This window comes from Martinezella sp. CNPSo 3959 (assembly GCF_057784355.1).
In genome coordinates this window covers 675,302-1,583,437 of sequence record NZ_JBXSOV010000001.1, presented here as the reverse complement: position 1 = coordinate 1,583,437, position 908,136 = coordinate 675,302, and the positions used below count along the sequence as shown (strand labels likewise).

Annotated in this window: 862 protein-coding genes, 5 tRNA genes, 3 other RNA genes, 7 pseudogenes and 2 riboswitches (2 of these 879 only partly in view); of the genes and pseudogenes, 467 read left to right on the top strand and 410 right to left on the bottom strand. The window is 59.5% G+C overall.

All coding sequences use genetic code 11. The features are described from left to right. A protein-coding gene (locus AC13RE_RS07830) for a dihydrofolate reductase family protein (protein ID WP_488562502.1) crosses the window boundary here: on the top strand, positions 1–416 show its 3' portion. 226 nt of this gene lie to the left of the window's left edge; 416 of the gene's 642 nt are visible here — the last part of the coding sequence; the start codon falls outside the window, past its left edge; its stop codon occupies positions 414–416. Positions 417–575: 159 nt separating this feature from the next. On the opposite strand, the pseudogene AC13RE_RS07825 reads toward AC13RE_RS07830, so the two are convergent. Together AC13RE_RS07825 and AC13RE_RS07820 are read right to left on the bottom strand one after the other, a co-directional pair. Further along, positions 576–1,184 (bottom strand): annotated as a pseudogene (locus AC13RE_RS07825) (3'-5' exonuclease); the annotation flags it as partial. Positions 1,185–1,225: 41 nt separating this feature from the next. Continuing rightward, the gene (locus AC13RE_RS07820; protein WP_015341184.1) at positions 1,226–2,134 is read right to left on the bottom strand and encodes a LysR family transcriptional regulator; all 909 of its coding nucleotides are present in this window, start codon (positions 2,132–2,134) and stop codon (positions 1,226–1,228) included. Positions 2,135–2,329: 195 nt separating this feature from the next. Here AC13RE_RS07820 and AC13RE_RS07815 point away from each other — a divergent pair, with 195 nt between their 5' ends. Next, a complete protein-coding gene (locus tag AC13RE_RS07815; protein ID WP_488562501.1) occupies positions 2,330–3,166 on the top strand; it encodes a hypothetical protein in 837 nt (278 codons plus the stop codon). 41 nt (positions 3,167–3,207) lie between these two features. Here the strand turns inward: AC13RE_RS07815 and AC13RE_RS07810 are convergent, their stop codons facing one another. The 3 genes from AC13RE_RS07810 to gltX are packed head-to-tail and all read right to left on the bottom strand — an operon-like array spanning position 3,208 to position 6,497. Continuing rightward, positions 3,208–3,474, bottom strand: coding sequence for a hypothetical protein (locus AC13RE_RS07810; protein ID WP_015341182.1), 267 nt, complete (start codon positions 3,472–3,474; stop codon positions 3,208–3,210). 52 nt (positions 3,475–3,526) lie between these two features. Next, positions 3,527–5,023, bottom strand: coding sequence for a lysine--tRNA ligase (gene lysS, locus AC13RE_RS07805; RefSeq protein WP_488562500.1), 1,497 nt, complete (start codon positions 5,021–5,023; stop codon positions 3,527–3,529). A gap of 16 nt (positions 5,024–5,039) precedes the next feature. Further along, a complete protein-coding gene (gene gltX / locus AC13RE_RS07800; protein WP_112400720.1) occupies positions 5,040–6,497 on the bottom strand; it encodes a glutamate--tRNA ligase in 1,458 nt (485 codons plus the stop codon). Positions 6,498–6,857: 360 nt separating this feature from the next. On the opposite strand from gltX, the gene AC13RE_RS07795 reads away from it, so the two are divergent. Beyond that, positions 6,858–7,268, top strand: a complete 411-nt coding sequence (locus tag AC13RE_RS07795; RefSeq protein WP_488562499.1) for a hypothetical protein — start codon at positions 6,858–6,860, stop codon at positions 7,266–7,268. A 45-nt stretch (positions 7,269–7,313) separates the two neighbouring features. Here the strand turns inward: AC13RE_RS07795 and AC13RE_RS07790 are convergent, their stop codons facing one another. The 3 genes from AC13RE_RS07790 to AC13RE_RS07780 form a co-directional block, all read right to left on the bottom strand. Next, positions 7,314–8,057, bottom strand: coding sequence for a TerC family protein (locus tag AC13RE_RS07790; RefSeq protein ID WP_488562498.1), 744 nt, complete (start codon positions 8,055–8,057; stop codon positions 7,314–7,316). A 157-nt stretch (positions 8,058–8,214) separates the two neighbouring features. Continuing rightward, complete coding sequence (locus tag AC13RE_RS07785; protein WP_488562497.1) at positions 8,215–9,054, bottom strand: GyrI-like domain-containing protein; 840 nt, start codon at positions 9,052–9,054, stop codon at positions 8,215–8,217. 116 nt (positions 9,055–9,170) lie between these two features. Continuing rightward, positions 9,171–9,851 (bottom strand): TetR/AcrR family transcriptional regulator, encoded by a 681-nt coding sequence (locus AC13RE_RS07780; RefSeq protein ID WP_132717603.1) that lies wholly within the window; start codon positions 9,849–9,851, stop codon positions 9,171–9,173. Positions 9,852–10,031: 180 nt separating this feature from the next. Here AC13RE_RS07780 and AC13RE_RS07775 point away from each other — a divergent pair, with 180 nt between their 5' ends. From AC13RE_RS07775 to xylA, 5 genes are all read left to right on the top strand, one after another. After that, positions 10,032–11,252, top strand: a complete 1,221-nt coding sequence (locus AC13RE_RS07775; RefSeq protein WP_488485464.1) for an HlyD family secretion protein — start codon at positions 10,032–10,034, stop codon at positions 11,250–11,252. A gap of 26 nt (positions 11,253–11,278) precedes the next feature. Further along, positions 11,279–12,883 carry a DHA2 family efflux MFS transporter permease subunit gene (locus tag AC13RE_RS07770; protein ID WP_488562496.1) on the top strand — a complete coding sequence of 535 codons (1,605 nt, stop codon included), beginning with the start codon at positions 11,279–11,281 and terminating at the stop codon, positions 12,881–12,883. A 148-nt stretch (positions 12,884–13,031) separates the two neighbouring features. Continuing rightward, the gene (locus AC13RE_RS07765; RefSeq protein WP_112413493.1) at positions 13,032–14,057 is read left to right on the top strand and encodes a LacI family DNA-binding transcriptional regulator; all 1,026 of its coding nucleotides are present in this window, start codon (positions 13,032–13,034) and stop codon (positions 14,055–14,057) included. A 37-nt stretch (positions 14,058–14,094) separates the two neighbouring features. Next, complete coding sequence (xylB, locus tag AC13RE_RS07760) at positions 14,095–15,552, top strand: xylulokinase (RefSeq protein ID WP_488562495.1); 1,458 nt, start codon at positions 14,095–14,097, stop codon at positions 15,550–15,552. A 235-nt stretch (positions 15,553–15,787) separates the two neighbouring features. Next, positions 15,788–17,098, top strand: a complete 1,311-nt coding sequence (xylA, locus tag AC13RE_RS07755; protein WP_015341171.1) for a xylose isomerase — start codon at positions 15,788–15,790, stop codon at positions 17,096–17,098. 38 nt (positions 17,099–17,136) lie between these two features. On the opposite strand, the gene AC13RE_RS07750 is transcribed toward xylA, so the two are convergent. Both AC13RE_RS07750 and AC13RE_RS07745 read right to left on the bottom strand, forming a co-directional pair. Next, positions 17,137–17,493 carry a VOC family protein gene (locus tag AC13RE_RS07750; RefSeq protein ID WP_488562494.1) on the bottom strand — a complete coding sequence of 119 codons (357 nt, stop codon included), beginning with the start codon at positions 17,491–17,493 and terminating at the stop codon, positions 17,137–17,139. 12 nt (positions 17,494–17,505) lie between these two features. Continuing rightward, positions 17,506–18,531, bottom strand: a complete 1,026-nt coding sequence (locus AC13RE_RS07745) for a LacI family DNA-binding transcriptional regulator (protein WP_132717597.1) — start codon at positions 18,529–18,531, stop codon at positions 17,506–17,508. A 166-nt stretch (positions 18,532–18,697) separates the two neighbouring features. Here AC13RE_RS07745 and AC13RE_RS07740 point away from each other — a divergent pair, with 166 nt between their 5' ends. The 5 genes from AC13RE_RS07740 to AC13RE_RS07720 all read left to right on the top strand — a co-directional run bounded on the left by AC13RE_RS07740 (position 18,698) and on the right by AC13RE_RS07720 (position 25,039). Beyond that, positions 18,698–20,221: a sugar ABC transporter ATP-binding protein gene (locus AC13RE_RS07740; RefSeq protein WP_488562493.1), complete on the top strand. Its 1,524-nt coding sequence runs from the start codon at positions 18,698–18,700 to the stop codon at positions 20,219–20,221. A gap of 61 nt (positions 20,222–20,282) precedes the next feature. Then, positions 20,283–21,293: an ABC transporter permease gene (locus tag AC13RE_RS07735; RefSeq protein WP_488562492.1), complete on the top strand. Its 1,011-nt coding sequence runs from the start codon at positions 20,283–20,285 to the stop codon at positions 21,291–21,293. A 68-nt stretch (positions 21,294–21,361) separates the two neighbouring features. Continuing rightward, positions 21,362–22,309: a substrate-binding domain-containing protein gene (locus tag AC13RE_RS07730; protein WP_113230822.1), complete on the top strand. Its 948-nt coding sequence runs from the start codon at positions 21,362–21,364 to the stop codon at positions 22,307–22,309. A 267-nt stretch (positions 22,310–22,576) separates the two neighbouring features. Continuing rightward, positions 22,577–23,629: a sugar phosphate isomerase/epimerase family protein gene (locus tag AC13RE_RS07725; protein ID WP_112343252.1), complete on the top strand. Its 1,053-nt coding sequence runs from the start codon at positions 22,577–22,579 to the stop codon at positions 23,627–23,629. A 222-nt stretch (positions 23,630–23,851) separates the two neighbouring features. Further along, positions 23,852–25,039: a Gfo/Idh/MocA family protein gene (locus AC13RE_RS07720; protein WP_132717593.1), complete on the top strand. Its 1,188-nt coding sequence runs from the start codon at positions 23,852–23,854 to the stop codon at positions 25,037–25,039. A 47-nt stretch (positions 25,040–25,086) separates the two neighbouring features. Here AC13RE_RS07720 and AC13RE_RS07715 read toward each other — a convergent pair whose 3' ends face one another. Continuing rightward, a complete protein-coding gene (locus AC13RE_RS07715; RefSeq protein ID WP_132717592.1) occupies positions 25,087–25,491 on the bottom strand; it encodes a DoxX family protein in 405 nt (134 codons plus the stop codon). A gap of 257 nt (positions 25,492–25,748) precedes the next feature. Here AC13RE_RS07715 and AC13RE_RS07710 point away from each other — a divergent pair, with 257 nt between their 5' ends. The 3 genes from AC13RE_RS07710 to AC13RE_RS07700 all read left to right on the top strand — a co-directional run bounded on the left by AC13RE_RS07710 (position 25,749) and on the right by AC13RE_RS07700 (position 30,057). Beyond that, positions 25,749–27,122: a GH1 family beta-glucosidase gene (locus tag AC13RE_RS07710; protein ID WP_488562491.1), complete on the top strand. Its 1,374-nt coding sequence runs from the start codon at positions 25,749–25,751 to the stop codon at positions 27,120–27,122. Between the two features lie 65 nt (positions 27,123–27,187). Next, a complete protein-coding gene (locus tag AC13RE_RS07705) occupies positions 27,188–27,736 on the top strand; it encodes an NADPH-dependent FMN reductase (RefSeq protein WP_488562490.1) in 549 nt (182 codons plus the stop codon). A gap of 110 nt (positions 27,737–27,846) precedes the next feature. Next, positions 27,847–30,057 carry a putative bifunctional diguanylate cyclase/phosphodiesterase gene (locus tag AC13RE_RS07700; protein WP_488562489.1) on the top strand — a complete coding sequence of 737 codons (2,211 nt, stop codon included), beginning with the start codon at positions 27,847–27,849 and terminating at the stop codon, positions 30,055–30,057. Positions 30,058–30,119: 62 nt separating this feature from the next. On the opposite strand, the gene trhO is transcribed toward AC13RE_RS07700, so the two are convergent. Next, complete coding sequence (gene trhO, locus AC13RE_RS07695) at positions 30,120–31,061, bottom strand: oxygen-dependent tRNA uridine(34) hydroxylase TrhO (protein ID WP_488562488.1); 942 nt, start codon at positions 31,059–31,061, stop codon at positions 30,120–30,122. Positions 31,062–31,183: 122 nt separating this feature from the next. Next, complete coding sequence (locus AC13RE_RS07690; RefSeq protein ID WP_488562487.1) at positions 31,184–31,669, bottom strand: MarR family winged helix-turn-helix transcriptional regulator; 486 nt, start codon at positions 31,667–31,669, stop codon at positions 31,184–31,186. A 49-nt stretch (positions 31,670–31,718) separates the two neighbouring features. Here AC13RE_RS07690 and AC13RE_RS07685 point away from each other — a divergent pair, with 49 nt between their 5' ends. Then, positions 31,719–33,233, top strand: a complete 1,515-nt coding sequence (locus AC13RE_RS07685; RefSeq protein ID WP_488562486.1) for an FAD-dependent oxidoreductase — start codon at positions 31,719–31,721, stop codon at positions 33,231–33,233. 155 nt (positions 33,234–33,388) lie between these two features. Here AC13RE_RS07685 and AC13RE_RS07680 read toward each other — a convergent pair whose 3' ends face one another. Beyond that, on the bottom strand, positions 33,389–34,222 hold the full coding sequence (locus tag AC13RE_RS07680) for a CHAD domain-containing protein (protein ID WP_488562485.1): 834 nt from the start codon (positions 34,220–34,222) through the stop codon (positions 33,389–33,391). A gap of 55 nt (positions 34,223–34,277) precedes the next feature. Next, the gene (locus AC13RE_RS07675) at positions 34,278–34,763 is read right to left on the bottom strand and encodes a CYTH domain-containing protein (protein ID WP_015341155.1); all 486 of its coding nucleotides are present in this window, start codon (positions 34,761–34,763) and stop codon (positions 34,278–34,280) included. Between the two features lie 160 nt (positions 34,764–34,923). Here AC13RE_RS07675 and AC13RE_RS07670 point away from each other — a divergent pair, with 160 nt between their 5' ends. The 3 genes from AC13RE_RS07670 (at position 34,924) to AC13RE_RS07660 (ending at position 36,705) form a co-directional block, all read left to right on the top strand. Next, complete coding sequence (locus AC13RE_RS07670) at positions 34,924–35,562, top strand: 2-dehydro-3-deoxy-phosphogluconate aldolase (protein ID WP_488562484.1); 639 nt, start codon at positions 34,924–34,926, stop codon at positions 35,560–35,562. Between the two features lie 133 nt (positions 35,563–35,695). Further along, on the top strand, positions 35,696–36,409 hold the full coding sequence (locus AC13RE_RS07665; RefSeq protein ID WP_132717584.1) for a tellurite resistance TerB family protein: 714 nt from the start codon (positions 35,696–35,698) through the stop codon (positions 36,407–36,409). A gap of 80 nt (positions 36,410–36,489) precedes the next feature. Further along, positions 36,490–36,705, top strand: a complete 216-nt coding sequence (locus AC13RE_RS07660) for a hypothetical protein (protein WP_488562483.1) — start codon at positions 36,490–36,492, stop codon at positions 36,703–36,705. Between the two features lie 39 nt (positions 36,706–36,744). Here the strand turns inward: AC13RE_RS07660 and AC13RE_RS07655 are convergent, their stop codons facing one another. From AC13RE_RS07655 to AC13RE_RS07645, 3 genes are all read right to left on the bottom strand, one after another. Next, complete coding sequence (locus AC13RE_RS07655) at positions 36,745–37,857, bottom strand: nickel/cobalt transporter (RefSeq protein ID WP_488562482.1); 1,113 nt, start codon at positions 37,855–37,857, stop codon at positions 36,745–36,747. Beyond that, entirely contained in the window at positions 37,851–38,510 is a 660-nt protein-coding gene (locus tag AC13RE_RS07650; protein ID WP_165915217.1) for a DUF1007 family protein, read from the bottom strand. Before AC13RE_RS07650 ends, AC13RE_RS07655 begins: the two co-directional genes overlap by 7 nt. Positions 38,511–38,601: 91 nt before the next feature. Further along, positions 38,602–39,495 (bottom strand): LysR family transcriptional regulator, encoded by an 894-nt coding sequence (locus AC13RE_RS07645; RefSeq protein WP_132717580.1) that lies wholly within the window; start codon positions 39,493–39,495, stop codon positions 38,602–38,604. A gap of 528 nt (positions 39,496–40,023) precedes the next feature. Between AC13RE_RS07645 and odc2 the strand changes: the two genes are divergently transcribed. Both odc2 and AC13RE_RS07635 read left to right on the top strand, forming a co-directional pair. Then, positions 40,024–41,157 (top strand): ornithine/lysine decarboxylase, encoded by a 1,134-nt coding sequence (odc2, locus tag AC13RE_RS07640; protein WP_112335175.1) that lies wholly within the window; start codon positions 40,024–40,026, stop codon positions 41,155–41,157. A gap of 112 nt (positions 41,158–41,269) precedes the next feature. After that, the gene (locus AC13RE_RS07635; protein WP_488562481.1) at positions 41,270–41,860 is read left to right on the top strand and encodes a GNAT family N-acetyltransferase; all 591 of its coding nucleotides are present in this window, start codon (positions 41,270–41,272) and stop codon (positions 41,858–41,860) included. Between the two features lie 57 nt (positions 41,861–41,917). Here AC13RE_RS07635 and AC13RE_RS07630 read toward each other — a convergent pair whose 3' ends face one another. From AC13RE_RS07630 to AC13RE_RS07605, 6 genes are all read right to left on the bottom strand, one after another. After that, complete coding sequence (locus AC13RE_RS07630) at positions 41,918–43,294, bottom strand: cytochrome-c peroxidase (RefSeq protein WP_488562480.1); 1,377 nt, start codon at positions 43,292–43,294, stop codon at positions 41,918–41,920. Positions 43,295–43,313: 19 nt separating this feature from the next. Then, positions 43,314–44,939, bottom strand: a complete 1,626-nt coding sequence (locus AC13RE_RS07625; protein ID WP_488562479.1) for a phospholipase C — start codon at positions 44,937–44,939, stop codon at positions 43,314–43,316. 424 nt (positions 44,940–45,363) lie between these two features. Then, positions 45,364–46,179 (bottom strand): serine O-acetyltransferase, encoded by an 816-nt coding sequence (cysE, locus tag AC13RE_RS07620; protein WP_488562478.1) that lies wholly within the window; start codon positions 46,177–46,179, stop codon positions 45,364–45,366. A 77-nt stretch (positions 46,180–46,256) separates the two neighbouring features. Beyond that, positions 46,257–47,246: a WD40 repeat domain-containing protein gene (locus AC13RE_RS07615; RefSeq protein WP_488562477.1), complete on the bottom strand. Its 990-nt coding sequence runs from the start codon at positions 47,244–47,246 to the stop codon at positions 46,257–46,259. Then, positions 47,246–48,340: a CobW family GTP-binding protein gene (locus AC13RE_RS07610; RefSeq protein ID WP_488562476.1), complete on the bottom strand. Its 1,095-nt coding sequence runs from the start codon at positions 48,338–48,340 to the stop codon at positions 47,246–47,248. The genes AC13RE_RS07615 and AC13RE_RS07610 overlap by 1 nt, the downstream gene beginning before the upstream one ends. 140 nt (positions 48,341–48,480) lie before the next feature. After that, a complete protein-coding gene (locus AC13RE_RS07605) occupies positions 48,481–49,272 on the bottom strand; it encodes a creatininase family protein (RefSeq protein WP_488562475.1) in 792 nt (263 codons plus the stop codon). Between the two features lie 86 nt (positions 49,273–49,358). Here AC13RE_RS07605 and AC13RE_RS07600 point away from each other — a divergent pair, with 86 nt between their 5' ends. The 3 genes from AC13RE_RS07600 to AC13RE_RS07590 all read left to right on the top strand — a co-directional run bounded on the left by AC13RE_RS07600 (position 49,359) and on the right by AC13RE_RS07590 (position 52,019). After that, positions 49,359–49,871, top strand: a complete 513-nt coding sequence (locus AC13RE_RS07600) for a MarR family winged helix-turn-helix transcriptional regulator (RefSeq protein WP_488562474.1) — start codon at positions 49,359–49,361, stop codon at positions 49,869–49,871. A 118-nt stretch (positions 49,872–49,989) separates the two neighbouring features. Next, entirely contained in the window at positions 49,990–51,009 is a 1,020-nt protein-coding gene (locus AC13RE_RS07595) for a LacI family DNA-binding transcriptional regulator (protein ID WP_112335169.1), read from the top strand. A 41-nt stretch (positions 51,010–51,050) separates the two neighbouring features. Further along, positions 51,051–52,019 (top strand): 2-hydroxyacid dehydrogenase, encoded by a 969-nt coding sequence (locus AC13RE_RS07590; RefSeq protein ID WP_488562473.1) that lies wholly within the window; start codon positions 51,051–51,053, stop codon positions 52,017–52,019. On the opposite strand, the gene AC13RE_RS07585 is transcribed toward AC13RE_RS07590, so the two are convergent. Next, positions 52,020–52,808, bottom strand: coding sequence for a gamma-glutamyl-gamma-aminobutyrate hydrolase family protein (locus AC13RE_RS07585; protein ID WP_488562472.1), 789 nt, complete (start codon positions 52,806–52,808; stop codon positions 52,020–52,022). A gap of 294 nt (positions 52,809–53,102) precedes the next feature. On the opposite strand from AC13RE_RS07585, the gene AC13RE_RS07580 reads away from it, so the two are divergent. From AC13RE_RS07580 to AC13RE_RS07555, 6 genes are all read left to right on the top strand, one after another. Then, positions 53,103–54,209 (top strand): TRAP transporter substrate-binding protein, encoded by a 1,107-nt coding sequence (locus tag AC13RE_RS07580; RefSeq protein ID WP_488562471.1) that lies wholly within the window; start codon positions 53,103–53,105, stop codon positions 54,207–54,209. 229 nt (positions 54,210–54,438) lie between these two features. Beyond that, positions 54,439–56,754 (top strand): putative bifunctional diguanylate cyclase/phosphodiesterase, encoded by a 2,316-nt coding sequence (locus AC13RE_RS07575; RefSeq protein ID WP_488562470.1) that lies wholly within the window; start codon positions 54,439–54,441, stop codon positions 56,752–56,754. 231 nt (positions 56,755–56,985) lie between these two features. Next, positions 56,986–57,210 carry an aa3-type cytochrome c oxidase subunit IV gene (locus AC13RE_RS07570; RefSeq protein ID WP_041677669.1) on the top strand — a complete coding sequence of 75 codons (225 nt, stop codon included), beginning with the start codon at positions 56,986–56,988 and terminating at the stop codon, positions 57,208–57,210. A gap of 110 nt (positions 57,211–57,320) precedes the next feature. Next, positions 57,321–58,484, top strand: coding sequence for a Re/Si-specific NAD(P)(+) transhydrogenase subunit alpha (locus AC13RE_RS07565; protein WP_488562469.1), 1,164 nt, complete (start codon positions 57,321–57,323; stop codon positions 58,482–58,484). 1 nt (position 58,485) lies between these two features. Further along, positions 58,486–58,884, top strand: a complete 399-nt coding sequence (locus AC13RE_RS07560; protein WP_488562468.1) for an NAD(P) transhydrogenase subunit alpha part 2 — start codon at positions 58,486–58,488, stop codon at positions 58,882–58,884. Between the two features lie 10 nt (positions 58,885–58,894). After that, complete coding sequence (locus tag AC13RE_RS07555; RefSeq protein WP_132717729.1) at positions 58,895–60,289, top strand: NAD(P)(+) transhydrogenase (Re/Si-specific) subunit beta; 1,395 nt, start codon at positions 58,895–58,897, stop codon at positions 60,287–60,289. A gap of 138 nt (positions 60,290–60,427) precedes the next feature. Here AC13RE_RS07555 and AC13RE_RS07550 read toward each other — a convergent pair whose 3' ends face one another. The 4 genes from AC13RE_RS07550 to rpsU all read right to left on the bottom strand — a co-directional run bounded on the left by AC13RE_RS07550 (position 60,428) and on the right by rpsU (position 64,798). Then, on the bottom strand, positions 60,428–62,083 hold the full coding sequence (locus AC13RE_RS07550; protein WP_132717565.1) for a sensor histidine kinase: 1,656 nt from the start codon (positions 62,081–62,083) through the stop codon (positions 60,428–60,430). Positions 62,084–62,334: 251 nt separating this feature from the next. Next, complete coding sequence (locus AC13RE_RS07545) at positions 62,335–63,405, bottom strand: NAD(P)/FAD-dependent oxidoreductase (RefSeq protein WP_488562467.1); 1,071 nt, start codon at positions 63,403–63,405, stop codon at positions 62,335–62,337. 166 nt (positions 63,406–63,571) lie between these two features. Next, positions 63,572–64,447, bottom strand: coding sequence for a tetratricopeptide repeat protein (locus tag AC13RE_RS07540; RefSeq protein ID WP_488562466.1), 876 nt, complete (start codon positions 64,445–64,447; stop codon positions 63,572–63,574). Positions 64,448–64,585: 138 nt separating this feature from the next. Then, positions 64,586–64,798 (bottom strand): 30S ribosomal protein S21, encoded by a 213-nt coding sequence (rpsU, locus tag AC13RE_RS07535; protein ID WP_004117638.1) that lies wholly within the window; start codon positions 64,796–64,798, stop codon positions 64,586–64,588. Positions 64,799–64,961: 163 nt separating this feature from the next. Here rpsU and AC13RE_RS07530 point away from each other — a divergent pair, with 163 nt between their 5' ends. The 6 genes from AC13RE_RS07530 to AC13RE_RS07505 all read left to right on the top strand — a co-directional run bounded on the left by AC13RE_RS07530 (position 64,962) and on the right by AC13RE_RS07505 (position 71,170). After that, entirely contained in the window at positions 64,962–65,420 is a 459-nt protein-coding gene (locus AC13RE_RS07530) for a hypothetical protein (protein ID WP_488562465.1), read from the top strand. Positions 65,421–65,582: 162 nt separating this feature from the next. Next, positions 65,583–66,836: a sarcosine oxidase subunit beta family protein gene (locus tag AC13RE_RS07525; protein ID WP_113230790.1), complete on the top strand. Its 1,254-nt coding sequence runs from the start codon at positions 65,583–65,585 to the stop codon at positions 66,834–66,836. Beyond that, positions 66,836–67,255, top strand: a complete 420-nt coding sequence (locus AC13RE_RS07520; protein ID WP_488562464.1) for a hypothetical protein — start codon at positions 66,836–66,838, stop codon at positions 67,253–67,255. Before AC13RE_RS07525 ends, AC13RE_RS07520 begins: the two co-directional genes overlap by 1 nt. A 15-nt stretch (positions 67,256–67,270) precedes the next feature. After that, positions 67,271–67,636, top strand: coding sequence for a sarcosine oxidase subunit delta (locus tag AC13RE_RS07515; RefSeq protein ID WP_015341124.1), 366 nt, complete (start codon positions 67,271–67,273; stop codon positions 67,634–67,636). Continuing rightward, a complete protein-coding gene (locus AC13RE_RS07510) occupies positions 67,633–70,629 on the top strand; it encodes a sarcosine oxidase subunit alpha (protein ID WP_488562463.1) in 2,997 nt (998 codons plus the stop codon). The genes AC13RE_RS07515 and AC13RE_RS07510 overlap by 4 nt, the downstream gene beginning before the upstream one ends. Beyond that, positions 70,622–71,170 carry a sarcosine oxidase subunit gamma gene (locus AC13RE_RS07505; protein WP_488562462.1) on the top strand — a complete coding sequence of 183 codons (549 nt, stop codon included), beginning with the start codon at positions 70,622–70,624 and terminating at the stop codon, positions 71,168–71,170. Before AC13RE_RS07510 ends, AC13RE_RS07505 begins: the two co-directional genes overlap by 8 nt. Here AC13RE_RS07505 and AC13RE_RS07500 read toward each other — a convergent pair. The 13 genes from AC13RE_RS07500 to AC13RE_RS07440 form a co-directional block, all read right to left on the bottom strand. Further along, the gene (locus AC13RE_RS07500; RefSeq protein WP_488562557.1) at positions 71,167–71,655 is read right to left on the bottom strand and encodes a MaoC family dehydratase; all 489 of its coding nucleotides are present in this window, start codon (positions 71,653–71,655) and stop codon (positions 71,167–71,169) included. The two genes, AC13RE_RS07505 and AC13RE_RS07500, sit on opposite strands and share 4 nt — an antisense overlap. Positions 71,656–71,722: 67 nt before the next feature. Beyond that, a complete protein-coding gene (glgX, locus tag AC13RE_RS07495) occupies positions 71,723–73,693 on the bottom strand; it encodes a glycogen debranching protein GlgX (RefSeq protein WP_488562461.1) in 1,971 nt (656 codons plus the stop codon). A 212-nt stretch (positions 73,694–73,905) separates the two neighbouring features. Beyond that, a complete protein-coding gene (locus AC13RE_RS07490) occupies positions 73,906–75,534 on the bottom strand; it encodes an alpha-D-glucose phosphate-specific phosphoglucomutase (RefSeq protein ID WP_488562460.1) in 1,629 nt (542 codons plus the stop codon). A 4-nt stretch (positions 75,535–75,538) separates the two neighbouring features. Further along, complete coding sequence (gene glgA, locus AC13RE_RS07485) at positions 75,539–76,981, bottom strand: glycogen synthase GlgA (protein ID WP_488562459.1); 1,443 nt, start codon at positions 76,979–76,981, stop codon at positions 75,539–75,541. A 3-nt stretch (positions 76,982–76,984) separates the two neighbouring features. Then, positions 76,985–78,247, bottom strand: coding sequence for a glucose-1-phosphate adenylyltransferase (gene glgC, locus AC13RE_RS07480; RefSeq protein WP_132717553.1), 1,263 nt, complete (start codon positions 78,245–78,247; stop codon positions 76,985–76,987). A 26-nt stretch (positions 78,248–78,273) separates the two neighbouring features. Then, the gene (glgB, locus tag AC13RE_RS07475; RefSeq protein ID WP_488562458.1) at positions 78,274–80,481 is read right to left on the bottom strand and encodes a 1,4-alpha-glucan branching protein GlgB; all 2,208 of its coding nucleotides are present in this window, start codon (positions 80,479–80,481) and stop codon (positions 78,274–78,276) included. Continuing rightward, entirely contained in the window at positions 80,478–82,940 is a 2,463-nt protein-coding gene (locus AC13RE_RS07470; RefSeq protein WP_488485504.1) for a glycogen/starch/alpha-glucan phosphorylase, read from the bottom strand. Before AC13RE_RS07470 ends, glgB begins: the two co-directional genes overlap by 4 nt. A 297-nt stretch (positions 82,941–83,237) precedes the next feature. Then, complete coding sequence (locus AC13RE_RS07465) at positions 83,238–84,446, bottom strand: vWA domain-containing protein (RefSeq protein WP_488562457.1); 1,209 nt, start codon at positions 84,444–84,446, stop codon at positions 83,238–83,240. Positions 84,447–84,594: 148 nt separating this feature from the next. Continuing rightward, on the bottom strand, positions 84,595–85,473 hold the full coding sequence (locus AC13RE_RS07460; protein ID WP_132717550.1) for a transglutaminase-like domain-containing protein: 879 nt from the start codon (positions 85,471–85,473) through the stop codon (positions 84,595–84,597). 4 nt (positions 85,474–85,477) lie between these two features. Continuing rightward, entirely contained in the window at positions 85,478–87,895 is a 2,418-nt protein-coding gene (locus AC13RE_RS07455; RefSeq protein ID WP_488485506.1) for a circularly permuted type 2 ATP-grasp protein, read from the bottom strand. A gap of 13 nt (positions 87,896–87,908) precedes the next feature. Further along, on the bottom strand, positions 87,909–91,229 hold the full coding sequence (locus tag AC13RE_RS07450) for a transglutaminase family protein (RefSeq protein WP_488562456.1): 3,321 nt from the start codon (positions 91,227–91,229) through the stop codon (positions 87,909–87,911). A 178-nt stretch (positions 91,230–91,407) separates the two neighbouring features. Continuing rightward, positions 91,408–92,835: a mannose-1-phosphate guanylyltransferase/mannose-6-phosphate isomerase gene (locus tag AC13RE_RS07445; RefSeq protein WP_488562455.1), complete on the bottom strand. Its 1,428-nt coding sequence runs from the start codon at positions 92,833–92,835 to the stop codon at positions 91,408–91,410. Positions 92,836–93,123: 288 nt separating this feature from the next. After that, positions 93,124–94,224, bottom strand: coding sequence for a DUF475 domain-containing protein (locus AC13RE_RS07440; RefSeq protein WP_488562454.1), 1,101 nt, complete (start codon positions 94,222–94,224; stop codon positions 93,124–93,126). Positions 94,225–94,638: 414 nt separating this feature from the next. Here AC13RE_RS07440 and AC13RE_RS07435 point away from each other — a divergent pair, with 414 nt between their 5' ends. Next, positions 94,639–94,890, top strand: coding sequence for a hypothetical protein (locus tag AC13RE_RS07435; protein WP_132717545.1), 252 nt, complete (start codon positions 94,639–94,641; stop codon positions 94,888–94,890). A gap of 30 nt (positions 94,891–94,920) precedes the next feature. Here the strand turns inward: AC13RE_RS07435 and AC13RE_RS07430 are convergent, their stop codons facing one another. Both AC13RE_RS07430 and AC13RE_RS07425 read right to left on the bottom strand, forming a co-directional pair. Continuing rightward, entirely contained in the window at positions 94,921–95,397 is a 477-nt protein-coding gene (locus AC13RE_RS07430) for a hypothetical protein (protein WP_488562453.1), read from the bottom strand. A gap of 177 nt (positions 95,398–95,574) precedes the next feature. Then, entirely contained in the window at positions 95,575–95,820 is a 246-nt protein-coding gene (locus AC13RE_RS07425) for a hypothetical protein (protein WP_041677665.1), read from the bottom strand. 214 nt (positions 95,821–96,034) lie between these two features. Here AC13RE_RS07425 and AC13RE_RS07420 point away from each other — a divergent pair, with 214 nt between their 5' ends. Further along, the gene (locus AC13RE_RS07420; RefSeq protein WP_041677664.1) at positions 96,035–96,346 is read left to right on the top strand and encodes a hypothetical protein; all 312 of its coding nucleotides are present in this window, start codon (positions 96,035–96,037) and stop codon (positions 96,344–96,346) included. A 138-nt stretch (positions 96,347–96,484) separates the two neighbouring features. Here the strand turns inward: AC13RE_RS07420 and AC13RE_RS07415 are convergent. Beyond that, a tRNA-Val gene (locus AC13RE_RS07415) sits at positions 96,485–96,559 on the bottom strand. Positions 96,560–96,643: 84 nt separating this feature from the next. Next, on the bottom strand, positions 96,644–97,006 hold the full coding sequence (gene cpdR1, locus AC13RE_RS07410) for a response regulator CpdR1 (protein ID WP_004117561.1): 363 nt from the start codon (positions 97,004–97,006) through the stop codon (positions 96,644–96,646). A gap of 272 nt (positions 97,007–97,278) precedes the next feature. Here cpdR1 and AC13RE_RS07405 point away from each other — a divergent pair, with 272 nt between their 5' ends. The 3 genes from AC13RE_RS07405 to hisN all read left to right on the top strand — a co-directional run bounded on the left by AC13RE_RS07405 (position 97,279) and on the right by hisN (position 99,847). Further along, the gene (locus AC13RE_RS07405; protein ID WP_488562452.1) at positions 97,279–98,178 is read left to right on the top strand and encodes an N-formylglutamate amidohydrolase; all 900 of its coding nucleotides are present in this window, start codon (positions 97,279–97,281) and stop codon (positions 98,176–98,178) included. Between the two features lie 147 nt (positions 98,179–98,325). Next, complete coding sequence (locus AC13RE_RS07400) at positions 98,326–98,781, top strand: YcxB family protein (RefSeq protein ID WP_488562451.1); 456 nt, start codon at positions 98,326–98,328, stop codon at positions 98,779–98,781. Positions 98,782–99,073: 292 nt separating this feature from the next. Beyond that, on the top strand, positions 99,074–99,847 hold the full coding sequence (gene hisN / locus AC13RE_RS07395; protein ID WP_488562450.1) for a histidinol-phosphatase: 774 nt from the start codon (positions 99,074–99,076) through the stop codon (positions 99,845–99,847). 5 nt (positions 99,848–99,852) lie between these two features. Here hisN and AC13RE_RS07390 read toward each other — a convergent pair whose 3' ends face one another. After that, positions 99,853–100,827: an alpha/beta fold hydrolase gene (locus AC13RE_RS07390; protein WP_488562449.1), complete on the bottom strand. Its 975-nt coding sequence runs from the start codon at positions 100,825–100,827 to the stop codon at positions 99,853–99,855. Positions 100,828–101,052: 225 nt separating this feature from the next. Here AC13RE_RS07390 and AC13RE_RS07385 point away from each other — a divergent pair, with 225 nt between their 5' ends. Continuing rightward, positions 101,053–101,787, top strand: coding sequence for an SDR family oxidoreductase (locus AC13RE_RS07385; RefSeq protein WP_488562448.1), 735 nt, complete (start codon positions 101,053–101,055; stop codon positions 101,785–101,787). Here the strand turns inward: AC13RE_RS07385 and AC13RE_RS07380 are convergent. The 3 genes from AC13RE_RS07380 to AC13RE_RS07370 form a co-directional block, all read right to left on the bottom strand. After that, complete coding sequence (locus AC13RE_RS07380; RefSeq protein ID WP_488562447.1) at positions 101,738–102,676, bottom strand: LysR family transcriptional regulator; 939 nt, start codon at positions 102,674–102,676, stop codon at positions 101,738–101,740. The genes AC13RE_RS07385 and AC13RE_RS07380 overlap by 50 nt on opposite strands. A 167-nt stretch (positions 102,677–102,843) precedes the next feature. Next, positions 102,844–103,911, bottom strand: a complete 1,068-nt coding sequence (locus AC13RE_RS07375; protein WP_488562446.1) for a cyclic nucleotide-gated ion channel — start codon at positions 103,909–103,911, stop codon at positions 102,844–102,846. 132 nt (positions 103,912–104,043) lie between these two features. Continuing rightward, complete coding sequence (locus AC13RE_RS07370; protein WP_488562445.1) at positions 104,044–104,523, bottom strand: Lrp/AsnC family transcriptional regulator; 480 nt, start codon at positions 104,521–104,523, stop codon at positions 104,044–104,046. A 130-nt stretch (positions 104,524–104,653) separates the two neighbouring features. Between AC13RE_RS07370 and AC13RE_RS07365 the strand changes: the two genes are divergently transcribed. Then, entirely contained in the window at positions 104,654–105,070 is a 417-nt protein-coding gene (locus AC13RE_RS07365) for a DUF2000 domain-containing protein (protein WP_488562444.1), read from the top strand. A 355-nt stretch (positions 105,071–105,425) separates the two neighbouring features. Further along, positions 105,426–105,890, top strand: a complete 465-nt coding sequence (locus AC13RE_RS07360) for an Hsp20 family protein (protein WP_015341097.1) — start codon at positions 105,426–105,428, stop codon at positions 105,888–105,890. Positions 105,891–105,993: 103 nt separating this feature from the next. On the opposite strand, the gene AC13RE_RS07355 is transcribed toward AC13RE_RS07360, so the two are convergent. After that, a complete protein-coding gene (locus tag AC13RE_RS07355) occupies positions 105,994–107,019 on the bottom strand; it encodes a bile acid:sodium symporter family protein (protein ID WP_488562443.1) in 1,026 nt (341 codons plus the stop codon). A 106-nt stretch (positions 107,020–107,125) separates the two neighbouring features. Here AC13RE_RS07355 and AC13RE_RS07350 point away from each other — a divergent pair, with 106 nt between their 5' ends. Continuing rightward, a complete protein-coding gene (locus AC13RE_RS07350) occupies positions 107,126–107,983 on the top strand; it encodes a LysR substrate-binding domain-containing protein (protein WP_488562442.1) in 858 nt (285 codons plus the stop codon). A 367-nt stretch (positions 107,984–108,350) separates the two neighbouring features. Here the strand turns inward: AC13RE_RS07350 and AC13RE_RS07345 are convergent, their stop codons facing one another. After that, a complete protein-coding gene (locus AC13RE_RS07345) occupies positions 108,351–109,397 on the bottom strand; it encodes a threonine aldolase family protein (protein WP_488562441.1) in 1,047 nt (348 codons plus the stop codon). Between the two features lie 568 nt (positions 109,398–109,965). On the opposite strand from AC13RE_RS07345, the gene gltB reads away from it, so the two are divergent. Continuing rightward, a complete protein-coding gene (gltB, locus tag AC13RE_RS07340) occupies positions 109,966–114,690 on the top strand; it encodes a glutamate synthase large subunit (RefSeq protein ID WP_488562440.1) in 4,725 nt (1,574 codons plus the stop codon). A 177-nt stretch (positions 114,691–114,867) separates the two neighbouring features. Beyond that, positions 114,868–116,322, top strand: a complete 1,455-nt coding sequence (locus AC13RE_RS07335; protein WP_488562439.1) for a glutamate synthase subunit beta — start codon at positions 114,868–114,870, stop codon at positions 116,320–116,322. Between the two features lie 64 nt (positions 116,323–116,386). On the opposite strand, the gene AC13RE_RS07330 is transcribed toward AC13RE_RS07335, so the two are convergent. The 3 genes from AC13RE_RS07330 to AC13RE_RS07320 all read right to left on the bottom strand — a co-directional run bounded on the left by AC13RE_RS07330 (position 116,387) and on the right by AC13RE_RS07320 (position 119,869). Continuing rightward, positions 116,387–117,136 carry an aminoacyl--tRNA ligase-related protein gene (locus AC13RE_RS07330; RefSeq protein ID WP_488562438.1) on the bottom strand — a complete coding sequence of 250 codons (750 nt, stop codon included), beginning with the start codon at positions 117,134–117,136 and terminating at the stop codon, positions 116,387–116,389. A 239-nt stretch (positions 117,137–117,375) separates the two neighbouring features. Beyond that, entirely contained in the window at positions 117,376–118,566 is a 1,191-nt protein-coding gene (locus AC13RE_RS07325) for an SGNH/GDSL hydrolase family protein (RefSeq protein WP_488562437.1), read from the bottom strand. Between the two features lie 79 nt (positions 118,567–118,645). Continuing rightward, positions 118,646–119,869, bottom strand: a complete 1,224-nt coding sequence (locus AC13RE_RS07320) for a lytic murein transglycosylase (protein WP_488562436.1) — start codon at positions 119,867–119,869, stop codon at positions 118,646–118,648. A gap of 203 nt (positions 119,870–120,072) precedes the next feature. On the opposite strand from AC13RE_RS07320, the gene galU reads away from it, so the two are divergent. Continuing rightward, positions 120,073–120,960 carry a UTP--glucose-1-phosphate uridylyltransferase GalU gene (gene galU, locus AC13RE_RS07315; RefSeq protein WP_132717526.1) on the top strand — a complete coding sequence of 296 codons (888 nt, stop codon included), beginning with the start codon at positions 120,073–120,075 and terminating at the stop codon, positions 120,958–120,960. A 196-nt stretch (positions 120,961–121,156) separates the two neighbouring features. Here galU and AC13RE_RS07310 read toward each other — a convergent pair whose 3' ends face one another. Continuing rightward, positions 121,157–122,674, bottom strand: coding sequence for an outer membrane beta-barrel protein (locus AC13RE_RS07310; RefSeq protein WP_488562435.1), 1,518 nt, complete (start codon positions 122,672–122,674; stop codon positions 121,157–121,159). Positions 122,675–122,871: 197 nt separating this feature from the next. Here AC13RE_RS07310 and AC13RE_RS07305 point away from each other — a divergent pair, with 197 nt between their 5' ends. Then, a complete protein-coding gene (locus tag AC13RE_RS07305; RefSeq protein WP_132717524.1) occupies positions 122,872–123,867 on the top strand; it encodes a KpsF/GutQ family sugar-phosphate isomerase in 996 nt (331 codons plus the stop codon). On the opposite strand, the gene AC13RE_RS07300 is transcribed toward AC13RE_RS07305, so the two are convergent. Next, on the bottom strand, positions 123,868–124,326 hold the full coding sequence (locus AC13RE_RS07300) for an NfeD family protein (RefSeq protein WP_015341082.1): 459 nt from the start codon (positions 124,324–124,326) through the stop codon (positions 123,868–123,870). It abuts the gene before it with no gap. A gap of 1 nt (position 124,327) precedes the next feature. Next, entirely contained in the window at positions 124,328–125,344 is a 1,017-nt protein-coding gene (locus tag AC13RE_RS07295) for an SPFH domain-containing protein (RefSeq protein ID WP_132717523.1), read from the bottom strand. 299 nt (positions 125,345–125,643) lie between these two features. On the opposite strand from AC13RE_RS07295, the gene AC13RE_RS07290 reads away from it, so the two are divergent. Then, a complete protein-coding gene (locus tag AC13RE_RS07290) occupies positions 125,644–126,552 on the top strand; it encodes a S1C family serine protease (protein ID WP_132717522.1) in 909 nt (302 codons plus the stop codon). Positions 126,553–126,586: 34 nt separating this feature from the next. Here the strand turns inward: AC13RE_RS07290 and hemH are convergent, their stop codons facing one another. The 9 genes from hemH to AC13RE_RS07245 all read right to left on the bottom strand — a co-directional run bounded on the left by hemH (position 126,587) and on the right by AC13RE_RS07245 (position 136,796). Beyond that, positions 126,587–127,621: a ferrochelatase gene (gene hemH / locus AC13RE_RS07285; RefSeq protein ID WP_488562434.1), complete on the bottom strand. Its 1,035-nt coding sequence runs from the start codon at positions 127,619–127,621 to the stop codon at positions 126,587–126,589. Between the two features lie 96 nt (positions 127,622–127,717). Beyond that, positions 127,718–129,814 carry a 5'-nucleotidase C-terminal domain-containing protein gene (locus AC13RE_RS07280; RefSeq protein WP_488562433.1) on the bottom strand — a complete coding sequence of 699 codons (2,097 nt, stop codon included), beginning with the start codon at positions 129,812–129,814 and terminating at the stop codon, positions 127,718–127,720. A 146-nt stretch (positions 129,815–129,960) separates the two neighbouring features. After that, a complete protein-coding gene (locus tag AC13RE_RS07275; RefSeq protein WP_488562432.1) occupies positions 129,961–130,284 on the bottom strand; it encodes a hypothetical protein in 324 nt (107 codons plus the stop codon). A 28-nt stretch (positions 130,285–130,312) separates the two neighbouring features. Then, a complete protein-coding gene (gene omp10 / locus AC13RE_RS07270) occupies positions 130,313–130,702 on the bottom strand; it encodes an outer membrane lipoprotein Omp10 (protein WP_015341076.1) in 390 nt (129 codons plus the stop codon). Positions 130,703–130,882: 180 nt separating this feature from the next. After that, the gene (locus AC13RE_RS07265; protein WP_488562431.1) at positions 130,883–132,334 is read right to left on the bottom strand and encodes a homospermidine synthase; all 1,452 of its coding nucleotides are present in this window, start codon (positions 132,332–132,334) and stop codon (positions 130,883–130,885) included. A 266-nt stretch (positions 132,335–132,600) separates the two neighbouring features. Continuing rightward, on the bottom strand, positions 132,601–132,885 hold the full coding sequence (locus tag AC13RE_RS07260) for a YciI family protein (RefSeq protein WP_488562430.1): 285 nt from the start codon (positions 132,883–132,885) through the stop codon (positions 132,601–132,603). Between the two features lie 4 nt (positions 132,886–132,889). Then, positions 132,890–133,531 (bottom strand): aminotransferase class IV family protein, encoded by a 642-nt coding sequence (locus tag AC13RE_RS07255; protein WP_488562429.1) that lies wholly within the window; start codon positions 133,529–133,531, stop codon positions 132,890–132,892. Further along, positions 133,516–134,676 carry an aminodeoxychorismate synthase component I gene (locus tag AC13RE_RS07250; protein ID WP_488562428.1) on the bottom strand — a complete coding sequence of 387 codons (1,161 nt, stop codon included), beginning with the start codon at positions 134,674–134,676 and terminating at the stop codon, positions 133,516–133,518. The genes AC13RE_RS07255 and AC13RE_RS07250 overlap by 16 nt, the downstream gene beginning before the upstream one ends. Before the next feature lie 275 nt (positions 134,677–134,951). Continuing rightward, positions 134,952–136,796, bottom strand: a complete 1,845-nt coding sequence (locus AC13RE_RS07245) for a M3 family oligoendopeptidase (RefSeq protein ID WP_488562427.1) — start codon at positions 136,794–136,796, stop codon at positions 134,952–134,954. A 220-nt stretch (positions 136,797–137,016) separates the two neighbouring features. Between AC13RE_RS07245 and AC13RE_RS07240 the strand changes: the two are divergent. The 6 genes and pseudogenes from AC13RE_RS07240 to AC13RE_RS07215 form a co-directional block, all read left to right on the top strand. Further along, a pseudogene (locus AC13RE_RS07240) lies at positions 137,017–138,268 on the top strand (sigma-54-dependent transcriptional regulator); the annotation flags it as partial. A gap of 104 nt (positions 138,269–138,372) precedes the next feature. Beyond that, positions 138,373–138,585 (top strand): annotated as a pseudogene (locus tag AC13RE_RS07235) (helix-turn-helix domain-containing protein); the annotation flags it as partial. Positions 138,586–138,760: 175 nt separating this feature from the next. Continuing rightward, positions 138,761–140,713, top strand: coding sequence for a peptidoglycan L,D-endopeptidase MepK (locus AC13RE_RS07230; protein WP_488562426.1), 1,953 nt, complete (start codon positions 138,761–138,763; stop codon positions 140,711–140,713). 279 nt (positions 140,714–140,992) lie between these two features. Continuing rightward, complete coding sequence (locus tag AC13RE_RS07225) at positions 140,993–141,610, top strand: hypothetical protein (RefSeq protein ID WP_488562425.1); 618 nt, start codon at positions 140,993–140,995, stop codon at positions 141,608–141,610. 124 nt (positions 141,611–141,734) lie between these two features. Continuing rightward, a complete protein-coding gene (locus tag AC13RE_RS07220) occupies positions 141,735–142,577 on the top strand; it encodes a glycosyltransferase family 25 protein (RefSeq protein ID WP_488562424.1) in 843 nt (280 codons plus the stop codon). Positions 142,578–142,588: 11 nt separating this feature from the next. Beyond that, positions 142,589–143,290, top strand: coding sequence for a polysaccharide deacetylase family protein (locus tag AC13RE_RS07215; RefSeq protein ID WP_488562423.1), 702 nt, complete (start codon positions 142,589–142,591; stop codon positions 143,288–143,290). A gap of 124 nt (positions 143,291–143,414) precedes the next feature. Here AC13RE_RS07215 and AC13RE_RS07210 read toward each other — a convergent pair whose 3' ends face one another. Then, positions 143,415–143,609, bottom strand: a complete 195-nt coding sequence (locus AC13RE_RS07210; RefSeq protein WP_488562422.1) for a hypothetical protein — start codon at positions 143,607–143,609, stop codon at positions 143,415–143,417. A gap of 347 nt (positions 143,610–143,956) precedes the next feature. On the opposite strand from AC13RE_RS07210, the gene AC13RE_RS07205 reads away from it, so the two are divergent. The 4 genes from AC13RE_RS07205 to AC13RE_RS07190 all read left to right on the top strand — a co-directional run bounded on the left by AC13RE_RS07205 (position 143,957) and on the right by AC13RE_RS07190 (position 148,787). Beyond that, positions 143,957–145,219 (top strand): flavin monoamine oxidase family protein, encoded by a 1,263-nt coding sequence (locus AC13RE_RS07205; RefSeq protein WP_488562421.1) that lies wholly within the window; start codon positions 143,957–143,959, stop codon positions 145,217–145,219. A 191-nt stretch (positions 145,220–145,410) separates the two neighbouring features. Continuing rightward, entirely contained in the window at positions 145,411–146,508 is a 1,098-nt protein-coding gene (locus tag AC13RE_RS07200) for a branched-chain amino acid aminotransferase (RefSeq protein WP_488562420.1), read from the top strand. 201 nt (positions 146,509–146,709) lie between these two features. Further along, positions 146,710–147,636: an NAD(P)-dependent oxidoreductase gene (locus AC13RE_RS07195; RefSeq protein ID WP_488562419.1), complete on the top strand. Its 927-nt coding sequence runs from the start codon at positions 146,710–146,712 to the stop codon at positions 147,634–147,636. A gap of 98 nt (positions 147,637–147,734) precedes the next feature. Beyond that, the gene (locus AC13RE_RS07190) at positions 147,735–148,787 is read left to right on the top strand and encodes an NAD(P)H-dependent flavin oxidoreductase (RefSeq protein WP_488562418.1); all 1,053 of its coding nucleotides are present in this window, start codon (positions 147,735–147,737) and stop codon (positions 148,785–148,787) included. 67 nt (positions 148,788–148,854) lie between these two features. On the opposite strand, the gene AC13RE_RS07185 is transcribed toward AC13RE_RS07190, so the two are convergent. The 3 genes from AC13RE_RS07185 to AC13RE_RS07175 all read right to left on the bottom strand — a co-directional run bounded on the left by AC13RE_RS07185 (position 148,855) and on the right by AC13RE_RS07175 (position 150,406). After that, entirely contained in the window at positions 148,855–149,106 is a 252-nt protein-coding gene (locus AC13RE_RS07185) for a DUF2312 domain-containing protein (protein WP_015341059.1), read from the bottom strand. 172 nt (positions 149,107–149,278) lie between these two features. Continuing rightward, positions 149,279–149,584 (bottom strand): DUF1244 domain-containing protein, encoded by a 306-nt coding sequence (locus AC13RE_RS07180; RefSeq protein ID WP_488562417.1) that lies wholly within the window; start codon positions 149,582–149,584, stop codon positions 149,279–149,281. Positions 149,585–149,611: 27 nt separating this feature from the next. After that, entirely contained in the window at positions 149,612–150,406 is a 795-nt protein-coding gene (locus AC13RE_RS07175; protein WP_488562416.1) for an N-formylglutamate amidohydrolase, read from the bottom strand. Between the two features lie 203 nt (positions 150,407–150,609). Between AC13RE_RS07175 and AC13RE_RS07170 the strand changes: the two genes are divergently transcribed. From AC13RE_RS07170 to AC13RE_RS07155, 4 genes are all read left to right on the top strand, one after another. Beyond that, a complete protein-coding gene (locus AC13RE_RS07170) occupies positions 150,610–151,098 on the top strand; it encodes a DUF1036 domain-containing protein (protein WP_041677973.1) in 489 nt (162 codons plus the stop codon). After that, the gene (gene pyk, locus AC13RE_RS07165) at positions 151,098–152,537 is read left to right on the top strand and encodes a pyruvate kinase (protein ID WP_015341054.1); all 1,440 of its coding nucleotides are present in this window, start codon (positions 151,098–151,100) and stop codon (positions 152,535–152,537) included. The genes AC13RE_RS07170 and pyk overlap by 1 nt, the downstream gene beginning before the upstream one ends. A gap of 126 nt (positions 152,538–152,663) precedes the next feature. Continuing rightward, the gene (locus AC13RE_RS07160; RefSeq protein WP_488562415.1) at positions 152,664–153,545 is read left to right on the top strand and encodes an NAD(P)-dependent oxidoreductase; all 882 of its coding nucleotides are present in this window, start codon (positions 152,664–152,666) and stop codon (positions 153,543–153,545) included. Positions 153,546–153,880: 335 nt separating this feature from the next. Continuing rightward, positions 153,881–154,516: a LysE family translocator gene (locus tag AC13RE_RS07155; RefSeq protein WP_488562414.1), complete on the top strand. Its 636-nt coding sequence runs from the start codon at positions 153,881–153,883 to the stop codon at positions 154,514–154,516. 4 nt (positions 154,517–154,520) lie between these two features. Here AC13RE_RS07155 and AC13RE_RS07150 read toward each other — a convergent pair whose 3' ends face one another. From AC13RE_RS07150 to AC13RE_RS07135, 4 genes are all read right to left on the bottom strand, one after another. After that, a complete protein-coding gene (locus AC13RE_RS07150; RefSeq protein WP_488562413.1) occupies positions 154,521–155,492 on the bottom strand; it encodes a threonine ammonia-lyase in 972 nt (323 codons plus the stop codon). An 89-nt stretch (positions 155,493–155,581) separates the two neighbouring features. Next, the gene (locus AC13RE_RS07145; protein WP_488562412.1) at positions 155,582–156,154 is read right to left on the bottom strand and encodes a DUF4865 family protein; all 573 of its coding nucleotides are present in this window, start codon (positions 156,152–156,154) and stop codon (positions 155,582–155,584) included. 3 nt (positions 156,155–156,157) lie between these two features. Further along, positions 156,158–156,553 carry a cupin domain-containing protein gene (locus AC13RE_RS07140; protein WP_488562411.1) on the bottom strand — a complete coding sequence of 132 codons (396 nt, stop codon included), beginning with the start codon at positions 156,551–156,553 and terminating at the stop codon, positions 156,158–156,160. Between the two features lie 5 nt (positions 156,554–156,558). Continuing rightward, a complete protein-coding gene (locus AC13RE_RS07135) occupies positions 156,559–156,951 on the bottom strand; it encodes a tautomerase family protein (protein ID WP_488562410.1) in 393 nt (130 codons plus the stop codon). A gap of 111 nt (positions 156,952–157,062) precedes the next feature. Between AC13RE_RS07135 and AC13RE_RS07130 the strand changes: the two genes are divergently transcribed. Then, positions 157,063–158,004, top strand: coding sequence for a LysR substrate-binding domain-containing protein (locus tag AC13RE_RS07130; RefSeq protein ID WP_488562409.1), 942 nt, complete (start codon positions 157,063–157,065; stop codon positions 158,002–158,004). Here AC13RE_RS07130 and AC13RE_RS07125 read toward each other — a convergent pair. The 6 genes from AC13RE_RS07125 to AC13RE_RS07100 all read right to left on the bottom strand — a co-directional run bounded on the left by AC13RE_RS07125 (position 157,983) and on the right by AC13RE_RS07100 (position 161,901). Next, on the bottom strand, positions 157,983–159,032 hold the full coding sequence (locus AC13RE_RS07125; protein WP_488562408.1) for an alpha/beta fold hydrolase: 1,050 nt from the start codon (positions 159,030–159,032) through the stop codon (positions 157,983–157,985). The genes AC13RE_RS07130 and AC13RE_RS07125 overlap by 22 nt on opposite strands. 99 nt (positions 159,033–159,131) lie before the next feature. Further along, positions 159,132–159,761, bottom strand: coding sequence for a tetratricopeptide repeat protein (locus AC13RE_RS07120; protein WP_132717496.1), 630 nt, complete (start codon positions 159,759–159,761; stop codon positions 159,132–159,134). Between the two features lie 90 nt (positions 159,762–159,851). Beyond that, positions 159,852–159,977, bottom strand: coding sequence for a type B 50S ribosomal protein L36 (ykgO, locus tag AC13RE_RS07115; protein WP_003566454.1), 126 nt, complete (start codon positions 159,975–159,977; stop codon positions 159,852–159,854). 151 nt (positions 159,978–160,128) lie between these two features. After that, positions 160,129–161,187 (bottom strand): 5-(carboxyamino)imidazole ribonucleotide synthase, encoded by a 1,059-nt coding sequence (locus AC13RE_RS07110; RefSeq protein ID WP_488562407.1) that lies wholly within the window; start codon positions 161,185–161,187, stop codon positions 160,129–160,131. After that, positions 161,184–161,681 (bottom strand): 5-(carboxyamino)imidazole ribonucleotide mutase, encoded by a 498-nt coding sequence (gene purE / locus AC13RE_RS07105; protein WP_015341043.1) that lies wholly within the window; start codon positions 161,679–161,681, stop codon positions 161,184–161,186. Before purE ends, AC13RE_RS07110 begins: the two co-directional genes overlap by 4 nt. Before the next feature lie 16 nt (positions 161,682–161,697). Further along, entirely contained in the window at positions 161,698–161,901 is a 204-nt protein-coding gene (locus tag AC13RE_RS07100; RefSeq protein WP_015341042.1) for a YdcH family protein, read from the bottom strand. 230 nt (positions 161,902–162,131) lie between these two features. On the opposite strand from AC13RE_RS07100, the gene AC13RE_RS07095 reads away from it, so the two are divergent. Then, complete coding sequence (locus AC13RE_RS07095; protein ID WP_015341041.1) at positions 162,132–162,305, top strand: YdcH family protein; 174 nt, start codon at positions 162,132–162,134, stop codon at positions 162,303–162,305. Between the two features lie 357 nt (positions 162,306–162,662). Here AC13RE_RS07095 and AC13RE_RS07090 read toward each other — a convergent pair whose 3' ends face one another. Then, entirely contained in the window at positions 162,663–162,923 is a 261-nt protein-coding gene (locus AC13RE_RS07090; RefSeq protein WP_015341040.1) for an ArsR/SmtB family transcription factor, read from the bottom strand. A 222-nt stretch (positions 162,924–163,145) separates the two neighbouring features. On the opposite strand from AC13RE_RS07090, the gene AC13RE_RS07085 reads away from it, so the two are divergent. The 5 genes from AC13RE_RS07085 to AC13RE_RS07065 all read left to right on the top strand — a co-directional run bounded on the left by AC13RE_RS07085 (position 163,146) and on the right by AC13RE_RS07065 (position 168,235). Beyond that, positions 163,146–163,799, top strand: a complete 654-nt coding sequence (locus tag AC13RE_RS07085) for a thiamine phosphate synthase (RefSeq protein ID WP_488562406.1) — start codon at positions 163,146–163,148, stop codon at positions 163,797–163,799. 9 nt (positions 163,800–163,808) lie between these two features. After that, positions 163,809–165,029: a tetratricopeptide repeat protein gene (locus tag AC13RE_RS07080; protein ID WP_488562405.1), complete on the top strand. Its 1,221-nt coding sequence runs from the start codon at positions 163,809–163,811 to the stop codon at positions 165,027–165,029. Between the two features lie 191 nt (positions 165,030–165,220). Then, positions 165,221–166,021 carry an inositol monophosphatase family protein gene (locus AC13RE_RS07075; RefSeq protein ID WP_015341037.1) on the top strand — a complete coding sequence of 267 codons (801 nt, stop codon included), beginning with the start codon at positions 165,221–165,223 and terminating at the stop codon, positions 166,019–166,021. A gap of 135 nt (positions 166,022–166,156) precedes the next feature. Next, complete coding sequence (locus AC13RE_RS07070) at positions 166,157–167,200, top strand: hypothetical protein (protein ID WP_041677656.1); 1,044 nt, start codon at positions 166,157–166,159, stop codon at positions 167,198–167,200. A 3-nt stretch (positions 167,201–167,203) separates the two neighbouring features. Continuing rightward, entirely contained in the window at positions 167,204–168,235 is a 1,032-nt protein-coding gene (locus tag AC13RE_RS07065) for a peptidoglycan -binding protein (RefSeq protein WP_488485051.1), read from the top strand. A gap of 4 nt (positions 168,236–168,239) precedes the next feature. On the opposite strand, the gene AC13RE_RS07060 is transcribed toward AC13RE_RS07065, so the two are convergent. From AC13RE_RS07060 to AC13RE_RS07045, 4 genes are all read right to left on the bottom strand, one after another. Then, positions 168,240–169,487 carry an RNA polymerase sigma factor gene (locus AC13RE_RS07060; protein ID WP_488562404.1) on the bottom strand — a complete coding sequence of 416 codons (1,248 nt, stop codon included), beginning with the start codon at positions 169,485–169,487 and terminating at the stop codon, positions 168,240–168,242. A 5-nt stretch (positions 169,488–169,492) separates the two neighbouring features. Beyond that, positions 169,493–169,831 carry a YciI family protein gene (locus AC13RE_RS07055; RefSeq protein WP_095435751.1) on the bottom strand — a complete coding sequence of 113 codons (339 nt, stop codon included), beginning with the start codon at positions 169,829–169,831 and terminating at the stop codon, positions 169,493–169,495. 247 nt (positions 169,832–170,078) lie between these two features. Continuing rightward, complete coding sequence (locus AC13RE_RS07050; protein WP_015341032.1) at positions 170,079–170,267, bottom strand: YegP family protein; 189 nt, start codon at positions 170,265–170,267, stop codon at positions 170,079–170,081. Between the two features lie 101 nt (positions 170,268–170,368). Then, positions 170,369–172,189: an ABC transporter transmembrane domain-containing protein gene (locus tag AC13RE_RS07045; protein ID WP_488562403.1), complete on the bottom strand. Its 1,821-nt coding sequence runs from the start codon at positions 172,187–172,189 to the stop codon at positions 170,369–170,371. Between the two features lie 174 nt (positions 172,190–172,363). On the opposite strand from AC13RE_RS07045, the gene rpmE reads away from it, so the two are divergent. After that, entirely contained in the window at positions 172,364–172,585 is a 222-nt protein-coding gene (gene rpmE / locus AC13RE_RS07040) for a 50S ribosomal protein L31 (RefSeq protein ID WP_015341030.1), read from the top strand. Between the two features lie 74 nt (positions 172,586–172,659). Here the strand turns inward: rpmE and AC13RE_RS07035 are convergent, their stop codons facing one another. From AC13RE_RS07035 to AC13RE_RS07020, 4 genes are all read right to left on the bottom strand, one after another. After that, entirely contained in the window at positions 172,660–174,597 is a 1,938-nt protein-coding gene (locus tag AC13RE_RS07035; RefSeq protein WP_488562402.1) for a GTP-binding protein, read from the bottom strand. Positions 174,598–174,872: 275 nt separating this feature from the next. Then, positions 174,873–175,388: a protease adaptor protein RcdA gene (rcdA, locus tag AC13RE_RS07030; RefSeq protein ID WP_069611865.1), complete on the bottom strand. Its 516-nt coding sequence runs from the start codon at positions 175,386–175,388 to the stop codon at positions 174,873–174,875. Positions 175,389–175,772: 384 nt separating this feature from the next. Continuing rightward, positions 175,773–175,964 carry a DUF1192 domain-containing protein gene (locus AC13RE_RS07025; protein ID WP_015341027.1) on the bottom strand — a complete coding sequence of 64 codons (192 nt, stop codon included), beginning with the start codon at positions 175,962–175,964 and terminating at the stop codon, positions 175,773–175,775. Positions 175,965–175,992: 28 nt separating this feature from the next. Continuing rightward, positions 175,993–177,267 carry an MFS transporter gene (locus AC13RE_RS07020; protein WP_041677654.1) on the bottom strand — a complete coding sequence of 425 codons (1,275 nt, stop codon included), beginning with the start codon at positions 177,265–177,267 and terminating at the stop codon, positions 175,993–175,995. A gap of 224 nt (positions 177,268–177,491) precedes the next feature. Between AC13RE_RS07020 and AC13RE_RS07015 the strand changes: the two genes are divergently transcribed. Beyond that, positions 177,492–177,653 carry a hypothetical protein gene (locus tag AC13RE_RS07015; RefSeq protein WP_015341025.1) on the top strand — a complete coding sequence of 54 codons (162 nt, stop codon included), beginning with the start codon at positions 177,492–177,494 and terminating at the stop codon, positions 177,651–177,653. Between the two features lie 48 nt (positions 177,654–177,701). On the opposite strand, the gene AC13RE_RS07010 is transcribed toward AC13RE_RS07015, so the two are convergent. The 7 genes and pseudogenes from AC13RE_RS07010 to tkt all read right to left on the bottom strand — a co-directional run bounded on the left by AC13RE_RS07010 (position 177,702) and on the right by tkt (position 187,504). After that, complete coding sequence (locus AC13RE_RS07010) at positions 177,702–178,619, bottom strand: PhzF family phenazine biosynthesis protein (protein ID WP_488562401.1); 918 nt, start codon at positions 178,617–178,619, stop codon at positions 177,702–177,704. A 158-nt stretch (positions 178,620–178,777) separates the two neighbouring features. Further along, positions 178,778–180,040, bottom strand: a complete 1,263-nt coding sequence (locus AC13RE_RS07005) for a serine hydrolase domain-containing protein (protein WP_488562400.1) — start codon at positions 180,038–180,040, stop codon at positions 178,778–178,780. Between the two features lie 227 nt (positions 180,041–180,267). Continuing rightward, positions 180,268–181,526 (bottom strand): annotated as a pseudogene (locus AC13RE_RS07000) (phosphoglycerate kinase). A 118-nt stretch (positions 181,527–181,644) separates the two neighbouring features. Further along, complete coding sequence (locus AC13RE_RS06995) at positions 181,645–183,495, bottom strand: potassium/proton antiporter (RefSeq protein WP_488562399.1); 1,851 nt, start codon at positions 183,493–183,495, stop codon at positions 181,645–181,647. 365 nt (positions 183,496–183,860) lie between these two features. After that, positions 183,861–184,445, bottom strand: coding sequence for a putative glycolipid-binding domain-containing protein (locus tag AC13RE_RS06990; RefSeq protein WP_488562398.1), 585 nt, complete (start codon positions 184,443–184,445; stop codon positions 183,861–183,863). Positions 184,446–184,447: 2 nt separating this feature from the next. Next, entirely contained in the window at positions 184,448–185,458 is a 1,011-nt protein-coding gene (gene gap / locus AC13RE_RS06985; RefSeq protein ID WP_041677653.1) for a type I glyceraldehyde-3-phosphate dehydrogenase, read from the bottom strand. Positions 185,459–185,521: 63 nt separating this feature from the next. Then, positions 185,522–187,504 carry a transketolase gene (gene tkt / locus AC13RE_RS06980; RefSeq protein WP_488562397.1) on the bottom strand — a complete coding sequence of 661 codons (1,983 nt, stop codon included), beginning with the start codon at positions 187,502–187,504 and terminating at the stop codon, positions 185,522–185,524. Between the two features lie 399 nt (positions 187,505–187,903). On the opposite strand from tkt, the gene AC13RE_RS06975 reads away from it, so the two are divergent. The 3 genes from AC13RE_RS06975 (at position 187,904) to ssrS (ending at position 188,926) form a co-directional block, all read left to right on the top strand. After that, complete coding sequence (locus tag AC13RE_RS06975; RefSeq protein WP_015341018.1) at positions 187,904–188,179, top strand: DUF4164 domain-containing protein; 276 nt, start codon at positions 187,904–187,906, stop codon at positions 188,177–188,179. Positions 188,180–188,226: 47 nt separating this feature from the next. Continuing rightward, positions 188,227–188,604 (top strand): cell division protein ZapA, encoded by a 378-nt coding sequence (locus AC13RE_RS06970; protein ID WP_015341017.1) that lies wholly within the window; start codon positions 188,227–188,229, stop codon positions 188,602–188,604. A 163-nt stretch (positions 188,605–188,767) separates the two neighbouring features. After that, positions 188,768–188,926, top strand: a non-coding RNA gene (ssrS, locus tag AC13RE_RS06965) — 6S RNA. Between the two features lie 307 nt (positions 188,927–189,233). Here ssrS and AC13RE_RS06960 read toward each other — a convergent pair. Both AC13RE_RS06960 and AC13RE_RS06955 read right to left on the bottom strand, forming a co-directional pair. Beyond that, positions 189,234–189,950 (bottom strand): SDR family oxidoreductase, encoded by a 717-nt coding sequence (locus AC13RE_RS06960; RefSeq protein ID WP_488562396.1) that lies wholly within the window; start codon positions 189,948–189,950, stop codon positions 189,234–189,236. A gap of 46 nt (positions 189,951–189,996) precedes the next feature. Beyond that, positions 189,997–190,815: an SDR family NAD(P)-dependent oxidoreductase gene (locus AC13RE_RS06955; RefSeq protein ID WP_488562395.1), complete on the bottom strand. Its 819-nt coding sequence runs from the start codon at positions 190,813–190,815 to the stop codon at positions 189,997–189,999. Positions 190,816–190,916: 101 nt separating this feature from the next. Here AC13RE_RS06955 and AC13RE_RS06950 point away from each other — a divergent pair, with 101 nt between their 5' ends. Continuing rightward, positions 190,917–191,780: a helix-turn-helix transcriptional regulator gene (locus tag AC13RE_RS06950; RefSeq protein ID WP_488562394.1), complete on the top strand. Its 864-nt coding sequence runs from the start codon at positions 190,917–190,919 to the stop codon at positions 191,778–191,780. 31 nt (positions 191,781–191,811) lie between these two features. Here AC13RE_RS06950 and AC13RE_RS06945 read toward each other — a convergent pair whose 3' ends face one another. Beyond that, the gene (locus AC13RE_RS06945; RefSeq protein WP_488562393.1) at positions 191,812–192,135 is read right to left on the bottom strand and encodes an ArsR/SmtB family transcription factor; all 324 of its coding nucleotides are present in this window, start codon (positions 192,133–192,135) and stop codon (positions 191,812–191,814) included. Between the two features lie 73 nt (positions 192,136–192,208). Here AC13RE_RS06945 and AC13RE_RS06940 point away from each other — a divergent pair, with 73 nt between their 5' ends. The 8 genes from AC13RE_RS06940 to AC13RE_RS06905 all read left to right on the top strand — a co-directional run bounded on the left by AC13RE_RS06940 (position 192,209) and on the right by AC13RE_RS06905 (position 201,513). After that, complete coding sequence (locus AC13RE_RS06940; RefSeq protein ID WP_488562392.1) at positions 192,209–192,691, top strand: SRPBCC domain-containing protein; 483 nt, start codon at positions 192,209–192,211, stop codon at positions 192,689–192,691. A gap of 468 nt (positions 192,692–193,159) precedes the next feature. Then, on the top strand, positions 193,160–195,769 hold the full coding sequence (gene mprF, locus AC13RE_RS06935; RefSeq protein ID WP_132717476.1) for a bifunctional lysylphosphatidylglycerol flippase/synthetase MprF: 2,610 nt from the start codon (positions 193,160–193,162) through the stop codon (positions 195,767–195,769). Further along, positions 195,766–197,163 carry a virulence factor gene (locus AC13RE_RS06930; protein ID WP_488562391.1) on the top strand — a complete coding sequence of 466 codons (1,398 nt, stop codon included), beginning with the start codon at positions 195,766–195,768 and terminating at the stop codon, positions 197,161–197,163. Before mprF ends, AC13RE_RS06930 begins: the two co-directional genes overlap by 4 nt. Positions 197,164–197,304: 141 nt before the next feature. Beyond that, positions 197,305–198,033: an HAD family hydrolase gene (locus AC13RE_RS06925; RefSeq protein ID WP_488562390.1), complete on the top strand. Its 729-nt coding sequence runs from the start codon at positions 197,305–197,307 to the stop codon at positions 198,031–198,033. A gap of 105 nt (positions 198,034–198,138) precedes the next feature. Further along, positions 198,139–198,723, top strand: coding sequence for a 5-formyltetrahydrofolate cyclo-ligase (locus AC13RE_RS06920; protein ID WP_488562389.1), 585 nt, complete (start codon positions 198,139–198,141; stop codon positions 198,721–198,723). A 3-nt stretch (positions 198,724–198,726) separates the two neighbouring features. Next, positions 198,727–199,551: a TIGR00282 family metallophosphoesterase gene (locus AC13RE_RS06915; RefSeq protein ID WP_112335069.1), complete on the top strand. Its 825-nt coding sequence runs from the start codon at positions 198,727–198,729 to the stop codon at positions 199,549–199,551. A 238-nt stretch (positions 199,552–199,789) separates the two neighbouring features. Next, positions 199,790–200,632: an MBL fold metallo-hydrolase gene (locus tag AC13RE_RS06910; protein WP_488562388.1), complete on the top strand. Its 843-nt coding sequence runs from the start codon at positions 199,790–199,792 to the stop codon at positions 200,630–200,632. Between the two features lie 134 nt (positions 200,633–200,766). Continuing rightward, positions 200,767–201,513 carry a YebC/PmpR family DNA-binding transcriptional regulator gene (locus AC13RE_RS06905; protein ID WP_041677652.1) on the top strand — a complete coding sequence of 249 codons (747 nt, stop codon included), beginning with the start codon at positions 200,767–200,769 and terminating at the stop codon, positions 201,511–201,513. Positions 201,514–201,672: 159 nt separating this feature from the next. On the opposite strand, the gene AC13RE_RS06900 is transcribed toward AC13RE_RS06905, so the two are convergent. After that, positions 201,673–202,476 carry an anti-sigma factor family protein gene (locus AC13RE_RS06900; RefSeq protein ID WP_488562387.1) on the bottom strand — a complete coding sequence of 268 codons (804 nt, stop codon included), beginning with the start codon at positions 202,474–202,476 and terminating at the stop codon, positions 201,673–201,675. Next, positions 202,473–203,246 carry a sigma-70 family RNA polymerase sigma factor gene (locus AC13RE_RS06895; protein WP_488562386.1) on the bottom strand — a complete coding sequence of 258 codons (774 nt, stop codon included), beginning with the start codon at positions 203,244–203,246 and terminating at the stop codon, positions 202,473–202,475. Before AC13RE_RS06895 ends, AC13RE_RS06900 begins: the two co-directional genes overlap by 4 nt. Before the next feature lie 325 nt (positions 203,247–203,571). Here AC13RE_RS06895 and AC13RE_RS06890 point away from each other — a divergent pair, with 325 nt between their 5' ends. The 3 genes from AC13RE_RS06890 to AC13RE_RS06880 all read left to right on the top strand — a co-directional run bounded on the left by AC13RE_RS06890 (position 203,572) and on the right by AC13RE_RS06880 (position 205,575). After that, the gene (locus AC13RE_RS06890) at positions 203,572–204,546 is read left to right on the top strand and encodes an MBL fold metallo-hydrolase (RefSeq protein WP_488562385.1); all 975 of its coding nucleotides are present in this window, start codon (positions 203,572–203,574) and stop codon (positions 204,544–204,546) included. Positions 204,547–204,571: 25 nt separating this feature from the next. Further along, positions 204,572–205,033, top strand: coding sequence for a tetratricopeptide repeat protein (locus AC13RE_RS06885; RefSeq protein WP_132717469.1), 462 nt, complete (start codon positions 204,572–204,574; stop codon positions 205,031–205,033). A 104-nt stretch (positions 205,034–205,137) separates the two neighbouring features. Then, complete coding sequence (locus AC13RE_RS06880) at positions 205,138–205,575, top strand: DoxX family protein (protein WP_132717468.1); 438 nt, start codon at positions 205,138–205,140, stop codon at positions 205,573–205,575. A 70-nt stretch (positions 205,576–205,645) separates the two neighbouring features. Here the strand turns inward: AC13RE_RS06880 and AC13RE_RS06875 are convergent, their stop codons facing one another. Continuing rightward, a complete protein-coding gene (locus AC13RE_RS06875) occupies positions 205,646–206,644 on the bottom strand; it encodes an LLM class flavin-dependent oxidoreductase (RefSeq protein ID WP_488562384.1) in 999 nt (332 codons plus the stop codon). Between the two features lie 189 nt (positions 206,645–206,833). On the opposite strand from AC13RE_RS06875, the gene ruvC reads away from it, so the two are divergent. The 8 genes from ruvC to AC13RE_RS06835 all read left to right on the top strand — a co-directional run bounded on the left by ruvC (position 206,834) and on the right by AC13RE_RS06835 (position 211,875). Beyond that, positions 206,834–207,346: a crossover junction endodeoxyribonuclease RuvC gene (gene ruvC, locus AC13RE_RS06870; protein WP_488562383.1), complete on the top strand. Its 513-nt coding sequence runs from the start codon at positions 206,834–206,836 to the stop codon at positions 207,344–207,346. Between the two features lie 55 nt (positions 207,347–207,401). Beyond that, entirely contained in the window at positions 207,402–207,665 is a 264-nt protein-coding gene (locus tag AC13RE_RS06865; RefSeq protein WP_488562382.1) for an AbrB/MazE/SpoVT family DNA-binding domain-containing protein, read from the top strand. Further along, positions 207,643–208,062 (top strand): type II toxin-antitoxin system VapC family toxin, encoded by a 420-nt coding sequence (locus AC13RE_RS06860; RefSeq protein WP_459455032.1) that lies wholly within the window; start codon positions 207,643–207,645, stop codon positions 208,060–208,062. Before AC13RE_RS06865 ends, AC13RE_RS06860 begins: the two co-directional genes overlap by 23 nt. A gap of 12 nt (positions 208,063–208,074) precedes the next feature. Beyond that, positions 208,075–208,689 carry a Holliday junction branch migration protein RuvA gene (gene ruvA / locus AC13RE_RS06855; protein WP_488562381.1) on the top strand — a complete coding sequence of 205 codons (615 nt, stop codon included), beginning with the start codon at positions 208,075–208,077 and terminating at the stop codon, positions 208,687–208,689. Positions 208,690–208,842: 153 nt separating this feature from the next. Then, complete coding sequence (ruvB, locus tag AC13RE_RS06850; RefSeq protein ID WP_112335057.1) at positions 208,843–209,883, top strand: Holliday junction branch migration DNA helicase RuvB; 1,041 nt, start codon at positions 208,843–208,845, stop codon at positions 209,881–209,883. Then, complete coding sequence (locus AC13RE_RS06845; protein ID WP_488562380.1) at positions 209,884–210,786, top strand: metallophosphoesterase; 903 nt, start codon at positions 209,884–209,886, stop codon at positions 210,784–210,786. 6 nt (positions 210,787–210,792) lie between these two features. Then, entirely contained in the window at positions 210,793–211,302 is a 510-nt protein-coding gene (locus AC13RE_RS06840) for an NUDIX hydrolase (RefSeq protein ID WP_207899613.1), read from the top strand. A 9-nt stretch (positions 211,303–211,311) separates the two neighbouring features. Continuing rightward, on the top strand, positions 211,312–211,875 hold the full coding sequence (locus AC13RE_RS06835; protein ID WP_488562379.1) for a DinB family protein: 564 nt from the start codon (positions 211,312–211,314) through the stop codon (positions 211,873–211,875). On the opposite strand, the gene AC13RE_RS06830 is transcribed toward AC13RE_RS06835, so the two are convergent. Genes AC13RE_RS06830 through AC13RE_RS06820 form a run of 3 tightly spaced genes read right to left on the bottom strand, consistent with a single transcriptional unit; the run spans position 211,820 to position 214,853 of the window. Then, positions 211,820–212,773: an NAD-dependent epimerase/dehydratase family protein gene (locus tag AC13RE_RS06830; RefSeq protein WP_488562378.1), complete on the bottom strand. Its 954-nt coding sequence runs from the start codon at positions 212,771–212,773 to the stop codon at positions 211,820–211,822. The two genes, AC13RE_RS06835 and AC13RE_RS06830, sit on opposite strands and share 56 nt — an antisense overlap. After that, entirely contained in the window at positions 212,770–213,618 is an 849-nt protein-coding gene (locus AC13RE_RS06825; RefSeq protein WP_488562377.1) for a glycosyltransferase, read from the bottom strand. Before AC13RE_RS06825 ends, AC13RE_RS06830 begins: the two co-directional genes overlap by 4 nt. A gap of 14 nt (positions 213,619–213,632) precedes the next feature. After that, a complete protein-coding gene (locus tag AC13RE_RS06820; protein ID WP_488562376.1) occupies positions 213,633–214,853 on the bottom strand; it encodes an NAD-dependent epimerase/dehydratase family protein in 1,221 nt (406 codons plus the stop codon). 135 nt (positions 214,854–214,988) lie between these two features. On the opposite strand from AC13RE_RS06820, the gene ybgC reads away from it, so the two are divergent. From ybgC to glmM, 11 genes are all read left to right on the top strand, one after another. Next, on the top strand, positions 214,989–215,444 hold the full coding sequence (gene ybgC / locus AC13RE_RS06815) for a tol-pal system-associated acyl-CoA thioesterase (protein WP_488562375.1): 456 nt from the start codon (positions 214,989–214,991) through the stop codon (positions 215,442–215,444). 419 nt (positions 215,445–215,863) lie between these two features. Further along, positions 215,864–216,586: a protein TolQ gene (gene tolQ / locus AC13RE_RS06810; RefSeq protein WP_041677650.1), complete on the top strand. Its 723-nt coding sequence runs from the start codon at positions 215,864–215,866 to the stop codon at positions 216,584–216,586. A gap of 26 nt (positions 216,587–216,612) precedes the next feature. Beyond that, on the top strand, positions 216,613–217,074 hold the full coding sequence (gene tolR / locus AC13RE_RS06805) for a protein TolR (protein ID WP_112399315.1): 462 nt from the start codon (positions 216,613–216,615) through the stop codon (positions 217,072–217,074). A gap of 9 nt (positions 217,075–217,083) precedes the next feature. After that, positions 217,084–218,307 carry a hypothetical protein gene (locus AC13RE_RS06800; RefSeq protein ID WP_488562374.1) on the top strand — a complete coding sequence of 408 codons (1,224 nt, stop codon included), beginning with the start codon at positions 217,084–217,086 and terminating at the stop codon, positions 218,305–218,307. Positions 218,308–218,375: 68 nt separating this feature from the next. After that, the gene (locus AC13RE_RS06795; RefSeq protein WP_488562373.1) at positions 218,376–218,732 is read left to right on the top strand and encodes a hypothetical protein; all 357 of its coding nucleotides are present in this window, start codon (positions 218,376–218,378) and stop codon (positions 218,730–218,732) included. Further along, on the top strand, positions 218,732–220,057 hold the full coding sequence (tolB, locus tag AC13RE_RS06790) for a Tol-Pal system beta propeller repeat protein TolB (protein ID WP_488562372.1): 1,326 nt from the start codon (positions 218,732–218,734) through the stop codon (positions 220,055–220,057). Before AC13RE_RS06795 ends, tolB begins: the two co-directional genes overlap by 1 nt. A 153-nt stretch (positions 220,058–220,210) precedes the next feature. Further along, entirely contained in the window at positions 220,211–220,744 is a 534-nt protein-coding gene (pal, locus tag AC13RE_RS06785) for a peptidoglycan-associated lipoprotein Pal (protein ID WP_015340980.1), read from the top strand. Between the two features lie 156 nt (positions 220,745–220,900). Next, positions 220,901–221,917, top strand: coding sequence for a tol-pal system protein YbgF (ybgF, locus tag AC13RE_RS06780; RefSeq protein WP_488562371.1), 1,017 nt, complete (start codon positions 220,901–220,903; stop codon positions 221,915–221,917). A gap of 5 nt (positions 221,918–221,922) precedes the next feature. After that, positions 221,923–223,248 carry a tRNA lysidine(34) synthetase TilS gene (gene tilS / locus AC13RE_RS06775; RefSeq protein ID WP_488562370.1) on the top strand — a complete coding sequence of 442 codons (1,326 nt, stop codon included), beginning with the start codon at positions 221,923–221,925 and terminating at the stop codon, positions 223,246–223,248. 115 nt (positions 223,249–223,363) lie between these two features. Beyond that, positions 223,364–225,307, top strand: a complete 1,944-nt coding sequence (ftsH, locus tag AC13RE_RS06770; protein WP_041677649.1) for an ATP-dependent zinc metalloprotease FtsH — start codon at positions 223,364–223,366, stop codon at positions 225,305–225,307. 368 nt (positions 225,308–225,675) lie between these two features. Further along, positions 225,676–227,028 (top strand): phosphoglucosamine mutase, encoded by a 1,353-nt coding sequence (gene glmM, locus AC13RE_RS06765; protein ID WP_488562369.1) that lies wholly within the window; start codon positions 225,676–225,678, stop codon positions 227,026–227,028. Between the two features lie 87 nt (positions 227,029–227,115). Here the strand turns inward: glmM and AC13RE_RS06760 are convergent, their stop codons facing one another. After that, on the bottom strand, positions 227,116–227,676 hold the full coding sequence (locus tag AC13RE_RS06760; RefSeq protein ID WP_488562368.1) for an SH3 domain-containing protein: 561 nt from the start codon (positions 227,674–227,676) through the stop codon (positions 227,116–227,118). Between the two features lie 322 nt (positions 227,677–227,998). On the opposite strand from AC13RE_RS06760, the gene AC13RE_RS06755 reads away from it, so the two are divergent. Further along, entirely contained in the window at positions 227,999–228,850 is an 852-nt protein-coding gene (locus AC13RE_RS06755) for an outer membrane protein (RefSeq protein WP_015340974.1), read from the top strand. Positions 228,851–229,087: 237 nt separating this feature from the next. Continuing rightward, entirely contained in the window at positions 229,088–229,921 is an 834-nt protein-coding gene (locus AC13RE_RS06750; protein ID WP_488562367.1) for an outer membrane protein, read from the top strand. Positions 229,922–229,931: 10 nt separating this feature from the next. Here the strand turns inward: AC13RE_RS06750 and AC13RE_RS06745 are convergent, their stop codons facing one another. Beyond that, positions 229,932–230,669 (bottom strand): glycosyltransferase family 25 protein, encoded by a 738-nt coding sequence (locus tag AC13RE_RS06745; protein WP_488562556.1) that lies wholly within the window; start codon positions 230,667–230,669, stop codon positions 229,932–229,934. 314 nt (positions 230,670–230,983) lie between these two features. Between AC13RE_RS06745 and AC13RE_RS06740 the strand changes: the two genes are divergently transcribed. The 8 genes from AC13RE_RS06740 to AC13RE_RS06705 all read left to right on the top strand — a co-directional run bounded on the left by AC13RE_RS06740 (position 230,984) and on the right by AC13RE_RS06705 (position 238,483). Then, a complete protein-coding gene (locus tag AC13RE_RS06740; RefSeq protein ID WP_488562366.1) occupies positions 230,984–232,162 on the top strand; it encodes a phosphoserine transaminase in 1,179 nt (392 codons plus the stop codon). A 144-nt stretch (positions 232,163–232,306) separates the two neighbouring features. After that, a complete protein-coding gene (serA, locus tag AC13RE_RS06735; protein WP_132717448.1) occupies positions 232,307–233,902 on the top strand; it encodes a phosphoglycerate dehydrogenase in 1,596 nt (531 codons plus the stop codon). A 209-nt stretch (positions 233,903–234,111) separates the two neighbouring features. Then, positions 234,112–234,759, top strand: a complete 648-nt coding sequence (locus AC13RE_RS06730; protein WP_112335291.1) for a lysophospholipid acyltransferase family protein — start codon at positions 234,112–234,114, stop codon at positions 234,757–234,759. Between the two features lie 2 nt (positions 234,760–234,761). Beyond that, complete coding sequence (locus AC13RE_RS06725; protein ID WP_488562365.1) at positions 234,762–235,712, top strand: phosphatidate cytidylyltransferase; 951 nt, start codon at positions 234,762–234,764, stop codon at positions 235,710–235,712. After that, positions 235,709–236,110 carry a hypothetical protein gene (locus tag AC13RE_RS06720; protein WP_132717446.1) on the top strand — a complete coding sequence of 134 codons (402 nt, stop codon included), beginning with the start codon at positions 235,709–235,711 and terminating at the stop codon, positions 236,108–236,110. Before AC13RE_RS06725 ends, AC13RE_RS06720 begins: the two co-directional genes overlap by 4 nt. A gap of 6 nt (positions 236,111–236,116) precedes the next feature. Further along, a complete protein-coding gene (locus AC13RE_RS06715; RefSeq protein WP_488562364.1) occupies positions 236,117–236,770 on the top strand; it encodes a CDP-alcohol phosphatidyltransferase family protein in 654 nt (217 codons plus the stop codon). A gap of 273 nt (positions 236,771–237,043) precedes the next feature. Continuing rightward, positions 237,044–238,243: a tRNA 2-thiouridine(34) synthase MnmA gene (mnmA, locus tag AC13RE_RS06710; RefSeq protein WP_488562363.1), complete on the top strand. Its 1,200-nt coding sequence runs from the start codon at positions 237,044–237,046 to the stop codon at positions 238,241–238,243. Positions 238,244–238,406: 163 nt separating this feature from the next. Continuing rightward, positions 238,407–238,483, top strand: a tRNA-Met gene (locus AC13RE_RS06705). Between the two features lie 114 nt (positions 238,484–238,597). Here the strand turns inward: AC13RE_RS06705 and AC13RE_RS06700 are convergent. From AC13RE_RS06700 to AC13RE_RS06670, 7 genes are all read right to left on the bottom strand, one after another. Continuing rightward, positions 238,598–238,807 carry a hypothetical protein gene (locus tag AC13RE_RS06700; RefSeq protein ID WP_488562362.1) on the bottom strand — a complete coding sequence of 70 codons (210 nt, stop codon included), beginning with the start codon at positions 238,805–238,807 and terminating at the stop codon, positions 238,598–238,600. Between the two features lie 183 nt (positions 238,808–238,990). Next, positions 238,991–239,245, bottom strand: a complete 255-nt coding sequence (locus AC13RE_RS06695) for a PilZ domain-containing protein (RefSeq protein WP_132717441.1) — start codon at positions 239,243–239,245, stop codon at positions 238,991–238,993. 280 nt (positions 239,246–239,525) lie between these two features. Then, positions 239,526–239,945, bottom strand: a complete 420-nt coding sequence (locus AC13RE_RS06690; protein WP_488562361.1) for a hypothetical protein — start codon at positions 239,943–239,945, stop codon at positions 239,526–239,528. 96 nt (positions 239,946–240,041) lie between these two features. Then, positions 240,042–240,293 carry a DUF6074 family protein gene (locus AC13RE_RS06685; protein ID WP_015340954.1) on the bottom strand — a complete coding sequence of 84 codons (252 nt, stop codon included), beginning with the start codon at positions 240,291–240,293 and terminating at the stop codon, positions 240,042–240,044. A 121-nt stretch (positions 240,294–240,414) separates the two neighbouring features. Beyond that, a complete protein-coding gene (locus AC13RE_RS06680; RefSeq protein ID WP_132717439.1) occupies positions 240,415–240,669 on the bottom strand; it encodes a DUF982 domain-containing protein in 255 nt (84 codons plus the stop codon). A gap of 325 nt (positions 240,670–240,994) precedes the next feature. Continuing rightward, complete coding sequence (locus AC13RE_RS06675) at positions 240,995–241,360, bottom strand: DUF982 domain-containing protein (protein WP_488562360.1); 366 nt, start codon at positions 241,358–241,360, stop codon at positions 240,995–240,997. A gap of 141 nt (positions 241,361–241,501) precedes the next feature. Next, positions 241,502–241,762 carry a DUF982 domain-containing protein gene (locus AC13RE_RS06670; RefSeq protein WP_132717437.1) on the bottom strand — a complete coding sequence of 87 codons (261 nt, stop codon included), beginning with the start codon at positions 241,760–241,762 and terminating at the stop codon, positions 241,502–241,504. Between the two features lie 255 nt (positions 241,763–242,017). On the opposite strand from AC13RE_RS06670, the gene AC13RE_RS06665 reads away from it, so the two are divergent. The 3 genes from AC13RE_RS06665 (at position 242,018) to AC13RE_RS06655 (ending at position 244,882) form a co-directional block, all read left to right on the top strand. Next, positions 242,018–242,713 carry a DNA-3-methyladenine glycosylase I gene (locus AC13RE_RS06665; RefSeq protein WP_488562555.1) on the top strand — a complete coding sequence of 232 codons (696 nt, stop codon included), beginning with the start codon at positions 242,018–242,020 and terminating at the stop codon, positions 242,711–242,713. Positions 242,714–242,767: 54 nt separating this feature from the next. Further along, the gene (locus AC13RE_RS06660) at positions 242,768–243,799 is read left to right on the top strand and encodes a hydroxyacid dehydrogenase (RefSeq protein ID WP_488562359.1); all 1,032 of its coding nucleotides are present in this window, start codon (positions 242,768–242,770) and stop codon (positions 243,797–243,799) included. Positions 243,800–243,886: 87 nt separating this feature from the next. Next, a complete protein-coding gene (locus AC13RE_RS06655) occupies positions 243,887–244,882 on the top strand; it encodes a prohibitin family protein (RefSeq protein WP_488562358.1) in 996 nt (331 codons plus the stop codon). A 118-nt stretch (positions 244,883–245,000) separates the two neighbouring features. Here AC13RE_RS06655 and AC13RE_RS06650 read toward each other — a convergent pair whose 3' ends face one another. The 4 genes from AC13RE_RS06650 to AC13RE_RS06635 all read right to left on the bottom strand — a co-directional run bounded on the left by AC13RE_RS06650 (position 245,001) and on the right by AC13RE_RS06635 (position 248,648). Further along, positions 245,001–245,657, bottom strand: coding sequence for a methionine ABC transporter permease (locus tag AC13RE_RS06650; RefSeq protein WP_015340947.1), 657 nt, complete (start codon positions 245,655–245,657; stop codon positions 245,001–245,003). Further along, positions 245,647–246,732 (bottom strand): methionine ABC transporter ATP-binding protein, encoded by a 1,086-nt coding sequence (locus AC13RE_RS06645; protein WP_488562357.1) that lies wholly within the window; start codon positions 246,730–246,732, stop codon positions 245,647–245,649. Before AC13RE_RS06645 ends, AC13RE_RS06650 begins: the two co-directional genes overlap by 11 nt. A 353-nt stretch (positions 246,733–247,085) precedes the next feature. Next, on the bottom strand, positions 247,086–247,934 hold the full coding sequence (locus AC13RE_RS06640) for a MetQ/NlpA family ABC transporter substrate-binding protein (RefSeq protein WP_488562356.1): 849 nt from the start codon (positions 247,932–247,934) through the stop codon (positions 247,086–247,088). A gap of 210 nt (positions 247,935–248,144) precedes the next feature. Beyond that, entirely contained in the window at positions 248,145–248,648 is a 504-nt protein-coding gene (locus tag AC13RE_RS06635; protein ID WP_488562355.1) for a cupin domain-containing protein, read from the bottom strand. A gap of 329 nt (positions 248,649–248,977) precedes the next feature. Here AC13RE_RS06635 and AC13RE_RS06630 point away from each other — a divergent pair, with 329 nt between their 5' ends. Beyond that, entirely contained in the window at positions 248,978–249,367 is a 390-nt protein-coding gene (locus AC13RE_RS06630; protein ID WP_488562354.1) for a BRA0787 family protein, read from the top strand. A 57-nt stretch (positions 249,368–249,424) separates the two neighbouring features. Here AC13RE_RS06630 and AC13RE_RS06625 read toward each other — a convergent pair whose 3' ends face one another. Continuing rightward, a complete protein-coding gene (locus tag AC13RE_RS06625) occupies positions 249,425–249,838 on the bottom strand; it encodes a carboxymuconolactone decarboxylase family protein (protein ID WP_488562353.1) in 414 nt (137 codons plus the stop codon). A gap of 343 nt (positions 249,839–250,181) precedes the next feature. On the opposite strand from AC13RE_RS06625, the gene AC13RE_RS06620 reads away from it, so the two are divergent. Then, positions 250,182–251,459, top strand: a complete 1,278-nt coding sequence (locus AC13RE_RS06620) for an L-fuconate dehydratase (RefSeq protein WP_488562352.1) — start codon at positions 250,182–250,184, stop codon at positions 251,457–251,459. A gap of 93 nt (positions 251,460–251,552) precedes the next feature. Beyond that, positions 251,553–252,302: a dienelactone hydrolase family protein gene (locus AC13RE_RS06615; protein WP_488562351.1), complete on the top strand. Its 750-nt coding sequence runs from the start codon at positions 251,553–251,555 to the stop codon at positions 252,300–252,302. 35 nt (positions 252,303–252,337) lie between these two features. Here the strand turns inward: AC13RE_RS06615 and AC13RE_RS06610 are convergent, their stop codons facing one another. The 3 genes from AC13RE_RS06610 to ggt all read right to left on the bottom strand — a co-directional run bounded on the left by AC13RE_RS06610 (position 252,338) and on the right by ggt (position 257,581). Then, positions 252,338–253,900 carry a VOC family protein gene (locus tag AC13RE_RS06610; RefSeq protein WP_488562350.1) on the bottom strand — a complete coding sequence of 521 codons (1,563 nt, stop codon included), beginning with the start codon at positions 253,898–253,900 and terminating at the stop codon, positions 252,338–252,340. Between the two features lie 128 nt (positions 253,901–254,028). Beyond that, positions 254,029–255,483 carry an MFS transporter gene (locus AC13RE_RS06605; protein WP_132717426.1) on the bottom strand — a complete coding sequence of 485 codons (1,455 nt, stop codon included), beginning with the start codon at positions 255,481–255,483 and terminating at the stop codon, positions 254,029–254,031. 355 nt (positions 255,484–255,838) lie between these two features. After that, positions 255,839–257,581, bottom strand: a complete 1,743-nt coding sequence (ggt, locus tag AC13RE_RS06600) for a gamma-glutamyltransferase (RefSeq protein ID WP_488562349.1) — start codon at positions 257,579–257,581, stop codon at positions 255,839–255,841. Between the two features lie 275 nt (positions 257,582–257,856). On the opposite strand from ggt, the gene AC13RE_RS06595 reads away from it, so the two are divergent. Beyond that, positions 257,857–258,039 (top strand): hypothetical protein, encoded by a 183-nt coding sequence (locus tag AC13RE_RS06595; protein ID WP_488562348.1) that lies wholly within the window; start codon positions 257,857–257,859, stop codon positions 258,037–258,039. 13 nt (positions 258,040–258,052) lie between these two features. Here the strand turns inward: AC13RE_RS06595 and AC13RE_RS06590 are convergent, their stop codons facing one another. Beyond that, positions 258,053–259,318: a glycerate kinase type-2 family protein gene (locus AC13RE_RS06590; RefSeq protein ID WP_488562347.1), complete on the bottom strand. Its 1,266-nt coding sequence runs from the start codon at positions 259,316–259,318 to the stop codon at positions 258,053–258,055. 211 nt (positions 259,319–259,529) lie between these two features. On the opposite strand from AC13RE_RS06590, the gene AC13RE_RS06585 reads away from it, so the two are divergent. Further along, positions 259,530–259,958: an OsmC family protein gene (locus tag AC13RE_RS06585; protein WP_132717423.1), complete on the top strand. Its 429-nt coding sequence runs from the start codon at positions 259,530–259,532 to the stop codon at positions 259,956–259,958. A 172-nt stretch (positions 259,959–260,130) separates the two neighbouring features. On the opposite strand, the gene AC13RE_RS06580 is transcribed toward AC13RE_RS06585, so the two are convergent. The 3 genes from AC13RE_RS06580 to AC13RE_RS06570 all read right to left on the bottom strand — a co-directional run bounded on the left by AC13RE_RS06580 (position 260,131) and on the right by AC13RE_RS06570 (position 263,093). Continuing rightward, a complete protein-coding gene (locus tag AC13RE_RS06580) occupies positions 260,131–260,673 on the bottom strand; it encodes a carboxymuconolactone decarboxylase family protein (RefSeq protein ID WP_488562346.1) in 543 nt (180 codons plus the stop codon). Positions 260,674–260,697: 24 nt separating this feature from the next. Next, complete coding sequence (locus AC13RE_RS06575) at positions 260,698–262,044, bottom strand: LLM class flavin-dependent oxidoreductase (protein ID WP_488562345.1); 1,347 nt, start codon at positions 262,042–262,044, stop codon at positions 260,698–260,700. 164 nt (positions 262,045–262,208) lie between these two features. Further along, positions 262,209–263,093, bottom strand: a complete 885-nt coding sequence (locus tag AC13RE_RS06570; protein ID WP_488562344.1) for a LysR family transcriptional regulator — start codon at positions 263,091–263,093, stop codon at positions 262,209–262,211. Positions 263,094–263,215: 122 nt separating this feature from the next. On the opposite strand from AC13RE_RS06570, the gene AC13RE_RS06565 reads away from it, so the two are divergent. The 3 genes from AC13RE_RS06565 (at position 263,216) to AC13RE_RS06555 (ending at position 266,303) form a co-directional block, all read left to right on the top strand. After that, positions 263,216–263,956, top strand: a complete 741-nt coding sequence (locus tag AC13RE_RS06565; protein ID WP_488562343.1) for an SDR family oxidoreductase — start codon at positions 263,216–263,218, stop codon at positions 263,954–263,956. Positions 263,957–264,035: 79 nt separating this feature from the next. Next, a complete protein-coding gene (locus AC13RE_RS06560) occupies positions 264,036–264,938 on the top strand; it encodes an SDR family oxidoreductase (RefSeq protein ID WP_488562342.1) in 903 nt (300 codons plus the stop codon). Between the two features lie 153 nt (positions 264,939–265,091). Next, positions 265,092–266,303: an adenylate/guanylate cyclase domain-containing protein gene (locus AC13RE_RS06555; RefSeq protein ID WP_132717417.1), complete on the top strand. Its 1,212-nt coding sequence runs from the start codon at positions 265,092–265,094 to the stop codon at positions 266,301–266,303. 20 nt (positions 266,304–266,323) lie between these two features. On the opposite strand, the gene AC13RE_RS06550 is transcribed toward AC13RE_RS06555, so the two are convergent. The 8 genes from AC13RE_RS06550 to AC13RE_RS06515 all read right to left on the bottom strand — a co-directional run bounded on the left by AC13RE_RS06550 (position 266,324) and on the right by AC13RE_RS06515 (position 275,565). After that, positions 266,324–268,291, bottom strand: coding sequence for a 3-hydroxyacyl-CoA dehydrogenase NAD-binding domain-containing protein (locus AC13RE_RS06550; RefSeq protein ID WP_488562341.1), 1,968 nt, complete (start codon positions 268,289–268,291; stop codon positions 266,324–266,326). A 22-nt stretch (positions 268,292–268,313) separates the two neighbouring features. After that, positions 268,314–268,709 (bottom strand): RidA family protein, encoded by a 396-nt coding sequence (locus AC13RE_RS06545; RefSeq protein ID WP_488562340.1) that lies wholly within the window; start codon positions 268,707–268,709, stop codon positions 268,314–268,316. Continuing rightward, entirely contained in the window at positions 268,687–269,118 is a 432-nt protein-coding gene (locus tag AC13RE_RS06540) for an acyl-CoA thioesterase (protein WP_488562339.1), read from the bottom strand. The genes AC13RE_RS06545 and AC13RE_RS06540 overlap by 23 nt, the downstream gene beginning before the upstream one ends. Positions 269,119–269,126: 8 nt before the next feature. Then, the gene (locus AC13RE_RS06535) at positions 269,127–270,308 is read right to left on the bottom strand and encodes an acyl-CoA dehydrogenase (protein ID WP_488562338.1); all 1,182 of its coding nucleotides are present in this window, start codon (positions 270,306–270,308) and stop codon (positions 269,127–269,129) included. Positions 270,309–270,422: 114 nt separating this feature from the next. Continuing rightward, positions 270,423–271,601: an acyl-CoA dehydrogenase family protein gene (locus AC13RE_RS06530; RefSeq protein WP_488562337.1), complete on the bottom strand. Its 1,179-nt coding sequence runs from the start codon at positions 271,599–271,601 to the stop codon at positions 270,423–270,425. 3 nt (positions 271,602–271,604) lie between these two features. Further along, entirely contained in the window at positions 271,605–272,456 is an 852-nt protein-coding gene (locus AC13RE_RS06525; protein WP_488562336.1) for an enoyl-CoA hydratase family protein, read from the bottom strand. A gap of 3 nt (positions 272,457–272,459) precedes the next feature. Next, positions 272,460–273,239 (bottom strand): SDR family NAD(P)-dependent oxidoreductase, encoded by a 780-nt coding sequence (locus AC13RE_RS06520; RefSeq protein WP_488562335.1) that lies wholly within the window; start codon positions 273,237–273,239, stop codon positions 272,460–272,462. A 7-nt stretch (positions 273,240–273,246) separates the two neighbouring features. After that, entirely contained in the window at positions 273,247–275,565 is a 2,319-nt protein-coding gene (locus tag AC13RE_RS06515) for a bifunctional salicylyl-CoA 5-hydroxylase/oxidoreductase (protein ID WP_488562334.1), read from the bottom strand. A 297-nt stretch (positions 275,566–275,862) separates the two neighbouring features. Between AC13RE_RS06515 and AC13RE_RS06510 the strand changes: the two genes are divergently transcribed. Beyond that, on the top strand, positions 275,863–277,476 hold the full coding sequence (locus AC13RE_RS06510; protein WP_488562333.1) for an AMP-binding protein: 1,614 nt from the start codon (positions 275,863–275,865) through the stop codon (positions 277,474–277,476). A gap of 25 nt (positions 277,477–277,501) precedes the next feature. Here AC13RE_RS06510 and AC13RE_RS06505 read toward each other — a convergent pair whose 3' ends face one another. From AC13RE_RS06505 to AC13RE_RS06480, 6 genes are all read right to left on the bottom strand, one after another. Beyond that, the gene (locus tag AC13RE_RS06505; RefSeq protein ID WP_488562332.1) at positions 277,502–278,065 is read right to left on the bottom strand and encodes a VOC family protein; all 564 of its coding nucleotides are present in this window, start codon (positions 278,063–278,065) and stop codon (positions 277,502–277,504) included. 171 nt (positions 278,066–278,236) lie between these two features. Next, positions 278,237–279,091 (bottom strand): ATP-binding cassette domain-containing protein, encoded by an 855-nt coding sequence (locus AC13RE_RS06500; RefSeq protein WP_488562331.1) that lies wholly within the window; start codon positions 279,089–279,091, stop codon positions 278,237–278,239. Beyond that, a complete protein-coding gene (locus tag AC13RE_RS06495) occupies positions 279,088–279,960 on the bottom strand; it encodes an ABC transporter ATP-binding protein (RefSeq protein WP_488562330.1) in 873 nt (290 codons plus the stop codon). Before AC13RE_RS06495 ends, AC13RE_RS06500 begins: the two co-directional genes overlap by 4 nt. Then, positions 279,957–280,850: an ABC transporter permease gene (locus tag AC13RE_RS06490; protein WP_488562329.1), complete on the bottom strand. Its 894-nt coding sequence runs from the start codon at positions 280,848–280,850 to the stop codon at positions 279,957–279,959. Before AC13RE_RS06490 ends, AC13RE_RS06495 begins: the two co-directional genes overlap by 4 nt. Further along, on the bottom strand, positions 280,843–281,850 hold the full coding sequence (locus AC13RE_RS06485) for an ABC transporter permease (RefSeq protein ID WP_488562328.1): 1,008 nt from the start codon (positions 281,848–281,850) through the stop codon (positions 280,843–280,845). The genes AC13RE_RS06490 and AC13RE_RS06485 overlap by 8 nt, the downstream gene beginning before the upstream one ends. Before the next feature lie 230 nt (positions 281,851–282,080). After that, a complete protein-coding gene (locus AC13RE_RS06480) occupies positions 282,081–283,616 on the bottom strand; it encodes an ABC transporter substrate-binding protein (RefSeq protein ID WP_488562327.1) in 1,536 nt (511 codons plus the stop codon). A gap of 357 nt (positions 283,617–283,973) precedes the next feature. Between AC13RE_RS06480 and AC13RE_RS06475 the strand changes: the two genes are divergently transcribed. Both AC13RE_RS06475 and AC13RE_RS06470 read left to right on the top strand, forming a co-directional pair. After that, the gene (locus AC13RE_RS06475) at positions 283,974–286,127 is read left to right on the top strand and encodes a thiamine pyrophosphate-dependent enzyme (protein WP_488562326.1); all 2,154 of its coding nucleotides are present in this window, start codon (positions 283,974–283,976) and stop codon (positions 286,125–286,127) included. Positions 286,128–286,136: 9 nt separating this feature from the next. Beyond that, complete coding sequence (locus AC13RE_RS06470; protein WP_488562325.1) at positions 286,137–287,696, top strand: indolepyruvate oxidoreductase subunit beta family protein; 1,560 nt, start codon at positions 286,137–286,139, stop codon at positions 287,694–287,696. 52 nt (positions 287,697–287,748) lie between these two features. On the opposite strand, the gene AC13RE_RS06465 is transcribed toward AC13RE_RS06470, so the two are convergent. From AC13RE_RS06465 to AC13RE_RS06455, 3 genes are all read right to left on the bottom strand, one after another. Next, positions 287,749–288,255, bottom strand: a complete 507-nt coding sequence (locus AC13RE_RS06465) for a MarR family winged helix-turn-helix transcriptional regulator (protein ID WP_015340911.1) — start codon at positions 288,253–288,255, stop codon at positions 287,749–287,751. Between the two features lie 24 nt (positions 288,256–288,279). After that, the gene (locus AC13RE_RS06460) at positions 288,280–289,869 is read right to left on the bottom strand and encodes a phytoene desaturase family protein (RefSeq protein WP_488562324.1); all 1,590 of its coding nucleotides are present in this window, start codon (positions 289,867–289,869) and stop codon (positions 288,280–288,282) included. Between the two features lie 72 nt (positions 289,870–289,941). Beyond that, complete coding sequence (locus AC13RE_RS06455; protein WP_488562323.1) at positions 289,942–290,724, bottom strand: cyclase family protein; 783 nt, start codon at positions 290,722–290,724, stop codon at positions 289,942–289,944. A 392-nt stretch (positions 290,725–291,116) separates the two neighbouring features. On the opposite strand from AC13RE_RS06455, the gene AC13RE_RS06450 reads away from it, so the two are divergent. Together AC13RE_RS06450 and AC13RE_RS06445 are read left to right on the top strand one after the other, a co-directional pair. Continuing rightward, entirely contained in the window at positions 291,117–292,688 is a 1,572-nt protein-coding gene (locus AC13RE_RS06450; RefSeq protein ID WP_488562322.1) for a phytoene desaturase family protein, read from the top strand. Positions 292,689–292,785: 97 nt separating this feature from the next. Next, a complete protein-coding gene (locus AC13RE_RS06445) occupies positions 292,786–293,301 on the top strand; it encodes a MarR family transcriptional regulator (protein WP_132717395.1) in 516 nt (171 codons plus the stop codon). 64 nt (positions 293,302–293,365) lie between these two features. On the opposite strand, the gene AC13RE_RS06440 is transcribed toward AC13RE_RS06445, so the two are convergent. From AC13RE_RS06440 to AC13RE_RS06410, 7 genes are all read right to left on the bottom strand, one after another. Next, on the bottom strand, positions 293,366–294,040 hold the full coding sequence (locus AC13RE_RS06440; RefSeq protein WP_112334969.1) for an amino acid ABC transporter permease: 675 nt from the start codon (positions 294,038–294,040) through the stop codon (positions 293,366–293,368). 93 nt (positions 294,041–294,133) lie between these two features. Beyond that, complete coding sequence (locus tag AC13RE_RS06435; protein ID WP_488562321.1) at positions 294,134–294,931, bottom strand: ABC transporter substrate-binding protein; 798 nt, start codon at positions 294,929–294,931, stop codon at positions 294,134–294,136. An 82-nt stretch (positions 294,932–295,013) separates the two neighbouring features. After that, complete coding sequence (locus AC13RE_RS06430) at positions 295,014–296,222, bottom strand: pyridoxal phosphate-dependent aminotransferase (RefSeq protein ID WP_488562320.1); 1,209 nt, start codon at positions 296,220–296,222, stop codon at positions 295,014–295,016. A gap of 188 nt (positions 296,223–296,410) precedes the next feature. Then, positions 296,411–297,193 carry an HpcH/HpaI aldolase family protein gene (locus AC13RE_RS06425; RefSeq protein ID WP_488562319.1) on the bottom strand — a complete coding sequence of 261 codons (783 nt, stop codon included), beginning with the start codon at positions 297,191–297,193 and terminating at the stop codon, positions 296,411–296,413. Positions 297,194–297,362: 169 nt separating this feature from the next. Continuing rightward, positions 297,363–298,643, bottom strand: coding sequence for a cysteine desulfurase-like protein (locus AC13RE_RS06420; protein ID WP_488562318.1), 1,281 nt, complete (start codon positions 298,641–298,643; stop codon positions 297,363–297,365). Between the two features lie 99 nt (positions 298,644–298,742). Then, positions 298,743–299,465 carry a GntR family transcriptional regulator gene (locus AC13RE_RS06415; protein WP_488562317.1) on the bottom strand — a complete coding sequence of 241 codons (723 nt, stop codon included), beginning with the start codon at positions 299,463–299,465 and terminating at the stop codon, positions 298,743–298,745. Between the two features lie 79 nt (positions 299,466–299,544). Beyond that, entirely contained in the window at positions 299,545–300,492 is a 948-nt protein-coding gene (locus tag AC13RE_RS06410) for a DMT family transporter (RefSeq protein WP_488562316.1), read from the bottom strand. A 139-nt stretch (positions 300,493–300,631) separates the two neighbouring features. On the opposite strand from AC13RE_RS06410, the gene AC13RE_RS06405 reads away from it, so the two are divergent. After that, the gene (locus AC13RE_RS06405; RefSeq protein WP_488562315.1) at positions 300,632–301,393 is read left to right on the top strand and encodes an AraC family transcriptional regulator; all 762 of its coding nucleotides are present in this window, start codon (positions 300,632–300,634) and stop codon (positions 301,391–301,393) included. A gap of 2 nt (positions 301,394–301,395) precedes the next feature. Here AC13RE_RS06405 and AC13RE_RS06400 read toward each other — a convergent pair whose 3' ends face one another. Beyond that, entirely contained in the window at positions 301,396–302,280 is an 885-nt protein-coding gene (locus AC13RE_RS06400) for a sigma-70 family RNA polymerase sigma factor (RefSeq protein WP_488562314.1), read from the bottom strand. Positions 302,281–302,414: 134 nt separating this feature from the next. Between AC13RE_RS06400 and AC13RE_RS06395 the strand changes: the two genes are divergently transcribed. Beyond that, a complete protein-coding gene (locus AC13RE_RS06395; protein ID WP_488562313.1) occupies positions 302,415–302,873 on the top strand; it encodes a carboxymuconolactone decarboxylase family protein in 459 nt (152 codons plus the stop codon). Positions 302,874–302,932: 59 nt separating this feature from the next. On the opposite strand, the gene AC13RE_RS06390 is transcribed toward AC13RE_RS06395, so the two are convergent. After that, positions 302,933–303,844: a LysR family transcriptional regulator gene (locus tag AC13RE_RS06390; RefSeq protein ID WP_488485150.1), complete on the bottom strand. Its 912-nt coding sequence runs from the start codon at positions 303,842–303,844 to the stop codon at positions 302,933–302,935. Positions 303,845–304,077: 233 nt separating this feature from the next. On the opposite strand from AC13RE_RS06390, the gene AC13RE_RS06385 reads away from it, so the two are divergent. From AC13RE_RS06385 to AC13RE_RS06360, 6 genes are all read left to right on the top strand, one after another. Continuing rightward, positions 304,078–304,890 (top strand): alpha/beta hydrolase fold domain-containing protein, encoded by an 813-nt coding sequence (locus AC13RE_RS06385; RefSeq protein WP_106998673.1) that lies wholly within the window; start codon positions 304,078–304,080, stop codon positions 304,888–304,890. A gap of 170 nt (positions 304,891–305,060) precedes the next feature. Next, positions 305,061–306,251, top strand: coding sequence for an efflux RND transporter periplasmic adaptor subunit (locus AC13RE_RS06380; protein WP_132717384.1), 1,191 nt, complete (start codon positions 305,061–305,063; stop codon positions 306,249–306,251). Positions 306,252–306,371: 120 nt separating this feature from the next. After that, positions 306,372–309,569: an efflux RND transporter permease subunit gene (locus tag AC13RE_RS06375; protein ID WP_488562312.1), complete on the top strand. Its 3,198-nt coding sequence runs from the start codon at positions 306,372–306,374 to the stop codon at positions 309,567–309,569. 326 nt (positions 309,570–309,895) lie between these two features. Next, positions 309,896–310,780 carry an NAD(P)-dependent oxidoreductase gene (locus AC13RE_RS06370; protein ID WP_488562311.1) on the top strand — a complete coding sequence of 295 codons (885 nt, stop codon included), beginning with the start codon at positions 309,896–309,898 and terminating at the stop codon, positions 310,778–310,780. 7 nt (positions 310,781–310,787) lie between these two features. Next, entirely contained in the window at positions 310,788–312,572 is a 1,785-nt protein-coding gene (locus tag AC13RE_RS06365; protein ID WP_488562554.1) for an IlvD/Edd family dehydratase, read from the top strand. Between the two features lie 145 nt (positions 312,573–312,717). Then, entirely contained in the window at positions 312,718–314,487 is a 1,770-nt protein-coding gene (locus tag AC13RE_RS06360; RefSeq protein WP_488562310.1) for a bifunctional diguanylate cyclase/phosphodiesterase, read from the top strand. A 25-nt stretch (positions 314,488–314,512) separates the two neighbouring features. Here the strand turns inward: AC13RE_RS06360 and AC13RE_RS06355 are convergent, their stop codons facing one another. After that, positions 314,513–315,532: a YeiH family protein gene (locus tag AC13RE_RS06355; protein WP_488562309.1), complete on the bottom strand. Its 1,020-nt coding sequence runs from the start codon at positions 315,530–315,532 to the stop codon at positions 314,513–314,515. A gap of 115 nt (positions 315,533–315,647) precedes the next feature. On the opposite strand from AC13RE_RS06355, the gene AC13RE_RS06350 reads away from it, so the two are divergent. Together AC13RE_RS06350 and AC13RE_RS06345 are read left to right on the top strand one after the other, a co-directional pair. Next, on the top strand, positions 315,648–316,529 hold the full coding sequence (locus tag AC13RE_RS06350) for a LysR substrate-binding domain-containing protein (RefSeq protein WP_488562308.1): 882 nt from the start codon (positions 315,648–315,650) through the stop codon (positions 316,527–316,529). A 119-nt stretch (positions 316,530–316,648) separates the two neighbouring features. Then, positions 316,649–318,277, top strand: coding sequence for a Hint domain-containing protein (locus AC13RE_RS06345; protein ID WP_488562307.1), 1,629 nt, complete (start codon positions 316,649–316,651; stop codon positions 318,275–318,277). A 103-nt stretch (positions 318,278–318,380) separates the two neighbouring features. Here the strand turns inward: AC13RE_RS06345 and AC13RE_RS06340 are convergent, their stop codons facing one another. Beyond that, complete coding sequence (locus tag AC13RE_RS06340; protein WP_488562306.1) at positions 318,381–319,190, bottom strand: DeoR/GlpR family DNA-binding transcription regulator; 810 nt, start codon at positions 319,188–319,190, stop codon at positions 318,381–318,383. Between the two features lie 309 nt (positions 319,191–319,499). On the opposite strand from AC13RE_RS06340, the gene AC13RE_RS06335 reads away from it, so the two are divergent. Then, complete coding sequence (locus tag AC13RE_RS06335) at positions 319,500–320,378, top strand: phosphotransferase (RefSeq protein ID WP_488562305.1); 879 nt, start codon at positions 319,500–319,502, stop codon at positions 320,376–320,378. A 9-nt stretch (positions 320,379–320,387) separates the two neighbouring features. Further along, positions 320,388–322,835 carry a GcvT family protein gene (locus tag AC13RE_RS06330; RefSeq protein ID WP_488562304.1) on the top strand — a complete coding sequence of 816 codons (2,448 nt, stop codon included), beginning with the start codon at positions 320,388–320,390 and terminating at the stop codon, positions 322,833–322,835. 48 nt (positions 322,836–322,883) lie between these two features. Here the strand turns inward: AC13RE_RS06330 and AC13RE_RS06325 are convergent, their stop codons facing one another. Further along, a complete protein-coding gene (locus AC13RE_RS06325) occupies positions 322,884–323,423 on the bottom strand; it encodes a P-loop NTPase family protein (RefSeq protein ID WP_488562303.1) in 540 nt (179 codons plus the stop codon). 229 nt (positions 323,424–323,652) lie between these two features. Between AC13RE_RS06325 and ung the strand changes: the two genes are divergently transcribed. Further along, on the top strand, positions 323,653–324,354 hold the full coding sequence (gene ung, locus AC13RE_RS06320; protein ID WP_488562302.1) for a uracil-DNA glycosylase: 702 nt from the start codon (positions 323,653–323,655) through the stop codon (positions 324,352–324,354). Here the strand turns inward: ung and AC13RE_RS06315 are convergent. Together AC13RE_RS06315 and AC13RE_RS06310 are read right to left on the bottom strand one after the other, a co-directional pair. Continuing rightward, a complete protein-coding gene (locus AC13RE_RS06315; protein ID WP_488562301.1) occupies positions 324,348–324,758 on the bottom strand; it encodes a PIN domain-containing protein in 411 nt (136 codons plus the stop codon). The two genes, ung and AC13RE_RS06315, sit on opposite strands and share 7 nt — an antisense overlap. Beyond that, positions 324,758–325,012 (bottom strand): type II toxin-antitoxin system Phd/YefM family antitoxin, encoded by a 255-nt coding sequence (locus tag AC13RE_RS06310; RefSeq protein ID WP_488562300.1) that lies wholly within the window; start codon positions 325,010–325,012, stop codon positions 324,758–324,760. Before AC13RE_RS06310 ends, AC13RE_RS06315 begins: the two co-directional genes overlap by 1 nt. Positions 325,013–325,234: 222 nt before the next feature. On the opposite strand from AC13RE_RS06310, the gene AC13RE_RS06305 reads away from it, so the two are divergent. Then, on the top strand, positions 325,235–326,167 hold the full coding sequence (locus AC13RE_RS06305) for a VOC family protein (protein WP_488562299.1): 933 nt from the start codon (positions 325,235–325,237) through the stop codon (positions 326,165–326,167). Positions 326,168–326,181: 14 nt separating this feature from the next. Further along, positions 326,182–326,793: an alpha/beta hydrolase gene (locus AC13RE_RS06300; RefSeq protein WP_488562298.1), complete on the top strand. Its 612-nt coding sequence runs from the start codon at positions 326,182–326,184 to the stop codon at positions 326,791–326,793. A gap of 51 nt (positions 326,794–326,844) precedes the next feature. Here AC13RE_RS06300 and AC13RE_RS06295 read toward each other — a convergent pair whose 3' ends face one another. Further along, entirely contained in the window at positions 326,845–327,270 is a 426-nt protein-coding gene (locus tag AC13RE_RS06295) for a hypothetical protein (RefSeq protein ID WP_488562297.1), read from the bottom strand. A 245-nt stretch (positions 327,271–327,515) separates the two neighbouring features. Here AC13RE_RS06295 and AC13RE_RS06290 point away from each other — a divergent pair, with 245 nt between their 5' ends. The 5 genes from AC13RE_RS06290 to rutF all read left to right on the top strand — a co-directional run bounded on the left by AC13RE_RS06290 (position 327,516) and on the right by rutF (position 330,940). Further along, on the top strand, positions 327,516–328,412 hold the full coding sequence (locus AC13RE_RS06290; RefSeq protein ID WP_488562296.1) for a DMT family transporter: 897 nt from the start codon (positions 327,516–327,518) through the stop codon (positions 328,410–328,412). Between the two features lie 61 nt (positions 328,413–328,473). After that, positions 328,474–328,863, top strand: a complete 390-nt coding sequence (locus AC13RE_RS06285; RefSeq protein ID WP_488562295.1) for a RidA family protein — start codon at positions 328,474–328,476, stop codon at positions 328,861–328,863. Continuing rightward, positions 328,863–329,369 carry a VOC family protein gene (locus tag AC13RE_RS06280; RefSeq protein ID WP_488562294.1) on the top strand — a complete coding sequence of 169 codons (507 nt, stop codon included), beginning with the start codon at positions 328,863–328,865 and terminating at the stop codon, positions 329,367–329,369. Before AC13RE_RS06285 ends, AC13RE_RS06280 begins: the two co-directional genes overlap by 1 nt. 122 nt (positions 329,370–329,491) lie before the next feature. Continuing rightward, positions 329,492–330,220, top strand: coding sequence for a class I SAM-dependent methyltransferase (locus tag AC13RE_RS06275; RefSeq protein ID WP_488562293.1), 729 nt, complete (start codon positions 329,492–329,494; stop codon positions 330,218–330,220). A gap of 180 nt (positions 330,221–330,400) precedes the next feature. Next, positions 330,401–330,940, top strand: coding sequence for an NADH-dependent FMN reductase RutF (rutF, locus tag AC13RE_RS06270; RefSeq protein WP_488562292.1), 540 nt, complete (start codon positions 330,401–330,403; stop codon positions 330,938–330,940). Between the two features lie 17 nt (positions 330,941–330,957). Here rutF and AC13RE_RS06265 read toward each other — a convergent pair whose 3' ends face one another. The 3 genes from AC13RE_RS06265 to AC13RE_RS06255 all read right to left on the bottom strand — a co-directional run bounded on the left by AC13RE_RS06265 (position 330,958) and on the right by AC13RE_RS06255 (position 334,135). Beyond that, a complete protein-coding gene (locus AC13RE_RS06265) occupies positions 330,958–331,731 on the bottom strand; it encodes an alpha/beta fold hydrolase (RefSeq protein WP_488562553.1) in 774 nt (257 codons plus the stop codon). A gap of 5 nt (positions 331,732–331,736) precedes the next feature. After that, the gene (locus AC13RE_RS06260; RefSeq protein ID WP_132717363.1) at positions 331,737–332,741 is read right to left on the bottom strand and encodes an NAD-dependent epimerase; all 1,005 of its coding nucleotides are present in this window, start codon (positions 332,739–332,741) and stop codon (positions 331,737–331,739) included. A 71-nt stretch (positions 332,742–332,812) separates the two neighbouring features. Further along, positions 332,813–334,135: a UDP-glucose dehydrogenase family protein gene (locus AC13RE_RS06255; protein WP_132717362.1), complete on the bottom strand. Its 1,323-nt coding sequence runs from the start codon at positions 334,133–334,135 to the stop codon at positions 332,813–332,815. A gap of 322 nt (positions 334,136–334,457) precedes the next feature. On the opposite strand from AC13RE_RS06255, the gene AC13RE_RS06250 reads away from it, so the two are divergent. The 3 genes from AC13RE_RS06250 to AC13RE_RS06240 all read left to right on the top strand — a co-directional run bounded on the left by AC13RE_RS06250 (position 334,458) and on the right by AC13RE_RS06240 (position 339,352). Further along, positions 334,458–335,315, top strand: coding sequence for a GNAT family N-acetyltransferase (locus tag AC13RE_RS06250; RefSeq protein ID WP_488562291.1), 858 nt, complete (start codon positions 334,458–334,460; stop codon positions 335,313–335,315). Between the two features lie 271 nt (positions 335,316–335,586). Continuing rightward, complete coding sequence (locus AC13RE_RS06245; protein ID WP_015340867.1) at positions 335,587–336,882, top strand: adenylosuccinate synthase; 1,296 nt, start codon at positions 335,587–335,589, stop codon at positions 336,880–336,882. Between the two features lie 61 nt (positions 336,883–336,943). Further along, a complete protein-coding gene (locus AC13RE_RS06240) occupies positions 336,944–339,352 on the top strand; it encodes a hypothetical protein (RefSeq protein WP_488562290.1) in 2,409 nt (802 codons plus the stop codon). Positions 339,353–339,436: 84 nt separating this feature from the next. On the opposite strand, the gene rpoH is transcribed toward AC13RE_RS06240, so the two are convergent. Both rpoH and AC13RE_RS06230 read right to left on the bottom strand, forming a co-directional pair. Beyond that, positions 339,437–340,345, bottom strand: coding sequence for an RNA polymerase sigma factor RpoH (rpoH, locus tag AC13RE_RS06235; protein WP_015340865.1), 909 nt, complete (start codon positions 340,343–340,345; stop codon positions 339,437–339,439). Between the two features lie 366 nt (positions 340,346–340,711). Continuing rightward, positions 340,712–341,737 carry an RluA family pseudouridine synthase gene (locus AC13RE_RS06230; protein ID WP_488562289.1) on the bottom strand — a complete coding sequence of 342 codons (1,026 nt, stop codon included), beginning with the start codon at positions 341,735–341,737 and terminating at the stop codon, positions 340,712–340,714. Positions 341,738–341,786: 49 nt separating this feature from the next. Between AC13RE_RS06230 and AC13RE_RS06225 the strand changes: the two genes are divergently transcribed. Together AC13RE_RS06225 and AC13RE_RS06220 are read left to right on the top strand one after the other, a co-directional pair. Further along, a complete protein-coding gene (locus AC13RE_RS06225; protein ID WP_488562288.1) occupies positions 341,787–342,164 on the top strand; it encodes a hypothetical protein in 378 nt (125 codons plus the stop codon). Positions 342,165–342,174: 10 nt separating this feature from the next. Next, positions 342,175–343,005 (top strand): TrmH family RNA methyltransferase, encoded by an 831-nt coding sequence (locus AC13RE_RS06220; RefSeq protein ID WP_488562552.1) that lies wholly within the window; start codon positions 342,175–342,177, stop codon positions 343,003–343,005. A 19-nt stretch (positions 343,006–343,024) separates the two neighbouring features. On the opposite strand, the gene AC13RE_RS06215 is transcribed toward AC13RE_RS06220, so the two are convergent. Together AC13RE_RS06215 and AC13RE_RS06210 are read right to left on the bottom strand one after the other, a co-directional pair. Next, positions 343,025–344,236 carry a hypothetical protein gene (locus tag AC13RE_RS06215; protein ID WP_488562287.1) on the bottom strand — a complete coding sequence of 404 codons (1,212 nt, stop codon included), beginning with the start codon at positions 344,234–344,236 and terminating at the stop codon, positions 343,025–343,027. Positions 344,237–344,422: 186 nt separating this feature from the next. Continuing rightward, on the bottom strand, positions 344,423–345,034 hold the full coding sequence (locus tag AC13RE_RS06210; RefSeq protein WP_112334931.1) for a DUF1134 domain-containing protein: 612 nt from the start codon (positions 345,032–345,034) through the stop codon (positions 344,423–344,425). Between the two features lie 300 nt (positions 345,035–345,334). Here AC13RE_RS06210 and chpT point away from each other — a divergent pair, with 300 nt between their 5' ends. Both chpT and AC13RE_RS06200 read left to right on the top strand, forming a co-directional pair. Further along, on the top strand, positions 345,335–345,991 hold the full coding sequence (gene chpT / locus AC13RE_RS06205) for a histidine phosphotransferase ChpT (protein WP_132717356.1): 657 nt from the start codon (positions 345,335–345,337) through the stop codon (positions 345,989–345,991). 202 nt (positions 345,992–346,193) lie between these two features. Beyond that, positions 346,194–346,556 (top strand): response regulator, encoded by a 363-nt coding sequence (locus AC13RE_RS06200; RefSeq protein ID WP_015340858.1) that lies wholly within the window; start codon positions 346,194–346,196, stop codon positions 346,554–346,556. 135 nt (positions 346,557–346,691) lie between these two features. Here AC13RE_RS06200 and ctrA read toward each other — a convergent pair whose 3' ends face one another. After that, entirely contained in the window at positions 346,692–347,393 is a 702-nt protein-coding gene (gene ctrA, locus AC13RE_RS06195; protein WP_004116994.1) for a response regulator transcription factor CtrA, read from the bottom strand. 441 nt (positions 347,394–347,834) lie between these two features. Between ctrA and AC13RE_RS06190 the strand changes: the two genes are divergently transcribed. After that, positions 347,835–348,185, top strand: a complete 351-nt coding sequence (locus AC13RE_RS06190) for a flagellar export protein FliJ (protein WP_488562286.1) — start codon at positions 347,835–347,837, stop codon at positions 348,183–348,185. Positions 348,186–348,373: 188 nt separating this feature from the next. Here the strand turns inward: AC13RE_RS06190 and AC13RE_RS06185 are convergent, their stop codons facing one another. The 3 genes from AC13RE_RS06185 to cysQ all read right to left on the bottom strand — a co-directional run bounded on the left by AC13RE_RS06185 (position 348,374) and on the right by cysQ (position 350,266). Continuing rightward, positions 348,374–348,655 (bottom strand): GNAT family N-acetyltransferase, encoded by a 282-nt coding sequence (locus AC13RE_RS06185; RefSeq protein ID WP_132717355.1) that lies wholly within the window; start codon positions 348,653–348,655, stop codon positions 348,374–348,376. Positions 348,656–348,894: 239 nt separating this feature from the next. Further along, positions 348,895–349,170 carry a CtrA inhibitor SciP gene (gene sciP / locus AC13RE_RS06180; RefSeq protein WP_004107124.1) on the bottom strand — a complete coding sequence of 92 codons (276 nt, stop codon included), beginning with the start codon at positions 349,168–349,170 and terminating at the stop codon, positions 348,895–348,897. Positions 349,171–349,471: 301 nt separating this feature from the next. Then, positions 349,472–350,266, bottom strand: a complete 795-nt coding sequence (gene cysQ, locus AC13RE_RS06175) for a 3'(2'),5'-bisphosphate nucleotidase CysQ (RefSeq protein WP_488485173.1) — start codon at positions 350,264–350,266, stop codon at positions 349,472–349,474. Positions 350,267–350,594: 328 nt separating this feature from the next. Here cysQ and AC13RE_RS06170 point away from each other — a divergent pair, with 328 nt between their 5' ends. The 23 genes from AC13RE_RS06170 (at position 350,595) to ureG (ending at position 373,306) form a co-directional block, all read left to right on the top strand. Then, positions 350,595–351,845 (top strand): sarcosine oxidase subunit beta family protein, encoded by a 1,251-nt coding sequence (locus AC13RE_RS06170; RefSeq protein ID WP_488562285.1) that lies wholly within the window; start codon positions 350,595–350,597, stop codon positions 351,843–351,845. Positions 351,846–351,858: 13 nt separating this feature from the next. Continuing rightward, complete coding sequence (locus AC13RE_RS06165; protein ID WP_488562284.1) at positions 351,859–352,134, top strand: sarcosine oxidase subunit delta; 276 nt, start codon at positions 351,859–351,861, stop codon at positions 352,132–352,134. Further along, positions 352,131–355,088, top strand: coding sequence for a sarcosine oxidase subunit alpha family protein (locus tag AC13RE_RS06160; RefSeq protein ID WP_488562283.1), 2,958 nt, complete (start codon positions 352,131–352,133; stop codon positions 355,086–355,088). Before AC13RE_RS06165 ends, AC13RE_RS06160 begins: the two co-directional genes overlap by 4 nt. A 7-nt stretch (positions 355,089–355,095) precedes the next feature. Beyond that, the gene (locus AC13RE_RS06155) at positions 355,096–355,650 is read left to right on the top strand and encodes a sarcosine oxidase subunit gamma (protein ID WP_488562282.1); all 555 of its coding nucleotides are present in this window, start codon (positions 355,096–355,098) and stop codon (positions 355,648–355,650) included. A gap of 218 nt (positions 355,651–355,868) precedes the next feature. Continuing rightward, positions 355,869–358,295: a GcvT family protein gene (locus AC13RE_RS06150; protein ID WP_488562281.1), complete on the top strand. Its 2,427-nt coding sequence runs from the start codon at positions 355,869–355,871 to the stop codon at positions 358,293–358,295. A gap of 303 nt (positions 358,296–358,598) precedes the next feature. Further along, positions 358,599–359,501: a branched-chain amino acid ABC transporter permease gene (locus AC13RE_RS06145; protein WP_488562280.1), complete on the top strand. Its 903-nt coding sequence runs from the start codon at positions 358,599–358,601 to the stop codon at positions 359,499–359,501. A 4-nt stretch (positions 359,502–359,505) separates the two neighbouring features. Next, positions 359,506–360,930, top strand: a complete 1,425-nt coding sequence (livM, locus tag AC13RE_RS06140; RefSeq protein WP_488562279.1) for a high-affinity branched-chain amino acid ABC transporter permease LivM — start codon at positions 359,506–359,508, stop codon at positions 360,928–360,930. Beyond that, positions 360,930–361,802 carry an ABC transporter ATP-binding protein gene (locus AC13RE_RS06135; RefSeq protein ID WP_488562278.1) on the top strand — a complete coding sequence of 291 codons (873 nt, stop codon included), beginning with the start codon at positions 360,930–360,932 and terminating at the stop codon, positions 361,800–361,802. The genes livM and AC13RE_RS06135 overlap by 1 nt, the downstream gene beginning before the upstream one ends. Continuing rightward, on the top strand, positions 361,802–362,530 hold the full coding sequence (locus AC13RE_RS06130; RefSeq protein ID WP_132717346.1) for an ABC transporter ATP-binding protein: 729 nt from the start codon (positions 361,802–361,804) through the stop codon (positions 362,528–362,530). Before AC13RE_RS06135 ends, AC13RE_RS06130 begins: the two co-directional genes overlap by 1 nt. A 24-nt stretch (positions 362,531–362,554) precedes the next feature. Continuing rightward, a complete protein-coding gene (locus tag AC13RE_RS06125; RefSeq protein WP_132717345.1) occupies positions 362,555–362,908 on the top strand; it encodes a DUF6867 family protein in 354 nt (117 codons plus the stop codon). A 184-nt stretch (positions 362,909–363,092) separates the two neighbouring features. Further along, positions 363,093–364,214, top strand: coding sequence for a branched-chain amino acid ABC transporter substrate-binding protein (locus AC13RE_RS06120; RefSeq protein ID WP_015340842.1), 1,122 nt, complete (start codon positions 363,093–363,095; stop codon positions 364,212–364,214). Positions 364,215–364,361: 147 nt separating this feature from the next. Beyond that, entirely contained in the window at positions 364,362–365,333 is a 972-nt protein-coding gene (locus tag AC13RE_RS06115) for a 2-hydroxyacid dehydrogenase (RefSeq protein ID WP_488562277.1), read from the top strand. Positions 365,334–365,642: 309 nt separating this feature from the next. After that, on the top strand, positions 365,643–366,464 hold the full coding sequence (locus AC13RE_RS06110) for an urease accessory protein UreD (protein ID WP_488562276.1): 822 nt from the start codon (positions 365,643–365,645) through the stop codon (positions 366,462–366,464). 31 nt (positions 366,465–366,495) lie between these two features. Continuing rightward, positions 366,496–366,798 carry an urease subunit gamma gene (locus AC13RE_RS06105; protein ID WP_015340839.1) on the top strand — a complete coding sequence of 101 codons (303 nt, stop codon included), beginning with the start codon at positions 366,496–366,498 and terminating at the stop codon, positions 366,796–366,798. Between the two features lie 7 nt (positions 366,799–366,805). Further along, positions 366,806–367,060, top strand: a complete 255-nt coding sequence (locus tag AC13RE_RS06100) for a DUF1272 domain-containing protein (protein WP_132717342.1) — start codon at positions 366,806–366,808, stop codon at positions 367,058–367,060. A 10-nt stretch (positions 367,061–367,070) separates the two neighbouring features. Continuing rightward, positions 367,071–367,376, top strand: coding sequence for an urease subunit beta (locus AC13RE_RS06095; RefSeq protein WP_112334914.1), 306 nt, complete (start codon positions 367,071–367,073; stop codon positions 367,374–367,376). Between the two features lie 15 nt (positions 367,377–367,391). After that, complete coding sequence (locus AC13RE_RS06090) at positions 367,392–367,826, top strand: lysozyme inhibitor LprI family protein (RefSeq protein WP_488562275.1); 435 nt, start codon at positions 367,392–367,394, stop codon at positions 367,824–367,826. Positions 367,827–367,843: 17 nt separating this feature from the next. Then, on the top strand, positions 367,844–368,467 hold the full coding sequence (locus AC13RE_RS06085; RefSeq protein ID WP_488562551.1) for a Urease operon accessory protein: 624 nt from the start codon (positions 367,844–367,846) through the stop codon (positions 368,465–368,467). A 3-nt stretch (positions 368,468–368,470) separates the two neighbouring features. Then, a complete protein-coding gene (gene ureC, locus AC13RE_RS06080) occupies positions 368,471–370,183 on the top strand; it encodes an urease subunit alpha (protein ID WP_488562274.1) in 1,713 nt (570 codons plus the stop codon). A gap of 273 nt (positions 370,184–370,456) precedes the next feature. Further along, the gene (locus tag AC13RE_RS06075; protein WP_488562273.1) at positions 370,457–371,317 is read left to right on the top strand and encodes a GGDEF domain-containing protein; all 861 of its coding nucleotides are present in this window, start codon (positions 370,457–370,459) and stop codon (positions 371,315–371,317) included. Positions 371,318–371,394: 77 nt separating this feature from the next. Continuing rightward, the gene (gene ureE / locus AC13RE_RS06070; protein WP_488562272.1) at positions 371,395–371,895 is read left to right on the top strand and encodes an urease accessory protein UreE; all 501 of its coding nucleotides are present in this window, start codon (positions 371,395–371,397) and stop codon (positions 371,893–371,895) included. A gap of 6 nt (positions 371,896–371,901) precedes the next feature. Continuing rightward, positions 371,902–372,588 carry an urease accessory protein UreF gene (locus AC13RE_RS06065; protein WP_488562550.1) on the top strand — a complete coding sequence of 229 codons (687 nt, stop codon included), beginning with the start codon at positions 371,902–371,904 and terminating at the stop codon, positions 372,586–372,588. 106 nt (positions 372,589–372,694) lie between these two features. After that, complete coding sequence (gene ureG / locus AC13RE_RS06060; protein WP_132717337.1) at positions 372,695–373,306, top strand: urease accessory protein UreG; 612 nt, start codon at positions 372,695–372,697, stop codon at positions 373,304–373,306. A 38-nt stretch (positions 373,307–373,344) separates the two neighbouring features. Here ureG and AC13RE_RS06055 read toward each other — a convergent pair whose 3' ends face one another. From AC13RE_RS06055 to AC13RE_RS06030, 6 genes are all read right to left on the bottom strand, one after another. Continuing rightward, positions 373,345–376,665, bottom strand: a complete 3,321-nt coding sequence (locus tag AC13RE_RS06055) for an efflux RND transporter permease subunit (RefSeq protein ID WP_488562271.1) — start codon at positions 376,663–376,665, stop codon at positions 373,345–373,347. Positions 376,666–376,679: 14 nt separating this feature from the next. Further along, positions 376,680–377,870: an efflux RND transporter periplasmic adaptor subunit gene (locus AC13RE_RS06050; protein WP_488562270.1), complete on the bottom strand. Its 1,191-nt coding sequence runs from the start codon at positions 377,868–377,870 to the stop codon at positions 376,680–376,682. Positions 377,871–378,363: 493 nt separating this feature from the next. After that, on the bottom strand, positions 378,364–379,332 hold the full coding sequence (locus AC13RE_RS06045; protein WP_488485187.1) for an ABC transporter substrate-binding protein: 969 nt from the start codon (positions 379,330–379,332) through the stop codon (positions 378,364–378,366). Between the two features lie 55 nt (positions 379,333–379,387). Further along, a complete protein-coding gene (locus AC13RE_RS06040; RefSeq protein WP_488562269.1) occupies positions 379,388–380,521 on the bottom strand; it encodes an ABC transporter permease in 1,134 nt (377 codons plus the stop codon). Then, positions 380,518–381,405, bottom strand: coding sequence for an ABC transporter permease (locus tag AC13RE_RS06035; protein WP_132717332.1), 888 nt, complete (start codon positions 381,403–381,405; stop codon positions 380,518–380,520). The genes AC13RE_RS06040 and AC13RE_RS06035 overlap by 4 nt, the downstream gene beginning before the upstream one ends. Before the next feature lie 72 nt (positions 381,406–381,477). Beyond that, positions 381,478–382,269, bottom strand: a complete 792-nt coding sequence (locus tag AC13RE_RS06030; protein ID WP_132717331.1) for an ABC transporter ATP-binding protein — start codon at positions 382,267–382,269, stop codon at positions 381,478–381,480. Positions 382,270–382,393: 124 nt separating this feature from the next. Here AC13RE_RS06030 and AC13RE_RS06025 point away from each other — a divergent pair, with 124 nt between their 5' ends. Then, the gene (locus tag AC13RE_RS06025) at positions 382,394–382,807 is read left to right on the top strand and encodes a cupin domain-containing protein (RefSeq protein WP_132717330.1); all 414 of its coding nucleotides are present in this window, start codon (positions 382,394–382,396) and stop codon (positions 382,805–382,807) included. 135 nt (positions 382,808–382,942) lie between these two features. Here AC13RE_RS06025 and hydA read toward each other — a convergent pair whose 3' ends face one another. Together hydA and AC13RE_RS06015 are read right to left on the bottom strand one after the other, a co-directional pair. Further along, positions 382,943–384,397 carry a dihydropyrimidinase gene (gene hydA / locus AC13RE_RS06020; protein WP_488562268.1) on the bottom strand — a complete coding sequence of 485 codons (1,455 nt, stop codon included), beginning with the start codon at positions 384,395–384,397 and terminating at the stop codon, positions 382,943–382,945. Between the two features lie 48 nt (positions 384,398–384,445). Beyond that, complete coding sequence (locus AC13RE_RS06015) at positions 384,446–385,699, bottom strand: Zn-dependent hydrolase (protein WP_488562267.1); 1,254 nt, start codon at positions 385,697–385,699, stop codon at positions 384,446–384,448. Between the two features lie 308 nt (positions 385,700–386,007). Here AC13RE_RS06015 and AC13RE_RS06010 point away from each other — a divergent pair, with 308 nt between their 5' ends. Continuing rightward, positions 386,008–386,652 carry a TetR family transcriptional regulator C-terminal domain-containing protein gene (locus tag AC13RE_RS06010; protein ID WP_015340820.1) on the top strand — a complete coding sequence of 215 codons (645 nt, stop codon included), beginning with the start codon at positions 386,008–386,010 and terminating at the stop codon, positions 386,650–386,652. Positions 386,653–386,800: 148 nt separating this feature from the next. Here the strand turns inward: AC13RE_RS06010 and preA are convergent, their stop codons facing one another. The 4 genes from preA to AC13RE_RS05990 all read right to left on the bottom strand — a co-directional run bounded on the left by preA (position 386,801) and on the right by AC13RE_RS05990 (position 391,941). Then, entirely contained in the window at positions 386,801–388,114 is a 1,314-nt protein-coding gene (gene preA / locus AC13RE_RS06005) for an NAD-dependent dihydropyrimidine dehydrogenase subunit PreA (protein WP_488562266.1), read from the bottom strand. A gap of 13 nt (positions 388,115–388,127) precedes the next feature. Continuing rightward, positions 388,128–389,486, bottom strand: a complete 1,359-nt coding sequence (locus AC13RE_RS06000; protein ID WP_488562265.1) for an NAD(P)-dependent oxidoreductase — start codon at positions 389,484–389,486, stop codon at positions 388,128–388,130. A gap of 481 nt (positions 389,487–389,967) precedes the next feature. After that, on the bottom strand, positions 389,968–390,999 hold the full coding sequence (locus AC13RE_RS05995) for a sensor histidine kinase (protein ID WP_132717325.1): 1,032 nt from the start codon (positions 390,997–390,999) through the stop codon (positions 389,968–389,970). 147 nt (positions 391,000–391,146) lie between these two features. Beyond that, positions 391,147–391,941 carry a response regulator gene (locus AC13RE_RS05990; protein WP_015340816.1) on the bottom strand — a complete coding sequence of 265 codons (795 nt, stop codon included), beginning with the start codon at positions 391,939–391,941 and terminating at the stop codon, positions 391,147–391,149. Positions 391,942–392,200: 259 nt separating this feature from the next. On the opposite strand from AC13RE_RS05990, the gene AC13RE_RS05985 reads away from it, so the two are divergent. Together AC13RE_RS05985 and AC13RE_RS05980 are read left to right on the top strand one after the other, a co-directional pair. After that, positions 392,201–392,407, top strand: a complete 207-nt coding sequence (locus AC13RE_RS05985) for a NepR family anti-sigma factor (RefSeq protein WP_112334893.1) — start codon at positions 392,201–392,203, stop codon at positions 392,405–392,407. 11 nt (positions 392,408–392,418) lie between these two features. Next, positions 392,419–392,970, top strand: coding sequence for an RNA polymerase sigma factor (locus AC13RE_RS05980; RefSeq protein ID WP_112334892.1), 552 nt, complete (start codon positions 392,419–392,421; stop codon positions 392,968–392,970). Positions 392,971–393,202: 232 nt separating this feature from the next. Here the strand turns inward: AC13RE_RS05980 and AC13RE_RS05975 are convergent, their stop codons facing one another. The 7 genes from AC13RE_RS05975 to hemP form a co-directional block, all read right to left on the bottom strand. Continuing rightward, complete coding sequence (locus tag AC13RE_RS05975) at positions 393,203–393,607, bottom strand: hypothetical protein (protein WP_132717324.1); 405 nt, start codon at positions 393,605–393,607, stop codon at positions 393,203–393,205. Positions 393,608–393,616: 9 nt separating this feature from the next. Beyond that, on the bottom strand, positions 393,617–393,967 hold the full coding sequence (locus tag AC13RE_RS05970; protein WP_015340813.1) for a glycine zipper domain-containing protein: 351 nt from the start codon (positions 393,965–393,967) through the stop codon (positions 393,617–393,619). Positions 393,968–394,131: 164 nt separating this feature from the next. After that, positions 394,132–394,923 carry a heme ABC transporter ATP-binding protein gene (locus AC13RE_RS05965; RefSeq protein ID WP_488562264.1) on the bottom strand — a complete coding sequence of 264 codons (792 nt, stop codon included), beginning with the start codon at positions 394,921–394,923 and terminating at the stop codon, positions 394,132–394,134. Positions 394,924–394,930: 7 nt separating this feature from the next. After that, positions 394,931–396,022, bottom strand: a complete 1,092-nt coding sequence (locus tag AC13RE_RS05960) for a FecCD family ABC transporter permease (protein WP_488562549.1) — start codon at positions 396,020–396,022, stop codon at positions 394,931–394,933. Between the two features lie 19 nt (positions 396,023–396,041). After that, on the bottom strand, positions 396,042–396,977 hold the full coding sequence (locus AC13RE_RS05955; protein ID WP_488562263.1) for a heme/hemin ABC transporter substrate-binding protein: 936 nt from the start codon (positions 396,975–396,977) through the stop codon (positions 396,042–396,044). A 9-nt stretch (positions 396,978–396,986) separates the two neighbouring features. Next, positions 396,987–398,042 (bottom strand): hemin-degrading factor, encoded by a 1,056-nt coding sequence (locus AC13RE_RS05950; RefSeq protein ID WP_488562262.1) that lies wholly within the window; start codon positions 398,040–398,042, stop codon positions 396,987–396,989. A 9-nt stretch (positions 398,043–398,051) separates the two neighbouring features. Continuing rightward, on the bottom strand, positions 398,052–398,225 hold the full coding sequence (gene hemP / locus AC13RE_RS05945; protein ID WP_015340808.1) for a hemin uptake protein HemP: 174 nt from the start codon (positions 398,223–398,225) through the stop codon (positions 398,052–398,054). Positions 398,226–398,417: 192 nt separating this feature from the next. Between hemP and AC13RE_RS05940 the strand changes: the two genes are divergently transcribed. The 5 genes from AC13RE_RS05940 to hmuQ all read left to right on the top strand — a co-directional run bounded on the left by AC13RE_RS05940 (position 398,418) and on the right by hmuQ (position 401,321). Beyond that, complete coding sequence (locus AC13RE_RS05940; protein WP_488485197.1) at positions 398,418–398,870, top strand: hypothetical protein; 453 nt, start codon at positions 398,418–398,420, stop codon at positions 398,868–398,870. A 4-nt stretch (positions 398,871–398,874) separates the two neighbouring features. Next, entirely contained in the window at positions 398,875–400,116 is a 1,242-nt protein-coding gene (gene tolA, locus AC13RE_RS05935; RefSeq protein ID WP_488562261.1) for a cell envelope integrity protein TolA, read from the top strand. Between the two features lie 198 nt (positions 400,117–400,314). Then, complete coding sequence (locus AC13RE_RS05930) at positions 400,315–400,713, top strand: DUF2325 domain-containing protein (protein WP_488562260.1); 399 nt, start codon at positions 400,315–400,317, stop codon at positions 400,711–400,713. Next, complete coding sequence (locus AC13RE_RS05925; RefSeq protein ID WP_112334884.1) at positions 400,710–400,988, top strand: hypothetical protein; 279 nt, start codon at positions 400,710–400,712, stop codon at positions 400,986–400,988. The genes AC13RE_RS05930 and AC13RE_RS05925 overlap by 4 nt, the downstream gene beginning before the upstream one ends. An 18-nt stretch (positions 400,989–401,006) precedes the next feature. Next, entirely contained in the window at positions 401,007–401,321 is a 315-nt protein-coding gene (gene hmuQ / locus AC13RE_RS05920; protein ID WP_132717316.1) for a heme-degrading protein HmuQ, read from the top strand. Positions 401,322–401,356: 35 nt separating this feature from the next. Here hmuQ and AC13RE_RS05915 read toward each other — a convergent pair whose 3' ends face one another. From AC13RE_RS05915 to AC13RE_RS05905, 3 genes are all read right to left on the bottom strand, one after another. Beyond that, positions 401,357–401,734, bottom strand: coding sequence for a DUF423 domain-containing protein (locus tag AC13RE_RS05915; RefSeq protein WP_488562259.1), 378 nt, complete (start codon positions 401,732–401,734; stop codon positions 401,357–401,359). A gap of 7 nt (positions 401,735–401,741) precedes the next feature. Then, entirely contained in the window at positions 401,742–402,131 is a 390-nt protein-coding gene (locus AC13RE_RS05910) for a group II truncated hemoglobin (protein WP_112334881.1), read from the bottom strand. Positions 402,132–402,219: 88 nt separating this feature from the next. Continuing rightward, the gene (locus AC13RE_RS05905) at positions 402,220–403,263 is read right to left on the bottom strand and encodes a substrate-binding domain-containing protein (RefSeq protein ID WP_488562258.1); all 1,044 of its coding nucleotides are present in this window, start codon (positions 403,261–403,263) and stop codon (positions 402,220–402,222) included. Positions 403,264–403,398: 135 nt separating this feature from the next. Between AC13RE_RS05905 and AC13RE_RS05900 the strand changes: the two genes are divergently transcribed. The 13 genes from AC13RE_RS05900 to olsC all read left to right on the top strand — a co-directional run bounded on the left by AC13RE_RS05900 (position 403,399) and on the right by olsC (position 416,685). Continuing rightward, the gene (locus AC13RE_RS05900) at positions 403,399–404,442 is read left to right on the top strand and encodes a Gfo/Idh/MocA family protein (protein WP_488562257.1); all 1,044 of its coding nucleotides are present in this window, start codon (positions 403,399–403,401) and stop codon (positions 404,440–404,442) included. 4 nt (positions 404,443–404,446) lie between these two features. Then, positions 404,447–405,340, top strand: coding sequence for a sugar phosphate isomerase/epimerase family protein (locus AC13RE_RS05895; protein ID WP_488562256.1), 894 nt, complete (start codon positions 404,447–404,449; stop codon positions 405,338–405,340). Between the two features lie 234 nt (positions 405,341–405,574). Further along, positions 405,575–406,843: an extracellular solute-binding protein gene (locus AC13RE_RS05890; RefSeq protein ID WP_132717311.1), complete on the top strand. Its 1,269-nt coding sequence runs from the start codon at positions 405,575–405,577 to the stop codon at positions 406,841–406,843. Between the two features lie 71 nt (positions 406,844–406,914). Next, a complete protein-coding gene (locus AC13RE_RS05885; protein WP_488562255.1) occupies positions 406,915–407,820 on the top strand; it encodes a carbohydrate ABC transporter permease in 906 nt (301 codons plus the stop codon). Between the two features lies 1 nt (position 407,821). Next, positions 407,822–408,697, top strand: coding sequence for a carbohydrate ABC transporter permease (locus AC13RE_RS05880; protein ID WP_488562254.1), 876 nt, complete (start codon positions 407,822–407,824; stop codon positions 408,695–408,697). A 92-nt stretch (positions 408,698–408,789) separates the two neighbouring features. After that, the gene (locus AC13RE_RS05875) at positions 408,790–409,878 is read left to right on the top strand and encodes an ABC transporter ATP-binding protein (RefSeq protein ID WP_488485205.1); all 1,089 of its coding nucleotides are present in this window, start codon (positions 408,790–408,792) and stop codon (positions 409,876–409,878) included. A gap of 95 nt (positions 409,879–409,973) precedes the next feature. Next, the gene (locus AC13RE_RS05870; protein WP_112411521.1) at positions 409,974–410,537 is read left to right on the top strand and encodes a TetR/AcrR family transcriptional regulator; all 564 of its coding nucleotides are present in this window, start codon (positions 409,974–409,976) and stop codon (positions 410,535–410,537) included. An 18-nt stretch (positions 410,538–410,555) separates the two neighbouring features. Then, positions 410,556–410,897 (top strand): SMR family transporter, encoded by a 342-nt coding sequence (locus AC13RE_RS05865; protein WP_112334874.1) that lies wholly within the window; start codon positions 410,556–410,558, stop codon positions 410,895–410,897. Positions 410,898–411,061: 164 nt separating this feature from the next. After that, positions 411,062–411,847: a ThuA domain-containing protein gene (locus AC13RE_RS05860; protein ID WP_488562253.1), complete on the top strand. Its 786-nt coding sequence runs from the start codon at positions 411,062–411,064 to the stop codon at positions 411,845–411,847. 8 nt (positions 411,848–411,855) lie between these two features. Further along, the gene (locus tag AC13RE_RS05855; protein WP_488562252.1) at positions 411,856–412,899 is read left to right on the top strand and encodes a Gfo/Idh/MocA family protein; all 1,044 of its coding nucleotides are present in this window, start codon (positions 411,856–411,858) and stop codon (positions 412,897–412,899) included. 41 nt (positions 412,900–412,940) lie between these two features. Next, entirely contained in the window at positions 412,941–413,771 is an 831-nt protein-coding gene (locus AC13RE_RS05850) for a class I SAM-dependent methyltransferase (protein WP_488562251.1), read from the top strand. 43 nt (positions 413,772–413,814) lie between these two features. Next, positions 413,815–413,903, top strand: a riboswitch (Fluoride riboswitch). Positions 413,904–414,015: 112 nt separating this feature from the next. After that, positions 414,016–415,383: a voltage-gated chloride channel family protein gene (locus tag AC13RE_RS05845; protein ID WP_132717304.1), complete on the top strand. Its 1,368-nt coding sequence runs from the start codon at positions 414,016–414,018 to the stop codon at positions 415,381–415,383. 456 nt (positions 415,384–415,839) lie between these two features. Beyond that, complete coding sequence (olsC, locus tag AC13RE_RS05840; protein ID WP_488562250.1) at positions 415,840–416,685, top strand: ornithine lipid ester-linked acyl 2-hydroxylase OlsC; 846 nt, start codon at positions 415,840–415,842, stop codon at positions 416,683–416,685. A 111-nt stretch (positions 416,686–416,796) separates the two neighbouring features. On the opposite strand, the gene AC13RE_RS05835 is transcribed toward olsC, so the two are convergent. After that, positions 416,797–420,120 carry a thiamine pyrophosphate-dependent enzyme gene (locus AC13RE_RS05835; protein ID WP_488562249.1) on the bottom strand — a complete coding sequence of 1,108 codons (3,324 nt, stop codon included), beginning with the start codon at positions 420,118–420,120 and terminating at the stop codon, positions 416,797–416,799. Between the two features lie 226 nt (positions 420,121–420,346). Then, the gene (olsE, locus tag AC13RE_RS05830) at positions 420,347–421,342 is read right to left on the bottom strand and encodes an ornithine lipid hydroxylase OlsE (RefSeq protein ID WP_488562248.1); all 996 of its coding nucleotides are present in this window, start codon (positions 421,340–421,342) and stop codon (positions 420,347–420,349) included. Positions 421,343–421,472: 130 nt separating this feature from the next. On the opposite strand from olsE, the gene aac(6') reads away from it, so the two are divergent. After that, positions 421,473–421,913 carry an aminoglycoside 6'-N-acetyltransferase gene (aac(6'), locus tag AC13RE_RS05825; RefSeq protein WP_488562247.1) on the top strand — a complete coding sequence of 147 codons (441 nt, stop codon included), beginning with the start codon at positions 421,473–421,475 and terminating at the stop codon, positions 421,911–421,913. A gap of 21 nt (positions 421,914–421,934) precedes the next feature. Here aac(6') and AC13RE_RS05820 read toward each other — a convergent pair whose 3' ends face one another. Both AC13RE_RS05820 and AC13RE_RS05815 read right to left on the bottom strand, forming a co-directional pair. Next, on the bottom strand, positions 421,935–422,597 hold the full coding sequence (locus AC13RE_RS05820) for a GNAT family N-acetyltransferase (RefSeq protein WP_488562246.1): 663 nt from the start codon (positions 422,595–422,597) through the stop codon (positions 421,935–421,937). Between the two features lie 29 nt (positions 422,598–422,626). Next, positions 422,627–423,310 (bottom strand): pyridoxamine 5'-phosphate oxidase family protein, encoded by a 684-nt coding sequence (locus AC13RE_RS05815; RefSeq protein ID WP_488562245.1) that lies wholly within the window; start codon positions 423,308–423,310, stop codon positions 422,627–422,629. A 94-nt stretch (positions 423,311–423,404) separates the two neighbouring features. Here AC13RE_RS05815 and pdxR point away from each other — a divergent pair, with 94 nt between their 5' ends. Continuing rightward, positions 423,405–424,829: a MocR-like pyridoxine biosynthesis transcription factor PdxR gene (gene pdxR / locus AC13RE_RS05810; RefSeq protein WP_488562244.1), complete on the top strand. Its 1,425-nt coding sequence runs from the start codon at positions 423,405–423,407 to the stop codon at positions 424,827–424,829. Here the strand turns inward: pdxR and AC13RE_RS05805 are convergent. Next, positions 424,819–425,682: a helix-turn-helix domain-containing protein gene (locus AC13RE_RS05805; protein ID WP_488562243.1), complete on the bottom strand. Its 864-nt coding sequence runs from the start codon at positions 425,680–425,682 to the stop codon at positions 424,819–424,821. The two genes, pdxR and AC13RE_RS05805, sit on opposite strands and share 11 nt — an antisense overlap. A gap of 133 nt (positions 425,683–425,815) precedes the next feature. On the opposite strand from AC13RE_RS05805, the gene AC13RE_RS05800 reads away from it, so the two are divergent. After that, positions 425,816–426,751 carry a phytanoyl-CoA dioxygenase family protein gene (locus AC13RE_RS05800; protein ID WP_488562242.1) on the top strand — a complete coding sequence of 312 codons (936 nt, stop codon included), beginning with the start codon at positions 425,816–425,818 and terminating at the stop codon, positions 426,749–426,751. An 86-nt stretch (positions 426,752–426,837) separates the two neighbouring features. Here the strand turns inward: AC13RE_RS05800 and AC13RE_RS05795 are convergent, their stop codons facing one another. The 5 genes from AC13RE_RS05795 to AC13RE_RS05775 form a co-directional block, all read right to left on the bottom strand. Continuing rightward, on the bottom strand, positions 426,838–427,419 hold the full coding sequence (locus AC13RE_RS05795) for a histidine phosphatase family protein (RefSeq protein WP_488562241.1): 582 nt from the start codon (positions 427,417–427,419) through the stop codon (positions 426,838–426,840). Between the two features lie 229 nt (positions 427,420–427,648). Then, the gene (locus AC13RE_RS05790; RefSeq protein WP_488562240.1) at positions 427,649–427,855 is read right to left on the bottom strand and encodes a hypothetical protein; all 207 of its coding nucleotides are present in this window, start codon (positions 427,853–427,855) and stop codon (positions 427,649–427,651) included. Then, the gene (locus tag AC13RE_RS05785; RefSeq protein ID WP_488562239.1) at positions 427,852–428,598 is read right to left on the bottom strand and encodes a COG4280 domain-containing protein; all 747 of its coding nucleotides are present in this window, start codon (positions 428,596–428,598) and stop codon (positions 427,852–427,854) included. Before AC13RE_RS05785 ends, AC13RE_RS05790 begins: the two co-directional genes overlap by 4 nt. 131 nt (positions 428,599–428,729) lie before the next feature. Continuing rightward, entirely contained in the window at positions 428,730–429,629 is a 900-nt protein-coding gene (locus tag AC13RE_RS05780; RefSeq protein WP_488562238.1) for a MurR/RpiR family transcriptional regulator, read from the bottom strand. A 148-nt stretch (positions 429,630–429,777) separates the two neighbouring features. Continuing rightward, entirely contained in the window at positions 429,778–430,815 is a 1,038-nt protein-coding gene (locus tag AC13RE_RS05775; RefSeq protein WP_488562237.1) for an LLM class flavin-dependent oxidoreductase, read from the bottom strand. Positions 430,816–431,029: 214 nt separating this feature from the next. On the opposite strand from AC13RE_RS05775, the gene AC13RE_RS05770 reads away from it, so the two are divergent. Further along, positions 431,030–431,407: a cupin domain-containing protein gene (locus AC13RE_RS05770; RefSeq protein WP_132717290.1), complete on the top strand. Its 378-nt coding sequence runs from the start codon at positions 431,030–431,032 to the stop codon at positions 431,405–431,407. Between the two features lie 59 nt (positions 431,408–431,466). Here AC13RE_RS05770 and AC13RE_RS05765 read toward each other — a convergent pair whose 3' ends face one another. Continuing rightward, on the bottom strand, positions 431,467–433,146 hold the full coding sequence (locus AC13RE_RS05765) for a phosphoethanolamine transferase (RefSeq protein ID WP_488486261.1): 1,680 nt from the start codon (positions 433,144–433,146) through the stop codon (positions 431,467–431,469). A 228-nt stretch (positions 433,147–433,374) separates the two neighbouring features. Between AC13RE_RS05765 and AC13RE_RS05760 the strand changes: the two genes are divergently transcribed. Continuing rightward, positions 433,375–433,761 (top strand): response regulator, encoded by a 387-nt coding sequence (locus AC13RE_RS05760; protein WP_015340771.1) that lies wholly within the window; start codon positions 433,375–433,377, stop codon positions 433,759–433,761. An 18-nt stretch (positions 433,762–433,779) separates the two neighbouring features. Here AC13RE_RS05760 and AC13RE_RS05755 read toward each other — a convergent pair whose 3' ends face one another. Both AC13RE_RS05755 and AC13RE_RS05750 read right to left on the bottom strand, forming a co-directional pair. Further along, a complete protein-coding gene (locus tag AC13RE_RS05755) occupies positions 433,780–434,481 on the bottom strand; it encodes a phosphatase PAP2 family protein (RefSeq protein ID WP_488562236.1) in 702 nt (233 codons plus the stop codon). Positions 434,482–434,747: 266 nt separating this feature from the next. Beyond that, the gene (locus tag AC13RE_RS05750) at positions 434,748–435,125 is read right to left on the bottom strand and encodes a VOC family protein (RefSeq protein ID WP_015340769.1); all 378 of its coding nucleotides are present in this window, start codon (positions 435,123–435,125) and stop codon (positions 434,748–434,750) included. A 353-nt stretch (positions 435,126–435,478) separates the two neighbouring features. Here AC13RE_RS05750 and AC13RE_RS05745 point away from each other — a divergent pair, with 353 nt between their 5' ends. Next, complete coding sequence (locus AC13RE_RS05745) at positions 435,479–435,871, top strand: YciI family protein (protein ID WP_488562235.1); 393 nt, start codon at positions 435,479–435,481, stop codon at positions 435,869–435,871. 31 nt (positions 435,872–435,902) lie between these two features. Further along, entirely contained in the window at positions 435,903–437,174 is a 1,272-nt protein-coding gene (locus tag AC13RE_RS05740; protein ID WP_488562548.1) for an RNA polymerase sigma factor, read from the top strand. Positions 437,175–437,206: 32 nt separating this feature from the next. On the opposite strand, the gene AC13RE_RS05735 is transcribed toward AC13RE_RS05740, so the two are convergent. Next, the gene (locus AC13RE_RS05735) at positions 437,207–438,607 is read right to left on the bottom strand and encodes an MFS transporter (RefSeq protein WP_488486258.1); all 1,401 of its coding nucleotides are present in this window, start codon (positions 438,605–438,607) and stop codon (positions 437,207–437,209) included. Positions 438,608–438,727: 120 nt separating this feature from the next. Here AC13RE_RS05735 and AC13RE_RS05730 point away from each other — a divergent pair, with 120 nt between their 5' ends. Further along, a complete protein-coding gene (locus tag AC13RE_RS05730) occupies positions 438,728–439,723 on the top strand; it encodes a LysR family transcriptional regulator (protein ID WP_488562234.1) in 996 nt (331 codons plus the stop codon). 19 nt (positions 439,724–439,742) lie between these two features. Further along, positions 439,743–440,261: a GNAT family N-acetyltransferase gene (locus AC13RE_RS05725; RefSeq protein ID WP_488562233.1), complete on the top strand. Its 519-nt coding sequence runs from the start codon at positions 439,743–439,745 to the stop codon at positions 440,259–440,261. Here AC13RE_RS05725 and AC13RE_RS05720 read toward each other — a convergent pair. Beyond that, positions 440,258–440,719, bottom strand: coding sequence for a cupin domain-containing protein (locus tag AC13RE_RS05720; protein WP_488562232.1), 462 nt, complete (start codon positions 440,717–440,719; stop codon positions 440,258–440,260). The genes AC13RE_RS05725 and AC13RE_RS05720 overlap by 4 nt on opposite strands. A 374-nt stretch (positions 440,720–441,093) precedes the next feature. Between AC13RE_RS05720 and AC13RE_RS05715 the strand changes: the two genes are divergently transcribed. The 3 genes from AC13RE_RS05715 (at position 441,094) to AC13RE_RS05705 (ending at position 443,957) form a co-directional block, all read left to right on the top strand. Continuing rightward, positions 441,094–442,194 (top strand): porin, encoded by a 1,101-nt coding sequence (locus AC13RE_RS05715; RefSeq protein WP_488562231.1) that lies wholly within the window; start codon positions 441,094–441,096, stop codon positions 442,192–442,194. A gap of 289 nt (positions 442,195–442,483) precedes the next feature. Continuing rightward, on the top strand, positions 442,484–442,795 hold the full coding sequence (locus AC13RE_RS05710) for a hypothetical protein (RefSeq protein WP_488562230.1): 312 nt from the start codon (positions 442,484–442,486) through the stop codon (positions 442,793–442,795). Positions 442,796–443,054: 259 nt separating this feature from the next. Further along, on the top strand, positions 443,055–443,957 hold the full coding sequence (locus tag AC13RE_RS05705; RefSeq protein WP_488562229.1) for a GNAT family N-acetyltransferase: 903 nt from the start codon (positions 443,055–443,057) through the stop codon (positions 443,955–443,957). A gap of 116 nt (positions 443,958–444,073) precedes the next feature. On the opposite strand, the gene AC13RE_RS05700 is transcribed toward AC13RE_RS05705, so the two are convergent. From AC13RE_RS05700 to xylF, 4 genes are all read right to left on the bottom strand, one after another. Next, positions 444,074–444,150 (bottom strand) — tRNA-Arg (locus AC13RE_RS05700). Between the two features lie 161 nt (positions 444,151–444,311). Next, complete coding sequence (locus AC13RE_RS05695; protein WP_015340760.1) at positions 444,312–445,094, bottom strand: ATP-binding cassette domain-containing protein; 783 nt, start codon at positions 445,092–445,094, stop codon at positions 444,312–444,314. Between the two features lie 15 nt (positions 445,095–445,109). Then, positions 445,110–446,438, bottom strand: a complete 1,329-nt coding sequence (locus AC13RE_RS05690; RefSeq protein ID WP_015340759.1) for a sugar ABC transporter permease — start codon at positions 446,436–446,438, stop codon at positions 445,110–445,112. Positions 446,439–446,725: 287 nt separating this feature from the next. After that, positions 446,726–447,766, bottom strand: a complete 1,041-nt coding sequence (gene xylF / locus AC13RE_RS05685) for a D-xylose ABC transporter substrate-binding protein (RefSeq protein ID WP_015340758.1) — start codon at positions 447,764–447,766, stop codon at positions 446,726–446,728. A gap of 222 nt (positions 447,767–447,988) precedes the next feature. Between xylF and AC13RE_RS05680 the strand changes: the two genes are divergently transcribed. Further along, on the top strand, positions 447,989–449,230 hold the full coding sequence (locus AC13RE_RS05680) for an ROK family protein (protein WP_488562228.1): 1,242 nt from the start codon (positions 447,989–447,991) through the stop codon (positions 449,228–449,230). A gap of 57 nt (positions 449,231–449,287) precedes the next feature. Here AC13RE_RS05680 and AC13RE_RS05675 read toward each other — a convergent pair whose 3' ends face one another. From AC13RE_RS05675 to iolG, 4 genes are all read right to left on the bottom strand, one after another. Further along, positions 449,288–449,911: an ATP-dependent Clp protease proteolytic subunit gene (locus tag AC13RE_RS05675; RefSeq protein WP_015340756.1), complete on the bottom strand. Its 624-nt coding sequence runs from the start codon at positions 449,909–449,911 to the stop codon at positions 449,288–449,290. A gap of 44 nt (positions 449,912–449,955) precedes the next feature. Beyond that, a complete protein-coding gene (locus AC13RE_RS05670) occupies positions 449,956–450,315 on the bottom strand; it encodes an SRPBCC family protein (RefSeq protein WP_488562227.1) in 360 nt (119 codons plus the stop codon). Then, complete coding sequence (locus AC13RE_RS05665; RefSeq protein ID WP_488486249.1) at positions 450,312–450,626, bottom strand: ArsR/SmtB family transcription factor; 315 nt, start codon at positions 450,624–450,626, stop codon at positions 450,312–450,314. The genes AC13RE_RS05670 and AC13RE_RS05665 overlap by 4 nt, the downstream gene beginning before the upstream one ends. Before the next feature lie 153 nt (positions 450,627–450,779). Continuing rightward, the gene (iolG, locus tag AC13RE_RS05660; protein WP_488486248.1) at positions 450,780–451,772 is read right to left on the bottom strand and encodes an inositol 2-dehydrogenase; all 993 of its coding nucleotides are present in this window, start codon (positions 451,770–451,772) and stop codon (positions 450,780–450,782) included. Positions 451,773–451,999: 227 nt separating this feature from the next. Between iolG and AC13RE_RS05655 the strand changes: the two genes are divergently transcribed. Then, positions 452,000–452,263: a hypothetical protein gene (locus AC13RE_RS05655; protein WP_132717250.1), complete on the top strand. Its 264-nt coding sequence runs from the start codon at positions 452,000–452,002 to the stop codon at positions 452,261–452,263. Here the strand turns inward: AC13RE_RS05655 and AC13RE_RS05650 are convergent, their stop codons facing one another. Continuing rightward, positions 452,264–452,725: a hypothetical protein gene (locus AC13RE_RS05650; RefSeq protein ID WP_488486247.1), complete on the bottom strand. Its 462-nt coding sequence runs from the start codon at positions 452,723–452,725 to the stop codon at positions 452,264–452,266. A 71-nt stretch (positions 452,726–452,796) separates the two neighbouring features. After that, positions 452,797–453,804 (bottom strand): LysR family transcriptional regulator, encoded by a 1,008-nt coding sequence (locus AC13RE_RS05645; protein WP_488486246.1) that lies wholly within the window; start codon positions 453,802–453,804, stop codon positions 452,797–452,799. Between the two features lie 274 nt (positions 453,805–454,078). Here AC13RE_RS05645 and chvE point away from each other — a divergent pair, with 274 nt between their 5' ends. The 6 genes from chvE to araD all read left to right on the top strand — a co-directional run bounded on the left by chvE (position 454,079) and on the right by araD (position 462,414). After that, positions 454,079–455,143: a multiple monosaccharide ABC transporter substrate-binding protein gene (chvE, locus tag AC13RE_RS05640; RefSeq protein WP_112334212.1), complete on the top strand. Its 1,065-nt coding sequence runs from the start codon at positions 454,079–454,081 to the stop codon at positions 455,141–455,143. A gap of 104 nt (positions 455,144–455,247) precedes the next feature. Then, on the top strand, positions 455,248–456,786 hold the full coding sequence (gene mmsA / locus AC13RE_RS05635; protein ID WP_488562226.1) for a multiple monosaccharide ABC transporter ATP-binding protein: 1,539 nt from the start codon (positions 455,248–455,250) through the stop codon (positions 456,784–456,786). Next, positions 456,783–457,991, top strand: a complete 1,209-nt coding sequence (gene mmsB, locus AC13RE_RS05630) for a multiple monosaccharide ABC transporter permease (RefSeq protein ID WP_488562225.1) — start codon at positions 456,783–456,785, stop codon at positions 457,989–457,991. The genes mmsA and mmsB overlap by 4 nt, the downstream gene beginning before the upstream one ends. A 116-nt stretch (positions 457,992–458,107) precedes the next feature. Further along, positions 458,108–459,106 carry an AraD1 family protein gene (gene araD1, locus AC13RE_RS05625; RefSeq protein WP_132717710.1) on the top strand — a complete coding sequence of 333 codons (999 nt, stop codon included), beginning with the start codon at positions 458,108–458,110 and terminating at the stop codon, positions 459,104–459,106. A 66-nt stretch (positions 459,107–459,172) separates the two neighbouring features. Beyond that, a complete protein-coding gene (locus tag AC13RE_RS05620; protein ID WP_132717245.1) occupies positions 459,173–460,606 on the top strand; it encodes an aldehyde dehydrogenase family protein in 1,434 nt (477 codons plus the stop codon). Positions 460,607–460,668: 62 nt separating this feature from the next. Then, on the top strand, positions 460,669–462,414 hold the full coding sequence (araD, locus tag AC13RE_RS05615; protein WP_015340744.1) for an L-arabinonate dehydratase: 1,746 nt from the start codon (positions 460,669–460,671) through the stop codon (positions 462,412–462,414). A gap of 67 nt (positions 462,415–462,481) precedes the next feature. On the opposite strand, the gene AC13RE_RS05610 is transcribed toward araD, so the two are convergent. Then, entirely contained in the window at positions 462,482–463,231 is a 750-nt protein-coding gene (locus AC13RE_RS05610; RefSeq protein ID WP_488562547.1) for an SDR family oxidoreductase, read from the bottom strand. A 108-nt stretch (positions 463,232–463,339) separates the two neighbouring features. Between AC13RE_RS05610 and AC13RE_RS05605 the strand changes: the two genes are divergently transcribed. Continuing rightward, positions 463,340–463,972, top strand: a complete 633-nt coding sequence (locus AC13RE_RS05605; RefSeq protein WP_488562224.1) for a TetR/AcrR family transcriptional regulator — start codon at positions 463,340–463,342, stop codon at positions 463,970–463,972. Between the two features lie 81 nt (positions 463,973–464,053). Here AC13RE_RS05605 and AC13RE_RS05600 read toward each other — a convergent pair whose 3' ends face one another. Genes AC13RE_RS05600 through AC13RE_RS05590 form a run of 3 tightly spaced genes read right to left on the bottom strand, consistent with a single transcriptional unit; the run spans position 464,054 to position 467,242 of the window. Beyond that, positions 464,054–464,872 carry a transglutaminase family protein gene (locus tag AC13RE_RS05600; protein ID WP_488562223.1) on the bottom strand — a complete coding sequence of 273 codons (819 nt, stop codon included), beginning with the start codon at positions 464,870–464,872 and terminating at the stop codon, positions 464,054–464,056. 12 nt (positions 464,873–464,884) lie between these two features. After that, positions 464,885–465,826, bottom strand: a complete 942-nt coding sequence (locus AC13RE_RS05595) for an alpha-E domain-containing protein (protein ID WP_488486242.1) — start codon at positions 465,824–465,826, stop codon at positions 464,885–464,887. A 6-nt stretch (positions 465,827–465,832) separates the two neighbouring features. Continuing rightward, complete coding sequence (locus tag AC13RE_RS05590; RefSeq protein ID WP_132717242.1) at positions 465,833–467,242, bottom strand: circularly permuted type 2 ATP-grasp protein; 1,410 nt, start codon at positions 467,240–467,242, stop codon at positions 465,833–465,835. Positions 467,243–467,639: 397 nt separating this feature from the next. On the opposite strand from AC13RE_RS05590, the gene AC13RE_RS05585 reads away from it, so the two are divergent. Continuing rightward, a complete protein-coding gene (locus AC13RE_RS05585) occupies positions 467,640–468,533 on the top strand; it encodes a DMT family transporter (RefSeq protein ID WP_488562222.1) in 894 nt (297 codons plus the stop codon). A gap of 3 nt (positions 468,534–468,536) precedes the next feature. On the opposite strand, the gene AC13RE_RS05580 is transcribed toward AC13RE_RS05585, so the two are convergent. The 4 genes from AC13RE_RS05580 to AC13RE_RS05565 form a co-directional block, all read right to left on the bottom strand. Beyond that, positions 468,537–469,445, bottom strand: coding sequence for a DMT family transporter (locus tag AC13RE_RS05580; protein WP_488562546.1), 909 nt, complete (start codon positions 469,443–469,445; stop codon positions 468,537–468,539). A 234-nt stretch (positions 469,446–469,679) separates the two neighbouring features. Continuing rightward, entirely contained in the window at positions 469,680–471,320 is a 1,641-nt protein-coding gene (locus tag AC13RE_RS05575; RefSeq protein ID WP_488562221.1) for a DEAD/DEAH box helicase, read from the bottom strand. A 478-nt stretch (positions 471,321–471,798) separates the two neighbouring features. Next, entirely contained in the window at positions 471,799–472,113 is a 315-nt protein-coding gene (locus AC13RE_RS05570) for a hypothetical protein (protein ID WP_488562220.1), read from the bottom strand. Between the two features lie 148 nt (positions 472,114–472,261). Continuing rightward, positions 472,262–473,848, bottom strand: a complete 1,587-nt coding sequence (locus AC13RE_RS05565) for a trimethylamine methyltransferase family protein (RefSeq protein WP_488562219.1) — start codon at positions 473,846–473,848, stop codon at positions 472,262–472,264. A 217-nt stretch (positions 473,849–474,065) separates the two neighbouring features. Here AC13RE_RS05565 and AC13RE_RS05560 point away from each other — a divergent pair, with 217 nt between their 5' ends. Beyond that, positions 474,066–476,879 carry a response regulator gene (locus tag AC13RE_RS05560; protein WP_488562218.1) on the top strand — a complete coding sequence of 938 codons (2,814 nt, stop codon included), beginning with the start codon at positions 474,066–474,068 and terminating at the stop codon, positions 476,877–476,879. A gap of 65 nt (positions 476,880–476,944) precedes the next feature. Here AC13RE_RS05560 and AC13RE_RS05555 read toward each other — a convergent pair whose 3' ends face one another. Further along, positions 476,945–477,772 carry an oxidoreductase gene (locus tag AC13RE_RS05555; protein ID WP_488562217.1) on the bottom strand — a complete coding sequence of 276 codons (828 nt, stop codon included), beginning with the start codon at positions 477,770–477,772 and terminating at the stop codon, positions 476,945–476,947. 82 nt (positions 477,773–477,854) lie between these two features. Here AC13RE_RS05555 and AC13RE_RS05550 point away from each other — a divergent pair, with 82 nt between their 5' ends. Next, a complete protein-coding gene (locus tag AC13RE_RS05550) occupies positions 477,855–478,784 on the top strand; it encodes an AraC family transcriptional regulator (protein WP_488562545.1) in 930 nt (309 codons plus the stop codon). A gap of 44 nt (positions 478,785–478,828) precedes the next feature. Here AC13RE_RS05550 and mnmC2 read toward each other — a convergent pair whose 3' ends face one another. Beyond that, on the bottom strand, positions 478,829–479,563 hold the full coding sequence (gene mnmC2 / locus AC13RE_RS05545; protein ID WP_488562216.1) for a tRNA (5-methylaminomethyl-2-thiouridine)(34)-methyltransferase MnmC2: 735 nt from the start codon (positions 479,561–479,563) through the stop codon (positions 478,829–478,831). On the opposite strand from mnmC2, the gene AC13RE_RS05540 reads away from it, so the two are divergent. The 8 genes from AC13RE_RS05540 to AC13RE_RS05505 all read left to right on the top strand — a co-directional run bounded on the left by AC13RE_RS05540 (position 479,562) and on the right by AC13RE_RS05505 (position 485,295). Beyond that, the gene (locus AC13RE_RS05540) at positions 479,562–480,746 is read left to right on the top strand and encodes an NAD(P)/FAD-dependent oxidoreductase (protein WP_488562215.1); all 1,185 of its coding nucleotides are present in this window, start codon (positions 479,562–479,564) and stop codon (positions 480,744–480,746) included. The two genes, mnmC2 and AC13RE_RS05540, sit on opposite strands and share 2 nt — an antisense overlap. Before the next feature lie 103 nt (positions 480,747–480,849). Further along, on the top strand, positions 480,850–481,557 hold the full coding sequence (locus AC13RE_RS05535; protein WP_112334229.1) for a DUF1045 domain-containing protein: 708 nt from the start codon (positions 480,850–480,852) through the stop codon (positions 481,555–481,557). A 118-nt stretch (positions 481,558–481,675) separates the two neighbouring features. After that, positions 481,676–482,599 carry an allantoinase PuuE gene (gene puuE, locus AC13RE_RS05530; protein WP_112411554.1) on the top strand — a complete coding sequence of 308 codons (924 nt, stop codon included), beginning with the start codon at positions 481,676–481,678 and terminating at the stop codon, positions 482,597–482,599. 1 nt (position 482,600) lies between these two features. Further along, a complete protein-coding gene (uraD, locus tag AC13RE_RS05525; protein ID WP_488562214.1) occupies positions 482,601–483,098 on the top strand; it encodes a 2-oxo-4-hydroxy-4-carboxy-5-ureidoimidazoline decarboxylase in 498 nt (165 codons plus the stop codon). A 229-nt stretch (positions 483,099–483,327) separates the two neighbouring features. Continuing rightward, positions 483,328–483,690 carry a HepT-like ribonuclease domain-containing protein gene (locus AC13RE_RS05520; protein ID WP_488562213.1) on the top strand — a complete coding sequence of 121 codons (363 nt, stop codon included), beginning with the start codon at positions 483,328–483,330 and terminating at the stop codon, positions 483,688–483,690. Between the two features lie 7 nt (positions 483,691–483,697). After that, positions 483,698–484,198, top strand: coding sequence for an ureidoglycolate lyase (locus AC13RE_RS05515; RefSeq protein WP_488562212.1), 501 nt, complete (start codon positions 483,698–483,700; stop codon positions 484,196–484,198). Beyond that, positions 484,195–484,551 (top strand): hydroxyisourate hydrolase, encoded by a 357-nt coding sequence (gene uraH, locus AC13RE_RS05510; RefSeq protein WP_488486230.1) that lies wholly within the window; start codon positions 484,195–484,197, stop codon positions 484,549–484,551. Before AC13RE_RS05515 ends, uraH begins: the two co-directional genes overlap by 4 nt. A gap of 3 nt (positions 484,552–484,554) precedes the next feature. Further along, complete coding sequence (locus AC13RE_RS05505; protein ID WP_488562211.1) at positions 484,555–485,295, top strand: metallophosphoesterase family protein; 741 nt, start codon at positions 484,555–484,557, stop codon at positions 485,293–485,295. Here the strand turns inward: AC13RE_RS05505 and AC13RE_RS05500 are convergent. The 3 genes from AC13RE_RS05500 to puuD are packed head-to-tail and all read right to left on the bottom strand — an operon-like array spanning position 485,292 to position 489,021. Then, positions 485,292–486,431: an alpha-hydroxy acid oxidase gene (locus AC13RE_RS05500; RefSeq protein ID WP_488562210.1), complete on the bottom strand. Its 1,140-nt coding sequence runs from the start codon at positions 486,429–486,431 to the stop codon at positions 485,292–485,294. The two genes, AC13RE_RS05505 and AC13RE_RS05500, sit on opposite strands and share 4 nt — an antisense overlap. 47 nt (positions 486,432–486,478) lie before the next feature. Then, positions 486,479–487,786 carry a guanine deaminase gene (gene guaD, locus AC13RE_RS05495; protein WP_488562209.1) on the bottom strand — a complete coding sequence of 436 codons (1,308 nt, stop codon included), beginning with the start codon at positions 487,784–487,786 and terminating at the stop codon, positions 486,479–486,481. Then, positions 487,783–489,021, bottom strand: a complete 1,239-nt coding sequence (puuD, locus tag AC13RE_RS05490) for a urate hydroxylase PuuD (protein ID WP_488562208.1) — start codon at positions 489,019–489,021, stop codon at positions 487,783–487,785. Before puuD ends, guaD begins: the two co-directional genes overlap by 4 nt. A 216-nt stretch (positions 489,022–489,237) precedes the next feature. Here puuD and AC13RE_RS05485 point away from each other — a divergent pair, with 216 nt between their 5' ends. Further along, positions 489,238–489,573: a hypothetical protein gene (locus AC13RE_RS05485; protein WP_132717222.1), complete on the top strand. Its 336-nt coding sequence runs from the start codon at positions 489,238–489,240 to the stop codon at positions 489,571–489,573. 3 nt (positions 489,574–489,576) lie between these two features. Here AC13RE_RS05485 and AC13RE_RS05480 read toward each other — a convergent pair whose 3' ends face one another. Beyond that, positions 489,577–490,494, bottom strand: coding sequence for a LysR substrate-binding domain-containing protein (locus AC13RE_RS05480; protein ID WP_488486225.1), 918 nt, complete (start codon positions 490,492–490,494; stop codon positions 489,577–489,579). An 81-nt stretch (positions 490,495–490,575) separates the two neighbouring features. Here AC13RE_RS05480 and AC13RE_RS05475 point away from each other — a divergent pair, with 81 nt between their 5' ends. Then, positions 490,576–490,800: a hypothetical protein gene (locus AC13RE_RS05475; RefSeq protein ID WP_488562207.1), complete on the top strand. Its 225-nt coding sequence runs from the start codon at positions 490,576–490,578 to the stop codon at positions 490,798–490,800. Between the two features lie 18 nt (positions 490,801–490,818). Here the strand turns inward: AC13RE_RS05475 and xdhB are convergent, their stop codons facing one another. The 3 genes from xdhB to AC13RE_RS05460 form a co-directional block, all read right to left on the bottom strand. Continuing rightward, entirely contained in the window at positions 490,819–493,155 is a 2,337-nt protein-coding gene (xdhB, locus tag AC13RE_RS05470; protein WP_488562206.1) for a xanthine dehydrogenase molybdopterin binding subunit, read from the bottom strand. A 3-nt stretch (positions 493,156–493,158) separates the two neighbouring features. Further along, complete coding sequence (gene xdhA / locus AC13RE_RS05465) at positions 493,159–494,628, bottom strand: xanthine dehydrogenase small subunit (RefSeq protein ID WP_488562205.1); 1,470 nt, start codon at positions 494,626–494,628, stop codon at positions 493,159–493,161. 66 nt (positions 494,629–494,694) lie between these two features. After that, positions 494,695–495,471, bottom strand: a complete 777-nt coding sequence (locus AC13RE_RS05460) for a 3-hydroxybutyrate dehydrogenase (RefSeq protein WP_112334243.1) — start codon at positions 495,469–495,471, stop codon at positions 494,695–494,697. A 221-nt stretch (positions 495,472–495,692) separates the two neighbouring features. Here AC13RE_RS05460 and glpK point away from each other — a divergent pair, with 221 nt between their 5' ends. The 9 genes from glpK (at position 495,693) to map (ending at position 503,380) form a co-directional block, all read left to right on the top strand. Then, the gene (gene glpK / locus AC13RE_RS05455) at positions 495,693–497,195 is read left to right on the top strand and encodes a glycerol kinase GlpK (protein WP_488562204.1); all 1,503 of its coding nucleotides are present in this window, start codon (positions 495,693–495,695) and stop codon (positions 497,193–497,195) included. Between the two features lie 174 nt (positions 497,196–497,369). Further along, positions 497,370–498,173, top strand: a complete 804-nt coding sequence (locus tag AC13RE_RS05450; protein WP_488562203.1) for a membrane-anchored protein — start codon at positions 497,370–497,372, stop codon at positions 498,171–498,173. 99 nt (positions 498,174–498,272) lie between these two features. Beyond that, positions 498,273–499,187 (top strand): S66 peptidase family protein, encoded by a 915-nt coding sequence (locus AC13RE_RS05445; protein WP_488562202.1) that lies wholly within the window; start codon positions 498,273–498,275, stop codon positions 499,185–499,187. Positions 499,188–499,267: 80 nt separating this feature from the next. Further along, positions 499,268–499,642 (top strand): YciI family protein, encoded by a 375-nt coding sequence (locus tag AC13RE_RS05440; protein WP_113388986.1) that lies wholly within the window; start codon positions 499,268–499,270, stop codon positions 499,640–499,642. Further along, complete coding sequence (locus AC13RE_RS05435; RefSeq protein WP_488562201.1) at positions 499,639–500,895, top strand: RNA polymerase sigma factor; 1,257 nt, start codon at positions 499,639–499,641, stop codon at positions 500,893–500,895. Before AC13RE_RS05440 ends, AC13RE_RS05435 begins: the two co-directional genes overlap by 4 nt. A gap of 99 nt (positions 500,896–500,994) precedes the next feature. Next, complete coding sequence (locus AC13RE_RS05430; protein WP_488562200.1) at positions 500,995–501,465, top strand: SRPBCC family protein; 471 nt, start codon at positions 500,995–500,997, stop codon at positions 501,463–501,465. Positions 501,466–501,495: 30 nt separating this feature from the next. After that, positions 501,496–501,924, top strand: coding sequence for a DoxX family protein (locus AC13RE_RS05425; RefSeq protein WP_132717212.1), 429 nt, complete (start codon positions 501,496–501,498; stop codon positions 501,922–501,924). A gap of 51 nt (positions 501,925–501,975) precedes the next feature. Further along, positions 501,976–502,488: a GNAT family N-acetyltransferase gene (locus tag AC13RE_RS05420; RefSeq protein WP_112334250.1), complete on the top strand. Its 513-nt coding sequence runs from the start codon at positions 501,976–501,978 to the stop codon at positions 502,486–502,488. A gap of 139 nt (positions 502,489–502,627) precedes the next feature. Continuing rightward, positions 502,628–503,380, top strand: a complete 753-nt coding sequence (map, locus tag AC13RE_RS05415) for a type I methionyl aminopeptidase (protein WP_112334251.1) — start codon at positions 502,628–502,630, stop codon at positions 503,378–503,380. Between the two features lie 113 nt (positions 503,381–503,493). Here the strand turns inward: map and AC13RE_RS05410 are convergent, their stop codons facing one another. Then, positions 503,494–504,078, bottom strand: a complete 585-nt coding sequence (locus AC13RE_RS05410) for a PadR family transcriptional regulator (RefSeq protein WP_488562199.1) — start codon at positions 504,076–504,078, stop codon at positions 503,494–503,496. A 424-nt stretch (positions 504,079–504,502) separates the two neighbouring features. Here AC13RE_RS05410 and sbmA point away from each other — a divergent pair, with 424 nt between their 5' ends. After that, the gene (gene sbmA, locus AC13RE_RS05405; RefSeq protein ID WP_095435474.1) at positions 504,503–505,768 is read left to right on the top strand and encodes a peptide antibiotic transporter SbmA; all 1,266 of its coding nucleotides are present in this window, start codon (positions 504,503–504,505) and stop codon (positions 505,766–505,768) included. Between the two features lie 139 nt (positions 505,769–505,907). Here the strand turns inward: sbmA and AC13RE_RS05400 are convergent, their stop codons facing one another. Further along, positions 505,908–506,888 carry a polysaccharide deacetylase family protein gene (locus AC13RE_RS05400; RefSeq protein ID WP_488562198.1) on the bottom strand — a complete coding sequence of 327 codons (981 nt, stop codon included), beginning with the start codon at positions 506,886–506,888 and terminating at the stop codon, positions 505,908–505,910. Positions 506,889–507,067: 179 nt separating this feature from the next. Here AC13RE_RS05400 and AC13RE_RS05395 point away from each other — a divergent pair, with 179 nt between their 5' ends. The 3 genes from AC13RE_RS05395 to der all read left to right on the top strand — a co-directional run bounded on the left by AC13RE_RS05395 (position 507,068) and on the right by der (position 509,987). Then, positions 507,068–507,649, top strand: a complete 582-nt coding sequence (locus AC13RE_RS05395; RefSeq protein WP_488562197.1) for an NnrU family protein — start codon at positions 507,068–507,070, stop codon at positions 507,647–507,649. Between the two features lie 212 nt (positions 507,650–507,861). Beyond that, complete coding sequence (locus AC13RE_RS05390; protein WP_488562196.1) at positions 507,862–508,545, top strand: tetratricopeptide repeat protein; 684 nt, start codon at positions 507,862–507,864, stop codon at positions 508,543–508,545. A gap of 11 nt (positions 508,546–508,556) precedes the next feature. Then, positions 508,557–509,987: a ribosome biogenesis GTPase Der gene (gene der / locus AC13RE_RS05385; protein WP_015340696.1), complete on the top strand. Its 1,431-nt coding sequence runs from the start codon at positions 508,557–508,559 to the stop codon at positions 509,985–509,987. Between the two features lie 41 nt (positions 509,988–510,028). Here der and AC13RE_RS05380 read toward each other — a convergent pair whose 3' ends face one another. After that, entirely contained in the window at positions 510,029–510,469 is a 441-nt protein-coding gene (locus AC13RE_RS05380) for a MarR family winged helix-turn-helix transcriptional regulator (protein WP_488562195.1), read from the bottom strand. Positions 510,470–510,941: 472 nt separating this feature from the next. Here AC13RE_RS05380 and AC13RE_RS05375 point away from each other — a divergent pair, with 472 nt between their 5' ends. Next, positions 510,942–512,138 (top strand): FkbM family methyltransferase, encoded by a 1,197-nt coding sequence (locus AC13RE_RS05375; protein WP_488562194.1) that lies wholly within the window; start codon positions 510,942–510,944, stop codon positions 512,136–512,138. 63 nt (positions 512,139–512,201) lie between these two features. Here AC13RE_RS05375 and AC13RE_RS05370 read toward each other — a convergent pair whose 3' ends face one another. The 7 genes from AC13RE_RS05370 to AC13RE_RS05340 all read right to left on the bottom strand — a co-directional run bounded on the left by AC13RE_RS05370 (position 512,202) and on the right by AC13RE_RS05340 (position 519,891). Further along, a complete protein-coding gene (locus AC13RE_RS05370; protein WP_488562193.1) occupies positions 512,202–513,308 on the bottom strand; it encodes a glycosyltransferase family 4 protein in 1,107 nt (368 codons plus the stop codon). Positions 513,309–513,429: 121 nt separating this feature from the next. Then, positions 513,430–514,347 (bottom strand): sugar kinase, encoded by a 918-nt coding sequence (locus AC13RE_RS05365; RefSeq protein WP_488562192.1) that lies wholly within the window; start codon positions 514,345–514,347, stop codon positions 513,430–513,432. A gap of 98 nt (positions 514,348–514,445) precedes the next feature. Next, the gene (locus AC13RE_RS05360) at positions 514,446–515,432 is read right to left on the bottom strand and encodes an ABC transporter ATP-binding protein (protein WP_488562191.1); all 987 of its coding nucleotides are present in this window, start codon (positions 515,430–515,432) and stop codon (positions 514,446–514,448) included. Beyond that, complete coding sequence (locus tag AC13RE_RS05355; RefSeq protein ID WP_488486206.1) at positions 515,425–516,420, bottom strand: ABC transporter ATP-binding protein; 996 nt, start codon at positions 516,418–516,420, stop codon at positions 515,425–515,427. The genes AC13RE_RS05360 and AC13RE_RS05355 overlap by 8 nt, the downstream gene beginning before the upstream one ends. Before the next feature lies 1 nt (position 516,421). After that, complete coding sequence (locus AC13RE_RS05350) at positions 516,422–517,339, bottom strand: ABC transporter permease subunit (RefSeq protein ID WP_132717200.1); 918 nt, start codon at positions 517,337–517,339, stop codon at positions 516,422–516,424. After that, positions 517,336–518,259: an ABC transporter permease subunit gene (locus AC13RE_RS05345; protein ID WP_132717199.1), complete on the bottom strand. Its 924-nt coding sequence runs from the start codon at positions 518,257–518,259 to the stop codon at positions 517,336–517,338. The genes AC13RE_RS05350 and AC13RE_RS05345 overlap by 4 nt, the downstream gene beginning before the upstream one ends. Positions 518,260–518,310: 51 nt before the next feature. Continuing rightward, on the bottom strand, positions 518,311–519,891 hold the full coding sequence (locus AC13RE_RS05340; protein ID WP_488562190.1) for a peptide ABC transporter substrate-binding protein: 1,581 nt from the start codon (positions 519,889–519,891) through the stop codon (positions 518,311–518,313). 291 nt (positions 519,892–520,182) lie between these two features. On the opposite strand from AC13RE_RS05340, the gene bglA reads away from it, so the two are divergent. Further along, positions 520,183–521,829, top strand: a complete 1,647-nt coding sequence (gene bglA / locus AC13RE_RS05335) for a beta-galactosidase BglA (RefSeq protein ID WP_488562189.1) — start codon at positions 520,183–520,185, stop codon at positions 521,827–521,829. 18 nt (positions 521,830–521,847) lie between these two features. Here bglA and AC13RE_RS05330 read toward each other — a convergent pair whose 3' ends face one another. The 9 genes and pseudogenes from AC13RE_RS05330 to AC13RE_RS05290 all read right to left on the bottom strand — a co-directional run bounded on the left by AC13RE_RS05330 (position 521,848) and on the right by AC13RE_RS05290 (position 531,049). Further along, positions 521,848–522,666 (bottom strand): DUF2066 domain-containing protein, encoded by an 819-nt coding sequence (locus AC13RE_RS05330; RefSeq protein WP_488562188.1) that lies wholly within the window; start codon positions 522,664–522,666, stop codon positions 521,848–521,850. An 83-nt stretch (positions 522,667–522,749) separates the two neighbouring features. Then, positions 522,750–524,447 (bottom strand): adenine deaminase, encoded by a 1,698-nt coding sequence (gene ade, locus AC13RE_RS05325; RefSeq protein WP_488562187.1) that lies wholly within the window; start codon positions 524,445–524,447, stop codon positions 522,750–522,752. 172 nt (positions 524,448–524,619) lie between these two features. Continuing rightward, positions 524,620–525,023 (bottom strand): annotated as a pseudogene (locus tag AC13RE_RS05320) (endonuclease domain-containing protein). Between the two features lie 121 nt (positions 525,024–525,144). Continuing rightward, positions 525,145–526,473, bottom strand: a complete 1,329-nt coding sequence (gene aptA / locus AC13RE_RS05315) for an omega-aminotransferase AptA (RefSeq protein ID WP_112399126.1) — start codon at positions 526,471–526,473, stop codon at positions 525,145–525,147. Between the two features lie 341 nt (positions 526,474–526,814). Continuing rightward, the gene (locus AC13RE_RS05310) at positions 526,815–527,132 is read right to left on the bottom strand and encodes an ArsR/SmtB family transcription factor (protein WP_015340680.1); all 318 of its coding nucleotides are present in this window, start codon (positions 527,130–527,132) and stop codon (positions 526,815–526,817) included. Between the two features lie 365 nt (positions 527,133–527,497). Continuing rightward, on the bottom strand, positions 527,498–527,989 hold the full coding sequence (locus AC13RE_RS05305) for a HugZ family pyridoxamine 5'-phosphate oxidase (RefSeq protein ID WP_488562186.1): 492 nt from the start codon (positions 527,987–527,989) through the stop codon (positions 527,498–527,500). A 36-nt stretch (positions 527,990–528,025) separates the two neighbouring features. Further along, positions 528,026–529,075, bottom strand: a complete 1,050-nt coding sequence (gene choV, locus AC13RE_RS05300; protein WP_132717194.1) for a choline ABC transporter ATP-binding protein — start codon at positions 529,073–529,075, stop codon at positions 528,026–528,028. Continuing rightward, the gene (choW, locus tag AC13RE_RS05295) at positions 529,072–529,917 is read right to left on the bottom strand and encodes a choline ABC transporter permease subunit (RefSeq protein ID WP_488562185.1); all 846 of its coding nucleotides are present in this window, start codon (positions 529,915–529,917) and stop codon (positions 529,072–529,074) included. Before choW ends, choV begins: the two co-directional genes overlap by 4 nt. Before the next feature lie 184 nt (positions 529,918–530,101). After that, complete coding sequence (locus tag AC13RE_RS05290; RefSeq protein ID WP_488562544.1) at positions 530,102–531,049, bottom strand: choline ABC transporter substrate-binding protein; 948 nt, start codon at positions 531,047–531,049, stop codon at positions 530,102–530,104. Positions 531,050–531,292: 243 nt separating this feature from the next. On the opposite strand from AC13RE_RS05290, the gene AC13RE_RS05285 reads away from it, so the two are divergent. The 4 genes from AC13RE_RS05285 to AC13RE_RS05270 all read left to right on the top strand — a co-directional run bounded on the left by AC13RE_RS05285 (position 531,293) and on the right by AC13RE_RS05270 (position 534,779). Then, on the top strand, positions 531,293–531,874 hold the full coding sequence (locus AC13RE_RS05285; protein WP_112399123.1) for a thymidine kinase: 582 nt from the start codon (positions 531,293–531,295) through the stop codon (positions 531,872–531,874). A gap of 89 nt (positions 531,875–531,963) precedes the next feature. After that, positions 531,964–532,350 (top strand): c-type cytochrome, encoded by a 387-nt coding sequence (locus AC13RE_RS05280; RefSeq protein WP_488562184.1) that lies wholly within the window; start codon positions 531,964–531,966, stop codon positions 532,348–532,350. 69 nt (positions 532,351–532,419) lie between these two features. Then, complete coding sequence (locus AC13RE_RS05275) at positions 532,420–533,442, top strand: hypothetical protein (protein ID WP_488562183.1); 1,023 nt, start codon at positions 532,420–532,422, stop codon at positions 533,440–533,442. Between the two features lie 197 nt (positions 533,443–533,639). Then, positions 533,640–534,779: a DUF2333 family protein gene (locus tag AC13RE_RS05270; RefSeq protein ID WP_488562182.1), complete on the top strand. Its 1,140-nt coding sequence runs from the start codon at positions 533,640–533,642 to the stop codon at positions 534,777–534,779. A gap of 143 nt (positions 534,780–534,922) precedes the next feature. Here the strand turns inward: AC13RE_RS05270 and AC13RE_RS05265 are convergent, their stop codons facing one another. Beyond that, positions 534,923–535,654 carry a helix-turn-helix transcriptional regulator gene (locus tag AC13RE_RS05265; RefSeq protein ID WP_488486196.1) on the bottom strand — a complete coding sequence of 244 codons (732 nt, stop codon included), beginning with the start codon at positions 535,652–535,654 and terminating at the stop codon, positions 534,923–534,925. Between the two features lie 565 nt (positions 535,655–536,219). On the opposite strand from AC13RE_RS05265, the gene AC13RE_RS05260 reads away from it, so the two are divergent. Beyond that, positions 536,220–537,185 (top strand): COG3904 family protein, encoded by a 966-nt coding sequence (locus AC13RE_RS05260; RefSeq protein WP_488562181.1) that lies wholly within the window; start codon positions 536,220–536,222, stop codon positions 537,183–537,185. A gap of 14 nt (positions 537,186–537,199) precedes the next feature. Here AC13RE_RS05260 and AC13RE_RS05255 read toward each other — a convergent pair whose 3' ends face one another. Further along, positions 537,200–537,715, bottom strand: coding sequence for a TIGR00645 family protein (locus tag AC13RE_RS05255; protein ID WP_015340669.1), 516 nt, complete (start codon positions 537,713–537,715; stop codon positions 537,200–537,202). Positions 537,716–537,883: 168 nt separating this feature from the next. Here AC13RE_RS05255 and AC13RE_RS05250 point away from each other — a divergent pair, with 168 nt between their 5' ends. Next, positions 537,884–539,566, top strand: coding sequence for a formate--tetrahydrofolate ligase (locus tag AC13RE_RS05250; protein WP_488562180.1), 1,683 nt, complete (start codon positions 537,884–537,886; stop codon positions 539,564–539,566). A 160-nt stretch (positions 539,567–539,726) separates the two neighbouring features. Then, positions 539,727–540,566 carry a protein-L-isoaspartate O-methyltransferase family protein gene (locus AC13RE_RS05245; protein ID WP_488562179.1) on the top strand — a complete coding sequence of 280 codons (840 nt, stop codon included), beginning with the start codon at positions 539,727–539,729 and terminating at the stop codon, positions 540,564–540,566. Between the two features lie 49 nt (positions 540,567–540,615). Here the strand turns inward: AC13RE_RS05245 and AC13RE_RS05240 are convergent, their stop codons facing one another. Further along, entirely contained in the window at positions 540,616–541,416 is an 801-nt protein-coding gene (locus AC13RE_RS05240; RefSeq protein WP_488562178.1) for an extensin-like domain-containing protein, read from the bottom strand. A gap of 319 nt (positions 541,417–541,735) precedes the next feature. Between AC13RE_RS05240 and AC13RE_RS05235 the strand changes: the two genes are divergently transcribed. The 5 genes from AC13RE_RS05235 to AC13RE_RS05215 all read left to right on the top strand — a co-directional run bounded on the left by AC13RE_RS05235 (position 541,736) and on the right by AC13RE_RS05215 (position 549,975). Further along, on the top strand, positions 541,736–543,991 hold the full coding sequence (locus tag AC13RE_RS05235; protein WP_488562177.1) for a TonB-dependent hemoglobin/transferrin/lactoferrin family receptor: 2,256 nt from the start codon (positions 541,736–541,738) through the stop codon (positions 543,989–543,991). 422 nt (positions 543,992–544,413) lie between these two features. Further along, entirely contained in the window at positions 544,414–545,937 is a 1,524-nt protein-coding gene (locus AC13RE_RS05230; protein ID WP_488562176.1) for an ABC-F family ATP-binding cassette domain-containing protein, read from the top strand. Positions 545,938–546,192: 255 nt separating this feature from the next. Further along, complete coding sequence (locus tag AC13RE_RS05225) at positions 546,193–548,382, top strand: anthranilate synthase (protein ID WP_132717181.1); 2,190 nt, start codon at positions 546,193–546,195, stop codon at positions 548,380–548,382. 128 nt (positions 548,383–548,510) lie between these two features. Further along, positions 548,511–549,221: a TIGR02117 family protein gene (locus AC13RE_RS05220; protein WP_488562175.1), complete on the top strand. Its 711-nt coding sequence runs from the start codon at positions 548,511–548,513 to the stop codon at positions 549,219–549,221. A 118-nt stretch (positions 549,222–549,339) separates the two neighbouring features. Then, complete coding sequence (locus tag AC13RE_RS05215) at positions 549,340–549,975, top strand: glyoxalase superfamily protein (RefSeq protein ID WP_488562174.1); 636 nt, start codon at positions 549,340–549,342, stop codon at positions 549,973–549,975. Between the two features lie 39 nt (positions 549,976–550,014). Here AC13RE_RS05215 and bluB read toward each other — a convergent pair whose 3' ends face one another. Further along, positions 550,015–550,755, bottom strand: a complete 741-nt coding sequence (bluB, locus tag AC13RE_RS05210) for a 5,6-dimethylbenzimidazole synthase (protein WP_488562543.1) — start codon at positions 550,753–550,755, stop codon at positions 550,015–550,017. Positions 550,756–551,158: 403 nt separating this feature from the next. Here bluB and AC13RE_RS05205 point away from each other — a divergent pair, with 403 nt between their 5' ends. After that, complete coding sequence (locus AC13RE_RS05205; protein ID WP_488562173.1) at positions 551,159–552,073, top strand: cation diffusion facilitator family transporter; 915 nt, start codon at positions 551,159–551,161, stop codon at positions 552,071–552,073. Between the two features lies 1 nt (position 552,074). Beyond that, entirely contained in the window at positions 552,075–552,539 is a 465-nt protein-coding gene (gene queF, locus AC13RE_RS05200) for a preQ(1) synthase (RefSeq protein ID WP_015340658.1), read from the top strand. Positions 552,540–552,598: 59 nt separating this feature from the next. Here queF and AC13RE_RS05195 read toward each other — a convergent pair whose 3' ends face one another. Continuing rightward, the gene (locus tag AC13RE_RS05195) at positions 552,599–553,402 is read right to left on the bottom strand and encodes a DUF2076 domain-containing protein (protein ID WP_132717177.1); all 804 of its coding nucleotides are present in this window, start codon (positions 553,400–553,402) and stop codon (positions 552,599–552,601) included. A gap of 231 nt (positions 553,403–553,633) precedes the next feature. Between AC13RE_RS05195 and AC13RE_RS05190 the strand changes: the two genes are divergently transcribed. Then, complete coding sequence (locus AC13RE_RS05190; RefSeq protein WP_112340662.1) at positions 553,634–554,221, top strand: ATP-dependent Clp protease proteolytic subunit; 588 nt, start codon at positions 553,634–553,636, stop codon at positions 554,219–554,221. Positions 554,222–554,420: 199 nt separating this feature from the next. Here the strand turns inward: AC13RE_RS05190 and AC13RE_RS05185 are convergent, their stop codons facing one another. From AC13RE_RS05185 to AC13RE_RS05175, 3 genes are read right to left on the bottom strand one after another with little or no spacing between them, the layout of a single operon-like run. Continuing rightward, on the bottom strand, positions 554,421–554,804 hold the full coding sequence (locus AC13RE_RS05185; RefSeq protein ID WP_488562172.1) for a VOC family protein: 384 nt from the start codon (positions 554,802–554,804) through the stop codon (positions 554,421–554,423). Further along, entirely contained in the window at positions 554,770–555,960 is a 1,191-nt protein-coding gene (locus AC13RE_RS05180; RefSeq protein WP_488562171.1) for an MFS transporter, read from the bottom strand. The genes AC13RE_RS05185 and AC13RE_RS05180 overlap by 35 nt, the downstream gene beginning before the upstream one ends. A 22-nt stretch (positions 555,961–555,982) precedes the next feature. Beyond that, complete coding sequence (locus AC13RE_RS05175; RefSeq protein WP_488562170.1) at positions 555,983–556,768, bottom strand: DeoR/GlpR family DNA-binding transcription regulator; 786 nt, start codon at positions 556,766–556,768, stop codon at positions 555,983–555,985. Positions 556,769–556,959: 191 nt separating this feature from the next. Here AC13RE_RS05175 and AC13RE_RS05170 point away from each other — a divergent pair, with 191 nt between their 5' ends. Both AC13RE_RS05170 and leuA read left to right on the top strand, forming a co-directional pair. Next, positions 556,960–558,144, top strand: coding sequence for a benzoate/H(+) symporter BenE family transporter (locus AC13RE_RS05170; protein ID WP_488562169.1), 1,185 nt, complete (start codon positions 556,960–556,962; stop codon positions 558,142–558,144). A 328-nt stretch (positions 558,145–558,472) separates the two neighbouring features. Then, complete coding sequence (leuA, locus tag AC13RE_RS05165) at positions 558,473–560,179, top strand: 2-isopropylmalate synthase (RefSeq protein ID WP_488562168.1); 1,707 nt, start codon at positions 558,473–558,475, stop codon at positions 560,177–560,179. Between the two features lie 68 nt (positions 560,180–560,247). Here the strand turns inward: leuA and AC13RE_RS05160 are convergent, their stop codons facing one another. From AC13RE_RS05160 to AC13RE_RS05140, 5 genes are all read right to left on the bottom strand, one after another. Then, positions 560,248–562,092, bottom strand: a complete 1,845-nt coding sequence (locus AC13RE_RS05160; RefSeq protein ID WP_488562167.1) for an ABC transporter ATP-binding protein — start codon at positions 562,090–562,092, stop codon at positions 560,248–560,250. A gap of 272 nt (positions 562,093–562,364) precedes the next feature. Next, positions 562,365–562,568 (bottom strand): hypothetical protein, encoded by a 204-nt coding sequence (locus tag AC13RE_RS05155; protein WP_015340649.1) that lies wholly within the window; start codon positions 562,566–562,568, stop codon positions 562,365–562,367. A 101-nt stretch (positions 562,569–562,669) separates the two neighbouring features. After that, the gene (locus AC13RE_RS05150; RefSeq protein WP_488562166.1) at positions 562,670–563,509 is read right to left on the bottom strand and encodes an anti-sigma factor family protein; all 840 of its coding nucleotides are present in this window, start codon (positions 563,507–563,509) and stop codon (positions 562,670–562,672) included. A gap of 3 nt (positions 563,510–563,512) precedes the next feature. Beyond that, positions 563,513–564,025 carry an RNA polymerase sigma factor gene (locus tag AC13RE_RS05145; protein WP_112334292.1) on the bottom strand — a complete coding sequence of 171 codons (513 nt, stop codon included), beginning with the start codon at positions 564,023–564,025 and terminating at the stop codon, positions 563,513–563,515. Positions 564,026–564,412: 387 nt separating this feature from the next. After that, on the bottom strand, positions 564,413–565,351 hold the full coding sequence (locus tag AC13RE_RS05140; protein ID WP_488562165.1) for a metallophosphoesterase family protein: 939 nt from the start codon (positions 565,349–565,351) through the stop codon (positions 564,413–564,415). Positions 565,352–565,401: 50 nt separating this feature from the next. On the opposite strand from AC13RE_RS05140, the gene AC13RE_RS05135 reads away from it, so the two are divergent. Beyond that, complete coding sequence (locus tag AC13RE_RS05135) at positions 565,402–565,893, top strand: NUDIX domain-containing protein (protein WP_488562164.1); 492 nt, start codon at positions 565,402–565,404, stop codon at positions 565,891–565,893. 15 nt (positions 565,894–565,908) lie between these two features. Here AC13RE_RS05135 and AC13RE_RS05130 read toward each other — a convergent pair whose 3' ends face one another. Continuing rightward, positions 565,909–566,898, bottom strand: coding sequence for a glutathione S-transferase family protein (locus AC13RE_RS05130; RefSeq protein WP_488562163.1), 990 nt, complete (start codon positions 566,896–566,898; stop codon positions 565,909–565,911). A gap of 347 nt (positions 566,899–567,245) precedes the next feature. Between AC13RE_RS05130 and AC13RE_RS05125 the strand changes: the two genes are divergently transcribed. After that, positions 567,246–567,821 (top strand): GNAT family N-acetyltransferase, encoded by a 576-nt coding sequence (locus AC13RE_RS05125; RefSeq protein ID WP_132717165.1) that lies wholly within the window; start codon positions 567,246–567,248, stop codon positions 567,819–567,821. A 135-nt stretch (positions 567,822–567,956) separates the two neighbouring features. Here AC13RE_RS05125 and AC13RE_RS05120 read toward each other — a convergent pair whose 3' ends face one another. From AC13RE_RS05120 to AC13RE_RS05100, 5 genes are read right to left on the bottom strand one after another with little or no spacing between them, the layout of a single operon-like run. Further along, the gene (locus AC13RE_RS05120; RefSeq protein WP_132717706.1) at positions 567,957–568,379 is read right to left on the bottom strand and encodes a GNAT family N-acetyltransferase; all 423 of its coding nucleotides are present in this window, start codon (positions 568,377–568,379) and stop codon (positions 567,957–567,959) included. Positions 568,380–568,381: 2 nt separating this feature from the next. After that, positions 568,382–570,454, bottom strand: a complete 2,073-nt coding sequence (locus AC13RE_RS05115) for a hypothetical protein (RefSeq protein ID WP_488562162.1) — start codon at positions 570,452–570,454, stop codon at positions 568,382–568,384. Between the two features lies 1 nt (position 570,455). Next, the gene (locus AC13RE_RS05110) at positions 570,456–573,278 is read right to left on the bottom strand and encodes a DUF4159 domain-containing protein (RefSeq protein ID WP_488562161.1); all 2,823 of its coding nucleotides are present in this window, start codon (positions 573,276–573,278) and stop codon (positions 570,456–570,458) included. Continuing rightward, positions 573,275–574,195, bottom strand: a complete 921-nt coding sequence (locus AC13RE_RS05105; RefSeq protein WP_112411599.1) for a DUF58 domain-containing protein — start codon at positions 574,193–574,195, stop codon at positions 573,275–573,277. The genes AC13RE_RS05110 and AC13RE_RS05105 overlap by 4 nt, the downstream gene beginning before the upstream one ends. Positions 574,196–574,221: 26 nt before the next feature. Beyond that, on the bottom strand, positions 574,222–575,235 hold the full coding sequence (locus AC13RE_RS05100) for an AAA family ATPase (RefSeq protein WP_488562160.1): 1,014 nt from the start codon (positions 575,233–575,235) through the stop codon (positions 574,222–574,224). 167 nt (positions 575,236–575,402) lie between these two features. Between AC13RE_RS05100 and AC13RE_RS05095 the strand changes: the two genes are divergently transcribed. Genes AC13RE_RS05095 through AC13RE_RS05085 form a run of 3 tightly spaced genes read left to right on the top strand, consistent with a single transcriptional unit; the run spans position 575,403 to position 577,911 of the window. Then, a complete protein-coding gene (locus AC13RE_RS05095; protein WP_112334301.1) occupies positions 575,403–576,026 on the top strand; it encodes a DUF1285 domain-containing protein in 624 nt (207 codons plus the stop codon). Continuing rightward, positions 576,023–576,658, top strand: a complete 636-nt coding sequence (locus AC13RE_RS05090; RefSeq protein WP_488562159.1) for a CoA pyrophosphatase — start codon at positions 576,023–576,025, stop codon at positions 576,656–576,658. Before AC13RE_RS05095 ends, AC13RE_RS05090 begins: the two co-directional genes overlap by 4 nt. Next, a complete protein-coding gene (locus AC13RE_RS05085; protein WP_488562158.1) occupies positions 576,655–577,911 on the top strand; it encodes a CCA tRNA nucleotidyltransferase in 1,257 nt (418 codons plus the stop codon). The genes AC13RE_RS05090 and AC13RE_RS05085 overlap by 4 nt, the downstream gene beginning before the upstream one ends. Positions 577,912–577,940: 29 nt before the next feature. Here AC13RE_RS05085 and AC13RE_RS05080 read toward each other — a convergent pair whose 3' ends face one another. The 3 genes from AC13RE_RS05080 to hemF all read right to left on the bottom strand — a co-directional run bounded on the left by AC13RE_RS05080 (position 577,941) and on the right by hemF (position 579,624). After that, entirely contained in the window at positions 577,941–578,126 is a 186-nt protein-coding gene (locus tag AC13RE_RS05080; protein WP_075851104.1) for a DUF1059 domain-containing protein, read from the bottom strand. Between the two features lie 123 nt (positions 578,127–578,249). Beyond that, positions 578,250–578,528 (bottom strand): hypothetical protein, encoded by a 279-nt coding sequence (locus AC13RE_RS05075; RefSeq protein ID WP_132717158.1) that lies wholly within the window; start codon positions 578,526–578,528, stop codon positions 578,250–578,252. 184 nt (positions 578,529–578,712) lie between these two features. Continuing rightward, positions 578,713–579,624 (bottom strand): oxygen-dependent coproporphyrinogen oxidase, encoded by a 912-nt coding sequence (hemF, locus tag AC13RE_RS05070; RefSeq protein WP_132717157.1) that lies wholly within the window; start codon positions 579,622–579,624, stop codon positions 578,713–578,715. Positions 579,625–579,795: 171 nt separating this feature from the next. Here hemF and AC13RE_RS05065 point away from each other — a divergent pair, with 171 nt between their 5' ends. Next, positions 579,796–580,056, top strand: coding sequence for a hypothetical protein (locus AC13RE_RS05065; RefSeq protein ID WP_041677939.1), 261 nt, complete (start codon positions 579,796–579,798; stop codon positions 580,054–580,056). Positions 580,057–580,160: 104 nt separating this feature from the next. Here AC13RE_RS05065 and AC13RE_RS05060 read toward each other — a convergent pair whose 3' ends face one another. Continuing rightward, on the bottom strand, positions 580,161–581,258 hold the full coding sequence (locus AC13RE_RS05060; protein WP_488562157.1) for a hypothetical protein: 1,098 nt from the start codon (positions 581,256–581,258) through the stop codon (positions 580,161–580,163). Between the two features lie 77 nt (positions 581,259–581,335). Then, complete coding sequence (locus tag AC13RE_RS05055) at positions 581,336–581,824, bottom strand: tRNA (cytidine(34)-2'-O)-methyltransferase (protein WP_488562156.1); 489 nt, start codon at positions 581,822–581,824, stop codon at positions 581,336–581,338. A 395-nt stretch (positions 581,825–582,219) separates the two neighbouring features. Here AC13RE_RS05055 and AC13RE_RS05050 point away from each other — a divergent pair, with 395 nt between their 5' ends. After that, positions 582,220–584,073, top strand: coding sequence for an ABC transporter ATP-binding protein (locus AC13RE_RS05050; RefSeq protein WP_488562155.1), 1,854 nt, complete (start codon positions 582,220–582,222; stop codon positions 584,071–584,073). Between the two features lie 106 nt (positions 584,074–584,179). Here AC13RE_RS05050 and AC13RE_RS05045 read toward each other — a convergent pair whose 3' ends face one another. Beyond that, a complete protein-coding gene (locus AC13RE_RS05045) occupies positions 584,180–584,791 on the bottom strand; it encodes a LysE family translocator (RefSeq protein WP_488562542.1) in 612 nt (203 codons plus the stop codon). Positions 584,792–585,625: 834 nt separating this feature from the next. Between AC13RE_RS05045 and petA the strand changes: the two genes are divergently transcribed. From petA to AC13RE_RS05025, 4 genes are all read left to right on the top strand, one after another. After that, positions 585,626–586,204 (top strand): ubiquinol-cytochrome c reductase iron-sulfur subunit, encoded by a 579-nt coding sequence (gene petA / locus AC13RE_RS05040; protein ID WP_132717153.1) that lies wholly within the window; start codon positions 585,626–585,628, stop codon positions 586,202–586,204. Positions 586,205–586,218: 14 nt separating this feature from the next. Continuing rightward, entirely contained in the window at positions 586,219–587,499 is a 1,281-nt protein-coding gene (locus tag AC13RE_RS05035) for a cytochrome b (RefSeq protein ID WP_488562154.1), read from the top strand. A gap of 21 nt (positions 587,500–587,520) precedes the next feature. Continuing rightward, positions 587,521–588,387 (top strand): cytochrome c1, encoded by an 867-nt coding sequence (locus tag AC13RE_RS05030; RefSeq protein WP_015340624.1) that lies wholly within the window; start codon positions 587,521–587,523, stop codon positions 588,385–588,387. Positions 588,388–588,604: 217 nt separating this feature from the next. Beyond that, complete coding sequence (locus AC13RE_RS05025; protein WP_075851091.1) at positions 588,605–589,147, top strand: adenine phosphoribosyltransferase; 543 nt, start codon at positions 588,605–588,607, stop codon at positions 589,145–589,147. A 47-nt stretch (positions 589,148–589,194) separates the two neighbouring features. Here AC13RE_RS05025 and AC13RE_RS05020 read toward each other — a convergent pair whose 3' ends face one another. Both AC13RE_RS05020 and AC13RE_RS05015 read right to left on the bottom strand, forming a co-directional pair. Continuing rightward, the gene (locus tag AC13RE_RS05020; protein ID WP_488562153.1) at positions 589,195–589,662 is read right to left on the bottom strand and encodes a MaoC family dehydratase; all 468 of its coding nucleotides are present in this window, start codon (positions 589,660–589,662) and stop codon (positions 589,195–589,197) included. Continuing rightward, positions 589,659–590,123: a MaoC family dehydratase gene (locus AC13RE_RS05015; protein WP_132717150.1), complete on the bottom strand. Its 465-nt coding sequence runs from the start codon at positions 590,121–590,123 to the stop codon at positions 589,659–589,661. The genes AC13RE_RS05020 and AC13RE_RS05015 overlap by 4 nt, the downstream gene beginning before the upstream one ends. A 177-nt stretch (positions 590,124–590,300) precedes the next feature. Here AC13RE_RS05015 and AC13RE_RS05010 point away from each other — a divergent pair, with 177 nt between their 5' ends. Further along, positions 590,301–591,425, top strand: coding sequence for a hypothetical protein (locus tag AC13RE_RS05010; protein ID WP_488562152.1), 1,125 nt, complete (start codon positions 590,301–590,303; stop codon positions 591,423–591,425). 172 nt (positions 591,426–591,597) lie between these two features. On the opposite strand, the gene ychF is transcribed toward AC13RE_RS05010, so the two are convergent. Continuing rightward, entirely contained in the window at positions 591,598–592,701 is a 1,104-nt protein-coding gene (gene ychF / locus AC13RE_RS05005) for a redox-regulated ATPase YchF (protein WP_488482910.1), read from the bottom strand. A 235-nt stretch (positions 592,702–592,936) separates the two neighbouring features. Here ychF and clpS point away from each other — a divergent pair, with 235 nt between their 5' ends. Further along, positions 592,937–593,248, top strand: coding sequence for an ATP-dependent Clp protease adapter ClpS (gene clpS / locus AC13RE_RS05000; protein ID WP_488482911.1), 312 nt, complete (start codon positions 592,937–592,939; stop codon positions 593,246–593,248). Between the two features lie 15 nt (positions 593,249–593,263). Here clpS and AC13RE_RS04995 read toward each other — a convergent pair whose 3' ends face one another. The 5 genes from AC13RE_RS04995 to AC13RE_RS04975 all read right to left on the bottom strand — a co-directional run bounded on the left by AC13RE_RS04995 (position 593,264) and on the right by AC13RE_RS04975 (position 598,504). Continuing rightward, on the bottom strand, positions 593,264–593,683 hold the full coding sequence (locus AC13RE_RS04995; RefSeq protein WP_488562541.1) for a GNAT family N-acetyltransferase: 420 nt from the start codon (positions 593,681–593,683) through the stop codon (positions 593,264–593,266). A 55-nt stretch (positions 593,684–593,738) separates the two neighbouring features. Further along, entirely contained in the window at positions 593,739–594,455 is a 717-nt protein-coding gene (pth, locus tag AC13RE_RS04990; RefSeq protein ID WP_488562151.1) for an aminoacyl-tRNA hydrolase, read from the bottom strand. Between the two features lie 73 nt (positions 594,456–594,528). Next, on the bottom strand, positions 594,529–595,260 hold the full coding sequence (locus tag AC13RE_RS04985; protein WP_488562150.1) for a substrate-binding periplasmic protein: 732 nt from the start codon (positions 595,258–595,260) through the stop codon (positions 594,529–594,531). 14 nt (positions 595,261–595,274) lie between these two features. Next, positions 595,275–597,641, bottom strand: coding sequence for an EAL domain-containing protein (locus tag AC13RE_RS04980; RefSeq protein WP_488562149.1), 2,367 nt, complete (start codon positions 597,639–597,641; stop codon positions 595,275–595,277). Between the two features lie 245 nt (positions 597,642–597,886). Next, the gene (locus AC13RE_RS04975; RefSeq protein WP_015340613.1) at positions 597,887–598,504 is read right to left on the bottom strand and encodes a 50S ribosomal protein L25/general stress protein Ctc; all 618 of its coding nucleotides are present in this window, start codon (positions 598,502–598,504) and stop codon (positions 597,887–597,889) included. A gap of 299 nt (positions 598,505–598,803) precedes the next feature. On the opposite strand from AC13RE_RS04975, the gene AC13RE_RS04970 reads away from it, so the two are divergent. From AC13RE_RS04970 to AC13RE_RS04960, 3 genes are all read left to right on the top strand, one after another. Further along, positions 598,804–600,246 (top strand): hypothetical protein, encoded by a 1,443-nt coding sequence (locus tag AC13RE_RS04970; RefSeq protein WP_488562148.1) that lies wholly within the window; start codon positions 598,804–598,806, stop codon positions 600,244–600,246. A gap of 110 nt (positions 600,247–600,356) precedes the next feature. Then, entirely contained in the window at positions 600,357–601,817 is a 1,461-nt protein-coding gene (locus AC13RE_RS04965; RefSeq protein ID WP_488562147.1) for a hypothetical protein, read from the top strand. A gap of 25 nt (positions 601,818–601,842) precedes the next feature. Beyond that, entirely contained in the window at positions 601,843–603,078 is a 1,236-nt protein-coding gene (locus AC13RE_RS04960) for an MFS transporter (protein WP_488562146.1), read from the top strand. A gap of 127 nt (positions 603,079–603,205) precedes the next feature. On the opposite strand, the gene AC13RE_RS04955 is transcribed toward AC13RE_RS04960, so the two are convergent. The 6 genes from AC13RE_RS04955 to lgt all read right to left on the bottom strand — a co-directional run bounded on the left by AC13RE_RS04955 (position 603,206) and on the right by lgt (position 609,307). Further along, positions 603,206–604,138, bottom strand: a complete 933-nt coding sequence (locus AC13RE_RS04955; RefSeq protein WP_015340609.1) for a ribose-phosphate pyrophosphokinase — start codon at positions 604,136–604,138, stop codon at positions 603,206–603,208. 104 nt (positions 604,139–604,242) lie between these two features. After that, positions 604,243–605,121, bottom strand: coding sequence for a hypothetical protein (locus AC13RE_RS04950; protein ID WP_488562145.1), 879 nt, complete (start codon positions 605,119–605,121; stop codon positions 604,243–604,245). 55 nt (positions 605,122–605,176) lie between these two features. Continuing rightward, positions 605,177–606,328 carry a M24 family metallopeptidase gene (locus AC13RE_RS04945; RefSeq protein WP_488562144.1) on the bottom strand — a complete coding sequence of 384 codons (1,152 nt, stop codon included), beginning with the start codon at positions 606,326–606,328 and terminating at the stop codon, positions 605,177–605,179. 1 nt (position 606,329) lies between these two features. Continuing rightward, positions 606,330–607,112, bottom strand: coding sequence for a peptidoglycan editing factor PgeF (gene pgeF, locus AC13RE_RS04940; protein WP_488562143.1), 783 nt, complete (start codon positions 607,110–607,112; stop codon positions 606,330–606,332). 133 nt (positions 607,113–607,245) lie between these two features. Continuing rightward, positions 607,246–608,343, bottom strand: a complete 1,098-nt coding sequence (locus AC13RE_RS04935) for a class I SAM-dependent methyltransferase (protein ID WP_488562142.1) — start codon at positions 608,341–608,343, stop codon at positions 607,246–607,248. A gap of 76 nt (positions 608,344–608,419) precedes the next feature. Then, positions 608,420–609,307: a prolipoprotein diacylglyceryl transferase gene (lgt, locus tag AC13RE_RS04930; protein WP_165915224.1), complete on the bottom strand. Its 888-nt coding sequence runs from the start codon at positions 609,305–609,307 to the stop codon at positions 608,420–608,422. A 263-nt stretch (positions 609,308–609,570) separates the two neighbouring features. Here lgt and AC13RE_RS04925 point away from each other — a divergent pair, with 263 nt between their 5' ends. The 4 genes from AC13RE_RS04925 to AC13RE_RS04910 all read left to right on the top strand — a co-directional run bounded on the left by AC13RE_RS04925 (position 609,571) and on the right by AC13RE_RS04910 (position 611,925). Then, positions 609,571–609,831, top strand: a complete 261-nt coding sequence (locus tag AC13RE_RS04925) for an accessory factor UbiK family protein (RefSeq protein WP_015340603.1) — start codon at positions 609,571–609,573, stop codon at positions 609,829–609,831. Between the two features lie 390 nt (positions 609,832–610,221). Further along, complete coding sequence (locus tag AC13RE_RS04920; RefSeq protein WP_041677603.1) at positions 610,222–610,722, top strand: type III secretion system chaperone family protein; 501 nt, start codon at positions 610,222–610,224, stop codon at positions 610,720–610,722. A 1-nt stretch (position 610,723) separates the two neighbouring features. Continuing rightward, positions 610,724–611,563: a pyrroline-5-carboxylate reductase gene (gene proC, locus AC13RE_RS04915; RefSeq protein ID WP_132717135.1), complete on the top strand. Its 840-nt coding sequence runs from the start codon at positions 610,724–610,726 to the stop codon at positions 611,561–611,563. Between the two features lie 20 nt (positions 611,564–611,583). Then, complete coding sequence (locus tag AC13RE_RS04910; RefSeq protein WP_132717134.1) at positions 611,584–611,925, top strand: tRNA-binding protein; 342 nt, start codon at positions 611,584–611,586, stop codon at positions 611,923–611,925. Between the two features lie 33 nt (positions 611,926–611,958). Here the strand turns inward: AC13RE_RS04910 and AC13RE_RS04905 are convergent, their stop codons facing one another. The 6 genes from AC13RE_RS04905 to AC13RE_RS04880 all read right to left on the bottom strand — a co-directional run bounded on the left by AC13RE_RS04905 (position 611,959) and on the right by AC13RE_RS04880 (position 616,813). Further along, the gene (locus AC13RE_RS04905) at positions 611,959–612,540 is read right to left on the bottom strand and encodes a DUF1349 domain-containing protein (protein ID WP_488562141.1); all 582 of its coding nucleotides are present in this window, start codon (positions 612,538–612,540) and stop codon (positions 611,959–611,961) included. 12 nt (positions 612,541–612,552) lie between these two features. Then, positions 612,553–613,935, bottom strand: coding sequence for an ATP-binding protein (locus AC13RE_RS04900; RefSeq protein ID WP_132717132.1), 1,383 nt, complete (start codon positions 613,933–613,935; stop codon positions 612,553–612,555). Between the two features lie 22 nt (positions 613,936–613,957). Then, positions 613,958–614,659 carry a response regulator gene (locus AC13RE_RS04895; protein WP_015340597.1) on the bottom strand — a complete coding sequence of 234 codons (702 nt, stop codon included), beginning with the start codon at positions 614,657–614,659 and terminating at the stop codon, positions 613,958–613,960. A 75-nt stretch (positions 614,660–614,734) separates the two neighbouring features. Continuing rightward, positions 614,735–615,205 (bottom strand): MarR family winged helix-turn-helix transcriptional regulator, encoded by a 471-nt coding sequence (locus AC13RE_RS04890; protein ID WP_181476084.1) that lies wholly within the window; start codon positions 615,203–615,205, stop codon positions 614,735–614,737. 460 nt (positions 615,206–615,665) lie between these two features. Continuing rightward, positions 615,666–615,929 carry a hypothetical protein gene (locus tag AC13RE_RS04885; RefSeq protein ID WP_015340595.1) on the bottom strand — a complete coding sequence of 88 codons (264 nt, stop codon included), beginning with the start codon at positions 615,927–615,929 and terminating at the stop codon, positions 615,666–615,668. A gap of 245 nt (positions 615,930–616,174) precedes the next feature. After that, positions 616,175–616,813 (bottom strand): DUF1236 domain-containing protein, encoded by a 639-nt coding sequence (locus tag AC13RE_RS04880; RefSeq protein WP_488562140.1) that lies wholly within the window; start codon positions 616,811–616,813, stop codon positions 616,175–616,177. Positions 616,814–617,061: 248 nt separating this feature from the next. Between AC13RE_RS04880 and AC13RE_RS04875 the strand changes: the two genes are divergently transcribed. Continuing rightward, complete coding sequence (locus AC13RE_RS04875; protein ID WP_488562139.1) at positions 617,062–617,706, top strand: MBL fold metallo-hydrolase; 645 nt, start codon at positions 617,062–617,064, stop codon at positions 617,704–617,706. 42 nt (positions 617,707–617,748) lie between these two features. On the opposite strand, the gene AC13RE_RS04870 is transcribed toward AC13RE_RS04875, so the two are convergent. The 5 genes from AC13RE_RS04870 to AC13RE_RS04850 all read right to left on the bottom strand — a co-directional run bounded on the left by AC13RE_RS04870 (position 617,749) and on the right by AC13RE_RS04850 (position 621,769). Further along, the gene (locus AC13RE_RS04870) at positions 617,749–618,267 is read right to left on the bottom strand and encodes a P-loop nucleotide/nucleoside kinase family protein (protein WP_488562138.1); all 519 of its coding nucleotides are present in this window, start codon (positions 618,265–618,267) and stop codon (positions 617,749–617,751) included. A 51-nt stretch (positions 618,268–618,318) separates the two neighbouring features. After that, positions 618,319–618,756 carry a BA14K family protein gene (locus AC13RE_RS04865; RefSeq protein WP_488562137.1) on the bottom strand — a complete coding sequence of 146 codons (438 nt, stop codon included), beginning with the start codon at positions 618,754–618,756 and terminating at the stop codon, positions 618,319–618,321. 148 nt (positions 618,757–618,904) lie between these two features. Then, positions 618,905–619,120, bottom strand: coding sequence for a cold-shock protein (locus AC13RE_RS04860; protein ID WP_004116423.1), 216 nt, complete (start codon positions 619,118–619,120; stop codon positions 618,905–618,907). 498 nt (positions 619,121–619,618) lie between these two features. Continuing rightward, positions 619,619–620,509 (bottom strand): DMT family transporter, encoded by an 891-nt coding sequence (locus AC13RE_RS04855; RefSeq protein ID WP_132717128.1) that lies wholly within the window; start codon positions 620,507–620,509, stop codon positions 619,619–619,621. A gap of 99 nt (positions 620,510–620,608) precedes the next feature. Further along, positions 620,609–621,769, bottom strand: coding sequence for a PQQ-dependent sugar dehydrogenase (locus AC13RE_RS04850; protein ID WP_488562136.1), 1,161 nt, complete (start codon positions 621,767–621,769; stop codon positions 620,609–620,611). Between the two features lie 514 nt (positions 621,770–622,283). Here AC13RE_RS04850 and AC13RE_RS04845 point away from each other — a divergent pair. Further along, on the top strand, positions 622,284–623,486 hold the full coding sequence (locus AC13RE_RS04845) for a pyridoxal phosphate-dependent aminotransferase (protein ID WP_488562135.1): 1,203 nt from the start codon (positions 622,284–622,286) through the stop codon (positions 623,484–623,486). Between the two features lie 142 nt (positions 623,487–623,628). Here the strand turns inward: AC13RE_RS04845 and AC13RE_RS04840 are convergent, their stop codons facing one another. Beyond that, the gene (locus tag AC13RE_RS04840) at positions 623,629–624,690 is read right to left on the bottom strand and encodes a calcium:cation antiporter (protein WP_488562134.1); all 1,062 of its coding nucleotides are present in this window, start codon (positions 624,688–624,690) and stop codon (positions 623,629–623,631) included. Between the two features lie 269 nt (positions 624,691–624,959). Between AC13RE_RS04840 and AC13RE_RS04835 the strand changes: the two genes are divergently transcribed. Then, positions 624,960–625,241, top strand: a complete 282-nt coding sequence (locus tag AC13RE_RS04835) for a DUF2188 domain-containing protein (protein WP_015340586.1) — start codon at positions 624,960–624,962, stop codon at positions 625,239–625,241. Between the two features lie 25 nt (positions 625,242–625,266). Here AC13RE_RS04835 and AC13RE_RS04830 read toward each other — a convergent pair whose 3' ends face one another. Then, a complete protein-coding gene (locus tag AC13RE_RS04830) occupies positions 625,267–625,416 on the bottom strand; it encodes a hypothetical protein (protein WP_488562133.1) in 150 nt (49 codons plus the stop codon). Positions 625,417–625,418: 2 nt separating this feature from the next. After that, a complete protein-coding gene (locus AC13RE_RS04825) occupies positions 625,419–626,333 on the bottom strand; it encodes a LysR family transcriptional regulator (protein WP_488562132.1) in 915 nt (304 codons plus the stop codon). Positions 626,334–626,425: 92 nt separating this feature from the next. Between AC13RE_RS04825 and AC13RE_RS04820 the strand changes: the two genes are divergently transcribed. After that, entirely contained in the window at positions 626,426–627,409 is a 984-nt protein-coding gene (locus AC13RE_RS04820; protein WP_488562131.1) for an NAD-dependent epimerase/dehydratase family protein, read from the top strand. Between the two features lie 2 nt (positions 627,410–627,411). Here the strand turns inward: AC13RE_RS04820 and AC13RE_RS04815 are convergent, their stop codons facing one another. The 5 genes from AC13RE_RS04815 to trxB form a co-directional block, all read right to left on the bottom strand. After that, complete coding sequence (locus AC13RE_RS04815; protein ID WP_488562130.1) at positions 627,412–628,215, bottom strand: aminoglycoside phosphotransferase family protein; 804 nt, start codon at positions 628,213–628,215, stop codon at positions 627,412–627,414. Positions 628,216–628,413: 198 nt separating this feature from the next. Next, the gene (locus AC13RE_RS04810; RefSeq protein WP_488562129.1) at positions 628,414–629,526 is read right to left on the bottom strand and encodes an alkene reductase; all 1,113 of its coding nucleotides are present in this window, start codon (positions 629,524–629,526) and stop codon (positions 628,414–628,416) included. A gap of 149 nt (positions 629,527–629,675) precedes the next feature. After that, positions 629,676–629,969, bottom strand: a complete 294-nt coding sequence (locus AC13RE_RS04805) for an ArsR/SmtB family transcription factor (protein WP_488562128.1) — start codon at positions 629,967–629,969, stop codon at positions 629,676–629,678. Positions 629,970–630,531: 562 nt separating this feature from the next. After that, positions 630,532–631,428: a LysR family transcriptional regulator VtlR gene (locus tag AC13RE_RS04800; RefSeq protein WP_015340580.1), complete on the bottom strand. Its 897-nt coding sequence runs from the start codon at positions 631,426–631,428 to the stop codon at positions 630,532–630,534. A 23-nt stretch (positions 631,429–631,451) separates the two neighbouring features. Next, positions 631,452–632,426, bottom strand: a complete 975-nt coding sequence (trxB, locus tag AC13RE_RS04795) for a thioredoxin-disulfide reductase (protein ID WP_132717118.1) — start codon at positions 632,424–632,426, stop codon at positions 631,452–631,454. Positions 632,427–632,662: 236 nt separating this feature from the next. Between trxB and AC13RE_RS04790 the strand changes: the two genes are divergently transcribed. The 3 genes from AC13RE_RS04790 to AC13RE_RS04780 are packed head-to-tail and all read left to right on the top strand — an operon-like array spanning position 632,663 to position 635,013. Continuing rightward, positions 632,663–633,130, top strand: a complete 468-nt coding sequence (locus AC13RE_RS04790) for an Lrp/AsnC family transcriptional regulator (RefSeq protein ID WP_015340578.1) — start codon at positions 632,663–632,665, stop codon at positions 633,128–633,130. Positions 633,131–633,134: 4 nt separating this feature from the next. Continuing rightward, entirely contained in the window at positions 633,135–634,043 is a 909-nt protein-coding gene (locus tag AC13RE_RS04785; RefSeq protein ID WP_488562127.1) for a glycosyl transferase, read from the top strand. Positions 634,044–634,098: 55 nt separating this feature from the next. After that, the gene (locus tag AC13RE_RS04780) at positions 634,099–635,013 is read left to right on the top strand and encodes a glycosyltransferase family 92 protein (RefSeq protein ID WP_488562540.1); all 915 of its coding nucleotides are present in this window, start codon (positions 634,099–634,101) and stop codon (positions 635,011–635,013) included. A gap of 9 nt (positions 635,014–635,022) precedes the next feature. Here AC13RE_RS04780 and AC13RE_RS04775 read toward each other — a convergent pair whose 3' ends face one another. From AC13RE_RS04775 to AC13RE_RS04760, 4 genes are all read right to left on the bottom strand, one after another. After that, positions 635,023–636,102: a glycosyltransferase family 4 protein gene (locus AC13RE_RS04775; protein WP_488562126.1), complete on the bottom strand. Its 1,080-nt coding sequence runs from the start codon at positions 636,100–636,102 to the stop codon at positions 635,023–635,025. A gap of 6 nt (positions 636,103–636,108) precedes the next feature. Beyond that, the gene (gene greA, locus AC13RE_RS04770) at positions 636,109–636,585 is read right to left on the bottom strand and encodes a transcription elongation factor GreA (RefSeq protein WP_015340574.1); all 477 of its coding nucleotides are present in this window, start codon (positions 636,583–636,585) and stop codon (positions 636,109–636,111) included. A gap of 253 nt (positions 636,586–636,838) precedes the next feature. Continuing rightward, a complete protein-coding gene (carB, locus tag AC13RE_RS04765; RefSeq protein WP_488562125.1) occupies positions 636,839–640,324 on the bottom strand; it encodes a carbamoyl-phosphate synthase large subunit in 3,486 nt (1,161 codons plus the stop codon). Between the two features lie 168 nt (positions 640,325–640,492). Then, positions 640,493–641,317, bottom strand: coding sequence for a LytTR family DNA-binding domain-containing protein (locus AC13RE_RS04760; protein WP_488562124.1), 825 nt, complete (start codon positions 641,315–641,317; stop codon positions 640,493–640,495). 86 nt (positions 641,318–641,403) lie between these two features. Between AC13RE_RS04760 and AC13RE_RS04755 the strand changes: the two genes are divergently transcribed. Both AC13RE_RS04755 and ypfJ read left to right on the top strand, forming a co-directional pair. Then, positions 641,404–641,895, top strand: coding sequence for a DUF2306 domain-containing protein (locus AC13RE_RS04755; protein ID WP_488562123.1), 492 nt, complete (start codon positions 641,404–641,406; stop codon positions 641,893–641,895). A 93-nt stretch (positions 641,896–641,988) separates the two neighbouring features. Continuing rightward, positions 641,989–642,909 carry a KPN_02809 family neutral zinc metallopeptidase gene (gene ypfJ / locus AC13RE_RS04750; RefSeq protein ID WP_488562122.1) on the top strand — a complete coding sequence of 307 codons (921 nt, stop codon included), beginning with the start codon at positions 641,989–641,991 and terminating at the stop codon, positions 642,907–642,909. A gap of 49 nt (positions 642,910–642,958) precedes the next feature. Here the strand turns inward: ypfJ and AC13RE_RS04745 are convergent, their stop codons facing one another. Continuing rightward, positions 642,959–643,951, bottom strand: a complete 993-nt coding sequence (locus AC13RE_RS04745; protein ID WP_488562121.1) for an aldo/keto reductase — start codon at positions 643,949–643,951, stop codon at positions 642,959–642,961. A 123-nt stretch (positions 643,952–644,074) separates the two neighbouring features. Here AC13RE_RS04745 and AC13RE_RS04740 point away from each other — a divergent pair, with 123 nt between their 5' ends. The 4 genes from AC13RE_RS04740 to AC13RE_RS04725 all read left to right on the top strand — a co-directional run bounded on the left by AC13RE_RS04740 (position 644,075) and on the right by AC13RE_RS04725 (position 648,616). Next, positions 644,075–644,986 (top strand): LysR family transcriptional regulator, encoded by a 912-nt coding sequence (locus tag AC13RE_RS04740; RefSeq protein ID WP_488562120.1) that lies wholly within the window; start codon positions 644,075–644,077, stop codon positions 644,984–644,986. Between the two features lie 160 nt (positions 644,987–645,146). Further along, entirely contained in the window at positions 645,147–646,403 is a 1,257-nt protein-coding gene (locus tag AC13RE_RS04735) for a TCR/Tet family MFS transporter (protein ID WP_488562119.1), read from the top strand. A gap of 147 nt (positions 646,404–646,550) precedes the next feature. Further along, entirely contained in the window at positions 646,551–647,951 is a 1,401-nt protein-coding gene (locus AC13RE_RS04730; RefSeq protein WP_488482945.1) for an MATE family efflux transporter, read from the top strand. A 92-nt stretch (positions 647,952–648,043) separates the two neighbouring features. Beyond that, positions 648,044–648,616, top strand: coding sequence for an EVE domain-containing protein (locus AC13RE_RS04725; protein WP_488562118.1), 573 nt, complete (start codon positions 648,044–648,046; stop codon positions 648,614–648,616). A 219-nt stretch (positions 648,617–648,835) separates the two neighbouring features. Here the strand turns inward: AC13RE_RS04725 and carA are convergent, their stop codons facing one another. Next, entirely contained in the window at positions 648,836–650,044 is a 1,209-nt protein-coding gene (gene carA, locus AC13RE_RS04720) for a glutamine-hydrolyzing carbamoyl-phosphate synthase small subunit (RefSeq protein ID WP_488562539.1), read from the bottom strand. A gap of 300 nt (positions 650,045–650,344) precedes the next feature. Here carA and AC13RE_RS04715 point away from each other — a divergent pair, with 300 nt between their 5' ends. Further along, a complete protein-coding gene (locus tag AC13RE_RS04715) occupies positions 650,345–650,797 on the top strand; it encodes a GatB/YqeY domain-containing protein (RefSeq protein WP_488562117.1) in 453 nt (150 codons plus the stop codon). On the opposite strand, the gene AC13RE_RS04710 is transcribed toward AC13RE_RS04715, so the two are convergent. Both AC13RE_RS04710 and AC13RE_RS04705 read right to left on the bottom strand, forming a co-directional pair. Beyond that, positions 650,772–651,680: a hypothetical protein gene (locus AC13RE_RS04710; protein ID WP_488562116.1), complete on the bottom strand. Its 909-nt coding sequence runs from the start codon at positions 651,678–651,680 to the stop codon at positions 650,772–650,774. The genes AC13RE_RS04715 and AC13RE_RS04710 overlap by 26 nt on opposite strands. A gap of 349 nt (positions 651,681–652,029) precedes the next feature. Next, on the bottom strand, positions 652,030–652,263 hold the full coding sequence (locus tag AC13RE_RS04705) for a hypothetical protein (RefSeq protein WP_015340561.1): 234 nt from the start codon (positions 652,261–652,263) through the stop codon (positions 652,030–652,032). Between the two features lie 568 nt (positions 652,264–652,831). Here AC13RE_RS04705 and dnaG point away from each other — a divergent pair. Further along, positions 652,832–654,817 (top strand): DNA primase, encoded by a 1,986-nt coding sequence (dnaG, locus tag AC13RE_RS04700; protein ID WP_488562115.1) that lies wholly within the window; start codon positions 652,832–652,834, stop codon positions 654,815–654,817. A gap of 7 nt (positions 654,818–654,824) precedes the next feature. Further along, positions 654,825–656,705: a DNA helicase RecQ gene (recQ, locus tag AC13RE_RS04695; RefSeq protein ID WP_488562114.1), complete on the top strand. Its 1,881-nt coding sequence runs from the start codon at positions 654,825–654,827 to the stop codon at positions 656,703–656,705. 38 nt (positions 656,706–656,743) lie between these two features. On the opposite strand, the gene AC13RE_RS04690 is transcribed toward recQ, so the two are convergent. Continuing rightward, the gene (locus AC13RE_RS04690; protein ID WP_488562113.1) at positions 656,744–657,514 is read right to left on the bottom strand and encodes an SDR family oxidoreductase; all 771 of its coding nucleotides are present in this window, start codon (positions 657,512–657,514) and stop codon (positions 656,744–656,746) included. A gap of 262 nt (positions 657,515–657,776) precedes the next feature. Here AC13RE_RS04690 and AC13RE_RS04685 point away from each other — a divergent pair, with 262 nt between their 5' ends. From AC13RE_RS04685 to AC13RE_RS04640, 10 genes are all read left to right on the top strand, one after another. Then, positions 657,777–658,964 carry a glycine C-acetyltransferase gene (locus AC13RE_RS04685; protein ID WP_285171267.1) on the top strand — a complete coding sequence of 396 codons (1,188 nt, stop codon included), beginning with the start codon at positions 657,777–657,779 and terminating at the stop codon, positions 658,962–658,964. A gap of 21 nt (positions 658,965–658,985) precedes the next feature. Further along, positions 658,986–660,023 carry an L-threonine 3-dehydrogenase gene (tdh, locus tag AC13RE_RS04680; protein WP_132717100.1) on the top strand — a complete coding sequence of 346 codons (1,038 nt, stop codon included), beginning with the start codon at positions 658,986–658,988 and terminating at the stop codon, positions 660,021–660,023. Positions 660,024–660,472: 449 nt separating this feature from the next. Beyond that, the gene (gene rpoD, locus AC13RE_RS04675) at positions 660,473–662,533 is read left to right on the top strand and encodes an RNA polymerase sigma factor RpoD (protein WP_015340553.1); all 2,061 of its coding nucleotides are present in this window, start codon (positions 660,473–660,475) and stop codon (positions 662,531–662,533) included. 100 nt (positions 662,534–662,633) lie between these two features. Next, on the top strand, positions 662,634–663,434 hold the full coding sequence (locus AC13RE_RS04670; protein ID WP_488562112.1) for an APH(3')-II family aminoglycoside O-phosphotransferase: 801 nt from the start codon (positions 662,634–662,636) through the stop codon (positions 663,432–663,434). Between the two features lie 235 nt (positions 663,435–663,669). Beyond that, on the top strand, positions 663,670–665,067 hold the full coding sequence (locus tag AC13RE_RS04665) for a DUF930 domain-containing protein (protein WP_488562111.1): 1,398 nt from the start codon (positions 663,670–663,672) through the stop codon (positions 665,065–665,067). 135 nt (positions 665,068–665,202) lie between these two features. Next, on the top strand, positions 665,203–666,180 hold the full coding sequence (locus AC13RE_RS04660) for a DMT family transporter (protein WP_488562110.1): 978 nt from the start codon (positions 665,203–665,205) through the stop codon (positions 666,178–666,180). A 91-nt stretch (positions 666,181–666,271) separates the two neighbouring features. Beyond that, the gene (locus AC13RE_RS04655) at positions 666,272–667,078 is read left to right on the top strand and encodes a helix-turn-helix domain-containing protein (protein WP_488562538.1); all 807 of its coding nucleotides are present in this window, start codon (positions 666,272–666,274) and stop codon (positions 667,076–667,078) included. Between the two features lie 81 nt (positions 667,079–667,159). Continuing rightward, the gene (locus AC13RE_RS04650) at positions 667,160–667,891 is read left to right on the top strand and encodes a B3/B4 domain-containing protein (protein WP_488562109.1); all 732 of its coding nucleotides are present in this window, start codon (positions 667,160–667,162) and stop codon (positions 667,889–667,891) included. A gap of 93 nt (positions 667,892–667,984) precedes the next feature. Continuing rightward, positions 667,985–669,214: an MFS transporter gene (locus AC13RE_RS04645; protein WP_488562108.1), complete on the top strand. Its 1,230-nt coding sequence runs from the start codon at positions 667,985–667,987 to the stop codon at positions 669,212–669,214. 288 nt (positions 669,215–669,502) lie between these two features. Then, entirely contained in the window at positions 669,503–670,429 is a 927-nt protein-coding gene (locus AC13RE_RS04640) for a LysR substrate-binding domain-containing protein (RefSeq protein WP_488562107.1), read from the top strand. Between the two features lie 14 nt (positions 670,430–670,443). Here AC13RE_RS04640 and AC13RE_RS04635 read toward each other — a convergent pair whose 3' ends face one another. After that, complete coding sequence (locus tag AC13RE_RS04635; RefSeq protein ID WP_488562106.1) at positions 670,444–670,836, bottom strand: GNAT family N-acetyltransferase; 393 nt, start codon at positions 670,834–670,836, stop codon at positions 670,444–670,446. A 135-nt stretch (positions 670,837–670,971) separates the two neighbouring features. Between AC13RE_RS04635 and AC13RE_RS04630 the strand changes: the two genes are divergently transcribed. The 4 genes from AC13RE_RS04630 (at position 670,972) to AC13RE_RS04615 (ending at position 672,897) form a co-directional block, all read left to right on the top strand. After that, positions 670,972–671,325 carry a DUF1428 domain-containing protein gene (locus tag AC13RE_RS04630; RefSeq protein ID WP_488562105.1) on the top strand — a complete coding sequence of 118 codons (354 nt, stop codon included), beginning with the start codon at positions 670,972–670,974 and terminating at the stop codon, positions 671,323–671,325. Positions 671,326–671,404: 79 nt separating this feature from the next. Then, positions 671,405–671,830: a secondary thiamine-phosphate synthase enzyme YjbQ gene (locus AC13RE_RS04625; RefSeq protein WP_488562104.1), complete on the top strand. Its 426-nt coding sequence runs from the start codon at positions 671,405–671,407 to the stop codon at positions 671,828–671,830. Between the two features lie 179 nt (positions 671,831–672,009). Then, a complete protein-coding gene (locus tag AC13RE_RS04620) occupies positions 672,010–672,315 on the top strand; it encodes a hypothetical protein (protein ID WP_112411637.1) in 306 nt (101 codons plus the stop codon). A gap of 243 nt (positions 672,316–672,558) precedes the next feature. Continuing rightward, positions 672,559–672,897 carry a hypothetical protein gene (locus AC13RE_RS04615; protein ID WP_488482962.1) on the top strand — a complete coding sequence of 113 codons (339 nt, stop codon included), beginning with the start codon at positions 672,559–672,561 and terminating at the stop codon, positions 672,895–672,897. Between the two features lie 124 nt (positions 672,898–673,021). On the opposite strand, the gene AC13RE_RS04610 is transcribed toward AC13RE_RS04615, so the two are convergent. Continuing rightward, complete coding sequence (locus AC13RE_RS04610; protein WP_132717089.1) at positions 673,022–673,765, bottom strand: SIMPL domain-containing protein; 744 nt, start codon at positions 673,763–673,765, stop codon at positions 673,022–673,024. A 162-nt stretch (positions 673,766–673,927) separates the two neighbouring features. Here AC13RE_RS04610 and AC13RE_RS04605 point away from each other — a divergent pair. Together AC13RE_RS04605 and AC13RE_RS04600 are read left to right on the top strand one after the other, a co-directional pair. Beyond that, positions 673,928–674,003, top strand: a tRNA-Ile gene (locus AC13RE_RS04605). Between the two features lie 23 nt (positions 674,004–674,026). Continuing rightward, positions 674,027–675,808, top strand: coding sequence for a DUF6538 domain-containing protein (locus AC13RE_RS04600; protein WP_488562103.1), 1,782 nt, complete (start codon positions 674,027–674,029; stop codon positions 675,806–675,808). A gap of 114 nt (positions 675,809–675,922) precedes the next feature. On the opposite strand, the gene AC13RE_RS04595 is transcribed toward AC13RE_RS04600, so the two are convergent. Next, the gene (locus tag AC13RE_RS04595) at positions 675,923–676,432 is read right to left on the bottom strand and encodes a hypothetical protein (RefSeq protein WP_488562102.1); all 510 of its coding nucleotides are present in this window, start codon (positions 676,430–676,432) and stop codon (positions 675,923–675,925) included. Position 676,433: 1 nt separating this feature from the next. Further along, complete coding sequence (locus AC13RE_RS04590; RefSeq protein ID WP_488562101.1) at positions 676,434–676,829, bottom strand: hypothetical protein; 396 nt, start codon at positions 676,827–676,829, stop codon at positions 676,434–676,436. A 112-nt stretch (positions 676,830–676,941) separates the two neighbouring features. Here AC13RE_RS04590 and AC13RE_RS04585 point away from each other — a divergent pair, with 112 nt between their 5' ends. After that, a complete protein-coding gene (locus AC13RE_RS04585) occupies positions 676,942–677,202 on the top strand; it encodes a helix-turn-helix domain-containing protein (RefSeq protein ID WP_488562100.1) in 261 nt (86 codons plus the stop codon). 105 nt (positions 677,203–677,307) lie between these two features. On the opposite strand, the gene AC13RE_RS04580 is transcribed toward AC13RE_RS04585, so the two are convergent. Both AC13RE_RS04580 and AC13RE_RS04575 read right to left on the bottom strand, forming a co-directional pair. Then, positions 677,308–678,552 (bottom strand): hypothetical protein, encoded by a 1,245-nt coding sequence (locus tag AC13RE_RS04580; RefSeq protein ID WP_488562099.1) that lies wholly within the window; start codon positions 678,550–678,552, stop codon positions 677,308–677,310. Positions 678,553–679,468: 916 nt separating this feature from the next. Further along, positions 679,469–680,095, bottom strand: coding sequence for a recombinase family protein (locus AC13RE_RS04575; RefSeq protein ID WP_488562098.1), 627 nt, complete (start codon positions 680,093–680,095; stop codon positions 679,469–679,471). Between the two features lie 416 nt (positions 680,096–680,511). Here AC13RE_RS04575 and AC13RE_RS04570 point away from each other — a divergent pair, with 416 nt between their 5' ends. From AC13RE_RS04570 to AC13RE_RS04555, 4 genes are all read left to right on the top strand, one after another. Beyond that, on the top strand, positions 680,512–681,015 hold the full coding sequence (locus AC13RE_RS04570) for a hypothetical protein (protein ID WP_488562097.1): 504 nt from the start codon (positions 680,512–680,514) through the stop codon (positions 681,013–681,015). Continuing rightward, entirely contained in the window at positions 681,012–682,010 is a 999-nt protein-coding gene (locus AC13RE_RS04565; RefSeq protein ID WP_488562096.1) for a radical SAM protein, read from the top strand. Before AC13RE_RS04570 ends, AC13RE_RS04565 begins: the two co-directional genes overlap by 4 nt. 460 nt (positions 682,011–682,470) lie before the next feature. Next, positions 682,471–683,565 carry an MrcB family domain-containing protein gene (locus AC13RE_RS04560; RefSeq protein WP_488562095.1) on the top strand — a complete coding sequence of 365 codons (1,095 nt, stop codon included), beginning with the start codon at positions 682,471–682,473 and terminating at the stop codon, positions 683,563–683,565. A gap of 295 nt (positions 683,566–683,860) precedes the next feature. After that, on the top strand, positions 683,861–685,036 hold the full coding sequence (locus AC13RE_RS04555; RefSeq protein ID WP_488562094.1) for a hypothetical protein: 1,176 nt from the start codon (positions 683,861–683,863) through the stop codon (positions 685,034–685,036). Here the strand turns inward: AC13RE_RS04555 and AC13RE_RS04550 are convergent. Both AC13RE_RS04550 and AC13RE_RS04545 read right to left on the bottom strand, forming a co-directional pair. After that, the gene (locus tag AC13RE_RS04550) at positions 685,021–685,482 is read right to left on the bottom strand and encodes a hypothetical protein (protein ID WP_488562093.1); all 462 of its coding nucleotides are present in this window, start codon (positions 685,480–685,482) and stop codon (positions 685,021–685,023) included. The two genes, AC13RE_RS04555 and AC13RE_RS04550, sit on opposite strands and share 16 nt — an antisense overlap. After that, on the bottom strand, positions 685,472–687,319 hold the full coding sequence (locus tag AC13RE_RS04545; protein WP_488562092.1) for a Z1 domain-containing protein: 1,848 nt from the start codon (positions 687,317–687,319) through the stop codon (positions 685,472–685,474). Before AC13RE_RS04545 ends, AC13RE_RS04550 begins: the two co-directional genes overlap by 11 nt. Before the next feature lie 543 nt (positions 687,320–687,862). Between AC13RE_RS04545 and AC13RE_RS04540 the strand changes: the two genes are divergently transcribed. Further along, positions 687,863–688,036, top strand: coding sequence for a hypothetical protein (locus tag AC13RE_RS04540; protein WP_488562091.1), 174 nt, complete (start codon positions 687,863–687,865; stop codon positions 688,034–688,036). A 144-nt stretch (positions 688,037–688,180) separates the two neighbouring features. Continuing rightward, the gene (locus tag AC13RE_RS04535; RefSeq protein ID WP_488483018.1) at positions 688,181–688,681 is read left to right on the top strand and encodes a YciE/YciF ferroxidase family protein; all 501 of its coding nucleotides are present in this window, start codon (positions 688,181–688,183) and stop codon (positions 688,679–688,681) included. Between the two features lie 319 nt (positions 688,682–689,000). On the opposite strand, the gene AC13RE_RS04530 is transcribed toward AC13RE_RS04535, so the two are convergent. Continuing rightward, positions 689,001–689,234, bottom strand: coding sequence for a DUF6894 family protein (locus AC13RE_RS04530; protein ID WP_132717087.1), 234 nt, complete (start codon positions 689,232–689,234; stop codon positions 689,001–689,003). Positions 689,235–689,359: 125 nt separating this feature from the next. On the opposite strand from AC13RE_RS04530, the pseudogene treS reads away from it, so the two are divergent. From treS to AC13RE_RS04475, 11 genes and pseudogenes are all read left to right on the top strand, one after another. After that, positions 689,360–691,054, top strand: a pseudogene (treS, locus tag AC13RE_RS04525) (maltose alpha-D-glucosyltransferase); the annotation flags it as partial. Between the two features lie 50 nt (positions 691,055–691,104). Next, entirely contained in the window at positions 691,105–691,314 is a 210-nt protein-coding gene (locus AC13RE_RS04520) for a hypothetical protein (protein ID WP_488562090.1), read from the top strand. Positions 691,315–691,408: 94 nt separating this feature from the next. Further along, positions 691,409–693,193, top strand: a complete 1,785-nt coding sequence (locus AC13RE_RS04515) for a thiamine pyrophosphate-requiring protein (RefSeq protein ID WP_488562089.1) — start codon at positions 691,409–691,411, stop codon at positions 693,191–693,193. Positions 693,194–693,388: 195 nt separating this feature from the next. Continuing rightward, positions 693,389–694,462 (top strand): DNA topoisomerase IB, encoded by a 1,074-nt coding sequence (locus tag AC13RE_RS04510; RefSeq protein WP_488562088.1) that lies wholly within the window; start codon positions 693,389–693,391, stop codon positions 694,460–694,462. Positions 694,463–694,540: 78 nt separating this feature from the next. Next, a complete protein-coding gene (locus AC13RE_RS04505; RefSeq protein WP_488562087.1) occupies positions 694,541–695,398 on the top strand; it encodes an SDR family oxidoreductase in 858 nt (285 codons plus the stop codon). Positions 695,399–695,447: 49 nt separating this feature from the next. After that, positions 695,448–695,690, top strand: coding sequence for a hypothetical protein (locus AC13RE_RS04500; protein WP_488562086.1), 243 nt, complete (start codon positions 695,448–695,450; stop codon positions 695,688–695,690). 12 nt (positions 695,691–695,702) lie between these two features. Beyond that, entirely contained in the window at positions 695,703–695,885 is a 183-nt protein-coding gene (locus tag AC13RE_RS04495) for a hypothetical protein (RefSeq protein ID WP_488562085.1), read from the top strand. Between the two features lie 10 nt (positions 695,886–695,895). Then, on the top strand, positions 695,896–696,093 hold the full coding sequence (locus tag AC13RE_RS04490; protein WP_488562084.1) for a hypothetical protein: 198 nt from the start codon (positions 695,896–695,898) through the stop codon (positions 696,091–696,093). Positions 696,094–696,173: 80 nt separating this feature from the next. Beyond that, positions 696,174–696,596, top strand: coding sequence for an HD domain-containing protein (locus AC13RE_RS04485; protein WP_488562083.1), 423 nt, complete (start codon positions 696,174–696,176; stop codon positions 696,594–696,596). A gap of 187 nt (positions 696,597–696,783) precedes the next feature. After that, positions 696,784–697,467 (top strand): Crp/Fnr family transcriptional regulator, encoded by a 684-nt coding sequence (locus AC13RE_RS04480; protein WP_488562082.1) that lies wholly within the window; start codon positions 696,784–696,786, stop codon positions 697,465–697,467. Positions 697,468–697,743: 276 nt separating this feature from the next. Continuing rightward, positions 697,744–698,136: a response regulator gene (locus tag AC13RE_RS04475; protein ID WP_488562081.1), complete on the top strand. Its 393-nt coding sequence runs from the start codon at positions 697,744–697,746 to the stop codon at positions 698,134–698,136. A gap of 10 nt (positions 698,137–698,146) precedes the next feature. Here AC13RE_RS04475 and AC13RE_RS04470 read toward each other — a convergent pair whose 3' ends face one another. Then, positions 698,147–698,641: an RNA polymerase sigma factor gene (locus tag AC13RE_RS04470; RefSeq protein WP_132717077.1), complete on the bottom strand. Its 495-nt coding sequence runs from the start codon at positions 698,639–698,641 to the stop codon at positions 698,147–698,149. Positions 698,642–698,794: 153 nt separating this feature from the next. Further along, positions 698,795–700,576, bottom strand: coding sequence for a hypothetical protein (locus tag AC13RE_RS04465; protein ID WP_488562080.1), 1,782 nt, complete (start codon positions 700,574–700,576; stop codon positions 698,795–698,797). Between the two features lie 843 nt (positions 700,577–701,419). Between AC13RE_RS04465 and AC13RE_RS04460 the strand changes: the two genes are divergently transcribed. The 5 genes from AC13RE_RS04460 to AC13RE_RS04440 all read left to right on the top strand — a co-directional run bounded on the left by AC13RE_RS04460 (position 701,420) and on the right by AC13RE_RS04440 (position 706,802). Beyond that, positions 701,420–701,650 carry a hypothetical protein gene (locus AC13RE_RS04460; protein WP_488562079.1) on the top strand — a complete coding sequence of 77 codons (231 nt, stop codon included), beginning with the start codon at positions 701,420–701,422 and terminating at the stop codon, positions 701,648–701,650. 92 nt (positions 701,651–701,742) lie between these two features. Next, the gene (locus AC13RE_RS04455) at positions 701,743–703,503 is read left to right on the top strand and encodes an ABC transporter permease (RefSeq protein WP_488562078.1); all 1,761 of its coding nucleotides are present in this window, start codon (positions 701,743–701,745) and stop codon (positions 703,501–703,503) included. A 21-nt stretch (positions 703,504–703,524) separates the two neighbouring features. Further along, positions 703,525–704,856, top strand: a complete 1,332-nt coding sequence (locus tag AC13RE_RS04450; protein ID WP_488562077.1) for an ABC transporter ATP-binding protein — start codon at positions 703,525–703,527, stop codon at positions 704,854–704,856. A gap of 227 nt (positions 704,857–705,083) precedes the next feature. Further along, entirely contained in the window at positions 705,084–706,148 is a 1,065-nt protein-coding gene (locus AC13RE_RS04445; RefSeq protein ID WP_488562076.1) for a sensor histidine kinase, read from the top strand. Between the two features lie 3 nt (positions 706,149–706,151). Then, on the top strand, positions 706,152–706,802 hold the full coding sequence (locus AC13RE_RS04440; protein WP_488562075.1) for a response regulator transcription factor: 651 nt from the start codon (positions 706,152–706,154) through the stop codon (positions 706,800–706,802). Between the two features lie 70 nt (positions 706,803–706,872). On the opposite strand, the gene AC13RE_RS04435 is transcribed toward AC13RE_RS04440, so the two are convergent. From AC13RE_RS04435 to AC13RE_RS04425, 3 genes are all read right to left on the bottom strand, one after another. Continuing rightward, positions 706,873–707,268: a nuclear transport factor 2 family protein gene (locus AC13RE_RS04435; protein ID WP_488562074.1), complete on the bottom strand. Its 396-nt coding sequence runs from the start codon at positions 707,266–707,268 to the stop codon at positions 706,873–706,875. A gap of 47 nt (positions 707,269–707,315) precedes the next feature. Beyond that, positions 707,316–707,705 carry a hypothetical protein gene (locus AC13RE_RS04430; RefSeq protein WP_488562073.1) on the bottom strand — a complete coding sequence of 130 codons (390 nt, stop codon included), beginning with the start codon at positions 707,703–707,705 and terminating at the stop codon, positions 707,316–707,318. Between the two features lie 303 nt (positions 707,706–708,008). Beyond that, positions 708,009–708,797 carry an XRE family transcriptional regulator gene (locus AC13RE_RS04425; RefSeq protein ID WP_488562072.1) on the bottom strand — a complete coding sequence of 263 codons (789 nt, stop codon included), beginning with the start codon at positions 708,795–708,797 and terminating at the stop codon, positions 708,009–708,011. A 361-nt stretch (positions 708,798–709,158) separates the two neighbouring features. On the opposite strand from AC13RE_RS04425, the gene AC13RE_RS04420 reads away from it, so the two are divergent. The 4 genes from AC13RE_RS04420 (at position 709,159) to AC13RE_RS04405 (ending at position 710,853) form a co-directional block, all read left to right on the top strand. Beyond that, complete coding sequence (locus tag AC13RE_RS04420) at positions 709,159–709,383, top strand: hypothetical protein (protein ID WP_488562071.1); 225 nt, start codon at positions 709,159–709,161, stop codon at positions 709,381–709,383. A 74-nt stretch (positions 709,384–709,457) separates the two neighbouring features. Beyond that, entirely contained in the window at positions 709,458–709,742 is a 285-nt protein-coding gene (locus tag AC13RE_RS04415; protein WP_488562070.1) for a hypothetical protein, read from the top strand. 54 nt (positions 709,743–709,796) lie between these two features. Next, complete coding sequence (locus AC13RE_RS04410; protein ID WP_488562069.1) at positions 709,797–710,213, top strand: hypothetical protein; 417 nt, start codon at positions 709,797–709,799, stop codon at positions 710,211–710,213. Next, complete coding sequence (locus tag AC13RE_RS04405; protein ID WP_488562537.1) at positions 710,188–710,853, top strand: DUF6362 family protein; 666 nt, start codon at positions 710,188–710,190, stop codon at positions 710,851–710,853. The genes AC13RE_RS04410 and AC13RE_RS04405 overlap by 26 nt, the downstream gene beginning before the upstream one ends. Before the next feature lie 70 nt (positions 710,854–710,923). Here the strand turns inward: AC13RE_RS04405 and AC13RE_RS04400 are convergent, their stop codons facing one another. Next, a complete protein-coding gene (locus AC13RE_RS04400; RefSeq protein WP_488562068.1) occupies positions 710,924–711,562 on the bottom strand; it encodes a class I SAM-dependent methyltransferase in 639 nt (212 codons plus the stop codon). A gap of 331 nt (positions 711,563–711,893) precedes the next feature. Between AC13RE_RS04400 and AC13RE_RS04395 the strand changes: the two genes are divergently transcribed. The 4 genes and pseudogenes from AC13RE_RS04395 to AC13RE_RS04380 all read left to right on the top strand — a co-directional run bounded on the left by AC13RE_RS04395 (position 711,894) and on the right by AC13RE_RS04380 (position 713,605). After that, positions 711,894–712,241: a hypothetical protein gene (locus tag AC13RE_RS04395; protein ID WP_488562067.1), complete on the top strand. Its 348-nt coding sequence runs from the start codon at positions 711,894–711,896 to the stop codon at positions 712,239–712,241. Beyond that, positions 712,198–712,881 (top strand): annotated as a pseudogene (locus AC13RE_RS04390) (phage terminase large subunit); the annotation flags it as partial. The gene AC13RE_RS04395 and the pseudogene AC13RE_RS04390, both read left to right, overlap by 44 nt. 83 nt (positions 712,882–712,964) lie before the next feature. Continuing rightward, positions 712,965–713,276, top strand: coding sequence for a hypothetical protein (locus AC13RE_RS04385; RefSeq protein WP_488562066.1), 312 nt, complete (start codon positions 712,965–712,967; stop codon positions 713,274–713,276). A gap of 23 nt (positions 713,277–713,299) precedes the next feature. Continuing rightward, on the top strand, positions 713,300–713,605 hold the full coding sequence (locus AC13RE_RS04380) for a phage tail assembly chaperone (protein ID WP_132717055.1): 306 nt from the start codon (positions 713,300–713,302) through the stop codon (positions 713,603–713,605). A 25-nt stretch (positions 713,606–713,630) separates the two neighbouring features. On the opposite strand, the gene AC13RE_RS04375 is transcribed toward AC13RE_RS04380, so the two are convergent. The 4 genes from AC13RE_RS04375 to AC13RE_RS04360 all read right to left on the bottom strand — a co-directional run bounded on the left by AC13RE_RS04375 (position 713,631) and on the right by AC13RE_RS04360 (position 715,672). Further along, positions 713,631–714,173: a hypothetical protein gene (locus tag AC13RE_RS04375; protein WP_132717054.1), complete on the bottom strand. Its 543-nt coding sequence runs from the start codon at positions 714,171–714,173 to the stop codon at positions 713,631–713,633. Between the two features lie 126 nt (positions 714,174–714,299). Further along, a complete protein-coding gene (locus AC13RE_RS04370) occupies positions 714,300–714,716 on the bottom strand; it encodes a hypothetical protein (protein ID WP_132717053.1) in 417 nt (138 codons plus the stop codon). Continuing rightward, positions 714,713–715,129, bottom strand: a complete 417-nt coding sequence (locus AC13RE_RS04365; RefSeq protein WP_132717052.1) for a hypothetical protein — start codon at positions 715,127–715,129, stop codon at positions 714,713–714,715. Before AC13RE_RS04365 ends, AC13RE_RS04370 begins: the two co-directional genes overlap by 4 nt. A 132-nt stretch (positions 715,130–715,261) precedes the next feature. Further along, positions 715,262–715,672 (bottom strand): hypothetical protein, encoded by a 411-nt coding sequence (locus AC13RE_RS04360; RefSeq protein ID WP_132717051.1) that lies wholly within the window; start codon positions 715,670–715,672, stop codon positions 715,262–715,264. Positions 715,673–715,735: 63 nt separating this feature from the next. Here AC13RE_RS04360 and AC13RE_RS04355 point away from each other — a divergent pair, with 63 nt between their 5' ends. The 7 genes from AC13RE_RS04355 (at position 715,736) to AC13RE_RS04325 (ending at position 722,037) form a co-directional block, all read left to right on the top strand. Then, positions 715,736–718,138 (top strand): phage tail length tape measure family protein, encoded by a 2,403-nt coding sequence (locus tag AC13RE_RS04355; RefSeq protein ID WP_132717050.1) that lies wholly within the window; start codon positions 715,736–715,738, stop codon positions 718,136–718,138. Further along, positions 718,138–718,782: a hypothetical protein gene (locus tag AC13RE_RS04350; RefSeq protein ID WP_488562065.1), complete on the top strand. Its 645-nt coding sequence runs from the start codon at positions 718,138–718,140 to the stop codon at positions 718,780–718,782. Before AC13RE_RS04355 ends, AC13RE_RS04350 begins: the two co-directional genes overlap by 1 nt. A gap of 3 nt (positions 718,783–718,785) precedes the next feature. Further along, positions 718,786–719,334: a hypothetical protein gene (locus AC13RE_RS04345; RefSeq protein WP_488562064.1), complete on the top strand. Its 549-nt coding sequence runs from the start codon at positions 718,786–718,788 to the stop codon at positions 719,332–719,334. A 298-nt stretch (positions 719,335–719,632) separates the two neighbouring features. Continuing rightward, positions 719,633–720,265 carry a hypothetical protein gene (locus AC13RE_RS04340; RefSeq protein ID WP_488562063.1) on the top strand — a complete coding sequence of 211 codons (633 nt, stop codon included), beginning with the start codon at positions 719,633–719,635 and terminating at the stop codon, positions 720,263–720,265. A gap of 147 nt (positions 720,266–720,412) precedes the next feature. Continuing rightward, complete coding sequence (locus tag AC13RE_RS04335; RefSeq protein WP_112419939.1) at positions 720,413–720,664, top strand: hypothetical protein; 252 nt, start codon at positions 720,413–720,415, stop codon at positions 720,662–720,664. Positions 720,665–720,738: 74 nt separating this feature from the next. Next, positions 720,739–721,068: a hypothetical protein gene (locus tag AC13RE_RS04330; RefSeq protein ID WP_112334396.1), complete on the top strand. Its 330-nt coding sequence runs from the start codon at positions 720,739–720,741 to the stop codon at positions 721,066–721,068. A gap of 123 nt (positions 721,069–721,191) precedes the next feature. Then, on the top strand, positions 721,192–722,037 hold the full coding sequence (locus AC13RE_RS04325) for a sugar phosphate isomerase/epimerase family protein (protein WP_488562062.1): 846 nt from the start codon (positions 721,192–721,194) through the stop codon (positions 722,035–722,037). Positions 722,038–722,128: 91 nt separating this feature from the next. Here the strand turns inward: AC13RE_RS04325 and AC13RE_RS04320 are convergent, their stop codons facing one another. The 3 genes from AC13RE_RS04320 to AC13RE_RS04310 form a co-directional block, all read right to left on the bottom strand. Then, the gene (locus tag AC13RE_RS04320) at positions 722,129–722,335 is read right to left on the bottom strand and encodes a hypothetical protein (RefSeq protein ID WP_132717042.1); all 207 of its coding nucleotides are present in this window, start codon (positions 722,333–722,335) and stop codon (positions 722,129–722,131) included. A 305-nt stretch (positions 722,336–722,640) separates the two neighbouring features. After that, on the bottom strand, positions 722,641–722,937 hold the full coding sequence (locus AC13RE_RS04315) for a hypothetical protein (protein ID WP_488562061.1): 297 nt from the start codon (positions 722,935–722,937) through the stop codon (positions 722,641–722,643). Between the two features lie 131 nt (positions 722,938–723,068). After that, positions 723,069–724,037 (bottom strand): polysaccharide lyase family 20 protein, encoded by a 969-nt coding sequence (locus tag AC13RE_RS04310; RefSeq protein WP_488562060.1) that lies wholly within the window; start codon positions 724,035–724,037, stop codon positions 723,069–723,071. Between the two features lie 190 nt (positions 724,038–724,227). Here AC13RE_RS04310 and AC13RE_RS04305 point away from each other — a divergent pair, with 190 nt between their 5' ends. Then, positions 724,228–724,716, top strand: a complete 489-nt coding sequence (locus AC13RE_RS04305) for a heme-degrading domain-containing protein (RefSeq protein ID WP_112334401.1) — start codon at positions 724,228–724,230, stop codon at positions 724,714–724,716. A gap of 45 nt (positions 724,717–724,761) precedes the next feature. Here the strand turns inward: AC13RE_RS04305 and AC13RE_RS04300 are convergent, their stop codons facing one another. Then, positions 724,762–726,018, bottom strand: coding sequence for an AGE family epimerase/isomerase (locus AC13RE_RS04300; protein WP_132717038.1), 1,257 nt, complete (start codon positions 726,016–726,018; stop codon positions 724,762–724,764). A gap of 262 nt (positions 726,019–726,280) precedes the next feature. Between AC13RE_RS04300 and metH the strand changes: the two genes are divergently transcribed. Next, positions 726,281–730,057 (top strand): methionine synthase, encoded by a 3,777-nt coding sequence (gene metH, locus AC13RE_RS04295; RefSeq protein ID WP_488562059.1) that lies wholly within the window; start codon positions 726,281–726,283, stop codon positions 730,055–730,057. Between the two features lie 130 nt (positions 730,058–730,187). Here metH and AC13RE_RS04290 read toward each other — a convergent pair whose 3' ends face one another. Next, a complete protein-coding gene (locus tag AC13RE_RS04290; RefSeq protein ID WP_488562058.1) occupies positions 730,188–730,952 on the bottom strand; it encodes a GntR family transcriptional regulator in 765 nt (254 codons plus the stop codon). Continuing rightward, a complete protein-coding gene (locus AC13RE_RS04285) occupies positions 730,949–731,833 on the bottom strand; it encodes a glucosamine kinase nucleotide-binding domain-containing protein (RefSeq protein ID WP_488562536.1) in 885 nt (294 codons plus the stop codon). The genes AC13RE_RS04290 and AC13RE_RS04285 overlap by 4 nt, the downstream gene beginning before the upstream one ends. Positions 731,834–732,376: 543 nt before the next feature. On the opposite strand from AC13RE_RS04285, the gene AC13RE_RS04280 reads away from it, so the two are divergent. From AC13RE_RS04280 to AC13RE_RS04260, 5 genes are all read left to right on the top strand, one after another. Continuing rightward, positions 732,377–733,636, top strand: coding sequence for an ABC transporter substrate-binding protein (locus tag AC13RE_RS04280; protein ID WP_488483066.1), 1,260 nt, complete (start codon positions 732,377–732,379; stop codon positions 733,634–733,636). A 198-nt stretch (positions 733,637–733,834) separates the two neighbouring features. Beyond that, on the top strand, positions 733,835–734,788 hold the full coding sequence (locus AC13RE_RS04275; RefSeq protein WP_112334409.1) for a carbohydrate ABC transporter permease: 954 nt from the start codon (positions 733,835–733,837) through the stop codon (positions 734,786–734,788). Positions 734,789–734,800: 12 nt separating this feature from the next. Beyond that, a complete protein-coding gene (locus AC13RE_RS04270; RefSeq protein WP_488562057.1) occupies positions 734,801–735,640 on the top strand; it encodes a carbohydrate ABC transporter permease in 840 nt (279 codons plus the stop codon). After that, on the top strand, positions 735,637–736,701 hold the full coding sequence (locus tag AC13RE_RS04265) for a Gfo/Idh/MocA family protein (RefSeq protein ID WP_488562056.1): 1,065 nt from the start codon (positions 735,637–735,639) through the stop codon (positions 736,699–736,701). Before AC13RE_RS04270 ends, AC13RE_RS04265 begins: the two co-directional genes overlap by 4 nt. A 12-nt stretch (positions 736,702–736,713) precedes the next feature. Next, a complete protein-coding gene (locus tag AC13RE_RS04260) occupies positions 736,714–737,718 on the top strand; it encodes an ABC transporter ATP-binding protein (protein WP_488562055.1) in 1,005 nt (334 codons plus the stop codon). Between the two features lie 66 nt (positions 737,719–737,784). Here AC13RE_RS04260 and AC13RE_RS04255 read toward each other — a convergent pair whose 3' ends face one another. Continuing rightward, on the bottom strand, positions 737,785–738,390 hold the full coding sequence (locus AC13RE_RS04255; protein WP_488562054.1) for a TetR/AcrR family transcriptional regulator: 606 nt from the start codon (positions 738,388–738,390) through the stop codon (positions 737,785–737,787). 121 nt (positions 738,391–738,511) lie between these two features. Here AC13RE_RS04255 and AC13RE_RS04250 point away from each other — a divergent pair, with 121 nt between their 5' ends. From AC13RE_RS04250 to phnF, 4 genes are all read left to right on the top strand, one after another. Next, positions 738,512–738,958, top strand: coding sequence for a tautomerase family protein (locus tag AC13RE_RS04250; RefSeq protein ID WP_488562053.1), 447 nt, complete (start codon positions 738,512–738,514; stop codon positions 738,956–738,958). Between the two features lie 69 nt (positions 738,959–739,027). Next, a complete protein-coding gene (locus AC13RE_RS04245; protein WP_488562052.1) occupies positions 739,028–739,423 on the top strand; it encodes a VOC family protein in 396 nt (131 codons plus the stop codon). Positions 739,424–739,541: 118 nt separating this feature from the next. Further along, a complete protein-coding gene (locus AC13RE_RS04240) occupies positions 739,542–740,228 on the top strand; it encodes a class I SAM-dependent methyltransferase (protein WP_488562051.1) in 687 nt (228 codons plus the stop codon). 1 nt (position 740,229) lies between these two features. Continuing rightward, entirely contained in the window at positions 740,230–740,958 is a 729-nt protein-coding gene (phnF, locus tag AC13RE_RS04235; protein WP_488562050.1) for a phosphonate metabolism transcriptional regulator PhnF, read from the top strand. Positions 740,959–740,996: 38 nt separating this feature from the next. Here phnF and AC13RE_RS04230 read toward each other — a convergent pair whose 3' ends face one another. The 7 genes from AC13RE_RS04230 to AC13RE_RS04200 all read right to left on the bottom strand — a co-directional run bounded on the left by AC13RE_RS04230 (position 740,997) and on the right by AC13RE_RS04200 (position 747,210). Beyond that, positions 740,997–741,347 (bottom strand): VOC family protein, encoded by a 351-nt coding sequence (locus tag AC13RE_RS04230; RefSeq protein ID WP_488562049.1) that lies wholly within the window; start codon positions 741,345–741,347, stop codon positions 740,997–740,999. 59 nt (positions 741,348–741,406) lie between these two features. Then, a complete protein-coding gene (locus tag AC13RE_RS04225; RefSeq protein ID WP_132717028.1) occupies positions 741,407–741,883 on the bottom strand; it encodes a 6,7-dimethyl-8-ribityllumazine synthase in 477 nt (158 codons plus the stop codon). 89 nt (positions 741,884–741,972) lie between these two features. Next, positions 741,973–742,118: riboswitch (FMN riboswitch) on the bottom strand. 106 nt (positions 742,119–742,224) lie between these two features. Then, positions 742,225–743,286: an ABC transporter ATP-binding protein gene (locus AC13RE_RS04220; protein ID WP_015340398.1), complete on the bottom strand. Its 1,062-nt coding sequence runs from the start codon at positions 743,284–743,286 to the stop codon at positions 742,225–742,227. A gap of 11 nt (positions 743,287–743,297) precedes the next feature. Further along, complete coding sequence (locus AC13RE_RS04215; RefSeq protein WP_488562048.1) at positions 743,298–744,086, bottom strand: ABC transporter permease; 789 nt, start codon at positions 744,084–744,086, stop codon at positions 743,298–743,300. Then, positions 744,083–744,973: an ABC transporter permease gene (locus AC13RE_RS04210; RefSeq protein WP_015340396.1), complete on the bottom strand. Its 891-nt coding sequence runs from the start codon at positions 744,971–744,973 to the stop codon at positions 744,083–744,085. Before AC13RE_RS04210 ends, AC13RE_RS04215 begins: the two co-directional genes overlap by 4 nt. A 72-nt stretch (positions 744,974–745,045) precedes the next feature. Further along, the gene (locus tag AC13RE_RS04205) at positions 745,046–746,149 is read right to left on the bottom strand and encodes an ABC transporter substrate-binding protein (protein ID WP_488562047.1); all 1,104 of its coding nucleotides are present in this window, start codon (positions 746,147–746,149) and stop codon (positions 745,046–745,048) included. 188 nt (positions 746,150–746,337) lie between these two features. Further along, positions 746,338–747,210: a MurR/RpiR family transcriptional regulator gene (locus AC13RE_RS04200; protein WP_015340394.1), complete on the bottom strand. Its 873-nt coding sequence runs from the start codon at positions 747,208–747,210 to the stop codon at positions 746,338–746,340. Between the two features lie 179 nt (positions 747,211–747,389). On the opposite strand from AC13RE_RS04200, the gene AC13RE_RS04195 reads away from it, so the two are divergent. From AC13RE_RS04195 to AC13RE_RS04175, 5 genes are all read left to right on the top strand, one after another. Beyond that, the gene (locus AC13RE_RS04195) at positions 747,390–748,157 is read left to right on the top strand and encodes an N-formylglutamate amidohydrolase (protein WP_488562046.1); all 768 of its coding nucleotides are present in this window, start codon (positions 747,390–747,392) and stop codon (positions 748,155–748,157) included. 126 nt (positions 748,158–748,283) lie between these two features. Further along, positions 748,284–749,855 (top strand): amino acid permease, encoded by a 1,572-nt coding sequence (locus AC13RE_RS04190; protein ID WP_488562045.1) that lies wholly within the window; start codon positions 748,284–748,286, stop codon positions 749,853–749,855. Positions 749,856–750,002: 147 nt separating this feature from the next. After that, positions 750,003–751,373: a glutamine synthetase family protein gene (locus tag AC13RE_RS04185; protein WP_488562044.1), complete on the top strand. Its 1,371-nt coding sequence runs from the start codon at positions 750,003–750,005 to the stop codon at positions 751,371–751,373. Between the two features lie 153 nt (positions 751,374–751,526). Next, the gene (locus AC13RE_RS04180; RefSeq protein WP_488562043.1) at positions 751,527–752,912 is read left to right on the top strand and encodes an aldehyde dehydrogenase family protein; all 1,386 of its coding nucleotides are present in this window, start codon (positions 751,527–751,529) and stop codon (positions 752,910–752,912) included. Then, a complete protein-coding gene (locus AC13RE_RS04175) occupies positions 752,909–754,057 on the top strand; it encodes an iron-containing alcohol dehydrogenase (RefSeq protein ID WP_488562042.1) in 1,149 nt (382 codons plus the stop codon). The genes AC13RE_RS04180 and AC13RE_RS04175 overlap by 4 nt, the downstream gene beginning before the upstream one ends. 114 nt (positions 754,058–754,171) lie before the next feature. On the opposite strand, the gene AC13RE_RS04170 is transcribed toward AC13RE_RS04175, so the two are convergent. Then, positions 754,172–755,632, bottom strand: a complete 1,461-nt coding sequence (locus AC13RE_RS04170; RefSeq protein ID WP_488562041.1) for a L,D-transpeptidase — start codon at positions 755,630–755,632, stop codon at positions 754,172–754,174. A gap of 216 nt (positions 755,633–755,848) precedes the next feature. Between AC13RE_RS04170 and AC13RE_RS04165 the strand changes: the two genes are divergently transcribed. The 3 genes from AC13RE_RS04165 (at position 755,849) to AC13RE_RS04155 (ending at position 757,530) form a co-directional block, all read left to right on the top strand. Beyond that, positions 755,849–756,688 carry a DUF4432 family protein gene (locus AC13RE_RS04165; protein WP_488483073.1) on the top strand — a complete coding sequence of 280 codons (840 nt, stop codon included), beginning with the start codon at positions 755,849–755,851 and terminating at the stop codon, positions 756,686–756,688. 72 nt (positions 756,689–756,760) lie between these two features. Continuing rightward, positions 756,761–757,099: a protein tyrosine phosphatase family protein gene (locus tag AC13RE_RS04160; RefSeq protein ID WP_112334441.1), complete on the top strand. Its 339-nt coding sequence runs from the start codon at positions 756,761–756,763 to the stop codon at positions 757,097–757,099. Positions 757,100–757,188: 89 nt separating this feature from the next. Further along, positions 757,189–757,530, top strand: coding sequence for a RidA family protein (locus tag AC13RE_RS04155; protein WP_132717021.1), 342 nt, complete (start codon positions 757,189–757,191; stop codon positions 757,528–757,530). 40 nt (positions 757,531–757,570) lie between these two features. On the opposite strand, the gene AC13RE_RS04150 is transcribed toward AC13RE_RS04155, so the two are convergent. The 4 genes from AC13RE_RS04150 to AC13RE_RS04135 are packed head-to-tail and all read right to left on the bottom strand — an operon-like array spanning position 757,571 to position 762,354. Beyond that, a complete protein-coding gene (locus AC13RE_RS04150; protein ID WP_488562040.1) occupies positions 757,571–759,229 on the bottom strand; it encodes a thiamine pyrophosphate-binding protein in 1,659 nt (552 codons plus the stop codon). Next, positions 759,226–760,428 (bottom strand): succinate--glutarate CoA-transferase, encoded by a 1,203-nt coding sequence (gene caiB, locus AC13RE_RS04145; protein ID WP_488562039.1) that lies wholly within the window; start codon positions 760,426–760,428, stop codon positions 759,226–759,228. The genes AC13RE_RS04150 and caiB overlap by 4 nt, the downstream gene beginning before the upstream one ends. Positions 760,429–760,442: 14 nt before the next feature. Continuing rightward, positions 760,443–761,402, bottom strand: coding sequence for a DMT family transporter (locus tag AC13RE_RS04140; protein WP_488562038.1), 960 nt, complete (start codon positions 761,400–761,402; stop codon positions 760,443–760,445). Between the two features lie 19 nt (positions 761,403–761,421). Beyond that, positions 761,422–762,354 (bottom strand): alpha/beta hydrolase, encoded by a 933-nt coding sequence (locus AC13RE_RS04135; protein WP_488562037.1) that lies wholly within the window; start codon positions 762,352–762,354, stop codon positions 761,422–761,424. A 165-nt stretch (positions 762,355–762,519) separates the two neighbouring features. Here AC13RE_RS04135 and AC13RE_RS04130 point away from each other — a divergent pair, with 165 nt between their 5' ends. The 4 genes from AC13RE_RS04130 to metF all read left to right on the top strand — a co-directional run bounded on the left by AC13RE_RS04130 (position 762,520) and on the right by metF (position 767,163). Next, positions 762,520–763,266, top strand: coding sequence for a ribonuclease T2 family protein (locus AC13RE_RS04130; protein WP_488562036.1), 747 nt, complete (start codon positions 762,520–762,522; stop codon positions 763,264–763,266). 125 nt (positions 763,267–763,391) lie between these two features. Next, positions 763,392–765,041, top strand: coding sequence for an energy-dependent translational throttle protein EttA (gene ettA / locus AC13RE_RS04125; protein WP_132717015.1), 1,650 nt, complete (start codon positions 763,392–763,394; stop codon positions 765,039–765,041). A 192-nt stretch (positions 765,042–765,233) separates the two neighbouring features. Next, on the top strand, positions 765,234–766,259 hold the full coding sequence (locus AC13RE_RS04120) for an ArsR/SmtB family transcription factor (RefSeq protein ID WP_488483078.1): 1,026 nt from the start codon (positions 765,234–765,236) through the stop codon (positions 766,257–766,259). A gap of 1 nt (position 766,260) precedes the next feature. Continuing rightward, positions 766,261–767,163, top strand: coding sequence for a methylenetetrahydrofolate reductase [NAD(P)H] (gene metF / locus AC13RE_RS04115; protein WP_488483079.1), 903 nt, complete (start codon positions 766,261–766,263; stop codon positions 767,161–767,163). A gap of 415 nt (positions 767,164–767,578) precedes the next feature. Here the strand turns inward: metF and AC13RE_RS04110 are convergent, their stop codons facing one another. The 5 genes from AC13RE_RS04110 to AC13RE_RS04090 form a co-directional block, all read right to left on the bottom strand. After that, a complete protein-coding gene (locus tag AC13RE_RS04110; protein ID WP_488562035.1) occupies positions 767,579–768,505 on the bottom strand; it encodes a DMT family transporter in 927 nt (308 codons plus the stop codon). Positions 768,506–768,650: 145 nt separating this feature from the next. Next, on the bottom strand, positions 768,651–769,898 hold the full coding sequence (locus AC13RE_RS04105; RefSeq protein WP_488562034.1) for a lytic murein transglycosylase: 1,248 nt from the start codon (positions 769,896–769,898) through the stop codon (positions 768,651–768,653). 79 nt (positions 769,899–769,977) lie between these two features. Next, entirely contained in the window at positions 769,978–770,769 is a 792-nt protein-coding gene (locus AC13RE_RS04100; RefSeq protein ID WP_015340373.1) for a glycoside hydrolase family 25 protein, read from the bottom strand. A 213-nt stretch (positions 770,770–770,982) separates the two neighbouring features. After that, entirely contained in the window at positions 770,983–771,603 is a 621-nt protein-coding gene (locus AC13RE_RS04095) for a class I SAM-dependent methyltransferase (protein ID WP_165915223.1), read from the bottom strand. 50 nt (positions 771,604–771,653) lie between these two features. After that, entirely contained in the window at positions 771,654–772,901 is a 1,248-nt protein-coding gene (locus AC13RE_RS04090; protein WP_488562033.1) for a BtaA family protein, read from the bottom strand. Between the two features lie 192 nt (positions 772,902–773,093). Between AC13RE_RS04090 and AC13RE_RS04085 the strand changes: the two genes are divergently transcribed. Next, the gene (locus tag AC13RE_RS04085; protein WP_488483085.1) at positions 773,094–774,482 is read left to right on the top strand and encodes a serine hydrolase domain-containing protein; all 1,389 of its coding nucleotides are present in this window, start codon (positions 773,094–773,096) and stop codon (positions 774,480–774,482) included. 29 nt (positions 774,483–774,511) lie between these two features. Here AC13RE_RS04085 and AC13RE_RS04080 read toward each other — a convergent pair whose 3' ends face one another. The 3 genes from AC13RE_RS04080 to AC13RE_RS04070 form a co-directional block, all read right to left on the bottom strand. Next, the gene (locus tag AC13RE_RS04080) at positions 774,512–775,666 is read right to left on the bottom strand and encodes a transglycosylase SLT domain-containing protein (protein WP_488562032.1); all 1,155 of its coding nucleotides are present in this window, start codon (positions 775,664–775,666) and stop codon (positions 774,512–774,514) included. Positions 775,667–775,800: 134 nt separating this feature from the next. After that, entirely contained in the window at positions 775,801–776,436 is a 636-nt protein-coding gene (locus AC13RE_RS04075) for a LysE family translocator (protein WP_132717005.1), read from the bottom strand. Between the two features lie 119 nt (positions 776,437–776,555). After that, positions 776,556–777,767, bottom strand: a complete 1,212-nt coding sequence (locus AC13RE_RS04070; protein WP_488562031.1) for a pyrophosphate--fructose-6-phosphate 1-phosphotransferase — start codon at positions 777,765–777,767, stop codon at positions 776,556–776,558. A gap of 273 nt (positions 777,768–778,040) precedes the next feature. Between AC13RE_RS04070 and AC13RE_RS04065 the strand changes: the two genes are divergently transcribed. The 17 genes from AC13RE_RS04065 (at position 778,041) to murB (ending at position 796,641) form a co-directional block, all read left to right on the top strand. Further along, positions 778,041–778,751 (top strand): J domain-containing protein, encoded by a 711-nt coding sequence (locus tag AC13RE_RS04065; protein ID WP_112334471.1) that lies wholly within the window; start codon positions 778,041–778,043, stop codon positions 778,749–778,751. Then, the gene (locus tag AC13RE_RS04060; protein WP_488562030.1) at positions 778,748–779,509 is read left to right on the top strand and encodes an N-acetylmuramoyl-L-alanine amidase; all 762 of its coding nucleotides are present in this window, start codon (positions 778,748–778,750) and stop codon (positions 779,507–779,509) included. The genes AC13RE_RS04065 and AC13RE_RS04060 overlap by 4 nt, the downstream gene beginning before the upstream one ends. A gap of 267 nt (positions 779,510–779,776) precedes the next feature. Beyond that, complete coding sequence (locus AC13RE_RS04055; RefSeq protein ID WP_488562029.1) at positions 779,777–780,334, top strand: lytic transglycosylase domain-containing protein; 558 nt, start codon at positions 779,777–779,779, stop codon at positions 780,332–780,334. 77 nt (positions 780,335–780,411) lie between these two features. Further along, positions 780,412–781,605, top strand: a complete 1,194-nt coding sequence (locus tag AC13RE_RS04050) for an NAD(P)/FAD-dependent oxidoreductase (RefSeq protein WP_488562028.1) — start codon at positions 780,412–780,414, stop codon at positions 781,603–781,605. Positions 781,606–781,672: 67 nt separating this feature from the next. Continuing rightward, positions 781,673–782,072: RNase P RNA component class A (gene rnpB / locus AC13RE_RS04045), an RNA gene on the top strand. Between the two features lie 429 nt (positions 782,073–782,501). After that, the gene (mraZ, locus tag AC13RE_RS04040; protein WP_132717001.1) at positions 782,502–782,942 is read left to right on the top strand and encodes a division/cell wall cluster transcriptional repressor MraZ; all 441 of its coding nucleotides are present in this window, start codon (positions 782,502–782,504) and stop codon (positions 782,940–782,942) included. A 14-nt stretch (positions 782,943–782,956) separates the two neighbouring features. Next, a complete protein-coding gene (gene rsmH, locus AC13RE_RS04035; protein WP_488562027.1) occupies positions 782,957–783,982 on the top strand; it encodes a 16S rRNA (cytosine(1402)-N(4))-methyltransferase RsmH in 1,026 nt (341 codons plus the stop codon). A 1-nt stretch (position 783,983) separates the two neighbouring features. After that, positions 783,984–784,505, top strand: coding sequence for a cell division protein FtsL (gene ftsL / locus AC13RE_RS04030; RefSeq protein ID WP_488562026.1), 522 nt, complete (start codon positions 783,984–783,986; stop codon positions 784,503–784,505). Further along, the gene (locus AC13RE_RS04025; RefSeq protein ID WP_488562025.1) at positions 784,505–786,259 is read left to right on the top strand and encodes a peptidoglycan D,D-transpeptidase FtsI family protein; all 1,755 of its coding nucleotides are present in this window, start codon (positions 784,505–784,507) and stop codon (positions 786,257–786,259) included. The genes ftsL and AC13RE_RS04025 overlap by 1 nt, the downstream gene beginning before the upstream one ends. A 66-nt stretch (positions 786,260–786,325) precedes the next feature. Continuing rightward, the gene (locus AC13RE_RS04020; RefSeq protein WP_488562024.1) at positions 786,326–787,789 is read left to right on the top strand and encodes a UDP-N-acetylmuramoyl-L-alanyl-D-glutamate--2,6-diaminopimelate ligase; all 1,464 of its coding nucleotides are present in this window, start codon (positions 786,326–786,328) and stop codon (positions 787,787–787,789) included. Next, complete coding sequence (locus tag AC13RE_RS04015; protein ID WP_488483096.1) at positions 787,786–789,246, top strand: UDP-N-acetylmuramoylalanyl-D-glutamyl-2,6-diaminopimelate--D-alanyl-D-alanine ligase; 1,461 nt, start codon at positions 787,786–787,788, stop codon at positions 789,244–789,246. Before AC13RE_RS04020 ends, AC13RE_RS04015 begins: the two co-directional genes overlap by 4 nt. 11 nt (positions 789,247–789,257) lie before the next feature. Further along, complete coding sequence (gene mraY / locus AC13RE_RS04010) at positions 789,258–790,379, top strand: phospho-N-acetylmuramoyl-pentapeptide-transferase (protein ID WP_488562023.1); 1,122 nt, start codon at positions 789,258–789,260, stop codon at positions 790,377–790,379. A 7-nt stretch (positions 790,380–790,386) separates the two neighbouring features. Next, positions 790,387–791,799: a UDP-N-acetylmuramoyl-L-alanine--D-glutamate ligase gene (gene murD / locus AC13RE_RS04005; protein WP_488562022.1), complete on the top strand. Its 1,413-nt coding sequence runs from the start codon at positions 790,387–790,389 to the stop codon at positions 791,797–791,799. Between the two features lies 1 nt (position 791,800). Continuing rightward, positions 791,801–792,955, top strand: a complete 1,155-nt coding sequence (gene ftsW, locus AC13RE_RS04000; RefSeq protein ID WP_015340353.1) for a putative lipid II flippase FtsW — start codon at positions 791,801–791,803, stop codon at positions 792,953–792,955. 181 nt (positions 792,956–793,136) lie between these two features. Continuing rightward, positions 793,137–794,258 carry an undecaprenyldiphospho-muramoylpentapeptide beta-N-acetylglucosaminyltransferase gene (gene murG, locus AC13RE_RS03995; protein ID WP_132716994.1) on the top strand — a complete coding sequence of 374 codons (1,122 nt, stop codon included), beginning with the start codon at positions 793,137–793,139 and terminating at the stop codon, positions 794,256–794,258. After that, positions 794,255–795,670 carry a UDP-N-acetylmuramate--L-alanine ligase gene (gene murC / locus AC13RE_RS03990; RefSeq protein WP_112334491.1) on the top strand — a complete coding sequence of 472 codons (1,416 nt, stop codon included), beginning with the start codon at positions 794,255–794,257 and terminating at the stop codon, positions 795,668–795,670. The genes murG and murC overlap by 4 nt, the downstream gene beginning before the upstream one ends. After that, a complete protein-coding gene (gene murB / locus AC13RE_RS03985) occupies positions 795,667–796,641 on the top strand; it encodes a UDP-N-acetylmuramate dehydrogenase (protein ID WP_112334493.1) in 975 nt (324 codons plus the stop codon). Before murC ends, murB begins: the two co-directional genes overlap by 4 nt. 92 nt (positions 796,642–796,733) lie before the next feature. Here murB and AC13RE_RS03980 read toward each other — a convergent pair whose 3' ends face one another. Further along, positions 796,734–798,065, bottom strand: a complete 1,332-nt coding sequence (locus AC13RE_RS03980; RefSeq protein ID WP_132716993.1) for an MFS transporter — start codon at positions 798,063–798,065, stop codon at positions 796,734–796,736. 255 nt (positions 798,066–798,320) lie between these two features. Here AC13RE_RS03980 and aqpZ point away from each other — a divergent pair, with 255 nt between their 5' ends. The 9 genes from aqpZ to AC13RE_RS03935 all read left to right on the top strand — a co-directional run bounded on the left by aqpZ (position 798,321) and on the right by AC13RE_RS03935 (position 809,214). After that, on the top strand, positions 798,321–799,007 hold the full coding sequence (aqpZ, locus tag AC13RE_RS03975) for an aquaporin Z (RefSeq protein ID WP_488483100.1): 687 nt from the start codon (positions 798,321–798,323) through the stop codon (positions 799,005–799,007). Positions 799,008–799,308: 301 nt separating this feature from the next. Continuing rightward, complete coding sequence (locus AC13RE_RS03970; RefSeq protein ID WP_488562021.1) at positions 799,309–800,235, top strand: D-alanine--D-alanine ligase; 927 nt, start codon at positions 799,309–799,311, stop codon at positions 800,233–800,235. Beyond that, positions 800,223–801,155: a cell division protein FtsQ/DivIB gene (locus tag AC13RE_RS03965; RefSeq protein ID WP_132716990.1), complete on the top strand. Its 933-nt coding sequence runs from the start codon at positions 800,223–800,225 to the stop codon at positions 801,153–801,155. The genes AC13RE_RS03970 and AC13RE_RS03965 overlap by 13 nt, the downstream gene beginning before the upstream one ends. Continuing rightward, positions 801,152–802,483, top strand: coding sequence for a cell division protein FtsA (gene ftsA, locus AC13RE_RS03960; protein WP_075850914.1), 1,332 nt, complete (start codon positions 801,152–801,154; stop codon positions 802,481–802,483). The genes AC13RE_RS03965 and ftsA overlap by 4 nt, the downstream gene beginning before the upstream one ends. A gap of 102 nt (positions 802,484–802,585) precedes the next feature. Beyond that, on the top strand, positions 802,586–804,322 hold the full coding sequence (gene ftsZ / locus AC13RE_RS03955) for a cell division protein FtsZ (protein WP_488483102.1): 1,737 nt from the start codon (positions 802,586–802,588) through the stop codon (positions 804,320–804,322). 329 nt (positions 804,323–804,651) lie between these two features. Continuing rightward, on the top strand, positions 804,652–805,608 hold the full coding sequence (lpxC, locus tag AC13RE_RS03950; protein ID WP_488562020.1) for a UDP-3-O-acyl-N-acetylglucosamine deacetylase: 957 nt from the start codon (positions 804,652–804,654) through the stop codon (positions 805,606–805,608). 287 nt (positions 805,609–805,895) lie between these two features. Further along, positions 805,896–806,765 carry an outer membrane protein assembly factor BamD gene (locus AC13RE_RS03945; RefSeq protein ID WP_181476096.1) on the top strand — a complete coding sequence of 290 codons (870 nt, stop codon included), beginning with the start codon at positions 805,896–805,898 and terminating at the stop codon, positions 806,763–806,765. Between the two features lie 12 nt (positions 806,766–806,777). Next, entirely contained in the window at positions 806,778–808,451 is a 1,674-nt protein-coding gene (gene recN / locus AC13RE_RS03940; protein ID WP_488562019.1) for a DNA repair protein RecN, read from the top strand. Between the two features lie 130 nt (positions 808,452–808,581). Continuing rightward, complete coding sequence (locus tag AC13RE_RS03935; RefSeq protein WP_488562018.1) at positions 808,582–809,214, top strand: DapH/DapD/GlmU-related protein; 633 nt, start codon at positions 808,582–808,584, stop codon at positions 809,212–809,214. Positions 809,215–809,235: 21 nt separating this feature from the next. On the opposite strand, the gene AC13RE_RS03930 is transcribed toward AC13RE_RS03935, so the two are convergent. Further along, complete coding sequence (locus AC13RE_RS03930; RefSeq protein WP_132716985.1) at positions 809,236–809,976, bottom strand: CDP-diacylglycerol diphosphatase; 741 nt, start codon at positions 809,974–809,976, stop codon at positions 809,236–809,238. Positions 809,977–810,321: 345 nt separating this feature from the next. Between AC13RE_RS03930 and ligA the strand changes: the two genes are divergently transcribed. Next, positions 810,322–812,472 (top strand): NAD-dependent DNA ligase LigA, encoded by a 2,151-nt coding sequence (gene ligA / locus AC13RE_RS03925; RefSeq protein WP_132716984.1) that lies wholly within the window; start codon positions 810,322–810,324, stop codon positions 812,470–812,472. Positions 812,473–812,514: 42 nt separating this feature from the next. On the opposite strand, the gene AC13RE_RS03920 is transcribed toward ligA, so the two are convergent. Further along, on the bottom strand, positions 812,515–813,051 hold the full coding sequence (locus AC13RE_RS03920; RefSeq protein ID WP_488562017.1) for a GNAT family N-acetyltransferase: 537 nt from the start codon (positions 813,049–813,051) through the stop codon (positions 812,515–812,517). Between the two features lie 331 nt (positions 813,052–813,382). On the opposite strand from AC13RE_RS03920, the gene AC13RE_RS03915 reads away from it, so the two are divergent. From AC13RE_RS03915 to AC13RE_RS03905, 3 genes are all read left to right on the top strand, one after another. After that, a complete protein-coding gene (locus AC13RE_RS03915; RefSeq protein WP_132716982.1) occupies positions 813,383–813,706 on the top strand; it encodes a winged helix-turn-helix domain-containing protein in 324 nt (107 codons plus the stop codon). Between the two features lie 37 nt (positions 813,707–813,743). After that, the gene (locus tag AC13RE_RS03910) at positions 813,744–814,187 is read left to right on the top strand and encodes an SRPBCC family protein (RefSeq protein WP_132716981.1); all 444 of its coding nucleotides are present in this window, start codon (positions 813,744–813,746) and stop codon (positions 814,185–814,187) included. 186 nt (positions 814,188–814,373) lie between these two features. Further along, on the top strand, positions 814,374–814,868 hold the full coding sequence (locus AC13RE_RS03905) for a CreA family protein (RefSeq protein ID WP_015340334.1): 495 nt from the start codon (positions 814,374–814,376) through the stop codon (positions 814,866–814,868). A gap of 265 nt (positions 814,869–815,133) precedes the next feature. On the opposite strand, the gene AC13RE_RS03900 is transcribed toward AC13RE_RS03905, so the two are convergent. Next, positions 815,134–815,598: a chemotaxis protein CheW gene (locus tag AC13RE_RS03900; protein WP_015340333.1), complete on the bottom strand. Its 465-nt coding sequence runs from the start codon at positions 815,596–815,598 to the stop codon at positions 815,134–815,136. A gap of 450 nt (positions 815,599–816,048) precedes the next feature. On the opposite strand from AC13RE_RS03900, the gene AC13RE_RS03895 reads away from it, so the two are divergent. Genes AC13RE_RS03895 through AC13RE_RS03885 form a run of 3 tightly spaced genes read left to right on the top strand, consistent with a single transcriptional unit; the run spans position 816,049 to position 818,706 of the window. After that, a complete protein-coding gene (locus AC13RE_RS03895; RefSeq protein ID WP_132716979.1) occupies positions 816,049–816,651 on the top strand; it encodes an SCO family protein in 603 nt (200 codons plus the stop codon). Positions 816,652–816,658: 7 nt separating this feature from the next. Beyond that, entirely contained in the window at positions 816,659–817,807 is a 1,149-nt protein-coding gene (locus tag AC13RE_RS03890) for an FAD-dependent oxidoreductase (protein ID WP_488562016.1), read from the top strand. A gap of 20 nt (positions 817,808–817,827) precedes the next feature. Beyond that, positions 817,828–818,706, top strand: a complete 879-nt coding sequence (locus tag AC13RE_RS03885) for a 50S ribosomal protein L11 methyltransferase (protein ID WP_488562015.1) — start codon at positions 817,828–817,830, stop codon at positions 818,704–818,706. A 200-nt stretch (positions 818,707–818,906) separates the two neighbouring features. Here the strand turns inward: AC13RE_RS03885 and AC13RE_RS03880 are convergent, their stop codons facing one another. Continuing rightward, complete coding sequence (locus tag AC13RE_RS03880; RefSeq protein WP_162711788.1) at positions 818,907–819,047, bottom strand: hypothetical protein; 141 nt, start codon at positions 819,045–819,047, stop codon at positions 818,907–818,909. 344 nt (positions 819,048–819,391) lie between these two features. Here AC13RE_RS03880 and AC13RE_RS03875 point away from each other — a divergent pair, with 344 nt between their 5' ends. Further along, the gene (locus AC13RE_RS03875; protein ID WP_488562014.1) at positions 819,392–821,227 is read left to right on the top strand and encodes an aminopeptidase P family protein; all 1,836 of its coding nucleotides are present in this window, start codon (positions 819,392–819,394) and stop codon (positions 821,225–821,227) included. 46 nt (positions 821,228–821,273) lie between these two features. On the opposite strand, the gene AC13RE_RS03870 is transcribed toward AC13RE_RS03875, so the two are convergent. Together AC13RE_RS03870 and AC13RE_RS03865 are read right to left on the bottom strand one after the other, a co-directional pair. Next, on the bottom strand, positions 821,274–821,585 hold the full coding sequence (locus AC13RE_RS03870) for an AzlD family protein (protein WP_488562013.1): 312 nt from the start codon (positions 821,583–821,585) through the stop codon (positions 821,274–821,276). A 2-nt stretch (positions 821,586–821,587) separates the two neighbouring features. Next, positions 821,588–822,310 carry an AzlC family ABC transporter permease gene (locus AC13RE_RS03865; protein ID WP_488562012.1) on the bottom strand — a complete coding sequence of 241 codons (723 nt, stop codon included), beginning with the start codon at positions 822,308–822,310 and terminating at the stop codon, positions 821,588–821,590. Positions 822,311–822,544: 234 nt separating this feature from the next. On the opposite strand from AC13RE_RS03865, the gene AC13RE_RS03860 reads away from it, so the two are divergent. Next, positions 822,545–822,796, top strand: a complete 252-nt coding sequence (locus AC13RE_RS03860) for a DUF2164 domain-containing protein (RefSeq protein ID WP_488562011.1) — start codon at positions 822,545–822,547, stop codon at positions 822,794–822,796. A 7-nt stretch (positions 822,797–822,803) separates the two neighbouring features. On the opposite strand, the gene panB is transcribed toward AC13RE_RS03860, so the two are convergent. From panB to AC13RE_RS03845, 3 genes are all read right to left on the bottom strand, one after another. Beyond that, on the bottom strand, positions 822,804–823,625 hold the full coding sequence (gene panB / locus AC13RE_RS03855) for a 3-methyl-2-oxobutanoate hydroxymethyltransferase (RefSeq protein WP_488562010.1): 822 nt from the start codon (positions 823,623–823,625) through the stop codon (positions 822,804–822,806). Between the two features lies 1 nt (position 823,626). Continuing rightward, complete coding sequence (gene panC, locus AC13RE_RS03850) at positions 823,627–824,499, bottom strand: pantoate--beta-alanine ligase (protein WP_488562009.1); 873 nt, start codon at positions 824,497–824,499, stop codon at positions 823,627–823,629. A gap of 251 nt (positions 824,500–824,750) precedes the next feature. Beyond that, positions 824,751–825,455 (bottom strand): SDR family oxidoreductase, encoded by a 705-nt coding sequence (locus AC13RE_RS03845; protein ID WP_488562008.1) that lies wholly within the window; start codon positions 825,453–825,455, stop codon positions 824,751–824,753. A gap of 124 nt (positions 825,456–825,579) precedes the next feature. Here AC13RE_RS03845 and gcvA point away from each other — a divergent pair, with 124 nt between their 5' ends. Next, the gene (gcvA, locus tag AC13RE_RS03840) at positions 825,580–826,470 is read left to right on the top strand and encodes a transcriptional regulator GcvA (RefSeq protein ID WP_488562007.1); all 891 of its coding nucleotides are present in this window, start codon (positions 825,580–825,582) and stop codon (positions 826,468–826,470) included. Positions 826,471–826,638: 168 nt separating this feature from the next. Next, positions 826,639–828,024 (top strand): hypothetical protein, encoded by a 1,386-nt coding sequence (locus tag AC13RE_RS03835; protein ID WP_488562006.1) that lies wholly within the window; start codon positions 826,639–826,641, stop codon positions 828,022–828,024. 6 nt (positions 828,025–828,030) lie between these two features. Here the strand turns inward: AC13RE_RS03835 and AC13RE_RS03830 are convergent, their stop codons facing one another. The 4 genes from AC13RE_RS03830 to AC13RE_RS03815 all read right to left on the bottom strand — a co-directional run bounded on the left by AC13RE_RS03830 (position 828,031) and on the right by AC13RE_RS03815 (position 832,111). Further along, positions 828,031–829,116 carry a glycosyltransferase family 4 protein gene (locus AC13RE_RS03830; protein ID WP_488562005.1) on the bottom strand — a complete coding sequence of 362 codons (1,086 nt, stop codon included), beginning with the start codon at positions 829,114–829,116 and terminating at the stop codon, positions 828,031–828,033. Positions 829,117–829,196: 80 nt separating this feature from the next. Then, positions 829,197–829,820 carry a bifunctional nicotinamidase/pyrazinamidase gene (pncA, locus tag AC13RE_RS03825; RefSeq protein ID WP_488562004.1) on the bottom strand — a complete coding sequence of 208 codons (624 nt, stop codon included), beginning with the start codon at positions 829,818–829,820 and terminating at the stop codon, positions 829,197–829,199. Between the two features lie 111 nt (positions 829,821–829,931). Continuing rightward, a complete protein-coding gene (locus AC13RE_RS03820) occupies positions 829,932–831,215 on the bottom strand; it encodes a sugar MFS transporter (protein ID WP_488562003.1) in 1,284 nt (427 codons plus the stop codon). 281 nt (positions 831,216–831,496) lie between these two features. After that, positions 831,497–832,111, bottom strand: a complete 615-nt coding sequence (locus tag AC13RE_RS03815) for a TetR/AcrR family transcriptional regulator (protein ID WP_488562002.1) — start codon at positions 832,109–832,111, stop codon at positions 831,497–831,499. Positions 832,112–832,257: 146 nt separating this feature from the next. On the opposite strand from AC13RE_RS03815, the gene AC13RE_RS03810 reads away from it, so the two are divergent. Then, on the top strand, positions 832,258–832,995 hold the full coding sequence (locus AC13RE_RS03810; RefSeq protein ID WP_132716964.1) for an SDR family oxidoreductase: 738 nt from the start codon (positions 832,258–832,260) through the stop codon (positions 832,993–832,995). 322 nt (positions 832,996–833,317) lie between these two features. Here AC13RE_RS03810 and AC13RE_RS03805 read toward each other — a convergent pair whose 3' ends face one another. Then, positions 833,318–835,783, bottom strand: a complete 2,466-nt coding sequence (locus AC13RE_RS03805) for an ATP-dependent helicase (protein ID WP_488562001.1) — start codon at positions 835,781–835,783, stop codon at positions 833,318–833,320. Positions 835,784–836,320: 537 nt separating this feature from the next. On the opposite strand from AC13RE_RS03805, the gene AC13RE_RS03800 reads away from it, so the two are divergent. Then, positions 836,321–837,295, top strand: a complete 975-nt coding sequence (locus tag AC13RE_RS03800) for a flagellin N-terminal helical domain-containing protein (protein WP_488562535.1) — start codon at positions 836,321–836,323, stop codon at positions 837,293–837,295. 247 nt (positions 837,296–837,542) lie between these two features. Beyond that, positions 837,543–838,211: a YiaD family glycine zipper/OmpA-like lipoprotein gene (locus AC13RE_RS03795; RefSeq protein WP_015340308.1), complete on the top strand. Its 669-nt coding sequence runs from the start codon at positions 837,543–837,545 to the stop codon at positions 838,209–838,211. 56 nt (positions 838,212–838,267) lie between these two features. Here AC13RE_RS03795 and AC13RE_RS03790 read toward each other — a convergent pair whose 3' ends face one another. Then, positions 838,268–838,675, bottom strand: coding sequence for a DUF2000 family protein (locus AC13RE_RS03790; protein WP_112334527.1), 408 nt, complete (start codon positions 838,673–838,675; stop codon positions 838,268–838,270). 14 nt (positions 838,676–838,689) lie between these two features. Here AC13RE_RS03790 and AC13RE_RS03785 point away from each other — a divergent pair, with 14 nt between their 5' ends. Then, on the top strand, positions 838,690–839,577 hold the full coding sequence (locus AC13RE_RS03785) for an AraC family transcriptional regulator (protein WP_488562000.1): 888 nt from the start codon (positions 838,690–838,692) through the stop codon (positions 839,575–839,577). 16 nt (positions 839,578–839,593) lie between these two features. Here AC13RE_RS03785 and AC13RE_RS03780 read toward each other — a convergent pair whose 3' ends face one another. From AC13RE_RS03780 to AC13RE_RS03765, 4 genes are all read right to left on the bottom strand, one after another. After that, complete coding sequence (locus AC13RE_RS03780; protein ID WP_015340305.1) at positions 839,594–840,319, bottom strand: amino acid ABC transporter ATP-binding protein; 726 nt, start codon at positions 840,317–840,319, stop codon at positions 839,594–839,596. Beyond that, positions 840,297–840,956 (bottom strand): amino acid ABC transporter permease, encoded by a 660-nt coding sequence (locus AC13RE_RS03775; RefSeq protein ID WP_112605307.1) that lies wholly within the window; start codon positions 840,954–840,956, stop codon positions 840,297–840,299. Before AC13RE_RS03775 ends, AC13RE_RS03780 begins: the two co-directional genes overlap by 23 nt. Beyond that, positions 840,953–841,624, bottom strand: a complete 672-nt coding sequence (locus AC13RE_RS03770) for an amino acid ABC transporter permease (protein ID WP_488561999.1) — start codon at positions 841,622–841,624, stop codon at positions 840,953–840,955. The genes AC13RE_RS03775 and AC13RE_RS03770 overlap by 4 nt, the downstream gene beginning before the upstream one ends. A gap of 63 nt (positions 841,625–841,687) precedes the next feature. Further along, positions 841,688–842,467 carry a transporter substrate-binding domain-containing protein gene (locus AC13RE_RS03765; protein WP_132717694.1) on the bottom strand — a complete coding sequence of 260 codons (780 nt, stop codon included), beginning with the start codon at positions 842,465–842,467 and terminating at the stop codon, positions 841,688–841,690. 345 nt (positions 842,468–842,812) lie between these two features. Here AC13RE_RS03765 and AC13RE_RS03760 point away from each other — a divergent pair, with 345 nt between their 5' ends. Together AC13RE_RS03760 and AC13RE_RS03755 are read left to right on the top strand one after the other, a co-directional pair. Next, positions 842,813–844,225, top strand: a complete 1,413-nt coding sequence (locus AC13RE_RS03760; protein ID WP_113230546.1) for an FAD-linked oxidase C-terminal domain-containing protein — start codon at positions 842,813–842,815, stop codon at positions 844,223–844,225. 245 nt (positions 844,226–844,470) lie between these two features. Further along, complete coding sequence (locus AC13RE_RS03755) at positions 844,471–848,178, top strand: AsmA family protein (protein WP_488561998.1); 3,708 nt, start codon at positions 844,471–844,473, stop codon at positions 848,176–848,178. A gap of 77 nt (positions 848,179–848,255) precedes the next feature. Here the strand turns inward: AC13RE_RS03755 and AC13RE_RS03750 are convergent, their stop codons facing one another. From AC13RE_RS03750 to ssrA, 4 genes are all read right to left on the bottom strand, one after another. Beyond that, positions 848,256–848,468, bottom strand: a complete 213-nt coding sequence (locus AC13RE_RS03750; protein ID WP_041677915.1) for a ribbon-helix-helix domain-containing protein — start codon at positions 848,466–848,468, stop codon at positions 848,256–848,258. Between the two features lie 104 nt (positions 848,469–848,572). Continuing rightward, positions 848,573–848,767 carry a DUF4169 family protein gene (locus AC13RE_RS03745; protein WP_015340298.1) on the bottom strand — a complete coding sequence of 65 codons (195 nt, stop codon included), beginning with the start codon at positions 848,765–848,767 and terminating at the stop codon, positions 848,573–848,575. A 55-nt stretch (positions 848,768–848,822) separates the two neighbouring features. Then, positions 848,823–849,335 carry an SspB family protein gene (locus AC13RE_RS03740; protein ID WP_041677914.1) on the bottom strand — a complete coding sequence of 171 codons (513 nt, stop codon included), beginning with the start codon at positions 849,333–849,335 and terminating at the stop codon, positions 848,823–848,825. 118 nt (positions 849,336–849,453) lie between these two features. Beyond that, positions 849,454–849,824, bottom strand: a transfer-messenger RNA (tmRNA) gene (gene ssrA, locus AC13RE_RS03735). 183 nt (positions 849,825–850,007) lie between these two features. On the opposite strand from ssrA, the gene AC13RE_RS03730 reads away from it, so the two are divergent. Continuing rightward, positions 850,008–850,928 carry a thymidylate synthase gene (locus AC13RE_RS03730; protein ID WP_488561997.1) on the top strand — a complete coding sequence of 307 codons (921 nt, stop codon included), beginning with the start codon at positions 850,008–850,010 and terminating at the stop codon, positions 850,926–850,928. Here AC13RE_RS03730 and AC13RE_RS03725 read toward each other — a convergent pair. Beyond that, positions 850,925–851,452: a GNAT family N-acetyltransferase gene (locus tag AC13RE_RS03725; protein WP_488561996.1), complete on the bottom strand. Its 528-nt coding sequence runs from the start codon at positions 851,450–851,452 to the stop codon at positions 850,925–850,927. The two genes, AC13RE_RS03730 and AC13RE_RS03725, sit on opposite strands and share 4 nt — an antisense overlap. A gap of 200 nt (positions 851,453–851,652) precedes the next feature. Between AC13RE_RS03725 and AC13RE_RS03720 the strand changes: the two genes are divergently transcribed. The 6 genes from AC13RE_RS03720 (at position 851,653) to AC13RE_RS03695 (ending at position 857,914) form a co-directional block, all read left to right on the top strand. Next, positions 851,653–852,219 carry a helix-turn-helix domain-containing protein gene (locus AC13RE_RS03720; protein ID WP_488561995.1) on the top strand — a complete coding sequence of 189 codons (567 nt, stop codon included), beginning with the start codon at positions 851,653–851,655 and terminating at the stop codon, positions 852,217–852,219. A 102-nt stretch (positions 852,220–852,321) separates the two neighbouring features. Next, positions 852,322–853,158 (top strand): NAD(P)-dependent oxidoreductase, encoded by an 837-nt coding sequence (locus AC13RE_RS03715; RefSeq protein ID WP_488561994.1) that lies wholly within the window; start codon positions 852,322–852,324, stop codon positions 853,156–853,158. A 105-nt stretch (positions 853,159–853,263) separates the two neighbouring features. Further along, on the top strand, positions 853,264–853,782 hold the full coding sequence (locus AC13RE_RS03710; protein ID WP_488561993.1) for a dihydrofolate reductase: 519 nt from the start codon (positions 853,264–853,266) through the stop codon (positions 853,780–853,782). Between the two features lie 163 nt (positions 853,783–853,945). Continuing rightward, the gene (hflK, locus tag AC13RE_RS03705; RefSeq protein ID WP_015340291.1) at positions 853,946–855,070 is read left to right on the top strand and encodes an FtsH protease activity modulator HflK; all 1,125 of its coding nucleotides are present in this window, start codon (positions 853,946–853,948) and stop codon (positions 855,068–855,070) included. Beyond that, entirely contained in the window at positions 855,070–856,008 is a 939-nt protein-coding gene (hflC, locus tag AC13RE_RS03700; protein WP_132716953.1) for a protease modulator HflC, read from the top strand. Before hflK ends, hflC begins: the two co-directional genes overlap by 1 nt. A 193-nt stretch (positions 856,009–856,201) precedes the next feature. Further along, complete coding sequence (locus AC13RE_RS03695; RefSeq protein WP_488561992.1) at positions 856,202–857,914, top strand: Do family serine endopeptidase; 1,713 nt, start codon at positions 856,202–856,204, stop codon at positions 857,912–857,914. A 3-nt stretch (positions 857,915–857,917) separates the two neighbouring features. On the opposite strand, the gene AC13RE_RS03690 is transcribed toward AC13RE_RS03695, so the two are convergent. Both AC13RE_RS03690 and serB read right to left on the bottom strand, forming a co-directional pair. Next, the gene (locus AC13RE_RS03690; protein ID WP_488561991.1) at positions 857,918–858,499 is read right to left on the bottom strand and encodes a GNAT family N-acetyltransferase; all 582 of its coding nucleotides are present in this window, start codon (positions 858,497–858,499) and stop codon (positions 857,918–857,920) included. Positions 858,500–858,532: 33 nt separating this feature from the next. Beyond that, positions 858,533–859,423, bottom strand: coding sequence for a phosphoserine phosphatase SerB (serB, locus tag AC13RE_RS03685; RefSeq protein ID WP_488561990.1), 891 nt, complete (start codon positions 859,421–859,423; stop codon positions 858,533–858,535). Between serB and miaA the strand changes: the two genes are divergently transcribed. Then, positions 859,422–860,318 carry a tRNA (adenosine(37)-N6)-dimethylallyltransferase MiaA gene (gene miaA / locus AC13RE_RS03680; protein WP_488483136.1) on the top strand — a complete coding sequence of 299 codons (897 nt, stop codon included), beginning with the start codon at positions 859,422–859,424 and terminating at the stop codon, positions 860,316–860,318. The genes serB and miaA overlap by 2 nt on opposite strands. A 7-nt stretch (positions 860,319–860,325) precedes the next feature. On the opposite strand, the gene AC13RE_RS03675 is transcribed toward miaA, so the two are convergent. Further along, entirely contained in the window at positions 860,326–862,350 is a 2,025-nt protein-coding gene (locus tag AC13RE_RS03675; RefSeq protein WP_488561989.1) for an ATP-binding protein, read from the bottom strand. 327 nt (positions 862,351–862,677) lie between these two features. On the opposite strand from AC13RE_RS03675, the gene AC13RE_RS03670 reads away from it, so the two are divergent. The 3 genes from AC13RE_RS03670 (at position 862,678) to AC13RE_RS03660 (ending at position 866,252) form a co-directional block, all read left to right on the top strand. Next, positions 862,678–864,471, top strand: coding sequence for an acetolactate synthase 3 large subunit (locus AC13RE_RS03670; RefSeq protein ID WP_015340284.1), 1,794 nt, complete (start codon positions 862,678–862,680; stop codon positions 864,469–864,471). 84 nt (positions 864,472–864,555) lie between these two features. Next, entirely contained in the window at positions 864,556–865,128 is a 573-nt protein-coding gene (ilvN, locus tag AC13RE_RS03665; RefSeq protein WP_132716946.1) for an acetolactate synthase small subunit, read from the top strand. Between the two features lie 92 nt (positions 865,129–865,220). Next, complete coding sequence (locus AC13RE_RS03660; RefSeq protein WP_488561988.1) at positions 865,221–866,252, top strand: capsular polysaccharide export protein, LipB/KpsS family; 1,032 nt, start codon at positions 865,221–865,223, stop codon at positions 866,250–866,252. A 2-nt stretch (positions 866,253–866,254) separates the two neighbouring features. Here AC13RE_RS03660 and AC13RE_RS03655 read toward each other — a convergent pair whose 3' ends face one another. Next, on the bottom strand, positions 866,255–867,100 hold the full coding sequence (locus AC13RE_RS03655) for an aldo/keto reductase (RefSeq protein WP_488561987.1): 846 nt from the start codon (positions 867,098–867,100) through the stop codon (positions 866,255–866,257). Positions 867,101–867,305: 205 nt separating this feature from the next. Here AC13RE_RS03655 and AC13RE_RS03650 point away from each other — a divergent pair, with 205 nt between their 5' ends. The 4 genes from AC13RE_RS03650 to AC13RE_RS03635 are packed head-to-tail and all read left to right on the top strand — an operon-like array spanning position 867,306 to position 869,581. Further along, entirely contained in the window at positions 867,306–867,899 is a 594-nt protein-coding gene (locus AC13RE_RS03650) for a LysE family translocator (protein WP_132716943.1), read from the top strand. Positions 867,900–867,922: 23 nt separating this feature from the next. Next, on the top strand, positions 867,923–868,567 hold the full coding sequence (nthA, locus tag AC13RE_RS03645; RefSeq protein WP_488561986.1) for a nitrile hydratase subunit alpha: 645 nt from the start codon (positions 867,923–867,925) through the stop codon (positions 868,565–868,567). Continuing rightward, complete coding sequence (gene nthB, locus AC13RE_RS03640) at positions 868,564–869,223, top strand: nitrile hydratase subunit beta (RefSeq protein ID WP_488561985.1); 660 nt, start codon at positions 868,564–868,566, stop codon at positions 869,221–869,223. Before nthA ends, nthB begins: the two co-directional genes overlap by 4 nt. Beyond that, positions 869,210–869,581 (top strand): nitrile hydratase accessory protein, encoded by a 372-nt coding sequence (locus AC13RE_RS03635; RefSeq protein WP_132716940.1) that lies wholly within the window; start codon positions 869,210–869,212, stop codon positions 869,579–869,581. The genes nthB and AC13RE_RS03635 overlap by 14 nt, the downstream gene beginning before the upstream one ends. 224 nt (positions 869,582–869,805) lie before the next feature. Here AC13RE_RS03635 and AC13RE_RS03630 read toward each other — a convergent pair whose 3' ends face one another. From AC13RE_RS03630 to AC13RE_RS03620, 3 genes are read right to left on the bottom strand one after another with little or no spacing between them, the layout of a single operon-like run. Then, on the bottom strand, positions 869,806–870,609 hold the full coding sequence (locus AC13RE_RS03630; protein WP_488561984.1) for an anti-sigma factor family protein: 804 nt from the start codon (positions 870,607–870,609) through the stop codon (positions 869,806–869,808). Continuing rightward, a complete protein-coding gene (locus AC13RE_RS03625) occupies positions 870,606–871,160 on the bottom strand; it encodes an RNA polymerase sigma factor (RefSeq protein WP_488561983.1) in 555 nt (184 codons plus the stop codon). Before AC13RE_RS03625 ends, AC13RE_RS03630 begins: the two co-directional genes overlap by 4 nt. Then, positions 871,144–871,524, bottom strand: a complete 381-nt coding sequence (locus AC13RE_RS03620; protein WP_488561982.1) for a COG4315 family predicted lipoprotein — start codon at positions 871,522–871,524, stop codon at positions 871,144–871,146. Before AC13RE_RS03620 ends, AC13RE_RS03625 begins: the two co-directional genes overlap by 17 nt. A gap of 152 nt (positions 871,525–871,676) precedes the next feature. Here AC13RE_RS03620 and AC13RE_RS03615 point away from each other — a divergent pair, with 152 nt between their 5' ends. Together AC13RE_RS03615 and AC13RE_RS03610 are read left to right on the top strand one after the other, a co-directional pair. Continuing rightward, positions 871,677–872,804 carry an ATP-dependent DNA helicase gene (locus tag AC13RE_RS03615; RefSeq protein WP_112398953.1) on the top strand — a complete coding sequence of 376 codons (1,128 nt, stop codon included), beginning with the start codon at positions 871,677–871,679 and terminating at the stop codon, positions 872,802–872,804. A gap of 160 nt (positions 872,805–872,964) precedes the next feature. Beyond that, entirely contained in the window at positions 872,965–873,717 is a 753-nt protein-coding gene (locus AC13RE_RS03610) for a pyridoxine 5'-phosphate synthase (protein WP_488561981.1), read from the top strand. A 235-nt stretch (positions 873,718–873,952) separates the two neighbouring features. Here AC13RE_RS03610 and AC13RE_RS03605 read toward each other — a convergent pair whose 3' ends face one another. Then, positions 873,953–874,840, bottom strand: coding sequence for an SDR family oxidoreductase (locus AC13RE_RS03605; protein WP_132716935.1), 888 nt, complete (start codon positions 874,838–874,840; stop codon positions 873,953–873,955). Between the two features lie 137 nt (positions 874,841–874,977). On the opposite strand from AC13RE_RS03605, the gene AC13RE_RS03600 reads away from it, so the two are divergent. Next, the gene (locus AC13RE_RS03600) at positions 874,978–875,397 is read left to right on the top strand and encodes a winged helix-turn-helix transcriptional regulator (RefSeq protein WP_488561980.1); all 420 of its coding nucleotides are present in this window, start codon (positions 874,978–874,980) and stop codon (positions 875,395–875,397) included. Between the two features lie 10 nt (positions 875,398–875,407). Then, complete coding sequence (locus AC13RE_RS03595; RefSeq protein WP_488561979.1) at positions 875,408–876,655, top strand: FAD-dependent oxidoreductase; 1,248 nt, start codon at positions 875,408–875,410, stop codon at positions 876,653–876,655. Here AC13RE_RS03595 and AC13RE_RS03590 read toward each other — a convergent pair whose 3' ends face one another. The 5 genes from AC13RE_RS03590 to AC13RE_RS03570 form a co-directional block, all read right to left on the bottom strand. After that, positions 876,656–877,870, bottom strand: a complete 1,215-nt coding sequence (locus AC13RE_RS03590; RefSeq protein ID WP_488483149.1) for an MFS transporter — start codon at positions 877,868–877,870, stop codon at positions 876,656–876,658. A gap of 52 nt (positions 877,871–877,922) precedes the next feature. Further along, a complete protein-coding gene (locus AC13RE_RS03585) occupies positions 877,923–878,540 on the bottom strand; it encodes a TetR/AcrR family transcriptional regulator (protein WP_488561978.1) in 618 nt (205 codons plus the stop codon). Between the two features lie 90 nt (positions 878,541–878,630). Next, entirely contained in the window at positions 878,631–879,137 is a 507-nt protein-coding gene (locus tag AC13RE_RS03580) for a GNAT family N-acetyltransferase (RefSeq protein ID WP_488561977.1), read from the bottom strand. An 84-nt stretch (positions 879,138–879,221) separates the two neighbouring features. Further along, a complete protein-coding gene (locus AC13RE_RS03575; RefSeq protein ID WP_488561976.1) occupies positions 879,222–880,151 on the bottom strand; it encodes a bifunctional helix-turn-helix transcriptional regulator/GNAT family N-acetyltransferase in 930 nt (309 codons plus the stop codon). A gap of 70 nt (positions 880,152–880,221) precedes the next feature. After that, the gene (locus AC13RE_RS03570) at positions 880,222–880,941 is read right to left on the bottom strand and encodes an aspartate/glutamate racemase family protein (protein ID WP_488561975.1); all 720 of its coding nucleotides are present in this window, start codon (positions 880,939–880,941) and stop codon (positions 880,222–880,224) included. 162 nt (positions 880,942–881,103) lie between these two features. Here AC13RE_RS03570 and AC13RE_RS03565 point away from each other — a divergent pair, with 162 nt between their 5' ends. After that, positions 881,104–881,568 (top strand): Lrp/AsnC family transcriptional regulator, encoded by a 465-nt coding sequence (locus tag AC13RE_RS03565; RefSeq protein ID WP_488561974.1) that lies wholly within the window; start codon positions 881,104–881,106, stop codon positions 881,566–881,568. A 109-nt stretch (positions 881,569–881,677) separates the two neighbouring features. Then, positions 881,678–882,940, top strand: a complete 1,263-nt coding sequence (locus tag AC13RE_RS03560) for an NAD(P)/FAD-dependent oxidoreductase (RefSeq protein WP_488483155.1) — start codon at positions 881,678–881,680, stop codon at positions 882,938–882,940. Positions 882,941–882,994: 54 nt separating this feature from the next. Here AC13RE_RS03560 and AC13RE_RS03555 read toward each other — a convergent pair whose 3' ends face one another. Next, complete coding sequence (locus AC13RE_RS03555) at positions 882,995–884,038, bottom strand: NAD(P)-dependent alcohol dehydrogenase (RefSeq protein WP_132716927.1); 1,044 nt, start codon at positions 884,036–884,038, stop codon at positions 882,995–882,997. Between the two features lie 201 nt (positions 884,039–884,239). On the opposite strand from AC13RE_RS03555, the gene AC13RE_RS03550 reads away from it, so the two are divergent. Beyond that, positions 884,240–885,148 (top strand): AraC family transcriptional regulator, encoded by a 909-nt coding sequence (locus AC13RE_RS03550; protein ID WP_488561973.1) that lies wholly within the window; start codon positions 884,240–884,242, stop codon positions 885,146–885,148. A gap of 18 nt (positions 885,149–885,166) precedes the next feature. Here the strand turns inward: AC13RE_RS03550 and AC13RE_RS03545 are convergent, their stop codons facing one another. Further along, positions 885,167–885,601 (bottom strand): hypothetical protein, encoded by a 435-nt coding sequence (locus AC13RE_RS03545; protein ID WP_488561972.1) that lies wholly within the window; start codon positions 885,599–885,601, stop codon positions 885,167–885,169. A 234-nt stretch (positions 885,602–885,835) separates the two neighbouring features. Here AC13RE_RS03545 and AC13RE_RS03540 point away from each other — a divergent pair, with 234 nt between their 5' ends. Both AC13RE_RS03540 and ilvC read left to right on the top strand, forming a co-directional pair. Next, complete coding sequence (locus AC13RE_RS03540; protein WP_132716924.1) at positions 885,836–886,486, top strand: TetR/AcrR family transcriptional regulator; 651 nt, start codon at positions 885,836–885,838, stop codon at positions 886,484–886,486. A gap of 44 nt (positions 886,487–886,530) precedes the next feature. Further along, a complete protein-coding gene (gene ilvC / locus AC13RE_RS03535) occupies positions 886,531–887,550 on the top strand; it encodes a ketol-acid reductoisomerase (protein ID WP_015340257.1) in 1,020 nt (339 codons plus the stop codon). Between the two features lie 50 nt (positions 887,551–887,600). Here ilvC and AC13RE_RS03530 read toward each other — a convergent pair whose 3' ends face one another. After that, positions 887,601–888,188, bottom strand: coding sequence for a class I SAM-dependent methyltransferase (locus AC13RE_RS03530; RefSeq protein ID WP_488561971.1), 588 nt, complete (start codon positions 888,186–888,188; stop codon positions 887,601–887,603). 158 nt (positions 888,189–888,346) lie between these two features. Here AC13RE_RS03530 and AC13RE_RS03525 point away from each other — a divergent pair, with 158 nt between their 5' ends. Continuing rightward, entirely contained in the window at positions 888,347–889,576 is a 1,230-nt protein-coding gene (locus tag AC13RE_RS03525; RefSeq protein ID WP_488561970.1) for an aminotransferase-like domain-containing protein, read from the top strand. An 18-nt stretch (positions 889,577–889,594) separates the two neighbouring features. Here AC13RE_RS03525 and AC13RE_RS03520 read toward each other — a convergent pair whose 3' ends face one another. Continuing rightward, a complete protein-coding gene (locus AC13RE_RS03520; RefSeq protein ID WP_488561969.1) occupies positions 889,595–890,653 on the bottom strand; it encodes an aldo/keto reductase in 1,059 nt (352 codons plus the stop codon). A 172-nt stretch (positions 890,654–890,825) separates the two neighbouring features. Here AC13RE_RS03520 and AC13RE_RS03515 point away from each other — a divergent pair, with 172 nt between their 5' ends. The 8 genes from AC13RE_RS03515 to AC13RE_RS03480 all read left to right on the top strand — a co-directional run bounded on the left by AC13RE_RS03515 (position 890,826) and on the right by AC13RE_RS03480 (position 898,699). Beyond that, a complete protein-coding gene (locus AC13RE_RS03515; protein WP_488561968.1) occupies positions 890,826–891,806 on the top strand; it encodes an ABC transporter substrate-binding protein in 981 nt (326 codons plus the stop codon). A gap of 17 nt (positions 891,807–891,823) precedes the next feature. Continuing rightward, complete coding sequence (locus AC13RE_RS03510; protein ID WP_488561967.1) at positions 891,824–893,518, top strand: ABC transporter permease; 1,695 nt, start codon at positions 891,824–891,826, stop codon at positions 893,516–893,518. Continuing rightward, the gene (locus AC13RE_RS03505; RefSeq protein ID WP_488561966.1) at positions 893,506–894,537 is read left to right on the top strand and encodes an ABC transporter ATP-binding protein; all 1,032 of its coding nucleotides are present in this window, start codon (positions 893,506–893,508) and stop codon (positions 894,535–894,537) included. The genes AC13RE_RS03510 and AC13RE_RS03505 overlap by 13 nt, the downstream gene beginning before the upstream one ends. Before the next feature lie 76 nt (positions 894,538–894,613). Then, positions 894,614–895,609, top strand: coding sequence for an isopenicillin N synthase family dioxygenase (locus AC13RE_RS03500; RefSeq protein WP_488561965.1), 996 nt, complete (start codon positions 894,614–894,616; stop codon positions 895,607–895,609). Positions 895,610–895,657: 48 nt separating this feature from the next. Next, complete coding sequence (locus AC13RE_RS03495) at positions 895,658–896,773, top strand: endonuclease/exonuclease/phosphatase family protein (RefSeq protein ID WP_488483166.1); 1,116 nt, start codon at positions 895,658–895,660, stop codon at positions 896,771–896,773. After that, positions 896,770–897,513: an NUDIX hydrolase gene (locus AC13RE_RS03490; RefSeq protein ID WP_488561964.1), complete on the top strand. Its 744-nt coding sequence runs from the start codon at positions 896,770–896,772 to the stop codon at positions 897,511–897,513. The genes AC13RE_RS03495 and AC13RE_RS03490 overlap by 4 nt, the downstream gene beginning before the upstream one ends. A gap of 68 nt (positions 897,514–897,581) precedes the next feature. Then, positions 897,582–898,499, top strand: a complete 918-nt coding sequence (locus tag AC13RE_RS03485; protein WP_488483337.1) for a PhzF family phenazine biosynthesis protein — start codon at positions 897,582–897,584, stop codon at positions 898,497–898,499. A gap of 124 nt (positions 898,500–898,623) precedes the next feature. After that, positions 898,624–898,699: transfer RNA gene (locus AC13RE_RS03480), tRNA-Lys, on the top strand. A 275-nt stretch (positions 898,700–898,974) separates the two neighbouring features. On the opposite strand, the gene AC13RE_RS03475 is transcribed toward AC13RE_RS03480, so the two are convergent. Next, entirely contained in the window at positions 898,975–899,271 is a 297-nt protein-coding gene (locus AC13RE_RS03475; protein ID WP_488483168.1) for a hypothetical protein, read from the bottom strand. A 1,100-nt stretch (positions 899,272–900,371) separates the two neighbouring features. Here AC13RE_RS03475 and AC13RE_RS03470 point away from each other — a divergent pair. Both AC13RE_RS03470 and AC13RE_RS03465 read left to right on the top strand, forming a co-directional pair. Further along, complete coding sequence (locus AC13RE_RS03470; protein WP_488561963.1) at positions 900,372–901,835, top strand: FAD/NAD(P)-binding protein; 1,464 nt, start codon at positions 900,372–900,374, stop codon at positions 901,833–901,835. Positions 901,836–902,043: 208 nt separating this feature from the next. After that, on the top strand, positions 902,044–902,511 hold the full coding sequence (locus AC13RE_RS03465; RefSeq protein ID WP_132716910.1) for an RrF2 family transcriptional regulator: 468 nt from the start codon (positions 902,044–902,046) through the stop codon (positions 902,509–902,511). 20 nt (positions 902,512–902,531) lie between these two features. Here the strand turns inward: AC13RE_RS03465 and AC13RE_RS03460 are convergent, their stop codons facing one another. Beyond that, positions 902,532–903,749, bottom strand: coding sequence for an SfnB family sulfur acquisition oxidoreductase (locus AC13RE_RS03460; protein ID WP_488561962.1), 1,218 nt, complete (start codon positions 903,747–903,749; stop codon positions 902,532–902,534). A 642-nt stretch (positions 903,750–904,391) separates the two neighbouring features. On the opposite strand from AC13RE_RS03460, the gene AC13RE_RS03455 reads away from it, so the two are divergent. After that, the gene (locus AC13RE_RS03455; RefSeq protein ID WP_488561961.1) at positions 904,392–905,807 is read left to right on the top strand and encodes an FAD/NAD(P)-binding protein; all 1,416 of its coding nucleotides are present in this window, start codon (positions 904,392–904,394) and stop codon (positions 905,805–905,807) included. 396 nt (positions 905,808–906,203) lie between these two features. After that, positions 906,204–908,136: the 5' portion of a mechanosensitive ion channel family protein gene (locus AC13RE_RS03450; protein ID WP_488561960.1), read on the top strand. Its footprint extends 683 nt past the window's final position; 1,933 of the gene's 2,616 nt are visible here — the first part of the coding sequence; its start codon is at positions 906,204–906,206; its stop codon lies off the right edge, out of view.

Below are 908,136 nucleotides of genomic sequence, written 5' to 3'. Positions count from 1 at the left end.
GCCGCAACATGTTCGGGCCTATTCGCGGGGAATGGCCGGACGATCAGTGGAAAGGCTGGTGGGGTGACAATCCGCCTTATCACGCGCCGACGTTCATCCTGACACACTACCCCAGACCACCAATCGAGATGCTCGGCGGAACGACATTTCATTTTATCACCGGCGGCATCGAGGAGGCGCTGCAAAAGGCGCGCGAAGCGGCTGGCGCAAAGGACATCAAGATCGGCGGCGGTGCTGAGACCGTGAGGCAATATATACAGGCCGGCCACGTCGATGAAATTCATCTCGCTTTTGTGCCGACGGCTCTCGGCCAGGGAGAACCGCTCTTCGCCGGCATCGACCTTCATGCACTAGCATACCGGACAATCGAGCATGTTCCGACGGAGCGTGCCACGCATATCGTTCTGGCGAAGTAGAGTTGGCGATTGACAGGCCGCGGCGCTCTCGAGCCGCCTGTCTGTCGCCGCCAGTTCTTCACTGCCACGCACAAATGGCTGCCATCGAGCGGGAGGCGGAAGCCTGCCGCTTGATTGGTTGAGCCTGTCACCGACGCCTTTTCGAGGAAAGTGCTGCGGGCGATCGAATGTTTCCGGCCGCAATTTCCCAGCCTTCATAAGATGTTGCAGGGCGTAGGATAAGGAAAGAGCATCGTCGAGTGCGTCATGCCCCTGCAGGGGAGGATGGTCGACGCCATAATAATCGGCGAGCTTGTTGCTTGGAGTTTTCGCCAGATCCTCGATGGGCATTCCGGCGGCCAGCAGCAATTTGACGGCGTTGTCGAAGCGGTGAGCGGGAATTGGCGGCTGGATGCCGGCGATATAGCAACTGATCGCCACCATGTTCAGCTCATCCTTGCCCCATGACCAGAAGCGAGCGCCGTCCGAGAAGCCGTCGACGCCGGAAAGCGCATCCTGCAGGGATACTCCTTCGGCGCTGATATTCTCTTCGGTGATGCCGGTCAGCGCGGTGAAGAATGGGTCGAGTGCATATTGGTTACCGAACCGATCGATAGGGCGGACATAGGCCTTATAGGTGCCCAGGATGGGGAAGTCGTCTTCCAATCCCAGCTTCACTGCTCCGATCTCTGCGATTACCGGATCGGGATCATGGGCCGCACACCAGAATCGGCGTTGCGAGCCTTCGAGACAAAGAAATTCGCAGTCGAATATGATCGCGGTCTTCATGTCGGATCCTCCAATCCTCCTGGTGTCGGCAGAACTCGATGCTACCTTTGCCGCCCCGAGCGCATGCTTTCGGCCACGCCGACGAAATCGCGGGCCGCTTGCGGCAGGCTCGATCCCTTGCGCCAGACCATGCCGACCTGGACCACAGGCAGCGAGCCGGAGACGTCGCGGCTTTCGATGCGATCGCCTTCCAGCGACCAGGGACGGTAAACAAGATCCGGCAGCAGCGCGACACCCGCGCCGGTCGCGACCAGACTGCGCACCGCCTCGACCGAGCGTGTGCGGAAGGCGACATGCGGGCGGGCGCCGAGCGCGGTCAAAAGCTTCCCGGTGTTTTCCTCGATTTCGTCGATGGTCAGCATGATCAGCGGCTCGCGAGTGATGTCGGCGACACTGATGATATCGGCCGAGACGAGGGGATGGCCCATCGGCAGCCAGAGCCGATAGGGGGAAGTTTCGAGGATCTCCGCCTGCAGGGCCATGCGGTCACGCAGGTTGGAAATGACCATGACGGCGACGTCGAGTTCGCCACCCACCAGAAGATGTTCCAGATAGCCGCCATTGTCCTCGATGGCGCTGACCTCGACGCCGGGGCAGGCACGGCGATAGCGTGCCAGAAGATCTGACAGAACATAGCCGGCGACAAGCGACGTCACGCCGATATTCAGCGTGCCGCCGGCTTCGTTGCGCTTGCCGGAAAAGCTGGTGCGCGCGTCGGAAACGGTTGCAAGGATCTTCGTTGCGTGACGCAGGAATTGGTGGCCGTTGTGGGTGATCGACAGACCGCGTGGATGGCGCTCGAACAGCTCGACGCCGAGATCGCTTTCCAGCTCCTTGAGGGCTTCGGTCACAGAGGATTGCGAGATCGACAGGTTCTGTGCGGCCCGCGTCACGGAGCCCTGTTCCGCCACGGCGACGAAGTATTGCAGCTGTCTCAGCGTGAAGGCCATGCTCCGGTTAGAGCATGTTCGCGCAGAGAAAGGCAAGTGCTCGTCATAGCTGTGAAAGTTTGGACCTTTTTTGGTAACGATGTTGAAGACGATGCAAGTTTTACCTCGGTTTTAAGTATTCCGAAACGCCAGTTCCCTAACGTGAGGGTTGATCATTTTTGTCGCCTTGGAGTGGTCTATGAGGGAGCAGTTGGCGTGAGCGCCTTACTGCACATTTTCCGGGTACCCCGGAAACTTGTCGTACTGATCGGCGGAGTGGCCCTTCTCGTGGGGTCCTCCGGCGTTTTTGCGCTTTATGTTGGCAAGGACAGGCTGCTCGGTCTTGTATCTGCTTCCCCCGACGGGCTCCAGTGCACCGACGTCAATCTCATCACGATCCGCAAGGACAACCGTTTCTGGGTTCGCAAATATATTCGCACCGAGCCGACCGACGGGTTGACGCGGGTCAGAACCGCGCTCCGTGTTGCCAAGGCCGTCTATCAGGAACAGAAGCCGGATCTCGTACAGGTTGTGGTTCTCGACCGGAACGGACCGACGTTGCGCTCCGACCTGCGCGGCCGGGCCCTTGGCGCCGATGTCGTCTATGTGGCCCATCCCGACCGGCTGGTCGATGGCAGCTCCGAAGCACCGCTGACGGCGCGCTATTACGATGGTGGCGCCAGCAATGCTGGCCTGTTTTACGGCGAGCAGATTACCATGCTGCCGCAGGATATCGATGCGGCGATCGCTGGATTGAAGGATCTGTCCGACTGTGGCAATGCGCTGGCAGCGGACAATGGCGGCGACGCCAAGAAGGACAAGATGAAGGCGGCGATCGCTGCTGAAGAGAAAACGGCCGCAAAACAGGGCGAGAGCCGCGATGCCAAGCCGCCGCTGCCGGAGCCGAAATCGACCGGCAATGTGCAGCCGGGCTATGATGAGAACGGCGAGTTCATCGGGGCTGATGCCGGTTCCAAAGACAAGAGCCCATCACCGGGATTGGACCCGACCATGACGGGTGCAGCCGACCGCCGCTCGCCCGTCACCAATTGATCAAAACTGGCTTCGCGCCATCCGGCGGACAAGTAACAGTCTTATTCCGCCAGATGTTTTTCGCCGATAGCTTGGTAGAGCGCGAAAAGCGCCTCGTGAACCTCACCTGCCAGACGATAGAAGTCCGGATTCGCCAGGATGGCGGGGTGCTGAAGCAGCAGGTCGTCGGTCATGTCGAGCATGATCGACACCGTGTGCATCGCCTCGTGGCAACCGAACGTTCCCGGTGCGTATTGCGAGAGATCGATGTCGCCGATCTCAGCGAGATCGGCCAGCCGCTGATGCTCGCTATCGTCCGCTGCTGGCATCTCTTTATCCGTCATAATACGCACCTTTGATGTTCGAAGGACCGAACCGGTCTCAATCGGCCTTGTTGCGACGGGCCGGGAAAAGAATGATGTCGCGGATCGATGGCGAGTTGGTCAACAGCATGATGAGGCGGTCCACACCAATGCCGAGACCGCCTGCCGGAGGCATGCCCTGGTCGATGGCATCGAGGAATTCCTCGTCCAGCTGCTTTTCCTTCTCGCCGCGTGCATGCGCCTGCTGGAGCTGCTCGACCATGCGGGCGCGCTGCTCTTCCGGATCGTTGAGTTCCGAGAAGGCGTTGCCGAGTTCCCAGGCGTTGCAATAGGTCTCGAAACGCTCGACAAGGCGCGGCTCGCCCGGCACTTCCTTGGCGAAGGGCGAGATGTCCTTCGGGAAATGCGTGACGTGCGCCGGCTGAATCAGCGTGCCCTCGACCTTCTCTTCGAAGATGAAGGCAAGGCATTCACCCCAGGTCGCGTCCTTCTCGACGGCGAAGCCGGCAGCCTTGGAGGCGGCGCGGGCTTCTTCGTCGGTCTTGATCGCCAGGAAGTCGATACCGGTCGCTTCCTTGACGGCATCGGGCATCGGCACGCGGCGGAACGGGCCCTTGAAGGAGATCTGCTTGTCGCCGAACGCGAATTCGGTGCTGCCATGGATCGACATGGCGAGCGTCGAGAACAGACGCTCGACGAGGTCCATGATGTCCTCGTAGTCGGCATAGGCCCAATAGCACTCCATCATGGTGAATTCAGGATTGTGCCGGGTGGAGACGCCTTCGTTGCGGAAGTTGCGGTTGATCTCGAAGACCTTGTCGGTGAGGCCGGAAACCAGCGTGCGCTTCAGGAACAGTTCCGGCGCAATGCGCAAGTACATGTCGAGCTTCAGCGTGTTGTGATGCGTCTTGAACGGCTCGGCCGTCGCGCCGCCATAGACCGAATGCAGCATTGGCGTCTCGACTTCCATGAAGCCGTCATTTTCCATGAAACGGCGGATGCCGGAAACAATGCGGCTGCGCTGTTGGAAGCGGAGCTTCGATTCCTCGTTGGTCATGATATCGAGGTGGCGCTTGCGATAGCGCAGCTCGATATCGGAGAGGCCGTGCCACTTTTCCGGCATCGGCAACAACGACTTTGTCAGCATGGTGATCTGCTGGGCATTGATGGTCAGCTCACCGCGCTTGGTACGGCGCACGACGCCGGTGACGCCGATGATGTCGCCGATATCGATCATCGGCAGCAACACCCGGGCTTCTTCCGAGGTCACGTCCTTATGGCTGAAGATCTGGATCTTGGCCGAGGCGTCGTGGATGTCCATGAACATGCCGGAGTTGCGCGAGGAATAGACGCGGCCGGCAACGGTGACGACATCGCCGGTTTCGGTATCCGGCTCCAGGCCTTCGTATTTCGCGGCCAGCTCGGCATTGGTCATGGTCCGGTGGAAATGCGCCGGATAGACGTCGCCGATCTGCTCGCGCAGCAGCTTCAGCTTCTGCGCGCGAACTTCCGTTGCGTCGGAGGAGAGGGCGGAGGCTTCGGTCTTGTCGTTCATGGTTTTAAAGTCCGGTTCAGTTCTTCGGGCCGACGAGGGTCGCAACGGTCTGCGCGGCAAGTTTCAGTCGCTGGCGGACGACGGAGCGGCCGAGGATCGCCATGCTATCGAAAAGCGGGAGGGAGCGCGAGGAGCCCGATACGGCGACGAAAAGCGGCGCGACGATGACCTTCAGCTTCTTGCCCATGCGGTCCGCAATGGCGCGCAGCTCGGCTTCGATCGTCTCGACATTCCATTCGAGGATCTTTTCCAGATCCGGCTGCACAGTGTTCAGGATCTCAAGCAGTTCTTCCGGCGTCGACTTGATCTTCGCGAAGGCGGAAGGATCGAGGTTGAGGTCGGACTTGAACAGGAAGCCGGTGAGATCGGGCAGTTCGCCAAGCTTGGTGATGCGCGACTGCGACAGCTTCAGGCCTTCCTTCAGGCGATCATTTTCCATCGCCCAGGTCAGCACCCGATGCTGAAACTCTTCTTCCGAGAGCTTCTCGCGGATCCAACGGCCGTTCAGCCAATCGAGCTTCTGGATGTCGAAGATCGCGCCGGCCTTGGAGAGGTTTTCCGGATCGAACTTTGCGGCAAGCTCGTCCATGCTCAAGAGCTCTTCACCTTCGGCGATCTGGATGAAGAACAGGCCGAGGAAGTTCATCAGCGCCTCGGGGATATAGCCGAGGGCCGTATAATAGGAGATCGAGGTCGGGTTCTTGCGCTTCGACAGTTTCGACTTGTCTGCATTGCGCATTAGCGACAGGTGCATGAACACCGGCGGCTCCCAGCCGAGATACTGGTAGATCAGGATGTGCTTCGGCACCGAGGCGAGCCATTCCTCGCCGCGCGCGACATGGGTGATCTTCATCAGATGGTCGTCGACGACGTTGGCCATGTGATAGGTGGGCATGCCGTCGGCCTTGAGCAGGACCTGCATGTCGACGGCATCCCACGGGATTTCCACATCGCCGTAGACACCGTCATGGAACTTGCACGAGCCTTCGGTCGGGATCTTCATGCGCACGACATGCGGTTCACCGGCAGCAACGCGCGAGGTCACTTCCTCGGCTGAGAGGTTCAGACAGTGGCCGTCATACTTCGGCGGCAGGCCGGCGGCGCGCTGCGCCTCGCGCATCTTTTCCAGGCGCTCCGGCGTGCAGAAGCAGCGAAAGCCGTGACCGGCCGTGACGATCTGCTCGACGTAGGGCTTGTAGAGGTCCTTTCGGTCGCTCTGGCGGTAGGGGCCGTAAGGGCCGCCGATATCCGGACCTTCGGACCATTTCAGGCCGCACCATTTCAGCGCGTCGAGCACCTTCGTCTCGAATTCCGGGGTGGAGCGGGTCGCGTCGGTATCCTCGATGCGCAGGATGAACTCGCCGCCGTGTTTCTTGGCGAAGAGATAGTTGAACAGCGCGATGTAAGCGGTGCCGACATGCGGCTCGCCGGTGGGGGAGGGTGCGATGCGGACGCGAACGCCTGAAGTGGTCATCTTGTTTGCCCGTCATAAAAGGCCGGGCCGCGCTTGGGACAAGCGCCGTCCAGCCGAAAATGTCTATCTGGATCAGGAAACCGGCCGGAAAAGGGCGTCTTGCCGCTTCTATCAGCGTTTTCCGTATGGCTGGCCTTAGGCCATATTCAAGGGGTGACGTCAAGGGAAACTGCGCCGCGAGGGCAGGCAGAGGCACCGAGGGCGCCGTGATGCATCGAAAAGGGCCTGCCTTCTAATTTCACGAAGCGTCTTTACACTTCGTAAGTGTTTCAGGAGAAAAGCCTTACGCTTGCCCAATTTGATTTGCAATTTTCGCGGCAGTGGCGAAATAGGTTTTCAATCGTTCATTCCGGGGATCCCATGAAGAAACTAATTTTGAGCTTGCTGTTGGCGGTCTCGATAGCCGACGCCGCCGCTGCCCAATCGACTATTACGCGCGATGGCTCGGCTAAGCTGATCGAATCCTATCGCGCCTATATTGGCAACGACGATCTCTATAATTCCAAGGGCGAGCGCCTGACGGCACCCTGGCAGATCATCCGCCAGGACCGTGCCAACTATCACGCCTATCGCCGCCGTGACCGTGGCGACGAGGGCGACAGCTTCTTCTCACTGCCCTCCAATCGCCAGAAGCTGGAAGCCATGCTGGCAAACGGCAATATCGCCGACGATGCCGGGAATTATATCGTTCGCGGCAACGTCTGGATCAAGGTCGACATTTATGGCCGCGGCGATATCGGCGAATGGGTCGACGTGCACGTCCAGGATTGATCGATGTGATGAAGCCGCACCTCATCATCGGTGCGGCTTTCCCGATTAGTGACTGCCTGAGGTCTTTTTCCGACGGTTCCGCGCCATCATGTTCAGCACTTCGACCAGAGCGGAGAAGGCCATGGCGGCGTAGATGTAGCCCTTGGGAACATGTACGCCCATGCCTTCGGCGATCAGCGTCGTGCCGATCATCAGCAGGAAGGCGAGCGCCAGCATGACGATGCTCGGGTTTTTCTCGATGAAATTGGCGAGCGGGTTGGCGGCGACCAGCATGACCGTAACAGCGGCGATGACCGCGACGAACATGATCGGCAGGTGCGGCGTCATGCCGACGGCGGTGATGATGCTGTCGATCGAGAAAACCAGATCGAGCAGCAGGATCTGGCCGATCGCCGCGGCGAAGGTCGAGGTGGTGGATTTGGCGATGAAATCCTCACCCTGTTCCTGCGGATCGACATTGTGATGGATCTCCTTCGTCGCCTTCCAGACAAGGAAGAGGCCGCCGCCGATGAGGATCATATCCTTCCAGGAGAAGCCTTGCCCGAAGATTTCGAAGACCGGCTGGGTGAGCTGAACGATCCAGGCGACGGTTCCGAGCAGCGCAAGGCGCATGATAAGGGCGAGGCCGATACCGATCTTGCGGGCTCTGTCGCGATGTTCGGCGGGCAGCTTGTTGGTCAGGATCGAGATGAAGATGAGGTTGTCGATGCCGAGGACCACTTCCATGACGACGAGCGTGACAAGTGCCACCCACGCCCCCGGGTCCTGTATCAGCCCCACAATATCCATTGACGATGCCCCCTTTGATCAGCATTCGCCGATGCTGACCCCCAGCCCGGCCTCTCCAGAATGGCCGTAATGTAAGGAGTGTCATGGTTCGTACAAGCGGCGCCGCCATTTTCATGGCGGCGGCCTTGTTTCCGGGTCTTGTTCCCAGGCTTGGTTTCTAGTCTTTGAGGGGGATCCATATCTCCGTAACGCCCGTGCCCGTGCGTGGGTCGAAGCGGTCGTCATAGCGTTCCATCATGTCAGGGGTGCCGGCATGCTGTTGACCCGATTGCGGCAGCCATTCTCCGAAGATTTGATGCACGGTGGCGGAAATGCCGGAGATATGGCCGCGATGCGTGAAGATCGCGTAGCGCTGTTGCGGCAGTTTCGTCGTCACGAAGCCTTCGGGCAGGCCGTCCGCGGCGGAAACTTCGGCTGCCGACATGTAACGGAAGCTCTCGCTACCTTCTTCCGCCTGGGTGCAGACGCCATAGGCGACATTGCCGATCTGGCCGGGAATATGGCCGAAATACTGGTTGAATTTCTGCCAGAGCGAGGGGATGGCCTGTGTCGCCTCATAGCCATAGGTTTCCGCAAGACCGGCAAGCAGCATTGCGGGATGGGTCTCGAAGCGCGGTACCTCGAGCTTGGGAAGGCGGGTGTCGTCCATTCTGATCGGCTCCTGTAGAGCGAGGTTGCGAACGTGCCCCTGCTTGCGCAGATTTTCCGGCGTCATGCCGAATTGCTCGCGGAAGGCACGGGTGAAAGCCTCGTGCGAGCCGTAGCCGGCATCGAGGGCAACCTGGAGAATGGAGGAGGAGCCGTCGGTCAGTGCGAGAGCCGCTTCGGTGAGGCGGCGGCTCCGGATATAGCTGCTGATCGAGCGGCCGGTCGTCATGCCGAAGACGCGCGAGAGATGAAAGCGCGACAGCCCGGCCGTCTCGGCGATCTCGTCGAGCGAGATGTCGGATTTAAAATGGCTTTCGATAAACCATATCGCTCTGCCGATCGCGCTCATTTTCAACTCCCCTGGTTGCCGGGCCACTCATAGGCCTGTGGCGGTGGCGATGCTTGATCGCCATTGCGGAGTTGAATTACTACACGCCCGCGGACAGCAGGAGAGGCCTGATCATCCTAATCCCGGCGATCCGGACCGTAGCCCGCCAGGAAGACACGGACGGCGCCGCGCACGACATAGTCGATCTCTTCCTTAGACGGCGGCTCTTCCATGTCGCCGAAGAGCCGCAGCTTGAAATAGCCGCCGCTGGCCATTTCCAGGAAGTGGCGGGCAGCCATGTCGAAGTCGTCGATCTTGAGATGGCCTATGGCAGCCTGCCGCTCGAGGAAGCCGCGCAGCACCGTGCGCAGATTTTCCGGACCAGTGAAAAAGCGTTGACAGAGCGAGGGCATGCGTTCGCGCACGCCGATGACCGTGCGCATGGCGCTAATGGTCTTTTCCGACGTGACGTGCGTGACGAAGACGATACCGAAATCATACAGCGAGGTGGTGACATCCGCTTCGTCTGAAAGGGCATTGCGCACAAGGTTGACGAAATGGGTGCGCTCGCTCTCCATCATGGCGGCGAACAGATCTTCCTTGTTGGCGAAATAGACGTAGAGAGTGCCCTTGGAAACGCCCGCCTCGCGGGTGACATCGTTCATGCTCGCCGCATCGAAGCCCATTTTCATAAAGACACGCTTGGCGCCTTCGAGAATCTGATGGCGCTTGGCAGGGTCTTCGCCGGCTGCCCAACGTCCACCGGAGCCCGGTGCGGGCGCGTTCAACACTGCGGCATTTTGGGATTCGTGTTTCATCGGCTCTTTCAATGTCTCCTTTACGCGATACTCGATCATTTTTTCTGAATCTTAAACAGATTCGCGAAATAAATCGAACCGCTCAGTTCGATGTCTCTTGATATGGAGTGAAAAAGGCTTTATGTCAATTGAACCGAACCGTTCGGTTCGATTAATTTGCCAGATTTTCGGTGGTAGGAAATGTCGTCAAGTCATGGAAACAATGTAGCGCGTATCGTGAACGAGCCCGCGGATGCGGAAGTGGAAGCCCGGGAAACCGGTGCGCCTGCCGAGGCTCCAGCGGCCGAAACGCGCAGCAATCCTGCCCCCGCCCAGGCTGCGCCTGCCGCTCCGGCCCCTGCGGCCCCACCGCCATCGGAGAAGAAGCGGCGCAGCCTGGTTTTCCCCATCGTCATCGTCGCGGCACTCGCAGCCGGTGGCTGGTATGGCTATGACTGGTGGACGAACGGCCGCTTCATGGTCTCCACCGACGATGCCTATATTGGCGGCGATATCGCCACGATCTCGCCGAAGGTGACGGGCTATGTCGCCAAGGTAAACGTTGTGGCCAACCAGCAGGTCAAGGCCGGCGACGTGCTCGCAACGCTTGATGACGGCGACTACAAGCTGGCGCTTGGCCAGGCTCAGGCCTCGCTCGATACCGAACAGCTTTCGCTCCATACCATCGATGCACAAATCGCTGCCGGCCAGGCAGCCCTTGCCCAGTCGCAGGCACAGAAGGTTGCCCTGGAAGCCACGGTCCGCGGCGCCCAGATCACCCAGACGCGCGCTGCCGAACTGCAATCGAAGTCGGTCGGCACCACGGCCGCTTTGGACAGCGCCAATATCGCGCTTGATCAGGCCAAGGCCAATCTGGTCGGCGGCGACGCCGCTATCGCATCCGCGCAGGCCAATATCAACCTGCTGCAGGCTCAGCGCCGTCAGGCCGAGAGCACGATCAAGGGCCTGGAAGCCGCTCGTGACAAAGCCGCTCGCGACCTGTCCTTTACCGTACTGAAGGCGCCTTATGACGGTATCGTCGGCAATCGCTCGGTGCAGGAAGGCGATCTCGTCTCTCCCGGCCAGAAGCTGATGGCGATCGTACCGACCAAGCAGCTCTATATCGACGCGAATTTCAAGGAAACGCAGATCCAGCATCTGGTTCCCGGCTCCAAGGTCAATGTTCACGTTGATGCTTTCAGCGATCATCCGATCGTCGGCACCGTCGAGTCGATCTCGCCGGCTTCCGGCTCGGTCTTCTCGCTGCTGCCGCCGGAAAACGCGACGGGTAACTTCACCAAGATCATCCAGCGCGTGCCTGTCCGCATTGCATTGCCGCAGGATGCGCTCAATACCGGCCGTCTGCGCGCAGGCCTCAGCGTCGTCGTCGACGTCGATACCCGCACGGCACCGGACAAGTAAACGATCGAGCTCGGGAGAGACGCGCCATGTCGTCCGCCAGCACTACAGCCGGGTCGCCCCCACGCGCGGCTGGCCCCGCCGCGCCTGCGGCTGATCATATCGACACGAGAAAGCTTATCGCCTTTCTGGCGATGGTGCTCGGCATGTTCATGTCGATCCTCGACATTCAGATCGTCTCGGCATCGCTCAGCGAAATCCAGGCAGGCCTCAGCGCCGGCTCGGATGAAATCGGCTGGGTCCAGACGGCCTATCTGATCGCCGAAGTCATCATGATCCCGCTGTCTGGAACGCTGGCACGCATTATTTCGACGCGCTACCTGTTTGCGATTTCAGCTGCCGGCTTCACAGCAGCGAGCGCGCTTGCCGCGACCGCAACCAACATCGATCAGATGATCATCTACCGCGCCCTGCAGGGCTTCATCGGTGGCGGCATGATCCCCTCGGTCTTTGCGGCGGCCTTCACGATCTTCCCGCCGTCCAAGCGCAACGTCGTTTCGCCGATCATCGGCCTGATCGCCACGCTCGCGCCGACGATCGGCCCGACGGTCGGCGGCTATCTGTCCAACGCGTTTTCCTGGCATTGGCTGTTCCTGGTCAACATTCCACCCGGTATCATCGTTGCCATCGTCACCTGGAATTTCATCGATTTCGACAAGCCCGAGCTGGCGCTTTTCAAGAAGTTCGACTGGTGGGGCCTGATTTCGATGGGTGTTTTCCTCGGCGCGCTCGAATATGTGCTTGAGGAAGGTAATACGAACGACTGGTTCAACGATAATTATATCGTTGCGGGTGCCATCGCCTCCGCCATCGGTGCTGTGATCTTCTTCTACCGCGCCTTCACAGTCGATTTCCCCGTCGTCGATCTCAGAGCCTTCACGAACAAGAACTTCTCCTTCGGGTCCGTGTTCTCCTTCGTCATGGGCATCGGCCTCTACGGCCTCACCTATATCTACCCGCTCTATCTCGCGCGTATTCGTGGCTACGATTCGCTGCAGATCGGCGAGACGATGTTCGTCTCCGGCCTCACCATGTTCTTCACCGCGCCGCTGGCGGGCTTCCTGTCGAGCAAGGTCGATCTGCGCATCCTGATGATCATCGGCTTCACCAGCTTCTCGGCCGGCACCTACATCATGATGCACCTGACGGTGGACTGGGACTTCTGGGAGCTGCTCATCCCGCAGATCCTGCGCGGTTTCGGTCTGATGCTGTGCATGGTGCCGATCAACAATATCGCGCTCGGAACCATGCCGCCCGCCCGCATGCGCGGCGCGTCCGGCCTGTTCAATCTGACGCGCAATCTCGGCGGTGCCGTCGGTCTCGCGATCATCAACACGCTTTTGACGAACAGGCAGGACCAGCATTATTTCAACCTGCGCGACCATGTTCATTGGGGCAGCCATGCCGCCGTTACCCAATTGAACAACATGGCCGCCAGCTTCAATGCAGCGGGTTTGGACGGTGACCAGGCCGCCCTGAAGCAAATGGTCAACATGGCGACGCGGCAGGCGGTCGTTATGTCCTTCGGGGATATTTTCCTGATGCTGACCGTGCTGTTCCTCGCGATGATCCTCGGCGTTCTGATGATCAGCAAGCCGAATGCCGCAGGCGGCGGTGGCGGCGGAGGCCACTAATCCGGCTCTTATAATGCTCCCAAGGCATGGCCCCTCCTCGCGAGGGGCCTTTTTTTGTTTGTGGTATCTATCGGAAAAATTCGACTGTCCGAAATTTTTGATTTACGTACATCAAAAATCGCAGTAAGGGTTTCCGCAGGAGGAACCCATGAGACCGACTGTGCATGACATCGCCGCCGCTGCGGGCGTCAGCCTCGCCACGGTGGACCGAGTCCTGAACCAGCGTCCGGGTGTGCGGCTGGTAACGCGGGAGAAGGTGGAAGCCGCTATCCGGCAAATCGGCTATATCCGCGATGTCGCAGCTGCCAATCTGGCCAAGAGCCGGGTCTATCCTCTCGTTTTCATCGTGCCGACGGGGGATAATTCCTTCATGCACGGGCTGCGATTCGAAGTGCATCAGGCAACCTTGCGGGCCAGCATAGAGCGCACGGACATCCGCATCGTCGAGGTGCCACCATTCGATGTGCCGGCGCTGGTCGCGGCGCTGGACGCCTTGCAGGAGCAGGATATCGCCGGCGTCGCTCTCGTGGCAACCGACGCGCCGGAAGTCAGGGCCGCCGTCGACCGTCTCGTGTCGGAGCGTATTCCCGTCATAACGCTGGTCTCGGATCTCACCGATTCCACCCGCCATCACTATGCGGGTATCGACAATATTGCCGCCGGACGGACTGCCGCGCGGCTGCTCGGGCGCTTCCTTGGCGGTCGTGAAGGCGATCTTACCGTTCTCGCCGGCTCGATGCTGGTGCGCGACCATCGCGAACGCCTGCAGGGCTTTTCCGCCGTTATGGCAGAAGAGTTTCCCAAGCTCCGGCTGCTGCCCGTGCTGGAAGGACGTGACGATCCCGAGCGGGCCAAATCGCTAGTCTCCAAGGCGCTATCCGAAAACAAGGACATTATCGGCATCTACAGCCTCGGCGCCGGCAACCGCGGTCTGATAGCAGCGCTGAAGGCCGTACGGCCCGAGCGCGAGTTGACCGTGGTCGTGCACGAGCTGACGCGGCATACGCGGGCGGCGCTGTTGGACGGCACGATCGACGCCGTCCTCAATCAGGATGCCGGCCATGAGGTCCGCAGCGCCATCCGCGTCATGAAGGCGACGGCCGACGGCCAGGCCGTGATTGCCGATCAGGAGCGCATACGCCTCGACATTTTCTTGAAAGATAATCTGCCCTGAACATTCGAACGCGGCAGAGCATAGGGAGTAATATCTGATGTATTTGGGTCTCGATCTCGGAACGTCCGGCGTCAAAGCGATGCTGATCGACGGCAATCAGAAGATCATCGGCTCCGCCAATGGCGGGCTCGACGTGTCGCGTCCCCATCCCGGCTGGTCCGAGCAGGATCCGTCCCACTGGATCCGCGCGACCGAGGAGGCTGTGGCCGGATTGAAGGCTGCGCATCCGAAGGAACTCGCGGCTGTGCGCGGCATCGGCCTTTCCGGCCAGATGCATGGCGCGACGCTGCTTGATGCCGATGACAAGGTGCTGCGTCCCTGCATTCTCTGGAACGACACGCGCAGCTATCATGAGGCTGCCGCGCTCGACGCAGATCCGCGCTTCCGGGCGCTGACCGGCAATATCGTTTTCCCTGGATTCACGGCACCGAAGCTCGCTTGGGTCGCCAAGCATGAGCCGGAAATTTTCGCTAGAGTGCGTTGGGTGCTGCTGCCGAAGGATTATCTGCGACTTTGGCTCACTGGCGAACACATGTCGGAAATGTCCGACTCGGCCGGCACGTCCTGGCTCGATACCGGCAAGCGCAAATGGTCCTCAGAGCTGCTGGCCGCGACCAATCTTGATGAGAAGCAGATGCCGACGCTGGTGGAAGGCACCGAAGTTGCCGGCAAGCTGCGTGGCGAGTTGGCCTCGAAATGGGGTATCGGCGGCGACGTCGTCGTTGCCGGCGGGGCAGGGGATAACGCAGCTTCGGCCTGCGGCATGGGCACGGTCAGCCATGGTGCGGCCTTCGTTTCGCTCGGCACGTCTGGCGTCCTCTTCGCGGCCAACGGCTCCTATCTGCCGAAGCCGGAAAGCGCCGTTCACGCCTTCTGCCACGCGCTGCCCAACACTTGGCATCAGATGGGCGTCATTCTCTCGGCAACCGATGCGCTCAACTGGCATTCGCATGTGACGGGCAAGTCCGCCGCCGAACTCACCACCGAGCTTGGCGAGACGCTGAAGGCGCCGACCAGCGTCACCTTCCTTCCTTATCTCTCGGGCGAGCGCACGCCGCACAACGACGCGACGATCCGCGGCGCCTTCATCGGTCTCGGCCATGAAAGCGGCCGCGCCGTGTTGACCCAGGCCGTGCTCGAAGGCGTGTCCTTCGCCATTCGCGACAATCTGGAAGCGCTGCGCTCCGCCGGCACGGATATTGCGCGCGTAACCGCTATCGGTGGCGGCTCGCGTTCGCGCTACTGGCTGGCCTCGATCGCTACCGCCCTCGGCGTGCCCGTCGATCTGCCAGCGGATGGCGATTTCGGTGCTGCTTTCGGTGCCGCCCGTCTTGGCCTGATTGCCGCGACGGGCGCCGATCCGGTCGCGGTCTGCACGCCGCCGCAGACGGCCGGCACGATCGATCCGGTCGCGTCGCTGACGGATGCTTATGCGGATGCCTACAAGCGCTACCGCGCGGTTTATCCGGCGATCAAGCCGCTGTCGGCGCACTGAAGCAGCGTGGAGGGCTAGCCCCTCATCCGCCCTCCTGAGCTTGTCGAAGGGCGGGCACCTTCTCCCCGACGGGGAGAAGGGGATGGCAGCAATCGTTGCCCATCCCTAACGTTTTGCTCGGCGAGGATACAGAGGTCATCCCCTCTCCCCGCGAGCGGGGAGAGGGCTAGGGTGAGGGGCAGCACCGCATGAAAAGAACAAACGATACCGAAACACCAACCCAAGGAGATGAGACATGAGCACCGGATTTTTTGGTGATATCAGCAAGGTAAAATACGAAGGCCCGGACAGCACCAATCCGCTGGCCTTCCGATATTACAACAAGGACGAAGTCGTTGCCGGCAAGCGGATGGAAGACCATCTGCGTTTCGCCGTCGCCTACTGGCACACCTTCACCTGGCCGGGCGGCGATCCCTTTGGCGGCCAGACTTTCCTTCGCCCCTGGTTCAACGAGACGATGGAAGCCGCCAAGCTGAAGGCTGACGTTGCCTTCGAATTCTTCACCCTGCTCGGCGCTCCCTATTACTGCTTCCACGATGCCGACGTGCGTCCGGAAGGCAAGAATTTTGCCGAGAACACCAAGAACCTCAACGAGATCGTCGACTACTTCGCCAAGAAGCAGGCCGATACTGGCGTAAAGCTGCTCTGGGGCACGGCAAACCTCTTCTCCAACCGCCGTTTCATGTCGGGCGCCGCGACCAATCCTGATCCGGATGTCTTTGCCTTCTCGGCTGCGACCGTGAAGACCTGCCTCGACGCTACCCATAAGCTCGGCGGCGAAAACTACGTTCTCTGGGGCGGCCGCGAAGGCTACGAGACGCTGCTCAACACTGACCTGAAGCGTGAGCTGGATCAGTTGGGCCGCTTCCTCAATCTCGTCGTCGAATACAAGCACAAGATCGGCTTCAAGGGCACGATCCTCATCGAGCCGAAGCCGCAGGAGCCGACCAAGCACCAGTATGACTACGACGTCGCCACGGTTTACGGCTTCCTCAAGAAGTACGGCCTCGAAAACGAAGTGAAGGTCAATATCGAGCAGGGCCATGCGATCCTCGCCGGCCATTCCTTCGAGCATGAACTGGCGCTTGCCAATGCGCTCGGCATCTTCGGCTCGATCGACATGAACCGCAACGACTACCAGTCCGGCTGGGATACCGACCAGTTCCCGAACAACGTTCCGGAAATGACGCTGGCCTATTACCAGGTGCTGGCAGGCGGCGGCTTCAAGTCCGGCGGCACGAACTTCGACGCCAAGCTGCGCCGCCAGTCGCTCGATCCGGAAGATCTGCTCATCGGCCATATCGGTGGCATGGATTGCTGCGCCCGCGGCCTGAAGGCTGCTGCCAAGATGATCGAGGACAAGGCGCTCTCCAAGCCGCTCGCCGACCGCTACGCCGGCTGGGATTCGGCCGAAGGCCAGAAGCTGCTGCGCGGTGAATATTCGCTCGATCAGATCGCTCAGTGGGTCGAAACCAAGGACGTCAACCCGCAGCCGAAGTCCGGTAAGCAGGAACTGCTGGAAAACATTGTCAATCGCTACGTTTGATCGATGCATCCGGGAGGCGATAAAGATCGCCTCCCGGATTATCGCCGGAAGGCACGGCTGGAAATGGCTATAGGGTTTCCCGAGGGGTCCTTGGCATTGGCGAAGACATAGCCGTCGGCCCGATGCAAGGGGCCGAACTCCAGTCCCTCCTCCGCACACTTAGTGCGGAAAGCTTCGACATGCTCGACGTCGAAGACCAGCTTTACCAGCACCTGGCCCATTTTCTGCGCCTTGCCCGCGGGATGGATCAGCAGGTCGGCGCCGCCATCCTGCGCGAGCAGCTCAACAATCCGATCGCCCTCCAGATGGAGCGGCTTGAACCCGAAATGCTTCTCGTAAAAGCTGACCGTCGCTCCGACATTCCGGACATAGAGGGTGATTCTGCCGAGCGGCATCGTTGTGTCCACCTATCGCCGGAGGCGCGGCGGTGGGGAAACCGAATTTCGCACCACGAGATCCGGCCGCAACAGGATCTCCGTTTCGGCCGGCTCTCCATCCGAAAGCAGTTCCAGCAAAAGCGCCATCGCATGCTTGCCGATGGCGGTGCGCGGCTGCCGGATCGTCGTCAGCGACGGCGTCATGAAGACGGCTTGCGGGACGTCGTCGAAGCCGGTCACCGAGAAATCCTCGGGGATATCGTAGCCGCGCGTCTTCAGGCCGATCATCACGCCGATCGCGGTCTGGTCGTTGACGCACATGAAAGCTGTCGGCAGCGTGTCGCGCATGAAGAGCTGCTCGACCGCGAGCCGACCGCTCTCGATGGTGCCATCGCCTTCAAGCACGATGCGCAGGTCGTGGCCGATGCCGGCCGCATCCAGCCCGGCCTCGTAGCCCATGCGCCGCCTGCTGTAGGCGAGGCGGGTGCGGGAATCGCCGATGAAGGCGATCTTGCGGTGGCCCTCGGCAATCAGCAGGTCGATGGCCTTGCGGGCGCCGGCAATATCGTCGACGCCGACATAGGGAATGCCGCCGTTGAAGACCGGCTCGAAAACGCCGACGCTCGGCGGCAGCCGCGCCGTCATCGTCTGATGGCCGAAAGGCAGGATGCCGGTGAAGAGGATCAGACCCGCCGCCTGGTTTGAATTGAGGAACTTGAGATATTCCAGGCCACGCTGCGCGTCGTTCTGCGTGTGTCCGATCAGGATGCCGTAACCGTGCGAGCGCGCCTCGTTTTCCAGGCCGATCAGGATATTCGAGAAATTGGGATCGCCGATATCGGGCGCCACGACTAGAATCATGTTCGAGCGGCCGAGTCTGAGGCTGCGCGCCATGGCATTGGTGGTATAACCGGTGACGGCGATAGCCTGGTTGACTTTCAGCCGCGTCGAATTGGCGACTTTCTCCGGTGTATGGATGGCCCGCGAAACCGTTGCTATCGAAACATTGGCAATTCGGGCGACGTCTTCGATAGTTGCGGGCGTGGAATTCGACACTGCGCTCTGCCTTGGGTCTCGTCTCGGGCTGGAGACTACACAGACTTACGTGGAGGTCAAAGGTAACCGCGAAATTTTGTACGATATCCAATGATGTAAACCTTTACACGGTGTATGTAAAGGTTTACATACCGTGGAAAGCGGGTGGGACCGCAGGGAGGATGCAATGGGTTCGGAAACCGTCGACGGTGCGGTCGTGCTGTCTGCGAGAGGGATTTCCAAGGCCTTCAGTGGCGTACAAGTGCTGTTCAGCGTCAACTTCGATCTTCGGGCGGGCGAAATCCATGCGCTCATGGGCGAAAACGGCGCCGGAAAGTCGACGCTCGTCAAGGTCCTGTCCGGCTTCGAGCAGCCGACCTCCGGTGAGATTTTTCTCGATGGCAAGCCGGTAAAGCTGCCGCCGAACGGTGCAGCGGAAGCGCTCGGCATCGTCATCATCCACCAGGAATTCAATCTTGCTGAGCATCTGACTGTCGCCGAGAGCCTGTTTCTCGGCCGCGAAGTCACACGCTTCGGTGTGCTCGATCGCAAGCTCATGCGCGCTGAAACGCGGCGCGTGCTCGATCTCCTCGGCTCGCATGTCGACGAGAATGCCGTGATCAGCTCGCTTTCCATTGCCGACAAGCAGATGGTGGAAATCGCCAAGGCGATCAGCCGCGATGCGCGCATCGTCTTCATGGACGAGCCGACCGCCGTCCTGTCGCGGGAAGAAACCAATTTCCTGTTCAAGCAGGTGCGCAAGCTGCGCGACCAGGGAACAAGCTTCGTCTTCGTGTCCCATAAGCTCGATGAGGTCATGGAGCTGACGGATCGGGTCACGGTCTTGCGCGACGGCCAATGGGTGAAGACCTCGCCGACCTCGCTGCTCGATGGCGAATCGATCGCCCAGCTGATGGTCGGGCGCGAGCTTTCCAGCCTCTATCCGGCCAAGAACGAGCCTGATGTCGACGAGAAGGTCGTGCTCAACGTTGCCTCGGTTTCCACCGGCTACGTCCACGATGCGAGCTTTGAGCTGCGCAAGGGCGAAATACTGGGCTTTTCCGGCATGATCGGCTCGGGACGCACGGAGCTGATGGAAGCGATCGTCGGCCTGCGCGCTCGTGCGTCTGGCGAGGTCGTTGCCAATGGTCAAACGGTGCCGCCGCATGACGTACATGCGGCCATCGATGCCGGGCTTGCCTATATGACCAAGGATCGGAAATCGAAGGGCCTGCTTCTGAATTCGGGCATGGTCGTCAATCTGACCCTGCAGTCGCTCGACCGGCACGGCAAGTTCGGCTATCTGAGCGCCTCCAGCGAGGCGGATGCGCTGACGCGGGCGCGCCGCCGTTTCGATATACGTGTGCGTGACGGAAACATCGTTGCCGGCCGCATGTCCGGCGGCAACCAGCAGAAGCTGCTTCTGGCGAAGATCATGGAGACCGAGCCGCAGATCATCATTATCGACGAGCCGACGCGCGGCATCGATGTGGGGACGAAGCAGCAGATCTATCATTTCATTTCCGCGCTGGCGCGCGACGGCCATTCGATCATCGTGATTTCTTCGGAAATGCCCGAGGTCATCGGGCTCTGCACGCGGGTTGCCGTGATGCGCGAGGGCCGGATCGTCGGCGTGCTCGAAGGCGAAGAGATCACCGAGCAGGAAATCATGCGTTATGCGGCGGGCCTGAAGAAAAAGACGGCTGCCTGAAAGGGCGGCGGAGAGCAGGGCAAATTCCCAGCAATCATGGGACGGGAGGTTGGTTTTGGTTATGAGCGTGGGTGAAGACAGCAGCGGCAAGACAGGCCGGCGCGGACGTTCCTGGCGGGATGTCGATCTTAGGGCGGTTGCGCCGTTTGCGGCGCTGGTGCTGCTTCTGATCGTGGGCGCACTGGTCAACCCGAACTTCATCGGCATCACCAATCTCACCAATGTCGCGACGAGATGCGCCTTCATTGCCATCATCGCGGTCGGTGCCACTTTCGTCATTTCGTCCGGCGATCTCGATCTGTCCGTCGGCGCGATGGTCGCCTTCGTCGCCAGCCTGATGATCCTCTTCATGAATTCGGGCGTCATTGCCGATCCCTCTATGATGCTGGCGGCGGCGGTGTTGTTTTCGATCGTTGCCGGCCTGCTATGCGGCCTTGCCAACGGGTTGATTACAACCATGGGCAAGATCGAGCCGTTCATCGCGACGCTCGGCACCATGGGCGTCTATCGCGGCCTGACGACGTGGCTGTCGCAGGGCGGTGCCATCACCTTGCGACCGGCGGATATTCAGGCGCTCTACAAGCCTGCCTATTATGGCGCCGTGCTCGGTGTGCCGGTGCCGATCGTGGTCATCCTCGTCGTCACCGGCATTGCGGCTTTCATTCTCTACCGCACCCGTTATGGGCGGCATGTGATTGCGGTCGGCTCCAACCGTGATGTTGCCCGCTATTCGGGCGTGGCGGTCAATCGCGTGCGAACCATCGCCTTCATCATCCAGGGCTTTTGTGTTGCCATCGCCGTGCTTCTCTATGTGCCGCGGCTCGGTTCGACATCGGCGACGACGGGCAGCCTGTGGGAATTGCAGGCGATCACAGCCGTGGTCGTCGGTGGCACGGCGCTGAAAGGCGGCGCGGGCAGGGTGTGGGGCACGATCTGCGGCGCGTTCATCCTCGAACTCGTCGGCAATATCATGCTGCTTTCCAATTTCATCAGCGAGTACCTGCTGAGCGCCATCCAGGGTGCGATCATCATCATCGCCATGCTGGTTCAGCGTTCGCTTGCCCGCAAATAGGGAATAACCGGGTCAGGGGGCGCCCGGTCGTCATGCTAAGGCCCTGTCTCTATCTGGGAGGAAGAAACATGCGAAAAAGACTCATAGGCTTGGCTGTCGTGATGGCGGCTCTGGCCGGCACCGTACATGCCGCCGACAAGAAGGTGACGATCGGCGTCTCCATTCCGGCCGCCGACCACGGCTGGACCTCGGGCGTGGTCTTCCATGCCGAGCGCGTCGCCAAGCTCTTGATGGCGGAACATCCGGGGCTCAACGTCATCGTCAAGACCTCACCTGACGCGGCGAGCCAGGCCAATGCGGTACAGGATCTTGAAACACAGGGCATCGACGCACTCGTAATCCTGCCGTCGGATCCGGATCCGCTTGTCAATGCCATCAAGGAAGTCAAGGACAAGGGCAAGTTCGTGGCGCTCGTCGACCGTGCGCCGAGCAACAACGACAATTCCGTCCGTGACCTCTATGTCGCCGGCAACAATCCGGCGCTTGGCCAGGTCGCGGGCGAATACATCAAGAAGAACACGCCGGATGCACAGGTCGTCGTCATCCGCGGCCTGCCGATCCCGATCGATCAGCAGCGCCAGGACGGCTTCGACAAGGGTATCGCCGGCTCGAACGTCAAGGTTCTCGACCGCCAGTATGGCAACTGGAATCGCGACGACGCCTTCAAGGTCATGCAGGATTACCTGACCAAATTCCCGAAGATCGATGTCGTCTGGTGCCAGGATGACGACATGGCAGTCGGCGTTCTGCAGGCGATCGAGCAGGCCAAGCGCACCGATATCAAGTATATCGTCGCCGGCGCCGGTTCGAAGGACATGATCAAGAAGGTCATGGATGGCGACAAGCTGATCCCGGTCGACGTGCTCTATCCGCCGGCAATGGTCGGCACCGCCATGGAGCTGACGGCTGCTAATTTCTATGACCAGGTTCCGGTTCGCGGCAACTACATCCTGGATGCGACGCTTGTCACCAAGGATAATGCCAAGGACTTCTACTTCCCCGATTCACCGTTCTGATCGGTTCTTCGGTTCATCTTCAAGGGCGCCCGCCGGTTTCGGCGGGCGTTTTTTAAGTGTTCCGTCAACCCTCGTTTTGTGGCGGATGGAAATTTTGCGGCACGTACCTCTTGCCGTCTGCACCATGCCATGATTAGGTCACGGGGCATTCGACTTTCAGCCCGACGACCCTATAGTTTTGGGAGGCTACGGCATCAAAGCCGCCTCGGATATGGGTCCGAAAGGCATCGGAAACGTTTACAGAACGCGATTAGGGAGGAATTATAGATGAAGACGATCAAGGGACCAGGCCTGTTTCTCGGTCAGTTCGCCGGCGATGCGGCACCGTTCAACTCGTGGGATTCGATCACGAAATGGGCTGCCGATGCCGGCTATATCGGCGTGCAGGTTCCGACCTGGGCAAGCCAGCTCATCGACCTGAAGAAGGCGGCCTCCTCGAAGGATTATTGCGATGAATTCGCCGGTGTCGCCCGCGCCAACGGCGTCGAAGTCACCGAGCTTTCCACTCACCTCCAGGGCCAGCTCGTCGCCGTGCATCCGGCCTATGACGAAGCCTTCGACGGTTTCGCGGCGCCGGAAGTGCGTGGCAATCCGAAGGCTCGGCAGGAATGGGCCGTCGAGCAGGTGAAGATGGCGCTGACGGCGTCGAAGCATCTCGGCATCAAGGCGCATGCGACCTTCTCCGGCGCGCTCGCCTGGCCCTTCATCTATCCTTGGCCGCAGCGCCCGGCGGGCCTCGTCGAAACCGCCTTCGAAGAACTTGCCCGCCGCTGGACGCCGATCCTCAACCATGCCGATGAAAACGGCGTCGACGTCTGCTACGAGATCCATCCGGGCGAAGACCTGCACGACGGCATCACCTTCGAGATGTTCCTGGAGCGCGTGAAGAACCATCCGCGCGCCAACATGCTCTACGATCCCTCGCATTACGTCCTGCAGTGCCTCGACTATCTCGAGAACATCGATATCTACAAGGACCGCATCAAGATGTTCCACGTCAAGGATGCGGAGTTCAATCCGACCGGACGTCAGGGTGTCTATGGCGGCTACCAGGGCTGGGTCGAGCGTGCCGGCCGCTTCCGTTCGCTCGGCGACGGCCAGGTCGATTTCGGCGCCGTCTTCTCGAAGATGACCGCCAATAATTTCGACGGCTGGGCCGTGGTCGAATGGGAATGCGCGCTGAAGCATCCCGAAGACGGCGCCCGCGAAGGCTCCGAATTCGTCAAGGCGCACATCATCCGCGTCACGGAAAAGGCCTTCGACGATTTCGCCGGTAGCGGCACTGACCAGGCGGCAAACCGGCGCATGCTGGGGCTTTGATCAAGCCCCTTCGCCCCGCAGATGCGAGGAGAAGGTGGACTCAAACGATTGAGCGGAGCGAAATCGTTTGAGGACGGATGAGGGGCCCTTTCGCTATTTTCACCAATTCGGAGCTTGCAGAAGGCTCGGCCCCACACCCTAGCCCTCTCCCCACAGGCGGGGGAGAGGGGACGATTGCGGCAGGCAATCGCGTTCAAACAATTCCATTCTCAGGAGGACAAAATGGCAATCGAAGGATCATCGGAACAGACGCGGGAGCCGCGCATCCGGCTCGGCATGGTGGGCGGCGGCGCTGGCGCATTCATCGGCGCTGTGCATCGCATTGCGGCACGTATTGACGACCAGTTCGATCTTGTCGCCGGCGCGCTCTCGTCTTCGCCGGAAAAGGCTCAAGCTTCCGGCCGCGATCTCGGTCTCGATCCCTCGCGCACCTATTCCAGCTATCGTGACATGGCAATCCGCGAAGCCAAGCTGAAGAATGGCATCGAGGCCGTTTCGATCGTTACGCCGAACCATGTCCACTATGACGCGGCCAAGGAATTCCTGCGCCGCGGCATCCATGTCATCTGCGACAAGCCACTGACCTCGAACCTTGCCGACGCCAAGAAGCTGAAGAAGGTGGCCGACGAGAGCGGCGCGCTGTTCATCCTCACGCATAATTACACCGGCTATCCGATGATCCGCCAGGCGCGCGAGATGATCGCCAATGGTGAGCTCGGCGATATCCGTATCGTGCAGGCGGAATATCCGCAGGATTGGCTGACGGAAAATATCGAGCAGTCCGGCCAGAAGCAGGCCGCGTGGCGCACCGATCCCTCGCAGTCCGGCGCCGGCGGCTCGACGGGTGATATCGGCACCCATGCCTATAACCTCGCTTCCTTCGTCACCGGCCTCGAGCTCGACAGTCTTGCCGCCGATCTCGACAGCTTCGTCGAAGGACGTCGTCTCGACGACAACGGCCATGTGCTGCTGCGCTTCAAGGCGAAGGGCAAGGAAAAGCCGGCCAAGGGCATGCTCTGGTGTAGCCAGGTGGCGCCCGGCCATGAGAACGGGTTGAAGCTTCGCGTCTATGGCACCAAGGGCGGCATCGAGTGGACGCAGGCCGATCCGAACTATCTCTGGTACACGCCGTTCGGCGATCAGAAGCGGCTGATCACCCGCAATGGTGCCGGTTCTGGTGCTGCGGCAGCCCGCGTCTCGCGCATCCCTTCGGGGCATCCGGAAGGCTATCTGGAAGCCTTTGCCACGATCTATACCGAGGCTGCGCGTGCCATCAATGCCCGCAAGAAGGGCGTCGCTGTCGATCCGGCTGTGATCTATCCGACCGTCGATGATGGCGTGAAGGGTGTGGCTTTCGTCGAGGCTTGTGTCGCCTCGTCCAAGCGCAACGGCGCCTGGGTCAAGCTCTAAGCTTCACGCGAGGTCCGAGGCGGTGAACCCGCCTCGGACCTGCTTGTTTAAGCGGCAGCTTCCTGCTTGCGCTTCGTCAGCGCGTCGACGCTCAGCGGGCCGCCGCCGGCGCTGGCGAGAAACAGGAAGATGAAGCAGAAGAGGATGGCTGAGACGCCGCCATTCTGCGCGGGATAAAAGCTCTTCGGCGCGTGAGCCAGGAAATAAGCGAAGGCCATCAGGCCTGACAGGATGAACGAAGCAATACGCGTCTGAAAGCCGATCAGGACGAGGAAGCCGAGGGTCAGTTCCAGAAGGCCGGCGATCCAGGACAGCGATCCAACGGCGGGCACATTTTCGGCCGCCGGGAAATGCAGCACTTTCTGCGTTCCGTAGCTGAAGAGCACAAGCGAGGCGACGATGCGCAGGAGGCTCAGCAGATGAGGGTGGAGGGCGTGGATCGCAGGGAGCATTTGTGTCCTTTCGTTATCAAGTTTGGATACTACCCTCAATTGATCCCAAGCCGAAAGACAAGTCACGACTGTTGACATTGCTGTTATCCAGCCGTGCGAAGAGTGTTGCCGCCGCCGGCGAAAATTCTGAGAAACCCTTAGCCGGCTCGGTTTACAGGTACCTGCAACGTTGCAGTTTTCCACTGTGGCCCCTGTACTTTGAGGGGCGGGTTGGCTAAACCGCAGCCAACGAAGCCAAAACAGACGGGATTTTCATCATGATCGATCCGAAGCTTCTTGCCGATCGCTTCCCCGGCGATTTCACATTCGGCGTTGCCACCGCCGCCTTCCAGATCGAAGGCGCCACCAAGGCCGACGGCCGCAAGCCGTCCATATGGGATGCTTTCGCCAACATGCCCGGCCGCGTCTATCAGCGCGATAATGGCGACGTTGCCTGCGATCACTATAACCGGCTGGAACAGGATCTCGATCTGATCAAGGAGATGGGCGTCGAGGCCTATCGCTTCTCGATCGCCTGGCCGCGCATCATTCCCGATGGCACCGGCCCGGTAAACGAAGCCGGCCTCGATTTCTATGATCGTCTGGTCGATGGCTGCAAGGCGCGGGGGATCAAGACCTTTGCGACGCTCTACCATTGGGATCTGCCGCTGGCGCTTGCCGGTGATGGCGGCTGGACGGCGCGCTCGACGGCGCATGCCTTCCAGCGCTATGCCAAGACCGTCATGGCCCGTCTCGGCGACCGTCTGGATTCTGTCGCCACCTTCAACGAGCCCTGGTGCATCGTCTGGCTGAGCCATCTTTATGGCATCCATGCGCCGGGCGAGCGCAATATGCAGGCTGCCCTTTACGCCATGCACTATATGAACCTTGCGCATGGTCTCGGCGTCGAGGCGATCCGCTCCGTCGCGCCGAAGGTGCCTGTCGGCATCGTGCTCAATGCCGCTTCGATCCTGCCGGGCTCCGATCGTCCGGAAGATCTGGCCGCGGTCGAGCGTGCGCATCAGTTCCACAACGGTGCCTTCTTCGATCCAATCTTCAAGGGCGAATATCCGAAGGAGTTCGTCGAGGCGCTTGGCGATCGCATGCCCGTCATCGAGGACGGCGATCTCAAGACCATTAACCAGAAGCTCGATTGGTGGGGTTTGAACTATTATATGCCGATGCGCGTCTCCGATGACGCCTCCAAGACCGGCGATTTTCCCTGGACGAAGGAAGCACCGCCGGTCAGTGACGTAAGGACGGATATCGGTTGGGAGGTTTATTCGCCCGGCCTGAAGCATGTCGTCGAGGACCTCAACAAGCGCTACGAGCTGCCGGAGTGCTACATCACCGAGAACGGCGCCTGCTACAACATGGGCGTCGTCAATGGCGAGATCGATGACCAGCTGCGTCTCGACTACTATATCGAGCATCTCGGCGTCGTCGCCGATCTCATCAAGGACGGCTATCCGATGCGCGGCTATTTCGCCTGGAGCCTGATGGACAATTTCGAATGGGCGGAGGGCTACCGCATGCGTTTCGGCCTCGTCCATGTCGATTACGAGACACAGGTGCGCACGATCAAGAAGAGCGGCAAGTGGTACAGGGAGCTTGCCTCGCAGTTTCCAAGGGGCAATCACAAAGCGGTTTGATGCGCTTCGGCCCTTGAGGGGAGGTATCTGTCGCCCGAATCGGCGAGGCCTGATAGACATCGCGCATGACCCAGCGGCCGATTTCCCTTTATGCGCTTTGCGGCAGCCAGCGGCGCGCTTCGACCAGCCGCAGGCTGCTGGAGGCGCTGCAGCTCGCCTGCCCCGAAGGCATCACCATTGCGATTTGCGATCTGATCGGCGACCTGCCGGTCTTCAATCCGGATAATGAGGGTGAGCGAACTCCAGTTATCGTTGAGAGATTTGCGGCCGAGATCCGCAAGGCAGACGGTTTGATCGTCGCTTGTCCGGAATATGCCCATGGCATACCCGGCGGCTTCAAGAACGCGCTGGACTGGCTGGTGTCGCGTGACGAGGTGCCGTTCAAGCCGCTGATGTTTGCTCACGCGTCGCATCGCGGCAATCTCGTATTGGCACAGCTCACCGATGTCTTGCAGACCATGTCGCTGCATATCGTGGAGGACGCTTTCTTGCGTCTGCCGGTTGCGGGCAAGAGCGATGAGGCACAGTCGGCAATGCTGCTGGAAGCGCGCGAAAGCGGCCTTTTCTCCGCAACTCTCAGCCGCTTCGCGCAAGCGATAGCCACCAAGGCATGAATTCTTCCGGTTTCGGCAGATCTACAACTCTTTCCTGTAGGAATCTCCAATTCGCCTTAACCGTTTATTGAAGACCTGACGGCAGACTTCTTCGCCAAGGAGAAAAGGCGTTGGGAGCAGCTTTCAGGTCATTGCGCGAAAATACACAGATCGGTCGTCATTCCATCGTGACGGCCGTTTTGGTTTGCTTTGCATTGATCGTTGCCGTCGTGACCTTGATGGTTCTTACCGCGATCGGCCGCGTCGCCGATTATTCCAACAAGCTGGATGACGAGCGCTCCTGGGAGACGACCGTCGGTGCACTGAAGACTTTTCAGGGGCAACTGGAAGCGACGCTGCACGACCACTCCGCCCGCAATGACGCGGTGCGAAGCATTTACGGAACGGACACTCAAGGCTGGATCGCCGGCAATTACGGCGACATTTCCTCCAATGGTGCGCTGTTCGATACTGCCGTCATCGTCGACGACAACAACAAGCCGATCGTTGCTTATCATGACGGTGAACCATTGACTGGCAACATCGAGGAGGTCCTTGGAACCGCGGTCTGGGCGCTCGTCGATCAGGCGCGCGCGACACGTGTGACCGGGGTGCCGGAAGCCTCGAGCTATATCATGACCAGGGATGGTATCGCGGTGGCCGGTGCTGCGACGATCCGCGAAAGATCCGGTCGCATTCCGGTGCCAGAAGGTCATCGGCGCTATCTGATCCTCGTCCGTTATCTTGATGCCGGCCGGATCAAGATGCTCTCCAATACTTATGTCATCAGCGGCTTGAGGCTGGTGCCGCCGGAAACCGTGGCCCGCTATGCCGTCTCCATCGTCGATCCGCTCGGAAAGTCGCTGGGCCGGCTGGTGTGGAGCTCGCGCCAGCCGGGGGACATGAGCTATCAGCAGGTCCGCCCGCTGGTTCTCGGAGCGCTCGGTCTGGTGGGTCTGTTCTTCGTTGTGCTTTTGATCCTAGGATTGATGGCGGGGCGCCGGCTGCGGGCGGAAGAGGTCCAGGCACGTCAGGTTTCTCTTCGAGACCGACTGAGCGGGCTCCTCAACCGCGAGGGATTGCGGCTTGATGTGGATCGCCTGGTCGAGCGGGCGCGCTCCGATGGCACCAATGTCCTGCTTCTCTACCTCGATCTCGATGGCTTCAAGGAAATCAACGACGCCTATGGGCATGGCACCGGCGACCAGCTGATCCGCGCGGTAGCCGCCGGGCTCAAAGTACTCGTGCCGCCGCAGGCGGCCTTAGCGCGCCTTGGTGGCGACGAGTTCGCCATCGCCTTCCCGACGAAGGAGCTCAATGACGCTCCGGCTTTGCGGTTGGCCGAGCAGATCCTGGATTTCCTTGCCGAACCGCTGGAAATCGGCCGTCGCGTGGTGGTCGTCGGTGCCAGTATCGGCATCGCCAGCTCGCCCGAGGGCCGCATTGATCGTGAGGAACTGGTGCGCCGTGCCGATCTTGCCATGTACAAGGCCAAGGAAGCCGGCCGTGCTCGCATGACCTGCTACGAGACAGCCATGGATGCGCATCGCGAGGAGCGTAATGCGCTGGAACTCGATCTGCGTCGCGCGATCGAGTTGGAGGAACTGACGCTCGCCTATCAGCCGCTGGTCGATGCATCGAGCTGCGAGATGATCGGCGTCGAGGCGCTGGTGCGGTGGAACCGTCCCGGCCACGGGCCGATTTCGCCGGAGGCCTTCATTCCGATCGCCGAAACCAGCGGCCTGATCGAGGCATTGGGCCTGCTCATCCTGCGCAAGGCCTGCGAGGCGGCAAGACACTGGCCGGATCTGCGTGTCGCCGTCAACGTTTCGCCGGGCCAGTTCCGCAATCCCGCCTTCGCCGATTATGTCCGCAACGTGCTTAACAGTACCGAAATCGAAGCCGAGCGTGTGACGCTGGAAATCACCGAAGGCTACATCATTCAAAATCCCGAGCGTACCCGTCAGTCGATCGAGCGGTTGAAGAGGCTCGGCGTCAAGGTGGCGCTCGACGATTTCGGCTCCGGTTTCTCCTCTATCGGCTATCTGCGTCAGTTCGGTTTCGATCGCATCAAGATCGATCGCTCGCTGACGATGAATGTGCTGGAAGACAACCGCGCCCGCGAAATGGTGAAGGCGACCGTGGCGCTGGCGCGTTCGCTCGATATTCCCGTTACAGCCGAAGGCATCGAATCCGAGGCGCAGGGAAGGGCACTGGAAGACTTTGGTTGCGACGAGCTACAGGGCTACTTCTACGGCAAGCCCATGCCGGACGCCGAGATCAGCAAGCGGCTTGCGGTGCAGATGGCAACCGCGCTGGACGAAGAGCACGCCGCCGCCTGATACGCGTGGAGCATTGGCGCATTCCCCAGGGAAGGCCGCAGCACAGTTCCTCCGAAAACGCTTTAGCCGATATGCTCGTGGCCGCGCTTGCGAGCGAGCGCGATCTGGCGCTGCCTTTCGCGGTAACGCTCGCGATCCTCTTCGCTGCGTTCATGATAGCAATGGCTGCAGGAGACACCGGCCTCGTAAAAGGGTGAGGTCACTTCTTCCGATGTAATGGGGTTGCGGCAGGCGTGGCAGAGCTTGTGATTGCCCTCCTTCAAGCCGTGTTCGACCGAGACGCGCTCGTCGAAGACGAAACAGGCGCCTTCCCATAGGCTCTCTTCTGCCGGCACTTCCTCGAGATATTTCAGAATGCCGCCCTTGAGGTGATAGACCTCGTCGAAGCCCTGCTGTTTCATGAAGGCGGTTGCCTTCTCGCAACGGATGCCGCCGGTGCAGTACATGGCGATTTTCGGCTTGTTGTGCAGGCCGGTATTGTCGCGCACCCATTCCGGAAACTCACGGAAGGTCTTGGTCTTCGGGTCGACCGCGCCCTTGAAGACGCCGATGGCGGTCTCGTAGTCGTTGCGCGTATCGATGACGATGGTGTCGGGGTCGGAGATCAACGCGTTCCAATCCTTCGGCGCGACATAGGTGCCGACGACCTTGGTGGGATCGATATCCTCGACGCCCATGGTGACGATCTCTTTCTTCAGCTTCACCTTCATGCGCACGAACGGCATTTTCGACGCCCGGCTTTCCTTGTGTTCGAGCCCGGCAAATTCCGGCTGGGCACGCAGGAAGGCGAGCACGGCGCCGATAGCAGCATCCGTGCCGGCAATGGTGCCGTTGATCCCTTCATGCGCCAGCAGCAGCGTGCCCTTGACGCCCTTTTCCTCGCAGAGCGCAAACAGAGGCTCGCGCAGGCTTTCGAAGCGCGGGAAGGAAACGAAATGATAGAGCGCGGCAACGAGGAATGCGCCGGTCGCGTCGCGCCGTGGATCTGGAAGCATGTCGGTCATGCCGGTGAAATACAATTTTGTGAGCTTTCAGGCAATCGGGATTTGCGCCGCAGCCCGCGCCTTCGCCATTCTGCCCGATCGGTGTCACCTACGACGTCAAAGGAAGGCATTCCAAGATGAGCTTATCGTGCAATTGGCGCATCATCCTTGATGTCGTCGGCAAACCTGCGCATGAGCCGCACAAGGTCCTCGATATCCTGCTCATCCCATTTGGCGAAAATGGACCGGGCGATCCTCTCGCGCGCCTCATCGATGCGGTCGGTCATCACCTTTCCCTGTTCGGTGATGACGGCCTCGCGAAGGCGGCGATCGATCGCGTTCTCCTGCCGGCTGATAAGCCCAAGCCCCTCCATCTTCGCAACCTGACGGCTGACGGTGGTGTAGTCGCGCCCGACGCGATCGGCCAACTCGACGACGCCGATGGGGCCGAGCCGTTCCACCAAAACCAATAGGGAAAACAGTGCGCGGTCGAGGGAGATGCCCGCCTCCTTGATCATCGCCTCATCGCGCTGTGGCCGGTTCATGACGCCAACGATTTCGACCAGCGCGCTATGGAGTTCGCGTAGCTGACCGCTGATATGTGTATTTTGCAAGCTTTTTGTTGACACCGCATCGCCCCTCTTTTAATATGTGCATATTACACATATGGAGATGGAAATGACAGAGCAATTTGCAGCAGATGTGCTGATTTGCGGTGCGGGCGCGGCCGGCCTGGCGCTGGCCATCGATTTGGCGAGGAGAGGAATTTCCTTCCGTCTGATCGAAAAGATGGAAGGGCCTTTCCGTGGTTCACGCGGCAAGGGTATCCAGCCGCGAACCCAGGAAATCTTCGAGGATCTCGGCATTCTCGACCGGGTCGTCGCGGCCGGCGGCCTCTATCCGCCCGAGCGGCGATATCGCGACGACGGCAGTTTTACCGAGTCCGACATCGCCGAGCATGAGGACCCGACACCGGCAGAACCGTATCATCTGCCGCTGATGATACCGCAATTCCTGACCGAAAAGGTGATGCGCGAGAGGTTGCTTGAGCTTGGCCATAGGCCGCAATTCGGCTGCGAACTGGTTGGTTTCGAGCAGGATCCGAGCGGCGTGACGGCGCGTCTTTCGGGCATGGCTGGAGAGGAAACTCTCCGCGTGCGCTGGCTCGTCGGCGCCGATGGCGGCCGCAGTTTCGTTCGCCATGCCCTCGATATCGACTTTCCGGGTAAGACCCTCGGCGTTCGCGCCATCGTGGCCGATGTCATTTTGACCGGTCTCACGCGCGATGCCTGGCATCGCTTCAATGACGGCGACATGTCGCGGCAGATCATGTTCTGCCCGCTCGCCGGGACCGAGATGTTCCAGATACAGGGGCCGGTCCCTCTTGACGGTGATATCGACCTCTCTGCCGAAGGGCTCGAAGCCATGGTGGCGGAGCGCACCAAGCGCGATGATATCCATATCCAATCGGTGTCGTGGTCGTCGGCCTACACCATGAATGCGCGTCTGGCCGATCGATACCGTGTCGGCCGCGTGTTTCTCATCGGTGATGCCGCCCATATTCATCCACCGACCGGCGGCCAGGGTCTCAATACCAGCGTGCAGGATGCCTATAATCTCGGATGGAAGCTGGCTGCAGCCGCCAATGGAGCCGACGATAAGCTGCTCGACAGCTATGAAGAGGAGCGTCAGCCCATCGCGGCAGCGATGCTCGGTCTGTCGACAAGGCTTCTCGATGCCCAGAAACAGGGCAATATGCGGCGCGGTCGCGAGGTGCGTCAGCTCGATATAGGTTATCCTTCGTCCTCGCTCGCACTCGAAACGCTCGGGCGCAGCGGTTGCCTGTCCGCCGGCGACCGAGCCCCGGACGCGCCGATCCGCGGCGTTGCCGGCCAGCCGAAACGGCTGTTCGATCTGTTCCGAGGCGCGCATTGGACATTGCTCGGCTATGGGGTGCAGCGGGGATCGGTGCCGCCGCGCGCGGGCCTGCATATTCATACTTTCGGCGCGTCAGGCGACATGGTCGACACCGAGGGCTATCTTCGCGACATCTACGCTCTCTCCTCCGGAGAATGGGTGCTCGTGCGGCCGGACGGATATATCGGCGCGATCGCTGCGGCCGACGACATCGCGATGCTGGAAAGCTATTTCGCGCAAGTGGGACTCGGTTCGGCGGATGCGTGGCGTGCCTAAAGCGCGTCGCGATCTTTCGGATTCGCTTCTTGCGCTTAGGTCTTTGATTGGGGCATGTCGTTATCGCAAAACCGCTGCACACTTTTGCGCGACATGCTTCAAAGCAACGCCCGGGTCATGCCGATTGAGCTGTCTGAGCCGGGCGCGTGGCCCCGTCAGTCCGCCGCCTCCAGCCAAAGGTGCTTGATAGTCCGCGCCTCGCTCTTCGACTTGTCGGCGAAGACCCAGCGAGCTCGCTCCAACGCTTCCTTGCGCCCCGTCTGTTGTCGGGAAATGATTGCTTCCAGCAGGCGGGCGTGATCATCGTTTCTTTCGAAGAGATGCGGCTCGCGGTCGGCGACATCGGCCAATATCGACATGTCGAGATAGCGGCCGAGCACGTCGACCAAGGCCTTGGCCTCCAGCTGCTTGGCATGCATGGCGGCCGGCCAGACATCGCGCAGCAGCATGTGATGCATCCAGTAATCCTGGCCGCGCTTGCGCAGATCGTGAAAGCTCTCGACGTGGGCCGCTTCCGCATGGCATGCGGACAGCGCCTGCATCGCCTTGCGGACATTCTTGCTCCAGCTTTTCTGAAAAAGACGCGCCGTGTCACGCCGGCTGCAGTCGAAGGATATTTCCTTCAACGCCTCACGTGCCTCCGCACATGCGGCGACTGCTGCCCGTGCCTTGTCTTCGAGATCTGTTTCGGCTTCCGCCATACGGTCGCGTCTCGCGGTCAGCAGATCGCTTACGCGGGCCAGCGCATGCAGTTCCTCCGCCGATGCAGCGGTTGCCTGCAGATAATGGCTGATCTCGATCAACGCGGTTGCGTCGCGCACCCCGGAAAGCGTGAGTGCTACATTCCGAAGCCGGTCATTTTCCCGCTGCTGAAATTGGTGCGCGATGGGAGCTATCAACCGGTAGAGCGCCCGCACGCGCTTGATATTCTTGCGGGCGGCGTGAACTGCTTCGTGCAGGCCCTGCGGCCTATCAGTCAGTACGGCCATTGCCTTGCCAAGTTGATGCGCCGCGGCCTTATGTACCTCGTCATCAAGAGCCCGGTCAGGCCGTATGCGATAGCTCATCATATTCCTGTTCGAACTGCGTCGCGAGAGCCTGGTTGGAATAGCGGTATTCGCCCGTCACCTCACGTCCGATCCAGTCCGGCAGTTCCGGATTGTCGCTTTCGTCGTCCATTTCCACTTCGGCAATGACGAGGCCGCGATGGGCGCCGCGGAAGACATCCACTTCCCAGGTAAAGCCCTTGAACTGCACCTTGTGGCGCGTCTTCTCGATGACGAGGCCGATCGCCGTTTCCAGCAGTTCCTCCGCCTCGTCGACGGGGATCTCATATTCGAATTCATCCCTGGTCATTGCCTTGCCGATCTTGATCGTCAAGGTTGCCTTGGTGTCGTTCGTCAGCCGTATGCGCACAGACCGGTCTGCCATGGAGGCAATATATCCCTGTCGCAGGATCAGCCGCTCCGAAACGGAATCACGCCAATGATCGCCGCGCACCAGAAACTTTCGCTCGATCTCTTTTGCCATGCGTTTGACATGCTCCACTGGCACAGACTGGAATAGCCTATAGCAAGTTGCCGGGATTTCCTACCCGTCGTATTTAAAGCGAGCTTTTGTCTCGACAAGCACCTTCGAGAAGGCTATTCGAAAGCCGGATTTCAATCGTTTTAAAGGGAGTGCACCGACCATGGGCGAGAAAACCGAGAAGCTTCTTTCCATCCTGAAACTGCAGCCCGTCGTTCCCGTGCTGGTCGTCGACGATGCGAAATCGGCCGTGCCGCTCGCCCGGGCGCTCGTCGCCGGAGGCCTGAAGGCCATCGAGATCACGCTTCGCACCGCCGGCGCGCTCGACGCGATCCGCGCTGTTGCCGAAGAAGTCGAAGGTGCTGAAGTCGGCGCCGGTACGATCCTCAATGTCAGCCAGTGGGATGCCGCCGTCGAAGCCGGTTCCAAGTTTATCGTTAGCCCCGGCACAACGCAGGAATTGCTCGATGCTGCGCGCGGCTCGCATGTGCCGCTGCTGCCGGGTGCCGCAACGGCCAGCGAAGTCATGGCGCTGCGCGAAGAGGGCTATACGGTGCTCAAGTTCTTCCCGGCCGAGCAGGCCGGCGGTGCTTCCTATCTCAAGGCTCTGTCGTCGCCGCTCGCTGGCACGGTCTTCTGCCCGACCGGCGGTATTTCGCTGAAGAACGCCCATGACTACCTGTCGCTGCCAAACGTGATCTGTGTCGGCGGCTCCTGGGTTGCGCCGAAGGAGCTGGTGGCATCAGGTGACTGGGCCGGGATCACCAAGCTCGCCGCAGAGGCCGCAGCGCTCAAGGGCTGAGACCCGAGCCTATCGAATTCGATTTCAAAGGCGCGTGGAGTTTTCCGCGCGCCTTTTTGCATGATGTGGATTGGTATTTGTGGTTGCGCTTCCTATCTCCCCTTCACCATCACAAGGACGGAGGACCATCCATATGATCGACGCCCGCAAGCTTCTTGACCAATTTCTGGGATCGCAGGTTCCAGGCGTGCAAGGAACTGTGAAAGACAGGGCCACCCAGGCCATCAATCTCGCCAGAGACAATCCCATGGCGACCAGTGCGATTGCCGGGGTGCTGTTGGGAACGAAGACTGGGCGTCAGATCGCGGGAAATGCGCTGACGCTTGGCGGACTCGCCGCCATCGCAGGCCTTGGCTATCAGGCCTACAAGAATTATCGCGACGGCAATCAGCCGCAGCCGGCGCCGCAATCGGCCCCGCAGGCCGAGCCGCAGTTCCTGCCGCCGCCGACAGATTCAGGTTTCAGCACGTCGCCGGCGATTGCCAGCAATGATTTTGCGCTTTCCCTGGTACGGGCCATGATCGCCGCCGCCCGCGCCGACGGCCATATCGACGATTCCGAACGCCAGCGTATCCTCGGCAAAGTGCAGGAGGCCGGAGTCGGGTCTGAGGCGGAAGCCTTCTTCCAGCGCGAACTTGCCAATCCCGTCGATCTCGACGCCATCGTCGCCTCCGCGAAGACGGAAGAGCAGCGCGTGCAGGTCTATACCGCGTCGCGACTGGCGATCGAGCCGGATTCGCGGGCCGAGCGCGGCTATCTCGATCTGCTGGCTGGAAGGCTCGGCCTAGCCGATGCTCTGGTCGATCATATCGAAGCGACGGTTGCGGGTGCCAAAGTTCAGCTCTGACTGATAGGGCCGGTTGCCTTTGCTCGGCAGCTGGCCTAAGCCTTGCCGGAACTCATGTCAGGGCGTCAAGGATGGCTACATTGACGGACAAGAAAAGCGAAACCCGCTCGGCGGCAATTGCAGCCGGCGTTATTCTGTTGGTCGCGACAGCCGTGCTTTACCTGATGCCGAATGTCATCCTCTGGCTCGGCTCGATCTCGCCATGGCTCGGCACGGGTTTCGGCGTGCTCGTCATCCTGGCGTTTTTCTTCGTGTTCTGGCTTCGGGCGCGCTATCAGCGACGCAATCAACCATAAACTCCAAAGCAAGCTTTCCCGAATTCTTCCGGAAATCGCTCAGTTCTGCAGCGAGGCGCCGAGCAGGATGATGCCCGTGCAAATGACGAGCAGTGCGCCGAGGATCTCGATACCGTTGCTCACCCAAACCGAAAGTCTCGAGCCCTTGCCGGTGAAGCGGACGGCGGTGCCTTTCGCGAAGACGGCGACGATGGCGAGCAGCGAGACGGTGAGCGCCGTACCGATGGACATGGCGAGGACCGATAGCAGACCGCCCAGATAGAGCCCGTTCAGCATCGAAAAGGTCATGACCAGCAGTGCGCCCGAGCACGGGCGCAGGCCGACTGCGGCGATCGCGGACCAGGCTTCGCGAGCGCTGAACTTTTCGTTCGACAACATCTTCGGATCGGGAAGATGGGCGTGGCCGCAGGTCTCGCAGTAAGCGCCGTTGCCGGTCGTATGGGCGGGATCATAGCATTGATAACCGCTGGCAGCGGGCATAGCGGCGCTGCTGCGCGCAAAACCTCTTGCTGAATCCGTGCCCGTTGCGGCTCCCTCGAACAGCGAGAGGCTGATTGGACCCGCCGATGTCGCAAGCTGCATTTCCTGACGCTGCGCCCGGCTCTGCATCATCGCCCGCAGCTTTCGGAACAAGAGCCAGCTGCCGAACAGGATGACCATGATGAAGCTGGTGATCTCCATGGCATTGGTCGCCATCGTCATGGTGATGCCGGAACCGCGCAGGACGAAATAGGCGGCGCCAACGACCAGGACGGCAACGAGCCCCTGAATGAGCGCGGAGACGAAGGAGATGCCGATGCCGCGTTTCAGCTCGATCTCGTTGGCGACCATGTAGGAGGAAATCACCGCCTTGCCGTGGCCGGGGCCGGCGGCATGGAAGATGCCATAGGCGAAGGAGAGGCCGATCAGCGTCCAGAGCTGCCATGGGTCCTGGCGCATGGCTTCGATGGACTTGGTGAGCGCACGATAGAAAGCCTGCTGCTCGTAGTTCACATAGAGGAAGATCGGCGCAAGCGGCCCGCCCATCGGCTGGAAACTTGGCTCGGCCGTGCCAATGCCGAGCGGCGAGCCAGCGGCATGGGCAAAACTGGCTGCCGCCAGAAGGGCGACAGCTGCGGCCGGCACAAACTTCCCTAACCTCGAAATCAGCATTGCACATCTATCCGCGTTGCGAAGAGCTTCGACATGGTCGTTCCCGTCGGATCGTTGAAGAAGGCATCCGTCAAGGTGGACTTGTTCTCGGCGATGACTTCATCCGGATTGGGTCGGACGACCTTATGCGTGCAGCTTTTGAAGGCGTCGCCCTCCGTTACCAATTCATTGTCGCTCGGGAAATCGATCGAGGTATAGAGCGTCGGGTCGTAGATGCCGAAACTCAGCGTGTTGCCCTTGGCGAGCGGCATCGGCTCGGCCGGCTTGACGGCGAAGAACATCAGGAGCTGGCCGTCGCGGAAGTCGACATTGATGACATCGGGCTTGTTCACCTTGATCACTTTGCCGTTGAGCGTCAGGTTCGCATAATAATCGTAGTCCGCCAGAGACTCGCGCACCGTCTTGCCAACCTCTTTCAGTTCGTCGGGATCGAGTTTCAGATTGGTGTTCTTGTCGAAATCCATGAGGACGGAGGAGGAGAACACTTCGTCGAACCGCCAGACGTTGCGCAGTTCGTGCACATTGCCATCCGCGCCGGCGAGCACTTCCAGACGGGCTTCCACGAAAATATGCGGATGCGCCGACGCTGCGGCCGGCGCAAGCAACAGGCCGCCGGTGAGGGCAACAGCGTAGGCGGTCGTGGATTTTCTCATGCGTCCGATAGATTTCGCGAGCATTGATTCACTTCGTTTTCTGGTCAGGAAATGAGACGGAATTGGGACCGGCCAAGCAACCTTGGCCCGTTCAGCCGTTCTTGCGGAACCAATTGTGCAGGTAGTCCACAAAGATGCGCACCTTTGCCGGGAGGTAGCGGCGATGCGGATAGACGGCATAAATGCCGCGATCGGTCGGAAGGTAATCGTTGAACAGTGTCAGCAACTCTCCGCTTTCGATCGCCTTGCGTCCGATGAAATCCGGGACGATGGCGACGCCGAGATCGGCGAGCGCCGCACGCAGCGTCGCATGCGGGCTGTTGACCTCGAGCGTGCCGTTGATCGCGACGTTGAAGGTCGTGCTGTCGGCATCCACGAAGCGGATGTTGCCCTGCGAGCGGGTGTTGGTATCGATGATGAAGGGAATGCGCGCAAGATCGGTCGGATGTTCGAGCGTCGGATAGCGATCGAGGAACGCTTGCGTTGCGCAGAGATGGACGCGGAAATCGGAAATCTTGCGGGCAATCATGCCGGAGTCTTCGAGCTTGGTAATGCGGACGGCGACATCGAAGCCTTCCTCGATGAGATCGACGAAACGGTCGTCGGCGGCGATTTCCAGCGAGAGATCGGGATTCTCCTTGGCAAAGTCGATCAGCGACTGTCCGACATCGGCGTCGACGAAGGTGCGCGGCACGGAAACACGCAGCCGACCTTTGAGCTGCTGATTATTCTCGCGCACGAGATCGGCAAGATTGTCGATCTCCTTCAGGATATCGGAGGCGGTGCGATAATAGGTATGGCCTGCCTCTGTCATGGAGAACTGACGCGTGGTGCGGTTCAAGAGCAGCGCGCCCAGCTCGTCTTCCAGTTCGCGGACATATTTCGACAAGAGCGCCTTGGAGCGGCCGGTCTTGCGGGCAGCTGCCGAAAATCCCTCGGCTTCGACCACGTCGATAAAGGCGCGAATCCGGGTCAAAGTGTCCATGGTGAAGCCTCCCGCTAACTGTTTCCGGATGTTGAACAAAATGCTTTGATTTGTTCAATTATTTTTTTCGAGCATGGCTGAAAAAAATTCTTGATTATTACGGCGAATATTCCTATTTCCCGATCAGCCCAAAGTCGCACGTGCCCGTGGGTGTCCGCCGATCCTCGATGTGGTGAGAAAATCGGTAAGGTACCTGGAACTAACCCCTCCAGTCGCTATTTCGGCCAACCGAAAAATGCGAGGACATCTGAAGCAACGACGGTGCGGGCCTTTTTGTTCTCTCCCGGCTTTCCATCAGCCGGGGATACTGAAGAGGCACACCTTCATTGCCGGAAGTGCGGTTGGGATATTCCCTCCAATCCATGGCAGACAAAGCGAATTAGCGCCGCTTGCGGCACTCGTTCATCATCCGCGCTTCGCGCATTTGCACGGTACCGGGGTCTCCACCGGCTGGTTCCTGAGCGAGTGAGCGTCGCCCTTTGTCCTCTGGGTTTTCCCCGGAGCCTTTGGAATTGAAAGGGAATTGACATGACCACGCAACGTATTCGCGATTTCCTCGCTACCCGACGTCCGGACGGTCCTTGCCTGGTGGTCGATCTCGATGTCGTCCGCGACAATTTTCACGCCTTCCGTCATGCCATGCCGGACAGTGCCATCTATTATGCCGTCAAGGCCAACCCGGCTCCGGAAGTGCTGCGCCTTCTCGCAAGCCTCGGCTCGAACTTCGATTGCGCGTCCGTCGCCGAAATCGAAATGGCGCTCGATGCCGGCGCGACCGCGGCTCGTATTTCCTTCGGTAACACCATCAAGAAGGAGCGCGATATCGCCCGTGCGCATGCGCTCGGTATCAACCTCTTTGCCGTCGACAGCCATGAGGAAGTCGAGAAGATTTCCCGTGCCGCGCCCGGCGCCCGCGTGTTCTGCCGCGTCCTGACCGATGGCGAAGGTGCGGAATGGCCGCTGTCGCGCAAGTTCGGCTGCGTTCCGCAGATGGCCGTCGATGTTCTCGTCTATGCCCATCAGCTGGGTCTGGAATCCTATGGCGTGTCTTTCCACGTCGGCTCGCAGATGACCAAGGTCGATGCCTGGGACGATGCTCTGGCCGATGCCAAGCGCGTCTTCGTTTCGCTCGCCAAGCAGGGCATTCACCTGCAGATGGTCAACATGGGCGGTGGTTTCCCGACCAAGTACCTGCGCGACGTTCCGTCTGCGGAGGCCTATGGTAAGGCGATCTTTGCGTCTCTGCGCGCTCACTTCGGCAACCAGATCCCGCACACGATCATCGAGCCGGGCCGCGGCATGGTCGGCAATGCCGGCGTGATCAAGGCTGAAGTCGTCCTGATTTCGAAGAAGTCGGATAATGACGCCGCTCGCTGGGTTTTCCTCGACATCGGCAAGTTCGGCGGTCTCGCTGAAACCATGGATGAGGCGATCCGCTACCCGATCCGCACCACGCGCGACGGCGACGAAATGGAGCCTTGCGTCATTGCCGGTCCGACCTGCGATTCGGCCGACGTGCTCTATGAGAAGAACCTCTATCCGCTGCCGGTGTCGCTCACCATCGGCGACGAGGTCCTGATCGAAGGCACCGGCGCCTACACCACGACCTACTCGGCTGTGGCGTTCAACGGTTTCGATCCGCTGAAGGCCTACATTATCTAAGGTCCCTAAGGGTCTAAAGTTCGATAAAGCCGCTCCCGTAGCCAGCCGGGGCGGCACTCTCACAATAGTCTGTCACCGCCGCTGATAACGGTATTGGGCACGGGAGGCCAAGATGGCCGCTGTTCTTGATTCTGTCCGCGCATTTTTTGCGCCGTCCACATTCACTCTCGACCTGGAAAATGCAGGCGATGTCGTTGCGCGCGAAAACTTGCTGGATCGCGCCATGGGTCCCGGCCGCCGCAAGAAGTCGTCGGAAAAGCTGCGCCAGGGCCGCGTGCCGACCGAAGGCCTGGCACTGGTCTCGCGCGATCGTGCCGGTCATGTCGTTGGCACGGTCCGTTTGTGGAACGTCGAAGCCGGCGTCGATCGCGAGACCCGTCCCGTCGATGCGCTGCTGCTCGGCCCGCTGGCGGTCGATCCTGCCTATGAAGGCAAGGGCATGGGCTCGGCGCTGATGCGCGCAGCCATCATGGAAGCCAAGAAGCGCGGTCACGGCGCGATCCTGCTCGTCGGCGATGCGCCTTACTACGAGCGTTTCGGCTTCTTTGCCGCAAAGACCCGCCATCTCGTCATGCCTGGCCCATTCCAGCGCGAGCGCTTCCTTGCTCTCGAGCTCAAGGAAGGCTGGCTCGATAGTGCCGCGGGCATGATCGTCGCCAGCGGCCGCAAGCTCGCACAGCCGCCGATATCAAAGGCTGCGTAAACGCACGAACAGCTTTGAGGTTTTCATACGTCTTCGCCCATCCGGGCGGAGGCGTTCCTAATTGGCGGCCTTTATGCCATCCTTCGCCGGGTCGTAGCCATCCGTCAGCGTCTTCAGAAAGGCAACGACATCGGCGATCTCGGCATCGTTCAGGGCAGGGGCATCGCCGAGCTTGCGGTTCATCGGCGCGTCGATGACATCGATATTGGCCTGATACCGCGCCGGCAGATCATCATATTTCAGCACCTTGCCGCTTGCATCCTTCGGATAGATTTCCTCCGGATTGGTATCGCGCTTGACGTAGAAGCGGGTGACATCCTCCAGTGTGCGGTAGACGCCATTGTGGAAGAAAACGTGGCGGGCAGCGACATTGCGCAGCGTCGGTGTTTTGAACAGCCCGCAATTCTGTTGCTGGGCGGAATAGGTGTCGTTGCGCAACGGGCCGCAAATCCCGGTGTCGTAGTAGCGCGCATCGGTATTGGCCGGAATCGTCGGATTGCGCGGTGCGCCGAGCGCCTCGAATTCGAAATCGGTCAAGTTGGGCATCTGCCCATCGCCGGTCATCTTGTCGAGATGGCAGGAGGCGCAGTTGCCCTTGCTCGCGTCGTCGAAGAGCTTCAGACCCCGCGCCTCAGCATCCGTCAGGACCGCCTTGCCGCGCAGATAATAGTCATACTTGCTCGTATATGGGTGGAAGGAGCGATCCTCGATCTGGTAGCGGGCGAGCGCGAAGCCGATCTCGGAGATCGTCATGTCCTGATCGTTGAGGATATTGTCGCCGAAGAGCGCCGAAATATCCTTGCCGTATCCCCTCTTCAGCTTGGTATAGACGGTGGCCGCATCGGCATTCGCCATTTCGAAGGGCGAGATCATCGGCTGCAAGGCCTGCTCTTCGAGCGAATCGACCCGCCCATCCCAGAACATGCCGCCCTGCGGTACGAGATTGGCCGCTGCCGCATCGGCTTTGACGACGGCCTGTGCCGTCAGCGGACTGGTGACGGCGGGGGCATTGGCCAGAGCCACGCCCGATGCTTCGGTCATCGGCGAGGCTTCCGCGGCCTCGTCGGTGGCACTTTCCTCGCCGATCGAGAAGGATGGGGTCGAGATCTTGTAGGCGAGGCTGGGCACGGCGCGGATGCCGGGCTGGTCAAGGTGCAAGCCGCCGAGCTGCACGGCAAGACCGTTGGCCGGCGCATAGTGGTTAGCCGGATCGTGGCACGTGGCGCAAGACATCTGGCCGCCGCCCGAGAGCGAGGGATCGAAGAACAGCTTTTTGCCGAGCTGCGCCACCGCGCTGAGCGGTGCCTGATCGTCATAGTCGTCGGTTGCCGAAGCACTGGCCGCCGGTTCGCTTGCCATGCCGATAGCCGCACCCGCGAGCGAGAGGCCCGCAAGTGCGAGGAGCGGCAGGAGACGGCGGTTGATCGAGGGCATTTCCGTCTCCCTGATAGTCTTAAGATGCCTGGTTGCCGGTCTTCGGATCGAGGATCAGCTTCGGCGCGTCACCCTTGGACCAGTCGAACATGGTGTTCAGCGAGCCCGAGAGCACATCGAAGGAGCCACCGCCGAGGCGGGCGCCGGCCATCCAGTTATCCTCGATGAAGCGCATGACGGAGGTCTGATCCGTCAGCGTGTGATCCACGAAGTTGACCTTGGCATAGGGCGAGATGACGAGCAGCGGCTGGCGGGTGCCATAGCCGCAGCGCCCCTGCGCCGGCTGGCCGCTGACGCCGGGCAGGGCAGTGCCGGTGGAGCAGCCATCGCCGCTCAGCACGTCATAGCCCTTGACCGGGATTTTCGACGGATTGACGACAGCATGGGCATGGTCATACCAGCCGTCGGAATCGTCGTAGAGGAGGATGATGGCGGTGTCCTTCCAATCCGGCGAATTCTGCACGGTGTTGACCACCTGCGTGACGAATTCCTGCTCGTCCAGCGGATCGGAATAGCCGGCATGGCCATCCTGATAGGCAGGTGCCTTCAGGAAGCTGATCGTGGGCATATTGCCATTCTTCAGGGCCGCATAGAAGTCGTTCATGTCGTACTGATGGTTTGCCGCATCCGTCGTGCCGATCGCCGTCACAGAAGAGGGGCGCGCATGCGTCGGGTTGGCAGTCGAGGCATAATATTGGAACGGCTGGTGATGCGGAATGTAGTCGGTGTAACTGACCTTGGTGACGGGCGACGTGGTCGCGCGCTTGCAACCCGTCGTGCCGTCCGGGTTGGTTAGCGAGAGGTCGAAGCCGCCTTCGAAGAAGCCCCAGGTGATCTTGTGCTCGTTCAGCATGTCGCCAATGTTCTTGCCATACATCAGTGCCGTCTGGCCGACCGAGCAGACATCGCCGGTGGGATCGAAGTCGCTGATCGCGGTCCAGCCGCCGTTGCCGTCAGGCACGATGCGGCCCTTGGAATAGGTACCATCGCTTTCCAGCGTGTAACCGGGCGGCAGGATGGCGCCGTTGGTCTGGCCGGAGATGAGGTTCAGCGCGCCGGGGGTCGAGGGGCCGAAATTGGTGGAGAAGGAATTGTCGTTCAGCGCGTAATGTTGGGCGTAGTTCCAAAGGGCCGTGACGGTGTTGCCGTCATAATAGCCCATGACCTGCCCCTTGGTGCCGAATGCGCCGGCAGCCCCCTTGGTGCCACGGCCGGTATTGGCCGGGAAAAGGTCCATGGCGAAGTTGTTGTAGGCGGCCTGTTCGGCGGTATAGCCATGGTTCTGCGACTGGGTTGCCGCCTGCGTGCGGTCGAGCCGGAAAGGGGCTGCGGCATCGGCACCGTTTGCCGTGTTGGTCTTGTTCGGATTGTTGTCGAGAAGACCGGCATTGGCGAGCGTGTTGATATCCGTCGGCGTGTTGTCCGCTGCCTTGAACGCCGGTTCGCCATCGACATTCGCGGCCTTGGGGTAGGTCGCGAAATAATGGTCGAAGGAGACGTTTTCCTGGAAGATCACGACAAGATGCTTGATGGGGGTCGCGGTATTCGGCGCCGGCGCCACGTCAGCGGCACCGGCCGTGGAACAGAGCAAAACAAGGCCAAGCGCGCTGCCGGTTGTAAGCGCGCGCCGTGAAAGACTGGTCATCGTCATATCCTCTTCGGGTGGGGGCATTGCTCCGGCGCATTTGCGCCACGCCGGGCATAGAGAACCCTTCCGAGCTATCAACGGAGGATGACAATTCCATGAAGGGTGCGGGCAAGCGATTCCGCCGCTGATATGGCATCTCCGGTAAGCACTTGATTCTGCTATACTGGGTGCAGAACGGTACGAGACGCCTGTGCGGAGCGTTTACGGTGCTACCTTATGTCACGGACTGCCAGCGGGTGTTTCCTCACCCGCCCTCGTGCTTCGAGACGGCCCTTCGGGGCCTCCTCGGCATGAGGGCTGATTTTGCGTGCCTCCCCCTTGGAACCACTTCACCGCATGGTGAGGTGCAGCGCCGTTAAGCGCCGCGAAAACGGCGATGCCTCGAACCACGAGGTGGCCACGGTCCTTCATTCAGGTGAAATCAGATATTCTGATCCATCGTCTCGGCAGGGATCTCGTCGGCGCGATGGATGCGCACGACCACCGCCGGGACGCCGGCGACAGTGCAATGGGGCGGCACGGGTTTGACCACGACGCTGCCCGCGGCAACCTTGCTGAAGGCACCGACTTCGATGTTGCCGAGGATCTTGGCGCCGGCGCCGATCATCACGCCGTGGCGGATTTTCGGGTGACGGTCGCCGCTCTCCTTGCCGGTGCCGCCAAGCGTGACGTTTTGCAGGATCGACACCTCATCCTCGATGACGGCGGTCTCACCGATGACGATGCCGGAGCCGTGGTCGAGCATGATCGAGGTGCCGATCTTCGCGGCCGGATGGATATCCGGGCCGAAGACGAGCGAGACGAGATTGGCGAGCCAGCTTGCGATTTCCCTGCGGCCCTCCGTCCAGAGCGCATGGGCGATTCGGTGTGTCTGCAGGGCATGGAAGCCCTTCAGGTTCAGAAGCGCATGCAGATAGGTGGTGCAGGCGGGGTCGCGGGTCCGCACGGCAACGAGATCCGCTTCCGTTGCCTGCAGGATGGCGGGATATCGCCTCAGTACGTCGGACAGCAGCGAGAGCATGTCGCCATGCTCGATCCTAACAACGCAGAGGCGTGCCGCCAGTACGTTGGCAAGGCTTTCAGCATCAGAGATTCCGCCAAGCAATTGCGCCTGCAGCAGAGGAGCGAGCGTCGGCTCGCGCGCAGTAAGCTCGGCGGCTTCGCAGCGGATCACGTCCCAGACGTTTTCGGCTAGGGCAGGAGAATTTTCGGCGATTGCCGTTCCTGGCTGGGGCATGGTCCTGTCTTTCTGCATCTCATTGTTTTCACGCAATTCCGGACGGAAAACCGCTGCGCACTTTCCCTGGAATTGCTTTAACCGGAGATGTCCACAACGCCGCAGTCGCCAGCTTCGGAGGCGAAGGCGAGCAGCTTGCCAGACTTGCTCCAACTCATCGATGTGATCGCACCCTTGCCGGGTCGGCGCAAGAGCGCTTCCTTGGCGTCGCCGATGCGGACCGCCAGGATCATGCCGTCGATGAAGCCGATGGCGAGAATATCCTCGACGGGATGAAACTTTACCGAGGTCGCCATGATGTTGGCGCGCGTGCCGAGCTCCAGCGGCGCCTTGCCCATCGGGCCATCCTTGCCCTGGAAGGGCCAGACGATCGCGGCCGGTGCGCCCGACGAGGCGAGCCACTTGCCCTTGTTTGACCAGGAGAGCGACTTCACCTTGGCGGGATAGCCGGTCATGCGCATGTGCCGGGCTTCGGCACCCGGCTTCGCATCCATCTTCCAGCCGTGCAGGGCATTTTCCTGCATGGTGGTGACGATGAACTGACCATCCGGCGAGAAGGTGACGCTGGTATGGGCGCCTTTCCATTCGAGATTGACCGGCGGCGCGCTCATGCCCACCCAATGCAGCGACACGCCGTTGTAGCGGGCGACGGCGATCCGCATACCCTTGGGCGCGAAGGCGATGCCTTCGACGGTGCGCTCTTCCGGGAACTCTTTCGTCGTCCCGTCGGAGAGCCGTACGAAAGTGCTCTTGCCATAGGAATAGGCGACAGCGCCTTGCGGGCCTGCTGCAAGCTGGCTGATCCATTTGCGCGGCGCTTCGGCCAGTACCGTCGTGCTGCCGTCCGCGGCAATCCGGAGAACCTTGCCGTCCTCGCCGCCCGAAATCAGGCTCTCGCCATGGGGGTCGCGGATGCAGGTCAGCATCCCATGATGAGCTTCGGTGATCTTCTCCCCGCCTTCTAGGCGATGGATCGCGCCGGCGGCGCTGGCGAAGAAGGGGGTATCACCTAAAAATTCGACGGCCAGAACGTGGCCGTCGATATCAAGCGGAGCAACAGTCGGCATCACGCAGACGCCTCGCACGCCTTGAAGCTGGCTTCCAGCTTTTCGCGGTCGAGCTCGCGGCCGATGAACACCAGGCGGCTTTCATGCTTCTCGCCGTCTTTCCAGGGGCGCTGATGATCGCCTTCGATGATCATGTGCACGCCCTGGACGACGTAGCGTTCCGGATCGTCCTTGAAGGCGATGATGCCCTTGAGGCGAAGGATATTCGGGCCTTGCGTCTGCGTGACCTTCTGGATCCAGGGGAAGAAGCGTTCGGCATTCATCTCGCCGCCGCGCAACGAAACCGACTGCACGGTGACGTCGTGGATCGGCGAAGGCGCGTGGTGGTGGTGATGGTCGTGATCGTGATCATGGTGGTGATGATCGTGGTGATGATCGTGGTCATGATCATGATCATGAGCGCAATCCGGGCCGCAGACATGATCCTCATGGCCGTGCTCGAGGAAATGCGGGTCGTTCTCGAGCGCGCGTTCCAGGTTGAAGGCGCCCTGGTTCAGCACGCGGGCAAGATCGACGCCGGAGCGGGTCGTCTTGTAGACGCGGGCGGCCGGGTTGATCGCGTGGACGATATCCTCGATCTGGGCCAGCTCTTCCGGCGTTACGAGATCCGACTTGTTGATGACGACGACGTCGGCAAAGGCGATCTGGTCTTCGGCTTCGCGGCTGTCCTTCAGTCGCAGCGGCAGGTGCTTGGCGTCGACGAGCGCGACGACGGCGTCGAGTTCGGTCTTGGCGCGAACATCGTCGTCCATGAAGAAGGTCTGGGCGACCGGAACCGGATCGGCAAGGCCGGTGGTTTCGACGATGATGCCGTCAAAGCGGCCGGGACGGCGCATCAGGCCTTCGACGACGCGGATCAGGTCGCCGCGAACGGTGCAGCAGACGCAGCCGTTGTTCATTTCGTAGATTTCTTCGTCCGACTCGACGATCAGGTCGTTGTCGATGCCGATCTCGCCGAACTCGTTGACGATGACGGCGTATTTCTTGCCGTGGTTTTCGGAGAGGATGCGGTTCAACAGCGTCGTCTTGCCGGCGCCGAGATAGCCGGTGAGAACGGTGACGGGAACGGGCTTTTGCGTGGCTGTTTCGATCATGGGAGCCTCGAAATATGGAAGGTTGCCCCGGGGAGCAGACATTGGTCGGGTTCCATATAAGGAGTTGGAGACGTCAGTTCAAAGGCTTTTGTATGTTATAAGATCACATTGGATTGCGGAGAGGCGATTTGGCCGCATAGTCACGACAGCGTCGACATATCGAAGCGGTCGACATCTTCAAGCACTTCGACGAGACCTTTGACAGCGTGCGAGATCAGCCGTTCACCCTTCTCCGCCATTGCGACGCCGGCATTGCCGGCGACGCCTTGTGCGCTCAGATCGGACATTTTCCAGCCGAAAGCGTGAGGGCCGTAGGCGCGCAGATGTTTGAAGCCCTTGATAAACTCGGATTGGCGCGATGGGAAATTCGCCGCCTTCGACATGTCCACCTTCTCCGGATGCAGGGCGAGCATGACCGATGTCTCAATATCGCCGCCGTGAATGTCGATGGCTTTGTCGTCCGGCGAGATCAGCCCCTCCGGCACGCCGAAACGCGTCCAGCTGGTGGCGACCGCCAGCATGTCGAAGCGCACGCGCGCTTCCGTCGCCACGATGGTCATCAGCGGCGAGTTTCCGCCATGGGCGTTCAGCATGACGAATTTACGAATGCCGAGATTGTTCATCTGCTCGGCAATGCCGAGCCACCGCCGAACAGCTTCGTCAAAAGCCAGCGTCCGCGTACCGACGACATCCATATGCTCGATGGAATAGCCAACCGGCTCGACGGCGAGAAAGGTGGCCGGCAGGTTTGCCGGCAAGGCAACCTTGAGACGCGACACGATTCCTTCCGCGATGAGCGCGTCGGTTTCGAACGGCAAATGTGGGCCGTGTTGCTCATAGGCGCCAAGTGGCAGTACGGCGATCCATTTTCTTCGCTCTTCGGGCGTCAATGTTTCATCATTGTCATCGAAACATGGCAAAGGATGCGCCATCTGAGGGTGTACCTCTTGTTTATGTCAGTAACCTGCGCAATGTCATAGCGTGATGACTTAGCGGCGAAAAGGTCAATGGAATCACGATGGGCAAAAAGAACAAGGTCGGGAAGAAAAGTAAGTCAGGTAAGAAGAAGGATCACCGGGACTACACGCTTGCCGATCTGTCGCCGGCCTTGACGCAGGCGGCGCGGTCCATGCGCACGGTGATGACGCGCAGCCTGACGGCGAGCGGCCTCTATGCCGGACAGGACGGTGTCATTCTTGCGCTCGCGGCAAGCGATGGTCTTCCGGCCGGTACGCTGGCCCATAAGCTCGGCGTCAAGGCGCCGACGATGACGCGCACGATCGGCCGCATGGAGGCGCAAGGCTTTGTCGAACGGCGGCCGGATGCCGACGATGCCCGCCTGACCAAGGTCTATCTGACGGAAGCGGGGCGAAACAGCGTCAGCGAGATCGAAAGTTCGGCGGCGAGCTGCGATGAGCTTGCGACCCGTGGCTTCTCGGAAAAAGACATCCGCTCGCTTGTGCGCCTGCTCAAGACGATCGAGCATAATCTCCAGGCCGGAGATGACGATGAGGCTGAAGACGAATTCTGAGAATCCTTGAGAATTCGTGTTGCGCGGCGTGATTAAAGCTTTTAATTAAAGATTTTAAATTCCGAAATCGTAAAACGATCGGAATATGTTACGGCTGCGTTTCACGGGGAGGGCGCGCGTGGCGCAAAAGATAAAGCTTTCTACAATTGCGGAAACGCTGGGCATTTCAACGGCAACGGTATCTCTGGCCTTACGCGACAGCCCATTGGTTGCGGTCAATACCCGCGAGAAGATCAAAGACCAGGCCCGCGCGCTGGGCTATATCTACAATCGCCGCGCGGCGAGCCTGAGGACATCCCGATCGGGCATCATCGGTGTCGTCGTACATGACATCATGAACCCCTTCTATGGGGAAATCCTGAAGGCGATCGAAAGTGAGCTCGATCGCAGCCGCCACACCTTCATCCTTTCCAATCACTATGATTCTGTCGAAAAGCAGCGGACCTTCATCGAGACGCTGCTGCAGCTCGGCGGTGACGGCGTCATCATGTCGCCGGCGATCGGGACGCCGCCGGAAGATTTCGAGCTGGCGGAAGAAAACGGCATGCCGGCCATCCTCGTCGCGCGACAGATCGAAGCGCTGGATCTGCCGACCTTTCGCGGCGACGACAGCTACGGGATCTCGCTTGCGACCAATCACCTGATCAGCCTTGGCCACCGCTCCATAGCGATGATCGGCGGCACCGATCAGACTTCGACGGGGCGCGACCGCTATCAGGGCTATGTGAATGCGCTGCGCAAGGCTGCTATCGAGGTCGATCCCAATCTGCGCATTCCCGGCGCACGTTCCAAGCAGGGCGGCTTCGAGGCGGCGGTGCATTTCCTGTCGCTGCCGCAGAAGCCGACGGCGGCCGTCTGCTGGAACGACCTGGTCGCCATCGGTCTCATGAACGGCATTTCGCGCGCCGGCCTCGTTCCCGGGCGAGACATTTCGGTCACCGGCTATGACGATCTGGAGGAGGCGGCGATCGCAACGCCGGCGCTGACCACCGTCTGGAACGGTCAGGCCGAGGTCGGAAGGCTTGCAGCGCGCGCGCTTTTGGATAGGCTGGCGGGAAGCCATGAACCGGACGGTATTCATCTGATCAAGCCGGAAATGCGCATCCGCCAATCGACGGCGCCTTATAAAGCTCGCTAGCAGCGGTTCGGCGCCGAACTGTCTCTCAAGAGGAAAGATCCATGTCCGATAGTCGCATCGCCGTCCTCGTTCCGGGGAAGATACACCCGCGTGTCCTCGAAAGGCTCGGAAAACAGTTCGATATCGTTTCCGTCGAACGCGATGGCGGTCCGAAGGTTGATGCGGAAACCGCATCCCGCATCCGCGGCGTTGCCGTTGCAGGCAGCTTCGATGCCGGCTGGATCGATGCCTTTCCCAATCTCGAAGTCATCGCCAATTTCGGGGTCGGCTATGATGGGATCGACGTCAAGCACGCCGCCTCGAAGGGGATCGTCGTCACCAATACGCCTGACGTCCTAAACGACGAGGTCGCCGATACCGCGATCGCCTTGCTCTTGAACACGCTGCGGCAGTTTCCGAAGGCGGAGACCTGGCTGCGTGAGGGGCGCTGGGCAAAGGAGGGAGCCTTCCCGCTCTCGCCCTTTTCCATGAAGGGACGCCGCATCGGCATCAACGGTCTCGGCCGTATCGGCCTGGAGATCGCGAGAAGGCTGGAGCCGTTCAAGGTGAAGATCGGCTATCACACCCGCACGCCGCGCGATTCGCTGCCTTACGATTACTATCCGACGCTGCTTGAGATGGCGCAATCGGTGGATACGCTGATTTCCATCGTGCCGAAGACGCCCGAGACGCACAAGGTCATCAATGCCGAGATCCTGTCGGCGCTCGGGCCGCAGGGCGTGTTCATCAACGTCGGCCGCGGCTGGTCCGTGGATGACGACGCGCTGATAACAGCCCTCGGCAACGGCACGCTGGGAGCTGCCGGTCTCGACGTCTTCTACGACGAACCGAATGTCCCCACAGGCTATCTCTCGCTGCCGAATGTTTCCCTGCTGCCGCATGTGGCCTCGGCCTCGGTGCCGACGCGCGATGCCATGGCCGATCTTGTTGCCGACAACGTCATCGAATGGTTCGCTAGGGGCGAGCCTGTGACGCCGGTGCCGGAAACGCCGGTCAAGGCGCGAGGCTAATCAGACGGCTTTTTGCTGATAGGGAGCGGCCGCAGGTCGCTCTTTGCCAGCTGCGTAATCGCGCACCGCATCGCCGAAGGCGGTGAAGAGCTTCAATGATGGGGAATCCGTCTCCGCCCAATATTCCGGGTGCCATTGCACGCCGACGGCAAAGGCCTTGGCGCCAATGACGGAGACGGCCTCGATCGTGCCGTCTTCCGCGAGTGCCTCCACCTGCAGTCTCGGCGCCGTATCGGCAATCGCCTGGCGATGCAGCGAATTGACACGCACTTCACCCGGTCCGACGACACGGGCGATACACGAGCCTTCGTTGACGAAGACGCTCTGGCGGATCGAATACATCGTATCGCGATCGACATTCGGCGGCTTGCGGTGATCCCAGATGCCCGGCTGGTCCTGGATTTCGCTGGCAAGCGTGCCGCCAAGCGCAACATTCAGCTCCTGAATGCCGCGGCAGATGGCGAGCATCGGGATGGCGCGGTCGATCGCGCGGCGGATGAGTGGCAGCGATGTCGCGTCGCGCGCCGGGTCGAAAGGACCGTCGCTATCCTTTGCCTCTTTTCCATAGAGGGATGGATGCACGTTGGTCGCCGAACCGGAAACGAGCAGCCCGTCCACCCGGTCGAGAATGGCGTCGGCATCATTGTCGTCCTCAAGTGCGGGAACGATGAGTGCCATCAATCCCGCCGCTTTGACCGCCGCGCGGACATATTGCAGCTGCACCGCATGCCAGCTGGTGCCATCGAACTCGCGGATATCGGCGGGAATGGCGATGATCGGTCTGGACATTCGAGGCTCCGGCAAGGGCGAAACGGTTGTATGGTAGGACCTCTGGACGATCATGATGTCAATCCAAAGGCTGTTATCCACGTCACGAATCTACGCGAAGACGGCGCAGGCAGCAACGTGCAGCGGCATCCATAAGGCTTTGTTTCTCTTCGTCATGCGGATGTACAGGAATCGCCATAATGCGGTGCAAGAGAGCTAACTTGAAAGACTGGCTGCGGCGTGGTTAGTTCCATCGCTTGCGCCGTGACGGGAGCGTGCCGCTCCTCAGCAATGCCGTCCGTATGGGAGAATTCGATGGATCGCCGTTCCTTCATCAGGCGGGCAGGAGCCGTTGGCGCAGGTGCCGCCGCTTCTGCGCTTGCGACCCCGGCCCTTGCCCAGGAATATCCGAAGATCACCTGGAAGATGACCTCCTCCTTCCCCAAGAGCCTGGACACGATCTATGGCGGCGCGGAGGATATTGCCGCGCATGTTTCAGACGCGACCAACGGCAATTTCCTCATCCAGACCTATGAGGCCGGTGAGATCATTCCCGGCGCACAGGCGGCCGATGCGGTCAGCGCCGGCGCCGTCGATGCCGCGCACACCTGCTCCTATTATTTCTGGCAAAAGGATCCAACCTATGCCATCGGCACGGCGCTGCCCTTCGGCCTCAATGCCCGGCTGACCAACGCATGGTTCTACCAGGGCAACGGCAACAAGCTGATGAACGAATTCTATGCCACACAGGGCATCTTGGGGCTTCCCGCAGGCAACACCGGCGCGCAGATGGGCGGCTGGTTTCGCAAGGAAATCAATACGCTCGACGATCTCAAGGGTCTGAAAATGCGCATTGCCGGTCTGGCCGGCAAGGTGATCGAGAAGATCGGAGTCGTGCCGCAGCAGGATATCGCGGTCAACGGCGTCTACGACGCGCTGAGCAAGGGCACCGTCGATGCGGCCGAATGGGTCGGACCCTATGACGACCTGAAGCTGGGGCTGCAAAAGATCGCGAAGTATTATTATTATCCTGGCTGGTGGGAGGGCGGCGCCGTGGTGCATGCCTTTTTCAACCTGGAAAAATGGAATGCCCTGCCGAAGCCTTATCAGGCAATTCTCGGCGATGCATGCGCCTTCGCCAACACCAACATGCTGGCGAAATACGACGTCAAAAATCCGCAGGCGCTGAAGGAAATCGTGACACAAGGTGTGACGCTCAGGCCCTTCAGCCAGGAGATCATGGAGGCCTGTTTCCAGGCAGCCGGCGCGCTCTATGCCGATCTCTCGAAATCCAATGATTATTTCAAGCGCATTTACGAGGACCAGGTCGCCTATAAGAAGGATGCCTATCTGTGGATGCAGCTTTCCGAGTATACCTTCGATACCTTCATGATGATCCAACAGCGGGCAGGCAAGCTATAATTGTATTTCATAAGTCTTCGGCGATATATCGTTTCCTTTATTAGTGGTCTAACATCATATCAACGTGAGCGTGTACCGAGAATCATTATCCCAGTGTGATGCTGGACACAGTCGAGCTTCCATTTAAACTGCCGCTTTGAGTGAAAAATCTTTCCGGACGGGCTCAGTTCGGGCAAGTAAATTTTAAAGGGTTTCCACTACGGTGTCCGCCGCATCAGGGGAAGTCTGAATGAAGCCTCCAAGCCCGGACACCGTGCCGACGGATATTTATCTGTCGTTTGTCAGTTCGCTTTTCGGAAACCGGAAAACGCTCGTTACAGGCGTATTCGTTCATATCCTCATATATGTCCTCGTTTTTCTGAGCACAGATGCCGGCATCTATCTGGCCTTTTGCGTGGCGTTTGCCGTCGTCTTCGGCTTACGGATCAATTTTTTCCGGCAGTTCGACGCAGCCGACAAGAATGGCTTTACGCGCGCCGATATAGCCAGCTGGGAAACGCGCTATGTTGTCGGCGCCGCGGCCACCGCCGCCATTCTTGGCATCGGAAGCGGCTATGCCATCCTCATCCTGCGCGATCCGCTGGCGGAATTCATCTGCGTCGCCGTCACCATGGCGTCCATGGTGTCGATCGTCGGCCGTAACTACGGCTCACCTCGTGCGGTCGATCTTCAGATTCTGGCCTGCTGCGTGCCGATTGTCATCGCCTGCCTGTTGTCGCAGGAACTCTACAAGGGAATCGCCTCCCTCATGCTCATCCCGTTCGGGCTGACGACGCGTGCGATGGCAAATGGCATGCGCGAATTCCTCTACAGGAACATTGTCGCCTCCCGCGAGATATCGTTGATGGCCGACAGGTTCGACACCGCGCTCAACAACATGCCCCACGGGCTGTTCATGCTGGACGCCCAAAACCGGATTCTGGTCGTCAATCGCAAAGCCTGCGAGCTCCTAAATTTCGCCGATCCGCAGCGGCTCAAGGATTGCGAATTCGACGTCGTTCTACGTTATGGCGCCCGTCACGCCTTCATCGACGGATCACTTCCCGGGCTCATTCAGCGGCAGTTGGCCCAACTCGTCAGCGGCACGCTTTCCCGAACCCTCATTCAATTCAATGAGGATCAGTTCCTGGAATTTTCGGCCAGCCGGCGTGCCGATGGAATCGTCATCCTGATCTTTGAAGACGTGACGGTGCGTATTCGCGCTGAACGCAAGATCCTACATATGGTGCGGTACGACCCTTTGACCGGGCTACCGAACCGTGAATATTTCGTGGACCAGATCAAGGAAAGGCTGGCTGCGCGCAACCGGGAAAGCCGCATCGGCATCCTTGTTCTGGATATCGACGATTTCAAACACGTCAACGATATCAAGGGGCATGTTGCCGGGGACCGTCTGCTGGTTGCGGTAGCCGAGCGTTTGAAGGCGCTTGCCGGCACGACAGCGCTTGTCGCTCGTCTCGTCGGCGATCAATTCGTGCTGTTCTTTCCGAATGAGGACGATGTTCCGGATATCGATGGCCGCATCCGCGCCCTGCATGCGGCAATGGCCGGCACCTATGATGCGGAGGACAGCAGCTTTCGGGTTTCCGTCAGTGGCGGGTATATGACCATGCCCGGCCGGGAATTTCGCCCAGAGGAGTGGCAGATCAAGGTCGATCTCGCTCTCTTCGAGGCAAAATCACGGATGAAGGGCGGCTGCAGCGCCTTCGAGCAGGAGATGGACGCACGCTATGTCGAGCGGCAGACGCTGAAGGACGACCTGCGCGAGGCGGTCGAGGCCGGCAGGCTTCAAGCCGTCTACCAACCGATGTACACGCCGGATGGCTCGCGCATCGAATGCTGCGAGGCGCTCGCGCGCTGGATTCACCCGGAAAAGGGCTCAATTCCGCCTGATCTTTTCGTGCAGCTTGCCGAGGAGATGGGCATCGTTGCCGGCATCACTCGCTTCATGGTCGATCGTGCTTGCCGCGATTGCGTTTCATGGCCTGCGCCACTCGCCGTTTCAGTCAATCTCTCGGCGCAGGATCTGCGCAATGACGAGATTGTCAAAATCGTGATCGCGGCGCTCGAGACGTCGGGACTTGAGCCCTCCCGCCTGCATCTCGAAGTTACCGAAAGCTGCCTGATGGACGAGGTAGCAACCGTCCGCTCCATTCTCGCGGATTTCCGGGCTAGGGGTATCACGATTGCGATCGACGATTTCGGAACGGGATTTTCCAGCCTCAGTTACCTCGATACGCTGCCGGTGGATGTCGTGAAGATCGACCGGTCTTTCGTTCGCGACATCACGACGGACAGCCGCCGTTTCAAGCTGCTATGCGGCATCGTCGATCTTTCCCGCGCCCTCAGCCTGCATGTCGTGATCGAAGGTGTCGAGACGCTGGAGCAACTGGCATTGGTCGTCGAGCGGAACTTGGCGGATATCATCCAGGGCTATGTATTTTCCCCTCCGATAGCCCCAGAGCAAGTCGCCGAGAAGGTCGCCAGCCTCGATAGACGGCAGCTGGGAGCCGGCAGGCTCTTCTCGCCCGAGACCGTCCGATAGTTGGCGGCGGCGCTGCAGTCCCCTGGCATTTGGAATCCTCCGGCAATTCGATCGGCCCGCACCACCTGCGACCTTCTCGTGCATTGCATTTTTCCTCGCTTTGTGTAACGCCTCGGTAGAGGAAAATTGGTTGCGGTATCTCTCTTATAAGATATTGCACCTTTTGAGGATGAACTCCGGCCGGCAGTCTAGATCGTCTGTCTGGGGAGAGGATTGAGGGGAGATTTCTGAATGGCCGAACATCACACTGGACCTGCTGAAGTGGGTGCTCCCATGGACTACAAGGAGCACGAGAAGACCTACAATCTTTTCATCTCGGGCGCCAAAGTTGGGTCTGCGATCGTTGCGGCCCTGTTGATCGCCATGGCGGCCGGTTTCTTCGGTCATGCCGGCTTTCTCGGCGGCGTCCTGATATTCATCGTTCTGACCATCGCCAGCGTCGTCCTGTTGCGCTGATATAACAGCGCTGACAGATGGCGGGCCGATCTCCCGCGCTTTCCCATGATTCTGCAGGCTACAGCGCCGCCGCATGCAGGAGCGGCGCCGTCTGATGCGAGGTGTCGTCGTTGAGCAATCTGGTTTTCGTGGCCAAGGAAAGCGTGGCGGAGGAGACGCGTGTTGCGGCGTCCGTCGAGACGGTAAAGAAGATGAGGAGCCTCGGTTTCGATGTCGTGATCGAGGCTGGTGCGGGTGTTTTGTCGCGCATCCCGGATGCCGAATATGAAGCTGCCGGAGCCCGCATCGGCTCCGTCAAGGATGCCAAGGCGGCGGATGTCGTGCTCAAGGTCCGGCGGCCGACGACCAGAGAAATCGCCGGCTACAAGAGCGGCGCGATCATTATCGCTATCATGGATCCCTATGGCAATGAGGCAGCGCTTGCCGCGATGGCGCGCGCGGGGTTGACGGGTTTCGCTATGGAGTTGATGCCGCGCATCACCCGTGCGCAGTCGATGGACGTCCTGTCGTCGCAGGCAAACCTCGCCGGCTATCAAGCCGTCATCGAGGCCGCAGCCGTCTATGATCGGGCGCTGCCGATGATGATGACGGCGGCGGGGACGGTGCCGGCGGCGAAAGTGTTCATCATGGGGGCAGGGGTTGCCGGCCTGCAGGCGATCGCGACCGCGCGGCGTCTCGGCGCACAGGTCTCGGCGACCGATGTTCGTCCGGCTGCGAAGGAACAGGTCGCCTCGCTCGGAGCAAAATTCATTGCCGTCGAGGACGAGGAATTCAAGGCGGCGGAGACCGCCGGCGGCTATGCCAAGGAAATGTCGAAGGAGTATCAAGCCAAGCAGGCTGCTCTCGTTGCCGATCATATCGCCAAACAGGACATTATCATCACCACGGCGCTGATCCCCGGCCGGCCGGCGCCGCGCCTCATCAGCCGCGACATGCTGAAGGCGATGCGCCCAGGTGCGGTTGCCGTCGATCTCGCGGTCGAGCGCGGTGGCAATATCGAGGGCGCCGAGTATGGCAAGGTCGCCGAGGTCGAAGGCGTCCGGGTGGTCGGCTATCCCAACATGGCCGGCCGGATCGCGGCCAGCGCATCGGCTCTCTATGCGAAGAACCTCGTGACTTTTCTGGAGACGATGGTCGACAAGGATACGAAGAGCCTCGCCGTCAACCGGACCGATGAACTGATCAAGGCGACGATGCTGACCGATGGCGGCGAGGTCGTGAACCCGAACTTCGTCGACCCCGACCAGCCGACGATCAAGAAGGGAGATCTCTGAGATGGCCAGTCAAGCGATGGACCAGGCACTGCAGCAACTGCATGATGCCGTTAACGCCGTCACTTCAGCCGCAGCGCAGGCCCCGGAGACTGTGAGCGCGGCAACAGGTGGGGCAATCGATCCCTTCGTCTTCCAGTTCGCGATTTTCGTGCTGGCGATCTTCGTCGGCTACTATGTCGTATGGTCGGTGACGCCGGCCCTGCATACGCCGCTGATGGCGGTGACGAACGCCATCTCCTCGGTCATCGTCGTCGGTGCGCTGCTGGCCGTGGGCATCTCCGCGAGCGGTCTCGCCACCGGCTTCGGTTTCGTGGCGCTGGTTCTCGTTTCGGTCAATATCGTCGGCGGCTTCCTTGTCACCCAGCGCATGCTGGCGATGTACAAGAAGAAGGACAAGTGAGAGCGGCATGCTGAGCAATATCGCGGCTTTCCTCTATCTCGTCTCCGGTGTGCTCTTCATCCTGGCGCTGCGCGGCCTGTCGCATCCGGCCACCAGCCGGCGCGGCAATCTCTACGGCATGATCGGCATGGGCATTGCCATCGCCACCACGCTAGTGCTGGCGACGCCATCCTTCGGCGGCTTCGTGCTGATCATCCTTGGCCTTGCCATCGGCGGCGGAGCGGGTGCCTATATCGCGCGCGTCATTCCGATGACCTCGATGCCGCAGCTCGTGGCAGGTTTCCATTCGCTGGTCGGTCTTGCGGCTGTCCTCGTCGCCGCTTCGGCGCTCTATACGCCATCCTCTTTCGGTATCGGCGAGATCGGGTACATTCACACCGAGGCTCGCATCGAGATGGCGATCGGTGTCGCGATCGGCGCGCTCACATTCACCGGTTCGATCATCGCCTTCCTGAAACTCGACGGGCGCATGTCCGGCAAGCCGATCCTGCTGCCGAACCGGCATGTCATCAATGCTGCTCTGCTCGTACTCATCGTGTTCTTCATCATCAGCCTGGCGGCGAGCGAGAGCCATTTCGCTTTCTGGGCTGTCGTGCTGCTGTCGCTGGCGCTCGGCGTACTTTTGATCGTGCCGATCGGCGGCGCCGATATGCCCGTTGTCGTGTCGATGCTGAACTCCTATTCCGGCTGGGCCGCCGCCGGCATCGGCTTCACGCTCGGCAATCTCGCGCTCATCATCACCGGCGCGCTTGTGGGATCCTCGGGTGCGATCTTGTCCTACATCATGTGCAAGGGCATGAACCGCTCCTTCATCTCAGTCATTCTCGGTGGTTTTGGCGGCGAGACGGCCTCGGGCGGAGCTGATAATTCCGACAAGACCGTGAAGCTCGGCTCGGCCGAGGATGCCGCCTACCTGATGGCGAATGCCTCCAAGGTCATCATCGTGCCCGGCTACGGCATGGCGGTGGCGCAGGCCCAGCATGCGCTGCGCGAAATGGCTGACAGGCTGAAGGCACATGGCGTCGAGGTCAAATATGCCATTCATCCCGTTGCCGGCCGCATGCCGGGCCATATGAACGTGCTGCTCGCCGAAGCCAACGTACCCTATGATGAAGTCTTCGAGCTCGAGGACATCAATTCGGAATTCGCTCAGGCCGATGTCGCCTACGTCATCGGCGCCAACGACGTCACCAATCCGGCGGCGCGCGACGACAAGACCTCGCCGATCTACGGCATGCCGATCCTCGATGTCGACAAGGCGAAGACCTGCCTTTTCGTCAAGCGTTCGCTGGGCTCCGGCTATGCCGGCATCGACAACACGCTGTTCTATAAGGATGGCACGATGATGCTTCTGGGCGACGCCAAGAAGGTGACCGAGGACATCGTCAAGGCAATGAACGAGTAAGCTGCCGCTGCACCCGCAAGGGCGGTGTTTCCTCTCTTAGAGCAACTCTGCTTTTCTTCGAATCGCGAAAACGCTCTATCTTCTTGTTTTACGCCGTTCCGGACGCAAAATCGCTTCGCACTTTTGCTGGAACTGCTCTTAGGTCCTTTGACGCTCCATCATGTTGCGCGGTGCAGTCAGTATCCAGACAAGTCCGGCCGGACGGAAATCGACCTCGACATGACCGCTGAAGGATGCCGCGGCATGCGTTTTCGTGACGGTCGTGCCGAAGCCGGTCACGCTGGGCGGTTTGACTTTGGGACCGCCGGTTTCGCTCCAGGCGAAGCGGATCATGGTGCCGGTTTCAGCAACTTCGTTCGTCCATTCGATGGTGATCTTGCCGTCTGGTGCGGAAAGCGCGCCATATTTGACCGAATTGGTGGCAAGCTCGTGCAGGATCAGGCCGAGATTCTGCACCGCTTCCGGCTTCAAGAGGAAGTCGTTGCCGAGGACGTCGAGCTGCTGAGGTCCCTGCAGGAAGGTCGCTAGATGAATGTCGATCACGCGGCGCAGCGACACGCCGGACCATTGTTCGCTGGTCAGGACCTCGATCGAGCGTGCCAGGCCTTCCAGGCGGTCGGCGACCGCCCGCTGGAAGGTATCGACGCTATCCGTCTGCCGTGCGAGCTGGCGTGTCATCGCCTGGGCGAGTGCCAACAGATTCTTGGTGCGGTGGACAAGCTCGTGCATGACGAAATGCAGCCGATCCTCCGTGACGCTGCGGTCGAAGGATGCGTTGGAAAGCGCAATGGCCACCTGGTTTGCCTCGATAACGCTGGTGTCAACTGGCGACACGATTTCGCCTCGACCCATGCGGTCTGCCATGTCGGCTATGCTCTGGATGGTCGTGCGCACCTGGCGCGCCAGCGCATAGACGGCGATCAGCGCGATCAGCAGCAGCGTCACCCCGCCATAGATCAGGAATCGCCAGGTGCTCATCAGCGACTGCTGTGCGGACGCGATCGGTCCCCAAACGACGGCTTTCCATGACCAGCCGGAGATTTGCGCATAGCCGAGCACCGCATTCGGGAGGGTCTTTTCATCCTGGTAGACACCGCTGGATGCGATCAGTTTCGGCAGAATATCCTTGTTGAACGTGTCTCCCGGAGCAAGGGTCGTCGGGCCGCCAGCGGCAACGACATGGCCGGATTTATCCACAACCGCTGCGGACCAGCCGGGCGGCAGGGCTTGCGTCGTCACGAGCTTGGCGAGCTCGTCGGCATCCTGGGTGACAGCCAAAGCGGCGCCGGCTGGCGAATGTTCGAGGGGCAGGGTGACGTTATAGACCCAGCGGCGGGCGTTGGTCCCCATGAAGACGTCGGATGCCTCGATGCGGCCGGAGTTCAGCGCCGATTGCAGCGCTGCAATGTTACCGGTCTTGCCGAGCGGTTTTCCAAACGGCCAGCGGGTATTCAGCCGAAGCTGGCCATCCTTTTCCATGAGCAGCACGAAGAGCGAATCGGTGCGCAGGACCGTTTCCGTGCGGGCGAAGAAGGTGGCAATGTCGTTGCGTTCGAGTTCCGGCGAGGAAGACAGGAGACGCAATGTCGTCGCCATGTCCTGCAATTGGCGATCGATGACGCGCGAAAGCGCCTGCGCATCCTGAACGGTGTCCCCCTTCAGCACATCGCGCTCATTATTTTCGAGCTGAACCAGAAGCAGCGCGACGAAGGCGAGAATGGGCAAGGCAATCGCCAGAGCGATGGCGATCAGATAGGCACCAATCGACGCTTTCGGAAAATGCGGCTTTCTCATGAAGCGATCAACCGATCGTGCCTCGATGAGGATATGACGCGCCGGCAAACGCAAATAGAATGGTATTGGTCATCATGCCAAGCGCCCCCGTGCCCCGATCCGAGCTACATGCTCCAGAAGCGCCATGTTAGGGCTCGGTAATTTTCCTTGCAACATCTGAAAAGTCATTATTGCGAAATCGTAAGCGATCTCGGGTATTTACGACTGTGGCAACGCATCCCTGCAGTTGCGCTGACCGCCTCATTCTCAAGCTAGGAAAAGCGAGAGAGCCGGAACGGCGCAAGCTCGTGCGCTTCGCTGCCATCGACGATTTCCTGCGCCGCGAGCTGGCCGACGAGCGGTGCGAGCGTAACGCCGGAGTGCAGAACTGCGAAGTAGAGGCCGGGTGCCCCACCGATATTGCCGAGGACCGGCAGGCCGTCCTTCGGCGTCGGGCGGTAGCCGAGGGTGTGGAAGTCGAGCTCCAGCGCCTCGCCGCCTTTCAATGTTGCTCTGACCTTGGCGAAGAGCGCATCGGCAGCCGCTTGAGGATTATCGCCGGGATCGGTGCCGCCGAAGTCGCCGCCGGCTATGATTCGTCCTTCCGCCGTTTGGCGCAGATGCAGTTCCGGTGCCATCACCAAGCCGTTCAACATTTTCCCTACGGGTTGGGAATGGACGATGAGCCCCGGAGGTGTTTCAAGCGGCACAAGAATATCCGCCGAGGCGGCAAGCGCTGCCGTGCCTGCACCGGCAGCCAGAACGACATGATCGGCGTGCATCGGCCCTTCGCTCGTTTCGATGCCGACGACCCGCTCGCCCTGCCTCAGCAGACCTTTGACTTCGACACTGGATGACAGGATCGCCCCCCGACGGCGGGCATCTTCCAGCAGCAGTTTGGCGGCGGCAACGGGTTCGACCGCGCCTTCTTCCGCGACGTGCAGAGCATAGTCGGGTGGATTGGCCAGATTCGGTTCGAGCATCGCACTCGTCGCCCGGTTGACCGGCTGTATGCCATAGCCCCAGCCATGGTGCTGCGCCGCATAGGCATCCAGCTCCGGCTCGGGAAGATCCCAGCTGAGGCCACCGCACCAAGATAGAGGGATGTCAGGCAGATCAGCCTTCAGTCTCGACCACTCTGTCATCGAGCGATGACGGACACGGAAGTAGAATTCCGGATTGCCCCAGCTGGCATTGATCCAGGCGAAGGAGTTCGGGGTGGCAACGCCGCCGATCTGCTGTGCGACCACCGTTACCGACGCGCCCCTGCGGCTCAGATGCCAGGCGATGGAAGCGCCGATGATGCCGGCGCCGATGACGATGATTTTCTGCGGGGAGGGCATGTCTTTGTCTCGCTTGAACGGATGAGCCCGAGACTACAGCACGTCGCGCAAAAGTGTGCAGTGGTTTTGCAATAACGACATGCGCAAAATCGAAGACCAGGGCAAAGAAAAGCCGCCGGGCAGGGATTGCCGGCGGCTGGATATCTTTACTGCGATATGCCCCGTCTCAGGCGCCGGCGCCGACACGTGCCAGACCGTCTCTGGCCGGCTGATAGTTGGGATCGAGGTTAACCGCATGCTGATAGGAGCGGCGGGCCTTCGCCTTGTCGCCTTTTCGCTCATAGACGAATGCCTGGTTTGCCCAGGATTCGGCGAGCTTGTTGTTCAGCTCGATCGCATGGTTGAAATCGGCAAACGCGTTGTCGTCGTCGTTCTGCGCAAGATAGGAGATGCCGCGGCTGTTGTAAGGCTCCGGCGAGTTCGGCGACAGCGAGATCGCCTTGGAGAAATCGTCGATCGCCTTATCCTGCTGATTGCGCTTCTGGTAGATCACACCTCGGCCGTTATAGGCGCGGCCATCCGTCGTCCCGAGGCTGATGGCCTTCGAATAATCGTTGAAGGCGTCGTTGTCGCGGCCGGACTGACGGTAGAGGTTGCCGCGGCCGATATAGGCGACGTCGTAGTTCGAGTTGATCTGCAGCGCCGCATTATAGTCCGCGACCGCTTCCGGCAGCTTGCCCATGTTGCGATAGATGAGCGCGCGGTTGGCATAGGCCTGGTAGAATTTCGGATTGAGCTGGAGCGCCTGATTGAAATCGGCAAGAGCGCGATTGAAATCGCCGCCGCGGCCATAGGCTGTGCCGCGCACATTGTAGCCTTCCGGATCCTGCGGATTGGCATTGATGACTGACGTCAGCGAGGCGATATTTTCGGACGAGCCCTGAGCCTTGTCGATCTGGATCACATTATCGGTCGTAGCCGTCTGGCAGCCGGAAAGGCTGATCGCGGCAAGTATCGCCAAAGCAGGCAGCACCGCGGCGCGCTTCGAAACGGGTAAAGAGAGGTTCGAAGTGCGGAACTTTACGGAAGTCGTCATTGCCATTATCGGGTTCGCTTTCTCCATGCGTCATATCAGGCTGTTCTGATTTAATCCGATTTGCGTAGAGAATAAATCAAAAAGGCGGCGGCGAACGACTCGCCCCCGCCACACATGCATCTGAAAACGTCGAAAAAACGGCGATTACTTGGCAACAAGGCCTTCGCGCTGAGCGCGCTTGCGAGCAAGCTTGCGAACGCGACGAACAGCTTCAGCCTTCTCGCGAGCACGCTTCTGCGACGGCTTTTCATAGTAGTCGCGCATCTTCATTTCGCGGAAAATACCTTCGCGCTGCATCTTCTTCTTGAGAGCGCGGAGAGCCTGGTCGACATTGTTATCGCGGACAAGTACCTGCACGAGAATCACGTTCCTTTGGTTTGGTTGATGCCAGCGGCGACGGCAGCGCCAGGAGGCAAAAATATAACGTTCGCGCGGCCACGGCCTTGCGATTGGGAGGCGGGATAGCAGATCGGTTTGTCAAAGTCTAGCCAGATCGTGAGTTTGCAGAGGAAAAAGCTAGTTGTCGAGGGCTGAATTGAGCCGGCGATACCTGCTGCGCTTTCACGAAGGCGCTTGGAAGAGGGATTGGCAGATCCCGATCTTTGCGGCACTGACATGCTTGTGTGAGCATTTCGGATCAGAATCATTCGCGAGCTGCGCGGGATTCGAGCAGTCGTCCGAAACGAGAGGGAATCACTTTATGCAATCGCATCGCTTTGTCGCTGTTGGGAAAGCGCTTGCTGCGCTCGCGCTCAACCTTGTAGTACTGACTGCGGTGTTTGCGCCTGCCACAGCCGGCGAAGTGCGTTTTGGTAAGAATGTGCGCATCGGTGGCCATGATTTTTCCAATCAGACCTACGACAGCAAACATCGTGCGAGAATTTATCTCTACAATGGAAAGCCGCGAAAAGAGGGATGCGTCTGGCGCAAGGACGGTCATGGCGGGCGCGTGAAGGTCTGCCATCTGCAGCGCAAATAATCGGCTAAGAGGTCGTAAGCGGGGCAGGCGGGAAGGCGGCAATTTTAACCGTGTCGAAAGACGGTGCTGAATGCGTCGCAAAAGAGCCGTTGTGTCGGTTTTGGATTTGCGATTTGTATGCCCCATAAAGATGGGCGTCCTGCCTGAAGGAGTTGAGGGCGAATGCGTAAATACTCGGTTTTTGCCGTGGCACGGGAAGCGATGCGGGCTCACAAGGGCTGGGAGGCTCAATGGACCTCGCCGGAGCCGCGCAAGGAGTATGACGTCATCATCGTCGGCGCCGGCGGTCATGGCCTGGGTGCGGCCTACTATCTCGCCAAGGAGCACGGCATCACCAATGTCGCGGTGATCGAAAAGGGCTGGCTCGGCGGCGGCAATACCGGCCGTAACACGACCATCATCCGCTCGAACTATCTCTATGAAGAGAGCATGCACATCTACGAGCATTCGATGAAGCTCTGGGAAGGGCTGTCTCAGGATCTCAATTACAATGTCATGTATTCGCCGCGCGGCGTGATGATGCTGTCGCACAATGTGCATGATCAGCAGTCCTTCAAGCGGCATATCCATGCCAACCGTCTCTATGGCATCGACAATGAATGGCTGACGCCCGAGCAGGCTAAGGCTTATTGCCCGCCGCTCGATATTTCGAAGACGGCGCGCTATCCGATCAACGGCGCTGCCCTGCAGCGTCGCGGCGGCACGGCGCGTCACGATGCGGTCGCCTGGGGCTTTGCGCGCGCCGCTTCCGATCGCGGCGTCCACATCATCCAGAATTGCGAAGTGACCGGCATTCGCCGCGGGCCTGATGGCCGTGTGACCGGCGTCGATACGAGCAAGGGCTTCATCGGCGCCAAGAAGGTCGGCGTTTCCGCAGCCGGGCATACCACCGTCGTCATGCAGATGGCCGGCGTGCGCGTGCCTTTGCAATCGAGCCCGCTGCAGGCGCTCGTCTCCGAACCGCTGAAGCCGATCTTCCCCTGCGTCGTCATGTCGAACACGGTGCACGCCTATATCTCGCAGTCCGACAAGGGCGAGCTCGTCATCGGCGCCGGCACGGATCAATATAATTCATACAGTCAGACGGGCGGCCTGCAGATCATCACCCATACGCTGGATGCGATTTGCGAACTGTTCCCGATGTTCCGTCGCGTGAAGATGATGCGCTCCTGGGGTGGCATCGTCGACAATACGCCGGATCGTTCGGCAATCCAGTCGAAGACGCCGGTACCCGGGCTCTATGTGAATTGCGGCTGGGGCACCGGTGGTTTCAAGGCGACGCCGGGTTCGGCCAATCTTTTTGCCCATCTGATTGCCCGCGACGAGCCGCATAAGTTCAATGCCGGCCTGACGCTGGATCGCTTCCGCACTGGCCGTCTGATCGATGAGGCGGCGGCAGCCGCCGTGGCACACTGATGTCGGCCGCGGTCGGGATCGTTCTTGCCGCAGGGCTTTCCCTGCCGGTCGGAGCGGTCACGACCGAAGTCAGCGATCTTATTCCGGGGGTCAAGGATTTTCGCATGCAGGTGATCCACAAGGCAAAGGATGAGGCCGACTGGCCCTTCGTGGCCGAAAGCGGTGTGATTGCCTGCGCCAAGGTCTTGAACACGCCGGCGGTCTATTTCGTGCCGGACCAGACGCCCGAAGCGACCAGGGCGTTTGCGATCGACACCGATCTGCTGGGCATGAGCCTGGTCAATCTGGGGATGACCAATGTGCTGAAGCCCTATGGATCGCTGGAGGCGCTGCTGAAGCGCATAACACCTTTCGTCATCATGGGGCGGCAGCTTTGCGCGCAGCCTCCCGGCACAAGCCTTACAGGCTCCGAGCTTTAACACAGGTAGAAAACAATGCTGCTGATTTACTGCCCCTATTGCGAGGAAGAGCGTTCGGAACTCGAATTCCGCAACGCCGGCGACGCGCATATCGTGCGGCCGGCCAATATTGCCGGGATCTCGGACGAGGAATTCGAGGAATATTTCTTCCTGCGCGACAACCCGAAGGGGCTAATCTTCGAGCGCTGGCGGCACATCCATGGCTGCGGCCGCTTCTTCAATGCGGCGCGCGATACGGTGAGCGATCACTTCTACCGAACCTACAAGGCCGGCGAACCGAAGCCGGATCCGGCGACGCTCAAGCCCGGCGCGGCCGAACCGGTGACGCAGCAACAGAACGAACAAGAAAAGACGGCACCAACAGAGGGATTTGCTGAATGAGCGGCGCCAATCGTATCGCGGGCAAGGGACGTCTGACGCCTGCCAGAACCGCTCGCTTCACTTTTGACGGCAAGACCTATACCGCGCTCGAAGGCGATACTGTCGCCTCGGCGCTGCTTGCCAACGGCGTTCATCTCGTCGGCCGGTCCTTCAAGTATCACCGCCCGCGCGGTATCCTCTCGGCTGGAGCCGAAGAGCCGAACGCACTGCTCGACATCTCGCGCGATGCGGCGCGGCGACAGCCGAACGTACGTGCCAGCGTGCAGGAAGTTTTCGACGGCATGAAGGCTCAGTCGCAGAACCGCTGGCCGTCGCTCGCCTTCGATATCGGTGGCGTCAACAATCTGATGTCGCCCTTCTTTGCCGCCGGCTTCTACTACAAGACCTTCATGTGGCCGAAGTCGGCCTGGAAGCATATTTACGAGCCCTTCATCCGCCGTGCTGCCGGCCTCGGCGTTGCGCCGACGGAAGAGGATCCGGATCACTATGCCGGCCGTTACGCCCATTGCGACGTTCTGGTCGTCGGTGCCGGCGTCGCCGGTCTTTCCGCGGCGCTCGCGGCGGCTGAAACCGGCGCCAAGGTCATCCTCTGTGACGAACAGCCGGAGGTTGGCGGCGCGCTCCGCTTCGATACCGGCATCAAGATCGATGGCGCCGAAGGGTACGAGTGGGCGCAGGCTACCGTCGCCAAGCTCAAGGCGATGCCGAATGTCCAGGTGCTGACCCGCACGACCGCCTTCGGCTATTACAACCATAATTTCTTCGGCCTTGCCGAACGCGTGACCGACCATCTGGCCAAACCCGGCCGCGACTTGCCGCGCGAGCGCCTATGGCAGGTCCGCGCCAAGCGCGCCATCCTGGCGACAGGCGCGATCGAACGCCACATGGTGTTTCCGAACAACGATCGTCCGGGCATCATGCTCGCTTCGGCGGCGCGTGCCTATCTCAACCACTATGGCGTCGCCGTCGGAGCGAAGATCGGCATCTACACGGCGCATGATTCGGCCTATGAGGCCGCCTTCGATCTGAAGCGCGCCGGCGTTTCCATCGCTGTCATCGTCGACAGCCGTGCGCGTCCGGGCGAGGCGGTTCTCGCCGAAGCAAAGCGGCTCGGCATCGAGGTGCTGACCGACTATGCCGTCGTCGATACATCAGGCAAGCTGCGCGTCGCCTCCATGACCGTCTCGCGCAACGGCAGCTCCGCAACCCGCAAGATCCCGGTGGATGCCCTGCTGGTTTCGGCGGGCTGGACGCCCTCCGTTCATCTCTTTTCGCAATCGCGCGGCAAGCTGAAATTCGATACCGAGAAGCAGCGCTTCCTGCCGGGTACCTATGTTCAGGATTGCCTTTCGGTCGGCGCCTGCAACGGCACGGATGGGCTGCAAGCCGCGATCGAGGAATCGCTTGCCGCCGGTGAGCTGATGGCACGTGCCACGGGCAGCACCAATGGTGGTGAGAAGATTCAGCTCCAGGCCGAGCAGGCATTCGAATGGACAGGCGGCATGATCGGTGCTGCCGAAGGTGCGGGACCGGATACGAATGCCAAGGCTTTCGTCGATTTCCAGCACGATGTCTGCGCCAAGGATATTCGTCTTGCCGTGCGCGAGGGCATGCATTCCATCGAGCATATCAAGCGCTTCACCACCAACGGCATGGCGTCCGACCAGGGCAAACTATCCAACATGCATGGCCTGGCAATTGCCGCCGAAATGCTCGGCAAGGATATTCCGCAGGTCGGTCTCACCACCTTCCGTGCGCCCTATACGCCCGTTACCTACGGCACGCTGATCAGCCATTCGCGCGGCGCACTCTTCGATCCCGCCCGCAAGACGCCGATGCATGCCTGGGAAGAGGCGCATGGCGCGATCTTCGAGGATGTCGGCAATTGGAAGCGCGCCTGGTTCTATCCGCGTGCCGGCGAGACCATGCATCAGGCCGTCAATCGCGAATGCCGTACGGCGCGCGAAGTGGCCGGCGTGTTCGATGCCTCCACCCTCGGCAAGATCGAAGTGGTCGGGCCGGATGCGGCGGAATTCCTGAACCTCCTCTACACCAACGCCTGGGATACGCTGAAGCCCGGCCGCTGCCGCTACGGCATCATGACCCGCGAGGACGGCTTCGTCTATGACGATGGCGTCGTCGGGCGCCTTGCCGAGGATCGCTTCCATGTGACGACCACGACGGGCGGTGCGCCGCGCGTGCTGCATCATATGGAAGACTATCTGCAGACCGAGTTCCCGCACCTGAAGGTGTGGCTGACCTCGACCACCGAGCAATGGGCTGTTATCGCCGTGCAGGGTCCGAAGGCACGCGAGATCATCGAGCCGCTCGTCGAGGGTCAGGATCTTTCCAACGAGGCCTTCCCGCATATGAGCGTGGCCGAGTGCAAGGTCTGCGGCGTGCCGGCCCGGCTGTTCCGCGTCTCCTTCACCGGTGAAGTCGGCTACGAAATCAACGTGCCGGCCGACTATGGCCAGTCGGTCTGGGAAGCCGTCTGGGCTCGTGCTGAGCCGCTGGGCGCCTGCGCCTACGGAACAGAGACCATGCACGTGCTGCGCGCCGAGAAGGGCTATATCATCGTCGGCCAGGATACCGACGGTACGGTGACACCTGACGATGCCGGCCTTGCCTGGGCCGTTTCCAAGAAGAAGACCGATTTCGTCGGTATTCGCGGCCTGAAACGGCAGGATCTGGTCAAGGAAGGCCGCAAGCAGCTCGTCGGTCTCGTCACCCGCGATCCGAAGGTGGTGCTGGAGGAGGGCGCACAGATCGTTGCCGATCCGAATGAGCCGAAACCGATGACCATGCTCGGCCATGTCACCTCTTCCTATTGGTCCGAAAATCTCGGCCGCTCCATCGCCTTCGCGCTGGTTGCCGGCGGGCGCGAGCGCATGGGCAAGACGCTCTATGTGCCGATGCCCGACAAGACGATTGCCGTCGAGGTGACGGATCTGGTGTTCTTTGACAAGGAAGGAGGCCGGATCAATGGCTGATCTCGCTACCCGCAAACTGCCGCTCGCCGGCCGCCACGGCGGTTCCTCGACCGTCCGGCTGACGCCAGCTGCTCCTGCAAGCCGCATTTCGCTGCGCGCGCCTGCGGATTTAGTCCATGGTCTTTCGCAGGCACTCGGCCTTCAGCTACCGATCCGCCCGAAGACCTCGGCCAGTGCCAATGGCCGTCATGCCCTGTGGCTCGGCCCGGACGAATGGCTCGTTATCGATGAAAACGGTGCCGAACTGGTCGGCGTGGCTGCGTCGTCCGGCGTGCTGCATTCGGCGACCGATGTCTCACATCGCAATACCGCGGTCATCATCTCCGGTCCCGGCGCGGAAGCAACGCTTGCCGCCGGCTGCCCGCAGGATGTTTCGCTGAGCGCATTCCCCGTCGGCGCTTGCTCGCGCACGCTGCTCGGCAAGGCGGAAGTGGTGATCTTGCGGCTCGACGAGGAGACATTCCGCGTCGAGGTCTGGCGCTCCTTCTCCGATTATGCCTTCGGTCTTCTGGCCGAAGGTGCGGAGGATGCGGGCCTTTAAGCCTCTTCGGGCCGATCCTTCGGGTCGAACTGCGATATGGTCGTCCATGTCGCAGTCAGCGCCGGTTTGCGCTCGTTTTCGATCTCGACAGTCACATCATAGGTCAGCATCAGCATATTGGCGCCGCGCAGCCGGGTTTCGGCGAGCGTAAAACGGCCGCGCACCCGCGCTCCGCACTTGACCGGCGACATGAAGCGGATCTTCTCGAAGCCGTAGTTGATGCCCAAGATCTGTTCGCGGATCTTCGGCAATGCGCTGTAGTTCATCGCCGAGAGCAGCGAGAGTGTCAGGAAGCCGTGGGCAATCGTGCCGCCATAGGGCGTTTCCGCCTTGGCGCGCTCGGGATCGACGTGGATGAATTGGTGATCGAGCGTCGCATCGGCAAAGGTGTCGATCATCGTCTGGTCGACGGCAATCCAGTCGGAGACGCCGATCTCCGTTCCCACCAATTTCATGATCTCAACAAGCGAAATTTCGCCGGGCATGCCATCCTCGTCAGTCTGTGTCGTCAAAACCCTTTCTGGCGAATCGAGACTGAAAGTGCAACCGCGATCAGTTTTCCAGAAGGAATGCGACAGAGCGGGCGGGTATGGTGATTTGCCCGCCGGCTAGGGTTTTGCCTGCCGTCGTCAGCTGGGACCAGCCGCCGCTTTCGGAAACCGGCAATGCAACGGCGCGTTCGTCTGCGGCGCGATTGAAGACCAGGGCGAGCCGCGTCGAGCGGTCCGTCGCACGATCCTCTGTCTGTAGCGCCATGCCGAGCACGGCCGCTCCCGGCGCCTCCCAATCCGGTACCGTCATCGGCGTCCCTGCGCTTGAGAACCAAAGCACGTCGCCATCGCCGCGGAAGAAATTCATGTCGCCAAAGGCCGTGAAGCGGCGGCGGAGGCCGGCAAGCCAGGCGGTATGGCCGATCAGTTCCTCGTCCAGCAGCTTCCAGTCCACCCAGGTGATGGCGTTGTCCTGGCAATAGGCATTGTTGTTGCCCTGCTGGCTGCGTCCGCCTTCATCGCCCGCGGTCAGCATGATCGTGCCGCGTGTGGCAAAAAGCGTCGACAGCATGGCCTCGATATCGGCGCGGCGCTTGGATTGGATCGCCTGATCGTCCGTTTTCCCCTCGATGCCGTTGTTCCAGGAGAAGTTTTCGTTGTGGCCGTCGCGATTGTTCTCGCCATTGGCCTCATTGTGCTTGTTCTCGTAGGAAACGAGATCCATCAGCGTGAAGCCGTCATGGGCGGCGAGGAAGTTGACGCTGCGCGTCTGCGTGCGCCCATCACGACCGAAGATGGAGGAGGAGCCGGCAAGGATCGTTGCCAGAGCGCCGATGCCGGCATCGCCGCGCCAGAAGCGGCGAAGGTCGTCGCGGGCGCGGTCGTTCCATTCGAGGAAAGGTGCTGGGAAATTCCCGAGCTGATAGCCGCCGGGGCCGATGTCCCAGGGTTCGGCGATCATGATGCGATCCTGCAGCACTTCGTCCGCCAGCATGGTGCGGAGCGTCATGCTTTCCGGATCGAAGCCCTTGCCGTTGCGTCCCAGCACGGTGGCGAGATCGAAGCGGAAGCCGTCGATGCCGGCATTGCGGACAAAATGGGTGAGGCTGTCGATAATGAGCTTTCGCGTTGCCGGTTGATCGCAGGCGACGGTGTTTCCCGTGCCGGTATCGTTGACCAGCGTTCCAGGCTGGTCCGGCAGGTGGCGGAAATAAGTGGGGTTGTCGAGGCCCCGCAAGGATAGCGTCGGGCCCTGGCGGTCGCTCTCGCCGGTATGATTGAAGACGAGATCGACGATGACCGCGATGCCTTCGGCGTGAAGGGCAGCGACCGTCTCACGCAATTCCTTCATGCCGCCGGGCACAAGACGCGGGTCGAGCGCCATGAAGGCGACCGGATTGTAGCCCCAGCCATTGGTGAGGCCGAGCGGCGGCAGATGTCGTTCGTCGATCCATGCGGTGATCGGCATCAACTCGACGGCGTTCACCTGCAGGCGCTTGAGATGCGCGATGATGGAGGGATGGGCGAGGGCGCCGAGCGTGCCGCGCTGCTTCGCCGGCACGTCGGGATGCAGCATGGTGAAGGGCTTTACCGCGATTTCGTAGATCAGGCCACCCGGCTGAAACAAAGGCTTGGTTCGCTTTACCGCGATATCGCGCGAGACGATCGCCTTGGGCATCAGATCCTGCGTGTCCGTGCCGAAGATGCCGAGGCGCGGATCATAGCGAAACGGCCGGTCTATTTCCTTAGCGTAGGAGTCGACCAGCAGTTTGGAGGGGTCGAACCACAGGCCTTGGTCGGGATAGTATGAACCATGGGCTCGCAGGCCGTAGCGCGTGCCTTCCCCGGCATCTCTAACAAAGAGTCGATGCTCATCGCCGTCGCGTGCGAGCGGAAGCCGCGCGATTTCCTTGTGGCCCTCACCGTCGAACAGACAGAGGTCTATTTGCTCGGCATGCCTGGAATAGACGGCAAATTCAACACCCGAGTCGGTGAGGGTCGCGCCAAGGCTGCGGGTTGTCGGTTCTGACATGTCTCGCGGGCTTTCCGGATCGCTGGAGATTGTTCCCTCTCCCCGCCTGCCGGGAGAAGGCTAGGGTGAGGGGCAGAGCGTTCGGCATATTATGCAGTCGCGGTGAATTTCGAGAAGGCCCCTCATCCGACCAGTCGCTGCTTCACTTCGTTCAGCTGCTCCTGGCCACCTTCTCCCCGCATTGCGGGGAGAAGGAGCTTAAAACCTAAAACTCAGGTAATCACAGTCGGCGCGTCACGGCCGGTGCGGCCCTTGATGTCGGCGATTTCCTGGGCAGCCGTGATGAGATCGGCCAGCGCTTCCTGGGTCTCGATATTGTGACGGGTCGGATCGGGCTCGTAACGCTCGATATAGACGCGCAGCGTGGCGCCGGTGGTGCCGGTGCCGGAGAGGCGGAAGACCACGCGGGAGCCGCCTTCGAAGAGGATGCGGATGCCCTGATGCTGGCTGACCGACTTGTCGACCGGGTCGTGGTACGCGAAGTCGTCGGCGGCGGAAACGGTGAGATCGCCGATTTTCGTGCCCGGCAGGGTCGGCAGCTTTTCGCGCAGCGCTGCAATCAGGCCGTTGGCAGCGTCTGTGTCGACACCTTCATAATCGTGGCGGGAATAATAGTTGCGGCCATAGGTGGCCCAATGCTGCGTCACGATATCGATGACGCTCTCGCCGCGTACGGCCAGGATGTTCAGCCAGAGCAGCACGGCCCAGAGGCCATCCTTTTCGCGAACGTGGTTCGAGCCGGTGCCGGAGCTTTCCTCGCCACAGATCGTTGCCATGCCCGCGTCGAGCAGATTGCCGAAGAACTTCCAGCCGGTCGGCGTTTCGTAGATGCCGACGCCGCGTTTTTCGGCAACGCGATCGGCCGCGCCGCTTGTTGGCATCGAACGGGCGATACCGGCAATGCCATGCGAATAGCCGGGAGCGAGGTTGGCGTTGGCCGCCAGGATCGCCAGGCTGTCGGACGGGGTGACGTAGATGCCCTTGCCGATGATGAGATTGCGGTCGCCGTCGCCGTCCGATGCTGCGCCGAAATCGGGCGCATCGTCGCTCATCATGTCGTCGTAGAGCTCCTTGCAGTAGACAAGGTTCGGGTCCGGGTGATGACCGCCGAAATCCGGCAGCGGCAGGAAGTTGCGCACCGATCCGTCCGGGGCGCCGAGGCGTATCTCGAAGATTTCCTTGGCATAAGGGCCGGTGACGGCACTCATCGCGTCGAAGCTCAGGCGGAAGCCGAGGCTGATCAGGTTGCGGATCGCGCCGAAATCAAACAGCTCCTCCATGAGAGCCGCATAGTCTTCGACGGGGTCGATGACCGAGACGATCATGCCGCCGACATCCTCGCGGGCAATGCGGTCGAGGTTGATGTCCGGGAAGTCGGCGATCTTGTAGCTGTCGATCACCCTGGAGCGCTCATAGATGGCGTCGGTGATCTTTTCGGGCGCTGGGCCGCCATTGCTGATGTTGTATTTGATGCCGAAGTCTTCGGTCGGACCACCGGGATTGTGGCTGGCCGACAGGATAATGCCGCCGAACGCCTTGTATTTGCGGATGATATTGGAAGCTGCGGGCGTCGAGAGGATGCCGCCCTTGCCGACCATCACCTTGCCGAAACCGTTCGCAGCGGCCATTTTGATGGCCTTCTGGATGACTTCGCGATTGTAGTAGCGGCCGTCGCCGCCGATGACCAGGCACTTGCCCTGATAGCCTTCGAGCGAATCGAAAATCGACTGGATGAAGTTTTCCGCGTAGTTCGGCTGCTGGAATACGGGAACCTTCTTTCGCAAGCCCGAAGTGCCGGGTTTCTGATCCGTGTAGGGGGTGGTCGGTACGGTTTTAATCATCGGGTTAAGCGCCTCTCGAGACTAGACTGGAGTAGAGAGCGACATAGCGTTCTGCGCTCCTGCCCCAGGATACGTCGGATTTCATGCCCTGCTTTTGCATCTGCGTCCAGACCTTTCGATCCTGGAAGAGGTGCATTGCGCGGCGCATGGCCTGCAACAGCCCCTCCGCGGTGACGGGTGAAAATTGAATGCCGGTCGCGACTTTTGCCTGCAGCGCGGCGTGGTTGGCGTCGATAATCGTATCGTTCAGCCCGCCCGTTCGCGCAACGATCGGCAGGCAGCCATAGCGTAAGCCATAAAGCTGCGTGAGACCACAGGGTTCGAAACGCGAGGGGATGATAATCGCGTCACAGCCGGCCTGCATCAGATGCGACATGGGCTCGTTGTAGCCGGCCGAAACGCCGACACGGCCGCGATGACGACCGGCTGCGGCAAAGAGCGCCCCCTCCAGCGCCGCGTCGCCTGCGCCGAGAATTGCGAGCTTGCCGCCCATGTGAACGATCTCGCTCGCAACCTCTGCCAGAATATCCATGCCCTTCTGCCAGGTGAGGCGGCTGACGACGCAGAAGATCGGACCATCATCCTCGTCGAGGCCGAAATGCTCGACGACCCGATGGCGGTTGATGGCGCGATCCTTCAGCGTCGCCGCGCTATAGGTTTGCGCGATCATCGGATCGGTCGCCGGATTCCAGATGTCGTCGTCGATGCCGTTGACGATGCCGTAGAGATTGTAGGCCTTGCTGGCGATGACACCTTCGAGGCCCATGCCGAATTCCGGGGTCAGGATTTCCTCGGCATAGGAAGGGCTGACGGTGGTCAGGGCATGTGCCGTCTGCAGCCCGCCTTTCAGGAAGCCGACATCGCCGTAATATTCAATGCCTTCCACCGAGAAAGCATGTGCCGGCAGACGAAGGCCGGGGAAGATATCGGCGCCGAACTGGCCCTGGAATGCGATGTTATGGATGGTGAGAACGCTCGGTAATTCCGGCGTCGGATAATAGCGCATATAGACCGGCACCAGCGCCGACTGCCAATCATGCGCATGAACGAGATCCGGCCGCCAGCCGGGCAGGAGACCAGCTGCAATTTCCGCGCCGGCCAGCGACAGCGCGGCGAAACGCCGCCAATTGTCGGGATAGTCCTTGCCTGTCGCATCGACATAGGGGCCGCCGGTGCGGCTATAATAGGCCGGTGCGTCGAGCACGAGGAAGGAAATGTCCGCGTGCTCGACTTCTAGAATGGTGGCTGCCTCGCCAAGAAGATCCGGAAGCTCCAGACGGGTAACCGGATCGCGAATGGCTTTCATGACCGCAGGATAGCCTGGGATGAGGGTCTTGGTTTCGACGCCATAGGGCTTCAGTGCAATAGGCAGGGCGCCGACCACATCGGCCAGACCCCCTGTCTTGATCAAGGGGAAGACTTCGGACGAAACCGAGAGAACCTTCATAGGTTACAGATCCAGCTTGTCGATCATCGATTGGGTAATGAGGCAGATGCCGCTTTCCGTGCGGCGCCAGCGTTTGGCATCCAGTTCCGGATCTTCACCGACCACCAGACCTTCGGGAATGGTCACGCCATGGTCGATGACAACATTCTTGAGTTGTGCCCGGCGGCCAACCTTGACGCTCGGCAACACGACCGCACCTTCCAGCTTGGAGTAGGAATTGGCGCGCACGCCGGTAAAGAGCAGGCTGTTGTAGAGGCTGGCACCGGAAATGATGCAATCGCCGGCAACGACGGAGGAAACTGCCGAACCGCGGCGGTCTTCATCGTCATGGACGAATTTGGCCGGTGGGCTGATTTCCGCATAAGTCCAGATCGGCCAGGACTTGTCGTAGATGTCGAGTTCCGGCACCACGGCGGTCAGGTCGATATTGGCCTGCCAATAAGCATCGATCGTGCCGACATCGCGCCAGTATGCTTCGCGCTCGAAATCGGAGCGGACGCAGGATTGGGCGAAGCGGTGGGCCACGGCTTTGCCGTTCTTGACGATGTAGGGGATGATGTCTTTGCCGAAGTCGCGGCTGGAATTAGGGTCGGCCGCATCGCGCTTCAGGCATTCGATCAGGAATTTCGTGTGGAAGACGTAGATGCCCATCGAGGCAAGTGCAAAATCGGGATTGCCGGGGATGCCCGGCGGATCGGCCGGCTTCTCGACGAAATCTATGATCCGGTCCTTGTCATCGACATGCATGACGCCGAAGCCGACAGCCTCCATGCGCGGCACTTCCAGGCAGCCGATGGTGACGTCTGCACCGGAATCGACGTGCTGCTGCAGCATCCATTCGTAGTCCATCTTGTAAATATGGTCGCCTGCGAGGATGACCATATATTCCGGACCGTAAGGCTCGATGATGTCGATGTTCTGGTAGACGGCGTCCGCGGTGCCTTCATACCATTGCGTTTCCGAGACGCGCTGCGAGGCCGGCAGGATATCGAAGCTTTCGTTTCGCTCTGGGCGGAAGAAGTTCCAGCCGCGCTGCATGTGGCGGATCAGCGAGTGCGCTTTATACTGCGTCGCGACGCCGATGCGGCGGATGCCGGAATTGAGCGCGTTTGACAGCGCAAAATCGATGATCCGGGTCTTGCCGCCGAAATAGACGGCTGGCTTGGCACGACGGTCGGTCAGTTCTTTCAGGCGGCTGCCTCGTCCGCCGGCAAGAACGTAGGCCATGGCATCGCGCGCCAGCGGCTGGAAACGTTTTTCTACCATTTTATTCCTCCCTGTCCGTAGTGATCTCAGAATTCCGGTTCGAGCATGATGGTCGCCAGCGGAGGCAGCGTTATCACCGCCTGTACGCCTCCGCCTGCATTCACGGCCTGGACGCGCCCGCCATTCCCTTTGCCGCTGCCGCCATAGATATCGGCATCGGTATTCAATATCTCGCGCCACCGCCCCTCCGCTGGCAGACGCAAGGTGTAGTTCTCACGATAGACTGGCGTGAAATTGGTGATGACGGCAACCGGCTTTTCGCCCGGCGCCTTACGCAGCCAAGCGAAGACCGAGTTTTCGAAATCATCGACCACAAGCCATTCGAAACCATCGCCTTCGCAGTCGCGGGCATGAAGCGCCGGCTTGCTGCGATAGGTGAAATTGAGGTCGCGAACGAGGCGCCGCATGCCCTCGTGCATGCGGTACTGCAGCAGATTCCAGTCCAGCGCGCGTTCTTCGCTCCACTCGCTCCACTGGGCGAATTCCTGGCCCATGAAGAGCAGCTTCTTGCCGGGATAGCCCCACATGAAGGCATAATAAGCACGCAGGTTGGCGAATTTCTGCCAGTCGTCACCGGCCATCTTGGCGATCAGCGATCCCTTACCGTGAACCACCTCGTCATGGGAGAGCGGCAGCACGAAGTTTTCCGAGAAGGCGTAGATCAGGCCGAAAGTGAGCTCGTTGTGGTGATATTTGCGGTGCACGGGCTCGCGGGCGAGGTAGCTCAGCGTGTCGTGCATGAAGCCCATATTCCACTTGAAGCCGAAGCCGAGACCGCCTTCATGGACAGGCTGCGACACTTTTGGCCAGGAGGTCGATTCCTCGGCGATGGTCATGACGCCGGGGTGAGCGCCATAGAGCCGGGTGTTCATGGACTGCAGAAAACGGACGGCTTCCAGGTTTTCGTTGCCGCCATATTCGTTCGGAATCCATTCGCCATGCTTGCGGGAATAGTCGAGGTAGAGCATGGAAGCGACGGCATCGACGCGCAAACCGTCCAGGTGGTATTTTTCCGCCCAGTAGAGCGCGTTGTTCAGCAGATAGGCGAGGACTTCGGTTCGGCCGAAATTGTAGATCGCCGTATTCCAGTCAGGATGAAAGCCCTTGCGCGGGTCTTCATGTTCGTAGAGCGCTGTACCATCGAACCAGCGCAGGCCATGCTCGTCGGTCGGGAAATGCGCCGGTACCCAATCGAGGATGACGCCAATCCCGACCTTGTGGCAGCCGTTGACGAAACGGGCAAAGCCTTCCGGCTCACCGAAGCGGGCGGTCGGGGCGTAAAGACCCGTGGTCTGATAGCCCCAGGACGGATCGTAGGGGTGTTCGGTGATCGGCAGAAATTCGATATGGGTGAAGCCCATGTCGACGCAATAGGGGATGAGGCGCGAGGCGAGTTCATCCCATGACAGCATCGAACCGTCGTCCCGGCGCTGCCAGGAAGCGGCATGGACTTCGTAAATGGAAATCGGCTGGCGGCGCTGGTCGACGCTTGCCCAATGTTCGCGGTGAGCGGCATCGTCCCATACCTGGAGCAGTTCGATGGCGGTGACCGACGCCGTCTTCGGGCGGAGTTCGCTGCGCCGGGCGAAGGGATCCGCCTTCAGCGGCAGCAACACGCCATCCTGGCCGCGGATCTCGAACTTATAGGCGACACCCGCGGGTACATCCGGGGCGAAGATCTCCCAGATGCCGCTATCGGAGCGGAAGCGCATGACATGCCGGCGGCCATCCCAATTGTTGAAATCGCCGACGACGGAAACGCGTTGTGCATTCGGTGCCCAGACGGCGAAATGAAAGCCCTGGACGCCCTCGTGCTTCAGCGGATGGGCGCCCATCTTGTCGAAGAGGCGCAAATGCGTGCCTTGCCGCGCAAAGTAATCGTCCATCGGTCCAAGGACGGGGCCGAAGCTGTAGGGGTCGGTCACAGCCCATTCGACATCGCCGCGCCTGGCGCGATAGCGGACCGGCTGCTGCTTGGCGAGTTTGACGTCGCCGGAAAAGAAGCCTGCCGGATCGAGACATTCGAGCTCGCCGATGACAGAACCGTCGAGCGCCGTGGCGGTGACAGCTTCCGCGCCAAGGATGAAACAGCGGGCCACATAGCCTTCCTCCGTCTTGTGCACGCCGAGAACGGCGAACGGATTGGAATGCGTGCCTGCGAGAATTGCAGCAATATCCCCTGCCGAAATATCCCTCAAGCTTGTGCTATCAGCGGGTTTTTTCGGCTTTTTCATCCGGCTCTCCAGATTTCCTTGGCATACTGACGGATCGTCCGATCGGAGGAGAACCAGCCCATGCGAGCGGTATTGTTGATCGTCTTTGCGTACCACTCTGACGGGTTCGCCCAGAGAATATCGACCTCGCGCTGTGCCGAGGCATAGGCATCGAAATCGGCGGCGACCATGAACCAATCGTGGCTATAGATGCCGTCGATCAGGCTGGCATAGCGGTTGCGATCGTCGGGGGAGAAGACGCCGGAGGCGATGGCCGACAGCGCCTGCGCCAGTTCGCGCGAACGCTCGATGATGGCGCGGGGGTTATGGCCCTCGGTGCGCAGGTTTGCGACCTCATCGGCCCGCAATCCGAAGATGACGATATTGTCCTCGCCGACATTGTCGCGCATTTCGACATTGGCGCCATCAAGCGTGCCGATAGTCAGCGCGCCGTTGAGGCCGAACTTCATGTTGCCGGTGCCTGAGGCTTCCATGCCGGCGGTCGAAATCTGCTCGGAAAGATCGGCGGCCGGAACCATGACTTCCGCCAGCGAGACGTTGTAGTTCGGCACGAAGACGACCTTCAGCAAGCCGCGCACCGATGGATCGTTGTTGATGACGCGGGCGACGTCGTTGATCAGCTTGATGATGAGCTTCGCGTTATGATAGCTCGGCGCCGCCTTGCCGGCAAAGAGCTTGACGCGCGGTTGCCAATCGAGCTCGGGATGCGAGCGGATCTGGTCGTAAAGCGCCACGGCCTCGATGACGTTCAAAAGCTGGCGCTTGTACTCGTGGATGCGCTTGATCTGGATATCGAACATCGCGTTCGGATCGAGCTTGATGCCCATGCGGCTGGCGACGAGATTGGAGAGCTGCACCTTGTTGGCGCGCTTGACGGCGGCGAACTTCTCCTGGAAGGCGCTGTCGTGTGCAAACTGATCCAGCGGCTTCAGTTGCTCGGCATCGTCGAGGAAGGCGTCGCCGATGGTTTCGCGTACGAGATTGGTCAGGCCGGGATTGCACTGCATCAGCCAGCGCCGCGGTGTGATACCGTTCGTCTTGTTGTTGATGCGGTCCGGATAGAGTTTGTGCAGGTCGGCAAAGACCGTGACCTTCATCAGGTCGGTATGAAGCGCGGAAACGCCGTTGATCGAATGCGAGCCGACAAAGGCGAGATTGCCCATGCGCACGCGCCGATCGCCGTTTTCGTCGATGAGCGAGATCGAGCGGATTTCGGTGTCGCTGAAATTACGCAGCTTGCGCGCTTCCACCAGAACCTTGGCGTTGATGGCATAGACGATCTGCATGTGGCGCGGCAAAAGCCGCTCGAGCAGCGGCACCGGCCAGCTTTCCAAAGCTTCCGGCAGCAGGGTGTGATTGGTGTATCCGAAGGTATTTCTGGTGATGTCCCAGGCCTTGTCGAAATCGAAGCCATGGACATCGACCAGCAGGCGCATCATTTCCGTAACGGAGACGGCCGGATGCGTGTCGTTCAGCTGGATCGCGACCTTGTCGGCGAGATTGGTCAGATCGTCATATTGCTGCAGGTGACGGCGCAGGATGTCCTGCAGCGAGGCGGACGAGAAGAAGAATTCCTGGCGCAGGCGCAGCTCCTGGCCGGCGGGCGTCGCATCTGCGGGATAGAGAACGCGCGTCAGGCTTTCGGCCTTGTTGCTTTCACGCAGCGCGCCGATGTGGTCGCCGGCATTGAAGGCATCGAGCAGGATCGGGTCGATCGGCTGCGCCGACCAGAGGCGCAGCGTGTTGACGCGCTTGCCGCGCCAGCCGACGACGGGCGTATCGAATGCCGTGGCGATGACGCGTTCCGCGGGTTTCCAGACGTAACGCGGCTGATCGTCGTGGCTGCTGATGGTCTCGACGGCGCCACCGAAACCGATTTCATAGGAGCTTTCCTGGCGTTCGAATTCCCACGGGTTGCCGTGGGCCAGCCAGGTTTCCGGCAATTCCACCTGCCAGCCATCGGCCATCTGCTGGCGGAAGAGGCCGTGGACGTAGCGAATGCCATAGCCATAGGCCGGCACGTCGACGGTTGCCATGGATTCCATGAAACAGGCGGCAAGGCGGCCAAGACCGCCATTGCCGAGCGCTGCATCGGGCTCGAGACCCGCGATGACACGAATATCGACGCCCAGCGAAGCGAGAGCATTGGTGATCTGCTCCATTAGACCGAGATTGGAGATGGCGTCGCGCATCAGGCGGCCGATCAGGAATTCGAGCGATAGATAGTAGACGCGCTTGGCGTTCGTCTCGTAGGTCTTGCGGGTCGATTCGATCCATTTGTCGATGACGCGGTCGCGAATGACGAGGATCGTTGCCGTCAGCCAATCATGCGGCTTGGCGACCTTCGCGTCCTTGCCGATGCGGTATGTCAGGCGCTCGATGATTTCTTCGGCAAGGATTTCGGGGCGGGAACTGCGCGGGGCTGGAACGGGGAGATCGGCCTTCGTCAAGTTATTCATACTATCAACTCTCGCCATTTGTGATTTATATTCAGCGTGTTACGCCCAATTAAATCGATTTGCCTTTCCGTTTCACTATCAGTTTACGCACCGATGTAAAGCAGTTGCAACAAGCGAGTTGCGCGGATGCGAAAATTGCGGCGAAAGGTTTCCGGTGAATGCGAAAGAACTTGATTCTGATGATATTTGGGGTTCTTATTCGCGCATCGATCAAAACAAAAGCCGCGCAATACTCGTATTGCGCGGCTTTTTCTTTGTCGTCTATCGGTGGTTGCTCGGTGCGGATGCCGGGCGCGATCACTTGGTCAGGAGCGTCATTTGCTTCGATGTTTCCGTGGCGATTGTCGTGAACGCCTTGAAAAGATCCGCCGCGCTTTGGGGTGTGAAGTAGTCTGAGGCTGAAGTAGCGCAGTACTTCAGCAAGGCCTGGCCATTTTCCGGTGCCATGAAGGCGATCGTGTACACATGGATGCTATTGCTGCGTGCCTTGTCGCACTGTGCTTTGGTATCCGCGTCAGCATTTGTCACGTTGTTTTCGCCGTCGGTCATGAAAACAATGTACATGGTCGGATTTTTGACGCCGCTCTTATTCTTGTGCTGAAGTTGCTCGTTCGTCAGCCCACCTGTGGCAGACGGTTTCGTCAACGCGTCGACTGCCGCCGTAAAAGCAGGCGCCGAATTCGTGGAACCCTTGGACGTCAAGTTGTTGACATATGTTGTGATGCCGCTCGTACCCCAGGCCAAAGCTGTCGCCGTTTGGGCGACGTTGTTATAGGAAACTGCCCCGGTGCGAACATACATCATGTTCGGGTCGGCCTTGTTCAATTGCGCGGAGAGATTGGACGTCGCGATCTTCAGCGACTCCATCTTCGAGTAATAGTTGGTCTGCGTTGTGCAATAGGTTCCCCAGCAGGTTTTTTTGGTCGGCTGCTCGGCATTAACCGTGTCCGTGGCCTCGTCCATTGATCCAGAACGATCCAGAACGAAATACATCGACAGCGCATTCTTCTGGGTTTCGGTAGTCTTTCCGCTGGTTGACGTGCTGGACGCAGAAATGTTCAGGGAACTCTGCCCGGCCAGGCGGGTCATGCTATTCACGGGCATTGAATAGGATGCATTTACAACAACCGTGTAACCCGAATTCCCGGAGGAATCGGTCGTTTTTGTTACCGTTGTGCCGGTGCCCGCTTTCAGTGAATTCGTAGCATCCGTATCACCGGCGAGATAATTCGACATCTGGCCGAGGACGAAATTGTTGGCCATATCCTTGGCGGTCGTCGTGGTTGCACTGCCGTCCGCAAGCGCCGCTGCCGCAGCGAGCGCGGCGGCATCCGTGGATTCCTGGAGCTGACTGTGTGTCAGCGACATGTTCGTGACATCGACCGCCACACCACCCGCTACGGCCAGCACCGGAACTGCAATCGCCGTCAGGATGCCAAAATTTCCGGCTCTATCGCGTAAAAGTTGTTTCAATGCGCAAAGTAAATTGGAGCCGGCAATCATCATGTCCGCCTATTGGAAAGAGTTGGATTCTGAAGAACGGCGGGACTATCGATTACAAATATTAGTTGAACGTTTAAGCGGCCAGTAGATTTTTAACAAACTACTTCATCTGGCGCGATTTGCTTCAACTTTTTACTACTTTAAGTATATTCTATTTTAGTGGAATTACATCTACGGCCTGAACGGCTTCCTGATTGCCGTAGCTCTTCAGTACGCCGATAACGGGCGCGACGTCCGAATAATCGCGGCCGTAGGCGACGACGATGTGATCGGTGCCGGCGGGAATATTGTTGGTCGGATCGAGCTCGATCCAGCCTGCCGTTTCGCCGCACCAGACGCGCACCCAGGCATGCATGGCGTCGGCACCCTCCAGCCTTTCCTTGCCGGGCGGCGGGATGGTGCGCAGAAAGCCGCTGACATAGCCGGCGGGAATGCCGAGGCTGCGAAGCGCGATGATCATGACATGCGAGAAATCCTGGCAGACGCCGCGCTTGAGGCGGAAGGCTTCCCTCGGCGTGGTGTCCACTGTCGTCGCCTCGGTATCATAGACGAAGTCCTTGTGTACCTGCGCGCAGACCGCATGAGCGATCTGCAGGGTCGTCAGATTGGCTGATTTCCATTGTCTGCTGTAATCCGCGATTTCCCTCGTGTCCGGTAGACGCGGGCTGCTGCCGAGAAAATGGTGGGGCGAAGACGGATCGATCGACCAGCAATCATTGATCTCCTCTGGCAGCTTGGCGAGCAGCGGCGAGAAGTCCGCCCCGACGGGCTGGCTCTCCACCTGAACACGCGCCTGCATGCGGATATCGAGCCTTTCATGGGGCTCGCGCACGAGGATCGAAGTCGCCGGATGCTGGAAGAAATCCGTAAAGTGGGATTGCTCGTCCGGTCCCGGCGTTATCTTCACCGAGCCGGCTATCAGCCTCTGCCGATTGGGCAGGGAGAGCGGCATGACGCGCAATATATGCCGCGCGCCGCTCGCCGGCACGTCATAGATATAGCCCATGTGAAGCGAGAGGTCGTAGAGCATTACGTCATCCGAGATAGGTGCGTGCCAGCAGATCGGACAGCCGCTCCAGTTCGCGCGCCAGCTGCTGGTAGACTTCGACCGTCATTGCTTCGGGCGTCATCACTGCCAACCCCGAATGCAGACGCATGGCTTCGCGGAAGAAGGGTGACATCTGGCCGTTGACGTAGGCATTCGGCAATTGCTCGACCTCGCGGTGGATTTCGTTCATCTGGAAAAGGATCGAGCGCGGATTAAGCGGATCGAGTGCGAGCAGATCCGTCACTGTCAGCCGAGCGGTATTGACGTTGTAGCGGCGGCGATGGGTCATGACGCTGTCGCCGATTTCAAGCAACATGTCGAGCGCGCCGTCGGGCGCATCGGGGCCGGACATGTGGCCGAGCAGGCGCGTCATATGCAGGCCGCGCTCGATATAGCGGCCGAGCGACAGGAAGCGCCAGCCGGTGAAGCGGTACATGTTTTCATGCACGAGACCGGCGAAGCCCGCGAGCTTGCGCAGCAGGATTGTCATGGCATGGCTGGCGTCATCGCCAGGCTTCACGCCTTCCTTGAAGCGGCGTGCCGTCTTGGCGAGATCGTTCAGCGCAAGCCAGCCATCGGGAGAGAAGCGATCGCGAATGTTGCTGGCCGAATAGACGGCGCTATCGATGTTGCGCAGCAGGTTTTCCGGCACCGCTTGCTTGGTATCGATGTCGATGGCGGCAAGATAGGCGCTGACATCGGCAAGTAGCGGCTGGTTCGGATCGGCGGCTTCGGCAAAACGTCCGTGCCAGGCGCGCAGGATGCGCAGAGCGCCTTCGGCGCGCTCGATATAGCGGCCGAGCCAGAAGAGGTTGTCGGCCGCCCGGCTGGGCAGGCTGCCCGGCATGTTGCGGGTGAAAGTTTCTTCTGCCGGCAGAAGCGTGTGCGCCTCGACTGGCTTGTCGGAGACGATCCAGACATCGGCAGCCGAGCCACCAGCCTGCATGGCAATCGCGGCGACATCGTCACCGCTGCCGATGCGAGCAAAGCCGCCGGGCATGATCTGCCAGCCGTTTTCCGTGCGAGCAGCGAAGACGCGCAAGCTCATCGGCCGCGGCGTGAGCTTGCCATTGACCCAGGCCGGCGTCGTCGAAAGTGTCACGACCTCCTGGCCCACCAGCTTGTTACCCTCGGTCGCCAGCCAATCTGCGATCGAATCGCGGGCGGTGCTGCGCAGCGTTGAGCCCAGCACGGATTGGCCGTTATCATCAAAGAAGGGCATGCAGGAATAGGCCGGGCCAATGACCATCTTTTCGATATTGGCGGCGACATGTTCACGCTCGCTCTTCTGGCCGCACCACCAGGTTGCGATCGAGGGCAGCTTCAATTCCTCGGAACGCAGATGCCGGCAGATGGTCGGCATGAAGGCGAGCAGTGCTCGGGTCTCGAGAATGCCGGAACCGAGCGCATTGACGATGGTCACCGTCTGCGCCCGCAGGGCTTCGACGAGGCCGGGCGTGCCGATATGGGAGCGCTGGTTGAGCTCCAGCGGATCGGCGTAGGAAGCATCGAGGCGGCGCCAGAGCACGCTGATCGGTCGCAAGCCTGCGACAGTGCGCACCATCAGCTGATCGTTGACGACAGTGATGTCCTCGCCTTCGAGCAGCATGAAGCCGAGGTAGCGGGCGATATAGGCGTGTTCGTAATAGGTTTCGTTGGCAGGCCCCGGCGTCAGGACGGCGACGCGGCCTTCGGCGCCGCGCTTGCCGCCGAGCAGGGCATCGCGGAACGCGCCGAAGAAGGAGGCGAGGCGATGGACCTTGGTTTCGGCGTAGATATCGGAGAAGGCGCGGGTTGTGGCGACGCGGGTTTCCAGCGCGAAGCCGGCACCGGACGGCGCCTGCGCGCGGTCGGCCAGCACCCACCAATTACCGTCAGGACCGCGGCCGACCTCGAAAGCCAGGAAATGCAGGTAATGGCCGCTCGCGGGCTTGACGCCGACAAGCGGGCGCAAGAACTCCGGATTGGCGGCAATCAAGGCCGGCGGCAGCAGCCCTTCGTTCACCAGCCGGCTGTCGCCATAGATATCGGCGATGACCGATTCCAACAGATCGGCGCGCTGCTGCAGGCCTTCGGAGAGCGCCTGCCATTCGCGTTCGTCGATGAGCACAGGGATATGGGAGATCGGCCAGTTACGTTCGCTGACACCCGCTGTCCCATAGGCGCGATAGAAGACGCCTGCATCGCGCAAATAGCGGTCGGCGCGGGCGAAGCGCTCGGTCAATCCCTCCTCCGTCATACGCGTCAGCGCCGAGAGGAAGTTTTGCCAGACCGGGCGCACGGCGCCGGTATTGTCGACCATTTCGTCGGCGACGCCGGGCAGGGGACGATAGGCAAAGACCGGTGCCTTGGCAGTGCCGGTCTTTACCTCGTCCCGTCGTTCCGTCGCCCGTTTTCTACCCATGCACAGTCTCGTTTCAAATTCCCGCCGGACGCCTGAGGTCGAGCGTCAGCGGGAATTCCACCGATGCAGTCTCCGGTCTTACGGCATAACCACCTGCTGTATGCCCCCAAGGCTCGAAACGCGCAAGACGTCGCGCTTCCGCCTCGTTGCCATTGACGGGGAAGGTGTCGTAGTTGCGGCCGCCCGGATGGGCAACATGGTAGATGCAGCCGCCGATCGAGCGACGCGACCAGGTATCATAGATATCGAAGGTCAGCGGCGTATCGATGGGGAGCACAGGATGCAGACCGGAAGCCGGATGCCATGCCTTGTAGCGCACGCCAGCGACCGAGACGCCCGCCATTCCCGTCGGCGTCAGTGGTACGGGACGGCTGTTGCACGTCACCGTATAACGCGACGGATTGGAGGTTTCGAACTGCACCTGCAGGCGCTCGACCGACGAATCGACGTAGCGTACGGTGCCGCCGATCGCACCTTCTTCGCCCATGACATGCCATGGTTCCAGCGCCTGGCGCAGCTCCAGCTTGCTGCCCTCGTATTCGACTTCTCCGCAGAAAGGGAAGCGGAATTCGAGCTGCGCCTGGAACCATTCCGGTCTGAGGTCGAAACCGTTTTCGCGAAGATCGCCGAGAACGTCGAGGAAATCCTGCCAGATATAATGCGGCAGCATGAAACGATCATGCAGCGTCGTGCCCCAGCGCACGAACTTGCCATCGATCGGGTTGCGCCAGAAGCGGGCGATCAGTGCGCGCACCAGCAATTGCTGGGCAAGGCTCATGCGGGCATTCGGCGGCATTTCGAAACCGCGGAATTCGACGAGGCCGAGGCGTCCAGTCGGTCCATCCGGCGAAAACAGCTTGTCGATGCAGATTTCCGAGCGATGCGTGTTGCCGGTGACATCGGTTAGAAGATTGCGGAAGAGCCGGTCCACCAGCCAGGGGAGCGGCTGGATGCCGCGACCTGGCGCCGGCACCTGGGCCAGCGCGATTTCCAACTCGTAGAGGCTGTCGTGACGGGCTTCATCGATGCGCGGCGCCTGGCTTGTCGGCCCGACGAACAGGCCGGAGAAGAGGTAAGAGAGTGAGGGATGGCGCTGCCAGTGCAGCACCAGGCTCTTCAACAGGTCGGGACGACGAAGAAACGGGCTGTCGTTCGGATTGGCGCCGCCAACGACGACATGATTGCCGCCACCGGTGCCGGCATGACGCCCGTCGATCAGGAATTTGTCCGTGCCGAGGCGTGTCTGTCGCGCCTCCTCGTAAACCGCCGTCGTGATGTCAACGCAGTCCTGCCAGTTCGACGCGGGATGGATATTGACCTCGATCACGCCCGGGTCAGGCGCGACGCGAATGACGTTGATGCGTTCGTCCTGTGGCGGCGAATAGCCTTCGATGTGAATCGGCAGCGCAAGTTCAGCCGCGGCATTCTCGGCGGCTGCCAGCAGTTCGAGATAATGTTCGATCTTTTCGACCGGGGGCATGAAGACACACAGCCGACCGTCGCGCGGTTCGACAGAGATCGCGGTGCGGACGGCGCCGCCGATTTCGCCGAGCGTCTGTTCGACCCGCGATTGCGAGCTTTCATCCACCTGGAACGAGGCTTCCGGCATGGTGCGGCCAGCTGGCACGATGACGTCAGGCAGAGGCATGCGCGGAATGGAGGGATCGGCCGTGTGGATATAGGGATAGCGTGACGGCGGCACATAAGGGAGCGTGCCGAGAGGCAGGCGATAACCGACCGGAGAATCGCCGGGCACAAGGAAAATCTTACCGCGGCGTGTGCGCCATTTTTCGCTGACCCAGCGCGTACCGCCAGCGCGCGCGTTCCATGCCTGTATGGGCAATATGTAGCCGGTTGGAGTCGTCAGACCACGCTCGAAAACACGAGCTATACGGCTGCGCTCCTCGGGATCCTTGAGCTTCGAATTGGAAGGATCAACGTTCTCAGGCAGGCTCCCTTCCTTGACGATCCATTCAGCCGGGTCCTCGTAAGCCGGTTGCACCATGTCAGGCTCGATTGCCAGTTCCTTGGCAATCGCATTCAGAAGCTTGCTGGCGCTCTCCGAGTCCGCACCGGTCTGTGCCGTTTCTTCGGCGATCAGAGCGGGGTTCTGCCAGATCGGCCGTCCGTCCTTGCGCCAGTAAAGCGAGAAGGTCCAGCGGGGTAGGCTTTCGCCGGGATACCATTTGCCCTGGCCATAATGCAGGAAGCCGCCGGGCGCGAAGCGCTCGCGCAGGCGCCTGATCAACTGATCGGCAAGGTCGCGTTTGGTCGGGCCGACGGCGGCGGTGTTCCATTCCTCGGACTGGAAATCGTCGATCGAGACGAAGGTCGGCTCGCCGCCCATGGTCAGGCGCACGTCATCTTCCTTGAGGATCGCGTCAACCTTTTCGCCGAGTTCGTTCAATGCATCCCAGCTTTCATCGGAAAAGGGCTTGGTGATGCGCGGATGCTCGGCGACGCGGGCGACCTTCATGTCGAAATCGAATTCGGTATTGGCTTCGCCGAAATATCCACCCGAGATCGGTGCGGCGTTGCGGTAGTGCGGCGTAGCGGCGAGCGGGATATGGCTCTCGCCCGTCAGAAGGCCGGAGGTCGGATCGAGGCCGACCCAGCCGGCGCCGGGAAGATAGACTTCTGCCCAGGCATGCAGATCGGTGAAGTCGACCTCGGTGCCGGAGGGGCCGTCGAGCGCCTTCAGGTCGGGTGTCAGCTGGATGAGGTAGCCGGAGACGAAGCGGGTGGCGAGGCCGAGATGGCGCAGCACCTGAACGAGCAGCCAGCTCGTGTCACGGCAGGAGCCTTTCGCTTTTTCCAAGGTCTCCTCAGGCGCCTGGACGCCGGCTTCCATGCGGATGACATAGCCGATCTCCTGCTGCAGCCGTGCATTGAGGCCGACGATCATGTCGACGGTTTTTTGTTCCGAGCGGTCGAGCGTGGCGAGGAAGTCTTTCAGCCGGGGACCAGGCTCCTCAGGCTTCATATAGATCGACAAATCCTCACGGATCGTCTCGGGATACTCGAAAGGCCATTTCGTCGCTTCCTCTTCGACGAAGAAGTCGAAGGGATTGTAGACCGTCATATCGGCGACGAGGTCGACCTCGATCTTCAGTTCGGTCACCGGATCGGGAAAGACGAAGCGGGCGAGATAGTTGCCGTAGGGGTCTTGCTGGAGGTTCACGAAATGGTTTGCCGGGGTGACCTTGAGCGCGTGGCTCAGCACGCGCGTTTTGGAATGCGAGGCGGGTTTCAGACGGATGATCTGGGGACCGAGGCGAACCGGCTTGTCGTATTTATAATGGGTGAGATGATAGATGCTTGCCTTGATCGCCATATGTCTCTTTGCCTAGCCCGCATCATTGTGCGGTGATTGCTGTTCCCATAGGCAGTGTGTGCAATGCAGCGAAAGAAAGCAAGGTGTCTCCAGGCACTTCGGAAAGTCCTGCTGTGGCATGCCAAACAAAAGCGGCGAGCTTTCGCCCACCGCTTCGTAATCGATACCGTCAAAGATCTCAGCTTCTGCCGAACTCGTCGACGAGGCGGATGATGTCGTCTTCGCCGAGATAGGAGCCGGTTTGTACTTCGATGAGCTCCAGCAGGATCTTGCCTGGGTTGGCAAGGCGATGCACTTCGCCGAGCGGGATATAGATCGATTCGTTTTCGCGCAGCATCTGTACGTTTTCGCCGACAGTCACTTCGGCCGTACCCTTGACGACGATCCAATGCTCGGAGCGGTGGTGATGCTTCTGTAGCGACAGCTTCTTGCCCGGCAGCACGAAGATGCGCTTCACCTGGAAGCGCTCGCCATTCAGCACCGAGGTATAGCCGCCCCAGGGGCGGTAGGACGTCGGATGCGTTTCGGTGAGCTTGGCGGTCTTCTTCTCGCTTGCGAGCAGCTTCACGAGCTTGCCGACTTCCTGGCTGTCCTTGAGATGGCCGACATAGACGGCGTCTTCGCTGGCGATGACGGCGACGTCCTCAAGGCCCTGCACGGCGACGTGCAGGCTGTGTGACATGACGAGCGAATTCTTCGTGTTGACCAGCGTCGTGGCACCCGTCGACACGTTGCCGCTTTCGTCACGGCTGCCGACTTTCCACACCGCATCCCAGCTGCCGAGATCGGACCAGGTGAAGGGCGAGGGAACGACTGCGGCATTGGCCGTCTTTTCCATCAGCGCGTAGTCGATGGAGATGTCCGGGCTTTTTGCGAAATTATCGGCGTCCAGGCGGGTGAAATCGAGGTCGCGCGTCGATTTGGAGACCGCCTTGCTGGCAGCCTTTTCTACATCAGGCGCAAACTCCTTCATTTCGGCGAGAAGCTGGGCGGCCGAGAACATGAACATGCCGGAGTTCCAGTAGAAGCTGCCGCTTGCCACCATCTCCTTTGCCTTTTCCAGGACGGGCTTCTCAACGAAACGCTTGACAGCATGGGCGCCGGTCGCGAGCGCCTTGCCGGTTTCGATATAGCCGTAGCCGGTGGCGGGCTCGGTCGGCTTGATGCCGAAAGTAACAAGCTTACCCTGCAGCGTGGTATCGCGTGCCAGGCGTACGCAATCATAGTAGGTCGCGTTGGCGTCGATCTCGTAATCGGAGCCGAGGACGTGCATGATAGCGTCCTTGCCGAAAAGCTCGGTGACGAGGGCGGCGGCGGCGGCAACGGCAGCAGCCGTGTTGCGGGCCACCGGCTCCAGTAGCACCGCTGCCAGTTTCAGGTCGAGTTCGCGGGCCTGTTCTGCGACCAGGAAGCGGAATTCCTCATTGGTGAGAACGATCGGCGCTTCATAGAGCTCGGGGTCGGCCACCCGCTCCAAAGTGTTCTGAAACAGCGTCCTGTCGCCGATGAACTGGATGAATTGTTTCGGGGCGGAAGCGCGCGATAGCGGCCATAGCCGTGTACCCTTGCCGCCTGCCATGATCACCGGGACGATTTTTGCCGCCATGCTCTGCCTCTCCTGGCCATCTCAATTGAAGCCGTCTGACGACGCACAACCATTGTGCGCCGACCATGCTCCTTCGACAATTTCCATCGCCATTGCGATGTTTTTTCTTAAAGCGCTAGCTCTAATACGTCGAGATCCTAAACATTCGACGACTTTAGTCCACAAGATCCACTGAAAGTGTGTCGGAGGCACCACTCTGCTTAAAAAAAGCATAAGTCATGCAAAGACTGCTTTCGCTACAGATTAAAATAGCATTGCTTGTGAGTAATAATTTCAATGCTACATGGATCAAGCTTCCGCCCGGTCTTGCCGCTCATCCTGCGCTGGCGCGTGGTCGGGGCCGTTGCGCCTGTTGTACCGTATCGACGACCAAAGCGAGATGCCGATTAGGGCCGCGCCGCCAAGGCCGGTGATGACTTCGGGGATATGCATCAGCGTCTGCACGTACATGATCACCGAGAGGATCAATATGGCGTAGAAAGCACCATGTTCGAGGTAGCGGTAGTGGGCGAGCGTGCCCTTTTCGACCAGCATGATCGTCATGGAGCGGACATACATGGCGCCGATGCCGAGGCCGATGGCGATGATGAATAGGTTTTGGGTGAGGGCGAAGGCGCCGATGACCCCGTCAAAGGAGAAGCTGGCATCGAGGATCTCCAGATAGAGGAAAGCGCCGAAGCCGCCCTTCGCCGCAGCGCTCATTGTTCGCTGCGAGGCGTCCAGAAAGCCGGCCAGAACCTCGACGAGCAGGAAGGTCAGGAGGCCGTAGATCGCGGCGTGCAGGAAGGTTGTCGCGTCATCACCGTCGAGCACCGAGGTGAAGATGAGAACCAGGACCAGCACAAAGGCGATTTCGACGCCCTTGACGGTGGCAAAATGCGCCATCCGCTTCTCGAGGAAGCCTATCCAGTGCACGTCCTTTTCATGGTTGAAGAAATAGGTGAGGCCCACCATCATCAGGAAGGTGCCGCCGAAGGCGGCGATCGGCAGATGCGCTGCCTGCATGATCTCGGCATATTGCTCGGGCTTCGCGGCGGCGAGTTTTAGCGCTTCCCATGGGTTGATCCAGGCGGCGATAGCGACGATCACCAGCGGAAAGACGATCCGCATGCCGAAGACGGCGATGATGATGCCCCAGGTCAGAAAGCGATGCTGCCAGACCGGTGTCATCTCCTTCAGCTTGTTGGCATTGACGATGGCATTGTCGAAGGAAAGCGAGATTTCCAGCACCGCCAGGACGGCACAGATAAAGAAGGCTGTGGCAAGGCCGCTGAAGGTGCCGGTGGTGTTCCAGCCTAACAGCGCACCGAGCGTAAGGCCGCCGACGGTTACGGCAAGGGCCCAGCCGAAATAACCGAGCACGGATTTTGAGGCGGCGGGCGATTTCATGGATGCGCCTCGCTGGAAACGGAGTGGATATACCCGGATTGCGCGCATAGCCGCATACCGAAGACGGCATGCGGGTCAGGCATGGTCAAGCTCATCATGAAAAGAAATCCGCCGGCTCATCTGCAGGCGGTACCGACATCGCGAGAGCGCCGTGAAAACTCTCGCCAGAGGGGCCCGGCACCAAAGTTCAATCCGCTGCCGATGTCAGGAAGGCGCGGAGATGCTCCATAGTTAGTGAAGTTAGGAGGCAGGTCAAGAGTTGAAATGATGATGGGTGTCCTTGCCCTCGATAATTGAGAAATTCGGGGAACCAAACGGAAAAACTTGCGTTTGGCCTTTAGGTGTCCTTGTGGCCATCCGCCGCCGAGGCGGGGTCATTACCCTTAACCACAGCGCTCACTAGGAGGAACCCCAATGAGTCCCGCACCCATTCACCGCGCGCCGCAGGCGCCAAAACCGGAACTGACGGAACGGCAGAAAAAGGCAAGGCCGAATACGCTTCGCCAAGCCCAGGTTCTGCCGCCGCATCAGGTGGATCTGACACTGCATCCTGTAACCCATGAGGACGTGCACGTTCCCGCCCACGTCAACGGTTCGGACCTGTCCCGGGAAGCGCCGGCCGACGCAAATCATGGCAGAAAACAGAAAAATGCGCTGCCGCACTAACAAAAGATGGCGGCGGCGCGATGGTGAGGGCTACTTGTGGCGAGGCGCCTTGCCGTCGGATGTAAAGCTACCGTTGAAGCTCATTTCCGGCGATTTGGCCGAGCACTCGATGGCGACCGGCTTGCCAGCGTAAGGATTTGCGAAGGTGCAGGCGCCTTTTGCTGGGACTTGATTCGACATATCGTTGCCGGCACCCGTCGCGATAACGTCGATCGGCAATTGCGCGGTGCCCTTCTGGCTGCCCGGCTTGATGCCCTTCCCATTGCCACGGAAACCGAGCATTTTGCCGCCGGATGTGAAAATGAAAGTCACGGAGCCGTCAGGTGCGGTGACGCTGGCGAGTTCTGCCTTGCATCCCTTGGAGGCATCGAGTTTGCCGACCAGGAGCTTGGAACATTTTCCGCTGACCACGGTGGCGCCCTGTGCCGGAAAATTCTCGACGGTAGCAGCTGCGGCCTGTGTGGCGACCAGCGCCGTCAATCCAAAAGCAATGCCTGCGAATCGCATAAGAGAGGCTCCTTTCAAGCCCATGCAGATTCGCCGATCAAAATGTGGCAGTCAACCCGAAGCGGTGCAGAAGTCCAAAGCCAACAGACGGCGCCCGGATCCAAGGCCGGGCACGTCAGAGTCCGATGGCAGGAGTGCCACTGTCGCAAAGTCATCGCGGCCGTTAGGCGACGCGTTTCAGTGTTGTTGTGCGGATTCCGGAACAAGCTCGCCGATCAACTGCAGCAGGGCATTCTGCCGATTGCCGCCCCCGGCCAGGAATTCATAGAGAGTCATGGTTTTCTCGCTGCCGCCATCGACGACATAATCCGCCTGACGGATGACGTAGACCTCACCGCTCTCGGTGTCGCGGGCGAGATGGAACATGTACTCATCGCCATTGGGCTTGTGGTTCTTGTAGAACTGCCGCTTCATCACCGTCATCTCATCCTCCCGTATGATCGATGCGCTGATATGACAGTAGGATGACGGCGCGGCCGGAAGTCAAGCGACTTGTAGCGGGAACTTGTGTCGCAGGCTCCATTCGTCCCCGCAATCACCGCGAACATCAGCATGTGATTGGCTATCTTCCAAAAGACTACTATTCTCGACCTGCGCTCGAATTTTTCGGGACGCGGCTAGTTGGAGATCGAAGCACATGAGAATGATGTTAGCGTTGGGAGCGATTTTGAGCTTGGCATGCGTCTCTGCCGGCGAGGCGCCTTCGAATTATCAGACCTATCATGGCGGCATTCGTGCCGATAGTGATCCGGTGGTGCTGGCGACATACGAGAGGGTTCTCGATCGCTGCGAGCCTGAGGCTTATTCCTGGCGCCGCGGCTCTCCGGATCCCAACAGTACCCCTTACTGGCTGGCTCTGCGAAATTGCCTCTATCGTCACGGCTTTGTCGATCGTGGCGTCTACGCCTATCCGACGACGGCGGTTTTGCGGCATTTCCTGGATCGCTGACCGGGCTGCAATTCGCTTCAGGTCGAGGGGTATTCTTCGGCCCGATCCGCTTTGGGGATATTTGGACTCTGTCAACCGATAAGAAATGAAAAAGGCCTTTCGATTTCTCGAAAGGCCTTGCTTTTCAGCGAATTAGGATGGTGGGCGTGACAGGGATTGAACCTGTGACCCCTACGATGTCAACGTAGTGCTCTCCCGCTGAGCTACACGCCCATCCGATGGCGGCGCATAGATCACAAAACCTTGGTGGCCGTCAATAGGCTTTTTTTCGGTTTTGTGACGTTGCCGCCGAAAGCCTTACGCGGCAAGGAGTTTGTTGACTTCATCGACGAGTTCGCGGAGGTGGAAAGGCTTGGAAAGGACCTTGGCATCCTTCGGCGCCTTCGAATCGGGGTTCAGCGCGACGGCGGCAAAGCCGGTGATGAACATCACCTTCAGGTCCGGATCGAGTTCGGTGGCGCGCCGCGCCAGCTCGATACCGTCCATCTCAGGCATGACGATGTCAGTCAAAAGCAGCGAGAACGGCTCTTCGCGCAGCCGGTCGTAAGCGCTGGCTCCATTGTCAAAGGACAAGACCTTGTAGCCGGCTTTTTCGAGTGCCTTCACGAGAAAGCGACGCATGTCGTTGTCGTCTTCGGCAAGAAGTATCTTCTGGGTCATCATCTCTATCGCTAATCAACTTTGTCTTGTTGGACTCGTCCAGCGTTTAGGGTACCGCGGCGCCGTAAACAAGCCGTGAATGGTCAGTCAAAACGCGCCGTTCCAGCATTTGTTCGAAGCATAGGTGCATTCCACGAAAACGTCCTGCGTTTTCGCTGACCAGGCATCCGAGATTCCGAACACGGTGTTTTGGATTAAGGCCATTTCGCTCAAGTTACTATGGACTTGCGGTCATGCAACTGGCAACATGATTACTGCGACAAGTTGTTGACATGGTAAAGACGTTGATGTCCGCGGAAATGCGTAGTTTCGAGATTTTCGAGGTATTGGAACCCGCTTCCCAGACGATACCGTTTGTCTACAGTTCACCGCACAGCGGTCGCATCTATCCTCCCGATTTCATCGCCCAGTCCCGCCTGCAGGGCATCGCTATCCGCCGCTCGGAAGATCACTATGTTGACGAGCTCTTCTGTGCGGCGAGCGCGCTTGGGGCGCCGTTGCTGCTCGCCAATTTCCCGCGCGCCTATATCGACGTGAATCGCGAGCCCTATGAGCTCGATCCGCGCATGTTCGATGGCGCGTTACCCTCCTATGCCAACATCAATTCGCTGCGGGTCGCCGGCGGCCTTGGCACGATTCCGCGAATCGTCGCCGAAAACATGGAGATCTATGCGCGCCGCGTGCCGGTGGAGGATGCGCTGAAGCGCATCGACACCATCTACAAGCCCTATCATGCCACGCTACGCCGGCTGATCGCGCGCACCCATGTCAAGTTCGGCTTCGGTGTGCTGGTCGATTGCCATTCGATGCCGGGCAATATCCGCATCGCCGGCAGCAATGCGCGGCCCGATTTCATCCTTGGCGATCGCTACGGCACCAGCGCCTCGGCCGAACTTTCGCGCGCGGCCATGCAGATTCTCGAGGAGATGGGCTTCAACGCCGTGCGCAACAAGCCCTATGCCGGCGGTTTCATCACCGAGCATTACGGCCGTCCGTCCCGCGGGCTGCATGCCCTGCAGATCGAGGTCAACCGTTCGCTCTATGTCGACGAGACGACGCTCGAGAAGCGCCCGGATTTCGACAAGGTCGCCGCCGCCATCACGCTGTTCATGAAGCGCATGGCAGAGCATGTGGAATCCTATACGGGCGATCCGGCGCTGGCGGCGGAGTGACCGTTTCGTCGTTGTTGAGCTCGCCGAAGGGATGCGCGGCGAGGCAAAATCTGCTTATGGGTGACGTGGCAATTCGAAGCTTGGCGATAGGCTGAGCGTAGTGGATGGGCGATGCGTCGGACTATCACTGTCACCTACACGGAAGAAATGGTGCGCGATGCCGTGACGGTCTTTGTCTGGCGGCGGCTGATCGTCAATCGGCGCCTCTGGGTCGCGGAAATCGCAATAATCTTGCTGTTTCTTTGGCAGCTTTGGTGTGATGGCACCGGATGGCTGACCGGCGTTTTCGGTGGCCTCGTTCTTCTCTGTCCGGCTATGATTATCATCGTATGGGCTGCGCATTACCGCAACACGGTCGGAAAGTTCCGCAAGATGTCGACCCGACAGGCGACGTTTGCTTTTCACGATGAGGGGTTTGACGTGGCGTCCGAGTTGGGGTCGGTCAAAGTTTCCTGGTCCACCGCTACCGAAATCTGGCAGCGGCCAACCTATTGGATGATATTTATAGCCATCAACCAATTCATGACGCTGCCCACTCAGACGGCAGGCATCAATGATCTCAATCTTGTGAAATCGAAAGCGCCCTCCACGATGCCGCAATGAATGTGGATTCCCTTGCAAATAGCTAGGTCAGGCAAAAAAGAACCGCGCTCGTGGCGCGGCTAAGTCTAGGGAGGAAACACCCAAGGAGGGTATTTACAGTCGAAAGACTGCATGAGGATATTGCTGCTGCATTGCACAAATGTCAAGCACTTTATTGCGGTGCAAAATATTTGGGCAAATTCAAAAATCCTGCCTGATCCGCAGGCATTGCGCCCAGCGCGTCATCAGCCGGTTTGCTTCACGGCTTATATGCGTTATGACATCGCCATCCCGTCATCTATCCGGATTCACCATGCTTCCCGATCGCTCGTTCTTCTATCGTCTGGCCGAAGCGGCCAAGGCGGAAACCTTGCCGCGTTTTCGTGCCGGCATCGATGTGGTCAACAAGGAAGCCACGGGCTTTGATCCCGTGACGGAAGGGGACCGTGCCGCTGAAGAGGCGATTCGCGTCCTGATCGAGGCCGAGTTCCCCGAACATGGCATTCTGGGCGAGGAGCATGGCAATGTCGGGCTCGACCGCGAGCATGTCTGGGTCATCGATCCGATCGACGGCACGCGCGCCTTCATCTCGGGCGTCCCGGTCTGGGGAACGCTGATCGGCCTGCAGAAGAACGGCCGCGCCGTCATGGGGATGATCGACCAGCCCTTTACCGGCGAGCGCTATTTTGCCGATGGCAATGGCGCTACCTATTCCGGTCCTGATGGTGAGAGGCGGCTGCAGGTCCGCGATTGCGGCAGCCTCTCCAATGCCATCCTCTTCACCACCTCGCCGCATCTCTTCGTCGGTGAGGAGCTCGCAAAATATCGCGAGATCGAAAGTCAAGTGCGGCTCTTCCGCTACGGCTGCGATTGCTATGCCTATGCGCTGCTGGCGGCCGGTCATATCGATCTCGTTATCGAGAATTCGCTGAAACCCTATGATGTCGGCGGCATCATTCCGGTCATCGAGCAGGCCGGCGGCATCATGACCACCTGGGATGGCGGCCGTCCGGAAATGGGCGGAACGATCATCGCAGCCGGCAGCCGCGCCGTTTATGAGCAGGCCCTGGCAGTTTTATCCCGCTAAGTTCTTTAGGCTTCTGCCTCAATTTCATAGGCATTGCTCTCGGCATCGCTGCCGGGGATGAAGGCGTGGATCGCGGCAAGTGCCTGGTTGCGATAGACATCCCGTTCCTGCAGGATTTCATGCTTGGCGCCGTGAATCGGCACCAGCTGTGCGGCGCGGAAATAGCGCGACAGCCGCTCTTGGTCGGCATAGGGCACGACGCCGTCGCGCGTCGGCGCAATCAAGACGGTGGGGACTTGAATTGAAAACAGGTGTTCGGACCTGTTGACCCGTTCGATTGCCCGCAAGGCCTGCGACAGCCAGCGTGCGGTCGGCGGTCCCAGGGAAAGTTGCGGATAGGCGGTGCCGATGCCGATGTTGCGCCGGTAGCGCTGCTCGTCCGTCGTCAGCGGGTTTTCAGCAAATGGCCTTTCCTTGAACTTCTTGCTGAACTGCATGCGGCCCAGGCCGATGCTGCTGACCGCGCCGGAGAGGAAGCGGATAAAGCCGGGGGAGGCGCCGTGGCCGGTCAAGCCGATGAAGGGGGCAGACAGCACCATGCGCTCAATTCGGCTTGCAAGTCTCGGCGCGGCAGACAGGGCAATCAGCCCGCCCGTCGAATGGGCAAGCAGAAAGAAGGGCAGGCGCGTATCCGGCAGGACAATCTTGTCGAGGAAGGCGGTCAGATCCCGCTCATAATCGGAAAAATGGCGGATATGGCCGCGCAGCGGGTCTTTCAGCAGCCGCTCGGATCCGCCCTGGCCGCGGAGATCGAAGGTTGCGACCCACAGGCCCTTGGCTGTGAGGTCGCGGATCGTCTCGAAATATTTCTCGATGAATTCGTTACGGCCCTGCAGCAGCACAACGGTTCCCTTGGCGACCGGCTGCTCGCAGCGGAAGACGGCATAGCGCAACTTGCGGCCGTCGAAACTTTCGAAGAATCCTTCGGTGCGGTTTTCCGGCACCGGATTGTCTGATGTGGAATAGAGGATCGAATCCATGACGGTGTCGCGCCTCGCTGACCAATGTCTCACCTCAAGGGGATAGCGCAGCCTCATGGAATTGCAACAGGTTTGTTGGCGGTTCCGGCAATCGAATCCGGTGTGCCTTAAAACGATAATCCACCATCGGGGATTCCGATGGTGCCATCGTTTTTCTCCGTTTCATCTTCTTGCGCAGCTTTGCGAATGTTCGGGCATGGTCATCACCTGCTGGAATGAAAAGACATGCCAATCACTGAAATTGCGAATTCGAGAATTCTTATTGTCGGCGGCAGCTCCGGAATGGGACTGGCGCTGGCGCAACGCGCGCTTGCCGCCGGAGCCGAGGTCATCATCGCTGGGCGGGATCAGGATAGGCTGAAGCGGGCTCGCGCAGAACTCCAAAGCCCATTGGTTTCCATTGAGACAGTCGATATCACGCAAGAAAGCCAAGTCGCCGGTCTGTTTGAGCGCATCGGCCGGCTCGACCATATCGTAAGCACCGCCGCCGATATTGAGGGCGCTTACGAGCTGCTGCCTTCGCTGGATCTCAGGGCTGCGCAGAGGGTCGTGGAAAGTAAATTCTACGGTCCGCTGCTCCTTGCGAAATATGGGTCGCCCTTACTCTCTGCAACGGGCTCCATCACGTTCACGTCAGGCATTGCCGCTTATCGTCCGGCCGCACGAGGGTCGGTGGTTGCAGCCGTCAATGCCGGTCTGGAAGGGTTGGTTCGCGCACTCGCCGTTGAGTTGGCGCCCATTCGCGTGAACGCCGTTTCACCTGGCTGGGTCGATACGCCCATCTGGACGTTCGTTGCCGGTGATCGGAAAGAAGAAACATTGGGCGCCATGGCAAAACGGCTGTTGGTTGGACGAGTGGGACAACCGGAAGATATCGCCGACGCTATCAGCTTCCTGATGGGCAACGCCTTCACAACGGGGACGATACTGCATGTCGAGGGCGGACATCGGCTGATTTAGCGGCTGCAAAGCCAGTGTTTGCGAATGCCAGGAGCAGCTTCAAAGCTGGCGGCTGAACACGCCTGCGCCGCCAGATCATTACAAGCGAGGCTATCCGCATCGGCCCCGGCCAGGGCATTTCGTCGATTTCGCCACGATGGACTGCGTCCGCAACGGCAAACCGCGGAACCAAGCTCGAGCCCGTGCCGGCCGCCACGAGCCGCGTAATGGTGCCGATGCTTCCGACTTCGGCGGCGAGCTTTGGTACCGCCGTCCCGGCGGCCTCGAATGCCTTGTCGAAGAGGTGCCGATAGACGCAGCCGACTTCGGTTGCCACGAAGTTCATCGAAGCGAGCGTTGCCAGATCGCTTGTCTTCAAAGATGGCTCCTGTGCAGGAGGGGTAATGAGGATCAACGGCTCCGTCGATATCACCCGCTTTGCGAGGCGTTCGTCGATCCCGCCCCTGTCAAAGCAGAAGGCCACATCGATCTCACCGGTTTCGAGTTTGCGCAACAGATCGCCGCTGCCGGCAATCTTCATCCGCAGATCGATATCGGAATGATCGCGCTGAAAGGCCGGCAACCATTGCGGAAGCTTCATGGAAGCAATGGTTTCGAGCGCGCCGATCGTCACCGTCCCAGCCGCCGCTGCCGAGACTGCTTCAACGGCCATGCGCGCCTCGCTGGCGATTGCCAATATTTCTTCGGCATAGGGTCGCAATGCCTCGCCAGCTGCCGTCAGCTCCAGGCCCGATCGCGACCGGATAAAAAGTGCTGTGCCCAATTCGGCTTCGAGCGACTGGATCTGATCACTCACGCTCGATTGCGCGAGATGGACGTCTTCAGCTGCGCGGGTGAAGTTCCGGTTCCGCGCGACCGCCAGGAATGTCTTGAGTAATCGCGGGTGCATCGAGCCGTGCCGAACGAGTGTGACAAGCGTCATCTAATGCGGGACGACGCCGATACCGGTCAGGCTGCCACATCCCTTGTATCGACGTCAATGCACCACGGGATAGTCGCCGGTATCCGCAATTTATTGTGCCCTCAGAGGCTCCTGCTGCATGATGTCCAGTCGCTTCAAGCCTTCGGCGCCGCACCGCGCCGCTCCAGTGCGGTCTGGCGAATGATCTCGGCGATCTCGGGGCTGCTGCTCGAGAGCATCTGGAAATCCGATGAGTAGAGCGACAGCAGCGAGACCTCCGTCGCAGCGCTGACGGTTGCCGAGCGGGGCTCGCCGGTGATCAACGCCATCTCGCCGAAGAAGCTGCCGGAGCCGAGTTCGACCGGGTTCGGTGTGGCGACGCTGACGCGGCCCTCGACGATGAAATACATCTGATCGCCGGCCTCGCCCTTGCGGCAGATGATACCGCCCGCCGGCACGACGCGAGGTCTCAGCGCCCGTACGATCTCGATGAGCGCTCCCGAACCGAGCTTCTGGAACAACGGCACTCCCGCAACCAGCTGCCAGTTGCGCACGAAGTCCTGGCGGCGAACCTCTTCGTAGAAGCCGGTAGCAAGAATGCCGGCCCACAAGGCAAAGATGCCGATACCACACATCATGACCAGCCCGGCAAGGGTGCGGCCGGCGAGACTTTGCGGGATCTCGTCACCATAGCCCGTGGTCGACAGCGTCGTCACGGCCCACCACATTGCGAGGGGAATGCTGCCGAACTTGTCGGGCTGGACGTCGCGTTCGATGATGTAGGCGGCAAGCGCTGCGGCGAACAGAACGATGCCGAAAATCGAGGTGACGCCGATCAGGTTGCGTGCCTCCTTGGTCAGGACCCTGCCCAACAGCCGGAAGAAGGTCGAACCGCGCAACGGCTTCAAAAGCCAGATGGCACAATAGAGGCTTTGATCGCGCCCGCGGATGAGAAGGAAAGCGGCCAAAGGGACCAGAACAGCCAGTATGTCGACGGCGATTTCCGGTATCCTGCCGCGAACGTCCCTTGCGCGGTGCATGACCAGCGTCTCGATCAATTGCAGGACATAGATGGCCCAGACGCCCGCAAGGAGGAGTTCCAGGATGAGCCTGGTCTGTCCGACGATATCAGGCGTCGTAAGCGCCGCTACCGTCAGCAGACCGATGGCAGCTAGAAGCGTATTCAGCGATGAGGAAATCTTCGAGAAAGAGAGCGCCGACATTTTATACCCCGGGCAATACCCTAGGGTGGGCAGCCACTTGCCCGAGAATAGGATGGCTTCGATCCAAACGTAAAGAGGCACATGGGCGCGCTATCTCCTCCATAGTGCACCTGGCATCCTTGCCTTGGGCTGCTATCGCTGGCCAATCCCAAGCGGAAAGCCCTTGAAAGGCTTGATTTCCTTCAGCACGAAGGTGGTCTCCATCTCTTTGATGCGCGGCAGGCGGCGTACGACCGCCATGGCGAAATCGGCATAGCTGTCGAGATCGGCCGCGACCACCTGCAGCAGGAAATCCGCGTTCCCGGCGATGCTGTAGCAGGCCACGACCTCACTGAGTTTCAGCACATCGCGGGAAAACTCCTCAGCTTCCGCCTCGCTGTGGCTGTCGATCTTGACCCTGATGAAGGCAAGAACGCCGAGGCCGATCTGGCGCCTGTCGAGCGCGGCCGTATAACCCTGGATCACGCCGGTTTCTTCCAGCTGACGCACGCGCCGCCAGCACGGAGATGTCGAGAGCCCGACTTCGGATGAAAGCGCCTGGTTCGTCAGGCGCCCATCCTTCTGAAGGGCGCCGAGAATCTTCAAATCGATGGGCTCAAGGGTGTGGGGCATATCCAACCTTTTATCTGCAAATATGAGGTATATCCTACCACATTATTCGAATATGCGGCAATGAAAGGCAAGATTATCCTTGGTGAGAGAGATATCCTGCGATCCTACATGTCAACAGCAGCAGGTCTCCATGCTTCCCGATATCCGTCTTGCCATCGTCATCAATCCGGCATTGCCGCTTGGGCTGATCGCCAACACCGCCGGCGCCATCTCGATCGGGTTGGGCGCAAAGTTTCCCTCGCTCGCGGCAAGGCAATTGACCGACAGGGAGGCTCGTACCATCGACATCAGTTCGAACATGCCCGTCCCGATACTGCAGGCGGATGCGGAAACCATACGATCTTTGTTGCTGAAGACCTTGCCGGTGGAAAACGACCGCGCGATCGTTCCATTTCCTGCCTTTGCCCGCTCGCTGCACGATTACAGGGAATATGAGGCGACGTTTCCGGATCGCGATCTCGCCGCCGAGGCGATCGATGGCCTCGGGCTGGCGGGGCCTTCGAGATGGGTGAAGTCGCTTACTGGGTCGCTGAAGTTGCTGCGGTAGTGTCCGCAAAGAAAAAAGGCCGGCTTGCGGAGATAGAGAGATCCGCTTCGCCGGCCGAGCAAGGACTGAAGAAGAAGGGACGATACACTTCAGTCATCGGACGATGGTTGTTCCGATGGTCAAACGATAGGTCAGCCAGCCTGAACGGGTTCCGAACTATCCGTTCATCTGCGGTTCACGCGGTGATTTTCTGCAAAATGAGGGTTGCGGCACTGGGGGCTTGAACTCCGGAAAAGTGATCCCCATCTCTTTTTTGCGGGTGCCAAACGGGCTCGCAGAACCGTCCCGAGGCCGCCCCGAGTGGGGTCATCGGACAAGAATTGAAATCGCAATTGTCGCTCACAGGAGGACTTCCATGCGTCACGTAGACTTCTCTCCCCTTTACCGTTCCACCGTCGGTTTCGACCGTCTGTTCACCATGCTCGACAGCCTTGGTCAGCCGGATCAGGCCCAGACCTATCCGCCCTACAATATCGAGCGAACGGGTGAAAACACCTATCGCATCACCATGGCCGTTGCCGGTTTCGATGAAAAGGAACTGAGCATCGAGGCCCACGCCCATGTCCTTCAGGTCAAGGGCGAAAAGAGCGAAGAGCCGGCTGAAACCAGCGAATATCTCTATCGCGGTATCGCCAAGCGTGCCTTCGAGCGTCGTTTCCAGCTTGCCGACCATGTCGAGGTTCAGGCTGCTTCACTGAAGAACGGTTTGCTGCACATCGATCTGCTGCGCAACATTCCCGAAGCCATGAAGCCCCGCCGTATCTCCATCGCGGCCGAGCCCGTGGAAACCCCGAAGGCCATCGAGGCTCACATCAACTAAGTATGGCTGACGGTCTTGGACCGTCATGCTCCTGATCCTCCCAAGATCAAAGAAGCGGCGCTCCATCGGGGCGCCGCTTTCGTTTTGTGTGTTATCGGAGAACTCAGGCTGCGTTTGTTGCTTCGCCCGTTTTCGTTCCCGCCTGAGCCTTCGCAGCCTCGCGCCGCTTGGCGGCATCGGCATATTTCTGGGCGAGCACGGCGCAGGTCATCAGCTGGATCTGATGGAACAGCATGAGTGGCAGCACGATGGCGCCGATACTCTGGCCGGCGAAGATGACATTGGCCATCGGCACACCGCTTGCCAGCGACTTCTTCGAACCGCAGAAGGTGATGGTGATCTCGTCGGCCTTTTCAAAACCGAGGGCGCGGCTGCCGAACATGGTGATGCAGATTACCATCGCCAGAAGCACCATATTCGCGATGATGACTGTGACGATATCGAGGACGGAGAAGGTATGCCACAATCCTTCCACCACGGCCTCGCTGAAGGCTGAATAGACGACCATGAGGATCGAGCCGCGATCGACCGGCATCAGGATCTTCTTCTTCGAACGGATCCAGTCGCCGATCCATGGCTGCAGCAGCTGACCGGCGATGAATGGGGCGAGCAGCTGCAGCATGATCTGCCACAAAACATCCCAGGAAAAGCCACCGCCCTGGCCGCCGACCGAAAACAGGATGCCGACGAGCAGCGGCGTCAGGAACATGCCGAAGATGTTGGAGGCCGACGCCGAGCAGATCGCGGCCGGCACATTGCCGCCGGCGATGGAGGTGAAGGCGATCGAGGACTGCACGGTTGACGGCAGAACGCTCAAAAACAGCATGCCTGTATAAAGCGATACGGGCAGGATGCTGTTAGGAACGATTTGACCCATGGCCAGCACCAGCAGCGGAAAGATGCCGAAGGTCGTCAGCAGGATGACGAGATGCAGCCGCCAGTGCAGCATGCCGGCGATGACGACATCGCGCGACAGGCGCGCGCCATGCAGGAAGAACAAGAGGCCGATGGCGACGTTGGTGGCAATGCTGAAATAGTGAGCGCTAGCCCCCTGCACCGGAAAGAAGGATGCCGTCAGGACGGTGAGCACCAGCAGTATGGTGAAGGTGTCTGGAAGAAAGCGGCGCATCGTGCCTACCCCAATCGCATTGCAAGTCTTGATGATACTCCTTGCAGATAGACCTATTGTGATCCACGATGCAAGGAATAACAGTTATCGCGATGCAGGATAAGCCATGCTTGATCTCATACAGTTGCGCAGCTTCGTCGCCGTCGAGCAGATGGGTAGTTTCACCCTTGCCGCGGAGCGGCTGGGGCTTGGGCAATCGACCGTCAGCCAGCATATACAACGGCTGGAAGCAGAGCTCGGGCGAAAGCTCTTGGCGCGCGATACGCATCGTGTCGTCCTGACTGGTGATGGCGAGGCGCTACTCGGCCATGCGCGCCAGATGCTGTCGATCGAAGCGGAGGTGCAGCGGCTTTTTGCCGGCAACAGCCTGCGCGGCAATCTCCGGCTCGGGGTTTCCGAGGATTTCGTCACCAGCCAGCTCCCGGACGTGCTTGAGGAATTCGTGCGTTCGCATCCCTCAGTCGATCTCGAGCTGACGGTCGCGCTCAGTGGCGTGCTTTATGAAATGCAGGATAATGGCGATCTCGATCTAGTGCTTGCCAAGCGCCGGCTCGGCGATGCGAGAGGCAAGCTCGTCTACCGGGAGCCGCTGGTCTGGCTGGCGCGCGACCCGGATCGCATCCGCAAACTTGCGGGACCATTGCCACTGATTGCCTTTCCAACCCCAAGCGTTACGCGTGCGGTGGCGCTGGAGGCGCTGCGCCGGCAGCAGATGCCCTGGCGCATCGTCTGCACCTGCGGCAGCCTGAGCGGCCTGACCGCGGCGGCGCGCGCAGGCATGGGCGTTCTCGTCCAGCCGAAAAGCATGGCCCCCGCCGGATTGCTGGAGATCGCGCCGGGCTGGCTGCCGACGCTCGAAGATGTCGAATTCGTCCTCGTGCCGCGCAAGGGGGCGGACCAACTTCTGGTTAACGCGCTCTCTGACGATATCCTCTCCAAGGTCCGGGGTCCACGATCAAACTAACGACGAAATTGTCAGCGAGCTGTCGTTAAAAGCCTTTCCAATCATGTGGATGAGATCCGGATTTATTTCGCCGGCTGATTTATTGCTGCGCCCGTTTTCAGGCGGAAGTCAGCTTCTTCTGCTATCTCAGGTGGCGGTGGGGGAATTGCGGAGGAATAGTCGCCCGATGATATATGGTGCCATCTTCATTTCCGGGCTTGTTGCCTGCGTCGTGGCAATGACGATGATTATACACAACGCACCAGCATCCGATCGCGACGATCTATCGAACTTCGCAATGATCGCCCATCGGAATCAAAACTGACCCCTTCTGGCATTGTGAGCGCCGTTCGGCCGTAAAGTCGGCTCCGGCGCTCTTTTCATGCGGTCAACCCAGGCAAGCGAGGAAATTCCCCACATCGGCCTCGGTGGTGGCGAAGCTGGTCACGAGGCGGATCAGCGTTTCATCCCTGCCGACGAGATCCGGCTGCGATTCCGGGATCGGCCATTCGTAGAACTTCGCTCCCTTGTCTTCGGCCGCCTTGGCGGCGGATTTTGGGATGATCGCAAAAACCTCATTCGAGGCAGTCGGCCACGCGAGACGGGCGCCGCGGGTCTTTTCGAGGCCGGCGCGCAGCCGATCGGCCATGCCATTGGAATGGCGGGCGAGATCAAGCCAGAGGCCGTCCTGGAAATAGCCGTCGAACTGGGCGGCGATGAAGCGCGACTTGGAGAAAAGCTGGGCGGCGCGTTTGCGGATGAAATGCATCTCCTTTGCCTTCTCCGGATCGAAGATGACGATCGCCTCGGCGCACCAGCAGCCGTTTTTGGTGCCGCCGAAGGAGAGGATATCGACGCCGCGCCTCCATGTCATCTCGGCTGGTGTCGTGCCGAGCGCGACGAGGGCGTTGGCGAAACGCGCGCCATCCATATGCAGCGGCAGGCTGTTCGCCTTGGCGATGGCGGCGATGGCGTCGATCTCGGCAAGTGAATAGACCGTGCCGATTTCCGTCGCTTGCGTGATCGTCACGGCGGCGGCGCGGCCGTGATGCACGGCATCCTGCGGGAAGCGTGCAATTTTTGCAGCAAGGGCCTCGGGGTCGATCTTGCCCGCGTCACCCTTGACGGTTGCCAGCCGCGCGCTGCTGAAGAAGTCCGGTGAACCGCATTCGTCCTCGGCTACATGCGCCTCGCTGTGGCAAAAGGTGATGCCACCCGGCTTCTGGACGCTGGCGAGCGACAGCGAGTTGGCGGCAGAGCCCGTGGCGACGAAGAATACGGAGACTTCGCGCTCGAATATCTCTGAAAACTTTGCCTCGACCTTCTGATCCAGTTCACTCAAGCCATATGCTGTTGCAAAACCTCCCGCCTCTGCGAGAAGACGTTCAGCGATCTTGGAGTGGGCACCGGCCCAATTATCGGAGGCAAAAAACATCGAAGTGCACCAATTATAAGGAGTGAATTGAAGGTGAGTTAGATAGGATCGAGCGGACATTACGCCAATGCAAAAACCTATCAAGAGCATGAGTTTGAAGAATGCATCACAGAAATTGATCTACGCAATCAACAAATAAAATGATGCGCTGCAGCGAAACTTTATTGCTTGATTTATGCAACAAAGGCAATCTTACGTCTTCGGTTGACGAAATTTTGCCGTTTTGCTCTTGCGAAGGCAGAAGCTTTCTGGCATAGAGCTGATGAATTAGGACAGGGTTGCTGTCCTATTTTGGCCGCCAAGGCCGAAGATGCGCTAGAGGGTCCTGACGATGTCGGGATTTCGAGCTATAGTTACCGGGAGCGTGTCCCTTTCAGCCCTTCGGGCAGGGGGGCAATGCGGCGGTGGAATAGCAGGACGCGAAACGCTGACGACGGGCTCCATATAAGGAGCCGCGGTTCGCAGCCGGATCTTCACAATGCAACAGCGCAGTCGCGCGTCGGCCTCGGAAACGGACCGCGCGGGACGAAGAAGCGCCCGCGACGCGGGCCTTATCGGAGGGAAGACCATGACGAACAGGACGACGTTGACGAGTTTTGACCAGACCGCTGCAGTGAATGCTGCCGTGACGGCCAAGACGTCGAAACGCGCTGTCGGCATCCCGCCGAAACAGGGCCTTTATGATCCCCGCAACGAGCATGACGCCTGTGGCGTCGGCTTCGTCGCGCATATGAAGGGTCAGAAGTCGCACCAGATCGTGCGCGACGGCCTGTTCATTCTCGAAAACCTGACGCATCGCGGTGCTGTCGGCGCCGATCCGCTGATGGGCGACGGCGCGGGCATTCTCGTACAGATTCCCGACCGCTTCTTCCGTGAGGAAATGGCGAAACAGGGCGTGATCCTGCCGAAGGCGGGCGAATATGGCGTCGGCCATTTCTTCCTGCCGCGCGACGAAGCGCTGATCGAGCACTTCAAGACCGCGATCAAGCAGGTCGTGGCCGAAGAGGGGCAGGTGTTGCTCGGCTTCCGCGACGTGCCCGTCGATAACTCTTCGCTGTCGAAGGCACCTGACATTGCCGCCACCGAGCCGCACCACGTGCAGGTCTTCATCGGCGCCGGCAGTGACGCCGGCACGAACGAGGAATTTGAGCGCCGCCTCTTTACCCTGCGCAAGGTGATCTCCAACCGCATCTATGCGGAATACGAGGGCGAGGAGAGCAGCTTCTACCCGGTCTCGCTGTCGAGCTCGACCATCGTCTACAAGGGCATGTTCCTCGCCTATCAGGTGGGCGCCTATTATAAGGACTTGTCCGACCCACGTTTCGAGACGGCGGTTGCCCTCGTGCACCAGCGTTTCTCGACCAACACCTTCCCGTCGTGGAAGCTCGCGCATCCCTACCGCATGGTCGCGCATAACGGCGAAATCAACACGCTGCGCGGCAACGTCAACTGGATGGCCGCTCGCCAGGCTTCGGTATCCTCGCCGCTGTTCGGCGACGATATCTCCAAGCTCTGGCCGATCTCCTATGAGGGACAGTCGGACACGGCCTGTTTCGACAACGCGCTCGAATTTCTCGTGCGCGGTGGATACTCCCTGGCGCATGCCATGATGATGCTCATTCCCGAGGCCTGGGCCGGCAACCAGCTGATGGCGCCGGAACGCAAGGCATTTTACGAGTATCATGCCGCCCTGATGGAGCCATGGGATGGCCCTGCCGCCGTCGCCTTCACCGATGGCAAGCAAATCGGCGCGACGCTCGACCGTAACGGCCTGCGTCCGGCCCGCTATCTCGTCACCAGCGATGACCGCATCATCATGGCGTCCGAAGCCGGCGTTCTGCCTGTCGAGGAAGAGAAGATCATCCAGAAGTGGCGCCTGCAGCCGGGCAAGATGCTGCTGATCGATATGGAAAAGGGCCGTATCATCTCCGACGACGAGGTGAAGTCGGAACTGTCGACCAAGCATCCCTATCGCAGCTGGCTGAACCGCACGCAGCTGATCCTGGAAGACCTGAAGCCGGTGGAGCCGCGGGCGCTGCGTCGCGACGTGTCGTTGCTCGATCGCCAGCAGGCCTTCGGCTATACGACCGAGGACACCAAGCTCTTGATGTCGCCGATGGCGACGACCGGTCAGGAAGCCGTCGGCTCCATGGGCACGGATACGCCGATCTCGGCCATGTCCGACAAGCCGAAGCTGCTCTACACCTACTTCAAGCAGAACTTCGCGCAGGTGACGAACCCGCCGATCGATCCGATCCGCGAGGAACTCGTCATGAGCCTCGTGTCGTTCATCGGCCCGCGCCCGAACCTGCTCGATCATACCGGCATGGCCAACGCCAAGCGTCTGGAAGTGCGCCAGCCGATCCTGACCAACGGCGATCTCGAAAAGATCCGCTCGATCGGTCACACAGAGGATCGCTTCGACACTAAGACGCTCGACTTCACCTATGATGTCGAACGCGGCGCCGAAGGCATGCCCGAGATGCTCGACCGTCTCTGCGAGCGGGCGGAAGCGGCCGTTCGCGGCGGTTACAACATCATCGTGCTTTCCGACCGCCAGATCGGACCGGACCGCATCGCGATCCCGGCGCTGCTGGCGACGGCAGCCGTGCACCATCACCTGATCCGCAAGGGCCTGCGCACCTCGGTCGGCATCGTTGTCGAAACCGGCGAGCCGCGTGAAGTGCATCACTTCTGCCTGCTGGCCGGTTACGGCGCCGAGGCGATCAACCCCTATATGGCGTTCGACACGCTGCTTGACATGCATCAGCGCGGCGAATTCCCGAAGGAAGTGGATGCGACCGAAGTCGTCTACCGCTACATCAAGGCGGTCGGCAAGGGCATCCTCAAGGTCATGTCGAAGATGGGCATTTCGACCTATCAGTCCTATTGCGGCGCGCAGATCTTCGATGCCGTGGGCTTGCAGCAGGAGCTGGTCGACAAGTACTTCTTCGGCACGGCAACCATGATCGAAGGCATCGGCCTCGAAACGATCGCCGAGGAAACCGTCTCCCGTCACAGGGCTGCTTTCGGCCGCGATCCGCTGCTCGCAAGCACGCTCGACATCGGTGGCGAATATGCCTACCGCATGCGTGGCGAAAGCCACGCCTGGACGCCCGATGCTGTGGCTGCCCTGCAGCATGCCGTGCGCGGGAATGCCGAGGACCGCTATCGCGAATTCTCCGAAATGGTCAACGAGTCGGCGCTCCGGATGAACACCATCCGCGGCCTCTTCAAGATCAAAGGTGCGGAAGCGCTCGGCCGCAAGCCGATCTCGATCGACGAGGTCGAGCCGGCTGCCGACATCGTCAAGCGCTTCTCGACGGGCGCCATGTCCTTCGGCTCCATCAGCCGCGAGGCACATACGACGCTGGCAATCGCCATGAACCGCATCGGCGGCAAGTCGAACACCGGTGAAGGCGGCGAAGAATCCGACCGCTACATGCCGCTCTTCGACGGTTCGCCGAACCCGGAACGTTCCGCCATCAAGCAGATCGCCTCTGGCCGTTTTGGCGTGACGACCGAATATCTGGTCAATGCCGACGTGCTGCAGATCAAGGTGGCGCAGGGCGCCAAGCCCGGTGAAGGCGGCCAGCTGCCCGGCCACAAGGTCGATGCTACGGTTGCCAAGACTCGGCACTCGACGCCGGGCGTCGGCCTGATCTCGCCGCCACCGCATCATGACATCTATTCGATCGAAGATCTGGCGCAGCTGATCTATGACCTGAAGAACGTCAACCCGACCTCGGATGTCTCGGTCAAGCTCGTTTCGGAAGTCGGCGTCGGCACGGTTGCCGCCGGCGTTGCCAAGGCGCGCGCCGACCACATCACCGTCTCGGGCTATGATGGCGGCACCGGCGCTTCGCCGCTGACCTCGCTGAAGCATGCCGGCTCGCCCTGGGAAATCGGCCTTGCCGAGACCCAGCAGACGCTGGTGCTGAACGGGCTGCGCTCGCGCATCGCCCTGCAGGTCGACGGCGGCCTGAAGACCGGCCGCGACGTCATCATCGGCGCGCTGCTCGGTGCCGACGAATTCGGCTTCGCCACCGCGCCGCTGATAGCGGCCGGCTGCATCATGATGCGCAAGTGCCACCTCAACACCTGTCCGGTTGGCGTCGCCACCCAGGACCCGGTTCTGCGCAAGCGCTTCAAGGGCGCGCCGGAGCATGTCATCAACTACTTCTTCTTCGTGGCCGAAGAAGTACGCGAGATCCTCGCCTCGCTTGGCGTTACCAAGCTGGACGAGATCATCGGCGCTTCCGAGCTTCTGGAAAAGGACGACATGCTCGCTCACTGGAAGGCGAGGGGCCTCGACTTCAGCCGCATCTTCCACAAGGTCGATGCGCCGAAGGAAGAGACCTACTGGACGACGGTGCAGAAGCACCCGATCGACGACATTCTCGACCGCAAGCTGATCGAGAAGGCGGAGCCGGCGCTTTCTTCGAAGACGCCTGTCGCCTTTGAAGTCGACATCAGGAATGTCGATCGTTCGGCCGGCGCCATGCTGTCGGGCGCGGTAGCCAAGCGCTATGGTCATCGCGGCCTGAAGGACGACACGATCAACGTCACCCTGAAGGGAACGGCGGGCCAATCCTTCGCAGCCTTCCTGGCACGGGGCGTCACCTTCAATCTGATCGGCGACGGCAACGATTATGTCGGCAAGGGCCTTTCGGGCGGTCGTATCATCATCCGTCCGCCGGAGAACTCGAAGATCGTCGCTGAGAACTCGATCATCGTCGGCAACACCGTGCTTTACGGTGCGACCGAGGGCGAGTGCTACTTCCGCGGTGTCGCGGGCGAGCGCTTTGCGGTCAGAAACTCGGGCGCGATCGCCGTCGTCGAAGGCGTAGGCGATCACGGCTGCGAGTATATGACCGGCGGCGTCGTCGTCGTGCTCGGCGAAACCGGGCGCAACTTCGCGGCCGGCATGTCGGGCGGCGTGGCCTATGTTCTCGACGAGAAGGGCGATTTCGCCCGTCGCTGCAACATGGCGATGGTCGAGCTGGAGCCGGTTCCCGAGGAAGACGAGCTGCTGGAGAAGCTGCATCATCACGGTGGCGATATCATGCACAAGGGACGCGTCGACGTCTCCGATGATATGACGCGCCATGACGAAGAGCGTCTCTTCCAGCTGATTTCGAACCACTTCCACTATACGGGCTCGACGCGAGCCAAGGAGATCCTCGATCACTGGGCCGATTACCGCCCGAAATTCCGCAAGGTCATGCCGGTCGAATACCGCCGCGCCCTTGAGGAAATGGAGCGCAGCCGGATGAGCGTGGCGGCGGAGTAATCCGCCCCGGTTCTGAAACCAGTCGAGGGTTTCGCCTCGCATTGCGATCGCCGTCATGGCGATCGCGACTGTCGAACAGCGGAATCGGATTTGAATTAAAGTGCCGGACAGGGAAACCGAGATGACCCTCAGGCACGGGAGCCGTGAGCTCCTCTTTTTGAGTGAGGAAACGAAAGCATGGGCAAGGTAACAGGCTTCTTGGAAATCGACCGGCAAGTGGCGAAGTATCAGCCCGCGTCGGATCGCATCCGGCATTTCCGTGAATTCACGATCCCCATGTCGGACCAGGAAGTGCAGAAACAGGCAGCCCGCTGCATGGACTGTGGCATTCCCTATTGCCACGGCCCGACCGGCTGCCCGGTGCACAACCAGATCCCCGATTGGAACGACCTCGTTTACAACAACAATTGGGAACAGGCGATCCACAACCTGCATTCGACCAACAACTTCCCGGAGTTCACCGGCCGCGTCTGCCCCGCACCCTGCGAGGAAGCCTGCACGCTGAACCTGGAAGACGCGCCCGTCGCGATCAAGACCGTCGAGCAGGCGATTGCCGACAAGGCCTATGAGCTCGGCTTCATCCGGCCGCAGCCGGCAACGGTTCACACCGGCAAGAAGGTCGCGATCATTGGCTCTGGCCCTGCCGGCATGGCTGCCGCTCAGCAGCTCGGCCGCGCAGGTCACGACGTCCACGTCTACGAGCGCGAAAGCAAGCCGGGCGGCCTGCTGCGCTATGGTATCCCGGACTTCAAGATGGAGAAGAACTTCATCGATCGCCGCGTCGAGCAGATGAAGGGCGAAGGCGTCACCTTCCATTGCGGCGTCAATATCGGCGTCGATGTCAAGGTCGAGCAGCTTCTGGCGGACCATGATGCCGTGCTCTATTGCGGCGGCTCGGAAACCCCGCGCGAAGCTGGCATTCCCGGCACGACGCTCGCAGGCGTCCACGACGCCATGCCCTATCTGGTGCAGCAGAACCGCCGCGTCGGCCGCGAAAACATCGACAGCGTCGGCTGGTCTGCCGATCCGATCCTGGCAGGCGGCAAGCATATCGTCGTCGTCGGTGGTGGTGATACGGCATCCGACTGCGTCGGCACGGCATTCCGTCAGGGTGCGGTGAAGGTGACCCAGCTCGACATTCGTCCGCAGCCGCCGGAGAAGGAAGACAAGCTCGCCGTATGGCCCTTCTGGGCAACGAAGATGCGCACCTCTTCCTCGCAGGCCGAAGGTGCGGTTCGCGAATTCCAGGTGGCAACGCTCGAGTTCATCGGCGAAGACGGCGTGCTGACGGGCGTGAAGTGCTGCGAAGTCGATGATCGCCGCAAGCCGATCGCCGGCACGGAATTCGTCATCCGCGCCGATCTCGCCTTCATCGCCATCGGCTTCCGTGGCCCGTTCACCGACAGCGTGCTCAAGGAAATGGACGGCAAGCTGACTGTGAATACCGACCGCCGCGGCTCGACCAACGTCGTTGCCAACGACAAGGACTACAAGACGTCTGTCGACAAGCTCTGGACGGCCGGGGACATTCGCCGCGGCCAGTCGCTGGTCGTCTGGGCGATCCGCGAGGGCCGTCAGGCCGCGCGCGCGATCGACGAGGCCTTGATGGGTTCGACGGTCCTGCCGGCCTAAGTTTCGCTGTCCTCTCGCGCAAAGTTATTGAAGGCCGGGTTCGTTACAAACCCGGCCTTTGTCGTTACCGGCTTGCGGCGATGTTCCAGTTGTAGAGGCAGCGGTCGAGGCCTATCGCGATTTCGAGCACCGCGACGTCATGGTCTATCGCCAGCCCCTTCTTCGGCTGGCTGCGGTAGCGCTGAGGAAAGTCCGCTCGTCTCGAAATCGAGCAGACCTCCATCCATTTGTCGCCATTATCGACCTCGATATCCATGGTGACCTCGGAATAGGCCGGCAAGCGATCGGACGGCACGATCCGCGTCGGCAGATGGATCACTGAGGCGATCATCTGGCGAACAGGTTCCAGCGAGGCCGCGTGATAATCGTTGCCGCTGTCGGCGGTGAAGGCGCATTGGAATTCGAGCTGCCAGAACTCCTTGAGCCGCACATGCTTGCTTGGCTGGTCCTGTTCCCGGCGGTAGGATTTCCCGGCCTGCCAGACGCACAAGGGGAGCCGTGTTCTGGAATGATTTCTGAGAATATGTTGCATGTAGGCGTAGGTTGACGGCGTCGTTTCGGGCCGGAGCACAAGTTCGGCTTCGGTGTTCGACATTCGCTCCTGCACCCATATGTCGGCGTTTGAGTAGGCGGCCGAGACAAGATTTCGCGGCATCAGGGTCGGAGCCTCGACCCTTCGTATATCCCAAGCGGGGTTTGCGGATCGCAGGAAGCTTGCCACTTCATCGGAAAAGAAGCGGACTAGATCGTCGCGCAATTTAACGTCCCGTTCTTCCCAATGAACGAGCGAATTGATGTTATAGATATTGAGCACGTGCCATTCTCCATGGGCAACGTTGATGTCTAGAGGTTGAGGGCTTTACGTCCAGCAGCCGCCGGACGCATCAACGCCTCCGGCCGTCACGACTGGACGCGGAGACCTCGGCCGGAGAAAGCGCGCAAAACCGCCGCCTGCAGGCAGGTGCGGTAACGATCGATCTGATCTGCGCTTTTGGTGCTCATGCAGTTCTTCTATTGGCGAGGCGCGGCGTTGTCAAACCACCTCCGCGACGCTTACCGCGCGACCGATCCAGGTAATCTGTAGTCGTCCACGCGGCCGACCGGCGCCGGCTCCATCAGGCCCTTCTCGACCAGAAGATCGCGGGGTGATGAAGTGGTTATGGCGGGGGCAGGGCTGCTGCCGAGAAGCTGCGAGCCGCCGTCAAGATCGGGATCGGAGAGGCTCATCGGCTGAGTGCGGGTGATCTTTTCCGGCTCCGCGCCCGGAAGATTGGCCTGTTGCGCCGGCAGCGGATTGCTGGTGTCCAGGCGCGTAATGTCGGGGCTTGCCTGATCACCCAGGATCCGGCGTGCGGATTTCTCCAGATAGAAGGCGACCTTGCGCTTGCCGGCTGCCGTCAGATTGACGCCGTCGGCCGTTCTCAGTCGAACCTGCTGGCCGTTGATATCGGAACCGGTCACGACGAATTCGCCATTCTGGTCGGTAAATCCATCCCATATGTCGATGAACTCGCCGCCGACGCTGGTGGTCTGGCTTTGGTAGATCTGGTTGAGCTTGACCGCGCTGGCGGTCAACTGATCTGAGCCGAAAGAAGGTAGGCCAACCCAGAGCAGCGGAATATGGCGACTCGTTACCAGTTTGGCGAATTGCTGCACGCGTTCTTCATAGGCGAGGAACCACGGGTCGGTTCCGTATTTTTCGTTCAGCCCGTCGCCGATCATCTGCTGGCGATCGTTGGCGCCGATCATGACGACGACCATGGCCGGTTTCAGCTGGTCGATCATTCCGGGCAATTGCTGCGGCCAATTGTAATAATCCTGCCGCACGAGACCGGACGCGACGTTGCCGCGGGACTGGATGACGACGCCGGGGGAGGTCGCGAAGGCATCTTCCAGCCCGGTTGCCAGGCCGCTCGCCAGAAAATCGCCGACGACGAGGATGGTTTTGGCGTCAGAAAGCTTTTCGGCGGGCGGCGGCGTTTCCGGCTGCGCGACCGGCTGGCGCGGCGGTGGGGTCGGACGCTTTTTCGGCTGCACCTTGCGCCGTGGCGGCGGCTGCTCCATGGGTTGGTCCGGATAATCGGGCTCGCGGGTGCCGAACAGCATGTCGAACAGGTTCCGCCGCGGCCGCTCCTGCGCTTCGGTCATGTTCGGCAGGCAGCCAAGCGCGATGACGGCGGCGAGGAATGCCGTCAGAACAATCCTTAGAGTTGCCTTGGTCGCGCGCGCAGGGTGTTTCATCATCGCTTCTTTTCCGCTGACGAGTCCGGGTCGCACAAGGACGATTTCATCGTCCGGCGGTCCCGGATTCGCTCGAGGCGGCCTACTTACGCAATGCTTTCAGCAGGTTCATTGACGGCTCACCGTCCGCATCCATGCCCATGCGCTGCTGGACGGCTGATATGGCGGCCTTCGAGCCCGAGCCGAAATTGCCGTCGACCACGCCGTCATAATAGCCGAGTTCTTTCAGACGCGTCTGCAGCTCGAATTTCTGCTTGACGTCGAGCGTGCCGCTCGGACGGGGCCAGGATTGCTGCATGCCGCCATAGCCGGCAATCTGATCCGCGAGCAGGCCGACTGCCAAGGCGTAGCTGTCGGAGGCATTGTAGCGCTTGATGGTGAAGAAGTTTCCAGTCATCAGGAAGCCGGGGCCGTTCGATCCGCCGGGCATCTTCAGCTGCGCGCGGTCGGAGGTGCTGCGGAAACCCTTGCCGTTGGGACGCACGAAGCCGAGAGCCGCCCATTGTGCGATCGTGTGCGTCTTGCCGGCCTGGGCATTGCCGCCGGGTGGTACGACCACCTCGTAACCCCAGGTCCGGCCGGTATCCCAACCGTTCTTGGCGAGAAGATTGGCCGTCGTCGCCAGGGCGTCCGGAACGGAATTCCAGATATCGGCATGGCCGCTGCCATCGGCATCGACCGCATAGAGCAGATAGCTCGTCGGGATGAACTGCGTGTGGCCCATGGCGCCGGCCCAGGATCCGTTCAGGTCCTTGCGCGAGATGTCGCCCTTCTGCAGGATTTTCAGGGCGGCGATGAGCTGTTTCTTGGCATAATTCGCCCGCTTCGGATCGGCATAGGCAAGGGTCGCCAGCGCGCGGGGCACATAATGCAGCCGATCGTTCTTGGCGAGAACCTCGCCGTAATTCGACTCCATCGACCAGATGGCCAGTATGATATTGCGATCGACGCCGAAATGCTGTTCGAGCGTGCGCAGTGTGGATCCGTACTTGACCGCCATCTTGCGGCCAATATCGACCGTATAGGGATTGACACGGGAGTCGAGGTAATCCCAGATTTGGGACTTGAATTCCGGCTGGTACTGCGCCTTTTCAAGCACCGTGGGGTCCGGGTCGGTTACGCCGGAAAATGCATTGCGATAGGTCGATTGCGTGATGCCGCTCTTTGCGGCGGTAGCGTAGAAGCCCGCGATCCATTTCTGGAACCCAGGGTCAGCGCTGGCGTTAACGGGAAGGAATCCCGCGAAGGCGCCGAGCGCGAGCGCCAGAGCGAGACCACGAAGGGAGTGTTTGCGGTTTACGGTCATCTACAGCCTTGTCCATCAATCGTTGGATTTCGGTGCGGCGATGCACGTAGCATCGGCCCATGCGTGACGCTAAACGAACGAAGTCAACAAATTCTTTACCATGGAAGCTTGCGTCAGTCATTATTTGCAAAACGGTAGCAAATCTAATCTACTGACCTTTAGAATGGCTTTGTGCCAACTGATTTAATGCCCAGGAGGTATGCGTGGGACAGCATAAGAAAGTTCGTAAGGCAGTATTTCCGGTCGCCGGACTAGGGACGCGGTTCTTGCCGGCGACCAAGGCGGTGCCGAAGGAAATGCTGACCGTCGTTGATAAGCCGGTGATCCAGTATGTCGTTGACGAGGCGATGGAAGCCGGCATCGAGCATTTCGTATTCGTCACCGGCCGCAGCAAGCACGTCATCGAAGATTATTTCGATATTCAGTTTGAGCTCGAGCAGACGCTGCGCCAGCGTAACAAGAATGCCGAACTGTCGCTGCTGAGCGGCCTGCTGCCGAAGGCCGGTACGGCAAGCTTCACGCGCCAGCAGGAGCCGCTCGGTCTCGGCCACGCCGTCTGGTGCGCCCGTGAGATCGTCGGCGACGAACCCTTTGCGCTGCTGCTGCCCGACATGGTCATGCGCGCCGAAAAGGGCTGTATGAAGGGCATGATCGAGCTTTACGAGCAGAGCGGCGGCAATGTCATCGCAGTCGAGGAATGCGCGCCCGATCAGGCTCATAAATACGGCATCGTCGGCGTCGGCGAGACGATCGGCAGCGGCTTCCGCATCACGGAAATGGTCGAGAAGCCGGCCAAGGGTACGGCTCCTTCCAACTTCTTCATCAACGGCCGCTACATCCTGCAGCCGGAAATTTTCCATATTCTGGAAAGCCAGGAGCGCGGCGCTGGCAACGAGATCCAGCTGACGGACGGCATGCTGAAGCTTGCCAAGACGCAGGATTTCGCCGGCTATCACTTCCGCGGCCAGACGTTCGACTGCGGTGCAAAGGACGGCTTCATCCTCGCGAACGTCGCCTTTGCCTTGGCGCGTGACGACATCCGCCCGACTATCGAGGATGAGTTCAAGGCGCTGATCGCGGCCCTGAAATAGAGCATGTCGCGCAAAAGTGTGCAGCGGTTTTGCGACAATGACATGCGCAAAATCAAACCTAAAGCGTTGGAAGCGAATCTGAAAGATCGCGACGCGCCTTAGGCGCTCTAACTTTCGGGAAATATGGTGAGGCCTGGCATATGCCGGGCCTCAATTCGTTTGAACGAAAGAATTATTCAAAGCGACGTGCGGGTTATCAACGCTTCGCGGTCAAACCGATGCCGGCCTGGAACTGACGGGTGCTGTCGCCAACATCCCTGGTCGTCAGCTGATAGCCGACATTGCCGGTGAGATCGAGGTAACGGTTGATTCCCCAGGTCAGGCCGAAGGCGGCGTCATATTCGGTTTCATCGGCGGCGCTGCCATTGGAGGGGTAGTCGCGCCAGATCGTTCCGCCCGTCAGCTTAGCGGTGAGATCGTCGCGCAGCTGATGGGCCACGGTGCTCGTCAGTTGGTAAGCGGTGTAGCCGCTGAGACCGGCCGTGGTTGAAGGCTGGACCGTCGTCGAAAGGCCGACACTGATATCGGTGCCGCGCTGTGGCGACCAGGCGAGGCTGCCGTCGATCGTCGGCGAGTCGACCGAACTCAGGCGCGAATCGTCGAATTCCGTGTGCTGGTAGCCGAAGCCCAGCTCGCCCTTGAATTTTTCACCGAGGTCGACTTCGACACCGCCCTTGCCGCCATAGCTCTGGTTCGAGCGGGCATAACCGTTGCTGTCGCGCGTCTGGTCGTAGATGGCGCGCCCGAGATCCACTTCCACGAAGGGAATGATGGCGGGTGACAGCTCGTAACCGATGCGGCCGCGCCAGGTTCCGGCCGTCTGGTTACGGTCGCTGAGGGTAACCGTCGTCCCATCCGAAAGCACGGCGTTGGAATATACGCTACGTGTCAGCGCCACGGCCGTCGTGCCGCGCAGCAGGCCGAAATCGCGCTCCAGTGAGAGGCCAGCGGTATATTGGTTGACAGCGGACTGTTTCGAGGCGCCGGCGATCGCATTCGGATCGCTCGTGTCTTCGCGGTAGAATTGATAGCCCGCGGTGACATGTGCCGTCGTGTCGGCGGGAAGATCCAGGCGCAGGTCGGCATTAAGATTGACTGTCGGTTTCTCTTCGCCCGTGCCGCCGACGTTCCTCTGCCAGACGCCTTCGCCGGTGATGGTCAGCGCGTGGCGATCCCAATCCGATGTCAGGGTACTGCGCAGGTCGGTCTGCAGGAAAGTGCGGTTGTTCTTGACGTCGCCGGTGCGATCCCGCTCGATATTGACCGACTGATTGATCGAGGGGCGCAGGGTAAAGGTGCCGAGCGGTATACCCTGGACGTCTGCGCGATCCGGATATTGGCGAGCCTTCAGACCGTCGACGGCAGATTCCCGCTGGTTCACGCGGCGCAGGTCGTTATCCAGCGTCGAGCCGGTGGTCGTGGGGTCGATACCGGTGAGGCGCAGCGGCGCGTTCAATGGCGCATCACTGGAGCTCGATGTCTGGTTTGCCAGTGCGGTTGCCTGGCTGTCGGCGGTGGGTGCGGCGCTCGGATCCGTCGAGGAAGCCGATGTCGGGGCAGGCAAGGTATCGTCGAGGTTCTGATCTGGCGGCAATGATTGCGCATGGATCGGCAGTGGAAGGGCAAATGCGATACCCCAGCCGAGCAGGGCGGAACTCGCCCATGCCGTCAGCCGGAGGGCACCATGACCCGCCTTGTCCTTGCCGATGCCCATGTTGTTTATATCTGACCCTGCTGGAAATGACCTAAATTCTTACCCAAGTGTAAAGGCGCGTGGTTAACGGTTGGTTGCCAAGCGATGGCAACAAGAATGGGTTCGATAATATTTGTTGGGAAGACGTTGCAGGCTGTCGCATCGCCATAAGTCGATCTTTGGTGGACAGATTTGCCGAAAAGCGTTAGGCCTCGCTCATGAACAAGAGAGCTGTAAGACTCATCGAGAATGGTGCGATCGAATCCGCGATGCGAACGATCGAGACCGAGAGACGGGGCATGGAGGCGCTGGAACGCGCACTGACCAACGGTCTGGCCGAGCCTTTCAGCCGCGCGGTGGAGATCATAGGTGATATTTCCGGCCGTGTGGTGATCACCGGCGTCGGCAAGAGCGGCCATATCGGCAACAAGCTCGCCGCAAGCCTGGCGTCCACGGGTACGCCGGCATTCTTCGTGCACCCGGTCGAAGCCAATCACGGCGATCTCGGCATGATCACGCAGCATGATGTCATCATCGCCATATCGTGGGGCGGAGAGAGCGCCGAGCTGCGTGGCATCATCAGCTACTCACGCCGTTTCTCGATCCCCATGATTGCGATCACCGCCGGCGAGACTTCTACACTTGCGCGCGAATCGGATGTGGTGCTGCTGCTGCCCAAGGAGCAGGAGGCCTGCCCGCATGGGCTGGCGCCGACGACATCGACGCTGTTGCAGCTTGCCATCGGCGATGCGCTGACTGTCGCCTTGCTGGAGGCGCGCGGTTTTACGGCCGAAGATTTCCGTACTTTCCACCCGGGCGGCAAGCTCGGTGCCAGCCTCTCGCATGTGGCTGACATTATGCATAAAGGCGACAGTGTGCCGCTCGTCAAGCTTGGAACCGGCATGCCGGAAGCGGCGATGACGCTATCGAAGATGCGGTTCGGCTGCGTCGGCGTGGTCGATGATGACGGTTGCCTCTGCGGCATCGTCACCGATGGCGATATCGCCCGCAATCTCGGCACGAGCCTCGCCGAGATGCGGGTGGACGAGGTGATGACCCGCAATCCGAAGACGGTCAAGGAAACGACGCTGGCGACGAGCGCCATGGCCGTGCTCAATCGCCACAATATCTCGGCTCTGATCGTCGTAGACGATGCACGCCGGCCGATCGGCGTCGTACACTTCCACGATCTGCTGCGGATCGGCGTCGCCTGATCAGACCGGTTCGACTGTGAGCTCGCGGCCGTTGCTGGCGACCACCTTGACGCGGGTGCCGACAGGCAGGTCCGGTCCGCTGACGGTCCAATAGGTATCGTTCAAGCGAATGCGCCCGCGGCCTTCGGCGATCGGTTGGTCGAGGGTTGCCGTGCGCCCGACCAGGCTGGCTCCGCGCTGGTTCAGGAATGGTTCGTCGGTCACCTGGTTGTTGTTATAGAGATAGCGGCGGCCGATGAGAGTGACGATCACCGCCGTGGCGGCGAAGACCAGCCCTTGAACCTGCCAGACCCAGAAGCTGCTTTCCCAAAACAGAAGCGACAAGGCGCCGACGATGATCGCGGCGAGCCCGATCCATACCAGGAAAAAGCCGGGCAGGACGAGTTCGGCGGCGAGCAGCGCCAAGCCGGCGAGCCACCAGCTCCAGGGGCCGAGTTCGACGATGAGATTGTCGAACATGTCAGGTCTCCTTCGGCGGCAGCGGATTGATCGACGGCGTGGTGCGCGCGGGACCAGCACGCGGACGGGACGGTTGCGGTACGCCGCTGCCATCGCCATTGTCGCCGAAGACTTCGCGGGCGATGGCGCCGATGCCGCCGAGCGAGCCGATAATGGAGCTCGCTTCCACTGGCATCAGCACGATCTTCGAATTGCTGGCGGAGCCGATCGCAGTCAGGGCTTCGGTGTATTTCTGGGCAACGAAGTAGTTGATCGCCTGCACATTGCCCTCGGCAATCGCTTCGGATACCACGCGGGTCGCCTTGGCTTCGGCCTCGGCCAGGCGCTCGCGCGCCTCGGCATTGCGAAATGCTGCTTCGCGCTGACCTTCGGCTTGTAGGACGGCCGCCTGCTTCGCGCCCTCGGCGCGGAGAATTTGCGCGTTGCGCAGACCTTCCGCCTCCAGAACCTGAGCACGCTTTTCGCGTTCGGCCTTCATCTGCCGGCCCATGGCGTCAACCAGGTCTTTCGGCGGTTGAATGTCCTTGATTTCGACGCGTGTCACCTTGATGCCCCAGGGCTCTACCGCCTCATCGACCACGCGCAACAACCGTTCGTTGATGGCATCGCGATTGGACAAGAGCTCGTCCAGATCCATAGAGCCCATGACGGAGCGGATATTGGTCTTGGTGAGGTTGAGGATCGCGCTTTCGAGATTGGTGATCTGATAGGCGGCCTGCGCCGCATTCAGCACCTGGAAGAAAGCGACTGCATCGGCGGAGATACTGGCATTGTCCTTGGTGATGACCTCCTGGGTTGGAACGGCCAACACCTGCTCCATCACGTTCATCCGCATGCCGATCGTTTCGATGAAGGGCACGATCAGGTTGAGCCCCGGTTCCAGCGTCCGGATATAGCGACCGAAGCGCTGAACTGTATACCGATAGCCCTGAGGTACGGTCTTGATGCCTGCAAATAGCACCAGAATGACAAAGACCACTAAGGCAATCACAACGATGCTGAAACCACCCACTACCATCGAACTCCTCCATGGACGCGCCGCCTCAACAGGCTCGCGTCGCTTAAACCGCTGCGGTTCGGCGTCCCCCACTCGGGCGAGCTCATGAGACGGCAGCTCAATCAGATGTGGTGGGTTAGCATGTTCTCGGCAAGTGAGGAATGGGGATGGTCTCGGGCCTTTTGCTGCGGCATCGCTCAAGCAATCGTCGCACGGGTCTTGCGCCCGGCGATTGATATTCATACCTTATATGGAATTTCCGGCTCCGCTGCCTCGCAGCCTTTTCGGGCCAAGCCATCGCGCATCATCAGGGTGAAGCTATGAACTTAGATAGGACCTTGCGGTCGGTTGTGGCCGTGCACGCCTCAATTCCGGAAGACGCCTTTACGGCGGCAACGCTCGGCATTCGCAGGGAAGGCAGTGGTGTTGTCATCCGCGGTAACGGTCTGGTGCTGACGATCGGCTATCTGATTACCGAAGCGGAAGAGGTCTGGCTCACGACCAATAGCGGCCGGGTCGTTCCCGGCCATGCGCTCGCTTACGATCAGGAAACCGGATTCGGTCTCGTGCAGGCGCTCGGGCCTCTCGATGTGCCCGCACTGGAATTCGGCGATACCGACAAGGCAGAGATCGGCGATGAAGTCATCGTCGCCGATGGGATCGGCCAGTTCGTCGAGGCGAAGATCGTCGCCAAGCAGGAATTCGCCGGTTATTGGGAATATCTGCTCGACGAGGCGATCTTCACGGCACCCGCCCATCCCTCCTGGGGCGGCGCGGCCGTTGTCGACGAGGACGGCAAGCTTCTCGGCATCGGCTCGCTGCATTTGCAGATGGCGACGGAGAAGGGCGACAGCGCCGATATCAACATGATCGTGCCAATCAACCTGCTTATGCCGATCCTGGACGATCTGGTCAAACGCGGTCGGGTCAACAAGCCGCCACGGCCCTGGCTCGGGGCCTTCTCGGCCGAAAGCAATGGCGAAGTCGTCGTCATGAGCGTTACCGAGGGCGGCCCGGCAGCCAAGGCTGGCTTGCGTCGCGGCGACGTCATTTCCGAAATCCGCGATGGCGAGGTCGATGGACTCGCCGATTTCTATCGCAAGGTCTGGGAGAGCGGCCCGGCTGGATCCGAGATCCCCATGCGCGTACTGCGCGACGGCCGTGAGGCCTGGCTGCGCGTCAAATCCGCCGACCGCGGCAGCTTCCTCAGAAAGCCGCAGCTCCAGTAGGATTGCGTCGCCGGGATCAATCCCGGCGATCTCGTCATGCCCAACCGAGCAGCTCCCGCCGCACCACCTTCTCCAGCACGTTCATGCCGTCTTCGCTGTCGTTGAGACAGGGAATGTGGGTGAATTTCTCGCCACCATTGTGGTGGAAGGATTCAGCCGCCTGCTCGGCGATCTCTTCCAGCGTCTCCAGGCAGTCGGAGACGAAACCCGGATTGAGGACGGCGATCCGCTTGGTGCCGTTTTTTGCAAGCTCTTCCACAGTCTTGTCCGTATAGGGCTGCAGCCATTCCTCAGGGCCGAAGCGGGACTGGAACGTAACCATGAGCTGATCTTCGGATAGGCCGAGCCTCTCGCGCAGCAGCCTGCCGGTCTTCTGACAGAAACAGTAATAGGGATCGCCGAGCTTGAAGTAGGATATTGGTATGCCGTGGAACGACGCGATGATCTTTTCGGGCTGCCAGTCCAGCGTCGAGAGGTGCCGGGTGACCGAATTGGCGAGTGCCTCGATATAGGTCTCGTCGTCGTGATATTGAGGTACGGTGCGGATTGCCGGCTGCCAGCGCATCTTTTGAAGCTTCTCGAAGGCCTTGTCGTTGACCGTCGCCGTCGTTGCAGCCGCATATTGCGGATAGAGCGGAAAGAGCACGATGCGCTCGCAGCCATCGTCCTTCAGCGCCTGAATGCGATCGGCGATCGAGGGTTGGCCATAGCGCATGGCCCAATCGACCTTGACGTTGGGCAGATCGCGCAAGCGCTCGGCCATCAGGTCTGACTGGTTGCGGGTATAAGTGCGCAGATAGCTCTCGTTCTTGTCCTTGTTCCAGATCGTCTCATAGGCCTTGCCGACCTTCTGCGGCCGGGTGTTGAGCACGATGCCGAATAGGATCGGGTACCATTTCCAGCGCGACCATTCGATGACGCGGCGGTCGGTCAGGAATTCGCGCAGGTAGCGGCGCATCGAGGAATAGTCTGTGCCGTCGGGGGTGCCAAGATTGATGAGCAGCACGCCGACCTTGCCGTATTTCACGCTGGGGTGACCGGGTGAAAGTGTGGTCAGGTCTGCTGTCATCGATTGAATTCCTCTCAAGATACGAAGCACTCCACATAAGAATAAAAGCCGGTCCGGGAAAGCCCGGACCGGCTGGAGTAAGCGAGACAAATCGTCTTACTTGGCCGGAATTTTCAACTTTTCACCGACCGACAGGTGGTGCGGCTTGATGTTGCGATTGGCCGCCACGAGTTTGTGCCACTGGCTGGCGCTGCCATAATAGGTTTTGGCGAGATCCCAGAGCGTGTCGCCGGCGACGACGACGTGGGTTGTCGGTGTCTTTGGCGGTTCGTTGCCCTTGGCTTCCGGCGTCGCTGTTGCCGGAGCTGTGGCCGCGGGTGCGGAGGCGGCCGGGGTTTCCGCCGCTGGAGCTGAGGTGGCGGGTGTCGAGGCTGCCGGATCCGATTTTGCCGGAGCGGACGGTGTCGTACTCGGGTTTGCCGGCATGGTGGTGCTTGGCGTTGTCACCGTGGGAGGTGAGGAGGCTGGTGGTGTTGCCGTGGATGAGGCGCCGCCACCTGTAGCGGCCGCTGCCGGCTTCTGCGCCGGTGCTGTCTGCGTGGTATCGGCGGGCTTTGCGGGTTCCGGCTGCGCAGCCGGCGCTGCCGCGGCTATCTGGGTTATGCGGCCGTCCGTGTAGGGCTTGTAGGGATTGTGCGCGCCGAGATAGTCGGCGACCACCGATTCCAGGTTGGGGCCGAAGTCATAAGCATTCTTGCCATTCTTGGCGAAGACCGTATAGCCGTCGCCGCCGGCGCGCATGTAGTTGTTGCTGACGACGCCATAGGTCTTTTCTGGGTCGATCGGCTTGAATTCCGTGCCTTCCTGAACGTCGACGGACACCAGGCGGCTGCCTGCCGGCTTCGACTTGTCAAAGCTGTATTTGAGGCCGGCAACCTGCGGGAAGCGGCCCGCGCCGTCGTCGATCTGGCTGAGGCCGTTTTCGAGCGCCGCTTTCACGTCGGCTCCCGTGAGCTGGAAGGTCGCAACCGTGTTCTGGAAAGGCAGTACGGTCAGCACGTCGCCCATGCTGACGTCGCCGGCGCCGATCGAGGCGCGCAAGCCACCGCCGTTCTGGATGGCAATGGAGATCCCTTGCGCCTTGGTGCGGTCGAGCATCGCATCGGCGACGAGATTGCCCATCGAGCATTCCCGAACGCGGCAGACTTCACGCGCGCCTTCGATCGGCTCCTGCGAATTGCCGATGATCTTCTTGCGCAGTTCCTGGATCGGTTTTGCCATCTCCTGCACGCGTGCAAGGATCGTTGGATCGGGCTTGATGGAGGAATCGAGCAGGATCGGATCACCTTTGGCGTCCTTAACGGCGCCATTGTCGTCGAAGGTGACGACGATGTCACCGAGATATTTGCTGTAGGATGCGGCCTGTACGACAGGCACCTTATAGCCGGCCGGATTGTCGACCATGGTCGGATAGGGGCCTGCTGCCTTCGGATCGGTATTCGACAGGAGCGTATGCGAGTGGCCGCCGACGACGACGCTGACGCCGGCGATCTTGGCGATCTTCTCGACATCGCGCGGATAGCCGACATGAGTGAGCGCGATGATCTTGTTGACGCCCTGCGATTTCAGGGCATCGACTTCGGCGCTAATGGCGGCGGCATCGTCGGTGATCTTCACATGTGGGCCGGGAGAGGCAAGTTCCGGTGTTTCGGTCGTCACCGCACCAACGATGCCGATCTTCTGGCCGCCGATATCGAGCACGATGGACTTCTTGATGCGTTCGCCGAGCTTCGACTGGTCGTCGACCACCAGATTGGCCGTCACGACGGGGAACTGCGCCTTGTCGAGAAAAGCGGCAAGCGGGCCTTCGCCATCGTCGAACTCATGATTGCCGACCGTCATGGCATCGATCTTCATGTCATTGAGGAATTCGACTTCGGCAGCGCCCTTGTAGGTCGTGTAGAACAGCGAGCCCTGGAAGTTGTCGCCGGCATCGAGGACGAGGACGTTCTGGCCGGCAAGCGCGGCGCGGCGCTGGTCGATGATGGTCTTCAGCCGGGCTGCGCCGCCGAAGCACTCATTCTTGGCTTCTTCTTCTGCGGAGCACGTCGCGTCGAACTTGTTGATCGACTCCACGCGCGAATGGAAATCGTTGAAGTGCAGGATGTTGAGCTGATAGTCCGCGAAGGCGGCGCTGGTGCTCAGCGCCAGCAGCGTGGCGGCCAAAAGACCCACTCCGAGGGGCTGCTTCATCTGTCTCTCCTGTTGGTCATTGCAATCCGGCCCGCCAATGCCCGAGGCGGTCCCCCATGCCGATGTTTCCATCCCGGCGGAGAGAGCGCAAGTAAAAGCTGTTGCCTTCATTCGGATTTTACAAAGAAGCGAAATAGCCCGCCGGATCAGGCGCAGGCTTCGACGGAGGCTGCACCATAGGATTCGCGCAGCGCCACAGCGGCATTCCAGCCGGCAGCGCAGAAGACGAGCGCACAACAAAGGAAGGCGACAAGATGCAGGCGCCGATTCCGCCTCCGGTAAAGCAGGATAGCGCCGGCACCGTAGACGAGCAAAGCCGGTATGGCGAAGAGGAGGACGCTCGCTGGGCCGTCGCAATCAAGGGCGTCGATGCCCTGAGCCCGATAGCTGTTTACAGGGAGGACCGTCGCCATAATGGCGACGGGCAATGCCGCGACAAGTGCCAGATAAAGGATCAGCATGCCGCGCATGATGCCTTATCCGCCCATCGGGTCTCTATCAGCCCTGCCGATTGAGCGAGAAGTGCCCACCGGTTTCGGAGGTGCAATTGAGCTGGCTGGGATTGGCCAGGAAGCAATTCACCTTTGATGATGTGCGTTTGATGTTCGAATAGAGGTTGATCTGGATCACGCCGGATGGATCGGTCGTATAGGTTCCCGAGGCCATCTGCTGGTTCGTGCCATCAGTGGTATGCGTTTCGAATCGGCCGCCGTTGAAGGTCGAATTCAGGCCGTTCGAATCGGCCCAGCTTCCTTCCACCGAATTCATGCGCGGTTGGGAGCCACCCGGGTTCATCCCCATCGGCGGTGGTCTGGAGCCGCCGAAATCGACGCAGGCAGAGAGGGCCGCGGCGGCAGCAACGAGGGCAAGAACGGTTCTCATCTTCATAAATATCTCCCGCGAATGAAGGCGGTCTAAAGGCGTATCGGTTGCAAGGAAGATGCCGCGACCATCGGGCTAAAGCAAGATGCCCCAGGCGATCTGCTTGATTTATCTGGCTTGCGTAACAAAAATGCCCGCACGACCTGTGCGGGCATTCGGGTCTGGCATCAAGCTGACACTATACCCTCAGCGAACCAGAATGTTCCGGAACTGCCAGGGGTCCTTGGTGTCGATGTCTTCAGGGAAGAGGCCCGGACGGCCGTCGAGCGGGGTCCAGTCGGTGTAGTGACCTTCGACCGGGCCGAGATAGGGCAGCTGTACTTCGAGGCAGCGCTTGTAATCGATTTCGTCGGCTTCCACGATGCCGGCCTTCGGGTTTTCCAACGCCCAAACCATGCCGGCGAGCACGGCTGATGTCACCTGCAGACCGGTGGCGTTCTGGTAGGGAGCGATGCGGCGGGTCTCTTCGAGAGACAGGCGCGAGCCGTACCAGTAGGCATTCTTGGCATGGCCGTAAAGCAGCACGCCGAGTTCGTCGATGCCGTCTTCCAGCTCGTCCTCGTCGAGAACGTGATGGACCGGCTGCGGCGTGCCGCCATTGCCGAACATCTCGTGCAGCGAGAGCACGGCGTCATTGGCTGGATGATAGGCGTAATGGCAGGTCGGGCGGAAAGTGACTTCGCCGTCCTTGTCGCGGACGGTGAAATAGTCGGCGATCGAGATCGACTCGTTATGGGTGACGAGGAAGCCGTATTGCGGGCCGGGGGTCGGGCACCACGTGCGCACACGGGTATTGGCGCCCGGCTGCTCCAGATAGATGGCAGCCTTGCAGCCCTTCTTGTGCTTCTTGGCGTTCTTCGGCATCCATTCTTCGTGGGTGCCCCAGCCGAGTTCGGCCGGCTGCAGACCTTCGGAAATGAAGCCTTCTACGGACCAGGTGTTCCAGAAGACGTTGAGCGGCTTCGGATGCTTGGTGCGCTGCGTGTCGCGCTCGGCGATGTGAACGCCCTTGACGCCGACCTTCTTCATCAGCTTTGCCCAGCCTTCGCGATCGTGCTGATCCGGCTCTTCGAACTTCAGGCCGATATCCTTGGCGAGATTGACGAGCGCCTGCTTGACGAACCAGGAGACCATGCCCGGATTGGCGCCGCAGGTGGAAACGGCCGTCGCGCCGCCCGGGTTCTTTTCCTTCTCCTTGCGCATGGTTTCGCGCAGCGCATAGTTGGTGCGGTCGGCGTTCTTCAGGCCCTTGTCGAAGTAGAAGCCAAGCCAGGGCTCGACGACGGTATCGATATAGAGCACATCGAGCTTGCGGCACAGCTTGACCAGGTCGAGCGAGCCGGTATCGACCGAGAGGTTGACGCAGAAGCCCTGACCGCCGCCTTCCGTGAGAAGCGGCTTCAGGAGGTCCTTGTAATTGTCCTTGGTGACATATTCCTGGATATGGCGGACGCCATGCTTTTCCAGGATCGCCAGGTGCTCGGCATCCATCTGCGGGTCAATGACGACCATCCGGCTCTTGTCGAATTTGAAATGGCGCTCGATCAGGGGCAGGGTGCCACGGCCAATGGAGCCAAAGCCGATCATTACGATCGGACCGGTAATTTCGGCATATACCGGATAGTTGTGTTTCGTCATTCTTTTCTCCTTCGAAGGGCGGGACGCCGTTCGGTTCACGAAATTCAATTAGAGTTTGCGCGAAAGCGCTGGCAGAGTTTGCGCGAAAACGCGAGGTGAGCGGCTCTAATCATAATTTGATGTCACAATAAAGAGCTGTTGAGGGTTAGCCGGGCAAAGTCAAGTGAAGGGCAACATACACGCCATATGCGACGAGTTTGTTGCCCTCAAGGTTGGTTTTCGCTGACATAAGCGGAATGGGGCGGCAGGCAAGCGCTTTCAGCCGCTTAGGCCTTCAGGCCTTCCAACCCGTCGATGACGGTGGTGAGGGCGATTTCCTGGACTTCGTAAATGGCGACACCGTGGATCGTGAAGGGGTCGGCTGCGACATAGGCTTCAAGTTCCGTCCGCTCGCCACGGGCGAAGATGACGCCGCCTGTGCGCGGCACCTTGCGGCCGGAAGCGAGGAACCAGCCCTTGGCATAGCCCTCTTGCACCCAGGCCATATGCGGCTGCATGTGCTTGTCGGCTTCGTCATTGCCCTTGAGGTAGGTGAGCGAGAGAATGAACATGCAATCAATTCCACAGGAGTTGTGCGCGGATCAGGCCGCGCAGGGAGTTTCCGACATAAAGGGGGCGATCGTTCAGGTCGTCGAGCCGGATGCGGCCGACGCGGGCCTTGCGCTGGCAGATGAGTTCGGTGCGCAGGACGCCGGCAAGCAGACCGGCTGATATCGGCGGGGTGCGGAGCAAGTCCGCGCTATCTTCGAGGAAGATCGAGGTGATCGTCCCTTCGCAAACCTCATCCCTCTCATTGAGGAGCAGCACTTCGTCTGCCTCGTCTGGCCGATACTCCGCGCGCGCTGCTTCATAAACAGCGCGGCGAGTGGTCTTGACGCGCAGCAGCTTGTCGGCGGAATCGAGCCGGGTTGTGGCGATGCGCACGCGCCAGACGGTGTCGGGCAGCAGCGGGACAAATGGTGCCGTTGTCACTTCGGTCTGCCCTTCGCGGTCCAGCGTCAGCCGCACTCGCAATGGTGCGGCAGCGCCGGCAACCGCCTGTTCCAGTTTTCCAAGCACGTTCTTCGGGGCTGCAAAGCCTAAACGGCGGGCGGAACGCTGCAGCCGCGCAAGATGCAGGCGCAGGCGCACGAAACCGGTTTCCGGCTCAAAGCGCAGCGTCTCGATGAGGGAAAAATTCTCTACCGGTCGATCCATCTATCCCCCACGGCGAAGCGCGCCTTGAGGAGGCATTCTTCATATTCCGCTTCCGCCGTCGAATCGAAGACGATGCCCCCGCCGACATTGAACACCGCGCGGCCGTCTTCGAAAAGCGTGATCGTGCGGATCGCCACCGAAAAGCGCATGGCGCCACCAGGCGAGATCATGCCGATCGCGCCGCAATAGGCGTCGCGCGGGCCGTCTTCCAGTTCATGCAGGATTTCCATCGCCCGCATTTTCGGCGCACCGGTGATCGAGCCGCAGGGAAAAAGTGCGGTAAGGATATCGCGGATCGATATGCCCGGACGCAGCTTCGCCTGGACATGGCTGACCATCTGATGGAGCGTCGGATAGGTCTCGATTTCGAAGAGCTTCGGCACGTCAAGCGTGCCGACCTCGGTGATGCGCGAGATATCGTTGCGCAGGAGATCGACGATCATACGGTTTTCGGCCTGCGTCTTTTCGTCGGCAAGCATGGCGGCGATGATGCGCTCGTCCTCGGCGGCATTCGCGCCGCGCTTGGCCGTGCCTTTCATCGGATGCGTCTCGATCCAGCCATTTTCGTCCGTACGGAAGAAAAGCTCCGGCGAGCGCGATAGGATGATCGGGCCGCCGAGATCGACCAACGCGCCGTATTTCACCGGCTGCCGTTCGATCAGCGACCAGAAGGCGGCGCGGGGATCACCGTTCCATCGCGCATGGATCGGCATGGTAAGGTTTGCCTGATAGCAGTCGCCAAGGCGCAAATGCTGATGCAGCCTGTCGAAGCGCTCCTGATAGGTGTCGAAATTCCAGGCCGCTTTGGGCTCCGTGAGAAACTCCCGGTTTTCCAGGTGCTGCATCGGTTGGCCGAGCGGATGGCCATCAGCGGCAGGACCGTCGAAAACGCCAAAGCAGAGCAGGGGCGTTTCCCTGTTCTCCTCGGCGAAGGATGTGAGCTTTTCCTCGAAGAGATGGCCGGCTTCATAGGAAATGTATCCCGCCAGCCATTGTCCCTGCCGCTTGGCTTCCTCCATCCGATCGAGGGCATCGAAAAATTGCGCGCGCGTATGGGCGACGATGATCTCTGCCGGTTCGGCAAAGATCAACACCTGTCCTGTGCTGTCGTCCCTGAAGAGGACGTAGGGTATGGCGTCGGCCATGTGCGGGTGTCTATCGGGTCGTTGTTATTTCGATTGTCAGGCTGGGCTACCGTGCGCAGCAACTTGCACCTAGCCCCTCACCCTAGCCCTCTCCCCGCAGGCGGGGAGAGGGGACCGACCCGGCATTTGCCGCACCATTTTGCCCAAATGACGCAAAGGTGCTGCCGCAGCTCCCTCTCCCCGCCGATGCGGGGAGAGGGTCGGGTGAGGGGCCATGCACGAGGTTACGGGCAATGGCAGACGTGCCTGACCTGCTCCTGCGAGCAGACGGAATTTCAGTTCTTATCTAACGCTTCCAACTCATCGATCAGCCCTTCGATCATCGACAGGCCCTTGCTCCAGAACGACGGATCGGTCGCGTCGAGACCAAAAGGCTTCAGAAGCTCAGAATGATGCTTGGTGCCGCCGGCCTTCAGGAGCTCGAAATACTTGTCCTGGAATCCCTTTTCGGCGTTGCGGTAGACGGCATAGAGCGAGTTCACCAGGCAGTCACCGAAGGCATAGGCATAGACGTAGAAGGGCGAATGGATGAAATGAGGGATATAGGCCCAGTAGGTCTCATAGCCTTCGGAAATCTTGATCGCTGGGCCTAGGCTCTCTTCCTGCACGGAGAGCCACAGTTCGCCGATATTGTCCGATGTCAGTTCGCCATTCTTGCGGGCGGTGTGCACCTTGCGCTCGAATTCGTAGAAGGCGATCTGGCGCACGACCGTATTGATCATGTCCTCGACCTTCTGGGCGAGCATGGCCTTGCGTTCGCGCTTGTCGGTAGTCTTGTCGAGGAGCGCGCGGAAGGTCAGCATCTCGCCGAAGACGGATGCGGTTTCCGCCAATGTCAGCGGCGTCTGGCACATCAGCGCCCCCTGGCCGCCGGCCAGCACCTGATGCACGCCGTGGCCGAGCTCATGCGCCAGCGTCATGACATCGCGCGGCTTGCCCATATAGTTGACGAGGACATAGGGATGGGCCGACGGCACAGTCGGATGCGCGAACGCACCAGGCGCCTTGCCCGGACGCACCGGCGCGTCGATCCATTCCTCATCGAAAAAGCGCTTGGCGATCGCAGCCATTTCGGGCGCGAAATTGCCATAGGCGGAAAGAACCGTGTCCTTCGCATCGGTCCAGGGGATCAGCGCATTTGGCGTTTCCGGCAGCGGCGCATTGCGGTCCCAGAAGTTCATCTGCTCCATGCCGAGCCATTTGGCTTTCATCTTGTAATAACGATGCGACAGGCGCGGATAGGCGTCGCGCACGGCGGCTGCCAAGGCATCGACGACCTCGCGCTCGACGCGGTTGGCGAGATGCCTGCCATCGGCAATATCCTCGAAACCGCGCCAGCGGTCGGAAATTTCCTTATCCTTGGCGAGCGTATTGGTGATCAGCGTGAAGATGCGCAGGTTCGCCTTGAAGGTTTCGGCAAGCGCCATGGCCGCCTTGCGGCGCACTTCGGGGTCCTGCTCCTGCAGCATGTTCAAGGCCACTTCCAACGGCTGCTTCTCGCCGTCGATCTCGAAGCGCAGTTCTGCCATCGTCTCGTCGAATAGTCGGTTGAAGGCGGCAGCGCTCGTCATCGACTTTTCCAGGAACAACTGTTCGAGCTTGTCGTCGAGCTGATGCGGCTTATCCTTGCGCAGATCGACGATCCATGGACGGTAGTGACCGGCGGTGGTGTCGTTCGCCATGCAGGCATCCATGACTGCGTCGTCGATGCGGTTCAATTCCAGCGGAAAGAACAGCAGGTGTGCGGCGTAGTCCGTCAGCTTTGCCTGGACGTCGCCATAGAGCTTGCCGTTGGCCGGATCGGTGGTGTTGGAGAAATAGGTGAGCCCGGCATAGGAGCCGAGGCGGCCCATGATATCGTCAAGCGCCTCATACTCCTTGATGGCGGCGCCGATGCCGGCATCACCCGATTTGGCGGCGGCTTCGGTCAGCTTGCCTTTCCACTTTTCCTCGAAGGCAATGGCCATCTTGCCGGCCTTTTCTATGTCTCCAAGAAATTCCGGCGAGGTCGCGGACGGATAGAGATCGCTGAGCTTCCAGGCAGGCAGCTCGCCAAGCGCCTGGCCGGCGGCCGAGCTTGCGGAGAAGTTAAGAGAGTGGCGGAGCGAGGTCGGGCTCATGGGCGAAATTTCCTCTGCTTTTATCTTTCGGATCGTCCGATCCATTCGTGTCTAGTGGGCTGGAAAGGCCACCGCAAGGCCTGATTTTCCAGCGCCGGCCGTTGATTCATAAGCGATTTTATATTCGTCATAATGATTAAAATGCGATGGTTTGGCAAAACTTCATGTTCAAGCCTTTCTGCGAATGTCCGCGTCAGGTTTCGCATGAAGTGAGGCACCAATGACCGTTTACAATAGCGCCAAGGGAGGCGCGCAGATTCTCGTTGTTGAGGATGATCCGATTCAACGCCGTCTGCTGAAGAATGCCATCGAGCGGCACGGACACGTTGCCCATTTGGCAGAAAATGGCCGTCTCGGCCTGGAGTTTCTGAAGCGTGGCCACGATCAGATTAATGTGATCGTGCTCGATCTCATGATGCCGGAAATGAACGGCATCGAGTTCCTGGGCGCTCTGAACGATATGGGCATCGACCTGCCCGTCATCGTGCAGACCGGGCAGGGCGGAATCGATACCGTGGTGCAGGCCATGCGCGCCGGCGCCTTCGATTTCGTCGTCAAGCCTGTGTCGCCGGAGCGTATCGCTGCGTCGATCGCCAACGCCCTGAAGCTCGACCAGCGCGAGGCGAAGGCCCGTGCCGGGCGCAAGTCGCGCTCGAGCAGCATCTCCTTCGACGACATCGTCTCGGCAAGTCCGGCGATGATGCGCGTGATCGATCTCGCTCATCGGGCGGCGCAATCGAGCATTCCGGTGGTGCTGGAAGGCGAATCGGGCGTCGGCAAGGAACTGGTGGCTCGCGCCATCCAGGCCGCCAGCGATCGTGCCGGCAAGCCGTTCGTGATCGTCAATTGCGGTGCGATCCCGCACAATCTCGTCGAAAGTATCCTTTTCGGACACGAGAAGGGCGCATTCACCGGTGCGACCGAACGCCATGTCGGCAAGTTCATGGAAGCCGATGGCGGCACGCTGTTCCTCGACGAAATCGGCGATCTGCCGCTGGAAGTCCAGGTCAAGCTTTTGCGCGCCGTGCAGCAGGGCGAAATCGAGACCGTCGGCGCGCGTGTCGCGCAGAAGGTCAATGTCCGGCTGATCTCGGCCACCAACAAGGATCTGATCGAAGAGGTCAAGGCAGGACGATTCCGCGAGGATCTTTACTATCGCCTCAATGTCTTCCCGATTACGATGCCGGCCCTGCGCCGCCGCAAGGAGGACATCCCGCATCTGGCGCGCGCTTTTGCCGACCGGTTTGCACTGGAACAGAAGCTCGATCGCCCGCTTGGTATCAGCAATGATGCTCTAGCCTTGCTGACGGCCTATGACTGGCCGGGTAATATCCGCCAGCTCGAAAACGCGATCTTCCGCGCGGTCGTTCTGTCCGAAGGACCGGAATTGCTCGATACGGATTTTCCGCAGATCGCCGCGCAGCTGCCGGGTTATTTCGCCGTCGAGCATCCGACTTTGGTTGTGGATAATTCGCATGCCTCGTCGGCTGAACTTCTGGCGGCTGAAAGAAGCGAACGGATCCCTTACGGGGTTTCACAGGCATCGCCTGCAACTCCTCCGCTTGCTTCCGCCGATGCTTCCGACAACGTCATCGTCAGCACTAACACCTTGGGCGACGTAAGAAAACTGGCGGACGTAGAGGAAGAATTGATCCGATTCGCCCTTAAATTCTATCGCGGGCAGATGAGTCAGGTGGCGAGAAAGCTCGGGATCGGGCGCTCAACTCTCTACCGTAAGTTGAAAGACTATGGCATCGATCCGGATGATCCGCAAAAAAGCGCGGCATGAGAAAAAGCTTAACGTTTAGGCAAGCATATTTTGTTACCCGTCGTAAAGCACTTGTTAGTGCATCGTTCACCATGTATGAAGGGGGCGACCATGTGTGGCATTTTTGCCATCGTGTCACCGCAATTGACAGCCATTTGGAACACGATGCGACATTGTCTGTCGGACGGGGATCGAATTGCCGAATTTGAGTGCAAATACCAAGCCTAATAGCTTGAGCTGGCATTCTGCGTGCTCTAACCTATTTAGCAAGGTGGCCAAGGTAGCAGCCGTTGGCCTCCTTGCTTTGGCCGTTTCTACTCCTGTTTTCGTCGGTACTCCCTCGCAGGCTGGTGGTGAAACCCGCAGCTTGAAGATCTATTATGTCCACACCGGCGAAAAGGCCGTCATTACCTACAAGCGTAATGGCAGGTTCGATCCGGACGGCTTGGAGAAGCTGAACCGCATCCTGCGCGATTGGCGCAAGAATCAGCCCACCAAGATGAACCCGCGCCTGTTCGATCTGATCTGGGAGGCCTACCGCGAAAGCGGTTCACACGAATTCATCTATGTGATCTGCGGGTTCCGTTCGCCTGGCACCAACGAGATGCTGCGCACGCGCTCGGCCCACACCGGCGTTGCCAAGAAGAGCCAGCACATGCTCGGCAACGCGATGGATTTCTATCTTCCGGACGTTAAGCTTTCCAAGCTGCGCGAAATCGGCATGAAGCTGCAGGTCGGTGGCGTCGGCTATTATCCGACTTCGGGTTCGCCTTTCGTCCATATGGACGTCGGCGGCGTGCGTGCATGGCCGCGCATGGATCGCCAGGATCTCGTCCGCCTCTTCCCGGATGGCAAGACGATGCATATTCCGGCCGACGGCCGGCCGCTGCCGGGCTACCAGCAGGCAGTCGCCGATTACAAGCGCCGCATGTCGTCCGACGATATCCAGATCGCCAGCTCCTCTTCGTCGCGCCGCGGCTTCTTTGCCCGTCTGTTCGGGGGCGGTGGTGCGGATGAGGAAGAGGATAATGCGGATACCGGCACAGCGGCTGCACCGGTGGCTGTCGCTTCGGCTGCTCGCAAAGGCCAGCCCGCTCCAGCCGCCAGCGATGATGGTGACGATGGCGCCGCTCCAGCTCCGGCCCAGGTTCAGGTCGCCAGCGTAAACGCACCCGTTCCGCAGGTTCGCCCGGCATTCGGCAATCAGCCTGCCGGCAGCGATGTTGCTTCCGCTCTCGTTTCGCCGTCTCGCAACGCTGCTCAGGATGCGCTTGCCGCCGCCATGCCGGATACGGGAGATCAGCCGCAATATGCCGATCTTCGCTCCTATCATGTGCCGGTGCCGTCCTTGCTTGACCGCCGCTCACCCGGCGATGCCGAAGTGGCATCGGCCGAGGCTGACATGAAAGGCCAGTTGGCTGCCGTTCCGGTGCCGGCGCAGCGTCCGGAATTGGCCGAAAGCCTGCTGGCATCAGCCGATGCGGATCAGGAGGCTGCCGACGACCAAGCCGATGCAGGCGCACTTTCGCCTTCGGTCATTGCGGCTCTGGAGCAGAGCCGTCCAGATCGATCGGATGGCAACAATGCGGTTGCGATGACCCAACCGTCGAACAACGTCGCGTCTAAGGATCAGCTGCCCGCGGCAGACAATGGTCTGGCTGCGGGTAACGATGCAGCGCAGGCAATTGCCTCCGTCCTGCCGCAGCAGAGACCGACCCAGCAAATGCCGATGCAGGTGGCCGCACTCGCGCCGGTTCGCGGTGAGGTGAAGGCCAGCAGCCGTCGCTTCAACGACGGGTTCGAGCCGACAACGCCGCAGGAACGGCCGATTGCCGCTGGCATTGCGACCAAGGGCGGCCGGCCGAACAAGCAGGATGCCGTCGTGGCCGATTCGGGCCGTGCAACTGTGACAACTGCGCCGACGCTGACGGATAAGATGATCTCGCAATGGGCGATTGCAAAGGCCCGGGTCGAGATCGTGAACCGCCCGGTCAAGGCGCCGCGCTTCGTGAGCCCGACGCTTCGTGCCCAGCCGACTGCCGTTTACACGGATGGCTTCAAGGTGCAGACCGCGTCGATCGATCCCGAACGCTTCAGCGGAAGTGCAGTGAATTTCCTTCAGGTGAAGAAGTTCAACTCGGTCGAATAGACCAGACAAACCGTCATCACTTCGGGAGCCCGTTTGGGCTCCCTTTTGATTCAGCAGGATACTAAGCCTTTGCGCTCAAGATCGGATTTGCGTGTTCGTAGGGCACATGCAAATCTAAGCTGAAGTATGGTATTCGGGCGCTGCTGTTGCGTGCGGGTGACATCGCGATGGCTTTCAGGTTCGTGTCAGCATTTATGCATCCTTCCCCTCATCCGTCTTCAGTTTGGCTTCATTTGGCTTCGTTAGGTCGGCGATTTCAGACCTGATGGATACTCATATTTGACCCGTAAGACGGCAATCATCATCGGCAATGGCAAGCTGCATCGCGACCTTTCCGAGGTCGTGGACAATGCGGAATTCGCAATGCGCTTCAACGAGCCGAAAGCCTCGATCGGGATGAGCGGCTCACGCACTGATATTCTCATGCTTGCAGCTTCCAGCAAGCCGATGCAGCGCCGATTGACGGACCCGGCCTTTCTGACAAGCCCGACTTTTACGGCCGCCAGAGAGGTCGTGCTGGCCTATCATCCCGATATCATCCGCAAATATCACCCCAAGCCCAATCTTCTCTCGCGCCTCAAAGGCAGGAGAAGCGATTGGACGATGCGGACGATCGAATTGGTCGGCGCCGCCGGCAAGGAAATCCGCATCATGCCGCCGCAGTTCTACATCGAGGGCTGCGAGGAACTCGGCGTGAGCCAATGCCGCATGCACCAGCTCTTTCCGAGCACCGGCTTCTTCGGCATCCGATATGTGCTGTCGCGATTGCCTGCCGACGAGTGGGAGGTGAAGCTGTGCGGTTTCAGCTGGGAAGGGTGGAAACGCCATGCCTGGCTGGATGAACGCCGTTGGGTTGAAGACAAAATGGCGAGCGGCCGCATCAGCATGCTCGTTTAGCCTTCTTTCAGTTGTTCAGACCAGTTGAAAACAACCGTTTTCAGTTTGGCCTCAGGTTTGCCTAAGCTCGCTTTCATTCAGGGTTGCTAGAGCCTCGCGAAATATGACCTCGAGGTATCCATTCATGCAAGCCCACGAATTCAACCCGTCTTCGGCGATGCCGCTCGAAAGATCTCACACGGGATTCGAGTTCGCTCCTGCGTCCAATTCGGTCGGTACCGTTCTGGACGCGCCCGGCCAACCCGTCATTCGTGGCTTCATCATCCATCTCGCTCGCGCCCGCGATCGCATGCCGCAGGTCGAAAGGCTTGCTGCAAAGCTTCCGGTGCAAAGCGAGATCATCGAGGCAGTCGATGGCCGCGCTCTGGGTGTCGCTGAGATCGACAATGTCTACCGTCCTCGGCTGCAGAAGCCATATTATCCGTTTGCCATGAGCACCGGCGAGATCGCCTGCTTTCTGTCGCACCGTAAGGCTTGGGCCGCCATCGTCGAGCAGGGCATCGATGCCGGCCTTGTTTTCGAGGACGATGTCGAGATCGACGATGCGTTCCATGCCGCTTTTGCCGCCGCCAAGGCCTGCCTGAAGCCAGGTTCTTTCATTCGCTTCCCGTTTCGCATGGGCAAGGAGCATGGCAGATGTGTTCTCTCCCAGGGGGAGGCCGATGTCATTCAGCCGACGCGGATCGGGCTTGGCATGGTGGCGCAGCTTGTCAGCCGCGATGCTGCCATCCGCCTGCTGGAGGCGACCTCCGTCTTCGATCGACCCGTCGATACCACCATGCAGATGAGCTGGTTTACTCGCGTGTCGCCGCTTTCGGTCTTGCCCGGCGGCGTGCGTGAAATCTCTCCCCAGCTCGGCGGCAGCACGATCAAAAGCCGCAAGACAGTAATGGAAACGCTCTCCAGAGAGGTGTTGCGGCCACTCTATCGTGCCAAGATCGCGCTTCGCTCGCGCCGCATCATCTGAGATCATCCATCGTGGCCGTTCCGATCCTCGCATATCATCAGATTGCGGTGCCGCCGTCGCGCAAGGCGCCGTTCAGAAGCATGGTCGTCCATCCAGAAGCCTTCCGCCGTCAGATGGAATGGCTGAAAAGGCTTGGAATTCAGGGTATGTCGCTGCGGGAGGCAATGCCTTACATCCGTGGCGAGAAGACCGGCAAAATCGCTGCCATCACCTTCGATGACAGCTATGCCAATGTCTATGAGAACGCCTTGCCCGTGCTGCGGGAGTTCGGCTTTACCGCCACGAATTTCGTCGTGGCGAACCAGATCGGCGGCAGTAATATCTGGGATGCGCCCCTTGGCGTGGCGCAGGCGCCTTGCATGTCGGTCGAACAGCTGAAGCACTGGCACAGTCTGGGGCATGAGGTGGGATCGCACACGCTCGATCACGTTCACCTGCCGCAATTGCCCATGGAAGAAGCACGCCGTCAGATCACGCATTCGCGCGAACTGCTCGAAGATTTGCTGGATGAGGGGATTTCGTCCTTCTGTTTTCCCTATGGCGACGAAACGCCGCTGGATCGTGTGCTTGCCTATGAAGCCGGTTACAGCGCCGCAACGACGACACGCCGCGGTCGGGCGCGCTCAAGCGACGATCCCTTCGGCTTGCCGCGCGCCACTATCCGGCGCAACGACAGCTGGCTGCATTTCGTCAAGAAATGTGCCCTCGGATAACGAGTCCCTGTAATCAGGGTGCTGCCGTAAAGCTGTAGCTGCCGTCGGTCTTATGGCCGGCGGCAGAAAATACGGCGCCCACGCATCTTAGTCTTCATTTCTGCCTTATCGGCCGTGGCGTCTGCTACTTCTGTTTTTGGGGCGCGAAATTGGCCGCCGGATGAGCACTGCTGTCGCTGAGTATGGCAGCTCCGCCGACATGGTTCTGTGCTGTCGCCGCCGGCGGCAGGAGGGTCCAGGTGAAATAGGCAATCAGACCGCAGACGCCGAGCAGGAAGACGGTGAGGATCGCGGGGATGGACCACTCCTTCGTGAACATCGATGTTTCCTGACGCGACTTGAAAGAAGCCCGACGTCCGGCTGCCGTCTTATTGAGTTGTGTTGGCACAAGCGCCTCCAATATTATGCGTCGCGGTCGAAAGTGTTGTTGTGAAGGTCGGTTTCCGCACGATCTTCCTCATTATCTGCCTCGATGAAGCACGTACGACATTCGTCATTTCGGCTCAATGCGGCAATTTGGTATGCCCACCATTGTGACCGTTTACAGGCCGCGCCGAGGTCGGCTACAGATGATTGACAGGGTTCGCGCCGGCGGATTGGCGAGCCTCATATCATCAAGTCGCGAGGCTCGGTCACGCTCCGATGCCTGCGCGAAAAGGAATCGGAATGCCCATCGAATCCTGGAGAGGCGGCGAGGTCGACGTTGCCGTGATCGGCGCCGGCGCAGCCGGTGTAGCTGCAGCCCGGCAGCTGCAATTGCTTCGGCCGGATCTCTCGATCGTCTTGCTCGAAGCCTCCGATCGCGTCGGCGGCCGCGCCCGCTCGATCCATCCGTTCGGCACTGACGCCGCCGCGCTCGATCTTGGCTGCGGCTGGCTGCACGGCGCGCGCACCAATGCCTGGACTGATATTGCCGAGGAAGTAGGCCTGACCGTTGATCGCACGCCTGCGCCCTGGAGCAATGGCGGCCATCGGTTGGAACAGAACGATCCCGATGCAAAAGCCGCGGCTGCCGCCGTCAACGACTTCTTCGGGCGGGTCTATGAGTATGAGGGCGATGCCGACGCCGATCTCTCGATCATGTTGTCTCCTGATGATCCGTGGAATGAAAGAATTTACGCCGTTGGCGCCTTCATGACCGGTGGAGAGCTCGACAAGTCCTCGGTGATCGATCTTGGCCGCTACGATCCCGGCCCCGGTCCCGATTGGCGCGTGCGGCAAGGCTACGGTACCTTGGTCGCCACCTACGGCTTGCCGGTACCGACCGTTGTCGGCGCCGAGGTCCGCCGCATCGACCACGGCGGCGCCGGCCATATCGTGCTTTCGACAGGCAAGGGTGAGCTGCGGGCGAAGGCCGTCATCGTCACAGTTTCAACCAATGTGCTTGCGGCCGAACGCATCGCCTTCTGGCCGCCCTTGCCGGAAAAGATCGAGGCGGCGTCCCGCCTGCCGCTCGGCCTGGCAAACAAGCTTTTCCTCCGCGTCGCCGAGCCGGCGATGTTTCCGAAGGATACGCATGTGACGGGATCGCAGCATAGCCGCCGGACGGGCGCCTATCAGCTGAAGCCATTCGGTGCGCCGGTCATCGAGGCCTATTTTGCCGCCGATCTCGCGCTCGATCTGGAGAGGCAGGGCGTCGATGCGATGTTTGGTTTTTCGGTGGAGCAGCTGAAGCGCGTCTTCGGCGCCGATGTCGGCAAGACGCTGTCGCCGCTGGCTGCGTCAGCCTGGGCGGGAGAGCCTTTCTTCGGTGGTTCTTATTCCTATGCGACGCCCGGTGCTTCCGACCTACGCAGCGTCCTTGCCGCTCCTCACAACGAGCGTTTGTTCTTCGCCGGAGAAGCCTGTTCGAAGACGCGTTATTCTACCGCGCACGGCGCCTATGAAACCGGCGTGGCTGCCGCCGAAGCCATCGCGAAAACGCTGTGATGGAAGCCACATGAGACCGATAGCCAGCTTCCCGGCGAGAAATAGCGATTCGCCTCGTAATTTTATGCAAATCGCTCTTAAACTTGCGTGAGAACAGGCGTAAACGCAATCAAATACCACCCGATTTGATTTACACCATCCTTCGGGAGATGGGCGGCGAAAGCCGCGGCAAAAGAAGCATTGGAGGAGCCATGAGCACCGGCGAAACATTAACCTTCGACATCCAGAAAAACCCCAATCCCGCGACGGCGAGCGAGCGGGAAGCGCTGTTGCAGAACCCGGGCTTCGGCCGCATCTTCACCGACCACATGGTAACGATCCGCTACTCGCAGGATCGTGGCTGGCACAGCGCCAAGATCGAGCCGCGCAAGGCGCTTGCTCTCGATCCGGCAACCGTGGTGCTTCATTATGCCCAGGAAATCTTCGAAGGCATGAAGGCCTATCACCTGCCGGATGGCGGGGCCGCCCTTTTCCGCCCGAGCGCCAATGCGCTCCGTTTCCAGAATTCGGCCGAACGGCTGGCGATGCCGCGCTTGCCGGAAGGGCTTTTTGTCGAGTCCGTACGCGAGCTGGTCAAGATCGAGCGCGAATGGATCCCGACCGCGGAAGGGGCATCGCTCTATCTCCGGCCGTTCTTGATCGGCACCGAAGTCGCTCTCGGCACAAAACCGTCGGCAGAATATATCTATTGCGTCATTGCTTCCCCGGTCGCCTCCTTTTTCAAGGGCGGCGGATCGGCCGTTACGCTCTGGGTGTCCGAGAACTTCACCCGCGCCGCGCCTGGCGGCACGGGTGCTGCCAAGTGTGGCGGCAACTACGCCGCAAGCCTTGCCGCATTGGCTGAGGGCCAGCGCGAAGGCTGCGATCAGGTCGTCTTCCTCGATGCCGTCGAAAAGCGCTGGATCGAGGAGCTTGGCGGCATGAACGTCTTCTTCGTCTTCGATGACGGATCGCTGCAGACGCCGCCGCTCACCGGCACGATCCTGCCGGGCATCACCCGCGATTCGCTGATCAAGCTTGGGCGCGACATGGGCCTGACAGTGCGTGAGGAGCCCTATTCGATCGAGCAGTGGCAGGCGGATGCCGAGAGCGGGCGCCTGCGCGAATCCTTCGCCTGCGGCACGGCGGCTGTCGTGACGCCGATCGGCAAGGTGAAGGGCCGCAAGCACAGCTTCACCATCGGCGACGGCAATGCCGGTGCAACGACGCAGCGCCTGAAGGCGGCGCTGACCGACATCCAGTTCGGCCGCGCGCCGGACAAGAACGAGTGGCTGGACCGCCTGTTCTAAGCGAACCATGAACCCATATCCGGCGGGAAAAGGCATGTGAGCTCTCCCGCCGGCTTCTGACTCAAAAGCGGTTCAGTTTTTCGTGAAATATCTGAACCGCTCAATCTCTTTGTTTCACGCAACTCCGGATGGAAAACCGCTGCGCATTTTTCCTGGAATTGCTCTAAAGTTCGCATAGTCACCCGAAACATCGGAGTTGTCATGATGACCAGCGTCAGCGAACGTCCCGGCATCGAGCCGGGCGAGGAGATCGGCTTTGTCGGTCTCGGCGTCATGGGCCAGCCGATGGCCCTCAATCTCGCAAAGGCAGGCACCAGGCTTGTCGTGTGGAATAGATCGCCGGCAGCGGCCGATCCGTTGCGTGAGGCGGGTGCGACGGTCACCGTAAGCGTAGAAGAGGTGTTCGAACGCACGCGCATCGTCATCCTGATGCTGGTCAACGAAACTGTGCTGGACGAGATGCTGCGGCGCGGGACACCGGACTTCGAAAAGCTGGTATCCGGGCATATCGTGGTTTCGATGGGAAGCAATTCGCCCGGCTATTCACGCAGATTGGCCGCCGATATTCTCGCAGCCGGTGGGCGCTATGTCGAAGCCCCGGTTTCGGGCTCGCGGAAGCCTGCCGAGACAGCGCAGCTGGTCGCGCTGCTCGGCGGCGATGCGGACACGGTTGCCGAGGTGCGGCCGCTGCTTGCGCCGATGTGCCGCGAAACGATCCTGTGCGGTCCGGTCGGCAATGCGCTGCTGATGAAGCTGGCTGTCAATCTCTATCTCTGCACGACGCTGGCGGGTCTCGCAGAAGCCTCGCATTTCGCCGAGCGGAACGGCCTCGATCTCGAAACTTTTCAGGCTGCGATCGATTCCGGCCCGATGGCCAGCGATCTGACGCGCGTGAAAATTCCGAAGCTTGTTGCGCGGGATTTTTCAGTGCAGGCGGCGACAGCCGATGCGTTCAACAGCACGAAACTGATTGCCGAGGCGGCTCGTGCCGTCGGCATGGCATCGCCGGTCCTTGATGTCTGCCGTACTCTTTATGGCGAGAGCGTCGAACTCGGCAACGGCCGGCTCGACATGGTGTCGGTGGTTGCGGCCATCGAGGCCCGCACCGAAGCGCTCCGGCGGAACTGAGGGACGCGTAATTTCATCAAGCTTACGCTTGGGAAGCCGCGTTGCGGCTCCTATGTTGCATGGAGACCTGAACAGACATTTCTGAAAGGACGCCGGACATGTCTGCACCTATGGACAGCAATCTTTTTCAACAACTTGGCTTGAAGCATCCGTTGATCGTCGCGCCGATGGCGGGCGGTCCTTCGTCGGTGGAGCTGGTGGCGGTGGCTTCTGCCGCAGGCGCGCTCGGCGCCATGGGCGGCGCCTATTTAAATGCCGTGGCCATCGAAGCCTTTGCCGCCCAGGTACGTCAACGAACCGACAAGCCGTTTTCGATCAATCTCTTCATCCCGCACTCAATCCCGGAAGTTGCCACTGATCGGTTTGAGCGCGCGGCGGCGGCGACCGCACGATATCGCCAGGAGTTGGAACTGCCGTCGCCGCAGCTTTCGCCTCCCTACGAAGAGGATTTCGATGCGCAGTTCGAAGCTGTCTTGCGTATCAAACCCGCATGCTTCAGCTTCGTCTTCGGCCTGTTGCCGGCCGGCTATGTACCGGAAGCGAAGAAAGCTGGTATTCCGCTGATCGGCACGGCGACGACACTCGACGAGGCGAGGGCGCTGGAAGAGAGCGGCGTGGATGCGATCGTGTTGCAAGGGTTTGAAGCGGGCGGTCATCGCGGCATTTTCGATGCGCGGGCAGCGGATCCGGAAATCGGCATGCGGGATCTCCTGGCGCAATGCGTCGGCACCATTCGTTTGCCGCTGATCGCAGCCGGCGGCATCATGACCCCAAGCGATATCCAGGCGGCGCTGCTGGCGGGAGCGCAGGCCGTGCAGATGGGCACGGCCTTCCTTGCCTGCACGGAAGCCGGAACATCGGCACCCTATCGCAGGAAGCTGCTGGAAACGCCGGAGCGAAAGACGCGAACGACACGCGCCTTTTCGGGCCGCTTTGCGCGCGGCATCGAGAACCGCTTCATGAACGAGATGGATGGGAAGCCGGACGCTACCCTTCCCTTTCCGGCGCAAAACAAGTTCACGCGGGACATACGCGGTGCGTCGACGGCGAAGGGATCACCGGATTTCCTGTCTCTATGGTCAGGAACCGGCAAGGGTGAGCTTTGGCAGGGTAGTGCGGCCGAATTGATCGGTCGTCTTTTCGCCGAGTGATGCGCTCAAAAAGAAAGGAGCCGGCAAGCCGGCTCCAGATCATCTCGCAAGGCTCATAAAGCCTTGATTATTCCATGCCGAGTGCGGCCATGTAGGTCTGCAGGATGGATTCTTCTTCCAGGCGTTCGTTCGCGTCCTTCTTGCGAAGGCGGATGATGGTGCGGATCGCCTTGGTGTCGTAGCCGCGGCCCTTGGCCTCGCCCATGACGTCCTTGATATCGCTTCCAATCGCGGCTTTTTCTTCTTCGAGGCGCTCGATGCGCTCGATGAATTGACGCAGTTCCGCCGCGGCCACGTTCTCGACGCTGTTCTCTTCCATGCACTTCTCCTAAAGGGTCTCAAAGGGTCGCTTGCAGCCCGTCGCAGATGAGATCGGTCAGTCACCGATAGGGGCACATCGCTTCAGGGCTTGCGCGGGATTTCGAATTCGATCGGGCAGTTGACGTGCCGCGAATGGCGCGCAAGGTCAAGCCGAATTGGTGAAGGGAGCGTTAATCTTTCGGCTTGTTCTGCTCGAAAGCGGCTTTTTGCACAGGCGAGGCTTCTTTCTGGTGCAGGTTCTTCCAATCCTCGTAGGGCATGCCATAGATCACTTCGCGCGACTCGTCCTTGCTGACGGGCAGGCCCACCTCTTCGGCCGCTTCGCGATACCAGTTGGAGAGGCAGTTGCGGCAGAAGCCGGCGAGGTTCATCAGGTCGATGTTCTGAACGTCGCTGCGTTCGCGCAAATGCGCAACGAGGCGGCGGAAGGCTGCGGCCTCGAGCTCGGTCTGCTGTTGCTTGGTGACTTCGGTCATCTCTTTCTCCTCAATTCGCTTGCCGGCTCACGCCTCGTAAGGACCGGTGCGCGAAGGATAGCGCTTATATTCATGGAGCGCCGGATCGGCATTGATCTCTGAGAAGATCGGCGCCAGGCGATCGGCCCATTCGACAATACCGATCTCGTCGCCGATCAGATCCTGCCGGACTTCCAGCAGCGCATGCGCAATGCCCTTTGTCATGCAATGGCGGAACATGGTGTCGTTGCGCAGCGCGCCGTCATACGGCTCATTATCTCCGATAACGAGATCGGTATCGGCGCCGAGCTTTGCAAGGAGCGGCACGACAGCACGCTCGTCGCTATCCCAGAGCACGCTGGCATGCCAGGGGCGCGGCACACCCTTCCACGCCGGCGTGAAAGAGTGCATCGAGAAAACCAGGGGCGCCTTGCCGGTAGCTTTCGCCACCGCAGAAATCGTCTCATCCACCGCCTTGTGATAGGGCCGGTGGAAGGCCTCTATACGGTAGTTCCATTCCTCATCCGTGATCGGATGATTGCCCGGGATGATCGCGCCGTCCGAGATCTTCATGACGAGCGTCGGGTCGTCCTCGCCGCGGTTCGGATCGATCAGCAGACGGGAAAAGCCGCCAAGCACGCCTGGCACGTCCAGCCGCGCGCAGAGATGACGGCAGAGGCCTTCGATGCCGATGTCGTAGGCGATGTGGCGGGAGAAGGCGGTCTCCGGCAGGCCGAGGCTGCCGTAGCGCTCGGGCAGGCGCCGCATGGCGTGGTCGCCGAGAATGACCATGCCTTTGTCACGATTGCCGGGTATGAATTCAAACGGTCTGAAATCGGTCATGCGGATTGTCGATTATTGAAATTTTCAACTCTTTGTTTGATTGCATGTGCGGATGGAAGGTGCAAGGTTTGCAGCTTCGATCGGATGAGGGGCGGCGCATGGTGCCGTCACCATCCCGTGAAGAAAATATAATCGATTAGAGTTGCGTTGACATTCATGGGATGGCAGCGCAAGAAGACGCAACAACGAATAACCGGGAGCCAATTGGAGCCGTGTCCAGCCAAGTCGCGCCACGTTTCGTTAAGCGGTCAGGCCCGCTCGCCCGAATCGCCTTCCTCATTCTCGCCGCGGCAGCGCCGTTCTTCTTCATGCCGAATGCGGCCCATGCCGATTTCCGAACATGCAACGGTACGCAGAACCTTGTCGGCGTTGCGATCGGCTATCGCGCCAAGGACGGCTGGGTGACGGAGGGCTGGTGGCAAATTCCGGCCAATACCTGCGCGACTTTGATCGAGGGGCCGCTTCAATCCCGCTATTATTATCTCTACGCAGAAGATGCGGCCCGCGGCGGCCGCTGGACGGGTGACGTCGAAATGTGCGTGGCGGAAAATGAATTCAAAATCCCAGGCGTCAAGGATTGCTACGCGCGTGGCTATCAGAAGATGGGATTCAAGGAATACGACACCGGGCGCCAGGCGAGCTGGATGGTTCAGCTTTCCGAGCCCTCGGGCAGCCAAGAAAGCCAGAATTGATGAGACGAAACCGAAAAGTCAAAATCCTCGCAACGCTCGGTCCGGCCTCCTCTTCGGAGGAGATGATCCAGAAGCTTCACGAGGCCGGGGCGGACCTGTTCCGCATCAACATGAGCCATGCCAGCCATGATGTGATGCGGACGCTGATCCAGCGCATTCGCGCCGTCGAAGCTCGCTGTGGCCGGCCGATCGGCATTCTCGCTGACTTGCAGGGTCCCAAGCTGCGCGTTGGCAAGTTTGCTGACACCAAGGTCGATCTCAAGCCCGGTCAGACTTTCACGCTCGACAATCAGGATATCCCCGGCGACAACACGCGTGTCTACCTGCCGCATCCGGAAATCCTGGAATCGGTTCAGCCCGGCCACCGCCTGCTGATCGATGACGGCAAGCTGGCGCTGCGTGCCGAAAAGTGCGACGGCAAGAGCATCGTCACGACTGTCATTTCGGGCACCAAGATTTCCGACCGCAAGGGCGTCAGCCTGCCCGATACGCTGCTCGGCGTCGGCGCGCTGACCGACAAGGACCGCGCCGACCTCGACGCCGTTCTCGCGACCAATGAAGTCGACTGGGTCGCGCTCTCCTTCATCCAGCGCCCGGAAGACCTGACGGAAGTTCGCAAGATCTCGCATGGCCGCGTTGGCCTGATGTCGAAGATCGAGAAGCCGCAGGCTGTCGAGCGCATCGAGGAAATCATCGAGCTTTCCGACGCGCTGATGGTGGCCCGCGGCGACCTCGGCGTGGAAATGCCGCTGGAAGCCGTTCCGGGTATCCAGAAGCAGCTGATCCGCGCCTGCCGCCGCTCCGGCAAGCCCGTGGTCGTCGCTACGCAGATGCTGGAATCGATGATCTCCGCGCCGGTCCCGACCCGCGCCGAAGTCTCCGACGTCGCCACCGCCGTCTTCGAAGGCGCCGATGCCGTTATGCTCTCGGCCGAATCCGCCTCCGGCGACTATCCGGTCGAAGCCGTTTCCATGATGGCGTCGATTGCCGGCACCATCGAGCGCGAGCCGCATTATCCCGGTATCATCTATGCCCAGCGCGCTCTTCCGGAAGCGACCGGCGCCGACGCGATCTCGCTCGCTGCCCGCCAGATCGCCGAGACACTGAAGCTCGCCGCTATTGTTTGCTACACGTCCTCCGGCACGACAGGCCTGCGTGCCTCGCGCGAGCGTCCGCAGGTTCCGATCCTGGCGCTGTCGCCGATCATCCAGACGGCGCGTCGCCTGTCCGTCGTCTGGGGCATGCATTGTGTGGTCACCCACGATGCGACCGACCTCGATGACATGGTCAACAATGCCTGCCGCATCGTTGCCGAGGAAGGCTTCGGCAAGCCGGGCGACCGCATCATCATTTCGGCCGGCGTTCCGCTCGGCACGCCGGGCGCCACCAACATGCTGCGCATCGCCTATATCGGTTCGGACGGCCAGTCCGGCGTGTGATTGCCGACATCTAATTGCGGCAGCACCTCAAATATCCGAAACCCGCTGTCGAAAGACGGCGGGTTTTTTCTTGAAGCCGAAGCGCCTGCAATCCCCAAGCAGGCGGATTGAGAAGGAGATATGCCAATGAAAGTCGGATTTATCGGATTGGGCCAGATGGGCAGCGCCATGGCCGCCAATCTCATCAAGGCTGGGCATGACGTGACCGTCTACAATCGTTCGCGCGACAAGGCCGAGGCTCTGGCCGGCGAGGGCGCCAAGGTTGCTGCGACCGTGGCGGAAGCGTGCGGCGGCGAGGCTGTCTTCACCATGCTCGCGCATGACGATGCGCTGTCGGCCGTCGTCCATGGCGATGGCGGCGTTCTGGCAAGCCTTGGCAAGGGTGCAGTTCATATTTCCGCCAGCACGATCAGCGTTGCCATGTCGGAAAGGCTGACGAGGGAACATGCCGCAGCAGGTCAGCACTTCGTGGCAGCGCCCGTCTTCGGCCGTCCGGAAGCGGCGGCTGCGGCAAAGCTCTTCGTTGCCGCAGCGGGTGCGCCTGATGCGATCCGAACGGTCACACCGCTTTTCGACGCCATCGGTCAGCGCACCTTCGTCCTCGGCGAGGAGCCGAAGGCGGCCAATCTCGTCAAGCTCAGCGGCAATTTCCTCATCGCTTCGGTCATCGAGTCGCTGGGGGAGGCCATGGCGTTGGTCGAAAAGGGTGGTGTCGACCGGCATGCCTATCTCGATCTCTTGACCTCGACGCTTTTCAACGCGCCTGTCTACAAGACCTATGGCGGGCTGATCGCGGACCGCAAGTTCCAGCCGGCGGGCTTCACTGCTCCACTCGGTCAGAAGGATATTCGGTTGGCTTTGGCGGCCGGCGAGGCGCTGAACGTGCCGCTGCCATTGGCGAGCCTGCTGCGTGATCGTTTCCTCAACCTGCTGGCGCATGGCGGCGAGGAACTGGACTGGTCGGCGATTGGCGCGCTGGCGGCGAAGGATGCGGGGTTGGTGGGGTAGTTCGGGGGCTGTGATGTAATTATCGCCGATCAAGCTAGTGGAGAGTACGCACCCCCCTCTGTCGCTGTCGCGACATCTCCCCCACAAGGGGGGAGATTGGTAACTCGCGGCGTCGATGCTCCTCAAACGACCAATGAGTGTGCAGAAACTGCAGTTTATCGATTTAAGGAGACGGGCAGCAAACTCCCGACGATCTCCCCCCTTGTGGGGGAGATGTCACGAAGTGACAGAGGGGGGTATCAGAAGTGCGGCATACTCAAAGCCTCCATCAAGCAACCCCTTGCTAAGTACCCCACCACATGCAACCTTCCTATCTTCCAGAGGAGGGATCCCCGATGCATCTGACCACGCTGCTCGCCTTCGCCGCCGTTTCCTTCATCGGTATCGCGACGCCGGGGCCGACTGTGCTTCTGGCGTTGACCAATGGCTCGCGCTTCGGCATCAGGCGCGCCTTGCCCGGCATGGTGGGAGCCGTTCTTTCCGACGCGGTGCTGATCAGCGCCGTTGCCATCGGTCTTGGCGCCTTGCTGGCTGCCTCCGAATTCTGGTTTTCGGCTCTGAAATGGGTGGGTGCGGCCTATCTTGCCTTTCTCGGCATCATGATGCTGCGTTCCAAGGGAAGCATCGACGGCGCCTTGCAGGCGAGCGCGAGCCAATCGAAGGGAACCGCTTTCTCCATTGGGCTGAAGAGCTTCATGGTCGCCGTGACCAATCCGAAGGGCTATCTCTTCTTCTCGGCGTTCCTGCCGCAGTTCATCGATCCTTCGGCGCCGCAGATGCAGCAATATATCGTACTTGGCGCGATCTTCGCCGCGCTCGATTTCATGATCATGTTCGGCTATGCGGTGTTCGGCTCACAGGCCGTGCGTGTGCTGAAGTCAGAAGGAGCGAAATGGCTTGAGCGCGCCTGCGGCGGCGCGCTGCTGGCTCTTGCCGGATCGCTGGCGCTCTATCGCCGCGCCGTGAACTAGGGGTTTAGTGGCGGCTCAGCGCCGCCTCGAAAACATCCTGATCGACATTGCCGCCAGAGGTAACGGCGATCACCGCATCACCCTCGATTTGCCTGCCGTGGAAAAGTGCGGCAGCAAGCGCGACTGCGCCGCCCGGTTCAACCACGATCTTCAGCCGAGTGAAGGCGAGTGCCATGGCCTTCTGCGCTTCCTCGTCTGTCACGACGAGGCCGGGGCCGCAGAGGCGTTTCATGATCGGAAAGGTAATGTTGCCCGGCTGCGGCGTGATGATGGCGTCGCAAATCGAGCCCTGCAGCGCGACATTGCGCTCGATCTTGCCCGAGGCCAGCGAGCGGGTGGTGTCATCGAAGTTTTCCGGCTCGCACGGGCGCGCCTTAAGGCCCGGTGCGCGGGATTCGAGCGCCAAAGCGATCCCTGAAGTCAGGCCGCCACCGCCGCAGGGCACGAGCACGCTGGCTGTCTCGATGCCTTCCTCCGCCGCCTGCTCTGCGATCTCCAGCCCGGTTGTTCCCTGGCCGGCGATCACCTGCGGTTCGTCGAAGGGTTTGATGAGCGTCAGGCCGCGCTCCCCGGAAATGCGTGCGCCGATCTCGTCGCGATCTTCTTTAATACGATCATAGAGCACGACCTCGGCGCCGAAGGCGCGGGTATTGGCGATCTTCAGCTTCGGCGCATCCGTCGGCATGATGATGACCGAGGGGACGCCGTGCAGCTTTGCCGCCAGCGCCACGCCTTGGGCGTGGTTGCCGGAGGAAAACGCGATGACACCTCTGGCGCGCACGGACGGTTCCAGCGCTGAAACCGCCGACCAGCCGCCGCGAAACTTGAAGGAGCCGGAATGCTGCAGGCACTCGGCCTTCACGAAGAGGCGGCGCCCGGCGATCTCGTCGAGAAAGGGCGAGGAGAGAAGCGGCGTGCGTCGCGCCCTGCCGCCGAGGCGAGTGCGGGCGGCTTCGATCATTGCGATATCGACCATGGAGGGATCACTCTTCGGATTCAGAAAGACTTTCCATCCATAAAGCTCCCGCCTTTCCTTTAAAACAAGGAGATTGTCTCCATGACACTTCAGGCGATGGCTGGCAGCGAGAGGTGCCCGACATCATAGGTCTGCGGACCGGATTTAGCCGGATTTTCGGGCGGCTCTGCCAAGAGGCGGAAGCGCACCAGCGTCCAGTGGGTCGGTTCGAAGGCGGCGACCGAAGCGAGGGCTTCACCGTTCGATATGGCCTGCGCTGCTGCCTCGATCTCCTTCGCGCGGAGTTCGGCAAGCGATGTTTCGGCGTCGATCGCGACCACCTCGCGCGTGGCGAACTTGGCGCTGCGAATATCCGCAGATGTCTCGACGTGCCAGGCGATCCAGGTATTGACCTGAGGACGACCGAAATTCTCGGTCAGGGCCGCGAAGCCTGGGCCAGAGACGAAGTCGCTCAGGCCCTGTTCTTCATGCCAGACGTAAAAGGGGGAATAAAGGTTCTGCCGGCTCCCCGTGACGACATCGCCCTTTCTTGCCGTTAGGTAGGCCTTGAACTTCAGGCCCGGGAGATTGTCGAGCAGGGGACCTTTTTCACGGATACGGCGATCGATGATCGCCATGTCGTAATCCGCGGGTAGGGGGAAGTTATATTGCATGGCGATCATCGGTCATTCCTCCAGCCAGGTCACGGCGCTTCCATTTTGCGCCGCCTGGATGCTGATATAGGAAAAGGCATTCTCCGGTGCCGCACCGTGTCGATGGCGTTCGTTCGGTGCGAAGCTGATGCAGTCGCCGGCGCGCAGTTCCTCGGCCGGGCCGCCGAAGCGTTCGGCAAGTCCGACGCCGGACAGAACATAGAGGATCTGCCCATGCGGATGCGTATGCCAGCGCGTCATGACGCCAGGTTCGAGTTCACAGCGCATGGCCGTGAGACCGCCGTTTTCAGCGTTCTCCACGAGCGACTCCACCAGGAAAGAGGCGGTAGCGATGCCCTCGGGCGATGGGCGCATATTCGTGCCGGCGCGATGTATGGCCGGCGTTTGGGTCGATGTGGTCTGAGGCATGGCTCTCAGACCTGTTCGCTCATCTGCGCGCGACCGTCGGAGAAGGACCAATCCTCGCGCGTTGCCGTGGTGATGGTGATCATGATGTCTTCGGGACGAACGCCAGGGGCGTCTGCAAGAAGCTCGACAACACGGCGATAGAAGGCTTGCTTGACCTCGGTGCTGCGCGGCTTGCCGATGGTGACGTCGAAAAAAACGTAATCGTCCGAACGCGGCTTGCTGGCGAAATAGGTGCGATCGAAGATGAGTTCATGCGGCTCCAGCTGATGAATGGACTGGAAGCGATCGGTCGGCGGCACGTCGAAGGCCTCGACCAGGGCGCGGTGGAAATTATCCGACAGTGCCTTGAGATATTCCGGCGACTTGCCGCGCAGAAGGGTGATGCGGGTGAATGGCATGCGATTGCTCCTGTTTCCGTGTCACTTGACGAGTATAGAATGCCAGTGGATAATCATCCTGAAAACCAGATAATTCTGGATACATAGTCCCAAAAATATGGATGGTTATCCGTGCGAAAGATCATCTTCGATCTCGATGTGCTACGCAGCTTCGTCACCGGCATGGATCTTGGCAGCTATGCCAAGGCGGCAGACCGGCTGGGGCGTTCAACCTCGGCCATCAGCGCCCAACTCAAGAAGCTGGAGGAGCAGGCGGGCACGCCTATCTTCCGCAAGGCGGGCCGGGGACTGGCGTTGACGGAGGCCGGCGAGACGATGCTTGGCTATGCACGGCGACTGTTGGACCTCAACGACGAGGCGGCCACGGCGCTCCATGGGACCGAGCTTGAAGGCTGGGTGCGCCTGGGGCTGCAAGAGGATTTCGGCGAGACGCTGCTGCCGGACGTATTGGGCCGCTTCGCCCGTGCACATCCCAAGGTGCGTATCGAGGCGCGTGTCGTGCGCAACGCGGAACTTGTGGAACGGGTGACGTCAGGCAAGCTCGATCTGGCGCTTGCCTGGAGCGATGGTTTCCGCACGGCTTATACGGACCGCATAGCCGAAGTATCGCTCTGCTGGGTCGGCCCGGCGAGTGGCGGCATGCAATGGCACGCCGATGGTGGCGAGGCCATGCCGCTCGCCTCGCTCGAAGCGCCTTGTTTGCTGCGGAATATCGCCACGAAGACGCTCGATCGCGCCGGCATCGGCTGGCGAATATCTTTCGTCAGCCCGAGTCTCGGGGGGCTTTGGGCAGCAACGGCGGCAGGTCTCGGCCTGACACTGCGCACGCCGCTCGGTCTGCCGCCAAAGGTACGGCAATTGATGCCGGGAGAGGCGGGCTTGCCGGCTTTGCCGACGCTCGATCTCGTGCTGCATCGTACCGAGGCGGAGGGGAGCCCGGCGACGGAGCGGCTGGCATCTATCATGGTGCAGGCGGTACGGCAGACCGTCGAGACCGTGCCGCAAAGCCGCATCTTTGAGGATGCGTCTGGTCAGGATGTCGTCATGGCCTGAGAAACGGTGGCAGCTTCAACGGATCCTTCCGTCAGGCTGGCGATGCGGATTTCCGCCTGTGCAGCCAGCTCATACAGGTCACGCGGCTGGCCTGCCAGCCGTTCCATGGCAGCGATCGCTACATCCGTCGTTACATAATCCGGCTTATGGCCAAGATTGCGGATGGTGACGAGTTCGGCGCCAGGGATATCCCGGGCAAGGCCGCGCGAATGCAATTCCTCGAGCACGATATCGTCACTGTCGCCGGTGATGATGACCGTGGGCGCCTTGATCTCGCTATAGCGCGGCGCATGGGCCGAGACATAGGCAAAGAGATTAACCACGTCGATCGCATTGTTGCGAAAGGTTTGCGGACGCAGCACCAGTTCCGGTGCCGTCTTCATTATATAATCCGCCGGCCGTTCGTTGGGGCGGAAGATGCTGAGCGTGCCGCTTTCCACGCGACGTAAGCCGAGTGGAATGACGAGGAGTTGAGTAAAAAGCCAGCCAAGAACGGGCAGGGCGGCAAGCGTATAATACCAGTCGATGCCACCGGGCCAAGGATGGGTGGCAGGTGCCAGAAACAGTAGTCCTTTCGTCTTTTCAGGGTGTCGCATGCCGAAGGCGGCTGCGATCGCACCACCGAAGGAGTGACCGACGATGATGGCGCTCTTGATGCCGCGCTTGTCCATCAGCTTGGCGATCGCATCGGCCTGGCCGGAGGGCACCGCGTTTTCGGCCGGCCCGCGCTCGGAATAGCCGTGACCGGGGCGGTCGACGAACAGCATTTCGGCGCGGCCAGATAAAGGTGCTGCAAAGGCCTCGAACTGGTCGCGCAGATTGCCGCTGGCCCCATGGATAAAGACCAGGGCTGGCAGATCAGCCGTTGCCGGGCGTGGCAAATGGACCGCGTTGAGGCGGTAGCCGCCAATATCGGTAAGTTCGCCAATATTGGGATAGGCCTGCTCGATGGCGCGGGTCTTGTAGGCGGAAAAGCCCGCGGCGGCGATAAGAAGCAAGACAATGGCGACGAGGAAAGAATCGATCATTGCGGCACGGATCAAATATCTTAAGACGCTAATCTAGCGCGATATGGCGGCTTTTCATCCCTTCAAATGCGATTTTCGCCGGGAAACCGCGGCGGAAAATCAGGTGCGGCTGCCGGCGATCTTTTCCGACAGCTTGTCCGCTTCCTCCTGGGCCGATCGATTCGCAGGATAGACTTCGAGAAAGCGCTGCCAGGCCTTGAGCGCGAGAGTATCGTTGCCGCGTTCGGTCAGCATTGCCGCCATGCCGGCCAGCGCTCCGAAATGGCGCGGCTCGATGCGCAGCACCTGATTGATGTCTTCCATCGACTTGCGATAGTCGCCGATCGCGAAATTGAGTGTGGCGCGTCGGTTCCAGCCTTCGACATAGTCGGGCTTCAGCGAGATCACCTGATCGAGATAATCCATCGCGGCGGCATTGCGCTTGTCCTGAATGGCCTTGTCAGCCCATTGCATCAGGAGATTGATGGTAGCGCTGCCGGAATCGGCGAACTGGGCATTGATCTGGTCCGCAATGAGGCTTGCCTGGTCGGGATCGCGCTGCCGCTTCAGCGTCGTGAACAAATTGTCGAGCTGCCGCTTGGGCGACAGGGTGCCGGAGGAATTGCCCTGATTCTGCTTTTCCACAGGGTTTGGTTCATCAGCCGGCGCCGCATGGGGTGCAGAGGCAGTCAGAGCAAACAGAATCGGCAGGGCTAGATATGACAAAGCAAAAACGCGCATGGCGGGCATAGTAGCCCGCCAATGTCGAAGATCAAAACAAATTTGATGCGATCAACTAAAACTGAGGCTCGATCCGTGGGATCGGAGCCGCGCGCTGTATCAGCCTTGGCGAGCCTTGAAGCGCGGGTTCAGCTTGTTGATGATGTAGATACGGCCCTTACGGCGGACGAGACGGTTGTCACGGTGGCGCGCCTTGAGCGACTTGAGCGAATTCTTGATCTTCATTTTTCTGATCCGCGATCTCTGAGGGGGAATGTCACATTCGCCCGGGTCTTTAACAATCAAAAGCGCGCTCAGGGCGCGCTCTTTAGGGTGGGGAGCAAATACCCTGTCGGCCGTGCGCTGTCAACCATGTCAGGGCTTTTTCCCGCTGATCTCAGCGCAGAAGCTGTGTAACATGCCCCATCTTGCGGCCCGGCCGGGCTTCGGTCTTGCCATAGAGATGCACCAGCGTGTCGTCAAGGCGCAGCCAATCCGGCAGCGCCAGGATGTCGTCACCGATCAGATTCGTCATGACGCAGTCCGAATGACGATCGGGATTTCCGAGCGGCAGGCCGCCGACGGCGCGGATATGCTGCTCGAATTGCGAGATGACGCAGGCGGCTTCCGTCCAATGGCCGGAATTGTGGACGCGCGGCGCCATTTCGTTGGCGATCAGACTGCCATCGGCAAGCACGAAGAACTCGATGCCGATGACACCGACATAGCCGAGCGCCGTCAATATCTTTTCCGCAGCATCGCGAGCGGCGTTCGCCGTCTCTTGCGAAATGCTCGCCGGCAGCGTGGAGGTGTGGAGAATGCCGTTGCGATGGACGTTCTCTGCCGGATCGTAGCAGGCGACCTTTCCGTCGCTGTCCCGGGCGGCGATGATGGAGACCTCGCGCTCGAAGGATACGAAGCTTTCCAGAATCAACGGAACGCTGCCCAAGGCCGCGTAGCCGCCTTCGGGGCTGTCGGCGGCGGAGCGATAGACGCGCTGTCCCTTGCCGTCATAGCCGAGGCGGCGCGTCTTCAGCACGCCTTGGCCGCCGAAATCGGCTAGCGCCTTTTCGAGGTCCTCCTGGCTGTCGACGGCATGGAAGCGGGCCGTCGGAATGCCGCAGCCGTTGATGAAGCTCTTTTCGGTCAGCCGGTCCTGCGCCATTTCAAGCGCCTTGGGCGGCGGATAGACCGTTACCTGCGAGGCAAGATCCTCAGCGGCGGTCACGGGCACGTTCTCGAACTCATAGGTCACGACATCGCAGCGCTTCGCCAGCTCGGCAAGGGCGGCCGCATCGTCATAGGCGGCTGTGATCTGTTCGTTGGCAACATGGGCCGCCGGGCAATCGGCCTGGGGCTCGAGGATGATGGTGCGAAAATTTAGGCGTGCGGCCGCCATGGCCAGCATGCGGCCGAGCTGGCCGCCGCCGATGATACCGATCGTCTTCGCGTTCATAGGTCGTCCATCGGATATTCGGCAACGGCGGCGCTCTGGCGCGCGCGCCATTCGTCGAGCCGGTCGGCAATCTCTTCGTCGCCGAGCGCCAGGACAGCGGCAGCAAGAAGGGCGGCATTGACCGCGCCGGCCTTGCCGATCGCAAGCGTGCCGACGGGAATGCCGGCCGGCATCTGCACGATCGAAAGAAGGCTGTCCTGACCGGAGAGCGCACGTGACTGAACCGGCACGCCAAAGACCGGAAGAGGCGTCATGGACGCCGCCATGCCCGGCAGATGTGCCGCGCCGCCGGCGCCCGCGATGATGACCTTGAAACCCTCGTCCCTCGCGCCCTTGGCGAAGCTCACCAGCCTGTCCGGCGTACGATGCGCGGAAATGATGCGCGCATCATAAGTGATCTCAAGCGCTTCCAGGGTGTCCGCAGCATTCTTCATGGTTTCCCAGTCGGACTGGCTTCCCATGATGATGGCGACAGGCGGTCTTTCGGTCAGCATCGTTGCGTTGTGCTCCTCAGGCGATGATGTCGGGAATGATCTGGTCTTCCAGCTTGGTCAGCTTGTCCTTGATGACGAGCTTCTTCTTTTTCATGCGCTGGATACGAAGGGCATCGCAGCCCGTCTCGATCATGGCATTGATTGCGGCATCATAATCCTCGTGTTCCTGGCGCAGCCGCGCCACGATCAGCCTGATTTCCGCCTGTTCCTGATCGGCCATGTTCATTTCCCCAGCATATCGCGGAATCGCATTCGTTCCGCCTCCTGATTTCCGCAAGCTCCTATCACCAAATGACGATAACGGGAAGTTATCCTTCTTCACGAATTTGCCGCCTATAGGCCACGTTTTCGCCTTCGACAAAGGCTCCATCTTATGGCACAGTGAGAAGGTTGACACCTAGAGCCTTGGCGAATGGATGGTCAGGGCTCTTCAGAGGAAGGAAGGGTCATATGACTGTTCAAGCACATCTTGAATCGCTCGAAAAGAAACATGTCGCGCTCGAGGAGGCGCTGCATGCGGCAATCTCATCTCCCTCTAGCAATGATACGGAAATAGCCGACATCAAACGCAGGAAACTGCGCGTCAAGGACGAAATCCAGCGTCTGCGTTCCTCCGTTCACTGAGGTAACGTTCCAAAGTTCAAAAAGCCATCGATCTTGGGGCAAGAGAGGCAGATCGAAAGGTCTTGAGGCAAATTCCCATCCAGGATCGATGAGCATTTCCGTCAAAAACGGATGCGCCAGCTTCGTAGTGTCGAAGGTAGGGGTTGGCGCAATTTCCCCATCTTATGCAACAAATGCCGTCGTTGGCGACTCTCGGCTCGTTGTGGTCGCGGCACTCGCTCATTCGGAGGTCACGTCGTTTCGATCGCGGACTTAACTCGAAGAGCCGCTTTTCGCGCCGTCATGGCTGACGCTATCAGCTACCAAATTCCGCAAATTTCCAAGTATTCCAAGTACAATGAAGGTGGAAAAGCCGTTTCAGGACCAGAATTGATCCAGCCATAGATTCAGCTTGTCGAAACCGCGGCTGTTCACCGCATAAATGCGCTTCGTGCCTTCATTGGTGACGGAAACGAGGTTGCTGTCGAGCAAAGCCTTGAGATGCTGCGAAACGGCTGGGCGGCTGATCGGCAGGCCCTGCGCCAGTTCGTTGACCGTCTTGGGTGCGCGGCGCAACTCTTCCAGCAGATGACGCCGGTTCGGGTCCGCGATGGCTGCGAAAGGATCCATGGTCGACATGGCGGAAAGCTACGTCAAACACCAAAGGGCGGCAAGTTAATTGTGCGCTGCATGATATATTGTGCGAATGGCCGCTCGCGGAGGTGGCGTGTCCGATGTCCTTCATCGCGAACTGCCCGTTTCGGCCGCTGCCCCTTGTCAGAGAGAGCTAACGGATTTACTCACGGTTATCGAACCGGTGCGCCATCGCTGACGATGGAGGCCGAAACCATGGAAGCTCGCATGACCGTGCCCGAAGATCGTTGCCGCCTTGTACTCATCGTTCCCGACATTGCCGATATCGAGCAGCGGGCGACGGCGGTGGCCGATGCCCTGATGGGTGGGGACGTCGCTTCGGTGATCATTCCTCAATATGATCTCGATGACGGTACCTTTCAGAAACATGCGGAAAAGCTCGTGCCGATCATTCAGGCCGCAGGTGCGGCAGCGCTTATCGCTGGTGACAGCCGCGTGGCGGGCCGTGCCAAGGCCGACGGGCTGCACATTGCCGGCAATATTACCGAGCTTACGGAAGCCGTCGAAAAATTCGTGCCGAAGCTGATCGTCGGCGGGGGCAGCGCGGCCGACAGGCACAGCGCATTGGAGGTCGGCGAGCTCAGGCCGGACTATATCTTCTTTGGTAAGCTCGATGGCGATATCAAGCCCGAGGCGCATCCGAAAAATCTGGCGCTCGGCGAATGGTGGGCTTCAATGATCGAAATTCCCTGCATCGTCATGGGCGGCACCGATCCGAAGTCGGCGCTGGAGGTGGCGCTTACCGGCGCCGAGTTCGTGGCACTGCATAAGGCGGTCTTTGCCGATCCCGCCGCCGCCCCCTCGATCGTTGCGGAAGTGAATGCGCTTCTGGACGAAAAAGCGCCACGGTTTGAGGATTGATAGCGGTCCATGTCGTCAGCGCCTCGATTCCGCCATCGATCCTTCCTTGCCGTGCTTGCAGCCGGGCTTGCGGCCTTCCCGCTGCTGGCTGAGGCGCAATCCGGCAATGACAATACATCGCTGCCTGGCGTTTCTCAGCCAGCGGACAAGGGGCCGCGGCCAGAAGACAATGCGCAATCCGATGACGATACCGCGGTGCCGGATGCGCCGCAGCACAACGACAATGTCATGACGCGGCCTTTGGGCGCCGATGCCGGCACCTTCAAGACTGAAAAGATTCAGCCGGGTGCAGAGCCGAAAGCCGATAGCGACATCAAGCCATCCCAGGGTGTTGGCGTTTTCGAGCGCATGGGGGCAAATTTGCCTGACCTGCCGCCGGAAAAGCCTTTCACCGACAAGGTGGATGATGCCTATGGTGCCTTCCAACGCGGTTATTATCTGACCGCCTTTCAGAAAGCATTGCCGCGGGCGCAGCTCGGCGATCCGGCCGCACAGACCTTGATCGCGGAGCTGATGGCACAGGGCCTGGGCGTCAAGCGCGATACGAAGGACGCCGCCTTCTGGTACAGCAAGGCGGCCGAGGGCGGTGATCCCACGGCGATGTTTAAATACGCGCTGATCCTGATGGAGGGCCGCGAAATGCCCCGCGATCAGAAGAAGGCCGATGAATGGATGAAGAAGGCGGCCGATGCGGGTCAGCCTTCGGCGGAATTCAATGTCGCCCAGATGCTGACGGCCGAAAATCCAGGCCCGAAGGGTCTGCAGATGGCGCTTCCCTATTATGAAAAGTCTGCGCAGCAGGGCATTGCCGACGCACAGTATGCCGTTTCGCAGCTGTATCTGAACCTTCCCGATCTGCCGCCGGAAAAGAAGGCGCGCGCACGCGAGTGGCTGTCGCGTGCCGCCAATGCCGGCTTCGATACTGCACAGCTCGACATGGGCATCTGGCTGATCAACGGCACCGGCGGCGCGCAGGATCTCGAAAACGGCTTCAACTGGATGCGGGTCGCAGCCTATCGCGGCAACGTCGTTGCGCAAAACAAGCTGGCGCATCTTTATATCAACGCCATCGGCACGAAGCAGGATCCGGTGGCTGCCGCCACCTGGTATGTCATTTCGCGTCGTGCCGGCCTGAAAGACCCCGAGCTTGAGGATTTCTATCAAGGGATCGAGGACTACCAGCAGAAGGCGGCCATCGACGCAGCCAACAAATATCGGCGCGCGCGATAATAAAGGTGTTGGATTGAGCCTCGGCGGAGCTGATTTGATACCAGTTTGCGCCTGCCACAGCCTCACCACTTGAAATTCCCGCGATTTTATGGTCTTGAGGCCGCCAATCTTTATTTCCGCTGACGCTTCTGCTCCGTCGGTGCCTGCTTTCGGGCCCGGTCAGCGCTTTCTGCATTATCCAAGGAACCCCGATGGCCCGTTCTGCTCTTCTCAATGTCATGGTTCAGGCTGCCCTCAAGGCAGGCAAGTCGCTCAGCCGCGATTTCGGCGAAGTGCAGAACCTGCAGGTGTCGGTGAAGGGACCGGGTGATTTCGTCAGCCAGGCGGACCTGAAGGCGCAGAAGATCATCCGCGACGAGCTGTTGAAGGCCCGCCCCACCTACGGTTTCCTCGGTGAAGAAGGCGAAGAGGTCAAGGGTACGGATGGCGCCCATCGCTGGATCGTCGATCCGCTCGACGGCACCACCAATTTCCTGCACGGCATTCCGCTGTTTGCGGTCTCGATCGCGCTTGAGCGCAACGACGAGATCGTTGCCGGCGTCATCTTCAATCCGGCCACCGACGAACTCTATACGACCGAGCGCGGTGGTGGCGCATTTCTCAATGACCGCCGCCTGCGCGTGGCTTCGCGCCGCGTACTGTCGGACAGCGTCATCGGCTGCGGCGTTCCGCATCTCGGCCGCGGCAATCATGGCAAGTTCCTCGTCGAGCTGCGTCATGTCATGGGCGAGGTTGCCGGTGTCCGTCGTCTCGGTTCCGCATCGCTCGATCTTGCCTATGTGGCAGCGGGCCGCTTCGACGGCTTCTGGGAAACCGGCCTGTCTTCCTGGGATATCGCAGCCGGCATTCTGCTGATCCGCGAAGCCGGCGGCTTCGTATCGGATTTCCATGGCGGTACCGAGATGTTCGCAACGAAATCGATCATTTGCGGCAACGAGCATATCCAGAAGGCGCTTGCCGAAGTCGTCAAGCGCCCGGTCCCGACGAAGTAAGCCATTTCTCCATTCGCGTTTTAGAGTGACAAAACAGTCTGTTTCCAGCGGGCTGTTTTATGCTTTCCATCTCTTCAATTCGGCACAATGTTGCTCTAGTCTCCGCCTGCGGAAAATGCGGTGGCGGAGCGTGCAATGGAAAATGTGAAATTGGCGGATCTGGGATCGACCGACAATGTGTCGGGCAGCTACGCCTATAAGCTCTCGAGCCCGATGGCCTTTTTCTGGACGATGGTGCTTTTCCTCGTCATCGTCGGCTTTATCGTGGCTATCCTTTTCCGTCAGGCCCAGGTCGCGTTCCTGCACAATCCCGGCCTCAACGGCCTGATCGTCGGTGTGCTGGTCGTCGGCATCCTGCTGGTCTTCAACCATGTGCTGATGCTGAGACCCGAGGTTCGCTGGTTCAATCACTTCCGCGCAGTCGGCAATGCGGACAAGGTCGGTCGCAACCCGCGGCTGCTGGCGCCGATGCGGGCGCTGCTCGGCAATCGCCGTGCGATGCAGCTTTCCACGGCGACGCTGCGCTCGATCCTCGACTCGATCGCCACGCGCCTCGACGAATCGCGCGACACCTCACGCTATCTTATCGGCCTCCTCGTCTTTCTCGGCCTGCTCGGCACATTCTGGGGTCTGATCGGCACGATCGGCTCGATCAATGACGTCATCCAGGGCCTCGACGCGGGCACCGGCGACTCAGGTGACATTCTGAGCGCCTTGAAATCAGGTCTTTCCGGCCCGCTTGTGGGTATGGGCACGGCCTTCTCCTCCTCGCTGCTCGGCCTTTCCGGCTCGCTGATCCTCGGCTTCCTCGATCTCCAGGCCGGCCGTGCTCAGAACCGTTTCTACACCGAGCTCGAGAACTGGCTTTCCTCGGTCACGGATGTCGGTTCCGATATCACGCCCGTCATCGAAAATGCCGCCGGCGCCTCCTCGGAGGATGTACGTGCGCTTTCCGACTATCTGCGCAAGATCGCCGAGGAGGGCGGTGGTCAACGCTCGGTGACCGCGATGGCGAACCTTGCCGAAGGCATTCAGGGCCTGGTCAAGAACATGCGCAATGAGCAGCAGATGCTGCGCGACTGGATCGAGGCCCAGCAGGAGGAGGCGAAATCGATGCGCCGCACGCTCGACCGCCTCGCCGACCGGATCAGCCATACCGAGAAGACCGGGAGCAAGTAAGCCATGGCGCTCGCCCGCAACCGACGCCACCAGAGAAGCGTCGACTATTGGCCCGGCTTCGTCGATGCGCTGTCCACGCTGCTCATGGCGATCATGTTCCTGCTGACGGTGTTCGTCGTCGGCCAATTCATTCTCAGCCGCGAAATTTCCGGGCGCGACGAAGTGCTCAATCGCCTCAACAGCCGCATCAACGATCTGGTGCAGCAGCTGGCGCTGGAAAAAAGCGGCAAACAGGACCTGGAGGATGCTGTCGCCAATCTTCAGGCATCGCTGTCCTCGGCGGAGACTGAGCGCTCGCGGCTGCAAGACCTTCTCGCAGCGGGCTCCGGCAGCAGCCAGGCTGCGGAAAAGCGGGCTGGATCGCTTTCGCAGGAGCTTGACGATCAGAAGCAGGTGAGCGCACGGGCGATGAGCCAGGTCGATCTCCTCAATCAGCAGATTGCCGCCCTGCGCAGCCAGATCGCCGCTATCGAAGCTGCCCTTCAGGCATCGGAAGCCAAGGATCAGTCATCGCAGGTGAAGATTGCCGATCTCGGCCGGCGGCTGAATGTGGCGCTGGCACAGCGCGTGCAGGAACTGAACCGCTATCGTTCCGACTTCTTCGGCCGCTTGCGCGAAATCCTTTCGGATCGGGATAATATCCGCATCGTCGGCGACCGCTTCGTGTTTCAGTCCGAGGTGCTTTTCCCGTCCGGCGCTGCCGATCTCAATCCGGCGGGCCAGGCGGAGATGACCAAGCTTGCCGCAGCTCTCATCGATCTTTCCAAGGAAATTCCGCCCGAGATCAATTGGGTGCTGCGCGTCGATGGCCACACCGACAATGTGCCGCTTTCGGGCAATGGCCGCTATCCGGACAACTGGGCGCTGTCATCGGCGCGCGCTATCGCAGTCGTCAAGTTTCTGATTTCGCAGGGTGTGCCCGCCGACAGGCTCGTCGCTGCCGGCTTCGGCGAATTCCAGCCGATTGCCCCCGGCGATACGCCGGATGCTCGCGCCACCAACCGCCGCATCGAGCTGAAGCTGACGGAGAAGTAATCGGTCATCGCTCCGGCGCTGCGATACCATCGAGGCGTGCCTGCAGGAATTGCCGCACGGCTTCGCTATCACTGAGGCCGATCGCGGTGCGGTATGCGTGGGAAGCGCTTTCCTCATCTCCGGCTTCGGTCAGCAGGTGGGCGCGCACGGCCCAATAGGGCTGATAGTTGACGATTTCTCGCTCGGCTATCCGGTCAAGGAGAGCCAACCCCGCAGCAGGACCTTCCACTTTGCCCGTCACCGCGGCATAGCTGACGCGGGCGCCGACGGTCGGTTTCATCATAACGAGCGCCTGATAAAGCTTGGCAAGGGCCGTCCAGTCAGTGATGCCCGAGCGTCGCCGGTCGGCATGCACGGACTGGATCGCGGCCTGGCACTGGAACGGGCCGAAACGCCCAAATGTGCCAGCCTTTCGTAATAGATTATCGGCTTCCGCGATCATTTCGACGTCCCAAAGGGCCATGTCCTGCTCGTCGAGAGGGACATATCGTCCATTCGCGTCGCGCCGCGCTTTATGACGGGATTGGCTGTAGAGCATCAGCGACAACAAGCCGGCGGCTTCCGGTTCCCCGGGCAGGGTCGCAAGCAGCGTGCGGCCGAGCCAGATGGCCTCGTCCGCTAAAGATCTTTGCTTGCCGATCTCTCCGTCGACACCGTCCCAGCCGAGGCCATAGGCGGCATATATCGCCGAGAGCACGCTTTCCAATCGGTCTGGCAGTGCGGACCGCTCCGGAACGATGAAGGGAATATGTGCGTCGCGGATCTTGATTTTTGCCCGTACCAGCCGCTGGCTCATGGCTTGCGGCGAAACGAGGAAGGCTTTGGCTATGGTTGCGGCATCGATGGCCAGCACGGATTGCAGCATCAGCGGGGTGTGAGCCGAGCGATCCAGAGCCGGATGGGCGCAGACGAAGAGGAGCTTCAGGCGCTCATCCGGAAAGGTGGAATTGTCGGCATTCATGCGTTCCTCCGCTTCTTCGAAGGCCATCATGATCCTGTCGCGCGCCCCGGCCCTGACGTTCTCGTGCCTGACACGGCGAAGGAGGTTACGCTTGGCTGCAACCAGCAGCCAGGCTTCCGGATTGTCGGGGATGCCGCGTTCCGGCCAGGTACTCAACGCTGCCGCGATCGCATCCGACAAAGCATCCTCGGCCGCCGGCACGTCGCGGAAGCGTGCGGCGAGGAAGGCGATCAGCTTGCCGTAGGATTGACGCGCCGTTTGCTCGGCGGCGCGTCCGGCATCCAACGCCATGATGGCTACATCTGCAATCGCGGCCGTATCTCGACCGAACCTTGCTGGGAGATTGGGACGCGTAGCGCCCATTCCAGCGCGGCATCGAGATCCGGCACATCGATCAGGTAGAAGCCGCCAAGCTGCTCCTTACCGTCAGGGAAGGGACCGTCCTTTACTTCATGGTCCTCGCCCTGGCGACGGACAACCGTTGCCGTCTCCGGCGCCGTCAATCCCGCGCCGCCCGTCATGATGCCGGCCTGGATAAGCGCCTGCGTGTAGGCGATCCAGCCGTTCTTATAGGTCGGATCGGCGCGACGCCCAAAATCCTCGACTGATTCACGGATGATCAAAGCATATTGCATGAGATGGGTCTCCCATTTGCAGTTTTGACGATGGCCGGACGGCGTATCCCGAAAGCTGAATGCCGGAATATACAACACCGCTGGCAAAACGGCTTCCTGCCGCTTCGACATAATGAGCCGCGGGCCTGAGTGAATTCGACACTCGCGAAAAGATTTCTTGAAATTCGCCGCAGAAAATCAAAACGACCGGCATGCCCAAAGGGCAGCCGGCCGTTAATGGCTTTGCAGCGAGTGCGTGACGCGAGAATTATGCGGTGGCGGTGGTCTGGTCGTCGATGACGGCGCCGCCAACGTGAGCCTTGATCGATTCGATGGCATGCAGGGCCGAGGCCTTCGCCTTATAGCCTTCCGAACCGAACATGGTTTCGCCGTTCGAGGCCTTGAAGCGGAAGCGAAACTCGCCGGCTTTGTCCTTGTAGACTTCAAATTTATACATGGTGCACGTCTCCTAGAATCGCGTCAGCGCGGGATAACGCCGAAAATCTAGCTCAACTTTGAAACTATTTCCACAAGGTTGTATTTGAGACGACTTGCGCGCTATTTCGCGACGAGCATGTGGTCCTCGATGCCGGCATCGAATTGCAGGCGCGCGAGCTTGGCGTAGATGCCGCCATGGCGGATCAGGCTCTGGTGCGTACCTTCCTCGACGATGCGGCCCTGATCCAGCACCAGAATGCGGTCGGCCTTGAGCACGGTCGCCAGGCGATGGGCGATGACGAGGGTCGTGCGTGCTTCCATCAAGCCCTCCAGCGCCTTTTGAACGAGCGTCTCGCTTTCGGCATCGAGCGCGGAGGTCGCTTCATCGAGCAGCAGGATAGGCGCGTTCTTCAAGATGGCACGGGCGATGGCGACACGTTGGCGCTGGCCGCCGGAAAGGGTGACGCCGCGCTCGCCGACCTGCGTATCATAGCCCATTTCGAGGCGCGAAATGAACTCGTCCGCCTGCGCGGCAATCGCGGCGGCGCGCACTTCGTCGCGCGAGGCGCCCGGGCGGCCGAAGGCGATGTTGTCATGGATGGAGGCGGCGAAGATCGTGGTGTCCTGAGGAACGATGGCGATGCGCTCACGCAAGGCATCCGGCAGCACATCGCGCGCATCGACACCATCCAGGGCAACGCGGCCCTTCTGCGGATCGTAGAAGCGCAGCAGCAGCGAAAAGATGGTGCTCTTGCCTGCACCCGATGCGCCGACGATTGCGACCGTCTCTCCCGGCTTCACGGAGAAGGAGAGCCCATGCAGTGCCGATCTGTTCGGTCGTGACGGGTAAGAGAAATGGACGTCGGAAAATTCCACGCGGCCCTGCGGCGGCTGCGGCAACGGCAGGGGATTGGCCGGGGCGGCGATGGGTGAGACTTCTGCAAGGAGCTCGCCCAGGCGATCGGCAGCACCTGCGGCCTGGGAGAGCTCGCCCCAGACTTCCGACAGCGAGCCCAGCGAGGAGCCGGCGATGACGGAATAGAGCAGGAATTGGCCGAGCGTGCCGGCCGACATCGTGCCGGCGAGAACATTCTGCGCACCGACCCAAAGGACGGCGACGATGCTGCCGAAGACCATGGCAATGGCGAAGCCCGTCAGCAGCGAGCGGGATTTGATCGCGGCGCGTGCCGCCTGATAGGCATCCTCGACGGCGCTGCCATAGCGCAGAGCGGCGGCGTTCTCGCCATTATAGGCCTGGATGGTGCGGTTGGCCGCGATGGTCTCGTTGGCATAGGCCGATGCCTGCGCCAGCGTTTCCTGTGCGGCCCGCGAGCGCTTGCGCACGGAACGGCCGAAACTGACCAGCGGCAGCACGATGATCGGAATGGCGATCAGCACGATACTCGAGAGCTTCGGGCTGGTGACGATCATCATGATCACGGCGCCAAGACAGAGGATCAGGTTGCGCAGCGCGACGGAGGCCGTGGCGCCGACTGCGGACTTGATCTGCGTGGTATCGGCCGTCAGCCGCGAGACAATCTCGCCCGATTGATTGACATCGAAGAAAGAGGGCGACAGCCGTGTCACGTGGTCAAAGACCTCGCGGCGCATGTCGGAGACGATGCGCTCGCCGATGGAGATGACGAAGTAATAGCGCAGCGCGCTCGCAGCCGCGAGCAGCAGCGCCATGATCATGATCGCTACGAAATAACTGTCGATCAGACCGCGGTCGGCTTGATCGAAGCCGTGATCGATCATGCGGCGGACGGCGACTGGCAAAGCAAGCGAGGTAACGGCAGCGATGACGAGCGATATGATTGCCCCGGCCACCATGCCTCGATATCGCCTGAGGTATGGCGCCAGTCGTCCGAGAGGACGGATTGAACGGTTTTTCTTTTCCTCAGCCTGGCCAGTTTCTGACAAGTCGTCTCCAATCCCCATATCAGCAAGGGACTCGGCGTTTCGCCCCTTGTTATCGCCGCTGCCTTCATGTATAGGCACGCCATCTTAATTGGAAGCCGTGGCCTTTAACGGACTGCGGCTTCATTTATTCAATCGGTTCGGTTGCCGCAATGCCTTGCGACAAATGGACCCTGGCATGACAGGAAGATTGTTATGAAGGCCAACATTCATCCCGACTACCACACGATCAAGGTAGTCATGACCGACGGTACCGAATATGAAACCCGCTCGACCTGGGGTTCTGAAGGCGCTGTCATGAACCTCGAAATCGACTCCAAGTCCCATCCGGCTTGGACCGGCGGCAACCAGCAGCTGATGGACCGTGCCGGCCGTGTTTCGAAGTTCAACAAGCGCTTCGGCGGTCTCGGCATCTAATCGCATTGCGATTTGCCGCTTGAAAAGAGCCCGGTTTTGCCGGGCTTTTTTGCGTTGATACTGAGCCTCGTCCCTCATCGCACACGCCGCAGGTAATCGGCACGGTCGAACGGATTTACGGCTGCGCGCTCCCGTACACGGTGCGGACCCGATAGTGGCGCATAGTGATCGAAGGCGTGATCCAGGACGCCGGCTCCGCCCGACAATCCTGGTAATTGCCTTTGGAGCGTCTGGATCATCGATGATGCCACCGTGCCTTTCAGACGGGCCAGTCCCTCGTCGATCAGCGATTTTCTCATCGAGGCGCCGGATTTTGCGAGCAGGCTGTGCACACCAGCCAAAGCCGTTGCCGGTATCTCGACGTGAAAATGCTCGATAGGTTCGCAGAGGATCGTTTGTGCCGATGAGAGCGCGGATGCCAGCACCAGCGGCGTCAGCTTGCGGAAATCCACCGCAGTGCTCGCCGGCGAACTTTGCCGCGCTGCCGTCATGGCGACATGGCAGTCGATGATCTGCCAGCCGAAAAGACCTTCCTTCAGCGTTTCGAACGTGGCTTCCTCGACCGCCCGGTAGAAGCTTGCGGGCATCTGGCCGATATCCACTTCCAGGGCAAAGCTGTTTCCGCTGCCTTCCGGCCGCGGCTCGACCCGCAAGCCGACTGTTGCGAGAAACGGATTGGGCTCCTTGAATATGTGCTCAACCGCGCTCCCCGTTCCTGCCAGCCTTTCGACATAGATGACGGTGCTTTCCTCGAAAGCTATATCCAGGCCGAATTCTGTGGAGAGCGTTGCCTGGATGACTTCCTTCTGCACTTCGCCATAGAGTGAGACGTATATCTCGCCGGTTTCCTCGTTGCAGCGCAGGTTGATGAGCGGATCCTGTTCTGCAAGTTGCCCCAGAGCTAGCCAGAGTGCCGCATTTTCTGAAGGGCGCCTCGGGCGGATGCGAGTCTCCAAAGTGGGCGGCGCGAAGTGGCGAAGCGTGCCTGGCCGGCTTTCGGTGCCGATCCAATCGCCGATGCGGGCGTTCGGAAGACCGCCGACCTTGGCGATCTGTCCGGCGCTGATCTGCGCGACCTTGTCCGCCTTGCCATCCCGGAAGAGTTGGAGGCTGCTGATCTTTGCCGGGCCGTTCGCGGTTTCGATATCGTCGCGAAGGCCGACCGTGCCAGACGCCAGATAGAGATAGGCGAGCTTTTCGCCACCCCATCCGCGTTCGATCTTGAAGATCGTCCCGGAAACCGGACCGTCATGGTTCGGCTGACGGCTGGGCAGCAAAGTCTGGACCGCCGAAATCAGGGTAGGGATGCCGAGGCCCCGCGTCGCCGCGCCGGCGAATGCCGGATGAACCAAAGACTTCCCCACCTGATCGACAAGGGCTTGCTCCAGCCTCTGCCGTGTCAGGCGCTCGGGAGCTAGAACATAATCTTCCAGGAAGAGCTTGTCGTTGACGGAAAGGGCTTCGCAGACGCGCGAGAAATGCGGATCGCTTCCGAGATCGGCGGTTTCCACCGTGGCGAGCCTGCTACCGGCATCATGGGCGATCGACATCGGAATGGAGCGAACCGCCAGCTGCGTCGCAATATCCTCAAGCACTTCATCATAGCGCGCGCCGGGGCGGTCAACCTTGTTGATGAAGAAGATGAAAGGGATGCTGAGGCGGCGCAATGCCCTGACGAGCACGCGGGTCTGCGATTGCACGCCCTCGACAGCCGATACGACGACCACGGCCGCATCGAGCAGCTGCAGCACCCGTTCGATCTCGGCAATGAAGTCCGGATGTCCCGGCGTATCGATGAGGTTCACCGTGACGTCACCGACGGTGAACGAGACCACCGCGGCGGCAATGGTGATACCGCGTTGCCTTTCGAGTTCGAGGCTATCTGTCTGCGTGCTGCCGGCGTCTACGCTGCCGAGCTTGTCGATTATGCCGGTATCAAAAAGGAGTCGCTCCGTGAGGCTAGTCTTGCCCGCGTCTACATGGGCGAGGATGCCCAGATTCAATGTGCGCATGGTTCATCATCTTCTCAGAATTTCGGATTTGATTTTCGTGAGAAGTGAGTCGGCGCATTGGGCCCTCCACGCGGATTCGTTTTCGGCTCGCCACCCCTTGAGAGAGGCAGGCGCCCTCTTTTTACTGAGGTTTCGCTGAGATCGTCAAGCTTTGCCCGCTTGCTACTTGGGGTTTATCTCCACGGACACGGCTTTTCGGAGAGATGAATAACTGCTCAAAACAAAAGCGGCCGCGCACTGCGCGACCGGTTCGAATTCATAGTCGATGGTTGGGCTTAGTTGCCGCCGAAGGCGGTCTGCAGTAGGGTCAGCTGTGCCTTGACGCTATTCTGGTTGTCCGGAACGATGGCCGCTTCCGTAGGACGATAGATTTCGCGATCGAGGATGGCGACGCGGTTCTGCAGGCGCAGCGAACGCTCGACGAGATCGCGGAAGGATTCTGGCAGGTCATTCCAGCCGGGTGCCGTGCGGTCGACGTTGAAGCCGTCGAGGCGAACCTTGTTCTTTTCGGCCAGCACCTGATCGCGCGACATTTCGCCATTGTTGACGGCGCGCTGCAGCAGCAGCCAGGAGGCCATCTGCATGAGACGGGTCGTCAGCCGCATGGATTCGGCGGCGTAGAGTACGGAGGCCATGCGCGGCAGAACTTTGGAAGCGGCGCGGCCTTGGCCGTCGAGATAGCCGGCAGTTTCTTCGACCAGCGACATGCCTTCAGAATAGAGCGCCCTGAACTGCGCCGACGATGCGGCGTGGCCAGCAAAGCTGATCGTGTTCAATCCAAGTTCCGACATCGAATAAATCCCTGCTTCACGCAACACTTTTGTTCAGGAAAGGCCGGTCAAGTCCCTAAGAGCTTTCGGCATCCGCTTTTATGACTTTAAGATGGTTGTTTTAACTGAAATTCGCAAGGCGATTCTTAAGAAAGGGTTAATCTCCACAGTTTCGGCAAGGTCCGTGATACAGGACAAAAAAGAAGAGCCGCAAAAGCGGCTCTCAAGGTAAAACAGGGAGAAAAATCAGACCAATTCGCCAAGTGGAGGAACTGTCTGAGTCCAGAGCGAATCTGGATGGTCCTAGTAATATGTCGTAAAGCTTAATATTCGGTTGACCATGTCTTGATCCAGGGCTGCGCCGCCCAAATTTTGTGCTGCGGCGATGCACCTTGGGACGATGCCTCAGAAGCGGAAAAGGCTATCCGCCGCCTTGCGGCCGGAGGTCTTGGTGGCGATTTCCTCTTCCAGCCGGGCGATCTCGCCCTGAAGCAATGCAACACGGCTTTTCAGCTCGTCGACCGATAGTAACGACAGGTCGCTGCCGATCTCGTGGGCGGACGGCTGCGTGGGACGATCATCATCGAATAGGCTCATTTCGGCTCCTCCTTCCCTTCAAGAGGGATCAGGTGCCGTAATCTACAGTTATATCGTCCTTTTTTGAAGTCTCGCTGCGCGCCAGCGCCATGCTCTCCGGTGTGATCATCTGCGCGTTGGCCGATGGCATAGTCGTGTAGGCGTCGCGATCGCCCGCGGGCTTGGCGGCGCGCATGCGGCTGCGGAAGATCGAGTAGGAGGTAATCAGCACATGGGCGATGGCGGTGACGAAGAACAGCGAGTAGGGGCCGATGGAGGACATGACCGGTCCGCTCAACGTCGGGCCGATGATCGTGCCGATGCCATAGAGCAGCAGGAGGCCGCCCGAAACCTTGACGAAATCCTCCGGCGCAGCGAAGTCGTTGGCATGGGCGACGGCGATCGGATAGAGCGTGTTGGCGACGGCGCCATAGATGACGACCATGCTGATGAGGAAAGCCGGGCTGCCCGGCTTCAACAGGAAGAGGAGCAGGCCGTCGAGAGCTGCGATCGCAGCCATGCCCGCGAGCACATAGCGGCGGTCGATGCGATCGGAAAGGCGGCCGGCCGGCAGCTGCATGACGGCGCCTGCAAAAATCGTCGAGCTCATCATCAGCGCGATATCGCTTTGGGAAAGGCCGGCCTTGGCGCCGAAGACGGCGCCGAGCGTGCCGTATGCGCCATTGGCGATACCGACGAGCAGGATGCCGATCGAGGCGACCGGCGAATTGCGGTAGAGCGCCTTCAGGTCGAGGCTGACGGCCTTCAGCGGCTGCGGCGAGGCGGCGGTCGACAGCGTGGTCGGCAGCATGGCGATACAATAGCAGATGCCGCACACCATGAAGAGGATGGGCGTATGGACATCGGCAAAGGGCACCATCATCTGGCCGGCGACGGCGCCGATGAGGGTGATGCCGATATAGAGCGAGAAGATCGCGCCACGGCTTTCATTGGTGGCGCGTTCGTTGAGCCAGCTCTCGATGATCATCGAGGTGCCGGCCGTGCAGAAACCGGTCACGGCACGCAGCGCCACCCACCAGATGGGGTCGACGATGATGCCCGTCAGAAGCGCGATGATGGCGATGACGGAGATGAAGCCCGAAAAGGCGCGCACATGACCTATGCGTCGGACCAGTTTCGGCGCCGTCAGGCAGCCGAGCACGAAGCCCGTCGCCCACGTCGTGCCCAGCAGGCCGAGCGTCGTCGTCGCATAGCCTTCGGCCGTGCCGCGCACAGGCAGCAGCAGGCTGTGCAGACCATTGCCCGTAAACAGGAACAGCGTGCCGAACAGCAGAGCGAGTACCGGCAATATGTTTCTTTTCATGCTCCCCACCTTCACGCGGCTCCGTTTGGCAGCCGAAAGACAGGATCGCGCCCTGCCTGTATTCGCTATTGATTGTGTCCCGGATTGCCGCTATCGGCGTGTAGAAACAGTCTGTTGGCGCGGAAAAATGTCCGTCGTATGACGATTAGAGCATGATCGCGAAAGGCGTGCAGCGGTTTTTGGTCGCGGCTGCTCTCACTCTTGCATAAATGGGGAAAAATAGCGTGACAAAAGCCATAGCGGTGCTGCTCCTGCTCGCCATGGCGGTGCACATCATTAAGCCTTTGGGACTGCCCGGCCTGAGGCGCAGGGCTGATTTCTGGAAGATCGCCCTCTTCGCCTTTGCCATCTGGACGGTGGCGCTCGTTATCAACGAGGTGTTTTAAGGCATTCCAGACCGGTTTCGGGGCTTCAGCTCCGGCGTGCGTCGCATCCTATACCCGGATCTCTCCGCGCATGACGAAGACGCTGCTGCCGGACAGCAAGACTTCATTTACCGTACCGGCGGATTTTTTGACGTCGACGCCGATGACGCTGCGTCTTCCCATTTCTACGCCCTGCTCGATGGTGATTTTTACCTCTGCATCCTGTGCCGGTAGTAGGGACGTTAGATAGGCGCCAATTGCGGCGGAGGCGCTGCCGGTCGCCGGGTCTTCCGTGACATTGTCGAGCGGCGCAAACATGCGGGCGCGGATAGCCCATGGATTTTCGGCGGAGCGTACGTAGAGAAAGAGCGAGAAGCCGGTCTTGTCCTCTTTGTGCCGCGTAGCTGCTTCGGCAAAAACGGCGGCATTCGGCCGTGCTTTGCCAAGCGTTTCCAGGCTGTCCAGCTCGGCAAAGGCGAAAGGCAGGCCGACGGATGCGAAGGTTGGAGTATGGGTCGTATGGCGGATCGATTGCGGGTCGATCTGCACGCAGCGTGCGATGAGTTCGTCGGCGATCGTCTCGCCGACCGAAAGTCCGCCCGGCGCGCGGATGCTTGCGCCCGAGACCACGCCGTCGTTGCGCAACAACGTCACTTCCACAAGGCCGGCATCCTCTTCGAAAATCAGTCTGTCGCCTGTAGGCCTTCCGAAGATCGCCCGCTGCTGGCCGAGAACGAAGGCGGTGCCTACATTCGGGTGGCCGGCGAATGGAATTTCTGATGTCGGCGTGAAGATGCGGACGCGGGCTGTATGCTCTGGGTTTTCGGGCGGCAGCGCGAAGGTCGTTTCCGAATAACCGAACTCGGCCGCGATCTTCTGCATGGCGTCGCTACTGACGCCACGCGCATCGGGGATGATCGCCAGCGGATTGCCGACAAAGCGTTCGGACGTGAAGACATCGACGGTGACATAGGCGATGGTGTTCATGGCGGCCCCAGAGCTTCGGTAGATCTGCGAGGATTTAGCCGTTGCTCAGCTGATGCTGGAAGCGGGAACTTGTGCCGGTGACAACTTCACCAGCGGTCTCCTTTGGAGGCCGGGCTTCGCGTATCAACTTGAAAGCCGGTCACGCGATGGCGATCGCGTCAATTGTTCTGAAACTGCTTGAGCACGCTGGACCAGAGCTCGACAAGCTCCGCACTGCCTGCATCGCCGGGCTTGGCCCGGACCGCAGTGTGCACCAGGACCAGATGTGTTGCCGGATCGACGAGAATGCGCTGGCCGGCTCGTCCGTCCAGAAAGAACGTTCGGCGCGGGCCGGGCATCAGCCAGGTCTGATAGCCGTAGCCCCAGGGGTTCGTCTCGTGATTGACGGCGAGGAACGAGCCTTGCTTGACCGGCTCCGTCGCATCCAGCAGCCATTGGCGCGGGATGATCTGCCGCCCGTTCAAGGCACCGTCATGGGCGAGCAGCATGCCGAAGCGGGCATAGTCGCGAAGCGTCGCGCTGAAGCAGCAGTAGCCGACTTCCTGACCTGTTTTGTCGACCTGCCAGTTCGCGCTGGCTTCGGCGCCCATCGGCTGCCATATCCGCGTCTGTAGATAGTCCGCCATGCTCATATGGGTGGCATGCGTCAGAACGAGGCTCAGGCCCTCCGTATCGAGATTGCTGTAGTGCCAGACCGTATCGGCAGGCGCGACCCGCTTGTTGAAGCGGGATATGGCTGTGATGGGATCAAGCTTTTCGGGGCCAAGCAGTGAATTGCTGAGATGAATGTTGTCGTCGGGGTTGCCGAAGTTTTCGGTAAAGGCAATGCCGGAGGCCATATGCAGCAATGCGCGGATCGGCGTAACGCCCATCTCCGTGCCTTTCAGCTCCGGCACATAGGTCGCAACTGTATCGTCGATCGAATGAATGGCGCCTTCGGAAATTGCAATCCCGATCATCATGCCGGTCAATGTCTTTGCCAGGGATTGTGAGACGAAGTGGTCGTGATCGGTGCGGCCGTATTGATAATGTTCGAACAGGATCGTGTCGTTGCGGGCAATCAGCAATCCCGTGGTGGGATTGGTGTCGAGATATTTCGACAGGGAGGCGGTTTCGGTACCGAACGTGAATTTCACCGAAATCTCGGATGGGGCGCGTAACAGCTGTAACGGATGCTCGGCGGGGGCGATCGTGTGCGTTGGCGCAAGCTGATCAGCGTGGGTGAAGTTGCCGATCATGTTGCGTTGTTCGCTGAGCGGCAGACCGACGGGATAGCCGAGCTTCTCACCGTAAGCTTCCGCATCCGGTCCAGTCGGAGAAAAGACAGGAACAGCTGCACGCACCTGTTGGGCTTGAGAAATATCTGTTTGAGCGACCAGGACTACAGCAAGAACGGCGATAAAACTGCGCCAGGCCAGCATATGGCAACCCCTCTATTCGGCCCTTCATTATAATTGGACCTAGTGCCGCGCTTTTGTAACATCCGTTTGACACGGTTTGCTTTCCGATATCACAGCAAAGCTGATCTTACCATTGTGGCAGATGTAGCTTGCTCTGTTCTGAACGTTCGTACGTTATCACCATAAAGAAAAAAGCCCCGGCCGCATTCACGACCGGGGCTTTTCATTCATTCGAAGTACTGGCCGATTTACTTGCCTGCCTGCAGAACGGCGACGCCGGGAAGGACCTTGCCTTCCATCCATTCGAGGAACGCGCCGCCCGCCGTCGAGACATAGGTGAAGTCGTCGGCAACGCCGGCGTGGTTCAGCGCCGAAACCGTGTCGCCGCCGCCGGCGACCGAGGTCAGCTTGCCGGCCTTGGTGCATTCGGCGGCATATTTGGCTGCCGCGACCGTTGCTGCATCGAAAGGCGTGATTTCGAAGGCGCCGAGCGGGCCGTTCCAGACGAGCGTGGTGGCGCGGCCGATCCAGTTGTTGATCGCTTCGACCGATTTCGGGCCGACATCGAGTACCATGGCATCGGCGGGGATCGCTTCGATCGCGACGACTTGGTTTTCTGCGCCGGCCTTGAATTCGCGAGCGATGACGCCGTCCTCAGGCAGCACGATCGCGCAGCCGGCCGTGGCGGCTTCGATCATGATCTGCTTTGCGGTATCGGCGAGATCGTGTTCGCAGAGTGATTTGCCGACATTGGTACCGCGCGCGGCGAGGAAGGTGTTGGCCATGCCGCCGCCGATGACAAGCGCATCGACCTTCTTCACCAGGTTCATCAGAAGGTCGATCTTGGTGGAAACCTTGGCGCCGCCGACGATGGCGACGACCGGGCGGACCGGATTGCCGAGGCCCTTTTCCAGGGCTTCAAGCTCTGCCTGCATCGTGCGGCCTGCATAGGCCGGCAGCAGGTGGGCGAGGCCCTCTGTCGAGGAATGGGCGCGGTGCGCGGCGGAGAATGCGTCGTTGACGTAGATATCGCCATTGGCGGCGAGCGCCTTGGTGAAGGCTGTGTCGTTCTTTTCCTCTTCCTTGTGGAAGCGGGTGTTTTCCAGCAGCAGGATGTCGCCGTTGTTCATCTTGGCAACGGCATCGGCAGCAGGGGCGCCGATGCAATCGGAGGCGAAGAGAACGGCATGATCCAGAACTTCCTCGACCGCCGGCACGATGAGGCCGAGCGAAAGGTCCGGAGAGGGGCCATCCTTCGGACGGCCGAAATGAGCAAGCAGAATGACCTTGGCGCCCTTTTCGGACAGTTCGAGAATCGTCGGGGCGACACGCTCGATGCGGGTCGCATCGGTGACCTTGCCATCCTTGACCGGCACGTTGAGGTCAACGCGTACGAGTACGCGCTTGCCGGAGATGTCGGTGAGATCGTCGAGAGTTTTGAAGGCTGCCATGGGAAGGATCCGATATTGTTGGTGGCGAAAAGCGCGCCGACCATACTACGGATGATCGGAGACGCAAGAACCGTTCGGCGTTTCATGGGATCGCCGAACGGTTCTATTTTCCTGGTTTTCGGCAATTCCGGACGGAAAGCCGGCATGCATTTTTCCGGGAATTGCTCAAGGCACTCAGGCGTCGTTTTTACCCGGTGTTGATTCGTCGGAAATAGCTTCATTCACGCGCTCGCGGCGCTTTTGCAGATAAGCCCGGATGCTCTTCAAAATATCATGGAGATTGATGAAGATCGGCATGATGACAGGCGGTTCCACCGCCTCGAGCGACATTCCGACGGATTGGATATGATCGTTCTCGTCGAGATCGCGGACGATGAGGATGATTTCGCCGAGGCGTACGCGATCCGCATAGTCGGCCTTGCCACCGAGGCGATGGCGCATGAGCTCCGCTATGGTGAGCCCCTTCTCCTGTTCGCTCAGCAGTCCCGGCCCATAGGCGGCATCGAGATCGGCGGCGGGGCGCAGCGGCGATATCGAGAAGGCACCGAAGAATTCAGCATCCTCGGGATCGACCGGCGCGCGGCTGGCGAAGATGCGGTCGAGAAGGCGCGAATAATTGGGGGAGACGAAAAGATAGACGATATCGCTTTCGCGCAGGCGGCCGGCATATTGATAGCGCATGGACTTACCGTCGCGAACGATGAGCGACGGCGTCGCCCAACGCGGAATGCGTTCGCCGCGCAGGACAGGGCTGTCCTTGACGACGCGATAGGAGAGGAGTTCGTGGTTGACCGTGCCCGGCAGGTCGACCTCGACCTTGTCGATCGCCCCCATGCGCGGGGGAACGATGAGGCCAAGCCGGCGCGCCATGGGTTTGATGGTCCAGCCCTGTACGAGCAGCGACACCAGCACGACGATGAAGGCGACGTTGAAATAGGTCTGGCCCGCCTGCAGGCCGCCGAGGATCGGCATGATCGCCAGAAGAATGGAGACTGCGCCACGCAGTCCGACCCAGGCGACAAAGCCTGTTTCCCGCTGCGTGTAGTCGAAGGGCAGCACGCAGAGCCACACGGCGATCGGCCGAGCAACGAAGATTAGGAACAGCGCTAGCGCCACGGCCGGGATGGCGATTGCCGGAAATTCCGATGGGGTGGCGAGCAGGCCGAGCACGAGGAACATGATGATCTGCGCCAGCCAGGTCATGCCATCCTGGAAACGCTTGATCGAGGCGGAGGCTGGCAGCTTGCGATTGCCGGCATAGATGCCTGCGACATAGACGGCCAGGAAGCCGCTGCCGCCGACGGCGCCGGTAAACGAGAAGACGAGGAGCGCCAGCGCCAGTACGAAGATGGGCGTCAGGCCACGATCCGTCTCCAGACGGCCGACGATAAGGACGATCATCATGCCGCCGAGCAGGCCGAGTATGACACCCAGCCCCATCTGCTGGACGAAGGTGGCAAGCATGGCGAGATTGATGCCGGCATAGCCTTCGCCGCTTGCCAGGAGCTCGACCAGGGCGAGTGTTAGGAAGATCGCCATCGGATCGTTGGTGCCGGATTCGACTTCCAGCGTCGAGCGCACCTTGTCACGGATATTGATGCCGCCGATGCGCAGAAGGAAGAAGACGGCCGCCGCATCCGTCGAGGCGACGATCGAGCCCAGCAGAAGACCCTGCAGCCAGGTGAAGCCGAGCAGCCAGGTGGCCGCGAGGCCGAACAATGCGGCCGTCACGATGACGCCGACGGAAGCGATCGTCAGCGCGGGTGCCGCAGCAAGCTTGAACGCCTGGATCGGCGTGCCATAGCCGGAATCGAACAGAATGATAGCAAGCGCCAGGGAGCCGAGGATATAGGCGAGGTAATTGTTGGAGAATTCGATGCCGAGCCCGTCCGTTCCGGCGGCAAGGCCGATCATCAGGAAGAGCAGCAGCAAGGGTGCGCCGAAACGGAAGGCGAGGAGGCTGGAGAAGGCTGCAATGAGTATGAGAACCGTGCTGATCAGCACGATAATGTAAAATGCCTCCACCTTTTTTCCCTTTCCGTGCGCCGCCAGCGGGCCAAAAGCCGCGAATGCCGGAGGTCTCCCCAGTTTCCATCATGTTGCCGTGCCTGGCAAATTGGCAAACACGGAAATCGTTCGGAGGAGAGTTCATGGATCGAAACTCTTTCCAACGACTGCATCGTCATGGTGTGATGCGCTTTTGCCAGAACGGCGAAGCGGCTTGGAATGTCTGGGAGACTTCCTGCTTCAAAATTTACTGGTAAATCTGGACGATAGCAGGGCAGGGCGAACAAAGATTGAGGCGTTTTGAAGGGCAATTGCGATTGCTACTAGAGGCACAAGCTCGTTGCTTGCCGAATGAGCAAGGGTATCGATACTGAGGCCCTCGCTCAGACATCCACGCGCCTGAAATAGCTGGGATAGTCGATCACCAGCCCATCCTCGTCGACCGGAAGATCGACGGTGAAATTCCTGTCTTCGGCCGCATAGCGATAAAGTTTCTCCGGCACGATGCAGGTATAGTGCTGACCGTCGCGCACCGGTTCGAAGGTGTCGAATGGGATATAGAGCATCGAAAGCTTAGCGGTTCCGCTTTCGGGCGTCATGCCAAGCCGGCGGATCGGCAGACTGTTGGTGAAGGGCGAGCCATAGAGATCGATATCGATGCAGCCGTCGAATTGCGGCAACGTCACGCCATGCTCGGTGCGCCAATGTCCCTTGCGGTCCGAAATCAGCGCCAAGCGACGGCCATCGGTGGTTTCGACCGAGAAGGAGAGAGCGGCCCAATCAGCGTCGCAGTCGATACGGTAGGAGACGCCATAGGGCGTGCCGCCGCGGGCACCAATGACAATGCCGGCGGCACGGATGGCCGCGCTGCCGGCATTGTCGATAGGAGAGATCGTCAGGTGCTCCAGCCCGTCTCCTTCCAAGGGACGCCAGCGGACTGTCGTCGGAAGGAGCGGGCGGAAGGTCATGATCAGATCAGCTTTGCGAAGGCAACGGCCGTGTCCGACATGCGGCTGGAGAAGCCCCACTCGTTGTCGTACCAGGACAGGACGCGCACGAAGTTCCCTTCCATGACCTTGGTCTGGTCGGTCGCGAAGATCGACGAGTGGCTGTCATGGTTGAAGTCGCGGGAAACCAGCGGCTCGTCGGTGTAGCCCAGGATGCCCTTCAGCTTGCCGTTCGATGCAGCCTTGATGGCTTCGTTGATTTCGCCGACCGTCGTTGCCTTCTTGGACACGAACTTGAAGTCGACGACCGAGACGTTCGGCGTGGGAACGCGGATCGACGTGCCGTCGAGCTTGCCCTTGAGGTGCGGCAGAACGAGACCGACAGCCTTTGCGGCGCCCGTCGACGTCGGGATCATGGACAGGGCTGCGGCGCGGGCGCGGTACAGGTCCTTGTGCATGGTGTCGAGCGTCGGCTGGTCACCGGTGTAGGAGTGGATTGTGGTCATGAAGCCGTGATCGATGCCGACGGCATCGTCGAGAACCTTGACCACCGGTACCAGGCAGTTCGTGGTGCAGGATGCGTTGGAGATGACCAGGTGTTCCTTGGTGAGCTGGTCATGGTTGACGCCGAAAACCACGGTCAGGTCGGCACCGTCGGCAGGAGCCGAAACGATGACGCGCTTGGCGCCGGCCGTCAGGTGAGCGGCAGCCTTGTCGCGGGCGGTGAAGATGCCCGTGCATTCCATGGCGATGTCGACGCCGAGATCGCGGTGCGGCAGGGTTGCCGGATCCTTGATCGCCGTGACCTTGATCGGCTTGCCGCCGCCCACGATGATCGAGTCGCCTTCGACCTTCACTTCGGCGGGGAACCTGCCGTGGATGGAATCGTAACGCAGCAGGTGAGCATTGGTCTCGACCGGGCCGAGGTCGTTGATGGCAACGACTTCGATGTCGGTACGGCCGGATTCGACGATTGCACGCAGGACGTTACGGCCGATGCGGCCAAAACCGTTGATGGCTACTTTTACAGTCATGAATGTCACTCCCTTTCATTCAGGGTGTTTATCTATTGGATTTGAGAGCGCTTGTCAGCGCCCTCAGGAAAGCTTTGCCTCAGCGGCGGCGACAACAGCCTCGGTGGTGATGCCGAAGTGCTTGTAGACGTCCTTGTACGGAGCCGACGCGCCGAAGCTTTTCATGCCGATAAAGGCGCCTTCCGGCCCGATGAAGGCATCCCAGCCTTCGCGAACGCCGGCTTCGACGGCAACCTTGACCGGCGAGTTGCCGATGACTTCCTTGCGGTAGGCGTCCGGCTGCTCGAAGAAGAGCTCGGTGCAGGGAACCGAAACGACGCGCGTGGAGACGCCCTTGCCTTCAAGAACGCTGCGGGCGGCAACGGCGAGTTCGACTTCGGAGCCCGAAGCGAAGATCGTCACCTTGGCATCGGCATTGCCGGCCAGAGTGTAGGCGCCGAGTTCGCAGAGGTTCTTTTCGCTGTACTCTGTACGGGCGGCCAGCAGGTTCTGACGGGTCAGAGCAAGGCCGGACGGACGGTTGGTCGTCTTGATGGCGATCTGCCAGCATTCGGCCGTTTCCGTTGCGTCCGCCGGGCGGAAGAGCTGGAAGTTCGGGATAGCGCGCAGGCTGGCGACCTGCTCGACCGGCTGGTGGGTCGGGCCGTCTTCGCCGACGCCGATGGAATCATGCGTCAGGACGTGGATGGCGCGGATGCCCATCAGAGCGGCGAGGCGGAGCGGCGGACGGCAATAATCCGAGAAGATCAGGAAGCCGCCGCTATAGGGGATGAGGCCGCCGTGGAGCGCGATGCCGTTCATGGCAGCAGCCATGCCGTGTTCGCGGATGCCCCAGTGCATGTAGCGGCCGGAGAAATCGGTCGGGGTGATCGACTTCATCTGGCTGGTCTTGGTGTTGTTCGACGGCGTCAGGTCGGCGGAGCCGCCGAGCGTTTCCGGAATGAAACCGTTGATGATTTCCAGCGCATCTTCCGATGCCTTGCGGGTTGCGAGTGTCGGCTTGGTTTCCGCGAGCTTCTTCTTGTAGTCGCTGATGGCGGCGTCGAAGCCGGCAGGCAGCTTATGATCGAAGCGGCGGGTGAACTCTGCCTTCTTGGCCGGATCGGCGGCAGCGAGGCGACCTTCCCAGGCTTCGCGGGTGCCGACGGAGCGTTCGCCGGCAGCGCGCCATTCGCCGAGGATGTCGTTCGGAATGACGAAGGGCTCGTAAGGCCAGTTGAGCGCAACGCGGGTCGCAGCGATTTCCTCGGCGCCGAGCGGCGAGCCGTGGACCTTGTGGGTGCCCTGCTTGTTCGGAGCGCCGAAGCCGATGATCGTCTTGCAGGCGATCAGCGTCGGGCGGTCGGACTTGTGAGCGGCTTCGATGGCGGCGCTGATGGCGGCCTGGTCGTGGCCGTCGACTTCGATCGTATTCCAGTGAACGGCCTTGAAGCGCATGACCTGGTCGGTCGAGTCCGACAGCGAGACGGCGCCGTCGATGGTGATGGAGTTATTGTCCCAGAACAGGATCAGCTTGTTGAGCTTGAGGTGGCCGGCCAGCGCGATCGCTTCATGGCTGATACCTTCCATCAGGCAGCCGTCGCCGCACATGGCGTAGGTGTAGTGATCCTGAAGTTCGGAGCCGAACTCTTCGCGCAGCTTGCGCTCGGCGATCGCCATGCCGACGGCATTGGCAATGCCCTGGCCGAGCGGGCCGGTGGTGGTTTCGATGCCGGTGGCGTGACCATATTCCGGATGGCCGGCGGTCTTGGAGCCGAGCTGGCGGAAGCGTCTAAGCTCATCGACCGTCATGTCCGGATAGCCGGTGAGGTAGAGAACCGAATAAAGCAGCATCGAGCCGTGGCCAGCCGACAGAACGAAACGGTCACGATCCGGCCAAAGCGGGTTCTTCGGGTCGAAGCGCAGATATTTGCTAAAGAGAACGGTGGCGACATCAGCCATCCCCATCGGCAAACCGGGGTGACCGGAATTGGCCTTCTCGACAGCATCCATGGCAAGGAAACGGATCGCATTTGCCATCCGGTCGTGTTGTTCGCGAGAGTTCATGGGTTTTTCCGCAGTGTTCCGGGTTCGGGGGATGGCCGCACGCTTGGGAGGGAGGCCATCGGTTAAAGGCGGGTGAAGTGAGGCGCTCTTCCGAACGCCATTTCCAACGTCGCCTCAGGCGGTCGAGACATAGCAGTTAGGGCGAGCAAGTCAACAAATCGAGGGCTCAATCCGGCTTCCTCGCGGCAATTTTTTAACATTTGCCCGTTCACTTTTACAAAAGACGACAATCATGCGACAAGGCCTGTGCAGACGGCAAAGGCGGCATTCATCCACAGAATAGGGGGCCTGCCACATGACAGCCTTTATTGACGTGCTGTTGCCGAGTTGAATATTGTTGCGAAATCAGACAAGTGGCCGGATGTTTTGATTCGGGCCTTGCGCGGAGAAGCGAAGGGTATGACACCTTCAGGCAAAACGGTGGACGCGGCGCTCGCCCAGTTGCGCCAGGCGCTTTCGACTTTGGAGAGTGCCGTCGACGGACGGTTCGAGCGGGAACGGGCGCAGAGCGATATAGAAGGCGAGGTCCGCAGGGTTCACGCCGACCGGTCGCGTCTTGCCCAGGAATTGGATCAGGCCGAGTTCCGGGCGAACCGGCTCGAAGAAGTCAATCGTGAAGTGTCGCGCCGGCTGGTTACGGCGATGGAAACCATAAGAGCCGTGCTGGACCGCTGATCCCTCGGGAGGCAGCCGTGCCGGAGCGGCAGTGATCGGAAAGTCGAATGGCGCAAGTAACGGTAACGATCGACGGCAAAGCCTACCGGATGGCCTGCGAAGAGGGGCAGGAAGACCATCTGACGGATCTTGCCAATCGTTTCGACCGCTATGTCCTGCATTTGAAGAGCCAGTTCGGCGAAATCGGCGATCTCAGGCTGACCGTCATGGCAGGGATCATGATCATGGACGAGGTATCGGAATTGACGCGACGGGTCTCCGCGCTGGAAGCCGAACTGGAGTCCCTCACCAGCAATCGTGATACGACGCTCGCTGCCAATGCCCGCGCCGAGGAAACGCTCGCCAGTGTGATCGACGAGGTGACGACGCGCATCCACGGCATCACCGAGAAGCTCCTGGAGCGGCCGGGCATCGAGCAGGTCTAAAGCGCATCGCGAGCTTTCAGCCTCGCTTCTCTCGCTTTAGATTCGATTTTACGCATGTCGCGCAAAACCGCTGCTCACTTTTGCGCGACATGCTTTGAGTTATTTCTGCGGATGCCCGATGCGGCCCTCTGGTGCAGCGGCACAATCCGCTCTATATAGTTCGGGCGGTCTGCGCTTCCCGACAGGAACCACAATCCCTGGGGCCATACTCGATCCAAAGGGAGCTGTCCCTGACCAGGCCCGTGGGCCTGGACACACGGTGCCCACCTACGTTTGTAGGCACCCAGGATCGTAAACATCCATCGGTCGTCGTGGATCGCTCTTCAATTTTTCGGATGATTGCCAAGGAAAGCGCCGCGCAGTTCTATCGCTGCGCTGGCAACTTTCGTCCGCAGATAGGCACCGCGTTCAAGTTCGGTGCGAGTGCTCGCGCTGCGCAGCAGTGGCAGATCTGAGTAGGCAATCAAGCCCACCAGGCGTGCGACCGCCCTTCAGCCGCTTTCCGCTTCGAAGGTTCTTCAGCGGCTCAGCTCGATCCATCTGATCGAAATCCTCACGCATCTGCAGGCGGGTGACCAAAACAGCCGAGGACGCCATCGCCGCTGTGCCGGCTGGCGATGGCACAGGGATCATTGACCGAGGCGGATGCCGCCGTCACAAATCAGCGTGTGGCCGCTGGTAAAGCCGTTGCCGATCAGGAAGGCGATGGCTTCGGCTATTTCCTTGGGCTGGCCGACACGACCGACGGGTGTGCGCGCTGCGAAGCCGGCAAATGTCGGCTCTTTCTGATCTGCGCTCAGGAAGTCCCACCAGGGCGTGTCGACAACTCCTGGTGAAACGCAGTTCACGCGGATCGGCTTGAGCTCGACGGCGAGAATCGGCGCCAAGGCGGCTATGGCGGCATTGATGGCTCCGAGTCCTGCGGTTCCGGGCATCGCCGCCTGTGCCGATACGGCGGAGACGAAGGTGATGCTGCCTTGTTTCGACAGATAGGGCAAGCAGGCCTGGGTACAGGCGAAATGTGCCATCGTCTTCTGCTCGAAACCTTTCCTGACGTCGGCAAGATCGACCGTGGCGAAAGGTCCGGCGCCGTTGCCGCCACCCAATGCCAGGACGAGATGATCGAGAGGGCCGATTGCCTCAAAGGCGGCGGGAATACCGGCGAAGTCGGCTGCATCCATGGTGATTGGCGTAAGATCGCCATTCAGGCCTTGTGCGGCGGCCTGGAGTTTCGAGTTATCGCGGCCAGTGATCGTGACGCGATAGCCTTTTTCGAGAAGATGGGCGGCAGTCGCAAGACCGATACCGGAGGAGCCGCCGACAATAGCGACGTGTTGAGACGACATGGTTGTCTCCTTTCTGGAGGCTGGGGAGGGGGCAAGGAATAAGGTCTCAGGCCAGGCCGGTAAGGCTTTGGCTGAGTGTTCGCAGATTGCTGCGCGCAGTTGCGTCATAGGCTTGGGCAGAGGCGCGGGATGGGCGCAGTCCGTCGTAATAGAGGCCGGTGTGTCCTTCCAGAGCGGTGCCGGCGGCCAGATTGAGGATGGCATCGGCTCCTTGCTCGACCGTGCTTAGCGGCGCAACGCCTGCCTGGCGCACCATGGTCGTGTCCATATAGGTCGCCGGGTGCAGGCAGTTGGCGGTGACGCCGGAGCTGGCAAGCTCTTCGGCGAGATCGAAGGTGAACATGATCTGCGCCAGCTTGCTCTGGCAATAGGCGCGCACGCCGCTATAGCCGCGCGTCAACATGACATCGGAGAAGTCGATGGCCTGTTGACCGACGGAAGATACATTGACGATGCGGGCGGGAGTGCTTGCCTTCAACAGAGGCAGAAGCCGGCGCGTCAGTAGGAAGCCGGCAAGATAATTCACCGCGAGGCGCAGCTCGTATCCGTCTCGGCTTACCTGGCGCCCGGTGCCGCCGCCACTGGTGCCGATGCCGGCATTGTTGATCAGAACATCGAGGCGATCGTAGTCGCGCTCGATGGCGTCGGCCAGAGTGCGGACCTCTTTCAGTGAGGAAAGGTCGGCGAGGTAATAGGCCGCTTTGCCGCCCTTGTCCTGAATGCGGGAGACCAATTCTTCCGCGCGGGTCTTGTCACGGCCGTGAACGATGAGCCTAGCACCTGCCGCTGCCAGTCGTTCTGCAACCCTGCGCCCGACACCATCCGTCGAGCCTGTGATCAGAACTGTCTTGCCGCTCATATCCATAGCAACCGCCTTCTCGTTGTCTGCATGATGATATTTGGCAGCTTGCGGACGCGGCAAACAGTTCTGACTTTATCCTAGTATTGATCCTGCTATGATAGGTCATGACCATCAACCAGAGCCAGATCATCATCGAAGCCAGGCGTCGCGAGTTCGGCGCCTTTCTGCGCTCCCGCCGGGAAAAGCTGACGCCCGCCAAGGTCGGGCTTCCGGAAGGGTTCCGGCGGCGCACGCCAGGGCTCAGGCGCGAGGAAGTGGCGCTGCTCGCCGGTGTCGGTACCACCTGGTACACTTGGCTGGAACAGGGGCGGGACGTTCGTCCCTCCACAGAGGTTCTATCGGCGCTGGCCGACGCACTGCGGCTCGATCCGGTCGAGCGGCGGCATCTCTTTACGCTGAGTGATCGGCCATCTGTTGACACCCCGTCGCGCGGGCCTGAGGAAGTGCCGGATGCGCTAGCGCGCATGCTTGCAAGCCTTGCTGGCCAGCCGGCCTATGTTCTCGGCCGCCGCTGGGATGTGCTGGCCTGGAATGCCGCGGCTGTTGCAGTTTTCGGTGATTATGCCCTGCTGCAGGGGGATGCGCGCAACAGCGTCCATCGAGTGTTTACCGACCCTGCCCACCGGCAGCTTCTTGTCGATTGGGAGATCGTGGCGGCGAATTCGCTGGCGATGTTTCGCGTCGACAGTGCCCGTTACGCCGGCGATCCTGATTTCGAGCGGTTGATCGCTACCTTGATGCAGGCGAGCCCCGAATTTCGCGCCTGGTGGCCGAGGCAGGATGTGCTGCGGCCGCTGACGGGTCACAAGCGTCTGCGCCATCCGGAGGGCGGCTTGATGACATTCGAATATACCGCACTTGCCGTCATGGACCGTGCCGACATGAAGCTGGTCGTTTATACACCGCTCGAAGAAGACGGGACGAGCGAGAGGCTAAAACGTCTGTTGGGCCGCGCCAGCGCAGCGTAATCCGGCTTTCTCCGAACCCAACCGTCTTTTTTTAGCTCTCCAGATCGTTCTTCAGCTGATTGAGGATGGAGAGGGCATGGCCGGCATAGGCGCTGATCCAGCGATCATGGATCTGCTTGATCGGCAGGCTGTTCAGATGGTTCCAGCGCTCTCGACCATCCTTCTTGGCAATGACGAGATCAGCTTCTTCCAGCACTCTCAGATGCTGCATCACGGTGCAGCGGTCCATATCCGTGAAAGCTTCGCAGAGCGAGCCCGTCGTGCGCGGTGCATCCTTGAGCATGTCCAGGATTTCGCGCCGCCGCCGATGCGCAAGGGCCTTGAAAATGAGGTCGCTATCCGATTCGTTTGACATGTTATATTTTTATAACATAATGGGGCCAGTCGCAATGGAGCGATAACGACAGACAAATAATGGAGGAGATGCCATGACATTGAATGTTCGGATTTCAGGACGGATCGGCCGCAAGGTGGATGAAGTCTTCGATGCTGTCGTCAACCCGAAGAAGCTTTCGAGCTACTTCACCACCGTCGGCGGGGCGAGCGCGCCCCTGGTGGCGGGAACGACCGTCATCTGGTGGAAGAACGCCCCCGTCGAGGTCAACGAGGTGGAGGCCAACAAGCGCATCGTCTTTCACTGGGACGGCGGCACCGGCGAGGACGGCGTCCGTTACACAACCAAAGTGGAGATGACCTTCGATGCGCTGGAGGATGGCGGCACGCTTGTCGTCATCGAAGAAAGCGGCTGGCGCGAGGACGAGGCCGGCCGTCGCGGCACCTATCTGAACTGCGAGGGCTGGACGCAGATGCTCTGCTGTATGAAAGCCTTCGTCGAATACGGGATCAATCTGCGCGAAGGGTTCTTCCTCAGCGAGATGCGCGGCGAGCCGGCGGAGGCGCCGGATCGCTGAGTTCCGGCAAACCCGTATCACCAGTTACTATCGTCTCGATCCCTTTCCTGGCTATCGGTCAGTGGCCCGGTGCCGATTTCGGCGCCTGGCCTATCTGTTTGCGGATTCTACTACTGGGGAGGGCGGTTGATGCCGTGAGATGGATATCCATCTCACGTTGTAGTAGGCTTCGGACAATCGGAAGAAGGGCGGTATTGGCGGTGAGGGCGCTCAGGATGAGATGGGAATATCACTTTTGTGTGTGGATAAGCCCAAAAGCCGGATGAATGACAAAATCCTTTAAATAATAAGAGATTCATTGTTGGCGGGACGGGGCCTGCGCCAAAATTGCCTAAATTCAGAACGATGGAGCGCGCGTCACAACGGGCTTGTCGAAAGAAGTGTATACGGCAACTCGAAGACGCGTCGTCGATGTTACTGAATATCCGGACATCGGAACCGGCGAAGATCACTATAAACAGGTAGAGCATGTCGAGCCCAATCGATCTGGAAAATGCCGATGAGGAATTGGAAGAGCGTGGCGGCATCGTCGGTCTGTTGAACCGCTATCGCGCGCTGATTGTCGCCGTTCTTACAGTCGCCGTCTTCTGCATCGCCGCCTATGCGATCTACGACCTGACGACCGAGGTGCGCTATGATGACGTCGTCCATGCCCTGACGACGACGAAGATCTCCTCTGTACTGCTGGCGCTGCTGTTTACTGGCCTGAGTTTCGCCTCCTTGATCTTCTATGACCAGAATGCGCTCGAATATATCGGCAAGCGGCTGCCGTTTCCGCATGTCGCGCTGACCTCCTTCAGCGCCTATGCGGTCGGCAATACCGCCGGCTTCGGTGCGCTCAGCGCCGGCGCGATCCGCTACCGCGCATATACCCGGCTCGGGCTGTCGCCCGACGACATCACTCGCGTCATCGCTTTCGTTACGCTCGCCTTCGGTCTGGGTCTGGCGTCTGTCGGCGCCATGGCGCTTCTGGTCATCGCCGACGAGATCGGCCCGCTGATCAGCGTCGATGGCTTGTGGCTGCGGCTGATCGCTATCGCCATTCTCGCGGCGCTTGCTTTCGTAGTCTATGCCGGCCGCAATGGCCGCGAAGTGCGTATCGGCCCGGTCGCCGTGCGTCTGCCGGATTCGCGCACCTGGTCGCGGCAGTTTCTGGTCACTGCATTCGATATCGCAGCCTCGGCCTCCGTGCTCTATGTGCTGTTGCCGGAAACCTCCATCGGATGGCCGGGCTTCTTCGCGATTTACGCGATCGCCGTCGGGCTTGGCGTGCTCAGCCATGTTCCGGCCGGCTTCGGCGTGTTCGAGACGATCATCATCGCCTGGCTCGGTAGTTCCGTGAATGAAGATGCCGTTCTGAGCTCTCTGGTCCTCTATCGCGTCATCTACAACGTCATTCCGCTCGTCATCGCCATCGCCGCGATCTCGGTCGCGGAGCTGCGCCGTTTCGTCGATCATCCGGTGGCTTCGAGCATGCGCCGCATCGGCGCACGCCTGATGCCGCAGCTATTGTCGGCCTTTGCGCTGCTGCTTGGCATGATGCTGGTCTTTTCGAGCGTGACACCGACGCCGGACCATAATCTGATCGTGCTATCAGACTATCTGCCGCTGTCTTTGGTCGAAAGCGCTCACTTTCTGTCGAGCCTTCTCGGGCTGGCAATCATCGTGGCCGCCCGTGGCCTCAGCCAGCGTCTCGACGGGGCGTGGTGGGTTTCGACCTTCTCGGCGTTGTTCGCCCTGTTCTTCTCGCTGCTGAAGGCCATCGCCATCGTCGAAGCCGGTTTGCTTGCCTTCTTCGTCTTTAGCCTCGTCGTCAGCCGTCGCCTGTTCAAGCGGCCGGCTTCGCTGCTTAACCAGACGTTGACGGCCGGTTGGCTCACGGCCATCGCGGTCGTCTGCATCGGCGCTATCGTCGTGCTGTTCTTCGTCTATCGCGATGTCGGATACAGCAACGAGCTTTGGTGGCAGTTCGAATTTGCCGATGAGGCGCCGCGCGGGCTTCGTGCAGCGCTCGGCATTTCCATCGTGTCCTCGGCGATCGCGATCTTCAGCCTGTTGCGTCCGGCAACGAAGCGGCCGGAGCCCGTCAGCGACGATGCGGTGGCGCGGGCCGTGGAAATCGTGCGCAAGCAGGGCGTTGCCGACGCCAATCTGGTGCGCATGGGCGACAAGAGCATCATGTTCTCGGAAAAAGGCGATGCCTTCATCATGTACGGCAAGCAGGGCCGCTCATGGATCGCCCTGTTCGATCCGGTCGGTCCGCGCCAGGCGCTGCCCGATCTGATTTGGCGCTTCGTCGAGACGGCGCGTGCTGCGGGCTGCCGCTCTGTCTTCTACCAGATCTCGCCGGCGCTTCTCTCCTACTGCGCCGATGCGGGCCTGCGGGCGTTCAAGCTCGGCGAGCTTGCCGTAGTCAATCTTGCCAATTTCGAGCTCAAGGGTGGCAAATGGGCCAATCTCAGGCAGACGGCGAGCCGCGCAGTGCGCGATGGACTAGAATTTGCCGTTATCGAACCTCAAGATATACCCGATGTGCTGGATCAGCTCGCGCATGTTTCCGATACATGGCTTGCCGATCACAATGCCAAGGAAAAGAGTTTCTCGCTCGGCGCGTTCGATCAGGATTACGTGTGCTCTCAGCCGGTCGGCGTGTTGAAAAAGGATGGTAAGATCGTCGCTTTTGCGAATATTCTGATGACGGAGACCAAGGAGGAGGGATCCGTCGACCTGATGCGTTTTTCCCCTGATGCCCCGAAGGGTTCGATGGATTTTCTGTTCGTGCAGATCCTCGAATACCTCAAGGGTGAGGGATTTCAGCGTTTCAACCTTGGCATGGCGCCGCTGTCGGGCATGTCGAGACGGGAATCGGCGCCGGTTTGGGACAGGGTCGGGGGAACTGTCTTCGAGCACGGCGAGCGCTTCTACAATTTCAAAGGGCTTCGTGCCTTCAAATCAAAATTCCATCCCGAATGGCAGCCGCGCTACCTGGCTGTTTCGGGAGGGGTTAGTCCAATGATCGCGTTGATGGATGCCACATTCCTCATCGGGGGCGGACTTAAGGGGGTCGTGAGGAAATGATCTTGAAATACGCAATGTCATTGGCTTTCGCATGCGTGCTGTCGACGGGGCTGCTGATGTCGGGCCAAGCACGGGCTGAAGCCGACGATACAAAATATGATCTGGGCATGATCCCGGCGCCGCACATCATGCGACCGCACGGCAAGGTTTCGAACGAAGTCGTTCTGATTTCCGATCTCGCCGGCTGGGGCGACAAGGAGAAGGCTGTTGCCGACAAGCTCGTCGCCAATGGCTCGCTCGTCATCGGCATCGACTATCCGTCCTTTCTGGCCGCGCTCAACAATTATGACGTCAGCAAGAACGACGGCTGCATCTATATCGTCTCGGATCTGGAATCGCTCAGCCAGCAGGTGCAGCGCTCCTTCGCCGACAGCACCTATCAGTTGCCTGTTATCGCCGGTGTCGGCGCCGGTGGCGCTATGGCGCTGACGATCGCGGCCCAGACGCCGGATGCGACCGTTGCCGGCACGCTGGCCGTCGACCCGACTGCCGGCATCGGCCTGAAGCAGGAACTCTGCACGCCGGCCGAGAAGAAGACGGATGGCGATATGGTGTCCTTCGGTCTGCAGGAAGGCGCTCTGCCCAATCCGATTCTCGTGGCCTATACGGCAAACGCCCCGAAGGATGGCCGCGACCACGTCGCAGACATCCAGAAGGACCATCCCGAAGTCCAGACCACGGATTCCGACAACGCCGACACCTATGCGGCGCTTGAAGCCTCGCTTGCCGATCTGATGAAGACGATCGACAGCTCGAAGTCGCCGCTTGGATTGCCCCTTGATATCATGGAGACGACGCCAACCGAGGACACGCTCGCCATCGTCTATTCGGGCGATGGCGGCTGGCGCGACATCGACAAGGAAGTCGGCAGCTACCTGCAGGACCAGGGCATCCCGGTCGTGGGCGTCGATACACTGCATTATTTCTGGACCGAGAAGGATCCACAGCAGACGGCCAACGATCTCGGCCGGATCATCGACTTCTACACCAAACGCTTCAAGGTCAAGCATGTGGTACTGGTCGGCTATTCCTTTGGCGCCGATGTGCTGCCGGCGAGCTACAATCGCCTGCCTCAGCCCGAAAAGGACAAGATCGTCCAGATGTCGCTGCTGTCTTTGTCGCAGAAGGTCGACTATGTGATTTCGGTCATGGGCTGGCTCGGGGCTTCGAGTGCGGGCAAGGGCGGCGATCCCGTCAACGACCTCAAATCGATCAATCCAAAGATGGTGCAATGCGTCTACGGCAAGGATGATGACGAGGATGTCGCCTGCCCGCTGCTGAAGGGCACGGGTGCGGAAGTCATCGCCATGGATGGCGGCCACCATTTCGATGATGATTACGAAGCCCTGGCGAACCACATCATCAATGGGCTGAAGAGCCGCCTCGGCGAATAATGCTCATGGCGCGCGGCGTGTCTGGCTGTCGCGCGCCCTTTCTCGCCTTTCCCCACGGTCTCCTGCCGACTTTTCCGGCGCGTTCGGCGCAGCATTTATTTGCTTCTTTCGACGGCTGCCGTTAGTCGGGAAGGGCATATCATGAGCGCTACGTTTGCCACAGGTGCTCGCCGTCTTATCCAGAAAGGTCCGCCCTTGTCCGCCGCAACCAATTCCGCCTTCGCCAAGACCTATTCCGGCTTCCTGTTCGATATGGACGGCACGATCATCAATTCGATTGCTGCTGCAGAACGTGTCTGGGGCAATTGGGCACGCGCCCAGGGTCTCGATGTCGAGAAGTTCATGCCGACCATGCATGGCAAGCGCGGTGTCGATACGATCGGTCAGTTGAATCTGCCTGGCGTCGATCCGGTCGCGGAGGCGCTGAAGATCACCGAAGCCGAAATTGCCGATGTCGAGGGTGTGATCGCGCTGCCGGGCGCCGTCGATTTCCTTGCATCGCTGCCACCGGAGCGCTGGGCGATCGTCACCTCGTCGCCCTATCGGCTGGCGCTGGCGCGGCTTGACGCTGCCGGGATCCCCGTTCCGCGCTTCATGGTTACCGCCGAGGACGTGAAGGTCGGCAAGCCTGATCCGCAGTGCTATATCCTGGGCGCGCAGCGCCTCGGCCTCAGCCCATCGGAATGCCTGGTGTTCGAAGACGTCCTGGCCGGCGTCAAGGCAGGCGAGGCGGCTGGTGCGGATGTGGTGGTTATCACCGCGACGCATTCGCATCCGATCGAGACCAATCACACCACGCTGCCGAATTATGAAAATGTTCGCGCGCATGTGGATGGCGACGGAAAATTGTCGATCATCCGTAAAGGCTGATGGAGCCCACTCCTTTCCGCGACCACGGCATGTCGCTTTCGTGCTTTGCAACGGGCTGCCGGCTCATTATGTTTTCCTGATATCATAGATATTTGCGAAGATCAGATGAGCAAAGAGCTGAAAGCCCAATACCGCAACGAGCGCCTTGCCGAGCGGGACGCCATTCCGGCAGAAGATCGTATTGAAAAGGGCCTGGCCATGGTCGTGCATGGCGGCGACGCCATCGATATCAGGCCGGGAGATATCGTCTCCGGCTTCCTGCCGATCCGTTCGGAAGTGGATATAAGGCCATTGATGGCGCGTCTGCGGGAGCGTGGGGCGCGGCTCTGCGTGCCTGTTATTCTTGATCGCAGCACGATCGTCTTCCGGGAGCTTGTCGCCGGGGTGCCATTGGTTCCGGTCGGATTCGGGACTTCCGGTCCGGGACCTGAAGCGGCGGTGCTGGATCCGGATATCATGCTCGTGCCGCTTTCGGCCTTTGACAAGAGCGGCCATCGCATCGGCTATGGTGCCGGTCATTACGACCGTGCGATCGAACGCCTGCATCAAAAAGGGTTGAATCCGCGGCTGATCGGCATTGCATTCGATTGCCAAGAAGTGCCATCAGTGCCGGCTGAGCCGCATGATGTCCGTCTTGACGCGATTTTGACCGAGAGCGGACTCAATTTCGTTTCGGAAGTGATTGGATAGCGAATGCGGCTGCTTTTTCTGGGAGATATGGTCGGCAAGACGGGGCGGACCGCGGTGTGGGACCGCCTGCCGGGTCTCGTGTCCGACCTGAAGCTCGATTTCGTCATCGTCAATGGCGAGAATGCCGCCGGCGGCTTCGGCATCACCGAGGACATCTTCCTCGAGACGATCAATGCCGGCGCAGACGTCGTGACGACGGGCAACCATGTCTGGGATCAGAAGGAAGCCGTTGTTTTCTGCGAACGCCACGACCAGTTTCTGCGCCCCGCCAACTATCCGGCCGGCACGCCCGGCCGCGGTTCCGGCCTCTATTACGCGCGCAATGGCGCCCGCGTGCTCGTTGCCAACATCATGGGCCGCGTCTTCATGCATCCGGAGCTCGACGATCCCTTCAAGTCGGCAGAGGCCATCCTCGATGCTTGCCCGCTGAAGGAGCAGGCGGATGCCATCGTCTTCGACTTCCATGCGGAGGCGACGAGCGAAAAGCAGTGTTTCGGTCACTTCGTCGATGGCCGCGCGAGCTTCGTCATTGGCACGCATACGCATGTGCCGACTGCGGACGCACAGATCCTGAATGGTGGCACCGCCTATATGTCGGATGCCGGTATGTGCGGCGATTACGATTCCTCGCTCGGCATGGAAAAGGAAGAGCCGCTCAACCGCTTCATCTCGAAGATGCCGAAGGGACGTTTCGAGGCGGCGTCAGGGCCAGCCACCATCTGCGGCGTCGGCGTCGAGATTTCCGACGCGACGGGATTGGCTGAGAAGATCGCACCGCTCCGGCTTGGACCGCGGCTTGCGGAGACCATTCCGGATTTCTGGCGCTGACCGCTGCACTAGAGTCGGATGATTTTAGGTCGAATCGGCCTAAAATCTGAATCTGCTCTAGACTCAAAGAAGTAGAGCGTGATGTCGTCCGAAAACCGCCGACACTTTTCGGGATCACGCTCTATAATTCATCATCGGCATATGATGACGCGATTGTGAGCAATCGTGCCTGAATGTTTCTGGACCTGTTTTGGGTCGTGCCGCATCCTTCGGCCATTATCTGGCTTGAGGGGATGGCATGTTACAGCGATTTCCTGTCTTTGCCGTGTTTTTCCTGGTGATCATCCTCAGCTGGAGTGTGGCCGACGCCCAGCAGAGTCCGGTTCGTCCGCAACCCAGCCAATGTCAGGCGATCGCGCAGTCCCTGCCCAAGGCGACATTCGCCAGTTTTTCTCCTCCCGGCCCGACGCTTGCCAATGACCCGGTCAATGGCGACGTGAAGATCACCTTCCTCGGCCATGCCACGCTTTTCATCGAAACGCCGGGTGGCGTTTCCATCGCCACGGATTATAGCGGCGCTTATCCGCCGCCCTATACGCCCAAGGTCGTCACGATGAACAAGGCGCATCCGAGCCACTACACGCTGACGCCGGACCCTGCGATCAAATATGTGCTGCATGGATGGAGCGATGTGCCCGGAGAGCCGGCAAAGATCCGCATGACCGTCGGTGACACCTTGATCCGCAATGTCGTCACCGATATTCGCTCCTGGGGTGGCGGCATCGAAGCCAACGGCAATTCGATCTTCATCTTCGAGGTGGCGGGTCTTTGCATCGGACATCTGGGGCATTTGCATTTCGAGCTCACCGACCAGCAATATGCGGAGATCGGCCGGCTCGATGTGGTGATGGTGCCGGTCGACGGTGGCCTCACCATGGGAGCCGACAGCATGAGCCGCGTGGTCAAAAGGCTGCGCTCGTCGCTCATCCTGCCCATGCACCGTTGGGGTCCGCCGGTCGATCAGTTTCTCGCCCTGTTCGGTCCCGACTTCGACGTCGCCTATGCGCCGACACCAAGCGTCACGGTGTCGGTGAAGACCTTGCCGCGCAAGCCGCTGATCTATGTGCTCAAGGGGCTGTGACCATCGCGATCACCTTTGAGACCTTCTCGATCGCGACCGCTCTCCATCCCCATTATCCGGCTTTTTACTTGAATGAAGGTCGCTTCGCTCTTATAAGGCGGCCATTCCCAACAAAAGACGTGAACAGGGGTGCCATGGCTGGCCATTCACAGTTTAAAAACATCATGCACCGCAAGGGTCGTCAGGACTCGGTGCGTTCGAAAATGTTCTCGAAGCTGGCGCGCGAAATCACCGTCGCTGCCAAATCGGGCCTGCCCGACCCGACGATGAACGCGAGCCTACGTCTGGCGATCCAGAACGCCAAGGCCCAGTCGATGCCGAAGGACAATATCGACCGCGCCATCAAGAAGGCGTCCGGTGCAGACACTGAGAATTACGATGCGATCCGTTACGAGGGCTACGGTCCGGGCGGCACGGCGATCATCGTCGAAGCGCTGACCGACAACCGCAACCGCACGGCATCCAACGTTCGCTCGATCTTCACGAAGGCCGGCGGTGCGCTTGGCGAAACCGGTTCGGTGTCCTTCTCCTTCGATCACGTCGGCGAAATCACCTACAAGCCTTCCGCCGGCGATGCCGACAAGGTCATGGAAGCGGCGATCGAAGCAGGTGCCGATGACGTCGAAAGCGATGAAGAAGGCCATGTGATCATCTGCGCCTTCGAATCTCTCGGCGAAGTCGCCAAGGCGCTCGAAGCGACGCTCGGCGAAGCCGAAACCGTAAAGGCGATTTGGCGCGCGCAGAACAACGTGCCGGTCGACGAAGAAAAGGCCCAGTCGCTGATGAAGCTCATCGAAAACCTTGAAGACGATGACGACGTCCAGAACGTCTACTCGAACTTCGAAGTTTCGGACGAAGTTATGGCGAAGCTCTCGGCCTGATCTTTTGCAGTTATTCAAGAAAGCTGGCTGCAGCGATGCGGCCGGCTTTTTTGCTTGAGAGCATTCCCACTTTTCTGCGAAATGCGAAAACACTCTATCGCGTTGTTTCTTTGCGCAATTCCGGACGGAAAACCGCTACGCACTTTTCCTGGAATTGCTTTATGGCGCCGTCGCGCGGATAAAATCATCGCGGAAGGTGGCGAGATCCGGTGCGGCGACATCGGAGACAGCCCAAAAAACCAGCCCGTCGGCATGCCATTCGACGAAATTATAGCCCTCCTTCTCGGCATTGGTTTTGGCTCCCGCAGCGCCGGGCCAGATGAAAAGATTGATGACATGGCCGTGCCGGCGATAGATTAGCGCCGCCACCACCCGGCCATCGAGATAATCCACCCTGCCGCCGACGAGAGGGAAGCCCTGTGCTGCCAGATCGACTACGGGCGGGGAGAAATCGATCTTGCCGTTGAACCATGGTTTGACCGTGTGCTGGTCGGAGGTCAGCACGTCGGTCAGATGGTCGGCGAGCAGCGAGCGCACATGGCTTGCGAGAAGCTGATCCTCGATCGTCTGGCTCTGCTGCGGCACGTTCAGCACGAGCATGAGGCTTGCCGCAAGGACGGCAAGCGACGGTACGAAGCTCCATTCGCGAACCAATCGCCACACGTGCTGCCACGGGCTCTCCGTTTGGCTCGCGGCCGTGGTTGCGCGCCTCATCATGGATTGCTCCAGCGTCAGTGCCGCCTGCACGCGGGCATGGACGGTATCAGGCGCCTGCCATTTGACGCCCTCGCGTGCGGAAAGACGCTTGACCATCAGGGCATTCTCCATCTCGCCGGCGCAGTCCCGGCAAGTCGCCAGATGCGCCTCGAAGCGCGCCGCATTGGCTGCGTCCAGTTCGCCGTCGATGAAGCCGTGCAACAGGTCGTTCCATTCACCGTGATCATTCTCTTCAGCGCCGCTCATCGTGCCGCCTCTTTTCCTTCGAGGCTGCGCCAGACTTCGCCAAAATCGCGGCGGGCGCGGGCGAGGCGCGACATGACGGTGCCGATCGGCGCATCGATGATCTCGGCGATTTCCTTGTAGGAGAGATCCTCGAGTTCGCGCAGGACCAGGACCTCGCGCATGGCATCGGGCAATCGGTTGATGACTTCGCGCACCCGTTGCGTTTCCGATTTGCGGATGAAGGCTGCCTCGGGCGTATCCTCCTCGGAGGCGGGATCGGGGGAGGGCGAGCCTTCCTCCAAATCCCTTTCGTCGGTCATCGGCTGCTCGTAACGCGTCTTACGCCGGCCCTCCTGCAGCCAGGCATGGTAGCAGTTGCGGACGATGGTGAAGGTCCAGGCGCGGGCATCGCCGTCGCGAAAGCCGCCGAAGCCGCGATAGGCGCGCAGATAGGCTTCCTGCACGATATCCTGCGCGGCATCGGCATCACGGCTCAGGAAACGCGCGAAATTATAGGCGGCATCCAGATGCGGGATGATCGTTTGCTGGAAGCGGCGCATAGTCTCGTCGGGCAGGGCGGTCGCGCGTTTTAATGGCTCTGTGCCGGCTGCGGATTGAGCGACCGCCATCTGGACGAGGTGATTACCAGGCTTCAGCCCGGCAATGAAACTACGCAGGCGAACCAGAAATCGCACAAATCTGCTGATCGCGGTGTTTTGCGGCGAACGCCATATCCATGGGCGGAGCTGGCCGCCAAGTATCATCGAACTCATAGGTCGGGCGTCTGTCATCGTGATCCCCGCAAAACGCCTCTGCTGACTGTAAGCTTCAGCTAAGGCGCTTGCAATGTTGCCTGAAAGCTAGATCGCGCTCGCGCGGGTTTTATTCCCGGTCGGACGAAAAAATCAAAGGCGAGGGGCTGTGAAATGTCCGCCATTCCATCCGTTCAATCTCTTGTCGCTAAAATAATCCTCTGCATTTCAATAGCTTGTAAGAAATCCTCGGTCGACGGGGAATAAGCACCCATGAGCGTCGATCTTCTTCCTCAGTGGATGGCTGCAATCGCTTGCGACCTCCGCCTGGCCCGAAAAGCCATAACCCTGAGGAGATATTGCGATGTTTGATATGACCCGCCGCGCCGTGCTCGGCACGGCCGCAGCTGCGGCAGCCTTCGGGCTGTCGTCGAAGCTCGAATTCATCCCGCGAGCCTTTGCCGCCACCCCGCTGGAGCCGACGGTCGGCTTCTACAAATACAAGGTCGGTTCGATCGAGGTCACGGCCATTTATGACGGCATCTGGCGCAAACCGCACGATCCGGCCTTCATCAAGAACGCTTCCGTCGATGACACGAAGGAAGCACTCTCCAAGGCCGGCCTGACGACGGATTTCATGCCCATTCCGCTGACGGTCGTCGTTCTCGACATCGGCGGACGCAAGATCATGATGGATGCCGGATCGGGTGTCGGGCAATGGCAGACCAATGCCACCCACCTGCCGGCCAACATGGCTGCCGCCGGCATCGACTACAAGAAGATCGATACGATTATGATCTCGCATTTCCATCCGGACCACGTCTGGGGCCTGATGGAAAAGGGAACGAACGCGGCGGTCTTTCCGAATGCCGAGCTGATCGTCAATGCGGCTGAATACAACTGGTGGACCGACCCCGGCCGTGTCGACAAGCTGGCGGAGGGCCGCAAGGAAGCCGGCCGGCGCATCGCCTCCGTCTTCCCGACATGGAAGAACTGGAAGCTGGTCGACGATAATGCCGAAGTGGCGCCCGGCGTGCACATGCTGGCCGCATACGGTCACACCCCCGGTCATTCCGTCTTCCTCATTGACGGCGGCAGCGAGCAGCTGATGGTCTCGGCCGACATCATGTATGTGCCGGCGCTGCTCGCTCCCCATCCGGAATGGCAAGGCGCCTACGACCAGGATGGCCCGATGGCCGTCGCCACCCGCCGCAGGCTGATCGATCGCGTCATTGCCGACAAGATCAGGATCTGCGGTTCGCATTTCCCATTCCCGGGCTCCGGCACCTTCGTCAAGGACGGTAACGCCTACGGATTCACCCCCACCATCCAGGCCTGAGCGGCCGAAAACAGGAACAACTACCATGTTCAGACATGCCATTTTCGGGATCGCCGGCCTCTGCGCTGTCGCCATCCTGCCCGTTGCCACAGCAGGCCTCGCCTTCGCCGTCGACAATATGGAATCGACCGACGCGCCGGACCTAACCTCCGTGCGTACCAAGATCGATGCGAAGGACTATACCGGCGCACTCGCCGAGCTTCGCGATATTGCCGAGGAGCACCAGCAGGCCGATGTCTACAATCTGATGGGCTTCACCCTGCGCAAGACCGGCGACTTCAAGACGTCGCTCACCTACTACACCAAGGCGCTGGAACTGCAGCCCGATCACAAGGGCGCGCATGAATATCTCGGCGAACTCTATGTCGAGACCGGCGATATGCCCAAGGCCCGCGAGCAGCTGGCAGCACTCACCAAGCTCTGCCCGGCGGGATGCGAGGAGCTTGAGGACCTGACCAAGGCAATCGCCGCTAAGGGAACCAACTAAAGCTCGGCCGCAATCGATCCGGCAGCATTCCATCCGATCAGGTTGTGGGATGCCGCCGGGCAGGATCGGAAACCGCGCGGATCTCGACGGGAAGGAGAAAGGCCATGGAATTCGAAGAGGAGAGTGCCGTTCTTGTGAATATGGCCGACATGGCATTGCTGTTCGGCCGCCTGCTGCTATCGCTGCTCTTTCTCGAGGAAGGCATCGAACTTGCCAGCAACCTCGACATTGCGTTGGAGGCCATGGCCAAGCTTGGCGTCACTGCCCCAATCGCTATTGCAACCATCGTACTGCAGCTCGCCGCCGGCTTTGCCATTGCGCTCGGGCTGATGACTCGCCTAGCGGCATTTGGTCTAGGCCTGTTCTGCCTGTTGACCGCGCTGCTCTTTCACACCAACTTCGCCAGCCACAATGAGCTGCTGCATTTCGAAAAGGACCTGGCGATCGCAGGCGGCATGTTCGCGCTGATCGTTGCAGGCGCCGGCAAGTTGTCGCTCGACATGCTCATCCGGCGTCATTGGAAGACGAGGCTCGTGGCTTGAGCCTGCCGGTCGCCCGGTGAGCCGTATATGCTGGATTGGCTCACCGGATTAGACTGTTCGCTTTCGAAGGTCAGGAGACCTTCTTGAAGCTTGGAAGCGTCGCGAAGAGTTCCACGGACTTCAGGCGCGCTTCGATATCGTGGATTGGCATCGATATGATGACTTCATCGGCTTCCGTATCCTTGATGAATTGCGAAAGCTTCGCCTCCGCTGTTGCGGGCGAACCGACCACAGCATAGCGCAGCGTATTTTCCACATTCAGCTTTTCCATCGGTGTCCAGAAATCATCCATGTCGCGACGCGGGCGCGGGAAGGGACCGCGCACGTTACGGCGGAGATTGACGAATTGCTGCTGTGCTGAGGTGAAGTGATACTGCGCTTCTTCATCCGTCTCCGCCACCGCTCCCATGGCGCCGACCATGACATAGGGCTTGTCGAGCGTGGCCGAAGGCGTGAAGCGCTCGCGATAGATGGCGATGGCATCCATCAAGGCTTCCGGGGCGAAATGCGAAGCGAAAGCATAGGGCAAGCCCAGCATAGCGGCTAGGTGGGCGCTGTAGAGGCTGGAGCCGAGCAGCCAGATAGGAATATTGGCGCCATGGCCGGGAACAGCGAGGATGATCTGATTGTCGTCCGCGGGGCTGAAGAGGTGCTGCAGTTCGACGATATCCTGAGGAAAGCTCTGCGCGCCGGCATCTATATTGCGCCGCAGGGCCTGCGCCGTGCGCATGTCGGTGCCCGGGGCGCGGCCGAGGCCGAGATCGACGCGGCCGGGAAACAGCGCTTCCAACGTGCCGAACTGCTCGGCAATGACCAGGGGCGAGTGGTTCGGCAGCATGACGCCGCCCGAACCGATGCGGATGCGCGAGGTTGCCGCGCCGACATGGCCGATGACGACCGATGTCGCGGCGCTGGCGACACCCGGCATGCCGTGATGCTCTGCGAGCCAGAATCGGTTGTAGCCCAGTTCTTCCGCCTTCTGCGCCATGCGCTTCGAACTCTCGAAGGATTGGCTGATGGTGCTGCCTTCGGCAACGGGCGAAAGATCAAGGATGGAAAAGGGGACCATGGCAAGAAACCTGCGTGGTGGAAGGGAGGGTTGCTTGCACATGTAGGAGCGCTGTCCGCCTATTCCAAACCCATCGCGGCAATTTCGTCACGATGTTTTCAGCGCGGCCTTAGCGCTCCAATCCGGATCTTGTTTTTGTTTTGTTCACATTTTGCTGGCAGATGTCGTGCCTGAAAGATAGGTTGGCTTATGCAGAATACGATTCGCATCATCGGCATCGATCCGGGCCTGCGCCGCACCGGCTGGGGTATCATCGACACCCTTGGCAATTCGCTGCGCTTCGTCGCGTCGGGAACCGTGACGTCGGACGGCGACATGGATTTGGCATCCCGTCTTTGCCAGCTTCATGACGGTCTTGCCGAGATCGTTCACAGCTACAAGCCGGATGAGGCCGCCGTCGAGCAGACCTTTGTCAACAAGGATGCCGTGGCAACGCTGAAGCTTGGCCAGGCGCGCGGTGTCGTTATGCTCGTGCCGGCACGTGCTGGCCTGCCTGTCTCGGAATATGCGCCGAATGCGGTCAAAAAGGCCGTCATCGGCGTCGGCCACGGCGAGAAGCAGCAGATTCACATGATGCTGAAGATCCTGATGCCCAAAGTCGAATTCAAGGGCAACGACGCCGCCGACGCGCTCGCCATCGCCATATGTCATGCCCATAACCGAGGCGCCAGCCGGCTGCGGAAGGCGGCGCTGGCGGGATAGTTTGTTCTTGACTTGTTCCCGGTGGATCGCTAGGTATTACTGAAGAGGTATTACTATGCGCGTAACGGAAAAAGGTCAGGTGACCATCCCGAAGGAAATTCGAGACAGGCTGGGCATCGTTCCAGGTTCAGAGGTTGATTTCATTGCTTCCGGCGGCGGCGCGATGCTCGTTAAAATCGGGGAGGCGTCGGATACAGCTATTCGCGATTTCGACGATTGGCTCGAGAGCGTCAGGGGCACGATTGATCTCGGCGGCATGACAACGGACGAATTTATGGAGTTTCTGAGAGGGCCGCGTGACGACATCGACCCTCATTGATACCAACATTTTCATCGATATCCTCGGTCCGGCTTCAGTCCAACGGCAATGGTCGGCCAAACTCTTGAAACGATGTGTCGGTGAAGGCGATCTCGTCATCAGTCCGGTGGTGTGGTCGGAACTCGCTGCCTCGCCTTTGAGTGAAGAGGAATTGACGATTGCTTTGTCCTGGCTCGATATGAAGCGCGAGGCCATACCTTTCGAGGCGGCGTTTCGAGCAGGAAAAGCGCATCGCCTCTATCGGCTTGCCGGAGGACAACGGGAAAGAACACTTCCGGATTTCCTAATCGGTGCCCATGCCGAATGGCGAAGGCATAGGCTGCTGACGCGCGATGCCTCGCGCTATCGCTCCTACTTTCCTTCACTTGACCTCATCTCTCCCGAAACCCATCCCTGACGGACATCATCCATGATCGGCAAGCTGAAAGGCACAATCGAAGAGATCGGCGAAGACTATGTGCTCGTGGATGTGCACGGCGTTTGCTACGTCGCCTATTGTTCGGCTCGGACGCTGTCGAAGCTCGGTTCGATTGGCGAGGCCTGCGTTCTTTTCATCGAGACCTATGTTCGTGAAGACCAGATCCGGCTCTTCGGCTTCATGACGGCGCTGGAGCGCGAATGGTTCAACATCGTGCAGACGGTTCAGGGTGTCGGCGCGAAGGTGGCGCTGGCGCTGCTCTCGACGCTGACGCCTGCCGAGCTTGCCAACGCGATCGCCTTGCAGGATCGCGCCGCCGTCTCGCGGGCGCCGGGTGTCGGCCCCAAGGTCGCCATGCGCATCGTGACGGAACTGAAGAACAAGGCGCCGGCCTTTGCTGGCGACGCGGCCAATATCGCGCTCAAGCAGGAGCTGGGCGAAGGCGTTGCCGCAGCACCCGTGGCCGATGCCGTTTCGGCGCTCACCAATCTCGGCTATTCCCGCGATCAGGCGGCCAACGCCGTTTCGGCGGCGATAAAGGCGGCCGGCGAGGGCGCCGATAGCGCCAAGCTGATCCGGCTCGGCCTCAAGGAACTCGCGCGGTGAGGCTTTGCACCTTTCGCAATCCTGACTATTGTCGCAAAGCTGAGAGATCGGGCCTCGGCACTCCTTCGTCAAAGAGTATTCTTGATGCGGCGGATGTGATAACGCCTTCGGCGCGGGAGCCGCAAAACGCATACCGGGAATGGAACCTCTGACATGAGTGAAGCCGCACGTCTGATATCGCCGGAAAAGCGGGGCGAAGACATCGATGCGACGCTCAGGCCGCAATCGCTGGACGAGTTTACCGGCCAGGCGGAAGCGCGTGCCAATCTGAAGGTCTTCATTGAAGCGGCCAAGGGGCGCGGTGAAGCGCTGGACCATGTGCTGTTTGTCGGTCCGCCCGGCCTCGGCAAGACGACGCTAGCGCAGATCATGGCGAAGGAACTCGGCGTCAATTTTCGCTCGACCTCCGGCCCGGTCATCGCCAAGGCGGGCGATCTTGCGGCACTGCTCACCAATCTCGAAGAGCGCGACGTGCTCTTCATCGACGAGATCCATCGTCTCAATCCGGCTGTCGAGGAAATCCTCTATCCGGCTATGGAGGATTTCCAGCTCGATCTCATCATCGGCGAAGGCCCGGCGGCGCGTTCGGTGAAGATCGATCTCGCCAAGTTCACGCTGGTTGCGGCCACGACCCGCCTCGGCCTGCTGACGACGCCGCTGCGCGATCGTTTCGGCATTCCGGTGCGTCTGAGTTTCTATACCGTCGAGGAACTGGAGTTGATCGTCCGGCGTGGTGCGAGGCTGATGGGTCTCGGCATGACCGACGAGGGCGCGCGGGAAATCGCGCGCCGCGCCCGCGGCACCCCCCGTATTGCCGGCCGGCTGCTGCGGCGTGTGCGCGATTTCGCTGAGGTCGCCAAGGTCGAAGCGGTGACGCGCGAGATTGCCGACGAGGCGCTGACGCGGCTTCTGGTCGACAATGTCGGCTTCGACCAGCTCGACAAGCGCTATCTGAACATGATCGCGGTCAATTTCGGCGGCGGCCCTGTCGGTATCGAGACCATCGCCGCTGGCCTTTCCGAGCCGCGCGACGCGATCGAGGATATTATCGAGCCCTATATGATCCAGCAGGGCTTCATTCAGCGTACGCCGCGCGGCCGTGTTTTGACCGCGATCGCCTGGAAACATCTCGGCATGCAGCCGCCCAAGGATCTGGAGGCCGCGCAGTTCGGGTTGTTCCGGGAGGACGATTGAATGCTTGGCCGTCGTGCCTTCCTGAAGCTTTTCGGCGGCAGCATATTCGGTTTGATGGCACTCGGGGGATATGCTCTCGGCTACGAGCCGGTCGTTCGGCTGAATGTTACCCGCTACGCGCTGACCCCGCCAGGATGGACGCCTGGGCTGAAGCTCAGGATCGTCGCCCTTGCCGATTTCCATGCCTGTGAGCCGTGGATGAATGCCGAGCGCATCGCATCGATCTGTGCCCATGCCAATGAGCTTGGCGGCGACATCATCGTGCTGCTCGGCGATTACACGTCCGGAACCGATCTCATTACCAACCGTGTCGATCATCGCATCTGGGCGGCTGAATTGGCAAAGCTGAGGGCGCCGCTTGGCGTCCACGCCATCATCGGCAATCACGACTGGTGGCATGATGCGACGGCCCAGAGAACCGGTCGCGGCCCGACGTTCAGCCATAGGGCATTGGAAGCTGTCGGCATCGAAGTCTATTCCAACCGCGCGGCGCGCCTAGAGAAGAATGGACAAAGCTTCTGGCTTGCCGGCGTCGAGGATCAGTTGGCCTTGCGACGCAGCATGCGGTGGAAGAGGCCGCTTACCAGGGGCCTTGACGATCTCGGCGGCACGCTGGCGCAGATCGGCGACGACGCACCAGTCATCCTCATGGCCCATGAGCCCGATATCTTTCCTGCCGTTCCCCAGCGCGTGTCGCTCACCTTGTCGGGGCATACGCATGGCGGACAGGTGAGGATTTTAGGCTGGTCGCCCTATTCACCTTCGCGTTATGGCGACCGATATGTCTACGGTCATATCGTTGAGGAGGAGCGCCATATCATTGTGTCGGGCGGCCTCGGCTGCTCTATCGCGCCAGTACGCTTCGGCGTTCCGCCGGAGATCCTGGTGATCGACCTGGGATAGAGGATCATGCCGAAGCGCAAACTCATCAGATTGAATGCCGGCCGAACGCGCTTCCAGATGCGCGTCGCAGGCCTTGGCTTTCGCGACGGTCATGTCCTGGTGCATCGAGCCGTACATGAGCACTTCTGGACTTTTCCCGGCGGTCGCGCGGAGATCGGCGAGACCTCGGAAGAGACATTGCGGCGGGAGATGATGGAGGAGATCGGCGTTAACGTTACGGTCGGGCGCCTTCTGTGGTCGGTCGAGAATTTCTTCCATTACGAGCAGCTCGACTGGCACGAGCTCGGCCTCTACTATCTGATGGATATTCCTGCCGACTTTCCCTTCGACCCCGCGAAGATCGTGCATCGAATCCAGGATGGCGACAACGATCTGGAGTTCAAATGGGTGCGGGCGACGCGCGAGGCGCTGGTTGCGCTCGATATCCCGCCCTATTTCATCGCCGAGGAAATCGAGAATCTGCCGCTGACGTCTCGTCATCTCGTCTGGCGGGATGGGGATCTCGACAAGGCTTAGGGGGAGCTTATGTCTGTTTTCGATCCGGTTCGCAGCTTTCGCAAGCTCGCCTATAACAATGCCTTGGCGAATGTCCGGCTCCATCGGGCTTGTGCGGCTCTGCTGCCCGGCGAATTCGAGGCCAAGCGTGTCAGCTTCTTTCCGTCGATCAAAGCAACCCTCAATCATATCCTGACGGTCGATTGGTTCTATGTCGATGCGTTGGAAGGCGGCACGCTGGGCCTCAAAGCTTTTGACATCGAGGAGCCTTATGACCGGCTGGACGGGTTGAGCCAGGAGCAGGCCGACGTCGATCGCAGGCTGGTCGCTTTTTGTGAGGGGCTGACGCCGGAAACCGTGATGCGGATCATCGATATCCAACGCGATGGACGCATCCAGCGAGAGCGGGCGGACGATGTGCTGAACCATATATTTCAGCATCAGACGCATCATCGCGGGCAGGTGCATGCCATGCTGGCCGGAACCAGCGTCGCGCCGCCGCAGCTCGACGAATTCATCGTTTCCGACGATGCGCGTTTCAGAGGCGAGGAATTGGCAGCGCTTGATTGGGACGAAACGAAGCTGATGCGCTGATATCCGCCTTTGGGTATCCCGATTTAGCCAGTGTCTCTATCGTTTGCTTGAGCAGGAGTTTTCCGCCAGCTTGCCAGCCAAGCGCACGGATTTTCGCCGTATCCATGACAGAGACCGCGCCGAGCTCCGCAGGCTGCGGCAGCGCGTGCGGACAGCCTGTCGCGCTCTGGAGGTGGCTAAGGATCTCGTGTGTGTCGGTCAGAATATCCGACAGGTTGAAAGCTTCACCGTCTATCCGGCCGGCTTCCGTTTCTAGCAGAAGACGAACTGCACGACCGAGGTCGCGGCCGTGAACTTCGGTTCCGGCGCGCGACGGAACTGGCTTGCCGCTTAGATAGTCGTCGAACAGGTCATCCCATTTATTGGGGCGAAGGTCGCCATAAACGCCGGTTGCCCTGAGGCTCGCGGTGGCAAAGCCCGGCGTGGAAAGAGCGAACAGTGCGTGCTCGGCATCACGCTTAATTTCGCCATAGAGCGTGCTCGGCTTCAGTGTGGTCGCCTCGGTCAGTTCCTGTCCGACGATGCCATTGCCATAGACGGCGCGCGAGGACAGAAAGATGCAGCGACGGATGCCGGCCTTTTTCGCCGTCTCGAACAGCTTGACAGTCCCATCGAGATTGAGGCGGCGAAAGCTTTCCGGATCATCGCCTTCACCGCCGCGATATTTGCCAGCGACGTGGTTGAAGGCCGCGTGCACGAAGAGATAGGCGTCGTCGAAAGCGCGGCTTTGATTTTCCGCCGGATCGAGGCTCAAAGGAACGAAGGAGACCGGATGCGAAAAAAAACCAGGTGGCGGCGGGCTCCGTCCGCCGATTGCAACCTTGTACCCGGCCGACAGCAACTCCTCGGCGATATATCGGCCGACTAGACCCGCTCCGCCTGAAATCAGGACTTTCATGCCGCTGCTTTCGGATTTGCGAGCGTGGCAATATCGGGCATGTTCCGACCGGAATGGAAGCTATGCCATAGCTCGATCAATGGCTTCAGTTGTTCGGCCTTTGGGTGATTTTCCTCCCAGGGCTTCTCATACTGGTAATGCAGGATCGAGACGCTGTTCCAGTTCCAGAGCTCGGGCATGCTGAACCAGACATATTGCAGCATGTTCATGAAGATCGGCAGCCCGTGCCAATCCGGGAAAAAGGCCTCGAGAAAGGTCTGGTCGGTGCGCCGCCAGAAGACGTCGGGGCGATCGAGGTGCTCCAGCATGTGCCGAAAGGTCGCAAGCGACGGCTTGGCGACGAAGACGCCGGAATTCAGCCGATGGAAATCGGCAAGGTTTTCATAGACGTTCGGTGCGGCGGAAAATTCCGGGTAATCGAAGAGCCGGTCGACGTTGCGCAGCACCAGCGCATCCGCATCGATGAAGACGCAGGTGTCGTATTCGATCAGCTGCCAGAGCCTGAGCTTGCAGAAATTGTCGAGCGGCGTGTGGAAGGAGGGCTTACGGCCCTTGGTGAAGGGAGCCGCCGTATGAAGATTGCCGCGCGCATGCCGCTCATTGAAGGCATCCGAAAGCGGAAGATGCTCAACTTCCACCAGCCGGCAGTCGAGCGCTGCCAATGGGGCAAGGTCGTTTTCACCAACCCCTTCCGTATGCAGCACGACGATATCGGCTTTGGTGCCACTGTGGACGATCGAACGCGCCAGCGCCAGGGCCCCCATGGCGTAATCGGCATTCGTGACGAGCGTCACGAATGCCTGCCCGGCACGCGGTCGCGTTTGTGCACGCAATCCCTGCAGCATTTCGCTTCCCGGCATCATGACACGGACTTTAGCCTCTTGCCCTCGGGATCATGGTTGACTGTCGCGGCGAGATCCTTTGTCCAGGCCGAGACGGCCGGGACACGCGATCGATCGACGCGATAGGCATATTTCCTGGCGACATCGACGATTTCGCCAAGCAGGCCGGCTTCGAGGGTGATCGGCGCCAGCCCGAGATCGAGGAACTTGTCGTTCTTGACGATCAGCTCGTTTTCGGGCGCTTCCTTCCGCGGGTTCGGCAGACGGACGACTTCTGCGCCACTCATCCCGGCGATCATGTCGGCGAGATCGCGCACGCGATGCGTTTCCGTCATCTGGTTGAAGATTTCGACGCGGGCGCCGCGGGCCGGCGGATTCTTCAGCGCCAGCTCGATGCAGCGCACGGAATCCTGGATATGGATGAAGGCGCGGGTCTGGCCGCCGGTGCCGTGCACGGTCAGCGGATAGCCGATCGCCGCCTGGATGAGGAAGCGGTTGAGTACCGTGCCATAGTCGCCGTCATAATCGAAACGGTTGATCAGCTGCTCATGCCGGCGCGTCTGCTCCGTATGCGTGCCCCAGACGATGCCCTGATGCAGGTCGGTGATCCTCAGCCCGTCATTCTTGGCATAGAATTGAAAGAGCAGCTGATCGAGGCACTTCGTCATGTGATAGATCGAGCCGGGATTGGCGGGGTAAAGAATCTCCTGGCTGGCCGTGCGGCCATCGGTCGTCTCAATGCCGACGGGCAGATAGCCCTCGGGGATGGCAGCGCCGATCGTCGAATAGCCATAGACGCCCATCGTGCCGAGATGCACGAGATGCGCGTCGAGATTGAGGTCTACCAGCGCGTTCAGGAGATTATGCGTGGCGTTGACGTTGTTGTTGACCGTGTAGTTCTTGTGGCGGTCGCTCTTCATCGAATAGGGGGCGGCGCGCTGCTCGGCGAAATGGACGATGGCGTCAGGGCGATGCTCGGCCAGCCACTTTTTCAGGAGCTCATAGTCCCTGGCGAGATCGATCAGGTGGAAATGGATGCGACGGCCGGTTTCGGCGTGCCATATGCGGGTGCGTTCCTGGATCGAATCCATCGGCGTCAGCGACTGGACACCCAGCTCGGTATCGATCCAGCGGCGGGAGAGATTGTCGAGGATATGGATCTCATGACCGGCGTCGGAGAGGTGAAGCGAGGTTGGCCAACCAATGAATCCGTCACCGCCCATAACCGCAATTTTCATAGGATCTTCCTTCTATGCCGATCCGCTAACCGGCACGATTCCGGATAGTCGGAGTTTATGACAATTGTTCAAAGCTTGCTTGATGGCAGAACTTCGGCCAAAGAGATGCCGGACATTCAAGGAGATGCGGCAACGATGAACAGCCCCTTTCTGATAGCTGGGGAACTGGAAGCCGGAAGCCACCGGCTGGTGCAGCGAGTCTACTATGAGGATACGGATTTTTCCGGGCTCGTCTATCACGCGCGCTACCTGCATTTCCTCGAGCGGGGACGCACCGACTATCTGCGTTGTCTCGGAGTGGAACAGCGCGAACTTCTGAATGCCGATGAAGAGGGGCTGGTTTTCGTCGTCCATCGCATGGAGATCGATTTCAAGGGACCGGCTCGCATGGATGACCTGCTGACAATCCGCACAGTCACCGAAAAGGCTGGTGGCGCCAAGATGGTGCTGTCTCAGGAAATCCGGCTCGACGAGACACTGCTGATTGCCGCGAAGGTCATCATTGCCGTGATCAATGCAAAGGGCCGTCCGCGCCGCCTGCCGGAGAAGCTTGCCGCGCAAATGCTCACGGCGTCGGAAAGTGCTGGGTAATCAGTAGCCTGGCATGCTCATCGCATCAGGGCTGCCTTGCATAAGGATAGCATGATCGACAAGAGGCGGCTTGCAATAACTTGAGTTTTATGTGAAGGAATTCGCCGCGTAAGCTTTGTCTGCGTTTGTCGCCGGTTTCGTCCGGTCAGTTCTTCCCTGGAGCGAGAATAACCTTCGCCGCCGTTAAATTCTTTATGTTTCGACGCTAACATTCTTTTAACCATAATAGTGTCTTACTGATTATGTCGGAGTTTGTGCGGTGCACGCCTTCCTTTGACCAAATTTGACGGCAAGAAGGCAGTTGTAAGCTTGGAAGGCTTGACCAGGGCGTTCAGCGGCGGCTGCCAAACAATTCTTGTGAGATCACTTTTAGCCGCCCGGTCTAGCACCGGGCGTTTGGATTCGGGGATTTTGGATCAATGGAACAAGTAGCATTGGCAGCGGCCACCACACCGGACATCACCCTCTGGTCGCTCTTCATGCAGGCAGGCCTGGTGGTCAAGCTCGTCATGATCGGCCTGCTGGCAGCGTCCGTATGGACCTGGGCGATCGTCATCGACAAATATCTGAGCTACGCGCGAGCGCGGCGGCAGTTCGATCACTTCGAGCAGGTTTTCTGGTCGGGCCAGTCGCTCGAAGAGCTCTACCGCACGCTTTCGGAGCGCAACAATACAGGCCTTGGCGCCATTTTCGTCGCAGCGATGCGCGAATGGAAGAAATCGTTCGAGCGCGGCGCTCGCTCGCCGATCGGTCTGCAGATGCGTATCGACCGCGCGATGGACGTGACCCTCGCGCGTGAATCGGAACATCTGACGGCCCGCCTCGGATCGCTTGCGACCATCGGCTCCGCCGGTCCGTTCATTGGTCTCTTCGGTACGGTCGTCGGCATCATGACTTCGTTTCAGGCGATCGCCGGTTCGAAGTCGACCAACCTTGCGGTCGTCGCGCCGGGTATCGCCGAAGCGCTTCTGGCAACTGCGATCGGTCTCGTAGCCGCTATTCCGGCCGTTATCGCCTACAACAAGTTCTCGGCCGATGCCGGCAAGCTTTCGGGCCGTATGGAAGGCTTCGCGGATGAATTCTCCGCCATCCTTTCGCGCCAGATCGATGAAAAGCTGCAGCCGCGCCAGGCTGCGCAGTAAGTCGCGGACAGAACCGGAGTATTCACATGGGAATGTCTGTTGGAGGTAGTGGTGGCGGGGGTGGCCGCCGTGGCAGTCGTCGCGGCGGAGGCCGTGGTGGCCCGATTTCCGAGATCAACGTGACGCCGCTGGTCGACGTCATGCTCGTGCTGCTGATCATCTTCATGGTGGCGGCGCCGATGATGACGTCGGGTGTGCCGATCGATCTGCCGCAGACGCAGGCCGGCGCACTGAATGCCCAGACGCAGCCGATTACGATTTCGATCAAGGCCGATGGCCAAGTCTTCCTGCAGGAGACGCAGATTAACGTGACCGAGATCGCCGACAAGCTGAAGGCGATCGCGACGACCGGCTATAACGAGCGCATTTTCGTGCGCGGCGACGGCAAGGCGCCTTACGGAGTGATCGCCGACGTCATGTCCCGCATTCAGGAAGCCGGTTACAAGAACATCGGCCTGGTTACGCAGCAGCAGACAACGGATCACTGACGAACCGACATGAAGCGCAGTATTGCCACATCTGCTGTCATTCACATCCTGGTGCTGATCGGCGCCATGGTGTCGCTGAGTGCGCCGGCGCCGCTTGAGACGCCGGAAAGCACGGCGATGGATGTCGATATCGTGACGGCGGATCAGTTGCAGCAGGGCGAGAAGAAGGCGCCGGTCACAGATCACGCCGCGCGCAAGCCGACGACCAAGCAGGACCAGGTCGCCAACGCCCAGAATACCGGCGAGAACAAGGTGGATATCAAGAACCCGGTCGTGCCGACGCAGCGGCCGGAGAGCGAGACTGCGGCCTTGGCGCCGAAGAAGGTGGATGCGCCCGTTCCGCAGGACGATCCGAGGCCGAACGACGTCAAGACGATCGAGCAGAAGGAAACGGAAGCCGCCCCCAAGGAAGTGGCCGCCATTCCGCAGCAGAAGCCGGACGTGACGCCGACCCCGAAGCCGGATGTCACCCCACCGACCCCCAAGGCCGATGCAACGCCGACGCCGCCAACGCCGCAGCCGACGGAACAAGCCGAAATTCAGCTGCCAAACAACGTCCCCGTGCCGGATGTGAAGCCGCAGCCGACGCCGCCGAAGGCTGCCGAGCAGAAGCCGGAGGTCAAGCCGACGCCGAAGCCGGACGTGAAGGTCGCCGACGCAAAGCCGACGGACAAAACGACGACGCAAAGCACGAGCAAGAATACCTCGGCTGACGACGGAAAGAAGGACGCCGACAAGAAGCGTCAGACCCCGAAGGCCTCCAACAAGGGCCTGGACGATGGTCTCGCCGATCAGATCAACGATCTTCTCAACAACACTTCGTCGAAGGGCGGTGCGAAGCGCTCGTCGCAGCAGGCTTCCGCCGGCGCCGATACCCAGGTCGCTTCGCTTGGCGGCAAGAAGTCGCTTGGTGCCGGCAAGCTCAGCCAGAGCCAACAGGACGGCCTGCGTGATCTGATCCAGAAATACTGGAACCTCCCGCCTGGTCTTGAAGGCGCCGGCGACGTGCGAATCAAGGTGCACTTCAAGCTCGACAAATCCGGGCAGATCGTTGGTCAGCCGGAAGCGACGACCAACGGGGGGCCGGCTTCGACACAAGGTGCCATGCAATCCGCCGCTGTACGCGCGGTCCTTCGGGCGCAATCGGAGTTCATGTCGATTCTTCCGGCGGACAAATATGAGGACTGGCAGGAAGTCGTCGTCAATTTCAGTGCAGCGGATCTGGGGATGTGATGCGGGGAGCGCGGCTTTCGACAAATCACTGTCCCAGTATCGGCATGAGCTTGCTTGTGGCCCTCGGGATGATGCTGGCTGGTTCCGTGTCGGTGCAGGCTTCAAGCGCTACGCAGCAGCCCGGAAATTCGACGGGGGACCGCATCCGCGAGGACGTCGCGAAGAATTGGAATATCGTGCCTGGCATGGTAGGGGCGAAGCATGTTCACGTCCGGGTGCATCTCAAGCTCAGCCGAAGCGGAGAGATCGTGGGCGAACCGAAGGTTACCGCCGCCGGTGGACCCAAGGCGACGCAACAAGCCATGGAGGCCGCCGCTGTGCGAGCCGTGCTCCGGGCCGCTCCGTTCAAAAACCTACCAATAGATCAATATGACGACTGGAAAGAAGTGACGCTTCGCTTCGATGCCAGCGATCCGGCGAATTAATGCTGAAAGGCTTGATACATATGATCAGACAATCCTTCGTCCGCCTCCTGGTGGTGCTAGCAGGCCTGATGGCTGTGGCATCCACTCCGGCCTATGCCGTGGTCGAGCTCAATATCAACAAGGGCAACGTCCAGCCCATGCCGATCGCTATCACCGACCTTCTGTCGAATGATACGCTCGGCCCGCAGATCTCGAGCGTCATCGCCGCCGACCTACAGCGCTCGGGATTGTTCGCTCCGATCAACAAGCAGGCTTTCATCGAGAAGATCACCAATCCGGATTCGACCCCGCGCTTCCAGGACTGGACCTCGATCAATGCGCAGGCTCTGGTGACTGGCCGCGTGACGCAGGAAGGCGGCCGCCTTCGCGCCGAATTCCGCCTTTGGGATACGTTCGGCAACAGCCAGATGATCGGTCAGCAGTTCTTTGCCCAGCCGGATAACTGGCGCCGTGTCGCGCACATCATCGCCGATGCGATCTATCAGAAGATCACCGGCGAAAAGGGCTACTTCGATACCCGCGTCGTTTTCGTCGCCGAAAGCGGCCCGAAGACAGCCCGCAAGACGCAGCTCGGCATCATGGACCAGGACGGCGCCAACGCGCGCATGCTGACCGACGGCAGCGACCTGGTATTGACGCCACGCTTCTCGCCTAATCGCCAGGAAGTGACCTATATGTCCTTCGCCAATCAACAGCCGCGCGTCTATCTGCTGCAGCTGCAGACGGGCCAACGCGAACTGGTGGGCAACTTTCCGGGCATGACCTTCTCGCCGCGCTTCTCGCCGGACGGGCAGCGCGTCATCATGAGTCTTCAGCAGGAAGGCAATGCCAATATCTACACGATGGATCTGCGCTCGCGCACCACGACCCGTCTGACGTCTACGGCCGCGATCGATACCTCGCCGTCCTATTCGCCCGATGGCACGCAGGTTGCCTTCGAAAGCGACCGCGGCGGACAGCCGCAGATCTATGTCATGAATGCCGACGGCTCCAATCAGCGCCGCATCTCCTTCGGTAATGGCTCCTATTCCACGCCGGTCTGGTCGCCGCGCGGCGATCTGATCGCCTTCACCAAACGGGCTGGCGGCAACTTTTCCATCGGCGTCATGAAGCCGGACGGTTCCGGCGAGCGAATCCTGACCTCCGGCTCCTACAGCGAAGGACCGACCTGGGCGCCGAACGGCCGCGTCATCATGTTCTTCCGCGCGCCGTCGGGTGCGAGCGGACCGCAAATTTATTCGATCGATCTCACCGGTTATAACGAGCAGAAGATCCCGACCCCTGGCTTCGCTTCCGACCCAGCATGGTCGCCGTTGCTCGAGTAGCGGGAAGGGCTGCCACGTTATCGCCGCAAAGTCCTGTGAGTGGACCGTTTGGCGACAATTTTAAGACATCATTAACCATACTTGTTGGAATCCGATTAACCGAACCCGGTTACAGTCTGGCAACCCTGATAGAGACTTAAGGAGAGACCGGCCATGAGCCGCACCGCAACCCAGGCCGTTGGCCATATGCAGAACCTCGCCCGCAACCCGATCATGATCGCGCTTTTCGTTGGCCTTTCTCTGGCCGGCTGCGCTTCCAAGAAGGGTCTGCCGAACGATGCCAACGGTCTTGGCCTGAACGGTGCCGGCAATGCCACTCCGGGCTCGCCGCAGGACTTCACGGTCAATGTCGGCGACCGCATCTTCTTCGTTGTCGACAGCTCCTCCATCAGCTCCGAAGCGGCTCAGACGCTCGACCGTCAGGCTCAGTGGCTCGCCCGTTATCCGAACTATTCCATCACGGTCGAAGGCCATGCCGACGAGACCGGCACCCGCGAGTACAACCTTGCTCTCGGCGCGCGCCGCGCTGCCGCCGCCAAAAGCTATCTCGCTTCGCGTGGTGTCCCGGCGAACCGCATGAAGACGATTTCTTATGGCAAGGAGCGCCCGGTCGCTACCTGCGATAACGAGTCCTGCTGGTCGCAGAACCGCCGCGCGGTCACCGTGCTCAACGGCGCCGGCTCCTGATCGTCAAAGACCAATCGAAATGCAAAAGGCGGCCTCGTGCCGCCTTTACTTTTTTGACCACACTTTGGCCGAACTCCGTTGCTTTTTGAGAGCAATTGTAAAAATCTCCTGTTCGAGCCCTCCGGCCCGAAGAATCAATAGGACAGGACGATCCATATGAGAAAACTTGTCGTGGCGAGCATGCTTTGTCTCGCTGCCATCGTGGGTAGCGAGCGCGATGCTTCTGCCTTGTCGTTGTTTGGAATGCATCTCGGAGGCCGCGATGCCTCCGCGCAGGCGGCTCCCGGCAATGCAAATCAAAGACAAGCGCAACACGGCCAGGCACCTGTCATCAACGTTCAAAACAGCGATGCGGAAATGCGCCTTCAGCAGCTCGAAGACCAGATGCGCCAGCTGAACGGCCGCGTCGAGGAGATGAGCTACCAGCTTCTGCAGATGCAAGAGCAGATCCGCAAGGCGCAGGAGGACAACGAATTCCGCTTCCAGCAGCTGGAAAAGCGCGGCGGCGGTGGCAGCGCGCCCGCATCGGGCGGCACGATGAAGAAGAGCGAGGCCGACGCGCCTGCGCAAGGCGGCGTCAAGCAAGACGATATTGCCGGCGTCATCAGCAATTCGCAGAATGGAAACACCACCGGTACACGCGGCGCCGGCGCTGGCAAGCCGCCGAGCGAGCTTGGCTCTATCCAGTTCGACCAGGGCGGTGACCAGATCGGCTCCTCGATTACGGGGGCCAACAACGGTTCGGGTGCGCCGCCAAGTGCAGGCTCCGGCTCGCAGACGGCATCGCTCGGCAGCGAGAACGATCAATACAAGGCTGCCTACGGCCACGTCCTGTCCGGCGACTATAGCGTCGCCGAACAGGAATTCCGCCAATATCTTGACAGTTATCCCAGCAGCTCGCGGGCCGCGGATGCGAATTTCTGGCTCGGCGAAGCGCTTTATTCGCAGGGCAAGTACAATGATGCTGCCAAGACTTTCCTGAATGCTCATCAGAAATATAGCACTTCGGAAAAGGCGCCGGAAATGCTTCTGAAGCTCGGCATGTCCCTGGCCGCTCTCGACAACAAGGATACCGCCTGCGCCACGCTTCGCGAGGTCACCAAGCGTTATCCGAAGGCCTCCAAGGCTGTGACCGGCAAGGTTGCCAGCGAACAGAAGCGGCTTGCCTGCTGACCGCCGTGTCCATTGATGCTGTGACCGGCGATGCCACAGCCATTACGCCTGAAGCCGCAACCAGCGAATTTCTGCATTCTCTCTCGAAGCCTGCTCATATTCTCGTCGCCGTTTCGGGCGGCAGCGATTCCACCGGGCTTCTGATTGCCCTTGCCGAGCGGCTGAAATCCCATCCTCACGACGATATTACCCTTACCGCAGCAACGATCGACCATGGGCTGCGTGCCGCATCGGCGGACGAAGCGCGAGAAGTCGCGGCACTCTGCGCCTCGCGCGGTATTTCCCATTTTATCCGTCGCTGGGAGGGGGAAAAGCCGGGAACCGGCATCATGGCTGCAGCACGTGAAGCGCGTTATGCGCTGCTTGCGGAGCTCGCCTCCGAGATTTCGGCCGATGCGATCGTAACCGCCCACACGTTGGACGATCAGCGCGAGACGATTGCCATGCGCGGCGCGCGGCGGGGGCAGGGCGGTTATGGCACGGGCATCGCCGATGCGGTTCTGTTCGATCGGCGTATCTGGATTGTCAGGCCGTTTCTCGCCTGCCGGCGGGCTGAAATCAGGACCTATCTCGAGACGCGCGATGTATCCTGGCTCGACGACCCCAGCAACGAGGATACACGGTACGAGCGCGTACGCACCCGCATGGACCTTGCAAGGGAGCCGGTGGCCGAAATGCCGGCTGATGGTGGCGCCGATCGCGCCGCGCTTTCCGAGCGGGCTGCAGGGTGGCTGGACGAGCATGTCGCAATCCATGCGGGTGCGCTCTGCGCCGTTGCGCGACCCGGTCTTTCCGCTGATGCAGCGGTCGTTACCTATGCCCTGTCTTATCTTACCGCCATCTTCGGTGGCAGTTCCTATCCGCCGGGGCGTACGCAAATGGAGCGTGTTCTCGAATTTGTGAACGGTGCGAACCTCGGTCGGCGTACGGCGGGAGGCGTGATCTTCGATTTGCGTCGCGATGCGCTTTATCTTATGCGGGAGAGCCGCAATATCGCTCCGGTTTCGGTCCTGCCTGGCGAAAAAGTCAATTGGGATGGCCGCTTTGAAATCGAGAATTTCGGCCCGACCGTAGTCCGCATCAGTGCTCCGGGAGCGGGAAATGCGACGATTTTTCCGGCAAATCTGCCGGGAGGCGTGGTGAAACGCGCCCAGGCTGCGATGCCGTCGATCGCGCCGGAAGGAGGGGACAAGGCGGCGAGCGTCGCGCTTCTACCCCGTCTCGCGCCCTTCGACCGCTTTTTGACACGATTTGATCTCACATTTGCCAATAGCCTCTTGGTCGCTTTCGGGCGTGAAGCCTATAGGCGGCTGCCGATTTCGGCCCTATAGACGGAAAAAACATGCGGCGATGCGGTTTGCCTTGGCAAGGGCTTGGCGCAACCCTATGTTAGGGATCAAGTAATACCGCCGCTTGACGGCGGGAGTTTCAGTGCTGGGGAGTTCGATGAACCCTAATTTTCGTAATTTCGCTCTGTGGGCAATCATAGCCTTGCTGTTGATTGCCCTGTTCAGCATGTTTCAGAACGCGCCGGCACAAACAGGCTCCAGGGAAATACCGTATTCGCAGTTCCTTCGGGAAGTTGATTCCGGCCGCGTTCGTGACGTCACCGTCACCGGCAACCGCGTCGTCGGCAGCTATGTCGAAAACGGCACGCCCTTCCAGACCTATGCTCCGGTCGTGGATGACAGCCTGCTTGAGCGCCTGCAAAGCAAGAACGTCAACATCGTCGGTCGTCCGGAATCGGATGGCTCCTCGAGCTTCCTGAGCTATCTCGGCACGCTGTTGCCGATGCTCCTGATCCTCGGCGTCTGGCTGTTCTTCATGCGTCAGATGCAGGGCGGCTCGCGCGGTGCCATGGGCTTCGGCAAATCGAAGGCAAAGCTTTTGACGGAGGCGCATGGTCGCGTCACTTTCGATGACGTCGCTGGTGTCGACGAAGCCAAGCAGGATCTGGAAGAAATCGTTGAATTCCTGCGCGATCCGCAGAAATTCCAGCGTCTCGGTGGCCGTATTCCGCGCGGCGTTCTGCTCGTCGGCCCTCCCGGTACTGGTAAGACGCTTCTGGCGCGCGCCATTGCCGGCGAAGCCAATGTGCCGTTCTTTACCATCTCCGGTTCCGACTTCGTCGAAATGTTCGTCGGCGTCGGCGCAAGCCGTGTCCGCGACATGTTCGAGCAGGCCAAAAAGAATGCACCTTGCATTATCTTCATCGACGAAATCGACGCCGTCGGCCGCCATCGTGGCGCCGGTCTTGGCGGCGGTAACGACGAACGTGAGCAGACGCTCAACCAGCTGCTGGTCGAGATGGACGGCTTCGAGGCCAATGAAGGCATCATCCTGATCGCCGCGACCAACCGTCCCGACGTTCTCGACCCTGCGCTGCTGCGTCCGGGCCGCTTCGACCGTCAGGTCGTGGTGCCGAACCCGGATATCGTCGGCCGCGAGCGTATCCTCAAGGTGCATGCCCGCAACGTGCCGCTGGCGCCGAACGTCGATCTGAAGACGCTCGCTCGCGGTACGCCCGGTTTCTCCGGTGCCGATCTCATGAACCTCGTCAACGAAGCTGCCCTCATGGCCGCCCGCCGCAACAAGCGCCTGGTCACCATGCAGGAATTCGAAGACGCCAAGGACAAGATCATGATGGGCGCCGAGCGCCGCTCTTCGGCCATGACCGAAGCGGAAAAGAAGCTCACCGCCTATCACGAAGCCGGTCACGCCATCACGGCACTCAAGGTTGCCGTCGCCGACCCGCTGCACAAGGCGACGATCATCCCACGCGGCCGTGCGCTTGGCATGGTCATGCAGTTGCCGGAAGGCGACCGCTACTCCATGAGCTATACGTGGATGGTGTCGCGGCTCTGCATCATGATGGGTGGCCGCGTTGCTGAAGAACTGACTTTCGGCAAGGAAAACATCACCTCCGGTGCATCCTCGGATATCGAGCAGGCGACCAAGCTTGCCCGTGCCATGGTCACGCAATGGGGTTTTTCCGATCAGCTTGGTCAGGTTGCCTATGGCGAGAACCAGCAGGAAGTATTCCTCGGCCACTCGGTTTCGCAGTCGAAGAACGTGTCTGAGGCGACCGCGCAGACGATCGATAATGAGGTCCGCCGCCTGATCGATCAGGCTTATCAGCAGGCCAAGGATATCCTGACGGAGCATCACGATGGCTTCGTGGCGATTGCCGAGGGCTTGCTCGAATATGAGACGTTGAGTGGCGACGAAATCAAAGCTCTGCTTCGTGGCGAAAAGCCGGCGCGCGATCTCGGTGACGATACGCCGCCGAGCCGTGGCTCGGCCGTGCCGAAGACCGGCGCGAAAAAGGACGGCTCGCTCGGTGCCAAGGGTGACGAGCCTGAAGGCGGTTTCGAACCGCAGCCGCGTTAAGGCGTGAGAGGTTCAAACCTCGAAATTGAAAGGCCAGCCCATGAAAATGCGGCTGGCCTTTTTGCTGAAAGGTCGAGGGAGAGGCAATGGGCCGAGCTGCAGACCCTTTGGCTATTGTCATATCAGTCTGAAGTAACGGAAACGCGGCAGGCTGTGGATCGGACTATGTCCGTCATGATCCGATGCAGTTTTTTAGTGCTTATTAATGGTAACGCGGTGTAATAGGCGTTCTCGGTAATTTAAGTGCCGAATTTTACAATCTATGGCATGAGCCAGAAGCATCGATGTTTGCAGTGCCGCGGGTTTCCAAGCGGCGATATCGATGCCGCCGTATTCCTCGCGAGGACGCGGCAACGACAGGAGTGCATATGAAACGCCGTTATTTCGGAACTGACGGAATTCGCGGTCAATCCAACATCTATCCGATGACGCCAGATCTTGCCATGCGCGTGGGTATCGCTGCCGGCACGATCTTCCATCGAGGTAGCCATCGCCATCGGGTCGTCATCGGCAAGGATACGCGCCTTTCCGGCTATATGCTGGAAAATGCCATAGTGGCAGGCTTTACCGCAGCCGGCGTCGATGCCTTCGTTCTCGGGCCTATCCCCACGCCGGCGGTCGCGATGCTGACGCGCTCGCTGCGCGCCGATATCGGCGTCATGATCTCGGCTTCGCACAATCCCTATCAGGACAATGGCATCAAGCTTTTCGGCCCTGATGGCTATAAGCTCTCCGACGATCTCGAAATGAAGATCGAGGACATGCTCGACAAGGACATGTCGGAGCATCTGGCCAAATCGGAGAATATTGGCCGCGCCAAGCGTATCGACGGTGTCCATGATCGCTACATCGAGCATGCTAAGCGCACGCTGCCGCGCGATGTGACGCTGCAGGGGCTGCGGATCGCCATCGATTGCGCCAATGGTGCGGCATACAAGGTTGCCCCGGCCGCCCTTTGGGAGCTTGGCGCCGATGTCGTGACCATCGGTAACGAGCCGAATGGCACGAATATCAATCTGAATTGCGGCTCCACCAGCCCTGTCGCCCTGCAGAAGAAGGTGGACGAAGTGCGTGCCGATATCGGTCTTGCGCTGGATGGCGATGCCGATCGCGTTATCATTGTCGATGAAACCGGCACCATCATCGATGGCGACCAGCTGATGGCCGTCATTGCCGAAAGCTGGGCTGAGAGTCAGACGTTGCGCGGCAATGGCATTGTCGCAACCGTCATGTCCAATCTCGGACTGGAGCGGTTCCTTGACGATCGTGGCATGTCGCTTGCGCGCACGGCTGTCGGCGACCGCTATGTCGTCGAGCATATGCGCCAGCACGATTACAATGTCGGCGGCGAGCAGTCGGGTCATATCGTGCTCTCCGACTACGGCACCACGGGTGACGGTCTGGTGGCTGCACTGCAGATCCTTGCCGCAGTGAAGCGCACGGGCAAGCCGGTCAGCGAAGTCTGTCGCCGTTTCGAGCCGGTGCCGCAGCTGCTGCGCAATGTCCGTATTTCCGGCGGCAAGCCGCTGGAGGATATTCATGTGCGCCAGGCGATCGCCGATGCAGAAAGCGAGCTGTCCCGCAACGGCCGACTGGTGATCCGCCCCTCCGGCACGGAGCCCTTGATCCGCGTCATGGCGGAAGGGGATGATCGCGGTCAGATCGAGCGCATCGTCGGCGGATTGATCGACGTGATCTCGAGCGTGCGCTCGGCTGCCTGAGCAAGCAAAAGACGTAATTGCGGATAAAATAGCATGGCCGTCCTATCGGGCGGCCATTATGTTTTCAGTTTCGGAATGACGGCAGTTCTACTGGAACATTTCTCCGGGATAAGCGCCCCAGAGCTTGTCCTGTCGGATATAACCCCTGGTGGCGTGGTCGCGGACGGAGACGCGGCACCACGTTCCGGTGCAGAACTGCAGTGAAACCAGCACGCGGGGCTGCAGCTCAGCGATCGTCGTGGCGGCGGGATTCGGATCGGCGCGCAGCGTGGCATTCTTCGCCAGCCAGGGGGCGATCAGAGCCGTACGCGCTCCGGAAAGCAGGACGCTGTGCATCCAGCCGGTAACGCCCGTATCGTCGCGGACCTGCCGCCAATGGCCGTATTCGTCGATGATCTCCAGGGGAAGACCCGGCTTCATATAGATCCATTTCGTGGCATAGATCGTCGACGGGCCGACGCGCATGCGCGCCTTCTGGGCGCGAAGGGAAACATAGCGTGGGATCGGCAAGCCGGTTTCACGCCCCTTGTTCCATGCGGTGGCCGTGGCGGCTATCGGCTTTACCGGCATTGCGCCTGCCAGGACGGCGGAACTCAGAAAGATGAGAGCAAGGCCCAGGCCGGCCGATATTGTGCGATGGTAAGTCAATGACTCCCTCCTGAGTTATCTCTCCGGCGACAACACTGTAATGGTTCGATTCTTGCCAAACGGTTTAGGAACTGCCGCCTCTGGGTCCGTCCGCAGATCCGGTGCCTGAGTTAAAAAAGGAGGTGGGCGTCGCTTCTTATCTCGTTCTCTTCATTTAAGTATCAATTTTCTCTAATATATGAGCAAAGTATAATTCGTAAATAAACACGGTAAATATTCGTAGTTAATCAGGTTTTAACTCCTTTTCATCATTATTCCCGCCATGTCATTTCAATTGGCAAGCTTTTGCTGTGCCAAGGGCAAGAAATTTGGAGCCAAAGCCATGATGAAAACCCTGATTGGGGCACTTGCCACTTTGCTTGTCGGCACGTCGGCCTTTTCTGCTGATCTTTATACGCCCGAACCGGTACAGCCGGCGCCGGAAGTGACGGTCGCTCAATCCAGCGGCTGGTATCTGCGCGGCGATGTCGGCTATGCCTTCACGAACCTGCGCGGCGCGAACTACTTCCAGGGCTCCAATGCCAGCCTGGTCGATTTCGATCGCGCCAAACTGGACGGCAATGTCACGCTCGGTGGCGGTGTCGGTTACCAGATCAACAACTACCTTCGCACGGACTTGACGCTCGACTATCTCTTCAAGTCCGACTTCAAGGGCTCCACGAAGGGCGATTGCGGTGCCTGCGGCCCAGGCTTTACTCCGACTGCGGCAACCTCGCGCGATCTTGCCTCCCTGACGGCCTATAGCTTGCTTGCCAACGCTTATGTCGATCTCGGCACCTACGGCATCTTCACTCCCTATGTCGGCGGCGGTCTCGGCGGCACTTACGTCAAGTGGAGCAATCTGAAGAACACGTCCTGCTCCGACGCCAACCCGGATTCCTGCGACGGAACGGTCTCGCATAACGGCCGGGGCAGCTGGCGCTTTACCTATGCTCTGATGGCTGGTACCTCCATCGATCTGACCTGCAACCTCAAGGCGGATGTCGGCTATCGTTATCGCCACGTTCAGGGCGGCGACATGTTCGGCTACAACGAGAATGGCGGCCCCGGCTACGACAAGGGCCTGAACCTGCACGAAGCCCGCATCGGTGCCCGCTATACGTTCGGAGGCTGCCAGACGGCAAGCTACATGCCGCCGGCCGATATCCCGGTCCAGGCGCCGGTCTACAAGTAAGACATATCCATTCAAGTTATTGAAAAGCCGTCCGGTTTCTCGCCGGGCGGCTTTTGTTTTTCCTCTATTCCGTTAAGCAATTCTTCGTCGCCTTAAAGCTTCATTAACCATGAATTCCTTATGGTTAATGAAATGAGAATGGCAGCTTTCCCGCTCAGACCCAGACATATGAGATATCAAGGGGAGCTAGCCGGTTCGACATTCGGGCGCGAGCCCGAGGATGGAAGGCGAGGGGTAATGATCCGTTTTGACGCTTTGGCGCTGGCCGCAGCGATGGCAGGCGCATCGACGGGTATTGCGTTTGCGGCCGATGCGACACCGCCGGAAATCAAGATGTCTGAGGTGAGCGTCAAGGATGCCAAGGGATGGTATGTGCGCGGCGATGTCGGTTATGCCGTCAATGCCAGCCGCGCCGACACGAAATTTCGCGCCTATGATCCTGCGGGTGGCGATTACAGTTCGAGCAGCTTTGATTCGACGCGGTTCGGCGGGGATTTTTCCGGCGGTCTCGGTGTCGGCTATCAGTTCAACGATCTGTTCCGCGCGGATGTGACGGGCGATTTCTTCAGCGGTGATTTTAATGGCCGCATTTCGAGCGATTCGCCGTGTTCCGGCGGTGCTGGCGGCACGGGATGCTCCACGAAGGCCCGGTCCTCGTTCCGGGCCGGCAGCCTGATGGTTAATGGCTATGTCGATCTCGGGACGCTCGCCGGCTTCACGCCCTATGTCGGTGCCGGCCTCGGCGCCACGCGGGTTTCCTGGAGCAGCGTCAACGCCATCGGCTCCTGTGTCGATGGTACGTCGGGCTGCGGCGGCGCTGCCTCGGTCAGCGCACGCTATCCTGGTGACAGTGACTGGCGCCTGACCTACGCCTTGATGGCGGGTGTGGCTTATGAGGTCGCGCCGAATATCAAGGTCGATCTTGGCTACCGCTTCTCCCATATCGCGGGTGGTGACATGTTCGGCTATTCCGCCGCAGATACGGCTGCAGGCGCCGGCGGCACGGCGGGCCGCGACGGCGCGTTGTCGCGCCATGAGATTCGCGTGGGCTTGCGGATCACTACTTGGTAAAACCCGAGGCTTACGGCGTCGTCAGTACGTAGGCGATACGCCGAAAGAAATCCACGGTTCGGAAGATGTGTGCGGGTATGCGCTGCCAGGCCGGTGCCTTGGCCGCGCGGTAGTCGCGACGCCAGCCGATCATCGTCGTTCGCTGCAGTCGGCTAAAACCGGCAATATTCGCGCGCGTACTGACGATGGAGATATTCATGTCCCAGCCGCGCTCCACGGCCACATCCCAGGGCAGCGACATGATGGCCAGCGATTTCACGATCTTTTCGGCGCCTTTGCGCGTGACAAGATAGCAGGCCGTCGAGCCTTGTGGACCAAAGAGGCAGCGTCCGACGATATCTCCCTTGCTGCTCCGGCCCATGGCACGAAAGCCGTTCCAGCGGTGATTGACGAGCTTGATCAGGTCGGCATTCGGCGCAGCATTCTTCGCGGCCACTGTGCGTGCGAGGAAATCGATATCCAGCGCAACATCATCTTCGATGACCACGGCCATTTGGTCGCCGCTCGCCAAAAACTGTTGCAGCGCCAACAGGTGACTCCGGTAGCAGCCATACTCACCGGGCAGGATGGTGCGGCCATGCCGGCGCTGGAAGCGATCGTGATCTACATCGATCCATTCATCGCGCGGGATGAGGGCACCGTCGACGCCATGAATACGCTCGAATCGAAAACCGAACTCATCGCTCTGCCGCTGAATCTCCGCCAGCCGTTCGGCTGCCCGGTCGATATTGATAAGATAGACCGGCATGGTTTGTGACGGCGTAAAAGAAGTTTCGGCGAGCGCAGTTAGGGACATCGAGCACACTTGATAATTTCCATCGGCGCAAAACGGCGAGCGCCTAGCCATATATGATTGTGCATCAGCATAGAAACTAGCTCTTGTGGCACTAAATTTGGCTTATTTCCATTGCGCGTGCCTTGCCTGGCATCAAAATCTCGCACGAAATCGTGAGGGAGCGCCATGAGCAATTTTTATTGTTGCGCTAACGGGCTGCTTCCAATATATCCGGCGGCGGGACACTCCTCCCCAACGAGGAGCTTTCTATCTGAGAGGATAGCATCATGACTAAGCTCGCCAAGCCGGACATCCGTCCGAATAATACTCATTTCTCTTCTGGTCCATGCTCGAAGCGCCCCGGTTGGACGCTTAACGCTCTTTCCGATGCGGCTCTTGGCCGTTCGCACCGCGCGAAAGTCGGCAAGGCAAAGCTGAAGCAGGCCATTGATCTTACCCGCGAAATTCTGGAAGTGCCGGCGGATTATCGCATTGGCATCGTTCCGGCTTCCGACACCGGTGCCGTCGAAATGGCGCTCTGGTCGCTCCTCGGCGAACGCGGCGTCGACATGCTCGCCTGGGAAAGCTTCGGCGCGGGCTGGGTTACCGACGTCGTCAAGCAGCTGAAGCTCAAGGACGTCCGCAAGCTCGAAGCCGGCTACGGCGAGCTGCCCGATCTTTCCGCTGTCGATTTCGACCGCGACGTGGTCTTCACCTGGAACGGCACCACGTCGGGCGTCCGGGTTCCGAACGCCGATTTCATCCCGGCCGACCGCAAGGGCTTGACGATCTGCGACGCCACTTCGGCCGCCTTCGCTCAGAACCTCGATTTTGCCAAGCTCGACGTCGTCACCTTCTCCTGGCAGAAGGTTCTGGGCGGCGAGGGCGCCCATGGCGTCATCATTCTGTCGCCGCGCGCCGTCGAACGCTTGACGACCTATCAGCCTGCTTGGCCGCTTCCGAAGATCTTCCGCATGACCAGCGGCGGCAAGCTGATCGAAGGCATCTTCACGGGTGAGACGATCAACACGCCTTCGATGCTCTGTGTCGAAGATTATATCGATGCTCTCCTCTGGGCGAAGGATCTCGGCGGCCTGAAGGCGCTGATCGGCCGTGCCGATGCCAATGCCAAGGTCATCCACGACTTTGTCGCCGCCAACGACTGGATCGCCAATCTTGCCCTCAAGGCGGAGACGGAATCCAACACCTCCGTCTGCCTGAAGATCGTCGACAAGGATGTCGTCGCTCTCGATGCCGATGGTCAGGCGAATTTCGCCAAGGGTCTGGTTGCGCTCCTTGAGAAGGAAGGCGTCGCCTATGACGTCGGCCATTACCGCGACGCGCCGTCGGGCCTGCGCATCTGGGCCGGTGCGACGATCGAAGCTTCCGACATGCAGAAGCTGATGCCCTGGCTCGCCTGGGCTTTCGAAACGCAGAAGGCGACGCTCTCCCAGGCTGCTGCCTGAGGTTTGAAGCGTTTATGGCTCCGCCGGTAAGGTGGAGCCCAGCATCCCGAAATTCTCGTTGTTTTCATGCAATTCCACGCGGAAAGCCGTTTTCATACCTTTCCCGGATTGCTCGTCTTAGCTGACCCTTTTCAGGAGGCCTCCATGGCACCTCGCGTTCTCGTATCCGACGAACTGTCGGAAACCGCTGTCCAGATCTTCCGCGATCGCGGCGTCGAAGTCGATTTCCAGCCGCAACTTGGCAAGGACAAGGACAAGCTGTTCGAAATCATTGGCAATTACGATGGTCTTGCCATCCGTTCCGCCACCAAGGTGACGGAAAAGATCATCGAAGCGGCCAAGAACCTCAAGGTCGTCGGCCGCGCCGGTATCGGCGTCGACAATGTCGATATCCCCGCCGCTTCGCGCCGCGGTATCATCGTCATGAACACGCCGTTCGGCAACTCGATCACGACGGCCGAACACGCCATCGCGCTGATGTTTGCCGTTGCCCGTCAGCTTCCGGCGGCCGATGCCTCGACGCAGGCCGGCAAGTGGGAAAAGTCGAAGTTCATGGGTGTCGAAATCACCGGCAAGACGCTCGGCATCATCGGCGCCGGCAATATCGGCTCCATCGTCATTGCCCGCGCCCTTGGCCTGAAGATGCATGTTCTTGCCTATGACCCGTTCCTGTCCAAGGAGCGCGCCGAGGAAATGGGCGTCACCAAGGTCGAGCTCGACGAGCTCTTCGCCGGCGCCGACTTCATCACGCTGCATGTGCCGCTGACCGACAAGACCCGCAACATCATCGATGCCTCTGCGATCGCCAAGATGAAGCAGGGCGTGCGTATCATCAACTGCGCCCGCGGTGGCCTCGTCGATGAAGCGGCCCTTGCTGCCGCCATCAAATCAGGCCATGTCGCCGGCGCCGCCTTCGACGTCTTCGAAGTCGAGCCGGCCAAGGAAAGCCCGCTCTTCGGCCTGCCGAACGTCGTCTGCACGCCGCATCTCGGTGCCTCCACGACAGAAGCGCAGGAAAACGTCGCCCTGCAGGTCGCCGAGCAGATGGCTGATTACCTCGTCAAGGGCGCTGTCTCGAACGCCATCAACATGCCTTCGATCACGGCTGAAGAAGCGCCGATCCTGAAGCCGTTCATCAAGCTTGCTGACGTTCTCGGCGCCTTCGTGGGCCAAGTCACGGACGATCCGATCAAGGAAATCGAGATCCTCTATGACGGCGTCACCGCCAACATGAACACGAAGGCGCTGACGAGCGCGCTGCTTGCCGGCCTGATCCGCAATCAGGTTGCCGACGTCAACATGGTTTCGGCGCCGATCATGATCAAGGAAAAGGGTATCGTCCTTGCCGAAGTCAAGCGCGACAAGACCGGCGTCTATGACGGCTACATCAAGCTGACTGTCACGACAGACAGCATGAGCCGCTCCGTCGCCGGTACCGTCTTCTCGGACGGCAAGCCGCGATTCATCCAGATCAAGGGCATCAACCTCGATGCGGATGTCGGCAACCACATGGTCTATATCGCCAATACCGACGTTCCCGGCATGATCGGCTTCATCGGCACGACGCTCGGCTCTGCCGGCGTCAATATCGCCAACTTCCAGCTCGGCCGTGACAAGCAGGGTGGTGATGCCATCGCGCTTCTCTATGTCGACGGTCCGATCAGTGATGAGGTGCTCGGCAAGCTGACGGCGCATCAGGCGATCCGTCAGGCAAAGCCGCTGGTGTTCAACGTCGATTGAGCCTGCCCGCCCTGAAGAAGGGCGGCAGCTATAGAACTCCGCTCCTCCCAAGAGCCCATGCGAAAGCCTGGCGCGACATAAGTTGCGCCGGGCTTTCTTCATGGTTGTGAGGGTTGTGGATAAGCCCGGTCCACAGGCTATCGGGGGCGATGAAACGCGCCTATCTCTATGTCATGGAGGCTTTGCGGAAGAACATCCTCGGGGAAGGAATGGGCACGCCGATCGAATGGCTGGCGAAACCCGTTTCCGTGGCGATCGTGCTCTTTGCGCGAGCCATTACCGCCGTTCGGGCGATCTGGCCCGAAAGCGGCATGCAAACCCGCCGCTGCGTCTATTTCGCCAATCACTCCAGCCATGGCGATTTCATCCTGATCTGGACTGTCCTGCCGCCACGATTGCGCCGCCGCGTACGCCCGGTAGCGGGCGCCGATTATTGGCTGAAATCGCCGCTGAACAGCTTCATCGGCCGGGACGTCTTCAACGCCGTGCTGATCGAACGGGATCGTGAAGCGCGCAAGGAAGATCCGGTCACTCAGATGACGCAGGCGCTCGATGCCGGCTCCTCGCTGATCCTGTTTCCAGAAGGCACCCGTAATCTCACCGAGCAGCCGTTGCAGCCCTTCAAGAGCGGGCTTTTCCATCTTGCGCAGGCTCGCCCTGATATCGATCTGGTGCCCGTCTGGATCGACAACCTCAATCGCGTCATGCCCAAGGGCGAGTTCGTGCCCATTCCGCTGATCTGCACCGTCACCTTCGGCGAGGCGCTGCATATCGGCGAGACCGAAGAGAAGGCGGAGTTTCTGGCGCGGGCCGAAGCGGCGCTGCTGGCGCTGGCGCCCAAGCGGGCGGGAGACTGAGCATGGAAGCGGCAAGCGCCGATCTGATCCACCTGGTCCTTGGCATTTTCGGCGTTCTGATCGTCGCCTCCGTCATCGGCTACGTGCTGGAGCGGCGACTGTCGCCGGACGGATCGAATGCCGCGATTGAAAATCTGAATGCGCGCATCAAAGCCTGGTGGGTGATGGTGGTGCTGATCGGCATCGCCTTCATTGCCGGGCGCGCCGGCGTCATCCTGCTCTTCGCCTTCTGCTCCTTTGCGGCGCTGCGCGAATTCATGACGTTGATCAACACGAAGCGGGCGGATCACTGGGCACTTGCCGCCGCCTTCTTCGTGGCCTTGCCGGTGCAATATTACCTGCTCTGGGCCGAACAATATGGCATCTATTCGATCTTCATCCCCGTTTACGCCTTCCTCTTCATGCCGATCATCGCGGTACTGCGCGGCGACACGGAGCGGTTTCTCGTGCGCATCGCCGAGGTGCAATGGGCGCTGATGATCTGCGTCTTCTGCGCCTCGCATGTGCCGGCGCTGCTGACGCTGCACATTCCGGGCTATGAAGGCCGCAATGTACTGCTGATCGCTTTTCTGGTGATCGTCGTGCAGCTCAGTGACGTCCTGCAATATGTCTGGGGCAAGCTATTCGGGAAAACGAAGATCGCGCCGCGTCTGTCGCCATCGAAGACGGTGGAGGGTTTCGTCGGCGGCGTCATCAGCGCCTCGCTGATCGGGGCGGCGCTCTGGTGGGTGACGCCGTTCACGCCGCTGCAGGCCGGGCTTCTCGCCTTCGTCATCACGATCATGGGTTTCTTCGGCGGGCTTGTCATGTCGGCGATCAAGCGGGATCGCGGCGTCAAGGATTGGGGCCATCTCATCGAGGGCCATGGCGGGCTGATCGACCGGCTGGATTCGGTCGTCTTCTCCGCGCCGATCTTCTTCCATCTCGTGCGCTACTGGTGGTCGCTGTCATGAACGGAAAGCTGAAAGCGCTTGCCGGCAGCAGCATCGTGCATGTGCTTTTCGCCTTCCTCGCCATGGGCGGCTGGGCTTTCTTCGCCAATCGCATGCACCCGATGCCGAGGCCACTGATCGCGGGCTTCGTGCAGGGCGTGCTTTCGGGCTGCCTGACACTGTTCCTGAAATCCGTGGTCGAAGCTTTGTCGCGCCGGTTCGGCGGCTTTACGCGCCTTTGGGCGCCGCCGCTGATCGCCTGCCTGGGTTCGGCAACGATCCTGGTCGTCATCCACGCGCTGAGCGGCACGCCGGAGATCCTGAAAACCATCGCCGTACCGCTGCTGGTCTCTTCCAGCTATGCGGCGATCTACAATTATTCGATATCGGGCGGAAGGCCGCGAAATCATGAGGGATAAGGGCATATGACCGGCGAGGGAACAGGCGACAGGCGGCCGCTGGCGAGCCGCAACACGCGGTGGGCACAGGCACTGGCGCGGCGCATGACTAGGCTTTCAGTGACGCCGAACCAGATCTCGCAGGCAAGCATGGTCATGGCGGCACTGGCGGCCGCCTCGTTCTGGCTCTCCGGCGTCGTTGGCAGCGTGGGGGCGCGGGTGATCTTACTGATCCTTGCCGCCTTGTTCTGCCAGCTGCGTCTGCTCTGCAACCTGCTCGACGGTATGGTGGCGGTCGAGGGCGGGAAAGGTGAGGCCGATGGACCATTCTGGAACGAATTTCCGGATCGCATTGCTGATATCCTCATCTTTGCCGGTATCGGCTATGGCATTGCGATGCCGGGCCTTGGTTGGGCCGCCGCCGCCTTTGCTGTGCTGACGGCCTATGTCCGCGAGCTTGGCCGTGCCACAGGCAATTCCAGCGATTTCGGCGGTCCGATGGCCAAGCAGCATCGCATGGCGGTTGCGACGGCAGGGGCTTTGCTTTCGATTATAGAGGCGTTATGGAGCGGCGGCAGCTGGGTCTTGATCATCGCGCTTTGGGTCGTTGCCGTCGGATCGGCGGTGACAGTCCTGCGGCGTAGCCGCAATCTGATTCGGCATTTGAAGGCAAAGGGATGATTCGCGATTTCGCCCACCCCTTGCATGGGTTGGCAATCCTTTCTATATCCGTCCACAATTGAGGCTGGCTGCAAAGAGCGGCTAAAGGCCCTGTGCAATGAAAATTCGCCGCTTTTGCATGGCATGCGGCGGCAACAAGCATGATCCCGAAAAGTGTGCAGCGGTTTTTGGATCAGATCATGCGAAATGAAATCGTGAGAGCGTGACGACGTTTCGAAGAAACGTCTCCCGCTCGGCAGCATCGAAGATCGTTCAAGACTGGCGGCAACGACCGTGAATACACTGGATTTTGACAAGAGGCCGGAAGATACCCGTGTCGTCGTCGCCATGTCGGGCGGTGTCGACAGTTCCGTCGTCGCCGGCATTTTGAAGCGGCAGGGCTATGATGTGCTCGGGATCACGCTGCAGCTCTATGACCATGGCGCGGCCGTGCATCGCGCCGGCTCCTGCTGCGCCGGCCAGGATATCGACGATGCACGCCGTGTCTGCGAAACGCTCGGCATCCCGCATTATGTGCTCGACTATGAAAAGCGCTTCCGCGAGACGGTGATCAATCCCTTCGCCGAGAGTTATGTCGCCGGCGAAACACCGATCCCCTGTGTTGCCTGCAACCAGACAGTCAAGTTCGCCGATCTTCTGCTGACTGCCAAGGAACTCGGCGCCGATGCGCTGGCGACCGGCCATTATATCCGCTCGCGCCCGAATCCATCTGTGGAGCACCCAAATCGCCGCGCCCTCTATCGCCCGGCCGATGCCGATCGCGACCAGAGCTATTTCCTCTTTGCCACGACGCAGGAGCAGATCGACTATCTGCGTTTTCCACTCGGCGGCATGCCGAAGGCCGAGACGCGCGCGCTTGCCGAAGAGATGGGCCTCGTCGTCGCCAAGAAGGCCGACAGCCAGGACATCTGTTTCGTGCCGCAGGGCAAATATTCCGATGTCATCGCCAAGCTGAAGCCGAATGCGGCGCTTGCCGGCGAGATCGTGCACCTTGACGGCCGCGTGCTCGGCCAGCACGAGGGTATCCTGCATTACACGATCGGCCAGCGCCGGGGTATCGGTGTTGCCACAGGCGAGCCGCTTTACGTCGTCTATCTCGACGCCCGCTCGCGCCGCGTCATAGTCGGCCCGAAGGAAGCACTGGAAACGCACCGCGTCTATCTGCGCGACGTGAACTGGCTGGGCGACGAGTCGCTCCTGCAGGCCGCTTCCGGTGAAGGCTATGCCTGTTTCGCCAAGGTGCGGTCCACCCGCGCACCGTCCCCGGCTGTGCTGCATGCCGATGCCAGCGGCATCTATGTCGACCTCACCGTCGGCGAGGCCGGTGTGGCTCCCGGGCAGGCCTGCGCGCTCTATTCGGCACCCGGTGATGACGCCCGCGTCTACGGCGGCGGCTTCATCGAACGTTCGGAACGTGAGCCGATGGCGGAGGCGTCTTTGAAGGCGCTGCTGGCAGGCCCGGTGGCTGCCTGAGGGCAGGCGGCGTCGGCGTCAAGAGAAAGCACTGATTTTTCCAAATCATCCGCTTGACACCAAGCCGAACCGCATCTTATAAGCCGCTCAACCGACGAGCTAGCGCTTTCGAGCGACAGTTTGTTTGACCTTTGCATTTGATGTTCAACATCAATTGCGGCGTGGCGGAGTAGCTCAGTAGGTCAGAGCAGAGGAATCATAATCCTTGTGTCGGGGGTTCAAATCCCTCCTCCGCTACCAAAATTTCCACAGTGTTGAAAGTTCTCGTAATCGAAAGCTCTTAGCGACCTGCTAGGCGTGCTTGTCCCTATGGGCACGCAAGCTAAACCACTTCGACACTTGCGAGGATCTGATTCAGGAGCCCGCTGCTCCGATCCCTTTGGGGCCGTCGAGCCGGGTTACGTTGTCATCCAAGGTTCGCACCGCTGTTGCCAGGGTCGCCAGTGCTGACATCATGAGGGCATGGTCCTGGCCTTCTTGGGATTGCGATTGGGACAGAGCAAGAGCGCGATCGTGCAGCTGTTGGCCGATTGTGTCGAGCCGATCAATGATTTCCTGGTTCATAGCCATCTCCTTCACAGGCCAATTCGGCAGAGGTGCCATATGGCAATGCATGGTGGGGCTTATTTGTTCCGGGCGAACCTTATCGACGCGCGGTAACTGTGACCGGTATACCGCCCCAGCTTTGACGGGGAGCTATTTCGGATATTCATCCGAACGCCATAGATGTTGTGGGCGAGAGTGCCCTCACACAAACTCGACGCCCATGCTGTTGATTTTGCGCCAGCGTACTGCACATGCCATCAATCTCTCGTCCGAAAGTTGCAGATCGAAGGTGTTGGGTGCTGCGAGAGGATTTTCGATTTGGATCAGGGCGCCGGTATCGGACAGGTTTCGCACGAGGCAATCGAAGACCGAATGTCCATCGTTGAAGATGATTTTTGCGCCGAGAAGCGTTCGCTTTCGGGGCGCTACCCGGCCTTCGGGTGAGAATGCCGTCATGGGATTGGCTCCTTGACTTTTGTCTTTGCTAATGTGGCATGTTCTAATATCGAAGATATTAATGAGAATCCGCAAATTGAACGGTTTCCACTTATTGGCGGGGAGGCAACCTAAGCGTCGGATAAATGCAGGCCGGTCGAAGCTTGGGGCAGCCGGAATACATTGACACTTCCCCATTCCCGAGAGGCCATCCCCGGCACGCTTTCCGTTGAAAATATCTCGGCAGAGCCGGATGGACGACGTCGCCGGCGAACAACCCGCCGTCATTTGCGTTGTATTTTCAAATGGCCCATGGAAATCCACGCAACATATCTTGCAAGACGAAACCTGCTCTGGCACCGTGCTGCCGTAGGGGATCGGGGTTTTCAATGAAACTGTTTTTGGCGGTGGCCACCATGCTGGTGGGCGCCAGTTCCGTAATGGCGGCAGATGATACCGTGAACAATGCGTTCCGGGTCTGCAAGATGATCGACAATACCGGCTTGTTTACAGCGCCGTGCCAGGTGTCCAGCCGCAGGTACGCCGTCATGGCGACAATAGATCTGCCGAGCGCCGATGCCAGAAAGGCCTGCGCGCAGATTACCGGCGTGGCTTCGTCAAAGGGGTTCCATTTCCCTGGAGGAGAATGGACCGTGCAAATCAAGTCACCGACAAGCGGCGACAAGTCCATCGCATCTTGCAGATTGCCGAAATAAAGCACCCTGGGAAAGGTGCGCAGCGGTTTTCCGTCCGGAATTGCGTAAAAGCACGGGGATGAGCGTTTCGCGATCGGAAAAATCGGAAAGGTTCCAGCGCCTCAGGCCGAGGCGTTCAGTTCCTCTTCGGCATAGGTAAGCTGCAGTTCCATCTGCACCGCATGCATGAAGAGGCCTGCTTGCCGCGAGATTTCGCCGTCTTCCATTCCCTGTTCGCGCAAGGCGTTGGCAAAGATTGCCATTTCCGAACGCCAGAAGCGGTTTGCCGCTTCGCCATTTAGCTGCTGAAGGGCTGCGGCACACCGCCTGACATCACTGGTACGCCTGTCGGCCGGGAATGGTAGAAGCGACATATTCTCTCCGTCATTGGCAGGGCGAATCGCCTGCCTCTGTTGGCAAGATCGCCGGCACTCGTTCACAAAAAGTGAATAATGTCAGAGAGATCCCGCATGCCGCGGGAAGGGCGGGATGATTTCACTGCATGACGGATATGCCGGCCTCCCGTGCAGCCTTGATCAAGGCCTCCCTAACGGCTTCGGTGGGGACGGCACCAAGCATCGCTTCGAGGCAGATCCGCACTGCCGCGACATATTCCTCGCCATTTTCCACCGGCCAATACTCCAGCAGCAACTCCGCCGCCTGATGCACTGAATTGATACGGCGGGTTCCGCCGTTCTCTCCCATGACAAGCGTGATAGCCGGAAATGGGCGTAAAGTGTTTCGTTTCAAAACGTATTACCTCCGAAACATTCATGCTTCGGTAAGACTGCAAGAAGCGTTCCGGACCGTAAGTCTTGCCCGATGCCATCGTAGCTGAGGTCGTTTCTTGCCGACAGACGGCCACATTGCGCTCCTGTACTGCGGCCGAGATCGCTTCCGTGTCGCATCTGAATGACGGCGCCATTCTCGTAAAGCAAGACAAGGCCGGGACCGCTTCCCGGATATGCAGCCGCCCCGCTCTCCAATGCCTTCGCCTTTGGGCTGCTATCAAAGCCCCGCGAAAACCGCGAGGATCTGACAGCGGTTTGAGAATGGTTTGAGCCTCGCGAGAGCTCTAATCCAATACGTTTGCTTCCACGCAGGCTGCGATGAACATCTTCCTGGCTTTATCGCTCAACAGGGGATCGATATCGGCTTGGAGGCAGAGGCTTCGGGCGGAATCATATTTTTCGCCTCTGATGGTCGGCCAACGGAAAAGAAGGTGATTATGGGCTTCCTTGGGGCTTCGGACGGCCTCCGGCATTCCGTAGCCGATGCGCAAATAGACTGGCTCGTGCCAGCGGCCATCGCCGGCACTAAAAATACTGGTCATTTCGATGATGCTCCGACATTGCCTCCCGAAACTCCTGCAAGAGCAAAAAGTTTCGCAATATCCGGAAAATTGATCTTCAGATTGTAAGCGGGAAAGCGGCTCCAGCATGCGGCGATCTTGGAAAAAAAACGAGCATCCGGGACAGTCCCTCGATTGCTCACATCCAGTCCCGCCGGCTGACTTGGTGAACTATTCCACGACGAGATATGCAGCGTGTCCGCGCACGAAGAATGAGAACGCACTATGCTTTTATTGAACGACCGGCATCTCAAGAGGGACGCCAGCCTCGGATGCCGCGGCGACAAAGCTGTTGCGGGCCTCCACTGGTTGTCCCTGACCTCTTTCGACGTCGGCACAGACTTGCAGTGCCATCATGAACGCCTTGCCCTCTGCGACGGGCCATGCGTTCAGCAGCATGTCCAGCGCTTCTTTCGTGTTCGCGACCGTATAGACTTTTCCGGTACGCTTGCAGATGACCATGATGGGATTATTCCAGTCTTTATTATTCATGGCACGGGGCTCCGATCCGACGCGGCCGCAATTAACGCTACGGTGCGTGAAATCTCAAGTTAATTTCAAGACCATATCTGGAGCAGTCCGGAATTGTTTCAATCGTCGGAAATCAATTCGAGTGCCGGCGTGATCAACTTTCGAACCGCAACTTTCGATAGGGTGTTTTTCACAGAAAATCATCGTACGGAGATTACATGCACGGGGCAATGCGGTCATAAAAGACTTGTCGCGCGGCATGACCGGGAGAAGATGATGGGAAGCTTTGCGGAGATCAGGGAGCGCGCCGAGAAGCGCAAGGGCGGCGCCGATGGACTGAGGGCGCTGATGCCCAGAATGCCGAACCATGACGTGCTGCGGACGCAGCCCGACGATCGGATATTGTCGGAAATGACACGCTACATCTTCTATGCGGGTTTCGTGCGCAACGTCATCGATTCGAAATGGACGGGCTTCGAAGCCGCTTTCTCCGGCTTCGATCCCGCCTTCCTCAATCTCGCACCGGACGACTACTGGCATGATCTGACCTCCGATGTCCGGGTCATCCGCAATGGCGCCAAAATCATGTCGGTAAGGGCCAATGCGGAGTTCGTCCGCCGGCTTGCCGACGAGCATGGCAGCGCCGGCCGCTTCTTTGCCGATTGGCCGCTGGACGATCAGATCGGCCTGCTGGCTCTTCTGGACAAGCAGGGCAACCGGCTCGGTGGCATGACCGGACAATATCTGCTGCGCGCAATCGGTCGCGACAGCTTCGTCATGAGCCATGACGTTCTCGTCTGTCTGCGGCTTGCGGGCGTGCCCATTTCGGAAAGCAAGCCTACCAAGAAGGATTTGCGGCTGATCCAGGATCAGTTCAATGCCTGGCACGCGGAGACGGGTCTGCCGCTCACCTATCTCTCGCGTATTTGCGCCTTCTCTGTCGGTATGCCAGGGGAGGAGGACGAGGCCTGATTGATCTCATCCATCGAATGATATTGGATCGCCTCGGGATACAGGAGGAGCAGAATGACGACCGACAGCAGACCCTTGGCCATCAGTGCGCCGGAGCCGCGCTCGCTCGAGCTTATCTTCACCAAGGATGCCCTGACGCTCCTTCACTCGAAATATCGCATCGTAGAAGCCGATCCTGACGATGTCGCGGGATTAGGGGATGATGTGCTCGGCGAGGCGCGCTATATCATTGGCCAGCCGCCCTTGTCGAAGGAGACGCTCGACCGCATACCGCAGCTGCGCTGCATTCTGAATGTCGAGAGCAACCTCATCAACAATATGCCCTATGAGGTGCTCTTTGAACGCGGCATCCACGTCGTCACCACAGGTCTCGTCTTTGCCGAACCGGTCGCCGAAATCGGTCTTGGGTTTGCGCTAAGCCTGGCGCGCGGCATCGCCGATGCCGATCTTGATTTCCGTGAGGGCAGGGAGCTTTGGGGCGGCGATGGCAATGCCAGCGCCCGGCTGCTTTCGGGCAGCGATATCGGTATCGTCGGCTTCGGCGATCTCGGCAAGGCGCTGAACCGGGTTCTGTCCGGCTTCCGTGCCAATATCAGGGTGTTCGATCCATGGATGCCGCCATCGATCCTGAGAGAGCATGGCGTGCAGCCCACCGGGCTGGACGAGGTGCTGTCCGCCAGCGATTTCGTCTTCGTTGTTGCCTCCGTCACAAGCGAGAACAAGGGCTTTCTCGGCGCTGAGGCTTTTGCGAGGATGCGCAAGGGTGCAGCCTTCATTCTGCTTAGCCGGGCCGATGTCGTCGATTTCGATGCGCTCATGGCAGCGGTAGCCTCCGGCCATATCGTGGCGGCGAGCGACGTCTATCCTGAGGAGCCGCTCGCCCTCGATCACCCCGTGCGCAAGCTCAAGGGCTTTCTGCGCTCGGCGCACCGGGCCGGGGCGCTCGACAGCGCCTTCAAGAAAATGGGCGACATGGTGCTGGAGGATATGGATCTGATGGATCGCGGCCTGCCGCCGATGCGCTGCAAGCGTGCTGAGCGGGAAACGGTGTCGCGCATGCGTTCGAAGCCGGTGACGCGCAACTGACGGTGGTCGCACGAGGCACGAAACCGCAGGTGCATTTCCGAGTCGACTCATCTATCTCTCCCTCATAGCGTGCAGATGGGGATATCGATGGCAAACCGGGAAATTGACATAGCATCCGTGGCGAACAAGGGTCGCGTTACGGCATTCATCGGCATCATCGCCGTGATAGCCGTGCTGATGCTCGTCTTCAGTTCGTGGTACACGATTGATCAGGGCGAGCGCGGCGTCATCCTGCGCACCGGCGCAATGGTCGGCACGGCGGAACCGGGCTTGCATTTCAAGTTGCCCTGGATCGAGACCGTCGTCAAAATCCCGGTGACCCAGCAGGTCACCTATTGGACCTGCCAGAACGGCTCGAACTGTCAGGCCAACGAGCATCAACAGATGCAGGCCTATTCGCAGGATCAGCAGCCAGCGGATATGCGCGTCACCATCTCCTGGCATGTGCCGGCAGATGCCGTGGAACATGTCTATTCGGAGTTCGGTTCGCTCGGCAATCTGGAATCGCGCCTGATCGCACGGCGAGCTCCCCAGGATGTAAAGACCGTATTCGGCAAATTCACCGCCGCCTCCGTCATCCAGAACCGGGCACAATTCAACACCGACGTCCAGGCGGCGATCGAGGCGGGCATTCAGGGTCCGGTGCAGATCGACAGCGTGCAAGTCGAGAATATCGATTTTTCGGATGCCTATGAAAACAGCATCGAGCAGCGCATGCTAGCGGAAGTCGAGGTGCAGAAGCTGCGGCAGAATGCGGAGCGCGAGAAGGTGCAAGCGCAGATCACCGTTACGCAGGCCCAGGCCGCAGCGGACGCCCGTCGCGCCGATGCGCAGGCCCAGGCCGATGCCGTGAAGCTGCAGGCAGAAGCCGAGGCCGAAGCGATCCAGCTCCGCGGCGACGCCGAAGCGAAGGCCATCAAGGCCCGAGGCGATGCATTGCGCGACAATCCGAACCTGATCTTCCTGACCCAGGCGGAAAAGTGGAATGGTCAATTGCCAACCACCATGCTGCCGAACGCTTCGGTGCCGATGCTTAATCTCGATCAGCGCCAGAGCCCCGCCGCGTCGGCGGAGCATGAATAGCATCGATTGAGCCGAGCTAGAGCAGTTCCAGCAAAAGTGCGAAGCGGTTTTGCGTCCGGAACTGCGTAAAAACAAGAAGATAGAGCGTTTTCGCGATTCGAAGAAAAGCGGAAATGCTCTAGCGGCGGTCGAGCCGGTTGGCTAGGCGATCGCCCAGCCATTGCATGCCGCAGACCAGAATGATCAGCACGATGACGACGGCGATCATGACGCCGGTTTCGAAGCGCTGGTAGCCGTAGCGGATCGCAAGGTCGCCGAGGCCGCCGCCGCCGATCGTGCCCGCCATCGCGGAAGCCCCGATCAGAGTCACCAGCGTCACCGTGAAGCCGGCGACGATGCCGGGCATGGCCTCGGGCACCAGCACTTCGCGGATGATCGTCCAGCGATTGCCGCCCATGGCGCGCACCGCATCGATCAAGCCGCGATCGACTTCACGCAGCGAGACCTCGGCGATACGGGCATAGTAAGGGATCGCGGCGATGGTCAGCGGCACGATCGCCGCTGTCGTGCCGAGCGCCGTGCCGACGATCAGCCGTGTCAGCGGGATGAGGGCAATCAGCAGGATGACGAAAGGCACGGCGCGGAAGCCATTGACGAGCGCGGCAAGGACGCTGTTGATCGCAGGCTGCTCGGCAATGCCGCCGCGACCGGTGACGACGAGGGCGAGGCCCAGCGGCAGGCCGATGACCAGGGAGAGGAGGCCGGACGCAGCCGTCATCCAAATCGTCTCCCAGAAGGAGCGCCAAAGCAGGCCGAGTATCACATCAGTTGTCATAGCCTAAAACCTCCACCCGGGCGGAGCGGGCTTTCAGAAAATCGCTGACCTGCGCCAGCAGATCCGGATCGCGCGTCGGGACGGCGACGAAGAAACGGGCAACGGGTTGGTTCTGGATGTGGTCGATGCCGCCGTGAACCAGGCGAAAAGAGCGCGGCAGGGCAGCCGAGAGTTCTGCAAACAGTGCCCCTTGCGCGGCCGGACCGGCAAGATCGACGCTGAGGATCGCTTCGACGCCTGACGTCGGCGACAGGCGGGCGGCGATGTGCTCGGGAAGCTGCGGGCGGATGCCGCCGAGCAGGCTTGCCGTAATCTCCGTTTCGGGGTTGGCGAAGACCGTCCACACGGAACCTTCCTCGACGATCCGTCCGGCATCGATGACCGCGACGCGGTCTGCGATCGAGCGCACCACTTCCATCTCGTGGGTGATGAGCAGGATCGTCAGGCCGAGCTTGCGATTGATATCCTTCAGCAGTGCGAGGATCGACCGCGTCGTTTCCGGATCGAGCGCCGATGTTGCTTCGTCCGAAAGCAGCAGCGCCGGGCGGGCGGCAAGGGCGCGGGCGATGCCGACGCGCTGTTTCTGGCCGCCGGAGAGGGCGGCGGGATAGGCTTTTGCCTTATCGGCAAGGCCGACAAGATCAAGCAGCTCGCGCGCCCGCTGCAGCCGTTCGGCCTTGGCCACTCCCTCGATCTTCAGTGGCAGGGCGATATTCTCTTCGACGGTCTTTGCGGACAACAGATTGAAATGCTGGAAGACCATGCCGATGCGGCGGCGCAGTGGCTGCAGTTCCTTTTCCGAAAGGCGTGCGATGTCGCGGCCTTCGATATGGATCTCGCCGCTATCGGCGCGCTCTAGCCCGTTCAGGCAACGGATCAGTGTCGATTTGCCGGCGCCGCTGCGGCCGATGATGCCGACGATCTCGCCACGGCGCGCGGTCAGCGAAATACCGTCCAGTGCCGGCGTGCTGCCGAAGCGGCGGCGGACGTCAATCAGGCGGACAATTTCGTCGCCCGCCGCACGCTCGGGCGGCGCGTGTCCGTCGATTGATGTGGCCGGGATGAAGGAATTCATAGTGCTTCTCTTTGTAAAGGCGTCTTCCAGGTTGCCGAGGCTATATACCCCCCTCTGTCACTGTCGTGACATCTCCCCCACAAGGGGGGAGATTGTTGAGAGTATGCCGCGCACTCTGTGAAACAAATCAGCCAGGTGTCAGCAGATGCGATGTTCGTTTCTGGCGATGGCTTGCGACGAATTTCCGATCTCCCCCCCTTGTGGGGGAGATGTCACGACAGTGACAGAGGGGGGATGTACCCTCCGCGAACTCCATAACCAACTATAAATTTCATCGCATCCTGATGCGAAAACATCAAAGGCGGCCCGGGCAAGATACCCCGGCCGCCTCGCCGCTCAGCGCGGTCCTGACATCAATAGGCGCTGATGCCCGTTCCCTTGTAAACCTTGTCGAACTCTGCCTTGACGGCGTCATTCTGGTAAGCAGCAACCAGCGTCTTAACCCAAGCCTCGTTCTCGCTGCCCTGCTTGACGGCGATGAAGTTGCGATAAGGATTGCCGTCGATCGGCTCCTGTGCAATGCGTTGCTTCGGCGTCAGGCCGCTCTTCAGCGCCCAGTCGGTGTTGACGACGGCTGCGTCCAGGTCGTCGATCGAGCGGCCGACGATGCCGGCGTCCAGTTCCTTGATCTCGACGTTCTTGGGGTTTTCAACGATGTCGGCGGTCGTGGCGAGAATGCCGGTGCCATCCTTGAGCTTGATCACGCCTTCGTTCTGCAGCACGCGCAGTGCACGGCCCTCGTTGGACGGATCGTTCGGTACGCCGATGATCGCACCCTTCGGAAGCTCTGCCACGGTCTTGTATTTCTTGGTGTAGAGGCCGATCGGCCAGACGCCGGTATAGCCGACGCTGACGATATGGTAGCCGTGCTGCTTGATCTGATTGTCGAGGTACGGCTTGTGCTGGAAAGCGTTGGCATCGATTTCGCCGCGCTCGAGGGCTTCGTTCGGCTGGGTATAGTCGTTGAAGACGACCGTCTCGATCTTCAATCCTTTCTTGGCGGCTTCAGCAGTCACGACACGCCAGACATCTTCGTCTTCACCGCTGATGATGCCGACCTTGATTGTCTTGTCTGCCGCGAAAGATGGCGTGGAAGTCGCCGTCCAGCCGAAAACGGCGACAGCGGAGGCGAGGATGGCAGCAAGGCCGGCGCGGCGGGAAAGGCGCAGCGCGTCAAAACCTCTAGAAAGCTTTTCAGTCATGGGAAATCCTGTTCCTGATGATCGAGATCAATATCTCGTTGACGGCTTAATCATCTCAGGCGCGTGTTCGTATAGCCAAGCAGGATCATGCGTTGCGCGCCGCACTTCTGAAAAACTCTTTTCAGTGCGGCGCAAAGCGCAAACTAATTTTCTATAAATATTGTAGATTATTTATGCGGCAAATGAGATTTTGCCTGATAAATGTGCAGATTAACGATGGATCGGGTCCTTCCAGAGGACTTCTTCCGGTTTTTCCACTGGTTCGATGTCGAGATTGACAACGACTGGTTCCTGCCCGGAGCGAACGAGAACACATTCCAGCGTTTCGTCACGGCTGGCATTGATCTCCTGATGCGGCACATAGGGCGGCACGAAGATGAAGTCGCCGGGGCCGGCTTCGGCGACGAATTCGAGGTTGTCACCCCAGCGCATGCGCGCCTTGCCCTTTACGACATAGATGATGCTTTCGAGGTCGCCGTGATGGTGAGCGCCAGTCTTGGCATTGGCGTGGATTGTCACGGTTCCCGCCCAGATCTTTTCAGCGCCGGCGCGCGCATGATTGATCGCGGTCGCGCGGTTCATGCCGGGCGTTTGTGCGGTATTCGGATCCAGCGCATTGCCGGGAATGATCTTGATGCCCTGTTCGCGCCAATCGATGGGCTGAGGATCGTGATCGTGCCCGTCGTGATGCTGATGTTCATGATCGCCGCACATGGGGTTCCCTTTGCTCTTGGGAGAGAGATTCGCGCGCCTTTCGTCGGCACGCGGCAATTTCATACTACGCGAAGTCATTCAAAAATAAAGAGAATTACAGAAAATTCTTAAAGAGGCTTTTCAAGTCGAGATTAATCTATAGACTTGATCAAGTTAAATGACCGGTGGGAACATTTCGTGTGTCCCGCGTTGCGCCGGTCACGAGATGGTTTGCCGCGCCACGCCCCGTTCTTTCGGCGCGCCAAGCCGACGAAGCAGCGCTTGGGTCTCGGAGGAGAGACCATCCATTTTCATACATGCGCCGGACTTCCAATTGAAAGGAGACAGACATGTCGAATGCCTTGCCGCCCCTTCATGAGGGTCATGCACCCATCACCCTGCAGCAGCTCTTCCGCGAAGCGCTCTATGCCTTCGAGGAATGGGACAGCGAAGTAACCGAACCGATCGTGACGTTCGAAGGACGCATCCATCCCATCAGCGTCGTGTTCGAAGCCATGCGCGAGTGCACAGACATCGTGCCCAACAATATCGTTTCGGCTGTGACCGAGCGGCTGACCAAGCCCTGGGAGGGCGAAGGTCCGCTTGACACGATGACCTTTTCGACGGCTGCCCGCGTGATGGGCGTTCTGGTTCGTAAAAGGCTGCTCGCCGTGAACAACGGCCTCAACGTTGCCGCCCTCGCTGCAGACGCTCAGGCGACGGAAAAATCTGACCGCTGAAAAGCGAAAGACCGTTTAAGGAAGGCCCGCCGGCACGCCCGCGGGCCTTCCGCATTTTCAGCGGCCGCCGACATCGAATTCCGGATCGACAGGGATCTGCATCGCCGTGACCAGATGGTTCGTCTGTCCGGCAAGGCCGATGACCGCCAGTAGTTCGGCGTGCTGGGCATCGGTCATCCCTTTCGCCTTCGCGGCGGCGGTGTGGGAATGGATGCAATAGCTGCAGCCATTGGCGGTGGAGACGGCAATGTAGATCATCTCGCGCACCAGCGGATCGAGCGCGCCGTCCGTCATCATCACCGCTTTCAGCCCTTCCCAGGTGCGCTTCAGCAGTGCCGGGTCGTTTGCCAGGCCGCGCCAGAAATTATTGACGAAATCGGATTTTCTCACTGCGCGAATATCGTCGAACACCGCCTTCACGGCCGGGATCGCCTCTGCCTCCGCATCATCGAGCAATTTAACCGTTGCCATTCCCTACATCTCCTTCAGCAAATCCATTTGGGTCGGACAATAGCGCATTTTATGGCGCTGGCGGCAGCGTAGAGCGCGAATTCATGCTGTCTTTTCGATTGCAAAAATCATGCATATGTGAAAAAACTATTCACATAAGAAAAGTAGAGCTCTCTGCAGAAACGTCGGCAGGGTTAGGAGGAGAGGCGCTTTGAGGACGCATCCGACTATCCGCATCGGCAGGCGATTGCTGAAATTCGAACGTGCAGCTCGCATATTGGCGAGCATAATGCGGCGCTCTGGGAGGAGTTCGACTTCGGGTTAGAGGTCGAGAGGTCGCGATGGATTTAGAAGGAGTTTTCCAATGACGCGCATCACCAATCTTCGCGTTTTCGATTTGCGCTTCCCGACGTCGCAGAGCCTCGACGGTTCGGATGCGATGAATCCGGATCCGGATTATTCGGCAGCCTATGTCATCCTCGACACCGACAAGCCGGGCCTTACCGGCCACGGCCTGACCTTCACCATCGGCCGCGGCAACGACATCTGCTGCATGGCGATCGAGGCGATGCGGCATCTGGTGGTCGGCACGGAGCTTGCGGCGGTTCTGGAAAACCCCGGCAAATACTGGCGGCATCTGACCAGCGACAGCCAGCTGCGCTGGATCGGCCCTGAGAAGGGCGCGATGCATCTGGCAACCGGCGCTGTCGTCAACGCCGTCTGGGATCTGCTCGCGAAGGAAGCCGGCAAGCCGGTTTGGCGGCTGGTGGCTGAGATGGATGCCGAGCGGATCGCCGATATCGTCGACTATCGTTACCTGACCGATGTGCTCACCCGCGATGAGGCCGTCGCCATCTTGAAGAAGGCGGAAGCCGGCAAGGCCGACCGTATCGCCACGCTCGAGCGCGAAGGCTATGCCTGCTACACGACATCGGCCGGCTGGCTCGGCTATGACGACGCCAAGCTGCGCCGCCTGTGCCAGGAGGCGATCGATGCCGGCTTCAACCATGTGAAGATGAAGGTCGGCCGCGATCTCGAAGACGATATCCGCCGTCTCACCATTGCCCGCGAGGTGATTGGCCCCGATCGTTACCTCATGATCGACGCCAATCAGGTCTGGGAGGTCAATCAGGCGATCGACTGGGTGAAAAAGCTTGCCTTCGCCAAGCCTTTCTTCATCGAAGAACCCACAAGCCCGGACGATGTTGCCGGACACCGCAAGATCCGCCAGGCCATCGGCCCGGTGAAGGTCGCCACCGGCGAGATGTGCCAGAACCGCATCATGTTCAAGCAGTTCATCGCGGAGGGCGCGATCGACATCGTGCAGATCGATTCCTGCCGCATGGGCGGTCTCAACGAAGTGCTGGCGGTTTTGCTGATCGCCGCCAAATATGGGTTGCCGGTCTGGCCGCATGCCGGCGGTGTCGGCCTCTGCGAATATGTGCAGCACCTGTCGATGATCGACTATATCGCCGTATCCGGCACCAAGGATGGTCGCGTGATCGAGTATGTCGATCACCTGCACGAGCATTTCATCGACCCCTGCATCATCCGCGACGCGGCTTACATGCCGCCGAGCCTGCCGGGCTTCTCGATCGAGATGAAGCCGGAATCGATTAAGGAATATACATTCAAGGGCTGAGGTTTAGCGTAGGTCGGCATTGTCGATGTGCGGGTACTTTATCAAGGGCAGAAGCTGTGCGATAGCTGCGCACTTCTGTCGGAGTATCGATGCATGCGAGTGATTTTTGCTGTTGTCCTGACACTTTTGTCCTCGCTCGCATTCGGAAACGCTGTAGCCGCCAGTGGTCGACAGTTCAGCGTCGCGACACCGGGCGGCAATGTTCTGGTCGAGAGCTTTACGAATAGCTCAGGCCCATCACGTCCGGCGGTAATCGTCCTGAGCGGCAGTCATGGTTTTGCTTCGCCCAGCTATGGCGAGCTTGGGCAGAGCTTGAATGCAGCAGGTCTGGACGCATATCTCGTTTACCTGCTCACACCCGCCGATCAGGCTGCTATCGCCCGTGCTGGCAGTTCACCCGCTCGTATCGCCTATTATGCGACGCGGTGGCAGGACTGGATCGCAACGGTTCACGGTATGGTTTCCTATATCAAGGGCCAGCCCCACCATACCGGCAAGGTCGGCCTGTTTGGCTTATCCCTCGGTGCACAGGCCGCCGCTGCCGCCTCGGCTGACAATAGCGATATCGCTGCGCTCGTGCTTGTGGACGGCGCATTTCCGGACGGTTATTCGAAGCCGGTGCGCTCCCTGCCGCCGCTTTACATCGTCTGGGGCGGTGCCGATCGGACCTTCCCCGTCTCGACCGCGCAGAACCTGCGCCAGATGGCTCTAGGTCTGGGCGGGTCTGTCGGCTTCAATGTCTACAAGGACGGGCCACATAACTTTTTTCTGAAATCTGGTGAGCAGGCTAAGGCTGCTCACCAGAGCGTCGTCGATTTCTTCGCATCGCGGTTATCGAGATAGAGCTTTACGGATTTGGTGAAGCAAATCCCGAGACGCTAGGACGATTTAGTTGTGCGCTTGAGCCAAGCCTGAACGACGGATGCATCGGCATCGTCAAACTCGTGGCCGCCCGGCACTGTTGCCAGTTCGACCTTTGCGCCGCCTTCGCGCAAGCGGTCCGTCAGCGGTTGGGCATATGGCCCGTACAGATCCTTTTCCCCGGCGACCACCAGCACATCGGCATCCGACATATCAGCCGCCGGCGGATTTTCGAGCACGGCCATGGAGCGCAGCAGCACAGCCCGGCGGATGAGATGCGGGTGCAGCGAGAGCATGGCGTTCAGCAAGTTGGCGCCGTTCGAATAGCCGATATAGACGATGCAATCGGGATCCAGCCCGTAGGCGTGGATCGCGCCGTCGATAAAGGCGGCGAAGGCTTCGGCCTCGCTGGCGATATCCGCCTGATCGAAGGACATCGGTCCATTGCGACGGAACCAGCGCGGCACTCCTTCCTCTAGCGCACGGCCACGCACGCTGAGCAAGGTCGCATTGGGATCGATCTCGTGACCAAGCGGCAACATCGTCGTTTCGTTGGCGCCGGAACCGTGCAGCAGAATGAAGACATTGTCGTTCGGCTCATCGGGCGTGAAGAAGCGATGGATGAAGGGCAGATCGCGATAGATGACGCGCGGCTCTCCGGGCATGGAGAACTGCGGCAGGATCACGTTCAGCTCGGCCAAAAGCTTCGGACTGTCGCCGGGAGCGAAGAGGCGCGTGCCAAGTGTTGCTTCATCCTCGTCGATCAACATGCCAGGCGCATCCGTGGCGAGTTCGAGCAGGATCTGGCCAGGTTCGCGGACATAGAGCGAGCGGAAATATTTGCGGTCATGCATCGTCGTCGGCCCGGAATCGATCGCCTGCAGGGCGGTGTGGACCGACTGCAATTCCGCATCGTCGGCGGCGCGAAAGGCGACATGATCGACCGTACCCGTACCCGGGGCGCTCGCCCAGAAGCCGCGGGCATCGCGGATGTCGAGGATATCGCCAGGCTCCGAGACGAGTCGGCTGATCGCCCCGCTGGTAGTAAGCGGCCGGTAGTCGAAATGGTCGACCAAAATGGCCTGTGTCTCCTCGGGCGTTTCGCTGAACAGCGTCGCGCCGCGGATGCGGCGGACCGCGTGCTCCTGCGGAATGGCATCGCTCACCCACGGCGCCGTTGCCTGGAGGGCATTGGTCCCGACAAGCTTGACGATGACGCCGTCCGGATCCTTCAATCGAAGCACCGGCTCACCGAATTCGTCGGAGGGGCCTTCGGGCTTGAGGCCGGCGCTCAGTGCACGCGTCAGCCAGAAACCGATGCTTGCCGGATCGATGGCGAGAGAGATTTCGCCGATCTGGCCGACGCCGGCGCGGCCGGGCGAACCATCCTCCCAGACAAGGAAAGTAATCAGCGAGCCGGGCGAACCCTTGGCGTCGCCATAGAGGAGATGAAGCTGGGTGGCGTCTTCAAAGCCGCCGGTGCGCTTGACGAGGCGCAGGCCGAGGAAGCCGACGTAGAAATCGACATTCGCCTGGACCTTGCGGGTGATCAGCGTGATGTGATGGATGCCGGCGACCATGGGATGCTCCAGACTGTTACTTCGTTCTGGTCGCTATTTAGGTCGAGGTCATTGTTCAATGCAATGCGCCGCCCGTGAAGGCACTGTTCACAAAAGCCGCTATTGCCGGAGTGGGCGGGAGGCGAGCATCAGTGCTCGCCAAGGCTGTCTTCCGGCGATCTGCGGCGGTGGCCGCTGATCTCGGAGCCGGCAGTGCGCGAGAAGCTGGCGTTCCAGATGACCGCGAGAAGCGCAATGGCCGTCACAACGATGAAGGCGACGGAAAAGTCGACCATTTCGGGCTTGCCATGGCCGAGGAACTGCGTCGAGCCATGGAGAGCAAGGGCTGCGACGCAGATGCCGAGGGAGAGCATCAGCTGTTGGAAGGTCGAGTAGAAGCTCGTCGCAATACTCATGCGGTCGCGCTCGATCTCGTCATAGGCGATCGTGTTGTAGGCCGTGAACTGGAACGACATGAAGAAGCCGCAGAAGAACAGGATCACGAAGATGACGGGCAACGGCCAATCCGGCTTGAAGATAGCGCACATGCCATAGCCGAGCGTGCCGATCAGGCCGAAGATGATGAGGGCGGTGCGGAAGCCGAGCGTGCGCAGGATGCGGACCTGCAGTGGCTTCATGGCCATCGAGCCGAGTGCCGTCGCAATGGCGATCTGGCCGGCGGCAGCGGCCGAAAGACCAAAGCCGAGCTGCAGCATCAGCGGGATCAGGAAGGGATGGGCGCCCTGGCTGATGCGCGTCAGCGAGCCGGCGATCACTGATGTGCGGAACGTCGGCACCTTCATCAAGGAGAAATCCATGATCGGCGAGGGGTGCTTGCGCGCATGGCGCAGATAGGCGATGCCGAACAAGAGGCCGATGGAGATCAGGAAGACCGCCATATAGCCCTCGCCCTCGCGGCTCGACATTTCGAAGCCGAAGAGCAGCGATCCCAGCGAAATGCCCGAGAGGATGAAGCCGGAGAGATCGAAGCGGCCGGTGCGCGGGCCCTTTACCTCCTCGATGAACATGGTCACGAGGATGAAGCCGATGATGCCGATCGGCACGTTGATGTAGAAGATCCAGCGCCAGTCGAGGTAGGTCACGAACAAACCGCCGACCGGCGGGCCGAGGATAGGGCCAACGAGCGCCGGGATCAGCAACCAGGACATGGCGTTGACCATGTCCTTGCGGGCAACGCTGCGCATCAGCACGAGGCGACCGACGGGCAGCATCATGGCGCCGCCGAGACCCTGTAGTAGCCGCGCGATCACGAGGAAGAACAGGTTCGGCGCCTGCGCGCAGAGAAGCGAGCCGACAACGAAGACCGCGATGGCGGATCGGAAGACGGTGCGCGACCCGAAGCGATCGGCTATGGCGCCGCTGGCGGGAATGAAGATTGCGAGGCTGAGAAGGTATGAAGTCAGCGAGATACTCATAGCCGGTGCACTGACGCCGAAGTCTCTCGCCATGGTCGGAAGGGCTGTTGCGAGCACGGTCGCGTCGAGCTGTTCCATGAACATCGCGCTTGCTACGATAAGCGCTACTACACGAAAATTCGGTGCGGCCCGCCGGGTCGGGGCGGCCTGGAATATCTGATCCGACATTGTCGGGGATCGCTCTCGATGGTGCGGTGGGGTCGTAAGACAGAACCGCAAGTCTGGTCATGGCGCGGAGGCCTATTTGAACGGCGGTTTGTATACTCCTGCTTGCACGCGATTGCTATATCAGAAATCGCAAATCCCATTCATGGGATGAAAAAATGACGCACATGCAGGGGCAAACGGCATCAAATAAACGTGAGGTGAATGAATAGGCGCGATATCGCGCCGAAATGCTCACGCTTGGTTTTTTCGCGTAAGATAATGTGCTCGTTTGAGCCGGATGCCAAAGGCGAAAAGACCGGTGCCAATTGGTGGTGGCACCGGTCCGAGGCGTCGTTTTCAGCAGGCACCGAGGCGATCAGTAGCCTTCGGCAAGCCCTGAGCCGGCACGGCTGTCCACGGCGCCGTTATAGCGGGCGCCACCGCCCTTGGCGATGTCGCTGAGGCTCTTGCCCCCGACAAGGATGCCGGCCGCCTGGCCCCAGATCGGCCAGCTGTTGTCCACCTGAACCGTGTAGCCCATGCCGGTCAGAAGCTTGATCGTATCGGGCGAGAGCGCGCGCGGCTCCATGTAGACCTTATCCGGCAGCCATTGGTGATGGATGCGCGGCGCGTCGATCGCCTCCTGAATGTTCATGCCGAAATCGATGACGTTGATGATCGCTTCCAGCGTGATGGTGATGATGCGCGAGCCGCCGGGGCTGCCGATTACCATGAAGGGCTTGCCATCCTTGGTGACGATCGTCGGGCTCATGGAGGAGAGCGGCGTCTTCTTCGGCTGGATGGCATTGGCCTCGCCCTGCACCAGGCCGTAAAGGTTGGGCACGCCGGGCTTGGAGGTGAAATCATCCATCTCGTTGTTCAAGAGGATGCCAGTGCCAGGCGCAACGACGCCGGCACCGAAGGAGCCGTTCAGCGTATAGGTAACGGCGACGGCATTGCCGTCATTGTCGATGATCGAATAATGCGTGGTCTCGTGGCTTTCACCGAGGCCTTTCGGCATCAGGTCCTTGGAAACGCCGGCCTTGTACGGAGAGATGCCGTCGCGGATCTTCTGGGCATAGGCCTTATCCAGCAGCTTGCTGACGGGGTTGTCGACGAAGTCGGGATCGCCGAGTGCCGAGTTGCGGTCGACATAGGCATAGCGCATGGCTTCGACCATGTAGTGGACCGTGTCGGCCGAGGCATAACCTGTATAGGAGAGCGGATAGCCTTCCAGCACATTGAGGATTTCGCAGATGATGACGCCGCCGGAGGAGGGCGGCGGCGAGGAGATGATCTCATAGCCGCGATAATTGCACTTCACGGGCTCGAGCTCGCGGACTTTGTATTGTTCGAAATCCTGGTTTGCGAGAATGCCGCCCTTGTCCTGGCTTGCCTTGACGATAGCGTTGGCGACCGGCCCCTTGTAGAAGCCATCCGGTCCCTGATCGGAAATGCCGGATAGGGCGTTGGCGAGATCCGGCTGCACCAGCTTGTCGCCCGTGGCAAAGGGCTTGCCGTCTGACTTGGTGAAGATTGCGGCGGTGGCCGGATCGCGAGAAAGCCACTTCTTGCCCTCGTTCAGTTCGGCGGCATCGGCCTGGTTCAGCGTGAAGCCTTCCTTGGCATAGCGAATGGCCGGCGCGATTAGATCCTGGCGGGACTTGGTGCCGTATTTCTCGCGGGCCGTCTCGAAGCCCATGACTGAGCCCGGAACGCCGACGGCGAGATAGCCGTCCGTACTGGCGCCTTTGACGATATTGCCCTTGTCGTCGAGATACATGCCTTTGGTCGCCGCCAGGGGCGCGCGCTCGCGGAAGTCGAGGAAGGTCGTCTTGCCGTCGCGCATGCGGATGGTCATGAAGCCGCCGCCGCCGATATTGCCGGCGGTCGGGTAGACCACGGCCAGCGCATAGCCGACCGCAACGGCTGCATCGACGGCATTGCCGCCATTCTTCAGCACTTCGACGCCGACATCGGTGGCGAGATGTTGAGCAGTGACCACCATGCCATGCTCTGCCTCGACCGGTGGCGGCGCGGCAGCTCTGGCGGTGACGGAAAAGAGAGCAAATGTGACCAGGGTTACCGACGAAATCGCCCGCTGGCGGAAGTGGCGCATGATGAATATGCCTCCCATTGTTATCTTGATGGAAAATCGCCAACGAATGACATGGCGTCGTGCGCGAAAATGGCGATATCCGCCGTCACAATTTTTTAATGGAGCGATCCCGCCGCGGCCGAAAGCCGGCGCACTATGTCTTCCATGCACTACTACGGATAATTTCGGTCCGCCTGCCGCGCGGAAAATCGCTTCGCACTTGCAATATTTCTTTTATTAGTTGAATCTATTTTAGATTGTTGCTTGTCGAGGCGAGTATTGCGTGGAGGGTGATCATGGCCGTGACGAAGCTCGAGCAATGGAAGAGCGAGCGCAGGATCAAGACCAGGCCATTCATCGTTGGCGAAAGGACGCATGTCGTGGAAATCGAATGCGACCATTGCAGCCGACGTTTTCTTCGATGGGCATCGACGGCAGCCGCCTATTGGCGCTGTGACGATTGCACCACAATTATTTAAGCTACCCGTTCCGTTACGCGATCAGGATGGCGCGGAAGTCGTTGACGTTCGTTCCCGTGGGGCCTGGGACGAAGAGATCTCCGATCGCGTTGAAGGCCGTCCACGCATCGTTGTTTGCCAGCATCTCAGCCGGAACCATTCCAGCCTTGCGCAGCCGTGCCACGGTGCTCGCATCTGTAAAAGCGCCGGCATTGTCCTCGCTGCCGTCGATGCCATCTGTGTCGGCGGCCATGGCGTGAATGCCGGCATGGCCGTCGATATCGATGGCCAGCGACAGCAGGAACTCCGAGTTTCGCCCGCCCTTGCCGTTGCCTTTCAAGGTCACCGTGGTTTCGCCGCCTGACAGTAGCACGATCGGCTTGGCGAAGGGCCGGTTGCGATGAAGCACCTCGCGGGCAATCGCGGCGTGGACATGCGCAGCTTCGCGGGCCTCGCCCTCGATGGCATCGGAGAGGATGGCCGCCTCGATGCCGGCGGAACGCGCCACCTCGGCGGCAGCTTCCAGCGAGACGCCGGCAGAGGCGATGACATGCACTTCATTGCCGGCAAAACGAGGATCATCCGGGCGCGGCGCATCCGCCTCAACTTTCTCGATATGGGCGAGAACGGCCGGCGGCAGTTCGATGTGGTAGAGGCGGATGAGATCGAGCGCTTCGGCGCGCGTCCCGAGGCCGGGTACGGTCGGGCCGGAGGCCACCAGGGCAGGGTCGTCGCCGGGAATGTCCGAGACGACGAGCGAGAGGACCTTGGCCGGATAGGCCGCGGCAGCCAACCTGCCACCCTTGATGGTCGACAGGTGTTTGCGAATGACATTCATCGCCGAGATCGGCGCGCCGGAGGCGAGCAGCGCCTTGTTGACCGCGATTTCGTCCGCAAGGCTCAGGCCGTCCGCCGGCGAGGGAAGCAGCGCCGAGCCGCCGCCTGATATCAGTGCGATCACCAGATCGTCCTCAGTCAGGCCCCCGACGAGTTTCAACAATCGACGGGAGGCAACGAGGCCCGCTTCATCCGGCACAGGATGGGCAGCTTCGATGATCTCGATCCGGCGGCAGGGGGCGGAAAATCCGTATCGCGTCACGACAAGGCCTTCCAGTGGGCCATCCCAGCATTGCTCCAGCGCGGCCGCCATCTGTGCAGATCCTTTGCCGGCGCCGATAACGATCGTGCGACCCTTCGGTTTGGCAGGCAGATGCGCGCGAATGCCGGTCAGCGGATCGGCTGCGCGAACCGCGGCATCGAACAGCGAGGTCAGGAAGGCGCGGGGATCGGTAACGGTCATATCGAATTGCCTGTCTGCTAGAGCGTTTATACGCAATTCCGGACGGAAAACCGCCACGCACTTTTCCTGAAATTGCTTCTCAGAGCCTGTAACCATTTGGTGGCTTAACTGGCTGGAAGACGCAAGGGCCACGAACTGCAATTGTGTCCTGCGCGATGAATCCCTATGTAGAAGGAAAGGGTTTCCCGCTTTTATTTCAAGGATTTTCGACATGGCCGAACTGAAAGTGAAGACGAGGCAGACGGGCGCGACCGCTACGGTCGGCCGCACCGGCTTTCCGCATGTGACGTCGGTGACCGGCGGTGAGATCGACATCGTCACTTCGCCGTCGCAGCCGGGTTTCAATCCGCTTGATCTGCTCTATTCGTCGCTCTCGGCCTGCCTGGTCTTGAGCGCCCGCATGGCGGCCAGCAGCCTCGGCGTGCTCGACAAGCTCACGGAAGTGACTGCTGTCGTGACAGGGGAAAAGGCAACCGAAGGCCTTTCGCGCGTGGAGAAATTCAACATCGCTTTCACCATCAAAGGCGATTTCGGCGACGAGATCCGGAATGCCATCGCGCATGCCGCCGAGGATGAGATCTGCACCGTGAGCAACACGATCCGCGGCAATCCGCAGTTCGAGACGACGATTTCGGGGTAGGGCCCAAAAGCCCCTCATCCGCCCTGTCGGGCACCTTCTCCCCGTTTTGACAGGGAGAAGGGGATGGCCGCACCGTCACAGTTCCCTCTCGGGATGCTAAGTTGGGTGAGGTTACCGAGGTCATTCCCTCTCCCCGCGTGCGAGGAGAGGGTTAGGGTGAGGGGCAATTTCGTCACTCCGACGGAAACTCAAATCCCTCAAGATAAGGCCCAAGCTCCGGATCGATATCAACCTTCACGGCATTGCTGTAGATCGCCGTTGCGATCATGATGCCGGCGAAAGCGACGAGGTTAGCAAGCGTCGGCTCATCGTAGCGGGCCTTCAATCGATCCCAAATCCCCTCCGGAATGGCGTTGGAATCCCTGACGATCGCCTTGCCGAATTCGATCAAGAGAGCCTCGTCTTCGCTCGGCACGATCGTTTCCGGCGTCAGGCCGGCATTGATCAGCGCACGCCGGAAGAAGCCGACCGGGATGATCGAGCGGCATTCGATCGCAATGGCATGGCAGAGCAGCCAGACGGCGCGATCGTCCAGCGCCGGGCGCAGTTCTTCGCGCAGGGGAAACCATTCGGCATAGATGCGATGCGCCACCGGTGAGTGCAGCAATGTCCGCTTCATATTCGTCATGCGGCCGCGCAATTGTATTTCGCGATCGTGTTCGGCTCGCACGGCCTCGGAAGCAGTCTCGTAATCGATCGGCGTGATATGGCTCATATCAGTCTCTTATCGCGGGCTCTGTTACTGCGCTGCCGCAGCCGATTTCGTGAAGAAGCGGTTTTCCGGGCGCGGCAGGCCGAGGTGTTCGCGCAATGTCGTGCCTTCATAGTCGCGGCGGAAGATGCCGCGGCGCTGCAGCTCTGGAACGACGCGGGTGGTCACGTCAAGCAGGCCTTGCGGCAGGAAGGGGAAGACGACATTGAAACCGTCAGAGCCTTCCTCATGCAGCCATTGCTCCATCTCGTCAGCGATACTCTCAGGCGTGCCGACAAAGGCGAGGCCGGCATAGCCGCCGAGGCGCTGGGCAAGCTGGCGCACGGTCAGCTTCTCCGATTCGGCAAGCGCGATGACGCGTTCGCGGCCGCTCTTGCTGGCATTGGTCTCCGGAATCTCCGGCAGCGGGCCATCGGGATCAAACTTGGAAGCGTCATGCCCTAACGCGATCGAGAGCGATGCAATAGCGCTGTCATAATGAACGAGGCTATCGAGCTTTGCCCGCTTGGCCTTTGCTTCCTCAATCGTGTCGCCGACGACGATGAAGGCGGCGGGCAGGATCTTCAGATGATCCGGATTGCGACCGATCGCCTTCATCCGCCCCTTGATATCGGCAAAGATCGACTTGCCGTCTGCGAGGTTGCGCGGAGCTGCGAAGACGGCCTCGGCCGTTTCTGCGGCAAGCTGGCGGCCGGCATCCGATTGCCCGGCTTGGACGATGACGGGCCAGCCTTGCGGCGGTCGCGCGATGTTAAGGGGTCCGCGGACGCTCAGTTCCTCGCCCTTGTGCCCGAGAACATGCATCCGCTCGGGATCGAAGAAGATGCCGCTTTCGGGATCGCGGAGAAAGGCATCGTCGGCGAAGCTGTCCCAGAGGCCAGTGACGACATCATAGAATTCGCGGGCGCGATGATAGCGCTCGCCATGTTCCATATGTTCTTCGAGGCCGAAATTAAGCGCGGCATCGGGATTGGACGTAGTGACGATGTTCCAGCCGGCACGACCGCCGCTGATGTGATCGAGGGAGGCGAAGCGACGGGCGATGTGATAGGGCAGATCAAAGGTAGTGGAAGCGGTGGCGACGAGGCCGATCCTGTCAGTCACGGCGGCGAGCGCCGAAAGTAGGGTGAAGGGCTCGAAGGAGGTCACAGTGTGGCTGCGCTTCAAAGCTTCGATCGGCATGTTGAGAACCGCCAGGTGATCGGCCATGAAGAAGGCGTCGAACTTCGCCTTTTCCAGTTCCTGCGCGAAGCTCTTGATATGCTGGAAATTGAAGTTGGCGTCCGGATAGGCGCCGGGATAACGCCAGGCGCCGGTATGCAGGCTGACGGGACGCATGAAGGCCCCGAGCTTCAATTGCTTCTGTTCGGTCATGGGCTCTCTCTCGAAAATCGCCAGGCTGTCGTGAAGTAGCAACGGCATTGCCCGTAAGGCAATGCACTACGACGTAGGCGTGCCGGTCGCGCATTCAAAGAGCCGATTTCATTTATTTGATCGCTTTCGCGGAATATTCATCCGGCCGGGCTTTCAGCCACGTTCTATCCGGCAAAAACCTTCACAAGCCAATCTATGAAGACGCGGACCCGCGGCGAAAGCTGGCGGCTGCGCGGATAGAGCATCGAGACGGGTGTTCGGGTCGGTGGATAATCCTCAAGGACATGCAGCAGCTCGCCCGATCGTAAGGCTTCCTCTGCGTGGTAGCGCGGGACCTGGATCAGGCCGAGACCGAGCTTGGCCGCCGCGAAGTAACTCTCAGCCGCGTTGACGGAGATGGTGGCCGGCAGGGTGATTTCGCGCGCGGCGCCATCGATCTGGAATTCCAGCGGCAGCAATCCGCCCGTTGCGGAAGAGCGGAAGCCGATCATCCGATGCCCGTCGAGCTTCTCCGGATGGGCGGGCATGCCGAACCGTTCGACATAGGCGGGCGCCGCAAGCGTCACCTCTTCCAGCATCGTGACGCGGCGGCCGATCATGTCGCTATCCTGCAGCGTGCCGACGCGCAGCACGCAGTCGATGCCCTCGCGGATCAGATCGACGAACCGGTCGCCCTCGGTGATCTGCAGTTCGATATCGGGATAGGTTTCGAGGAAGGAAGGAAGATTCGGCAGGACGAAGTGCCGCGCAAGCGTGCCGTGCACATCAACTCGTAGCACGCCCTTTGGCTTTGCCCCGGCAAAGGCGCCTTCGGCATCCTCAACATCGGAGAGGATGCGCAGGCAGCGCTGGTAATAGGCTTCGCCGTCGAGTGTCGGGCTCACATGCCGCGTCGTGCGCTGCAGCAGGCGCACGCCAAGGCGGGTCTCGAGCTGCTTGATTGCGTCCGTCACCGTCGAGCGGGGCAGGCCGGTGTCTTCGGACGCCAGCGTGAAGCTGCGCCGTTCCACGACCCGGCAAAACACCCGCATGGCATCGAATCTGTCCATATTATTTGTTCGCTGATTTCGGATAGTGATGCCGATTAATGGTCGATTATCCGCCTCATGAAAAGAGGCATCTTCTCCTCATCGAAAGGCGCTACGGCGCAAAGCAACGAAGGATGAGGAAAATGAGCAGCAATTCCAACAAAATAGCAATCGTTACCGGCGCATCCCGCGGCATCGGCGCCGCGATCGCCGAGCGTCTGGCCGAAGACGGCTTCACCGTTGTCATCAACTATTCCGGCAGCGAAGCAGCCGCCGAGGAACTCGCTCGCAAGATCGAGGAAAAGGGCGGCAAGGCGCTGACCGCGAAAGCTGATGTCTCTGATGTGGATGCCGTGCGCCGCATGTTCGATGCGGCAGAAACTGCCTTCGGCGGTGTCGATGTCCTCGTCAACAATGCCGGCATTATGCAACTGGCCAGGATTGCCGATGCCGACGACGCGCATTTCGACCGCCATATCGCCATCAACCTCAAGGGCACGTTCAATACGCTGCGCGAAGCCGGCAGGCGCCTGCGTGACGGCGGGCGTATCGTCAATTTCTCGACCAGCATCGTCGGCCTCAAGCTCGAAACCTACGGCGTCTATGCCGCAACGAAGGCGGCGGTCGAGCTTCTGACCGGCATCATGGCGAAGGAGCTGCGCGGCCGCTCGATAACGGTCAATGCCGTCGCACCCGGCCCGACGGCCACCGATCTCTTTTTGAACGGCAAGAGCGACGAACTCATCGATCGTATGGCCAAGATGAACCCGCTGGAGCGCCTGGGCACGCCGCAGGATATCGCCGCCGCCGTCTCCTTCCTCGTCGGCCCGGACGGCGGCTGGATCAACGGCCAGACGCTACGCGCCAATGGCGGCATGATCTGAGCCAACTTGGCGGCAGGGCTATTCCTGCCGCTCTCCAATTCATCGTCAATAACAGCCAATCCTCTGAAGGAACAAGATCATGAGCAAGCAAGTCATCGTCATCACTGGCGCATCGAGCGGCTTCGGGGCTCTGACGGCACGCGCGCTCGCCAAGGCAGGCCATACGGTCTATGCCGGCATCCGCGAAACCAATGGGCGTAATGCGGCGCAGGTCGAGGCAGCGGCGGCTTTCGCCAAGGAGAACGGCGTCGATCTCAGAACCGTCGAACTCGATGTCGCCTCGGATGCTTCCGTCGAAGCCGGCATTGCCGCCGTCATCGCCGAGCAGAGCCGCATCGACACCATCATCCACAATGCCGGCCACATGTCCTTCGGCCCGGCAGAAGCCTTCACGCCCGAACAGTTCGCCGAACTCTACGACATCAACGTGCTCAGCACCCAGCGCGTCAATCGAGCCGTGCTGCCTCATATGCGCAAAGAAGGGAAGGGGCTGGTGGTCTGGGTCTCCTCGTCCAGCACGCGGGGCGGCACGCCGCCCTATCTCTCGCCTTACTTCGCTGCCAAGGCGGCCATGGACTCGCTTGCCGTGTCCTATGCGTCTGAATTGACACGCTGGGGCATCGAGACCGCCATCATCGTTCCCGGCGCCTTTACGAAAGGCACCAACCATTTTGCCCATTCCGGCTCGCCGGCCGACAAGGCTCGTGCCGCCGAATACGACAATGGTCCTTATGCAGGTGTTCCCGATCAGGCACTGAAGGGGCTCGCCTCGCTGGAGCCGGCCGACGCAGATGCAGCCTCGGTTGCGACCGCGATCGTCGATGTGATCGACATGCCGTTTGGCACACGCCCGTTCCGCACCCATATAGACCCCTCGGAAGATGGTGCGGAAATCGTCAATGGCGTTGCCGATCGGGTGAGGGCAGAACTCTTCCGGCGCATCGGCTTGGAGGATTTGCTGAGACCTGTCGTCAAAGGCTGAGACCGCATTGCTATCTCCCAGCGTCAAATCGCCGCTTCTGTGCCACAGGAGCGGCGATGACTGACGTGCATCGAAACTATTTTGTGCAGGACGGCATTCCAAGCCTTAGAGTTTCGTACTAAAGCGAATCCTTCAGAGGGTCGGGAGATATCCATGGACGCGAAGGACATTGGCGAAATTGCCAGCTGGCTCATGCAGGCCGGCCTTAAGGGAATGACGGAAGTCGATATCCTCTCTGGTTTCTGCGAGCAGTGCCGTCAGCATGGTCTCAACATCGATCGGGCCATGGCGCTGATGGATACGCTGCATCCGGTCTATGAAGGACGCGCCTTCCGCTGGGACGGCAATCAGATCATCGAGCGCGAGTTCGAATATGGCCCGACGCAACAGGGGATCGCCTCTGAAAACTGGCAGCGTTCCGCCTTCTATCACATGCTGACAACGGGCGGAGACGAGGTGCGCCGGCGTATCGGCTTTGGCGACCCGACCGATTTTTACGGGCTCGATACGCTACTGGCCGATGGTCACACGGACTACATCGCCATGATCCACCGTTTCGAAGAGGGCGGCACGATCGGCGAGATGGATTGCTTCTATTCCAACTTTGCCACCGCGCACGAGGTCGGTTTTCCGGAGGAAGATCTGCGCGTGCTGCGCAAGCTGACGCCCGCGCTGGCTTTGGCGATCAAATGTACCGGCATGAGCCGCATCGCCCGCACCATCGCCGAAGTCTATCTCGGCGAGGATGCCGCCCGGCATGTGCTTGAGGGCAAGATTACCCGCGGCAAGACCGAGCGGATTTCGGCCGCACTCTGGTTTTCCGATCTCGCCAATTACACGCGCATTTCCGATACGGCCGAGCCGGATGAAATCATCCCTATGCTGAATGCCTATGCCGACGCGGTCATCTCCTCGATCCATGAGGCGGGCGGCAACGTGCTGAAGCTGATCGGCGATGGCACGCTGGCGATCTTCAAGGCTCGTAATTCCGCCGATGCCTGCGCTGCCGCCCTGATGGCGGAATCGCTGCTGCGTCAGCGGCTGCGCGACCTCAACGCGCAGCGGCAGATCGAAGGCCGGCCCGTGACGGACGTCTATCTCGGCCTGCATATCGGCGATGTCTTCTACGGGAATATCGGCAGTATGGACCGGCTGGATTTCACGGTGATCGGCCCGGCCGTCAATGAGGTCAGCCGCATCGCTTCGATGTGCCGGTCGGCCGACCGCAACGTCCTGATGTCGTCGAATTTCGTCGAGGCGCTGTCAGGCCAGCAGAGCAACGATCTCGTTTCCGTCGGCCGCTATGCGCTGCGTGGCGTCAACCGGCCGCAGGAATTGTTCACGCTGCTCTCCTCGGCGGCCTGACCCGTTGGCAGTGACCGCTTTCAGCGACGGCCGGCCGCAAACATCGGGCCGCCTTTGCTTGCCGGAAAGCCATAGCCATTGATCATGACAAGATCGATATCGCTGGCGCGATCGGCGATGCCTTCCGAAAGTAGGGCATCGCCTTCGTCCATCATGGCTTTCAGTAAGCGGCTGACGATCTCTTCCGCGGTGAAGCTCTTCGGGACGATGCCTTTTTCGGCGCGCGCGGCTTCGATCATGGCCGTTACCTCGGGATCAACAGTCCGTTTGCCGTCGGGGTAGGCATACCAGCCGCGGCCGGTCTTCTGGCCGAAGCGACCGGCTTCGCAGAGCTGGTCGGCGATGACGACGTATCGTTCCGCCGGATCGCGCGTCGCGGCCTGCCGCTTGCGGCGTGCCCAGGCGATTTCCAGACCCGCCATGTCGAACACCGCAAAGGGCCCCATCGGAAAGCCGTAGGCCTCCAGTGCTGCGTCGATTTCCTGCGGCGAAGCGCCATCCTCGACCATGTATTCCGCTTCGCGGCGATAGGCGGAAAAGATGCGGTTGCCGATGAAGCCTTCGGTGACGCCAGACACCACAGGCAGCTTGCCGAGCCGCTTTGCCAAGGCAATGGCTGTCGCCAGCACATCCGGCGCCGTCTGCTTGCAATTCACCACCTCCAGGAGCCGCATGATATTGGCGGGCGAGAAGAAGTGCAGCCCGACGACACGCTCTGGCCGTTGTGTTGCGGCAGCGATCACGTCGGGGTCGAGATAGCTCGTATTGGTGGCAAGAATCGCGTCGGCACGAACGATCGTATCGAGGCGCTGGAACAGCTCGGTCTTGACGGTGAGATCGTCGAAGACAGCTTCGATGACGAGATCGGCCCGCAGCAGCTGCTGCATGTCGGCGGTGACGGTCAGCCGGCCCAAGCGATCTTCTCGCTCCGCCGCATCGAGGCGGCCGGATTGCACGGCCTTGTCGAGGAGGCCGGTGATGCGCTCGCGTCCCTTTTCCGCGACCTCGGCACTCTGCTCGACGCCGATGACCCGGTAGCCGCCATTGAGGGCGGAGACGGCAATGCCCGATCCCATCAGGCCGGTGCCGACGATGCCGATGGTTTCGATCTTGCGCGGAGCGACGGTCTCCAGCCCGTCGACCTTGCCCGCGGCGCGTTCCGCGAAAAAGACATGACGCAGGGCTGCGGCCTCTTCGCTGTCGCGGAGGGCAATAAATGTGCGGCGTTCCTCGGCCAATCCTTCTGATAAAGAGACGGTCGCCGCTAGGCGCACGAGGCGGATGGCTTCGGCCGGTGCACGTTGGCCGCGTGCCTTGCGCAATGCGTCCGATGCCGCCTTGTCGATCGCATCTGTAGCTTCCGGAGGAACCGTCAGCGATCCCGTGCGGCGCAACGATGCGGCGTTGGTCATCTTGGCGTCGGTGATAGCTTCAGCGATCAATTCGCCTTTGGCGACGCCATCGACGATGCCGAGCTTGAGAGTTTCGGCGGCGGATACGATGCGTGCATTGGCGATCATGTCGATGGCGGCGGCGCTGCCTGTCAGACGCGGCAGGCGCTGTGTGCCGCCGGCACCCGGCACGATGCCGAGCTTGACTTCAGGAAGGCCGAGCTTCGCGGTCGGCGCGGCAAGGCGACGATGGCAGGCGAGCGCCACTTCCAGGCCGCCGCCAAGCGCAACACCGTTGATCGCGGCGACAACGGGTTTCGGAGAGGATTCGATGCGGGAGATGATATCAGGTAGATGCGGCTGGACCGGCGGCTTGCCGAATTCCTTGATATCGGCGCCGCCGATGAAGCTGTTGCCCGCACCGGTGAGCACGACGCCCTTAACCGCGCCGTCTTTTTCAGCGTGATCAAGCGCCGCCATGAGGCCGGCCCGGACATCGGCGGAGAGCGCGTTGACCGGTGCGTTGTCTATGGTGACGACGAGGATCCCATCGGCCAGCGCCGCCGAGATGGTGTCCGAAAAGCGCAATGCCGACATGATGTTCCCTGCCTGTCTGGTGTTATTCCGGGATCACGGCCGTGGCCTGGATCTCGATCTTGGCACGATCCTCGACTAGGGCGACGACTTGTACGGCGGCCATGGCGGGGAAGTGCCGGCCAATGATCTCACGGTAGGCCTGGCCTATGCCTTTAAGGTTGCCGAGATACTCGGTCTTATCGGTGAAATACCAGGTCATCGATGTGATGTGCTTCGGCTCGGCGCCACCCTCGGCAAGAATGGCGACGACATTCTTCAATGTCTGGCGCACCTGCTCGACGAAATCGTCGCTTTCGAATTCGCATGCGGCATTCCAGCCGACCTGGCCGCCGACGAACACCATACGGCCCGTCGCCGCCATGCCATTGGCATAGCCGATCGGCTTGGCCCAGCCCTCAGGTTGCAGGATGGTGTGCATCGGTCGTCTCCAGATGAGAGGTCAGTGCGGCGCGGAGGTCATCCGGCCATTCAATGGATCTATGCGTATCGAGCGAGGTGGCGACGACGCGGTGTTTGGCCGTCCACAGCACATGGCCGTTTGTCGAAACCTGATGTTCGAGATCGAGCGAGGAGCGGCCGACACCATGGACCGAAAGCGCGAATTCGAGATCGTCACCCTGCAGGCCCGGCTTCATGAAGGTCAGATCGAGCCGCACGGTGGGGACACCGATGCGGCGGTCGTCGATCAATTTTCGCCAGGAAAAGCCGATCGAGGCGAAATAGTCTTCCAGCACCCCGACGAGGATGTTCAGATAGGACGGGAAATAGGCGATCCCGGAGGGATCGCAATCTCCGAAGCGCAGGGGTCTGGTGGTCTTGAATGCCAAGGTAAGCCTCAGTTCGAAAAGGCGGCGATGCCTGTTATGGCGCGGCCGAGGATGAGGGCGTGGATGTCGTGCGTGCCCTCATAGGTGTTGACCACCTCAAGGTTGACGAGATGACGCGCGACGCCGAACTCGTCCGAGATGCCGTTACCACCAAGCATGTCGCGGGCAGCGCGGGCGATATCCAGCGCCTTGCCGCAGCTGTTGCGCTTGAGGATGGAGGTGAGCTCGACTGGCGGATGGCCCTCTTCCTTCATGCGGCCGAGGCGCAGGCAACCCTGCAGGCCGAGCGTGATCTCGGTCACCATGTCGGCAAGCTTCTTCTGGATCAGCTGATTGGCGGCAAGGGGACGGCCAAACTGCTTGCGGTCGAGCACATACTGGCGTGCCCTGGCATAGCAATCCTCCGCCGCGCCGAGCGCACCCCAGGCGATGCCGAAGCGTGCGGAGTTGAGGCAGGTGAAGGGGCCCTTGAGGCCGGATACGTTCGGCATCAGGTTTTCTTCCGGCACGAAGACATTCTCCATCACGACTTCGCCGGTGATGGAAGCACGCAGGCCTACTTTGCCGTGGATGGCGGGTGCCGATAGGCCCTTCCAACCTTTTTCAAGGATGAAGCCACGGATGAGGCCATCCTCGGTCTTTGCCCAGACGACGAAGACATCGGCGATCGGCGCGTTCGAAATCCAGGTCTTGGCGCCAGTCAGGCTGTAGCCGCCATCGACTTTCTTTGCGCGGGTCACCATCGAGCCGGGATCCGAGCCATGGTTCGGCTCGGTGAGGCCGAAGCAGCCGATCCATTCGCCAGTCGCAAGCTTCGGAAGATATTTCTGCTTCTGAGCGTTCGAGCCGAAGGTCTCTATCGGCACCATGACGAGGGAAGACTGAACGCTCATCATCGAGCGATAGCCGCTGTCGACGCGCTCGACTTCGCGGGCGATGAGACCATAGGCGACGTAGCTGAGGCCGGCGCCGCCATATTCCGGGGAGATCGTCGGGCCTAGTAGGCCGAGTTCACCCATTTCGCGGAAGATCGCCGGATCGGTCTTTTCGTGGCGGAAGGCTTCGAGGACGCGGGGCGCGAGCTTTTCCTGCGCATAGGAATGGGCGGTATCCAGCACCATTCGTTCGTCGTCGCTCAGCTGCTCCGTCAGCCGGAACGGGTCGGCCCAGTCGAAAATCTCGCGGCTCATGCTGGTATCTCCCATTAGAGCGTTTCAGTGTTTCCAGTTAGCACTGAACCGCTCAAGTTTTTTGTTCACGCAATTCCGGGCGGAAAACCGCTTCGCACTTTTCCTGGAATTGCTCTAGGTCTTCAAAAGTTCGCGCGCGACGATGAGTTTCTGAACTTCCGTCGCACCTTCATAGATGCGAAGCGCGCGGATCTCCCGATAGAGTTTTTCCGTTATCTCGCCCGATTTCACGCCGCGCCCGCCAAAGAGCTGGACGGCGCGGTCGATGACACTCTGCGCGGTTTCCGTCGCCGTCATCTTCGCCATGGCCGCCTCGCGCGTCGTCGGCAATCGCTGCACGTCGCGACGCCAGGCTGCCCGGTAGGTGAGCAATGCCGCCGCGTCGATGCCGGTCGCCATATCGCCGAGGGCGGCCTGCGTCAACTGAAGGTCGGCCAGCGCCGCGCCGAACATCGGACGTGACCGCGCATGGGCAAGCGATTCATCAAGCGCGCGGCGGGCGAAACCCAGGCCGGCAGCGGCGACCGAGGCGCGGAAGATATCGAGCGTGCGCATGGCGATCTTGAAGCCTTCGCCGGGCGCGCCGAGGCGGCGGGAAGCGGGAATGCGGCAGTTCTCAAAACAGATCGTTGCCAGTGGATGCGGTGCGATCACCTCGATGCGCTCAGCAATCGAAAAACCGGGATCATCGGCAAAGACGATGAAGGCAGAGATGCCGCGGGTGCCCGGCGCTTCGCCGGTGCGAGCAAACACGGTGTAGACGTCTGCAATACCGCCATTGGAAATCCATGTCTTCTCACCGTCGAGAACATAGTGATCGTCGTCGAGACGCGCGGCACAGCTCATTGCCGCCACATCGGAGCCGGCATCCTTTTCCGACAGCGCGAAGGCGGCAAGCCAGTTGCCCGAGCGAACTTTGGGCAGAACGGCCGAGCGCAACGCGGGCGAGCCGGAGAGGCCGATTGCACCGGTGCCAAGCCCCTGCATGGCAAAGGCGAAATCGGCCAGGCCGTCATGCCAGGCGAGCGTTTCGCGGGCGAGGCAGACCATGCGGGAATCGATCAGCGGCTCGCTGTCGGAAGACCCAGTGGCGGCGGTTAACAGCCCGGCTTCGCCCAGCGCCTTGACCAGCTTCCGGCACGCACCATCGACATCGGTGTGATCGATCGAAGCCATGATGCCCGACCTTGCGAAGGCATCGACCTCGGCGGCAAACCGGTGGTGGCGCTCTTCGAAGAAGGGCCAATCCAGATGATCGCGTGTCGGGCCGGGGAGGCTGCTTGCCGTGGACATCCCTCAATCCCCCTGGAATTCCGGCCGGCGCTTGGCCGCGAAGGCTTCAAAGGCGCGGCGGAAATCCTGCGTCGCCATGCAGATCGCCTGCGCCTGCGCTTCGGATTCGATCATTTCGTCGATGCCCATCGCCCATTCCTGGTTCAGCATGGTCTTGGTCATGCCATGGGCGAACCATGGGCCGTCGGCCAGCGAGCGGGCGAGCTTGACCGCTTCCTGCTCCAGATCGGCGCTTGCGTGAAGACCGTTATAGAAGCCCCAGGCCTGTCCTTCCGCTGCCGTCATCGATCGGCCGGTGAAGAGGAGTTCGGCGGCGCGGCCCTGGCCGATGATGCGGGGAAGGATGCCGCAGGCGCCCATATCGGCACCGGCAAGGCCGACACGGGTGAAGAGGAAGGCTGTCTTTGCCTCTGGCGTCGCGAGCCGCAGATCGGAGGCCATGGCGAGGATAGCGCCGGCGCCGGCGCAGATGCCGTCGACTGCCGCAATGATCGGCTGCGGACATTTGCGTATTGCCTTGACGAGATCGCCGGTCATGCGGGTGAAGGCCAGAAGCTCGGGCATTGCCATGCGGGTCAGCGGCTCGATGATCTCGAAAACATCGCCGCCGGAGGAGAAATTGCCGCCGGCGCCGGTCAGCACGATGGCGCGGATATCGGATGCATAGACGAGATCGCGGAAGAGATCGCGCAGTTCGGCATAGCTATCGAAGGTCAGTGGATTCTTACGTTCGGGACGGTTGAGGCGGATGGTGGCGACACGGCCGTCTTCGCTGACGTCCCAAAGGAAGTGCTCCGGCTTGTAGTCCTTGAAGGGCTTCAGATGCCCCTTCATCGTCATATCCCGATCGCTCATCCCTCAAATCTCCCCACCGGCAACCGCGATTGCCTGTCCATTGATCGATGCCGCGGCTGGCGAGGCCAGCCAGAGCACGGTATCGGCGACCTCTTCCGGCTTGACGAGACGTCCCTGCGGATTGGATCTCGTGAACTCGGCAAGGGCCTGCTCGGCCGTCCGACCGGTCTTGGCGACGATCGTCTCGATCGAGCGCTGGATGATCGGCGTATCGGTGAAGCCGGGGCAGACGGCGTTGACGGTGATACCGGTTTTCGCCAATTCGAACGCCAGCGAGCGAGTGAGGCCGACGACGCCATGCTTGGCGGCCACGTAAGCCGAGACGTAAGCGTAACCCTTCAGGCCGGCTGTCGAGGCGATGTTGATGATGCGTGCGCCGTAGCCACGAGCCTTTAGGTCGGGAAGGACCGCCTGCGTCACCACGAAAACACCCGTCAGGTCGACCGAGAGGACGTGGTTCCAAGCCTCCAAGGTCGTCTTCTCGAAGGGCGCGCTTGGCGCTTCGCCGGCATTGTTGATGAGGATATCGACAGGACCGAATTTTTCGCGTGCCTTGCCAAGGCCTTGGGCAACGGCATCGGGGCTGGTGACATCGAAGCCATCGACGACAAAAGCGTGCACGCCGATTTCGGCGGCAACCGATTCCAGCGGCTCGCGGCGGCGACCGGCGAGACTGACGCGCGCACCCTCAACGGCAAGCGCCTTGGCGATCGCCGCACCTATGCCGCTGCCGGCCCCGGTGACGAGGGCGTGACGGCCGGCGAGTTTGCCCGAAGTCGTCATATCATCCTCATTTCGCCGGTGCTGTCGTGGTCGCACGGGCGAGGTTGGTTTCATATTGCGTCTTGCCGGAAAGATATTGCTTCGGCCAGGGAATGGAAGTCAGGCCGATCTTGGCGGCTTCATGCAGTGACCAGGCCGGATCGGCCAGATGCGGACGGGCGATGGCACAGAGATCAGCACGGCCGGCGGCGATGATCGAATTGGCGTGATCGGCCTCGGAAATCGCGCCGACGGCGATCGTCGGGATGCCGATCTCGTTGCGGATCTTGTCGGAGAAGGGCGTCTGGAACAGGCGGCCGTAAACCGGCTTTTCCTGTTTCGATACCTGGCCTGAGGAGCAGTCGATCAGGTCGGCGCCGGCTTCCTTGAACATGCGCGCGAAGATCGCCGCATCTTCCGGTGTGTTGCCGCCGTCAGTCCAGTCATGGCAGGAGAGGCGGATCGAGATCGGCTTGCCCGCCGGCCAGATCGCGCGCATTGCCCTGAAGATCTCCAGGGGATAGCGGGCGCGGTTTTCATGGCTGCCGCCATATTCGTCGTCGCGCAGATTTGTGAGCGGCGACAGGAAGCTCGACAGCAGATAGCCGTGGGCGCAATGCAGTTCCAGCCAGTCGGCGCCGGCCTCGATCGCCAGTTCCGTCGAGCGGATGAAGTCGGCCTTGACGCGGTCCATATCGGCGCGATCCATGGCCTTTGGCACCTGGCTATTCTGGAGATAGGGAACAGCCGAAGCGGAGATCAACGGCCAGTCGCCTTCGGGGAGTGGCTGGTCGATGCCTTCCCAGGCAAGTTTCGTCGCACCCTTGCGGCCGGCATGGCCGAGCTGGATGCCGACTTTGGCGGCGCTGTTCGTGTGAACGAAATCGACAAGGCGTTTCCATTGCGCCGCCTGCTCCTCATTCCAGAGGCCGAGGCAGCCGGGCGTGATGCGGGCATCGGGCGTGACGCAGGTCATTTCCGCGAAGATCAGCCCCGCGCCGCCAAGCGCGCGCGAACCGAGATGGACGATATGGAAATCGTTCATCACGCCATTCTCAGCCGAATACATGGCCATCGGCGACACGACGATACGGTTGACGAGCTGGACCTCGCGCAGACGATAGGGCGTGAACATCGGCGGCAGGCAGCGGTCGTTACCGACGGCGAGGCCGGATTTTTCGGCGAACCAGCGCTCATAGCCTTCAAGCCAGGTCTTGTCGCGAAGCCGCAGATTTTCGTGGCTGATGCGCTGAGAGCGGGTCAGCATCGAATACATGAATTGCGGCGGCTCGAGCGTGTCGGCGTAGCGACGGCCGACGACCTCGAACCATTCCATCGCGTTACGGGCGGCGTTCTGGATACGGGCGACGTCGACGCGGCGGATTTCTTCATAGGTCTCGAGGACTGCCGGGATTTTGTCCTTCTCGTGCCCGTGGATCTGGAACTGGTGGGTGAGCTCGATGGCGTCGTCGATGGCAAGCTTCGTGCCGGAGCCGATGGCGAAATGCGCGGTGTGGGCGGCGTCACCCATCAGCACGACATGCGAATTGCCGTTGAAATGGCTCCACTTGCCGCAGATCAGGCGGTTGAAGTTCAGCCAGGCCGAGCCGCGGATGTGGCGGGCATTGGTCATCAGCGAAGCGCCTTCGAGCACTTCGGAAAACAGGTTTTCGCAGAAGGCGATGGAGCCGTCCTGGTCCATCCTGTCTAGGCCATGGGCAAGATAGGCCTCTTCCGTCGTCTCGACGATGAAGGTCGAGGTCTTGTCATCGAACTTGTAGATATGCGCCTGGAACCAGCCGTGATCGGTGCGGCGGAAATCGAAGGTGAAGGCGTCGAAAAGCTTGTTGGTGCCGAGCCAGATATAGCGGTTCGGCCGGGTGATCATATCCGGCTGGAAGACCTCCGGATAACGGTTGCGAATGCGCGAATTGAGGCCGTCCGATCCGATGACCAGATCGGCATCGGGATAGTCGAGATCGGAATTGACGTCCGTTTCGAAGATAAGCTCCACGCCGAGCGCCTCGCAGCGGCGCTGCAGGATGTTCAAAAGCTTCTTGCGGCCGATACCGACGAAACCGTGGCCCGATGTGCGCTGGCGCGTGCCCTTGAAGAGGACTTCGATATCGTCCCAATGGTTGAAGGCGTCCTCGATTTCGGCGGCACTTTCCGGGTCCCATTCCCGCATCGAAACCATGGTTGCATCGGAGAAGACGACGCCCCAGCCGAAAGTATCATAGGGGCGATTGCGCTCGACGACGCGGATGGAGTGCTCCGGATGGAGCTTCTTCATCAGAAGCGCGAAGTAAAGCCCTGCGGGGCCGCCGCCGATACAGACGATGCGCATCGCTTTTCCCCCCTCGTTCGACTGGAACCGACCTCAAAATAATTTAAGTTTAAAATATCTTGTTGGAGCCATTCGTCAAGGCTTTTCCTACTCCGATATGCGGTCTGTGGGCACTCATAATCGCGGGAAAATAGAAAATAGGTCTTTTGAATCAATCAGAAATCAAAAATAGTTTAGGCTTAAAATTTCTTACTTGAACATTGCGGGCTTCGGTGCGATCTTTTTTAGCAATGCCACATGCGCCGCGGGGAAACGGCTGTCGTGGCGATTGGTCGATAAGAATGCGGGAGCAAGGCGATGCTGGGACCGACTGGCCATACCGATACATTCACGCGAGACAATCTGCCGCCTTTCGACGAATGGCCCGAGCTGCGGATGGAGGGTTTCGACTATCCGGAATGGCTGAATGCCAGCTTCGAGCTGAGTGACCGAATGGTGGAGAAGGGTTTCGCCGATCACGTTGCCCTGATCGGCAACGGCCGCCGCCGCACCTACAAGGAGCTGGCGGACTGGACCAACCGCATCGCACACGCGCTGATCGAGGATTTCGGCGTGAAGCCGGGCAACCGCGTTCTTATCCGCTCCGGCAACAACCCCGCCATGATCGCCTGCTGGCTGGCGGTGACGAAGGTCGGCGCCGTTGCAGTCAATACCATGCCGATGCTCAGGGCAGGCGAGCTTTCGAAGATTATCGACAAGGCGGAAATCTCGTTTGCGCTTTGCGATACGAGACTGCTCGAAGAACTCGTCACTGCAGCCAAGGATAGCCGCTTCCTGAAGCAGGTGGTGGGCTTCGACGGCACCGCCAACCATGATGCCGAGCTTGACCGCATCGCGCTCAACAAGCCGGTGCGCTTTGAAGCGGTCAAAACCGGGCGGGATGACGTGGCGCTGCTCGGCTTCACCTCTGGTTCGACGGGTGTGCCGAAGGCGACGATGCATTTCCATCGCGATATTCTGATCATCGCCGACGGCTATGCCAAGGAAGTCCTGCAGGTGACGCCGGATGACGTCTTTATCGGTTCGCCGCCGATTGCCTTCACCTTCGGGCTCGGCGGTTTGGTCGTCTTCCCCTTGCGCTTCGGCGCGTCGACGGCGCTGTTGGAAAACGCGTCGCCGAAGAACATGGTCGAGATTATCCAGGAGTATGGCGCGACCATCAGCTTCACCGCACCGACGGCCTATCGCGCCATGCTGGCGGCGATGGAGGAGGGGGCGGATCTTTCCTCGCTTCGCATCGCGGTTTCTGCCGGCGAGACGTTGCCGGGGCCGATCTTCGAGGAGTGGACACGCAAGACCGGCAAGCCGATCCTCGACGGCATCGGCTCGACCGAGATGCTGCATATCTTCATCTCCAACCATCTCTCCGATGCCAGGCCGAACTGCACGGGCAGGCCGCTGAAGGGCTATGAGGCCCGTGTCGTCGATGAAGAAATGAACGAGGTTCCGCGCGGCACCATCGGCAAACTCGTCGTTCGCGGGCCGATCGGCTGCCGTTATCTCGCCGATCGCAGGCAAGCCGATTATGTACGAGATGGCTGGAATGTGACCGGCGACAGCTTCATTCAGGACGAGGAGGGCTATTTCCACTTCGCCGCCCGCTCCGACGACATCATTCTTTCGGCCGGTTACAATATTGCCGGGCCGGAAGTCGAGGCTGCTCTACTTTCGCATGCCGATGTGCTTGAATGCGCTGTGATCGGCAAGCCGGACGAGGAACGGGGCCATATCGTGCAGGCCCATGTCGTGCTGGCGCCCGGAGTCACGGGATCGGATCTGTTGGTCAAGGCGCTGCAGGATCATGTGAAGGCCGTCATCGCGCCTTATAAATATCCGCGTTCCATCGTCTTCACCGAAGCCTTGCCGAAGACGGAATCCGGCAAGATACAGCGCTTTCGCCTGCGTAACTGAGGATACCGTCAGGCGACATCTCGCTTCACTTACCCGGATCTTTCGGGCTCCACAGCACGGTTTCGGCGTCCTTTTCGTACGCCATACCCTTGGGATAGCTGATAGCCTCGAACTGCAGGCCCCAGGGTGCCTGGAAATAGAGGATCGACTGGCCGGCCGCCGGACCGTCTGTAATTGGCAGCGGTCCTAACCGCGTCGCGACGTTCCTGCTGTCCAGATAAGCCTTTGCTGCGTCGATGTCGTCCACATAGAGCGAGATGTGAAACGCACCGATATCGCTATTCTTCTGCTTGAGGTCCCGCTGGTCGGGCGCTGAATATTCGAACAGTTCGATGTTCGATCCGAAACCACACCGCACCTGGGTTATCTGTTTTATTTGAGCCTTGGGATCGACACCGAGCAGATCGGCCATGAAGGTGCCCTTGTCGTCGGCAAACGGGCCGAACGACATGATGACCTCGCAGCCGAGCACGTTTTCGAAGAAATCGACCGCCTGCTTCATATCCGGCACCGTCAGTCCCGTATGGTCGTGACCGCGAAGACCGGGCAAGCCCGTTGTCTTTGTTGCTGCTGAAACAGGATCCTTCATAGGGTCTTCCCTTTCCATATGCCGATGTTGTTGCAGTCTCGCTAACACCTGCTGCACAATAGAGCGGTTCAGCTTTTCATAGAATCTCTGAACCGCTCTATCTCTTTGTTTTCACGCAATTCCGGACGGAAAACCGCTACGCACTTTTCCTTGAATTGCTCTAGATAACCATCACGCAACGGGCGCTTCTTCCATCAGGTTTTCGCGACCGAGCCAATGCGGGTCGACTTCCGGCAGGGGAATGGCGTCGAGCAGCATGCGGGTGTAGGCGGAGGCGGGTGCGGTGAAGACGCGCTCGCAATCGCCTTCCTCCTCGACGCGGCCGTGGCGCATGACATAGACCCGGTCGCAGACGGCGCGGATGACCGAGAGGTCGTGGCTGATGAAGGCCATGGAGAGGCCGAGATCGCGCGAAAGCTCCTTCAGCAGATTCAAAACCTGCGCCTGCGTCGACACGTCGAGGCCGGAGACGATCTCGTCGGCGAGCACGAAGTCCGGCTTGAGCAACGCAGCGCGGGCGATGCCGATGCGCTGGCGCTGGCCGCCGGAAAGCTCGTGCGGATTGCGCTCGAGGCATGCCTGAGGGAGCGTCACCCGTTCAAGGATTTCGGCAACCTGCCGCTCGGCCTCTTTCCTGTCCGAAGCAAGTTTGTGCAGAAGCAACGGTTCGACGAGGATGCGGCGGATCGTGTGGCGTGGGTTGAGTGAGGCCATCGGGTCCTGAAAGATCATCTGCATGCGCCGACGCAGCGGCCGCATGTCTGTAGCCGGCAGGCGCGTGATATCTCGGCCATCGAAATGGATGCTGCCTGCCGTCACATCGACCAGCCGCAGCAGGGCGCGGCCGAGGGTCGTCTTGCCCGAGCCGCTTTCGCCGACGATGCCGACGGTTTCGCCGCGGCGGATATCGATATCGACGCCGTGCAGCACCTTAATGCCGTGGCCCGGCGGCCCGAAAAGATGTCGCTTGGCACCATAGATGACTTCGATGCCCTTAGCGGACAGCAGATGATCGGAAACGCTCATCGGCCGCCCTCCGAAATGCCGATTTCGCGGCGCAATTGCTCGAAGACAGCCTGCGGGACCGGCGTCAGCCCGGCATCCGGCCGGTCGTAGCGGGGGCCAGCGGCAAGGAGCGATTTCGTGTAGACGTGCCGTGGATGCGCAAGCACGTCGCTTGTACGCCCCTCTTCGATCACCTTGCCGGCGTAAAGCAAGGTTACGCTGTCGCAGATCTGCGCGACGACGCCGAGATCGTGGGTGACGAAGATGACGGCGGTGCCGTGCGCTTCCTGCAGGCCGCGGATGAGCCGCAGGATCTGCTTCTGCACGGTGACGTCGAGCGCGGTAGTGGGCTCGTCGGCGACGACCAATTTCGGCTCCAGCGCGAAGGCGGCGGCAATCAAGATGCGCTGGCGCATGCCGCCGGACAGTTCATGGGGATAGGCGCGCAGCACGCGTTCGGGATCGCGGATATGCACTTCTTCCAGCAGCTTCAGCGCGCGCCGCCGTGCATCGCCCGATGACATGCCCCGCTTCAACCGCAGGCCATCGGTCAGCTGCGCCTCAATGCGTCGACCTGGATTGAGTGCGGTTTGCGGGTCCTGCGGGATCAGCGAGATTTCGCTGCCCATGATGTCTCGCAATTCCCTGGCGGAGAGGGTGAGGAGGTTGCGGTTGTCGAACAATATCGAGCCGCTCGTGATGCGCACGCTGCGCGGCAAGATGCCGAGCAGAGCCTTGGCGATGGTCGATTTTCCGGCGCCACTTTCGCCGACCAGCCCGCGCACTTCGCCGCGTTCCAATGTCAGGGAAACATCTCGCAGGATCGGTGTGCCGCCGTCGCGGTCGGATACGGCGTTGAGGCCGGTAATGGAGAGGAGTGGAGATGTCATCGGCGCATAACCGGATCGAGGGCGCGGCGCAAGCCATCGCCGAGTTGATTGAAGGCAAGCACCGTTGCGAACAACGCGATCAGCGGCACGACCAGCACCCACCAGCCCTGATAGATCATCTGCCGTCCCTCCGCGATCATGCCGCCCCAGGTCGGCGTGTCGGAGGCGACCGACAGGCCGACGAAGGACAGAATGGCTTCGACGATGACGGCGATGCCCATTTCCAGGCTGACAAGGGCGATCAGCACCGGCGTCACGTTGGGCAGGATTTCGCTGAAAAGGATTCGCACCCGCGAAAAGCCGATCGTGTGGGCGGCGGTCACATAATCCATCCGCGCCTGCGCCTGTGTTTCCGAGCGCACGACGCGACAGAAGCGTGTCCAGTCGATGATGACGATGGCCGCGATGACCGAATGCACGCCGGAGCCGAAGACGGCGACGAGCAGGATCGACAGCAATACGGGCGGGAAGGCCATCCAGATATCGACAAGGCGGGAGATCACCTTGTCGATCCAACCGCCGTACCAGCCAGCGAGAAGGCCGAGCAGCGTGCCGATCAAGGCTGCGAGGCCGGCGGCGACGAAGGCGACAGTAAGCGCGATGCGTGTGCCGAAGATGGCGCGGGAGAGCACGTCGCGGCCGAGATCGTCCGTGCCGAGCAGGAAGCCCGGATCGGAGCCTTCGATCCATGCCGGCGGCAGGGTGCCGGACATCAGATCCTGCTCCAGCGGGTCCTTCGGCGCGATGTAAGGCGCAAAGATTGCGAGGATGATGAGGATGAGAATGAAACCGCCGCCGAAGATCACCTTCGGCTCGGAAAGCAGTACCCGGACGCGCTTCGCCATTCTGGAGGATGGTCGCGGCACGGCAGACGAGGTGACGTTAGCCATGGGCGAGCCTCGGATTGAAGGCTGCGACCAGGAGATCGACCGCCAGATTGACGAGAATGAAGATGGCGCCGAAGACCAGGACAAGCCCCTGGATCAGCGGCAGGTCGCGGTTGATGACCGCATCGATCGCCATGTTGCCAATGCCGGGATAGGCGAAGATGCGCTCGACGATGACGGTGCCGCCGATCAGGAAGGTAAATTGTACGCCGGTCAGCGCGATCGTCGGGCCGACGGCATTGCGTAGCGCTTCCTGCAATACCAGTCGCAGCTCGGACATTCCTTTCAATTTGGCGAGCAGGATATAGTCCTGCACCATGGCCTCGGAGAGTGCGGCTTTCAGCACGCGGGCGATGATGGCGGCGAGCGGCAGACCGAGCGCCAGGACCGGCATGACCATATGGGCGCAGATATCGGCGAAGATCGCAAAGCGAAGCGTCAGCAGGCTTTCGAGGAGATAGAAGGGGGTCGCGAATTGTGCGTCGATGCTGGGATCGATACGGCCGGAGAGCGGAAAAAGCGGAAAGAGGACGCCGAGGACGAGGACCAGCGCAAGCGCCCAGACGAAATCCGGAACGGCAAGAAAAAGGCCATTGAAGCTGTCGATCACAGGCTCGAAAATCGTGCGGCGGGCAAGCGTGCCGACGATGGCGACTGCGCCGCCGAGAAGAACCGCGAGTATCAGCGCGGCGAAAGCGAGTTCCAGCGTTGCGGGGAGGCGCTCTCCAAGCAGGGACAATACATCGCGCTTCAAGGAAATCGATGTGCCGAAATCGCCTATCAGAACCGATTTCAGCCAGAGCCAGAATTGCGTGGTCAGGCTCGCATCGAGCCCGTAATGGGCGCGCAGTGCTGCGATATCGGCAGGGCTAGCGCCCGGCGAGATCATCATCGCGATCGGATCGCCCGGCACGACGCGCAGCAGGACGAAGACGATCACCGCCACGCCGAAGAGGGTGATTGCGGCCATGATGAGGCGGTTCAATATGGAGACTGCTATCATGCGTTATGAGTTCCGATCGCATGCGCTGACTGTAACATAGAGAGTACAGGCCCCTCATCCGGCCTATCGGCCACCTTCTCCCCGTGTTGACTGGGAGAAGGGGATAGAAGCACCCACAGCCTTCCTTCCGAGCGTCTTTCCAGACGAGGGTACAGAGGTCGTCCCCTCTCCCCGTCAAAACGGGGAGAGGGCAAGGGTGAGGGGCAGCCACATACTCAAAGCCTGACGCATCAAGCCTTCGACACCAGCGTCGGCTGCAGGGCGCCGGAGACGTTTGGCGTGACCTTGAGGCTCGATTTGTAGACGATCGGCTGGGCATATTGCAGCAGCGGGATCACATAGCCCTGTTCGGCGATGTATTTGATCGCCGCCTTCCAGCCGGCAATGCGCTTTGCCTCGTCCTTTTCGCCCCAGAGCGGCCCCAGCATGTCGTCGACATCCTTGGTCTTCCAGGCAGAGTGCGGCGAGGGGCCGAACATGGCAAAGCCGGTCGAGGTCGTCGGATCGCCGATGGCGTTGCCCCAGTTGTAGAAGGCAGCCGGTCCGAGTTGGTGGGCGGCGCGCAGCTCGTAGTGCTTGGCGATTTCGTAGACTTCGATTTCAGCCTCAATGCCGACCTTGCGCCACATGCCGACGATCGCCTGGATCATCTCGTAATCCTTCGGCTTGAAACCGCGGGTCGTCTTGATGGTGAATTTCACCGGCTTTTCCGGCGAATAGCCGCTGGCCGCCAGGAGCTTCTTGGCCTGTTCCGGATCGTAAGGGGTTTTGACTGACGCGTCGTAGGCCTCATATTCCGGCGCTTCCAGCGTCGACAGGGCGTTGCCGTAGCCGCGCAGGAGCCGCTTGATGATCGCTTCCTTGTCGATCGCCATGTTGGCGGCGAGACGGACATTCTTGTCGAGCATCGGATCGACATTGCTGATGAAGATCATGCCGATGTCGGAGATCGGCGTGGCGACGCCGGCAAGACCGGACTTCTTCTTCAGCCGGTCGAAATCCTCATAGGGTATTTCCAGCGTCACGTCGGAAGAACCGGACTCGATTTCGGCCACGCGGCTCGTCGTATCCGGCACGAACTTGAAGATGACCGTGTCGAAGGCGGGCTTGCCGCCGAAATAGTTCGGGTTTGCCTTCAGGCGCAGATAGGAATTGCCCTCATAGGCGTCGACCATATAGGGGCCGGTGCCGATCGGCTTCTTTTCGAAGCCCTGCGCGCCTACCTTGGTATAATAGTCTTTCGGCAGGACATAGCCGGTGAGGAAGGCCATCCATTTGAAGAAAGTCGGCTCGAAGCGGACGACATCGCCGGTGATGCGGTTGCCTTCCACTTTGTAATTATTGGCGGTCGACCAGATGAACTGGATCGGGTTGCCAGTGTCCTGCTTGGCGGCGCGCTCCAGCGACCAGACGACGTCATCAGGCGTGAACTTGGAGCCGTCATGCCAGGTCACACCTTCGCGGACGTCCATCCAGACCTTAGTCTTGTCGTCGTTCCAACCCCAGGCCGTCAGCAGGCCCGGCTGGAATTTCAGGTCCGGTCCCTGGCCGATGAACTGGTCGAAGACGGAGCGATAGATTGCCTGGATCGTCGGGTTGACGGCGGATGGGCCGGTCGTCGGATCGAAAGAGGGCAAATTGACGTTGAAGGCGATGGTCAGCGTGCCGGCTTCGGCAGCTTCCACCGGCGTTCTGCCGGCTAGAATCCCAGTCATGAATGCTGCTGCGCCGAGGCTCAGGGCCTCGCGCCGAGTAAGCGTTGTCATGGTCACTCCGTTCCCCTGTTAAGCGACAGAAAAGCATGACGCCCAACTGCCGCTGGCGATTTATTGTCGGAATGTTTTAATCTTAAAATACATATTTTGGAGCGGCAAGCGCTTTCTCTGGTGCTTGTAAAGAATCCGATGCTTTTTTGGCATCCATATTAAATGCGTACGCATATATCTGCGCTGCAACCCAGGGAGCGAAGATTCCGATGCGGAAGAAGGAAGGCAATGGCTTACCGCTTCGAGCTTACTCCATCCAGCTGGATTTCATATTTGTTCGTTGACAGCTTAAGGAAGTTCAAAATATGATTTTGCAAATGATTTAAAACAAGCCCACAAGGGCAAAGGGGTAACGTCATGGCCGAGCGATCGTTTGCGCGCGAGGTCGAGGATCTGAAGCTCGGGGAAGGCGACATCTTCCGCGGCGAGGGTATTCTCGCGATCACCAAGGCACTTCTGCAATCCGGCGTCTCCTACGTCGGCGGCTATCAGGGTTCGCCGATTTCCCATCTCATGGATGTATTGGCCGACGCCAAGGATGTGATGCAGGATCTGGGTGTCCACTTCGAAACATCGGCTTCGGAGGCGGCGGCCGCCGCCATGCTGTCTGCCTCCGTCATGTATCCGGTGCGCGGCGCCGTCACCTGGAAATCGACGGCTGGTACCAATGTAGCCTCCGATGCGCTTTCCAACCTGTCTTCCGGCGGTGTCACCGGCGGCGCACTCATCATCATCGGTGAGGATTACGGCGAGGGCTCCTCGATCATGCAGGAGCGCAGCCATGCCTATGCGATGAAATCGCAGATGTGGCTCCTCAATCCGCGCCCGAACCTGCCGTCGATCGTGCAGGCGGTGGAAGAGGGATTCGAGCTTTCGGAAGTGTCGAACACGCCGGTCATGCTGCAGGTGGGGATCCGCAGCTGTCATGTGCATGGCCAGTTCGTCGCCAAGGACAATAAGCGGCCGGCCTATACGCTGAAGCAGGCGCTTGAAAATCCTGTCCGCGATGTCAACCGCATCGTGCTGCCGCCAGCATCCTTCCTGCACGAGAAGGAGAAGCTGGAGAAGCGCTGGCCCGCTGCCGTCGATTTCATCAGGAAGCGCCAGCTCAACGAGTATTTCGGACCCTCCGAGGGCGATGTCGGCATCATCCTGCTCGGCGGCATGTATAATGGCGTGCTGCGCGCGCTGCAGCAGCTTGGGCTTGCCGATGTCTACGGCAATTCCGCCGTGCCGCTTTACGTCCTCAACGTCGCCTATCCGCTTGTGGATGACCAGATCGCCGAATTCTGCGCCGGCAAGAAGGCCGTGCTGATGGTGGAGGAGGGGGCGCCTGAGTATATCGAGCAGTCCCTCAATACCATCCTGCGCCGCCGCGATATCCAGACCAAGGTCGCGGGCAAAGACGTGCTGCCGATGGGCGGCGAATATACAGCACCTGTGCTGATGAAGGGCATCAAGAATTTTCTGGAGATCCATCAGCGCGTGCTGCTCGGCAACCAGCCACCGCTGCCGGATCCGACGCCGATCCTCAACGATCCCAAGATCAAGGCGTTGGCCGAAGTGGTGCCGCCGCGGCCGCCCGGCTTCTGCATCGGCTGCCCCGAGCGGCCGATCTTCGCCGCCATGAAGATGGTGGAGAGCGAGCTCGGCCAGCATCACATATCAGGCGATATTGGTTGTCACCTCTTCTCGATCCTGCCGCCCTTCAATATCGGCAGCACGACCATGGGCTACGGGCTCGGGCCGGCAGCGGCCTCGGCCTTCAATGTCGCGGCTGACAAGCGCGTGATTTCGGTCATGGGCGATGGCGGCTTCTGGCACAATGGCCTTGCGACCTCTGTCGGCAATGCCGTCTTCAACAAGCAGGATGGCGTCATCCTCGTCGTCGACAACTATTATTCGGCCGCGACCGGCGGGCAGGATATACCGTCCTCGCGTGCCCTCAACCCACGCCGCAAGACCAACAATTCGATCGTCAATGCCGTCAAGGGCATCGGCGCGACCTGGGTGCGCCAGATCGACCGGACTTATGACGTCGCCAAGATGCGCGACACGCTGCGCGAGGCTCTGACCTCGAAGGAGCCGGGGCCGAAGATCATCGTCGCTTCCTCGGAATGCATGCTCAACAAGCAGCGTCGCGTGAAGCCGCAATTCGCCAAGGCGGTGAAGGACGGCAAGCGCATGGTCAAGGAGCGTTTCGGCGTGGATGAGGACGTCTGCACCGGCGATCACGCCTGCATCCGCCTTTCCGGCTGTCCTTCGCTGTCGGTCAAGCATACCGACGATCCGCTGAAGGACGATCCGGTGGCGGCGATCGATAATAACTGCGTCGGCTGCGGCAATTGCGGTGAGGTCTCGGAGGCGGCGGTGCTCTGTCCCTCCTTCTACCGGGCCGATATCATCCATAACCCGACGGGCTGGGATCGCTTTGTCGCTCGCATGCGTTCCGGCGTCATCGGTTGGCTGCAGGCACGCCGCCGCGCCGGCCGCATCGTCTTTTCAGATTGAGAGGGCGAGATGAACGAGCATGTGAGCATGAGTGATCTCGGCGCTGCCAGGCTTTCGACGGACAAGCCGCTGTCGCTTGCCATCCTCGCCATGGGCGGGCAGGGCGGCGGCGTCCTGGCCGACTGGATCGTCGGACTTGCGGAAGCCGAAGGCTGGATGGCGCAGACGACGTCTGTGCCGGGCGTTGCCCAGCGCACGGGCGCGACAATCTACTATATCGAGATGCTGCCGGCGAAGGATGCTCACGAGCCGATCTTCTCTCTGATGCCGACGCCGGGTGATGTCGATGTCGTCATGGCGGCAGAGCTGATGGAGGCTGGCCGCTCTGTGCTGCGCGGCCTCGTCACCCCGGACAAGACGCTGCTGATCGCCTCGACGCACCGTTCCTTTGCGGTTGCGGAAAAGGAAAAGCCGGGTGATGGCATCGGCAATGCCGAGGTGGTGGTCGATGCTACGGATTTCGCCGCCAAGCGCACCATCGCTTTCGACATGGAAACGATGGCCGTCAGGAACGGCAGCGTGATTTCGGCCTCCATGTTCGGCGCGCTGGCCGGCTCCGGTGCGCTGCCGTTCGGCAAGCAGGCTTTCGAAGCGATGATCCGCGCCGGCGGCAAGGGCATCGAGCCTAGCCTGAAGGCGTTCAATGCCGCCTTCGACCGCGTCAAGGAGAAGCCGCGCGATGCGGTTTCCGCAACGCCGCCGAAGCATTTCGACGCGCTGCCAGAGACGGCCGGTCATCCGGCACTCGACCGACTGGTCAATCGTCTTCGCGCCGAATTTCCGGAAGTTGCCTGGCCGTTGCTGTTTGCGGGCGTCAAGAAGCTGACCGATTATCAGGACCCGGCCTATGCAGACGAATATCTGAGCCGTGTCGCGGCACTTCATGCGCTGGATCGCAAGGCTGGCGGCGCAAGCAAGGATTTTGCCTTCACCGTGCAGGCGGCGAAGTATGTCGCAGTCGCCATGGCCTATGACGACGTCATTCGCGTTGCCGATCTGAAGGTGCGTGGCTCGCGCTTCGAGCGCGTTCGCAAGGAGGTCGGCGCCAAGGACGATCAGATCGTCTACATGACCGAATATATGCATCCGCGCATGGAGGAGATCTGTGGCACGCTGCCGAAAGGCATGGGTCTCTGGATCGAAAACCGGCCGCGCCTGTTTGCCCGGCTCGACCGCTTCGTCAACAAGGGGCGTCGCGTTCAGACGGGTACGCTGTTCTGGTTCCTCGGCCTCTATATGGTCTCGGCGCTACGCCGCATCCGTCGCGGCACATTGCGGCATGCCCGCGAAGTCGAGCATCGCGAGGCCTGGCTTGCGGCGGCCTCCAATCTGCTGGCCGTGAATTACGATCTCGCTGTCGAGGTGTTGGGCAATCGCCGCCTCGTCAAAGGTTATTCCGATACGCATGCGCGCGGGCTATCCAAGTTCGATCGCGTCATGTCGGCGCTGCCGCTTCTTCGCGACCGCGAGGATGGAGCTGCGTGGATGAAGCGGCTGCGCCAGGCGGCGTTGCTGGATGAGCAGGGTACGGCGCTTGATGGCGCATTGAAGACTGTAGCGACGCTTTGAGGTTCCCGCGAGCGCGGAATCTCATCTCGCCCTTGGCGGGATAAGCGTTGCCTCAGATCTCGTGCTTCCTGATATTCTGCAGCACCTTATGCAGGGTCGAGATGAAGGTGCGATATTCGGCCTCGTCGACGCCATCGAACATCTGCAGGAAGAGGTCGTACATGGTCGGCCACACCTTCTCGAAGGCGGCTCGGCCTTCCTCGGTGATCGAGACGTCGCGGATGCGCATGTCTTCGGCGCGGGGTTGGCGGCGGATGTAGCCCTGCTGTTCGAGCGAGTCCAAGGTGCGGCTCATGGTCGACTGCTCGGTCACGGCGAAGACGGAGAGCTCGTTGATCGTAAGGCTGGAAGAGACGCTGAGAACGGCGAGCGTCCGCATCTTCGCAGTCGTCATATCGTATTCGCGCAGCTCCTCCAGCAGATTGGCGTTCCAGCGCGCCATCAGCCGGTTCATCAGATAGGGCGCGAAGTGATTGAGGCCGATTTCGCCCATGGTTGGACGTTTTGCGTTCTCATCTCGATTGCGCCGCAAAACGGTGCCTGAAAACCGCTCCTCCATCGACGATGTTCCTCCGGAAACTTGTTATTTCAGCGATGCAGCGAGCAGGAAGCCGGAGCCCCCACCAAGGCCTGGACCGGGATGCGCGGAAGCGCCGATGTGGTAAAGGCCGGATATGTGGGTGCGGTGGTTAACAGATGACTTGAAGGGACGCCAGATGAAAAACTGGTCGAGGCCGCAATAGCCCCCGTAGGGGTCGCCACCGACGAGGTTCATGTTCATCGCTTCTAGGTCCGCCGGAGAATAGGCGCGGCGCGCGAGCTTGATGCTTGCAAAATCCTCGATATGGCTCGCAAGCAGAGCTTCGATGCGGTCGGCGTAGCGCTCGCGCACCTCTTCCGTCCAGCGGCCGTCTTCAGGCGTTTCGATTTCGCCCGCGGCATCGCCCTTGATGCGGCGTGGTGCTTCGGGAAGTTGCAGCCAGAGGATCGATTTACCTTGCGGGGCGCGGGTGGGATCGAGTGCGACGGGCTGGCCCACACAGATGGTGGGTTCGGCGGGCAGAAGCCCGCGTTCGCATTCATTGGCGGCGCGCGAGACGCCGTCGAGACCTGGGGTCAGGTGCAGCAGCGCCACTTTGCCGAGTTCGGCATTGGCTTTCCAGCGCGGCGGCTCGGAAAGCGCGTAGTGTATCTGCATGTCGCCCTTGCCGTAGCGATAGCTGGCAACGCCCGATTTGACCTCCGGCGGCAGCGGATCCGGCCAATCCTTCATCAGCCGTTCGTAAAGCTGGTTGGGCGTTGTTGAGCAGATTACCCCCGCCTTCGCCTTCAATGTTTCGCCATTCGCAAGACGCACGCCATCGGCGCTGCGATTGTGGTCCGGAATGATGGCCGCGACATCCGCGTTCACACGAATTTCACCGCCATGATCGGTAATCAACCGTTCGAAGGCCGTGAGCAGTTTGTCGGCGCCGCCCTTGACGATCGGCGCGCCGCCGAGTTCCAGCGCGAAACCGATCACCTTCAGCATCTCGGCGGAATAGGCGCTTTCCGGGCCGAGGCCGCAGTGGAGCACCCAAGGCGCCCAGAGGGCATGAATATCATCTGACTTGTAACTGGTTTCGAGATAGCCGCGCGCTGGCGTCAGGGCCTCGCCAAACCACGCCGCTAGCTTCCGGAGCCTGCGGTTCCAGCCTTGCTTTGCAACGGTCTTCAGGGTCGATCCCGACCATAGCGCACCGCCAAGCAGGGAAAACAGGAATGGCGCGTCGGCCGCAAGGGCTTCCATCTCACGGGAAAAGGTTTGCCCGTCACCAGGCGACAATTTGTCGAAAGCGGCGATATTGCGCTGCCTGTTCTTGGAAAAGATCACATGCGAACCGTCGGGACGGAGCACGCCCGTGGGAAGGTCGGCATGGGCGAATTCCAGGCCTCGCGCCTCAAGATCCTTGCCGATGGCGCCATAGGCCGGCGAGGTGAGGAACAGCACCATGGTCGTTGCCATGAGATCATGGATGAATCCGGGCTCGGTGATCTCCTCGGTGCGCAGGCAACCGCCGATGCGGTCGTTGCGCTCGAGGATGAGTACCTTGTAGCCCTTCTTGCCAAGCATTGCTGCTGCGACAAGTGCATTTATGCCACTGCCGACAATGATGTAATCATGTTCGCCCATTGCTGCCGCCCCTCGCTGACAAGATGAACGGAAAGGTGGAGCCTGCCCTCAAGGCCCCACCTTTCCAGCCAATCATGCAATCAATGCCAGTGCGCGAACCGGCGAGCCGGTGCCCTTGACGAACTTCAGTGGGGCAGCGATCAGCACGGCGCCCTTGGCAGGAAGCTGATCAAGGTTCGAGAGGCTAGCGAGGCCGTACCGGTTGGCCTTGTGCATGAGGTTGTGTGCCGGGAAAGGCGGGCTCATGCCGCCGGCAGATCCGGCATCGGTGCCGATCGTTTCGGAACCCCAGCCGATGATGCCCTTGGTGAGCAGATATTCGATCGCCTCGGCCGTCGGGCCGGGAGAATGCGGGCCGTTTTCATCGGCATTCAGGAAGGTTTCGGTCGAGCCGTTGCGCTTGTACCAGTCGGTACGCAGTAGCACCCAGCTGCCTGGCTCGATTGCGCCGTGCTGTGATTCCCATTCCTTGATGCTCTCGACCGTCAGCAAATAATCGGGATTCGCGGCGGCTTCCTTGGAGCGGTCGATGACATTGACCGGCGCCACGAAGTTCTGCGGGGGGATGGTGTCCGTCGTGTTGTTCGGATTATCCTTGCCGGTGATCCAGTGGCAGGGCGCATCGAAATGTGTGCCGGTGTGCTCGCCGAGCTCCAGCCAGTTCCAGGCCCAGAACGGGCCGTCCTGGTTGTATTCGGAGATCGTATGGACCTTGACGTTGGGTGTGTTCTTACCGAACTGTGGCGGCAGGTAGAGCACCGGTGTGTCGGGTCCGAGCGGCGCGGTGAGATCGACGACCTTGACGGAGCCCGAAAGCAGAGCCGAGGCGAGGCTGGCGAGTGTGGTAGCGGTCATTTTTTGAGTTCCCCTGTTGTTGCAGGATCCCGTGCGAAGAGCCTTTCTGCAGGTCTTTTGTTCAGGATCAGGCATGAAATCGACATCGCCAGACGCGGGTGCCTTTCCTCCTGGCGCCGGGTCCGCGCGGCGGCGGAATGAAGGGAGCCTATGTCACAATATATGATATTGCAAGCATTCGGCTGGGGTTCGCGGCGCCATTTTTGACATAAAATCGGCGGCCCTCATGAGTTTGTAAGCTACTGAAGTAAAACGGCATTCATCGACGTAATTCGGTGAAATGCCATCAATGGTTGCTTGTGTATCTTGTGATTCGCGCCGACATATACTTGAAGCTTAAAACTCAAAATGTATGCATGTGATAATAATAATCACAAATCAAAAAGGGGCAGATGATGAGCTATGATGCGATCATAGTGGGGGCCGGTCACAATGGCTTGGCGGCGGCGGTGCATCTGTCTGCCAAGGGCTGGAAGGTTGCCGTCATCGAGGGAAATGCGGAGCCCGGCGGTGCGGTCAAGACGCGTGAGGTGACGCTGCCCGGCTTCCGGCATGACCTCTGTGCCATGAACCTCTCCATGTTTGCCGGCTCGGCCTTCTTCGCGCAGTATAAGAACGAGCTATCGGCGGAAGGGCTAGGCTTCGTGCCTGCAGTGGATTGTTTCGCCAGCGTCTTTCGTGACAACACCTATCTCGGCGTCAATACCGATCTGGAAAAGACAGCAGGCGCTATCGACGAGATGTCGCCGCAGGATGCTGCCGCCTGGCGCAATATGCTCTCGCAGTTCGGTGCGGATGCCCCGCATATTTTCGGCCTGCTCGGTTCGCCCATGCCTTCGATGGCTACCGCCAAGGTTGTCTGGAAAGCCTGGCGCGAGAAGGGGATGGGTTGGGTCTACGATACCGCGCGCATGCTCTTTGCCTCGCCGCGCGATTTTCTCGACGCCCGCTTTCAGAATGCGAAGCTCAAGACGATGATGGCCGCCTGGGGGCTGCATCTCGACTTCGCGCCCGATGTCGCCGGCGGTGCGCTGTTTCCCTATCTCGAATCCATGGCCAATCAGGCATTCGGCATGGTGATTGGCAAGGGCGGTGCCGATACGATCATCAAGGCGATGGCGGCCGTGCTGAAAAACAAGGGCGGCGAGCTGATGCTTGGCACGCGCGTGGACAAGATCACGACCTCGGGCGGCGAAGCGACGGGCGTTGTGCTGGCCGATGGAAGACGTTACGAAGCGAAGCGTGCGGTCATCGCCAATGTCCATCCGCAGATCCTGTTCGGCAAGCTTCTGGATCAAGATCCGGCGCGCCAGGAGTTTGACGGCAAGATCAAGCGCTTCCGCGCCGGACCGGGTACGATGATGATCCATCTGGCGCTGTCGGGCCTTCCGGATTGGACGGCGGGCAGGGCGCTCCAGAATTTTGCCTATGTGCATATCGCGCCGGATCTCGAAATGATGTCGCGTGTCTATGCCGAGGCCATGGGCGGGCTGCTGCCGGCTGAACCTGCCCTGGTGGTAGGCCAGCCGACAGCCATCGATCCGTCGCGCGCGCCCGCCGGGCAGCATGTGCTTTGGATACAGGTGCGTGTCCTGCCGGCAGAATTCCATGGGGATGCCGCCGGTCAAATCAGCGGCGCGGGCTGGGATGAGATCAAGGATAGTTATGCCGAGCGCGTTCTCGATATCGTCGAACGTTATGCGCCCGGCTTGCGCAGCAAGATATTGGGGCGCTCGGTCTTTTCGCCCGTCGACCTGGAGCGCGAGAACCCGAATCTCATCGGCGGCGACAATCTCTCCGGCAGCCATCATCTCGACCAGAATTTCCTGTTCCGCCCGGTTGCCGGCTATTCGCGATATAAGACGCCCGTGGCATCGCTCTACATGTGTGGGGCCTCGACATGGCCTGGTGCAGGAACGGGCGCAGGTTCCGGTTTCATGCTGGGGAAAATGCTGGCCAAGTGAACGCCATATGACTTGACGTTCAAACCTTTGACATTTCAAATATCGTCCCCTAGATCGCTGGGATTAGCGATGCGGAACGATAGGCCGAGGCGACGTTATGACAGAGTCCGAGAGTGCAAGCGTTGATCTGGAGATCATCGTTCAGGGCGCGCAAGAAGGCAAGAAGCTCGAACTGCGGCTCTGGCTGCGCATGCTGTCGACGACCAAGTTGATCTCGCAGGAAATCCGTCGCCGGCTGCGTAACGAGTTCGGGGCGACCTTGCCGCAGTTCGACCTGATGGCGCAGCTTTATCGCGAGCGGGAGGGCTTGCGCCTCGGAGAGCTCTCGAAGCGCACCATGGTCACCAATGGCAACGTCACCGGTCTTGTCGAGCGGTTGGAGGCGGATGGTCTTGTGCTGCGCGTAACACCCGATGGCGACCGGCGCGTCACGGTCGCGAAGCTGACGGAAAAGGGCGAGACCCAGTTCAGCGCCATGGCCGCCGCCCATGAAGGCTGGCTGCGCGACATGATGGCGGATGTAGAACCCGCGATCGTCAGCGAGCTGTGGCGGGATATCGGCGCGGTGAAGTCATCGGTAAGCAATCATCTTTCAGGCACCGATTTCGATTGATGGTAAAGCATGTCGCGCAAAAGTGTGTAGCGGTTTTGCGGTAACGACATGCGTCAACGAGGAACTATCTCGCCCGCTCGTCCTTGAACTTCTTTTCGAGCACGCTGACGAGGCGGACCATTGGCCAGAGCAGGATGATGTAGATCAACGCGGCCATGATGAGCGGCGAGGGGTTGGCGTAGAAGCCTTGAGCGTTCTGTCCTTCCTTGAGCAATTCGGGAAGGGCGACGGTCGAAGCGAGCGACGTATCCTTGAACATCGACACGCAGTTGCTCGTCGTCGGCGGAATGACGATACGCACCGCCTGCGGCAGCACAACCTTGTAGAGGGTGATCAGGAAGGGGATGCCGAGGGCTGCGGCCGCCTCGAATTGCCCGCGCGGCACACTTTCGATCCCTGAGCGAAAGACTTCGGCCGAATAGGCGGCAAGCACGATCGAGAAGCCGAGGATCGCCGACCACCACGCGGAAAAGCTGATGCCGACGAAGGGTAATGCGTAATAAATCAGGATCAGCACGACCAGCATGGGCATGGCGCGCATGATGTCGATATAGGCGATCGTCAGGAGCTGCAAAGGTTTGGGAGCATAGAGGCGGATCAGGCTGATGACGAGGCCGCCGGTCACGCCGATCAGGATGCTTACCACGCCGAGCGCGATGGTCATCCAAAGCCCGCGTAGCAGCTGCGGAAAGGCCGAGATCATGACGTCGGAGTTAAGGAAGGTGTCGACGAAAGACATTGGCACTCCCGCGTGCGAAACGAAGACGAGGTTTCTTGCATCCACGCCGGTCGTTGCGACCGGCGTGGTTTTATTTCGATAATGATCTTTTGATCACGCTTTGGGGATAGGCAGTTCGGTGACGGTGGAGGAGCCTGCCGGCGCCTCGCCGCCGAACCACTTCTCGTGGATCTTTTCCAGCGTGCCGTCCTTCTTCATCGCGGTGATCGCATCGTTGATCTTGGCGATGAGCGGCGAATCCTTGGTCATCATCAGGCCGTATTGTTCGCCTGTCTTGATGCGATCCTTGATGGCAAAGCCCTTGGTCTTGACGAAGAGATACTGCATGCCCGGAATATCGCTGACGACGGCATCGATACGGCCGGCGCCGAGATCGAGGAACATATCCTGCTGCGAGTTGTAGCCCTTGACGTCGGCAAAGCCCTGAGCGGCCTTGTTGTCGTTGGCCCATTTTTCACCCGTCGAACCCGAAAGCACGCCAATAGTTTTGCCTTTGAGATCGGCAAGCGCCTTGATCGAGCTGCCGTCCTTGGCGGCGACGCCCATATCGGAATCGTAATAGGGCTGGGTGAAAGACTGCGATTTCAGGCGTTCCGGCGTAATCGTGATGGACGAGATCGCCACATCGATGCGCTTGGAACTGGTTGCCGCAAACAGGGCCTGAAAGCCGTAGTCTGCGATATTGGTCGTCATGCCCGCGCGCTTGGCCGCTTCGTTGACGATATCGACCTCGAAGCCTTCGAAGCCGCCATTCGCGGTCTTATATTCGAAGGGCGGGTTGTTGGGATAGGAACCGACATTCAGCACATCGGCGGCATAGGCAAAATGGCTTCCGCCGGCGAAGCCGACGGCGGTCGCCAGGATCAGCAGACTGCGACGAGTAATGGGCATTTTCTTGGTCTCCCTCTGGTTATGACTGCGGGCTTTTCCTCTCACCCGCGGGGGTATTCCGTCCGCCCGACCGGCGGCCGTCTCATGTCATCGCGTTGACCATGCGATCGAGTGCAATGCGCATCTGTTCGGTTTCGTGGAAGGTGCACATGCGCAGGAAGGCGCGTGATGCCTCGCCGAAGTGATATCCTGGCGCCAGGCCGACGCGGGCTGTCTCCAGGATGCGCTCGCAGAGTGCCGTCGCATCGGGCTCGCCCTGCAGCGCGAAGAAGGCATACATGCCGCCGCGCGGCTTTTCCGGCAGGATGATGCCCGGTATCTTCGGCAGCTTCTCATAGGCCAGATCGAGGCCGGCCTTGATACGTTCGCGGATTTCTGAAACCAGCGGCTCGCCTTCGCGCAGAGCGGCAGCGGCACCCGCCTGAACCATGGCCGAGGTGCCGCTGTTGATATATTGCGTCATGGCGCCGAGCTGGTCGGCGACGGCCGATGGGTGCGTCAGCCAGCCAACGCGCCAGCCGGTCATGGCCCAGGCTTTCGAGAAGCTGTTGATCGCGATCACGCGATCGCCGTCTTCGGCCACCTGCAGGATCGACGGGGCGATGTCGCCATCGAAATAGAGGCGGGCATAGACCTCGTCGGAGATGATCCAGATGCCGGTGCGGCGGCTGAAATCGAGCAGCGCCTGCATCTCTTCGCGCGAGGCGGTCCAGCCCGTCGGGTTGGAGGGTGTCGACAGGAAGATGGCTCGGGTGCGGGCATCGCAGCGGGCGAAAAGCTTGTCGAGGTCGAGGCGCCAGTCGGTATCGAAATCGAGTGACACGGCGCGCGGCTCGCCGCCGATCAGGTGGATGGCGTTATGGATATTCGGCCATTGCGGGGCGAGGTAGACAACATTGGTGCCGACATCGACGAGCAATTCAAGCGCCATATAGAGTGCCTGCATGCCGCCGGGGGCAACCGTGGTGCGCTCGATCGGAATGGGGCGCTTATGCCAGTGCGTCTGATAGTCGGACAGCGCTTCGTTCAGCGTCGCCAATCCGCGCATATTCGGAACGTAGAAGGTTGCGCCATCGTCGAGCGCCTTCTTCGCAGCATCCCGGATGAACTCGGGGGTCACGATATCCCCTTCGCCGAACCAGAGCGGAATGACGCCGCCGAGTTCGCGGGCGCGCTTGGCAAGCACGGCGATATTGTCGGTGCGCATGTCGCGGATCTGGGCGCGAATGCCTTCGAGAGCATCGCGGCCCGTCATCGCGTTCGGCAGGTTATGCTGCGGTAGAAGAGACAAGAAATTTCCCCTGGGAATTCTGCATTGGAGGGTTCAAACGGCTGCGGCAACTTTCGCTTTTGCAACCCCTCAATTTCGAATGGTTATCCAAAAACAACGGCATTTCAAGGACAAATTTTAAGCTTAAAAAGTCTACCTTCCTGCTCAATTTCGCTTTGCCCTTTGAAATGGTAACACACTGATAGACATCAGCTTTCCTTGTTCCCTGGCGCATGCTTGCCTTGCTTTGCGGCATCGACGCCGGCAGCCAGGCTGGCGCCCAGAAACATCGTATCGCTTGCCAGTATGAAGAAGCTGATGCCGGCTTCCGACCATGCTCCGACATCGTCTGCCGAAGGTCGAAAGATACCGACCGCGCGACCGGCGGACAGAGCGGCTTGCGTGATGGTTCTGATCGCCGCATCGAGCTTGTCCTTGCCTGCAGGACCCATGGCGTCGATCGAAACCGAGAGGTCGCCAGGACCGATGAAAATGAGGTCGACGCCATCGACGGCCGCGATCTCGGCGATATTGGCAAGCCCTTCGGCTGTCTCGACCTGGATGGCGAGTACCAACTCCTTGTTGGCCTTAGCCAGATAGTCCGGAATGCGGTAGCCATAGGCGGCCGCACGACCCGGACCGACGCCGCGGGCGCCGAGCGGGGGATAGCGGGTGGCCGTGACGACTGAGCGCGCCTGCTCCGCCGTCGAAACACGGGGCACGAGAACGCCTGCCGCACCTGCATCCAGAACGGCTGCAATATCCTCCGCCGCATGGCCGGGGACGCGGACCATGGCCGGAACGCAATGGATATCGGCGGCCCGGATCAGATCCTCGATGCGCTCGCGGCTGATCTGCGAATGCTCCCAGTCGATGCAGAGGAAATCGACGCCTGAGGCTGCCGCGACTTCGATGGCGACGGGATGCGGAATGGCCGCAAATGTACCGACGAGCAGCTTCTGCTCGATACAATTCCGGCGGAAATCGCTCATCGTCTTCCTCATTCTGGCGGTCTCTCAACGAGGGGTAGGTGGAAAGATACAACTGCGAAACGGCTATCTGCTCCGTGCTCAGAACAGTTTTCCGTACCGATCCGGCACCGGCACGGGGACATTGCGGTGGCGGAGTTGTTCGGGCGCCGCCACCGCTCAGAGGCACGGCTTACTTGCGCCGCGCCATGATCTCGGTCAGGACCGCGTCAAACCGGGCGATCTCCTCGACCTTGTTATAATGCACCAGCGACACGCGGATGGCACCCGTTTCCATGGACAAGCCAAGGCGCTTCATCAGGCGCGGCGCGAACATGTGGCCGTCACGCAGGCCGATGCGCCGCTTGCCCATCTCGTCGGCAAATTCCTGCGGCGTGATATCAGGCATGTTGAAGCAGATCGTGGGCACACGCTGCTCCAGGCGGTTTTCGTCGGAGATGCCGTAGATGGTGGCGCCATGGCGCTTTAGAATCGCGATCATCTCGCGCGAGAGCATAAGTTCGTACTGACGGATCGCGCCCATGGCGGCGGCAAGCGCCTCACGGCGACTATGGTCACCGGTCGGCAGGAAACGGCGGCCAAGGCCTTCGAGGTATTTGACCGCCGCGTTCATGCCGGCGACGTTCTCATAGGTGAAGGTGCCGACCTCGATCTTGTAGGGCGGTACGTCCGGAATGAAGTCTTCCTTGAAGGTGGGAAGCTTGACCAGTGCGTCGTAGCGGCCCCAGAGGAAGCCCATATGCGGCGAGAAGTTCTTGTAGCCGGAGCAGACAAGGTAGTCGCAGCCCCAGGCCTGCACGTCGATCAGGCCATGCGGGCCGTAATGAACGCAATCAAGGAAGGTTTCAGCACCGGCGGCCTGCGCCAGTTTGCAGACGGCGGCGACATCGACGATCGTGCCGATCGAATGCGCCGTGACGGTGCAGGCGACGAGGCGAGTCCTGTCGTTCAGCAGCGGCTTCAGGTCTTCCACATGCAGCGTGCCGTCCTCGCGCATGCGCCACCAGACGATCTTGGCGCCATCGGCTTCCAGTGCCATCCAGGTGGCGATGTTGGCATCGTGATCCATGTCGGTGACGACGATCTCGTTGCGCTCGCCGAGCAGCTTAGCGATGCCGAGGCTGACAAGGCGGATGAAAGAGGTGGCGTTCTGGCCGAAGGAGATTTCTTCCGGGCGATAGGCGTTCACCAGCATGGCGACGCTTTCACGCGCTTCTTCCAGATTGCGGTCGACGCCCTGGCTGTGCTGGTATTTCGCCATGCGCTGGACGTTGAAATCGATGAGGTGATTGGCAACCGCATCGACGACCGCCTGCGGCACCTGCGCGCCGCCCGCATTATCGAGAAAGACGAAATCGCCAGCCTTCCGGATGGCCGGGAACATGGCGCGGATCTCGTCAACCGGGAAGCTGTTGTGGCCGGCGAATTGCGATACGGAAGCGGCGGAGCTCATGGGATCTCGCTCTGAATATTGGGATTGAAATCTTATTTTGATCATTTGATCACAAAATACTTTAAGGTTCAACCAAATTCCTCCGTCTCTTTCTGACGGCTAACGGCGGCTAGAGCTTGAGCCCTTGCGGTGCTCGTCCTGCGTGGCCGGACAATAATCCTGCAGGATTTCGTGGGTGCGGCTGATATCGGCGACAATACCGTCGCGGGCGGCGGCGAAGTCCCCCGCCTTCAAAGCATCGACAATGGCAACATGCTCGCCGGCGGGATCGAGTTCGCCGCTGCGCATCAAAGGTTCTGCCGAGGCGGAGAGCATGCGCATATAGGGACCGAAGCGCAGCCACAGGGTCTCGATCAACTGCAGCAGCACCTCGGAGCCCGAGGCGCGATAGATGGTGAAGTGGAACTGCTGGTTCTTGGCCATGAGATCATAGACATTAGCGCCGCGGCCGATCACATACTGCTCCCCGGCGATGCGATCGAGCGTCGCTATGTCGCTGACAGTGAGGTTGGGAAAACCGAGCTCTGCGGCCAGACCTTCGACGGCGATGCGGGCGCGGCAAAGATCGTTCAGCCGGGCAAGAGTAACGATCGGGATGCGGGCAGAGCCGTTGGCTGCGACCTCTAAAGCATTTTCAGCCGCCAGACGGCGCAGAGCCTCGCGCACTGGCATATTGCTGGTTCCGAAGGTTTCAGCGAGCGAGGCGATGGTCAGGGTCTGGCCAGGATCGAAATTGCCTACCATGAGCGCGTTCCGCAGCTGCTGATAGACGCTCTCCTGGATCGTCGTTCTGGAGGACACCGGTTCCAGGGCTATGCGCACGCTTGTTTCCTCTCCGCTCTCGGGACTCGTTCATGGTAGAACGAAGGGTGGGCGAAAGGAAAGGGCCCCGGAGCCGCGGTCAGGCTTCTTCGGTTTCCCAGCTTTCATCAGCGGCCGGATCATTCTTCTCCCGAGGCTTGTGTAAGCCGAGCCCAACGCCGATGAGGGCAAGCGCACCGCCGATAGCATGATAGGAATGCAGCTGTTCTCCAAGCAGCGCCCAGGCCAGCGCTGCAACGACGATTGGCAGGAGATTGATCAGCAGCGAGGTGCGGCTCGCGCCGAGCCTCTGGATGCCGATCATCCAGCAGAGCGGCGCGAGGAGGGAGGTCGGGATTGCAGCATAAAGGATCAGCGGCAGGTTGGCCGTGGTGAGCGGCGAGATATCGCCCATCAGGAAAATCGGGATCAGCAACAGGGTTGAAAAGCCGATCTGCCAGAAAAGCTGCTGCCACATTGGAATCGGCATCGCCCAGCGTCTCAGCATGACCCCATAGAGCGCATTTGAGAGAACAGCGATGATCATCAGGCCGTCGCCAATGTGGAAGCCGCCATTCACAAGGCGCATCGGATCACCCTGCGAGGTCAAATAGACGAGCCCAATCAGCGAGATGGCTCCGCCTGCCAGGCTCGCCACGGTGAGCTTTTCGCCCGCCAGCAGGCCGGCTAGCACCGTCGAGAGAAGCGGCATTAGGGCGATCGTCACACCCATATTGACGGCCGATGTCGTCTTGGCCGCCTCGTAGGCGAGGCTCTGATAGATCACCATGCCGAGGGCGCCGAGGATGGCGAGCTTCAGCCAGTGCTGCCGCAGCAGGGAACGATTGCGCCATGCCGCGCGGCCGACAAAGGGTAGGAGCACGAGAAAGGCCAGCAGCCAGCGATAGAAGGAAATCGAGCCTGGCGAAATCACGCCCGCGGATGCCTTGGTGACGACGGTGTTGCCGGACCAGATCAGCACCGTCAGCAAGGGCGCAAAGCCGGCCGTGCTGACGATGGATGCGGAAGCATTCTGCTCGGTGCTCATGTGAATGGTCTCTCGTCGTCTTGTGGCTTGGGGCGAAACGGAGGAGGGCGCATTGAGTTCGCCATCCCAAAGACTTTGTACTGCCTGTCCGAATTCTGGTATATAGCGAGAATAAGACAGTCAGTAGCGAAATGAAGACATGTCCAGCAGGCCTCCACGCATCGAGGGTGATCCGCCCAACCCGGTTTCCTTCCGAACCGAGAATTACAGAGCGGGTACGGTTTTCCCCAAAAAGAGCCAGCCATGGGGCGAGCTTAATTATGCGATTACCGGCATCTGCGAGTTCGATATCGAAGGCATGCGCTATCTCTCGCCGCCACATTATGCCATCTGGCTGCCGCCGCAGACGATGCACGGCGCCGCGATCCAGCACGATCTGCGCTATGCGACCGTCTATGTCGAACGCGCTCTTTGCGCGAACCTGCCTGACAAGCCGTCGACGCTCAGCATCAGTCCGCTGCTGAAGGCAATTCTGGCGGATTTTGCTGCGCGTGATGTCACCATACCTGAAACAGCCGAAGATTTGCGGCTTGCACAGGTTCTGGTCGATCAGATTCGACTGGCGCCGCGGTGCGAGAGCTACTTGCCGCTTTCCGACGATCCGCTGCTCGGCCCGCTACTGAGCGCCTTGCAAGCCGATCCCGGCGACCGGCATTCCCTTGCGGAATGGGCGCACCGGATGGGGACGACCGAGCGCACGCTGTCGCGCCGGTGCCAGGATGATCTCGGTCTTTCCTTCAACGCGTGGCGGCAGAGACTGAAACTCGTTGCTGCACTGTCGATGATCGAGGCCGGAGAGCCCGTGCACCGGATTGCAACGGAGCTGGGTTACAGCAACGCGTCGGCCTTCATTGCCATGTTCCGCCGGCTGACAGGCACGAGCCCGACACAGATGCGCTAATTTCAGGTTTCAATCAAAACGATCTCCAGCTTGCGCAGTTCTTCCGGATCGGCCATCGCGTCGATGACGGTAATCATGCCATCTGCATTGAGGGTGCAACGAAGCGCGATGCGTAGCTGTCCGCCGATGACGACGATGGCACCGACCGCGCCGTTGATGACTGCCAACCGGGCTCCCCGCGCACGGCCCTGGAAGGTCTTGGCGACATCCATGCGCCCGCGGATTTCGCCAGCGGCCCCCATGCGTGCGGCAACCGCATCCGGACGGAAGACGGCTTCGGGATCGAGGACAGCGAGCAGCGCCTGCAGGTCGCCGTCACGCGAGGCTGTGAAGAAGGCGTCGACGACATGGCGCTGATGGGTGAGATCGGCCTCTGTCGTTGATGGCGTGTCCTGCACGCGACGGCGGGCGCGGCTCGCAAGCTGGCGTGTCGCGACCGCCGTGCGTCCCAGAATCGGGGCAATGTCATCGAAAGGGACGTCGAACATATCGTGCAGGACGAAGGCAAGCCGCTCGGCCGGGTTCAGCTTTTCCAACACGACCAGAAGAGCGAGGCCGACGGAGTCCGCGAGCAAGGCATCCTGCTCAGGGTCGGTGCCGTTACCAGCCTCATGCACCACGATCGGCTCTGGAACATGGACGGTCAGCGGCTCCTCGCGACGGGATTTGCGCGACCGCAGCAGATCAAGACAGATGCGCGCGGTGACAGTCGTTAGCCAGCCGCTGAGATTTTCAATCTCCGATGTGTCGCTCCGGACAAGGCGCAGCCACGTTTCCTGCACCGCATCTTCGGCCTCAGCGCGCGAGCCGAGCATGCGGTAGGCGACGGCGCGCAGATGCGGCCGGTTCGCCTCGAATTTCTCTGCCTGCCACTTTTTTTCGTCCATCGGTCACATCTCCTCATCCTCATCCGTCAAACCCATGACGAACGAAATCCGGCCGGTGTGACATCGGATCGGCAGGAAAGTGCATCGTCGGGAGATGAGCCGCAACAGGGCTCTCACAACCAGAGGAAAGAAACATGCAAGCTCGTATGAAGAACCCAGTCCTCGTTCTGCCCGAAACGCTGCAGGTGCTCTTGGCCGTCAGCAATTCGATTAAAGATCGCGGCCTGTCGGAAAATACCATGGACCTCGTCCATCTGCGGGTCAGCCAGATCAACGGCTGCAGCGTCTGCACCGATATGGGCTTTCGCAAGCTGCAGAAGGCAGGTGAGACGATGGAGCGCATCGTCGGCGTCTCCGCCTGGCGGGAGATGCCCTATTTTTCCGATGCCGAACGCGCCGCTCTGGCACTCGGGGAAGCCGTTACCCGGCTCGCCGACCGGCCGGATGCCGTCACAGACGAAATCTGGAACGAGGCCGAAAGACACTACGACGAAAAGGCACTCTCTGCCCTCATCGTTGCCATTGCGATCGACAATGTCTGGAACCGGCTGAACTCGACGGTTCGTCAGCAGGCCGGTGCGTCCTGGAACTGATCATCCGCAGTGAGCGCCACCTTCTTCTCACAGTATGGGGAAGAAGGTGGCCCGCATTCTTAAGCCTCGCCTACTCGCGAGGTCACCAGCAGTTTCGCCATCCAGTCCACGAAGACACGCACCTTGTTGCTGAGGTGTCGGTTGGGCGGATAGACGATATGAAGGGGCAGCGATGGCCGGGTCCAGCCGGAAAGAATGGGAACGAGCTCGCCGCTTGCGAGCGCGTCCCGAGCCATGAAGCTCGGAACTTGCGCGATGCCGAGGCCCATCAACGCCGCCTGGAGATAGCTGCGGCTGTCATTCACCGAAAGGATATAGCGCGGGCTGATTTCCAACGCCTCGTTGCCGTGTTCGAACAGGAACGGAATCGTGCGACCGGTTTGCGCGCGAAAATAGCTGACCGCATAATGGCTGGTTTCCAGATCCTCCGGCCGTTCCGGGAAGCCGTGCTTCTCGATGTAAAGCGGAGCCGCACAGGTGATGAGGTGGATCTCGCCGACGCGGCGGGCGATCAGCGACTGGTCGCTCGGCATGCCGGCGCGCAGCGCGCAATCGACATTTTCGGCGAGATAGTCGACGAGCCGGTCGCCGACACCGAGATCGATATGGATATCGGGATAGCGCTGGTGGAAATCGCAAAGCGCCGGCATGACGATTTTTTCGGCAAAGGCGCCGGCCATTTCCACGCGCAGGCGGCCGCTTGGCAGGCTCTGCGAATTGCTGATGCTGCCGTCCAGCTCTTCTATCTCGGAGAGGATCTGAATGGCGCGCTCGTAATAGAGAGCGCCATCGGTCGTCACCATGACGCGCCGTGTGGTACGATTGAGAAGCTTGGCGTGCAGATGCGCCTCAAGCGACTGGATGAGCGTCGTCACCGTCGCCTTCGGCATGGAAAGGGCTGCCGCGGCGCGGGTAAAGTTACCCGTCTCCACCACACGCGCGAATGCCCGCATTGCTGACAACTGGTCCATTCCATGATGCCCCTCGGCCGAAAATGAAGAGGCCGATTGTTTGTTATTCTGAATAGTCTGATCGAATGTAGGCTACTTATTCTCAGAGCGGAATAACAATATGTTGTTTCGTAAGTTGTTGCAATGCGGCATGGGGGCGCCAAAGACCGCATTTCGAGAATATGGTCACAAAGCGTAGTAAACCGCTTTTTGGATTGGGACATATTCGCTCGAGCAGACAGGGATTTGGGTCGATGAGTGCGCCGTGGAAAGATGTTGTGCTGGAAAACGTGCCTACGGGGCCGGTGGCAGCTCGGATCTACAACGGTGATGGTTTGAAGAAGGCTGCGCCGCTGGTGCTTTACCTGCATGGGGGGGCCTTTCTTGATACCGACCACGCGACCAACAGACCGGTGGCGGCAAGCCTCGCTGAGGCCGGCGCCATCGTGGTTGCAGCGGATTATACGAGCTGCAATCAGAATGCTTTTCCGAAGGTGCTGGAATGCGCCTACGGACTTCTCGCCTATCTCAGCAACAAGCGGAACATGCTTGCGCTGGGCGGGGCGAAAAAATCGCTGCTGTTTGTCGCCGGAGAGGAATCGGGTGGCAATGTCGCAGCGGGCGTTGCTTTAAAGGCGCGCGATCAGATACCCGGTTCGTTGGACGGACAGGTTTTGATATCGCCTTTGCTTGATCCCTTCATGGGGTCGAAATCTTTCCTCCAGGCGGAGGAAAGCGGCATGCGCGAGCGCTGGACGGAGGGTTGGAACCGTTACCTGGGTTTCCTGGGCGGTGTCTGTCACCCCTATGCAGCGCCTCGATACTGTTCGCGGCTTTCGGGCCTCGCGCCGGCATTGGTGCTCACGGCCGAGGACGACCCGCTCCGCGACGAGAGCATGGAATACGGCAGTCGGCTGAAAGCGGCTGGCGTCCGTGTTCGCCAGCAAGTCCTTCCCGCCGGGACAGGCTGGCCCACCCTCTATGGCGGGCAGTCGAAGGACAGGCCTTCATGGCAGCAGGATATCTGTTGTTGTTTCAAGGGTTTTGTCGAAGACGTGCAGGCTTGATCGACTAGAGTATCCCGTTTGCGAGGAATGAGCGCGGATTGGACTGATGTCGAAGGCATGAGACCGGAGCGATGGTCACGCGAATGCGCGGTGCTTCGGCCCCTGATTTTGTTGAGACGATAGGAATTTGCGGTCCCGTATCCCAAGACGGGGCCAAAGGAGAGACTGACATGAAGTCCAACGATAAGCGCTGGGCCCTGTGGGGCGCCGGCATGGGTGTTGCTGCGGCTGTTGCAGGCGCGGCCTTCTATCTGGATCTGCCGCGCGGCGCCCAGGCGACCGAGGCGGCAAGCCAGGCTGCGAAGCCGGCTATCCCTGTTACGGTCGCGGCTGTCGAGCCGCGTGACGTCACATCCTGGCAGGAATTTTCCGGCCGTCTGGAGGCTATCGACCGTGTCGAGATCCGTCCGCGTGTCGCCGGGGCGATTCAATCAGTGCATTTCCGCGAAGGCGCGCTGGTCAAGCAAGGCGATCTGCTTGTGACGATCGATCCGGCGCCCTATGAGGCGGTGGTTGCCCAAGCTCAGGCGCAGGTGGGGGCGGCAAAAGCCAAGCTCGATCTCGCCAAAGTCGAAATCGATCGCGGCCGGAAGCTCTTCGACAACAAGACGATTTCGCAGAGCGACATGGATACACGCACCAGCAACTCTGCCGAGGCAGAAGCCAATCTGAAGGCAGCGCAAGCGGCCCTTCAGACCGCGCAGCTGAACCTCGACTATACGCAGGTCCGCGCCCCGATCGCCGGCCGCGTCGGCAAGATCGCCGTTACTGTCGGCAATCTTGTGGCGGCCGGCTCGACGTCGCCGGCATTGACGACGCTGGTTTCGGTCGATCCGATCTATGCGAGCTTCAGCGCCAACGAGCAGACCGTCACCCAGGCTCTGGCCGAACTGCCGGCAACCGGAGGCGCTTTTCCGCCGGTCGAGCAGATCCCGGTTCAGATCGGTACGGCAAGCGACAATGGCACGCCGATCAAGGGCAAATTGCAGTTGATCGACAACGAGGTCGATGCGGCGAGCGGCACCGTCAGCGTTCGCGCCGTCTTTGATAATCCAGGCGGCCGTCTTATCCCCGGTCAGTTCGTACGGGTCCGTATGGGTCAGCCGAAGGCTGAGAATAAGATCGTCATCGACGATCGTGCAGTCGGCACCGACCAGGACAAGAAGTTCGTCTTCGTCGTGGATGGTGAGAACAAGGTCAATTACCGGCAGGTCCAGCTCGGATCGCTGGTCGATGGCCAGCGGGTGATCGAGAACGGCTTGAAAGCCGGCGAAAAGATCGTCGTCAACGGGTTGCAGCGCATCCGTCCCGGTGCAGTCGTCGCGCCGCAGTTGGCCGAGAAGGTCGCGACCGCTCAGTAAAACTTCGCCTTCTGCCCGTGGGCAGAAGGCCGACATTCCGAAATCACATGATCCGCCGGCGGCTCTCAAATCGTCGGACAGGAATTTTGCATCCGTTCTCACCCCAGAGGGGGCTTTGATATGAACATCTCCAGATTCTTTGTCGACCGTCCGGTCTTTGCCGGTGTTCTTTCGGTCCTCATCGTGGTCGCCGGCCTGATCGGCCTCAGAGCGCTGCCGATCTCCGAATATCCAGAGGTCGTGCCTCCCTCGATTGTCGTGCACGCCACCTATCCCGGCGCCAACCCGACCGTCATCGCCGAAACGGTGGCGACGCCGCTCGAAGAGCAGATCAACGGCGTCGAGGGCATGCTCTACATGTCCAGCCAGGCGACATCAGACGGCGCTCTCAACGTGACGGTCACTTTCAAGCTCGGCACCGATCCGGACAAGGCGCAGCAGCTCGTACAGAACCGCGTTTCGCAGGCCGAGCCGCGCCTGCCCGCGGAAGTCCGTGCTCTCGGCATCACGACCATCAAAAGCTCGCCCAACTTCATCGTGGTCGTCAACCTCGTCTCGGACGGAGCCGACCACGACATCACCTATCTGCGAAACTATGCGACCCTGAACATCAAGGATCGACTTGCCCGGATCGAAGGCGTCGGGCAGGTGCAGGTCTTCGGCGCCGGCGACTATTCCATGCGCGTATGGATCGATCCGCAGAAGGCCGCCGAGCATAATCTTGCGGCCAGCGACATCAGCAATGCGATCAGCTCCCAGAACGTCCAGGCTGCGGCCGGCATCATTGGTGCCTCACCCAGCCGGCCGGGCGTGGATCTGCAGCTTAACGTCAACGCCCAGGGCCGACTGCGCACACCTGAGGAGTTCGGCAACATCATCGTCAAGACGGGCGCCAATGGCGAAATCACCCGTCTTCGCGACGTCGCCCGCGTCGAGCTCGGCGCGGAAGACTATACGCTGCGTTCGCTGCTCGACGGCAAGCCGGCCGTCGCCGTCGCCGTTCTCCAGGCGCCCGGTTCGAACGCGATCGAGATCGCGAACAATGTGCGCTCGACCATGGACGTGCTGCAGCAGGCCATGCCTGCGGGCGTTAAGTACGAGATCGTCTACGACACGACGAAATTCGTCCGCGCCTCGATCGAGAAGGTGATCGACACACTGCTCGAAGCCATCGCGCTCGTCGTCCTCGTCGTCATCCTGTTCCTGCAGACATGGCGTGCCTCGATCATCCCGCTGATCGCCGTTCCGGTGTCGATCATCGGCACCTTTGCGGTGATGTATGTCTTCGGCTTCTCGATCAACGCGCTTAGTCTGTTCGGCCTGGTGCTGGCGATCGGCATCGTCGTGGACGACGCGATCGTGGTGGTCGAGAACGTCGAACGCAATATCGAGAACGGACTCAGTCCGCGAGACGCCACCTACAAGGCCATGAAGGAAGTCTCCGGTCCGATCATCGCGATCGCGCTGGTTCTCGTCGCGGTCTTTGTGCCTCTCGCCTTCATCTCCGGCCTGTCCGGCCAGTTCTACCGCCAGTTCGCGCTGACGATCGCCATCTCGACCGTCATCTCGGCCTTCAACTCGCTCACCCTGTCTCCGGCACTGGCATCCCTGCTCCTGAAGGGTCATCATGCGCCGAAGGATGGGTTGACGCGGATCATGGACGCGATCTTCGGCTGGTTCTTCCGCGGCTTCAACCGAGCGTTCGGAGCCGGTTCGAAATACTATGGCAAGGGCGTCGGCGGCCTGCTGTCACGCAAGAGCATCGTCATGGTGGTCTATCTCGCGCTGGTGGGAGCGACCTATAGCCTGTTCACAACGGTTCCAGGCGGTTTCGTGCCGTCGCAGGACAAGCAGTATCTGATCGGCTTCGCACAGTTGCCGGATGCCGCAAGCCTCGACCGTACGGAAGACGTGATTAAGCGCATGACGGACATCGCGCTGAAGCAGCCGGGCGTCGCCAATGCGATCGCCTTCCCGGGCCTGTCGATCAACGGCTTCACCAATTCGTCGAATGCCGGCATCGTTTTCGTGACGCTGAAGGACTTCGACGAGCGCAAGACGCCGGACCTTTCGGGCGGGGCGATCGCCATGGCACTGAACCAGAAGTTCGGCGCCATCCAGGATGCCTTCATCGCCATGTTCCCGCCGCCGCCGGTCAACGGTCTCGGTACGACAGGCGGCTTCAAGCTGCAGATCGAAGATCGCGCCGGCCTCGGCAACCATGCGCTCGACCAGGCGGCCAAGGCGGTGATCGGCAAGGCCTACCAGACACCGGAACTCACCGGGATCTTTTCGAGCTTCCAGATCAACGTGCCGCAGCTCTTTGCCGATCTTGACCGCGCCAAGGCCGAGCAGCTCGGAGTCTCCGTCACCGACGTCTTCCAGACGCTGCAGATCTATCTCGGTTCGTTCTATGTGAACGACTTCAACGCCTTCGGCCGCACCTACAGCGTCCGCGTGCAGGCCGATGCCAAGTTCCGCGCTCAGCCGGAAGATATCGGCCAGTTGAAGGTTCGTTCGGCATCGGGTCAGATGATCCCGCTTTCAGCCCTGCTGAAGGTGGATGCCACGACAGGTCCAGAACGCACCAACCGCTATAACGGCTTCCTGGCGGCTGACATCAACGGCGGCCCGGCGCCCGGTTTCTCGTCCGGCCAGGCACAGGCAGCGATCGAGAAGATTCTGCATGAGACGTTGCCCCCCGGTATAGACTTCGAATGGACTGATTTGACCTACCAGCAGATCCTGGCCGGTAATTCTAGCGTCGTTGTCTTCCCGCTGGCGCTGCTCCTGGTCTTCCTCGTGCTGGCCGCCCAATACGAGAGCCTGACCTTGCCGCTCGCCATTGTCATGATCGTGCCGATGGGCGTCTTGGCGGCGCTGACCGGCGTCTGGCTCACGGGTGGAGACAACAACATCTTCACTCAGATCGGCCTGGTGGTGCTCGTCGGTCTATCAGCCAAGAACGCGATCCTGATCGTGGAATTCGCCCGCGAGCTGGAATTCGAGGGTCGCACGCCGGTTCAGGCTGCGATCGAAGCCAGCCGCCTGCGTCTGCGCCCGATCCTGATGACCTCCATGGCCTTCATCATGGGTGTCGTGCCGCTGGTCACCTCGACCGGTGCCGGTTCCGAAATGCGTGCTGCCATGGGTATCGCGGTGTTCTCGGGCATGATTGGTGTCACCTTCTTCGGCATCTTCATGACGCCGGTCTTCTACGTGCTGATTCGCAGGCTGACAGGCAACCGTCCGCTCAAGCAGCATCACCACAACGACAACGAACATTCGGCGGAGGTACTCCCGATCGCCGCCGAATAGGGGCCGTGCCGAGACTTAACTTCAGTACTCGACATGCCAGGCGGGGCCGAAAGGTCCCGCCTTTTCTATGTTCATATTTTCGCCTTAGCTAATTTACCCTTATTTCGAAGAATTTGCTGGGTGGTCGCTGATTTCCTTTGCATGATGGCACCAGAGGTTTATCAAGCTTTGGGAACAGTTGATTGACGTACATCGGGCGTGGAGGCGCCCGTGGAATATGGGAGTTGAGGCCACCGCAGCCGGAAGACCGTCGCCGCATTCGCACGGCGAAAATGCTCCGTTGTTCTGTTTCGGTGTCCGATGCGGTCCTATTCGGAGGATAGTTTATGCAGGGCAGGAAGATCGCTTTTCTCGGAACGGGATTGATGGGCGCACCGATGGCACGGCGGCTGCTTGCTGCTGGTTTTGCGGTGACGGTCTGGAATCGCGACCGGAGCAAGGCCGAGCCTCTGGCGGCAGATGGTGCGACGGTCGCCGATACTGCCGTAGAGGCTGCTCGAGGAGCGTCTGTTCTTTTCACCATGCTGACAAACGGCGGCGCCGTTGGTGAAGTCCTGTTCGGCAGCGGTGTCGCCGATGTGCTGGAGGCTGGGACGATCGTAATCGACCATAGCTCGATATCGCCGGCCGCCGCCCGCGAACACGCCTTCAAACTTGCAGAGCGTGGCATCCGGCACATCGATGCGCCGGTCTCCGGCGGTGTGGTCGGGGCGGCTGCCGGGACGCTCGCAATCATGGCCGGCGGCGATGCCACGATCATCGACAGCGTCCGCGATATCATGGCGCCGCTCGGGCGTGTAACTCGCGTTGGTCCGAGCGGAACAGGCCAGCTCGCAAAGCTCGGCAATCAGCAGATCGTCGCAGTAACCATCGGGGCCGTTGCGGAAGCGATGCTGCTGGTCGAGGCCGGTGGCGGTTCGCGTGAGGCGTTTCGGGATGCCATTCGCGGCGGCTTTGCGGAAAGCCGGATTCTGGAGCTGCATGGTCAGCGTATGATTGAGCGCAACTTCGAGCCGGGCGGCACTGCTCGCAATCAATTGAAGGATCTCGATACGGTCCTGGCGGCGGCACAGAACCTGTCGCTTCATCTGCCGCTGACCGAAGCCGTCCGTGCCGAGTTTGCCGAATTCGTCGAGAATGGCGGCGGTGAGCAGGATCACAGCGGTTTGCTGCAACATCTGGAAGACAAGAATGCCCGAGGAAAGGCTTGAGGAAGAGATGAGCGATAAGGGTGCATCCAAGCGTCGTCTGCGTTCGCAGGACTGGTTCGACAATCCCGATCATATCGATATGACGGCGCTTTATCTCGAACGCTTCATGAATTACGGGATCACGCCGGAGGAGCTGCGGTCGGGCAAGCCGATCATTGGCATTGCCCAGAGCGGTAGCGATCTTACGCCCTGTAACCGCCATCACCTCGATCTTGCAAAGCGCGTGCGCGACGGCATCCGCGATGCGGGCGGCATTCCGATTGAATTTCCGACCCATCCGATCTTCGAGAACTGCAAGCGCCCGACGGCCGCGCTCGATCGCAATCTCGCCTATCTCGGCCTGGTGGAAGTGCTCTATGGCTATCCGCTCGATGGCGTCGTGCTGACCACCGGCTGCGACAAGACCACACCCTCGGCGCTGATGGCGGCTTCGACCGTCAATATTCCGGCGATTGTTCTGTCCGGCGGCCCGATGCTCGATGGCTGGCATGAGGGCGAGCTTGCCGGCTCCGGCACGGTGATCTGGCGTTCGCGCCGCAAGCTGGCGGCAGGCGAGATCGATGAGGAGGAGTTCATGGGGGCCTCGCTTGCCTCGGCGCCCTCCATCGGTCATTGCAATACGATGGGGACGGCCTCGACGATGAACGCCATGGCCGAAGCGCTCGGCATGTCGCTCACCGGCTGCGCCGCCATTCCCGGTGCCTATCGTGAGCGCGGCCAGATGGCCTACCGCACCGGACGGCGGGCCGTGGAACTGGTGCTGGAGGATATCAAGCCTTCGGATGTGCTGACGCGCGAGGCCTTCCTCAATGCCATCAGGGTCAATTCCGCCATCGGCGGCTCGACCAATGCACAGCCGCATCTGGCCGCCATGGCCAAGCATGCCGGCGTCGAGCTTTTTCCGGACGACTGGCAGGTGCACGGCTTCGACATTCCGCTGCTTGCCAATGTGCAGCCGGCAGGCGCCTATCTCGGCGAGCGTTTCCATCGCGCCGGTGGCGTTCCGGCTATCATGTGGGAGCTGCTGCAGGCCGGCAAGCTCGATGGCAGCTGTCCGACGGTCACAGGGCGGACGATGGCGGAGAATTTGAAGGGCAAGGAAGCGACCGATCGCGAGGTGATCCGCCCCTTTGCCGATCCGCTGAAGGAGCGCGCCGGCTTCCTGGTGCTCAAAGGCAATCTCTTTGACTTCGCCATCATGAAGATGAGCGTCGTCTCGGAAGACTTCCGCAGCCGCTACCTGCAGGAGCCGGGGCACGAGGGCGTGTTCGAGGGCAGGGCGGTCGTCTTCGACGGATCGGAGGATTATCACAAGCGCATCAACGATCCCGATCTCGGTATCGACGAAAAGACCATTCTCGTCATTCGTGGCGCGGGGCCGATCGGCTGGCCGGGATCGGCGGAAGTCGTGAACATGCAGCCGCCCGATGCGCTCCTGAAGCGCGGCATCCGCAGCCTGCCAACGATCGGCGACGGACGTCAATCGGGTACGGCCGACAGCCCTTCGATCCTCAACGCCTCGCCGGAAAGCGCGGCCGGTGGCGGCCTTGCCTGGCTCAGGACCGGCGACATCATCCGCATCGACTTCAATCAAGGGCGGTGCGACATGCTAGTGGAAGAGGCAGAGATTGCCCGCCGCAAGGGCGATGGAATTCCGCCGGTGCCGCCGGACGCGACGCCATGGCAGCGAATCTATCGTCGTTCGGTCACGCAGCTTTCCGATGGAGCCGTGCTCGATGGGGCCGCCGATTTCCGCGACATCGCCGCCAATCCGCCGCGGCATAATCATTGACGGGGCATGGCCGGCGGCAGGGATTGCGGCGTTGCTGTTAATTTGGGTAGCTTGCGCAGCCATTAAAGTTCGCGAAAGGGAGTAGTGCAACTATCATTGGCTGCGGTTAGCTAGTCTCTTCAGTTTCCGAAGGGGGTGGAGCTCTTTGGCAGAGACGATATCAGGGCGAAGCGAAGAAGAGTTCCAGGACCTTTTGAGGAGGCTGGAGCTGGCGCTGGAGGCGTCTCAAATCGGCGTGTGGCAGCATAACGTCAATGAGCAGCAACTGCTCTGGGACCAGCAGATGCATAAGCTCTACGAAACCGGGCTCCAAGAGCGCAAGGTTTCCTCCGACGTCTGGATGAATGCGTTGCATCCGGAGGATGTCGAAGGGGCCATCCAAGACTTCGATGCCGCGCTGGCCACGAAGGGTTTCTATAATTCCCAATTCCGCATCATCCTGCCAGGAGGCGAGGTGCGTCATCTGCGTTCGCGCGCGCATTACTATGAGGACGCCGAGGGGGCACCTTCCTTCATCGGCGCGGAATGGGACGTCACTGCCGACGTCCTGCTCAATCGCGAATTGTCCGGCCAAAAGGCTATCGCCGAAGCACGCGCCGTCGCCTTGGAGCATAGCCGCGCGCGAATAGAGCATGCCGCCGATCACGATTATCTTACGGGTCTTCCGAACCGCCGCTATTTCGACCGGCGTCTGGCCGAGCTGCGCAAAGACGCCTCTATCGAAACTTTGGCGATACTCCATATCGATCTCGATGGATTCAAGGAGATCAACGACAAATGGGGCCATGCAGCCGGTGATGCTACGCTGCAAAGCGCTGCCGCCCGCATTTCCGGAGCGATCACCGCCAACGATGTCGTTGCCCGCATCGGGGGCGACGAGTTCGTCGCCGTGCTGGTCAATATCGGCAGTATCGAACGGATTCAGGTGATCGCTGACGATATTTTATCGCGCTTACGCCGAGAAGTGCGTTTCGGCAACGAGATGTTGCGGATCCGCGCATCCATCGGCGTGGCGGTAGGTAAGACGAGCGGCACCGGCAATCTTTTGGCAGAATCCGATGTCGCTCTTTTCCAGGCCAAGAAACTCGGCCGCAACCGGGTGGAGTTTTTCACGCCGCAGCTCCAGTCCGATCTGCATGCGGAACGCCGTCTGGCCGACGAGCTGCGATTGGCGCCTATGCTGCGGCAGATCGAACCTTTCTATCAGATCCAAGTGAATGCGCAGACCCGGCACATCGTCGGACTGGAGGCGCTGGCACGCTGGCGCCACCCGGTGAGGGGATTGCTCAGTCCCGTCGCCTTCCTCAAGGTCGCAGACGAATATGGGGTTACAGCAGAAATCGATGCGGCCGTGTTGAAACGGGCGCTGGCAGATCGGGCAGCTTGGGTTTCGCGGGGGCTTTCGCCGCCGCGCATTGCCGTCAATATCTCCGGCCGCCGGCTTGCTGACCCCGATCTGATCGATGGATTGCGTGCGCTCAGAATACCGCGCGGCGCCATAGCCTTCGAGCTGGTGGAGACCATCTTTCTGGATGAGCCGGACGAGGTGGTGCTTGCCAATATCGCTGCTATCAAGGCGATGGGGATCGATATCGAGATCGACGACTTCGGCTCGGGTCACGCGTCGTTGATCGGGCTCGTCAAGCTGAAGCCGAAGCGGCTGAAGATAGATCGGCAGCTGGTGACCGCCGTAACGGTATCCGAAGAGCAGCGGCGTCTCGTCGGCTCCATCGTTGAAATCGCACGCGCATTGAATGTCGAGGTGGTCGCCGAGGGGGTCGAGACCGAGGACCACGCGCGTGTTCTGGCCGAGGTCGGATGCGATGAACTTCAGGGCTATGCCATCGGCTATCCGTCTTGCGAAAGCGAGACCGCTGCTTTGCTGAAATCAGCCGAAGCATTGAGCCCAAGCTGATCCTCTGTCAGGAATGCGTCCTATGCTACTGGATCTGCAGGGCGACGATCAGACCATAACTGATGGCGCCGAGAGCCAAAAGCGATAGCGTCGCCGCAGCGATCACCTTGCCGCCGGCATGGGCGACCGAGCGAATGTTCACCGACAGGCCTAGAGCCGCCATCGCAACGACAGTGAGAACGCCGGAAGCCGTTTGCATCGAGGCCACCAGCGAATCGGGAATGAGCCCGAAGGAGCGAAGTGCCATCAGCCCGAGAAAGCCGCAGATGAACCAGGGAACCAGCGAATGATGTCCGCTGCGTCCATCCGGCGCTGTCGTCTCGGTCTTGGTGAGGATGCCGAGCAGAAAGATGACCGGGCCTAGCATCAGAACGCGGACGAGTTTGACGAGCGTGCCGGTTTGGACGGCGAGCATCCCGACAGGGGCTGTCGCCGCCAGCACCTGCGGTACAGCATAGACCGTCAGTCCGGCGAGGGTCCCATATTGCGGTACGCTCATGCCGAAGTGAAAATAGAAAAGCGGCAGGAGAAATACGGCGGCAATGCCAAGCACAGCGGTGAAGGCCAGTGCGGCGGCGATCTCCTGCGAGTCAGCCTCGATCACCGGCGCAACGGCGACGATGGCGGAATTGCCACAGATCGAGTTACCGCAGGCGATCAAGGTCGCGAGCTTCGGCGGCAGGCCGAGCGCCCGGCCGATGAGATAGGTGGTGGCGATCGACAGCACGACGACAATGGCAATGCCGGCGATCAGCCAGACGCCGGCGCCGCGGATGGCCGAAAGGCTGATGGAGGCGCCGAGAAGGACGATAGCGATTTCCAGAAGGAACTTGGCGCTGAAATCGATGCCTGGCTTCATGGCCGGTTTTAGCGGCTTGATCGTACAAACCGCAATGCCGAGGGCAATGGCAAGCACGAGGCTTTCGATCCAGCGCGCACCGAGAAGACCGGTTTCCACATGCTCTGCAACAAAGGCCAGAAGAGCAACGGCCGAGCTAAGCGCGAGGCCGGGGAGAATTTTGTTTGCGCGTTGAGCGAGAGACATCGCGTGCCGTCATTCGTTTCTGATGATTGCTGACGGCTGGAAAGTCTCATCTGTCGATGTCGACATCCATCGAATATTATCCTATGTTTTGTTCGATAAATTAGAATGATTTCCCATGACGTTCGAACAGCTCGCAATCTTCGTCGCCGTCGCCGAGCGAGAGCATCTGACCAATGCCGCTGAAGCCATCAACCTGACGCCTTCCGCCGTCAGCTCTGCGATCAAGAATCTTGAAGCCTATTACGGCGTGGAGCTGTTTCACCGCGTCGGTCGGCGGATCGAGCTGACGGAGACGGGACGATCCTTCCTCGGAGAAGCCAAGGCGACTCTCGCACGCGTACGTGCGGCGGAACTCATGCTTTCGGAATTGGGCGGGCTGCAGCGCGGCCGCCTTGGCCTCTATGCCAGCCAGACCATCGCCAGTTATTGGTTGCCCCCCTTGCTGATGCAGTTTCGTCGCGAATATCCCGGCATCGACCTGGACCTTACGATCGGCAATACCAGAACCGTCACCGAAGCGGTTATCGACGGTGCGGCCGAGCTGGGTTTCATCGAGGGCGAGGTGGATGCGCCGGCATTGTCGATGAAGATCGTTGCACAGGATGCGCTCGTCATCGTCGTGCCACCGCAACATCCCTGGGCGGACGGCCGGCAATTGACGGCCGCCGATCTTATCAGCGGCACGTCCTGGGTGATGCGGGAGGAGGGGTCGGGCACGCGCTCGGAATTCGAGAATGCAGTTGCCAAGCTTGGTGCTTCACCGCGTGATCTCGATGTGGCGCTGGTCCTTCCCTCGAATGAGGCAGTGCTCTCCGCAGTCTGCGCCGGGCAAAGTGCTGCGGCCGTTTCCAGTGCTGCGGCGAGCGCCTATCTCGGGCAGGGGCTGCTGGTTCAGGCAAAATTCGATCTGCCCGCCCGGAGCTTCCGGCTGCTTCGCCACAAGGAGCGCCATGCAAGCAAAGCCGCGCAGACGCTTGAGACGATGTGTAAACGTTAGAGTTAAGAATCCGTATATTTTACTCGACTAATAAGCGAGTGGGCGTTACCGTAATGCTCGGTAACCGATAGGCGCCTCTACGGCTTATTCAGACGGCGTCATGATCCGAGGGGATATCGATGACAACGTTCACCTGGACAAACCACGACGGCAACGGTCTTTGGATTGATCCCGCCAATTGGTCACCGAACGCTCTTCCCGATTTTGGAGATTCCATTGTCGTTGATAATGGCGGCACGATTACCCCTCCCTATGGACATCAGCCTGACATCGGTAGCCTCTTTCTTTCGCCCACAAGCACCCTGAGCCTTTATGCCGGCTTCCGCCAAACCTGGATAAAGATAGACGGACCGATCACCGGTGGCGGCGGTATCTCCGTTAGCTCCCTATCCCACCTCGAAGCGGGCAGCGGGGTTACCTCTGCCGTCGGCTGGGTCTTCGTTGCGGGGAGCTATCAATGGGGCGGGTCGGGCTCCTCTCAGGTGGTAACGCTGGGCAATGGCGGCCAGTTCAATTTTTCCACTCAATTCGGGGGGACTATCGAGAAGTACAGCCAAACCAATTCAGCAACCATAACCTATAATGGGCCGGGAGTGGTCTCGAACATTTCGGTCGACGGCCAGACGGCGACATTCGTGACGTCCGCGGGCAACTATACGCTCAACTTCGCTAATGATCTCGACCCGTCGACGTTTGTACTTGATGCCGCCACCGGAACGATCGTCGTTTGTCTCGTTACAGGCACGCTCGTACGCACCACACGAGGAGATATCCCGGTCGAGGATTTGCGGATTGGCGATGTTGCGGTTACGGCATCGTCGCAACTCCGCCTGATCCGATGGATCGGAAGTACGGAGCTTGATTGCGGCAAAGCGGCCGATCCCCGGGCTTGTTGGCCGATCCGGATTGCCGCCGGGGCTCTGGGGCCGAATAAACCTTCACATGCCCTCTTCGTCTCTCCGGCCCACGGAATTTGCGTTACCGTCTTAACCGATGTTCTGATACCCGCCTCAGCGCTCGTGAATGGAGCAACAATCGATCATATCGAATGCGAAAAGGTTACATATTGGCATGTCGAGCTGGATGAGCACGACATTCTCGTGACGAATGGGTTGTCGACTGAAAGCTACGTTGATCACGGCAATCGGAGCTTTTTTTCTCGGACGATGGGCGCTTCGATCCGGCTGGTGAATGACGACGAACAAAGATGCCTGACCTATGTCTCGGGTGGGCCGCTGATCGAGGCCGTACGAATGCAAGTCCGTGCACGCGCTCTCGACATGGGGTGGACCTTGAGTGACGATCCCTTTGCCGACATACATCTCCTTGCCAATGGGCAACGCATCGATCCCGTTATCGATAATGGCAAGGCAGAGTTCCGTGTCCCGCCGTCGGTATCGGAACTATGGCTTGTCTCGGAATGGGGTGCGCCAGATCTCGTTAGCTCTTCCGGTGATAGTCGCCGGCTCGGCGTCTGCTTTTCGAAATTGGTCATTGAGGATGGCGTAGCGGAGCCTAGGCATATTTTCGCTGACGATAATCGGCTGAATGATGGTTTCCACCATGTCGAAGACGGTCGTCGGCGCTGGACCACCGGACGCGCGCGTCTGCCTTCCTCGCTTTGGGAAGGTTACAGTGGAACCCTTCGGCTAGCCGTCGAATTTGCAGGTCCGGCGGTGCCGCATTGGATTCCGCCAGAGTCTTCTGGAGAACCCGCAATCGAGCGAGACCAAGATCAAGCTGCCTGATAGCTCCTACCAGGATCGATTGGGAGGCTTCTTCCTCTTGCCTGACAGAAGCTTATCGGTGCTGTCGCGTCACGATAATCCCATGAAACTGACGCATCTTAGTTTAACGCCGTTCGTTCCGTTGCCGGTTGGCGATGATGAGCTCGATCTCGTTGCGCTCCAGCATGGCGCGAATGTCTGCCGGCGGTTGTTCGTCCGTGACCAGAACGTTGAAGTTTTCCGGTTCATTCAAAACGATCGGCGCGCTGCGGCCGAACTTGGCGCTGTCGGCAACGATGATGCAGTTTTCGGCGCGGCTGGCCGCTTCCCGCGAATATTCCGCTTCTTCCAGATCATGCAGCATGAAGCCCGAGGCGGCGTTGATGGCGCCGACCGAGAGGATCGCGTGGCGTACATTGAATCGGCGCAGGAAATTGGCGGCTTCCATGCCGAAGGTGCCGCCATCATGGCCCCGCAGTTCGCCGCCCGCAAAGAAGACCCGATTGCCGTTGCGGGTGGCAAGCGCATGGGCAACCGCGACGGCGTTGGTGACGACGAAGAGGTTCTGATGCTTCTGCAGCGCGACGGCGATGAAGGCAGTGGTCGAGCCGACATCGAGGAAGAGGGCATCGCCATCCTCGATCATCGCGGCGACCGAGGCGGCGATCATCCGCTTGGCCTCGGCATTCTCGTTCATCCGCAGATGCAGCGGCGGCTCGATCATCGAGTCCTTGATATGGACCCCGCCATGCACCTTGGTCACGAGGCCATTGGCCTCAAGGCTGCGGATGTTGCGTCGGATGGTTTCTTCGGAAACGCCGAGCCGTTCGGCCAGGAATTGTATGCGGCTGGCGCCGCCGGCTAACCGCAATTCCTCGAGAATCTCGCGTTCGCGATGGTTGGAGTGCTGCGGTGGCTGGGATGTGCCCGGCATGGTTCCTGATCCTGTTGTGGGTATTGATCCCAAACTTCTGTGGCTCCAACTGGCTGTCCTACTGCCGCCGGGGCCATAATGCGTACAGCCTTTATCCGGCTGCTTCGCGCCTGAGTTTTTAAGACAAATCTCACCTACGGTGAAGCGTAGTCTTCAGAATATCCATAGCTCATCCTATTGGGGATGGCTGATCAATTCCAACAAAAAACCAAATATTCGTTTCATTTTGTGGGCCGGTTCTTGACAGCCTTACGTTTGTGGGGAACCTTTCACATCCGAAGGATGCTCAGCAGCAGGACCGGAGGGGGAATGACTGCGACAGCGGAAGACAGGATACATTCTCTCAGCATCTGGCGCGGGCCGATCGACATCGAACCGCTTGTCGGCGGCATTACCAATCGCAACTATCTGGTCGGCAATGATGGTCGCCGCTTCGTGGTGCGGCTTGGATCGGACATTCCCGTTCATCATATCAGCCGCGCAAACGAGGTGGCTGCGAGCAGGGCTGCGCATGCCGCCGGTCTTTCGCCTGCCGTCATACATCACGAGCCCGGCATATTGGTGCTCGACTATATCGATGCAAAACCGCTATCGGCCGATGATATAAGAAAGCCGGCAATGATGAGCCGCGTCGTGCCGCTCGTCCGGTCCTGTCACCGGGACGTCGCCCGGCACTTTCGCGGACCGGCGGCGATCTTCTGGGTCTTTCATGTAGTCCGGGATTATGCGGCTCTCCTGGAGGCCGGCGATAGTCGCCACAAGCGGTTGCTGCCTTCCTTTCTGGAGATTGCCGAGCGGCTCGAACGCGAAGCCGGTCCTTTCGAAATCGCCTTCGGACACAACGATCTGCTGGCGGCGAATTTCCTCGATGACGGCAAGCGGCTATGGCTGATCGATTGGGATTATGCCGGCTTCAACACGCCGCTTTTCGATCTTGGCGGCCTTGCCTCCAACAATGAATTCTCCGAGGCGCAGGAAGAGGCGATGCTGGAGGCCTATTTCGAGGCTCCCGTCGGTGACGATCTGCGCCGGCGCTATCAGGCGATGAAATGCGCCTCGCTCCTGCGCGAGACGATGTGGAGCATGGTTTCGGAAATCCATTCCGACATCGATTTCGATTATTCTTCCTATACAGCTGAAAATCTGCGGCGGTTCGAGAGCGCCTGGCAGGATTTTCGCAATTCTTGAGGTGACACGATGAAGGAATTGCCCGCTACAGCAAAGACCGTCGTCATCGGCGGCGGCATCATCGGTTGCTCGACCGCCTATCATCTCGGCAAGCTCGGCTTCACTGATACCGTGCTTCTGGAGCGCAAGAAGCTAACCTCGGGCACGACCTTCCATGCCGCCGGTCTCGTCGGCCAGCTGCGGACAAGCGCCAACATCACGCAGATGCTCGGCTATTCCGTCGATCTCTACAAGAAGCTCGAGGCAGAGACGGGGCTTGCCACTGGCTGGAAGATGAATGGCGGTTTGCGTCTCGCCTGCAATGAGGAGCGCTGGACGGAGGTGAAGCGGCAGGCGACGACGGCACAGTCCTTTGGCTTGCAAATGCATCTGCTGACGCCCAAGGAGGCTTTCGATCTCTGGCCGCTGATGGATATCGACGACCTCGTCGGCGCGGCCTTCCTGCCGACGGATGGACAGGCCAATCCTTCCGATATCACCCAGGCGCTGGCAAAGGGCGCCCGCATGAGCGGTGTGTCGATCTTCGAGGATACGGAAGTTCTCGATCTGGAGATCGACAAGGGCCGAATCCGCGCCGTCATCACCGAGAAGGGCCGCATCGAATGCGAGCGCGTCGTTGTCTGCGCCGGGCAATGGACGCGGACCTTTGCCGGCCGCTTCGGTGTCAATGTCCCGCTTGTCTCCGTCGAGCATCAATATCTCATCACCGAATCCTTCGGCGTCCCCTCCAATCTGCCGACGCTGCGCGATCCCGATCGGCTGACCTATTACAAGGAGGAGGTCGGCGGGCTTGTCATGGGCGGCTATGAGCCCAATCCCATTCCCTGGGCGCTCGATGGCATTCCGAAGGATTTTCACTACACGCTGCTCGACAGCAATTTCGATCATTTCGAGCAGATCATGGAGCAGGCGCTGGTGCGCGTGCCGGCGCTGCAGACGGCCGGCGTCAAGCAGCTGCTATGCGGGCCGGAGAGCTTTACCCCTGATGGCAATTTCATTCTCGGCGAGGCGCCGGAGCTGAAGAGTTTCTTCATTGGCGCTGGCTTCAATGCTTTCGGCATCGCCTCCGCCGGCGGGGCCGGCATGGCGCTCGCCGAATGGGTCGCCAAGGGCGAACCGCCCTACGATCTCTGGCCGGTCGATATCAGGCGTTTCGGTCGTCCGCATTTCGACACCGACTGGGTGCACACCCGCACGCTGGAGGCCTATGGCAAGCACTACACCATGGCGTGGCCCTTTGAAGAGCATTCCAGCGGTCGGCCTTGCCGCAAGTCGCCGCTTTACGATCGCCTGAAGGCGCAGGGTGCATGCTTCGGCGAAAAGCTCGGCTGGGAGCGGCCGAACTGGTTTGCCGATCTCTTTGCCGGCGAGGAACCGAAGGATGAGTACACGTATGGACGGCAGAACTGGTTCGGCGCCGTCGGCCGGGAGCATAAGGCTGTGCGCGAAGCGGCCGTCATTTTCGACCAGACATCCTTCGCCAAATTCGTGCTAAAGGGCAGGGACGCCGAGGCGGCGATATCTTGGATCGCTTCCAACGACGTCGCCAAGCCAGTTGGCGCCCTGACCTATACCCAGATGCTCAACGACCGCGGCGGCATCGAATGCGATGTCACCGTCGCCCGCATCGCCGAGAACGAATTCTACATCACCACCGGTACCGGCTTCGCCACCCATGATTTCGACTGGATCGCCCGGAATATTCCATCCGAGATGCATGCGGAGTTGGTGGATGTAACCTCGGCCTATTCCGTGCTGTCGCTGATGGGGCCGAAGTCGCGTTCGATCTTGCAGGCCGTGACCTCGGCCGACGTTTCGAACGCCGCATTCCCGTTCGGCAAGGTGAAGACCGTCGGTATCGCCGGCTGCCCTGTACGGGCGCTACGCATCACCTATGTCGGCGAACTCGGCTATGAGCTGCATGTGCCGGTGGAATATGCCGCTACCGTCTACGACGTGCTGATGGCGGCCGGCCGCGAGCATAGCCTCGTCAATGCCGGCTATCGCGCCATCGAAAGCTGCCGGCTGGAGAAGGGTTATCGCGCCTGGGGCTCGGACATCGGGCCGGATCATACGCCGGTCGAAGCCGGGCTTGCGTGGGCGGTGAAGACGAGGAAGGATGTCGCATTCCGCGGCAGGGAGGCTGTAGAGCGGCAGCTGGCCTCCGGCGTCAAGAAGATGCTCGCCTGCTTCGTGCCCGATGATCCCGAGATCGTGCTTCTGGGCCGCGAGACGATCTATCGTGACGGCAAGCGCGTCGGCTGGCTGTCGAGCGGCGGCTATGGCTACACGATCGGCAAGGCCATCGGCTACGGTTATATCCGCAATCCCGAGGGTGTCACGGAGGATTTCGTGCTTTCGGGGCGCTATGAGCTCGATGTCGCGCAGCAACGTGTCCCATGTCAGGTGTCGCTGAAGCCGCTTTATGATCCGCAGATGGAGCGGATCAAGGGGTGATTGGGGGCGCACGTGCGTTAACTCAACGCGAGCATTTCGGTATGAAGCCTATCGTCTGCTTGGCAGATCCCATGCACGATAAAGGTTATTGAGAGCCTCGGCCGTGTGGCATTCCACCATCGGCAATTCTGCTTCCCGTAGGATATTTGCGTATTTGGCGCCGCTGTTGCGGGTCTTCACGAGTATCCAGTGAATCATCTCCCATTTGATGCTGTCCTTGGCGCCTTCGAGATGGCCTGCTCGATCTGAGCGGTTGATCAGGGTCCGCTTGAGGTAGCGGGAAAAGCGCAGCCAATGATTGGAGGTGATGAGGATGGCACCGGTAGCACGAGCCAAACGCTGCGGCATCAGGCGCGTATAATTGCCTTCCATGATCCACTGCTCGCCAAGAATGGCCGCATCATGAAGTGCTGCGAATTCTGCTTCCGGGCGCTGTTGCCAATCGGTATGGGGCAGATGATGAAGCTGATCGAGATGGATCGTTGGAAAGCCAAGTTTTTTGGAAAGTGCAACCGCCAGGGTTGACTTACCGGCATTGGAAGGGCCGAGCACGACAATGCGCTCGCCAAGGGAATGCAAGGGAAGCATGGGGCACCGGTCGGAAAATTGGGATGGTTTTCCAATGGCCGAAGCGAACCACCTTGTCAACGCTTGCGTGTCGTATTTTCATCATTGCGCCATTTACGTGAAGATTGGAACCAAGCCGCGCCATCTGCCGAAAACTGTGATCTGTCCCCTGTTGTCCCAGCCATTTTCTTGACACGCCGGCGCTTTCATCCTCAATCGACAGGCTGACAACTGACGGAGGCGAAGGGCGATGGCTGAGGCGAACATCAAGCTGGAGGAGAGCTGGAAAGAGGCGCTGTCTTCGGAGTTCGAAAGCCCCTACATGCAGCAGCTCAAGGCTTTTCTCGTTGAGGAAAAGCAGCGCGGCAAGGTGATATTTCCCCGTGGCAGCGAGTATTTCCGGGCTCTGGATCTGACCCCCCTCGACGAGGTGCAGGTCGTCATTCTTGGTCAGGATCCGTATCACGGCTTCGGGCAGGCGCATGGGCTCTGCTTCAGCGTACGCCCCGGCGTGCGCATTCCGCCATCTCTGGTCAATATCTACAAGGAACTGGAAACCGATCTCGGCATCCCGCCGGCGCGCCACGGTTTTCTGGAAAGCTGGGCGAAGCAGGGCGTGCTCCTGCTTAACAGCGTGCTGACCGTCGAGGAGTCGCAGGCTGCCTCACATCAAGGCAAGGGTTGGGAGCGTTTCACCGACGCCGTCATCCGCCAAGTCAACGACGAATGCGACGGCGTCGTCTTCATGCTCTGGGGTTCCTATGCGCAGAAGAAGGCTGCCTTCGTCGATACCGAACGCCATCTGGTGCTGAAGGCGGCGCACCCGTCGCCGCTATCGGCACATAACGGCTTCCTCGGCTGCCGGCATTTCTCCAAGGCCAATACCTATCTCGCCGAGCATGGCCGGGATCCGATCGACTGGGCGCTGCCGAGCAATCCTGAGGTTCAGTAAGGTGCCTGATCCCACGGGTTGCTGATTGAAGCGCCGGTGTCGTCGAAATCTCCGACGTTGCGGGTGACGACGATAAGGTCATGAACGATCGCCGTTGCCGCGATCAAACCATCGGCGTCGCCGCGCGGGCGCTGTGCCGCGATGCGGCCCCATTCGACGGCAATCTGATCGGTAATGGGAAGGATGCGATTGCGATGATCGTGCCGCAGCTTACGCAACCATTCCTCCAGATGTGTTGCGGTACGCGGATCCGATTTTCGCTTGAGCGCAATCCCGCGCATGATCTCTCCAAGTGTGATGACGCTCAGATAGATGGTGGAGGGATCGACCGAGCGCATCCATGCAATCGCTTGGGAATTACCGCGCCTAATTTCCGAGATGACATTGGTATCGACGAGGTACATCAGAAGAGGATATTCCGGCTTGGCGTTTTATCTCGTTTAGATACGGCCTCGGCCATTTCATCGTCCCAAGCCGGCCCAGACAGCAGATCGTCGGCGAGGCTTGGTTTGCCGGCTGAGAGGGCATCATAATCTTCGGCAGATAGGACGACAGCCGCACGTTCGCCGCGCAAGGTGACGATTTGCGGACCCTCGCTACGCGCTTTCTGCACGACTTTTGAAAACTGGTTCTTTGCATCCTGCAACGGCCAATCCATCGAAAATCCTTTCTGGCTAGACTGTCTAGATTGATTTAATGCCGCTGGTATTTGGAAACAACCCCATCGAATGATTTTCTCCCTGATGTGAACGATTTGATTTTATCGTTCACTGATTGAAGACAATCCGTTTGGCTATTGAGGGCTATCGGAATACCGCCCACAAGACCATTTTCTGCCCATGAGAAACGCCTGTCGGTGCAGGCGAGAAAGGGGTTTAAGATGCTTAACCAGATCAAAGGTCTTCACCACGTTACCTCGATGGCGGAAGACGCCCGGACCAACAACAAGTTCTTCACGGATACGCTCGGCCTGCGCCGCGTCAAGAAGACGGTCAATTTCGACGCTCCCGATGTCTATCACCTCTACTATGGTGACGAGGTCGGCACTCCCGGCACGATCATGACCTACTTCCCGTTCCCGAAGATGGCGCGCGGCCGCCCGGGTACTGGTGAAGTCGGCAATACGGTCTACTCAGTTCCGGAAGGGGCCATCGGCTACTGGACCGAACGGCTCGGCCAACATGGTGTCGAGGGCTTGAAGGCCGACGAATCCTTTGGCCAGAAGCGCCTGCATTTTGCCGGTCCGGATGGCGATGGTTTCGCGCTCGTCGAGGTCAAGGATGACAAGCGTCAGCCCTGGACGCATAACGGGGTCGATGCCGAGCATGCCATCAGGGGCTTCCATTCCGTTGCCATGCGGCTCAGGGATGAAGGCGCTACTGCCGAGCTTTTGAAGTATATGGGCTACGAAGTTGTCGATACCCATGATGGCATCAAGCGGCTTGCCATTCCCGGCGGCAACGGTGCCGACTATGTCGACCTTGAGACGATGCCGAACATCAACCGCGCGCTTCCGGGTGCGGGCTCCGTCCACCATGTCGCCTTTGCCGTCGAAAACCGCGCAAAACAGCTCGAAGTGCGCAAGGCGCTGATGGATACGGGCTATCAGGTGACCCCGGTCATCGACCGTGATTACTTCTGGGCGATCTACTTCCGTACGCCGGGCGGCGTGCTGTTCGAAGTCGCCACCAACGAACCCGGTTTCAACCGCGACGAGGATACGGCTCATCTCGGCGAGGCGCTGAAACTGCCTGAACAGCATGCGCATCTGCGCGGCCTGATCGAGCAGCATCTCGAACCGCTGGAAGGTTAATCGAGGAGAAAACGATGACGGACAAGACTTATGTGCACCGGCTGAAGGCCGGTGCATCCGGGAAGCCGATTTTCTTTACCTTCCATGGCACCGGCGGCGACGAGAACCAGTTCTTCGATTTCGCCACCCGCCTGTTGCCGGACGCCACCATTATCTCGCCGCGCGGCGATGTCTCGGAATATGGCGCGGCGCGCTTCTTCCGTCGCACGGGCGAGGGTGTCTATGACATGGCCGATCTTGCCCGCGCCACGGCGAAGATGGCGGCCTATGTCTCGGAGCTAGCGGCCGAATATGGCGCATCGCAGGTGGTGGGCCTCGGCTTTTCCAATGGCGCCAACATCCTTGCCAACGTGCTTATCGAGCATGGCGATCTGTTCGATGCGGCCGTGTTGATGCATCCGCTGATCCCCTTCCAGCCGAAGGACAATGCCAGGTTGGCTGGAAAGCGCGTGCTGATCACCGCGGGTGAGCGCGATCCGATTGCGCCGGCGCCGGTCACCAAGGCGCTCGCCGATTATTTTGCGCGGCAGGATGCGGAGGTTACGCTCGAATGGCATCCGGGCGGCCACGATATTCGTCCCAACGAGATCGAGGCTATTGGCAAATTCCTCGTCCCGTACGCGTAAGCTCGAAAAATGACCAAGCCACGCGGCAGACAGCTCCTGCCGCGTGGCCTACTATTTGCCGATGAGGCGCAGCATCGCCTTTGCTTGCGAGGCGGCTGCGAGTTTTCCGTTCTCATCGAGATAGCCTGTTCCGCAAAAGCGGTTGAGATTGGCGAAATCCATACTGTCCGGCAGCGCATGCCTTGTTTCAATAATGACCATGCGCCAGGCGCAACCGAGCATTTTGTCAGGCTGGATTGCCTGATCGCAGCCTGTGCTCAGGCATAGGGCGACATGCTTCTGCGCGCGATACCCGCCTGCGATCGCTTCCTCATAATCGGCCTTCCAGCTGTCGCGTGTGTGTTCGCAGCGGGCGGGATTGCCGCTTTGGCTGCATTGCACCGTCTTGTCGACATAGGTTTGCGCTGGCGGCCATAGCGGACCGTCGATCAGGCTGACGCAGCCGCACGCAAACAAGGTGGCCGACAGTAAGCGCAATTGATTCTCCTTCGATGAAGCCGCCAGAACCGTAGAGCGATCGCAAAGATGTGCAAGATCAAAGCGATCCTGCCAATAATAACGGTGAGACGGCGCCCTTTGCTTGCTCACGGCAGGGTCTGGCGTGGCGTTCCTGCAACCATCGTCATCTTCCCGCGTCAGCGACACGCTGCGACGCAAGCTTAGCTTGTAGGCATCATGGCCACCCGCTAATGATCTGCCTCGATGGGGCAGGGGATTTTATCGTGACGCTGGCGGAACAGCAGCAATACAGGCTGGGCGTTGTCTATGTGGCGCTTTCGGCGCTCGCCTGGTCGACTTCCGGTCTCTTCGTGCGGGCGATCCATGCCGATCTCATGACCATTCTGTTCTGCCGCGGCATCGTCTCCGGCCTCGGCGTTTTCGCGCTGTTCTTCTATATCGAGCGCCGCAACGCCTTTCGCATCCTGCGCTCCATGCGTGGTCCTTCGCTGGCGGCGACGATCTTTTCCACCGCGTCGATGATCAGCGGCATCGGCTCGATCTATTATACGTCGGTCGCCGATGCCATGGTCATCTATGCGACCGTGCCCTTTGTCACCGCGGGCGTTGCTTTTCTCTTCATCCGCGAACGTCCCAACATGACGACGCTGATTGCCAGTGGCGTTGCCTTCATCGGCGTGCTCGTCATGCTTTCCGGCCATGCAAGCGATGGCGGCAGCTGGCTCGGCAAGGGGCTTGCCGCCGTCATGACGCTGACCGTCGCCTGCCTTGCCGTCGTCATGCGCCAGCATCGCAATGTGCCGATGCTGCCGGCCATGGCGCTTTCCGCCTGGTTGTGTTCCTCCATCACCTTCTGGTTCGCCTCGCCGCTTTCGATCTCCGGGCGGGATCTCGGGCTGATCATCGCCTTCGGCATTATCCAGAACGCCATGGGCCTCAGCCTCTATACCTTCGGCTCGCGGCTGGTTCCGGCGTCGGATGCCGCCTTGCTGACAGCGCTCGAAGTGCCGCTGACGCCGCTCTGGGTCTGGATGATCTTTGCCGAGCACCCTTCGACGGCGACACTCATCGGCGGGCCGATCGTGCTTGCAGCACTTTTCGGACATATCCTGTTGGAAGTGCGGCGGAATCGAGCGGTGACATCGGCTCAGGCCCACTGACCGCCTTGCCCCTTTCATCACAAAATGCTGATATCGGCATGGTCATCAGGAGTCGGAATCGATGAAAAAGGTCTTCAATCCCGCATCTGTCCGCCGCCCTTTCGGCAATTACAATCACGGCCTGCTGGTGCCGCCGGGCGCCAGCCTGCTGGTCACGTCGGGGCAGCTCGGCATCGGTATCGACGATCGCATTCCGCCTGATGTTACCGGCCAGGCCGAACTGTGTTTCAAGGCGATCGGCGCCATCCTCGAAGAGGCCGGCATGGGGTTTGCCGACGTCATCCGCATCGGCGGTTTCGTCACCACGCGCGAGGATTTTCCCGCCTATATGGCCGTGCGCGATCGCTATGTCCAAAATCCCGCACCGGTCTCCACCTTGCTGATCGTCGGCGGGTTTACGCGGTCCGAGTTTCTGGTCGAGGTCGAGGTTATGGCGGCAAAGGTGATGTGATGACGATCGGTTATGCCGAGCGTTTGGCCGATCCGTCGATGCCGCGTATTCTAGGACTCTACGAGACGCATCTGACGGTTGCCAATCTCCAACGCTCCTTGAGCTTCTATCGCGACGTCCTGAAGCTCGAAGTCGGGACGGTCATCGAGAGCAGGAATGTTGCTTTCCTCTGGATCGACGATAAACGGATGGGCATGCTCGGCCTCTGGGAAACGGGCAGCTCCCCTCTCAAGATGCGTCTCCATATTGCCTTCAGAACCTCTCTCGCCGATGTAGTCGGCTCCGCCGCTGCATTGAAGGCTCATGGTGTTCAGCCGAAAGGTTTCAATGGCGAGCCGCTGGATGAACCCGTCGTCCTCGGTTGGATGCCGGCCGTCTCGCAATATTTTTCGGATCCTGACGGGCATTCGATCGAATTCATCCATGTGCTTGAGGAGGCGGTCGATCCGGATTTCGGTGTAAAGCCGTATTCGGAATGGTTGTCGCGGCCGAAACCGTTAGCATGATAGGCACTGGTCGAGGCTTCCTGGTGATCGACCTTTCGCCTGCCTCTGTATTGTCTATGTGAAGAGATGCCACCGATATTGCCGATCCAATTGCAGGTTGCGGAGAGGCATGGAAGACAAATATGACGCAGAACATCTACGACGATCCGGGCTTCTTCGAGGGCTATAGCCGGCTACAGCGTTCCATCAACGGGTTGGCGGGTGCCGCAGAGTGGCCGGCGATCCGTGCCTTGATGCCGGGCATTGAGAACCTCGACGTCGTGGATCTCGGCTGCGGTTTCGGATGGTTCTGCCGCTGGGCGGCAGAGCAGGGCGCAACCAGCGTGCTTGGGCTGGATGTCTCCGAGAACATGCTGGAACGTGCCCGGGCGGAGACGGCGGATGAGCGGGTTCGCTACGATCGGGCGGACCTCGAGAAGCTTCAGCTTCCAAAAGCGAGCTTCGATCTCGTCTACAGTTCGCTCGCCTTCCATTATATCGAAGGCTTTGCCGGACTGCTGACGACGATCCGCCAGGCGCTGAAGCCGGGTGGGCGCCTGATCTTTTCAATCGAGCATCCGATCTATATGGCGCCCCGGCGACCGGAATGGCTCGATGACGCCGACGGCGGTAAAATCTGGCCGCTCAGTGCCTATCAAATCGAGGGGCCACGCGTGACGAACTGGCTCGCCGAGGGCGTCGTCAAGCAGCATCGCACTATGGGTACGACGCTCAACCTGTTGATCGAGTCCGGCTTCATCATTGCCCATGTCGAAGAATGGTCGCCGAGCGATGAGGATCTTGCAGCCCATCCGGAATGGGCAATCGAGCGCGAGCGGCCGATGTTTCTTCTGATTTCCACTCGGCCCTGAGGCATCCCCAGCATGTCGTCGCAGCGTAGAAGCCCGAGGCGATCTGTTTTTCTTTTTGTTGATAGATTTTATAGAAAATTAATTGCTCGCGAAGGGCTACTTCCGCAAAATGTCGTTTCTTGAGGCGCATGCTCCCCATCGATAATGTGAGGCTGTCTGCGCGAGTTAAGGAAGAGTGCGATGAACATGAAAACTTCCGTGGCAATCGAGAAGGCGGTGCCTGTCGCCGATCCCGACATTGCGCGCACCGAGTTTCGCAATGCTATGGCGCGAATGGCAGCGGCAGTGAACATTGTCACGACCAATGGCCCTGCGGGGATCGCCGGCTTTGCCGCGACCGCCGTCTGCAGCGTTACCGATAACCCGCCGACCCTGCTCGTTTGCCTCAATCGTGGCGCTTCGGTTCATCCCGCCGTCACGCAAAACGGCGTGCTCTGCGTCAATGTGCTGTCGGAAGCGCATCAGGACCTGTCGCGGCTTTTCGGCGGCAAGACCCCGGTTGCCGAACGCTTCGCCGGTGCCTCCTGGTCGGAACTATCGACAGGCTCGCCGGTACTTGAGGATGCTCTTGTCTCCTTCGATTGCCGCATCGTCCGCCAGGCCGACGGCGGGACGCATGATATCCTGCTCTGTGAAGTCGATGCTATCCGTCAACGTGATGAGGGGCAGGGGCTTATCTACTTCGACCGGACCTATCATTCTGCGGGTCCAGCCGAGTAACCGACTTTCTCGCCGCTTCACATCAGAAAGTTTTCGATCGCCTGCAGAACCTGGGCAGGGCGCTCGCGATGCGGCACATGTCCGGTATCCGGCATGATATAGGCCGATCCGCGTCCGGCCGCGATCCGGTGGGGATGAGCCTCGGAGCCATACTCGTCACGTTCGCCGTGAATGGCAAGCACCGGGCAGCGGAGTTTTTCGAGGGCCGGATCGAGCGACCAGCCGGCGCGTTCGGGAGCAAGCCACGTATCGATCCATGCATGCAGCACCCAATCGGTCTTACTGCCGTGATATTTTTCAAGCCGGGCGAAGGTCTCGGCCGATCTGAAATCCTGCTGTGCGATCCTGATGCCTTGCAGGGTTCTCTCTTCCACGAAAGCCTGCGCTGCGATGGTGATGACGGCCTGGCAGCGGTCGCCAAAGCGGGCTCCTGCTTCCACCGCCATGCCGCCGCCGACGCTGTGCCCGCAGGCGACGAACTCTTGAACGGAAAACTGCTCGCATAGCAACGGAACGGCCTGCTCGGCCTCCAGGGCCACGAAATTCTGCTGCAAAATGTCGATGCGGGCGTCGGAGCGACCGAAGCCCAGTCGATCATAGGCGATCACCTGACGGCCGAGGGAATGAGCGAGCTGTCGCGGGAAATCCCTCCAGAGCGCGATGCATCCAAGGGAATCATGAAACAGGATGATCGGCGGCAGGAAGGTCTCGGCATGCGGTTTCCATGATTTGGCATAGAGGCGCCCGCCGGGGCTTTCGATCCAATGTTCCGTTTCGACGATGCCTGCCATTTCGCTCAATAGTTTTCCTGATACCACTCGACGAAGCGCTTCACGCCTTCATCGACTTCGATCTGCGGCCTGAAGCCGGTCAGCGCCACCAGCAGATCCGGTACGGCATAGGTGTTGTGCACGTCTCCGGGCTGCATGGGCAGCATCTTGCGGATCGCCTGCTTGCCAAGCATGGCCTCGATGGTTTCGACGAAACTCATCAGTCCCACTGGCTGGCCGCCGCCGATATTGACGACGCGGAAGGGAGCGTTCTTCGATAGGGTGTCGATGACCGTATCCGACACCACGCGGTTTTCCTCCGATGGTACAACGCCGATGAGACGCACGATGCCTTCGACGAGATCGTCGATATAGGTGAAATCACGGCTCATCTTGCCTTCGCCGTAGATTTCGATCGGCCTGTCGTTGCGGATGGCATCGACGAATTTGAACAGCGCCATGTCCGGACGGCCCCAAGGGCCATAGACCGTGAAGAAACGGAAAGCGGTCGTTGGTATGTTGAAGAGATGGGCGTAGCTGTGCGCCATCAGCTCCATGCTCTTCTTGGTCGCCGCATAGATCGTCATCTGCTCGTCGGCCTTGTCGCTTTCGGCAAAGGGAATCTTTTCGTTGGCGCCATAGACCGACGAGGTGGAGGCAAGCAGCAGGTGCTTCGGCTGCAGGTTTCTCGCCAATTCCAGGATGTTGAACGAACCGACAAGATTGGAATCGACATAGGAACGCGGATTTTCAAGGCTGTAGCGGACGCCGGCCTGTGCGGCGAGATGGACGATCACATCAGGTTCGGCGAGTTCGGCGGCGCGATCCAGCGCCGCCTTGTCTTCCAGCATGCCAGTGACGGCCTTGAAGCCGTTGGAGCGGGCGAGAATGGCTGTACGCTTTTCTTTGAGCTTGACGTCGTAATAGGGCGTCATGCCGTCGAAACCGACGACGAAATGTCCCTCGTCAAGCAGGCGCCTGGCAAGGTGGAATCCGATAAAGCCGGCGGTGCCGGTGATGAGATAACGCATTGATCGGCCTTTGTTTAAAGCATTTCGAGGAAAGGTGCGTAGGGGGTTTCCGTTCGGAATGCGTAGACGCTCTAAAGTGTGTCGTCGCTCGAGGGTCTGCCGACACTTGTATAGGCAAAGCCGTGCTTTGCGACCTCGTCATGGCGGTAGATGTTTCTGAGGTCGACGAGGACCGGAGCCTTCATGATGGATTTGAGCCGGACAAAATCGAGCGCGCGGAACTGGTTCCATTCCGTCACGATGACGAGCGCATCGGCGCCGCGTGCGGCGCTATAGGCATCCTCGGCATAGGCGATGTTGTCGATCACCTGGCGGGCATTCTCCATGCCTTCGGGATCGTAGCCGGTCACCGTGGCGCCGGCGTCCTGCAGCGTCTGGATGATCGAGATGGCCGGGCTGTCACGCATGTCGTCGGTATTCGGCTTGAAGGTCAGACCGAGGACGGCTACCGACTTGCCTCTGATATCGCCGCCCATGGCCGTGACGACCTTGCGCCCCATGGCGCGCTTGCGGTTGTCGTTGATCGATACGGTCGTTTCGATCAGGCGCACGGGGCTGTCGTAATCCTGAGCCGTCTTGGCGAGGGCCAGCGTATCTTTCGGGAAGCAGGAGCCGCCGTAGCCCGGGCCGGCATGCAGGAATTTTGAGCCGATGCGGCCGTCGAGACCGATGCCGCGCGAGACTTCCTGCACATTGGCGCCGACCTTCTCGCAGAGATCGGCCATCTCGTTGATGAAGGTGATCTTCATGGCGAGGAAGGCGTTGGCGGCGTATTTGATCAGCTCCGACGTGCGGCGGGAGGTAAAGAGCAGCGGCGCCTGGTTGAGATAGAGGGGGCGATAGACTTCGGTCATGACGCCACGGGCACGCTCGTCATTGAGCCCGATGACGATGCGGTCGGGACGCTTGAAATCCTCGATGGCCGCACCTTCTCGCAGGAATTCCGGATTGGAGACGACGGCGACATCGGCTTGCGGATTGGTTTCGCGGACGATGCGCTCCACTTCATCGCCGGTGCCGACCGGTACGGTCGACTTGGTGACGATGACGGTGAAGTCCTTGACGTGCTCGGCAATTTCGCGAGCAGCGGCATAGACATAGGAGAGATCGGCATGGCCATCGCCGCGCCGGGAAGGGGTGCCGACGGCAATGAAGACGACATCGCTTGCGGCAACGCTCGTCTCTACATCAGTTGTGAAGGAGAGGCGGCCGGCGCGCACATTGTCGGCAACGAGCTGTTCGAGGCCCGGCTCGAAGATCGGTATCTCGCCACGTTGCAGCGCGTCGATCTTGTTGGCGTCCTTGTCGACGCAAATGACATCGTGTCCAAAATCGGCAAAGCAGACACCCGATACAAGCCCCACATAACCTGAGCCGATCATCGTGATGCGCATGAAACTTCAATCCTTTTGCTGGCGCCGGGCGTCGCGTTGAAATGCAACGGCGGCATGGGCGATCATCTGCGTATATACACAGGATCGTGAGCGGCGCCTATATGCGATGCCGGCTTTAAGAGGATTGCAACAGAAGTATCACGGAAGCTTCGTCGACCTCCTGCATGGGCGATCATCTTGTTTTTCAAGTGAAACGAAGCCTTTGCACTTTAAATCTATGATAGCCTATTGCTTGTGATTGGCAGCATGTTGCCACATGATGAATTGGGTGCGGTCGTGCGGCAGGGCGGCGGCGATACAATGGGCGGTTCGGGACTTTTGCATGAAATCGACTTTTGCCGTGCGGACAATGCGGGCTGGCGAGCTGGAGCTTGCTCTGGAATGGGCTCGGCAAGAAGGCTGGAATCCCGGCATTGACGACGCACAGGCCTTCTGGGAGGCGGACCCGGCCGGCTTTCTGATCGGCGCCATCGGCGAGATCCCCGTCGGCTGCATATCCGTCGTCCGCTATGGCGAGGCTTTCGCTTTCCTCGGTCTTTATATGCTTCATCCCGAGTTTCGCGGGCGGGGATATGGCAAGCAGCTCTGGAACAAGGGCATGACGCTTGCCGGCAATCGCGTCGTTGGGCTGGATGGGGTCGTCGCACAACAGGAAAATTACAGGCGGCACGGTTTCGAGATGGCCTATCGGACGCTCCGCTATGGCGGTATCCCCAAAGTACCTGAGGTGGATGAAGCGCAGGCAAGGCAGGTGATGCCCGTCGCGGACGGCAAGCTCGAGGCGCTAGTGCACTATGACGCGGAAATTTTCCCCGGCTTGCGTCACTCCTTCATCCGGGCCTGGTGCGGCGCTCCCCAAAGACGGGCATCATTCATCGTCGGGGGTGGTAGCAGGGTTCGCGGTTACGGCACGATCCGCCGCTGTTTCGAGGGTTACAAGATCGGTCCGCTGTTTGCCAACAAGCCGGAGGTCGCGCTTGCATTGATGAGCAAGCTGCTTGCCAAGACCAATGGGCAGCCGGTCTATCTTGATGTGCCTGTTGATAATGCCCAGGCGATCAGGCTTGCGGAAGATTGCGGTCTGGCTCCGGTATTTGAGACGGCGCGCATGTATCGCGGCAAGGCGCCGGGAATCCCGCTTGATCGTGTCTTCGGTGTCACCACGCTCGAGCTTGGTTAGCTGCTCTTGATCCAGTTCCGAACGGGGCCCGAACGATGGCGTTGCCCTAACAGTCAAGCCGAGTTTTGATGGGCAGGTATCGCCTTCGGAGAGGGCCGTTGAAAGGCCATCGGAACCGCGACAGGGGAAAAATCCTGTTGGAGGCGCTGATTCGTCATGCAAAAAGCCGAATCTCCTGAGACAACAGGGTCGCTTTCCCAAAAACAAAGCTTTATAGATGCGCGGGTTTGAGCAAGGCGCGCCGCCGCGCGCAGGAAGCGGGATTGGATAAATGACGAATGTTGTAGTGATCGGCTCGCAATGGGGTGACGAAGGCAAGGGCAAGATTGTCGACTGGCTTTCGGAACGCGCCGATGTGATTGTACGCTTTCAGGGCGGTCATAATGCCGGTCATACGCTTGTTGTCGACGGTGTCAGCTACAAGCTTGCGCTACTGCCCTCCGGGCTCGTGCGCGGCAAGCTCAGCGTCATCGGCAACGGCGTGGTCGTCGATCCCCATCACTTCGTCGCCGAAGTGGAAAAGCTGCGCGCCCAGGGCGTTGCCGTTACCCCCGACGTGCTGCGTATTGCCGAAAACGCGCCGCTGATCCTGTCGCTGCACCGCGATCTCGATGCCATGCGCGAAGACGCTGCTTCCAATAGCGGTACGAAGATCGGCACGACGCGCCGCGGCATTGGCCCGGCCTATGAGGACAAGGTCGGCCGCCGCGCCATTCGCGTCATCGACCTTGCCGAACCGGAAACGCTGCCTGCCAAGATCGACCGGCTGCTGACGCATCACAACGCGCTGCGCCGCGGCATGGGCGTCGATGAAATCTCCTTTGACGCCCTGCACGAGGAACTGAGCTCCGTTACTGAGCATATTCTTCCCTATATCGATCAGGTCTGGCGCTTGCTCGACGAGCAGCGCAAGGCTGGTGCCCGCATCCTTTTCGAAGGAGCGCAGGGCGCGCTCCTGGACAATGATCACGGCACCTATCCGTTCGTGACCTCGTCCAACACGGTCGCCGGTCAGGCCGCTGCCGGCTCGGGTCTCGGCCCGACAGCGCTCGGCTATGTGCTTGGCATTACCAAGGCCTATACGACCCGCGTCGGCGAGGGGCCTTTCCCTTGCGAATTGCATGACGAGATTGGCAAGCATTTGTCGACCGTCGGCCGCGAAGTGGGCGTTAATACCGGCCGTCCGCGCCGCTGCGGTTGGTTCGATGCCGTACTGGTGCGCCAGACCGTGAAGACTTCTGGCATTACCGGCATTGCGCTTACCAAGCTCGACGTGCTCGACGGTCTGGACGAGCTGAAGATCTGCGTCGGTTACAAGCTGGACGGCAAGGAAATCGATTATCTGCCGGCAAGCCAGGCAGCGCAGGCCCGCGTCGAGCCGGTCTACATCACGCTCGAGGGCTGGAAGGAATCGACTGTCGGCGCCCGCAAGTGGGCTGATCTGCCGGCGCAGGCGATCAAATATGTCCGCCAGGTGGAAGAGCTGATCGGCGCGCCTGTGGCGCTGCTTTCGACCAGTCCGGAGCGCGAGGACACCATACTTGTGACCGACCCCTTTGAGGGCTAGAGTTGCGTATCTATGACGAATCCCGGCCCGGCTGCACACCGGGCATCATGAGAAAGTACTGATGGCGGATTTTGTAGCAGTTATTCGACGGGCCGTTGACGGCCTGACGGACAATACTCCCGAAATGCGGGTCAAGGTTTACGATCGAGCTCGTGGTGCCGTGCAACGGCAGCTCGAGAGCATGAAGCCGCGCCCGCCCGAGGAAATGCTGCGTCGCCAGCTCGATAAGCTTGAGGCAGCCATCGTCGAGGTCGAGGCCGAACATGCCGAGGCTTTGCCGGGCAGCGAGGAGCCGCCGGTTGCGGAAGCGCCCGCGCCGCATGAAGAAGTCGCTTCCGAGCCCGCTCACGACCATCATGAGCCTGAGGAAGTCCATGCCGAGCCGCATGAGGAAGAGCCTGCGCCGGCACCGGCCGAGGTTCATGCCCATGAGGAGCCGGACGCTGTTGCTCCGGTCGAAGAAGAGCCAGCTTATGATGCGCCGGCCGCGCACGTCGAAGAGGGGCATGCGCAGGAACACCAGCCCGTCGAGGAATGGAGCGAGCCGCAGCCATCAGACGAGCCTTTTGCTCCGGCTGCCGAGCATGCCGGCGCGGAACATCATGCCGAGACTCACGAGGAACCGGCCCCTGAGCCGGTTTACCATGAGGAGCCGCAGAGACACTGGGAAGAGCCGCAACAGCATGCGGAGCCGCACCATGTGGAAGAAGCGCCGGCAGTCGCTACAGCAACCGCGCCGCATGTGCCGCCAAAGCCGGTTGACGATGTCATAAGCCAGGTCGAGCAGATCTGGGCGGAAGTGGATGCGCCTGCCTCCCACACCGCGCCCGAACTGGAGACGGCCCGTCATACCGACCCGGTCATGCCGGCCGCAGCTTTTACGGAAGCGCCCTTTGGCCAACCGGTCGAAGGTCCGGTCAATTCCAAGGCACCCGCCGTCAACACGGGCTTTACCTGGGACGCGGATGTTTTCGAGGAAATGCAGCCGGCATCGGCGGTTTCCAAGCCCGCGCAGCAGCCAGCTCGGCAAATGCCCGAAAATGCCTTCGATGACGTCGATCTCTTTGCGGATGTGCATCCGTCCAGGAAAGCGGCGTCCGAAGCCGATGCAACCAATGACGGCTGGCGCGAACTCAAGGAGCTTGCCGGCTTCGACAAACGCGCTGAAGACGACCGTGGCGATGGCCCCGCCGTTCCGCCCGATCTCGATCAGGCGATGGCGGCGAAGCTGCAGGGCCGCAGCTTCCGCATGGAGCCGAAGCGTCGCCGGATCAATGTTACCGGTATCATCGTCACGCTCGTCGGTCTTGCCGTTGTTGGAGGCGGTGGCTACGCAGCTTGGCTGAACCGCGACGCACTCAACAATATGGTGACGAAGCTCGTCAGTTCCGCACCGAAGAATGCGACGGCACCCTCGACCTCGGATACGGCCAGCAGCAATACGCCGAACAACGGCAATGCTGCAGCCCCTGCCCAGCCGGCGACCGCGCCCCAGCACCCCAATACCGCCGTTCAGCAGCCGGGTGCCGCTGCCGGCAAAACGGATACCGCAGCATTGGCCAGCGATCCGAATACGGTCAATACGAAGTTCACGCAGCGTCTCCTGGCGAATGGTACCGAAGAGGATAAAGGCCCCGCTCCAACCGGGCAGCCCGGCGTCGTTGAAGGCAAGTCCGTAGCTGAACAGAATGTTGCCTCTGCGGCACCTGCCGCTATGGCAACGCCGCCGGCCGGCAACCCGGCCGCCAACAATGCCGGCGCGGCTGCTCCACAGACCCAGGCGCCCGCAACCGCTGCACCGAATACGCCATCCGCCTCGACGGATCAGCAGGCGCCTGCCGCCAACCAGCAGCAGGCAGCCGCCAACCAGCCGCCGCCCGTGACGCAGCAGACGGCTCCGGCAACAGACGGACAGAAGGTTTTCCTCTATGAGGAGCGCCTCGGCCAGACGTCGCCCACGGCCTTCCAGGGTACGGTCAGCTGGTCGCTGCAGGAAGGCAAGGGGGCCGACGGCCGGCCGGAGCCTTCGGTGCAGGGTCTCATTACCGTTCCGGATCGCGGCCTGACAGCGACGATCACAGTTTCGCGGAACTCGGATTCCTCGCTGCCGGCCAGCCATCTGATCGAGCTTGCCTTCCAGGTGCCGCCGAATTTCGAAGGTGGGGCGATCGACAACGTCCAGCGCGTCGCATTGAAGGCGACCGAGCAGGATCGCGGCGATGCGCTGATCGCGGTTCCGGCCAAGGTCACTGACGATGTCTACATGGTGGCGCTCAACGATTTCCCGGATGCGCGCAAGACCAATCTCGACCTTTTGAAGAGCCGCAACTGGATCGATATTCCGGTGGTCTATCGTAACGGTCGCCGGGCGCTGTTGACCATGGAAAAAGGCCCGACCGGAACGGATGCCTTCAACAAGGCGATTTCGGAGTGGCAGGCGCTTGGCGGCGTTGCCTCGAGCGGCCAGTAAGCCAGCGGACATCTATGGATATGGAAAAGGCGGGCTTTTGGCCCGCCTTTCTTTTATCGGTCAAAATCTTCTGTGAAGGAAACGTTACGCTGTTGCTTCGACGACGCGCAGGGCCTTGGCACGTTCCAGCGCATCCTTCTGGACGGCTTCCTGCACCTTTTCGAAGGCGCGAACCTCGATCTGGCGCACGCGTTCGCGGCTGATGTCGAACTCGGACGACAGGTCCTCCAGCGTTACCGGTTCCTCGGCGAGGCGGCGTGCCTCGAAGATCCGGCGTTCACGGTCGTTCAGCACGCCCATGGCGCGCGCCAGCATGCGGCGGCGCGTATCGAGCTCGTCCTGTTCGATCAGCACGTCTTCCTGGCTGTCGTGATCATCGACGAGCCAATCCTGCCACTGGCCGGAATCACCTTCGGAGGCCTTGATCGGCGCGTTCAGCGAAGCGTCGCCGGACAGGCGGCGGTTCATCGAAACGACCTCTTCCTCCGAGACGTTCAGCTTGGTGGCGATCTCAGTGACATGCTCCGGCTTCAAATCGCCGTCATCGATGGCCTGGATGCGGCCCTTCAGGCGGCGCAGGTTGAAGAACAGGCGTTTCTGGTTGGCCGTCGTGCCCATCTTCACCAGCGACCACGAGCGCAGGATATACTCCTGGATCGAGGCCTTGATCCACCACATGGCATAGGTTGCTAAACGGAAACCGCGTTCCGGGTCGAACTTCTTGACGGCCTGCATCAGGCCAACATTGCCTTCAGACACGACTTCGCCAATCGGCAGGCCATAGCCGCGATAGCCCATAGCAATCTTCGCCACGAGGCGCAGATGGCTGGTGACGAGCTTATGCGCAGCCTGACGGTCGGCATGTTCCGCGTAGCGCTTGGCGAGCATATACTCTTCCTGCGGCTCCAGCATCGGGAACTTGCGGATCTCGTCGAGATAACGATTGAGGCCGGCTTCTCCGGCAGCGATGGACGGTAAGGTATTACGGGCCATGATCTTGCACCCTCCTATTCGAGATTTGGTTCCTTCTGGGGGCGTATTTTGAGCGCCTTCTGCGAAGCGGACCAAGGCGTACGGGTCCTGGGACCCCGCACTTAACCAATGTAAAGATAAGTACGGCGAAACGGTGATTCAAGGATATGGTCACACAAGTGTTATCTCGGCGTGACCGCAGGTCTCGCCGGAACATCGCCCTTGGGATTATCCTCCCGAACAATCCAGCGCCACGCGGCATGACCATGTCGACCTCCCAAACGCAGTCGCGTTTTCGGTCAGCACAGGCGCTCGGACATCGGTCCTTCATACGCGATATTATAGGGCGGAAGGGGGCGGGCGTCCAGTCATTGTGATGTTCGGCACCTATCCCCTGAGCGCCTCGACCAGCTCTTCCATATCCTCAGGCAGCGGCGCTTCGAAACGCATGACCTCGCCGGTGCGGGGATGCTCGAATTGCAGCATATAGGCGTGCAGTGCCTGGCGCGTGAAGCGATGGACGGCCTGTTTTGCGGCTTCTGGCAGGAGATTGGCCTTGGTCTTGAAGCCACCACCGTAAACGGCGTCGCCGAGCAGCGGGTGGCCGATATGCGCCATATGCACGCGGATCTGGTGCGTTCGGCCGGTTTCCAGATGGCACTCGATCAGTGAGGCAAGCGCCGTGGCATCCGGTGTCTCGTGAAAGCGCTCCAGCACCTCGTAATGCGTGATCGCCTCGTCGGCATCCTGCGAATCCGGACGCTTGACGGCGCGGCGCGTGCGGTCGCTGCTTGACCGGCCGAGAGGGGCATCGATGGTGCCGACGAGTTGGCGAGGGCGTCCCCAGACGATCGCCTGATAGGCACGCTCGAGCGAAGTCGTGCGGCCGTGATCGGCAAATTGTAAAGAGAGATGCCGGTGAGCCACGTCATTCTTGGCGACGACCATGACACCGGTGGTATCCTTGTCCAGCCTATGAACGATGCCCGGGCGGCGGACGCCGCCGATGCCGGAAAGGCTGTCGCCGCAATGATGGATCAGCGCGTTGACCAATGTTCCGGTCCAATTGCCTGCGCCGGGATGAACAACCAGCCCGGCGGGCTTGGAGATGACGATGACATCCTCATCCTCGTAGAGCACGTCGAGCGGGATATCTTCGCCCTGCGGTGTCGGGTCTTCCGGCTCGGGCAGGGTGATCTCGTAGATGTCACCGGGGCGCACCTTGCGCTTGGCGTCCGTCACCGGGGCGCCATTGAGCAAAACGGCACCGTCCTTGATCAGCGCCTGCACGCGGCTGCGGGAAAATTCCTCGCCGATCTCGGCCGTCAACCAGGAATCCAGCCGTCCTTCGGCATTTTCATCGGCGGTTAGGACTTTTCTATTGTCCGCGGCTTCTTTAAAGGGGTCGCTCAAACATATTCTCCGGCGCACAAAGCGCTCTACTGGAAGCAAGGACGCATCGATGACGAATCTCGAGCCAGACGATCAAGAGGAAAAGCCCCTCGATCCGGCCCTGGAGAAAGTCCGACGCAAGATGATCCGCCTGCAGATCGTCTCTGCGGCCGTCATGGTGGTGAGCCTTATGGCCGTCTTCGGCGCCGTTGTCTACAAGACGATGAAACCGGCGGCCAAGCCTGCGGGCCAGGCGGCGTCCAGCATCCCGTCCGATGCCCCGGTTGCCGTGACGGCTCTATTGCCGGCGGGCTTTACGGTGCAGTCTACGGCGCTGTCGGGCAATCAGGTGCTGTTCTACGGCACGCTTGCCAGCGGCCAGCGCCAGGCCATCGTCTTCGACTACGGTATCGGCCGCATCGTGGCGACCATATCGCTATCGAACTGACGGCTTCGTGATGACGGGCGAGCGGCTGATCGAGATTACGCATCCCGACGATCCGCGTATCGCCGAATTCCGCAATATCCGCGAACGCGATCTGACGGGTCGAGAGAACCGCTTCATAGCAGAAGGGACCGTCGTGCTGCGGCTTCTCGCCGGCGTGCATGCGGCGGCCGGAGATTTCCTCGCTGAGAAAGTGCTGTTGCTCAAAAACCGCGTAGCTGGCTTGAGCGATATCATCGACACCTTCCCATCGGACGTCCCGATCTATGTCGCCGAAGCTGAGGTACTCGACGGTATTGTCGGCTTCCATCTCCATCGCGGTGTTCTGGCGCTGGGGCGTAGAACAGCGGAAGATGGGATGAGCGGTCTATTCGATCGCCTTCCAAAGCAATCGCTCGTGCTCGTCGGCTGCGGCATTTCCAATCATGACAATATGGGCTCGATGTTTCGCAATGCCGCCGCCTTCGGCGCCGCTGCCGTGCTGCTGGACGAAAGCTGTTGCGATCCGCTCTATCGCAAGGCTTTGCGGGTTTCGGTCGGCTCGATCCTCACCGTGCCCTATCGGCGGCAATCAGGCAGCGTTCAGTTGCTTGCGGGGCTTGCCGAGCGCGGTTTTGCGATCTGGAGCCTGTCGCCGCGAGGTGCGGTCGATATTCGCGATGTCCCGGCTTCGGAGCGCATGGCGCTCGTGGTCGGCACGGAAGGGGATGGCTTGCCCGAAAGCATTCTCTCCGCTTTCGGCAGCGTGCGGATTCCGCAGGCGCCGGGATTGGATAGCCTCAATGTCGCAACGGCGAGTGGTATAGCCCTTTTCGAGATGGCCGCGAAGAACGGGCGCATCTGAGCAGGTTGCTCCCCATAGCTCAGGGGTGCTTCGGCAGTATGGCGGCGACGCGGTCGGCGAGGCTGATGCGGGCGCCGGATTCCGCGGGCTCCCGATCCTTGGGCAGCAGATTGAAGATCGGCGAGCCATCGCCTTCCTTGAGCGCCGTCAGGGCGACCATGTTGGCGGCGATCTTGGCGATTTCCTCGCGCATGGCATCGTCATGGGCCGGCGTGCGGGCTTTCAGCAGGCGGTCCGACAAGGCGGCGGCTCGATTGCGAACCTCTTCTGTCATCTGAGCGATTTCGTCTTCCACTGTTCGTTCCGGTTCCATTGCCTGCGGCGGCTCGGTTATGGCACGCTGTTCATCTGCTTTACTCTCGACTATCGATGCGGCAGCGAGTTTCGGTGTTTTTGCCGTCTTCTTCGGCGGCGTGAGGCCGGCGGAACGCAGCGCCTTGCCGGCTTCCTTCGATTCCTTGATGGCTGCTTCCAATCGCTCCCTGAGGCGGACGACGTCCTGCGCGTGGCGCTCGATCGCGGTTTCCTTGTCGGCATTGCCGGCGATCTCGCGGTTGAGTCGTTCTTCGAGACGCTTGTTCTTGTCGCTTTCCTGACGCAGCGATTGTTCGGCATCCGTAGCGCGCAGTTTTGCCGCATTCAGATCCTGGCGCAGCGTATCGCGCTCGTCGCGCAATGTGTTGATGCGCAGCTTCAGGCTCTCGATTTCGGTTTCGCGGGCTGCCAGATCGATCCTGAGATTATCGGCATCGGCACCCATTTTCGTCATCCGTTTGCGCAAGCTGTCGATATCTGCTTCCTTCTCCGCGTTGGCCTGCTCGGCGGCGTGGATGCTCGATTTCAGCTGGCTGATATAGCTCTCTTCATGGCGCAGGCGCGAGCGCAGTTCGCCTGCCTGCACTTCCAGATCGTCGATGCGTGTCTGTAATTCCGAGCTTGCGGCGGAAAGACGGCTTGCTTCCTGCTGAAGCTTGCCGTTCTGAATCTGCAGCGCAACGGTCTTATCGCGTTCCTGCGTCAGAGCATGTTCTGTCCGCGCGTTTTCGGCCGCGAAGAGCGCGCGTGCCATGTCCTTCTGCGCGCGCACTTCCTGCGGGCTCAAGGGCATGGTCGCCTTCAGACGTTTCTCGGTGAACCAGACGATGCGACGATGGATTGCCGGCGCTATGAGAAAGACCAGTAGAGCGGCCGTCAGAAAGCCCAATCCGAACAAGAGAGCAAATTGAATCACGACGCAGCCAGTATCCTGGAGTTATGTTCGATCTTGGTAAAATGATTAATCATGGGTTAGCCATGCGGGCAAGCATTTAACGCGGATATGGTTTATCGGCGCGGGGACGAATTTACGGAAAGAAAAGGCCCGCAACTGAAGCGGGCCAAGGCGTGCGCTGCTTGGGAGATCGTATCAGAGATCGGTTCAGAAAGGATTCCAGGTCGGGTTCGGCGTGACCTTCAGATAACCCATGTTGATGCCGAGGCGTGCGCCAAGGCCGGTGCGGATCGGAACGAGCACGATATTGTTGTTCTTGAGGACCGTCATGCCAAAGCCGGCAACCACGAAGGCCTGGCCGCTGACGCCGCCGAAGCGCGTATAAACGCTGTTGATGCTCGGCAGATCGTAGACCAGCATCATGACGCGAGTGCCCTGGCCGCCATAGTCGAAGCCGAGCGAAGGTCCCTGCCAGTAGAGCGGATGCTCGCCGGCATTTTTCGTGTTCAACTGGCCTTCGCCGTAGGTGAGGCCCGCCAGGAAGGCGCCTGAGCCTTCTTGGCCGAGGATGTAGCCGTTTGGCAGGCCATATTGCTGGAAGGCACGTTCGACCACCTTGGCAAGGCCGCCGCTGGTGGAGCCGAAGAAGGAGTGGCCGGCATCGACGATTTCCTGGGCCGAATACTGATTGGTGGGCGCGGCCGCAGCCTGACGGACCGGCAACGCGAAACTCACGAATGCGACAATGGCCAGAATCAGGCCGAGGCCGAGCGTTCTGGTGCCGGGGCTTGGCATTCTCTTCAGGATTTCATAGCGCATGGAAGTCTTCCGTTCATCATGGTCGGTAGTCGGGGCAGGTAAGCACGACGCATTCGAAAAATTGCGCCAAGCACTGCGCACCCCTTATCTCAGACTTTCCACCCCTCCATCGCCGGACGATTCGCGTGCGAAAAAGTCTGATGGTGATGAATGCATTTTGCGTCGATGGTCTTAACAATCGGTTTACCAAATATGGTGTCATTATGGCGCGCGGTACACTGGCTGCGAAACCCTCGAGCAACCTTACCGTGGCAAGGTGGACCTATTCGCTTTGCCCTGTCAGCATTCAGGAGACAATGAATGTCGAAAAATCCCAATCTCGCTCTGACCGGACCGGATCTGGCCGCGCTGCTGTGCAGCCGCGTCTGCCATGATGTGATCTCGCCGGTCGGGGCGATCAACAATGGCCTGGAGCTGCTCGACGAGGGTGGTGCCGACGCCGACGCGATGGATCTAATCCGCACCAGTGCGCTCAACGCGTCCGTCCGCCTCAAATTCGCCCGTCTGGCCTTCGGTGCGTCCGGTTCGGTCGGCGCCTCGATCGACACCGGCGAAGCGGAGCGGGCCGCCAAGGATTTCGCCGCGGCCGAGAAGAAGACCGAGGTCACCTGGATCGGCCCGCGTGCGATCATCGCCAAGAACCGCGTGAAGCTGCTGCTCAATCTCTTCCTGGTTGCCTATGGCGCCATTCCGCGCGGCGGCAATATCGAGGTGACACTCGAAAATCCTGAGTTCGACGCCAAGTTCACGATCGCCGTCAAGGGCCGGCTGATGCGCGTGCCGCCGAAATTCGCCGAGATCTGCTCAGGCACGCTGGAGGAGGCGATCGACGCACATTCGATCCAGCCCTATTACACGGTGCTTCTTGCCGAGGAGAGCGGCATGGAACTTTCCTACAATGCGACGCCGGAGGAACTGACCTTCGTTGCGACCATGGCTGCTCAAGCCGCGCAATAAGCGGGTCGATCCATCGACGTTTTCGCCCGCAGTCGGTCATCGGCTGCGGGTTTATTATTTCGTGTATCGAAAATTCTGTGCAATCTTGAGGTTGTTCGCGCAATTGATAATGTAACGGTAACGAATCCTTAGCTTGCTGCTCCTATCGTTTCAATTTGAAGCCGACATCGATGATGGCGGCTGGTGCCAGGGGAGCTCACACATGCAGCGGTTCATGATAACGGACACGTCGGATGTCGTACGCAAGGTCGGCAAACGAATCCTGTCCGAGCTGGATTTTCTCGTGAGCGAAGCCGGAGATTCGCGTGAAGCGCTGATGCGCTGCCAGGCCGAAATGCCTGACTATCTGATCGTCGATGCCGGCATGGAAGGGGCGCTTGAGCTCATCGCAAGCATCCGCGCCATGCCTGATGGCAAGGACGTGAAGATCTATTACTGCGTAATCGAGGCCGATCTTCGCAAGCTGATGGCCGGAAAGCGCGCGGGCGCGACGGATTTTCTGCTGAAGCCCTTCGATCGCAAGATCCTGACGGCCATCTTCGGCAATCGCGCCGCCGCCGCCTGATTTCAACGAGACACATCGAGACAAGGATAGCCGCCCTTCGAGACGGCTATTATTTTGCGCTCCATTGAAGCCAATAAAAATCCCGCCTGAAGAGGCGGGATTTCTGTGTGTCGGCGGTAAAGGCGGGGAGGCGGCTCAGGCGCTTTCGGCGAAATCGTTGCTGTCGGGCTCGCGCAGCACATAGCCGCGGCCCCAAACGGTTTCGATGTAGTTGGCGCCGCCGGCGGCGTTTGCGAGCTTCTTGCGGAGCTTGCAGATGAAGACGTCGATGATCTTCAGCTCCGGCTCGTCCATGCCGCCATAAAGGTGGTTGAGGAACATTTCCTTGGTGAGCGTCGTGCCCTTGCGCAGCGAGAGCAGCTCCAGCATCTGATATTCCTTGCCGGTCAGATGCACGCGCTGGCCGCCGACTTCGACGGTCTTGGCGTCGAGGTTGACGATGAGTTCGCCAGTCATGATCACCGACTGGGCATGGCCCTTGGAGCGGCGGACGATGGCGTGAATGCGGGCGACCAGTTCATCCTTGTGGAATGGCTTGGTCATGTAGTCGTCGGCGCCGAAGCCGAGGCCGCGAACCTTGTCCTCGATGCCGGCCATACCGGAGAGGATGAGGATCGGCGTCTTGACCTTCGAGAGGCGCAGCGTGCGCAGCACTTCGTAGCCAGACATATCGGGAAGATTGAGATCGAGAAGAATGATGTCGTAGTCGTAGAGCTTTCCGAGATCCACGCCTTCCTCACCGAGATCGGTGGTATAGACGTTGAAACTTTCGGATTTCAGCATCAGCTCGATGCTCTGCGCTGTCGCGCTATCGTCTTCAATGAGTAGAACCCGCATAATTGTCCCCTTTACCGCCGCCGAAAGGTCGTCAGCCCCTTAACGCGATACCGATCAAATCACTGCTTGATTTGGAAGCTGCCATGTAATGGTTAACAAATTCTGATTCACTCTGGCAAGTCGTATCGAATTTATTAAATAATTTTTCCATTGCACTGTTTTCCAACGACAATCAGTAAAATCGACTCCTAAAGTATCGCATTAACAACCAACGCCAAGTGATTCATCCGACTCACCAATGCCGATATGCCGAATTCCGACCACGACATTTACCGAGCCTTAAATCATTGCGCCTATCATTAACGATGCCCGTAAACGAAAGGTTACCAGCGGTAGGCTTTTATTAAGATCGCTGGAAATTTTTTTAACCAAGCCGTCCCAAAGCGGTTCGGCAAACGGGAATATCGAGAGCCGGGGTCTCGCATCACGGGAGTAATGCGTATGAAGTCACGTGAGAGCCTTGTTCGCCTGAAAGAGTTTCAGGTGAACGAAAAACGCCGTCAGCTGCAGCAACTGCAGATGATGATGGCGGAATTTGACCGCATGACGAAGGAGCTGGAAAGCCAGATCGTCGTGGAGGAGAAGAAGTCCGGCATTTCCGATCCGAGCCACTTCGCCTATCCGACCTTTGCCAAGGCTGCTCGCCAGCGTGCGGACAATCTGCAGGTGTCGATCCGAGAGCTGCAGGTTCAGGAAGAAGCGCTGGAAAATTCGCTTGAGGAAATACAGGCCGAATATGCCAAGGCTGCAGCTCTCGAAGAGCGGGATGGTCCAGCACGGGCACGCGCCTGAGATCGCAATTCCGTCGCTCCTTCGGATCATGCATCCAGATGTTGCGGTGCAGGGTCCATCTTCGGAGTGTGAAAGGTATAGCGGCGGTACTGAAAGCTGCGCATGACTGGCCGTGACGGGGCCGGCCATGCGCAGCTTTTGCATTTTCGGCAATAATCCGGCCGATTGGACGGATTATTGCCCGTGCGTCAGAGATTGACGACGTCGCGCCAATCTTCATGGCGTTGTGCCTGAGCCTTGAAGAAGGGGCAGAGCGGGATGATCTTCCAGCCGCCGCGCCGCGCTTCCTCGACGGCGTGAAGCGATAGCGCCTGGCCCACCCCCTTGCCACGCAGCGCGTCCGGTACACCGGTGTGATCGATAATGATCAGCTTGGGGGACGTGCGGGAAAAGGTCATCTCCGCCTCGTGGCCTTCGACGGTTGCGACATAACGGCCGCCGGATGCATTATTTTCGTTGCGGATATCCATGATTTTCTCCCTTGTTGCGTCTTATGCAATAAGGATTGCATGTGCTCCGACATCTGCCAACCTTCGAGATTGTTAACGGATCGTCTTCGTTTAAGTCGATGTCGGAAATACGGATCCGGCAAGTCCTTAGCGCTAGGCAGCTGGACGCTAGGGGCGGCACTTCAACAAATAATTCGGGCCTCTTTTTCAGAAAAGAGGCCCGAACACAAAATAGAATAAAGGTGGTACTGTCGCTGCTGTCAGTGGCGATACTGCTGTATGCGGGTCGTCCGGAGGCCAGCGAGGCCATGGGTATTGATGGACGACTGCCAGGAGAGGAACTCTTCGACGGTCAACGTATAACGTTCGCAGGCTTCTTCCAAGCTCAGCAAACCACCACGCACGGCGGCGACAACCTCTGCCTTACGACGAATGACCCAGCGGCGCGTATTCGGCGGCGGAAGGTCTGCTATCGTCAGCGGGCTGCCATCGGGGCCGATGACATACTTCACTCGGGGACGTATCATTTCGGTCATTGGACTCTCTACACACACTCAAGACCACGTGTGGCACTCTAGCTTGCCACATTTAAAAATTGCCTAAGCACATGGTAAGACTTTGCTAATAATTTTAATCAATGTGGCGAAGTGCTGATTTGCGTATGTTGCGCCTGAGCAAAACGGGCAAAAGCCCCTGTTATTTCAGGGGAAATTGCATTCATTCTATGATTTTTCGTCAGTGAAAACTTACGCTTTGGGGCCGAAATCTCGGCACGCGCTCTACTGTTCTCCGGCTCGGAAGCGAGGCCCAGAACTGTTTTTACTTGCAAAAATAAACTTACGCCGAGACGCTGTGCTTCTGTCCGCCCCAGCAGATGAAGTGCGGATTGGCGAAATCGGCATCCTCGCTCTGGTCAGTCTTGCCGTAGGTCAAAAGGCGGCCCTCGATCGTGACCGTCTTGCCGCCGGCTGCCCGCAACACGGCATCGCCGGCTGCGGTATCCCATTCCATGGTCCGGCCGAAGCGCGGATAGACATCGGCCTTGCCCTCGGCGAGCAGGCAGAATTTTAGCGACGAACCGATCGATGTGCAGCCGGAAACCGCATTGTCGGTGAGGAAGCCTTCGGTCTTGGCGTTGCTGTTGCAGCGGCTGGCGAGCGCGGTCAGCTTGGCCGGAGGTTCGCGCACGGCGATGGTCAGGCGGTCGGCAATGGAAAATTGCTCATCGACGATCAGTTTGCGGGCTCGGCCGGGCTCGCCGGTAAAAGCGACACCGAGCGCCGGTGCGTAGACGATGCCAATGATGGGAATACCGTTCTCGACATAGGCGATATTGACGGTGAACTCGTCACGATGTTCGATGAATTCCCGGGTGCCGTCGAGCGGGTCCACCAGAAAGAAGGCGCGGCCGCGTACGTCCGGAATCTTGCCGGCTGAAACCTGCTCCTCGGCAATGGCGGGGATATGGGGAAAATCGCGTTCGAGGTGCCTGAGGATGATGTTTTCGGCGCGTTCGTCGGCCAGAGTGACGGGGCTCATGTCCTGCTTCAAGGCAACAGCATAGCCGGCACGATAGACCTCCAGAATGGCCTTTCCTGCTTCGAGCGCTGCCTTTTCAAATGTTGCAAGCATGTGCTTCTTCGTCTTCCGCGCGCGATCCGCGCCTGAATTCTCCGGACATTATATATAGGAAGTTGCGATTGCGAAGTTTAGATTTCCGATGCGCCGACTTGTTTGCCTTAGCGCTTGCGCGAGGGCTTAGCAACAGTGCTCCATGTGGCGGGTTTCACATGCAGGCTTTTTCGCGGGTTGGCAGTGCATTCCTCTCAGAGCAGACACCGTCCATCACTGCGCATTCGGAAAAGAACATGTTCTGTTTGCGAAGCTTTTTCGCTCTTTCGGGTCTTGTCGTTTTTATTGCATATGCGAATGTGCCGCCGGGTAGTATCGGGATGAATGCATGCGTTATTCGGCTTATCAGCTTCTAAAACAGGCGTTTTCAGGCAATCGCCATTGGCAGCCGGTGTGGCGGACGCCGGAGCCGAAACCACATTATGACGTGATCATCGTCGGTGGCGGCGGGCATGGGCTGGCAACGGCCTATTACCTCGCCAAGGAATTCGGCATTACCAATGTCGCCGTGCTGGAAAAGAGCTACATCGGCTCCGGCAATGTCGGCCGCAACACGACGATCATCCGTTCCAACTATCTGCTGCCCGGCAACGAACCCTTCTACGAGTTTTCGATGAAGCTCTGGGAAGGGCTGGAGCAGGACTTCAATTATAACGCCATGGTGTCCCAGCGCGGTATCGTCAACCTGTTCCATTCCGATGGCCAGCGCGATGCCTATGCCCGGCGCGGCAATGCCATGCGCATGCACGGCGTCGATGCGGAACTGCTCAACCGCGAGCAGGTCCGCCGGATGATGCCTTACCTCAACTTCGACCATGCGCGCTTCCCGATCCTCGGAGGTCTCCTGCAGCGGCGCGGCGGCACGGCGCGGCACGATGCCGTCGCCTGGGGTTATGCGCGCGGCGCCGACAGGCGCGGTGTCGATCTCATCCAGCAATGCGAGGTGATCGGTATCCGCCGTGAAAACGGCATCGTCACCGGCGTCGAGACCAATCGTGGCTTCATCGGCTGCAACAAGCTGGCGCTTGCGGCCGCCGGCCATACGTCGATCCTCGGCAATATGGCCGATCTGGAACTGCCGATCGAAACGCATGTGCTGCAGGCTTTCGTTTCTGAGGGGCTGAAGCCTGTCATCGACAACGTCATCACCTACGGTGCCGGCCACTTCTATATCTCACAGTCGGACAAGGGCGGTTTGGTCTTCGGCGCCGATATCGATTACTACAGCTCCTATGCGCAGCGCGGCAATCTTGCGACCGTCGAGCACACGATGGAGGAGGGGGTGGCGCTTATCCCCGGTCTGTCGCGCGTGCGCGTGCTGCGTACCTGGGGCGGCGTCATGGATATGAGCATGGACGGTTCGCCGATCATCGATCGCACGCCCATCGAAAATCTTTATCTGAACTGCGGCTGGAATTATGGCGGCTTCAAAGCGACGCCGGCCTCGGGCTTCTGCTTCGCGCATCTGATTGCCAAGGGCGAAAGCCACGATGTCAGCCGCCTTCTGCGTCTTGACCGCTTCGAGCGCGGCTTTGCGATTGACGAAGGCGGCAAGGGTCCGCAGCCGAACCTGCATTGAGGGCACAATACCAATGGCAAGCTTGATCAACTGCCCGCATTGCGGCGTGCGACCCAAGGAAGAATTCTCCATTCGCGGCGCCTCCGTCGTCCGTCCCGCGCCGACGGCGCCGGATGAGGACTGGAATCGCTATGTCTTCATCCGCGACAACGAGCGCGGCCGGATTGAGGAATATTGGCATCATAGTGCCGGATGTCGCCGCTGGCTCGTCGTCGAGCGCAGCAATGTCACCCATGAGGTCTTTTCCGTTATCGACGCCGAAGACAAGGCGAAGGAGGCGGTGCGATGACGGCGTATCGTCTATCGACCGGTGGTCTCGTCAATCGCAGTCGCCCGCTTTCCTTCCAGTTCGATGGCAAGGAAATGAAGGGGCTGGAAGGCGACACACTCGCCGCGGCTCTGCTTGCCAATGACCAGATGCTGGTCGGGCGCAGTTTCAAATATCACCGGCCGCGCGGCATTTTGACGGCGGGTTCGGCCGAGCCGAACGCGCTCGTCACCATCGGCAAGGACGGGCGTACAGAGCCGAATACGCGCGCCACTGTCGCCGAGCTTTATCAGGGCATGAGTGCGGTGAGTCAGAACCGCTGGCCGTCGCTGAAGTATGATTTTGGCTCGGTCAACAGTTTGCTCTCGCCCTTCCTGGGGGCCGGCTTCTACTACAAGACTTTCATGTGGCCGGCTGCCTTCTGGGAGAAGGTCTATGAGCCGATCATCCGTCGCGCTGCCGGCCTCGGCAAGGCGGTCATGCAGGCGGATCCGGACCGTTACGAGAAGGCCTGGGCGCATTGCGATCTGCTTGTGATCGGCTCCGGTCCGGCGGGGCTCATGGCGGCTCTGACCGCTGCCCGCGCCGGCCTGCGTATCGTATTGGCCGACGAGGGTTTTAGACTTGGCGGCTCGCTATTGTCGGAAAAACTGACGATCGGCGGCGCTTCCGCCGACGTTTTCGTGCAGGCGACCCTTGAGGAGCTGCAGACCTTCGAGAACGTCACCCTGATGCCGCGTACCACCGTGTTCGGCTGGTATGACGACAATGTTTTCGGTGCTGTCGAGAAGGTGCAGAAACATGTGGCGATGCCATCACGCGACTTACCGGCCGAGCGTCTGTGGCGCATTGCCGCCAAGCGCGCCATCCTCGCCTCCGGCGCCGAAGAGCGGCCGCTGGTGTTCGGCGGTAACGATCGTCCCGGCGTGATGATGGCGGGCGCCATGCGCAGCTATCTCAACCGCTATGGCGTGGTTGCTGGGCAGAAGGTGGCGGTCTTTACCAATGGCGGCTCGGGCTACCGCACCGCGGCTGACCTCGCCGCTGTGGGCGTCGAGATTTCGGCAATCCTCGACACGCGCGCCGCGTCGGCCGATGCCGCCCCTCGAGGCGTGCGCGTGGTTCATGCGGCAAGCGTCCACGCGACCAAAGGCAAATATCGCATCAGCGGCGTCATTGCAGACCGCGGCGGCCTGGATGAGTTGATCGCCTGCGATGCGCTGGCCATGTCGGGCGGCTGGTCGCCGATTATCCATCTTGCCTGCCAGCGAGGCGCCAAGCCAGTCTGGTCGGACGAGAATCAGGCCTTCATGGCGCCGATCGTCTCCGGCGAGCTGGAGATTGCCGGCTCGGCTGCGGGCATCGAGAGCGTTTCCGGCTGTCTTGCCGACGGGGCGGAAAAGGCGCGAAAAATCGTTGAAGGCTTCGGCCGCAAGGTGCATGGGGCCGAACTGCCCGAAGTGGAGGGCGAATATGCCCCGTCTTTCGCGGCGATCTGGCATGTGCCGGGCGCGAAGGACAAGGCATTCGTCGACTTCCAGAACGATGTCCACACCAAGGATCTTGGCCTCGCTTTGCGCGAAGGCTTCGGCCATGTGGAACATGCCAAGCGCTATACGACGAGCGGCATGGCCACGGACCAGGGCAAGCTCGGCAATGTCAACGCCGCTGGCATTATCGCCGGCATGCGCGGCGTCAGCCCGGCGGCCGTCGGCACGACGACATTCAGACCGTTCTATACGCCGGTATCCTTTGGTGCACTGGCGGGAACCGCACGCGACAAGCATGCGCAGCCGGTTCGGGAATCGCCGCTGCATGGATGGGCGAAGAAAAACGGCGCAAGTTTTGTCGAAGCCGGCCTCTGGTATCGCTCGTCCTGGTTTGCCCGGCCGGGCGAGAAGGGCTGGCGCGACAGCGTCGACCGCGAAGTTCTGACCGTCCGCAACAATGTCGGGATCTGCGACGTGTCGACGCTCGGCAAGATCGAGATTTTCGGCAAGGATGCGGCGGAGTTTCTCAATCGCCTCTATTCCAACGCCTTTCTGAAACTGCCGATCGGCAAGGCGCGTTACGGCTTGATGCTGCGCGAAGACGGCATGGTCTTCGACGACGGCACGACGAGCCGGCTGACGCCTGATCATTTCTTCATGACAACCACGACGGCGATGGCCGGCGAGGTGATGACGCATATGGAATTCGCAGCGCAGACGCTCTGGCCGCAGCTCGACGTTCGCTTCGTATCCTCGTCCGATCAGTGGGCGCAGATGGCGATTGCCGGTCCGAAGGCGCGGTTGGTGCTGGAGCGGATCGTCGAGGACGATATTTCCGACGCGTTTTTCCCGTTTCTTGCCGCAGCCGAGGTCATGCTGAAGGGTGGGCTCAGGGCGCGCCTGTTCCGCATTTCCTTCTCGGGTGAGCTCGCCTATGAACTGGCGGTGCCGGCCGGCTATGGAGAGGCGGTCGCCGATGCCATCATGGAAGCCGGCAAGGCGCATGGTATCTGCCCCTATGGCGTCGAGGCGCTCAACGTGCTGCGTATCGAGAAGGGGCACGTCACGCATAACGAGCTCGATGGCCGCACCACGCCTGATGATGTCGGGCTTGGCCGCATGATGTCGACGCAGAAGCCGGATTTCATCGGCAAGCGGCTGTCCACCCGTTTTGGTCTGACTGCCGCCGACCGCGGCCAGCTCGTCGGTCTGAAGCCGTTGGATACAACGAAGGAAATTCAGGCGGGCGCACATATTTTGAAGGAGGGTGCGAGACCTTCGACCGTGAACGACCAGGGGCACGTCTCTTCGGCCTGCTTCTCGCCCGTCCTTGGCCATTCCATTGCGCTGGCTTTCCTGAAATCCGGCCGGGAGCGCATCGGCGAGCATGTGGTCGTCTGGGACGGATTGCGGGGTGACGAAGTGGCGGCAGAGGTCTGCAGCCCCATCTTCGTCGATCCCGACAACAAGAAGCTTTTGGGGTGAGGGATCGATGAGCGTCGCGTTTCAGAACAGGCATGTGCTGGAAGATCATATTTCCGGCTTCGAGGCTGCCGCAAATCCGAACCATCTCGCCGTCGTGCGTCGTCCGGCTATCTTCTCCGTGCTCGCGAAGGCCGGCGATCAGAATGGTGTTCTGACGAGCCTGAAGGTGCTGAAGGATGTATCGGTTCGCAATGTCGGGCCGAGGGAATGGTTCGTTGTGTCGGACACGCTCGGCGCCGATAGCGTTGCGCGGGATCTCTTTACGCTCGATCCGGCTAGCGCCTCCTTCCTCGAGCAGAGTGATGGCCGCGTGCTGCTTCGCATCTCCGGCCCCAACGTTCGTCGCATCCTTGCCAAATGCGTGGCCGTTGATCTGCATCCGCAGCTCTTTGCCGAGGGGCAGTCTGCCAACATGCTGTGCTGCCATGTCAGCGTCAATGTTGCCCGCACCGGCCCCGATCGTTTCGAAATCATCGTGCCGCGCTCCTATGCCGGCAGCGTCTTCGAAGAGATCATGGAGATGGGACGGGAGTTCGCGCTCACGGCCGGTTTCGCCGATTGAAAATCCTTATATCGTCTGATGTCGGATGGCGTGTCAGCCGGCTTGCGCTGCCCATAGCCGATGGCGCGATCCGAACAATTGCGATGGCGCAAACAGACATATCGGTTTCGCAGTTCGGGCTATTTGGGCTATCGGATAGCCTCTAGGGTTCCTCTCAAATACGGTCGGTCGCGCGGGAAGACACCCCGCGGCTTCGTGCCGAAAACAGGGGATCCCCAATGAAAAGCCATGCCAAGGTCGTCGTCATCGGTGGCGGTGTCGTCGGATGTTCGGTGCTCTATCACCTGACGAAATTCGGCTGGACGGATGTGGTGCTACTCGAGCGTTCCGAGCTGACATCCGGATCGACCTGGCATGCCGCCGGCGGCATGCATACGATCAACGGCGATCCGAACGTCGCCAAGCTGCAGAAATATACGGTCGAGCTCTATAAGGAGATCGAGGAATATTCCGGCCAGGATATCGGCCTGCACCTCACCTCCGGCCTGATGCTGGCGGCAACCCCGCAGCGCTTCGACTGGCTGAAATCCATTCTCGCCAAGGGTCGCTACAACGGCCTGGAAGCGACGCTGCTGACGCCGAAGGAAGCGCACGAGATGATGCCGCTCCTTGATCCCGATCAGTTCGTCGGCGCGCTTTACGATCCCGTCGAAGGCCATCTCGACCCCTATGGTACGACGCATGCCTATGCCCGCTCCGCCAAGAAGAATGGCGCGGAAATCTACCTTCACACCAAGGTGGAAGAGCTGGTGCAGCGCGAAGACGGCTCCTGGCTAGTTATCACCAATCAGGGCGAGATCATCGCCGAGCATGTGGTCAACGCCGCCGGTCTTTGGGCGCGCGAAGTCGGCCGTATGGTGGGGCTGGAGCTGCCGGTGCTCGCCATGGAGCATATGTACCTCATTACCGAGGACATGCCTGAGGTCATCGACTTCAACAAGACTACGGGCAAGGAACTGATGCACTGCGTGGATTTCGATGGCGAGATCTATCTGCGCCAGGAGCGGCAGGGCATGTTGATGGGCACCTATGAAAAGGCCTGCCGTCCATGGTCGCCGCTAACGACCCCTTGGGATTTCGGTCACGAGCTGCTGGCCGAGGATATCGAGCGCATCACGCCGGAACTGGAGGTCGGCTTCCGCCACTTCCCGGCCTTCAACAATGCCGGCATCAAGAAGATCATCAACGGTCCGTTTACTTTCTCGCCCGACGGCAACCCGCTTGTCGGCCCTGTCCGTGGGTTGAGGAACTATTGGTCGGCCTGTGCCGTCATGGCCGGCTTCAGCCAGGGCGGCGGCGTCGGATTGGCGCTGGCCAACTGGATGATCTATGGCGATCCGGGCTTCGACGTCTTCGCCATGGACGTCTCCCGCTACGGCGACTATGCGACGCTCGCCTATACCAATGCCAAGGTGCGCGAGAACTATACCCGCCGCTTCTCGATCCGCTATCCGAACGAGGAACTTCCGGCTGCACGTCCGCTGCTGACGACGCCGATCTACGACAAGCTGAAGCAAGCCGGGGGCGTCTTCGGCGCTTACTATGGCCTTGAGCAGGCGCTATGGTTTGCTCCGCAGGGCGAAGTGGATCAATTCTCGTGGCGGCGTTCCAACGATTTCGACGTCGTTGGCGCGGAAGCCAAGGCGGTGCGCGAAAGCGTCGGCCTGATGGAAACGTCGGGTTTTGCCAAATATTCAGTCAAGGGGCCGGGAGCGGAAGCTTTCCTCGACACGCTGCTGACCTGCCGCATTCCGGCCGTGGGCCGAATGACACTGGCGCCGATGCTGAAGCATGACGGCAAGCTGATCGGCGATTTCACGCTTGCCAAGCTCGGTGAGGAAGATTTCCTTCTCATCGGTTCCGGCATTGCCGAAGCCTATCACATGCGCTGGTTCGAAAGCCTCCTGCCCAAGGACGGTTCGGTCGAACTGAATGCACTCGGTCTTTCGCTTCTCGGCCTTTCGATCGCCGGCCCGAATGCCCGCAAACTGCTGCAGAAGCTGACCCATGAGGATCTTTCCACGGCCGCCTTCCCCTTCATGTCGATCCGCCGCATGGATATCGGCATGGCGCCTGCCATCGTCGGCCGCGTCTCCTATACGGGCGACCTCGGCTATGAGATCTGGATGAAGCCGGAATACCAGCGCTATATTTTCGATCTTCTGATGCAGGAGGGCGCCGAGTTCGACATCCGGCTCTTTGGGTTGAGAGCGCTCAATGCACTGCGTCTCGACAAATCCTACGGCAGTTGGGCGCGCGAATACCGGCCGCTATATGGTCCGTTCGAGGCCGGGCTCAACCGGTTCGTCGCGCTGTCCAAGGAAGCCGATTTCATTGGCAAGGCTGCGGCTGCCAAGGAGAAGGCGGAAGGCGGAACCTTGCGGCTGTGCACGTTCATTCTGAGCGCAAGGGATGCCGACGTCATCGGCGACGAGCCCATTTATCACAAGGGCGCGGTTTGCGGCTGGGTCACCTCGGGCGGCTATGCGCACGCTTCCGGTCTTTCCGTTGCAGTCGGCTATGTTCCGAAGGAAATTGCCGACGAGACGCAGGGCTGGGCGATCGAATTGCTCGGCGAGCTTCTGCCGGCAAGGCTTCAGGTCGAACCGCTGTTCGACGCAGACGGCGCCCGCATGCGCGCCTGAAGAGCGCCTTCACAAGGCGGCGGTGGATCACGATGACCTGCCGCTGACGAGAGCTTTTCAATTTGGGAGCGACAGGAGGCGGCTTTGGCTAATTTTGAGCCACGGACTGCCGCTTTCGTGTCATTTTTGGTCGAATTCGCATCAGCGCACCGCGATTTGAAAAGAATTTGTCAATTTCTTGCCTTTTTGGCTTCACATTTCTTTCGAAACCAGTATGGAATCGCGGCCATAGGCCTCCAGAAGGAACCTAAAAAAGTAATAAGAGATGCGATCGTATGACGCCGCATCCAGGGGAAATGATATATGGATTATTTTATCCAGCAGCTCTTAAACGGGCTGACTCTCGGGTCGATCTACGGCCTGATCGCCATTGGTTACACCATGGTCTACGGCATCATCGGCATGATCAATTTTGCCCACGGTGACGTGTTTATGCTTGGCGGTTTTGCCGCTCTTATCGCCTATCTCGTTCTCATTTCGCTGTTTGCCGGCCTGCCGGTCGCCATCTTGCTTTTGGTGATGCTGATTGTCGCCATGCTGATGACGAGCCTCTGGAACTGGGTGATCGAGCGCGTCGCCTATCGGCCCTTGCGCGGATCGTTCCGCCTCGCGCCGCTGATCACGGCAATCGGCATGTCGATCGTTCTGTCGAACTTCATCCAGGTCGCACAGGGTCCGCGCAACAAGCCGATCCCGACACTGGTGGGTGATGTCTACAATTTCGGCGGCGTCTCGCTGTCGCTGAAGCAGATCATCATCTTCATCATCACCGTCGTGCTGCTGGCCGCCTTCTGGTACATCGTCAACAAGACGGCGCTTGGGCGTGCGCAGCGTGCCACCGAGCAAGACCGCAAGATGGCGGCGCTGCTCGGCATCAACGTCGACCGGACCATCTCCATCACCTTCATCATGGGGGCGGCGCTCGCTGCCGTCGCCGGCACGATGTATCTGATGTATTATGGCGTCGCGAACTTCACGGATGGCTTCGTGCCTGGTGTCAAGGCGTTCACCGCCGCGGTTCTGGGGGGCATCGGCTCGCTGCCGGGCGCTGTTCTCGGTGGTCTGATGATCGGCTTCATCGAGTCGTTCTGGTCGGGCAATTTTCCCATCGCGTATAAGGATGTCGCGACATACGGTATCCTGGCCTACGTGCTGATCTTCAAGCCGACGGGTATTCTCGGCCGGCCGGAAGTCGAAAAGGTATAACGCCATGGCAAATTCAAACTTCGTTGCAGGCAAGACCGCACCCGGCCTTGTCCAGAAAGGGATTACGGACGCCCTCTGGACCGCTGTCATATCCTTTGGCATGTTCGTCCTCTATATCGGTCTCAAGACCGATCAGAATATGGACAACAAGCTGATCATCGTGCAGCGCTGGGGCCTTCTGGCGACCATCGTTGCGATCGCTACCGTCGGCCGCTTCATCATGACGGTCTTCGTCCAGCCTTATCTGGCGGCGCGAAAGGCAGCCAAGGCCAAGGTCGTGCAGGTAGAGGGCGAACAAAGCTTCGTCTCCAAGTATTTCAACAAGATCGCCCTTGTGTTTCTGCTGATTTATCCGCTGGCGGCGGTGACAATCCTCGGGCCGCAAGGGGCGCTGACCTATGTCGACAATTTCGGCATCCAGATCCTCATCTATGTGATGCTTGCCTGGGGTCTGAACATCGTCGTCGGCCTCGCCGGTCTGCTCGACTTGGGATATGTCGCCTTCTATGCGGTCGGTGCCTATTCCTATGCACTTTTGTCGATGCATTTCGGCCTATCCTTCTGGCTGCTTCTGCCGATTTCGGGCCTTCTGGCAGCGCTTTGGGGGATGGTCCTCGGCTTTCCGGTGCTGCGCCTCAGGGGTGATTATCTGGCGATCGTCACGCTTGCCTTCGGTGAAATCATCCGCATCGTGCTGACCAACTGGACCGATGTGACGCAGGGAAGCTTCGGTATCTCCAACATCACCAAGGCATCGCTCTTTGGCCTCTATACTTTCGATATGAAGGACCCGCACAATTTCGTGCGTAGTTTCGGTCTGCCGATCTCGTCTGCCTGGTATAAGATTTTCCTGTTCTATGTGATCCTGCTGCTCTGCATGCTGACGGCCTATGTCACCATCAGGCTGCGCCGCATGCCGATCGGACGTGCGTGGGAAGCGTTGCGCGAGGATGAAATCGCCTGCCGTTCGCTCGGAATCAATACGGTAACGACGAAGCTCACGGCTTTTGCCACCGGCGCGATGTTTGGCGGCTTTGCCGGCTCCTTCTTCGCGGCGCGCCAGGGCTTCGTCTCGCCGGAATCCTTCGTCTTCCTCGAATCCGCAATCATTTTGGCGATCGTGGTCCTGGGCGGCATGGGGTCGTTGAAGGGTATCGCTATCGCGGCGATCGCCATGATCGGCGGCACGGAAGCGCTGCGTAATATGAGCTTCCTGAAGACTGGCCTGGTTTGGGGCGACACGACAATTATTCCCGGCTTCGGCCCGGATTTCACTCCGGAACTCTACCGCATGCTGATCTTCGGTCTCGCCATGGTGGTCGTCATGATCTTCAAGCCGCGCGGCTTTGTCGGCACGCGTGAGCCGACCGCCTTCCTCAAGGAGCGAAAAGCGGTCTCCGGCAGCTTTACCAAGGAGGGCCACGGCTGATGAACGCTGTGACCGCAAACCCCAATGACGTTCTGTTGAAGGTCGATCATCTGTCGATGAAATTCGGCGGCCTGATGGCGATCAACGATTTCTCCTTCGAGGCGAAGCGCGGCGACATTACCGCCCTCATCGGCCCGAACGGCGCCGGCAAGACGACAGTGTTCAATTGCATCACCGGCTTCTACAAGCCGACGATGGGTATGATCAGCCTGCATCAGAAGACCGGTAAGGAATATCTCCTGGAACGGCTTCCGGATTTCCGGATCACGCGTGAAGCCAAGGTGGCGCGCACCTTCCAGAATATCCGTCTGTTTTCGGGCCTCACCGTGCTGGAAAACCTGCTGGTGGCGCAGCACAACAAGCTGATGCGCGCCTCCGGCTATACGATCCTCGGTCTGCTCGGCATCGGGCCGTATCGTTCCGAAGCCAAGAATGCGATCGAACTTGCGCGCTTCTGGCTCGAGAAAGCCGATCTCATCGATCGCGCCGACGATCCGGCCGGCGATCTTCCCTACGGCGCGCAACGTCGCCTGGAAATCGCTCGCGCAATGTGCACGGGGCCGGAGCTGCTTTGCCTGGACGAGCCGGCTGCCGGTCTCAATCCTCGCGAATCCCTGGTTCTCAACGAATTCCTGCGCAGTATCCGCAAGGATACCGGCACGTCTATCCTGCTGATCGAGCACGATATGTCGGTGGTCATGGAGATTTCCGACCATGTCATCGTCCTCGAATATGGGCAGAAGATTGCCGATGGCACGCCGGATGAGGTGAAGAACGATCCTCGCGTGATCGCTGCCTATCTAGGCGTTGAGGATGAGGAAGTGGAAGAGGTGATTGCCGAAGTCGAACACCTCCAGGAAGGTGAACATTGATGACGGGGCAGCCACTTCTCAAAGTTGCGGGCGTGGAAACCTATTACGGCAATATCCGCGCCCTTGCCGGGGTCGACATCGAAGTCAACCGTGGCGAGATCGTCAGCCTGATCGGTGCCAACGGCGCCGGCAAGTCGACGCTGATGATGACGATCTGCGGCAGCCCTCAGGCTCGTACCGGATCGGTCACTTTCGACGGCCAGGATATTACGCGCATGCCGACGCACGAGATCGCGCGGCTTCGCATCGCGCAATCGCCGGAGGGGCGGCGCATCTTTCCGCGCATGACCGTCTACGAAAACCTGCAGATGGGTGCGAGCCTCGATAAGCTCAAATACTTCAACGAGGACGTCGAGAAGATCTTCACGCTCTTCCCGCGCCTGAAGGAGCGTCAGTCGCAGCGCGGCGGCACGCTTTCCGGCGGCGAGCAGCAGATGCTGTCGATCGGCCGTGCATTGATGGCGCGCCCGAAGCTGCTGCTGCTGGACGAGCCCTCGCTTGGCCTGGCACCCCTGATCGTCAAGGGCATTTTCGAAGCGATCAAGGTTCTGAACCAGAGCCAGGGGCTGACCGTCTTCCTCGTCGAGCAGAATGCCTTTGCGGCGCTGAAGCTTTCGGACCGCGCCTATGTGATGGTCAACGGCCGGGTGACGATGAGTGGTTCCGGCAAGGAACTGCTCGCCAATCCGGAAGTGCGCGCCGCCTATCTCGAAGGCGGACATCATTGATTTTCGTTTCGCGGGGAATTTGAGATGCAGGGACTTTTCTTCGACAGCGATACCGGCGGCCGCATGGTCATCCGTGCCGTTATCGTCATCCTGGGTTTCTGGACCGCGTGGCGCGCAGGCCGCGCCGTCGCTTCCAGCTGGGAAAACTATCCGATTGTCGTCGTCTACAGCTTTCTGATCGGCCTTGGGCTGCAGTTTCTGCACCATGCGCTGTTCAACGGCCCGGTATTCGACCTCACCATCTACATCATCGACGTCGTGCTTCTGCTTGTTTTTGCGACGGCGGGATACCGGTATCGTCGTACCGATCAGATGGTGAATAATTACTATTGGCTCTACGAAAAGACCTCGGCCTTTTCTTGGAAGAAGAAGAATTGACACTGGGCCTAAACTAGGCACAGTCTGCGTACAACCAAGAGCGTCATCCAGCCCATAAAAACAGACGGGAACGGGCCGGGTCATGCTTCCAGAGTTCGGAATGCAAGCGTTACCGGCGTGATGATTGGTGGGTATCGCGCAGGGCAGATTAAACGGAACCCGCTTAAAAATTGGGAGTAATAATATGAAGAAGTATCTTCTGTCGGCGGTGGCTTTGTCGGCGATGATCGCTTTCGGCGGCGCTGCGAAGGCCGATATCATTGTTGGCGTTGGCGGTCCGTTGACGGGCCCGAATGCTGCGTTTGGCGCGCAGCTTCAGAAGGGTGCGGAACAGGCAGCAGCCGACATCAATGCTGCAGGCGGCATCAATGGGGAAAAGATCAAGATCGAACTCGGCGACGACGTCTCCGACGCCAAGCAGGGCGTTTCGGTCGCCAACAAGTTTGTTGCTGACGGTGTGAAGTTCGTCGTTGGTCACTTCAACTCGGGCGTTTCCATTCCGGCTTCGGAAGTCTACGCTGAAAACGGCATCCTGCAGATCACTCCCGCTTCGACGAACCCGAAGTTCACCGAACGCGGCCTGTGGAACACGTTCCGTACTTGCGGCCGTGACGACCAGCAGGGCGAAGTTGCCGGCAAGTACATCGCCGACAATTTCAAGGGCGCCAAGGTTGCCGTCGTTCACGACAAGACCCCTTATGGTCAGGGTCTGGCCGATGAAACCAAGAAGAACCTCAACGCCGCCGGCGTGACGGAAGTCGTTTATGAGGGCATCACCCCCGGCGATAAGGACTACTCGGCCCTGATCGCCAAGATGAAGCAGGCTGGCGTCGATTTCGTCTACTACGGTGGTCTGCACACGGAAGCTGGCCTCATCATGCGCCAGATGGCCGACCAGGGCGTGAAGGCTCACTTCATGTCGGGTGACGGTATCGTCTCGAACGAGCTGGCATCGATCGCCGGCGACGCCGTCGACGGCACGTTGATGACCTTCGCACCGGATCCGCGCAAGAACCCGGCTTCCGCCGACCTCGTCGCCAAGTTCCGCGCTGCCGGCTACGAGCCGGAAGGCTACACGCTCTACTCCTACTCGGCTCTGCAGGTTATCGCTGCCGCCGCCAAGGCTGCCGGTTCCAACGATCCGATGGCTGTTGCCGATGCGCTGAAGGCAAAGGGTCCGTTCAAGACCGCTATCGGCGATCTGGGCTTCAACGCCAAGGGCGACATCACCCGTCCGGACTACGTCATGTACAAGTGGTCCAAGGGTTCCGACGGCAAGTACAACTACGACGAAATCTCGAAGTAAGCTTTGTGATGCCGGTTTTCCGGCATGAGCAAGACCTGAGAAGCCCGGCCACCGGCCGGGCTTTTTCATATTCGCGATATCGGTTCGCCATTTTCTTCAAGCCAAGGCTGCTTTAAATCTGCCTGATATCGGCAGGAGGATGACCGCATGAGCAAACCCCGTATTCTTGTGACCCGACGCTGGCCGGCCGCGGTCGAATCCGTGCTTTCCGAGCGTTTCGACACGACGTTGAACAAGGATGACATCGCGCTCGACGCAGGGCAGCTGCGCGAGGCGCTGCTCGCCTATGATGCAGTCCTGCCGACCGTTTCCGACAAGCTTCCTGCAGCGCTTTTCGAAGGTCAGGCGATCAGGACGAAGATTCTTGGCAATTTCGGCGTCGGGTTCAACCATATCGATATTGCCGCGGCAAAACAGAAGGGCGTGGTCGTCACCAACACGCCCGGTGTGCTGACTGATTGCACGGCCGATATTGCCATGCTGCTCCTTCTTTCCGTTGCGCGCCGCGGCGGCGAAGGCGAGCGTGAAGTCAGGGCCGGCGCCTGGAGCGGCTGGCGGCCAACACATCTGGTCGGCACCAAGGTCACCGGCAAGACCGTCGGCATTATCGGCTTCGGCCGCATTGGCCGCGCCTTCGCGCAGCGCTGCCATTTTGGCTTCGGTATGGATGTCGTCTTCTACAATCGCTCCGCCATCGATCCCATGGAGGCGGCTCGCTATGGCGCCGTCCAGTTGCAGACCGTAGAAGATGTTCTGGAAGTCTCCGATTTTGTCTCGCTGCATTGTCCAGGCGGTGCCGAGAACCGGCACCTGATGAATGCGGGCCGTTTCGTGGCCATGAAACCGGAGGCCTTCCTGATCAATACCGCAAGGGGCGATGTCGTCGACGAAGCGGCGCTGATTTCGGCACTGGAGCAGGGGACGATCCGCGGCGCCGGCCTCGACGTTTATGAGGCTGAACCGCATGTTCCCGAGCGGTTAAGGGCGATGGACAATGTCGTGCTTCTGCCGCATCTCGGCAGCGCCACGGAAGAAACGCGCACCGCCATGGGGATGAAGGTGGTGGACAATGTCACCGCCTTCTTTGCCGGGCGCGAGCCACCGGATCGTGTGATCTAGAGCATTTCCGCTTTTCTTGGAATCGCGGAAACGCTCTATCTTCTTGCTTCATGTAGTTCTGGGCGCAAAACCGCTTCGCACCTTGCTGGAACTGCTCCAGACTGACGCGCATTGTCTCCGCGCCAAGGATCAAACAGATCCGTTGCAGAGGCTTGCCTTTCTTTTGAGCGTTTGACGAAAAATGCAGCTGATGCGGCTGATATAGGGCCAATATTGCACGGTGTCGAATAAGGCACAGGAATTGCTTGCGTTTATTGCTCGCCGGGCTTCAATGGCCGGGCTTGGCATGTGCGATGCGTGGAGAGGCTGATGGCAATGACGGTGGCAGGGACAAGACCGCAGAGGGCGCGGGGTCGCGGCCATCTTGCGGCGAAGTCGCTTGGCGGCCGCACGCGCCTTTCCGAGCTCTTTCAGGAGGGCGCGGCCAAGATCAGGCTGCCGGAAACTTTCGATCATTCCATGGAGGCCGTCATTATCAACACGGCCGGCGGCTTGACGGGCGGCGACCGCATGGATTGGAGTATTTCCGCCGCGCCGGGCACACGCATCGATGTGACCACGCAAGCCTGCGAGAAGATCTACAAGGCTTCGGCCGGTACGGCAGAGGTCGAAACGTCCATCAAGGTTGGCCACGGCGCCCGTGTCGATTGGCTGCCGCAGGAGACCATCCTCTTCGACCGCGCCTCGCTTTCTCGTATGTTGAATGCCGAACTTGACGATGCGGCCGAATTCCTTGCCGTCGAGGCGATCCTGCTTGGGCGCAAAGCCATGGGCGAGACGATGGAGCAGGGACTGTTTCGCGATCGCTGGCGCATCCGCCGCGGCGGACGGCTGGTTCATGCCGAGGAGCTGCGGCTGGACGGTGATGTGGCTGCATTGACGGCGAAGATGGCTGTGCTGGATGGTCAGGTCGCCTTTGCGACCTTGCTTTATGTCGGGCCGCTGGCCGAGACTTATCTCGGCCGGATCAGGCCGCTCCTCGAAACCCATATGGGGGGCGCCAGCCACTGGGGTGAGAAGCTTGTCGTGCGGCTTGTTGCCGCCGATGGCTTCGCGCTCAGAAAAATCCTCATCCCGATCATTTCCGCCTTGCGCGACGGAGCGCCTGTGCCGAAAGTCTGGAATCTGTAAATTGAGCAAACAGCAATCACATAGGTAGGCGATGAACCTCACTCCGAGAGAAAAAGACAAGCTGCTGATTTCGATGGCGGCGATGGTGGCGCGGCGGCGGCTTGAGCGCGGCGTGAAGCTCAATCATCCCGAAGCCATTGCGCTGATTACCGATTTCGTGGTCGAAGGAGCACGCGATGGCCGCCCGGTCGCTGAGTTGATGGAGACCGGCGCCCATGTCATCACGCGCGATCAGGTGATGGAGGGCGTCGCCGAGATGATCCATGACGTTCAGGTCGAGGCGACATTTCCCGACGGCACCAAGCTCGTCACGGTCCACGAACCCATCCGATGAGGTTGCCATGCTGGAGCTGAGGCCAAATTGCGAATGCTGCGACAGGGATCTGCCGCCGGAAAGCCAAGACGCTATGATCTGCACCTTCGAGTGCACCTTCTGTGCTGAGTGCGTCGATACCGTATTAGGTGGCGTCTGCCCGAACTGCGGCGGTGACTTCGCGCAGCGTCCAATCCGCCCGGCGGCCTTGCTCGCCAAATATCCCGCTTCGACAAAACGTGTTCTGAAAGCTGAGGGATGTGCGCCCGTCCAGGCCGCATGAGGAGAGAACCATGATTCCAGGTGAAATTATTGCCGCAAGCGGCGACATCGAACTCAACGTCGGAGCGCCGACCACAACGCTTGAGGTTTCCAATACGGGCGATCGGCCGGTTCAGGTCGGCAGCCACTATCATTTCGCCGAGACCAATGCCGGGCTGTCTTTCGACCGCGATAAGGCAAGGGGCATGCGGCTCGACATTCCCGCCGGCACCGCCGTGCGCTTCGAACCGGGGCAGACACGCTCGGTCACCTTGATTCCGCTGTCGGGCAAGCGTGAAGTCTATGGCTTCCGCCAGCAGGTCATGGGCAAGCTCTAGCTTCTGGGGGTGTCGATGAAATTGCTTGCGCCCGCTGCCGTCGCTCTTGCTGCAGCCCTGATCTGCGGCCCTACCTTTGCGCAGAACAATCCGGATGAGCCGAAGATCGATTGCGCCAAAGCCGAGGCGCAGACGGACCTCAACATCTGCGCCGCTCTCGAGTTCGACACGGCCGACAAGGCGTTGAACGCGCAATATAAGAAAACGCGCGCTGCGATGGTCGCCATCGATGCGGATCTCGATAACGATATGAAGGGCGCTGAAAAGGCACTGGTTAAAGCGCAGCGCGCCTGGGTGGATTATCGCGACGGCGAGTGTGAGGCACAAGGCTTTCAGGCCCGCGGCGGCTCGATGGAGCCCATGCTCGTCTCCGGCTGCAAGGCGGAGCTGACCAAGACGCGGACCAAGGAATTGAAGGATCTCGCTGATGGGTCGGAGGGTGGTCAGTGAATTCCAGGCGCCACGTGATGATCGTCGGCAATGGTGAGATTGCGGCCGGTGCAGCCGCTGTCATTGATGCCGCCGATCTCGTGATCCGTTTCAACGATTGCCGATCGATGGGAGCCGGCGGCAGCCGAACCGATGTCATCGCTGTCTGCAACACAGGCCGGCCGGCCCGTGCCATGCTCGGCTCGGCGGAGTGGCGCAAGAGCCCTGCTGTCGCTGCCGCATCGGAAATCTGGAGCGTGCGTGATTCAGACAAATTCTCTGAGCTGCGCGCATCTTTGGCGATCTCGCATCCCGAGCTCGACGATTTCTGCGACGATTATACAGATCAGTTCACCGCGTTCTGCCAGGCCACAGGTAAACAGCATATGGTGATCGACCGAGCCATTCACGAAGGCGTCGATACGGCGCTGGCGGATTACGATCCCGGCTCCTACATCGTGCCGAGCAGCGGCATGATCGTGATCGCCGATGTGATGTCACGCCATCCTGACGACGATATTGCCATTACCGGTTTCAGCCACACAGGCTGGGAGGAACATCCGTTTGCCGCCGAGAAACAGCTGGTGGATGCCTATGTTTCCCTCGGTCGCCTCAGGCGCCTTGCCGCCACGAACCTCATCTCTGCCTCCGAAGGAGACTGAATCATGCCCTACAAGATTTCTCGTCCCGCCTATGCCAACATGTTCGGACCGACTGTTGGCGACAAGGTTCGTCTGGCAGACACCGAATTGTTCATCGAAGTGGAGAAGGATTTCACCACCTATGGCGAGGAGGTGAAGTTCGGCGGCGGCAAAGTCATCCGTGACGGCATGGGACAGAGCCAGGTGACGCGCGCCGGCGGCGCTGTCGATACAGTCATTACGAATGCGCTCATCCTTGATCATTGGGGAATCGTCAAGGCGGATATCGGCCTAAAGGACGGCCGCATTGTTGCAATCGGCAAGGCCGGAAATCCGGATATGCAGCCCAATGTCAATATTATCGTCGGACCCGGCACGGAGGCGATTGCGGGCGAGGGGAAGATCGTCACCGCCGGCGGCATGGACAGCCATATTCATTTCATCTGCCCGCAGCAGATCGAGGAGGCGCTGATGTCGGGCGTCACCACCATGCTTGGCGGAGGCACGGGGCCGGCGCACGGCACGCTGGCAACGACCTGCACGCCTGGGCCGTGGCATCTGGCGCGCATGATCGAATCCTTTGACGCCTTTCCGATGAATATCGGCCTTTCCGCCAAGGGCAATGCCTCCGTTCCCGCCGCACTGGAGGAAATGGTGCTTGGCGGAGCCTGCGCGCTCAAGCTGCATGAGGATTGGGGCACGACGCCGGCGGCGATCGACTGCTGCCTCAGCGTTGCGGACGAATATGATGTACAAGTAATGATCCACACGGATACATTGAATGAAAGTGGCTTCGTGGAGGATACGATCGGTGCCATCAAGGGTCGCACCATTCACGCCTTCCACACGGAAGGCGCGGGCGGCGGCCATGCGCCTGATATCATCAAGATCTGCGGGCAGTCGAACGTCATCCCGTCTTCGACCAACCCGACGCGGCCTTATACGGTTAATACGATCGCCGAGCATCTGGATATGCTGATGGTCTGCCATCACCTGTCGCCGTCGATCCCGGAGGATATCGCCTTTGCCGAAAGCCGCATCCGCAAGGAGACGATCGCCGCTGAGGATATTCTGCACGACATCGGCGCCTTTTCGATCATTTCCTCCGACAGCCAGGCGATGGGCCGTGTCGGCGAAGTGGCGATCCGTACCTGGCAGACTGCCGATAAGATGAAGCGCCAGCGCGGCCGCCTGGCACAGGAGGTAGGCGACAACGATAATTTCCGCGCGAAGCGCTACATCGCCAAATATACGATCAACCCGGCGATCGCGCATGGCGTCAGCCATGAGGTCGGTTCGATCGAGGTCGGCAAGCGCGCCGATCTGGTGCTCTGGAACCCGGCTTTCTTCGGCGTGAAGCCAGAGATGGTGCTGATCGGCGGCTCGATCGCCGCAGCACCGATGGGCGACCCGAATGCCTCGATTCCGACGCCGCAGCCGATGCACTACCGGCCGATGTTCGGTGCCTATGGCAAGAATCGCACGAATTCGTCGGTGACCTTCGTTTCCCAGGCGGCTTTCGATGCGGGGCTTGCCGGCAAGCTTGGCGTCGCCAAGACGCTGCTGCCCGTTCGGAACACGCGCGGCGGCATTTCCAAGGCATCGATGATTCATAACAGCCTGACGCCGCATATCGAGGTGGACCCGGAAACCTATGAAGTGCGTGCCGATGGCGAGCTTTTGACCTGCGAACCGGCAACCGTGCTGCCGATGGCGCAGCGATATTTTCTTTTCTGAGGATATTTCGGACGCCGATCATCAGGCAGAGATGAAAGCCCCGGTTTTCCGGGGTTTTCATATGCTGCGTACTAGGCGCAGCAATATCAATGACATGACGTGGTGGTGGTGCCATCGCGCATTTTTCTCGGCAAGTTGGATCTTACGGATGTAGTCTCCGGCTGTTCACAACTTGGGAAATATACCGCTTTTTAATCATTCCATTAAAGACCTGGAAGCGCCTTCACCCCTATCTCACATGATGGAAATAGTGGGCTGAGGAAGGTGAATCGCATGAAGCAATGGATTTCGCTGCAGGCCGAACTCGGTAACTTTCAGCAGCGACGTGCGATTTTTATTTTCGCGCTTAGGATGAGTTTCGTCGCGGTCATCATGTCGCTTGCCATCATCCTGGTGCTGCTTTTTGTGATGCAATGGCTTGATCTTCTGCCGGTGCCGATTTTCGAGGCGATGCGCTTTGGTGTCCTGCTGGCATGGATCATCGGCGGCCCCGTGTCCGGGGCGCTCGCGGTGCTGGCAGGCTTTTCCATCCATAGGCTCGCGGTCTCCCGTGCCGAATTCGAGCGGTTGAGCCGCACCGATATGCTGTCCGGTCTGCTCAATCGCCGTGCTTTCACCGAGGCGTTGAATATGGCCGGAGATGGCGCCTCGCTGGCGATTTTCGATCTGGATCGGTTCAAGGCGATCAACGATCGTTTCGGGCATTCATCCGGTGATGCGGTGATCGTTGCGGTGTCGCGGCTATTTTCGGGTGCCTTCACCGGAGAAGACGTGATTGCGCGACTTGGCGGTGAGGAGTTCGGCGTCATCATCCATGGCGGCGATACGGCCGAGCGTATCGCGCGCGTTGAGGAGATCAAGGAGCAGATCGCCGAACAGTCGATCGCCATTGAAGGCGGGTCGGTGAAGATCACCATTTCTGCCGGGATTGCCGACATCGGCGGGGATCGTAAGGCGGAGGCCGTCTATGCCGCCGCCGATAAGGCGCTTTATCTTGCCAAGACGCTTGGCCGCAACCGTGTCATGCACGAGCGCGAGCGTCTGTCGCAGGTCTGGAATCGTTGCGCCTCCGAGCAGGAGCAGGTGGCAACGACGGATGTCAGGGAACTACAACGCTATGTGCAGCGGATGTGAGGCTTCCACACGTCATTGATGCTTGCGCGGGCGGCGACAATTTTGCATGGTCTGCCAAAGTATAAATTGGAACAGCCATGCTACGCGTCACTTCCTATCTGCCGGCCGGCACCCCTTCCTCCAATCCGATCGATCGTGTCGTCCTGCCGCATGATCTCAGGCATCTGCGCCGCAAGCTCCTGCATCTTGAAAATGGCGAGATGGTCATGCTCGACCTCAAGGAGCCGGTGCTTTTTGCGAGCGGCGATCTGCTGGTGCGCGAGGATGGCGAGTTGATCGAGATCGTCGCCGCGGACGAAAAGCTTTTCGAAATCCGCCCACGCAACCGCCTGCATCTGATCGAACTTGCCTGGCATCTCGGCAACCGGCATCTTTCCGCTCAGATCGAGGAAGAGCGTATCCTGATCCTGCGCGATCATGTGATCCGCGCTATGCTCGAAGGGTTGGGTGCAACTGTGACGGAAGTCAGCGAGCCTTTCCAGCCGGCACGCGGCGCCTATCACTCCCATGGCAACCATTCGCATGGCCACGACCACCATCATCCTGGCCAGGATCATCACCACCATTCGCACGATTGAACCGTGATGACCAACACTGCGGTTTCGGACGATGGCGACCTGCAGGCGCTGCTGCGGCTGATGGCATGGCTATCGCCGGCGTTTCCCGTAGGATCGTTCGCCTATTCCGGCGGCCTGGAGCGTGCGGTACATGACGGCCTGGTGCGCGACAGCTCCGGCCTCAGCGAGTGGATTGCTGCGCTCATTGAGCATGGCTCCGCTTGGAATGATGCGGTGCTGCTAGTCGAGGCGCATCGGGCTGACGCGGATGGGCCGCGGCTTGCGGCCGTTGCGGGGCTTGCCGAGGCACTGGCCGGTTCGAAGGAGCGCCATAACGAGACCATGCTGCTCGGAGATGCCTTTCTTTCGGCCGCCGCTGCTTGGCCGCATGCGATCTTTTCCATGCTCCCGGCAAAGACGGCCTATCCGGTTGCTGTTGGTGCCATCGCAGGTGCGCATGGCATCGCCGCCGAGAAGGCGGTTGCCGCCTTCCTGCATGCGCTGGCCTCGCAGATGGTATCCGCCGGCATTCGCCTCGGCGTCAGCGGCCAGAAAGACGGCGTTGCCATTCTGGCGCGACGTGAAGGTCTCTTTGCGGATGTCGCGCGACGTGCCGCCCAATCCAGCCTTGACGATCTCGGAGCTGCGACCGTGCAAGCGGATATTGCGAGCCTGCGGCACGAAACCCAGAGCACGCGGCTTTTCCGGTCATGAGGGGCGTCATCAGGAAAATATTGAAATCGAAACATCGCCTACGTCATTCGCCGCTGTGCGACGGCGGGACGCTTGGCTATGCTATCACTTTATCGGAGTTGCGAGCATGAAATCGAGACATGGACCCTTGCGCGTTGGGATCGGCGGGCCCGTCGGTTCCGGCAAGACGGCGCTGACGGAGAAGTTGTGCAAGGCGATGCGTGAGGACTATTCCGTCGCCGTCGTTACCAACGACATCTATACGACCGAGGATGCGGAAGCGTTAGTGCGGATGCAGGCGCTGCCATCGGATCGTATCGTCGGCGTCGAAACCGGTGGCTGCCCGCACACGGCCATCCGCGAGGATGCGACGATTAATCTGCAGGCTATCGCCAGCCTCAACGAGCGTCTCCCTGACCTCGACGTCGTCTTCATCGAATCCGGCGGTGACAATCTGGCGGCAACCTTTTCGCCCGATCTCGCCGATATCACCATCTATGTGATCTCGGTGTGTCAGGGTGAGGAAATCCCGCGCAAGGGCGGTCCCGGCATCACCAAATCCGACCTTCTGGTCATCAACAAGAAGGATCTGGCGCCCTTCGTCGATGTCGATCTCGAGGTGATGGACCGTGATGCGACCCGGATGCGCCAAGCTCGCCCCTTCGTGTTTTCAGACATGAAGCGCGGCGACGGCGTCAGCAAGATCGTCGATTTCCTAAAGGAACAGGGCGGCCTTTGAGCCGCCCCGTCCTTATTTCCATATCCGCTGAGACTGATTTATTCTGCCGCGAAGGGCGGCAGCTTTAGCACATTCGTGCCCACGGACCTGCTTCTGCCATCCTTGTTCTCGATGGTTTCAAGCCGCTCTTCCAGATTGGCGAGCGACCGGCGGTTTTCGTTGACGGCGACGGCCAAGCCTTCCTTGGTGATGACCTCGTCATCCACATCCTTCCTGCCGACAAGTCTGCCGAAGAGATAGCCGAGCAGGCGCGACAGGTCGTTCATAATGAGGAAGAAGGACGGCACGACCACCAGGCTGAGCACCGTGGAAACGATGATGCCACCAATCACGGCAATCGCCATCGGTGCGCGGAAGGAGCCGCCTTCGCCGACGCCGAGGGCAGATGGCAACATGCCGGCCGACATGGCGATCGAGGTCATGATAATCGGACGGGCGCGCTTGCGGCCGGCTTCGACCACCGCTTCCAGCCTCGGCATGCCCTGATGCATCATCTCGATGGCGAAATCGACCAGCAGAATAGCGTTCTTCGTCACAATGCCCATCAGCATCAGAATGCCGATCATGACGGGCATGGACAGCGCGTTGCCGGTTATGATCAAGGCCAGTGCCACGCCGCCGATCGCTAGTGGCAGCGAGAGCAGAATGGTGAAGGGCTGGATCACATCCTTGAACAGCAGGATCAGCACGGTCAGAACAAGCATGAGGCCGAGCAGCATGGCGTTGCCGAAGCTCTGCTGCATTTCCTTCTGGACTTTTGTATCGCCGCTTTCCGCCAGATGCACGGTTGCCGGGATCTTGGCGTTGTTGACGATTTCGAGGAAATGCTCGGATGCCGTATCCAATGCCACACCTTGCGGCAGGTCGGCGCCGATGGCGACCACGCGGAAGCGATTGTTGCGCTTGATGGACGACAGGCCTTCGGAATAGTCGATGTCGGCCACGCTCGACAGAGGTACGGTATTGCCGGTAGCAGTCTTGATACGCAAGGCGCGGATCGCCGCCAGGTCTCGGCGCATGCCGAGCGAGGCCTGAACGCGGATCGGAATCTGACGGTCGTCGAGCGAGATCTTCGCGAGCGAAGCGTCGATGTCGCCGATGGTGGCAACGCGGATCGTGTCGGAAATCATCTGCGGCGTGATGCCGAGGCGCGCGGCCTCGTCCTTGCGCGGATAGATCTGCAGTTCCGGCCGCGGCAGGGCGCCGTCGGCGCTGACATTGGCGAGCGCCGGGTCGGTACGCAGCTTGGCTTCCAGGATGCCGACGGCCTGGTTGAGATCCTTCTCGCTGCGCGAGAGGAAGTTATAGGTCAGGTCGCGGTCGCCACGATCGTTCAGCTTGGTGATGCGGACGTCGGGAATGGAGCTCAGCTTTGCAAAGACTTCCTTCTCGATGTCCCATTGCGGGCGTACGCGCCCGTGGACGGTGACCTTCGGCAGGTGAGGGCCGATGACAGGGAGCGAGCCGAGGACGTCGTTCACCAGCTTCTTCACCAGCGACTGATCGAGCTTGCCGAGCGTCAGCGTCACAGTGGCGCGGCGCAGTTCCAGATCGCCCTTCGGCGAGGCGCCGCCGAGCACGAAGACGCTTTCGACACCATCTATGCTTTTCACGCGCCGATAGATTTCGTTGGTTGCCTGTTCGGTATCATCGAGCCGGGCGTTCGGCGGCAGTTCCGCCGACAGAACGATGCGCGAGGCGTCTTCCGGCGGGATGAAGCTGCCGGGAACGAACATGATGAGAGCGAAGACCGAGGCGATCGAGAAGGCGAAGGCGGCAAGCAGCGTCGGATAACGTGTGTACCACTTCTTCGTCGTCAGCCGCACCAGCCAGCTATAGCCACGCATGAAGCGGCCGTCATTGTCGTGATGATCGTCGACGCCATCTTCGGCGCGCATCAGATAGGCGGCCATCATCGGCGTGATCAGACGCGCTACGAGCAGCGAGAAGAACACCGAGAAGGCGACCGTCAGACCGAATTGAATGAAGTACTGGCCCGGAATGCCCGGCATGAAGGAGACCGGCACAAAGACCGCGATGATGGTGAAGGTCGTTGCAATAACGGCGAGACCGATTTCGTCTGCAGCATCGATGGCGGCGCGATAGGGCGTCTTGCCCATCTTGATGTGGCGGGCGATGTTCTCGATTTCGACGATGGCGTCGTCGACGAGAATACCGGTCGCCAGCGTCAATGCCAGGAAGCTGACGAGGTTCAGCGAGAAGCCGATCTGGTTCATGATCCAGAATGTCGGGATCGCGGAGAGGGGCAGAGCAACCGCCGATATCAGCGTTGCGCGCCAGTTCCGCAGGAACAGGAAGACGACGATGACGGCCAGTATGGCGCCTTCGATCAGCGTGTGCATCGCCGATTCGTAGTTACCATAGGTGTAGTAGACGGAGTCGTCGATCATCTCGATCGAGACGTTCGGGTTCTCGGCACGCACTTTGTCGAGCGTGTCGGCCACTGTCTTTGCGACCGTCACCTCGCTGGCGCCCTTGGCGCGGAATACGCCGAAGGTGACAACGGGGGCGCTGTTGAAGCGCGAAAAGGACTTCGGTTCCTGATAGGTGTCCTTGATGGCGCCGAGATCGGAGAGCTTGACGAAGCGGCCGTTGGTCAGAGCGATCGTCGTATCGGCGAGCTGGGCGACATTGCGGGCGTCGCCGAGCACGCGGATTGCCTGCTCACTGCCGGCAACCTGGCCGCGGCCGGAGCCGAGATCGATATTGGTGCCGCGAAGCTGCTGGCTCACCGAAAGCGCTGTTATGCCATAGGCGTTCAGCTTGTTCGGATCGAGCTCGATGCGCACTTCACGGTCGGCGCCGCCATAGCGGTCGACGCGGCCGATGCCTGCCTTGCCCTGCAGCGCGCGCTTGACCGTATCGTCCACGTACCAGGACAGCTCCTCAAGCGTCATGTTCGGCGAGGATACGGCAAAGCTCTGAATCGCTTGGCCGACGACATCGACCTTGGAGACGATCGGCTCGTCGATGGTCGACGGCAGATTGCCGCGGATGCGGTCGATCGCATCCTTGGTATCCTGAACGGCCTGTTCGGTCGGCACTTCCAGGCGGAAGACGACGACGGTCTGCGATTGGCCGTCCGTGACGGTGGATTGGATTTCATCGATGCCGTTGATGCTGGCGACGGCGTCTTCGATCTCCTTCGTCACCTGCATTTCGAGCTCGGCGGGCGAGGCGCCGCTCTGCGTCACGGTGACATTGACGATCGGCACGTCGATGTTCGGGAAGCGGGTGATGGGCAGATTGAAGAAGGCGTGCGCGCCCACCACCATCAGCAGAAAGAAGCCGAGGAGCGGGGCGACCGGATTTCGAATGGACCAGGCGGAGAAGTTCATCTTGCCGTTCTCGCTCAGTTGGAGGCTTGCGACGCGTCGCGCACAGGCGTGATATGGTCGCCGTCGCGAACATAGGCACCGGCCTTGGCGACGACGTCATCGCCCGCTTTCAGGCCTTTGAGGATCTCGACATAGCCAGCGTCCTGAATGCCTGTCTCGACAGTCACGAACTTGACCACGCCATTCTCGACCTTGCGGACGGACGAGCCGTTTTCCTCGCTATTGACGGCCGTCAGTGGCAGGGCGACGCCATCTTCCTGGCGAATGATGATCTCGGCGCTGCCATACATGCCGGCGCGCGCCTTCTCGCCATCGTCGATCGTGATATGCACCGCGCCGAGGCGGGTGACGGGGTCAACGATCGGCGCGACGAGACGGACAGTTCCGGCAAGCTTCTCGCGGCTGCCGGAGAGCGCGATGGCCGCCTTCTGGCCGATCGTGATCTTGGTGATATCACTCTCGGAGACATCGACCACCAGTTCGAGTTGGCTGTCGCGGATGATGGTGAATAGCGGATCGCCATTGCCGTTCGCGATAGCCCCGACACGGGCATTGCGCGATGCGACGGTGCCTGCCACCGGGGTTTTGATGCCGGTGCGGGCAAGTTTCAGATCCGTATCGGCGATCTGGCTATCCGTGACCTTGAGATCGGCCTCCGCAACGGCGATCGCCTGTTCGGCGGAGACCACGCGCGCCTTGTTGGCGGCAGCCGAAGCATTGGCCTGTTCCACCGAGGAGGTCGACATGGTGCCTTTGGCGCCCATGGCAACGGCGCGCACGCGCTGCAATTCGGCCTCTTCGGCGTTGGCGCGGGCTTCGGCGAGCTGTGCGTGCAATTGTGCCAGGCTTGCCTCGCCCTTGGCCCGCGTCGCCTGCATTTGGCTCTTCTGCAGGACCAGCGCGTCGTCGTTCAGCGTGGCAAGCGTGCTGTTCGCCGTCACCTTGTCGCCTACATCTGCGTTGAGAGAGCGGATCGAGAGACCGTCCACCTGCGGCTGCATGTAGACCTCCTCAACGGCCTTCACCGTGCCGGTCGCGACGACCTTGTCGGTTAGGTGGCGCATTGCGGCTGTGGTGATGACGATTGCGGGCAGATTTTGCTTCGGCGTGGTAACGGCAGCCTGCTCTGCCATGGCAGCGGGAGCGGCCAGCAGGGAAAGCAGAATGGCAGTCGTGCTCAGAAGTCTAAACGGCGTGAAGGCCATGCGTCCGGTTCCAGTTCGGCATTGGTCAAAGGGATTTCGCTGTTTTCCGTCGCGAGCACGGGAGATCACTGCATGCGAGCCGGCTTCCCCGGCGGATGACTGCATAATTCCTTAAATCGAATCGATCTAAGGATAAAATTATGCAGCAGATTTAAAGTGTTACAGCGACCTTTGCGCGTCATATTTGACGCGCGGCGCTGTAATATCCGTCTGTCATGCCTTACAGGTCCTCATCCTAAAATCGCCCTTGTAGATGGGAGCGGTTTTCAATTCTCGCAAGATCACGAGAAAATGATTTCGCGGGCATTTCTATCGTCTACAACCATGCGAAGCAATCACGGCATTGTGATGTCAGCATTCGAATAATTGATAGGCGAAGGCTTTTCAGGCAATTCCTGCGAGAAAGCCAGCCTTTTGTGGCTGCTGTTACAAAATGAAAAAAACGCGCGAGGCCGGCAACCTCGCGCGTTCGATGGTTTGAGATGATCTAATATTATTTCAAAGCAGCGTCCGTGATCTCATGCGTATAGGCGCCGGATGGCTTCTTGCTGATGATCTTCTGATTGAGCAAGGCTTCGACCGTACGATCGTAAGTCTTCATGTCGAGCTTACCGTTGCCGATGAGCTTGGCGACTTCGCCTGCCATGCGCTTCTGATGGTTTTCATCCTGGCCGCCATTGTCCATGACGATTTCGGCGGCTTCGTCCGGATGCTCGACGGCATATTTCCAGCCCTTCAGCGAAGCGCGGACGAACTTCACCATATCGGCCTTGAATTTCGCATCCTTCAGCTTGTCTTCCTTGACGTAGAGGCCATCTTCCAGAAGGTCGTTGCCGAGCTTGGTATAGTTGAAGACGGTCAGGTCTTCAGCCTTGAAGCCGGCATCGATCGCCTGCCAGTACTCGTTATAGGTCATGACGGAGATGCAGTCGGCCTGCTTCTGGACGAGCGGCTGCACATCGAAGCTCTGCTTCAGAACGTTGACGCCATCCTTGCCGCCGTCGGTCTTCAGGCCGAGTTTGTGCATCCAGGCGAAGAAGGGATATTCGTTGCCGTAGAACCAGACGCCGAGGGTATGCCCCTTGAAATCCTTCTCCGTCTTGACCGGGCCATCCTTCGGGCAGATCAGCTCCAGACCGGATTTTTCGAAGGGCTGCGCGATGTTGATGAGCGGCACGCCTTTTTCGCGGGCAACCAGCGCACCGCCCATCCAGTCGACGATGACATCGGCGCCGCCGCCGGCGATCACCTGTTCTGGAGCGATATCAGGGCCGCCCGCCTTGATATCAACATCGAGACCTTCTTCCTTGTAGAAGCCCTTGTCCTTGGCGACGAAATAGCCGCCGAACTGAGCCTGGGCTACCCATTTCAGCTGCAGCGTCAATTTATCCGCCGCCATCGCGCCCTGGGTGGCGGCAAGCGTCATGGCACTTGCCATCAATGCAAACATTATTTTTTTCATGTCTTCACCCTTTCCCTCTGAAGTTATGCCTTGATCCCTTTGAAGAGATCCTGGATTACGCCTGCCCACCACGGATAGACGGATGCCAGAACGTCACCATTCGTTCGATGATGGCGACGATACCGTAAAAGACCGAGCCGGAGATCGCGGCCACTGCGATCTCAGCCCAGACCATATCGAGGTTCAACCGGCCATTTTCGGTTGAAATGCGAAAGCCCATGCCCGACATGGGTGTGCCGAAGAACTCCGCCACGATGGCACCAATCAGAGCCAGGGTCGAGTTGATCTTCAGCGCGTTGAAAATAAAGGGCGCGGCAGCCGGAAGCCGCAGCTTGAAGAGTGTCTGCCAGTAGCCCGATGCGTAGGTGCGCATCAGGTCGCGTTCCATGTTACCGGCGGCAGCAAGGCCAGTCACCGTATTCACCAGCATTGGGAAGAAGGTCATGACGACGACGACGGCTGCCTTGGACTGCCAGTCGAAGCCGAACCACATGACCATGATCGGTGCGATGCCGATGATCGGCAGGGCCGAGACCAGGTTGCCAATCGGCAGCAAGCCCCGGCGCAGGAAGGCGAAGCGGTCTGCGAGAATGGCGACGATGAAGCCGCTGGCGCAGCCGATGGTGTAGCCTATCAGGACCGATCGAAAGATCGTCTGCTGCACATCGATCCACAGCGTCGAGACGGAACCGGCAATGCGGGCGCCGATTGCGCTTGGCGGTGGCAGAAGGATGAAAGGTATGCCGGCGCCGCGCGTCACCGCCTCCCAGACAATGATGATCCAGGCGCCGAAAATCGCAGGGATCAGCAATCGCAGCATATAGCTGCCGGCTGACGAATGCGCGGGAATGCCGGAGAGGATGGAGACGCAACGCCAGGCGAGCAGCCAGGCAGCCGCGAGCAGAATGAAAAACGCTGCCTCCGCATTGCCTTCGTTGCCCGATAGTCCGGCAAGCAGCAGCCATGCGGCGGCGTGAGCGGCAAAGAAGAGAATCGCGGCACCGAGGTCCGCCGACAAATTCGTCAATGAAATAGTGGCTGCACCGGCGATGAGAATGAAAACGACGAAGGTCGTGCCGCTGCTGACAGGGGCCGCGGTATCGGCTGAAAACAATGGTAGCGTCGCGATTGCCGCAAGACAGAGGAGCAATGCGAGGGTGCATTGCCAGGAAAAATGGAAGGTCTTCATGCTGGCCGGCCCCCCATTGCACGATCGACGATCCGCGCGATAATGCTGACCATGGCGATAAGCACTGCGGCGAGGATCGAGCCGGCCACGAGTGCCGCCCAGATTTCGATTGTAAGGCTCTGATAGGAGCCGGCGAGCAATTTCGCACCGATGCCGGCGACCGCGCCCGTCGGCAGCTCGCCGACGATCGTTCCGGTCAGGCTGGCCGCAATCGCAACCTTCATCGAGGTGAAGAGGAATGGGACGGATGCGGGGATGCGCAGCTTCCAGAAAGTCTGCATCGCGCTGGCATTATAGGTGCGCATCAGATCGAGATGCATGACCTCTGGCGAGCGCAATCCCTTCACCATGCCGACGGCGACGGGAAAGAAGGATAGGTAAGTCGAGACCAGCGCCTTCGGGATAAGGCCGGTCACACCGATGGAGCCCAATACGACAACGACCATAGGCGCGATGGCAAGGATCGGGATCGTCTGTGACGCGATGATCCACGGCATGAGGCTGCGATCGAGGGCGACGACATGGACGATGCCGACGGCAATGAGGATGCCCAGGATCGTCCCGAATGCGAAGCCGACAGCCGTGGAGGACAGGGTCACCCAGGCATTGTAAACGAGACTTCGATTGCTGGTCAGGGCGCGAAGAAAAGTGTTTTCGAAGACATTCTGCGCCACTTGATGCGGTGCCGGCAGGATGGGCTTGGGCTGGGCGAGGGTTTTGCCGATGAATTCCACCATCGTCGGCGTCACGTTTCCGCGCCGATCCATATCGCGCTGGAACGGTGCGTTGAGAGCGACGGCGAAGACATACCAGAGCAGGATGATCGCCAGGACGATCGTTGTGACCGGCAGGAACTTGTGCTTGAAGAACTGTTCCTTTTCCATGTTCATGCCCTCCCCGTGCACGGGGACAGGTTTAGGGTGAGGGGCCGTCGCGCGACGGAGCTATCCATCATCCTATTCCTCATAGCTGTGCCCCGCTCTCAGTCCTTCCCGGACGCGGTGAGCGATTTCCAGGAATTCCGGCGTTTCGCGAATATCGAGTGGCCGCTCTGCCGGAAGCGTCGATTCGATGACATCGGTGACGCGGCCCGGGCGAGGCGACATGACCACGATCTTCGTCGAGAGATAAACCGCTTCCGGAATGGAGTGGGTGACGAAGCAGATGGTCTTGTTCGTCTGCTTCCAGAGTTTCAAAAGCTGTTCGTTCAGGTGATCGCGGACGATTTCGTCCAGCGCGCCGAAGGGCTCATCCATCAATAGCAGGTCGGCATCGAAGGCCAGCGCGCGGGCGATCGAGGCACGCTGTTGCATACCGCCTGAAAGCTGCCAGGGGAACTTGTGCTCGAAGCCGTTGAGATTGACCAGTTCCAGCGTCCGCGCGATGCGCTTGGCCTGCTCTTGCTTGTCATAACCCATGATCTCAAGCGGCAAAGCGATGTTCTTCTCGATCGTGCGCCAAGGATAGAGGGCTGCGGCCTGAAAGACATAACCGTAGGCGCGGGCCTTGCGGGCGTCTTCCGGCGACATGCCGTTGACGCTGATATCGCCTGAGGTCTTTCGCTCGAGATCGGCAATCACCCGCAGAAAGGTGGTCTTGCCGCAGCCGGAGGGGCCGATGAAGGAGACGAAATCGCCCTTGCGAACATCGAGATCGACATTGCTTAACGCATGCACCGGCCCGTCATTCGTATCGTAGGTGAGACAGAGATTCCGCGCGGAGACGACGGAGGAAGCGGATGACGTCATTAACACCTACCAGTCCTGTTTTCGCCGCATGTTTGAGGCGGATTGCGTGTTATCCTGTCTGGCATTGCCGCAGTCCGGAGAGGCGAGGGCGCCTTGTGGCTGCTGGACCGAGGGGAGCAATGCCATGAATGTCTCATCGAAGCCCACCTGCCATGTCGTGCGGCCCGGCAACACCTATGCCGGAAAGCAGGGCTTCAGCTATTTCGAAGGGATTGCCGCCGAGACAGTGGGCTCGACGGGGATCTGCATGCATCTCCTGACGATTCCGCCCGGCGCCCGCGCCAAGGCGCATCTCCACGCCTCGCATGAGACGGCGATCTACGCGATTTCCGGGGAGACGCATTGCTGGTTCGGCGAACGGCTGGAAGAGCACGTCATCGTGCGAGAGGGTGAGATGTTTTATATTCCGGCCGGCGTTCCGCATCTTCCGGCCAATCTCAGCGACCGGCCCGCGACGGCGGTTATCGCCCGCACCGACCCGAACGAGCAGGAAAGCGTCGTCCTGCTGCCGGATCTGGAGCTGTACGTGCCGCGCTAGAGCCGTTTCGCTTTTCTTCGAATCGCGAAAATGCTCTATCTCTTTGTTTTTACGAAATTCCGGACGGAAAACCGCTACGCACTTTTCCTGGAATTGCTCTAGGCGGCCGATGAGCCGAAGCGCCGTACCCAAGCGTCATACCCCGCTGGCGGGGATGCCGCTGCGCTGCACCTTGCGCGGCGCAGTGACTTCTTTCCAGGTCGAAAGCGCGCGGTTGACGGCGGTGAAAGGATCGCGCCTGACGAACTCGCCATGGCCCTCCTTCGTCTTCACCGTACCTTCCTCGATGGCAACCACGCCCCGCGTCAGCGTATAACGCGGCAGGCCGGTTACTTCCTTGCCCTCGAAGACGTTGTAGTCGATCGCCGACTGCTGCGTCTTGGCGGCAATGGTCTTCGAGCGCTTCGGATCCCAGACGACGATATCGGCATCGGCGCCGACAAGGATCGCGCCCTTCTTCGGATAGACGTTGAGGATCTTGGCGATGTTGGTCGATGTGACGGCGACGAATTCGTTCATCGTCAGGCGGCCGGTGTTGACGCCGTAGGTCCAGAGCATCGGCAGGCGATCCTCGAGGCCTCCGGTGCCGTTCGGGATCTTGGTGAAGTCGTTGAGGCCGAAGCGCTTCTGCTCGGTGGTAAAGGCGCAGTGGTCGGTCGCGACCACCTGCAGCGAGCCGGAGGCAAGGCCGGCCCAGAGGCTGTCCTGATGCTGCTTGTTACGGAAGGGCGGCGACATGACACGGCGGGCGGCATGGTCCCAATCCGGATTGGCATATTCGCTTTCGTCGAGCGTCAGGTGCTGGATTAGCGGCTCGCCATAGACGCGCATGCCCTTCTGACGGGCGCGGCGGATGGCTTCGTGCGCCTGTTCGCAGGAGGTATGGACGATGTAGACGGGCGAGCCGGCCATATCGGCGATCATGATGGCGCGGTTCGTTGCCTCACCTTCGACCTCGGCCGGGCGGGAATAGGCATGCGCCTCTGGACCGTTATTGCCTTCGGCCAGCAGCTTTGCCTGCATCTGCGCGACCACATCGCCATTTTCGGCGTGGACGAGCGGCAGGGCACCAAGTTCGGCGCAGCGCTGGAAGGAAGAGAACATCTCGTCGTCATCCACCATCAGCGCGCCCTTATAGGCCATGAAATGCTTGAAGGTGTTGATGCCCTTGTCGCGGACGATGGCTTCCATCTCGTTGAAGACCTGCTCGCCCCACCAGGTGATCGCCATGTGGAAGGAATAGTCGCAGGTGGCGCGGGTGGACTTGTTGTCCCACATGGTCAGCGCCTCGAGCAGCGACTGGCCGGGTGAGGGGAGCGCGAAGTCGACGACCATGGTCGTGCCGCCGGCAAGGGCAGCGCGGGTGCCGCTCTCGAAGTCGTCGGAGGAATAGGTTCCCATGAACGGCATTTCGAGATGCGTGTGCGGATCGATGCCGCCGGGCATCACATAACAGCCGGAGGCATCGAGCACTTCGCTGCCCGAGAGATTCTGCCCGATTTCCACGATCTTGCCGCCTTCGACCTTCACGTCCGCCTTATAGGTCAGGTCGGCCGTGACGATGGTTCCACCCTTGATGACTGTGCTCATGGCGCATGCTCCAGATGTGTTAGGTTCCGATGCTGGGAATCGTGGCCGTCAAGCCACGATCTCCGCCGTCTCGACGACTGCGTGGAACAGCACATCCGCGCCGGCGGTCGCCCATTCCTTGGATATTTCTTCCGCCTCGTTGTGGGAGAGGCCGCCGACGCAGGGGCACATGACCATGGTGGCGGGGGCGACCTTGGCAGCCCAGCAGGCATCGTGACCGGCACCGGAGATGATGTTCATGTGGCTGTAGCCGAGTTTCTCGGCCGCGTTGCGCACGGAAGTGACGAGCTTCGGATCGAAGGTTACCGGTTCGAAATGGCCGATGGCTTCGACCGAGCAGCCGACGCCGAGGGCATCGGCGATCTTCTTGCCTTCGGCTTCGATCTTGGCACGCATGCGATCGAGCTTTTCCTTATCGGGCGTGCGGATGTCGACGGTGAAGACCACCTTACCCGGCAGGACGTTGCGCGAATTCGGCGAGAAGAAGACCTGGCCGACGCCGCCGACGGCACCCGGCTGGTTTTCCATCGCGACGCTCTGCACCATCTCGATGATCCGCGACATGGCAAGGCCGGCGTTGACGCGGAGGTTCATCGGCGTCGAACCGGTATGGGCTTCCTTGCCGGTCAGCGTGAATTCCAGCCACCACAGGCCCTGACAGTGCGTGACGACGCCGATGGTCTTCTCTTCGGCTTCGAGGATCGGGCCCTGCTCGATATGATATTCGAAATAGGCATGCATCTTGCGGGCGCCGACCTCTTCGTCGCCAAGCCAGCCGATGCGCTTCAGCTCTTCGCCGTAGGTCTTGCCGTCCGGATCCTTGCGGCCATAGGCATAGTCCAATGTGTGCACGCCGGCAAAGACGCCGGAGGCGAGCATCGCGGGTGCAAAGCGCGCCCCTTCCTCGTTGGCCCAGTTGGTGACGACGATCGGGTGCTTGGTCTTGATGCCGAGGTCGTTCATCGTGCGGACGACTTCGAGCGCTGCGAGCACGCCAAGTACACCGTCATACTTGCCGCCTGTCGGCTGGGTGTCGAGATGCGAACCGACATAGACGGGGAGCGCAGCCGGGTCGGTGCCGGCGCGGGTGGCGAACATCGTACCCATCTTGTCGACGCCGACCGTCAGGCCGGCCTTGTCGCACCAGGTCTTGAAAAGGCTGCGTCCTTCGGCATCGGCATCGGTCAGCGTTTGGCGATTGTTGCCGCCGGCAATGCCGGGGCCGATTTTCGCCATGTCCATCAGCGTATCCCAAAGGCGATCGCCATTGATACGCATGTTTTCTCCTGGCGCTGCCACCATGATGCAATCCTCACCTGTTTGTCCTGGGGCACGCAAGGTGCATGCCCGAAATTGTTCCCGTTGGTCTTATTTCAAATTCCGGAGCGTCGTCTTGTTTTTCTTGCCCGGAAATCGCCAGTTGCCTTTAGAAGACATCTGACAGATAATTTGACCGATTGGTAAACATTACAACTTCCGTGGCGCGGCTCAAGACGAAAAGCACGAAAAATTCCGATAAAATTTCAGGCAATTGCCGAAATCCGATGCATCGACAGGGTGAATGAGGGAACGGCCGAAAGGCTTGGATTTCAAGGAGAAACAGAGCAGATATGGCCATCCCCAGAGCCGCCAGGACGCAGCGCCGCACCCGTATTCAGGAAGAGAAAGAGGAAATCATACTGGAAGCCGCGCTCGACGTATTTTCCGTCAGCGGTTTTCGTGGCTCGACCATCGACCAGATCGCCGAGGTCGCCGGCATGTCGAAGCCCAATCTCCTTTATTATTTCCGTACCAAGGAGGCGATGCATCGGGCCTTGATCGACCGGGTGCTGTTTACCTGGCTGGAGCCGCTGCGCGCTTTCGATGCCAACGGCAACCCCGAAAGCGAGATCCGCTCCTATATCCGCCGCAAGCTCGAAATGGCCCGGGATTTTCCGCGCGAAAGCCGGCTTTTTGCCAATGAAATGCTGCAGGGCGCGCCGCATGTGGAGGACGAGCTGCGCGGACCTCTGAAGGCCCTCGTCGACGAGAAGGTGGAAGTTATCCGTGCCTGGGCGAAGGCCGGCAAGATCGCCAAATGCGATCCCTATCACCTGATCTTTTCGATCTGGTCGACCACGCAGCATTACGCGGATTTCGACGTGCAGGTGCGCGCCGTGCTTGGTGACGAGCACTCAGGCGAGGGGCGCTTCGAGGATGCCGCCCGCTATCTGGAGCAGCTTTTCGTCGATGGGCTTCGGATTCGTCATAGCTAAGCGGCAGCGCGATCCCGGAAGCATAGCGCTGCATATCGCAGGTGAACAAGTTAAAGTTCCCTAATTCGACCCGACGGACCTTGGTTACGAAAAAGGCGGCCGCTGCAAGCCGCGACCGCCTTTTGAATGCTTGCGGACTTTACCGTTATTATTCCGCCGCCTGGCGAGCCATCGGATTGTTCGGATGGGTCGTCCAGTTGGCGTAGTTCGGGTCAACGAGCTTGCCGGTGCGCTTGTCGAGGCTGCCTGCCGGCAGTTCTTCCATGGTGATGCAGTTCTCGACGGGGCAGACGTTGACGCAGAGATTGCAGCCGACGCATTCCTCTTCCATCACCTCGAAGCGCCTGACGCCATCGACGAAGTTGGTGATCGCCTGGTGCGAGGTGTCCTCGCAGGCAATGTGACAGCGGCCGCACTTGATGCAGGCGTCCTGGTCGATCTTCGCTTTGGCGATGTAGTTGAGGTTCAGATATTGCCAGTCGGAGACATTCGGTACGGCGCGAGCGATAACATCGTCCAGGGTGCGATGCCCCTTCTCGTCCATCCAGTCGGAGAGGCCCGTGATCATCTCCTCGACGATCTTGAAGCCGTAGGTCATAGCCGCCGTGCACACCTGCACGTTGCCGGCGCCGAGCACCAGGAATTCCGCCGCATCGCGCCAGGTGGTGATGCCGCCGATTCCCGATATCGGCAGGCCGTAGGTTTCCGGATCGCGGGCGATTTCGGCCACCATGTTGAGCGCGATTGGCTTGACGGCCGGGCCGCAATAGCCGCCATGGCTGCCCTTGCCGCCGACAGTCGGGTTCGGAGCGAAATTGTCGAGATCGACGGAGACGATCGAGTTGATCGTGTTGATCAGCGACACCGCATCGGTACCGCCGGCCTTGGCGGCGCGTGCGGGCTTGCGGATATCGGTGATATTCGGCGTCAGCTTGGTGATGACCGGCATGCGGGTGTATTGCTTGCACCAGCGCACGACCATTTCGATATATTCCGGCACCTGTCCGACTGCGGAACCCATGCCGCGTTCGGACATGCCGTGGGGACAGCCGAAATTGAGCTCGATGCCGTCGGCGCCGGTTTCCTCGACCAGCGGCAGGATCGCCTTCCAAGCCTGTTCCTCACAGGGCACCATGATCGAGGCGATGAGCGCGCGATCCGGCCAGTTCATCTTCACCTGCTTCATTTCGCGCAGGTTGGTGTAGAGGTCGCGGTCGGTGATCAGCTCGATGTTATTGAGGCCGAGCAGACGGCGGTCGGCGCCCCAGATCGCGCCGTAGCGCGGGCCGTTGACGTTGACGACAGGCGGGCCTTCTTCGCCGAGCGTCTTCCAGACTACGCCGCCCCAGCCCGCCTTGAAAGCGCGCTCGACGTTATAGGCCTTGTCGGTCGGCGGCGCGGAAGCCAGCCAGAACGGGTTCGGGGATTTGATGCCAACGAAATTATTGCGGAGATCTGCCATGTCGGTTCTCCTTTCAGGCGACTGCAGCGGCCGCCTTGGCGGCAGCGAGCGCACGGTTGATGGATTCGGCCGCGTCGCGACCCTGTGCCACGGCCGAGACCGTCAGGTCATCGCCACCAAGCACGCAGTCGCCGCCGGCCCATACGCCTTCGATCGAGGTTCGGCCTTCGCCATCAATGGCGATGCGGCCGGATTCCATGCGCAGTGCGCCGAGGCCTGAGGCTTCGAACGTCTGGCCGATCGCCTTGAAAATCTGGTCGGCGGCGATGACGCCGACATCGCCGGTACCAACGAGCTTGCCGTCACGCAGCTCGGTATATTCGACCTCGATACCGGCGACTTTGCCGTCCTTGTCGAGGATGCGCTTAGGCGCGAGCCAATGACGGATGATGACGCCCTTGGAAGCGGCCAAGTTCTGCTCGAATTCCGAGGCGTTCATGTGTTCCTTGCCGCGGCGATAGCAGATCGTTACTTCTTCGGCGCCAAGCAGTTTTGCCTGCACAGCCGCGTCGATTGCGGTCATGCCGCCGCCGAGAACGACGACGCGGCGGCCGATGGCAATATCGGCTTTGTTGCCGGCCTGACGAAGGTCGGCGATATAGGCAACCGCATCGGCAACACCATCGAGATCCTCGCCTTCGGCACGCAGCGCGTTGACGCCGGCAAGGCCGAGGCCGAGGAAGACGGCGTCATATTGCTGAGAGAGGTCGGAAAGGCTGAAATCGCGGCCGAGCGCCTGGCCGTTCTTCACCTCGATGCCGCCGATCGCAAGCACGTAATCGACTTCCTTCTGAGCGAAATCGTCGACCGCCTTATAGGTGGCGATGCCGTATTCGTTGAGGCCGCCGGCCTTTTCTCGGGCGTCGAAAATGGTGACGTCATGGCCGTTGACCGCGAGGCGGTGGGCGCAGGCGAGGCCTGCCGGGCCGGCGCCGATGACGGCGATCTTCTTGCCGGTTGAAGCGGCGCGCGAATAGAACTGCTTGTTCTCAGCCATCGCCGTGTCGGTTGCGTAGCGCTGCAGCCGGCCGATCTCGACCGGGCGCTCTTCGGCAGTGTTGCGCACGCAAGCCTGCTCGCAGAGCTGTTCGGTGGGACAGACGCGGGCGCACATGCCGCCGAGGATGTTCTGATCGAAGATCGTTTTGGCAGAGCCGATCGGATTACCCGTCGAGATCTGGCGGATGAACATCGGAATGTCGATGGAGGTGGGACAGGCCGTCATGCACGGCGCGTCGTAGCAGAAATAACAGCGGTCGGATGCGACCAGCGCCTCATGCTTGGTGAGGCGCGGATGAAGATCGGAAAAGTTTGCATCATATTCAGCGGGCGTGAGCCTGCCTTTATGAATCCCAGTTTCCAGTCGTCCCATTGAAGTTCCCTCTTATAGTAAACGGCTAGTACTGGAACGGTAACTCAGCTTAAAAAATTTATCAAATGGTAAAATTTTGGAGGCAAAGCGTGCCGCTGGGTATTCTTCAGCCTGGAAGGGCTAATTCAGGAGGGCGCCCGATCATTGCTTTAAGCATGTGATTTAAATAGGTTTTTTACTTTCTTGGAGCAGGCGCCCAAAGAGATCGGGGTGCAATGAGGATGACGAGCACCCGCCTATGGGCCGATAAGCGTCATCTCTGCGGTCGCGCTGAAATGTGAAAGACCGATGAATTTTTTTGGGTCTGCATGGAACCAAGGCCGTGCAGCATCGTTATGTCGATGTCCTGACGATGATCGCATCTCCCGATGCACGCCCAATACGTCTCAGGACTTTTACTCACGGTCCCCTCCCGATGAGTGCAAAGCAGCCAGTGCGTCGCCCTCGCACTGGCTGTTTTATTTTGTCGCTGTTATCAGCCTTAGCGGCGTCTCAGGATTTCATATTCAGTTTCGGGAATGGTGATCCGATAGCCGATGCTTCCGTCGTCAATGGCGAAGTCGGCGCGGCCGTTCATGGATGTCGGTACGACGCGCTCAAGCACCGTTCGGCTAAAGCTGTTGTCTTCGAACTCGTGATCGGAGGGTGTGTAGAACCGTTCCGACCATGCCACTTCGATCGCCTTCTTGCCGTCGAGTTCGGCTTCCCTGCAGTTCAGCGTGATGCTGGTTGCACCGGTCGAGATGGCGCCGTGAGATGCGGAATTGACGATGAGCTCATGCAGAGCGAGGCCCAGATGCACGGCCGCATTGGGCGTCAGATGAGCGTTGATGCCATAGATCGGCATGGGAACGCCGGCATCGGGCCAATAGGGTGCGAACTGCTTTTCCGCCAGTTCGAAAAGATAGGCGCCCCGCCAGCTGGAATCGGTGATGAGATCCTGCGAATTCGACAGGGATTGCAGGCGGCCGCGGAACTTGATCAGGAAATTATCGACGGAAAGCGTGTGGCGGGCGGTCTGCGTGGCGATGCCCTGAATGATGGCGAGCAGGTTCTTGGAGCGGTGCGACAGTTCGCGCAGCAGCGACTTCAGCACTTTCTCGCGGTGGCGGCTTTCGGTGATCTCCGAGATGACCGACAGCACGCCTTGCGGCTTGCGCCCGCCGACTCGCTCCATTTTCAGTTCATAGATGCGTATGCCGTCGCCGCTGGCGATCTCGACCTCGGCGGTTGCCGGCCTGCCGCTGTCGAGCACGCCGCGCTTCAATCGGGAAAGATGCTCGCCGTCCTTTTCGCCGAAGAGATGTGAATCATTCCCGCCTATGACGACAGACGGCTGTAGGTGATCCGGCAGATTGTCGGCATAACGGATCGAGAGATTTACATCCTGAAACAGGACGGACACACTGGCGCTCGCAAGCGCCCGCTCCATCAGAGCGGCCTTGCCTTCCAAACTCAAAGGCGCGCCGGGTAATGGTTCAGACGTATTCACCGGCTTGCCTTTCACACGCATTTCGGGAACCCCGCCGATAGGGCGTTCCCACTCGTAACAACCTGAACCGACCTATAGAATCATCCCGGATAATAGTCGGTAAACCGGCCGCTTCGCACACAAACGCCCGGTCAGGGTCTTTGTTCCGCCGTAGGGGTTTCACTTGAATCAGGCAGCCACCTTTGTGGTTTCGTTAAAGAACAGTGCCTGGCTGATGAGGGCCTTCACCATGTCTGGATTGAAAGGCTTGGTCACAAGGAAGGTCGGCTCCGGCCGTTCGCCCGTGAGCAGCCGCTCCGGGAAGGCGGTGATAAAGATCACCGGGATGCTGGCAGTCTTGAGGATGTCGTTGACGGCATCGATGCCGGAGCTGCCGTCGGCAAGTTGGATGTCGGCAAGCACCATGCTCGGTTTCGTTGCATTGTAGAGCGCGACCGCTTCCGCGTGTGTACGGGCGATGCCGGTGACGCGATGGCCGAGGCTTTCCACCATCTGCTCGATATCCATCGCGATCAGCGGTTCGTCCTCGATGATCATGATATCAGTCGCCACCTGGCGGGAGATTTCCTGGGAGGCAGTGTCAAGCAGGTGCATCGCGTCGCTTTCCGAAACGTCGAGGATATCGGCGATCTCGCCGAGGCGGAAACTTTCAACGGAGGCAAGCAGGAATGCCTGTCGTGCGAGCGGCGAAACCTTGGAGAGGTTCACGGTGGCGCGCTGTTCCCAGGCAAAGGGAGAGGCCGGTTCAGTAATCTGAAGTGTTACGGAACCGAACAGCTTGGTGAACAGTTTATAGAGTGCGACACGATCGCTGTCCGTGTCCGGAAAGATGGATATGTCGGCGATGATGGCTTCCAAAACCGCAGCAACATAGGCGTCCCCCGACGTCTGCGTTCCGGTCAAGGCACGTGAATAGCGCCGCAAGTAAGGAAGATGCGGCGCAATGCGTGTGGAAAGTGTCATCAATGGCTCCCGCCTTTTATAACATTCTAATTAAATACAGCCTAAAGGCCGCAACAACTAAGAAAACGTCAGTTGAGTAAAAAAGTTCCTCTTTGTCGGAACTTTTTTTAGGCAGTCGCATTACAATGCTTACAATCAGTGGACTTCAACCTTTACGATTCGTTAGGCATTGTTTTGATTGGGGTCGATCGGTCTTCCGGACGGGAGATTAGGGCGTCTTATCCATGAACGCGAGAAAAGTGAAAAGCGAGCAGGTTAAATGACTATCCAGAATCACGAGGACGCAGACAAGAAGACATCGGACCTGCGCGCGGTGGATATCCTCGATCCCAATAACCAGATCGGCAACCGATTGCGCTCGTTTTATGCCGCCGTGCAGGATGAGGCTATTCCCGATCGCTTTCTCGACCTCTTAGAGAAGCTCGATCGGGCGGAAAGCATGGCCTCGGCAAAGGTCTCCGAATAGGAGGGCGCGCCATGGAAACGCAAACGAGCTTCAAGCGCGAACTTCTCGCAGCCCTTCCGAGCCTCCGGGCCTTCGCCATTTCGCTGACCGGCCGTCACGACCGGGCGGACGATCTTGTTCAGGATACGATCATGAAGGCGTGGGCCAAGCAGGATCATTTCGAAATGGGCACCAACATGAAGGCCTGGCTCTTCACCATCTTGCGCAACGAGCTTTACAGCCAGATGCGCAAGAGCGGCCGTGAGGTGCAGGACAGCGACGGCGTGTTCACGGAATCGATGGCGACGCACCCGCCGCAATATGGCGCTGTCGACCTGCAGGACTTCCGCAAGGCCCTGGATCAGCTGCCCCCGGATCAGCGCGAAGCCATCATCCTTGTGGGGGCGTCGGGATTTTCCTATGAGGAAGCTGCCGAGATCTGCGGTTGCGCGGTCGGCACCATCAAGAGCCGCGTCAATCGCGCGCGCCAGCGCCTGCAGGAATTGCTGGATATTTCCGGCGAGGCAGATTTCGGTCCGGACGCCACCTCGGCACCGCTGACATCAAAGGCATTCGCTTTCTAGAGCAGTTCCAGCAAAAGTGCGAAGCGGTTTTGCGTCCGGAACTGCGTAAAAACAAGAAGATAGAGCGTTTTCGTGATTCGAAGAAAAGCGGAAATGCTCTAAGAAAAGGCCCGGCGCTATCGACCGGGCCTTTTATCGTTACAACTTATTTATGGCTTCACGAGCTTCGCGCCAATTTCTCGGCAAGGCGACGATTTCGCTTTGCGGCGTTTGTCGATTTGGAAATGCCGGATCAATCGTCTTCGTCGCGCGCGCCGAACAGATTTCCGAAAAGAAGAGCGGCGGCGATGGCCGCAGTCATTAGCGGTTGCTTGCGCACGAGGCCGAGCGCTGCTGCCGCCATCGATTCCATCGCCAGCAAACGTTCTCGGGCCTGCCGTTTCTCCTGCTGATTGATGATGGCCATAACGACGAGGACGATCAGCCCTAGCAACAGGGCACCTGCGGCAATCAGCAGAGCAGAAACCGCCCCGCCATAGATCGTTGCCAGCCAGATGGCTGCCGCTATAAGCGCGAAGGCATAGGCCGTCAGCAGGAGGAGAGCCGCGATCACGATGAAAATGCCGTTGCGCTTGGTTCGCGCAACGGTGCGGTTGAATGTGCCTGACAGGAGCAGGCCGAGAATCGGGGCGATCATCCCGCCACCCTAGCGGCGAGACAGAAGCAGAGCGACGGCCAGGCCGAATGCAGCCGCCGCGCCGATGGTGGCGACGGGATGCTGACGCACGGTCCTGCGCACTTCGCGCGAACCTCTCGTATAGCCGCGCTGCAGATCGCGCAGCAGCTCCTCGCCGCGAACCGTCAGATCGTCCAAATTGGATTCGGCGGTCGCGCGCAATTTCTTACCATGCCTCGCGCCGCTTTCACCAATCAGCTTGGCAAAGGCTGCAACTTCTTCGCGTAGCGACTCGATTTGATCTTCGATGCTTGCCTCGACATCGTGCAGGCTGCTGCCATTACGCTTGCCGCGCGCCGAATGAAGGATGGATGTAGCCATGTTCAGCTCCCTTTCGCTTTGCTTCGGCGCCCGAAGGCACCTCTTATTCGCGATAATCGGAGGTCTTTTGACACACCGATAGTGTTCGGAATATCATTTCCGATCACTCGCTCTCAACGCGCGGATGCAACAAAAGGTTCCAGAAGCCGCCGGGTCGGGAGTTCTCAGCCGCCGAGCGCGCTATGGGCAAGGACGAATGGAGCACCATCGGCGGGAACGCGATTGACCTGCAAGTTGCAGCCGAATACGTCCTGAAGATGCCGGTCGGTCAGCACGTCCTTGACCGAACCCTCGGCCTGTAGCCGGCCGGTCTTCAGCAGAACCATCCGGTCGGCAAAAAGTGCAGTGAGATTGAGGTCATGCATGACGGCAATGACCCCGCCGCCGCGTCGGCAGAATTGCCGGGCAAGCGTCATGATGGTGAGCTGATGGCTGATGTCGAGGCTGGAGACCGGCTCATCGAGAAGCAGCCAGCACGGCCTGCCGTCTATGATGGGCTCGGAAATCTGACAGAGCACCCGGGCGAGCTGCACGCGTTGCTGTTCGCCGCCGGAAAGCTCCTGATAGAAGCGCCCTTCGAAGCCGTCGAGATCGACGGCGGCGAGCGCCTCTGTCGCGGTGCGGTCAGCCTGCTCCGGATGACGGTTGCGGCCGCTTGTCAGGCCCATGCGGACAATCTCGCGGACCGTAAAGGGGAAGGAGATCGAGCTTGCCTGCGGCAGCACGCCCCGCATTTCGGCAAGTTGCCAGGCCTTGAGGCCGGCAATCTCAGTGCCGTTCATTCGGGCGCTGCCGCGATAGGCGAGTTCGCCGGAAATGGCTTTCATGGTCGTGGTCTTGCCGGAACCGTTCGGCCCGCAGATCGCCGTCAGCGCTCCGGCCTCGGCCGTGAAGGATATGTCCTCAACGACCGGTTTGCCGGCAAGCCATACGCTCAGATTGGAAACGTCGATCATCGCAGGCTCACAGGCTGAGGCGCGAGCGCTGCCTGAGCAGCATCCACAGGAAGAACGGACCGCCGACGCCGGCCGTCAGAATGCCGATCGGCAGCTCGGCCGGAGAAACGAGGATGCGGGCGACGACATCGGCAATGACAAGCAGCGAGCCACCGAGCAAGGCTGAAGCCGGAAGCAGGAAACGATGGTCCGGGCCAATGATCATGCGCAGAATGTGCGGGACGACGATGCCGACAAAGCCGATGCCGCCACTAACGGCGACGGAGGCGCCGACCGCCGCAGCGACGCTGACGATGGCGATATTCTTCAGCCGCTGCACTGATATCCCCATGTGGAAAGCGGCCGCCTCGCCGAGTGTCAGTGCGTTCAGTCCGCGCGCCATGAAGGGAAGGGGAAGAACTGAAAGGAGGATGATCGGGCCGGCACCTGCGACCTTGCTCCAAGTCGAGCCCGCCAGCGATCCCATGCTCCAGAAGGTGAGGTCCCGCAGCTGCCGGTCGTCGGCCATGTAGATGAGGATTCCGGTTGCCGCCAGCGCAAGCGAACCGAGCGCAATGCCGGCCAGCAGCATGGTTGCGATCGATGTCTGTCCGTACCGGGTCGCGACCTTATAAAGCAATATCGTCGTTGCCAGACCGCCGATGAAGGCGGCGATCGGCAGGGAAAAGATCCCGAAGAGATGTGCGAGAGGGGCGAGCACGCCGCCTCCGAGGACGATCATGGCGACCGCACCGAGGCTCGAACCAGCGGAGACGCCGATCAGGCCGGGATCGGCGAGCGGATTGCGGAAGAGGCCCTGCATGACCGCACCCGAAACCGCCAGCCCACCGCCGATCAGGAAGCCGAGGACGGCGCGGGGCAGGCGGATATCGAAAATGACGATGCGGTCGCGGATGCTGAGAGTGCTGTCCGCGCTGCCGCTCAGCATGCCCGTTATCACGTCGATGACCGAAGCGTTCGACGCGCCTGTCGTGATCGAAAAGAGAAAGGCAACGGCCGAAACCAAGACCAAACCGGCGATGACGAGGATCGCAAGTGCGGTGCGATCCCCTTGGTGGCGGTGTGCCGTGGCTTGCGACATTTGCTTCAGCCCTGCCATGGCATCGTTGAATGCCACGTCAGCCTCCGTAGATCGCCGCGTTCAGCTCGCGGATGGCGCTGGCCGTGCGTGGTCCGAAACCGAGCAAATGCAGGCCGTCCATGCGCACGACTGCCTTGTGGCTCGCGGCCGGCGTCAGCGAAATGGCGGATTGCTTGAGAAGATCTTCGTTCGACATCGACAGCGGGCCCTCGCGATCCATGATCAGGATGACGTCAGGCTTGGCTTCGATGATCGCTTCGTCCGTCACCGACTTGTAGCCGGAGAAGCCGTTGATCGCATTGGTGGCGCCGGTCAGCTTGATGATGCCGTCGGCGGCCGTGGCGCTGCCCGAAGCCATGATCTTGCCGTTCTGGTTGCTGAGCACGAAGAGTACGCGCTTGCGCTCGGCCTCCGGGCGCTTGGCGGAATCGCTGATCGCGGCATCGAGATCGGCGGCGACCTTGTCTTCCAGGGCCTTTGCCTTGTCCGGCACGCCAAGCAGCGCGCCAACGACTTCGATCTTCTTCAGGATGCCGTCGCGATCGTAGGTCTGCGGTACGGTCTCGAAGGGCAAGCTGGCATTGCGCAGCACGGCCAAGGCTTCCGGCGGGCCGGAACCTTCCACCGCGATGATGGCTGTGGGATTGACGGCCAGGATGCCTTCCGGCGACAAAGCGCGCATATAGCCGACATCGGGAAGTTTGGTCGCTTCCTTTGGATAAAGGCTGGTGGAGTCACGGGCGATGAGCCGCTTTTCTTCACCGAGCGCATAGACGATTTCCGTGACATCGCCGCCGATGGAGACGAGGCGTGACGCATCGATCTTCGGTGCCGCCTCGGCAGCGTGTGCGTGCCGCACGAAGCTGCCGAGCCCGGCGATCGGATTGGCAGGCACGAGCGGCAGGGCCATCACCACCATGGTCAGGGCGATTTCCCACGGCCTGATGTGCTTCAAGTTCTTAAACATCGTCATGAGCATCTCTTATGCGGCGACGCTGGCGCCCGATCTCGTCAGGTTTTCCAGGATAGCGCGCCAATCGCGGCGCTCATCGAAGCCTTCCTTCCGCTTGCCGAAGAACTGGATGATCATCTCGCCCTTGGCATTATAGGCCTCAAGCGAGGTGACGTGGCCGTCCTTGGTCGGCTTGCGCACAACCCATGCCTCGGCGATGTGGTCCTGGCGCAGATGCAGGTGGAAGGTCGGGTCCATGACGTTGATCCAGGGACCCATGGTCTGCACGTTGTAGATCGGGCCGGAATGGATCTGCACGGTGCCTTCGTTGGCGACGAAGCACATGATCGGCAGGCCCCCGCGCACGCAGGCATGCATCATTTCAGTGACGGCACCGGCATCCAGTTTCCATGCGTAATCATCGCCGACGGTGCGGATCGCGTCCTGGCGGCCGATCTTCAGCTTTTTCAGCATGCCGAAGAATTCGTGCGTATCGGTCATGCGGCTCCAATGGTCGCGCAGCTCGTCGCGGCTGACATCGCCGTCCGTCGCGCCATTGTCGTAACCTGAACGATCCTCGGCGAATTCCTGCGACTGGTCTTCAATGCGCAGCTCGGCGACCATGGCGTGATAGGCCTCGACATTCGAATCGGGGCGCAGATGCACCTTGTGGACGGCATCGCCGGCCTTGTCGAAGAACTGCAGGCTCAGCCTCTTCTGGTCGCCATCTGTCTTGGTGACGGCAAAGCCATGAACCCAGCGCTTCGGGAAGATGCGCAGGTCGATATTCTCGCCGAGCACGATCGCCGCCTGCGCGCCGAATTTCATGTTCTCATAGACGCCAATTTTCTCATGCACCGCGCTTTCGTTGCGCGACAGCGCCATGATCTCGCCGAGCGAGGCGATCCGCTTCAGGAAGCGATCGACGCTGGCATCGATGCGGGTGGCCGAAATGCCGACTTCGGCCGCGACGAGCGCCGCTTCGGAAATATTCAGGCGGGCCGCGATGTCGCGCTCGCGCATCTTCGGGTTATCGGCGCGGAAGGCGCGGATTTCGGCGGGGGTCGGGCGGCTCATCTTATTCATCTGTCATGCCTATTTGTTGAGTATGAGTTTGCCTTGGCGCGTAATCTTCATGCGGTAGATGACGCCCTCATGCTTGATCATGATTTCGGTCTGGCCCCGGAAAATATCCGTGCTCTCGACAATTCGTATCTGTGGTGCGGCCATGCATTGCACCGGCGGCGTAGGGGTCTTCTCAGCAATCATCCTGTTTAGCTTTGCCTGAAATTCATCTGGGGTCGAACTGTTGTACGGCCAAATTTATCTTGACTCTCTTACTCATGGTTTCATAAACACACAATAGGATACCTATAGAGTCAAGTTTAAAATTTTCGACGATACACGCCAAGGCCGCGCTGGTCGGGCGAGCGGCGTCAAGCACATACAGGAGACATGCCGATGCTGACGAAAACGATCTTGGCGCTCGCCGCCTCGGGGCTGTTTGCTGCGGCATCTTCTGTTTCTGCTTTCGCTCAGGATGCGAATTCCGCGGCACTCGCATCGGCTGCGCACAAGCTCACCGTCGAACTCAATGCATTGGCTCCCTCGCAGAAGGGATGCCTGATGACCTTCGTTGCCGAAAACGATATGGCAGCGCCGATCAACAAGATCTCGTTCGAGCTTGCCTTCTTCAACGACAAGAATGCCGTCGACCGCGTTACGGTGCTTGATTTCCGCGACCTGCCGCTCGGCAAGAAGCGGGTGCGGCAATTCGATATGCCGGGCGTCAAATGCGAAACGGTCTCGCGCATCATCATCAACGACACGCCGGTCTGTGACGGCCCGGCCGCCGGCGAATGCAAGGCCGCATTGACGACCCGCTCGCAGACCGCAGTTCCCTTCGAGGGCTGAAGCCATGGCAATACGCTCGGCGAAAGTTTCCATGGAGCGCCGCGCCAATGGCGGCTTGAATGACAACTATCCGAGTGTGTTGCCCGGCCACGAACTGACCGGCCTCGAGGGTGTGCCGCGACCGCCGGCCGGCGAGGCTGTGGTGCATTACAGCCGCTTTACGCAAATCAGCTCCTATCCAGACCATCCGAGCGATGCCGCCCCAGATGAGGCGGCGGAGCATCTGCCGATGGACGCGCTGCCTGAGAGGGCGCGAGAAACGGCTTCTGGGCGCAAGACGTCGCTGCTTTTCTCCGGCGTGGGATCCTGCCTGTTCCATGCCGCTATCGTTATTGCGCTGTTGTTTACCTTTCTTGCCACGCCGGAAGAAGCGCAGGAGGAGGCGGGCGATACCATCAGTGTCATCATGATCGGCAATTCCGATGCCGATCAGATGGCTACGGGCGAGGAAAACCCGCAGACGGAGCCGGAGCAGGTGACCGCCGAGGCCGTGCAGCCGCAGACGGTGCGGCCGACTGAAGTCACGCCCGAACAGGCGCAACCGCCCCAACCGGATGTCGTTCAACCGCAGACAGTAGAGACGCAGCAGCTTCAAACGGTTGAGCCCGTGGAGCGGACCCAGCCCACCGCAGTCGCGCCTGAGCAGCCGCAGATTTTGGCGACGCAGGCGCCGGCCGAGATGACGGTCATCCAGCCCGCCGAACCGGTGCAGTCTGTTGATAGTGAGGTTGCCGAAGCTCAGCCGGCAGAGCCTCCGCCTGAGGTTGTGACACCGGTGGAGAAGCCGAAGCCAGTTGAACGGCCGAAGGAAGTGAAGAAGCCGGTCGCAAAAGTCGCCAAGGCAAAGTCAGGTTCACGCGGCGAAAATCAGGACAATTCGAAGAGGGGGTCTGTCGACGGCACCGAAACGGCACAGTCCGATACCAATTCACAGGCAAATGCTCGTCGGACCGGTGCGGGTAGTGCTGCCGTCGCGAATTATCCGGGCAAGGTGCAATCGCGCATCCGGCGAGCTGTGCGCCTCTCATCGAAGTACGAGCCTGGCATTACTGTGCGTGTCCGCCTCACGATTGGTTCGAGCGGTGATCTGACCTCCCTGTCGATCGCGCGGAGCTCGGGCTTCCCGGAGTTGGACGAAGCAGTTACCAGCGGTATCCGCAGGGCGGCACCGTTCCCGCCATTGCCCTCGGAATGGGGCAAGCCGAATTGGTCTTTCACGCAAGAAGTGCAAGTGACGGGCCGATAGGTCCTAAGGACAGTCGGTTAGGTGCAACCAGATGCCGTTTGCCGGTTCTGGAAGGGCAAATGCCGGACATCTGCCAAGCGCTTTAAAATATGATGAAAACTCTCAACTTTATACTTTACTACAAAAATCATGTTTATTAAGGTCGTCTCACGCTCGGTGGAATCGAGCGTGGAAGAGCAACCAGCAAACGGGTGATGTATGGCGCGTAAGGGGAAGAGGGGTTCGGGTCGCGAGAGCCGCGAAGTGCAGGCAACGGCGCAGGCTTCCGGGAAATCCACTCTCGATGGACGCAGCTTCCTCTATGTCGGCGGCCGCGATTGCCAGGTGGCGCATCTGCGGCAGATCGCCAGCAATTTCGGCGCCGAACTCATCCATCATGATGGCGGCCTGCGCGAGGCGGTTTCGCGCATCGACACCGTGCTGCCATCGGTCGACTGTGTGTTCTGCCCGATCGATTGCATCAGCCATGACGCCTGCCTGCGCGTGAAGACGGGCTGCAAGAAGTTTGGCAAGGCGTTCATTCCCTTGCGCAATGGCAGCAAATCCAGCCTCGAGCGGGCGCTGCAGACCATGAAAGAACGAGACGCTTCAAGATGATCGATAATGGCCCTGACGGGTTTGCGCTGATCGGCCTGCACAAGCTGGCCGCACAGAATGGTGATGGGCTTGTGCCCGAACTCTATGAATTGCTGATGCGCCGCGCCAATGACCAACGGCGGGCCGCCAATGTCGCGACATTTCCCGCCTGGAAGACGCGGCAGCCGGGAGAGGCGCCGGAGCAACCGCTCGACGCAGCGAGCCGCAATGGCGCAAATGTCGTTGCCTTTGCGCCCGACGCGGATAAGACTGTCGCCCGTCGCAAGAAGGTCTGATCGTCGAACGAGGTTGCCATGTATATCGCCATGAACCGCTTCAAGGTCGTCATCGGTTTGGAGGGCGAATTCGAAGAGGTTTGGAGAGGGCGCGATTCCCGCCTATCGGACGTGCCGGGTTTTCTCGAATTCCGCCTTCTGCGCGGAAAATCGAGCGTGGAGGAGGGCTATACGCTGTTTTCCTCGCACACGACCTGGCACAGCGAAGATGATTTCATCAACTGGACGAAATCCGAGCATTTTCGCATGGCGCATCGCAATGCCGGCGAGAACAAGCGGCTCTATTGGGGGCCGCCGCAATTCGAAGGCTTCGCTGTCGTTCCGGGGATTTGAAGCAGCGTCCCTTACCCTGGTAAAATAGTTTTCTCTCAGGCCTTGGCCGTATCGGTTCTGAAAAAGGCGCCGAGCGCTATCGCCGCCCAGCCGGCAATCATGCCCATTCCGCCCGTCGGAGCGGCCATCGGGAAGAGCGAGCTGCCGCCGAAATGCCTGTTGATGAGATCGCCGGCAAAGATCAGCGTTCCCAATCCGAGCAAGATTGCAGCAATAGGCGCTGTGCGGATACGGTCATAGCCGGCATAGAGTGCCAGGAGAGCAGGGGCGTGGGCGAGACTCATAGTGGAGGCTGCGCCGAGGAAATGCGTGTCGCCGCCATGAGTTGCGGCTGCGGCCAGCGCAACACCGCCGCCCCCGAGGATGCCGGCGATAAACAGGGTGGCCGGACGGATTATGGCGCCGATGCTCATGTTTTCCTCATTCCCTGTTCTGCATATGAAAGGCCAGACGCTCGACCGGCTCCCAGATGACGGCCCGCAGCTTTTCGTTTTCGATGGTCTCGTCCATGGCGCGGCGGAAGCACAGCAGCCATTCGTCGCGCTCCTTTGGACCAATGGCGGCGACGAAATGCCGGCTGCGCAGGCGCGGGTGGCCGCGCTTTTCGATGTAGAGTTGCGGCCCGCCGAGATAGCCGGTCAGATATTCGTAGAATTTCTCCTGTGAGCCTTCGAGACTCGGCGGGTGCACGGCGCGGCAATTTGCGGCCTCCGGCAGCGTATCCATCAATTCGTAAAAGCGTGATGTCAGCGCCCGCACAGTTCGGTCGCCGCCGATCGCTTCGTAGAGTGTGATGGTTTCTTCGCTCAAGCCCAGGCCCCTGTTTGCGATGTCCTAGATGGCAACTCAGGAGCGCTGTCGCAACTGTCCAAGCGGCCGGTGCGGCGTTTCGGCGCTACTATTTTTTGGCAGTCAGCTGGAAAGCATCGCTTTCCCCAGGGATGAGCTCGAGCGGCCAAACGGTCTGACGTGCCTTTCTTGGATACTCGTGGCTGTAGGCGGGCATGCTGGAAAGCAGGATTTCCGCCAATTCGACGCCAAGATCGTGTACGGACGTGCGGAAGCAGGTCAGCGCCGGCTGCAGGAATTTGGCGCGCGGCGCCTCGCGGAAGCTGACGACCGCTATATCGCGCCCAGGGATGATGCCGGCTTCCATCACGCGCCGATAGAAGCCGATCGCCATCAATTCGTAGATCAGGATCACAGCCGTCGGCCCGCTTTCGAGGCCCAGTAACTCGTCGGCAACCTGATAGCCGCCTTGTTCGCTCGATTTGGCACGAATGACGAGGGCGGGATCATAGGCGATGCCATGCCGCTCCAGCGCCCGGCGATAGCCGTCAACGAAGATGAAGCCGAGATTGATGTCGCTTGAGGGTGCGCTGACCGCGATGCGGCGATGTCCATGCGCAACGAGCCGGTCGACGGCGGCATTGGCGACGCCGTCAAAATCGAGGTCGGCCCAGGGGTGCTGCGTGCCTGACAGGCTGCGGCCAAGCGCTGCGAAAGGGATTTTGGCCTTGGCAAGCAGGTCGAAGCGCTTGTCGACGCGCTGCGTCTCCGAGATGATGAGCGCATCCACGATCCGTCTCGCCACCATGCGCTTCAGATATTCATAAGGGTCCTCGTCATGCGGGCAGGGCAGCATGATGAGATCGAGCTTGTAGCGGGAGAACACGCTCTGCAGCCCGCCCGTTACCGTCAGGAAGAAATTGTCGCTGTTTTCAACCGTTTCCCGGCTGGACTGGATCATCAGACCGATGACATTGGTCGTGCCCTGCCGCAGGCTGCGGCCGGACTGGTTGGCGACATAGCCGAGCTGCTCGGCAGCGGCGAGCACGCGCTTGCGGGTCTCCTCGTTGACATCAGGCTTGCCGTTCAATGCGCGTGATACTGTGCCGATCGAGATATCGAGATGCTCGGCAAGCTGACGAATTCCCTTCATCGGCCGCGGTTTTCCTCCCTGCTCCATTTTCCGCTGTCCTCCTCTATTGACACAGGAAAATCTTTTCGCATAGTATCGTAAACGTTTACGGAGCGCGTGTCATGAGGGGTTACGCACCGCCCGCAGGAGGACATCGTGAAATTTAATGCCATTTTGTGCGGGTGCGGAGCTATGTCCAAGGGCTGGCTCAGGGCCATCGCCTCGACGCCGGCGCTTGCCGAATCCATTCAGATTGTCGGTCTGGTCGATCTCAATCGGGCGACCGCCGAAAACCTTGCGAAAGAATTCTCCCTGGATGGTGCCGTCATCGGCTCCGATCTCGCTGAGGTCATTGCGATCACCAAGGCGGATCTGGTCTTCGATATCGTCATTCCGGCTGCACGCTTTGGCGTGGTTTCGACGGCATTGAAGGCCGGCTGCCATGTGTTGAGCGAGAAGCCGATGGCGACGTCGCTCGCCGAGGGCGCTGCCTTGATCAACCTCGCGGCAGCTGTGGGTAAAGTCCATGCCATCATCCAGAACCGCCGCTTCATCTCCGGCATCCGTCGTCTGCGACGTTTCGTGGAGGAGGGGGCAATCGGTGAGCTGACGGGCGTCCATTGCGATTTCTTCCTCGGTCCGCATTTCGGCGGCTTCCGCGAGGAGATGGACAATGTGCTGCTGCTCGACATGGCAATCCACACCTTCGATGCCGCTCGCTTCGTGTCCGGCAAGGTGCCGCTCTCAGTCTATTGCCTTGAAAAGAACCCGGTGGGCTCCTGGTACAAGCATGGCGCATCAGCCCATGCGCTCTTCGACTTTTCCGATGATGTCGTCTTCAGCTATCGCGGTTCCTGGTGCGCCGAGGGTCGTCGCACGAGCTGGGAAAGTGAGTGGCGGCTCACCGGCAGCAAGGGCATGCTGACCTGGGACGGGGAAGAGAATTTCGAAGCGGCTGTCGCCGGTAACGAGCCGGGGCTGCTGCATGGTTTCACGCCGATCGAGGTTCCCGGACCGAAGCACGAAGAAGAGACGCATGGCCACGCGAGCGTCATCGCATCCTTCATCGAAGCGATCAAAACCGGCAAGCCGCCCGAGACGGCGAGCTCTGACAATATTCGCAGCCTTGCCATGGTTCTAGGCGCCATTGAGAGCGCCAAGACCGGCCGGCGCGTCGACATTTCAGCACAAGGACAATGACATCATGACAAATCCGGCAAAGGCCATCCGCATCGGCACGATGATCAGGGCGACGAACGAGGATGCCGCCCAGAACATCGCCAAGATCGCCGATCTGGGCTTCGAGAGCTTCGAGCCCTTCTTCTGGCAGAGCACCAACGGTCAGAATCTTGCGGAACTCGGCAAGCGCTGCCGCGAGGCCATCGGCGATCGCGACATCACGATCTCTACCCTCGGCATGTTCGGCAATCCGCTCGAAGAGCGCGAGATGGACCTGCAGACGTTGCAGGGCTGGAAGGATTGCATCGACAACGCCCATCATTTTGGCGCGACCTGCGTTGCCGGCTTCACCGGCCGCATCCGCAACCAGCCGCTCACAGACAGCCTGCCGCGTTACAAGCAGATCTGGGGCGAGCTTGCCAAGCGTGCGGCCGACAAGGGCATCAAGATCGCCTTCGAAAATTGCGCCATGGACGGCAATTGGGCGACCGGCGATTGGAACATCGCGCATAACCCCGATGCGTGGGAGCTGATGTTCAATGAAACTCCGGATGACAATCTCGGCCTGGAATGGGAGCCGTGCCATCAGATGGTCTATCTGATCGAGCCGCTGCCGCAGATCCGCAAATGGGCGAAAAAGATTTTCCATGTCCACGGCAAGGATGCGACGATCCGCTGGGATGTCATCAAGGAGCATGGCATCTTCGGCAAGGAGAAGTTCGTCTTCATGCGCACGCCGGGCTTTGGTGACAGCAACTGGACGGACATCATCTCCGAGCTGCGCTTGGCCGGCTGGTCCGGCTCCATCGACATCGAGGGCTGGCATGACCCGGTCTATCGTGATGCACTCGAAATGACTGGCCAGGTTCACGGCCTGAACTATCTCAAGGCAAGCCGGGGTGGGGACTTCGTCGAGTAATGCATGCATTTGCAGAACTGCATCGATTTAGGAGGCAAGTTGTGCGTTAATGAAATGCCCTGAGTGATCGACGCTTAGGGCATGACGGAAACCCGAACGGAGGAACCCGAGCGTCCGCACCTTACCCCATGGGACAGGCGGGCGCTTGGCGCAGGTAAGAGGAAAACGCCGATGGCAGCGCGGGCCATGTCATCGGACAGATACCGTCACGGTTCGCATGGTGGAGGAGAATGTATGAATATTTTTTCGAAGCTGGCGATCTCCGCCGGCATGTCGCTTCTGCTTGCTGCCGGTGTGGCGCAAGCGCAGAGCAAGACATTTAACGTCTGGTGGTTCGAACTGCCGGATACTTCGCAGGCCAAGGCATGGACCAAGGCGCTCGAAGAGCTGAAAGCCAAGCATCCTGACGTTACGATCAATTTCGAGCAGAAGACTTTCGAGCAGTTGCAGAAGGCAGGCAGCCTCATCCTCAATTCGGATCAGGCCCCGGATGTTCTGGAGTATAACAAGGGCAATGCCACGGCTGGCCTCGTCGCCTCGCAGGGCCTGCTGACACCGCTCGACGATCAATTCAAATCGCGCGGATGGGACAAGATCCTCAACGAAACGAATAGCCAGCTCAGCAAATACGACGGCAACGGCATCTACGGTTCCGGTCCGATTATCGGTATTCCCGTCTATGGCGAATTCGTTTCGGTTTTCTACAATATCGACATGTTCCAGGCCAATGGCGTGAAAGTGCCGACCACGCTGGACGAATTCGAAGCTGCGCTCGACACTTTCAAGAAGAAGGGCATTACGCCGCTTGCCTATGGTACGGTGGATTCCAACGCACAGCACCTGGTCTATACGCTTGCTCTGACGCAGGCTGACGATACCTGGGTCAAGAATTATCAGGGGCTGAAGGCACCGCTTGATACCAAACCCTTCCTGTTCGCCGCCCAGAAGATCGCCGACTGGGTGAGCAAGGGTTATATTTCGAAGGATTCGACGGGCCTTAAGGGTACCGGCGGCGCTGACAATCTCTTCTCGTCGGGCACAGCTCCGATGTTTGTCAGCGGCACCTGGAACAACGGCAACTTCGCGAGCTCGATCAAGACCTTCAAGTGGAGCCAGTTCATCTTCCCGACCACGAAGTACAGTGTGGGTTCGACCGGTAACCTGTTCATGGTGCCGAAGAGCGCGAAGAACAAGGATCTCTCCTACGAGTTCATCGATCTTGTTCTGAGCAAGGAAAACCAGAACCAGCAGGCCAATCTCGGTGGTGTTGCCATCGCCGCCGATCCGGCCTCAGTCACCGACGAAGTCGGCAAGCGCAACGTCGAGCTCTTCAACCAGATCTCCAGCAAGGGCGGCCTCGGCTTCTACCCGGACTGGCCGGTGCCTGGTTACTACGAACTGCTGATCCAGGCGACCACGGGTCTTGTCAACGGTTCGACCACGCCTGATCAGTTCGCGGCGCGCCTGAAGAAGGCCTACGACGACGTGCAGGCAGCGCAGTAACACCATCGGCGACAATCACAACGGCAAGACGGCTTTGATGCCGCCTTGCCGTATCGGACTGGAGGATTTCGATGGATAAGTCGAAGAGCGCCGGCAGGGCGGGGTACTATTTCTACATGATCCCCGGCGTGCTCGGGTTTTTTCTCGTCGTGCTCGTTCCGCTGATTGCCAATTTCGTCATCAGCTTCACGACATGGAAGGGCGGCGTCATTCCGCCGCGATATGTTGGCTTTGAGAATTATCAGCGGCTGCTTCACGATGCGGCTTTCTGGGGTTCCATCCAGCATACGCTGCTGTTCATCATCTCGATGACGATCGTGCCCATCATATTAGGGCTGGTGCTAGCGGCGGTGCTATTCGACTATATCAGTGCGCAATTCAGCCAGACGTGGTCGAGCTTTTTTCGCGCAGGCTTCTACCTGCCGCAGATCCTGCCGCTGACAGCCGCCGGCGTACTATGGGCATGGATTCTCAATCCCATCGGCATCATCAATGCGGTGCTGAAGGCGATCGGCCTCGATTTCATGGCGAAAAACTGGCTGGGGGATGCAAGCTATGCGCTCTGGGCGGTTTCGGCCGTCATCGTCTGGGTGCAGGTGGGCTATTGCCTGGTCGTGTTCATGTCCGGATTGGCACGCGTCGATCCTTCGCTCTACGAGGCCGCCGAGCTCGACAATGCGAGCTGGTTCGCGCGTTTCCGCGCCATCACCATCCCGATGCTGATGCCGGAAATTTTCGTCGTCGCGCTGACGACGCTGATTGCGGCGCTCAAGGTCTTCGCGCCGATCTATGTTCTGACGTCGGGCGGACCGGACAATGCAACGACGGTCCCATCCTATCTGTCATACTATCATTTCTTCACGACAAACCGCGTCGGATATGCGGCAGCCATCGCGACGCTGCAGACGGTCATGACCATCATACTCGGCATCCTCTTCCTGCGTATGCAGTCGAAGCAGGCCGAAGGAGGGCATTGAGATGGCAACGGCATCCTCGATTTCCACACACATCGTTTCGACGGAACATCGCGCAAGAGGGGGCTTCGGCCGCTGGGTCGTTCTGGGCATCCTGCTGGTTTTCCTTGCAGGCACGCTGTTCCCGTTCTTTCTCGCGGCAGTCAACGCTATCAAGACGCCCTCCGACTATGCCGCCAATGGTCCGCTTGCTCTTCCGCACAGCTTCGATCTGACGGCGCTCAAGAACTTCTGGGCGACCGTCGATTTCCCCCGCAAGCTCTTCAACAGCATTCTCATCAGCGGATGCACCGCAATTCTGGCCGTCGTTCTCAGCTTGCTGAATGCATATGCCATCGGCATAGGCCGGGTGCGCGGCGGCCAAGGTCTTCTCGTATTGTTGCTGATATCCATCATGGCGCCGCAGGAGGCTTTGGTCTATCCGCTCTACTATATGTCGAAGCAGGTCGGCCTGTTCGACTCGATGCTGTCGGTTATCCTGATCATCGGCGTGCTGCATACGGCATTCGGGACCTATCTTTTGTCTTCGGTGCTGGCGACCTTCCCGCGCGAGATCATCGAGGCGGCGCAGATCGACAATGCCAGCCGCTGGCAGATCCTCTGGATGGTGATCGTGCCGGTGCTGCGCCCGACACTCGCGGTGCTGGCGACCTTCTTCTTCATCTGGACTTGGAACGAATTCCTGATCCCGCTGGTATTCCTCGTTTCCAACAACAATCAGACGGTCTCGGTCGCCATGGGTGTGCTGTCGGGTGCCAATACCCAGGACCCGACGGCAATTGCCGCGGCCTCGCTGCTTGGCATAACGCCGACGATTATCTTCTTCCTTATTTTCCAGCGGACCCTGACGCGCGGTGTCGCGGTTGGTGCCGTCAAATAACCAATGCGGAAGCCCCGTTCGGCGAAAGCCGCCGGGCGGGGCGCGATGAATGGCAAGTTCGATAAATTCGATTTTTCCGCAGGAGGCGTAAAGTGGCAGGTATCAATATCAAATCCCTCACCAAGCATTTCGGTGCCGTGCAGGTTCTGAACGACATCGATCTGACGATCGAGCGCGGTGAGTTCGTCGTCTTCCTCGGCGGCTCTGGCTGCGGCAAGTCGACCTTGCTGCGCATGATTGCGGGTCTCGAGACGATCACCAGCGGCGAAATCTGGATCGGCGGAAAGCGGGTCGACCAACTGCCGCCCGGCGAGCGCGGCGTGTCGATGGTCTTTCAGTCCTATGCGCTCTATCCGCACATGACGGTTCGCGACAACATGTCCTTCGGCCTGAAAAATATCAAAACGCCCAAGCACGAGATTGCCAGGCGCATCGAAGAAGCCGCAAAGATCCTCGAAATGCCGCATCTCTTGGATCGCAAACCTTCGGCTCTCTCCGGCGGTCAGCGCCAGCGTGTCGCGATCGGCCGCGCCATCGTGCGAGAGCCCGACGTCTTCCTTTTCGACGAGCCGCTCTCCAACCTCGATGCCGGCCTGCGCACCCGCACGCGCGTCGAGCTGGCACAGCTTCACGAGCGGCTGGGTGCGACCATGGTCTTCGTCACCCATGACCAGGTGGAGGCGATGACGCTCGCCGACCGTATCGTGCTCTTGAACAATAAGAAGATCGAACAAGTGGCGACCCCAGTCGAGATATATACGCGCCCTGCGACCCGGTACGTCGCCCAGTTCGTCGGCTCACCCGGTATGAACTTTATCAACATAGCTGGTGTTGGCGAGGCAGGCGGGCTGGCAACGGCAACGCTGCCGGATGGCTCTGTCATCAAAACGGCGGTTGCGCTCAATGGCCTTGCGAATTCCGGACTGACGCTCGGCATCCGCCCGGAGCATCTGGTCGTTACGGCGGCGGAGAAGGGTGATATCGGTGGTCAGGTCGAGACCATCGAACGTTTGGGCGATCGTTCGCTCGTTCACGTCCGGCTCAAGGATGGCTCGAAGATCATCGGCACGGATCCCGGCATGACGACGATCACGACCGGTTCGCCGATCGCCTTCACCGTCGATGCAACAAAGGTCAGCATCTTCGATGAGAACGATGCCGCCCATCATTCCGTAAACTAAGGAGGGAGGACACAAAGATCAGCCATTTTCGATAAGCTTCAGAGGCGATCAAGTACGTCGTTGACGAAACCGTCCAACTGGTATGTTATGGCATCATGTCCACTGCGCACCATAGAAAGAAGCAGCCTTTGTTCGTCCGCCAGCAGTTGCTGGAGGTCGCGGCGCGGCTTGCTTCCGAAAAGGGGATGACGGCGGTGACGCTGGATGCCGTTTCCGGCGCCTCCGGTGTCAGCAAGGGTGGATTGCTGCATCACTTCCCCAGCAAGCACATGCTGCTGGAAGCGCTATTCGACAGCCTGCTGGAGCGGCTGGACGCTGCGATCGAGGAAGCGATGCGCGCCGATCCGCTGCCGCATGGCCGCTTTACCCGCGCTTATCTGCATGCCTGTCTGGCGCTGCGGGACCAGCCGCAGGGCGCCAAGGATTGGGCGCAGGTGACGATGGTGCTGCTCACCGAACCGCAATTGCGGCAGCGGTGGCACGAGTGGGTGCGCGAGCGCAGCGAGGAATATGTCGGTACGGACTCCTCGGTGGATGCGGCAATCGTCAGATTGGCGGCCGACGGGATATGGCTTGCCGACCTGCTCGGCAGCCACGAGTTGGACGAAAGCGCCCGCCAAAGGCTGATCGACCGGCTGATCGAGCTGACGCAGCTCTAACTTATCGGAGACAATGGAATGGCGAACGCATCGGTCTATGCAATGCTGCTGGTTGCGATCGTGCTGGAAGTGATCGGCACGACGGCGTTGCAGATGTCGCAGCAGTTCACCCGCCTCGGCCCGACGGTCGTTCTGGTGATCTGCTATACGGCCGCCTTCTATTGTCTTTCGGTGACGTTGCGGGTCATCCCGGTGGGTATCGCCTATGCTATCTGGAGCGCGCTCGGCATCGTGCTGATTTCGATGGTGGGGGTCGTGCTTTTCCGCCAGAAACTCGACCTTGCTGCCGTCATCGGCCTGGGTCTGATCATTGCCGGCGTGCTCGTCGTCAATCTCTTTTCAAAATCCGTGTCGCACTGAAAACACAGGTGTTGTCTATGGTCGTTTTTGTCTTTGTCAAATTCTCGGGGAGGCTTTATCTCTTGCCCCGAACGGGCTGATGGAGGCTTGAAGTACGGCGCTTTCCCAAAGCGCTTTGGATCGCGTAACCCATTCAATTTCAATGGTATAAGAGGAGTGCCGTAATGACTATTCGTGCCGTCGTTTGGGGCGAGAACATTCATGAACAAACAAACAAGGTCGTCGCCGAGATCTATCCGGAAGGCATGCACAACACCATCGCCAAGGCACTGAATGCCGATGCGGGCATCGAGGCAACCACGGCGACGCTGCAGGAGCCGGAGCACGGTCTCAGCGAAGCCCGTCTGAAGGATACCGACGTCCTGTTGTGGTGGGGACACAAGGACCATGGCGCCGTCGAGGACGAAATCGTCGAGCGCGTGGCAAAGCGCGTGTGGGAAGGCATGGGCCTCATCGTCCTGCATTCCGGCCACTTCTCCAAGGTCTTCAAGCGCCTGATGGGGACCCCTTGTGCGCTGAAGTGGCGCGAAGCCGGCGAGCGCGAGCGCCTCTGGGTCATCAATCCCCGTCATCCGATCGCCGCCGGCCTCGGCGAACATTTCGAGCTTGAGAATGAGGAAATGTACGGTGAGCAGTTCTCCGTTCCGGAGCCGCTGGAAACCGTGTTCATCTCCTGGTTCCAGGGCGGTGAAGTCTTCCGCTCGGGCATGACCTGGCGCCGCGGCGCCGGCAACATCTTCTATTTCCGTCCAGGCCACGAGACCTATCCGACTTATCACAACGGTACCGTTCAGAAGGTTCTGATCAATTCCGTGAAGTGGGCTCACAACCCGCTCGGCACTCAGGCTAGCATCCATGATGCGCCGAACGTGCCGGTCGAAAAGGCACTGGAGCCGATCGTCGAACGCGGCCCGAAACTGCACCAGGCCGGCGAAGCCGGTTATCGCTGAGGTATCAGATGCGTCTCATAGTAGTTGGCACGGGCGGCATGGCGAAGAACCATGTGGAGCATTTCGCCCGCATTCCTGGCGTCGAAATCATCGGCGCCGTCGATACGGATGCGACGAGGCTCACCGCCTTCTGCGACACGTTCGATATCAAAAAGCGCTTCTCGTCGCTCGATGAGGCGCTCACCTGGGGCGAGTTCGATGCGGCGACGAATGTCACGCCGGACAAGGCGCACCACCCGACGACCCTGCCGCTGCTTGCCGCCGGCAAGCATGTTCTCTGCGAAAAGCCGCTTGCGGAGAATTACGAAAAGGCGCTCGAGATGACGGAAGCTGCCGAAAGGGCAGGGGTCGTCAACATGGTCAACCTGACCTATCGCAATGTCGCGCAGCTGCAGAAGGCGCGCGAGATGGTGATTTCGGGCGAGATCGGCACGGTCAAGCACGTGGAGGCGTCCTACCTCCAGAGTTGGCTCGTCTCCAAGGCCTGGGGCGACTGGCGCAGCGAGTCCAAGTGGCTTTGGCGCCTGTCGACCGGGCATGGCTCGAACGGCGTTCTCGGCGATATCGGCATTCATATCCTCGATTTCGCCGCTTATGGCGCCGCGACCGATATCGATCACGTCTTTGCTCGTCTCAAGACCTTCGCGAAGGCTCCCGGCGAGCGTATCGGCGAATATACGCTCGATGCAAACGACAGCTTCTCGATGTCGGTCGATTTCGCCAACGGCGCGCTTGGCGTCGTGCATGCAAGCCGCTGGGCGACGGGACACCTGAACGAGCTGAAGCTCCGCATCTATGGCGAGCGCGGCGGCCTGGAAGTGTCCCATAGCCCGAACGGTTCCGAACTGCGCGGTTGCCTGGGAGATGATACGGAAACGGCGACGTGGAGGGTGCTTGAAGTACCGCTGGTTCCGACCAACTATCAGCGCTTCGCTGATGCTGTCATGGCGGGCAGCAGCCAGGATCCGAGCTTCCGTCACGCAGCCAACTTGCAGCGCGTGCTGGATCTTGCCATGGTGACTGAAGTTGAACGGCGCGAACTGAAGGTCTGATACCACAGTCAGCTTTCAGACAAGGCCTTGGGAGTGCACGCATGTCTACCGAGGAAAAAGTGGCCAGCCACTATACGCACGGATCGCTGGAAGCGGCGATCCTGCAAAGCCTTGCGGCCGACGGCAAGGATGTCGACAACTTGCGCATCCGCGACCTGGCCGATGTCGATGAATTCCATCTGGGGCGACATGCGGCGACGGTGGATTTCGCGAGGGATCTGGATCTTTCCGCCGGCCTGCGCCTCGCCGATATCGGCTCCGGGCTCGGCGGGCCTGCCCGCCATTTTGCCGATTCCTACGGATGCATCGTATCTGGCATCGATCTCACCGAAGAATTCGTTCAGGTCGCCAATTCGCTGACGGCTCGCTGCGGTCTCGCGGACCAAGTCTCCTTTCGGCAGGGGAGCGCCTTGGCGCTGCCCTTCGAGAGCGGCAGTTTCGATCGGGCGACGCTCATTCACGTCGGCATGAATATAGAGGACAAGGCGAGACTGTTTTGGGAAATCAGGCGCATCCTCAAGCTGGGCGGCCGTTTCGGGCTTTATGAGATCATGCAGATGCGGGAGGGAACGCTCCCCTTTCCCATGCCCTGGGCTATGGAGCAGGAGACGAGCTTCGTCCGCAGCCCCGATATCTATCGCCATCTGCTCGCCGAAGCCGGCTTCACGGTTGAGCTCGAGCAGGACCGCAGTGCTCTCGTAATCCGGCTGGCGCATGAAGCGCGCGCCAGGGCCGCTGCGGCTGGGGAGGTGCGAGACCAGAGTGTCCGTACGCTGATGGGTCCCCGGGCTGGCGAGCGCATGAGCAACGTCAACGTGTCGGTCGAGGGCGGCCTGCTTGCGCCGATCGAGATGATTGCCCGAGCGGTGTGACGGTTGCTGCCCGTTGACAGCGGCGGGCCTGTTTCTGTATGGAAAATACAACGGTAATGGATTTCTGCCGGGCCATGGTGGCCGAACCGCTGCTCTGATTTTTCCAGAGAAGCTGATGACTCCTACTCAGCACGCCTGAAAGGCGAAGGAGTAGAGTCATGCCCGTTATCTTACCGTTATCCCAATGTTTCTTGTTCACCGACCCCGGAAGACCGTATGCTGGCTTCGCGGGAGGGGCAAACTGATGTCCGCATCCGCCTATTTTCATCATCGTTTTCAGCAATTCCGCAGCCTGTTCAAGTGGATCGTTCTCGTGGTGCCGATGGCTGTGGTCGTCGGCTCGCTCTGCGCGCTGTTCCTCTGGAGCCTGGACAAGGCGACAGCCGCGCGCTTCGATCATCCCCGGCTGATCTTTCTTATGCCCGTTGCGGGTTTCCTGATGGTGCTGGTCTACCAGCACTTCGGCCGGGGTTCGGAGGGCGGCAACAATCTGATCGTCGATCAGATCCATGAGCCCGGCGGCGGCGTGCCGCTGCGCATGGCGCCCTTCATCCTGGTTTCGACGGTTCTGACGCATCTAGTGGGTGGTTCTGCGGGACGCGAAGGGACGGCGGTGCAGCTTGGCGGCAGCATTGCCAGCGCCTTTGCGAGAGTTTTCCGGCTCAGCCATGGCGAGATCCGCATTCTCCTCATGGCGGGTATCGCCGCTGGTTTTGGCGCGGTCTTCGGCACACCGATCGCCGGCGCCGTCTTCGCTCTCGAAGTCCTGACGATCGGGCGGATGCAATATGAGGCGCTGATCCCGAGCCTGGCAGCGGCAATCGCGGCCGACTGGACCTGCCATGTCTGGGGCATCGAGCATATTCAGTACCACATCGGCTATCTCACCGGCACTCCGGCCAGCACCTTCCATCTCGATGCGCTGCTGCTCATCAAGGTCGGGCTTGCCGGCGTCATCTTCGGCTTGACAGCACGTTGCTTCAGCGAGCTCTCGCATGCTGCGTCGGCGGCATTCAAGCGGTTCTGCGCCTACGCGCCGCTGCGACCGGTCATCGCCAGCGCGGTCCTGATCGGCCTCGTTTACCTGCTCGGCACCCGGCAATATCTCGGGCTTGGCGTCTGGTCGCCCAACCCAGACGAAGCGACGATCCTCGGCTTCTTCGATCCGGCTCGCGTCGATTACTGGAGCTGGTTCTGGAAGGCAGTCTTCACGATCGTAACGCTGAGCGCCGGCTTCAAGGGCGGCGAGGTGACGCCCTTGTTCTTCATCGGTGCCGCGCTCGGCAATGCGCTTGCCGCCATTCTCGGTGCGCCGGCCGATCTTTTTGCCGCGTTGGGCTTTGTCGCCGTTTTTGCTGGCGCGACCAATACGCCGCTTGCCTGCATGATCATGGGTATCGAGCTCTTCGGCGCGACGCACACGGTCTACCTCGCTGTCGCGTGCTTCCTTGCCTATATCTGCAGCGGCCATACCAGCATCTATCTGTCCCAGCGTCTCGGCATCGCCAAAAGTGCTTCCGATAATATCCCAGCCGATATGCCGATTCGCCATATTCGCGAACACCGTGTGAAGACGCGGCGGGGAAATGCCAACAAGACCGAAGAGGTTTGACGCAAGGACGGCTGGAGGTTGTCGTGCCCTCTCTGGGAGCCGGCCGATGGATGCCGGCCATCGCCTATATCGGCCGTCCGTTTTCCTGTCGATCGAGGCTCCGATGGCAGGACTTGCAATTGTCCGGCTAATAATTCAGGCTCAAACGGCATAGTGATTGGAGATCGGCAGATTTCGCCGCATTTTTGCCGATTCGGAGGTGAATCCCTCTCGAGAATCGCGGAGATTTATTCCACGACAAACCACCGCTCGTTGCGAACGGACTCTCTTGCGAAATTCGACTAATCAACTCATATAATCGCCTATTAAGATCACCGCATAACACAAGGAGTCGGGCGTCGATCAGGATAAGCACCGGCAAAGCATTCCCAATGACAAGCCTGTTCTCGCTCCGGGATTCGCATGCGGATTCCCCGGGCAACTTCCTCCCGGACCGCACCGCCCCAAAAGACAGACATGACGGAGAGTCCCTTGAGCGCACCTGCTCCCACTTCCAACCAATCTTCTGCTCCGGAACAGACCTTCGGCACCGCCGGCATCGCGCCGATGGACCGCCCGAGCGCTATGACCCGCTTTTTCATGGGCATTGTTGCATGGGCCGAAAGCCTCAACCTGAAATATGCCAAGCTCGGCAATCCGCCGGTCTATGACACCGCGACTTTCCCCTGGGCGGCCGAGATCGAGAAGGATTATCCGGCCATCCGCGCCGAGCTCGAAAAGGTTCTGCTGCGCCAGAGCGAGCTGCCGACCTTCCAGGACATCTCCACCGACGTGAAGACCATTTCCACCGATACGCGCTGGAAGACGTTCTTCCTTCTCGGTTTCGGCGTGAAATCCGAGCAGAACATCAAGGCGTGCCCGAATACCTGGGCGGCCGTGCAGAAGATTCCCGGGCTGACGACGGCGATGTTCTCGATCTTCGAGCCGGGCAAGCATCTGCCTGCGCATCGCGGCCCCTATAATGGCGTGCTGCGCCTGCATCTCGGCCTCATCGTACCGGAGCCGAATGACAAGCTCGCCATCCGCGTCGACAAGCAGGTTTGCCATTGGCAGGAAGGCAAGGCGCTGATTTTCGACGACGCCTATGAGCACGAAGCCTGGAACCACACCGACAAGACCCGCGTGGTGCTTTTCGTCGATTTCGTCAAGCCACTGAAATTCCCGGCCCGTTTCGTCAACTGGGCCCTGATGAACCTGGCGATCTTCACGCCCTTCATCAAGGAAGGTCTCGATAATCACAAGGAATGGGAAAAGAAGTTCTACGCCGAAGCCGAGGCGTTCAGAAACCGCCCGAAACCCTGATCGCATCGACTGTTTAGCTTCATAAACCCCGGTCTCTCTGAGGGAGGCCGGGGTTTTGTTTTATTCAGTTACGCGCAGCCGCGGGGAGGCGTCCAGAGAGTGAAACCGTGGCTACTTCACTGTCCGTACGATTGCAGCGCCTGCCGTCATGCCGCCGCCGAAGGCCACGAGCCCAAGGTTCAAGGGCTCGGAGCGCTCATTGGCGACATGCAGCATGGCAAGCGGAATGCTTGACGAACTGGTGTTGCCATAGGTCTCGATGACGCTGAGGGCCGGGCGGCCGCTGCGCTTGGCGATCGTATCGATGATGCGCTGGTTGGCCTGGTGCGGCACCAGAAGATCGAGGTTGGCAAGCTCGATGCCGGCATCGACGCAGGCGTTTTCGATCGAGCGGGTCATCGAATGTACGGCTTCGGTGAAGACCGAGCGGCCGTTCATGGCAATGACGCCATCGTCCGGCAGCGGAACGTAGAGCAGGTCCCCCGGTTCCGGCCGGCCGCTGACGATCGGGCGGCTCGCGGTGAAGAGCGGGTTGCGCGCCATGTCGCGGCTGGTCACAAGGCTGGCGGTCGCGGCGTCGCCGAAGAGGATCGCGGTGGAGAAATCATTCATGTCGAGCAGCGGCGACAGGACTTCCGAGGTGATGATGAGCACCTTGGCGTCGTTCTGCTGCGCAATGAAATCATAGGCTTGCTGCAGCGCGTAGAGATAGCCGGAACAGGCCGCACCCATGTCATAGGCTGCAAGCGAAGGCCGCACGCCGTCTTCGGCCACGGCAACCGCGACTCGGCTTGCGAGCGACGGCGTGGCGATGTCAGGCGTTCCGGTGGCGGCGATCACCAGATCGACATCATGGATCGACATCTGGTTCTGCCTGAGGAGATCGCGCGCAGCCTTCGTGGCTAGGCTCAGCGTGCCTTCGTCGGGTCCGATCCAAAAACGGCTCTTGATGCCCGTCAGCGCGAGGATTTCGTCGGCCCGTCGGTTCGGCCAGTTATGGATGATTTCTTCGTTGGTGACGCGGCGGGCGCCGGTGGCGATGCCAATACCGTTGATGACGACTTCCGAGAAGCTGCCGGTATGGCGGCGCAGCGCCGGGATGACATGCGACTTCAAGCGCCGCAGCACGAACTTGTTCTGGATTTCGGAGGCGAGCGCGAAGTTCTGCTCGCTCAGGTCGCGATTGGCATCGACAGTCAGAAGCGGGCTGTCCGTGGCGATCTGGTCGCCGATTTTGGCAAAGACTTCCTGCACGACGCCGCCGATATTGGCGCAGATCTCGACCGAGGCTTTCGTCGCCTCGACGACGGCCACCAGCTGGCCGACTTCGATCTTGTCGCCGGGCTTGACGAGCATATCGGTCACCAGGACGTTTTCGTCGGCGGGGCCGGAGCCGATCGCCTTGATCGCTGCTGTCGGGCCGCTGTCGTCCTCTTCGTGCCAGGTGACCTCGCATTCGAGAACCTCTGCCATCAGGTCCACCAGCTTGCGGTAGGAGGGCAGGGTCTCGAGCTGATTGCGGAAATTGAAGGGGATATGAGCGTCCGAGCGGGCAAGTCGGCGCACGACGACAGGCACGTCGGTCTTTTCGGTAACGGTTGCGATGATTTCCGCACCCATGCCGACGGTGCGGTTGTCTTCATGCACGACGATCAGGCGGCGGGTGCGCCGTGCACTCGCCAGCACTTCCTTCTCGTCCCAGGGCGAGATCGAGCGCAGATCGATCACCTCGACGGAGAAGCCCTGAGCCTCGAAAGCGCTTGCGGCGTTGGCACAGAGCGAAACCGTGTTGCCGTAGCTGACGAGGGTAATGTCGCGGCCGCGGGTAACATGGCGCGACAGGCCGGGATGGACGAAATGCTTGTGCAGATCCTCGGAAGTGCGGCCGTCAGAATTATTGAGCACGGCCTTCGGATAGAGGAAGACCGTCGGGCGTCGCGACTCGAAGGCGGCATTCAGCAGACCGGCGGCATCGCCGGCGCTGGAGGGCATGACGACGTCGATGCCGGGCGTATGCGCCAGCATTCCCTCGAAGCTCTGGGCGTGGAAGGGGCCGAGACCGGGCTTGTAGCCGCCGCAGCTCACCATCAGGATGACGGGTGCTTCCCAGGCGCCATTGCTGCGCCAGAACATGCTGCCCATTTCCGAGACGATCTGGTTATAGGCAAGCGGCAGGAAATCTGCGAACTGCAGGAAGGCGACAGGGCGCTGGCCCGCCAATGCGCGGCCGACGGCGGTGCCGACGATTGTCGATTCGGTGAGGGCGGCGTTGCGCACGCGGTCGGGATATTTCGTGCTGAGGCCGCGTGTCACACCGAAAACGTCGCCCTTCGGATCCTCGATATCCTGGCCGAACAGGACGACGTCGGGATTGGCGGCCAGCTGCTTGTCGAGAACGACATTCAGCGCCTCGCGCATCGTCAGCGTCGATGCGGTCTCGTTGCCGCGATATTCCGCCTTGCCATTGAACGATGCGGGGTAGGGAGCCTTAGCTTCCGGCTCCACCTTCGGAGCGTCTTCCTTGCGGGCAAGGGCGGCTTCCGCCTGCACTTCCGCAATCAGTTCCTGTTCGATCTTCTGCAGCGCATCGGCATCGACACCGGCTTTGCGCAGCATTGCCCGCAGGTTCGGCAGCGGGTCGCGCGATGAGCCTGCCTCGATTTCGAGCAGGGTGCGGTAGGTCTTCTGATCGTCGGCGTTGGTATGATCGGAAAGGCGCTCGACGTTCAACAGCACGATGCTGGGAGTGCGGTTGTTGCGGCTATGGCGCACGGCCTTGTGGAAGGCGTCGCGCGATGCGGTGAGATCGTCGCCATCCGTGCGGATGATATCGATGCCGTAGAAAGAGGAGGCAGGGCCGGCGGGCAGGTCGAAGAAGGTCTGTTTGCCCGTGCGCGTCGAGATGGAAAAGCTATTGTCCTCGATGACGAAGACGACAGGATACTGGCTGCGCACGGCTTCGGCGACGGCTTCGAGGAACTCACCCTGCTGCGTGGTGCCGTCGCCAACGCAACAGATGGCGATCGGCATTCCCGGCTTGTGCTTCAGGGATGCCGCGACGCCAACGGCATGCAGAGCATTGTTGCCGACCGGTCCGACGATCGATGTGATATTGAGGGCGCGGGAGGAAAGATGCGCGCTCATCTGCCGGCCGGCGGAATGGGAATTGGCTGTCGCAAGCAGGCTGGAGAAGAACTCACGAATGGGCATGCCGCGTGCCAGCATCAGGGCTTTGTCGCGATAATGCAGATGCAGCCAGTCGTCGTCCTGAAGGAATTCGTTGAGAAGCGCCGTGGACTCGTGTCCGGCGCCGGAAACATGGAAATGTGCTATGCCCTGCTTGATGAATTCTCGCTCAAGACGGTCTATTTCTCTGGAAACGAAAAATATTCTGTGAAGTTGCTTGAGGTATTCTGTTGTAAACCTCCCTTCCATCTCAATGATTTTCCTAATCTTTCGTCTAAAACCGCTGAAGGGACCTAGGTAGACCCCTAGGCTGCCTTTTTCAATACACGTTAAATGACAATATTTTCTCGGTTTGAAACGGAAATAAGTAAATTGTCAGGCTGCAAATTTTCGCGATGTTTCTATCCATGGCCACGCGCCGGTAAACGCACCCGTCCGCGCGCCGCGCGATTGGCACCGTTTATCGAAAGCGATCCTAGCCTGATTTGCGGATCCTAGCGTTGGCGTTCCGCCTTGCCGCAGCGGCCTTTGCGGCCTGTTCTTCCTGAAGGATCAGTTCCTTCGGCTTCTTGCCGATGATCTCCTTGCGGCCTTGCCGGGAGAAGGGCTGCGCGAGCTGGGCGAGGAAACCCTTGGCGACCTTACCGGTGATGCCGATATCCGTGGAGGAGGGGCGCGGCGGGTTATGGAAGGTGCCGAGAAGCTGATCCCAGATCACGAGGTTTTCCCCATAATTCGTATTGCCTTCGGCAAGCACCTTGGAGTGATGCCAGCGATGCAGGCGGGGAGTCGAGAATATGAGATCGAGCGGGCCGGTGCGCATATCGACATTGCAATGCGTCAAGAGGCCGATGAAGGCCGTGACCGCGCCGATCCAGAGGAAGACCGGCAACGGCGCACCGAGCAAATAAAGCGGGATCTGGCCGAGCGCGATCTTGAAGAGTGTATCGATGAAGTGGAAACGGCCGGTGTTGATGACCCAAAGGCGCTCGACGCTGTGATGAAGGGCATGGAAGCGCCACAGCGACAGATGCTCATGCGCCAGGCGATGCGCCATATAGAGACCGAACTCGGCGATAACGAGGCCGAGCACCACCTGGAAGGCCATCGGCCATTGATCCGGCCAGAAGTGAGAATGGTAACTGAGCGCCGGCTGCGCGACTGTCGCGACGGCCATCGGGAAGGAGGTCCCGATCGCAGCGGCGATCTGCACGCCGCCTTTGCTCAGCAGCGTATGGGCGATATCGTTGAAGGTCTCGCCATCGCGCTTCTGCCAAGTCTTCTCGTAAGGCATCAACCGCTCGAAGAGGGCAATGATGGCTACCGTCGAAAGATAGACGACATTGAACCAGAGAAGATGCATATCCGACCGGAAGGCGAAATAGGCTCCCGTTAGTCCACCGCATAGGATGGCTGGCCACAACAGGGAGGAAACAGCAGCGTAAAGACGCGAACTGCTTTGAAATGTCATTCCATCATCCTCAGATTCTGATCGGCGAAATAGCGCGTGAATATGCGCGATATGTAGCGCGATGATTGTGGAGTCGAAAGCGAAATTTTTCCGTTGGCCGGCAACAGGCAGTTCGATAGGAGATCAAGACATGCGCATAGAGCAGGCGGCAGACGAACATCTGGAGGCGTGGGCGCGGTTGCGCTTCGAGCTTTGGCCCCATAGTTCGCTCGAACATCATCGGGCGGAACTGGCGCAATTTCGCGCTCATGAAAATGCTTCTGCGTTTGTCGCGATCGATTCTGCCGGTCATGTCGTCAGTTTTGCCGAAGCGACATTGCGGCACGATTACGTCAATGGCTGCGAGACTTCGCCGGTCCTGTTCCTGGAGGGCATCTATGTGCGTCCCAAAGATCGGCGCGGAGGGACGGCGCGGGCGCTTTGCCAGGCTGTCGCCGCATGGGGGCGGGAAGCTGGCTGCACTGAGTTTGCCTCGGATGCACTGATCGACAATCTTGCGAGCCACGCCTTTCATGCCGCGCTCGGTTTCGTCGAAACCAGACGCGTGGTCTACTTCCGAAAGCTGCTTTAGGCCCGAGCTACCGGACTGTGCCTAGCCGAATGTCAATTTCGTCTTCTGCTGGCCAGCCTCGTCGAAATTCTCCGGGCTCAACCAGCGCTCGTAGCCGGCCTTAAGGCGCGGCCAGTCGGCGTCGATCATCGCGAACCAGGCCGTGTCGCGATTCTGGCCCTTTGCGACCATGTGCTGTCGGAAAATGCCTTCGAAAAGGAAGCCGAAACGCTCGGCTGCCCGCTTCGAAGGCTCATTGAGATTGTTGCATTTCCATTCGAAGCGGCGATAGCCGAGCGTGTCGAAGACGTAGGATGCGAACAGATAGAGCGTTTCGGTCGTCACGCGGCTGCGGGCAATGGCAGGTCCCCACAGGATGCTTCCGATTTCGATGACCCCATGCGCGTTGTCGATGCGCATCAATGCCTGCCGGCCCTCGGCGCGTCCGGTCCGCTTGTCGATCGTCGCGAAGAAGAGCGGATCGGCGCTGGATGCGGCTTTCTCGAGCCAGGGCGAAAAGGCGGCGCGATCGGCTGGGGCATCCTCGAAAAGATAGCGAAAGCGATCTTCCGCGCCGGGTGCGCGGGCCGAGGCAAGGAGATCGTCGCCATGACGGGCGGCGTCGAGCGGCTCGATTTGGGTGTAGCGGCCTTCAAGGGCGATGCGCTCGGGGCGGGCGACGCCCTTCCAGTTCGTCAGATCCATATCAAAGTCCTTTGGTCATCAAATGTAGTTCAGCGAAGCCGGCCGGATTGTATCAGGTCCGCAAGAGATTGTGGCAGCTCCATTCCATCGGGCAAGCCGGGGGCGGGCTGTGGTGATACCAGGCGGCTTTCGATGGGCAGGATGCCGGCCCAGACCGGATGGCTCGCCTCGTCCATATCGCCCGGCGGTCCGTTGCGGACCTTGGCCGAGGCCTCGTCGATTTTCATCCGCATGACCGAAGTCGCCTTGACCTCCTGCTTGGTCATCGATCTGAGGCTATCCCAGCGGCCGGGAAACAGGTCTTCGATCAGGCGGCGCAGTGCATCGGTCTTTTCCTCGACATCATCGACGAGACGGGCCGCGCCGAAAACCATGGCTGAGCGATAGTTGACGGAATGGTTGAAGGCCGAGCGGGCAAGCACATAGCCGTCGATGATGCTGCAGGTCAGACAGACCGGCATATCCTCGGCCGCGCGCAGGAAGCGGCTGGCGGACGAGCCGTGCCAATAGACGTAGTCGTCCTCACGCCAATGCAGGGTCGGCGTCACATAGGGCGCACCGTCGATGACATAGCCGACATGACAGAGCGGGGAGGCATCCAGAATGGCGTGGACATCGGCGTGGGCGTGGCTGCCGCGCTTCGGGCTGCGCCGCACGCGGGTGCGCTCGGTAGTCGGGTAGGTGCTGGTATCAGGCGGATAGTGATCGGCCATGTCTTCCTCACAGATCGGGCGTTGATCTCTGCCAGCAAAGAGGTAGGCTATAAACAGCCAGTTTATTGATTTTTAGCAGACCAGTTGAGGTTTCATGGCATCGGTGGCGCAGTGGCCGGCACTGGACCGGTCTTCGGGCGATCTGGAGGGGCAAGTCTACCGCTTAATGCGCGATCGTATCCTGCGCGGGCAGATGCCGGCGGGGCAGCGCGTGCCATCGACGCGGGCAATGGCAATCTCGTTCGGCGTTGCGCGCTCGACCGTGGTCAACGCCTATGATCGGCTCAAAGCGGAAGGCTATCTTCACTCGACATCTGGCGCGGCGACACGCGTCGCGGCATTCCCGACGACGCCATTGTCGGGGCAGGCCGCACCACCGCCACCAAATCTGCCGCGCGTTACGGAATTCAAAAGAGGAGGATTGTTCGAGCCGGGGGTGCCCGATGTCTCGACCTTTCCCCACGCCGCCTGGGCGCGCTGTCTCGGTGCTCGGGGCCGGTCGCTGCGGGTGCATGATCTCGGCTACAGCGATCATGGCGGCATTCGCGAGTTGCGCGAGGCGATCCTCGAACACGTCTCGGCGACGCGTGGCGTGGTTGCCCGGCCCGAGCAGATCGTGATCGTGCCGTCGACGGGCGCTGCAATCGGGCTGCTAGCGAGCGTGTTGCTTCAGCCCGATCATCCAGGCGACATCGTTTGGATGGAGGACCCGGGCTATGCCAGCGCGCAGGCGATCCTGCGGATGGCTGGGGCCAGCCTCGTGCCGGTGCCTTGCGATGCCGAGGGCATCGATATCGCGCAAGGGGCCGAGCCGTCGCCGCGCCTCATCTATGTCACGCCCTCGCATCAATATCCGACCGGCGTGACCATGAGCCTGCAGCGTCGTCTTGCGTTGCTTGAATTCGCTCGCGCCAATGGCGCGATCGTGCTGGAAGACGACTATGACAGCGAGTTCCAATATGCGTCGCGCCCGATCGCCGCCCTGCAGGGCATCGATCACGGCGAAGTGGTCGCCTATATCGGCACCTTTTCGAAGACTCTCGCGCCCGGTCTGCGCGTCGCTTACGCCGTCATTCCCTTGCGGCTTCTGGCGGCGACCGAAGCGGCCCAGCGGCTGAGAGGCGCCGTCGTGCCCGTTCATGTCCAGGCGGCCTTGGCCGATTTCATGCGTGAGGGGCGGTTTCGTGCGCATCTGAGGCGCATGAACGCCATCTATGCGGAGCGCATGGCGGCAACTGTCGAGGCGCTTCGTCGCCATTGCAGCGATTGGCTCGATGTTGGCGAGGGGGCAGGCGGATTGCAAGTGGCGAGCTGGTTCCGGGACGCAAAGACCGATGATGTTGCCGTCGCGCGCGCAATTAATTCCAATGGTTTCGCTGTGCGGCCAATATCGGCGCTGTATCTCGGCTCAGCGCAACCTGGGCTGCTGCTTGGTATCGCGCGCATGGAAGCTCAGGCTGCAGATGCTGCAGCGGCAAGGATTGCCAGGCTGCTTGCGACGATGCCCGTCAACGCCTGAGGAACATCGCCCGGTATTCCCGTGGCGTCATGCCTTTCAGCGCCCTGAATTGCCTGTTGAAATTGGCAAGCGAGAGATAGCCGACGGCATCGCTGATATGATGGATCGCCTGGTCGGTAGAGGAGAGGCGGGCGCAGGCGTCGCCGATGCGCATGCGCATGAGGTAATCCGATATCGTCCCGCCGGTATGGCGGCGGAACATGCGGTGCAGGCCGGAGACGCTGAGTGCCGCGATATCGGCCAGCTCATCAAGGCTGATCGCGCGGGCATAGTGAAGATGCATATGCGTCAGCACGCGGTCGATGCGCTCGCGGCTTTCCTTGAGGTCGGGAGCCTGCGCCGGCGCGCTTGCGAGCGGCGTCGCGTGCCGGTCTTCCGCGACTTTCACCAGAATGCCGAGCAAAGCCAGGAGGCGCTCGACGGGCGGCTTTTCGAAAATGGTTTCGAACGAGGAGCGGACGGCGGTCGAGGTCGCCTCCGAAAAGCGAAGGCCGTTGTCTCCGCGCTGCAGCATCGCTTCGATCGATCGGAATTCGATGGCGCCGCCTGTTATCTGCAAAAGCCAGTCGCGATTGAACCAGAGCACGAGCGCGATATGCGGCTTTTCTTCCTCGATCTTGGCGCGCGAAACCCAGCTGTGCGGCAGGTTGGGGCCGACGAGAACGAGATCGCCATCGCAATAGTCGCCACTGTGATCGCCGATGAAGCGCTGGCCGATGGAATTCAGCGTCAGCGTCAGCTCAAATTCGGGATGGTGGTGCCATTGGAACGGAATGCAGTCGTCAAGCCGGCGGTTCAGCATGCTCCAGGATGCCTCCGGCGAACGGGGCAAAACTTCGAGATAGGGCCTCATGGGGCGTCCATAGTTCTATAGGAGCCAGAATAGTATCAGAATTGGCCAGAGCCGAGCAACATCGCCGCGCCAACTAAAGTTACATCTTTCCCGTCACCCGAAAGCAAAAGGGTAGCCAAGATGGAGGAAACTTATGCAGCCTGCCTTGAAACGAGACGCGCACCCGACCGCATCCGCAGTCACGACGCAACTGAAGGATATCCAGAAGACATTGCCGCTCAGGGTGCTGTCGAAGGAAGATTGGCAGCATTGGATCACGAGGGGCTATGTGATCGTGCGACAGGCTGTGCCGCCTGTCAATGTCGAGCGGCTTGTCGACCTCTTGTGGCGCTTTGACGAGAAGGATCCGAACGACCCTTCCACCTGGTATGCGCCGCAGCGGCGCGAGCACAAGATGAAGGAGCTCAACAATACCGGGATGCTGGAGATCTATAATCACCAGTATCTCTGGGACAACCGCATGGAAAAGCGGATCTACGATGTCTTCGTCGACATCTGGGATCGCGAGGATCTCTGGGTCACCATCGATCGCGCCAATCTCAATCCGCCGAAGAAGGTGAAGGGCAACCCCCACGGCTTCATTCATTGGGATGTCGACACTTCGATCCGCCCGCTGCCGATCGGCGTACAGGGTGTTCTGAGCCTGAAGAAGCAGGATGGCGATGTCGGTGGATTCCAGTGCGTGCCGGAACTCTTCGAGCATTTCGAGGAATGGGAAAAGACGCAGCCGGCGGACCGCGATCCGATGCATCCTGACATGACCGGCCTCTCGGTCGTCAATATCGACATGGAGCCGGGCGATCTGATGATATTCAATTCGCTGCTGGCGCACGGTGTCCGCCCCAACCATTCGGACAACCGCGTTCGCATGGCGCAATATATCTCCATGCATCCGGCCGAATACGACAATGTTGCCGAGCGCGAGGAACGTATCCGTCTATGGAGGGAACTGGATTCCCCGAAACGCGATGCCTTTCCCGGCGATCCTCGTGAATGGGAAAAACACAACGCGACGACGGCCGAACTGACGCCGCTCGGCGAGAAGCTGCTGGGTCTCAAGCGCTGGTGAGCGACCGCGACTAACTTCTCAAAAATATCGAGCGGCTCGTGGCCGCTCGATTTAGTTATGCCGATGCGGGGATCAGTGCGCGGCCGTCAGATCTCGTTCCAGCGGCGGATGACCGGCTCGGTCAGGTCGTGCTCATAGCCAAGCACGCTGATGCTCGTGGTATCGAGAACCAGATGCGCGCCACCTTCCGGCGGCAGGCCGACCCAGCGGGCGGCGAAGACGCGCAGGAAATGGGCGCTAGAGAAGATCAGGACGGAGCCGTCGATGCCGCGAAGTTCGCCGATGATCCGGTCGGCACGCGCGCCGACATCGGCGGCAGATTCGCCGTTCGGGCAGCCGTCGCGAAAGACCTGCCAGCCGGGGCGTTCGGCAAGGATCGCCTTCGTGGTGATGCCCTCATAGGCGCCGTAATCCCACTCCGCCAGATCCTCCTTGACGACGCGGCGATCACCGAAGCCAGCCAGCGCGCAGGTGTTTTGCGCGCGCTGCGAGGGGCTCGACCAGACGGCGGCGAAATCGATGGCGGGCAGGCGGCTCGCGAGTTTGCGGGCGGCTTCCTCGCCTGGAGCAGTCAGGGGAATATCGGTCCGGCCGGTATGCCTGCCGGAGAGGCTCCACTCCGTCTGTCCGTGGCGTACCAGATAGACTTCGGGATAGGCGCTGCTCATGCCGTTTCTCCTTTTCGCTACAGCATCGGCCCGAAAATCGGGATCGATTTTCGGAAAGCCTGATGTGTAGATTCAAACATTGAGAGCGCCCTGCGTCCGTACGGACGCAGGGCGCTCTCGCGTGCGAGATTCTTCGCATCTGCGAAGGGTTCTGTCGAGAGTTAAGGCTGTTTGGTAAGTGTCGCGACAACCCTCTGCAAATCCAAGCTCTTGCAGAGAGTTGTGAATCTCATCGTTTCACGGCGCGGCGGACGCTGTAGAGCAAGATGGCGAGGCAGCCGACCAATAGCAGAAGGCCGCCCGCGAGCGGTGGCATAGCGAGAAACTCCACCGCTGCGGCAATAGCGAGGATAAGGATGAGGCAGAGCGTGGCGAGACTGCCATCATCGATGAACATGCCGATGAGCTCGGAGAGGGCGATGCGAAGCACGGTCATTGGGTTGCCTTTGCTGTCGGGTTGCCGCGCATGGCGCGGATGATGACGTAGGAGGCGAGCGAGACGATCGCGAAGATGGCGATCAGCGCGAGATCCTCGCCCGGCCAATGCGCGCCGATACCTTCACCGGTCCAGAAGATGCCGAAGCTGGTGAGCATCAGGCCAACGACGAATTTCAGGGTATTTTCGGGCACGGTCGAGAGCGGGCGATGGACCAGCAGCCCGATCAGCATGACCAGCACGAAGGCGGCGAGCGCGCCGAGGCCGGCATAGAGCGTCAGGCCATGCGCACCGCCGACGGCAATCACGATGAATACCACTTCGACACCTTCGAGCAGCACCGCCTTGAAGGCGGCAAGGCCGGCGAGATAATCGGCCCGGCGATCGGTTGACTGTGCCTGCAGAGCGGCCGTCTCCTTCGAGAAGGCCGCTTCCTCGTCGTGCAAGGCGATGACGCCGAGCGAGCGGAGGATGGCTTTGCGCAGCCAGCGCATGCCGAAGAGGATCAGCAGAACGCCGACGACGAATTGCAGGATTTCGATTGGGATCAGCGCCAGCAGCGGTCCGAAGATGAGGACGAGGACGGCCAGCACTGCAAGGGCGAGCGCGGCACCCGTGAGGGCTGGGCGCCAGCTTCGCGTGACGCCGACGGCAAGGACGATGGTGAAGGCTTCCACGACTTCGACAAACGAACCGAGGAAAGATGCCGTCACAGTGGAGAGTATGGGTGTGAGGCTGTTCATGAACTGATTCCCGAATGACGGTTAGGGCGTTGAATGCGAATGGTATTTTCCGGACGATTATTCTTCATGTCTTGGATGAGCCGAGGCTTGGCCAAATGCCGATATTGCGTGCGCACTGCACTTCGGCGTCGTCACTTGCGTTTCCTCGTGCCGCGCTTGCTCCATGTCTTGTCGATGGCGCCGCGCAGCTGGCTGAGCCGGTCAAGGCTATCGATGGCGACGTCCTTCCCCTTGGCGGCGAGTGCGACGATCAGGGATTCGACCAGGACCAGCGTGCCGGCATGCATGGCGAGGTGGCCGGCATTGCCGCGCGGCACGGGTAGGACTTCAGCCACCTTGTCGGCAAGCGATAGGCCGAGATCGTCGCTGATCAGAATGACCGGAACGCCATGTTTACCGACCTGCTCAAGCAGCACATCGACTTCGCGGTAGAGTGGCGCATAGGCGATCATCAGCACCACGTCACCCTTGCCGATCCAGAGCAGGCGATCGGCGAGCGCGATGCCGGAGGCCGAGAGCGCGCTAGTCGGCAGGCCGATGCGGTTGAACTGCAGGCTGGCATAGTCCGCAATGGCGCCCGAGGGGCCGATGCCGAAGACGTGACGTCGCTCTGCCTTGGCAAGACTATCGACACAGCGTTCGAAGCTTACGGCGAATTCCTCGCGCCGCAGAATCTCCAAAGCCTGCTCGTGTATCCTGATGACATGGTGAAGCGCGTCGCTGGCCTGGCTACCCGTTTCAGCCAGTGTGCGTTGCATCCGCGTTCCGGGGGATGGCGTACCGGTCAGTTCCTCAAGCAGGGCGGCCCGCAGCGTCGAGAGGCTTTCGAAGCCGAGGTTGCGCGCCGTGCGGACGACCGTGGCGTCGCTGGTACCGGCGAGTTGTGCGATCTGGGCGGCCGAATTCAACAGAACAGCCTGCTTCTGATCGACGAAAAAGCGGGCGATGCGCTGCTCTGCAGGTGCAAGTGTCTCGATCACATTGAGGACGCGGTCTTCGAAAGTGCGAGGGTTCTGCGTCGTTTCTGCCATTGGATATCTTCTGTAGTAAATGCTACCAATTATATTTCTGTAGCATTTGCTGCAAAAGAATGACAGCGCAAAACGATGGGCGCTTCGCTGTATTGCAAAGCGCCCTTTTTGATCGCGTTGTAAGGCAAGCGCAGAGAGCTTGTTGCGACTATTCCGCCAAAGCTGCGCGTACGGCCGGGATCACCTTCTGGCCGTAGAGTTCGATACAACGCAGCATCTTGTCATGGCCGAGTGCGCCGGCGCTGTATTTCAGCTGGAAGCGGCTGATGCCGAGTGTCTTGACCACTGGAGCAAGTTTGGCGGCGACCGTTTCCGGCGAGCCGACATAGAGCGAACCCTTTTCGATCTCGTTGTCGAACTCCGCGCGCGTCATGGGCGGCCAGCCGCGTTCGCGGCCGATGCGGTCGCGCATCGCCTTATAGCAAGGCCACAGTTCCTCGCGCGCCTGTTCGTCCGTTTCGGCGATGTAGCCCGGCGAATGGATACCGATCGGCTGCACGGGCTTGCCGAGCTGCTCATAGGCGCGGTGATAGAGGTCGACATAGGGCTGGAAGCGATAGGGGCTTCCGCCGATGATCGCCAGCATCAGCGGCAGATCGTAGTGCGCAGCGCGCACCACCGATTCCGGGCTGCCGCCGACGCCGATCCAGGTCTTCAGCTGACCGCTTTCGATGGTCGGGAAGACCTTCTGGTTGCGCAGGGGCGGGCGGATGCTGCCCTGCCAGTTTACAGGCTCGTTTTTAAGGAGAGCTGCGAACAGATCCAGCTTTTCCTCGAAGAGCTGCTCGTATTGCGAGAGCTCGAAGCCGAACAGCGGGAAGGATTCCGTAAACGAGCCGCGGCCGAGAATGACCTCGGCCCGACCGTTCGAAACAGCGTTCAGGCTGGAGAAGCGCTGGAACACGCGGATCGGGTCATCTGAGCTCAGTACCGTTACCGCCGAACCGAGATGGATTTTCGATGTGCGGCTGGCAATAGCGGCCAGGATCGTTTCGGGCGAGGAGACCGCGAAATCCTCGCGGTGATGCTCGCCGATACCGAAGAAGTCTATTCCGAGCTGGTCGGCCAATACGCCTTCCTCGACGACATTGCGCAGCACCTGCGCATGCGGCAGCGGCGCGCCCGTGTCGTCAAAGGTGACGTCGCCGAAAGTATCCAGGCCGAATTCGACATTGTTTGTCGTCATGATTTTTCCTGTCATGTGTCGAAATGATAATGTTGAGACAGCATGTAGTGTCGCTCCCGACCATCCACTACCCGGAAAGTTTCGGCTGAAATCTTCGAAGAATTCGATATGCGGATGGCAACCGGCGATAATCAGCAACACCGGCGTTGCGATCGGCGGTACTCACGCCAATATTAGCTCCGACGTGAGCGCAGTTGAATCAAGGACAAAACACATGGTCGCACTTAAAAAGGTCAATCTTACCAAAGCTTTTGCAGCTTTCGATGAGACGTGGAGCCCGCGCGTCGGCGGCGACATCAACGATTTCCAGATCAAGCTCGTGAAGCTGGAAGGCGCATTCCATTGGCACCATCATGAGGAAGAGGACGAGCTCTTTCTGGTCGTCAAAGGCACGCTGCGCATGAAGCTGCGCGAGGAAAACGGCGGCGATGTCGTGCTCGGGCCGGGCGAATACATCATTGTTCCGCATGGGGTGGAGCATTGCCCGGTCGCCGAGCCGACCTGCGAAGTCGTGCTGTTTGAGCGCAATACGACGCTGAATACCGGTAATGTCGAAAATGAGCGGACGATCCGCCAACCAAAACGTCTCTGAGTGATGCGATGGTCCGGCGGCTCCTTCAGAAAAGAAGCTGCCGGACATCGTCTAGTCCATCATTTCAATGCCAGCTTGTTCGATGGCGTCCGGCAGGCGGCGAACACGTCGAGGCTCGGATCATAGACCTTCGTCGAGACGTCCATCATGCCGAGAACGCTGTGGAAGATGTTGTCGTGAGAGTAGGTGCCTTCGGCAGCGCGCTTGGCAAGGCAGGCCATGTCGAAACCGGCAGCCTTGGCCAGATCGTCGGCCATCCATACCAGCATCGGCACATGCGTCTGCTGTGAGGGCGCGATGATATAGGGTGTGCCGTGCAGATAGATGCCGTTTTCGCCAAGCGACTCGCCGTGATCGGAGAAATAGAGCACGGAGCCGGATATCGAGTTCGAGCGCTGCTTCAGCTTGTCGATGACCATCGCGACGATGTGATCCGTGTAGAGGATCGTGTTGTCATAGGCATTGGTGATTTCCTCCTGCGAGCAGGAGCTGAAATCGTTGGAGCGGCAATCCGGCTGAAACCGGCGGAATTCGTCGGGGTAGCGCTGATAGTAGGCCGGGCCATGGCTGCCGAGCTGGTGCAGCACCAACACGCTGTCGCCCTTCACCTTGTCCAGCCAGCCGTCAACCTTATCGACGAGGATCTCGTCCTTGCATTCGCCGTCCTGGCAGAAGCGCGGATCGGCAGAGTGCGGCAGGAAGGTATATGAAACGCGATTGGTGACGTCGTAGCTGCCTGTGTCGTTGTCAAGCCAGGTCACATCGACCTTGGCGTGGGTCAGCACATCGAGCAGGTTTTCCGTCTCCAGCCCCTTGCGATGGCTATATTCTTGGCGCGTGTAGACCGAGAACAGGCAAGGTATCGAGGTGGCCGTCGCGGTACCGCAGCTACTCGTATTCGGGAAATAGACGACGTTGCGCTTTGCCAGCTCCGGATTGGTCATCTTGGCATAGCCGCCGAGCGAGAAGTTCTGCGCACGGGCCGTCTCTCCGGCAACGATGATCGTCACACGCGGCTTGCCGTTGTCGACGGCGCCGACCCTGCGGGCATCCGTGCCCAGTGGCTCAGCCACGACATTTGCATTCCTTTGCGCATCGATGACGTACCGCACCGCGCTTGTGATCGGCATCACAGGATTGAGCGTATCCATCATGTCTCGGTGAGCACGGCCGATGCCGGCGTAGGTCTTATAGAACGTCGTTCCGGCGGCGACGAAGATCGCCGAGCAGGCGAGGATGACGGCGGTATTGTAGGCGAGCTTCTTGAGGATCGGGCGATGGACGATCCGGACCCACACGATGAGCAGAGACGGCAAGACACCCGTCAGCAAAACATAGGTGATGAAGCGCGTCGTGATCAGATGGCTGCTTTCCGCGCCTGTCGAAACAGCCGCGTTGCGGATCATCTCCTTGTCGATAATGACGCCGAACTGGTCGTTGAACCAGGAAGATACCGAAGCCACCAGCACGAAGAAGATAAGAACCGGCTTCGTGACGTATTTGGCGGAGAAGAATGTGAAGAGCGCCATGATCGCCGCGGAGATACCAATGACGAAAGCGGCAAAGGCGGCCGGCTCGGCGATGAAATAGCCGTAAGCCTTGGTCCAGAACATCCGGTTTGTCACAAGGAGTACATAAAGCGTCGCTACAAGGCACAGCGTGATACTGCCGATTGCTGGCGCGAATTTTTGTCGGCCAGGTTCTACTTTTTCGTTGGTCAATGATTGTCTCCGAGGCATGGGCTGGCGGTTGACGCAGAAAAGCCCATCACTACAGGTGTGCTTTGGCGGTCAAAGCACGCCACCATGGTGATCAATCCTGACATTTACCTGAACGGCGATTTGCCGCGCGGAGCCGGTTGGCTCGAATTCAGGCTGTCTTTCCTTTTTGTCGATGTTGTGTCGAAAGTTCAGGTTGTCGTCAGAAATACGTCCCATAGGTTCCCGATTGCAATTGGGGATGCAATCGTGCGGCTTCTATTGGTCGAAGACAACACACTGATAGGCAACGCCGTGCAGGATCATCTGAACGCCGATGGCTGGTCGGTCGATTGGTCCATGGATTTGGAGTCTGCCAAGCTTGTCATTGCGGCCGAAGCGCACGACGTGATGCTTCTCGATCTTCGATTGCCCGATGGCAGCGGCCTCGATCTGCTCAAACTCATGGAAGCGCGCGGGGATGCGACCCCGATCATTGTCATGTCGGCCTATGATCAGCTGTCGGATCAGATGAGAGCCATGGACATCGGCGCCGTCGATTATCTGGTGAAGCCATTTGCGCTGAGCGAAATGGCGGTTCGTGTTCGCAAGGCGGCAAGGCGCGGCCGGTTGATCCGCATGCGCAATGCCGGCTGAGCCGAGCCAGCTCCAGGATCAGGCTCGCGTTCCCGACCGCAGGAAATCGATGATCGCTATGGCCGCTGCAAAGAGCACCAAAGACAAGAGCCAGCCGAGCACCGCGTCGGACAGATAATGGGCTCCTGTCATCACGCGCATGACCGGCATCATGATCGAGATGATGGCGAGCGGGATACCCACGGAGAAGCGCAGCCGCTGCGGCAGAAGCAGCACCAGGCAAAGCAGCCAGCCGCCAGACGACGCTTCGCCCGAGACGAAGGAGCAGTTTGCAAGACATCGACCGGCGAACGAACCTGCCTGAACGAAATCCAGCGAACCGCCGAAGAGATCCGTGGTGCGCGGTCTTGGCCTGCCGCCATAGGTTTTGAGCAGCGCGTTGACGATGAGGCCACAGCCGACGCCAAGCGATATCAGTGCGGCGATATACCGATCCGCTTTCAATGTCCGCCAGCCTGCGCCGTATTTATACCGAGATGAAATCAGTGCGGCGAACAGGACAAGAATGGCGATGTATGGCAGGGCGAGCGTCACGTTTCGCACCATGCGAAGGATAGGATTTTTGGCGAGGGCAAAGGTACCGCAGACGTTACCGATGGTGGTGGCCGATGTGCAAGGCTCCGCCGTGAAGACGCTTTTAGCAACAGCGAGATCGATGCCCGGAAATCGATAGAAGACAAACAGCAGCGTCCACCAGAGCACGAACAGCGCGAGAAACACAAAAAAGTATCTGCTTACCGGCGCATTCCGTTTTGTGGAAGCAATGGAGTTGTCGCACATCTAAAAGCTGGCCGCTGTCTAAACACGTTCAAAATGAATGCCCGCCCGCGTTGTGAAGGCGTCAGGAAACTACAATCGGCGACTATTATGACAGAAGCCTTAAGCCAGGCTGAAAGGCAATGATCGGGAAGGCCTATCAAGGCCGCACAACCGCGCCGGATGCATGCGGCAAAGTGTTCGCGTTCACCTTTGTCCCGGGCGGCGATCTATTCGCCGGTCTTGAAATAGGCTTCCAGCCGGTAGCCGTCGGGATCGATGACGAAGGCGGCATAGTAGAATTGGCTATAGTCCGGCCTGATGCCCGGCTTGCCGTTGTCTTCACCGCCATTGGCGATGCCTGCGGCATAGAAGGCGTCCACGGCTGCCTGGCTCGGGGCCACGAAACAGAAATGCAGCCCGGAGCCGCGATCGGCCGGTACGGGACGTTCCACCTCGCTCACCCAGAATTGCGCGCGTTCCGCGCCATATCCGACCGTACCGTCGAAGTTGGTGACGCGCTCATAGCCGAGAGGAGAAAGGGCCGCGTCATAAAATTTCTGCGCCCGCGCCAGGTCTTTGACGCCGATCGAAATATGGTCGAACATGAAACAAGCTCCTGCCGTGTTGTCTGCGAAGCTTTACGGAAGGCCCGCTCCAGGGGAAACGTCGGCTTTCAAACTCCGCGGATCGATTTCGTCTCACCATCTTGCAACGATCATGGGAAGTCAACAAAACGAGGGGAGGGTTTGTCTGGTCGCTTGGCTGCTTCTTCTATGAGGCGGTCCGGTGCCGCCGCACCGCTGAGATAAACGGATGGGTGTAGAATTTACCGCTGTGCGGCTGCGATCTGATTTTTTTGCAACGACTGTCGATTTCCAGAGCGCTGCTTCGTCGTCAATATGAGCGGGTTTGTTGAGCGGCAATGGTGCCGGCACCTCGCTTCCGGAGGATACTTCCCATGCGTTTCATGTCTATCGTCACCTCTAGCGACCACATGCATCCGACGCCGGAGCTGTTAGAAGCCATGCACAAGCTCGCCGATCGGGAAATTAAGGCCGGCCGCATGATCGATACGGCGGGACTGATGCCGCTTGCGACGGGCGCCCGCGTCACGATCAAGGCCGGCAAATTAAACGTCGTCGACGGCCCTTTCGTCGAGGCCAAGGAGGTCGTCGGCGGCTATGCGATCTTCGAGCTGCAGAGCAAGGAAGAGGCCGTGGCGCTGGCGGTCGAGTTCATGCAGTTGCACAAGGATTTCATGCCCGGCTGGGAAGGCACATGTGAAGTGCGCGCTTACTTCGAACCAAATGTCGAAGGTGTGTGCGACCCGCTCGCTGAAGCAAGGGCATGATGCTCTCGATCTGTCATCGGGGCGGGCGGCCTTGAAAGCCGCCGGCGCCCATCAGGCGATCCTGGCCGTCTGGCGGATCGAACAGCCGCGGCTGATCACCAGTCTCGCGCGGTTGCTGCGCGACGTGCCGCTGGCTGAGGATCTGACGCAGGAGGCGTTGATTGTCGCCTTGGAACGATGGCCGAAGACGGGCATCCCCGAGCGACCTGGCGCATGGCTTATGACCACAGCTAAGCGCCGGGCGCTCGACCATTTGCGGCGGCGTCGGATGCTGGACCACAAACACGAGATGATCGTTCGGGAGATGGAGGAGGACGAGCAGATCATGCCCGATCTAGATACTTCTCTCGACGACGATATCGGCGATGAAATGCTGCGCTTGATCTTCACGGCATGTCACCCGCTGATCTCGCGCGAGGCACGGGTGGCACTTGCCCTGCGAATGATCTGCGGCTTGACGACCGAGGAAATCGCCCGGGCGTTTCTGGTGTCTGAGGCAACGATTGCCCAGCGCATTGTCCGCGCCAAGAAGACCTTGTCGGAATCCGGGCTTTCCTACGAGACGCCGCACGGCGAGGAGCTCTCGCAGCGCCTCGCCTCGGTGCTGGAGGTCGTCTATCTGATCTTCAACGAGGGATATACGGCTGCGCGCGGCGAGAATTGGATGCGGCTGCAATTGTGCGGCGAGGCGCTGCGGCTCGGGCGAATATTGACGTCCGTGGCACCGCAGGAGCCGGAGGCGCATGCTTTGCTGGCGCTGATGGAGCTGAATGCGTCCCGAGCGGCGGCTAGGACGGATGCCGACGGTAATCCGATTTTGCTGCTCGATCAAAATCGTGACCGCTGGGATCGGCTGCAGATCCGGCGCGGCCTGAAAGCGCTGATGCGGGTGCATGAGCTCGGCGGTGCCGGTGGAGTTTACGCGTTGCAAGCCGCGATCATCGCATGTCACGCAAGAGCGGGAACGGCCGATGAAACCGACTGGAGGCGGATTGCCGATCTCTATGCGGAGCTTGCCTTGCTTGTTCCTTCCCCGATCGTCCAACTCAATCGCGCTGTCGCGGTCGGCATGGCCGTAGGTCCCGAGATGGCATTGGAGATCATCGAAAACCTCCGCGACGAGCCAGCATTGAAGGATTATCATCTTCTGCCGAGCGTTCTCGGCGATCTTCTTTACAAGCTCCGCCGATATGATGAAGCGCGGCAAGCCTTCGAGACGGCAGCCGCGCTTGCTGAAAATCAGAGGGAGCGTGATCTCCTCCTGCGCCGCGCCGCCGAAGCCGCTGGCGCCGAGAAGGATTGACCCGCCGGAGAGGCGGGCCATCTTGCTTCGAGCTATTCTGCAGCCTGATAATTTGCGGCCTTAGCGGCGGACGAACGCGGGCCGACCGCTGCGAGCAGCGTGATGGCGGCAGCAAGGATCGTCACGAAACCGATGCCAGCGACATAGGGATTCCAGCCGAAGTTCGGAGCTGCGCTGAAGACGGCCGATGCCGCCGCCAGAATGATGCCGCCGCCGATCTGGAAGGAGGCAAACAGCATGCCCGAGGCCAGGCCGGATTCGTCGTCGCCGACGTCAGAAAGGGCCGCGACCTGGATCGACGGATAGGTCATGGCATAACCGATGCCGAGCAGGAGCTGCGAGATGGCGACGAGCACTACCGTATCAATATGCCCAGCCGACAGCACCCAGAAGAGATAGCTGATGGCCTGCAGTCCCACGCCGAAGGTCATGAGAAGTGTCGTGCCGCGGTTCTGGCCGATCGTCGCAAAGCGTGGTGCCAGGAACATGACGCAGGTGCCGCCTATGGCGAAGGCGAAGCCGGTTGCAAAGGCCGACCAGCCGACAACGGTCTGATAATAGAGTGTCGCGATGAACTGGAAGCCAACATAGGCTCCCTGATACAGCGCAGCGATGGCATTGGCATGGCTGAGCTTGGTGCGGCGGAACATGGCAAGCGGCACCATCGGATCATGATGGCGCGATTCCACGATCAGGAACAGCACGATCAGGATCAATGCGGCGAGGAGCGAACCCCAAGTCGCAAAGGCCTGCCAGCCATCGGCGGCGGCATTGGTGACGCCGAAGACGAAGAGCAGCAGGCCGGGCGTGATCGTCAGGGCGCCGGCCCAATCGAAGCGGGCGCGTGGGCCGTTTCGCTTGTGGTCGGCCGGCAGGACGAGCGGGGCGACGATCAGCGCCAGGATGGCGACGGGCGCCCCCATGACGAGCGTCGCGCGCCAGCTGATAAGCGTTGCCGCTCCGCCCAGCACCATGCCGAGCACGAAGCCGGCAGCACCGGTGGAGGAGAAGACGCCTAGGGCCTTCGCGCGAGCATTGCCTTCCCCAAAGACGGAGAGAAGGAGGGCGAGGGCTGCAGGTGCTGTGAAGGCAGCGGCAATGCCCTTGATCAGACGAGCGGCGATCAGGGTCGGGGCGCTATCGACGAAACCGCCGGCAATGCTGGCGGCGGCGAAGACGCCGAGCGACCAGAGGAAGACGCGGCGGTGGCCGAAGAGATCGGCAACACGACCGCCGAGCAGCAGGAAGCCGCCATAGCCGAGCACATAGGCGCTGACGGCCCATTGCAGCGAGGTCGCCTGCATGCCGAGCTCTTTCTGGATTGCGGGCAGGGCCACGCCAATGGTGGAGACGTCCATGGCGTCGAGGAAATTGGCGGCGCATAGCAGCAGCAACGCCAATCCCGCCCCGCTTCGGGTTTGGGAAGAAGTCATCGGGATCGTTCCTTTCTAGGCTGCCACCTCTTGGGAGGGTGAAAGCGGCAGGGAACGAGAAAATGTACATCTTCAAACCCTATTGCAAATTGATAGTAACCATGTCAGGTATTACTCATAATGATGAATGATGCCACGCTTCGAAAAATCGATCTCAATCTGCTGCTCGCCTTCTCCGTGCTGATGCAGGAGCGGAATGTGAGCCGTGCGGCCGAGCGGCTGCTGCTCGGTCAGCCTGGTCTTTCTGCCGCACTCCGCCGGCTGCGCGAGACGCTGGATGATGAATTGTTCGTGCGCGTAGGGCGCGGCCTGCAGCCCACGCCGCGGGCGCTGTCCATCGCGCCGGCGATCGAGGATGCGCTCTCCGGCATCGAGCGCGCCATCCGCCCGCCCGCAGCCTTCGATCCTGAAAACTGGCACGGCGAGTTCCGCATCGGGCTCTGCGACAATCTCGAATCCTCCTTCTTCGGACCGCTGGTGGCGCGGTTGCGTCACCTTGCGCCGAATGCGCGGCTGACCAGCGTGGCGTTTGACCGGCGCGACGCCGTGCGTCTGCTGGACGAGGGCGCCTTTGACTTCAGCATCTCGGTGCATGACGAACCGGCCTCCTGGCATGTTCGTGCGCCACTGTTCCAACAGGCATCGCTCTGCATCTACGATGGCCGGCATCTCAAATGTGCGGCGCCGCTGAGCCTGAAGCATTTCGCCAATGCGCCGCATGTCACCGTTTCGCTCGAAGGCGCCATATCCACCGGCGTCGATGTCGCTCTCGCGCGCCTCGGCCATCGCCGGCAGGTCGTGGCGACGGTTCCCCGCTTTTCCGCACTGCCGACGACGCTACGCGCCATTCCAGCTATTGCGACTGTTCCCGAAGCGATTGCGCGCTGCATGGCGCAACTGCATGACCTGACGATTTCGGAGCCGCCGTTCGAGCTGCCTGCCGACCCTGTGACGATGCTCTATCGTCGCGTCGATCAGGCCGACAGCCGCTCGGTATGGTTCCGCCGGCTTTTCGTTGAGGTTGTCAAGGAAGCGCTCGAAGCCAGCGGGTGCCGCATGGGCGTTTCCACGGATGCCTGCTGCTATGATCCGCCTGAACTCGCGGAAGCTGTTTGATCCTTCGAGCGGAGACGCCATGATCCGTCGTACCTCACGCCTTTCCCTGCGGATGCCGGAAGAGCTCGATATCGACTTTCTGGCGGCCTTGTTCCAGCGGCCCGAACTGGTCGCCCACAGGCCGGATCCGAGACCGGATTCTCCCGAAGAGAGTGCTCGGCGTCTCGCCCGTGACCGGACGCATTGGCGCCTGCATGGGTTCGGGCGCTGGGCGATCGAAACGCAGGGACAGCTGATCGGTTTCGGAGGCGTTACCGTTTCGACGGAATTTGAGGGGCTCAATCTTTCTTATCATCTGCATCCCGATCATTGGGGAAGCGGCTACGCGACGGAGCTGGTGAAGGAGGCGCTGGCTTTCGCCCATAACGATCTGCAGGCGAAGCGCGTTATCGGGCTTGTACGTCCCGTCAATCTCGCCTCCCGGCGCGTGCTGGAAAAATGTGGATTCCATTTCGAGCGCGAAGTCATGCTGCATGGAGCGCCGACGCATCTGCTTTCCCATCCGCGGGCCGTCGCTGATATCGATGAGCCGACTTAGCCGTCCGGATAAGGCATGCCGTCCTTATGCACGAAGCGGCCATCGGTGCTCGAGCTCATCATATCGACATCGGAACAGGTGATGAGGTCGGTCGGAGAGCGCGTTCCGACCTCGAGATAGACAGCCGTGGTACTCGACTTGTTGATCATGTGATGGCCGTTGCCCGAGCTTTTCGGGAAGGCGGCACAATCGCCAGCGCGCAGCACGGTCTCGCCGCCATCCTCGATGAGCGTCAGTTCGCCCTTCAGCACATAAACGAATTCGTCCTCCTCCGAATGCCAGTGCCGCTGACTCGACCAATTGCCCGGCGGCAGCCGCATGAGGTTGACCCCGAAATCCGTGAGGCCGCCGGCATCACCCAGACGCTGGCGTATGCGCTCGGCGCAGGGTTCATTGAAGGGCGCTGGATAGCGCGTGCCCTTGATTTCAGGTATAGCTGCAATATCGATCCTCGGCATGATGATCCTGCCTGCGATTTCCGATGGATGTGTGTGCTGCTTGTAGTTTGAAGTCTAGCAAGACTTATCGCTGTCAGCCAAGCGATGTATCTCGGCAGAGCATAGCACACGGGGCTTAATTGCCTTGCTTTGTCATCTAATTGTCACCCGGTTGTCATCGCTCATACACATGTGCGTCGTTTGCGCAACACGCCATATGAAGCTGCTGTCATATATGTTTTGGGACCTCTCCACGCCCTTGTAAAAGCAAAATAGTAAATGCAGCTTACTAATCGGAAGCGAAGCCTTGTGCTTCGAATTTGGCACTGGAACTTGATGTCGAGCGACCCCCAGGTTCGTCCATCGCGCAAGTTCATTCGACGGATGGAGTTACCATGAACATCAAGAGCTTGCTTATCGGTTCTGCTGCTGCGCTATGCGTCGTATCCGGCGCGCATGCTGCCGATGCTATCGTTGCCGCCGAACCGGAGCCGCTGGAGTATGTCCGCATCTGCGACGCGTTCGGCGCCGGCTACTTCTTCATTCCCGGTACGGAGACCTGTCTGAGGATCGGCGGCAAGGTCCGTACCGAAGGCCAGTGGAAAGATCCCTACAATCGCGCCAGCAACTTCGGCACCAAGTGGCATACTCGCGCCGAGCTCAATCTGAATACCGCAACTGACACCGAATATGGCCCGCTGAAGACCGAGACCATCGTGCGTTGGGACTGGAACGATGGTGGCTCCACCGGCACGAACTTGCTGTGGGCCTACATTACCCTCGGCGGCTTCAGCGTGGGTAAGACGGACTCGCAGTACAACCAGTTCATCGGCTATGCCGGCGATGTGATCCAGGACGACGTTATCTATGACGGTCCGTATGAATTGAACCAGCTGACCTACAACTATGACAGCGGCACGGGCTTTACTGGTGTCATCTCGCTCGAAGACAGCAATTCCGGCACGACCACAAGCGCCTATGGCGGCAGCTGGCAGCTCTCCAAGAGCGATCACTACGCTCCGAATGTAGTGGCCGGTCTCGGCTACAAGGCTGGCGCATGGCAGTTCCGCGTGGTCGGCGGTTATGACTCTATCGTCGAAGAAGGTGCCATCAAGGCTCGTATCGATGCCGACTTCGGCGTCTTCTCCGCCTTCCTGATGGGCGGCTGGAACACTGATGGCGACAAGCTCAACCAATATGCCGGCTCGAACCAGAACGTCTCGGCCTGCACGACTTCCGACGGCGTCGTTCACGGCGCGGATTGCGGCTGGGGCGACTGGGCCGTCTGGGGTGGCGTCGGCGTTCCGATCAACGACAAGCTGAAGTGGAACCTGCAGCTTGCCTATACCGACTCCAAGATCTTCGAGGCGACCACGAACGTCAAATTCAATCCGGTCAAGAACCTGCTGGTCGAGCCGGAATTCACCTACGTTCACTACGATCTGCCGAGTGACGATACCTTCTCGGGTATCCTGCGCTTCGAACGGACTTTCTGAGGCTTTTGGTCTCGGCTGATCTTCGCAGAAATGAGGCCCGGTCTTCATATCGGGCCCTATCTGTCGTGACGGACGATTTCTAAATCTCCGTTCGCACCGCATCCTGCCGACAGGCACCATGCGATGCATCGTGACCTCCAGCGCAATCGCACCCAAACGGGCGCCAGGTCACCCTTGGCAGTGGTCAAACAGCCGATAAAGGGAAGTCGGTTCACTGTCATAAATCCAATGCTAATCAACGACTATCTCATTTTCGATAGCGCCCTTCGGCGCGACCAAAGGAAGCCCCATGAAGACGATCATCATACTTGCCGCAATTGGACTGTTCTCCACGAACGCGATGGCCATGTCGGCCTATAATTCCAAGTCGATGACCTGCGCCGCCGTGCATGAAAAGATGGCCCGGGAAGGCTCGATCGTGCTGAGATATCCCTCGCACCATCCGGGCCTGATGATGTACCATCGGACCGTTTCGAATTCGATGGCTTGCCTGGGGCAAGGCTCGATGGCCAGCGCCAGCGTTCCCACCAGCGACGACCCCAGCTGCAAGATCAAGACCTGCAGCTTCGCGACGGGCAAAGGGCCGAACAAGAACCACTGAACTGAAAGCAAGGCTGGCTGTCACCATGGCTCAGCCGCCACCAGACCTTCTCGGATCGTAATATCGGTGCGGCAGGAAAGCTCCTGCCGTCTGACGTTCCTGTTACGCTTTCAGGTCGAAATCGCCGGATAAAGTGCCTCTCGCCGCGCATTCGGCAGGATGAAAGCGACAACGGGTGTGTTATTATCGCACCCATGAATGGCTGACACGATCAGCTTCGCGGCGCGCTCTGTCGCGGAAACATTTGCGGGGTTATCCAATGCCGCTTGTTTACAGACCTGCTTGCGCGGAAGATTTGGCCGCGACCGATACTCTGGTGGTTGCCAGCATCAACGATCTTACCGTCCGGCATGGCTTCGGCGCGATGGCGACGGCAAGCCCTCCCGGCTTTCAGCTGTTTTCGCTGAAGGACGACCCTGATGGGCTATGGGTCGCAGAAGACGAGGGAGAAATTCTCGGCTTTGCCTGGAGTTGGGTTTGCGGCGATGTTTGGTTCCTCGCCCAGCTGTTCGTCGACCCCGCCCGACAGGGGCAGGGCATCGGAAATGAACTGTTGGAGCGGACCATGGAGCACGCCCGGAAATCGGGAGCGGCTCATAAGGCACTGATTACCTTCACCTTCAATCGTGTCTCGCAGGGCCTTTACATGCGGCACGGCCTCTTTCCCAAGATGCCGATTTACTTTTTCAATGTCGAGCGCGAACGGATAAAGCAGACCTTGCCAGCACCGCCATTGCGCGCCATCGCGATCGACAACGGCGCTGTGACTATGGAAAATCTCGTCCGGATCGATTCCCGCGCCATTGGCGTCTCGCGGGAGAAACATCACCGCTATCTGCTCGACGACCCGGCGACCAAAGGGTTTTTGCTCTACGCCGGCAACGATATCGCCGGCTACGGCTATATCGGTTTCAACGGGCACATCGGTCCCCTAGCGGTCATGCGGCCCGACTTTCTCCGCGATGCCTTTGCGACGGCGTTGACGCTGGCGGCAGATGGCTCCGCCGAGAAGATATCGGCGTTCCTGCCAGGCACATGCGACGGCGCCTTGAGCCTTGCGATCGATCAAGGCATGCGGATCACCTTCCCCATGCTACTGATGGCATCGCCCGGCTATGGCGACTGGACGCAATATCTGCCGCGAAATCCGGGCTTTATGTAGGCGGGCGTTTGCTGGTGGCGCAACGGAATGGCTATCTCGGCGCCGAGCCTTTGCGATTGCCGGGAGGTAGCATTGAGGTCCAACTTATTCTGCATTGGCACGGACCCCGGAGAAAATGGCGCACCCGACAGGATTCGAACCTGTGACCTTTGGAATCGGAATCCAACACTCTATCCAGCTGAGCTACGGGTGCATGCCGTGGCGGTTTGAATCGCCTGTCCGATGGCTGGTTCTTAGCCCAGGAAAGGCTTGGCTTCAATGCGGAAAATTCAGGAAAGCGTGAGATCGGACGTTTTGTTGGGATAAGGCCGCGGGCTTTGAGCGCGCGGCCTTGGTGTCATCGGCCGTTCCGGCTCATTCCTTCATCGCGCCGGGGCCGGGGATGGCTTTGGGCGGCACCTTGCCGAGGATGATCATGCCCAGCACTTCGTCCTTGGTGACGTCTTCGGTGCGGGCGTGGCCGACGACCTGGCCGTTCTTCATGACCGAGACGCGGTCGGCAAGGTCGAAGACGTCGTGGATGTCGTGGCTGATGAGGAAGATGCCGATGCCTTCCTTCTTCAACTGCTTTATGAGCTCGCCGACCTGCGCCGTCTCCTGCGGGCCAAGCGCCGCCGTCGGCTCGTCCATGATCAGGATGCGGGCGTCGAAGAGGATGGCGCGGGCAATCGCCACCGACTGGCGCTGGCCGCCGGAAAGCGCCTTCACCGGCTCTTTGAAGCGCTTGAAGTTGGGGTTGAGGCGTCCCATCACTTCGCGGGCCTTCGCTTCCATCGCGACGTCGTCGAGCGTACCCCAGCGGGTCTGCAGTTCGCGGCCAAGATAGAGGTTGGCGGCGGCGTCGACATTATCGGCGACGGCGAGCGTCTGGTAGATCGTCTCGATGCCGTATTTCTTGGCGTCGCGCGGGGTGCGGATATCGGCGGGCTCGCCGTTGATCAGGATATCGCCGCTGTCGCGCTTGTAGGCGCCGGAGAGAATCTTGATCAGCGTCGATTTGCCGGCGCCGTTATGGCCGAGAAGGGCGACGACTTCGCCGGGATAAAGGTCCACCGAGGCGTTGTCGACCGCGTGGATGCCGCCGAAGGAGATGGAAATGTTCTTCATTTCCACAAGCGGAGTGGTTTGATCCGTCATGGTTCAGAATTCCTTTTACTTGGCGCGCGAGCGGTAGACGATGTCGAGCCAGACGGCGACCACCAAAACGACCCCGACGACGACGTTTTGAATCGGTGTGTCGACATTGGCGAGCCCCATGCCCGATTGCAGCGACTGCATGACCAGCGCGCCAAGCATGGCGCCGGCGACCGTGCCGCTGCCGCCGGCGAGCGACGTGCCGCCGATGACGGCAGCAGCGATGGTGAAGAGTTCGTAGGTGGTTCCCTGTGAGTTCACAGCCGAATTGAGGCGGGCGGTCGAAATCGCGGCGGCGACGGCGGCGAGCAGGCCCATCAGCGCGAAGATCTTCACGATGACCCAGCGGGTCTTGATGCCGGCAAGCTCTGCCGCTTCCGGATTGCCGCCGATCGCGAAGACGTAGCGGCCGAAGCGCAGGCGGGTCGCGATGAAAGTCATCGCGATGCCGATGAGAACGGCGATAAGGACCGGCACCGCGATGCCATAGGGGATATCGAGGCCGTTCTCGGGCCACGTGATATTGTGCTCGGTGGCGTAGCGCTTGGCGATGCCGACCGGCCAGTCATAACTATTGAAGAGATAGACGGTACCGAGGACGAGCAGGGAGCCAAGGCCGGCCAGGAAGTATTCCGCCCAGAGGGGGCGGCGCGGAAAGTGGAAGCGCTTTCTTTGCTGGCGTGAGCCGACGATGCCGACAATGATTAGCAGGCAGGAAATCACGCCGACCACCCAGCTCCAGGTGGCGCCGATCGAGCCGGTGGCGCCGCTGCCGCCCATGATAACGAAGGTGGAATCCATCGGCGCCACGGTCTGACCGCTGGTGACGTACCACGCAAGGCCGCGCCAGACGAGAAGGCCGCCAAGCGTCACGATGAAGGAGGGAACGTTCATGAAGGCGATGATCGCGCCCTGGAAGGTGCCGATGGCCGTGCCGATCGCCAGGCCGCAGAGGAGGGTGATGATCCACGTCCAGGAGCTGTCGAAGCCGAGATATTGCGGCAGCCATTTTGCCTGCATGACGCCCATGATCATGGCGACGAAACCGAGCACGGAGCCTACCGACAGGTCGATGTTGCGCGTGACGATGACCAACACCATGCCCGTGGCGAGAACCGCGATTTCGCAGGTCTGCACCGAAAGGTTCCAAAGGTTTCTCGCCGTCAGAAATTCCCGGCCGTCGAAGACCCTGAGATAGAGATCAAAACCGATCCAGATGATCAGTAGCGCTCCTATCATGCCGAGCAGGCGGGTATCGATTTCCGTGGCGCGCAGAAACCGGGTGATCGCGCCGGCATCCGCGTTCCTAGGCCCGCTCGATGTAGTGGACTGTGTCATGTCGGCCATCGCTTTGCCGTTCTCCCTCTGTCGGGCGCGGCCGGCGACGCATTCTGGCAGTCGCTGGCAATCGCGCCAATCTCAAAAATGTCTGCCATCGCCTGCAACCCGGCCTTTATCCGGTCCCGATGACCGCCGTCCGACGGACAAAGGGATGCGGCGGCATACCACACTGCGGGGAAGCTCCGCCTCCAGCTGCAAGGGAGGGTTGTCGGCTTCCAATCCGCATTCGACGCCGCAACGGTGTGCCGCTGCGGCGTCGCTCTTTCGATGAGTAAGCTCGTTCTAAAGTCGGTTTATTTGCAGGCCGCGACAGCGCCTGCCTTGACACCCTGGCAGGCTTCAGCCTTGGAAATCCAGCCGGCGTCGATGACGACGTTCAGATTGTCCTTGGTGATAGCAACCGGGGTCAGGAAGACCGACTTCATGGCGACGTGCTTCGGGCCGCCGTTGAAGGTCTGAACGCCGGAGATCTCGTCCAGCTTCTTGCCCTTGGCAAGATCGATGGCGATTTCAGCGGCACGCTTGCCGAGTTCGCGCGAGTCCTTCCAGATGGAAACGGTCTGCGTGCCAAGCGCGATGCGGTTGAGCGCTGCCTTGTCGGCGTCCTGGCCGGAAACCGGAACGGAACCTGCAAGGCCCTGGGCGTCGAGTGCAGCAACAGCGCCGCCGGCGGTGCCGTCGTTGGAGGCGACGACCGCGTCAACCTTGTTGTTGTTGGCGGTCAGGAACTGTTCCATGTTGCGCTGCGCGTTCTGCGGCAGCCAGCCGTCCGTATAGGCTTCGCCGACGTTCTTAATCTTGCCGGCGTCGATGGCGGACTTCAGCACCTCAATCTGGCCGGAGAACAGGAAGTCAGCGTTCGGGTCGGACGACGAACCCTTGATGAAGACATAGTTGCCTTCCGGCTTTGCCTTCAGGACTTCGCGAGCCTGCATGCGGCCCACTTCCTTGTTGTCGAAGGTGATGTAGAAGGCTGCCGGATTTTCGATCAGGCGGTCATAGCCGACAACCGGAATGCCTTCGTCGGCAGCCTTTTCAACGGCCGGGCCGATGGCATCGGAATCCTGGGCGAGAATGATGAGGGCGTTGGCGCCCTGCGAAATCAGCGACTCGACGTCTGTCAGCTGCTTGGAAGCGGACGACTGGGCGTCGGCGGAAATGTATTTGGCCCCGACGGCTGCCAGAGCCTTCTTGATGGCTGCCTCATCGGTCTTCCAACGTTCTTCCTGGAAATTCGACCAGGAAACGCCGACGACGAGATCCTTGGCGAAGGCGGCCGTCTGCATGGTCAAAACGATGGCCGCGCCCGCAGCCAGCTTGATGAAAGCTTTCATGTGATCCTCCCGAGTGAATGCGACCGCACGTATCCTGAACTCCCGTCGGCCGCGGCGAAATGCTGACAAGAAAAGTCTTGGACTTTTTTCTCGACAGTCGAGAAATTTAGTGTCAGAGATTTTTTCAGCTGTCAACACCCGCGCCGCCAGGTTTCATCGGTCGTCCGAAAAAGCTATCAGGGGCTGCGCAGGAGGAGGGTTGAATGAGCAGGGAGTTTGCCGATGCTGGCCAAATCGAGCACCGAATTGGTCCGTCAGAAGAACAGCGCCTTGGTCTTGTCGGCGCTGCGCCGGCACGGCCCGCTCGCCCATACCGAGCTCTCTGATTTCACCAGGCTCTCTTCCGCGACCGTATCGGTCATCACTGCCGATCTCGAGCGGGCGCAGATCATCGAAAAGGCGGAGCAGCAGCCGGCCAGCGGCCGCGGGCGCCCGCGTGTTTTGTTTTCGCAGCGGCGCGAATGCGGCTATCTCATCGTCGTCGTCATCTCGTCGGATGCGGTGCAATATTCTCTCGTCGATTATACCGGCCGCCTGATCGACCGCTTTGCCGAGGATAGGCAGCAGAACGTTGCGGGCGTCGAGCGCTTCGTGGCAGCCTTGCGCGATGCCTTGAACCGCATTGTCACCCGATCGCGATTGCCGCGCGATAAGGTGCTGATGATCTCGATCAGCAGCAAGGGGCTCGTCGATACTTCGGCGCCTGTGCTGCGCTGGTCTCCGATCTTCGGGCGTGACGAGATCGACTTCGCTGACGTGCTGCGCGATGAATGGACGGCGCAAATCATTCTCGGCAACGAAACCCTGCTTGTGGCTGCAGCCCTTGGGCGGCAGGAGGAAATCAACACCCACGGCGACTTCCGCTCGCTGGCGGCGCTGTCGCTCGGCCATAGTATCGGGCTTGGCATCGTGCGCCGGGAACATGAAGGCGGCCATCATATATCGGCGCCCAATTTCGGGCATATGATGCATGTGCCCGGCGGCGGTCTTTGTCGCTGCGGCGCGCGGGGATGTATCGAGGCCTATGCCGGTTTCTACGCCATGCTGCGGACGGCTTTCGACGTGCCGCTGGACACGATCCCGGCGAAGTTCGTGCCGATTGCCGAGCTCGACAAGATCGCTGCGAGTGCGCGCCAGGGCGGGCGCCGCAACGTACTGGCCTTCCGCCAGGCGGGCCTGGCGCTCGGCAACGGCCTTTCGCGTGTCTTGAGCCTGCACGAGCGGATGCCGATCGTCATCACCGGTCCTGGCGTAAGGTACTACGATCTGCTGATCGAGGGCATAACCGAGGGCCTGGCGGAATCGCATGTCGTGCGCATGGAGGGCATGCCGGAGCTGCGCGTCATCGCCGACGAGCCGACGCTCGTTTTCGAAGGGCATCTGAACCGCGCATTTTCGATCATCGATAATGATATCGTGAAGAGGGGAGCCTCGGTCGTCGAGTTGCGCGACCAGGCGGGTTGAGAGGCGAGGGCGCCGCAAGCTGTGGCCATGCGCTTGGCCGCAGGATTGTCATCCCAATCAATCCGCCAAGCCCAAAGGCTGTTCGTCTTCGCGGACCTGAAGAATACGGTCGATCAGCCCCCATTCCAGAGCCTCTTCCGCCGTCATGAAGTGATCGCGGTCCATGGCGCGTTCGAACTCCTCATAGGAGCGTCCGCAATGCTCGGCATAAAGCCGCGTCATGCGATGCTTCGTTCGCCTCATTTCTTCGGCATGGATAAAGATGTCCGATGCCTGTCCCTGGAAACCGCCCAATGGCTGGTGAATATGGATGCTGGCATTTGGAAGCGCGGTGCGTTCACCCGGCTGACCAGACATCAAGAGGAAGGAGCCCATCGAACGGGCGGTTCCCATGCAAAGCGTATGCACCGGAGCACGAACGTAACGCATGGTGTCATACATCGCGAGACCGCTGGTTACGACGCCACCGGGCGAATTGATATAAAGGTGGATCGGTCTCTTCGGATTTTCGGCCTCGAGAAACAGCAGTTGCGCGCAGACGAGGGCCGAGACGTCGTCGTTCACCTCGCCATTCAGGAAGATGATTCTCTCGCGCAGCAGGCGGGAGTAGATGTCGAAAGATCGCTCCCCTCTGCTGGACTGCTCAACGACCATAGGGACGAGTTGCATCGCTTCGCGCATCGGCGAACTCCAATGTTATTGAAATTGTTGATAGATCTAGCGCGTCAGGCGGCGCGCATGACGGTCAGGCTGTTATTGTTTGCTGCAGCTCTTTCCGTTTCGCGAAGCCGAATGTCATCGAGCTCGTGGATGATCCGCAGGCTGGTGCCGCCGTTTGCATTCGAAGATATTTTGAAAGTCACGGTGCTTTCGAGGAAGGGCGTTGCGTCGTCCCGCAGCCTGTAGGTGACTTCCTTGCCCGGCGTGACCGATATAGCCTCGGGATTGGCCAAGGCCTCCTGCGGCAGCCAGTTTTGGCGAAGCTCAGGGGTGCTGATTGCACGCCAGACTTTCTGCGGCGGTTCGTCGAGCTGGTATTCCAGCTTGATGCCGTTCTTTCGCTCGGCGATCTCGGGATTGTTCATTGATCCATATCCTTCAGCAACACCTTGAGAGCTTCGATGCGGGCCGGCCAATATGCACGGTATTTCGCTAGCCATTGGGCGATGAGGGCAAGTCCCTCCGGATCGACTTCGTAATTCACGAAACGCCCCTGTCGTTCTTCCCTGACCAGCCCGGCGCTCCGCAGAACCGCGAGATGCTGGGACATGGCCGGCTGGCTGATGTCGATACCGTCTCGTAGGGCGCTGGCATTCATGCCGCCTGTCGCCAGCTTCTCGAAGATGGCGCGGCGGGTCGGATCGGCCAAGGCCCGGAATATCTCATTCTCTATCATGGAAATAGATAAGCACGGACTTATGTGATTCGCAAGAGGTTTTTATCGAAGTCTCTTCGGGAGCTCTGGATCGCGCCAAAGAAAAAGTCCGCCGCGAATGGAAATCGCGGCGGACTTTTGGGAGGATCGCATTGCTGGAGGAATGGAGACGGCTCAGTCGATCTTGACGAGGCGGCCTTCCTTGACCGACTGCAAGGCGGCATCCGCCAGCTTCAGTGCGGCAAGACCATCGGCGCCCGATGGTGTGATGGTGGCGCCCTTTTCGATCGCGGCGATGAAGCTTGCGATCTCGTTGGCATAGGCTTCGGTGTAGCGCGTCATGAAGAAATCATGCAGCGGCGGGCGGGTGTAGCCATCGCCGTTGGCGACTTCGATGGAGAAGGGGCGTTGGTTTTCAGCCGAAACCAGGCCCTTCGAGCCATGGATTTCGATCCGCTGATCGTAGCCGTAGGTGGCGCGGCGCGAGTTGGAGATGATTGCCTGCTTGCCCGATGCCGTCTGAAGGATGACCGAAACGCTGTCGTAATCGCCGGCTTCGCCGATCGCCTTGTCGACCAGAACTGCGGCAGTCGCGGTGACGGCAACCGGTTCTTCGCCGAGCAGGAAGCGCGCCATGTCGAAGTCATGGATCGTCATGTCGCGGAAGATGCCGCCGGAGCGCTTGATGTAATCGACCGGCGGGGCGCCCGGATCGCGCGAGGTGATCGTCACCATTTCGACCGTGCCGATGCGGCCTTCGTCGATGGCTTTCTTGACAGCCATGAAATGTGGGTCGAAGCGGCGGTTGAAGCCGACCATCAGCTTGCCCTTGGTCTCATTGACAACCTTGATGCAGGCCTGGACGCGCGCGACGTCGAGATCGACAGGCTTTTCGCAGAAGATGGCCTTACCGGCGCGGGAAAAGCGCTCGATCAGATCGGCATGGGTATCCGTCGGCGTGCAGATGACGACAGCATCGATATCCTTGGCGGCCTCGATCGCCTCGATCGTGCGGACTTCGCAGCCATAGGCGGACGCGATTGCTTCCGCCGCCGCCGGAAAGGCATCCGCGACGGCGACGAGCTCGGCGTTGGCATCGCCGCTGACGGCTTTCGCATGCACCTTGCCAATGCGTCCGGCGCCGAGCAGACCAAATCTGACAGTCATTATTACCTCCCTGAATTCGGAATAAATGGACCGAATATCAATTGCTCTGGAATTTTCATTCCATTTTCCGGCGACGGCGTCAAGCAGCCTGGACTTCACAATTCTGAAAATTCCGGCTCTCCACTTAGCCGAAATCCGGACGCGAAACCTTATTTTATGCGGACGACTTCACAATTTTCCTGAGGATGCGCTAAAGACATGTCTTCTTAAACAGGCAAAAGTGACCCATGCAACTGATCGATCCCAGCCATCCCATCTACAAGCCGCTTTGGGTGCGCATTCTCATCGTGGCCGTCTGCTTTGGCTGGGCAGCCGTCGAAACGCTGGGCTCGCAGCCGTTCTGGGCAATGCTGTCTGGCGCGCTCGGCGCCTATTCGGCGTGGATGCTGCTCTTGAATTTCAAGCCGCAACCGCCCGCAACGACCAGCGATGCGCCGGCGCAGGACGATGCTGCCGAGGATGATGAGCCGCCCTCCGAAGACAAGAAATAATCATCGTCTGAGGCGACGTATGGCTTCGTCGATCAGCTGATTGGCGAGCGTCATGCGGATCGTCGCCTGTTCGCGGAAGAGGGCGGCGACGCCGTCGGGGTGATTGGCTTTCGCGAAGCTGCGGCGTTTTTCCTGCAGGGCTTCGCGCGTGAGGTCAGAGGTAATTGCGAGCTCGGCGGCGACTTCTTCCCGCGATGTTCGTGCCAGATGCTCGGGCATGACCGGCAGTGCCGGTTCTTGCGGAGCAGGTTCCGGCTCCGGCAGAATGTTAGGGTCGCCGAGATTGTCGCGGTAGGCTTCGTCTGGCCGATGGGCGTCCGGCGTCTCACCGCCCAGCACCGTTGCGGCAAAGCTGACGTTCAAGCCGCGGATGCGGTGCGCGGCCTCTTCCTGTTCCGCGGGCTCCTCTTCGCTATCGAGGCGATCGAGCACGGATTGAAACAATGATTGCTTGAACAGCATGAGTGGTCTCCACGCCAAGCTTCATAGGAGCGCAAGTTGGCGTGGAGCTTATGGCGGCAAGGGTTCTTCGTTCATGTCGGCGAGAGATGCCGGCTCTCTTCCAGGATCATGTCATGCAGCAGCCGCGCGCTCGGCGGCATGGCGCGTTCGCGGGCGGTGATGAGGCTATAGGGCCTGACGTCGATGTCGAAATCAATCGGCAGGATGGAGGATTCGCCCGCCTGAGACGTCTGCCCGCAGATGAATTGCGCCATGTCGAGCGCAATCGGCGCGATCGCATCCGTCTTGCAGACCACCGCCAGCGTCAGCAGCAAGGATGAGGTGTTGACGACATTTTCCGGCAAGGGCACGCCGGCAGCGAGGAAAATGTCTTCCACCTTGCGGCGAAGCAATGTGCCCGGCGGTTGGAATACCCAGTCGTAGCCGGCCAGATCGGGCAGGCTGGCTACACCTCTTTCAAGCAGCGGATGGCCGTTGCGAACCACCAGGCAGGCCTTTTCGACGCCGATCTCATGGGCAGTGAACAGGCGCGGATCGAGGTCGTCCGGGATGCGGCTGATGATGAAGTCATGGCGGGCCGCTAGCAGCTCGCGCGCGAGCACATTGCTGTTCTCGACTTCGATATTGATCTCTATGCCGGGATAAGTGCGCGTCACGCGCTGGATGGCCGGGACGACAAGGCTGATTGCCGGCGCGGTCACCGCCCCCAGAAAGACCGAGCCACCCCTGCCGGTTCGCAAGGCGCCAAGCTCCCGGCCTGCCTCGCGCAGCTCCAGCAGGATCTTGCGTGCCCGCTTGGCCAAAGCGAGCCCGAAAGGGGTCAAAACGACGCCTCTGGCGACACGCTCGTAAAGCGGGCTTTTGACAATCGACTCCATTTCTGAGAGCATGCGTGAAGCCGCAGGTTGTGACATGTTCATGGACTCAGCGGCCGCGGAAATTTGCCCGTGATCCTCGATCGTGACGATCATCCGTAGGTGATTGAGCTTCAAACCAGCTTTCAACAACGCGTCGTCGCGAAAATTGTCGGAATGAATCTCAATGCCTTCGCTCAAATAATCGTTATATATTTTCTCCATAACGGCCAATTTTCCCCTTCGCCGGCAAAAAAGTACTATTTTTTAACATTATACCAAATTTGGTATATGTTTTGCCAGTTATTCTATTTGACAGTTATACGAAATCGTACGAGTTTGCCGATTGTGCGCTGGGTACAGCTCATAAACCGTGAGAGCGTGGAGGAGACCTACTTCGTTTCTCACAATTAGAAGTAAATCATTCCTTCTACGGAACCTGCCGCAGTTTCGGGCGGGCATTTTTTGTCCGCCGCATTTAACAACAAGGGAGAGAGTAATGAAATCCATTATCTCATTGATGGCCGGCGCTGCGTTCGGCGTCGCTACGCTGGTGGTACCTGCCTTCGCGGCGGATAAGGGCACGGTAGGCATCGCCATGCCGACCAAGGCTTCGGCGCGCTGGATCGATGACGGCAACAACATCGTCAAGCAGCTCCAGGCTGCTGGTTACGGCACCGACCTTCAGTATGGCGACGACGACATCCCGAACCAGCTCTCGCAGATCGAGAACATGGTCACCAAGGGCGATAAGGTCCTCGTCATCGCTTCGATCGACGGCACGACGCTGTCCGACGTCCTGCAGAAGGCTCACGATGCGGGCATCAAGGTCATCGCCTATGACCGCCTGATCCGCAACAGCGGCAACGTCGACTATTATGCGACGTTCGACAACTTCAAGGTGGGCGTTCTGCAGGCAAACTCGATCGTCGACGCCCTCGGCCTCAAGGACGGCAAGGGCCCGTTCAACATCGAGCTGTTCGGCGGTTCTCCGGACGACAACAACGCCTTCTTCTTCTATGACGGCGCAATGTCGGTCCTGAAGCCCTACATCGACAGCGGCAAGCTGGTCGTAAAGTCCGGCCAGATGGGCATGGACAAGGTCGGTACGCTGCGTTGGGATCCGGCAACGGCCCAGGCCCGTATGGACAACCTGCTCTCGGCCTACTACACCGACAGCCACGTCGACGCCGTTCTGTCTCCGTATGATGGCCTGTCGATCGGCATCCTCTCCGCGCTCAAGGGCGTCGGCTATGGTTCCGGCGGCGTGAAGCTTCCGATCGTTACCGGTCAGGACTCCGAAATCCCGTCGGTGAAGTCGATCATCGCTGGCGAGCAGCACTCCACGATCTTCAAGGACACCCGCGACCTCGCAAAGGTCACAGTCGGTATGGTCAACGCTCTGATGGAAGGCAAGACGCCCGAAGTCAACGACACGAAGACCTACGACAACGGTGTCAAGGTTGTTCCGTCCTACCTGCTGACCCCGGTCGCAGTCGACAAGACCAACTACGAAAAGGTTCTCGTCGAGGGCGGTTACTACAAGGCTGATCAGCTGAAGTAATCTTCCGACATAGCGGTCAGGGCTCGCTCAATGCGAGCCCTGGCTTTGATATTTAAGACGATCGCGCGGTCTGCTATGTTTGATCGCGGCGTTGGATACGGACAATGGACAATACCATCCTCGAAATGCGGACCATCACCAAGTCGTTCCCCGGTGTGAACGCTTTGGAAAATGTCAATTTGAAAGTCCGTCAGGGCGAGATTCATGCTTTGGTCGGCGAAAACGGAGCCGGCAAATCCACCCTCATGAAGGTGCTGTCGGGCGTCTACCCGGCCGGCACGTACGACGGCGATATCTATTACGATGGCGCGGTCCGCCAGTTTAAGACCATCAAGGATTCCGAAGACGTCGGCATCATCATCATTCACCAGGAGCTGGCGCTCGTTCCGCTTCTGTCGATTGCCGAAAATATCTTCCTCGGCAACGAGGTCGTCACCAATGGCATGATCAATTGGCAGGAAACCTTCAGCCGAACCAAACAGCTTCTTTCCAAGGTGGGCCTTAAGGAATCTCCGAATACGCTCGTAACCGACATCGGTGTCGGCAAGCAGCAACTCGTCGAGATCGCCAAGGCTCTATCGAAGAGCGTCAAGCTGCTCATCCTCGACGAGCCGACGGCATCGCTGAACGAAAACGATTCCGATGCGCTGCTCAATCTCCTCATGGAGTTCCGCAATCAAGGCATCACCTCGATCATCATCACGCACAAGCTCAACGAAGTGCGCAAGGTGGCCGACCAGATCACGGTGTTGCGCGACGGCATGACGGTGAAGGCACTCGACTGTCACGAGGAAGAGATCAGCGAAGACATTATCATTCGCAACATGGTCGGGCGTGAGCTGGCTGATCGCTATCCGCCACGCTCGGTGCCGATCGGCGAAACGATCTTCGAAGTCAGGAACTGGAACGCCTTCCACCAGCAACATCGCGATCGTCAGGTGCTGCACGATATCAACATCAATGTGCGCAAGGGCGAAGTGGTCGGCATTGCCGGTCTGATGGGCGCAGGCCGTACCGAATTCGCTATGAGCGTCTTCGGCAAGTCCTATGGCCACAAGATCAGCGGCGAAGTCCTCCTTGACGGCAAGCCGGTCGATACCAGCACGGTGCGCAGGGCGATCGATGCCGGTCTTGCCTATGTGACCGAGGACCGCAAGCAGCTCGGCCTGGTTCTGACCAACAGCATCCTGCACAACACGACGCTTGCCAATCTGCTTGGCGTTTCCAAGGCAACCGTCATCGATGACGTGCGGGAACTGCAGGTGGCGACGAACTATCGTTCCAAGCTGCGCATCCGTTCGGCCGGCGTCTTCCAGGAAGCGGGCAATCTTTCCGGCGGCAACCAGCAGAAGGTAGTGCTGTCGAAATGGCTGTTCTCGGATCCGGAAGTGCTGATCCTCGATGAGCCGACGCGCGGTATCGACGTCGGCGCCAAATACGAAATCTATTCCATCATCAACCAGCTTGCCGCTGACGGAAAGGGCGTTCTGATGATTTCATCGGAAATGCCCGAGCTTCTCGGCACCTGCGACCGCATCTACGTCATGAACGAAGGTCGCATCGTCGCCGAACTGCCGAAGGCAGAGGCAAGCCAGGAGAGCATCATGCGCGCTATCATGCGCTCAGGGGAGAAACAACAATGAGTTCGGCCAACCCAGCCACAGAAAGCAGCCACGTCGTTTCCATCGGCGACCATATCCGCAACAACATCCGTGAATACGGCATGTTGATCGCGCTCGTCGTCATCATGTTGCTGTTCCAGTACTTGACGAACGGCGTTCTGTTCAGGCCGCAGAACCTGACCAACATCGTGCTGCAGAACTCGTTCATCGTCATCATGGCGCTCGGCATGCTGCTTGTTATTGTGGCCGGCCATATCGATCTTTCCGTCGGCTCCGTCGTCGGTTTCGTCGGGGCGGTCGCCGGCGTTCTTGTCGTGCAGATGCATATGAATCTCGCACTCGCGACGGTCATTTGTCTGCTGATGGGGGCCGCGGTCGGCGCCTGGCATGGATATTTCATCGCCTATCACCGCATTCCGTCGTTCATCGTGACATTGTCGGGCATGCTGGTTTTCCGCGGCCTGACCTATACAATCATCAACACGACCGGCAACGGTAGCAGCATCGGTCCGTTCCCGCCGACATTCCAGATCGTCGCAACGGGCTTCATTCCGGATTTCGTCGATATGGGCGGTATCCATTCGACATCGATCTTGCTGACGGTCGCCATCCCGATCGTCATGTTCTTCCTGTCATGGCGCCGCCGCACCGTTAACGAAAAGCACGGCATCGATGTCGAACCATTCAGCTTCTTCGTCGCCCAGAATCTGGTGGTTGCTGCCGCCGCCATCTTCATCGGCTACCAGATCTCCTCCTACAGGGGCTTGCCGAACGTTCTAGTTCTCATGCTGCTTTTGATCGCGCTCTACAGCTTCGCCACACAGCGCACGACGATCGGCCGCCGCATCTATGCCATGGGCGGCAATGAAAAGGCGACGAAGCTCTCGGGTATCGATACCCGCCGCCTGACCTTCTACACCTTCATCAACATGGGCATCCTGGCGAGCATCGCCGGCATCATCATCGCGACGCGCCTGAATTCGGCAACCGCAAAGGGCGGTGACGGCCTCGAACTCGACGTCATCGCAGCCTGCTTCATCGGTGGCGCTTCAGCCTCCGGCGGCGTTGGCAAGGTAACGGGTGCCGTCATTGGCGCCTTGATCATGGGTGTCTTGAACCAAGGCATGTCGATCCTCGGCTACCAGACGGACTCCCAGAAGATGATCAAGGGGGCGGTGTTGCTCGCTGCCGTATTCATCGACGTCTACAACAAGAACAAGGGCTGATCGTTTAGCGATCAACCCAGCTTTTAAAACCAAATCCATGACAGAGTCCGGCTCTCGCTGAGAGCCGGAACGGTAGAACGCATCCGATCTCTGTCTGTTAGGAAAGGATGAAAGACATGCTCATCTCGCAGATCAAGGGTTCGAACGGCGAGATCGTCGTTGCGGTCCGCAATGGACCCGGCGAAGCTGCCAAGGCCGTCGTCAATGGCGGCAGCGTCTACAAGCTTGCAATGGAAGCCGCCGATAGCGGCAAGTCGCTCGCTTCAGTCATCGAGGCCCATGGTCTCGGCGAGTCAATCGATCTCGACAAGGCCTATGCCGAAGGCCGCTTCCTGCCGCCGATCACGCATCCCGACGCAGCTCACCTGCACCTGACAGGCACCGGCCTGACGCATCTTGGCTCCGCTGCCACGCGCGATTCCATGCACAAGAAGACGACGGAAGCCGCCGAGGAGACGCTGACCGACTCCATGAAGATGTTCAAGATGGGCATCGAGGGCGGCAAGCCGAAGGCGGGAGAGAAGGGCGTGCAGCCCGAATGGTTCTACAAGGGCAACGGCTATGGCGCAGCGGCCCCGGGTGCAGCACTCGTGTCTCCGTCCTTTGCGCTCGATGGGGGCGAAGAGCCCGAAATGGCTGGCATCTATGTCATCGCCAAGGACGGCACGCCGTTCCGCATCGGCTTTGCGCTGTCGAACGAATTTTCCGATCACGTCACCGAGCGGATCAACTATCTTTATCTCGCCCATTCCAAGCTCCGTCCGGCAAGCTTCGGGCCGGAAATCCGCGTTGGTGTGGCGCCAGAAGATATTCGCGGCACCTCGCGCATCAAGCGCGGCGACAAGGTGATCTTCGAAAAGCCGTTCCTATCGGGCGAAGCGAACATGTCGCATACCTTTGCGAACCTTGAATATCACCACTTCAAGTATGGCATCTTCCGTGTTCCCGGCGATGTGCATGTGCACATGTTCGGCACGGCGACGCTTTCCTTCGCGGAAGGCATCAAGCCCGAAGTCGGTGACGTCTTTGAAATCGAAGTTGGCGAATTTGGCCTGCCGCTGCGCAATCCGCTGGCGATCGATGCCGAGGAAGAAGTGGCTGTTCGCCAGCTGTAATGCATCGAGCCCGGCCGCAAGGGATCGGCCGGGCATTTCCAATACGATCCAGGAAGGCATGACGCCATGACCATTCATCAGAACTTGATCGCCGGGGAGTGGACGGGGACGAACGGCACCGAGAACATCAACCCGTCTGATACGAACGAGGTCGTCGGCCTCTATGCGAGCGCAAGCGCGCAGGATGTCACGGATGCGATCGCTGCCGCCAAGGCCGCTTTTCCAGCATGGTCGCGTTCTGGTATTCTGGAGCGCCACACGATCCTGAAGAAGGCCGGCGACGAGATCCTGGCACGCAAGGATGAACTCGGCGCGCTGCTCGCCCGCGAAGAGGGCAAGACGCTGCCGGAAGCGATCGGCGAGACCATCCGCGCCGCGCAGATCTTCGAATTCTTCGCTGGCGAGGCGCTGCGCCTGGCAGGCGAGGTGGTGCCCTCCGTGCGCCCGAACATCGGCGTCGAGATCACTCGCGAGCCGCTCGGCGTCATCGGCGTTATCACCCCCTGGAACTTCCCGATCGCCATTCCTGCCTGGAAGATCGCGCCGGCGCTTTGCTATGGCAACACCATCGTCTTCAAGCCGGCCGATCTCGTGCCCGGCTGCTCGTGGGCAATCGTCGATATTCTGAACCGCGCCGGTCTGCCTAAGGGCGTGCTGAACCTCGTCATGGGCAAGGGCTCGGTCGTCGGTCAGGCTATGCTCGACAGCCCGGTTCTTTCGGGTATCACCTTCACCGGCTCGGTCGGCACCGGCAAGCGCGTCGCGCTTTCCTCCGTCGAGCACGGTCGTAAGTACCAGCTCGAAATGGGCGGCAAGAACCCGATGGTCGTGCTTGACGATGCCGATCTGACGGTCGCCGTCGAAGCGGCTGCCAATTCCGCCTTCTTCTCGACCGGCCAGCGCTGCACGGCCTCGTCGCGTCTCATCGTCACCGAGGGCATTCACGACCGGTTCGTGGCGGCCCTGACGGAAAAGCTGAAGACGCTCAACGTCGACAATGCCATGAAGTCGGGCACGCATATCGGCCCCGTCGTCGATGCCAAGCAACTGAAGACGGATACGGACTATATCGAGATCGGCCGCCAAGAAGGCGCCAAGCTTGCCTTCGGCGGCGAACTCGTCAGCCGCGACACGCCCGGCTTCTATCTGCAGCCGACGCTGTTCACGGAAGCGACGAACCAGATGCGCATCAGCCGCGAAGAGATCTTCGGGCCGGTGGCCTCCGTCATCCGCGTCAAGGATTACGAAGAAGCCTTGGCAACAGCCAACGACACGCCGTTCGGCCTGTCCTCGGGCATTGCCACGACGAGCCTGAAGCATGCGACGCATTTCAAGCGCAATGCGGAAGCGGGTATGGTGATGGTCAACCTGCCGACGGCCGGCGTCGACTTCCACGTGCCGTTCGGCGGCCGCAAGGGCTCGTCCTTCGGTCCGCGCGAGCAGGGCAAATATGCCGCCGAATTCTTCACCACCGTCAAGACGGCTTACACGCTCGCCTGATCATCGATTTCAAAGTCCAGGCGCGAACGAGGCGGCCTGGGCGACGCAAAGGGTACTGAGACATGAAAAAGAAAGCTGAATGGCCGCGCAAGCTGCGCTCCTACGATTGGTTCGGCGGCACCGGCAAGAATGCGATCATGCATCGCTCCTGGATGAAGAACCAGGGCCTGCCGGCCGATACGTTCGACGGCCGTCCGATCATCGGCATCTGTAACACCTGGTCGGAGCTGACGCCCTGCAACGCGCATCTGCGCGATCTTGCGGAGCGCGTGAAGCGCGGTGTCTACGAGGCGGGCGGCTTCCCCGTCGAATTCCCCGTCTTCTCCGTCGGCGAAAGCACGCTGCGCCCGACGGCCATGATGTTCCGCAACCTCGCTGCCATGGACGTGGAAGAAGCGATCCGCGGCAATCCGGTCGATGGCGTCGTGCTGCTCGGCGGCTGCGACAAGACCACGCCGAGCCTGTTGATGGGCGCGGCTTCCGTCGACATTCCGGTCATCCTCGTTTCCGGTGGACCGATGCTGAACGGCAAGTGGCGCGGCAAGGATGTCGGCTCCGGCACGGCGATCTGGCAGTTCTCGGAAATGGTGAAGTCCGGCGAGATGTCGCTGGATGAATTCATGGATGCTGAGCAGGGCATGGCTCGCTCGGCCGGCAGCTGCATGACCATGGGTACGGCCTCGACCATGGCGTCTATGGCCGAAGCGCTCGGCATGACCTTGCCCGGCAATGCCGCGATCCCGGCTGTCGATGCGCGCCGTCGTGTTATCTCGCAACTTTCCGGCCGCCGCATCGTCGACATGGTCAAGGAAGACCTGAAACCATCGGACATTCTGACCAAGGAAGCCTTCGAAAACGCTATCCGCGTCAACGGCGCCGTCGGCGGCTCGACCAACGCCGTTCTGCACCTCCTCGCGCTCGCGGGCCGCATCGGCGTCGACCTGTCGCTTGACGATTGGGATCGTCTGGGCCGCGAAGTGCCGACCATCGTCAACCTGCAGCCTTCGGGCAAGCACCTGATGGAAGAGTTCTACTATGCCGGCGGTCTGCCCGTCGTCATCAAGGCAGTCGGCGAGATGGGCCTGCTGCACAAGGACGCCATCACCGTCACGGGCGACACGATCTGGGCAGGCGTCAAGGATGTTGTCAACTACAATGACGACGTTATCGTCCCGCGCGAAAAGGCGCTGACGCAGTCGGGCGGCATCGCTGTCCTGCGCGGCAATCTCGCGCCGAAGGGCGCTGTCCTGAAGCCATCGGCCGCTTCGCCGCATCTGATGCAGCACAAGGGCCGCGCTGTCGTTTTCGAAAGCATCGAGGACTATCACGCCCGTATCAACCGTGACGATCTCGACATCGACGAGAACTGCGTCATGGTGCTGAAATATTGCGGCCCGAAGGGTTATCCGGGCATGGCCGAAGTCGGCAACATGGGCCTGCCGCCGAAGGTGCTGAAGAAGGGCATCACCGACATGATCCGCATTTCTGATGCGCGCATGTCCGGCACCGCTTACGGCACCGTCATCCTGCACACGGCTCCGGAAGCTGCCGATGGTGGCCCGCTGGCGCTGGTCCAGAACGGCGACATCATCGCCGTCGATGTTCCCGCCCGCACGATCCAGCTGGAGGTTTCGGACGAGGAACTGGCGAAGCGCCGCGCCGCCTGGGTTTCTCCGGTCAAGCCGCTCACCGGCGGCTATGGCGGTCTCTATGTGAAGTCGGTCATGCAGGCCGACACCGGCGCCGACCTGGACTTCCTCGTCGGCCCGCGCGGCTCGGAAATCCCGAACAACCGCGACAGCCACTAGGCCTTGAACTTGCAAATTCGTTACGCATAGGTAATCCCGGCACTCACAAGGAGTGCCGGGATTGCTATTATACTTGAGCCCAGCCGCCATCGACGCACAGTTCGCTACCCGTCACGTAGGACGAGTCATCGGAGGCGAGAAACAGGACGGCTTTTGCGATCTCGTCGACTGTGCCGCTGCGGTGCATCGGAATTTGAGCGTGCACCTGGGTCTTCGTCTGCTCGATCATCTCCTCGCTCACTCCCGCTTTCCGCGCTTGATCGGTATCGATATAGCCAGGTGCCACGGCATTCACGCGGATACCCTTTCCGGTCAGCTCGACAGTAAGCGACCGTGCCAGCGAGCGGATCGCGGCTTTCCCCGCCGAATAGACGCTGACATATGGACGACCCTGCGTGCTCAGGGTTGAGGTGTTCAGGATTATCGAGCCGCCGGAGGTCATGAGCGGCAGAAGCTTCTGCACCGTAAAGTAAGTTCCCTTGAACGTGTTAACGATCGTGAAATCGAATTCCTCCTCCGACATGTATTCAAACATGTTAGGTCGCGCGCCGCCAGCATTCGCAAAGACGATATCGACCCGACCATGCTTGTTCTCGACATAGTCACGAAGGGCTTCAATATCAGACATCCTGGAAATATCGCTGCGGACCGCATCAGTACCATTACCGATGCTTTGTGCCGCGGCATCAAGTGTTGCCTGATCGCGACCGGTAATGACGACCTTCGCGCCTTCGCGTGCAAACAGCTTAGCCGTCGCCAGTCCTATTCCGGAATTGCCGCCGGTGATGACGGCGATCTTATCGTCCAATTTACCCATATTCATCTCCAATACGTCTCTGAATGCGCCCGACGTAAACCGCATTATTGCTGGAGTAGCGGGGCCGGAAGTTATATATGAAGCATCATTCAGGTTTTGGATTCGCTTATGGAAAACGGTCTCCAACCACCGCTAACCCCCCGGAAATCCCCGCGTCAGGGCCGCTCCATCGCAACCGTGGACGCGATTTTCGAAGCAACCATTCAGGTTTTGTTGAGTGATGGTCTAATTCGTTTCAACACCACGCGTGTGGCACGTCGTGCGGGCGTTTCGGTCGGGACGCTCTATCAGTATTTCCCCAATAAGCAGGCTTTGCTTTTTGCGGTGCTGGAGCGGCATCTTGTGATGCTTGCCGAGGCGATAGAAAAGGCGTGTGACGAAGCTCGTCATGCTACCGTCGAGACGATAGCTGAAGCCGTGGTGAAAGCTTACCTCCAGGTGCAAATAGCGCGGGCCGAGGTTTCTCCCGCGCTCTACCGTATCGGTTTGGAACTTGATGCTCGAAAGCTAATTGAATCGGCGATCCAGCGCAGTACAAGGGCTATCGAGGCAACCCTGTCCGGTACCGTTGATGGCCGCTTTGCCGATGCAGGTCTGATTGCACAAACACTGATCGCAACCCTTTATGGAACCGTTCCGGCCTTTTGCCATAAAGTCTTGAGCCTTGGTGATGGCATCGAAGCGGAAAGGCAATTGACAATTATGTTTCGTTCCTACCTTGTCGCGCACAGGGTAGAATAGAGAAAATCAACTGTAGTTCCGGCGTCGAGATGCCTGGCTAACGATAAAGACGTCCGGCTTTTCTTCCCGGAGATGCCGGTATCAGCTCTGGCTCTGACTCTGCCCCTGGCTTGCCACTGATACCTTGACCATAAGGGTTTCGCCCGGCGTGCCGATCCGCATGCCGGACACGGGAGCGGCGTCGCGATAGCAGAGGCCGGTCGCGATGCGGACGTAGCGGGCGTCGGGGCAGACGTCATTGGCCGGATCGAAGCCGACCCAGCCGAGGCCGGCAATATGCGCCTCTGCCCAGGCATGGGTAGCAGCCTGCTCGTTCTTGCCTTCCATCATCAGGTAGCCGGAAACGTAACGGGCAGGGATCTGCAATGCACGGGCGCCGGCTAGAAAGATGTGCGCATGGTCCTGGCAGACTCCGCTCTTTGCCTCCAATGCCTGTTCCGCCGTTGTCTCGGTATTGCTGGTGCCTGGCTTGTATTCCACGGTCTCGTGGATCGCTTTCATCAGCGCATGCATCTTGCCGAGTTCGTTGTCGCCTGAAACGCTGCGCAGCAGTTCCTTCGTCAGCTTGCCCGCCTTAGTGCGCGGCGAGTCCCGCAGAAAGAGCCAGAGCGGGCTGAAGCCCTCATGCGGCCCGACGACGCCGTTGAGGTCCTGCGTCTCGACTTCGCCTGAGGCAATGATCTTTGTTGCGTCCTGCTGCCCGTCGAGGGAAACCAGCGTGGCGCGATTGCCGAACTGGTCGTCATATTCCACTTCCGGCTTGGCCCCTTCGACCGAAAGCTTCCAGTCGATAACCGTCTGTCCCACGCCCGTCAGCGGCGTCAGGTGAAGCCGTTGCAGGGAAAACTGCGTCGGCTCGTCGTAGCGATATTCCGTGATATGGCTGATCGTCAGTCTCATGATATCGCCCGCCTATTCGTAGAACCGGTAGCCGTCGGAGATCTCGGCGCCCAGCTTGTTGTTGTGGGCTACGAAATCCTCGAGGAACTCATGCAGGCCCTGGTCCATGATGCGCTTGATCGTCAGCTTCTGCAGCGACTGGCGGATGGCCTCCGCGGTATCGTGCGCCGGCAGCCGTTTTTCATGTTCGGCGCTGAGATAGCCGATATTGCTGACGATCTTCTCATAGCAATAGGCAAGCGAGCGCGGCATTTGCCCGTTGAGGATCAGGAAGTCGGCAATGTTGGCCGGCTTGTATTCGGGATCGTAAGCCCATTTATAGGCCCGGTGCGCGGAGACCGATCTGAGGATAGACTCCCATTGCGCATTGTCGAGCGAGGAGCCGACATGCGAGACGGATGGCAGCAGGACGTAATACTTCACGTCGAGAATGCGGGCCGTGTTGTCGGCGCGCTCGATGAAGGTGCCGATGCGGGCAAAGTTATAGAGCTCGTTGCGCAGCATCGAGCCGTGGAAGGCGCCGCGGATCAATCCGGCGCGCCGCTTGATGACGTCGATCGTCTCGGGCAGCTCTGCCGTCTTCAGCTTCCTGCCGAGCAGCGACTTCAGCTCGATCCAGCATTCGTTGGTCGCCTCCCAGGTGTCGCGGGTCAGCGCCGTGCGCACCATGCGGGCATTGTTGCGGCCATATTCGATGCAGGACATGACGCTCGACGGATTGGAGCGGTCGCGCATCAGATAATCGATCGCGTCGGTCCCGGTCAGCTTGTTGTGCACCTCATCGTAGGCTTCGCGCACTCCGGCGCTTTGCAGGACACCGTCCCAGTCATCATCGACGGCGTCGCTGCGGGTCAGCGACATGCGCTGGCCGGCGTCGACCAGGCGGGCTATGTTTTCGGCGCGCTCGATGTAACGGAACATCCAGTAGAGGCCATTCGCGGTTCTTCCCAGCATGTCCGATCAGTCCTCCAGAACCCAGGTGTCTTTGGTGCCGCCGCCCTGGCTGGAGTTGACCACCAGCGAGCCTTCCTTCAGCGCCACGCGGGTCAGCCCGCCTGGGATGATCCGCACCTTGTCGGAGACGAGGACATAGGGCCGCAAATCGACATGCCTTGGCGCAATGCCCTTGTTGACCAGGATCGGCACGGTCGAGAGCGAAAGGGTCGGCTGCGCGATGTAGTTGTTCGGCTTGCTCTTGAGCTTTTCGGCAAAGGCCGTCCGCTCTTTTTTCGTGGCCGTCGGTCCGACGAGCATGCCATAGCCGCCGGAGCCGTGAACTTCCTTGACGACGAGATCGGCAAGATTGTCGAGCACATATTGCAGGCTGTCGGGCTCAGAACAGCGCCATGTCGGCACGTTCTCGAGGATCGGCTTGCGGCCGGTGTAGAATTCGACGATTTCAGGCATGTAGGAATAGATCGCCTTGTCGTCGGAAATGCCGGTGCCGGGCGCATTGGCGATGGTGATGTTGCCGGCGCGGTAGACATCCATAATGCCGGGAATACCGAGCGCGGAATCCGGGCGGAAGGTGAGGGGATCGAGGAAATCGTCGTCGACGCGGCGGTAGAGCACGTCGATCGCCTCGTAGCCACGTGTCGTGCGCATCTTCACCTTGCCGTCGATGACACGCAGATCGGAGCCTTCCACCAGCTCCACGCCCATCATGTCGGCGAGGAAGGAATGCTCGTAATAGGCGGAGTTATAGATGCCCGGCGTCAGCACGGCGACGCGCGGCTTGCCCTTGCATCCGGGAGGGGCGAGCGATGCCAGGCTCTGGCGTAGCAGCAGCGGATAGTCCTCGACGCGCTGCACCTTGTTCTGGTGAAACAGTTCGGGGAACATCTGCATCATCGTTTCGCGGTTTTCCAGCATGTAGCTGACGCCGGAAGGGGTACGGGCATTGTCCTCGAGCACATAGAACTGGTCTTCGCCGGTGCGCACGATGTCGGTGCCGACGATATGGGTGTAGACACCGCCCGGCGGACGAAAGCCGATCATTTCAGGCAGGAAGGCGTCGTTCTTTTCGATCAGTTCGCGCGGGATGCGGCCGGCGCGGATGATTTCCTGCTTGTGGTAGATGTCGTCGAGGAAGGCGTTGAGGGCGACGACCCGCTGTTCGATGCCCTGGGCGAGCTTGCGCCATTCGCGGCCTGATATGATGCGGGGGATGATGTCGAAGGGAATGAGTTTTTCGGAGGAGTCTGCGTGTCCGTAGACCGCGAAGGTAATGCCCGTTTTTCGGAAGATGGTTTCCGCATCGCGGGATTTGGCAATGAGGTGGCCCCTGTCCTGGCCTGAGTACCACTCGAAGTATTTCTCGTAAGGCGCGCGCGGACTTTCATCCGCAGTAATCATTTCATCAAATGCCAAAGGTGCGGTCCCCGTGTTTTTACCCATTTGAATACAACGGTTTTTACAATGCAAGAACTATGCGCAGTTGCCATAGCGAATTTCTGAATATCGAAAAATGCCGGATTTACAGGCATTTAAGAGTAATGGCGCTGTTGCCTGCCGGCTCTTGTCGCAATGTTCGGATCAAAATTTAAGCATCTGCTTCTTTTGCGGACTGAGCGCCTGGGTAGTGGCTGAGGCTTCTGAAGCCTGGGCGGTAGCTTGCCGGACGTGAAGAAAAATTGATTGCTGTGTTGAGCAGATCGATTTTGACCGCGCCACCGCCATCGGCTATCAGCCTTCAACCCCTCCGCGCGACACCCCGAGCCGATCAGGATTCCGGATCCGAAGCGCCAAATATATCGGTCCGGTTTTCATGTCCCTCGATAAACTCGCGCCGGCGATTTTCGTCCTCCTCTGGTCCACCGGCTGGATCGTCGCCAAATATGCCTCGCTGCACGCGGGCCCCTTCACCTTCCTGATGATTCGCCACAGCCTGTCGGCGCTCGCTTTCGTGCTGCTCTGTTCGATCTCAGGCGCCAAATGGCCGCGCGACTGGTCGAGCGTGTTTCGCGCCATCTATTCCGGGATTTTCCTACATGGCATTTATCTGGCGGGGCTTTGGTGGGCGATTGCCGAGGGCGTGCCGGCCGGCATTTCCGGGATCATTGCGGCGCTGCAGCCGCTGATGACCGCCATGGCCGCACCATTTCTTGTCGGTGAGCGGCTGCGGCAGATCCAAAAGGTCGGCTTGCTGCTCGGCTTCCTCGGCATTGCCATCGCGATCTCGCCGAAACTCTTGGCGACGGATACGGCCAATCTCTGGCAATCGGCGGTGCCACTCGTCGTCAATCTGTTGGCTATGGTTTCTGTGACTTACGGTACGCTCTACCAGAAGCGGCACCTGCAGACCGGCGACCTCAGAACCATTGCGACCTTGCAATATGTCGGCGCGCTGATCGTCACAGTGCCGCTCGCCTTCATTTTCGAAGGCCTGCGCTTCGACGGCACGCAGACGGCGATCCTGTCGCTGCTCTGGTCGGTCTTCGGCCTGTCCATGGGCGCCGTCGGTCTGCTTCTCTATCTCATCCGCCGCGGGCAGGTGTCGCGCGCTGCATCGCTGATCTACCTGATGCCGCCTGCCGTCGCCATCGAGGCGACCATCGCCTTCGGCGAGCCGCTGACACTGCCGATTATCGTTGGCACGGTGATTGTGGTGATCGGTATTTATCTCACCAACCGACGTCAGGCGGAAGTCGTGCCGGAATAGGCTCTATGGCTTCTTGTGGGCATCGATCCGTTGCCGCCATCGCAGAAGCCTGCCATCGACAACCACTAGGCTAGAGACGATCAGGGCCAATCCGAGGAACTCGTAAGGTTCCAGACGCTCTCCAAGGAATGCTGTACTCAAGATGATTGCGCTTGCCGGCACGAGCAGCGTCACCAGCGACGCATTTGTCGCCCCGGCAGAGGCGATGAGATTGAAATAGAGAATGAAGGCGAAGGCGGTCGTCACGATTGCGAGAGTGCCGACGGCCAGCCAGATCGAGATATTCGTGCTGACGATTTCGCTCGGATTGTAGAGAAGAAGGACGATCGGGATCATAACGATGGTCGAGGCACTCAGTTGACCGGTCGCGACAATGACCGGCTTCATATCCCGAAATCGCTTCGCGAAAACGGCTGCAAACGCATAGGAAACTGCCGCTCCGATGACCGCAAGCTTTGCCCATGTCGGTCCGCCGAGATTGGCGAGGAGCCCTGGGCCGATCATGATGGCGGCGCCGCCGATGCCGAGAGCCACGCCGGCAAGTTTGCTGGCGGAAAGCTTTTCGTCTTTCGTCAGCAGATTTGCGACCAGGACTGTCCACAGGGGCGTGGTCGCATAGAGCACCGAGGCAAGACCCGCTCCGATCTCCATTTGACCGCTGAATATCAGCGAAAACGGGATGATGTTGTTGAGCAGCGCCAGCCCCAGGAACGATGCTGATCTGGCAATGGCGGGCGCAAAGGAAATGTTGCGCAGGCGCAACCAGAGATGCAGGACAAGCGCGGCAATCGAAACCCTATAGAGGACCAGCGCCAGCGGCGGGATTTCTGCCACTGCAACACGGGCAAAGAAGAATGATCCGCCCCACAGCGCGCCGAGAAGCAGGAGCTGCCCCCAGTCGCTTGCCGACATTGGCTGTGTTGCCGTCGTTTGCAATGCACCGTCTCCCAAGCCTCCAGACATGCTCCAAGCTATGCCGGGAAGTGTCTGCAGGCAGGAAACAGTTATCCAAACATTGGTCGCCAAGCGAAATGGAATGTCGGGTAGCGTCGAAGTTTCGAATTTACGCTCATGACTGAATCGGTAGTCATTTGGGTAGATGTGTGAGGCGTAAAAAAGGGGGCCGGTGGGCCCCCTTGAACTTTATTAAGCACGTTCGCGGCGCTGGCCGCCATTGCCTGGGCCACGACGCTTCATGCGGCCGTTGCCGCCATTGCGCTGTTCGCCCTGGGCGCCGCGCTCTTCGTTGTGGCGGCCTGCGGGACGGCCATGGGAATGGCGTTGGCCGCGATGGGCTCCGCCCTCATGCGCGGCACTGTTGCCGTTGGACTGGCCGTTGTGCTGCTTGCGAGCGGGACGGAAGTCCGAGGTCGAAGCGAGGTCGTTGTCGGGTTCCGGACGCGGTGTCGGTTCGTTGCGACGCTGGCCACGGAAATCGGCATTGCGATTGTTTTCTCGCTGCGGGCGATCATTGCGCGGGCGACGATCCTGGCGATCGCCAGCCTCACCACGAGCCTCGCCGTTTTCCTTGTCGAAGAACGGACGGCGGGCCGGACGAGCCGGGCGGCCTTCGGCGCGACCCTGGCCTGCGCCACGGCCCTGACCCTGACCCTGACCACCGCGACCCTTACCGCGAACGGGGCGACCGCGATCGGCGGGCGCTTCGCCACTGGCAACGGCGATTTCGATGCCCATCAGGCGCTCGATGTCGCGCAGCAGACGGATTTCATCGGGCGCGCAGAAGGCGATGGCGATGCCGTCGCGGCCCGCACGGGCGGTGCGGCCGATGCGGTGAACGTAGGCGTCGGGCACTTCCGGCAGATCGAAGTTGTAGACATGCGAAACGCCGGGGATGTCGATGCCGCGGGCGGCGACGTCGGTTGCGACGAGAACGCGGACATCGCCATCACGGAAGCCCTTGAGCGCGCGCTCGCGCTGACCCTGGCTCTTGTTGCCGTGAATGGAGGCAGCGGCAAAGCCAACGTGATCGAGGTGCTTCATCAGCTTCTCGGCGCCGTGCTTGGTGCGCAGGAAGACGATGGCGCGGCCATCCGGATTGGCCGAGATCGTTTCCTTGAGGATTTCGGTCTTGTGATTCTGGCCGGCGACGAAGTGGACATATTGCTCCACCTTGTCGGCCGCCTTGCCCGGAGGCGAGACTTCGACCTTGACCGGATTGGTCAGGTAATCGGATGCGAGGTCAGCGATTGCCTTCGGCATGGTGGCCGAGAAGAGCAGGGTCTGGCGCTTGGCCGGAACCATCTTGGCGATCTTGCGCAGGTCGTGGATGAAGCCGAGATCGAGCATCTGGTCGGCTTCGTCGAGGACGAGGTGGGTGACATGGCCGAGCGAGAGGGCGCGGCGGTTGATGAGATCGAGGAGGCGGCCGGGCGTTGCGACCAGAATATCGGTGCCGCGCTCGAGTTGAAGCTGCTGTTTGTTGATCGACGCGCCGCCGACCACGAGGTTGATCCGCAGCTGCGTCTTGCGCATGAAGAGACGGAGGTTATCAGCGATCTGGTTTACCAGTTCGCGGGTCGGAGCGAGGATCAGCGTGCGGACGGTGCGGTTGTCGGGACGCTTGGCTTCCTTCAGCAGCATCTCGATGATCGGCAGGCCAAAAGCGGCCGTCTTGCCGGTGCCGGTCTGGGCGAGGCCGATGAGATCACGGCCCTGGAGAACGAGCGGGATGGCCTGAGCCTGGATGGGCGTTGGCGTCGCAAAGTTGTTCTGCGACAGTGTATCGACGATCTGCTTGGAGAGACCAAGCGAGTGAAAATCGGTCAATTCAATACCTTTCGGGGCGCCAAAGCAAATAGGCCGGATCGCACCATGCGGTCCGGTCTGTCTCTGGCGTCAAGAACCCCGCGTGAAGTGGGAACTTGTAAGTTGGAAATAGCTTTCCCAGCGCATCGGCCGCAGCGCTTGGCGCGGCCTCATTCATAAAAGCGCTTTTGTCCTTCTCTTGCGTACAGATTGTCCCGCAGGGCACGCTCACGCGGCGGCCGGAAGGTGAAAGCTGAGGCGCATTTGGTCTTAAATGCGAGGAATGTCAAGAGGTGTAAGCGAAAGCTTTTCACCAGGCATACAAAAATGCCGCCGAAATCCGGCGGCATCCGAGATCTGATGTGGGCGCCTGCGCTCAATGCAGAGATTGCTGATCCTAGAGCCATTTCGCTTTTCTTCGAATCGCGAAATGGCTCTATCTCTTTGTTTTCTCGCAATTCCGGACGGAAAACCGCTGCGCACTTTTCCTGGAATTGCTCTAGCGGCAAACCTCGACGCGATAAGGACGGCCCCAGCCATCGTGACGCCATGCCCAGTAGCAGCTGGGGTAGGGGCGTACATAGACGCGCTCATAGGCTGGGCCGCCGTAGTAGGCCGGATATGCCGGATAATAAGCCGGGTAGGCGGGCCGCGCAGCCCCGGCGATCAAGGCGCCGCCCACAACACCGGCGGCAAGACCGCCGAAGAAGGCCCCGCGGTCGGACGCGTTGGCGGTAGTGGCGGTTGCGGTGGCGGCGCTGCCAAGCGTCAGCGCGATCAAACCGGCCGTCGTTAATGTGCGAAGCACAGACATTGACATCCCTTTCCCAAAACACAGGCTGGCTCCTTAGCCTAAGCCGAGTTTGACGTTGTGCAGGAAAGGGGGCGAAGTCGCGGCCAAAAATAGGTTCGCGACATTAAATTTCGTTCATGATTTGAGGCGTAAAGCCTTTGATTTTCAATTAGAAATCTGTAGGGACGCCGCCCTCTGCCTTGCGCTTCGCGACAAAGGCATTGAGTTCCTCCTCGATTGCCGGATCGAGTGGAGGCCGTTCATAACGCTCGAGCGTTTCCTTATAGACGCGATTGGCGTGATCGTAAGTCGTAGGGCTCCCGGCTTCCGTCCATGTCTCGTTGTTTCGCCAGTCCGACAGGATCGGCGAATAGAAGGCGGTTTCGTAGCGGGCGAGCGTGTGCGCCGTGCCGAAATAGTGGCCGCCGGGGCCGACATCGCGCACGGCATCCAGCGCCAGGGCGTCGGCGCTGACATCGAGCGGCTTCAGGAATTCCGCGACCATCTGCAGCATGTCGACATCGAGGATGAATTTCTCGAAGGAGGCGGTCAGCCCGCCTTCGCTCCAGCCGGCCGCATGCAGCACGAAATTGCCGCCGCCCTGGGTCAAGGCCCACAATGACAGCGCCGATTCGTAGGCGGCCTGCGCATCGAGCGTATTCGAAGCGTTCGTGTTCGAAGTGCGGTAGGGGATGCCGTAGCGGCGGGCGAGCTGGCCGCCCGCGATGACCGCCTTCATATATTCCGGCGTGCCGAAGGCGGGTGCGCCCGTCTTCATGTCGACGTTCGAGGTGAAGCCGCCATACATGACCGGTGCGCCCTTGCGCACCATCTGGGTGAAGGCGAGGCCGCAGAGCGCCTCGGCATTCTGCTGCACCAGCGCGCCGGCGATCGTCACCGGCGCCATGGCGCCCGCCAGCGTGAACGGCGTCACCACGACCACTTGACCGCGCGAGGACATTTCGATGATCCCCTGCAGCATCGGCCCGTCGAGACGCAGCGGCGAGGAGGAGTTGATGATGGTAAAGAGCGAGGGCTCGCGCTCCATCTGTTCCATTGTGATGCCGCGGCCGATGCGGGCGATCTCGATGGCATCGAGATTGCGCTGCTGGCCGAGCGAATAGCAATGAAAGGCCTTGTCGGTGAGCTTCACGATGTCGGAAAGGCAATCGAGATGGCGTACAGAGGCATGGATGTCGATAGGTTCGACCGGGTAGCCACCGGTCATATGGATGACGTCGAAGGACTGGGCGAGCTTGATAAGCTTGCGGAAGTCCTCCTGATTGCCGGCTCTCCTGCCGCCGTCGCGGTCGGCGACGAAGGGGGCGGAGGCAACCTGCGCGAAGACGAGATTGCGGCCCCCGATTTCAACGTTTCTAAGGGGATTGCGGGCGTGCAGCGTGAAGTTCGAGGGGATCGAAGCGATCAGCTCCATGATCATGTTGCGGTCGAAACGAACGCGTTCCCTGCCGGGCGTAACGTCCGCGCCGGCAGCCTTCATGCGCTCGCGCGCTTCCGGCAGGATGATATCCATGCCGATCTCTTCGAGAATGGTCAGCGACGCCTCGTGGATATCGTCGAGCGCTTCGGGCGACAGCAGTTCCGTGCGAGCGAGATTGTTGACGAGGTTGAGATATTTCGTGCCGCTCGGTTTGCGGCTGCGCTCGGCCCCACGTCCTCCAGCCCGCCGCCGCCGTTCGCCCGTTGCCGTTGCGATCTGCGCTTCGTTCAAGGTCAGGCTTTCTTCGTCGCTCATGGCGCTCGCTCCCAATGATCCGTTGACGGATTCTTGGCAGAGTTTCCTCCGGTGTGCCGCCGTCGTTTGCGACCAAGGCATGACCGTTATAGGACAGTGCATGGTCTGAACGCGACGTCGGCGCGGTGGTTTAAACATGGTTAACGCCTTGTTAAAGCCAATTGTGCTAGAGCGTCGTTCCATGAACTATCATGCGCGGTGAAAAGAGAGGCTCCGTTTGACTTTGGACGGTGAACTGCTCGACATAGCGTGCCGCCGGATCGCCAGTCTGGACAGGCCCGCCTACATCAAGAACAGCGAGCTTCGTTACGTCGCCGTCAACGATGCCTATGCGCGGTTCTTCGGGCACGATATTTCCGATTTCATCGGCAATCGCAGTCATGATCTCCTCGATGCCGGGGAGAGCGCCGACAGGGAAGACAGGGAGCGCCGGGCACTCGTCTTCGGTTCGGAAGAGGTAGCGCTCTGCTTCGACGCATCGGGTCATGAGCGATCGCGTATCCAGATCGAGAGCTTTTCCCCTTCGGAAGATCGCGTCTATATCTTCGGTGTGTTTCTGGAAGCGCCTGCGAGGAGACTGCATCAGGATCTCGACAATATTCTTCGCTCTATGCCGATCGGTGTTCTGATCTACGACAGCGACTACGTCGTCGAATACGTGAATGACGCCTTCTACGACATTTTCGAATTCTCGAAGGATGAGCGCTTCGAAGGCCGTCCCTATCGGGATCTCATCGCCAAACACTATGATCTGGCGCGCTTCGGCTCCGACGGCCGCAGCCTTGACGATATCTATCAGGCGCGCCTGGCGGCACTGCGCAAGGCGGGCGAGCATCTGCAGACGGAAGTGAATTTTGCCGACGGCAAATCCGTCATCATCGATGCGCGCCGCATCGCCAATGGGCGGACGCTGATGTCTTATACGGACATCTCCGCCGTCAAGCAGCAATTCCGCGAGATCACCGAAGCCCGGCTGGCGTTGGAACGCCTCGGCGAACTCATGGCCGATGCCATGCAGGCCATGTCCCAAGGCCTGCTGATCGTTCAGGACGGTACGATCATGCTGGCCAACGACCGGCTGAAGGATATGTTGAAGCTGCCAGCCGATTTCCTCGAGGTCGGTAAAAACTGGTCTGCGGCCTTCGATTATTGCGCGCAACGCGGAGACTTCGGTGAGGGTGCCGAGGCTTTGCGGGCGTCCTGGGGGGAAAGCATTGCTGACGGCAAGCCGATCTCCTGCGTGTTCCAGATCAAGGGCGACCGCTGGATGCGGCTTGATGCCGCCCTCGGCGAGCATCGCCGTTGGACCGTGGCGCTGACCGATGTCACCGAGATGAAGGAGCGCGAGGCGGATTTGCAGCTGCTCCTGGCGCGCAGCAATGCTGCGGACCGGGCGAAATCCGAGTTTCTGACCCATATGAGCCATGAAATCCGCACGCCGATGAACGGCGTTCTCGGCATGGCGGAACTGCTTGGCAAGACTGATCTCGATGCGAGGCAGAAGACCTTTGTCGATATCATCGTCAAGTCGGGCAATGCGCTGCTGACCATCATCAACGACATTCTCGATTTTTCCCGCATCGATACCGGCGAAATGCATCTGCGCAAGATGGCATTCGATCCCGCCGAGGCCGCCGAGGATATCGTGACCTTGTTGGCTGCCGCGGCATCGGAAAAGAATATCGAGCTGATGGCGCGTATCGCTCCCGGCGTGCCGGCGGCGATATTAGGCGATGCCGGCCGCTTTCGGCAGATCGTGACCAATCTCGTCGGCAATGCGATCAAGTTCACGGAGCGAGGTCACGTGCTGGTCGAACTGGATAGCCGGCCGGCAGCAGACGACACTATATTGCTCATGCTGCGCGTCGAAGACACCGGAATTGGCATTCCGGAAGAAAAGCTCGATACGATCTTCGACAAATTCTCATTGGCGGATTCGTCCTTTGCGCGGCGGCTTGAGGGCTCGGGTCTTGGTCTCGCCATCACGGCTGGCCTCGTCGATCTGTTCGGCGGTTCGCTGTCGGTAGAGAGCGAATGGGGCAAGGGATCGGCTTTCACCGTCCATCTGCCGATACCGATGGTCGCCGCGCGCGGCAAAGTCGCGGAGCTGCCGGCCAATGTCAGGGATGCCCGCGTCCTGATCGTGGAAGACGACGCGATCCATCGGTGTATCTTGAGCGAACAGTTGCTGCAATGGGGTTTCGACGGGCATGTCGCCGAGGATGGCGAGACCGCGCTCGCCATTCTGGACGCTGCCTTCGATATGGGCGTGTCGGTCGATGCGATTATCGTCGACTACAGCATGCCCGGCATGAATGGCTATCAGATCGCGAGCGTATTGCGCGCCGATCCGCGTTTCGACACGCTGCCGATCGTGTTCCTGACGTCGATGGGCGTCGCAGGTAGCGATAGGGAATTCGCCGCCGTCAACGGCCAGGCACATCTTATGAAGCCTGTGAGGGCCAATGTGCTGCGCAACACGATCATCGATGTCGTGCGCGCGTCGCGGCGGAAGAAACTGGGGGAGCGATTGGCTCCCGTTGAACGTTCGCTGCCACTGGAGGCGGAAGCCGCAGCCGCGATCGAGGCCGCCGATCGGATGACGTCGGCCAAGTCAGGCAATGCCATCGACGTCCTCGTCGCCGAGGATAATGAGGTGAACCAGATCGTCTTCACGCAGATCCTGCAGGCGACTGGCCTGCGGTTTCTCGTCGTGGAGAATGGCCAGGCGGCCGTGGACGCATGGCGCCAGCTCCGGCCGTCGCTGATCCTCATGGATGTGTCCATGCCGGTCATGAATGGTCATCAGGCGACCCGCACGATCCGGCAGTTCGAGACGCAGGCCGGGCAGGGATGGCATGTTCCCATCGTCGGGGTGACCGCGCAGGCCCTGGATGTCGATCGCATGATGTGCATGCAGTCGGGCATGGACGATTGCATATCCAAGCCGATCAGCCCCGAACTTCTCGAAACGAAGATCCAGCGCTATCTGGGCGATACCGCTGTCGCGGCTGATCGCTCGAAGAACTAGTGTTCAGATCTAGACTTGGACGCATGGTTGGATGCCGTCTTTCGGCCAGCGCGCGGGCGCAGCCGTCAGCCATCGGTGGAAACGGTAACGGATTTCCAGGCTTCGATCTCCTGCTTGAGGCGCTCGATCCTGTCCGACACAAGTCCAAGAGCATCGCTGCCCAGCAAGAGTTGCGGTGGAGGCGTGTCGGACTCGATTAAGCCCAGAACGGCATCGGCGAGTTTGTCGGGGTCGCCGAGCTGCTTACCGCTTTTGGATTGCCGCGCCTGCCGGATCGGATCGAACAGCGCATCATAATCCGCGATTGATCGTTCGGTCCGGACCATCGAGCGCCCGGCCCAGTCGGTCCGGAAGGAGCCGGGGCAGAGGGCGGTCACCCGAACGCCGAATGGCGCCATCTCTGCTCGCATGACCTCCGAGATACCCTGAAGCGCAAATTTGCTTCCGCAATAATAGGCGATGCCGGGCATGGTGATCATGCCGCCCATGGAGGTGACGTTGACGATGAAGCCGCTGCGCCTTTCGCGGAAGCGCGGCAAGAAGGCCTTCGCGACCGCAACGGCGCCGAAGACGTTCACGTCGAACTGACGCCGCATCTCCTCGAGGGGCGACTCTTCAAGAATTCCCTCGTGGCCGTAGCCGGCATTGTTGATCAGCACGTTGACCGGTCCATGGTCTTCTTCCGTCTGTCGAACGACGTCGGCTATCCGGTCAAATTCCGTCACGTCGCATAGGATGGGCTGTACTGCCGGCAAGCGTTCCGCCAGGGCTGCCAGCGACTGTTCCGAGCGGATGGTGCCGATAACCTTGTGGCCATTCCGGATTGCGGCGGCTGCAATTGCGAAGCCGAAGCCCGAATTCGCTCCGGTGATGAAAAAAGTCTTCTGTGACATGGTCGAAATCTCGTCTTGATTGCTTGATGTTCATGACAGATAATCTTCAAAGTCATCGCCTTCGATTGCAAAAACTATGGATATCTTGCCAAATCCTATGAAACTGAACGATAAGGGTTCAAAGCGTCGGGAGTTGGTAGAGCTGGCGGGGCTTCTTGCTCCCAGCCAGGGATACAATCCAACAGCGCTTGCCGGTGTTCGGATTCTCAGGACCGAGGCGGTCCTTCACGATGTCCCGGTGCTCTACAAGCCCGGTGCGGTATTCGTCCTGCAAGGCAGAAAGCAGGGTATGCTGGAAGGCGAGGTCTATCTCTACGATGAGGAGCATTATCTGGCCGTGTCGGTGCCCGTTCCGTTCCGGATGGAATCGTCCGCCAGCGTAGAACGTCCTTTGCTTGCCGTTTATCTCGAGTTCGACATGCTTCTCGCTGCGGAGATCGCCTCGGACGTAGGGGCGAGACAGTCCGGAGCAGCGACCGGCAAAGTGAGAAGCCTGATATCGAGCAGAATGGAGCCAATGATCGAGGATGTCTTGCTCCGTTTGCTGCGGGCGCTCAGCGATCCTGTCGAGCTTGCGGTTCTGGGAGCAGGTATCCTGCGCGAGCTGCACTACCGGGTTCTGGTCGGCCCGCAAGGCGGAGCGATGATCTCAGCCCTTCAGCAGCAGGGCATTTCCGGGAAGATCGTGCGAAGTCTGGCCCGATTGCGCGAAGCCTACAATTCCGAGATTTCGGTTGCCGCGCTGGCGCGTGAGGCGGGGATGAGCGTTCCCTCCTACCACGTCCATTTCAAAGCCCTGACGGGCAGCAGTCCGATGCAATATCTGAAGGCGATGCGGCTCCACGACGCGCGGTTGATGATCGCGCGTCACGATGGAACGATTGCGGAGGTGGCGGCATTAGTCGGCTATGCCAGTCCTGCTCAGTTCAGCCGAGACTTCAAGCGGCACTTTCGGCGAACGGCCTCGGAAGAGGCCAAATGGGTTCGCCAGCATCTTGGCGAGCTCATCTGAGCCCTGGATATGGTTGCCGACTGACCTGGCACATCGGCCCGGCCTCAGGCGGGCTTGATGCCGCAGAGCATTTCGCGCTTGCCGGCAAAGCCTTGGCGCCGTTCCACCACAAATCCCGCCGCCTGCAGGTTTCGTCGCACGAAGCCAGCCGCTGCATAGGTGGCGAAGGTACCGTTCGGAACCGTCTTGTCGTGGAGTGCCTGCATCAGTTGCGGCGACCACATGTCGGCATTGCGCGAGGGCGCAAAACCGTCGAGATACCAGGCATCAAAACTCTGTTCGGCGCGGCTGACACCTTCGAGAGCCGGACCGCAGATGACGCTGAGGCGCGTATGCGCATCTAGCCTCAGGGACACGACACCCTGCGGCTTGTCCGGCCACGCGGCGGCAAGCGCCTGGCGCTCCCTGTCGATTTCGGGCCAGTGCGACAAGGCACGGTCGATTTCCTCGGCCCGCATCGGATAGAGTTCGAAGGACATGAAGTGCAGGTTCGAACCGGGGGCAGCCTTCTGCCGCCACTGGCGCCATGTCTCGCAGAAATTCAGGCCGGTGCCGAAACCGAGTTCACCGATGAGAAAATCCTGCCGTCCCTGCCAGCGGTCGGGAAGGCCATTGCCGGCCAGGAAGACATGGCCGCATTCCAGCCGGCCGTCGGTCTGGCAATAAAAATGGTCGCCAAATGCGGTCGAATAGGGCATATCGCCGTCGCGCCATTCAAGCTCCTGGCTTGCCGCATGGGTTTCGGGCGTCTTGGCCCGATCGGAAACTGGATCTGTCATGGAAAGAGCCGATAATCCTCCAAGACCTGCCGGTCAATCGTCCGTCGATCTGCTGATTGTCGGTGGCGGGATCATGGGCCTGTGGGCGGCCGTTCATGCCGAGCGCCTAGGTATCCGGGCAACGCTTGTCGAAGCGGGCCGTCTCGGGCAGGGAGCGAGCGCTGGCCTGCTTGGCGCGCTGATGCCGCACATGCCGGATAAATGGTCGGACAAGAAGCAGTTTCAGTTCGATGCGCTTGTCGCACTCGAGGAAGAGATCTCGGCCCTGGAAGCGGAGACCGGTCTTTCAGCTGGCTATCGCCGCCCCGGCCGACTGATTCCACTGCCGAAGCCGCATCTGAGGCAGATCGCCCTTGGCCATTCCCATGATGCGGAAACGCATTGGCGGCATGGGGATCGGCAGTTTCACTGGCATGTGCTGGATGCGGCGCCCGTCGAAGGCTGGATCGAGCCGTCCCTTGCCGAAAGCGGATTTGTCCACGATACGCTGGCGGCCCGCGTCGCGCCGCGCGCGTTTCTAGAGGTCCTGCGGAGGTTTCTGGCCGCGGCACGACATGTCCGGCTTTGCGAGGGCGTTACCGTCGAGAGTATCGAACCGGAGCGGGGCATTGTACGTTCAAGCGATGGCGACATTCGTTTCGGCCGTTGCATCCTTTCTGCCGGCTACCGCTCCTTTCCAATCCTTGATAAATTGACCGAGGGACGCAAAGCCTCGCTCGGTCAACCGGTCAAAGGGCAGGCGGCGATGCTGAAGGCTGATGTCGACGGCGGCATGCCGGTTATTTTTCGCGATGGTCTCTACATCGTTCCGCATGAGAACGGATTGGTCGCGGTCGGCAGCACGAGCGAGAACCGATTTGACGATCCCTTATCGACGGATGGGCAGCTCGACGAGCTGCTTAAGGCGGCGCGTATCATGGCGCCGATGCTCGCTGGTGCAGAAGTCGTTGAGCGTTGGGCTGGCCTGCGTCCGAAGGCCGTGGATCGGGATCCGATGGTGGGCACGCATCCCGATCATCCCTCGCTGATTGCCCTGACTGGTGGCTTCAAGGTGAGCTTTGGGCTGGCGCATAGGCTTGCGGAGGTGGCCGTGCGTGAGGCGGTGGGCGCGCCCGGTCGCTTCAACTTGCCGCAGAGTTTCACTTTAGCGAGTCATATTTCAGTCATATCACATAAAACGTGAATTCAAGCCTCTTTCGGGTCGTTAATCTGTCACGCAAATCACCTATCTCCTTGGCCATCGGTGCCGGTTCGGTCTGCCTGACGTTACGCCCTGGAGGAATTTTATGCGGTATGCCATTTGCTTCACACCGTCTGCGAGCGATCCGCTGACGCTTGTGGCGGCGAATTGGCTCGGCCGTAACGTCTATTCCGGCGAGATGGTCGATCCGCCGGCGGTCCGTGGGCTTGGTATCCATGAGATCGCCTTCTACACCGCGGTTCCGCGCCGCTATGGCTTCATGGGAATTTTAAAGGCGCCGTTCCGGTTGGCCGAGGATATGTCCGAGGCGGGGCTGCTGCGCGATCTGATGCGGTTCTCGGGCACGGTCGCGCCCTTCGAAATCCCGAGGCTTGAAGTCGCGCGGCTCGGCGGCGCGCTGGGCCTCGTTCCCTCCGCGCCAAGTCAGCAGATGCATTTCCTGGCGGCATCGCTGGTGCAGACCTTCGATCAATACCGGGCTCCTTTGAGCGAAGCCGAAATAGAGCGCATCGATCCGGATGGCCTGTCGGCGACGCAATTTGCCAATCTGCATCGCTGGGGGCATCCGCACGTCATGGACGAGTTCCGTTTCCAGATGATGCTGACAGGTACGGTAAGCCCCGCCGACATGGCGCGCATCGAGCGTGCGCTGCGCGATTTCTTCGAGCCTGCCTTGGCTGCGCCCATCCCCGTTTCCAACATCGCGCTCATGATGGAAGAAGGCGCCGGCGGCCCCTTCCGGGTGCACTCGCTGCATCCTATGGGAAAGGTCAGCGCCCGCAAGATCGCCTAGATTAGCGGATGGCGTTCACGCCAATACCTCGCTTTGAAGCGAAAGTGATTTTCCCACTTTCCGTCTCGACTTTCGCGGCGTGGATGCTACCGTTCCTCGATCAGAGAAGGTGCATCCAATGTCGGAAATCTATCCCCGTAATCTCATCGGCTACGGCCGCCACACGCCGGATCCGAAATGGCCTGGCGATGCCCGCATCGCGGTGCAGTTTGTGATCAATTATGAAGAGGGCGGGGAAAGCTGCATTCTCGACGGTGATCCTGGGTCGGAAAACCTGCTGTCCGAGATCGTTGGCGCGGCCTCCTGGCCGAACCAGCGCAATCTCAATATGGAATCGATCTACGAATACGGTTCGCGCGCTGGCTTCTGGCGGCTGTGGCGCATGTTCACCGAACTCAAGGTTCAGGCGACGGTCTATGGCGTGACGCTGGCCATGGCGCGCAATCCAGAAGCGGTTGCCGCGATGAAGGAAGCCGGCTGGGAAATCGCCAGCCACGGCTATCGCTGGCTGGAATACAAGGATTTCTCCGAGGATCTGGAGCGCAAGCACATTCTCGAAGCCGTGCGGCTGCATACCGAACTCACCGGCGAGCGGCCCTACGGCATGTACCAGGGCAAGCCGTCCGACAATACGCTGCGGCTCGTCATGGAGGAGGGCGGTTTCCTCTATTCCTCCGATTCCTATGCCGACGATCTGCCCTTCTGGGTCGATGGTCTGAACGGCAAGCCGTTCCTGATCATCCCCTATACGCTCGAAACCAACGATATGCGCTTTGCGACGCCGCAGGGCTTCAATTCCGGTGACCAGTTCTTCACCTATCTCAAGGATGCCTTCGACACACTCTATGAAGAGGGCAAGCATGGCAGCCCGAAGATGATGTCCGTCGGTCTGCATTGCCGCCTCGTCGGCCGCCCCGGTCGCGCCGCGGCCCTGCGCCGGTTCATCGAATATGTCCAGAAGCACGACAAGGTCTGGATCCCCAAGCGCATCGAGATCGCCAACCACTGGTATGAAAATCACCTTCCCGGGGGCGCGCGCTGATATGATCTCGAGGGATGATTTTGTCGACCGCTTCGGCGGTGTCTTCGAACATTCGCCTTTCGTTGCCGAGCGCGCTTACGATCACGGTGCCATTGCTGAGCCATTGACCTCCGGCGGCGTGCATGCCGCGCTGGTGCGGGTCTTCCGCGCCGCCAGCGAGGCGGAGCGGCTTGGCGTGCTGCGGGCACACCCCGATCTCGCTGGGCGGCTGGCGATTGCCGGCCAGCTGACCGAGGATAGCCGCAAGGAGCAGGCCGGTGCCGGGCTCGACCGGCTGAGCCCCGAGGAGCACGCCCGGTTTACCGAACTCAATGCCGCCTATGTGACGAAATTCGACTTCCCCTTCATCATCGCAGTGAAGGGGCTCGGCAAGGACGATATTCTTGCCGCCTTCGAGACGCGGATAGACAATAGCAGGGATGCGGAACTCTCGACTGCGGCGGCGCAGGTCGAAAAGATCGCCTTGCTGCGTCTGCAATCCATGCTGCCTGAAGCCTGACGCTTGGTCTCAGGACCGAGATCCTTCCTGATCATGTCCCTGGGCTGATTTCCCGTTGAGGTACGCGCTATTTTTCGGTCTACTCATGGCTTAGTATCCGCTTGGCAGGATACTGAGCCATGGGGCCACGAAAAGCATTGGATAGAGATAGAAGCGGATGGATGATTGGTGACGCCAAGAGGCGCGCCATCGCACCGGAATCGGGTATTGCTGGCGGAGGAAAGCCAGCATGAGCTTGGATCGACTGGTTACCTGCCTCGAACGCATGCAGCAGGCTGCATCCGAAACCGGCCATTTCCTCCTCGAAACCGATCAAGCCGCCTTTTTCAAGAATGTCGAGAAACAGCGCGCCGTCGGCATGAATCTTCTGCTGATCGGCGAGGTTGCCACGCGCATTGCCGAGGACTATCCGGAGTTTGTCGTTGACCATCCGGAGCTGCCTTGGCATGTGATGCAGGACTTCCGGAATCGGATCGCGCAAGGATATGTCGACATCGAGTTGGCGGCCCTGTGGGATATCGCTCACAAATCTCTTCCGGAGTTGCTCCTGCAACTGGACTCCATTCGCCACTGGCGAGCGGAAGGCGAATAATCATTCAATGACACAGCATCTTGATATCAATTCTTTGACAAAGGCCGCATTCGCGCCATTCGGCGATGTCATCGAGGCCGATCCTGCGACTATGCGGTACATTAATGGCGGCACGACGGAGCGTTTTCATGCTTTGTCCAGCGCCGAGGCTATCGGAGAGGGCGCTCGGGTTATCCTGAACCTCTTTCGCGGCCAGCCGCGTGCCTTTCCCTTCTCGATCGACATGATGGAGCGCCATCCGTTCGGCAGCCAGTGTTTCGTACCGCTGAACGGCCGTCCGTTCCTTGTCGTCGTCGCAGAGGATGAGGGCGGCAAGCCAGGCAGGCCGAAGGTTTTCCTGGCGCGTGGCGACCAGGGCGTGAATTACCGGGCCAATGTCTGGCATTATCCCTTGATGGCACTCGACGAGCCGAGCGATTTCCTTATCGTGGATCGCGATGGGCCGGGAAACAATCTGGAAGAGTACTTCTTCGACACGCCCTTCATCATCGGAGCACCGACACTATGACCGGACTGACCACCCATGTGCTCGATACCGCTCTCGGCAAGCCGGCCGAAGGTCTGGTGATCGATCTCTTCAGGATCGAGGGCGATGCCCGCAGGCATGTGAAGACGGTTACGACCAACTCGGACGGCCGCGTGGATGGTGGTCCAATTCTCATCGGCGAAAGCTTCGTTGCAGGCACCTACGAGCTGCTGTTTCGGGCCGGGGATTATCTGCGTGCCACTGGCACCAAGCTGCCGGAGCCGGCTTTCCTCGATCTCGTACCCATCCGCTTCGGCATCGCCGATACGACGGCGCATTACCACGTGCCGCTGCTGATCTCGCCCTACGGCTATTCCACCTATCGCGGGAGCTGAGACATGCGCTTTGCAGCCATTGCGGACATCCATGGCAATCATCTGGCACTTGAAGCGGTGCTTGCGGATATCCGCAGACAGGGCATCACCGACATCGTCAATCTCGGCGACTGCTTCAGCGGGCCGCTTACGGCGGGCAAGACGGCGGACATGCTGCTGGAATTGAATGCGCCGACGGTGCGCGGCAATCACGACCGCCATCTGATCGAACTGGCGCCCGAGGCGATGCATATTTCAGATCGGGCAGCGCATTCTGAACTGACGGAGCGCCACCTCGAATGGCTGCGCGCCTTACCGATCAGCACAGTTTATCTGGATGAGGCCTATCTCTGCCACGCGACCCCGGCTGATGACAATGTCTATTGGCTCGAATCCGTCTCGCCGGACGGTCAGGTCTATCTGAAGCCGCTGGAAGAGATCGAGGCGCTGGCTGCCGGCATCGATTTTCCATTGATCCTGTGCGGGCATACCCATATTCCGCGTCTCGTCAGGCTTTCCGATGGGCGCCTGATCGTCAATCCCGGCAGCGTCGGCTGCCCCGCCTACGACGATGATCTGCCCTATTTTCATAAGGTGGAAGCCGGTCATCCCTTTGCTTCTTACGCCATTCTGGAAAAGATCGGGAATACTTGGCTACCGGTCTTCCGGCAGGTCTCCTACGATCATATGGCGATGGCGAAGCTCGCGGCGCAGAATGGCCGCGAGGAGTGGGCGAGCGGTCTGGCCACAGGCTGGCTGCGTTAGAAATCAGCCAGAATCGACCGATCCACGGCCTTGATATCCCGTTTGCCGCAGAGTGCCATGGAAATATCCAGCTCCTTGCGGATGATCTCAAGTGCGAGCGTCACCCCTTCCTTGCCCATGGCGCCGAGGCCATAGAGGAAGGGGCGGCCGATGAAGGTGCCCTTGGCGCCGAGTGCTACGGCCTTGAGTACGTCCTGACCTGAGCGGATGCCGCCATCCATATGCACCTCGATCTTGTCGCCGACAGCATCGACAATCCGTGGCAGCATGCTGATGGAGGAATGGGCGCCGTCAAGTTGCCGGCCGCCGTGATTGGAGACGATGATGGCATCGGCGCCGACATCGACGGCTGCCTTTGCGTCCTCGACATCGAGAATGCCCTTGATGATCAGCGGGCCACCCCATTGCTCCTTGATCCAGCCGACATCGCTCCAGGAGAGCTTGGGGTCGAACTGCGAATGCGTCCAGTGCGACAGTGTCGTCATGTCGGAAATATCCTTGGCATGGCCGATGATATTGCCGAAGGAGCGGCGCTTGGTCTTCAGCATACCCATGCACCAGCCCGGCCGCGTCGCCATCTGCCAGAGATTTTTCACTGTCATTTTCGGCGGTGCCGACAATCCGTTGCGGATATCGTTATGGCGCTGCCCGAGGATCTGCAGGTCGGCCGTCAGCACCAGCGCCGAGCATTTCGCCGCCTTGGCGCGCTGGATGAGGTTCAGGACGAAATCGCGATCCTTCATGACGTAGAGCTGAAACCAGAAGGGCTGCTTCGTCACCGAAGCGATATCCTCGATCGAGCAGATGCTCATGGTCGACAGCGTGAAGGGAATACCGAACTCCTCGGCTGCACGCGCCGCCAGCATTTCGCCATCCGCATGTTGCATGCCGGTCATCCCTGTCGGCGCCAGCGCCACCGGCATCGAGGCCTTCTGGCCGACCATGGTGGTTGCCAGCGACCGGTTCGACATGTCGACGAGGACGCGCTGGCGTAGCTTGATCTTGGCGAAATCAGCCTCGTTTGCCCGGTAGGTCGATTCCGTCCACGAACCGGAATCGGCATATTGGAAGAACATTTTCGGTACACGCCGCTGAGCAAGCGTCTTCAATTCGGCGATGGTAAGCGGCGCGGTCATGGCTCTTTGCCTTCTGGACGGTTACATGGAGGCGGGTTCGGATTGCCTCATTGCAGGATCGATTTCATCGGCTTTCCAGCAACATAGGTTTCGACGATGGCCCGGTCGTCGCCCATAGTCTGCAGCAGAAACAGCTCTTCGGTGAGGCTCTTCGTGACCTCCATCTTCAGCGCCATGGCCGGTGTCGCGGCGGCGTTGAGGACGATCAGATCGGCTTCGGTTCCGGCGTCGAGCGTGCCGATCTTATCGACGAGGGAGAGAGAGTCGGCATTCCCACGGGTCATGTAATAAAAGCTCTCCAACGGGTTCAAGCGCTCGCCGAGCAGCTGCTGGATCTTGTAGGCCTCATCCATGGTGCGCAGCATGGAATAGCTGGAGCCGCCGCCGATATCGGTGGCGACACCGATGCGAACGGGCTTCTCGCGGCGGGCCAGCGCCTTCAGCGGGAAGAGGCCGGAGCCAAGGAAGAGGTTCGAGGTCGGGCAATGCACGGCGACCGCGCCGGCTTCGCTCATCGCATCGGCTTCGCGGTCGGAAAGATGGATCGCATGGCCGAACAGGCTCTTGGGGCCGAGCAGTCCGTAGCGGGCATAGATATCGGTGTAGTCGATCGCCTCCGGATAGAGCTCGCAGGTAAAGGCGATCTCGTCGTGATTCTCGGAAAGATGCGTCTGGATATGCAGATCCGGAAATTCGCGGGCAAGCGCGGCGGTCGCCTCCATCTGGGCCGGTGTGGAGGTAATGGCGAAGCGCGGGGTGATCGCGACATGGTTGCGGCCCTTGCCGTGCCAGTCAGATATCACCTGCCGGGTCTCGTCGTAGCCCATCTCGGGCGTATCGAGCAGGCCCTGCGGGGCATGGCGATCCATCATCACCTTGCCGCCCACCATGCGCATGTTGCGGCGCATGGCTTCGGCAAAATAGGCATCGGCGGAGGTTTTATGGACCGAGCAGTAGGCGACGGCCGTCGTTGTGCCGTGGCGGATCATCTCGTCATAGAAATGCTTGGCGATACGTTCCGCATGTGCGCTTTCGACGAAGCGGCATTCCTCCGGGAAGGTATAGGTGTTCAGCCATTCCAGGAGGTTGGCGGCGTAGGAGGCGATTACCTGCATCTGCGGGAAATGCAGGTGCATGTCGATGAAGCCGGGCAGGATCAGATGCGGCCGATGGTCGATTTCGGCGACACCTTTCGGGGCCTGTGCCTTGATATCGTCATAGGCGCCTGTCGCGACGATCAAGCCGTTTTCGATCAGCAGCCCGCCATCGCTTTCATAAGCGTAGCTGTCGGTATCATCGAGACTTTGCGGCAGGCGCTTGAAGGAAAGCAGGCGGCCGCGCAGAAGGGTGGTCATTGGCTCTTTTCTCCGATGGAGCTTTCGAACCAGGCGACTAGCAGCTTGCGCTCCTCCGGCGTGACGTCGGTGACGTTGCCGGGCGGCATGGCATGGCTGCGGCCGGCCTGGATATAGATCTCCCGGGCATGCATAGCGATTTCCGCGTCATTTTCCAGCGTTACGCCCTTCGGCGGGCGGGCAATCCCCTCATAGACGGGTTCGGCCGCATGGCACATGGAACAGCGCGCCGAGACCATTTGCTTGACCGCTGGGAAATGCGCATCGGAGGCGAACTGCTGGAAGGCGGGGGCGATCGCATTGGCTTCCTTCTCGCCGGTCAGCACCTTCGGAACGGTCGAAAGCCACATGATGACGATGAAAAGGACTATCGTGACGATCCAGGTCCAGGTCGGGCGGCCTTTGCGCGCATGCGTGGTGTTGAACCAGTGACGGATGGTGACGCCCATCAGGAACACCAGCGCTGCGATAATCCAGTTGAACTGCGTGCCGAACGCCAGCGGATAGTGGTTCGACAACATGAAGAAGATGACGGGCAGCGTCAGGTAGTTGTTGTGGAGTGAGCGCTGCTTGGCAATGCGGCCGTATTTCGGGTCCGGCGTGCGGCCGGCGATGAGGTCGGCGACGACGATCTTCTGGTTGGGAATGATGATCATGAAGACGTTGGCAGACATGATCGTCGCGGTAAAAGCACCGAGATGCAGGAAGGCGGCGCGGCCGGTGAAGAGATGCGTATAGCCCCAGGCCATGAAGACCAGGACGGCATAAAGCACGATCATCAGCCCCCAGGTGTTGTTGCCGAGCGGCGACTTACAGAGCAGATCGTAGATGATCCAGCCGATGGCGAGCGACGCCAGCGAGATCAGGATGGCGACGGGAACGCTGACGTCGAGCACATGCCGGTCGATGAGGAAGAGGTTGGCGCCGCCGTAATAGACGATGCACAGCATCAGGAAGCCGGATAGCCAGGTGAAATAGCTCTCGTACTTGAACCAGGTCAGGTGTTCCGGCATCTGCGCGGGAGCCACGAGATATTTCTGGATGTGATAGAAACCGCCGCCGTGAACCTGCCATTCCTCGCCATAGGCGCCGGGCGGAAGATGCGGGCGCTTCACCAGTCCGAGATCGAGCGCAATGAAGTAGAAGGACGAACCGATCCAGGCAATGGCGGTTATGACGTGGAACCAGCGGGCGGCAAAGGCCAGCCATTCCCACGCTATGGCGTATTCATACATTCAGTTCCCCTTTTTCTTCCTCCGACTCGATACCTTGCAGAATGTTGAGAGCGGATGGAAGAGGGGTGTTTGATGTGCCGGTAAAAAGCAGCTACCTTGTCTAGCGCCCGGGGCGCATTAGATCAGATTATGGCAGCTTTTTAATAAAATGCTCTTGGCTGCTTGGAGCGGGCCGAGTCCGCGGCAGCCGTCTATTTTTTCGACGGAGAATTGCCCATGCGAGGTATTCTGGCGTTCGTATTTTTTCTTCTCCCCGCAGCCTTCGCCCTGGCGCACGAGGCGCCCTCCGGCTGGTCCTATGATCCATATTGCTGCAATGGGGACAGCAAGACGGGCGATTGCGAGATGATTCCGTCACGTACTGTCACCATTGTACCCGGCGGCTATCGAGTGACGCTCAATCCTGGCGACCATCGCTATGTAACGCACGCGCATATCTTCAATCTGCCGCAGGGTAAGACGATGCGCTCCCCGGACGGAGCCTATCATCTCTGTCTGTTTCCGGACGAGAATACCCCACGATGCTTTTATGCGCCCGACATGGATTACTGAGCGCTATTCCAGCGGCATGCCGAATTCGCAGAGGAGCCAATCCCTGAAGGCGCGGATTCGCGGCGTATGACGCCTGTTTTCCGGATAGGCGATCCAGTAGTCCGTATTGTCGGACGAAAGAATATCGAAAGGCTGGATCAGCCGGCCGGAAGCCAGATCATCCGCATAGAATTCCGGGGTCAGGATGGCGACGCCCTGACCGGCCAATGCCGCGCTCGCCTCGAAGGACTGGGCGCCTAATCTGCTTCGCGGCCGGCCCTGAAGGCCGGGATCGGGAACGCCGGCCTCTTTGAACCATTGAGCCCACCATGGGTCACCCGCGTCGATGATGCGAAGCTTCAGCAGATCGGCTGGTTCATGTACGCCGCCGATCGTTTCCGCAAGCGCCGGGCTCAGCATCGGCGTAAAATAGACCTTCATCAGGAGGTGCGAGCGTAGGCCGGGCCACTGGCCACGGCCGGTGCGGATGGCGATGTCGGCTGACTCCCGGGCGAAGTCTATGATCGAGCCCGAGGTATCCAGCCGGACGGCGATATTGGGATGCTTCAGCTGAAACGAACCGAGGTGACGGGCCAGCCATTGCGAGGCGAAGGTGGGGGTCGAATGGATGCATAGCGTCGTTTCGACTTCGCCTCTGATCGAAGTCATGGCCTCCTGCAGCATGGCAAAGGCTTCCGACACTTTCGGTGCAAGCTGCTCTCCGGCCTTGGTCAACAGGATCTGCCGCGGGCGGCGCAGGAATAGCGGCTCGCCCAAAGTCTCTTCCAGCAGCTTGATCTGATAGCTGACCGCCGTCTGCGTCATGCCAAGCTCTTCGCCGGCCCGCGTGAAACTGCCATGCCGGGCGGCGGCCTCAAAGACGCGGAGCGCATTCAGCGGAAAGCGCATGGACAATTTCATGGATAAGTTCTCTTTATGCATGCAGACGATAGTTCGATTGGAATTTCAGCATTTTTCGCGCCAGACTGCAATTCATATCATTGATCTGACTGAGGTATCGTCATGGATTGCTATGTCGTGGAACAGGTGGAAACCGCAAGGCCAAGGATTCTGGCTCGTCTTCTGGAATCGGTGACGCAGGCCTTCGTCAGCCACGCGGAGCCGTCGCCGCATCTCGATCTCGATGAGATGCCGGATCGCCTGAAGCGGGACCTTGGATTTCTTGATGGGCGGGAGCCACGTTATGAAGACTGCCGACTGCCGACTGCTGTAGGTGGTAGGGAGTGAAAGCCCAGAGAAGGACAATCACATCTCCTTCAGCCGCTCGACTGCCATGAGCACCCGTTCCGGTGTTGCCGGCGCATCGAGGCGCGGGCAGACGCGATAATCCGCGACGCTGGCGACCGCCATCGATAGTGCCTCCAACACAGATATGCTGAGCATGAAGGGCGGCTCGCCCACGGCCTTCGAGCGGCCGATAGTGGCCTCGGTGTTTTCGGACCACTCCGCCAGCCGCACATTGAAAATCTTCGGACGGTCGGAAGCGAGCGGGATCTTGTAGGTGGACGGTGCGTGGGTGCGCAGCCGGCCCTTCGCATCCCACCAGAGCTCCTCCGTCGTCAGCCAGCCCATGCCCTGCACGAAGGCACCTTCGACTTGGCCGATATCGATCGCAGGGTTGAGGGAGCGACCGACGTCATGAAGGACATCGGCGCGGTCAATCAGATATTCGCCCGTCAACGTATCGATCGACACTTCCGAGCAGGCAGCGCCATAGGAGAAGTAGTAGAAGGGCGTGCCGCGGCCGGCCTTGCGATCCCAATGGATCTTCGGCGTCTTGTAAAAGCCGGCAGCCGAGAGCTGGATGCGGGCGAAATAGGCCTGCTTGACGAAATCGGGGAAGGGGATTTCCTCTTCGCCGACACGCACGCGGTTTGGCAGAAACCGTACCTCCTCTTCGCCGACACCCCATTTTTCGGCTGCGAAGGCCACGAGCCTTTCCTTGATCTGCCGGGCAGCGTCATAGGCTGCCATGCCGTTCAGGTCGGAGCCGGAGGAGGCCGCCGTCGCCGATGTATTCGGCACCTTGCCTGTAGTCGTCGCGGTGATCTTCACGCGGTCGATATCGACCTGGAAGCTATCGGCCAGAACTTGCGCCACCTTCGTATAGAGGCCCTGGCCCATTTCGGTGCCGCCGTGGTTCAGATGGATGGAACCATCCTGATAGATGTGCACCAGCGCGCCCGCCTGGTTGAAGGCGGTCATGGTGAAGGAGATGCCGAATTTCACCGGCGTCAGCGCGATGCCCTTGCGGATGAAGCGGCTGGAACGGTTGAATTCGATGATGGCCTTGCGCCGCGCCTGATAATCGGAACTCTGTTCGAGCTCGTCGACGACGCGGTTGACGATGTTGTCCGTCACCTCCTGATGATAAGGGGTCAGCGTCCGGCCCGAGCCCGGCTGGCCGTAGAAATTGGCGCGTCGGATTTCGAGCGGGTCCTTGCCGAGCGCATAGGCGATCTCCTCGATCATGCGCTCGCCGCCAACCATCCCTTGCGGGCCGCCGAAGCCGCGGAAGGCGGTATTGGAGACGGTATGCGTCTTCAGCGGCTTCGAGACCAGATGGACATGCGGGTAGAAATAGCTGGAATCCGCATGGAACAGCGCGCGATCTGTCACCGGGCCGGAAAGATCGGAGGAGAAGCCGCAGCGTGCGGCATAGGTGGCGTCGACGGCGTGGATGCGGCCTTCGTCGTCGAAACCGACTTCGTAGTCCACCAGGAAATCGTGCCGCTTGCCGGTGGCGCTTATGTCCTCATCGCGGTCGGGCCGGAATTTCACGGCGCAGCCGAGTTTCTTGGCTGCGACTGCGGCCAGCGCCGCGAACTGGTTGCCCTGCGTTTCCTTGCCGCCGAAGCCGCCGCCCATGCGGCGTACATTGACGGTCACGGCGTTGGACGGGATGCCCAGGACATGACCGACGATGTGCTGGATTTCGCTCGGATGCTGCGTCGACGACCAGACTGCAACCTCATCGTCTTCGCCGGGGATCGCCATGGCGATATGGCTTTCGAGATAGAAGTGCTCCTGACCGCCGATGCGCATCTGCGCCTTGATGCGATGCTTGGCGTTCGCCATTTCGGTTTCGGGTTCGCCGCGCTTCAGCGTCATCGGTTCGTAGACGAGCGGTGCGCCATTGGCGAGCGCACCGTCGATATCGCTCCAATGCGGCAGGTCGCGATAGTCGATCTTGGCGAGGCGGGCGGCACGCCGGGCGGCATCGCGGGTCTCGGCGATGACAGCGAAGATCGGCTGTCCGTGGAATTCCACCTTGGTTTCGGCAAGCAGCGGTTCGTCATGCATGCCGTTGGAGCTGGTATCGTTAACGCCGGGAATATCGGCGCCCGTGAAGACCCAAACGACGCCCGGATAGGCTTTGACGGCCGAGAGATCGATGCCGGCGATCTCGGCATGGGCGCGGTCGGAGAGGCCGAGCGCGCCGTGCAGCAGGTCAGCGGGTTCGGGAATGTCGTCGATATAATCGGCGGCTCCGGTCACGTGCTTATGCGCGGAATCATGACGCAGCGAGCCATGGATCGAGCCGTTGATGACCTTGCGCTCTTCGAAGGTGGATTTGTCCATGGCTCAGGCCTCCGCCGTCGCGAAACGCTTCAATTCCTGCGGCGCACCCGATGTTTCCAGATAGAACCGGATGAGGAGGTTCTTGGCGGTCAGTTGTCGGTATTCGGCCGAGGCGCGCCAATCGGTGAGCGGCGTGTAATCGGCGTCGAAGGCGTCGCGTGCGGCCATAACGGTTGCTTCCGTCCACGGCTTGCCGATCAATTCCGCCTCGACGGTGCGGGCGCGCTTCGGCGTACCGGCCATGCCGCCAAAGGCGATGCCGATATCTGCTACATTGCCAGCGGCGTCCAGTGACAGATGGAAGGCGCCGCAGGCGGCCGAAATATCCTCGTCACGGCGCTTAGAGATCTTGTAGACGGCGAAATGCGCATCCTTGGCCGGATAGGGCACGAAAATGCTCTCGACGAATTCGCCGGGATTGCGGTCCTGCTTGCCGTAATCGATGAAAAAATCTTCGAGCGGCAGGCTGCGCGCCCCCGCCGTCGAACGCAGCCTAACTGTTGCGCCAAGGGCGATCAGCGGCGGCGGCGTGTCGCCGATTGGCGAGCCGTTGGCGATATTGCCGCCGATCGTGCCCATGTTGCGCACCTGCTCGCCGCCGATACGGTTGATGAGGTTGGCAAAGGCGGGGATCTTTTCGGCGATAACAGCAAAGGCGCGGCTGTAGGTGACGCCGGCGCCGATGGTCAGGCCTGCATCTTCAAGGGTAATTTTCTGCAGATCGGTGAGATGGTTGATGAAGACGACCGGGTTCAGCCGGCGCATCTGCTTGGTGACCCAGAGGCCGACATCGGTCGAGCCGGCAACGACGGTCGCCGTCGGCTCGTCGGCAAGCACCTGCGCCAGTGCCGATACTGAACCGGGCACGATGAGGCGATCGTCGCCCTCGGAAATCTCGATGGTGTCGCCGCCCTGCATGGCCCAGAGGCGGGCGATGATATCGGCCCTGGTTTTTTCGAGCGGATCGAAGAGTGCGCTCGGCCGCTTCTGGCTGACCTGTTCGGCCGCCTTGACGATCGGCTCGTAGCCCGTGCATCGACAGAGATTGCCCTGCAGCGACTTTTCGATCTGCGCCCGGCTCGGCTTTTCCGTCATCAGCCAGAGGCCATAGAGCGACATGACGAAGCCCGGCGTGCAGAAACCGCATTGCGAGCCGTGGCAATCGACCAGCGCCTGCTGCACAGGGTGAAGCGTGCCGTTCTGAGCTGCAAGATGCTCGACAGTGACGACGTGGGTCGCATGCAGCGAGCCGACGAAGCGGATGCAGGCATTGACGGATTCATAGTACAGCCCGCCATCGATCAGCCGGCCCACCAGCACCGTGCAGGCGCCGCAATCGCCCTCCGCGCATCCTTCCTTCGTTCCCGTCAGCCGCCGGTTGAGACGCAAGAAGTCGAGCAGCGTCTCGGTGGGGCGCAGGCTGGATAGAATGATATCCTCGCCGTTGAGGATAAAGCGGATGCTGTCGCTCATGTCGTTCCCGTCTTATCTATTGGCCGGGCCGGATGCGCAAACGAATCCGGCCCTAACAGCAAATGGTTATTCCGCGGTCCAGCCACCGTCAATCGAGACGTGTGTGCCGGTCACCTGGCGTGCCTCGTCGCTTGCTAGGTAGAGCGACAGGGCGCCGATCTCCTCGGCCTTGACGAACTCGTGCGTCGGCTGGGCCTTGAGGATGACTTCGTTCTTGACCTGCTCCTCGGTCATGCCGCGTGCCTTGGCCGTATCCGGGATCTGCTTTTCGACAAGCGGGGTCAGGACGTAACCGGGGCAAATGGCGTTTACCGTCACGCCGAATTCGGCAAGCTCGAGCGCTGCCGTCTTGGTCAGGCCTAATATACCATGTTTTGCCGCGACATAGGCGGATTTGAAGGGCGAGGCGACCAAGCCATGCGCCGAGGCGATGTTGATGATCCGCCCGTATTTCTTCGCCTTCATCAGCGGGATCGCGGCGCGGATGGTGTGGAAGGAGCTGGAGAGATTGATCGCGATGATCTGATCCCATTTCTCGATCGGGAAATCCTCGATTTTCTCGACATGCTGGATGCCGGCATTGTTGACGAGAACATCGACGCTGCCGAAGGTAGAGTTGGCGGTCGCGATCAGATCGGCGATCTCGGCGGGCTTCGTCATGTCGGCCGGATGATAGATCACCTTGCCGCCGCCGGAGGCTTCCAGCTTCGTCTTGATCGCATCGATCTCCTCCGGCTTTCCGAAGCCGTTGATGACGACGTTATCACCCTTGGCGGCGAAGGCGGCCGCGATGGCGAGGCCGATACCACTGGTGGAACCGGTGACGACAACTGTTCTTGCCATGATCTTCTCCTTGGACAGCGCAGCTTCCTGCTGCAGTGCAAAACCGTTTCAGCCTAGTCCCAAACCCGCGGATATGGCAATCGGAATGCTGCCAGCCCTTTGGCCACGATGCCGTGAACGGGAAAGCGCATATTTCAGCGAAAAATTTCGTTTTGCTTTCTTTTCACATTCGTTTTGCTCGCGTATCTGTTGCTTCAGGACGCAACAGGCGGGAGGAATGCATGAGCGGTTATGTCTTGGCGATCGATCAGGGAACGACGTCGACGCGGGCTATCGTTTTCGACGGCAAGATGAAGGTTGCCGGCGTCGGACAGAAGGAATTCACCCAGCATTATCCGAAGCCCGGCTGGGTGGAGCACGATCCGGAAGAAATCTGGTCCTCTGTCCTCGTCACCGTCCGCAAGGCGATCGAGGCTGCCGGCGTCACCGCCAAGGATATTGCAGCCCTCGGCATTACCAACCAGCGCGAGACTGTGGTCGTCTGGGATCGCGAGACGGGCAAGCCAATCCACAACGCCATCGTCTGGCAGGACCGCCGCACGGCGAGCTATTGTGAGAAACTGAAGCGTCAGGACCTGGAAAAGCTCTTTACCCGCCGTACCGGCCTGCTGCTCGATCCCTATTTTTCCGGCACCAAACTGTCCTGGCTGCTCTCCAACGTGAAGGGCGCGCGTGCCCGCGCCGCCAAGGGTGCGCTCTGCTTCGGCACCGTCGATACTTTCCTGATCTGGCGTCTGACTGGCGGCAAGAGCTTCGCCACCGATGCGACCAATGCCTCGCGGACGCTGATGTACAATATCGGCGCGAACGAATGGGACGAGGAGCTGCTCGATATCCTGCGCGTTCCCGCTGCCATGCTGCCTGAAGTGAAGGATTGTGCCGCCGATTTCGGCGTCACGGAGGCCACGCATTTCGGCGCGGACATCCCAATCCTCGGCGTTGCCGGCGATCAGCAGGCGGCGACGATCGGCCAGGCTTGCTTCGAACGCGGCATGATGAAATCCACCTATGGCACCGGCTGCTTCGCGCTGCTCAACACCGGCGCGGACATGGTGCGGTCGAAAAACCGCCTTTTGACCACCATCGCCTATCGGCTGAATGGCGAGACGACCTATGCCCTCGAAGGCTCGATCTTCATCGCCGGCGCTGCGGTACAGTGGCTGCGGGACGGCCTGAAAGCCATCCAGCGCGCTTCGGATTCCGGCGAGCTGGCGGCCAAGGCCGATCCGCTGCAGGAGGTCTATCTGGTGCCGGCTTTCACCGGCCTCGGCGCACCGCATTGGGACCCGGATGCACGCGGCGCGATCTTCGGCCTTACGCGCAATACCGGACCTGAGGAAATCGTCCGGGCGGCGCTGGAGGCTGTCTGCTACCAGTCTCGCGATCTCCTGGATGCCATGCATAGGGATTGGCGCAACGGCAACGGGCAAGGGACAGTATTGCGCGTCGACGGTGGCATGGTCGCCTCTGACTGGACCATGCAGCGGCTTGCCGATCTGCTGGACGCACCGGTCGATCGCCCGACGATCCTCGAGACGACCGCGCTGGGCGCCGCCTGGCTTGCTGGTAGTCGCGCCGGCGTCTGGCCGGATCGTGCCGGTTTTGCCAAAGCCTGGGCACGCGATAAGCGTTTTGAGCCCGGCATGGATAACAAGACCCGAAACGCGAAGCTCAAAGGCTGGAAGAACGCCGTCTCGCGTACCTTGAGTACACGGCAAGGGTGATCGGCCCTCATCGGCTGCTCACCCCAGGTTATGTCGTGTAAGATTTCTTTATTTTGCTTATATAAGTGCGCGCAGCGATACTCGTATTGTGGCTCGGGGAGGTTTCCGGGTCACATTTCGCCGGACCGCGCCCTTTGAGGGCGGACGCCTTCTCAAGAGACGATAAAGCGAATAATGGCTGCTCAATTTTCTGAACTGAAGAAACATTACTATCGGCAGATCAAATATCATCTGACCCGGCCGAAGCCGCCGATGCTGGCCGAGCGGTTCGATGGGCCTGTTCTCGTCGTCGGCTCGGCGCCGGTTTCGAACAAGCCGGCGGATTTCGACGAAAGCTTCAAGGTCATCACCATCAATGGTTCGCAGATGGTGACGAAGGGCTGGGGGATAGACGCGCCCGACGTGACGCTCGTCCAGTTCAACCAGATCGAAGGCACGAACACCAATGCCGTCGAGGTGCGCCGCGTTCTGAACGGCGAACGGACCAAGATGCTCTACGTCCTGCTCTGGCGGAAAGAGCGCGAGCGGCTGGAAGAGGGGTTGCGGAAGTTCAATTACAGCTACGACAAGCTGGAGATCGTCGATCGCTACAAGCGCATGGCGCTGCTCGACCGCGTCGGCGGGGTGAAATGCAGCGAGCTCGGCGCGGACGACAAATGCTCGAACGGCATCAATGCCGTGCTCTTCGCGCTCTATAACGGCGCGACCGAAGTCATCATCACCGGCATCAATCCCGATTCCGGCGGGCACGTCTATAATCAGGAAAATCTGGCGCGGCTGCATGTGCGCAAGGACCGCGAGGTTCTCGAGCGGCTAGTCGAACGAGGTTATCCGGTGTTCACCACTGATCCCAGCGTCTCGCAATCCGTCGGTCTGCCGCTATGGACTGGCAAGACGAAGGTTGGTCGGACGGTGGAGGCCGATGCCAAGGCCAAGTGGCCGGCACCGCTAACGGCTGCGGCCGTCATCAATCCCTGAGCTAAGGGCCTGCCAACGGTCAATCTACGGCTGACGCTGGTCGTGAATCCGTGCCAAGATCGCAGCCTAGAATCACTCGATTGCGCAGAGGTCAGTCCAATGCTGATGCCGCCGCCACTACGGCCGGGCGATAAGGTGCGCTTTGTGTCACCAGCAAGTTCACCCGATAGGGATATGGTTCTGAGGCATGCCGAAATTCTGAAAGGCTGGGGGCTGAACGTCGATTTCGGCGAACATGCCTTTAGCAAATGGAGCTATCTTGCGGGTACTGATGAGGAGCGGCTGGCGGATCTCAACGCTGCATTTCGCGATCCCGAAGTTCGGGCGATCTTCACCACACGTGGCGGCAAGGGATCATATCGCATTGCCGATCAAGTAGATTTTGCTGCAGTCCGGCGTGATCCGAAGTTCGTTATCGGCTTCAGCGACATCACAGCATTGCATTTGAGCCTGCTGAAACATTGTCTTCAGGTTGGCATTCACGGCGCATTTTCCATCGGGCCGGGTGAAGAGAGCGTTAGCCCCTATACGCATCACTCGCTGCGACAAGCGTTGATGACAACCGAGGACCTCGTCATCGCCGCGCGCCCGGAAGAGCCGACATCGCGATTGACGACAAGCGGAACGGCCGAGGGTCGGCTGATTGGCGGCAATCTCGATATGGTGGCGGCGTCGGCCGGCTGGGCGTTGCCGGATATGCACGGTGCCATTCTGCTGCTTGAGGCCATCGGTCTGTACCCCGGCCAGGTGGACCGGCAGATGACGATGCTGCGCAAGGCGGGGCATCTGAACGGCCTGCTGGGGGTCGCCATCGGCCAGTTTACTAACTTCGAGTTCGATCGCCCTTATTCGGTGATCGATATCCTGCGCGAACATCTGGCCGAACTGAAGGTGCCGATCCTTGGCGGCTTGCCGCTCGGGCACGGCGATCGCCCGGCAAGCGCTTTTATCGGAGCCATTGCGGAGCTTGATGTCAAGGCGAGTATCCTGGCGATCCGGCGCGGAAACTCCTGACGCCTTCTTCTATATTTTTTTGACGTAGCCTGTCGGTGCAGGTGATATTCCTTCGTCTTTAAAGGGAGAAGGGAATCTCAATGCTTTACGCGATCCTATGCTACAACGACGAAGATACCGTGTTTGCCTGGTCCAAGGAACAGGAAGACGCGACGATGGCGCGGTTGATTGCCGTGCAGGAGCCGCTGGCGAAGGCTGGCAAGCTAGGGCCGGTGGCACGGCTGATGCCGACGACGGCGGCAACGACCCTGCGCAAGGGCAAGAACGAGCCGATCGTGATCGACGGTCCCTTTGCAGAAACGAAGGAGCAGTTGCTCGGTTTCTATGTGGTCGATTTCGAAACCCTCGACGAAGCCATCGGTTTTTCGAAGGAGCTTGCCGCAGCCAATCCCGGCGTCGGCTCCTATGAAATCCGTCCGCTTTACGTCTTCCGGCCGGGAGCTGTTACAACATGACCGATATTGCCTGGATCGACATCGCGCTTACCAATGCCCGGCCACAGGTGATGGGTGCGCTCTTGCGTTATTTCCGCAATCTCGACACCGCTGAGGAGGCCTTTCAGGAGGCCTGCCTCAGGGCCTTGAAGACCTGGCCCGATAAGGGGCCGCCGCGCGATCCTGTCGCGTGGCTGATCTTTGTCGGCCGCAACAGCGGCATCGATACGGTGCGCAAACAGGCGAGACTGCAGAGCCTGCCGGATGAGGAGACGATCTCCGATACGAGCGATGCCGAAAGCGATCTCGCCGAGCGGCTCGATGGCTCCGGATATCGCGATGATATTTTGCGATTGCTGTTCATTTGCTGCCATCCGGATCTGCCTGCGACGCAACAGATCGCGTTGGCGCTGCGCATCGTTTCAGGCCTTTCGGTGCAGCAGATCGCCCGCGCCTTCCTCGTCAGCGAAAGCGCGATGGAGCAGCGCATTACAAGGGCTAAGGCGCGCGTCGCCGCAGCAGGCGTTCCTTTTGAGACGCCGGGCGCGGTGGAGCGGAGCGAAAGGCTGGCGCTCGTCAGCGCCATGATCTACCTCATCTACAACGAAGGCTATTCGGCCGGCGGGACGCATCGCGAGGCGGCCGCCTTCGCCGATGAGGCGATCCGGCTTGGCCGACTGCTGTTGCGGATCTTTCCCTCCGAGCCGGAGACCATGGCGCTGCTGGCGCTGATGCTCCTGCAGCAATCGCGCAAAGATGCGCGGTTCGATGCGGACGGGCAGATCATCCTTCTGGAAGATCAGGATCGCTCGCTTTGGGACCGGACGTTGATCGACGAGGCGCTGGCGCTGCTCGACAAGGCAATCCGTCACCGCAAGCCCGGTCCCTATCAGGTGCAGGCGGCGATCGCAGCGCTGCATTCAAGGGCGAAGCGCGCCGTCGATACGGATTGGGAGGAGATCGATCTTCTCTATCAGATGCTGGAGCGGCTGACACCTTCTCCCGTCGTCACGCTCAATCGTTCGGTCGCGCTCTCCAAACTGAAGGGGGCGGAGGTGGCTCTGGCGCTGGTTGTGACGCTGGAAGCACAGCTCGACAGCTATTTCTACTTTCATGGCGTCAGGGGTGGCCTGCTTGCACAACTGGGCCGCTCGCAGGAGGCACGCGTCGCCTTCGACAGGGCGATCGCACTCGCCCGTTCGCCCGCTGAAGCAGCCCATATTCGTTATCAGCTCGATCGTCTGAGCGCGGATGCTCTTGCGGCTGCAAAATAATCAAAAAATTTACGTCTGTGCTGTCGGGAAACGGCAGTCTCGAACGTCACTAAGGTATAGGCCGAACAGGCCGCGTCAAACAGCAGAGAGAAACAAGACATGACTGAGCAACCCCAGCGCCATGAGCTTTCCCTGACCCGCGTCATCGATGCGCCGCGCGAGAAGATTTTCCGTTGTTGGACCGAAGTGGAGCTTCTGAAGCAATGGTTCGCGCCGCTGCCATGGACAGTGTCGGCCGCCAGCGTCGACGTTCGAGCCGGGGGCTCAAGCTCGATTACCATGCGCAGCCCCGAGGGGGAGGATTATCCGGGCAACGGCGTTTATCTGGAAGTCGTTCCGAATGAGCGGATCGTCTTCACCGATGCCTTCGCCAGCGCCTGGGTGCCGTCGGCAAAGCCCTTCATGGTGGTGACGATCCAACTCGACGATCTCGGCGCTAGCAAGACCCGCTATACCGCGACTGTCCTGCATTGGTCGACTGAAGATCGCGAAGCGCATGAGAAGATGGGCTTCCATCAGGGATGGGGCCAGTGCGCCGAGCAGCTCGCGGCACTGGCAGCCAGAATCTGAATTTCCGATTCAATTCCGGGGGATACGACAATGTCTTACGCAGTCGATTCATCCTTGCCTTCGGTCACGCGGGCTCAGCGCGTGGCCGGCACGATCCTCAGCGGACTGGTCATCGCCTTCCTGCTGTTCGACGGCGTGATCAAGCTCGTTCCGCTGCCGGTTGTCACGGAGACGATGGCAGGGCTCGGCTATTCCGCCGATCCGGCGCTCGCGCGGCTGCTCGGCGTTATTACGCTCGCGTGTGCCATTCTCTACGCGATCCCGAGAACGTCGGTCCTTGGCGCCATCCTGCTGACAGGTCTTCTCGGCGGCGCGATTGCGACGCATCTGAGGGTCGGCAGCCCGATCTTCTCGCATCTGCTGTTCGGCGTTTATCTCGGCGTGATCGCCTGGGGCGGACTTTATCTTCGCTATGAAGCGGTTCGGAAAATGATTCCGTTCTTTCAGCGAAGCTTTTGATTTCGGATTCGATTTGCTAAGGCTCGCTCCCGAACAAGGACGGAGCGAACCATGCCGCAAGTGATCATCGCGCCTGTCAGGCAATCGGATGCGGACGAGCTGATCGCCGCCAATATCGCCAGCCGCGCCCATCATGTACCCTGGGCCTATCCTTTCCTCGATCGCGACGGTTTCGACGCATGGTTCGGCCAGACGGTGACGGGCCCGAATATAGGTCTCGTCGCGCGCGATCCGGGCTCCGGCGGGATTGTCGGCGTCGTCAATATCAGTCAGATGGTTTGGGGAGGCTTCCGCAGCGCCTTTCTCGGCTATCATGGCATGGTCGGATTTGCTGGCCAGGGCTTTATGACGGAGGCCGTTCGGTTGGCGGTCGCCCACGCCTTCGACGCGGTCGGCCTGCATCGGCTGGAGGCCAATATCCAGCCGGGCAATCATCCCTCGATCGCGCTGGTCAAGCGGCTGGGTTTCCGCAAGGAAGGGTTCTCGCCGAAATATCTGAAGATCGGCGGCGTCTGGTGCGACCACGAGCGCTGGGCATTGCTGTCGGACGACCCGCGCTCCTGAGCTCTTTCGGAATCGGAAAGTCGCGCTATCTGGCAGAAAGCCTTAGAAAAACGTTGACTGCCGGGAGGGAAGGGGCGAAAGCCACCTTGAGCCTCTCGCCAAACCGCTGCTGAGAGAGCGGGAGTGCCGGAAGCCGTAAATGATCGTTTCGACCGAAGAAGAACTGACCAAGCTCAAAGATATCGGCCGCATCTGCGCCAATGCGCTGCAGGCTATGGCCTCGGCCCTGGAGCCGGGCATTACCACGCTGGAGCTGGACGTTATCGGCCGCAAGGTGCTGGAGGATGCCGGCGCGCAATCGGCGCCTGAACTGGTCTACAAGTTCCCCGGCGCAACCTGTATCAGCGTCAACGAGGAAGTGGCGCATGGCATTCCGGGTCCACGCGTGATCAAGGCGGGGGATCTGGTCAATCTCGATGTATCGGCCGAGAAGGACGGTTTCTTCTCCGATACCGGCGCATCCTTTACCGTGCCGCCGGTAAAGCCGAAGATCGAGCGCCTGTGCCGAGACGGCAAGCGGGCGCTCTGGGTCGGGCTCAACCAGGTGAAAAGCGGTGCGCCGCTTGCGAAGATCGGGCAGGCCGTCGGCGCATTCGCCCAGAAGAACCGCTACACGCTGATCGCCAATCTCGCCAGCCATGGCATCGGCCGCTCGCTGCACGAAGAGCCCGCCGAGGTTTCCACCTGGGCGGACCCTTCCGAGAGCCGGATCATTGAGGATGGGCTTGTCTTTACCGTCGAGCCGTTTCTTTCACTCGGCGCGATCTGGGCAGAGGGCGGCGATGATGCCTGGACGCTCTACGCCGATCCGCAGGCGCCCACGGTTCAGTACGAGCACACGATCATTGCCACCCGCAACGGACCTGTCATTCTGACATTGCCGGACAAGTGAGGTCCTGAAGCGCTTCGCGAATATTTCAGTTTCGTGCCCTGCGCTTCAGGTATCTAATTTGCGCATGTCGTTATCGCAAAACCGCTGCGCACTTTTGCGCAACATGTCGTAGCTCATTCGTCGGCCTTCGGGCTGTCCTCAGCCTTCGCTTCGCCGCGGATAATGTCAGCGGCGGCGCGCTCGAGGATATCAGCGATGCGGGCGCCTTCGGCCTTGCTCCAGGGGAACTTTGAGCGAAGTGCGGAACGCAGCAGGTGCCGAGCGCGATGAACGTCGCCGCTGCCATGGCGATCGAATGGATTGTCGCGACCGTCCTCATCCCCGCCATCGAAGACTTCGCGGACGCGCGCCATCTTCTCGCCGATGGCTGTGAGCTTGGCGAGGGTCACCTCGACAAGATCGCGATTGTCGTCGACGCGCTTCTGGCCGCTTTCGGTGATGCGGTAGAGCTTCTTCGTGCCGCTGACCTCGACTTCGGCCTGGCCGGTCTCCTCGAGATAGGTCAGCGCCGGGTAGATGACGCCCGGGCTCGGAACATAGAAGCCGCCGGAGCGCTCCTCGAAGGTCTTGATCAGTTCATAGCCGTGGCGGGGCTGCTCGGAGAGCAAAGCGAGGATGATGAGCTGCAGGTCGGCCGCATCGAACTTGCGCCCGGTGCGAAACCCGCCGCCGAACATGCCGCCCTTGAAGCCTCTCATGAAGTCTCTCCTATGCTCGCCGCGTGATTCACGGCCTCGACCATGTCGTAGGATATATGCCTCAACCATGTCAAAGCCATCTCCGAACATGCGATCTCTGAAACCTCTCATATCGTTTCTCCTTGTGAAGTTGAGAGTTTATATCGTTAGTCATGTTGTAAGATATATATCGTAAGATAGCATTCTTCAAGAGGGCGGTTTGCGGATGAGATGGGCTGGAGGAGAAAGTGTGACCGCGTGGGGGAAGGAGTTCATCCCATGGGTGAAATTTCGCTGCTGAACAACTGCATCACGATCATGGGATAAGCGATTACATCTACGTAAGAATAGGCTTCTGGCGGTTGCCGCTCCCGGCGAACTGTCCTAGGCTCGCCTCAAATTCACGCCATTGCGGTCGTTCGAACCAACAGGAAGCCTAACCGTCGTGTTTCATTCTTTCTTCCCGAATCCGAGATTATTTTTTTCCTCAGCAGTCGCCTGGGCGCTCGTCTGCGTCTTCCTATGGTATTTTGTCGGCGCGCATGTCGTGGCGTCCATGGGTTATCCGCCGCTGCCGGAAGAACAGCAGCCGGTCGGGGCTGCGTTCTTTGTTACTCCTACTAATTTCTTGTTTTATCTTTACTTTATTCTCTGTGCAGCGGTCTTTTGCGGTTTTTGGCATGTGGTTTCGAAGGGCAACCCCTGGATCGTATGGTCCGTGTGGGGTTCCGCTTTCATCGTCTTCATCACCTATTTCGGTGTTCAGATCGACGTAGCAGTAAACGTATGGCGCCGGCCCTTCTTTGACCTCCTGCAAAATGCGCTCGGCGGAAAGCCCGGCGTTACGGATGGGGATTTCTACGGATTGTTATGGGCGTTCACGCAACTCGGTCTCGTGGGCGTCGCGGTCAGCGTTATTTCATCGTTTTTTCTAAGCCACTATCTCTTCCGCTGGCGGTGGGCGATGAACAATTTCTATATGTCGAAATGGGAGAAGCTTCGGCACATCGAAGGTGCATCGCAGCGTGTCCAGGAAGATACGATGCGTTTTGCGACGAACCTCGAAGGGCTCGGCGTCAGCCTGATCGGCTCCGTCATGACGCTCATCGTCTTTCTGCCGATTCTGCTGGAACTGTCGAAATACGTGACCGATCTGCCGATTATCGGTGCAATTCCGTATTCGCTCGTTTGGTTGGCGCTGATTTGGTCGGTATTCGGCACGTTCCTGCTTGCGCTCTTCGGGATCAAGCTTCCGGGGCTGAATTTCCGCAACCAGCGCGTCGAGGCAGCCTATCGAAAAGAGCTTGTCTACGGCGAGGATCGCGAGGACCGCGCACAGCCGCCCACTGTGGCGGAACTCTTCTCAAACGTTCGCCGCAACTATTTCCGCATGTACTTCCACTACGCCTATTTCAATGTCGCGCGCTATTCCTACGGCCAGCTCGATGCGATCTTCCTCTATTTTGTGCTGGTTCCGACTTTCGTCGCGCACAAAATCACGCTCGGCATCTGGCAGCAGATCGCCACGGCCTTCGGTCAGGTCAGCAACTCTTTCCAGTATCTCGTCAGCTCCTGGACGACGATCATCGAGCTTCTGTCGATCCACAAGCGTCTGAAGGCTTTCGAGGCCGCTATCTATGACGAGCCATTGCCGCCGATCGATCAGCGCTATTTGGAGCGTGAAGCAGGCGTTATTCACGCGGATGGTTGACGAAGTAAGGCTCCGGAAACGGAGCCTTTTTCAATGGAGGAGCTGGGTTTCAGGCTTTAGACTTTGGGGGTAACGCAAGGGCTTTCCTTTACCGCATCACCGGCCCTTCGTTTTGGCTCGGGCTCCGCCCGACCGCTCTTCACCCCTGCTGCGGCTTGCTGCGCGCCTCAATCAACGGGATTGCCTCGGAATAGCTGACGCAGGCAACATCCTGCCTGTGGCAGACATCGCTGACGAAGCGGTCGAGGGCGCGCCAATAAGCGCCGTCATTCATTTCGACGAAATGGAAACCGAGCTGCAGCGGAATGCGCTCGCCGTCATATTGCTTGGCGAAGGCAGCCTCGAAGGCGTCGAAGGTGCGGTCCTCATAGGTCTTGGCGTTGGCCTTGTCCTCGACACCCTTGGAATGGCGGACATAGAGATTGTAGTCCATGCCGATGACCGGACGATGCTCGGGACCTTCGGGGATCAATGGCAGACCGAAGCGATAGATGCCGTCGATCACCTGCGGCAGGGCAGGGCCTTTGGTGACCAGGCTTGCATCATACTGAAAGCCCATCTCCTTTTCCGCCGGCACGAGACCGTCGCTGGTGGAAAGATAGGGTGCGCGAAATCCCTTGACGTCATTTGTGGCGAAGTCTTCCCAGCCCTGGGGTTCCTTGTCGGCGAGGCCGACATTCTTCCAGGCGTCGCGAAGGGCAATGCGGGCATTCATGAATTCCTGTTTCCAGTCGGCAGCACTCCAGCCCTTGCCGTCGAAATGGCCGCAGGCATGGCTTGAGATGTCGTGGCCTTCCTGATGTGCGCCCCAGATGTTGGCGATGCGCGTGCGGACATCGTCCTCGCTCTTGGCGAAGCCGACATTGGATTTACCCGGCCGCTGCTTCGGCCCCTGATAGGCCTTGGCCTGCGCCTTGTTCATGAGGAAGGTGCAGGAGAGGAAATAGGTGAAATGCGCGCCGTTGCGCGAAGCGATCTCGCGGCTCCTGGTCCAGAGTGCATTGTCATGAGCGCCATCGAAGGAAATCATGACGAGCTGCTTGGGCTTGCCATCGGCCTGGGCGGCTGCGGGCAGCCCCAAGGAAAGGGCGAGGGAGAGACAGGTAGCGAAGCGAAACATGGGCACCGGATACTAATTGGATCGAGCACGGCTCGCCAGGAATCGTCTGGCGCTATCGGATGGCGCGCTCAGGGTCGCTTCCTTCCTTTCGCGCAAATGCGGCGAAGCTGCGGTGATGCTGGCATTTTTTTGCGGCAGCCGATAAGGATGTGACAACAAGACCATAGAGGATTTCATCCATGGCATTGCTCATTCTCGGCATTGTTCTTTTTCTCGGACTCCATCTGATCCGCGTCGTGACACCCGGCCTGCGGACCTCATTGATCGCCAGCCTTGGCGAAGGCGGCTGGAAGGGCGCCTATTCGATTGCGAGCATCGTGGCGCTGATCATTCTGATCTACGGCTTCGGTCAGGCGCGCGACATGACGCCGGTCTGGTCGCCGCCGTTCTGGATGAGCCACATCACCATCCTGCTGATGCTGTTCGCTCTCATCTGTCTTGTTGCCTCGCTGCTGCCGGCGGGGCATATCGCGGCCAGGACCAAGCATCCGATGGTGCTTTCGGTGAAGATCTGGGCACTGGCGCATCTTCTCTCCAATGGCGACGGCGCTGCCATATTGCTCTTTGCTGCCTTCCTCGCCTGGGGCGTGATCCTGCGCATTTCGTTCAAACGGCGCGAGCGGGTCGGCGAAATCACCGTGCGTCCCTTCGTCTCGGCGAAATACGATCTCTATGCGATCGTCATCGGTGTGGTCGCTTGGGCCTTGATCATTTGGAAGCTTCATGCGTGGATTATCGGGGTTTCGCCGCTCGTTATATGACGATTTCCACCATTCCCCCTTACATAAGCTGCAAAATGGAGTAGAAGGCCCCACTAGAGCCGGATGATTTTAGGTCCGATAGACCTAAAATCTGAATCCGCTCTAGCATCATGGAATTAGAGCATGATGTCGTCCGAAAACCGCTCACACTTTTTCGGCATCATGCTCTAACCCCTAAGCTTTGAACTATTTGGCCTGGGCCGGAGACAAGAATGGCATTCAATGACGATAGCTTCATCCGCGAGGTGAACGAGGAACTGCGCTCGGACCAGTTGCGGTTCATATGGCGCCGTTTCGGTAAGCTCATCATCGGTGCTGCGGTGCTCGTCGTTCTCGGTACCGCAGCCTACAGCGGCTATCGCTATTGGGCCGGCAACCAGGCTGGCAGCGGCGGTGATCAGTTCATTGCCGCGCTGACGCTGGCCGATCAGAACAAGACGGATGAGGCGCTCGCCGCATTCGCCGCCATCGAAAAGAACGGCCCTGGTTCCTATCCGGTGCTGGCGCGCCTGCGCGCCGCGACGCTGCAAGTGCAGAAGGGTGACAAGGCCGCGGCCATCGCCACCTTCTCGGCGATCGGCAAGCAAACGGATCTTCCCGTCGTTATCCGCGATGCGGCGCGCCTGCGGGCTGCCTATCTGCTCATCGATACCGGCACCTACGATCAGGTTGCCGCCGAGGCGCAGGAGCTTGCCGTGCCGGCTGATGCCTTCCGCCATTCGGCGCGCGACGTTCTTGGCCTTGCCGCCTATAAGGCCGGCGATTTCGCCAAGGCGCGGCAATGGTTCCAGGCGATTGTCGACGATCCGCAGAGCCCGCGCAACGTTGCCAACCGTGCCCAGATGCTGCTCGATCTCATCACTGCATCCGGCAAGGCTCCGGTCGCAAAAGGCTGAAGGATCGCCCAATGAGTTTTACGGTCGCGATCGTCGGTCGCCCGAATGTCGGCAAGTCCACGCTGTTCAACCGTCTGGTTGGCAAGAAACTGGCGCTCGTCGACGATACGCCGGGTGTAACGCGTGACCGCCGCCCGGGTGAAGCTAAGCTGATCGATCTCCGCTTTCGCATCGTCGATACCGCCGGCCTCGAAGAAGCTGGCGAAGAGACGCTGGAGGGCCGCATGCGCGCCCAGACGGAAGCGGCGATCGATGAAGCCGATCTGACGCTCTTCGTCGTCGATGCCAAGATGGGCCTGACGCATGTCGACAAGACCTTGGCCGAAATGCTGCGTAAGCGCGGCCGGCCTGTCGTGCTCGTCGCCAATAAATCCGAAGCGCGCGGCTCCGACAGCGGCTTCTACGATGCCTATACGCTAGGCCTCGGCGAACCTTGCCCGATCTCGGCCGAACATGGCCAGGGCATGATGGATCTGCGCGACGCTATCGTCGAGGCCATCGGGCCCGAACGCGCCTTCCCGGAGGACGAAGACGAGGCTGAGACGAATGTCAGTATTCCGCGCTCAGAAGTCGGCGAAGATGGCGAGGAGATCGACGAAGAACCGGCCTATGACGACACGCGCCCGCTGCGTGTTGCGATCGTCGGCCGCCCGAATGCCGGCAAGTCGACGCTCATCAACCGCTTTCTTGGCGAAGACAGGCTACTGACCGGGCCGGAAGCCGGGATTACCCGCGATTCCATCTCCGTCGACTGGAGTTGGCGCGGTCGTACCGTCAAGATGTTCGATACCGCCGGCATGCGCCGCAAGGCGAAGGTCATCGAGAAGCTGGAGAAGCTTTCCGTCGCCGACACGCTGCGCGCGATCCGCTTCGCCGAAACCGTCGTCATCGTCTTCGACGCGACCATTCCCTTCGAGAAGCAGGATTTGCAGATCGTCGATCTCGTGATCCGCGAAGGACGTGCCGCCGTGCTCGCCTTTAACAAATGGGACATGATCGAGGATCGCCAGGCCGTGCTTGCCGATCTGCGCGAAAAGACCGACCGGCTGTTGCCGCAGGCACGCGGCATTCGCGCCATTCCGATTGCCGGTCAGACGGGCGAGGGGCTTGACCGCCTCATGCAGGCAATCGTCGATACCGACAAGGTCTGGAACAAGCGTGTTTCGACCGCTCGGCTCAACCGTTGGCTCGAGACGCAGCAGGTTCAGCATCCGCCACCGGCCGTTTCCGGTCGCCGCATCAAGCTGAAATATATGACGCAGGTGAAGGCGCGGCCTCCGGCCTTCATGATCTCGTGCACTCGCTCGGATGCTCTGCCGGAGTCGTATGTGCGTTATCTGATCAACGGTCTGCGCGCAGATTTCGCAATGCCCGGCGTACCGATCCGCATCCATTTCCGGACGTCGGAAAATCCTTACGAAAACAAGAAGAAGCGAACCTGAAGCACCTTGCACGACCGGATGGTCGGGGAGGGCGCATCTGGTCAGGCTGCGTTCCTGCTGAGCGCCTGGCGCAAAGTGATGATTTCACTCTTCAAGCGTGTCAGTTCGTCGGGTGTTTGCTCCGTGGCATCGAGAATGCAAGGGGGAACGGTTGCCGCCTTCTTCTTCAGCGCCTTGCCTTCGTCGGTCAGCTGAATCAACACCTGGCGCTCGTCTTCCTTGCTGCGGATGCGCTTGATAAAGCCGGCTGCCTCCAGACGCTTCAACAGCGGCGTCAGCGTGCTTGATTCCAGGAACAGCTTTTCACCGATACCGCCGACGGTCTGTCCGTCTTCTTCCCATAGCGTCACCATGACAAGATATTGCGGATAGGTGAGATTGAGCGCGTCCAGCATGGGTTTATAGAGCCGGTTCATCGCATGGTTTGCCGAATAGAGCGCGAAGCAGATGAAGTTATCCAGCTTTAACAGGTCGTCAGTCATCTCAAGAACTCCCTGAGAGGTCTTATGTAGATCGTGCGATAAATAATTGTACACCCAAATTTATGCCCGGGCTATGGATTTCTTCTGCTTTAGGAAGTCAGCTTAGCGGACAATATCTCCGTTGCTCTCGTAACGATCGCCGATGTCCTAGAAATTTACTTTTCAAGAATGCGTTCTGCTGTGTGACGCGGAAAGCAGGAACGGCGAGCGACATCGGTAGGATTATGATCGCTGCCTTTCTCCAGGATCCAGCCACGCTGCCCCGACGATGAGACTGGCGTAACGGTCAGGGACATGATCGAGGACGTATAGCGCCCCGTTTGGACGGAACGCGCCCATCTTTCCCCAGGACAAAATTTATCCTTGTCAAACATAGGCTTAGATATCAATCTCGCGCCGGAACCGAGCTTCCGGCAGGACTTGTTATGTATGAGACGACCTTTTGTCTCTGTTGCCAAGAAGGAAACCGACTTTGTTCTACTCCGCGATCGGCCAGGTTGAGAAGGTGCAAGGAAATGAACGCGTGTCCGTTAAGAAGGGACAGGCGGGATGGGTGCTTTACGGCCCCTACGTCACCCTGTCCCCAGGACGTTACGTTGTCGAATTTCATATCGATGCTGACCCCTCCGCGCCATCGGAAGAGGTCTGTTGTTCTATCGATGTCACTGCGGGTTTTGGCGCCCGTCAATTGATACGAAGGGAGCTAACGGGCGCGGATATAGTGCGGTCTGGTAAGGGTGTGACCTTGCAGTTCGACGTGCCGGAAGAGGATGTTTTCGAGTTCCGGATCGATTCAACTGGGGTTGGAGCATTCGCCGCTTATGCCCATCGGCCCCTGAAAAGAATTGATCAAGAGAGCGGGCGCATGTCGGATGTCCCATTGCCTGACATTACCAATCAATTCTTCAATACACATATCTATGATTTCAAGTTGCTCGAGAAAAACGGCTTCACTTTTCACGTCGGAGCGGAAGAGGTAATTGCCGAATTTTCAGGAACTCGGCTCTATGTCAACAATGCCGAAGATTTCCAGGTTCTGAGCGAAATTTTCATTCACAACGAATATAATTTCATCACCGGGCGCGACAAAATCATCATCGATATCGGCATGAATGCGGGTCTTGCGTCGCTCTTTTTGGCGAGAGACTCTTCGGTGCGAGAAATACACGCATTCGAGCCCTTCGCTTTACCCCATGCGCGAGCACTGAAGAATTTCGCACTAAATCCGAAGGTGGCGGCCAAGATCAAGCCGAACCAATTTGGGCTTGGCGGGAGAGACGAGCAGATGGAGGTCATGGTCCGCTCCGATGCAACGATCGGCATATCCGTAAGGGGAGCAGATTCCGGCAAGCCGGAGACAATCCATATTAAGGAGGCGGCTGGCATCATCGCGCCGCTTGCGGAGCGTGCGCGGAGAGCGGGCATGGATCTGGTCATCAAAATGGATTGCGAGGGATCCGAGTTCGGGATTTTCGAGACCCTAGCGAGACACGGCCTCTTCGGATCGATCAATGCCATGGTCATCGAATGGCACAAATGGTGGTCCAAGGACAAGAACCAAATGACGCTTATCGCACCGCTACTGGAAGCGGGTTTCATCGTGCTGGACAAGACCCAGCTATCCAACCCGCATGCTGGCTTATGCTATGCTGTAAGGGCAGCGCGCTGATCCGCGAAGACATACGAGTTGAGACGCAGTAAGCGAATTCCGGGTGGATCATCGGCCCGGAGTTCACTCCTTGTAGGCTTGCAATCTGCCCCGATGATTGGCGATGCGGACATTGCCGATAAATTGCGTTGTTGCCGCTTCCCAGGAGTAATTGAGTGCCAAGGAGCGCGCTGCCTCGCGTGAGCATGAGAGCGCGGCGAGGCAGGCGGTGGCCAAGTCCGCATCCACGACGCCGGCCGCCCTGTTTCCTCCAAGAATGTCCGCAGGGCCGGTAACCGGGTAGGCGGCGACCGGAACGCCGCTCGCCAATGCTTCCAGAATGGCGTTGCCGAAAGTGTCGGTCTTGGACGGGAAGACGAACACGTCCGCCTGCGAATAGGCATGCGCCAGTTCCTCGCCGAATTTCGCTCCCAGAAAATGGACGTCCGGATAGAGTGTCTGCAATTCCGCCCGCGCGGGGCCATCGCCGACCACAACTTTCGATCCGGGCAGGTCGAGGTCGAGGAAAGCGGGCAAGTTCTTTTCCAGCGCCACGCGACCTACAGTCATGAAAATCGGACGGGGCAGGTCGAAGGGTGCGTCGTCCTGGGGCTGCGGTCGAAACAGTGAGGAGTCGATGCCACGGCTCCAGGGCAGCAGGTTGCGGATGCCACGCTGCCTGAGTTCGTTTGCCAGACTTGGCGTCGCCACCATGCAGCCATGGCCCGCATTATGAAACCATTTGACGAAGGCGTAGAGCCAGCTTTCCGGTATCGGCAGGCGAGCAGCGACATATTCGGGAAAGCGGGTATGATAGCTCGTGGAAAACGGCATGCCGTTTCTCAGAGACCAGCGCCTTGCCGTGAGTCCCAGGGGTCCCTCGGTAGCAATGTGGATATAAGTCGGCCGGAGCGCTTCTATTTTGGCGGCAATCTTGCGATAGCTGGCGATCGAGAGCCGGATTTCCGGATAGGTCGGGCAGGGGATGTTGCGAAAGCCGTCCGGCGTGATCATCGACACCTCGACGCCCATGCGTGTCAGTTCCCGATTGGTGTTCTCGATGGAGCGAACCACACCGTTAACCTGCGGATGCCAGGCATCGCTGACGATGAGCAGCCGCTCGGGTATTGCGACAGGTGTCGCCGCCTGCGCCCAGGTGGTTTGATCGATGTCTGACAAGCGTTGCAACATGCCCAAAACAGTCCATCCGCACCACATCCTCATGATGACGGTGCCAGCGATTGCGGTGTTTCAAACATGATTCCCGCGCCCACTCTATTGTGGGGGGTGTCCATGATGGAAATATTACAGCTTACCTGACGGTTTTGAGCTTCTCGTGCGGGACGAGCGCGCCGTATTCCTGAATGACCTTCGCCGCGACCTTGGCCGCGAAGCTGGCGGCGGTAACCGCATCTCTGTGCTGCAGATAATGTGCCAGAAATGCGCCATTAAAACTGTCGCCGGCGCTGGTGGTGTCGATAACCTTGACGACCTTGACCGCCGGGACGAGCGTCTCCTGAACGCCGTCGCCAATGGTCGCGCCATCAGGGCCATTCTTGACGATGACCATCGCTGCTCCGTACTGCCGATAGCGGCGGATCGTGGCGGCAATCGAATCGTCACTGAAATGCGCGGCTTCATCGTCGAAGCTCGGCATGACGAGCGTCGCTGCACGCGCTCCCTCGGCGATCATCGTATGCATCGCGTCGAGGCTGGACCAGAGGCGAGGGCGCAGATTGGGATCGAAGGCGACCAGCTTGCCGGCAGCCTTGGCGCGGCGCAGCTCTGCGAGCAAGGTGAAGGCGTCTTCGCGCGACAGGATTGCCAGGGTAATGCCCGAAAAATAAAGGACGTCGGAGGCTTCGATTGCGGCACGTAACGCATCGCCATCGGTTGCAAGCTGGCGGGCGGCAGAGCTGTCGCGCCAATAGCTGAAGGAGCGTTCGCCGTCCTTCAGATTGATCATGTAGAGGCCGGGCGTCTTGCCGCGAAGGCGGCGGATGCTCTGCGTGCCGATGCCGGCCGTGCCCATGAAGGCGATCATCTCGTCGGACATGGCATCGTCGCCGAGCGCGGTGAAATAATCAATCGCCCAGTCCTCAGGCAGGCAGGCTCGGGCATACCAGGCGGTGTTGAAGGTGTCGCCGGCAAAGCCTTTGCGCAGGTGTCCGTCATCGGCCTGCGACAGTTCCACCATGCATTCGCCGATCGATAGAAAACGCCCGCCCAAGATTGCCTCCTGCATTTGCCTTGTTGCTGCATACGCGCAAGCAGCGGCCGGGGCAAGGTGGACGGCGGCAGCCGCCGTCCACTTTTGCTGGAGCTGATTTACGGCCGATCCATGTGATAGCAGGCGGCCGTCTGGCCTGGGCGCACCTGTTCCGTCGGCGGCATCTTCGTGCGGCAGACATCGGTCGCCTTCCAGCAGCGGGGCGAAAAGACGCAGCCCGGCGGCGGATTGAGCGGCGAGGGCGGATCGCCCTGCAGGCGGATGCGCTGGCGGCCACGCGCCAGTTTCGGGTCGGGGATCGGCGCGGCGGAGAACAGCGCCTGCGTATAGGGATGCGCCGGATGGTCGAAGACCGTCGCAGCCTCCCCCGCTTCGACCACCTTGCCGAGATAGAGCACCAGCACGTCGTCCGAGATCAGGCGCACGACTGAGAGATCGTGGCTGATGAAGATCAGGGTGAGGCCGAACTCCTTGCGCAGACGGCGCAGAAGCGTGATGACCTGTCCCTGGATCGAGACGTCGAGGGCCGAAACCGGCTCGTCGCAGATGATGAGCTTCGGCCGGGTGATGACGGCGCGGGCAATGCCGATACGCTGCGCCTGTCCGCCCGAAAATTCGTGCGGGTAGCGGTTGATCATCTCCGGAACGAGGCCGACAGCCGCCATGATCTCTCGAACGCGATCCTGCCGCTGCGCGCGGCTCAGCTTCGGTTCGAAGACGGTCAGCGGCTCGGCGATGATGTCGCCGACGGTCATGCGCGGATCGAGCGAGGCGATCGGATCCTGGAAGATGATCTGCATATCGCGGCGGGCAGCGCGCATTTCCTCTTCGGTGAGATCGAGCAGGTTGCCGCCTTGCCAGAGGATGCGGCCTTTCTGCGCCTTGATCAGCCGCAGGATGGAGCGGCCAAGCGTGGACTTGCCGCAACCCGATTCGCCAACGATGCCGAGCGTGCGACCGGTCTTCAGCTCGAAGCTGACATCGTTGACCGCAGTCAGGATCATGGGCGGCTTGAAGAGGGATTTCGACGGTAGTTCGAATTCGGTCGTCAGATGCTCGACCTTCAGAAGCGTTTGCTCAGCCATGGACGAGGCTCCGTTCCTGATCAACCGAAAGGGGGTGGAAGCAGGCCGCGCAACGGCGTGCCGCCAACGGATCGAGCGGTGGGGCCGCGTCAAGACAGTCGTCCTGTACATGGGCGCAGCGCGGCGAGAAGGAGCAGCCGCGCGGCAGATGCATCAGGTTCGGCGGCCGTCCGGGGATGACCGTGAGATCGTCGACATCCTGATCCGGCCGCGGGATCGCGGAGTGAAGCGCCGCCGTATAGGGATGAGCCGGATTTTCGAATAGCTCTTCCACCGGCGCTTCCTCAACGATGCGGCCGGCATACATGACGGCCACTCGGTCGGCGAGGCCGGCGACGACACCTAGGTCATGGGTGATCATGATGAGCGCCGTATGCATTTCCGCCGTCAGCTCATTGAAGAGATCGAGGATCTGCGCCTGGATCGTCACGTCGAGTGCCGTCGTCGGCTCATCGGCGATGAGGAGCTTCGGCTTGGTCAGCAGCGCCATGGCGATGACGATGCGCTGGCGCATGCCGCCCGAAAGTTCGTGCGGATAGAGGTTGAAGCGGCGTGTCGGATCAGGGATGCCGACCCGTTTCAGCATGTCGAGCGCTGCTGCCGAGGCGGCACGCGCCGAAAGCCCGCCATGGACTTCCAGCTGCTCCGTCAGCTGCCGCGAGATGCGCAGCGACGGGTTAAGCGCGGTCATCGGGTCCTGGAAGACCATGGCCATATCCTTGCCGCGCACATGGTCGAGCTCGCGAGGCTTCAAGGTCAGCAGATCCTTGCCGTCGAGCAGTGCCTGGCCGCTGGTGCGGCCGTTTTTGGCGAGCAAGCCCATCAGGCCGAGGAAGGTCTGGCTCTTGCCGGAGCCAGACTCGCCGACGACGGCGATACGTTCGCCGCGGCCGATCTTGAGGTTCATCTTCGAGACCGCGGCCACTTCGCCTTCAGGCGTGCGGAAGGTGATCGAATAGTCTTTGAGTTCGAGAAGTGTTTCTGTCATGTCAGCGATCCTTCGGATCGAATGCGTCGCGCAGACCGTCGCCGATGAAGAGCAGGCTCATCAGCAGCGCGACCAGGAAACCGGCCGGGAAGAACAGCAGCCAGGGCGTCGTCTCCATACCGGCGGAACCTTCGGCAATTAGGGTACCGAGCGAAGTCAGCGGCTCCTGAACGCCGAAGCCGAGATAGGAGAGGAAGCTCTCCGTCGCGATGATTTCCGGGATGGTGAGCGTGGCGTAGATGACGACCGGGCCGACGAGGTTCGGCACGATGTGTTTCAGGATGATCTTGAACGATCGCTGCCCCGACGCGCGGGCGGCCTCGATGAATTCGCGCTGCTTGATCGACAGGGTCTGGCCGCGCACGATACGGGCCATGGTGAGCCATTCGAGTGCGCCGATCGCCGCAAACAGCAGATAGACGTTGCGGCCGAAGATCACCATCAGCAGAATGACGAAGAGGACGTAAGGCAGGGCGTACATGATATCGACGAAGCGCATCATGATCGCATCGACGCGACCGCCGAAATAACCGGCAACGGCGCCGTAGAGCACGCCGATGATGACCGAGACGAGGGTGGCGACAAGGGCGACCGTCAGCGAGACGCGAGTGCCGTAGAGCGTGCGCGCCAGCAGATCGCGGCCGTTGCCGTCGGTGCCGAAATAGTGGCCGGCGGCGAAGTCCGGAGCTCCTCGGAACGACGTCCAGTCCGGATCCTCATAGTTGAAAGGCAGGAAATACGGGCCGAATATGGCGACCAGAACCAGCGCGGCCAGTATGACCAGCGAAAGTGCCGCCGCCTTGTTGCGCAGGAGACGACGCATCGCGTCGCCGGTGAGGGAACGCCCCTTGGGTGCGAGCCCCTCTGCTGAAAGCAATTCCGCTTCCAGCAATTCTCTCTTGGCGGAATTGAGGATCATCGCATTCTCACTTTCGGGTCGAGCCAGGCATAGGCGATGTCGACCAGCAGGTTGAGGACCACGATCAGGACCATGTAGAAAACGACCGTGCCGAGGACCATGCCGTAATCGCGGTTAAGCGCTGCGCCGACGAAGTAGCGGCCGACACCGGGAAGGCCAAAGATGCTTTCGACCACCAGCGAGCCGGTGAGGAGGTAACTTGCCGCGGGTCCGAGATAGGAGACGACGGGCATCATGGCCGGCTTTAGCGCGTGGCGCATGATCGTCAGCCGCGGGCCGATACCCTTGGCCTTGGCGGTGCGAATGAAGTTCTGGCTCATCACTTCGATCATCGAGCCTCGCATCAGGCGAGAGATGCGAGCTGCGTGCGGCAGGGTCAGGACGATGATGGGCAGGATCAGGAACTTGATCGAGCCGTCGCCCCAGCCGCCGACCGGCAGCCAGCCGAGCGTATTGCCGAAGATGAGCTGAAGGATGGGGGCGATGAGGAAGCTTGGCATGACCAGGCCGATGAGGAGACCGCCGCCCAGCCAGTAATCGGCTGCGCGGTTCTGATAGAGCGCCCCGAGACAGCCTATGAAGACGCCGACGACAGTCGCGAGCACGAAGGCGGAGCCGCCGATGGTCAACGTATAGGGGAAGCCGGACATGATCTGCTGGGTGACGGTGAAGTCCTGATTGGCGAAGGAGGGGCCAAGGTCGCCCTTCATGACATCGCCGACATAGATCAGGTATTGCTCAACCAGGGGCTTGTCGAGGTTGTAGTGAGCCGCGAGGTTGGCTTTGACTTCCGGCGGCAATGGCCTCTCGCCATCGAAGGGGCCGCCGGGAGCGAGGCGCAGAATGAAAAAACACACTGTCACGGCAATCCACAGAACGGGGATTGTCGACAGCAAACGACGGAGAGCGTAGCCAAACATGATCTTAGACGGCTCCCTCCCGGTTGTGTCCGGGAGGGAGCCTGTTCCCAATTATTCTTTAACCGACAGCCAGCGCGTACGGTGGATGTCCTGGATGTTGTCGACGAAGCCCTGGACCTTCGGGGCGACGATGTTCTGGGAAACGTAGTAGTAGATCGGGATTGCGGCGCTGTCGTCGAGGGCCAGCTGCTCGGCCTTCTTGTAGATCTCGGCGCGCTTCTTCAGATCGATCTCTTCATTACCCTGCTTGATCAGAGCATCGTAGTCCTTGTTGCTCCAGCGGCCGTAGTTCATTTCGACGCCGGTGGACAGCAGGTTCAGGAAGTTGATCGGATCGTTGTAGTCGGCGAGCCAGCCGGCACGGCCAATCTGCACCTCGCCGCGCTGCATTTCATCGTAATGCACCTTGGTTTCGGTGTTGTAGAGCTCGATATCGACGCCGAGCGGCTTCCACATGGCGGCGATCGCAACGGCGATGCGCTTGTGGTTGTCGTTGGTGTTGTAGCGCAGCTGAGCCTTCAGCGGATGATCGGGACCGAAGCCGGCTTCCTTCAGGAGCTTCTTGGCTTCTTCGACCTTCTGCTTGTAGGGCTCGTCCTTCCAGCTGACATAGGCCGGCTCACCGTAGTTGGCGGTACCCGGCGGTACCCAGGAATAGGATGGCAGTTCGCCGGTGCCGAGAATCTTCGGGCCGATGACCTCGCGGTTGACGGCCATGGAGAGAGCCTGGCGCACGCGCTTGTCGTTGAAGGGCGGCTTGGTAGAGTTCAGGACGTAGTAGTAGGTGCCAAGGAAGGGCACCACATGCGCCTGGCCGGGCAGGTTCTTCTGGATCCAGTCGAACTGGTCGGCCGGGAAGGAGGTCAGGATATCGAATTCGCCGGCGCGATAGCGCTTCAAGGCAGCGGCCTGATCTTCCAACGTGTAATAGTTGACGTTGTCGATCTTGATGTCCTTGGCGTCGTAATACTGGTCACTCTTGACCATGCTGACGTGCGAACCGGGCACCCATTCGGTGGGCTTGTAAGGGCCGTTGGTGACGATGTTGCCGATCTTGACCCACTGGTCGCCCTTGGCTTCCACGACATGCTTCGGCAGCGGATAGGCCGTGTAGTGCATCAGGGCGTTGAGGAAGTAGGGTGTCGGGTTTTCAAGCGTGATTTCGAGCGTCTTGTCGTCGATCGCCTTGACGCCGAGCTGGCTCAGATCCTTGATCTCGCCCTTGTTGATCTTTTCCGCGTTCAGGATCGTGTACTGCAGATAGGCGTATTGCGCGGCGGTCTTCGGATCCATCAGGCGCTGGAAAGCAAAGACAAAGTCCTGAGCCGTCACCGGTTGGCCATCGGACCACTTGATGCCGTCGCGAAGCTTGAAGGTATAGACCTTCTGGTCGGGCGAAATGGTCCAGCTTGCAGCCTGGCCGGGAATTGGGTTGTCCTTGGGATCTTCGGTCACCAGCCCTTCGAAGATATCGCCGTCGATACGGTTTTCCCAATCGCCGGAAATTTTTTGCGGATCGAGCGAAGTCGGGTCGCCGCCGTTGTGGATATTGAGGGTCGCGGCATGCGCGGAAACGCTCAATATCGTGCTGACGAAAGCCGCAGCGATAAATTTTCTGGTGATATGCGCCATATGTTTTCCCACCTTTCTGGAGTTCTTGTCCTTGTTTTACAAGGGTGTTTTTGATCCGCAGGTGACCTGTACGTGCAGGTCAATGCGCGAAGTTATCGAAAGCGACGTCGCTTTCAAGTTAAAAAAAGTCGGGCATGCTTAGCGTGTGAACTTTCATATTCATAAAACTCTAAAATTGATACTGCGAATTTATCGCCCGGAGGTTGGGTTTGGCAGCTTGGCCGATTGCGGCTTGCCGCCTGCGCATGAGTGTGCAAACTGGGAGGCCTTGTGCGATATCGAGGCGGTTTGATGAAATCGACGAATAAAGCGGCGGGAGCCGACTGGTGGCGCGGGGCCGTGATCTATCAGGTCTATCCGCGGTCGTTTCAGGACACGGATGCCAACGGGCTCGGCGATATCAAGGGGATAACCCGGCGCCTGCCTCATATTGCCACACTGGGAGTGGATGCGATCTGGCTGGCGCCGTTCTTCACCTCACCGATGGCCGATATGGGCTATGACGTCGCCGATTACTGCGATGTCGATCCGATTTTCGGCACGCTTGCCGATTTCGACGAGATGATGACGGCAGCACACGACTTCGGGCTGAAGGTCATTATCGACCAGGTTATCTCACACACATCGGACCGGCATCCCTGGTTCGTCGAAAGCCGCGCAAGCCGCGACAATCCCAAGGCGGATTGGTATGTCTGGGCCGACCCGAAGCCGGATGGCACCGCGCCGAACAACTGGCTGTCGATTTTCGGCGGGCCGGGTTGGGAGTGGGATGGCGTACGCCGGCAATATTACCAGCACAATTTTCTCACCTCGCAGCCGGACCTGAACTTCCACAATCTTGAGGTTCAGGATGCGGTGCTGGCGGCCGTGAAATTCTGGCTCGATCGCGGCGTAGACGGTTTTCGTCTGGATACGGTCAACTACTATTTCTGCGACAAGAAGCTTCGCGACAATCCGCCGGCGCTCGTCGCAACCGGCGGGCTCGATGCCCCCGAGAGCAACCCTTACGGGATGCAGAACCATCTCTACGACAAGACGCAACCGGAGAATATCAGCTTCCTGCGGCGGTTCCGGGCATTGCTCGACCAATATGAGGATCGCGCGACCGTCGGCGAAGTGGGGGATGGTGCGCGCTCGCTGCAGACCGTGGCCGCCTATACCAGCGGCGGCGACAAGCTGCATATGTGTTACACCTTCGACCTTTTGGGGCCTGATTTCACGCCGGCGCATTTCCGCCGTTGCGTCAGCGATTTTCAGGACAATGTCGTTGATGGCTGGGTCTGCTGGGCCTTTTCCAACCACGATGTCCAGCGGCATGTCAGCCGCTTTGCCAAAACGGAGGAGGAGCAGCCGCGCGTTGCAAAGCTCGCGATTTCGCTGCTTTCCACATTGCGCGGTTCGATCTGCCTCTATCAGGGCGAAGAACTCGGTTTGCCTGAGGCGGAGTTAGCCTTCGAGGATCTGCGCGATCCCTACGGAATTCGCTTCTGGCCGGCCTTCAAGGGGCGTGACGGATGCCGCACGCCGATGCCCTGGGAAGCGGGCCGTGCTCATGCGGGCTTCACGACGGCCGACAAGTCATGGCTGCCGGTTCCCTACCAGCATGCGGCGCTCGCCGTCGACAAGCAGGAAGCCGACGAGGATTCGGTGCTGCATCACTACCAGCGGACGTTGGCCTTCCGTGCCGAGCATGCGGCCCTGCGCGATGGCGACATGACCTTCCTTGACACGGAGGAAGACGTTCTCGCCTTCACGCGCTCCAAGGGCGACGAGACGCTGCTGTTCGTCTTCAATCTCTCCCGCAAGCCGGTGAAGGTCGCAGTTCCGAAGGATATCAAGCTCGGCAAGACGATCGCCATGCCGGGGTTTGGCACAGCGGATGCCGGAGCGACGGTGGCGCTTGCCGCACTGGACGTCTATTGCGGTCGGGTCGAATAATCGAAGTTGGCCGAAGGCCTATTGTTTGACAAGGACCAAGGCGCCGGCGGGTTCGCCGTTTACCGATAGAATCTGCGCGGCACCTTTAAGGGCCGTGCGGAACGCATCGTCGAAACTCACGCCTCGCACCTGCCATGCCACGTCATGCGGTTCAATACCGCTTTGCTGATCGCTTAGCGTCCATGTCGCGACCCAGCCTAGGGCGCTCTCATTCCACTCCAAATCGCCTGATAAGGGAATGGCGCCCGCTGTCGAACCGGCTTGGAACTTCCCCTCAGCAGGGAAAACGACGTCGATGCCGGTGAGATCGGACGCTGCCGTGAATGCTTCGCGCATGGCCAAATCGCGACCGCTCTCGGCTGTTACCTGATAGCTCAAGTCACCACGACGGACAGTCAACAGGATTTCGAGCACCGGCCGTTTGGCGAGCCAAGGGCGGGTGCCTAGCCTCTCGAGCAGATCGTCGATGCGTTCCTTGCGAAAGCGGCATGTGAGGTCGAAGGGTCGGTCGTGGGTGCCTTGCTCATCATGGATAGGACGGCCCGCGAGCTTGTCGCGATACGTGAATTCCTCGACGTAGTCGGCCGCATGCTCGCGAGCGGTCCGCATGAGAGGGCTGTCAGCCAATCGCGAATTGCCGGAAACGCGGGGCAGAACCTTATCCAGACAATCGGCAAAGCCCTTGGCTCGATTTTCCGGTCCCTGGCCGGTAACGACACAGACGCTCGTGTAGACATCGTCAGGCATGAAGGCCTGGGCCTGAGATGCAGGAAGAGACGCGGTCAACAGCAGCGCAAGTAGCTGCCAACTCGTCGCATAAGCGAGATTTCGCACCATTCCCTCCCTGCGGCGTCCGAGCAGGAAAGCACACAGGATAATCCAGGTGGGGGGATCGAAACAAGGACGGACGATTGCCGCCTTCAGCCGATCAGCATAAACTTGTCGACATCGACCAGGCCCTTGTCCGATATCTTCAGATGCGGGATGACGGGCAGGGGCAGGAAGGCGAGCTGGAGGAAGGGTTCTTCCAGCGTTGCGCCGAGGGCATAGGCCGCCTGGCGCAGATGATGCAGCGTGTCGCGCACGCTTTCATAGGGCTCGAGGCTCATCAGGCCGGCGACGGGCAAGGCGATTTCACCAGTCACGACGCCATCCTCGACGACGACGAAGCCGCCATTGATGTCACTGAGGCGGTTGGCGGCCAGCGCCATGTCATCCTCATTGACGCCGACGACGCAGATATTGTGGCTGTCATGGCCGACGGTCGAGGCGATCGCGCCCTTCTTCAGCCCAAAACCCTGGACGAAGCCGTTGGCATGGTTGCCGTTCTTGCCGTGCCGCTCGATGACGGCGACCTTGATGATATCGTTGCCGAGGTCGATATCGGTCTGGTTGCCCTTGGTCGGCAGGCGATAGCGGCGATGTTGGGTGATGATCTTGCCAGGCGTCACGCCAATGACGGAGCTCTCGCCTTCTGCTACCGGCACACCGAAATCGGCGGCATTGATCGGGCGGGCCTTGACGCTGTCGAGACCGACCGGCTCGACCGAACCGCGGGTCGCAAAGAGTTCGGCGGTAACGCGGCGGCCTGCGGAGAAGACAATCTCGGCCTTGCAGTTTTCCAGGCTATCGACAACCACGAGATCGGCGCGCCAGCCGGGCGCCACGAGACCGCGATCCCGAAGGCCAAAGGCGCGGGCTGCGGAGATCGAGGAGGCGCGGTAGATCGCCAGCGGCTCGACGCCATGGGCAATCGCCGTGCGGATCATGTAATCGAGATGGCCTTGTTCGGCAATGTCGAGCGGATTTCGGTCGTCCGTGCAGAGCGCCAGATGAGGGGACAGCCGTTCCGTGATGATCGGCATCAGCGCGTGCAGATCCTTGGAGACGGAGCCCTCGCGCACGAGGATATGCATGCCTTTGCGGATCTTTTCCAGCGCCTCCTCTGATGTCGTCGATTCATGTTCGGTACGGATACCTGCCGCGAGATAGCCGTTGAGGTCATTGCCGCGCAAAAGCGGCGCGTGGCCATCGATATGGCCGCCCTGGAAGGCCTCGAGCTTCGCCATGCAGACCGGATCCTTATGGATCACGCCGGGAAAGTTCATGAATTCTGCAAGGCCGATGACCTTGGGATGATTGCGGAAGGGCAGGAGCTTCTCGATCGGCAGGTCAGCGCCGGAGGTTTCCAGATGCGTCGCCGGGACGCAGGAGGAAAGCTGGACGCGGATATCCATGATGGTTTCCAGCGAACAGTCGAGAAAGTAGCGGATGCCGTCCGTGCCGAGCACATTGGCGATCTCATGCGGATCGCAGATGACCGTCGTGACGCCATAGGGCAGGACGCAGCGGTCGAATTCGAGCGGGGTCACCAGCGAGGATTCGATATGAAGATGGGTATCGATGAAGCCCGGAACGATAATCCGGCCGGCAATATCGATCTCTTCATGCCCCTGGTAATCGCCGCAAATGCCGACGATGCGATCGCCGCAAATGGCGATGTCCGAAGCGACCAGCTCTCCCGTCACCAGATCGAAGAAGCGGCCGTTTTTCAGCACGATATCGGCGGGCTCCCGGCCGACGCCCTGGTCGATATAGCGTTCGAGTTTGGTAGTCATGGCTTCTTCCTGCAATCGCTGTGATTCCGTGTAGTCGCTCACACTAGCCCTCTCCCGGTTTTACGGGGAGAGGGGATCTATCCGAATTTGTTGATGGAACGGTGTTTCTTGCGACCTTGCGAAAACTAAGATCCCCTCTCCCCGCGTGCGAGGAGAGGGCTGGGGTGAGGGGCTATTTCGAACGCGCTGCAGGAAGAAACTTGAAGTCACGAGCCGCAATAACTTCGGTCAACCTTCCTTCGCAGATCGCTACGATGGTTTCGAGAACTGCTGGCGTGGCTGTAAGGACGTCAATGTTCCAGAAGCGAGCGACAGACCAGCCCTCACTGGTCATGAATTCATCGCGAATGGTATCGTGCTTGCTGTCGGCATGTTGACTGCCATCGATCTCGATGACCGGGATCGCTCTCGGCAGGCAAAGTCAGCGAAATAAGGATCGATTGGAAGCTGCCGAACGAATTTCAAGCCGTTCAGCCGACGGTTGCGAAGTTCCGACCAGAGTTGTGCCGCGGCATCGTTGTCCGATTGACGAAGCATTCTTGTGCGCTGTGTCGTTTTAGGTTCCGGACCGCGCATCTCGTTATCCCTGTGAACGGCCCCTCACCCTAACCCTCTCCCCGCAGGCGGGGAGAGGGGATACCTCGAATGCGCCGATATGACCGTGCCTCATTGAGAAGAGGCAACGAGATATTTCGCCTCAGATATTATTCTGCAAGATCTCTCTCAGCTTGCCGAACAGCTCGTCGATGTGATGTTTCTCGATGATCAGCGGCGGCGACAGCGCGATGATGTCGCCGGTGGTGCGGATCAGGAGGCCCTTTTCATAGGCCTTCAGGAAGGCGGTGAAGGCGCGTTTGGTGGGTTCACCGGCGATGGGATCGAGCTCGATGGCGCCAATCAGGCCGGTGTTTCTAATGTCGATGACGTTCGGGCAGTCTTTCAGCGAGTGCAGAGCGTCGGCCCAGTAGTCGGAAAGTTCGGCTGCGCGCGTGAGCAGGCCTTCTTCCTTGTAGGTGTCCAGCGTCGCCAATGCCGCGGCCGAGGCGATCGGGTTGCCGGAATAGGTGTAGCCATGGAAGAACTCGATCATGTGCTCGGGTCCCTGCATGAAGGCGTCGTGAATCTCCGAGGTGACGAAGACCGCGCCCATCGGAATGACGCCGTTGGTCAGGCCCTTGGCTGTCGTGATGATATCCGGCTTCACATCATAATATTGGGCGGCAAAGGGGGTGCCGAGACGGCCGAAACCGGTGATGACTTCGTCGAAGATCAGCAGGATGCCGTGCTTGGTGCAGATTTCGCGCAGCTTCTGCAGATAGCCCTTCGGCGGGATCAGCACACCGGTGGAGCCGGCGACCGGCTCGACGATGACGGCCGCGATCGTCGAGGCGTCATGCAGAGTGACGATACGCTCCAGTTCGCTGGCAATATCGCCGCCATGCTCTGGCTCGCCGCGCGTGAAGGCGTTCTTGCCGGGCACATGGGTGTGCGGCATGTGGTCGACGCCGGTCAGCAGCGTGCCGAACATCTTGCGGTTGGTGACGATGCCGCCGACGGAGATGCCGCCGAAATTGACACCGTGATAGCCGCGCTCGCGGCCGATGAGGCGGAAGCGCGAGCCATTGCCCTTCACGCGGTGATAGGCAAGCGCGACCTTGAGCGCGGTTTCGACCGATTCCGAACCGGAGTTGGTGTAAAGAACGTGGTCCATACCCTCAGGGGCAATATCGACCAGCCGGTTCGCCAGCTCGAAAGCCTTGGGGTGGCCGAGCTGGAAGGCAGGTGCGTAGTCGAGTTCGCCTGCCTGCTGGCGGATGGCCTCGGTGATCTTCGGACGGCAGTGCCCGGCGTTTACGCACCACAGGCCCGCAGTTCCATCCAGCACCTGCCGACCGTCATGGGTGGTGTAATACATATCCTTGGCGCTGACGAAGAGGCGCGGTTCCTTCTTGAACTGGCGGTTGGCCGTAAACGGCATCCAGAAGGCGCGCAAATCGTTGGGGGCGGCATTCAAACGGTCCGACATGCTGTTCTCCAATGGCCAATTCGGGGGGCCATTTCCCGGCTACGGCCTACGCCGCGCTATTATATTTACTGCTTGGTCAAATTATCAGCCGCCTTTTTGGCGTCAAGGCAAAGATGACGGTGAGGGCGACAGGTTGAGCGTCGAAGAATGCGTGTCGACATGTCGGGGCGGAAAACGGACCACGAAGCGCCGTGAGGTAGTCCCAATATGAAAAAACTGGCAAATCCAAGGATTTGCCAGTTAAAGCAGTAAAACACCTGGTAATGAAAGCAAGTCGATCTTTCGAGATTTAAATTGTCCCAAAAGATCATACGTCGACAGGCCGGGAGCTATCTTAGCTCTTAGGCAGCCGATCTACTTTTTTCCGGCTCGCAATAAATGTCTTCCAGCGTTTCGAGAACACGGATCACGGATTCCGATGTGCTGGAGTAGTAAATAGTTTGAGCATCACGACGCGTCTTGACCAGCTTTTGGGCACGAAGCTTCGAAAGATGCTGGGAAAGTGCTGATTGGCTCAGTCCGACCTGATTGGCAAGAACGCCAACTGGAACTTCGCCTTTAACGAGACTGCAAAGGATCAAAAGACGCTTCGGGTTCGCCATTGCTGATAATAATGCTGCCGCAACATTAGAGTGTTCGGCCAAATCTCTTGTCTTCATCTTTTAAACTTCCCAATGCGGAGCGTACATCAGAAACTGTGCTATTTCCAACCCGGTCCTTACCGATATCTAACAATACCAAGACCAGTCGAAGATTGTATATACCTAAATTTAAGGTATCGAGTATGCTGTTTTAGATATGTACGTATGATGCTCCGGCGATGATGCAAGCGTCCCCAACGTCCCATCCAGGGCTCGATTAGACCAAAATAGGTCGATTTTTATCGTTTCGGAGCAGCAAATATGCCAAATTTGGTCACCGGAGATTTGCAACCCGCCAATATCAGCCATTTCTACTTCGAGCTGTCCGACTACTAATTCTCGCACTATTGTATGATTTATTGCCGGCGCGCATTGTTTTCGGTTTAAAGCATCATCAGGTCCTGCGAGGACAAGATATAAGCCCTTCCGAAGCCGCCGTTCAGGCTGGCATCCAGAGGAACGAGGCGGAAGAAGCAGAAGTCCGGAAAGTCGATATAGAGCTTGGATTTCGGATGGCGATCGAGAAAAAGCGTTCGGATGCGATCGTGAGCTTGGCTTTGCCGATCGATGCGCTCCGCGCTGCAGCGTAGGGTCAGGCGAGGATGGGCGAGAGGATCGCCCTTGCCAGGCTCGCCGAAGAGCGCCGAAGCACGGCTGTCCTTCATCAAAGCCTTGGTATGTGAGGCGAGGCCGGAGACCAGGATGACCGGAGCGCCATCGGCATCCATGGCAGTCAGGACGCGGCTGACGGAGGGAAAGCCGGTGTCGGGATCGATGACGGCCAAGGCTGCATGTGAGGCAGTGCGCATGAGGTCGCGCGCTTGAATGCGCGCATCCTCATGCGTTTCCCTCAGCACCGATGGCTTGTCGTTCATTGCCTGCTCCATGAATTGAGGAGCAGTCGCGAACGACTACTCCTTTCGCCGGTGGCTGGTGAGGCCCGACACCACGTCTTGCGCGGAGATCGTTCCGATAATCGTGCCATTGTCAACAACGCCGATATTGCCCGGCTGGCGCGTCAAGGCGTCGAGGATATCGATGAGCGGTGTCGCGGCGGTTGCCGTCGCGGTGACGGAACCTGCATTGGCTGAATGTCCGACGCCTTGCTGCATGACATCCCGCGCCGTCAGCATGCTGATCGGGTTCATGTGCTGCACGAAGTCGGCAACATATTGGTCGGCAGGATTCTTAACAATCTCCTGTGGCGTTCCGCACTGAATGATATGGCCGCTTTCCATGATGGCGATGCGGTTGCCGATGCGGAATGCCTCGTCCAGATCGTGGCTGACGAATAGGATCGTGCGCTTCAGGCGGCGCTGGAATTCCAGGAGTTCGTCCTGCAGGCGGGTGCGGATCAGCGGGTCGAGCGCGGAGAACGGCTCATCCATGAGCAGGATCGGCGCTCCGGTTGCAAAGGCACGGGCAAGACCGACGCGCTGCTGCATGCCGCCCGAAAGTTCATTGACCTTGCGATTGGCCCATTGCGTGAGGTTGACGAGCTGTAGCTGCTCGTCGACCCGCTTCTTGCGCTCGGCATCCGGCACGCCGGCAAGCTCGAGCCCGAAGCCGACATTGTCGGCGACCGTCCGCCATGGCAGCAGGGCGAACTGCTGGAAGACCATGGAGACGGTGTGCATGCGCAGGTCACGCAGCGCCTTGGGGCTGCAGGTGTAGGGGTTGATCGGGCCGGTCTTTGTGTTGACGACGACCTCGCCACGCACCACAGGCGCAAGTCCGTTGACGGCGCGCAACAGCGTCGATTTGCCGGAGCCGGACAGACCCATGAGCACGAGAATTTCGCCCTCTTCGATTTGCAGCGAGGCATTGGCTACACCGAGCACCATGCCGGTGGATTTACCGATCTCGTCGCGCGACTTGCCTCCGTCGACGAGTTTCAGGGCGGCATCTGGACGATCGCCGAAGATGATGCTGACATTTTTGAAATCGACGGCGACGGTCATGAGTGGTCTCCTTCGCCGGGCGCGCGGAACATACGGTCGAGAATGATCGCCAGGATGACGATGCAGGCGCCAGAATCGAAGCTCTTGGCGACATTGACGCTATTCAGTGCGCGCAGCACGGGCACGCCGAGCCCGGGGGCGCCGACGAGTGCCGCGATCGAGACCATCGAGAGTGACAGCATGATGGTCTGCGTCAGGCCAGCCATGATCTGCGGCGTGGCAAAGGGCAGCTCGACCTTGCGCAGAACCTGGCGAGGCGTCGCACCGAAGGATTCAGCTGCCTCCACGAGCGAAGGGGGAGTGGAAATGATGCCGAGGCGAGTCATGCGGATCGGTGCGGGAAGAGCAAAGACGACTGTGGCAACCAGGCCCGGGACCATGCCGAGACCGAGCAGGATCATTGCCGGCACCAGATACACGAAGGTCGGGATGGTCTGCATCAGATCGAGTATCGGCCGCATGATGGAGTAAAGCCAGGGACGGCGTGCTGCCGCGATGCCGAGGGGCACGCCCACCAGCATGCATACGAAGGTGGAGGCCAATACCAGTGCCAGCGTCTCGGTCGTCTCTTTCCAATAGCCCTGGTTGATGGTGATCAGCAGGCCGATCAGGGTGAGGACCGTGATGGTGACGCTCCGGCGCATCCAATAGGCAATTGCCGTGAAGGCGATGACGACGATCAGCGGATGCGGTGCCTGCAAAAGGAACAGCAGCCCTTTGATTCCGTGCGCGACCAAGAAGGAAAGGCCATCGAAGAACCATGTGACATTGCTCGTCAGCCAATCGACGACGGCTTTGGCCCACGGCCCGATGGGGATGCGGTAATCGGTTAACCAGTTCACATCTTTGCCCACGATTGGGGGCGGCGTTTCCGATGGTTGCGTATGATGCCGGAGGTGCCGCCGTAGAATAACGGTCTGTCACGCCAGGCGGACCATTGTCCGAGTGATGGCGGGACGCGAAAGCAAGCAGTCCGTTCAAGGAAGAGAAAGGGGCGGTTTGGCCGCCCCTCCATCCATCCTCGTATTACAGGCCGAGCTTGGCCTTGACCGCCGCCAGGCCGTCACCGCCATCCTTGGTGGTGACGCCGGCAAGCCAGGGCGTGATCGCCGACGGATTGGCCTTCAGCCATTCGGTGGCAGCCGCTTCCGGCTCCTTGCTGTCGTTCAGGATCTTGCCCATGATTTCGTTTTCCATCGGCAGCGAGAAGACGAGATTCTTGACGAAGGCGCCGACGTTCGGGCATTCCTGCAGGTAGCCGGCCCGGACGTTGGTATAGACCGTCGCACCACCGAAGTTCGGTCCGAACACGTCATCACCGCCGGTGAGATAGGTCATCTTGTAGGTGGTGTTCATCGGATGCGGCGCCCAGCCGAGGAAGATGATCGGCTTGCCTTCCTTATCGGCGCGGGACACCTGCGCCAGCATGCCCTGCTCGGAGGACTCGACCACTTCGAAGCCCTTGAGGCCGAAGGTGTTCTTGTCGACCATGTCGATCACCAGACGGTTGCCGTCGTTGCCCGGCTCGATGCCGTAAATTTTGCCGTCGAGATCGTCCTTATGAGCGGCGATATCCTTGAAGTCCTTGATGCCGAGCGCGGCACCCTTTTCGTTGGTCGCGAGCGTGTACTTGGCGCCTTCCAGGTTGGCGCGCACGGTTTCGACCGACTTGTCCGCGGCGAACGGCTTGATGTTCTCGGCCATGGAGGGCATCCAGTTGCCGAGGAAGACGTCGATGTCCTTATTCTTCAGCGACTGGTAGGTCACCGGGACGGCGAGCACCTTGACGTCCGTGTCGTAGCCGAGTGCCTTCAGAAGAACGGAGGCGGTTGCCGTGGTGGAGGTGATATCGGTCCAGCCCACATCGGCAAAATGTACGGTGCCACAGCTTGCCGGTTCGGCTGCGGAGGCTGTGGTGGCTCCCAATGTCAATGCGGAGAGAGTTGAAGCGAAAGCGAATGCAGTAAGGGTCATTTTTATCATTGCGTGACTCCCAGTCTAACGTTCCCAAGCAACCATCAATAACTGACATTTTCAAGCGACCACAGTGTATTTGCGGCGGTTTGAGGGGGCTGAATGCGACGCCCGCCTTTTTCTGTCCGCCGCTGGCCAAGGCTTTTGGTCCTTCGATGAAACACGCCTGAATCCTGTGGTTTTCGCCGAGACTATCTTTCATTATTGTCGCGCAGCTCCCATGAAGCATTCAAGGAGAATGTCATGGCCAAGCTCTACTTCCATTATTCGACGATGAATGCCGGCAAATCGACCATGCTGCTGCAGGCCGCCTATAATTATCAGGAGCGCGGCATGCGCACCGCAGCCTTCATCGCAGCTCTCGACGATCGCGCCGGGCGTGGCACGATCGCCTCGCGCATCGGACTGACGATGGATGCACTGCCGTTCGAAACCAGCGACGATCTCTATGCGATGGTCGATGAAATGCATGCAAAGGAGCCGCTTGCCTGCGTCTTCGTCGATGAGGCCCAATTTCTGACGCGCGAGCAGGTCTGGCAGCTTGCCCATATCGTCGACCGCCTCGATCTTCCGGTCATGACCTACGGGCTGCGCACGGATTTCCATGGACATCTGTTTCCGGGATCGCAAGAGCTGCTGACCATCGCCGACGAATTGCGCGAGGTGCGCACCATCTGCCATTGCGGGCGCAAGGCGACGATGGTGGTGCGCTTGGACGCCGCCGGCAATGTCGTCCGCGAAGGCGCGCAGATCGAGATCGGCGGCAGCGACAAATATGTCTCGCTATGCCGTCGTCATTGGGAAGAGGCGATTACCTGCGAGTGAAGCAGCCGCTCGTGCAGGCTTTCGATGGCGGTTCTGACTATTTTCGGCACGTAATTGCCTATCGAAGTCGAGGCTGACGGGGAGAGACGATGAAACTGCAATGTCTGGCGTCGGCGGTCATCCTGTTTGCTTCGGCTTCCTTTGTGCTCGCGGATGGCGACGCGGTCGCCGGTGCCGCCGTTTTCAAGAGATGCGGGGCATGTCACACGGCGACCGGCCCTGATAATCGCGTCGGTCCCTCGCTGATGGGGATCGTCGGGCGAGCCGTCGCAAGCAAGCCGGATTACGCCTACTCGCCGGCGATGAGGGCATTCGGGGCTGATGGCAAGGTCTGGGATGAGGCGTTGCTTCGGAAATATCTGCCGGCGCCGCAATTCCTCGTCAAAGGCACCCGGATGGCGTTTCCAGGCATGAAAAGCGACAAGGACCTCGACAATCTCATCGCCTATCTGAAGAACCCGGCCGCTGCTCAGTAGCTTTCGAGCATTTCCTTCGCCTCCGGAAGCAGCTAGTCTTGCGCCAAAGGTAGGGGAGGGAATGTTTTCATGCTCAGGCCTCATTCCTTCGATGGCACGCTCGACAGGGCGCGCACGACGCTCGAAGACGCTATGAATGACGTGAATTCGGCAGTAGCGACGCTCGCCCGCCACGCCAAGGACAGCGAGCACGCCGCAGCCGTTAATTTTCCCGTCGAAGAGGCATTTGTTCGCGAAGCGGTCGAATTACTCGACCGTTGGAAATCAGTCGCCCTGTCGCTCGTCAAAGAGCTGGATCATGCGACCGACGAGGCTGATCTGCAGCATCGACGATTGTTCAATGAGAAGATCGGCCTTGAAAATGCAGGCTTGCTCAGCCGGGTGCTTGCACGCAGACCCATGGGGCCGGATGAGATCATCGTCAATGTCGACGCGGCCCTTGCGGTATCGGCCGAACTCGATCTTCTTTTCAAGCAGGCGAGACCCGTATTCTCCCGGTGCTTTCGTGAATGCGAACTTCAACTCGAAGGCGTGATCGAGAGGCGGAGGAAGCTCGATTTCGAAATAGAGGAGGTGCAGCGCCGGGCCGACGTCCTGGCGGAAAAGCTCATGTATCAGAGGCGCAACCGCCCATCTTCACGCCATGCCGATCTGCAGTCCGAACTCGAAGCGGACTATCGCGCTCTGGTGACCGAGCAGGATGACATTCGGCGGCAAGAACAGGAGCTTCAATCCCGCCGTACCGTGCGGCAGCGCCTCATAGATATTTACGAAGGGCTGGCGGCTGCCCTGAACAATCAGATCGCCGCCATCGGCGCGATGGCAGCCAAGCTGAGCGTCGATATCGAGCAGCGGATCGCCCTGCTCAAGGCATTGGCGTCAGAAGTGGAGCCGGCATCGATTAGGCTTTCGCGAACGGGAGCGGTCGAGAGCCTGATCCAGGCCTTCGAGGCGAATGTGCTGGCGGGGCATGATCTTGCCGTGCGCAAGGCTCATGTCGATGCTGTCTTCAAACGACGGTTGGAGCCTCATCCGCTGCACGCATCCTCAGATCCGGGCGAAGTGGCGGCAGAGACGCAACCTGAGGGTTGATTGCTGTCCGTCACGGAAAATTCCGTTCGGACGGTTGTTGTTTTTCCCAAGAACACATATTTGCTGGAACGCGAGTGGCGATAAGGACTTAATGATCCGAGGACCGCGGCGATTTTCGCGGCGTCCATTGCGCAGTTTGGTGTGGTGCGTCCTTCGCGTGTCGGCAGGATGTACGGTAGGGTTTAGGAGGCGTGTCCATGCTTGACTCGATCACTGCGTTCTTCAAGCGGATCTGGGCCGCTATCGCACGCTGGCTGGGATTGGTTTTCGTCGGGCTAAGCTGGCCATTTCTCGCCGCTCATGGCTGGTATCGGCAGCGCAACTGGCTGATCAAGCTGCCGCTTGCTGCCTTCGTGGCGCTGATGGCGCTGCTTTATGTCTATTTCGTTTGGCAAACGCAGGTCTGGACCGGGTTCAATCCGGCCTACCCGGACGTCTACAAATTCTCCGAGCGCAAATATTCCGCCGGACAGGAGCTGCCTGCGACGGACAGTCAGCAGGCGGCTGCAACAGCACCTAAGACCTGCCAAACCTCGGCTGTCGTCGACGTTGCCACCGATCTGATCGATTTCAACGTCAACCAGAATGCCTGGATTTCCTCGATGCTGCTCTACAAGCTCGGTTTCTTCGGCATTTCATGGGATGACACGCCCTTCCTCGACAACAAGGCTTCCTTCCAGCGGGGCATCAATTCGGTCGTTCGCCGCACCTCGGCGGAGTTGGTCGATACGCTCGGCCGCGTGCGCGGAACATCCGGCATCAACAGCGATCTACAGAAGGCGCGCGGCAACCTGCAGTTCGACGAGTCGAGCTGGTATTTTGGTCTGCATCCCTTCGGACCGAAAACCCCGAGCCCAAGCTATTATCGCGCTGCAATGAGCAATCTGCGCAGCTTCAATAGCGACGTCGGCAACTGCAAGGCGATTTTTGACGGGCGTGCCGACAATCTCCTGCAGTTCGTCGACCACATTGCCAACGATCTCGGCAGCACGGCGGATATATTGGCCAAGAGGGCGGGGGATCACAGCTATGGCTGGCTGGATATGCGGGCTGACGATCGCTTCTGGTTTGCCTATGGGCAGCTTTACGCGAGCTATGGTATCCTGATGGCGGCCCGCTCGGATTTCCAGCAGGTAATCGCCGAACGCAATGTCGCCACGCTCTGGGCCGATGTCACGACGCAGCTGCAGACGGCTTTGCGCATTCAACCTTTCATCATTTCCAATGGGCCTGAAGACAGCTCCTTCATGCCGAGCCATCTTGCAACCATGGGCTTCCATATTCTGCGGGTTCGCTCGAGCCTTGTGGAAATCCGCACGGTCCTGGGCGGTCGCTAACGGGTCCGGCTGCCGGGTTCAATTTAGAGAGTACTTGAAGGGGAGTTCGGCGAGAGCAGTTCCAGCAAAAGTGCGAAGCAGTCTTGCGTCCGGAACCGCGTAAAACAAGAAGATAGCGCGTTTTCGTGATTCGAAGAAAAGCTCTAGCTGATCAGCTTCAGGCGGATAGCTTTTGCGACGAGTTGGGTACGGTTGACGCAATCGAGCTTCTTGATCGCGTTCATCATATAGGCGTTGACCGTATGGTCGGAGAGCGAAAGAATCTGGCCGATCTCGATCGAGGTCTTGCCTTGGGCCGTCCAGCGGACCACTTCCAGCTCGCGTGCCGAAAGCGAATGCGGCGCGGCACCACCGTTGCGCTTGAGGCAGTTATAGGAATCGAGCGCCTGCAGCATGATCAAGGTGAGTTCGTTGATTTCACTCTGGCCGAGGCTGTTGCGATTGCCCATGAACCAGAAAACGAGGCGCTGGCCATCCGGAGCATTGACCGGGATTACGACGCTCATCGGACAATTGTAGCTAATCAGGAGTGCTCGAAGCTCGCCCGGCACATCGGCGTCAGGTTCGGCATCTTTTTCCAGCAGATGCCACGCGCGCGGCATCACTGAATCACGCGTGCGCAGCAGCATGGGGCAGCGGCGAACCAGATGATGTCGATCGAACTCACGCACGAACTGTGCGGGCACCGTCCCCTCGATAAGCAGCGGCGTCATCATCGTATCATCGGGAACCGGCGCGTTCATCAGGGCCACATGGCTGAAACCAAAAGCCGATCCCGTCCGTTCCAGGCCCATTGCAAACGCCGCCTGTGTCCGAGCGGCAGCCAACTCGGCAGAAAGCAGCAATTGTCTCTCGGCGGTAATGATATAGGACATATGAGTTAAGGTGTCCGCGGCGTGGTATCGACATCAAATACTCGATTTATGAGTGAATGCTAGACGCAAAAATACCACACGGCCAGAAATAATTTTCATTTTCATATATTTTAATATTTAAACATACAATTGCCGCAGGCTTCGCCCAAAATGGGCGATAAGTGCCCGCGACCATCCTTTTGTTGGCCGGATCTCGACGCGATCATACATTTGACGTCATCGCCGGGACGATCGAAGAGGTCTGATGACGCTTCTCTACTATGTCAAAATTAAGCCTGAAACCGAGGTTTTGAACTGGGTTCTGCGCTTTGGGCGGCGCTTCAGGAATGCCTGTTTTGTACCGTTCGCAGTTTATCGCCCACGGCATAAGCTGGCATGAAATCTCACGCTTTTGAGTGCGCCGGCAGCCAATTTTTGGAAACGTACTTCTTTGCACGCGAGGCTTTCCGTGAAGGCGGCCATGAGTTTTATTCAAATGATGCGTCGCCGTGTCAGTGCGCCTTGCGGAGGCCTAAAGCGGTTGCTATCGGTCTTGCCAAGGTAATCGCTTGCAGGCGTATAGCTTATGAATTTTCGCTTCTTTCCGCAGCTTGAGGCGCGCTGTTGTCAAACGCTGTTGTGGTTCGTCACCGGCGTTTCGCTTTTTCTGGTTTCGCCTATGCTGGCTGAAGCTGCCGGCGCTGTCGCTGGCGCGCCGATGGAGTTTTCGCTCGTTCACGGTGAGATGGGCCAATGCCGAGCCGATAGCACTTGCCCGGACTGGATCTCCGCTGAAGGGCAGATCATGGCGGATACGCCGCGGAAGCTGCAGAAAGTCCTGAAGCAGGTGGGCAACCGTAAACTGCCCATCGTCGTCAGTTCGCCGGGGGGCGATGTCAAGGCAGCGATGGAGATGGCTCGCATCATTCGCAAGCAAAAGCTTTCGATCGCAGTCGGCCGTACCCGCTCGCGGGCGTGTCCCTATGCCGAGCCGATTTGCTCGGCTGCTTTTGCCAAGGACGGTTCGATCACAGGTCAGCCATTTTCCGACGGCGCAATCTGCTTTTCGGCCTGCCCGCTGTTTTTTGCAGGCGGCGTTCAGCGCGTTTCCAGCCCCTTCGCGCTGCTGGGCGTTCATCAGATCACCACCACCTATAGCGAAGTGCGCGTCCAGTACCGCACCGAATATGAGATGGTGGACGGCAGGCGCAAGATCATCTCCAAGAAGGAAATCGGCCGCAAATTCGTCGGTAAATACGATACGACGAAGCTCGACAAGGCGCAGAGGGCGAGGCTGGTGAGCTTCCTTGACAAAATGGGTGTGGACCGGGGACTTGTCGATCTGATGCTTGGAACTGACCCGAACGGCATTCATCTACTTTCGCAGATGGACGCGTTGAGGCTCAAGCTGACGACGGAGCTTGCCGATGCCGACGCTCTAGTCTCGGCGCGCAACTGCAAGGAAAATCAATCGATTTCCGATTGTGTCGCGCCGGCACCGTCGACGACCGCTGCGCCGATGACGAGCGCATCGGCAATGGCCGGCAAGTAGCCGCTCGTCCGGCCTCAGCTATCTTTGGCTTTTGCTTTCGCCATGATCTTTTCCAGAAAGCCCAACAATAGCGCGGACACGACGAAGGCCAGGTGGATAATCGTGAACCACATCAGCTTGGCGTTGTCGTATTGAGTAGCGTTCAGGAAGATCTGCAGCAGGTGGATCGAGGAAATGGCGACGATCGAAGAGGCGACCTTGATCTTTAGGCTGCCTGAATCGAGCTTGCCGATGAAGGAAACCTCGCCTCCATTTTCGGCCTCGTCGAAGCGGCTGACGAAATTTTCATAGCCGGAAATCATTACCATGACGATGAGGCTTGCCACTAGGGCGGCGTCGATGAGGCCGAGAATGGCGAGGATCATGTCGGCTTCGTCATAGGCGAAGACGTTGATCGCCACCTTGTAGAACTTATAGGCGAACGAAACGGCGTAGACGGCGAGTGAAGCGGCAAGGCCGAGATAGAAGATCACCAGGAGCCAGCGACTGGAGAGGATGATGCGCTCGACCAGCAATTCCAGGGACTTCATATCTTTATCTTTCCTTCTCGCTTTGCATTGGACGCCGAAAATAGGCATGCCTGCGTCCTGAGACAAGGCGGTGCGTTTCGACGAACAGAGTACTTCGCCACTATTCACACCCGATAGATATTGGTTTATCCCGACAGGGAAATGACCGTATGTTTGGGGGCGAGACTTATGGCGACGACCGTGGCATCCGATATCGAGATTGCGCGCGCAGCAAAGAAGCTGCCGATTATGGAGATCGGCGCAAAGCTCGGGATTCCGGCGGAAGATCTCGCACCTTACGGCTACGACAAGGCAAAGATCGGTGCCGCGTTCATTGCAGCGCAGGCTGACAAGAAGGATGGCAAGCTGATCCTCGTCACGGCGATCAATCCGACGCCGGCGGGCGAGGGCAAGACCACGACGACGGTTGGCCTCGGCGACGGCCTGAACCGCATCGGCAAGAAGGCGGTAGTCTGCGTGCGCGAGGCCTCGCTCGGTCCGTGTTTCGGCGTGAAGGGCGGGGCGGCAGGCGGTGGCTATGCGCAGGTCATCCCCATGGAGGATATCAACCTCCATTTCACCGGCGATTTCCACGCGATCACGTCGGCCCACAATCTGCTCGCCGCGCTGATCGACAATCACATCTACTGGGGCAACGAGCAGAATATCGACCTCAGGCGCATCACGTGGCGGCGCGCGATGGACATGAACGATCGGGCGCTACGCGATATCGTATCGTCGCTTGGCGGCGTTGCGAACGGTTTTCCGCGCGAAGGCGGCTTCGACATCACCGTCGCTTCGGAGGTGATGGCGATCCTCTGCCTGGCATCCGATCTGAAGGATCTGGAAAAGCGGCTCGGCAACATCATCATCGGCTATCGCCGCGACCGCACGCCGGTTTATGCCCGCGATCTGAAGGCCGATGGCGCCATGGCCGTGCTCCTGAAGGACGCCATGCAGCCGAACCTCGTGCAGACGCTGGAGAACAATCCGGCGCTGGTGCATGGCGGCCCCTTCGCCAATATCGCCCATGGCTGCAATTCGGTGATCGCGACGCGCACGGCACTGAAGCTTGCCGATTATGTGGTCACGGAAGCCGGCTTCGGTGCCGATCTCGGAGCGGAAAAATTCTTCGACATTAAATGCCGCAAATCCGGGCTTTCGCCGGATGCGGCCGTAATTGTCGCGACCGTGCGGGCCTTGAAGATGAACGGCGGCGTCAAGAAGGACGATCTTGGCAGGGAGAACGTTGAAGCCCTGGTGAAAGGCTGCGCCAATCTCGGCAGGCATGTCGCCAATGTCCGCAAGTTCGGCGTTCCCGTCGTCGTCGCCATCAATCACTTCGTTTCGGATACGGAAGCCGAAATCGAGGCGCTGAAGAATTATGTCGCACGCCTCGGCGCCGAGGCGATTCTTTGCCGGCACTGGGCCGAGGGCTCGGCCGGCATTGCCGACCTCGCACATAAGGTGGTGGAGCTTGCCGAATCCGGGCAGGCGAAATTCCAGCCGCTCTATCCCGACAATCTTCCTTTGCTAGAGAAAATCGAGATCGTCGCCTCGAAGATCTACCATGCCGGCGAGGTGACTGCCGACAAGGCCGTGCGCGATCAGCTCAGGTCCTGGGAGGACCAGGGTTACGGGCATCTGCCGGTCTGCATGGCGAAGACGCAATATTCCTTCTCGACCGATCCGAATGTCCGGGGAGCACCCGAAGGCCACATCGTATCCGTTCGCGAGGTGCGACTTTCGGCCGGGGCCGGCTTCGTCGTCGTCATTACCGGCGAGATCATGACCATGCCCGGACTGCCGAAATCGCCGGCAGCCGAGAGGATTTTTCTCAATGATCATGGATACATCGAAGGACTGTTTTAAGTTCAGAATCCGATTCAACTTGTCGGTCGGGAAGTGCCGGCTTGGCAGCTTCGCCCGCAACTATTGTCATCCAATTTTGGTAGGATATCTAACCTATTGACCTTGGCGAAATCCGAAACAAATCGGCTCGGTCCAAGCATCGTCAAGATGGAGGCGGATCGTGACTGCCGACAGCCGCGCAAGTTTGGATGAGATACGGGACTTCCATGCGAAGATGATGGCAGCGGCCAGCAATTCTTCCGATGAGAGGCTGGAACGAGCCTTTCGCCTTGTCAAGCGCGAGGCATTCATGGGGCCAGGGCCCTGGCAGATCGTGGTGAAGGGACGCCATCTCGAAACACCAAGCAGCGATCCCGCCTTTCTCTATCAGAATGTTTTGGTCTCCCTGGACAAATCCAAGGGCATCAACAATGGCGAGCCGTTTCTCCATGCTGCCTTCTTGGGTGCCGTCGCGCCGCAGGCCGGTGAGACGGTCATCCAGATCGGCACGGGAACTGGATATTACACGGCCATTCTGTCGACGCTGGTGGCACCGGGCGGCCATGTTCACGCCGTCGAGATCGATGAGGCATTGGCCAGCCGCACCCGCGATAATCTTGCCTCGTTCGAGAACGCCTCCGTCATCTGCGCCGATGCGACCGAGCTGGAGCTTCCGCAAGCGGATCTGATCTACGTGAGTGCGGGGGTGGTGGCGCCGCCGATATCGTGGTTGCAGGCGCTGCGCCTCGGCGGCCGGATCATCGTGCCCTGGCAGGCGAATGATAGGGTCGGGCTTGCTGTCCTGATCACACGCGCAGAGCAGGGGTTCAGCGCCCGCGCCTTGATGCCCGCCTATTTCATTCCCTGCATCGGAGCTTCCGATCCCATGCAAACCACGAAGACGCCAAATGGAGGCGAGGCTCGCTCTATCCAGTCGGTTTGGCTCACCCAGGATCGAGCGCCGGATGAAACGGCGGTTGCGATCTATAGAGACCTGTGGTTCTCAAATGCAGGTCTCTGAATATGACGGAATTTAAAGATCAACACCCCGTCGATTCCGCGACGCATTTCTAGTGGCAATAGCGAAAGCCGCCATTCCTCTCGATGACGTCGAGATGGAAATGGGTCTCGTGCGCGGCATCGCTTTCCGGATCCAAAACGGTCGTGAAATAAAGGCAGGCCGAGGCGCTGGCTGCGCGCTGGAATGCGCCTGTGAGCGTCGGATCTTCGCGCCGCGGCTCGATTGCGATGGTCTTGCCGTTTTCGAAGGTGAAGCTCGCGACATCTATGGCGTTGCCGCGGGCATGCTCGGAGATCTTGCCGGTGGAAGCATTGTTGCGCAGCCGGCAGACATAGGTCGAGGCCTGGTTGATCGTGACGATCTTGCCATTGTCCAATGCCGCGGCTGACGGAATGACACTTTCCTTCATCCATTGAGCCAAGGCGAGAGCGGCTTCGCAGCGCATTTGCCCTTCGGGCTTGAATTCTATGCCCGGCAGTGGGGAGTTAAGCGCGATCGGCTTGTCGATGCCGCAGCCGTTGCCATCATCGATGCGGGCGATCTCTTTGAAGGTTGATCCGATGGCGGTCAGCGCCTTCAGGCAGGCCTGGTGTTCGTCATCCGGTTCGGAAGCGATGGTCAGGGGCGGACGGGGAGGGCCTTGCATCTGTTGGCCACTTGTCTGCTCCTCCGGCTGTGACGCCGGCTTTTCCTCCGGTTGAGCCGTCGGTTTTTCCGCCGGAATGACGGGGCCGTTTGGTGATGCTGCGGGTTTTTCTGCAGGGATCGGCGCTTTGCCATCCGGCTGAACTTGTTCCTGACTCGGTTTTTGCTCGGGTATCGGGCCGGTCTGAGGGAGAGACGTGGCCATGAGAAGGACGGCGGCGGAGACTAATGAGATAATTCTAAACAGCATCAAGTAATTCAGCCAGTTCTAATGATGATGCCGATAGAACGCGCGAAGCTGTGATTTCGTTGCAATTCAGCAACGTTCGCTTCTTGTCTTAAAAGATGACAATTTTATTCATGATTATGCACGCCGAATATATTGACAATAATACTCATGTTTTTTATGCGGCAGAAAGAAGGCGGGATATTTCCGCCCGTTAACAAGATAACCTAGCCAGCCCCTTGCCTGCATTCGACGCAGCAACCAGCCAGCCCGGTGGAGCAATTCGAAAGGAATGGTTATGGTTGTCCGGCGATCCCGCTCGGTTCTTTTGGCATGCACTGCGTTTCTCGCGCTCGGGCTGGCGACGACATCTCTTGCGCAGACCGCAGCTCAGAACGAAGAGGCGACGGGCGAGGCCGCCAAGGGCGACCGCGTCACCAATCTGAAACCGATTGTGGTGACTGGGAAGGGCAAGGCAAACAAGGATGTGCTTGCCGACTCTCCGACCACAAGTGAGACGACGGCTCAGGACATCGACGACAAGCAAATCACACGTATCGAGGATCTCGGCCGCAGCACCGAGGTCGGCGTCGGCTTCAACCGCGCTACCGGCGGTGTCAATATTCGCGGCCTCGGTGATGACCGTGTGCTGACGACGGTCGACGGCATTCAAATTCCTTTCCTTCTCGATGCTTCGCGCGGCAACGCCAATGGCGCCAATAATGGTGGCAATGGCGGCGTCAACAGCTTTGATTTCAACGCGCTTTCGAGCGTCGATATCGTGCGCGGCGCCGATTCCAGTCGTGCCGGTTCGGGCGCTCTCGGCGGTGCCTTCGTGCTGCGCACGCTGGAGCCGGAAGATCTGATTGCGCCTGGTTCTACCTGGGGCGGTGTTTTCAAGTTCGGCTATAATGGCGACGACCGCAGCATCGGCGGTTCAGCCGCGGTTGCCAAGCGCATCGACAATACCGCCGTTCTCTTCCAGGGCGGCTACACGCATGGTCATGAGCTTGAGAACAACGGCGATATCGGCGGCTATTCCACCAAGCGTACCGAGGCTAACCCGGCTGACTACAATCAGAGAAGTGGCCTGTTCAAGATCCGTCAATATACCGACATCGGCACCTTCGGCATCGCGGCCGAGCATTACAACAAGGACAAAACCACCGATCTCATGACCCTGCAGAGCGCGACCGGAAACTTCCGGCCCGGCAACTATAACGGGACAGACAATGTTGAGCGCAATCGCGTGTCGCTCGATTACAAATATGAAGCCGAGAGTGCCGATTCGCTGCTCGATACCGCCAACGCCGTTTTCTACTGGCAGAACCTTTTGCGTGAAGGCGGTGTGGAAGGCTATCGCTATACATCCGTCACCGGCGACTATTGGCGCCGTAATGAAATGGAAGATCGCAGCATCGGCTTCGCCGGCAATGCATCGAAGTCTTTCGATACAGGCAGCCTGCATCACCAAGTCACTTTTGGTCTCGATGTTGCCTTCGACAAGGTTCACCAGTACTCGGCCGGTGAGGATAGCTGCGCACTTCCTCGCTGGCGTGCCTCTTGCGCCTTCCTGCACACCAACCAGTCCGATATGCCTGATGTCGATGGCAAGCGCGTCGGCGCCTTCATCGACGACAAGATCGAATTGGGCTCCAGCAATTTCTATTTGACGCCGGGTCTTCGCTTCGACTGGTACGATTACTCGCCGAAGAACACGGCCGCCTATCGCGAGAGCGCCAACTATAACGGCCTGTCCTCCGGGCAATCCGACAGCCGCTTCTCGCCGAAGCTGCGCGCCTCCTATCAGCCGCAGGACAATGTCGAGCTCTATGCGCAATGGGCGATGGCCTTCCGTGCGCCCAGTGTCAGCGAACTCTACGTCAACTACGGCGTGCCCGGCGGTTATGTCACCTACGGCAACCCCGACCTGAAGCCCGAAACCAGCAACGGCATCGAAATCGGCACCAACCTTGGTGACGACGATTTCGGCGGCCATATCGGTGCGTTCTATAACAAGTACAAGAACTTCATCGACACGCTGAACTATCGCGATCCCACAGGCACCTATCCGCTCGGGATTACCGAATACTTCAATCGCGCCAACGTCCGCATGTTCGGCGTCGAGGTCAACGCGCACAAGAAGTTCGACAACGGCATCCACATAAAGGGCTCGGTCGCCTATGTGAACGGCAAGGATTCCGATACCGGAGAATGGATCAATTCCGTCGCTCCGGCCAAGGCGGCCTTCACCGTCGGCTATGCGGCTGACGTCTGGGGGACGGACCTGACCTTCGTCACCGCAGCGCGCGAGGCGAAGAAGACAGGCGACACGCTGCAGACCCCTGCCTATGGCATCTTCGATCTGACTGCCTGGTGGGAACCGGAGCAGGTGAAGGGCCTCAGCATTCGCGGCGGCGTCTACAACATCTTCAACAAGACCTATTACGACGCGCTTAACGCGCCGTCCTACAGTGGCACGCTGACCCAACCCGCATCCTATTATTCCGAGCCTGGCCGGACCTTCAAGCTGACGCTGACGCAGAGGTTCTAAGCCACCTCATCGATGCAGCAAACTTGGGCGGTGCTTCGGCGTCGCCCTCTTTTTTTGCCCTCTTGCGTGGCATCGGGAAAATTGCGCAATTGTAAATCGCAGGCTTCAATGCTATTTGACGCCCACAGTCTTCAACCCGTCGAGAGAAAAGAGAGGAGGACCATATGACCAAGATAGTCTGGCATATTCGCCAGTTCGGTCCGACTCGTGCCCTGCAGATGCGTTTGCAGGGCTGATCAGAGGCTGTTTCTCACTCATTCCTCCTGGTCTGCCCCTTGGGCGACGTGAGCCGGCGTATTTGCGCAGCCGCGTCATGACATGTTTTCGAGTATTGGCCTGCTTGGGCCTTTGGCATCGGTTTAGCGCGGCAAAAGGAGCCGCCGGCAATGCCTTGAGATGCTCGATCGAGACCGGAAAAGACCATGACTCTGATCAATCTCCGCAATCTCGGCGTCACCATGAGTGCGCCGCTGTTTTCCAATCTCAACTTCACCATCGATGCCGGTGACCGCGTCGGCATCGTCGCCGCGAATGGACGCGGGAAGACCACGCTGCTCAACTGCATCACGGGTAGGCAGGAGCCGACCACGGGCGAGATCACCCGCGCGCGAGGCTTGCGCGTCGGCTACGTCGAACAGAATGTGCCGGCGGCCCTGATGGATGTCTCCTTTTATGACGCCGTTCTGCGCGCTTTGCCCAAGGAGCAGGTAGAGAGCGAGAGCTGGCGTGTCGACGTCACTCTCGATTCGCTCGACGTGCCGGCGGCGATGCGGGAAAGAACATTGGTGCAGCTCAGCGGCGGCTGGCAGCGGCTTGCCATGCTTGCCCGCGTCTGGGTAACCGAGCCCGATGTGTTGCTGCTCGACGAGCCGACCAACCATCTCGATCTCGCCAAGATCGCGCTGCTGGAGGATTGGCTGAATGGCTTGCCGCGCGACGTGCCCGTCATCATCGCCAGCCACGACCGTGCCTTCCTCGATACCGTCTGCAATCGAACCCTGTTCCTGCGCCAGGACCAGTCGCCAACCTACGCCTTGCCGTATAGCCGGGCGCGTGCGGCGCTGGACGAGGTCGATGCCTCGGATGAGCGCCGTTACCAGAAGGAGATGAAGACGGCGCAGCAGCTGCGCAAGCAGGCGGCCAAGCTCTACAATCTCGGCGTCAACTCCGGCAGCGATCTTTTGACGGTGAAGACGAAGCAATTGAAGGCGCGGGCCGAGAAGCTGGAGGATAGCGCGAGGCCGGGTTACCGCGAGCGCTCCTCCGGTTCGATCAAGCTCGCCAATCGGGGCATCCACGCCAAGGTGCTGCTGACGCTGGAGGATGCATCGGTGACCACGCCTGACGGTACGCTGCTGTTCAAGACCGGTCAGCAGTGGATTTGCCAGGGCGACCGCATCGTGCTGCTCGGGCAGAATGGCGCGGGCAAGACGCGGCTCGTGGAGATGATACGCAGGGCGATTGCCGATCAGGCGGTCGGCGGTACGATCAAGCCGACGCCATCCATCGTGCTCGGCTACAGCGATCAGGGGCTCTCCAATCTTGATCAGAAGGACACGCCGCTCGGCATGGTCACGCGCCTGTTCGAGCTCGGCGAGCAACGTGCCCGCACGCTGCTGGTCGGGGTCGGGATAAATATCGATATGCAGGGCAAAGAGATCGGCCGCCTATCCGGCGGGCAGAAGGCGCGGCTTGCCATGCTGGTGCTGCGGCTGACCAATCCCAACTTCTACCTCCTGGACGAGCCGACAAACCATCTGGATATCGATGGCCAGGAGGCGCTGGAGGGCGAGCTGACGGCAAATGAGGCTAGCTGCCTTCTCGTCTCGCACGACCGCAGCTTCGTGCGATCTATCGGCAATCGCTTCTGGCTGATCGACCGGAAGCGGCTGGTCGAGGTGGATGGTCCCGAGGAGTTCTTCGAGGCGGCGAGAGCGCAGGAATGAGAGAAGGATGGGCAGAGACGAAAAATCGATTCTGCCCATTCCCCAAGATTGCGGCTTGCGCATCGTGGCATCTCACGCTAACAATTCCCGCCATGAACATGTCCTTGAACAACATTGCGGTTTGGTGGTGGGCACGCTGAGGCGGCCTCGACCAATCGTGTTCAAAGACGACGAGTGAGCCGCCCGAGATTTCGAGGCGGCTTTTTTGTTATATTGGCCGCCTGTCGTCCGGGCCCGATAACGGAGTGAGGAACAATGGTAACGATCCTTCGGGATGATGGTGCGGAAATCTACGAGACGAAGGGCGGCATCACCGTCACCCGGCAGCGTCGGCCGACGCCCTATGCGGATGCGGTTTTGTCCTACATCGACAAACTCGACGAGCGCCGCGGCGCGGTCTTCTCCTCCAATTACGAATATCCCGGCCGTTATACGCGTTGGGATACCGCCATCGTCGATCCGCCGCTCGGCTTGTCCTGCAATGGGCGCGATGTCTGGATCGAAGCCTATAACGAGCGCGGCGAAATCATTCTCGGCTTCATCGCGGATAAGCTGAAGACGGTTTCGGAGGTCGTTCTCGGCGCTTCGACGCCGCGCCGGCTCGATCTGACCGTAAAGACGCCGGATCGCGTCTTTACCGAGGAAGAGCGCTCGAAAATGCCGACGGTCTTCACCGTGCTGCGCGCCGTGACCGATCTCTTCTATTCGCAGGCGGATGCCAGCATCGGCTTCTACGGTGCCTTCGGCTATGATCTCGCCTTCCAGTTCGACGCGATCGATCTGAAGCTCAAGCGCCCGGACGACCAGCGCGACATGGTGCTTTACCTGCCCGACGAAATCCTGGTGGTGGACAACTATTCCGCCAAGGCCTGGATCGACCGATACGATTTCGCAAAGGGCGGCGTATCGACGGAAGGCAAGTCGGGCGAGATCGCGCCCGAGCCGTTCCGCCACACCGATGCCATTCCGCCGAAGAGCGATCATCGCCCCGGCGAATATGCCGAACTGGTTGTCAAAGCGAAGGAGAGCTTCCGTAAGGGCGATCTCTTCGAAGTGGTGCCCGGCCAGAAGTTCATGGAGCGCTGCGAGAGCAAGCCGTCGGATATTTCCAAGCGGTTGAAGGCGATCAATCCGTCGCCCTATTCCTTCTTCATCAATCTCGGCAATCAGGAATATCTCGTCGGCGCTTCGCCAGAAATGTTCGTGCGCGTGTCCGGCCGCCGCATCGAGACCTGCCCGATTTCGGGCACGATCAAGCGCGGCGACGATCCGATTGCCGACAGCGAGCAGATCCTGAAGCTCTTGAACTCCAAGAAGGACGAGTCCGAGCTGACCATGTGCTCCGACGTCGATCGAAACGACAAGAGCCGTGTCTGCGAGCCGGGTTCGGTCAAGGTCATCGGCCGCCGGCAGATCGAGATGTATTCGCGCCTCATCCACACGGTCGATCATATCGAGGGCCGTCTGCGCGACGACATGGACGCCTTCGACGGCTTCCTGAGCCACGCCTGGGCCGTCACCGTCACCGGCGCGCCGAAGCTTTGGGCCATGCGTTTCATCGAGAGCCACGAGAAGAGCCCGCGCGCATGGTACGGCGGCGCGATCGGCATGGTCGGCTTCAACGGCGACATGAACACCGGCCTGACGCTGCGCACTGTTCGCATCAAGGACGGCATTGCCGAGGTGCGAGCCGGCGCGACGCTGCTCAACGATTCGATCCCCGAGGAAGAAGAAGCCGAAACCGAACTGAAGGCCTCCGCCATGCTTTCCGCCATCCGTGACGCCAAGACCGGCAATTCCGGCAAACAGCAACGGGACGTCGCTTCCGTCGGCAAGGGCGTGAAGATCCTGCTCGTCGATCACGAGGACAGCTTCGTCCATACGCTTGCCAACTACTTCCGCCAGACGGGGGCGACGGTTTCGACCGTACGTACGCCGGTGCCGGAAGAAGTCTTCGACCGGCTCGATCCGGATCTCGTCGTGCTGTCGCCGGGTCCTGGTAATCCAAAGGATTTCGATTGCAAGGCGACGATCAAGAAGGCGAGGGCGCGCAACCTGCCGATCTTCGGCGTCTGCTTGGGCTTGCAGGCGCTGGCCGAAGCCTATGGTGGCGAGCTGCGCCATCTGGCGATCCCGATGCATGGGAAGCCCTCGCGCATCCGCGTGCTGGAGCCCGGTCTGGTCTTCTCAGGTCTTGGCCGCGAAGTGACGGTTGGCCGCTATCACTCGATCTTTGCCGATCCGTCGAGCCTGCCGCGCGACTTCATGATCACGGCCGAGAGCGAAGACGGCACGATCATGGGCATCGAGCATGTGAAGGAGCCGATCGCAGCCGTGCAGTTTCATCCGGAATCGATCATGACGCTTGGCGGCGATGCCGGCATGCGGATGATCGAGAATGTCGTGGCGCATCTGGCGCGCCGGGCAAAGACGAAGGCCGCCTGAGACGAGCGTTTAGAGCTCGGATGTTTCTAGCCCCATGCACTCGGAAAAGGTGCATGGGGCTATTTTTATGCCTTGAAAGAGCCAACAAACCGCTGAAGAAATTCAGTATTGCAGGGGGCTTTCAGTCGGTGATCTCAAGGATATTCAAGGGCGTTCTCTACGTCGTTCTTGCTATCGTGCTCCTCGTCGGTCTCGGCATCGTCGTGCCACGGCCGCTCTGGCATGACGGGCCGGCTGTCCGCACCGAACGCTCCCAGCAAATCCTCATGCTCAGCAACCCCATCCATACGGACATTGCCATTCCCGTCGATGCCGATCTCCTGAGCCGCTTCGCCTTCCTGCGGCCGGCCGGGCTCGATCTCGACAATCCCAACCTGCGCTATCTCATCTTCGGCTGGGGCGGCAGGAGCTTCTATACAGAGACGCGCACGTGGGCTGATTTGAAGGCGGGTCCCGTGCTGAAGAGCTTCGCGCTCGACCGTTCCGTCATTCATGTGGAGCTCGCAGGCGATATCCCGCTGGATGCTCCGGCTGTCACTGCGATCAACCTCGATGCCGCCGGGCCGGAGCGGCTCAAACAGTTCATTCTCGGCAGTTTCGATCGCTTTGACAGTGGCCCGATATCTCTGCCTGGCAGCAACTACGGACCCAACGATGCGTTCTTCGAAGCGCGAGGCTATTTCAATGCTTTGATGGGTTGCAACACCTGGACGGCTGCCGCGCTGAGGCAGGCGGGATTGACCTCCGGCCTTTGGACATCCTTGCCCTGGATGCTGCGAATGTCCCTGAGGCTGCATAATGACGATGAACGCTTTGTAGCACGCCATGCCCTGCCTTGAGGTGGTTTGACTTGCTTCAGGTTGTATCCTAATCTTTGCGTCGTTCCTGTGGGGCACATCGGCATCGGGCCGAAAGGGCTAAGCCTGCCCGCTGATATCACTCAGCAGGAGTCTGCCTATGCCAATCCTCGATACCTACCGCAAGCAAGCTAAGCTCTTGATGCGCTGGCACCGTGAGCGCGACTATTCCATTGGCGGAAGAGTCCGAATGCTCGATCGTTTCAAGGAGCTGACGGATCGCGAGATCCTGGCGATGAAGTTCCCCCTAACGCTGGCGCAGGAGATCGTTGCGGTCGAAGCGGGCCACAGGAGCTGGGCGGAATTGAAGTCCGTCGCAGCGGACGCGCCGAAGATGCCGGCCGCATTGGCAGAACCGCCGATTTTCAAGAGTGTGGTTCCGATCCTTTTCGTGCGGGATGTGACGGCCAGCGCAGTCTTCTTCAGGGAGAAGCTTGGCTTTGTGGAGGAATTTCTGCATGGGTTGCCGCCATTCTACGGTGCCGTGTCGCGTGATGGCATCTGGATTCACTTGCGGCTCGTCTATGAACCCTATTTTGCAGCTGCTGCGGCGAAAGAGGGCGCGCTGATCCTGGCGTCGATCGAGGTTTCGAACGTCCAGGGATTATTCGAAGAGTTCAAGGCGAAAGGCGTGAAGTTTGCGCAGCCGCTCACCAAGCAAGCTTGGGGAGGCACCGATTTTCACGTGCGCGATCCGGATGGAAATGTGATCTCGTTTGTTACGTTCAGGTCGTAAAACTTTGATCCGTCGAGGATTGCCGCAGAGCAGCCACCCTCACATATCCTCGCAATCCTGCCAGCCTTCCTCGAAGACAAGCTTGTCGAGCGGCAGACGGTCGCGCCATCCCTTCACCGCAAGTTCCGGCATGTCGTAGAGTTCGTCGACATAGCCGACACAGAGCCATGCGACGATCTTCACATGCTCGGGTATGCCGAGGATCGTCTTGATGGCATTCTCGTGGAAGATGCTGACCCAACCGACGCCGACGCCTTCGGCCCTTGCCGCAAGCCAGAGGTTCTGCACGGCGCAGACCGTCGAATAGACATCGGTATCCGGATTATGCGTGCGGCCGAGCACCACTGGGCCGCCGCGCTTGGTGTCGCAGGTGATGCAGATGCTAAGCGGCGCCTTGCGGATGCCTTCCAGCTTCAGCCGCTGATACTGCGCGCGGCGATCGCCTTCGAACATTACGCAGGCTTCCTCATTGGCTTGATGGAAGGCCTGCCACACGCGCTCGCGCGTCTCGCTCTGACGGATCAGGATGAAATTCCACGGCTGCATGAAACCGACCGACGGCGCCGAATGAGCAGCCTCGAGCAAGCGCCGGACAAGATCGTCGGGCAGGGGATCGGGCCGGAACTGGTCACGCACGTCGCGCCGCGTCTCGATGGCGCGATAGACGGCGCTGCGTTCCCCCTCCGAAAATGCCCCGGCTGTAACCAGATGGTCCGACACACCCGCGGGAGCGTCGGCGATGGACGGTGTAGCATCGGCAGTCTTTTCAGGAGCGGGCATGTTCAACCATGATTTTCATTAGGCGGCGTATCGGCCGGTATCGCCGACCCTCGCACACCAGGCTGAAGCACAGCTTAGTGCTGGATGGCAAGCCAAACTAGCAGGACGATTTTCCACAGGCGAGCGCATTATCGGCTTCCAATTGTCGTGGAACGGCGGTTTGGGAAACGTCTTCCTCATGTTCCGCGAATGGACTGCCCGGATGGCGCTTCCTTCAATCCGCACATCGGCAACGAATTGTCGTGTGAAAAGGTGACTGCCTTTGACAAACGCGAAGTCCTGGCCCATATGGACCGTCAATAAGCCGCCTGCGCGAAAATCCGCGCGGGCGGTTTTGCATTTCAACGGCGCCTTTTTTGCAATTCATTCGCATAAGCAGGCGTGGAGGCATTTGGAGACGGGCATGAACAGTCAAGGAAACGATACGATCAGGCGGCTCGCCCTTTGGGGCATTCCGCTGTCGCTCGGCGTCATGGGGCTGAAGATGCTGGCCTGGTGGCTGACGGGCTCTGTTGCGCTTCTATCCGATGGACTTGAATCGCTGGTCAATGTCGTTGCCGCCTTCATCGCCTTTTTCGTCATCCGCTACGCGCAGAAGCCGGCCGATCACGATCATCCCTTCGGGCATCACAAGGCGGAATATCTTTCTGCCGTTACCGAAGGCGTGATGATTGTCGTTGCGGCGCTGATGATCGTGCAGGAAGCGGTCGGGCATCTCGGCAATCCGCAGCCGATGCAAGCGCCTGTGCTGGGTCTCGCCATCAACTTAGTCGCCGGCGTCATCAACGGCGCATGGGCCCTGACGCTGATCCGCGCCGGAAGGACACATCGCTCGCCGGCACTGACGGCGGACGGCCAGCATATCATGTCGGATGTCTATACTTCGATCGGCGTGCTCATCGGTCTGTTGCTGGCGCTCGGCACCGGGCAGCCGATCTTCGACCCCGTACTTGCCATTCTCGTTGCCATCAACATTCTCTACCAGGGCTGGAAGGTCATCTCCACTTCGATCGACGGATTGATGGACAAGGCTGTCCTGCCGGAAGAGGAGGAGACTATCAAGAGTGCGATCGCGGGGAATGCCGAGGGTTCGCTCGGCGTGCATGATCTCAAGACGCGCAGGGCAGGAGCGGTGACCTTCGTCGATTTTCATATGGTCGTGCCCGCCGCCATGCCGGTGCGAGAGGCACACAGAATCTGCGACCGCCTTGAAGATGCCATACGGGCGATCCATGCGGGCGCCGAAATAACCATTCATGTGGAGCCGGAGGGCGAGAAAGCCCATGGTATCCGCGTCAAAGTGATCAAGGAGACCTGAGATGCCAAAGACCGATGTGTCCGGCCTGTCGATGCTCGGCAACCAGACGGAAACGGCCAGCAACCCGGAAGAAGCCGTTCTGGAGAAGGTGCCGTCCGGCCATGCCGGCACCGATTATGTCGTGCGCTTCACAGCGCCCGAATTCACCTCGCTCTGCCCGATGACGGGACAGCCGGATTTCGCCCATATCGTCATCGACTACATTCCGAACGAATGGCTGGTCGAATCGAAGTCGCTGAAGCTTTTCCTGCATTCCTTCCGCAATCATGGTGCTTTCCACGAGGATTGCTCGATCTACATCGCCAAGCGCCTTGTGGATCTGCTGCAGCCGAAGTGGCTGCGCATCGGTGCTTATTGGTATCCGCGCGGCGGCATTCCGATCGACGTCTTCTGGCAGACCGGCAAGCCGCCGGAGGGTGTGTGGCTGCCGGATCAGGGTGTGCAGCCCTATCGCGGCCGAGGCTGAATGAAAAAGCCGCCATCCGGAGATGGCGGTTTTTCTGCTAGATGCGATGAGGCTGCGGCTCAGGCAAACGAGTTGTCGTCGCCATTGTCATAGGACGAGTCATCATAATCGTCGTCCTGAGCGTCTTGGGCAGCATCCTGGGCGTAATCGGCCGCGCTCTGATCATTCTGGTCGCTATTATCGTCATTGCCGAAATAGTTGTTGTTGATGATCGTTTCCTGCACCGGCTGTTCGGCAGCATTGGCCGCCGTGCCTCCGAAGAGGCCGCTGCCGGCATTGCCGCCGAAGAGGCCGCCGCCAGTACCGCCCAGATGCGGGCTGAAGAGGCTGGAGAGCGATTCCGCCAGCATCACACCGCCAGCCACGCCGGCCGCCGTACCAAGCGCGCCGCGCAAGAAGCTGCCGCCGGCCGAAGGCGCTGATGCCTGTTGGCTCCACGGGCCGGATGGTTGCGGCTGGCCAGCCCAAGGGCCGGGCTGAGGCGCATTGCGGGCATAATCGTCATAGAGCCGGCCCTGCTGCTGCGGATTGCCGCCCTGTGGAGCTACGGCGCGCTGCTGGCCGCCACCGAAGAGCGAGCCGATCCCGCCCAGGAAGCCGCCGCTCTGGCCTTGCGGATGGGTGTCGGCGCCCTGCTGCTCGAGTTCGTGCACGCGGGCTTCGAGCTGCTGGATGCGATCGGCCGCAGCCTTCATGCCCTGTTCCTGCATGATGACGGCCTGCGCCAGGAAATAGGGCGCATAGGGCTGGTCGCGGACCGCCTGGTTGATGAAGGCCTCTGCATCGGCGTCGCGGGGCGTGCTGGCGGCACCGCGCACGCGATCGAAGAGAGAAGCGAGCAATTGACGTTCTTCTGGCGACATGATGGCCTCCTTGGCTATCCGTGCTGCAAATTAGGGGCGCGATTTCTAACCGCGCTGACCTGACGTAGGATCAAATCTCGGCTTTTCAAAGCCATTCAAGTTACATTTCGGTAATCCGCAATCATAACACCATGTTGTCAGTCGCTATTCCCGCCTTGTCTTTTTCCGGCATTGTTTTACGCATTGAGTCGCACTATGTGCGGTGAACGACGCATCATGCTGGAGAGTTGAATGAACGACGAAGACGAACAGGAAGACAAGAAGACCGAGCAGCCCTTGGGCAAGGACGCGGAGGCGAATCTTTTCAAGTCGCGTTCGATCTTCATCTATGGCGGCATCACGCAGGAACTGGCGCAGAAAGTCTGCTCGCAGCTCGTGGCGCTTTCCGCTGCCAGCGACGATGATATCCGCATCTATGTGAATTCGCCCGGCGGTCACGTCGAGTCCGGCGATTCCATCCACGACATGATCAAGTTCATCAAGCCGAAGGTCTGGATGATCGGTACGGGCTGGGTCGCCTCCGCCGGGGCGCTGATCTATGTCTCCGCTCCCAAGGAGCGCCGAATTTGCCTGCCGAACACGCGCTTCCTGCTGCACCAACCGTCCGGCGGCACGCGCGGTATGGCCTCCGACATCGAAATCCAGGCACGCGAGATCATCAAGATGAACGAGCGCCTGAACAAGATTTTTTCGGAAGCCACCGGCCAGCCGATCGAAAAGATCGCCAAGGACACGGATCGCGACTACTGGCTATCTGCTGAAGAAGCCAAGGCTTACGGCCTGGTCTCGCGCATCGTGACCTCGCAGGCAGAAATCTGATCTGACGGGTTTTCCCGATTGAATTAAGCGCCCTCGCTTGCCGGAAGGCTGGCGGGGGCGTTTTTGCGATGAAGCAGTTTTGATCGAAAGCCAAAGCTGGCGGCAGAAATCTCCGCCGCCAGCCTTCGCCACTCTGGAGTTGCAACGTTTCCGGGGAGCGGCGAACTCGAAAGCTCAAGTTTCAAGCGGAGTGCGCCTCCTAGATGGTGATCTCTACCGGTATTCCCTCAGGCATGGTGATGACAGCCTCATAGAAGCCGTCGCCGGTGGTGCGGGGCGCGGATTTCAGGCAGTTATCCGCCTTGCATCGTTTGGCCAGCGCATCGACGGCAGCTTTGCTGCCGAGCGATATGGCAATGTGGTCCCAGCCGATGCGTTCGCTTCGCGGGTTGCGGGGAAGCCAGGAACCGGTCATCAGTTCGATCTGGTCGTCGCTTCCAGGCAAGGAAACAAAGCGGGAGACGAAGCCAGGCCGTCGCAGGCTTCGATAGGGTTCGCCGACGGTCGCGCCGAAATAGGTTTTCCAGAAATCGACGGCGGCATCGAGATCATGCGTCCATAGAGCGGTATGAGCGATCCGCATTGGTCTCTCCCTGTTCCTGTTCCTGATTGCGGGTGACGATCCCGGCGCAGAGAGGTGCGACGCAGAGCAACAGAGCGAGCATCCAGAAGGCGCCGGGCAGGCCAAGATGATCCGCCGCAAAACCGACGCCGGCGGGGCCGACGAGCACGCCGGCATATCCCGTCATGGTGATGGCCGCGACGGCGAGGCCCGGCGGCATGATCTTTTGCGCGCCGCCCTTGCGGAAGAGCACCGGGACGATGTTGGAGGCGCCAAGACCGATCAGCATGAAACCGCTCATGGCGAGGATCGCGATCGGGCTGAGGAGAAGCATAACGAAGCCCGCTACCGCGACGATGCCGCCCCACAGCATGACCGCCCTGTCTCCGACCCTTGCTGTAATGGCATCGCCACTCAACCGTCCGGTCGTCATCGCAATGGCAAACAGCATGTAACCGAGGCCGCCATGGCTTGCGTCGACCCGTTCCTGCGTCGTGAGGAGTAAGGCGCTCCAGTCTAGGATCGCGCCTTCGACGAGGAAGGTGATTGCTGCCAGCGCGGCAAGCAGCAGCACGAAGCCGCGCGGCATGACGAAAAGCGGCGCGTCTTCCGCGGGGACGGTCCGAAGCAGGCGGGGCCATGCGACGAGTATGGCGACGACCATCACGGCCGAGCTTAGAAGCGTGGCGGCGAGAGGGCCGGCCTTGACGGACAGGAGCAGCGTGACGAGCAGAGAACCGATGAAGCCGCCGATGCTGAACAACGCATGGAAGCCGGACATTAGTGGCCGGTCTGCACCTTTCTCCACTTCGACGGCGTGGATGTTCATGGCAACGTCGAGCGATCCGAGGCAGGCGCCAAAGGCCGCCAACGCAAGGCCAAGGGTGAGCGGCGAGCCCGCCACGGCTAGTGTTGGCAAAATGAGTGCGAGGCCGAGTCCGCTCGCGATGATGATCGGCTTGCTGCCATATCGGGCGCTCAGCATACCGGTCGCCAGCATCGCCGCCACCGAGCCCAGGCCGAGGCAAAGCAGCAGCATGCCCAGCATGCCGTCATCGACTCTGAGGCGAGCTTTGGCGAAAGGGACGAGGGGCGCCCAGCAGGCGAGAGCGAAGCCCCCGACCAGAAAAGCAAGTCGTGTTGCCAGCCGGGTTTCCGGCTGATCCGTGGATTGCATGGTCATTTCTTGTCTTTCGAAATCAGGAGGATGAGGTGACGTCGCTTGCTTTGACGATCGAGAAGCCGGCGTCGGCGGCCGCTTTTTCGTCTGCGGCAGGCAAGTCATCCTCGACAACGAGCCAGTCGATATCATCGGCGCCACCGATGCGGTGCGGTGCGCGTTCGTGAAATTTCTCCGAAGTAATCAAGGCGATGCGGGCAGCGCTTCTCTTCAGTAGCGTCCGTTTGAAGATCGCATCTGCATGTTCGTACACGCTGATGCCGATTCTTGCCGAAACGGCGCAGACACCCAGGAAACAACGGTCGATGTTCATGGCTTCGATGGCCGCAACGGCGGACGCATCGACGCTGCCGCCGACGACGGGATCGACTGCGCCGCCGATCAGGACAAGCGGGATATCGCCGCGCTTCATGATGGCACTGGCGATATCAATGGAATTCGTCGCGATGGTCGCTTTCAGATCCTTCGGCAGAAGATCGACTATTGCGAGATTGGTGCTGCCGCTGTCGAAAAACAGGAATTCGCCCGGCTCGATCATGGCGACGGCGGCTTTGGCCAGGGTTCTCTTGCGGCCCGATTCCTGTCCGACGCGGGCGGCCATGGGCTGCGATGGTGTCAGCAGGGGGAGCGCGCCGCCATAGACGCGGCGGCATTTGCCCTCTGCGGCAAGTGCCCGCAGATCGCGGCGCACGGCATCTTCGGACACGTTGAATTCGGCAGCCAGAGATGCGGCCACGATCTGCCGGCCCTCTGCAAGCCGCGCTTCGATGACGTCCCGGCGGGACAAGGGGAGTGAATTGCTCATAATCATGCATTAACGTGCATAAACGAGAGAGTCAATTTGCATATTTATACACGATTTGAATCATGCTTGATACAGACAGCGATCGATTCGACCTTGTCGCCGTCACTTCGTCCGGAACTGCACTTGCACGCCCGATGCTTGTGATGCTCCATGCGGTTTCAATCGATCATCGCTCCTGAGTCTCCGCCGCCATGCTCAAAGATTTTTCCATTCAAAGCCTGTTCATGGGATGCCTTACGGCTTTTGTCGGCTTCGCCAGTTCCTTCGCCGTGGTCTTTCACGGCCTGCAGGTTGTAGGCGCCACGGATGCACAGGCGGCCTCCGGTCTGACGGCGCTTTCCGTTGCGATGGGCCTCTGCGCCATCGTTCTCAGCATGGCAACCAAGCTTCCGATCAGCATTGCCTGGTCGACGCCGGGCGCGGCGCTGCTGGCGAGTGCAGGGGCGATCGAGGGCGGCTTCCCGACAGCTGTCGGTGCATTTTTCGTTTGCGGCATACTGATCGTTATTGCCGGGCTTTTTCGGCCTTTTGGCCGGGCGGTCGCATCCATCCCGGCGCCGCTTGCCAATGCCATGCTGGCCGGCGTTCTGCTCGGCCTCTGCTTTGCACCGGTGAAGGCGATCGCCTTCAATCCTGCCTTCGGCCTGCCGATCATCCTTGCCTGGATCGTCGTTGGGTCCTTCAAGCGGCTATGGGCGGTGCCGGCGGCACTTGCTGCGTTTGCTTTGGTGCTGGCCTTCGGCGTGAAGGTACCCGATGGCGCCTTTGCCTCGCTTGAACATTCGCTGCTACCGACGGCCGAATTCGTGAAGCCAGTCTTCACGCTTGCCGGCATTGTGTCCATAGCGCTGCCGCTATTCATCGTGACGATGGCGTCGCAGAACATTCCCGGCATTGCGGTGCTAAAGGTGCATGATTACGATCCGAAGCCGGGTCCGCTGTTTGCCGTGACCGGCGTGTTCTCGCTGCTTGCCGCTCCCTTTGGAGGTCATGCCGTCAATCTGGCGGCCATCACCGCCGCCATGTGCGCCGGACAGGATGCGCATGCCGATCCCGCGCGGCGTTATTGGGCGGCGATTGTCGCCGGCATTGGCTATGTGATCCTCGGATTGCTGGCGAGCGCGGTTACGGCTTTCGTGGCGCTGGCGCCGCCTGTTCTCATCGAGGCGGTTGCCGGTCTGGCGCTGGTCGGTGCGCTCTCCAATTCCGCCTTGAACGCCTTCCAGCAGCCGGAATCGCGCGAGGCGGCCGCCATCACTTTTCTGGTGACGGCATCGGGTGTTTCCTTCGGCGGGATCTCCGGCGCCTTCTGGGGGCTGATCGCAGGCGGATTGATGCTGGCGCTGTCGCGCGGCGTGCAGATGCTAAAGAAGTAGGCGAGGGGTTGCTTCTTTTTGATCCGGCGGCTATAAGCGCGGCCATGAAGCTGAATGGCGCAAAGATTTCCGAACAGATTGCACGTGGGCGCGTTGCCCTGCGTGACAATACGCGCGCCCTTACCTCGCTTCTCCTCCTCGGCCTTACGCGCGGTTGCCGGGTCCTTTGAGGAGCGCCCGGCGGCCGAAAAGCCCGCTGGCCATCGCTCCTCGCGACTTACCCTAAAATCGATAGCTTACCCGCAAAGGGTCCGCATTTGTCATCGCCAAGCCGCATCCGATCGGCTAAGACGCGGGATAAAATGACGGGAAAGGAAGAGACGAGACCATGGACGCGAACAGCCATTCCCCCAAAGGCATGCCCGAAGCAGCGGTGAAATACCGCGCCTATCCCCAGATCAACATTCCGGACCGGACTTGGCCATCCAAGACCATCACCAGGGCGCCGATCTGGTGCTCCGTCGACCTGCGCGACGGCAATCAGGCACTCGTCGACCCGATGGGCCATGACCGCAAGGCGCGCATGTTCCAGCTGTTGCTGGATATGGGCTTCAAGGAAATCGAGATCGGCTTCCCGTCGGCTTCGCAGACCGACTTCGACTTTGCCCGCTGGTGCATCGAACAGGGCAATGTGCCTGCCGACGTATCGCTGCAGGTTCTCGTCCAGTGTCGCCCGGAATTGATCACCCGCACCTTCGAGGCTCTGGAAGGCGCCAACAAGCCGATCGTGCATTTCTACAATTCCACCAGCGAATTGCAGCGCCGCGTGGTGTTTGCCAAGGATGTGCAGGGCATCAAGCAGATTGCCGTCGATGCGGCCAAGATGATTAGCGACATGGCTGCCAAGGCCGGCGGCGGCTATCGCTTCGAATATTCGCCTGAGAGCTTCACCGGCACCGAGCTGGATGTGGCGCTGGAGATCTGCAACGCCGTCATCGACGTTATGAAGCCGACGCCTGACAACAAGCTGATCATCAATCTGCCGTCGACGGTGGAAATGGCGACGCCGAACATCTATGCCGACCAGATCGAATGGATGTGCCGCAATCTCGACAACCGCGAAAACCTGATCATCTCCCTGCATCCGCACAATGACCGCGGCACCGGCATCGCCGCCGCTGAGTTGGCCTTGATGGCCGGCGCCGATCGCGTCGAAGGCACGCTGTTCGGCAATGGCGAGCGGACGGGCAATGTCGATGTCGTCACCATGGCGCTGAACATGTTCACGCAGGGCGTCGATCCGGAGCTGGATTGCTCCAACATCGAGCGCATGAAGGAAGTCTTCGAATATTCCAACCAGATGGCGATCGGCGAGCGTCATCCTTACGTCGGCGAGCTGGTCTATACCGCTTTCTCCGGCTCGCATCAGGATGCGATCAACAAGGGCATGAAGGCCGCCAAGGTCGCCAACGATCCGGTCTGGGAAGTGCCCTATCTGCCGATCGACCCGCAGGATGTCGGCCGCACTTATGAGGCGATCATCCGCATCAACTCGCAGTCCGGCAAGGGCGGCATCGCTTATATCATGCAGCAGGACTACGGCTTGAACCTGCCGCGCAATCTCCAGGTGGAATATCGCGAGGAGATCCAGCGCATCACCGACGAGGAAGGCAAGGAATTGCCGTCCAAGCGCATCTATGAGCATTTCATCGAGCGCTATGTGACGCAGCCGGACGCGCGGATCCGCTTTGTCGATCACCACACTTTTGCCGATCCCGAGCACAAGGGGCAGCGCATCGTCGCGGCCGAAATCACCGACAATGGCGAGGTAAAGCGCATCGAGGGCAGGGGCAATGGCCCGATCGATGGCTTCATCAATGCGCTCTCGATCTATCTCGGCATTCCGATGTCGGTCGAGGATTATTCCGAGCATTCGCTCCAGCACGGCTCCAACGCTGCAGCGATCTCCTATGTCGAGGTCTCCTATCCGGGCGGCAAGCTTTTCGGCGCCGGCATCAACACCAATATCGTTGCCGCATCCCTCGAGGCGATCGTATCGGCGGCAAACCGAGTGCTCGCAGTCAAGGCGGCCTAAGGCTCCGGCTTGCTTCCAGTTCTGGTTTGAAAGCCCCCTCGTTTTCGAGGGGGCATTTTTATTGCACATCAGTCGGCCGCTGGCTCGTCCTCTTCGATAAGGCCGCCGGATTGGTGCGACCACAGCGTTGCGTAGATGCCGTTTTGGGCGATCAGTTCCGCATGCGTGCCGTCCTCGACGATGCGGCCGTGGTCGAGCACGACGATGCGGTCCATGCGTGCGATGGTCGACAGGCGATGGGCGATGGCGATCACGGTCTTGTCTTCCATGATGCCGTAGAGCGTATCCTGGATTTCGGCTTCGACTTCGGAATCGAGGGCGGAGGTTGCTTCATCGAGCACCAGGATCGGGGCATCCTTCAGGATAGCGCGCGCAATCGCCACGCGCTGCCGCTGACCGCCGGAGAGCTGGACGCCACGCTCGCCGGCATGCGCGTCGAAGCCCGTGCGCCCCTCCTGGTCCCGCAGCTTTGCTATGAAATCGCTGGCGGCAGCCTTCTCGGCGGCAGCCAGAATCGCATTTTCCGAAAAGTGCGGATTGCCATGGGCGATGTTATCGCGGATGGAGCGGTGAAGGAGCGATGCGTCCTGGCCGACCACGGCAATCTGCCGGCGCAGGCTATCCTGCGTCACCTGCCGAATATCCTGTCCATCGATTTCGACGATGCCACCCTCCGGATCGAAGAAACGAAGCAGCAGATTGACCAGGGTCGATTTGCCGGTGCCGGAGCGACCGACAAAGCCGACCTTCTGGCCAGCCGCAATCCGAAGCGAAATTCCGTCGAGCCCGCCATCTCCCTTGCCGTAGTGATGCGTGGCCTGCCGGAAGACGATCTCGCCGTTGGTGATGGCAAGCGGCTCGGCGTCCGGCGCATCGGTAATCGCAAGCGGCTGCGAGACGGTCATCAGTGACTGCCGCATGGCGCCGAGATGGGCAAAGAGCGAGGAAACGGCATCCAGCATCCATTCGGCCATGCCGGTTATGCGGAAGCTTAAGGCGAGTGATGCCGCGATCAGCCCTAGCGGCGCGCCACCGGACTGCCAGAGGACGACCGCATAGCCGACTAGCGCGACGATGAGGAAACTGCCGAGGAACAGCATGCTCGAATTGACAAGCACCTCAAGCTTCTGCACCCGAACGAATGTCTCGCGGGTTTGAGCGAAACGACGACGGGCTTCCTTGTCTTCCGCCCTGGCATCGGCGAAGAGCTTGATGAGGTCGATATTGGCATAGCTGTCCACCAGCATGCCCGTCAGCTCGGCATAGGCTCCCTGGTATTGCGCGGAGGCTTTCTGTAGGCGAGGAATGACATAGGCCATTAGGCCGAGATAGCAGAGGAGCCAGACGGCGAGGGGCCAGATCAGGCGCGGGTCGATCGAGGCCATCAGCCAGAGCGAACCGGCCACATAGATCGTCACGAAAGACAGGGTGTGCAGCACCGCATAGGCGGCGCCTGTTGCCGCCGTACCGATGTCGCGCACCTGGCTCGCGATGCGCCCGGAAAAATCCTGACGAAACCAGCCGACTGATTGCCGAAGAACGTGGCGATGAGCCCGCCAACGGAACAAGGTTTCGGCATTGGGCCGAAATGCGATGTCATCCAGGCTTTCGCGGAGATAGCCGGCAAGCGGCCTTCCGATCAGGACGAGGGCGGCTGCAGCGAGCAAGCCCAACCCTTCGGATGCCCAAAAGTCCTCCCGCCGGGCGACGGCTAGATTATCCACCAGCCTGCTGGAATAGCCGATGAGCCAGATTTCGATGACTGCGCCGATGACAGTCAGGCCGAGGCTCATCGCCATGACTGTGCGAAACGGACGAAGGTTGGTTAGGAGATAGCGCCAGGCCTTGGATGATGGTTGCGGCTGGTCATGATCCTGAAATGGATCGACAAGCTCTTCGAAGCGACGAAACATGAGTGCCCTCCACGGGCGAAGATATCAATCTGATGGTCGGGCCGATAAAGCAGCCCTTCACGGCACTGCTTTTCAGCGGTGGTTTCCTGTGCCGTGATTTTTCATCAGAGTGCTCTCCTCATTGGTCGCTGCAACCTACATAGCTTGTATCGGTGCCGATGTCAGCAGCAATTGTATCGGGGACCGTTCGACATCGATGAACGAATAGCGTCCTTTACACGACTCGCGGCGAGGTTGTTCGAGGATATATATGTTTCAATGGTGAATTTTGCTCAGGCCTGGCCTTTGGCAAGTTCATCGCGTCGCTTCGTCAGACGCTCGAGCTCTTCTTCCTGTTCGGCTATCCGCTCGGACGCCCGCTCTTCGTCGGCGGCGCCGGAAAAGGCTGCTGCCTGCTCAATCAGTTCGCGAAGATTTTCCCTGATCGCCGCAATACGCCTGTCGATTTCAGGAATGGTCAGCAGAACGTCGGACATGTTGAAACTCCAGCAAGACTATCGGACCCCACACGATTACCGCGCTCCATTATCCATCGACCGGCTGGTGGCTGCAAGCAGCAAAACGGATGGGATATAAGTCAGATCTCCGAGGATACCCGATTGGCGATCTGATCGAGCATCGCATTCGAGGAGGGGCCGACGACCGCATAGGTAGTGCCGTTGCGATGCCAGGATACGATGCTGATATCGTCCTTGATGGTTTCGCTGAAATCGTCGTCGGCGATGCCGTCCGTCTTGGTAAAGCAGATGGCGACGACATCGCCATCAAGGTTCTTGTAGATCAGCTGGCCGACAGGCTTACCGGCGGCGATGGACATGCGCGCACCCTGGAAGACGAGACCATCAGCAGCGAGATCCGGAAAGTTGAATTTGACGCCGGCGGTGCTTCCCAGCCACTTGGCGATCTCGTCCAACTGGCTTGCCTGCAACTCAACCATATGCTGCGGCTGGCGCGCATAGATACGGTGGTAGGCGGCGATATCGTCCAGCCAGTTGCGAGTCATAAGCTGCGACGGGGTCGGCGGAGGGCTCGCCGGGACGTCAGCGGGCTGCATACCGAAAAGATAGCCGATGCCGCCGCCGACGGCGAACAGGATAAGGGCCGCGGCCAATGATTGCTTGCCCGTCGGGGCCAGTTTCAGCGGATGCCTGGCAATACGCGGAGATGGCTCCCGGGTCTTCGGGGGCTGAGCACTCTTGATGGAGCGAACGAGGGCCAGCGGTACCGGCTCCTTCAGAACCTCATCGAAAGCCTTGCGGCCGACATCGGAGCCGTGTTTCAGCTCATCGAAAATACGCCGGGCGTCCGCGTCGGAAGCAATGAGCTTTTCCAGCTCTTCTTTTTCTTCGCGGCTCGTCTCGCCATCCATGAAGGCGGACAAGCGGACTTCGAGCGGCGTTTTCTTCATATCTTGCAATGCTTAAAACCTTCGGGACGAGCGGCTATGACCCTGGGAGGCGAGGTAAAGGCGTGCGCTGGAGAGCCTTGATGTCACCGCCGCCAACGGGATGCCGAGAACATCGGCCGCCTGCTTGTAGCTGTGTCCTTCGACATCGACCAGCAGGAAGACACTGGCAAGTCCTTCAGGCAAAGATGTGACCAGGCGATGTGCTTCACCGGCTTCCACCGGATTTAAATGGGTTTGCGATGCCGGATCGCCCTGTTCCAGGGCATTGCCCTTGCCGGCTGGGCGCAGCTTGTGACGTCGCGCTTCGTCAACCCATTGGTGCCGGGCCATGGTGTAGAGCCAGCTTTCCAGCTTGCCGCCGCTGTTCCAAAGATGGAACTTGGCTATGCCGCGCTGACAGACGTTTTGGACAAGCTCGTCCGCCTCGGCAAGATCGCCGGTCAGCGTCACCGCAAAGCGGCGAAGCTTCGGAAGAAGACCGACCAAATCGCGTCTGATATCGATGGCTGCTACCGGCGTTGGCATGATGGTTCCAGGAAGGCGTTGGAGGTTGTCAGATCGGCAATTTGCTTCCGCGATCGACGGCCTTCCCCGTAAGAAAGGTGATGCGAGCGGAATAATCGTCCTGTGCTGGTATGAACCATTTTCCTGCCGTTTCGCAAGTCTTCAAAAGCACCCGCGCGTTTGACCGTCATCCTTAATGCGCTACCCCACAATGTACCGACCCGTACTGCACCAACGTTGGCCCAAGCCCTCCAAGAAGCAGCAACCGGGTCGGATGCAGGTTCCCAAAGCTGGCATGCGTCGCTCCTCACGATGCATTCCTTATTTCGGAATTTCAGTGCTTCGATTGTAGCTCCGTATCTTAGAAAACGCTACCGAAACGATGCGCGCTACGACGCAAAAAGCTCGTCATGTCGCCAGAATATCGAAGCCTTCGGGGTCGACGCCGTTGCCACTGTCGTTGAGGCTATAACGCTCCGCTTTCAGTTCCCAGGCGCCGGGACGGCCGGCGATGGTGAAGAGATTATAGGCAGCGCGCGGCTTCAATCCGCCGACCCCTTGCGATGCGGAGGCGATCCCTACGACGGGAACCGAACCCATGTGTCCCCGCAGCCAATGCAGGGTGTTGAGATGTGTATGGCCGTGCAGGACAAGTTCGGCGCCGCCGGTGGAGATGACGGCTGCGAAACGGCGAATGCCGATCATCCGCTTGTAGAAGCTGGTCGCGCCGCGAATCGGCGGGTGATGGATCATGACGACACGAAAGAGCCCGGCATCGCCCGCTGCGCGCAGGATATTCACCGTCTCGCGGGCCTGGCGTGAGGAGTAGAAGCCGCTTGCGGCAAAGGGCGGGGTGGCGACGGCTGTGGAGCATCCCACAAGCGCGACCTGCCCGCGGATGCGCAGATAGGGGAAAATGCGCTTGTCCTCCTGCCATTCGGCGGGAGCCTCGTCGCCGCGGACATAGGGATACCAGGAGCGCATTGCCTTTTCGTAGGCACCGGGCACGTAGGCATCGTGGTTGCCGGGAACGACGGATGTGTGAAAGGGATCGCCGACCGTCTTCAGCCATGCGGCCGCTGTTTGGATCTCCATGCCGCTTGCAAGGTTGACGAGATCGCCGGTTACGGCCAGATGATCGGCCTGTTTCGCCTTGATGTCCTCAAGAAGGAGATCAAGCGTATCGCCAAAAAGATGCTTGCGCCGGTTCCGGTGCCAGTTCACAAATCCGGTAATGCGTTTGGAGGCGAGTTCTCTGATCGAAAGACGTGGCAGCGGACCAAGGTGAACATCGGAAATATGCGCGAGCTTGAACATGGGATGAGACATAGCCCACTCTATTGTCAAAACAAATACATCCCCGATGCGATTGCAGATCACGATGCCGGGGTTCAGGCATGAGTGAAGACAATCGACGCGATGAAAGGCAGGGTTTGGCTGTGCGTCTGTTCGGCCGCGCGTTGCATGTCTATTTCGTGCTGACCCGCAGCATGACGATCGGCGTGCGCGCCGCCTGCTTCGATGGCGAAGGGCGGATTTTTCTGGTTCGGCATTCCTATATCGCCGGCTGGCACATGCCCGGCGGCGGCGTCGAACGCCATGAGACTGTGGAGCAGGCGCTCGAAAAGGAGTTGCGCGAGGAAGGCAATCTGGTGATCTCAGGCAAGCCGCAGCTCTTTCACGTCTATTTCAACAATCACACCAGCAAACGCGACCACGTCGTCTTCTATCGCGTGGAGGTCACCCAGACCGCGCCGCGCAAACCGGATCGCGAGATCGTCGAAAGCGGCTTCTTTCCGGTCGATGCGCTGCCGCCGGGCACGACGAAGGCAACCTATCGCCGGCTGAAGGAATTGGAAGGAGCGGAAGCTCCCTCCAGCTACTGGTAGTCTTCGACGCCTGGGTCAGGCGACTTTTGCCAGCCGCTCGCGCCCGTGCGGGCGATCGAAATCCAGTTCCGGCCCAATGGGCACGACGCCTGTCGGATTGATGGTCTTGTGGCTGCGATAGTAGTGGTTCTTGATGTGGTCGAGATTGACGGTCTCCGCAACGCCGGCGACCTGGTAGAGATCCCGTAGATAGGCCGAGAGGTTGGCATAATCGGCGATGCGGCGGATGTTGCATTTGAAATGCCCGACATAGACGGCATCGAAGCGGATAAGCGTCGTGAACAGCCGCCAGTCGGCCTCCGTCAGGCGATCTCCGAATAGATAGCGCTGCGTTGCCAGTCGTTGGTCCAGCATGTCGAGGGTTTCGAAGAGACGGAGCGCGTTTTCCTGATAGGCTTCCTGCGTCGTCGCAAAGCCGGCCTTGTAGACGCCGTTGTTGACCGTATCGTAGACGCGCTCGTTCAATGCATCGATGTCGGCCCGCAAGTCACTAGGATAGAAATCCGCCGTGGAGCCGGTCAGGCCGTCGAAGGCCGTGTTGAACATGCGGATGATTTCGGCCGATTCGTTGTTGACGATCGTGCCGGTCTGCTTGTCCCATAGAACGGGAACGGTCACACGGCCGGAATAATGCGGATCGGCTTTGACGTAGACCTCCCAGAGTTTTGTCGCGCCAAAGAGATGGTCGACGGTGCCGCCGTCTGTGCCCTTGAATTCCCAGCCATTTTCAACCATCAGCGGATCGACGATCGAGACGGAGATCAGCTCCTCCAGCTTCTTCAGCTTGCGGAAGATCAGAGTGCGATGCGCCCAGGGACAGGCGAGCGACACGTAAAGATGATAGCGTCCGGCTTCTGCCTTGAAGCCGCCGATGCCTGTCGGGCCGGCACTGCCGTCTGCGGTCACCCAGTTTCGAAACTGCGACGCAACGCGCTTGAAATGGCCCTTCGTCTCTTTGGTATCGTACCAGACGTCATGCCAGACGCCGTCCACCAACATGCCCATTGCTTGATCCTTCCCGGAAACTGCCGAACTATATGTTCAGAAATACGGTATGCACGCCGGATTTCGAGACGGCAAATGATGAACACTGCGTTATGGGTGCTATCACCAGGCTCATTCGGGGCGCCGAACTCGATAAAAGAGGTGATGCCAACCCGATCTTGCATGAATGAGCGGCGGGATGCATTTTGCATTGGACGCGCCGAATATTTCCTGCTATCCGGCTTTTCACAGTTTAAGGACCCCTTGGCATGAAAGTAACCAGAAGCCTGCGACGACGCCGATGATCTTGAACGCTCGATGAGCGCTTTCGGGAACAATATCGTCCGTCTATCTGGTTTTCTGGGCTAATGTACAAGCACGATCTGGTCTACCTCACTGAGGATGCGTCGCACGACGCTGCAATCGAACTCATCAACGAAGAAGCTTTCGGTCCGGGACGGTTTACCCGTGCCGCTGCTCGCATTCGCGAGCAAGGGCCGCATGACCATTCGCTGTCCTTCATCTGCGCCGATGATGGCGAGACGATCGCCTCTGTGCGGATGACGCCGGTGCTGGCCGGATCGGTCAAGGGACATCTCCTCGGCCCGCTCGCCGTGCGCCCCTCGCACAAGAACAAGGGCATAGGCCGCGAGCTTGTGCGGATCGCGGTGGCCGCTGCCCAGCGCAAGGGATCGGAAGCCGTCATCCTCATCGGCGATCCGCCCTATTATTGCCCGCTCGGTTTCGAGAAGGTTGCCTATAACGCACTGACCTTCCCGGGGCCTGTCGATCCCAACCGGGTGCTGGTCGTGCCGATCGCGGCAGACACGCATGCGCGGCTGCAAGGCTCGATCGCATGGCGCGATGATTCCACTGCGGCTGTGGAAGCCGAAGATGACGACGATCTGGATGATGTCGTGCAGCTCACGGCGATCGCTGTCTAGAGCAATTCCAGGAAAAGTGCGAAGCGGTTTTCCGTCCGGAATTGCGTAAAAACAAAGGGATAGAGCATTTTCGCGATTCGAAGAAAAGCGGAAAGGCTTTAAAGGCGCTATCAACGAAAAATCGCCCTGCTTATATCAGCGGGGCGACAATTTCTTCTGCAGAAAGAACCGGCTGCGACCGGCGGGGAAATCCGGCAGTTCGCCGAAGACAGCATAGCCCTGCCGCTGATAGGCTTTCAGCGCCTGTGGATTGAAGGTATCGATCCACGCGCCGAAACAGCCACGCGCGCTTGCTTCCGCTTCCGCCGCCTCCAGAAGCTTTCCGGCCATGCCCTGGCCGCGCAGGCTTTCCGGCACGAAAAGCAACTGCGTGAACAGCCACCCCCAGGCGGTATAGCCGGATATGCCGCCGATGGTTTTGCCGGCGTCATCGCGGATCAGAACAGCCAGGGATTGCCGAGCGGACGGCCCGACATCCGCGGTGTTGAACGCCGTCAATCCTTCGCTGATGGCTGTAAGGTCGCCTTCCGATGGCGTATCGGTCACGTCGATCTTCATAGTCATCGTCCTTCGCGCCACCACGTGGCGGAGAAAGCAAAGAGGAGGGCGGCGAGACCGGCGAAGCCTGCAAACAAGGGCAGGGTATTGATCCCCTTCAGCACGGTTTCGTCGGTCATGCGGATGGTAAGGCGCTGACCGTCGGCGACGCGAACGGCGCCGCGCACCGGCAGAACCTGCGGCACCGTCACGCTGCCATTGGCACCGGCGACGCGGGTGACGAGACCCTTGGTCTTCTGCGCCAGCGGCTTCAGCGTCTCCGTGGTGGAGATCATCGCCTTGAATTCCGGAGCATCGATGGCGCCGATATGGACCAGCGTCGACAGATTGCCGCTGGCGATCTGGTAGAGGCCGATCTCGCCCATATGCTTCTCTGCCTGATAAAGGCCCGGCTGCGTCTGCTTCAGCGGTAGGGTGTCCGTCCTGCCTGATGGCGTTTTGATCGTGGCGGGACCGGGGTCGTTGCCGATCGTCTGGCGCGTTACCTGCAGCGTGCGACCGGCAGCATTGGCGGTCAAGGCTTCTTCTTCCAGCGACGGCTCCTTGAGCAGCCAATGGGCAATGCGGCGGTAGAGCGACACATGGGGCCCGCCGCCTTCGAAACCGCGTGCCCATAGCCAGCCCTCATCGGAGAGCAGCATGGCGACACGACCCTGGCCGACGCGGTTCAGCACCAGCAGGGGACTGCTATCGGCGCCGACCATCACGGTCTGGCCTTGAGGTCTTTCAACATCGACGCTGCGGAACCAGCGGCCCCAATGCGGCGGCTCGGTTTCGGAGCCATCCAGTCCGCGCGTGACGGGGTGTTTCTTGCCCTGATCCGAAAGGCGCGGATAAAAGGCTTTCTCGATCATCTGGCCCGTCGGCTCAGCTGGCAGGACCGAGGCAAGCGGCGTCAGCGCGATCGAACTGCCGCCGGCATGTTCGGGACCGGCCGCCACCAGCAGCGCGCCGCCATTTTCGACATATTGCGCCATGTAATCATAATAGATCGTCGGCAGGACGTTCTGGCGGTCCTGATAGCGGTCAAAGATGATCAGGTCGAAAGAACTGATCTTATCGACGAAGAGCTCGCGCGTGGGAAAGGCGATCAGTGACAGCTCGTTGATCGGCGTGCCGTCCTGCTTGTCCGGTGGACGCAGGATGGTGAAATGCACGAGATCGACCGATGCGTCCGATTTCAACAGGTTGCGCCAGGCGCGCTCGCCGGCATGCGGTTCGCCCGAAACGAGGAGAACGCGCATGTTCTGGCGGATGCCTTCGATCACTTGGACCGTCTGATTGTTGATGCCGGTGACTTCGCCAGGCACTTCGGCGACCGCAAATTCGAGGACATTGTTGCCGGCGCGCGGCACCTTGAAGCTGAAAGGAGTGTCCTGGCCCGGCGTGGCCTGTAGTGTGGCAATCTCGTCGCCATTCATCTTGACCGTGACTGCTGCGGTGCCGCCGGGGCTCTTGCCGTCGTCGACGACGCGAAAGACCAGCTGCTGCTCATCATTGACGATGCCGAAGCGCGGGGCGCGCACGATCTCTATGCGGCGATCGAATTCGTCCGGCTTGCCTGTGATCAGCCCGTGGACGGGCGCATCGAAGCCGAGCTGCTGATTGACGCCGGGAATGTCGTGGATCTGGCCGTCGGTCAGGAAGATAGCACCGCCGATACGGGCCGGTGGCACGTCGGCGATCGACGAGGAGAGGGCGGAGAAAAGCCTTGTCGACGGTGATTCCGATTCCGCCGGATCGCGGAATTCCACAATGCGCGGCTCAATGCGGGGGAATTGGGCCAGCCGATCCTTGAGCATCGCCAGGGCTTCGTCCGTCATTTTGGTACGTTCTGGCGTCTGCTGGCTGAGGCTGCGGTCAACGACGACCGGAACGATCGTCGACAGTTGATCGCGATCTTCCTGCATCAGCACCGGGTTGGCGAGTGCCGCAAGCAGAGCGATGCCCGCCAGAGTGCGAATCCAGCCGCCGCGCAGGCGCCTGTAGATTGCGAGCGCCGCGATGGCGAGCGTCAGCACCGCCAAAGCGGCAAGCACGGGCCAGGGGAGGAAGGGGGCAAAGCCGATATTCATATTATTGCCCCAAGCGCTGCAGGATATCGGGAACGTGGACTTGATCGGACTTATAATTTCCGGTCAGCATGTACATCATGATGTTGACGCCCGTGCGGTAGGCATATTCGCGCTGGGTCTCGTCCGGCGGCACGGTCGGCAGCAGCGGCGAGCCATTGTCGGCCACGGCCCAGGCGCCGGCAAAATCATTGCCGGTGATCATGATCGGCGTCACCCCATCGGAGGTGGCGACTGCATTCGCGTCGCGACGCGCATCCTGGCGTGCTTCCACCCAGAGCGGACTGTCCGCATAGCGCCCTGGGAAGCTCGACAGCAGATAGAAGGACTTGGTCAGCACATGGCCCGCAGGCACCGGCTCCAGGGGAGGGATGTCGAGATTGGCAAGGATTTGCTGCAGCCGCTGGCCGTTCGGGCTTGGCGACGAGGTGTCGCCCATCGTGTCGATGGCGTCGCGGGTGTCGAAGAGCACGGTGCCGCCATTGCGCATATAAGCGTCGATGCGATTGATGGCGTCATTGGACGGCATGGGTGCGGTTGCGGAAATCGGCCAGTAGATCAGCGGATAAAAGGCGAGTTCATCCTTTGCAGGATCCACACCCACCGGCGGGCCGGGTTCGAGTGTCGTGCGATAGGTGAGATAGTCGGAGAGACCTGCAAGCCCGCGCTCCGAAATGTGATCGACATCCGTTTCGCCTGTCACGACATAGGCAAGGTGTGTCTTGTCCAGCCGCGAGAAGATGGTGTCGTCGCCCGGTTTGGAATCGTCGGCCAGGGCGCTTACCGGATGTAAGAACATGGCGAGCGAGACGGCCAGCAGCAGCATTGCCACACCGCCCGCAATCGTCTTGGCCGATCTACCCAGGCGGGGAAAGGCGCCGTTCATGAACAGGACGATGATGCTGTCTGCCAGCAGGATGAGGAAGGCGAGGGTGAAGAGGATCGGCTTTGCCGACCAGGCCTCGCCGCCGATCAGGCCCTCGCGTGCGACCACACCGGCTGCCGAGGCATCCAGCGGCCTGAGTGCTGTGGCGCTCGGCAGGGTATTGAGCGCGCTGAAGCCCTCTTCGGAACCATAGAGGCCGGGCGGGTTGTCGAAGCTTGCGACTGCGGCTCCCTTGTTGCCTGGTTCCAGCGGGCGGGCACTGCCGATCTCACTGGTCAACACGCCCTTGGCGGTCAGGAGCCGGTAGGGCGGCATTGCTTCGCTTGCCTTGGCAGCTCCTTGTCCCGACGCAACGCCGCCGGCGCGCGAGAGCTGGACGATACGGCGCAGCATCTCAACGAAATCGCCTGATATCGGCAGATCAGACCATTGCGGCTCGGCACTGACGTGGAAGAGCACGATGCGGCCGGCCTGCATCTGCTTTTCCGTGACGAGTGGCGTGCCGTCGGCAAGGCTTGCCCAGGTGCGCTCGGCCAGATCCGGTGTCGGCTCCGCCAGAACCTGCCGCTTGATCAGGACATTGTTCGGCTTCGGCATGCCGGCGAAGGGGCCGAACGACGGGAAATCGGCAAGCGGCTGCGGTTCGGCCCAGGAAAGAGCGCCGCCGAATGTGCGCTCGCCCTGCCGCAATGTGACCGGGACCAAAGGATCGTCGGCGGGTGCCGCGGCGAGGCGCGGGCCGGCAAAGCGGACAAGCGTGCCGCCATTTTCGATCCACTTCTGCAGTGGCGCGTAGGTTTCCTGCGGCAGGCGGCCGACATCGGCCATGATGATGACGGAGGGGTTGCCCGCGAGCAGTTGCGGGATCGACTTCGCCAGATCGGCGCTGTTGGGCTGGGTCAGATCGGCATAGGGTTGAAGCGCACGCTGGATATAATAGAGCGGCGACAGGATCGGCTGGAATTCGTCGGCGGCCTGTCCGGAGAGGAGCGCCACGCGGCGGCGGCGAAAACCGTCGTCCAATAGGTATACGCTGCCGGCGCTTGCCTGACGGTCGATGCTGATGCGGGCGAAATCATTGCGCATTTCGAAGGGCGCGGCGATGGACCCGGTCGCAACTGTCTGGCCGCTCGCGAAATCGAGCGAACCGACGGCAATCGGCCGTCCCTGATTGTCCTGTGCCGTCAGCCCGAGGCGCATCGGGCCGCTGCCGTCCAGCCGTGTGGCCGTGACGGTCATGTTGCTGGCGGTATTGGCTGCGCCGGTGAGCGCCATGATATCGTGGCCATCGCCCTCGATGAGCCGCAGCTCGCTTGGCTGCAGGGCAGCAAGGCGGCTGACGATATCGTCCTTGTCCTTGCTCTCGATACCGTCGGAGATGAAAGCGATGGTGCCGGGCTTGCTGCCATTGAGTGCCGCCTTGACGGCATCGGCGGCGCGTTGCCGATCCGGCACCAGCGGCCTCGGGTTCATGGCATGCAGCCTGTCTCGGGCAGCTATTGCCGCACTCGGGGTTGCATCGTTGCCCTGCTCGGCGGTGAAGGTGATTGAGACGGGAATGCCCTTGGCGTCGGCATCGTCGATCAGCGCGTCGGCGGTACGCACGCGGCGTTCCCAGTCGGAGACGCTCGCCCAGCTATTGTCGATCATCAGCACCAGCGGGCCGCCGCTCGACAGTGTATTGGTGCGCGGATTGAACATGGGATTGGCGATGGCGAGAATGACCAGGGCGGCAAGCAGCATGCGCAGCAGCGTCAGCCACCACGGGCTGCGCGCCGGCGTTTCTTCACGCTTGAGAATGCTCGCCAGAATGCGCAGCGGCGGGAACACCTCCGTGCGCGGCTGTGGCGGCGTCAAGCGCAGCAGCCACCAGATCGCAGGAAGCAGAATGAGCGCTGCCAAGATGGCCGGCGAAGCGAATGCGAAGGAGAGGCCGCTCAAGGCTGGCCTCCTGACGCGACCCTCGCGGGCATGCCTGAGAGATACATATGCACGGCGACCAGGGCTTCGGAAGCCAGCCGGTCGGTGCGGTGGCTGACGAAGGTCCAGCCGAGATGACGCAGCGACTGGCCGAGATTTTCGCGCCGCGCGAGATAGGCGCGCTGATAATCGTCACGCAGGTTTTCCGCGCGGCCAGCGATCAGCTTCGAGCCCGTTTCTGGATCGCTGAACTCGGTGCGTCCGCTATAGGGAAAGAGTTCTTCGGCGGGGTCGGCAACCTCGATCACATGGCCGCGCAGGCCACGACGGGCCAGCGGCCCGATCCTGCCCATGACGCTATCGGCATCGTCGAGAAAGTCGCCGATCAGCACGATATCGCTCCAGCCGCGGATCATCGCCGTCTGCGGCAGGCCGCCCTCGAGCGGCGTGTGCATCAGCGCCGCGGCCAGGCGCTCGGCAGCATTGCGGGTCGAAACCGGTTCCATGATGCCGGGGCAGCCGATGCGCTCACCGGAGCGGGACAGAATTTCCGCCAGCGCCAGCATGAGGACGAGCGCGCGACCCTCCTTGGACACATGGCCGTAGGTCGATTTATACATCATGGATGGCGAGAGATCGGCCCAGAGCCAGATCGTGTGGGCGGCTTCCCATTCATGATCGCGGATATAGGTATGATCGTCGCGGGCCGAGCGCCGCCAGTCGATGCGCGACAGGCTTTCACCTTCCGTATAGGGGCGGAACTGCCAGAAATTCTCGCCGATGCCGCGCTTGCGCCGACCGTGCCATCCGGCAATGACCGTGTTGGCGATGCGCTTGGCTTCGACGAGGCAATCCGGCACGAGGGCGGCACGGCTGCGGGCTCGGGAGAGGGCATCATTGCCTGAGGTGGGTCTGACGGTCTGTCCGATGGATGCCACGCGCTATACTCTCCTCGACACCCGGGTCACGATTTCGACTGCTTGACCAGCCCTGAAATGACATCGCGCACGGACATGCCTTCGGCGCGGGCTGCAAAAGTCAGCGCCATGCGATGTTCCAATACTGGTTCGGCAAGTGCATGAATGTCGTCGATCGACGGGGCAAGCCGGCCCTCGTAAAGGGCGCGGGCACGGGCGCAGAGCATCATCGCCTGGCCGGCACGCGGGCCTGGACCCCAGGCGACATGCTTGTCTGTGGAGGCATTGCCCTGGCCCGGGCGGGCAGAGCGCACGAGTGACAGGATCACATCGACAACGCCATCGCTGACGGGCATCTGGCGGATGAGCTGCTGGATTTCCAGCAAGCGTTCGGCGTCGATGACAGCCTGCGGCGTCGCTTCGCTCAAGCCTGTGGTTTCGAGCAGGATGCGGCGCTCGTCGGCAAGTTCGGGATAATCGACATCGACCTGCAGCAGGAAACGGTCGAGCTGGGCTTCCGGCAGCGGATAGGTGCCTTCCTGCTCCAGCGGGTTCTGCGTTGCGAGAACATGGAAGGGAGCGGGTAGGTCATAACGCTGGCCGGCGATGGTGACGTGATATTCCTGCATGGACTGCAGAAGGGCGGACTGTGTGCGCGGCGAGGCGCGGTTGATTTCGTCGGCCATCAGCAATTGTGCGAAGACCGGTCCCTTGACGAACCGGAAAGAGCGTCGGCCGGTTTCATCCTGGTCCATGACTTCGGAGCCGAGAATATCCGAGGGCATCAGGTCCGGCGTGAACTGCACACGATTGGAGGCAAGGCCGAGGACTGCGCCGAGCGTCGTCACGAGCTTCGTCTTGGCAAGACCCGGCACGCCGACCAGCAGGGCATGACCACCGGCAAGCACGGCCAGAAGCGTGTTTTCCACGACGCTTTCCTGGCCGAAAATGACCTTCGACACCTCTTCGCGGACGCGGGCGATATCGCCCAGTGCCTTTTCGGCTGAGGCGATGATGGCCTGCTCATCGAGGCTCGTTTCGGTCGATTTAATCATGCCCATTTGCGTCTCCAATGGCAGAAAAACGGTGCGCGTGATTCGCAGACGTTACACATTTGCCTCATAATCAATACAACTTATCGCCAGCAAGATAGCTGACAAGCACGTTTCAAATGACTATCTCGTGAGAACTGTCATATTCCTGACTAACGACCAACCGGGACAGAAGAATGGCAACCGAGGAAATCAGGACAACGGGCGATGCCGCAAGCCTCGCGGCGCTGATTTCGCGCGCGGCAGGTGATAGCGGCGGCTCCAAGAAGGGTCTGCCGCCAGTCGATCGCTGGAATCCGCCATTCTGCGGCGATATCGACATGGAGATCCGCGCCGACGGCACCTGGTTCTATCTTGGCACACCGATCGGCCGCGCGCCGCTGGTGCGGCTGTTTTCCACAGTTCTGCGCAAGGACGAGGATGGAAAGACCTATCTCGTCACGCCTGTGGAAAAGGTGGGCATTCGCGTCGTCGACGCGCCGTTCGTGGCCGTCGAGATGAGCGTGACGGAGCGTGAGGGCAGACGGGTGCTGACCTTCCGCACGAATGTTGGCGATGTCGTCGAGGCTGGCAGAGATCATCCGATCCGCTTCGTCATACGCGGCGAGAACGACGAGCTGAAGCCTTATCTGCATGTCCGCGGGCGGCTCGAGGCTCTGGTGACGCGTGCGGTCATGTACGATCTCATCGAGCTTGGTGAGCCCGTCGTGATTGCCGGACGAGAGATCTTCTGCGTGCGTTCCGGCAGCTCCATCTTTCCGGTTATGCCGGTTGCCGAATTGGATGCGCTTACTCGATGAATGAATCCCCTCTCTATTCCGCCGACGAGTTCCGCCGTCGCGCCCTTCATCAGAGTGGTGGGCCGGTGGAGCTTGCCTGGCGCGATCACGGCGATCATCTCCTCAATCCCGAGACCATATCGCAGGTCGCGGACCTGAAGCTCAAGGATGCCGCGGTGCTTGTGCCCGTCGTCGACAGCGGCGACGATGCCAGGGTCATTTTTACGCTCCGGACATCGACGCTCCGCAAGCATTCCGGCCAGATCGCCTTTCCGGGCGGGGCCATCGATCCGGAAGACGCGTCGCCGGAGATGGCGGCGATGCGCGAAGCGGGGGAGGAAATCGGGCTTGCCGACATCTTCATCGAGCCGGTGGCGCGGCTGCCGCATTATCTGGCGGCGACCGGCTTTCGCATCACACCCATTCTTGCCGTGGTAAAACCCGGGTTTCATCTGACCCTCAATCCAACCGAGGTGGAGGATGCCTTCGAGGTGCCGCTCTCCTTCCTGATGGACCCGGACCACCACGTGACCGACACGATGCTCTGGCAGGGGACTGAACGCCATTTCTATCGCATGCCCTATGGGCAGCGCATGATCTGGGGCATTACTGCGGGTATCGTCCGCACACTTTATGAAAGGCTCTATAGATGACGTCCGTTGCCGATAAGGCCTGGTTTCGCGATGAGGCATTGCAGCGGGTGCTGGCGCTGCTCGATGCCGATGGCGGCGAGGGGCGTGTGGTCGGTGGTGCCGTCCGCAACAGCCTGATGGGGCTGCCCGTCGCCGATATCGATATAGCAACGACGCTGTTGCCTGAAACCGTCGTCGAAAGGGCCGAGGGCGCCGGAATCAAGGCGGTGCCGACCGGCATCGCGCATGGCACGGTCACCTTGGTCATCGATGGAAAGCCGTTCGAAATCACCACGTTGCGACGCGACGTTGAAACCGACGGGCGCCGTGCCGTAGTGGCCTTCAGCCGGGATTGGCAGGCTGATGCCGAGCGGCGGGACCTGACGATCAATGCGCTTTATGCATCTGCCGATGGCGAGGTCATGGATCTCGTCGGAGGGCTGGCCGATCTGGAGCGCCGCAATATCCGCTTCATCGGCGATGCCGCGACGCGGATTGCCGAGGATCATTTGCGCATCCTGCGCTTCTTCCGCTTTTTCGCCTATTACGGCACCGGCCGCCCCGATGCGGAGGGCTTGCGCGCCTGTGCTGCTGCAAAATCAAAGATTTCAACGCTCTCGGCCGAGCGAGTCTGGTCGGAAATGAAGAAGCTGCTGGCGGCTCCAGACCCGGGCAGGGCGCTGCTCTGGATGCGCCAGATCGGCATTTTGACCGAAGTGCTGCCGGAAACCGAGAAATGGGGGATCGACGCCATTCCTGGATTGATTGCCGCCGAACAGGCTTTCGGTTGGCCGGCGGAGGCTCTGCTTCGTCTCGCTGCTATCGTGCCGCCCGATGCGGCAAGGCTCACCAAGCTTGCCGAGCGGCTGCGCCTCTCGAAAGCGGAAGGCGCCTATCTGCAGGCCTGGGCGAATGCGCCGATCGTCAAGGACGACATCTCGGAAGCGGCCTTCGATCGTCTGCTTTATCGCCATGATCAAACCGGCGTTGCGGCTCGCCTGAAGCTGGCGCTGGCCGTTGCCCGCAGCAAGGCGGAGGGCGATTTCGAGGAAATGGCGCGCGTGGCGCGGCTCGGGAAATTGCTGGAACGAACGGCAAACTGGAAGAAGCCCGCTTTCCCGCTTAATGGCGCGGATGCACTCGCAGCGGGCGTCGGTGCCGGGCCGCGTGTGGGCGAGCTTCTCGGCAAACTCGAGCAGGAGTGGCTTGACGCGAATTTTGCGATGAACCGGGCGAGCCTTCTCGCCCGACTCAAGGATTTGGCCAATGCCTGATAATGAGGCCTGATTGGCAGGCCCGCCAGTCAGGCCGCGTTGGCCTCGTCGCGAATCCGGGCCTTGATATTGTCGACCATGTTTTCGCGGATGATGGTTTCGCCATGCGCTTCGCGCATGTGCTCGACCGCGCGGCGCACCACCTCGGCGTCATCCTTGGCGCGGGTGTGCCAGGCGCAGCCGGGCACGAGCGTACCACATTCGAACAGTCGCATATCTTCCTCCTCATCTTTCAACGGATTCTCGCCCTACAAAGGACCCGAAGACCTAAACGCAACGAACGAGAAAAGGTTTCCGCTATCCGGCAAGTCTCCTGCCCGGCGGCGGCCTTCCGGACATTAATCCGGCATTGCCCAGGATTTGAAGCAATCCGAGGATTGATATTGGGTGATAGGCGCCTGCTTGGCCGAACGATCGGCCGCGAAGCTGGCGATATCGCTTGGAGATTTGCCCGCCAGCTGCATCCTCACCTGCTCCAGGAAGCAGGAGAGGGGCAGATCGGATCCACTGCGGGTCCGCATATCCTCTGCCAGTCGGATAATGAACTCCGGACTATCGACTGTGCGCGACAGTTTCTGTTCTTTCGAAGCTTCCGTGACTTGTTTCTCTGCTGCCATTACAACCTCCTCCGATTGAACGAGCATTAGGTCACTTAGGCACTCCTCCCGCTGATTTCAGGGCGTTGTCCGATCATTTAATGTTGAACGTTCAAGCGCATCGCGATCTTTCAATCGTTTGCTGCGCTTGAGGTTTCCCGCATGCCGCGATCGCAAAATTGCCGCCCAGCTTACGCGACACGCTTCAAGGCCAACGCACCACCGGCGGCAGAGACGATAGGATCGACTCAACGTTACCGCCTGTCTTCAGCCCGAATATTGTACCCCTATCGTAGAGCAAATTGAACTCCACATAACGTCCGCGGCGAATTAATTGCTCGTCACGGTCTTCTTCCGTCCATGTTTCGTTGAAATTGGAGCGGACGATGCGCGGATAGACCATCGCGAAGGCGCGGCCGACGTCGCGGGTGAAGGCGAAATCCGCGTTCCAGCCACCGGCTTCCTCTGTCGAATGCAGCCAGTCGAAGAAGATGCCGCCGATGCCGCGCGGCTCGTTGCGGTGCTTCAGGAAGAAATATTCGTCACACCAGCTCTTGTAGCGCTGATAGTCGGCGACGGCATGACGATCACAGACGATCTGCATGGCGCGATGGAAGAGGGCGCTGTCCGGATCTTCCTGGGTGCGGCGGCGATCGAGCACCGGCGTCAGGTCGGCGCCGCCGCCGAACCATTGGCTCGTCGTCACCACCATGCGGGTGTTCATATGCACGGCCGGCACATTCGGATTGACGGGGTGGGCGATCAGTGAGAGCCCCGAGGCCCAAAAGCGAGGATCTTCCTCGGCGCCAGGAATCTGGCTGCGAAAGTCGGGAGAGAATTCGCCATAGACTGTCGAGGTGTGGACGCCGACCTTTTCGAAGACGCGGCCCTCCATCATCGACATGCGGCCACCGCCGCCCTGGCCCTTGTCGCGCTGCCAGTCCTTGGCGATGAAGCGGCCCGGTTCCTGGTCGGAAAGAGGGCCGGTCAGCTCGCTTTCCAGCAGCTCGAACTCCGCGCAGATCGTGTCGCGCAGGCCTTCGAACCAGTGTCGCGCTGCCTCCTTCTTTTCTTCAATATCCTCGGGTAATCCCTTGGGAAGATTGGGTCGTTCCATTCACGCTCTCCGACGATGCGAGCAGCCGGCGGCCTGCGATTCGCACCGTATGTATCGTGATTTGGAATATCAGCAAGATTGCGGCGCAGCCAGTGCAGCAACGCCGCAGGAGAATCGACTCGCAAATTTCACACTGCGGTATTATGTTCCCTCTCTCAAAGGCGAGGTTTTATCATGAAGATACCCGGACCGCCGCCCCTGGATGGGTTGAGAAACAGAATATTCCGTTACCGGCAGGACCATCCCGCCGGTGGAAAGAGCGAATTCGTTCGCGAGACCTTTTGTCTCAGTCGCCCGGAAGCGCGCGAAAAGGCGCGCGAATGGTTCAACGAATTCCCCAAGGCTGCCTATTGGACCGAAGTCGAAAGCTGGCGCCAGGTCGACGGCGATCGCATCGAGTTCACCATGCGGCGTCTGCCATCGGCGGATTGAACTGGACGAAACAGCCGCCTGCCACGACGGGCGAAGAGGCCGAAGCATATTTCAGCATGCTTGCGGCGCATCAGTGGCTTGCGGCATTGCTCAATGCGGCTTGGCTAATGCGCATCATCAGGCGCGCCGAATCCAGTCGGCTGGGCGCCTGCCGCGATGCTGACAGGGAAGGCTTTCTTGACCGTTTCTCTTGTTGCCTTTTGTCTTCCGTCCGGAACGGCAGGCAAGGGAGCCTCCGTGTTCCGCATCGCTGTTTTGGGGCTCTCGACGATTGGCGATGCCGCAAGGATTTCCCGGAGCGTGGTTGTTACAGGCAGATGCCCGCCCAAGTCGGTGTTCGTGTGATGCCACGCTTGCGCAACGCGCCGATCGGCATGAATGAATGCTCGAGAGTTGATTTCGCCGAACCAGTCCCATTCCCCCATGACGTCGACGACATCCGTGAAAACAGGCGGCATAGCGATGCGTGCGCCGATCGTCACGATCTTTGCATGCCGCGCCAGCTCGGTGATCCGCGCTTCGTCCTGTTTACAGAGGTTATGGAGTGCAGCTGACAGCACGAGGTTTCCCTTGGAGTGGCCGGTCAGCAGACGGAAGGAGAGGCGGGGGTCGGCTAGAAGCGCCTGCGCGGTTCTCGTGTCGAGACTGGTGCGAGCCGCTGCCGTCTCAGCCTGTGCTCCGACCTTGGGGCGACCGGCAAGGTCGTCCAGACTTTCAAGAAAAGGCCGCAGGCCTCGCAAGTGACCGAAGAAAAACAATCCGCCGAAAGCTTCAGTGATGACATCGGCTATGCCGTAGCCGGAGACGACGACCGCGGCCGGCGCATCGATCGCATCGGCTACGTTGCGGGCGAAAGCGGCGGCTCCGAGTGCCGAACCACCGATGCCGGCGACTGCGAGCGCCCGTGCCTTAGTGCCGCCGCGCAGGACGAATTCATCGATGGTTTCGCAGAGTGTGAGTGCTCCCAGACCGCTTGGCGGAATGAGCATGATCGCGCCTTCGGCGGCGAGCGAGTCACTGATATAGAAGGCTTCCTCCGGCGTGATAGCCTTGACGTCGTAGAATAGTGCGTCGAGGGCGAGATTGCGTTGGCGCAGGCCTTCAAGAGCGAGGTTGCGCGCCGGTGAATGCTGCAGCCGCTCGGGGAGGCTCAGCGTGCGTGCGAATTGCGTCAGGGAAAGCGTGAATGCCGTCTGGAACATGGGTCACCTCGCCAAGGTCGCCTGAGTTAGAGCATTCCAAGGCAAAGCTTCTCACACTTTATCCCACGTGCCAACGGCTATTCGGGTGCGACATTCAGGCCCGGTGCAGACCATTGTGTCTGTCGCAGCGCTTCACCCGAAATCATGGCCGCCGACATCGCGACATTGATGGAGCGATGGCCCTCGACCATCGGGATCAGGACGCGGCCATCGGCCTTTTCGTGCACGTGGTCCGGCACCCCGGCGCTTTCGCGGCCGAAGAGAAGAATATCGTCGTCGCGATAAGTAAAATCCGTGTAGCGCTGCGCCGCCTTTGTGGAGGCCAGCACCAGCCGTCGTCCGCTTTCTTGTCTCCATGCCTCGAAGCGCTCCCAATTGACGTGCCTGGTCAGAGTGACGGCGGCGAGATAGTCCATGCCGGCGCGCTTCAGATTGCGGTCGGATATGTCGAAGCCGGCCGGCTCGATAATGTCGACGCCAAGGCCGAGGCAGGCGGCAAGCCGCAGGATCGTGCCAGTGTTGCCGGGAATATCGGGTTGGTAGAGGGCGATGCGGAGCTTGGTCATATGTTGCAACTAGCGAAATCGCCCTGATTTGTCTCCGGTTTTTCCTGGGATCCCTCGATTCCGGTGATGTCTCCCATCAGCAGAATTGAAGGATTTAGCCCATTTTTCAGGCATATTTCGCTTTTCAAACAGGAAAAGTCGCGTTAAAAGACGCGTGCTCTACAACTTGCGAAAGAAGGAGGCTCAGATGGATATCTTGTTTATGATGCTGCGCCTCGGTGCCGTGAACCCACGGATTTGAAGAGCGCTACAAGGCGCATATTCGCAAGTATCCCCCTTCTTTAAGTCATTGCGCGGCCACTATGGCCTCGTCGTTTTACGGCCCGGCCACCATATGAATCTGCGATCTTTCAGCGCAGTGGGTGGTCGAAGGGTCGAGTCTTTGGAGCATTTCCATGTTTAGCTGGTTCGAACGCCGACTAGATCCATTTCCGAGCGAGGTGCCGGATACGCCGCCGCGTGGCCTCTTCGCCTTCTGCTGGCATTATTCCAAACCGGCCCTGCCGTGGCTGATCGCCATGAGCATTCTCACCATGTCGATCGCGATCGGTGAGGTGGCGCTGTTCCAGTTCCTCGGCGATATCGTCGACTGGCTGACGCATGCGGATAAGGCGACTTTCCTGCAGACGGAATGGCACAAGCTGTTCTGGATGGGGGCAATGGTGCTGATCGGCTTGCCGGCTGCGGCGATCCTTGACAGCTTCATCATGCACCAGGTGCTGCTCGGCAACTATCCGATGATCGCGCGTTGGCAGATGCACCGCTTCCTGCTGCGCCACAGCATGACCTTTTTCGCCAATGAGTTCGCAGGCCGCGTCGCCACCAAGGTGATGCAGACCTCGCTTGCCGTGCGCGAAACGGTCATGAAGATCCTCGATGTCTTCGTCTACGTCGTCACCTATTTCCTGTCGATGATCCTCGTCATCGCGGCGGCCGACTGGCGGCTGATGATTCCGATCCTGGTCTGGCTTGGCGTCTATGTCGCCATCGTCGCCTATTTCGTGCCGGTGCTGCGCAAGATCGCCGCGCAGCAGGCCGACGCGCGCTCGATGATGACGGGCCGCGTGGTCGACAGCTACACCAACATCGCCACGGTGAAGCTGTTCTCGCATGCGGGCCGCGAAGAGACATATGCCAGGGCCGGTATGGAGGAATTCCTCAATACAGTGCACAAGCAGATGCGCAAGGTGACGCTGTTCCACGCCTCGGTCTATTTCAACAACTGCGCGGCGCTGTTCATCGTCTCGTCTCTGTCGATCTGGTTCTGGCTCAGCGGCTCGATCTCGGTCGGCTCCATCGCCATTGCCATCGGCCTTGCTATGCGCGTCAACGGCATGTCGCAGTGGGTGATGTGGGAAGTCTCTGCGCTCTTCGAAAACATCGGCACCGTCTATGACGGCATGGAGATGATGACGAAGCCACACGACATCATCGACAAGCCGGCGGCACCGCCGATCGTTGCCCAGCAGGGAGCGATCCGCTTCGACCACATTCGCTTCCATTACGGCAAGGCGAAGGGTGTCATGGAGGATCTGACCCTCGATATCCGCGCGGGCGAAAAGGTTGGTCTTGTCGGCCGCTCCGGCGCCGGCAAGACGACGCTGATGAACCTGCTGCTGCGCTTTTACGATCTGGAGGGCGGCCGCATCACCATCGACGGCCACGATATCGCAGGCGTCACGCAGGACAGCCTTCGCTCGATGATCGGTGTGGTGACGCAGGACACCTCGCTGCTGCACCGTTCCATCCGCGACAACATCGCCTATGGCCGTCCGGACGCGACCGATGAGGACATCATCCAGGCAGCCAAGCGCGCCAATGCCTGGGACTTCATTGAGGGTCTGGTCGACATGTATGGCCGCACAGGGCTCGATGCGCAGGTCGGCGAGCGGGGCGTTAAGCTTTCCGGCGGCCAGCGGCAGCGTATCGCCATCGCGCGCGTCTTCCTGAAGGACGCGCCGATCCTGGTGCTCGACGAGGCAACCTCGGCGCTCGATTCCGAAGTGGAAGCGGCGATCCAGGAAAACCTCTTCGCGCTGATGCATGGCAAGACGGTGATCGCCATCGCCCACCGCCTGTCGACGCTGACCGAGATGGACCGCCTCGTCGTTCTCGACAAGGGCCGGATCATCGAGATGGGCACACATCAGGCGCTGGTCCAGCAGGGCGGCATTTATGCCGAACTCTGGAGCCGCCAGTCCGGTGGTTTCCTCGCCGACCATGAAGAGGTCGAGACGGCGGCACAATAATGAGACGGACGACTGGGGCGCCGAGGTGCCCCAGTTGTGTTTCCTGAGTGGCTATTTTTCAGAAATCCAAAACGCAACAAAGAAGTCTGGAAGACGATGCTGCGGACTAGCGGCTCGCCAGAGCAAGTTGCGCCGCGAGCAATCCGAACGCAGTCGCGAAGCTTCGCCGCATCCATGATTGCACCGTTGGATTCGAGACGATATGGCGGCGCAGGTGTGCTGCGAATACGCCATAGGCTGCGAAGATGATGAAGGTGAGCGCCATGAAGACCAGGCTGAGCTTCAGCATCAGCATGATCGGGCTTGTCTGATCCGGCGTCACGAATTGAGGCAGGAAGGCGAAGAAAAAGATCGACAATTTGGGATTAAGCAAATTGATCAGGATTGCCGAGCCTATCACCTGTCGCGTGCTTTTGTCGGTCGGTGCGCCGTCAATGCGCAAAACACCCTTTTCCAAAAACATCGACCAGGCCATGTAGAGCAGATAGGCCACCCCGAGCCATTTGAGCGCTTGAAACGCTAGGGCGCTGGTGTGCAGGAGTGCGGCGAGGCCGCTTATCGCTGCAAGCAAATGCGGGATGATGCCAAGAGTGCAGCCGAATGCGGCGACCACACTCGCCCTCGTGCCGCCAGACAATGCGGCGGCAAGCGTGTAGATCGCGCCGGTGCCGGGAGAGGCAACGATGATGAGGGTCGTGATCAGAAACTCGATGTTCATGCGGCAGCCCCCACGGAAGAGGGGAATATCGGCGGTAAGGCTTGAGCCGAGGTGCTTGTTTCGGCGGCTGATCCACGCAAGGTGTCCTGATGGACTCTCGGCAAAGCTTTCTCGACGACGAGAGCCGTCGCCGCACGCTTTCGCGCGGTGAAATATCCGACTGGTAGGTTTGTCGCGGGCAAGGTGTCGAGCGACCACAGGTGCTGTCGATACATGGCGTCGGCTTGGGTAGCGTGCATGACTCTCACTCGATAATGGCTGGCGGCAATATCGAGGCATTGCGTTTTCCGGTCTTGAATGAAATTGCAGTTCAACCGGCATTTCGCGCTCGACGCTCAATGCGCCGCTCACGACCGTTGCCAACTCGACCGGTCGATCCCGGCTCCGTTTTACAGTTCTTGTTGGGTTGCAGGGAATATGGCGTTCACTGATAAATCGCGCACGAAATTCGGTCTGCGTTCAGGTGAGAAAGGAGAGATTGAGATCGGAATTTCGAGGAATTTTCATTGTTTTTGTTGCTGTGCGGTATTGTGCTGATCGCCTATTCTGCGTCGCGCCGGAGAAAAACGCTGCGGAATTCCCTAGTTTTTCATGTGCTTAACTTCTCTGCCGGAGAAGGGGAAGATTGAGCTCCGGCCTTGCGACGCATTAACGCAGTTTTGCCGCGACATTGTGCCCTGACCCCTTGCCAAGACTGGACATAATTTGCGATCAAGCTTAGAACGCAGCGGGTTACGGAGGAATCTATGGCGGAATTATGGTCGCATTGATTCGCCGTTGGTGAGAGGGGTACCGCGGTTTTTGCCGTGGTTTGCGGGAAGAGGATGTGCAGCTTTGAGCGAGCAGAGTACGACAGTTGAGTCCACCGGCGAGCCGACTCGCCGCGATTTCCTTTATTTGACGACAGGTATGGCCGGTGCGGTGGGTGCAGTTGCCGTCGCATGGCCGTTTATCGACCAGATGCGGCCCGACGCATCGACACTCGCTCTTGCATCTATCGAAGTCGATGTGTCGAGCCTTGAGCCCGGCATGTCGTTGACGGTGAAATGGCGCGGTAAGCCTGTCTTCATCCGTAACCGCACGCAGAAAGAAATCGACGATGCCAAGGGCACGCAGCTTTCGGACCTGAAAGATCCGGTCGCTCGCAACGCCAATCTTCCGTCCGATGCACAGGCAACCGACGTTGCCCGTTCGGCCGGTGAGGGCAAGGAAAACTGGCTCGTCATGATCGGCGTCTGCACCCATCTCGGCTGCATCCCGCTCGGTCAGGCGGGGGAATATGGCGGGTGGTTCTGTCCTTGCCATGGTTCGGTTTACGATACTGCCGGTCGCATCCGCCATGGGCCTGCACCGCAGAACCTCTTCATACCGCAATATGCGTTCACGTCGGAAAAGAAGATCAAGGTCGGTTGAGGGGGAGCTGAAACATGAGTGGTCATTCGTCTTACGAGCCATCGACAGGGCTCGAAAAATGGGTCGACGCGCGGCTTCCGCTGCCGCGTATGGTCTATGATAGTTTCATCGCCTATCCGGTCCCGCGCAACCTGAACTACGCTTACACCTTCGGCGCCATGCTAGCCGTGATGCTGGTTCTGCAGATCCTGACCGGTGTCGTGCTGGCCATGCACTATGCGGCCAATACGGCGATCGCCTTCAATTCGGTCGAAAAGATCGTTCGTGACGTCAATCATGGATGGCTGCTGCGCTACATGCATGCCAACGGCGCGTCGTTCTTCTTCGTAGCCGTTTATCTGCACATCGCCCGCGGCCTTTATTACGGCTCCTATAAGGCGCCGCGCGAAATCCTCTGGATTCTCGGCGTGATCATCTACCTCCTGATGATGGCGACTGCCTTCATGGGCTACGTCCTGCCCTGGGGTCAGATGTCCTTCTGGGGTGCAACCGTCATCACCGGCTTCTTCTCGGCCTTCCCATGGGTCGGCGACTGGATCCAGACCTTCCTGCTCGGCGGCTTTGCCGTTGACGATCCGACGCTCAACCGCTTCTTCTCGCTGCACTATCTGCTGCCCTTCATGATCGCCGGCGTCGTCATTCTGCACATCTGGGCGCTGCATGTGACCGGCCAGACGAACCCGACGGGCGTCGAAGTCAAGCTGAAGACCGACACGGTCGCCTTCACGCCCTATGCGACGCTGAAGGATGCGCTTGGCGTTTCCGTCTTCCTGCTGGTCTTCGCCTATTTCGTCTTCTACCTGCCGAACTTCCTCGGTCATGCCGATAACTACATTCCGGCCAACCCGCTGAAGACGCCGGCTCACATCGTTCCGGAATGGTACTTCCTGCCGTTCTACGCGATGCTGCGCTCGATCACCTTCAACATCGGCCCGATCGACTCCAAGCTTGGTGGCGTTCTGACGATGTTCGGCGCGATCATCGTGTTGTTCTTCCTGCCTTGGCTCGATACGTCGAAGATCCGTTCGGCCGTCTATCGTCCCTGGTACAAGCTGTTCTTCTGGCTGTTCATCGCCGATGCCATCCTGCTCGGCTGGCTTGGCTCGCAGCCGGCAGAGGGCATCTATACCACGGCCGCGCAGTTCGCGACGCTGTTCTACTTCCTGTTCTTCCTGGTCATCATGCCGATCCTTGGCATAGTCGAGACACCGAAGCGCATTCCGAATTCCATTACGGAGGCGGTTCTTGAAAAGCAGGGCGGCAATAAAAAAGACGCCGTCACGATGAGCGCCTGAGCGGTTGGAAGGAAGAAAACGATGAAAAAGATTGTTGCCGGCCTTCTCTCGCTTGCCCTGATCGGCGGTTTGGCCACCGTTTCCGCGATCGCTGCGGAAACGAAGCCTGCCGCAGAAGCCGAGACGCCGCATTATCCGCTGAAGGAGCCGCGCGAGCAGCATTGGACCTTCTCCGGCCCGTTCGGCTATTATGACAAGGCACAGCTGCAGCGTGGTCTGAAGGTCTATACGGAAGTCTGTTCCGCCTGCCATTCGATGAAGCTGGTGGCTTACCGCACGCTGGAAGATCTCGGTTATACGGAAGCCCAGGTGAAGGCCTTTGCCGCCAACTACGAAGTGCAGGACGGCCCGAACCCTCAGGGTGAGATGTTCACCCGCAAGGCGCTCCCGTCCGACCATTTCAACTCGCCGTTCCCGAACGACGAAGCGGCCGCGGCCTCCAACAACGGGGCCGTGCCGCCCGACATGTCGCTGCTTGCCAAGGCACGTGAAATCGAACGCGGCTTCCCGCAGTTCATCTTCGATATCTTCACGCAGTATCAGGAAGGTGGACCGGACTATATCTACTCGCTGCTGACCGGCTACGAAGAGCCGCCGGCCGGTTTCAAGGTGCCGCAGAACTCGCACTACAATCCGTATTTCGATGCGGCCGCGACCTTTGCGATGCCGAAGCCGCTTTCGGATGGTCAGGTGACCTATGACGACGGTTCGCCGCAGACGGTGGACCAGTATGCTCGCGACGTGTCTGCCTTCCTGATGTGGACATCCGAGCCGCATCTGGAAGATCGCAAGCACCTCGGCTTCATGGTCATGGTGTTCCTGCTGATCTTCTCCACGCTAATCTATCTCACCAAGCGCTCCGTCTATGCCAAGGCAGGCGCTCACTGAGTACTGCGATGTTTCGATGAAAGGGGCGGCCCGTCGAGGCCGCCTTATACATTGAGAGGCCGGGACATCGGTTATGATGTTCCGGCCTCGTTTGTCATTGAGGTGATAGCAACACCGCAATGGCGGAGCGCAAAGCGGTTGGGCTTTTTTGTTGGTATAGGGCTCGGGTCTTGATAGGGTGCGGCCGGCCCTATCATAGCCTGAGAGTATATATTTCATGAACACTATCGCTTCGGAGCTCGCCGCCAGCATCCGTTCCATTCCGGACTATCCCAAGCCCGGTATCATCTTCCGCGACATCACGACGATGCTTGGCGACGCCAGGGCGTTTCGTCGCGCCGTGGATGCGCTGGTGCATCCCTATGCCGGCTCCAAGATCGACAAGGTCGCCGGCATGGAAGCGCGCGGCTTCATTCTCGGCGGCGCGGTGGCGCATCAGCTGTCGTCCGGTTTCGTGCCGATCCGCAAGAAGGGCAAGCTGCCGCATGATATCGTTCGCATCGCCTACAGCCTGGAATATGGCGTGGACGAAATGGAGATGCATCGCGATGCGGTCAATCCGGGCGAGAAGGTCATCCTGGTCGACGATCTGATCGCGACCGGCGGCACTGCCGTCGGTGCCACCAAGCTCCTGCGCCAGATTGGGGCCGAAGTGGTTGCCGCCTGCTTTGTCATCGACCTGCCTGACCTTGGCGGCCGCAGGAAGCTCGAGGAGCTCGACGTACCGGTACATACGCTGGTCGAATTCGCCGGCCACTAAATGGCCGAAAGGACTGATGGGGCCGCTCCGAACGGCCCCGCAGCTCGCTATTCAAAAGCCAGAACGCTGCTTTCGAAGCGCAGGGCCGGAGCACCGTCCTGGTTCACTCCATCGCAGGCGAGCGTATAGAGCGTCCAGCCGGCGCGCGAGGCCAATGGGCGACTGTCAAGGATCGTGACGCCATAGCTGATCGTATCACCGGCGAAGACGGGCCGCAGCCATTGCAGGTTTTTGAAGCCAGGCGAGGGGCCGAGGATGGGCGGCGTCTTGCCTTCGGCAACCAACCGGGCCTGTTCGGACTTCCAAAAATCGACGAAGCTGCGCATCCACATGGAGCAGCTGTGCCAGCCGGAAGCGCAGAGACCGCCGAACAGGGAGTGCTTGGCCGCTTCCGCATCCATATGGAAGATCTGTGGATCGAAGCGCGAGGCAAAGTGCACGATGCCTTCCGGCGTGAAGGTGTGGCCACCGATTTCGATACGTTCACCGACGGCATAGAGTTCGCTCATCTTCATGCCGAAACCTCCGCGACGCTGCGCATGCGGATCATGACCGCGTTCTCTCCGAGGCAGACCAGTTCGCCGCGCTGGTTTTCGACCTCATGGCGGAACCTGACGATGCCGATACCCGGGCGGGAGCGCATGGGACGGGCCTCGACGACGGTCGATCGGCCCGACAGGGTATCGTCCGCCAGAACCGGCTTCTTCCACTCCATAAAATCGATGCCAGGCGCGCCTTGTGCGTCGGTGGCAAGGAGATAGGAATCGCACATCATGCGCATGAACACCGCCGAGGTGTGCCAGCCGGAAGCGGCAAGGCCCCCGAGAATGCTGGCGCGGCCGGCTTCCTCATCCAGATGCATCGGCTGCGGATCGAATTCCCTGGCGAATTCGATGATCTCCCCCGCTGTCATGAGTTTGGGACCGAGCGGAAACTCCTGTCCCGGCCGGAAGTCTTCGTAGACGAGTTTCGTCATATCCTCTCATCCTCCACTCTCATTCATCGCCAATCGCATGGCCCGCTGTGGCGGCGCAAGCGTTTTCATAACCCTACAGGCGCTGCTCAGGGTGATTGTCTATCGATGCCGGCAGCCCTTGATTGTGCGACGATGATATGGTGAGGCTGGATCATGGCGCTATGAAACGAGAGCAAGATGAGGGAACTCAAGATCGCATTGGACGAAGCGGCCGGCGAGGGGATTATTTCCTCCATCCAGGCCGAGAGATTGCTGCCCTATCTGGCGGCCAAGAACATCGGCGCGGTGCCGGCAGCCGAGGGTCGTCTGGGCGTGCCATCGTTCAGCGAAGCCAATCCTTTGGAGGATACGGAAGCTCCGCGCTTCATCCGTGGCTTCCACGACGTGCTGATCACGATCGGCATCATCGTGCTTCTCGCTGGGCTATGGGGTCTGACGAACCGCTATGTGTCGCTGCTGGCGATCGTCGTTCTGGCCGAAATTCTTGTCCGCCGTCAACGGCTGGCGCTTCCGGCCGTCGTGCTGACCGTCGCGCTGGTAGCCTGGGTCTTCCATACCGTGATCACCTATGTCGGCTCCACGCCTGCACTGAGTGAAAATTTCACCATCGGCGCAATCGTCATAGCGGCACCATTTCCGCTGTCGCTGGCATTGTTCTACTGGCGCTACCGCGTGCCACTGTCGCTGGCGCTATTGCTGTTTTCGTTATTCGGGCTGTTTCTCGCAGGGGTCTTCTATATCGCCGGCACGGTGATGGGATCTGCAAATGTGCCGGCAGACTATCCGATCCAGACGCTCATGATCCTGCTGGTGACGGCAATCGGCAGCTTCGTCCTGGCGATGCGCTTCGATCTCAGCGATCCCCAGCGGGTTACGCGCCGCTCGGATGTGGCATTCTGGCTGCATCTCGCGACCGCACCGGCGCTGCTTTATTCGACTGTCCTTCTGGCCTTGCGCCTGGAGCTTGCCAGCAGCGGCACCGTCTTTACCAATCTCACCGACGTGCTCTTCGGTGGCTACCTGCAGGCGGTAACTGTGCTGATCGCAGTTCTGGCGATGATGCTGATCGGGCTTGTGATCGATCGCCGCGCTTTCGTGACGGCCGGCCTCGTCTCGCTCGGCCTCGCGACTGCGGCCATCCTTCGGCACAACAATGCCAGCTTCGACAAAATCGGTTTCCTGGTGCTGATGATTGTCGGGCTGGTGGTGCTTGTGATCGGCATTGGCTGGGCCGATCTGCGTGGCATCGTCGTGCGGCGCCTGCCCGCCGGCGTGCAGGCGAGATTGCCGGCGCTCAGATAGAGTTTTTCCGCTTTTCTTCGAATCGCGAAAACGCTCTATCCTTTTGTTTTAGAGCGGGATGCCGAAAAGTGTGCGCGGTTTTCGGGCGACATCCGTCTCTAATATAATTCCGGACGGAAAACCGCTTCGCACTTTTCCTGAAATTGCTTAGGCGCCGGCAGCTGAAAAGCAATCAGGTATTGAAGCGGAAGTGGATGACGTCGCCGTCCTGGACGACATATTCCTTGCCTTCATCGCGAGCCTTGCCGGCTTCTTTCGCGCCGGTTTCGCCGTTATAGCCGATGTAGTCGTCGTAGGCGATCGTGTTGGCGCGGATGAAGCCGCGTTCGAAATCCGAATGGATCACGCCGGCTGCCTGCGGCGCCTTCGTGCCCTGTTCGATCGTCCAAGCGCGCGTTTCCTTCGGGCCTACGGTGAAGTAGGTGATGAGGTGGAGGAGCTTGTAGCCGGCGCGGATCAGGCGGTCGAGGCCGGCTTCATCGAGGCCGAGCGCGGAGAGGAATTCCTTCGCCTCTTCGTCGGGCAGCTGCGCCACTTCCGCCTCGATAGCGGCGGAGATGATGACGACTTCCGAATTCTGCTCCTTGGCCATGGCAGCGACTGCCGCGGTATGCTCGTTGCCGGTCGCGGCATCGCCCTCGGCGACGTTGCAAACGTAAAGCACCGGGTGCGAGGTCAGAAGGTTCAGGCTCTTGAGGATGCGGATCTCTTCGGCATCGAGCTTCGAGAGCAGCGTGCGGACCGGCTTGCCTTCCTGAAGCAATGCGAGCGACGCATCCATGATCGGCAGCATCGCCATGGATTCCTTGTCCTTGCCGGTGGCGCGCTTGCGCGTCTGCTCGGTGCGGCGTTCGAGGCTCTCAAGGTCGGCGAGCATCAGCTCGGTCTCGATCGTCTCGGCATCGGCAACCGGATTGATGCGGCCTTCGACATGGGTGATGTCGCTGTCTTCGAAGCAGCGCAGCACATGCACGATGGCATCGACTTCGCGGATATTGGCAAGGAACTGGTTGCCGAGGCCTTCGCCCTTCGAGGCGCCACGGACGAGACCGGCAATATCAACGAAGGAGATGCGCGTCGGGATCAGTTCCTTCGACTTGGCGATGTCGGCGAGCTTACGCATACGGGGATCGGGAACCGCGACTTCGCCGGTGTTCGGCTCGATCGTGCAGAACGGATAGTTCGCCGCCTGCGCCGCCGCCGTCTTGGTCAGCGCGTTGAACAGAGTGGACTTGCCGACATTCGGCAGCCCGACGATACCGCATTTGAAACCCATGGCACCTTGTCCATATCTTGAAAATCTTTGCAGTGCCTATGGGGGAAGGGCCGTTGCGGGTCAAGTCTTGTGCGGGCAAGGAGGCTTTTTTCTGCCGAAAGAAAGGCGGAAGTCTCTCGAATGCCCCTTTTGCATCGTCCGAGAGACGCTGTCGTCCTTGAATGACCTAGTGCGCCGCACTATAATCTTCAGCTGTTAGCCCAAAACTCTTTTTCTGTCGTCAACGGTGATGCCGATGAGTGACAATGATGTTGTCCTGAAGCCAAAGCCTAAAACGAAGCCGAAGGTCGAAAGGCCGAAGCTCTATAAGATCATTCTCGTGAACGACGATTATACGCCGCGGGAATTCGTCATCATGGTGCTGAAGGCCGTCTTCCGCATGAGCGAGGAGACCGGCTACCGGGTGATGATGACTGCACATAAGCTCGGAACCTGCGTGGTCATGGTCTGCGCGCGGGATGTCGCCGAGACGAAGGCGCAGGAGGCGATCGATCTTGCTAAAAGCGCCGGTTTCCCGCTGATGTTCACGACCGAGCCTGAGGAATAGGCACGGTAATACTTGCTAAGCGGGCCGGCGGATATGGAAGCCGGTCTTATCCTGCTTGAAGCCGCAATTGGCGTAGAAGCGCAGCGTTGCCGGGTTCTTCGAGCCGGTCAGCAGCATCACTTTGTAGCAGTTCTTTCCCCAGGCAGTTGCGAATGCCGCGCGGATGACTGCGCCGGCAAGGCCGCGCTGACGATAATCGGCGTGGGTTACCACGTTCTCGATCAAAGCATAGGGCGCACCGCCGCGCGTGAGATTGGGAATGACGACCAGCGTCACGGATGACACGGCCTTGTCGCCGTCAAAGGCGGCGAGGATCGTCATGCCGGGATGAGTGAGGATTTCCGCGAGGCGGCTTTGCGCCAGTTGCAGATCCAACACCGGGTCTTCGGTGTTCAGATGCCGATAAAGCGCAAGCAGCGTCGAAAGGTCCGCCATTGCGACCGAACGGATGGGGAGATTTGCGGCGTCTGTGACTGCTGGCTGCGGCACCTCAATCGTCCTTCTTGCCGAACATCCTCTTCAGCATTTCCGCCATGGGCCCGGTTTCGGGGATCTTCGGCTTGATCTGATTGCGCGCCTGATGGATGTGGGACTTGGCGGGCGCTTTCTTCTCCGGCTTGGGTGCGTCGTCTTCCGGCTTGCCGCCGAGGGCAAGCGCGATCTTGTTCATCAGCTGCGAATCCTCGCCGCGCACCAGCATGTCGGCATTGTCGGCGAGCGCATCGAACAACGGGTCCAGCCAGTCCCTGTCCACTTTGGCGAAATCGCCAAGAACGTGGTTGTGCACCAATTCCTTGGCACCGGGATGACCGATGCCCAGCCGCAGACGGCGGTATTCCTTGCCGCAATGGGCATCGATCGACTTGATGCCGTTGTGACCGCCATGGCCGCCGCCGGTCTTCAGCCGCGCCTTGCCGGCCGGCAGGTCGAGTTCATCGTAGATCACAACGAGATCGGACGGCTGCAGCTTGTAGAAGCGCATAGCTTCGCCGACGGCTTCGCCGGAGAGGTTCATGAAGGTCTGCGGCTTGATGAGCAGCACCTTCTGGCCGCCGAGTTCGCCTTCGGCTATCTCCGCCTTGAATTTCTTCGACCAGGGCGAAAAGCTGTGGCGGCGATAGATCGCATCTACGGCCATGAAGCCGATATTGTGGCGGTTGCCTTGATACTTGGCGCCCGGATTGCCGAGGCCCGCGATGAGAAGCATGCGCTTCACCCCTTGGAAAATACCGATGCCCTTCACCACAGCGATTTGACGGCAAAGTCAAGGCGGCATGCGGTCAGTCGTCAAGGTGCAGGCCGTACTTCAGGAAAATCTGGCGCTGCGTGCCGTTTGCGATCAGCATGTCGAGCGCGGTCTGCATTCTGCCTTGGAGTTCGGCAGGAAAATCCTTCTGGCATGCAATGCCCATGGGCTGCTGAGAAAGGATCGTCACTTTCTCGACCGCATTGCCTTCTTTGCGCAGCTTGTCGAAATAGAACTCCGAGATCGGCATCAAGTCGATACGATCGCTCATCAGCTTCTTCAGGGTAGCCTTGAAATCGCTGCCGATGTCGATGCGCGGGAAATTATTCCGGCGCAGGATCGCTTCCGTATAGTCTTCGCGCCAGGTGCCGACGATATATTTCTTGGCTTCGGCGATGGTCGTTGCGGCAACGTTCGAGCCGCTATGCTTGATGAGAACGTTGCGATCGATCAGCAGCGGCTGTATCCATTTAAAGAGCTTGTCGCGCGCCTCGTTATGCGCAGTGACGAATACGCAGGTCATCGGCTCCGCCAGAGCCTGATTGTAGGCTCTCGCCCACGGCATGACATCGATCGTATAGTCGACCCCAATATCGGCCATAAGCTTTTGTATCTGCTCGGTGGCCGCGCCGACGGGCGTCTTGCCTTCACGATAGTTGAAGGGTGGATATTCCTCGGTGGTGAAATGAACGCTTTCGGCGTGGGCCGGAAAGAGACATGAAAACGAAAGCAGGCTGGTGGCGATTATGAACAGCAGCCCTCGCATCCGGCCCTCCATCGCTATGACGCCTGCGCTACGGGGGAAGAGCGGTCTTCCTGCAGGCTCGCCAGCGTCTTCATGAGGTTTTCGGGATGCAGCGGGCGATAGAAAAGATAGCCTTGGCCGTAGTCGATACCCATCGTACGTAGGGTTGCGCATTCCTCTTCCGTTTCCACGCCTTCGGCAATCACTGTACAGTTCATCTTGTGCGACAGGGTGGTGATGCTTTCGACCAGCATGCGGCTCTTGGCGCTGACATCGGAGGCGGTATCGTTGATCGCGCGGATGAAGGATTGGTCGATCTTGATGATATCGACCGGGAAGCGGTTGATATAGCTCAGCGAGGAATAGCCTGTGCCGAAATCGTCGAGCGCGATGCGGCAGCCATAGCGGCAGATCTCGTTGATGACCATGCGCGTCTCGGGATTGTCGTCCATGAGCACGGCCTCGGTGATTTCCACGACGATGCGCCGAGGCGCGATTTCGTAGCGTGACAGGAGAGCCGCAATGCGCAGCGGCAATTCGGATTCGAATTGCAGCGGCGAGAAGTTGATGGCGAGATAGGTATCCTGCATGCCCTCGATCCGCGAGAGGCGGGCAAAATCGGCAATAGCCTTCTCCATGATGCGGTTGCCGATACGAATGATCGAGCCGGTCTCTTCTGCGACCTCGATGATGCGGCCAGGGGGCAGGATGCCTTTCTGCGGGTGATGCAGGCGCATCAGCGCCTCGAAGCCGGCGATGGAGCGGTCGTCTATATTGACCACAGGCTGCAGATAGGCCTCGAACCAGTCTTCGTTGAGGCCGGTTTCGATATGGCTCTCGAGTTCGGCGCGGCGGCGGGAATCGTCCAGCATGCCGTTGTCGAAAATCTGTGCGCCGTTCTTGCCATCGCGCTTCTTGGCATACATGGCGATATCGGATTTCAGCAGCAGTTCCGCGGCATTGGCGGCTTGACGCGGGTAGATCGCGATCCCGATGCTGGCGCTGAGGCGCGCATCGCCGACGAAGGGCGCCTCGAAGACCTCGGCGATGAGGGCAGTCATTTCGATTGCTCTTGCTTCGGCATTCTCGGCCAGAAGCAGCATGGCAAATTCATCGCCGCCGAGGCGGGCGGCAATATCGCCCGGCGTCAGGCATTTCTGCAGGCGCGATACCAATTCGCGCAGTGCAGCGTCGCCGGCAGCATGGCCCATATTGTCGTTGATCCATTTGAAACGGTCGAGATCGACGAAGAGGCAGGCGAGTTCGCGCTTGCGCAGGTCGGCTTCGTTGATCTTGGCATCCAGCGCGCTCTCGAAGCCCTGGCGGTTGAGAAGGCCAGTTAGATGGTCGGTAATTGCCTGCCGCAGATTACGGTCTTCGGATTGCTTGAGTTCGGTGACGTCGGTCATGACGGAGAGCGACAGGCCATCCTGGATCGCGGTTGTCTCAAGGATCAGGACATCCATGATCCTCCCGTCCCGGCAGAGGAATTTCACGGTGACGTCGATGCGGGCGGCGCTGTGGGTGTTGCCGCGTTTGCGCTCGATATATTGCGTGCGCGAATCCGGCGAGACCAGGCTCGCAAACTCGCGTCCGATCACTTCGGCACGATCATAGCCCGTGGTGGCAAGCCAATAGTCGCTGACGGCCGCGATGCAATCGTCCTTGTCGAGCGAAAAGAGCATGGCGGGCGTCAGATTATAGGTGTCCGTCGCGCGGCGATGGGCCAGCTTCAGTTCGTTTTCCTCGCGCTGGAGTTTGCTCTGCATGTCGTTGAAGCTGCTGGCAAGCCGGCCCATTTCATCATTCGACTGCCAGTCCACATGATGACGCGAGCCGAGCCTTCGCGTAGCCTCTATGGCATGTGTCAACCGCATCAGCGGCTGGATGACGAAGATGCGATTGCCGATCAGCGCTGCGCCGAACACAGTCAGGACGGCGAAGATGAAGATGGAGATGAAGACGATCTCCTCGCTCTTCAGTCCGTCGAACAGGCCGAGCTGAGGATAATAGACGGTGATGGTGCCAAGCCGCTTCGCACCGTCGACGCCGTTGTAGATGATCGGCCGGTCAATGGACTCCAGATTGCCCTTGTAAGATTTCGGGATGGTCGATTGCGTGACGTCGAGCTGGCCGGAAAGATCACGGACGTTGACACGGACGATCGCGCCTTCGGCGACGGTGGTGGCGCTGATCTGGGTGACGCTGTCTTCGTCAAGGTCCCATAGCGGCTTTGCGAGGGCTTGGGCATTGGCGACGAGGAGAACGGTTATGTGATCCTTGATTTCCTTTTCCGCGCGTTCGGACGACAGAAAAAGGAATAGGACGAAGAGTGGCGCCACGAAAATCAGTAGCGCACCGCAAACGATCGCGAAAAACCTGTTTTCGACCGAATGGCTCATAGTTCCGTTAGCTCCCCGGTCATAGACCAGCGGATTTGGGAGGGCGCCGCTTTCTACAACTCTTTCGCGCAGATTTTCATGAATCCGTTAAATGTTGCTGAAACTGTGGGGTTAATGGAAATCAACGATAGTATAGATCCAAGACGTTCTTATTTTTACTTTCTCTAATATTTGTTTCCGAACATGAAAAAACCCGCCGTCCTGGGGAGGAGGCGGGTTTCGATGCTTCAAGTCGAAGATGCCAATCAGGCGCTGGCTTCTTCGCCGCCTTCAGCTTCGTCTTCAGCAAGGCCGGCAGCCGGGGCAACGATCGTTGCGATCGTGAAGTCGCGGTCGGTGATGACCGGGGTCACGTTCTTCGGCAGCTTGATGGCGGAGATGTGGATGCTGTCGCCGCTCTTCAGGCCCGTGAGGTCAACGGTGAAGAATTCCGGGATCGCATCGGCCGGGCAATGAACTTCGACTTCGTGGCGAACGATGTTCAGCACGCCGCCAGCCTTGAGGCCAGGCGACTTCTCGTGGTTTTCGAAGTGAACCGGGATTTCGACGGTAACCGCCGTGTTGCCGGAAACGCGCAGGAAATCGACGTGAAGCGTGAAGTCACGGACCGGATCGAGCTGGTAGTCCTTCGGCAGAACCTTGATCTTCTTGCCGTCGACGTCGATCGTGGCGATCGTCGTGAGGAAACCACCGGCGTGGATGCGCTTCGTCACCTCATTGGTGTTGAGAGCGATGGAAACGGGGGCCTGCTTGTCACCATAGATGACAGCGGGGATCAGACCATTGCGGCGAAGTTCACGGGCGGACCCCTTACCAACCCGTTCGCGCGCCTCGGCCTTGAGCTCGTAGCTTTCGTGGCTCATAGCTATTCCTTTCGAGGTTATTTGGAGAGTTCAGTCGGTCGGCCTACGCCGCATCGATTGAACTGGAGGAGGGCATGCCCTGCCTCATCCGCGTTGCCTCCAAGGGTGTCTACGCGGACGCGTGGCGTATAATACAAAGCGGCCAAAGGTGCAAGCACCCTCGGAATCGGGGCCTTGTGATGACATTGCAACTGCCGCCGACAAGCCTGCGACGGGGCCTCTATCAACGGCTTGACATATATCCTCGGCCCCATCAACAGTCGAATGCAATCGTTCCGGATCAAAAGGAGAGATCGGGCATGCGTTCCAGGGTTATCGCCGCCGCGGTTTTTTCCATGGGTCTTGCTGGTGTCTCACACGCAGCCGACGTGAACGAGCAAGGCGCCAAGGAACTCCGCAATGTTCTGACGCATTCGCTTTCGCAGGACCTTGCCCGCAGCGATTTCGTGACCGTAAAACCGGCCGGCGATCAATATGAGATCACCTATGATCTCGCGAAGTTCTTCGACAAGATCAATTCGAGCGCGTTTTCGGTGACGGGTTTCAAGCCGCTCTCCCTTTTCGCACAGCCTGTCGAGCAGGGAAGGTGGCATCTGACGGGCGACAACAGTCTCGATGTCGCCTTGCATTCGCCAACCTCGGACATTGCCTATTCCATCGCTTCCAGCTCTTTTGACGGTGTTTTCGATCCTGCCATCGAAATGATGCGGTCGATGGGCATCAAGAGCAGCGGCGTGAAATTTTCGAGCGCCGGTGGTGGCCGGAAAAGCGGGCGCAAGATCGATGCGACCATCGACAGCGCCTCATTCGCTCACACGGTCACCGACAGTAGCGAAGCGGGTAAGGTCGATCTGCAATTGCAAGGTACGCTGCAACGCTTGCATGAGCAGGTGACGCTGCGGCCGGATGCGGCGCCGATCACTTTCAGCGCCGATAGCGTCGATACCAACCTCACTGCCACCAGCCTGCCGGTGAAGGATCTGCGCGCGCTCATCCGTTTCTTCGTTCAACACGTCAAGGCCAAGCAACTTTCGCAAAGTGGCAGCGAAAAGTTCGAGCAGCTGGTCCATCAGGCTCTGCCGGTTTTCGGTTCGCTCGGCAAGACCGTGACCGTGAACAACGCGCTGGTGGCAACGGAGAAAGGCAACGTCGGCGTCAAGCGTATCGATTACAGTTTCAAGATGGACGGCCTAACCAAGGCGTCCAATGTCAATCTGGAGCTTAGGGCCGAGCAATTTACGCCCGATGCGGGTCTTGTGCCGGCTACTTTTATGCCCTTCCTGCCCATGATGGTGGATGTTCAGCTCGGCGTGCCCAATATCAATTTCTCCGGCCTCATCGATGCTGGCCTCGATTCAATTGTCGCGCGGGAGACGCCGGTTTCCGGCGAAACTCTGAAACGCACGATGTTCCCGAGCGGCTACGGAACGCTGGAGCTTCCGAAGATCAGTGCAAAATCCGATGTCTACGACGTCGAGGTTTCCGGTGAGCTGAAGGCCTCGACCAAGCCGCATTCCGGCTTTTCGCTGCAGGCGACGATCCTGGCGCGCGACTTCGACAAGACTGTCGCTGCCATGCAAGAGGCTGCCAAGACCCAGCCTCGCTTGAACGGTGTTTCCTTCAGCTTGATTGCTGCAAAGGGTTTTGCCAAGACCGACCCGGACGGTCGTCTGCGCTGGGACGTCACCATGGATGAAGACCGAACGGTGACGGTCAACGGACAGGTGATGAAGAAGCCTTGAAGTTTGAGGGTAAGCCCATGTATCAGGGCGATGATAAAGTTCCATGTAAAAGGCCGGTCGGCGCCTTTCAGGTTTCCACGTTTCTTTTCCATCATATTTGGGGGTGAGTTATGCGTTTCAAAGCGGTTGCCACGGCGGCTGTTCTCGCTGTCGGCGTGGCCGGCGTTGTGCAGGCGGCTGATGTCAGCGAGCAAGGTGCTAAGGACCTTTACGGCAATCTGACCTATTTCCTGCCCGATGATATCGCCAAGAGCGGTGCGATCGCGGTCAAGCCGGTCAGCCCGCACTACGAAGTCACCTATGATTTGCAGAAGCTGCTCGATAAGTTGAATGTGAGCGGTTTCGACATCAGTGGCCTCAAGCCGCTGATGATGCTGGCAACACCGCTGGATAGCGGCCTTTGGAACATTGAAGGCAACAACGCCTTCGATGTGACGGCCCGTTCGAAGCCTGGCAGCGGCCCCGATACCGAATTTCGCTATGCCTTGGCATCATCGACCTTTCAGGGCGTATTCGATCCCGCACTTCATTATCTGCGTTCCATGGATATGAAGGGCAACGGCATCACCATCGCGACAAAGACCACCGACGAAGATAAAAGCGTCCAGAAGAATGACGCGACCGCCGACAGCATCACCTATACCGTGTCGTCGGCAGACAGCGGCGAGCCGGGCAGGCTCGATCTCAAGATGAACGGCAGCCTGCAATCGCTCTACGACAAGATTTCGGCCGACGATGCGACGCTCGGGGAAGTCAAGATTGCAGCGATCGATTTCAGCATGGGGGCGACGAAGCTGCCCTTGAAGGCACTGAATTCGCTGCTGCAGTTCGTCTCCGAACACAAGGATGAGAAGACGCTTTCCGATGCCGACAGCAAGGCGATCAAGGCCTTGCTGCTGGATGCCATGCCGATCGTCGGTTCCTTCGAGGAGTCGGTCGCCATCAAGGATATCGCGGTCACGACGCCATTCGGCAATGGCGGCCTGCAGAAGATGGGCTATTTCTTCAAGGTAGCCGGGCCAGCCAATGCCATGAATGCGGACTTCGGGCTGAATGCCGAGAAGCTTGCACTGGAAACGGGCCTGATCCCCGAAGACTATGTCGCCTTCATCCCCGATACGGCCGATATCCAGGTGCAAGTGCCGAACCTGAATTTCTCCGCTCTCGTGGATGTTTTTCAGCAGGCCGATTTGAAGAATCCTGAGAGCGACACGGCCATGGACGAGAAGCTACAGAAGGCCATGTTCCCGGACGGGACGATGACCGTCAACTTCCCGAAGATCAGCGCCGCGTCGGGTCTCTATGATGTCGAGGCATCCGGCAGCCTGCGCGGCTGGCTGAACGAGAAGGACCGCGTCGCCATGAAGATGACGGTTCTTGCTCGCGATCTCGACAAGACGATCGCCGCCATCCAGGAGGCCGCAAAAACCAAGGAGGATCTGTCTCAGCTCTCCTTCGGCCTGATGATGGCCAAGGGCTTTGCCAAGACGGATGCAGATGGGCGCTCGCGCTGGGATATCGATCTTTCAGACGATGGTCACGTGTCGGTCAACGGTCAGGTCCTGAAGTAAGCCAATTTGAAATCAGAATGCGATCATGTTTGTCCTGAAGCCGCTGAGCCAGCGCTCGATCTCTCTCCTATGGGCCGGCCAGGTGCTGGCTGCTACAGGCTCCGAATTTTACATGGTCGCCGTCGTCTGGATTGCGGCGGATTTTATCGGCAACAATGCGGGATATGTTTCCGCATTGCAGTCCGGTTCGCTGCTGTTCGGCAGCCTGTTCGGCGGTATCGTCACGGATCGCTGGCGGCATAGCACGACGATGATCACGGCCGATTTGATGCGCGCAGCTCTGTTGCTGACATTATCACTGGCAGGAATGCTGCATCTGATGAGCCTGCCACTGCTGGTCGTGCTTGCCGGAAGCATCGCATTGCTGACGTCGACGTTCGACCCTTCGCTGCAGGCGACCCTGCCGACGATTGCGGTCGATGCCGAAGTCCGGCACGCGACCAACGGCCTGTTCGATGCAACCCGCCGCATGGCGCGCATCCTCGGCCCGAGCCTGATCGCGCTCGTGAACGGGTTCCTGCCGAAATCTCAGTTCTTCATGGTCACGGCTGCTACTTTCATATTGTCGGCGCTTGCCGTGTGGCTGGCGGTGGCGAAACTCCCGACGGCGTCGCGGCGTCGGGATTTCTCCGGGATGGCGGCTGTGGTGGACGGCGTTCTTGGTGGGTGGCGCGCGGCGCGGGGCCATGCGGCAATCCTCTATGGCCTCTTCACCAACCTGGTGGGAAACGTAGCCTGGGCAATGGGCATCCTGCTCGGAATGATCCTGCATTTGCGCGAAACCAGCGCCGACCCGCTCACCGACTACAGCCTGATGATGACGGCTTACGGCGTCGGCAACCTGACGACCAATCTGATCCTCGGCAGCGTTAAGCCGCGCCGGCCGGTGGTCTGGATCATCGTGGCGAAGCTCATTTTCGGATCTGGCGTTTTCCTGTTGCCGCTGATGCATGATCGGATCGGCCTGATGATCGTTGCCTGCTTTGCGGCGATCAACGGACCCTTCGAAAACCTTGCCATCCTGCATCTGATGCAGACGCGCAGCGAACCGCATCGCCTGGCGCAGGTCTACCGTCTATTGATGTGCGCGATCTTCACCGGCCTGTTTCTGGCCTATCTGATGTCGCCAACACTGTTTGCTTGGTTCGGTATCGGACCTTCGATCATGGGATCGGGGGCGGCCGTCTTCATCTCGGGGCTCTTGGGCATCGGCCTGCTCGCATGGAGGCAGGCGCATCCCGCGCCTGCGAAGGCGAGCTGAGGCGGCGCTGCATCTTACAGCGTGATGCCGAAAAGTGTAAGCGGTTTTCGGACGACATCACGCTCTATTTCTTTGATTCTAGAGCGGATTCAGATTTTAGGTCGACTCGACCTAAAATCATCCGGCTCTAGTCGAAGAGGCTCGAGACCGATTCTTCCTGGCTGGTGCGGTTGATCGCTTCACCGATGAGGCCAGCCGTCGTGATGACGCGAATATTCGGAGCCGATAGCACGGCTGTCGTCGGCTGGATGGAATCGGTAATCACCAGTTCCTTCAGCTGCGAATTTGCGACGCGGGTTACGGCGCCGCCGGAGAGAACGCCGTGGGTGATATAGGCGGTGACGCTGGCGGCACCTCGTGCGAGCAGGGCATCGGCAGCGTTGCAGAGCGTACCGCCGGAATCGACGATATCGTCGATCAGGAGGCAATCCTTGCCTGAGACGTCACCAATGACGTTCATGACTTCGGATTCGCCGGGGCGATCACGGCGCTTGTCCACGATCGCCAGCAGACAGTCGAGGCGCTTGGCGAGCGCGCGGGCACGTACGACGCCGCCGACATCAGGAGAAACGACCATGACATTGCCGATATCGTAGTTCGCCTTGATATCGCGCGTCAGGATCGGCAGTGCGTAGAGATTGTCCGTCGGGATATCGAAGAAGCCCTGAATCTGGCCGGCATGCAGGTCGAGCGTAAGAACGCGGTCCGCGCCTGCCTCGGTGATCAGATTGGCGACGAGCTTTGCCGAGATCGGCGTGCGCCCCGAGGCGCGGCGATCTTGACGGGCATAACCGAAATAGGGGAGGACCGCCGTTATGCGCCGCGCCGACGAGCGGCGCATCGCATCGATCATGATCAGCAGTTCCATAAGGTGATCGTTGGTCGGAAACGACGTCGGCTGCACGAGGAACACATCCTCGCCGCGTACATTTTCCTGGATCTCTACGAAAATCTCCTGGTCGGCGAACCGGCGGACGCTAGCTCTTCCCAAGGGAACGTTGAGATAATTGCAGATCGCTTCGGCAAGATGCCGGTTCGAATTGCCTGCGAAAACCTTCATTGTGGCCCGCCTATTACCAACCTGATAGCCGCGCTTTTAACCGCCTTGCTCTCGAATGCAAGAGGGAGAGGCCCGTTAGCTTCATATTTCTGAAAAGCTTTTAGCTATCCACCGTTGGATTCGCGCCAGGAATTGAAATCCGACATGGTTTTGGTGGCAATTTTCTGCATAACCGTTGGAGGAACGGCCGACCAGGGATCGCCACGCTTCAGAGGCGCGCTTTCCGAGCCCTGGATGCGGTGGACGCGGTTGCCATTGCTGTCCAATACATCCCAGACGTAGGTCACGGAAATCTGCGGGCCGTCTTCAAAGGCGGAAAGATAGCCCTTGAGGATATAGGCGGCACTGGAATCGCTTGAGCTCTTGATCGTCAGGCCGAGCGAGCGGGCGTCGGCACCAAGCTGGCGCGACAGCGGCGTGACAGCTTCCACCGGAGCGCCGATGATCGGCAGGAAGCGGACGCTGTTGCCGCCGGCCGCGGCTGTGGGCGGCAGAGACGCCTGTTGATCCGGCTGCGGTTGATCTGGCTGCGGGGCCTCGGCAGTCTGTTGCTGCTGCTGCGGCTGTGGATCGTCTAACAGGCGCCGGTCGGCCTCGCGCTGCTCGTCGGCTTCCGAAAATTGATTGTTAGATGGAGCGATGGAGGCGGTCCGGGAACCGTCGAGCGGGCGAGACGCATAGGGATTGGTGCCGTTCGATCTCAGCGCCGAGGCCTGGTCGTCGAGCGTGCCGCTGCCGCCGTAGTTTTGCGGCTGATAGGCCTGCTGCGAGGTCTGCTGCTGATAGCCGTAGCTCTCCTGCGCGCTTTGATAGGTTTGGCGGCGCTGAGGTGTCGAGGCCATGCGCTCGACATCTCGTTGGGTGACCGGGCTGGAGCCGGCATCACCGATCGCTTCGGGCGGCGTCAGGGCGTCCGTGGTGTTGCAGGCGGAGAGCGCGAGGCAAAAGCCGGCGACAGTCAACGTTATCCTGACCACTCCCATTGACGCGATCCTTTCTCCCGACGGTCTGACCGTCCAGGATCGCTATCTTACGCCCCTAACGGTTAAGAAATTCGAGAGGGTGGCGGGAAAGGGCTTTTGGGGCCTGCGAGGTCGTTAGATAGGTCTGCCCGAGGGTCATGGCGGTGCCGCTGTCGGAATCCATGATGATCATATGCACGAAGAGCGACATGTTCTCCTGGATCTCAAGCGGATTGCCCATGTGGAACATCTCGTGCTCCATCCATGACGGCGAGAAGCGGGCGCCGAGAGAGTAGCCACAGGCATTCAGCCGGTGGCGGGCAAGGCCGCGCTCGTCCATGATCTTGGCGTGCATGTCGAAGACGTCGCCGAAAGTGTGCCCCGGCATCAGGATTGTCTCGATCGCCTGCAGGGTTTCAAGGCAGGCGCTGTAAAGCTCGCGATGGCGATGGCTGGGAGTGCCGATGACGACCGTGCGCATCATGGCTGCGTGATAATGGGCATCGACACCGGCCCATTCAAGCGTCAGCTGGTCGTCCGCATCGAGCTTGCGACGGCCGGACTTGTAGCGGCAGAGCAGGGCCTCCGCGCCAGAGCCTATGATGAATGCATTGGCCGGATAATCGCCGCCGCCGGCAAAGACGGCTCCCTGCATGGCTTCGAGAATGTCTGACTCATCCGCGCCCGCCCTAACCAGAGACAGGGCAGCGTCCAGGGCATCGTCGGCCAGTGCCGCGGCGCGTTCGACATGGGCGATTTCTGCCGGGCTCTTCGTCAGCCGCAGTTGGCTGACGAGATAGGAGGCGTCGACGATCTGGCCGAAACTCGCCAATTGCTGGTCGAGCAGCCGGGCGATGCGTCCGGTCATCCCATGGGTGTCATATTCGACCCCGATACGGGCACCGAGAAGATCGAGATCCGACAATAGTTCCTTGAGATCCAGCGTCGGATCGGCGTTGACGCGATCGACCCATATGCGGATGTCGGTGATGACCGAAGTCAGCTGCGCCTGGCGCAGATCGGCCGAGCGCGTCATCAGCGTCAGAGATCCATCCGCTTTGACGACCAGCGTCTGGAAAAAGCAAAAGCCGAACGTATCGTAGCCGGTGAGCCAATACATGCTCTCCTGTGCGAAGAGCAGCATGGCATCCAGTTTTTCTTCCTGCATTCTCGCCAGCAGGCGTGCCAGACGAGCATCGAATTCGCTGCGTTCGAAATGCAGGGCCATATTAACTTGCCTCCCCGATAGCGATGGCGGAAATCTGGCGTCCGTAATCCGGCTCCTTCGCATGCGTCGTGCGCCGATAGGAGAAGAAACGCTCCGCATCCGGATAGGTGCAGAGGTTCAGGCTTTCGGCGGCGACACCGGCTTTGCGCAAACGATCGACCGTGAGGGACGGCAGATCGAACATGGCATGGCCTTCGCGCTCAGAAGGGGCGAAATATTTAGCATAACCGGGATCGTGAGCAAGAAAGCGTTCGACGAATTCTGGGCCGACCTCATAGCTCGCCTGGCTGATCGATGGGCCGAGGCCGGCAATGATGGCGTCACGCCTTGCGCCGAGCGTCACCATCGCGTCGATGGTGTTTTCAAGCACGCCGGTCAGCGCGCCCTTCCAGCCGGCGTGGGCGGCGCCGATAACCCGGTTTTCGGGATCGGCAAAAAGGATCGGGCCGCAATCGGCGGCAAGCACGCCGATGGCGATGCCCGGCGTTGCCGTCACCATCGCATCGGCCTGCGGCCGGCTGCCGTCGTAATGCGCACCGATGGTCACGACATCGGGCGAATGTATCTGATGCACGGTGGCGAGCCGGTCGACCGGCAAGCCGAACCAGCCGGCAACACGGCGCCGGTTTTCCTGCACGCGCTCGCGATCGTCATGCGAACCGAGCCCAACATTCAGCCCGCGATAGAGGCCCTCCGACACGCCGCCGGCGCGGGTGAAATAGCCGTGGCGAATGCCCGCAGCCTCGGCGGCGCTCAGCAATGTGCTTGCAAGTGGTGTCGGCAACGAGATGTCCCTTGATATCTTGATTGACCTGTCGTGCTTGAGATAACGCAGCCGCGGCGAAGCAGTTCGATCATTGGGGGATGTTGGCCCAGCCCGACGCACGCTGTCAATCCGCAGGATTGGTGGTCAGGTCTCAGCTGACGGGACGAAAGGGCAGGAGATCGATCGCAGGGCTGGAGACTGCCAGCACCTTGAAAAGCTCCCCCATCTTGCCTTCGCCGGCGCCGGCAAGCCGCTCCACCGCGACCCTGATATTCTCCTGCGTTGCTGCATCCTGGTCGCGGCCGAGGGCGGCTGCTCGCTCCAGCAGACCGAGCCCGACAAGAAAATCGCCCTGATGACAGCAGCCGTTTATATGGAGGCCGGAGGCGAGCGCCGTCTGGGCCAGATGCTGGAAGTCGACATGGCTGGTCAGGTCGGCTTCGCCGGGGTGCTCCAGCGGCGAATCGTATTCGTGCATGCGGACGGCCTGCAGCGTATCGCCGAAGCTTGTCGCCATATGACCGTAGTCGATGACAAGCGCCGTGCCGCCATGCGCGGCAAGCCTGTCGCAGATTGTGGTCATGACGGCCTGACGGGCGGGCGCAATTTCAAAGATCGTGCCGATCGGCGGCAGGCCACCGTCGGGAAGAAGCGAGGGGTCGAGAGTCGCGACGCCTGTCGTGAAGGTTAGCTCGTCGCTGATGTCGAGACCGACCATCCGCTCGCGAAAACCATTGCCGGTGCGCACGAACTGGCGGATCGGAATGGCGTCAAAAAGCTCGTTGGCGGCGAGCAAGGTGAAACCCTCAGGCACCTCGCCGAAATCCGTATGCCAGGAAATTTTGGCGCCATACGCTTCCAGGGTTTGGCGCTGGAAGCCTTGCAGGCGTTCACTGGTCTCGACGAGATGCACCGTCATGACATCGTAAAGCGGCGGCGCCAGCTTGCCGATGACGCGCAGCATGTCGGACATCATCGTGCCGCGGCCAGGGCCGATCTCGACGAGGCGCACCTCGGCCGGCGTTCCGTGCCGCTGCCAGGCATGCACCATGAAGACGCCGATCATTTCGCCGAACAGTTGGCTGATCTCGGGTGCAGTCACGAAATCGCCGGATTGGCCGAAGGGTTCACGCGTCTTGTAGTAACCATGCACGGGGTCGGCGAGACACAACGAAAAATAATCCGTAATGCTCAATGGTCCGTTGGTGCGGATGATGGCTTTGATTTTTTCCCCGAGCGCCGTCGTCATTCTTTGCTTTCGCTAGTGCGTGATCCTGAAAGGCTGGGAGCCGTTCCTGAAAGGATCGCGCGTATTGAACTCCACCTCAAGCCATCTGCCTTGCTGCCGCCAGCCGGGCGCGGATGACAGCCCATAGGCCGATGGCAACCATCGGAAGTGACAGCACCATGCCCATCGTCAGCCAGTTCGTGCCGAGCAGATAGCCGAGCTGCTCGTCAGGCTGACGGAAGAATTCGACAAAAATACGCGAGAAGGCATAGCCGATGACGAAAATACCGCTGACCGTACCCGGCTTTTTCAATGCCAGCGCCCAGCGCGTAAGCACAAAGAGAATAAGGAAGAGGATGATGCCTTCGATGCCGGCTTCATAAAGTTGGCTCGGGTGCCGCGGGTCTGGGCCTGCAGGGCATACGCCATTATGGGCGGCGATCACATGCGGGCTGCAGAAGACCATCGCCCACGGAACGTCGCTGGCCCGACCCCAAAGCTCGCCGTTGATGAAATTGGCGATGCGGCCGAAGAATAGGCCGATCGGCGCGACGGCGGCGACGATATCGAACAGGCTCCAGGTCGGGATCTGGTTGCGCCTTGCGAACAAGATCATGGCGATAGTCGTGCCTATTAATCCGCCGTGGAAGGACATGCCGCCATTCCAGACCTCGATAGCGCGGATCGGATTGGCGAGCACCGGGTCGAGATCGTAGAAAAGGATGTAGCCGATGCGGCCGCCGAGAACGATGCCGAAGGCGACCCAGAGAATGAAGTCATCCAGATGCTGACGCGTCATCGGTGCAGTATCGTTCAGCCAGAGCTTGCCATTGTCGACCAGCCGCCTTGCATAGAACCAGCCGAGCAGGATGCCTGCGACATAGGCAAGCCCATACCAATGCACTGAGATCGGGCCGAGGGAGACGGCGATAGGGTTGATGTCCGGGAACGGCAGGATGGCGGCGAGATTGGCGGATGTCAGCAAGATCGTCAGGCCCGTTTCAGCATGTTCCCGAAAGCACCGTGCCATTCCGGAACGGGGATCATGCTATATAGCTAAATGTGCGCGGAACATGGCGTTCGCTGTCGAAACGGTCAAGTCGATTGTTGATCCGGCCGAGATGGGGCTCCGGTTGTCCAGTCCTATCTCAATTTGCTTGCATCGGCCCCTTGGAAATCCTACCTCAGCACTATCTGGCCCATATCGATGCCTGACCGTTGAGGGCCGACGGCTGCAAGGAGATTGCCATGAGCACTGGACCGAACCGAATCTTGGATGAATTCGCCAAGCTGATGACCGATGCCGCCGGTGCTGCCCAAGGCGTGCGCCGTGAAATCGAGACCGCCTTCAATGCCCATGCCGAGCGCTGGCTGAACAGCATGGATATCGTCAAGCGCGAGGAATTCGAAGCCGTCCGCGAAATGGCGATCAAGGCGCGCGACGAAAACGAGGCGCTGCTGGCGAGAATCGAAGCACTTGAAACCAAGCTTGCTTCCAAGGGCAAATAAGCCCGGTCTTACGTTTGCAGATCGGCACGGCACCCGTTTGCCGTGCCTTTTTCCTCTGAAAATTTGCGTTTGTTTTTCCACCTGTGGACATAGGCAAAAAAGCCAATCGCCAGAGTCGGTTATGACTCCCTTCTGAATAGACGTCGGAAGAGCTTTCCACAGTGCCGTTTCCAAAATCACCGTTCAGGGGCTGGCATGCCGGGCATGCCGCTATACACTGATTTTAAATGATGATTCGAAACGGACTTGGTAAGCCCCGGGCATGGTGGAAGCGTTAGTCTGGCAGCCGTTCAACATCATCCCGAGGATGTTTCCGGAGTAAAATTGTTTGCGTTCTTTCAGTGTCGAGCCACGGGAAAACTGCAACCGATCCGGTCAAGAAGGTGCTGCATGAGCCTTATGGAAATGGAAGCCGAACGACAATCGAACCCGGTCGACATGATCGAATTCGTCGCTGCCAATAACGATTGGTCGTTCGAACGGTCCGGCGAGGACGAACTCGCCATGACCGTCGAGGGACGATGGACCGACTATCACGTCTCGTTTTCCTGGATGGAGGAGTTCGAGGCGCTGCACATAGCCTGCGCGTTTGACGTCAAGGTTCCGGATCCCCGGGTCAACGAGGTGATCAAGCTCTTGTCCTGCATCAATGGGCAGGTGCTGATGGGTCACTTCGATCTGTGGCGTCAGGAAGACATCGTTATCTTCCGCCAATCGCTTCTCTTGTCGGGTGGGGCGGAGCCCACCAACCGTCAGGTGGAAGTGCTGCTTTCCAACGCGCTTGACACCTGCGAAGCTTACTATCAGGCTTTCCAATTCGTTGTATGGTCCGGCCTTGACGCGAACCGCGCCATGGAAGCCGTACTTTTTGAAACGGTAGGCGAAGCGTGACATGACAGGCGAACAATCCGCCAATGCATTTGCAGCCTCCGGGCCGATCGTCCTGATCGGCGCCGGTAACATGGGCGGGGCATTGCTGACGGGGTGGCTGAAAAACGGCGTGCCGGGATCATCCGTCATCGTTGTCGATCCAAACCCTGCCGAAGCGATGCGCAAAATGATTGCGGATGCCGGCGCAAGCCATGTCACCGAGGTTCCGAAAGGCGTGACGGCGGGAGTTCTCTTCATCGCCGTCAAGCCGCAACTGATGGACGCAGTCCTGCCGCCGTTCAAGCCGCTTGTGGGCGAGACGACGGTCGTCGTCTCCATCGCGGCCGGCAAGACGCTGTCCGCGCTTGAAACGCATCTGGGAAAAGCGGCCATGGTGCGCGCCATGCCGAACACGCCCGCTATGGTCGGGCGTGGTGTGACGGGCGCTTTTGCCAATGCACGCGTGAGCGACCGCCAGCGGCAGCTGGTTCAAAACCTGTTGAAGGTATCCGGTCCGGTCGAATGGGTGCCCGGCGAAGCCGATATCGACTCGGTAACCGCCGTCTCCGGCAGTGGTCCGGCCTATGTTTTCTATCTCGTGGAATGCATGGCGGAGGCGGGCCGAAAGCTTGGCCTGCAGGCGGACCTCGCCATGCGGCTCGCACGGGAAACCGTCGCGGGGGCTGGTGAACTGTTGCACCAGTCTCCCGACGACGCTTCGCGTCTGCGCCAGAACGTGACCTCTCCCGGCGGCACCACAGCTGCGGCGTTGGGCGTCTTGATGGCGGAGGATGGCATGCAGCCGCTGTTCGATGCGGCCCTCGAGGCGGCGCGCAAACGGGCACAGGAATTGGCCGGCTGAGTTTTCTATAAAGGCAGGACATGGCGGAAGAGATCACTTACGGCGATTTCGAGCGGGTGGACATCCGTGTCGGGACGATCATCGAGGCGGAAACTTTTCCGGAAGCGCGCAAGCCCGCTTACAAGCTCAGGATCGATTTCGGGCCGGAGATCGGAATCAAGCGTTCCTCCGCGCAGATCACCGTGCACTATACGCCGGAAACCCTTGTCGGCCGGCAGGTGCTGGCGGTCGTCAATTTTCCGCCGCGTCAGATCGGGCCGGTGCGCTCCGAAGTGCTGACCCTCGGCTTCGAAGACGAAGCCGGCGCGATCGTTCTGGCCGCGGTGACCCAGCCGGTGCCGAATGGCAAACGGATGATGTGAGCCTTTTCCTTTCGCAATAGGAGAGGGGCGGCGTCAGTGAATATCCCGTGCTACCGGGTCGGTCAGGCTGAAATCGAGGAATTCCGCTTCGAAGCCTTCGCGTTGCGGCGAGCAGAAGGCCGGGCCGACCAAGACTTCCTCGAGCATCGGATCGAACCAGGCGAGCCTTGCCATCCGCCATTCGCTCATGCGGTCGGTGCGATACTGGATGAAGAGGGCGTCGCCGTTGCGGGTGACCCGCGCCGACATGACATCGAACTCGTGATCGAGGCGGAAGGCTGACCAATCGGAATTGCCATTGGTGACGACGACGCTGAAATGCCTGGCGCCGTCGGTATATTCTATCCCGCATTTCATCCAGTGTTTGGCATCATGGCGGATCATCAGGCCGGCCTGATCGTAAAGCTCGCGATAATGCCCGACGAAGGTGACTTCGGCGGTAAAATCGCGCCGGCGGGGCGTTCCAAGAAAATGACCGTCGTCGCGGTGGAAGCCGTAATAGGTTTCCTGCCAGAAATCGGTCTTATTGCCGGATTGAACGAACAGGCGTCCCTGGTTCACTTCCCACATGGGCGGCGTGTTCAACCAATGCATGCCCTCGATATCGATCGGCATATGCTCTCTCCCTCAGGCAGGAATGCGGATGGTGGCGCGCAAGCCCCCGAGCGGGCTGTCGCCGAGCGTGACGTTGCCGCCATGGCTGCGGGCGATGTCGCGCGCAATGGCAAGGCCGAGACCTGTGCCGGATTTATCGAGATTGCGGGCTGAATCCAGCCGGAAGAATGGTTTGAAGACGTCGTCTCGCGCGGCGACGGGAATGCCGGGGCCGTCATCGTCAAAGATGATCGTCAGCCATTTGGCGCTGTGCCTGGCTTCGACGCGGAGGCTGTTGGCATAGCGTCGTGCATTGGTGGCGAGGTTCGTCACCAGACGGTTGAATGCATTCGGCCGGACGGAGATTTCGTCATCCCCTTCAATGGAGAAGCTCATGGACTTGTCGTGCAGCGTGAAGTCCTGCCGGATCTTTTCGAGGATATCACTGAGCTTGAATTGTCCGACATCTTCTTCCGCCTCGCCGCGCGCGAAGGCCATATAGCCCTCGAGCATGCTTTGCATGTCTTCTACGTCTTCGCTGAGGCCGACAAGATCCGGATTTTCGCCTACAAGGGCCAGCTGCAGCTTGAAGCGGGTGAGAACGGTGCGTAGGTCGTGGCTGACCCCGGAAAGCATAGCCGTGCGCTGTTCGATCTGCCGTTCGATGCGCTCGCGCATCAGGATGAAGGCAAGGCCCGCTCGGCGTATTTCGTCGGCGCCGCGGGGAGAGTAGTTTTCCAGGCGCTGGCCCTTGCCGAAGCTTTCCGCCGCCTGAGCCAGCGCCAGGATCGGGCGGATCTGGCCGCGCAGGAACAGGACGGCGATGCCGATCAGCACCAGCGAGGTGCCGACCATCCATAGAATGAAGATATGGGTATTCGAGGCATAGGTCTGGCTGCGTTTGGCGAAGACGCGCAGCACCTTGTCCGGCAGTTTGATGCGGATTTCGACCAGACTGGAGTTGCCGACGGTATCGATCCAGAAGGGTAGATTGATCTGTTCCTTTATCTCGTCGCTCAAAATGCCATCGAGGATCGAGAAGAAGGGCTTTTCGCGCGGGGCCGGTAGTTCGCCCCCGGGTTCGATCGATATGCTGAGGTCGAGCTTTTGCCGCGCCATCTGCGTAATGGCAGAGTAGTCGGCATCCTGCGGATAGGTCTGGATAATGGTGATGATGGCGGCGATGTCGCGCGTGGTCGCCATCGACAGCCGCTGCGTCACCATCTGCCAGTGGCGCTCCATGAAGACGACGGTAACAACCGCCTGCAGAATGATCATCGGCAGGATGAAGATCAGCAATGAGCGGGCGTAGAGGCCGGTCGGCAGGATATATCGACGCATCCAGCGCGAAAGCCACCGCAATCCGTTGGACGGCGTGTGATCCTGGTCGCGTCTGATGGAATCGAATGTCACCATAATCTGGTCCCGCGGGCCGATCTCAATCTATGCTCAGGCGATAGCCGATACCACGCACCGTCTGCAGCCAGATAGGGTTGGCAGGGTCATCTTCAATCTTGCGACGCAGCCGGTTGATCTGCACGTCGATCGTCCGCTCTCCCACTTCGGCGTCGCTGCCGATGAGTTCATGTCGCGGGATCGTCTCGCCGGCGCGCTTGGCAAAGAGCAGCATGATTTCCTGCTCGCGATCGGTAAGCCGGATGAGTTCCGCGGCCTTCTTGAGCTCCTTGCGGGTGAGCGAAAAGGTGTACGGCCCGAACATGACCAGTTCGATCTTCGGGGAATCGGCGGGCGCATTGCGCCGCAGAATATTGTTGATGCGCAGCACCAGCTCACGCGGGTCGAAGGGTTTCGGCAGATAGTCATCTGCGCCGGCCTCAAGGCCCGCTATACGGGAATCGGCTTCGGCCAGCGCGGTCAGCATGATGATCGGAATGTTCTTGATGGCCCGCAGGCTCGACGTCAACGCAATGCCGGATTCGCCGGGCATCATCACATCCATGATGATGAGATCGAAATCGAGCCCTTCCAGCTTGCGGCGGGCTTCGGCGCCATCGGCGGCAGCCGTGACGCGGAAGCCTTTCTCCATAAGGTAGCGATTGAGGAGGGCGCGGATACGGGTATCGTCGTCCACTACCAGAAGATGTGCTGCGTCATCCGAAATTGCTGCTTTTGTCGTCATTCGATCAATCTCGATCCTGTCCTACCCGTCGGTTTCGTTGACGCATTCCATTCCGGCCCCGCAGACTGGATGCTGTCATTTTACGGTCTGCATTCCTCTCAGGAAACGCTTCACGCTTTCGCGCGTCGCTTCGGACGCGCCTTCGAATGCCCTTTCAATGCGGCGCGATTGGGGCTCGGCCAAAGCCAGCGCCAAGTCTCTGCCGGCTTGCGTCGGGTACAGCTTGCGCTGCCGCCGGTCCTCCGGACCTGCGACCTGGCGAATATAACCCGAATCGATCAATTGTTTGAGAACCCGCGCCAGACTCTGTTTTGTGATCTGCAATGTTTCCAGAAGGTCCGCAACCGTCATGCCGGGTTCGCGGTTAACGAAATGGACGACGCGATGATGAGCCCGGCCGAAGCCGCTCTTGAGCAGAATCTGGTCCGGATCGGAAACGAAATCGCGGTAGGCGAAGAAAAGCAGCTCGATGATCTCGAAATCGATGCTTCCCGCGTTCTGCAACGGCGTGGCCAGCAGCTCCGTCTTTGCCGCATTCTGGCTCATCTGTCGTGGCACCGTGGCATTTCCTTTCCTATTATGGAGCATTCGGGAAACTTTCGCAAAAATACGTCAGGCCTGTTGACGCATTTTTACGTTGCCGCCCGGCTTCGCACAATGCCATGTTGCTCGAATGGCGCTGCTTCATGAGGAAATTAAGCGCGGTCCCAACGAAAACTCTAACATATCCTGTATTTTCGCGCACTGCCACCGGTGTTGAGACTCAGCGATTGGCCGTATGGCGGTCGGCAGATCGTCTGGGGCGAGTGGAGACGAGAGACAGACGCCTCGGGCTGGAAAGCCGATGCATATCCGACCGTCGAAGACGGCAAAAACCCTGGAGATGTCATATTTTTCCGCTCCGCCCGGCTAGAAGCACGGCTGAGGCAGCTATGGCCAAGCAGAATTGCGCATTGATCCGCACAAGCCGGGTCATTGCCAAGCCCGGCCTGCACGATCCGATTATTTACGACTTGCGGCCGAGAACGGCACCGACGATCGCGGAGAGTACGCCGCCGGCAACCAGCGAGGATATGCCCTGCGCGATAAGGCCGGTAAGGGCCTCGCTGCCGATCAGGTTCAGGATCAGGCCGCCTCCAAGGCCGCCGACGGCCCCGGCGATCGTTCTCGCAACGAGATTGATCCCGTCCTGCTTCAAAACGGCGCTCGCGGCGTTGCCGCCGATCGCACCGGCAATCAATTGCGTAATAATAGGCCCTAGACTTTCCATGACTGCCCTTCTCCCATAATTCCGGAGACGCTTCCGGATGCCTTCTCGCCGCAAACAGGTTCGATGCCAGGCAGCGGCGATAATCCCTACTGATATTAGAATTACATCATGCATGGATCGCTGGAAATAGAAGGGCAACTCAAACGGGAGAATTCCGCAATAATTTCAGGGGAAATCCGCGGTTTGGACATGCGGCTGTCTCGCCGCATGTCAATTTCGCCATTTTATGCGTCCTGTGAGGCGAATCAGCGGTAGACGTAGACGATCCTGCGCGTGCCGGGATCGACGAGAACCGGCTGATGGTTCACCTCGACATAGCTGTATTGATAATCCGGAATGCGGTGCACCTCCACGTTTTGCGGGACGGTGGCGCCCACGACCAGATCACCATTCAACCGAACCGTATCGACCGGGTTGTCATCAATATAGGTCCGGACTTCCTCTGGCGGGGTGACGGCGACCACATCGGTGCCGTTCTCATTGACAGGACCCAGTAACTGATCGTTCGGACTTGGCTGAACGCGCTGGACGCTGCCGGTCCGGACGGGGTCTGTCTGTTCATAGATGATGGTGGGAATACCCAGGTCATCCCGATGGTCCTGGACGACGACCGAGGCGCCATTCTGTTCCACGCTTAGATATTGCGCATAGACCCAGCCCCGCATGCCGTTGACATCGACCCGGCACCAGCGGCTGCCCTCGACGCAGCCATCCAGAGTGGCTTCGGACCCTCGTGTGGCGATGCCGACTGTTGGGAATTCCGCGCCTGGACCGGAACGAACTTCGATGTCGGTGGCGGTCGTTGCGGCCATCTCGGCCTGGGCGAGACCCGCACTGCCGAGAAGGACAAAGCCGGTCAGCAACAGATTTCTTTTCAAGGACATTGGTTTTCTCCTTCTGTCTTGAAAGACTTCTCTTCAACGCTTCGGATGCTTCGGTGTTCCGGTTGGCCAGGCGAGAGCAATCTAACGATCGGTCGAAAATCAGAATAAGCATATGGAATAACGTGCCATTCCCGAATTTCACGAGGATGGTCTTCGTTGCCCGCGCCACTTTGCAGCCTACAGGGGCTGTTTTACCGGGAGTTTGCCGCTATACCGGCGACAAGACGATCAAACAGACGAGGCGCTCCATGGGCATGCTCCAGGCCGGCATCATTCCGGTGACCCCTTTCGAACAGAACTGCACCATCCTGTTCGATCCGGAGACGAAGGAGGGCGTGGTGGTCGATCCGGGCGGTGATGTCGATATCATCCTGCAGACGGTGCGCGAGAACGGCATTACTCTGAAGGCCATCTGGCTGACGCACGGCCATATCGATCATGCCGGCGGTGCCGACGAGGTGCGCGAAGCGCTCGGCATCGAGGTGATCGGTCCCCATGAAGACGACCGCTTCCTGCTCGAGGATATCGAAGGCAAGGGCAAGATGTTCAACATCAGCGGCGTGCGCAACGTCACGCCGGACCGCTTTTTGAAGGAGGGGGACAAGGTCTCCTTCGGCGAGCATGAGTTCGAGGTTTTCCACTGCCCCGGCCATGCACCGGGTCACGTCATCTATGTCAACCGGAAGCAGGGCTTCGCCCATCTCGGCGACGTGCTGTTCAACGGCTCGATCGGCAGAACGGATCTGCCCGGCGGCAATCACCAGCAGCTTTTGGAATCGATCCGCGACAAGGTCTTTCCGCTGGGCGATGAGGTCGGTTTCATCTGCGGCCATGGACCTGGCAGCCGCATCGGCGACGAGCGCCGCACCAATCCCTTTCTGCGCGGATTATGAGGAGAGCTCCTCTCGCTTGTTAGCGGCCATCCGGCCGCTTTGCTAACATTTCGAGAGAATATCATCGACAACGCTGGCCGGCGGCGCGGTGGCGTCAATGGTCACCGCGTTTTTCGGAACATCCTCCTGCGTCGCGTGCAATCGCATGATGACATCTCGCTCGGCAGGCCTACCGCCAAACTCATCTTCCGGCCTGCTGGCAAGGCGGTGCCTCAGCGTGTCCAGATCGACATTCAGAACGAAGATTTTATCGAACAGATCGATAAAGCGATCGAAATTCCGGGAGCCGCCGCAGAAGAAGGAGATCGGGTGGCTTCGATCGGCGGCCAGTGATTTGACCTTGTCGACATCCCAAAGGTGATGTCTGTGCCCGAAGGTCACATCCGCAATGTACTTCCGAAGGGCATAAGCATCCAGCGGTTCACCCGTTTCCGGATGGCCCTTATAGGCCAACTCCCGGTCACCATGGATCACATGATAGCCGCGCCGCTGCAGTTCGGCGGCGACAGCGGTCTTGCCGGTTCCTGAAACACCTTCGATCAAATAGTTCTTGATGCCCATTTGAAAGGGGTGCCTTGGTTCCTGCATTCTCATGCGGGGGTATGGTCGAAATCAATCGGCCGTGCAGAAATGGCGTATGCCGTCATAGCCGACATAGGTGCCGGAGCGGCTGTCGAAGCTTCTATAACGGTCGTAGCAATAACGCATCCACGCCGGCGACCAGGGACGCAGGCCATATGCCGGCGGCGGCGCGTCATAACTGACGTCACGCTCGACATAAACACGGCGCGGCGGTGGACGATAATAATAGGCCGGGGGAGGCGCATCGTAGTCCGGATCGACATAGGCCGGGGCCGGCTCGACGTAGCGCGGCTGGCTGGCAATGGCGGAGCCGACGATCAAGCCGGTTGCAAGCCCCGCAGCGCCGAGCGCCCAACCATCGCGGTTGTGATGGCGCCAATATTCATCGGCGGAAGCAGCACTCATGGAAGTGACCGTCAACGCCGCGGCGACGGCAGACATGACGAGCGTTTTGCCGAGTATGGTCATTGGCCTGTCCTCTAAAGGAGGCGGGATAAAAATCAGTCCCGCTCTTTCATGGAAGGCAAATTATATGGGGCAAACTGAATACAGACTGAATGACAAAACCCGGCATTGCTGCCGGGCCTCAACTCGAATTTGATAACCGTAGGGTGTCTCAGCCAGCAATCTGCAGATTGACGGCCTTCGGTCCCTTGCCGCGGCGATCCGGTTCCGTGTCGAAGCTTACCTTCTGGTTTTCCGACAATCCTGCCAGACCAGAAGCCTGAACTGCAGAAATGTGTACAAAGATGTCTGCGCCACCCTTGTCCGGTTTGATGAAACCGAAGCCCTTATCGGTATTGAAAAACTTTACAGTGCCAGTCTCGGCCATGCCTCAGGTCCTTTTCTCTCTGCCCACCATCCACACGGGCAGCATTACTTCAGTTGCCCTTGCGGGCGCTTGCAGGCAGTTCTCGAAATTTGAAGGAAAAGGTCCCCGTAACTCGGCATGGACGCGATGCGATGTTTGCCACCCCGCTTCTCGACCAAGCTGACCGGAATATTAGCGTTTCCGGCTCGCAATTCTATTAGGACTTCCCATGCTCTAAAAATGCCCGAACAGTGTTGAGAGTGCTGTGTTTAGGGGAAATTGGCAAGCAAAAGTTTTTTGACGTGGCACAACCGGCACAATACAGTAATGCGAACATGTTAAGGCGATTCGCAAATTTTCCCACTTTGAAACAAGTTTCTAAGGGTTTTGCATCGCTCGCGATATAGTTTTGGCAAAATTTCCGCAAATCCGCTGGTCTGAACGGCTGTTTTCGCTCGTTCGAAAAATTTTGGCGAGCCATGCCGTCAAGCGACTAAAAGCGCGCATTTCCGGCGTTTTTTACGCTGTGGCGTCGCGTCGGCGAGTCAATTCCGGCACCAATTCCACGGCCAACATCGCCGTAAACATCAAGGCGCAGCCGGCATAGCCAAGTGGGCCGATGGTCTCGCCGAGCAGCAAGGCGCCGAGCGAAGCTCCGAACAGTGCTTCCGAAGACAGGAAGATCGCAGCCTGGGGTGCGGTCGTATAACGCTGGCCGATGATCTGCAGCGCAAAAGCCAGGCCGGAGGAAAAGATGCCGACATAGAGGATCTCGCCGAGCGCGGCGTTGATATCGGCAATGCTGATTGGTTCGATGACGGCGGCAACCGCGAGAGCGAGAACGGCTGTGACGGCAAATTGCGTGGCGGAAATACCGAGCGGTCGACCGGTTTCGTTGACGGCGGAGCCGGCAAGCGTGATTTGGGCCGCCCAGAAGAGGGCGCAGATCACAGTCAGGAAATCGCCAACGGTAAGGCGCGAGAAGGAGCCGCCCGAGAGCAGGTAGATGCCGCAAAGCGCCATCAAGGCTGCAGGCCAGATGACCCAATGCGGCGAGCGGCGCAGGAAGATAACGGCGATCAGCGGCACGAAGACCACGTAAAGGCCGGTTATGAAACTGGAGTTGGTGACGGTCGTCGTCAGAAGGCCAAGCTGCTGCGTTGCCGCACCGCCGAAAAGAGCAAGGCCGATCAGCAAAAAGGAGAGCCAGTTGCGAGGCGTCAGGGGCTTCGCAGCCTTCCTGTTTTCCATCCAGACGAAGGGCAGGACGACCAGGGTGGCGACGGCGAATCTGAGACCGATGAACCAGAAGGGGCCGATCGCCTTCATCGCTGTCGATTGCGCGACGAAACCGCCGCCCCAGATCGCGGCGGCAAGCAACAACAACAAATTCGCCTGTATGCGAGACATCTGCATCCTGCGGAAAGGGGAGGAAAAACGAGGCCGACCGTTAGCAGCTGCTTTTGCTTGCGGCAAGGCAGAAAGGCGCGAGAAGCGGAATGCCTCCCGCTAGCCTGCAGCCCTCGAAATCCTCAGGAGCGCACCATCGCTTTCATCCGTCGTTATCAGCAAGGCACCATCGGGCGCGACTATTACATCGCGCATGCGGCCGAATTTTCCCTCAAACATACGTTCCTGTTCGGTGATCTTGCCTTTGCCGTCCTGGCTTACCCGTGAGAGCAGCTCGAACTTCAGCGCCGTGACGAGAAAATCGCCGTTCCACTCGGGAAACATCTTGCCGCGATAGACGGCAATGGCGCCGGGCGCGATCGAAGGATCCCAATAGAAGCGGGGCTGCTCCATACCGGCCTTTGCCGTGCCAATGCCGATCTTCGTGCCGGAATAATTGACGCCGTAGGAGATGACTGGCCAGCCGTAATTCTTGCCGGCTTCGGGCGTGTTGATCTCATCGCCGCCCCTGGCGCCATGTTCTGCCGTATAGAGCCTGTTTGTCTGGCTGTCGAACGTGATGCCCTGCGGATTGCGATGGCCCTTCGACCAGATTTCGGGCAGGGCATGCCTGCCGTTCTTGAAGGGATTGTCGGCGGGGATGCTGCCGTCCGTGCCGATATGGATGATGGAGCCGGCGTCGTCGTGAAAGTCCTGAGCTCGGTCCTCCTGGCCTCGATCGCCGAGGCTGACGAAGAGGCTGCCGTCGCGGGCAATCGCGATGCGCGAACCATACTGGATATTGCCGCGCGACAGCTTGTTCATCAGGAAGATACGCTTCACATCGCTCAGCTGCTTCTCGTCCGGCGATAGTCTGGCGCGGAATACGGCCGTGCCGCTTCCGCCGTCACCCGCCACGGAGGCGGTGAAATAGAGAGTGCGGTTGCTGGCGAAGTTCGGATCAAGGGCTATATCGAGGAGGCCGCCCTGGCCGTGTGCGTAAACTTCGGGCACGCCTGATATAGGGCTTGAGACCTTGCCGTCGCGGATAAGGCGCATGCGGACTGGCCGCTCGGTCACGAGGTAGGCGCCATCCGGCAGCACTTCGACGGCCCAGGGGTGATCAAGCCCCGTCGCGACCGTTTCGACTTTGACATCAACCTTTTGCGTCTTGAAAGTCTGCACCGGTTCGGCAAGCACCGATGTTGCCGTGAGCAGAGCGCCGGCCATCAAGGCGATGGAGAAACCCGTTCTGCCTAATCCCGTTCTGGTGCCGCGCATCTTTTCGACCTCCCCATAGGCTCGCTTTTGCAAGGTGGGACCGTTCGATTACCATTCAAGGCGGATCGCGGAACCGATAACGTCTTTGTGTTCTTGCCTTCGGCGAAAGGACGTTTGGGATCTGCCGATCTCGTCTGCAGGCGGAAGCATTTCCCATGCAAGAGGCATCCAACTGAAGGCGCGAGAAGCCGATGTTGAAGAAGTGTCTGATCCATATAGGAAATTCCCACCGTCTTCAGAGTTTGATTCAGGTGCTTAGCGTGATGATTCAAGTTGAGAGGGGTTGGAGGTGCCGAGCTACGGCTGATCTAACCTTGGCGAAAGGGGCGTGTGGTCTCTTGGGCAGGCTTCTAGCCGGATAAAAAAGCTAGCGCGCACGGCGCGGAAAGCCATGAAATAAAGCCACTGTGACGCCTTTGTGCTTGAAACGTCGGTCCATATTCGACATAGAGCTTAGCGCAGAAATCTGGTCCACAGGCTTTCTGCCATTTTCAACCGAATAGGACCGATCATCATGGCCTTTCTTGCCGACGCTCTTTCCCGTGTAAAGCCTTCTGCCACCATCGCCGTTTCCCAGAAAGCGCGCGAGCTGAAAGCAAAAGGACGCGACGTGATCGGCCTCGGCGCCGGTGAGCCCGATTTCGATACGCCCGATAATATCAAGACGGCGGCCATCGACGCGATCAACCGCGGCGAGACAAAGTACACGCCGGTTTCCGGCATCCCGGAACTGCGCAAGGCGATCGCCGCCAAGTTCAAGCGCGAGAACAATCTGGACTATGCTCCCGAGCAGACCATCGTCGGCACGGGTGGCAAGCAGATCCTGTTCAACGCTTTCATGGCGACGCTGAACCCGGGCGATGAAGTCATCATCCCGACCCCTTACTGGGTTTCCTACCCGGAAATGGTGGCGTTGTGCGGCGGTACGCCGGTTTTCGTCGCGACGACGCAGGCCAACAGCTTCAAGCTGCAGCCTGCTGACCTCGAAAAGGCGATCACGCCGAAGACCAAGTGGTTCATGTTCAATTCGCCGTCCAACCCGTCGGGCGCTGCCTATTCGCATGCCGAGCTGAAGGCGCTGACGGACGTGCTGGTCAAGCATCCGCATGTCTGGATCCTGACCGACGACATGTACGAGCACCTGACCTATGGCGAGTTCAAGTTCGCCACCCCGGTCGAGGTTGAGCCGAGCCTCTATGATCGTACGCTGACGATGAACGGTGTCTCGAAGGCCTATGCCATGACCGGCTGGCGCATCGGTTATGCCGCCGGCCCGCTGCAGCTTATCAAAGCCATGGACATGATCCAGGGCCAGCAGACCTCGGGCGCAACCTCGATCGCGCAGTGGGCTGCCGTCGAAGCGCTGAACGGTCCGCAGGACTTCATTCCGCGTAACAAGAAGATCTTCGAAGGTCGCCGTGATCTTGTAGTTTCGATGCTGAACCAGGCGAAGGGCATTTCGTGCCCGGTTCCGGAAGGCGCCTTCTACGTCTATCCGTCCTGCGCCGGCCTGATCGGCAAGACGGCTCCGACCGGTAAGGTCATCGAGACGGACGAGGATTTCGTCTCCGAGCTGCTGGAATCGGAAGGCGTTGCCGTCGTCCACGGTTCGGCTTTCGGCCTCGGCCCAAACTTCCGCATCTCTTACGCGACCTCGGAAGAACTGCTCGAAGAAGCTTGCCGCCGCATCCAGCGTTTCTGCGGCGCCTGCAAATAAGCGGCTAGCGATAGCTTACATGGAAAGCCCGCCAGAGATGGCGGGCTTTTTCGTATTCAAGCTGACGGTTTCGGCTTCATCAAATGATTCAAGCGCTTTGCAATTTGAATCCGCCAATCGACGCAAGTCCTTGAAATCGGAATCAAAGACCGAGCGCCGTCAGCATGATGAAGGTGGCGAAGAGAATGAAATGGGTCATGCCTTCGATGGCGTTGGTTTCGCCGTCGTTGAGGTTGATGGCGGCGACGATGAGCGTGATCATCACCATGACCGTCTGCACCGGCGACATGGCCATGATGAAGGGCTGGCCGGTGTAAAGTGCGATCGCCTCCATGACCGGCACAGTGAGGATGACGGTCGAAAGAGACGCGCCGAGAGCGATGTTGACAGTCGCCTGCATGCGGTTTCTGAGGGCTGCGCGTAGCGCCGTCAGAATTTCCGGCGCTGCCGAGATGGCGGCGACGACGATGGCGGCGATGGCGGGCGGAGCGCCGGTGCCCTTGAGGCCGGTATCCATGGAGGCCGACATGAATTCGGCGAGCGTACCGATCAGGACGACGCCGATCAGGATTGTCACGATCGAAGTCGCCGTGGAGTCCTCTTCATGATGCTCTTCAGCCTCCGCTGTTGCGAGCTTTTTTTCCGTGCGCGGATAGCTATAGCTGAAGAAATAGCTGTGCCGGCCGACCTGCATGCGCAGGAATAGCGCGTAGAGCGCGATCATCGCGACGATGGTAAAGGCGGAATAATAGTGCCATTTCGGATCGGGAATGAACTCCGGCACGATCATCGAAATGCCCATGGCAGTCAGGATCATCACGCCATAGGTACGGCTGGAATCATCATTATAGGGCTGTTCGCCATGCTTCAGCCCGCCGAGGAGGGCGGCAAGGCCGAGGATGCCGTTGATATCGAGCATGACGGCGGCGTAGATCGTGTCGCGCACCAGCGTCGGCGAGCTCTCGCCGCTCATCATGATGGCGAGGATGATGACCTCGACGGCAACGGCGGAAAGGGTGAGGATCATCGTGCCGTAGGGGTCGCCGACCTTGACGGCGAGCGTCTCGGCATGATGGGCGACGCGCATGGAGGCCAGCACAATGGTTGCGATCAATGCCGCAGCTGCGATCATTGATGCGCTCTGGCCCATTTCCAGAATGGAATGCTCGCCGACATAGGCGCAAACGGCAACTATCAATGCCACCAGCAGGTTTCTTTCCTGCGTAAACCACTTTGCTATGAGCACTTTCCCACCTCTGCGCCGATTCACGGTTGCACTCTAAAGCAAGGAGTTCGCACATCAAGCTTGCGGGAAGAGGGCGAAATTTGCAGTTAACGCGGTTTAATGGAATACTGCGCGGATAGGTCTGCCCAACCACAACGCCGCGGCATCCTCGAATCCGTCTCAGATGCACGCGATCCTGCCGGCAACGTCCGGTTTGAAGGTCTTGGCAGATGAGAAGGAGGATCTGAATGGTCAAGGTCGTTTACGAAATCGTGCCGCATGACGGTGGGTGGGCTTATCGCTTCCGTGATGTTTATTCGGAAGCATTTCCAACACATTCCGAGGCGGTGGAAGCCGCGAGGATCGTGGCGGCGGAACAGCAGATCGGGGGAGACTCAGCCGAAATCAGCTGGCAGGACGAGAGCGGCAAGTGGCATGAGGAATATGCAGATGGCGGTGACCGACCGGAAACGGAAGTCATCGACGGCCAGGTGCATTTCCCGCCGATCGATACCGCTCCTGGCGCTTAGCCTTTCGGCTTGTCTGATGCCTTTTCTATGATTGCGTCGACGAAGTGACGCTTTTCGGCGGTGTAACGATCGCCATGACATAGGGCGCCAGCAATCGCTGAAGCTTGTCACTGATGCGCTCGAAATCCTCTGGCCAGCGCGGATCGTATGGCACCAGTTCCACTGCTGTTGCCATGGTCAGGATCCATTCTCCACGCTGTTTTCCTTGATATAATCAAGCAATCCCGTCACCAGGGCATCGAATGTCACGCGGCAGCGTGGCGATGTCTTCAGGTTTTCATGCATGACGATCCAAGTGTCGATCTCGACCTTGATCTCCGGCAACAACTGCACGAGGGCTGGATCGCGGCTTGCTAGGGGAATTTGAAGGAAGCTGATGCCAATGCCGGCGCGCAGGGCGTTGTGCAGAGCGATGCTGTGATCGGAGCGAAAGCTGAAGGAAATGCCTTCGAGCATCGGATAACGCTTCGTCATCATGCGGATATAGGCCGTCTGCCGATCGAAGCCGATGAGCTTGTGCCGACGCAAATCCCCGACGGTTTCGGGCTTGCCGTACCGCTCGATATAGCTGCGATGGGCGAAGAGGCCGAGAGAGATGATGCCGATATGCCGGGCGAGCAATGCTTCTTGCGCGGGCGCGACCATGCGCACGGCGATATCGGCCTCACGCTGCAGCAGATCCTCCACCGTATCGGAGGCTGAAAGCTCTACGATCAGATCGGGATATCCTGCCTGCAGCTTGGCAAGGATGGGCGGCAGCACTTCGACGCCGATGACTTCGCTCGCGCTGATGCGCACCGTGCCGCTGACCTTGTCCTTCGAGCCGGAGGCTGCGCGCAGCAGAGCCGCGGCCGTGCTTGCCAGAGTTTCGGCATAAGGCCTCAGAGCGAGGGCGGTGTCAGTCGGCAACAGCCCCTGTTGCGAACGCGTGAACAGTTCTGCGCCGACCGATTGCTCCAATGCAAGGATATGACGGCCGACCGTCGGCTGTGTCAGGCCCAGTTCGCGGGCAGCGGCCGACAGCGAGCCGTGTTCCAGCACGGCAAGAAAGGTGCGATAGAAATCCCAGCTTGGCTCAGTGAGTTTTGTCATACATTTATGTATAACATATGCAGATTTTTCGGCAATTTCGTTTATCGCCGATACCAAGCATAGTCAGCCCATCGAAACCGATGGAGATGACAATGAGCAACCACAAGGAAAGCACGAAGACAGCCCTGGTACTCGGCGCGACTGGCGGCATTGGCGGTGCTATCGCGGAAGGGCTTGCCCTTCGCGGCTGGCGCATCCGGGCACTAAACCGCAATGCGGCCGACGCGGCTCGCCGCCAGCCGGAATTCGACTGGTTCCAGGGCGATGCCATGCAGGCGGATGATGTTCTGAAGGCGGCGCAAGGTGCGGATGTCATCGTGCATGCGGTCAACCCGCCGGGCTATCGCAATTGGGGCAAGGTCGTCCTGCCGATGCTCGACAATACCATTGCCGCGGCCAAGGCGGTCGGTGCACGGATCGTGCTGCCAGGTACGGTCTATAATTTCGGTCCCGATGTTTTCCCGATTGTCACGGAAGACAGCGCGCAGCGGCCGAAGACCCGTAAAGGGGCCATCCGCGTGCAGATGGAGCGGCGTCTGAGGGCAGCGGCAGAGCAGGGCGATAGCCCTGTCATCATCGTTCGCGCCGGCGATTTCTTCGGGGGTGCGCGCGCCAACAGCTGGTTTTCTCAAGCCATGGTGACGCCGGGTAAACCGATCACTTCGATGACCTATCCGGGCAAACGCGGCGTCGGCCATCAATGGGCCTATCTGCCCGATGTTGCCGAAACCATGATCCGGCTGATCGAGAAAGGCGACGAGCTGCCGGCCCTCGCCGTCTATCATATGCGCGGTCATTGGGATGGAGACGGCAGACAGATGATCGAAGCCGTGCAGCGCGTCGTTGGACACAAGGTGAAGGTGAAATCGTTTCCCTGGTGGATAGTACCGCTAGCCTCTCCCTTCGTGACATTCATGCGGGAACTGCGCGAGATGAGCTATCTCTGGGATGTGCCGTTGGAGATGCGGAACGACAAGCTGGTGGCTGTTCTTGACGAGGAACCGCATACGCCGATCGATGAGGCCGTTCGCAGCAGCCTGGCGTCGATCGGTTGCCTGCCGGCGGCATCAGCCTAATGTCAGGCATTGAGTTCGGCGAAGGCAATACCGGCGACGGTGAAATCCGAATCTGCATTCCTGGTGTCGCCATCGCTCAAGAACCATGTTGCCGAAAGCCCCGCATAGGCAATGATCCATCGCAGAAGGCGTTTCGGTTCGAGGCCCGTCTCGGCACAGACGATTGGCAATTGCCGTTGCAGGCGACCCGGCTTCGTGACGGTGGGCAGCTCGGGATTGCAGAAGATATTGGCGAAATCGAACCCGCGTTCGCCATAGACCCGCTTGGGATCGATTGCGAGCCAGCCGCGAGGACCGAAGTCGAGAATGTTCTCGTGATGGATGTCCCCGTGCAAAATCGTCTGGTCGCGTTGATCCGCCAGAAGCCGCGCGGCCACTTCGGCACAGGCAGCGAGCATGCCGCCATGGATGCGCGCCGCCGGTTCAAGCTCCCAAAACCAGCGATCCAGCGGGACGAGATCCGACGGTAGCGGCTTGGCCTTCCGCGCATGCAGCTTCGCAGCCGTCCGACACATGATCCGGCTTGCCTCGTCGTCTTCTCCCTGCATCGCCATGGTGAGTAGGGAGCCTGCCCCGGTCGCCCGCTCCATAAGGGCTGCATCGTCATCATGTTCGTAGACGAAGGCTGCACCATCGCCATCCCACCAACGCAGCACGCGATTGCCGAACTTCTCGTCGACATTTTGTGCAACCTTGACCATGGCGGGCTTCTCCCGCCAGATGACCGGAAGAAGATGGCTCGAATGGGTGATGATGGGATCGCCGTCCGGCGTCAGTGACCAACGGTCTATGTAGAGATCAAACATATGTCAATTTTGCTATGTGTGGGTATCATGATTTCGCGATAGGTACGCCTGCTTAGCTCGGTTGTGTCATTCCTGTTTTCAAGCGCTGAAATAGAAAAACCCTCGCAACGGTTCGTCGCGAGGGCACTTTGTTGGCGTTGATATAGTTCCATAGGCCTGGCCACGCGGGAAGGCGCTGCCTGGGAGATGGATCGCTACTTAAGCCGCTTCGTCCAGGGCCGGATAGTCGGCGTAACCCTTGGCGCCGCCGCCATAGAGCGTTGCCTGGTCCCACGTTGCAAGCGGCGCATTTTCCTTCAGGCGACGGACAAGATCCGGATTCGAAATGAACGGCTTGCCGAAGGCAACGACATCAGCCTTGCCGCTCTCGACAGCTTCGATCGCCATTTCGCGGGTATAGGCATTGTTGAGCATCCAGCCTGCCCTACCGCCTGCTGCCTTATAGGCCGCGTGCAGCGCGTCGTAGTCGAAGGGCAGGAAGTCGCGCTTGCCGCCGGTCTGGCCTTCGACGACATGGATATAGGCAAGGCCGTATTTCGCCAGGCCTTCGACGACATGGGTGAAGAGCTGCTGGGGAGCCGGGTCGCTGGCATCGCCAGAGGGTGTGACGGGAGAAATGCGGATTGCCGTGCGGCCAGCGCCTACTTCCTTGGAGACCGCATCGACCACTTCGAACAGGAAGCGGGTGCGGTTCTCGATCGAGCCGCCATACTGGTCGGTGCGATCGTTGATATCGCCGCGCAGGAACTGGTCGATCAGATAGCCGTTGGCACCATGGATCTCGACGCCGTCGAAACCGGCATCGATGGCGGCGCGGGCGGCCTTGCGGTAATCTTCAACAATGCCCGGAATTTCCGCGGTTTCCAAGGCGCGTGGTTCGGAAACATCGGCAAAACTGCCGGTGCCGTCGCTATTGACGAGATAGGTCTTGGAATTTTCAGCGCGCCTGGAGGTCGAGGAGACCGGCTTGCCGCCGTTCGGCTGCAGGGTCGTGTGGGAGATACGACCGACATGCCACATCTGGACGACGATCTTGCCGCCATTGGCGTGCACGGCTTCCGTCACTTTCTTCCAGCCGTCCAGCGCTTCCTTGCTGTAAAGGCCGGGAACGTTGGCGTAGCCCTGACCTTGATGGGTGATTGCCGTTGCCTCGGTGATGATCAGGCCCGCGGTCGCGCGCTGGGCATAATATTTGACGTTCAGATCGTTCGGCACAGCATTCGGCGAGCGATTGCGCGTCAGGGGCGCCATGACGATGCGGTTGGCGATGGAGATATCACCAAGCTTCGTGGGTTCGAACAGTTTGGTCATGGGTAGTCCTTTCTTTTGGGGGAGGGAGAAATCAGGAAGAGGCAACCGCCGGGTCCGAGGAACCTACTGTTTAAGGCAGCGCTTCTTGGGGAAAGTCGCGTCGGTTGCGAGGGACGTGAGCGTGTGTGCAGGGAGAGCAGCCGACATTTTCAGAGCTCCTTTTGCATGGCTGCAAGGAATTCTGTGATGATCTCCTCGTTGCGCTTGTAGAAAATCCACTGGCCGAGGCGCCGGGTCGTCACCAGGCCGGCACGGTGAAGCGTGCCGAGGTGGGCCGAGACGGTGGACTGCGAGAGACCGCACCGCTCAAATTGGCTGGCGCAGACACCGAGCTCCAGCGGGTGTTCTTGCGTCGGAAAATGTGTTTCGGGATCTTTCAAGTGGTTGAGGATTTCCAGCCGGGCCGGATTGGCCAAGGCCTTCAATATCTCGTTCTTGTCCATGGTGTTCGCCACTCAATATCGAATAATTGCGATTTATGTATCGACGATTTTCGATATATCAAGGGCGAGGCCGAATATTATTTTCGGCAAGGCTGCCGACGTGCGTGCTCAGAAATTGGGCAAAAAAAGAGGGCCGCCGGTATGAACCAGGGCCCTTATAGGTGTGAAGGTCAAAACCTCCAGAGGGGAACAGCCAATGCGGTGGAACTGGGAGGAAAAGCCACCGTGTGCATCAGCTGTGTGCGTTATGATGTTAATTTGTGCAGTGCGCAATGCTTTTTTGTGCATGGCAGTTATGCGTTTGGTGTGCCTGGGACAAAAGAGCAAAAAAAAGGGCCTCCGGAATGAACCAGGGCCCTATAGGTATGAAGGTCAAAAACCTCCAGAGGGGAACAGCCAATGCGGTGGAACTGGGAGGAAAAGCCACCGTGTGCATCAGCTATGTGCGATATGGTAGTTAAATGTGCAGGCTTCAACTCTCATTTGTGCATATCAGCTATGCATCATATGCGCGGCTCGTTTTCTGGCCTAAAAAGAGTTGGTTATCAGTGACTTACCTTCGTCAGAAATTCCAGTTGCGCGCTTTGGCGACGATAAAATCACGGAAAACCTTGAGCTTGGCCGCATTCTTCATTTCGTCCGGATAGCAGAAATAGGTGTCGAAGGACGGCACGTCTGCATTGATCGCGAGTTGAATAAGGCCTGGGTCGCGGCCGACGATATAATCGGGCAGGACTGCGATGCCAATACCAAGCAGGCAGGCGCGCTTGATTGACGTCTGGCTGTTGATCTGCAGATGCGGAGCGCGCTTGTTGTCGGATGAGCGGCCGGCAATCTCGAGCCAGTTGACATCCAGCAGGTAGTTCGGTGCCGGTTCGCCAAAGCTGATGATGCGATGCTCGTCCAGATCCTCGACCGACTGCGGCTCGCCGTAGCGGTTGATATAGGAGGGGGCGGCATAGACGTGCATGTGCACGGTAAAGAGCTTACGCTGGATCAGATCCGATTGTTGCGGCTGGCGCAGACGGATGGCGCAATCGGCGTGGCGCATGTTCACGTCCAGCTCCTCATTGTCGAGGATGAGCTGGATCGACATGTCAGGATAAAGCTGCAGGAATTCCTGGATCTTGTCGGTGAGCCAGCCCTGGCCGAGGCCAACGGTCGTCGTCACGCGCAGCTTGCCGCTCGGCTTGTCGGTCGTCTCGGTCAATTGCATCTTGACCGTTTCGAGCTTCAGCAGAACGTCATGGGCCGTGCGATAAAGCAGCTCGCCCTGTTCCGTCAGGATGAGGCCGCGCGCATGGCGGTGGAAGAGTTTTATGCCGACATCCTGCTCGAGAGCGCTGACCTGGCGGCTGATGGCGGATTGGGACAAATGCAACTTGTCTGCCGCATGCGTGAACGAACCCGCTTCGGCAGCCGCGTGAAAGATACGCAGCTTGTCCCAATCCAATGGCATGCCGTTTCCCCTCATCGGCTGCATCACTCCGCAGCCACAGCGACGGGCATGTGCCCAGTCAGATAGCGTTCCGCTTCAAGTGCTGCCATGCAGCCCATTCCCGCTGCCGTGATCGCCTGCCGGAACGTATCGTCGGTCACATCACCGGCCGCATAGATGCCTTCGACGTTGGTCGCAGTCGAATCCGGTGCGGTCCAGAGATAACCATTGTCTTTGAGCTTCAATTTGCCCTTGAAGAGCTCGGTCGCCGGCGCATGGCCGATGGCAACGAAGACGCCGTCGATCGGCATCTCCGTGATGGCGCCAGTGCGCGTCTCGCGCAGGCGCGCGCCCGTGACGGATGGCGGCATCGGCGGCTTGGCCGGCGTGCCTGTGATCTCCGCGACCTCAGTGTTCCAGAGAATCCTAACGTTTTCCTTGGCGAACAGGCGCTCCTGCAGGATCTTTTCCGAGCGGAAAGTATCGCGGCGATGCACCACCGTCACCGATTTGGCGATGTTGGAGAGATAGAGTGCTTCCTCGACGGCGCTGTTGCCGCCGCCGACCACGATCACATCCTTGTTGCGATAGAAGAAGCCGTCACAGGTGGCGCAGGCGGAGACGCCGAAGCCCTGAAAATGCTGTTCGCTCTCGATACCCAGCCATTTCGCCTTGGCGCCGGTGGCAATGATGAGAGTGTCGGCGGTCCAGACCTGGCCGCTGTCGGTATGGGCAACGAAAGGACGCTTGCTGGTATCGACTTCGGTCACGAGGTCGTTGACGATCTCGGCGCCCACATGCTGGGCCTGCTGCAGCATCTGCTCCATCAGCCACGGACCCTGGATCGGATCGGCAAAGCCCGGATAATTCTCGACATCGGTCGTGATCATCAGCTGGCCGCCCTGTTCGAGACCGGCGATCAGAACGGGCTGCAGCATCGCGCGCGCGGCATAAACCGCGGCGGTGTAACCGGCTGGGCCGGAACCGATGATGAGCACCTTCGTGTGGCGGGCAGGCATAGTCAGTCCTTTCAATTCGGCGATTGCGAAACCGCGGCTTCAAGCGCGCAAAACAGGCGATTTCGCGATCCGCGCTTCATTTATGATTGCCTTATGCATTTATTCAAGGGCAGCCTTGCATTACACACAGAGCAAATCTGCTTTGTGTTAGAATCAACTACGCGGGAGAAACTTTCTTGCGTATTTTCCTGCCTTATATAGAAGCTGGCGAGGGGGAATTAAAGAAAGGCAAAAAAGTGCTTCGCGCTGAGCTCGATGCTATCGATATCAAGATTCTGCGGGAACTCCAGCGGGACGGACGCATGACCAACGTCGAGCTCGCGGACCGGGTCGGCATTTCGGCGCCGCCATGTCTGCGCCGCGTGCGCAAATTGGAAGAGGCCGGCGTCATCGAAGGCTATCACGCCATGCTGAACAGCCCGAAACTGGGCTTCGATCTCGTGGCTTTCTGCATGGTCGGCCTCAAGCATCAGTCGGAAGCGAATCTCAAGGCTTTTGCCAGCGCGACTTCCGCGTGGCCGCTTGTTCGGCAGGCATGGATGGTGTCCGGCGATAGCGATTTCCTGCTGCACTGCGTCGCGGAAAATCTTACCCGCTTCCAGGACTTCGTCATCGAAGTTTTGACGGCGAATGAGCATGTCGACACTGTGCGCACCATGCTGACCATCCGGCAAGTCAAGAAGCTGGGCCTGGTGGAGCTTTAGGCGAATGGCGGATCGCCCCTGGCATCGGTCGCTGATCAAATCCGGCGTGCGCCTTTTCCTGGGCGGCTCGCGGGCTCATGTGCAGGACTGGTTTCCGGGGCTCAGTATCGTCCGCAGCCAGAATGTCAGCGAGGTGCTTTACCGCGGCGTCAAGGTCGCGAGCCTTGCGGGCATGGACCGTCTGCGCGAACGCTGCGGCGATGCGGTCTATATCGTCGGGTCAGGCCCATCGATTCGCGATAACGATCTGAGCGGCCTGGAATTCCGCAGCGCCATTCTTTTGAATGGTGCCATCGGCCTGTCAGGCGACACAATCTCCGAGCCTTTGGCAATTGCAGTCGAGGACGAGCGTTTTGTCTGGCGGCATCTTGATATGCTGCGCGAGAAGGTGGCTCCCGGTTCGCTTTGCCTGTTTTCCGTGGCGGTGCTGCGTGCGCTTTGCGAGATCGACAAAAGCTGGCTGGCGGACAAGACGATCATCCTGATCGACGATATCCGCAAGCCCTATGGCGCGCGCCGCCGCTCCCTCGAGGATCTCAAAAAACTGCAATATGTGCGATTGGATGCTGAGGGTTCGGCGGGTTTTTCGCTTTCGCCAGATCGCGGAGTTTTTCTGGGCGGATCCGTTGCCGTCTCGGCCCTGCAATTTGCTCTTTACTGCGCGAAGCATCAGGTCGGCTTTTTGGGGATCGATATCTCCAATGCCGGCGAGCCCCGCTTTTATGAGACCGCCGGAGATACCGCTTTTTCCGGTATTGCACGCGCTGAAGCCCGCATCATCGAGCATCTGGTGCTGGCGCGGCAGATCGCAGCCGAGCGCGGCGTCTCTTTCGTCAACTATTCCCGCGTTTCGGCGTTGCTCAAATATGATTTTGGTTACGACGACAGGTTTGCGTTGAAGCCGCAGGCTTGATCTTTGCCGGAACCGGCGAGCCTGCTGTGAAATTAGGGTCGATGGAATGAAGCTTATGCGCTGGCTGAAACCCAAGGCGTCCGACGCCAAGAAGCTGTCCATCGATCCGCCTGAGCCAAGGGCAGGGCGCCATGGCATCGCCATTGCCGCCTGTGTGAAGAACGAGGCTCGTTATATCGAGGAATGGGTGCGCTTCCACCAAGCGGTCGGCATTCGTCACTTCTATATCTATGATAATGGATCGACGGATGAGACCTGTTCGCTTCTTCGAAGCCTGCTCTCTGAGGATGCGTTGACGATTGTTCCCTGGGCCGGGCGCATGCGCGATGCGGCGACATCGGCGGTACTGAACGGCCAGGTCATTACCTTCGCGCATGCCATCCTAAATTTCGGCGGTGACTACCGCTGGATGGCATTTATCGATGTGGACGAATTCCTCCTGCCGAAGGAGGCAGCGACGGTCGAGCAGGCGTTGGAAGCCGTCGGCGATTTCCCGAATGTCTCGCTGCCCTGGCATATGTTTGCGACCAGCGGCCATGAGATGCCGCAGGACGGACCGTTGACGTTGAATTATACGATGCGCGGCGCGAATCCGATGACGACGAAGGAAAACGTCAGCAATTTCAAGTGTATCGTCGATCCATGTGAAGTAACAGAAGTTAGTGTGCACCAGTTCCGGACGCGGGCCTATGGCGATCTGACGGCTAATGACGCGGGCAAGCGGTTTACCCGGCGTGCGCGAAAGTCGCCCGAGTTCTATTCGAACCGTTTTCTGCAGCTGAACCACTATTATACGAAATCCCGGCAGGAGCTGATGGAGAAGCTGGCGCGGGGTTGGACCTATGACGCGAGTGCGACGAAATATCGGGACAAGGTCCTGTCCATCGTCAAAAGCATCGAGGAAGACATGGTGGAGGATCGTTCGATGATCGATTTCATCGAGCGCGAGCGCATCGATCTCGGCCGTTGATCGATCCGCTCACTTGTTGGCGACCAGCAGCCGCTTGTATATGTCGCCGATGGCGGTCGCTTCCTTTTCCAGGGCGAATTCGCTGCGCACATGGCGCACGGCATTTTCTCCCTGGCGAAGGGTTTCCCCCGGATTGGCCAGATAGAAGGCGATCGCTCTGGTGAGAGCTTCGCCATCGCCCGCCGGCACCACGGCGCCGGTTTCGCCCGGTACGATCATTTCGGCATAGGCGCCGGCATCCGAGGCGACGACGGCGGTGCGGGAAGCCATGGCTTCCAGCGGCGTCAGACCGAAACCTTCGTTGCGGGAAGGGGCGACATAGAGGGTGGCGCGGCGATACCAGGGCTTGATATCGTCGACTTCGCCCATGAAGCGGATGCGATCGGTGAGGCCTGCATCCGCCACCATCTTTTGCAACTGCTCGCCAAAGCCGCGATGTTCTGATGTCACGCGGCCGCAGACGACGGCTGTCCAGTCCGGATAGCGCGGCAACAGCTCGATCATCGCCTTGACGAAGAGATCCGTGCCCTTCTGATGGCGGACGCGGCCGAAGCAGCCGATCAGATAGGTGCCGGGCAGGCCGGTTGCGGCCATGCGGTCATCAGGCTTTTCCGGCGGATGGAAGCTGTTGAGGTCGACGCCGTGCTGGATGACGGTGTGCGGCACCTCGAGAAAGCTGCCCGAGCGGGTGCTGGTGGCGATCACGGCATCCATGCGGCGGATCAGCCAGCGTGTATAGCCGGTATGGCGGCGCTGGGCGGCCGAGGTAAAGACGAGCTTGAGCGGCATGCGCAGAACGGAGCGCAGCAGCAAACCCGCCAGCATTTCGTTGTTGCGGCGGGCATGCCAAATGCGGACGCGATAGCGGCGCGGCTTCATCCACAGACCGGGCAGGCGGAGCCAGCCGAGCCTTGGCAGGTTCTCCGGCAGGCCGGGGCCGAGTGTGGCGATATGATAGCCGAGCTCGACCTGCTTGGGGATGAGCTGCACGATCGTAGATGTAACGCCGGAAAGCCGGCGTTTGAAATTCGTTGCTATGATTTCGATCTCATGGAGATCGCTCGCATGCGCTGTCTCGCGATCGCGCACGGGCGATCAGCCCCAAGTGATGGAGAGAATTTCGTAGCCCTTGGCGCCGCCGGGTGCATTGACCTCGATGGAATCGCCGACTTCCTTGCCGATCAGGGCGCGGGCGATCGGCGAGGAGATGGAGATGCGGCCTGCCTTCACGTCGGCTTCCTGGTCGCCGACGATCTGGTAGATCTTCTCTTCTTCGGTGTCTTCGTCGACCAGCTTGACCTTTGCGCCGAACTTGATCTTCGAGCCGGACATCTTGGTGAGATCGATGACTTCGGCGCGCGCCGTCAGGTCTTCGAGTTCGCTAATGCGGCCTTCATTGTGGCTCTGGGCTTCCTTGGCTGCATGGTACTCGGCATTTTCAGAGAGATCGCCATGGGCGCGCGCTTCTGCAATTGCCTCGATGATTCGCGGGCGCTCTTCCTGCTGACGCCAGCGCAGTTCTTCCTGCAGCTTGACGAACCCGTTCTGCGTCATCGGTACCTTTTCAACCATTTTTCTTGTCCTTCACTCCCTGTGTTGCTCTGCTGCAGACACAAAAGAAAACAGGTCCCGAAGGGGTACTTCGGAACCATCCAGAGCCATTATTCTCTCACCTATAGCAGATTGCGGCAGACGAAAGCCAGAAAATTCGAAGGTTTAGGGAAAGGTCCTGTTGAAGCTCCCTGACCATTCGATCGGCTGGCGGGGCCGCAACGAACGTGAGCCGGCTATCCTGCTCACGCTCCTTATTATCGAATCAGCTGCTTCAGAAATAGCTCTGCAGCGGCTGAACTTCGAGGTTTCCGGCCTTCAGTGCCTTGATCGCCATGGCGGCTGCTTCGGCACCGGCCATGGTGGTGTAATAGGGCACCTTCTGCATCAGCGTCGCGCGGCGCAGCGACTTCGAGTCCGAGATCGCCTTGTTGCTGTCGGTCGTGTTGATGACGAGCTGGACCTGACGGTTGCGGATCGCGTCCTCGATATGCGGACGTCCCTCAAGCACCTTGTTGATCTTCGTCGCTTCGATGCCGTTTTCGGCTAGGTAGCGCTGGGTTCCGCCGGTTGCCAGCACTTTGAAGCCCTGTTCGGCTAGCATGCGGATGGCCGGCAGCACGCGCGGCTTGTCTTCGTCGCGAACCGAGACGAAGACCGTCCCGTCACGCGGCAGCTCCACGCCGGCGCCGAGCTGCGACTTGGCGAAGGCCAGCGCGAAATCCGTGTCGAGGCCGATGACTTCGCCGGTCGAGCGCATTTCCGGCCCGAGCAGGGTGTCGACGCCGGGGAAGCGGGCGAAGGGGAAGACTGCTTCCTTTACGGCGATATGCTTCAGCTTGCGCGGATCGGGCTTTTCGCCATAGGCGGCAAAGGTCGCATCCAGTTTTTCGCCGGCCATGACGCGGGCAGCGATCTTGGCGATCGGCGCGCCGATGGTCTTGGCGACGAAGGGCACCGTACGCGAGGCGCGCGGGTTGACTTCGAGCACGTAGACCGTGTCGTCCTTGATGGCGAACTGAACGTTCATCAGGCCGCCGACATTCAGAGCCTTGGCCATGGCTTTCGCCTGACGCTCCAACTCGTCGATCATCGCAGGAGAAAGCGTGCGAGGCGGCAGCGAGCAGGCGGAGTCGCCCGAATGAATGCCGGCCTCTTCGATATGCTCCATGATGCCGGCAATGTAGACGTCGGTGCCGTCGGAGAGGCAATCGACGTCGACTTCGATGGCGTTCGTCAGATAGCTGTCGAACAGCAGCGGGTTCTTGCCGAGGAGCGTATTGATCTGGCCGGTCTTGTCGTTCGGATAACGCTGCTTGATGTCCTCAGGCACCAGTTCCGGAACCGTGTCGAGCAGGTAGCCCTGCAGCTGGCCTTCCGAATGGAGGATCTGCATGGCGCGGCCGCCAAGAACGTAGGACGGGCGCACGACCAGCGGAAAGCCGATTTCGGAGGCGACGAGGCGTGCCTGTTCGACGGAGTAGGCAATGCCGTTATTCGGCTGGTTGAGATCAAGCTTCATCAGGAGCTTCTGGAAGCGGTCACGATCTTCGGCAAGGTCGATCGCATCAGGCGCAGTGCCGAGGATCGGAATGCCGTTCTTTTCCAGCGCTTCGGCGAGCTTCAGCGGGGTCTGGCCGCCGAACTGGACGATGACGCCGACGACTTCGCCCTTTTCCTGCTCCGCACGCAGGATTTCGATGACATCTTCGGCCGTCAGCGGCTCGAAATAGAGACGATCCGACGTGTCGTAGTCGGTCGAAACCGTTTCCGGGTTGCAGTTGATCATGATGGCTTCATAACCGGCATCCTTCAGCGCGAAGGCGGCATGGCAGCAGCAATAATCGAATTCGATGCCCTGGCCGATACGGTTCGGGCCACCGCCGAGGATGACGACCTTCTTGCGGTCGGAAACCTGGGCCTCGGAGCGGGCAGCGCCGACGAAGGGCGTTTCATAGGTCGAGTACATGTAGGCCGTCGGCGAGGCGAATTCGGCGGCACAGGTATCGATGCGCTTGAAGACCGGGCGCACGTTCAGCGAATTGCGGAATTCCGCCACTTCCTTCGGGCGCTTGCCGGTCAAGGTCGCCAGACGCGCGTCGGAGAAGCCCATGGCCTTCAGCATGCGCAGATTGGCGGCATCCTGCGGCAGGCCGTGCTCACGAATGCGGCTTTCCATGTCGACGATGTTCTTCAGCTGCTCAAGGAACCAGGGGTCGATCTTGCAGCCTTCATGCACTTCTTCGACGCTGAGCCCCAAGCGCAGCGCCTGGGCGACCATGCGTAGGCGATCGGGCGTCGGCGTGCCGATGGCGGCGCGGATGGCGTTGCGGCTGCCTTCGCCTTCCTCCGTGCCGGGAATTTCGATCTCGTCCAGACCTGTGAGGCCAGTTTCGAGGCCGCGCAGCGCCTTCTGCAGCGATTCCGCGAAGGTACGGCCGATCGCCATGACTTCGCCGACCGACTTCATCGCGGTCGTCAGAACCGGGGATGCGCCGGGGAATTTTTCAAAGGCGAAGCGCGGGATCTTGGTGACGACGTAGTCGATCGACGGTTCGAAGGAGGCGGGCGTCGCGCCGCCGGTGATGTCGTTTTCGAGTTCGTCCAGGGTGTAGCCAACGGCGAGCTTGGCTGCGATCTTGGCGATCGGGAAGCCGGTTGCCTTCGAGGCCAGCGCGGAGGAGCGCGACACACGCGGGTTCATCTCGATGACGACCAGGCGGCCGTCCTTCGGATTGACGGCAAACTGTACGTTCGAGCCGCCGGTTTCGACGCCGATCTCGCGCAGAACCGCGATCGAGGCGTTACGCATGATCTGGTATTCTTTGTCCGTCAGCGTCAGAGCTGGGGCGACGGTGATCGAGTCGCCGGTATGAACGCCCATCGGGTCGATGTTTTCGATGGAGCAGATGATGATGCAGTTGTCCGCCGTGTCGCGGACCACTTCCATCTCGAATTCCTTCCAGCCGAGCACCGATTCTTCGATCAGCACTTCCGTGGTCGGCGAGGCATCGAGGCCGCCGCCGACGATCTCGAAGAATTCCGAGCGGTTGTAGGCGATGCCGCCGCCGGTGCCGCCAAGCGTGAAGGACGGACGGATGATGGCGGGCAGGCCGACATGGTCGAGCGCCTGCGCGGCAATTGCCATCGCATGGCTCATATAGCGCTGCTTGCGGTCGCTCTCGCCGAGGTTCCACTGGTTTTCCAGTTCGTCGAGTGCCTTGTCGAGCTCGGTGCCGGTAAGCTGCGCCTTCAGCTTGCTGCGCTCGGCTTCGTGGGTCTTGCGGTCAGCATCCTTGATGTCTGTGGCGTTTGCCAGCATCGAGCGTGGGGTTTCGAGGCCGATGCGGGCCATGGCTTCGCGGAAGAGGGCACGGTCTTCGGCCATGTCGATGGCGGCGGGCTTCGCGCCGATCATCTCGACATTGTAGCGGTCAAGCACGCCCATGCGCTTCAGCGACAGCGCGGTGTTGAGTGCGGTCTGGCCGCCCATGGTCGGCAGCAGCGCGTCCGGACGCTCCTTGGCGATGATCTTGGCGACGACCTCGGGCGTGATCGGTTCGACGTAGGTCGCATCCGCCAGGCCCGGATCGGTCATAATCGTTGCCGGATTGGAGTTGACGAGGATGACGCGGTAGCCTTCCTCTCTGAGTGCTTTACAGGCCTGCGTGCCCGAATAGTCGAATTCGCAAGCCTGTCCGATAACAATCGGTCCTGCGCCGATAATGAGGATCGATTTGATATCTTGGCGCTTCGGCATGGGCTCTCATCCGTTTTGTTGCGCAAAAAGCCGGCCAGGGTGGGAGATCACCGGTCGGGGGCGCATGGGCAATATTTTCAGGCTAGAAGCGGCTTATAGGCAAATGTATTTGCAAACGGAACCCCATAAATGGCGGAATCGACATGAATTCTGCAGACTTTGCAGCCATCAGCCGAAACGACGCCGAACGGCTTCCGCATAAGAGCGGCTGACGGGCATCTCCATTCCGTCTCGTGCGACGACGAAAAGCTTGCCGTTGTCGCGTTTGAGGCCGGCAACATGATCCGCGGCGACCCAGTGCGATCGGTGCAGGCGGATACCCTCGGTATTGCCGATTTCCATCAGAGCATCGCTGAAGCGCAGCAGGATGAGTTCGCGGCCACGTGTCGTCACGACCTCCGTGTAGTGGTCGCGAACGGTAAGCCTTATCAGCGCTCCCCGATTTTCCGGTTTCAGGCGCGAGAGAATTGGCGGCTGCGGTATTCCGGGCCGAATCTCAGGTGCGGAGGCGGATATCGTCTTCGCTTCCGCGAGATCTGTTCCTGCGGCTGCGATCGCTATCTGCCGATGCATGGTCATGTAGGAGAGAATGCAGAAGAGGGCGCAGAGGGGTATGGATCCGATGGACTGATGCAGGCTGCCGGCTACCGTGGGCATTGCGCCGAAGAATGCGAAATCGATGAGCGCGATGCCGAAGCCGATCGGCAATGCGGCGGTGACGGAACCGATCATCATTCTTGCGAACATGCTTGCTATTTGCCCGCGCAGCAGGATCTCGGCGATGATGGAGAAGACGATCGCGATCGACCACGCCATGGCATGCAGCGCAAGCCAGTAGCCCAGTCTTGCTCCCGGCATCAGCCGGTCAAGCGTGCCGTACGGCCCGGTCAGGGCAAAGATCAGGACGATCGTGACGAAGGTCGCCCAGAAGCGCGGTGAACGCTGGATGACCTGCAATTCACGAAGCGTGGACTGCAGAAAGGTGTGATCCACGAAGATGTCTCGTTCTTTCGCGCAATTTCGGTTGAGAGAACGACACTATCACGGAAAGGCTCGATAAACTCAACCGGATAGAAATCATGACGTTCGAGCCGCTTCTTGATGCACCAATCGCGATTCAGATCCACGTCGCGGCGGTCGTCCCGGCCGCTTTGCTGGGGGCCTATCTTCTCGCAAGGCCGAAGGGGACGCCGATACATCGGGTGCTCGGCAAGATATGGTTGGCTCTCATGGCCGTCACGGCGCTATCGAGCTTCTTCATTCATCAGATCAACATGTTTTACGGCTTCAGCCCGATCCATCTGCTCTCCCTTTTCGTTCTCTTCGGTTGCTGGGGAGCGATCGCCAATGCCCGCAAACATGATATCGACGCGCATAAGCGCATCGTCAGAGGCCTTTACTTCGGTGGCATCGTGGGTGCCGGAGCTTTTACCTTTTTTCCGGGGCGGATCATGAGCAAGGTGGCCTTCGATGGCGATGAAATAGCGCCGTTTCTGGTCGCAGCAGGTATAGCGATCGCGCTTTTATGGCCCATGTCCAAAGAAATATGGCGGCGGCGGCGTTTAAGCTAATGTTCTGTCGATAGCCAACTGGCTTTGTTACACTTCCTGGATATATAAATACCTCAAGGGACTTTGATTTTAGGCATCGCCAGGAGGTGCACTATGGATTGGAAGGGGCGTCGGCAATCCGACAATATTGAGGACGAACGCGGCTCATCGCCCATGAGCGGCGGCGGTGGCGGCGGCTTTCGATTTCCGGGCGGAGGGATTGGCGGCGGCGGTTTGAGCTTCCGCACCATTATCGTCCTTATCGTGATCTTCCTGATCCTGAGGGCCATGGGCGTCGATGTCATCGGTCTGCTGCAGCAAAGCGGCATGCTGGAGGGCGGCGGCTCCGGATATCAGCAGAGCACTTCCAACAGTAGTAGCGGCGGGCAGCCGGCCAATGACGAGATGAAGCAGTTCGTTGCGACCGTGCTTGCCGATACGGAAGACACTTGGACCGGCATCTTCAAATCGATGGGCCAGACCTATGCGGATCCGAAGCTCGTGCTGTTTTCCGGCAGCTTCCCTTCGGCTTGCGGTCAGGCTTCGGCGGCGACCGGCCCCTTCTATTGCCCGAGCGATCAGAAGGTCTATCTCGACATGGCCTTCTTCCAGCAGATGAAGGATCAGTTCGGCGCATCCGGCGATTTCGCGCAGGCCTATGTGATCGCGCATGAAGTCGGCCACCATGTGCAGGACCTGCTCGGAATTCTGCCGAAATTCAATCAGGCACGCCGTAACATGAGCGAAGTGGACGCCAACAAGATGTCGGTGCGCATCGAACTGCAGGCGGATTGCTTTGCCGGTATCTGGGGCAAGTTCACCCAGCAGAAGGGCATCCTGCAGGCCGGTGATCTCGAAGAGGCGCTGAACGCGGCGCAGCAGATCGGCGATGACACGCTGCAGAAGCGCACGCAAGGTTACATTGTTCCCGATAGCTTTAACCACGGCACGTCGGCGCAACGCGTGAAGTGGTTTAAGCAGGGTTTCGATTCCGGCAAGCTCTCGGATTGCGATACGCTGAACAACCCGGTCTGATCCTGCTTGCCCGCTCCCGGGATATCGGCGAGCGGGCAAGCCTTTCGAGTTATTTTTCGCTGTCGAGATGCGTCAGCTGCGCTTCGGGGTAGCGGCCACCGGCAGCGGCGTCTTTCGGGATCGCGCGTTCGATCGCGGCCATATCGGCTTGCGACAATTCAACCGTGAGCGCTCCCAGGGCTTCCGTCAAGCGGTCGCGGCGACGGGCGCCGATGACCGGGACGATATCCTTGCCCTTGGCTGCGACCCAGGCAATCGCGATCTGGGCGACGGTCGCGCCCTTCGTCTCGGCGATCTCCCGTAAAGCTTCCACCAGCTCCAGATTCTTTTCGACGTTTCCAGCCTGAAAGCGCGGGCTTATCGTGCGGAAGTCGCCCTTTTTGGCATTATCCTTCTGCCAGTGGCCGCTGATGAGGCCGCGCGACAGCACGCCATAGGCGGTTATGCCGATACCCAGTTCACGGCAGGCTGGCAGGATCTTGTCCTCGATGCCGCGCGAGATCAACGAATATTCGATCTGCAGGTCGACGATCGGATGGACGGCGGCGGCGCGGCGGATCGTATCCGCGCCGACTTCAGACAGGCCGATATGCCTGATGTAGCCTGCCTTGATGAGATCCGATATCGCGCCGATCTGATCTTCGATCGGCACGTTCGGGTCTAGGCGGGCAGGGCGGTAGATATCGATGTGATCGACGCCGAGGCGCTGCAGCGAATAGGCGACGAAATTCCGGATCGCCGCCGGCCGGGCATCGTAGCCGAGCCATGCTCCGGCGGGATCGCGCAGCGCGCCGAACTTGACGCTCAGCAGGAAATCGTCCCGCTTCAATCCCTTGATGGCTTCGCCGATCAACATCTCATTATGGCCCATGCCGTAGAAATCACCGGTATCGAGCAGGTTGATCCCCGCATCGAGCGCGGCATGTATGGTAGCGATGCTTTCGGCGCGATCGGACGGCCCATACATGCCAGACATGCCCATGCAGCCGAGGCCAAGCGTGGATACCTGCGGTCCGGTTCTTCCCAGTTGATATTTTTCCATCGTTACTCTCCTTGGTCGAAGGTGCGCCCTCTTTTCCAGAGGTCTTTGTGATGATGTTTTACTCCGCTGCTCTCTGTGCGATAATCCCGGTAAATCGAAACAGGTCGTTTGGAATTTTGCACAATGGATGACTTGCCACTGGCAGACCTGGTTGCCTTTACTGCGGTTGCCCGCGAGCGCAGCTTTCGTGAAGCGGCACGCAAGCGCGGCGTTTCCGCCTCGTCATTAAGCGAAGCGGTCCGGCGGCTGGAGGAACGGCTAACAGTCCGTCTGCTCAATCGCACGACCCGAAGCGTGACGCCGACGGAGGCGGGAGAGCGGCTGATGGAGCGGCTGACGCCCGCCATGAGCGAGATCTCTGTGGCGCTCGACGATATCAACAGCTTTCGCGACAGCGTCGGCGGGACTTTGCGGCTGAATGTGCCGACCGTTGCTGCCATCGTGGTCATGCCCGACATCATCAGCCGCTTTCTGAAGGAATATCCCGCGATCTCGGTCGAAATCGTCGCTGAAGACAGTTTCATCGATGTTGTGGCGGCCGGTTACGATGCCGGGATTCGCTATGACGAGCGGCTGGAAAAGGATATGATCGCCGTACCGATCGGGCCTCGGCAACAGCATTATATCACAGCCGCGGCGCCGGCCTATCTGGCTGCAAACAGCACGCCGCAACATCCGCGCGATATACTCGAGCATCGCTGTATTCGTCATCGCTTCCTGAGCGGATATGCTTTGCCATGGGAGTTCGAAAGGAAAGGCGAGACGCTCTTTATTACACCGCCGATGGTCGTCGCAACGAATTCGATCGACATCGAGCGCAGCGCGGCGGTGGCTGGATTGGGCATTATCAGAACATTTAAAGAGTTCCTCGCGCCGCAGATTGCCAGCGGAGAATTGGTGCCGATTTTGGAAGAATGGGACACGGTTTTTCCCGGCCCGTTTCTCTATTATGCCAGCAGACGCCATATGCCGACACCACTCAGAGCCTTCGTCGACTTTCTCAATCGAGAACAGCGGCGCGGTCGCGACAGATAGTCGCTTTTGTGCCAAGGATCAAAAAAAGCGTTCGATAAATCAATAGGATTGAAGCGTTCACGTATTGTTTCCGCCAAAATCTTTATGTATGGGGAACGCACCGGTTTTTCGTTCACGTTCTGTCTCTTTCATCGAGGCGGAGCCGCCAGAAGGCATCTCCATGATCGATCAGAAATTCGCCCGTCGAGGCCTGTTCCTCGTCTTCCTCATCCTCTTCCTCGACGTCATCGGTATCGCGATCATCATGCCGGTGATGCCGAAATATCTTGAGGAGTTGACGGGTGCTTCGGTCAGCACGGCGGCGACCGAGGGCGGCTGGCTGTTGCTGGCCTATGCCGGCATGCAGTTTCTGTTTTCACCCCTGATCGGCAATCTGAGCGATCGCTATGGCCGTCGGCCGCTGCTATTGGCCTCCGTGCTGACCTTCGCGATCGACAATTTCATCTGTGCGATTGCCGGCTCATACTGGATGCTGTTTGTCGGCCGCATCCTCGCCGGCATCAGCGGCGCAAGTTTCTCGACCTGCTCCGCCTATATCGCCGATATCAGCAATGACGAGAACCGCGCGAAGAATTTCGGCCTGATCGGCATGGCTTTCGGTGTCGGCTTTGTGCTTGGCCCCGTCATCGGGGGCTTTCTGGGCGAGTTCGGTCCCCGCGTGCCCTTCTATGGCGCGGCGGCTCTCGCGTTCCTGAATTTCGTCGGCGCCTATTTCCTGCTGCCGGAAACGCTCGACGCGAAACACCGCCGGCCCTTCGAGATCACGCGCGCCAATCCGTTCGGCGCGCTGAAGCACATGCGCCGCTACCAAGGTATCGGCTGGGTCTGTGTCGTGATGTTCCTGAACTGGCTGGCGCATGGCGTTTACCCGGCGGTCTGGGCTTTCGTCACCTCCTATCGCTATGACTGGAGTGAGGGGCAGATCGGCTTCTCGCTCGCTGTCTATGGGATAGGTGCCGCCATCGCCATGGGTCTCGTATTGCCACGGCTGGTGCCTGTGCTCGGCGAGTGGAAGACCGCAGTGCTCGGAATGGTGTTTTCCGGTCTCGGCCTGATCGGCTACGCCTTTTCATGGCAAGGTTGGATGGTTTACGCAGTTATCGTCCTGACTGTCATTGAAAATGTCGCGGATGCGCCGCTTCGTTCCATTGCAGCCAGCAAGGTCCCGCCTTCCGCACAAGGCGAATTGCAGGGAGTGCTCGGCAGCCTGACGAGTATAACCGCCATCATTGGGCCGGTGCTGTTTCCGTATCTATTCCAGTATTATACCGCGCCAACCGCACCCGTCGTTTTTGCTGGTGCGCCCTTCATCATGAGCGCAACCCTGGTGGTTGCCGGCCTTGTCGTGCTCGTGGCGAAGGTCCGCAAGACCGAGCCGAAAGCGGTATCCCAATCCCAGGCGGGCGAAGCGGCCTAAAATATCATCAGATATTTTGATCTTCTGATGAATTCTTTAGCATTATCGACTTGTCTGCTGGCTTTTTAACCTAGGTTGCGTTAATGCGGCAGCTCGCGCACCCTTGGGTAGGACGGTTTGCGCGACTCTAAAGATCGAGTCTTCGCTATGGATATGCCGGCACCTGCGCGCCCTTACGCGCATGACAATGATAATTCGTGGTCAGCACATGTGCGCGCAACGCTTGCGCTGGGCATTCCGCTGATCGGTGCGCAATTGGCGCAGCTCGGGATTAACACCACTGACGTCATGATCGTCGGCCGGCTCGGTGCCGAGCAGCTGGCTGCAATGGTGCTTTCCGCGCAGTTTCTGTTCACGATCCTGGTTTTCGGTTCGGGTTTTTCCATCGCGGTCATGCCGCTGGTGGCGCAAGCCTATGGCAGAGGCGACGTTACCTCGGTGCGCCGTGCGCTGCGTATGGGCCTATGGGTCGTAACGGCTTATTGGCTGCTGGCGCAGCCGGCTTTCTTCTATTCCGAGGAGATTTTGCTCGCTGCGGGGCAGAAGCCCGATGTCGCGAAATTGGCAAGCGGCTATATCGACATCGGCCACTTCGCCGTGTTGCCGGGGCTGCTCTACAATGTCATCCGAGCGTTGGTGAGCGCCATCGGTCGTGCCGGCATCATCCTCAAGGTGACTATCGCCATGTTGGTGATGAATGCCGTGCTGGCCTATATTCTGGTGCTCGGTCATTTCGGCCTGCCGGCTATGGGTCTGCATGGTGCGGCCATTGTTTCTGTCGCCGTGCAGACCGCCGGTTTGCTCTTCATCGTTGGTTACGTGCAAGCCCACCAGGAAACGCGGCGCTACGAGATCTTTGTGCGATTCTGGCGGCCCGACTGGCATGCTTTATGGGATGTCATCCGGCTTGGTTTCCCGATCGGCGTAACGGTTCTGGCTGAGGTCAGCCTATTCACGGCAGCATCGCTGCTGATGGGCCAGATCGGCACCATCGAGCTTGCTGCGCACGGCATCGCTTTGCAGTGGGCGTCCATCGCCTTCATGATCCCGCTGGGCCTCAGCCAGGCAGCGACGGTGCGCGTCGGTGTCGCCCACGGTCAGGGCGATCATCTCGGTCTCAAGCGTGCGGCCATCGTCGTGCTCGTCGTTTCGTGCTGTATCGCGCTTTGCGGCAGCATCCTGTTTGCAACCGTGCCATCCTGGCTGGCAAGCTGGTTCCTTGACGTCCATTCGGCCGAGGCGCCGCAGGTGCTTGCCTTCGCCGCACCGCTGATTGTCGTCGCCGGCCTATTCCAGCTCGTCGATGGGCTGCAGGCGATTGCGAGCGGCTTGCTGCGCGGGCTGAAGGACGCGCGCGTGCCGATGATCATGGCGCTGATCGCCTATTGGCCGATCGGCTTCTTTCTTGCCTGGTTGCTGGCGTTTCCGCTCAGCTTCGGCGGCATCGGTATCTGGTTCGGCTTCCTGCTCGGCCTTGCTTCAGCAGCGGCGATGCTTTGCGCCCGGTTCTACCTTCTTGTGCGGACGCAAAAGGCTGCCGCCGCTTGATAGCGGCAGCCATCTTCGCACCGCGAGACTACTGACAAAAATTGACAGCATGATCGTCTATAACTGTTTCATACCAGAGACGGGAGACGACCATGATGTTCAAGGCAAGCAATCATAGTGATGCAGCGCTTTTCCCGCGGGAAGGCCAGATCAATCAGGGGGCGGCTGTACGCCTTCTGCCCCACGCCAACACCTCATCCCGGCGGCAGGAGCCGGAGCAGAAATCCTATTGGTTGGCAGTAGCGAGTGCCGAGCATGTGCGTATCGGGCGCCGGCATGGTTTCATGCAGGTAAATCATGGCAAGCGAGCCCCTTTAATGCGGATCAAGCCGGGCGACGGCATCGTCTACTATTCGCCCTCCGTCAAAATGGGCGAAAGGGACGGGTTTCAGAGCTTCACCGCCATCGGCTTTGTCCGTGAAGGCGAGCCCTATCTTGGCGAGATGGGCTGCGGAAAAGCCTATCGCAAGGATGTGGACTGGCTGGACGCGCCCGAACAGCCGCTTCGTCCTCTCCTGGGCTGGCTTGATTTCACCCAGGACAAGAATTGGGGCTACAAACTGAGATTCGGCCTCGTCGAGTTCGGGCAATCAGACTTCGAGTTCCTCGAGGAAATCTTGATGAGCGAGCTTGAGGTGGTGAAGCAGCGCCGCATGCAGGCGTAGAGCATTTCCGCTTTTCTTCGAATCGCGAAAACGCTCTATCTCCTTGTTTTGGTGTAGTTCCGGCCGCGAAAACCGCTTCGCACTTTTGCTGGAACTGCTCTAGGCCTGCAATAAAGTAATACCGTGTGACGAAAGACCTCCCAAGTTGACGCACAAAGAGAAAGCCCCGGATTGATCTCAATCCGGGGCTTTTCTCATGCGATTGGGTGGTCGATTCTATCAGGCGCGTTCGGTGAGGGCCGCTTCGCCCTTCTTCTCGCGCACCAGGTTGATGAAGCGGCGGAAGAGATAGTGGCTGTCCTGCGGGCCGGGCGATGCTTCCGGGTGATGCTGCACGGAGAAGACCGGCTTGCCGGAAACGCGAAGACCGCAATTGCTTCCATCGAAGAGCGAAATATGAGTCTCCTCAACGCCTTCGGGCAGCGACTTCGAGTCGACTGCGAAGCCGTGGTTCATCGAGACGATCTCGACCTTGCCAGTCGTATGGTCCTTGACCGGATGGTTGGCACCGTGATGGCCCTGATGCATCTTCGCGGTCTTGGCGCCGAGTGCCAGACCAAGCATCTGATGGCCGAGGCAGATACCGAAGAGCGGGATTTCGGTCTTCAGTAGATCCTTGATGACGGGCACGGCATATTCGCCGGTCGCTGCCGGGTCACCGGGGCCGTTCGACAGAAAAATGCCATCCGGCTTGAGACCGAGGACGTCATCCGTCGAAGCCGTCGCCGGCAGGACCGTGACCTTGCAATCGAGGCCGGCGAAAAGGCGCAGGATGTTGCGCTTGACGCCGTAATCGAGGCAGACGACATGGTACTTAGCGTCATCGGCGCCGAGTTCGCCATAGCCTTCGTTCCAGACCCAGGGTGTCTGCGACCATTGCGAGGACTGGCCGGAAGAGGCGACCTTGGCGAGATCAAGACCTTCAAGTCCGCTCCAGGCCTTGGCGTCCGCCTTCAGCTGCTCGATATCGAAGACGCCGTTCGGATCGTGAGCGATCACGCCGTTCGGCATGCCGTTCTCGCGGATCCAGGCGGTCAGCGCACGCGTGTCGATGCCGCAGAGCCCGATGATGCCGCGCGCCTTCAGCCATTGGTCGAGGTGTTTGGCGGCGCGGTAGTTCGAGGGGTCGGTGATATCGGCCTTGAAGATGACGCCGACGGCGCCGTGACGGGCGGCTGGCGTGAGGTCTTCGATGTCTTCATCGTTGGTGCCGACATTGCCGATATGGGGGAAGGTGAAGGTGACGATCTGGCCGAGGTAGGAGGGGTCGGTCAGGATCTCCTCGTAACCCGTGAGCGCCGTGTTGAAGCAGACTTCGGCCTGGACCTTGCCGGTCGCGCCGATACCCTTGCCTTCGATCACAGTACCATCCGCGAGAACGAGGAGGGCAGTCGGCTTTTCAGTGGTCCATGGGGCTGTGGCGGTCATAGTCGTCATCCCGTTTCCGGCGTCGGGCGCGGCCTTGAAGAGACCGGCGGTTCCGCCATGTTTGTAGCAAGGTGCAGCCGTCGACCGAGGTCGCGGCTTGAGATCTTCCTATCGATCTTATGTGCAGGTGATGGACATAGCTAAACAAGGCGAGCGGGTCAATGCGCGGTTTGCTTTCCCTTCAAGGAATTCGGGCTCTCGGGCGCAATTGCGTTGATCGACACTGTTGGTTTAAGAGACAGCAACATGACATAAGTGGCCGGGGCGATCGTCGCCGGCCTGCTTCAAGGAGTTAAAGACATGATCCGCGAAACCCTTTCCAACGCCCAGAAGGATGCCATGAAAGCCAAGGACACGGCGAGGCTTTCGACCGTCCGTCTCATCCTTGCAGCCATCAAGGACAAGGACATCGCCAATCGCGGTCTCGCCAAGGAACAGGCGAGCGACGACGAGATTCTGCAGCTGCTCGCCAAGATGATCAAGCAGCGCGAGGAATCGGTGAAGATCTACATCGAGGGCGGCCGTCCAGAGTTGGCTGACAAGGAGCGCGAGGAAATCGCCGTCATCCAGGGTTTCATGCCGGAGCAGCTTTCCGAAGATAAGGTTCGTGAGATCTGCGTTGCGATTGTCGCGGAACTTGGCGCGCAGGGCCTGAAGGATATGGGCAAGTGCGTGGCCGCCCTGCGCGAGCGCTATGCCGGTCAGATGGATTTTGCTAAGGCTTCGGCTATCTTGAAGGAGCTGCTGAAGTAAAATTCTGTTTCGCGCTTGGCATGCGGATTGGCCGCGTGCCGAGGGTGTTTTGCCAGGCAGCGTCTATGATGGCGAGCTTCCCCGCCTGATAGTTGCAATACTCCTCGACAAAGGCGCTCGAGAGCCAAAGCTGGCTCCGTCCCGGCGATCCCGTCCAGCCCACGCTTTGCATTTTTATGGCCTTGTTCATGAGTCGCTTTGCGTTTGTTCTGGAGATCAGAAAGCGGTTGCAGATATCGGTAAAGGCCACCGGCCCGATAATCGCTTTTTTAGTCGCGGTGTTGATCGTCCCGATGCGGGAGATCAGATAATCCATGATGATGCCGCCCGAGTTTGCCCAGGTAAACAGGTCGAAGGTTTCTCCCGGATTGCGCAGCTCGTCGCTTTCAATGATGCCAACCGAGATCGTGGGCTGCATAAGGGCAATGAATTCCGGTTTTTTGCCGAATGAGGCGTTGCGCTTGCCGCCATCCAATCGATCCAGCACGGAAAGATGGATGCTCAGCCATAGCGCAAGCTGCTTTGCGGCCTCTTCCGTCGGCTGCATCGGCCGAGCGCGCCGATCATTGGCTATGGGCAGGTAGCGCAGAAAATCGAGAGCAAGCATCTCCTGAATAAAGCTAAGCGCAGTGTTGTGGCTGGCGATTTCATGCTCGACAATATAGTTGGCGAAACGATTGGCATGGATGCCGGGCGGTTCCCCGTCAATGCCGCCACAATAGAGGGCGAAGCCGGCAAGCGCCATCAGCCAGCGCTGCTGTGAAGCAAAGACGGAGCATACGTGCTGATTCCGATCATAAGTTGATAAAATCTCTCGTGTATAATCGAGGATTTCTGGGAAAAAATTCGGGTTTTGTGTAAGTTCCTTTGTAGACAAAGACATGCAATCGTCTCCGATCAACTGAACTAAGTTTCAAATTGTCTGACGAGATAATTAATAAGATCGCATATACGTAGATAATAAAGGATATCGATCGACAGCCTTGCGTCAAGATATTCGCGGCGAGGAACCAAAGATGTTCCGCAGCATGTGCGGGATGCTCGCGCCGTCGTGAATTGGGAATGGCCCAAAATTAGAGAAGGCAGGAGCTGGGGGAGCTCCTGCCTTCTTGCGCTTTGCTGACATTTGATGACGCAGGGTGGGGCCCAAAAATCAAACGTCTTTTGCAAAGGCACTCAGGTGGGGCGGCGCCGGGGGTAGGGATGGTGCCCCACCTGAGTATCTGCTGAACTTATCGGAGAATCCTGATCTGCTGGGGCAAAGCCAATGCCTGCGGCGGCAGTTCGGACATTTGAATCTTTACGCCTGCTGAAAGGGCAGGGACCTTCATATCCGCCGGCAGCTGATATCCTGCACCGGCATAGAGCACGTTCTTGTCGCTGGCGCTGCCGGTCATTGTAGCCGAGCTATAAGTAGCTGTGGCAAAGATGGCTGCTGCTGCCAAGGGTACGATAAGAACGCGCATTTTTCTCTCCTAAACTGAAAGCCCGTACCTGGTGGCCTTCGGTTCGTCAGGGCGTCTCGGCATGTCGCGTCGCGAAGAAGTCCTTCGCCGGCTTGTCTCGCCCTGTGAGAAGGACGCTATTGCGACGCACACCAACAATCAAATTACAAAAAAATAATGTTTGGCTTACGAACCATGCCGCAAATGTGCCTTCAAGGAGTGTCGCCCGGGCGCGATTGCTTTGCAGCCATTGATTGTTCATGGCGTCGCCCTTGTTCGCATTTGTCGACCATAGGCTGTGCAAGCCTTTGCTTTTCCGCAGATTTTTGCGGACGAAATAGTTACTCCCATGGACATAATCCTACCAGTTCCGGTCACAGTGAAGCGATTTTTGGGCGTTTCGGGCCTGTCAAACGCGGCCGTGGATTTCGAGGCGAATACGAATAAATGTGCCGCCATGTTCACGGAGTTGTGATCGAGGGGCGAAAATGCAATCGCCGGCAAAGGGCTGTGAATAGCGTGGGAGGCGGCCGGGTGGTCGTGGCAATGCCCCGTATTCCTGTTTATATGGAGCGAGCCAGAGGTAGCCATGCGATTTTCCAATACGTTTCTCGATGAGATTCGCGACCGCGTCTTGATTTCAGACGTGATCGGTCGTCGCGTGACGTGGGATCGGCGCAAGACCAATGTGCCGCGCGGCGATTACTGGGCCTGCTGCCCCTTTCATGGCGAGAAATCGCCGAGCTTCCACTGTGAGGATCGCAAAGGGCGCTATCACTGCTTCGGCTGTGGCGTCACAGGCGACCATTTCCGCTTTCTGACTGAATTGGAGGGCTTGAGCTTTCCGGAGGCCGTGCAGCAGATCGCCGACATGGCAGGCGTTCCGATGCCCGTTGCCGATCCGATGGAGGCGAAGCGCGAGAAGGAACGCACGTCGCTGCTCGACGTCATGGAAATGGCGACCCAGTTTTTCCAAGACCAGTTGCAGACAGCCAATGGAGCGCGGGCAAGGGCCTATCTGAGAGACCGCGGCCTCAGCGGCCGCACGATCGAGACCTTCCGTTTGGGATATTCGCCCGATAGCCGCAACGCCCTGAAAGAGCATCTTGCCAGCAAGGGTGTGCTGAAGGAGCAGATGGAGGCCTGTGGCCTCGTCGTGCATGAGAACGTGCCGGTCTCCTATGACCGCTTCCGCGACCGCATCATGTTTCCGATCCTGTCCTCGCGCGAGAAGGTGATTGCCTTTGGTGGCCGTGCCATGTCGCCGGATGCGCCGGCGAAATACTTGAATTCCAACGAGACCGAGCTCTTCCACAAGGGCAATGTGCTCTACAATTTCACCCGTGCCCGCCGCGCTTCGCAGGGCGCCGATGGCGCGGGGACCATTATCGCGGTCGAAGGTTATATGGATGTCATCGCGCTGCATCAGGCCGGCGTCGAGAATGCCGTTGCGCCGCTTGGCACGGCTCTGACGGAGAGCCAGCTCGATCTCCTCTGGAAGATGACGCCGGAGCCGGTGCTCTGCTTCGATGGCGATGGCGCCGGCATCCGCGCCGCCAATCGTGCCGCCGATCTGGCGCTGCCTCATATCAAACCGAACCGCACCGTACGCTTTGCCTTGCTGCCCGATGGCAAGGACCCCGACGATCTCGTACGGCAGGATGGGCGCGCGCCGTTCGACAAGGTGTTGGCGCAGGCAAAGCCTCTTGCCGACCTCATCTGGACGAGGGAGGCCGGCAGCGGCACCTTCGAGACGCCGGAGGCGCGGGCGGAGCTGGAAGCGCGGTTGCGGCGCATCGTGTCTGTCATCGGCGACGAAGATGTGCGCCGCCATTATCAGCAAAATATGCGTGAGCGGTTGAACGGGCTGTTCCAGCCGCAGTTCCAGCGGGGCGGCCAGCAGGGGCGTAATTTTTCCCGCGACGGTAATAGCCGCAACTTTGCAGGTCGTGGCGGACAGGCACGTACCGGGGCTGCGGTGGCGACGACCGCATCCGATCGCTTGCAGCGTTCGGCCATGATCAAGGGACATCAGGATATTCCGAGCCTTCGCGAAAGCGTGCTCGCTTTGACCATCGTCAACCATCCGGCACTGCTACAGGACGAATATGACGAGATCGCCGCGATCGATTATGACAGCCGTGAACTGCAGCGGCTCTGGTCCGCGGTCCTCGGGGCGGCTGCAACCTTGGTCGGGCCTCAGCTCGTGCGCGAGCGACTGCTCGAGCAATTGGAAGAACAGGATTTCGGCGCCCTGCTGAAAAGCTTGGAACAGCAGATTCGCAATGCCCGTCTGTGGACTGCCACCGAGGCCGCCGCCATGGAGGATGCGCGCGAGGGCTATCGCCAAGCACTTGCGCTCCACAAGCGCTCGAAAGCATTGCGCTGGCACAAGATCGAGCTGGAAGGCGCTATTGCCGAGGCGACGGAAGAAGGCGACGGTGAAGCGATCGAGCCGTTGATTCGCGCCTTGCAGGAAGTACAGCTCGAGGCGCTGCGTCTGGAAAATCAGGAAGCGATCATCGATGGCTTCGGCGTGCTCTCCGGTCGCGTCAAAGGTGCCGCTGGAAAATAGGGAATAGATGCCTCAGCCTGAACGACAAGAGCCGCGATTTTCCGTAGACGACGCATTGTTTGGTGAGGGCACAGGTGTGCCGGCGCCGCTCGATGTGTTGAAACGTGTCTATGGCTATTCCGCCTTTCGCGGCAAGCAGCAGCAGGTGATCGAGCATGTCGTCTCCGGCGGCGACGCGGTCGTGCTGTTTCCGACCGGTGCCGGCAAGTCGCTGTGTTTCCAGATTCCCGCGCTTTGCCGCGATGGTATCGGCATCGTCGTTTCGCCGCTGATCGCGCTGATGCGGGATCAGGTAGAGGCGATGAAACAGCTCGGCATCCGGGCTGCCGCCCTGAATTCGTCCCTGTCGCGCGAGGAGGCGAGCGATGTCTATCGCGCCATTTCCGCAGGCAAGCTCGATCTGCTCTATGTGACGCCGGAACGTATCGCGACAGAAGGCTTCTGCCAGATGCTCGGGCGGGCGAAGATCGCGCTTTTCGCGATCGACGAAGCGCATTGCGTCTCTCAATGGGGCCATGACTTCCGACCGGAATATCGCGATCTCGGCAGGCTTGCGGAGCTTTTTCCCGGCGTGCCGCGGATCGCGCTAACGGCAACGGCCGATCCGCACACGCGGGACGACATCATCGAGCGGCTGGCGCTCGATGATGCCAAGGTCTTCACCACGAGCTTCGACCGACCGAACATCACCTATGAGATTGTCGAGCGCGATCAGCCGCGCCAGCAATTGCTCCGTTTTCTCGACGGGCATCGTGGCGATAGCGGCATCGTCTATTGCCTCTCTCGTGCCAAGGTCGAGGACACGGCGGAGTGGCTGAACGGGCAAGGCATCCGCGCGCTTCCCTATCATGCCGGCATGGATCGAGCGCTTCGCGATGCCAATCAGGATGCCTTCTTGAAAGAGGAAGACCTGTGCCTTGTGGCGACGGTTGCCTTCGGTATGGGCATCGATAAACCGAATGTGCGCTATGTCGCGCATCTCGATCTGCCGGGATCAGTGGAGGCTTATTACCAGGAGACTGGCCGCGCCGGGCGCGATGGGCTGCCCTCCAATGTCTGGATGGCCTATGGCATGGCCGATGTCATCCAGCGCGGGCGGATGATCGACGAAGGCGGCGCGTCCGAGGAGATAAAGCGCGTCGAGCGGGCAAAGCTCAATGCGCTGCTCGCGATCTGCGAGACGGCCGGCTGCCGGCGGCAGTCGATCCTTTCGCATTTCGGCGAGGCACATGGCGGCGGTTGCGGCAATTGCGATACCTGCCTGAAGCCTGTGGAGACCTGGGACGGGACGGAAGCTGCTATCAAGGCGCTCGCCGCCGTCTATCGGACCGGCGAGCGTTTCGGCACCGGCCATGTCATCGATGTGCTGATGGGAACGGTCAATGAGAAGACCGAGCGTTTCGGCCACATCGATATGCCGGTTTTCGGCGCAGGCAAGGATATTCCCTCTCGCACCTGGCAATCGATCTTCCGGCAATTATTGGCGAACGGCTTTATCAGCATCGACCACACGGCCTTCGGCGCGATGAAGCTCCAGGAACAGGCGAGGGCCGTCTTCAAGCGCGAGCGGCAGGTGTTTTTCCGCAAGGATCGGCCCGAAACGGGCCGTCGCGGCAAAAAGGCGGGACGACCGGAGAAGCAGGCACACGGGCTTTCCGGCGAGGCACAGGCACTGTTCGATGCGCTGCGGGCCGAGCGCACCCGGATCGCCAAGGAGTTGGGCGTGCCGCCTTACGTCGTTTTTCCGGATACGACGCTGATTGCCTTTGCGACAGAGCGGCCCAGGAATCACCGAGATCTTCTGGGGATATCGGGGGTCGGTCAATCGAAGCTGGACCGCTATGGAGACGCGTTCCTTGCCGTGATTTCGGAGTTCGCCAATCGGTGACGTGTTGACGCCATTATCGAAGCCCGGCCGCCGACATGCTACATGCGTACCGTCATTCCGCCATCGACGGTCAGGATATGGCCGTTAACGAAAGAAGCGGCATCGCTGGCGAGGAAAAGTGCTGCGCCCGCAATCTCGTCGGGACGTCCCCAGCGCTGAACGGGGATGCGCTGACGCACGATGGGGATCAGGTCTTCGTTCGCGACCATTGCTGCATTGGTTTCCGTTGCGAACCAGCCTGGCGCGATGGCGTTGCTTGTGATGCCGTGAGGGCCAAATTCCACAGCCATGCTGCGCATTAGACCTGTCAGACCCTGCTTGGCGGCGGGATAGACGCAGTCACCCGGCATGACGACCTGTCCGCTGATCGAAGTGACCGAGATCAGCCGCCCGTGATTATTTCGTTTCATCAGGCGCGCCGCATCGCGGGAGAGCATGATCGAGGCGGCGAGATCCGTGTTGAGCAGGGCGAGGATCGCCTCGTCGTCGAAGTCGGCCAGCGGGCGCCTGTCGCGGGCACCGACATTGTTGATCAGTATGTCGAGCCGGCCGTGATTTTTCTCGATGTTGTTTATTGCTGCATGCTGAGCGTCGCGATCGGAAATGTCGAAGGCGGCGGCTTCCGCCGAGCCGCCTCTTGCTCGGATCGCTTCCACGGCTGCATTGAGTGTGGCTGCGGTTCGTCCGTTGATGATGACGTGAGCGCCGGCATCGGCGAGCGCCTGGGCCATCTCAAATCCCAGGCCACGTCCGCCGCCGGTAATGAGAGCAACCTGTCCTGCGAGGGAGAATCTATGGAATATGCTCATGGTTCTCCCTTATTATCAGACCAACGCCAATCTGCTGCAAAATATTGGACTGAGTCAAGTAATTTTTGGAATGAAGCCTCCTCAGACTTGACCAGGAAATTGCGTCAACCCGCCCTGCTTTGACAGATGCTATCGAAACTGCGCTCTGTCGCGCTGACGTCACCGGGTTGCGCATTTTTGCCGTTGCTGGATGCAGTAAGTGGCCGGATCCTATGTTATTCCTTGATTAATTAGGCCCTTTGACCAGCATCGGAATGCGACCATGACTTCTGCGTTCATCTCCCACCTGCGCAACGAACTTCTCGGCCTGAAAGAAGCCGGCCTCTATAAGGCCGAGCGCGTCATCACCTCCAAGCAGGCTGGCGAAATCGCCGTGCTCGGCGGCGCGCGCGTCCTCAATTTCTGCGCCAACAACTATCTCGGTCTCGCCGACAATGAGGAACTTGCTGAGGCCGCAAAGAAAGCGCTCGATCGCTATGGCTACGGCATGGCCTCGGTGCGCTTTATCTGCGGCACGCAGGAAGAGCACAAGCAGCTCGAGGCGCGGATTTCGGCTTTCCTCGGCATGGAGGCGACGATCCTCTATTCGTCCTGCTTCGATGCCAATGGCGGGTTGTTCGAGACGCTGCTGTCGGAAGAGGATGCCATTATCTCGGATGCCCTCAATCATGCCTCCATCATCGATGGTGTGCGGCTCTCCAAGGCAAAGCGCTTCCGCTATGCCAACAATGACATGGCGGCTTTGGAAGAAGAGCTGAAGAAGGCAGAAGGCAGCCGCTTCAAGCTGATCGCGACGGACGGCGTCTTCTCGATGGACGGCATCATCGCCAACCTCGGCGGTGTCTGCGATTTGGCGGAGAAATACGGTGCGATGGTCATGGTCGATGACAGCCATGCGGTCGGCTTCGTCGGCGAGCATGGCCGGGGATCGGCCGAATATTGCGGCGTCGAAGGCCGTATCGATATCATCACCGGCACGCTCGGCAAGGCACTTGGCGGTGCCTCGGGTGGCTATACGTCGGCGAGAGGCGAGATCGTCGAATGGCTTCGGCAGCGCTCGCGTCCGTATCTCTTCTCGAACACCTTGGCGCCGGTTATCGCTGCTGCTTCCTTGAAGGTCTTCGATCTGATCGAGAACGGCGCCGACCTGCGTGCACGCCTTCAAGGCAATGCCGAACTCTTCCGCCGTGAGATGACCAAGCTCGGCTTCACGCTTGCCGGCGCCGATCACCCCATCATTCCCGTCATGCTCGGAGATGCAAAACTCGCGCAGGACATGGCGGCGCTCATGCTGCAGAAAGGCGTCTACGTCATCGGCTTTTCCTTCCCCGTGGTGCCGAAGGGACAGGCGCGCATCCGCACACAGATGTCAGCTGCCCATTCGAAGGCCGATGTCGAAAAGGCGATTGCAGCCTTTGCCGAAGCCGGAAAAGAACTCGGAATCATTTGAATTGGTTGGAGAGAGCCGATCATGTCGAACATGATGAAAGCGTTGGTCAAATCCAGGCCGGAAGTCGGGCTGTGGATGGAACATGTGCCGGTTCCGGACGTCGGGCCAAACGATGTCCTGATCCGGGTCAGGAAGTCGGCGATCTGCGGTACGGATGTCCATATTTGGAACTGGGATCAATGGGCGCAAAAAACCATTCCCGTACCGATGGTCGTCGGCCATGAATTCTGCGGTGAGATCGCCGAGATTGGTTCGGCGGTGACGAAATATCATGTCGGCGAGCGCGTCTCGGGCGAAGGTCATATCGTTTGCGGCAAGTGTCGTAACTGCCGGGCGGGCAGGGGCCATCTCTGCCGCAACACGCTCGGTGTCGGCGTCAACCGCCCCGGCTCTTTCGGCGAGTTCGTCTGCATTCCCGAATCCAATGTGGTGCCGATCCCCGACGATATCCCGGATGAGATTGCCGCGATCTTCGACCCCTTCGGCAATGCCGTACATACGGCGCTTTCCTTCGATCTGGTCGGTGAAGATGTGCTGGTGACCGGCGCGGGGCCGATCGGCATCATGGGGGCGATGGTCGCCAAGCGCTCAGGCGCCCGCAAGGTTGTCATCACCGATATCAATCCGACCCGGCTGGCGCTTGCCCGCAAGGTCGGCATCGATCATGTCGTCGACGCTTCCAAGGAGAACCTTGCCGATGTGATGAAGTCCATTGGCATGACCGAGGGTTTCGATGTCGGGCTGGAAATGTCGGGTGCGGCTCCTGCCTTTCGCGACATGATCGATAAGATGAACAATGGCGGCAAGATTGCCATTCTCGGCATCGCGCCGGCCGGCTTCGAGATCGACTGGAACAAGGTCATCTTCAAGATGCTGAACCTGAAGGGTATCTATGGCCGCGAGATGTTCGAGACCTGGTACAAGATGATCGCCTTCGTGCAAGGCGGTCTCGATGTATCGCCCCTCATCACGCATCGTATCGGCATCGATGATTTCCGCGATGGCTTCGAGGCAATGCGGTCAGGCAATTCCGGGAAGGTCGTAATGGACTGGAATTGATGCCATTCGGCCACACTCTCAGCCTCGGTAATACCTGCCGATGCTGGAAATGTGAGGCTTTGCTCAGGATGCTCTTGTCATCGCGCGGGGACTTCCTAAATACGGGAAACAATAAATTGCTGCGTGCGAAGCCTGTGGATAAGGCTTTTTCGCACATTTAACGGGCTTTTTTGCTGGAAAAGCTTGACGAGAACTAAAATTCTGGGAATCACCGTTTAACTTCGGAAAGAACGGTAAACTGGATCAAGCGGATCACCTAATACCATGGCCGGAAATCCAAACGCAATCCAGCTTTGCAATCCGGTGGCGGTGATCGTGGTTAATCGGGCATTAAAGGTCATTCCGTTAGGTGTTCGTCGGTGAGTCGCAGCTGGCGCAGGGCGCGCCAGCCAGTGTGATTGTTTCACCGCGTGAAAGTTTGCAGCGTCAGGGAAAGCGACGATATAAAAATGGCAACAAAGGTCAAAGAGAACGAAGAAGCTGAAGTCGAGCGCGACGGCACCTCCGACGGCCCCCTTCTCGATCTTTCCGACGACGCGGTCAAGAAGATGATCAAGGCCGCGAAGAAGCGCGGCTACGTGACGATGGACGAGCTCAATGCCGTTCTGCCGTCCGAGGAAGTGACGTCCGAACAGATCGAAGACACGATGGCCATGCTTTCGGACATGGGCATCAACGTCATTGAAGACGAAGATGTCGAAGAGGCTGGCGCTGCGGCCAGCGACGACGACGACGCCGGCGGCGACGATGAAAGTGAAGGCGGCGAACTGGCCCCCTCCACCGGTTCCGCGCTTGCGACCGCGAAGAAGAAAGAGCCGACCGACCGCACGGATGACCCGGTGCGCATGTATCTGCGCGAGATGGGTTCCGTCGAGCTTCTGTCGCGCGAAGGCGAAATCGCGATTGCCAAGCGCATCGAGGCCGGCCGCGAAACCATGATCGGCGGCCTCTGTGAGAGCCCGTTGACGTTCCAGGCGCTGATTATCTGGCGCGACGAACTCAACGAAGGCACGACGCTGCTGCGCGAAATCATCGATCTTGAAACCACCTATTCCGGTCCCGAGGCCAAGGCTGCACCGCAGTTCCAGAGCCCTGAAAAGATCGAGGCCGACCGCAAGGCAGCCGAAGAGAAGGAAAAGGCACGCCGCGGCCGCTCTCCTTCCGGTGACGACGACATCACCAATGTCGGCGGCGAAGGCCTGCCCATCGAGGAAGAGGAAGAGGACGAGGACGAATCCAACCTCTCTCTCGCCGCGATGGAAGCCGAGCTTCGCCCACAGGTGATGACGACGCTCGACATTATCGCTGAAACCTACAAGAAGCTGCGCAAGCTGCAGGACCAGCAGGTCGAGCAGCGCCTGTCGGCTTCCGGTACGCTGTCTTCGGCGCAGGAGCGCCGCTACAAGGAGCTCAAGGATGAGCTGGTCAAGTCGGTCAAGTCTCTGTCGCTGAACCAGAACCGCATCGACGCCCTCGTCGAGCAGCTCTACGACATCAACAAGCGCCTCGTTCAGAACGAAGGCCGCCTGCTGCGCCTTGCTGAATCCTATGGCGTCAAGCGTGACAGCTTCCTGGAGCAGTATCAGGGTGCCGAGCTCGATCCGAATTGGATGAAGTCCATTGGCAATCTGGCTGCCCGCGGCTGGAAGGAATTCGCCAAGAGCGAAAACACGACCATCCGCGACATTCGCCAGGAAATTCAGAACCTTGCTACCGAAACCGGTATTTCGATCTCGGAATTCCGCCGTATCGTTCACATGGTTCAGAAGGGCGAGCGCGAAGCACGCATCGCCAAGAAGGAAATGGTCGAAGCCAACCTGCGCCTCGTCATTTCCATTGCCAAGAAGTACACCAACCGCGGACTGCAGTTCCTCGACCTCATTCAGGAAGGCAATATCGGACTGATGAAGGCGGTCGATAAATTCGAATATCGCCGCGGCTACAAGTTCTCGACCTACGCCACCTGGTGGATTCGTCAGGCGATCACCCGTTCGATCGCCGACCAGGCACGCACCATTCGTATTCCGGTGCACATGATCGAAACGATCAACAAGATTGTTCGCACGTCGCGCCAGATGCTGCACGAAATCGGCCGCGAGCCGACGCCGGAAGAACTGGCAGAAAAGCTCGCCATGCCGCTTGAGAAGGTGCGCAAGGTGCTGAAGATCGCCAAGGAGCCGATCTCGCTCGAAACGCCTGTGGGTGACGAGGAAGATTCGCATCTCGGCGATTTCATCGAGGACAAGAATGCGCTTCTGCCGATCGACGCCGCCATCCAGGCGAACCTGCGCGAAACGACGACCCGCGTTCTGGCATCGCTGACGCCGCGCGAAGAGCGCGTGCTGCGCATGCGCTTCGGCATCGGCATGAACACCGACCACACGCTCGAAGAAGTCGGCCAACAGTTCTCGGTGACGCGCGAACGTATCCGTCAGATCGAAGCCAAAGCGCTGCGCAAGCTCAAGCATCCGAGCCGCAGCCGCAAGCTCAGAAGCTTCCTCGACAGCTGAGGTCTGGCGCAAGCCGACATCGGCAGTTTACAAAACAAGGCCCGGTTCGCGAAAGCGAGCCGGGCTTTTTATTGGCACTATCAAATTTGAGGAGCCGCTTATGGCAAGCAAGCCGCAATTCACGGAGACATCCCTTCCTGTCCGACTGCGCGATCTGCTAGCCGGGTACGAATGGCGACAGGATGGGCTCGGGCGTTCCTCGGCCCATGTTTTTCGGCTCGAGGCCGATGGGCGTGCGCCTGTTTATCTCAAGACCGAGTTGGTCGATCCCTTGGGTGAGCTGGCCGGCGAGGTTGCGAGGCTGCGATGGCTCGCCTCACAGGGTTTTGCCTGCCCGGAAATCATTGCCCACGAGACGGACGGCGAACGAGAATGGCTTTTGATGGGTGCTCTTCCCGGCAGCGATCTCGTCAGCGCGGAGCGGTTACGGCCACTCGAGCGAGTGCGGCTTTTGGCGGATGCGTTGCGGCAATTGCATGCCGTCGATATCGCGGCTTGTCCCTTCGATCATCGGCTGGAGAACAGAATCGGCACGGCAAAGGCGCACTTGCTTGCCGGTCGCGTCGATGAGGACGACTTTGACGAGACCCGGCTGGGAAGGGCGGCAAAGGATCTTTTCCGCGAGCTCGTGGAGATGAGGCCGCTCACAGAGGATCTAGTCGTCACCCATGGAGATGCCTGCCTTCCGAATTTCATGGCCGACGGCCCGAAGCTCAGCGGCTATATCGATTGCGGTCGTCTCGGCGTGGCTGATCGCCATCAGGATATTGCACTTGCTTGTGGCAGCATCGAGCACAATTTCGGAGAAGAATTGGTTGCGGAGTTTTTGAAAGCCTATGGCGATTTTCAGCCGCAAGAAGAAAAGATGGCATATTATCAGCTACTGGATGAGTTCTTCTGACGGAGAATATGACCGTCTAGAGATGCGCGATCACGTAGGTTTGTTTTTGCGCCATTGCGGATCGCGCGGAGGCCTGACAAGTTCGATTTCGACCGATGCCTCTTTCGCGGTGCGTGGTCGGGCACCATATGTCAGCGACCGGAAAATCTTCTGATCTGTTTGCCGATAAGGATCGAATGAATCGATGCATTGTTTTCGCCTGATTGCTTTCTCGTCGCGAGCCATCCGCTGAACGATGGAAAAGGTCGCGGAAAAACGGGATAGGGAGATAAGGCCGGGCTTTGTCCTGTCGATCCTTCTGCACGTCCTGTTTGTCGCGATTTTTTTGCTGCCGCTATTTCCCGCGCCACCCGAGGCGAAGCCCGAGCAGAGCGTCAATGTCGAGTTGGTGCCGCAGCAGGAGGAAAAGCAGGAGCTTGCGACGAAGGCGAACGAGAAGCCCGATCAGCCTCCGAAGCCGACGCCGAAACCTGATGAGAAGCCGGCGGAGCAGGCGGCCGAAACCCAACAGGAACCACAGCAGCCTGAGGGAAAGAAAGCGGACGAACAGCCGCCAAAGCAATCCGATCCCAACGGCAAGAAGCAGGCAGAGAAGCCGCCGGCCAAGCCGGATGAGGCCAAGGCCGATAAGCCGGTAGAGCAGGCGAAGTCGGAACCCAAACCTGATGATCCCGGCGCTGACAAGCCTATCGAGAAGGCGGAACAGCAGCCCTCTGTCGTAGACGTACCTGTTCCAGACATGAAAGGCGATCAGAAGAATCCGACCACAACACAGCAGGCCGACACCTCGGAGCAGCGAAACAATACACCTCCGATGCAACCAAATAATGCTGCGGCCGAGCAACAGGCAGAGGCACAGGCAGCCGCGGACGCGGCTGCACAAGCGCAGGCAGCGCAACAGGCGCAAGATACCCTGCAGCGGACTGATGCCAAAGACCAGATGACAAATGCGACTGAGCCGCCGGCAAGCGACTCGAACACCAAGGCCCTATCATCGGCGCCCGATGTTCTTACGACCAAAGAGCCTTCGGATTTTCAAGTACAGCCGCCGCAGGCGGCGTCATCCGACCTGAAGCAGCAAGCTCCTGCAGAGCAGGTCAAGAATGAAACAAAAGATCTGCCACAAATTGTCGTTCCGGCGGTAAAGCCCTTTCCCTCTCAGCAAAGTTCTCAAGAACAGTCCGCTTCGAGCAGTCAAGGTAATCCGACTGCCGGCACTGCATTAGTCACTGAAGCGCAGCCTAAATCAGACGCGATGGACATGGCTGTCCGGGCGAGAAAGCTCTATTCAGGTGTCGAGATGGCTCGCTTGTCCAAGAGCAATTATGATGCCTGGAAGAAGATGCCACGTAGAGAACGTGTTTCGTATCTTTGCCGCAGTGAAGCTCTAGCTCAATTTGGGCATGAATTTAACGCGCCAAATTATGTCAATTCGGCATTCTCGCCTACTATGCTGAGTGATACTGGTGTCTCGGCCGACGGGGTAGCGGTTCCGACCTCAAAAGGTTGGTATCGAGTTGCCTTCAGGTGCCAAGTTGACGATGCAGCTTTGAAGGTTACGGCCTTCTCATATACGAACGGTGGACTTGTCCCTAAAAATCAGCTTGAGAGGCTCGGTTTGCCTGCATTTTGATGATACGCACAGTTATGGCTGTAGGTTGAAACAATAGTTTATCCCAATACAATCGAAATCCACCCCATTTCATCATACAATTGCCTGTATCTCCCTGATTTAGTGTCCTCCGATCGCACTTTTCTGAAGATTCCGATGTCCTCGATTACAGCCGATTCCAGCTCTGCGGCCGCAAGCCGCTCCGCCCTGCGTGGTGTCCTTGTGGCATTCGCGTCCTATGCCGTCTTCGCCTTCAGCGATGCGTCGATCAAGATCCTGCATGGGGTGATCCCCTCCTATCAGGTCGCCTTCATCGGCGCGCTGTTCGGCTTTGCCGCCGTGCCTTTCTTAAAGAAGCGGGAAGACGAGTGGCTCGATATGGTGAGGACGTCGAACCGTCCCTTGTGGCTGTTGCGTTTCGTCTGCGGCGCGACCGGTGCCATCTGCTCCGTCGTCGCCTTCACCAAGCTGCCAATGGCGGAAGCCTTTGCGCTGCTGTTTCTGCTGCCGTCCTTTGTCACCATTCTCTCGGTGATCTTTCTCAAGGAAGATGTGCGCTGGCAGCGCTGGACCGCCGTGATTCTCGGTTTCGTCGGTGTGCTGATCGTCCTGCGGCCGGGTTTTCGCGAGCTTTCGATCGGCCATCTCTGTGCGGCGATCGGCGGTCTTGCCGCGGCGATATCCATCGTCGTCAACCGTGCGCTCGGCTCAAAGGAAAAGCGCATCTCGCTTTATGGCGCAGGCCTTTTCGGAACGCTCATCGTCAGCGGCCTCCTCATGCTGTCCGAAGTCAGCATGCCGACGCCGACACAGTGGATATTCCTCGCGAGCTACGGTCTGCTTGGTGCGTGCGGCAGCGTCTTGCTCTTGACGGCCGCGCAGATGGCGCCTGCCAATCTGGTTGCGCCGCCGCAATATAGTCAGATGCTCTGGGCGATCGCCTTCGGCTACCTGCTGTTCAATGATAGCATCGATATGCCGATGGCCGTCGGCATTGTACTCATCATCTTTTCCGGCCTGCTGACATTGGCGCGAGAGCGCAAGCGCGGCACACCGCTGCCGGCCGCCGTTGCTGGCGATACGCAGGCGGCATTGGCGACGGCGGAGGGTCACAAGGCCGCGGAAGACGCTTGAGCCTTGTATCCCAATTGCGAGTGCGCAACATTGTCGCCCGTGTGGGACGCCAAAGCTGATATAGCGAATGGGCGGGATGAAAGGCACCAGGATGAAGTCCGGTCAATTCAGGATATACCGCTCCCGCCTTGCCGGCATCGAGGCAGTTCGGGCCGAAACCGGCCATAGCTTCCCCAAGCACACGCATGACCAGTTTGGCATCGGTATAATCGAGGCCGGCGCGCAGAGGTCGCTGAGCGGGCGAGGGATGGTGCATGCCGAGGCCGGCGACGTCATCAGCGTCAACCCGAACGAGGTGCATGACGGCATGCCCATCGGCGAAAGCCGCGCATGGTCCATGCTCTATTTCGATCCCCGGCTAATCGGCGATCTGTCGCGCGATGTCGGCGAGGGCAGGTTCGGTGCGAGGGAATTTCCATCGCCTGTCATCCGCGGCGGGGAGATGGCCGGGCATTTCAAAACCCTGTTTTCGCTCCTGATCGAGGATGCGGCTGAGAATGTCCTCCTGCGGGATGAACTGCTTCTGTCGCTTATTGCCGATGTGATGCGCGAGGAATCAGGCGCCTTGCGTGAAGATGCCATTTCCGCTGATATCAAAAGGGCACGGGAATTGATCGATGACGATCCCGCCGCTCCATTGACCCTTGCCGAACTGGCAGAACTATGCGGGCTCAGCCACTTCCGTTTCCTGCGTGCCTTCGCCAGGGCGACGGGACTGACACCGCATGCCTACCTCATGCAGCGCCGGATACACGAAGCGCGACGGCTGATTGCGGCGGGCACGTCCCTCGCGGAAGCAGCTTTTGCCAGCGGCTTTTCCGATCAGAGCCATATGACGCGCCTCTTCGTCCGCAATTTCGGTGTCTCGCCGGGCGCCTATGCTGCGGCCATCGGCTGAAGCTTCTGCAATTTTATTCAAGACCAGAGGATAATGACGGGGTTTTCTGCTGCGCCAAGCAGATGCCTATCAGGAGGTGCGATGTTTTTCCGCCATTCGAACGAAATGTGGGGCGAATTTCCCGAACTGGTTCCCGGCGTGCTGTTCGCCGAAGGGATAACCTCGGCTGTTGATGTCGGCGATCGGATCGCAGGTTATCATGCGACCGCCGCAGACCGGCTGGCACAGCATCCTGAAAGCGAGATGGCTGAAATACAGGCGTGGCGGCGGGCTTTCTCCAAAATGGGATTGAAGCCGACGCAATATCGCTGCGCCTCCGAAGCGCTGCTGCGCCGATTTCGCCAGGACGGGTCGTTGCCGCGGCTGCATCCGCTCGTCGATCTCTGCAACGCCATCTCGATCGCTTTCGCGATTCCCGTCGCCGTTTTCGATCTTTCGAAAATCTCCGGCACTTTCGAAGTGCGGCATGCAAGCGGCAGCGAATCCTATTTGAGCTTTTCCGGTGAGGTGGAGCATCCGGAGGCGAGGGAGGTGATCTTTGCCGATGCGGCTGGGCAGGCACATGCCCGCCGCTGGACCAATCGGCAAAGCGGCTTGTCCGCAGTGCGTGACGACACACACTCGGTGCTTATCGTCGCGGAAGCGCTGCACGGCTCTGCGGCCAGCGATGTTACCAAGCTGATCGATGCGATCGCAGCGGAGCTGGCGGCGATATGGTCGATCGAGGTTAGGCAGAGTGTTCTCAGCTCGTCTTCACCGCGATTTGATCTATCGTCCGCGATGAATTTGCAGCTGCAGCAAAAACAAGATTGACAGGGGGCGCACCGAGGCAGAGCAGGGAGGTGTAGAAAATTCGATTGTTGAGAAGCAAGTCTGCGAGCCCCCTGCCGGCAGACGAAAAGGCCCATGGATACATTGCAGACTCTAGACCGGCCAAGCGTGCTCGGTCACCCCGGCTATCGTTCGTTCGCTGCGTCGCGTGTCTTTTCCTCGATAGGCTTTCAGTCTGTCACGGTTGCCATGGGCTGGATGATCTACGATCAGACCCATAGCGCCTTTTTCCTCGGCCTTGTCGGCTTCTGCCAGTTTCTGCCCATGGTCATTCTGACCTTTGTCGTCGGGCATGTCGCCGATCGGTTCGACCGCCGCCGCATCGGCCTTGTCTGCCAGCTGATCGAGGCGTTGACAGCGCTGGTTCTCGCGGTGGCCGTCTGGCAGCACTGGATAGGTCCCGCCGGCATTCTGGCTGCTGTTGCCGTCATGGGCGCAGCAACCGCCTTTGAACGTCCCACGATGGCAGCACTTTTACCGAATATCGTGCCGTCTTCGTTGCTGCAGGTTGCCATTGCCACCTCCACTTCGATGATGCAGACGGCCTTCATCATCGGGCCTTCGCTGGGCGGTCTGCTTTATGGCGTCAGCCCCGTTGCTCCGTTTGCCATGTCGGCCGTGCTTTATATCATCGCGAGCGTCAACGTCATTTCGATCCGGGTCGAGCGGGAGCAGCCGGCATCGCGCGAGCCGGTGACGTTGAGTTCCGTCTTTGCCGGTGTTTCTTTCATCAAAAGCCGCCCCGTCATGCTGGGAACGATATCGCTCGATCTCTTCGCCGTGCTGCTTGGCGGAGCGACGGCGCTGCTGCCGATGTTCGCGCGCGATATCCTGCATGCCGGACCCTGGGGGCTCGGCCTGTTGCGTGCTGCGCCAGCAATCGGCGCGCTCGCCATGTCCATCTGGCTCGCACGCCGGCCGCTGCAGAGCGATGTCGGCAAGAAGATGCTGTTTGCCGTGCTCATCTTTGGGGTCGCAACCATCGTCTTTTCGCTCTCGAGCAATATCATCCTTTCGGTCGCGGCGCTCTTCGTCGTCGGCGCCTCGGATACCGTCAGCGTGGTCGTGCGCAGCTCGCTCGTGCAGCTCCTGACGCCGGATGCCATGCGCGGCCGCGTCAATGCCGTGAATTCGCTGTTCATCGGCACCTCCAATCAGCTCGGTGAATTCGAGTCCGGCATGCTTGCCACTGCACTTGGACCTGTCCTGACCGGCATCGTCGGCGGCGTCGGAACCATCGTCGTGGTGCTTCTCTGGATGCGCCTCTTTCCGGATCTGACCAGGGTGAAGACGCTCAGAGGTTAGCGGCGTCCATCCTTGGATTGCTTTTCCACGAGATTGACTAACCCGACATCCCGCAGCAGATGTTGGTTTTCCTCAGGCAGCATGTCTCGCTTTCGGCCACCTTCATTATGCGAGCGTCGTTCCGAGGCGCCTTGCCAGATCAGGAGTCGGACGGCCCATGCTCTCCAGCTGTTGATATGAAGAATGTTCATCTATCTGCGACCTCGAAATGCTCAGTCAGTAGATAGATGCGCCTGAAATAGAGTGATGTATAATGAATCCTCAGGCTACAAAGCATGAGGGATTTTCATGGGAAAGAGGCCGTTGCCACCGCTCTCGGTGCTTCAGACATTCTGCGCCATTGCCGAGACCGGCGGTTTCGGCCGTGCTGCCGAGCGGATCGGGCAGACACAGACGGCGGTCAGCCACCAGCTTGCGCAGTTGGAAGGATGGATCGGCGGCCGCCTGTTCGACCGGGGCCGAAATGGGGCGCGGCTGACACCTTTGGGCGCCCGCCTGCATCCGGCAATATCAGGCACGATCACCGAACTGGAAACGGCGCTGTATCAGGCGCGCGCAAGTATTTCGGTTCGCAGCGTCGCGGTGTCCGTCTCGCCGGAGTTTTCCAGCCAGTGGTTGGCGGCGCGGCTGCCGGATTTCTGCCAGCGCCATCCGGACATCGAGGTGAAGCTGGCTGTCGGCTACCAGCGCCCGGATTTTCAACCTGGAGGTACCGATCTCGCCATCTGGCTCGGCCGTGCCGACGCGGCTTTCACCCATGAAGAACTGCTGACGGACGAAGAGTTCGTCGTCAGTTCGCCGGAACTGTCCAAACGACTGCCGCCGCGCTGGGCCATTAGGGCCGCTCCGCTTCTGCGCTATTCCGGCATGCGGCATACGATTCTCGATTGGCAGCGCTGGCACGAGCAGGTGATTGGCGAGAGTGGCGGCGAGGACGGCGTGCGTTTCGATATCGCACGGGCTGTGGAGCAGGCGCCTCTCTTCGATTCCTTTGCCGAGATGCTGGAGGCTTGCCGACAGGGCCGCGGCTTTGCCCTCGTGCGAAGCTCGCTGGTGGCACGCGATCTCGCCGAGAAAAAGCTGGTCAGATGCTTTGTCGAGGTGCAGCCGGCTGCCGTCAGTTATAGCCTGGTCTATCCGCCGAACGCCTTGCTGAACCCGGCTGCGGCCCTGTTTCGCAACTGGCTGCTCGCGCAAGTTCGTTCGCCGGACTAGTGGCAGATGATTTTTTAATCGCGCAGCCGAATGAGGCCAGCCTCAGTGGGAGCAAAACCGAGCCCTCGATAAAAGCTGGTGAGATGCGGCTCGAAATCGACATGCAGCCATTCCGCGCCACGTTCGCTGGCCAGGGTTTTCGCCCGCTCGACGAGAGCGCTTGCGATACCTCTGCGCCGAAATTCCGGATCGACGCAGGTATCGAGAATAAAGGCATGAATGCCGCCGTCCCAGGCGACATTGACGAAGCCGACCAGTCTCATGCCAGCGAATGCGCCGACATGGGCGAGATTTCGGGAAAGGATGGGCTGGAAGTCTCGTGGGTGGGGAGTGTTCCAGGCGACCGCCCACAGCGCATTGAGCGCCTCGTTTCCCAGATCCGGATTATCCCTGTATTCTATAACCATTGACATTCCCCGCGTGTTACTTCGGCGCATTCATTCCGACCGCTCGGAAGTGTGCGGAATATATCCGCTGCCGATGTCGGATCCGGTTGTGGTCGATCGTCCTTTGAAGGTGAACATAGAACAAAGGAGGCTGAAATGTCCTATGTCGATGGTTTCATCGTTGCCGTACCGAAAGACAAGATTGAGCCTTACAAGGCACTCGCGCAAAGAGCCGGGGCGGTCTGGCGTGAATATGGCGCACTCAGCTACGTTGAGGCCATAGGCGACGATGTTCCCTATGGCGAACTCACCTCCTTTCCGCGTGCGGTGCAGGCAACGGAAGACGAGGTCGTGGTGTTTTCGTGGATCACCTATGAATCACGGGAAAGCCGCGATTCGATATTGGCCAAGGTCATGGCCGATCCCCGGTTGAAGGATGAGATGGAAAACATGCCCTTTGACGGCAAGCGCCTGATCTATGGCGGCTTCAAGGTCGCCATCGAGCTTTAGTCCGAGCAGTGGCCGGACTTGACATCCGGCCACTGCGCTCGACCTGATGCGCATCGCTATCGTCATGTTCGGGGATGCCATGCCACAAACCGTTGTTACACTCTCGACCCATGGTCAGGGGCTCTATGAATTTACCGATCAGGTGGCGAAATTCGTCCGCGCGGTAGCGGCAGGCGGTGAGGGGCTTTTGACCGTCTTCGTACGCCACACCTCCTGTTCCCTTCTGATTCAGGAAAATGCCGATCCCGATGTGAAGACCGATCTCAAGGCCTTCTTCAGCCGGCTCGTGCCGCCATCCTCAGATCCGTCGATGCGCTGGATCGTGCACACGATGGAGGGGCCGGACGATATGCCGGCGCATATCAAGGCCGCACTGATGCAGGTCTCCATCGGCATTCCGGTGATGAACGGTCGGCTGGCGCTCGGCACCTGGCAGGGGATCTATCTTTTCGAGCATCGCGACCGGCCACATCGCCGCGAGATCGTGCTGCATTTTTCTGCCTGAGCTTCATCCGCCGCTGCGTCAATCAGTTGTTAATCGCCGTGAATACAATCTGAACGGCCAGTTCGTGTTCGGTTCAGCTTGGCTGACCTAACGTGGCCCCAATCCCGAGGGCGTTCACCAATGAGCGATCAATAAGGGGATTGCAACGATCCGCAGCAAGGATTTGAAGGAGAAACACCATGACTAATCTTTTCGCCAAGGCAGGTATTGCAGCTCTCATGGCATTCGGCGCCATGTCAGCCACCACCATGACGGCATCGGCCAACGACTTTCATCCTGGCATCCAGCAGGCTCGCTATGATCACCCGCGCGGCCGCATGTGCTCACCCCGTCTTGCCGTCGAGAAAGCACGCGACATGGGCCTGCGCCGCGCCCGCATCGACAATATCACACCGCGTCGCGTCGTCGTCGAAGGCTTCGGCCGCCGTGGCCCGGATCGAGTGGTGTTCGCTAATGCGCCGGGTTGCCCGTTGATCCGCCGTTGATTGCTGCGTACCGAGGTTTTCCACATTTATGTGATGAATTTGAAGCCGTCTCCAAAAGAGAGGCGGCTTTATTTTAGCTCTATGCTACTATCGGGCCTCTGGTTTCCCCTTAGCGTTCATTGTAGCTGAGTAATGGATGAATGGCTGATTCCGAGCTCATTCAGCATCTAGCCTTTACCTTTCGGGCGCTCGTTCAGCACTTATCGCTGGCATGAGAGGGCTTTCTGCTTCACGGAGAACACAATGAGAGAAATGCTGGCAAAGTTGGGGGTCGCTGTCTGTGTCGCGGTGACTGCATTGTCGGGCACTGCGGATTTTGCCTCTGCACAAGGGGTTGATATTTATGTGAACCCGGGCCGCCATCGCCCGCCACCGCCGGATTATGATCGTCCGCCGCCGCGTTTTGACCGCCGTGGCTGCGATCCCCGTCAGGCCGTGGATGTTGCACGCAGCTACGGTTTGCGTCGCGCCCGCGTCGTGGATGTAACGCCGCGCCGTGTCATCGTCGACGGCTTCGGCCGCCGCGGTCCCGATACGATGATGTTTGCCAATGTTCGCGGCTGCCCGCTTCTGGGCCGCTGACAATCAAAACGGGCGCATAGAGCGCCCGTTTTTCGTTCTCTGACCTTTTCGCCTTTGGCGGGGGCCGCGGAACCGCCCTTTGCGCGATCCGGTGGGATATGAGCGAAGGGCGGTTTTGTTTTGTCTACTGCTGGATCGCGTAGGTGATGCTCACCGATGCGTTGTATTCGTTCTCGCCGGTTGCGACAGGGACGGCCTTGTCCATCGGTGCGGATGCAGCCATGGCGCGCATATAGGGCTGAGGCGGTGCAGCAACGACGCCGTCATGAATGGCGATGATACGGCCGAGTTTGACACCGGCGGCATCCGTCAGGGTCTTTGCCTTGGCGGCGGCATCGGCGACGGCCTTCTTTCGTGCTTCTTCGAGTACGGTATCCGGCTTGTCGTTGGTGAACTGGATATCGCCGCCCTGGTTGATGCCGAGCTTAACCGCCTGGTCAAGCAATCCGCCCAGCTTGGAGAGATCGCGCACGCGAACGGTTAGGCCGTTCGTTACCTGATAGCCGTTCAGAACCGGCGGCTGGTTGTGGCCGTCCTTGTCGTTCGGGTAGGTATATTGCGGCTGAATCGAAAAGCCGGAGGTCTGCAGGTCGCGTTCGGCAATGCCGCTTTCCTTCAGCGTTGCCAGTACGGCACCCATGGCCTTGTTGTTCTGATCGAGAGCGTCCTGCGCAGCCTTGGCCTGTTGAACGACCGACAGCGTCACCACAGCCATATCCGGCGCGATCGCCGCATGTCCCTCGCCGGTGACAGTGATGACGGCCTCGCGCGGCTTGCCATCTTCGGCAAAGGCAGCAGCCGCCGGCACGAAAAAAGTGGCGCTGACAAGAGCGGCAAGAGCAAAATCTCTGGTTTTCGTCAGAAGCATGGTTCGTTCCTTGGTTGATAATCCCTCAAGATGAGCTTTTGCGGATTCATTGTGAAGGTATTACGGCAGTCCCTTGTCGGAAAAGAGAAATTGGGTTAGAGCCAAGTCGGCTTCGGAGAACCATTGCTCCGGAACCGCAAGTGCAACGTCCTTCGCTGCGCCGGGCCTGTAGCTCAATGGTTAGAGCCGGCGGCTCATAACCGCTTGGTTGGGGGTTCGAGTCCCTCCGGGCCCACCAATCCCAACCTAAGGGATTGATTCTTGAAAAAGAAAAGCAAAATCAAATCTATAGAAAGCCACACTGCTACACAAGGACGCTACACAAGAGGGGCGGAAGAAGTGGCAAAAGTCGCAGGACTGATACGGCGTGGAAACACGTTCAGTTTTCGCCGACGGATACCCAGCGATCTAGTTGAGGCACTGGGTAGGAAAGAGGTCTGGGTTGCGCTCGGAACATCCGACTATAAGGTCGCAGCAAAGGAGGCGCGGCTAGCGTCCGTTCGGCTTGATCTTCAGTGGGAAAGGCAGCGTGAGGCGCTCAAACGTGGCGAAAACATCAACCTGAATGATGGCGTTTCGGAAGGCCAGCTTCGGCGTGCGGTGCGAGGAGAATTCTGGACCCGTGAGCAAGGTGTGAAGACCACAGTTGGAGATGGCGAAAGGCTGGAGAGTATAGAGCGCGAAATAGGCGGCCTTGAGACGCGAGACCCCTCCGCTGAGGCCGCACTGTTCATTCAAGCTCGCTCCATAATTGAAAAGGAAGGGCTCAACATCCCGCTGCCGGCCAAAATGGTGATTGGAGGGAAAAAAGAGCCATTTATCCCTTCGCCCGAACTTCAGCGTCTGCTGGAATTGATCCGTCGCGCCGATGTTGAGCACCTTAGGCGGATGATTGATCGCTTGGAAGGCGCGCACGGGGACGAGGCGCATGATCCGTTGTTTAAGGGCGTCAATTCCGTTTCAGCCGCGCCGACCCAATCCGAAAGCATTACGCTCGGAGAGGCCATCAGTAGGATGCAGACCGATCCTACTCGCGCTCACTTGGGTGATACGGCGGACGCGAAATATGTCGTTACCTTCCGGGCCATGAAGGAATTGCTTGGTGAAGACAAGCCGCTGGCTGCGATCACGCGTGCCGAATGTGCCGCCGTTCAGGAGCTGATTGCTGGGTTGCCCGCAAACGTTGCCAAGCTGAAGGCCTACAAGAACTGTGTGACGATGCGAGAGATAGTGGACCTAGCAGCCACCCGCAGCGATCGCATGCTCTCTCCAACGACCGTGAAGGTTTATACCCATACGCTTAGCGCCTTTTTCAATTGGTCGATAGGAAAGGGCCTGCTCACGGTCAACCCGGCTGTAAAGCTGGCGGGTGGCAAGAAGCGGCCGAAGAACGCCAGGCGTCCTTGGAAGATCGACGCGCTCAACACAATTGTCGCCGGTCTGCTGGAGTGGTCGCGAAAGGGCAAGAGCATTGGTCGTTATTGGGTGCCAATGATTGCTCTATTCTCAGGCATGCGTCTCGGAGAGATTGTCGGTTTGACGGTGAACGACGTTGAGAAAATATATGGCGAACACTGCTTCGTTCTCTGGGAGACAGAGGAACAGGAATATAAGACTCCGGGGAGTGAGCGCCTCATTCCAGTTCATCCAGAATTGGTGCGTCTGGGTCTGCTCGATCTAGTAGAGAATACCAAAAAGGCGGGTGGTAGTAGGCTGTTTCCTGAGCTTCCGGGCAAAGATCAAGACGAGCTTTCCGATCTGTTCCAAAAACGCTTTAGCTATTGGCTAACGGCGAAGCTGAATATTAAACAGCGCGGGCTTTCATTCCATTCTCTGCGCCATAACTTCCGCGATGCGCTGCGCGAAAATGGGGTGCCGATCGACGCTACGCGTGCCCTAGGTGGCTGGTCGCGGTCCGGCCTGGTTGAGGAGAGATATGGTGCCGGCGTTAGCGTTCGCACTTTGGCCCGATGGATTGCCGAGATTTCCTTTGATGGCCTTATCCCGCCCGCACTTTTGCAACCCGTTGCAACAGATACCTGACAGCAACAACGGCGCCGGCTTCGCGGCCGTGATCCTTGTGGGGCCTTGCCATGGCTGAGGTCGTATGCGCCGCAACGGAGTGTGAAAGGCCATATGGCGGGTTTCGCGTTGGGCCTAATTGGTTATCCCCCAGGTTAGACCAGATGCGGTAAATTCGAGTTGCTGCGTCCCTTCGCGATAGAACTCCGCCTCTAAGGTCAGCTTCGAAGCGGCCTTCAACTGCCGGAGGAAATCTATTTCGTTCATCACAAAAATGACGTTCATCTTCCCATCTGATGAGTTATTGCATCTGAACTCTTGTATCGGGCCTTCGTCAAACTTCGCGGACGCGACATCTTGCTGCCAGCCGGAGCAAAGGAATTGCCCCTTATCGACGCTGAGAAAGATATTCAGGGTTGATCCCTCTAGTCGGAGTGTCAGCGTCCCCCGAGAGCCGCCTTGGTAGGGAAAGCCAAAGTTAAGGACGTTGTCGCTCCGCAACGTGGCAAAGTGCCGGACGATGCTCCTCATTTTATCGCTGTCTTCCCGATACATCCAACCGTTGCTGGTAAGCTGCTGGCTCGGCGTTGCTGTCGCCGAAAAGAGTGTGCCGACGAAAATGACGGATGCTAGAAAGCTGCGCATGCTAACCCTTCCCATTTAGCTGTGGGAACGGCTGCCACGGGTCGGCACAGTCAGCGGCGGAGATATCCGGATTATACATCTGGTAGAGCCTGCCGTTCCTGAATGTCACGGAGAATGTTGTTCGGCCCATGTACGCACCAAACTGATTCTTAGCGAAGAAGCGGATGCATACGCCAGGGAAGCGCTGCCCAGCGCCGCCATAAACGGCGGTCGGTTTGGTGATCTCGGCCTCCTTAACGGAGAAGGGGTCATTCAGGTATCCATGCACCTTCTCCACGATCTGTGCACGGTAGCTCGGGGGAATGCTCGCGGATAGTTTTGCAGTTTCCTCTGGCGATGCAGTGGTGCAGCCTACTAACGCAGCTAAGCCAGCAACGGCACCAATAATGGATTTCACGATAGCCCCCTTTTTATGCACGCCAATTAGTTGTGCCCGTATCGAGGATTTAGCTTAATCCTGTGGCGATCGCCAGTGGGTTTATTGCCCCCGAACGTTTTGATTTGCGTGCATGAAGGCACGAGCAATTGTCGCTTGGAACTTGCGACGGATCAGGGTTGAAAAGGGGCTTTCCCAAGAGAAGCTAGCGGCTGACGCTGGCGTAGATCGTGCGTACCTAGCGAAGATTGAAAGGCAGACGGTAAACTCCGGCCTAGATGTCCTCGACAAGCTCGCTGATGCGCTGCAGGTGAGATTGCCAGCGCTATTTGAAATTCCTGCGGATACCGCTCAACCTCCTGCAGTCCTTCGAGGTGGCCGAAAGCCGAAGTAGGTATGTGTCCAATCTCTTGCGTTCGGACGACCAATCCTTCAAGCGTGGCGGAACAGACCAATGGTTCCTAGTTGCAACGCGTTGCAAAACCCTCCACTGATCAGGCTAGTTCTGATCCCGGAAAAGCTTCCAGGCTTTAGTTGGAGACAAACAGGGCTTCGTCTTCACCAGATTGTCCAGCCGAATACGTGCACTCTCTCTGGGACTTGCTGACGGATAGTGGCTCCGCAAGCCCTTGACCTCCTCCTCTGCCTCGTAGGTGCTGACGAAGCAAAGCTCAAAGGGCTTTAGCTTGAAATACTCGTGGATGGCCGGGCAAGCGCATGCCCTACGGTCAAGCTCTGCTATGTCGTCCGGCGCGAGTTGGCTGCGACCTATTGGGATTATATAGCCGGAGAGACCCGCCGCTGCGATCTGGCGCCGGAGGCAATGCATCCTGCTTCGGGCGATCCAAGCGCCGAAATACGCGCGTGACATTGAAACAACGCGACCCTTTCGACGTGTCGCGTGGCGGAAGCCGGCCTCAAACTGGCGAGCCTCCGGGAAGTCGGCTGGCCATCCATGGGCGGGCATTGTCGGAATTTCGTCGTGGAGGACGGAATAAGTGAACATGCCGGCCCGTGTCGGCTGAGGCGGCGGTGACAAAGGAGTTAAGAGAGGGCGGTAGCGGCGCTCAGTAGCGTCGGCAAACATCTTCGCGACAGGCCAATGGCGTTGATGGCGCTTTTTCAGCTTGTCGGCGCCAATGCCGCAGAGCTTGGCCCATTCCGCCAGAGTATGCCGTTCTCCACACCAGTCTATAAAAACGCTCGTCGATCGATTGTTCGCCTGCTCCACTGGGCTCGCCCAACGACATAGACCAGGGCCGTAGACAGGATTGTTGATATCAGGGCGCTCTAGCGAGCTGTTTGGATGGGGGGCTGGGCCGACGTGTCGGAGGAAGTCAGGAAACTTCTCGAATTCGGGGTGAAGCTTGTCCCACGAGGTTTTGTTGCGCGTCTTGCGCTTGAGGTTGTCGTGCTTTTTCCAGGCGACGGGAAAGCGGGCTTTTAGCTCCTTGGCAGATAGACCGCGAATGACTGCGCCGATCTGCTCGATTGTATATTGCTCGTCGGTCTGCGGTTTGGGAGTGGGCCGCTTGCGTAGTTTTTTTGGTGTAGACGCGCTTGTGCGTACCTCCGGTACGATCGGGGACAAGTTTCCTTGTAAGCTGTTGGGAATAAAGACTAAGTCTGGTTTTGATTTTGTCCCCAATGCATGTGAGTTGCCGGCGTCATGCGGGCGTCTGATTTCGCGCTCTGCGGCAAGCGAGACGACAATGGGATGCGCTATGGCGCTGCGTGGTGACATGGATGATCATCCTCGGTTTTCGTCCCCAGGGACGGGCCGAACAACGCAGGGTGAAAACCGAAGGAAAAACCTTGCCTGGATCGCTCGGCCCGTCCGGCGACGGGAGCTAACCGCGCCTTCTGGGTGCGTCTAATATAGCACGACCAAGACCGAGACGTCGCGTACTTTTCATTGCAACAAGTTGCAATAATATGCTGATTTGTCTAACATAAATCCAATTTACCTATGGCAAAGTCTTCGCCAAAATGCGGACGATTGGGGCGGGTGTCAGAACTGTCACCAAATGGTGATCTATTGAGGTATGCGGGGCGCCATAGCCAGCGTGTGACCAGGCGAAGAGATGGCCGTCGCGCCAAAGGAATGCCGCGCTAGGTGTATCTCCCATCGTGACAAATACCCCGGGTGGTAGATCGGATAGTCGTGTCTCAAAGGTTACTTTGCGGCCATTCCTGTCGATACGGGCTTGATGCAGGGTCTCATCCATCTCCGCCGCTGTCGCTCGCGTTCCGACTGCAGCCTGCCAGCCTTGCGGGAAGCGATCATAATCTGCACGGCGGCACTCCGCACATGGTCGGTGACCTGCTGCTAGAGCTGTTACTTCATCCGCGAAAAAGAGAGGGGTATATCGACCGGGCGTGTCAAACGCCACGCGGTGCCCAGATGGAGAGTGCAGGGTGCAGCTAATCCACCGCTTCAGCTCCACGTCCCGCCTATGCTGCCATCAGCATTGTGAAGATCACCTCTGTTCCCCATTAGCAGGCCGCGCGTGGGAACAGCTTCGAACTCCCCAAACGGGTTAACGCGATTGGGGCGCGGTCGCGAGAAAAGTGCTTTATCCCGGCAACTTTGCGCAACGGCCACCCAATCCGCTTCCAAATTTGCAACGCGTTGCACTGAAAAAACCTCGCCCGAAATGTCAGTTAGCCTTTTCATCCTCGCGAATGCGCTTGGCCAGACGCGCCAACGTCGAAGTCGATACCCCTGTCGCGGCGACGATACTTGCCCAGCTTTGCTTGCTCTTGAGCATCGCTGTCAGCGCAGCGTTACGCTTCTCGTCTTCGGGGCGCCCCTTGAAGGCACCTCGGGCCTTGGCAGTTTGGATGCCTTGAGCCTGGCGTCGGCGTCGGTCTTCGTAATCTTTGCGTGCTATGGCGGCTAGCATATCGAGCATCATGCCATTGATGGCGTCGAGCATGCGGGATGAGAATTCGTCACCTTGCTGCGCTAGCTGATGTGAAGTCGGCAAGTCGAGCGCTACCACGCGGACGCGTTTCGCCGTGATCTCTGCTTTGAGCTTCGCCCAGTCTTCAGCGTTAAGGCGGCTGAGTCGGTCTACTTGTTCAACCAGCAAAACGTCACCTGCTTGGCAATCCGCAAGCAAGCGGAAAAGCTCAGGGCGTTTAAGCGTCGAACCCGTTTCATTCTCGATATAGGTTGCAGCAATCTTTAAGCCACGCTCATCCGCAAAGCGCGTGAGGTCCAGCTTCGCCCGTGTGGCGTCCTGCTCTTTTGTAGATGCCCTAAGATACGCTCGAATAAACATCAGAAACCACCACACTTCGTTTTAACTACTTCCATTTATATCACTTCGATTTACAATTTCAAATTGATTTATCGAAGTGCTTCTAGGAGGCGGGTTTTCCGATGCGCTTGAAGTATACCTGAAGTGAAGCAGCGCTGGAGGGTGTTCCCCTTCAGCGGAAGAAAGCGCTGCGTCCGACTTTCGCGCCGTGCACATTTTGAATTGGCGGAGCCAAAGAATAGTAACTTCTGCTTCTCGCAAGAACTTCCGACGAACGCATCTAAAAAAATACCCTGGACAGATGTCGTATAAAAGTTTTATGGTCGGACACCATAAAGTAGTTTTTTGATCGCTCGAATTTCGCGCAAGAAGTTACTATGCGGTCGTTACACGCATTCCAAAATCTTTTTCGAGTTAACAATCCGAAGGAGTATGCAATGTCGTCGACTGAAAATCCTACTATTGAATTGTATATGTATTCTCTTAATCAAGAATTCCCGGCAGGAAAGGGCCACGAAACATACCTCAAAAGGCACTCCGAATTAAAGCCTAACGTTCGGGGCGAATTAACAGTCACGTCTTCAATTGAAAGCCAAGTCTATAACACAAAAAAAGCCGGATCACGTACTTCGGTTCCTTCGGATTGGTCAGCTCAATGGCTGGAAAATAGGTGGGTTGAAAATCACACCAAGGCGGCCGGCGTGGGCGTTCGAGAGTCATTGGACCCGATGCACAGCGCGATCGTTCGGGAAGAAGAGTTTGGGGCTATCGTATTTGAACCGAATTCGGACAGAGTATACAAGCTGAACAAGGCAGGCTTGACGATTTTTAATCAATTGCGCCAACTAGCGAGGTCAGGGAAATCGATTGACGACAGCAGCCTCGGGAGTGCCGCAGCGGAATTCTTAAGCGCGATGCGCTTGGCCGGATTGCTGCGATGACGAACGCTTCCGTTCTTCGCGCACCATTTACAGTTTGCATGTGGGTAACTGACTACTGCAATCTGGATTGTGTCTATTGCTACGCCAAACCCTTTTCCGGCAGGCGAATGGAGTCCAAGCGCGCAGTTGATCTTGTCGAAGAACTAGGTCGCTTAGGCGTGTTCGACATAACCTTCGCAGGCGGGGAACCCCTTCTTCATCCTGAGATCGTCACAATGATTGAGCGAGCAACTGCAGGAGGTATGCGGATCGGCTTACTGTCAAACGGAGTTGCTCTCTCAGGCAGGTTAATAGCCGAGTTGGAGAGTGTGACAAGCAAACAGAATTTTATCATCCAAATATCAATTGACTCGACCAATGCTGGAATCAACGATGCGGCGCGGGGGAAAACCCACCGCGTTCTGAACTCACTAGAGCGGCTGCGCAAATCAAAGCTTGATGTTCAGCTCGCAACTGTGGTGCATAAAGGTAATGTAAATACAGCTCATAAGATTATCGAGCAATATTATCCTGATATTAAACGATTTCACTTTCTCAATATTCAACGAACCGCGTCAGCCCTTCAGCATCCTGAGTTTCTTCTCGATGAGGTGGAGACGCTCGATTTCTGGATGCGCTTGCATGAATATGCTGCTGGCTTCCCAGAAGACCTTTTTCTCCCCTCGCTTAGAGTGCAATTAAGGGCGCTCGGACAAGCGCGAACCGACCCAGAAGCCTCGTTGCACAAGCAGGCCACTTTCGACTGTGGGGTATGCTCCGCAGGCTGGACGCATGTAAATATCACATCTGATTTTGACGTTTTAGGATGCGATATAGCCAAAGAACACTCCTGGATGGGTAATTGTGGGAAGTCAACTTTTCAATCGGTATGGCACTCGGCGGACGCGGATGCTGTTAGGCATCAACCTTTTCCAGGGTGCTATAAGATAACTGGGCCTGATGGAGATCGACTTCAGAACAGTCTACGTCCAGAATTCTCCTCGTGCGCAACTTAATATCCCCGTCGAATCTATCCGCTGGTCCACGGATCCGGCCGAGCGCGCATTTTCTCACTTAGAGCAAGCTCCAGGCGGCGCAACGATTGCAAGGCTGGTACGATCTTAGTGCCTATGTAGTAGGGCTATTTTTCCCTTGTTTCGCCCTCTATCCTAAATTCACAACAATTCAGAACAAGAATGTGCCGCATCACTAAGTGTTTGTCAATAAAATCAGCAGGTTATTGCAACGCGTTGCACGGCGATTTTCTCATTCCCAGCCAGCGATAAGGGAACGGCACAATGACTGCGAGAGTAGTTTGGCAATACGGCTCCGGGCTTCCAAACAGGTCCGGTATCGGTGTCTTAAAAAAGACGTCGCACGACATATCATCTCACACACTCGAGAGGCGGCCGATAAACACTCATTAACGTCCGACATGCAACGTATGCGCGTTTGCATCACGATTGAGAAAACTACATGTTGGAAACCATCGGACGTATTATCGAACTCCAACCTGAATGGTCGGCGAAGAATACTCCCGCGATGCAGGAGCGAGGCAAGCTCATAAGAGATGCGTTGCCTGCGGCGCTCCGTCGGCTTATTCCCCAGCTTTCGGCAACATTAAACATGAATGCCGGTGACGTTGGCGTTGCCGGCGGTGATGGTTCGACGAACAGGGCTGCTGTTCCCTGGGTTAGAATATTCTCTCGGGTGCGGTCCCCCGACCCGCGTCATGGTTGGTATATTGTTCTTCTATTTCATTCAGAAGGGGAAAAGCTTTATCTTTGTCTGAGCTACGGGTCCACGGACTGGGCAGGTAATGCATACAAACCAAAATCGGCGGTAGAAGTCGCTCCCTTAGTGCAGTGGGCAACTGCGTTATTTGAGCCGTTTTTCAAGGCTCACCCGGCTCTCCAGTCGACGTTCTCTCTCGGAAACCAAGGCAAATTAGGTCGGGCCTACGAAGCATCGACTCCGATTGTGAAAATGTATGAGCTGCACAACCTGCCGTCTGACCGGGCATTTGAAAACGATCTGTTGCTGTTTGCCGAGATGCTTCGCCTCATTTATGAACAAGAAGACCTCGGCCGCCCGCCCAATTCGGAGACTTCCGAGTTCAGAAGAGCTCAAGAGCAATTCAAGGATGTAGCCGAAGGCGCTCGGCCCAGGGGTGGTCAAGGCTTCGGCTTGACCGCATCCGAGCGACGCGCGGTTGAAGAGCACGCCATGAAGAGGGCTGAAACCCACTTAGCCAGCCTCGGCTATGCATGCAAAGTAACCAGCGCATACGCGCCCTACGATCTTGTGGCAAGAAAGGGCAAAGAAAATTTCATCGTCGAGGTTAAAGGCACCACGTCGGCAGGCACTCATGTACTGCTTACCGCAAATGAGGTCGCGGTTCACAAGCAGCGATATCCGGCAAACGCGCTCTTTCTCGTACATAGCGTCGACCTCATTAGAGAAACTACAAACGCGCCACCCGTTGCAAGCGGGGGAATAAACGTCTTCTCCAAATCATGGGATATCAGTGGGTGCGAAACGAAGGCTTTAGCTTACCAGGTAAAGCTCTAGTCGAGCGCAGCTGGCGATGGCTTGGGGCTAGAGTACAGCCTTTACGATCTCGACGCTGTTGCTGCCGCAAACGACCCGATTGGCTCTTGCGGCCATACTGAGGTCAACAAGGTGCGGGGCATCATCGATTTCATGGCCGCTGCTGCCAGCGGGCTAGACGAAAAAGCATCACGGTATTGGCATTTGAGATTGTCTGAGATGGCGACCGGCGCACCCAGGTTGTTGATGAGAATTTATCCCACTTCTGCGTTCGGATGCCTCATGATAGGCATTCTGGAGAGAAGGATTTGAGAATATGAAATCTGTTCACCCTTTCCCGGCCAGAATGGCCCCAGATGCCGTCAGTATATGGCTAGAACGACTTCCGCAGGGGGCCGTCGTCTTGGACCCAATGTGTGGATCGGGCGTCGTGCTGAGACAATCGATTTCGGCCGGGTTGGCAGCTGTTGGATTTGATATCGATCCGCTTGCGGTTCTGATGAGCCGAGTTTGGACCTCACCCGTCCCGGTTGACTGTAAGGCTATCGCCGAGGACGTGGTGAAGGAAAGTCGAGCGCGTTCCGAGGAAGACGTTGCGCTGCCCTGGATTGACGGATGTGCGGAAACTCAAGAATTCATTAAGTACTGGTTTGCGGAAGAACAAAGGCTTCAGTTACGCCGGCTGTCACACACGATAGTCAGCAAAACGAATGAACTCGCCGGCAGCATCATCGATGTGCTTTGGCTTGCGCTGAGCCGTACAATCATTACCAAGACCGTCGGTGCATCCCTGGCATGGGATGTGTCGCATAGTCGTCCTCACAGGAAGCGGATAAATAACGATTATGATGTCTATCAAGGATTTTTGGTGGCGGTGTCGCGTATAGCCGGTGTTTTGGAAGGCTATCCTGTAGGATCAGTGGCAAAGGTTAATATAGGGGACGCACGCAAGCTAGAAAGCGTCGCGGACAATTCCATTGACGCTATATACACTTCTCCCCCTTACCTCAATGCGATCGACTATATGCGAGGACATAAGCTTTCGCTTGTTTGGATGGGTTACAGCATTCCTATGCTGAGGAGCAAACGTTCCTCGGTAGTGGGCGCCGAACGGGTTGTCTCCGGCCTGGCGACCGAGATTTGCGAACGCATATGGGCAGAGCAACCTTCGCTTATGGACCTGCCACGGAAATTTCAGGGGATGGTTAGACGCTACATTCAAGATGCTAGTGATGTGATCTCGGAATATTCCCGGGTTGTTCGACCACATGGGCAATTGGGCCTCGTCATTGGCGACTCAACGTTGCGCGGAACATTCATCAGTAACTCTGGCATTTTCGATACCATTGCTGCCGAATATGGTTTCAAGATGTCACATCGACAAAAGCGCGAAATTCTGCAGACTAAACGCTATCTGCCGACCTCCTCTACAAGCAATACTCTCGAAAAGAGGATGCGACACGAGATCATTTCGATTTACTCGCTGGCATGAAGTGTAAGTGCCGCAAGTATCGAATGTAGACCGGACCGCTTCTTTTGACGGAGAGACCCCAAACTGCCGTGCACACTGAACATACCGCCAGGGCGCTTGGTGACACGTAACCAGTATTGATTGTCGGCTGTCGCCTCGCATATTTGCGATATTTCATCCACAGTCAGCGAAAGCATGCCGATCTCGCCGCAAACGAGGATAAGAAAAACACTTTGCAACTTATCGCTCATCTCCCGCAACTGACGGACATGCGGGTCCTTCAGAGTGAAAGACCAAGGTGGAAGTCGGGCGGAGGAATGCTTCACTTGGAGCCCAATCTTCCCATCGACAATGTAGGAGCCTAGCCGCCCGTCTTCAGTAACCTCGGACAAACTCAAAGGAACAAGCGCGATGTCGATCAACTCGCACAGAACGGCTCCTTGGAAGAATTTGTACTCAGGGATCATTTCGCACGTTCTTAATAAATTGAATTGATCCTTCCAATTTGTAGAACAAACGTGCTTTGTTCTGAGCGTTAAAAAAAATCTTGAAGTGATGTACGGCGTGTGGATATTTGGCCTTCTGAAGGTCTGAGAGACCGATAAATCCTCGTTTTCGTTCGATAAGGTCTTGATCCGCGTCGGTATAGCCAGAGACGGACTTCGATGGATGAAATGCTAGGGAAGCTGAACCCCGAGGGAGCATTCGAAGGATATACTTACGCAGATAAAGCGGGAATGCGTTATCCCCTATTTGAGCTACAAGCTTCTCCATGACATCTATCGAAGAGGCGTCTGAGTTCACAAGCTCATCGATATCATGTGTATAGTCGAATAACTGGAAAGACATCTCTCCTCGATTTAGATCGACGGTCGATTGGTCAATGCTGGAACCGGCCACAGCGGAAATTCTCCTGTCGCTGAGCCAAACCAAAGACCCCATCTTCTGGCGAATGGCATCGAGTGCCAATCTATGGAAAACGAAACAGCGATGCCAATCGCCGTATAGCGCACTTGGTATCGTGAGCTCGAAGAAACGAAGATACTTTCCTCTGCTCCCAAACATTCGTGCACGTTGGATATAAGTATCTTGTTGAATTTTGTGCCTGACGTCTCTTGTGAAGAACATGGACAGGAGATTCTCTAGGGTAACGCCTCTCGAAACAATATTTCCGCCAATTATTATCGTAAACAAGCTAGAAGGATTGGTAGCGGAAGCACCGCGAAGGCTGAAGTCCCTCTCACTATTAATAATTAGTACCGAATTTCTACTAATGTTGCGAAGAATATATTTCGTGAGCGCATCCGCGTCAGCGTCTTTATACTTTTCGCTAATGGTTGTCCAAATTTCTTGGACATATTTTTCATACCGAGGCGATTGCGGATTTTGAAGATCGTTCAAAGCAGCATTCATTACCGACCAGTCTGATTTGTGATCGGTCTTGTTGCCACTTGTGTGTACCAGCATAGAATAGTTTTCTTCGGCGACATTAACGTACCCATTCAAATAGGCGACATTCACCAAAAACCTGAAGAGCGCGCTCCTTGGGTAGCGGGGCTCGTCTCCACTATTTGGTAGAAGTTTCAGCGAGTACGAAGGATCGCCCTCCAGCGGAAAGAATACGTCCTGGCCGGTGTAGGCGGGATGGGCGGGAAAATCGACCCAAAGGTGACTATCGTTTTGAAACGTATTGTTTAGATCGAGACGGGCAGGTGTAGCTGTAACGCCGATATAAATTCCTGTCTTTCCTAGTATTCGTCCAATTAGATCATTGATTACTGTTTTTGAGCCAGCGTTGATTTTGGCGTTAGGAGAAGCGTAGTCGGCCTCGTCGTCAATTATTACTATTCCATCGACCTCGCCGATTTTATCTATCAACTTGCGAAGGTCACTTCCGTTCTTTTTGCAGAATATTACGTGCTTCCCATTTTTTACAGGGACACTTGGATCAAGGATTTCAGAGAAATTCCGCGCAGCCGGAGCCAAGCCAGATGTCTTAAATCGCCCCAGATTTTGCCCCAGTAGGTCAACACTATCGTTTAACAAATGAACTATAAAACGATAACCTTCATCCAGGAGCTTGGCAGTAAGGCAAATCATCATCTCCGTCTTGCCACTCTGAGGCTCGCCGTAGATCACAAAAGACCTGGACGTTTGGCTAGTCAGATTATCGAGAGCACCTCGTACCGCGACTTCGATGCACTCTACGTTTTTACCCGCTCCCTTGAGGCGCTCCAATTGGGCCTCATACTGGTTAGAAGCGGGAACTGTATCGACGAAATTGGAAATGTTGAATTTCTGCACGTTAAAACTTCCCCCGTCGACTCAGTTAATCAATTCTGAGATGCATTATCAATCACAGTCAATGGCGTGTCGAAGAATTGTAGGGCGTTGAAGTTGACCTCTTGACAACGCCGGTATCTTTCTCGCTCCGCACACTTATGCTACACAGTTGCACTGCAGGTGCGATTCTATTGTTTTGAATTAAAAGGATTTTCTTTGAAAATTGGGGTTTCCCTCCGGGCCCACCAAATCCTATAATCTCGCTCGGTTTAGCTGCTCATGCAGATTGAGGGGCCGGTTAGTCGCGAGGCTCTCTATTCTCTTATTTCCGCTCCCGTCGCGAAAATCATGGTGCGACTTCGCATCAATCGCGATGCCGCGAAGCAGTGTCGATCCGGCGCAGCTTGAGTGCGTTTGGCTTGGCGTTCTTTTGCCATGTCCGCGGAGGCGATCAGCATGGCCGAAAGCATTTTTTTAGCAGCCGTGCAGGAACCAAACTCGCGATTGCCTGTTCGAAGGCGGAGGTCCGTATGGCCTCGCAATCAAACGAGAGGAGAAAGCATCATGGCTTCCCAAGGTGGATCTCATGAACAGCATGTCAAAGCCGGCCAGCAGAGTCACAAGAATACCGACACGAAGCAGACTTCATCGAACAAAGAACAACGATCAGACGGCGAGCGTGGCGGTTCTCACGAGCAGCGTGTGAAAGCCGGTCAGCAAAGCCACAAGAAATCCTGATCTAATCCGCCGGAAACCTGCGCTCTGCGGACTTCTCGTTCTGCAGGCTATCGAGCGGACAGACCGTCCGCCGGCCTGATGGGAGGCAGAGCGCTTCTGCTTCCGCACCAAGATGACGTTACCACCCACGTTGGAGGACCCCAAATGGCATCCGAGAAGACTTTGAACGATCTCTTTCTGGAAACGCTGAAAGACATCTATTACGCCGAAAAGCAAATCCTGAAGGCATTGCCCAAGATGGCACGCGCGGCACAGGCGGAAGAAGGCAAGCAAGGCTTTCTTCATCACCGGGACGAAACCCAGGGCCATGTCGAACGTCTGGAGCAGGTGTTCGAACTCCTCGGAAAATCGGCGCGCGGCAAGACCTGCGAAGCAATTCTCGGCATCGTCGCCGAAGCCGACGAGATCATCGAGGAATTCAAAGGCACGCCGGCACTCGACGCAGGCCTGATTTCCTCGGCCCAGGCCGTCGAGCATTACGAAATCGCGCGCTATGGAACGCTCATCGAATGGGCCAAGCAACTGGGCCTCAAGGAGGCGGTGCCGCTTCTTCAGCAGACACTGGAGGAGGAGAAGGCTACGGACCAGAAGCTAACGAAGCTGGCGGAAACTGCCGCCAACGCGAAGGCCAAAAAGGCAGCTTAAAGCGCCGATTGCGTTCGGTTCAGCGGTGCGCTGCAGGAGCAGCGCACCGCTTGAGCACGAGGACGACAACCTACGAGAGAAGGTGGCGGTGCCGTTCTATTACTCCGACAGCCTTGAGGAGCTATGTCAAAACACCGACCACATCTTGCGAGACTTGCTCCGCATATCGAAACCATCGCGGCTGGAGATGTGGCAGAGCAGTACGGGGTGCTTTGCTTTCGATATATGGAGAGGGAAGCGTTCTCGAGGTTCTGCTCATCACGACGCGCGAGACCAAGTGGTGGATGATCCCGAAAGGATGGCCGATCATCGAGGCGCCTCATTCCAATCTAATGAGATCGCGAAAGCGAATGTTTGCGAGAACTTCGCCGCTCTCATCTACGATCTCGAATGTCATGCCATCGATCGGCTTGTTCTGGAGGATCAGCTCGGCGATCATTTCCCTGGCGGAATGGCAGGCTTCTTCCTTGGCGGCTTGCAGCGACGGCAGCTCCACTCCATCCCCGTCGATATCGACCGCATCCTCTGAACGGAGATTGAAGAAGAATTTCATAGGATTTCTCCCGCAATGCTTGCATCCTCCAATAGCAAACGCCGGGTTAGCCGTCCGGTTCCCCATGGAACCCTTGCCGGTCGGCCTTGAAGATCGGACCGGCGGTTTTAATTGTCAGAGCCTGGATGCTGAGCATCAGCTGGAGTTGCAAGGAGGGCCGCTTGAGCACGATCGACCGCAATCTTCGCTATCCGTCATGGCATAAGGATGCGGTGATCTATCAACTGCATGTGAAATCGTTCTTCGATGCGGATGGCGATGGGTTCGGCGACTTTGCCGGGCTTACCCAAAAGCTGGATTATCTGGCCTCGCTCGGCGTCAATACGATCTGGCTGCTGCCCTTTTATCCGTCGCCGCGGCGTGACGACGGTTATGACGTTCTAGACTACAAAGGAATTAACCCGCAATTTGGCACTATCAAGGACTTCACATCCTTCGTGAAGGCAGCGCATACGCGCGGCATGCGCGTGATTACGGAACTGGTTATCAATCATACATCGGACCAGCACCCCTGGTTTCAGCGCGCCAGATACGCCCCGTCCGGATCTCCCGAGCGCGACTTCTATGTCTGGTCCGAGACGGATGATAAGTTCGCGGAGACGCGCATCATTTTTGTCGACAGCGAAAGATCCAACTGGACCTGGGACCCTGTCGCGAGGGCTTATTTCTGGCACCGTTTCTATTCGCATCAGCCCGATCTGAATTATCGCAATCCCGAGGTCGTCGAAGCTTTGCTTGATATCATGCGCTTCTGGCTCAAAGCCGGCGTCGATGGCTTCCGGCTGGATGCCGTGCCCTATGTGGTGGAGCGGGAGAATACCAACAACGAAAATCTCCCCGAAACCCATGCGCTGCTCAAGCTCATCCGAAACATGCTTGATACGGAGCACCCGGGCGTCATTCTTCTGGCTGAGGCCAATCAGTGGCCGGACGAGGCGAGGGAGTATTTCGGCGCGGGCGATGAATGCCACATGGCTTTTCATTTTCCGCTGATGCCACGGATTTTCACGGCAATTGCCATGGGGAACGCCCAGCCGGTCATCACAATGGTAAAGCAGACCCATGATATTCCGAGCGATTGCCAATGGGCCATTTTCCTTAGAAATCATGACGAACTGACCTTGGAAATGGTCAGCGAGGCAGAACGCAATTTCCTCTGGAATACCTACGCTTCCGACGAACGTGCACGCCTCAATTTGGGGATCAGGCGCCGTCTTTCGCCTTTGATGGATCAGGATAGACGGCGGGTTGAGCTTCTCCACATGCTGCTGCTGTCGCTGCCGGGCAGCCCGGTGCTTTATTATGGTGACGAGATCGGAATGGGCGACAATCTCGACCTGGGCGACAGGGACGGGGTGCGCACACCGATGCAATGGTCGAATGGCCGGAATGGAGGTTTTTCCGATGCCACCGCCGACAAGCTCGCACTTCCCGTCATCGACGATGCGCAATTCGGGTATCGTGCCATCAATGTCGCGGCGCAGGAAAACGATCCGCACTCGCTTTTGAACTGGATTCGCCGCGTGCTAGCGATCCGCGCTCAACATCCCGCGTTCGCGCGAGGCTCCATACGCTTTCTCAGCACCGACAATACGGCGGTCATTGCCTATGCCAGAGAGTATCGCAACGACTGCGTGCTTTTTGCGGCGAACCTATCGAAAAACGGACAGGCCGTGCGGCTGGATCTCGGCCCGTTTCTGGGCAAAACCCCTGTCGAATTGTTTGGTGAAACAAAATTCCCGGTCGTGGAGCAGGCTTCCTATTCACTGACATTCCAGGCCTACGGATATTTTCTCTTGTCCTTTGAGAGCGAAGCCGAGTGCTCCGACGACTGAGCCGACTTGCGGCGCGTGGCGGGAAGACCGCCGATTTGCGTCATTTTCATCGCAACTTTGAGAATCCGACACTTTCACAGCGTCCAACACCGTCAAAAAGGAAAGAGAAAGATAGCGAAATGGCGGAAGAAGCGGCCGCTATGATCATCGAATTATACCAGCAAGGTATTCACGATGAGCAACAGCTTGTGCTTCTGGCGAAGGCTGCTTCTGTTGCATCGACTGCTGGACGTGCGCTCGTCTGACGGTGCCTGCCTGGATCGGGAACATAAGCACATCTTACTTGTTGGGCCGGGAGATTTCTCAGCACTACCGATGCGCAACAAGCGGAGATGGATCATGGCAAAGACGGTTGGCGATTTTATTGTCGAGCGGCTGTACGACTGGGGCGTGCGGCGGATGTTCGGCTATCCTGGCGATGGCATCAACGGCCTCTTTGGAGCCTTGAACCGGGCCGGTGGAAAAATAGAATTCATCCAGGCTCGCCACGAGGAAATGGCTGCATTCATGGCCTCTGCCTATGCCAAATTCTCGGGCGAGCTTGGCGTGTGCATTGCGACATCGGGGCCGGGTGCCACGCATTTGGTCACTGGGCTCTATGATGCGCGGCTGGACCACCAACCGGTGCTGGCGCTGGTCGGCCAGCAGGCGCGTCGGGCGCTCGGTGGTCATTATCAGCAGGAAGTCGATCTCCCGTCACTTTTCAAGGATGTCGCAGGCGATTTCGTCCATCAGGCATCGGCGCCTTCGCAGGTGCGGCATCTGGTCGATCGGGCGGCGCGCATCGCGCTGGCTAACAAGACTGTAACTGCGGTCATCCTGCCCAACGACTTGCAGGAGATGCCATATGAGACGCCGCCACGTAAGCATGGCTCCGTCATGTCGGGTGTGGGGTATGTGGCTCCAAGGACCGTGCCGCACGAGATCGATCTGAAGCGCGCCGCCTCGATCCTGAATGCGGGCAAGAAGGTTGCGATTCTGGTCGGCGCCGGCGCGCTGGGCGCAACCGACGAGGTGATCGCGGTCGCCGACCGACTGGGGGCAGGGGCAGCAAAGGCCCTGCTCGGCAAGGCCGCTTTACCGGACGATCTGACCTGGGTAACCGGCTCCATCGGCCTTCTGGGTACCGAACCGTCCTGGGACCTGATGCGGGATTGCGATACGCTGCTGGTTGTCGGATCCGGTTTTCCCTATTCGGAGTTCCTGCCCGAGGAGGGAGATGCGAAAGGGGTCCAGATCGATATCCGGCCTGACATGCTCTCTCTGCGTTATCCAATGGAGGTCAACCTTGTCGGCGATGCCCGGGAGACTTTGCAGGCACTCCTGCCGCTTCTCAAGCAAAAGCAGGACCTTGCTTGGCGCAGGCAGATCGAGACGAGCGTCGGCGAATGGTGGGGAACGCTGGAAACGCGGGCGCATGTCGAAGCCAATCCCGTCAACCCGCAACGTGTCACCTGGGAGCTTTCGCCGCGTCTGCCTGACGGCGTCATCGTGACAAGCGATTCCGGCTCCTGCGCCAACTGGTATGCGCGCGATCTGCGCATGCGGCGCGGTATGATGGCGTCCCTATCGGGTGGTCTCGCATCCATGGGAGCGGCGGTGCCTTACGCGATCGCCGCGAAAGTCGCGCATCCCGATCGGCCGGTCGTTGCACTGGTTGGTGACGGCGCCATGCAGATGAACAACATGGCCGAACTGATTACCGTCGCCAAGTATTGGCGCAATTGGTCCGATCCCCGCATGGTCGTCTGCGTCTTCAACAATGAGGACCTCAACCAGGTGACCTGGGAACAGCGTGTCATGGAAGGCGATCCTAAATTCGATGCGTCGCAACGCATTCCCGATGTTCCCTATCATCGCTTTGCCGAAATGATCGGCCTGCGTGGCATCTTCGTCGATCGGCCGGAGATGCTTGGTGCTGCCTGGGATGAGGCACTTGCCGCCCAGCAGCCCGTGGTCCTCGAAGTCAAGACCGATCCGGAAGTGCCGCCGATACCGCCGCACATCACCTTCGAGCAGATGCGCAACTTAAGCGCCGCCCTGCTGAAAGGAGATCCCGAGGAAAGCGGCGTGGTCAAGGGTACCTTGAAACAGGCGCTGAGTGCCGTCTTTGGTCGCCGCTAGAGAACCGGGATAACTTCGGATCAGAAGTCGGCATACTCGTTTCTAGTCGAAGGAGTGACTGCCGCGGCGCAACGATCCGCGGCAGGCGAGCGTCCGGAACGAGAGCTTCAGCCGCGCCGAGCGGGCTCCGTTGCTGCAAAATATCACCTGCGTCAATGCGATGGAACCGGCAGGCTAAAACCGAGTTATGCGGACATGAACCAGATGCTCCCCAAAGTCGGCGTTGCCGCGGCTGCCGCAGAGGCCAAGCTTACCTCCGGATTGATCTACATTCCCAGCCTCAATGTTGGAATTACGCGAAAGCAGGGAAAGAACGGTTTCCTCTACTACTCGCCCACGGGAAAGCGGATCACGGAACCTTCGGAGATCAATCGCCTGAATGCATTGGCAATTCCTCCAGCCTATACGAACGTGGTGATCTCCACCAATCCTCTTTCACACCTTCAGGCCATTGGAACGGACGCACGCGGCCGCAAACAATACCGATATCATCCCGATTGGCAGTCAGAACGGGAGCGCGCGAAGTTCGATCGCCTCGTCGATTTCGCGGCCCGCTTGCCAGACATTCGCCAACGGGTCGATCGGGATCTGCGCTCCCGAGGTCTGACCATGGAAAAGGCATTGGCGACAGTCGTCTGGATGCTGGACAATCTCTATATTCGCGTGGGTAACGCAGCCTATGCGGAAATGAACCGATCCTACGGCTTGACCACGCTCAGGAACCGGCACGTGCAGGTCGAGGGTGGAAGCGTCAAGTTTCGTTTCACTGGCAAATCCGGCAAGGAATGGAACCTCGTTCACTATGACCGTCGCATCGCCAACATCGTGCGCCGCCTGCAGGAACTGCCGGGACAGCAGCTGTTCAAATATGTCTGCGATGATAGCGGATGCCGTCAGATTTCGTCGGAAGATGTAAATGCTTACATCCAGGAAACGGCCGGAGGCGATTTCAGCTCGCGTCAGTTCAGGACCTGGGGCGCGACCTGCATGGCGGTGTCTGCGCTAGCTCCGCTTAAGGTCGAGAAAACCGAGCGGGCTATCGCCCGCCAAATCAACAGCGTGATCGACCCAATAGCATCACGGCTCGTGAACACCCGCTCAGTTTGCAAGTCCTCTTACATCCACCCGGCGGTTTTCGAGGATTTCAGGGCAGGAGTGCTTGCCGATGTCCTCAAGATCCGGACGAGCAGCAGCCGGCTTCTGGAGTGGCTGGAATTGGAGGAAATCCGCGTTCAGCACTGGCTCAAGAGGCGTGCTCAGAAGCAGTGATCTTCTGAGTGAATTCAGGGAACCATAGTCTCCAAAGATGGTTCGAGATGAAGATTTCATCAGGACAGGAGAAACGTCATGGTTATGCATCCGAAGCCTCCATTTCCAGCGCAGCAACAGGCGATGCCGGGCTATACAGCCGCCATGCGGCCGGTGCCGGATCATGGCGAGGAGAGCTATCGCGGATCCGGCAAGCTTGCGGGCAAAAAGGCGATCATCACGGGCGGTGACAGCGGTATCGGCCGCGCCGTCGCCATTGCCTTTGCGCGAGAGGGCGCCGACGTCCTGATTTCCTTTTTGAAGGAAGAAGTGGATGCCCAGGAAACCGAACGCTGGATAGAAGACGCAGGGCGAAAGGCGGTCCTCGTCCCCGGAGATATTCAGGATTCGCAGCATTGCCGGATGATCGTCGAAAAAGCGGTGGCGGAGCTTGGCGGGATCGACATCCTCGTCAACAACGCTGCCCACCAGGCGAGTTTTCATGAGATCGGCGATATCACCGATCGGGAATGGGAGACGACATTCAAGGTCAACATCCATGCCATGTTCTATCTGACCAAAGCGGCGGTCCCTCACATGAAGCCGGGGAGTGCCATCATCAATACGGCTTCGATCAATTCCGATACTCCCAACCCGACCCTTCTTGCCTATGCAACGACGAAAGGCGCTATTCAGAACTTCACGGCCGGCCTGGCGCAGCTGCTTGCCGACAAGGGCATCCGTGCCAACGCCGTTGCTCCCGGACCGATCTGGACGCCGTTGATCCCATCCACGATGCCGGCGGAGGCAGTCGAGAATTTCGGCAAGCAAGTGCCCATGAAGCGTCCCGGTCAGCCGGTCGAGCTTGCAACCACCTATGTCATGCTCGCCGATCCGCTCTCCAGCTATGTTTCCGGCGCCACCATCGCGGTCACGGGCGGCAAGCCGATCCTATAGCGGCTGGCCGAATATAGACGGCGCTCGCCCTCGTTTCGGAACATTCGGAATGGCAAACGGTTTGAATATTTATCCGGCATTTCAGTCCGGGACGTCGCGCCATTTGGCGCGATCGGAATGCTCGCAAGAAGGCAAAATGGAACGCAACCCGCAAGCACGTCACCGCATGATGACTTTCGTAGCGGCGATTTTCATTATTGCTTGCTGCATCGCAGGCTATTTTGCGTTCGAGTTTCCTCCCGGCGAACCCGCTTTGCCGGCTACGAGTGTTGTGTCGACTAGCGGCCAATGACAGGAGCAAGCCATGAACAGCAAATTGCCACCAGTTCCCGCAGACAATCGAAACGATAAGGGTGTTGGAGACCATTCCAAGCCCGCCGTTGCCGATCCGCACAAACCCGATGTTGCACGCGATCCCGATAAAATGGGCCAGCAAGGCAACAGCAGGATCAACACCAGCCATCAAGGTCATCAACAGGATCGATAAGGAGGAGCCAATGTCCACGTCGACCAAGACTCCCGCCAGCATCCGCCAAGGCGGCCCGGGCGCATCCCATGAAAATGCCAAGGCGCCTCTGAACATTCCCAAGCCAGCCGCCGACCCCGATCGGCGCGGTCGCAGCAAGGTTTCCGGTGGTGGCGGCGAATCCGATCGCCATCACAGCCACGACCCCAAGCGAAAAGGCGGCCATTAGGGGGAAGTGCTGTGCATTAACGGCCAAAATGAAAGCAATCCTGGCATTATCGGCGCGTTTTCAACGCGATGGGAGAAATCGTGAAACCGCTTGATAGGGCCATAAGCATTGCGGTTGCCGCACATGAAGGCCAGACGGACAAAACGGGCAGGCCTTATTTCGAGCACTGCGAACGGGTCGCGAGGCTCATTTCAGATGAAGACGGCAAGGTCGTCGCTTATCTCCATGACGTTGTCGAGAAAGGTGCCGGCTGGAGCATGGAGAGGTTGAGAAAGGAAGGTTTTTCATCCTCGGTGCTGTCGGCCGTCGACGCATTGACGATGCGGCGGGACGAGCCGGAGACCGCTTTTATAGACCGGCTGGCCATCAATCCCTTGGCTGTTTCAATCAAGCAGATCGATCTTGCGGACAATATCTGGCAGGCCGGACGGAAAAATGTGGATCCCGAAAAATACTGCCATGCCCTTCAAATGCTATTCAGGGCAACAGGCCGATCTCGATAGGGCAGCCATTAATCTCCCACTCTCAGGACATCTTTGCCGCGAATGCGATCTTCCTTAAAGGGTGTCTGGGCTGCTGCGGCGCCGGCTGTCCGTTGCTTGCGGATTTCGCCAATGAAAAATGAAAGCGTCGCTGCCGTTTGAAACCTTCGCCCAGGTGAGGTGTTCGGGACCTGAAGCAGAGAGCGCGATGGAAACGACGATTGATATTCTAACCCACAATCTGCTCCTCTCGAGAATGGATACGGTAAGCCGATCCATGATCGTCTCGGCGCTAGAGCCGGTGGAGTTGCCCGCGAAATACATGCTTTCGTCGTTCGAGAGAAAGACTGAGTTCTGCTATTTTTTGCGTTCCGGTATCGCCTCGGTCGTGGCCCGGTCGCCTCGAAACAAAACCAGCGAGGTGGGCATTATCGGTCGGGAGGGAATGGTTCCCGCTTCGCTTATCCTTCATAGCGGGCCGGCCGCTTTTGATATCGTCATGCAGGTGAGCGGCGATGGGCAAAGGATAAGGGTCGAATGTTTGGAGGAAGTGCTCCGGACCACTCCAACGCTCCGGGAACTGATTGGCAAATATGTTCACACCTTTCTCATTCAATCCGCATATACGTCGCTTGCGAACGCCAATCATAGCGCTCAGGAGCGTCTGGCACGCTGGATATTGATGTGCCACGACCGTATGGATGGCGATCGCATCCCGCTGACGCATGAATTTCTTTCAACGATGCTCGCGGTAAGACGCCCGACCATTACCGATGCCTTTCACGTGCTGGAAGGCCGGCGCCTGATCCGGTCCGGTTTGGAGGCTTTCGCCTGTGATTGTTACGGGCGGGCCGAAAACGAGTACCGAAACCTGATTGGAGAGTTTCGCTAAAGACCATTCTGACACCCGTCACCGCTGGTCCAGATGCCGCCATATCGGACACCGATCTTCGCGAGGCGATAGTATTTCCCGAGGCAGATTTCTTGAGGAAAAGATCGGCTTCGCTCACTTTCGTAACTCGATGTCAGGGCGACTTGATACCGGAGCGCTTTGGACGCATAGGTATCTCAGCGAGCCGTCCAGCGAAAGGAACCAATCGCTACGCTGAGGGCTATGTTGTCGGAGCGTCTGTCCGACTTGTTGACGGTAGAATATTGGCGAGGCATTTTGGCTTGCGATCAAGGATATCTGAAGTATTACGCAGGTAGGCGCATCCTCGTCGTCGAGGATGAGTATTTCCTTGCCGACGAAGCTCGCCGCCAGCTCGTCTCACTCGGCGCCACTGTTGTAGGGCCGGTTGCAAACGTTGACGACGCGCTGGATCTGATTGATACCGTCGAGATCGATGCCGCTATTCTTGATATTCATCTGGGAGGCGAATTCGTTTTTCCTGTCGCGGAGCGACTCGACAAACTCGGTGTCGCATTTGTCTTCGCGACCGGCTATGATCCTTCCTTCATTCCCGACGAATTCCGAGGATTTTCGCTTTGCGAGAAGCCGGCAGAGTTGGAAAAAATCGCGCAGGCCCTTTGGGGAAACGGAAGCAACGGCCTGCAATGATTGACGTTCATCAGTCGCCGAGCTGATTGACGATCTTTTCTCGCGCCCGATTGACCCGGCTTTTGATCGTGCCTATCGGGCAGCCGAACTGCTTGGCCGCCTCTTCATAGCTCACACCCTGGATAAACACCACTTCGATTGCCGCGCGGTACCGTTCGGGAAGCTTTGCTATTGCGGTCTCAAGCTCATGTCCGCGTATCGACCATTCCTGATGGGGTGGGACAGACGTTCCGTATTCAGAAGCTTCACCCAAACCAACGTGCTCTCGTTTAGCAAGCCCAAATCGCGTGCAAAAGGCATTGCGCATGATCGTGAACAGCCACGATTTCAGGCGCGTTCCTTCTTCGAATTTATCAAGATTAGCCAGCGCCTTGACGATTGTTTCCTGGACGAGGTCGTCTATGTCGTTTGGAGAAGCGTAGAAACGTCGCGCGAAATTGCGCAGTGCGGGAACGAGTTCGATCAGTTCAGCGTCAAGTTTCGTATTCCGATTTTCACGGTTCATTCCAGCCTCCCAGGTTTCAGGGACAATTCCTCAAAACCCAGGTCGTTCCGCTGAAAAAGTGTGCTCTTGCCCATTCGTACGCTACCGTACGGAGGTACGTTCGATTTACTTCAGGGAGGGTTGTCAAGACCTACGGCTGGAAGGCTTCAACGTTCAAAATCCTGCCTTTTTGAGACCCTCTCGATACAGGTCCTTGTGCCATCGCTCCTTCACGGGGACCAGCGACAGCCATTCATCGACGTCGAAAGCAGGATTATTCTCGCGGACGCGACGAACGAGTGCACGCGCTTCATCCCGATTGCCGAGCATTGCCCAGCTCGCTGCGGCAAGCCCGTCCGCTTGCTCTGGATCGATCATTCGACCGATATAATCGAGTACGGTCTGGAACTGGTTCAGGGCATAATTCGCCCGGGCGGCGATCCAAAGGTAGGCATCCGGATTGATGGGATTGAGATCCATGGCCCGCTGGATTTTTTCCAGAGCCAGGCCGGGCCGGGAAAAGTGGACCAGCGTGTCAGCATGGTCGGCAATAATATCGGCGTGATGCGGACTGAGGGTCTCCGCTATTTCCAACGCTTCTACGCTGCTGTCGATAGAACCCAGAAGAAGCTTGGCGACGCCCAGCTCGCGATAGCCATCCGACAAATCGTTGCGAACCGAGATGGCGCGTTGGGCAAAATCCTCGGCCGATTTCAGTAGCTGCGGATCACCGCGCGGGGTTAACCGCCATTCCTTGGAATAGGTGCGGGCAAGGGAGCCGAGGGCCGGTACAAAATCGGCGCTATGGCGCAGCGCGGCTTTCAGCTCCTTGCGGGCGTGCGTCAGGTTAGGCAGGGTAGGGCGATCGAGATATTGCAGCCCGACAAGGTATCGGTGATACGCGACAGGGCTTGGCTCAAAATATATGCGCGCCAATTCATGATGCTCGACCTCTGCGACGGAGATGCGTACGACCTCCCGCGAGATTTCGCGCTTGTAGCGCGCGAGATCCGGTTTAGCGAAGGAGAAGTGCTCCGCCCACAGAATCTCGTTGCCTGGCAATGAGATGAGCTGCGTAAAGAGAGCGGGATCCTCCCTCGGCCCGCTTAGTCGGGTCTCCAAGACGTAATTGATGTCATATCGCTCGAAAAGCGTGGTTTGATCGCCGCTTTGGCGTCCGATCTGAGCAGCGGAGTAGGGGGCGATTACTCGCAGACCATGCAGTGCGCTGAAGCCGAGGGTGATATCTTCGATCAGGGAGGATGCGAGCCTGGTTGCCATGTCATCGGGATCGCCGTCGGCGGGCGGCAGCAATGCGAGACGTGGAATGCGCGAGATCGTCCGCAAAGGGATATCCTGTTCGGATATGGCGGTCGAATGCGGCGCAGCGGCCGATATTGATGAGCGAGAGGATGCCCGAAGGAGCGCCGGCCATGATGAGGCGAGATCCGTACGTTGCGTAAATATGCGTTTGAGTTGTTCGAGGCCGCCCTCGGCATCGAAAGCCTTCAATAATATGCGATGCGTTGCAATGTCCTGCGGCTCGGCTTCGAAAAGAAAGAGAGCTGCCTCCTTAATGAGCGCGACATCGCCGGTCGCTATCGGAAGCTTCACCGCCGCATCCAGTGCTTCCTTCAGGATCGCAAAGTGGCGCTTTCTTTCTCCCTCTCGCCAGTCGAGGAAGGCTCTGGTCTGACAGTTGGCCCGCTCCATGAACTTTGATTGCAAGGCCTCCATCAAGAGAGCGAGGCTCTTTATCGGATCCTTGGACGTGTCTGCATGGGCCGGGAAGATGTCGCTGCTGAACGAGCCGCTCGCCAAGTGAATATCTGTATCGTCGAAGGTCAGAAATTCGGTGTTCAATTCCGACTGTCGGCTCTTGATACGAGAGACCAGCTTACGAAGATTTGTCAGCGAATTCGCCAAGTCGCTATCGCCCCAGAGAAATCTCGCCATATTTGTTCTGCTGACGGATTTTCTATCGCTCGTGAGCAGATAGGCAATAATCAGAAGCGCTTTCTTCGGGAACGTTATTTGGTATTCGTCGCCATCCAGAAGAGCGATTTCACCAAAAGTTCTGAGTAAAAATTTCATCGCGCCTTCTATATTGCTTCAGATATATAATCGCGGCCGTCTTTCGCGCTCCGTCTGGATAAACGGCGAAATGCAGTGGAATCGATTATATATTCCTGATGCAATGCACAAATATTTGCAAATGAACTATTCTCGAGCTTTGATTTCGAAAGTTATTGTTGCACAAAAGCTCAGTTTTGCGACATTCATTCGACGTCTGGCAAGTTCGTTTCCGATGCGGGTCCGTTAAGAAAACAGTCCTGATCGGTTAAATTCCGTCTTCCCCGCAACTATTGGCGGTCGGAAAATTCATGACCAACGCAGTGTTAGAGAAGCTCCTGGCCTCCAGATACTTCCTCGCCACAGAAGTGGTAACTTCAATTAGGGTGAGGATTTTATTGCCCCTATCGGCCCATTCGCCAACAGAGCCTACGGCTTATACTTTGGTATAATGGCGGTGCACCATCGCTTGATTGACCGCTCTTTGCGGCTGTGACACTACGGCCATGTCTTCGCAACGTCAGGCGAAGGCTTACGAAACCAACAGATCAAGAAACCAATGGACAGCTACCCTAGTCGCTGTTCGGTTGTGGCGTCATGCTGCATCCGGACGGTCATCGCAACAACCTGGACCGCCGCCGGCATTCGCCGGGCGAGCGCCGGTCGGGCCTAGCCTGTCCGGCTCGCCCTTCGGATCTGCCGTCAGGCGGGCCGATGAGGTGAGCCATGAACAACATCGTTCTTTTCCGCGGACGCAGGTTCGCAACCAAGTTTTCCGCCCCGAACGCTTTTGCCGTTTCGACCGGCGGCCGTCGGGCCGAACGTTCCGTATCGCCGCAGCGTCCGCGGCTGATCGCCATTTGGCACATCAATTTCCATACCGGGAAGCTTGAGTGCTTTTGGGCGACGGAAAGCGGGCCTTCCCTTGATGAGGATGGCAGCCGTTGCGCGGCCTAAACCCTTCCTTCTGAAAGAAGTGCCTGTGGTGTCGCCATGCGGCGCCTATGTCGCACCCTGGCTAAAAATTCCTGTTTTCAAAGGATTATTACATGGTTTTCCTTGCTAACGATCGACGCGGGCGTAGCGCCGTTGCTGCGTTGGCCGGTTCGCGTATTCTGCCGAATGGCTATGATCTCGCCGCATTCGCCTTCATTGCCGCTGCCGCCTATCTCATACTTCACGGCGTAGCTGAGATGCGTGCGCCGCTGGCCGGCCTGTCCACGGCACCGCTGTCGCTCGACCCGGCCTATCTGCCTGAATATGCCCTGCGGACGACTTTGCGGATGATGGCGGCCATCATCGCCTCCCTCATTTTCACCTTCGTCGTCGCGACGCTTGCCGCAAAGAGCTGCCGCGCCGAGAAGATCATCATTCCGGCCCTCGACATTCTGCAATCGGTGCCGGTGCTCGGCTTTCTGACCTTCACGGTGACCTTCTTCATGGGGCTTTTCCCCGGAAGTCAGCTCGGCGCGGAATGTGCGTCGATCTTCGCGATCTTCACCAGCCAGGCATGGAATATGGCTTTCTCCTTCTATCAGTCGCTGCGGACGGTTCCGCGCGATCTCGATGAGGTCAGCCGTGGATTTTGCCTGTCGAGTTGGCAGCGTTTCTGGCGGCTGGAGGCCCCCTTTGCGGCGCCCGGTCTCGTCTGGAACACGATGATGTCGATGTCCGGCGGCTGGTTCTTCGTGGTCGCATCCGAAGCAATCACGGTGGGTAATACCACCGTGCAGCTCCCCGGTCTGGGTTCGTGGCTGGCGGTTGCGATCGACAAACAGGATTTCGTCGCTGTCAGCTGGGCTGTGCTTACCATGGCAGTTGTCATCCTTCTTTACGATCAGCTGCTTTTTCGCCCGATCGTCGCGTGGGCAGACAAGTTCCGCTTCGAGCAGACGGCCGGGCAGCAGAAGCCGCGCTCCTGGGTCTATTCGCTGATCCGTCGCACGCGGTTCCTGAAATACGTGACCACCCCTTTGGCCGCTGCATGGGGTCGGCTGATGCTCCTGCGGCTGCTGCCGATGTCGCGTGCCGTCGCGAGAGAGCGAGGCGGGCAGCGAGCCGTCAGCTGGGCTATCGATCTTGCTTGGTATGCGCTTATCGCCGCCGTCGGTGCCTGGAGTGTGTGGGATGCGGTTTCCTATCTCAGCCAGACGCTCTCCTGGGCCGATGTCTGGATCGCTTTCGCCGGCGGGTTCGTGACGCTCATTCGCGTTGTCGTCCTTATTGCTGTCGCCAGCGTCATCTGGGTTCCGATCGGCGTCTGGATCGGCCTGCGTCCTGCGGTTGCGGAGCGCGTCCAACCTCTGGCGCAGTTCCTGGCGGCCTTTCCGGCCAACGTACTCTTTCCCGTTGCGGTGGTTGCGATCGTCGCGACGGGCGCCAGCCCGAACATCTGGCTGTCGCCGCTGATGGTCCTCGGCACGCAGTGGTACATCCTGTTCAATGTGATTGCCGGGGCGAGTGCATTCCCTACCGATCTGCGGGAGGCATCCTCGGTTTACCGGCTGCGCTCGTGGACCTGGTGGCGGCGAGTGATGTTGCCGGGGATATTCCCTTACTATGTCACGGGAGCGCTGACCGCTTCCGGCGGCTCCTGGAACGCCAGCATCGTCGCTGAACTGGCGAGCTGGGGCAACACGAAACTCGAAGCCTTCGGACTGGGATCATACATCGCGAAAGCGACGGAGGCGGGCGATTTTCCGCGTGTCATCCTTGGTATCGTCGTCATGTCGATCTTCGTGACGCTCTTCAACAGAACGCTCTGGCGGCCGCTCTACGTCTTCGCCGAACGACGCATGCGCCTCGATTAATTCAAGATCGGAGAACCGAATATGGAAAACGCTGTCATCTCCAGGAAGCTCGATATTGTAAAAAATGCACCGCTGGTTCTCGCCAAGCAGGTATGCCAGGCCTACGACAAGGGGGCATCCGGCTCGCTCGTCGTGCTCGAGAATGTCGATCTTCAGCTCTATCCCAATGAAATCGTTGGGCTGCTCGGCCGTTCCGGTTCCGGCAAATCAACGCTGCTGCGTGCAATCGCCGGTCTGATCCGCCCGAGCAAAGGGGACATCACCTTCCAGGGCAGGCAGGTCGTCGGCCCCAACTCCGATGTTGCCGTGGTCTTCCAGAGCTTTGCGCTCTTTCCCTGGCTGACTGTCCTGCAAAACGTCGAGCTTGGCTTAGAGGCGCAAGGTGTTGCCTCTTCTGAGAGGCGCAAGCGTGCGCTTGCTGCAATCGATCTCATCGGTCTAGACGGTTTCGAAAGCGCCTATCCGAAGGAGCTGTCGGGCGGCATGCGCCAGCGCGTCGGCCTTGCGCGTGCGCTCGTCGTCCGGCCGAAGGTTCTGCTGATGGATGAACCCTTTTCTGCGCTCGACGTGCTGACGGCAGAAACGCTTCGCACGGATCTGCTCGATCTGTGGTGCGAGGGCCGGATGCCGATCGAGTCGGTTCTCATGGTGACACACAATATCGAAGAAGCGGTGCTGATGTGCGACCGTATCCTGATCTTCGGGTCGAATCCCGGTCGCGTGATTGCGGAGATCCATGTCGATCTGCCGCAACCGCGCAACCGTCTCGATCCGGCCTTCCGCATGCTCGTCGAAGACATCTACGCGCGGATGACGGTAAAGACCGGTGCACCGACGCGCGAAGGCCTTTTCCCCGGCACCGGCATTGCCATGGCGCTGCCGCGCGTGTCGACCAACCTGATGTCCGGTCTCATCGAAACGGTCGCCGCCGAACCGTATCGCGGGCAGGCCGACCTGCCGCCGCTGGCGGCCCATCTGCATCTCGATATCGATGATCTCTTTCCGGTCGCCGAAACGCTTCAACTCCTGCGTTTCGCTGATCTGGAAGGGGGCGACATAAAGTTGACGGCGCCGGGGTTGCGTTTCTTCGACGGCGACGTCGATGAACGCAAGAAACTCTTCGAACAGCATCTGGCGATCTATGTGCCGCTGGCTGCACATATTCGCCGTGTGCTCGACGAGCGGCCGACCCACCGCGCACCTGCACGGCGCTTCCGCGATGAGCTGGAGGATTACATGTCCGAGGATTATGCCGACACCACTATCAAGGCCGTCACGAACTGGGCTCGCTACGCGGAATACTTCGCCTATGACGAAAACGCCGATCTGTTCACGCTGGAGAACCCAAGTTAAAACCCCGCTGGAACGAGTGCGAGAGGGCGCCGCCGGTTGAGGCGGCGATCGGCTCATGGCATTCCAGGATTTGACAGGCCGCCTAGCCGGGACTTAGCGCATCAGATCCAGCGGTCGCCAGCTTTGGCGGCACCGGAGAACGCGGTTGTTGTTTTGATGCTTCAGTTCGGGCAGTTTGCAGCTTCCGCACGCAATCTTGCGGAAGCCGTGATGCAGGGATGCCAGGGATGAGGCGCGAGTTTTTGAAATACCTCTTCGAGATGCCCTTGCTTTGGCTTGGCATTGCAATTCTTGCCGGTCTCATTTTCATCGGCGATACGATCACCGATCTGGAGATCGCCTTTGCCGTTTTGTATGTATCCGTCATCTTGCTGGCGGTCTATTCGGGGCGGACCGGCGCTATCGCGATAGTCGGGATTACATGTGCTGCTTTGACTGTCATCAGCTATTTCCTGACGCGTCACGGCGCTTCGCAGGCAGGCCTTATCAACAGTACACTTAGCCTAGTCGCGATCGGCGCGACCACTTATCTGGCGATCAGGATCGAAATGCTTGATGCTAGGGCAAGGCAGGCGCAATCCGAGCTTGCACGCATGTCGCGTCTCATGATCGTCGGTGAGTTGGGCACATCGATAGCCCACGAAGTCAGTCAGCCGATCACCGCAATTGCCGCTAACGGTAATGCCGCGCTTCGATGGCTGTCCGCAACACCGGCCGATCACGACGAAGCCCGCCGCGCCATCGAGCGAATTGTCGCGGATGCCGGGCGAGCAGGCGATGTCATCGGCCGTGTTCGCGGGCTCGTGGCGCGCTCGTCGCCCTCTAGCGACGCGATCGATCTGGTCGAGGCTATCAATGATGTACTGGAACTCGTTCGCAGCGAGATTCGACGGAATCAAATCCTGTTCCGCTCGGAATTGGCGAGCGATCTGCCATTGATGGCCGGCGACCGGATCCAGCTGCAGCAGGTGATCCTCAATCTCGTCATGAATGCGATCGAAGCTCTGGCGGAGGTCGATGAGGAAACGCGCGAGCTGCTCGTCAGCGCTGCCGCGGACGAACGGAAAGTGACCGTCAGCGTGCGCGATACCGGCAGCGGCATGCCGGCCGAAAGGCTCGACAATATATTTGAAGCTTTCTACACGACCAAGCCGAAGGGTATGGGGATGGGGCTTGCCATCAGCCGATCCATTATCGAGGCGCATGGCGGGACCATCTATGCCGCGCCGAATTTTCCACGCGGAGCCGTCTTCGGTTTCACCTTGCTGCTGAGCGGAAAGGCAAAGGGGTAGGGCATGCAAGGACAGCAGCCGACCGTTTATGTGATCGACGACGATCCATCCGTGCGCGATGGGCTGGACAGCCTATTACGTTCCGTCGGCTACGATACGCGTGCCTTTGCATCGCCGCGGAATTTCCTGGCTTCTTCTCGGTCTGAGGGGCCAGCCTGCATCGTGCTCGATGTCAGGATGCCGGATGCGAGCGGTCTTGATTTTCAGGATGCGCTTGCGCGGATGGGTTATGCAATCCCGATCATTTTTCTCACCGGGCACGGCGACGTGCCGATGTCCGTCAGAGCGATGAAAGCGGGGGCGGTGGAATTTCTCTTGAAGCCGTTCCGCGAGCAGGATCTTCTCGATGCAATCAGGCAAGCGCTCGAAATCGATCGTATCCGGCTGCGCAAGCAGGCGGCGGAAATCGATCTTCATGAGCGATTTTCGACACTCACGCCACGTGAACGCGAGGTGATGGCGCTCGTTGCGCGAGGCCTCCTCAACAAGCAGATCGCCGCCGAGATCGGCCTCAGCGAAATCACCGTCAAGGTTCATCGCGGGCAGGCCATGCGCAAGATGCGGGCCGACTCCGTCGCCGACCTCATTCGGATGGCGGATAATCTCGGCCTCACGAACGATAAAGCCAGCGATACGGCGCCCGGGCTCCGTTAGTCTTGCAGCGCTCGTCCCCAGTCGCGAGGATCTCACGGCTTACGAATGCGGTGTTGCCACGTGGGTTAGTTCAATCCCGCGGAATCGTTGGCGTTCCCTGGTGAAAAATCATCTGCCATCGCCCATCGATACGCTGCCAAATCGAACTCCGTAAAGTATGCCACTCCGGACCGCTCTCTCCGGCCCGCCGGATGCTTCTGTAGGTGACGAGGACAGCATCTGGTGAGATCGATCGAAAGGCATAGTCGCGGGAAATAATGGGAGGAGTGGCTTCTTCTGTCTTTTCTGCAGCCAGACCGGCGATCAGGTCATCCCTATCGTCGTAGACCGTACCGGAACTGCCAAATTCAACGAAGCCTTTAGCCAGCAATTCCGCCACGACTGCCGGCGACCGTCGTATTTCCGGGAGATGCAGCTTCTGCTCCAGCAGGCGGATCTCTTCAAGCTCATGCTGGGGAATGTTCATGGTTTCAGCGATCTTCCGTGAATATCGATGTTTGTATGTCGTGGACCTCAGTATGTCCCGAGCGCTTCCAGTTTTCTTTCCCGTTCGAACTTGTGGTCTTGATCATAGTCAGCTTCTCTAGATTGCTCCAACGCAGCGACGAAAAGTTCGGCGGCGTGACGACCCACCTGTGTTCTATCGTCTTCGATGACCGTTGCTATCCGCCGGAATAATTCGGACTCGAAGCTGCCTGCATTGTTCGAGGCATTCGGCCGTGCCAATCTTGCACCACCATCCAGTCTGATTGCCGACACATAGAACTCGTCCTCGTAATCGGCTCCTGCTGAGGTCAGCTCAGCACGCCCGTATAACAGCAACCCGGTTTCCCAACGATCGCATAGGCGGATACTAAGCTCATCAAACGAATATTCGCAGGAGAATTCTGAAGCGTACATCATTATTCTCCCACCCTGGCGATCGACGATAGTTCGGCAACGCCGGCTCCCCTCACGGCATCTGCCGGTATGATTATGAAAGCATTCGGCTGCCTCAGCATGAATGACATTCTCCTTCGATGGCCTTGCGGCTTTTCCAATCGTTGCAATTGGCCTGTCCGGTTTCGCTGACTTCGGGCGAGGTCCTGCTCTTGCCCGGGCTCATTCCATTCAGGGCCAACGGCGCTTCTCGGTGAAGTTGCCATTCAACATGATATATGTCAACATAATTTATGTTTATCGCGCGGCTCAAATAGAAAATTGGTTTTATTTGCGTGCGATATGCCCGCAGATCCGGCCGATGATCGTCAAGCGGTCCAATTCGACGGTAAAAGTTTCCAGTGCCGGATTGTCGGAGATGATCTTGACTTCGCTTGGCCGGCTAAAGGGAACTCGCTGCAAGCGCTTGATCTGCGGCTCCGTATAACCGTCGCTGATCGCATAGACCGTATCGGTGGTCATTTGGTTCTGTGAGAGATCGACGATGACGCGATCGCCGGGCATGTAGGTCGGCTGCATGGAATCGCCGACGACTTCCATGATGATCGTGTGGTTCGGGGAAGCCTTGGCCTCGTTTCGCAGATAGCCGGTGGGGATAAGCCATTCTGCGACGATCTTATGCCCGGCGACATTGCCTGAGCCGACGGGGAGGTTGATGACTTCGCCGACGACGCCGCTACCGGCTCCAAGTTTCACGTCCACTTCCGGTGTTGCGCCTTCGATCTGCGGCTTCCAGTGTTCGCGGCTGTAGCTGAGCTCGTCGCCGCTCTCGGCAAATCCATCGTGATCCTGCTCGTCGGGATCGAAGGACATGACAATGTTTGGCGCCGGACGTGCGGTTTTGCGCTGGCCTTCGCCGGTCAGAAGATAAGCCGCGGTCGTGCCGAATTTCTTGGCATAGCGATTGGCGACTTCAGCGCTGAATTCGTTCTGACCGTTTTCATGCGCGCGATAAGTGGACAAGCTCACGCCCAGCGCTTCTGCCGCCTTCGTGGCTGATGGATAATTTGCGGCTTCGCGCGCCGCTCTTAGTCGTTCGCCCATGGATTTCTGCATCTTTTGACCCTTGCAAAATTTCCGACATAAATCATGTTGACAACATCATTATTATCAACATAATTTGTGTTTATCAAGATGCCAGTGGCGCAAAACGCTGTTTGGCGGGTGAGCGGCGCGGCTTAGTACGCGGCGGACAATGTTTTGGAGGTGAAGTTATGATCATAGGCAATGGGAACAGGAGGGCAGCGTCGCAGGCTGGATATTTCGATCGCTTTTGGGGGTGTCCCGGATGCCTCCGAATTCTATCGATCGCGGAGGTCATCGAGCTGCATTGTGAGAGTTGTGATGTAGCCGTCGAGCCTGCGGAAATGACGAAGATCAGGTCTTTTTCCGAAGCAGCTGGTCAGGAGGCGCTGCCATGATCGAAATACTTCAGGGTCTTCTCGCCTGTATCGGCGCGGCGTTGTTTTTTGTCGCTATGGTGATCGCAATAAAGTCGGTCATTGGGAAATCGCCAATGACATCCCTTGAGGATGAGGACTTCGGTGCTCCGGAGGGAGACCAAATTCATTTCCGCATTGCCAAAGACCCCACGCTTGCGCCCAAAGAGCCGGCACGGCCGGCGAAACTGCGCAGACGGTAGGCGGGTCCCAAAGGTCAAAGCCCAATCGAAAACTCTAGAGATAGACCTGGCCAAGCGAGCCGGGGGAGGTTGCTATGAACGAATTTCAAATCGGAACAGAAGCCGTTGCCGGCGGCCATCTCGGCTGGATTCGCAAGGTTCACCGAGCGACAAACGAGATCGTCCGCGATGGCCGGGGTGAACCGATCGTCTTCGCGACGCAGGATGCTGCCAAGGCGGCAGCCGGCGAGGCGATGGTCGCTTATCTCAACACACCGATGCTGCGCGATGGGGCGAGGGTAGAGGCGATTTCCACGGCGGAGGCCTTCTTCAAACCCAAATCGGCCAGCGCTATCGCTGCCATTGGAAGCGCTTCGTGAGCTGTCCCCGGATGGCAGAGGCAACAAATTCACCAACGAAAGGGTTGAACTGTCATGACCAAAGGCAGGCTGGATCTTCTTCTCGATGGGCTCGGCATCAAGCTGGTTCCCGTCCATCGGCGCCGGGCACCTGCAGAGAGCCACGCGCGCGGCACGATGCAGGAAATCCGGGGCCGCTACGGCGATGGCCATCTGGTCTTCGTTCTGCGGTGTATCCGACAGACCGGGAGCAATCGCGACGAGCTCTGGTCGGACACGATCGGTGCCGTGTCAGATGTCCTGGTGCAGCGCGAGGATTGGGCACTGCAGCGTCCAGGTGATCTCTTGGGCGCCTTCGACGATATCGCGCTTGCCACATTGCGCACGGATGCGGTGGCGCGGCGGCCTTGGCCCGTTCGCGCGACATTGCGAACGCTGATTTATCAGGAATTGGAGAAACGACTTGATGCACCGCTCCGCCTTGCAGTTTGACGGCCTGTCCCGTCGCGCGGCTGAGATTGCCGACGTGAGCCTGATCGTCCGTGCACGTTTCGTCGAAGCTGCCGATACGATGGCTCATCTCGACGTGCGCGGCATCCGGCCCGACAGGATGCGGACACTCTGGCCGGAGGTTTTGCCTGAACCGATGGATCATGCCGATATCCGCATTCGCTATCGTCCGAGCGCTGCAGCCATCAGTCGGGCAGAGGAGGTTTTGCAGGAATGGCTCAGGGTTCACGTCCAGGATGAGGAGCGGCGCATTCTGCTTTCGCGATGGTCCATTTGTCTTGCCGCGCCCTATATGGCCGGTTCGTTTCGGGATTTTTGCGCGCGGACGGGGCGCGTACGACGCACGGCCGAACGGCGTATTCACAGCGAGTTCCAGAATTTGGCCGATGTACTTCTCGCTGCCTCACCGATGCTTCAGGAACCGGATTGGTCGCGCATATCGCCAATGATGCCGAATGCGCCTGGCGGGCTCGACCGGGCAAGGCCCAAGGCACCCAAACATGAAACACATTGGCTGCCGGATGATGCGCGGCCCGTCTTCGATGCGGCAAGCCCGGAACTTGCCGAATTGGCTAAACGATTGGAGCGTGGGAACCGCAGGCGCGCCAAGATGAAAGTCTGAGCCGTCGCACTGATGCGGTCCGAACCCGCAACCATTGTGATGCGCCAATATCTCCGATTGGTGACTTTGTTCAACCAAGCGCAAAAACCCCAGCGGGGCGAGCCTTTGCAGTCATCTCGCCGAAATCTGGGACCGTGTATTCTGCCAAGAGCCGAAGACGCGATGTCGGCAGATGAGCTCGCCATGGATCACCGATCAGAATCGTGATTTCTCGAGCCAGGCAGCGGTCCAGAAACGCGATGACGCTCTCCGCAAGCGCTGCCTCATAGAAAAGATCCCCGACGCATATGACGTCGACATCAGGCGGTTCGCTTTTCGTCAGGTCGGCGAGTACCGTATCGATTGTCACATCATTGAGTGCGGCATTGAGCTCGATCGCTGCGATTGCATAGGGATCGACGTCCGCGGCATACACTTTCGCTGCGCCTGCCTTTGCAGCGGCAACCCCGACAATTCCCGAGCCGGCGCCCAGATCTAATACGCGGCGACCAGCCACACTTTCTGGCCTGTCGAGAAGATAACGGGCGAGAACTAAACCTCCTCCCCAGTAATGGGCCCAGTACGGTGAGCCGCATCGCGGATCTTGTTCTGCGAGGCGTCGCAGCCCGCTTTGTGGATCTGCTTTATGCAGGCAAATATCGGGGATACCGGGAACGGGCAGGACGGGGAGATTGGCGGCGATGAACCGCCGAACCCAATCCTGGCTCATGGGATCATCCGAACTGCTGTTTCGTCTTGCCGAGATTCCTATCGGCTGGCCTTTGCGCATCTTGAGTATTTTCGCGAATTGAGGGCTAGATCGCTTAGTTCGTCGGACTGGAGAATCCGATATTTACGGGGAATTTCAATTGGTTATTTGTAGCCCCCGTCAAAATCCTTATTCCTTGCGCGCTGATCGCCCTTCAAGGGTGTCGCCAATTGCGCCGGAATAGGGTATCTATTTTGGCATGATGAGAACAGTTGCAACGAGGCACTGTTGACCGCAAGCGATGTTTTAAACCGCTTGTTTTCTTTCAAAATTCCATCGGAAATCATGAAGCATGACCAATGCCGACAAGCCAGTCGCGCCGCGCAAACCGCGTGCGCGCCGTCGCAAGGTTGTTTCCACCGAGGATACGCCGCTTGATTACATGCTGAAAGTGATGCGCGACGACGAGGCGGACCAGAAGCGGCGCGATGAAATGGCGAAGATTGCCGCATCCTATGTTCATCAGAAACCTAGCGAGCGCTCCGGCGCCGGGGCCAAGGGAGGCCGCGGCGTCACCATCGATCTAACCAATGCCACGGATGAGCAGCTTGCGATACTCGAATCTCTCTTCGGTCCCCTTGCCGGATCCGGCGACGATGATCGCAGCAATCCAAGAGGAGAAAGCGAGGCGGAGAGCTGAACGCGAGCAGATGGAGGTCGCAGCCCGGCTTGCCATGGATGCCGAGCGCATTCGTGCCAGCTGCCAGTCTCTAACCGGCTTCGTGCGAGAGGCCTGGCACGTCGTCGAGCCCTCAGTCGACTATGTCCACGGCTGGCATATCGATGCCATCTGCCAGCATCTCGAAGCGGTGACATCGGGCGAGATTACCCGGCTGTTGATTAATGTGCCGCCGGGCACAATGAAATCGCTCCTGTGCGGTGTCTTTTGGCCGGCATGGGAATGGGGGCCAAAAGGCAAACCGCAACTACGCTATCTCGGCGCCTCCTATTCGGAACATTATGCCAAGCGCGACAATAGGCGCATGCGGGACCTCGTAGCCTCCGAATGGTATCAGACACTATGGGGCGATCGGGTCAAGCTGACGAGAACCGGTGAAATGGCTTTCGCCAACAGCCGCATGGGCTCGCGGCAGGGTGTGCCGTTCTCCAGGTTGACGGGCGGCCGCGGCGATCGTGTCATCATCGACGACCCGCATTCCGTCGATGGGGCAGAATCGGAGGCCGAGCGCCTGTCTACGGTTCGCACCTTTCGCGAATCCGTCCCGACGCGGCTCAACGATCCCCAGCGCTCGGCGATCGTTGTCGTGATGCAGCGGATATCTCCAGTCTCGTCAATTCCGAAGATCTCTTCGAGCTGCAGCTCCTGCACCCGGCCACCGAGGAGCCGCTCGGCATCTCCTTCATGATCCGCTCGGCCGAGAGCAACGAGGTGAAGAAGATCGTTCGCCAGCATAGCGACCGCTTCCTCGCCAGCCGCAAGAAGAAGCTGACCACCAGCAAGGTCGAGGCCGAATATCTCGACAAGGCGGCCGCCGCCATCGCCTCGTGGAACTGGGGCGAGCAGCAATGGAAGGGCGAGCAGCCGGTGCTCTCCTTCGAGAAGGCCCGCGAAGTCGTCGAGGATGCCGGCTGGATCTACGATCAGGTGGCTGGCGCCTCGGAGGACCGCGCAAATTTTATGAAGAGCTTGCCGAAGGGCTTTCAGAAGCCGTAAGGATCGTTGCGCGCTATGATTGCGTGCGCGATACAAATGGCGAGACCCGGCGCGAACGCAACGAGGCCTTTGAGCTAATCAGCCCGGAGGCCGAGGTGCCGGAGGCTGGCCATGCGCTCTGGGACTGGTTCTGGGACCTGCGTTCGGCGCAGGCCCCCGGATTTTCCGGCCCGGCACCGCTCTCACACCAGGAAATGCTTGCCTGGCTGCAGCTGACCGGCAACCTCCTGCGCCGCGAGGACATCGCCGTGCTGAAGGCGATGGACGGGCGCTATTGTCAGGTGGTGGAGGAGGAGACGGAGGCGATCAGGGCGCGGGAGGCGGGGTAGGTTTTAGGAAGCGACTTCAAATGCATCAACCAAAGAGCCACCTGAATGTATCGCGAACCCATCCCGCATAAGGGGCAATTGGTTTCAATTCTCTCTGCAATTCTTCCACAGTTCGGGAAGGGGTATGGCTAAAGTCCCTAAGTATCTCAGAATCACTGGTGGAATCGGTTTTAAAGATGGAAACCCCACCCGCTGATATTTTGGAAATGCTGCCATCAATGGACAGATATTGACAAGTAATTGCTCTGGTAACCTTTTCCGCTTTCGTATTCAGCACGTTAAAGTTTATGGTTGCGGTATAGAGCATAGGCTTTATCGAGCCTTCATCAAATCTCTCCAGAAAAAAGCTTCGTATGTCGGGGCTTTGTTTGTACTCTTCTTCCAGGTCACCTCTGGTGCCCAGCCTCTCGTTAAAGAAGAACCTGTTGCGCTCATAGGTGGAAGATGCCGCGAGATATTCTTTAAGACGGGCCTCGCAAGCGGTCACGATCGGCGGATCAAAGATGCCAAAGCTGTAGATCAACAACAACGCGGCAAGCACTGCAATCACGCTGGAAATCAGCTTCATTAAAACTCCCGGGAGTAGCTTCGCGGCATTCTCTCGTATGAAATCAAAAGGTGGTCCAGTGACAGATATCGCAACTCTCGATTTGCTTTCGCTTGAAGTAGACAGCCAACGCGGCCAGCCAAAGTTCTATGGATTTTCAGGGTGCGTAAAATCGATATAGTTCTTTTGTGCGGTCTGCAGGTCGTGGTTTACGGTTGAGATATTCCACACGCATCCCTCGATATCCTCTTTCCGACCGAGCTTCTTTTCACTCTCGATAAACTTTTCAAGTCTGTCTACTTGTTGTGCCGCCTTTTCCGGTGACGCGCCGATCTGCTGGAGCGCCTTCTCGGCATACGTCCGAATTGCGTTGTAGTATGTCGTGCCAAGCGCATCGCGGCATTGATAAGCAATCATGAAACTCACGTTCACACCATCGATGACTTTACCGGCCAGCTGAAGACGCTTGTGCTCGTCGTTAGCTAAGACTTGTGTGTTGATTGTGCACACGAAGAATGCAGCCAGAAGTAGTTTAAGCCTCATCGTCGCCTCCGCTTTTCTCAAAGTTGCGTCTCCAACCACTCCGCGTTTGTTTTGCCGTCGACGATTACATAGAGACGGTCCGCTCTGGAGGTGTCTTCATTGTCAGTTGGATACTGACATATGGTGGTCCCGCGAATTGGTGTGCCATAGGCGTTGGGAGCATCGTAAGTTATAAGAACCTCAAACATCCGAGGTTTTACACGGCCTCGGTCAAAATCCTTCATCCTGGCTCCCTGGATGAGCGGCCCATATTCGTCCCCAGCCAGATAGCGTTTGTAGTCGTCGCGGCTGAGAGGCTCTTGGGATTCCTTGATTTCGATCCGCTTGTATCCTGCCGGCGCTAAAAGTCTCAATTTCAAAACTTCTTCGCACACGGTCACCAATTTCGATTCAGAAGAGCTACAACCGCCAGTGGCTGGCAGCAAAAGAGCCACGCTGACCAATCTCCACAATCTTATCACGAAATCCCCCATTCAAAGCGCAGGGTTGTATTTCGCATGTTTTGAAAAGGCATGCCAGTGGCAGATGTTGCGATATTGATTACCGAACGGGTCGCAAACTGTCACTTAACGACGAGCGGCTATTCGGAATTTTGATATTGACAGATCTAACTGTCTTTGGGCCGCTTGCAACTCTTGGAGGCAACGCTCTGCTGCTCTTGCGGGAAGCTTCTTCTGCTCACGACGAAAAGTCTTTATTTGTTCATCGACAATATTCGCCGCTCTATCTCGTGAATTGCGAATAGCTTGAGGATTATCCATCGGGCCTAGAGAGGAAAATGCTTGTACTGTTCTTTCCCGCGCAAGATCATAAAAAGAGGCGCCGATGGCGTCTTGGCAAATATACGCAACACCCAAGTAAATTATGCCCTGCGTACCAACCTCCTCAGCTGCTTTGCTTGCTGCTGTTCGGTCAGCGTCCTCCGCATAGACACTACTCGCGACCATGAATGCCGCTATAAATAAAAACACGCGCATAAAATATCCCCGGTTGAATCAACCATAAGACGATAGCGTACAATTCAAACAAAAGGAAAGCCTATGACGGACGTTGCTACGTTAAGTCTTGTGGTTGCTATTTCTAGCGTTTCCCAAGCGATTGTCGAAGTTGACAATCTGTCCGGAGCCTCGAAACGAGCGCAGGGAACCGTGGCGGGACTGGAGGGCGCATCGCGACGCGCGGCTGGTGCTGCTTCTGCCGCAGCCGCGGCCTACGAAAAACAAGGAAAGGCGGCCCTCAAAGCCTCTACGCAAGTTCAAGTTTATCTAAGCGCCATAAGCCAAAATGCGAACGGTTCACCAGCTTCCAAACAAGTTGAGAACTACGCCGATAGCTTGGAAAAAAGTAAGAAAAGCGCTTCAGATGCATCCAAAGAAGCTACCGAACTCGCCTCGAGCCTTATAGACGTTGCAAAGGCAGCCGGGAATGGCGATAGCGTTCTGAAAATTTTAGCTGACAAAGGGCCAGGGATTGCAAAATCTCTGGGATCTGAAGGGGCTGCCGGTGGGCTGAAGAAGCTTGGGGCGGCCTTTTTGACAGTCATTTCCCCAACCAGCCTGTTGGCGGCAGCTGTGACCGGGTTAATCGCCATAGGCGTTCAAATGGTCGATTGGCCTAAACTCGCAGAAACAGCCCTCAAAGGACTTGCCAGCATCTTGCAGGCGATTGCTCCCTACGCCTTGCTTGCCGCGGCTGGACTAGCCCTGGTCTACGCACCAGCAATTCTTGCTGGCTTGGCGGCCCTTCCGAGTGCAATTCTAACGATAACTTCAGCACTCTGGAGCCTAGCAACGGCAATCTATGCAACAGTTGGCTTGCCGGTGCTTCTGGTCGCCGGATTTGTCGCAATTGTTGCGGCGGCGGTTATCTTCAGAGATGAGCTTACGAAATATCTCGGTGTCGATATTGTCGGAGCAGCCAAGACTGGTGTGAACTTTATCATAGGCAGCTTTGTTGCCGCCTATCATGACATCGAAATCCTCTGGAGCAATTTCCCGGACATTATTGTTGCTGCGGCTACAGGTGCCGCAAATGCGGCAATTGGGGCGACGAACAGTATCATTCAATCGGGTATTGACGGCATAAATGCGCTTATTAGAGGCTTACAGCAGATTATGAGTTTCGTTGGCGCAGACAAAGCAGCCCAATACTTTGGCTTTAGTGGCACACTGAAGGAACTCGATCCATTCAAAGGAATGGGGCCGATAAGCGACGGTGGTGCAGCAGATCGTCTACGCAAAGTGCTTGATGATCGCAATGAGCAGATCCAAAAGGATCTCAACGCTGATCATATAGGAAATATCGTGACAAACATTGGTCAAGCTACCTCGACTGTGGGCAACAAGTTCAAGGAGATCGCTGATGGCTTCACAAAATCAGACAGGAAGGCGATGGGAGCAGTAAGCGGTGCAGGGCAAGTCGTCTCCAGGCCGGTAACTAGCGCTCCTACTTCAGATTCATATGGTAGTATCGTAGCGGACGCTAACAAGCGCATTGCCTCGCTCCAACAGGAGCAAGCAGCACTTGGTATGACGGAGCAAGCGGCAGCAAAAATGCGCAATGAAACTGAGTTGTTGAACAAGGCTCAGGAGAAAAATATCGCGCTTACACCCGAACAGAAGACGGAGCTTGGTGGCCTGGCGGAAAAGATGGCCTCCGTCGAGGCGGCAACAAAGAGCGCTCGGGAGGCGATGGATTTTGCCAAGGATCTCACGAAGGGCTTTATCTCAGATCTCAAAAGCGGCTTGAAAAACGGTGAATCCTTTTGGAAGTCTTTCAGCACGGCTGCTGTGAACGCGCTGAACAAGATTGCGGATAAGCTCCTTAATGATGTTTTGGATAGCCTGTTCAAGGTCAATAGTGCGGCGAGTGGCGGCGGTGGAGGGGGCGGCTTTCTCAGTGGCCTTCTTGGGATCTTCGGGTTTGGCGGCGGGAGCAGTGGCGGCAAGTTCGATCTGGCGACGGGTGCGAATGCCCCGATCCCGATCCCACGTCCTACATTTGCAAACGGCGGCTATACCGGCCCTGGCGGCAAGCATGAGCCCGCGGGCATCGTTCATGCCGGCGAGGTCGTCTGGAGCCAGAAGGATATTGCCCGGGCGGGCGGGGTCGGCGTCGTCGAGGCGATGCGGCTTGGCCGGCGCGGCTATGCCGATGGCGGCGTGGTCGGCGAGGGCGGGCCGCAATTGCTGCGGGCGCAGCCGGATGCTGCCGTTCCCGTCCGTCGCCTCAGGGCCGACAACCAGAACGATGCCTCCGGCTCCGCTTCCGGCGTGCATGTCACGGTCGGCGTTTCCGTCGATGAGGACGGCAATCTGAAGGCTTATGTGAAGAATGTCGCGCAATCGGAAGCGCAGAGTTCGACGCGGCAGGGGCTGAATGATTTCAATCAGCAGCTTCCCGACCGCGTCGCGCAGATCAACCGCAATCCCCGGAGGCGCTGATGGCCGTTTCCTATCCTTACAGCCTGCCGGCCTTTGCCGATCTCCTGAAGATCTCCAGCATCGTCTGGGACATTCAGCGCAATGACGAGCTTTCCGGCTCCGGCGATGGCCGGGTCTGGCAGGCGGAGCTGGCGCCGCCGCTCTGGACCGGCACGGTGACGCTCTCCGACATGTACAATGCGGAGGCGAAACAGATCGTCGCCCGCATCCGCAAGCTACACGGCGCCCAGGAGGCGCTTTTTCTTTATGATCCGCTGTCGAAATATCCGCAGGCCGACCCCGACGGGACGAAGCTCGGGAGCGCTGCGGTCAGCGTCGCGGCACTCGGGGCTGACAATGCCTCGCTCAGCCTCAAGGGTCTGCCGGCTGGTTATCGGCTGACTGTCGGCGACAAGATGCAGGTCGGCTATGGCGGCCGCTATGCCTTTCTCGAAATCTCGGAAACGGTTGGTGCCGACGGGCAGGGGATCACGCCCGTCTTCGGCGTCTTTCCGCATCTGCCGGCGGGCTTTGCCGCCGGTCTCGGTGTGACGCTGCTGCTGCCGGCCTGCAAATGTCTGGTCATGCCGGGCAGTCACAATCCCGGCACCGCGAGCGGCCCGATCACCACGGGCGCCACCTTCAAGATCATCCAAAAGAAATAGACGATGAAGAACATCACCTCCGCCTTCTTCGCGGCGCTGACCGGCGCGCGCGACAAGGGGCTCGTGCCCCGTCGTTTCGTCTGGATCACCGGCAAGGATCTCGCCAGCGGCGCGCCCGCCTCGATCGGCCTCTGGACCGGCGATGACGACATCAACATCACCGTTACCTCCGGTGTTACCGGACTGCCGGAGGCACGGACCTATTATGGCGGCCTCAATCTGCAGGTGAGCCCGATCCCGCGCACGGCGGATCTGACGATCCAGACCGTGACCATCACCATCGGCCAGATCGCGCCGGCCGTGCAGCAGCTCGTGCGTGGCTACGATCTGCGGCTGGCCCCGATCGAAATCCACGACATGTCGTTCGATACCGGCACGCGCCTGCCGAGTGCCGCACCGGAAATCGCTTTTCTCGGCATTGCCGACGGTGCGCCGGTGAAGACGCCCGCCGTCGGGCAGGATGGCGATATCGAGATATCCGCCATCTCCGCCGCCATCGCCATGCTGGAGCGCACCAATCCGGCCAAATCCTCCTATGAAGGCCAGGGATAGGGTAGGGCCGAGATCGCCCCCGACACGGTAGATAGGCTAATTTATTGCCTTTGCTGAAGAACCAGCGATATGCACGTAAAAGATGTCATGTGTCGATGTAACAGCAGCGACCGGCGCCCATCAGCCAGAACGATAGCGCGTGACATACCTGATACGTGAAAATCCGGGGCTGCTCCGGGTTGGAAGGCCTTTAAAGCTGCAAACGAGTTCAATCCGGCTGCCACGCGCCGGCTTTGCCCAATGACACGGTTGCAAGCATCACATCCGCATTTGCATCTTCAAATTTGGAATGGAACATATGGACCACGAGAAATTCTTCTCGGTGATAAGAACGTCATTGTTCAGTGGCCGGCTGTCGACAAATCAGGTCAATGGTCTTGAGGTGATTCTCGCACAATGGATAGCCGAGCCATTCGATCCACGTTGGCTGGCTTACATGCTGGCAACCGCCTATCACGAGACGGGTAAAACGATGCGAGCAATCTCGGAGAATCTGAGTTACTCGGCCGCTGGATTGCAGTCAACATTTCCGAAATATTTCAATCCAGAACAGGCTAAGGCCTATTCCCGCCAGCCGCAGCGGATCGCTAACCGCGCTTATGCGAACCGGATGGGAAACGGAGATGAAGCCAGTGATGACGGTTGGCGGTATCGTGGGCGCGGTCTCGTTCAGATTACGGGACGGGACAATTATGCCAAGTATGGCATCGCCGATGATCCGGATAGGGCTCTTGATCCTGATAAAGCGGTTGAAATCCTATTTGATGGCATGATCAACGGGCGTTTCACCGGTTGGAAGCTTGCCGATTATTTCAACGCTATCGGGTCCGATTGGCTCGGTGCGCGCCGGATTATCAACGGCACGGATCGAGCAATCGATATTGCCGGCTTTGCCAGGAAGTTCGCTGCGGCGATTGAGGGTGCTCGATAGATTTGCAGAACAATGGGCTGCGGCCGGATAGGGGCGATACAAAGGGAGCTGACCTCCTACTCCGTTTCGTGACGGCCTCCCATGAATTCAAAGCTTCGGGCGCCACGCGCTGATGCACAACCCCCCATCGATACAACGGGAGAATATATGTTCAATACGAATACGTTCCACAATATTCTGAATGTGTTAATTGCGTTATCGGCATCGATGATCGCTATTCTTCTGGCAACTGGCTGTACCCAGCTTGCCGATGGCACGTTGGAGTGTTCCCAGTCCTTCGTCGGTCCAGGCTTTGCCGCAGCCGCTGTAGCGGCTTTGAGCATGCTGAAAATCATTATCAATATCATGCGGGACGGTATCACGGGTTTGATAAAGCCTCAGCCGCCGGTTGACAAATAAGCTCATTCAGCCGCCGCACGCCATGAATAAGCAGCGGCGGCATTCCAAATCCCAAAACTCGATCGAGAAAAGCGATGACGTTGCACGAATTTCTGGATGCATTGGGCATCAAGGTCGGAGTTGTCATTGCTGGCCTTTCCGGCGGTATCCTGCGCGGTCTCTCCAGGCGCCGATATACGACGCGAGAGATTGTTGCATCGCCTATTTGCGGCGCACTTGCTGCAACCTATTTAACGGAGCCGGCGCTTTTTTATCTACGCGCTATTAACTGGCCTTTACCTCAAGAGGATGTCGCGGCCATGAATGCCACGGCTTTCGTCGTTGGCGTATGCGCCATGTGGATTGCCGACCTGCTTTTTGACGCCATTTCCAGATGGGTTAAGGGAGGGCATGAAAGGACTTAGCGACGATCTCTTATGGGAATAGAGTTGTTGCAACAGCAGGGAGTCTTAACATTTTTGGATTGATATCCGTGCAGTCGCGACTATGTCTTGATTATCTTTCACCAAAGGGAATAGGGGAGCCTTGTGGTTGATTTGTCGGATCGTTTTGCGGTTTCAACCTGGTCCTTGCATCGGACGCTCGGCGCCACCTATCCCTATAAACCTGGCGATCGAGCATACCCGGCTCGCCAATCGCCTTACGGGAAGGGTACGATCGAATTGATCGATGTGCCGCAACAATGCGCCGATCATAGCATCTTTCGGCTTGAGATTTGTTCCTTCCACTTGCCGAGTCTCCTTCCCAGCTATCTCCGTGATTTTCGTAAGGCCGCGGAGGAGGCCGGCGTAAAGCTTCAGACGCTGCTCGTCGAAGACGGAGACCTGAGCAATCCGCAAACCGCTCAGCGCGATGCAGAATGGATGACAGGATGGATCGACGTTGCCGCGGCTCTTGGGGCTGGAAACATGCGTGTTATTGCCGGAAAAGCTCAGCCGACGAATCCAGCTTTGGCGCTTGCTGAAACTCATTTGCGGCGGCTGGCTGAATTGACTGCCGCAGCGGGAGTGCGCCTCGTCATAGAGAACTGGTTCGATCTTCTGCCAGGGCCGGCGGAGGTCAATCGGATTCTCGATGCTCTGCACGGCACAGTCGGCCTCAATGGAGATTTCGGCAACTGGGAGCGAGCCGGCAAATACGAGGATCTAGCGAAGATCATGGGCCGCGCCGAACTCTGTCATGCAAAGGGGCGCTATTCAGCGGCAGGCCTTGATGAGGAGGATTATGTTCACTGCATTGAGCTTTCAAACTTGGCTGGCTATCAAGGCCCTTTCACGCTGATCTACGACTCCGCTTATCATCAGGATGAATGGTCCGGGATCCTTGAAGAGCGAGACTGCATCGCCAGCGTCTTCGGAGAGAAATCGACATAAAATAAGGTCGCTACCGCCACATTTGCAGAGGCGTTACTTAGGGAAATTGTGCTCAGGTTTTGGATATAAAGCTGGATATCCGTGCAATACATCAGTGTAAATCGTAATTGTGTAATGCGCCAAGCAACTGATCTTGTGTTTGATAGCCGGCATTATAGAGATCAATGGCCACATTGGCTGCGGACAGACCTTCCTGACTTTGCAATTTGATGCTGTGCTCGGCACACCATGCAAAAAGTGCGCCCGCGAGGACATCGATGTCATCGGGGTGAAGCGGCACATTGACCATCACAGACATTCGCTACACCATTCATGTTGGAGCTTGATATTGTGGGGTGAAGTGAACACTGCGTTGGTTTCGGAAATTTGCAACCAAGTTTACCGCGCGACGTTAACGGCCGCCTGATACGGAACAAACTCTGTGTCTTAACGTAACACAGGTTCAATATTGGACACATTATTGCTGATTTTGATGTCCGCCGGGTGGTGGCAGCGACCGAGTGAGCTTGTCACCTGTATCGTGGGGCGCAACCAATAGCGCCACGCCGAGCGTAATTGCCAGCGCTACTAAGACGGATAATACCAGCCTCGGCCGGGAAGGCATCATTGACGGACGGGATGCGACGCCTTGACAGCGGCCTCGATCAACTCCTCGGCATATAAAAGTGCCGATGCCGTATCTTCTCCGTCGAGTTTCAAGTCCTTACACTTACGATGCATAGCTCTGCGAATTTGGGCTAGCAACGCTGCGTCAATATCCACTTCGCCTTCTTCGAATACATGCGTTAGTGCGGACTGGGCAACAATTTCCAGAACTGCAACCCGACCTTCAATTTCACCCAAAGAGGGTATCGCGTTCCTCTTCACATGCTGCTTGCAATCGCGATGGGTAGTAAGCATCTCGGTCACCTCCTTCACGAAAGAAAATAACTATCGAGAAAGGAAAAAGTTCGGCCACTTCTCAAAAAAACTGCGCTCTCGCAATGCGCGCAGCCATATTGCTCTGGAGTTATACATTCTCGGCAGCCTTTTCACTTCATAGGGCAAAGCTTGGGATCCGATAGTACATCGGCACAGCGGGGTGACCGGCGGAAGTCATCATAATAAAGCGTCCATATGGTAGTATCTGCGGCACGATATGGCCCGAACTTGAAATATTGGTTTTTTCCCAACCCATGATCCGCATGTCCTATATGGCCGATGACAGTAACGATCCATTTATTGTTGGCAAATATCTCGATATGACCCGAGCCATCCGGGCCTGGTTTGCTGTAAATGGCAAAATCGATCCAGCCTGATGCAGGCATCGGCAACTTGTTTCCACGATTTATTACTTTGATCGCGTCTGTGCAGCCTGTAAATTCTTGTCCGTCGGATTCGTCCCAATTGTCATCCGTAGCCACCAATGCGCGCATCTGATTGGTATCGGGACGAAACCAGACCGGCGCCTCGTCATTATTGCAGACCTTGCCTTTGTTTCCAGGCTCCTGGTTCTTGATGGGCGCAACGTAGTTGGTTTCCACGGTCGCGAAGAGCTTCCCATTATTGAGCCGCAACGCGAGAAAGGGACTGAAGTCCCCTTCGGCTTTCGGCCCGATTTCCCGCTTCCATTGAGCAATGAGGTAGCGATGGTCGCCAGAGGGTATGGGATCGGCGAACTTTACAGCGAAACCGTACCAAACTCCCTGATTGTATGGCACGCGATATTTAGTGCGCTCCCAGATCTCGGCTCTTTCGCTGCAATTTGTTTTATCCGGCGCGCAGAATGGCCGGACACTCAGCTTCAATGCACCCGCGCCGGTACGTTTTACGTCTGATTGAAATTCGATCGTTCCTGCCTTTTGTTCGGCATTATCGCGATAGTAAAGGTGGCCAGATCGAGCGAAATCCTTGCCGTCGAAACCGTCGCGCAGCACTAATTGCGCTGGACTGTCGGCCAGAGCCGATGTTGTTGCACAGGTGCAGGCCAATATGGCGGGCAGCGCATATTTTGCATTCATGCTGGAGTATTCCTCTGGCGGGACATTCATAGAGCTTTATCAATGACCTGTTCGCCTCCTGCAAGCAAGCTAGAGCGCCAGCCTTCAAGGCCGGGTGATGGCGGCTTTGTTTCGAAATACGGAAGAGATAGATGGACAAATCGTTCTCTCCGCGTTTCATAGGCGAATACAATCTTTAGAGAAGGTTTCCATGACGATCGACCAGGATCTCGCCCGCATCGAGCTGCAAGAGGAAATGCTGCGTTTCGATGCTTTTGACCTTTCGACCGCTTGGGTGCTCGGCAAGCTGTTGCGCGATCTCGCCAGCGAGCGCAACATGGGCGTTGCCATCGATATCACCCTGCATTCCATGCCGGTTTTCTACATAGCCTTGCCCGGCTCGACACCTGATAATTCCAATTGGATTCGTCGGAAGCGCAATATGGTGCTGCGTTACTTCCGCAGTAGCTACGCTAGTACGTTGCGGCTGCAGCAGCAGGGTAAGACGATCGAGGACAACGGGCTTTCAAGCGCGGAATATGCCGCATCTGGCGGCAGCTTCCCCATTTTTGTCAACGGCACGGGTTGTGTTGGCGCCGTCACCGTTTCAGGTCTACCGCAGCGGGAAGACCACAATCTTGTTGTCGAAGCCCTGGCTCTTACTCTCGGCCACGAGCTTCACAATCTCAGCCTCGCATAGAGGGGCGAAGCGGCGGCGCAAGTCGAGCGGGCGCCGCTGCTGATCTCAGATGTTACCGCCGGCCTCGGCGATAACCTTGGTCAGGCTGCCCGTAGCCGGGAAAAGCGGGATGAGGCAGGCCTGTAAGGCATGATAGATATCGCCCTTGCCAGGAAACAATGTATGAGCCGGAATGAGATCTTCCGTCAGCTCTTCATGCCAGCCGCCATTGACGCGATCGATGAAGGCTTGGCCGATTACGCTCCAGATCCTGCGGTAGCTTTCTTCGTGAAAATCGCTAGGGGCGTGTTCATTCAGGTAATGAGCAGCACCAGCCCCCTCGCAGGCAGGCCACCAAAGCTTGTTGCGCTTTGCAGGCACATCTTCCCAATCAAGTGTATAGAAGAATCCGCTCTTCTCATTGTCCCAGCCGAGTGACATGGACTGAGAGAAGAGGCCCTTGGCTGCTTCCGGCATCCAGTCGTGCCGCTTTTCCCCAAGCGCCCAAAGCTGCAAGATCAGACGCGCCCATTCCAGCCAATGCCCTGGTGTCGTACCCGACGGGCGAAACATCTCATTGCCGTGGTAATTCTTATCGAGCACCCAATCGGCGTTGAAGTGTTCGGCAACGCGCCAGCCGACGGACCCCGCCGAACGGCGAATGACGAGATCGGCGATGCTTTCTGCTTTTTCGAGATATGTCTTGTCGCCGGTCGCTTCGAAAGCAGCCATCAGCGCTTCCGTCAGGTGCATGTTGGAGTTCTGGCCGCGATAGGTGCCACCGTCGATCAACGACCAATCCCGATTGAATTCCTCGGCAATCGCCCCGTGCTTTGCTTCCCAGAACTTAGTATTCAGAATTTCCGTGACGTCTGCCAACATGCCATCAGCCAGTGGATGGCCGATCGTCTTTGCGGATGAGGCAGCAAGCAGCACGAAAGCGTGGCCATAGCCCTGCTTGCTGGAATCGACGGGGCCGTCATTGTTCAGCGACCAAAAGTAGCCACCATGCTCGGTGTCGCGATGATGCTTCCATAGATAGTTCATGCCGTGGTCGACAATTTCGTTTGCGCCGGGACGACCGAGCAATGACCCAATCGAGAAGCAGTGCACCATGCGGGCGGTCGAATGAATGCCGCGTACGGGATTTATCTTATCCAACGGCTCGCCGGCATCATCCATGTCGTGGAAGCCGCCTTTGGGATTGACGGCGCGGTACTGGAAGAAATTGAAAAGCGCGTCGGCCTGATCGAGCAACCAGCGCCTGTGGTAGGCGCGGGTGCTCCAGTTTCCGAGCGCTGTGGGTTCAACCTGTATGTTCATGCCGTCCTCCTAAGATTCTCTTCCAGAAGCCGTATAGCGCCGTCCGAAAGCGCTGTCATGGCGTTATGGGATGAAGCTGTGTCGTTACCCCCGCGTTGTCCATAGTCGGTCGGCAATTCGTCCGATCTGCTTTCCCTGAAAGAACGCAACTATAGAAGATGCGCGCTTGCGCTGCACCGAACATGAGCGTAGATATGTTGACATAAAGATATCTTTATGTGATCTGGGTGCGGAGTCGCAATCAGGCCAGAGGAATTCGCTTATGTTTGACACTCTTTTTGGTTCCGAGACGACGAAGCGTAATGGCGGCGAGATTTTCGAAGTCTTGCGAAAGGCGGCGAGTGAACGGATACTCGTGCTTGATGGCGCCATGGGCACGCAGATCCAGGGTCTCGGCTTCGACGAGGATCAGTTTCGCGGCCACCGGTTCATCGGTTGCGCGTGTCACCAGAAGGGCAATAACGACCTCCTCATCCTGACCCAGCCCGATGCGATTGAAGATATTCATTATCGCTATGCCAAAGCCGGTGCGGATATCCTCGAGACCAACACCTTCTCTTCCACCCGCATTGCGCAGGCGGACTACCAGATGGAAGGTGCTGTCTACGATCTCAACAAGGAGGGCGCCGAGATCGTCCGCCGCGCCGCGATCCGCGCGGAACGCGAAGATGGTAAGCGACGCTTCGTGGCCGGTGCGATCGGTCCGACCAATCGGACGGCGTCCATTTCTCCGGATGTTAACAATCCTGGTTACCGTGCGGTCACTTTTGATGTTCTGCGCTTGGCTTATGGGGAGCAGATCGACGGTCTGATCGACGGCGGCGCTGATATCATCCTGATCGAGACAATTTTCGATACTCTGAACGCAAAGGCCGCGATCTTTGCCTGTGCGGAACGCTTCGAGGCCAAGGGTGTTCATCTGCCCATCATGATTTCTGGCACGATCACCGATCTTTCCGGGCGCACGCTGTCCGGCCAAACGCCGTCAGCCTTCTGGAATTCCGTGCGCCATGCGAATCCTTTCACAGTTGGCCTCAACTGTGCTCTCGGTGCAAACGCTATGCGGCCGCATCTGCAGGAGCTTTCGGCTGCTGCGGATACCTTCATCTGCGCTTATCCCAATGCCGGTCTGCCGAACGAATTCGGTCAGTATGATGAGACCCCCGAGATTATGGCGGCACAGGTCGAAGAATTTGCGCGCGAGGGGTTGGTCAATATCGTTGGCGGCTGCTGCGGTTCAACGCCGGAGCATATCGCCGCAATCGCTCAGGCGGTTTCGAAATATCCGCCACGGCAGCCTGCCGAGCATCGCCCCTTCATGTCGCTCTCCGGGCTGGAACCATTCGAGCTCACCAAGGATATTCCGTTCGTCAATGTCGGTGAGCGGACCAACGTCACTGGCTCGGCGAAATTCCGCAAGCTGATCACCAATGCCGATTATACGGCGGCGCTTGCCGTCGCCCGCGATCAAGTGGAAAACGGCGCGCAGGTCATCGACATCAACATGGATGAGGGCCTGATCGATTCCGAGAAGGCGATGGTGGAGTTCCTGAACCTCATCGCCGCCGAACCGGATATTGCCCGCGTTCCCGTCATGATCGACAGTTCCAAGTTTTCGATCATTGAGGCCGGCCTGAAATGTGTTCAAGGCAAGCCGATCGTCAACTCCATCTCGCTGAAGGAAGGCGAGGAGAACTTTCTCAAACAGGCGCGGTTGATGCGGATGTACGGCGCAGCGGTCGTCGTCATGGCCTTCGATGAGACAGGTCAAGCAGATAGCTACGAGCGCAAGGTCGAGATCTGCTCACGTGCTTATAAGCTGTTGACTGAAGTGGCAGGCCTGTCGCCGGAAGACATCATCTTCGATCCGAATATCTTCGCCGTTGCGACTGGCATCGAAGAGCATAACAACTACGGTGTCGACTTCATTGAGGCGACAAGGACGATCCGGAAGACCATGCCTCTGGTCCATATTTCAGGCGGTGTCTCAAACCTGTCCTTTTCGTTCCGCGGTAACGAACCCGTCCGCGAGGCCATGCATGCCGTATTTCTTTACCATGCCATTCAGGCGGGCATGGACATGGGCATCGTCAATGCCGGGCAGCTGGCTGTCTATGACAATATCGATCCGGAATTACGGGACGCCTGTGAGGACGTGGTGCTCAACCGCCGTCCGGATAGCACGGAGCGTCTGCTTGAGATTGCCGAACGCTTCCGCGGTTCCGGCAGCAAGGAAGCCAAGACGCAGGATCTTTCCTGGCGCGAATGGTCGGTCGAGAAGCGGCTCGAACATGCGTTGGTCAACGGCATTACCGAATATATCGAAGCCGATACCGAGGAAGCGCGCCAGGCTGCCGAGCGGCCGTTGCATGTCATCGAGGGCCCGTTGATGGCCGGCATGAATGTCGTTGGCGACCTCTTCGGTTCGGGCAAGATGTTCCTGCCACAAGTCGTGAAGTCCGCTCGCGTCATGAAGCAGGCCGTTGCCGTGCTGCTGCCATACATGGAAGCCGAGAAAGCTGCTAACGGCGGCAGCGGCGAACGGCAGTCAGCCGGCAAAGTGCTTATGGCGACCGTCAAGGGCGACGTGCACGACATCGGCAAGAACATCGTCGGTGTCGTGCTCGCCTGCAATAATTACGAAATCATCGATTTGGGCGTCATGGTGCCGGCGACCAAGATCCTGGAGACAGCTGTCGCCGAAAAGGTCGATATCATCGGCTTGTCGGGATTGATTACACCGTCATTGGACGAGATGGTGCATGTCGCCTCGGAGATGGAGCGGCAAGGCTTCGATATTCCGTTGCTGATCGGTGGGGCCACCACCAGTCGTGTCCATACAGCGGTAAAGATCCATCCGAGCTATCATCGCGGACAGACTGTCTATGTCACGGATGCAAGTCGTGCGGTTGGTGTTGTCTCAGCGCTGCTATCGCCCGATGCGCGGCAAGGCTATATCGACACCGTTCGGGCTGAATATTCCAAGGTCGCTGCCGCGCATGCGCGGAGCGAGGCCGAGAAGATACGCCTGCCGATTGCAAGAGCGCGTGAGAATGCCGAAAAGGTGGATTGGTCGGGCTATAAGCCGGTCAAACCGCAGTTCCTCGGTACCAAGGTATTCGAGAGTTACGATCTGGCTGAGCTGGCGAAATATATCGACTGGACCCCATTCTTCCAGACCTGGGAGCTCAAGGGTCGTTTTCCGGCAATTCTCGAAGATGAGAAGCAGGGCGAGGCGGCGCGGCAGCTCTATGGTGATGCACAAGCGATGCTCGAAAAGATCATCTCGGAAAACTGGTTTCGCCCGCGCGCCGTCATCGGTTTCTGGCCAGCGGGCACGGTCGGCGACGATATCAGGCTGTTCACCGACGAAAGCCGCAACGAGGAGCTTGCCACTTTCTACACGCTGCGGCAGCAACTGTCGAAGCGGGACGGTCGCCCGAATGTGGCGTTGTCGGACTTTGTGGCGCCGGTTTCCAATGGTGTCGGCGATTACGTCGGCGGCTTCGTCGTCACGGCCGGTATCGAGGAGGTGGCCATTGCCGAACGCTTCGAACGCGCAAACGATGATTATTCGTCGATCCTGGTCAAGGCGCTAGCCGACCGCTTTGCCGAAGCCTTCGCCGAGCGGATGCATGAGCGGGTGCGTCGAGAGTTCTGGGGCTACGCTGCGGATGAGAATTTCACGAGCGAGGAGCTCGTTCTCGAAGCCTATGCAGGTATCCGTCCAGCACCGGGCTATCCGGCGCAGCCTGACCATACCGAGAAGGATACGCTTTTCCGCCTACTGGATGCCGAAGCGACAACTGGCGTAAAGCTCACGGAAAGCTATGCGATGTGGCCGGGCTCTTCCGTTTCGGGCATTTATATCGCGCACCCGTCTTCCTACTATTTCGGTGTCGCCAAGATCGAGCGCGATCAGGTCGCAGACTATGCAGCCCGCAAGGGCATGCCCGTGGCAGAGGTGGAGCGTTGGTTAGGCCCTGTCCTCAATTATGTGCCGGAGAAGCGCGAGGCCGCGGTCGACGACGCAGCCTGATCGCGAGTCATGTCAAAGACTTGCGGTGTTTGGCTTAGAATTTGATTCCATATACAAGCGCCACCTCAGCCATTCGGTTGGGGTGGCGCTTTTTTTGATTCTTGGATTTTTACGGTTTCTCAGGCGTGAGCTAGTTCGCGCCGATCGTGAGTTCGGCGACGAAGTCATAGGCGTCACCGCGATAGAGCGAGCGAGTAAATTCGACTGCGCGGCCTGAACCGAGATAGGAGATGCGCTCGATCGATAGGCCGGCTGCTCCTACGGGAACGCCGAGCAATCCCGCATCGGCCTCTTTCATGTTGGTCGCGGATATGCGCTGAACGGCGCGAACGGGACGTACCTGGCGCTTTTCCAATTCCGCATAGAGCGATGTCGTTACTACCGACGGATCCGGCAGGAATTCACCGGAAACGCTGGCGTGCTCGATCGCGAGCGGCTGATCGTCGGCAATGCGTAGGCGACTGAGGCGCGATACCCGAGTGTCGGCGGCAAGCCCGAGAATCATCATCTCATCGGGGGAGGGCGTATGGATGCCCTTGTGCAGCCATTCCGAACGAGCCGTCATCCCGCGCCTCGCCATGTCCTCGGTAAATGAGGTGAGTTGCGACAGTCGCTGCTCCACCTTGGAAACGGGCTTTGCAACGAATGTACCCGAGCCGTGACGGCGAACGAGAGTGCCTTCCGCCACCAGGTCGTCGATCGCCTTACGCACCGTGACACGGCTGACCGCGGCAAATTCGGCGATGTCGCGCTCAGGTGGAAGCGCATCCCCATGTTTCAGCCTACCGACCTTCACGGCCTCTTCAAGCGTGCGTCGTAGCTTGACGTAAAGTGGACCCGTCCCACCTCCGGAAAGGCGCTCCGGCGAGAAGATCGCGCTCAAATCTTCGGTCATGCCCTGTTTACCTCTCCACCCAGCAGCAATTTCGCCGCCAACTCCACGGCTCCGCGCAGAACGTCTCCTCTTGGCTCAGCGAGAATCGCCTTGTGGCGTTCATCAAGCCAGGGGCGATAGGCTTGGGCAAGGCCGCCGAGAAGGCAGATCGAAGGGCATTCCGGCCAAAGCAGCGCATCCAGGCTTTCGGTTATCGATTTTGCCGCAGTTCTCACGATGTCGATGGCGACCACATCCTCCATTCCGGCATATTCGAAGATAACAGGCGCGTAGCGGGCAAAATCCTTGGGCTTGGAGGCGTGCGCAAATTCGACGATCCGTTCTGGATCATTGCCGTATTCGGCCATGATCGATGCCGTCAGTGCCGTACCGGCCGTCACCTTGTCATGTGCCAAGACAGCTCTCTCGAGCAAATCTCGTCCAAGACGAGCGCCACTTGCCTGGTCGCCTATGACAAAACCCCAGCCGCCGATACCCCAAATCCTGCCGTCACGGCGGGCATTGTAGACTGAGCCGGTGCCGAAGGCGCCGATAACGCCATCGGCGTCGCCGAGAGCGCCTTGAAGCGCTGTCGTCGCATCCGTGACAACACGTGTACTTGCAAAAGGCAGGGCGCCTTCGACCTTTTTGCCGTAGTTGCCGACATTGGCTCCTGCTGTTCCGATGACGGCCGGTAATTCCTGCAGCAGTTCGGGAGTGAGCCCAGCGTCGATCAAGGCCTGCTTTGCCGAGGCGACGATATGAATCAGCGAATTTTCCAGATCGGAGAGGATGTTCGCCGCACCCGCCTTGCCGGTACCGAGCACCCGCCCGCTATGATCTATGACAGCCGCCCTGCAACTCGTGCCGCCGCCATCGATACCAATCGCAAACTGCCCCATCATGCCTCCGGATGCCGCCTGTTCCCCGTTTTTCATACAATACCAAAAAAATACCATTTACCAATAGGCAAAACAGGCATTTTTGCTTGTCTTCATCTCATTGAATTACCTAGGTAAATTAATGAGCTTCAATCTTTTTGCATTCGAAAGTTAAATTCGGCTGGACAATTGGTATTTTTTTGGACTTAATTCGGAGCAAGGGAACAGTGCAAACGGACATCGGCAAAGCCGGCAGAAAAACAACAGCCGGTAAGTGAGGCGGAAGGGCGTGCATCTCGTCGTTGCGCCAGGCCGTTCGGGATCAGGAGGATCTCGTTTCGACGTTCGTCATAATTTTCCCGCGTGGTTCTTGCCGTGTCTCCGTCTGGTGGCGGCGACGGCAATTAATAGGGCCGATCGGGCACAAAGCCTCTGAAGCCTTTTGCATGGAGGGGTCGGCAATATTGGCGGTCCCTATGGAGCGCTGACCGTTTCCTCGGACAGGCCAGCGGATTTCAGATCGAGAACAGCGCCTTGCTATGGCGCGGAAAACAGGAGAGGGAAATGAAAACCAATGTTCTGAAAGGCTTGCTTCTTGCATCGAGCCTGCTGACCTCGGTCAGCCTGGCGCATGCGGCCGACGTGACGCTGACGGTTGAAAGCTGGCGCAACGACGACCTGCAGATCTGGCAGGAAAAGATCATCCCGGCTTTCGAAGCGAAGAACCCGGGTATCAAGATCGTCTTCTCGCCGACGGCGCCGACGGAATACAATGCATCGCTGAACGCCAAGCTCGACGCCGGCTCTGCGGGCGACATCATCACCTGCCGTCCGTTCGATGCTTCGCTCGACCTCTTCAACAAGAAGCATCTTGCCGATCTGACGAGCCTGAAGGGCTTGGAAAACTTCTCGGCTGTCGCCAAGGCTGCATGGTCGACCGACGACGGGAAATCCACCTTCTGCGTGCCGATGGCGTCCGTCATCCACGGCTTCATCTACAATAAAGACGCCTTCGACAAGCTCGGGCTGAAAGTGCCGGCGACGCGTGACGAGTTCTTCGCCGTCCTCGACAAGATCAAGGCCGATGGCACCTACATCCCGATGGCCATGGGCACGAAGGATCTGTGGGAAGCCGCAACCATGGGCTACCAGAACATCGGCCCGAACTATTGGAAGGGCGAAGACGGCCGTAAGGCTCTGATTGCTGGCAAGGAAAAGCTGACGGACGCCCCGTGGGTCGATCCTTACAAGGAACTGGCCAAGTGGAAGGCTTACCTCGGCGACGGCTTCGAAGCTCAAGGCTACGCCGACAGTCAGAACCTCTTCACGCTCGGCAAAGCTGCGATCTATCCGGCCGGCTCGTGGGAAATTGCTCTCTTCAACACCCAGGCGCAGTTCAAGATGGGTGCATTCCCGCCGCCGGTCGCCAAGGCTGGCGACACCGCCTATATCTCCGACCATCCGGATATCGGTGTCGGCTTGAACACGAAGAGCAAGCATCAGGAAGAAGCCAAGAAGTTCTTGAGCTGGGTCGCTTCCGACGAGTTTGCCAACATCTATGCCAACTCACTGCCTGGCTTCTTCAGCCTGAACTCGCATCCGGTAAAGATGAGCGATGCACTTGCGCAGGAATTCGTCTCCTGGCGTGACAATCACAAGTCGACCGTTCGTTCTACCTATCAGATCCTGTCGCGCGGTAAGCCGAACCTGGAAAATGAGACCTGGACCGAATCCGCAAACGTGATCAACGGCACGGACACTCCGGAACAGGCTGGCGAGAAGCTCCAGAAGGGCCTCGACAGCTGGTACAAGCCGGGTAAGTAAGCATTGCATGACGCGGGCGAGGGGCCTTCCAGGCTCCTCGCCCTTTTCATTGTTTGATAATCGAACCGGCGATCGCCTCGCCATTGCATTCGACACACCCGATGCCGTTTCACTTCGGCCATAAGCCGTAACTGCGGGTGGATTTGAACCTTAGAGCTGCTGCGTCGGCATGCAGCCAAGAAAAACAGGCAGAAAGCCATGAGCGACGCTGCGACATCAGATGCCCTTGAGGTCATGCCGATCAGACGCTCCAAGCGCTGGCATATCCTCGTCTTCTTATTCCCGGCCTTTGTCGTCTATACGGCGGTCATGATCCTGCCGCTGATCGAGACCTTGCGGCTGTCGCTTTACAATGTCGTCGACAATCAGTCCGTCTTCGTCGGCCTGAACAATTTCAAGGTTTTGTTCGGCGACGAACGCTGGTCTCACGATTTCTGGAACGCGCTGCGCAACAACCTGATCTTCTTCGCCATTCACATGTGCGTGCAGAATCCGATCGGTGTGGCTTTGGCTGCACTCCTGTCTCTGCCGAAGCTGCGCTTTGTCGCCTTCTACCGCACCGCCATCTTCCTGCCGACGCTGCTTTCCTTCGTCGTCGTCGGCTTCATCTGGAAGCTGATCCTCTCGCCGCTCTGGGGTGTTGCGCCCGAGCTTCTGAACGTCATCGGTCTGAAATCGTTCTTCGCCCCGTGGCTCGGCAGGCCGAGCACGGCGCTGATTACCGTCGCGCTGATCTCGGTCTGGCAATATGTCGGCATCCCGATGATGCTGATCTATGCGGCACTGCTCAACATCCCTGAAGAGGTCATCGAGGCGGCCGAATGCGATGGCATCACCGGCTGGAGCCAGTTCTGGAAGATCAAGCTGCCGCTGGTGCTGCCGGCAATCGGCATCATCTCGATCCTCACCTTCGTCGGCAATTTCAATGCGTTCGACCTGGTTTATACCGTGCAGGGCGCCTTGGCGGGGCCGGACGGCTCGACGGATATTCTCGGCACGCTGCTCTACCGCGTCTTCTTCGGCTTCCAGCTGCAGTTGGGCGACCGCTCGATGGGCGCGACGATCGCGACGGTGATGTTCCTGATCATCCTGGCCGGCGTTTCCTTCTATCTTTTCATCGTCCAGCGGCGCATTCGCCGCTACCAGTTCTGAGGAGGGCGACCCATGTCCAAGGCACGCACTTCCCTTATCCGTACCGGCTTCGTCCATCTGGCGCTTATTGCCTATACGCTGGTTGCCATTTTTCCAGTGTTTTTGACCGTCATCAACTCCTTCAAGGATCGCGCCTCGATCTTCCGCGCACCCTTGAGTGTCCCGACGCCATCCTCTTTCAGCATGATCGGCTACGACACCGTTCTGAAGCAGGGGGATTTCCTGACCTATTTCCAGAACAGCTTCGTCGTCACTATCGTCTCGATCATCCTGACATTGCTATTCGGGGCGATGGCCGCTTTTGCACTGTCGGAATACCGCTTCCGCGGCAATACGGTGATGGGCCTCTATCTGGCGATCGGCATCATGATCCCGATCCGTCTTGGTACGGTCGCGATCCTGCAGGGCATGGTGGCTGCCGGCCTCGTCAACACGCTGACGGCGCTGATTCTCGTCTATACGGCGCAGGGTCTGCCGCTCGCGATCTTCATACTCTCCGAGTTCATGCGGACGGTTTCCGACGACCTGAAGAATGCCGGCCGTATCGACGGTCTCAGCGAATATGCCATCTTCTTCCGTCTCGTCCTGCCGCTCGTCCGGCCGGCCATGGCGACAGTTGCCGTCTTTACCATGATCCCGATCTGGAACGATCTTTGGTTTCCGCTGATCCTCGCGCCGAGCGAAGCGACCAAGACGGTGACGCTCGGATCGCAGATTTTCATCGGCCAGTTCGTCACCAACTGGAATGCGGTGCTGGCGGCGCTGACGCTCGCCATCCTGCCGATCCTCATCCTTTACGTCATCTTTTCGCGCCAACTCATTCGCGGTATTACCTCCGGAGCAGTCAAGTGAGCGCATCCGAAAAGCCGATCCGCGTTCTCGTCGCCGGCCTTGGCAATATGGGCCGCAGTCATGCGTTGGCCTATCACAACAATCCGGGTTTCGAGATCGTCGGCCTCGTCAATCGTTCCAGGCCGGAGCTGCCTGAGGAACTGCGCGGCTATGCGATCCATGCGGATTTCGAGGCGGCATTGATGGAGCTGAAGCCGGATCTCTGCTCCATCAACACCTATTCCGACAGCCATGCTGATTTCGCCGTCATGGCTTTCGAGGCGGGTTGCCATGTCTTTGTCGAGAAGCCGCTGGCAACTACGGTGGAGGATGCCGAGCGCGTTGTCGCCGCTGCCAAGAAGGCCGGCAAGAAGCTGGCGATCGGCTATATACTGCGTCACCATCCCTCGTGGATGCGGCTGATCGCCGAAGCCCGCAAGCTCGGCGGTCCCTATGTATTCCGCATGAACCTCAATCAGCAATCGAGCGGCCCGACCTGGGAGACGCACAAGGCGCTGATGCGTACGACCTCGCCGATCGTCGATTGCGGCGTGCATTATGTCGACGTCATGTGCCAGATCACCGACGCCAAGCCTATCGAGGTGCGCGGCATGGGCCTGCGGCTGTCGCAGGAGGTGAAGCCCGATATGTATAATTATGGGCATCTGCAGGTGATCTTCGAGGATGGCTCGGTCGGCTGGTACGAGGCTGGCTGGGGGCCGATGATTTCGGAAACGGCCTTCTTCGTGAAGGACGTGATGTCGCCGAACGGCTCAGTTTCGATCATGATGGATCAGAACGCCAAGTCCGACGATATCGACATGCATACGAAGACGTCGGTCATCCGGCTGCATAGCGCCGAGACAGGGCCGAATGGCCAATTCATCCGGCCGGATCAGGATCTGCATATGGATGGTGAGCCAGGTCATCAGGAGCTCTGCGACTTCGAGCAGGCCTTCATGCTGAAAGCCATCCGTGAGGATCTCGACCTCAATCGCCATATGGCAGATGCCGTTCAATCGCTGCGCATATGCCTTGCCGCCGATGAGAGCGTGCGCACCGGCAAGCCTGTTTATCTATAAGGACAAGAGACTGTGGGATCGCTTCAACTGAAATCCATTCGCAAGGCTTACGGTACGCATGATGTGCTGAAGGGTATCGACCTCGAGGTGAAGGATGGTGAGTTCGTCATCTTCGTCGGGCCCTCAGGCTGCGGCAAGTCGACCCTTCTGCGCAGCATCGCCGGCCTCGAGGACGTGACCTCCGGCGCCGTGCTGATCAACGGCCAGGATGTGACGGTCACGCCGCCGGCCAAGCGCGGCATCTCGATGGTGTTCCAGTCCTATGCGCTCTATCCGCATCTGACCGTCAAGGACAATATGGGCTTGGGTCTCAAACAGGCGGGCACTGCGAAGGCCGAGATCGATAGCCGTGTGGAGAAGGCGTCGGGCATGTTGTCGTTGGCGCCCTATCTCGGACGCCGCCCGTCAGAGCTTTCCGGCGGTCAGCGCCAGCGCGTCGCCATTGGCCGGGCCATCGTTCGCGAGCCGGAACTCTTCCTGTTCGACGAGCCGCTGTCGAATCTTGATGCCGCGCTGCGCGTGCAGACGCGTCTGGAGATCGCCCGGTTGCATCGCAGTCTCAAGGCTACGATGATCTACGTTACCCACGATCAGGTCGAAGCGATGACGCTTGCCGACAAGATCGTCGTGCTCAATGCCGGTGCGATCGAGCAGATCGGTTCACCGATGGAGCTCTACAATCGTCCGGCCAACACCTTCGTGGCCGGCTTCATCGGCTCGCCGCAGATGAATTTCATCGCGGCTGAGCGTCTGGGCGAAAGCGGCGCCAAGACCGTCGGCATTCGCCCCGAACATATCACGCTATCGCGTGATCAGGGCACCTGGGCAGCTAAGGTCATCCATGTCGAGCATCTCGGCGCGGACACGATCATCTATCTCGAATCCGAGACCACCGGCCTTCTCACTGCGCGTCTCTTTGGGGAGCATCAATATGAGCCGGACGAGATGGTTTATGCGACGCCGGGTGCGAGCCAGATGCATCGTTTCGATGCGAACGACAAGGCGATCCGGGCGTAAATGGCCCGCCGAGGCGGAGCCGCAAGCTTCGCCTCGGCTATTTCCTTCATCGCGTGAATTGCATCGTCATTCGCCTTGCCGCTGCGAAGAATTGCCGGCCGTCAGAGCGGCCCGCTCAATGACTTCGGCTATGTAGACGGAAAGGGCGGGATCGGAGACGGCGCGGGCAAGCGTCAGACCACCGCTCAGCGTTGCGAGAAGAACGATGGCGCGATCCTCCGCCGTTGTTTCGCCAGAGTTTGTGCTTTCCGGCAGGCCGGCAGCGACATCGGCGATCAACTTTCTCAACTCTACCGTATAGACGCGGCGTGTTTCTTCGTCGGCACGCATCACGTCGGGGGAAAGGCTCGGCAGCGTGCAGCTGTCACCAAGATCGCAGGTCCGCTTGTAGCCGAGATAGAAGCTGGCAAGCGCCTTCAACCAATCTTTAGGCTGGTTTTCCCTGAGTGCCAAGATTCCTTGACGCAGCTCTTGCAAGCCTTCCACGACGGCTGTGCGAAACGCTTCGCTCTTGGACTTGAAATGTCCGTAGAAGGCGCCGTTGGTGACGCCGGCCGCCTTGGTCAGAGCATCGATGCCAGCGCCGCCATAACCTTCCTTGCGAAATACCTGCCCCGCGGCCGCGATGACACGCGTCCGGGTTTCTTCCTTGTGCTCGGCGCTATAGCGCATTGCCGCCTCCATTAAGAGCGATCCCTCTTTATTGCTTGCATAGAGAGCGATCGATGTGTATCGTTAAAGAGTGATCGGTATATATCAATTGCCGCCACAGGTCCAACAAGGAGATATTCCAATGCCCATTACGCTCACCGTATCCGAAGGACTGCTTTCATCCGAAGCGCAGGCGCAAGCCTTTGCCGGATTGACGGATGCAGTCCTCGATGTTGCCGGCTTGGCCGGGAATGAATTCATGACGGCCAATGTCATCGGGTCGATCAATGTGCTTCCGGCCGGCCATGTGCTGGCGGCCGGAAGGCCTATTGCCGCGGCCTTCATCGAACTCAAGCTGCCCGAAATCGCACTCGCGACCGCCGAAGCCAAGCGTGCTTTCATTGCAAGGGCGACCGATGTCGTCGAGCGGGCGGCCGAAGGGCGGATCAAGCGTGAGCATATCTGGTCGAATATAGTCTATGCGCCTGAAGGTGCTTGGGGCATTGCGGGGGAAAGCTACAGCAATGCCGATCTGGCCAGTGCCATTGCGAGCGCTGCAGCGCCTGAGATCGAAGCTCATCGCGCTTGAGATGAGGTAATTGGTATCAATACCGGGCGGCCGCGTGGGCCGCTCGTTCGACAACAAGGGAGGCAGGAAATGCAACTCGCCAATTATCTGTTTTTTACGACGCATTGCGACGAAGCCCTCGCTTTCTATACGGCCTGCGGGCTAGGCCGAGTGACTCTGTTGATCCGTCACGGTACGGAGGGAATACCGCTTGCCAACGAAGCGATGCGGGGCAGGGTAATGCACGCTCGCTTTGAGGGACCAGGCGTCTTCTTCTTCGCCTCTGACAATCATGATGCTGAGCCGATGCGAGGTTCCGCTCATATGCTCATGGTGGATGACCGAGAAGGTACCGACAGGATTTTTGCCCGATTGGCTGAAGGCGGCGCGGTGACGACGCCGCTCGCTGTTCAGCCTTGGGGCAGCTACTACGGCAAGCTGACGGATCGGTTTGGCGTGCAATGGATGGTGGATTGCGAGCAGTAGTGGGGATCGCGATTGGCACGAAGTGCCAGATAAATACTCCAGTCGTCCGGACGAATTCACGTGACTGTCATGAAGCTGCGCTATCTCAAGTTCAGTCCACTCCTACAGCGAGCACATCATGGCAAACGCAGCAACGACTTACGCCACCTGGCACAAGGATCCGCAGGGCGATACGAAAATGGCGGAATCCCATAGTCCCTATTGGCGGCATTTCATCGAGACCGTGCCGGAGCGCGATTTTTCCTCGAAGACGATCCTGGATTTCGGCTGCAACCGCGGCGGGTTCCTGCGGCTGCTTTATGCCATGCGGCCGTTCCGACGCGGCGTCGGCATCGATATCGCTTCGGAGTCGGTGGCTGCTGCCGTCGAAGCCGCAGGCAACATGCCGCTGCAGTTTCATGTGGCGACCGATCTGTCGCCCTTCGCCGATAGTTTCGATGTCGCTTTCAGCTATGAGGTCATCTATCTGTTGCCGGAGCTGAAACAGCATGCGGAACAGATGTTCCAAGCCTTGCGCAACGGCGGTGTCTACTACGCCGTGACCGGCTGCCACAATGAAATGCCGCTTTGGCCGAAGTGGCTCGAGCTGATCGGCAACAACAGCAATGCGCCGATGCAGGATCGGTCTCCACAGGATTACATCGATACCTTCGTTGCTGCTGGCTTCGACGTATCCGTCAAGCGTTTCGGCTATGACGGCTTCGTGCATGCATCGAAGGACCGGAAATATTATCCGAGCATTCTCGATGCATTGAGCTACCCGGCCGAATACAAGCTATTGTTCCGGATCGAGAAGCGCGTCTGACATGGAGACGATCGATCGCAAGGGCGGCAGCGCCCTCTGGTACCAGATCGGTGAGATCCTGGCGGCTGATATTGCCGCCGGGACTTTCGCCCCGGGGACGAAATTGCCGACCGAGCCGGAGCTGATGCAGCGTTTCGGCGTCAGCCGTTTTACCGTGCGACAGGCACTGGGGCACTTGGAGCAGCGTGGATTGGTCCGCGCCGAACAGGGGCGCGGAACCTTCGTTCATAGGGGCGTGCTCGACTATACGCTGTCGAAACGCACCCGCTTCCACAAAAATCTGATCGAGCAAGGTTTCGAACCGGGCGGCGAGCTGCTCGTTCACGAGATCGTGCCGGCAACCGAACGCGTCGCGGCCTATCTGAAGATCGCAATCGGCGCGCCCGTCATCCATCGTCGCGGCGTCATGACGGCCGACGGCATTCCGGTGGAATTGGGCGATTCCTATTATCCTGTCGAACGTTTTCCCGATTTCGACAAGGCTAGATTACAGCATTCGACAATTTCGGCGGCGCTCGCCAGCTACGGTGTCACCGACTACGAGCGGTTATCGACGGAGATCGAGGCGCGTATGCCGACGGCCGACGAAGCGCGGATCCTGCGCCAGCCGAAATCCGCGCCGCTGCTGGTGACGCGCAAGGTGGATGCGGATACCGACGGAGTGCCGATCACCTATTCGGAATCGGTTTGGCCGGCCGAGCGCACCACATTCAATCTCGATCTGCGGTGAGAATGCCCGGCAGTCTTGAGGCTCTCCGCGAGCTTGAATTAGCGGTGGGAGAGGATATTGACGACCTTGCCAAAAGGGTCGCGGACATAGAAGCGGCGGACGCCCCACGGCTCGTCCGTGAGGTCGTACAATATGCCGAAGCCCATGGAGGTGGCACGCTGATAGAGCGTGTCGACATCGTCGACTTCGATGGAAAGGTCGGGGACGAGCGTTCCCGAACCGCCTTCGCTGGCGACGCTGATCTGCGGCACAGTTGCCGCTTCGGAGGCGAAGGTCAGGATCCAGCCGTGATCCATCACGATGTCGAGGCCGAGCAGGTCGTGGTAGAAAAGACGGGCGCTGGCAGGATCGGCGGCGGGTAGGTTCGGGATGATGCGTAGGACGGTCACTGACTTCCTCCCTGGTGGACATGGAGGCGGGCAGATGCCGCGCCTCCACCATGCTGAGCTTAAACTGTGACGGCGGGCAGCAGTTTGCCGCGCTCCGCCAGGATGTGGCGGCAGGCGCTGGCGACTTCACGGCCCTTGATGATGAAATGTTCCTTGAAGAACTGGATGTGCGCTTCCGATTCCTGGAAATGATGCGGCGTCAGGACTGCCGACAGGATCGGCACACCGGTATCGAGCTGGACGCGCATCATGGCATCGAGAACCGTATTGGCGACGAATTCATGGCGATAGATGCCACCGTCGACAACGAAAGCGGTGGCGATGATCGCGGAATAACGGCCGTTGCGGGCAAGCGTCTGAGCGTGCAGCGGAATTTCCAGCGCCCCGGGTACGTCGAAGATATCGATCGGCGGCGCGCCTTCCGCCGTCTGCCATTCAGCAACGAAGGAATCGACCGAGCGATCGACGATATCGGCGTGCCAGCGGGCCCGAATGATCGCAATGCGGCTCGGTTGGGTAGAAATCGAAATGGTCATTAATTTTGCCTTTCAAGGGTTGTTGTCAAATATCCCTTGGGCGAACACGCAACATCGCAGCACCCCTCGCGCGGAGGAGGTACGATCCTGCTTGCTCTCTTCCATCCGGACTATACCGTCGGCTCCGGCATCTCACCGGATCTGCTGACCCTTCCGAAATCCGGAAGGCGCTCGCGGGCTCGAGGAAACTCCCCATACCGCCGGTGGGGAATTGCACCCCGCCCTGAGAACGCGTGGACTATAGATGTTTTGCCTTATGGAAATCAAAGAAAAACGCCGGGGTTTTGGCCCGGCGTCTGCGAATAATTTTCCAAAATGACCCGGCGATGGAGAGCTCTTTCTCAGTCCTGAATGACGAGCAGGTCAGAGGAGGCAAAACGCAACGTCACCTTCTCGCCAACGCTCGGAGGCATCATGCCCGGGCTGTTGAACATGTCGAAGGAAATCGTGTTACCGGCGACATTCATGCGAGTGCGGATGACCGAGCCCAGGAAGTGTGCCGAGGAGACTTCGCCCGTGAGGGCGGTATCGCCCTTGGCCGATTCCGCCAGCGAACCGGCTTCTGGACGCAGGGCAAGCGATACGGTATCGCCCGGCTTGTAGGCGGTAACCGACTGCTTCAGGGTCACACCCTGATCGCCGATCATGATGCGGTTACTGTCGGGATCGACGACCTTGCCTTCGATCAGATTCAGCGTGCCGACGAAGGAGGCGACGAAACGGGTTGCCGGCTTGTTGTAGATTTCGAACGGCGTGCCGATCTGATCGGCGCGGCCTGCATTCATGACCACGATACGGTCGGAGATCGACAGCGCCTCTTCCTGATCGTGCGTCACGAAAACTGTGGTGATGCCGAGCTGCTGTTGGATGGCGCGGATTTCCTCGCGCAGCGAGATACGGATCTTGGCGTCGAGAGCCGAGAGCGGCTCGTCGAGCAGGAGCACCTGCGGCTTGACGGCGATAGCGCGGGCGAGCGCCACGCGCTGCTGCTGGCCTCCGGACATCTGGTATGGATAGCGGCCGGCGAGATGATCGAGCTTGATGAGTGCCAGCATCTCCTTGACGCGCTTGTCGATGTCGGGCTTCGCCATGCCGGCCACCTTGAGGCCGAAGGCGACGTTGTCATGCACCGTCATGTTCGGAAACAATGCGTAGGCCTGGAAGACCATGCCAATATTGCGCTGGTTCGGTTTCAGCGCCCGCTGGTCCTTGCCATTGATCGACAGGGTGCCGGCGGTCGGCGTTTCGAAACCTGCGATCATGCGCAGCACGGTCGTCTTGCCGCAGCCCGACGGTCCGAGGAAGGAGACGAATTCTCCCTTCTCGATTTGCATATTGAAATCATGGACGACGTGAATGTCGCCGAAGGACTTCTTGATGTGGGTGAGTTCGAGAAAAGCCATGGTGAGAAGCCTTACGCCTTAATCGGAGCGGATTTTGAGAAACGGGAAACGAGCTGCAAGAGGCCCATGCTGAGCCAGGTAACGGCAAGCGCGATGATGGCCAGGGCGGAGGGCTCGTAAGCTCTATTGGCGCCCATAAGCTGCATGTAGGGCCCGAACGCCGGACGGTTGAGCAGCGATGCCATGGTGAATTCGCCCATGACGATCGCAAGGGTGATGAATGCTCCGGAAAGCACACCGCTCATGACATTTGGAAAGATGCATTTGAACATGATGGTTGTCCATTTTGCACCAAGGCTTTCGGCAGCCTCCGTCAGCGTGCCGACATCAATGGTACGCATCGCCGTATCGACCGAACGATACATATAGGGCAGCGACAATACAATGTAGGAGCAGACGAGCAGAATGTTCGTCGTCGAATTATAGCCGGTCAGCGGCAGGATCGACGACGAATTATAGAGCCGCAGATAGCCGAAAACGATGACGATGGCCGGAATGACCAACGGCATCAAGGTGATGAATTCCACGACAGGGCGAAGCTGCGGCAGCCGCAGCCGCACCCAATAAGCGGTAGGCACAACGAGCAGCATGCCGAAGATAATGGTCAGAAGCGCCATCAACATCGAGAAACCAAAGGCCGTCATGAAACCGAAATCCGAGAAGACGGAGGCATAAGCGTCAAAGCTGTAAGCGTTGCGCCGCATGCGCAGCGAGAACTCCAGCGTACCGATGAGCGGCACCAGGAAGTAGATGAGGCCGATGGCAACGGCGATCCAGGCGAAGAATTTTTGCAGCTTCATTTCTGCCACCGTTCAGCGCGCATGCGCATCAAGATATAAATGACGTTCGAAATACCCGTAATGACGATCATGCCCAGTGCCAGCGCATAGCCCAGATTGGCATTGTGCAGGACGTCGCCGCGGATCTGCGCATAGAGTACGATAGGAACGATATTCAGCGAGCTGCCGGTAAGTGCAATTGCAGTCGCGATGGCGCCGAACGAATTTGCAAACAGTAGCAGCGTGGTGCCAAGCAGGCTCGGCCAGAGGATCGGCAGGGCGACCATCCGCCAATATTGTCCATTGGTTGCGCCTAGAATGGAAGCCGCTTCTTGCCATTCCTTCTTCATGCCGTCGAGCGCAGGCGTAATGATCAGCACCATCAGCGGAATCTGGAAGTACATGTAGGTAATGGTCAGGCCGAAGAAGCTCAACAGGTTGAAGCCACTGCCGTAGAGGTTGAAGCCGAAATGAGCGAGCAATATCGTGACCAGACCCTGGCGGCCGAGCGTGGCGATGAACGAGAAGGCCAGCGGCACGCCGGCGAAATTCGATGCGACCCCCGAGAAGGTCAGGAAGGCGTGACGGATCCAAGTGGGAAGCCCGCCAAGGACCAGCGCCCAAGCCAGGTAAAAGCCGATGATCGCGCCACCGAGCGCCGAAGCGACCGAGATTTTGATACTGATCCAATAGGCGCTCATGATCGTCGGCGTGAACAGGTCAGCGATGTTCTTGAGCGTCAGGCTACCGTCCGGCGTCAGAAAGGCGCCTGCTATCAAATAGATCGTCGGAAGAATTAGGAACAGCAGCGCGAAGATCAGGAAGGGTGCTATTCCCAGCCAATCGATGACCACACGCTTGTTGATCATCGGAGTGGAACTGACCGTTGATGTTGTGGCGATGCTCATGATTGGCCCAATCCGCGGCGTCAGAAAAACGGAAACCTCCCCGCCGAAGCGGGGAGGTCATGTCAGGTCAAATTACTGCACGTTCGAACCGACGACAGAATCCCACTTGGTGGTGATGGCGGTCTTGCCGGCAGCCTGCTCGTCGAGCGTCGGGAAGACTGCCTTTTCATAGGCGGCAGCCGGCGGCAGCTTGTCGAGAAGTTCCTGCGGAACCTTCTTGTTCTTCGCCAGGTCGTTGAAGCGGATCGGGTGGCAATAGCCCTTCAGCCAGCCGATCTGGCCTTCGTCGGAATAGAGGAACTCCATCCAGAGCTTGGCAGCGTTCGGATGCGGCGCGAAAGCCGAGATCGCCTGGACGTAGACGCCGGCGATAACGCCCGAAGCCGGAACGGTGACGTCAACCGGCGGGTTGCCGTTCAGGCTGTCGCGCCAGGAAAGACCGTTGTAGTCCCAAGCAACGACGATCGGGGTTGCACCCTGAGCCAGCGAAGCGGACTTGCCGATGACCGGAACGAAGTTGCCGGCCTTGTTCAGCTTTGCGAAGTAGTCGAGACCGGCGGCGCCGACCTTGACTGCATCCTTCTCGCCAGCGGCGAGACCGGCGGCGTAGACGGCCTGAACGGCCTGGTTCGAGGTGCGCGGGTCGCCGGCGAGCGAAACGGTGTTTGCATATTCCGGCTTCAGGAGGTCAGCCCAGTCCTTCGGCGGGTTCTTCACAACGTCCTTGTTCACGACGAAGGAGAGAACGCCGTAGTAGTCGCCGTACCAGTAGCCTTCGGCATCCTTGGCGCTGTCCGGAATCGAATCCCAGGTGGAAACCTTGTAGGGCTGCAGCAGGCCTTCCTTCTTGGCCGTCGGGCCGAAGGAGAGACCAACGTCTATCACATCAGGAGCCTGCGGCCCGGTGTTGCCCTTGTTGGCGCGGATAGCTTCGACTTCATCGCCCGAACCGGCATCCGGATTCAGTTCGTTGACTTCAATGCCGTATTTTGCCTTAAAGGCAGAGATCAGATCGCCATAACCGCACCAGTTGTGGGGCAGGGCGATGGTGGTCAGCGTGCCTTCCTTCTTGGCGGCAGCGATGAGATCGGCGCTCGGTTCCGCGGCGGCCATAGCCGTCGAAGCGACGAGCATCGCCGTGGAGATTGTCAGAAGACGATGAATTTTCGAGATCACTGCATTTCCTCCTTTTGGGTTTTCAGTGTCTGGCGTTGCTGTTAATGACGTTACATGAAGGTTGTGTGACGACTTCAAAGCGTTGGGTTTACTGAAAACGCAGTCGATTTTTGCTTCTAATCGACAAGTATGACAGTCGCTGTATTCCACATCCTCCAGGAGCTGTTATTTTCTGTTTTCATTCCCCTTCAGCTTAGCTTGCGAAACAGCTTGGTTTGTTCGAAAAGACCTTCCAGTGTCTTCATGCGCTCGCTCGTTTCGTCCCATGTCGAGCTTTGGACGGCTTCGATCAGGGCTTCGACGATGAACAGGGTAACGACCGATGAATCCCAGGCGGACGGCGCCTCGATTTGCACGCGGAACGTGTGCTTGGCATGTTTGGCGGCCGGAGTTGCCCACTGATCGGTGAAGACGATGATTTCAGCGCCATGGCGGCGGGCGGCAGCCGCGAGATTGACCATTTCCTGCTCGTAGCGCCTGATATCGAAGATGACGAGCAGATCGCCCGGATTCATGTTCAGGACATATTGCGGCCACGCGCTTGAGTTCGAAGAAAGCAAGGTCGTATTCGGCCGGATGACCTGCATATGGGTGAAGAAATATTCGGCAAGCGCCCCTGTAATGCGGCCGCCTACGAAATAAAGTGCGCGTTTTCTTTCCGACAGCAGTGCCGCGACGCTGTCGAAGGTGGCCACGTCGAGGTCCGACAGGGTCTGCCGCAGATTGCCTGTGATGGTATCGGCAAAGCGGTTGAGGATATGCGTGCCCGGAGCGTTCGATGCCCAGCGATCGTGCTTTGTCAGCGGGTTGGAGATCGTCGCTTCTACTTCCTGATGAAGATGGGCCTGGAAGTCCGGATAGCCTTTATATCCGAGTTTCTGCACCATGCGCGCGACTGTCGGGGTCGAAACCCGTGCATTCTCGGCGACGGTGGTGATGCTACCCAATCCGGAAACGGGATAGTTGTCGAGCAAGCTCTTGGCGAGCTGCTTTTCGGCGCGCGTTAAAGTATCAAATCGCGCATTGATCACGTCCGAAACTGTCTTCGACGCATTGCTCACTCGATTTTTGCTCCCCAAACGGTCTGATGCCGTTTTCTTTCCAGGATATAACAACGCTGTCACAATTCGAGTCAATGTCACAAATGAAGAAATAATTTCAGTTTCCAGTTGACAGCAGGGAAAACCTGAAGAATTCTTTTCTTATAAAGATTTTATTAATCGGCACTGGGGCGTCTCTGATGCTTGCGCAGCAAGGCATTTTGTCGAAGGCGGACGGCGATTGCGTCGCGGTCGAAAGGCCGGACGGAAGCAGCGCAGTTTTGCTCGTTTGCGAGCATGCCTCGCGTGAGATTCCCGAGCGGTTCGGCGATCTCGGGCTTTCAGCCGAGGCGCGTTCCAGCCACATCGCCTGGGACCCGGGTGCACTCGCGGTTGCAAGGAGAATCTCCGCGGGCCTTGATGCCACTCTGGTGTTTCAGCGCTTCTCCCGGCTGATTTATGATTGCAACCGGCCCCCCGAAAGTGCCGGTGCCATGCCGGAAACGAGCGAGATCTATACGATCCCCGGCAATCAGCATCTGGGCGAAGCGGACAGGCAGGCCCGCACGGAGGGGCTCTATATCCCGTTCCACGATCGCATCCGGTCGCTTTTGAAGGAGCGTGCCGCACGCGGACAAAAAACCGTGATCGTGACAATTCACAGCTTCACGCCGATCTACAATGGCAAGCCGCGCGCAGTGGAGCTTGGCATTCTGCATGACGAAGACCGTTGGCTGGCCGATCGCATGTTGGACGCAGCGACCGAAGCGCCGCTCTACAAGACTGAACGCAACCAGCCTTACGGGCCTGAAGACGGCGTTACCCATACGCTGAAGCTGCATGGGCTTGCCAATGGTCTGCATAACGTAATGATCGAGGTCCGCAACGACCTCATTCGGGATGACGTCGGCCAAGGGGTCGTGGCCGATTATCTGACGGGGCTTCTCCAGAGCGGTCTGGAAGCCTGAACATAAAAGAAAAAGACCCCGGGGAGCAGTTCAACTGCGATCAGGCCGCATGGCGAAATGCCAGCGGTCAATGTGACACATGGTTTTCCGCAATCCCGCGGACGGCCGGGCTTTAGGGGGAATGGCATGTCTGATTATTCAGAGTTAGACAAAAAGCAGGATGTCCAGATCCTGCACTCCATGGGCTATGCCCAGGAGTTGGAACGGCGGATGAGTTCATTCTCGAATTTCGCCGTGTCCTTCTCGATCATTTGCATTTTATCCGGCGGTATCAATTCGCTCGCTCAGGCGACATCGGGTGCGGGCGGTGCCGCTATCGGCATCGGCTGGCCGGTCGGCTGCTTCATATCTCTCGTCTTCGCCGTCGCGATGGCGCAGATCAGCTCGGCCTATCCGACGGCCGGCGGCCTCTATCACTGGGGCTCGATCCTCGGCAATCGCTTCACCGGCTGGCTGACGGCCTGGTTCAACCTGCTCGGCCTCGTCACGGTCCTCGGCGCCATCAATGTCGGCACCTATTACTTCTTCATCGGTGCCTTCGGCGGCTATTTCAATATGACCGACACCACGCTGGTGCGCATCGTGTTCCTAGTGGTCATCACGGGCCTTCAGGCACTCGTCAATCACATGGGTATCGGCTTGACAGCGAAGCTGACCGACTTTTCCGGCTATCTGATCTTCGCAACCTCGATCCTTCTGGCGGCTGTGTGCCTGATCGCTGCGCCGTCCTATGATTTCGCGCGGCTTTTCACCTTCACCAACTATTCCGGTCTGGCGACGATTGCTGCCGACGGCTCGGCAACCGGCGCGCCGGTCTGGCCGCAGGTTTCGACCTTCTGGGTCTTCGCGCTCGGCCTTCTGCTGCCGATCTACACGATCACCGGCTACGACGCCTCGGCCCACACCTCGGAAGAGACGGTGAAAGCCGCCCATTCCGTTCCGCGCGGCATGGTATCTTCGGTTCTGTGGTCGGCGCTCTTCGGCTACATCATGCTTTGCTCGTTCGTGCTGATGCTGCCGAATATGGACGATGCCGCCAAGCAGGGCTGGAATGTGTTCTTCTGGGCGATGGATGCGCGGGTCAATCCCATCGTGAAGGACATTCTCTATCTGCTGATTTTCGTCAGCCAGTGGCTGTGCGGTCTTGCGACGGTAACCTCGGTTTCGCGCATGATCTTCGCCTTCTCGCGTGACGGCGGTCTGCCGGGATCCAAGGCCCTATCTCGGGTCAGCCCGAAATATCGCACACCGGTTTCCGCGATCTGGATCGGCTCGATCCTTTCCGTCCTCTTCGTCTGGGGTTCGTCGCTGGTATCGATCGGTGACACGCCGGTTTATACCATCGTCGTCTCTTGCACCGTCATCTTCCTGTTCTTCTCCTTCGCAATCCCGATCACGCTCGGTCTTTTCGCGTGGGGTACGGCGAAGTGGGACAAGATGGGTCCTTGGAACCTCGGGGAAGGGCTGTTCAAGCTGTTTGCCGTGCTGACAATCATCGCGATGATCATCATCTTCGTTCTCGGCATTCAGCCGCCGAACGACTGGGCAGGCATCATCACCGTCGGCTTCCTCGTGCTGACCGGCATCGTCTGGTTCGGTTTCGAGCGCCGCCGCTTCAAGGGTCCGCCGATCGGCGATGCCATTGCCAAGCGCAAGGCTGAGATCGCGGCAGCGGAAGCCGCCGTCGGCGAGAAGTAAGCGAAGTCCAATCTTTGTAAGCAATGGGGTCGCAGACCTGCGGCCCTTTTCACCGGTAGCGACACGGCGGCACGCGCGCGGATTATCCGCAAGACGGTATCGTTCGGCAGGCCGACGTTTCAATTCATTGTTCAGGCGGACCAAATTATGAGCAGCAGCTATACGTTCGACGACCTCAAGCGAGATGTGGCCGAAGGGCGCGTCGATACGGTTCTGGCATGTCAGGTCGATATGCAAGGCCGGTTGATGGGCAAACGCTTCCAGGCGGAATTCTTCATCGAAAGCGCCTGGAAGGAAACGCATAGCTGCAACTATCTGCAAGCGACCGATATCGAGATGGAAACTGTCTCCGGCTACAAGTCGACGAGCTGGGAGAAGGGTTATGGCGACTATACGATGAAGCCCGATCTCGCCACGCTGCGCCGTATTCCCTGGCTTGAAGGCACGGCGCTCGTGCTCTGCGACGTGCTCGACCACCATACTCATGAGGAAGTCGCGCATTCGCCACGCGCTATTCTCAAGAAGCAGGTCAAGCGTCTCGAAGCGATGGGCATGAAGGCCTATATGGCTTCGGAGCTTGAATTCTTCTTGTTCGACCAGAGCTACGACAGTGCCCGTGAATCCGGCTATCGCAATCTCAATCTCGTCAGTGGCTACAATGAGGATTACCACATCTTCCAGACCACCAAGGAAGAGGATGTGATGCGGGCGATCCGCAAGGGATTGCAGGGCGCGGAGATCCCTGTCGAAAACTCCAAGGGCGAGGCATCCGCCGGCCAGGAGGAAATCAACGTCCGCTACGCCGATGCTCTGACCATGGCCGACCGCCACGCCATCATCAAGAATGGCTGCAAGGAAATTGCCTGGTCGAAGGGCAAGGCCATTACGTTCCTGGCGAAGTGGAACTACAGCGCTGCGGGCAGTTCCTCCCATATTCATCAGTCGCTCTGGAGTGTAGACGGCAAGACGCCGCTATTCTTCGACAAAGAAAAAGAACACGGCATGACGCCGCTGATGAAGCACTATGTCGCGGGCCTTCTGATGCATGCCAGCGAAATTACCTATTTCCTTGCGCCCTATATCAACTCCTACAAACGCTTCGTTGCCGGCACCTTCGCACCCACCAAGGCGATCTGGAGCACCGACAATCGCACGGCCGGCTATCGCCTGTGCGGTGCCGAAACCAAGAGCATCCGCATCGAATGCCGCGTCGGTGGCTCGGATCTCAATCCCTATCTGGCATTTGCTGCCCTGATTGCCGCCGGCCTTGATGGCATCGAAAACAAGCTCGAACTTGAGGCGCCCTTCGTCGGCGACGCCTATGGCGCGCGCGAAGTTCGCGAGATACCGCGCACCCTGCGTGGTGCGACCGAAGCCCTGACCAATTCGAAGATGCTGCGCGCCGCCTTTGGCGACGATGTCATCGATCATTATACCCGCGCTGCCGAATGGGAGCAGGAGGAGTATGATCGTCGCATCACGGATTGGGAAGTGGCGCGCGGATTCGAAAGAGCGTAAGGCTTTGGCGATCTGCCTCTTGCCCGATTTTCATTCTACGATCGGGCAGGGGCGCCGGGATGCTCGTTGACCTGCCGTTTCTTCTTAGAGGCGGGCAAAGGTTCTGCAACATCAGGCAATCAATTGGATGATTAAGAAAACAGGAATTCGATCATGACCATGATCACATGCGTCTCCCCGGTGAACGGAGAGGTTTATGCCGAGCGTCCGGCGCTGCCGCTGGAAGCTGCCAAGGACGTCGTCGCACGCGCCCGCAAGGCGCAGAAGGATTGGGCGCGTCGTCCGCTGGAGGATCGCGTTCAGCTCGTGCTGAAGGGCGTGGCCCGGCTCAATGAGATGGCCGAAGTAGTGGTGCCGGAGCTTGCCTGGCAGATGGGCCGCCCGATCAAGTATGGCGGCGAATATCGCGGCTTCAACGAGCGCTCCAACTATGTCGCCTCGATCGCCGCCGATGCGCTGGCACCCTTGGTCGTCGAGGACAGCGCCAATTTTGCCCGCCGCATCGAGCGCGAACCGCATGGCGTCGTCTTCGTCATCGCGCCGTGGAACTATCCCTACATGACCGCGATCAACACGGTCGCACCGGCGCTGATGGCCGGCAATACCGTCATTCTCAAGCATGCAAGCCAGACGCTGCTCGTCGGCGAGCGGCTGGTGCAGGCTTTCGTCGAGGCCGGCGTTCCGGCCGATGTCTTCCAGAATGTCTTCCTCGATCATGAAACGACTTCGGCTCTGATCGCAGCCGGAAGCTTCAACTTCGTCAATTTCACCGGCTCCGTCGAAGGCGGCCGGTCGATCGAGCGTGCGGCAGCCGGCACCTTCACCAGCCTCGGCCTGGAACTCGGCGGCAAGGATCCGGGCTATGTGATGGAGGACGCCGATCTTGACGCTGCCGTCGACACGCTGATGGATGGGGCGACCTACAACTCCGGCCAGTGCTGCTGCGGCATTGAGCGCATCTATGTGCATGAATCGCTCTACGACGCCTTCGTCGAGAAGTCCGTCGCCTGGGTTTCGAACTACAAGCTCGGCAATCCCCTTGATCCCGAGACGTCGCTCGGGCCGATGGCGCACAAGCGCTTTGCCAAGGTGGTGCGTGAACAGATCGCCGATGCGGTTGCTAAGGGCGCCAAGGCGCTGGTCGACCCGAAGCTGTTCCCGGCTGACGATGGCGGTGCCTATCTCGCGCCGCAGGTCCTCGTCAATGTCGATCATTCCATGGCTTTTATGCGCGAGGAGACCTTCGGTCCTGCCGTCGGGATCATGAAGGTGAAGAGCGACGCGGAAGCGCTGGAGCTGATGAACGACAGTCCCTACGGTCTGACGGCTTCGCTCTGGACGAAGGATGTCGAGCGCGCCTCGCGCATCGGTCGCGAAATCGAAACCGGCACCGTCTTCATGAACCGCGCCGATTATCTCGATCCGGCGCTGTGCTGGACTGGCGTCAAGGAAACCGGTCGTGGCGGCTCGCTGTCGATCATCGGCTTCCACAATCTGACGCGCCCGAAATCCTATCATCTGAAGAAAGTAACAGCATGAGCACTATCTCAGCCAATTGGAGCTATCCGAACGCCTTCAAGCTCGGCCGTGGCCGGATTAAGGAACTGGCGGACGCCTGCAAGAGCCTGGGCATGAAGAAGCCTCTCCTGGTCACCGACCGGGGTCTTGCCTCGATGGCGATCACGGCGACGGCGTTGGATATTCTGGAAGATGCAGGTCTCGGCCGCGCCATCTTCGCTGACGTCGACCCGAACCCGAACGAGAAGAACCTCGAAGCCGGCGTGAAAGCGTTCAAGGACGGCGGCCATGATGGCGTCGTCGCATTCGGCGGCGGTTCCGGCCTCGATCTCGGCAAGTGCGTCGCTTTCATGGTGGGCCAGTCGCGCCCGGTCTGGGATTTCGAAGACATCGGTGATTGGTGGACACGCGCCAACGTCGAAGGTATCGCGCCAATCGTCGCGGTGCCGACGACTGCCGGCACCGGTTCGGAAGTCGGCCGTGCCAGCGTCATCACCAATTCCGCAACGCATGTGAAGAAGATCATTTTCCACCCGAAATTCCTGCCCGGCGTCGTCATCGCCGATCCCGAGCTGACCGTCGGCATGCCGAAGATCATCACCGCCGGCACTGGCATGGACGCTTTCGCCCACTGCCTGGAAGCCTATTCCTCGCCGTTCTACCACCCGATGTCGGCTGGTATCGCGCTAGAAGGCATGCGGCTCGTCAAGGAATTCCTGCCGCGCGCCTATCGCGAGGGGACGGATCTCGAAGCTCGCGCCAACATGATGAGTGCTGCCGCCATGGGCGCCGTCGCCTTCCAGAAGGGGCTTGGCGCGATCCACGCGCTGTCGCATCCGATCGGCGCCGTCTACAACACGCATCATGGCATGACCAATGCCGTCGTTATGCCGGCCGTCCTGCGTTTCAACCGCAAGGCTATCGAGGATAAGATTGCCCGTGCCGCAGCCTATCTGGGCATCTCGGGCGGTTTTGACGGCTTCTACGACTATGTGCTGCAACTGCGCTCGGAACTCGGCGTGCCGGAAAATCTGTCTGCCATAGGCATCGCGCCCGATCGAATCGACGAGCTCTCCGCCATGGCGATCGAAGACCCGAGTGCCGGCGGCAATCCGGTGCCGCTGACGCTGGAAAACACCAAGGCTCTTTTCCGGGATTGCTTCTGATACTGCACTCAGCTCCCCGATATGTGGGATGCAATTGGCAGCTTATCAGGCCAAACAAAAAAAAGCCGCCGAGTGTCACCCGGCGGCTTTTTTCATTGAAGCCCTGTCTGGTAATCAATCCACGAATTCGACGATGACGCCCGGCTTGACCATCTTGGCAAGTTCGGTCGCATCCCAATTCGTGAGGCGCACGCAGCCATGGCTCTGCGTCTTACCGATTCTCGAGGGATCTGGCGTGCCGTGAATGCCGTAGGTCGGCTTCGAAAGAGCCATCCAGACCGTACCGACCGGGCCGTTCGGGCCTGGCGGAATATTGAGAACCTTGTCGTTTCCGGCTTGCTGGAAGTTGATCTTCGGATTGTAGGTATAGCCCGGATTGAAGGCGACGCGCTCGACCGTGACTGTGCCTGACGGCGAGGGCGTGTCGGCGGAGCCGATGCTGGCCGGATAGGCGGCGATCAGTGTGCCGTTGGCATCATAGGCGAAAACCTGCTTGCGGCCCTTGTCCGCCAGGATCTTGGCGACTGCGCCGGTCTTACTGGGGCCAGTATTGACGACCTTGATGGTGCTGCCCGGCACGGTGAAATCGACGCCGGGATTGAGCGCCTTCAGATAGCCTTCATCCATGTGAAAGCGTTCGGCCAGCATTTCCGTCGTCGAGGTATAGCCGAGGGACGGCATCTGTGCCTTAGCCGCATAGTCCTCAGGAATAGAGGCGACATACGGGCCTGCGGCGTCGGCCGCCGTGATCGTGTAGTTGACGATCGGCATACCGCCGGACATGCGAAGCTGCTCGAGGATCGCGTCGGTATTGTTCGGGTCGAGCGTCTGGCCGGTCATCTGCTGATAGGCATAGATCGCCTTGGTGACGTTGGCACCCATTCTGCCGTCGATCGCACCCGGCGAAATGCCCTGCCGCGAGAGGAAGACCTCCAGCGCGGTGATCTCCATCTTCGATTTGCCCTTCAGCGTGATGACGGGTTCGGCCGGTGCCGGTTTGTTGACGATGTCGGGCGCGCTCTGCTGTGGATCGATCGATGCGTAGTCGTTGCCGTTCGGGTTCGTCTGGCCCTGGTTCTTGCCAGGCAATGGCTGATTGTCGAGCGGCTGGCGCTGGATATCGCTGTCGCGCGGAATTCCGCCGGTTACCACACCGCGATCCTGCTGGTCGTAACCATTGTTGGGTGCGCCATCGTAATTTCCGTAGCTGTCGGAGCGATATTGACGATAGTCTTGGTAGTCGCCGTTGTTGGAAAGCTGCGTGTCGCCATACCGGCCGCCATTATTGCCATAGGTATCGCGGGCTGGGGCGCGGGGATAGTAGGTGCTGGCCCTCATCTCCGTGGCGACGACATTGCCGTAGGCATCGATCAGGACCCGGCGGCCGCGACCGTCGCGGGCCATGGAATATCCACCACCATAAGGATACTGATCGAGGATCCGGCCGTCAGGGGTGACAAGAACCGTGTTGCCGTTGCCGCTGCGATAATATTGTGCCTGCGCGTCCGTGAGCGCGAGCATGGACACGGTGGCAGTCATTGCCAGGGCAAAACTCAATTTTACGAACCGGTTCACGTCTGTCGGATCCTCGGGATGGTCGTTGGGCTGACACACACATGGCAATTTTGACGCCAGTATGGAGATTTAGATTATCATGCTGAATAAAATATAAAAATTTATGTGATCAAGGCTTCAAGTTAAGATTTGGTAAGCCAAATAACCGCTTATTTCAGCCGCGCGCCACCTTGGGACAGCACCTGCGCTCGGCGCCGATCGGGGAGGACTTTGAGGATGATGGATTTTTCTGCGGCGAAAGGGCCGAAATTGACGCTTGATGAGGGGTCCGTTCTGGATATCGGCGCCTGCATCGTCGAGGGCAACGACCTCGCGCCCGGAAGTGCCGTTCCTGACGATGGCGATCCGCGGATCAGTCATTCTGTGGAAGGCTTCCTCTTCACCTGCGGTCCGGACCATATCCGCCATCCTGAGCCGATGTCCGGCGCCTATGAAGGCAAGCGCTATCCGCTTCACGGTTCCTTCGCGTCCCATCCAGCCAAAATTCTCTGGACTAAATTCGAGAATGGCAATGCGGAATGCCGCGCCGATATCGATGTTGTCGCCGCCGAACGCCGCACGGCGAGGCTCGAACGTCTTTGGCAGATCGATGGTGCGACGGGCGAGGTCTCGCTTGCGGACCGTTTGGTCAATACCAGCACGGAGGCGATGCCGGTTTTCCTGATGTACCACATGAACATCGGCGGCAAATGGTTCGATAACGGCACGCGCCTTGCTGGGCAGATGCTGGACAATGGCGGCTTTCCCTGGACCTTCGGCGAGGAGGGGGGCGATATCTTCTGCGTGCCGGCGCAGGACAAGGGCGAGGATTGGGCGGAGATCAGTCTCGGCCCCATCGCGGCCATCGGCGGCAAGACACTAAGGGTGCGCTTCGGCACCGATACGCTGCCATTCCTGCAGGTCTGGCGCAATCAGCGCGCGCCGGCGCATGTGCTCGGTATCGAGCCTGTTTCGCATCGCTGGGTCTCGCGGGCCGAGCTGGAAGAGACAGGCGAATTCAATATTCTCCAGCCCGGTGAAGCCCGCAATTTCATGCTCAATTTTGCCTTTGTTTGAGAGCGTGCCGCGGTTGACGCTCGCCCTATGGCGGCGTAGATCAAGGCCACGGTTTTAGAGAGGACATGAACCATGGATATCCGCCCGATCGACGATGAATACTCGGTGTCCGGCCAGATCACCGTAGAGGATCTCGACCAGATCAAGGCCCTGGGTTTCAAGTCCATCGTCTGCCATCGCCCCGATGGCGAAAGCCCGGATCAGACGCCGTTCGGTGTCATCGAAGCCCGCGCCAAGGAACTCGGTCTGGAGATCACCCAGGTGCCTGTCGGCCCGATGGGCGTAACTGAAGAGGCCGTGCAGGGCATGGTTGATGCGCTGGACGAGTTTCCGCGGCCGATGCTCGGCTATTGCCGCTCCGGCGCACGCTCGACCGCGATCTATCAGAAGACACATCACATCCGCGGCTGAACGGGTTCTTTCCCCCGGCCTTTTGATTGCGGGGCAGGCGGTGAGCTATGCCCTGTTTACCTGTCGAAGAACAACATCAGGAGAACACCATGAGCATCAAGCGTATCGACGTTGGCGCCCGCATGAGCGGAGCTGTCATCCACGGCAACACCGTCTATCTCGCCGGCCAGGTTGGCGAAGGCGAAAGCGTCACCGATCAGTGCAAGTCGGCGCTGGCTGAAGTTGACCGCCTGCTCGCTGCAGCCGGCTCCAACAAGTCGAAGATCCTGCAGACGATCATCTACCTCTCGGATATCTCCTACTTCGCTGAGATGAACGCCGCCTGGGAAGCCTGGGTCGATCCGGCCAACACGCCGGCCCGTGCGACCAGCGAAGCCAAGCTCGCAGCGCCGAAGTACAAGGTCGAATTCATCGTGACGGCAGCGCTCTAAGTCGCGCATCCGTGATTTTTCAAGGCCGGTGGGCTCGCGCTCACCGGCCTTTTGTCTGGGCGATTTCCGTCAGGGTGCGGGAGGGCGTGATCGCTTCCGGGTCGAGCGCAATCTCGATGATGGCCGGCTTGCCGCTCGCTCGCGCCCGCTCGAAGGCCGGGCCGAATTCTTCTGTCGCCTTCACGATTTCGCCGTGGCCGCCATAGGCGCGGGCAAGGGCCGCGAAATCCGGATTATCGAGTGCGGTGGCGCTGACCCGGCCTGGATATTCCCGTTCCTGATGCATGCGGATAGTGCCGTACATGCCGTTGTTGATGACTAAAGCGATGAGCGGCAGTCCATACTGGACAGCGGTTGCAAATTCCTGGCCATGCATCATGAAGCAGCCGTCGCCGGCAAAGCAGATGACTTCGCGCTCGGGAAAGAGCTGTTTTGCCGCAACCGCGGCCGGCAGACCATAGCCCATCGAGCCCGACGTCGGAGCCGCCTGCGTGTTGAAGCGGCGGAAGCGGTGGAAGCGGTGAAGCCAGGTGGCATAATTGCCGGCGCCATTGGTGAAGATCGCATCATCGGCCGTATTGGCTTCGATCCAATCCATGATGCGGCCCATATGGACGGCGCCGGGGCTCTTTTCCGGTGTTTTCGACCAGGCGAGATAGGCCGCGTGCATGCGTTCCGTGCGTTCGGCCCACGGTGTTACGGTTGGCGCATCGAGTTCTGCCAGAGCCGCAACGAAATCCGCTGGGCTGGCACAAATGGCCAGGTCCGGCCGATAGACCCGCCCAAGCTCCGAAGGGTCGGGATGGATATGGACGAGCTTTTGGCGCGGGTAGGGGATATCGACCAGCGTGTAGCCGGAGGAAGGCATTTCGGAGAGGCGGCCGCCGAGAAGGATCAGCAGATCCGCCTCTTTGATTTCCTTTGCCAGCGCCGGGTTGATGCCGATGCCGACATCGCCGGCATAATTGGGATGCAGATGGTCGAACAGCATCTGCCGGCGGAAGGAGCAGCCGACCGGCAGCTTGAAACGCTCGGCGAATTGCCTGATGCCGGCAACCGCTTCTTCGGTCCACCGCGTGCCGCCGAGGATTACCATCGGCCTTTCTGAGGCGGCGAGGCGCTGACGGAGCTCGGCAATTTGGCCTCGGCCGGGATGGGCAGCGACCGGCATATAGGGCAGCGCTCGCGGCGCCTCGACCTCATCGCGCAGCATGTCTTCCGGCAGGGTCAACACGACTGGACCGGGACGCCCAGACGTCGCGACCGCGAAGGCGCGGGTGACGAATTCCGGAATGCGGGCGGCATCATCGATCTCCCCGACCCATTTGGCGAATTCGGTAAAGGCGCGGCGAAATTCCACCTCCTGAAAAGCTTCGCGTTCGCGGGCATCGCGCTGGACCTGGCCGATGAACAGGATCATCGGGATCGAATCCTGCCGTGCGATATGAAGGCCGGCAGAGGCGTTTGTGGCGCCGGGACCGCGGGTGACCATGCAAATGCCCGGCTCGCCGGTCAATCCGCCCCAGGTATCCGCCATCATCGCCGCGCCGCCTTCCTGGCGGCAGACGAGTACCTTGATATCGCTGTCATGCAGGGCATCGAGCACGGCGAGAAAGCTCTCGCCCGGCACGCAGGACATGCGCTGCACACCATTGGCCTTCAAAGCCTCGACGATAAGTTGCCCGCCCGTTCGCTTCATCTCCTCGCCTTCCCCTCCAGTTCGGCCAATTCGGCCAGAACGTCCTCCTGATGTTCGCCGAGACGCGGGCTCGGCCGCGTATAGGTCAACGGCGTTTCCGATAGCACGATCGGCGTGCGGACGCTCGGAATGACAGTGCCGGCGCTATCCTCGAGATCGATCCTCAGGCCGCGCGCCACAATCTGCGGATCGGCGAACATATCCTCGATTGTGTTGATGGCGCCGGCCGGTACGGCGTTGGCCTTGCAGGCTTCCAGCAGCTCTGCTTTGTTCCACTTCAGCGTTTCGGCCGAGATGAAAGCCCGAACCTCGCTGCGGTTGGCAACGCGGGCCTTGTTGGTCGCATAGCGCTCGTCATCGGCATTGGTTTCCATGCCGAGAATGGTGCATAGGCGGCGGAACTGACCGTCATTGCCGACAGCGAGAATGAGATAGCCGTCGGCGGTGGGCACGACTTCATAGGGCGAGATGTTGGGATGGGCGTTGCCGAGCCGCACGGGCGGCTTACCCGAAATCAGATAGTTCATGTTCTGATTGGCGAGCACTGCGGATTGTACATCGAGCAGTGCCATGTCGATGAGTTGTCCTTCCCCCGTCTTCAGCGCATGGATCAGGGCGGCCTCGATTGCCGATACGGCATAGATGCCGGTGAAGATATCGGCGATTGCGACACCGGCCTTCATCGGCTGGCCATCCGGCTCGCCTGTGATCGACATGAAGCCGGACATGCCCTGAACGATATAGTCGTAGCCCGCGAGACTGGCATAGGGGCCGGTCTGCCCGAAGCCGGTGATCGAGCAATAGACGATGCGGGGATTGATCTTCCTCAGGCTTTCGTAATCCAGCCCGTATTTGACGAGGCCACCGAGCTTGAAATTCTCGACCACCACATCGGCTGTTTTTACCAGCCGGCGCACCAATTCCTGACCTTCTTCGGTCTTGAGATCGGCGGTGATGGAGCGCTTGCCGCGATTGGCGGAGTGATAATAGGCAGCAGAGAGATTTTCGCCATCCTTGCCTTCGACGAAGGGCGGACCCCATTGGCGGGTGTCGTCGCCGCCATCGGGATTTTCCACCTTGATGACATCGGCGCCGAGGTCGGCCAGCATCTGCCCCGCCCAGGGGCCGGCGAGAACGCGAGCAAGCTCTATGACACGAATACCGGACAGCGGAGGTTTCTTGGTTTTCTGGTCTGTCATGTCGATCCACTCGCTTACGGCGTGAATGCAGTTTCAGATGTATCGGATACCGGCTTGGAAGCAAAGCGCCGCTCGCGCCAGAGAATGTAGAGGCCGGAGCCGGTGATGATGAGAATGCCGAGCCATTTGATCGCATCCGGGAAATTGTCGAAGACGAGCCAGCCGAAGATCGTGGCGGAAACGATCTCGAAATACTGCAGCGGCGCAAGTGTCGAGGCCGGCACGGCGCGATAGGCATATACCGTGAGGATACCCGCCGCTGCTGCAGTAACACCAACGCCGAGCAGATAGAGCGTGGCCATCAGATCCGGAATGACCGGATCGAGGATTGTAGATCCCGCCGTTCGACCGATGGCAAGCAGGACCACGCTGATGCCGGTCCCCCATAAAGCCGTCTGGAACTGCATCGACCATGCGTCCTCGCTATGGGAGACCACCCGCGTGATCATGACGTAAACGGCGACGCAAAACGCGGTGACGATAGGAAGCAAGGCGAAAAAGCCGACTTCCTGAAAGCTTGGCTGGATGATCAGCATCGCGCCGAAAAAGCCCACGGCACAGGCGGTATAGCGCCGCCAGCCGATGGTTTCCTTCAGGAAGACGCTGCTGAGGATGGTGAGCATCATCGGCTCGACGAAGAAGATGGCAATGGCATCGGCCACTTCCATCACCTGCAGCGTGGTCACGAACGACACCATGGACAGCGTGAGCACGGCGGCACGGATGGCATGGACGCCGCTGCGTCGCCAACTCCACGCGCCCCATTTCCCGCGCATTGCCATCATGGGGAGCGCAAAAAGAGCCTGGAAGATGAAGCGTGCGGCGGTCACTTCGCCCGGCGGAATCGTGATCGCCGCGAGCTTGGAGAAGATATCCATGACTGGCGAGAGGACGACGGAGAGAAACATCGTCACCAAACCGAAGGTCAGCTCCGATTGCGGCAATCGCGCCGAGGAGCCGCTGGAGGTGTTCATTGTGGAATTCCCATGAGAATCAGTTGTTTGCCGCTATCCTCTTGCACCAGTCGGCGAAGTTGGAAATGGCTTCTTCGGCACCGATTTCGTTGAGCGTCTCGTGCCGCATGTCGGGATAGATCTCGATGGTAATACGAGAGAAACCGGCTCTTTTCAAATGGTTTGCCAGCCAGGAAATCGCTTTCGCATTGTCCGTCGCCGGATCCTTGCCGCCGCCGACGAGATGGATCGGCAGGTCGCGCCGGAGGCGGTCGAGATAGGTTCTTTGCGGCGCCCGGAAGGTCAACTCGAATAGGTCGAGCCAGAGCGAGACAGAGGCATCAAAGCCGCAAAGCGGATCGGCGATATATTTGTCCACCTGCTCGGGAATGCGCGAGAGCCAGTCGAAATCCGTGCGGCGGTTGGCGATCGATTGTCCCCAGGTGCCGAAGGTCAGTTTCGGCAGCGGCCCGCTCGGGACGTCCGATCCCTTGAACATGCGCTCCGTTTTGAGGATGAGTTGAGCGGCGCGGCCCGCGAGGCCTGGATTGAAATTGGAATTCCAGACTGTGACGGCATCGAACTTGTCGGGGTGCGTGACGACGGTGTTCAGGCTGATCAATCCGCCCATGGAATGCCCGAACAGGATGATTGGCACGCCGGGATGGGCGCTTGCGGCAAGCTCGCGCATGGCGAGCACATCGGCGATGACCAATCCCACTCCATCTCTTCGCGCAAAGCGGCCAATCGGCGCGTCGTGAGCGATGGTCTCGCCATGGCCGCGATGATCGTGAGCATAGACATGAAAGCCTCGGCCCGCCATCGTATCCGCGAAGGCCTCGTATCGGCGGGAATGCTCGGCGAGGCCGTGCGATATCAGCAGGATGCCGCGAGCATCGGTTGCCGCCGGCAAATGATGATAGGCAAGGGTTGCGCCTGTCGGACTTTTCAGGCGCTGCGTCTCGGCGAACATATATTTGTTCCTCCCCTGTTAGACGAAAGGTCATCCCTCGCTCGATTGCAATGGATAGGTGATAAAGCTCACAGAAATAAATCTTTCCGAGCGCCGTGATTCAGGATTGCGCCTGCTCGCTCAAACTGCTTATTTGTTCCCATAATGTTCTAGTTGGAGGCAGGAATGAAGCAGTGGCTTCGAGTATTTGCAGTTGTACTTCTTTCGGTCGGAACGGCGGCGAGCGCCATGGCTCAGGAACATAGCCGCGGACGGACGCGCTTTATCCTGGCGGCGAGCTGGGAGCCGGCATTTTGTCAGACGAACCAGAAGAAGGCGGAATGCCGGAACCAGTCGTCGGACAATCATGATGCCACGAATTTTTCCCTGCATGGCCTCTGGCCGATGCGGCAGGAATATTGCGATGTTTCCGAGGATCTGAAGCAGGCGGATCGTGGCCGCGACTGGAAGGATCTGCCTGCCGTGCAGCTTTCCCAAGACGTGAAGGCGAAGCTGGATAAGGCAATGCCAGGCACTCAATCCGGCCTGGAACGGCATGAATGGATCAAGCACGGCACCTGCACGAAGCTCAGCGCCGACCAATATTTCTCCATCGCCGCCGGTCTGATTGCCGAACTCAATACGTCTGCCGTGCGCGAACTCTTTGCGCAGAATATCGGCAAGGAGCTGGATGCCGAAAGCATCAAGGCAGCCTTTGACCAGAGCTTCGGCGAGGGCGCCAATGCGCGCATCAAGATGAGCTGCCGCCGCGTCGGCGATGTCCGAATGATTTCGGAGCTGACCATCGGTCTCTCCGAAGATGCGATCGATCCCCAGCAGGGAAGTGAGCCGCGGCTCGCCAAACTGATCCAGGGGGCCGGCAGCACCTCCTTCGGCTGTGATCGGGGTGTGGTGGACGCGGCCGGTTTCTGAGAAAATACGGCCTTTCTGACACGGATAATGCCCTCGGACAAGGTTTCGCCGTTGCCCGAGGGCGGGGTTTCGCCTACATAGCGGCACAAATCGCAACGCTATTCGCCCGTGGAGCAACCCAAGCTATGGCACGTCAGTTCATTTATCATATGGCCGGTCTGAATAAGTCCTATGGCGCCAAGAAGATTCTCGAGAATATACATCTCTCGTTCTACCCCGATGCCAAGATCGGTATTCTCGGCCCGAACGGTGCAGGTAAATCGACCGTGCTGCGCATCATGGCCGGCCTCGACAAGGAATATACCGGCGAAGCCTGGCTGGCCGAAGGCGCCACCATCGGCTACCTGGCGCAGGAGCCTCAGCTCGATCCCAACAAGACGGTTTTCGAAAACGTCATGGAAGGCGTTGCCAAGAAAACCGAAATCCTCAATCGCTACAACGAATTGATGATGAACTATTCCGACGAGACCGCGGAAGAGGGCGCCAAGCTCCAGGATATCATCGACAGCCAGAACCTCTGGGATCTGGAAAGCCAGGTGGAGATGGCGATGGAAGCCTTGTGCTGCCCGCCGCGCGATGCCGAAGTCACCAGCCTTTCAGGCGGTGAGCGCCGCCGTATCGCACTGTGTCGCCTGCTTCTCTCGCAGCCGGACCTGCTGCTGCTCGACGAACCGACCAACCATCTCGACGCTGAGACCATTGCCTGGCTGGAAAAGCACCTGCGCGATTATCCGGGCGCCGTGATGATGATCACCCACGACCGCTACTTCCTCGACAATGTTACCGGCTGGATTCTCGAACTCGACCGCGGTCGCGGCATTCCCTACGAAGGCAACTATTCCGCCTATCTGCGGGCCAAGGCCAAGCGCATGCAGCAGGAAGCCCGCGAAGAAGCTGGCCGCCAGAAGGCGATCAGCCGCGAACAGGAATGGATTGCCTCCAGCCCGAAGGCCCGCCAGGCCAAGTCCAAGGCGCGTATCAACGCTTACGAACAGCTGGTCGATGCTGCCGAAAATCAGCGTCCCGGTGATGCGCAGATCATCATTCCGGTCAGCGAGCGTCTCGGCCAGGTGGTGATCGAGATGGAGGGCATCACCAAGGGCTTCGAAGGCCGCACGCTGATCAACGATCTGTCGATCAAGCTGCCGCCCGGCGGTATCGTTGGCATCATTGGCCCGAACGGCGCCGGCAAGACGACCCTGTTCAAGATGATCACCGGGCAGGAAAAGCCGGATGCCGGCACGGTCCGCATCGGCGAGACGGTGCATCTCAGCTATGTCGACCAGAGCCGCGATGCGCTTGACGGCAATAAGACGGTATGGGAGGAAATCTCCGGCGGCGCCGAAGTCATCAAGCTCGGCAAGTTCGACATGAACTCGCGCGCTTATTGCGGCGCCTTTAACTTCAAGGGCGGCGACCAGCAGCAGAAGGTTGGCAATCTCTCTGGCGGTCAGCGCAACCGCGTTCACCTGGCCAAGATGTTGAAGGCTGGCGGCAACGTGCTTCTGCTCGACGAACCAACCAACGACCTCGATACGGAAACGCTGGCGGCGCTGGAAAGCGCGCTCGAAAACTTCGCCGGCTGCGCCATCATCATTAGCCACGACCGCATGTTCCTCGACCGCCTGGCCACGCACATCCTGGCCTTTGAAGGCGAAGGCCATGTCGAATGGTTCGAAGGCAATTTCGAAGATTACGAGCAGGACAAGATCCGCCGTCTCGGCCCCGATGCTCTCAATCCGGGCAGCCAGGCGCATAAGCGCCTGACACGCTGAGCTCTCGGTTTGGCTCTTTTGAAAACCCCGGCTTGTCCGGGGTTTTCGTTTATGTAGCAATCGCCCTCGATATTCTGTTTTCGCCGGAAACTAACGGATTTCCGACGTCGAACTCCGGTGGGTAGCCGATTGGCTCTTGCCAAGAAAACCCAAATCACATAAAGATATCTTTATATCTTGATTGGGTGTGGAATGACAGATCTGGTTAAACTCGGCTTGGATGACGTAGTAGACGTGTTGAAGGCGGTCGGAGAGCCGACGAGGCTGCGTCTTCTCGCGCTTCTCGCTGCCGGCGATCTTACGGTGACCGATCTTACCGAAATTCTTGGCCAGTCGCAGCCGCGCATTTCCCGGCATTTGAAGCTGCTCGGTGAAGCCGGACTGATTGATCGTTATCAGGAAGGCGCCTGGGCTTACTTCCGGCTGAAGCAGGAGGGCAAGGCCGTGACGCTGGCTCGCAGCCTGCTGCGTCATACCGCCGAAAAGGATACGGTGCTGCTGCGTGACGGGGAACGCCTCGCCTCCGTAAAGCGCATTCGCGCCGAGCGCGCCCAGGCCTATTTCAGCCGCAATGCCGCCGAGTGGGATGAGTTGCGTCGTCTCCATGTCGCCGACGAGGATGTCGACAAGGCGCTGATCGATCTTATCGGTCCGCAGCCGATCGACTCCTTTCTCGATCTCGGCACGGGTACCGGCCGGATGCTGCAGCTTCTGGCCGGGCATTATCGCCGCGCCGTCGGTATCGATGCCAGCCGTGATATGCTGGCCGTCGCCCGCGCCAATCTGGACCGTGCCAATATCACCGCCGCCTCGGTGCGGCATGGCGATATTTTCAACCTGCCGCTCGAGCAGCAGGATTTCGATCTCATCACCATCCACCAGGTGCTGCATTTCCTTGATCAGCCGGAGGTTGCCATCAATGAGGCCGCACGAATGCTGCGGCCCGGCGGCCGGCTTGTCATCATCGACCTCGCGCCGCACGGGCTTGAATATCTGCGTGACGAGCATGCGCATCTTCGCCTCGGCTTCTCGCATCAGGCCATGTCGGATTGGCTGAAACTGGCGGGGCTGGATGTGGAGCGCGTGCAGGATCTTCATTCGGGGAGGGAAGGCGGACAGGCGCTGACCGTCACCATCTGGCTGGCGCGTGACCCGCGGTTGCTGATTGCGTCCGGCCAGGGCCACCAGTCATCCCCCATTCTTGCCGGGAGAGTTTGACATGTCTTCGAGATCAGAAAGCCATAACGCGGGTATCCGCATCTCCTTCGAGTTTTTTCCGCCCAAGTCGGAAGAGGCCGAGCAGCAGTTGTGGAACACCGTCGAGGAACTCAGCGATTGGGACCCTGAATTCGTTTCAGTAACCTATGGAGCGGGCGGCTCGACCAAGGCGCCGACGCTTTCCGCCGTGCGAAAGATGATCCACGAGACGCCGTTCACGACCGCATCGCATCTGACCTGCGTCGGCGCTACGCGCGAAGATACGCATCGTGTGATCGACGAGTTCCTGGCTACGGGTGTTCGCCGTTTCGTCGCGTTGCGCGGCGATCCGCCGGGTGGTGTCGGCTCGGCCTATCAACCGCATCCGGGCGGTTATGCCAATGCCGCGGAACTGGTTGGCGCTTTGCGGGAGCGCGGCGATTTCGACATTTCCGTTTCCGCCTATCCCGAAAAGCATCCGGAAAGCCGCGATACGGCAGCCGATATCGACATGCTGAAGCGCAAGGCAGAGAACGGTGCTGATCGAGCCTTGACCCAGTTCTTCTTCGATAATGATGCTTTCGAGCGCTACCATGATCGCGTTCGCGCAGCGGGCATCGAGATTCCCGTCGTCCCGGGGATCATGCCAATCCAGAACCTGACGCAGCTGAAGCGCTTTGCCGGTGCATGCGGCGCCAGTATCCCTTCCTGGCTTGATGAGCGTTTCGACGGTCTGGACGACAATATCGAGGAACGCGCCAAGGTCGCAGCCGACGTGGCCGCCGAACAGATACAGGATCTCGTGCGCCGTGGCATTCACGAGTTTCACATCTATACGATGAACCGTTCGCCGCTTGTGTCCGCCGTGCTTGAGCGGCTCGGCCTCCAGCGCAAGGTGGCTTCCCAGGCCGGCGCTGCTGCCTAAACCGTTTTGCGAAGCGTGACGATAAAAAGCGCATGTCCTGCCGGGCATGCGCTTTTCTAATAAGGCAGGGGTTTTGTTAACTTCTCGGAGTTTGATCGTGTGCGAATTTCCCTGAAGCCGTCAGATGAAAAGCATCGTCACGACGAAAGCGAAGGCCGCACCGACCACTAGGACGTTGATGGATCGTGTTAATCCCATGTCTTCCTCCTCAGTCAGCTGTTAAATGTTATGTCGAAAATATGTTGCTTGGAAAGAACATTCGATGCTGCGACGCGGTACTGAGTTCGCGGCTTGATTCATGAACTGACAGCAGTGACTTGATATTGCTTTATAAATATGGATTTCCGGCGCGATGACGGGCTGTGAATAAATATTAATATGTTGTGACTGTAGGCCACGTGAATGGAGTGGGAGATCATGTCTCCCGCGTTCTGACGCCGCGTTTCATCCATGCGAAAAGCCGCCCATCGAGGACGAGCAGACCTGCGGCAATGAGCAGCATGCCGACGATTTCGGTCGGCCCCATTCGCTCTCCGAGAAAGAGGAAGCCGAGCAATAACGCGCTCGGCGGCACGAGCAGAGTGACGAGCGAGGTGTTGGTGGCGCCTGCAAGCTCGATGATGCGAAAATAGAGGATGTAGGCGAAAGCGGTCGATAGCAGCGCCAGGCCGAGAATGGCGGCAATTGCCGTCATAGGTGGGACGGCGAGCGCCCAAGGCTGGTCGATCACCAGCGCAATCGGCAGCATGATGAGCGAGGAGCCTGTCAATTGGCCCGCTGCCACAACCGGCGGCGCGATGCCTTTGAAGCGTTTGGCATAAATCGCCGCGAATCCATAGGAGATTGCCGCCAAGATCGGCAATGAGAGTGCCCAGAAGGGTACCGAGCCGCTGCTGGTAATGCTCGGTCCGAGCAACACGATCGTTCCGAGGAGGCCGGTGAGGCAGCCGACCAGCTTGGCCGATGTCAAGCGTTCGTCGGTGGTGAGCTGATTGCCGATCAACACGGTCCACATCGGCGTCGTCGCGTTCAGGATGGATGCGAGCCCGGCACCCATTTGCGTCTGGCCGCAGAAGATCAGCGTATGCGGTATCGCATTGTTGATTAAGCCCAGCAGCAGAAATTGCGGCCAATGGTGGCGCAGGGACTGATAGATATTGAGGCGACCGGCTAGATAGAGATGCAATGCCACGGCCGCCAGCGACAGACGCAGAAAGACGAGCGTGAAGGGCGGTACGTAGTGAACGGCGATACGAGCGAAGAAGAACGAACCGCCCCAGATCAATCCGAGCAACAGCAGCAGGCCCCATTTCGAAACGCTCATTCGATGTTCGCCATTCATGGCATCTCTCTCCTCTTTCGGTGCATCTAAACCGGAAGAGGACAGGCTCTCCACCCGTTTCTTGCTGGTTTGCCCATGGGGAGCGAGGGGAGCAGATACAAAAAGGCGGCCTGGAGCCGCCTTTTCGATCGATATATGGGAGAAATCAAAGTGCGTTGAGCAATGCCGTCGTCGCCCAGCCGTCAGCCGGCATGCCCAGGCGGAACTGTTCCTTCTGGATGGCGACACGCGTGCCGGAGCCGAGGATGCCATCGATCTTGCCGACATCGTAGCCGCGGGCCACAAGCTTGGTCTGGAGCGCCTTCATGTCGACCTCATTGAGGCCCGGCTCGGGATTGCCCTTGTTATAGGGTGGTGCGCCGGCAAAACGTGTGGCGAAATAGGCGGCCGAGGTCGAGTAGACGAAAGACTTGTTCCAGCCGAGATAGGCATTGGTATAGTTAGGATAGGCGAGGAAAGCGGTACCCTTGCGGCCCTGCGGCAAGATGAGGGCAGCCGGCAGAGAGCTGAAATTCGTGTTACCGTCGCGCGGGGTGACGCCGAGCTTGAACCAATCGCCCGCGGTCAGCGTGCCGCCGATGCCGGATTTTTCCCAGGGAAGATTGTCCGGAACCGTCACCTCCTGCAGCCAGGGCTGGTCGCGCTGGAAGCCAAGATGCTGGAGGAATCGTGCCGTTGTCAGAATGACGTCAGGTGCGCTGGTCTTCAGGTTGACATGGCCATCGCCATCGCCATCGGTGCCATAAGCGATGATATCAGGTGGCAGCATCTGCGTCTGGCCGATTTCGCCAGCCCACGCGCCCGTCGTCGTTGCTGGGTCGACATCGCCGTGCTGGACGAGTTCGATCAGCGCGATCAGGCGCGGACGGAAGAAGTCCGGCCGACGGCAATCGTGCGAGAGGGTGACCAGCGCGTTGCGGGTGTTGAAATTGCCCTGAACGGCGCCGAAATCGGTTTCCATCGCCCAGAAGGTGGTGATGACAGCGGCAGGCACGCCATAGTCCTGTTCGGCCTTGGCGAAGACGTCGGCATATTGCTTCATCTTCTGGCGGCCGATATCGAGGCGGCCCTGGCTGACGGTGCGCTGGGAGAATTCGAAGAAGGTCTGACGGAAGACGCCCTGGTTACGGTCCATGGCGAGAACCTTCTGGTCAATCTGGGCGCCAGCGAGCGTCTTGTCGGCAGCGGCAGCATCTGCGCCATCGGCAATCGCCTCAGCCTTCACACCGGCCAGAAATGCGGTGAGATCGCCGCCGCAGGCTACCTTCGGAGTGGCATCGCTGCTCGCGGGCGGCACTGCAGCCGGTGCCGCGCTTTGAGCCAACGCCGTACCGGTCATGGCTGAGGCGAGGAGCAACGCAAGAGCGCCGCGTCGAATGGTGTCACGATCCATGAGCGATCCTTTCCAATGATAGAATAGGGTCGCTTTCACAGAAGATTGTGACATAAGCAAGAGAGAATTGGCTGCGGTCTCAAGAATTTCCTTGCTTCTCTACTGCCGCTACCCAGTTGTGCCAATTTTGTTCGGAACCGGCAAAAACATTGATATCCGTCGGACCCTTGATGCCGGGGATGACGCCCGTCGAGGTATATTGCCAGAAGGCCCAGCTGCGGTCTGCGTAGGTCTCTTTCGGATGCTTGGCGACGGATCGGACCCAGAAATGATAGTCCTGGAAATAGCCGACTAGATTTTCACGATGGAAGTCAACCGAAGTATAGATGATCGGGCGCTTGCCGTAATAGGCCTGCAGGCGATCCATAAAGCGCTTGATCTCGGTGCGTACCGTTTCAGGAGCCGGTCTGGTCTTGCAGGTGGGGGAGCCCGGGTTCCATTCGACGTCGACGACGGGCGGAAGCGCCATGGCATCCTTCGGCACGTTGCGGATGAACCAATCGGCCTGCTCGTCGGCCGTCGAGCAGAAATAGAAGAAATGATAGGGCGCATGCAGAAGTCCGGCAGCACTCGCTTCATTCCAATACTCGGTGAAGCGAGGGTCGATCCGGTCCTTGCCCTCTGTCGCCTTGATGAAGACGAAGGCGACGCCCGAGCCCTTGACGGCTTTCCAATCGATATCGCCCTGCCATTTGGAAATATCGATGCCATGGATGGGATGGCGCTGCGGATGATCGCGGCCGAAGTCCTGCGGTTTCGTGTCGGCAAATCTGGTCTTGGGAAGGGCCGCCGTCGAGAGGGCGTCATAGCCCGTTGTGCAGCCGGTCAAGGCAAGAGCGAGCGGCAGTAGGCATGCCAGAAGCCGGCGCATAGATATCCTGTTATGGCCCGAGTGATCTTGCTGCCCCAAGACTTGGCTTCCGTAATGTGGTCCCCGAGAATCCGAAAGAGCGGCAGACCATACCGTTGCCAGCTGGTCTTGCCACTTTATTCACCATATCAACGTAAAAAATGCGTTATCTTCAAGCAAATTCTTATGCTTGCGCCTTCCGAGGCCGGATTTTGCGCTGGAATCTGTCGCCGCTCAGGCGCCGCACCGGGTCGCTACGGCCCGCCAGGCGTAGCCACGGCCGATCTTTTCGGTTTTCACCGACATGCCCCGCACCGCAGCCTTCTCTTCGAGCACGGTCAAAAGATCGGCGCGGGGAGTGACGTGGAATTTCTTCAGCCAGCCTTTGAGCATGGCACGGAACCAGCCCGGCAATCCTTCCTGCTGGCCGAAATCGACGATGTGAAGCTCGCCGCCCGGTGCGACTGCGTCGAGCGATGCGTCGACGGCATTTTTCCAGTCCGGGATCATCGACAGCGCGTAGGAGATCATGACACGGTCGAAGCCCTCGGTGCCGAAATCGTCGGGCGAGAAAGCGGTGGCATCGGCGACGCGAAAATCCGGCATCTGTTTCAGGCCGCGGAAATTATTGCGGGCCGAGATCAGCATTTCCTGCGAGATGTCGAGGCCGTAGAGGCGGGCGGAGGGGAAGCGCCGATAGGCGAGCAGCATATTGCGGCCGGTGCCGCAGCCCACTTCCAGAAGCGAGCCGCCGACGGGGACATTCAGCTGTTCGATCGTGCGATCGCGGCCGAATAGGTAATATTTGCGGGTCAGGTCATAGATGTGACGCTGATAACGGTACATGCCGTCCATCAGCTTGGCGTGATTGTTCTCGCTGGTTTCTATGCCTGTATCCGCCTGGCTCACGCTTTTTTCCCGTAGATGTGGAAGCCGCCATAGATGGCCGAGCGATCACGAACATTGAGTTCCTGCGAACGCTCTTCGAAATAGACCCACTGATCGCGGATCGCTGGAGAAAGGCGGCCTTCGATGATGCTCTTTTCGGCGGCCGTGCGGAAGATGACGCGGGCGCCTTCGCGCGCCGTCCGGGTGATCTCCGCCCAGAGGCCATTGAGCTGCTCGTCGGTCATCCAGTCCTGCGCATCGAGGAGGATATAGCGATCGCGCGAAGCTGCCGGCTTCGAAGCGAGAAGCTCGGTGAAATTGGCGTGATGGACGCTCACACGATCGGCATTGGCACGGATCGCCTCATAGTGTTCCGGCTTGAGATAGGTGGGCAGAGGGCCTTGGTGCTGGGCAGCGTAGCGCCGAGAGAATGCCTGCCAGGCAAAGTAATTGTCGCGCATCGGAAAATGACAGGCGAGCTTTTCGAGCCGGTGTTTCAGCACGGCGGAAATGGAATCGTCGCCCGCCAGGCTCGCAAGCTCGTCATATTGCTGCGGCGGGATGCCGAGGCCAAAGAGCGAGCTCTTGCGGCCGAGCAGCCAGCGAACCGCCGGTTTGTCAAAGATCGGAGCAATTTCTTCCTCAAAGAACTGACGCTGCTCGCGCATGGTACGGGCTTCAGTCATCTTTTGGAGGCGAACGCCGTGCAAGCGTGCCAGTATATGGGCAGCGCCGATAAACCGGCCGAGAAGGCCGGTCTTGTAGATATTGCGGTTGAAGACCGTGATGCGGCGGCGGCCATAGAGATCGCGACCATCCCAGTAGTCAGCCGTGGCCGTGTCGAGGCGCGGCGCGATGAACTGGTCGTAAGCCTGGCTATTGCCCGCAGAATTCGCCGTTCCGAAGAAACGCACCAGGTCCGCATGGCCGGGAAGCAGGCGGAAGGCAGCTAGCTTCAGCTTGTTCAGTGCGATGTGGTGGCGATTGAGATCGACAACATCGATGGATGCAGGATTTTGCGAGAGGTAGGCGAGCATGTTGCAGCCGCCCGAACCGATGGTGACGATGCGATGATGCGCTTCCAGCTCCATCGCCTCCATATCGATATCCGGATCTTCCCAAATCTGCGGATAGACAAGACCGGAAAACAACATGCCGAACAAGCGCTCGGAAAGGCCTGCCTTAGACAGTGCCTTGTGCTGAAGCAGAGCGTCCTTGAGTTTCCGGTTCTTTTGGAGACCGGCATCCGGGGCGAATTCCGTCATCTGAGTCTTGTCACCGATTTGTGAAGTTCAGGGCGTGTAACCCGGCAATGCTACAGTCTGATGACGCGGGCTGTTGGCAGATCCAGCTGCAAGGCATCCTTGCACATATTTAAGGAGCCCTGATCATCGTAGATCTTTCATCTTGCTGCGTTTCCTGATTGTCTCCGCCTACCTTTCTGGAGAGTATGTGACATGCGTTTGATATCGAGAGTGATCGGGGCTCTTATTGTTCTGCTGCTGATCATTGTCGCCGGCGGAGCCGTTTGGCTCTCTCTTTATCCGCCGGAATTGCTGAAGGTCGGCGATGGCTACGCGGCAAAGATCGTCTGCTCCAATACGTTCGTGGCCAAGCGGGACCCGGACAAGGTGATGGAGGAGGATGTCCAGGCTCCCGGCAATCCGGCATTGAAGCTCATTCGCGTCTATGTCGATCGGGACGAGGGCGTGGTGACGGCCCGTTTCCTGGGATTGTTCGCGCCGAACCGTGCGCTTTATCGCGGTGCGCTTGGCTGTGCGCTGGTGCCGGACGGCGATCTGCAAACGGCTCGCAGCGCCGTCTTCCTCAACAAGGTGAAGGCGCCGAAGAACGATGCGGTTTGGCCGGATGGAGATACGGTAGACCTCGGTCAGGGTGACGTGGGGAGGAGGCTTGCCGATGTCGTATCGAATCCGGATCTTGCCGGGCCAGCCATGCGCGCGATCGTCGTGGTCAAGGATGGCCGTATTGTCGCCGAGACCTATGGCGATGGCTTCAGCAAGGCAACGCCGCTGATCGGCTGGTCGATGACCAAGACGGTGAATGCCGCGATTATCGGCCGTCTCATGCTGGCCGGGCGCATGTCCTTCGACGATCAGAATCTTCTGCCGCAATGGAGCGCCGACTCGCGTAAGGACATCAAGCTCAGCGATCTTCTCGCCATGGAAAGCGGGCTTGCGTTTAACGAATCCTATGGCACCGTATCGGATGTAACGCGCATGCTCTATCTCGACGCGGATGTGACGAGCCTAGCAGCCAATGCGCGTCAGCTGGCAGCGCCGGGCGAGCGTTTCAGCTATTCCAGTGGCACGGCCGCGCTGCTTTCTCGCCTGTGGATGAACCGGCTGCCCAATCTGAGCGCTGCCATCTCGTATCCGCGCGAAGCGCTCTTCGGACCACTCGGAATGTATAGCGCTGTTTTCGAGGCCGACGAGCGCGGCACCTTCGTCGGCAGTTCCTATCTCTATGCCAATGCCCGGGATTGGGCGCGCTTCGGCATGTTTCTGCTACAGGACGGGGTCTGGAATGGGCACCGTTTGTTGCCGGAGGGGTTCGTCGGCGCCATGCGCACGCCGACGAAGGCTTCCGAGGGCGTTTACTCGCAGGTTCAGGCCTGGCTTGCGGGCCCTGGCGGCTCGAACGCCCAATTCGGTCTGCCCGCGGATGCATTTTGGATGACCGGTCATGACGGCCAAACGGTCGCAATCGTCCCGTCCGCCAATCTCGTCGTCGTGCGGATGGGGCTGACGCCGACCTGGGCGGACTATCGGCCGCAAATCCTGCTGAAGCGGATCATGGATGTGATAAAGCCGGCCACGAATTAGGCCGGCTTGTCAGAATTATCTGGATAAAATTAGTAATTGCCGTTGGCGACGTCAGTAAGGCCCTTACGCTTGGCGTCGTAGTAATAGCCGCGGGCATAAAGCTGCACGGCATTCACTTCCTTGTTTTGAGCCTTGCTGTCGGCCGTCATCCATGCGCCGCGCAGATATTTGGCGGCATATTTGATGTTGGTTTCCGCGTCGAGAAGCCCCGACGCTGGGCCTTCGTAGCCCATGGACTTCGCCGTATTATACTTGATCTGCATCAGGCCGAAATATCCGGCGCGATTATAGGCTTTCGGATTGTAACGGCTTTCGCGGTGAACGACGCGATGAATCAGGGATTCCGGAATTTCGTAAAGCTTGGCGTATTTCTGGATGAGCTTCGAAACATAGCTCTTTTGCTCAGCCGGAACATCGGAATCGTAATTCGCAGTGTTGGTGGTGGTCATGACAGCCGGCACGACCGTCGGACCGCTACTGTCGAAATTGAAGTCATAATGCATGCGATTGTCGGCGTAGCGCGGAACGCCCATCTGCGCGGGCGTGGCGAACGCGACTTCAGCCTGCGGTATCGAACCTGGACGCGGCGTCGGCACGGCAACCTGGATGGCCGCAACATCCGATGTCATCGGAATGGCGGGCTGGCTCTGAGCCACGGAGGAGGAAACCGGCGTGAGCGCGGCATCACCAGGGCGCGCCGGATTCGGCATCGGGATGGCGACTACGGAAGGCATCAGCGGCACGTCGGAAGCGGCATAGGCTGCTGCGGCTGAGGCGCTACCAGCTGGAGCGCCCGTTGCGGCAGCGATTGCGGCGGTTCCCTGATTGGCAGCGCTCGCAACAGGCGTGCCGAAACGTCCCGCGTCCATCTGCTGCTGGCTTGCAGCAGCAACGTTTGTCGAACCCGGAACAACACGGCCGGACTTTGCCATTGCCGTCTGTTGTGGCTGTCGCGGACCGATGAAATTCGGCGATATCGCGGCCACTGCCACGCCGCCTACTGCAGGCGCGGCCGTGCCAGTTGCGGTCAGGGTCGTATTCGGATGCGGCACGTTGGTGTGTGCCGACGGGAGTTCTGCCTGAGACGTCTGCTGCTGAGTGCTTGCACACCCGGCGAGAGCGCCGCACATCATTGCCGACAAGGCAACGCTGCGCTTCAGGCTGGGAAATCCGATCGTTACCATTCTGTCACTTTCGAAAAAACCAAACCCAATTTCGATGCAATTCGGCCACAGGACCGCCAAATTCGGTCACGGGATCGATAAAATTATGAATCCCCATTAACCTATCCGTGATCACCCCGCAACCCTGCACGGCCTCAGGCAGCCATCCGACGGTATCCGGCGGTCACTGCACCGGCGGCAATCAACAGAGTTCCCCCCGTTCTGTTAACGACGCGTTGCACGCTTGCCTTGCGGATGAAGCCGCGTGCCATATCGGCGACGAAGACGTAAATAAGCGAGTTCAGTGCCGCTAACGTGAGGAAAGTTGCCTCTAGAATAAGCGTTTGCTGAAGAAATGGCTTCGACATGTCGAGAAATTGCGGAACGAACGCAATGAAGAAGACGATGCTCTTCGGGTTGAGAGCGGTTACAACGTATGAGTGTAAGAGGATTTTTAACGGTTTTTCCTCTGGGAGATTGTCGTTATCGCCCATCGGTCCCGTCACAATGGGGGCTCTCCAGAGCTTGATTCCGAGGAAAACGAGATAGGCTGCGCCGATCAGCTTCAGAATCGTGAATAGTGTCGCTGATGTGGCGAGGAGGGCGCCAAGACCGGCGAGCGAAGCGGTCATTGCCGTGAAATCGCCAAGCGTGACGCCGGTCACCGTTGCCAGCGCCGTCTTGCGGCCGTGGCCCAATGCATAGGATATGACAAGGAGAATGGTCGGGCCTGGTATGGCCAGCATGATGCAGGAAGCGGCGGCGAAAGCGAGCCAGGTTTCGATTGACATGGAATCCTCCCTAATTCCTATTTCGCCGCCAGCAAAGACATTGGATTAGCGATCCGTCAACCCGCCTGATGGACAATCGGGCCGTCTGATTGTCCATCAGTCCGTTGATCACAGATCTATCAGGCCTGTGTGTATTTCTGGCCGATATGGTCCATGACCTCAGCGAACCAGGGTGTGAAGATATCGAAGGCCTTGCCGCCCTTGATGCGCGGAAACTCGATGACGCGTAGCTTGCCGCCCTGACCTTCATCATGGCCGGTGACGCCCGATACTTTGTTGAGCGCACTTTCCACGGCGAGATCGACCATGCCCTGAATCAGGCGGAGGTCCTCGCCGTTTGCCGGCGCGGAGCGTGCGAAATAGCCTGACTTCTGCACCATCGAGCGTTCGGCGCCGATGATGGCTGCGAATTGCTTCTGGAACCAGCCGCCGACATTGATGGTGTCGATCTTTACGTGACCGAATGCATCGCGCTTGACGGTTTCGCCGGCCGCTTCGCGCTCGGCGACGATCGCGTCGAGGCCCGCGCCTTCCGAAACGAACAACGTCACCTGGCCGGTCTTTTCCATGTTAGTGCGCAGGCGTTCGCCTTCAGCCTCGATGTCGAAGACCATTTCGGGCAGATAGAGGCCGTCGATGCGCTTCAAATCGGCATTCATCATGAAGCCTTCGACATATTCGTTGGCGCTGGTCTTCTGAATGTAGGCGCGCGCGGTTGCAGCGGTCAGCCAGCCACAGTGGCGGCCCATCACTTCATGGATCACGAGCGTCTTTGGGGCCGCGGTCTGTTCGTTGCTAACATTGTCGAAGAAGTCAGCGCCGACTTCGGCAGCCGTCCAGGCGCCGAGAGACTGGCGGATCGGCACGACGTCGTTGTCAACCGTTTTCGGCAGGCCGACAACGGTCAGATCGTAGCCATTGGCGCCAAGATAGGCGGCGAGATCGGCGGCCGTCGTATTGGTGTCGTCGCCGCCGATCGTATGAAGAATGGTTACCCCGTCGGACGCCAGCCGCTCGGCTGCGACGCGCAGTGGGTTTTCGCCTTCCTTGACCAGGCCGCGCTTGACGCAATCGGCGATGTTGGTGAGCTTGACGCGGCTGTTGCCGATCGGCGAGCCGCCATAGCGATGCAGCAGGTAGGCCTTTTCGCGCATGGCCGGCGTCACTTCGATGCTGTCTCCCAGCAGAACTCCCTGGTAGCCGGAACGATAAGCGATTATGTCGAGGTCAGGTGCCACATCGCTATAGCGCTGAATCAGCCCGCCAACGGCAGACGAAAGGCAGGGCGCCAGTCCGCCTGCAGTGAGCATTGCGACTTTCTGTTTGGCCATGGAGATCCTCCTTGCAGTCTTGCTGCGTCATTTCAGTGGTTGCGGTGGGAATGGATGCGACAGGCGGACATGGGTGTAAAGTAAAGAATTTAAGAAATCCGCGGTTTGTTTCGCCCTCGAAGGCCGAGTAGGGCGATTGGCCGATTGCTCGCAATGCAGCATCATTACCAAATTGTGAAAAGTGTTTTCGCCCTTGCGACGAATGGACTGCTTGCAATGGCAACTATTATTTGATCAAGGTGTTCTACAGTTTAAGTGGATATCGAGACCGGCATGTCGTTCTGGGAAAAACTGCTGAATGCTATCGGTAGCACTGCCGGCAATGCCCTGTCGGCGGTCGTCGAGGCCATTCGCACCGTCTTTGAAGGCGATCCGGAAACGCGCCGCAAGGTAGCGTTTTCCGTTGCTATAATCGCCCTGTCCGCCAAAATGGCGAAGGCAGACGGCGTGGTCACGGAAAATGAGGTCAACGCATTCCGCGAGATCTTCGAATTTCCGCCCGATCAAGCGAAAAATGTCGCTCGTCTCTATAATCTGGCGCGCCAGGATGTGGCCGGTTACGAAGCCTATGCGGAGCGGCTGTCCTCCCTTTGCGAAACCTGCACGGAGAATTGCCCGGTGCTGGAAGACGTGCTCGACGGTCTCTTCCATATCGCCAAGGCTGATGGCCTTATTCATGAGAAGGAAATGGCTTTCCTTCAGCATGTCGCCGAAATCTTCCATATGAGTGAGGGGCGGTTCGAGCAGATCATGGCGCGCCATGTCAATGTTGGCGGCCGCGATCCCTACAAAGTGCTCGGCGTCTCCCGTCAGGACGATTTTCCGACGATTCGCCGCCGGTACCATGGCCTCGTCTATGAGAACCATCCGGATCGCCTCATGTCGCGTGGGGTGCCGGAAGAGTTCCATGCCATAGCCAACGAGCGCATGGCGGCTCTGAATGCGGCTTACGCCGAGATCGAGAAAGAACGCCGCGCAGCATGAGTGCATTCAAGGCCGATTTCGCTCGCGCCCATGTGCAGCCTTCGCCGAACCATGGCGAGAGGCGGGATGGGCGTCGGCCTGATATCATCCTTTTGCACTATACCGGCATGGGCACGGCTGAGGGCGCTCTCGATTGGCTCTGTCGTCTGGAGAGCCAGGTTTCCAGTCACTATTTTGTCTTCGAGGATGGGCGCGTCATGCAGCTTGTCCCGGAAGAGCGCCGTGCTTGGCACGCGGGCAAGAGCTCCTGGCATGGCGAAACCGACATCAATTCATCGTCGATCGGCATCGAAATCGCCAATGCCGGCCATCCCGGCGGACTGCCGGAATTTCCTGACGCGCAGATCGAAGCGGTGATCGAACTGTGTCGCGATTGCGGCCAACGCTGGGCAATCGCGCCTGAACGGGTGCTTGGACACTCCGATGTTGCCCCTGTGCGCAAGGTCGATCCGGGTGAGAAATTCCCCTGGGCGCGGCTCGCTGCGGCGGGCGTGGGGCACTGGGTTGAGCCGGCTTCGATCACTGGCGGACGGTTCTTCCAGAAGGGTGATGTGGGGCAGCCGATCGAAGCCTTGCAGTCGATGCTGTCGCTGTATGGCTATAACACTGAAATAAATGGCGAATTCTCGGAAAAACTGAAGGGCGACGTCGAAGCCTTCCAGCGCCATTTCCGGCAGGAGCGTGTGGACGGCATCGCCGACTTTTCGACGATCGATACGCTTCACCGCCTACTGGCCGCGTTGCCCGGCTATTCGTGAATTCGTTCCATCCTGTCATGGGCGTTTATAGCCGGCTATAGATGCAAAAACGCGTAACACCCTGCTACGCCACAGCTTTTCCCTATTATTTCCGCATTGCATTGGTCTAACGGCGCTCGCTGAACGGCGGTCGCGCCGTCTGGGTTTGTGTGTCGCGCGGCCGTAGACGACTAATGGGGACTGTGCACTCCGGCGGCTCTTTTTGCCTCCAGCCGGGCGTGATGGCTTTGGCTATCCGCGGTCCCGCCCCTGGAGACAAAAGACTACATGAAAAATTTGATTGTTGCGGCTGTGGCATGCATGGGCGTGCTGCTGGTGGGATACGATTGCGCCTCTGCGGGCGAGCTGCACGCAAAGCAGAAAACTGTTCCTCTCAAGATCGTCAGCCGCACTACCGGCTTCCCGGTTCCCAATGTTCCCGTCGAATTGCGCGATGCAGAGACCTCCTTCGCACGGCAAAATCGCTACTCCGTATTGATTGCCAAATATGCCAAGCAGAACGGCGTCGCGGTCGAACTCGCTACCGCCGTCATCCGGATCGAAAGCAATTTCAATCCGAAAACTCGTGGAAGCGCAGGCGAAATCGGCCTTATGCAGATCAAGCCGGCGACCGCCAAGCTGATGGGCTATACGGGCCGCGCCCAGGGGCTCTACGATCCTGAAACGAACATCAAGTTCGGCATGAAATATCTCGCCATGGCGCAGGATCTTGGCGGTGGACCGACCTGCAACACCATCCTCAAATACAATGCCGGCCATGGCGCCACGCGCATGAACCCGATCTCGAAGCGCTATTGCGGCAAGGTGCTTGCACTTCTGGACTGACAGCCAAGCCAGGATTCGGATAGGGCGGAATCGCTTTCCGTGCTATCGAAACCGCGGCTATCGGTGAGGGTTACAGTATGGCAGCGGATTTCAGGTTCATCGTCGTCGGTCGGGGCATGATGGGGGCAGCGGCTGCCCGTCACCTGGCCAGACAAACCGACGGCATCGCCGTCATCGGGCCGGATGAACCTGAAGATCGCGCCAATCATCAGGGTGTTTTCGGCAGTCATTATGACGAGGGCCGTATTACCCGCACGATCGACCCGGATACGGATTGGGCTCGTCTCGCAAACCGTTCGATCAGCCGTTATGCGGATATCGAACGGGATAGCGGCATTCAATTTTACGCCCCAGTCGGCTGCCTTGTTGTCGGGCCGAGGCGGGGTGGTGAAATAGCTTATGTCGGTGATGTCGTAGAAGCGGCCAGGCGGCTCGGCGTGCAAACCGATATCCTCGATGACACCGAACTCAAGATGAAGTTTCCTTTCTTCTCCTTCGCATCGGGAAGCGAAGGGGTCTTCGAACCGCATGGGGCGGGTCACATCAGCCCGCGCCGGCTCGTTAAGGCGCAATCGCTACTGGCGGAGAAGGCAGGCGCTCGCATTATCAAGCAGACGGCTGTGTCGATCCGCGACGAGAGCGGCCTGGCTGTCGTGACGACGGCCGAGGGCGAGACATTCAGTGCGGAAAAAATACTGCTGGCCGCCGGCGGTTTCTCCATTGCCGAGAATCTCTTGCCGCGACCTGTTGAGATGAAGGTTTATGGACGCACGGTCACCTTCTTCGAAGTGAGCGAGACTGAAGCCGAAGCCCTTTCCGGCATGCCATCGCTGATATCCAAGGCAGCCGATGATGTGGAGAGCATCTATATGTTGCCGCCGATCCGTTATCCGGACGGCAAATATTACATGAAGATCGGTGGCGATCCCGATGATCTGCAGTTCACGACCGAGACGGAGTTGCGTGCCTGGTTCCGCACGACCGGTCGCAACAAGGCGCGCGAGCATCTGGTGCGCATATTCCACGGGCTCGTTCCAGGCGTCAGACGGCCACCGACTTTCACCAATTCCTGTGCCGTTTCCTATTCGCCATCGGGTTACCCGATGATCGGCTACACCTCTTCGCCGCGCGTGGCGGTTCTGACGGGCGGCTGTGGCATGGCCGCCAAGAGCTCCGATGAAATAGGCCGGCTCGGGGCGGAACTGCTGCTTACAGGTCGAATCAAGGACGAAGGCTACGGCACGGATTTCTCAGCGTATTTCCGCAATTGACATCCGCTCTTCACAAACCAGCATATTTCGGTGGCAATTGCCGGCGGTCTCGGTTAATGAGCCTGTGCCAGTTGGCTGGGCAGCCGCGCTTCATCAATGCCGAAAGGCGATGGGGTGAGGAAAGTCCGGGCTCCACGGAAACACGGTGCCGGATAACGTCCGGCGGGGGCAACCTCAGGGAAAGTGCCACAGAAAGCAAACCGCCCGATTTTCGGATCGGGTAAGGGTGAAAGGGTGGGGTAAGAGCCCACCGCGTCTCTGGCAACAGCGACGGCACGGAAAACCCCACCGGGAGCAAAACCGAATAGGGATGACACGGAGCGCGCGAGCGCTCCAGCCTGTTTCCGGGCCGGTCATCCGGGTGGGTTGCACGAGGCGTCGCGTAAGCGCCGTCCCAGATGAATGGCTGCCACGTTCCGGCCTCGGCCGGAGCCATACAGAACCCGGCTTACAGGCCAACTGGCAAATCATCGTGTCACTTCGAGCGGCGCGTCCAACGCTTCCGCCAAATAATTTTCGAAGCTGCCGAATGCCTTGAATTTCAGGGCTTCCGGGCCCGACGGGCGAAGGTTTTAACCTGTGAAAACAATCCGTTTCGGGACGTATCCTGAAGCCGATCCTAACCTTTCGTTAAACTTAACGTCTTATGAATATTCAGGCTGCGGCCACGTGTGACGTGGCTTCATCCCATTGACGCCCATATGGTCCCATGGTATCCCAAAAGAACACTGCACAAGGGCAAATCAGAGCCCAATCATCGCAAGGCCATAATCGCTCCCGTTCTGGGAGTGTCGAAGGGGTGTCGGCTCTTTCGGCTTGCGAAGCTGTGTCCGATTTTGGCTGTGCCTGTAAGCGAGTAGCGGCTTCCGGGTCATGGGGGACGGGTGTTTCGCGTCATGAACCGCTTCCTGTCAAATGCGACCAATCGGATCGATTCCAAAGGGCGGGTTTCCGTGCCGGCGGCGTTTCGTTCCGTGTTGGCCGAGCGCAATATCCAGGAATTGTACTGCTTCCAGGATTTTGTGTTTCCGGCAATCAGTATCGGTGGTCTCGATCTGCTCGATCGCTTCGAGCGGCAGATTGCGGCGGACGATCCGTTTTCGCCGGCGGCGAACCAGATGTCGCTCCTCATTCACGGGGGCGGGGTCTTCATGAAGCTCGATGCGGAAGGGCGGTTGATGGTCACGGATTTCATTCGCGACTTCACCGGAATCGCAAGCGAAGTGACCTTTGTCGGTCGGGCGGATCATTTTCAATTGTGGCGACCGGAGGCCTTCTTGGCCTTGCAGTCGCAGGCACGAGAGGAGCGCAGGCTGGCGGGCAGGCGCTCGGAATAGAGCGGGGAAACGGAATGGCGGCGAATTCAGGCGGAGGTTCTTCTGATGCCGGTGGCGGACCGGTTCGTCACATTCCGGTTCTTCTTTCCGAAGTGTTGGAGGCGCTGGCTCCGGCGCCCGGCAGGATCATCCTCGATGGAACGTTCGGTGCTGGCGGTTATACGTCCGCCATTCTTAAGGCGGGCGCCGATGTAATCGCGCTTGATCGCGATCCGACGGCAATTGCGGCGGGGCAGGCGCTCGTTTCCGCCCATGCGGGACATCTCGAGCTCATTCAGTCGCAGTTTTCTCAGTTGGCCGAGCATGCTCCCGGAGGCGGCCTTGACGGTGTCGTGCTCGATATCGGCGTCTCCTCCATGCAGATCGACGAGGCGGAGCGCGGGTTCTCCTTCAGCAAAAACGGTCCGCTCGACATGCGCATGTCGGCAAGCGGCGTATCGGCTGCCGATGTCGTCAACCGTGCAAAGCTTGCCGATCTCATTCGCATTTTTGTGTTTCTAGGCGAGGAAAAGCAGGCGCCGCGTATCGCGCATGCGATCGAGAAGCGGCGTGCGGAAGCCCCTTTCGTGACCACCCGCGATCTGGCCGGTCTGATCGAGGTCGTGACGCCGCGAAAGGCGAAGGACAAGATCCATCCTGCGACGCGGGTTTTTCAGGCTCTGCGCATTTTCGTCAACGACGAGCTCGGCGAGCTGGCTCAGGCATTGTTCGCAGCCGAGCGCGCCCTCAAGCCGGGTGGGCGCCTTGTCGTCGTGACCTTCCATTCGCTGGAAGATCGGATCGTCAAGAAGTTCTTCGCCGATCGTTCGGGCCGTGCTGTCGGGTCACGTCATATGCCTATCGTGACCGAGCGGCCTGCCACCTTCGAGCCGGTCGGCAAGTCGATGATTTCTGCGAGTGATGCCGAGGCGGAAGCCAATCCGCGTGCTCGTTCGGCCAAGTTGCGTGCGGGGGTTCGCACCTTGGCTCCGGCGGAGGCGGCAGATCTTTCGATCTTCGATCTGCCCAGTCTCGCCAGTCTTGGAAAGCTTGGGGGCTAAAATGCTGAAGACTTTTGACATCGTGCTGATCGGCGTCATGACGGCCATGGCCAGTGTGACCTATACGATCAAGCATCATGCCGAGCTGAAGCTGGAAGAGGTTCGCCGCCTCGAATCCGAAATCAAGCTTGAGAGGGATACGATCGATCTCCTCAAGGCGGACTGGGCGCTGGTTTCTCAGCCGAACCGGCTGGAACGCCTGGTCAATAATTACAATAGCGAACTTCAGCTGCAGCCGACGCTCTCGACGGCGATCGTTCAGCCGAGCGAACTGCCGATGTTGCGCTCGCAGCTTCCGCCGCCAACGGTAACGGCGTCCAACGATCCGAAAGGCGGCAAGGCAGGCGGTGCCAAGGGCGGCACATCGGTGGCCTCGAGCAATGGCGATACGACGGATGCGCAGATCAGGAAGGCCATCGCCGATGTTGCTGCCGCTCCGGCGCCGCGACCGAAGCCGCCCGCTCTTGCCAAGCGCAAGAAGTCTGATGTCGACAACATGGCAACGGGATCGGTGAGGGATTAATGTCTTTTCTTTCGCGCATCATGGTCCTGAAGAGCAAGGCCCACTTCTCTACTGATGGCAACAATCGCCCCAGCGATGGATTTTCCCGTTCGACATTCGAGGGTGCGCGCAAGCGCAAGTCCAACCAGGCAAAAAGCCGTGTCGTACTATTGGTTGGGAGTTTCATCGCGATCTATTGCGTGATCGGCGGTCGTCTTGCGCAATTCGCCATGACAAAGCCGGATATCACTTCCAGCATTCTGCCGCCGGATCGGCTGATGGCCTCGCGCCCTGATATCGTCGATCGTAATGGCGCCTTGCTGGCAACCGACATCCGCACGGTCTCGCTGTTTGCCGAACCGAACAAGATCATCGACGCGGACGAAGCTGTCGAGGAATTGCGCAAGGTCCTGCCGGATCTCGATACCAAATCCACCTACAAGAAGCTTTCGGCGAAGTCCTCGCACTTTGCCTGGCTGCGTCGGCAGCTGACCCCGAAGCAGCAGAACCAGATTTTGGCCCTGGGCATTCCCGGCATCGGCTTCCGTCCCGAGAAACGCCGCTTCTATCCGGGCGGGACGACCGCCCCTCACATTCTCGGCTACGTGAATATCGACAATCGCGGCGTTGCCGGAATGGAGAAATATATCGACGACCAGGGGCTCGCCGACCTCGCTGCTGCGGGCATGACCAACGATCAGCCGCTGCAGCCGGTGAAGCTTTCGATCGATCTGCGCGTGCAGGGCATCGTTCGTGATGCGGTGGTCAATGCTGTCAAGAATTTCCAGGCTAAGGGCGCGGGTGCCGCAGTTCTCGATGTCCACACTGGCGAGGTTCTCGGCATGGCCTCGGCTCCGGATTTCGATCCGAACTATCCGAATGAGGGCGCCACGGAAGGCTGGCTCAACCGCATGACGAACGGCACGTTCGAAATGGGATCGACCTTCAAGACCTTCACCATGGCGATGGCGCTGGATGATGGCAAGGTGACGTTGCGTAACGCCTTCGATGCCACCAACCCCATTCGTATTGGTGGCTTCACCATCAAGGATTTCCACGGCCAGCGGCGCGTTTTGACCGTTCCTGAAATCTTCCAGTACTCCTCGAACATCGGCACGGCCAAGATCGCAGATATCGTCGGCATCGAAGGCCATAAGGAGTTTCTCACCCGTATCGGCCTACTTACGAAGATGCAGACCGAATTGCCCGAGGTGAAAATGCCGTCGCAACCACGCGTCTGGAAGAAGATCAATTCTATCACGATCTCCTTCGGTCACGGTGTCTCGACGACGCCGCTGCAGACAGCTGTCGCGGGAGCGGCACTCGTCAATGGCGGCAAGCTGATCGAGCCGACCTTCCTGCCGCGCACGCGCGGCCAGGCCGACGCCATCGCCAAGATGGTCGTCAAGAAGAGCACCAGCGATGACGTGCGCTTCCTGCTTGAGTTCAACGGCACCAGGGGCTCGGGCCGTAACGCCCGCGTTCCCGGCTATAATGTCGGCAGCAAGACCGGCACGGCCGATAAGGTGGTCAACGGTCGGTATTCCAATACGCTGAACTTCAATACATTCATGGCGGTGTTTCCGATCGACAATCCGCAATACATTGTCATGACCTTCATCGACGAGCCGAAGAGTGGCGAGCGCGGCGGCGGAACGATTTCGGCCTTCACGGCCTTGCCGATCGCCCGTGATATCGTCGCCCGCTCGGCGCCGATTCTCGGGGTACAGCCCAATTTTGGAAAAGATGACTCGGCCTTGCTGGCGTCTTATTAAGCGTGAAAGAATACACACGTCGATTCGCGAGGGGCGGACTGATCGAGAAGGCGAAAAGTACATTCGATGAACTTGCGGGATATTACCGGAAATGAGTTTCCGGAACTCAACACACACATTGGCGGAGCGCTTGGCGATCTTGAGATAAGTGGGATCTCCGCCGACAGCCGTAAGGTGGCGCCAGGCGTGGCTTTTGTTGCCGTCGCCGGCACGAAGGCGGATGGGGCAAGTTTCATTGCCGATGCAGTTTCGCGCGGTGCCTCAGTTATAGTGGCTGGTCATGCGGCCGATGCCGGTAGTGTGCCATTGCTGCAGGTTGGCGAGCCGCGCCGGTTCCTCGCTGTCGCCGCGTCCCGCTTCTACGGACGCCAGCCCGAAACGATGGTGGCGGTGACGGGAACTGCGGGCAAGACCTCCGTTGCTTCTTTCACGCGCCAGATCTGGGCCTACGCCGGCCATCCGGCCGCCATGATCGGCACGACGGGCGTCGTTTCCCCGTTCCGCAATGAATATGGCGCGTTGACGACGCCCGATCCGGTGTCGCTGCACAAGCTTCTGGCCGAATTGGCGGACGATGGCGTCACGCACGCGGCTATGGAGGCTTCCAGCCATGGTCTTGATCAGTTTCGGCTTGATGGCGTGAAGCTCGCCGCCGCCGGTTTCACCAATCTCGGCCGCGATCACATGGATTACCATCCGACAGTCGAGGACTATATGGCCGCCAAGATGCGGCTGTTCCGCGACTTGCTGCCGAAGGGCTCGCCAGCTGTCATTTTTGCCGATGATGCCTGGTCCGCGCAGGCGATTGCCGCCGCGCAGGAGGCTGGGCATGATGTCCGCACTGTCGGGCGCAAGGGCGATTTCCTGACGTTGAAGCGCGTCGAGCACTTCCGTCATAAGCAGATAGCGGAAGTGCATGTCGGCGACGACATCTTTGAAGTTCATATCCCACTCGCAGGCGATTTCCAGATCGCCAATGCGCTGGTCGCCGCCGGTCTCGCGATCTCGACCGGTGTTGCCGCGCCGGTTGCCATGGCCGCGCTGGAGAAGCTGGTCGGTGCGTCGGGCCGTCTAGAACTCGTTGGTCACACGCATGACGGCGCGCTTGCCTATGTCGACTATGCCCATAAGCCGGATGCACTTGAAAACGTTTTGAATTCGGTGCGCCCGTTCACGACCGGACGCGTCATCGTCGTCTTTGGCTGCGGTGGCGACCGCGATCGCGGCAAGCGTCCGATCATGGGCGAGATCGCCTGCCGTCTAGCCGATGTCGTCGTTGTCACCGACGACAATCCGCGCTCGGAGGATCCGGCAACGATCCGCGCGGAAATCATGGCGGCTGCCGCCTGTGCGACCGAGATCGGTGATCGCGCCGAAGCGATCCGCAAGGCTGTAGGCCTGCTGAAATCCGGCGACACGCTGATCGTCGCCGGCAAGGGGCATGAGGAAGGTCAGACGATCGGCAGCGTCACGCTGCCGTTCTCCGACCATGCCGAGTTGCGCAAAGCATTGGAGGATTTGAAGTCTTGAGCTGGTTATGGACAACTGAGGATCTGATCGCTGCAATCTCTGGCCGCTCTTTCGGAGTGTTGCCCGAGGGCATTACGGGCATTTCCATAGACAGTCGTTCCATCAAGCCGGGCGAAGCCTTTTTCGCCATCAAGGGCGATCGCGTCGATGGTCATGACTATGCCAATATCGCTATGGCGAACGGCGCAGCCTTCATCGTCATCAGCGAGGCACGTTTGCCTGCCATGGGCAGTCTGACAGTACCGAAGGTTGTCGTGGATGACGTCTTGGCGGCGCTTGCGCGGCTCGGCGTTGCCGCCCGCAAGCGCACGCAGGCGAAGATCATCGCCGTCACGGGTTCGGTCGGCAAGACGACGACCAAGGAGATGCTGCGGCGCGCGCTGACCCCGTCAGGCAAGGTGCATGCCTCCGTTGCTTCCTTCAATAATCATTGGGGCGTCCCGCTGACTCTGGCGCGTATGCCCGAGAACACCGATTTCGGCGTTTTCGAGATCGGTATGAACCATCCCGAAGAGATCAGGCCGCTGGTCAAAATGGTGCAGCCGCATGTGGCGATCATCACTACGATCGCGCCGGCTCATCTCGGCAACTTCAATAGTATCAGTGAGATCGCCGCCGCCAAGGCGGAAATTTTCGACGGCGTCGTGCCTGGCGGCCATGCCATTCTCAATCACGACAACGATCAGTTCGAGATGCTGGAGAAGGCTGCCATGGCAGCCGGAATCGAGCATATCCATAGCTTCGGCCAGCATGCGAAGGCCGATGTCCGTCTCGCCGAGTTCAATGCCTCGGAAGAGAATTCAACGCTTTGGCTGACGATCGGCGGCGAGACCATGGAGGTGGCGCTTGGCGCACCTGGGCGTCATATCGCGGAAAATGCACTCGCCGTACTTGGCGCCGTCATGCTCGTGGAGGCCGATCTCGACCAGGCGGTCGATGCGCTGGCCGACTTGCAGCCGGAAAAGGGCAGGGGCCAACGTCATAAGCGCGCGATCGGCAACGGCTATTTCACGCTGATCGACGAAAGCTATAACGCCAATCCCGCTTCCATGCGCGCGGCCATCGCGCTGCTGGCGACGACCTCTCCGCATGCGGGAGCCGGCGGCCGGCCGGGCAGGCGGGTCGCCATGCTCGGCGACATGTTGGAAATGGGGGATTATGCCCAGCGCGTTCATGCCAACCTTGCGGGGCCGCTGCTTGCGGCCGGCATCGAGCATGTCTGGCTGGCAGGTCCGGAGATGGCGGCTTTGAGGGATGAGCTGCCGGAAAGTGTTCATGTCGAATATCACGAGACGACTGAGGAGCTCTCGGAATTCGCGCTCAATTCTGTCGCTCCCGGCGATGTCTTGATGGTGAAATCGTCGCTGGGAATGGGGTTCGGAAAGATCATCGCGGGCTTGCTTGACAAATTTCCCGCATTTTCCGACACGGGCCCCCACACCCATCAGGGGCTTTAGAAAGGGCTCTTATGCTGATCTGGCTTGCCGAACTGTCGGACCATATTCATTTTTTCAGTACTCACTTCAGATTCTTCAATCTGTTCAGATACATCACGTTCCGTACCGGCGGTGCTCTGTTCACGTCAGCGTTGATCGTTTTTCTCTTCGGGCCGCGAATCATTTCCTCCCTGCGCGTGCGTCAGGGCAAGGGGCAGCCGATCCGCGCCGATGGTCCGCAGACGCATTTCAAGAAGGCCGGCACCCCGACGATGGGCGGGCTGATGATTCTGGCCGGCATCGTCGTCTCGTCGCTGCTTTGGGCTGATCTTGCCAACGTCTATGTCGTTGCCACCCTGCTCGTGACGCTCGGTTTCGGCGCGATCGGCTTCTATGACGACTATCTCAAGGTGACCAAGCAAAGCGACAAGGGTTTTTCCGGCCGCGCGCGCCTCGGTATCGAATTCATCATCGCGGCGATTGCTGTCTATTTCATGATGACGACGGCGCTGTCCTCCGGTCCGGCCGGCTCTACCTTCGGCTCGTCGGTCGCCTTCCCCTTCTTCAAGAGCCTGTTGCTCAATCTTGGCATGTTCTTCGTGTTTTTCGGTGCCTTCGTCATCGTTGCCGCCGGCAATGCCGTCAATCTGACCGATGGTCTCGACGGGCTTGCCATCGTGCCCGTCATGATCGCAGCCGCGTCCTTCGGCGTCATCGCCTATCTCGCCGGCAACTTCGTCTTTGCCGATTACCTGGCGATCAATTTCGTGCCCGGAACGGGTGAGTTGGCCGTGGTCCTTGGTGCCGTCATCGGCGCCGGCCTCGGCTTCCTCTGGTTCAATGCGCCGCCGGCGGCCATCTTCATGGGCGATACCGGCTCGCTAGCACTCGGCGGCATGATCGGCTCGGTCGCCGTCGCCACCAAGCACGAGATCGTCATGGCGATCATCGGCGGTCTCTTCGTGCTCGAGGCGCTTTCCGTCATCATCCAGGTCGGTTTCTTCAAGATGACGAAGCGCCGCGTCTTCCTGATGGCGCCCATCCACCACCACTTCGAAAAGAAGGGCTGGACGGAAAGCCAGGTCGTTGTGCGTTTCTGGATCGTGGCCGTCATCCTGGCGATGATCGGCCTCTCCACCCTGAAACTGCGGTGAGGCGTCGATGATTCCTATCTCCACGCTGAACGGAAAGAAGGTCGCTCTCTTCGGCCTCGGCGGCTCCGGCTTTGCCACGGCGCGCGCGCTCGTTGCAGGCGGTGCCGATGTGACGGCCTGGGACGATAATCCGGACAGCGTGGCGAAGGCGGCGGCCGAAGGGATAGCGGTCGCCGATCTGAGAACGATCGACTGGAACGGCCTGTCGGTCTTCGTTTTGTCGCCCGGCGTGCCGCTGACGCATCCAAAGCCACACTGGACCGTCGATCTCGCTCATGCAGCCGGCGTCGAGATCATAGGCGACGTGGAGCTTTTCGTCAGGGAGCGGCGGGCGCATGCGCCGGATTGCCCTTTCATCGCCATCACCGGGACGAATGGCAAATCGACGACGACTGCGCTGATCGCTCATATCCTGCAATCGAGCGGTCGTGACACACAGCTCGGCGGCAATATCGGTACGGCGGTGCTGACGCTCGATCCGCCGAAGGCCGGACGTTTCTACGTCGTCGAATGCTCCTCCTATCAGATCGATCTGGCGCCGACGCTCAATCCTTCAGCAGGAATCCTACTGAACCTGACACCCGATCATCTCGATCGTCACGGCACGATGCAGCATTATGCTGATATCAAGGAGCGGCTCGTGGCCGGCAGCGACGTCGCCGTCGTCGGTGTCGACGACAGCCATTCCTCATTGATCGCCGACCGCATCGAGCGAGCCGGCGGCAAGGTCACACGAATTTCGCGCCGGCACGCATTGGCGGATGGCCTCTATGCCGAAGGTAACCGCATCCTGCGGGCATCGAACGGTGCGGCAAGCGAGATCGCCGATCTCGACGGTATTCAAACGCTGCGCGGCGGCCATAACGCACAGAATGCGGCGGCTGCAATTGCCGCTTGCCTCTCTGTCGGCGTTTCCGCGGAGGAAATTCGTGCTGGTCTGAAATCCTTCCCAGGGCTCAAGCATCGCATGCAACCCGTTGGAAAGCGCGGGCGCGTCATCTTCGTCAACGATTCCAAGGCGACCAATGCGGATGCGGCAGCCCCCGCGCTTTCGAGCTACGAGAATATCTACTGGATCGCCGGCGGTCTGCCGAAGGAGGGTGGCATCACCAGTCTGGCGCCGCTCTTTTCACGGATTGCCAAGGCCTATCTGATCGGCGAGGCCGCGCCCGCCTTTGCGGCGACGCTCGGCGAGCAGGTTCCTTACGAGATTTCCGGCACGCTGGAGCATGCCGTCGCGCATGCTGCTGCGGATGCGGACAGGGATGAGCACGAGTCCGCGGCGGTGATGCTGTCACCGGCCTGCGCAAGCTTCGATCAGTATAAGAATTTCGAGGTCAGGGGCGACGCCTTCGTCAGCCATGTCGCTGCGATCGATGGCGTCACCATGCTGATCGGTTCAGCAACTGGAGGCAAATGATATGGTAAGCCGCGTTGAACGTGGGGCCTTGGCCGAATGGTTCTGGACCATCGACCGCGTGTTTCTCGCCCTTTTCATCCTCTTGATCGGCATCGGCTTCATGCTGTCCTTCGCGGCTTCGCCGGCGGTGGCGGAACGCATCGGGCTTGAGCCGTTCCACTTCGTCAAGCGCCACGCCTTGTTCCTCGTCCCGGCGATCGCGGCGATGATCGGCATTTCCTTCATGACGCCCAGACAGGTGCGACGAACGGCAGTCATTCTGCTGATCGTGTCACTGGCGATGATGCTTTTTGCGCTTTTCTTCGGCATCGAAGTCAAGGGCTCGCGGCGCTGGGTCAATATCGCCGCCCTGTCGATTCAGCCTTCGGAATTCATGAAGCCGGCTTTCGTCGTCGTCTGCGCCTGGTTGTTTTCAGAACATGCGCGCCAGCCGGAGATTCCCGGCAATCTCTTCGCCATCATTCTTTTCGGCATCGTCGTCGCCTTGCTCGTCGCCCAGCCTGACCTTGGCCAGACCATCCTGACGACCGCCGTCTGGGGCGGCATGTTCTTCATGGCCGGCATGCCCTGGCTGTGGATCATCGTGCTTGGCGGTCTTGGCGCGGGCGGTTTCGTCACCGCTTATTATGTATTCGATCACGTCGCGCAGCGCGTGAACAAGTTCCTGACCGGCGAGGGCGATACGTTCCAGGTTGATACCGCCAAGGAAGCGATCGTTCATGGCACCTGGTTCGGTGTCGGCCCGGGCGAGGGCACCGTCAAGCGCATCATCCCGGACGCCCATACCGACTTCATCTTTTCGGTCGCAGCCGAGGAGTTCGGCGCCATCTTCTGCATGGTGCTCGTGCTGATCTTCGCCTTCCTCGTGCTGCGCGGCCTGTCGCATGCCTATAAGGAAAAGAACGATTTCAATCGTTTTGCCGTCGCCGGCCTCGTGCTGCAGATCGGCATTCAGTCGATCATCAACATCGGTGTGAACCTGCAGCTGCTGCCGGCGAAGGGCATGACGCTGCCGCTGATTTCCTACGGCGGTTCGTCGATGACCGCGATCTGCGTGACGGCGGGCTTCATTCTGGCACTCACGCGTCATAGGCCGGAAAAGCGTGCGCAGGATCGGACCATGTTCCGCGTGACGCACGGTTTGCCGGCGGAGTGAGCGTCTTGGGACTACTGGCCATCTGCTCCTCATATCTCCTGCCTGCCGCTCATTCTCCGGTCGCTTTTCCCGAAGCACCGGTCTATGAGGGGGGCTTGGCCCGCGCCGATGACGCGGTCGGTGCGGCTTCCTATATTAGGGAGATGCCCCGAGTAGTGGGGTATTCGCGGGAGCGAAAATTATGAGTAAAGGCATTGTCCTTCTTGCCGCCGGCGGTACCGGCGGTCACGTATTCCCGGCCGAAGCGCTGGCCTATAAGCTGAAAGAGCGCGGCTATTCCGTGCACCTCGTCACCGACAGCCGTGCCGAACGCTATGCCGGCAAATTCCCGGCCGACGAGATCCATGTCGTGCCCTCGGCAACGATCGGTTCGAAGAACCCGGTGAAGGTTGCGCAAGCCCTCTGGACGTTGTGGACCGGCATGCGCGCAGCGCGCAAGCTAATCCAGCGCATCAAGCCCGTCTGTGTCGTCGGCTTCGGCGGCTATCCGACGGTTCCGCCGCTTCTCGCGGCGACGCGTATGGGCGTACCGTCCATGTTGCATGAACAGAATGCCGTCATGGGCCGCGCCAACAAGATGCTGGCGACGCGCGTGCGTGCGATTGCCGGCGGCTTCCTCACGGAAAACGGCGCGTTTGCCGAGAAGACGGTGACCACGGGCAATCCCGTGCGTCCGGCCGTCATCGAGGCGGCCAAGCGTCCGTATGTGCCATCTGGTCCGGAAGATCCGTTTAACCTCGTCGTGTTCGGCGGCAGCCAGGGTGCGCAATATTTCTCGAAGGCCGTGCCGACAGCGATCAGCCTGCTGGAGGAGCCGCTGCGCAAGCGCCTGCGGATCACGCAGCAGGTGCGCCCTGAGGATATGGAGACGGTCAATAGCTGCACGAGAAAGCTTGAGATGGGCGCCGATGTCGCGCCGTTCTTCAACGACATGGCGGAGCGCATCGGTGCTGCGCATCTGGTTCTCTGTCGCTCCGGTGCCTCCACGGTTTCGGAGCTTGCCGTCATCGGGCGCCCGGCGATCCTGGTTCCCTATCCGCATGCGCTCGACCACGACCAGGCAGCCAATGCGGCTGCACTCGCGGCAACCGGTGGCGTCAAGGTCATCGTGCAGTCCGAACTGACGCCAGAGAAACTTTCCACCATCCTGCGCGGTGCCATGACCATGCCGGAAAAGCTCGCAAAGATGGCGGCATCAGCCAAGCAGGCGGGCAAACCGGATGCGGCAAACTTGCTTGCCGACATGGTTGAGGCTATTGCCGCGGGACGTTCAATTCAGCAATTCAAGGGGGCAGGCGCATGAAGCTGCCGAAGGCAATCGGCCTTGTGCATTTTATCGGTATTGGTGGCATCGGAATGAGCGGTATCGCCGAGGTTCTGCATAACCTCGGCCATCGCGTACAGGGTTCCGATCAATCGGAAAGCGCCAACGTGCAGCGTCTGCGCGATAAGGGCATTCCGGTCCATATCGGCCACAAGGCTGAGAACCTCGGCGATGCCGAAGTCGTCGTTGTCTCCACGGCCATCAAGAAGAGCAATCCCGAGCTCGTGGCCGCGCGCGAAAAGCTGCTGCCTGTCGTGCGCCGTGCCGAAATGCTCGCGGAGCTGATGCGCTTCCGCAACGCCATCGCCATCGGTGGCACGCATGGCAAGACCACGACGACATCGCTGGTGGCGACGCTTTTGGAGGCCGGTGGTCTCGATCCTACAGTCATCAACGGCGGCATCATCAATGCCTACGGTACCAACGCGCGCATGGGCGAGGGTGAGTGGATGGTGGTCGAGGCCGATGAATCGGACGGCACCTTCCTGAAGCTGCCGGCAGATGTCGCCGTCGTCACCAATATCGATCCCGAACACCTTGACCACTACGGCAATTTCGATGCTGTCCGTGCCGCCTTCCGGCAGTTCGTCGAGAATGTGCCGTTCTACGGTTTCGGCGTCATGTGCATCGACCATCCGGAGGTACAGTCGCTGGTTGGCCGCATCGAGGACCGCAAGGTGATCACCTATGGCGAGAACCCGCAGGCCGACGTGCGTTTCTCGAATGTACGGATCGATGGCACGCGTTCGCTGTTCGATATCGAAATCCGCAGACGCCGCACCGGCAAGGTGATCCAGATCAAGGATCTCGTCATGCCGATGCCTGGTCGCCACAATATTTCCAATGCGACGGCTGCCGTTGCTGTTGCTAACCGGCTGGGGATTTCCAGCGAAGCGATCGCCAAGGGGCTCGCATCCTTCGGCGGCGTCAAGCGCCGCTTCACGCTGACCGGCGAGTGGAATGGGGTCAAGGTCTTCGACGATTACGGCCATCATCCCGTGGAAATCAAGGCGGTGCTGAAGGCTGCCCGCGAAGCCTGCAAGGGCCGCATCATTGCCGTCCACCAGCCGCATCGCTATACGCGCCTGTCGAGCCTCTTCGAGGAATTTGCAGCCTGCTTCAACGATGCCGACAGCATCTTCCTGGCGCCTGTCTATGCCGCTGGCGAAGAGCCGATCGAGGGCGTGGATTCGCAAACGCTGGTTTCGCGTATCAAAGCCAGCGGTCATCGCGATGCACGCTTTCTGCAATCACAGGAAGATCTTGCCGCCATGGTTGCAGAGATTGCGCAGCCAGGGGATTTTGTGGTTCTGTTGGGGGCTGGTAGCATCACGTATTGGGCAGCATCATTGCCAAAGGAATTGGAAGGCCTCTCGGGTAAGTCCGCATGAAACAAGTAGATGGGGAAAAGCTTCTGGCGTCGCTTGGCGACGGTGTAAAGGACATCAGGGGACGGCTGACGCCGGACGCTCCGATGGATCGTGTGACGTGGTTCCGTGCCGGCGGGTTGGCTGAACTGATGTTCCAGCCGCATGACACGGACGATCTCGTTGCGTTCCTGAAGATCCTGCCGGAAGACGTGCCGCTGACGGTCGTTGGCGTGGGTTCGAACATATTGGTGCGCGACGGCGGCATTCCGGGCGTCGTCCTCAGGCTTTCGGCCAAGGGCTTCGGCTCCGTCGAGCTTGCCGGCGAGAACCGCATCCTGGCCGGTGCGATCTGCCCGGACAAGCACGTCGCTGCCATGGCGATGGATAACAGCATCGGCGGCTTCCATTTCTATTACGGTATTCCCGGGAGCATCGGTGGTGCTGCACGGATGAATGCAGGCGCCAATGGTGCCGAAACCCGTGAGCGTGTCATCGAAGTGCACGCGGTCGACCGCAAGGGCAACAAGCATGTCCTGACCAATGCCGAGATGGGGTACAGCTATCGCCATTCCGATGCGTCTGAAGATCTGATCTTTACCCATGTCCTCTTCGAGGGATATCCGGAGGATCGCGCCAAGATCCGCACCGAAATGGATGCCGTGCGGGCTCATCGCGAAACGGTGCAGCCGGTCCGCGAGAAGACCGGTGGCTCAACCTTCAAGAATCCGGATGGTTTCTCCGCCTGGAAGCTGATCGACGAGGCGGGCTGCCGTGGCCTGGTCATCGGTGGTGCGCAGATGTCGTCGCTGCATTGCAACTTCATGATCAACATGGAGCAGGCGACGGGCTACGATCTGGAATATCTCGGCGAGCAGGTGCGCCGCGAGGTTTTTGAAAAATCCGGCATCAAGCTGGAGTGGGAAATCAAGCGCCTCGGAAACTTCATGCCGGGTCGGGAGGTCCGCCCGTTCCAGGGTGTGACTACCGAGTAGGTCCCGACTGCAATTGGTGCCGTCTTCATAAAATGATTCAGCAAAAAGGCCGGGTTTTCACCCGGCCTTTTCAATTGGTTATACCTGTTTTCTCAGACTTCATCATTGCCCGAGAGCAGGATGCCGATCAGCGAGAGCACTGCTGCGCCGGCGAGGTAGTAGCCGACATAGACAAGGCCGTAATTGGTCGCGAGCGATGTGGCAATGTAGGGTGCCAGGGACGCACCGACGATGCCGCCGAGATTGAAGGTCATCGAAGCGCCTGTATAGCGCACGGTCGTCGGGAAGGGTGCCGCCAGAGCCGCACCGATCGGGCCATAGGTAAAGCCCATCAGGGCAAGGCCGATGATCGAGCAAGCGAAGGCACCGGCAAGGCCAGCCGTCAGCAGCGACGAGTAGAACAGGCCGAAGATGAGGATACCGATCGTCGTCAGGATGAGGACGAGGCGGCGGGAATAGCGGTCGGACAGGAGACCGGAGACTGGGATCATCAGGCCAAAGAAGACGACGCCGACGAGCTGAACGACCAGGAACTGACCCTGCGAGTAGCCGAGGCCGGCCGGAAGCGGACCGGTGCCCGGTGGGCGGGTGCCCCAGCTCAGCGTGAATGCCGTCATCAGATAGAACAGCACGAAGGTCGCCACCGCGATGATGGTGCCGAGGATCAGGCTGCGGAAGTGCGAACGGAAAATGACCGCGATCGGAACGGAAACCCGCTCTTCCTTCTCGATGGCACGCTGGAACTCCGGTGTTTCGGTGATCTTCAGGCGGACATAAAGACCGACTGCTACCAGCACGATGCTGATCAGGAAAGGAACGCGCCAGCCATAGTTGAGGAAGTCCGCATCGGCCATGGTTTCGCGCAGGATGAGGAAAAGGCCGGCCGACAGAATGAAGCCGATAGGGGCGCCGAGTTGCGGGAACATGGCGTACCAGCTGCGCTTGCCCTCCGGTGCGTTTTCCGTCGCAAGCAAGACGGCGCCGCCCCATTCGCCGCCGAGGCCAAGGCCCTGGCCGAGGCGGCAAAGCGCCAGCAGAATCGGTGCGAGAACGCCAATCGACTCATAGGTCGGCAGCATGCCGATCACGACGGTCGAGAGGCCCATGGTCATCAGAGCCGCGACCAGTGTCGCCTTGCGGCCGATTCGGTCGCCGAAGTGGCCGAAGATCATCGCGCCGATCGGGCGCGCGAAGAAGGCGATGGAAAAGGTCGCGAAGGACTGCAGGGTAGCGGACGTCGGGTCGCTTGCCGGGAAAAACAGCTTCGGGAAGACGATAACCGCCGCCGTTGCATAAACATAGAAATCGAAAAATTCGATCGTTGTGCCGATGAGGCTCGCGATCAGAACACGTGCCGGGGAATTCGCAACAGCATTGTTCGATGACGAGGGGGTCGGCGATAAAGGAGATATCGCGTCAGTCATGTTCCCACCATTTCAGAGGACGCTAAGGCGCGCTTAGCGGATAAAAATTGTCCTTAGCGTAATTTTTGTTCAACGCAAACGTTAACTGCGCAAGAAATCAGCGGTTGCGTGCTATTATTTTGACGTAATTGTTGATTCGTGAGCAATCAGTCGGGCGTTTGTTATTGGAGAGGCGTGCTCCGGCGAGTCCTTACCGGAATCTTTTTCCCCAATGGCCGATTCTCGCTTGGATTGCGGGCTGAGGAGAAGGGTTTCATGCAGAAAAAACTCATCGCTGAGTTTCTTGGGACATTTTGGCTCGTTTTCGGCGGCTGCGGTAGTGCGATCTTCGCAGCAGCCTTTCCGAGCCTCGGTATTGGTTTTCTAGGCGTTGCCTTTGCGTTCGGTCTGACTGTGCTGACCATGGCTTTTGCCGTCGGCGGCATATCAGGAGGGCACTTCAATCCGGCCGTTTCGGTCGGCTTGACCGTGGCCGGCCGCTTTCCGGGCGGGCAGCTCGTTCCCTATATTATCGCGCAGGTCATCGGCGCCGCTGTCGCAGCGGCCGTGCTCTATCTGATCGCAAGTGGCAAGGCCGATTTCCAGCTCGGCGGGTTTGCGGCGAATGGTTATGGAGAACATTCTCCCGGCGGCTATTCCATGGTGTCGGCATTGGTGGCCGAAATCGTGCTGACGCTGTTCTTCCTGGTCGTAATTCTGGGTTCGACGAGCAGCAAGGTGCCGGCCGGCTTCGCGCCGATCGCCATCGGCTTGGCGCTGACGCTGATCCATCTGATCTCGATTCCGATCACCAATACGTCGGTCAATCCGGCCCGCTCGACAGGGCAAGCCATATTCGTCGGCGGTTGGGCGCTGCAGCAGCTTTGGCTGTTCTGGGTCGCGCCCATCGTCGGCGGAGCGTTGGGCGGACTCGTCTGGAAACTGGTCGACGACAGCGAGTGATTTCAGCCTCAATTAAAAGCCTTGAGCCCCGCATCGGTCCCTCGATGCGGGGCTCATTGTTTAAAAAAATCTAAATGTAGCGATTTCAAAAGTAGCAACTCCATGATTCCAATGGCAGAATTCTTTAAGTCGGTTTGATTCGAACCATTCGGCCATCGCCAGGACGGCGGAAAGTTAACGAAAGTAAACGCTTCATTAACCTTAATGTCGTTCTAATCGACCTATTGAAAGCAGGGCGAGAATCGCGGTTAGGCGAGGCCCTGCAAACGCAAAGTTAGAGACCGTGGAGTCGGGGGTATTGATGGGTGGCAAGCATGTGGCTGTCCTTTTGGGCGGATTTTCCTCGGAGAGGCCGGTCAGCCTTTCCTCAGGAAAGGCATGCGCCGATGCCCTCGAAGCGGAAGGCTTTCAGGTTACCCGTGTGGATGTCGATCATGACGTTGCCAGTCGGTTAGCCGAGTTGAAGCCCGATGTGGTCTTCAATGCATTGCATGGCCCTTTCGGTGAAGACGGTACCATTCAGGGCATTCTGGAATATCTGCAGATTCCCTATACGCATTCCGGCGTGCTTGCCTCGGCGCTTGCGATGGACAAGTCGCGCGCGAAGACTGTCGCCGCTGCTGCCGGTGTCCCGGTCGCGAGTTCGATCGTCATGGATCGTTTCGCTATTGTTGGCGAGCACCCGATGAAGCCGCCCTATGTCGTCAAGCCCGTGCGCGAAGGCTCGAGCTTCGGTGTCGTTATCGTCAAGGAAGATCAGGCGCATCCGCCGCAGATCGTTACTTCTGCCGAATGGCGCTATGGCGATGAGGTTCTGGTCGAGCGTTATATCTACGGGCGCGAACTGACCTGCGGCGTCATGGACGGCAAGGTTCTCGGTGTGACTGAAATCGTGCCGCTCGGCCACAGCTTCTATGATTATGACGCCAAGTACGCCAAGGGTGGGTCAAAACATGTCTTGCCGGCGGAAATTTCACCGAATCTTTACCAAAAGATACAAACATTATCGTTAAGGGCGCATGAAGCTATCGGCTGCCGCGGCGTTAGTCGATCTGACTTCCGTTTTGACGATCGCTTTTCCGAAGAGGGCGAACTTGTCTGGTTGGAGATCAACACCCAGCCCGGCATGACTCCTACCTCCCTGGTGCCTGAAATGGCCGCTCATGCCGGCTACTCTTTTGGTGAATTTCTCCGGTGGATGGTGGAGGACGCGTCTTGTTTGCGCTGACGGTCAAAAATATGAGGCGGTCCCGTCATCGCGTCCCGCTCGCCATCGACGAGGTCGAGGATGCATTCGTCCTCCCGCGTCCGCTGCGTCGCGCTGTTCGCTTCCTGGTCAGTCTCGGTTCGGGTCGCATTAACATCCCCGCTCACACGGGAACTGTCTCGACCCTCGTTCTCCTCGCGGCGACTGGCCTTTATGGCATGTCCGTTGGCGGTCACACTCAGGCTGTCGCCGAAGCGACGACCTCCGCTGCCGGTTTTGCTATCGAAGATGTGAAGGTCTCCGGCAACGACGAGACCTCCGAAATCGAGATCCTGCAGCTGCTTGGTCTTGATGGCACTACTTCGCTCGTCGCTCTTAATGCCGATGCGGCCCGCCAGAAGATTGCGAATCTGCCGTGGGTTCAGGATGTCGAGGTTCGTAAGGTCTATCCAAAGGCCGTCGAAGTGAAGCTCAAGGAGCGCAAGGCCTATGCCATCTGGCAGCACGGTTCCGAGCTTTCGCTGATCGAGAAGGATGGCAGCGTTATTGCGCCGCTACGCGACAACAAGTTTGCCAAGCTGCCGCTCTTTGTCGGTCGTGATGCCGAAACCGCAGCCGCCTCCATCGACGACCAGTTTGCGAAGTGGCCCGAAATTCGCAGTCATGTGAAGGCTTTCGTGCGTGTCGCTGGTCGCCGCTGGGATCTCTATCTGGACAACGGCGTGATCATCAAATTGCCGGAAGACAATATCGATGACGCGCTGGCGCGGCTGACCAAGCTCGACAAGGATCAAAATCTTTTGCAGCGCGATATCGCTGCCGTCGATCTCCGGATCGATGACCGTACCGCCATTGAATTAACTCCGGATGCCGCAGTTCGTCGCCAGGCCGCAGTCGATGCAAGAAACAAGGCTTTGAAGAAAGCAGGTCAGGATACATGAGCTTATTTGGTTCGTCCCATTTCGGCCTGCCTCGGTTGAAGCCGCTCTCTTCGAAGCGGTCGCATATCGTCTCGGTCCTCGATATCGGCTCGACGAAGGTCGTCTGCATGATCGGTCGGCTGACGCCGCGCGAGGAGAGCCAGGTTCTTCCGAACCGCACGCACAATATCGAGATCATCGGTATCGGCCATCAGCGCTCACGCGGCATCAAGACTGGCGTGATCGCCGATCTCGACGCCTTGGAAGGTGTCGTCCGGCTTGCCGTCGATGCCGCCGAGCGCATGGCCGGCCTCACGGTCGACAGCCTGATCGTCAATGTTTCGGCTGGTCGTCTCGGCAGCGATATCTACACCGCGACCATAGATCTCGGCGGTCAGGAAGTCGAAGCCAACGATCTCAAGAAGGTGCTGGCTGCGGCCTGCCAGCAGTCGGTCCGCCAGGAGCGTGCCGTGCTGCACTCGCTGGCAACGGGCTACTCCCTTGATGGCGAGCGCGGCATTCGCGATCCGCTGGCGATGTTCGGAGACGCGCTCGGTGTCGACATGCATGTGGTGACGGCCGAGCGCGCGGCGCTTCGCAATCTCGAGCTCTGCATCAACCGCGCGCATCTCTCGGTCGAAGGCATGGTGGCAACACCTTACGCCAGCGGTCTTGCAGCCCTCGTCGACGATGAAGTCGAACTCGGCTGCGCTGCGATCGACATGGGCGGCGGTACGACGACGATCTCGGTCTTTGCCGAGGGCAAGCTCGTGCATACGGATGCCGTCAGCCTTGGCGGCCATCATGTCACCACGGACCTTGCCCGCGGCCTTTCCACCCGCATCGAGGATGCGGAGCGCCTGAAGGTCGTTCATGCTTCGGCGCTCGCGAATTCTTCGGAAGAGCGCGAACTGATTTCCATCCCGCCGATCGGCGAAGACGAGCGTGACCAGCCGACACAAGTGCCGAAGGCGCTGGTGTCGCGCATCGTCAAGGCTCGCATCGAGGAAACCCTCGAGCTCATTCGCGATCGCATCCAGCGTTCGGGCTTCAGCCCGATCGTCGGCAAGCGCGTCGTCCTCACGGGCGGCGCGAGCCAGCTGACCGGTTTGCCCGATGTGGCACGCCGTGTTCTTGCCCGCAATGTCCGCATCGGTCGTCCGATGGGCGTGTCTGGTTTGCCGACGGCAGCCAAGGGTCCGGCTTTTTCGACCGCGGTCGGTCTGATGATCTATCCGCAGGTCGCAGACATGGAAACACATGCGCCGAGCAGCGGTCTGCTCTCGTCGTTTGGAGGCAATAACAGCCGGATCGGCCGCGTCGGCCAATGGCTGAAAGAGAGTTTTTGAGTGCCTGATCCCGGAGTTCATTCCGGGGCAAGCGTCAGGCAAGTGAAATCGAGTGAATTGGCCGGCGTGGCGATGCGGCCATAAAGAGAAGGAACGGGTACAATGACTATCAAGCTGCATAAGCCAGATATCACCGAGCTTAAGCCGCGAATCACCGTGTTCGGTGTCGGTGGCGGTGGCGGCAATGCCGTCAACAACATGATCACGGCAGGCCTGCAGGGCGTCGATTTCGTCGTCGCCAACACCGATGCTCAGGCACTGACCATGACGAAGGCGGAGCGGATCATCCAGCTCGGCGTCAACGTCACGGAAGGTCTCGGCGCCGGCTCGCAGCCGGAAGTCGGCCGTGCAGCTGCAGAAGAATGCATCGATGAAATCATCGATCATCTGAACGGCACGCATATGTGCTTCGTCACCGCCGGCATGGGCGGCGGTACGGGCACGGGTGCAGCACCGGTCGTCGCGCAGGCCGCCCGCAACAAGGGCATCCTGACGGTCGGCGTCGTCACCAAGCCGTTTCACTTCGAAGGCGGCCGCCGCATGCGTCTCGCCGAGCAGGGCATCCAGGAACTGCAGAAGTCGGTCGACACGCTGATCGTCATTCCGAACCAGAATCTGTTCCGCATCGCCAACGACAAGACGACTTTCGCCGACGCGTTCTCGATGGCCGACCAGGTTCTCTATTCGGGCGTTGCCTGCATCACCGACCTGATGGTGAAGGAAGGTCTCATCAACCTCGACTTTGCCGACGTCCGTTCGGTCATGCGCGAAATGGGCCGTGCCATGATGGGTACCGGCGAGGCTTCTGGCCAGGGCCGTGCAATGCAGGCTGCTGAAGCTGCGATTGCCAACCCGCTGCTCGACGAAACCTCGATGAAGGGCGCACAGGGCCTGCTGATCTCGATCACGGGCGGTCGCGATCTCACCCTGTTCGAAGTCGACGAAGCCGCAACCCGCATCCGCGAAGAAGTCGATCCCGACGCCAACATCATCCTCGGCGCCACCTTCGACGAATCGCTTGAAGGCATCATCCGCGTTTCTGTCGTCGCAACCGGCATCGATCGCGCGATGAACGAGGCTTCCGACAGGGGCATGGAATTCCGCCCGGCCGCAAAGCCTGCTATGCGTCCTTCCGCGGCCGCCGCTCCGGCAGCGGCCGCAGTTCAGCCTGCCCACGTCTCGCAGGCCCAAACCGCACAGGCTGCCGCTCCGGCTCCTCGTACCGTGGATCCGGTCGCTCAGACCATTCGTGCGGCAGAAGCCGATCTGGAGCGCGAACTGGAATTCCAGATGAGCCGGCAGGCTCAGGTGCCGCAGCAGCCGGTCATGCAGCAGGCAGCAGCGCCGGAAGATAACTTCCGTCCGCAGAGCCGCATCTTCGCAGCCGCTCCGGAGCCTCAGCCGGTCCGTCAGGCCCCGGTTCAGCCACAGCCGCAGGCGCCGGTCATGCATCAGCAGCCGGTCATCCGTCAGGCTCCCGAGCAGGTCCGCATGCCGAAGGTCGAGGATTTCCCGCCGGTCGTTAAGGCTGAAATGGAACATCGCGCCCAGCCGGCCGCTGCCCAGGCTACCGAAGAGCGCGGCCCGATGGGGCTGCTGAAGCGAATCACCAATTCGCTCGGCCGCCGCGAAGAAGATCCGGCTTTCGACGACATGATGGCTTCGACGAACAATGCCGCTCCGCAGCAGCGTCGTGCGCCGTCGCAGGAAGCAAGCCTCTACGCTCCGCGTCGCGGCAATCTCGACGATCATGGCCGCCCGGTCCCGCAGGCGCGCATGGCAAGCCATGAGGACGATCAGCTCGAGATTCCGGCTTTCCTGCGCCGGCAGTCGAACTGACCCGCAACAGGCAGCCCTTTAATAGGTTGCTAACCATATTGAGGAAATCCGGGGCCGAAAGGCTCCGGATTTTCTTATTTTATAACCATTGTCTTATTTAAAATTATCCAATGAATTCAATTGGCTGCTTTCGTAACAAAACGAAAGAAACAGTGATTTGGAATGCGATGTCTCGACGCGTATGTAGATATCAAGCAAGCCCGCTGAATCACATTCGGAGACGAATATATGTGAGTGCGTGGCATAGTTAACAGACTGAACCGGCAATAAAGGGTAAGCGTCCGAAGATGACCGCCCAGCCTGGATCAGGCAGACGAAGGCAGAATTACATGGCAATTGGATTGCTTGGTTTTCAGACCACCATTGCAAACCCCGCGACACTTTCCGGTATTGGCGTTCATTCCGGTGCCAACGTGTCGATCACTTTCTATCCCGCCGAAGCCGGTACCGGTGTCGTTTTCCAGCGCCTGCACGACAATGGCGATGTGACCGAACTGCGCGCCGTTTCCTCGCAGGTCGGCAATACGGATCTCTGCACGGTTCTCGGTTTTTCCTCGGCGCGCTCGGTCGCGACGGTCGAGCACGTCATGGCTGCGATCTACGCGATCGGCCTCGATAACGTTGTTGTCGAGGTGTCCGGTGCGGAAATGCCGATCATGGACGGCAGCTCCTATCCTTTCATCGAGGCGATCGAGCAGGCGGGTATCGTCTCGCTCGGTGTCAAGCGTCGCTACATCCGCGTCATCAAGCCGGTGCGGATCGAAGCTGGTGGCTCCTGGTGCGAGTTCCGTCCCTATGACGGCACGCGCTTCGAAGTTGAGATCGATTTCGAATGCCCGCTGATCGGCCGCCAGAAGTGGCAGGGCGATCTGACGGCCGAAACCTTCAAGACGGAACTGTCGCGCGCCCGTACCTTCGGCTTCATGCGCGATGTCGAGTCGCTGTGGGCTTCGGGCCATGCGCTGGGTTCGTCGCTGGAAAACTCTGTCGTCATTTCGGACGACAACACCGTCATCAACGTCGAGGGCCTGCGTTACGCCAAGGACGAATTCGTTCGCCACAAGACGCTCGATGCCGTTGGCGACCTGGCTTTGGCCGGTGCACAGTTCATCGGTTGCTACCGCTCATATCGTGGTGGTCATCGCATGAATGCGAATGCTCTGAAGGCATTGCTCAGCGATGCTTCGGCTTACGAGGTCGTCGAAGCATCGGCACCCCGCCAGCGCGGTCACGGTCGCGAGTTCATCGCGGTCAACGCCCCGGAATTCGCTCCCTGGTCGGCGTGATCCTTTCGGGATTGGAATGAGAAAAGCTGCCGCCCTGATGAAGGGCGGCTCTTTTTTTGGCGGCGACTCAGTGGGTCTGCCTTCGGTCGCGAAGCGGCGGCAGGCAGAAGGGAACGATATGAGAAATCGCTGTCAAAACAGTGATTAAAGGCTGCGGATATGCGGTCTTTGCCACAAAAATGCGTTAATGCACCATCAATGCGTTGCCCTGATGGTGTTTTTGCGGCTAGAAACGCCAGCGAGAGAGAACGCCGTCTCCGCAACGACGGTTATGGGACAGTCATCCGATGGGTTTTGCAAGGTCTGAACGCATGAATATCACAGCACGGGCTTTGCTCGTATCGTTCCTTCTGGCCGGTACCGGTGTGGTGGTGACAGGGTGTAATACGAAGAAGGATATCGACATCACCAAGCTTGGTGTCGAGACCGATCCGCCGGAGATGCTCTACAATCAGGGCCTTGCCAACATCAAAGCTGGCAACATGACGGAGGCTGGCAAGAAGTTCGATGCCATCAATCAGCAGCAACCTTTCTCCGAATGGGCGCGCAAGGCATTGGTAATGAGCACCTTCGTGAAATACCGCACAGGCCGGTATGACGACGCGGTGCAGACCGGCAATACCTATCTCAAGCAATATCCCGGCTCGGAAGATGCCGACTATGTGCAATATCTGGTCGGTTCTTCCTATGCCAAGCAGATAGTGGACGTGACGCAGGACCAGCGTGCTGCACAGCAGACGATCGAGGCGATGACCAAGCTCGTCAACACCTATCCGAAGTCGCAATATGTCAGCGACGCTCAGGAAAAGATCCGCTTTGCCAAGGATCAGCTTGCCGGCAAGGAAATGCAGGTCGGCCGTTATTATCTGGAGCGCAAGGATTATCTGGCTGCCATCTCCCGCTTCCGTGTGGTGGTGGAGCAGTATCCGACGACGAACCAGATCGAAGAAGCGCTGGCACGACTCGTCGAAGCCTATTATGCAATGGGTATTGTTCCCGAAGCCCAGACGGCCGCCGCGGTTCTCGGTCACAACTATCCGGACAGCCGCTGGTATAAGGATTCCTATCAGCTGCTGCAGAAGGGCGGCGTCGAGCCGAGCGAAAATTCGGGCTCGTGGATTTCCAGGGCGGGCAAGAAACTTCTTCTTGGGACGTGAGATTGAGCACAGATGCTGATCCAGCTTTCGATCCGCGATATCGTTTTGATCGAGCGGCTGGATCTTGCCTTCGAGTCCGGGCTTTCGGTTTTGACCGGCGAGACGGGTGCGGGCAAATCCATCCTGCTTGACAGCCTGTCGCTGGCCCTGGGCGGGCGTGGCGATGGCGGGCTTGTGCGCCATGGCGAGGAGCGCGGTCAGGTGACCGCTGTGTTCGATGTCGGCACGCAGCATCCAGCCCGCAAGCTTCTGCGCGAAAACGGCATCGATGATGACGGCGATTTGATTTTCCGCCGCGTTCAATCCGCCGATGGCCGCACCAAAGCCTTTGTCAACGATCAGGCCCTCAGCGTTCAGCTCATGCGCCAGATCGGGCAGCTCCTTGTCGAAATCCACGGTCAGCATGATGACCGAGCGCTCGTCGATACGGATGCGCACCGCATCTTGCTCGATGCTTTCGCTGGCCTCGCCGACGAGGCGCAGGAAGTCGGCAGGCTTTACAAGATCTGGCGCGATACCGATCGCACGTTAAGGAAGCATAGAGAGCAGGTTGAGAGGGCCGCCCGCGAGGCCGACTATCTTCGCGCCTCCGTCGAGGAATTGGAGAAGCTCTCGCCGCAGGACGGCGAAGAAGACGAGCTTGCCGAAAAACGCTCGCGGATGATGAAGGCCGAGCGTATTGCCGGCGATATTGCCGAGGCCTCCGAATTCCTCAATGGCAACGCATCGCCCGTGCCGCATATCGCCTCGCTGGTGCGCCGGCTGGAGCGAAAGAGTCATGAGGCACCTGGCCTTCTGGAAGATACCGTCGCATTGCTGGATGCCGCTCTCGATCAGCTTTCCAACGCGCAGATGGAGGTTGAAGCCGCGCTGCGTAAGACGGAATACGATCCGCGCGAACTGGAGCGGGTCGAGGAGCGCCTCTTTGCGTTGCGGGGCGCCTCGCGTAAATATTCCGTGCCGGTGACGGAACTGCCGGCCCTGGCCGCACGCATGATTTCCGATCTTGCAGATGTCGATGCCGGCGAGGAGCGGCTGGCGCGACTTGACGCCGAGCTCGCCGCTGCAAAGGCGGCTTACGACGTTGCCGCGCGCGGCCTGTCGGAGAAGCGCCGTCACGCAGGCGAGGCGCTTGCAGTGGCCGTCATGGCCGAATTGCCAGCCCTGAAGCTCGAGCGTGCGCGTTTCATGGTGGAGATATCAAGCGATCCCGAAGCCGGAACGGCCGATGGCATCGATGTCGTCGAATTCCACGTTCAGACCAACCCCGGTACGCGTCCAGGCCCGATCACCAAGGTTGCTTCCGGAGGCGAGCTGTCGCGCTTTCTCCTGGCATTGAAGGTTGCGCTCGCCGATCGCGGCTCGGCGCCGACCCTCGTATTCGACGAAATTGACACCGGTGTCGGTGGCGCCGTCGCCGATGCGATTGGCCAGAGGCTGAAGCGCCTGTCCGATCGCGTACAGGTGCTGTCGGTTACCCATGCACCGCAGGTCGCCGCTCGCGCCGCAACGCATCTCCTGATCTCCAAGGGGCCGGTCGCGGATGGCTCGGAAAAAATTTCCACGCGCGTCGCCACCATGGAGCCGAAGGATCGCACCGAGGAAATCGCACGCATGCTTGCCGGCGCTTCTGTGACCGAAGAGGCGAGGGCGGCCGCCAAACGCTTGCTGGCCGGCAACGGCTGATCTCACGACTGTCCATGGAGCAGATATCGGCCACGATCTGCCACGGACATCTCGCTCGGTCTTTCGGCAGTCCTGCGTCACATGTCCTTCATCGTCCCCGGCTAGGCAGGCTGGAATCCGGAGACCGTCAATGCACTCGACCGTACAGCCAAATCGCCCCAAAATCGCGGAAACCGTTATCCACCCGACAGCGAAGATAAGAGATTCGCGCATCGGCAGATGCTGCGAGATTTTGGAAGACACATCTCTACACGCAGCCGAACTCGGGGATTTCTCCTATCTGGGCCCCCGCTGCATCGTCGGCGACGCAACGATTGGAAAGTTTTGCGCCATTGCGGCGGAGGTGAGGATCGGTGCTCCCAATCACCCGATGGACCGCCCCTCGATGCATCGCTTCACCTATTGTCCGGAATATTACTCGGCGGACGCCGTGCGGGATCATGCGTTTTTCGATCGGCGGAAGGAAGACCGCGCTGTCATCGGCAATGACGTCTGGATTGGTCACGGCGTGACCGTCTTGCCGGGCGTAAAGGTTGGAGACGGTGCCGTGCTCGCAGCCGGTGCAGTCATCACCAAAGATGTCCAGCCATATACGATCGTCGGCGGTATTCCCGCGAAATTCATTCGAGAGCGCTTCACGCGAAGCATTGCAGAGAGGCTTGCGTCCATTGCCTGGTGGGATTGGCCGTTTGAAACAATCATCGAGCGGCTTGCTGATTTTCAATCAAGCGACATAGAAGCCTTTTGCGAGCGCTGGTCTTGATCCGCGTCTGCGCGACATGCATCATAGCCGGCACTTAGGATCGATCATATCCTCCGCAGACCCGCGGGATTTGTGTGCTTTGTTTATTCTCGCCAGAACATAGAAACCATGCTGCCCGTCAGGCAATACGGCGCCAAAGACGCCGACCACCACGTTTTCCATATTTGAACGGGCGCCATCGATGCCATCCGCGACGAGTTGCAGCGGGTTCAAATTCGAGAGGTCATCGGCCGTATGGAAACTTGCCCACCAGCCAGCTCGGGTCTTCAGGTCCGTAAACCGGCCGCTTTCAATCTCCGTCACATGAGCCTTCAAGAGTGCCCTAAAGCGAGGTGTCTCGCACCCCATATGAATGTGAAGCCGATCTTGCGTGCGCCAGCTGGCGGCGTTTATCGCCAGAGCAAAATTCTGCCTCGAAGCCTTCGTTGCACGCGGATCGATTGCCGATAACTCTTTCCACGCTTCCTCAAAGTAGTTCGGCGCGCCTGCGGTCAGAAGGCGAGGGTCCTCGATACCGGGGACGTCGGCGAGGGGCGCAAGAATGGTTCGCTCTTTGTCAGCCGGTTCGCGAAGGACAACGTAGGACGACAGCGGATCCGGCGACTCCACTATTTTGAGGCACGGATATGGCGATCCTGTCAGGGTGGAGTTGATCTCACAAGCTCTAACGACCAGCCCCAAGGCAGAGCGGCTGACGAACGAGCTCATGATCAAGACTGCACCGATGAGAAAAATGGAGAGAACGGCAAGACGATGCTTCATGCGTGATTTCGAATTTCTGCTGACGATCCGATCATTTCCAGAGGTCTCGCTCTCATAATAACTTATCTTAAATCCCTTGTGATACTCGGGAAAGAGCTGCTGCTCGGGAATTGGAAAGAGAATTCCACCAAGGCAGGCTCGATGCTGATATTTCCCGCACCTGTAACATCAAGAACGGCCGATCATGGCGTAAAGTTGTCGTGAACGCTACCATCATGGTCATTGGCGTTCGGTAACTGAAATGCAGATTTTTCCCTTTGTTTTTACGTGCTCCGAGCCGAAAACCGCTTCGCACTTTTTGCTGAAGTGATCTAAAACATCTCCGAAATCGGGGAGTGTAGATTCATGAGCACCGAACAGAAGCCCGTGGAAGATTTGAGCGAAGAGGAAGCGGCCGCAGCGCTTGCCTATCTGGCTGCAGAGATCGCGCGCAACGACGCGCTTTATCATGGCAAGGATGCGCCGGAGATTTCGGATGCCGAGTATGATGCGCTGAAGCGGCGTAATGATGCGATCGAGGCCCGGTTTCCCGCATTGATTCGCGCCGATAGCCCATCACGCCGGGTCGGTGCCGCCCCCTCGGAGACCTTTGCGCCTGTCGTCCACGCCAGGCCGATGCTCTCGCTCGACAACACCTTCTCGCAAGAAGATGTCGAGGATTTCGTCGCCAGCGTCTATCGCTTTCTCGGTCGCCTGCCTGACAATTCCATTGCCTTCACAGCGGAGCCGAAGATCGACGGCCTTTCCATGTCCATCCGCTACGAGAATGGCCGCATGGTGAGCGCCGCGACGCGCGGCGACGGCACGACAGGTGAGAATGTCACCGCCAATATCAGGACCATCAAGGAAATCCCTCAGACCTTGCCAGCGGGCGCTCCCTCGGTCGTCGAGGTGCGAGGTGAGGTCTATATGGCCAAGAGCGACTTCCTAGCGCTCAACGCGCAGATGGAGGCCGAGGGCAAGCAGACCTATGTCAATCCTCGCAATACGGCCGCCGGATCGCTGCGCCAGCTCGACGCGAAGGTGACGGCCAGCCGCAAGCTGAAGTTCTTTGCCTATGCCTGGGGCGAGATGTCCGACATGCCGGCGGATACGCAATACGGCATGGTGCAGACCTTCAAATCCTGGGGCTTTCCCGTCAACCCGTTGATGGAGCGCTTGAATTCGGTTGCCGATATTCTCGCGCATTACGATCAGATAGGGCTGCAACGGCCCGATCTCGATTACGATATCGATGGCGTCGTCTATAAGGTCGACAGCCTGGAACTGCAGGCTCGCCTTGGTTTCCGCTCCCGCTCGCCGCGCTGGGCGACCGCGCATAAATTTCCGGCGGAACAGGCATTCACGCGTTTGGTCGGTATCGATATCCAGGTCGGCCGCACCGGCGCCCTGACGCCGGTCGCGCGCCTCGAGCCGATTACGGTCGGCGGCGTCGTGGTGACCAATGCGACCCTTCACAATGCCGACTACATCAAGGGCATCGGCAACAAGGGCGAGCCGATCCGCGATGGCCGCGATATTCGTGTCGGTGACATGGTGATCGTCCAGCGCGCAGGCGATGTCATCCCGCAGATCGTCGATGTCGTGCTGGAAAAGCGAGAAGCGTCAACTGCGCCCTACGAGTTCCCCAAAGTCTGTCCGGTTTGCGGAAGCCACGCGGTGCGCGATATCAATGAGAAGACTGGTAAGGTCGATGCCGTCACACGTTGCACCGGCGGGTTCATCTGCCGGGCGCAGGCGACCGAGCATCTCAAGCATTTCGTTTCGCGCAATGCCTATGACATCGAGGGTCTGGGCTCGAAGCAGATCGATTTCTTCTTCGAGAGCGAGGATCCGGCGCTACAGATAAAGACCGCGCCTGACATCTTCACCCTGGAAAAGCGTCAGCAAACGTCACTGACGAAGCTGGAAAATATCGATGGTTTCGGCAAGGTCAGTGTTGGCAAGCTTTATGCCGCGATCAATGAGCGGCGCCAGATCGCCCTGCATCGCTTCATCTTCGCGCTCGGTATTCGCCATGTCGGCGAGACGACGGCGAAGCTTCTGGCGCGGTCCTACGGCACTTATGCGGCCTTCGAGGCAGGGATGAAGGAAGCGGCACCCCTTAGCGGCGATGCGTGGAACGACCTCAACAATATCGAGGGCATCGGCGAGGTAGTGGCGCGCGCCATCGTCGAATTCTACAAGGAGCCGCGGAATACCGAAGTCATCGCGAAGCTCCTGGAGGAGGTGCAGCCTCAAGAAGCGGAGCAGCCGGTGACTTCGGGCAGTCCGGTGGCCGGCAAGACCGTCGTCTTTACGGGCTCTCTGGAAAAGTTCACCCGCGACGAAGCCAAGGCGAAGGCCGAGAGCCTAGGCGCCAAAGTTTCCGGCTCCGTGTCGAAGAAGACCGATATCGTCGTGGCGGGGCCGGGCGCTGGCTCCAAGCTCGACAAAGCGCGCGAGTTCAACGTCCAGGTCATGACCGAGGACGAGTGGCTGGATTTGATCGGCTGATGATGGGCGGCGGCGGAATCATATCCGCCGCCGCGTCATTGCTCACAATCTCAGCCGCGCCATCGTGAACGCGTCCACATATTCGCCGTTGCGGAAACCGAAGGCGCGTAGACGTCCCTCGGTTTCGAACCCGAATTTCTCGTAAAGGCCGATCGCCGGCGCGTTGTCGACATAGACGGTCAGTTCCAGCCGTTTGATCGCCAGCCAGTTGTCCGCGGTATCGATGAGAGCGCCCAATAGCGCGGAGCCGATGCCGCAGCCCGTAAAATCGTCATGTACGCCCATACCAATATTACCGCTGTGGATCCGGCGGCCCGCAAAGCGGTTCAGGCCGGCATTGCCGACAATCCGCCCGTCAAGTACGGCGACAAGGCCGGTCGAATTGGGCGACGATTTCTCCAGCCATTGCCGTGTTTCCTCGACGCTTTGAAAGGGCAGGCGAAGCGTGCCGGCGCGAAAGCCGGGTAGATTGGCCATGGCCGCAATTCCTTCCGCGTCGGATGGGTGCGATGCACGAATCTCGATGGCGCCGATCTTGCCTGATCGTCGTTTGGCGGGTTCTTGCTCCTCGAAAGACATAGGCTCTCCTTGATATTGATGAGGAGAGCAAGGAGGCTTCAACCCTGCTCGCCTCGGCAGGGTTGAGATGGATCGCGGTCAGCTCAGCGCAACACAGCTTCCACTCGCCCTGCAAGGGGAGAGATGGTGTGAAGGTGCATTACTGTGGTCCGGTCTGCGATCATGGGCGGATGATCCGATGTGGCGTGAAGGTTGTCAATCGTCACCGCATAAATCCTTCGATTGCGGTGTCTTTGAGGCGCAATGCGATTGCCTCGTCTGCATGCTACTTGACAGGCAACCATTTGGTTGCTTATAAGATCATAAAAGGCAACCAAATGGTTTCGTATCTGTGGATGATGATGCAGTCTTCAAGGCGTTGGCGGATGCCAGCCGGCGGCAATTGCTCGACAGGCTCCATGAGCGGAACGGGCAGACCCTGAACGCGCTCTGCGAGGATTTGGACATGAGCCGCCAGGCAGTCGCCAAGCATCTTGCCATTCTGGAGGAGGCCAATCTGATTTCCACCCAGAAGCATGGGCGCGAGAAGCTGCATTTCATCAACGCGGTCCCGATCAACGGCATCGCCGAACGCTGGATCAACAAGTTCGAACAGCGGCATCTGAATACGCTTTCGGCCTTGAAAAAGGCGCTGGAAGGCGAGGGCGGGCAGTGAGCTCAAGAACAGAGGAATTCAAACAAGGAGAAATGGCATGACTGGAAGCAAATTCGTCTACGTCACCTTTATCCGCACCACCCAGGAAAAGCTCTGGTCGGCGCTGACCACGCCGGAATTCGTCAAGCAATACTGGTTCGACATGATCCACGAGACCGAGTGGAAGGTTGGATCGCCGTGGAAAATGCTCTTTCCGGATGGCCGCGTTGCCGACACGGGAGAAATAGCGGAATTGGACCCGCCACGGCGGCTTGCCATCAAATGGCGCAACGAGTGGCGCCCTGACCTGAAGGCCGAAGGCTGGTCGCGCTGCGTGATGGAGCTGGAGCCGGCGGACGGTGTCGTCAAGCTCACGGTCACCCATACAATCGAGGTCGAGAACTCGAAGCTGATCGAAGCCGTTTCCGGTGGATGGCCGAAGATCCTGTCCAACCTTAAATCGCTGCTGGAAACCGGCACGGTCGCCATCAGTCAGAAGTGAAATGATGCGTTATCCTGCGTTTTCCGGACGCCGTTGCTTTGACGGCGTCCCTCCTGGCGACCTGGGGCCTATTATTGGCGAAGTGTGCCCATTCGGAGATGCCTCCTTCATCTTGCAACGATCGTGAACCATCTTACCTTAGCCGTGCCGCTCTTGCTCTTGGCGGCTGTTGTTGGAGGATGATCGATGCGTTCACCCAAACTTTCTGCCGCCATTGCCGCGTCTTTTCTGGCTCTGGCGCCCGTTTCCGCTTCCGCCGAAATTGTCGGCAAGGTGGGCGTGGACTGGACGGGCAATGATATTCTGGTCGATGCCGTGCCGGACCCTGAGGTCTCGGGCATCACTTGCCACGTGACCTATTTCGACCGCAGCGTGATCGACCGGCTGCGTAAGGGCAACTGGTTCGAAGATCCTTCCAACAATTCCATCGCCTGCCGTCAGACCGGTCCGATCGAGATCGGCGATATCAACCTGTCCCAGAGCGGTGAGGAGGTATTTCGCGCCGGCCTGTCGCTCATCTGGAAGAAGCTGGTCGTCACCCGCATTTACGACAAGAAGAATGACACGCTCGTCTATCTTATCCATTCGCGGCAGTTGACGGATGGCTCCGCGAAGATGGCCATTTCGACGATCCCCTTGTTCGGCCAGCAGGTTACATGGAAAAACGGCAAGCCGAAATAATGGTATTATTATACCGCAAAATAGCTCGTAGAAAGATAATACCAAAAAAAGTCATACTCTTGGGTTGTCGAATTCCTTCTGGTTGCTTTCGGTTTGCACCTTTTTGATGCAATTTCAAAAGCGAACGGGAAGGCGACTCTCGCCTCTGTTCACGGCCTGCAATACCGCGTCCTTGGCTACACCCCTGCCAAAACCGGTTATAAAAAAAGCGACCGCCCTGGAGCTCGACTCCAGGGCGGTCTGTTTTGTAAGCCGACTATTGAAATCAGGCTGCCTGCGCCAACTGATCCGCAATGACCGTATCGAGGTTGAGGAAGCAGACCATGGTCTTTTCCAGCGCCACGATGCCGCGGCAAAAGGCGCGCTGCCCTTCGGGGATGATTTCCGGAGCCGGCTGCAGATCTTCGCTCTTGATGGTCATCATGTCGGATACCTGCTCTACCAGGAGACCGACGAGCTTACCCGCAATATCGGTAACGATGATTGCGGAGCGCTCCGAAGGTTCCGTCATCTTCATGCCGAGGCGGCAGGCCATATCGATGACCGGGATCACCGCACCGCGCAGGTTGATGAGGCCGAGCACGTAAGGCGGCGTATGCGGCATCGGCGTCACCGGCGCCCAGCCACGGATTTCGCGGATGGCCATGATGTCGATGCAGAACTCCTGGTCGCCAAGATGAAAGGAGACGATTTCCAGATAGGCGCCCGATTGCTTGATGGCGTTCGTCATGTTCGAGAACTTCCCGTTTGGCATCGCCGCCGGCGACGCTCGCGATTGAAGAGAGAGATCGGCTGGAGCGGCTTGGGCAGCGTCAGCATCCGGTGCTTTGGCGACAAAGACGCCTTGCTTCCGGCGGGCGTCATGCCCTTCTGGGATAAAGAGGTTCGCCGCGCTTTCGGGCAGTGGCCAAAAGCGAGTTCGACCGTTGAAGCAGATGTTGGCGCGGACTGGTTAGGATTGATTTAACATCAATGCAGATTTCATCCTGCCGGGCTTGAGGAGAGCGAGGAAACGAGCGGATCAGCGCGTGCAAGATATTCATTTCTATCCTGCGACGATTTCGGCCTCCTCTGAACATCTTCTTGAATTGCCTCCTCCACTTCGAGCCGTTACATCGGCTAGGGGGCGATCGCACTACACTTTCGGTGCGATCGTCCGTATTGGTGAGGAACAGCATTCATGAGAAGCGTGCGGATTGCAGTTTGGGTGGCCGTGTTGATCGTGGCCGGACTATTGGGCTGGTTTAGCTTTGGTGGCGGCAAGTCGCCGGAGGTTGCGGCATCCGGGCCTTATGGTGTCCCCTTCACGCTCGTTTCACAGAGCGGCCAGCCGATCAGCGAGCAGGCGTTCCGGGGCAAGCCCTCTGCCGTCTTCTTCGGCTATACGCATTGCCCCGATGTCTGCCCCACGACGCTATTTGAGTTGAATGGCTGGCTGCAGAAGGTCGATCCTGATGGCAGCAAGCTCAATGCCTATTTCGTGACCGTTGATCCCGAGCGCGATACGCCCGCCATCATGGACCAATATGTCTCCAACGTCTCGAAGCGGATAACAGGCATTTCTGGTGATCCCGCCAAGGTGATGAACATGATCAAGGGCTTTCGCGTTTATGCTAAGAAGGTGCCGGTCGACGACAAGCAGCCAAGCGGCGACTACACGATGGATCACACCGCTTCCGTCTTTCTGCTGGATTCGCAGGGGCGCTTTGCCGGAACCATCGCTTATGAGGAGGACCCAGATGTGGCGGTGAAGAAGCTGGAGAATTTGGTCAAGAAGGGATAGGGCCTGCATGGACGAGAGGAATAGCGGAAAGGGAAAATCCAGATCCATCCTGATCGCAGGTGCCGGGCCGGTTGGCCTTACTGTGGCTCTCGAACTCGCTCGTTATGGCTTCTTGCCGCGTATCGTCGATGATGGCGCCGGCCCGACGCCCACGGAAGAGAGCCGCGCGTTAGGCGTCAACGCCCGCACGCTGACGCTGCTGTCTCCTTCCGGCGCTGCAAACGAGATCCTTGCTGCTGCCCAGCCGATCGAGCGTTTTCGCGTCCGCTCGAATAAGAAAATTCTGATCCAGCTGGATACTCGAGAGGTGAAAGGCCGCTTCAGCGCTATTTGCGCGCTGCCGCAGGGCAATACCGAGCGCGTGCTGATGGAGGCGCTTTCCGCCTATGGCATCTCGCCCGAGTGGCAAACGGCCGTGATCGCGGAAGCCATGTCGGACGTTCAGAAGCCGGAGGTCACGTTGCGCCGGGCTGACGGTACGTCGGAAACAATGCGGCCGGACATATTGATCGGTGCCGATGGTGCCCATTCGGCGGTGCGCAAGGCGCTCGGTGCCGGCTTTCCAGGCGAGGCGCTGGAAGCTTATTTCTATCTTGCCGATTTTCGCTATGCGGAGCCGGTCGATACGCATTTCGGCGAGATATTGCTCTTCGATCCCGGCATGGTCGGCCGCCTACCTGTCTCCGACGGCATCATTCGCTACATCTCGACGCTGGAGGATTTCGAAAGCCGCATCGCGCATCCGGCTGCGGTTTCGGAAAAGATCTGGGCCTCGCAGTTTCGCATCCACTTCCGGCATGTCGAGCCGATGGCCAAGGGCAATGTCTTTCTTGCCGGCGATGCCGCCCATATTCATTCGCCGGCGGGCGCGCGCGGCATGAATCTCGGCATCGAAGATGCCTGCTGGCTTGCCTGGCTCATTGCGGAAGGCCGCGAACAGGAGTATTCGGCCTTGAGAATTCCGGCCGTAAAGAAGGTTTTGAAGCAGACCTACGGCCTGACACGATTGATAACGATGCAAAACCCGCTGGCAGTTGCGGCGCGAAATTTCCTTGCGCCGCTGTTGCTGCGCTTTGGCCCGGTCCGCCGGCAATTGCTTCGGGGTGTGGCCGGCTACGACACGCCGAAACCGCCCTGGATCGACTGGGCCGAATAAGAACGAGAAAGAGCGACGAGTTGAGCGAAATCCGCCTTTATGTGACGACGAACGAGAAGAAGGCCGGGCAGGTTCTGGACCTGATGACGCCGGTGTTCGAAGACGAAGAATTGCCGATCGCAACAACGGAGATCGACGAGAAGAGCGATGTCTGGGAAGCGTCGATCTATCTCTACGCTGCGGATGAAGATGAGGTCCGTGGTCGCTTCGAAGCGCTCCTGAAGCCGACTTTCGCCGATCTCATCGTTCAAAAGGAAGTGCTTCCCGATATCGACTGGATCGCCAAGTCGCTGGAAGGATTGAAGCCTGTGCGTGCCGGCCGCTTCCTCGTGCACGGCTCGCATGATCGCGACAAGGTCGGCTCCAGCGACATCGCCATCGAAATCGAAGCAGGACAAGCTTTTGGCACCGGTCACCATGGGACGACTGCTGGCTGCCTTGAGACGATCGAGAAGGTTGTTGCGAGCCGCCGCGTGCGCAACGCGCTCGATCTCGGGACGGGCAGCGGCGTGCTTGCGATTGCCGTGCGCAAGCTGCGCAACATTCCGGTTCTGGCGACCGATATCGATCCGATTGCCGTCCGCGTCGCGAAGGAAAATGTCCGCAGCAACGGCATCGCCTCGGGTGTCACGCTGGAGACGGCACCGGGATTCCATTCTACGGCCTTTTCCCGTCATGGACCGTTCGACCTGATCATCGCCAATATTCTGGCGCGTCCGCTCATCAAGATGGCGCCGCAGCTTGTGGCGCATCTGGCACCGGGCGGTTCGGTCATTCTGTCGGGTATTCTTGCCGAGCAGCGCTGGAAGGTTCTCGCTGCCTATAACGGTGCGCACCTGCGGCATGTACGCACGATCTGGCGCAACGGCTGGGTCACCATCCATCTCGACCGGCCCTGAGCCGGTCACTTCCCGCATCAATAATTGCAAAAATAAGAAAGGCGGTGCCGAAGCACCGCCTTCAGATCGGTTTTCACCGATCTTGCCCGCGAGCGTGTGGAGGAGGAGTGCTCAAGCGGGCTCTATGCGTTCTGATCATAATCCGAGGGAGGAGGAGAACCGGATTGCGATCGACTTGGAACGCGTAGATCGTAAACTTGTTAGCGGCGACCGCCGCGGCTGGCGCCGATTGCCTTTGCGGTTTCGACTTCGAGCTGACGAAGTGAGCCGACGGAATGGCGTACGGTGCGACGCTCGCCAGCCAGCGCCGGGCTAACATATGCGGAGCGAGAGATAGGCATTGTCTTAAGTCCTTGGTTTTGAGCTGGTTCTTCGTGAACCCCGTTTGATGCCGCGGATATAGCGACTCGCTCATCGGCGCGGCAGGGGGGCAGCTTCATGGGAGCTATGCGTAATATGCATGTTTCGTGCCGTGAAGTTGTCATAATCGGACTGGCATGCTCACGAAATGGGCGGATTCGTTAACGGCCCGACATGAGATAAGCTACTCTCACCTGGTGTGATATTGCAGTCATCGTACATAGCGTCTTAGAGATCGAAAATCACGTCGCACTTCCGATCGTGATGCTCTAACATACTGGCAATATTCAGTTTCACGAACTCTCCATCACTACCGGATCAGCCCATGTTTCAGTCTTTCGACGTCACTTCCACCCCGCAATTCGGCCGCGAGCGCGTCGCCGGCTTGCGTGCTGCCTTCGACGATCTCGGCATTGACGGCTTCCTCGTGCCGCGGGCTGACGAGTATCAAGGCGAGTATGTGCCCAAATGCTCGGAGCGTCTCGCATGGCTCACGGGCTTCACTGGATCGGCAGGTGTTGCGCTTATCACACACTCTCAGGCCGTGGTTTTCGTGGATGGCCGTTATGTGACGCAGCTTGCAGAGCAAGTGGATCGGAGCGTCTTCACCGGAGGCGATCTGGTGAACGAGCCGCCGCATGTCTGGCTGCCGCGTCACGCGAAGAAGGGTTTCCGGCTCGGCATCGATCCGTGGCTGCATACGGGGGCCGAAGTACGCCGACTGGAAAAGGCCTTGGCCGAGATCGACGGCAAGCTCGTCTTCCTGCCCCACAATCCGCTCGACAAGCTCTGGACCGACCGGCCGCCCGAGCCGCTGGGCAACGTTATCATTCAGGATATCGCCCAGGCCGGTATCCTCGCCAGGGACAAGCTTGCGACGATTGCAAACGGTCTCAAGGAAAAAAACCTCGAGGCGGCACTGATTACCGATCCGTCCTCTGTCGCCTGGATCTTCAATATCCGTGGCAGCGACGTGCCGCATACGCCGCATCCCTTGGCCCGCGCCATCATCTATGCGGAAGGTGAGGCGGAGCTCTTCCTCGACAAGCGCAAGACCAAGGTCGAGGCCGAAGCCTACCTCACGCAGATCTGCAAGCAGCTGCCGCCGTCGGAACTTACCAAGCGCCTGGCCGCTGCGGCCGCCAATGGCGGGCGCATCCTGGTCGACCCGGATCTTGCCTCCTACGCTCTGACCGACATCATCCGTCGTGAAGGTGGTGAGGTCGTGGAGGGCAATGATCCCGCCAAGCTGCCACGCGCCTGCAAGAATGCTGCCGAAATCAACGGCTCTGCGGCTGCCCATCTGCAGGATGGCGCCGCCATGGTCGAGTTCCTTTACTGGCTGGAGACAACCAAGCCTGGAACGGTGACGGAAATCGCTGCGGCGGAACGATTGGAAGCTTGCCGCGCCCGCGTCGGCGAAAGCATGCAAAACCCGCTGAAGGATATCTCCTTCGATACGATCTCGGGTGCTGGCGAACACGCGGCCATCATGCATTACCGCGTGACCACGGCGAGCGACCGGCTGATCCAGGCCGGAGAACTGTTCCTGATCGATTCAGGTGCGCAATATATCAACGGTACCACCGACATCACCCGTACAGTTGGCATCGGTGCCGTCTCTGAAGAGCAGAAGCGCCTCTTCACGCTGGTATTGAAGGGAATGATCGCCATCAGCACGGCACGTTTCCCGAAGGGTACCCGTGGCTGCGATCTCGATCCGCTGGCACGCATCGCGCTGTGGAAGGCTGGCGTCGATTTCGCCCATGGCACCGGCCACGGCGTCGGCTCCTATTTGTCCGTGCATGAGGGGCCGCAGCGCATTGCCCGCCTTGCCGTGCAGGAACTGCTTCCCGGCATGATCCTGTCCAATGAACCCGGCTATTATCGTCCGGGTCAATTCGGCATCCGCATCGAAAACCTGATCTATATCCGCGATCCGGAGGAGATCGAGGGGGGTGACATGCCGATGCTGGGCTTCGAGACTTTGACCTTCTGCCCGATCGATCGCGGCCTGGTCCTCGTCGAACTGCTGACGCATGAGGAGTTGCATTGGCTGAACGAGTATCACGCCCGGACGCGCGAAGCGCTGATGCCGCTGATCCATGATCACGACGTACGGGTGTGGCTGGAAAATGCCACGCTCGAGCTTAGCCATTGAGAAATATGGACCCCATCCCCTTTAAAAAAATGGGGATGGGTCCGCCTCAAGCGCCTATGAAATGGCGCCATGCCATGACGACGATCCATCCGGTGACGAGCATGTAAGTCGATGGGTAGCGCAGGCCGACGAGAAGAGCTGCGAGCATCGCCATCTTGATATCCCACCCGCCGATAAAGAAGGCGGGTGCGACGAGGGTCGTGAGTACAGCGGCGGGCACGGCATTGAGCGCTGCCTCGACGCGCGGCGGAATGCGGGTCATCTTGACGATCAGGATATAGCCGCCGATGCGCGTCAGAAAGGTCACTACGGCCGCAGCCGCAATCAGCAACACCATATGCGAATTGAAATCGAACATGGTCAGACCTCGTGGCTTTCGTGCGCGATATCAGGCTTGCGATTCGCTTTGACCGGCGGCAGCATTGCGGCAAGCGCGACGCCCGCCAATGCGCCGATGCTGACATGCCAGGGTGAGCCCACATAACGATGGGCAATGGCCGATGCCACGGCGCTGACGGCGACGACGGGCAGGAAGTTGTCGCGCGTGCGGAAGCCCATGACGATACCGAGGAAATAGACCGGCAGCAGAATATCGAGGCCGATGGCTTGGGGATCACCGATGAAACTGCCGAGAAGACCGCCGATCAAGCTCACCACCACCCAGGGAACATAGATCACCGCCGCAAAGCCGATGTACCAGGCGAAAGTCACCGGCTTGCCGCTTTCATGGCGCTTGATCGTCTCGGCGAATTGCGGATCGACCAGCAGGAAAAACGTGAAGAACTTCTCCACAGCGGAAAAGTGTCTGATATAGCGAGCGATCGCTGCCGAATAGAGCACATGGCGGAAGTTCACGGCGAGGATCGACAGCACGATGAGCCAGGCCTGAACATTGTGGCCGAAGAGATCGATCCCGACCATCTGGCTGGCACCGGCATAGACGGTGCCGCTCATCAGGGTCAGTTCGCTAAGGGACATGCCCTGATCGCGCGCCAACGCACCGAAGAGGGCGCCGAAAGGCGCTGCAGCGAGGCCGACGGGAATGCCACCCTTCAAGCCTTCAAGAAATTCCGCGCGACTCATGGTCCGCTTTGTCCTTTGTGGAAAATCCGGTGCTTTCGTCCGGATGTTGTGTCGAGGGCGCGCATTTCGCATGGAAACGACGATGGTTGTATCCTTGCGCATTTGTTGCCGCGCTGTTCAATGGCGGGAGGTGTAAGCCGTGCCTTTGGAGCCAGCAATTGAATTTCCTTGATGGATCAATTGATTTCCTTGATCCAGCCCTTGGAGCCCGCTCGCAAAATGGGAGATGGAAAGATGAAGAAGATCACCTTTTCGAAGGAGGAGAAGGCAGCCATGGTTGCACGCCTTCAGCGCTATTTCGCCGATGAGCTGGACCAGACGCTCGGCACCTTGCCTGCCGAATTCCTGCTCGATTTCTTCACCGCCGAGATCGGCCCTTACTATTACAATCAGGGTTTGCGGGATGCCCACGCGGCATTGATGAACAAGATGGAGGATTTCGGCGAGGCGATCTATCTGCTTGAGAAAGAGCCCGCCAAGAGCTGATGGCGCCTCACTTCTTCGGCTGGAAGGTATGCTCCAGTGCCGGAAAGATACGAGCCTTCACCTCTTCGGCATAGGCTTCCGCCGCTTTCGAGATCATGGGCGCCAGCTCCGCGAAGTGCTTGACGAAGCGCGGCTTGAAATCGTTGAACAGGCCGAGCATGTCGTCCGAAACGAGGATCTGCCCATCGCAGGCGGCAGATGCGCCGATGCCTATGGTGGGAATGGCAACGGCGGCGGTGATCTCACGGGCGAGCGGTTCGACCGTGCCTTCGATGACCATGGCGAAGGCACCGGCCTCCGAGATCGCCTTCGCATCGCGTCGGATCTTGGCAGCTTCCTTGTCGGAGCGGCCGAGCGAACGATAGCCGCCGGTCGTATTCACCTGCTGCGGCATGAGGCCGACATGGCCGAAGACTGGAATGCCGCGGCTTATCAGAAAGGCAACGGTGTCGGCCATCTCTTCGCCGCCCTCAAGCTTCACGCCATCGCAGCCTGTTTCCTTCAGGATGCGGGCGGCATTGCGAAAGGCTTGTTCCTTCGATTCCTGATAGGAGCCGAAGGGCATGTCGACGGTGACACAGGCATGCTTGGCGCCACGCATGACGGCCTGGCCGTGGGCGATCATCATGTCCAGCGTGACGCCGACGGTCGTTTCCATGCCGTAGAGCACCATGCCGAGGGAATCACCCACCAGAAGTAGGTCGCAATGCGGATCGAGCAGGCGGGCGATCGGCGTCGTATAGGCTGTCAGGCTGACGATGGGACGGGTGCCCTTCATCGCTTCGATGGCTGCCGGCGTCGTGCGCTTGGTGTGTCCGACGGTGCTCATTTCAGGCGACCCCTTCGTTGGCGGATTTGCTGCCGATAACCCTGTTGTCGAGCAGGCGGGTAGTGCCGATGCGGACGAACAAGGCGATGAGGATCGGCTGCCCCTGCAGTTTGGTCAGTGGTTCCAGCGTTTCGGGATGACGAACGGCGGCGACTTCCACGGTCGCGAGTGGCTCTTTTTCGATGAAGGCGCGGAGCGCCTCTTCGAGTGCTGCTGGATCGTCCGCGCCGAGATCGTAAAGCCTTGAGGCTTCCGCCAGTGCCTGGGGGATAACAACAGCGGTGGCACGCTCTTCCTTCGACAGATAGACGTTGCGCGATGACAGAGCCAGGCCATCTGCATCGCGAACGGTCGGTACCGGTACGACCCGGACAGGTTGGGCCAGGTCCTCGACCATGCGGCGGATGATTGTGATCTGTTGATAGTCCTTCTCGCCGAAATAGGCGCTGTCGGGCTGGACGATATTGAAGAGCTTGGTGACAACAGTGGCAACACCGGCGAAGTGTCCCGGTCGAACCGCACCTTCCAGTTCCGCCCCGAGCTTCGGCACGTCGACCACCGTTTCCATCGGTCGCGGATATATGTCGATGACACCGGGTGCGAAGAGAAAATCGACGCCGGCGTCACGCAGCATGGCACTGTCCCGCTCGAGATCGCGCGGATATTTCGCCAGATCCTCATTGGCGCCGAACTGAAGAGGATTGACGAAAATGGAGGTGACGACGACGTCGTTTTCGGCCTTGGCGCGAGAGACCAGTTCCATATGGCCGGCGTGCAGGTAACCCATGGTCGGCACCAGGCCGATTTTCCTGCCGGCTTTGCGGTGTTCGCCAAGCCGTTCGCGTAGAGCGGCTATCGTGTGAACGATCTCCATCGTGGCACTCCTCCCCAGGCAATGTCGTTTCCGTATCGCCGGTTTCCATCCCTCAAAATTGCCGGGACTTCTAACGTGTGCAGTGCGAAAAGGCAATTCGCCCGCACCACCAGCCACGGTTTCGCTTTCAGGCTATGAGGTTCGCAGGCCAATCCAAGGCGATTTAATCTCCGCTGCTGTGCTCCAAACAGAATCGCTCTCCCAAGGGGTGTCTGAGAGAGCGAAAACGAGACGATGCTGTTTTGCAGAGGCTAGACCGAGCGAGTCAGGCCGCCATCGACTTTGAGGTTTTGGCCGGTGATATACCCAGCGCCATCGGAGGCCAGAAAGGCGACGGTGGCGGCGATCTCGGCGCTAGTGCCATAACGTTGCATCGGCACGCTGTCACGGCGCTCTTCGGTCGCCGGCAGGCTATCGATCCAGCCGGGCAGTACATTGTTCATGCGTATGTTGTCGGCGGCGTAGGTATCGGCAAAAATCTTCGTGTAGGAGGCAAGGCCCGCTCGGAATACCGCCGATGTCGGGAACATTGCCGATGGCTCGAATACCCATGCCGTGGAGATGTTGATGATCGCGCCGGATTTCTGCTTCTGCATGATGGGAGCGATGAGGCGGACCGAACGGATGACGTTCATCAGATAGACGTCGAGGCCGGTGTGCCATTGCTCGTCGGTGATCTCAAGGATCGGGGCGCGCGGACCATGGCCGGCGCTGTTGACGAGCACATCGATCCGCCCCCATTTTTCCATCGTCGCATCGACCAGGCGCTTGAGATCGTCATTCGACTGATTGGAGCCGGTAACGCCGATGCCGCCAAGTTCCTGAGCCAGTGCCTCACCCTTTCCGGAGGAGGAGAGGATGGCGACATGGAAGCCATCGGCCGCAAGCCGTCTGGCACTTTCGGCGCCCATGCCGCTACCGCCCGCCGTGATGACAGCCACTTTTTCTATCGACATTTTCGGTTCCTCCTTCATCTTGTTCTGCTAGAACTGATTGCCTCGAAATTATCGATGAAATATCATCGTCTTCGCGCGAGAGCGAAGCAGATAAACTCCTGTTTGCCAGTAGAAAAACTATCGCATGAACGGTTCACCCAGTAAACTTCCCTCGCTGAACGGTCTGAAGGCATTCGAAGTGGCCGCGCGCCATCGCAGCTTCAGGCTCGCGGCCGAGGAGCTTAGGGTTACGCAGGGCGCTGTAGCGCAGCAGGTGCGCGGGCTGGAAGCCGAGCTTGGCGTAAAGCTGTTCGAGCGAATGCCGCGGACTTTGGCGCTAACGGGCGAGGGACGAGCGTACATCGCCGATATCAGGCGTGCCTTTGAAATTATCGCACAAGCGACCGGCGATCTCAGGCCGCAGCCCGTTAGGCTCACCATCAGCACCACGCCGACATTCGCGTCGAAATGGCTGATTCCGCGCCTGCCGGATTTTACCGCTCGTCATCCCGATCTCGATCTTCATATTCTTGCGACGGAACGCATGTCAGGCTTCCAGGCTGATGGAGTGGATCTTGCAGTCCGCTACGGACGACCGCCTTTCGGGCCGGGCCTGGCGACCGAACTGCTCTTCGAGCAAGAGATCATTGCCATTTGCAGCCCGGCATTGCTGCAGGACCGAAAGCCGCCGAAGACTGCGGAAGAACTTGCCGACTACGCGCTTCTTCATGATGCCCATAATTCCTGGCCCGAATTCATCGACAAGCATTTCGGGCGGGCGGCTCACGCCTCCTATAAAGGGATCAGCTTCAACCAGACATCGCATGCGATCGAAGCGGCGATCGCCGGGCAGGGAATCGTTCTGGCTAACCGCGATTTCGTGGCGCAAGATATGGCGGAAGGTCGCTTGACGCAAGTTATCCAGGGGTCGCTAAGTGGTCCATCCGATTTCTATCTCGTCTGGCCGCGCTATCGCAAGTCCGCAGCCCTGGAGACGGTTATCACCTGGATGAGAGGAGAAGCGAGCAGGAAATAGGGGATACCGCTCGCCTAATATTGCGAGCAGGTTTTTCAGGAATGAAATGCCCCTGGTTTTCGAAGGCGGCCCATCAGGCGCGGTCGCGCTGCCGAATGCTGCAATTGTCCTTCCGGGGTTAGCGCTTTCCTCAATCTTTTCCTGTTATCTGCAGCCATGGCGAAGATCGTGGCATTGGCTGCATATTTCTATCAGGCTGCGGTGGCTTTCGGGCTGCTGATCGCTGTGGCGCATCTGCTGACGCCAGCGGATTATGCCGCCTATTCGCTGTTCATCTCGATCAGCCAGTTTGCGGCGATCCTCTGCTTCGAATGGGTTCGCTTTGCCTGCAGTCGCTTCTATCCGGGGCAGGGGCTTGGGAGCGAGGCGCTGGAGCGCAAGGCGCTGACGTTAGAATTCGCGGCATGCTCGGCAATCTGCCTGATCGCCGCTTCCGTCTCGATCTTTTTTTCGGTCTCGGCAGAGATTGCCGTGCTTGGCGGCCTGGTTGCGATCTTCCAGGGTGGCAGCGACCTGCATCTTACCATGCTGCGCTTTCGTCAGGAATTTCGCGTCTTTTCGCGGCTGCAGGGTTCGCGTGCAACGATTCTGGCAATCGGTACGCTTGCGGGCGCAGCCGTTGCCCCGACCTTCACATGGACCGTCGCCGGCCTGATGGTCGGCTATCTTGCCTATGGGCTCCTTGCCGCATTTCTGACCCGCAACAGTCTTCACGAGGCGGCTTCGTTCGAGAGCGCCCTGGTACGAAAGCATTTCGTCTATGGCAGCGTCGCCGCGAGCGCCTCCGTTATCGGCATGCTGACACCGCTGGGATTGAAGTCCATCCTTACGGCCATGTTGGGAGCGGGTGGCGCTGCCGGCGCACTTCTGGCGCTTGATCTGCTGCAGCGACCCTTCATCCTGATCGTCTCTGCGCTGCAGGCCATTCAATATCCCGATGTCGTTACGACCTATGATCGCGATGGATCGACGCCCGCCTTTACCAAGCAGCTCGGAGAATATTATTCGCTGCTGACCGGTCTGACGCTGATGACGGCCGCCGGCATTTTTGCCCTGCTGCAACCGGTCGGGCAACTGGTGATTGCCGCGAGTTTGCGCAACGAATTTCTTGCCGTCGCCCCCTTTGTCATCGGCCTTGCGACATGCCGTGCGCTGACGGCCAATATGCTGCCCACCCCTGCGCATCTACAGCACCGGTTGCTGACGATCTTTCTGCTCGCGGCACTGGATTGCGTATTGCTGAATGCAGGCACGATCATCGGCGGCTATCTTGGCTCTTACGATGATGCTGCGCTTATGGCCGGTGGCATGATCGGCGCGCTGTGTGCCATGGTGATCGGTGTCAAGGTGATGATGTCCCTTGCCTTCGATTTCGTCTGGCCGCCCGTTATCCTGTCCGCCATAGGGCTCGCCCTGCCGGTGCTAGCAACGATCGGCTTTGGGTATTCGCTATGGATATTCGTGGCCGGGGGCGTGGTTGGCGGCGCGCTCTTCTGCCTGCTCGGCCTCTACAGCTATTTCGTCATTATGTTCCGGCGGCAAGCTCCGCTATAAAGCCTCTCAAAGCGTTTCCAGCATGGAGAGGACGCGATCTGCGCTGCCGTCCCATGAAAAGCGCTTGATGTTCTCGTAGCCGCGCCGGCGCAGATCTTCGCGGAGCGTCTCATCCGTCACGATCCTGCGCATGGCATCGAGGAGCTCGTCCTGTCGGAATGGATCGAAGTAGAGTGCGGCATCGCCCGACGCCTCGCGCACCGCAGGAATATCGGCCGCAAGCACCGGGCAGCCTTGAGTCATTGCTTCCAATGGCGGGATGCCGAAACCTTCGTAGAGGCTCGGAAAAACGAAAGCCGTGGCATGGCGCTCCAGCGCGGCGATTTCCGCGTCGGCGAGCCGGCCGGGGAAAAGCAGGCTGTCGTTCGATTGCTGGCTGTCCGATTTGAACACGGTCGGTGCGGAGCCGCCCACGACGACGAGCTTCTGATTGGTATCCTTGAGCGCCTCGAAAGCACGGATGGCGAAATCGAGGTTCTTGTTGGGTTTCATTGTTCCCACAAGCAGGAAGAAGCCGTTCGTTTTCAGGCCAAGTCGCAGCATGACGGCCTCATCCGGCTCGATGGCGGCATAGTGATCGACGGCATTGTAGACGACGTCGATACTACTCGATGGCACCCGGAAGACGGAGGCGAGCTCCTGCCGCGAGAATTCCGAGACGGTGCCGATCTTGGCGGTGCGCGTCAGCACGGTTCCGAGGGCGCCATGCAGCAGGCGGTAGCTGCGTTTAAAGGACTGCGGATGGCGGAAGATCGTCACGTCATGGATGACGACGGCCTGGCGGCGATGCAGAAGCGGGCCGCTGCCGCCGAAGCCGATGAGCCGGCTGCCGCGCGAGCGGGAAAGCAGCGACGTCTGCTCCCAAACGTGACCTGGCCCAGCGCCGAATTCGTCGATTTCGATAGCGGAGAGCTTGAGATCGACGGGCGTGTTGCGCGGCACGGCCAGCCGCCAGCGCACGCCATTCAGAGAGGCTGGCAGGGAGCCTGCGGAAATCTTGCGATCGAGCGCCAGCGTCAGTTCGCGCGCGAAGCGCTGCACGCCCGAAAGGGGCTGGCCGAGGAAACGCCCATTGATGACGATAGATTGCACGCGCAAAACCCGATATTGCATTGATCGGGAACAGCTTGCATCATTTTGTTTAGAGAAGGTTTAGCTGGACTTGCGCGATTTTACGCAAGCGCATCCTTGCTGCTGATTACGGCAACACCACGGGCTCGCATCTCGTCGATTGCCGATTTGACGCCGGCGGGATCGATGCCTCGGCTGGCATCCTCGATGAAGCGGACGGTAACGCCAGGCAGCATTTCAACGGCATCGAGTGCCGAGAATTTCACGCAGTAATCGGTCGCCAAGCCGCAAAGATCGAGTTCGGTGACGCCTTTGTTGCGCAGATAGGCGGCAAGGCCGGTCAGGGCTGCCTGATCGTTGTCGCGGAAGGCGGAATAGCTGTCGACTGCAGGGTTCTGGCCCTTCTGCTGGATGAAATCGACGGAGGTCAGATGAAGGTCGGGATGGAACGCGGCGTCTTCTGTATTCTGGACGCAGTGATCGGGCCACATCATCTGCGGCTTGCCCGAGAGCATGCCGATTTCAAAGGGTTTCTTGCCGGGATGGGAGGAGGCGAAGCTGCCATGACCGGCTGGATGCCAATCCTGTGACGCGATGATGAGATCGTATTTGCCGCTGTCTATGAGCTCATTGGCAATGGGCACGATCTCATCGCCTTCAGGCACTGGAAGATTGCCGCCAGGGCAGAAGCCGTTCTGGATATCGATGAGCAGCAGCGCTTTCATGAGGCCTGTCCTTCCATTTTGTTGCGCTGCACGATGCCAAGCTGCGCGTTTCGGATCAAGCCCTGTGCGCCTCGCCGATGAAGGCGGCGAGGCGCGATGGTTTGTAAAGGCTTATGCCGGCTTGTGGCCTTTGAGGCCATAGAAGGCAATATAGACGTAGCAGATGATCGGCATCAGGAAGGCGAGGTGAATGCCGATCGTATCGGCAAGGCCGCCCTGGATAACAGGCAGGATCGCGCCGCCGACGATGGCAAGGCAAAGAATGCCCGAGCCTTGGCTCGTATATTTGCCGAGGCCATGCAGCGCCAGGCTGAAGATCGTCGGGAACATGATCGAGTTGAACAGACCGATCGCCAGCACGGACCACATGGCGACGTGGCCTGTCGTCAGCACCGTCACCAGCAGAAGGATGATCGCAATGGCGGCATTGAAGGCGAGTGCCTTGCCATCATCGATGTGGCGCATGATTGCCGAGCCGACGAAGCGTCCGACCATCGCGCCGCCCCAGAAATAGGAGACGTAGTGGGCGGCATCGGACTCGGAGAGATGGGCGATATCGGGCTGGCTCAGGAAGTTCACCAGGAAGCTGCCGACGCTGACTTCGGCGCCGACATAAACAAAGATGCCGACAGCGCCGAGCACGAGATGGCGGTACTGCCAGGCGGAGCCGCCGCCGCGCATCGGCTCGACGGTTTCTTCATCTTCGACCTCAGGCAGCTTCAATGCGGCAAAGACGGCAGCAAGCACCAGGAACGCGGCGGCAAGAAGCAGGTAGGGGAACTTGACCGCACCGGCCTCGGCAAGCCGCATGGCGTCGAGCTGCTCCGGCGTCGCGTTGGCGGCCGCAACAGTCGCGGCGGACAGGATAAGCATGGCGCCGAAGTAAGGTGCAATCGTCGTGCCGAGGGAGTTGAAGGCTTGCGTCAGGTTCAGACGGCTGGCGGCCGTATCCGGCGGTCCCAATACGGTGACATAGGGGTTGGCGGCGACCTGCAGGATCGTGATGCCGGTGGCGAGCACGAAAAGCGCGCCCAAGAAAAGGGCGTAGATTCGGTAGGTGGCGGCCGGAATGAACAGGGCGCAGCCGACAGCCGCGATCGCGAGGCCGACAACGATACCCCATTTATAGGTGATGCGCTTCACGAGCGTGCCGGCAGGCAGCGATATGATGGAGTATGCGCCGAAAAAGCAAAGCTGGATGAGCATTGCCTGGGTGTAATTGAGCTGAAAGACGCTTTTCAGGTGCGGGACCAGAATATCGTTCAGGCAGGTGATGAAGCCCCACATGAAAAAGAGTGAGGTGAGTGCGATAAGCGCGAATTGGTAATTGCCCTGGCCTTGGTGTGCGGATGCACGCGCGCTGGTGGGCGCAGAGCTTGTTGCTGAGCCAGCCACTTTTTTATCCTCGGTTTTTGTTGTTACCAGGCTTCGAGATTCGAGCCGGACGAAAAGCCCGAACGGGCCGAAAGAAGAACTGGCGGCGGCTTGCCGAGATACCCGCGGGAAACGCAGAATCCCGAAGCCGCTTCAATCGATATAATCGATTGGATTATCATTGGTAGCTTGCTAGGCATGCGGATTCTGCAATGCTGCAATGCAATCGCTTGCAAGAGTGGAATGTCTAGCCATGCCTTCCGGCTTTTGGGCGGCCTCTTCGATTGGGGCCGCTGCCGACGTCAGTCGAGGCTATGCAAATAGCCGAGAACGGCGCGTTTCACGCGCAGAGCCAGCTGGTTTTTATCCGTGTCGCCATGGTCCCCTGCGGCATCGACCATTCCCTTGATGATGGCGACCACGTCGCGGCTTGCCACTTCTATATCGGCCTGCGGCGGCAAATCCGGTCGCAGCAGGGTTGCACGCGTGAGCTCGAAGAATCGCCGTTTGACTGCTTCGGTGGCGGCATCGAGCGGCAGCCGCGCCTCCTCGAAATCGAGCAAGCGGGCAAGCGCCGGCCGGCGAAGCTGCTGCTCGACGCAAGGGAGGATGAGCGCCGATAGGGCCTCGCTGCCGGTAGGCCTGTCGGCGGCAATTTCCGCCTCTGCGACGAGGCGGGAAGTCTCGCGCAGGATCAAGGCTCCGATCAGCGCATCCTTGCGTGGAAAATACTGATAGAGCGAGCCGACGCTGACGCCGGCTTTCTCCGCGACGGCATTGGTGGAGAAGGCTTCATGGCCGCGCTCTTCCAAAATGCGAGCCGCAGCCTCCACGATGGCTTCGACCGTTGCGAGCGAGCGGGCTTGCTTTGGCGCTTTTCTCGGCGCGGGACGGCTATGGAGCGGACTTTCGGGCATGTTCCTGGAATGCGAGTAGCAAAAAGCGAATTATCGCTCATATTACAGGCCGCGACCCAACGAAACAAGCATTTCAGCGAACATGCCGGGATTGAGTTCCCAGGCAGGGCGGAGAGCGCTTGTGCGAACGACAAGGGAATTGACGCATGTCCAACGAAATTAGATCAGCGATCGTAACCGGCGCATCAAAGGGCATCGGCGCCGCCATTGCGAAGCAGCTTGCCGCCGACGGCTTTCAGATCGTCGTCAATTACGCATCGAGTTCCGAAGAGGCCGCCGATGTTGTCGCCGGTATCGCCGCGGCGGGTGGTCGCGCGATTGCGGTCCGTGCGGATGTCGCCGATGCCGCGGCCGTGACCGCATTGTTCGATCGCGCCGAAGCGGAGTTCGGAAAGGTCGACGTGCTCGTTAACAATGCCGGGATCAGCAAATTCTCGCCACTGGCCGAGGTTTTGGATGAGGATTTTCGGCAGCAGGTTGCCGTCAATCTGACGGGCACCTTCAATGGAATGCGAGAAGGGGCGAGGCGGGTGCGCGATGGCGGCCGCATCATCAATCTCTCCACTAGCATTATCGGTCACTACCCCCCCGGCAACGGCGTTTACGCGGCGACCAAAGCGGCGGTGGAGGCGATGACCCATATCCTTGCGAAGGAACTCGGCCCACGCGGCGTCACGGTCAATGCAGTCGCGCCGGGGCCGATCGCGACCGAATTGCTGTTCAAGGGGCGGTCCGAGGCGCTGATCCAGCGGCTGATAAACGACATCCCGCTCGGGCGCCTCGGGCTGCCGGAGGATATCGCCCAGATCGTATCGTTTCTGGCCGGCTCGCATAGTGGCTGGGTCAACGGACAGATCATCAGGGCAAATGGCGGGCGCAACTAAAGTGGCGCAGCGCGGCGCAAGAGCCTTTGCGGCAGAAGGATCGTCTCCTCGGGCTTGACCCGAGGATCCAAGCACAAGCCTCTTTGTTGCGTAATTGATTGCCGTGTCAGACGACTTTGTCGCCGCCCAGAACGCGGCGCTCTCGTTCGTGCCTCAAATAGACAACACGAATTTGATGGGAAGCCTGTGCGTGGATCCTCGGGTCAAGCCCGAGGATGACGGAGCGCGGGGGAGGCAAGAGGCCGCATAATCAGCCTCTTATCTTAGCGGTTGCACCGATAGGCAGCCTCTGGTCCCAAACTAGATGGCCGACCTTTTACCGCTAAACCCGCTCCACAAACCCATCCAACACCCTTTTCTGCCCCGCGCGGTCGAATTCGATGGTCAGCTTGTTGCCCTCGATTTCCGAGACGTTGCCGTTGCCGAACTTGATGTGGAAGACGCGGTCGCCGATGGCGAATTTGGAGGGTTCGGCGGAGGTGGATTTGGCCACCAGCTCGCCGTCGATGGTGCGCACCTTGGGGCCGCTCTCGCCATAGCCGATGCGCTCGACGGCGTGGCCGGAGCGGCTGCCCCAGTTGTCGCGGGTTGCATCGTTGCGGTTGGCCTGGGCGCGTTTCCAGCCGGGCGTGGAATAGGTGTTGGCGAAGGGATCTGCCTTGTCGAAGCGTGACTGGCCGTAGCCGCCGCGGCCATATCCGCCATAGGATTGTTCGACTTCGGCGACCTGAACATGCATTTCCGGCAGTTCGTCGAGGAAGCGGGAGGGGATCGTGGATTGCCAGAGACCGTGGATGCGGCGGTTGGAAACGAACCAGATGTGGCAGCGGCGCTTGGCGCGGGTGATGCCGACATAGGCGAGGCGGCGCTCTTCCTCCAGCCCGGCGCGACCGCTTTCGTCGAGCGAGCGCTGGTGTGGAAACAGGCCTTCTTCCCAGCCGGGCAGGAACACGGTGTCGAATTCCAGACCCTTGGCGGAGTGCAGCGTCATGATGGAGACGGCGTCGAGATTCTCGTTCTGCTCGGCATCCATGACGAGGGCGACGTGTTCGAGGAAGCCGCGCATGGACTCGAAGCTGTCCATGGAGCGGATGAGTTCTTTCAGGTTTTCCAGGCGCCCCGGCGCTTCCGCCGATTTGTCGTTCTTCCACATGTCCGTATAGCCGGACTCTTCGAGGATCTGCTCGGCAAGATCGGTATGCGGCGTGTTTTCGAGCAGCCCCTGCCAGCGGCGGAAGGATTGGACGACGTCGAACAGCGCCTTGCGCGCCTTCGGCTTCATCTCGTCCGTCTCGATGATGTCGGCCGCTGCCGCCAGCATCGGGATATCGCGCACACGGGCATAATCATGCAGGGCGCGAACCGTGGTATCACCGAGGCCGCGCTTCGGTGTGTTGATGATGCGCTCGAAGGCGAGATCGTCGGCCGGCTGGCAGACGAGACGGAAATAGGCCATGGCATCGCGGATTTCGAGGCGCTCGTAGAAACGCGGGCCGCCGACGACGCGATAGTTCAGGCCGAGCGTGACGAAGCGGTCTTCGAACTCGCGCATCTGGAACGAGGCGCGCACGAGGATGGCGATGTCGTTGAGATTGTGCTTGTTGCGCTGCAGCTGCTCGATCTCTTCGCCGATCGCGCGCGCTTCCTCCTCGGAATCCCAGGAGGCATGCACCTGCACCTTTATATCGTCCGGATCGGAGCGGTCGGTGAACAGCGTCTTGCCGAGCCGGCCCTCATTATGGGCGATCAGATGCGCGGCAGCGCCGAGAATATGTTCGGTGGAGCGATAGTTGCGCTCGAGCTTGATGACCTTGGCGCCCGGAAAATCCTTCTCGAAGCGCAGGATGTTGTCGACCTCAGCACCGCGCCAGCCATAGATCGACTGGTCGTCGTCGCCGACGCAGCAGACATTCTGCTGCTCGCCCTTCTGCCGCTGCGCCAGCAGGCGAAGCCACATATATTGCGCCGTGTTGGTGTCCTGATATTCGTCGACCAGGATGTAGCGGAAGCGCTGGTGATAATCCTTGAGGATATCTGGATTCTGCCGGAACATATTGATCGGATGCAGCAGGAGATCGCCGAAGTCGCAGGCGTTCAGCGTTTTCAGGCGGTTCTGGTAGGCGGCATAGAGTTCGCGGCCCTTGCCGTTGGCGAAGGCGCGCGCGTCGCCTTCCGGAATATCAGCGGGGCTGAGGCCCTTGTTCTTCCAGGTATCGATCATGCCGGCAAACTGCTTGGCCGGCCAGCGCTTGTCGTCGAGCCCTTCCGCCTGGATCAGTTGCTTGATCAGGCGAATGACATCGTCCGTGTCGAGAATGGTGAAGCTGGAGGTGAGGCCCACCAGCTCGGCATGACGGCGCAAAAGCTTGACACCGATCGAGTGGAAGGTGCCGAGCCAGGGCATGCCTTCGACCGCGCCGCCGACGAGCAGCGCGATGCGTTCCTTCATCTCACGGGCCGCCTTGTTGGTGAAGGTGACCGCGAGGATCTGGCTGGGGAAGGCGCGGTTGGTGGAGAGGATATGAGCGATGCGCGTCGTCAGCACGCGCGTCTTGCCGGTGCCTGCGCCGGCAAGCACCAGAACAGGCCCGTCGAGCGTTTCCACGGCTTCCGTCTGCTCGGCATTAAGGCCGGAAAGATAATCCGGCCGGCGGCCGCTGTCGCGTGCCGCCATGGCGCGTGCCGCGATGCCGCCGCCAATGCTGCCGGCAGCCGGCGCGGAACGGCGCGGTGCTGTGTGCTCCGGCTCCTCGTCAAAGAAGGGAATGTCGTCATGTCCAATGGTCATGCGGCCCAATGTAATGATTCTACCCCGAAAGGCAAAAGAAACGGGCCGAAATTAGAACAAAAAGTGCACATTCGCAGCTCTTGATGCGCGTTTTGCATCACGGAGCGGACATGCCGACGAGCCTGTAAAACGTGTCGTTGTCTCACCGAAGATTACAACTTTGTTTGTACCTAAATTGTGGTTTAGCAGTCGATTCACGGGAAGCAGCGGCCGCGTGAACGATGCTCGCCAATCGTCGCGCCGCGGAATAGCGCGAGCACGTCGGGGCTAAGCCAGTTATCATTCCCGCGCATAATTATGGTGAATTATGCGTTGTTCTTAGCGCATTCTTAAGCATGTTTGCTAATCATGAGGATATGTAACCGCCGGAGCGCAGGTGTTGTTTTTGCCTGGCTCCTGTTTGCCGATGCGATCGGCCCGCGCGCATGAGCGCCCGCGGCAAGGTTCCGATGTCTTCTTGTATGTGTTGCGTATTGTTGCGTTCGGAGTTCATGTGCCGTGAGTATTTTTTCGACCTTCATCAGGGTCAGTCCCTCTATGAATACAGCGCTGGAAGTGCTGAGGGACACCCAGGCCAAACTGGGTAATGCCGAACGACAGATGTCGTCGGGCCTGCGGGTTCAAACGGCGAGAGACAATGCTACGTACTGGAAAATCTCGACTTTGACGCATACTGACGTCGGTGCAATTTCGTCGGTTCAGGATGCGCTCGGTCTCGCCGCCTCGACCGTCAGCACGGCTTCCACGGGTGTCGGCAGCGCGATCGACGTCGTCACCGAGATCAGGACAAAGCTTGTTAGCGCCTATGAGACCAGCGTCGACAAGACGAAACTCAATGATGAGATTGCGCAGCTGAAAGAGCAACTGCGCAGCATCGGAGAGTCTGCGACCTTCAATGGCGTCAACTGGACCGTGCTGCGGGATGGCGCCGATCCTACCGATCCGCATGAAGTGCCGGGTTCGCTGATCCGCGGCAGCAACGGGATGGTTTCGATCGGCATGTTGAGCTATGCAGGCGTGAGTTCGACGAGCGGCCCGATCACATCGGCCGATGCGCGCTATCTGATCGATGATCAGTCGAGCGGCTCCGGCGGATATGGCGTGCTGACGTCGACGTCTTTCGCGACCGAGGCCGGGGCTGCAAGGAACTATGTGCTCGTCAGCACTCAGAACGGCAATACGAGCGGCCAGGTGGAGATCTCGCTCGATGCGAATACGACCAAAGGGGCCATCGCCGACATGGTCAACACAGTGACGGGAATGTTGAATCAGCTCAAGACGATCGGGTCCGCCTTCGGCTCCCTCGAATCGCGCATCAATCTCCAGACCGAGTTCGCCAAGAATCTGAGCGATTCCTTGACCAGCGGTGTCGGGAAGCTTGTCGATGCCGATATGGAGCAGCAATCGAGCAAGGTTCTGGCGCTGCAGGCTCAGCAGCAGCTCGGGCTGCAATCGCTCTCGATCGCCAATGCCAGCTACAATACGGCTTTGCAGCTTTTCCAGAATCTCTGAGAGCCAACCAAAATCATAAGAGGCAGAGTTATGCGTATCCTCGTTGCCTCGGTGGCTTTCGCCGTTTTTTCGCTTGGCTGGAGTGTTCGCGGTGCTGTCAGAGGCAGCGTCTGATGTCTATTATTGAAAGATTGTTGCGGAAATTGCTTCCATCCCAAAGATATAAGGGCGTCATAGATTTCTCTTCACGATATTGCCGCAATGCTTCATATCTGCTGCGGCCATCGAACCGGAGAGCGATGATTCCATGATAAAGAGAATTGCCATTCTTGCCCTAGCGGCAGCCTTTTTGAACGCATGCACGACCACCGATCCCTATACAGGTGAGCAGAAAGTTTCCAATACGGCAGGCGGTGCAGCGATCGGTGCCGGTGTCGGCGCTGTCGCAGGCCTTCTGATCGGCCATTCGCCGGCCTCGCGCCGCAATGCCGCGCTGATCGGCGCAGGCGTCGGTGCGCTCGCAGGTGCGGGCATCGGCAACTACATGGACCAGCAGGAATCCGAACTGCGTGCGCAGCTGCAGGGCACCGGCGTTTCGGTTACCCGCGTCGGCGACCGCATCATCCTCAACATGCCGTCGGCGATTACCTTCGATATCGACCAGGACGCGATCAAGCCGGAATTCTTCCCGACGCTGAATTCCGTCGCGATCGTTCTGCGCAAGTTCAACCGCACGCTGATCGACGTCAACGGCCATACAGATTCGACTGGCAGTCTGCAGCATAACCAGGATCTGTCCGAACGCCGCGCCGGATCGGTTGCGTCCTACCTCGGTAGCCAGGGTATCGACCAGCGCCGCATGTCGGCCATCGGTTTCGGTCCATCGCAGCCGGTTGCAACGAACGCAACCGAGGCCGGTCGCGCGCAGAACCGCCGCGTCGAGATCCAGATCGCACCGATCACGCAGAACGGCTAAGCCTTTCTGGACAAAAACGGCCGGGTCTCAGCATCCGGCCGTTTTTTTGCGTCCGATCACGCGTGCATGCTGGCGCCTTTGGTGATCTTGTCGACGATTTTCTTGTCTGCACGCAGCGCGATGCCGACCACCTTGGCGTCCTCAGGCGCGAATTCGGAAAAGACGGCGCGGTTGGCCGCATCATGGCCGGTTGAAAACATTTCCTCGATGAAGATTGAAGACGTGACGCCACGCTCCAGCGAGCGGCGGTGGATGGCGGTAATGCTCTCCTTATCGGCCGAGAGCACGATGATGGGCTGGATCGACAAAGCATTGTAGACGTTGCCGGTGCGATCGCGATAGGCTTCGCCGATGATATCAGGATGCTGCCCGGCTATGCCTGTCGACAGGAACGCCGTTACATTCAGCTTTTGCCAGGATTGAAGGTCGCTTCGCAGAACGATCGCGATTTTGGTATCGAACATCGATGGTCACTTTCATGCAGTCTGGAAATGGGACATTGCGGGAGGATGTAACCGGACAGATCTTCGAGGGTCTTGAACGTTTGTGCGTGACGCCGGAGGCCAACCGCATCCTGTCCGCGCCGGCCTATCCGGGTATCGAGCGCATCCAGGCGCAGTTTCGCGGCGATGCCTTCGAGCTGCATCGGCACGATACCTATGCGCTTGGCGTCACCATGCGCGGCGTGCAGACATTCCGCTATCGCGGCGAACAGCGCTATAGCCTGCCGGGACGGGTGATCATTCTTCATCCGGACGAACTGCATGACGGCGGGGCCGCGACCGATGACGGGCTCGTGTACCGAATGCTGTATCTGGAGCCATCGGTGCTGTTTCAATGCCTCGAAGCGGCGCGTGTCGGCCTGCCTTTCGTCGATGACCCCGTGGTGGAAGACAATCGTCTCGCCGGCTTGCTGCTGGCGGCGCTTGGTGAGCTCGATCGCGAGCTGGATGAGCTCTTCGTTGACGATTTCGTCTCGCGGCTGACCGACGGGCTTGTCCAGCACGCCCGTTTGCCGCAACGGCCTTTAGGTAGCATTGCCTGGGGGCAGGTGAAGGCTGCGCGGGACTACCTCGAAGCGCATGTCACGCGGGGTGTGCGCTCGCAGGAGCTTGAGCGCATCACCGGCCTCGATCGCTTTGCGCTGGCGCGACATTTCCGCGCCGCGTTTGCAACAAGCCCGCATCGGTTCCTGCTGATGCGGCGGCTGCAGCAGGCAAAGGCGATGATCGGCGCGGGAGAGCCGATCGCGGAGGTGGCCGCCGCAACCGGGTTTGCCGATCAGAGCCATCTCACCCGGCATTTCAAGAAGGCGTTCGGCATTGCTCCAGGTGCCTGGAACACTATGGTTCAAAGAACCGCTTAGCCGAGCTTGCCAACCTTCAATGCAGGCCGAGGAACTGCTTGAGTTCAGGTGTTTGCGGATTGGCAAAGACTTCGCCCGGCGGTCCGATTTCGTGCACGCGCCCCTGGTGCATGAAGACCACGCGCGAGCAGACGTCCCTGGCGAATTTCATCTCATGCGTCACCATCAGCAGCGTCATGCCTTCGCCGGCCAGTTCGCGCACGACAGCAAGGACTTCCGCCACCAGCTCCGGGTCCAGCGCGGAGGTGATTTCATCGCAGAGAAGCGCGATCGGCTGCATGGCAAGTGCTCTTGCGATGGCGACGCGCTGCTGCTGGCCGCCTGAGAGTTCATCCGGATAGGCGTCGAACTTGTGCCCAAGGCCGACGCGGTCGAGCATGCGCCGCGCCATCGCCTCGGCTTCGGCCTTGGCAGTCTTCTTGACGACCATCTGCGAGAGCATGACGTTGCGTCCCGCACTCAGATGCGGAAAGAGATTGAACTGCTGAAAGATCATGCCGACCTTCAGCCGGAGCGCCTTCAGATGCAGGTCGTCAGGCAAAAGCTGTGCACCGGCCACGGAAATCGAGCCGTCATTGATCGTCTCCAGCCCGTTGATGCAGCGCAGCAGTGTCGATTTTCCGGAGCCGCTCTTGCCAATGATAGCGATGACCTCGCCCGGCTCGACATCGAGGTTGATGCCCTTCAGGACTTCATTGGTGCCGAAGCTCTTGCGGACTTCAGTGATTTCGATGAGCGACATTGAGCTTCCTCTCCAGGATCTGGCTGCTCTTCGACAGCGGCCAGCACAGGGCGAAATAGATAAGCGCGACAAAGCCGTAGACGGTGAATGGCTGAAAGGTCGCGTTGGTGATGACGGTGCCGGCCTTCGATAGCTCTACGAAGCCGATAATGGAGGTCAGGGCCGTGCCCTTGACGACCTGCACGGAGAAGCCGACCGTCGGCGGCACGGCGATGCGCAGCGCTTGGGGCAGGATGACGTAGCGCATCTGCTGCAAATAACCCATGCCGAGACTTGCCGATGCTTCCCATTGTCCCTTGGCGACGGCCTCGACGCAGCCGCGCCAGATTTCGGTCAAAAAAGCAGCCGACCAGAGGGTGAGGGCGACGCCGGCAGCCAGCCAGGCCGGCACGTCGATGCCGAAAAGCCCGAGGCCGAAGAAGGCGAGGAAGAGCTGCATCAGCAGCGGCGTGCCCTGGAACAGCTCGACGAAATATCTGACCGCGACGCGGCCGACCTTTGCCTTGCCGATGCGAAGGAACAACAGGATTGCGCCGACGATGGCGCCGCCGGCAAAAGAGACGAGCGATAGTAATATCGTCCAGCGTGCGGCCAGAAGCAGGCCGCGCAGAATATCCCATGTGGTGAATTGGATCATTGGCGGACCCTGCGTGGAAAGATCAGCTTGCCCACTGCGGCAAGTGCCTGCCGAAGCAGGACCGCCAGCGCGAGGTATATCGCCGTGGATACGAAATAGGCCTCGAACGCACGGAACGAGCGCGACTGGATGAAGTTGGCGGCGAAGGTCAGATCCTCGGCGGCGATCTGCGAGACGACGGAGGAGCCGAGCATGACGATGACGACCTGAGAGGACAGTGCCGGCCAGATGCGCTGCAGAGACGGAACGAGGATGACATGCCGGAAGGTCTCGAACCGGGTCATGGCCAGGCTGGCACCCGCTTCGAACTGGCCGCGCGGCGTTGCCTGTATGCCGGCGCGGATGATCTCGCAGCTATAGGCTCCGAGATTGATGATCATGGCGAGATTGGCGGCCGTCATCTCGTTCATCTGAACGCCGATGCCGGGCAGGCCAAAGAAAATGAAGAAGAGCTGGATCAGAAACGGCGTATTGCGGATGAGCTCGACATAGGCAGCCACGAAGGGTTTGAGCCAGCTCGGGCCAAGTGCGCGAGCCCAGGCGCAGGCAATTCCGAGGATAATGCCAAGCACAGCGCCGATAAGGGTCAGCTCCACCGTGACGAGAACGCCCTTGATCAGCGTGGGATAGTATTCGGCAAGCCAGCCGAAATCGAAGTGATAGCGCATGGGAGAAAGCCTCGCTGAGACCGATCACGCCGCCGAATGACGGCGAGATCAGTCCTGCGTTGATCAGAAGCCGGCCGGCAGGTCGGCGCCCAGCCACTTCTGTGACATCTTGTTCAGTGTCCCGTCCGCCTTGGCGGCGGCAATGATGTCATTGACCTTCTTCTGCAATGCCTGCTCGTTCTTGTTCAGGCCGATGAAGCAGGGGGAGTTGGTGATGAGGAATTTCATCTCGGGCTTCTTTGGCGGATTCCTGGCAAGAATGGCCGCCGCGACGACATTGCCGGTTGCAACCAGCTGAACCTGTCCGGACAGGAACGCGGAGATGGTGCCGTTATTGTCCTCGTAGCGCTTGATCGTCGCATCTTGCGGCGCGACCTTGGTCAGCGCGAGATCTTCGATCGCACCGCGGGTGACGCCGATCGTCTTGCCGGAAAGGTCTTCGGGCTTAGCGGCCGCGATATCGCCGGGACCGAAGACGCCGTTGAAGAAGGGCGCATAGGCGTCGGAGAAATCGATGACCTTTTCACGATCCGGATTCTTGCCGAGGCTTGAGATCACCAGATCGACCTTGTTGGTCTGCAGATAGGGAATGCGGTTGGCGCTGGTAACCGGAACAAGCTCCGTTTTCACGCCGAGTTTTTCGCCGATCAGATTGGCCATGTCGATGTCATAGCCCATGGGTGCCATGTCCGTGCCGACACTGCCGAAGGGCGGAAAGTCCTGCGGAACGGCGACGCGCAGCGTGCCGCGCGAGGTTATGTCGCTCAGGGCATCCGCCCGAGCTGCGCCAGGGGCGGAAACCGACCCCATCGCCAGCATCGCGATACCGAGTGCCATGAGCATTTGTCTGCGCTTCATCGAATGTCCTTCCAATCGTGGCTGTATGAAAGCTGAAAGGCGAAAGGCAAGACATATGCCAGTCGGCGGAAGACTGCCTCGCGATGTCATGGTATGGATGAAAGTGAATGTTCGGTGATCGTTGAGGCGATGGATTGATTAAAATATAGGCAAAATTCTGCCGCGATGCTTTTTCCGGCCAGCCGATCGTCGCACCTTTGATCAATCGCACAAAACTTGAACTTATGCGCGATAGCGGCTCACTTTCATCACTGGACAGCCCCGCCCCAAATGCCCCATAGAACCGAGAGGGGTTAACGCCCTGGACGACCGCGATGGGAGATTCGGACTATGGTTTTGGCTGATGCAAAGGCGGGAACACGCAACGAGGCCGGCATATCCGCCGTTCTCGGCATTCTGAAGCAGGCCTTCGGTGAACGTTTCCAGACGGGCGAGAGTTTTCGTGCCCAGCACGCCCACACCACCACTTATATCCCATCGCAGTTGCCGGACGGCGTGGTCTTTGCTGAAACGAGCGAGGACGTGCGGACTGTCGTGAAGGCATGTGCCGAACACAAGGTCCCGGTTATTCCTTTTGGCACCGGGTCTTCGCTGGAGGGGCAGGTGAATGCGCCGCAGGGCGGCATTTCCATCGATTTCAGCCGCATGAACCGTATTCTCGAAGTCAATGCCGAGGATCTGGATTGCACGGTCGAGCCCGGTGTCACCCGCGAGCAGCTTAATACCTACCTGCGCGACACGGGCCTGTTCTTCCCGATCGATCCGGGCGCTAACGCTTCTATCGGCGGCATGGCATCGACGCGCGCATCGGGTACCAACGCCGTGCGCTATGGCACGATGAAGGACAATGTTCTGTCCGTGACCGTGGTGACTGCCAATGGCGAGGAAATCCGCACCGCCCGCCGCGCCAAGAAATCATCCGCCGGTTACGATCTGACACGGCTCTTTGTCGGAGCGGAAGGCACGCTCGGCGTACTGACGTCGATCACCCTGCGCTTGCAGGGCATTCCGCAGAAGATCGCCGGTGGGGCCTGCGCTTTTCCGGACGTCAAGGCGGCTTGCGATGCCGTCATCATGACCATCCAGATGGGCGTTCCCGTCGCGCGCATCGAGCTGCTCGATGCCATGCAGATGCGGGCCTGCAACCGCTATTCCGGCCTGACCTATGACGAGAAGCCGACGCTTTTCCTTGAATTCCACGGCACCGACGAGACGGTAGCGCTGCAATCGGCGCAATTTGCCGAGATCGCAGCCGAGTGCGGTGGCGGCGAATTCCTTTGGACAAGCAATGCCGAAGAACGCAACAAGCTCTGGAAGGCCCGCCACGACGCCTATTGGGCCTGCCGGGCGTTGGCGCCGGAGTTGGCTGCGCTATCGACAGATGTCTGCGTGCCGATCTCACGCCTTGCCGAATGTGTCGCGGAAACCCAGGCCGATATCGAGGCGCATGGCCTGCTGGCACCGATCGTCGGCCATGCTGGCGACGGCAATTTCCATGTGCTCGTCCTATTTGACGACAAGACGCCTGAAGGGATCGCTGTTGTCGAGGAATTCGTCGCGCGCCTCAATGCGCGTGCGCTCGCCATGGATGGCACATGCACCGGCGAGCACGGCATAGGGCAGGGGAAGATGGCGTTTCTGGAGCAGGAGCTCGGCGATGCCGTCGATCTGATGCGTCAAATCAAGGAGTCGCTCGATCCGGACGCCATTTTCAATCCAGGGAAGATATTCCGCAGGCACTGAAAGATGGAATATTTTCATGATCTTGGCTTGCTACGCGTGCGAATGGCGCTAGGCTGCATCCGCACTTTTCCGGTTTTTGCCACAAAAAGCCACTGACACGCGCTAGAGGAGGCGTACCTCTTAAAAAGAGCTGCTGTGACAGGCGGAGATCGGGTAGAACCGTACATAGACTAAATTATGCCGTGTATGCGCTCTGACAAGCGAGACCTGCATACGTTGGGAATGAAGATTGGAGACGATACGCGTTGTTAGGTAGGGTCCTGGTTTTTCTGGGTGGATTGCTTGTGGTGGTGCTGTTCCTGGCGCTGCTCGCCCCGCTCTTCATAGACTGGACCGATTTTCGCAAGAACTTCGAGGATCAGGCGAGCCGCATCATCGGCAAGAAGGTGACTGTTCATGGCACCGTGGATGCCCGTCTTCTGCCGTTCCCGTCGGTGACGCTGCATGACGTCCGCGTCGGCCAGGAGGCTGATGGAACGCCGCTCGTGCAGGTGGCTGAATTCTCCATGGATGCGGAACTTGCGCCTTTCCTTTCCGGCGAAGCGCTGATCTTCGATATGCGGGTGTCCAAGCCCAAGGTGCGGCTGCGGTTGCTGAAGGACGGCACGCTCGACTGGATGCGCGGTAGCCAGCCGGAAATTCCCGCAAAGTCCGTCGTGCTCGAAAGCGTTCACGTAGAAGACGGCGATATTCTCTTCATCGACGAGCAAACGGGCAGGACCCGGCACGTCACGGGCCTGAATGCCCAGATGTCGGCGCGGTCGCTTGCCGGCCCTTGGCGTATCGAGGGCGATGCGGCCCTCGACAACGAGCATGGCAATTTCACGGTTTCCAGCAGCCAGCCTGACGACAACGGCGTCCTGCGCGTCCGCACCCGGCTGATGCCGGACCGCCATCCGCTTAATGTCGATCTCGATGGCGAGCTTAAACTCGTCAACAGCAAGCCCGATTACATGGGCTCCTTCACGGCCGGGGTTAACGACAAGCAGACGCGCGATTCTGCCGATCAGAAGGCGCAGCCCCGCATTAAGGGCCGTTTCGAGCTGACGAATGACCGTATTCGCGTTCCGGAATATCGCCTTGAAGTCGGTGCCGATGACGATCCTTATGTCGTCACAGGCGAGGCGACGCTGGATACAGGTTCCAAGCCGGAATTCCTGCTGACGGCCGATGGTCAGCAGATCGACGTCAACCGTCTCGGCAACAACAAGGGCACCAACGGCAAGACCAATCGCAACCCGGCAATCTCGGCGCGTCAGCGCCTCAACAATTTGATTGCGATTGCGGCCGAGATCCCGGTGCCACAGGTTCCCGGCAAGGCGACCTTCCGGCTGCCGGCCATCGTGGCGGGTGACACGACCATACGCGACGTGCAGCTCGATCTCGAACCGGCGGGAACGGGATGGAAGATCGATCATGCGATCGGCACGATGCCCGGCCGCACACAGGTCGAAGCGCGCGGCAATCTCATGCTGCGGGACGAGCCCAACTTCATCGGTAATCTGGTTGTTGCGTCCAACCAGCCGTCAGGATTGGCCTCGTGGCTTGTCGGGTCCGTCGATCCGGCGATACGCCAGCTGCGTCAGGCCGGCTTCTCCGCCGATGTCAGCCTGAAGCATGACGAGCAGCGCTTCGAAAATCTCGAGATCGCAATTGGTCCGGCCACGCTGAAAGGCCGGATCGATCGCCAGAGCGGGACGGACAAGGCGCCGCCAAAGCTTGCAGTCGATCTGACCGGCGATGCTCTCGACCTCGATGCGCTGAGGGCGCTGACCGGGCTCTTTACAGGCCAGGATACGGGAGAATCCTTCTTCGATCACCGGATTACGGCGCATCTCCAGGCTGGAAAATTCATGGCCTTCGGCGTGCCAGCCGATAATGTCGATACCTCATTTTCCGTTGCCGACGGCGCTCTGACGATCGACAAGCTTTCGGTGCACAATGTCGCCGGCGCCGAAATCACCGCAACGGGCCGCGCTGATGGCACGCCATCCGACTACAAGGGATCGGGCGAGATCACCTTCAAGGCCGCAGATCCGGGGCCATTCTTTGAAATGCTGCGTCAGCATTTGCCGCACCATCCCGTCATGGACCGTTTGGTGCGCAATGCAGCCTGGTATGGAAATACGGCTCTTCGCGGGGCAGTGACGCTTGGCGGCGATCAGGACAACGCGCTGACGGTGACGCTTGCCGGCGTTTCCAACGGCAGCCGCGTCAATTTCGATTATCGCATGTCCGATCTTTCGGCGTTCACGGGCAAGGGCACCACGACGCTTGAGGGAACGCTGGAAAACTCGGTGACGTCGATCCTGTTCGGCCAGGCGGGTCTCGATCCGTTGCCTGTCGAAGCCGATGCCAATGGTCGTCTGACGCTGAAAGTGTCGGCAAGTGGCACCGATCCGGCGGATGCCGCGCTCACTTTTGCGACCGACAAAACATCGTTTACCGCAAACGGCAAGGTGGATGTCCGTCCAGCTACCTTCCTCAACGGCAACATAGCGCTATCGTTCGAAAGCGCTGACATCGATCCCTATTTCGTAATGAACGGCATCGGTATTCCGCAGATGGGCGCTGGTTTGCCGGTGAAGTTTCAGGCTAATGCCGCATTGAGCCCGGACAAGATCGTATTTTCGGATATGAAGGGGCTGTTTGCCGACAACAACATGTCCGGCACGCTGACCGTCGATCGGAAGGCGCCGAATCTAAAGGCCTCGGGTGAATTGTCGCTCGACAAGATGGATCTCGACTGGCTGGCGGAAGCCATCTACGGGCCGATGAGTGATCCGAAAACAGGCGCGCTCAACAAGGACAAGCTCGGCCTTCCAGCCTTCGGCGGCATGGACATCGGCGTCAAACTCTCTGCAAAACAGGTATGGCCTGGTCTGTTCGGTCCCATTTCGAATTTCACCGCCAATGCAGCTTACAGGGGCGAGGAGTTGCGGCTGAACGATCTGACGGGTGGCTGGAATGGCGGTACGCTGACCGGGAGCGCGATGTTCGCCAATTCGGATGGCACCGGCCTGCTGCAGACGAAGCTCAGCCTTGCCAATGGCGATCTTGCGGCTGTTGCCTGGCAGCGCGATGGGGCGCCGCTTGCGACCGGCCGCTTCGGCCTTGCGATGAATGCCGAAGCGAGTGGCAAGAGCATTGCCGACCTTGCCGCGAATGCGAGCGGTTCGGGTGAAATGAAGCTCGGCGAGACGCATGTGCGTGGCCTCAATCTTTCCGTCATGCCGCCGCTCCTCTCGGCGACGGATCAGATTCAGGGCGATATCACCGCCGCCAAGGTGCTGCCGATCGTGCAGACGCTGCTGAACAATGGCGAAGCGGTCCTGCCGGCGACCAGCATCCCTTTCAACATTTCCGCCGGTGTTGTGCGAGCGACCAATATTATCGCCGGCAACGATCTAGCAAAGCTTTCGGGCAATGCCGAAATCAGCCTGCCGGATGAACGCATTCGCGGCTCACTCGGTATCGACTTCAAGGCCGGTGCCGAAGCGCAGAGCGGGGCGGAACCGGCCCTACGCCTCGATTTCGCCGGACCGCTCTCCGCACCTGGCCGGACGATGGATATCACGGATGTCACCAGCTTCCTGTCTGTCCGGGCATTCGAGCGCGAGCGCCGTCGGGTGGAGCGCTTGCAGGCCAATGTGCTTGAAAAGCAGCGGCTGCGGCGTGAGGTGGCGCTGTACAAGTATGTTGCAGGCGTGCGCGAGGCTCAGCGCCAGCGCGATGCCGCCATCGAGCAACAGCGCCGTGCAGAAGAGGAACGGTTACGCAATCTGGCTCAGCAGGCGGCCGCTCAGAAGCAAGCGGATGAAGAGGCGCGCGCCAAGCTGGCGGCGGAGGAAGCGGCCAAGGCCAAGGCGGCCGCCGACGCGCGAACCAAGGCTGAAACTCAGCATCCGACGGCACCTTTGAATTTCAATGAGCTGCCGGGAGTTGCCCAGTAAACCGGAAGGTTGTGGATTGATCCACATCTGGTAGGTAAAGCGCGCTCACGACATCGTCTTGAGCTCTCTGCAACTATTCAGTTGCGATCCTTCAGCCATTTAAGGACATAGAGGCGGAGCGCAGAGGAGAGATTGCTGCCGGCTTCGCGCCCGTCGTCGATCTCGGAGATCAGTGCTGCGAGCGACGTGCCGCGCGCGTTGGCGATCGCCTTCAGTTCTGTCCAGAAGGCATCCTCGAGGGAAAAGCTCGTGCGATGGCCATGCAGCGTCGCGGAATGTTTACGGATCATCGGCGGATCGATCAAAAATCGGAAATGGCGGGATATTTCTGAAAGTGATTCAAAATGCGGAAGTAAGCAACTGATTTCTGAAGTTTTTTATCTCAGAACCTAAATTAGTCTTCGGTCTTCTTGGTTTCGATTCGGCCGGCCTCGTGCGCCTTTGCGGCCTTTTCGTTAAGCGTTGTCGTCAGCTTCTTCTCAGCCTTGGTCCTTCCGAAGGCGATGCGGTTCTGCTCAGCCTGCGTTTCCTTATCAGAGCGGGCCTGCTTCTTGCGAAACTGGCGCAGATTGACGATTTCGGCGCTCATTAATCTATTCCGTTACCGACATGAAAAAGGGAAGCGGATGCTTCCCCTATAATGGCTACTGCTTCTTGCGGAATGCGTCGAGAGAGACAACCGATCCCGGCTTCTTTTCCTCGCCTTCCTTGGCTGCCGCCGCAGGCGCTTCCTCGCCTTCGACCGGCACCGGATAGGCCGTGATTTCGCCGGAGGAGGTCTCTTCTTCTTCATCAGCCAGCGGCACGTCAAATTCCAGTTCGAAATTGACGGAGGGGTCGTAGAAGCCGCGGATGGCGTTGAAGGGGACGACCAGCTTTTCCGGGACGTCGGAGAAGGAGAGGCCGATTTCGAATTGGCTTTCCGTGATCTTCAGATCCCAGAACTGGTGCTGGATGACGATGGTCATCTGTTCGGGATATTTCGCCTTCAGGTGCTGCGAAATGCGCACGCCCGGGGCGCCGGTCAGAAAGGTGATGAAGAAATGGTGGTCACCGGGCAGGCGGCCTGTAGCGCCGACCTCGGTCAGCACCTTGCGGATTACTCCCCGCAGGGCGTCCTGTGCCAAAATGTCGTAGCGGATATGATCCTGCCCCATGCTTTCCTGTCTTTCGTTGGCCATGCTTTTTATAGGCTTATGCCACGCTGAGCGCCGCCGGAAAAGCCCTATGCGCGAGTCACCGCATGTCGATCCATAATATAGCACTGGAGAAGAAGGTGAAGGCTTCTGTTGCCAGGTGCCTTCGAACCCCGCCTAAGAGTGCGACCCCTTAGGACTTTATTTGAAGTGTCACACCGCGATTAAGCAGCGAGACGAGCTTCCGCATAGTTGTCGTTTGCAACTACAATTTTAGCCCGATAACGGCGGTACAATGCCGAGCGAAAAGTCGATCTTTACACCCTTGTCGATCCTGTTTCGCCCCCATCAAAAGCCGGTCTGTCGCAAGTTCTGCCGGCCGGTTTTTGGTGGAGGCGCCGGGTACCGCCCCCGGGTCCAATAGGTTTATTACACCGCTCATTTATCGCCATAGCCGGCCCGAAGACCGGCAAGGGTGATATAGTGTTTTCCGCAGGCGAAGGGAAGGGCAATTGTCATAAATGCTTCGCGGAAACATCGGTTTGCCCCGAAGGCCGCGAGATTTGCCTGAATTACGTTTGGCCGCGGTTGGTTTCGCAGCGGCTTGTCACTAGAATTGCGAAAAAGGAATCGGCAGGCTGTCGTTCAGGCAAGCCTTTTGGCCGGAAAATTCAAGCGATTTCGGAGCGGAAGATGGCTCGTCACCCAGAGTATCAATATCTCGACCTGATGGCGCATCTGCTCGAGCATGGCGATCGCCGCATCGATCGCACCGGCGTCGGCACCTTGAGCGGTCTCGGCGCCATGATGCGCTTCGATCTCTCGAAGGGGCAGATTCCGATCTTCACTACCAAGCGCGTCTACTGGAAGCTCGCCGTTAAGGAGATGCTCTGGTTCCTGACGGGCGACACCAACATCCGCAATCTCCTGAAGGAAAATGTGCGGATCTGGACCGACTGGCCGCTGGCGAAATATCGTAAGGCGACAGGCGAAGAGATCGATCAGGTCGCTTTTGAAAAGCGCATTCTGGAGGACGAGGCCTTTGCTCTGCAATGGGGCGATCTCGGCCCGGTTTATGGCAAGCAGTGGCGGCAATGGCGCGATGCCGAAGGCCGCGTGCATGACCAGCTGGCCGCGGTCATCAAGGATCTCAAGGCCAATCCCGGCAGCCGCCGCATAATCTTCCACGCCTGGAATGTCGGCGAGCTCGCTGATATGGCGTTGCCTCCCTGCCACATGGTTTACCAGTTTCACGTATCGAATATCTCGGCCGAAGGGGGCAAACGGCCGCGTCTCAGCCTGATGGTTTTCCAGCGCTCATGCGATCTGTTCCTCGGCAATCCCTTCAACATTTGCCAGCAGGCGGTTTTGCTGGCTATGGTCGCGCAGCAGGTCGATATGGATATGGGCGAGCTGGTCTGGTCGGGTGGTGACGTCCACCTCTACCTCAACCATCTGGACGCGATCCGCGAGCAGCTCAGCCGTGAGCCGAAGCCGTTTCCGACTTTGCGGCTGCTACGCCGGCCCGACAGCATCGACGATTATCGTATCGAGGATTTCGAGGTTCTCGGATATGAGCCGCACGCGGCGATCGCGGCCGAAGTCGCGGTTTAGGCCTTCGGCTTGGCGTCGGGATCGGTGCGCTGATCAAGGAGTAGTTGCAGGAAGGCGAGATCGAGCCATCGTCCGAACTTCGTGCCGACCTGCGGAAGAAGCCCGACCTGCTGGAAACCGAGCTTTTCATGCAGCCGGATCGAAGCCTCGTTGCCTGCCTCGATGCCCGCGACCATTGCATGCTTGCCGATCGCCCGAGCGCGCTCGATGAGCTCGATCATCAGCGCCTTGCCGATGCCGCCGCGGTACTGATCGTTTCGCACATAGACGGAGTGCTCGACCGTGTGCCGATAGCCGTCGAAGGCGCGCCAGTCACCGAAGGAGGCATAGCCGACGACTTCGCCATGCTCATTGGTTGCGACCAGCACGGGATAGCCGAGCTTGTGTCGATCCTGCAGCCACTGCTTGCGATTGGCGATATCGACCTGCGTCTCGTTCCAGATCGCGGCGGTATTGGCGACGGCGTCGTTATAGATCGCGGTTATTCCCGCGAGATCTTCGTCTGTCGCATCGCGAATTTGCATCGGTCGCTCCGTAGACTCCATCCCTCAGATTGGATGGTCGTATCGTTTGTTCTTCATGCTGTCATACACCGATTTCGACGCCTGTCTACTATGTTATTACATGGCTGCATCGGAGATCAAACTCAGCTACGAAAGAATCCAGATTTTTTAGTGATGTGCGTCGATTGTTACTGCGGTGAAAGTCCACTATAGTAAAACGCATGTCTCAACTTGATGATATTGACAGGCGCATTGGCGCACGCATTCGCATCGAACGGGAAAGCCGTGGTTGGTCGCTGACCGAGTTGGCCGAACGCTCGGCCGTTTCCCGGGCTATGATCCACAAGATCGAGCGCGGCGAGAGCAGCCCGACGGCGACGCTGCTCGGTAAGCTTTCCGGTGCCTTCAGCCTGAGCATGTCGGCCTTGATGGCACGTGCGGAGATGCAGCAGGGCCGGTTTCTCCGGAAGGAAGAGCAGCCCGTCTGGGTCGATCCGCAGACGGGCTATGAGCGCCGGCACGTTTCCCCGACGTCGGACCTGCCGCTCGATCTCGTCCGCATCGAGTTGCCCGCGGGGGCGGAGGTTCCGATGCCCGCATCGGCTTATGCCTTCGTGCGGCAGCTCATCTGGGTGCTGGAGGGACAGCTGACCTTTCTCGAGGGAGATACGAAGCACTCGATGTCGCCGGGCGATTGCCTCGAGCTCGGTCCGCCGACGGATTGCGTTTTCAAGAATGAAAGCGGAGAGCCCTGTATCTATGCTGTCCTCGTGCTTCGCAACGCTTGACGACCCCCGCTAAACTTAGCGTTACCGCAAGGCATTGCGCTCGTCCGGTCGGACGATAGGCGATATGCTGCCGTCTTCCTCGATCGGAGAAGGAGATTGGCCGTGGAGATCGCAGTCATCGGAGCCGGTGCCATGGGAAGCGCCATTGGCCGGCGTTTGGTCGAAAATGGGGCGAGGGTGCTCACTTATCTCGACGGACGCTCGGCTTCGACCATCGAACGGGCGAAAGCAGCCGGCATGGAGCCGGTTGGATTGGACGCTATCGCCGCGTCGCGTCTCATTCTTTCCATCGTTCCGCCGGCGGAGGCTGTTGCCGTCGCTGAGCAGATTGCCGCTGAACTGCGCCGGATGGGCGCGAAAACGACCTTCATGGACTGCAATGCGATTTCGCCGAGGACCATGACCGAGGTTGCGGCGATTTTCGGCCGCGACTGCGGAGTGGTGCTCGACGGCTCCATCATCGGCGGTCCGCCGAAGCCCGGCCAGAAGGGGCCGAAACTCTATGTGAGCGCCGATACCGCGAACGACAGTGGCGTGTTGGTCGAATACGGACTGCAGGTTCGCCACATCGATGGGGCAATCGGCGCGGCCTCGGCATTGAAGATGTGCTATGCCGGTATCAACAAGGGCGTTACAGGCCTCGGCGCCGCCATGCTGCTTGCCGCGATCCGTTCGGGTGCCGATGCCGCCCTGAAGCGCGAACTTCAGGAAAGCCTGCCGGATCTCGATGCGAAATTCGTCAACGGCATTCCGGACATGTATCCGAAAGCCTACCGATGGGTCGCGGAGATGGAAGAGATTTCCGAGTTCCTCGGTGAGGATGATCCGGCCGCCTTGATCTTTAAGGGCATGGCCGGGCTCTATCGGAAGATGGCCAGGGACCGGGAAGAGGGAGGTCTGTCGGCCCGCCAGCTCGATAAATTGAATAGCGGTGGCTGATATAAGGCCGGGATAGGTGCGTTCCATCTGCCGCCGCCGCCTTGATGATGTAAAGTCGCCTCGCCGACTCGTATTGGCGTCGGCGAGGCAGATTGAGGGAGAGGTATGACCCAGCCGATCAAGACCATCGTCGTTGCCGTATCGCGCAACGGCATCATCGGACGCGAAGGCGACATGCCCTGGCGATTGTCATCCGATCTCAAGCGTTTCAAGGCGATGACGCTCGGCAAGCCGGTGATCATGGGACGTAAGACGTTCCAGTCGATCGGCAGGCCACTGCCGGGCCGGCCGAATGTCGTCATTACCCGCGACACCGACTTTACAGCCGAGGGGATAACGGTCGTGCACTCGCTGGATGAAGCGATCTCGATTGCATCCCGTCTGGCCAAGGAGAGCAATGTCGACGAAATCTGCATCCTCGGCGGCGGCGAAATCTATCGGCAGGCGATCGATCTCTCCGACCGGCTACTGATCACCCATGTCGAGGCGGATGTGGAAGGCGACACGTCCTTTCCGAAGATCGATCCCGGCATCTGGCAGGCAGATGGCGAGCTTGCCGTGCCGGCTGGAGAAAAGGACACTTATCCGACGCGTTTCGTTCGCTATTTCAGGCGAAAGGCATAAGAGCTGGCCCTAAAAAGCAGATATTTTCCAATGAATCCGACGAACTTCCTGAAGTCGCGTTGAAAGCAGGTGCTTCGATACCTATAACGGGAAACAATCGCTGCCACCCACGGATTTCGTCGGCTTGGCGCGATATCGGGAGTCAACAAACAAAGAGGTTTTGATGCCTTGGAGCAATCAGAATGGCGGCGGCGGTGGCCCATGGGGCGGCGGTGGCGGCGGAAATAATCAGGGACCTTGGGGACAGGGACCGAACCGGCCGCGGGGCAGCGGCAACGGAGGGCCTCCGGACCTGGAGGATATCATTCGCCGCGGTCAGGACCGATTGAAAGGGTTCGTGCCAGGTGGCTTCAATGCAGGCGTCGTTCTCATCATCATCGCAGTGATTGCCGTTTTCTGGCTGATCCAGTGCATCTATACCGTGCAGCCGGACGAGCGCGGCGTTGAACTGCGCTTCGGCAAGCCACGTGAAGAAATCTCCATGCCAGGCCTGCATTTCCATATTTGGCCGATGGATCGCATCGAATTCGTGAAGGTCACAGAGCAGCAGCGCAATATCGGCGGCCGCTCTTCGGCCGGTTCGAATGCTGGCCTGATGCTGACGGGCGATCAGAACATCGTCAACGTGCAGTTCTCGATCCTCTATACCGTGACCAACCCGCAATCCTATCTGTTCAATCTCGAGACCCCCGACGAGACTTTGCAGCAGGTTGCGGAAAGTGCGATGCGTGAGGTCGTTGGTCGCCGCCCGGCTCAGGACATCTATCGCGACAAACGTCAGGAAATCGCAACCGAGGTCAGAAGTATCATCCAGGATACGATGGATCGCTACGGCTCCGGTATCTCCATCAATGCCGTCCCGATCGAGGATGTCTCGCCGCCGCGCGAAGTGGCCGACGCATTCGAAGAAGTACAGCGTGCGGAGCAGAACGAAGACCAGCAGGTGGAAGAGGCCAATCAATACGCCAACCAGAAGCTCGGTCAGGCCCGCGGCCGCGCCGCTCAGATCCGCGAAGAAGCGGCTGCCTACAAGGATCGTATCGTGAAGGAAGCTCAGGGTGAGGCGCAGCGCTTCATCTCGATCTACGACGAATACGTCAAGGCGCCCGAGGTCACGCGCAAGCGCCTGTTCCTGGAAACCATGGAGTCCGTCATCGGCAATTCCAACAGCATCATCATCGACGACAAGCAGGGCGTCGTGCCTTATCTGCCGCTGAATGAAGTCGGCAAGCAGTCCACGACCCAGGCGGGCAAGCCCGCTGCTGCAACTCAGCCGGAGGCCAAATAATGACATCCAGCCGTTTGCCAGCCATTCTTATCGCGCTCGCGGTAGTACTGCTGCTTATCTATTCGTCGGTGTTCGTGGTCAATGCCCGTGAACAGGCGATCGTCCTGCGCTTCGGCCAGATTCGCGCCGTGAAGACGGAGCCGGGCATCTACTTCAAGCTGCCTTTTGCCTTCATGGATGCCGATCGCGTCCAGTATGTGCAGCAGCAGGAACTCCGCTTCGATCTGGACAATATCCGCGTCCAGGTCTCGGGCGGTAAGTTCTACGAAGTCGATGCATTCGTCGTCTACAAGATCATGGATGCGCGCAAGTTCCGCGAGACCGTCTCGGGCGATCGCGATGCGGCTGAATCGCGTCTTAGGACGCGCCTCGATGCTGCTCTGCGTCGCGTCTATGGTCTACGCGGCTTCGAGGCGGCGCTTTCCAACGAGCGTGCCGCGATGATGACGGACGTGCGCAACGATCTCCATCGCGATGCGGAAACGCTCGGCCTCAACATCGAGGACGTCCGCATCCGCCGCACGGACCTGTCTCAGGAAGTGTCGCAGAACACTTACGACCGCATGAAGGCCGAGCGTCTGGCGGAAGCCGAGCTGATCCGCGCACGCGGTAACGAAGAGGGCCAGCGCCGCCGGGCTGTCGCGGACCGTCAGGTCGTCGAGATCGTTGCCGATGCGCAGAAGGATTCGGAAGTGCTGCGTGGTGAAGGCGAAGCCGAACGCAACGGCATCTTCGCGGATGCCTCCAAGCGCGATCCGAACTTCTACGAGTTTTATCGCTCGATGGCTGCCTACAACAAGGCGCTTGCCTCGGGTGGCAAGACGCTTGTCCTGCCGCCGAACCAGTCGGACTTCTTCAAGTATTTTGACAGTCCTGCCGGTTCTGCGCCCAATTCGGGCGCGCCGGCACTCGCCAATCCGACCCCGCCCGCGAACTAAAGCGTTCGTGCTAGAAATGAAAGGGCTGCCTCAGGGTGGCCCTTTTCTTTATGACGGATTGCATCACTTTTAGCCTTTAAGCATTGGCGGGACGGAGGTCCGGGGATTTCGCAAAAAGGTGATTTCACGCTTCATCATTCCGCCTTATGTTGATGCTTATACAAGTTTTCCCCTATCTTGATGAGGATGCCTGATGGCTTCGACCAATCGCCTGCCTTTCAGCCGTTCGTTTGCCTTGCTCGCAAGCATTGCAGTGATCGCCGTCCCCGTTGCCGGCGTTACCGAACAGGCTTATGCGCAGACGCAGAACAGCGGTGCGGCCGCAGGTGCCCAGCCGCCAGCCACGCCGAACAATCAGACGCCGCCGACCGCATCTCCCACGATCACCACGAATCCGGCGATGAATGCCGGGCCGGCATCGGTTGCCGATCTCGCTTCCGGCCTGCTCGACGCGGTCGTCAATATTTCCACATCGCAAAAGGTCAAGGATGAGGGGAATGGGCCGGCGACCCCGAAGGTGCCGGACAATTCGCCGTACCAGGATGAATTCAAGGATTTCTTCAACAACAAGAAAGACGACGACAGCAACCGCAAGGTGAGCTCGCTCGGCTCCGGATTCGTCATCGATCCCGCCGGCTATATCGTCACCAACAATCACGTCATCGAAGGCGCCGACGATATCGAGGCGATCTTCCCGAACGGCACGAAGCTGAAGGCCAAGCTGATCGGAACGGATACGAAGACCGATCTTTCGGTTCTCAAGGTCGAGCCCAAGCATCCGCTGACGTCAGTCAAGTTCGGCGATTCCTCGAAGATGCGAATCGGCGACTGGGTGATGGCGATCGGCAATCCATTCGGCCTTGGCGGCTCGGTGACCATCGGCATCGTCTCGGCGCGGGGCCGCAACATCAACGCCGGCCCCTACGACAACTTCATCCAGACCGATGCGGCGATCAACAAGGGCAATTCCGGCGGTCCGCTCTTCAACATGAAGGGCGAGGTGATCGGCATCAATACGGCGATCATCTCCCCGAGCGGCGGCTCGATCGGTATCGGCTTTGCAGTGCCGTCCGAACTCGCGGAAGGCGTCGTCAATCAGCTCCGAGACTTCGGCGAGACGCGTCGCGGCTGGCTCGGCGTGCGCATTCAGCCGGTCACGGACGATGTTGCCAATAGCCTCGGCCTATCCGAAGCCAAGGGGGCGCTCGTGGCTGGTGTCATCAAGGGCGGCCCTGTCGATAACGGCTCGATCAAGGCGGGCGATGTCATCCTCAAATTTGACGGCAAGGATGTGGAAGAGATGCGCGACTTGCCGCGCGTCGTTGCCGAAAGCACTGTCGGCAAGGAAGTCGATGTCGTTATCTATCGCGATGGCAAGCAGCAAACCGTCAAGGTGACGCTCGGCCGGCTGGAGGATAGCGACCAGGCCGCAGCCGCAAGCGCCGACAAGAACAAGAAGCCGCAGCTCGCGCCCGACGATAGGGGCAATAGCGATGGTGTCATCAATCCCGACCATGGGGATGAGGGTGACGACGACGGCATGGATGGGCAGGATCAGGGAGGCGATCCGCAGCAATCGCCGCAGGCCCAGCCGCCGGTCCAGGCAACCTCGAGCATTCTCGGAATGAAGCTCTCGACGCTGACCGCCGAAAACCGCAAGAGCTTCGGCATTGCCGACAGTGTCGATGGCGTCGTGATCACCGAAGTGGCACCAGGCTCGGCGGCGGCGGAAAAGGGGCTGAAGCCCGGCGATGTCGTCGTTGAGGTTGCGCAGGAATTCGTCCAGACTCCGAGTGCTGCCTCGGAGAAGGTGGCTTCGCTGAAGCGGGAAGGCCGCCGCAATGCGCAGATGATGATCGCGTCTCCGAACGGTGATTTGCGTTTCATCGCCGTCGCGCTTGAGTAGAATTCAGCTCCCGGCTTGCTTCGTCTGTTGCGCGCGCCACTCGGCTTCCGTCAGACGATAGAGAACATGGCGCTTTAGATGAGCATGAGTGTCGGGAACGTTAGGGTGATCGAAGTCGCCGCCCTCGACTCGATGCATACCGATCCGCGCCATTACGGCGGTCGATCTGACATTGTTGTGCACGGCGAAGGAAACGATTTGATTGAGGCCGAGCTTTCCGAAGCCATAGGCTAGCAACGCCCGCGCCGCCTCGCTGACCAGTCCCTTGCCCCATTGTCGTGCTACGAGCCGCCAGCCGATCTCGATCGTGCCAGCCGGGACAAATGGCTCCAGATGATCCGTGCGCATCAGCCCGCAATAGCCTATTGCCTCACCGCTTTCCTTAAGTTCCAGCACATAGAGGCCGAGCCCGGTTTCCGCGATCATGGACTGGACGCGAGCGAAGAAGGCGTCCGCTTCTGCGCGATTGCGGCGAAACGGAAAGAACTCCATGACGGCCTCGTCGGAATTGATCTCGTAGGCCAGATCGCGATCCGTCTCGCACCAATTGCGGATGATGAGGCGTTCGGTTTCGGTGATGATCATCTGCGGCCCCTGACTTCAGCGATTTGGACTGCTCTATGGTTTGACGAAGTCCGTCTTGCGGTAGCCCTGGATATAGAGCAGGGCAGTCAGGTCACCGTGGTCGATGCGCATTCTGGCCTGTGCCGAAACGGTGGGCTTGGCATGGAGCGCGACGCCGGAACCGGCAAGCTGCAGCATGCCAAGGTCGTTGGCGCCGTCGCCGACAGCCAGCGCGTCATCAACAGGAATGCCGAGCCTCTCGGCGATTTCATTCAGCGCATCCACCTTGGCCTGCTTGCCGAGGATGGGTTCCTCGACGAGGCCCGTCAGGATGCCATTTTCTTCCAGCAGGACATTTGCCCGGTTCTCGTCGAAGCCGAGCGTGGCGCCGATGCGGCTGGTGAAGACAGTGAAGCCACCGGAAACGAGGGCGGCGTAATAGCCCTTCGCTTTCATGGTGGCGATGAGCTCGGGGCCGCCCGGCGTGAGCGTGATGCGCTTGGCAATGACCTCATCGACCACGGAAAGCGGCAATCCTTTGAGGAGAGCGACGCGCTCGCGCAGGGCTGGCTCGAAAGCGATCTCACCATTCATGGCGCGCGCCGTGATATCGGCAACCTTCTCCTTGAGGCCGACTTCGGCGGCAAGCTCGTCGATGCATTCCTGGCCGATCATCGTGGAATCCATATCGGCGATCAGCAATTTCTTGCGACGGGTTTCGGCTTCCTGGATCACCAGATCGATCGGCGCGCTGCCGATCGCCGCCAGGATATTGGCTTCCGCTGCCTCGATATCGGTGTCATCGCGCAGCGCGATATCGCAGGCAATGCCGTCGGCAAGCCAATAGAGCCCGGACGCTTTGACAGCATCAGCCGCCTGTTCTGCGATGGCCGGAACGAGAACGGGGTTTGACGGATTGGCAATAAGCGTGGCAACGAAGGCCATGAGCAGAAACCCTGTGAGCAATATCGACGCGATCCTGATAACCGGGCCGACCGCCAGCGGCAAGTCCGCACTGGCCGTAGAATTGGCCCGTTCGCATAATGGCGTCGTCATCAATGCCGACAGCATGCAGATCTATGACACCCTGCGCGTGCTGACCGCGCGGCCGGATGAAGCAGATATGGAAGGCATTCCGCACTATCTTTATGGCCACGTCCCGGCGAGCCAAGCCTATTCGACCGGCGTCTGGCTGCGCGAGGCAGGCGCCTTGGTCGAACGCTTGCGCGGCGAGGGCAGAATGCCTGTCTTTGTCGGGGGGACGGGTCTTTATTTCAAGGCGCTGACGGGCGGGCTTTCCGATATGCCGGAGATTCCGTCCGATATCCGCGATCGGCTCCGCGGCCGGCTGCTGGCAGAAGGGGCGGAAACTCTGCATCGTGAGCTTGCGGAGCGCGACGCCGCTGTCGCGAAAACGCTGAACCCGCAGGACGGGCAGCGTATCGTTCGCGCCCTGGAAGTGATTGAAGCGACGGGCCGGTCCATCGCCGCTTTTCAGGGTAAGAACGGACCAATGATCATTAATCCCGACCGTGCGCGAAAGATCGTGGTTCTGCCTGAGCGCGCACTCCTGCATGAACGCATCAACAGACGTTTCGAGAAAATGCTGGCGATGGGAGCGGAAGACGAGGTGCGGGCTCTGCTGGCACTGGATCTTCCGCCGGAAATGCCGGTCATGAAGGCGATCGGGGTCGCGCAGATCGCTGCGATGCTGAAGGGGGAGATGACGCGTGCCGAGGTCATCGAAACCGGATCCGCGGCGACGCGGCAATATGCCAAACGGCAGATGACCTGGTTCCGCAATCAGATGGACGAGAGTTGGGAGCGCTTGAGCCCGTAGTCCGGTATCAGTCCTTGTCGTAAAGACTGCTGAGCGGCTTTCTCAGAATACTGTCCCGTAAGGACAAGCCGGGTTCGCGCCGCAGGGATGGAGCGGGCTCTCTCGGCGGTACCGAGCGCGTGCCTCCTTCGTCGCTGCGGAATTCGCGGCGCAATTCCGCAAGCTTGCTGTCGATCGACGTTTGTGAAGCCGCTGCCGGTTGCGGTGCGGCGGTACGAGGCAGCATGTCTGGACGATAGGGTTCGATCGGTTGCTGGCTCGATTCCACTTGGGGTCGGATTGGTTGCTCGACTGGCACTTCGTCGAAATCATCCTTGATATCCGTCACGGGCATAGCATTGTAGCTCTGCTGCAGAGGACTGACATCGGGACCTGTAATCGAGCGCATGCGGCCGACAATTGTACGCAAATCGACCGTATCCGGCGAGTCCTCGCTGGTTTTCGCGACGCTGCCGCTCGCTTTCGGCAGCAAATGTCGATCGACCTGGGAAAAGCGCATGCGCATCGGCACTGCGATAGCCTCGCCAAAGGCGATAGCTTCGCCGTTGCCGATCGATGACAGGAAGCTGGTTGTCGATATCGAGGAGTTCGGGATGGCTGAGCGGATGATTTCCTGGTCGCGATCATTGGCAAGGCGCATGGCAAACAGCGTCGAGCACTGCGAGAGGATCGTCTGATCCAGTTCGCCCGGCCGCTGCGTGATGATGCCGAGCGATACGCCGTATTTGCGTCCCTCCTTGGCAATGCGGGCGATCGCCTGGCGCGTGGGGAAGAAGCCAAGGTTCGGATCGGCGGGAATGTAGCGGTGCGCTTCCTCGCAGACGACGAGCATATGGATTGCGCCGTCGCTCCAGAGCGCCAGTTCGAAGGCCATGCGGCAAAGTACTGACGCGACAGAATTGATGACTTCCGAGGGGATGCCGGCGAGCTGGAACGTGCAGATCGGCTTGCCGTCGCCGGGAATGCGGAAGATCTTGGCAATGGTCTCCATGATCGTATCGGTGATCGTATTGTTGGAGAACATGAAATGATAGCGGGGATCGTTGATCGCCGAGATGATGCGCATCTTCAGTGAGCGCAGGTGCGGCTTTTCCTGACGGCCCTCAAGGCGGCCGATACGCTCGTCGATCAGCGCCAGCAGATCGGCCATGCGATAGGGGACGGGTGTGTCCGCTGTCACCGAAGACTTTTCCGTCTGGCGGCGCATCAGGGCTGAATCGCTGCCTCGGAAGGCACGGCGCGCTTCGGGAATGAGATCGCGCAGAGCATCGAGTTCCTCAGGCACCGCCGGCCGGCCACGGAAGATGACTTCGCTAAATTCGTCGAGACGCATCAGCCAGAAGGGCAGATCGAGCGTATCAGTGTCGATGACGACGGCGTGCCTGGGGAAGGCGGCCGCGAATTCATTGTGCGGATCGAGGATCAGCACGCGCAATTTCGGATCGGCTGTGATTGCCTTGTGCAACAGCAGCGATACGGCGGTGGATTTGCCGACACCGGTCGATCCTACGACCGCGAAATGTTTCGCCAGCATCGTGGGAATGTGGATGGCGGCGTCTATGCTTTCGTCTTGCGTCAGCTTGCCGATGACACAGCTGCTGCCCTTGCCGGCATCGAAGATGCGCATGAGATCGGCGGCACGGATGCGATGTGCGATGGCCCCGAGATAGGGATAGGCCGATATGCCGCTCGAAAACTCCTCGCGGCCATCCGGGCCGACACGGACTTCGCCGAGCAGTTCTACCTCGATGCGGAAGAGATTGTCCTGCCCTTCGCCCCAGCCGACGCTTTGTGTATTCATCGAATAGACGAGCGCTGCGACGCGGTTCTTCCCGACGCTGATGGAAATCAGCCGGCCCACGGACCAGAGTTCGGTCAGGTCCGTGCCGCCGGCCTCGGCCACAGCGGCGATCGTCGCTCTGGAACCGTTGCACGCGACGACGCGACCGAGAAAGCGATTTCCCGGTTTCAACTTGTCGCGGCGATCAAGATCTCCCGCGCTGCCTGATGTCTGCAGATCGTTATTCAGCAAACAGTTACCCCAATTTTAGATGTCGGAGCATAGAGATGTGGGCTTAACAAAACCCTGTCTGCCTTCCGCTCTTTTTATAGGGTTATGATGCAGTCGCGATTTTTTATTGCTTCACGCGTTGACGCTTCGAAATTTTCTGTCTATCACTTCGGCCCATGAAAAACTCGATCGTTCTTATCGTGGTGGGAAGGCGCATGGGCAGGATGGTGTAACCATCCGGCGATAGCCACCCATGCGCTAGATGACAGGCTCCCGAAGGGGCCTTTTTTTATGCCCGAAATCGAGATTTCATCTTTCCAAACCTCCAGCAGACAGCGGAACAAACGTATGACCGGCACAGATAATCAGGCGAGCGGCAATCGAATGACAGGCGCGGAGATCGTGTTGCAGGCGCTCAAGGACAACGGCGTCGAACACATCTTCGGTTATCCGGGCGGCGCTGTGCTTCCGATCTATGACGAGATCTTCCAGCAGGACGACATCAAGCACATTCTCGTCCGCCACGAGCAGGGCGCCGGCCATGCGGCCGAAGGCTATGCCCGCTCCACCGGGAAAGTCGGCGTCATGCTGGTCACCTCCGGTCCCGGTGCGACCAATGCGGTCACGCCGCTGCAGGACGCCTTGATGGATTCGATTCCGCTCGTCTGCCTCAGTGGTCAGGTTCCGACCACGCTGATCGGCTCCGATGCGTTCCAGGAATGCGATACGGTCGGGATCACGCGTCCCTGCACCAAGCACAACTGGCTGGTCAAGGATGTCAACGAACTGGCCGCCGTCATCCACGAAGCCTTCCGCATCGCGCAGTCAGGCCGTCCCGGTCCTGTCGTCGTCGACATTCCGAAGGACATCCAGTTTGCGACCGGCACCTATACGCCGCCGGAAGCCCATGATGTCCAGAAGAGCTATCAGCCGAAGATCCAGGGCGATCTCAACAAGATTCACCAGGCGATCGAGCTGATGAAGAATGCCCGTCGTCCGGTCATCTATTCCGGCGGCGGCGTCGTCAACTCCGGTCCAGAAGCTTCCAAGCTGCTGCGCGAGCTGGTCGAGCTGACAAATTTCCCGATCACGTCGACGCTGATGGGCCTCGGCGCCTACCCGGCATCGGGCAAGAGCTGGCTCGGCATGCTCGGCATGCACGGTTCCTACGAAGCCAACATGGCGATGCATGATTGCGACGTCATGGTTTGCATCGGCGCGCGCTTCGACGATCGCATTACCGGCCGCCTGAATGCCTTCTCGCCGAATTCGAAGAAGATCCATATCGATATCGATCCGTCCTCGATCAACAAGAACGTACACGTCGATATCGGCATTCTCGGTGATGTCGGCAATGTTCTGGAAGACATGGTTCGCCTGTGGCGCGCCCTGCCGCAAAAGCCTGCGGCGGACCGCCTCAGCGACTGGTGGGCCGATGTTGCGCGCTGGCGTGCGCGCAACTCGTTCGCCTACAAGCCGAGTGACGACGTCATCATGCCGCAATATGCGATCCAGCGCCTTTATGAGCTGACCAAGCATCGCGATACCTACATCACGACCGAAGTCGGTCAACACCAGATGTGGGCGGCGCAGTTCTACGGCTTCGAACAGCCGAACCGCTGGATGACCTCGGGCGGTCTCGGAACCATGGGTTACGGCCTGCCGGCTGCGCTCGGCGTTCAGATCGCTCATCCGGAGAGCCTGGTTATCGACATTGCCGGCGATGCCTCGATCCAGATGTGCATTCAGGAAATGTCGGCCGCGATCCAGCACAATGCGCCGATCAAGATCTTCATCCTGAACAACCAATACATGGGCATGGTTCGCCAGTGGCAGCAGTTGCTGCACGGCAACCGCCTGTCCAATTCCTATACGGAAGCGATGCCCGATTTCGTCAAGCTGGCCGAAGCCTATGGCGCCGTCGGCCTGCGTTGCGAGAAGCCGGGTGACCTCGATGCCGCCATCCAGGAAATGATCGACGTCAACAAGCCGGTCATCTTCGATTGCCGTGTCGCCAATCTCGCCAACTGCTTCCCGATGATCCCCTCGGGCAAGGCACATAATGAGATGCTGCTGCCGGATGAGGCGACCGATGAGGCTGTCGCCAACGCGATCGACGCTAAGGGTCGCCAGCTGGTTTGATCGATAGCCGGGCGCGGCACCAAGCTGCGCCCGGCCGATCTCGCTGGCATACCGAACAAGAACCGAGGAAACGGAACAAGGATCATGAACGCACACCTTCAACCCACGGGCTCCGCCTACTTCATTTCGCCGGAAACCGCGGCGGCTGAGAGCCACACGCTTTCGGTGCTTGTCGACAACGAGCCCGGCGTTCTCGCCCGCGTCATCGGCCTTTTCTCCGGCCGAGGCTACAACATCGAAAGCCTGACCGTCTCGGAGACCGAGCATCAGGCGCATCTGTCGCGCATCACCATCGTGACTCGCGGCACGCCGCAGGTGCTGGAGCAGATCAAGGCGCAGCTCGAGCGCATCGTTCCCGTACACCGCGTCGTCGACCTGACGGTGCGCGCCCGCGAACTCGGCCAGGAGCGGCCGATCGAGCGCGAAGTGGCGCTGCTGAAGGTGACCGGAAGCGGCGAAATGCGCGCCGAAACGCTGCGGCTCGCCGACGCATTCCACGCCAAGGTGGTGGATGCGACCGTCGAGCACTTCATTCTCGAAATCACCGGCAAGTCCTCGAAGATCGACCAGTTCATCGCCATCGTCAAGCCGCTCGGCCTCATCGAAGTCTGCCGCACCGGCATCGCCGCGATGAATCGCGGCTCGCAGGGGATGTAACGACCCTCCATCATTGACCGGCTTGCGGGCGTCGCCTAGCCTTTGCGACGCTCGGGCCGATCGACGGCTTGATTTATACGGGGGTAGCAGAGGTGGCGGCCGTCGCTGGCGAGATTTTTCCCGATATCGGCGAAAAGCCATGGCATCCGCCTGCTGACATGCGGCTTGGCGCCGCCTTCTTCGTCCGCAGTGATTTTCCCTGGCTCGGACATTATTTCGGCTCGCAGAAACTGGCTTCGATCCTTTCTCCTGGAATCGGCGGCATCCTGTCCTGGGGTGGCCGCGCGCCGGCCAAGATGGCGGCCAGGATTGCGCGGTTTCGCGGATTGCGTCACTGGCATCTGGAGGACGGCTTTCTGCGGTCGATGGGGCTCGGCAAGTCCGGCGCTATTCCGCTATCCATCGTTATCGACGATCTTGGTCTGCCCGTCGATGCAAACAGCCCGTCGCGGCTTGAACGGCTGATAGAAGGTGCCGGGGAAGCGGGAGAGCTCGGCCGCGCAATTCGCGAGCAGATCGTTCTTAACAAGCTCTCGAAATATAATCATCTTCCTCATCAATCGCCTCACATCGAGCGGACGACCAAGCGGCGCATTCTGCTGGTCGATCAGGTCGTTGGCGACGTTTCTGTCGGTCGGGCGCTCGGCTCAAAAGTCTCCTTTGAGAAGATGCTCGCCGACGCGCTGGCAACCGATGCGCAATGCCTGATCCGGACCCATCCGGATGTCATGGCCGGGCTTCGCAAGGGGTATCTCACGGGTGATGCCTCGAAAGGTGATGCAATCCTAGTCGATGACGAGGTATCCGTGGCGTCCATCCTTGATGTCGTGGACGAGGTCTGGACGGTTTCCAGCCAGTTTGGCTTCGATGCGCTTCTGCGCGGCGTTCCAGTTCGCTGTTATGCCGCGCCCTTTTATGCGGGCTGGGGCGTGACCGAGGATCATTTCGGCGTTTACACCAAGGCCGCGCTTGCCGGGCGTCGAACAAAGCTAAGGACGGTCGATCAGATCGCCGCCGCCGCTTTTTCACTTTATCCGACCTATCGCGATCCGGCCGACTGGCGCGAGATCGACGTCTTCCGGGCGATCGAGTTGATCGTCGCGCAGCAGAAGGCGGCCGCCTGAACCTACAGCATGTCCAGGGACTTCTTTCGCGACGGCGGCGGGAAGGCGGCATCGAGCACGGCCCAATCCTCATCTGTAATATCGACATCGATCGAGTCGCGGTTTTCCTCGATGCGCTGCGCGTTCGAGGATTTCGGGATCGATATGACGCCATCGCGCTCCAGCAGAAAGGCGAGGGCGATCTGGGCTGGGGTCGCCTGGTAAGTCTTGGCGACGCGGATCAGCTCGGGATGATGGAGCAGGCGGCCTTGCTCGATTGGCGAGTAGGCCATGATCGGAATGCTGCGCTCCTGGCACCAGGGCAAGAGGTCGTATTCGATGCCGCGTCGGGAGAGATTGTAGAGCACCTGATTGGCGGCGACATTGCCGCCGTTCGGCACGGAAAGCAACGCGTCCATATCCGCGACGTCGAAATTCGAAACGCCCCAGGCCTCGATCTTGCCCGCAGCCTTCAGGCCTTCGAAAGCTTCCACTGTCTCTTCAAGCGGGTAGTTGCCGCGCCAATGCAGTAGATAGAGATCAAGGCGATCGGTATTCAGCCGCTTCAGGCTGCGTTCGCAGGCTTCGACCGCGCCTTTGCGGCTGGCATTGGCGGGATAGACCTTGCTGACAAGAAAAACCTCGTCGCGACGGCCTTCGATCGCCTTGCCGACGATTTCCTCCGAGCCGCCGTCTGCGTACATCTCAGCCGTATCGATCAGCGTCATGCCGAGATCGAGGCCGGTCTTGAGGCTGGCGATCTCATCCCTGGCGCTTGCGCTATTCTCGCCCATATTCCACGTTCCCTGGCCAAGCGCCGGAACCTGGATGCCCGAGGGAAGGGTGACGGTTGGGATGGGCTCGCGCATGGTCATTCCTCACTGCAGAAAACCGAAGGATAGGAGCATTCAACCGGATTTCAATCGACATCCGTCATGTCACCGTGACAATCACCCTATGGCTTTCGTATGGCTGGCAAACTAATGTCGGATCAAGATGCGCTGTCATATTCCACGCGCATGAAGACGAATTTCGGATGCCGCCTTATCACGATACGGTGTCCCGGGAGGCATCATGGCGCTGGATACATTTCTGGCTCTTCTACTTTTCGCGTTCACCACATCGATCACGCCCGGGCCGAACAATATGATGTTGTTTACCTCAGGTGTGAACTTCGGTTTCCGTCGCACCATTCCACACATGCTCGGCATCGGCGTTGGCTTTTTTGTGCTGCTGATTGCCGTGGGATTGGGATTGGGTGCGCTTCTGCACACGGTGCCGGTGCTCTATACCGCGCTTAAATTCGCCGGGGGAGCTTACCTTGTCTGGATCGCCTGGAAGATCGGCACCTCGCGCAGCCTGAGCGAGGCTGAAAGCGATGCAAAGCCGATGAGTTTCATCAGCGCTGCTGCGTTCCAATGGGTCAACCCCAAGGCGTGGGTGATGGCCGTCACAGCCATGGCCACTTACACAAATGAGCAGCTCTATCTCTTCACTGTCCTTCTCGTCGGGTTCGCGTTTGCCGCTGTGAACGTCCCCAGCGTATCGACCTGGGCCGGCTTCGGCTCCGTCCTGCGCGATTGGCTCTCCGATCCCGTCCGGCTGAAATGGTTCAACATAACCATGGCCGTTCTGCTGGTGCTCAGTCTCTGGCCGATGCTAAAGTAGGCGCAAAGAGACAGGAGACGGCTATGTCCCACGACCACTCGCATGATGACGACGATCATCATCACCATCATCACGACAACCACTATTCGGACATGCAGGCGCGGGTGAGGGCGCTGGAAATGCTGCTGACGGAAAAGGGGTTGATCGATCCGGTCGCGATCGACCGCATCGTCGAGACATATGAGACAAAGGTCGGGCCGCGCAATGGCGCGCATGTGGTGGCGAAAGCCTGGAGCGATCCTGATTTCACCGACTGGCTACGGCGCGACGCGACAGCGGCGATCGCAAGTCTCGGTTTTACAGGTCGTCAAGGCGAGCATATGCGTGCGGTGTTCAATACGCCGGAAACGCATAACCTGATCGTCTGCACACTCTGCTCCTGCTATCCCTGGGCCGTGCTCGGGCTGCCGCCGGTCTGGTATAAGGCGCCAGCCTATCGTTCGCGTGCGGTAATCGACCCGCGCGGCGTGCTCGCCGAATTCGGCCTGACGTTGCCGCAGGAAACGAAAATCCGGGTATGGGATTCGACGGCGGAACTTCGCTATCTGGTGATCCCTGAGCGACCGGCCGGTTCCGAAGGCATGGACGAGGCGGCGCTCGCAGATCTCGTCAGCCGCGACGCGATGATCGGCACGGCGGTCGTCAGAATGCCGGAGGCAGGGCTATGAACGGGCCGCACGATCTTGGCGGCCAGATGGGCTTCGGCCCGGTCGCACCGGAGCCGAACGAGCCCTATTTCCATGCGGAATGGGAAAAGCGCGCGCTCGGCATCACGCTCTCCTGCGGCGCCTTCGGCGCCTGGACGATCGACGAGAGCCGGCATGCGCGCGAAAACATTCCGCCGGCCGACTATCTGGGTGCCAGCTACTACGAGATCTGGACCCGCGCAGTCGATATGCTGCTGGAGCGGCATGGTTTTGCCACGGCGGAGGAGCTGCGCACCGGTCGTTCGCTCGAACAGGGCAGGGTGCCGAAGCGGATTTTGAAGGCTGACATGGTCGATGGCGTCTTGGCCAAGGGCGGCCCCTGCAATCGACCGCTCGATACCGCACCGCTTTTTGCCGTCGGCGATCATGTGCGCACCAAGAACTTCAATCCGACCGGTCATACCAGATTGCCGCGCTACGCCCGCGCCAAAATCGGTGTCGTTGAGGCCGTGCAGGGCTCTTTCGTCTTTCCCGACGACAATGCCCATGGCCGCGGGGAAAATCCGCAATGGGTTTACACGGTCGTCTTCGATGGCGCCGAGATCTGGGGCGATGGCGCCGATCCCTCTCTGACGGTTTCGATCGATGCCTGGGAGAGCTATCTTGAGCGCATGTGAGATCGCATCGCCTTTGACGCAATCGCCGCAGTTGCCGAAATCTGCCGATGGCGAGCCGGTTTTTCCCGAACCCTGGGCGGCAGAGGCTTTTGCCATGACAGTTCATCTGCATGAGAAAGGTCTGTTTGCCTGGAGCGAATGGGCTGAGCAGTTGTCGGCGGAACTGCACAAGCCGGGCCGAGCGATTGACGGCAGCGATTATTTCGATTGCTGGGTGGCTGCTCTGTCTGGCTTGCTCGTGTCGAAGGGTATCGCGGATGCCGATGCGATCCTGGCTCTGCAGCAAAGCTGGCAACGTGCGGCGGAGGCAACGCCGCATGGCAAGCCGATCGCGCTGGAGAATGATCCTCGACGTTAGAAGGTGGGCTTGCCTGGAACCATCCTTACCGTTCGAGGCTTCGGTCTGCGACCTCCGCACCTTAGGATAAGGATGGAGCGAGTGTCGAATTCCATGAAAGCTCACCTGATCGGCCTGCGCAAAAAGATTAGCCCTCATGGTGAGGAGGCCAAGGGACCGTCTCGAACCACGAGGGCGGGTGGCCGGCCCCTATCTAAATGTCCTATGCGAGTGTCCCGCCGGTGTCAGGAAGAGAACTGCTTGTAGCACTCGTCCGCCACCTGCCGCAGCATGTCGCGCGAGATTTCGCCTGTCACGGCATAGCCGAGATTGCCGTCGATCCAGTAGAAGGTCTCGACGGGTTTGTCGCTGGCGAAGCGGAAGCTGGTCGTGGTGTTGCCACTATTGCGCCCCACCAGCACGGTCAGGCGCTGGCCGCTGGCATTTTCATACATGAACAGGGCTCCGGGCGTACCATTGATTGGCAGCAGCCGGCCGCCGACGAGCTGGAAGCCCAGTTTCTGCAGGCTCGGCACCTTGAGGCCAGCGACATTCATGCGCTTCCCGAGCCAGGTGGCAAGATGTGCCTCCTGATCCGCGCCGACTTCGACGGGATGGCGAACATCGCTGGCATAGACGACGAAGGCCGAGCGTGCTTGCTGCGGCAGGGCTTCGATTGATGTCAGCTGCAATTCGGGTCTGGCAAAAAGATCAGGGCCGAAGTGGCCGGCCGCAGCACCGGCGATGAAGAGCGCCAATGAGGCGGCAAGCATCCTCAGCTTGGGGCTTCGTTGCGAGGCGAACGCCTGCGCGGCCGATGAGGTTTTGCTTTTCAAAATGAGGTCTGTATCACCATCTCTCGATACCGCATAAGGGGAGAACATGGCCCGGATGTCATGGTTCTGGGCCTGCCATGCAGCCACGGAAGCAGCCTCTTCAGGATTTTCTGCCAGCCATGCCTCCAGTTCCGCCTGTTTTTCCGGCGGCAGAAGACCATCAGCAAAAGCGTGAAGATCCGCTTCGGTCACGGTCGGTTTGTGTTCGTTCATTTTGGTCTCCGAAGCGTGACAACATTGTCTGCATTCAGCAGGCCCGTCATCTTCTGGCGGGCGCGTGACAGGCGCGACATGACTGTGCCGATCGGGATATCGAGCATGTCGGCGACATCTTGATAGCTATAGCCCTCGACGACGACGAGCATCAGCACAGCGCGATAGTCTTCGCCGAGGCTGTTCAGCGCCGTTTCGAGGCGCGATCGTTGTAGCGGATCGTTATCCGTTTCGTCAGCCGGCAGGTGGCTGTTGTCATCGATATCGACGAAGCTGCGGCCGCCCTGCTGGCGCCGCTCGTTGCGGTAAAGATTGGTCATGATGGTGAAGATCCAGCCGCGCAGGTTCAGTCCGCGCCATTGGCCGCGGCGGGTCAGAACCTTCTCGACGCAATCCTGAAGCAGGTCCTCGCCATCGGCGTCCGACCGGGCGAGGCTGCGCGAATAGCGTCGCAGCGAGGGGAGGAGCGCCAGCACCTCCGCCTCGAAACTATCAGGCGCTGGGGAGGGTCCCGCCGCGCCGTTTCCGGTCCGGTCAGGGCCGTGCGACATCCCAGACGCCCTTGAAGCCGTCACCGGCGACATCACCGGACTTTGCGTCCTTGACGAAGAAATAGAGCGGCATGCCGTCCTTTGCCCACTGTTTCATCCCGTCCTTGCGGGTAATGATCGAATATGCACCCTCTGCCTTGGCTTTGCCATCGGCCATGAGCGGCGGCCAGGCCTTTGCGCAATCGCCGTTGCAATTGGATTCGCCCGGCTTGTCGTTCTTGAACGTGTAGAGCGTCTTGCCGTTTTCGCCGGCCAGCACCTTGCCCTTGGCGCTTTCGACCGTCTTGACGGGCGCGGCGGCGAAGGCGGCGGTGGCAAAGGCCGATGCCGCAGCGAGCGCGGCCAGGAAACTCAGGGTCTTCATGATGTCTCTCCTCGGGTGGGTGAACGATGGTCGTCCAGGCCTCGCATTTTGCGTTGCCGGACATGAGACACGCCTGCTCGGGATTTTATTCCCAGCTCGCCGGGTATTTTTTACTGCTTGCTTCCATTAGCCGAATCCTGCCAAGTCGAGCCATGCAATTCGCGCCGCAACAAGATGAAGCGCTCAAGGCCGTCGCAAACTGGCTGAAAGAGGGGCGCTCGCCGTTGTTTCGTCTGTTCGGCTATGCCGGCACGGGCAAGACGACGCTTGCGCGGCATTTCGCCGAGCATGTGGATGGCGACGTGCTGTTTGCGGCCTTTACCGGCAAGGCGGCGCAGGTGCTGCGCTCGCGCGGCGCCTCCAATGCCAAGACCATCCATTCTTTGATCTACCGGCCGCGTGGCGAAGAGGCCGTAGAGGACGAGGAAACGGGCAAGACATCGATCGCCCCGATGTTCACCATCAACCGCCAGAGCCCGGTCGCAAAGGCCGCCCTGATCATCGTCGACGAATGCTCGATGGTGGACGAAGCGCTTGGCAAGGATCTGATGAGCTTCGGAACGCCCATTCTCGTGCTCGGCGATCCCGGGCAGCTGCCGCCCGTTTCCGGCGGTGGGTTCTTCACGAACGAGGAGCCGGATTATCTGCTGACGGATATTCACCGCCAGGCCCGCGACAATCCGATCATCCAGCTCGCCATGCAGGTGCGTGAGGGCAAGGAGATCATGCATGGCGACTATGGTACCGCGCAGGTGATCTCGAAGAACGAGGTCACGCAGCCGCTGGTGCTGGAGGCCGATCAGGTGCTCGTCGGCACTAATAGGACGCGGCGGCGTTACAATCAGCGCCTGCGCGAGCTGAAAGGATTTACGGCCGACTACCCGCAATCCGGCGACAAGCTGGTCTGCCTGCGCAACGATCCCGCCAAGGGGCTGCTCAACGGCTCGCTCTGGCAGGTGATGACGTCTTCCAGGGAAACGACGAAGCCCGGCATCAATCTGCTGGTGCGCCCGGAAGATGACGACATGGATCGTGGGGCGGCGAAGATCAAGCTGTTGAAACAGGCCTTTGAGGATGTCGAGGGTGAGATCCCGTGGTCGACTCGCAAGCGCTACGACGAATTCGATTACGGCTATGCGTTGACGGTGCATAAGGCCCAGGGTTCACAGTGGAACAATGTGGTGCTGTTCGACGAGAGCTGGGCGTTCCGCGACACCCGCGAACGCTGGCTTTATACAGCCATTACCCGCGCCGCCGAAACGCTGACGATCGTCCGCTAGTGGCTTCGAGCTCATGGATGGGGCGTCGCTATGTGGTGACACGTGCGCCGTGTTGCCATCAAAGTTTTGCATGGAACGATGTCGGAATCTCGTTGGTTTTGTTGGCCGTAATGGCATAAAACGACACTACCATCCGCTTTGAAAATCAGGGATTTCGATCATGCCCGCCAAGCTTTCCGTGAACCTCAACGCCATCGCGATGCTGCGCAACCGGCGTGATCTTCCCTGGCCGAGCGTCACGGGCTTGGGCCGCATTGCACTTGCCGCCGGCGCCAGCGGGTTGACCGTTCATCCGCGTCCCGATCAGCGGCATGTCCGCTTTTCCGATCTGCCTGAAATCCGTGCGCTGATCGATGACGAGTTTCCGGAAGCCGAGTTCAATATCGAGGGTTATCCGAGCGACGAATTCTTTGATCTCTGTGCTTCAGCAGAGCCCGAGCAGGTGACACTCGTGCCCGATGATCCCGCACAGGCGACGTCGGACCATGGCTGGGATTTTCGTAGGAATCGCGAGCTGCTGGCCGAGGTCGTCGCCAAGTACAAGACGATCGGCTGCCGCGTGTCGCTGTTTGCCGATGGCGACGGTGATGCAGAGGCCGTTAGGATCGCGAGAGAAGTTGGTGCCGACCGCATCGAGCTTTACACCGGCCCATACGGCGGCTGCTACGATGATCCGCAGAAGGCCGCCTTCATCCTCGAAGCGCTTGGCAAGACCGCCGACGCAGCTTTTGCCAACGGCCTCGACGTCAATGCTGGCCACGACTTGACCGTCGCCAACCTGCCGGCGCTGCTGAAGCGCATTCCGAAGCTCGCGGAGACCTCGATTGGCCATGGGCTGACGGCGGATGCGCTGGAATACGGTATGGCCGAGACGGTACGCCGTTTCCGCCGGGCTTGTGGCCAGGTGGTTTGATAGGAATGCGCTTGGACTGTTCGGGCGAGGGCGTCACTGACGCGCCATAGTGCCCGGCCCCTCATCCTAGCCTTCTCCCCGCGTGCGGGGAGAAGGGACGACAGCGCGCAAACGGCGCTAATCTCATTCGATTGGAGTTCATGCGTGAGGCATTAAAACTCCCTCGCCCCGTTTGCGGGGAAAGGGCCAGACACAAGGGTGCGGCAAATGGAACCTCACTGACCTCTTCCAAGACTCAACCAGCCAACGCTGCCTTGTGTTCTTCAAAGAAGCTGCGCAGCGTCTGCGGCTCCTTGCCGGTCAGCTTGTTGAAGTCGTTGGTAAGAATGTCGAATTTGCCGGCGCGGGTGTTGGCGTCGGCGGAGACGAGCATGTCGACCACGAACTTCGGCAGGCCGGCACCGGTGAGGCCGGCGGCAAACTGTTCGTCCGTGACCTGAACGACTTCGAGCGGACGGCCGGTGATCTTGCTGACGACGCTTGCGACGTCCTCGATGGTGACGGCGGTCGAGCCCGTCAGCGTGTAGGTGGCGCTTTCAATGTTTTCGGAAGCCAGGGCAGCGGCGATGGCGAGTGCGCAATCTTCGCGGCTGATGTTGCTGACGCGGCCGCCGCCGGTTGCCGTGTACCACTTGCCGGTTTCGAGGCTGTGCGGTAGGCCCATCAGGTAGTTGTCGAAATACCAGGCGTCGCGCAGGATCGTATAGCCGATGCCGCTTGCCTTGATTGCGTTTTCTGTTCCCAGATGGTCGGGCGCGAAGCTGACGAGCGAACCTTCCGGGGCCGGCATGGAGGTGTAGAGAACATGCTTGACGCCAGCCTTCTTCGCGGCTTCGACAGCGGCCGTGTGCTGCTTCAGGCGCAGGCCGGGCACGGCCAGCGCATCGGTGCTGATGATCAGCAGACGATCGACGCCGGTAAAGGCGGCGGACAGGGAGCTGGCATCATCGAAGTCGGCCTTGCGGGTGATGACGCCCTTGGCGGCGAGATCGGCAAGCTTCTCCGGGCTGCGCGTAGCGGCGATGATGCGGCCGGGCGCGACCTTATATGTCTCCAGCAGGTGATGGATGACGCGCTGGCCAAGCTTGCCGGCGGCGCCGGTAACGAGAAGGGTGCTGCTCATATGTTTTCCCTTGTTGGGCCGCCGCACATTCGCAGGGCCTTGTTGCTCTCAAAAAGAGACTAGCACTAGAATAGGAATTGACTTCGCGGTGTAAAGGAGGCAGTTTTTCGGCTCCAAGTTACCAAAAGGGAACCGGTATGACAGCCAGCGCCGTCGTCAATTTGCGTGACAGCATAGATCCGCCGTTACGCGACGTCGATCTCAGCAATCTCGATTTCAGCAATTGTCCCGTGCGTGACCTGATCTCGCAGATCGGTGGAAAATGGTCGGTGCTGCTGCTGGAAACACTGGCTAAACGGCCGTACCGTTTCGGCGAGTTGCGCCGACTTGTGCCCGATATCTCCCAACGCATGCTGACACAAACGCTGCGCGACCTCCAGCGCGACGGCTACGTCGATCGCGAGGTCTTTCCCACTAAGCCGCCAAGCGTCGAATATCGTATGACGGATCTCGGCTACTCGCTTTACGAGCCGCTAGCGCTGCTTCTGAACTGGGCCGAGGCCAATCATGAGGCCGTGAAGGCCGCAAGAGAGCGTTTCGATCAATCGCCGGACTGAGCTGCCCATCGTGAAGCCTTTGAAGATCGCTATCGTCGGCGCCGGGCCTGCAGGGCTTGCCGCTTCTCTCTTTCTTTCCCGTGCTGGCCATACAACCGATATCATCGAAAGATTCGATAGCCCGGCCCCCGTCGGCTCGGCACTGATGCTGCAGCCGACCGGGTTGACCGTGCTGGAATCGCTCGGGCTCGGTCCGGCGATCCATGCGGCTGGAAACCGCATCGATCGATTGTTCGGCACGGAAACCATCCGCGGCCGCATCGTCCTCGATGTGCGCTACAATGCCTTGCCGGGCGGGCGCTATGGGCTTGGCGTTCATCGTGCCGCCCTGTTCGATACACTTTACGACGAAGTCTCCGCGCGGCAACATCCGATCCATACGGGACAGCGTGTTATCGGTGTGGCGGAGGAGGGCGATGAGAGTTATCTCTCGGTCGAAGGGGGCGAGCGCCTCGGGCCTTACGATCTGGTCATCGACGCCAGTGGTGCACGTTCGGAACTGGTGACGGCATCGCCCGTTGCGCCGCGTGCCCGCAACCTCGTCTACGGCGCCTTCTGGGCGACGCTCAACTGTCCGGATGGGCTCGTAGATCAGGCGGCGCTGACGCAGCGCTATGACAGAGCAAGCGTGATGATCGGTGTTTTGCCGATCGGCAGCAGAAGGCCGGATTTGCCGAAGCAGGCCGCTTTGTTCTGGAGCCTGAAAGTGGCGGATGCCGATGAGGTGCGCAGGCTTGGGCTCGAGCGGTGGAAACAGACGATCCGCGATTACTGGCCGGAATGCGAGCCCTTGCTGGAGCAGATCACGGATTGGGATCAGTTGACACTCGCACGCTATGCCCATCGTACTGTGATGACGCCCTATAGCGGGAAGACTGTTTTCGTCGGCGATGCTGCCCATTCCACCAGCCCGCAGCTCGGGCAGGGTGCCAATATGGCGTTACTCGATGTGGCCGCGCTTGCGCATGCCCTGGCAGGACATGAAACGATCGAAGCCGCTCTTGCTGCCTATGCCAAGGCTCGGCGGATGCATGTGCGGCTTTTTCAGCTGCTGTCTGCGGCCTTTACGCCCTTTTACCAATCGGATTCGGCCGCATTGGCTTGGATCCGCGACCGGCTGGTTGCCACCATTGCCAAAGTGCCGCCCGCGCCGCAGATCCTGGCCGGCATTGTCTCCGGCACGCTGATCGACCCGTTCCATGGCGCAGGCTTGCGGGAATGTGACTGGCTGCGGCAGGCTGTGCCACAGCCGTCGTGATCATTTCTCCCGCTCGGTCAGATAGGCAAGTAGCGCAATGACCGGGAAGGCGACGCCGATCCAGGAGGCCATGTTCCAGCCGCCGGTGGCATAGGCCCAGCCGCCAAGCGCCGAGCCTAGGGCGCCGCCGGCGAAGAAAGTCGCCATATAGAGGCCGTTAAGACGGCTGCGATGCTCGGCGCTGAGCGCGAAGATGGCACGCTGGCCGAGCACGAGATTCGTCTGGACACCGAAGTCGAGCATGATGCCTGACAGCGTCAGCGTGATCAGCGCCAGCAATGAACCGCTGCCGGAAAAATGGCCGATCAGGAAGGCGATAATGGCGAGCACCAGGGCGAAGGCTGTTGCAAGCTTCGTCCAGCCGCGATCGGCAACCCGTCCGGCAATCGGCGAGGCGACGGCGCCCGCGGCTCCGGCAAGTGCGAAGAGGGCGATGCCATTTTGCGTCAGGCCGAAGGCAGGGCTTGCCAGCAGCAGCGGCGTCGTCGTCCAGAAGAGGCTGAAGGCGCCGAACATGCAGGCCTGATAGAGCGCCCGTCGCTGCAGGACTGGTGTGCGAAGCGCGAGGTGGCCCATGGAAGACAGCAGCTGCCCATAATGCAGTTTCGTATGGGGCACACGGGTCGGCAGAACGAGGCGCAGGATAACGATCAGCCCGATCATGACGCCGGCCGAGATAATATAGACCGCGTGCCACGACAAAAGCTCGGACAGGAAGCTCGCAGCCGGACGGGCCAGCATGATGCCGACAAGCAGGCCGCTCATGACATTGCCGACCACAGCGCCGCGGCTGGCGTCAGGCGCCATATGGGCGGCAAAGGGAACAAGGACCTGCACAGCAACGGATGCAAGGCCAATGCAGAGCGAGGCGAGCAGGAACAGTGACGGCGACCATGCGAAGGCTGCGCCGACAAGCGCGACGGCGGCAAGCGCCACCAGTGTCAGGACCAGTTTCCGGTTCTCGAGAAGATCGCCGAGTGGGACGATCAGCAGGAGGCCGAGGCCGTAGCCGATCTGAGTCAGCGTGACGATGAGGCCGGTCGCCGCCGGGCTGAAGCCGAGTGACTGGCTGATGGGGCCGGCAAGCGGCTGGCCATAATAGAGATTGGCGGCCACCAGCCCGCAGGCGGCGGCGAACATGAATGTCAGCAGCGGCGAAATGGTTTTTTCCGGGAGCGGCGTGCTCTCCCGTCTGGCAGCGGCAGTTGCGGGCATGTCTTGTCCTCAATAGGAGCGGGGGTTACGTTCCCCGAAATTTCAGTGAAAATCAGTTCAGCAGTTTCATGGCCGTCTCTGCGACGGCGAGCATCTGTTCGGTCTTGCGGCCAGTCTTGCCGATCACGCGCATGCCCTTGGTCAAGGCCAGCAGGGTGCAAGCGGTGCTTCCTGGGTCGACATGCTTCGGTATGGAGCCGTCCTCCTGTCCGAGACGGATCAAATTGAGGATGCGTCTTTCGTCGAAATCGAAGGCGACGCCGACGCGACCGGCGACTTCTTCGTCGAAAAGCGCAAGCTCGGTCGCGCTGCCGACCACGAGGCAGCCGCGGCGGCCGATCTCCCCGCATGAGGCCTCCGCGAAGAACGTCACCAAGGCACGAAGTTTTTCATAGCCGTTTGGGGCTTTTGCAAGCGTCTCGTCGATGAGTTGCTGGCGGACCTGGCGATACCGGCTGAACGCGGCGAGGAAGATGCCGCGCTTGTCGCCGAAAGCCTTGTAGACGCTGCCTGCGGTCAGGCCCATGGCCTCGGTCAGTTCGCTGATCGAGGCGGCGTAATAGCCGCGCTCCGAAAAAACACGCAGCGCTTCGTCCAGCGCGGAATCCATGTCGAATTCACGCGGGCGACCGCGAAGCTTGGGTGCGATGTCGAGTGTGTCCGTCGTCATGTCATTCTTTTAGGAAATGATCGTTTCCAAATCAAGCGAATTTTTGCGTCGCAGCAAGAATCGGAAGAATAGTGATTGCGACCGGTCCCGCTACTCGTGGAAAAACGCCATGTGGATCGCGTCCTTATAGCGGCCGTCGATGCGAACGGAATTGCGAGCGAGGCCCTCGCGGACGAAGCCGACTTTTTCGTAGAGCGTGATGGCCTTGTTGTTGTCGGCATGCACGCTGAGTTCGATGCGTTCCATTCCTGCATCACGCGCGGCGCGCAGCGTCGTTTCAATCAATCGACGTCCCAACCCCCGGCCGCGATAGGCAGGGATGATGCCCATGCCGAGCCGGCCGGCATGGGCATGGGAAGGAAAGTCATGACGGCTGATGTCGCACCAGCCGACCACCTTCCCATCGGCCAAGGCGACGAACTGCGGATTGCCTTTTTCGATCATGCCAAGCACGAAAATGCGCGTTTCTTCCAGCGGAAAGGCTTCAAGCAGCGACAGATATTCCCGCTCACGCGCGACCGTATCGAGCGCCTTGTGAAAACCTTCGATGTACTCGGTTGATATGGGTTCTATCCGGATTTCGGTGTCGCTGGTCATGGGAAAAGCTCGATGCAAATTAGGGTGTATCGAGGATATGGTTCAACCAAGCGCCTGTCTATCCACCTATCTCCCCAAGGATATTTACAGATCGAGTTCCCACGTCTGGCCGTTCAGTTCCGGGCCGAACATGCGATGCCGTTCCTCCGCTACAAGCCTGAAGCCAGTCTTGATGTAGATCGCCCGTGCCGTGTCGAGGATATCGTTGGTCCACAGCGAGAGTGTTCTATAGCCGGCATCGCGCGAGAAACGGATGCATTCGTCGACCAGCATCTTGCCGAGGCCGAGGCCGCGCGCTGTCTTGTCGACATAGAGCAGCCGAAGCTTTGCGATGCCGTCGCCGCCATCGGTGATCATGGCGGAGCCGACATTCAGGCCGCCTCGCTCGGCAATCCAGCAGCGATCCTTTTGCGGGTTGAAATTAGACAGGAATTTGCCGGCGACTTCGGCCACCAAGCCTTCGAAGCGATCGTCCCAGCCGAATTCCTCGGTGTAGAAGCGCGCCTGGCTTTGTACGATCCAGCCGATGTCACCGGGCCGGTGATTGCGGATGAGCGCGGGCGGCGCTGCGGTTCGATCGGGGCCGAGTGTTTCCTGTATCGTCTGCATCGCTGCAACGACACGCTCGGGTTCGCCGGGCGCGAGTTTCTCGAAATATCCGGCGATCTGCGCGCGTGAGCGGCGGACGAACTCCTCGAACTGCACCTGTCCCTTCTCGGTGACCTTTATGATCTGGCTGCGCGCATCGATCGGGTCCGGCGTCGTTTCGATCAGCCCATCCTCGCGAAAGCGCTTGACGATGCGGCTGAGATAGGCGGGGTCGAGATGCAGCTCGCGTGTCAGCGCGGAAGCTGCGACGCCACCGCGGAAGCCGACTTCGAACAGCACGCGCACATCCGTGAGCGTGTAGGGGCTGTCGAGATACGCCTTGTTCAGGACGCCGAGGAAATTCGTATAGAAGCGATTGAAGTTACGAACGGCATCGATGGTCGTGAAATCGGCAGCGGCGGGCATGACATCGTCTCCTCAGGTATGGAGACGATGTGTGATATTTATTGGACTCAGTCAAGTAAATTGATTGACGTCAGGCGGCGCAGCTGCTGCGAGCCTTTGCATCCGCAAGAGCAAAGTTTACGGCGGCTTCCGCGTGGATCGTCGTCGTGTCGAAGCCTGGCAGGATCAGCGCCTTCGGATCGAGGATGAGGCAGATCTCGGTGCAGCCGAGAATGACGCTGTCGGCGCCTTCCGCCTTGGCGCGCGCGATGATGCCGTTCAGCTTCCGGCGCGACTCGTCCTTGATGATGCCGGCGCAGAGTTCGTTGAAGATGATATCGTGCGTGACGGTGCGATCCTCGGGACCGGGCACCATGATGGAGACGCCGTTTTCAGCCATACGCTCGGCATAGAAGCCGTGTTCCATCGTGTAGCGTGTGGCGAGCAGCAGCGGCTTGACCCTGCCGGCGGCCTTCAAGGCCGCGGCGGTCTCATCGATGATATGGATGAGCGGAGCTGAAACGCGTTCGGCAACCTGAGGTGCGATCAGGTGCATGGTGTTGGTGCAGATGAGCACACATTCGGCACCAGCCTTTTGCAGGCGTTCTGCCGCATCGCCGAGGCGATCGGCGGCATCGTTCCAACGTCCAGCCTTTTGCAGCGCGACGATTTCCTCGAAATTGACGGAGTACATCACCAGTTCGGACGAGGAGAGGCCGCCCAGCCGCTCGCGGACCATTTCGTTGATCAGGCGATAATAGACTGCCGAACTCTCGAAACTCATACCGCCGATCAGGCCAATGGTGCGCATAGTGCTGTTCTCCGCTCGTGGATTTTGAATGGAGGAATAGTGCGGCGATTCACCCGCCGTATGTTTGCGTTTTTTGAAGCTTATCAGGATCTATCTGCAAATGTTTGCGCATTTTGCGATTTATGTGCAAAATATTGGCGCATATATGAGGAGTTGCCGCACATGCTTGATGAACGCGACCGAAAGATTCTCGAACTTCTGCAGGCGGATGCCGGCATCTCGGTCACCGAACTTGCCGATCGCGTTGCCCTGTCGGTGTCGGCCTGCTCGCGTCGCATACAACGGCTTGAGGAAAGCGGGCATATCGCCCGGCGCATCGTCGTGCTCGACCGCGAGAAGATGGGAGTGCCGACCACGGTCTATGCTATGATCAAGACGGCGCATCACGCCGACGAGTGGATCGAATCCTTCCGCAAAGTCATCGGTGATATCCCTGAGATCGTGGAGGCGCATCGGCTTACCGGGAATTATGATTATATCCTCAAGATCGTCTTGCCGCGTGTCGAGCATTACGATGTCATCTATAAACAGCTCGTGCGCAAGATCGAGCTCTTCGACGTCTCGGCGTCGATCTCGATGGAGGAACTTAAAAGTGGCGCCTCCGTTCCTGTCGGGTATGCACAATAGGTGCCTTGGCCATATCGTGGCCGTGCAGAGGTGCCATGCATAAAAGATGGTTGCTGCATATCCTTCTCAACCCTACGTTTTTGAGCAGAGTTAATCGCGAGGTGTTGCCATGCAGGATCATCATGTCGTCGTGGTCGGAGGCGGCTTTGGCGGGGTACAGCTCGCCAACGATCTGAAGGGTGCTCCCGTCCGCATTACGATGATCGATCGGCGCAATCATCACCTCTTTCAGCCGCTCCTCTATCAGGTCGCGACCACTCTGCTTGCGACCTCCGAGATCGCCTGGCCGATCCGCAATTTCTTCCGCGATCGACCTGACGTGACGACCTTGCTCTGCGAGGTTGTCGGCGTAGATAGCGCGGCGCATGAGGTGCTCCTGAAGAACGGTCAGAAGATCCATTACGACACGCTGGTGCTGGCAACCGGCGCGACCCATGCCTATTTCGGCCATGACGAGTGGGAGCCGGTGGCGCCGGGATTGAAGACGTTGGAGGATGCAACCACCATCCGCCGGCGGCTCTTGCTGGCCTTTGAGCAGGCGGAAATGGAAACCGACCCGGCCGTCCGTGAGGCGCTGTTGACCTTCGTCATCGTTGGCGCGGGTCCCACGGGTGTCGAGCTCGCCGGTATCATCTCCGAGCTGGCAAGGACAACACTACCGAAGGAGTTCCGCAATATCGATACCCGCAAGGCGAAGATCATCCTCGTCGAGGCCGGCCCAAGGGTGTTGCCCGCCTTCGCGCAAGAGCTCTCCGACTATGCGCACAAGGAGCTGGAACTGCTGGGTGTCGACGTCCGCTTCGGTAGACCGGTCACCTCATGCACGGCCGAAGGCGTGACGATCGGCGACACCTTCGTGCCATGCCGTACCATCGTCTGGGCGGCGGGTGTCGAGGCGTCGCCGGCGGCGAAATGGCTTGGCATTCCAGCCGATCGTGCCGGCCGCGCCATTGTCGACAAGGATCTGAGGGCGCCGGGCGAGGAGGATATCTTCATCATCGGCGATACCGCAGCCGTCATGCGTGACGATGGCAGCCCCGTGCCGGGGATCGCTCCGGCTGCCAAGCAGCAGGGCGCTTATGTCGCCAAGGTCATCAAGGCAAAGCTTGCGGGCAGACCGTCGCCCGGACCGTTCCACTACCGCCATCAGGGCAGCCTTGCGACGATCGGCAAAAGTGCTGCGATCATCGATTTCGGCTGGATCAAGCTGAAGGGATGGCTCGCGTGGTGGGTCTGGGGGCTTGCCCACATCTATTTCCTGATCGGCGTGCGTTGGCGCATCGCCGTCGCCTGGAGCTGGCTTTGGATCTATATCAGTCGGCAGCACAGCGCCCGGCTGATCACGCAGAAGGAAACCATGCGCGAGGAATGAAAAAGGGCAGCCCTTACGGCTGCCCTTTTCGTATGAGTTGCTGCGCAACAGTGCTTATGCCAGCGAAGCGATATCGATGACGAAGCGGTAGCGGACGTCGCTCTTCAGAACGCGCTCATAGGCTTCGTTGATTTCCTGGATGTTGATCTTCTCGATCTCGGCCACGATGTTGTGCTCGCCGCAGAAGTCGAGCATTTCCTGGGTTTCCTTGATCGAGCCGATCATGGAGCCGGAGAGGCTGCGGCGGCCGGGGATCAGTGAGAAGGCATGCACCGGAACCGCATGTTCGGGAACGCCGACCAGCACCATGCTGCCATCATACTTCAACAGGTTCAGATAGGCGTTCCAGTCGATCGCCGTGCCGACCGTGTTGATGATCAGGTCGAAGGTGCCGGCGAGCTTGGTGAAGGTCTCGGCGTCGCTGGTGGCGTAGTAGTCCTTCGCGCCCAGCTTGAAGCCGTCTTCCTTCTTCGACAGCGTCTGGCTCAGAACCGTGACGTCGGCGCCCATGGCATGGGCCAGCTTCACGCCCATGTGGCCGAGGCCGCCCATGCCGACGATCGCGACCTTCTTGCCTGGGCCTGCCTTCCAGTGGCGCAGCGGCGAAAAGAGCGTAATACCGGCGCAGAGCAGCGGTGCGCCCGAGTCGAGCGGGATATTATCGGGGAAGGAGAGGACATAGCCTTCCTTGACGACGATCGAGTCGGAATAGCCGCCGAAAGTCGGCGTCTTGCCGTCGGCTTCGACGTCGTTGTAGGTCTGGACGAGACCTGGCATGTAATGTTCGTAATCCAGGTCGCGCGTGGCACAGGTCGTGCAGGAATCGACGAAGCAGCCGACGCCGACGCGGTCGCCGACCTTGAACTTCGTGACCTCGGAACCGACGGCGGTCACGATGCCGGCGACTTCATGGCCGGGCACCATCGGATACTTCGAGCCGCCCCATTCGTTGCGGGCCTGGTGAATGTCGGAATGGCAGACGCCGCAATATTTGACGGAGATGACAACGTCGTCCGCATTCGGGTCGCGACGCTCGAAAGTGAATGGTGTGAGCGGCTTGGACGCGTCGGTTGCTGCATAACCCTTTGCGATAGGCATGGGAGATTTCCTTATCTTTTCGGATGGGTTGGGGGTAGAATTTCGATGACCCACCATGCATCAGGTCCGGGCTACAGCGTTAGAGCGATCCTGCAAGCTTTATGTACGATCCTGCGAATCTAAATGCGCGGCAGGTCTTTCGCGATCGAAAGGTGTTACCTAGATAGGCATCGATATCTGCTCGAAAACAGTTGGTTGCGCATGACACTGCCTTTCAATCCCAATCAGGAACTCGCGTCGATCGTTGCACGTTTCGCTCCGAGCGACGGCGAACACCGCACGCCGATAGACAATCTTAATCTCTATCGGCAGTCGGCTGCGACCGTGTGGCAGCATGGGGCTTACCGGCCCTGTTTTGCAATCGTGGTTCAGGGGCGCAAGAACCTGACAATCGGCGCCGAGACCTACAATTACGGTGTCGGCGAGTATATTTTGACCGCGCTCGACCTTCCGGTATCGACGCAGGTCACCAATGTCGGCAGCGATACGCCTTATCTTTGTTTTGGTATGGCGCTCGACAGCGAACGGTTGAAGGAGCTCCTGTCGCGCGTCAGCATACCGCGTCAGGCGTTGACCGAGCCTGTGCGCGGAATTGCGGTCAACGCCGCCTCGCCGGAACTGCTCGATGCCTCGCTGCGGCTGCTCCGATTGCTTGATCGGCCCGAAGATATTCCAGCCATGGCGCCTTTGATCGAGCAGGAAATCCTCTATCGCCTGCTGACCGGTCCGAATGGCCCTCGGCTGCTGCAGATCGCGATGGCCGAGAGCCAGAGCAACCGGGTGGCGCGTGCCGTCGCCTGGCTCCGCGGCAACTATACGCAGCCGTTGCGCATCGAAGAGCTCGCCGAGCGCGTCGGCATGAGCGTTTCGTCGCTGCATCACCATTTCAAGACTGTCACGGCACTATCGCCGATGCAGTATCAGAAGCAGCTTCGGCTTCATGAGGCGCGGCGCCTTATGATCGTCGAGCAGCTAGATGTCGGATCGGCAGGCCATCGCGTCGGATATCAAAGTCCCTCGCAATTCAGCCGGGAATACAGCCGCCTTTATGGCCTGCCGCCGCTGAAGGATGTCGAGGCGATGCGCAATAGCGTGGTTGCCGCCGAGTAGGTTTCGTGCCGACGGCAGTTAGCTGATCGGCGCGTTGCAGCTGCTGCCATTCCATGTGTAGCTCGGCGTGACGTCCTGCGGCCCCCACAGACCTTGGAAACGATGATAGCCGGCATCGAAGCGGATTGTCAGCGAGCCCATTCCATATTTGTCAAACCATCGCAGTGTTCGCACTCTGCCGGGTGTCGTTCCGATTTCCGAGAGGGTGCCGACCGTTGTCTCGCCATCGTCGTTGAAACGATAGGTCCCCGCTACGTGGCCCTTCGCATCGACCTGCAGCGACGTTTCGACATCGACCAACCGATCGCTGGAGAGAAGTTTGCCGCAATAGTGCCCGGCGGAGCGCGGCAGAGATTTTGACGCTGCATCCGCCGGTAGGGGTAGGTGAAATAGTCCGCCCGCAAGGCAGATTCCAGCAATCCAGGTGATTGCCCAGCGTTTACCGCTTTCCATGTATCCGACGCGCCAGGCTTGCGCCGCTTTATAAGAGTGATTGACCACGGGTTTCACCGAACGATCTCGCAGCAATAGAGGCCGACATGATCTATCTATTGTGCGCTCGCCATGACAAGTGTCCTTCGTCTTTTTAACGCGGTGCAGCAACGAATTCCGCTTGACGGCTGCATCGGTGTCCTGCATAAAGCGCCACGAACCGTACCGTACGGTACGCATTTGGGAGTAGCCATCGTGCTGAGCGAAGCAGGACAGTCGAGCGAGTTTTCGCCGCGCCAGAACGCCGTTCTGGAACAGGCGCTGCGTCTGCTCGTCGATGGCGGCGAGAAGGCGCTAACGACCTCCGGCGTCGCGCGCGCCGCCAATTGCTCGAAGGAAAGTCTTTACAAGTGGTTCGGCGACCGGGACGGCTTGCTATCGGCGATGATCACCTATCAGGCCAGCAAGGTTCGCACCTTCGAGCGCAATGGCGAGCGGCTGAATACGACAAGCCTGCATGATCATCTTGTCGTTTTCGCCCGCGACCTGCTGGAGGTTCTGGCTGGCGACGTTTCACTGGCGTTGAATCGTCTGGCAATCGGCCAGTCGAACCGCGACGGCTCCAAGCTCGGCAAGCTCCTGCTGGAGCGCGGCCGCAGGCAGATCGACCGCCGCGCCATCGGTCTCATCGATGCCGGCAAGCGGGCAGGGCTGCTGCGCTTTATCGATGCCGACGAAGCATATCACACGCTTTACGGGCTCATCGTCTCCGATCTGCATGTGCGCATGCTGCTCGGCGAGCCCGGTTTGAAGGATACGAGCCGTCAGGCTGAGAAGGCGGTCAGCGCCTTCCTCAAGCTTTACGGCACGGAAAAGGTATTGGCGGAAGCGGCAGCGACCGTCTGACAATTTAAAATCTGCACCCAGACAAGCAAAGGGAAGGACAAACAATGCGCGTCTATTACGATCGTGATGCCGATCTCAACCTCATCAAGTCGAAGAAAGTCGCCGTCATCGGCTATGGTTCGCAGGGCCGCGCTCACGCGCTGAACCTGAAGGACAGCGGCGCACAGAACCTTGTGATCGCGCTGAAGGCCGGTTCCCCCACGGTCAAGAAGGCCGAAGCCGACGGCTTCAAGGTCATGACCGTCGCCGAAGCTGCTGCCTGGGCCGACCTGATGATGATGGCGACCCCGGACGAACTGCAGGCCGACATCTACAAGGCCGATATTGCTCCGAACATCCGCGACGGCGCTGCGATCGCTTTCGCCCACGGCCTCAACGTCCACTTCGGCCTCATCGAGCCGAAGGCTTCGGTCGACGTCGTCATGATTGCTCCGAAGGGCCCGGGCCACACGGTTCGCGGCGAATACCAGAAGGGCGGCGGCGTTCCTTGCCTCGTTGCCGTTCACCAGAACGCTTCCGGCAACGCCCTTGAACTCGCTCTCTCCTACGCTTGCGGCGTCGGCGGCGGCCGTTCGGGCATCATCGAAACCAACTTCCGCGAAGAGTGCGAAACCGACCTCTTCGGCGAACAGGTCGTTCTCTGCGGCGGTCTGGTCGAGCTCATCCGCGCCGGCTTCGAAACGCTTGTTGAGGCCGGCTACGCTCCGGAAATGGCCTACTTCGAGTGCCTGCACGAAGTGAAGCTGATCGTCGACCTGATCTATGAAGGCGGCATCGCCAACATGAACTACTCGATCTCGAACACGGCCGAGTGGGGCGAATACGTCACCGGCCCGCGCATCATCACCGAAGAGACCAAGGCTGAGATGAAGCGCGTCCTCAAGGACATCCAGACCGGCAAGTTCACCTCCGAGTGGATGCAGGAATACCGTTCGGGTGCTGCCCGCTTCAAGGGTATCCGCCGCAACAACGACAGCCACCAGATCGAAGAAGTCGGCGCCAAACTGCGCGGCATGATGCCTTGGATCGGCAAGAACAAGCTGGTCGACAAGTCGGTCAACTAAGCTTTCGGCGTGAGCCGGACTGGAGGGCCGGGGCGAAAGCTCCGGCCTTTCTATTTTTGAGCTTTGACGTAAAGCCATCTTGTCGGTTCGCCATCGAAGCCGCCGCCATCCGCTTCAGTCATTGTAATGTTTCTCCATCCTCCGGCGCTCAGCATAGCCTCAAGCCATACGGCGGAAGGATAGTTGTAGTAACGTCCGAACTTGTCATGCCCATCCGCTTCTCCGGCCTTGAAGCTGGCTTGGAAGATGCCGCCCGTTTTCAGGGCGCGAGAAATGCGGTCGAAGACATCCGGCAGCACTGATCGCGGAACATGCAGGAGGCTGGCCTCCGCCCATATGCCGTCGAAGATTTCGGTGGCGTCCAAGACCTCGAAACGCATTACTCGAACGGGCCTGCCGAGACGCTTTTCCGCTTCCCTCGCAAGCTCGGCTGAACCGTCCGTCGGCGTGACGTCGAAGCCGCGCGAGAGCATATAGGCGGCATCCTGGCCGCCGCCGCAACCCAGTTCGAGGATGGTTGCGCGGGCGGGCAGGGCGGCCAGAAAGGCATCCAGTCTCTGGCGCGGCAGCCGGCGTTCGCGTGCCGCGTAAACGGCTGCGTTGTCGGTATAGAAGGACGCTGTCGGGTCGGTGCTCATGCTGGCTGGCGTTCATTTCTTTGTAAGACCATCGTCGATGCTAGCAGGAAAGGCAGACAATATCTGTCACCATGACAAACAAAATAGGTCAGTATTGTTGACTTATCTTTTGTTGCGTGATCTTGTGATGCAAAGACCAAAAATTACGAGGAAGCCCCATGTTGAATTGGGAAAATATCTTTGCGACGCGTTCGAGCCGTATGCGCGCCTCCGAAATCCGCGAGCTGCTGAAGCTGCTGGAGCGGTCGGATATCATCTCTTTCGCCGGCGGCATTCCCGATCCCGCGTTGTTTCCGGATGCGGAGTTCAAGCAGGCCTATGCCGACATCTTTTCCGGTCCGACTGTCAATGCAGCGCTGCAATATTCGGTCAGCGAAGGCTACAAGCCGCTGCGCGAATGGCTCGTCGGCCAGATGGGCGCGCTCGGCATTCCCTGTGAGCTCGAAAATGTCTTCATCGTTTCCGGTTCGCAGCAGGGGCTCGATTATCTCGGCAAGCTTTTCTTATCGCCGAAGGACACGGCGCTGGTGACGGCGCCCACCTATCTCGGCGCGCTGCAGGCCTTCAATGCTTATGAGCCGACCTACGATCAGTTGACGCCGAACGGCAACCGCACGCCGGATTCCTATCGCGCCGCGGCTTCGCAGGCGGGGGGCAGGGTGAAGTTCGCTTATCTCTCGGCCGACTTCGCCAACCCGACGGGCGAGACGGTCGACCTGGCCGGGCGTGAGAAGCTGCTCGACCTTGCGGAAGAGCTCGATATCGCCGTCATCGAAGACGCAGCCTATCAGTCGCTGCGTTATGACGGCGAGCCGGTCGCGCCGATCCTGGCGCTGGAAATCGCGCGCAAGGGCAGCATCAACGACACGCGCACGATCTATTGCGGCAGCTTCTCCAAGACGCTGGCGCCCGGCCTTCGTGTCGGCTTCATCGTCGCCAATGCGCCTGTCATCCGCAAGCTGGTGCTGATGAAGCAGGCGGCCGACCTGCATTCCTCGACCATCAACCAGATCGCGATCCATCAGGTCGCCGAGCGCGGGTTTGATGCGCAAGTTGCCAAGGTCCGCAAGACCTATAGCCACCGCCGCGACTACATGCTGGCGGCGCTTGCGAAATACATGCCTGACGGTACGAGCTGGACGAAGCCGCAGGGCGGCATGTTCGTCTGGGTGACCCTGCCGAAGGGTATGGACGGCGCCAAGCTGCTTGCACGGTCTCTCGAAACGGCGAAAGTCGCCTTCGTGCCAGGTCAGGCCTTCTTTGCCGACGGTTCGGGCGCGAACACTTTCCGTGTCAGCTTCTCCTGCGCCAATGACGAGATGATCGAAGAGGGCATTTCGCGGCTCGGCAAGCTGATTGCGGGTGAAATCGGGGCGATGGCGGCCTAAGCCGCCGTCGCCGTTTTCTTACTTGGTAAGGTGCGGGCCGATCAGCGCCAGATCGGCCTCGCTCAGCCTGTCGCTGGCCGTATTGCGCTGGTGCCAGTAGGGATACATCAGCGGCTGCAGGCTGACGTCATCGAGCCGCTTGCGTTCCTCGTCCGTCAGCTTCAGCTCGGCGCTGGCGAGATTGTCCTTGAACTGAGCCTCGGTGCGGCCACCGATGATGACCGAGGTCACGCCCTTGCGGCCGATGAGCCAGGCAAGCGCCACCTGAGCGGCGGAGACGCCGCGGCCATCGGCGATTTCCACCAGCGTATCGACGATATTCCACAGGCGGTCTTCATCGCGGATCGGCGGTTCCGTCCAGCCGGCGAACTGGCGCGTACCCTCCGGCGTTGCCTGATTGCGGCGATGCTTGCCTGAGAGCAGGCCACCGGCAATCGGGCTCCAGACGAGAATACCGAGACCTTGGTCGAGGCTGATCGGCACCAGTTCGTTCTCGGCGTCGCGGGCTTCCAGCGTGTAGTGGATCTGCTGGCTGACGAAGCGTTCGCGCTTGTCGCGCTCGCTGACGCCAAGTGCCTTCATGATGTGCCAGCCGGAAAAGTTCGAGCAGCCGATATAGCGGACCTTGCCCTGGCGAACCAATGTGTCGAGCGCTTCCATCGTCTCTTCCAGCGGTGTCTGTCCGTCCCATTCATGCAGCTGATAGAGATCGATCACATCGGTTTTCATGCGCTTCAGGCTTGCCTCGCAGGCCTGAATGAGGTGCTGGCGGGATGAGCCGACATCGTTGACGCCCGGCCCCATCGGGAAGCGGGCCTTGGTGGCGATGAGCGCGCCGTTCTTGCGCGGGCCGCCGATGATTTCACCAAGAATCTCCTCCGATGCGCCTTGCGAATAGACGTCGGCCGTATCGAGCAGGTTGATGCCGGCATCCAGGCACATGTCGACAAGCTTCTTGGCATCCTTGATGCCAAGATCGCCGACGGTTTTTGCCCAGCCGACACCGCCGAAGGTCATGGTGCCCATGGTGATGGTGGAAACTTTAAGGCCTGAGCGGCCAAGCAGACGATATTCCATCGATCTATCCTCCTCGATCCCGTCTGAATAACGTGCCTCAGCAAATAGCGCCGGATCGCGGTGGTCAAGATTCAATCATCATACGAACGGCAATCTATTCAAATTCAACTGTCACAATCATGTTAAGCCCTGCGTCTAGACAACCTCGTACAACCTAGCCGAGGACGTTTTCATGAAGACCTTTGTTTCCGCCTTTGCCGGCCTGTTGGCCATTGCCCTTTTCTCCGGAAGCGCCAACGCCGCCGATCTCGTCCTCTATACCAGCCAGCCGAATGCCGATGCGCAGGCGACCGTCGATGGTTTCATGGCTGCCAACCCCGGCATCAAGGTCGATTGGGTTCGTGATGGCACGCCGCAGATCATTGCCAAGCTGCAGGCTGAAATGCAGGCTGGCGCTCCGGTTGCCGATGTCTTGCTGATTGCCGATACGGTGACGCTGGAGCGCTTGAAGGAAGCCGGCAAGCTGCTTGCCTACAAGTCGCCGGAAGCCGCAAATTACGATGCGTCGCTCTATGACGCCGGCGGTTATTACTATTCCACCAAGCTGATCACGACCGGCATCGTCTACAACACCGCCGCCGCGATGAAGCCGGCAAGTTGGCAGGATCTGGTCAAGCCGGAAGCCAAGGGTCTCGTCGCCATGCCGAGCCCGCTGGCTTCGGGCGCCGCTCTTATCCACGCGCAGACGCTCGCCGGCGTCGGCAGTCTCGGTTGGGACTACTACAAGAACCTCGCCGAGAACGGCGCGATCGCTTCGGGCGGCAACGGCGCCGTGCTGAAGTCGGTCGCGTCCGGCGAGAAGGCCTATGGCATGATCGTCGATTACATGCCGATCCGCGAAAAGGCCAAGGGCGCTCCGCTGGAATTCGTTTTCCCGAAGGAAGGCGTTTCCGCCGTGACCGAGCCGGTCGGCATCCTTGCCGGCACGCAGCATGCCGATGCTGCCAAGAAGTTCGTCGATTATGTTCTTTCCGAAAAAGGCCAGGAAGGCTTCCTGAAGCTCGGCTACATCCCGGCCCGTAACGGCACGCCGCTGCCGGAAGGCTTCCCGGCACGTGACAGCATCAAGGTTTTGCCGTTGAATGCCGCCGATGCTCTCAAGAACACGGATCAGGACCTCAAGACCTTCTCCACCTACTTCAAGTCGAAGTAATCCGACCCGGATTTGGAATGTACTCATATGTGCGTCGAGGAAACAGCCAGCCGGCCTGGCTGTTTCCTTTTGTTGTTGCCTTCGTGCTCTTGCTCAGCGTTTTGCCGCTGGCACGGCTGGCGTTTGCTGGCGTCGAGGCGCTGCTTAAGGGCGGTACCTATGAACTCATCACCGATCCCTCGCTCTGGCGCTCGGCCTGGTACACGATCGAAACGGCCGTGCTCGGCACCATCGTTTCCGTCTTGCTCGGCTGCCTCTTCGCGTTCCTGCTGACATTGACAGATTTGTCAGGCAGAGGGCTGCTTGGTTTCCTCTTCGTATTGCCGATGATGATCCCGCCGCAAGTGACGGCGCTGGCGTGGGTGCAGATGTCCGGGCCGTCGAGCCCCTTGCTGAAAGCGTTGCATATCGCGCCGCCGCTCGGCTCGCCGCAGCCGCTCTATTCTGTCGGCGGCATTGCGCTGCTTTATGGCGTTCAGCATGCACCGCTCGTCTATCTCGCTCTGCGCGCCGGCCTGATGGCGCTGCCGCGCGATGGCGTCGAGGCCGCAAGGCTTTCGGGCGCGTCCGGCCTGCGTGTCTTCCGCGATATCATCCTGCCCTTGTCTCTGCCCGGTGTCATTGCGGGCGCTGCGATTGCCTTCGTCTCGTCCATCGGCAATTTCGGCATTCCGGCGATCCTTGGTATTCCCGCCTCGATCTATACGCTCTCGACCTTGATCTTCACGAAGTTCTCCAATTTCGGGCCGAGGACATTCGGCGATATCGCCGTCCTCTCGTCGATGATCGCCGTCATTGCCGTTGCCGGGCTTGCCGTGCAGGGCAGGGCCTTGAAAGGGCGTGATTACCGCGTCATCGGCATTTCCGGCGCGACGGCTGCCTTTTCGCTCGGCCGTTGGCGCTATCTGGCGCTGCCGGTGCTCTATGCCATCCTCTTCGTCATGCTTGTCGCTCCCTTTCTGGCGCTGGTCGCAGGTGCGCTGGTGCCGGCATATGGCGTGCCGCTCACCGTCAAGACGGCGTCGCTCAACGCATTTACGGAAATCCTGTTTCGGCAGAGCATAACGCGCACCGCCTTTTCCAATTCGTTGTTCCTCGCGGGCATGACGGCTTTTGGTCTCCTGCTGGTGACAGTGCTCGCTGCCTATGCGCTGACGCGGCGCAAGGACGCGCTCAGCCGTATCGTTGGCGGCATGATCGAGATCCCTTATTCGCTTCCGGGCATCATCATCGCTGTCTGTTTCATCCTGGTGTTTGCGGCACCCTTGCCGATCCTCAACGTCACGCTTTACGGGACGATCTGGATCATTCTGCTCGCCTATTTCTCCGCTTATTTCGCGGTCAGCCTGAAACCGGTCATGAGCGCCTTCCTGCAGCTCGATCCGGCGCTGGAAGAGGCCGCGCGGCTTTCCGGTGCAGGATTCTTCCGGCGTTTGACCGATATTATCGTGCCGCTGATTGCGCCGGCTGCTGGGGCATCGGTGATCCTCGTTTTCCTCATTGCCTGCAACGAGCTGACCGTTTCAGCGCTGCTCTGGTCGGCAGGCACGCAGACGCTCGGCGTCGTCATCTACAATCTCGATGATGGCGGCAGCGCCGATCTGGCCTCTGCCATGTCGGTCATCGTCATTGCCATGGTCGTCATCATGATGGTGCTTCTGGAAATCATGGCCAAGCGCCTGCCGAAGGGAGTGGTGCCTTGGCGAAGCTGATCCTCAATCACGTCAGCAAGGATTTCGGCACGGGCGGACGCGCTGCCGTCAACGCTTTGTCGCTCGATGTCCGCGAAGGCGGCTTCCTGGCACTGCTCGGTCCCTCGGGCTGCGGCAAGACGACTGTGCTTCGAATGATCGCCGGTTTTGAGCAGCCGACCGATGGCTCCATCCATCTCAGCGAACGGCTGCTGGCCGATGCCGCAAACATGTTGCCGCCGGAGCGGCGCAATATGGCGATGGTGTTCCAATCCTACGCGCTCTGGCCGCACATGAATGTCGCCGATAATGTCGGCTACCCGCTGAAGGTGCGCGGCATCTCTGGCGAGCGTTATCGCGAGAAGGTGCGCGAGGCCTTGGCGACGGTGCGTCTCGGCGACTATGCGGAACGCAGGCCCGCGGATCTCTCCGGCGGCCAGCGGCAGCGCGTGGCGCTTGCCCGCTGCCTGGTGACATCGCCCGATGTCGTGCTGCTGGACGAGCCGCTCGCCAACCTCGACCGTCATCTGAAGAAGGAGATGGAGGAGACCTTTCGCGAATTCCACCAGCGCTCCGGCGCCACCATGGTCTATGTCACGCACGACCAGAGCGAAGCGATGGCGCTTGCGACCGACGTTGCCGTCATGTCCGAAGGGCGGCTGCTGCAGGTGGCGCCGCCGGCGGAGATCTATGCGCGCCCCGAAGGGAAAATGGTCGGGGGATTGGTCGGGCAGGGTGCCATCCTGTCGATGGCTTTTCCCGATGGCGGTCCACGCCGTATCGATTGGCCGTTCTTCCGAGACCTTTGGGAGAATCGGGCAGGCGGCTCGGGAGGTGCGGATATTCTCGTGCGGCCGGAGGACGTGGTTGTCGACGGGGAGGGCATTTCATGCCGTGTCGATTCCATCCTTTATGAAGGGGAGCGCTATGCGCTGAGGCTGTCGATGCCGGATGGACAGGTGCTGCGCGCCTATAGCCGCGAGGCTGTTGCCGTGGGCGATGATTATCGGGTCGCGATCCGCTCCGCCTGGCGGCTTTGATCGGTGGGGGACAAGATGGTTGTTCCATGTCGCCTCCTATGCTTGATTTGCTCGACGTCACGAAGGGGAGTCGCGCATGTCCGATCATAGCTTTCCGATTTTCGATCTCGGCGCTTTCGAAGCAGCCGGTCATGACGAGAAGAAGCGGCTCGGTGCGGAGGTGGATCGGATATGCCGCTCGACCGGCTTTCTGGCGATTGCCAACCACGGTGTCGCGGATGCCGTGATCGCCGAGGTGTGGAGGAAGACGCAGACTTTTTTCGATCTGCCGTCTGAGATAAAGCAGAAGGCGAAAACGCTCTATCCCGGTTACCCATACGGCTATCTCGGGCCGGGCACTGAGGCACTTGCAAAATCGCGCAACGTGGACACGCCGCCGGATCTGAAGGAAAGCTTCAATGGCGGCCCGCTTTCCGTACCCTCAGGCATGACAGATCCGGAAGCACTCGGCTTCTGCTATGCCGCGACCATCTGGCCGGAAGGGCCTGATGGCTTCGTAGAGGCATGGAAAGCTTATTATCGGGCGATGGAAGATTTGGCGGCGCGTATCATGCGCGTCTTCGCTACGGCGCTCGGCCTTGATGAACATTTCTTCGATTCCTATGTCGATGCGCCGATCAGTGCGCTGAGGGCACTGAATTATCCCGAGCAGCATGTGCCACCGCAGCCGGGCCAGCTTCGCGCCGGCGCGCATACCGATTACGGCAGCCTGACGATCCTCCTGCCGCAACCCGGCTCGAAAGGGCTAGAGATCATCGCCCCTGATGGCAACTGGACGCCGGTGCCGCCGGTGGAGGGTGCTTTCGTCATCAACATCGGCGACCTGATGGCGCTCTGGACCAACGATCGCTGGGTGTCCACGGTGCATCGTGTCGTCAATCCGCCGCCGGAAGAGGGCGGCATGCAGCGCCGCCAGTCTCTGGCCTTCTTCCACCAGCCGAACTGGTTTGCCGAAATCGCCTGCCTGCCGTCGTGCCTGAAGGAAGGCGAGGAGCCGAAATATGCTCCCGTTCTTTCCGGCCCGTATCTGATGGGTAAGTTCAAATCGACGGTAACAGCCAAAGCCGGATGATGCGAGTATAATAAGCCGGCTCACATTTCTCTTAAACTGGAATGCTTCATGTCCCTGCGCCTTGCGACTTTCAATGTCGAAAACCTTTTGACCCGTTTTGATTACACTGGTTTTCGCAATCAGTTGCGCCAGGATCGCGTTCTGCAGCTCTTCGATGTCCGTAATGAAGAGATCTATCAGCAGCTGGAAGCGGCGCGTGTGATTGCGGCAACCGACGACACCAGGCAGATGACCGCGCTTGCGATCGCAGATGCGGATGCCGACATCATCTGCCTGCAGGAGGTCGACAACATGGCGGCGCTGCAGGCTTTCGAATATGGCTATCTCTACCGCATGGTCGGCAACGGCTACCGCCAGAAATTCCTGATCGAAGGCAATGACAGCCGCGGCATCGATGTCGCCGTGATGATGCGCGAGGAAACGCGCGACGGCCAGCCGATCGTGCTCAATGACATCAAGAGTCACGCCATGGTGACCTACGGCAATTTCGGCCTTTTCAACGATGAACTGGCGGAACTCGGCCTTCATTCGGAGGACAAGATCTTCAAGCGCGATTGCCTGGAGCTGCATCTCCATATTGGTGGCGTTCCATTTTCGCTCTATGTGATCCATCTGAAATCGATGGGACCGGCACGCGAAGGTGTGGATGGACGTCATGCGACCATGCCGATCCGCCGAGCCGAGACCATGGCGGTTCGCCGCATCATCGAAGATCGCTTCGGGGCCGGCCACACGGCGACGAAGAATTTCGCCATCTGCGGCGACATGAACGACTATCAGGAATGGATCGATGTCATCGGTACACGCCGCACCGGCTATCGTTTTGAGCCGCGCGGCGAGGAGAAGGGCAGCGCCCTCGATGTTTTCAGCCGTGATGGTTTTGCGGAGAACATCGTGCGGCGGCGAGAGGAGCTTGACCGCTGGACGCTTTATCACGCCCGAGGGCCGCAGGAGCAGCGGCTTTGCCAGCTTGATTACATCTGGCTCTCTCCGGCGCTGGCACGCGCCAATGCCACGCGTATGCCCGATATCATCCGCTCGGGTCAGCCGTTCCGCACTATTTTCCCACCGGGGCAGGAAGTGGAGCGCTATCCGCGCGTCGGCTGGGACAGGCCGAAAGCATCCGATCATTGCCCCGTCGTCATGACATTGGATTTGATATGACCACTTTAGAATTGCAGAGCGATATGGCCGGCTGGCCGCCGGAAAGCACCGTATTTCCCGTTTCCGAGATCGATCTTGCCGTGCTGCCAGGCGAGCATCCTTTCCACGTTCAGGAGTCTGCGGCGGCGCAGGAGAACTGGGCAAGGGAAATCGCCGACAATCCGGCCCTTTTTGATGGCCGCATGATCTTCCAGCGTCGTCTTTCGCTTGCCGACGGCCTTGTCAGGGGTGAAGCCTATGTGACGCCTTTCTCGACCTTCCTTTGGTGGCGCAAGCAAAGCAAGCGGCACGGTGGCTTTCATCTTTTCGCATTTCCGGTGGCGGTATCGTCCGATGGTGCGATCATCGCGATCCGCATGGCGCCGCACACTGCCAATCCTGGCCAAATCTATTGCGCGGCTGGATCGATGGACGAAAATGATATTGTCGACGAGCACGCCGACGTCGCTGGCAATATGCGACGCGAGGTGCTGGAGGAAACCGGCCTGGATTTGAACGACGCGACCGCCGACCCTGGATACTACGCAACCCATATGAATCGTTCCGTCACGCTCTTTCGGGTTTTCCGCTTTCCGTGGACGGCCGAGGATATGCTTCGGCGCATCGAGGCGCATATACTGGTGTCCGAAGAGGATGAGGTCGATGGCGTGGTCGCCATTCGTTCGGCCGATCCCGCCGCGCATCACTACAGCGTGGCGATGCTGCCGATCCTTGCCTGGTTCTTCGGTGGCGGTAGATAGCTCGGGCTTGCGCTGGGGTCGCTTGCCGGTATGAATAATTAGGTCTGGAAGTATGGATGGAGGCCAGATTGGCGCGCAGCTACAGTGTCTATGATGTGTTCACCGACAACAAGCTGGCGGGCAATCCGCTCGCAATCATCTTCGATGCGGGAGACCTGAGCGATGAGGCAATGCAAGCGATCGCCAGGGAGATGAACCTTTCCGAGACGGTCTTTGTGCTGCCGCCGCAAAATCCCGCCCACACGGCGAGCCTGCGCATATTCACGCCCGGCCGCGAACTGCCTTTTGCCGGGCATCCGACAGTCGGCACGGCGATCGCCTTGGCAGAGAAGGTCCATGCCAATCACGGCGGTGACCTCGATCTCGTTTCCGTTCTCGATGAGCGTGTCGGACCGGTGCGTTGCGCCATCAAGCTACGCCAGAACAAGGCGAGTTTTGCCGAGTTCGATCTACCGAAGAAGTCGCAGGAGATCCCGCTGCCGCTGGATAGGGCCGATATCGCCAATGCACTCAGCCTGAAGATCACCGAGATTGGCTTCGAGAACCATGTACCCTCCATTTGGAGTGCCGGAGTGCCGTTTCTTTTGGTGCCGGTGCACGATGTCGGCGCAGCTGAAAGGCTGGAGTTCGATCTGCAGCTTTGGGAAAAGACGGTGCCCTTCGTCGACGGCGCGCTTGCTTCGGCTTTCATTTATTGCCGCGGCGGCGTCAATCACGTTGCCAAATTCCACGCGCGCATGTTCCCCGTGGGAATGGGTATCGTCGAGGACCCGGCGACGGGAGCCGCGGTGGCGGCGCTGTCCGGGGCGATCAATCAGTTCGATGCTTTGCCGGATGGGCATCATCCTGTTGTCATAGAGCAGGGCATCGAGATGGGACGGCCATCGCTGATTCATCTTCACCTCGATATCAATGGTGGCCTGATCGCCAATGCCCGCATCGGCGGCCAGGCGGTGCGTGTTGCATCGGGAATTCTTGAGCTTTGATTTTATTGACTTTTCGGCGGCCTCTGAAATTTTTTTGACAAAAAAACAAAGAAAATTCGTCTGGCCGCTGGACAATCAAACCGATCCTATTTATATGCCCGGTCACGCCGCCAGCAAGCGGTACGGGTGATTAGCTCAGTTGGTAGAGCAGCTGACTCTTAATCAGCGGGTCGTAGGTTCGAGCCCTACATCACCCACCAAAAACTCCTAGAAATCGTTAGTTAATTCGAAACGTCTCGAGGGTTTTCGGCTGCGCGGTTTCCAGCAGATTGGAAACGGTTTCCAATTCAAGTTCCGTGCTATTCCGGAATGCAGCGGCTCGATCTCGCTCCAGCGGGTTTCCATGAACTTCATCGCATCCCGAGCTAAACTCCGTAGCGCGACGTCCCTTCCGTACTTCAGCATAAGAGAGGTATTCGTCCGCGGTTCTTCTCCCGATCGGACAGCGATCGACGTTGTCGGTAGGGGTGTCGCTCTAGTCGGAAAGCCTGCCCAGTAGAAGGCCGGTAAATAAGCCGAGGAGCGCCGTCACGATCAGGACGGAGCTTGTGGCGGTTGGATTTTCCTTTGCGACCTGCACTACGTTCCGGCCCTCGGAGCGGGCATGATCCGCGATGTTTGCAACTTTTCCCTTTGCTGAAGAAAGGGCCTCGTCGGCGCGATCCGAGGCGCTATCGATCCGCTTTGCCAAATCGGTGGAGAGCCTATCGATCTGGCTGCGGAGTTCATCGATCTGCGCATTGATGTCCTTGTCCAGCGAGATGTTGGCCATGATGCCCTCCTTGATTGCGGGTAAGTTCCTCCAGGAACGAATGGAGGCTTGCTTTGGTTCCCATCAGGTTGAGCGACGTCTTTCGCAGTCGGAGAAGGTTTGAAACGGCCGCGAAGCGACCGATGTGCCAATGGCTTTAGCGTAGATGCAGGAGAAACGCGGTTGGTGCTGATATCGACATCGTGAAAAGAAATAGGGAAAGCCCATATTTCAGTCTTCGCATTCGGCGTGTCTTGATGCCGTCCCAGTCATATCCCATAAGTATATCCTGTTTGCTTCGTGCTTTATTGATGCTGGAAATATCCCATGAATTGTTTGCGCGAAGCTTGTGAATTGTTTTCATCGAAACGATGAAGAGGTGCATCGGATTATACAATCCTGTGCTGCAATTTTTTTCTTTGGTTTTTGCAAGTATAATCGATAATGTCCATTATTAACTAGAAGTAGTGAAATCGGATTCTCTCGTAGATCTTACGCGAGCTGCAATTTTTGATTTGATTGAACATCCAGCTCGGGCACTGATTGCGCATTAACCAATCTACATCAGCAGATTATGCTGTTGCTGTAAGCGGCGCTTACGCCTGCGCTCGGATAGGCCGGGCCGACGGAGCTTCCGGTGATTGCCCCGCGTTCAAATGACGTCAGACATGTCTGGCCGATGGCAATGGCCATCGCTTTCGACCATGTGCGTTCAAGGCTTCCTATACCCACCTTCCATGACGCTGAATACAAAGATAGCGGCCAGAATCACGATCAGCGTATAATCGAAGGCGGAGAGCAGGCGAAGCAGTTCCATGATGTTTCTCCTCCCACAGAGAACACGAACCAGAACAACCGCTAGTATGTTCCTCCCGCGGGCGCATGCCAAGTTTTTTGCATCCTGCGGTGCAAAAACAATGTTGTGCGAGGCACAATAACCAGTTGTTTCCAAAGACATATCAGCACTCTATTAACTGCTATTGGTTGCGGTAAGGGCGAACGCGCGCTGCAATCGTATTGTCAACAAATTTTATAGAGTATAGCATCGGGACAATGATAAGTCCGATTGCCCAACTCTTGCAGAAATCACGTGGTGCGATCGATCTGGAGGGAGTTGGCTATTGACCCTTGGCTCTGACCATCAGCCGCGTGACCTGCCTGTTGTCGTTATCGTCGGGGGTGGCGTTTCCGGAACAGGGGTTGCCTTTCATCTGCTGCAGCGACAATCGCGACAGGTCGGTCAGGTCTTCATATTCGAGCCGCGGGAGCGTTTGGGGGCAGGGCTCGCCTACGACACGCAGGATGTCGCCCATCGCATCAATGTACCCGCGGCGAGGATGAGCCTGCTGCCCGATGACATCGAACATTTTCAGCGCTGGCTGCTGGAAAATAATGCGCTTGCCGATGATGATGCGGCGATTGCCGTCGATGGCAGTCTTTTTCCGCGACGCTCCGTTTTCGGGAGCTATATCAACAGCATGATCCGTCCCTTCGCCGAGAACGGGCGGCTGCGCCACGTCAGGCAAAGCGTCGAGCGGATCCAGAGGACGGGCGGCCGCTGGGCGGTGACCGGTGCTGGCGGAGAGCGCGTTGATGCCGATATTCTCGTCATCGCGACAAGCCATCCGTCGCCTTTGCCGCCGCAGGTGTTGCGGGACGCGCTTGCCGATCACCCACGCTTTGTTGCCGATCCAACGCATCCTGATGCGCTTTCGGTCGTCGGCGCCGGAGATCGCGTCCTTGTGGTCGGCAACGGTTTGACCTCGGCCGACGTCATCGCCTCGCTCGAACTCAGGGGACATAAGGGGCCGGTCACCGCGATATCCCGACGCGGTCTGCGCTCGCGTGGCCATGCCGCGGTCAAGCAGGAGCTATTCGGCGATTTTGCTGATCAGCCCTCGAAAACCGCGGTTGATCTGCTGAAAAGCGTGCGAGCGGCTATCCGCAGGGCGGAAGGTGAAGGACGCAGCTGGCATGCGGTCATCGATCAGGTAAGGACGCAGGGGCGGCAAATCTGGGAGGCGCTTCCGATCGAGGAGCGACGCCGGCTGGTTCGGCATTTGCGGCCGTTTTGGGATGTGCACCGTTTTCGTGTTGCGCCGCAGGTTGAAGCTGTCAGCGAACGGGCGCTTGCAAGCGGCAGGCTTGAGGTGCTGGCGGCTTCGGTTGCGGAGGTTGGCGTTACCGACGATGTCATCGATTGCCGGTTGCGATTGAGCCGTTCCGACCGCTTCGTGAGAAGGCAATTCGATGCGGTCGTCGTTACCACCGGTCCGGGACACCGAGGCATTTTGCAATCCCAAGCCTGGATCGATGAGCTGTCGAAAGCCGGATATCTCGCATTGGATCCCGCCCGCCTAGGATTTTCCTGCGACACGCAATCACGCGCCTTGGCATCCGACGGGACGGTGATACCATCTCTGTTTATCTCCGGACCGCTCGCACGCGGAACCTTCGGCGAATTGATGGGATTGCCCGAGGTGGTCGAGCACGCCGTTCTCGTCGCCGACCAGGTGGCCGGCGCGATCGCCGATTACACGACGCGTGGGCAAGGGAAGGCATATTTGGACAGTAGCGCCGCCTAAAATCCAAGAAAAGCCGCAAATTCGTTGCTCAGACGATACATTTGCCTAAATTTACTCATATAAACTATACAATTTGTGAGTTACTATCTTGTTCCCACGAGATTGTGGAGTTACTTCCGCAGTCCCATGCTGACAGGATTGGCCCGTTGAGTCTCTTTCGAGCCATGCCGGGTTTTCAACAATTGACTTTGCAGTAAAGCGGACGGCGATGCTTACGAAAAAAGGAAAGTACGGATTGAAGGCGCTGGTGGATCTCGCACGCCTTGGTCCGGGTGAAACCGCGTTCATCAACGATATCGCGTTACGCAACAATATTCCGAAGAAGTTTCTCGATACCATCCTGCTCGAATTGCGAAACGCCGGCGTGTTGCGTTCAAAGAAGGGGCCAGGCGGCGGTTATTCGCTGTCGCGTCCCGCCTCGGAAATTCGCATCGGCCACGTCATCCGTACCCTGGACGGTCCGCTGGCTCCTATCCGCTGCGCCAGCCGCACGGCCTATGAAGCCTGCGACGACTGTTCCGATCCGGAGCGTTGTCAGGTACGGCGCTCGATGACGGAGGTGCGTGACGCGATTGCCGAGATTCTCGACAACATGTCGCTGGAACAATTCGTCGCCGGTGGCGCGGATTTCGACGCCCCGGAACGGGAAGATCGACGCGCTTCTCATACCGCCTGATTTTCGACGCACCTTTGCTTTCAAGGCAACCAACTCTTCAATGGCTTCACGCCGTTGAGATGGTAGTTGCCGATGATGTGATATTTCTGGCGGGCCGGTTCATGCAGCGTATGGATGCGGGCGTTGCGCCAATGGCGGTCGAGGTTCAGGCCGATGCCCGCCGACGCCGTGCCGGCAAGCTCGAACAGCGTGTCGGCTGCCTCCATCGCAATATCAGCCGTCATAGTCTGGGCTGCCGCAACGGAGAGCGCCGCATCGATGACGTGGTCTTCCGTGAGATTGATCTGCGCCGCGTCGATCTTGCCGCCGGCCCGTTCCATCGTTGCCGTTGCCGCTTCGATGCGGACGGCAATTTCTCCGACTCTCGTTACGACCAGCGGATCATTGACGGCTTGCTCATCGCCATCGCTTTCCTCCGGGTGAGGACGCGCCCGCACGAGCTCCATAGTCGCTGCCAGTGCGGATCTGGCGATGCCGAGATTGATTCCAGCGCGCGTGAGCTGGTTCACGCAATCGATCACCGTCGGCTCCGCCAACTTTTCTCGGTCTACGAGCAGGGTGTCGGCATCGAGATAGACATTATGCAATATGACCGTGCCGTTTCCGGAGGTGCGTTGACCAAAGCCGTCCCAATCGTCGATGATCTGGATGCCTTCCGCATTTCTGGGCACGACAGCGGCTATCGATCCCTGGCGTTTGTCCGCCGCGAACAGCGCGATCCAATCTGAAAAGAGAATGCTGGCGGATGGCCGGCTACGTCCGTTGAGGCGGAAGCCGGCTCCGTCCGATGTCAGATGCCAGGAATGCTGGTCGGCGCCGCTCGCACCCGCCTCGGAAAAGATGCTGCCGAAACGATCGCCGATAATGGCGCGATCGAAAAGGAGTGCCCTTTGGTCCTCACCGCCGCCAATTCTGACCGCTTCCAGCACGTGAAAATGCGTCTGCAATATCTGCGCGATGGAAGGGTCGGCCTCCGCCAGGATGGCGATGACTTCGGCGAGAACGCTGTTCGAAATGTCGATGCCGCCATTTTCGGAGGGAACGGAAATTCCAAGCAGCCCCGATTGGGATAGAGCCTCGGCCTCGTCATAGGGCAGGATGCGGTTGATATCGCGGTCGCTCGCCTGCTGTGCAAAGGCGGCCGCAAACGAGCGCGCAATATCGAGCGCCTCTTCTTCGCTTTGAACGCGATGGGCGGGCGGCCTGACGCGTTCATACAATTGGGAAACAGTCCCCATTTGTCACTCCTCGACCAGCGCCGACTCGGCTCCTCAGGGCGTGGCAAATCAGCGAGATGCTGGTTTCGCACCCTTCTGATAATAGGCGCCGACTGAAAAATTGTAAGCGTTCGGCCCGATGTCAGTCAGATCGAATAGCGAACTCGGTGCCTTCCAATGCCATTCCCTCCACAGCGAAAGCGGTTTCGAAATCTGATCTTAGCGCGCGGAATTGCTTTCCTTTTCCCGGCTCAATCGAAGGCGCGGCACGAAGAAAGCAGCCGACCGCAGGATGTTTTTCAAACTGCATTATCGCCAATCCGATTCCGCCCGCAGAAGAAAGCGCTTGCTAGAGGCGCATTTTCGCGCTTTCATATACGACTAAATAAGTAGACAATGACAATAATCATGCCGCCTCATCGCTTCAAGGAGCAATGGCGGACGATTGCAGGCATCGGATATTTGCACCGAGTTGGACCTGCCTGTCGCGCCTTTCTTTCTTTGGAGAAGAATGGTGGAATTTTGAGACCCGAGGCGGCTCTTATGCGTTTTGTCAGCCACCGTTCCTCGGTTGTCGAGCATGAGATCGGAGTTTGAATTTCGGGCCGTTAATGACAAGCCCAAGAAAGGCATGATCGACCACCTCTCGCCCCAGGAGTTGATATGACGGTTCAGGGATTCTTTTCCGCCAGGACGAATGCGGCGTCGTCGGCTTATGTGATGCCGCGGATTGCCGTGATCGGACGTGGTTTTTCCGGCATGATGATGGCAATCGCCCTGCTGAAGACAGTGCGCTTTCCCTTTCATCTGCAGCTCTTCGATCCCAATTCCAGCGTCAGCGGTGGTCAGGCGCTCGCCTCGGGACACAGCAGCGAAATCCTCAACAGTCGCGTGCGCGATCTTTCGGTCTCTGCCGGCGATCCTGACGATTTCAATCAATGGCTCTCCAGCAATGCGCCTTTCCGCAGCGCCGTTCCCGCCGCCATACCGGGTTTCCTGCAGATCTTCGTGCCGAAGAGCATTTTCAGCGACTACGTCTACCAGCGCTTTTCGGAAGCCTTCTCATCACGGCGCGATGTGGCGGTGCAGGTCCGCAGCGAGACGGTCTTCGGTCTCAGGCGTGTTCGCGGCGGCCGTTTCGTGGTGGAGAGCGACGGTGCCGGCAATGCGCCATTTGATATGGTGGTGCTGGCAACGGGCTACGGCATTGCCGATCGGGAGGCGCAGGCCAGCGATCTCGTGACGGTCCCGACCACCGTTCGTGCGCGCCGCCTTGTATCGCGACCGCACACGATCTTGCTGGGAAGCGGCCTGCGCGTGGTCGATCGGCTGCTGCAGATGCGCGAAAACGGCTATACGGGGCAGATCACCATCGTTTCGCGGCGGGGCTTCCTGCCGCAGAGCCATACGCGCAACAATGCCGACCCGGTTTTCCCTGCAGATGAGATGCCAGATAAACTCAGCGAAATTGTTCGCTTCATTCGCCGCGCGTGCGAGGAGGCGGAGGCGAACGGGCAGAGCTGGCAGTCCGTCATGAATGGTTTGCGCAAGCACGCCCGATCCCTCTGGCGATCCCTGCCGGCCGGTCAGAAGCAGCAGTTCAACCGTCATCTGCGGGCGCTCTATGACAGCCATCGTAACCGCCTGCCCGAAGCCCTGCATGTTCGCCTCAATCAGGAGATGGCTGAGGGTAACACGCTGTTGCGGCGCGGTCACTTCATCCGGCGGACGCCAACAGGGCTGATTTTGAGGCCCGCGGGACGGCAGGAGACCGAGCAGCTCTATGCCGATGACGTGATCGATTGTCGATGCCAGGCGCCCGATCTGAATGCGCCGTTGCTGCGCAGCCTCATCGACGCCGGCCTCGCAGTGCCGGACGAGCTCGGCCTCGGTCTCGCGGTCGATGCAGCGGGTGCACTCGAGGTCAATGGGCGTTCGACGGAGGGCCTCTTTGCCATCGGTCCCCTGGGGCTTGGAAGTCTCCCAGACATCGATCTCGTGCCTGAGATCGTGACGCAGGCCTATGCGGCCGCCGAAAGCGTGGCGGAACGTTTTCATCCGCAATGCAAGGCGGTCTGACCACTCAGCAGCGTCTCCATTTGCAAGCAAGATGGCGATCGTTTGGTTCGTTGAGCGTGCCGCATCGCGGCAGAATAGCGGCTTGCTGCGGGCGCCGATCATGGCGCCACCTTCATCCTGATTGCCCAGTGCGTATAATCTATCATTGCCAAGGTGGTTCTCTGGCCTATTTCTGGACGGGCGCTGGTCCGTGCGATAGGTCATGTCCAATATGAGGCGGCGTTACCAGGTTTTGAGCGAGGTTCTGGACAGGATAAGGGCGTGAAATGCCTTCGTGTCGCCTTTCTTTGTCTTACAAGGCGTACGCGTAAAGACTATGGAATTCGCAATCTTATTATAGGACGAGTCGGGTCTCTGTTTTTGCGGCGATTTCGGTCATCCATTGGCTGCGACTTCATGTGCAACGAGGAGCTCTGCTTGCGCCCGCTGAAATCTCGTCTTTTTCTATTGCCTTTTTTGCTGCTGGGATTGGCTATGTTTGCCATCATCGGTCCGCTGGCGGGCGAGAACGCCTTTGCGCAGGATCAGCAGCCGGCCCAGACATCACAGCAAACGGATCAACAGCCCGGGCAGCTCGCCAATGGGCTGCTGGATACGGCCGTCACCGAACTCGGCAAGGCAAAGAAGACCTACGCATCGCTTCAGGAGGCGGCGAAGCAGGCAACGGCTGATGATGAGACGCTCGTGGCGCTCTCCGGCCAGGTTGACGAACTCAATCGCACCACTGCTGCTATTTCCGCGCGCCTGAAACCCCGTACCGCCGAGATCGATACACGCCTGACGCAACTCGGTGCTGCCCCGAAGGAAGGCCAGCCGCCTGAGGCTCCGATCGTGACACAGGAGCGCGACCGGCTCAATGCCGAACGCTCGCAGATCAGTGCCGTGATCCTCGACGCAGACAATCTGACCGCAGAAAGTAATCGGCTTTCGATGCAATTCATGGAGATGCGCCGAAAGTTGTTTGCCGAGACACTATTCAAGCGGACGGAGGTTTCCACCACGACATTCGACGATGCAGGCGCGGCTTTGGTCGAGGAGGGCGTCAAGTTTACTGCCGCGGTGACGAGCTGGATCGCCTTCGTGCTCAAGGCAAAGCTCGCCTCGCTTCTGGCTGCCGTCTGCCTGTCGATCGGCGCTGCGCTGATATTTCTTTTTGGGGGTTATCGGCTGTTCCGCCGCTACTACGTGCAGGACGAGGCTATCGAGAATCCGCCCTATATCAGCCGACTTTCCGTCGCCTTCTGGTCGACGCTGATCCGCACGCTGTCGCTGGCGGCCTTTCTTGTCACATCTTTCTTCTTCCTCTCGAATTTCAATGTGCTGCGGCCCGACATTGCGCCCATACTGGCGGCGGTCTTTGGCTTCATCGGCCTCGTCTATTTTGTCGGTCGCCTCAGCAATGCCGTCTTCGCGCCATTCCGGCCGCATTGGCGCTTGGTCAAGCTGTCAAACAAGGGAGCGCATTCGCTCACCTGGTGCCTGCAGGCGATGGCCGTGGTCAACGGGCTGGATTACGTCTTCGACCGCATCAGCGAGTCTTTGGGATCGCCGGTCGTCGTTACCGTAGCGAAAAGCTTCCTGGCCGCACTTTTGATCGGCCTCATCCTGATTGCGGCCTCCTTCGGCTCGCCGATGCTGGCCAGGAATGGCGATCCGGATGCGCCAGGCCGCCATTGGCCGCATGGCATGGCCATCATTCTTCGCGCTCTCGGCATATTGGTGATCTTCACCTCGTTCATCGGCTATGTGGGGCTTGCCCGCTTCATGGCAACGCAGATGATCGTGACGAGCGCTGTCATCGCAACCATGTATCTCGGTTTTCAGCTCGGCAAGGCCGTATCCAAGCAGGGCGTCTTTGCCGAAACCATTATCGGCCGCTTTCTGGAAAACCGCCTGACGCTGCGTGAAGTGGCGCTCGATCAGGCAGGTCTCGCAGCCGGACTTGCGACCTACGCAGTCGCGCTGCTGACGGGCATTCCTCTGATTCTGCTCTCCTGGGGTTTCCACATTCAGGATCTGGAGGCCTTCGCCTACAGGCTCTTCACCGAGATCAAGATCGGTAACATGTCGATCTCGCTGCTCGGCATCTTTGTCGGTATCCTGCTGTTTGCGGGCGGTTATCTGGTCACGCGCTGGTTCCAGCGGTGGCTCGATAGCAATGTCATGGCGCGCGGGCAGGTGGATCTGGGTGTCCGCAATTCGGTGAGAACCGGCATCGGCTATCTGGGCATAGCATTGGCGGCGATCTTTGCCATTTCCGCTGCCGGCATCGATTTGTCCAGCCTGGCGCTCGTCGCCAGCGCCCTTTCGGTCGGTATCGGTTTCGGTC

Excerpts from the sequence above, each read along its gene's own strand:
- AC13RE_RS07630 (WP_488562480.1), bottom strand. The coding sequence starts at position 43,294 with ATGCCCTCGATCAACCGCCGTCTCCTGCCGCTCCTCGCACTTGCGGGC.
- AC13RE_RS03600 (WP_488561980.1), top strand. The coding sequence starts at position 874,978 with ATGACAGCCAGCGCCGTCGTCAATTTGCGTGACAGCATAGATCCGCCG.
- AC13RE_RS06065 (WP_488562550.1), top strand. The coding sequence starts at position 371,902 with ATGACCAACACTGCGGTTTCGGACGATGGCGACCTGCAGGCGCTGCTG.
- AC13RE_RS06895 (WP_488562386.1), bottom strand. The coding sequence starts at position 203,246 with ATGACAGACGCCCGACCTATGAGTTCGATGATACTTGGCGGCCAGCTC.
- AC13RE_RS07650 (WP_165915217.1), bottom strand. The coding sequence starts at position 38,510 with ATGAGAAAATCCACGACCGCCTACGCTGTTGCCCTCACCGGCGGCCTG.
- AC13RE_RS06355 (WP_488562309.1), bottom strand. The coding sequence starts at position 315,532 with ATGTCTCTCGCTCAACGCGCAAACAAAATTCTCCCCGGCCTCGCGCTT.
- AC13RE_RS06670 (WP_132717437.1), bottom strand. The coding sequence starts at position 241,762 with ATGAATAATAAAGACTGGAATAATCCCATCATGGTCATCTGCAAGCGT.
- AC13RE_RS05795 (WP_488562241.1), bottom strand. The coding sequence starts at position 427,419 with ATGAGCAGCGCCTATCCCGAAGTCTATCTGGTACGCCACGGACAGACG.
- AC13RE_RS04850 (WP_488562136.1), bottom strand. The coding sequence starts at position 621,769 with ATGCGCGGCACCAGAACGGGATTAGGCAGAACGGGTTTCTCCATCGCC.
- AC13RE_RS06465 (WP_015340911.1), bottom strand. The coding sequence starts at position 288,255 with ATGGAGGAGCGGTTTTCAGGCACCGTTTTGCGGCGCAATCGAGATGAG.
- AC13RE_RS06250 (WP_488562291.1), top strand. The coding sequence starts at position 334,458 with ATGAAATCGACTTTTGCCGTGCGGACAATGCGGGCTGGCGAGCTGGAG.
- pncA (WP_488562004.1), bottom strand. The coding sequence starts at position 829,820 with ATGAAAGCGCTGCTGCTCATCGATATCCAGAACGGCTTCTGCCCTGGC.
- AC13RE_RS04645 (WP_488562108.1), top strand. The coding sequence starts at position 667,985 with ATGGATACATTGCAGACTCTAGACCGGCCAAGCGTGCTCGGTCACCCC.
- AC13RE_RS05205 (WP_488562173.1), top strand. The coding sequence starts at position 551,159 with ATGAACAGTCAAGGAAACGATACGATCAGGCGGCTCGCCCTTTGGGGC.
- AC13RE_RS04375 (WP_132717054.1), bottom strand. The coding sequence starts at position 714,173 with ATGAAGCTGATTTCCAGCGTGATTGCAGTGCTTGCCGCGTTGTTGTTG.
- AC13RE_RS03740 (WP_041677914.1), bottom strand. The coding sequence starts at position 849,335 with ATGGGGCAGGATCATATCCGCTACGACATTTTGGCACAGGACGCCCTG.
- AC13RE_RS05595 (WP_488486242.1), bottom strand. The coding sequence starts at position 465,826 with ATGCTGGGAAGAACCGCGAATGGCCTCTACTGGATGTTCCGTTACATC.
- AC13RE_RS07505 (WP_488562462.1), top strand. The coding sequence starts at position 70,622 with ATGGCTGATCTCGCTACCCGCAAACTGCCGCTCGCCGGCCGCCACGGC.
- AC13RE_RS06220 (WP_488562552.1), top strand. The coding sequence starts at position 342,175 with ATGACGGGCGAGCGGCTGATCGAGATTACGCATCCCGACGATCCGCGT.
- AC13RE_RS03730 (WP_488561997.1), top strand. The coding sequence starts at position 850,008 with ATGGCTCGTCACCCAGAGTATCAATATCTCGACCTGATGGCGCATCTG.
- AC13RE_RS07575 (WP_488562470.1), top strand. The coding sequence starts at position 54,439 with ATGAAGCCTCCAAGCCCGGACACCGTGCCGACGGATATTTATCTGTCG.
- AC13RE_RS06445 (WP_132717395.1), top strand. The coding sequence starts at position 292,786 with ATGACAGAGTCCGAGAGTGCAAGCGTTGATCTGGAGATCATCGTTCAG.
- AC13RE_RS03790 (WP_112334527.1), bottom strand. The coding sequence starts at position 838,675 with ATGTTCGATACCAAAATCGCGATCGTTCTGCGAAGCGACCTTCAATCC.
- AC13RE_RS06925 (WP_488562390.1), top strand. The coding sequence starts at position 197,305 with ATGAGCGCTACGTTTGCCACAGGTGCTCGCCGTCTTATCCAGAAAGGT.
- AC13RE_RS06510 (WP_488562333.1), top strand. The coding sequence starts at position 275,863 with ATGCTGGGACCGACTGGCCATACCGATACATTCACGCGAGACAATCTG.
- AC13RE_RS03630 (WP_488561984.1), bottom strand. The coding sequence starts at position 870,609 with ATGAACGAACACAAACCGACCGTGACCGAAGCGGATCTTCACGCTTTT.
- AC13RE_RS07435 (WP_132717545.1), top strand. The coding sequence starts at position 94,639 with ATGAGTCCCGCACCCATTCACCGCGCGCCGCAGGCGCCAAAACCGGAA.
- AC13RE_RS03770 (WP_488561999.1), bottom strand. The coding sequence starts at position 841,624 with ATGCGCTATCACTTCGATTTCGGCTGGCTTGCCGAATACTATCCCACG.
- AC13RE_RS04130 (WP_488562036.1), top strand. The coding sequence starts at position 762,520 with ATGAAGCAGTGGCTTCGAGTATTTGCAGTTGTACTTCTTTCGGTCGGA.
- AC13RE_RS06170 (WP_488562285.1), top strand. The coding sequence starts at position 350,595 with ATGCGTTATTCGGCTTATCAGCTTCTAAAACAGGCGTTTTCAGGCAAT.
- AC13RE_RS05080 (WP_075851104.1), bottom strand. The coding sequence starts at position 578,126 with ATGCGACTGTTCGAATGTGGTACGCTCGTGCCCGGCTGCGCCTGGCAC.
- AC13RE_RS04360 (WP_132717051.1), bottom strand. The coding sequence starts at position 715,672 with ATGCGCGTGTTTTTATTTATAGCGGCATTCATGGTCGCGAGTAGTGTC.
- nthA (WP_488561986.1), top strand. The coding sequence starts at position 867,923 with ATGTCCCACGACCACTCGCATGATGACGACGATCATCATCACCATCAT.
- ureC (WP_488562274.1), top strand. The coding sequence starts at position 368,471 with ATGCCCTACAAGATTTCTCGTCCCGCCTATGCCAACATGTTCGGACCG.
- AC13RE_RS05620 (WP_132717245.1), top strand. The coding sequence starts at position 459,173 with ATGACCATTCATCAGAACTTGATCGCCGGGGAGTGGACGGGGACGAAC.
- AC13RE_RS06485 (WP_488562328.1), bottom strand. The coding sequence starts at position 281,850 with ATGATAGCAGTCTCCATATTGAACCGCCTCATCATGGCCGCAATCACC.
- AC13RE_RS07075 (WP_015341037.1), top strand. The coding sequence starts at position 165,221 with ATGGCCCGTTCTGCTCTTCTCAATGTCATGGTTCAGGCTGCCCTCAAG.
- AC13RE_RS03945 (WP_181476096.1), top strand. The coding sequence starts at position 805,896 with ATGGGTTTTGCAAGGTCTGAACGCATGAATATCACAGCACGGGCTTTG.
- AC13RE_RS07560 (WP_488562468.1), top strand. The coding sequence starts at position 58,486 with ATGGCCAGTCAAGCGATGGACCAGGCACTGCAGCAACTGCATGATGCC.
- AC13RE_RS05515 (WP_488562212.1), top strand. The coding sequence starts at position 483,698 with ATGACACAGCATCTTGATATCAATTCTTTGACAAAGGCCGCATTCGCG.
- ftsL (WP_488562026.1), top strand. The coding sequence starts at position 783,984 with ATGCTGAAGACTTTTGACATCGTGCTGATCGGCGTCATGACGGCCATG.
- carA (WP_488562539.1), bottom strand. The coding sequence starts at position 650,044 with ATGACCGCCACAGCCCCATGGACCACTGAAAAGCCGACTGCCCTCCTC.
- AC13RE_RS06645 (WP_488562357.1), bottom strand. The coding sequence starts at position 246,732 with ATGAATTCCTTCATCCCGGCCACATCAATCGACGGACACGCGCCGCCC.
- AC13RE_RS04575 (WP_488562098.1), bottom strand. The coding sequence starts at position 680,095 with ATGTTTATTCGAGCGTATCTTAGGGCATCTACAAAAGAGCAGGACGCC.
- AC13RE_RS07725 (WP_112343252.1), top strand. The coding sequence starts at position 22,577 with ATGAAGACGATCAAGGGACCAGGCCTGTTTCTCGGTCAGTTCGCCGGC.
- ychF (WP_488482910.1), bottom strand. The coding sequence starts at position 592,701 with ATGGGTTTCAAATGCGGTATCGTCGGGCTGCCGAATGTCGGCAAGTCC.
- AC13RE_RS06745 (WP_488562556.1), bottom strand. The coding sequence starts at position 230,669 with ATGCCGGTCTATCTTATCAATATCGACCGGGCAGCCGAACGGCTGGCG.
- AC13RE_RS06110 (WP_488562276.1), top strand. The coding sequence starts at position 365,643 with ATGGCAATGACGGTGGCAGGGACAAGACCGCAGAGGGCGCGGGGTCGC.
- AC13RE_RS04920 (WP_041677603.1), top strand. The coding sequence starts at position 610,222 with ATGAGCCTTATGGAAATGGAAGCCGAACGACAATCGAACCCGGTCGAC.
- AC13RE_RS05695 (WP_015340760.1), bottom strand. The coding sequence starts at position 445,094 with ATGACGGATCAAACCACTCCGCTTGTGGAAATGAAGAACATTTCCATC.
- AC13RE_RS06665 (WP_488562555.1), top strand. The coding sequence starts at position 242,018 with ATGGGAAGCTTTGCGGAGATCAGGGAGCGCGCCGAGAAGCGCAAGGGC.
- AC13RE_RS06225 (WP_488562288.1), top strand. The coding sequence starts at position 341,787 with ATGACGAATCTCGAGCCAGACGATCAAGAGGAAAAGCCCCTCGATCCG.
- AC13RE_RS07460 (WP_132717550.1), bottom strand. The coding sequence starts at position 85,473 with ATGCTCTACGACCTCTCGCTTCACATGGGCTATATCTATGACGTGCCG.
- AC13RE_RS06620 (WP_488562352.1), top strand. The coding sequence starts at position 250,182 with ATGACGCGCATCACCAATCTTCGCGTTTTCGATTTGCGCTTCCCGACG.
- panB (WP_488562010.1), bottom strand. The coding sequence starts at position 823,625 with ATGAGCACCGTCGGACACACCAAGCGCACGACGCCGGCAGCCATCGAA.
- AC13RE_RS06125 (WP_132717345.1), top strand. The coding sequence starts at position 362,555 with ATGCAGGGACTTTTCTTCGACAGCGATACCGGCGGCCGCATGGTCATC.
- AC13RE_RS05400 (WP_488562198.1), bottom strand. The coding sequence starts at position 506,888 with ATGTTTCGCTTCGCTACCTGTCTCTCCCTCGCCCTTTCCTTGGGGCTG.
- AC13RE_RS03525 (WP_488561970.1), top strand. The coding sequence starts at position 888,347 with ATGTTGAATTGGGAAAATATCTTTGCGACGCGTTCGAGCCGTATGCGC.
- AC13RE_RS06455 (WP_488562323.1), bottom strand. The coding sequence starts at position 290,724 with ATGACCGCTACCACACTCGCCAGCCTCGCCTCGGCTCTGCTTTCGGGC.
- AC13RE_RS06100 (WP_132717342.1), top strand. The coding sequence starts at position 366,806 with ATGCTGGAGCTGAGGCCAAATTGCGAATGCTGCGACAGGGATCTGCCG.
- AC13RE_RS05170 (WP_488562169.1), top strand. The coding sequence starts at position 556,960 with ATGCTCAAAGATTTTTCCATTCAAAGCCTGTTCATGGGATGCCTTACG.
- ftsW (WP_015340353.1), top strand. The coding sequence starts at position 791,801 with ATGGTAAGCCGCGTTGAACGTGGGGCCTTGGCCGAATGGTTCTGGACC.
- AC13RE_RS05425 (WP_132717212.1), top strand. The coding sequence starts at position 501,496 with ATGTCTTACGCAGTCGATTCATCCTTGCCTTCGGTCACGCGGGCTCAG.
- AC13RE_RS05725 (WP_488562233.1), top strand. The coding sequence starts at position 439,743 with ATGATCCGTCGTACCTCACGCCTTTCCCTGCGGATGCCGGAAGAGCTC.
- AC13RE_RS05395 (WP_488562197.1), top strand. The coding sequence starts at position 507,068 with ATGGCATTGCTCATTCTCGGCATTGTTCTTTTTCTCGGACTCCATCTG.
- AC13RE_RS06685 (WP_015340954.1), bottom strand. The coding sequence starts at position 240,293 with ATGTCGCTTCTACCATTCCCGGCCGACAGGCGTACCAGTGATGTCAGG.
- AC13RE_RS04895 (WP_015340597.1), bottom strand. The coding sequence starts at position 614,659 with ATGACGACAAAAGCAGCAATTTCGGATGACGCAGCACATCTTCTGGTA.
- AC13RE_RS07605 (WP_488562475.1), bottom strand. The coding sequence starts at position 49,272 with ATGGCGCATCCTTTGCCATGTTTCGATGACAATGATGAAACATTGACG.
- AC13RE_RS06550 (WP_488562341.1), bottom strand. The coding sequence starts at position 268,291 with ATGTCGGCATTGCGCTTTTCGGACACCATCTCGGCGGCGCTGGCCGAT.
- AC13RE_RS05285 (WP_112399123.1), top strand. The coding sequence starts at position 531,293 with ATGGCCAAGCTCTACTTCCATTATTCGACGATGAATGCCGGCAAATCG.
- recN (WP_488562019.1), top strand. The coding sequence starts at position 806,778 with ATGCTGATCCAGCTTTCGATCCGCGATATCGTTTTGATCGAGCGGCTG.
- AC13RE_RS06755 (WP_015340974.1), top strand. The coding sequence starts at position 227,999 with ATGATGAAAACCCTGATTGGGGCACTTGCCACTTTGCTTGTCGGCACG.
- AC13RE_RS05950 (WP_488562262.1), bottom strand. The coding sequence starts at position 398,042 with ATGAATAAGATGAGCCGCCCGACCCCCGCCGAAATCCGCGCCTTCCGC.
- mraZ (WP_132717001.1), top strand. The coding sequence starts at position 782,502 with ATGAACCGCTTCCTGTCAAATGCGACCAATCGGATCGATTCCAAAGGG.
- AC13RE_RS04815 (WP_488562130.1), bottom strand. The coding sequence starts at position 628,215 with ATGTTTGATCTCTACATAGACCGTTGGTCACTGACGCCGGACGGCGAT.
- AC13RE_RS04470 (WP_132717077.1), bottom strand. The coding sequence starts at position 698,641 with ATGAACCGTGAAAATCGGAATACGAAACTTGACGCTGAACTGATCGAA.
- AC13RE_RS07110 (WP_488562407.1), bottom strand. The coding sequence starts at position 161,187 with ATGAACGCGAAGACGATCGGTATCATCGGCGGCGGCCAGCTCGGCCGC.
- AC13RE_RS04065 (WP_112334471.1), top strand. The coding sequence starts at position 778,041 with ATGTCGTTCTGGGAAAAACTGCTGAATGCTATCGGTAGCACTGCCGGC.
- AC13RE_RS06240 (WP_488562290.1), top strand. The coding sequence starts at position 336,944 with ATGGCGGATTTTGTAGCAGTTATTCGACGGGCCGTTGACGGCCTGACG.
- AC13RE_RS07585 (WP_488562472.1), bottom strand. The coding sequence starts at position 52,808 with ATGTCCAGACCGATCATCGCCATTCCCGCCGATATCCGCGAGTTCGAT.
- AC13RE_RS04505 (WP_488562087.1), top strand. The coding sequence starts at position 694,541 with ATGGTTATGCATCCGAAGCCTCCATTTCCAGCGCAGCAACAGGCGATG.
- AC13RE_RS04970 (WP_488562148.1), top strand. The coding sequence starts at position 598,804 with ATGCGTTCCAGGGTTATCGCCGCCGCGGTTTTTTCCATGGGTCTTGCT.
- AC13RE_RS03605 (WP_132716935.1), bottom strand. The coding sequence starts at position 874,840 with ATGAGCAGCACCCTTCTCGTTACCGGCGCCGCCGGCAAGCTTGGCCAG.
- AC13RE_RS04455 (WP_488562078.1), top strand. The coding sequence starts at position 701,743 with ATGGTTTTCCTTGCTAACGATCGACGCGGGCGTAGCGCCGTTGCTGCG.
- AC13RE_RS06300 (WP_488562298.1), top strand. The coding sequence starts at position 326,182 with ATGACGGACAAGACTTATGTGCACCGGCTGAAGGCCGGTGCATCCGGG.
- AC13RE_RS04560 (WP_488562095.1), top strand. The coding sequence starts at position 682,471 with ATGTTGGAAACCATCGGACGTATTATCGAACTCCAACCTGAATGGTCG.
- AC13RE_RS04345 (WP_488562064.1), top strand. The coding sequence starts at position 718,786 with ATGAAGAACATCACCTCCGCCTTCTTCGCGGCGCTGACCGGCGCGCGC.
- AC13RE_RS04835 (WP_015340586.1), top strand. The coding sequence starts at position 624,960 with ATGGTCAAGGTCGTTTACGAAATCGTGCCGCATGACGGTGGGTGGGCT.
- AC13RE_RS05675 (WP_015340756.1), bottom strand. The coding sequence starts at position 449,911 with ATGCGCGAAGCGATGCAACTCGTCCCTATGGTCGTTGAGCAGTCCAGC.
- AC13RE_RS05355 (WP_488486206.1), bottom strand. The coding sequence starts at position 516,420 with ATGACAGAAACACTTCTCGAACTCAAAGACTATTCGATCACCTTCCGC.
- cysE (WP_488562478.1), bottom strand. The coding sequence starts at position 46,179 with ATGCCCCAGCCAGGAACGGCAATCGCCGAAAATTCTCCTGCCCTAGCC.
- AC13RE_RS07430 (WP_488562453.1), bottom strand. The coding sequence starts at position 95,397 with ATGCGATTCGCAGGCATTGCTTTTGGATTGACGGCGCTGGTCGCCACA.
- AC13RE_RS07645 (WP_132717580.1), bottom strand. The coding sequence starts at position 39,495 with ATGGACACTTTGACCCGGATTCGCGCCTTTATCGACGTGGTCGAAGCC.
- AC13RE_RS05460 (WP_112334243.1), bottom strand. The coding sequence starts at position 495,471 with ATGGCAAGAACAGTTGTCGTCACCGGTTCCACCAGTGGTATCGGCCTC.
- AC13RE_RS03570 (WP_488561975.1), bottom strand. The coding sequence starts at position 880,941 with ATGCGCACCATTGGCCTGATCGGCGGTATGAGTTTCGAGAGTTCGGCA.
- AC13RE_RS05605 (WP_488562224.1), top strand. The coding sequence starts at position 463,340 with ATGGAAAACGGTCTCCAACCACCGCTAACCCCCCGGAAATCCCCGCGT.
- AC13RE_RS07500 (WP_488562557.1), bottom strand. The coding sequence starts at position 71,655 with ATGCCCGGCGAAATTTCGCTTGTTGAGATCATGAAATTGGTGGGAACG.
- AC13RE_RS06160 (WP_488562283.1), top strand. The coding sequence starts at position 352,131 with ATGACGGCGTATCGTCTATCGACCGGTGGTCTCGTCAATCGCAGTCGC.
- hemP (WP_015340808.1), bottom strand. The coding sequence starts at position 398,225 with ATGATTGCTGAGAAGACCCCTACGCCGCCGGTGCAATGCATGGCCGCA.
- AC13RE_RS03585 (WP_488561978.1), bottom strand. The coding sequence starts at position 878,540 with ATGACGACGGACACACTCGACATCGCACCCAAGCTTCGCGGTCGCCCG.
- AC13RE_RS04810 (WP_488562129.1), bottom strand. The coding sequence starts at position 629,526 with ATGACCAAACTGTTCGAACCCACGAAGCTTGGTGATATCTCCATCGCC.
- AC13RE_RS03905 (WP_015340334.1), top strand. The coding sequence starts at position 814,374 with ATGCGTTCACCCAAACTTTCTGCCGCCATTGCCGCGTCTTTTCTGGCT.
- AC13RE_RS07245 (WP_488562427.1), bottom strand. The coding sequence starts at position 136,796 with ATGAGCCCGACCTCGCTCCGCCACTCTCTTAACTTCTCCGCAAGCTCG.
- AC13RE_RS06505 (WP_488562332.1), bottom strand. The coding sequence starts at position 278,065 with ATGAAGGATCCTGTTTCAGCAGCAACAAAGACAACGGGCTTGCCCGGT.
- AC13RE_RS07200 (WP_488562420.1), top strand. The coding sequence starts at position 145,411 with ATGAGCACCGGCGAAACATTAACCTTCGACATCCAGAAAAACCCCAAT.
- mmsB (WP_488562225.1), top strand. The coding sequence starts at position 456,783 with ATGAGTTCGGCCAACCCAGCCACAGAAAGCAGCCACGTCGTTTCCATC.
- AC13RE_RS07125 (WP_488562408.1), bottom strand. The coding sequence starts at position 159,032 with ATGATCGATTCTTTCCTCGTCGCCATTGTCTTGCTTCTTATCGCCGCC.
- AC13RE_RS07490 (WP_488562460.1), bottom strand. The coding sequence starts at position 75,534 with ATGATTAAAACCGTACCGACCACCCCCTACACGGATCAGAAACCCGGC.
- AC13RE_RS04210 (WP_015340396.1), bottom strand. The coding sequence starts at position 744,973 with ATGAGCATCGCCACAACATCAACGGTCAGTTCCACTCCGATGATCAAC.
- AC13RE_RS05880 (WP_488562254.1), top strand. The coding sequence starts at position 407,822 with ATGGCAACGGCATCCTCGATTTCCACACACATCGTTTCGACGGAACAT.
- mprF (WP_132717476.1), top strand. The coding sequence starts at position 193,160 with ATGTCGAGCCCAATCGATCTGGAAAATGCCGATGAGGAATTGGAAGAG.
- AC13RE_RS04220 (WP_015340398.1), bottom strand. The coding sequence starts at position 743,286 with ATGGCTTTTCTCGAACTCACCCACATCAAGAAGTCCTTCGGCGACATT.
- AC13RE_RS06075 (WP_488562273.1), top strand. The coding sequence starts at position 370,457 with ATGAAGCAATGGATTTCGCTGCAGGCCGAACTCGGTAACTTTCAGCAG.
- AC13RE_RS04730 (WP_488482945.1), top strand. The coding sequence starts at position 646,551 with ATGGATATGCCGGCACCTGCGCGCCCTTACGCGCATGACAATGATAAT.
- AC13RE_RS03900 (WP_015340333.1), bottom strand. The coding sequence starts at position 815,598 with ATGACGAACGCCATCAAGCAATCGGGCGCCTATCTGGAAATCGTCTCC.
- glpK (WP_488562204.1), top strand. The coding sequence starts at position 495,693 with ATGAGCGGTTATGTCTTGGCGATCGATCAGGGAACGACGTCGACGCGG.
- iolG (WP_488486248.1), bottom strand. The coding sequence starts at position 451,772 with ATGACTGTCAGATTTGGTCTGCTCGGCGCCGGACGCATTGGCAAGGTG.
- AC13RE_RS04075 (WP_132717005.1), bottom strand. The coding sequence starts at position 776,436 with ATGTCAATCGAAACCTGGCTCGCTTTCGCCGCCGCTTCCTGCATCATG.
- AC13RE_RS06330 (WP_488562304.1), top strand. The coding sequence starts at position 320,388 with ATGAAGGAATTGCCCGCTACAGCAAAGACCGTCGTCATCGGCGGCGGC.
- clpS (WP_488482911.1), top strand. The coding sequence starts at position 592,937 with ATGAGTGACAATGATGTTGTCCTGAAGCCAAAGCCTAAAACGAAGCCG.
- AC13RE_RS04435 (WP_488562074.1), bottom strand. The coding sequence starts at position 707,268 with ATGAACATTCCCCAGCATGAGCTTGAAGAGATCCGCCTGCTGGAGCAG.
- AC13RE_RS07280 (WP_488562433.1), bottom strand. The coding sequence starts at position 129,814 with ATGAAGCAGCCCCTCGGAGTGGGTCTTTTGGCCGCCACGCTGCTGGCG.
- ade (WP_488562187.1), bottom strand. The coding sequence starts at position 524,447 with ATGACTACCAAACTCGAACGCTATATCGACCAGGGCGTCGGCCGGGAG.
- AC13RE_RS06365 (WP_488562554.1), top strand. The coding sequence starts at position 310,788 with ATGAGCGATAAGGGTGCATCCAAGCGTCGTCTGCGTTCGCAGGACTGG.
- chpT (WP_132717356.1), top strand. The coding sequence starts at position 345,335 with ATGTCGAAAAATCCCAATCTCGCTCTGACCGGACCGGATCTGGCCGCG.
- AC13RE_RS06890 (WP_488562385.1), top strand. The coding sequence starts at position 203,572 with ATGTTTGATATGACCCGCCGCGCCGTGCTCGGCACGGCCGCAGCTGCG.
- AC13RE_RS04885 (WP_015340595.1), bottom strand. The coding sequence starts at position 615,929 with ATGGAAAGTCTAGGGCCTATTATTACGCAATTGATTGCCGGTGCGATC.
- cpdR1 (WP_004117561.1), bottom strand. The coding sequence starts at position 97,006 with ATGACCCAGAAGATACTTCTTGCCGAAGACGACAACGACATGCGTCGC.
- ilvC (WP_015340257.1), top strand. The coding sequence starts at position 886,531 with ATGCGCGTCTATTACGATCGTGATGCCGATCTCAACCTCATCAAGTCG.
- AC13RE_RS05125 (WP_132717165.1), top strand. The coding sequence starts at position 567,246 with ATGTACAAGCACGATCTGGTCTACCTCACTGAGGATGCGTCGCACGAC.
- AC13RE_RS03725 (WP_488561996.1), bottom strand. The coding sequence starts at position 851,452 with ATGCAAATTCGCGATGCGACAGACGAAGATCTCGCGGGAATAACCGCG.
- ftsH (WP_041677649.1), top strand. The coding sequence starts at position 223,364 with ATGAACCCTAATTTTCGTAATTTCGCTCTGTGGGCAATCATAGCCTTG.
- AC13RE_RS05435 (WP_488562201.1), top strand. The coding sequence starts at position 499,639 with ATGACCGATATTGCCTGGATCGACATCGCGCTTACCAATGCCCGGCCA.
- AC13RE_RS07305 (WP_132717524.1), top strand. The coding sequence starts at position 122,872 with ATGAACAAGAGAGCTGTAAGACTCATCGAGAATGGTGCGATCGAATCC.
- AC13RE_RS04105 (WP_488562034.1), bottom strand. The coding sequence starts at position 769,898 with ATGGATCGTGACACCATTCGACGCGGCGCTCTTGCGTTGCTCCTCGCC.
- AC13RE_RS04495 (WP_488562085.1), top strand. The coding sequence starts at position 695,703 with ATGAACAGCAAATTGCCACCAGTTCCCGCAGACAATCGAAACGATAAG.
- AC13RE_RS06210 (WP_112334931.1), bottom strand. The coding sequence starts at position 345,034 with ATGCGCTATGAAATCCTGAAGAGAATGCCAAGCCCCGGCACCAGAACG.
- AC13RE_RS07335 (WP_488562439.1), top strand. The coding sequence starts at position 114,868 with ATGGGCAAGGTAACAGGCTTCTTGGAAATCGACCGGCAAGTGGCGAAG.
- AC13RE_RS07260 (WP_488562430.1), bottom strand. The coding sequence starts at position 132,885 with ATGTTCATTCTCTCGCTCACCTACCTCAAGGGCAATGACGAAGCCGAC.
- AC13RE_RS03590 (WP_488483149.1), bottom strand. The coding sequence starts at position 877,870 with ATGCCCGCAACTGCCGCTGCCAGACGGGAGAGCACGCCGCTCCCGGAA.
- AC13RE_RS07680 (WP_488562485.1), bottom strand. The coding sequence starts at position 34,222 with ATGGCCGTACTGACTGATAGGCCGCAGGGCCTGCACGAAGCAGTTCAC.
- AC13RE_RS05710 (WP_488562230.1), top strand. The coding sequence starts at position 442,484 with ATGAAGACGATCATCATACTTGCCGCAATTGGACTGTTCTCCACGAAC.
- AC13RE_RS07775 (WP_488485464.1), top strand. The coding sequence starts at position 10,032 with ATGTCGTCAAGTCATGGAAACAATGTAGCGCGTATCGTGAACGAGCCC.
- AC13RE_RS07455 (WP_488485506.1), bottom strand. The coding sequence starts at position 87,895 with ATGGGTAGAAAACGGGCGACGGAACGACGGGACGAGGTAAAGACCGGC.
- AC13RE_RS07820 (WP_015341184.1), bottom strand. The coding sequence starts at position 2,134 with ATGGCCTTCACGCTGAGACAGCTGCAATACTTCGTCGCCGTGGCGGAA.
- AC13RE_RS04625 (WP_488562104.1), top strand. The coding sequence starts at position 671,405 with ATGCCACAAACCGTTGTTACACTCTCGACCCATGGTCAGGGGCTCTAT.
- AC13RE_RS03610 (WP_488561981.1), top strand. The coding sequence starts at position 872,965 with ATGCCCGCCAAGCTTTCCGTGAACCTCAACGCCATCGCGATGCTGCGC.
- AC13RE_RS05835 (WP_488562249.1), bottom strand. The coding sequence starts at position 420,120 with ATGGAAGGGAGGTTTACAACAGAATACCTCAAGCAACTTCACAGAATA.
- AC13RE_RS04150 (WP_488562040.1), bottom strand. The coding sequence starts at position 759,229 with ATGAAGCGAACGGGCGGGCAACTTATCGTCGAGGCTTTGAAGGCCAAT.
- tkt (WP_488562397.1), bottom strand. The coding sequence starts at position 187,504 with ATGAACTCTCGCGAACAACACGACCGGATGGCAAATGCGATCCGTTTC.
- AC13RE_RS03475 (WP_488483168.1), bottom strand. The coding sequence starts at position 899,271 with ATGGCCAACATCTCGCTGGACAAGGACATCAATGCGCAGATCGATGAA.
- AC13RE_RS03805 (WP_488562001.1), bottom strand. The coding sequence starts at position 835,783 with ATGACCATTGGACATGACGACATTCCCTTCTTTGACGAGGAGCCGGAG.
- AC13RE_RS07120 (WP_132717496.1), bottom strand. The coding sequence starts at position 159,761 with ATGCCCGCCATGCGCGTTTTTGCTTTGTCATATCTAGCCCTGCCGATT.
- AC13RE_RS04500 (WP_488562086.1), top strand. The coding sequence starts at position 695,448 with ATGGCAAACGGTTTGAATATTTATCCGGCATTTCAGTCCGGGACGTCG.
- AC13RE_RS04190 (WP_488562045.1), top strand. The coding sequence starts at position 748,284 with ATGTCTGATTATTCAGAGTTAGACAAAAAGCAGGATGTCCAGATCCTG.
- AC13RE_RS04415 (WP_488562070.1), top strand. The coding sequence starts at position 709,458 with ATGAACGAATTTCAAATCGGAACAGAAGCCGTTGCCGGCGGCCATCTC.
- AC13RE_RS05805 (WP_488562243.1), bottom strand. The coding sequence starts at position 425,682 with ATGAGGCCCTATCTCGAAGTTTTGCCCCGTTCGCCGGAGGCATCCTGG.
- AC13RE_RS04905 (WP_488562141.1), bottom strand. The coding sequence starts at position 612,540 with ATGCCGATCGATATCGAGGGCATGCATTGGTTGAACACGCCGCCCATG.
- AC13RE_RS04460 (WP_488562079.1), top strand. The coding sequence starts at position 701,420 with ATGAACAACATCGTTCTTTTCCGCGGACGCAGGTTCGCAACCAAGTTT.
- AC13RE_RS05715 (WP_488562231.1), top strand. The coding sequence starts at position 441,094 with ATGAACATCAAGAGCTTGCTTATCGGTTCTGCTGCTGCGCTATGCGTC.
- AC13RE_RS07025 (WP_015341027.1), bottom strand. The coding sequence starts at position 175,964 with ATGAGCCTATTCGATGATGATCGTCCCACGCAGCCGTCCGCCCACGAG.
- AC13RE_RS05570 (WP_488562220.1), bottom strand. The coding sequence starts at position 472,113 with ATGTCTGTGCTTCGCACATTAACGACGGCCGGTTTGATCGCGCTGACG.
- AC13RE_RS05240 (WP_488562178.1), bottom strand. The coding sequence starts at position 541,416 with ATGGCCACGTCTCTCCCTCAGACCGGCCCGATACCCGAGCAAAAACCG.
- AC13RE_RS05500 (WP_488562210.1), bottom strand. The coding sequence starts at position 486,431 with ATGACCGCGCCGCTTACCATCGCCGAATTGAAGACGCTTGCTCAGCGG.
- AC13RE_RS03880 (WP_162711788.1), bottom strand. The coding sequence starts at position 819,047 with ATGCCTATCTCTCGCTCCGCATATGTTAGCCCGGCGCTGGCTGGCGAG.
- AC13RE_RS05185 (WP_488562172.1), bottom strand. The coding sequence starts at position 554,804 with ATGCGGATCGCTCATACCGCTCTATGGACGCATGATCTCGATGCCGCC.
- tolA (WP_488562261.1), top strand. The coding sequence starts at position 398,875 with ATGGCAATACGCTCGGCGAAAGTTTCCATGGAGCGCCGCGCCAATGGC.
- AC13RE_RS05770 (WP_132717290.1), top strand. The coding sequence starts at position 431,030 with ATGGTCGCACTTAAAAAGGTCAATCTTACCAAAGCTTTTGCAGCTTTC.
- hydA (WP_488562268.1), bottom strand. The coding sequence starts at position 384,397 with ATGAGCACAGTCATCAAGGGTGGAACCATCGTCACGGCCGACCTGACC.
- AC13RE_RS05845 (WP_132717304.1), top strand. The coding sequence starts at position 414,016 with ATGTCCGCATCCGCCTATTTTCATCATCGTTTTCAGCAATTCCGCAGC.
- AC13RE_RS07355 (WP_488562443.1), bottom strand. The coding sequence starts at position 107,019 with ATGCGCCGCTTTCTTCCAGACACCTTCACCATACTGCTGGTGCTCACC.
- AC13RE_RS07420 (WP_041677664.1), top strand. The coding sequence starts at position 96,035 with ATGAGAATGATGTTAGCGTTGGGAGCGATTTTGAGCTTGGCATGCGTC.
- AC13RE_RS06010 (WP_015340820.1), top strand. The coding sequence starts at position 386,008 with ATGGCCATCCCCAGAGCCGCCAGGACGCAGCGCCGCACCCGTATTCAG.
- odc2 (WP_112335175.1), top strand. The coding sequence starts at position 40,024 with ATGACCACGCAACGTATTCGCGATTTCCTCGCTACCCGACGTCCGGAC.
- AC13RE_RS05050 (WP_488562155.1), top strand. The coding sequence starts at position 582,220 with ATGTTTAGCTGGTTCGAACGCCGACTAGATCCATTTCCGAGCGAGGTG.
- glgC (WP_132717553.1), bottom strand. The coding sequence starts at position 78,247 with ATGGTAGAAAAACGTTTCCAGCCGCTGGCGCGCGATGCCATGGCCTAC.
- tolB (WP_488562372.1), top strand. The coding sequence starts at position 218,732 with ATGCTGAAAGGCTTGATACATATGATCAGACAATCCTTCGTCCGCCTC.
- AC13RE_RS04225 (WP_132717028.1), bottom strand. The coding sequence starts at position 741,883 with ATGACCATTTCGATTTCTACCCAACCGAGCCGCATTGCGATCATTCGG.
- AC13RE_RS07360 (WP_015341097.1), top strand. The coding sequence starts at position 105,426 with ATGCGTCACGTAGACTTCTCTCCCCTTTACCGTTCCACCGTCGGTTTC.
- AC13RE_RS06530 (WP_488562337.1), bottom strand. The coding sequence starts at position 271,601 with ATGTCCACGGCAAGCAGCCTCCCCGGCCCGACACGCGATCATCTGGAT.
- AC13RE_RS04025 (WP_488562025.1), top strand. The coding sequence starts at position 784,505 with ATGTCTTTTCTTTCGCGCATCATGGTCCTGAAGAGCAAGGCCCACTTC.
- AC13RE_RS03710 (WP_488561993.1), top strand. The coding sequence starts at position 853,264 with ATGACCCAGCCGATCAAGACCATCGTCGTTGCCGTATCGCGCAACGGC.
- AC13RE_RS07070 (WP_041677656.1), top strand. The coding sequence starts at position 166,157 with ATGGAAAATGTGAAATTGGCGGATCTGGGATCGACCGACAATGTGTCG.
- AC13RE_RS07390 (WP_488562449.1), bottom strand. The coding sequence starts at position 100,827 with ATGGATTCGATCCTCTATTCCACATCAGACAATCCGGTGCCGGAAAAC.
- AC13RE_RS06120 (WP_015340842.1), top strand. The coding sequence starts at position 363,093 with ATGAAGAAGTATCTTCTGTCGGCGGTGGCTTTGTCGGCGATGATCGCT.
- chvE (WP_112334212.1), top strand. The coding sequence starts at position 454,079 with ATGAAATCCATTATCTCATTGATGGCCGGCGCTGCGTTCGGCGTCGCT.
- AC13RE_RS07210 (WP_488562422.1), bottom strand. The coding sequence starts at position 143,609 with ATGTTCACGAAGGAGTGGTCCATCCCCGCGATCCTCACCGTCTTCCTG.
- AC13RE_RS05985 (WP_112334893.1), top strand. The coding sequence starts at position 392,201 with ATGACTATCCAGAATCACGAGGACGCAGACAAGAAGACATCGGACCTG.
- AC13RE_RS07795 (WP_488562499.1), top strand. The coding sequence starts at position 6,858 with ATGAAGAAACTAATTTTGAGCTTGCTGTTGGCGGTCTCGATAGCCGAC.
- AC13RE_RS06275 (WP_488562293.1), top strand. The coding sequence starts at position 329,492 with ATGACGCAGAACATCTACGACGATCCGGGCTTCTTCGAGGGCTATAGC.
- araD1 (WP_132717710.1), top strand. The coding sequence starts at position 458,108 with ATGCTCATCTCGCAGATCAAGGGTTCGAACGGCGAGATCGTCGTTGCG.
- hflC (WP_132716953.1), top strand. The coding sequence starts at position 855,070 with ATGACATCCAGCCGTTTGCCAGCCATTCTTATCGCGCTCGCGGTAGTA.
- AC13RE_RS05890 (WP_132717311.1), top strand. The coding sequence starts at position 405,575 with ATGAATATTTTTTCGAAGCTGGCGATCTCCGCCGGCATGTCGCTTCTG.
- AC13RE_RS06650 (WP_015340947.1), bottom strand. The coding sequence starts at position 245,657 with ATGACAACTGATGTGATACTCGGCCTGCTTTGGCGCTCCTTCTGGGAG.
- AC13RE_RS07185 (WP_015341059.1), bottom strand. The coding sequence starts at position 149,106 with ATGGAAGAGAACAGCGTCGAGAACGTGGCCGCGGCGGAACTGCGTCAA.
- AC13RE_RS04300 (WP_132717038.1), bottom strand. The coding sequence starts at position 726,018 with ATGAACATACAGGTTGAACCCACAGCGCTCGGAAACTGGAGCACCCGC.
- AC13RE_RS07750 (WP_488562494.1), bottom strand. The coding sequence starts at position 17,493 with ATGCCGCTCGGCAGAATCACCCTCTATGTCCGGAATGTCGGAGCGACG.
- AC13RE_RS06700 (WP_488562362.1), bottom strand. The coding sequence starts at position 238,807 with ATGAACCAGGAAATCATTGATCGGCTCGACACAATCGGCCAACAGCTG.
- AC13RE_RS06630 (WP_488562354.1), top strand. The coding sequence starts at position 248,978 with ATGTCGAATGCCTTGCCGCCCCTTCATGAGGGTCATGCACCCATCACC.
- serB (WP_488561990.1), bottom strand. The coding sequence starts at position 859,423 with ATGGCCTTCGTTGCCACGCTTATTGCCAATCCGTCAAACCCCGTTCTC.
- AC13RE_RS04960 (WP_488562146.1), top strand. The coding sequence starts at position 601,843 with ATGTTTGTCCTGAAGCCGCTGAGCCAGCGCTCGATCTCTCTCCTATGG.
- AC13RE_RS07440 (WP_488562454.1), bottom strand. The coding sequence starts at position 94,224 with ATGAAATCGCCCGCCGCCTCAAAATCCGTGCTCGGTTATTTCGGCTGG.
- AC13RE_RS05195 (WP_132717177.1), bottom strand. The coding sequence starts at position 553,402 with ATGTCGCCAGAAGAACGTCAATTGCTCGCTTCTCTCTTCGATCGCGTG.
- hisN (WP_488562450.1), top strand. The coding sequence starts at position 99,074 with ATGCTTCCCGATCGCTCGTTCTTCTATCGTCTGGCCGAAGCGGCCAAG.
- AC13RE_RS07730 (WP_113230822.1), top strand. The coding sequence starts at position 21,362 with ATGCGAAAAAGACTCATAGGCTTGGCTGTCGTGATGGCGGCTCTGGCC.
- AC13RE_RS07370 (WP_488562445.1), bottom strand. The coding sequence starts at position 104,523 with ATGCCCCACACCCTTGAGCCCATCGATTTGAAGATTCTCGGCGCCCTT.
- miaA (WP_488483136.1), top strand. The coding sequence starts at position 859,422 with ATGAGCAGAAACCCTGTGAGCAATATCGACGCGATCCTGATAACCGGG.
- AC13RE_RS04540 (WP_488562091.1), top strand. The coding sequence starts at position 687,863 with ATGGCTTCCCAAGGTGGATCTCATGAACAGCATGTCAAAGCCGGCCAG.
- AC13RE_RS06145 (WP_488562280.1), top strand. The coding sequence starts at position 358,599 with ATGGATTATTTTATCCAGCAGCTCTTAAACGGGCTGACTCTCGGGTCG.
- mraY (WP_488562023.1), top strand. The coding sequence starts at position 789,258 with ATGCTGATCTGGCTTGCCGAACTGTCGGACCATATTCATTTTTTCAGT.
- AC13RE_RS05175 (WP_488562170.1), bottom strand. The coding sequence starts at position 556,768 with ATGAGCAATTCACTCCCCTTGTCCCGCCGGGACGTCATCGAAGCGCGG.
- AC13RE_RS03560 (WP_488483155.1), top strand. The coding sequence starts at position 881,678 with ATGCAGGATCATCATGTCGTCGTGGTCGGAGGCGGCTTTGGCGGGGTA.
- AC13RE_RS03785 (WP_488562000.1), top strand. The coding sequence starts at position 838,690 with ATGCAGTCTGGAAATGGGACATTGCGGGAGGATGTAACCGGACAGATC.
- AC13RE_RS03695 (WP_488561992.1), top strand. The coding sequence starts at position 856,202 with ATGGCTTCGACCAATCGCCTGCCTTTCAGCCGTTCGTTTGCCTTGCTC.
- AC13RE_RS05705 (WP_488562229.1), top strand. The coding sequence starts at position 443,055 with ATGCCGCTTGTTTACAGACCTGCTTGCGCGGAAGATTTGGCCGCGACC.
- AC13RE_RS04165 (WP_488483073.1), top strand. The coding sequence starts at position 755,849 with ATGATGGATTTTTCTGCGGCGAAAGGGCCGAAATTGACGCTTGATGAG.
- AC13RE_RS04175 (WP_488562042.1), top strand. The coding sequence starts at position 752,909 with ATGAGCACTATCTCAGCCAATTGGAGCTATCCGAACGCCTTCAAGCTC.
- AC13RE_RS05820 (WP_488562246.1), bottom strand. The coding sequence starts at position 422,597 with ATGGATCTGACGAACTGGAAGGGCGTCGCCCGCCCCGAGCGCATCGCC.
- AC13RE_RS03930 (WP_132716985.1), bottom strand. The coding sequence starts at position 809,976 with ATGAAGCATCGTCTTGCCGTTCTCTCCATTTTTCTCATCGGTGCAGTC.
- AC13RE_RS04635 (WP_488562106.1), bottom strand. The coding sequence starts at position 670,836 with ATGGTTATAGAATACAGGGATAATCCGGATCTGGGAAACGAGGCGCTC.
- trxB (WP_132717118.1), bottom strand. The coding sequence starts at position 632,426 with ATGCCTGCCCGCCACACGAAGGTGCTCATCATCGGTTCCGGCCCAGCC.
- AC13RE_RS07765 (WP_112413493.1), top strand. The coding sequence starts at position 13,032 with ATGAGACCGACTGTGCATGACATCGCCGCCGCTGCGGGCGTCAGCCTC.
- AC13RE_RS04670 (WP_488562112.1), top strand. The coding sequence starts at position 662,634 with ATGGCAAGCAAGCCGCAATTCACGGAGACATCCCTTCCTGTCCGACTG.
- AC13RE_RS04855 (WP_132717128.1), bottom strand. The coding sequence starts at position 620,509 with ATGTCTCGCATACAGGCGAATTTGTTGTTGTTGCTTGCCGCCGCGATC.
- AC13RE_RS06345 (WP_488562307.1), top strand. The coding sequence starts at position 316,649 with ATGACAACGTTCACCTGGACAAACCACGACGGCAACGGTCTTTGGATT.
- AC13RE_RS05120 (WP_132717706.1), bottom strand. The coding sequence starts at position 568,379 with ATGAAGATCGACGTGACCGATACGCCATCGGAAGGCGACCTTACAGCC.
- olsE (WP_488562248.1), bottom strand. The coding sequence starts at position 421,342 with ATGACATTTCAAAGCAGTTCGCGTCTTTACGCTGCTGTTTCCTCCCTG.
- metH (WP_488562059.1), top strand. The coding sequence starts at position 726,281 with ATGTTTGACACTCTTTTTGGTTCCGAGACGACGAAGCGTAATGGCGGC.
- AC13RE_RS06410 (WP_488562316.1), bottom strand. The coding sequence starts at position 300,492 with ATGAGCACCGAGCAGAATGCTTCCGCATCCATCGTCAGCACGGCCGGC.
- AC13RE_RS06025 (WP_132717330.1), top strand. The coding sequence starts at position 382,394 with ATGAATGTCTCATCGAAGCCCACCTGCCATGTCGTGCGGCCCGGCAAC.
- AC13RE_RS06045 (WP_488485187.1), bottom strand. The coding sequence starts at position 379,332 with ATGAAAAAAATAATGTTTGCATTGATGGCAAGTGCCATGACGCTTGCC.
- AC13RE_RS06725 (WP_488562365.1), top strand. The coding sequence starts at position 234,762 with ATGGAAGCGGCAAGCGCCGATCTGATCCACCTGGTCCTTGGCATTTTC.
- AC13RE_RS05790 (WP_488562240.1), bottom strand. The coding sequence starts at position 427,855 with ATGACCGTGCTTCGCATCGCCCTCTCCGAGCTCATCGGCATGTTCATC.
- AC13RE_RS03920 (WP_488562017.1), bottom strand. The coding sequence starts at position 813,051 with ATGTCTTTCGAGGAGCAAGAACCCGCCAAACGACGATCAGGCAAGATC.
- AC13RE_RS06280 (WP_488562294.1), top strand. The coding sequence starts at position 328,863 with ATGACGATCGGTTATGCCGAGCGTTTGGCCGATCCGTCGATGCCGCGT.
- AC13RE_RS04805 (WP_488562128.1), bottom strand. The coding sequence starts at position 629,969 with ATGGACAAGAACGAGATATTGAAGGCCTTGGCCAATCCGGCCCGGCTG.
- AC13RE_RS05815 (WP_488562245.1), bottom strand. The coding sequence starts at position 423,310 with ATGGCCGATCACTATCCGCCTGATACCAGCACCTACCCGACTACCGAG.
- pal (WP_015340980.1), top strand. The coding sequence starts at position 220,211 with ATGAGCCGCACCGCAACCCAGGCCGTTGGCCATATGCAGAACCTCGCC.
- rutF (WP_488562292.1), top strand. The coding sequence starts at position 330,401 with ATGAACATGAAAACTTCCGTGGCAATCGAGAAGGCGGTGCCTGTCGCC.
- ureE (WP_488562272.1), top strand. The coding sequence starts at position 371,395 with ATGCTACGCGTCACTTCCTATCTGCCGGCCGGCACCCCTTCCTCCAAT.
- queF (WP_015340658.1), top strand. The coding sequence starts at position 552,075 with ATGCCAAAGACCGATGTGTCCGGCCTGTCGATGCTCGGCAACCAGACG.
- AC13RE_RS06085 (WP_488562551.1), top strand. The coding sequence starts at position 367,844 with ATGATCGTCGGCAATGGTGAGATTGCGGCCGGTGCAGCCGCTGTCATT.
- AC13RE_RS07190 (WP_488562418.1), top strand. The coding sequence starts at position 147,735 with ATGTCTGCACCTATGGACAGCAATCTTTTTCAACAACTTGGCTTGAAG.
- AC13RE_RS06185 (WP_132717355.1), bottom strand. The coding sequence starts at position 348,655 with ATGGATATCCGCAACGAAAATAATGCATCCGGCGGCCGTTATGTCGCA.
- AC13RE_RS07290 (WP_132717522.1), top strand. The coding sequence starts at position 125,644 with ATGAACTTAGATAGGACCTTGCGGTCGGTTGTGGCCGTGCACGCCTCA.
- xdhB (WP_488562206.1), bottom strand. The coding sequence starts at position 493,155 with ATGGACAAATCCACCTTCGAAGAGCGCAAGGTCATCAACGGCTCGATC.
- AC13RE_RS06460 (WP_488562324.1), bottom strand. The coding sequence starts at position 289,869 with ATGGGCGAACATGATTACATCATTGTCGGCAGTGGCATAAATGCACTT.
- AC13RE_RS06560 (WP_488562342.1), top strand. The coding sequence starts at position 264,036 with ATGAGCAAGCAAGTCATCGTCATCACTGGCGCATCGAGCGGCTTCGGG.
- AC13RE_RS06190 (WP_488562286.1), top strand. The coding sequence starts at position 347,835 with ATGAAGTCACGTGAGAGCCTTGTTCGCCTGAAAGAGTTTCAGGTGAAC.
- dnaG (WP_488562115.1), top strand. The coding sequence starts at position 652,832 with ATGCGATTTTCCAATACGTTTCTCGATGAGATTCGCGACCGCGTCTTG.
- AC13RE_RS05145 (WP_112334292.1), bottom strand. The coding sequence starts at position 564,025 with ATGCCAACGCCGGTAGCAGCCATCGATATCAGACGCGATTTGGTCGGT.
- AC13RE_RS05310 (WP_015340680.1), bottom strand. The coding sequence starts at position 527,132 with ATGAAGACAAGAGATTTGGCCGAACACTCTAATGTTGCGGCAGCATTA.
- AC13RE_RS06000 (WP_488562265.1), bottom strand. The coding sequence starts at position 389,486 with ATGGGACGACTGGAAACTGGGATTCATAAAGGCAGGCTCACGCCCGCT.
- AC13RE_RS05100 (WP_488562160.1), bottom strand. The coding sequence starts at position 575,235 with ATGGGCATGATTAAATCGACCGAAACGAGCCTCGATGAGCAGGCCATC.
- xylF (WP_015340758.1), bottom strand. The coding sequence starts at position 447,766 with ATGAAAGCTTTCATCAAGCTGGCTGCGGGCGCGGCCATCGTTTTGACC.
- AC13RE_RS05505 (WP_488562211.1), top strand. The coding sequence starts at position 484,555 with ATGCGCTTTGCAGCCATTGCGGACATCCATGGCAATCATCTGGCACTT.
- AC13RE_RS06740 (WP_488562366.1), top strand. The coding sequence starts at position 230,984 with ATGACTAAGCTCGCCAAGCCGGACATCCGTCCGAATAATACTCATTTC.
- glgX (WP_488562461.1), bottom strand. The coding sequence starts at position 73,693 with ATGTCAGAACCGACAACCCGCAGCCTTGGCGCGACCCTCACCGACTCG.
- AC13RE_RS04330 (WP_112334396.1), top strand. The coding sequence starts at position 720,739 with ATGACGTTGCACGAATTTCTGGATGCATTGGGCATCAAGGTCGGAGTT.
- AC13RE_RS05975 (WP_132717324.1), bottom strand. The coding sequence starts at position 393,607 with ATGATCGCCCCGATTCTCGGCCTGCTCCTGTCAGGCACATTCAACCGC.
- AC13RE_RS04910 (WP_132717134.1), top strand. The coding sequence starts at position 611,584 with ATGGCGGAAGAGATCACTTACGGCGATTTCGAGCGGGTGGACATCCGT.
- AC13RE_RS06580 (WP_488562346.1), bottom strand. The coding sequence starts at position 260,673 with ATGAGCCATATCACGCCGATCGATTACGAGACTGCTTCCGAGGCCGTG.
- AC13RE_RS06865 (WP_488562382.1), top strand. The coding sequence starts at position 207,402 with ATGCGCGTAACGGAAAAAGGTCAGGTGACCATCCCGAAGGAAATTCGA.
- AC13RE_RS06955 (WP_488562395.1), bottom strand. The coding sequence starts at position 190,815 with ATGGATATGAGCGGCAAGACAGTTCTGATCACAGGCTCGACGGATGGT.
- AC13RE_RS04070 (WP_488562031.1), bottom strand. The coding sequence starts at position 777,767 with ATGGCCAAACAGAAAGTCGCAATGCTCACTGCAGGCGGACTGGCGCCC.
- AC13RE_RS04020 (WP_488562024.1), top strand. The coding sequence starts at position 786,326 with ATGAACTTGCGGGATATTACCGGAAATGAGTTTCCGGAACTCAACACA.
- AC13RE_RS05485 (WP_132717222.1), top strand. The coding sequence starts at position 489,238 with ATGCGAGGTATTCTGGCGTTCGTATTTTTTCTTCTCCCCGCAGCCTTC.
- AC13RE_RS05850 (WP_488562251.1), top strand. The coding sequence starts at position 412,941 with ATGTCTACCGAGGAAAAAGTGGCCAGCCACTATACGCACGGATCGCTG.
- AC13RE_RS06035 (WP_132717332.1), bottom strand. The coding sequence starts at position 381,405 with ATGGAAAAGGAACAGTTCTTCAAGCACAAGTTCCTGCCGGTCACAACG.
- AC13RE_RS05280 (WP_488562184.1), top strand. The coding sequence starts at position 531,964 with ATGAAACTGCAATGTCTGGCGTCGGCGGTCATCCTGTTTGCTTCGGCT.
- AC13RE_RS07365 (WP_488562444.1), top strand. The coding sequence starts at position 104,654 with ATGCTTCCCGATATCCGTCTTGCCATCGTCATCAATCCGGCATTGCCG.
- ftsZ (WP_488483102.1), top strand. The coding sequence starts at position 802,586 with ATGACTATCAAGCTGCATAAGCCAGATATCACCGAGCTTAAGCCGCGA.
- AC13RE_RS07055 (WP_095435751.1), bottom strand. The coding sequence starts at position 169,831 with ATGCAATATGCTTTGATCATCCGTGAATCAGTCGAGGATTTTGGGCGT.
- AC13RE_RS04535 (WP_488483018.1), top strand. The coding sequence starts at position 688,181 with ATGGCATCCGAGAAGACTTTGAACGATCTCTTTCTGGAAACGCTGAAA.
- AC13RE_RS04690 (WP_488562113.1), bottom strand. The coding sequence starts at position 657,514 with ATGAGCATATTCCATAGATTCTCCCTCGCAGGACAGGTTGCTCTCATT.
- AC13RE_RS07035 (WP_488562402.1), bottom strand. The coding sequence starts at position 174,597 with ATGCGCACATTGAATCTGGGCATCCTCGCCCATGTAGACGCGGGCAAG.
- AC13RE_RS07175 (WP_488562416.1), bottom strand. The coding sequence starts at position 150,406 with ATGACCGATTTCAGACCGTTTGAATTCATACCCGGCAATCGTGACAAA.
- AC13RE_RS05135 (WP_488562164.1), top strand. The coding sequence starts at position 565,402 with ATGAGTGAAGACAATCGACGCGATGAAAGGCAGGGTTTGGCTGTGCGT.
- gap (WP_041677653.1), bottom strand. The coding sequence starts at position 185,458 with ATGACTGTAAAAGTAGCCATCAACGGTTTTGGCCGCATCGGCCGTAAC.
- AC13RE_RS07465 (WP_488562457.1), bottom strand. The coding sequence starts at position 84,446 with ATGATGATTGCCGGCTCCAATTTACTTTGCGCATTGAAACAACTTTTA.
- AC13RE_RS05885 (WP_488562255.1), top strand. The coding sequence starts at position 406,915 with ATGGATAAGTCGAAGAGCGCCGGCAGGGCGGGGTACTATTTCTACATG.
- AC13RE_RS03655 (WP_488561987.1), bottom strand. The coding sequence starts at position 867,100 with ATGCGCGAGCCCATCCCAACCGTCACCCTTCCCTCGGGCATCCAGGTT.
- AC13RE_RS06040 (WP_488562269.1), bottom strand. The coding sequence starts at position 380,521 with ATGAAGACCTTCCATTTTTCCTGGCAATGCACCCTCGCATTGCTCCTC.
- AC13RE_RS04570 (WP_488562097.1), top strand. The coding sequence starts at position 680,512 with ATGTCGTCGACTGAAAATCCTACTATTGAATTGTATATGTATTCTCTT.
- AC13RE_RS04290 (WP_488562058.1), bottom strand. The coding sequence starts at position 730,952 with ATGACCGAAGATTTGAGCGCGATCTTCTCGCCGGAGCGCCTTTCCGGA.
- AC13RE_RS05940 (WP_488485197.1), top strand. The coding sequence starts at position 398,418 with ATGCTGACGAAAACGATCTTGGCGCTCGCCGCCTCGGGGCTGTTTGCT.
- AC13RE_RS07325 (WP_488562437.1), bottom strand. The coding sequence starts at position 118,566 with ATGATGAAACACCCTGCGCGCGCGACCAAGGCAACTCTAAGGATTGTT.
- AC13RE_RS07065 (WP_488485051.1), top strand. The coding sequence starts at position 167,204 with ATGGCGCTCGCCCGCAACCGACGCCACCAGAGAAGCGTCGACTATTGG.
- AC13RE_RS06575 (WP_488562345.1), bottom strand. The coding sequence starts at position 262,044 with ATGACCGAACAGAAGCAATTGAAGCTCGGGGCCTTCATGCGTCCCGTC.
- AC13RE_RS07625 (WP_488562479.1), bottom strand. The coding sequence starts at position 44,939 with ATGACCAGTCTTTCACGGCGCGCGCTTACAACCGGCAGCGCGCTTGGC.
- AC13RE_RS04310 (WP_488562060.1), bottom strand. The coding sequence starts at position 724,037 with ATGAATGCAAAATATGCGCTGCCCGCCATATTGGCCTGCACCTGTGCA.
- AC13RE_RS04155 (WP_132717021.1), top strand. The coding sequence starts at position 757,189 with ATGAGCATCAAGCGTATCGACGTTGGCGCCCGCATGAGCGGAGCTGTC.
- AC13RE_RS04280 (WP_488483066.1), top strand. The coding sequence starts at position 732,377 with ATGAAAACCAATGTTCTGAAAGGCTTGCTTCTTGCATCGAGCCTGCTG.
- AC13RE_RS04425 (WP_488562072.1), bottom strand. The coding sequence starts at position 708,797 with ATGCAGAAATCCATGGGCGAACGACTAAGAGCGGCGCGCGAAGCCGCA.
- AC13RE_RS04090 (WP_488562033.1), bottom strand. The coding sequence starts at position 772,901 with ATGACGGAATTCGCCCCGGATGCCGGTCTCCAAAAGAACCGGAAACTC.
- AC13RE_RS03765 (WP_132717694.1), bottom strand. The coding sequence starts at position 842,467 with ATGCTCATGGCACTCGGTATCGCGATGCTGGCGATGGGGTCGGTTTCC.
- AC13RE_RS05130 (WP_488562163.1), bottom strand. The coding sequence starts at position 566,898 with ATGGGCATGTTGGTGGACGGCGTCTGGCATGACGTCTGGTACGATACC.
- AC13RE_RS06885 (WP_132717469.1), top strand. The coding sequence starts at position 204,572 with ATGTTCAGACATGCCATTTTCGGGATCGCCGGCCTCTGCGCTGTCGCC.
- AC13RE_RS05655 (WP_132717250.1), top strand. The coding sequence starts at position 452,000 with ATGCAACTGATCGATCCCAGCCATCCCATCTACAAGCCGCTTTGGGTG.
- murC (WP_112334491.1), top strand. The coding sequence starts at position 794,255 with ATGAAGCTGCCGAAGGCAATCGGCCTTGTGCATTTTATCGGTATTGGT.
- AC13RE_RS03625 (WP_488561983.1), bottom strand. The coding sequence starts at position 871,160 with ATGTCGCACGGCCCTGACCGGACCGGAAACGGCGCGGCGGGACCCTCC.
- AC13RE_RS04900 (WP_132717132.1), bottom strand. The coding sequence starts at position 613,935 with ATGGTGACATTCGATTCCATCAGACGCGACCAGGATCACACGCCGTCC.
- AC13RE_RS05155 (WP_015340649.1), bottom strand. The coding sequence starts at position 562,568 with ATGTCCGACGTTCTGCTGACCATTCCTGAAATCGACAGGCGTATTGCG.
- AC13RE_RS07780 (WP_132717603.1), bottom strand. The coding sequence starts at position 9,851 with ATGAAACACGAATCCCAAAATGCCGCAGTGTTGAACGCGCCCGCACCG.
- AC13RE_RS07195 (WP_488562419.1), top strand. The coding sequence starts at position 146,710 with ATGATGACCAGCGTCAGCGAACGTCCCGGCATCGAGCCGGGCGAGGAG.
- AC13RE_RS06615 (WP_488562351.1), top strand. The coding sequence starts at position 251,553 with ATGCGAGTGATTTTTGCTGTTGTCCTGACACTTTTGTCCTCGCTCGCA.
- AC13RE_RS05895 (WP_488562256.1), top strand. The coding sequence starts at position 404,447 with ATGACAAATCCGGCAAAGGCCATCCGCATCGGCACGATGATCAGGGCG.
- AC13RE_RS07635 (WP_488562481.1), top strand. The coding sequence starts at position 41,270 with ATGGCCGCTGTTCTTGATTCTGTCCGCGCATTTTTTGCGCCGTCCACA.
- AC13RE_RS06315 (WP_488562301.1), bottom strand. The coding sequence starts at position 324,758 with ATGTACCTCGTCGATACCAATGTCATCTCGGAAATTAGGCGCGGTAAT.
- AC13RE_RS03775 (WP_112605307.1), bottom strand. The coding sequence starts at position 840,956 with ATGATCCAATTCACCACATGGGATATTCTGCGCGGCCTGCTTCTGGCC.
- nthB (WP_488561985.1), top strand. The coding sequence starts at position 868,564 with ATGAACGGGCCGCACGATCTTGGCGGCCAGATGGGCTTCGGCCCGGTC.
- AC13RE_RS06155 (WP_488562282.1), top strand. The coding sequence starts at position 355,096 with ATGAGCGTCGCGTTTCAGAACAGGCATGTGCTGGAAGATCATATTTCC.
- AC13RE_RS03455 (WP_488561961.1), top strand. The coding sequence starts at position 904,392 with ATGACGGTTCAGGGATTCTTTTCCGCCAGGACGAATGCGGCGTCGTCG.
- phnF (WP_488562050.1), top strand. The coding sequence starts at position 740,230 with ATGGAGACGATCGATCGCAAGGGCGGCAGCGCCCTCTGGTACCAGATC.
- AC13RE_RS06305 (WP_488562299.1), top strand. The coding sequence starts at position 325,235 with ATGCTTAACCAGATCAAAGGTCTTCACCACGTTACCTCGATGGCGGAA.
- AC13RE_RS07550 (WP_132717565.1), bottom strand. The coding sequence starts at position 62,083 with ATGAGAAAGCCGCATTTTCCGAAAGCGTCGATTGGTGCCTATCTGATC.
- AC13RE_RS07160 (WP_488562415.1), top strand. The coding sequence starts at position 152,664 with ATGAAAGTCGGATTTATCGGATTGGGCCAGATGGGCAGCGCCATGGCC.
- AC13RE_RS06470 (WP_488562325.1), top strand. The coding sequence starts at position 286,137 with ATGAACGAGCATGTGAGCATGAGTGATCTCGGCGCTGCCAGGCTTTCG.
- AC13RE_RS04875 (WP_488562139.1), top strand. The coding sequence starts at position 617,062 with ATGGGCATGCTCCAGGCCGGCATCATTCCGGTGACCCCTTTCGAACAG.
- AC13RE_RS03845 (WP_488562008.1), bottom strand. The coding sequence starts at position 825,455 with ATGTCGATAGAAAAAGTGGCTGTCATCACGGCGGGCGGTAGCGGCATG.
- AC13RE_RS06565 (WP_488562343.1), top strand. The coding sequence starts at position 263,216 with ATGAGCAGCAATTCCAACAAAATAGCAATCGTTACCGGCGCATCCCGC.
- ruvC (WP_488562383.1), top strand. The coding sequence starts at position 206,834 with ATGCAGAATACGATTCGCATCATCGGCATCGATCCGGGCCTGCGCCGC.
- AC13RE_RS04660 (WP_488562110.1), top strand. The coding sequence starts at position 665,203 with ATGTCCTCGATTACAGCCGATTCCAGCTCTGCGGCCGCAAGCCGCTCC.
- AC13RE_RS04320 (WP_132717042.1), bottom strand. The coding sequence starts at position 722,335 with ATGTCTGTGATGGTCAATGTGCCGCTTCACCCCGATGACATCGATGTC.
- AC13RE_RS05535 (WP_112334229.1), top strand. The coding sequence starts at position 480,850 with ATGCGGTATGCCATTTGCTTCACACCGTCTGCGAGCGATCCGCTGACG.
- AC13RE_RS04080 (WP_488562032.1), bottom strand. The coding sequence starts at position 775,666 with ATGGTAACGATCGGATTTCCCAGCCTGAAGCGCAGCGTTGCCTTGTCG.
- ligA (WP_132716984.1), top strand. The coding sequence starts at position 810,322 with ATGAGCACCGAACAGAAGCCCGTGGAAGATTTGAGCGAAGAGGAAGCG.
- AC13RE_RS07150 (WP_488562413.1), bottom strand. The coding sequence starts at position 155,492 with ATGGTCGATATCGCAATGATCGAAGCCGCCCGCACTCGCCTCGGCGGC.
- AC13RE_RS05115 (WP_488562162.1), bottom strand. The coding sequence starts at position 570,454 with ATGAATATCGGCTTTGCCCCCTTCCTCCCCTGGCCCGTGCTTGCCGCT.
- AC13RE_RS04615 (WP_488482962.1), top strand. The coding sequence starts at position 672,559 with ATGAGAGAAATGCTGGCAAAGTTGGGGGTCGCTGTCTGTGTCGCGGTG.
- AC13RE_RS06030 (WP_132717331.1), bottom strand. The coding sequence starts at position 382,269 with ATGACGTCATCCGCTTCCTCCGTCGTCTCCGCGCGGAATCTCTGTCTC.
- AC13RE_RS05650 (WP_488486247.1), bottom strand. The coding sequence starts at position 452,725 with ATGCTGTTCAAGCAATCATTGTTTCAATCCGTGCTCGATCGCCTCGAT.
- AC13RE_RS05600 (WP_488562223.1), bottom strand. The coding sequence starts at position 464,872 with ATGAGACTGACGATCAGCCATATCACGGAATATCGCTACGACGAGCCG.
- AC13RE_RS04420 (WP_488562071.1), top strand. The coding sequence starts at position 709,159 with ATGATCGAAATACTTCAGGGTCTTCTCGCCTGTATCGGCGCGGCGTTG.
- AC13RE_RS04965 (WP_488562147.1), top strand. The coding sequence starts at position 600,357 with ATGCGTTTCAAAGCGGTTGCCACGGCGGCTGTTCTCGCTGTCGGCGTG.
- AC13RE_RS07020 (WP_041677654.1), bottom strand. The coding sequence starts at position 177,267 with ATGAAAAGAAACATATTGCCGGTACTCGCTCTGCTGTTCGGCACGCTG.
- ypfJ (WP_488562122.1), top strand. The coding sequence starts at position 641,989 with ATGGATTGGAAGGGGCGTCGGCAATCCGACAATATTGAGGACGAACGC.
- AC13RE_RS07320 (WP_488562436.1), bottom strand. The coding sequence starts at position 119,869 with ATGACCGTAAACCGCAAACACTCCCTTCGTGGTCTCGCTCTGGCGCTC.
- AC13RE_RS05340 (WP_488562190.1), bottom strand. The coding sequence starts at position 519,891 with ATGGCGCATATCACCAGAAAATTTATCGCTGCGGCTTTCGTCAGCACG.
- AC13RE_RS07375 (WP_488562446.1), bottom strand. The coding sequence starts at position 103,911 with ATGTCGGCGCTCTCTTTCTCGAAGATTTCCTCATCGCTGAATACGCTT.
- ilvN (WP_132716946.1), top strand. The coding sequence starts at position 864,556 with ATGAACGCACACCTTCAACCCACGGGCTCCGCCTACTTCATTTCGCCG.
- AC13RE_RS03720 (WP_488561995.1), top strand. The coding sequence starts at position 851,653 with ATGTCTCAACTTGATGATATTGACAGGCGCATTGGCGCACGCATTCGC.
- AC13RE_RS06405 (WP_488562315.1), top strand. The coding sequence starts at position 300,632 with ATGTCCAGCAGGCCTCCACGCATCGAGGGTGATCCGCCCAACCCGGTT.
- AC13RE_RS05775 (WP_488562237.1), bottom strand. The coding sequence starts at position 430,815 with ATGACGACAAACAATGTCGAATTCGGCCTGGATACTTTCGGCGACGTC.
- AC13RE_RS07155 (WP_488562414.1), top strand. The coding sequence starts at position 153,881 with ATGCATCTGACCACGCTGCTCGCCTTCGCCGCCGTTTCCTTCATCGGT.
- AC13RE_RS04865 (WP_488562137.1), bottom strand. The coding sequence starts at position 618,756 with ATGACCATACTCGGCAAAACGCTCGTCATGTCTGCCGTCGCCGCGGCG.
- ybgC (WP_488562375.1), top strand. The coding sequence starts at position 214,989 with ATGAACAGCCCCTTTCTGATAGCTGGGGAACTGGAAGCCGGAAGCCAC.
- AC13RE_RS04945 (WP_488562144.1), bottom strand. The coding sequence starts at position 606,328 with ATGGCCCTGCATTTCGAACGCAGCGAATTCGATGCTCGTCTGGCACGC.
- AC13RE_RS06370 (WP_488562311.1), top strand. The coding sequence starts at position 309,896 with ATGCAGGGCAGGAAGATCGCTTTTCTCGGAACGGGATTGATGGGCGCA.
- AC13RE_RS05965 (WP_488562264.1), bottom strand. The coding sequence starts at position 394,923 with ATGATCGACGTTTCCAATCTGAGCGTATGGCTTGCCGGCAAACCGGTC.
- AC13RE_RS07735 (WP_488562492.1), top strand. The coding sequence starts at position 20,283 with ATGAGCGTGGGTGAAGACAGCAGCGGCAAGACAGGCCGGCGCGGACGT.
- AC13RE_RS03780 (WP_015340305.1), bottom strand. The coding sequence starts at position 840,319 with ATGTCGCTCATCGAAATCACTGAAGTCCGCAAGAGCTTCGGCACCAAT.
- mnmC2 (WP_488562216.1), bottom strand. The coding sequence starts at position 479,563 with ATGACAGATCCAGTTTCCGATCGGGCCAAGACGCCCGAAACCCATGCG.
- AC13RE_RS04385 (WP_488562066.1), top strand. The coding sequence starts at position 712,965 with ATGATCCGCTCGGCCGAGAGCAACGAGGTGAAGAAGATCGTTCGCCAG.
- pyk (WP_015341054.1), top strand. The coding sequence starts at position 151,098 with ATGAGACGAAACCGAAAAGTCAAAATCCTCGCAACGCTCGGTCCGGCC.
- ggt (WP_488562349.1), bottom strand. The coding sequence starts at position 257,581 with ATGCGCCACTTCCGCCAGCGGGCGATTTCGTCGGTAACCCTGGTCACA.
- AC13RE_RS06880 (WP_132717468.1), top strand. The coding sequence starts at position 205,138 with ATGGAATTCGAAGAGGAGAGTGCCGTTCTTGTGAATATGGCCGACATG.
- hmuQ (WP_132717316.1), top strand. The coding sequence starts at position 401,007 with ATGTATATCGCCATGAACCGCTTCAAGGTCGTCATCGGTTTGGAGGGC.
- AC13RE_RS04085 (WP_488483085.1), top strand. The coding sequence starts at position 773,094 with ATGCGTTTGATATCGAGAGTGATCGGGGCTCTTATTGTTCTGCTGCTG.
- map (WP_112334251.1), top strand. The coding sequence starts at position 502,628 with ATGATCGTTTCGACCGAAGAAGAACTGACCAAGCTCAAAGATATCGGC.
- AC13RE_RS05410 (WP_488562199.1), bottom strand. The coding sequence starts at position 504,078 with ATGAGAGGCTTCAAGGGCGGCATGTTCGGCGGCGGGTTTCGCACCGGG.
- sciP (WP_004107124.1), bottom strand. The coding sequence starts at position 349,170 with ATGACCGAAATGATACGTCCCCGAGTGAAGTATGTCATCGGCCCCGAT.
- mmsA (WP_488562226.1), top strand. The coding sequence starts at position 455,248 with ATGGACAATACCATCCTCGAAATGCGGACCATCACCAAGTCGTTCCCC.
- ybgF (WP_488562371.1), top strand. The coding sequence starts at position 220,901 with ATGAGAAAACTTGTCGTGGCGAGCATGCTTTGTCTCGCTGCCATCGTG.
- AC13RE_RS04055 (WP_488562029.1), top strand. The coding sequence starts at position 779,777 with ATGAAAAATTTGATTGTTGCGGCTGTGGCATGCATGGGCGTGCTGCTG.
- ureG (WP_132717337.1), top strand. The coding sequence starts at position 372,695 with ATGAAATCGAGACATGGACCCTTGCGCGTTGGGATCGGCGGGCCCGTC.
- AC13RE_RS03550 (WP_488561973.1), top strand. The coding sequence starts at position 884,240 with ATGACACTGCCTTTCAATCCCAATCAGGAACTCGCGTCGATCGTTGCA.
- AC13RE_RS05925 (WP_112334884.1), top strand. The coding sequence starts at position 400,710 with ATGATCGATAATGGCCCTGACGGGTTTGCGCTGATCGGCCTGCACAAG.
- AC13RE_RS04140 (WP_488562038.1), bottom strand. The coding sequence starts at position 761,402 with ATGAACACCTCCAGCGGCTCCTCGGCGCGATTGCCGCAATCGGAGCTG.
- panC (WP_488562009.1), bottom strand. The coding sequence starts at position 824,499 with ATGGAGATCGTTCACACGATAGCCGCTCTACGCGAACGGCTTGGCGAA.
- AC13RE_RS04585 (WP_488562100.1), top strand. The coding sequence starts at position 676,942 with ATGAAGGCACGAGCAATTGTCGCTTGGAACTTGCGACGGATCAGGGTT.
- AC13RE_RS05915 (WP_488562259.1), bottom strand. The coding sequence starts at position 401,734 with ATGAGCATCGGCGCCATAATCCGTCCGGCCACCCTGTTTATCGCCGGC.
- glgA (WP_488562459.1), bottom strand. The coding sequence starts at position 76,981 with ATGAAGGTTCTCTCGGTTTCGTCCGAAGTCTTCCCCTTGATCAAGACA.
- puuE (WP_112411554.1), top strand. The coding sequence starts at position 481,676 with ATGTCGGAAATCTATCCCCGTAATCTCATCGGCTACGGCCGCCACACG.
- AC13RE_RS04430 (WP_488562073.1), bottom strand. The coding sequence starts at position 707,705 with ATGATGTACGCTTCAGAATTCTCCTGCGAATATTCGTTTGATGAGCTT.
- AC13RE_RS04655 (WP_488562538.1), top strand. The coding sequence starts at position 666,272 with ATGAAGTCCGGTCAATTCAGGATATACCGCTCCCGCCTTGCCGGCATC.
- AC13RE_RS07655 (WP_488562482.1), bottom strand. The coding sequence starts at position 37,857 with ATGCTGATTTCGAGGTTAGGGAAGTTTGTGCCGGCCGCAGCTGTCGCC.
- olsC (WP_488562250.1), top strand. The coding sequence starts at position 415,840 with ATGACGGAGAGTCCCTTGAGCGCACCTGCTCCCACTTCCAACCAATCT.
- AC13RE_RS04830 (WP_488562133.1), bottom strand. The coding sequence starts at position 625,416 with ATGGCAACAGCAGTGGAACTGGTGCCATACGATCCGCGCTGGCCAGAG.
- AC13RE_RS05690 (WP_015340759.1), bottom strand. The coding sequence starts at position 446,438 with ATGGCCGACATGACACAGTCCACTACATCGAGCGGGCCTAGGAACGCG.
- AC13RE_RS06480 (WP_488562327.1), bottom strand. The coding sequence starts at position 283,616 with ATGACAACGCTTACTCGGCGCGAGGCCCTGAGCCTCGGCGCAGCAGCA.
- AC13RE_RS07785 (WP_488562497.1), bottom strand. The coding sequence starts at position 9,054 with ATGAGCGCGATCGGCAGAGCGATATGGTTTATCGAAAGCCATTTTAAA.
- AC13RE_RS05215 (WP_488562174.1), top strand. The coding sequence starts at position 549,340 with ATGCCAATCCTCGATACCTACCGCAAGCAAGCTAAGCTCTTGATGCGC.
- AC13RE_RS05345 (WP_132717199.1), bottom strand. The coding sequence starts at position 518,259 with ATGTTTGGCTACGCTCTCCGTCGTTTGCTGTCGACAATCCCCGTTCTG.
- AC13RE_RS05190 (WP_112340662.1), top strand. The coding sequence starts at position 553,634 with ATGAACGACGAAGACGAACAGGAAGACAAGAAGACCGAGCAGCCCTTG.
- AC13RE_RS06325 (WP_488562303.1), bottom strand. The coding sequence starts at position 323,423 with ATGCTTCCCTTGCATTCCCTTGGCGAGCGCATTGTCGTGCTCGGCCCT.
- AC13RE_RS04640 (WP_488562107.1), top strand. The coding sequence starts at position 669,503 with ATGGGAAAGAGGCCGTTGCCACCGCTCTCGGTGCTTCAGACATTCTGC.
- AC13RE_RS04215 (WP_488562048.1), bottom strand. The coding sequence starts at position 744,086 with ATGAAGCTGCAAAAATTCTTCGCCTGGATCGCCGTTGCCATCGGCCTC.
- AC13RE_RS04925 (WP_015340603.1), top strand. The coding sequence starts at position 609,571 with ATGAGCACTGGACCGAACCGAATCTTGGATGAATTCGCCAAGCTGATG.
- AC13RE_RS05445 (WP_488562202.1), top strand. The coding sequence starts at position 498,273 with ATGCTGATGCCGCCGCCACTACGGCCGGGCGATAAGGTGCGCTTTGTG.
- AC13RE_RS06945 (WP_488562393.1), bottom strand. The coding sequence starts at position 192,135 with ATGTCAAACGAATCGGATAGCGACCTCATTTTCAAGGCCCTTGCGCAT.
- AC13RE_RS05360 (WP_488562191.1), bottom strand. The coding sequence starts at position 515,432 with ATGGCTGAGCAAACGCTTCTGAAGGTCGAGCATCTGACGACCGAATTC.
- omp10 (WP_015341076.1), bottom strand. The coding sequence starts at position 130,702 with ATGAAGATGAGAACCGTTCTTGCCCTCGTTGCTGCCGCCGCGGCCCTC.
- lysS (WP_488562500.1), bottom strand. The coding sequence starts at position 5,023 with ATGAACGACAAGACCGAAGCCTCCGCCCTCTCCTCCGACGCAACGGAA.
- AC13RE_RS04445 (WP_488562076.1), top strand. The coding sequence starts at position 705,084 with ATGAGGCGCGAGTTTTTGAAATACCTCTTCGAGATGCCCTTGCTTTGG.
- AC13RE_RS06900 (WP_488562387.1), bottom strand. The coding sequence starts at position 202,476 with ATGAGCGGCGCTGAAGAGAATGATCACGGTGAATGGAACGACCTGTTG.
- AC13RE_RS04195 (WP_488562046.1), top strand. The coding sequence starts at position 747,390 with ATGCTTGCGCAGCAAGGCATTTTGTCGAAGGCGGACGGCGATTGCGTC.
- AC13RE_RS05750 (WP_015340769.1), bottom strand. The coding sequence starts at position 435,125 with ATGTTCGACCATATTTCGATCGGCGTCAAAGACCTGGCGCGGGCGCAG.
- AC13RE_RS04715 (WP_488562117.1), top strand. The coding sequence starts at position 650,345 with ATGATCCGCGAAACCCTTTCCAACGCCCAGAAGGATGCCATGAAAGCC.
- AC13RE_RS05555 (WP_488562217.1), bottom strand. The coding sequence starts at position 477,772 with ATGTCACAGAAGACTTTTTTCATCACCGGAGCGAATTCGGGCTTCGGC.
- AC13RE_RS07220 (WP_488562424.1), top strand. The coding sequence starts at position 141,735 with ATGCAAGCCCACGAATTCAACCCGTCTTCGGCGATGCCGCTCGAAAGA.
- AC13RE_RS03800 (WP_488562535.1), top strand. The coding sequence starts at position 836,321 with ATGAATACAGCGCTGGAAGTGCTGAGGGACACCCAGGCCAAACTGGGT.
- AC13RE_RS05990 (WP_015340816.1), bottom strand. The coding sequence starts at position 391,941 with ATGACACTTTCCACACGCATTGCGCCGCATCTTCCTTACTTGCGGCGC.
- AC13RE_RS06990 (WP_488562398.1), bottom strand. The coding sequence starts at position 184,445 with ATGACCTTCCGCCCGCTCCTTCCGACGACAGTCCGCTGGCGTCCCTTG.
- AC13RE_RS05855 (WP_488562252.1), top strand. The coding sequence starts at position 411,856 with ATGCGTCTCATAGTAGTTGGCACGGGCGGCATGGCGAAGAACCATGTG.
- AC13RE_RS06975 (WP_015341018.1), top strand. The coding sequence starts at position 187,904 with ATGACACCTTCAGGCAAAACGGTGGACGCGGCGCTCGCCCAGTTGCGC.
- AC13RE_RS05865 (WP_112334874.1), top strand. The coding sequence starts at position 410,556 with ATGGCGAACGCATCGGTCTATGCAATGCTGCTGGTTGCGATCGTGCTG.
- AC13RE_RS06255 (WP_132717362.1), bottom strand. The coding sequence starts at position 334,135 with ATGCGCATCACGATGATCGGCTCAGGTTATGTGGGGCTTGTATCGGGT.
- AC13RE_RS06390 (WP_488485150.1), bottom strand. The coding sequence starts at position 303,844 with ATGGACCAGTTGTCAGCAATGCGGGCATTCGCGCGTGTGGTGGAGACG.
- AC13RE_RS04395 (WP_488562067.1), top strand. The coding sequence starts at position 711,894 with ATGACCAATGCCGACAAGCCAGTCGCGCCGCGCAAACCGCGTGCGCGC.
- AC13RE_RS04800 (WP_015340580.1), bottom strand. The coding sequence starts at position 631,428 with ATGCCATTGGATTGGGACAAGCTGCGTATCTTTCACGCGGCTGCCGAA.
- AC13RE_RS04650 (WP_488562109.1), top strand. The coding sequence starts at position 667,160 with ATGTTTTTCCGCCATTCGAACGAAATGTGGGGCGAATTTCCCGAACTG.
- AC13RE_RS04410 (WP_488562069.1), top strand. The coding sequence starts at position 709,797 with ATGACCAAAGGCAGGCTGGATCTTCTTCTCGATGGGCTCGGCATCAAG.
- AC13RE_RS03580 (WP_488561977.1), bottom strand. The coding sequence starts at position 879,137 with ATGACCAGCGACACCGAAATCCGGATAGAACCCATATCAACCGAGTAC.
- AC13RE_RS04860 (WP_004116423.1), bottom strand. The coding sequence starts at position 619,120 with ATGGCCGAGACTGGCACTGTAAAGTTTTTCAATACCGATAAGGGCTTC.
- glmM (WP_488562369.1), top strand. The coding sequence starts at position 225,676 with ATGAAACGCCGTTATTTCGGAACTGACGGAATTCGCGGTCAATCCAAC.
- AC13RE_RS07095 (WP_015341041.1), top strand. The coding sequence starts at position 162,132 with ATGACTGTTCAAGCACATCTTGAATCGCTCGAAAAGAAACATGTCGCG.
- AC13RE_RS05250 (WP_488562180.1), top strand. The coding sequence starts at position 537,884 with ATGGCGACGACCGTGGCATCCGATATCGAGATTGCGCGCGCAGCAAAG.
- AC13RE_RS06285 (WP_488562295.1), top strand. The coding sequence starts at position 328,474 with ATGAAAAAGGTCTTCAATCCCGCATCTGTCCGCCGCCCTTTCGGCAAT.
- AC13RE_RS07570 (WP_041677669.1), top strand. The coding sequence starts at position 56,986 with ATGGCCGAACATCACACTGGACCTGCTGAAGTGGGTGCTCCCATGGAC.
- AC13RE_RS04400 (WP_488562068.1), bottom strand. The coding sequence starts at position 711,562 with ATGAGCCAGGATTGGGTTCGGCGGTTCATCGCCGCCAATCTCCCCGTC.
- AC13RE_RS07265 (WP_488562431.1), bottom strand. The coding sequence starts at position 132,334 with ATGACGAAACACAACTATCCGGTATATGCCGAAATTACCGGTCCGATC.
- AC13RE_RS03810 (WP_132716964.1), top strand. The coding sequence starts at position 832,258 with ATGTCCAACGAAATTAGATCAGCGATCGTAACCGGCGCATCAAAGGGC.
- choV (WP_132717194.1), bottom strand. The coding sequence starts at position 529,075 with ATGACCGTCGCCGTCGATTTCAAAAATGTCAGCATCATCTTCGGCGAT.
- AC13RE_RS04450 (WP_488562077.1), top strand. The coding sequence starts at position 703,525 with ATGGAAAACGCTGTCATCTCCAGGAAGCTCGATATTGTAAAAAATGCA.
- AC13RE_RS06015 (WP_488562267.1), bottom strand. The coding sequence starts at position 385,699 with ATGGTGGCAGCGCCAGGAGAAAACATGCGTATCAATGGCGATCGCCTT.
- AC13RE_RS05765 (WP_488486261.1), bottom strand. The coding sequence starts at position 433,146 with ATGCCTCGGAGACAATCATTGACCAACGAAAAAGTAGAACCTGGCCGA.
- AC13RE_RS05450 (WP_488562203.1), top strand. The coding sequence starts at position 497,370 with ATGGCTGCTCAATTTTCTGAACTGAAGAAACATTACTATCGGCAGATC.
- AC13RE_RS05275 (WP_488562183.1), top strand. The coding sequence starts at position 532,420 with ATGCTCAGGCCTCATTCCTTCGATGGCACGCTCGACAGGGCGCGCACG.
- purE (WP_015341043.1), bottom strand. The coding sequence starts at position 161,681 with ATGCTGACCGAAAGACCGCCTGTCGCCATCATCATGGGAAGCCAGTCC.
- AC13RE_RS05015 (WP_132717150.1), bottom strand. The coding sequence starts at position 590,123 with ATGACGAAACTCGTCTACGAAGACTTCCGGCCGGGACAGGAGTTTCCG.
- AC13RE_RS07525 (WP_113230790.1), top strand. The coding sequence starts at position 65,583 with ATGCGTAAATACTCGGTTTTTGCCGTGGCACGGGAAGCGATGCGGGCT.
- ruvA (WP_488562381.1), top strand. The coding sequence starts at position 208,075 with ATGATCGGCAAGCTGAAAGGCACAATCGAAGAGATCGGCGAAGACTAT.
- AC13RE_RS03910 (WP_132716981.1), top strand. The coding sequence starts at position 813,744 with ATGACTGGAAGCAAATTCGTCTACGTCACCTTTATCCGCACCACCCAG.
- AC13RE_RS05440 (WP_113388986.1), top strand. The coding sequence starts at position 499,268 with ATGCTTTACGCGATCCTATGCTACAACGACGAAGATACCGTGTTTGCC.
- AC13RE_RS07405 (WP_488562452.1), top strand. The coding sequence starts at position 97,279 with ATGGTAAAGACGTTGATGTCCGCGGAAATGCGTAGTTTCGAGATTTTC.
- AC13RE_RS04995 (WP_488562541.1), bottom strand. The coding sequence starts at position 593,683 with ATGGCGGACCTTTCGACGCTGCTTGCGCTTTATCGGCATCTGAACACC.
- AC13RE_RS03545 (WP_488561972.1), bottom strand. The coding sequence starts at position 885,601 with ATGGAAAGCGGTAAACGCTGGGCAATCACCTGGATTGCTGGAATCTGC.
- AC13RE_RS06695 (WP_132717441.1), bottom strand. The coding sequence starts at position 239,245 with ATGACGGCATTCTCACCCGAAGGCCGGGTAGCGCCCCGAAAGCGAACG.
- hflK (WP_015340291.1), top strand. The coding sequence starts at position 853,946 with ATGCCTTGGAGCAATCAGAATGGCGGCGGCGGTGGCCCATGGGGCGGC.
- xdhA (WP_488562205.1), bottom strand. The coding sequence starts at position 494,628 with ATGAGCGACAGCATCCGCTTTATCCTCAACGGCGAGGATATCATTCTA.
- AC13RE_RS05055 (WP_488562156.1), bottom strand. The coding sequence starts at position 581,824 with ATGACCAAGCTCCGCATCGCCCTCTACCAACCCGATATTCCCGGCAAC.
- AC13RE_RS05255 (WP_015340669.1), bottom strand. The coding sequence starts at position 537,715 with ATGAAGTCCCTGGAATTGCTGGTCGAGCGCATCATCCTCTCCAGTCGC.
- araD (WP_015340744.1), top strand. The coding sequence starts at position 460,669 with ATGAAAAAGAAAGCTGAATGGCCGCGCAAGCTGCGCTCCTACGATTGG.
- AC13RE_RS07085 (WP_488562406.1), top strand. The coding sequence starts at position 163,146 with ATGACCGTGCCCGAAGATCGTTGCCGCCTTGTACTCATCGTTCCCGAC.
- AC13RE_RS07675 (WP_015341155.1), bottom strand. The coding sequence starts at position 34,763 with ATGGCAAAAGAGATCGAGCGAAAGTTTCTGGTGCGCGGCGATCATTGG.
- AC13RE_RS04465 (WP_488562080.1), bottom strand. The coding sequence starts at position 700,576 with ATGGCGAGATTTCTCTGGGGCGATAGCGACTTGGCGAATTCGCTGACA.
- AC13RE_RS04745 (WP_488562121.1), bottom strand. The coding sequence starts at position 643,951 with ATGGAAAAATATCAACTGGGAAGAACCGGACCGCAGGTATCCACGCTT.
- AC13RE_RS07140 (WP_488562411.1), bottom strand. The coding sequence starts at position 156,553 with ATGCCTCAGACCACATCGACCCAAACGCCGGCCATACATCGCGCCGGC.
- AC13RE_RS04405 (WP_488562537.1), top strand. The coding sequence starts at position 710,188 with ATGCACCGCTCCGCCTTGCAGTTTGACGGCCTGTCCCGTCGCGCGGCT.
- AC13RE_RS03875 (WP_488562014.1), top strand. The coding sequence starts at position 819,392 with ATGTTTCAGTCTTTCGACGTCACTTCCACCCCGCAATTCGGCCGCGAG.
- AC13RE_RS07255 (WP_488562429.1), bottom strand. The coding sequence starts at position 133,531 with ATGGATCGACCGGTAGAGAATTTTTCCCTCATCGAGACGCTGCGCTTT.
- AC13RE_RS05380 (WP_488562195.1), bottom strand. The coding sequence starts at position 510,469 with ATGACTGACGACCTGTTAAAGCTGGATAACTTCATCTGCTTCGCGCTC.
- AC13RE_RS07005 (WP_488562400.1), bottom strand. The coding sequence starts at position 180,040 with ATGCTGGCCTGGCGCAGTTTTATCGCCGTTCTTGCTGTAGTCCTGGTC.
- AC13RE_RS05305 (WP_488562186.1), bottom strand. The coding sequence starts at position 527,989 with ATGAACGACAAGCCATCGGTGCTGAGGGAAACGCATGAGGATGCGCGC.
- AC13RE_RS06165 (WP_488562284.1), top strand. The coding sequence starts at position 351,859 with ATGGCAAGCTTGATCAACTGCCCGCATTGCGGCGTGCGACCCAAGGAA.
- AC13RE_RS06720 (WP_132717446.1), top strand. The coding sequence starts at position 235,709 with ATGAACGGAAAGCTGAAAGCGCTTGCCGGCAGCAGCATCGTGCATGTG.
- AC13RE_RS07810 (WP_015341182.1), bottom strand. The coding sequence starts at position 3,474 with ATGCCAGCAGCGGACGATAGCGAGCATCAGCGGCTGGCCGATCTCGCT.
- AC13RE_RS06095 (WP_112334914.1), top strand. The coding sequence starts at position 367,071 with ATGATTCCAGGTGAAATTATTGCCGCAAGCGGCGACATCGAACTCAAC.
- AC13RE_RS06570 (WP_488562344.1), bottom strand. The coding sequence starts at position 263,093 with ATGGACAGATTCGATGCCATGCGGGTGTTTTGCCGGGTCGTGGAACGG.
- AC13RE_RS06380 (WP_132717384.1), top strand. The coding sequence starts at position 305,061 with ATGAAGTCCAACGATAAGCGCTGGGCCCTGTGGGGCGCCGGCATGGGT.
- AC13RE_RS04480 (WP_488562082.1), top strand. The coding sequence starts at position 696,784 with ATGGAAACGACGATTGATATTCTAACCCACAATCTGCTCCTCTCGAGA.
- AC13RE_RS05030 (WP_015340624.1), top strand. The coding sequence starts at position 587,521 with ATGAAAAAGATTGTTGCCGGCCTTCTCTCGCTTGCCCTGATCGGCGGT.
- AC13RE_RS06490 (WP_488562329.1), bottom strand. The coding sequence starts at position 280,850 with ATGGCTAACGTCACCTCGTCTGCCGTGCCGCGACCATCCTCCAGAATG.
- AC13RE_RS05020 (WP_488562153.1), bottom strand. The coding sequence starts at position 589,662 with ATGAAGATGAGCGAACTCTATGCCGTCGGTGAACGTATCGAAATCGGT.
- AC13RE_RS05860 (WP_488562253.1), top strand. The coding sequence starts at position 411,062 with ATGACTATTCGTGCCGTCGTTTGGGGCGAGAACATTCATGAACAAACA.
- hemF (WP_132717157.1), bottom strand. The coding sequence starts at position 579,624 with ATGGAACGACCCAATCTTCCCAAGGGATTACCCGAGGATATTGAAGAA.
- AC13RE_RS06400 (WP_488562314.1), bottom strand. The coding sequence starts at position 302,280 with ATGGACGAAAAAAAGTGGCAGGCAGAGAAATTCGAGGCGAACCGGCCG.
- AC13RE_RS05010 (WP_488562152.1), top strand. The coding sequence starts at position 590,301 with ATGAGGGAACTCAAGATCGCATTGGACGAAGCGGCCGGCGAGGGGATT.
- AC13RE_RS04315 (WP_488562061.1), bottom strand. The coding sequence starts at position 722,937 with ATGCTTACTACCCATCGCGATTGCAAGCAGCATGTGAAGAGGAACGCG.
- AC13RE_RS07250 (WP_488562428.1), bottom strand. The coding sequence starts at position 134,676 with ATGGCCGACGCCATACCCTACGTCCTCTTCAGGGACGACAGCACAGGA.
- AC13RE_RS04550 (WP_488562093.1), bottom strand. The coding sequence starts at position 685,482 with ATGATCCCTGAGTACAAATTCTTCCAAGGAGCCGTTCTGTGCGAGTTG.
- AC13RE_RS06150 (WP_488562281.1), top strand. The coding sequence starts at position 355,869 with ATGAAAAGCCATGCCAAGGTCGTCGTCATCGGTGGCGGTGTCGTCGGA.
- AC13RE_RS06675 (WP_488562360.1), bottom strand. The coding sequence starts at position 241,360 with ATGCTGGAGCCGCTTTCCCGCTTACAATCTGAAGATCAATTTTCCGGA.
- ykgO (WP_003566454.1), bottom strand. The coding sequence starts at position 159,977 with ATGAAGATCAAGAATTCGCTCAAGTCGCTCAAGGCGCGCCACCGTGAC.
- AC13RE_RS04845 (WP_488562135.1), top strand. The coding sequence starts at position 622,284 with ATGGCCTTTCTTGCCGACGCTCTTTCCCGTGTAAAGCCTTCTGCCACC.
- AC13RE_RS07310 (WP_488562435.1), bottom strand. The coding sequence starts at position 122,674 with ATGGGCATCGGCAAGGACAAGGCGGGTCATGGTGCCCTCCGGCTGACG.
- AC13RE_RS05540 (WP_488562215.1), top strand. The coding sequence starts at position 479,562 with ATGGAAAGAGCCGATAATCCTCCAAGACCTGCCGGTCAATCGTCCGTC.
- AC13RE_RS05025 (WP_075851091.1), top strand. The coding sequence starts at position 588,605 with ATGAACACTATCGCTTCGGAGCTCGCCGCCAGCATCCGTTCCATTCCG.
- AC13RE_RS07060 (WP_488562404.1), bottom strand. The coding sequence starts at position 169,487 with ATGGCGTTGGATGCCGGACGCGCCGCCGAGCAAACGGCGCGTCAATCC.
- AC13RE_RS04725 (WP_488562118.1), top strand. The coding sequence starts at position 648,044 with ATGATGTTCAAGGCAAGCAATCATAGTGATGCAGCGCTTTTCCCGCGG.
- AC13RE_RS07100 (WP_015341042.1), bottom strand. The coding sequence starts at position 161,901 with ATGGCCGATCAGGAACAGGCGGAAATCAGGCTGATCGTGGCGCGGCTG.
- ettA (WP_132717015.1), top strand. The coding sequence starts at position 763,392 with ATGGCACGTCAGTTCATTTATCATATGGCCGGTCTGAATAAGTCCTAT.
- AC13RE_RS06830 (WP_488562378.1), bottom strand. The coding sequence starts at position 212,773 with ATGAAAGTCCTGATTTCAGGCGGAGCGGGTCTAGTCGGCCGATATATC.
- AC13RE_RS06425 (WP_488562319.1), bottom strand. The coding sequence starts at position 297,193 with ATGAGCGATTTCCGCCGGAATTGTATCGAGCAGAAGCTGCTCGTCGGT.
- AC13RE_RS03980 (WP_132716993.1), bottom strand. The coding sequence starts at position 798,065 with ATGACTGACGCGATATCTCCTTTATCGCCGACCCCCTCGTCATCGAAC.
- AC13RE_RS04955 (WP_015340609.1), bottom strand. The coding sequence starts at position 604,138 with ATGAAGGTTTTCGCAGGCAATTCGAACCGGCATCTTGCCGAAGCGATC.
- AC13RE_RS06335 (WP_488562305.1), top strand. The coding sequence starts at position 319,500 with ATGACTGCGACAGCGGAAGACAGGATACATTCTCTCAGCATCTGGCGC.
- AC13RE_RS07295 (WP_132717523.1), bottom strand. The coding sequence starts at position 125,344 with ATGGTAGTGGGTGGTTTCAGCATCGTTGTGATTGCCTTAGTGGTCTTT.
- ruvB (WP_112335057.1), top strand. The coding sequence starts at position 208,843 with ATGAGTGAAGCCGCACGTCTGATATCGCCGGAAAAGCGGGGCGAAGAC.
- AC13RE_RS06930 (WP_488562391.1), top strand. The coding sequence starts at position 195,766 with ATGATCTTGAAATACGCAATGTCATTGGCTTTCGCATGCGTGCTGTCG.
- AC13RE_RS05870 (WP_112411521.1), top strand. The coding sequence starts at position 409,974 with ATGTCCACTGCGCACCATAGAAAGAAGCAGCCTTTGTTCGTCCGCCAG.
- AC13RE_RS05350 (WP_132717200.1), bottom strand. The coding sequence starts at position 517,339 with ATGATCCTCAATTCCGCCAAGAGAGAATTGCTGGAAGCGGAATTGCTT.
- AC13RE_RS06590 (WP_488562347.1), bottom strand. The coding sequence starts at position 259,318 with ATGACCGTTACCGATCCCCGCGCCTTCCTGACCTCGCTGTTCGATGCC.
- xylA (WP_015341171.1), top strand. The coding sequence starts at position 15,788 with ATGAGCACCGGATTTTTTGGTGATATCAGCAAGGTAAAATACGAAGGC.
- carB (WP_488562125.1), bottom strand. The coding sequence starts at position 640,324 with ATGCCGAAGCGCCAAGATATCAAATCGATCCTCATTATCGGCGCAGGA.
- ung (WP_488562302.1), top strand. The coding sequence starts at position 323,653 with ATGGCTGAGGCGAACATCAAGCTGGAGGAGAGCTGGAAAGAGGCGCTG.
- AC13RE_RS03750 (WP_041677915.1), bottom strand. The coding sequence starts at position 848,468 with ATGATCCGTAAACATTCCGCGACGCTGCATGGCCATCGCACGAGCTTT.
- AC13RE_RS06545 (WP_488562340.1), bottom strand. The coding sequence starts at position 268,709 with ATGCACACCATCCTGCAACCTGAGGGCTGGGCCAAGCCGATCGGCTAT.
- AC13RE_RS07450 (WP_488562456.1), bottom strand. The coding sequence starts at position 91,229 with ATGGCGATCAAGGCAAGCATCTATCATCTCACCCATTATAAATACGAC.
- AC13RE_RS04755 (WP_488562123.1), top strand. The coding sequence starts at position 641,404 with ATGACGTTCGAGCCGCTTCTTGATGCACCAATCGCGATTCAGATCCAC.
- AC13RE_RS04245 (WP_488562052.1), top strand. The coding sequence starts at position 739,028 with ATGCAACTCGCCAATTATCTGTTTTTTACGACGCATTGCGACGAAGCC.
- AC13RE_RS06910 (WP_488562388.1), top strand. The coding sequence starts at position 199,790 with ATGTTACAGCGATTTCCTGTCTTTGCCGTGTTTTTCCTGGTGATCATC.
- AC13RE_RS06440 (WP_112334969.1), bottom strand. The coding sequence starts at position 294,040 with ATGTCTTTCGTCGACACCTTCCTTAACTCCGACGTCATGATCTCGGCC.
- AC13RE_RS06495 (WP_488562330.1), bottom strand. The coding sequence starts at position 279,960 with ATGACATCTCCACTCCTCTCCATTACCGGCCTCAACGCCGTATCCGAC.
- AC13RE_RS03870 (WP_488562013.1), bottom strand. The coding sequence starts at position 821,585 with ATGTTCGATTTCAATTCGCATATGGTGTTGCTGATTGCGGCTGCGGCC.
- cysQ (WP_488485173.1), bottom strand. The coding sequence starts at position 350,266 with ATGCTTGCAACATTTGAAAAGGCAGCGCTCGAAGCAGGAAAGGCCATT.
- AC13RE_RS03865 (WP_488562012.1), bottom strand. The coding sequence starts at position 822,310 with ATGAGTCGCGCGGAATTTCTTGAAGGCTTGAAGGGTGGCATTCCCGTC.
- AC13RE_RS04820 (WP_488562131.1), top strand. The coding sequence starts at position 626,426 with ATGAGCAACCACAAGGAAAGCACGAAGACAGCCCTGGTACTCGGCGCG.
- AC13RE_RS06970 (WP_015341017.1), top strand. The coding sequence starts at position 188,227 with ATGGCGCAAGTAACGGTAACGATCGACGGCAAAGCCTACCGGATGGCC.
- AC13RE_RS06475 (WP_488562326.1), top strand. The coding sequence starts at position 283,974 with ATGGCCGAGCGATCGTTTGCGCGCGAGGTCGAGGATCTGAAGCTCGGG.
- AC13RE_RS03465 (WP_132716910.1), top strand. The coding sequence starts at position 902,044 with ATGCTTACGAAAAAAGGAAAGTACGGATTGAAGGCGCTGGTGGATCTC.
- AC13RE_RS04705 (WP_015340561.1), bottom strand. The coding sequence starts at position 652,263 with ATGCGCGTTCTTATCGTACCCTTGGCAGCAGCAGCCATCTTTGCCACA.
- AC13RE_RS07145 (WP_488562412.1), bottom strand. The coding sequence starts at position 156,154 with ATGATCGCCATGCAATATAACTTCCCCCTACCCGCGGATTACGACATG.
- AC13RE_RS04335 (WP_112419939.1), top strand. The coding sequence starts at position 720,413 with ATGTTCAATACGAATACGTTCCACAATATTCTGAATGTGTTAATTGCG.
- AC13RE_RS05235 (WP_488562177.1), top strand. The coding sequence starts at position 541,736 with ATGGTTGTCCGGCGATCCCGCTCGGTTCTTTTGGCATGCACTGCGTTT.
- AC13RE_RS06640 (WP_488562356.1), bottom strand. The coding sequence starts at position 247,934 with ATGACTGAAAAGCTTTCTAGAGGTTTTGACGCGCTGCGCCTTTCCCGC.
- metF (WP_488483079.1), top strand. The coding sequence starts at position 766,261 with ATGTCTTCGAGATCAGAAAGCCATAACGCGGGTATCCGCATCTCCTTC.
- AC13RE_RS07520 (WP_488562464.1), top strand. The coding sequence starts at position 66,836 with ATGTCGGCCGCGGTCGGGATCGTTCTTGCCGCAGGGCTTTCCCTGCCG.
- AC13RE_RS06835 (WP_488562379.1), top strand. The coding sequence starts at position 211,312 with ATGTCTGTTTTCGATCCGGTTCGCAGCTTTCGCAAGCTCGCCTATAAC.
- recQ (WP_488562114.1), top strand. The coding sequence starts at position 654,825 with ATGCCTCAGCCTGAACGACAAGAGCCGCGATTTTCCGTAGACGACGCA.
- AC13RE_RS04250 (WP_488562053.1), top strand. The coding sequence starts at position 738,512 with ATGCCCATTACGCTCACCGTATCCGAAGGACTGCTTTCATCCGAAGCG.
- AC13RE_RS04610 (WP_132717089.1), bottom strand. The coding sequence starts at position 673,765 with ATGCTTCTGACGAAAACCAGAGATTTTGCTCTTGCCGCTCTTGTCAGC.
- bglA (WP_488562189.1), top strand. The coding sequence starts at position 520,183 with ATGAAATCGACGAATAAAGCGGCGGGAGCCGACTGGTGGCGCGGGGCC.
- AC13RE_RS05225 (WP_132717181.1), top strand. The coding sequence starts at position 546,193 with ATGGTAACGATCCTTCGGGATGATGGTGCGGAAATCTACGAGACGAAG.
- AC13RE_RS07515 (WP_015341124.1), top strand. The coding sequence starts at position 67,271 with ATGCTGCTGATTTACTGCCCCTATTGCGAGGAAGAGCGTTCGGAACTC.
- AC13RE_RS07510 (WP_488562463.1), top strand. The coding sequence starts at position 67,633 with ATGAGCGGCGCCAATCGTATCGCGGGCAAGGGACGTCTGACGCCTGCC.
- tdh (WP_132717100.1), top strand. The coding sequence starts at position 658,986 with ATGTCGAACATGATGAAAGCGTTGGTCAAATCCAGGCCGGAAGTCGGG.
- AC13RE_RS07050 (WP_015341032.1), bottom strand. The coding sequence starts at position 170,267 with ATGTATAAATTTGAAGTCTACAAGGACAAAGCCGGCGAGTTTCGCTTC.
- AC13RE_RS05800 (WP_488562242.1), top strand. The coding sequence starts at position 425,816 with ATGCAGCCTGCCTTGAAACGAGACGCGCACCCGACCGCATCCGCAGTC.
- AC13RE_RS07010 (WP_488562401.1), bottom strand. The coding sequence starts at position 178,619 with ATGAACACCATCGCCTATGTCACCGTCGATGTCTTCACGTCCGAACGC.
- AC13RE_RS04740 (WP_488562120.1), top strand. The coding sequence starts at position 644,075 with ATGGATGACTTGCCACTGGCAGACCTGGTTGCCTTTACTGCGGTTGCC.
- AC13RE_RS04270 (WP_488562057.1), top strand. The coding sequence starts at position 734,801 with ATGTCCAAGGCACGCACTTCCCTTATCCGTACCGGCTTCGTCCATCTG.
- AC13RE_RS06450 (WP_488562322.1), top strand. The coding sequence starts at position 291,117 with ATGATGAGCTATGATGCGATCATAGTGGGGGCCGGTCACAATGGCTTG.
- AC13RE_RS07715 (WP_132717592.1), bottom strand. The coding sequence starts at position 25,491 with ATGCTCCCTGCGATCCACGCCCTCCACCCTCATCTGCTGAGCCTCCTG.
- AC13RE_RS06730 (WP_112335291.1), top strand. The coding sequence starts at position 234,112 with ATGGGCACGCCGATCGAATGGCTGGCGAAACCCGTTTCCGTGGCGATC.
- AC13RE_RS03460 (WP_488561962.1), bottom strand. The coding sequence starts at position 903,749 with ATGGGGACTGTTTCCCAATTGTATGAACGCGTCAGGCCGCCCGCCCAT.
- AC13RE_RS04975 (WP_015340613.1), bottom strand. The coding sequence starts at position 598,504 with ATGAGCCACGAAAGCTACGAGCTCAAGGCCGAGGCGCGCGAACGGGTT.
- AC13RE_RS06310 (WP_488562300.1), bottom strand. The coding sequence starts at position 325,012 with ATGGATTGGCCGTTGCAGGATGCAAAGAACCAGTTTTCAAAAGTCGTG.
- AC13RE_RS03690 (WP_488561991.1), bottom strand. The coding sequence starts at position 858,499 with ATGATCATCACCGAAACCGAACGCCTCATCATCCGCAATTGGTGCGAG.
- serA (WP_132717448.1), top strand. The coding sequence starts at position 232,307 with ATGGCACCTCGCGTTCTCGTATCCGACGAACTGTCGGAAACCGCTGTC.
- AC13RE_RS04100 (WP_015340373.1), bottom strand. The coding sequence starts at position 770,769 with ATGCGCCGGCTTCTGGCATGCCTACTGCCGCTCGCTCTTGCCTTGACC.
- AC13RE_RS05665 (WP_488486249.1), bottom strand. The coding sequence starts at position 450,626 with ATGATAGAGAATGAGATATTCCGGGCCTTGGCCGATCCGACCCGCCGC.
- AC13RE_RS05670 (WP_488562227.1), bottom strand. The coding sequence starts at position 450,315 with ATGAACAATCCCGAGATCGCCGAGCGAAAGAACGGCATCAAGCTGGAA.
- AC13RE_RS05075 (WP_132717158.1), bottom strand. The coding sequence starts at position 578,528 with ATGGCAGCAGAGAAACAAGTCACGGAAGCTTCGAAAGAACAGAAACTG.
- AC13RE_RS04060 (WP_488562030.1), top strand. The coding sequence starts at position 778,748 with ATGAGTGCATTCAAGGCCGATTTCGCTCGCGCCCATGTGCAGCCTTCG.
- AC13RE_RS03490 (WP_488561964.1), top strand. The coding sequence starts at position 896,770 with ATGACCACTTTAGAATTGCAGAGCGATATGGCCGGCTGGCCGCCGGAA.
- AC13RE_RS04595 (WP_488562102.1), bottom strand. The coding sequence starts at position 676,432 with ATGCGCAGCTTTCTAGCATCCGTCATTTTCGTCGGCACACTCTTTTCG.
- AC13RE_RS03795 (WP_015340308.1), top strand. The coding sequence starts at position 837,543 with ATGATAAAGAGAATTGCCATTCTTGCCCTAGCGGCAGCCTTTTTGAAC.
- AC13RE_RS04180 (WP_488562043.1), top strand. The coding sequence starts at position 751,527 with ATGACCATGATCACATGCGTCTCCCCGGTGAACGGAGAGGTTTATGCC.
- AC13RE_RS05420 (WP_112334250.1), top strand. The coding sequence starts at position 501,976 with ATGCCGCAAGTGATCATCGCGCCTGTCAGGCAATCGGATGCGGACGAG.
- glgB (WP_488562458.1), bottom strand. The coding sequence starts at position 80,481 with ATGAAAAAGCCGAAAAAACCCGCTGATAGCACAAGCTTGAGGGATATT.
- AC13RE_RS04255 (WP_488562054.1), bottom strand. The coding sequence starts at position 738,390 with ATGCGCTATAGCGCCGAGCACAAGGAAGAAACCCGGACGCGTGTCATC.
- AC13RE_RS05720 (WP_488562232.1), bottom strand. The coding sequence starts at position 440,719 with ATGCCGAGGATCGATATTGCAGCTATACCTGAAATCAAGGGCACGCGC.
- AC13RE_RS04440 (WP_488562075.1), top strand. The coding sequence starts at position 706,152 with ATGCAAGGACAGCAGCCGACCGTTTATGTGATCGACGACGATCCATCC.
- AC13RE_RS07205 (WP_488562421.1), top strand. The coding sequence starts at position 143,957 with ATGCCCATCGAATCCTGGAGAGGCGGCGAGGTCGACGTTGCCGTGATC.
- aqpZ (WP_488483100.1), top strand. The coding sequence starts at position 798,321 with ATGCAGAAAAAACTCATCGCTGAGTTTCTTGGGACATTTTGGCTCGTT.
- AC13RE_RS05035 (WP_488562154.1), top strand. The coding sequence starts at position 586,219 with ATGAGTGGTCATTCGTCTTACGAGCCATCGACAGGGCTCGAAAAATGG.
- AC13RE_RS05930 (WP_488562260.1), top strand. The coding sequence starts at position 400,315 with ATGGCGCGTAAGGGGAAGAGGGGTTCGGGTCGCGAGAGCCGCGAAGTG.
- AC13RE_RS06920 (WP_488562389.1), top strand. The coding sequence starts at position 198,139 with ATGAGCAAAGAGCTGAAAGCCCAATACCGCAACGAGCGCCTTGCCGAG.
- gltX (WP_112400720.1), bottom strand. The coding sequence starts at position 6,497 with ATGACCACTTCAGGCGTTCGCGTCCGCATCGCACCCTCCCCCACCGGC.
- AC13RE_RS05085 (WP_488562158.1), top strand. The coding sequence starts at position 576,655 with ATGACGTCCGTTGCCGATAAGGCCTGGTTTCGCGATGAGGCATTGCAG.
- hemH (WP_488562434.1), bottom strand. The coding sequence starts at position 127,621 with ATGACAGCAGACCTGACCACACTTTCACCCGGTCACCCCAGCGTGAAA.
- bluB (WP_488562543.1), bottom strand. The coding sequence starts at position 550,755 with ATGCCCGCTCCTGAAAAGACTGCCGATGCTACACCGTCCATCGCCGAC.
- AC13RE_RS04350 (WP_488562065.1), top strand. The coding sequence starts at position 718,138 with ATGGCCGTTTCCTATCCTTACAGCCTGCCGGCCTTTGCCGATCTCCTG.
- AC13RE_RS06610 (WP_488562350.1), bottom strand. The coding sequence starts at position 253,900 with ATGGTCGCCGGCATCCATCACATCACGCTGATCACCCGCAAGGTCCAG.
- AC13RE_RS07540 (WP_488562466.1), bottom strand. The coding sequence starts at position 64,447 with ATGGCAATGACGACTTCCGTAAAGTTCCGCACTTCGAACCTCTCTTTA.
- AC13RE_RS06825 (WP_488562377.1), bottom strand. The coding sequence starts at position 213,618 with ATGCTGCAGGGATTGCGTGCACAAACGCGACCGCGTGCCGGGCAGGCA.
- AC13RE_RS03530 (WP_488561971.1), bottom strand. The coding sequence starts at position 888,188 with ATGAGCACCGACCCGACAGCGTCCTTCTATACCGACAACGCAGCCGTT.
- murG (WP_132716994.1), top strand. The coding sequence starts at position 793,137 with ATGAGTAAAGGCATTGTCCTTCTTGCCGCCGGCGGTACCGGCGGTCAC.
- AC13RE_RS07300 (WP_015341082.1), bottom strand. The coding sequence starts at position 124,326 with ATGTTCGACAATCTCATCGTCGAACTCGGCCCCTGGAGCTGGTGGCTC.
- AC13RE_RS05520 (WP_488562213.1), top strand. The coding sequence starts at position 483,328 with ATGAGCTTGGATCGACTGGTTACCTGCCTCGAACGCATGCAGCAGGCT.
- AC13RE_RS06245 (WP_015340867.1), top strand. The coding sequence starts at position 335,587 with ATGACGAATGTTGTAGTGATCGGCTCGCAATGGGGTGACGAAGGCAAG.
- AC13RE_RS06660 (WP_488562359.1), top strand. The coding sequence starts at position 242,768 with ATGACGACCGACAGCAGACCCTTGGCCATCAGTGCGCCGGAGCCGCGC.
- AC13RE_RS07790 (WP_488562498.1), bottom strand. The coding sequence starts at position 8,057 with ATGGATATTGTGGGGCTGATACAGGACCCGGGGGCGTGGGTGGCACTT.
- AC13RE_RS06420 (WP_488562318.1), bottom strand. The coding sequence starts at position 298,643 with ATGAGCTCCGCCGCTTCCGTATCGCAATTCGCCGGCCACAACAGCTTC.
- greA (WP_015340574.1), bottom strand. The coding sequence starts at position 636,585 with ATGGTTGAAAAGGTACCGATGACGCAGAACGGGTTCGTCAAGCTGCAG.
- AC13RE_RS05160 (WP_488562167.1), bottom strand. The coding sequence starts at position 562,092 with ATGTTTCGTCGCTTCGAAGAGCTTGTCGATCCATTTCAGGATCATGAC.
- AC13RE_RS03615 (WP_112398953.1), top strand. The coding sequence starts at position 871,677 with ATGCAATTCGCGCCGCAACAAGATGAAGCGCTCAAGGCCGTCGCAAAC.
- AC13RE_RS06200 (WP_015340858.1), top strand. The coding sequence starts at position 346,194 with ATGCAGCGGTTCATGATAACGGACACGTCGGATGTCGTACGCAAGGTC.
- AC13RE_RS06515 (WP_488562334.1), bottom strand. The coding sequence starts at position 275,565 with ATGCGCATCGTCTGTATCGGCGGCGGCCCCGCAGGGCTTTACTTCGCG.
- AC13RE_RS07665 (WP_132717584.1), top strand. The coding sequence starts at position 35,696 with ATGATCGACGCCCGCAAGCTTCTTGACCAATTTCTGGGATCGCAGGTT.
- AC13RE_RS06520 (WP_488562335.1), bottom strand. The coding sequence starts at position 273,239 with ATGACGACTTCGGGCAAACTCGCCGGCCGTCACGCCCTCGTCACCGGG.
- AC13RE_RS04555 (WP_488562094.1), top strand. The coding sequence starts at position 683,861 with ATGAAATCTGTTCACCCTTTCCCGGCCAGAATGGCCCCAGATGCCGTC.
- AC13RE_RS06595 (WP_488562348.1), top strand. The coding sequence starts at position 257,857 with ATGGCCGTGACGAAGCTCGAGCAATGGAAGAGCGAGCGCAGGATCAAG.
- AC13RE_RS06905 (WP_041677652.1), top strand. The coding sequence starts at position 200,767 with ATGGCTGGCCATTCACAGTTTAAAAACATCATGCACCGCAAGGGTCGT.
- AC13RE_RS04110 (WP_488562035.1), bottom strand. The coding sequence starts at position 768,505 with ATGAATGGCGAACATCGAATGAGCGTTTCGAAATGGGGCCTGCTGCTG.
- AC13RE_RS06535 (WP_488562338.1), bottom strand. The coding sequence starts at position 270,308 with ATGAGCCGCGAGATTTTCGACTGGGCCGACCCGTTCCGGCTGACGGAG.
- rpmE (WP_015341030.1), top strand. The coding sequence starts at position 172,364 with ATGAAGGCCAACATTCATCCCGACTACCACACGATCAAGGTAGTCATG.
- murD (WP_488562022.1), top strand. The coding sequence starts at position 790,387 with ATGATTCCTATCTCCACGCTGAACGGAAAGAAGGTCGCTCTCTTCGGC.
- AC13RE_RS07615 (WP_488562477.1), bottom strand. The coding sequence starts at position 47,246 with ATGCCGACTGTTGCTCCGCTTGATATCGACGGCCACGTTCTGGCCGTC.
- AC13RE_RS06625 (WP_488562353.1), bottom strand. The coding sequence starts at position 249,838 with ATGGCAACGGTTAAATTGCTCGATGATGCGGAGGCAGAGGCGATCCCG.
- AC13RE_RS05585 (WP_488562222.1), top strand. The coding sequence starts at position 467,640 with ATGTCCCTCGATAAACTCGCGCCGGCGATTTTCGTCCTCCTCTGGTCC.
- AC13RE_RS04490 (WP_488562084.1), top strand. The coding sequence starts at position 695,896 with ATGTCCACGTCGACCAAGACTCCCGCCAGCATCCGCCAAGGCGGCCCG.
- AC13RE_RS07275 (WP_488562432.1), bottom strand. The coding sequence starts at position 130,284 with ATGCGCGGCATGCTGATCCTTTATCTGGCACTTGTCGCGGCATTGCCC.
- AC13RE_RS06655 (WP_488562358.1), top strand. The coding sequence starts at position 243,887 with ATGGCAAACCGGGAAATTGACATAGCATCCGTGGCGAACAAGGGTCGC.
- AC13RE_RS04880 (WP_488562140.1), bottom strand. The coding sequence starts at position 616,813 with ATGTCCTTGAAAAGAAATCTGTTGCTGACCGGCTTTGTCCTTCTCGGC.
- rpoD (WP_015340553.1), top strand. The coding sequence starts at position 660,473 with ATGGCAACAAAGGTCAAAGAGAACGAAGAAGCTGAAGTCGAGCGCGAC.
- AC13RE_RS05480 (WP_488486225.1), bottom strand. The coding sequence starts at position 490,494 with ATGCATAAAGAGAACTTATCCATGAAATTGTCCATGCGCTTTCCGCTG.
- AC13RE_RS06105 (WP_015340839.1), top strand. The coding sequence starts at position 366,496 with ATGAACCTCACTCCGAGAGAAAAAGACAAGCTGCTGATTTCGATGGCG.
- AC13RE_RS06915 (WP_112335069.1), top strand. The coding sequence starts at position 198,727 with ATGCGGCTGCTTTTTCTGGGAGATATGGTCGGCAAGACGGGGCGGACC.
- AC13RE_RS04735 (WP_488562119.1), top strand. The coding sequence starts at position 645,147 with ATGATCGATCAGAAATTCGCCCGTCGAGGCCTGTTCCTCGTCTTCCTC.
- uraD (WP_488562214.1), top strand. The coding sequence starts at position 482,601 with ATGATCTCGAGGGATGATTTTGTCGACCGCTTCGGCGGTGTCTTCGAA.
- AC13RE_RS05960 (WP_488562549.1), bottom strand. The coding sequence starts at position 396,022 with ATGGCAGGGCTGAAGCAAATGTCGCAAGCCACGGCACACCGCCACCAA.
- uraH (WP_488486230.1), top strand. The coding sequence starts at position 484,195 with ATGACCGGACTGACCACCCATGTGCTCGATACCGCTCTCGGCAAGCCG.
- AC13RE_RS05745 (WP_488562235.1), top strand. The coding sequence starts at position 435,479 with ATGCGTTTCATGTCTATCGTCACCTCTAGCGACCACATGCATCCGACG.
- AC13RE_RS05780 (WP_488562238.1), bottom strand. The coding sequence starts at position 429,629 with ATGGCAGAAACGACGCAGAACCCTCGCACTTTCGAAGACCGCGTCCTC.
- AC13RE_RS04275 (WP_112334409.1), top strand. The coding sequence starts at position 733,835 with ATGAGCGACGCTGCGACATCAGATGCCCTTGAGGTCATGCCGATCAGA.
- AC13RE_RS06750 (WP_488562367.1), top strand. The coding sequence starts at position 229,088 with ATGATCCGTTTTGACGCTTTGGCGCTGGCCGCAGCGATGGCAGGCGCA.
- AC13RE_RS06845 (WP_488562380.1), top strand. The coding sequence starts at position 209,884 with ATGCTTGGCCGTCGTGCCTTCCTGAAGCTTTTCGGCGGCAGCATATTC.
- rsmH (WP_488562027.1), top strand. The coding sequence starts at position 782,957 with ATGGCGGCGAATTCAGGCGGAGGTTCTTCTGATGCCGGTGGCGGACCG.
- AC13RE_RS07710 (WP_488562491.1), top strand. The coding sequence starts at position 25,749 with ATGATCGATCCGAAGCTTCTTGCCGATCGCTTCCCCGGCGATTTCACA.
- AC13RE_RS06940 (WP_488562392.1), top strand. The coding sequence starts at position 192,209 with ATGACATTGAATGTTCGGATTTCAGGACGGATCGGCCGCAAGGTGGAT.
- AC13RE_RS05060 (WP_488562157.1), bottom strand. The coding sequence starts at position 581,258 with ATGTTCCAGACGGCATTCACGCTTTCCCTGACGCAATTCGCACGCACG.
- AC13RE_RS05260 (WP_488562181.1), top strand. The coding sequence starts at position 536,220 with ATGAATTTTCGCTTCTTTCCGCAGCTTGAGGCGCGCTGTTGTCAAACG.
- AC13RE_RS07685 (WP_488562486.1), top strand. The coding sequence starts at position 31,719 with ATGACAGAGCAATTTGCAGCAGATGTGCTGATTTGCGGTGCGGGCGCG.
- AC13RE_RS03745 (WP_015340298.1), bottom strand. The coding sequence starts at position 848,767 with ATGAGCGCCGAAATCGTCAATCTGCGCCAGTTTCGCAAGAAGCAGGCC.
- AC13RE_RS04340 (WP_488562063.1), top strand. The coding sequence starts at position 719,633 with ATGGACCACGAGAAATTCTTCTCGGTGATAAGAACGTCATTGTTCAGT.
- AC13RE_RS05180 (WP_488562171.1), bottom strand. The coding sequence starts at position 555,960 with ATGCAATCCACGGATCAGCCGGAAACCCGGCTGGCAACACGACTTGCT.
- AC13RE_RS05230 (WP_488562176.1), top strand. The coding sequence starts at position 544,414 with ATGACTCTGATCAATCTCCGCAATCTCGGCGTCACCATGAGTGCGCCG.
- AC13RE_RS05995 (WP_132717325.1), bottom strand. The coding sequence starts at position 390,999 with ATGCGTGTGAAAGGCAAGCCGGTGAATACGTCTGAACCATTACCCGGC.
- AC13RE_RS05045 (WP_488562542.1), bottom strand. The coding sequence starts at position 584,791 with ATGAACATCGAGTTTCTGATCACGACCCTCATCATCGTTGCCTCTCCC.
- AC13RE_RS05955 (WP_488562263.1), bottom strand. The coding sequence starts at position 396,977 with ATGACGATGTTTAAGAACTTGAAGCACATCAGGCCGTGGGAAATCGCC.
- AC13RE_RS05565 (WP_488562219.1), bottom strand. The coding sequence starts at position 473,848 with ATGAGCGACGAAGAAAGCCTGACCTTGAACGAAGCGCAGATCGCAACG.
- AC13RE_RS05905 (WP_488562258.1), bottom strand. The coding sequence starts at position 403,263 with ATGAAGGGAATTCGTCAGCTTGCCGAGCATCTCGATATCTCGATCGGC.
- AC13RE_RS03860 (WP_488562011.1), top strand. The coding sequence starts at position 822,545 with ATGAAGAAGATCACCTTTTCGAAGGAGGAGAAGGCAGCCATGGTTGCA.
- AC13RE_RS05735 (WP_488486258.1), bottom strand. The coding sequence starts at position 438,607 with ATGACTTCTTCCCAAACCCGAAGCGGGGCGGGATTGGCGTTGCTGCTG.
- rpoH (WP_015340865.1), bottom strand. The coding sequence starts at position 340,345 with ATGGCCCGTAATACCTTACCGTCCATCGCTGCCGGAGAAGCCGGCCTC.
- AC13RE_RS04185 (WP_488562044.1), top strand. The coding sequence starts at position 750,003 with ATGAGCAGCAGCTATACGTTCGACGACCTCAAGCGAGATGTGGCCGAA.
- AC13RE_RS03515 (WP_488561968.1), top strand. The coding sequence starts at position 890,826 with ATGAAGACCTTTGTTTCCGCCTTTGCCGGCCTGTTGGCCATTGCCCTT.
- AC13RE_RS03895 (WP_132716979.1), top strand. The coding sequence starts at position 816,049 with ATGAGAAGCGTGCGGATTGCAGTTTGGGTGGCCGTGTTGATCGTGGCC.
- AC13RE_RS07080 (WP_488562405.1), top strand. The coding sequence starts at position 163,809 with ATGTCGTCAGCGCCTCGATTCCGCCATCGATCCTTCCTTGCCGTGCTT.
- tolQ (WP_041677650.1), top strand. The coding sequence starts at position 215,864 with ATGGAACAAGTAGCATTGGCAGCGGCCACCACACCGGACATCACCCTC.
- AC13RE_RS06050 (WP_488562270.1), bottom strand. The coding sequence starts at position 377,870 with ATGGCCTTCACGCCGTTTAGACTTCTGAGCACGACTGCCATTCTGCTT.
- AC13RE_RS04285 (WP_488562536.1), bottom strand. The coding sequence starts at position 731,833 with ATGGGGCAGTTTGCGATTGGTATCGATGGCGGCGGCACGAGTTGCAGG.
- tolR (WP_112399315.1), top strand. The coding sequence starts at position 216,613 with ATGGGAATGTCTGTTGGAGGTAGTGGTGGCGGGGGTGGCCGCCGTGGC.
- AC13RE_RS06585 (WP_132717423.1), top strand. The coding sequence starts at position 259,530 with ATGGCCGAACTGAAAGTGAAGACGAGGCAGACGGGCGCGACCGCTACG.
- AC13RE_RS07045 (WP_488562403.1), bottom strand. The coding sequence starts at position 172,189 with ATGGGGATTGGAGACGACTTGTCAGAAACTGGCCAGGCTGAGGAAAAG.
- AC13RE_RS05785 (WP_488562239.1), bottom strand. The coding sequence starts at position 428,598 with ATGAACAGCCTCACACCCATACTCTCCACTGTGACGGCATCTTTCCTC.
- AC13RE_RS06840 (WP_207899613.1), top strand. The coding sequence starts at position 210,793 with ATGCCGAAGCGCAAACTCATCAGATTGAATGCCGGCCGAACGCGCTTC.
- AC13RE_RS06130 (WP_132717346.1), top strand. The coding sequence starts at position 361,802 with ATGACGGGGCAGCCACTTCTCAAAGTTGCGGGCGTGGAAACCTATTAC.
- AC13RE_RS04305 (WP_112334401.1), top strand. The coding sequence starts at position 724,228 with ATGACGATCGACCAGGATCTCGCCCGCATCGAGCTGCAAGAGGAAATG.
- AC13RE_RS07180 (WP_488562417.1), bottom strand. The coding sequence starts at position 149,584 with ATGACCGAAGTCACCAAGCAACAGCAGACCGAGCTCGAGGCCGCAGCC.
- AC13RE_RS07610 (WP_488562476.1), bottom strand. The coding sequence starts at position 48,340 with ATGATCGAAACAGCCACGCAAAAGCCCGTTCCCGTCACCGTTCTCACC.
- AC13RE_RS05330 (WP_488562188.1), bottom strand. The coding sequence starts at position 522,666 with ATGGTGCGAAATCTCGCTTATGCGACGAGTTGGCAGCTACTTGCGCTG.
- AC13RE_RS07090 (WP_015341040.1), bottom strand. The coding sequence starts at position 162,923 with ATGTCGACCATGGATCCTTTCGCAGCCATCGCGGACCCGAACCGGCGT.
- AC13RE_RS03970 (WP_488562021.1), top strand. The coding sequence starts at position 799,309 with ATGGGTGGCAAGCATGTGGCTGTCCTTTTGGGCGGATTTTCCTCGGAG.
- AC13RE_RS07720 (WP_132717593.1), top strand. The coding sequence starts at position 23,852 with ATGGCAATCGAAGGATCATCGGAACAGACGCGGGAGCCGCGCATCCGG.
- gcvA (WP_488562007.1), top strand. The coding sequence starts at position 825,580 with ATGAACGGTTCACCCAGTAAACTTCCCTCGCTGAACGGTCTGAAGGCA.
- AC13RE_RS05580 (WP_488562546.1), bottom strand. The coding sequence starts at position 469,445 with ATGTCGGCAAGCGACTGGGGGCAGCTCCTGCTTCTCGGCGCGCTGTGG.
- AC13RE_RS04120 (WP_488483078.1), top strand. The coding sequence starts at position 765,234 with ATGACAGATCTGGTTAAACTCGGCTTGGATGACGTAGTAGACGTGTTG.
- AC13RE_RS04710 (WP_488562116.1), bottom strand. The coding sequence starts at position 651,680 with ATGTCTTTGTCTACAAAGGAACTTACACAAAACCCGAATTTTTTCCCA.
- gltB (WP_488562440.1), top strand. The coding sequence starts at position 109,966 with ATGACGAACAGGACGACGTTGACGAGTTTTGACCAGACCGCTGCAGTG.
- AC13RE_RS07400 (WP_488562451.1), top strand. The coding sequence starts at position 98,326 with ATGGTGCGCGATGCCGTGACGGTCTTTGTCTGGCGGCGGCTGATCGTC.
- AC13RE_RS07385 (WP_488562448.1), top strand. The coding sequence starts at position 101,053 with ATGCCAATCACTGAAATTGCGAATTCGAGAATTCTTATTGTCGGCGGC.
- AC13RE_RS06055 (WP_488562271.1), bottom strand. The coding sequence starts at position 376,665 with ATGAACTTCTCCGCCTGGTCCATTCGAAATCCGGTCGCCCCGCTCCTC.
- AC13RE_RS04050 (WP_488562028.1), top strand. The coding sequence starts at position 780,412 with ATGGCAGCGGATTTCAGGTTCATCGTCGTCGGTCGGGGCATGATGGGG.
- AC13RE_RS06435 (WP_488562321.1), bottom strand. The coding sequence starts at position 294,931 with ATGCCCATTACTCGTCGCAGTCTGCTGATCCTGGCGACCGCCGTCGGC.
- AC13RE_RS04565 (WP_488562096.1), top strand. The coding sequence starts at position 681,012 with ATGACGAACGCTTCCGTTCTTCGCGCACCATTTACAGTTTGCATGTGG.
- rcdA (WP_069611865.1), bottom strand. The coding sequence starts at position 175,388 with ATGTCGGAACTTGGATTGAACACGATCAGCTTTGCTGGCCACGCCGCA.
- AC13RE_RS03890 (WP_488562016.1), top strand. The coding sequence starts at position 816,659 with ATGGACGAGAGGAATAGCGGAAAGGGAAAATCCAGATCCATCCTGATC.
- AC13RE_RS06135 (WP_488562278.1), top strand. The coding sequence starts at position 360,930 with ATGAACGCTGTGACCGCAAACCCCAATGACGTTCTGTTGAAGGTCGAT.
- AC13RE_RS04355 (WP_132717050.1), top strand. The coding sequence starts at position 715,736 with ATGACGGACGTTGCTACGTTAAGTCTTGTGGTTGCTATTTCTAGCGTT.
- AC13RE_RS06115 (WP_488562277.1), top strand. The coding sequence starts at position 364,362 with ATGAGCAAACCCCGTATTCTTGTGACCCGACGCTGGCCGGCCGCGGTC.
- AC13RE_RS05090 (WP_488562159.1), top strand. The coding sequence starts at position 576,023 with ATGAATGAATCCCCTCTCTATTCCGCCGACGAGTTCCGCCGTCGCGCC.
- AC13RE_RS06500 (WP_488562331.1), bottom strand. The coding sequence starts at position 279,091 with ATGAGCGTTTCCGATCATCTGCTGTCCGCTAAGGGCATCGAAGTCATC.
- AC13RE_RS06960 (WP_488562396.1), bottom strand. The coding sequence starts at position 189,950 with ATGTCGTCTCAACACGTCGCTATTGTCGGCGGCTCCTCCGGTATCGGT.
- AC13RE_RS04135 (WP_488562037.1), bottom strand. The coding sequence starts at position 762,354 with ATGTTCGCCGAGACGCAGCGCCTGAAAAGTCCGACAGGCGCAACCCTT.
- AC13RE_RS06375 (WP_488562312.1), top strand. The coding sequence starts at position 306,372 with ATGAACATCTCCAGATTCTTTGTCGACCGTCCGGTCTTTGCCGGTGTT.
- AC13RE_RS07345 (WP_488562441.1), bottom strand. The coding sequence starts at position 109,397 with ATGTTTTTTGCCTCCGATAATTGGGCCGGTGCCCACTCCAAGATCGCT.
- AC13RE_RS05645 (WP_488486246.1), bottom strand. The coding sequence starts at position 453,804 with ATGGAGAAAATATATAACGATTATTTGAGCGAAGGCATTGAGATTCAT.
- AC13RE_RS07425 (WP_041677665.1), bottom strand. The coding sequence starts at position 95,820 with ATGACGGTGATGAAGCGGCAGTTCTACAAGAACCACAAGCCCAATGGC.
- AC13RE_RS06605 (WP_132717426.1), bottom strand. The coding sequence starts at position 255,483 with ATGTCGGATCAGATATTCCAGGCCGCCCCGACCCGGCGGGCCGCACCG.
- preA (WP_488562266.1), bottom strand. The coding sequence starts at position 388,114 with ATGGCAGATCTCCGCAATAATTTCGTTGGCATCAAATCCCCGAACCCG.
- guaD (WP_488562209.1), bottom strand. The coding sequence starts at position 487,786 with ATGACCACCCTTCTGCGCGGCCGCCTGCTTTCCTTCAAGCGCCTGCCG.
- ctrA (WP_004116994.1), bottom strand. The coding sequence starts at position 347,393 with ATGCGGGTTCTACTCATTGAAGACGATAGCGCGACAGCGCAGAGCATC.
- AC13RE_RS04160 (WP_112334441.1), top strand. The coding sequence starts at position 756,761 with ATGGATATCCGCCCGATCGACGATGAATACTCGGTGTCCGGCCAGATC.
- AC13RE_RS03670 (WP_015340284.1), top strand. The coding sequence starts at position 862,678 with ATGACCGGCACAGATAATCAGGCGAGCGGCAATCGAATGACAGGCGCG.
- pth (WP_488562151.1), bottom strand. The coding sequence starts at position 594,455 with ATGCTTCTCATCGCGGGCCTCGGCAATCCGGGCGCCAAGTATCAAGGC.
- AC13RE_RS06820 (WP_488562376.1), bottom strand. The coding sequence starts at position 214,853 with ATGAAAATTGCGGTTATGGGCGGTGACGGATTCATTGGTTGGCCAACC.
- AC13RE_RS04530 (WP_132717087.1), bottom strand. The coding sequence starts at position 689,234 with ATGAAATTCTTCTTCAATCTCCGTTCAGAGGATGCGGTCGATATCGAC.
- AC13RE_RS04980 (WP_488562149.1), bottom strand. The coding sequence starts at position 597,641 with ATGAGCCATTCGGTCGAAAACAGGTTTTTCGCGATCGTTTGCGGTGCG.
- AC13RE_RS04630 (WP_488562105.1), top strand. The coding sequence starts at position 670,972 with ATGTCCTATGTCGATGGTTTCATCGTTGCCGTACCGAAAGACAAGATT.
- AC13RE_RS06875 (WP_488562384.1), bottom strand. The coding sequence starts at position 206,644 with ATGGTCCCCTTTTCCATCCTTGATCTTTCGCCCGTTGCCGAAGGCAGC.
- AC13RE_RS06340 (WP_488562306.1), bottom strand. The coding sequence starts at position 319,190 with ATGCCGGGCACATCCCAGCCACCGCAGCACTCCAACCATCGCGAACGC.
- AC13RE_RS06090 (WP_488562275.1), top strand. The coding sequence starts at position 367,392 with ATGAAATTGCTTGCGCCCGCTGCCGTCGCTCTTGCTGCAGCCCTGATC.
- xylB (WP_488562495.1), top strand. The coding sequence starts at position 14,095 with ATGTATTTGGGTCTCGATCTCGGAACGTCCGGCGTCAAAGCGATGCTG.
- AC13RE_RS06795 (WP_488562373.1), top strand. The coding sequence starts at position 218,376 with ATGATGCTGGCTGGTTCCGTGTCGGTGCAGGCTTCAAGCGCTACGCAG.
- AC13RE_RS07590 (WP_488562473.1), top strand. The coding sequence starts at position 51,051 with ATGTCCGATAGTCGCATCGCCGTCCTCGTTCCGGGGAAGATACACCCG.
- AC13RE_RS03650 (WP_132716943.1), top strand. The coding sequence starts at position 867,306 with ATGGCGCTGGATACATTTCTGGCTCTTCTACTTTTCGCGTTCACCACA.
- AC13RE_RS05265 (WP_488486196.1), bottom strand. The coding sequence starts at position 535,654 with ATGTCCTATATCATTACCGCCGAGAGACAATTGCTGCTTTCTGCCGAG.
- murB (WP_112334493.1), top strand. The coding sequence starts at position 795,667 with ATGAAACAAGTAGATGGGGAAAAGCTTCTGGCGTCGCTTGGCGACGGT.
- AC13RE_RS04870 (WP_488562138.1), bottom strand. The coding sequence starts at position 618,267 with ATGGGCATCAAGAACTATTTGATCGAAGGTGTTTCAGGAACCGGCAAG.
- AC13RE_RS06395 (WP_488562313.1), top strand. The coding sequence starts at position 302,415 with ATGCAAGCTCGTATGAAGAACCCAGTCCTCGTTCTGCCCGAAACGCTG.
- AC13RE_RS07545 (WP_488562467.1), bottom strand. The coding sequence starts at position 63,405 with ATGCCCTCCCCGCAGAAAATCATCGTCATCGGCGCCGGCATCATCGGC.
- AC13RE_RS03815 (WP_488562002.1), bottom strand. The coding sequence starts at position 832,111 with ATGCCCGAAAGTCCGCTCCATAGCCGTCCCGCGCCGAGAAAAGCGCCA.
- puuD (WP_488562208.1), bottom strand. The coding sequence starts at position 489,021 with ATGTATGAATACGCCATAGCGTGGGAATGGCTGGCCTTTGCCGCCCGC.
- AC13RE_RS04665 (WP_488562111.1), top strand. The coding sequence starts at position 663,670 with ATGGAAAAGGTCGCGGAAAAACGGGATAGGGAGATAAGGCCGGGCTTT.
- AC13RE_RS05370 (WP_488562193.1), bottom strand. The coding sequence starts at position 513,308 with ATGTTGCAACGCTTGTCAGACATCGATCAAACCACCTGGGCGCAGGCG.
- lpxC (WP_488562020.1), top strand. The coding sequence starts at position 804,652 with ATGGCAATTGGATTGCTTGGTTTTCAGACCACCATTGCAAACCCCGCG.
- AC13RE_RS04580 (WP_488562099.1), bottom strand. The coding sequence starts at position 678,552 with ATGTCACCACGCAGCGCCATAGCGCATCCCATTGTCGTCTCGCTTGCC.
- AC13RE_RS03620 (WP_488561982.1), bottom strand. The coding sequence starts at position 871,524 with ATGAAGACCCTGAGTTTCCTGGCCGCGCTCGCTGCGGCATCGGCCTTT.
- pdxR (WP_488562244.1), top strand. The coding sequence starts at position 423,405 with ATGGCATCGGTGGCGCAGTGGCCGGCACTGGACCGGTCTTCGGGCGAT.
- der (WP_015340696.1), top strand. The coding sequence starts at position 508,557 with ATGAGTTTTACGGTCGCGATCGTCGGTCGCCCGAATGTCGGCAAGTCC.
- AC13RE_RS05430 (WP_488562200.1), top strand. The coding sequence starts at position 500,995 with ATGACTGAGCAACCCCAGCGCCATGAGCTTTCCCTGACCCGCGTCATC.
- livM (WP_488562279.1), top strand. The coding sequence starts at position 359,506 with ATGGCAAATTCAAACTTCGTTGCAGGCAAGACCGCACCCGGCCTTGTC.
- AC13RE_RS03520 (WP_488561969.1), bottom strand. The coding sequence starts at position 890,653 with ATGGAATATCGTCTGCTTGGCCGCTCAGGCCTTAAAGTTTCCACCATC.
- AC13RE_RS07670 (WP_488562484.1), top strand. The coding sequence starts at position 34,924 with ATGGGCGAGAAAACCGAGAAGCTTCTTTCCATCCTGAAACTGCAGCCC.
- AC13RE_RS04095 (WP_165915223.1), bottom strand. The coding sequence starts at position 771,603 with ATGGACGGCATGTACCGTTATCAGCGTCACATCTATGACCTGACCCGC.
- AC13RE_RS06525 (WP_488562336.1), bottom strand. The coding sequence starts at position 272,456 with ATGAGCGATCGGGATATGACGATGAAGGGGCATCTGAAGCCCTTCAAG.
- AC13RE_RS07470 (WP_488485504.1), bottom strand. The coding sequence starts at position 82,940 with ATGAATAACTTGACGAAGGCCGATCTCCCCGTTCCAGCCCCGCGCAGT.
- AC13RE_RS07135 (WP_488562410.1), bottom strand. The coding sequence starts at position 156,951 with ATGCCATTCACCCGCATCACCCTTCTGCGCGGCAAGTCGCCGGAATAT.
- AC13RE_RS04985 (WP_488562150.1), bottom strand. The coding sequence starts at position 595,260 with ATGCGAGGGCTGCTGTTCATAATCGCCACCAGCCTGCTTTCGTTTTCA.
- AC13RE_RS06635 (WP_488562355.1), bottom strand. The coding sequence starts at position 248,648 with ATGTGCGGCGATCATGAACATCAGCATCACGACGGGCACGATCACGAT.
- AC13RE_RS07600 (WP_488562474.1), top strand. The coding sequence starts at position 49,359 with ATGGGCAAAAAGAACAAGGTCGGGAAGAAAAGTAAGTCAGGTAAGAAG.
- AC13RE_RS03500 (WP_488561965.1), top strand. The coding sequence starts at position 894,614 with ATGTCCGATCATAGCTTTCCGATTTTCGATCTCGGCGCTTTCGAAGCA.
- AC13RE_RS05970 (WP_015340813.1), bottom strand. The coding sequence starts at position 393,967 with ATGGCTACATCCATCCTTCATTCGGCGCGCGGCAAGCGTAATGGCAGC.
- AC13RE_RS07705 (WP_488562490.1), top strand. The coding sequence starts at position 27,188 with ATGACCCAGCGGCCGATTTCCCTTTATGCGCTTTGCGGCAGCCAGCGG.
- AC13RE_RS05095 (WP_112334301.1), top strand. The coding sequence starts at position 575,403 with ATGGCAACCGAGGAAATCAGGACAACGGGCGATGCCGCAAGCCTCGCG.
- AC13RE_RS05290 (WP_488562544.1), bottom strand. The coding sequence starts at position 531,049 with ATGACCCTTACTGCATTCGCTTTCGCTTCAACTCTCTCCGCATTGACA.
- AC13RE_RS05730 (WP_488562234.1), top strand. The coding sequence starts at position 438,728 with ATGATGAATGATGCCACGCTTCGAAAAATCGATCTCAATCTGCTGCTC.
- AC13RE_RS03760 (WP_113230546.1), top strand. The coding sequence starts at position 842,813 with ATGGTTTTGGCTGATGCAAAGGCGGGAACACGCAACGAGGCCGGCATA.
- AC13RE_RS05980 (WP_112334892.1), top strand. The coding sequence starts at position 392,419 with ATGGAAACGCAAACGAGCTTCAAGCGCGAACTTCTCGCAGCCCTTCCG.
- AC13RE_RS07350 (WP_488562442.1), top strand. The coding sequence starts at position 107,126 with ATGCTTGATCTCATACAGTTGCGCAGCTTCGTCGCCGTCGAGCAGATG.
- AC13RE_RS07380 (WP_488562447.1), bottom strand. The coding sequence starts at position 102,676 with ATGCACCCGCGATTACTCAAGACATTCCTGGCGGTCGCGCGGAACCGG.
- AC13RE_RS04620 (WP_112411637.1), top strand. The coding sequence starts at position 672,010 with ATGACTAATCTTTTCGCCAAGGCAGGTATTGCAGCTCTCATGGCATTC.
- AC13RE_RS06385 (WP_106998673.1), top strand. The coding sequence starts at position 304,078 with ATGAGTGCGCCGTGGAAAGATGTTGTGCTGGAAAACGTGCCTACGGGG.
- AC13RE_RS04780 (WP_488562540.1), top strand. The coding sequence starts at position 634,099 with ATGCGCTGGCTGAAACCCAAGGCGTCCGACGCCAAGAAGCTGTCCATC.
- AC13RE_RS04950 (WP_488562145.1), bottom strand. The coding sequence starts at position 605,121 with ATGGGAGTGGTCAGGATAACGTTGACTGTCGCCGGCTTTTGCCTCGCG.
- AC13RE_RS07740 (WP_488562493.1), top strand. The coding sequence starts at position 18,698 with ATGGGTTCGGAAACCGTCGACGGTGCGGTCGTGCTGTCTGCGAGAGGG.
- AC13RE_RS03495 (WP_488483166.1), top strand. The coding sequence starts at position 895,658 with ATGTCCCTGCGCCTTGCGACTTTCAATGTCGAAAACCTTTTGACCCGT.
- AC13RE_RS04510 (WP_488562088.1), top strand. The coding sequence starts at position 693,389 with ATGAACCAGATGCTCCCCAAAGTCGGCGTTGCCGCGGCTGCCGCAGAG.
- AC13RE_RS03510 (WP_488561967.1), top strand. The coding sequence starts at position 891,824 with ATGTACTCATATGTGCGTCGAGGAAACAGCCAGCCGGCCTGGCTGTTT.
- AC13RE_RS04890 (WP_181476084.1), bottom strand. The coding sequence starts at position 615,205 with ATGAGCCAGAATGCGGCAAAGACGGAGCTGCTGGCCACGCCGTTGCAG.
- AC13RE_RS07770 (WP_488562496.1), top strand. The coding sequence starts at position 11,279 with ATGTCGTCCGCCAGCACTACAGCCGGGTCGCCCCCACGCGCGGCTGGC.
- leuA (WP_488562168.1), top strand. The coding sequence starts at position 558,473 with ATGGACGCGAACAGCCATTCCCCCAAAGGCATGCCCGAAGCAGCGGTG.
- AC13RE_RS07580 (WP_488562471.1), top strand. The coding sequence starts at position 53,103 with ATGGATCGCCGTTCCTTCATCAGGCGGGCAGGAGCCGTTGGCGCAGGT.
- aptA (WP_112399126.1), bottom strand. The coding sequence starts at position 526,473 with ATGTCGGACCGTTTGAATGCCGCCCCCAACGATTTGCGCGCCTTCTGG.
- AC13RE_RS05475 (WP_488562207.1), top strand. The coding sequence starts at position 490,576 with ATGGATTGCTATGTCGTGGAACAGGTGGAAACCGCAAGGCCAAGGATT.
- AC13RE_RS04825 (WP_488562132.1), bottom strand. The coding sequence starts at position 626,333 with ATGACAAAACTCACTGAGCCAAGCTGGGATTTCTATCGCACCTTTCTT.
- AC13RE_RS06800 (WP_488562374.1), top strand. The coding sequence starts at position 217,084 with ATGAAGCGCAGTATTGCCACATCTGCTGTCATTCACATCCTGGTGCTG.
- AC13RE_RS03555 (WP_132716927.1), bottom strand. The coding sequence starts at position 884,038 with ATGCCTATCGCAAAGGGTTATGCAGCAACCGACGCGTCCAAGCCGCTC.
- AC13RE_RS06555 (WP_132717417.1), top strand. The coding sequence starts at position 265,092 with ATGGACGCGAAGGACATTGGCGAAATTGCCAGCTGGCTCATGCAGGCC.
- caiB (WP_488562039.1), bottom strand. The coding sequence starts at position 760,428 with ATGACAGACCAGAAAACCAAGAAACCTCCGCTGTCCGGTATTCGTGTC.
- AC13RE_RS06950 (WP_488562394.1), top strand. The coding sequence starts at position 190,917 with ATGACCATCAACCAGAGCCAGATCATCATCGAAGCCAGGCGTCGCGAG.
- AC13RE_RS03935 (WP_488562018.1), top strand. The coding sequence starts at position 808,582 with ATGCACTCGACCGTACAGCCAAATCGCCCCAAAATCGCGGAAACCGTT.
- AC13RE_RS05680 (WP_488562228.1), top strand. The coding sequence starts at position 447,989 with ATGCTGGCCAAATCGAGCACCGAATTGGTCCGTCAGAAGAACAGCGCC.
- proC (WP_132717135.1), top strand. The coding sequence starts at position 610,724 with ATGACAGGCGAACAATCCGCCAATGCATTTGCAGCCTCCGGGCCGATC.
- AC13RE_RS05270 (WP_488562182.1), top strand. The coding sequence starts at position 533,640 with ATGCTTGACTCGATCACTGCGTTCTTCAAGCGGATCTGGGCCGCTATC.
- AC13RE_RS04935 (WP_488562142.1), bottom strand. The coding sequence starts at position 608,343 with ATGACGACGGCGCTCGGGGAAAAAATCAAAGCCATCATCCGCACCAAC.
- AC13RE_RS04240 (WP_488562051.1), top strand. The coding sequence starts at position 739,542 with ATGGCAAACGCAGCAACGACTTACGCCACCTGGCACAAGGATCCGCAG.
- AC13RE_RS04515 (WP_488562089.1), top strand. The coding sequence starts at position 691,409 with ATGGCAAAGACGGTTGGCGATTTTATTGTCGAGCGGCTGTACGACTGG.
- AC13RE_RS06715 (WP_488562364.1), top strand. The coding sequence starts at position 236,117 with ATGACCGGCGAGGGAACAGGCGACAGGCGGCCGCTGGCGAGCCGCAAC.
- AC13RE_RS05610 (WP_488562547.1), bottom strand. The coding sequence starts at position 463,231 with ATGGGTAAATTGGACGATAAGATCGCCGTCATCACCGGCGGCAATTCC.
- AC13RE_RS03575 (WP_488561976.1), bottom strand. The coding sequence starts at position 880,151 with ATGCCCGCCGCTGCCGATTTCACGACCATCGATGCCGTTCGTAACTTC.
- AC13RE_RS03565 (WP_488561974.1), top strand. The coding sequence starts at position 881,104 with ATGCTTGATGAACGCGACCGAAAGATTCTCGAACTTCTGCAGGCGGAT.
- AC13RE_RS06265 (WP_488562553.1), bottom strand. The coding sequence starts at position 331,731 with ATGGCAGGCATCGTCGAAACGGAACATTGGATCGAAAGCCCCGGCGGG.
- AC13RE_RS05390 (WP_488562196.1), top strand. The coding sequence starts at position 507,862 with ATGGCATTCAATGACGATAGCTTCATCCGCGAGGTGAACGAGGAACTG.
- AC13RE_RS06350 (WP_488562308.1), top strand. The coding sequence starts at position 315,648 with ATGACGTTCGAACAGCTCGCAATCTTCGTCGCCGTCGCCGAGCGAGAG.
- ftsA (WP_075850914.1), top strand. The coding sequence starts at position 801,152 with ATGAGCTTATTTGGTTCGTCCCATTTCGGCCTGCCTCGGTTGAAGCCG.
- AC13RE_RS04785 (WP_488562127.1), top strand. The coding sequence starts at position 633,135 with ATGGCGGATCGCCCCTGGCATCGGTCGCTGATCAAATCCGGCGTGCGC.
- AC13RE_RS06260 (WP_132717363.1), bottom strand. The coding sequence starts at position 332,741 with ATGCGTTATCTCATCACCGGCACCGCCGGCTTTATCGGATTCCACCTT.
- AC13RE_RS04685 (WP_285171267.1), top strand. The coding sequence starts at position 657,777 with ATGACTTCTGCGTTCATCTCCCACCTGCGCAACGAACTTCTCGGCCTG.
- AC13RE_RS07445 (WP_488562455.1), bottom strand. The coding sequence starts at position 92,835 with ATGGCGGCAAAAATCGTCCCGGTGATCATGGCAGGCGGCAAGGGTACA.
- trhO (WP_488562488.1), bottom strand. The coding sequence starts at position 31,061 with ATGACCGACATGCTTCCAGATCCACGGCGCGACGCGACCGGCGCATTC.